We start from the raw sequence: 920393 nt of genomic DNA on the forward strand, positions 1-920393 counted from the left end.
CGGCATTGATGATCGTCAGGGGGATCAGCTTCTCGGGAAAATGGAACGGGCCGTAATTGTTGGAGCAGTTCGAGACCACCACCGGAAGACCATAGGTGTGGTACCACGCACGTGCGAAGTGATCCGCCGCTGCTTTAGAAGCCGCGTAAGGGGACGAGGGTGCGTAGCGCGTCTCCTCGGAAAAAATCCCGCGGTTGAACGGAAGGTCGCCGAAGACTTCGTCGGTCGAGACATGGTGAAACCGGAAGCGCCCCCGCTCCTCGGTGCCGAGCCCCGACCAGTAGGCCAGTGCGGCGTTGAGCAACCGCACCGTGCCGAGGACATTGGTCTCCATAAACGGGTCGGGGCTCTCGATCGAGCGGTCGACATGGCTCTCGGCAGCAAGATGCATGATCGCATCGATCCGCTCCCGGCGCATGACCTGGAGCAGAACCTGTTCGTCGCGGATATCGGCCCGGTAGAAAGCATAGTGCGGATCGCTTTCCACCGCCCGTAACGACGCAAGGCTGCCGGCATAGGTCAGCTTGTCGACATTGACGACGCGCTCGGCCCCGTTTCGGATCAGGTGCCGGCAAACCGCCGATCCAATGAAACCCGCGCCACCCGTTACCAAAACTCGCATGGTTTCTCCCCTCACGCGGTGAACTCGAAAAGAATGGATTCGTGGAGCAATGGTGCGTTCCTGTCCTTCGCGGACAGTTGCAGACGGTCGGTAGCGGCAGGCCAGCCTATGCCGATCTCAGGATCGTCGTAGCGGATGGACCGCTCATGCTCAGCGCTGTAATGCTCGCTTACCTTGTAGATTACTTCCGTTTCCGGCTCGAGCGTCACGAGGCCGTGGGCGAAGCCGACAGGCACCAGAATCTGGTTCCATTTTTCGGCCGAGAGTTCGAGACCGACCCATTTCGCGAAGGTCGGCGACCCTTTGCGAATGTCGACCACGACATCGAACACCCTGCCTCGAACAACGCGAACGAGCTTCGCCTGCGCCTTGGGCGCAAGCTGATAGTGCAGGCCGCGCAGCGTGCCCGCAGCCGCGGAATAGGAATGGTTGTCCTGTACGAAGATCGCCGCGACGCCGTTGGCGGCGAGGGTCTCCGCATTGTAGGTCTCCGAAAAGAAGCCGCGCTCGTCGCCGAGTCTGCGCGGGACGATTTCCAGAACCCCGTCGAGGCCCAGGGACCTGACTTCAAGCATCCGAGAGCTCCCTGACCCGTCGCCGAAGATAGATCGCATAGTCGTTTTTACCGAGCAGGTCGGCACGCTGGAGCACCTGATCCGCCGAAACGTAGCCGAGCTCGAAGGCGATCTCTTCCGGGCACATGATCTTGACGCCCTGCCGGTGCTCGATCGTGCGCACGAAGGAAGCGGCATCGTGCAGGCTGTCGTGCGTGCCCGTATCGAGCCAGGCATAGCCCCGTCCGAGGCGGCAGACGTGAAGGTCGCCGCGCTCCAGATAGGCCCGGTTGACATCGGTGATTTCCAGTTCGCCCCGTGCTGAAGGTTTTATTGAAGAAGCGATCTCAAGCACGCTGTTTTCATAGAAATAAAGACCGGTCACCGCCCAGCTCGATCTCGCCCGCTCCGGTTTCTCCTCGATCGTCTCGGCCCGCCCGGTCTCTCCATCGAAACTGACGACGCCGTAGCGCTCGGGATCATCCACACGATAGGCGAAGATCGTGGCACCGCTCGGCCGGGCCGCGGCATCGCTGCAAAGCTCGGGCAAGCCGGCGCCGTAGAAAATATTGTCTCCGAGGATAAGCGCCACGGAGCTGTTGCCGATGAAATCCCGACCGATGATGAAGGCCTCGGCAAGCCCGTTCGGCTCCGGCTGCTCGGCATAGGAGATCGCGAGGCCGAACTGGCTGCCGTCCCCAAGCAACTCCTCGAACAGCGGCCGGTCCCGGGGCATGGTGATCACCAGTATCTCGCGAATACCGGCCAGCATCAGCATGCCGAGTGGGTAATAGATCATCGGCTTGTCATGGACGGGGAGCAGCTGCTTCGAAACCGAGATCGTCACCGGGTAGAGCCTGGTTCCCCGGCCGCCCGCAAGGATGATGCCCTTCATGCGCCCACTCCGGTCGAGGTCATCATCGTGCTTGCGCTCCTGCACCATCGCCCGGTCCGATCGCCGCGGCGCCGACGGGACTGAGCTTGCCGCAGCGCCAGAGGCTATAGGAAGGCTCGGTGTCCCAGTCGTAATAGTAGGCAGCCGTCAATCGGCCTGCATCGATCAGTTCGCCGAAGGTCGCGCGCATGACGCGGATCGCCTCTCCTCGCGATCGATCGTCCACCGGGCAGGAGCGCGCCTTGTTTGCGATCCCCCATTCCGTGACCCAGCAGGACTTGCCGGTTGCCGCGGTCCGGCAGAAGTCGAGAAGGCTTCTGACCCGCGCTGAAATGGCGGGCGCGGCTTTCCTTCCGGGGTAGATGTGGATGCCATAGGCATCGACCAGACTGTCGATGCCGCGTTGACGAAGGAGCGCGACGAATTCGCCGGGATCGAGCCGTTCCATCCCGCGCCTGTCGGCCTCCGCGGCGCTCATATCCGAGAGACCGGCGGAAATGACGGCTGCGTCGCGGCTGTGCACGGTGTTGCGCAGCTCCGATCGGCTGATCTCCAGCGCCTTGACGTAGTTGTCGAGGCCGCGTTCAAACCTTGCCCGCTCCCGTAGCTCGGCGATGCTGCGCGGTGTCCGGGCGCCCGGCTTACGATAGACGGCAAGATCGCCGTTGTAGCCGGCATAGTTGATTTCGTTTCCCGGCTCGACCCCTACAAGACGAATGCCGAGGGCATCGATGCGCTGAAGCGCTTGCTGCAATTCCCTGCGATACCGGGCGAGATCCAAGTCCGACAGTCGATAGACATCCCAGATGCGGCCATGGCCCGTTCTCGGTCCTACGCTCTGGGGATAGTAACTTTTGTTTCCCAGCTGGATCTCGAGAAGGATCCGCAGACCCAGCCGGTGGGCGATTGCCAGCGCCTCTATGCTCTTGTCCACCGGACGCGAAAGCGAAAGGCGGACATCCGTCGCGCCGCTCGCGGCGATGTCCGTCAGAATTCTCTCCTGGTCGCCCCGGGACAGCCAGGCGAGATTCATCCGATTGACCCCAATGCGAGCCGCCGAAGCTTCATCGGCATGCGTGGGTGCGGAAAGCGTCAGCAAAGCGCCAAGGAGCAATGCTCCCGCTCTTCGTTTCGCCGAAGTTCCGGGCCGCAAACCGCTTCGAACTTTCCCCGGAATTGCTCTAGAGCCCGACATGCGCCAGAGCATTGCGGAAGTTGCTCTCACAGGCCGAGTACCGGTCGATGACAGCCTGCGAATCGATCTTGGAGAGGAAGCTGGCAAGATAGGCCTTCCTGTCCTGCTCCCGGTTCCAGACTGCCGCCTCCATGTAGGGGAAGCCGATGAATTCCAGCATTTCCCGCATGCGATCGTCGACGGCGATCATGAGCGACGGCACGCCCGCCTGCATGCCGATGATGCAGCCGTGAAAACGCCGGCCGAAGCAGAGATCGCGCGCGGAGACCCAGCTTCGCCATTGATTGGTGTCGAAGAACACCAGGAGCTCGTGTTTGCGCTGCCATTTCTCCGAATGCTTGTAGGCGGTCTGGCCGGTGATGCGCCCGCTTGCGCGGTCGTAGACGGGCAAGTCGTCGTCCACAGGAAGGGAGAGGTTGTAGGCGACCACCTCATCCTGGATGACGTAGCTCGCGACGCTGTCCGGTTTCAGCAGCGCGTGGGCGTCGACGATCGTGTCGGCCACGCTTCCGAGATAGCCTCCGAAGGCGATCTTCTGGGAGGAAGCGAGCTCCGGATTGGCGAGCGCGGCGAGCGAACGCTTCATCTCGGCCGGCGCGAAGAAGAGCGAGGGGCAACCCGTCGGCTTCACGAACTTCATGCCCTGTTCCCTCAGGAACTCGGCCGTGAAATAACCGCGCGTGAGGAAGAAGCTCTCTTTGCTCCTAAGCACCTCCAGGAACTTGAGCGTGCCGGCAGGCAGGTTTTCCTTGAGCCCTTCCCTCCGCTGGATACCGATCCCCATGATCACCACCGGCATCTTCAGTTTCTCGAAGACTTCCGCCTCGAGATCCGCCGAGTAGCCCGGGCGCAGGAGGTTGGCCGAAGCGAAGACGCAGATGTCGAATTCCTCGTTGAGGCTTTCATAAGCCTCGTCGGAGTTCCGGCTGTTGACGAGATGCCAGAAGGGCAAATAGGTGACGTCATGCCCGCGAAGAGCATGGGCCGCGCCCTCGCCGATCAGATAATTGCCGGTATTGGCGATTTTCTTGACCTGATCGATCAGTTCCTTCTTGGTTCTGACCTCGTCGAAATAGGGCCTGTGCCGAACCTCCGCGCCGGACACGCCCGAGACGGTTCGCTGCAGATAGGACGGGATTCCCGTAAGCAAGATACGCATCGATTACACCTGAGATTAGAGCCTGCAAACGTTCGCGTAGATTTATTGCCCGATCCCGATCTCCCGGAGCGCCGAGCGGAACGTGCGCTCGCGATCGGAATACCTGTCGACCAGTTCGGACGCATTGAGCCCGGCCAGGTGGTCGGCGACGAATTCGGCGCGGTTTTCCGCCTTGTCGACCTCGACTGCGTCGATCGCCGGCAGGCCCGTATAACCGAGCATCTCGCGCATCCGGTCGTCCACTGCCACCATCAGGCTCGGCACGGCCGCCTGCATCGCGATGATCGAGCCGTGAAAACGCCGGCCGAAATTGAAATCCATGGAAGACGCCCACGCACGCCACTGGTTCGTATCGAAGAAGGTCCGCACGTCGAAGGGCGTTTTCAGTCTTTCGGTGCCCGGATAGCTCAGTTCGCCGAGCATCGTGCCGGAGGCGGAGTCGTAGACGCGGCCGTCGCCGTTCGCTTCGACGTTCATGTCGAAATGGAGGAACTCGTCCTGGATGACGTATTGGGGACGCGAACCCTCGGGCGCCAGCGCCGCGGCGTCGACGATGCAATCGTGGTTGGCACCCAGATAGCCGGAGAAGATGGTCCGCGCCTTGCCGACCGGCACATTGGGCAGCTTCTTCAGCGAGGCGCGCATGTTGTGCGGCATCAGATAGATGGAAGGGCAGCCCGTCGGCTGGACATAGGAGAAGCCCTGGTCCTTGAGGAAGCCGGCGGTCTCGAACCCGCGCGTCAGGAAATAGTGCTCACGCTCCTTGAGAACGTCCAGAAGCCGCTTCGTGCCCTCCGGCAGGCTGTTTTCAAGGTCTCGGCGGTTCTGCAGGCCAATGCCGAGCATGACGATCGGCATCTTGAGCTTGCCCAGCACTTCCGCTTCGGCATCCGCAGACAGGCCCTTGCGCAGAAGGTTCGCGCAGGTGAAGACGCAGATGTCGAAATTGGCGTTGAACTCGTCGAGCCCGACGCCGTTCTGGCTGCAATTATAGAGGTGCCAGAAGGGGACCTGCTTCGCATGCGGGGCAATCGCCCGCAGCGCGCCCTCGCCGATCAGGTAATTTCCCGTATTGCTGATATTGCGAAGCTCCTGGAGAAACTCCTCCTTCGTCTCGGGCTGTTTCTGTCGCTCCGAATAGGAGACGGACAATCCCTGGGCGCCGTTGGCGAGGCGCGTGTAATGACCAGGAATTCCCGTCACGAGGATCCGTGGACGCATGCAATCGACCCTTCTTCTTGAAACCGGCGGGGCCTCAGCCCACGGCCGCAACTCCGGGATTGGATGCTTCGCGCCCACGGATGACCGTTGCGCGCGAAAGCGATGAATTGTTCACGGAACGGTCGCACCAGCCGAGGAACTCGGAAAAGGAGGACGTCCATGAGCGGCGTGCCGCCGTTCTCAGGCACCCCTCCATCAGGGGCGCGAGCATCTGGCGGTTGTTGGCCACCTCCTCGATGGCCTTTGCCATGTCCCGGACCACCTGGGGATCGGCGGCGGCCTCGATGAGGATGCCGTCCTCGCCGGCGGTTATGAGTTCGTCGACTGCACCGACTGCCGTCGCGATCGGGACGCAGCCGAGCTGCTGCGCCTCAGCGATCATCAAGGGAGCGCCCTCCCAGCGCGACGGCATCAGAAGGACATCCGCCCAACCGAGGGCCTTGATCAGGTCCTTGCTTGCGAACACCGGCGGGCGCACCTCGACGCCGAGGTCCTTCAGGCGATCCGTCCACGACAAGGTGGCATCCGCGAGTATTTCCCCGCCGATCGCCCGGGCATCGAAGGGCACGCGCGAAGCCCGCAATTCGGCGAACGCCGCAGCGAGACGGTCGATCCCCTTCTGCTGATCGAGCCGACCCATATAGAGGACCCGAAGCCGATCGTCCTTGCGTTCGATGCGCCTGACCGACAGCACCTCCGCGAGAACCTTGGGCGGCACGGAGAAGCTCGCGCCGTTGGGGACGGCGAAGATCTTTTCATAGGGAACGCCGAAGCTGTGCAGATAGATCTTGAGCTGCTCCGAGCAGGTCAGGAAGGCATCGTAGCAATGCTCGTGGGCAATCGCCGCGAAGGGCTGACCGGCGGGCCTTTTGAAGGAGGTATTGTCGACCACGTGAAGGTAGCAGGCCGTGCGCGTTCCCTCTGAGCGTAGCCGCGCGATAAGCGGATGCACCGCCATGACGTGATTGTTGATCACGAGGTCGAAGCCGGAAAGCTGACCCTTGAGTGCAGCCCAATCGACGTCGTGGCCCTCGGCGATGAAGTCCTGCCCCAGGAACGAGCCGGAGCCGCCCCAGGCGGGAATGCCTTGGTCCCAGAAGTGAATATAGTCGAAGCTCTGATCGAACTCGTCGATCACATCCATCCTGGATGTGCCGAGCACGAAGAGATGGGTCTCGTAGCCGGCGGCCTTCAGCTCGCGCGAGGCCGCATATACGACCTTCTCGGCGCCGCCGAAGGATGCATTCGGAACAAGCAGGGCTGCGGTTTTCCTGCTTCCCTCGCTATGACCGAGCGGCAACACGGGCGAGCCACCGATCTCGTGGCGAAGCGCCTTGTGGAGGTCGGAATAGGGAACGAGCCGTGCCGGACGCCAGGTCCAGCGTTTGCCGGCGGTCCGCCGCAGCGGGCTGGTCGCGATGGCATTGACGCAGTTGATCATCACCTGCTGGGGCGTGATGAGCGAGCGGCGCGGCAGGCTTCTCGGGAAAGGGAAGCGGACTTTCAGAATTGCCGATGTCGGCCATACCTGCTGGTTGCCGATGGAGGCAAACCAGTCCAGCGCCTTGTTATGAATGACGTCGCGCACGAGCGAAGTGGACAGGAAGATGAGGTCGGCCGGTGCGTTGTGCTGGGCGCCGGCCTCCAGGAAGACCGGCTCGATCTTGCGCTGAGCCGCATCGTTGCCAAGCTGGACGAAAACCACGTTGGCCTTCTCGCTCAGGCGCTCCAGGTGGGAGAGCACGTTCGGCAGCATCCGGGAGCGCAGCAGCAGATCGAGCGTGGCACCGCTTCCGGCGATCAGGAAGGGCGGGAAGTGAACGTTGTCAGGCTCGCCGATGCTCGCCCAGAAGGCTGGAATGATATCGTCGAGACGAAGCCGCCTGGGCGTCTTGGTCGGATCCGTAAAGAAGGAAATGGCAGCATCTTCCGTCCGTGCGAAAAGATAGCGCGGGCATTCCTCGTGCTCGAAATCGACCAGCATTGGCCGCTGGAACAGCGCCCGGTGGCGCTTTCTGAGGAAGCTCACCGAGGCGGCGCGATCGCGGTTCGCCTCCTTGAAGCGGCTTTCCGCCCTCAGCCGGTATTCGAAGGTCGTGTCGTGGCACGGCGCCCCCACGAAGCCGTGCTCGATGCAGGACAGCCAGAATTCCCAATCCTCGAAACCGTTCTGCCTGTCGTCGTCGAAGCGGACCCCCGCCCGGAACACGTCGATCGAGATCATCGAGCCGGTGTCGCAGATATTGTCCGTGATGCAGTGCAGAAGCCGCGAGTAGCGATTGCCGTAATGGGCGCGCCAGCTCACCGAAAACGTGTCGATGTTGGTATAGATCCAGCCGCAGCCGCTGGCGCGCAGTTGCCGGTAGAGAGTCTCGATGGTCCCCGGCAGCACGCGATTGTCGGCATCGAGAAAATAGACGGCCTCGGCTTCCGGCAGATTCGCGAGCACGTAGTCGATCGCGCGATTGCGCGCCCCGCCCGGCCCTGCATTGGCCCCGAAAAGCACATGAACCGCAGGATGGGCCGCCGCATAGAGCAGCAACTGATCGAATGTCTCCTGTCGCGGATCACCATCGACGGATACCACCACTGCCACCCGGCACCCGGCAAGCTTCGAAGCGAGCACGGACTCGATCGCCTCCAGGACGAGGGCCGCATGGCCGTAAAGCGGCATTGCCACCACGATCAGGTCCGAGTTTTCCTTATTTCCGGACATTGGACGCCCCTGCGGACTGCTTTACCAATCGGAAGCCGGAGACCTTGAGCCAGGAGAAATCGACCGTATCCGTGACCGCACGGCTGAGAATCATGAGGTCCATCGGCTCACGCACGGGCTTATCCAGTTGAAAGTTCACGTTGACCGCCTGCTCGGCGGTGACCTCGCGCCAGCCGCTGAAGAAGGCCGAGGGCTTGGCAGCACCCTTGCGCGCGAGTTCCGCCACTTCCGAGCGCGCATTGGAGTTCGCCGGAGCGAGCAGGAAGCTCACGGCCGCGGGTGCGCCCTTCGGGTGATCGATGATCGCGCTTGCGGAGAAGGAGATGGTGCCGGGTTCCACGGCGCGGCCGATCGTGCCGGCGGAGATTCCACTCGGCAGCGGGTGGCAAACGACCGCATTCTCATGCTCGAGGAAGCGGACGGTCTGGAACTCGGGAACGACCGGCGTGACCGAAACGTCGACGATCTGGCTCAGCAATTCGACCGCCAGACGATAGTCCTCGATGAAATGGCCCTCGAGCAGGGCGGTCGGAGCGATCATGTTCGGCATGCGCGTCGGTTTGACGCCGGGCAGTCCCGTAAAGACGCGGAACGCCAGGGGCCGGAGATCGAGATCGGGATGCGGGATTTCCGAGCGGGCCGTATACCGCTCGCTCGCGATCGGATAGCCGAGTGAAAGCCCTACAGTCTCCGTGCCGGTCGTTGAGATTCTGAGCCGCAGCGTTCTCGCTGCGCCGCCGCAAGCGCGCGGCAGGGCGAGGAAATTCCAGTTTGCCGCGAGCTGCACATAGGGCACGGTCCATTCGGCCACGCCCTCGCCATTCTCGACATAGCCCAGCATGACGACCAGCTCGCCGCCGTCCCTGGGCACGGAATGAAGGTGTAGGGCGATCCCCGCCACGCCAAGACTGGAGACCGGAAGAAGCTGCTCGACACAGCCCGTCGCAAGGAGCTGCCCGATGCCCTCGTCCTTCGGGTCGGCATAAGGATCGTGGGCGAATATCTCCGCGACCGGTTCCCAATTGCGGGCCTGGAAGGCGTCTTCCAGCGCGCGGTAATTTTCGAGCAGCGTTTCCCGCTCACGTCGCAGAATGGCGAGCTCGGCGGTTACCGACGACGTGAAGCGGGAGAGCCGGCCCACTCCACCCTCCACCAGCGACCGCACGAGCGCAAGGCTTTCCGCTTTACCGTCGACGTCGATCCGCTTAAGCGGTATCTCGGGGATGGTGCCGAGAGCATTGATCGACGGGAGTCCTTCCCGCAGATCGGCTTCACCCTCATCCGAGAAGGCAAGCGCGATCAGAGGAAAGGCGTTCTGCAGGGGAAATCGCGAGGCTGCAGCCGGTTCGAGAAAATGAACCAGATGCTCGATTTCGCTCCCTTCGAAATTTTCCCGGTCCAGACCGGATGCTACAACCAGCCTTCGCTTCGCCGGCGACTGCCTCACGTTAGAAGACATCAACTCTTGCACGCAGCGACCCCAGAATAAATCGATTTATCCAGAAGATGAAAATTGATGGCCCGGAAATAATTGCGCTCCAGAACCTCATGAAGCAAACCATATCCGTGGATTCCGCAGTGCACAACAATAGATTCTTGGGGTTTTGCCCGGTGTTTATACTTCAAAAATTGAAGCAATATTCAGACAAACTGCGTTTCTTTCGCTTGCGCAGCATTTCGACCGGTGAGATTGCCGATCAGCGTCAACTGGCGCGCGAGGCAGTCGTCCAACCGGAACCTCTGCTCGACCGTTCTGCGCGCGGCGCCGCGCAGTTCGCGGAAGTTGTCCGGGCGGTTCAATGCCCCGACGATCGTCTCGGCGAGCGCATCGGTATCGAAGAACGGGACGAGAAGACCGTTGCGGCCGGAGCGGATGACTTCCTGAACCGGCGCGGTATCGGAGCCGATGACAAGAGCGCCGCAGGCCATTGCCTCAAGCACCGACCAGGAAAGCACGAAAGGATAGGTGAGGTAGAGATGCGCCGCCGATATCTGAAAAAGCTGACGTAGCACGGAATGCGGCACGACGCCGGGGAAGATGAGCCTTTCACGCGGGACATCCAGAGACGCAAGCAGATGATCCTTCCACGATCCCCCGCCAGGGGGCGGCGCGCCGTAACTCACCCCATCGCCGCCGACGAAGACGAACAGCGCGTCCGGATGCCGCCGGACGACCTTCGCCGCCGCCTCCAGCGCCTGGGGAAAGCCCCGGTAGGGCTCGAGGTCCCGTGCCACGAAAGTGACGACGGGATCGCCGGCCTTGAGTACGCGCCCGTCCGGCAGCTTCAGCGAAGCCGCCGGGTCAGGGCGGAAACGGCGCGTGTCCACTCCCTCATGGCAAACGGCGATTCGTTGCCGCGCGTCGGCAGGATAGAGGCTCTTCTGCCAATTGGTCGGGCTGATACCGCCATCCATCGCCTCCAGCGACAGCAGCTGCGCGATGTTGCGGAGGCGCAAGCGCTTACGCGTCTCGGAGTCGGGACGGTCGTCCGGCGCGAAGCCGACATCCGCCCCTTCCGACCGATAGAAAAACTCGCAATAGCCGAGTGCCGGCACGCGCGGCAGGACATCCTTCACGAACATCATGCTGCCCCAGCCTATATGACCAATAACGATGTCGGGGGTCTGTCCAAGGCGGCCCATCGCGTCGAAGGTTTCCGCTACCCTGTGTCCGATCCGCACATGATGGTCGGGAACGCCAAGATGGCGCGCGATGTGGGGATTCGGTTGCGGACCGGGTTCCGCCCGATGCCGGACGACCCGGACGGAAGGTATCCGCTGGTCCACGGTCTCCGTCACCAGCGTCACCTCGTTCCCCGCCTCAGCCAGATGTCTTGCCAGGGCGGCGAACTGGCCGAACCCACGGCGGTGTACGAATGCTACATGCATCTTCATAAGCCACTTGTCAGTGATCGATCACACCTGCAGCGCCGCGCGTCCGAAGGGACGCGCAAAGCTCGTTGCAATATTTGGATTTCCTGCATGTTACCGCCCTTGCTCGGTTACGCTTTGAGGAACATGCAGATGGAGCATCAGATGCCGTAGCGTGCGGCATTCCCCCAGACGAGTTCGAGGCGGTGCAGTGTCTGGAAGGCGGTCTCCAGATTCCGCCGGTCCTGATCGCCATGGCTGAGGGCGCGTTCGTAGCCCTTAGCCGCCTGACGCAGGCCGGCGCAAAGCTGCCTGCCTTTCTCTGAAAGCCGGATGCGGGCCGAACGCTTGTCACGCTGCGATGCGATCCGGTCGATGTAGTCGCCGTCGGCAAGCTGCTTCAGATAATAGGAGATGTTCGAACCCACATAGTGGCCCCTGTCCAGAAGCTCTCCCACCGAGAGCTCCGCCTCGCCGATGGCCAGAAGAACCATCGCCTGCGCGGGACCGATATCTTCGACCCCGAGCTTTGTCAGTTCCGCACGCAATAGGCCGGAAAAGCGGCGGCTTGCACGCTCCATGACCCGGGCCAGCTCGAAATAGGTGACGAGCGAATCATCTCCGTCACGATCGTCTACAGGGGTATCGAGGCCTTTCCGCTGCGTTTCATTCGCGGGAAGGATTGCAACAGTGTCTCCAAAGTCTGCGAACGGATAGAGTATCCTGTGGTTCATCCCTCTCTCCATTGGGAACGTACTTCCAATTCCGGAAAATTACTTCAAAACTTGAAGTAATTTCATAACACCCCTGCCCCGAAATTGCGTGCTCTTGAGCTGGCGATGTTTATTGTGTCACACTTATCGCAACAATACTGTGATTTGAGTGAATCTGGACCAGATCGCCCCATGAAACCCGCGAATGCGCTAATTAGAAGATCGCCCCATGCGTGATACTGTTCGAAATCCTTTGATTAGCAAGGGCCCCAACCGGGCAACACCGGCGCAAAACGGAACAATCGCGCCGAAGCTGCTGGTTCTGCGGGCCCGGCGTGTGTTCGTCGTGACGCTTCTTTATGCAGCCCTGCTCAGCGCCTGCATCAACCTCCTGCAGCTCACCATGCCCCTCTATATGATGCAGGTGCATGACAGGGTGTTGAACAGCCAGAGCATGGATACGCTCGTCATGCTGACGATTCTCGCCCTGGGCGCGCTGATCGTTCTGGGCGTGCTCGACTACATTCGCGCCCTCACCTTTCAGGCCATGGGCAGCGCCGTGGTCCGCTGGCTGAACCTGCCGGTCCTGACCGCCGCCGTCCAGGCATCGGCCGATCAGGGACTTGCGCGCGCGACGCAGTCGCTGCGCGACCTCACCGAGCTGCGCGGCTTCCTCACCTCTTCGGCGGTGAGCGCCCCCCTCGACGCCGCCTGGTCGCCCATCTTTCTGGGTGTTCTGTTCCTGCTGCACCCCCTCTTCGGACTGATCGGTGCGATCTCCGTCGTGGTACTCGTCTGCTGCGGCCTTCTCAACGACCTCCTGACGCGCCAGCTCATGAAAGAGGCAAGCCAGGCTAATATTGAGGCAGTGTCGAAAATAGGTGCGACATTACGTCACGCCGAAGCCATCGAAGCCATGGGAATGCTGCCGGCGCTCGCCCAGAAATGGCGCGCAGCGCAACTGCACGCGCTCAGCGTGCTGGAGGCCAGCGGGATCAGAAGCAGGGCGATGGCCTCGATCACCCGTTCGCTGCGCTTCGCCATCCAGGTGGTGTCGCTGGGCACCGGTGCCCTGCTGGTGATGAGACAGGAGATCTCGCCGGGCGCGATGATGGCGACCACCATTCTCGTGGGCCGCCTTCTGCTGCCGTTCGATTCAGTCATCGAGAACTGGCGCCAATGGGTATTGGCGATCGCAAGCTGGCGTCGCGTCGAAACGGCACTGAAGGAAGACCTGGCCGTTCGCCAGACCATGCCGACGCCGCGCTCCGAAGGCGACCTGGTCGTCGACAAGCTGGTCTACGCGGCACCGGGCATCGACGTGCCGATCATCAAGGGCATCAACTTCTCGCTCTCACCCGGCGAGGTGCTTGGTATCGTCGGCCCTTCCGCGGCGGGCAAATCCACGCTGGCGCGGCTTCTGGTCGGCATTCTGAAGCCCACTGCCGGCGGCGTCTTCCTCGACGGCAACAACGTCTACCTCTGGGAACGGAGCTCTTTCGGACAGATCGCGGGCTATCTGCCGCAATCGGTTTCCCTTCTCGAAGGAACCATCCGTGAAAACATCGCCCGAATGGCGGAGAGCGATCCCTACAAGGTGCTCGAGGCGGCGCGGCTCGCCGACGTCCACGACATGATCGGACGACTGCCGCTCGGCTATGATACGCCGGTGGGCGATGGGCATCTGACGCTTTCCGGCGGGCAGCGGCAGCGCATCGCGCTGGCGCGCTGCCTTTACGGCCGGCCACGCCTGCTCGTCCTCGACGAGCCCAACGCCAATCTCGATGCGCTCGGCGAGCGCGCCCTCATACGCGCGATCGACGAGGCGCGCAGCGACGGCGCCATCGTCATCCTGATTGCCCACCGGCCGGCCATCATGCAGGTGGCCGATAAGCTGCTCGTGCTGGAAGGCGGCCGCATCAGCCAGTTCGGCCCGCGAACGGATGTGGTGGCGACCATGATGCCGGGCGAAACAAGACGCGAAGGTACCGCATCATGAACAAGGAAAAGATCCTGCCGGTTCGCCTCGACCTGCAGCCGCCCGTGAAGACTGAGAGCCCGGAACGCCGCCTGCCGATGGCCGCGCCGGCTCGTCTCTCCGCGGCAATGCCAGAGCCGGACCTTTCGGAGGACAACACGCATTCGCCCATCCGGCGCCTCGTCATCGCCGGGTTGACGACGATCCTCGTTGCTTTCGGCGGTTTCTTCGGCTGGGCCTTCTCGACGGAGCTCAGCAGTGCTTCCGTCACCAGCGGCACGATCGTCGTCGATTCTAAGCGCAAGACGGTCAGCCACTTCGAGGGCGGCGTGCTCGGCCGGATCCTCGTTCAGGAGGGGGACCATGTCGCTCCCGGCCAGCCGCTAATGAAGCTCGAGGATACGCGCGCCCGCTCCGACCTGCAGGCGCTGCAGAGCCGCCGTGTCGGCCTGATCGCAAAACTGGCACGGCTGCGGGCCGAGCGGGCTGGCTTGCATGCGGTGAGCTTCCCGGCCGATCTTGTCTCCGAAGGCGAGGCTGCCGCGGATGCGGTAACGGCGGAGAAAGCGTTTTTCGAGAAGCGGAGCGAGGCCAAGGAGAGCCGGCTGGCAATCCAGCGCAAGACGATCGAGGAATATTCGGAGAAGGCGAAGTCTCTGACAGCCCAGCTTCAGGCGACCGACAGGCAGATCGAGCTGATGAACGAACAGCGGACGGCTATAGCGACCCTTGTCGAAAAAGCCTTCGCCCAGCGCTCGAAACTCATCGAGATCGACGCACGGCTCAGCGAGCTCGCCGCAACCCGCGGCGAGCTCTCGGGCGACAAGGCGCAGGCGGAAAAGGCGATGGCGGGGGCCGAGCTTGCGCTCATCGGCATCGAATCCGATTTCCAGTCGGAGATCGCCGGAGAGATCACCACGGCGCGCCTGGAGCTTGCGGAAGTCGAGCAGCGCATCACCGCCGCCGAGGACGTGCTTCGCCGCCTGGAAATCCGTGCCCCTCAGGCCGGCATCGTCGCCAACATTCAGCTGCGGACGCCGGGCAGTGCCGTCACCCCCGGTCAGCCGCTTCTCGACATCGTCCCCGAGGACGAACCGCTGCTTGTCGAGATGCATGTCAGCACGCGTGACATCGACAGCATAACGATCGGCTCCAGCACGCAAATCCGTCTGACGGCCTATAACCAGCGCTCGCACCTGCCTCTGGAAGGCAAGGTAACCTATATCGCGGCAGACCAATCCGTGGATGAGAAGTCCAACGTTGCCTATTTCGTCGCACGGGCGGAGGTGGCGCCTGAATCGCTCGCCGCCAACCCGGACATCCGCCTCTATCCCGGCATGCCCGCGGAAGTGCTGATCGTGCACAAATCGCGTTCGGCAATCGACTACCTCGTCGCCCCAGTCTCCGACAGTTTCAACCGGGCTTTTCGGGAGGACTGACCTGTCTAACTCTTGATATCTCTTCTCGTCGTAAATTACTTTAAAATTTGAAGCGCTTTGTCTGCATTTCCGTCAGAATTACTCCTAAAATTATATTGTACCAATATTGGCACAGCATAGAGATATGTTTCGGACACCCTCTTTCTATCAAAATATCGCTGTTTTATTTTATGCATCTGTGTTGCGTTCGTAATTATTGCAGTGCACACTCCGGCACGCAATCCTCGGCTCCGTGCCGATGACGCATGCATCAAACCACGAAGAGGAGAAGCAGATGGCCACTTTGGAAGGCGGCGCATACGACGACGCCCTGTTTGGCTCCCGCTTTGACGATTTCATCCGCGCCCATGGGGGTGATGATTTCGTCAACGGAGGCAATGGGGACGACATCATCTTCGGCGACGATGGTGACGACTTGCTGTTCGGCGGCAACGGAAACGACACCGTGTTCGGCGGCGAAGGCACCGACGTTCTCTATGGCGAAAATGGCAACGATATCCTGGTCGGCGGATCGGGTGACGACCTGATCTATGGCGATAACGGCAACGACATTCTCCTTGGGGGCGCCGGCAGCGACTTCCTCCTCGGAGGCAGAGGCAACGACGTGCTGCTCGGCGGCGCCGGCAACGACGTCATCGACGGCGGCGCCGGGTCCGACCTTCTTGCCGGCGGTCAGGGCAGTGATATCTTCGTTTTCGACGGCGGCGGCGGCAACGACGTCATCCTCGACTTTACCCCCGGCGAAGACGTCCTGCAGATATCCAAGGGTATCAACGGCCTCGACGTCACCGCGCCCGAGGATCTCGCTTCGCGTATCACTCAGGTCGGCGGCAATGTCGTCATCGACCTCGGCCATGGCGACACGCTGACGCTGGTCAATGCCGACGCCGAAGACATTCAGGCCCATCCCGAAAACTACTTCACTGTCCACTGATAGTTTGAGATGCGGGATGCGGGTGGAAAACCGCAGGCGGCTTTTCATCATCCCGCATTGGCTTCGAACGGTGCGCCCTGCCCTCCTCCCGTGGGGCGCACCATCCCAGAATTAGTCAGAGGAGTGGCGTGTGACGTTTGACGACCGTACGCGGAGCGCCAGCGGCATTTTCGAGGACGCGAGGGTCTTTCGGCTCGGTTCCGAAGTGGCAGTATTGATCTCGGACGTTCGCGCCAAGTTGCCGGTGGCAGCCAAACACACGCTCGTCATGCCGGAGCAACCCGTCCCGCTCGTCAGCACGATCCTTTCTCTTGCGGAGGGTGGCCAGCGCGTGCTTTGGGCCATGCGCCCGGGCGCCGAAGCGAGCCGCGGGCAGATTTACATCGAAAGCGACGTCGTTCAGACGATCGTGCTCCGGCCCGTCGGTGAACTTCCGCCCCTCGACGTGGAGGACCTGTTTGCCGCACTCACGCCGGAGGGCTGCGTAAAGTTCCTGAACAATCTGCTGACCGTTTGGCGGAGCGCGTTCCGTCTGTCCAGGGACCCGTTCTTCATCGGCCTCGTCGAGGACGCGCTTCAGGCGCTGACATCGCGGCCGGCGCCCGCCAAGATTGCATGCCCGATCGCCCAGGGCCGATACCTGATCGAGACCGCGATCAGCCCCGACTTCGGCGAGATCAGCGGCATCTATGCCCTCGGGGCCAACGCCATCCTGCCACTGGCGTCGCCAGCGCTGATCGGCGCCCAACGCGAGCACAATCTTCGTCCTTGCCATTTCATCGTCGAGTCCCCCCGATACCCCCAGTCTTTCGTGCTTGTCGGCAAAAGGGGCATTGCCGTGCGCGAACTCTCCTCCGGCAATCCTCATTGCGCCAACCTCCAGGCCTGGTGGGCGGAACGGGGCGGTACGCCGGAGCTTCGCGAATTCGTCGTCCGCTGGCTCTCGACGACACCCGAGGGTGGACTTGCGACAGCCGTCGACCTCCAGCTACGGACACCGCTCGCGGAAAGGCGGATCGGCAGGTCCGCAATGCATCCTTCAGCGGAGGTGGACCTCGCATTGACGCTTTCCGGCGGTCTGCTTGCCGGGGGGTGGACCCATGATCCGACGGCCACTCTCGCCGGCATCGACTACCTCACGGAGGACGGCACGGCGATACCGCTCGACGGCAACTGGTACGAGTTTCCCGCCTGGGCACGCGGAGCGGACGAGAAATCGCGAGCCGACGTGACCGGCTTTGTCGCCTGGCTGCCGTCGAACGACACGCCGGGCGCCCTGCTCCAGCCGCGGTTCCAGATGCGGCTGGCTTCCGGTGCTGTGAAACCGCTCGTGCCGAAGCCGCAACCCTTCGAGGCTTCGGCGCAGCGCAACCGAATACTGCGCGCAGTCCCGCCGCAGCACGCGATCGACCAGGCTTTCCGGACGATCCTTGCCCCCGCCCTGCAGGACGTGGAGCAGAGGTTGGGAAGAGCGGCCAAGGTCGACTACACCAAGGATTACGACCTGCCCGAAAAGGCGCCCTTGGTCTCGATCGTCGTGCCGCTTTACCGCGTCCTCGACTTCCTGCGGTTCCAGCTATCAGGGATGGCGACCGATCGCTGGCTCGCAAGCAATGCGGAGATCATCTACGTTCTGGATTCGCCGGAGATTCAGGACGAGACGGAGCATCTGCTTGGCGGACTGCATCTCCTCCACGGCTTGCCGATGAAGCTTGTGGTGATGAACCGCAACAGCGGCTACGCGCGGGCGTGCAATGCCGGCGCGCGCTTCGCCCGCGGCTCGGTCGTCGTCATGCTGAACTCGGACGTCGTTCCGTCAGCGCCCGGCTGGCTGCAGAAGCTCATCCGGCCGCTGATGGAGCAGAGGAGCCTCGGCGCGATCGGCCCGAAGCTGATCTTCGAGGACGGATCGCTCCAGCACGCGGGACTCTACTTCGCTCGCGACCAGCGCGGCATATGGCTCAACCATCATTTCCACAAGGGCATGCCTGGCGACTACGCACCGGCTCAACTTGCCCGCAGCGTTCCCGGCATCACCGGTGCGTGCCTGGTGACGCGTCGGGAGATCTACGAGCTCGTGGACGGATACACGGAGGATTATGTGATCGGCGATTATGAGGACAGCGATTTGTGCCTGAAAATCCGCCGGTGCGGCTATGATATCGCCTACGAGCCGTCGGCGTGTCTCTATCATTTCGAGCGCCGCTCGATCCGCCGCAGCGAAGACTATATGCGCGGGGTCGCCAGCCAGTACAATTCGTGGCTGCACACCGAACGCTGGAACAACGACATCACCGAATTGATGAAAACCGATCTCGGCGGCCGCGACCAAATGCCGGCTCTCTTCGGCATCGGCGCGGCAACGAGGACCGCCGCATGAGCGAGACTGCGCTGCGCCAGGAAAACACAGCTGCCACGGAACTGCCCGCCCGCGACGAACGCGTGGAGGCACTGCTGGGGAGCATTCTTCGAAACCGCTTCCTTCCCGAACCTAATCCCGACAGTGTCTTCGTCGGCGACGGCTCCTTCAGGGCGGTGGGCGTCGAATTCCTCGGCCACTTCATTCGGCTGGGGGGATTGCGTCCGGAAAGCCGCGTTCTCGATATCGGCTGCGGCATCGGCCGCATGGCCGTTCCGCTCACCCAGTATCTGGATTTCGAGAAGGGACGCTACAGCGGGATAGATCCGGTCGAGGGCGGCATCGGCTGGTGCCGCCGCTTCATCACTTCGGTCTATCCGAATTTCGCGTTCCAGCGTGTCGATATTGCCCATGAACTCTATAATCCGAGCGGCAAGATCAGCGGCAATGCGCTGAAACTGCCCTATGCCGACGGTCACTTCGATTTTGTGATCATGACGTCGATCGTGACGCATCTGCCGCCGGACGAAGTCATCGTCTATCTGCGAGAGGTCGGAAGGCTTCTGAAACCCGGCGGCCGCCTCTTCATGACCGCCTTCGTGGTCGATCACGTCGCGGCGGCCAACGAGAGCGGCCGGCGCGACGCGCGCCTTTCCTTCGCCCGCGATGGCGACGGGCCGTGCTGGTACGTCCCGGAAATGCCACGCCTTGCCGCCGTCGGTTTCGACGACGGCTTTCTTGACGGCGCCCTCGACCGGGCCGGTCTCGCAATCACCCTGAAGGCGCTCGGCGCCTGGCGCGGGAAGGAAGCGGAGCACTATCAGGACATCTTCGTCGCCGAACGCCGGGGAGGCGGAGCGTGAGCATGCGCGTGCTCGTGGCGGCTCACAACCATCCGGCCCTCCACCCGGGAGGCACGGAGATATTCGCCCACGACCTGTTCGGCGCCTACAAGCGTGCCGGCTGCGAAGCGCTCTTTCTCGGAGCCACGAACCAGATCCACCGCCAGGCGCGGCCTGGCACCAGCTTTCAAGGCATCGGGCCCGCAGGGGACGAATTGCTGTTGTGGTCCGGACATTTCGACCGCTTCTTCATGAGCCAGATCGATCTCTATGGCGTCGTTCCGGATATTGCGGAGCTGCTGCGCGACTTCAGGCCGGACGTCGTCCATATCCACCATCTGCTCCTGCTCGGCGCGGAGTTTCCGCATATCGTCCGGCGAACCCTGCCGCAGTGCCGGATCGTCATGACGCTGCACGACTATTATCCCATCTGTCACCATGACGGGCTGATGGTGAGAACGAGCGGCAAGGAACTTTGCCACGGGGCGAGCCCCGACAGGTGCCATGCCTGCTTCAAGGACATCGCGCTCGACCGTTTCACATTGCGCGAACGCCATCTGAAGGCCCTCTTGAGCGACGTGGACCGGTTCGTATCACCGAGCCGGTTCCTCAAGCAGCGCTTCGTCGAGTGGGGGCTCTCGGAAGACAGGATCAGCGTCATTCCCAACGGGCTACCGCCTCGCGGCGCGCCGGCAGCGGCCCGCCGGATCGGCTCGGACCGCCCGGTCTTCGGCTATTTCGGCAATCTCAACCCCTGGAAAGGCGTGGCCGTACTGCTCGAGGCGGCACGGCAGCTCATTGCCGAGGGGCTGGAGTTCGAGTTGCGCGTTCACGGCGGCGCACCCTTCCAGCGCGAGAGTTTCATCGACGAGATCACACGCCTGTTCGAGGAAACGGCACCGACCGTGCAGCAGCGCGGGTCCTACCGGCGTGAGGACGTTGCTGACCTCGTCGCAGCGGTGGATTGCACGATCGTACCCTCGATCTGGTGGGAAAATGCCCCGCTGGTCATCCAGGAGGCGCAGGCCCTCGGACGGCCGGTCATAGCCAGCAATATCGGCGGCATGGCCGAGATGATCGAGGATGGCGCAAACGGCCTCACCGTTGCGCCCAACGATCCGCGGGCGCTCGCCTCTGCCATGCGCCGCCTCGGGCAAGACGGTGCCTTGGCGCGCCGGCTTTCCGCGCACGCGCGGGAACCGGAGAACATCGACACCACCGCACGACGCTATCTCGATTTGATCGAAGCGATCGAACCGTCACGTATCGAAGCGGCATAAAGGGGAAATCGATGGCTGTTGCCGAGAAATCAAATGCCGCACCGGATCAGGATAATACGAAGCCGATGAGCGGCCGGGTCGACGCGATCGACCAGGGGCGCATCTTCGGCTGGGCGTTCGATCCGGCAGCACCCGACAAGCGCCTCACCATCCGCGTCTATCTGGACGGCAGCGTCATCGCCCAGGCGGTCGCCGACCGCAATCGCCCCGATCTCAAGCGCAACGGCATCGGCGACGGCGGCTATGCCTTCGAAATCGCGCTTCCCGAGGCGGCAGCCTCGCGCACCGCCGATCTCAAGGTGACGGCCCTGGATGCACGCGGCACCGAACAGCAGCTGCGCGTTCCGCGCCCGGACGAGCAGGCGGCCGAAGCCCTCATCGCCGCGCCGCTTGCCAAGGTTCTCGACAAGCTCGACGTCCTCATGGCGGCCCAGCGGCAGTTGCAGGTCTCGCAGCGATCTCTTCAGCGAACGCATAATGACGAGGGCGGCGAAGGCGCGACCTTGGGGCCTGCCGCCGCCGCCGAGATCGGGCAGCGCCTGAACGACCTCGATGTCCACTTGATGCGGCTCGATGGCGTGGTTGCAGCGATGGAGAAGAACCTCGGAGCCTTGCAGAAGCGGTCGAATGGAGAGTTGAAACCGCTGCTGCTCCTGCTTTTCGTTCTCGCGGGCTTTGCCGCCGGCGCTGCCCTCTCGCTTTTCGCCGGAGCATGAGGAGTACCATGGCCGGAGCAGAACAGGCGCTTCCTCAAACGTCGCAAACAGCCGCGAGGATCATGCGGGGTGGGAGGGTTGTCGCCTGCCCGATCGACGATACGCTGCTGCTCGTCATAGGCGCGGGCGCGCCTGTCGCCGGCCAGGTGCCGGCGCAGGTCAATGACGACCCCGCCACCGCGACGAGTGCCTCCATCATCTGTTGGCGCCTGGCCCCGCAGCCGCCAACGGCCACGCACGGGTTCGCGGCGCTGCTGCCCATCAATGACGCCGATCGTCCGCTCACCACTCTCCGCCTGGGCCAGGAGAGCAGCCCCAAGCGCTATATTTTCGGCCCCCGCACGCTTGCGGTCCGCGAGGGCGTGACGGTCCTCGCGGAGCTTACCGGCGCCCAACTGGCCGACGTGCTGGACTCGCTCGTGGATGCGATGATGCAGATGCCGACCGGCCGGCGAAGGCTTGCGGCAATTGTTGCCCTGACGCAGGCCCGAAAGGGTAGCGACGGCTTCCTCGAGTTCGTCGGCGAGACCCACGAGGGAGCGATCTTCCTCAGAGGGTGGGCCCGCGCCGCCGACCCCGGCAACGCTCGCGTGATTGTGTGCGGCGAAAATCCGGTCGTTGCCGACTGTGGGATCGCGGCTTTCTCCCGGCAGGACACTCCGCAAGGTGGCGCAGGCTTCATCGGTCTGCTGGCGGCCAGCGAACCGCTTCGCGCACGAGACGTCGAGGGGCTCGTCTATCGCGGGCGCGGGGGCTGGCGCTACGCTTCGGTTCATGAGCACCGGCTGATCGCCGGTCCTACGGACACGCCCGGGCATATCCGCTCCGTGCTGCTTCAGACGCACAGCACGCCCGCCGTTCTGCTCCGGCTGCGTTCGGCCGCCAACAGCTTCGAGGGGCGCGAGACGATCTCGACCCTTCCCGTTCCGGTGCGTCTGGGCGTCGACAATATCTTTCAGGCGAGCAGCAGCGCCTTTCTGATCTCCGGCTGGCTGCTCGACCCTGATGAGCATGTCCAGAGCGTCCGGTTGCGCCGTGGACAGAGCGAGATGCGGCTCGACGATCGCTGGACGCGGCTCGAGCGCTCGGATGTGACGGATGCCTTTACCGATGAGCCGCTGTTCAAAAGCATGCTCGACCGAGAAACCCACCCGCATGGTTTCATCGTGTTTGCCGGAGGACTGGGGGCAGATGGTGCGGCCCCGCTACACCTGGAGTTGACGCTCAAGGATTCCCGCCGGGCCTTTCTCCCGCTGACACCCGCGCGGCTTCCGCCGCGTCAGGCGGCGCTCCGCCAGATCAAGTCCATCGATCCCGAAAACTGGGGGCTGACGGAAATCGTTGATCGGCAGATCGTGCCCTTCCTGTGCGCGTCGGAGAGCCCCTCGCCCGGCGTCGGGGCCATCCTCGATGCGGGTGCGTTCGACGAGGCTTCGGGGCCGCCGATCATCGTCGCCGCCGGCCAAGCAGAAGAAAAGGAGCTTGCCCCTTTCCTCGGCCTTCTGGCGCTCGATCCCGAAACACGGCACGCGCCGATCGCGCTCGTGCTGCACTCCGAATGCTTTCGACGCCAGGCCGGCCGTATCAGGCAGCTCGCGCAATTCTATCGGCTGCCGCTCAGGTTGATGTCGGCGGAAACGGACGATGTCTACGATCTCCTGGAAGCCGGCATTCGCGCGCTTTCGAGCGAGACGGTCGTTCTCCTCGCCGGCTCGCTTTTGCCCCGCAGGAGCGGCTGGTACGGCAGGCTGGTTTCCGCCTACGAGGAAAGTGGCGGGATCATTTCGCCCACGCTCGCCTATGAGGACCATTCCGTTCGATGGGCTGGCTCCTGGGCCGACGCGCAGTCCGAAAATTCGCTTTCGGGCCGTTATGCCGGTTATCCGTTGAGTGCAGTGACGGGGCTCAAGCTCACCCGGATCGCGGCGGCCTCTTTCGAATGCTGCATCATGCCGCGCGAGGCTTTCCTCGTCGCCGGAGGCTTTGCCGGCAGCTATCTCGGATCCCGGCAAAAGGGGCAGGATCTCGGCTTGAGGCTCAGCCGTTCGGGGATCAATTCCTGGTGGCTGCCTTCGGTGCAGATGCTGGGCTCGGACGAGCCATTCTCCACCGGCAGCGCCTCCGCGGCTCCTCTCGTCGAGCGGATCGACGAAAGACTGTTTTCGGCCCGATGGGCTCCGCAGCCGCAGGGCGAAGGCAATCGCATCAAGGAGGCTTCCGCATGAGCGAGCGGCTCCGTGTTCTCGTCGTCTCGCATGGACATCCGGCGATGTCGCTGGGCGGGGCGGAGATAGCGTCCCACAGCCTGCATAAGGGCCTGAACACGCTGCCGGGCGTCGAGTCGATATATCTCGCCCGCGTCGGCCATCCGGTCCCGCGCCACGGCGCGTCAGCACTCATGAGTCTGCGTCTTGCCGTGGACGAAGTGCTCTTCCATGCGGATGATTACGATCACTTCTTCCTGTCCAACGGCGATACGGAGGCGATCCGCCGCGACCTCCTGCGCTTCGTCGGCGATCTGTCGCCTCACGTCATTCACTTTCATCATCTGATCGGCCTGGGGATGGAGGCGCTTTACGCTCTCCGGGAAGCGCTGCCGGAGGCGGTTATCGTCGTCACCTTCCACGAATACCTGTCGCTGTGTCACAACCACGGGCAAATGGTGAAGCGACCATCGGCCCAGCTCTGCAACAGTTCTTCGCCGATCAGTTGCCATGGCTGCTTTCCCGATATCCCGGTTTCCCGTTTCCTGAGGCGCGAGGAATTTCTTCGCGGCATGCTCGGCCTTGCCGATGCCTTCATCTCCCCGAGCATGTTCCTCGCAAACCGCTATGTCGAATGGGGTATCGATGCGGAAAAGCTCTCCGTGATCGACAACGGCATCGTCATGGGCGAGGCCGCACCGGTACGCGATCTGCCGGTCCCATCCGCCCGGCGGAACCGCTTCGCCTATTTCGGGCAGATGACACCCTTCAAGGGCATCGACGTGCTGGTCGATGCGGTATCGCGCGTGCCGGAAGAAATCTGGGGCGAGGACTCCTGCCTGATGATCTTCGGGGGTAATCTCGAGCGCCAGCCGGTTGAGTTCCAGGAGCGCCTGAAGAAGCTCATCGACGATGCCGGGCGCCGGGTGCGTTTCTATGGCGCCTATCAGAATGCCGACATGCCGAGGCTGATGCGCTCGGTCGACTGGGTCGTGCTGCCCTCGATCTGGTGGGAAAACTCGCCCGTCGTCATTCAGGAGGCCCTGCATCATCGCAGGCCCATCATCTGTTCCGACATCGGCGGCATGGCCGAGAAAGTGCAGGACGGAAGGGACGGACTCCATTTCCGTGCCGGCAGCGCCCAGGATCTCGCCGACCGGCTGTCGGAAGTGCTGGGCAAGCCCGAGGCATGGGACCGGCTGCACGCGACGCTGCGGCCTCCGACCGGCCACGCCGAATCCGCGCGTGCGCATGCCGATCTCTATCGTCGGCTTCTGAAGGACAGGCGGAGCCCTCTTGGTGCGGCGCAATATGAAGCGGCGGCACAGGCCGTAGTCTAGAGCGGGATGAGGAAAAGTGTGCGCGGTTTTCCGCCCGCATCCCGCTCTAACTTCTAGGAATCGATCACGTTCATGTTTTTAGGCCGATCCGACCTAAAAACATCGTGATCTAGACGCTTGCGGCTCCACTCAAAATGACAGTTGCTCGGGAATTCACATGCTCGTTTACGCCGACGAAAACCTGGAAGTGATACATCGGCGAGGATCGTCGCCCTATCTTCTCGTCACCTTCAACGAGATGGAGATGCAGGCGAACGGCAGCCGCTTCTGGGGACAGCGGTTCTGCGAAAAGGCCGGCATCGCCGCACTCGGCTTCATCAGCCGGCGGCCGAATTGGTTTCCGGCGGCAAGCGTGGTCGCAGCGGTCGAAGCTGCGGCGCCGATCCTTGCGGAAGCGCCGGAACGCATCCTCTACGGCCATTCGCAAGGCGGCTATGCGGCTCTGCGTTATCGCCGGCGCTTTGGCGCAAGCGTCGCCGTCGCCTTTTGCCCCGCAGATTTCGATCGATCCGAAGACCGTACCTTTCGACAACCGCTTCGTCCGCCACTTCGCTCCGGGTCTTCACAAGAACATGGCAATCGCCCCCGACCAGGCGGCCGGGCGCGCCTATCTGTTCTACGACCCCTTCCATGCCGTCGATCGCCGGCACGCGGAGCGGATCGCGGCGATACAGAGCGAGACGCATCTCATCCCCGTGCATATGACCGGTCACGGCACCGTTCGGGCCTTCACCGGAACGGCGCGCGCGCTTTCGCTCATCGAGGCTTGTCGCGCGGACGACCGCGCCGGTTTGCGCGCGCTTGCCCGTTCGGCGCGGATCGGCGCCCCGATGCGCCCCTATCAGATCGCCATCGCGGCGATTGCTCGCCACCCCGCCTGGGCCGACCGGTTCCTTCAACGCTTCGGAGAAGGGTTTTCACCTGTGGAGCGGGTAAACTTTCTTTACCATCGGGCCAACCGCCACATCCGCGACGGCGCACTTGAGATCGCCCGCGACATGCTCGCGGAGGCCGTGGCGCTCCAGCCGGGCAATCTCGGCTTCGCCCGCCGCCTCGAGGAACTCGAAGGCCGCATCGCCCGCACGCGCGCCTCGGAACGGGACGAGGAGCGTGTGCACGACTTTTCTCCCGCACAGTGACATAGCCGGGCCTTGTCTCGCCTCGTTGCGACATTCTTCGCCGCCAACGGACAGCCTTCGCAATGGAAATCCGTTGCAGCCTGAGCGCGTTGCCGGCCAACCGGAGCGCACGGGCGAGATAGAATATCGGCTGGCTGAATCCTACGAAGCGTCGAAGGACGCGAAGACCTGGGCGTTCACGATCCGCAAGGGGGTGACCTTCCATAACGGCAAGGAACTGACGCCCGCCGATGTCGTCGCCACATTCGAGCGTCATGCCGACAAAAATTCGAAATCGGCTGCCCTGCCCTTCGTCCAGGAATTCGAGACCATCAAGGCAGACGGCGACAAGGTCGTCATCACGCTGCGCCAGCCGAACGCCGACATGCCGTTCATCGTCAGCGATTATCATCTTATGATCCAGCCGAACGGCGGCAAGGATGACCCGACGGCCGGCATCGGAACCGGCCCCTACAAAGTCGTCGTCAACGAGCCGGGCGTAAAGCATGTCGGCGAGCGGCAGGACGGCTATTGGGGAGCGGCCGAGCGCGGCCATGCCGACCAGATCGAAATCACCGTCATCAATGACGCAACGGCGCGCACCGCCTCGCTCCAGGCGGGCGGCGTGCACATCATCAATCGCATCGAGCCGAAGATCGTCGCGCTCGTCAAACGCATTCCCGGGGTCACGATCCGCAACGTCCCCGGCAAGGGCCACTATGTCCTGATCGCCCATTGCAACACTGCGCCCTTCGACAACAACGACCTGCGGCTTGCGCTGAAATACGCGGTAGACCGCGAGGAAATGGTGGCGAAGATTCTCGCTGGCTACGGCACTGTCGGCAACGATACGCCGATGATCAATGGCTATCCGCTCTTCGACGACGATATCGAGCAGCGTGTGTTCGATCCGGACAAGGCTAAATTCCACTTCAAGAAATCGGGCCATGACGGTTCGATCCTGCTGCGGACCTCCGACGTCGCCTTCCCAGGGGCAGTCGACGCCGCGCAGCTTTTCCAGGCAAGCGCCGCAAAGTGCGGCATCGACGTCGAGCTGAAGCGCGAGCCCGGTGACGGCTACTGGTCCGACGTCTGGAACAAGCAACCCTTCAGCATGTCTTACTGGACCGGCCGGCCGACGCAGGACCAGGTCTATTCCATCGCCTATCTTTCAAAGGCGGAATGGAACGACACCCGCTTCTTCCGCGAGGATTTCGACAAGCTGATCTTTGCGGCGCGCGGCGAGCTGGACGAGGCGAAGCGCAAGGTTCTCTATCGCGAGGCGGCAATGATCCTGCGCGATGAGGGTGGTGTGATCGCGCCGATGTTCAACAACTATATCGATGCCACCAGCGACAAGGTCGGCGGCTGGGTCGACGATCCGAACGGCGAACTCATGGGCGGACATGCACTGACCAAGTGCTGGCTCGCCGCCTGAGCATGAACCTTGAAGCAGCCGGTGGCCGATGGCCGTCGGCAACCGTTACACGCTTTTCCTGGAAGTGTCCTAGCCGCGGCGGCGATGCAGCGAAAGCCATCCGTCCTCGACGAGGCGAGCCTCGACGTCGCTGTAATGCGACAGCATGATATGCGGCATCTCGGCCGCCGCGGCATGCGCCCCGGTGATGACGGCGACCTCGGCGCCCGCGGATTTGCCCGCGAGCACGCCTGCAGGCGCGTCCTCGAAGACGAGGCAATCTTCGGCACGCACCCCAAGTCTCTGTGCCGCGAGCAGATAGCCCTGCGGGTCGGGCTTCCCGACCGAGACATCCTCACCGGTCACCATGTGGCGCGGCACCGGAATACCGGCCGCCTCGAGCCGGCGCGCGGCGAGTTCGAGCGGCGCCGACGTAACGATCGCCCACCTTTCGGCGGGCAATGTCTTCAGGAAGGCGACGGCGCCCGGAATTTCGACAATCCCCTCGACATCGGCAATCTCCGCCTCGGCAAGAATGCGCGCCTCCTGTTCCGGATCGACCGGCAGGCCCAGCGCGCGGATCGTATCGACGGCTCGCACGCCATGGACGACCTTCATGAGCGCCACGGGGTCTATTCCGTTGCGGAGTGCCCAGGATCCCCAGACCCTTTCAACGACTGCCATCGAGTTGAGTAGCGTGCCGTCCATGTCGAAAAGGAGGGCGGCGAAATTCTTCGTGAAGATTGCGGAAGAGGACGTGTCCAAACCGGGTCCCTTGGATTTCGAGTTCACATGCTTTGCAGGTCGGCACAACTATAGCCTGAGGCGGCGTTGCACAATGCTAAAGCAATTGCTTCCCGCATGCTTATCGCCGCACTGCCGCGGTTGCAGGAACCTGCAATCCATCGAAACCACACATGCGTATGTCGTCGTGAAACGGTCTAGTCATATCCATCCGTGACCAGAAAATCGATCGGGCCTCCCGCCCTGTCGTCATCGAAGACGGCGCAGGAGAGCATGCCGCCGAAGACGGCGCCGGAATCGACATTGGTCCTGTTGCCGACGGTGCGGGGATTGCTTCGGCTCGGCGTATGTCCGTGGCAGACATGCTTGCCCCAAAAGGTACCGGAGTAGTTCGGATCGGTGCGGATCCAGAGGAGAATGTCGTCGCCCTGTTCTTCGAGCGGAATCGTCTCGTCGACGCCCGCATGGACGAAAATGCGATGCCGATCGACGACGAGCGATGGCAGTTCCGCCATCCAGACGAGATGGCTCAACGGAATGGCGCCGCCGTAGGAAGCCATCGTCTCCTCGCCCCCGTTCGTCAGCCATAGGGACATCTCGGCCTGGCCCTTGCGTGCCGCCAGCAGCATGGCCTCGTGATTGCCCTTGAGCGTGATCCATTCCCAGCCCGCCCTGCGCGGCCCGGCCATGATCCGCTCCACGACGCCGCGGCTGTCCGGGCCGCGATCGACGAGGTCGCCGAGGAAGACCACCCTGCCGCCGGCGACGACGGATTCGATGCTGGCCAGCAAGGCTTCGAGTTGTGCGAGGCAACCGTGAATGTCACCGACGGCGAAGGTGAAACGCCGGCTATTCATGAATCGCTTCTCCTTTGCTCGTCCAAGACGGCGCGCTCCTTTCGTCGCTGATATGAATCGGCCATCTGAGGCCGCCCGGGGTGTCCGAGTGCTTTAGCGCATCGTCTTGACAATCGGAACCGATATTCGGAATGCCCGATGCGTAGCAGGAATAGTGGGCTCGGACAGGCACAAGACGGCTTCTTCACTTCATCCCTGTGACGGGCACAGGAATGAGGGCCTCAGGGAGCCCCGCCCAAAGCCTACCGGTGAGAGGATCCCTTCGGAATCGCCGAACTGGTGATCGAGACGGGATCGCTTGCGGGAAACGTATCTTCGAGGCCCTCTTCCAACTGCTCTTCCATGGCGTCCCGGTCATGCGCCTGCCGGGCATTCGCAAGCGCTCCCTCGGGGACCGAAGGAGACCGTTTCGTGCCGGTGATGGCAAGAAGCGTTTCATCCGCCTCGATGGCCGCGGCGAGTATCTCCTTTGCCTGGGAAACGGCATTCAGCCTGTTGAGGCTACCGTCGGCATTCTGCGGACAGGAGACGGAGACGACCTCCCCGTTGGTGCCGACGAATTCGACGGTGAAGCCCGCCTTGCCGCCGCGCTCGGGATGGACCTGAATTCCGGCGATCTGCATCGGATTCTCCTCTGATGTACGCCCCGCCGACTGCGGATGCGGGATCGGCCTGCAGTCTACCAGATTTGGTGAAGGTCGACAGCTCGCCCGTGGGAGAGGCATATCGGAAAATCACAAAACGCCGGGCGCCCATCTCGCTTCCTGCGGGCCGCCGGCGCTTGATGCGGGTTCGCCATTCTGGGCCGCGGGATATCCCGGTGCCGGCTGGTGCTCTTTGTTTGCGGGCCGCGTGCAGGCGGCGAAGGCGTCGAGATCGCGGTTATAGACCCTCGTCTCGACGTCCATCATGCCAAGCACCGTGTGAAACAGGTTGTCGTGCGATTTCGGCTTGTCGGCGTCCTTGGCAAGACAGCCGGCGTCGACGCCCATCGCAGCCTGGTACGGCTTCGAAAACCAGGCGATGAAAGGCACCTGCGTCTGCTCCTTCGGAGCAATCACATAGGGCGCACCGTGGAGATAGAGGCCGTTCTCCCCAAGCGACTCGCCGTGATCCGACATATAGATCATCGCGCCGGCAATGCGGTCCTGATGCTTTTCGAGGAGCCGCGCGACGCTGGCGAGGTTGTGGTCGGTGTAGAGGATCGTATTGTCGTAGGCATTGACCAGTTCCGCGGTAGTGCAACGCATGAGTTCCGGCGTGCGGCAGTCGGGCGTGAAGCGGCGGAACGCCTCGGGATAGCGCAGATAATAGGACGGGCCGTGGCTGCCGAGCTGATGCAGCACGATGACGCTGTTCGAAGTCGCCGCCCCGAGCTTCCGGTCGAGATCGCCGAGGAGGATCTCGTCCAGGCATTCGCCGTTGGTGCAAAGCGGGCTGTTCTTGCGGCCGGTCTGGCTTGCGAAGCTGATGAGATCGGCAATCCCCTTGCTGCCGGTATTGTTGTCCCACCAGCTCACCGAGACACCGGCATGCGTCAGCACATTGACGAGATTTTCGGTCGAGCGCGCCTTCCAGTCGCTATACTGGCTGCGCGGATAGACCGAAAACATGCATGGAAGCGAGACGGCGGTCGCGGTGCCGCAACTCGTCGTGTTGCGGTAGTTGACGACCCCAAGAGCCTTCAATTCAGGATTCGTCTCGCGTTCGTAGCGGTTGAGCGAAAAGTTCATGGCGCGCGCCGTCTCGCCGGCAACGACGACGACGACGACCGGTTTCCCCGCGGCGGCAACGCGCGCGCCCTGATGCGCGTCGGTTCCGAGCGGCCTTACGACCAGATTGCGCTCCCGATAGGTCGAAAGGCCGTAGCGCACGGTGGCGATCAGCGGTCCGGACGGATTGAACCTTTTCATGAGGTCCGTATGTTCGCGCAGCGCGTAGGCCACCGTCGCGAAGTTGGCATAGATGAGGCCTGCGCCGACGAGGAGCGATACGGAGACGAAGGCGAAATTGACCGCGGCCTTGGGCAGGAACCGGCGGTGGCGCACCCTGACCCAGACGATCAGGATCGAAGGGAGGACGGCGTAGACGAGCAGATGCCGCGCAAGGCTGAATGTCAGCAGGTGGCTGGCTTCGGCCTGTGTCGTAACGGCGGCATTGCCGATCATGTCCCGATCTATGATGATGCCGAAGGTGTCGGCAAAATACGCGGCGGTGGCGGACACCAGAATGAGAATGACCAGCGCCGGCTTCATCAGGTACTTGACCGAGAGAGGCGTCAAGATCGCGAAGAGGGCGAGATAGAGTGCCGCCGCGAAGGCAAGCAGGCTCGTCCGGGCGTGAACGAAATAGACGCTGGCATGAGCCCAGAACGAGTTGTTGGTCGCCAGCAGCAGATAGAGAGCGACGATCGCGCTCAGGCTTATACTGCCAATCTCGGGCCGGGGAATCCGCGGGATTTTCAAGCTGCTCACCTCCAAAGACGCGCCCCTTGCATGCACGGTGCGGCGTGACGTTCATGTTCCCTGCACCGTTTGCGATCCAGGGGAGCATGCCCAGTAGCCTGGACGAGCTGTCGGAAAGCTGTCGGGAAACACCGCTGGTAGAGCAGAGCTCCGCACCCGGCAGGGACTTCGCAAGTTGGCACCCCGCAAAAAACGTCCTATGGTCCGCCGTCACCGGCGCCAGAAGACTCAGGCTGCGATCTGCATGCGTTTACTCCTCGTCGAGGACAGTCCTCGCCTCACCGAACTCATCAACGAGACCATGCATGACGCGGGTTGGCGGCTCGACGGCGTTTCGACGCTGCGCGATGCCGAGGCCGCCATTGCCGCGCGCGAGCACGACCTGGTTCTCCTCGATCTCGGCCTTCCCGACGGCGACGGCCTGCAGCTGCTGCAATGGATCCGGCGGGAGCATGTCGGCCTGCCGGTGCTGATCATCACCGCCCGCGGATCGGTCGACGAGCGTATCGCCGGGCTCGACGCCGGCGCCGACGATTATCTCGTCAAGCCGTTTCACCATCGCGAACTTCTGTCTCGCTGCAGGGCGATGCTGAGGCGAAATCCCAATGCTATACAGCCGGTCCTCGAGGCCGGTGCCCTGCGCTATGATCCTGCAACGGCGGAGCTTACCTGCGAGGGCGCCGTTCTGCCTCTTCCTCCGCGCGAGCGCTCTCTGATCGAGATCCTGTTGCGCGAGGTCGGGCGTGTCGTCCCGAAGCGCAGGCTCGAAACGGCGCTTTCGGAATATGGCCAGGAACTGAGCTCGAATGCGCTGGAACTCGCCGTCTCAAGGGTACGCAAGCGACTGCAGTCGGTGGAAACCGGTGTGCAGATCGAAACCGTGCGCGGCATCGGCTATCTGCTGCGGACGGTTTGATGAAGACCTGGAACCCGTCGCTCATCGGCATCGTCGCCCGCCGCGTCATCGCCTTCTCCCTGCTGGCCATGATCCTGCAGATCGGCGTCGTCTTCGCCGACTACTGGTTCGACGATGACGAGCTCAGCGTCCTGATGCTGCAGGAGGAGACAGAAACCCTGTCGACCGCAATCGCGACGCAGGACGGGGATCTGACATTCAAGCCCAATCACGAGCTGAAAGAGCGCTACCTGGAACGCCATGGACCGGGTGCGATCTATGTGAGGGTGCGCACCGCTTCCGGCTCGGTTCTCTTCACCAACTGCTCTGCCGAATGTTCGGAGCATTTTCTTCCGCTCGCCGTCAACGCACCGACTTTCTGGAAGCGGGTGATTGCGCCCGGCAAACCCTTCAGCGTTGCCGGCGGCCAATCGTTCGAACGTCATGGAGAGGTCGTGCTCGTCGAGCTCGCCGTCCTGAAGGACCCCAACGGCTTCATGTACAGCGTTCTGCTTCGGGAAATGTTCGATTCCATGATCGTGCCCATGACGCTGATGTTCTGTCTCGTGATCGGAGCCACGATCTGGTCGATCCGCAGTGCGCTCAAACCGGTGGCAGCAGCGGTGCGGGCGGCCGATGCGATCGATCCGCGCGACGGCAATGCCCGCCTGCCCTCGTCGCACATGCCCGAGGAGATCGAGCGCCTGGTCGCCGCCGTCAACCGTCTCCTGGCGCGCGTTGCAGATCTCATCCAGGCGCAGAAGGTCTTTTCCTCCTCGATCGCCCACGAGATCCGCACACCGGTTTCGATCGCCAAGATGGAACTGAGCCGCATCGACGATCCCCGCGCCCGCAACGCGGAGCGCGACCTGGACGCGCTGACCCATATCCTCGAACAACTGACCTCGCTTGCCCGAGCCGACGCTGTGGACCCCACGGCCTTTCAGCGCGCCGACCTCTCGGCGATCGGGGCGGAGGTCGCGCAGACGACTGCGCCGTTCGTTTTCGACAACGGCAAGTCCATCGAATTCGTAGACCACGGCACGCCGCCGGTGAGCGTGATTGCGCCGCTCATCGAGAACATGCTGCGCAACCTGATCGAAAACGCGGTCAAGCATAATCCACCCAATACCTGCATAGTGCTCACCTGCGGTCCCGGACCTCTGGTGTCTATCGAGGACGACGGCAGGGGTCTCGTCGACCTGCCGGAGCACAATGACGATCTCGGCTATGTCAAGCGCTCCGGCCAACTGGGGCTCGGCCTCAAGATCGTTCACCGAATCGGCGAGCTTCACAAAGCGAGGATCGCGGTCGATACGGTTCCCGGCGGAGGAACGAAAATCATCATCGATTTCGCCTCGGCTGCCTAGGGCCTGTTGAGATCGGATACCCGCGACGACTTGTTTGATTTCCTCATTCCTGTGCTTGTCACGGGAATCCAGCCAGACCAAGTTGTTGGGCTGGATAGGCTCTTCCGGCGCCGCAGACGCGGCGCTGCTGAATCCCTGTGACGAGCACAGGGATGAGGATGAGGAGAGATTGCTGTCCTCCGAACCCTACAGCGCCGCGCGTCTTATGAGATGCGCTAAGGGCTGTTGAGATAGGGCCACCGCCGCCGCTTGTTTGATTTCCTCATTCCTGTGCTTGTCACAGGAACCAGCCAGACCAAGTCCTTGGGCTGAAAGAATGTTTCCCGCGCCGCAGACGCGGCGCTGCTCTCATGCCTGTGACGAGCACAGGGACGAGGATGAGGAGAGATTGCAGTCCTCCGATACGTTTCTGGCCGTGGCAAGACGGTCACCTGATTTCATTCGATCGATTGACTTAGTCGATTGATCGGCGCATTATCGATGCATGATCAAGGACGGAAACCGACCCACTGTGCTCCGAGCCGACCGCGGCGACGCGACACGGGAGAAGCTGCTCAACACGGCCATCGACGTCTTCGGACGCTACGGCTTCGATGGCGCGACCACGCGAAAGCTCGCCGATGCAGCGGGTGTCAATCTCCAGGCGATTCCTTATTATTTCGGCGGCAAGGAAGGGCTTTATGTAGCCGCCGCCGAGCACCTTGCCTCGATCATCGGCGGCCATGTCGGCGACCTGCGGACCATGATCGTCTCCCGTCTTACCGAACTCGACGCCGAAGGCGCTGCGATGACGCCGATGGAGGCGCGGCATTTCCTGACCCAGATGGTCCAGAGGATGATCGCTCTCTTCGTCAGCAAGGAATCGGAAAGCTGGGCACGGTTCATCATTCGCGAGCAGATGGAGCCCACCGAAGCTTTCAAACGCATCTACGGCAGCATCATGGGACCGATGATCGAAATGGCGCGCCGGCTGATCGGCGCGATCCTCGAGGACGACCCGGCCTCGGAGCACATTCGTCTGAGAACTCTCTCCTTCGTCGGAAGCGTTCTGGTGTTTCGAATGGCGCATGCAGCCGTCTATGCCCAGCTCGAATGGGAATCTGCCGGACCGAAGGAGATCGAGACATTGCATCGCCATGCCGCCGAACTCGTGGCGGTGCTCGGTGCCGAGAGGGACCGCCGGTCATGAGGAAGGTCGCCATACTCGTTGCAATCGTCGCCGCAGGTCTCGCCGGTGCCTGGTGGTTCGACCTGCCGGCGCGCCTCGGCTTTGCGGGCGAGCCGCGGCAGGCGGTGCTTTACGGCAATGTGGACATCCGCCAGGTTTCGCTTGGCTTTCGGGTGAGCGGGCGGATCGCTGAGTTGCGCGTCGACGAGGGCGATAGCGTGAAGGCGGGCGACGTGATCGCCAAGCTTGACGCCGAGCCGTTCCGCCAGGCGGTCGGCGCCGCGGAGGCGGAAGCCGAGGTTACCCGGGCGACGCTGGCAAAGCTCAGGGCGGGCGCCCGCGCAGCCGAGATCGCCCAGGCGCGCGCCACGCATGAAGAACGCCTAGCAGAGCTCGAGAATGCGAAGCTCGCCTTTGAACGCGCAAAGCAGCTGCGTCCCAATGGCACGATCTCGCAGGCGGAGCTCGACCAGGCAAATGCCAGCCGTGCAGCGGCGGATGCACGTGCAAGGTCGGCACGCGAGGCCCTGGTGCTTCTCGAAGAGGGAAACCGCGCCGAGGACATAGCGGCGGCAGCGGCCCAGGCGAATGCCGCGACGGCAAAGGCCGAGAGCGCCCGCATCTCGCTCGAGGACACCCAACTTGCCGCCCCGAGCGACGGCGTCATTCTCTCGCGCGTGCGTGAAACCGGCGCGATCGTCTCGCCAGCCGATATCGTCTATGTGCTTTCGCTGACGGAACCGGTCTGGGTCCGCGCCTATGTCGCAGAGCCGGACCTCGGCCGTGTGCATCCGGGAATGAAGGTGACGATCACCTCCGACACCGCGCCCGACCGCATCTATGAGGGAACCGTCGGCTTCATTTCCCCCGTCGCCGAGTTCACGCCCAAATCGGTGGAGACGCCCGAGCTCAGAACCGACCTCGTCTACAGGCTGCGCATCGTGATCGCCAATCCGGGCAAGGATCTTCGCCAGGGCATGCCCGTCACCGTGCACCTGCCGGAAGCGAAGGAGGCTTCCTGATGCCCGCCCCCGCAACGGAGCCCGGCACGGCCCCGTTCGTTCGGCTGACCGGCGTCACCAAGCGGTTCGGTACGGCGCGCCCGGCGCTCGACGCAGTTGCGGGTGAAATCTTCGGCGGACGGGTCACCGGTCTCGTCGGTCCGGACGGCGCAGGCAAAACGACGCTGATCCGGTTGATGACCGGCCTGATGCTGCCGGATGCCGGCACCATAGAAGTGCTCGGCTACGACACCCGCAGGGATCCCGCCAGCATCCAGGCGGCAATCGGCTATATGCCGCAGCGCTTCGGCCTCTATGAAGACCTGTCGGTCCAGGAGAACCTCGACCTCTACGCCGATTTGCGCGGCCTGCCGAAGACAGAGCGCAGCCGGACCTTCGGCGAGTTGCTCGACTTCACCGACCTTGCCCGCTTCACGACGCGGCTTGCCGGCAAGCTCTCCGGCGGCATGAAACAGAAGCTCGGCCTCGCCTGCGCGCTCCTGCGCAAGCCGCGGCTCCTGCTTCTCGACGAGCCCGGCGTCGGCGTCGATCCGATTTCGCGGCGCGACCTCTGGAAGATGGTCGGAAATCTGAGGACGGAGGGCATCGGCGTCGTCTGGTCGACCGCCTATCTCGAGGAGGCGGAAGCCTGCGACGATGTTTTCCTGCTCAATCAGGGGAGCCTCATGTTTTCCGGCCCGCCGGCGGAGATGACCGGCCGCGTCGAGGACCGCGTCTTTCGCCTCTCCGGCATCCGCGGCCGCCGCCGCGAAGCGCTTGCGCGATTCCTCGAAGACGAAGGGGTGGTAGACGGCGTGATCCAGGGCGAAGCCATACGGCTCGTCATGAAGGCGGGTCTTTCGCCGCCGCCGCTCGGCGACACTGCCGATGCGGTTGACGCAGCCGTCACCCCGCCGCGCTTCGAGGACGCTTTCGTCGATATGCTCGGCGGAGGTCCCGGCGGCCGGTCGAGGCTTGCGGAAACGCAGCGGGAGTTCACCGAAGACGCCGGCAGACCCGTGATCGAGGCGCGGGGTCTGACGAAACGCTTCGGCGACTTTACCGCCGCCGCCGACATCACCTTCGATATTCCACGCGGCGAGATTTTCGGCCTCCTCGGCCCGAACGGCGCCGGCAAGTCGACGACGTTCAAAATGCTTTGCGGCCTCCTGAAGCCGAGCTCCGGCGAAGGCCGGGTCGCTGGCTTCGACCTCAGGCGCAACGCCCCCGAGGCGCGCAATCGGCTGGGCTACATGGCGCAGAAATTCTCGCTCTATGGTGATTTGAGCGTCATCCAGAATCTCAATTTCTTCGCGGGCGTCTACGGGCTGTCCGGCGCGAGAAAGCGCGAACGCATCGGTCTGATGAGCGAGATCTTCGACTTCCGCACGATCCTCGACATGTCGGCCAAGGACCTGCCGCTCGGCCTCAAGCAGCGGCTGGCGCTTGCCTGTTCCGTGCTCCACGAACCGGAAGTGCTTTTCCTCGACGAACCGACCTCCGGCGTCGATCCGATCACCCGGCGCGAGTTCTGGACCCATATCAACGGCCTCGTCGAAAAGGGCGTGACCGTGCTCGTCACCACGCATTTCATGGACGAAGCAGAATATTGCGACCGCATCTCACTCATCTATCGCGGCCGCTCGATCGCGCTTGGCTCGCCGGACGACATGAAGGCACGTGTCGCAGGCAAGGACCTCCCCGACCCGACCATGGAGGACGCGTTCATCGCGCTCATTCAGGGCTCCGAGGCGAAGGAGGCTGCATGAAGGCCGAGAGCAAAATGGCGAAAGCGTACGAACCTTCGGGCCGGGCCCGGCGTTTCGCTGCCCTGGTGCGCAAGGAAAGCTATCAGGTCATACGCGATCCGAGCAGTATCCTGATCGCCTTCGTCCTGCCATTGGTCCTCCTCTTCCTCTTCGGTTATGGCGTGTCGCTCGATACGACGCGCACGCGTGTCGCCCTCGTGGTCGAGGAAGCGACCCCGCTCACGCGCGATCTCGCCGCCAGCTTCGAGGCATCGCGCTACTTTTCCGTTGCCACCGGACGCGACCGCAGGGAATTCGAGGACGACCTCGTCCTCGGACGGGTACGCGGCATCCTGGTGATCCCCGCAGGCTTTGCCGCCGAGCACGCGGCGGGGCGCCATCCGTCGGTCCAGGTGATCGTCGACGGATCCGATCCGAACACCGCCAATTTCGTGCAGAACTATGCGCAGGGCGCCGTTGCCAATTGGGAGCGCCAGCGCTTGAGCGAAGGCCGGAGCCCGCCCCCGGCGATCGCCGCCGAACAGCGCTTCTGGTTCAATCCGCAACTAACAAGCCGAAACTTCCTGGTTCCGGGCTCGATCGCCATCGTGATGACGCTGGTCGGCACGCTGCTGACCTCGCTTGTCGTCGCCCGCGAATGGGAGCGCGGCACGATGGAGGCGATGATGGCGACGCCCGTCTCCGCCGCCGAGCTGCTCGCCGGCAAGCTGCTGCCCTACTTCGTCCTCGGCCTCACGTCGATGACGCTTTGCGTCCTTGTGGCGGTCTTTCTCTTCGATGTCCCCTTCCGGGGATCGGTGGCGGCGCTCTACGCCCTTTCGGCGACCTTCCTGATGCCGGCGCTCGGACAGGGGCTGCTGATCTCGGCCGCGACCAAGAACCAGTTTCTCGCTTCGCAACTCGCGCTGATCTCGGCCTTCCTGCCGGCCTTCCTGCTGTCCGGCTTCCTCTTCGAGATCAATTCCATGCCCACCGTCATCCAATGGGTCACCTATGCCGTCCCGGCGCGCTACCTCATACCCAGTCTTCAGACGGTGTTTCTCGCCGGCGATATCTGGCCGATGTTCGCACGCGCGATCGCGGTGATGTTCCTGATCGGCTGCATGTTCTTCGCGCTGGCCGCGCGCAGCACCAGAAAGAGGATCGGCTGACATGTGGTGGACGCGGCTCAAAGCCCTGATCGTCAAGGAGCTGCTCGCGGTCCTGCGCGATCCGAAGGGCCGCACCGTCCTGATCGGCCCGCCGATCATCCAGCTCCTGGTCTTCTCCTATGCGGCGACGCTCGAGGTGACGAACGTCGACCTCATGGTGCTCAATCGTGACAACGGCCACTGGAGCCGGGAACTGGTGCAGCAGATCGGCGGCTCTCCGACCTTTCGCTCGATAGAGCTCGCGAACAGCCCTCACGAGGTCCGCCTCGCGATCGATACCCAGCGTGTCCTCGCCGTAGTGGAGATCGGCCCCGCCTTCTCCCGCGACATCGAGGCGGGGAGACCGGCGGAGGTACAGATGATCCTCGACGGCCGGCGTTCCAACGCATCGCAGATCGTCTCCGGCTATCTCGGCCGCATCGTCGGCGCCGTCGCGGCCGAAACGCCGGCCGGAAAGCGTGCGGCCTCCGAGACGATCCGGGTCGTGGCCCGAAACTGGTTCAATCCGAACCTCACCTATCAATGGTTCATGGTGCCGAACCTGGTCGCGAGCATCGCTCTCCTGATCGGGCTCATCGTCACGGCGCTGTCGGTCGCGCGCGAGCGGGAGCTCGGCACTTTCGACCAGCTCATCGTGTCACCATTGCGCACCCACGAGATCCTGCTCGGCAAGCTCATTCCGCCGATGATGATCGGCCTCTTCCACATCACCATCTATATCCTCGCCGCGGTCTTCATCTTCGGCGTGCCGCTGCGCGGTTCACTGTTCCTGCTCTATGGCAGCGCCATCTTCTATCTCGCCGCCGTCGTCGGTCTCGGTCTCTTCATCTCGGCACTGTCCATGACGCAGCAGCAGGCGATCCTCGGAGCCTTCCTCTTCATGGTGCCGGCCATGCTGCTTTCGGGCTTCGCGACGCCGATCGAAAACATGCCCTCCTGGCTGCAGCCGGTGACGCTCATCAACCCGCTGCGCTATTTCCTGGTGATCGTGAAGGGTGTGTTTCTGAAGGACATTCCGCTAACCGAAGTCGTCCACCAGACACTTCCTCTGTGCCTGATCGCGATCGTCACCCTATCGTCAGCCGCGTGGCTCTTCCGCAGGCGGCTGGAATAGGATGAAACGATTGAACCAATTCACTTGCCGAACAGACCCTCGATCTCTTCTCGACCCATCAACTCGAAATCGTCCGGCACCGTAATTTGACCCGTCAAGAAGCCGATCCGTCGTTTCTCGTGCGGGGCCGGCTGATCGAGTGGGACCACTTTCGCCATAGGTTTTCCTGCCTCGGCTATGATGAAGGCCTCTCCCCGCGAAGCCTTCTGAACCAGCCGCGACAACTGCTTCTTCGCTTCATGGATGTCGATCGTTTCCACCACTGCCTCGCCCCCCGCGGAATCAGCGCCGCAGAATCCGCGCTGAAGTCCCGCATACTATCCAGCAAGCTTCGACAACACAGTAAACGTCTTCGTCAGGGCGCCATCAAGCTTTGAGAAACCGCTCGATGGCGCCGATCTCGTTCTGGCGGATGTCGTGGCCGCCGGAATGCCACTCGAATTCCACCGTCGCCTTCTGCTTCGTGAAGTAGTCCCCGAGCGCCTGTGTCATCGGAGCCGGGCAGATCGGGTCCCGCTCTCCGGCGGTAATCAGGATCTTCCGCCCGGCGAGCGCGGGATTGTCCTTCGGACGGAAAGGGATCAGCGGATGCATGAGCACGGCCTTGTCGAAGACGCCCTCTTCGATCAGTACATTCGCGAGAATGTTGGCACCGTTGGAATAGCCGAGACCGATGATCTCCGAGGCATCGTGTTCGCCAGCGAGCGCCTTCACGAAACCCGCCATCTTCTCCGTCGCACGCGCGAGGTCCGCCATGTCGTAAACACCCTCGCCCGTTCGCCGGAAGAAGCGGGCGGCCCCATGTTCCGATACGTCGCCCCGCGGCGAGACGACGGTAGCCTCCGGCAGGAGCTGCGCTCCGAAGCCGAAGAACTGGTTCTCGTCCCCGCCGGTCCCGTGAAGGACGAAAAGGATCGGAGCGCCGGGCATGCCGGGTTTCAATTTGTGCACATAGCCATGATCGACCATCGATTTCTCCTTTGCCCGCGTGGTGGCGAACGCTCATTCTATCCAAAGAAAGTGCGCTCCTTCCTTCGCAAGCGGAGGAGGAGCGCGCAGTGTGCTGGCCGCTAGGCTTCCAGCTTCTGCAAATGGCTTTCGAGAACCGGGCGCAGATGCTTGTGCTGTTGCGGCAGCTTAAGCGCCTCGCCGAGATGCGCGATGTCCTCGTCCCGGTCGAAGCCGGGCTCGTTCGTGGCGATCTCGAAGAGAACGCCGCCCGGCGTGCGGAAATAGATCGCCCAGAAATAGTCCCGGTCGATCACCGGCGTCACATGGTAGCCGGTGTCCACCAGCGCCTTGCGCACCTCCAGCTGCTTCTCCCGGTTGTCGACGGCGAATGCGACGTGGTGCACCGAACCGGCGCCCTGCGCGGCGCGGCTGATGTTTGGCAGCGTCTCCAGGTCGACGAGGCTCGCGCCGTTGCCGCCGGGCACGATCAGCCTGGTGACGCCGTCCTTGCGGTCGAGTTCCTCGTAACCCATGAACTTCAGCAGTTCCGCCGTCGCGCCTTCGTCGCGTAGCCGCATGGCGACCGAGTGGAAGCCGCGGATGGCGTGATCCTCGGTGATGCCGCCCTCGGTCCAGGGCGTACGCGGGTCGTCCTCGACCTCGACGAGAGCGAAGCCGTCGCCGTCCGGACCGGCAAAGTTCAGGCGCTTCTCGCCAAAGCTTTCCGTCTGCTTGAGACCGCTCGCACCGAGTGCCGCCAAGCGCTCCTGCCAGAAGCCGAGCGAGCCCCGCGGGACGGAGAAGACGGTCGTCCCCACCTCTCCCGTGCCCGCGCGACCGCGCGGCATCTGCGGAAAGGGAAAATAGGTCATCACGGTGCCGGGGGTGCCGGTCGCGTCGCCATAGTAGAGATGGTAGACGTCCGGCGAGTCGAAGTTCACCGTCTTCTTGACACGGCGCAGGCCGAGCGTGTCGGTAAAGAACCGGTTGTTCGTGCGGGCGTCGTCCGCCATTGACGTCACGTGATGCAGGCCTTTGATCTGCTCGATCATGATCCGCTTCCTTTCTGCCCGCGGCTTTGCGGGATGCGTTGATGCCGATTAGATGCTCTCTGGACGCCGAGAGCGAAAGGCCGTTCCGAAAGAACGGATTGTCAATGAGGCGTTGACACGGCAGGCGGACCGTTAACAATACTGGCCGAGGCAGGAGAGGACTGCCTGCATGGCCGCTTGCCACGCGTCAGGGCGCAATTTAGCATCGCGGCGGTCCCGCAGCATTCGACCTGCGGCCAAAACCGCGAGCGGGAGGAGGAGCCCGGGCATTCCGTGAAATACCGTTTCTTTCTTGCCCTCCTTCTCCTGCCGGCAGCCGCCGGATTGATCGCCGTCCAGGGAACCGCCGTCGCAACACGCAGCTATATGCAGGAGGCCTCGTCGCAGGCGAACACGGCTCTGCGGCTGGCGGTTGCGGCCCTTAGCGGTCACCTGAACCGCTATCAGGCCCTGCCCGCGCTGATCGCCGACCATGACGACGTCAAGGAACTGGTGACGCGTCCGCGCGACCGGCGGCTGCGCGGTGCCGTCAATTCGTATCTCAAGGAGATCAACGAACTCCTCAAGTCCTCCGACATCTATGTCATCACGCCGAACGGCAACACGATCGCGGCCAGCAACTACGATGGGCCGACGAGCTTTGTCGGCGAGAATTTCAGCTACCGCCCCTATTTCCAGGACGCACTCAAAGGTGACCAGTCCCGCTTCTATGCTCTCGGCACGACATCGCTGAAGCGCGGTTACTATTTCGGTGCGCCGGTCCGCGTCGGCGGAGAAATCCGCGGCGTGATCGTGTTCAAGGTGGATATCGAAACCATTGAAGCCTCCTGGCAGGGCGGCGAATACAGGATCTTCGTCTCCGACCCGGAAGGCATCATCTTCATGAGCGGCAATCCGGCATGGCTCTATGCCGGGATCCTGCCGCTGACGCCTGACCGGCTTGCCCGGACGGAGGGCTCGCGGCGCTATGCGGATGCAAGGCTTCGACCGCTGCCTGCCGTGCAAAGCGAGCTTTCCGGACATCGCTTGCTAAGGGTGTCCGAGGGCAGCGAGCGGGAATATCTTGCCCTCTCGCATTATATGCCGGAGGCGGATTGGACCGTGAACGTGCTTACGGACACGGCCTCCGTCAGGACCCAGGCCCTGACCACGGTTGCGGCCGTCATGCTGCTCCTTTGCCTTGCCGCCCTGGCGATCGCGATTATCATCCAGCGGCGCGCACGGCTCAGGGAACGCATTCTGATGCAGGAGCAGGCGCAGGAGGAACTCGAGCGCCGTGTCGAGGAGCGCACGGCGGATCTTGCGCGCGTCAATTCGCAGATCGAAGCGGAGATCGCAGAGCGGCGGCTCACCGAGCGGCAGTTGCGCCAGACCCAGGCCGATCTCATCCAGGCGGGCAAACTTGCCGGCCTCGGGCAGATGTCCGCTGCCCTGTCTCACGAATTCAACCAGCCGCTCGCCGCCGCCAAGACCTATGCCGACAGCGCCGCGCTGCTGATCGAGCGCGGCCGCACGGCCGAGGCGAGCGACAATGTCCGGCGGATTTCGGGCTTGATCGACCGCATGGCCTCGATCAGCCGTCACCTGCGCAATTTCGCGCGAAAACCCAATGAAAAACTCGGCCCGGTTCGTCTCGACGAGGTGATGCGCGACACGCTGGAGATCGTGGAGATGCGGTTGAAGGCGGCAGGCGCCGAAATGGATATCGATCTCGGCGATGAACTGGCGGTTCTCGCCGGTTCGGTCCGCTTGCAGCAGGTGCTCGTCAACGTGATCTCGAACGCTGCCGACGCCGTCGAGGGACTTCACGATCGCAAGCTTTCCGTGCGCGCCTGGCGCGAAGGCGACAGGGCCGTGCTGACGGTGCGCGATCGCGGCGCGGGCGTTGCTCCGGCAGTTGCGCAACGCATCTTCGATCCGTTCTACACGACCAAGGGAGTTGGAAGAGGTCTTGGCCTGGGCCTCTCCATTTCCTACAACATCATCAAGGATTTCGGAGGCAGCCTCACCGTGTCGAACCATCCGGAGGGTGGCGCGGTCTTTCGCATCGAGCTTGCCCTTGCCGGCGAAACCGGGCGGGAGGCAGCCGAATGATCGAAAGCCGCATCCTGCTCGTCGACGATGAAGAGGAACTGCGTCGCTCCAGCGCTCAGGCGCTGGAGCTCGCCGGCTTCCGGGTGGATACGTTCGCCAGCGCCGAACATGCACTCGAACGCATCGCCTTCAGCTTCCACGGCGTCGTCATCAGCGATATCCGCATGCCCGGAATGGACGGAATGACCTTTCTGCAGCGCATCCGCGAGATCGATGCCGAACTGCCGGTGATCCTGGTGACCGGACACGGCGATGTGCAGCTGGCGGTCCGGGCGATGCGCGAAGGCGCCTATGATTTCGTCGAAAAGCCCTTCACCGCCCAGATGCTTGCCGGCACCATTCGCCGCGCGCTCGATTGGCGCAGTCTCGTGCTCGAAAACCGCCGCCTGCGGGCCGTTGCGGGCAAACGCGACGACATCGAACAGCGGCTGCCCGGGCGAAGCCAGGCAATGGTCGACCTGCGCTACCGCATCAGGGCGATCGGCGCCTCCGACGCCGATACGCTGATCATAGGCGAAACGGGAGTTGGAAAAGAAGTCGTCGCCCGCGCGCTCCACGATTTGAGCAGCCGCGCGAGCGGCCCGTTCATCGCCATCAATTGCGCGGCTCTTCCGGAAAACCTGATCGAAAGCGAGCTCTTCGGGCACGAGCCGGGCGCATTCCCCGGAGCGCTCAGGCCGCGCTACGGCAAATTCGAACATGGCCGCGGCGGCACCATCCTGCTCGACGAGATCGGCTCCATGCCTTTCGATCTCCAGGCGAAATTCCTTCGCGTACTGCAGGAGCGGGTCATAACGCGCCTCGGCTCGAACGAGACCGTACCGCTCGATGTTCGCTTCATCGCCACCAGCAAGGTCGATCTGGAACGCGAGGTAGCAAGCGGCCGCTTTCGTGCCGACCTGCTTTACCGGTTGAACGTCGCAACATTGAGAGTGCCGACGCTTTCGCAGCGCCGCTCCGATATCCCCCTGCTCTTCATGCAGCTCGTCCGGGAATCCGCCGCTCGCTACGGCCGGGACGACATCGTCGTCTCGCCCGCGCTCGCTTCGGAAATGGCCGCACGCGAGTGGCCCGGCAACGTGCGCGAGTTGCGCAATGCCGCCGAGCGTCTGGTCCTCGGGCTCGAAGCCGAACGCGAAGAGGCGCTCGCACCGGCGAATGGCCAGCGCCTGACCGACAAAGTGGCCGCCTTCGAAAAGAGCGTCATCGCCAGCGCTCTCGCGGCCCATGGCGGCGCGCTGAAGCCCGTCTACGAGTCGCTCGGCATTTCGCGCAAGACGCTTTACGAGAAGATGCAGAAGTTCGGGTTGGACAAGAGAGCGTTATCGGAGGAGCGGTGATCGGTCGGGTCGGGCGACCCTGCCATCGGCCCTGCGAGAAAAGGCCCCTCACCCTAACCCCCTCCCCGCATGCGGGAGAGGGACTTTAGTGGCCTCGGCGGCGCCGCGTGTCCCTTCTCCCCGTCAAAACGGCGAGAAGGTGGCGGCAGGCGGATGAGGGGCGAATCCACGCGAAAACGCCTCCCGCTGCCTCACACGTTGAACGCCGCGCCGATCAGCGTCTTCGTATAGGGCTCCCTCGGCGCATCGAAGATCGTGTCCGTTTCCCCCTCTTCGACGATCCGGCCGTTCTTCATCACGATCACATAGTCAGACATCGCCTTCACCACCGAAAGATCGTGGCTGATGAAGATGTAGGAGAGACCGTGCTTTTCCTGCAGATCGCGCAGGAGTTCGATCACCTGCCCCTGCACCGAGCGGTCGAGCGCCGAAGTCGGCTCGTCGAGAATGACGACCTTCGGCTTCAGGATGATCGCGCGGGCGATTGCGATGCGCTGGCGCTGTCCGCCGGAGAATTCATGCGGATAGCGGTTGCGCGACGCGGGATCGAGGCCGACTTCCTTCAACGCGGCGATGGCCCTGCGGTCGCGATCGGCACGGCTCAGGTCGGGCTCATGCACATGGAGGCCTTCGGTGATGATCTCCCCCACGGTCCGGCGCGGCGAGAGCGACCCGTAGGGGTCCTGAAAGACGAGCTGCAGCTGGCGGCGCAGCGGCCGCATCGCGCCGCGGTCAAAGCCGGAAATGTCGGTCGAGCCGAAACGGTAGTAGCCGCTGCTCGGCAGAAGCCTCAGCAGCGCCCGGCCGAGCGTCGATTTCCCGGAGCCGGATTCGCCGACGATGCCGATCGTCTGACCCTGCCTGAGCCTAAGATTGACGCCGTCGACGGCACGGAATGCGGCCGAGGCCCCGCGGAAGAGGCCGCCAGGGATCGTATAGTCCACCGCGACATTGCGACCCTCCAGGATGATCGGGGCGTTATCGGGGGGCGAAGCCTTGCGCCCGCTCGGTTCGGCCTCCAGCAGCATCCTGGTATAGTCCGCCTTCGGCCGCTCGAAGATATCAGCCGTCATCCCCTGCTCCACGACCTCGCCGCGGCGCATGACCGCGACACGGTCGGCGAAGTACTTGACGATGCCGAGGTCGTGGGTGATCAGCACGATCGCCATGCCGAAGCGCCTTTGCAGCGATTTGAGCAGATCGAGGATCTGGGCCTGGATGGTCACGTCAAGGGCGGTCGTCGGCTCGTCGGCGATCAGGATGTCCGGCTCGTTGGCAAGCGCCATGGCGATCATGACGCGCTGGCGCTGGCCGCCGGAAAGCTCGTGCGGATAGCTGTCGATGCGCCGCCCCGGCTCGGGAATGCCGACGAGCTCCAGGAGCTCGAGGACGCGCCTGCGCGCCTCCTTGAAGCTGCCGCCGCGGTGATGGACGATCGGCTCGGCGATCTGACGGCCGATGGTGTAGAGCGGATCGAGCGAGGTCATCGGCTCCTGGAAGATCATGGTGATCTTCGAGCCGCGCACCTTGTTCAGGGTCTTCGGTGCGAGCCCTACGAGTTCCTGGCCGCGATAGCGCGCCGAACCGGTCACCGTCCCGTTCTTGGCGAGCAGGCCCATGATTCCCATCATGGTCTGGCTCTTGCCCGAGCCGGATTCGCCGACGACCGCGAGCGTCTCGCCGGAACGGACGTCGAGATCGATGCCCTTGACCGCTTCGACGGTGCCGTCGGGGGTGGAAAAGTCGACCTTCAGGCCGCGTACAGCGAGAATGGAGTCCTTCATCTCTGTCATGTCATCGGTCCTTCGGGTCGAGCGCATCACGCAGGCCGTCGCCGACGAAGTTCAGCGAGAACAGCGTCACGACGAAGAAGATCGCGGGGAAGATCAAGAGCCACGGCGCCGACTGGATGTTGTTCGCACCTTCCGAGATCAGCGCCCCCCAGCTCGTAAGCGGGGCCTGCACGCCCAGTCCGAGGAACGAAAGGAAGCTCTCGAGCAGGATGACCTTCGGCACGACGACGGTGACGAAGACGATGACCGGACCGATCGTATTCGGGATGATGTGCCGGCGGATGATCTGCCAGTCGGTCAGACCCAGCGCCTGCGCCGCTCCAACGAACTCACGCCGCTTGAGCGCCAGCGTCTGGCCGCGCACGATGCGGGCCATATCCAGCCATTCGACAGCCCCGATCACCAGGAAGATCAGGATGAAGCTGCGGCCGAAGAAGACGACGAGCACCACGACGAGGAAAACGAAGGGCAGCGAATAGAGGATCTCGACCAGGCGCATCATGACGTTATCGACGCGCCCACCGATATAGCCCGAGGTCGCCCCGTATACGACGCCGATGCCGAGCGAAACGAGACTCGCCAGCAGGCCGACGGCGATCGAGATCTGGCCGCCCAGCATCACCCGGACAAGCAGGTCGCGGCCGTTGGAATCGGTGCCGAAGGGGAAATATTCCCGCGCCACCTCGCCCTCGACCTTCAGGGTACGGCCATCGTTCTCCGTCGCGACCACCTCGGTGTTCTCGAACTCGTTCGCCCGGTCGAAATAACGCGTGGCGCGGGGATCGATCGGCTTATCGGAGGTCACCGTGGCGGTGAAGGTTTCACCGTCGACGTTGAATTCCGTGAGCGTGACGCGGGCACGGGTCGCCACGCCCTCCATCACGTCCTGAAGCGTCGACGTGTCCGGGCGCGGCTCGAGGCTGGGGCCAATCGTGACATAGGACGGAAAGACCTGATCGTAGCTGTGAGGCGAGAAAAGCGGCCCGACGAATGAAAACAGCGCAATGAGCACCAGCATGACGCAACCGGCCATGGCCGGGCGGTTGCGGCGGAAGCGCAGCGTTGCAAGCTGGAAGAGGCTGCGGCCCTTGGTTTCGGGCGTCGATGCCGGGATCTGAGCAATATCAGTCATGGCGAACCCTCGGATCGAGCAGGCCGTAGAGAATATCGACCAGAAGATTGAAGAGGATGACGAAGATGGCGATGAGGATCACGGTGCCCATGACCAGCGTATAGTCGCGGTTGATTGCTCCGAGCACGAAGTAGCGCCCGACCCCCGGTATAGTGAAGATCGTTTCCACCACGGCCGAGCCCGTAAGGAGGGCGGCGGCGCAAGGAGCAAGATAGGAGACGACCGGCAGCATGGCACCGCGCATGGCGTGCGTCACGACCACGGCGCGGGACGGCAGGCCATAGGCTTTCGCGGTGCGGATATGATCCGTGTTGAGCGCCTCGATCATCGAGCCGCGCGTGAGCCTGGCGAAGACTGCAAGCTGGGGAAGCGCGAGCGCGATCATCGGCAGGATGAGGAAGCGGAGAGAACCGTCCCCCCAACCGCCGGCGGGCAGCCACGCGAGCACGATCGCAAAGATCAGCGTCAGCACGGGACCGACGACGAAGTTCGGAACGGTGACCCCGATCGTGGAAACCGACATGACTGCGAAATCCAGGAAGCTGTTCTGCCGCAATGCGGCGATCGTTCCCGTTATGACGCCGCCGACGACCGCGAGTAACAGCGCGTAAAAGCCGAGCTCCATCGAATAGGGCAGGCCCTTGCCGATCAGCTGCGCCACATTGTTGTCATGATAGATGTAGCTCGGACCGAAGTCGCCCGTGACCGCATTGCCGAGATAGGTAGCGTATTGGCGCCAGAGCGGCTGATCGAGGTGATAGGTCCTCATCAGGTTCTCCATCGTGGAGGGCGGGAGAGGACGCTCGAGATTGAAGGGCCCACCGGGGGCAAAACGCATCAGAAAGAAGGATATGGTGACGACGATGAACAGCGTCGGCACCGCGCTCGCCAGCCGGCGAAGGATGAAGGAGATCATGGACTTGGCTCCGGAGGCGACGCGCGGGTGCCCGCGCGTCGCCTCTGCTCGTTACTCGGCGACGCTCAGGAACTTGCTCAGATGCGCGTTCGGCGCATTGTCCTGCCAGCCCTTGACCCGTTCCGAAACGAGCCAGAGGTCCGCCTGTGTCAGGAACGGCGCGATCGGCTGCTCCTTCATCAGCAGAGTTTCAGCCTCGTGCATGATCTTCGACCGTGCCGCCGGATCCTGTTCCTCATACGACTTCTTCATCAGCGCATCGAATTCGGCGTTTTCGAAGTGTCCGTAGTTGAAGGTCTTGTTGGTGCTGAGACTCAGCGCCAGGAAGTTCTCGGCATCGGCGTAATCGGCGACCCAGCCGGCACGCGCAACGTTGAACTTGCCGCCCTCCTGCAGGTAGGCATAGTGCGACGACACGTCGAGATTCACCAGCGAGACCTTGGCGCCGAAGGTGTTCTTCCACATGTCGGCGACCGCTGTCGCGACACGCTCATGGTTGGGGTTGGTGTTGTAGCGGATTTCGATGTTGAGCGGCTTGCCGCCCTCGCCGTAACCGGCTTCCTTCATCAACTCGATCGCCTTGTCCTCGCGATCGAGTTGCGACATGTCAGCAAAGTCGGCCTTGGCGGGATCGCCGTAGCTCTCGATGCCCGGCGGAACCATCGAATAGGACGGCAGCTGCGAACCGCTGTAGATTTCCTTGGCGAGGAAGTCGCGGTCGACCGCCATCGAAAGTGCCCGGCGGACGCGGACATCGTTATAGGGCTCCTGACGCGTATCAAAAGCGTAGTAGTAGGTGGCAAGCGTCGGGGAAACGTGCACCTGCTCTCCATAGGACGTGCGCAGGCGCTCGATCTGGTCGGCGGAGAAGTTGTAGGCGAGATCCATTTCCTTCGCTTCGAAACGACGAACCGATGCCGCCTGGTCGTCGATCGGATAGAAGATCACCTTGTCGAGCTTGACGTTGGCGGCATCCCAATAATTGGTGTTCTTCTCCACGGTCAGGCTGTCGTTCGGCACATGTGCCGTCAGCTTGAACGCGCCGTTCGAAACCATCACGCCCGGCTTGACGAAGTCCGCGCCGTTCTTCTCGACGCTCGCCTTGCTGACCGGAAGCGCCGTCTGGTGTGCGAGCAGTTCCAGGAAGAACGGCGTCGGCCGCTCGAGGGTAACTTCCAACGTCTTTTCGTCGACGGCCTTTACGCCGAGTTGGTCGACCGGCACTTCGCCCTTGTTGACCTTTTCGGCGTTCTTGATCGGGAAGAGGATGTTGGCGTATTCGGCCGCCGTCTTCGGATCCTCCACGCGGCGGAAGGAGAAGGCGAAATCCTCTGCCGTCACCGGCGACCCGTCCGACCACTTGGCATCGGCGCGCAGTTTGAACGTGTAGACGGTACCGTCGTCCGAAAGCTCCCAGGTTTCGGCGGCGCCCGGAACGATCTTGCCCGCGGCATCGTAGATCGTCAGGCCTTCATAGAGGTCCTTGAGGATGAACTCCTCGATGTTGATCGAAGTGTGGGCCTGGTCGAGCGTCTGCGGTTCGCCGGCATTGCCGCGGTGAAGTACCGCCTCGGCGAGCGCGGGGCTTGCCCCGATGAGCAGCGAGCCTATGAGCGCAGCGGCCCTGAGATTGAGTTTCAGTGAAGCCATTTTTCTTCTCCTTCCCCTCGTTTTGGGTTCATTGATCGCAGGAGAGAAGTGCAAATTTTCAGCGAACGCAAGCGATCTGCCCGGAAAATTGCATCCTTCTCTTTAAAACGCGAACAACAATAACCGCGTAGGTTGTATAGGCGTTTGCGACGAATTTCCTCCCTTTCGCGACACGGCTCTGGCGACCGGCCCCGGCGCGCGGACATCCACCTGCAACGTTGTAGATCGCTTCGGCATGTTGCGCTTCGATACGGAAGAATGCTCCGAAAGAGCAGTCATGCAACCTTCATGAATTGTAGCGGCACTTTACGTAATATGCATAAAAAATTGCCCCTATCGCTGCAATCTTTTTGCAAATCGGCTCACCCACCTGCGGATGCCGAACGCGTCCACGTTCCGGACCGAACCTGCCGCCGGAAGCGAAAACCCGCGGCTGCACTGTGGGCACAACTGAGGTTGGCAACACCACCAGAGGGCGAAAGTAGCGATTTCTGACAGGGGTATTTCTCATCCACAGCAATTTGGTCTGACGCACGTCCATCAAGCGACCGACAGGACCGCCGGCCCGGTTGCCAAACGCCCCGCATGAACTATTGTGCGCTTGAACTGGCGCCTGGAGTGGCGTGATGCATCAGGGAGTTAAGAATGGCATTGATCACATTGCGGCAACTGCTCGACCACGCGGCGGAGAACGATTACGCGCTGCCGGCCTTCAATGTGAACAATCTCGAATATATCCAGGCCGTCATGAGAGCCGCGGATGCGACCGACTCTCCTGTCATCCTGCAGGCAAGCCGCGGCGCGCGGGCCTATGCCGGCGATGCGTTTCTGCGCCATCTGATCCTCGGCGCTGCGGAAGAATATCCGCATATCCCCGTCTGCCTCCACCTCGACCATGGCGACCAGCCGTCGACATGCATCTCGGCGATCACCAACGGCTTCACTTCGGTGATGATGGACGGCTCGCTGGAGAAGGACGGCAAGACCGTCGCGAGCTACGAATATAATGTCGCCGTCACCGCGGAAGTCGTGAAGATCGCCCATGCGGCCGGCGTTTCCGTCGAAGGGGAACTCGGCTGCCTCGGCAATCTGGAAACGGGTGCGGGCGACAAGGAGGACGGACATGGATTTGAAGGCAAGCTCTCGCGCGAGGAATTGCTGACCGATCCCGAGCAGGCCCTCGACTTCGTCTCGAAGACCGGCGTCGACGCTCTTGCGGTCGCGATCGGCACCAGCCACGGCGCATACAAGTTCACCCGCGAACCCGACGGCGAGATCCTCTCGATCGAGACGATCGCCAAGATCAACAAGCGTCTGCCGAACACGCACCTCGTCATGCACGGTTCCTCGAGCGTTCCCGCCGATCTCCAGGAACTCTTCAACGCCTATGGCGGCAAGATGAAGAAGACCTGGGGCGTTCCGGTATCCGAGATTCAGAAGGCCATTCCGCTCGGTGTGCGCAAGGTCAATATCGACACGGATCTCCGCCTCGCCTTTACCGGCGAGATCCGCAAGCACCATATCGAGCATCCGGATAATTTCGATCCGCGCAACTATCTGAAGCCCGCGATTGCCCACATGACCGAGGTCTGCAAGGAGCGCTTCGAGGCCTTCCGTGCCGCCGGCCAGGCATCGAAGATCCGGGTGCTGCGTTTGCCGGAGATGGCCAAGCGCTACGCCGCCGCATAATTTTCCGATCGGAGGCCCCCTCATCCGCCTGCCGGCACCTTCTTCCGCAAGCGCTCGTGGGACCCTCTGCCTCCTCCATTGGTTGCCGGAGATTCGCCGGCGGCGCCGCTTGTCGCTTCTCCCCGTCAAAACGGGGCGAAGCAGGGCGAATGGACAAGCGGCTGGGTCTTCGCGTGCCCTGCATCCGGCCGCTGAGCGTGCCGCAAACCTACCCTCCACCCCCCATGCCGGTCTCATGCTCGTAGAGCTGGTCCATGCTGAGCGACGCGACGTCCGCCAGTGCGGCCTGGCCCTTGACGCGCCCGGAGCCGAGGACCACGACGTCGTCGCAGAACGAGATCGTGCTCCTGTGATGGCTGATCACGATCGTCGTGCGTCTGCCGACCCTCGATCTCAGCGTCTCGACGATCGCCGCCTCCGACAGGCCGTCCACCGCATTCGTCGCCTCGTCGAGGATCAGGACGGCCGGATCGCGCACCAGCGCCCTGGCAAGCGCGATGCGCTGGCGTTGGCCTGCCGAGAGGCTTGCACCCCTGTAGCCGACGAGCGTCTCATAGCCCTGCGGCAGCTGCTCGATGAAGCCATGCGCTTCGGCCAGCTCCGCGGCGCGTTCCGCTTCTGCTGGCGTGGCGCTTTGACCGTAGGTGATGTTTTCCAGGATGGTGCCGTCCACCAGTTCGAGGTCCTGACTGGCGACCGCGATCTGGCGCCGCCACTGAACGGGATCGATCTGACCGAGCGGCACGCCGTCGACGAGGATGCGGCCTTCATCCGGCTCGACGAAACGGCAGAGGAGATTGACGATCGTCGTCTTTCCGGCGCCGGAACGGCCGATGATTGCAGTCGAACGGCCGCTGCGGATTTCGAAGCTTGCGGAATGCAGCACCAGGGGACGCACTTCGGAACCGGGATACCGGAAGGTCACACGGTCGAATGTCATGCCCTGATGGAGGCCGTCGACCGGTGCATTGCCCTGAGGAGGCTTCGGCTTGTCGGAGGAGTCGAGAAGCCATCGCACCTCTTCGAGCGATCCGCTCCAGCCCTGAATCTGGCTCCAGGACATCTGCAGGGCGCGCATATGCGGCTGCAGTCGATATAGCAGCACGACGAAGGCGACGATCACCGGAAAGCTGACGCCGATGGACCAGGCGCTCACGACCACGGCCAGAAACAACGCCGAATGCAGCACTTCGGTCAGCGGCGGCAGCGCGCCCTGTCGTGACTGGAGCGCAAAGCCGGCCCGGCGAACGGCGTCGGATGCGGAATCGAATGCATTCTTCTCGCGTGTTTCCTGGCCGAACACGCGGATCAGCCTTCCGGCATGAACGAGATGCAGCATTCTGGCGGCAAGCTCGCTGTTGAAGGAGGTCACATGGCGGCTGGGGCCCTTGAGCGTCGCGGAGAGCGCTGCATGGGCAAGCTGGACAAAGACGAGGCCGAGCGCCACGAACAGCGTCATCTGCCAGGACATGAGCAAGAGAAAGGCGAGCAGGATGACGGCCGCCGAGCCGTGCACGATAGACGAAAGGACCGTCTGGATCGCGTCGGACGCGCGCCATGACTCGTTGGAGATGATGTTGAGCAGCCGGCCGGGACTTTGCTGCATGAAGAACGGATATCCTATCCGCAGGAGCTGATCCGAAAGCGCGCTGCGGATGGCGTGGCTGGCCTTGCCGTAGATGAAGGTCGTGAGCAGCGTGTTGGCGAAGGCGAGGATATTCTTGAGCACGATCAGCGCGAGCACGGCGGCCGCAATAACCAGGAGGCGTTCGCCGTCTCCCAAGCCCTCTCCTATCGCCTGAAAGTAAGCGGAAATGCCGCTCAAGCCGTTGGCCTGTCCATCTCCGGCGATGATGCCCAGCATCGGAATGATGAGGCCGATGCCGGCGCCTTCGAGCGCAGCGCTGGCGAGGCCGAGAATGACCACGGCCGGCAGCAGGCGCATTTGCCGCCCCAGTGCGCCGCGCAGGACCTCAAGGCCTGGCAATAAGAATCTACGCATCTGCGGTCCTCACCTGAGCTTCGGTGCTGCTTGTCCGGGCCGGCGCCGTTCGGTCGGCTGCGCCGGGTTCGTCATGGCGAGCCGCGCGAAGCGCGCGGCGCCGACAATATTCATCGAAACGATCGGCCAATGCGACAGTTGCAGCTTTGGGTCGAAGCGGGCGCCGCCGAAAACTTCACCGCATGCGGACCTGAGGGTCCAGCCGAAATGCTTGAGAAGCCAAGGCGCGCCGAGGAGGTGCTTCAGGCAGAGCCCGCCATTGCCGAGGCTGTAATTGCGATGCAGTTCTTCGATCGCCGCACGAAGACGGCGGCCGTGATGATGATGGACGATCATGTCCGGCACGTATTCGACCGGGATGCCGAGCTGAAATGCCCGGACCAGGTAATCCGTGTCTTCCGCGGCTTTCAGCGGCGCGCCGGCACCGAAGCGCTCGTCGAAAGGACCGATGCTCGCCGCGACGTCGCGATGCATGGTCATGTTGCAGCCGAGGACGAAGCCGCCGGGGTGGACATCGCGGGTCAGACGTGCCGCGACCTTCGACCGCTTGATGGTGAACGGCAGGTCGGCAGGATCGCCGAGCTCCACGCGTCCTCCGCGGATGACCCGCGCGTCGCCATTGGCGTAGTGCCGTTCGAGGTCGGCGAGATAGTTCCTGTCCACCTCGCAGTCGTCGTCGATGAATACGAGAATTCGGCCCCGCGCGCGCCCCATCCCTGTATTGCGTGCCGCGGCGAGGCCCGGGCGAGGCTCGGTGGCGAGCGTTATCGGCATTGTCGTGGCTGCTGCCAGGCGTGCGAGTTCTTCCGGGGTGCCGTCCGTGGAGCCGTTGTCCACGACCACGAGTTCGCTCCTGATCGCCGCATGGGCATGACATGCGGTCTCGATCGATCGGATCGAGGCGCCAAGCGACCGGACGCGGTTGCGCGTGCAGACGATGAAGCTGGCGAACGGCTCCGACGCTTCGGACAATGAAGCGGCCACCGAGTGCCGGATGGCCGGTGCTCTTGGACGTTTCTGCGCTTTTGCGGGCTGTTCGACGGCCATGTCAGGTCAAGCCATATCCGGGAAGCCATGTCCGGGAAGCACGGTCGCGGCGGGCACCGACTGCAGGTGGCGCGCGAGCCGATCCACCCGCTTGCTTGCGGCAAGCGAAATCCGGCTGCACCAGGGTGCGCGAGCGGCCGCAAGCAGCCCGTATCGCTCGCGGCGGCGGATGAGGCCCCATTTCCCCGTCCGTGTCAGGAACTCATGAGTCAGTCGCGGCTGCTCCTCGTCGGCGATGAGTTGGTAGAGGAAGTAGAAAAAGCAAAGGGCGCCATCGTCATAGGCACGCCAAACCTCGCCCGGCTGGGCCGAAATCTCACGCTCGAGCGCCAGGACCCAGTCGGCAAGACGTGCCACCGTCTCGCTCGTTACCGCGGCGCCGATCGCTTCGAGGGCAGCGGAATCTCCGAGAAGGGCATTCCGCGCCAGGTTCTCGGCGACGATGGTCAAATGGGTCCGGCGCATCTGCCGCTTGTGCTTGCTGGTCACGCTATCCTCATGGATCCGATAGGCGACCAGCGCCTCGTCGATCATGTGAACTGGGAAACGATCGGCGATCCGCCTGAAGAGATCGAAATCTTCCGCATGCACATAATTCGGGTCGTAGCGGAGCATCTCTTCCGGGATGACGTTACGGTTATAGACAACGGTCGAATGCATGAAGATGGTGAAGAACATCGACAGGATTCGCAGACTTCCCGGGCGGTAAATGGGATTGGGCTTGCCACGGATGATCCGATTGCCGATCAGCATGTCGATGCCCGTGCCGGATAGGGCGAGCCGGGGCACTTCGGAAAACAATGCGACCTGCCGCGACAGGCGCGACGGATAGGCGATGTCGTCGGCATCCATTCGCGCGACAAGCTCGCCCTTTGCGAGCGCGAAGCCTTCATTCAGGGTCGCTATGAGGCCGCGGTTCTCGCGGGAGATGATGGACACGCGAGAGTCGCTCTTGCGGTATCGTTCGAGAATGTCCCGCGACCGATCCGTCGACCCGTCGTCGATCGCGATTACCTCCAGACGCTCGTAGTCCTGGCGCAACACGCTCTCGATAGCTGCGGCAATGTACGGCTCCGCGTTGTAGACGGGCAGGACGATGGAGACGAGGGGCGTCGGCATGTTTCGGCTCGTGTGCTTATCGAAGGTTCTGGGGCTGCAAGGCTTCGTCACGACTGGCGCCAGGGATAGCAGCTGCCGCCCCCGCTCCGCCGTCCGGACGAACATAGGGAAAGTGGCGCTTCAGCCCGTTCAACGGCTTCTCGAAGAACAGCCAGGAAACCGAGGCGAGTATCACGGTCAGGGCGCCGGCAACGACGAACCGCCCTGCCCCCTGATCCGAGACATTGACCGGGATGAAAGGCTGCGCTTGAACGACCAGGGCCAGCACGACCGCGTGGAAAAGATAGACGCCATAGCTGATCCGGCCCAGCGCCGCCAAAGGCGAAAGCGCGATGAGCCGACCGGCAAGCCCGCCGATCCCCTTGGAACAACCGCCGACCAGCATTGCGAGCGGCAGGAGAGGGACGACCTCCAGGCCAATCCAGGCGAACCACGCGACGACCGGTGTCATGGCGACCGGCTTCGACCACACGAGGAAGAGCGAAGCGAGCGAAAGCGGCATCCAGCTCAGTTTTGCCCATGCCGGCCAACCACTTCGCCAGGATGGGCGGGCGGCGAGCAACGCGCCCACGGCCAGCGCATCCATCGACGCCGGCGGCAAGAGGTCCCGCGCGAGTGATGGCGTACCGGTGAGCGGCCAGTAGAAGCGGTAGGCGAGCGAGCAAACGATAACGCCGACGCAAACTCCGGCAACCGACCGGCGCGGCACGAGCAGAACGATCAGTGGCCAGACGAGGTAGAACTGCTCCTCGATGCTCAGGCTCCACGTATGACAGAGAACCCACGGCGTCCATTCGTTCTGCAGCGCGTACCAGAAATTGGACAGATAAAGGGCGTGCCACGCCATGACCTCCTTCGATCGTTCCAGATCCAGGAAAAAGACGGCGGCCAGGACGGCGAAGTAGGGAGGGAAGATGCGAAGTGCGCGGCGTGCGTAGAAGGATTTGAGTGCCGTCGCCGGCTCGAAACGGGCAGCGTCGCGCGCATCGAGCAGCAGCCGCGTTATCAGGAAGCCGCTCAAAACGAAAAACAACCGGACGCCGAGATGGCCCAAATGGGATCCATCGGCTGCGAAGAAATGCGCGTAGAGCACCATTGAGACCGCTACGGCTCTCAGGCCGTCCAGCTGCTGGTCGCGCACCATCTGCATCAACACTCCCTCTCCGTTCGAGCTTTCTTCCGTCGACTCGCGAACAGGTGCGTCATCTGCAATCAGGTTCGTTGAGCGCTCAGCGATGGAAGCCAGCAGTCGGGCAGGCTAAAGAACTGTTCGAGGCTGAACGGGGGAATCGGGCCAAACTTTGTTCCGTCCTTCATCAACATAGTCGGCTGATCCCCAAGACGCCGGGAGTGTGTCTTGTGCGCAATATTTGGCGTCGGCGCGGTTGAATAGGCGCTGCGGTTCGGAGCAGCACGGCTCATTACGTCGAAATACAGCTGTCAGCAGATAAACATTTTGATTGTTTTCACGCCGTAAGTGCCGATGTTTCCTATCAAAACGTCGGCGGCGTATTGATCCACAACAACACGGTTTCGCCGTCGTGCCTGTTCGACCAGGCATGGCGGCGGCGGCTCTCGAAATACAGGGAGTCGCCCGGGTGGAGATCGTAGAACTGATCCGAATCCAGCACGAACTCCACATGTCCGGAGAGGACGTAGACGAATTCCTCCCCCTCATGCCGGTAGGCGCCCTCGCTCGAGGCGCCTGGTGCCAGAACGAAGCGATGGCAATCCATCTGGTTCTTGCCTTCGGCAAGCAGCTGCACCGTCACCCCCGGTGTCGTGCGCGGCCAGTTGCGCCACTCGCCGGCCCGCACGAGCGCCCGCGCCCTTGTCTGCTCTTCGCCGGAAAGGCTCGATACGGTGGTTCCGAAATATTCCGCCAGATTGTGCAGGACGGCGACGGAGACGCCCTGCGACGTCCGCTCCAGCGTCGAAAGCACGGATGCGGCGATGCCGATGTCACCGGCCACCTGTTCCAGCGTCTTGCCCGCGGCATGTCTCAGACTGCGCAGCTTCCGCCCGACCTGCATGTCGCCATTGTCTTCGGTCGGCATTGCCGAGCCGTTTTCGTCTTCGGTGAAGGCGCTTTCCGCCTCCAGAGCCTCCCTGATCGCTGCGGGGTTGAGGCCGCGTTCGGACCGGAACCAGGAAATGCGCTTCAGCCGGGCGAGATCGGCATCGGTATATTGTCTATGCCCCGTCACCGAACGCTCCGGCACGACGAGACCTTGCGTTTCCCATAGCCTGAGCGTCGAGGCGGACACGCCCGCTAGCCTTGCCGCCTCGGCAACCTTGTAGCGAATGGTGCCAATACCGCCCATCAATCCATATCCTCATCACCGTGCGGATCCGTGCCGTCGATCGCTGGCGGCTATCTAGCCGCGAGCGCGGCGGCTGCACAAGAAGCGTCCATCAATCCGGGTGTTGTCTCGATCAGCAAATTTGATTTGCAATCCATCCTGAAAAATGTACCTCTTCCTGAGAAAAGTTGCAGAAAAAATGCAATATATTCCCTCTCGACCAGGACGACAACGATGACGAGCCTCACAGATCGCAAGAATGCAGCCATCTCCCGCGGTGTCGGAATGACCACGCAGGTCTATGCCGATCGCGCGGAAAACGCCGAGATCTGGGACAAGGAAGGCAACCGCTACATCGACTTTGCCGCCGGCATCGCCGTGGTCAATACAGGCCACCGCCACCCGAAGGTGATCGCCGCCGTGAAGGCGCAGCTCGACCGCTTCACCCACACCTGCCACCAGGTGGTGCCCTATGAGAACTACGTACATCTGGCGGAGCGCCTGAACGCGATCGTGCCCGGCGACTTCGCGAAGAAGACCATCTTCGTCACGACCGGCGCGGAAGCCGTCGAGAACGCCGTGAAGATCGCGCGGGCCGCGACGGGCCGCCAGGCGGTCGTCGCCTTCGGCGGCGGTTTCCATGGCCGCACCTTCATGGGCATGGCGCTGACGGGCAAGGTCGTTCCGTACAAGGTCGGTTTCGGCGCGATGCCGGCGGATGTCTTCCACGCCCCCTTCCCGATCGAGCTTCACGGCGTGGCTGTCGAGCAGTCGCTTTCGGCGCTGAAGAAGCTGTTCGCGGCCGATGTCGATCCGGCCCGCGTCGCAGCGATCATCATCGAGCCGGTTCAGGGAGAAGGCGGCTTCTATCCGGTCCCGACCGCCTTCATGAAGGCGCTTCGCGAGGTCTGCGACCAGCATGGCATCCTGCTGATCGCCGACGAGGTGCAGACCGGCTTTGCCCGCACCGGCAAGCTCTTCGCCATGGAACATCACGGCGTCGCACCGGACCTGACGACGATGGCGAAGAGCCTCGCCGGCGGCTTTCCGCTTGCCGCCGTCACCGGCCGCGCCGAGATCATGGATGCGCCCGGGCCGGGCGGCCTCGGCGGCACCTATGGCGGCAATCCGCTCGGCATCGCCGCCGCGCATGCCGTCCTCGACGTGATTGCCGAGGAGAACCTGTGCGAGCGGGCGAACCAGCTCGGCAACCGGCTGAAACAGCGCCTTGCGGCGATCCGCGAGAAAGCACCGGAAATCGTCGACATCCGCGGACCCGGCTTCATGAACGCCGTCGAATTCAACGACGTGAGGACGAACCTGCCGAGCGCCGAATTCGCAAACAAGGTCCGCCTCCTTGCCCTCGAAAAGGGGCTCATCCTGCTGACCTGCGGCGTCCATGGCAACGTCATCCGCTTCCTGGCGCCGATCACGATCCAGGACGAGGTCTTCGCAGAAGCCCTCGACACTATCGAGGCATCGATCCTCGAAGCACGCGGTTGACGGCTGCCGGGCCGGCCGCTATCGCGGTCACCCATGCCGGGGCGCATGATCCGCGCCCTCACAAGGAATAGAAGCGAGGCCTGCGGTCGCCGCAGGCGTCGTGGGAGGACGCCCGATGGCCCTGACGCCCGCACTCACCAGACACATCCGGCGGCCGAAGCTCTTCGCCTCCCTCGACGAGGTCACGCGGTCTTCCGGGCAGCCGGCCGGCCCCGTGTTCGATGTTTCCAACCCATCGACCGGCGAGCTACTGGCGACGCTTCCCGACATGGGGATCGATGACGCACGCACGGCTATCGACGCGGCCGCCCTCGCCCAGCCTCTCTGGGCCGGCAAGCCGGCCAAGGATCGCAGCATCATCCTGCGCCGCTGGCATGACCTGATCGTCGAGCATGCCGACGACCTCGCCGCTATCCTGACCGCCGAAATGGGCAAGCCCCTCGGCGAGGCAAAGGGAGAAGTCCTGCACGCCGCATCCTATGTCGAGTGGTACGCGGAGGAAGCCAAGCGCGTCTACGGCGAGACCTTCCCGGCACCCGCCAACGATCGGCGTATGCTCGTGATCAAGCAGCCGGTCGGCGTTGTCGGCACGATCACGCCCTGGAATTTCCCGGCCTCGATGGTCGCCCGCAAGATTTCCCCGGCGCTTGCCGCCGGCTGCACGATCGTCCTGAAGCCCGCCGAACAGACGCCGCTGGTGGCAGGTGCGATGTTCGCTCTTGCCGAGAAGGCGGGCTTCCCCGAAGGCGTACTCAATCTCCTCTACGCCTCTGAAGGCGCCCCGATCGGGCGCGAACTCTGCAGCAATCCCAAGGTTCGCAAGATCAGCTTCACCGGATCGACGGAGGTCGGAAGGCTCCTGATGCGGCAATGCTCCGACCAGATCAAGAAGGTAAGCCTCGAGCTCGGCGGCAATGCCCCCTTCATTGTCTTCGACGACGCCGATATCGACGAGGCGGTGGACGGCGCGGTCCAGGCGAAATTCCGCAATGCCGGCCAGACCTGCGTTTCGGCGAACCGGATTTATGTGCAATCCGCGGTGCATGACGCATTCGCCGAGAAGTTCGTCGCGCGCGTGCGCGAACTCACGGTCGGTGACGGTTTTGCTCCCGACGTCGCCATCGGTCCGATGATCGACGCCCACGCGATCGACAAGATCGAGGCGCATGTGGCCGACGCCGTAGCCAAGGGAGCGCAAGTGCGCTCGGGCGGCAGCCGGATCGGAACGACCGGCACCTTCTTCGAACCGACCGTGCTTACCGGCATCTCGCACGACATGCGCATCGCCCAGGAAGAGACATTCGGGCCGATCGCCCCGATCATCCGCTTCGAGACCGCCGAACAGGTGGTGGCCGAGGCGAACGATACGATCTACGGTCTCGCCGCCTATTTCTACGCCGAGAACCTCAAGCGGGTCTGGCATGTCGCCGAGGCTCTGGAATACGGCATGGTCGGCATCAATACGGGCCGCATGTCTTCCGAGGCCGCTCCCTTCGGCGGCATCAAGCAATCGGGCATCGGCCGGGAGGGCTCCCGCCACGGTCTCGAGGACTATCTCGAGATGAAATATCTCTGCATGGGAAACATCTGACCGGGTGCCGGAACGGCCCCCTCTGGCCTGCCGGCCATCTCCCCCACAAGGGGGAGAATATGTGCAGCTTGCCATCTGTCTCATGCTGAACGCTTCTACATGTGGACGCTTCGGCTGAAGCGTGAAACATGCCGCAAATCGTCTCCCCCCTTGTGGGGGAGATGGCCGGCAGGCCAGAGGGGGTCTGTCGGAACGATCAGTTTTCGGGCCGGCTCTTCAAGAAGCACGGATGATCGCAAGCGTATGGCGGGCGATCATCAGTTCCTCGTCGGTGGGCACGACGTGGAGCGCGACACGGCTCCCTGCCTTCGAGATGACCGAGGCGCCTGCATCGTTTGCGGCCGGATCGAGCTGCGCGCCGAGCCAGGCGAGACCTTCGGAAATACGGGCCCGGATCGGCGCGGAGTTTTCGCCGATACCGGCGGTAAAGACGAAAGCGTCGAGGCCGCCCAAGGCTGCGGCCAGCATGCCGGCATCGAGCGCGCAGCGATGCACGAAATGGTCTATCGCGAAGGAAGCGCGCGGGTCATCGCTCTCCAGAAGCTCGCGCATGTCGTTCGATATGCCGGAGAGACCTTTCAGGCCGGACCGGTGGTAGAGGAGGTCCGACACGGCTTGTGCACTCATACCCTGGTCCGTGAGCAGGTGGAGAACGACGCCGGGATCCAATTGGCCCGGTCGCGTGCCCATCGGCAGCCCGTCAAGCGCGGTAAAGCCCATCGTCGTCTCGACGCTGCGTCCGTCCTTCAGCGCGCACATCGACGCGCCGCTGCCGAGATGGGCGACGATCACCCGGCCGCGGGCGACCTCCGGCGCCACCTCGCGCAGCCGACCGGCGATATACTCATAGGAAATCCCATGAAAGCCATAGCGCCGCACACCTTGCTCATAGAAGGTGCGCGGCAGGGCGTAGCAATCGGTGTGCTCGGCGCGGCCCCGATGGAAGGCCGTGTCGAAACAGGCAACCTGCGGCACGTCGGGCTTGATTTCCATGGCGAGCCGGATCGGCGCGAGATTGTTGGGCTGGTGCAGCGGCGCGAGGTCCTGATAGCTTGCCAGACGGTCGAGCACCGTCGTGTCGATCAGCACCGGCCGGACGTAATCCGGACCGCCATGCACCACCCTGTGGCCGATCGCCCGGAGGTCGAAACCGCGAAGCGTCGCCAGCCAGTCGCGTGCTACCGAGAGGGCCGCGGGAAGGTCGGGGGCGGCGGTCGCATCTAAGCGCCGATCGATGAGCTCGGTGCCGTCGGCTGCCGTCGCCTTCAGGCGCGGCTGGGTTCCGATGCCGTCCAGTTTCGCACGAACCTGCCGCTCGAGCCCCGCAGTGGCGATCCCGAAGATCTGGAACTTCAGGCTGGACGAGCCGGCATTGATGACGAGCAGCGCTTCCATCGGATAGGAGCTTCGCACCGAAGCGGGGCTGCCGCAAGACGACCCTTGAAATTCAGGCCGAGGCTTGCCAATTGGGAGCAAACATCAAGGAGGCCGAAAACGCGATGAGTGAAGTCGAAACGTCCGTAGAGAAACATGTCTTCGAAGCCGATGTGGCGAAGCTGCTGCACCTGATGGTGCACTCCGTCTATTCCGACAAGAACGTCTTTCTCCGCGAACTGATTTCGAACGCGGCCGACGCCTGCGAAAAGCTGCGCTACGAAGCGATCGTCGCCCCGGAACTCCTCGGCAGCGATCCCGCCTCGCGCATCACGCTGACGCTCGACGAGGAGAATGCCCGCCTGATCATCGAGGACAACGGCATCGGCATGGGCCGCGACGAGCTTGTCGAATCGCTGGGCACGATTGCGCGCTCCGGCACGCGCGCCTTCATGGAGCGGATCGAAGCAGCGCAGAACAAGGACGGCGCCCAGCTCATCGGCCAGTTCGGCGTCGGCTTCTATTCGGCCTTCATGGTCGCCGACAATGTCGATGTCGTTTCCCGCCGCGCCGGTACCGACAAGGCCTGGCACTGGGCATCCGACGGCAAGGGCAGCTACACGGTTTCGGCGGTCGATCTCGCGGACGCGCCGGCGCGCGGTACGCGCATTACGCTGCATCTGATGGACGACGCCAAGACCTTCACCTCGCGCTGGACGGTCGAGCGCATCGTCAAGGAGCAGTCCGGTCACGTGCCGGTTCCGATCTCGATCGTCGAAAAGCCCGGAGCAGAACCGGCACAGGTAGCAGACGGCACGGCGCTCTGGACGAAGCAGAAAAGCGAGATCAGCCAGGACGATTATACGGACTTCTATCGCGGCGTTGCCGGGCAGTATGACGAGCCGGCGCTGACGGTACATTTCCGCGCCGAGGGGCGCCATGAATATACCGCGCTGGCCTTCGTGCCGGGCTCGAAGCCCTTCGATCTTTTCGACCCCGATCGCAAAGGCCGGATGAAGCTCTACGTCAAGCGCGTCTTCATCACCGACGAGGCGGAGCTGCTGCCGCGCTACCTGCGCTTCGTACGCGGCCTTGTCGACACGGCCGATCTGCCGCTCAACGTCTCGCGGGAAATGATCCAGGAAAGTCCTCTTCTCGCAAATATCCGCAAGGGGCTGACGAACCGAGTCCTGACAAGCATCGAAAAGCTTGCGGAAAGCGATCCCGAGGCCTTCGCCAAGATCTGGGAAAACTTCGGCAGCGTGATCAAGGAGGGCATTTACGAAGATTTCGAGCGGCGGGGCCAGCTTCTTGCGCTGTCGCGCTTCCGCACGACCGCGGATGACGACAAGCCGCGCGCCTTAAGCGACTACGTCAAGGAGATGAAGGAAGGCCAGTCGGCTATCTACTACCTGACCGGCGACAACCTCGCCCAGCTGAAGGCGTCGCCCCAGCTCGAAGGTTTTCGCGCCCGCGGCATCGAGGTGCTTCTCCTGACGTGCCCGGTCGACAGCTTCTGGGTGACGACCGCGCCCGACTTCGATGGAAAGCCGTTCAAGTCAATCACGCAAGGTGCGGCAGATCTCGCGGGCATCGCCAAGAAGGACGATGCGGCCGCCGCTTCCCCGGAAGCAGGCGCCGCAGTCACCGACTTCGTAAGCTTCGCCAGGGAGACGCTCGGCGAGGCTGTCTCAGACGTGCGAACCTCCGACCGGCTGACGGAAAGCGCCGTCTGCCTGGTTGCGCCCGAACAGGGACCGGACCGGCAGCTCCAGAAGATGCTGCAGGGTGCCGGGCGTATCGAGGGCGCGCCAAAACCCGTCCTCGAAATCAATCCCGGCCATCAGCTGATCGCCGCGCTTGCCGCCTGCCCCTCGGAGGACAAGGCCTTCCGCGAGGACGCGGTCAAGCTTCTCCTCGACCAGGCACGCGTCCTCGACGGCGACAGGCCCGAGGACCCGCGCGCCTTTGCAGAACGGCTGTCGCGCGTATTCGGCCGGGCTTTGAAGGAGTGAGGCATTAACGTCTCGATGTTTCAATGAAGCCGTGAAACGCTCTTGGAGAAAAGCCCCTCATCCGGCCTACCGGCCACCTTCTCCCCGCAAGCGGGGCGAAGGGGACTCGCGGCGGCCTCGCACTCGTCCCCTCGCCCCGCTTGCGGGGAGAGGGTTAGGGTGAGGGGCATATATTCAGGGCTGAAATTCACTTATCCGCCCTTCGGCAGATTCATCCCGAGTTCGGCGAGCACCTCTTCCGTATGTTCCCCGAGCCGAGGCACGCCACGGTCCAGGGCAAGGGTTGCGCCGGAAAAGCGGATCGGCGTTCTGACGCCCGGCGATGTTCCCGCGGCTGCACCGGTATGCGGCGTGTCCACCCGCATCTGCCGATGAACGATCTGAGGGTCGGCGAATACGTCGGCGATGGTGTTGATGGGGCCGCCGGGAACGCCTGACGCTTCGAGCTTTTCGAGCAGCGTGTCCCTCTCGTACTTCCCGGTTTGCGCCGCAAGTTCCGGCGTCAGGCTGTCGCGGTGCTGCACGCGGTCTGCATTGGTGCGGTAGCGCGCGTCGGCCGCGAGGTCCGGTCGGCCGAGGAGTTCGCAGAATTTCACGAATTGGCGGTCGTTACCGACGGCGACGATCAGGTGCCCGTCGGAGGTCGGGAACACCTGGTAAGGTGCGATATTCGGATGGGCATTGCCGAGCCGGCGCGGCGCCTTGCCGGAAACGAGAAAGTTCAGCGCCTGATTGGCGAGCACGCCCGTCATGCAGTCGAGCAGCGCCATGTCGATCTGCTGGCCCGCCCCCGTGCGTTCCCGCTGCGCCAGGGCCGCCTGAACGGCGATGACACCATAGAGCCCCGTGAAAATATCGGCAAAGGCAACGCCGATCTTTTGCGGTTCGCGTTCCGGCTCGCCCGTCAGGTCCATGATGCCGCTCATGCCCTGGACGATGTAGTCGTAGCCGGCGCGGTGAGCATAGGGCCCGTCCTGACCGAATCCGGTCACCGAGCAATAGATGAGGCGCGGATTGACTTTCCTCAGGCTTTCATAATCGAGGCCGTATTTGGCGAGACCGCCGACCTTGAAGTTCTCGAGCAGAACGTCGGATTGCGCGGCAAGGCGGCGCACCGCCTCCTGCCCCTCTGCGGTCGTAAAATCGAGAACGACAGACCTCTTGCCGCGGTTGCACGCGTGGAAATAGGCGGCATCCAGCCTTTCGTCGTCTTCCCCTTTCACGAAGGGAGGTCCCCAGGTCCGGGTGTCGTCTCCGGCCGGGCTCTCGACCTTGATGACGTCAGCGCCGAGATCGGCGAGGGTCTGCCCGATCCAGGGCCCCGCCAGGATGCGGGCAAGTTCGAGCACGCGGATGCCCTTGAGCGGCGCTTCCATGGCGGCGGCGCTCAGAAGAAGGCCTGCAGCCCGGTCTGGGCGCGGCCGAGGATCAGCGCATGCACGTCGTGCGTGCCCTCATAGGTGTTGACGGTCTCGAGGTTCATCATGTGGCGCATGACCTGATATTCCTCGGAAATGCCGTTGCCGCCGTGCATGTCGCGGGCCATGCGTGCGATATCGAGTGCCTTGCCGCAATTGTTGCGCTTGACGATGGAGATCATCTCCGGCGCCATGCGGCCTTCGTCCATCAGCCGTCCGACCCGGAGCGAGCCCTGCAGCCCGAGCGCGATCTCGGTCTGCATGTCGGCGAGCTTCTTCTGGAAAAGCTGGGTCTGTGCGAGCGGCCGGTTGAACTGCTTGCGGTCGAGACCGTACTGGCGGGCTGCATGCCAGCAGAATTCGGCCGCGCCGAGCGCGCCCCAGGAAATTCCGTAGCGAGCACGGTTGAGGCAGCCGAATGGTCCCTTCAGCCCCTCGACGTTCGGCAGCAGCGCCTCCTCTCCGACCTCGACATTGTCGAGGACGATTTCGCCGGTGATCGAGGCGCGCAGCGAGAGCTTGCCTCCGATCTTCGGTGCGGAAAGGCCTTTCGCGCCTTTTTCCAGCACGAAACCCCGGATGGCATTGTCATGTGCTTCCGATTTCGCCCAGACGACGAAGACATCGGCGAGCGGCGCATTGGAGATCCACATCTTGGAGCCGACCAGACGGTAGCCGCCCTCGGTCTTGATCGCCCGGGTCTTCATGCCCGCCGGATCGGAGCCGGCGTCCGGCTCGGTCAGCCCGAAGCAGCCGATCCACTCGCCGCTGATAAGCTTCGGAAGGTACTTCCGCTTCTGCTCTTCCGAGCCGTAGGCGAAAATCGGATAAATGACGAGCGACGATTGCACGCTCATCATCGAGCGATAGCCGGAATCGACGCGCTCCACCTCGCGTGCGACGAGACCGTAGGCGACGTAGGACGCGCCGACGCCGCCATAGGTGTCGGGCACGGTCACGCCGAGCAGGCCGAGGTCGCCCATCTCGCGGAAGATCGACGGGTCCGTCGTCTCCTCGCGGTAAGCATCGATCACGCGCGGCTGCAGCTTTTCCTGGGCATAGGCGCGCGCCGTGTCGCGGATCATCCGCTCGTCTTCGCTCAGTTGATCCTCGAGGAGGAACGGATCGTCCCACTGGAATTGGCTTTTGCCGGCCATCTCTATCTCCCGTCGCATTGTCGCGTCTGTGTTATCGCAAGCCGGATCAAGGCTTTCAAACGAAATTGAGACACTGGCTCATGCGCCCGCTGCATGATTCATCTGATCGACGCCGTGGCGATTGGCCTTGTGCAAGCGACCATTCTTCTGAATATGCATAAAGTACATTTTCGCTCCGCCGGCCACCATGACCAACAACCGCCTTGAACGTTTCGCCCACAATCTCGATTGGAACCTGTTGCGCACCTTCGTCGTGGTCGTCGAGGAAGGCAGCATCACGGCGGCCGCAAATCGGCTGCTCCTGCAGCAGCCCGCCGTCAGCATGGCCCTCAAACGGCTCGAGCAGACCATCGGGCAGAAACTGATCGACCGCCGTCCGGGGCGTTTCGATCTGACGGAAGCGGGTGAGAAACTGCACCTCCAGTGCCGCGACATCTTCGCGGCCGTCATTCGCCTGCCGCATGTTCTGGAAACGGCGGGCGAGGAGATCACCGGCCATCTCAACATCCATGCGGTGAGCCACGCCCACAATCCCGCCTGGGACCGGAAGCTCGGCAGCTTCTTCCGCATGCATCCGAAGGTCACGATTTCCATGACGGTGGCAACGACCGTCGACGTGTTGAGCGCCGTCGAGCGCAACATTGCGACGATGGGTCTCTGCGACGGCATCATACCGGAGGGCTTGAACAAGAGCTTCCACATACGCGAACGCTACGCGCTCTACTGCGGCCGCGGCCACCGGCTTTTCGGCGTCGGAGGCGTCGATTTCCACGATCTGCGCGGCGATCCTTACATCGCCTTCATAGCGGATGTGCTCGGCGGTCAGCACATGAATTCCGTGACCGCAGTCCGCGCCGTAGGCTCCTTCGGCCAGCAGGTTCGGGGCGTCTCCTGCAACGTCGAGGAGGTTATGCGGCTGATCGCCGCCAATGTCGGGATCGGCATGCTGCCCGACCATATCGCCAGCGAGGCCGTCGCGGCGGGAGATTTGTGGCAGTTGCCCCCCTATCGCGACCTGCCGACGACCGACGTTTTCCGCATTTCGAATCCGAATTCCATTCTCAATCCGGCCGAAGCCGCCTTCCTCGCCCATGTCGCCGACACCGAAGCGTTGGATCATTGCTACCATCAGCAGGATTGATAGCGACATTTGCCACTATAAATTTGAGCGGTGCTCGAACCGTCCCTATTCTCCGCCGGCAAGTTGCGGGGAGCGGTACATGCCAAACTACGACGTCGTGATTATCGGGGGCGGGATCGCCGGCTTGTCGCTCGCCTATTTTCTGAGCCCGCGTCGTTCCGTCGCCGTCCTGGAACGGGAGGAGGCGCTCGGCTATCACAGCACCGGCCGCTCGGCCGCCGAGTTCGTTCTCAGATACAACGCGCCGGAGATCTGCAAGCTCGCGACGATATCGAGGGCCTTCTTCGATCGGCCGCCGGAAGGCTTTAGCGAAGTGCCGCTGCTAAGGCAGCGCGGCGGCGTGATGATCGCGGGTGCCGGGAAACTCGATCGATTTGAAAAGCTGCTCGCCGAAGAACGCGAATTCACACCAGAAATCCAGCGGCTCGCGAAGGACGAGGCGCTTGCCTGCGTTCCGATCCTCAAGCCCGACTATGTCGCAGCCGCCTTCCACGACCCGAATTTCTGGGACATCGAAGTCGAGAACCTGCTCCAGGGCTACGTCAAGGGCGCCCGCCGCAACGGCTGCGACATCCTCGAGCGCCATGAAATCCTTGCCGCTCGGCATCATGGATCGGGCTGGCTGCTGGGCACGGCGGCCGGTGAGATCGGGGCCAAGGTCGTCGTCAACGCGGCCGGTGCCTGGGCGGACCCGGTTGCCGCGGTCTTCGGCGTAAGCCCGAGCGGCATCGTCCCGCATCGGCGCACCGCCATCACCGTCGACCTGCCTGCAGGCATAGATGCAGCAAAGCTTCCGGAAATCAACGAGGTAGACGAAGACTTTTACATGAAGCCCGAGGGAGGGAGGCTGCTCGCCTCGCCCGCCGACGCGACGCCGTGCGAAGCATCGGACGTTCAGCCGGAGGAGATCGACGTCGCCTGGGCCGCACACTACGTCGAGGAGGCGACGACGGTCCCGGTAAGAAGAATCGTCAAGAGCTGGGCGGGTCTGCGCAGCTTTTCCCCCGACCGGCTGCCCGTCATCGGTTTTGCGCCAGGCTGCCCGGATTTCTTTTGGCTGGCTGGCCAGGGCGGCTATGGGATCCTCACTTCGCCTGCGCTGGGCGCTCTGGCGGCTGCCCTTCTGAGCGACACCGCACCGCCCGCAGGCTTCCGGGCCGAAGGACTCGATCCCCGACATTTCGACCCGCGTCGCCTGCCGAGCTGAAGCAATTTTGCGAGCCGGGTCGCAATCGCGACAAACTCCAAAACCACAGGCCACAACTCCGTTTATCGTCGTCGAGCAGCCGTCACGCGACTGAGGAGCCGTTTCGTGACATCGAGCAGGCTGGATTTTACATCCAGGTTTCGGATCGTTTGCGAAGTGCCGATCCTTCGGTGTTCAAGCTCTCAACGAAATCAACCCGGAAAGGCGCGCAGCGAGGATGGTTCGCCGGGCCTACTGTGCAAACGCCACAAAGATCTGGGTCTGCGCGCACAATGTTGAACTCCGTTAAATCGAGATCTTAGACGGCGCCATGGACGAAGCTCCGGGGGCGATCGGCCGCCGAGTAGACAATGGAAATGTGTGGCAACTCAATTTTCGATTGACAGCCACCGCTTATCCAATATTCTGTTATAAGAATACATATACCATAATAAGGGAATAAGGGGGCTTCAACGTGAAAACGGTGACTGCACTTCTACTGGGAACTGCACTGACAATCCTTCCTTCCGGCCTTTTCGCCCAAGAAAAGGGCGGCATCGTCAATGTCGCCACGATCGGTGAGCCGCCGACGCTTGATCCGATGTCATCGACGGCCGATCTCGTCGGTATCGTCACGCAGCATATTTTCGAGACCCTCTACACATTCGACAAGAACTGGAACGTCACACCGCTTCTGGCCGATAGCCTGCCGGACATCAGCGCCGACGGTAAAACCTACACAATCAAGCTGCGTACCGGTATCAAGTTCCACGATGATACAGACATGACATCCGAGGATGTTGTCGCCTCTCTTGCCCGCTGGGAAAAGATTGCCTCGCGGGGCAAGCAGGCAGCAGGCTTCATTGCTTCCATCGAAGCTGCCGATCTGGCAACGGTGAAGATCACCCTGACGCAGCCCTACGCGCCGCTGGCGTCCCTGCTCGCCTTCAACAATTCGGCAGCCATCATCATCCCGTCGGAAAAGCAGGATGACGTGATGAAGGACTTCATCGGTACAGGTCCCTACATGCTCAAGGAGCGCAAGGCCGACCAATATATCCAGCTGACCCGTTTCGAGGGCTACAAGTCCCGGGCCGGGGAGAGCGATGGCTACGGCGGCGCGCGACACCAGTATCTCGACGAAATCCGCTTTGTCCCCGTTCCTGATCCGAACACGCGCGTCGAAGCGGCAGTATCCGGCCAGTATGACTATGTGGATTCCATCCCGGTCGAATCTTTCGACAAGGTCAAGGCTTCGGCCTCGACGCAGCCGATCATGCTCAAGCCATTCGGCTATCCGGTCTTTGTTTTCAATACGGCCGAGGGGCTGAACAAGGACGTAGCCGTGCGCAAGGCCATCCGCCAGGCGATCAGCATGGAAGACATGATGGCTGCGGCCTTCGGCAGCCCAGACTTCTTTTCCCTCGATGGTGCGATCTACCCGGAGGCCTATTCCTGGCATACCGAAGCGGGCACTGACGGAGCCTACAATGTGGCGGACCCGGAAGGCGCGGCGGCAGCGCTGAAGTCCGCCGGTTACAATGGCGAGCCACTGCGGATTCTCACCAGCCGCCAATATGAATTTCATTACAAGATGGCCCAGGTCGCGGCGGAATATCTCAAGCTTGCCGGCTTTACCGTCGACATGCAGGTGGTCGACTGGGCAACGCTGACGCAGCGCCGGGCCGATCCCAAGCTTTGGGACGTCTATATCACCCACAGCCCGTTCCTGCCGGAGCCGGCTCTGATCGGCTCGCTTTCGACCAGTTCGCCGGGCTGGTGGAACACCCCTGCCCGCAAGGCAGCCGTGGATGCATTCACTTCTGAGGTCGATCCAAACAGGCGCGTTGCGCTCTTCGCCGATGTCCAAAAGGCGATCTATGACGACGCGGCCTTCATGAAGATCGGTAATTTCAACGCGGTGGCTGCCAAGTCGACAAAACTGGAAGGCGTCGATCCGGCCCCTTGGCCATTTTTCTGGAATGCGTCGATTACGAAATGATCATTCCTCAGTCGGAGACATCGGCTCGCTCGAGCCGGTGTCCTTTGCAGACCTGCACGCTCTCCGGAGCATGAGGATCAGGCTTTCATGATACGGTATATTCTCCAGCGCCTCTTCGGTATGATCGTCGTGATGTTCCTTGTCGTCACGATCGTCTTCGTGATCGTACGGGTGACGCCCGGCGATCCGGCAGCGGTCATGCTCGGGCCGGACGCCAGCGCCCAGGATATTGCGGAGCTGCGCATACGGCTGGGCCTCGACCGTTCGTTGGGCGTTCAATACATCTATTATATGGGGCAGCTGCTGAAGGGCGATCTCGGCCAATCGATCTTCCTCAATATGCCGGTCGCATCGGCCCTGCTCGAGCGGGCCGAGCCGACCTTTTTCCTTACGTTGTTCTCGCTGCTCATCGCCAGCGCCATCGCCTTGCCGATCGGGATCTATGCGGCCTATCGGCGTGGTTCGCTCTTCGACCAGGCAGCAACAGCGCTGGCGATGCTGGCTGCCAGCATTCCGAGCTTCTGGCTTGGCCTAATCATGATGCAGGTCTTTGCCGTCCGTCTCGATCTGTTCCCCGTGTCGGGCTACGGCGGACCGGGATCGACGTTTGCTGAGCGGATGTATCATCTGACGCTGCCGGCGTTTGCGCTTGGCATCGTCTCATCGGCGCTGGTCCTGCGCTTCACCCGCGCCTCGATGCTCGATGTACTCGGAGATGACTATATCCGGACTGCCCGCGCCAAGGGTCTGATCGAGTGGCGTGTCATCCTCAAGCATGCGTTGAAGAATGCGCTGGTCCCGATCCTCACGGTGATCGGCCTGACTGCGGCGGTTCTAGTCTCAGGCGCCGTCGTAACCGAGACCGTGTTCGGCCTGCCCGGCGTCGGCAACCTGGTGGTATCCGCCGTGCTCAGGCGCGATTATCCGGTCATCCAGGGAGCGTTGCTGGTCATTGCCGCACTCTATGTTCTGATCAATTTTGCCATCGACATGCTCTACCTGCTGGTCGATCCGAGGGTGCGTTACTGATGACAGCAATTGTCTCGAAACCGGCGCTCAGCGAGCGCAACAAATTCATCCGACGCCTGCTGAAGCGCAAGACCGTGGCCTTCGGACTGATCGTTTTGACGATCTTCGTGCTGCTTGCCATCCTTGCCCCGTTGATCGCGCCTTATTCGCCGTCAAAACTGTCCATCGTCAGCCGGTTGAAACCGCCGGGCGGCACGTTTGTCTTCGGTACCGATGAGTTCGGCCGCGACGTGTTTTCGCGGACCATCTATTCGGCGCGGCTGTCATTGCTGGTCGGCGCCGCCGTCGTGACATTGTCCGCGATCATCGGTGTGACGCTCGGGCTGATCGCCGGATTCTTCAAGCAATTCGATGCGCCGATCGCCCGGCTGATCGACGCGATGATGGCCTTTCCGGACATTCTTCTCGCCATCGCGCTTGTGGCCGCACTGGGGCCATCGCTGACCACCGTCATCATCGCGCTCAGCATCGTCTACGCGCCGCGCCTGGCGCGTATCGTCCGTGCGTCGACCCTGGTGATCCGCGAACTCCCCTATATCGAGGCCGCCCGGGCGCTTGGCATTTCGACGCGCCACATCATGACGCGGCATGTGCTGCGCAACCTGCTGTCGTCGATCCTCGTGCAGGCGACATTTCTCTTTGCCAACGCCATGCTGGCCGAAGCGGGACTTTCGTTTCTCGGGCTTGGCGTCAGTCCGGAAATCCCGACCTGGGGCACGATGATCTCCGCCGGCCGGCAGTATATCGGCCAAGCCGACTGGATGACGCTGTTTCCTGGCTTCGCCATCATTCTCTCCGTGCTGTCGCTGCAGATGGTTGGCGACGGATTGCGCGATCTTCTCGATCCAAGGCTTCGAAAGGACTTATGAAACATGTCTTATCGATATGAGGCGAAGGGGCCTGTGCTCCTCGCCAATGTCAAACCCATTGCCTTCGGCGCCAGCACACCAAACGGCACGATCGATATCCTGATCAATGCTGACGGGCGCATCGCCGAAGTCGGCCCGTCGCTTGCCGTATCCACTGAGGTGCAGCGCATCGATGGCAACGGCGCGTGGATCTCGGCCGGCTGGATCGATCTGCACGTGCACATCTGGCACGGCGGCACGGATATTTCCCTGCGCCCGTCCGAATGCGGCGCGGAGCGTGGCGTCACGACGCTTGTGGATGCCGGCTCTGCCGGCGAAGCCAATTTCCATGGTTTTCGCGAATATATCATCGAACCGTCGCGCGAGCGTATCAAGGCTTTCATCAATCTCGGCTCCATCGGTCTTGTCGCCTGCAACCGCGTGCCGGAACTCAGAAGCATTCAGGACATCAATCTCGACCGCATTCTTGAGGTCTACGCCGAAAACAGCGAGCATATCGTCGGCGTCAAGGTCCGAGCGAGCCACGTCATCACCGGATCCTGGGGCGTGACGCCGGTCAAGCTCGGAAAGAAAATCGCCAAGATCCTCAAGATACCGATGATGGTGCATGTCGGTGAACCCCCGGCGCTCTATGACGAAGTGCTGGAGATCCTCGGCCCAGGCGACATCGTCACCCATTGCTTCAACGGCAAGGCTGGCTCGAGCATCATGGAAGACGAGGATCTGTTCGATCTCGCCGAGCGATGTGCCGGCGACGGTATCCGGCTGGATATCGGCCATGGCGGGGCGTCCTTCTCGTTCAAGGTTGCCGAGGCGGCAATCAAGCGGGGTCTTCTGCCGTTCTCTATCTCGACCGATCTGCACGACCACTCGATGAACTTCCCGGTCTGGGATCTGGCGACGACCATGTCAAAACTGCTGGTGGTCGGCATGCCGTTCGACAAGGTGGTGGAGGCAGTTACTCAGGCGCCGGCGTCCGTTATCAAGCTGCCGATGGAAAACCGCCTCGCCGTTGGTGAGCGGGCCGATTTCACCATTTTCGATCTGGTCGATTCCGATATCGAGGCGACCGATTCGAATGGTGAGGTCTCGGTGCTCACCCGCATTTTCGAACCGCGCTATGCCATCATCGGCGCGGAAGCTGTGTCAGCCAGCCGCTATATCCCGCGCGCGCGAAAACTCGTGCGTCACAGCCACGGCTATTCATACCGTTAAGCCGGGGCCACTCTCATTTTTACAGGACACAGGAGTTCGCGTGAACAGTTCCACGGCAACCGCCGCCGACAGGACGGGTTCGCCTGCCGACCGGCTGACGTCGCTCGGCATCGTGTTGCCGCCCCCCCCGCCGCCGATAGCCAATTTCGTGACGCATGTGCGCGAAGGCAATCTGATCTATCTTTCCGGCCAGGGCCCGCGTGGGGCCGATGGTTTCATGCATACCGGCAAGGTGGGATCGGGCGGCGTCGATGTCGCCGATGCCTATAGCCACGCGCGACTGACAGGCATCAACCTGCTGGCCGTCCTGCAGGAGGCGCTGGGAGACCTTTCCCGGGTACGGCGCGTCGTCAAGCTGCTCGGCATGGTCAATGCGACACCAGACTTCGAGGATCATCCCGGCGTCATCAATGGGTGCTCGGATCTTTTCATCGAGGTCTTCGGCGATGCCGGGCAGCATGCCCGGTCCGCCGTCGGCTTCGGGTCGTTGCCCGGTAATATCACCGTCGAGATCGAAGCGATCGTCGCCCTGCACGGTTAAGAAAAAGCATGTCAGTGACCGCGCCAGCCCATCAGTTTTTCGATCCTGTCAGCGGAAGCGCGCGCATGCGAAGTGTAATGCGTTTCGTCGGAAAAGGCCTTCTGCTCCGGCAGAACGATCGAGATGGTCGCGACGCACCGGCCATCGCGATCGCAGATCGGCGATGCGATGCAGGCAACGGCATAGTCGGATTCGCCCGCCTGAATGGAAAGTCGCGTCTTCATCGCATCCACGGCCGCGGCAGACAGCTTGGCCGGATCGACATCGGCGCGTCCGGTCGGCGAGGAACGGGCGCATCGCCTGAAGAGCTCGAGCCGCTCATCGTCCGGCAGATGACCCACCAGAAGTCGGCCGGACGCGGTCCAGTTCAGCGGTACACGGGTTCCAACGCGCGAGGCGACCTGGAAATGGCTTGGACCTTCCGCCATCGCAAGCACCAGCATATGGTCGCCGTCACGGCCACAAAGCTGGACGGTTTCACCGACTTGGCGGCAGAGATCGTGCATTTCATGGGTGGCGACACTCATGAAATCCAGCGAGCGGGCATAGGCAAGACCGAAGTGGTAAAGCCGCGCTCCAAGCCAGATCAAGCCATCGGCACCGCGCGTCAAAAGGTTCTTTTCCACCAGATCATCGACGATCACGTAGACCGTGGAAAGCGGCGCGCCAATTGCCTTTGCAATAGCATAGGCACTACAGGGCGCGCCGGTCTCGTAGAGGTGATCAAGAACCTGCAGGGCCCGGTCAATGCCGCTGACCCGAGAGCGTTTTCCGCTTTTCACGCTGTCCTCATCGATCACGGAAATGGGGTGGATTTTGGCGTTCAAGACACGAACTCACATTATGATTTTGAACTGTTATTACATTGTAATGGCATAGCTGTCGATGATTGGAAGGCAATCCCCTCCGTTTTCGGCCGCAAAAATTTCGGAGAGCACAATGCCCAGTGAAGACATTCGCACATCCCTCGGACTGCGTCCGGTCATCAATGTTTCAGGCACGATGACAAGCCTGGGGGCATCGATCGTGGTTCCGGAAGCGATTGCCGCTATGACATCCATCCTGCCGCAATTCGTCGAGATGAATGACCTGCAGCGCAAGGCAAGTGCCGTGATCGCGCGGCTGACCGGCGGCGAAGCCGGTTTCGTGACGGCATCGTGCGCGGCAGGCATCACCCTTGCCGTTGCCGGAACGATCACCGGCAGCGATCTGCTCGCCATCGAGAAACTGCCCGGCGTCAGCACCGAAAAAAATGAGGTCCTTGTGCAGATGGGCCATATCGTCAGTTACGGCGCGCCGGTCGATCAGTCCATTCGTCTGGCGGGCGGCAAGACCGTGATGATCGGGCAAGCGACCTCGACCCATCGGTACCACATGGAGAACGCGATCGCGGAAAAGACGGCTGCGGCCCTTTACGTCGTCTCGCATCACGTCGTCGACTACGGCCTGTTGAAGCTGACGGAATTCGTGGAAATCGCCCACGCGAAATCAGTGCCCGTCATCGTTGATGCGGCATCGGAATACGATCTGCGTAGCTTTCTCGAGCAGGGAGCGGACATCGTGCTCTATTCCGGTCACAAATTTCTGGGCGGCCCGACTTCCGGCATCGTGGCTGGTAAGAAGGACCTCGTGCGCAACGCCTTCCTACAGAATATGGGGATTGGACGGGGCATGAAAGTCGGCAAGGAGAGCGTCTTCGGCCTCATGGCGGCCCTAGAAGCCTGGGAAAAGCGCGATCATGACGGTATCCGCGCCCGCGAGACCAGCTATCTCCATTTCTGGCGCGACACGCTGGAGAACCGACCAGGCGTCACAGCGCTGATCGAGCCCGATCCGACCGGCAATCCACTCGACAGGATGCGGGTGATCGTGAGCGCGCACGAAGCCCATATCACGGCGTGGGATCTTGCCGATGCGCTGGCGCGCGGTACGCCGCCTGTCATCGTGCGCGACCACGAGGTCGAGCATCACTACTTCTACCTCGATCCCTGCAACCTGCATCCGGGTCAGGAGACCATCGTTGCCAACCGTCTGGCCGAGGAACTCGACAAGGCCAGCGCCTCGAACGACATCATCGCCACACCGCTGGAAAACCGCAGCAAGCACCGTTTCGATGGCGCACTGCGCTGGCCGGATTGAACCCGACGGCTTAAACCGAAGAAGGATCCCGATATGGCAACTCTCCCCGCCCTACAAACAATACGCGTGCCGCCGATTTTGTCCGTGGAGAACCTGACGACGTCGTTCATCGTCGACGGGGCGTGGAGGTCCGTTGTGCGGGATATGTCGTTCACGGTAGCCCCTGGCGAGACCGTGGCGATCGTCGGAGAATCCGGCTCCGGCAAGAGCGTCACCTCGCTGTCGATCATGCGACTGCTCCAGGCCGATACCAGCCGCATCGCGGGAAGGGTCGTGCTCGACGGCCGTGATATTCTGCAACTGCCTGAGACCACCATGCGGCAGGTGCGCGGAAACGATGTTGCGATGATCTTTCAGGAGCCTATGACAAGCCTCAATCCGCTCTTCACTATCGGCGACCAGATCTCCGAAGCGCTTCTCTGCCACTCGCAGATGAGCAAGCGGGACGCCAGGGCCGAGACCATCCGGTTGTTGGAAAAGGTGCGCATTCCATCGGCCGCCTCCCGTTTCGATGAGTATCCGCACCGGTTTTCCGGTGGTATGCGCCAGCGCGTAATGATTGCCATGGCACTTGCCTCACGACCAAAGCTGCTGATTGCCGACGAGCCGACGACAGCACTTGACGTCACCATCCAGGGACAGATTCTCGATCTCATCAAAACGCTGCAGGAGGAAGAGGGAACCTCCGTGCTCTTCATCACGCACGATATGGGCGTCGTTGCCGAAATTGCCGACCGGACGGTGGTAATGTATCGCGGCGAGCAGGTGGAATCAGGCCCAACGAGCGATATCTTCTTCCGCGCCAGACACCCGTATACGCGTGCGCTTCTGTCCGCCGTTCCCGTCCTTGGCTCGATGGGCGGCAGGGATCGGCCTATGCGCTTCCCTGTCGTCGATACGGCGACCGGGCTCTCCGATATTCCGGTCGAGACGGCAGATAAGGTTGCACTCGGGAAACGCCCGGTGCTCGAAGTCAGGAACCTCACTAAGCATTTCGACATCCATTCCGGCCTGTTCAGCCGCTTGAGTGGCCGCGTCCATGCGGTCGAAAACGTTTCCTTCGACCTCCATGCCGGCGAAACTCTATCTCTGGTCGGTGAATCCGGTTGCGGTAAGTCGACGACCGGTCGTGCGATTATGCGCCTGATCGAGCCGCAGGCCGGCTCCGTTCTGGTGGATGGAACCGAGATCTTGACGCTTGATACAAGCGGAATGCGCGAGATTCGCAAGACCGTCCAGATGATCTTCCAGGATCCCTTCGCGAGCCTCAACCCACGCATGCCGATAGGTGCTGCAATCGCCGAACCCTATCTCGAACACGAGATGGGAACCGCCAAACAGGCACGTGATCTGGTGGCCGATCTCCTGGTCAAGGTCGGACTGACAGCCGACATGGCTTCGCGCTACCCGCATGAGTTTTCCGGCGGCCAGCGTCAGCGCATCTGTATAGCCCGGGCGCTGGCGCTCGATCCGAAGGTGATCGTCGCCGACGAGAGCGTCTCGGCTCTCGACGTTTCGATCAAGGCACAGGTGATCAATCTGCTGCTGGATTTGCAACAGAGCCTCAATCTTGCTTTCCTCTTCATTTCCCACGATATGGCCGTCGTCGAACGCGTCAGCCATCGCGTTGCAGTCATGTACCTTGGTGAAATCGTTGAAGTGGGCCCTCGCGCTGCGGTCTTCGGCAATCCGCAGCACGCATATACGAAGAAACTGATTTCCGCGGTGCCGGTCCCCGATCCGGATCGCCGCCGGGGAAAGGGCCATATCAGCAATGAGGAGATAAAAAGTCCGATCCGTCCGGTCGATTACAAGATTGTACCAATCCAGTACAATGAGGTTTCCCCCGGGCACTTTGTCGCCTCGTGATCTCAACGTGTTGATTGGCCCTCTCCTCGCATTAGGCTATTTCCCGAGGCTTCGTCTATGACGTGCCAGCTCGGAGTTCGAATGAGGTCCTTTGCCGCACGTCGGAATGCTACGGCTTCGGCACCGACCAATCCGCACTTCCGCTGCCGTTCGATCCGCGGCTGGAAGCCGACCTGCGCTGCAGGCTGCGGGGGTGACGGGTCTCACAGGTCACGATGACTTCGGCCGGAGCGTTCGAGGTTCATGAACCGCACCTGTGCACTGTTACAGAACCTACACGAAACTGACACTGCGCTTTCATGAAGCGCGGATATGGCAGGGTCATACCGATGACCGGTCTCCCCGAAAGAGGAACTGCTGCCAATGTTTCAGTTGAAGAACGTAACCCGCCAGTTCGGCAAGAAGACAGCCGTCAGCTCGGTTACCTTCGACATACCGCAGGGTCAGATGGTTGGCATTATCGGCCGCTCCGGCGCCGGCAAGTCGACACTCCTGCGCATGATAAACCGTCTCGTGGACCCCTCCTTCGGCTCGATCGAATTCGCCGGCGTACAGGTCTCCTCGCTCAAGGGGGCGGCTCTGCGCAAGTGGCAGCGCGACTGCGCGATGATCTTCCAGCAGTTCAATCTGGTGCCTCGCCTCGACGTGCTGACCAATGTTCTCCTCGGGCGGCTCAACCATCGATCCACCGTACTGAGCGTCCTCAACATGTTCAGCCGCGAAGAGCGCATCATGGCGATCGGTGCACTGGAGCGTCTGGGGATCGAACAGACCGCCCTTCAGCCGGCCGGCACGCTCTCGGGTGGGCAGCAGCAGCGCGTCGCAATCGCCCGCGCGCTGATGCAGCAGCCGAAGGTGCTGCTCGCCGATGAGCCGATCGCGTCGCTCGACCCGCTCAACGCCAAGATCGTGATGGACGCGCTGCGCGACATCAACGAGCGCGACGGCATCACCGTGATTACCAATCTGCATACGCTCGATACCGCGCGGAACTATTGCGAGCGGGTCATCGGCATGGCGCATGGCCGGGTCGTCTTCGACGGGCAGCCGAGGGATCTGACCGCCGCCGCGGTCGCGGCGGTCTATGGCGCGGAAACGGCGATCGAGGAGTCGATGACCTCGACCAGCATCAACATCCCCGCGGAACCCCCGCGGGAAACAGCATCGGCCGGCTTGAAGCCGCTGGCACTGGCCGGCCCTTAAGGTCCGCCGCGATCGAATGCCCGCGTCAAGGGCGCCTTTTCGAAACCGAGAAAGACCCCGGCGCGTCCGGGAAAACGGGAGAACGAACCCAATGCTTAAAAAAGCTCTTCTGAGCGCGGTCGCGCTTTTCGCCCTCGTCGGCCACGCACAGGCCGAAGACCTGAAGGAATTCCGCGTCGGCATCATCGGCGGCGAAAACGAAGCCGACCGCCTGCGCAACTATCAGTGCCTCGTCGATCAGCTCCCGGCAGCCATCGGCGTCGAGAAGGTCTCCCTCTTCCCGGCGGCCGACTATGACGGCGTGATCCAGGGCCTCCTCGGCGGCACGCTCGATTACGCCGAACTCGGCGCCTCCGGCTATGCCAAGATCTATCTCGCCAAGGCTGACGCGGTCGAGCCGATCCTGACGACCATCCAGACCGACGGCTCCACGGGCTATTATTCGATCATGGTCGCCCGCAAGGACTCGGGCATTACAAAGCTCGAAGACCTGAAGGGCAAGAAGCTCGGCTTCGCCGATCCGGACTCGACCTCGGGCTATCTCGTTCCCCTCGTCACCCTGCCGGAAGCGATCGGCGCGCCGGTCAAGGAATATTTCGGCGAGACCGGCTTCGGCGGCGGTCACGAGAACCTCGTGCTTGAAGTCGTGAAGGGCACCTTCGATGCCGGCACGACCTTCGGCTCGGGCGTCGGCGAGTTCAAGGACGGCTACACCTCGGGCAACCTGCGCAAGATGGTCGACAAAGGTATCGTCGACATGAACGACCTCGTCGAACTGTGGAAGTCGCCGCTGATCCCGAACGGCCCGATCGTCGTGCGCACCGCATTGAACGACGACATGAAGGCCAAGTTCAAGCAGTTCATGATGGATCTGCCGAAGACCGACGCCGCCTGCTTCTCCGCCATCCAGGGCGGCGACTTCACCGGTTTCGTCGAGGTCAACAGCGACTTCTACAAGCCGATCATCGACGCGCGCAAGGCGACGATCGGCGGCTGATCGCCGAACGCGCCATCCTGCGCCGGCCGCCAAGCTGCGGCCGGCGTTCGACTATCGGGCACCTGCAGCCGCCCGCTCCGGATCGTCTCGATCAAACGATCCCACTTTTTGAAACGACGCACTTCCTCTTCACGGAAGCGCTCTAGAGGCCGGCCCCCAGCCGGAAACCCAATGGCCACTTCCGTGTCTACACGGCACCTCAGCGAGAACGGCGCTCTTATCGAGCGTCACTGGCAGGAGCTCAACAATCGCCGGCGTCTCTATACCTGGCTCGGTCTCGCATTTCTCGCGTTGACGCTTTTCAGTTCGCTCTGGTTCGCGAACGAGTCGAACGCGGGCAAGTTCTTCGACCGGCTGCCGCACTTCTTCGATTTCGTCGGACATCTCATGCCGCGCGATCCGATAGAGATCGTTCGCGCCCTCTTCGACCTGCCTTCGCCCTATGACGACGGCAGTTTCAAATACAATTACCCGGATGGGCGCCTCTATGTGACCGAGAGCTTCTACGTCCCGGAATATGTTCACAAGATGCTGGAGACCGTGAACATCGCCATCTTTTCGACTGTCATCGGCGTCTTCTTCGGCTTCATCCTGTGCTTCCTCGCCGCGAAAAATCTGATGCCCAATCCCTGGATCAGGGGCATCGTACGCCGGCTGATGGAAATCCTGCGCGCCTTTCCGGAAGTCGTCATCGCCGGCTTTTTCCTGGCAATCCTTTCGCTTGGGCCTATTCCCGCCATCGCTGCGGTGTCGATCCACACGATCGGCGCGCTCGGCAAGCTGTTCTTCGAAGTGGTCGAGAATGCCGACATGAAACCGGAGGAAGGTCTGCGTGCCGTCGGCGCCAACTGGATCGAGCGGGTCTGGTTCGGCATGGTCCCCCAGGTGCTGCCCAATTTCACCAGCTATTTTCTGCTCCGGCTCGAAATCAACGTGCGCGCCTCGACGATCATCGGCGCCGTCGGCGGGGGCGGCATCGGGGAACTCCTGCGCCTGTCGATCGGCCAGGGGCATGAAGCGAAGACGCTCGCGATCGTCCTCCTGCTCTTCGCCACGATCTTCGCCGTCGATCAGTTCTCCGCCTGGCTTCGCCGCCGCCTCGTGGGCGACCAGGCCTTTCAGCTTGCGCAATAGGACCGCACCATGATTGCCTCGACAAACCTCGATGCGCGCGAAATGGAAGCTATCGCAGCGCGCCACCCGCATCTCCTGCAGTCGTCGGCCGCCAAGCGGCGCAGCACGGCACTGATAACGGCTGGCGTCGTTCTTTACATGATCTTCAGCTGGTGGTTCTTCTCGATCGGGCACGTGCTCGCCAATGCCAATTGGGGGATTGCCGGCACCTATCTCGCAGACTGGGTATCTTACGAAGTGCGGCCCGAGATCGCCGTCGCACCCGATGGAACGATGAGCGTGTCCTTCGGGCGCAATTCGCCGCTTGGAGACGATCCGAGCCCGGAATGGGTCACGCTCGAAAAGGAGACGGTGACGCGAACCGTCGCCGCTCCGGCGGCCGCGGCGCAAGTCCAGAAGCCAAAGACCGCCTCCTCGTTCAGCTTCATGGCGCCCAACGCGGCGCGCGGCGCCGACACGAATTCGACGCCGCAGGAAGATGCCGCCACAACCCGCACCGAAGAAGTCGTCACGCACGCCGTGGTGAAGTTCGATAGCTCCACGCGTATCGACGTCGCCGAAAAGCTGGTGACAGTCACACACTCGGGCGAGACGCTCGTGCTTCAGGTCGACGGCGCGGACAACGTGACGCCGGAAGGACCCCTTCCCTCCTGGGCGATCCAGAAGCGCCCGGGCGAGAAGGTGACGCTGTCCTTCGGCGCCACCGGCTGGGCCGAAGTGGAGGGCGACGAGATCTCCATCCGCAATCGCTTCTTCGGCTGGGTGAATTTCCTCTTCGACACCAACTCGCCCTTCTTCGGGAAGCCCTACAGCGAAGTCGCCTCCTTGATCGTTTCCGGAGAACGGATCGATCCGGCGCGCTCAAATCTCTCCCTTGCCTGGAACAACATCCTCTACAATGCGGAATGGCAGCATCTGGACGTGTGGACCAAGCTCCTGCAGACGATCGTCATGGCTTTCGTCGGAACGCTCTTCGCCTCCTTCATCGCCTTCCCGCTTTGCTTCCTCGCGGCGCGCAACATCACGCCGAGCCGCCTCACCAATCAGTTCGTGAAGCGTTTCTTCGATTTCCTGCGGTCGGTCGACATGTTCATCTGGGCGCTGTTCTTCACGCGCGCCTTCGGGCCCGGGCCGCTCGCGGGCATCTCGGCGATCTTCTTCACCGACACGGGCACGCTGGGCAAGCTTTACTCCGAAGCGCTCGAGAATATCGACGACAAGCAGCGTGAGGGCGTCAAATCGGTCGGCGCCGCGCCGGTCGCCGTGCAGCGCTTCGGCGTGCTGCCGCAGGTCCTGCCGGTCTTTGCCAGCCAGGCCCTCTATTTCTGGGAGTCGAACACGCGTTCGGCCACCATTATCGGCGCCGTCGGCGCCGGCGGGATCGGCCTAAAGCTGTGGGAGGCGATGCGCACAAATTCGGATTGGGAAAATGTCGCCTATATGGTGCTGCTGATCTTGATGGTCGTGTTCGTTTTCGACAGCATCTCCAATCTCTGCCGATCGCGCCTCATTGGCCGTACACACTAGAGCGGGATGAGGAAAAGTGTGCGGTTTTCCGCCCGCATCCCGCGTCTCAACTTCTTGGAATCGATCACGTTCATGTTTTTTGGGTCGACCCGACCTAGAATCATTGTGATCTAGAAACGGATCGGCCGATTCGGATAGTGACGAACTGATTCTGATAACTGGAGCGGGAGCAGGCGAAGCTGCAAACAATCCATCCCGCTCCGAACCGATTTGCGTTCTGAGCCGATGTCATCATGATGTTGTCATGCAAATCGGCTAGCTGCGCATTTCATCCCGCGAACCATCGACTCGGGGCAAACTGCGTCGAGGCGACTGATGAAGAAAGTGTGAACCCGTGCGCTATGCAATCTACTTCGCGCCGCCGTCCGATGACCGGCTGTCGCAGACCGCTTCGCGTTGGCTGGGACGCGACGCGTTCACCGGCGGCGCCCTGGACTGCCCGGAAAATCCGGGAATAGGACGTGAAGAGCAGATGGCATTGACGACCGAGCCCCGCCGTTACGGTTTCCACGGGACGCTGAAGGCACCCTTCGGGCTTAGCTCCAGCCGCCGTGAAGCCGACTTGATCGCGGCTTTCGACGAGTTCGCCGCGGAGATCGAGTCGTTCGAAGTGCCGGAGATCGTCCTGCATCAGATCGGCCCCTTCTTCGCGCTCGTCTCCGCCGAGCCTTGTCCGCCCCTGCAGCGCCTTGCGGAGCAGGCGGTTCGCCGTTTCGAGCCATTCCGGGCGCCGCTTTCGGAAGCCGATCTCGCCCGCCGCAATCCGGAGAGGCTTACGCAGCGGCAGCGCGAGTACCTGGCCGCATGGGGCTACCCATACGTCTTCGAGGAGTTCCAGTTCCATCTGACACTGACGGGGCCGGTGCCGGAAGAAATGCAGCGGCCCATGAGAATGGCGCTCGAAACGGTCTTCGCCGAATTCATCGGCAAGCCGCTTGCCGTCTCGACGATTGCGCTTTTCGCCGAAGAGCGCCGCAGCGCTCCTTTCACCATCCATTCCCTGCTGCCGCTTGGCGGCGCATCCGAACGAAAGATTGCATGACATGCCCAAAGAACAGGTTTTGACCAACGCCCGCATCGTTCTGGAGGACCGGATCCTCGACGGTTCGGTGCTGATCCGCGACGGCCGGATCGCCGACATCTCCGAAGGGGCGAGCGCCACGGGCGAGGATTTCGAGGGTGACTACCTGCTGCCCGGGCTGGTCGAACTGCACACCGACCATCTCGAGGCGCATTATTCTCCGCGCCCCGGGGTTCGCTGGCTGAAGATCGCGGCCATCCAGGCCCATGACGCCCAGGTCGTCACCTCCGGCATCACCACCGTCTTCGATTGTCTGCGCCTGGGCTCGGACGAGGACAGCGGCTTTCCGAAGGGCGAGATGCGCAGCATGGCCGATGCGCTCGCCCAGGCCAAGCAAGAGGGCCGTCTGCGGGCCGATCACCTGATCCATCTGCGCTGCGAAGTGTCGACCGCCGACGTGCTGGAGCACTATGAGGACTTCCGGAACGACCCGCAGGTCCGTCTGGTTTCGCTGATGGACCACGCGCCCGGGCAGCGCCAGTTCCAGACGATGGACCAGTACACGCTCTACTACAAAACCAAGCGCGGCCTTACCGACGATGCCTTCGCCGCATTCATCGAGCGTCAGCAGGCGCTCTCGGCCCGCTATGCGACACCGCATCGAAACGCGCTCGCAAAAGCCTGTGCCGAGCGCGGCATCACGGTCGCCAGCCACGACGATGCGACGGTCGAGCATGTCGAAGAATCGATCGGCTACGGCATTCGCCTTGCGGAGTTCCCGACAAGCTTCGAGGCGGCGGAAGCCTCGCACCGCGCAGGCCTCAGCGTATTGATGGGCGCGCCCAATATCGTCCGCGGCAAGTCACATTCCGGCAATATCGCCGCGCGCGATCTCGCGAAGCGCGGCGTCCTCGACGTGCTTTCTTCCGATTACGTTCCCTTCAGCCTGATCCATGCGCCTTTCATACTGGCAGACGAGGTCGAATCGATCGGCCTTCCCGAGGCCATTGCGATGGTGACGGCGACGCCCGCCCGCACAGTCGGGCTCGGAGATCGCGGGCGGATCGCCGTGGGGCTGCGCGCCGACATCGCGCGCGTTCGCCGGCCGGAGGGCATACCGGTCGTCCGCTCGGTCTGGCGCGAAGGACGGCGTGTCGCATGACCACCGCCGATCGAGTATCCGGAACGCTCATCGTCGTCGTCGGTCCGAGCGGTGCCGGGAAAGACAGCGTCATGGGCTTTGCCGCCCGCCATTTTGCGCCGCGGCCCGATATTCTCTTCGTCCGGCGGGCGATCACAAGACCGTCGGATGCAGGCGGCGAGGTGCACGAAAGTGTGTCCGACGCCGAATTCGAGGAGATGAGCCGGAGCGGCGCTTTCGCCGTTTCGTGGCAGGCGCATGGGTTGAGCTACGGCATCCCGGCAGAGATCGCCGAAAAGATCGCAACAGGCATGACCGCGATCGTAAACGGCAGCCGCGCCGCCCTCCCCGCCATTCGTCAGGCGTTCGGTACGATCGCGGTTGCGGTGATCACCGCCGAGCCGCCGGTGCTGGCGAAGCGGCTGGCGGAGCGCGGCCGGGAGAGCGAGGAAGACGTGCTCCGCCGCCTGACGCGGCAGGCACCCGACGTCATCGCCGATGCCGACGTGACGGTCATCGACAACAGCGGCAGGCTGGATGTGGCGGGCCGGCAATTCGTCGCGCTGGTCGAGCGGCACTCAGCTAGGCGCCATCACCCTGCCTGAAGAAGAGGCCGGCGGTTCGCAAACCTTTATCGCGCCTCGCCTTGTGCCAGGGCCTCCTCCTCTGCATCCTCGATCTTCCTGACCATGGGCAGGTCCACCGCGGCGGCGATAATGGAATCGAGGAGGCCGGGAAATCGGATGTCGAGATCGTCCCGCCGCAGCGTGATCAACCGGCTGGTACCGGAGACCTCGGTACGCGTGATGCCCGCCTCGCGCAGCTTGGCCAGATGATAGCTGATATTGGTCTTGGAGCCGAAATCCGTGAAGTTCAGGCACATGGTCGGCCGTCCGGCGCGGCGGGCGAGATAGCCCACGATCGCCAGGCGCGTCGGATCGCCGAGGGCCGCTAGGACATTGGACAGGGTGATCTGATCGGCGGTGGGATGCGGTAGGGTCATTGGATCAACGATTGGCAGTCTCGGCATATTGACACGGCTAGCAACCAAGTTCAATAGTTCAATATCTTTTGAACAAGCGGGGTCTCCCGATGGACAAGCGCATCATCTGGCTCGCCGTTGGCTCTTTCACGATGAGCACGGTCGGCTTCGTCTTTTCGAGCCTTCTGCCGTCGATCGCCGCCGACACGCACACGACCATTCCCCATGCGGGGCACCTGATCACGCTGTTCTCGCTTTCCTATGCCATCGGCGCGCCGCTGCTTTCGGCCCTGGCCGGCGCGGCGGACCGGCGTCGGCTGCTGGTGACTGCAATGCTCGTCTTCGTCGTCTGCAACTGCATCGCGGCGATGAGCGTCTCCTTCACCACGCTGCTCCTCGCCCAGATCGTGATGGGAATGGCAAGCGGACTGTTTGCCGCCACGGCGCAAGCGACGGCGGTTTCACTTGCAGGACCGGAGCACCGCGCATTGGCGATTTCAATCGTGGTGGGCGGTACCACATTCGCCGTGGCGCTCGGCGCGCCCCTCGGCGCGCTGATTGCCGCCTTCTGGGGATGGCGCGGCACGTTCGGGGCGGTCGCTCTGCTTGGGCTCACCTGCGCTGCCGTGCTCTGGCTGCGCCTGCCGCGGGGCCTCAGCGGAACGAAGCTGACAATGTCCGAGCGCTTCGGCGCCATCGGCCGTCCGGGCGTGGCCTCGTCGCTCATGGTGACGTTTCTGTATCTCACCGGCGGCTTCATGATCATCTCCTACCTCGCCCCGCTGGCGATCGACGGAGCCGGGCTTTCGCAACTGGCGCTGCCGGGGCTGTTGCTCGCCTTCGGGGTCGGCGCGGTGATCGGCAATCTCTCCAGCGGCTATCTGGCCGACCGGCTCGGCGCCACGCGCGTGGTGACGGCTTCGCTGATCTCCGCGCTCGCGGTCTCGCTGATGATCGCCTTCGGCCTGCACTTCCTCACGCGCGATCTCGCCGGCTTGCTGCTGATCGGCATAATGGTGCCATGGGGGATCGTAGGTTGGGCGTTTCCGCCGGCCCAGGCGAGCCGTATCGTCGGCTTCGCCCCGGAGGTTGCCCATTTGACCCTGTCGCTCAAGGCCTCGGCGATCTATCTCGGCATCGCGACCGGCACGGCGATCGGCGGACGGGTGCTCGAGAATACGGCTGCCGCGGATCTCGGCTTCTTCGCGGCACTGTTTCCGGTGGCTTCGCTCGCCGTCCTATATGCAGGACTGCGATCCCATCGGCGGCGCCTGGCGACTGCGGCGGCGGAATAGCTTCCCGCTTCCGCATAGTCGCCGACGCAGGCCAGACCTCAATTCTCTCGATAAGCCACGGACGGAAGTTCGGGGCTTTTCTGTGCCTGTTTCCGTGCTTCTGGCCGGCAGCTCCCACCGCGTTATCTCAGGGATCATATTTCTCACTTGTCATCGCCGGTATTATGTATATACATTATTGGCGAAGAAGGGCGGTACCTATGGACGGAAACGAAAACCCAAATCCTGCCAGAACCAGCCTCTGGCGCAATGCACGCCTTGCCACACTTCGTGAGGAGCTGGGCCCACTCGGGATCATCGAAGACGGCGTTATCGCCGTTCGCGGCGAGCGGATCGTCTATGCCGGTCCCGAAGCCGGTCTGCCTTCGGAGCTTGCTCGCGCCGACCAGGTCTTCGATTGCGAAGGCCGCTGGGTCACCCCGGCGCTGATCGACTGCCACACGCATATCGTTCATGGCGGCAACCGCGCCCGGGAGTTCCAGCTCCGCCTCGAAGGCGCGACCTATGAGGAGATCGCGCGTGCCGGAGGCGGCATCGCTTCGACCGTCGAGGCAACCAACGCCCTTTCCGTCGAGGCACTCGTGGAGGCCGCACTTCCACGGCTCGACACCCTTCTCGCCGAAGGCGTGTCCACCGTCGAGGTCAAGTCGGGCTACGGTCTCAACGTCGAGGCCGAACTCAAGATGCTGCGCGCCGCCCGCCGGCTGGAAAGCCTGCGCCCGGTGCGCATCGTCACCAGTTATCTCGCAGCCCATGCGACCCCGCCGGAATTTCGCGGACGCAACGGCGACTACATCGCCGAAGTCGTCCTGCCGGGCCTCACCGCAGCTCACGCCGAAGGGCTCGCCGACGCCGTCGACGGATTCTGTGAAGGCATAGCCTTTTCACCGGCGGAAATCGCTTCGGTCTTCGACAGGGCGAAGTCGCTCGGCCTGCCCGTGAAGCTTCACGCCGAACAGCTTTCCGATCTCGGCGGCGCGAAGCTCGCTGCTTCCTACGGCGCTCTCTCGGCCGACCACCTCGAATATCTCGACGCTGCGGGAGCCGCCGCCATGGCGAAGGCCGGTACGGTCGCCGTCCTCCTGCCCGGGGCTTTCTACACCCTCCGGGAAAAGCAGCTTCCGCCTGTCGAAGCACTCCGAGAAGCCGGAACGCGCATCGCCATCGCTACCGATTGCAACCCCGGCACTTCGCCGCTGACCTCGCTGCTCCTCACCTTGAACATGTCCGCGACGCTTTTCCGCCTGACGCTGGAGGAATGCCTCGCAGGCGTTACCCGTGAGGCCGCCCGTGCGCTCGGGATCCTCGGAGAGACCGGCACGATCGAAGCCGGCAAGTCTGCGGATCTTGCCATCTGGAACATCGATCAACCGGCGGAATTGATCTACCGCATCGGTTTCAATCCCCTTCGGGAGCGGATCTTCAAGGGTGAAAGGATTCTCCGATGACCGTCATTCTCAGGCCCGGCTCCGTTCCGCTCAGTGACCTCGAAACGATCTACTGGATCGGCGCACCGGCGCGCCTCGATGCCGCCTTCGATGCCGGCATTGCCAAGGCCGCAGCGCGGATCGCCGAGATCGTGGCGGGCAATGCGCCGGTCTACGGCATCAACACGGGCTTCGGCAAACTGGCCTCGATCAAGATCGACAGCTCCGACGTGGCGACGTTGCAGCGCAATCTGATCCTCTCGCACTGCTGCGGCGTGGGCCAGCCGCTCACGGAGAACATCGTGCGCCTGATCATGGCGCTCAAGCTGATCTCGCTCGGCCGCGGCGCCTCCGGCGTTCGGCTGGAGCTCGTCCGGCTGATCGAAGCGATGCTGGACAAAGGCGTGATCCCGCTCATTCCCGAAAAAGGCTCGGTCGGCGCTTCCGGCGACCTGGCGCCGCTTGCCCATATGGCCGCCGTGATGATGGGTCATGGCGAAGCCTTCTTTGCCGGCGAACGCATGAAAGGCGACGCTGCATTGAAGGCGGCGGGGCTCTCGCCGGTAACGCTTGCTGCCAAGGAAGGCCTGGCGCTGATCAACGGTACGCAGGTCTCCACGGCTCTCGCCCTTGCCGGGCTCTTCCGCGCGCACCGCGCCGGCCAGGCCGCCCTCATCACCGGCGCCCTTTCGACCGATGCGGCCATGGGCTCTTCCGCCCCCTTCCATCCGGATATCCACACGCTGCGCGGCCACAAAGGCCAGATCGACACGGCCGCCGCCTTGCGGCAGCTGCTGACCGGCTCCCCAATTCGCCAGAGCCATATCGAGGGCGACGAGCGGGTTCAGGACCCCTATTGCATCCGCTGCCAGCCGCAGGTCGATGGCGCCTGCCTCGATCTCCTGCGCTCCGTCGCAGCCACGTTGACGATCGAAGCCAATGCCGTCACCGACAATCCGCTGGTGCTTTCGGACAATTCCGTCGTTTCCGGAGGCAACTTCCATGCCGAACCGGTCGCATTTGCCGCCGACCAGATCGCGCTCGCGGTGTGCGAAATCGGCGCCATTTCCCAGCGCCGCATCGCCCTTCTGGTCGACCCTGCGCTCAGCTACGGCCTGCCGCCCTTTCTGGCCAAGAAGCCGGGCCTCAACTCCGGACTGATGATCGCCGAGGTCACTTCGGCGGCGCTGATGTCGGAAAACAAGCAGCTCTCCCATCCGGCCTCCGTCGACTCGACGCCGACCTCGGCGAACCAGGAAGACCACGTGTCCATGGCCTGCCACGGTGCGCGCCGGCTTTTGCAGATGACGGAAAACCTGTTTTCGATCATCGGCATCGAGGCGCTCGCCGCAGTGCAGGGCATCGAGTTCCGCGCCCCGCTCACCACCAGCCCGGAACTTCAAAAGGCTGCCGCAGCCGTGCGCAGCGTCTCCTCCAGTATCGAGGAAGACCGCTACATGGCCGACGACCTCAAGGCCGCGGGCGATCTCGTCGCGTCGGGCCGGTTGGCTGCCGCCGTCTCCGCGGGCATTCTTCCGAAACTGGAGAACTGACATGGCCGTCTTCGAAGTCCGGCAGGGCAGCTCGCCCGTCATCCTCGGCTTTCCGCACACGGGCACCGACGTGCCTGCCTCGATCCGGGAACGGCTCAACGACAATGGCCGCATCCTCGCCGACACGGACTGGCACATCCACGATCTCTACCAAGGTCTTCTGCCGGACGCGACCGCGGTTCGCGCGACCTTTCACCGCTACGTCATAGATGCCAATCGCGATCCTGCAGGCGTCAGCCTCTATCCCGGCCAGAACACCACCGGGCTCGTGCCCGAAACCGATTTCGATGGTCTGTCTATCTGGAAAGAAGGCAAAGGCCCAACGGAGGCCGACATAGCAGAGCGCCTGCGCGAATTCCATGCGCCCTATCACGCGGCGCTCGCCGCAGAGATCGCGCGTGTCAAGGCGATCCACGGCGTGGCCGTGCTTTACGATTGCCATTCTATCCGCTCGCATATTCCCTTCCTCTTCGAAGGCCGGCTGCCGGACTTCAATATCGGCACCGATATGGGAAAGACCTGCGCCACTGAAATTGAACGGGCAGCCGCAGAAATCGCAGCCGGAGCAGACGGTTACAGCCATATCCTCAATGGCCGTTTCAAGGGTGGGTGGACGACCCGTCACTATGGCCGCCCGGAACAGGGCGTGCACGCGATCCAGATGGAACTGGCGCAATCGACGCATCTGGCGACGGAAGCACCGCCCTTCGCTTTGGACAGGGCGAAAGCCGACAGGCTACGCCGTCCGCTGAAAGCCATTCTGGAACGCATCGAAACAGTCGCTAAAGAGCTCAAAAGGACAGGGAGCGAGGCATGAACATGAACAATCCGCGCCACAATATTCGCGAAGTGCGCAGCCCGCGCGGCACCGAGATCAGCGCCAAGAGCTGGCTGACGGAAGCGCCGCTCCGCATGCTGATGAACAATCTCGACCCTGATGTCGCCGAAAATCCGCACGAGCTCGTCGTCTATGGCGGCATCGGCCGCGCAGCCCGCACCTGGGCCGATTTCGACCGCATCGTCGCGGCACTGAAGGACCTCAACGAAGACGAGACCCTCCTCGTCCAGTCCGGCAAGCCGGTCGGCGTCTTCCGCACGCACAGGGACGCTCCGCGCGTGCTGATCGCCAACTCCAATCTCGTGCCGCACTGGGCGACCTGGGATCATTTCAACGAGCTGGATAAGAAGGGTCTTGCCATGTACGGCCAGATGACCGCCGGCTCGTGGATCTATATCGGCACGCAAGGCATCGTCCAGGGCACCTATGAGACCTTCGTCGAGGCCGGCCGCCAGCATTACGGCGGCAACCTGAAAGGCAAGTGGATCCTGACGGGCGGCCTCGGCGGCATGGGTGGTGCCCAGCCGCTCGCCGCCGTCATGGCCGGCGCCTGCTGCCTCGCCGTCGAATGCAACCCGGACTCGATCGATTTCCGCCTGCGCACCCGGTATCTCGATGAGAAGGCCGAGACGCTCGAAGAAGCCATGGAAACGATCGAGCGCTGGACGAAAGCCGGCGAGGCGAAATCGGTCGGCCTGCTCGGCAATGCAGCCGATATCCTCCCGGAAATGGTCCGTCGCGGCATCCGCCCCGATATGGTCACGGACCAGACCTCGGCGCATGATCCGATCAACGGCTATCTGCCGAAGGGCTGGACGATGGCCGAATGGAAGGCCAAGCGCGAGAGCGACCCGAAGGCTGTCGAGAAGGCCGCCCGCGCCTCGATGCGCGACCATGTCGAGGCGATGCTCGCCTTCTGGGATTCCGGCGTCCCGACCCTCGACTACGGCAACAACATCCGCCAGGTGGCCAAGGACGAAGGTCTCGAGCGCGCCTTCGATTTCCCCGGCTTCGTGCCGGCCTATATCCGTCCGCTGTTCTGCAGGGGCATCGGCCCGTTCCGTTGGGCGGCGCTCTCCGGCGATCCGGAAGACATTTACAAGACCGACCGGAAGGTGAAGGAGCTGCTGCCGGACAACAAGCACCTGCACAACTGGCTCGACATGGCGCGCGAGCGCATCGCTTTCCAGGGCCTGCCCGCACGCATCTGCTGGGTCGGACTCGGCGATCGTCACCGCCTCGGCCTCGCCTTCAATGAAATGGTGCGCAGCGGCGAACTGAAGGCCCCCATCGTCATCGGCCGCGATCACCTCGATTCCGGCTCCGTCGCCTCGCCGAACCGCGAGACCGAGGCGATGAAGGACGGCTCCGACGCGGTCTCCGACTGGCCGCTGCTGAACGCGCTTCTCAACACCGCCTCCGGCGCAACCTGGGTGTCGCTGCACCACGGCGGCGGCGTCGGCATGGGCTTCTCGCAGCATTCCGGCATGGTGATCTGCTGCGACGGTACGGACGATGCGGCGCGCCGCATCGAACGGGTCCTGTGGAACGACCCGGCAACGGGCGTCATGCGCCACGCCGATGCAGGCTATGACATTGCGGTAGACTGCGCTCGTGAAAAGGGCCTGCGCCTGCCGGGCATATTGGGCGAGTGATCTTGGTCGCTATGCAGTTTCAGTGAACACAGTCAGTACCGCACCCCTCCGCCCCAATCCCTGTGCTCGTCACAGGGATGGGGAGCAGCGCCGCGTCTGCGGCGCGGAAGAGCCTTTCCAGCCCAAGAACTTGGGCTGGCTCGATTCCTGTGACAGGCACAGGAATGAGGGGTGGTTGAAGATGAGGCCGAGCAGCATCTGTCTTCTTCAGGACGCAGACGCTTTTCCTCGGGGGTCGCCATCCAGGAAAAGCAACAGCAAGAGCCCGGCGACGCCCGCAAGCGAGCTTAGAAGCGCGGTTCCCGAATAGTCGCTGATGCGCGTTCCGAGCGCAAAAAGAGCGGCGCCGAATCCCGCGCCCAGGAAGACGTTCACCGAAATCAGCGAACTGCCCAGACCGGGCCGGTCCGCGATCAGTTCCTGCAGATAGGTGATCGGGATGCTGATCAGCGCCGCTGCGCCGAAAGCGCTGATGAGCGTCAACGCATAAATGTGCCAGCGCTCGGTCGAAAGCCCGAGCAGGGCCATGTTCACGACATAGATTGCCGTGCCGAGCGCAAGCGCATCGATATGGCTGAGCCGGTACTGGATACGTCCCCAGACCACGATGAACACCACCTCCAGAAAAGCGACGATACCGACGATGATGCCGATGTCGCTCACCTTGCCGCCGGCTGCGCCGGTGACGATCAGCGGCAACACCGCCGCAGTGACGTGCAGCATTGACGAGATCAGGGCGATGGCGAGCAGCCGCGCCAGAACGCGCAGCGAGAATATCTCGCCGAAGGACGCGAGAAACGAGAGGCGTTTGCCCAAAGCACCGTCCACGCCCGTCTTTTCCGGCAGCAGCCGCAGGACAAGCACGAAATTGGCGAGACAGCCGAGGCTTGCCAGAAGATAGGCCGGCAGCATGCTGCCGCGCGCCGACAGCACCAATCCGACCAGTCCGGGAACCAATACCCAGGAAAGCGATATGGCTGCACGAATGCCGGAATTGACGGCAGCCGCATGCCTGCCGCCCATGTCTTTCGCAGCCGTGCGGACATAGGCGAAGAGCAGCGGATTGAGTGCGCCGTGAACGGGCAACAGCATGAGGGCCGCAAGTACGAAGCTTCCCTTCGTCGGCAGCAGATAAACCGACCCGTAACCGACAACCCCGCAGAGAATGACCGCCAGCATCAGCGTCCGGTAATTGCCGACGCGGTCGGCGACGATGCCGACAGCCACGCTGACCGCAACATTGACCAGTGCCGCTGCGAAGATCAGCGCCGAATAGAACCCGTCGCTCAATCCCAGTTCGGTGATGCCGACGACCGATTGGTAGGGCGACGTCGCGGCCCCCGAAAAGCCGAACAGAACGATGGCGATCATGCTTGTCCGGATGACCGGATTGCGCATGGCGATCAACAGCGGGGAAGACATGAGGGGGCAAAGTCCGCGGAAGGGGAACGTCTTGACGAAACCCGCCCGGAGACTCGGGGCGGGTCTACAATCTCAGGTCCAGCGAGCGGACAGGCTGGCGCTGGGGTGAAACTCGAAATCGCGGTCGAAGGGGAAGATCGGCCGCTGCCGGTGCAGGCTTTCCAGCTTCTCGATATCCTGATTGACGACGCCGTTCGTCAGCGCCATCAGGTTCGGATTGGCGATCGGCGCAAGCTCCGGCGAGAGATAACCGGACTTGACGACGAGCAGCCGCGCGGTCCCCGGGTGGAGATCGAGGCGGGCAAAGTCCTCTATGTTATGATAGGGGCGGCGTCGCGCCGACAACACGACCACTATGCCCCCGACCTGAACCACCGCCTGCCGCTCGGCAACCGGTCCCGGATCATCCAGACGCACCACTTTGGCCTCGACCTCTGCGGACGGGCTCGACGGGTCGAGACTGCCGCCGATCCGCAACGTCAGCGTTCCGCCCGCGCCGGTCAGGAAACAGGCTTCGACGGCCGGCCGATCGGCAATGCCGGCGATCAACGCATCGCGCCAGCCACGCTCGAGAAGTGCAATCAACACATCCGCCCGGTCACCGACGCCGCCACCCGTGGGGTTGTCGCCGGAATCGGCGAGGATTACGGGCGCCGTGGTCGCCCGCTCGGCGATGTCGAGCATGTCGGCCAGCGATCCGGTGAGCGATCCGAAATGAAAGTTGTCCCTTTGCTGCCAATAGTTTGCAGCGATTTCCTCAGCCGCCTTCGAAGCAGTGGCCTTGTCCGAGCCGGTGACGACGGAGCAGGCGGTCGCTCTGGGCTCGTCGGCCCAGACGTAGCCCACCATCAGATTGGCGTCGAGGATGCCGGGCCGCTTGTCGAATTCAGGCAGGACGCGATAGAGGCTCGCCGCCGGCTCGTCCTCCGTCGAAGTACGTTCTCCGGGAAGGAGAAGCGGCACCCGTGCCCAGGCGACACCGGGTCGCTTCCTGGAACGAAGCGCCTCCACCAGCATCGACCATGCGCGCACCATGGTCTCGCGCGTATCGATATGCGGCGCGGTCCGGTAGGCCGCGAAGATATCGATCTGATCGATGATCCGCTGACTGACATTGCCATGGAGATCATAGCTGACGGCAAGCGGGCAATCGGGGCCGATGACGGCGCGGGCGGCGGAGATCCAGTCGCCCTCGGCGTCGTCCATCCCGTCGACCTTGATCGCGCCGTGCATGGCGAGATAGAGCCCGTCGAGAGGGAGCGCGGCTTTCAGCCGCGCCAGGAACTCGGTCTTGAAGGCGTCATAGGCCGGGCGCGAAACGGGGCCGCCGGGGACGGCCCGTGCATGCAGGAGCGGAAGGTGGTTTATCCCTTCGGCACTCAGGAAGCCGAAATAATCCGACCACAAGAGGTCCTCTCCCCTCAACACCCCGAAATCTTCGACCGTCATCAATACGGGCGAATAGGTGCTGCATTCCGTATGGATTCCACCGACGGCGACACGCATGGCTCAACTCACAGAATGGGGCTCAAGGGCGCGATCGCGGCAAAGCGCAGCCAATCCTTCTTGTCCTTCGGGGTCCAGGCCGCCTCGGCGATTGCCGGCAGCCGGGGAAAGACGAGGCGGTTGAAATAACCGCGCGACAGGAAATGCTCGGACCAGATGCAGGCCTGGACTCCCTTCATCCGGCTCTTCAGCTCTTCCGGGAACTCTCCTTCCGCCTCATAGGCATAGGTGTGGGCCGGCGTCGCCGTGCCGGCCCAGCTCGCGCCGGGCTCCTGCCACGCATCCGCCTGGGCCATGTCGAGATAATAGGCCTGACCCGGGGTCATCACGACGTCGTAGCCTTCGCGCGCAAGCTCGATGCCGACTTTCGGGTTCTCCCAGGCCATCAGCAGCGTGCCCTCGGTTCCAACGCCGCCGCCATGCGCGACCTCGTTCCAGCCAACGAGTTTGCGCCCGCGCGCCGTCAGCATCTGTTTCACCTTCTTGAGGAAATAGGACTGCAGCGCGAAGGTGCCGGAAATCCCTTCCTGCTCCATGAGCTTTCGCGCCAGCGGTGACGCGAGCCATGAGCCGTCGGCCACCTCGTCCCCGCCGACATGGATATACCGGCTGGGAAAGAGCTCGACCATTTCGTCGAACACCTTCTCTAGGAATTCATAGGTGAGCGGGATGGCCGGGTTGAGGGCATTGTTCGGATAGCCCTGGACCGAGTGGTAGCTCTCCGGCGCCTCCTGGCCATCGGAGAGTTCGGGAAGCGCGACGAGCGTGGCAGTGCTGTGGCCGGGTATGTCGATCTCCGGGACGACTTCGATGCTGAGCGCAGCGGCATGCGCGACGATCGCCTTCACGTCCGCGTGGCTGTAGAAGCCGCCGACCGGTTCGGCGCCGTTGCCGAGTTGAGGCAGCATAGGTTCGTCCGGACCGCGCATGACGCCGAGCGTCGTCAGCGTCGGATAGGTCTTGATCTCCAGCCGCCAGGCTTCGTCGTCGGTCAGGTGCCAGTGGAAGATGTTGAGCTTGAACCAAGCGAGAATATCGATGAGCCGCACGATGTCGGCCGTCGGGTAGAATTGCCGCGAGACATCGAGATGACAGCCGCGCCAGCCATAGCGTGGCCGATCCGCAATTGCGCCGGTGGCGGGAAACCTGAATTCGCCTCCGTGGTTTCGCGCGCCGTCGATCAACTGCGCGAGCGTCGTCAGGGCATATTGCCTGCCGGCCGCCGCTCCATAGTCAAGCCGGATCTCCCGATCGGAAAAGGCAAGCCCGTAGGCTTCGCCTTCGAGTTCCCCTTTTTTCTTGAAGACGATCGGCAGCCCTTGCGGGGACGGGGCAAGACTGAAGGGAGCGTGTCCGGCCGAAAACAGCCGATGGAAGAGCGCGAGGACGTTGGAGACGGCATCGACCTCGTCCGCATTGCTTCCTGCTGCGGGATAGAGGACGTCCGGTACCGCTGCTCCAGGCGCCGCGTCGATCTCGGCAGGCCAGGGCTGCAGCGCGAAAGGAAGCTCGAGCCGGCCTTTGGGAAGACGCACCGGCGGCAGCTCGCTCGCAGCGCCTTCGAGACGCAGATCGGAGACCGCCACGGGAACATGGCTGCCATCGGCGAGGGTCAGATAGGCCGATTTTGCCCCGTCGGTGCAATGCTTCGCCTCGCGGTGCAGACCACTGACGGTGAACGTCCAGTGGTCGCCATGGGCGAGCGTCAGTCCTTCGGGCGGCGCGAATTCATGAAAATTGGCGTTGCGGCGCAGGAAAACGGCGTTTTCGCAAGCGGCTCGGTCAATGACGCGGGTGAGCGAGGTGTAGACCAGCCGGAAGGCGCTGAGCGGCCCGCCCGATAGATTGAAGAGGCTGAAGGTGAAGCGCCCGAACGGGCCGCCATCCGGTTGCCAGGCAGATTCGAGGCGATAGAGAACCGGCAGCATGAACATCCTCCCAGGTGGATTTGTCAGTAGTGCATCGATTGCGAGAAGGTCCGCGCGACTTCCGCCTGTCCTGCGGTCAACCCACAGTCGACCGGCAGGCAGATGCCGGAGATGGCTCCGGCGGCGGGGCTGGCAAGGAAATGCACCGCTTCGGCGACGTCCTTCGGGTCGACGATACGCTGCAGGGGATACCAGCGCTTCGCCTCCTCGAAGACCTGCGGATTGGCGGCTGCGCGTGCCTCCCAGGCCTGCGTGCGCACCGTGGCCGGCGCCACCGCATTCGCGCGGATGCCGAACTTGCCGTATTCGACGGCGATCAGTCGCGTCAGGTGCAGAAGGCCCGCCTTGGCGGCGCTATAGGCCGGATGGCCGAAAACATTCATGCCGTTCACCGAGGCGATGTTGACGACCGAACCCCGGCTCTCTTTCAGCATTTCCTCGACAGCCCGGAAACAGAGAAAGGGCGCTTCGAGGTTGAGTGCATTGTCCATGCGCCAAATATCCTGCGTGGTGTCGTGCAGGCTGACCGCTCGGGCGGCACCCGCATTGTTCACGAGGGTGCGCACGGTGCCGACGGAGGCGGCAGTCTGCGCCATTGCGGCCACGCTTGCGACGTCCGTCACATCGCAGGAAACGGCCAGGAAGCGCTCCGTTCCGCCGAGTTCACGCGCCGTCCTCTCCGCCGCCTCAGTGTTGATGTCGGCTACGAGAACGGTGTCGTGTCCGTCGCCCATGCGCGCGGCGATGGCGCGGCCGATGTCGCCGGCGGCACCTGTGACGATCGCTACGGATTTCGGCATCGGCGTTCCTTCTGGCACGTCAGTCTCCGAGGAGCTGTCGGTCGTCGCCATCCCTGTGCACCACCAGCTGCTGCTTGATGCGCCTGAGCGTCACCGTCGCCTGCGGCTGGACGCGGTAGGCGACGAGGCTCGCGACGATATCGAGCAGTGCGATGTAGGCGATACGGGTGGAGGTCGGACGATAGATGTTGTTTCCTTCCGGCAGGTTGACCGGCACGGTGATATCGGCGGCCTGCGCGACCGGACTGCCGCTCTGGGTAAGCGCGATCGTCGGCACCTTGGCCTCGCGCGCAAGCGTGAAGGCGCGCACCATCTCCGCATTGCGTCCCGAAAAGGAGGAGCCGACAATAACGTCGGCAGGCCGTGCGGCCGCCGCCATCATCATCTGCATGCTGTGATCGGAACTCGCGGTGATGCGCAATCCCAGGCGGAAGAGACGGTTCTGGAACTCCCCGGCGATCATCGAGGAGTTGCCTCCCGAACCGAAGGCATAGATCATTTCCGCTTGCGCCAGCCGGTCGGCTGCCCGCTCGATCGCTGCAAGGTCGAGCGAACGGTGCAGCAGGAAGAGCGCATTCTGCGCCTTGGTGATGATGTCCTGCGCCACATCGCCGGGCTCCTGGCTCTTCGGCTCGGGCTTCAGGTAGCGCATGCCGACATAGGGTGTGCGTGCCAGCTGCACCTTGAAATCGGAAAAGCTCTCGCAGCCGAGGCGCCGGCAGAAGCGCGTGACCGTCGGCGGCGAAACGTCGGCCTTGCCGGCAAGCTCGATGATCGAAGCGTTCACCGCAAACTCGAAATCGTTGAGCAGGATATCGGCGATGCGGTTCTCCGATTGGGATAACCGCCCCTTCTCTTCTTGTAGTGTCGCGAAAATATCCATCGAACGGCGCCCTTCCCCTTTCAGGCGTCCTTCGGCTTATAGGCCACGCAATCGATCTCCACCTTGCAATCGACCATCATGGAGGACTGTACGCAGGCGCGCGCCGGCGGATGAGCTCCGAAATAATCCTGATAGATCCGGTTGAAGCTCCAGAAATCGCGCGGATCGTCCAGCCAGACGCCAACTCTCACCACGTGCTCGACACCGTAACCGGCCTCTTTCAAGATGGCCAGAAGATTGCCGATCGCCTTGTGCGTCTGGGCGACGATGTTGCCGCCGATGATCTCGCCGTTTTCCATCGCGACCTGACCGGAGACATGGAGCCAGCCCCCCGCCTCCACGGCACGTGCGAAAGGCAATGTTTTTCCGCCTGCGCCAACCTGTTCGGCACCATAGCGCTTGATCGACATCGAGGACCCATTCTGCAAATTATTTTCTTTATCCGTTGACAAATGACCATAGAACGCGGAATTTGGCCAGTGAAAATCGACATTTATGAAAAGAATTTCAATACTGGGCGAAAATACATGCGGGATCCCTTCCAGAATCCGTTTCCAGAAAGCGACGCGGCGCGCCATTCCATATGGGAGATGTTGGTCACCCGCGATATCGACGCGTTCCTGGCCGCCGACTGGTCGATGGTGGCCGACGATTTCGTCGAGGAGAGCTTCATCGGCATCGACGGACGGCGGGAGACGAACCCGGACAAATGGCGGCTCACCTTTCCCTCGCTCGCCGTCTATCGCGACGAATGGCTGCGCCAGGCGCGGGACTTCGCCGGGCAGTCCTTTGCCGAGGACCCGCGGGAGGCGATCTTCACCACCACGACCCTGGAAGACATCGAGGTCGACGGAGAGCTTGCCCTTGCGCGCAAGAAATTCGACGGCGGGCTGAAGAAAGCGGACGGCACGTTCGACGTGATGAAGTGGCAGACGGTTTACTATTGCCGCCTCCACCGGGGCCGGTGGAAAATCTGCGGCTTCACCGGCTATCTCCCCAATCCGATGGGGTCGAACTGAGTTGACGGACAAGGCGAAGCCATTGCGCATCTTCACGGCGGCGCTCGCGACCGAGACGAACACCTTTTCTCCCATCTGCATCGACAGGCGCGCATTCGAGGCATCGCTTTACGCTCCGCCCGGAAAGCACCCCGAAACGCCGACGCTCTGCACCGCGCCGATCACCGTAGGCCGCCGCGTGACCGCGAAAAAAGGCTGGGAACTGATCGAAGGCACCGCAGCCTGGGCGGATCCTGCCGGTCTCGTCAATCGCCAGACCTATGAGGATCTGCGCGACGAAATTCTCGGCCAATTGCGTGCCGCCCTGCCCGTCGATGCCGTCGTTCTGGGCCTGCATGGGGCAATGGTCGCCGACGGCTGCGAGGATACCGAAGGCGACCTGCTTCAGCGCGTGCGCGAAATCGTAGGTCCGGACGTGCTCGTCAGCGCAGAACTCGACCCGCACAGCCACCTCACCGCAAGGAGAGTGGCGGCCGCGGATTTCTTCGTCTTCTTCAAGGAGTTCCCGCACACCGATTTCGTCGAACGCGCCGAAGACCTCTGGCGGATCGCGATCGATACGCTCGAGGGCCGCGTAACGCCGGTGATGTCCGTTTTCGACTGCAGGATGATAGACGTCTTCCCCACCTCGCGCGACCCCATGCGCAGCTTCGTGGACAAGCTGATGCAGATCGAGCGGGACGATGCCGATGTGCTGTCATTGTCCGTCGTGCATGGATTCATGGCCGGCGACGTGGCGGAAATGGGCACCAGGATGCTGGTCGTTACCAACGGCAAGGCGGAGAAAGGCGAGGCTCTCGCCCGTGAGCTGGGTCTCGAGCTCTTCTCCCGCCGCGGCACCTATCGCATGCCGGAGATCGACGAACGCCAGGCAGTGGCACAGGCGCTGGCGGCTCCGGCCGGTCCCGTGGTGATTGCCGATATGTGGGATAATCCAGGCGGCGGCACGGCGGGCGATGCGACGGTCGTGCTGGAGGAACTCATTGCGAGGAACGCGACCGACACGGCGATCGGCACGATCTGGGATCCCATGGCCGTGCAGATCTGCATGGCGGCCGGCGAAGGCGCCGAGATCCCCTTGCGCTTCGGCGCGAAATCCGGGCCCGGCACGGGGCGGCCGATCGATGGCATCGTCAAGGTGGTCAAGCTGGTGCGCAATGCGGAAATGCGCTTCGGAGAGAGCTTCGCCCCCTTCGGCGACGCCGTTCATATCCGCTTGCATGGCATCGACATCATCCTGAACACGACGCGCGCCCAGAGCTTCGACCCGAGCCTTTTCTCCGTGATGGGCATCGATCCCACGTCGAAAAAAATCCTCGTGATCAAATCCACGAACCACTTCTTCGCCTCATTCTCCAAGATCGCGTCCGAGATCCTCTATTGCTCTGCCGGGACGCCCTACCCCAACGACCCGGCGCGGACTCCCTATCGGCGCGCAAGGCGCGACATCTGGCCGATGACGTCCGACCCGCACGGGTTGGCGGGAGGCTTGTGAACCTCATAGGCGCGCCGGCTGAAGGAAGCGAGCCGACAAGTCGGAAATTTCCGAGCTGATCTTGGGACCTGCAATCGTCAGCGAGCCGCCGGCTGAAACAGCTCTACAATGTTGCCGGAAGGATCAATCAGCAGTATCTGCGATCCGCCGGGTCCGGTCACGACGTCGTTGCGAAACCTGACGCCGGCGGCGCGCAGCCGCTCGACCTCGACAGCCAGGTCCTCGACGATGAGATGAATCCGGTTCCAGCCGCCCGGCGCAGGACGTTCGCCGTCCGGCATTGGCCGGCCCGCTGAGCTCAATGGGCCGCTCAGCAATAGCCGCAGGGCTCCCCGCCTGACATCCGCGAAAGCGGGAGCGTGGTTGGAGAGAAGCGAAAAGCCGAGATGCTTCGTGTACCATTCGACCGAAGCCTCGACGTCGTTCACCATGTAACGCACGTTGACGGTTGTTTCCGACATTCCCGCCTCCCGATCCTGAATGCGTCACCGATTCTCGCGCGATTGCTCGTGACGTCAATGTCCTTTCGCAACTGCTGGCCCCACCTCGCTTTTGCCGCCATGTGCGGCGAGGGGCGGCCGCATGTGGGACGGGTTAATCGGCGATGCGTTTCACCATGATGACATCGTCGATCTCCCGACCCTCGTGAAGAAAACCGCCTGGAATGCGGCCGGCTACGGAAAAGCCCTCGCGATGGTAAAATCGGATCGCCGTCGGGTTGTCGGCGCTGACGGCAAGCTCCAGCTGTTTGATGCCCTCGTTTCGTGCGTAATCCGCGACAGCATCCAGAAGCCGCTTCGCAAGCCCGGTTCCGCGCAGTTCCCGGCGCAGATAGACCATGACGAGCGTTGCGCGATGCGCCATCTTGCTGGCGCTCTGACGCATCAGGCCCATGATGCCGACTGGAACGTCGTTCTGGAAGGCAACGAAGACAGGGTTACCGACGGTTCTGCGCCGCCACTCCTCGTCCGGCAGCTTTTCCCAATCTTCGGCGCTGCTGGCAAAGGAGGCAGGCTCCTTCCGAAGCGCCTCCAGCCGAATGCTGCGGAAGGCCTCGGCTTCATCGATGCCAAGCAGTCTGATCGTCGCGCTCACGATTACGCCGCCGCCGGGTCGAAGAGCGCCATGTCGATGTCGGTCATCTCGACCCGGCGCTCGAAAGCGGTGCCCTTCTCGTCGAAGAGATGGCAGTCGACGGCGCGGATGCCGGTCCTGATCGGTTCGTCCGCGCGGATCGCGAGCGTTCCCGGCAGCATGGCGCAATAGTTCTCGCCCTCCCCGTCGAGCGCCACATAGGCCACGGTGTGAGCGCCGAGACGCTCGATTACCGATGGGGTGACCGTCAGCGTCAGGTCGGCGGCACCCATCTGGATGTGTTCCGGCCGGACGCCGAGCGTCAGGGTTCGGCCGGCCATACCCGCGCGGGGAACGACCGGCACGAGGATAGTCTGCCCCTTGTAGTCGACTTCCACACCGGCGTCGGTGACGCCGGTGCAGGCGACCGGCAGGAAGTTCATCTTCGGATGCCCGATGAAGCCGGCGACGAACATGTTGGCGGGCTTGTGATAGAGCTCCAGCGGCGCTCCCGTCTGGGCGATCTCACCGGCATTCAGCACGACGATCCGGTCCGCCATCGTCATCGCCTCGACCTGGTCGTGCGTGACGTAGATCATCGTCGCCTTCAATTGCCGGTGCAGTTTCGCAAGCTCGATGCGCATGTCGGCGCGCAGTGCCGCGTCGAGGTTCGACAGAGGCTCGTCGAAGAGGAAGATCTTCGGCTCGCGCACGATCGCCCGGCCGATCGCCACGCGCTGGCGCTGGCCGCCCGAAAGCATGCCGGGCTTCTGCTCCAGCCGCTGGTCGAGATGCAATATGCGGGCGGCATGTTCGACCTTCGCCTTCAGTTTCTCCTCGGGCATTTTCTCGACCCGGAGCGGAAAGGCGATGTTCTCGAACACGCTCATATGCGGGTAGAGCGCATAGGACTGGAAGACCATGGCGATGCCGCGCCTGACCGGCGGCAGATCGTTGACGCGCTTCCCGTCGATGACGATGTCGCCGGCGGTCGTCTCGTCAAGCCCCGCGATCATTCTGAGCAATGTGGACTTGCCGCAGCCGGAAGGCCCGACAAAGACCACGAATTCGCCATTCCCGACTTCGAGCTCGATGCTCTTCAGCACCTCGTAGGTGCCGTAGAATTTCTGAACCTTGTTGAGAGTGAGCTGTCCCAATAAACTGTCTCCGGCCACCGGCGCAGCGGCATTTCCGCCAATATGGAAGGCGGGACCGCCGAGCCGAAGCCCCGCGGTCCCGGCGGGTTTACTTGTACTGTTCAAGGTCGGCGGCCGCCTTCTTCAAGGCATCTGCCGGCTCGGACTTCCCGGTGACTACCGACTGGACCATCTCGATCATCGTGTTCTGGAACCCTTTGAAGTCCTTGAAAAGCGGCTCCGGCCCGCCATAGGCGATCCCGTCGATAAACGGCTTCCAGGACGGATCGGCCTTGACGAATTCGTCCACCTTCGGAGACGGCCGAAGCGGCGTAAGGCCTGCGCCGCCCTGCAACTCGTACTCGCCCTGCGGGCCGGGAGAGGTGATGAACTTGGCGAACTCGATCGCCTTTTCTTCGACACCCGTATCCTTGAACACCACAAGGCTGTCGGTGATCAGCAGCGTGCCTTCGCCCTTGGCCGAAGGGCCGAGCGGCAGCGGCGCTACACCCCAATTCACCTTTGTGTCCTTCAGTCGGGCGGCAGCTCCGGAGCCCGACTGGATCATGCCGACTTTCCCGTCAAGGAAGATGGCGCGGATTTCGTTCTGCTCGTAAGCCGTCGCCCCCTCGACCGAAAAGGGAGTGATGTCCTTGTAGGCCTGCAGGGCGGCAAGGACTTCCGGGCTGTCGATGACGATATTGTCGCCGTCGATGACCTTGCCGTTATTGGTATAAACCCAGTGCATGAACTGGTGCATCGTGTTGTCGAAGGTCTTGGCCGGAAGTCCGTAGCCCGCAATGCCGGTCTTTTCCTTGATCTGCTTGGCGAAGGCGATCTCCTCGGCCCAGGTTTTGGGCGGGACTTCCGGGTCGAGACCGGCCTGCTTGAAAAGGTCCTTGTTCCAGTAGAGTGCCTTGGTGGAAAATGCGATAGGCACGCCCCACTGCGTTCCCTCGAACGTCACCGTGTCGACGATATTCGGATAGTAGCCCTTTTTCTCCTCCTCGGTCATCGGGACCGGAACGATCAATTCGTTCTCGGCGAACTCCTTGAGCGCGCGCGATCCGACATAGGCCATGCCGACCGGAGTCCCGGCCACGGCAAGCGTCGTCGCCTTGTCCTGACACTGAGCCCAGCCGACGACTTCGGGCGTCACCTTCCAGCCGGGATTCTTCCCCTCCCATTCCTTGATGTATTTCTCGTGGATAGGATCGATCGTGTCGCCGCAATAGATCCAGCTGATCTCCTGGTCCGCGGCCTGTGCTGCGGCGCTGCCGAGAGCGGTCGATCCGAGCAGCGCAAGCGTGAGAAAGGTAGCTTTGTAGGCAATAGTCACTGATGAAACTCCCCTGTTTTAATGGTTGCTTATTGTTTCACCGCGCCGGCGGTCAGGCCGCTGACGAGATAGCGTTGAAGGAAGAAGATCACGATCACGGCCGGGGCGATGCCGACGAAACTTGCCGCCATCAGCTCGTTCCAGACCACTTCCTGCCGGCCGAAATAGGCGAAAAGGCCCACGGGCAGCGGCATGTACTCGCTCTTCGAATTGAAGGTCAGCGCGAAAATGAACTGCTGGGCATAGGAGCCGATGAAGGTGGTGATCGCCACTACGGTGATGCCCGGCATGGCGATCGGCAGGATCACCCGGCGAAGCGTGTAGAAGTGGCTTGCGCCGTCCACGAAGGCTGCCTCGTCCAGCTCGCGCGGGATGCGCATCATGTAGGTGCGCAGAAGCCAGATAGCGGAGGGGATCAGGAAGGCGACACCCGGCACGATCATGGCGAAATAGGTGTTCAGCACGCCGAAGCTGCGCATCAGCCGAAAGAGGGGGATGAGCAGCACGGCGCCCGAGAACATGTTGACCGCCAGGAAAGCCGCAAGCAGCGCCCCGCTGCCGCGGAACTTGAAACGTGCAAAGGCATAGGCCGCCGGCACCACCAGCGCCAGCACGACGGCTGTCACGATGATGGAGATGAAGAAGGAGTTGAAGATGTAGCGGGCGAAGCCCGGCACGCTCACCCACATGGTGCGATAGGCCTCGAAGGAACCGTTCTCCGGCCAGAAGCGGTAGGGAGAGGAAAAGAGGCGGCTCAGCGGCTTAAGCGATACGAGGAAGCCTTCGACGAAAGGCGCGAGGATGAAGGTCAGGAAGACGAAGATGCCCGCATAGATGCCGACGAGCTCGTACCAGCGGTAGCGGTTGATCATTGCGGGCTGGCTCATCGGCTTTCTCCCGTGGCAAGGCGGTGCGTGACGCGGAAATAGGCGATGCAGAAGATCGACAGGAAGATGCAGATCAGCACGGCGCGCGCGGCGCCCTCCCCGTATTTCTTCGAGCCGATCGCGGTCCGGTAGGTGTCGATGATCATCGTCGTCGTGTCGCCGTTCGGCCCACCCTGGGTCAGGATCCAGATGATGTCGAACGAGTTGAAGGTGGCGATCAGCGACAGCATCGACATGGTGATCATCGACGGCACGAGGAGCGGCAGGGTGATGCGGCGGAAGCGGTAGAAGCGCCCTGCTCCGTCGGTCCAGGCGGCCTCGTAGAGATCCTGGGGGATCGCCTGCATCGAGGCGAGCATGTAGAGCGTCACCAGGGGCACGCCGATCCAGACGTCGGTGATGATGGTCGCCCAGAAAGCGGTGGAGCCATGCGCCAGGAAGGCGACCGGACCGTCCACGAGCCCCCAGTTCTGGAGCGTCCCGGAGATCATTCCGAACTGGCCGTTATACATCCATCCCCACATGAAGATGCCGATCGCCATGGGCACGATCCACGGCGGCATGGTGAGCACGCGAAAAAGCGCCCGCCCCGGCACTGCGGCGTTCAGCATCACCGCGCCGAATGTGCCGATGATCATCTTGATCGTCACCGAGAAGGCGGTCCAGACGAAGGTGCGGAGGATCACTTCCGCGAAGGTGGCGTTGAAGATCTTGTCGTAATTGGCCGTGCCGACCCATTTGGTCGTCTTCTTCAGCGAGGCATCGGTGAAGGACAGGACGAAGGTATCGACCAGCGGATAGGCGACGATAACCGTCACGTAGAAGACGGCCGGAAGGAGCAGGACCCAGGCGAAGATGATCGTGCTGCGCCGAACGCTCATCCCCTCCCCCTCTCAAGCCGCACGGGCATGCAGGGCTTCGTCGAAGCGGTCCCAGAGCGGCCGGAGATCGACGACCGTCCTCTTCATCCGCGCCTCGTCCATGGACAGCGCCAGAATGCCCGCTTCCAGCGCATCGAGCGGCGAGACCGGCAGGGGACCGCCATCCCGCACATGCGCGATGATCTCGGCCGCCATCTGCTCGTCGGCGCCGTAGTGTTGCGAAAGCGCCGTCTCCTTGGCGTAGCGCTTCTCCACCACCTTCCGGCCCGACAGCACCTCGTGCACGTCCAGATAGCCGCGGATGAAGTCCCCCTCCGCCATGCCGCGCGATCCGACGACGCAAAAGCGGCGGAACTGGTCCGGCACGTTGAGGTTGGTGTGGAAGTTCATCGCGACGCCGTTGGCATATTCGACGATGGCGACCTGATAGTCGATGATGTCGCCGTCACTGTCGAAGACCTTGTCGGAGCCGAGCCAGCCGCTCGGCTTGCGGTGGAAAAGCTGTAGGTCGTTTACGCCGTCGCGGCTGGGGTCATTGGCCGGAATGAAGCTCTTGCGGCCGCCGAAACTGGCAACGCGTTCCGGGCGCGCGCCGACCACGCCGTTGTAGAGATCGAGGTCGTGGCAGCATTTCTCGAGCATGAAGCTTCCGGCATAGCGTCCATAGCGGCGCCAATCGCGCATGAAGAACGCGCCATGATAGGGCTCTATGTGCTCGGCGGCCTCGATCGAAACCACGTGGCCGAGCGTTCCCGCGGCTTGCGCGGCGCGCAGGTCACGATAGAGCGGCGCATAACGCAGCACGAGGCCGACCATCAGCCGGTCGGGCCCGTGTTTCGAAAGCAGCGCCGCAAGTTCCAGGCTCTGCTCGATCGTGCTGACGATGGGCTTCTCGCAGAAGATCTTGAGCCCCGCCTCGAGGCCGATACGGATATGATCGAGATGCATGTGGTTCGGCGAGCCGATCATCAGGAGATCGAGCTTTTCGCCGGCGATGAGCTCTTCAGGCGTGGCGTAGGCCCTGCCGGCGGAAATGCCTTTCTCGGTAAGCGTGGCAAGGCCGGCCGGCTCGGGATCCACATATCCTGCGATCTCGAAGGCTTCGTCGATCGCCTTGAAGACATAGCCCAGGTATCCCAGACGGAATCCGAGTCCGATTATCCCGACTTTCATGCTCGCGCTGTTCCCTTGTCTCGGCGTAATTATTTTTCGTAGACTGGGACAGATTTTTCATTGCGTCAATGAAAAATCGGAAAATGCGCCAAATTGTGAAATTCATTTTCATTCTGGCGTTAAGCTTAGCTCATGCGCAAGCTGTCGGCCTGACGCATCGCATCTATTCGATTGGACGCGCGGCGCTTCAGATGTGCGCTCGACCCGCGAATGCCCGTTCGAGCCCCTGGAGCGCATCGTGAATGAGGACGGCAAGCGCTCCAACGATCAAGCCGCCCTGGAGGACAAAAGCGAGATTGTTGGACTGAAGTCCGGCGATGATCACCTCGCCGAGCGTCTTGGCCGCGACCGTCGAGCCGATCGTCGCCGTCGCGAGACTGATCACGACGGAAAGGCGGATGCCCGTCAGGATCACGGGCAGCGCCAGCGGAAGCTCGATCCTGAAGAGCCGCTGGCGGCCGGTCATTCCCGCGCCGCGTGCGGCCTCCATCACCGTCGGCGGCAGAGTGGTCAGTCCCGTCAGGGCATTTTCGAAGATCGGCAGAAGGCCGTAGAGGAAAAGGGCGATCAGGGTCGGCTTCTCGCCGAAGCCGTAAATCGGTACCGCAAGCGCGAGGACCGCCACCGGCGGGAAAGTCTGGCCGATGTTCACCAGACTGCGCGAGAGCGGCAGAAACTCGGCGCCGGCCCTCCGCGTGACGATGATCGCCAGTGATACGGCGACGATGGTCGCAGCCACCGTCGCGACGAACACAGTCCGCAAGTGCAGGACCGTCAGCCAGAACAAGCTGCCCTGGTTGTAGACGGCCGGCGCGTTCTCCTGCACCAGAGGTTTCAACAGAGGCTCGAACCAGGCGGGCTGCACCAGGAAAGTCACCAACACGGCGAGCACGGTCAGCCGAAACAGATTGGGCAGCGTAGCCATCACTACCGCCTCGCCGCACGCTTCACGATCGCTTCGAGCGTGATCTTGCCCAGGATCGAGCCGTCCGCCGCCGCGACCGGCAGTGCCGAACGGCCCGTCCACAGAAGCTGCGACAGCGCGTCACGCTGGCTGAGAACTTCCGGAACCGGCCGGCCCTCGGCCGAGCCGGGCTCGACCGCCTCGCCGACCGTTTCGATGTCGAGCAACCGGAATGGACGCTCGCTGGCGCCGACCAGCGTCTCGACGAAGGGCGTGGCGGGCCTGACGAGCATTTCGGCGGGCGTCGCATATTGCACCACCTCGCCCTTGTCCATCACCGCGATCCTGTCGGCAAGGTGGAAGGCCTCTTCCATGTCGTGGGTGACGAGGATGATCGTGGTGCCGAAATGTTTCTGGATGGCGGCGAGGTCGTCCTGCGCCTTGGCGCGGATGATCGGATCGAGCGCGCCGAAGGGCTCGTCCATCAGGAGTACGTTGGGCTCCGCCGCAAGTGCCCTTGCAACGCCCACGCGCTGCTGTTGCCCGCCGGAAAGCTCGTGAGGGTAGCGCGGTCCGAATTCCGAGGGATCGAGCTGGAACAGCTTCAGCAGCTCCTCGACTTTGGCATCGATGCGGGCTTTCTCCCAGCCGAGCAGCGTCGGCACGGTCGCAATGTTCTGCGCGACCGTCCTGTGCGGGAAGAGGCCATGGCCTTGAATGGCGTAGCCGATACGCCGGCGCAGCTCGAAACCCGGAATCGACCGATTGTCCTCGCCGTCTATCCTGATCGTCCCTGCCGTCGGCTCCACGAGGCGATTGATCATTCTGAGGAGCGTCGTCTTGCCGGAGCCGGAGGTTCCGACGACGACGGTGACCGTATGCGGCGCGACCGTCAGCGACACGTCGCTCACGACCGTCGTGTCGCCATAGCGCTTGGTTATTTCCTCGATTTCGATCATGCGGCGTTGCCTCGGCTGCGGTTCGGCAGGGTCATCTCGACTAGCGCGTCGAGCACGATCGCCGCGGTAAAGGCCAGCACGACAGTCGGAATGGCGCCGAGCAGCACCAGGTCCATCGCCGTCTGACCCACCCCCTGGAAGACGAAGACGCCGAAACCCCCGCCGCCGATAAGGGCGGCGATCGTCGCAAGCCCGATGTTCTGCACCAGCACGATGCGGATGCCGGTCAGGATCACCGGAAAGGCCAGCGGAAACTCGATCGCGACGAGGCGCTGGCGGTCCGTCATGCCGATGCCCCGCGCCGCGTCGTTGGCCGCGTGCGGCACGCCGGCAAGCCCGACGACTGTGTTGGCGACGACAGGCAGCAGGGAGTAGAGGAAGAGCGCGACGAAGGCAGGGGCGGCACCGATGCCGCGGATGCCCATCGCCGCAGCGCCGGGAACATTCGCCGCGACCCAGCCGAGCGGCGCGATCAGAATGCCGAAAAGTGCAATGGAAGGGATCGTCTGGATGGCGTTCAGGACATTGAGCACGCCGGCCCGAAGCCGTTCGACGCGGTGACAGAGAATGCCGAGCGGCAATCCGACGACGGTCGCTGCGACCAGCGAGCCGAGCGCCAGCGTCACGTGACGGCCTGCCTCGGTCCAGAACAGGTCGGCGCGGTTGGCATATTCCTTCATGATCGAAAGGTCGTCCCAGCGGCCGGTGACGAGCATTCCTCCAGCGAGGACGAGGACGCCCGCGAAAACGAGAAGCCGCAGACCAGGCCCCGGATTGAGGCGGGTCAAGGCATCCGCGAGCAACAGCGAGAAGGCGAAGACCAGAACCCAGAAGCCGGAAGCCGGAGACACGCGTGCAAAGCTGTTGTCCGGCGGCGTCAGGTGATCGGCCGCCACCCCGATTAGAAGGGCGAGAGCTGCCAGCGCAGCCAGTGCCACGGCCATCCGCAAGAGGCGCGGCGTCCTCAGAAACGCGACGCCGGCGCCGGCAACCACGAGGGCGAGGAGCCCGTAGCCGAGCGGCGGCGGAAGTGCCTCCAGGATTGCCCGCGCTTCGCCCTGAATGATCCGGTTTGCACGAAACGTCGCGAAAGGCGCAACGAGAGCGCCATAGAGGACGAGGATCGCGATGATCAGGCCGAGCTTGTCGAAACGGAAGGCCAAGCGTTCCCTTGTCTGGATGATGCCAGTCGCCATTCAGCGGTCCGTTCGAGGCAGGTGAAGGAGGAGCGCGGTCGAATCTTATCGGACCAGCGCCCTCCCCCGACGTCAAGCTATTTCAGGAAGCCGTTTGCCTTCAGAAAGTCCTCGGCAACGGCCTTGGCCGACTCGCCGCCGACCTGCACGCGGCCATTGAGCTCCTGCAGGGTGGTGAGGTCGAGCTTTTCGAAGACGGGCTTCAGGATCTCTTCGATCGCCGGATTTTCCTTGAGAACCGCTTCGCGGATGATCGGCGCCGGCTGATAGACCGGCTGGACGGCCTTGTCGTCCTCGAGAACCACGAGACCGGAGGGCGCAATGCCTCCATCGGTGCCGTAGACCATTGCCGCATTGGCCCCGTTCGTCTGGTTTGCCGCAGCCGCGATCGTCGCGGCGGTATCGCCGCCGGAGAGCGTGATGAGCTGTTCCGGTTTCAGCTTGAAGGAATAGGTCGTCTGGAACGCAGGCAAGGCGGCGGCGGAGTTGACGAATTCCGACGAAGCCGCGAGCACGACCTCGCCGCCGCCAGAAACGAACTTGCCGAAATCCGAGAGAGTCTTGAGGTTGTTCTTCTCGGCAACGTCCTTGCGCAGCGCGATCGCCCAGGTGTTGTTGGCCGGCGACGGCGTCAGCCAGACGATCTTGTTGGCGTCATAGTCGAGCTTCTTCGCCTCTTCATAGGCTTTCGCCGCATCCTTCCAGGCCGGATCGTCGGCCTTCTCGAAGAAGAAGGCGGCGTTGCCGGTATATTCGGGATAAATGTCGATCTCGCCGGCGATGATCGCCTTGCGCACGACAGGAGTGGCGCCGAGTTGCACGCGATCCGTCGTCTTGATGTCGTTGGCGTTCAGGACCGAGAGGATGATGTTGCCGAGAACGCCGCCCTCCGTATCGATCTTCGAGGAAACGACGACGTCGGCTTCGGCGGCCGCGGTGGTGAGTGCAAGCGCAATGGCGGCACCGATCAGTGTCCTTGTGAAGTTCAGTCGCATGATTGTCTCCCTCGGTTTTGATCTCGAATTTTGATCACGCTTTCCGCGCTGCGTCCGGCCAAGACGTTCCATATATGTCAGCTTTCCGGAAAAAATCGAGCTTAAGCTGTCTGCACTTGAGATCCGTTCCATGGCGCCCTCCGGATCGGCCGGCGCGCGTTGCCGTCGATGCGCATTGCAATCGGACGTAATGTGGACCACTCTTCCGCCCGGCGCCAGCATCTCCCCGGAGGTTGTCATGAACAAGCATTTCGATGCGATCATCATCGGTGCCGGCCAGGCGGGACCTTCACTCGCCGGACGGTTGTCGGATGCGGGCAAGACCGTTGCGCTGATCGAGCGCAAGCTTTTCGGCGGCACCTGCGTCAATACCGGCTGCATGCCGACCAAGGCGATGGTCGCGAGCGCCTATGCGATCCACACCGCCCGACGCGGAGCCGAATACGGCATGACGACAGGGCCTGTCTCGGTCGATTTCGGTCGCGTCATGGCGCGAAAGGAAAAGGTCCGGCTCGATGCCCGCTCAGGCGTCGAGAAGTGGCTCAAGGGTATGAAGAACTGCACCGTCTTCGAGGGCCACGCCCGTTTCGAAGGTCCGCGTGAGGTCCGCATCGGCGACGAACTGATTTCGGGGGAGCGGATCTTCGTCAATGTGGGCGGCCGTGCCGCAGTTGCCGATCTGCCCGGCGTGAACGACGTCCCCTATCTCACCAACAGTTCGATCATGGACCTTGCCGAGCTGCCGGAACATCTCGTCGTGGTGGGCGGCAGCTATATCGGGCTCGAATTCGCCCAGATGTTCCGCCGCTTCGGCTCCGACGTCACCGTCATCGAAAAGGGCGCGCGGCTGATCGGGCGGGAGGATCCGGAGGTCTCCGACGCGATCCGTGAGATCCTCGAGAACGAAGGCGTTCAAATACGCACGAATGCGGAATGCATCCGCTTCTCGAACCATGCGGACGGCATAGCCGTGGGCGTGGATTGCACATCGGGCGAGCCGGAGGTGAGCGGCTCGCATGTGCTGCTTGCGACCGGCCGCCACCCCAATACGGATGATCTCGGCCTGGACAAGGCGGGCGTGAAGACCAACGAACGGGGCTATATCGAGGTCGACGACAGCCTGCGCACCAATGTTCCGCATATTTTCGCAATGGGAGACTGCAACGGCCGCGGCGCCTTCACGCACACCTCCTATAACGACTTCGAGATCGTCGCCGCCAATCTCATCGACGACGATCCGCGCCGGGTGAGCGACCGCATCCAGACCTACGCCCTCTATATCGACCCGCCGCTCGGCCGCGCCGGCATGACCGAGACCGAGGCCCGCAAGAAAGGACACAAGCTCCTGATCGGGACGCGCCCCATGACAAGGGTCGGCCGCGCGGTCGAAAAGGGCGAAACGCAGGGTTTCATGAAAGTCATCGTCGATGCGGAAACCGACGGGATTCTCGGCGCATCCATCCTCGGAACGGGCGGCGACGAGGCGATCCAGAGCATCCTTGACGTGATGTATGCGAAGAAACCCTACACGATGATCGCCCGCGCGGTGCACATCCACCCGACCGTGTCGGAACTCATCCCGACGGTGTTCGGAGATCTGTCGTCGGCGTAGGGTCGGGGTTTGCCCCTCATCCCGCTGCCGCGACCTTCTCCCCGCAAGGGGGGCGAAGGGGACTCGCGGCTACCGTCTTGGTCCACTTTGAAATAGGCACTCTCGGCTTGTCCCTTCGCCCCGCTTGCGGGGAGAAGGTGCCGGCAGGCAGATGAGGGGCCGCACGGGCCCCGACGGGCGCAGATCACACGCCGTCCTGCACGGCTCCCGTCAAACCTTTTCGCTGAACCACCTCAGCGACATGCAGGAAAGCCCCGCGTCGATCTTGCCTATCTCCGTGGTCTTCAGCGGGACGACCCTATAGCCGGCCCTGTCGAGCATCTCGATCGTCCTGGGAAAATCGGAGCCGACCAAGACCACGTCGTTGACGCGCAGTGCGTTTGCAGCCGGCTCTTCTCCCTCTGGAATGATCATCTGCCTGAACTTCCCGAAGACGCCGGATCGTGCAAGACGATCGGTGGAAAGGATCGTCTCGTCGTCGAGGAGCGAGCAGTCTGTCTTGAAATGCAGGACGCCCTCCGGGGTCGCGACGACCTCGCTCTTGCGCCCGAGCTTTTCGAGGCAGGCCTGCAGCGCCGCCGCGCCCGCCTTGTCGGTTCTCGCCGACAGGCCGATCATCACGCTTTCCCGCGTCGTCAGCACGTCGCCGCCGTCGGCGTAGCCTTGCGGCAGGTCGAGTACCGTCTCGAACATGTCACGCAGCGTCGGCGCGATTTCCTCGACTTCCTTGACGCGCGTGGCCGCTCCCGGCCGAAGCAGAACCGCCCCCTCTGTGAAGACCAGAGCGGGGTCCTCCACGAAAATCGAGTCCGGAAAGGTTTCGAGCGCCGGCAGGAGCGTGACCTTCACGCCGGCATCGCGCATCGCCTCGACATAGGCGTCGTGCTCGGCCTTCACTCCCTCGTAGGTGGGGCTGCCGCGATCCTCCGCGCGCAAGCCGTTGACGACCGATCGTGACGGCGAGCGCACGATGATGGAATTGAATTGATAGGCCGGACGCGTCATCGCGGACTCTTCTCCCTCTGGTTGGTTTTTATTTAAGCGGACACGGTGCTTACGAAATCCGGACTGCCGCGCAACGTGTTGCTGACTGTGCAGATCTCCTCCTCCGCCGCCTCCATGATGGCGTGGCGCACGGTGTCGTCGAAATCGCCCTTGATAACGAAGGCGATATCGAACCGCGCGACGCGCGACGGCTCGTCATGGGCCTTCTCACCGGTTACCTTGACCGAAACGTCCGTGAGCCGGTCGAGCACGCCGAAACGGCTCGCGGCGATGCGTGCGCTGAGCACCAGACAGCTCGCGAGCGATGCGTAAAGAAGGTCGAGCGGCCCGAATCCCGGCTGAGAAGGACTGGTGACGATATCGAGTTCGCCGCCGGTCAGCGATCTCACATGCGGAAAGCCGGTGCGGCCGACTGCGGCGGTCGCGCCAGTTTCCCGCGTCCTCACTTTGAGCTCGGCCATAGGGCGTAACCTCGCGCGGCTCAGGCGCTTTCCGGGGGAATGACGCCCTTGGTGAAAAGAAAGCAGCCGTAGAATCGCGTCTCGCCGGTGGTGATGACGCAGTAGGCCTTCTTTGCTTCCTCGTAGAAGGCAAAGCGCTCGATGCCGTACATCGGAGCCGGCTTCCCTTCGGCGCGGTCGATCTCGGCCTGCACCTCGCGCTGCACCGCCGGGACCTCGTCCGACGCCCCCATGACTTCCATGCGCCCGGCCGAGGGCTGAAGCGGCGTGTCGAGCGGTAGGACCGAAAGGATCGCCCTTACCGCGCGCGCCGAAGAAACATTGTCGATGTGCAGCAGTTTGCCGAGCGTGGTCTGCCGGGCGATGGCGTCCGACGGGAAATTGGTGTCGGAAATCACCAGCGTGTCGCCATGGCCCATCGATCGCAGCGCGTGCAGCACATCGGCATTGAGAGCCGGGTCGATATTCTTGAGCATTCCTGTCCTCCTCCACTGCAAAGCGCGGTCGCATCAGGCCGTTTCTGGCGCGCGCCGTCAACAGCCTGTTGCTCTTTCTCCACGCTTCCGATGGAACGACCACCCGCTCATCCAAGAGCGGGAGGCTATTCGCCGTAGGGAATCCAGATGTTCTTGACGTCAACCGCGCGCCGCAGGAACGCCTGTCCTTCGGCGGCTGAGCGATCCGTCCAGTCGATCGCCTTGCCGTAATCCACGAAGGTCCGCTTGAGGTTGCCGACGGACAGCTTCTCGACGAGTGTCGAAAGTTCCGGCGAGCCGAACGCCCAGAGCGCGTCCACGTCGTTGTGCGCGGCGAGTGCCTTGGCGAGTTCGATCGCAGGTCCGGTGACGATATTGATGACGCCAGGCGGCACGTCCGAGGTCTCGAGGACCGAATAGAAGTCGGTCGCAGCCAGAGGATGCGCTTCGCTCGGCACGGCGACCACCCGGTTTCCGACTGCAATCAGCGGTGCCACGAGACTGACAAGCCCGAGCAGCGGCGCTTCCGGGGGGCAGATGACGCCGACGACGCCCTGGGGTTCCGGCATGGCCAGTGCCACGCCGCGCAGGGGCGGCTGGTGCACGGTGCCCTCGTATTTGTCCGCCCAGGCTCCGTAGCTGAACAGCCGGGCGATCGAAGCTTCGACCTCCGCTCGGGCATTGGCTGCCGAGGCCCCCGTCATGGCGGCGATGCGGTCGGCGAATTCCGCCCCGCGGCTGCTCAGGTTCTCCGCGATGTAATAGAGGATCTGGGCGCGGTTATGCGCTGTTGCCGAAGACCAGCCCGAGGCGCCCCGCGCCGCGACGACGGCATTGCGGATATCCTTGCGGTTGCCCTCGCCGACTTCGCCGATCACCTTGCCTTTCGGGGAAAGCACGGGCCGCGAATAGTTGCCGTCCGGCCGCGCCTGCTTGCCGCCGACGAAGAGCTTGGCAGTGCGATCGAGCGGCGGAACGGCGAAATCACCGGCAGCCTGCCTCGGAGCCGGCGAGCCGTGTTCGGGGCGCAGCTTGCGCCCCATCCAGGCCTTCGGCTTCAGATATTCGTAGCAGCCCTCTCGCCCGCCCTCGCGGCCGAAGCCGGATTCGCGCTTTCCGCCGAAGCCGCTCGACGCATCGAAGAGGTTGGTCGCATTGACCCAGACGACACCGGCCGCAAGCTTTGCGGCAACATGCAGGGCAAGACCGATCGTTTCACTCCAGACGCTCGCTGCAAGGCCGTAGCGGCTATGATTTGCAAGCTGGATCGCCTCCTCCGGCGTACGGAAGGTCATCGATACGGCCACCGGCCCGAAGATTTCCTCGGTCGCGACGACGGAAGTCGGCTGGACGCCGGTCAACAGCGTCGGCCGAAAGAAGCTGCCGCCCTTCGGAAGTTCGATCTTCGGCTGATGCATCGATGCGCCTTCGGCGACGCCCTTCGCCACCAGCTCGTCGATTCGCTGCAACTGCACCGGCGCGACGATCGCCGCCATATCGATCGCCTTGTCGAGCGGATGACCGACGCGGAGCGTCTCCATGCGCCGCTTCAACCGGTCATGAAAGACCGGCGCCACGCCCTCCTGCACCAGAAGGCGTGAACCGGCGCAGCAGACCTGGCCCTGATTGAACCAGATCGCATCCACGACGCCTTCGACCGCCGCGTCGATATCGGCATCGTCAAAGACGATGAAGGGCGACTTGCCGCCAAGCTCCAGCGTCAGCGACTTGCCGCTCCCCGCTGTCTTCTCGCGGATGAGGCGTCCGACTTCGGTCGAGCCGGTAAAGGCGATCTTGTCGATATCCTCGTGCTCGACGATCAGCGCCCCCGTCTCGCCCTCGCCCGTCACCACGTTCAGCACGCCCGGGGGGAGACCCGCTGCAGCGGCAAGCTCCGCGAAGAGCAGCGCCGTCAAGGGCGTAAACTCCGCAGGCTTCAGGATGACGGAATTGCCGAGCGCCAGCGCCGGCGCAACCTTCCAGGCGAGCATCAGGAAGGGGAAGTTCCAGGGGATGACCTGTCCGACAACGCCCACGGGCACCTGGTCGGCGAATTCCGTCTCCTGTAGCTGTGCCCAGCCGGCATGATGATAGAAATGGCGAGCGGCAAGCGGTATGTCGATGTCGCGCGTTTCCCGGATCGGCTTGCCGTTGTCGAGCGCTTCGACGACGGCGATCAGGCGCGCATGGCGCTGAATTAGGCGCGCGAGCGCATAGAGGTGCCGGGCGCGGGCATGTCCGGAGAGCTTTGCCCACGGGCCCTGCGCCTTGCGCGCTGCCGCCACCGCCGCGTTCACGTCGTCGCGCCCGCCATGTGCGATTTTCGCGAGCAATTTGCCCGTTGCGGGCTCGAACGTGTCGAAGGATTTGCCGGATGCTGAACCGACGAATGCGCCGTTTATGAAGTGGCCGAGCTTGCCTTCATGCCGAGCGAGCCAGGCGCGCGCCTCGGTATCGGCTTCGGGGGCCGGGCCATAGGACATTTCGTCGAAGAAAGTGGCAACGCTCATCTGATTATCCGATCGGGTGTCTGTTGAGGGCCGAATAGGCGCCGCTGACATGATGTTCGAGCTGGCGCTCGATGTCGGCGAGCAGGCTCGATGCCCCGACGCGGAAAAGGTCCGGTTCGAGCCATTCCCGCCCAAGCTCTTCCTTCATCAGGAACTGGTAGTTCAGCACATCCTTCGCGACGGAAATGCCGCCGGCCGGCTTGTAGCCGACCTTGATTCCGGTCCTCTCCTCATAGGCCCTGATCATCCTGAGCATGGCGAGGGTGACGAGCAGGGTCGCGTTCACCCCTTCTTTTCCTGTCGACGTCTTGATGAAGTCGGCGCCCGCCATCATGCAGACGAGCGAAGCCCGCGCGACGTTGCGAAGCGTCTTGAGATCGCCGGTCGCGAGGATTGCCTTGACATGCGCATCGCCACAGGCCGCACGGAAATCCCGCATTTCGTCGTAGAGCGCCTGCCAATTTCCGGTCAGCACGTGCTCGCGTGTGATGACGATGTCGATTTCCCGAGCACCATCCGCAACCGAGGCCTTGATTTCCCTGAGCTTCACGTCGTGCGGGACGAGACCGGCCGGAAAGCCCGTGGACACTGCCGCCACGGGAATGCCGGAACCCTCCAGGGCCTCCACCGCGGTCGAAACGAAGCGATGATAGACACAGATCGCCCCGGTCGTGATGCCTCGATCGCCCATGCCGAGCGCGTCAAGAATGTCCTGACGCACCGGCTGGCGCGCCTTGGCGCAGAGGCGTTTGACGCGCTCGGTCGTATCGTCGCCGTTGAGCGTCGTGAGATCGATGCAGGTGACGGCTTTCAAGAGCCAGGCGGCCTGCGCATCCTTCTTGACGGTGCGCCGGCCAGGCAGCGTCTGAACGCGGCGCTCTGCCGCAGAGAGATTAACGCGCTGATCGAGCACCCAGGATAGGTCGAGCTCGATACCGTCATTGCGCGGCCAGTTATGGCCCGCGCCGGCGGGGTGCACCGCCGCGCTTTTCAGAGCAAGGTCTTCCAACCGATTTCTCCCCTCTTCCCGGACCACCGGCGGCGCGCTTCAAAGAGCGAGCAAAAGAATGTTAGTTTTCTAACACGATATTTGTTAAACTTTCATCATTTCCGCCGCCTGTCAAGGCGGGGTTGTCCGCTCTCATACATTCCCGGCACAGGCATCAAATCGGCGGCCAACGCGGTTTCGCCGTCTTCTGTGATAAGCGACCGGAAAGCACTGGGCGGAGCAAAGAAAGCCGCCTTCAGCTTGCCGAGCTTGCTGCTGTCGGCGACGAGGTAATTCTCGCGCGCCAGCGAAATTACCTTCTGCTTGACCGGCACCTCGTGGAAATGGACGCAGGTCGCTCCCCTAGCCGGGTCTATTCCGGCCGCCGAAAGAAAGGCGACATTGATGCCGAGCTGGTCGAGCGTCTCGATTCCGGGCGCGCCGGAAAAGGAGGCCGACGACGGGTGATAGACGCCGCCCAGCATTACCATGCGGAGATTTGTTTTCCGCGTCAGCCTTTCGGCCGTGTTCAGGGAATAACATATCGCCGTGATTGCGTAATCGTCCGGTATCAGCTCGACCAGGTATTCCAGCGTCGTACCACAATCGATGAAAATCGTCTCATCGGGGCGAATGTGCCGGGCGGCATGAATGCAAGCCTGCCGCTTGGCGCCGGCGTGACTGTCGGCCGCGCGGGCAAGCTCGTAGGGCGCATCGCCCTCGATCTCAGCGGCCGGTACGATATGCCCGCCCAGATATCCGAACAGTTCAGGGTTGTCGGCGACATCACGGCGGACGGTCATTTCCGATACGCCTAGCAGCGCCGCCGCCTCTTTCAGGTGCACGACCCGCCGCGCCGAAAGCGCGTCGGACAAGGTGGCAATGCGTGTTTCCCTGCGGCTGGCCATGGCTCTTCCAAATTATAAAGAAAGCATTTTGCGCAATGTTAATCTGTGAGAAATATCACAAGATCCCCTCGGCCCGCAAGCGATCCGCTGGGGCAAAGCTGGCCGTACGAGCTGGCTTGTGGGCTCGTGCTTCAGGGCCGGGTTGTCCCTGAACTCGCCGTTTCCTCGATTGACAACGCCCAGCGAAGGTTGAAAAAGTGATGTACATTCGAAGCGGCCAGCGTCGGGGGGACTTTTGTCTATGCGCGCGTTTCTCGGTCTTTCCACCCTTCTTTTCACACTCGTTTCCCTGGGAATGCCGGTCGTAGCGGCCGAGCCCGAACGCCGGATCGAGATTACCAACGATGCCGACTATTTCGGCTTCGATCTGCGCACCGAGCAGAACGTATCGCTCGACCAATGCCAGAGTGCCTGCATTGCCGACCGCTCCTGCAGGGCCTTCACCTACAATCCAAAGGTGAAGTGGTGCTTCCTCAAGTCCGACTTCAACCAGTTGAATACGTTCCCGGGGGCCATCGCCGGCAAGGTCGCCGAAACCGCCGCCGGCGAAGCCGACATCGGGGCACCGCCGCGCCTCGATTTCGTCTCGGATGATCTCCTGCAGCAGGCGCGCGATGTGAAGGCGAATCTCGTACTGGCCGACGACCAGCAGGGGTTCGGGGTCAACGGCCTCATCGAGACGGCGCGCAGCGAGTTGACGGCCGGCAACTTCGTCGCCTCCCTCAAGGCCTTCCGCGGCGCGCTTGCAATAACGCCGGAAGACGGTGCGCTGTGGCTGGAGACGGCTGAGGCCGCCAACCGGTTTGACGGCGGCACGGACATGGCGAGCGAAGCCGCCCTTGCCGCGCTCAACGGCTATCAACTGACGCGGACCACGCAAAGTCGCGCGCATGCGCTGGCCATTCTCGCCCAGGCACTCGACAAGCTGCAGAACTATCGTGCCGCGCTCCAGTCCTACAAAGCGAGCCTCGAGCTCGTGCAGGCAAAGACAGTCGAGACGGCTTATCTCGATCTCAAGGCGCGGCAAGGTTTTCGGGTCACCGGCCACACGGTCGATGCAGACAGCGCCAGCCCCCGCGCCTGCGTGCAATTCTCCGAGCCGCTTCTGAAGAACGGTCCCGATTATTCCTCCTTCGTGACGCTCGATGGCGCCGCGCCGAAGGCGGTGGAAGCCAAGGGCAGCGAAATCTGCGTCGAAGGCCTGGCGCATGGCCAGCGTTACAAACTCGTGCTGAGGCAGGGCCTGCCCTCCTCCGTCGAGGAAGTCATCGAGACGCCCGTCAGCCTCGACGTCTACGTGAAGGACCGCGCGCCGATGGTCCGCTTCACCGGCGACAGCTTCGTTCTGCCCTCGACTGCACGGCGCGGCATTCCGATCGTCTCGGTCAACACGGAAAGTGCCAAGCTCAAGCTCTACCGTATCGGCGACCGCAACATCTCTTCGCTGCTCACGAGCTCCCAGTTCCTGACCCAGATCGACGGCTACAGCGAGGAGCGCATCAAGGACGAGAGCGGCGAGCTGGTCTGGCAGGGCAGCATCGAAATCGAGACCGAGCTGAACAAGGAAGTGGTGACGAGCTTTCCGGTCGACGAGGCTCTGCCGCAGCGCAAGCCCGGCGTCTACGTGCTGACGGCGAGCTCCGGAACCGGACTTACACAGGATTGGGATGCGCGCGCCACGCAATGGTTCGTCGTTTCCGACATCGGCATGTCGACCTTTGCAGGCACAGATGGGCTTACCGTCTTCGCGCGTTCGCTTGCGAGCGCCAAGCCTCTTGCAGAGGTCGAATTGCAGCTGGTCGCGAAGAACAATGAGGTGCTCGGGACGGCGACGACCGATGCGGAAGGACGCGCAACCTTTTCCGCCGGGCTGATCCGCGGCACGGCCAGCATGACGCCGGCGGCGATCACCGCCCGAAAGGGTAGCGACGACTACGTGTTCCTCGACATGACGCGCGCCGGCTTCGACCTTTCCGACCGAGGCGTTACCGGCCGCGCCGCACCGGGTGCGATCGACGTCTTCGCCTGGACGGAACGCGGCATCTATCGCGCGGGCGAAACCGTTCATGCCGCAGCGCTCACCCGCGACGTCAACGGTGCCGCGATCGAGAAGTTGCCGCTGACCTTCGTCTTCCTGCGCCCGGACGGCGTCGAGGACCGCCGCCTCGTCAGCGGCGGCGGCAAGCTCGGCGGGCATACGCTCGATCTGCCGGTCCCTGAAAATGCGATGCGCGGCACCTGGACGATGCAGATCTTCACCGATCCGAAGGGCTCTGCGATTGCCGAGAAGCAGTTCCTCGTCGACGATTTCGTGCCGGACCGCACCGAGTTCGACCTGACGGGCGAAGCAAAGGCGATTGAGATCGGCACCCCGGTCGAAGTCGCCGTCGACGGACGCTATCTCTACGGCGCACCGGCCGCGGGTCTGACGCTCGAAGGCGAAATTGCCGTCAGGCCGACACGCCGGAGCGAAATGTTCGAAGGCTATTTCTTCGGCCTCGCCGACGAAGAGGCAAGCGAGGACACGCGCCTGCCGCTGGAAGGGCTGGAGCCGCTCGATGAAAACGGCAAGTCGGTTTTCCATGTCGATCTGGCCGAAGTCCCCGGAACGACGCAGCTGCTCAACGCCAATGTGACGGTTCGCATGCGCGAAGCCGGCGGCCGCGCGGTGGAGCGCACATTGACCCTTCCGGTGAAACCCGAGGGACCGGTGATCGGCATCAAGCCGGAGTTCTCCGGCGACCTCGCCGAAAACTCGGTCGGGAAATTCCACGTCATCGCCGTCGACGCGGACGGCACCAGGACCGCGATGCCAGGTCTCTCCTGGAAGCTGATCAGCGTCGAACGGAACTATCAGTGGTATCGCGACGGCACCGCCTGGAAATACGAGCCGGTCATCTCCACGAAACAGGTCGCGAGCGGCTCGGCCGACGTGACGGAGGACGGCGCCGAAATTTCGGTCCCGGTCGGCTGGGGCCGTTATCGGCTGGAGATCGAGGCGGCGACCCTTGACGGGCCGGCTTCGAGCGTTGAGTTCGATGCAGGCTGGTATGTCGAGGCCACCTCCACGGAGACCCCGGACGGGCTGGAGATCGCTCTCGACAAGGAGAGCTATGCGGTCGGGGAGACGGCGAAGCTCAAGGTCTCGCCGCGCTTTGCCGGCGAACTGCTGGTGACTGTCGGCACGGAAACCCTGGTGACGACGAAGACCGCGGCCATTGCCGAAACCGGTGGCGAGGTGGAACTGCCGGTGACGGCCGACTGGGGTACCGGCGCCTATGTCACCGCGACGCTTTACCGCCCGGGCGAAGCCCAGGAGAGCCGCATGCCCATGCGGGCGATCGGCATCAAGTGGCTCGCCGTCGATCCGGCGGACCGAAAGCTCGCCGTCAGCCTGGACGCGCCCGAGAAAACCGAGCCGCGCCGGCCGCTCGATATCGGCCTTCAGGTACGGGGCGCCGGCGCCAATGAAGACGCCTATGTCACGGTTGCCGCTGTCGATGTCGGCATCCTGAACCTGACGCGCTACGAAGCTCCGGACCCCGACGGATGGTATTTCGGTCAGAGGCGGCTCGGCCTCGAGATGCGCGATCTCTACGGACGCTTGATCGACGGCTCGCTCGGCGCGACCGGCCGGCTGCGCACGGGCGGCGACGGCGGACAAATGCCGCTCCAGGGCAGCCCCCCAACCGAAAAGCTCGTCGCCTTCTTCTCGGGCGCCATCAAGCTCGACGCCGAAGGCATGGCGAACATGCGCTTCGACATTCCGCAATTCAACGGAACGGCGCGGATCATGGCGGTCGCCTGGACGAAATCCGGCGTCGGCCACGCGGTTAAGGACGTGGTCATCCGCGATCCGGTCGTCGTGACCGCAAGCCTCCCGAAGTTCCTGGCGCCGGGAGACCGGGCCGAATTGCGGCTCGATGTCGCCAACACCGACGGGCCGGCGGGCGATTATCAGCTGCAGGTCACGACCAACGGCCCGGTCACCGTCGAACAGACAGCGGCCGAGATGGTGAACCTCGACGCCGGCGGCAAATCCGCTCTGACTCTGCCGCTCGCCGGCCAGTATCCGGGAGACGGTCTCGTCACCGTCAGGCTCTCGAACGCCGCGGGCCTGTCGCTGGAGCAGACGCTGAACATTCCTGTCCGCCCGGCTGCCCTTCCGGTCACACAGCGTCATGTCGTCAATGTCGCCGCCGGCAGCAGCCTCACGGTGGACGAGCAATTGCTTGCCGACAGCCTGCTGCAGGGCGCTTCGGTCAGCCTCAACGTGACGCGTTCAGCCGCCTTCGACATCCCGGCGCTTCTGATGACGCTCGACCGCTATCCCTACGGCTGCGCCGAGCAGACGACGAGCCGCGCCTTGCCCTTGCTCTATCTCAGCGAGCTTGCCAAGCAAGCCGGGCTTGGCGACGACGAAGGTGTGAAGAAGCGCGTGCAGGAGGCGATCTATCGGGTCCTTGCATATCAATCCTCCGCCGGCAGTTTCGGCCTTTGGAGCCCCGGCTCCGGCGATCTCTGGCTCGATGCATACGTCACCGATTTCCTTACCCGCGCGCGGGAACAGAAATTCGACGTGCCGGAACAATCGATGGTGCAGGCACTCGAGAACCTGCAGAACGCGCTGAGCTACGAGACCAACGTCAAGGACCGCGGCAACGAGATCGCCTATGCGCTCTATGTCCTTGCGCGCAACCGCAAGGCCGCTATCAGCGATCTGCGCTATTATGCGGACGCGATGCTCGGCGATTTCCCGACCCCGCTCGCCAAGGCCCATATCGCCGCGGCGCTCGCGCTCTATGGCGATGCCCGGCGCTCGCAGGATATCTTCGCGGCCGCGGCCAACATGTCGACCGGGCTCGTCAATGTCAGCCTCGCCCGCTCCGACTACGGCTCTTCGCTTCGCGACGGCGCGGCCGTGCTGGCGCTGGCAGCCGAGAGCCGGCCCGTGCCGCCGATCATTCCCGAGCTATCCAGGGTCGTTGCCCGGGAGTGGCAGCAGGCTAGATACACGAGCACCCAGGAACAGACCTGGATGCTCCTTGCCGCACGCGCGATCCAGGGGGGCGACGAGGACATGAGGATCGAGGTCAACGGAGCAGCGCGCACGGGCAGTTACGCCGCCCACATGACCGGCGACGCGCTGATCGAGCATTCGGTCGTTATCCGCAACGAAGGCACCGACGCGGTCTCCGCCGTGGTCACGACGGTGGCGGCGCCGGCGCAGCCGCTCTCGGCCGGCGGCGAAGGCTTCGCCATCGAGCGGAGCTATTACACGCTCGACGGGACGGCGGCCAATGTCAGCGAGGCCCGGCAGAACGAGCGCTATGTCGTGGTGCTGAAGGTGACCGAGACCAACGACTGGCCGTCCCGGGTGCTCATCACCGATCTCCTGCCCGCCGGTTTCGAGATCGACAATCCAAGTCTCGTCGACAGCGCCCAGCTCTCGAATTTCGAATGGATCGGCGAAGTCGAGGCTGCCCATACAGAATTCCGCAGCGACCGCTTCGTGGCCGCCTTCGACCGTTCGACGGGCGACAACCGCGAGATCACGCTCGCCTATGTCGTGCGCGCGGTGACGCCCGGCACCTACGACCATCCGGCCGCGAACGTCGAGGACATGTACCGGCCGCAATTCTCGGCGCGCACGGCGACGGGCCGCATGGAGGTGCAGGCAGCCCAGTAGGACGCAGGATGATGTTCTCTCGGCGAAAGTCGTACCGCAACGGCATTGTGCCGGCCCCACGCCTCCCATCCGGACGCGGCCGGGCGATCGTCGCGTTATCCCTCGCCCTAATCCTGTCCGCACTCGCAGTCTTCACCCTCGAATGGGCCGACAGGACCTTTCCGCCGCCCCTCTCCGAGGCCGATACGGTCTCGGCCGAAGTTCTCGACAGAGACGGCCACCTCCTGCGCGCCTTCGCGGCCAAGGATGGACTGTGGCGGCTGAAGACGACCGCGCAGGACGTCGACCCGCGCTTCATCGAGATGCTGATCGCCTATGAAGACCAGCGCTTTCGCGAACATCACGGGGTCGACCCGTTGGCGCTCGCTCGTGCCGCGCTGCAATTCGTCACCAACGGCCGTATCGTCTCCGGCGCATCGACGCTTTCCATGCAGGTGGCGAGGCTTATCGAGCCGCGCGAGCGGCGGACGCTGGGGGCGAAGCTCCTGCAGGTGGCGCGCGCTATCCAAATCGAACGGCGCCTCGGCAAGGACGAGATTCTCGATCTCTATCTGACCCATGCGCCCTATGGCGGCAATCTCGAGGGCGTGCGCGCGGCAAGCCTCGCCTGGTTCGGCAAGGAGCCGCGCCGCCTCTCGGCGGGAGAGGCAGCACTGCTCGTCGCGCTGCCGCAACTTCCGGAAAAGCGCCGGCCCGACCGCAATCTTGCCGCCGCCGAAGCGGCCCGCAAACGCGTGCTCGCCCGCGCGGCGGTCGCCAGGGTCATTGGCGAAGGCGAAGCGGAGCGGGCGGCGATGACCGCCACACCGACGCGGCGCCTGCAGCTTCCCGCCCATGCTGCCCATCTCGCCGAGGCGGCGCGGCGCAAGGATCCGGCGGGGCGCCGGCATCCGACGACGCTTAGCCGCAATATCCAACGCGGCCTCGAAGGCGTCGCACGTGAAGGTGCTGCAAGGCTCGGTCCCAAAGTGTCGGTCGCCATGGTCATGGCCGATATCAGGACCGGCGAGATCGTCGGCGAGGTTGGCTCGGCCGACTATTTCGACGCAAGCCGCTCGGGCTGGATCGACATGTCGCGCATCACCCGCTCCCCCGGATCGACGCTGAAACCCTTCATCTACGGTCTTGCCTTCGAGGAGGGTCTCGTCAGCCAGGAGACGATCATCGAAGACCGGCCGGCGGACTTCTTCGGCTATCGGCCGCGCAATTTCGACATGAATTATCAGGGCGACGTCACGGTACGCCAGGCGCTGCAACTGTCCCTGAACGTGCCGGCGATCCGCCTGCTCGATGCCGTCGGTCCGTCGCGCCTGATGGTGCGCTTCCGGCGCGCCGACGTCAGGCCGAAATTGCCGCCGCACGAGGCGCCGGGGCTTGCGATCGGCCTCGGCGGCGTCGGCATCACGCTTCGCGAGCTCGTGCAGCTCTATGCGGGCCTTGCGAACCAGGGCTGGCCAGTGCGCCTCGGCGACGGCATCGAAGGCGTCCCCGGTCCCACCGACGGCGAGCCGCTGCTGTCGACGGTCGCCGCCTGGCATGTCGCCGACATACTCTCGGACGTGCTGCCACCGGCGGGAAGCCGCCGGCACGGCATCGCCTACAAGACCGGCACCAGCTACGGCTATCGCGACGCCTGGTCCGTAGGCTTCGACGGCCGCTATGTGCTCGGTGTCTGGGTGGGCAGGCCCGACAATGGCGCGGTGCCCGGCTTGACCGGTTACGGTGCGGCGGCGCCGATTCTGTTCGAAGGATTCGCCAAGTCGGGGATCGCCATCACACCCCTGCCCGGCCCGCCCGCGGGCGCCGTCCGGCTTGTCCAGGCCGATCTGCCGATCAGCCAGCGACGCTTCTCGGTCACCGCGAACGGGCTGCTTTCGGCCTCGGTCCGTGAAGCGGCGCCGCAGATCGTGTTCCCGCCGGAAGGCGCCCGCGTCGAGCTTGGCGCGCAACGGAATGACGGGATCACGCCCTTGACGCTGAAGCTCCAGGGCGGCCGGGCGCCCTTCCGCTGGCTTGCCAATGGCCGTCCGCTGCCCGACGTGACCCGACGGCGCGTCAGTCAATGGCAGCCGGATGGCGGCGGCTACTCGACGCTCACGGTCATCGATGCGCTGGGGCGTGCCGCCAGCGTTCGCGTCTTCGTCCAGTGAAACGATATGGACGCTCCAACCGACCGCCGGTCCGCCCCCTTCACGCCGTTTGCGCAGCCTTGACGGTATCGCCTTGCGGCTCGTGGGCCGGCGGCGCCATAACGAGCGGCATGCCCGCTTCAAGGCAAGCGGCGATGAAGGCTTCCCGCGCCACTGCCGCCGGCGTCATCCGGTTCAACGCCCGCCGACAGGTCCGCACCGCCCGTTCGTAGCGCTCGCCCTTCCTGAGCGGCCACTCGTTTTCCAGGAAGTCGAGGGCCTCGTAAACGGAGGCAAAAGTGTGCGTCAGACCGTTGGAAAGGCGCACGGTGAGAGGGATCGTCCAGGGAATCTCATTGAGAAGCATTTTTCCTCCTTTCCTATGCCGTCAACGAATTGCACGCCCGCTGCACTCCCACGGGTCGAACAGACCATGCAGCGCTGCGGGGCCATATTGATCTCTGCGCGTCTCGAAAACGTATCGCGCTGAACAGATATTGGAGCGGAAAAGGTAAATTCAAGAACCCCGATCAGCGGCTTGGGCCCTCGTTCGATCGGCCGGTTTTCGCGGTCGCCGGGGGGGCCGGGAAACGGACGAAAATCGATGTTCGGGGGCCTTGAAACCCGGCTTAGAGTGACTAAATCGAGTGCGAGAGCCGCCTGTAAGGGGCTCGCAGTCGAGGAGCTCCGTTCTCTTCGGCGCTCCTCATCGTCCATGTTGCTCAAGGAGGATATGGCTATGAGAACAAGCTTCGATTTCTCGCCGCTGTCGCGCTCCAGCGTTGGCTTCGAACATCTGTTCGACCTCTTGGATTCCGCAAGTCGCCTGGCGCCCAACGACAACTGGCCGCCCTACGACATCGTGCGGGTCGGCGAGAACCAGTACCGGATTGCAATGTCGGTAGCGGGCTTCGCCCCGGACGAGATCACCATCACGCACGAGCAGCAGATGTTGACCGTCACCGGTGCGAAAGCCGGAGAAGACGACACCGAATATCTCTACCGCGGTATTGCCGCACGCAACTTCGACCGTCGCTTCCAGCTCGCCGACTTCGTAACGGTCACCGGCGCCAACCTCGCCAACGGCCTGCTCAAAATCGATCTCGTCCGTGAGATTCCCGAGCAGATGAAGCCGCGTCGGATTGAGATACATCAGGCAGAAGCATTGTCGGCCGGCGAAGCCTCGAAACAGATCGAAGGCGAAAAGCACGCAGCGTAGCCGCGGCTGGGCAGTGCACCCGAATGCAAATGCCCCTCATCCGCTTGCCGGCACCTTCTCCCCGCATGCGGGGAGAAGGGACTCGCGGCTTCAGCCCGTTCCCTCTCCCCGTTTACGGGAGAGGGCTAGGGTGAGGGGCAAAAAATAGCGGAAATTCAAGATATTATTTACTCGCTTTGAATACCTTAGCTATACCGTCGCCAGTGCCCTGACAGCCTCGGCCTTCGTCTCCCGCCGCCCGCTCTTCATCGGCCTGCCCGCAACATATACCTCGGCCACCGAGCGGTCGTCGCCCATGGTCTGCAGAATGAAAAGCTCTTCGGCAAGCGTCGAGGCAACCTGCATCCTCAGCTCCATGGCCGGCTTGGCGCGGCTGTCGAGGACGACGATGTCCGCATCCGCGCCGCCGTGCAGCGAGCCGATCCGGTGTTCCAGATCGAGCGCGCGCGCGTTGCCGAGCGTCAACATGTAGAAGGAGTTGAGCGGAGAGAGCCGCTGGCCCTGTAGGTGCAGAACCTTGTAGGCCTCATCCATCGTTTCCAGCATCGAGAAGCTCGTGCCACCGCCGACATCGGTCGCAACCGCGTGACGCGCGCCGAGCCTGTCGAAACGGTCGCGATCGAAGAGGCCGCTGCCGAGGAAGAGGTTCGAGGTCGGGCAGAAGACGCCGACCGCCCCGGTTTCTGCGAGGACTGATATTTCGCGGTCGCTCAGATGGATGCAATGGCCGAGCAGAGTCTTGCGGCCGAGAAGCTCGTAGCGCGCATAAATGTCGGTATAGTCCTTCGCTTCCGGATAGAGCGACGTGGCGAAAGCGATTTCGTCGCGGTTTTCGGACAGGTGGGTCTGAACGTAGCAATCCGGATGCTCGGCAGCGAGCACGCGGCTCACCTCCATCTGCTCCGGCGTCGAGGTGATCGCAAAACGCGGACTGATCGCATAATGCGCGCGGCCGCGGCCATGCCACCTGGCGATAAGCGCCTTCGTCTCGTCATGGCCCTTTTCGGGCGTGTCCCGCAACGCGTCGGGCGCGTTGCGGTCCATCATCACCTTGCCGCCGATCATCAGCATGTTGCGCTCTTCGGCTGCCGTGAAGAATGCATCGACGCTTTCCGGATGCACCGAGCAATAGGCGGCCGCCGTCGTTGTGCCGTTGGACAGGAGTTCGTCCATGAAGCGGCCGGCAATGAAGGCCGCGTGCTCGGGCGCCTTGAACTTCTGCTCCTCGACGAAGATGTAGGTGTTCAGCCATTCGAGGAGCTGCGCACCGTAGGAGGCGATCGCCTGCGTCTGCGGGAAATGCAGGTGCGTATCGATGAAACCGGGCATTACCAGGTGCGGCCGATGATCGGCGAACTCTACGCTGGGGCCCGCCTGTTTCGCCACGTCGCCGTAAGGACCGACGCCGGCGATCTTGCCTTTGCTCACGAAAACGGCGCCGTCCTCGAAGAAACGATAGGAGCCGGCATCGTCGACGCTCTCAGGCTCCTTGACGAAAGTTAGCACGCGGCCGCGGATCAAGAGATCGCTCATTGGACTTTTCCTTCCTTTACGGTCGTCTCGTACCAGCTGGCGATAAGCTGGCGTTCCTCGTCGGTGATGCCCGTGACATTGGCGGGCGGCATGGCATGCGAGCGCCCCGCCTGCAGGTAGATTTCGCGGGCATGCGCGACGATGTCGCCGTCGGCTTCGAGAACGACGCCCTTCGGCGGCACGATTATGCCTTCCCATCCCGGCTCGCGCGCATGGCACATGGAACAGCGGCCGAGCACGGTGTCGCGCACTTTGGAAAAATCCGGCGACGCGACGACGGCCTCGACGGCCGTCGAAGCCCTGGCCTCTCCGCCTTCGGAGAGGACCTTGGGCACGGTGGAGAGCCACATGATGGTGATGAACAGAAGCACCGTCGCGAGCCAGGTCCAGGTCGGGCTGCCCTTGTTGGCGTGGCGGGTGTTGAACCAATGGCGCATCGTGACGCCCATGAGGAAGACCAGCGAGGCGATGATCCAGTTATACTGCGTCCCGAAGGCGAGCGGATAATGGTTCGACAGCATCAGGAACAGCACGGGCAGCGTCAGATAGTTGTTGTGCGTCGAACGCTGCTTCGCCTGCCTTCCGAGCGCAGGATCGGGCGTGCGGCCTGCGATCAGGTCGGCAACGACCTTCTTCTGGTTCGGGATGATGATGAAGAACACATTGGCCGACATGATCGTGGCGGTGAACGCGCCGAGATGCAGATAGGCGGCACGCCCCGTGAAGAGCTGGGTGTAGCCCCAGGCGACGGTGACGAGGATGAAATAGAGCAGCACCATCAGCCGCGTATTGTCGTTGCCGAACGGCGAACGGCAGATCATGTCATAGGCAAGCCAGCCGAAGCCAAGCGAAGCCAGCGAGATGGCGATTGCCATCGGCTTCGAAACGTCGAGCACGTTCGGATCGATGAGGTAGAGGTCCGCGCCGGCATAATAGACGAGCGCAAGCATGCCGAAACCCGAGAGCCAGGTGACGTAGGACTCCCACTTGAACCAGATCAGGTGCTCCGGCATGTTTTCCGGCGCAACCAGATATTTCTGGATGTGGTAGAAGCCGCCGCCATGCACCTGCCACTCTTCGCCATAGGCGCCGACCGGCATTCCCGGACGCTGCTTCAGCCCCAGGTCGAGTGCGACGAAGTAAAAGGATGAGCCGATCCAGGCGATGCCGGTGACGACATGCAGCCATCTGACCGCAAATGTCAGCCAATCCCAGGCGATGGCATACTCGTACATTGAGTTCTCCCCATTTCTCTCGCGTTCATTATGTGTCATTGCTTGGGGAGGCGGGAACGGCGCCATCGCACCAACTCTTTCAAAAAAAACTATAAAATCGAAGGGAGGCCGGAGCGCTACGTTCGCGCCGGAAGAGCAGAGGCGGAAGCATGTCCTATCTCGATAATGTGCGTGTGTTCGTGCGCGTCGTGGAACTTGGAACGCTGTCGGCAGCGGGCCGCGATCAGCGCGTCACGCCGGCAGTTGCCAGCAACAGAATCAAGGAGTTGGAGCGGCATATGGGCGTGCGCCTGTTCAACCGCACCACCCGAAAACTGACGCCGACCGAGCACGGACGGGTCTTCTACGAAGGCGCGGTAAAGATCCTCGAGGCGGTGAACGAGGCGGAGAGCGCGATTGCCGATCTTTCAAGAAATCCGAAGGGAGCGCTGAAGATCACCGCCCCGCTCGGCATCGGCCGGCGACTGATCGCGCCCGGCATACCGGAGTTCCACGACCGCTATCCGGATATCGAGGTGCGGTTGCGCCTCTCCGATCATAATGTCGACATCCTTGCCGAGGGCGTCGACATCGCGTTCAAGCTCGGCATACTCGAGGATTCGAACCTGCGCATGCGCGGCATCATGAACTGCGACCGCGTGCTCTGTGGGTCGCCGCGCTATTTCGAAAGGCGCGGCATCCCATCGTCGCCGGACGACCTCCTCAGCCATAGCCATGACTGTCTTCTGCTGCGCTATCCCGGGTCGAAGGAATATTACTGGACCTTGCAGACGCCGGATGGCGTCCGCAAGTTCGAGGTCGGCGGCCCCTATGATTCGGATGATGGCGACGTGCTCACCCAGTGGGCGCTCGACGGACGCGGCATCGTCAACAAGCCGCTCTTCGAGGTGAAACAGCATATCGATGAGGGCTTGCTCGTCCCGGTGCTCGTGGAGACGCCGCCGCTCGGTGCACAGCTCGCGGCGATCTACCCTCACAAGCGCTTCCAGGATCCGAAGGTGCGGTTGATGATCGACTTCATGGCCGAGCGCTGTCAGCGGCTGATCGGCAAGATGCTGGCGGAGCCTGCCGAAGTGCAGGAGCGTTCCAGCGCTTGAGCGAAGCGCCCTCAGGGCACAAGCACGACCTTACCGATCGTTCGGCGGCTCTCGATCGCCCGGTGTGCGTCCGCGGCCCGATCAAGCGAAAAGCGACTGTCGATCGCGACCGCCAAGGCGCCCGCTTGCGCCCGGGTGAAAAGCTCGGTGAGGTCCGCCTTCAATCCGGCGAGGTTCAAGAGCGGCAGTAAGGCGAAGCCGCGCAGGGATTGGTTGAGTGCGAACATCGATTCTACTTGCCGGCCGCTCAACGCAAACCTGCCGAGGGCACCGAAAACCAGCTCTCCCGCCGGTACCAGCAGATCGATCGCAGCGTGGGTAAATTCGCCGCCGACGAAATCGTAAAGAATGTCGACCCCGCCACCGTTCAAAGCGCCCCTGAGCGTTGCCGTCCAATCAGGCGCCGCATAGTTGATGCCGAGGTGAGCACCGAGTGAACAGGCGGAGTCGAGCTTTTTCTGCGAACTTGCAACGGCAACAATCGTCCGCGCGCCGCCGTCCCTTGCCAATTGCACGAGCAGTGAACCCACACCGCCTGCCGCAGCGCTGATCAGCAGCGTTTTGTTCTGCAGCGAGCTTTGCCGGACGAGATAAAGAGCCGTGAGGCCCTGCACCATCATGGCAACAGCGGCTTCAAAGGAAAGTCCGTCCGGGATCGGTACCAGCATCGCGGCATCGACCGATACATATTCGGCATATCCGCCGGTACCCCGCCCATGAGCGAACATCGGGACCGCGACACGACTGCCGATGAGATCCTGGGAAAGATCCTCCCCGACCGCTACGACGACGCCGGCGACCTCCACACCTGGGATCATCGGCAGTTCCGGCGTGACCGCGTAGCGATCCTGCCGCATCAGAACCTCGAAATAGTTGACTCCAACGGCGCCCACGCGGACGAGCGCCTCGCCCCTTCCCGGACTCGGTGTAGCGACATCGACGCTTTGGAGCACGTCTGGCGACCCGAAGCGGCGGAACTCAATGGCCTTCATAAGAACTTGCCTCGAAACTGTTGGTTTGCGCGGCTATTTAGGGCTAGTCTTCAGACCGCATCTACACACTCTTTCGTTCCATACTGACCGATGGGTAACCATGGCTGAGATCATAAAGAAATTGCCGGTGCTGCCCTCCGAGCGCGCACTCAAAGTGATCTCCGGACGCTGGAAAGCCATCATCCTCTACCATCTGTTCGATAGGCCGAAGCGGCTGTCCGAGTTGCGAAGGCTGATACCCGCCGTCAGCCAGAAAGTGCTGATCCAGCAGCTCCGCGAAATGGAGGAGCATGGCCTCGTACTCAGGGAGATTTTCCGCGAGATACCGCCGCGCGTCGAATATTCCGCGACGACGCTCGGCCTCAGCCTCGAGCCCGTCCTGCTGGCACTTTGCGAGTGGGGTCAGCGCCACGCCGCCGAACTGAACGAGGTCGAACACGTGACAGACTGCGTGATCCGCCCGCGAAAGGGCGACAACCGGGCTATGCCTTGATCGATCTCCGGCTCTTCGGGGTGGGCGCGCGAGGCTGCAGATGGCAGTTGAGCGCCGCAGTCATTATCTCGGCCGCGGCAAGCGCTGCGATCACCGGCGGCCGCTTGTCCTTCACCGCCGTACCGCCGATCGGGCAGACGAGCCTCTCGAAAAGCTCAGGACGATTGACCTCTCGCAACAGCCAGTTCTTGAAAGTCGCGCGTTTCGTCTTCGAGCCTATCATGCCGACGTAACTGGCGTCTTCGCGCCCGAGCGCCTCAGTCGCGATCAGGAAGTCGAGTGCGTGATCGTGGGTGAGGACGACGAAGGCGCTGCCCGGCGGCGCGTCGCGCACGATGGCTTCGGGCATTGCGGTCAGGCAGGTCTCGATACCCGGCACGTCGGCGGCCGAGAGTTCGTGCTCGCGCGTGTCGACGAGAACGGTCCTGAGCGGCACGTGCGACAGCGCCATTGCGAGCGCGTTGCCGACGTGGCCGGCGCCGAAGATATAGACATGCGGCCGATGCGCGATCTCATCGTCGCTGCGTTCGATAAGTGCCGCACGCGTGTCCGCGTCGACCTTTTTGAAAGAAAGCGCGACGTGACCGCCGCAGCATTGGCCGATCTCCGGGCCGAGGGGGATCGCCAATCGGAGATCCGCGTTCGCCCCTTGAACGAGCTTGCGCGCATGGTCGATCGCCATGAATTCAAGCTGTCCGCCACCGATCGTGGCGAAGGTGCGATCTTTTGAGACGAGCATCCAGGCATCCGCATCGCGCGGCGTCGAGCCTGCCGCGCTCGCCACCTCGACAAGCACGCAGGCCGTTTCACGGCTCAGGAAATCACGTATGTCCTCTCTGCGCGCCATCTCAGTCATCCACTATCTTCGCCGCGCGATCGTCCCTAGCCGGCCCGGGCGGCGCGCAGGCGCTCGACCGCCATCAGCACGCGCTCCGGCGTTGCCGGGGCATCGATACGCGGCGGAATACGATAATCCGCGACGCTCGCCGCCGCCATGGATATCGCCTCCAGAACCGAAATCCCCAGCATGAAGGGAGGTTCCCCGACCGCCTTCGAGCGCCGGATCGTCTCCTCCCTGTTGATGGACCATTCGGCCAGACGCACGTTGAAGACGCGCGGGCGATCGGACGCGAGCGGGATCTTGTAGGTGGAGGGCGCATGCGTCCGCAACCGGCCCTTGGCATCCCACCAGAGTTCCTCCGTCGTCAGCCAGCCCATGCCCTGGACGAAGGCACCCTCGACCTGACCGAGGTCGAGCGCCGGGTTCAGCGACTTGCCGACATCGTGGATGATATCGGTCCGCTCGACCTGGTATTCGCCGGTCAGCGTGTCGACGCTGACCTCGGAGCACGAGGCGCCGTAGGCGAAGTAATAGAACGGACGCCCCCGCCCCTCGGCGCGGCTCCAGTGGATCTTCGGGGTCTTGTAGAATCCGGCCGCCGAAAGCTGCACGCGCGCGGCATAAGCCGCCTTGATAAGATCGGCAAAGGCGATGCGCTCGGCGCCGATCCGAACCGTGTTGGGCTCGAAGGCGATATCAGCTTCGCCGACGCCGTAGTGCTCGGCCGCGAAGCGCACGAGCCGCTCTTTGATCTGCTGGCAGGCATTGGCGGCTGCCATGCCGTTGAGGTCCGAACCGGACGAAGCGGCCGTCGCCGAGGTGTTCGGCACCTTGCCGGTCGAGGTCGCCGTCACCTTTATATGGTCGAGATCGACCTGGAACTCGTCCGCCACGACCTGCGCCACCTTGGTGTATAGCCCCTGCCCCATCTCCGTGCCGCCGTGGTTCAGCTGGATCGAACCGTCCGTATAGACATGGACCAGGGCGCCGGCCTGGTTGTATTCCGTCTTGGTGAAAGAGATGCCGAATTTCACCGGCGTCAGCGCGATGCCGCGCTTGATGACGGGGCTCTCGCGGTTGAAGGCGATGGCCGCCTGCCGCCGGGCGGCATAGTCGGACGAAGCCTCGAGCTCCTCGATGATCCGGCCGATGATGTTGTCTTCCACCGTCTGGTGGTACGGCGTCAGGTTGCGCCCCTCGCCGCCGTAGAAATTGAGCTTGCGGATTTCCAGCGGGTCCTTGCCGAGCGCATAGGCGACGTCTTCGATCATCCGCTCGCCGCCGACCATGCCCTGCGGTCCGCCGAACCCCCGGAACGCGGTGTTCGAGACCGTGTTGGTCTTCAGCGGGCGCGAGCGCAGCCGAACATTCGGGTAGAAATAGCAGTTGTCGGCGTGGAAGAGCGCGCGGTCGGTCACCGGTCCGGAAAGGTCGGCCGAGAAGCCGCAGCGGGCGGCGAAGACGGCATCCACCGCCTCGATGCGGCCATCGTCGTCGAAGCCGACCTTGTAGTCGACGTGGAAGTCGTGGCGCTTGCCCGTCGCCGTCATGTCGTCGTCGCGGTCGGGGCGCACCTTGATCGCGCGGCGGTATTTCCTCGCCGCCATTGCCGCAACCGCGGCGAAAAGATTTGCCTGCGTCTCCTTGCCGCCGAATCCGCCGCCCATGCGCCGGACGTTGACGGTCACGGCATTCGACGGCACGCCCAGCACATGGGCGACCATGAGCTGGGTCTCGCTCGGATGCTGGGTCGAGGAGAAGACGGTGACTTCATCATCTTCGCCGGGAATGGCGAAGGAGATCTGGCCTTCGAGATAGAAGTGATCCTGGCCCCCGATGCGCATCTCGCCCGAAACGGTGTTTTTCGCCTTGGCAAAGCCGGCATCGATGTCGCCACGCTCGAGCTTCAGGGGATCGATCACCAGCGGATAGTTCGCAGCCGCCGCTTCGAGAACATCCGTCACATGCGGCAGATCGCGATAATCGATCTTTACCTTGGCGGCCGCGCGCCGGGCGGCCTCGCGCGAGGTGGCGATGACCGCGAAGATCGGCTGGCCGTGGAACTCGACCTTGCCGGCCGCGAAGACCGGATCGTCGTGCTTGTGCGCCGGGCTGATATCGTTTTCGCCGGGTATGTCCTCCGCCGTGAGCACTCCCACGACACCCGGACTGTTGCGCACCGCCTCGAAATCCACCGACAGGATTTCGGCATGCGCGCGCTGCGACAGCCCCAGATAGCCGTGAAGCGTACCGGCGGGCTCGGGAATATCGTCTATATACTCGGCGGTTCCGGAAACATGCTTATGACCGGATTCGTGGCGTTCCTTGTCGTGGACGGCGCCGCGGACGCGATCGACGGGCTGCATCACATTCATGAGTCCACCCTCTCTACAGAGCCACCGCGACCGTGCGGTCGATCCGGATATTGCGCGTTTCCTGCGTTTCCAGATGGAAGCGCCGCAGGAGATTCCTGGCAACGAGCATCCGATATTCAGAAGAGGCGCGCCAGTCGGTGAGCGGCGTGAAATCCCGCTCGAAGGCCGCCACGCCAGCCTCGATGGCAGCGTCGTTCCATTGCGCGCCCTTGAGAGCGGCCTCCACATTCGACGCGCGCTTCGGCGTGCCCGCCATGCCGCCAAAAGCGATAGCGACGTCGGCAACCTTGCCGTCACCGTCGAACTTCACGCGGAACGCGCCGCAGACTGCGGAAATATCTTCATCGAAGCGTTTCGTGATCTTGTAGACCGCGAAGCGCTCGGTCTCGTCCAGGAAGGGAATCCGGACAGTCTCGACGAATTCGCCGGGCTCGCGATCCTGTTTGCCGTATTCGATGAAGAAGGCTTCCAGAGGCAGCGTGCGGCGGCTTGTTCCCTTGCGCAGGGTCACCGAAGCGCCAAGTGCGATCAGCGCCGGCGGCGTGTCGCCGATCGGCGAACCGTTGGCGATATTGCCCCCGACCGTGCCCATGTTGCGCACCTGCTCGCCGCCGATGCGGTCCCAGAGCTCGCGCAATTGCGGGAAGTGCCGGACGATGACCCGATAGGCCTCCGTGTAGCTTACGCCGGCGGCAAGGGTGATACCGTCCGGCGCGATGGAAATCCGCCGCAGTTCTTCCAGATGCGAGAGATGGACGACCGGCGCGATGTCGCGCATGAATTTCGTGACCCAGAGCCCGACATCGGTCGAACCGGCGACGATCGTCGCCTCGGGGTTCGCCTCGAGAACCGCAGCGAAATCGTCCAGCGAGGCCGGAAGCACGACGCGCTGGTCTTCGCCGCCGATCTCGACGCGGCGGCCGTCCCGAAGCGCCTCCAGCTGCCGCGTGATCTCCTCGCGTTCCACAATCAGCGGGTCCTTGCCGAGCTCGCCGACCGATGCAATCGCTTCCGCCGCCCGAATGATCGCCGCATAACCGGTGCAGCGACAGAGATTGCCCTGCAGCGCCTTCTCGATTTCCTGAACGCTCGGCTTCGCATTCGTCATCCAGAGGCCGTAGAGCGACATCACGAAACCGGGTGTGCAGAAGCCGCATTGCGAGGCGTGCGTGTCGACCATCGCCTGCTGCACGGGATGCAGCGGCCCGTTCGGCTGCGCAAGCGCTTCGACCGTCACCACATGGCAGCCGTCAAGCGATGCCACGAAGCGGATGCAGGCGTTGACCGATTCGTATTTGAGCTTGCCGTCGAGAAGCCGGCCGACAAGCACGGTGCAGGCGCCGCAGTCACCTTCCGCGCAGCCTTCCTTCGTGCCGCGCAGACTCCGGCCGATGCGTAGAAAGTCCAGCAGCGTCTGCACCGGCGAGACATCGGCAAGCTCGACGGACCGGTCATTCAAAAGGAAACGGATCGTATTGCGGATTTCGGTCGTCATTGCCGTCAGCTCCCGCGATAGGTGGAATAGCCGTAGGGCGAAAGCAGGAGCGGCACGTGATAATGCGCGGCCCGGTCGGCGATCCCGAAGCGGATCGGAATCACGTCGAGAAACGGGTTCGCGCCGCGCTCGGCCGCAGTGCCGAGATATTCGCCGGCGTGAAAGCGCAGTTCGTAGGTGCCGGTTTCCATCGTGGAGCCGTTGAGAAGCGGCGCATCGCAGCGCCCGTCATCGTTGGTGCGGGTCGACGAGAGAAGCTCCGTCCGTTCACCTTCAATCCGGTAGAGATCGATGCGCAGATTGCCTGCCGGTTTCCCGCTCGCCGTGTCCAGCACGTGGGTCGTCAGACGCCCGGGCGTTCCGTCTTGAACTTGCATTCTGTCGCTCCTCCGAAAGTCAGCATCGAGGATAGAGTATCCGAAGCGCGGGCGCCCTTGTGTAGCGGGCTCAACCTTCGAGACTTTCAAATTTTTCGGGGGGAATGGCGGGGCGGAATTCTCGCTACGAATTGGGCCACGAGACAATCTCTGGAGGAGCTGCTGCTATGAGATATCCCCGCGATCTCCTGGGCCATGGTCCGAACCCGCGTGTCGCCTGGCCCGATGGCGCCCGGATCGCCGTGCAATTCGTGATCAATTACGAGGAGGGCGGAGAGAACTGCGTGCTTCACGGTGACGCGGCGTCGGAAGCCTTCCTCTCGGAAATCGTCGGCGCTCAGGCCTGGCCCGCCCAGCGCCACTGGAACATGGAATCAATCTACGAATACGGGGCGCGCGCCGGATTCTGGCGGCTGCACCGGTTGTTCACCGACCGGCAAATACCGGCCACCGTCTACGGCGTCGCCACAGCCCTCAAGCGATCGCCCGCCCAGGTGGCCGCGATGCAGGACGCCGGCTGGGAGATCGCCTCCCACGGCCTCAAATGGATCGAGCACAAGGATTTCGACGCCGAGCGCGAGCGCGCCGAGATCGCCGAGGCGATCCGTCTTCACACGATCGTAACCGGCGAACGGCCGACCGGCTGGTACACCGGCCGCTGCTCCGTGAACACGCTCGACCTCGTGACCGAGGCCGGCGGCTTCGATTACGTCTCCGACGCCTATGCGGACGACCTGCCCTATTGGCATGAACATGCCCGCCGGCACCAGCTCGTCATCCCTTACACCCTCGACGCCAACGACATGCGCTTCGCAACGCCACAGGGCTTCAACAGCGGCGACCAGTTCTTCAGCTATCTGAAGGACAGTTTCGACGTTCTCTATGCCGAGGGAACTGCGGGCGCGCCGAAGATGATGAGCATCGGCCTTCACTGCCGTCTCGTCGGCCGGCCCGGCCGCGCCGCCGCACTGGCGCGCTTCCTCGACTATGTGCAGAGCCACGAGAAGGTCTGGCTCGCCCGCCGCATCGACATTGCCCGTTACTGGGCAGAGACCTATCCGTTCCAGCCGAACGAAGACCGCCCGTCGCGGCTTTCGAAGGATGCCTTCATCGATCGCTTCGGAGGAGTATTCGAGCACTCGGACTGGATCGCCAGACGCGCCTTTGCAGGCGAACTCGGCCCGGCCAACGATACGGCGACGGGACTGCACGCGGCGCTCTGCGCGGTCTTTCGCGAGGCAAGCGAAGAGGAACGGCTTGCCGTCCTCACCGCCCACCCCGATCTTGCCGGCAAGCTCGCCCAGGCGAAGCGCCTGACCGAAAGCTCAACTTCGGAGCAGGCTTCGGCGGGTCTCGACGCGCTGACGGATCAGGAGCGCGAGCGTTTCACGGACCTCAACGATGCCTATGTCGAGAAGTTCGGCTTTCCCTTCATCATGGCCGTCAAGGGGCGCAGCAAGGACGAGATCCTTGCCGCCTTCGACAACCGTATCGGCAACGATCGGGAGACCGAATTCGTCACCGCGTGCCGGCAGGTGGAGCGGATCGCGCTCCTGCGGCTGCGCGACACGCTACCGGACTGAGGCGGCGCCATGACGCGTGCCGGCGAAATCCTCCCCGGCTTTGCGGGCGGGACCATCAACCTCGCTTCCGCAGGCCTTGGCGCCCGGGCGCTCTTTGCGACGGACGAATTCTTCGGCCCGCTGGAGCGCCTGCTCAAGGACGAACCGGCCGCGTTCCACCCCGGCCTTTACGACGATCACGGCAAATGGATGGACGGCTGGGAAACCCGCCGCCGCCGCGGTGCCGGCCACGACTACGCGGTCATCGCGCTCGCCGCGAAAGGGCGGATTGCCGGCTTCGACGTCGACACGTCGCACTTCACCGGTAATTATCCGAGCGCCTGCTCGATAGAAGCCTGTCATTCGGCGGAAGATCCGGACGAGGCGACCGAGTGGGTCCAACTGCTGCCGGTCACCGGCCTCGGACCGAATGCACATCACTTCTTCGCCGCGCACTCCGACGCGGTCTACAGCCATATCCGGCTGCGCATCTATCCGGATGGAGGTATCGCCCGGCTTCGGGTCTACGGCAATCCCGCACTCGATCTCAAGGCTGTGGCGAACGAGACAATCGATCTTGCGTCCTGCCTGCTCGGCGGTCGGATCGTCGCCTTTTCCAACGGCCATTACGGCCACGAGCGCCTCATTGCGCCAGGCCGGGGCGCGAATATGGGCGACGGCTGGGAAACGCGCCGGCGGCGCGAACCGGGCTACGACTGGATCATCGTCAAGCTTGCCGCACGCGGGCACGTCGATCGGATCCTCGTCGATACCGCGCATTTCAAAGGCAACTATCCGGATGGCTGCTCGCTACAGGCGGCTGATCTCGGGTGCGTGGCCGCCGAGTGCGACATGCTCGTCGCCTCCTCCGCGATGTTCTGGAACGAGCTTCTGCCGCACCGGAAGCTTTCCGCCGACAGCGTCCATGAGTATGGGTCCGATATGTTCAGACATGCCGATCCGGTCACGCATGTGCGCCTGAACATCTACCCGGATGGCGGCGTCAGCCGGCTGCGCATTTGCGGCCGGGTCGCTGAGGCGAGCCGCGGGTAGATCTCTTGGCGCCGAACGACTGCCGAAAAGACGGTCTAACTCTTTGATTTACGCGTCCTGCTTTCCGAAAGTAGCTTCCGGTTTTCGGACCGATGCGCTGGCAAATAGGGAAAGGGAGGGCCGCACGGCTCCGCCCCTCATCCGGCCTGCCGGCCACCTTCTCCCGGCAGGCGGGGCGAAGGAGACTCGAGGCCGCCGCCGCTTCTCCCTTCTCCCCATCCAATGGGGAGAAGGTGCCGGCAGGCGGATGAGGGGCATTCGCACGCCCAACCCTGTTCGGTCACTCGGCGAAGAATGCGAAGCGGACGATGAACAGTGCCGCGACGAGCTGGGTCGCCGGGTGGATGACGTTCCACTTGCCGGTGCAGACCTTCAGTACCACGTAGCTTACGAAGCCGAAGGCGAGACCGTTGGCGATCGAATAGGTGAAGGGCATGGCGATAGCGGTTAGCGCCGCGGGTGCCGCCTCCGTCAGGTCGTCCCATTCGATCTCGGTGAGCTCGCGCATCATCAGACCGGCAACGTAAAGCAGTGCCGGCGCGGTCGCATAGGACGGGACAGCGGCGGCAAGCGGCGAGATGAAGAGCGCGGCGAGGAACAGCACCGAGATCGTCAGCGCCGTTAGACCGGTGCGCCCGCCCGCCTGCACGCCCGAGGCGCTTTCGACATAGGCGGTCGTGCTGCTGGTGCCCATCAGCGAGCCGGCGACAATGGCCGAGCTGTCGGCAAGCAATGCACGCCCCAGACGGCTGGCCTTGCCCTCTTCCACCAGTTTCGCGCGCTTGGCGACACCGATCAGCGTGCCGGTCGCGTCGAAGACCTCGACCAGCACGAAGACGAGAATGACGTGGACGAGACCGCCATGCAGGGCGCCCATGATGTCGAGCTGGAGGAAGGTCGGCGCAATGCTCGGAGGCGCAGAGACGATGCCCTGGAATTCCGATACGCCGAGGAACATCGACAGAACCGTTACCACCAGGATGCCGATGAGGATGGATCCGCGGACATTGAGCGCGTCGAGAACGGCGATGACGAAGAAGCCGAGGATCGCGAGCAGCGGTCCGGTCTGCTTGAGATCGCCGAGGCCGACCAGCGTCGCCGGGTTGTCGACGACGATTCCGGCGTTTTTCAGAGCGATGATGCCCAGGAACAGGCCGATACCGGTCGCAATCGCGCTGCGAAGCGAATGCGGTATGCCTGCAATCAGCCAGCTTCGGACCCCCGTGACAGTCAAGAGCAGGAAGATGATGCCGGAGATGAAGACGGCGCCGAGCGCCTGCTGCCAGGTGAAGCCGAGGGCGGCCACGACCGTGAAGGCGAAGAATGCGTTGAGGCCCATGCCCGGCGCCATGCCGATCGGCCAATTGGCGACAAGCGCCATGACGGCAGAGCCGAGAGCGGCCGCAAGACAGGTCGCGACGAAAATCGCGTTGCGGTCCATGCCCGTGGTCGACAGGATGTCCGGGTTGACGAAGATGATGTAGGACATCGTAAGGAACGTCGTGACGCCGGCAATCACTTCCGTGCGGACGGTCGTGCCGTGCTCCTTAAGCTTGAAGAGTCGTTCAAACATTTTTCCTCCCTTGGCAGACGTCATCTCGACGCAGCCGAACGACAGAGACCGGGTGTGTTGCTCCTCCAAGAGCCCGGCCATTGCAATTTGATCTCGCGCCCCGATACCTTCAGGGTGTATGATCCAGGCCGTGCGGCCTCGCCGGATGGGTCGCCATCGCAAGCACCCGATTGTGCGTTTTCGCGCGCATGACCGCTAGCCACCGATTTCGACGCCGAGCGCGAAAGACTTTCAAGTTTTCCAGCGAATTCCGGGGGCATTCCTTCGGGCGCCGGCGATGCTAGATCCGAGAATCGGACGCGGTCCAGGCACCGTCGTCGGCCCGGACGAGCATCGGCGTCGCGAAGACTCCTACAGTCCGATCCGGCCATTGCGGAGAGAGTTCGGCGAGCGGCTGGCGCCACCGTTCCGACTGCAACATGGCGGCACCGATCGCGACCGGCTCGATGCCGCAGGCCGCCATCAGCGACAGGCCGGCAAGGATCGAGGCTCCGCTCGATATCACATCGTCGATCAGCACGACTCGCCGGCCCCGCAACAGCGGCAGCATGCGGGGATCGACATAGAGCCGCTTTTTCTGACCGGGCGTCGTGATGGACGACAGGGGAACGGAGAGATCGTCGACGTACCAGAATTTTCGCGAGGTTCCGAGCGGCACATAGCGCTTGTGGCCGAGCTTGCGGGCAAGGGCTGCGGCGAGCGTCAGGCCGAGTGTCGGAAGACCCGCGACGATTTCCGGTCGGAAGGGCGCCAGTCGCGCGGCCAGTTCCTCCGCGAGCGCGTCCTCCACCTCGAAGCTCGCCTGATTGATGATCAGCGAGGCGAGCGCATGTCTGCCGTCCGAAAGCGGCCGGATCGGCAGGAGGATCTGGCGTCCGTCCGCGAGAGTGGCTGGAAAAGAGGTGCGGAAGCCGCCGTCTCCGACAAAGCTGCCGGGCGGAAAGACCTCCTGCCAGTAATCGTGCGGCTCCATCGGTTTCGTTTCCGTCATGCCTGGCGTCCATTCGACTGAGTAAAAGGTTCTGATCCCTAAGTTTTTCGTCTATACCCATTGCCGCTTCGATCAAACCGAAAGGGCACGTCCCAGCGACCAAAGCTGGGGAATTCAGGCTCTTTCCAGACTGCTCAAGGAATGCCTGCCGATGCGCGTGCCCCCCGGGTTTGCCGACGATCTCACCTTTCTCACGGCCTTTCGCCGCGACCTGCACGCTCATCCCGAACTCGGTTTCGAGGAAGAGCGGACGAGCGATCTTGTGGCGAGAATCCTCGAAGAAGCAGGCCTCAGGATCCACCGCGGTCTCGGCAAGACAGGCGTGGTTGGCACGCTGCAGGTCGGCAACGGCACGCGCGCGATCGGCCTGCGCGCCGACATGGATGCGCTCGCCATGCCGGAACTCGCCGACCGGCCCTACAAATCCACGGTAGCGGGGAAGATGCATGCCTGCGGCCATGACGGCCATACGACGATGCTGCTCGGCGCGGCGCGCCACCTTGCGGCGACGCGCAACTTCTCAGGAACGGTCCATTTCATCTTCCAGCCCGCTGAGGAAGGCCGCGGCGGCGCCAGGCGCATGGTGGAGGACGGGCTTTTCGATCTTTTCCCTTGCGACGCGGTCTATGGACTGCACAACATGCCGGGGCTTGCAGTGGACGAGATGGCCGTCGTGGCGGGGCCGCAGCTTGCCTCCTCGGACAGCTGGCGCCTCACCTTCCGCGGAGTCGGGACGCACGGCGCCAAGCCGCATCTCGGCCGCGATCCGATCACGGCAGCGGGGACATTCCTCGCTTCTCTGCAAACCGTCGTCGGCCGGGTCGTCGACCCGCTGCAGCCGGCGGTCGTCAGCGCCTGCGCGCTGCAAGCAGGCGACCCCAAGGCGCTGAACGTCATTCCGGACACGGTCGAGATCGGCGGCACGGCGCGCGCCTATACGCCGCATGTGCGCGACCAGTTGGAAGAAGAGATCGGCCGGTTGGCGCTGGGGACCGCGGCGATGTACGGCATCGAGGCCGATTATCGCTTCGAGCGGCGTATTCCCCCGGTCGTCAACGATCCCGACGCGACGGCACGCGCCCTTTCGGCCGCCAGGTCCGTCTTCGGTGAGAAGACGCTGACCAACTTCCCGCCCTCGACCGCCGGCGACGACTTTGCCTTCTTCGCGCTGGAGGCGCCCGGCTGCTATGTCTGGCTCGGGAATGGTCCCGCCGTCGACGGCGCGCTGCACCATAACAGCGCCTACGACTTCAACGACGCGGCGATCGGCCCCGGGGCTGCCTTCTGGACCGCGCTGGTGGAGCAGGAACTCAAGGCCTGAAGAGCGTCAGAAGGTCTCCAGGACCGGGCTTCCCAGCAGCTTGCCGGTCGCTACGTCGGCAATGCCGCGATCCGTCTGGTGCGGCCCGGCATTGCAGGCGAGCGTCGCCCCGAAGCAGGCCTTGAACACGAGATAGGGAGGCTGCCACTCTACGATTCTGCCAGCAGCCTCGCGAATGGCCGCGAAACCCGCTGCGACCTCGGCAAGCGGCGCATCGGAGACAAGCCCGCATAGCGGCAGAGGCAGCAGCGCCTCGACCTTGCCTTCGGCAACGACCGCCATTCCGCCGCCGGCTTCGCTCACCGCATTGGCCGCAACCGCCATGTCGCGGGGGTTGCCGCCGAAGACCGTTAGATTGTGGCTGTCATGCGAAACGGTTGTCGCAAAGGCGCCGCGCCACTCGCCCCAGCCTTCAAGCAAACCGACCCGCGGTCGGCTGTCGGCGCGGCCATGCCGATGGGCGACGGCGATCAGCGTCATACCCTTCGGCGGTACCAGATATCCGCCACTAACCTCGGCTCTCGTCTCGCCCCATCGGGTGAAGCGCGGCCGGTCGATCGTCACGACGCGGGCCGTGCTGCCCGTGGCAGCGATGCGAAAGTCGTCCTCTGTCAGCGGTTCGATCTTCATCGTGTGGCGCAGGGGCGAGACATCGGCCGCGACGGGCGCCTGAAGCATCCCGCCGCCGCTCGCCACCAGCCTGCCGTTCGCCAGCACATGGAGCGCGCGGAAATCGCGAATGTCCTCGAAGACGACGATGTCGGCACGGCGACCCGGTGCGATCAGGCCGAGATCGGCCCTTCCGAGCCGCCGGGCGGCGTTCAGGGTTGCCGCCTGCAGCGCCCACTCGGCCTTGAGCCCGTAGCGCACGAGGCGGCGGACCACGTCGTCGAGGCCGCCGTCGCGGTGAAGATCGTCCGGGAAAACGTCGTCGGTACAAAGTGTGACCGTCTGCGGCAGATGTCCGAGAGCACCGAGCGCTGCCACGAACTCGGGAAGAAGGTGATCGTGCGAGCCGCGCAGCTCGATGGTCAGTCCCGCGCGAAGTTTGGCGATGAGGTCCTCACCCGATACGAGCTCGTGATCGGAGCTGACGCCGGCCGTCACGAAGGCCTGCAGATCGGCTTCTGCCAGGCCGCGCGCATGCCCGTTGACCGTTTTGCCCGCCTTCAGTCCCGCCTCGACGATCGCAGTCATGCGCGGATCGCCGTCGATGACGCCGCGCATGTTCATCACCTCGGCGATCCCGCCGATCTCCGGCCAGGACAGCATTTCCGCAACGGCATCGGCGTCGAAATCCGCGCCGGCGAGCTCCAGGCCGGGAGCGGAGGGCACGCAGGACGGCGCCAGCACCACGGCGCGCAAGGGCAGACCGCCCATTGCGTCGACGGCCCAGCGCACGCCGGCAAGTCCACTCACATTGCCGAATTCGTGCGGGTCCCAGACGACCGTCGTCACGCCGCGCGGCACCACGGCGGCAGCGTAGACCGCGGGGGTCACCATCGAGCTTTCGACATGCATATGCGTGTCGATAAGGCCGGGCGAAAGGTAGGCTCCCGCCGCATCGATGAGCGCGTCCGCGTCGCTGCGCGACCCGGGTGCATGGACGCTCGCGATCAGGGCACCGACGATCCCGACATCCGCCGCGCGGCATTCGCCTGTCACGACATCCACGACCCTGCCGCCGGCCACGAGCACATCGAAGCGCGCATCACCGCGTGCGGCGGCAACTGCGCGCGCCCGCAAGCAGGCGTCGTCGGGGTCGGCGGGTTGCTGCAGTACTGTCATCTGGCGGCTTCCTTGGTGAGCGCACCGAGCAGGTGCCGACGGGCACGTTCCGCGTCGACGTCCACCGCATATTGGGCGTTGAATGTCGCGTGGCTCCCCCGGGTCTCGACCACCGTCCGGCCGCGCGTCAAGGCTCCGGCAAGCTCGACATCGATGCGCGCCGGGCGAAACGACACAGCGTCTCCATCGACCAGCGCAACGGCTGCGCAGGGATCGTAGATCGCCATGCCGGTCCGTCCACGGCTCGTGCCGATCGCGACGTAGCCGGCGAGAAGATCGGCAAGCAGCGCGGCCTTTGCGCCACCTGCGGTGCGTATTGCCTCCACATCGTCCGGATAAGCGATGACCTTCCGGCAGAGGTCGAGATCGACCATCCTGAACGGCACGCCGTGGGCAAGCACGATGGCAAGCGCCTCCGGATCGGCAAAGGCGTTGAACTCGGCGGACGCCGTATGATTGCCGCTGGAAACACCGCCGCCCATCCAGGTGAGCTCGTCGATCCGCGCGGCAAGATCGGGGCGTGCCAGCGCAAGGGCAGCGATATTGGTTAGCGGCCCGAGCGCCATGATACGGTGCGGACCTTCGCCGTCCTCCAGCCAGCGGCAGAGCGCAGGGAACACATCGCTATCCGGCAGGGCGGGTGCATCGGGGAGGCTCAGCCCCGACGTCGGCATGCCGGTCTGTCCGAGGATACGCTCCGCCGTCTCGAGCTTTCCGAGCACGGGGAGCGCCCGTCCCTGATGGATCGGAAAGGTCCAGCTGAAGGCCTGCGCTGCTGCCGCGGCGTTGCGCCTCACCTGTTCGAGCGGCACATTGCCGAAGACCAGCGAGACGCCGTCGACGGCCTCACCGGCGTGAAGGACGACGAGCATCGCGGCGATGTCGTCGAAGCCCATATCGGTGTCGATCCAGATGCCCATGGCGGATCAATTGAACCTTTCCAGCTTCGCGGCCTTTTCGACCGGCAGATCGAAGGCGAGCGTGGTGCCTGCGGCATGCGCGGGCACGGCCGCATCCACTTCGGCCTTCAGCGCACCGAGCGGCGTATCGAGCAGGTATTCCCGCGTGCTGCCGGAAAAAGAGGCCCCGCGCACGGTGCCCTGGAAAGGACCTGACCCCAGGGTCACCATGCGCGGACGCCAGGCAAGCCCCGCCGCATCGTGCGGCAAAGGCCCGGGAAGCTCGATCGGGCCGTTTCCGGCGCGCAATTTGCCGTTCTCGACGGCAAAGATGTTCTCGAAGCCGACGAAATCGGCCACGAAGGCCGAGGCCGGCCGGTTATAGATCTCTTCCGGCGTGCCGATCTGCTCGATCGCGCCGTTCAGCATCACCACGATGCGGTCGGCCAGCGACAGCGCCTCGCCCTGATCATGGGTGACGAAGATCATCGTGACGCCGGTTTCCCTCTGGACCCGCTGCAGTTCCGTGCGCATCTCGAGCCTCAGACGCGCGTCGAGGTTGGAAAGCGGCTCGTCGAGAAGAAGCACCTTCGGCTCCATCACCATCGAGCGGGCAAGTGCTACGCGCTGCTGCTGACCGCCGGAAAGCTCGGCCGGCTTCCGGTCGGCAAAGCTCGTCAGTCCGACGGATTTCAGGCCGGTCCCGACGCGGGATTCGAGCTCCGCTCCGGAGAGGCCCTTCAGCCGCAGACCGAAGGCGACATTCTCGAAGACGGTGAGATGCGGGAATAGCGCATAGGACTGGAAGACAAGACCGACGGAACGCCTGTTCGCGGCAACGCGGGTAATGTCGGCGCCGTCGAGGCTGATACGGCCCGATTGCGGCTTCAGCAGGCCGGCGATGGAGCGCATCGTCGTGGTCTTGCCGCAGCCCGAAGGCCCGAGAAATGCGACCAATTCGCCTTTTCGGATCGACAGGTCGAGATCCTTCACGGCGACGGTGTCGCCATAGGCGAGCGTCAGTTTTTCGAGGCTGAGGAAAGCGGGATCAGACATAGCGGGAAAATCCTAGGAAACGCTCGGCGAGGAAGACGATGCCGATGGACATGAAGGCGAGCAGCGCCGACAGGGCCGCGACCGACGGGTCATAGGTGATCTCCATGTAGGAGAGCATGTCGATCGGCAGCGTGCGCACGCCCGGGCCGGACAGGAACAACGAAACCGGCACCTGATTGAAGCTGGTGACGAAGCCGAGAATGAAGGCGGCGAGAATGCCGCTGCGGATGTTCGGCATGACCACCCGGAAAAAGGCGCCGGCGCGTGACGAGCCGAGCAGCACCGCGGCCTCCTCGATATCGGAGCGCAGATTGTTGAGGCTCGCCGAGACGACGCGCACCGCATAAGGCAACACGAGCGCCGTGTGTGCAAGGAAGAGCGCCAGCGTGATATTGAACCCGAAGGGAACGACGAGATAGCGCAGCAGCGCCAGGCCGACAATGATGCCGGGCACGATGATCGGCAGGGAGACGACGGTGCGGACCGTTTCGCCGAAGGGCAGCCGGTAACGCGAAAGCGCGTAGGATGCCGGGATGCCGAGGGCAAGGGCGGCAGCCGTCCCGCCGATGGCAAGCAGCATCGACATGGCGAAGCTCTCGCGGAAGCTCTCGACCTCGAAGACCTTTGCGACCCATTTCAGCGAAAGGCCTTGCGGCGGAAAGGCAAGCGTTTCGCCCCCCGACAGAGATGCCGCGACGATGATGAAGAAGGGGCCGATCAGAAACGCGGTGACGAGTACGAGCACCGTTACCGGGAAAAGACGGGAATTCATCGTTTGCTCCTCGCGGTGGCGAGCCGCTTCAAGAGAAGATTGGCCGCGAAGCTCATGACGATCAGAATGAAGGCGACGACGCTTGCGGAGACGAAATCATTGGCGACGGTCACACGCTGATAGAGGAGCGTCTCCAGCATCAGGACCTTGGAGCCCCCGAGGATCGCCGGGGTGATATAGGCTGTCAGGGAGCCGGTGAAGACGAGCGTTCCGCCGATCACAAGACCTTCCCTGGTGAGCGGCAAAATGACCTTCCAGAAGACCTGAAACCAATTGGCGCCGAGTACCCGCGCGGCGGGGATCGCGTCCTTCGGCATGTTTTCGAGCGCACTGATCAGAGCCAGGATCATCAGCGGCAGAAAGAGCTGCAGGAGCCCGACGAAGACCGCCGTCTCCGTGAACAGGAAGCGCACCGGCTCGTCCGTCAGGCCGACGCTCGTCAATGCCTGGTTGACGATCCCGGTCCTCCCCAGAATGACGATCCACGCATAGGTGCGCGCAACCGGCGATATCATCAGCGGCAGCACCACGAGGCCGATCATCCGGCCCTTGCCTTTCGGCGGCAGGTTGACGATGGCGAAGGCGGCGGCATAGCCGATGACGGCAGCGACCACGGTTACCGCCGCGCCGAGCCGCAGCGTGCGCAGGAACACCGTTCGGTTGAGCGGATCGGATAGGAAGCCGCTATAGGCGGATACCGACCAGCCATCGGCGTTGCGAAAGCCTTCGGCGAGCAGGATGACAACCGGCGCCAGAAAGACGACGGCGGCGAAAACGGCCGCCGGCAAGGCAAGCGCCAGCGCCTCGGCCCGGTTGTGGAACATCTCTAAGCCTTTCCGCGGCAGTGCCGCCGTTGGATACTTGGCGCGACGCCGGCAGGATCTGGCGTCGCGCAAGGCAAGAGCCAGGCTCTTACTGGCCGACCTTGGCGTTCCACTCGGAAAGCCACGCTTCCCGATTGTCGAGTGCCACTGCCGACGGGATGAGCTTCAGGTTCTTGACCGTTTCTTCGCCGTAGGTGAGGTTCTCGGCGATCTCCGGCGAGACCTTCACTTCCTTGTTGGCGGGGCTGTCGACCAGCTTTTCGGCGAGCGCCGTCTGGATTTCCGTCGACAACCAGAAGTCCATGAACTGAAGCGCGAGATCCTGGTTCTTCGAGCCCTTGGCCAGAACCATGACGTTCATGCCGCCGGTCTGGCCCTCCTTCGGGGTCGCCCACTTGATCGGCAGATCCATCTTGGTGAAGCCTTCCCAGGAGAACCGGCCGATCGGCGCCGCCCAGATTTCTTCCTGCTGCATCAACTGCACGAGCTGCGAGGATTTGACGTAGAAGGTGACGATATCGTCCTTCTTCTCGCCGACTGCGGCGATCGCGGCCTTGAGGTCCGGCGTATTCTGGCCGAGCGCTTCACCGATCATGTAGAGCGTCGGCGGACCCTGGTTCGTCGTGACGTTCGGGAGAGCCACATGGCCGGCGAGCTTGTCGCCGAGCAGATCGGCCCAGGACGTGACTTCCACCTTGTCGGAACGATAGACGATCGAGGTGGCGTAGAAAGTGTAGCCGATGCTCATGCCGTCGCCGTTCGGGTCCCTGGCTATGTCGTAGAGTTTGTCGAAATTGCTGAGCTTCGAGGTATCGATCTTGTCGATCAGGCCGGAGCGTGTAGCAGATAGCGCGTCCGCCATGGAAACGACCGCCATGTCCACGACCGGGTTGGCCTTATTGGCCTCCATCTTGGCAAGGCGCTCGACGCTGTTGCCCGTTTCGACGACGAGCTTGCAGCCGCACTTGGCTTCGAAGGGATCATAGACCAGCTCCTTGAACGCGTCCTGGGCGAAGCCGTAGACGGAGATGGTAAGGGTCTTCTCCTGAGCGGATGCGCCATGGGCGCCGATCAAGAGGAGCGCGCTCGAGGCGATGAGGATTTTCTTCATGACTGCGGTTCTCCTTCGCTGACATTGAGTGGCTGCACGTTGGGGGGAGGCGTCGCCGTGGACTGGCGGACGACGAGTTGCATGGGCACTTTCGAAATGGTGGCGGCAACGGGCGTGCCGTGGGATGGAAATTCGGCTTCGCCGGCGCCGATCGCCTGCACCAGCGCCTCGACCGCGAGCGTCGCGATGCGCGCCATATCCATCCGAATCGTGGTCAGCGCCGGCGTCACCACCGGCGACCAGATCAGGTCGTCGAACCCGGTGACGCTCGCCTGCTCCGGGACATGGATGCCGGCCCGTTGCAACTCCGTGAGCGCGCGCAGCGCCTGCAGGTCGGAGACGGCCGCAAAGGCCGTCACGCCTTCCGCCACCTTCCCGGCGAGCCCGAGCGAGCAGCCCTTGCCGTGTACCTGCTCCAGCCGTTCGATCCACAGCGTCTCCGCCTGCGCGCCTTCGCGCATGGCCGAGCGAAGCCCGCCGATCCGGTCGTTCTGCACGTTGGAGGCGGGATTGTTGCCTAGGATCAGCAAGCGCCTGTGACCGAGTCTGACGAGATGCTCGGCGATCTGCCTTCCGCCGTCCCAATGGTCCGCCGCCACCGTGTTGCCGGGTGTCGAGGGCGTGTCCACCACAGCGACCGGGCAACCGACATCGGCAATGCGGGTTCCCCGCCGCGGCACGATGACCATGCCGTCGACGCCCCGCTCGATGAGGCGTTCGATCGCCCTCGTCTGGACGGCGACGTCGCCGCGGGAGTCGGCGATCAGCACGCCGTAACCGGCAGAAGATGCCGCAAACTCGATTGCCTGTGCGATCTGGGGAAAGAGCGGATTGCTGATGTCAGGCAGAACCAGCCCGATGACCGCGCTCTTGCCGGTCCTGAGCGCCCTTCCCGCCTGGCTCGGAACATATCCGATCTCGGCCGCAACCGAGCGGATTTTCTCGGCAAGCTCGGCGGAGACACGCCCTTTGCCGGAGAGCGCGTTGGAGACCGTCGCCGCGGAGACGCCAAGTGTCGTGGCTATCCTCGTCAGTTTGGGTCCGGAACGTGCCAAGGCCTTATCTTCCGCCGCGTCGGATGATTAAACGATTAAGCTGCGATATATCAGCCGATCGTGCCTGTCGAATCTTTTTTGAGTCGAACCTAATAACTGGCCGCAGAGATCGCTCACCTGTGGATGAAGCGTACCCAGGCGTTGTCCTCAACGCGCAACGAAGAGCAGGTCGAAGCCCCTGATCTCGCCTTTGGAAACCGATTTGCGGATCGCTCCCCAGAGCGCCGACGGGTTCTCCAATCGAAAGCCACGCAGGCTTCGTATCAGGCGGAAGGTTGCCGACGCAGTCCTGATTACGCGCACAACGGCAGGCCCGGAGAGCGAAGCGGCCAGGATCTGCGGGTGCACCGCGAGCAGCACGCCGGCGGTCCTCTTCCGGTCGATCGCCCGAAACTGGTCGAGAACCTTGTATTCGTAGCCTTCGATATCGATCTTGAGGCAGAGACGTTCGGTCCTCGCCATCGCCTGAAGCTCGGGAATGGTGATCGTCTTCGCCTCGATCGACATGCCGGTGTCGTCGGCGATCAGCGCCGACGTTTCCGAACTCCCGAAGCCGCCGCCCACGGAATTGAGAACGAGACGTTCGTCTTGCGAAAGGGCCGCATTGACGAGTTTCACTTCCCCGGTGTTTGCGCCTTTCATTTCGGTGAGAATGCCGAAACAGACCGGATCAGGTTCGACGACAATGACATTATCGGCAGCCTGTGCCGCCCAGTAGGGCGTGACCCCGATCCAGCCGCCAATGTCGATATAGGTCGTTTTGCCGTCGACGAAGCGCGCGATGTTGCGAAAAGTACCGGGCTCCCACTGGCCGGACTGCAACCGGCTGAAGAAGCGCGCCTTTTCCGGCTTGTCTGGGAAATAAACGGTTCTCTGGAAATAGGTTATCGCGCGCATCGCGCTTCTCTAGAGCATTTTCAAGCGAAGTGGAAACCGGTTTTTCCTGGGACGTCGCGGAGGGGGAAACGGGTGAACGAGGCTCAGGCCTCTGCCCTCTGGGCGCGGCTGCGCGCCTCCGTCAACTCGGAAGTCGTCTGGCTGAGACGGTCGGCCAGCACCCGCATGATCTCGACTGCCATCTCCGGGAAATCAGCCAACAGTTTGAGGAAATCATCCTTCCGGATCCGCAGAGCTTCGAGTGGGGTGGTCGTCTTGACCGTTGCCGTACGCGGCGTGTTGCAGAGGATGGCGATCTCGCCGACGATCGAATTCTGCTCCACTTCGGCGACTTTCAGCTGTCCGTTCGGCGTCGAAACGAGCACATCCGCATTGCCCGAAAGGATCACATAGGCCGCGTCGCCGATATCCCCCTGATGAAACAGATCTTCTCCCATGCTGTACATCACCCGGTCGGAGGTGAAAGCCAGAAGCTTGAGCTTGGCAGGCGGAAGTCCGGAAAACAGCGTTATCCGGCGCAGCATTTCCACTTCATCTTTTAGGAGCATAACAGTCCGGTTCTCCGAATGCGTCGCGGTTGGTGCAAACAGGTCCTATCCCGTGCCGGCGGGAACATATGCTTGCCTCCTGACAACAATATTACATCAAGATGCCAGTTCCTTGTAGTCGCTGTCTCTTGCATGCGTTTCCACCGGTTCGTCGCGCGCCAACCGCCCGTTTTCGAAATGCGCGACGCGGTCGAAGAGTTCCGCCAGGTCCTGGTTGGCAAGGACCCACAATATGGCGGGCTTGCGCTCGCCGTCCCGCAAGAAGGCGAAGGCTTTCCGGGTGATCTGGTCCTGAGTGCGCTGGTCGAGCGCCAGAAGCGGCTGGTTGAACACGTAGAAATCCGAGACCCGGATCAGGGCACGCGCGAGATTGAGCTTCTGGCGCTGGCCGGACGTCAACCGCTTGCCGCCGGCGCCGACGTCGAAATCCAGCCCGAACACGAGCACCTTGTTATAGAGCCCGAGCGACTCGAACAGATCGCGCACGATCGCACGTATCCGCTCGGAGCCATCCGTGTGCTTGTGCCCGATGCGGCCGAAGAGCACGTTGTCCAGGATTGTCGCCGAGGCCATGTAGCGGTCCGGCTGGTAATGCTCGATGATGCCGACGAGATCGGCCGGGAGGCCGTCGCTGAACTGCCGCCGCGCCTCGACGATCTTCTGCATGAGCTCGTCCGTCAGGAGACCGAAACGATGCCGCGGCTCGATATAGCCGAAGCAAAGGCGGATGATCCTGATGGCATCATCCTCGGACACCTCCTCGAGCGGCTTTCCCCTCACCTTCTGAAGAAGCGCTTCGTAGGCAGGGATTTCCTCGGCCGTCATGAAGGTGAGCTGCTGGAAGAACGGGTGGTCGGGCGGCAAGTCGCGGAACAGTTCCACGACGTTCTCGGCGATTTCGAGTCCCATCTCGTAGAAGGTCTCGTGCAGGCCTGCCCGCTTCAAAACGGTCTTGAAGAAGGGATGGTTCTCGAGCGCCGTCTCCCAGCGGTTGCTGTCGGTGACCGTGCCGAAGAGCAGGTTCTCCCCGACGGTTGCCTCGACATTGTAGGAGCCCGGTTCGAAGAAGACGACGAGATCGCTGAGCTTCTCGGCCTCGAGCCGCTGGCGAAGCGCGCTGCGCATCGCCACGATCTCGCCGGCGAAAGCCTCGTGCTCGGTCGGATCGATGGTCGAGCGGACAGCAAGAGCCAGGACGTCATTGCTCAAAAGAACGACGTCCAGCACGGCCCTGATCTTCGCGAAGAGGTCGTCCGGCCCGGTCGCGCCCGCGGCCTGATAATCGATCCAGTCGCTGTTCAGGTCGTAATGCGGATTGCCGGCGAGCTTCGCCTCCACAAGCTCCCACCTGCGGTGGGCTTCCCTGTCGCCCTCATAGACGACCTCCGTCAACGGAGCATGCTTGAGCCCGTAGAGCAGATTGTCGCCGAGGCTGCCCTGGAAGGCGAAGACGTCGGAGGAGGCGTAGGATATTCGCCTGCCCACCACCGATTCGGGCAAATCGTGTATATCGGCGTCGCCTATGACGATCCGGCCGGTTGCGGGCCAGGTCAGCCGGCCGAAAGCCTCGGCCAGCGCCTCGCCACCCCCGGACGTGCCGCCGGTAATCGCGACCGTCTCGCCGGGCTGGATCTGCAGCGAGACATGCTCCACGACTTTCGAGCCACCGTCGTCGGCCACCGAAAGGTTGACGGCAGCCAGCGCTCCCGTCAGCGGCGTTGCCGGGTCGACGGAGATTGCCTGCACCTTGGGGTCGATCAGCGGTTCGACACTGAACTGTTCGACAACCTGGGCATATTTGACCTGCACATCCTGGCGCGCCTGGTCCCAATCGATCAATTCCTTCAAGGGGCCTGGAAGATCCTTGTAGGCGCCGATGACCGCGACAAGCTGGCCGATATCGAGCCGGCCCTGAAGCGCAAAATATCCGCCGATCGAATAGAACAGGAACGGCGTCACCTGCGCCAGGAAGTTGTTCAGGAATTTGACGAGAAACTTCCATTGATAGAGGTCGTAGCGGATCCTGAATATCCGGCCGAGCCGCGCGGCAATGTCGGCCCGCTCGAAATTGGAGGTATCGTGGGCGCGGATCGTGCCGATGCCGTCGACGATCTCGCTGACGCGGCCCGACAGTTCACGCGCCGTCAACTGACGCTCGCGGCCGAGCACCAGCAGTCGCCTGCGCATGCGCGGGATAATGACCGCCTGAACGGCGACGATGGAGGCTGCGATGATGCCCAACCAGAAGCTCTGGAGGAGGATGAAGATCAGCGCCGTCAGGGCCTGGCCACCGAGAAGGGCGGGCTGTACGAAGGCGTCTCCGGTGAAGCCGCCCATCGGCTCCACCTCGTCCTTGATCATGGTCGAGATTTCGGCCGGCTTCACGCGCTTGAGATAGCCGGGGGGAAAGCGCAGGACCCGGTCGACGAGCTCGAAGCGGATTCGCCGCAGAAGCCGTTCGCCGAGCCGGCCCTTGTAGGTGTTGATATAGAACTTGAAGAGCCCGTTGATGATCACGAGCAGCAGGAACACCAGGCTCAAGGCCAGTAGCATGCCTTCCCTGCCGAGATCGAAACCCGAGAAGAGATTGACCTCACCGAAGAACGGCAGGTCGAAAGAAATCGGCAGGAACGGTTGGGTCGCCTCGGGCCCGTCGAAACCTGCACCCTGGATCGGTCCGTTGACGATCTGCTTCGGCAGATCGAAGGACAGGAAATAGGGAACCATCGACAGTGCCACGACCAGCAGTATCCAGAGCTGCTGCTTGCGGGTGTGAGTCCAGATGTAGCGGGAAAGACGTGGTTCCATGTGCCGGTAAAGAGACCTATCTGAAATTCGGGATCGCACGGCTGTTCTGCCGGCGGACTACAGCGCCGCACTTGGTGCCGGTCCGCCTGATCGTCAATGGGCCTGCGCTACCTCCACGAAATCGTGACTACCCGGCATGAGAGCAGAGCGATGCGCCATGTCAAGCCTTCGACTGATATGCAGTACCGCCTCATCTACGCGGGCCTCTTGCCTCCACTCCTGCGGTTCACCTCCGGCGCCTTGCGCTCACTTGACCGTGAGCTTACAACAGCCGCATGACGCATGCCAGCCACTCTCCCCGCCTTCCCGAAGATTGGCGCGAAAACGCCCATGACCTTGCCCGGGGGCTGGCTGCCTATTCCGGCAGCAGGCTCGTCGGCGGCATAGCCAGGGTCATCGCGAAGCATCCGCAAGCCAACATTGCCAACGCCTTCAACCACAAGCAGGTCGACTGCAAGATGTGGGCCCGCGACAAGCTTTTCGAGAGCATCGGCGCAGACTGTCGTCGGATCATCGTGCTCGGCGGCTGGTACGGCGTTCTGTCGGCCATGCTGCTCGAAGATTCGCGCTTCGACATCGAATTCGCCGTGAGTTGCGACATCGATCCCGCGGTTGAGCCGGTCGCGCGCACGCTCAACGCAGCCTTCGGCGACAGATTCCATGCGATGACGGCCGATATGCACACGCTCGACTATCGCGCCCTGAATGCGGATCTGCTGATCAACACGAGCTGCGAGCACATCGCCGAACTGCGGAACTGGCTGGACCTGCTTTCGCCCGGCACGCGCGTCCTCCTGCAATCGAACGATTATTTCAGCGAACCCACCCACATAAGCTGCGTCAGGTCGCTTGAAGAATTTCAAGCGCAGGCGCGTCTCGCGCGGATCGACTTCGCGGGAGCGCTGCCGACAAAAAGATACACGCGCTTCATGCTGATCGGGTCGGTCTAAGTCCTGGAGCGGGATGAGGAAAAGGACTGTCTCGACGAAAGCCGCTCGCCGATGATCCTCGCCGTCCCGGCGGCTCCGTCGAGGTCGAGCGGCGGGATGGCCGGTCTTGGCCGGGCAAGCATGAAGCTCACCTTCGCGGCCAGAAGCTCAGGCGTGATCCCCTCCTCCGGCAGCACGCCGGCGAGATCGAGCTGTTCGAGCCGTGCCGCCCGCGTGCTCTGTTCGGTCTCGCCACCCGCGGTAAAGGGGATGAGGAGGCACGCGCATCCGGCACGCAGAATGTCGCACACGGTGTTGTAGCCGGCCTGCGAGACGGAAAGGCGGGCACCGCCGAGCAAGCCACCGAAATCCCGCCGGAAACGAAAGAGGCTGACGCCCTCCGGAGCCGCGGCCGCGAATGTGTCGAAATCCGCCTGCGGCAGGTTCGGGCCGGTTATCAGACACCAGCGAAGTGCATTCGGCAGAAGCTTCGCGGCCTCGAGCGCCGCGCCGATCAGCTCCCTGCCGACCGCGCCCCCGCCCGCCGAAACGACAATGTCGAACTTCTCGGCCGCCTCATTTGGCGGCGGCGGGGCGACGAGGCCCGTATAGATGACCTTGTCACGGACTTCGTCGGCAAGGGGAAATGTCTCCTCGATACGGGCGAATCCGGGGTCACCGTGAACGAGTACGAGGTCGAAATGGTTCTTGACGAGTTCGATAGTCTCCTCGGCCCTCCCGGGCTTGACCCTCTCCTGCAGAATGTCGCGCAGCGACGTCGCCACGAGCGGCGGCCGGCTGCTCGCCGCAATTTCAGCGAGCAGCGGCAGCAGTTCGAACCGCATCTGCCGACGCCCGAAGGGGAAGGCCTCGATGATGACGACGTCCGGTTCCGTGCGGCGGAACGCCTCGATGAGCAGATCCCGTCGGTGCTCTTGAAAAGCGGCCGTGACCGGGTTTCCGTCGCCGTTGACAAGCCCGGAAAACCCCTTGTCGCCGGCAGTCACCGCCGGCAGTGCGACGGTCTGCACACCTTCCCCCGGAAAGCCCGGCACCGGCGTGCCGCCGGTCACCATCGTGACCTCGAAATCCCGCTCGACCAGCGCTCCGGCAATGCGGCTCGCGCGCGCCAGATGCCCGATACCGAGAAGATGCTGCACATAGAAAAAGACGCGAGGCCTGCTCAAGGACTTCTTCTCCATTCGCTTTCGAAGAGCCCGACCAGCTGACGGACGCTGGAGTGGTGGTCGAACTCGCTGCGCACGCGCCGTTCCCCCGCGGCGCCAAGCCGCCGGCGGAGCTCCGGGTCGCGGATCAGCCGCTCCAGTGCCGCGGCAAGAGGCTCCGGGCTTTCCGGTGGCACCACCAGGCCGTTTTTGCCATCTTCAAGAAGTTCGGGAATGCCGGAGACTGCGGTCGATATACAGGCAAGCCGCTGGCTCGACGCCTCCACGAGCACATTCGGCAGGCCGTCGCGGTCACCATCGGCCGCCACCCGGCAGGCCAGTGCGAAGATGTCGGCCTCGCGGTAGCGGCCCAAAACATCCTTCTGATCGAGCGCCCCGTGCCAGCGGATGCGATCCTCGATGCCAAGGTTTGCGGCAAGCGCCCGGAGCCCGCCGGTGAGCTCTCCCGCACCGATATGCTCGAAGCGCCAGTTGATATCCGCAGGCAACAACGACAGCGCCTCCAGGAGGACGTCATATCCCTTCTTGGGAACCGCGCGCCCGACGCTGACGATGCGCACCGGATCGTCCAGATCCGAGCCGTCGCGCCGGGAATGCTCGCCTTCGAAGGCCGGGAAACGATCGAGATCGAGGCCGTGATAGCTCAGATGCACCCGGGTCTGGTCCTTCGACAGGTCCCGCAGATGCTCATAGCCGCTTCGGGTGCAGGTCACCGTCCAGCGGGCCCGGTTGAGCTTGCCCGAAAGCTCCCAATCCTTAGAGGTCCAGATGTCCTTTGCATGGGCGGAGCAGGTCCAGGGTATGCCGGTGATTATGCTGGCATAGTCCGTTACCGAGGCCGGCGTGTGAATGAAGTGGGCATGCAGCCACGCGGCGTCTTCCGGCCATTCGGTGACGAGCACCAGCGCCTGACCAAGACGGCGGAAGCGGTTGCGTGAAACGTCGCGCGCGAGGTCCCGGAGGAACGACCCGAGCACCCGCCGGAAGCCGGGCTTCGGGACGGTCTTCACCAGCGCGCGGAAAACGCGCAAGGGCTCCTCATGCAGATATTCAGGCAGGTAATGGACGGCCGCGCGTATTTCGTCATGGACGGGATGGCGTTTCCTGTCGGTCGGACGGCGCAGGGCGACGAGGACGAGCTCATGCCCTGCTCTTTCGAGGCCTAGCAGTTCCTGCGCGATAAACGTTTCCGAAAGGCGTGGATAACCCTTCAGCACGACGGCGATCTTCGGTTTCGGCGACACGTGTCTTCAGTTCGATCTTTTCACGACGGCCAAATGCTCTTTCGATCTATGATCGAGCCATTCGCCGACGATCTCGGATATGTGGACGAGGCCTTCCAGCCTCAGGCCGTTGGCGCGGAGCGACGGAGGCGCGCGCTGCGGCAGCGCCTTCAGGGCCGCAGCAAGGCGCAAAGGCTCCTCCGCTTCCTGAGGAAGCAGCATGTCGACGAGCCCGAGTGCCGAGGCACGCTGGGCGCGGATCAATTGTTCTTCGCGTGGCTGAAGGCGCGGCACGATCAGGGCGGGCTTGTCGAAAGAGAGTATCTCGCAATAGGTGTTGTAGCCGCCCATCGACACCACGCCCCTGGCGCCGGCTATCAGTTCCTCCATCCGATTGTCGAACTCGATTATCTTGATGAATGGGATCTTGCTTCCCTTCTTGATCAGCTTGTTGCGCTGCTTTGCCGGCATGTAGGGGCCGAGGACGACGAGCGCGTTATGCGTGAGTTCGGGATCCTCCTGATAGGCGTGGATCACGTCATGGATGAGGTCCGCTCCGTCGCCACCGCCGCCGGTGGTGACCAGTATGTAGTCGCCTTCCGGCTTATGGCCGGGTAGTGCGTCGTGGGGAACGCTTCTTTGCAGGAATCCGACGAAGTTCATGCGGTCGCGCACGGCAACGGGCACGTCGAGCCCGACCAGCGGATCGTAGAAGTCCGGCGGTCCGTAGACCCAGATCGAATCGTAGAACTGCTCGATCTTGCGCATCGTGTCGCGTCGCTTCCATTCCTCTTCCAGGAGGTGCGGCGCGTCCATGATTTCCCTCAGACCAAGCACCAGCCTGGTGCCGTGCGTCTTCAGGTAGGCGAGCGTATCCTCTACCTCGCCGCGCAGGCCCATCGGCTCCTTGTCGACGACGAAAATATCCGGCCGGAAGGTTTCCGCCGTCGAGCGGATGATAGACTGCCGCATCTTCAGGGTCTCGTGCAACTCGATGTGGCGGTCCAGCGAGGTATATTCGCCGTTTCGGAGCTTTATGACGCTCGGGATCTTCACAAAGTCGACGCGGGCGCGATAATCGAAGGCGCCGGCGATGGTCGCACCGGAGATGATCAGGATCTGCAGTCCGCTGTAATCTTCCACCAGTGCATGGGCGATGGCGCGACAACGTCTGAGATGGCCGAGCCCGAAGGTATCGTGGCTGTACATGAGGATGCGGGCATCCTCGAAGCGCCGTGTCATACGAAAAACCTTTCGCTCAAAGATAGAAACGTCGAAGTCTATTGCAGCGATCGCTTGCAGCCAACAGCGATACCGGGGCTTATTTGTAGGGATCGGCGGCGTCGCGCAACCCGTCTCCCAGGAAGTTGAACGCCAATATCACAAGAATGACCGGGACCGTGGGGAAAAGCAGCCAAGGATAGAAGGCAATGACGCTGACGCTCTTTGCCTCGGTGAGCAGGATTCCCCAGCTGGTTATCGGGGGGCGCAGGCCGAGGCCGAGGAAGCTCAACGCCGTTTCTCCGAGGATCATGCCGGGTATGGAGATCGTTGCCGTGGCGATGAGATGGGACATGAAGCCCGGAACGAGGTGGCGCCCTATGATGCGTCCGCTTTTGGCGCCCATCAGCTGCGCCGCAAGGACATAGTCTTCCTCCCTGAGCGCGAGCAGCTTCGAGCGCACGGCGCGCGCAAGGCCGGTCCAGTCGAGAAGGCCGAGGATGACCGTTATACCCAGATAGATGAGAAGCGGGCTCCATGTCGCCGGCATGATCGCCGCCAGAGAAAGCCAGAGCGGAATGCTCGGTATCGACTGCAGGACTTCGATCAGTCTCTGGACCACAAGGTCGAAGATCCCGCCATGATATCCGGCAAGCCCGCCGATGACGATGCCGAGAACGAAGCTGACGGTGATGCCGAGAAGTCCGATCGTCAGCGATATCCGCGCGCCGTAGATGATCCGCGACAGCACGTCGCGGCCGAGACGGTCCGTGCCCAGGAGGAAAAGCTGCCCTCCCTCCGCCGGGCAAACCAGATGCAGATTGCTTTCGAACAAACCCCAAAAACGGTAGTCGTCGCCGCGGCAGAAGAACCGGATCGGCTCGACCTTCGACGTATCGTCCGCGTAGTTGCGCTTCAGCGTGTCCATGTCCAGCGTCATCGTCCGGCCGTAGACGAAGGGGCCGACGAATTCACCCTCGTGGAAAAAGTGAACCCTCTGCGGCGGCGCATAGATGAAATCGACATTGCGCGTGTGCAGGTCGTATGGCGCGAGAAACTCGCAGATCAGGATCATGCCGTAGAGCACCGCGAGGAAGATGCCCGAGGCGAGCGCGACCTTGTGGCGCTTGAACTTCCACCACATCAGGCGCAGCTGCGATGCCTGGTTCACCCGCACCTGCTCCTCGGTCATGACCTCCACGGAATACGGGTCGAAGGGCGCGGTCGAAACGTAGTGCGGAAGGGGCTCGCCGGGCGCCGGGATCGGTGACGTCACTTTGTGCTCCTGCCTTGCAGACGAATTCGAGGATCGAGGACGGCGAGCGCCAGATCGGAAACCAGCACTCCGATCACCGTGAGGAACGCGAGGAACATCAAGAACGAACCGGCTAGATACATGTCCTGGCTCTGCAGCGCCTTGATCAGCATCGGTCCGGTGGTTTCGAGGGACAGCACGATTGCCGTGATTTCCGCGCCCGAAATGATCGCCGGCAGGATCGAGCCGATGTCCGAAATGAAGAAATTGAGCGCCATGCGCAGCGGATATTTGAGCAGCGTCCGCGTGGGCGAAAGCCCCTTGGCGCGGGCAGTCACGACGTATTGCTTCTGGAGCTCGTCGAGCAGATTGGCCCTGAGGCGCCGGATCATGCCGGCAGTACCGGCCGCGCCGACGATGATGACCGGGATCCAGATATGCTCCAGTATCGACTTCGCCTTTTCCCAGCTCATCGGCTCGGAAAGATACTTCTGGTCCATCAAATGGCCAATCGAGGTCCCGAACCAGATATTGGCGAAATACATGAGGACGAGGGCCAGCATGAAATTCGGGATCGCGATGCCGATGAGTCCGATCAGCGACAGGCCGTAATCGCCCCAGCTGTACTGGTGCGTGGCGGCATAGAGGCCAATCGGAAAGGCGATGACCCAGGTGAAGATGATGGTGACGAAGGAGACCAGGACCGTGAGCCACAGGCGCTCGCCGACGACCTCGCTCACCGGCAATTCATATTCGAAGGAATAGCCGAAATCGCCCTGGAGCATCCCCGCGACCCAGTGGACGTAGCGCAGGATCGGCGGCTGGTCGAAGCCATACTGCTTACGCAGCGCCTCGATCTGCTCCATATTGACGCCTTCGCCCTGCGCCCTGATCTCGGCGATGTAGCTTTCGAAATAGTCGCCGGGGGGCAGCTCGATGATGGCGAAGACGAGCGCCGAGATGATGAGAAGCGTCGGGACCATGACTGCGATGCGCCAGAGAATGTACCGCAGCATCTCAGTCGTCCTGTTCCAGCCAGAAGGTGTCGGGCTTGTAGGCGCCGAGGTAGCTCGTCGGGTCGAAACCGTACAGCCCCTCATCGGGGAAATTGCGCAGCTTCTTCGTGACGAGGATCGGCTGCAGCGAGCTGTTGACCAACCCGATCGAGAAGACTTGGTCCGTGTAGATGGACAACATCTGTCTCCAGATGTCCGCACGCTCGGCATCGTCCGCGGAATGCCTCCAGCGCTTTAGCAGGTCCAGGAGCTCGACGACCGGGGGAAGGTCGGGCGCCTCGCCCATTTCGCCATGCGACATATAGTTCAATCCCCAGACGGGCCACTGCAGCTGGTCGTCCGTGGTCGGTGCAAGCTGACCGGGGCTCATGTCCGCGGTCGGCACGCCGTTGTCGAGGCCGAACCACATCGACATGATTATCTCGCCGCCGACCGCGCGGCTGCGGAAGGTATCCCGCTGCGAGGTGCGAATGAAGAGCGAAATGCCGACCTCGCGCCAGTAATCGGTTATGAGCTGAAGCACATCGGTATCGAGCGTGCTTTCGCCGGCCGTCTCCACCACGATCTGCGCCTTTCGGCCGTCGGGAAGGATACGGATCCCGTCGCTGCCGCGCTTGGCCAGTCCAGCCGCATCGAGCAGTGCGTTCGCCTGGTCCGGATCATGGGCGATCCAGGCACTTGCGAATTCGGGCCGGAAGAGAGGACTTTCAGGCAGCACCGTGTCGGCGCTTTCCTTCGTCAGCCCATAAAAGGCCGCCATGTTGATCTCGCGACGGTCGATTGCAAGCGACAGCGCACGACGGACGCGCACGTCCCTGAGCAGCGGCCGCCACACCGGGTCGGCAGAGTTGAGGTTCGGCAGCAGCGCGAGGCGTGATCCCGAAGTCTTTTTCCAGAGCTTCACCTCGACCGGGTGCCGCTTCTCCGCATCTTTGAGATAGGTATAGTCGACGAAATCGATCCCATATGCCTGCAGGTCGCTTTCGCCCGTGCCGGTCTTTGCCGGAATGAGTGAGGACGAACTGACGCTGAGCACGAATCGGTCGATATAAGGCAATTGCAAGCCGTTTTCGTCCACCCGGTGGTAGTAGGGGTTGCGTTCGAAGACGAACTGTTCGGCCGGCAGGGGCGTGGTGTTGCGCCACGGGTCGAGGGTCGGCAGATCCGGATTTTCGGGCCGGTAGGAGCGCGCCATGCGCATGTGGAGCTGGCTCCACCTTTTGACCCGCTGCTCCTTCAGGAACGCCTTCAGCTTGTCCTCATCCTGATATTTCGTGTGGAACTGCTTGAGATAGGCCGAAGGCACGACGACGACCAGCGGCTGCGGCGCGGCGAGTTCCTGCAGGAAAACTGGGTTCGGCATCGGCCAGGAATAGCGAACCGTTCGCTCGTCGACGATTTCGAACTTAGCCGCCTGTCCGTCCATGACCATCGCGGGCGGCAGGCCGGCCGGGGACAGATCCTCGTTGAGGAGCACGTCTTCGAAGCAGTAGCGGAAGTCCTCGGCCGTCAACGGCGTGCCGTCCGACCACTTGTGGCCCTCGCGCAGATGAAAGGTGAAGATGCGGTCCTCGACCGTCTCGTAGCTTTCGAGAATGTCGGCCTGGAGATTGAGCTTCTCGTCGTAGCCGACAAGGCGGGTATAGCCGTAGATCGTCATCAGGCGAATGTCCTTCGCACTGCCGATCAGGCTGCGGATCGTGCCGCCATGGCGGCCGGGCTTGCGTCCCATCGCCGCGACATCGATCACCCGCGGCGTCTTCGGCAATCGTTCGCCGACCGGCGGAAGCTTGCCTTCCTGAACGAGGGTGGCGAGCGCGTCGGTTCCGCCCGCGGCCGCGAGCATCGCTTTCGGAAATGCAGCCGAAGCGAGAATGCCAAGCGCAGTTCTTCGGGTGATCATCGGCGTAACTCCCTGGCATCCACCGATCTGCGGGCGAGGACATAATGCCCGCCACCGAGATCGGCGGGAATAAGAGCACCGCTCTCGCCGCCGTCGGAGAATTGCGCACCCCAGCGCTGCTGGTCCGATCCGCCGCTCGCCTGAAGGGAATCGAAGTCGAGCTTACGGTCGAGATCGGGATAGGGAACGGCGGCGAGGAGCGACCTCGTGTACGGGTGGACCGGATTGCGCATCAGCACCTCACGCGGCGCCAGCTCCACGATCCGGCCCGCGCACATGACCGCGATCCGGTCGGCCATGTAGTCGACGACCGCGAGGTTGTGCGAGATGAACAGCATCGTCAGGCCGAGCTCTTTCTGCAAGTCCTTGAGAAGATTTAGGATCTGTGCCTGCACCGAAACATCGAGCGCAGAGACGGGTTCATCGCAGATGAGAAGCTGCGGCACGAGCGCGAGCGCGCGGGCAATCCCGATGCGCTGCCTTTGGCCGCCGGAGAAGCTGTGGGGATAGCGATTGATGAAGCGCTGGTCGAGACCGACCGCCTGCAAAAGGGAGCGAACGTGTTCCTCACGCGATTTCGGCGTCCCTCGTCCGTGAATCTCCAGCGGCTCGCTGAGGATGTTCTTCACCGTCATGCGCGGCGAAAGAGACGAGACGGGATCCTGGAAGACCATCTGGATCTTGGCCCGCAACGCCTTGAGTTCCCCGCCGTCGAGCTTCAGGACGTCGAGCGCACCCTCCCCGTCGTCGAATGTGATCGTCCCCTTGTCAGGCGTCACGGCCCGCATCAGGATCTTGCTTACGGTCGTCTTGCCGCAGCCGCTTTCACCGACGAGCCCGAGGCATTCACCGCGGCGGATGTCGAAGCTGACATTGTCGACAGCGCGATGCCGATATGCCGTGCCGCTGCCGAACCAGCCGGAGCTGCGCGTGGAGAACGTCTTTGAAAGGTTGCGGACGGACACGAGGACATTGGGACCCGCCGCTTTCTTGACTTCCCGGTCGCCGACGATCGCGCCGGCCTTGACCGGCACCTCGCGCAGCGCCTTCAGCCGCTCGCCCGGCTTCATGTCGAAGTGCGGCACGGCAGCCATCAAACCCTTGAGATAGGGATGCCGAGGATTGCGGAAGATCGCATCCACAGGTCCGGCCTCGACGATCTCGCCATGGTAGATGACGACCACCTCGTCGGCCATGTTGGCAACGACCCCGAGATCGTGGGTGATCAGAAGCATGGCCATATTGAGCTTGCTTTGGAGCTCGCGCAGGAGCTGCAATATCTGCGCCTGAACCGTCACGTCGAGTGCCGTCGTCGGTTCGTCCGCGATGAGCAGGGCCGGACGGCAGATCAGCGCCATCGCGATCATCGCGCGCTGTCGCATGCCGCCGGAAAGTTCGAAGGGATACATGTCGTATGCCCGCTTCGGATCGGAAAACCCGACATAGCCGAGCAGTTCCTCCGTCCTCTCGCGGCGCCCCGCCTTGTCGGCATCCGTATGGATCTTCAGCACTTCGGAGATTTGGTTGCCGATCGTGTGAAGCGGCGACAGCGATGTCATCGGTTCCTGGAAGATCTTGCTGATGCGTGCGCCGCGGATCTCCTGGATGTCGCGCCCGTCCCTGTCGAGCGAAAGCAGGTCGACGGGGTTTGCCTCGGCTTCGGGATCGTTGAACAACACCCGGCCGCCGACGCTTGCCACGCTCGGCAGGATGCCCATGATCGCTTGGCTGATCGCCGACTTGCCGGACCCGGACTCGCCGACGAGCGCGGTCACCCTTCCGGGCAGAATTCTGAAATTCGCGCCTCGAACGGCTTCAACCTCGCCGCCCAGCACCGAGAATGTGATCCGCAGACCCTCAACTCGCAGCAGGTCCGCTCCTGACGTCATCGCAGCACGCTTCCCTCACTACCCCTCCTGCACAATCCCAACTCGAGGCCGCCCCAAAATAAAATCATGCAGCCACTTCCTGCAGCGCCGCGCGTCTGATCAGCCGCGCAAAGCTCGCTCCACCCCTTTTAGCGCCGCATGTTTTGCCCTTTAATCGGCTAGGATCAACGGGAACATGCAATAGCTTTACAGCGAAGTTTGCCCGCCCCGCCGGACGCACTGTAACTTTTTGCCACTCAAAAACAGTAGCCTAGGTTAAACGGGCTGTCCAGCATGCCACCGGAAAGGTGTGAACGCGTCGAAGCGGCCTTACGAGAACGGGCAGCTGCCGTTGGTCAGGACGTCCTCGCAGCGCGGGGAACGCCGGAAATCGTCGTAATAGAGCGTCCAATCGGTCGTGTCGGCGGCCCGATAAGGTCCGAACTTGAAGTACTGGTTCTCACCGAGGCCCTTGTCCGCATGGCCTACATGGCCCTTGACGGTGATGATCGGCTGGCCGTTGGCAAAGAGCTCTATGTGGCCCGAGCCGTCGGGACCGGGCTTCGTAAAGACGACGAAATCGATCCAGCCGGACCTCGGATCCGGCAGGGGATTGCCATGGTTGGTGATTGTGATCCCATCCGTGCATGAATTGAAGAGGCTGCCGTCTTCCGGCTTCCAGTTGCCGTCGGTCGCCACCAGCATGCGCATCTGGTTGACTTCCGGACGGAGCCAGACCGGCGCCTGGCCTGGGGCGCAACGCGCCGGTACGCCATCAAGGCCGGCGGAGACCGGAGGCAGATGGTTGGTTTCGACCGTGGCGAAGAGCTTTCCAGAATTCATGCGCAGCGCCAGGAAGGGGCTGAAGTCGCCCTCGGCACCGGGATCGATCTCTCGCTTCCACTGCGCGATGAGATATCGGTGGTCGTCGCTCGGCACCGGATCGGCGAACTTTACCGAGAAGCCGTACCAGACCCCTCTGTCGTAGGGCACCCGCAGCTCGGTCTTTTCCCAGATCTCCGCGCGTTCGCTGCAGCCGTCGTGATCCGCAGGGCAATTCGGCACGATGCTGAGCTTCAGCCCACCGTTGCCGGTGCGTTTGACGGCGCTCTGGAACTCATATGTGCCGGCGCTCTGTTCGAAATTCTCGCGGTAGTAGAGCCCCCCTTCGGGCGCGAAATCCGTACCCTCGAAACCGTCGAACAATCTCCGTTCATAAATTGGCGGCTCGTCCGCCGGCTGGGCATAGGTGAGACTCGGCAAGGCAATCGCCGCCGCCAGCAGAGCTATACGAAACATCGGTCCCCTCATTGAAGCATCTTGTCGATCAGACCGCGCGGGCCTGGCGGCCGCTTCTTGTTGCGGTAGAGCAACATGACATGCTCCGCCTCGGAAAGTCCATCCTCGGTTGCATCATATGCCCGCTCCTGCGCAATTGCAGCAAGGGCGGTATCCCGCGGGTAGAGGACCGTGAACTTCTGGCGAACACCGCGCAGTTTCTCCTGCCCGAGTGTTTGCCATTCCCCGCCGCAATAATTCACGAAGGCCTCGCTCGCGACGACGCTGTGGGCATATTTCTTCGTCAGGTTCTGCAGCCGCTGAACCTCGTTCACCGCGGAGCCGAACACCGAGAAGGTCAGCCGGTCGCGCAGGCCGACATTGCCGAACATGACGTTTCCGACATGCAGGGCGATGCCGTAGCCGATAGGGTCGCGGCCCTGCCTCTTGCGTTCCGCGTTGAGGGCGGCCATGCGCGCCGTCGCCGCCCCCACGGCGGCGAACGCCTCGCGGCTGGCCATCTCCGACGGCTCCTTGTGTCGGCCGCAGGGGTAGACGCCGATGAAGCCGTCGCCGATGAAGCTCAGGATCTGTCCGCCGTTGCGGTTGAAGGGCGTGGCGATCGCGTCGAAGAATCCGTTCAACGACTCGATATAGGCCTGCCGGCCTTCCTTTTCGGCAAGCATCGTCGACTGGCGCATATCCGCCATGACGAGAACTGCGCGAACCGTCTCGCCGTCGCCGCGCCGGACCTGGCCGCTCATTACGCGGCGCCCGGCATTGGCGCCAAGATAGGTGGTCAACATATTGTCGGCGAGCTTGCCGAGCACGGCCACTTTGGCAGCGATCGCCAGGTGGTTCTGAAGTCTGAGGAGCGCCGCAATGACATCGTCGCTGAAGCCGCCCTGACGATCCGTCGTCCACGAGCCGACCATTCCGTGTTCGGATTCGGCTCCAAGAGGTTGCATGAAGGCGATGTAGTCGGTCGCTCCCTGCTCCTTCAGCTCGTCGAAAATCGGAAACTCCGAGGGCAAGGCGGGATCGATCCGACGCCTGACATGGTCGAGATTGTTGCTGAGCAGGTAATAATACGGACTGTGCAGGAATCGCTCGGGATTGAGCGCCAGTTCCTCATGACGCAGACCGCTCACCTCGACACCCTGACCTCGCAACCAGGTAAAGCCGAGGGCGTCGTAAAGCGGATGAAGCATCGAGAAAGACAGATGAACGCGCATGAGCGGCAGGCCCGCCGCCGCCAACCGTTCGCAGAAACCGCGCACGATGGTTTCAAGCGTTTCGTCGCTGAGCGAGGTTCGCATGAGCCAGTCAGCGACCTTGTCCAGGAGGATTTCGGAAACATTGTCGTTGATCGGGCTCATGCCATATCCTCATCGTCGCGGCAACGGTCGCCACCAGCGCCGACCGCGGAGCAGCGATCGCTCGCTCGCGGCAGCACTGAAGTGGGTACCCGTCGGTGAAAGAAGGCTCCCGCCGCCTCCCGCGGCCGTTCGTGCAGCGATCGGGTCACCGCTGCGCCCCTGCAGATATTCACCGCGGAGGACATTTTCCAGAGACCACGAGCGATTTTTGATCGTTGCCGGATCGTACACGCAACAGCCCTGCGTATTGCACCCTGAAATTGCCGGGGTCCCTCACGACCGCATGCCTGCCCGGCCAGACAAAACGACGCAGGCCGTGAGGCGTCCGGCGCCGCTGACGGCTCGCCGCGCTTGACTTGCGGTGGCTTTCCCGCCAACAAAACGACACCGGGCTCCGCAGCCGGATCGCTGAAGCGGCCCTCCCGGCAACAGAACTGGACGCCAATCTTGACCTCTCCGCATCACGACAGGCTGCTCGAATCGATCTCCGGCCGCACCGCTCGCGTCGGCGTCATCGGCCTCGGCTATGTCGGCCTGCCGCTTGCCGTTGCAGTCGCGCGCTCCGGCTTCCATGTCACCGGTTTCGACATCGAGCCGGGCAAGATCGTCGCGCTCGACGCCGGGAGCTCTTATATCGAAGCGGTTTCGGACGAGGCGCTTGCGCGCGAAGCCGCCGCCGGGCGGTTCCGCTCCACGACCGACTTTTCGGACCTTGGATTTTGCGACGTCATCATCATCTGCGTGCCGACGCCGCTCACCAGGCACCGCGATCCCGACCTCTCTTTCGTGGAGAATACGTCGCGCGCGATCGCCGACAGCTTGCGGCCGGGCCAGCTCGTCGTTCTGGAGTCGACCACCTATCCCGGCACCACCGACGGTATCGTGCGCTCCATCCTGGAGGAAACGGGGCTCAAATCCGGCACCGACTTCTTCATCGGATTCTCGCCGGAACGCGAAGACCCGGGCAATCGCGCCTACGAGACCACGAGCATTCCCAAGGTCGTGGCCGGAGACGGCCCAATGGCCGCAGGGCTGATGGAGCGGTTCTATGCCGCCGTGGTCACGACGGTGGTTCCGGTCTCGTCCAACGCGACCGCAGAGGCGGTAAAACTGACCGAGAATATCTTCCGCGCCGTCAACATCGCCCTAGTCAACGAACTCAAGGTCGTCTACGAGGCGATGGGCATCGACGTCTGGGAGGTGATCGATGCCGCCAAGACGAAGCCCTTCGGCTACATGCCCTTCTATCCGGGGCCCGGGCTCGGTGGTCACTGCATTCCCATCGATCCCTTTTATCTGACATGGAAATCCCGGGAGTACGAGCTACCGACGCGCTTCATCGAGCTCGCCGGCGAGATCAATTCGGCAATGCCCCGTCACGTCGTGGCAAGGCTCGCCGAGGCACTCGACCGGCGGGAGGGCAAGGCGCTCAGCCGCTCGGCGGTCCTCGTCATCGGCCTCGCCTACAAGAAGAATGTTCCGGACATTCGCGAAAGCCCCTCCCTGAAGCTGATAGAACTCATCGAGGAGCGCGGCGGCAAGGCCGCCTTCTACGACCCCCATGTGGAAGAAATCCCCTCGACCCGCGAACACATGGCCTTGAAGGGCCGGCGGTCGGTCGTCTTCGACGAAGCGACGGTTCGCGGCTTCGATGCCGTTCTTATCGCGACCGACCACGATGCCGTCGACTATGCCGCGCTTGCCGACTGGTCGCCGCTGATCGTCGACACGCGTAACGTCTTCGCGCGCCACGGGCTTGCTGCCGAGCACATCGTCAAGGCTTGACCGCAGGGGAAATATCCCCGGTCCGCAAAAGGTCCTCTCCGGAGAGAGCAGCCTTCAGGTTCCGGGCGGCCACCGCGTAGCCGCCGGCGGCACCGTCGATGAAGTGCATATGGTCTCTGCTCATCGGGGTCGGAACGATGCACGTCATCAGCGCCGAATCCTGCCGGTGCAGCCCGTAGCGGCATATGCCCGCGGCCGCGCCCTGCTTCAGCCGCTCCTCGATACGGCCCAGCCGATCGAGACTGACGTCGATCGTCATCTTCAGCGCGTCGTCGAACTTGCGGAAGTCCGAATTGCTGGCGAGGTCTCTCGCATATCGCTTGACGTCGAACGGTCCGAAATTGATGCCGAGCCTGAAACAGAGAAACAGTGCAAGGCTCTGCGCGGCGACGAAGGACCAGGTCAGGAAGCGGCGGCCCCTCGGCGCGACGGCGCGCGATTCCGCCGTAATGCCACGCACGGAAAGGTGCGGCACGGGTCCTTTTTCCGGTACCGGGTGCCCGCCTCGCTCCTCCCCCTCGGCCAAGGCCACGATGTCGCCGATCAGCGCCTGGTATTCCGGACCGATGCCGCGCTCTCCCGGAACCGCGATGATGGAGACGATCGCTCCGTGATGCGAGACGATCGGGTTCCAGCGGCATGACAATCCGGTCAGGTCGGGTCTCGTGCCCGGCGGCGCGGCCTCGATCTGGTAGCGGCCCGCCTTCATTTCCGCTTCCGCCCAACTGGCGCCGCCGCCGGAAAACATGGCGTAAGAGACTTCCTCGCTCGCCTTGAAGCGCGCGACACGCATGTCGAACCCGCTGGCGCGCACGTCGGAAACCGGGACGATCGCGGCGCGAAGCTCGAGGCCCAGCTCCTCCGCCACCCATGTCTTCGCCGCTGCGAGCACGTCCCTTGCTTTTGCCGCCAGCGTTGCCGGCACGGCGGCGAGCGCCCCGTCGCCGCCGAAGACGAAGGCGAGGTTTTTCTCGTCGAGCCCGTTCATGAGCGCCGAGATGACGCTCGCGCCCGCCATGTTCACGCTCTTGTATCGCCCTTCGGCGATCGCTCCCGTCGAATTGACGATATCGGCGACGGCGAGCCACCAGCCGTCGGGCAAGGGCCGGTAGTTGGCCTCGTCAGCGACACCTTCGAATGCCTCGAAAAGAGGAAGGCCTGCGTAGAATTCCCTGTCGGCCGGCTGCACCATCGTTGCCAAACTCCTAGAGGTGACATCTGTCGCTGATTTCCAGGCTGGAGCGATTTTCACCCGATTACGATGGATAAAGCACCTTCGCTTCGATGAATAGATTTCTCTTCTCGCCATGCAATCCGTGCGCGATGGCGCCAATGGCATTGCAGGACCCTCATGATTTGTGCTTGTCTAATCACTACGCCCGGGCAAAGTGCTACGGCAGGCAGGATAAAGCCGGAACGGAATGCAGGACGATACATTTCGAGTGAAGTTTTGGGGCGTAAGAGGCAGCTTGCCGGTATCCGGCGAGCAGTTCCTGCACTACGGAGGAAATACGCCCTGCATCGAAATTCGCTGCGGCAAGGAGGTGCTGATCTTCGATGCGGGATCGGGCCTGCGCGAAGCCGGGCTCTCGCTGATGTCCGAAGGCATCGCCGAGTTCGACGTTTTTTTCACCCACACGCATTACGATCACATCATCGGCCTGCCCTATTTCAAGCCGATCTACCGCTGCAGCTCCGCCGTCCGTTTCTGGTCCGGCCATCTCCACGGCACGATGTCCACGGCCGAAATGATCAACGAGTTCATGAGGCCGCCATGGTTCCCGGTCGGAACGGGCATCTGTCAGGCGAGCCTCGACACAGTCGATTTCCGTCCGGGTGAAACACTGTCGCCGCGAAAGGACGTTTCCATTCGTACCATGAGCCTCGTGCATCCCGGGGGATGCGTCGGCTACCGTATCGAATGGGGCGGGAGGGCGGTCGCGCTCGTCTACGACACGGAACACGAACCCGGCATTCTCGACCCCGTGCTCCTCGATTTCATCGCCGGAGCCGATCTCATGATCTATGACTGCACCTACCTGGAAAGCGAAATGCCGACCTTTCGCGGCTACGGACACTCGACCGGGATGCATGGATCGCAGCTCGCCAGAGCCGCAGGCGTCACGCGCCTCGCCATGTTCCACCACGATCCGTCGCGCACCGACGCCGCACTCGCCGCAATGGAACAGGAAGTCCAGGCTTTCTTCTCGGGCGCCTTCGCCGCGTGCGACCGTCAGGTCATCGATCTATAAGATCGGCGACACGGTTTCCGCTGAATTGCTTCGCTAATCGCGCCGGTCATAACCCAGCCGCCAGCACGCCTGCCCGCGCTCTCCGAGTCTGTCAAAGCAAAGCCACGGCCAAACTCGCAGATTGGGTGCGGCCAAATCGCATCGGGTGCCTTGCACTCCGATCCGCGATTGGGGTGGGCTGCGCAACAACGGTCAACGGCTACTCTTGCGCAAGGCTCAGTTCGGTACTGGATAAAGCCACCCCTTCCGAATGGGTCACCTTTGGCGCGCCGTCGAAATATGGGCTGACGTGACGCCGCCACTCCTGAAAATCTTCAGAATTGCGGAAGCCGACCATATGGTCGTCGACCGTCTCCCATTTGACCAGCAGACGATAAAGATGCGGTGTCTCGACGACCCGATGCAGCGCCACGCCGCGGCAGCCCTTCGCCCTCAGAAACAGGGGCGCCGCTCGTGACACGCCCGCCTCAAATTGCGCCTCGCTGCCGGGTTTGACGGAAATCTCCGCGACTTCAACGATCATGACTTCGCTCCCTGCTGATGGTGTTCCGCATCGATCGCGCGCTCCTCTCCGGTAGCGATCATGGTCCGAGTCGCATCGATGGAGGCATAGATCCAGAAAATGCGCATTGGCACGGTCTCAGACGCATTAATGAAGCGATGGGGAACGTTTGCCGGAATCCAGGTCGTGTCGTTGGGTCCGAGCGGGTATTGGACCCCGTCGATTTCGGCAATGGCCTGCCCGTCGAGGATCATCACGCTCTCTTCGCAATTATGTTTGTGAAGACCGATCGCGGCGCCAGGATCGAAAGCGGTGATACCGTTGATCATACTGGTCGAGCCGCATTTGCGCGTCACGAGCGGCGTCGTGCGGGCGCCGTTGCCACGATCATTGCTCTTGAGTTCCTTTGGGCGAAGGATTGCTGGCTGAGTCAACTGAGTTCTCCTTATTCCGGCGCTTTGGGGACAGGCTGGGCTGCGTTGGCCGGGCCGATCCAGACGGTCTTGATGTTGACGAACTCGCGGATGCCGTAGACACCGAGCTCGCGGCCGTAGCCTGAACGCTTGATCCCGCCGAAGGGGTATCGGGGGTCGGACGCGACCAAGCCGTTGATGAAGACGGCGCCCGCGTCGATGTCGCGCGCGAGCCGGCGTGCACGCTCCACATCCCCGGTCCAGATCGCCGAGCCGAGACCGTATTCGGTCTGATTGGCCAGCCGAACCGCTTCTTCGGCATCCCTGACGCGGATGATGGCCGCGACCGGTCCAAAGGTCTCCTCGCAGAAGGCGGCCATCTCCGGGCGCACATGATCGAGCACGGTCGGCGGATAGAAATAGCCTGGCTGGTTCCGCGGCGCGCCGCCGAGCTTGCGTTCAGCGCCCGCCGCAATCGTCTTTTCGACCTGCGCGTGCAGGCTGCTCATCAGGTTTTCCCGTGCCATCGGACCGATATTGGTATCGCGCTCCAGGGGATCGCCCACCTTCAGTTGCGCGACTTTCTCGCAGAAGAGCTCGACGAAACGGTCGGCGATCGCATCTTCGACGATGAAGCGCTTGGCGTTGACGCAGGACTGCCCGACATTGATGTAGCGCGCCTTGACCGCGACGTTTGTCGCCTCTTCGAGATCGGCGTCGGCAAGCACGATGAAGGGGTCGGAGCCACCGAGTTCCAGCACCTGCTTTTTCAGCGCCTTGCCGGCCTGCGACGCAACGATGGCGCCCACTTCGGTGGAGCCCGTCAGCGTAACGGCTGCGATCCTGTCGTCTGCAATGATGCCGGCAACTTTGGCCGGCTCGATCAGCAGGGTGGCAAAGAGGCCCTCAGGGCAACCTGCCTCGCGCATGATCTCTTCGATGGCGAGCGCACATTCCGGCACATTGTTCGCGTGCTTCAGTACGGCGCCGTTCCCCGCGGCGAAAGCGGGCGCTGCAAAACGGAAAAACTGCCAGAACGGATAGTTCCAGGGCATGATGGCGAGGACGACACCGAGCGGATCGAAGACGACGGCGCTTTCGGACGCGTTCGAGGCGACCGCTTCGTCGGCGAGGTATTGCGCCGCGTGCTCGGCATAGAAGTCGCAGTTGTAGGCGCATTTTTCGATTTCGGCCTCGGACTCGACGATCGGCTTGCCCATCTCGCGCGTGATCATCTCGGCATAGCGCGACTTGCCGGCACGCAGCACCTTGGCCATGGCGCCAAGCAGTCGAACCCGCTCTTCGACAGGCTTCTTGCGCCACGCCTTTTGCGTCTTCGCGGCGGCCGAAAGCGCTGCATCGACAAAGGCATCGTCATGGAGCTCGTAGCGGGCAAGTTCCTCGCCGGTGGCCGGATTGGTCGTGACGATCATCGCCATCTCCTTCATTCTTGTTGATTGAGTAAAGCCTTGCTTGGCCATTTCACGGCGTCGACGCAGGTCGCGGCTGCTCGCAAGCACGCCGTCCGCATCAACACAGGCGTAGACACCGGGAGCAAAGGCCACGCCGCCAAACTATGCACCGCGGTCGAACAGCGACTTCGACAGACTGCGCTCATCGTCCCGCAAGCCTCTCCAAAGCCTTTGTGAAGAAATTCGGGGCGCCGAAATTTCCAGATTTCAGCACCAGAGCGACCGGCTGATCTCCCTTCGACAGAAGCACCGGGACACCCGGATCGATCTCAGGCCCGATCTCCAGCGCCCCAAGATCGAGTGCCGAGACGACAGCGCCCGACGTTTCGCCGCCGGCGACGACGAGGCGCTTAATGCCGGCGTTGACCAGGTGCCGGGCGGTTTCCGCGAAGAAGCCGTCGAGCGCCGCCGCGACATTCTCTCTCCCGAAGCGCGATTGAATCGCGCGAACCTCGTCAGGCGTGCCGGATGAATAGACCAGAGGGGCCTTCCCCCTATTGGCGAGCAGGAAGGAGGTGAGCTCCGACGCGGTGACCTTGCCCTCCATCACACCGGTGACATCGATTGCAAGGGTCGGGTGATTGCGGCTGTGAATCTCCACCTGCTCGCGTGTGGCGCCGGAGCAGCTTCCGGCCAGAATAGCCTCCGGGCCGTCAACGGGTAGCGCACCGGCGACGGTGCCACGCGCCAGACCGCGTTCGATGAAGTTTGCGGCAAGCCCGACCGCGATCCCGGACCCGCCCGTGATAAGGCGATCCGGAGCTGCCGCACGGCCGATGGCGACGAGGTCGTCATCCGTGATCGCGTCGACGATGACGAGAGCACGGTTTGCCTCGCCATGTCTGCGCAAAGCCGCCACTATCGCCGGGGCTCCATCGTGGACGGTGGCAATGTCGACATGGCCGACATCCGAGACCGTTTGCAGCCGCAGCCACCGGCGGATATCCGCATCGATCATCGGGTTCAGCGGATGGTTCTCCAGACCGGACTCGTCAAGGAGACGGTCCTTCACGAAGAGATGCCCTTGATATACGGTGCGTCCGGCCCGTGGGAATGCAGGGCAGGCGATCACACCCTTCACTGCAAGCGCGTTGGCGAGCGCCTCCGCGACCGGACCAATGTTTCCGGCTGGCGTGGAATCGAACGTCGAGCAATATTTGAAGACGATCTGCTCGCAGCCTTGATCGAGCAGCCATTTCAGCGCGTCGAGCGATTGCTCGACGGCTACCGCCGCATCGATGGAGCGGCTCTTCAGCGCGATCACGCCAGCCTCGACCTCCGCGTCGGCGGCAGCGCTCGGAACACCTAGATATTGAACGGTGCGAAGGCCGCCCTGCCCCGGCAGGCCCTTCGCGATCGTGTTGGCGATGTCGCTCGCCCCGGTAAAATCGTCGGCAATGACCCCGAGAAGCATTTTTCTACTCTCTTTCAGTTCTTCGGCCAGTGCTCAAAAATCTTCTGTCGGACCGCATCGTCTCTTGCCCACTCGGCACAAAGGTCCATCAGGTGGACGTCTGAACAACGACGCTGCGCTCGAAGCCCAGCCGCTCCTTCGATGACACTCGCTCGCGATCTAGCCGAGCAGACGGCGAAGCTTGGCGACGGCGGCGTCGGGGCTGCTCAGCACGGGAATAGTCGTGACCGCCTGCACCGCGGCAAACGCCCGCGCCGTCGAGAAATGCGCAAGCGTGATCGCGTCAAAGCCCTCAAGCCTGGCAGCTGCTTCCGCCACTAGCCGGTTGTGCGTCGCCTCGTCGCCGGCCCTTACGGCTCCGATGGCACCCTCGACGAGGAAGCTCTCGATCTCGGCGGACGGGTCCACACGGGCGGCCTCCTCGCGGAATTCGGCTTCCATTCCCTCCCTCGCGGGCGGAAATGTGTAGAGCATTGCCGTTCGCCCGCCCTTGCGGATGGCGGTCTCGAACATCGCCTCGTTCGGCTTGAGGACCGGGATATCAAGCGTTGATGCAGCCCGTTCGATGGCGGAGCCGAAGGACGAGCAGGTGAAAAGGACCGCATCGCTGCCGATCATGCGCGCATATCTGGCCAATGCCACGATGCGATCCGTCATCTCTTCGGTTATGGTCCCGTCCCTCGCCCTGTCAGGGGAAAGGCTATCCTCGAGAATGTTCACCCGCTTGGCGTCCGGCCAGGCCTTGTCGAAGGCCGCCTTGATCGGATCCATGGCAATTGATGTCGCGTGAATGAGCGCGATCTTCGGCTGTGTCGTCATTTGTTGATCCTGGAAAATAGGTGGCGGCCGCCGAGAAGGAGCGGCGACCGCCGCTTCGGGCCTTGCTACTGCTGGCCCGCCGAAAACACCCAGACACTTTCGGGTGGAATGCGTGCCCAGACCGTCCCGGAAGACAGTTGCTTGGCGCCATGCGCCTTGGCAACAAAATCGCCGCGGCGCAGACGGTACTCCCACCTGTCTCCAAGATAGATGCTGTCGTCGAGGTTCATCTCGAGCGCATTGCCATCCGGCTGATCGCTGACGCTGATCTGTTCGACGCGTATCACCGCCCGCGCGTCTTGCGATGCCGACAAGCCCGACGCCTCGCGCACCGTTCCGTCGAGGCTCCAATTGTCGCCGCCGATGACCGCCGTCCTGCCTTCAACCGTCTTCACCTTTGCGCTGACGATATTGTTGGCGCCAAGGAAATCGGCCGAATAGAAGCTGTTCGGGTTGGAATAGATCTCCTGCGGTCCGCCTTGCTGAACGATGCGCCCGTCCTGCAGCAGGAGAATATTGTCGGCGGCAGCCAGTGCCTCGCTCTGGTCGTGGGTGACGAGGATGGCGCAGATTTCGAGATCGAGGATGAGCTTGCGGATCCAGTAACGCGCCTCCTCGCGCAGCTTCGCGTCAAGGTTGGACAGCGGCTCGTCGAGCAGCAGAACGCGCGGTTCGTAGACGAGAGCGCGGCAGATCGCGACACGCTGCTGCTGGCCGCCGGAAAGCTGTGAGGGAAAGCGATCGCCGAGATGCCCGAGGCCCATGCGCTCCAGGATTGCGTGAACGCGCCTTTCGAGGTCGGCCTGCGCCACGCCCCGGAGTTTAAGGCCGTAGCCGACGTTCTCCTTGACGGTCCGATGCGGCCAGAGCGCGTAGGACTGAAAAACAAGGCCGATATTGCGCTGCTCGGGCGGAAGCGCCAGCTTCTTCTCGCCGTCGAGAACGGTCTTTCCCCCGATCACGATCTGGCCGACTTCCGGCTGTTCGAGCCCGGCAACGCAGCGCAGAAGCGTTGTCTTGCCGCTGCCCGAGGCGCCGAGAAGCGCGACAATCGACCCCCGCTGGGCGATAAAGGAGGCGCCTTTGAGTATCTGCAGGCCACCGAGCCATTTCTGGACATTGCTGACAACGAGTTCAGTCATGGATTTTTGCTCCCAAACGGAGGGCGAGTGCGAGGCCTGCGCCCGTCAATATGATGCTGATAAGGGCGAGCGCGGCGATCGTGTTCATCGCGCCGGTCTGCAGAAGCGAGACCATCAGCGAGCCGATCACTTCAGTGCCTGCGCCCATGAGGTAGACGCCCGTCGCATATTCGCGAAGGAAGATGATCATGATCAGCGCCCAGGCGCCGGCGAGGCCCGGACGGACGATCGGGATAACCACGTCCTTCCATGTCCGGCCGATTGTCGCGCCGGTCGTGCGGGCGGATTCCTCGAGTTCCGGAGCCACCTGGATCAGCGTGCCCTGCAGTAGGCGCAGACCGTAGGAGAGGCCGACGACGAGATACGCGACAAAGAGGCTGACGAGGGTCGGTCGCAACGGCGTCAGGAACGGCACGAACAGAAAGACCCAGAAGAAGGCGAGACCGACCACCAGGCCCGGAAGGGCGCGGGGCAGCAGCACGATGTAGTCCAGGACCGTGTTCGACATGCCCCAGTTGCGGTGACCGGCGAGGCCGACGGCCAGGTAGATTGCGACTGCCACAGCACCGCCAATCACCGAAAGTACGATCGTGTTGATGATACCGTTATAGAGGCTCGGTACTTCCAGCATGCGGCTGAAGTTCGAGAAGGTGAGCTGGGACCACAGGTTGACCCCCTCTCCCCAGGCGTCGACAAAGGCGCGCACGGTAATTCCACCGATCGGCAGGACAACCGACACGAAGAGCCACAGGCCGATGATCGAGAGAGCGATGATCTGGCCGCTGTTACCCAGCTTGAGGGTGGAGACACGCGCACCCTTTCCGCCCATCGCCGCATATTTACGAGCATTGCGCAAAAGCTTGCGCTGCATCCATACGAGCGGAAGCGTGATCAGGACCAGGACGACCGCGACCACTGCCATGAGTTGGTAGGTTGGCGTACCGAACAGCGTCGTCAGCTTGTAGATATACGTGGTGAGCACCATGATGCCATTGGGATCCCCGAGCACAAGCGGAATGCCGAAGGTCTCGAAGCCCAGCAGGATGTTGAGCGCGGCAGCAAAGATCAGAGCCGGCAGAACCATGGGCAGGGTCACGTCACGCGAGACCTGCCATATCGATGCGCCGGTCGTGCGCGCAGCCTCCTCCAGATCGGACGGCAGATTCCGCATGGCCGAGGACACGTAAAGATAGACGTGCGGCACGTGGCTGAGGCCGGCGATCAGGATTATGCCCGGCAGGCTATAAATGTTCCAGGGAACAATACCGATGATGTCGCGGACGAAGAGGGAGACGAAGCCCGTCGGGCCGACGGAGACGGTGTAGCCGAAGGCGAGCACGATGGACGAGATGAACATCGGAACGAGAACGAGGACCTCGAGGATGCGCTTGCCCCGTACGTCGGTTCTCGTAATCAGAAAGGCCAACAGGCCGCCGAGTGGTACCGCGATTGCGACCATGCCGAACGAGAAGATCGCCGTCGTGCCGAGGGCCTTGTAGAAATTTCTGTCGGAGAAGACGTAGCGATAGGCGTCGAGGCCGAACTCGGCGCGCGGGCTGAAGAAGGCAGCCGTTAGAAAGCTCTGGTAGATGATGAGTCCGACCGGCGCCAGAACCGCGATTGCCAGCAGACCGATGACAATATGCCGGTAGGCGTTCGCATTGCCGTGGCGCGGCATTCTGGCAGGGTATTTCTTTTCGGCTGCGGCTTTCGAAAGCTCGACTGCAGCCGGTGCTTGAGCGTGGGTAGACATTACGAGCCTCTCGCAAACAGGAGCGAAGCCGCGGCGCCGAAGGCGCCGCGGGCAGCGAAGCATCAGCGACCGAGCGCTTCCTTCCAGTCGTTGAGGAACTGGACGCGCTTCATCTGGTCCATGTATTCGAGCACGCCTTCATCGACGGCAATTGGCTTCAGGCCGCCGCCGACACGCTCATTGAGCGTCTTGATGTTAAGGCCGGCGCTCACGTCTTCACGGACGGAAGGCAGGCCGCCTTCGGCGAGAAGCGACTGTCCCTCGCCCGACAGCATGTAGTCCACGAAGAGCTTGGCGGCGTTGGGATGCGGCGCATCCTTGGTGATCAGCGCCAGCCGAGAGAATGCCGGCGTATAATCAGACGCGAAATGGACGCCAAGATTCGGGCTTTCCTTGACCCAGTCGAGCGCATAGGAGCCGATGATGTTGATCGCGATGATGTTTTCGCCGGAAACGACCGTTTCCTTCATGCCGCCCGAGCTCGAATAGATCTTGGCGCCGTCCTCGCCCATGGCTTTGGCCAAATCCCAGAAGTCCTTCCGGTTGCGCGCATCATTGGAATGATGAAGGAAGCCGGAGCCGCTCTTTTCAGGGTCGAAAGTGGCAACCTTGCCCTGCAGCATCGACTTGTTGTCTTTCAGGAAGGTGATCATATCGGCATAGGTCTTCGGCAGTTTGTCTTCCGAAAGGGCCTTGGTATTGTAGATCATGCCGATCGGCTCGACGGTCGTCGCGTAAAGCATGTTCTTGAAATTGGCCCAGCTCGGCAACTTGCCGGCTTCCGGGGAAGCGTACTCGCTTGCGTAACCATCCTGGACCAGGGTCATCTGCAGGTCCATAGCGGAGCTCCAGACCACATCGGCGGTCGTCTGGCCGGCCGCGGCCTCGGATATCACCTGGTTATAGGTGCCGTTCGTGCCGAGGTCGTTATACGCGATCTTGATGCCGTATCTTTTGGTGAAGCCATCCTGCAGTTTTTGCGACTGGGCGGCGTCCGTAGAGGTGTAAACGGAGACGGTGCCCTCCTCCTTCGCCTTGGCGATGAGGTCGGCATAGTCTGCCGGATAGCCGGCTGGTACTTCCTGCGCGGATGCAGTGGCTGCAAACGCGGTCATGAGTGCCGCGGTGACTGCGAAAGCTGTCGAGCGGACGGTGTGTTGCCTATTCATAGTCTGTTCTCCCAATAGCGCCCGTGCTCCAAAGCTCCTCCGGGCATTTGCGCGAGGGCCATTGCCTGCCCTCGCGACCTCCGACTTTGCACTTTGGATTTCCAAAACCCAAAGTGCAAACGCTTAGGCGTTGACGGCCTTGCGGTCGCCGCCGCGGTTTTGGACAGCCCGGGCCACGAGCGAGCCAAAGGTGTCTGTGTTGGTGTTGCCGCCGAGATCGCGCGTGCGCGTTGCCGGATTGGCGAGAACCTCGTCGACGGCTCGCTCGATTTCTGCGCCTGCGGCCTCGAATTGCGGCAGACCGCGCTGCTCGCCGAGCCAACTCAGCATCATCGCAGCAGAGAGAATGAGAGACGTCGGATTGGCGATGTTCTGGTTCTGGATATCCGGCGCCGAGCCATGCTGCGCCTGGGCGCAAACAAGACCGGTTTCGGCATTGGCATTGATCGAGCCGGCAAGACCGAGGCTTCCGGAAAGCTCACTGGCGAGGTCCGAAAGAATGTCCGAATAGAAGTTGGTCGCCACGATCACGTCGAAACGGGACGGGTCACGCACGAGGTGCGCCGCCATCGCGTCGATGATGACATCGTTCAGCGTGACCTCGGGAAACTCCTCAGCAACCTTGCGCACCTGCTGCAGGAAGAGGCCGTCCGTCAGAATGAAATTATTGGCCTTGTGGACCGCAGTGACCTTCTTGCCGCGCTTCATCGCAAGCAGAAAGGCCTGGTGTGCGATGCGCTCGCAGGCGGAAGCCGTGATCTTACGCACGGAAAGCGCGACGTCCGGGGTCGGCATGAATTCGCCGGTACCGGCATACATGTTGCGGTCCGGATAGAAGCCTTCGGTCGCCTCGCGCATGATGACGAGGTCCATCGTCTTGGCGTCGTTCAGAAAGGGGCGGGAGCGTGCTGGGCGCACATTGGCGTAAAGGTCGAGCTTGACACGAAAGCCGGCCGAGACGTTCACGCCGCCCTTGTCGCGGGGCGGATAATCCATGTGCGACTGGGGGCCGAGAATGATCCCGTCGAAGGTGCGGGCAAGTTCGATCGTCTCGTCCCGGAGCGTCGAACCATGTTTTTCCAGGCTGGCGAAGCCGGTGTCCTCAAAGTGGTATTCGAGGCCGAGACCGAACGCCGCGTCCGTGGCCTTCATGACCTCCATTGTTGCCGCGGTGATCTCGGGACCAATCCCATCACACGGCGTCACGAATATTTTCATCTGACAATCTCCCATGAGGCAACGGCCGACCGGCCGCGCAACGTCACGGGCAGATTATTGGCTTTTTAAATCTGAAAATGCAATAACTATTTTTCAAGCAGTTCTTTTTCATGCGCCTGGTGCGACCAGGACCAAGTCACAGGCGACTTCTTCGAAAGCGCGCCCCCCAGGTGCCGTCGCATCGCATAGGAAGCCTCGACGACCTCGCCGCGCTCAAGAAGATCAAGGATTTCGAGGTGTTCCCTGCACTGACGCACGGTGCGGCTGCGATCGACCCGCGAACGATATTCGAGCAGCCGGCGCATTCTGTTCACGCGCACGAGCGAGAGGTGGAAAAATGGATTGTTCGACATCTTGATCAGCTCTTCATGGAAAAGCGCACCGTTGTGTAGAAGCCGTTCGGCCGGCAGTCGCTCGATATCCGATTCCAGCATTCGCAATTGAATGCGCCGTTGCTCCTCGATGATCTTGCGATCGAGTCGAAACTCAGGTTCCAGCATCGCCGCCGGCTCAATCAGCATGCGGAACCGATAGATTTGTTCGAAGGCCTCGGGCGTTTTGGCAACCGGCAGGAAGCGCCAGCCGTAGCCCTGCTTGCGCTCCGCCCATCCTTCACGTGACGCGCGCATCAAGACATCGTTGACCTGCGATTTCGTCAGATCGTACCGCTCTCTCAGCATCTGCTCGGTGACTTCGGCCGGTATCCGGTCGGTGAGCCAGTCTTCTGCAAGACGCTGGTAGTCGTTGGCGACTTCGAACGGCTCCGCATCCTCGCGAACGCGTTCGGCAATGCTGTCCGTGACCTCCTTGACGAAGAACCCCCTGTTTTCCTTCTGCTCAAGGAGACCTTGCGTGGCCAGCATGTCCATCGCCTCGCGGACCGGTGAGCGGGAGACGCCAAAGCGATCTGCCAACTGCTGCGTCTTGAGGTGATCCCCCACCGCCAGCTCTCCAGAGGTGACCAGCAGGGCGATTTCATTTGCAATGGTTTGTGCCAGCTGGCTGGAGCGCATCTCGGTCAATCCTATGAAACGTTGACGTCGCCGCACGTTAATCCATGACGGCGGCAAAGGGAACGATTCGAGCCAACAATTTGCATACCCGACCACCAAAAAAACCAATAATCGGCCGAACTGACATTGACACAGCCCATTTTTTGGCTTTTTGCATATTAAAAATCAACACTGGAGGAGACATGCGCTTTCGAGAGGTGCCTACGTCGCATGGGGTCATTAAAGCGATTGATCTCCCCTCCACCTTCGGCCCGGACTTCGCCAGGCTGCCGTTTGTCCATCGAATCCTGCTGGAAAACGTCGCCAGGAAAGACACAATTCGCCTGCCGCACATGATCGCAGCCCTGCGGCGCTGGCTTGTCAGCGGCGCGAGTGAGGCTGAGGTCGCCTTTCATCCGTCGCGTGTCCTGATGCACGACACGACCTGCGTACCCGCCCTTGTCGATATCGCTGCCATGCGCGACACGATCACCGAGGCCGGCGGCGATCCGGCGAGCCTCACACCGGTCCTGCCAGTCGACGTGTCCGTCGATCATAGTGTCGGCGTCGACATGTATGGACAGCCTCAGTCCCGCGCCTTTAACATGCAGCGCGAGATGGAGCGCAACAGCGAGCGCTACCGCCTGATGAAATGGGCAACCCGGGCTCTTCCAGGTGTTACGGTGCATCCGCCCGGCACCGGGATCATGCACACGCTCAATCTCGAACAGCTGGCGACCGTCATCCGTCTTGAGGAGCGGAACGACGAAACCTGGGCAGCGCCGGACACACTCATTGGCACCGACAGTCATACGCCGATGATCAACGGCATCGGAGTTCTCGCTTGGGGCGTTGGCGGGCTGGAGGCGGAAAGCGTCTTCTTCGGTTTCCCGGTCACGATACGGCTGCCTGACGTCGTCGGCGTACGCCTGACCGGACGGCTCTGCCCAGGCGTCCTCTCGACAGATCTTGCCCTGGAGGTCACGCACCTCCTGCGTCGCCACAAGGTCTCGGGAGAGTTTGTCGAATTCTTCGGGCCAGGGGTGTCGGCGCTCACCGGCGGCGACCGCGCCGTCATCGCCAACATGGCGCCCGAATATGGTGCGTCGACCGGTTATTTCCCAATCGATGGGCAGACTATCGAGTACCTGCGGCGAACCGGTCGAAGGGCGGAGCACGGCTCAATGGTTGAAGATGTCGCGCGTGCGATGGGGCTTTGGTTCGATCCGGACGCCGAGCCGCGCTACAGTCGGATCGTCGAGCTTGATCTCGCCAATGTGCGTCCCCTCCTTGCCGGGCCACGGCGGCCGCAAGACAAATTGGCGCTGACTGAGGCTGCATCTGCCCTGGAAACGGCAGCCGGCAGGCCGTTTGAGGAGACATCCAACGGGATTCCGGACGGCGCGATTGCTATCGCGGCCATCACGAGTTGCACCAACACCTCCGACCAGCGTCTTCTGGCTGCCGCTGGTCTTGTGGCCCGCAAGGCAAACAAGCTCAGTCTGCGCCCGCCTCACTGGGTCAAGACATCATTGGCGCCGGGTTCGCCGTCTGCCGAACTCTTCCTGAGACGAAGCGGACTGCTGCCGGATCTGGAGGCGACCGGCTTCAACATCGTGGGTCATGGATGCACCACCTGCATCGGCAATTCGGGGCCGCTCCACCCGGACATGGCCGATGCCATCGCCAATGGCACAGTTGCCGCCGCCCTTCTCTCGGGCAATCGCAACTTCCCGGGCCGGGTGCATCCGAGCCTGCAGCTTGGCTTCCTCGCCTCGCCGCCGCATGTCGTCGCCCTCTCGATGATCGGAAAATTCTGTCGGGATCCGATGAGTGTCAAAGTCGCGGACACCGCGGACGGATCCGCCGTCTGCCTCCGCGATCTCCTCCCGTCGGATGAGGAGATCAATGCCATTTTGCGAGACTTCTCGCAGTGCGAGGATTTTGGCCAGGCATTCCGCGACGCGACGAAGAACGATGCATGGCTTGCGCTCGAGGCGCCATCCTCTCCAACATTTCCCTGGGATGAAAATTCGACCTATATCCGGCGACCACCCTTTGCCGTCGCGAGCAACACCAATCGGCTCGGAACCTATACAGCCCATCCGCTACTCGTGCTGGGCGACGACATGACCACGGATCACATCTCGCCGGCCGGCCAGATCGATGCCGACAGCTATGCCGGACGTCATCTCGTTGCGGCCGGCGATCCGCCAAACGACCTCAACGTCTATGCGGCCAGACGAGGGAACTGGGCCGCCATGGTCCGCGGTCTCTTCGACAATCGGACGGCGGCCAACCTCCTGCTTGACGGGCGAGCGGCCTCAAGGACCGTGTATGCCCCTACGATGGATGAAGGTCCGCTATGGGAGGTGGCCGAACGCTACCGGCAGGAGGGAAGCGCCGTCGTGATCGTAGCCGGTGAGCGATATGGAGCCGGTTCGTCGCGCGACTGGGCAGCCAAGGGCGTCGCGTTGCTTGGTGTGCGCGCCGTCATCGCCAGGAGTTTCGAGCGCATCCACCGCACGAACCTGATCGGCATGGGAATCCTACCCATCGTCATCGAGAACCTAATCCCTTCACCTTCGGCACTGGACCTCATCGAAGTTGATGCCAGGCACATAGAACCTCGCTGCGATATCAGGCTGGTCTGGCTGAGCGCCTCTGGCGCAGCCAAGACATTGACGGCGCGTGCTGCGGTGGAAACGGAGCAAGAGGTGGAAACGCTTGTCGCTGGCGGGATGATTCCCCTCATTCTTGATCGCCACTTGGCGGAACTAGAGGTTTAGCCCGCAAGGGCCCGGCCATGGCGACCCGCGCTGCGTCTCATGATTGGTTTGCGCCAGCCCGCCAAGACGCCCGATGTTCGGCCCCATACCGGGCGACGCATTCAGCTAAGAAAGGAATCAAGTAGATGGCATCGGTTAGAAACAGTCATCGATCTATAAGATCGGCGACCCTGCGCCAGCGGCAGGCCGCGTGCGAGGCGGTGATGTCGAAAAGTCCGGAGAGGAATTCCCATACGCTCTCGTCGTGAACGAGGTGGTGGGTGAGAATTCCCACCGTCCCGCCGCCCTTCCCGATTTCATCCAGCCGGCGATCGATGTCGCGAAGGATCTCGCCATGAGGGCGGCAGCCACGGGTGCCGTGCCAGTCCATCACATCCACATGGGCATTTATGAGCTGCAGCCCAGGAACGCGTAACGCAACGGATTTTGCCCCGTCCTCCGGTCCGAAAACCGAAAGGGCCCTAAAGCCGATCTCGTGCAATCCGGGGACCAGCCCCGGATCGATCCGGTTCCATGGCGGAACGAGGAGCGGCACCATAGCGGTGGGATAAAGCGAGCGCAGGCGTACCCAACCGGCGCGCACGTCGGCCGCAACCATCTCGCGCGACCTGTGACCTCCCAGTTCCTGGCGTTTTTCAGTCATAGGGGCATGGTTTTGATGGGACCACCCGTGGACAGCAACATCGACATGCGGACGGCCGGCGAGGCAGCGCGAGAGGCGCTCGTCGGTATGTGCCGGTATGACGGCCAAGCCCACCGGCACCGAAAAGCGGTCGGTGAGGTCGAGCAATCGGTGAAGGGCCGCCGTCGGCTCGACGGCGTCGTCGTCCCGCAGCCAGAAGTCTATCGATCCGCCTGTCTCCTGCAGGCGATCGAGCCTGTCGGCCAGCGATTGCCAGATCGATGCCATCGTCATTTCGCACTCCCAACGAACTCGGCGAATATCCCTGAGAGATGTGCGGCGGCGGCCGGAAGCGAGCGGTGTTCGAAAACGAAGCGCCGCGCGCGCTCGCCAAATTGCCTGCGTAAGGTCCCGTCCACGAGGAAGCGTCGCACCGCTGCCGCCAGCGCGTCGATGTCCCCGGCCGTCGTCAGATATCCCGTTTCGCCGTCTCGTACGACTTCCGGCACACCTGCCGTGTGCTGCGCGACGACCGGGAGGCCTGCAGCCTGCGCCTCCAGATAGGATAGTCCGTAGGCCTCGCCGCAGCCCGGCCAGACATAGAGGTCGCCGCCGGCGAGAATCTCCGGAATCGCCTGAGGCGGCCTTTCGCCAAGCCAATCCAGCCGTCCTGCGGGAAAGGCCGAGAAGGCTTCCGATACGTCAGCCCGTGCAGGGCCGTCGCCCACCACCGTCAGCGTCCAGGGCACATCGGCGACGAGGGCGAGCGCGCGGGCAAGCATGCGATAGCTATCCATCTTGTCGCCCGTACGCATCATCGCGACTGCGAACAGCCGGGTCCCGCCGGCCTCTGTTCTTCGCAGGTTCCGAAACGGCGACACATCGATGAAAGGGGAGAGCAGCGCAGAGCGCACTTCCGGTATCGCCTCTTCGAGACCCTCGCGGTCACGATGGGTGAAACAGATGTTGACCGCAGCCTGCCTTGCACCGGCGGCGACCTCATCTTGTGCAAGTTTCCACGCACCAAAGTTGCGCCGAAAGGAATATGAACTCTCGGCGGTAACGTATGGAATGGAGAATTCCCCAGCGAGCGCAGGGCCGATGAGATCCGGAGCCTTGTAATATGGGTGATAGCAGAACCAGAGGTCCGGCGGGCCTTTCGACTGCCAGAGCCGCCGAAGCCGGGCGATCTCCCGCTCCGTCTCCTTGCGGAGCGCCGAAAATGCCGCATCCGAGGCTTCACGCGAGAAGGTGCGCAGCTCCGAGGCAATGCCGACGTCGTGACCTGCCACCCGCAGCGCTTCGATGAGCATGCGTGCCATCTGCCTGTCGCCGGAAGGGACAGGGTGGTCGGGCGATTTCAGCGGCGCATGAAAGGCGATCTTCATTCGGCGCGAGCTATCCCGCCTCCCGTCCCGATGTCAACAGGCCCCAGCCCGACGACGCCCCGGCTGCAGCGCGCCCCGGCTATTCCGCCGCTGCCTCCCCGCCCTGGGCGAGTGCCGCGTTCTTCTTGGCGATCGCGTCGCGTGTCGCGGCAGCTGCCGCGGGCCCCGATTGCGCGTCGTCTCCGGCCACCTGGACCGTCGGCGACGCGAACTGGATGCCGTTCGTCTTGAAGGCCTCCTTGATCATGGCCTGGGCCCTTCGCCTGACCTGGGTCTGATGGCCCGGCTTGGTCTTCATGGCGAAGCTCAGGGTTATGCCGTAATCGCCGAACTGCTCGACGCCTTTCATCTTCACCGTTTCGATGATCATCGGCGCGAGCTCCGGGTCTTCGAGCAACGCGGCCCCGATGCCCTTCACGACCTTCTTCACCTTGGCGACGTCGGAGTCGTAGGACACATTGATCAGGAACTTGTCGATGACCCAGTCGCGGCTCATGTTCTGCACTGCGCCGAGTGAGCCGAAGGGCACGGTGAACACCGGTCCCCGGTGATGCCGCAGCTTGACGGAGCGGATGCTGAAGGACTCCACCGTGCCCTTGTAGCTGCCGCTCTGAATATATTCGCCGACCCGGAAGGCATCGTCCATCATGTAGAAGATACCGCTGATGATGTCCTTGACGAGCGTCTGGGAGCCGAAGCCTATGGCAACGCCGAAAACGCCGGCGCCGGCGATCAGCGGGCCGACTTCGACGCCGAGGCCCGAAAGCACCATCATACCGGCGACGACCGCGATGAAGGCCGCCAGGAAATTGCGCAGGATCGGCAGCAGCGTGCGCAGGCGCGTATTGCGCGCGAGCTCGGCGGAGTCCTGCACGGTCAGGCTGGCGCGCGCCATGCGTACGTTGATGGATTCCTTGGCAAGCTGCCAGACGAGATCGGCCGCAAGCAGTATGACGATGCCGGCAAGCACGCCGCGGAAGATGCGGTTGAAGGCATCGTCCTGCATCATCTGCGCGCCGTTGATGCGGAAGGCCATGGCAAGCCATACGGCCGCGAGCGCGATGATCACGAGCCTCGCCCCTCGCTCGATCAGAACATTGCGCAGGACGCGGAAGTCCTCCGCCGCGGCAGCATCCAGCATGGTCCTGGTCGCGGCGCTGGTGAAGCGCAGCAGAGGCGGCAGACCGAGGGCATAAACGCCGAGCCAGAACAGCACCTCCATGCCTGCAACCCAGAAGAACCAGAGCAAGACCAGGAAGGAAACGATCAAGGCATTGCGCAGGATGCGGCGCGCGGGCGCCATCTCGGCAACCGGCCGGCGCAACGTCGTGTCGATCGCCAGTCCGAGAAGGACGAGCCCGAGGACCGCGCCCGTGAGGTTGCGCACGTCTTCGGGAAACGCAAGCGCCCGCATCATATCGCCGATGGCCCATACGAAAGCGACGGTGCAGATGAAGAGCACGGACCGCCTGAGCCAGTAACGGGCACTATGCGGAGAAAGCGATACATACGGCCTCGCCTGATCCGTGGCGGCGCGCGCCGCGATGGCCGGCGTCAACACGGCCGATGCGATCGCGATCAGAAGACGAGCCACGATCCAGGCGATCAGGAGCGGCGCGACCGCTGCCCCGAGGTTGCGCGGCCAATCGGCGATCACGAAAGCAGCGACGGCAGCAATGGCGAAGGCGACAAGCGGCGCGATGCGAACGAAGGCCGCCAGCCCGCTTCCCGTTTGCGTGTTGTTGCGGCTGGCACTGCGCCGCAGGAGATGGCGCAGAAGGAACTCGGCGCCGTAGCCGATCAGCAGAACCACGGCAAAAGCCCAGATGATCGGCAATCTTCCCTGGCTCTGCATGTCGCCGGACACGCGGTCTCTCGCCGCCTGCCATTCGGGCAACACACGCGGCGCGGCGTTCAGAAGCGCGGTAAGGTGCCCCCTGGCCTCGGCCATCCAGCGTGAAGCGAAGCTCTGGGGCGGCGTGACGGCAACGGGCGCGGAGGCCGCCTGCCTGGTCTCGATCCCCTTCCTTGTCTCGATCCATTGACGGACCTCAGGATCGTCCAGCAACTGGATGAGCTGCTGCACCTTGGCCGGAGGCGCTGTCCCCGGCTCTTGAGCCGCCGAGGGACACGCGTAAACAAAGATCAGCAGGAGAAACGAGAAAAAGCCTGCTGCGACGCGCCCTACACCTGCACCCATGCGATAGCCCCCTGATCGCCAGACCACTCGGCGATGATAGTGGCATATCAACACATATGCGTCACCCGGCAATCCCTTGCACCCCGATGGATGCGTGGTTCAAGGCCTAGCGCCAGCCGATCAAAGTGCTGCAGCGACCTTTGCGCGTCAAACGCGCGGCGCTGTTGGCCGGCGCAAAGCTCTCCGGCATTATGGTCCGGGCTCAAGCCGAGCCGTGTTCGGCGGCCGACACTGTGGAGGCATGTTCGCGGGCCGAATGTTTCAGGGCCGACAAAGCGACTGCGTCCCACTGCGAAAGTATTCGTTCCGGCAAGTATCTCTTGGCGCTCGCCTCGGCATTTGCAGCAAGACGGCTTCTGAGATCTGCGTCGCCAAGAACCTTGGACAAGGCGTCGGCAAGCGCATCCACATTGTTGCTGGGAACGAGTAGCCCATCCTCGCCATGATTAACCATGTCCGAGGGGCCCCACTCGCATTCAAAGGAAACCACGGGAAGTCCCGCAGCCATGGCCTCGAGCAAGACGATGCCCCATCCCTCGTAACGGGACGACAAGACGAAGACGTCGGCCGTCTCCACCCATAGCCCCGGCCTTTGCGTCACGCCCGGCAACTCAACCCTACCCTTCAGATCCAGTGCATCCCGCAGTGCCTCGAGCGATTTCCTGTCATCGCCCTCGCCCCAGATGACGAGCTTCCATTCAGGGTGCCTCAAGGCAATCCGCGCAAATGCCTCGATCAGGAGATCGAAGCCCTTCTGACGCGTGAGCCGGCCGACCGCGGTCAAGATATTGCTGCCGCGTCTCTTCTGCCATTCGCCGGGCAGGTCGACGGCGTTGGCGATCACCCACCCCCTGCTGCGCATCTTCTCCGGAAAATAGTCGAGAGCGCCTTTGGTCATCGTCACGAGACCGAACGCGCGCGGATACAGGCGGCGCTGAACCCATTTCCAGACTGGACCGAAAGGCTGCAGCGCGGGATTGTTGCGCTCGGAAACGATGACCGGAGCCGGCAGCCCGATCGTCGCCAGCAGCGTCAGCACGTTCGTTCGGGTCAGGAAGCTCAAGACGAAATCGGGCCGCGAGCGGCGAATGGCGGAGCGCAGGCGATAAATTCTCTTGAGCACGAGCAATCCCGCCTCGATCTTCCCAGCTTTTTGCGGCGGCAAATCGAGACGTTTGATTGCGATCTTCGAATCCAGTTCGTAGTAAGGCGTCGCATCCGGCGGCTCGAGAGTGATCAGCGTCACCACGCAGCCGAGCCGGGCCCAATGGTTGGCGACCAGATTTACCACGTGCTCCGTGCCTCCGGCGCCAAGGCCCGGAAGGACGATTGTCACACGCGCTCCGGAAATATTCGACGCCTCAAGCGCAGGGGAGTTCGAACTGTCATTCATTTCGAAATGCCCCACCCCTGCAGTCCGGCGAGCGTCACGGACAGGAGTCATGGCTGCGGCCGCAGCAACAGTTCTTCTTCGTACAAGGGACGCCATATGGTGCCTCCACTCCGCCCTTCGCGATGCAAAGCATCACGATTTTCATCAATGCTGATTGGAATGTTTACGGGCGCGCCTCACGCCCCATGCAAGCACGTTATTGACAGAATGCGTGTTTTTCATTTCATATTCAAATTGCTAAAAACGAATGCCTGAAATTGCCAGCCTTGGGATGACCGGCAGAGCAAGTTTATTTATTTGTTTCGAAGAATCAATACCACACAACACGAACTGCCACTGCCCACCGAAAGAATTTCCTTTTTGCAGTCGAAATCCCATCGAGAAATGGGATATAGAATTATTTCTGAAACGACATATTGTTCTATTCAGCGCAATCAGCGCACTAAAACTACATTTACCCATGCGTGTATTGCGCGGCGGTGATCTCGATTTGAGGAACAGACGATGGCTAGCATTCTCAGGCGGGCATGGCGTCGAGTGGAGAAGCGGGTGCGGCTTACCGCCTATGCCGCTCAAGCCGACAGTTTCCTGATCTCCTATCCGAAATCGGGCCGCACCTGGTTTCGATACGTTCTTTCTCACTATCTCGCGGCAATCTCGCGGGTGCCGGAGCCGATCGACCTTCATAACATGTTTTCGATCGTACCGAATTTCGATCTCGACCCGGTGCGCGGCATGCCGGGCTACCGCTTCCGCGAGGCGAAGGGCACGATCCCGGCGATCCTCGTCAGCCACCTGGACTTTCGCGCCAGCCTGTTCCTCAGGCGCCCGGTCATAATGATGGTAAGAGACCCCCGCGATGTGATCGTTTCGGCCTACTTCCACGCCACCCGGCACAAACACCGTTTCGCCGGCACCCTTACGGAGTTCATAAAGGACCGTGACCAAGGTATGCCCAAGATGATCGGTTATCTCAATCGCTGGGCAGGCGGTCTGTCCAATCGCGCGCACTTCGTTCTGAGCTATGAAGGCCTCTCCGCCGACACGGAAGAACGAACCGAAGCGGTACTCGAATTCCTCGGCTGTCCGGTCGATCGAACGGCGCTCCGGGCAGCGGTAGAGGCTGGGCGCTTCGAGGCGATGCAGGACAGAGAGCGGGTAGAAGGCATTCCGGCTCATGACTACGATCGGAGCGACGTGGAAAGTCTGCGCATGCGGCGTGGCAAGGCGGGCGGCTTCAGAGACTATTTGGACGAGGCGCAGGTCGCGGAGGTCGAGCGCTTGTGCTCGGCCGATCTGACGCTGGCCGCCAAACGTCTCGTCGGCCACACGGGACTGAACGTCTGATCCGGCACCTGCGCCTCCACTTCCGGATGGACCTGCCCTAACGCCGCGCGGCATCGAGGACTCGCCTGCCGATGCTGGCCGTTGCAAACACCTCCCGCAGGACATGCGCCGCCTTCTCCATTGCCGCCGTATCGAGCGCGGGATCGACCAGGAAGGCCAGGCTCGTTTCGCCGAGCTCCCGTGCGTCGGGCAATCTCTGCGCAGGCGCCATGCCGAGGTCGGTAAAGGCCTTTTCCAGGTAGATTTCCGAGCAACTGCCGCTGAAGCAGGCAACGCCGGCGCCGTTGATCTCGGCAATGATCCGGTCCCGGCTCCAGCCGGGCTGCAGGCGCTCCGGCCGCACGAATGTATAGAACCGATACCATGCATGTTGAATCCCACGGGGCGGCAAGGGCGTGCGCAATGCCTCGATCTCCTCGGCCGCTCTGGCGATAATAGCCGCATTGTGCGCTCTTATGCTGCGCCATTCCGTCAGGCGTTGTAACTGACGCGATCCCATGACCGCCTGGATCGACATCATGCGCCAGTTGGTGCCGATGGACTCATGCAGCCAGCGGAAGCCCGGAGGGTGCTCCTTGTTGTAGACGGCGTCATACGACTTGCCGTGGTCCTTGCGGCTCCAGGCCTTCTTCCAGAGCTCGTCGTTGTTCATTGCCACGAGCCCTCCTTCGCCTCCGGTGGTGATGATCTTGTCCTGGCAGAAGGAGAAAGCCGCGATATCACCGAAACTGCCGACCGGCCGGCCGTCGACTTCGGCCCCGTGCGCCTGAGCGCAATCCTCTATCACCCACAGGCCCTTTTCGCGCGCAAGCGCCATGATTGCGGGCATGTCGCAGGGCCAGCCGGCCAGATGCACGACGATGACGCCCTTGGTCCTCGGCGTCAGCTTCGCCTTTATGGTTTCCGCGGTGATGTTCTGGCTCTCGCGGTCGACGTCGGCGAAAACGGCAACTCCACCCGCCATCGGCACCGTGGACGCCGAGGCAATGAAACTGCGCGGCGTCACGATGACCTCATCGCCCGGTTCAAGTCCGAGCGCGAAGAGCGCGAGGTCCAACGCCACCGTTCCGTTGGCGAGAGCCACCGCATGTTTTACGCCGAGAAAGCGCTCATAGGCAGCCTCGAAGTTGCGTACGTGCGGTCCCGTCCAGGCATTCACCTCGCCAGATCTGAGGACCGACACGACATCCTCGATCTGCTCCTCGTCGTAAACCGGCCAGCGTCCCATCTGTCCCTCCGATTTGAATTGGGGTCTTATGGCAATAGTGAGAAATTCCGTATGGCGCCGTCGCTCGACCTAAACGACGTGCCGGATCAATACGAAAGCTTCCGCCGCTTGCCGCATCACGGTCGCACCGCGCAAGGTCGCCAGCGCCCTGAGGGTCGCGATCGAGCGCTCATGCGGCGGCTGGCGCACCTGGGAAGCAAACAACTCCATCGCCTTGAGCTTTGCCTCGAGATGTTCGCTGATATCGACGAAGACGTTCGGCACGAATGCCGGAGACAGGTAGGGCGCATTCCAATTGGTCTCCGACAGGGTCTCGTAGGCGAGAACGAGCCTCGGGAATTCCGCCTGGTGCGGCCGGCAGGCGACCAGCGCCGACGTGAAGGTCAACTGATGGTCCATGTGCATGTCGCCCACGAAGGGCAATAGGACGGTTTGCGGCGACAACCGGTGAATGAGCTCGAGCAAGGCGGCATTGACGGTCGCATGCGCCGTTTCGGCGAGCTGTGCTGCCGGCAGCCGGAGCCATATGGTTTCCGTCACCCCCAAGGCACGGTGCGCTTGCCTCGCTTCTGCCTGTATCCGGGCAGTTGCCTCCGGATCGAAGGCGGGAGGCTTTCCCTCCGTCACGACCGCGACGAAGACCTCTTCACCTTCGGCCGCGAGCCTCGCGATCGTCCCGCCTGCGCCGAGCACCTCGTCATCGGGATGCGGCGCCACGACCAAAGTGCGCCCGAAAGATATCTGCCCGCCACCCATGAAACCTCCTGATCAAAAATATTGCTGCCTTGGCGTGTTCATCCGCCGCATCACGCCTTTGGCGTCTCTGCGCCAAGACGACGCGAAAGAAACTCCCTGGCCTCTTGCAGATGCCGTGCATGAACCCGCTCGCCGGTGACCAGCGTCTTCAGGGTTAACAGGAGGATCCGCGCATCGAGCCAGAGGCTGGCATGTGCGACATACCAGAGGTCGAGAGCGATCTTCTCCTCGTCCGAAAGCCGCGTATTGCCGTTTACCTGTGCCCAGCCGGTCATGCCCGGGGCTACGCGGCAACGCATGCGGCCAAGTTCGCCGAAGCCGGCGACGATCGCCAAGGGAAGCGGGCGCGGACCTACCATCGACATGTCGCCGGAAAGCACCGCAATGAGTTGCGGCAGCTCATCGAAGCGCAGCCGCCGCAACACAGCGGTTGCGGCGGTCTGCCGCAGCGCATCCGGCAAAAGCGTGCCGTCAGGCGCCCGCGCATCTGTCATCGTGCGGAATTTGGCAACGGTAAAGACGCCCATCCCCGCACCGGCACGCGCCTGGGTGAAGAACAGCGGCAAGCCGAGGGCAGCCCAAACGACCACTGCCGTGACCGCCATCAGCGGCAGGCACAGGACGAAAACGGTTCCGGCAAACAGGCAATCGAAAAAACGCTTGAGACGGTAAAATCCCAAGGAGGCAGGCAAGCCGAAGCTGACGGCCGCAGGTTCTCTGTAGGTTTTCAACTCAATATTCCCTTGGCGCAGAAGCGCATAGAGCGTGTTTTCAAAATCTCTGAAATTAAGTCTTACATTCCGGCAATTGACACCATGAGCACGTCGCCCGGAACGAGTTCGGTCAGGGTCGACGCCTTTATGCTGATCGGCGTACCGCCGACCGGGTTCCGGCGAATCTCATAGGTGTAAGAAATCTGATTTTTCTTGGACTCGTCTTCGGCCACAGCAGCCATGAGGAGTATCTGCTCTTCGGCGGAATGCTTTCCAGAAATCAGCTTTTTGATAGCGATCTCACGCGCCTGAAGCTGCGTCAGTATGTCCTTCTCACGGTCGGCTGCAAGCTTTGCGAGCTGCAGCTTCAACCCGCTCAACTCCTGGCGCGATCGCGCAAGTGTGGCAAAGGTCTCGAGCAGCTGGGCCTGTTCGGCCGAAGCATTGTTCTCCGCGCGGGAAAGATCGCTTTCGGTGTTCAGCCCGCGCTTGCGCAAGGTAGCGATACGCTCCACATCTTCCTTGCTGTTCTGGACCACGTCTTTCTGCTGCAGGATGAGTTGGTTCATTATTTCGATGCCGCCTTCGGACTGGGTTATGCCCTCGGACAGGATCTGCGCTTGCGACTTGTTTGCGGCGAGGTCCGCCTTCAGAATCTTTTCTTCGAGCTCTATCACGCCACCGAGGGGCACGCCGGTCACATAGTCGCGTGCCACCTCAGGCACATCGGCGAGGTCAATCTTGTCGCTGGATTTCAACTGAGCCACGAGCCTCGCCGCATAGATGGCCTCGTGGACGATCTCGGCGTTTGCGGCCTCTGCCTCCGCACGCAGACGGGCGCGTGCGACGATCCGGTCGGATGCGCTCGCCGCAGCGACCTGCATGCCTCCGGCCAGACCGATGGCCTGCTCGACGGTCAGCCCGCTGTAGAAAGGAAACGAGCCTGGAGTCTTGACCTCTCCGAGCACGAAAATCGGCCGAAAAGTCGAAATATCGAGAGAGATTTTTGGATCGACGAGAACGTCGCGCCTGCGGTACTCGCTACGGAGCTTCGCCAGCGCCTCCGGCACCGTGAGCCCGACGACCTCGACCCCGCCGATGAGCGGAAATTGCGCCACGCCGGCGCCCGAGACGGTCGCGGTAACCGGCAGCTCGGCATCGTCAAGGAAGTCGAAGGTTAGAACATCTCCCGAGTTGAGCCGGTAATCACCGGCCTGAGCGGGCATAGACGCAATCATCGAGAACGCAAGCGCCCAAAGAACCATCAGCAGGAACGCCCCAAGCTTCCAACGGGGCAAAATGGTCCTATAAACGGCCGGTGAAATCCCCATCTCACAGCCTCCAAAAAAGGAATAAAGAAAACTCTACCAAAAAATATTGGGCGACTATATTCTTCGACGCGCTGTCACGTCAAAGGTTTTTAACTATTCGCGGCCTCATTGTTGGATTTGCTCCTTGAGCCATTCCTCTCATGGATGAAAATTTCATAATATTTCAAACCGTTGCAGAAACTTATTGCATTTTTAGAGGAGCATTGGCGGGGGAAAGGGCGGTTAACCTTGCGACAAATGCCGACGGCTTGCGAGCTTGTCGGCACGGTTTTCACCGGCTCTTCCTCTGACGAGCTTCACTCAAGGCTATACGAGAAATCATGGGCGGATGGTCCGCCGCTGAGCGGCGTGCGACTGCCGCCTCCGCACAAAGCATTTGCATATACCTATTATCTTATCTCTTAAATCATAGGCGGTTCCAGTGGCGTTCCGAAAAAAGCTTCTCAAGAAAATCGGTGGCTTGCGGCAAATTCTCAGTCGAGAGAAAACGATGCTGGAGCGCCTGCAAAGCATTGCGCACCTGCTCACGGGAAACATTCTGAGCTCGGTCATCGGCCTCATCGGCTTTGCCCTCACAGCCAGGGCGCTCGGCCCGGCGGGCTACGGCATCCTCGCGCTATGCTTCTCCTACACGCGCGCGGTCGAGCGGATCGTAAGCTTCCAGTCGTGGCAGCCACTGATCAAGTATGGTGCGCATTCGCTCGCGGAGAACGCCGACGATGCGACCGAACTTCGGGCCTTGCTCAAGTTCGGCCTGCTGCTCGATATTTCCGCGGCCCTGGCGGGATGGCTGGTTGCCGTCCTGCTCATTCTGGTGGCCGCGCCCTGGTTCGGCATATCGGGAGACGGGGCGAACCTTGCCATCCTCTACTGCACGGTCCTGCCGTTCCAGGTCTCCGGCATGCCGACCGCCGTGCTGCGCCTCTACGGACGCTTCATGGCGATCGCCTATGGCCAGGTCGTCACGAGCGTGCTCCGGGTCGTTCTTTGCGCCATCGGCGTCGCCACCGGCGCAGGCCTGTTCGAATTCGCGCTGATCTGGATGGCGGCTCAGATCATCGGCACAGTCGTCCTGGTGCTTTTTTCGCTGGCCGAACTGCGCCGGCAGGGCGTCCTTTCGGGCCTGATGAGCGCTCCGCTTCACGGCATTACCAAGCGGTTTCCGGGTTTGTGGAAGTTCGCGATCTCGGCGAACCTCTCGCTCACCATTCGTTCAAGCGCAAATGAGCTCGACACGCTGCTCGTCGGCTATCTTGCCGATCCGACCTCAGCCGGACTGTATCATATCGCCAAACGCATCGGCCGGATCGCGCAGCAGGCCGGCGTGCAGGTTCAGGCGGTCCTCTATCCGGAGCTCGCCCGGGCATGGGCTACCAAGGCGCTCAGCGCCTTCCACCGCGCAGTCGCACAGATGCAGGGACTGCTTCTCGGTTTCGGCCTGCTTCTGATCGGCGGTCTCTACCTCGTGATCGGTCCACTGCTCACCTGGGCCGCCGGTCCTGATTTCGCAGCTGCGGGCCCCCTCGTCGTCGTGCAGTCGGTCGCAGTGACCATGACCCTGTGCGGCGCGGTCATCCGCTCGGCACTTCTCGCGATGGGACGCGAAAACGAAATACTGCGCAGCGTCACGATCGCAGCGATCGGCTTTCATGCGACCGCATTCGCCCTCATTCCGGTCATAGGCGCCATGGGGGCGAACGTCGCCCACATTGTCATGGCCTCGATCTGGCTGTCGACGATGATGCTGAGCTACCGCCGAACCCCTGCGCCCTGAGACTCGAAGCGCAAAGTTAAAGAAGCATCTTGCCTCCGGCATGTTTTTCTGTGAAATTCGCCGCTAGATTTTATTCATTTCAACTATTGCTGGGATTGACACTTAAACTGAGGTCGCTTTTCCGGATTTCTCGCGCAAATTCTGCTGCTTCGCCACGGAACCTCAACCTATACATTCATACCGACGGCCGGCCGTAGCGGCACCTCGTTCACGTTAGCGCATTTCGGAAGCACTGTTTGACCCAGGACCAAAGCCCCTTGCGGGGCGGCGAACCGATCGTTTCGGTGCAATCGCCCTGTGAGGCGATCGAGAGAGGGCCAAAGATGGAAATGCGGGATATCGACTTCCTGATCATCGGAGCGACGAAAAGCGCGACGACGTGGCTTCAGCAATCGTTGCAGCAGGACCCGGGCATATTCATGCCCGATCCGGAACTGCACTATTTCAGCCGCTATTACGACCGCGGCGACGAATGGTATCTGGAACATTTCGCGGGCCAGGAGCACCGGCAGCTGCGTGGCGAAAAATCCAACTCCTACATGGATGTGCCGGAGGCGGCGGAGAGAATAAAGGAAAAACTGCCCCAGGCCCGCCTAATAGCGCAGCTTCGCAATCCGGTTGACCGGGCCTATTCCGACTACTGCATGCTTTATCGCCGCGCTGAGGTCGGGCGTGACATCGCCCAGTACCTCGACCCAAGGCATGGAGCCGGCGGGCGCTTCCTGAACGGTGGTCTTTATTTCCAGCAGTTGCAGGTTTATCTCGATCGCTTCCCCATAGAGCAGCTACTGGTGCTCCTCTACGAAGACCTGAAGGTCGATGCCCGCGTCCAACTCGCCCGCGTCCGCGGCTTCCTCAGGCTCGAAGCCGATGTTCCACTGAAGCCGCTTGCAAAAAAGGTGAAGGACAAATCGGAACCGGTGGTCAATCCGACCCTCCGCCGTCTCCTGCGTCCCTTGAAGCCCGTGGCTGCTCCATTCCGGCAGAATACCGGCTTCAAGAAACTGCGGTCGCTGATTGCCGGCGAGCTTCAATACGCACCGCTCAGCCATGACCTGCGCGAGCGGATGACCGATTACTTCGCGCCTGAAACGGAAAAACTCGGCGCCCTCGTCGGAAGGGATCTGACGGATTGGCTGAGGAACAGAAGCCCCGAGAAATGACTTCCGGCCCGGCTTTGCCAGGTCAGCGGGCCTTTCATCGGTTCCTTTGGGATCTAAGGTAATGACGTCTTCTGCAGCAGTTGATCTTCGCCAACCGGAAACGCCCAGCACAGGCGGCGGCCATCAGGTCGTTGTGTGCCTTCCCTTCATTGGAGATCTCGTCGGCGGGAGCCACATGTCCTCGCTCGGCCTGATACGAAATCTCCCCAGGTCGCGCTTCGTGCCGCTCGTCGTGCTACACGATACCGATGGACCGGTCGCGGATTTGTTTCGCCGTGAGGGCATCGACTTTGTCGCCGCTCCGGTTCTGAACCGCCTGGAGCGGGCGGCTCCGCGCAATGGCGCCGCAGTCGTCAATGTCATGCGCACACTTCCCGCGCTCGTCCGATTCCTGCGAGCGAGCAATGCCTCGATCGTACACACGAATGATGGCCGCACACATCTCATCTGGGGTCTCGCTGCGCGCGTCGCCGGGTCGAAGCATCTCTGGCATCATCGCGGCGACGCGACTTCGTTCGGTCTGCGCCGAGTCGCACCATGGCTCCCCAATCGCCTGGTGGCTGTATCGAAATTCGCATCTCCCCGCCCCGGGATTTTCTCGGCCGCGAGCAAATGCAGTGTCGTGCACAGTCCCTTCGACGTCACGAAGATGGCGGGGTTCGAGCGCGAGGAAGCCCGCAACAACGTGCTGGCCGCGATTGGATGTTCGCCCGAGACGAAGCTTCTCGGTTATGTCGGGACTCTGGTGGATCGCAAGCGGCCGATCCTGTTTGTCGAAGCGGTTGCCGCCCTGAAGCGGCTTTCGCCTGAGACCAAGGTTGCGGGTCTGTTTTTCGGCAATGCGCTTAACGGTCTTGACGAGGCCGCAAAATCGCGTGCCGAGGCGCTCGGAGTTGCAGATTGCATTCACTTCATGGGCTTTCGGTATCCGGGCGAGCCCTGGATCGCAGGACTGGACGCTTTGCTGGTGACGGCGGTCAACGAACCGCTCGGAAGAACCCTTGTCGAAGCGATGCTACTCGGCACGCCGGTTATCGCGGCCGACTCCGGCGGAAACCCGGAAGTGGTTGAAGATGGCCGGACCGGCATGCTCGTGCGCGCCGACGATCCTGATGAATTCGCCAGGGCTTACCTCAAACTGTTCAGCGATGCGGCGCTTCGCGATCGCATCGTGGAAACGGCCCGCAGCGAAGTACGCGCCCGTTTCAGTTTCGAGCGCCACGTTCATGCGATTACATCGGTCTACGAAGAGCTGACAGGCGGCATGACCGCCATGCAGCGCTCCGCAAGAGCGGAATGAGGAAAAGCGGGATGAGGAAAAGTGTGTGCGGTTCCGCCCGCATCCCGCTTTTGCTTATTGGAATAGATGACGGTGTGAGGCGATCGTGTCAGAAACCGGTATGACAACGGCACATCAACTTTATTTTGCTGGTCAGCCCAGCAGAACGATCCTTCGCCTTGCGGCGATCGAACGCGCCGTCGTCTATTTGGCCGTTTTCCTGGCGCCCTACGCGACATTGCGGTTTTCCGAACTTTTCTTCACGTTCAGCGATTTCTTCTTTTGCCTGAGCCTGTTCCTTCTTTTGATCACCGGGCGCATCAGGAGGAGGCCGCTCGAACAGACGACGTCAATATGGCTTTGCGCTTTCACGCTGTTGTTCATCGGGATCATGCTCGGCAGCCTGTTCCACGGCAGTCCTCAGCGGGGACTGATCGTGATGGGGCAATATCTCTTCGCCTATCTGATCTTGATGGTCATCCTCATCCGTGAGGACCCGAGGGAAGCCTATCGGCTGGCCGGCATCTTCCTGGTCAGCGTCATTCTCATCGACATTCACGGTATCATCACGTTCTATACGGTCGGGTATGTGCCCGGAGAAGGTAAAGGCGTCGTGACCGGCGGGAAGCGCCTCGCTACCGTCTTGCGAAATCCGAATCTGGCCGCGGCGATAAACGCCCTGACGCTTCCGATTCTGCTGTTCTTCTGGTCTTCGGGCCGTGTGAAATCATACCTCGCTTTGCCCGCTCTCGCGATCGTCATCGTCACGGTCGTGCTGACGAGTTCGAATAGCGGGCTGTTTTCAACGGCGCTTTGTCTTGCCGTTTTCATCGCGATGATTTCGACGCCGCGGCTGCTCTTGCGACTGGCACTTGGAGTGGCCATCGTCGTTGGCGGCGCGGCACTATTCGGCAGTAAGGAGATGCTGCCCAAGACATTCCAGACACGCGTTTTGGGTGCGTTGTCCTCAGGTGACATATCCGAAGCGGGGACGTTCCTCTCCAGAGCCGCGCTGATGGAGGAAGCGATGCATATAATCTCGGAGGAACAGATCTGGCTCGTGGGGCTCGGTGCGGATCAATTCCGTGAAAGAAGTGTTCAAAGCGCCCCGGTTCACAATATCTACCTTCTCCTCTGGGTTGAGGGCGGTTTGCTCGCGCTTGTCGGCTGGTTGATGTTTTCCGGCGTCGGCATGCTGCTGGCTCTCGCGATCTTGAAGGTCGGCGGAGACAAACGCGCGCTCGCGGCGGTGGTGACGACAATCCTGGTATTTCTGGTAATCGCTCTCTTCAATCCGCATATGTATGCGAGATATTGGACCATGCCGATTCTTCTGTGTTTCGGACTGGGCCTTACGCAGTTGAGAGGTGCTGGACCGGCCAAGGTTCAAACCTCGTGAGCCGTGCAAGCGACGTCCAAAGCAGCGGGCGCCGTCAGCAACCGAGAACATGCAGGTCACGATTTTTGCTGGCCGTGCCGCGAAATCCGGGGTATTGTCAAGCTTGTGACGCCCTTCGTTTTTGATCCGGGCGTATAGACACAGTATCTGCGACTTCATCTGCGCCGCGGCATGCCGAGGACGCTGGTCAAAGACAACGTGCTTGTGCGGCCGAAGTAGATTTTGGCAGCATTGAAGTAATTCATTGCGTCTTATTCAATATTTTACTAAAGTAACAGAATATAGAAATTTTTTGATATTAGCAGGTTTCCATGACGACATTCGTTCCCGATGGCAGCCTATCTGCCCGTGCTCATCACCGAGAAACCATCGATTTTGCCGTTCAGCAGAGCGGGGCTACGGTCGGCCTCTTCGACCTGTGGGCCGTGGTCAAGAGGCGGTTCTGGTTTCTTGCGTCAATCATCATCTGCTGCACATTGCTGTCTGCAATTGCTTCCTTTTCGCTCCCCAAATCCTATACCGCCAGCTCGGAAGTGGTGCTGGAGCGCAAAGATGTCCGGCCATTTGCCACCGATGCAGCTTTGACATCCATCGACCGCGACCGCTCGGCGGCGGAAACCGAGATGGACGTGTTGCAGTCGCGTAAGTTCGCCGGCCGCATCGTGGACCGGTTGAACCTCATCGGTGATCCCAGCTTCAATCCTTATGCGGCGGGCGGGGACAAGTCGGGCGACCAGGGCCTTGTCGACGACATCAAGGAATTCATCGGTATCGGCAGTTCTTCGACAACCGTTCGGCTCGTGCCGGATGTGAGGACGCAGCGGGATCACGCAATCTCCGCGCTGCTGTCCCAGTTCGAGGTGAGCCGGACCGGCGAAAGCCTCGCCGTGCGCCTTGTCGTAACCAACCAGGATCCGAAACTCGCCCAGCAAATCGCAAACACGATCGCCACCCTCTATGTCGAAGCCTCGCTCGAATTCAAACAGGACGAGCGGGTCGCCGACAAGGAACGCGCACTCAACACCGGCGGTGCAGTGGCTTTTCTTCGGCAGAGCATGACGCAGCCGCTTTTGATCACCTTGCGGAACGAAGAGGCACGGTTGCTGCAGAGCAAGGCCGAACTCGCTTCCAAATACGGCAAGAATCATCCTCAGATGATCGATGCGGATTCGCAGATTGCAGGTATCCGCAGCATGATCGAGGATGAGGTCCAGCGTATCCTGTCCGATCTCGAAGCCGAGTCCCTGAAACCCAGCGCCCGAATCGTATCGACAGCTGAACTCCCCAATTCACCGTCGTTTCCCAAGCCCGGCCTTATCATCCCGGCCGCATTCGCCGGTTCCACGCTGCTGGCCTGTGTGCTCGCGCTGCTGCTGGAAACGACCGACACCCGTGTTCGTAGCGGACAGCGCGCCGCCCAACTGCTGCGAGTCCCGAATCTTGGCTATGTACCGAAGGTACCGAAGCATCTCACCTCTCCGGGCGCCAAGCGATCCTCGTGCATTCCGGACTGGAGCAATTTCACGTCCGCCGAAGCGGAGCGGGCGGTCTATATGGCCGGTCGCTATTCCGACGCAAAGCAACTGCGGCGCATCGTGATGGTCACCTCCTGCGTTCACGACATCGCAAACGCGTCGACGGCTTGGGGAATTGCAACAGCAGCAGCGGCGGACGGCCGCCCTACCGCCTTCGTGAACCTCGATTTCAATCGCCACAACGTTCCCTATCTGAAAAGCATGGAACGTTCACCGGAACCAATCGAACGCTATCTCAGAAATCAAGCGGTCATAGGCGAGATCGTGCAGTCCATCCCGACCTTACCCGGTTTCGGGTTCATCGACGCGACGCATGTGATGACGGAGCCATTCAGATCGCTGGACTCCGACAAGCTCTGCGAACTCATCATGGACCTTAAGCAAAGCGGATACGACTTCATCGTGCTGCATGCTCCGCCGGTGCTCGCCTCCGGCGATGCGACTTGGCTGGCGCCCTTTGTCGATGGCGTGATCCTCATAGCCAACTGGGGTAAAACAACTGAAGAGCAGTTGTTGGAAGCTGCTGCGCAGCTGCGGATGAACCATGCGCATCTGATCGGCTCCGTGATCAATCAGGTCAATCCGGAAATCCACAGGCGCCACCACTATGGCGGCTTCGTCATCACTTCCAAGCGCATCCCGGCTGGCCGCTGGCATCGCGTTCGAGGCAATGGGGCACTCCCCGAACGGGCGGAGGCGGACGTCAACACGCTTCATGCTCCCGCGGCGAGACCTTCGATCACGCGCCCGTCGAATGTCGCTTAGATCCCGATGGGCTGAAAGAACTCTTCCGGCGCCGCAGACGCGGCGCTGTGGCTGGATCTCTGTGACGAGCACAGGGATGAGGAAATCAAACAGCCGGCGCGCAATCCCGAGTCCCAACAGGCCTTAATCCGCGGTATCGCCTGCCATGAAATGGAGAAACGCTTCGAGGTTTGTCCATCCGTCGCCATCCAAGTCCTGTGGCCCGTCGCTGGCATCTGCCGGGTCGGTACCGTTTTCGGCCTCCCAGTCATCCGAGATACCGTCCATGTCGCTGTCCGGGTACGGCACCCCGGCATCGAGTTCCGGCCAACCGCCGACGTCCTGCGGATCGTTCACGAGCAATCGTCCGCTGCGATTCCTGACTGCCTCGGTGATACGGCGATCGACGGCGTCGCGCCGAGGCTTCGTCGCACCGGCACCTGCCAGGACGTCCTCGTAAGCAATCTCGGGCGTAGAGGCGCGGACCGCCGGTGCATCGAATGCCGACGCTGAAACGAACCTTCTTTGTTTCTCTGCCAAAACGAGGCTGTCATCCTGGCTGGCGCCGGTGCGATAGGGTTCGTCGTAATTGTCCTTCAAATAGATCGCGTGCCCGCGTCCGCTTTCTTCGAAGAGATGAACCATATGGTCGTTTCGCAGCTTCTCCCCCGCGATCTTGTAATTGCCGACCACATTGGCTTGGATCCGCGCCCATTCATCGCCGAAGCTTAGGACATATTGCCACTTCGGCGAGAAAAACACGTTGTTCACGACATCCGCGACGGCGCCGGGAATTTTCATCTTTATCAGCGGATTTCTGAACTGGCCGTAAGCGAAGAGAGAGTGATGCACGGAGACGTTGCCGCCTTTCGTGAACAACATGTTGCGCGCACGCTTGTCTTTCCCGGGGCCGCCCCGCAGCAGCGGCTCGCTCGTAATCCCCCACTGCCAGGTGAAGTTGCTCGCATCTTCCGAATCGATCGTCTCGTCCGATCCCCAGCTGGCGGAGATATGATCGAGCATGATGTCCTTCGCCGAACTGGAGTACATTCCGAGGCCTCCGGAACAACAAGCCTTCACGGCATGCGGACCGGGGCGAAGACGAATGTGCCTGATGATCACGTCATTGGTCAGGATCTCGATTGAAGGGCGAATTTGCGCCTCACCGTTCCGGATGGCGATCCCGCCCCCCGGCGCCGTCTCTCCGGCAATCGTCAGGAATGGATGTCGAACGACCAGAGACTTTTCGCGAAGTACAATGGTGCCGCCCGTGCGGAAGATACAAATGCGGGGTCCGGATGCCTCGATGCACGCACGCAAGGAGCCCTGCCCTGACTCGTTCGTGTTTACGACATAGATCACCTTGCCCCCCCGGCCTCCAAGAGAGCCGGCGCCGAAGCCCTCGGCCGTGGGAAAGGCGCGTTGTCTGCCGTCTGGAAGCTTGGGTGAAAGAGGCTCGGCCAGTGCCGCCTGCGCCAGAGCTTGCCGCGAGAAGCCGACCCATGATCCGCAGACCAACCCTGCTAATATCAGGCAACGCGCTATCGTGAAACCAAAGGCCCTTACATCATGCGACTGGTAGATTATCGTCATGCTCTTGTGCCGCCATCCCGCAGAAATATGACACCGACCTTCACAGATAGCCGTAGCGGCGGAGCATCCAGCCGCCCAGCCTCTGGAAGGAAACCTGCTGACGGGCCGGCATCCGTGTTCGCCACGTTTCGTCCTTGTTGAGCGCGATCGATGCGTTCATGCGCAGCCGATTGCCTGCCACCTGATGTCCCGGCCCCATGGCCTCGCCATTCTGCAGCGATGTCCCCACCTGGCTCAGGTCAAGCTCGAGGAACGCCCCGATTTTGTGCATAACGGCAACCGGATCAGACGCGAAATCCTCGTATCTGACACGCATGACCTTTTCAGAGCCCAATTTTCGCGAGAGATATTCGACTGCAAGATTGACCATGCTCCAGCGCAAGGCTGTCCTGAATACCGATTTCGGCTTGATTTCCTTCTGCAAGCCCGACTTGGCATCGCGCTCGTAACCCTTCAGCAACGACCAGGCTACACCGCGCCCGTCACGCACCAGATGAATGACCCGCATGTCGATCCCGGGGATCTGTGCCACGGCCATCGCTCTTCCCGGCAGCTTCGAGGAATCGACGATTACCTGCCGGCCCGAACATGACTGCATCGCGCTGAACAGGCGCTTCGTATGAAGCATATACAAAGAAAATTGTTTTCCGAGACCCATGCCGCTGAGCAATCTCGTTAGCATCGAAAGCCCTTCGAACTTTTGCTGAAGGGCGCAATACTCCTCCATCAGCCCGGGATCCTGGCGGTCGGACCACTGCTGGCGGACCGAGCTCCAGAAGGAGCAATCGCGAATTGCATTGCCGCATGCACAATATTCGTTGTGACGCCAGACGTGACGTGTGAGCGACGTTATCTCTCCGGCTCCCACCACGGCAGCATGCTGCCCCAGCGCAATGTCGAGTATGGTCGACCCGCTGCGTCCGTAACCTGCGATATATGCGATGCGAACTGGTTGCGAGGGCATCATGAAGCCTTCCATTTTCTAGAAGTTTGATTTCCGCTTCGGGAGACCGTGACGTTCCGTTCCGGCCGTGCAGGGTTCCGCCTCACGGTGCGCGGAAATCCAGCAGAAGCTTTTCGATCTCGGATCCGCCCCCGACGCGCTCCAGCGCGGCGAACGAACCATCCTCCTTGAGCTCGAACAAGGTTCCGGCGTTTTCCTGCGCGCGGTTCGTACGGGTCACCACGAACAAGGCGCCCGGGCCGCGGAGATAGGAGTGGATGTTCTCGATCGCGGTCCGGATCTGGTCCAGCGAGAAGTAGTTCGTATTCAGAATGTTCGCGGCTCTCACGAGATCGAACCGGCCGGCCAGGTGCTGCGACCGACTCATAATATCGTCTTCGACAAAGTTTATTTTGCCGTTCTCGGGCAAGGATCGCGTGATCATCTGCACCTGCTTACTCTTGCCTGCCCGTACCCGGGCGCGCAGGCGCGGTTGCAACAGGACACGCGCCAACATGAGCGGGGCAAATGCCAGCGTCACATAGTCCAGCCTTCTGATCCAAGGACGAACAGTGACGCCGCGCAGATCATATTGCAGCGGCCAACCTTCCGGATCGCAAAAGACCGTGACCCCGGGAGCAAATTCGACGATGTGGGCCTCTACGAAGAGATCGGTCGCTGTAATGTGGACCGTGGCGCCGCAGCTTTCGAGGAACTTGGACAGTTCCACCGTCGTCAATCCGGTGGAGACACCCACATCCAGGATGTCGTGGAGGGATGCCGCGCGCTCCGCGATGAACGGCCGAAACGCGACCTCCAGCTCTCGAAATCGGGACGGCTGAGTCAGTTTGAAGGTGCCATTGCGCATCTTCAATCTGGCGAAAAAAGCTGATTCCGATACCAGGTCGATCGTGTTGGAACTCAATGAATAAAATTTTTTGGCACTTACGGTCATGGCGTGACAATCCGTATCCATTCAACCAAAAGCGAACATTTTTTCGGAACTTGAATCACCGTTCCGTTGCAGGGCGGGAGTCGCCCTCTTAAAATATTGCCACGACGTGGCGTCTTAATTATGCGTTTTGAATATTCAAAATCTTATCTAATGACTGGCGGCATCATCCGCTCAGGCAAGACGTAGCATAATTTCCGAGGCGCAGCAATTTGCAACGTTAGCTGGTGGTGCCGTATTTGCGGCGTTGATCACGGTGATTTTAGGTCGGATCGCGCTAAAACATGAACGTGACCGCGATGCGGGGCGGAAATCCCACACACTTTCCTCATCACGCACTGGACTTCCGCACCTTAGTTGTGTTCGATAGGCCGATATTGTTCTTGGTTTTAAATGCCGTCGGCTCGGCGGCAGTCACTCATTTCATATTCAGATTTGTGGTGTGACCATGCGTATCGTATTCGTCGGCGCCGTCGAGAGTTCCAAGATCGCTTTGGAAGCGCTGATAAGGGCAAAGCGCACTCCGGTGCTCGTAATAACGCTGCCGCCCGAAGCGGCGGGGCGCCATTCCGATTTTGTGGACCTCGGGGAGATCGGGCGGGCGGCCGGAAGCGCGATCCATTACACGACGGACATAAATTCCCAGGCGACGCTGGAGGCCGTTGCAGCGGCCGCCCCGGATCTCTCGCTCGTCATAGGCTGGTCGCAAGTCTGCCGGCGCCCGTTCAGGGATGTGGCGCGCGCGGGCACCGTCGGTTTTCACCCGGCAGCTTTGCCGCGACTGCGGGGCCGCGGCGTCATCCCCTGGACCATCCTCCGGGGTGAGGAACAGACGGGCTCGACCCTTTTCTGGCTGGACGACGGCATCGACTCGGGACCGATTCTGTTACAGCGGCAGTTTCCCGTTGCCCCGGACGAGACAGCGCGCAGTCTTTATACAAGGCACACCGAAAACCTGGCTGAGATGGTCGTCGACGCGGCCGCACAGGTCGAAGCGGGAAGTGCGGCCCGTACGGAACAGAACGAGGCGGAGGCGAGCTATTGCGCGAAGCGGACCGGGGAGGACGGCCGGATCGATTGGCATGAACCGGCTGCATCCATATTGCGGCTGATCCGCGCGGTCGGAGATCCCTATCCGGGCGCCTTTACATTCTACAAAGGCCAGAAAATACGCATCGATGCGGCAACCCCGGTCGAGAACTCCAGGCAATATATCGGCCTGACAGGGCAGATTCAGGCCCATACGGAGCGCGGGTTCATCGTGCTTTGCGGTGACCGGGAATGCATTGAGGCGCACGCATGGAAGTGGACCTCGGACAGGCGGCCTCCGATTCACGGCAAGCTCGGCGGGTCGGACCTGGCCCAGGCTTCTACGCAAAATACATAAGAACAGTAGAAAACTATAATTGGGCCAATACTGGAAAATTGTTTACAACCCATTAAAGACGTGCTTTTTTATTACTGTATTCGAATATGCCAAGGAATTTTGCGTTGCGGTTGGAATGATCGCGAACGCCTATTTTTGTTGAATTCATTTTATCTAGCCTTTCGAGCAGGTCGAATAGACACACAACAGACGCACTGTTCTTAGCCACCATAAGAGCTTTGGGGATCGTGCGTTCGTCGTTCGGCGGAGCTGTAGGGCTTATAAGTATTGGAAGGGGCCGTCATGCAGCGTATACACGCCGCCGCGAAGGCAGTTCGTAATCATTTCCTGACGTTACCGACTATTTTGGGAAGAGAGGGGGGCAGCAGAGCACCGGCCAGAATGTTCTGGGCGATCTGCGGAGCCGCCCTCGATATCGGCTTCAGGCGGATAAGGGGAGCGGTCCGCAGCGTCCAGAAATATCCTGCCCTTTATCTCACCGACCTGGCATCGGTCGGTGTCGCTCTCGCGATGGCATTATTGCTGCGCTACGGCGTCGGAGAACTTTCCGCACGACCAGAGACCGCCTCGGTGCTGTTATGGTCGGGCGCGCAATACCTTACCATATGCGCACTCGTCTTCCCCCTCTCCGGCCTTTACAGCCGAAATTGGAAATATGGTTCCATTTCCGACCTTTTCATCATTTTGCGGGCGGTGTTGCTGACCTCGCTACTGCTCGTCTCGCTGCTGTTTTTCTCGACCAGGCTCACCGACATCCCGCGCACCGTCGTTCCGATGCAGTCGCTCCTGCTCATCGCCTTCCTGGCAGCTGCGCGGCTGAGCTTCCGCGCCGAGGAACTCGCTCTGAGGCGGCCCATTTTCAAGTCCGGGGGCAGCAAGGACGCGCAGGACGACAACCGAATTCCGCTGCTGCTCATCGGTGCGAGCGATGCCGCCGACCTTTATCTTCGGGCCCTCGCACGCGACCCCAACGCGACCTATACGCCCGTCGCATGCCTCGACAGGAGTGAGGATCAAACCGGCATGAGCCTGCGCGGCGTGCCGATCGCCGGCCGTATTCAAGACTTCGAGCGGGTGGTTGCAGAGTTGCAGCAACAGGGCAAGCAGCCGCGTCACATCGTCTTCACCGAGGCCCCCGCGGCCTTTGGAGAGGAGGCATCCGACGGCCTTTTGAGATCGGCCGAAAGACTAGGCATCGCCGTTTCGCGCCTGTCGCAGATGACGGAGCTGAAACGCGCCAAGGGAGACAACCCCTACGAGCTGCGCTCGATCGAACTGACCGACCTCCTGGAGCGGCCGCAGGCAGCGCTCGACCGGGAGGCGATCGGTCGCCTCGTTCGCGGGCGCCGGGTGCTCATCACCGGGGCCGGCGGATCGATCGGCAGCGAGTTAACGGCCCAAGTTGCCGCCTGCGCTCCGGCGGAGATCGTCCTGATCGACAACACGGAATACAATCTCTACGCAATCGACATGACGCTCACGGAAAGCTTCCCCGAAGTTCCGCGGTGGAGCTACCTTTGCAGCGTCCGCCGCAGCCAGCGGGTCGAGGAGATATTCGAGCGGCACCGGCCTGAGCTCGTCTTTCACGCCGCGGCTTTGAAACATGTGCCGATGGTGCAGATGAATCCTTGCGAGGGCGTACTCACCAATGTCGTCGGCACCATGAATGTCGCCAATGCCGCCAAGAAATACGGCACGCTCGCGATGGTCCAGGTGTCGACCGACAAGGTCGTCAACTCGACGAGCGTCATGGGTGCGACGAAGCGTCTTGCCGAGCTCTACTGTCAGGCGCTCGACCTGAACGGGCTCGAAACGGGTCTCGGCCCGCGCTTCATGACCGTCCGCTTCGGCAACGTGCTGGGTTCGAGCGGTTCGCTGATCCCGCTCTTCAAGCGTCAATTGGCCCGGGGCGGCCCGCTGACCGTAACCGACGCGAATATGACTCGGTTCTTCATGACGATCCGCGAGGCGGTTGAACTCACCCTCCAGGCTTCCGCCTACGGCTTCGAAAAGCAGCTCGGCCAGGGCGAGATATTCGTGCTGGACATGGGCGAACCGATCAAGATCATCGATATCGCCCGCCGGATGATCCGGCTTGCCGGCTTCACGCCGGACCAGGAGATCGAAATCAAGATCATCGGCTGCCGGCCGGGCGAAAAGCTCTTCGAGGAGCTTTTCGACGAAACCGACAAGCGCACGAGCTCGCCGGTGCCAGGCGTCCTCGGAGCGGTGCCCGAACCCATTCCGCTGCCGACGCTGAGGGACGCTTTCGCGCGCCTGCAGCGCCATTCGGAACGGGGCAACGAGGCCAGCGTCGTGGCGGTCATGCGCGAATTGCTGCCGCGATATGAGCACGAGGCGGATCGCAAGATGGCGGCCGCGAGCAAACGAACGCCGTTGCGGCCGAAGAGCCGGATCAAGGCCAAGGCAGCGAAATCACCACCCGGCTACGGCGCGGAGTTGCGCCTGCCCGGGAGGTGACGACGACGTACACGATCGGTGCGGACGCATCGTGACAGCACTGCGGCCGCCTACGAAAAAGCCCACCGATCGGAAGCCGTGCCGCGCGCCGATCTTGCAGCAGGCCAGTCGGCGCTCCCGCGCGGCCCGCGTATGCGGCCGAGGCAGTGAAAAGTTGAACGTTGAATGCCACCGCTCGACGGTGGAGCCGATCCCGGGAGACGAGCAGTGAATCTTGTTGAAAAGGTTTCTCGCACCGAAGCCGAGGACTTTGCGGACCGCTCGGCAAATCACGGCGGAGTGGCGCGCCCGTCTCGGCAGAAGCGCGTTATTGCCGTCGTCGCCAGCCTGACGGCATCTCTCGTGATCTTTCGGCTCGAGCTGCTGAAGCGGCTGGTCGCCGCCGGGCACGATGTCATAGCCTTCGCGCCCGAACACGACCCCCGCGTCGAGCAGGAGCTCGCACGCATCGGCGTGCGCTTCATCCAGATCCCCATGGCGCGCACCGGGCTCAACCCGCTGGAGGATCTGCGGACCTTGTGGACGCTGCGGCGACACTTCGCACGGCTGCAGCCGGACGTCGTCCTTCCCTATACCATGAAGCCGATCATCTATGCCGGGATCGCGGCCAGGACCCTCGGGATAAAGGAGCGCTGCTTCCTCGTCACGGGGCTCGGCCATATTTTCTCGGAAGCCGCCGGTGCTTCGCTCAAGGCGCGGGCAATCCGCCACCTGTGCGTCCGCCTATACCGTACGGCGCTGCGGGGCGCCCGCGTCGTCTTCGTTTACAACGAGGCGGACGACGACGACATTCGCCGCTACCGAATGTTGCAGGGCGGCCTCTCGCCGACGATGATCTCCGGATCGGGCGTCGATCTCGACCATTTCGAATTCTCGAAGCCGCCTCGCGGCGGGCCGACTTTCCTGATGGTCGCCCGGCTGCTGCGCGACAAGGGCGTCGTCGAATATGTCGAAGCCGCACGGATCGTGCGTCGCTCTTTCCCGCATGCCAGATTTCAGCTGCTCGGCCATTTCGACAGCAACCCGACGGCGATCTCCCGCGAGGAAATCGACGCCTGGGTGCGCGAGGGAATACTCGACTATCTTGGCACGACAGTGGACGTGCGGCCTTATCTCGCGGCGTGCAATGTTTTCGTTCTGCCTTCCTATTACCGCGAAGGAATTCCGCGGAGCATTCTCGAAGCCTTGGCGACCGGACGGCCAGTGATCACGACGGATTTGCCGGGCTGCCGAGACACCGTGCAGCCGGGGACCAACGGCATGGTCGTGAAGGCGCGCGACGTCGCCGCGCTCGCCGACGCCATGGCCGCCTTTGCTCAGGACCCGGACCTGGCGGAGAAAATGGGAAAGCGGTCGCGAGAGCTCGCGGAAACCAAGTTTGACGTCCACATGATCAACAGGATGCTGTTTGCCGGCATGCACCTGGCCGATTGAGAGATTTTCATGGTGCTGCAGATCAGCCACGTAGAACGTCGCCGGGGCGGCAGACCTGGGGCACCGCGATGATGATGCATGTCATCACCAATTTCACCGCGAGTGCCGGCGCCGAAACGATGCTGGCACGGCTGCTGCACGGAGCGACGGACGAGCGCATCGTCGTGGTCTCTCTCATCGGCGTTTCCGAGCGGAACCGTCGCCTCGCCGACAATCCGAGGGTCGCCTATGTCTCGCTAGGTGCGGCTTCGTTCGCGGCGCTTCCCGGCGCGATCCTGCGGCTTGCCCGGCTGATCCGGAAGGAGCAGCCCGACGTGATCCTCTGCTGGATGTACCACGCGATGGTCGCCGGCACCCTGGCGGCCGGCATGGCGCGGCATGGGGCGCCGGTTTTCTGGAACGTGCGCCAATCCCTGGACGATCCCGCTTCCCTTACGCGCAGTTCCCGCGTCGCGATTGCGGCCGCGAAACTGTTGTCGCACCGGCCGACCGGCATCATCTACAACAGCGCCCGCGCGCTCGATCTGCATCGCGCCTACGGCTATGCAAACCGGAACGCGATCGTCATTCCCAATGGCTTCGACCTTCCGCAGCTCGCGGCTCCCGAACCGCGAACGGCCCGGAGAATCGGTATTGTGGGCCGCTTCCACCCGCAGAAAGATCATGGAACTTTCTTCAAGGCGGCCGCTCAGGTGGTGAATACCCACCCGCAGGCGGTCTTTTCCGCAGCCGGCAACGGGCTCGTCCGCGACAACCCGGCGGTCATCGAGCTGATGGCACAAGCCGGTCTTCCGGCCCATGCCGTCGATCTCCGGGGGGAGATCAGCGACATGCCTGCATTCTATCAAAGCATCGATCTCTTGGTCCTCTCATCGCGGACCGAAGGTTTCCCGAACGTCATCGCGGAGGCCATGAGTTTCGGCAAGCCGATCGTCACGACGGATGTCGGTGACGCAGCCGCGGTCGCCGGAAAGGCCGGTATCGCCGTACCGGCGCGCGATCCGCAAGCACTCGCAGATGCAATGCGCGCCTTTCTCGACCTGCCGGAGGCGGAGTATGCGCGCTATGCGCGCACGGCGCGGGAACGCATCGAAAGTGAGTATGCGATTGCTGCGGTGACTGCAAAATATTCAGATTTCCTGGTGGCTTGAATGAAAGAAATACATACAATGGTGTAACCCTGTCCAACATATGGTGCTTTACGCAAGCATCATACAACCAAATGTGATTTCGCCAAACCTTCCTGTGCAGTTGAAAGTATTTGGTGATTTCTAAGATAAGTAGTGTGTATAGTTTTATTTGAAAAGTGAATGAATTCGTGGTGGCGGCAAGCGACTATAGGCTGAGGATCACTTTGCGCCCTATTCTCAATTTACCCGCCCTCCGGCTCACAGCTAGAGGAAATCAAAATGATTCTGAAGGGAACCAATCTTTCCGACACGATCCGCGGCGCTCTGAGCGACGATGAGCTCTGGGGCTACGCGGGCGACGATTATCTCGATGGCGCCGAGGGCAATGACAAGCTTTTTGGCGGCGATGGCAACGACTTCATCGTCGGCGGTCTCGGCGACGACTATGCCGAAGGCGGCGCGGGTAACGACAGGTTCGACGGCGGCCTTGGCCACGACACGCTGAAGGGCGGATTAGGGAACGACATCTTAGACGGCGGCGACGGCAGCGACATTCTCGATGGCGGCGACGGCCATGACCAGATCCTGGGCGGCCGGGGCCATGACAAGATTTTTGGCGGCGCAGGCGAAGAATATATCGACGCAGGCGATGGCGACGACATCATCTATGCCGGTTCGGGAGACGACGGCTTCAACAACCGGGTAAATCCCGCAACCGGGCAGGTCACGCAGCAAGCGGTCGCCGGCGGCGCCGGCCACGACAGGATATATGGTGAAGACGGCAATGACGCTCTCAAGGGCCAATCCGGCAATGATTGGGTCTATGGCGGCATCGGCAACGACATCGTCGATGGCGGCGACGGGAACAACTATCTGGACGGCGGCGACGGCAATGACGTGCTGGACTCCGAAGGCGGCATCGACGAGGCCCACGGCGGCAGCGGCAATGACAAGATCGTCGTCGGCTCCGGCGACGATCGGGTCTTCGGGGATGACGGCGACGATATGCTGTACGGCGAAGCCGGCAATGATTCCTTGAGCGGCGGCAGCAACTACGATCGCATTTTTGGCGGCGACGGCAACGATACCCTGCGCGGCGACGCGGGCCAGGACGTCCTCATTGGCGAGGCGGGCGCCGATATTCTATGGGGCGGAGCCGATTCAGATCGTTTCGTCTTCAAAGGTGCCCCGGTGTTCAGCGGCCAGGATACCGTCATGGATTTCCAGGATGGTGTCGATTTCCTCGTTATAGAGAAGCTCGGGATCAAGCAATACTCCAGCTCAGGCGCTGCAGGCACCGTCTACGCCTATGATGCCACCGGCGGCGACGTGCTGGTAAAAGGCTACGACTCCTCCGGCAAAGCCTTCTCCATTTTGCTGGACGATCCCAACGGCACCCTAAGCGCCGCGAACTTTTCGAGCAGCGATTTCCTTTTCGCCTGATCGGTGAAGGAAGCGTCGGCGCAGCACCGCGTGTCTTTTGGACGCGCGGTGCTGCGCTTCGAATCACTTGCTGTTTCGAAGCCTCTACGCGTTCACGCTCCCGTCCTGAAAATCCGTCAGGCCCGTCATCGATTTCCATGCTTCGATCCCTTCCCGGAAGGAGAGCGGCGCATAGTTCAGTTCGTTTGCGGCCTTGGAAACATCGAGCGCCCGGAAGCCACGCGGCGCCGCATCGGTGCTGCCGCCCTCCACGGCAATGAGGTGCCGTGCTGCCTCGACTGCATCGGCGACGATCTGGGCGGCTTCGAGCGACGTGCAAGCACGCCCGCTCCCCGCATTGAACACGCCACCTTCGGCCGTCTCCACCGCCTGCAGCGCCAGCGTCACGACATCATCGACATAAACGAGGTCGACACTGTATCGCCCCCCGTCCTGAATGACGAGGGAACGACCGCTTCCGAGCGTTCGCACGAAGGTGGGCACCATTCCGGTATCGTGCATGCCGGGACCGTACACCGATGCGAGGCGGAGCACCGTTACCGGCATGGCGCTGGACTTGCCGAAGGCCAAGAGACATATCTCCGCGGCGAGCTTGCTCGCCAGATAGTAGCTCGCCCGGTGCACGGGATAGGCCGGGCTCGCTTCCGAAGCGGGGCCCGTGCCGGGAGCATAGACCTGCGCTGATCCGAACAGGACAAAACGCTTCACGCCTTGCGATGCCGCTTCCATCGCGATCTGAATGGCCCCGTTCGTGTTGATCTCGAAGCATCGGGCGGCCTGACGTGCGTCACTGAGATCGGCGGGAATGTAGGCGGCAAGATGAAGAACGGCATCGGATTGCCCCAGCGGCGGGAGAGGATCGCCAATCGACCACCTCTCGACGCCGAGGCGCGCGCCGAATATGGTTGCGACCCGTTCCGGATCGCGCGCAAGTGCAGTGACCTCGTACCCTCTCGACAACGCACGATCGATCAATCTGGCACCGATGAAGCCGGTCGCGCCGGTAACCACCAGCCGCATTTTCCTCACACCGTTTCGTCGAGTTTCGCGGAAGCAGTGACCAGGTCGCCGGGGCTCACCACGGTTTCAGACCAGTGCCGCAATATCGTCACCGGCGTGATCTGCGGCTGCTCGATCGGCTCGCCGAAGAGGAGATGGCGGATGCACATCTCCACCTCGTTGAAGCCTGCATGGATCCTGACCGCCGTGGTTCCGGAGAACCGCGCGTTGATCTCGAATATCCGGGGGATACCGTCGTCCAGACGGAACTGGAAGTTCGCCGGGCCATAGGCGCCGAGGGCATCGGCAGCTTCTGCCATGGCCTTGTTCAGCGCGGGGAAAGGCTCTGCAAATGCTCTGTAGGTATTGCCGTCCCGGAGGTCCCTGCGCATGACGATCGTCGCACGGCATTTCCCGTCGAAGGTCAGCGTGCCGGCAGTATACTCGGTCGTTTCGGAGCCGACATGTTTCTGGATGACGATGTCGGGCTGCTCCTCGATTGCGCGCACCAACTGCTCACGGCTGCGAACGACGCTGAAGCCGATCGAACGTGCCCCGACTCTCGGCTTGACGACGAGCGGAAATCCGCATTCCTGAATCAAAGCGTCTTCGTCGCCCGGCAGACAGGAGGGAACATATCCGAGGCCGCGCTCGCGAAAGAACTCGGAGGTCAGCCACTTGTCGTTGGCGATCGACACCACCCGCGGCGAACTGATGATCACCTTGGTTCCGTAGGTTCTCTCGATCGTGTCTCTGTTCGCCGCGAGGATCGGAAGTTCCACGTCGGTTCCCGGAATGAGGATGTCGGGCCGTTCGGCACGCAGGAGTTCGCCAAGCCGGGCCAGATAGGAAGGGTCCTTGGCCATCGGCACGAGATAGGCGGCATCCCCCCAGTAAAGCCCGGCCGAGAGCGGACTTGGATCTCCCACGATTATCCTCGCGTTCAAAGTCGAGCGCCGCAGGGCGCGAATGATGCCTTGCCCGAGCAGGGCACCTGCCCCGGTGATAAAGACCTTCATGACCGCCCTGCTCCCAATTCGATTAGCTGATCTCTGCAATGGCCCAATTCGCTCAACCGATGCGCATCGGAACCGATCGAAACGAACGGATTGACCTCCTCGCACAAGGCGAGGAATGCCGGTATGTCTACGAGGTAGGAGGAGTTGATCTCGATCGCGATCCGCCGTTCGAGGGTCGCTCTCATCAAGTCCCTGAAATAGGCTTCCGGAAAACGGCCATGCCGCCTCAGGCTCATGCCGCCCGGATGGGCCAGGATGTCGATGGGCGCGTTCCTGACCATTCCCATCGACAGGCGGAACTCGATCTCGGCCGTCTCTTCATAGGAAAGCTGCTTGAAGTCCAGATAGCCGCCGCGGGCGTCCGGGAGCCGGTGAACGACGCCGAGAACGATATCGCACCGGTCCAGCACGTCCTGCGACACATCCAGCCTGCCGTGGTCATCCATCGCTTTCGTCTCGCAGCCGACATAGACGCTCATATGAGTGAAACCACGCGCAGCGGAGCGGATCTCATTCCTGAACTCAGGAAACCATGACGTGTCTTCGCGTACGTGCTCCGTGAACGCCAGCTCTGCGAGACCGCGTTCACTGGCCGTTTGCAGGATTTCAAGCGCACTCGCCTGCCCGTCGGTCCAACTCGTGTGGACCTGGAACTCCACGTTCAGTTGCTCTCGGCTGAGATCCCGATAGCGGCAGAACACAGGCCTGCCAGCACGTATCTTCTCCTGTCCATTCATGCGTCACTCGGCCCTTTGACAAACGCTGCGGCGGACATCGCGCTGTTCACGACAGCGCGTAAGCCGGCTGAAGACCCTCGGCACCGGACAGGTGGATCAAGGACATATCCGCCCAGGCAATGAAGTGCGGGTTTGCGAAGGCGCTGTCCTCCTCCTGCATCGTCTTGCCGTAGAGGAGGCGCGAGCCGTCCAAGCGGACGACCGAGCCGCCGGCAGCTTTCAGCACCGCGTCGCCGGCGGCCGTATCCCACTCCATCGTGCGGCCGAACCGCGGATAGACGTCCGCCTTGCCTTCCGCCAGCAGGCAGAATTTCAGCGACGAGCCGACGGAAGCGTAATTCATCACGCCATGGCCGGTGAGGAAGGCCTCGGTCTCGGAACTGTTGTGCGAGCGGCTGGCGACCGCCGTCAGTTCCGCACCCCGCACCCGCACGCGGATCGCCTGCCGGTGTTCGAGTGCCCATGCCGGATCGAGCAGAAGCTTTTCCGCCCTGCCGCCGTCGGCGACATAGGCGCAGCGCTGCGCGGGTGCATAGACGATGCCGGCAACCGGCACATTGCCCTCGATGAGGGCAATGTTGACGGTGAAGTCGTTTCGGCGATTGATGAATTCCTTCGTGCCGTCGAGCGGATCGACGAGAAAGAACGTACCGCCGCTGATATCCGGAACGCGGCCCGAGGAAACAGACTCCTCGGCAACCACGGGGATGTCCGGAAACGCCGCCGCAAGTCTCTCGAGAATGATCGCTTCGGCCCGCTCGTCGGCTTCGGTGACGGGCGAGTGATCGTCCTTGTAGCAGACTTGGGGACCGGCGTCGTAGACCTCGAGAATTGCCGCACCCGCATCGAGCGCTATGCGCTCCAGTATTTCGCAAAGGGGCGTCATTTGTCCTCCATCCTGCGGTCAAGGAATGCCTCGATCGCGAGCGCCAGGTCGGTCGGTTCATGGCCGACGGTGCGTATATGGAGTTCCGGGTTTTCCGGGGCCTCATAGGGCGAGGAAACGCCGGTGAAGTTCGCGATCTTGCCGGCGAGCGCCTTCTCGTAGAGCCCCTTCGGATCGCGGCGCGCGCACTCGTCGAGCGGCGTGTCGACGAATATCTCGATGAACTCGCCCTCCTCCATCAATTCCCGCGCCATCCGCCGCTCGTCGCGGAACGGCGAGATAAAGGAGACAAGAACGATCAGACCGGCATCGGCCATGAGCTTGGCCACCTCCGCCACGCGGCGGATGTTCTCTACCCGGTCCTCCTCGGTAAAGCCGAGGTCCCGGTTGAGGCCGTGACGCACATTATCGCCGTCGAGCAGGTAGGTATGCTTGCCCTGAGCGTGGAGGATCCTGTCGAGCTCGTTAGCGATGGTCGATTTTCCGGAGCCGGAAAGCCCGGTGAACCAGAGAACGGCAGGGAGTTGATTTTTCATGGCGCTGCGCGCGCTCTTGTTCACCTCGAGCGCATGCCAGTGGACGTTGTCTGCGCGCCGGAGCGGAAAATCGATCAACCCCGCACCAACCGTGGCATTCGTCACCCGGTCGACGATGATGAAGTTGCCCGTCGCCCGGTTGTCTTTGTAGGCGTCGAAGGCGATCGGCGCCTGTGTCGAGATGTTGCAGACACCCACTTCATTCATCTGCAGCGACTTCGCCGCCTCACGGATGAAGCTGTTGATGTTGACCTGGTGCTTGAGCGTGGTGACCGTCGCGCTGACGCTGTCGGTCTCCGTGCGCAGGATGTAGCTTCGTCCCGGCATCATCGGGTTCGCATCGAACCAGATCACATGCGCCTGGAACTGGTCCGCCACGAAGGGTCGGGCACCAGGGGCCACGAGCATATTGCCGCGGGACGCATCCACCTCGTCAGAGAGGACCAGCGTCACCGCTTCGCCTTCCCCTGCCGTCGCAAGCTCCCCGTCATAGGTCACGATCGCCTTGACCGATGTCCGCTGCCCGGTCTTCGCGACGACGACCGGATCGCCCACGGAAATCCTCCCGCAGGAGATCTGCCCGGCATAGCCGCGAAAATCCGCGTTCGGCCGCATGACCATCTGAACCGGGAAGCGGAAAGGCTTTGCCTGGTCCGTCGGGTCGAGTTCGACCGTTTCCAGATATTCGAGCAGCGCCGCCCCTCTGTACCAGGGCGTATTGGCGGACGCCGAGATGACGTTGTCGCCGTCTCGCGCCGAGATCGGGATTGGCCGTATGGTGGCAAAACCGAGCTCTTTGGCGAAAGCCATGTAGTCGGCGACGATTTCCTCGTACACCTGTTGTTGAAAATCGACGAGATCGATCTTGTTGACTGCCAGCACGACATGGCGGATGCCAAGCAGCGAGGCGATATAGGAGTGGCGCCGGGTCTGCTGGAGAATGCCCTGCCGGCTGTCGATGAGGATGATGGCGAGATCCGCCGTCGAAGCGCCGGTTACCATGTTGCGCGTATATTCCTCGTGGCCGGGCGTATCGGCGACGATGAACTTGCGTTTGGACGTGGCGAAATAGCGATAGGCGACGTCGATGGTGATGCCCTGCTCGCGCTCGGCCTCAAGCCCGTCGAGAAGCAAGGCGAGATCGATCTCCTTGCCGTTGGCGGCGCCGGGAGAGCCGACGCGCCCGAGGTTTGCGAGCTGGTCCTCGAAGACCAGCTTCGCATCGTAAAGCAGCCGCCCGATCAGAGTCGATTTGCCGTCGTCGACCGAGCCGCAAGTGATGAATCTCAGGATCGACTTGTTGTCGTGCTCGGCCAGATGCGCTTCAATGTCATGCGGCGGTATGGATTCAACATACGACATCAGAAGTAGCCCTCCCGCTTCTTTTTCTCCATCGCCCCGACTTCATCCGTGTCGATCAGCCGGCTCTGCCGTTCGGACGTGCGCACCGTCAGCATTTCCCGCAATATCTCGGGAACGGTGACTGCGTCGGACTCGACCGCCCCGGTCAGCGGATAGCAGCCAAGCGTGCGGAAACGCACCAGCTGTTGGGTAACCTCCTCTTCGGGTTGGATGGGCATGCGGTCGTCGTCGACCATGATCAGCATGCCGTCTCGTTTGACGACCGGGCGCCTGGCCGCGAAATAAAGCGGCACGATAGGAATTTCCTCGCGCAGGATGTACTGCCAGATGTCGAATTCGGTCCAGTTGGAGAGCGGGAAGACCCGCATCGTCTCGCCTTGCCCGACCCGCGTATTGTAGGTCTTCCACATCTCGGGCCGCTGGCGCTGCGGATCCCAGCCGTGCTGGGCGCTGCGGATCGAGAAGATGCGTTCCTTGGCGCGCGATTTCTCCTCGTCGCGCCGCGCGCCCGCGAGCGCCGCGTCGAAACCGTATTTCTCGAGCGCCTGCCGGAGCCCCATCGTCTTCATGACATGGGTGTGCACGTTGGAGCCGTGCGTGAAAGGGCCGATGCCCTGCTCGATCCCGTCCTGATTGACGTGGACGAGGAGATCGAAGCCGAGCTCTCGCGCCATCCGGTCGCGAAACTCGATCATCTCCCGGAACTTCCATTTGGTATCTACATGCAGGAATGGAAATGGCGGCTTGGCGGGGTAGAACGCCTTCATCGCCAGGTGCAGCAGTACCGAGGAGTCCTTGCCGATCGAGTAAAGCACGACCGGATTGGTGAATGTTGCAACAACTTCTCGAATGACATGGATCGCTTCGGCTTCAAGCCGCCGAAGATGGGGAAGAGACATATCGCAATCCCTCTGATTTTAAATAATAAAAATGGCATGCAAATAAAAATGTAGCCGTCTGCGAAATGTTGCAGACGCAATCAAATAATCGTGCAGCAGTTAAATGTGATCCCGCCGACTGGTGCGCATTTAAGCGCTATATCGGCAATATTTCAAGTAAGAATAACAATCCGTATTTCCGCGAGCGATTCGCCGCGCCGACATCGCTCAGGGCGAGCCCGCGGCCCGGGTCTTCAGGATCGCTGAAAAACGCGGATCGAAGGTCCGGCTGATCGGCTCGGCCGCGGCACCGATCGCAACCGCCCACGGGTCCGTGAAACCCAGTTGCAGCCGCGGCGCGCTGCGTAGCCGCCGCTCGGCGATCGACGGAAGCAGCGGGTGGAGAGCGTCCATGAGAAGGCGGGCGAGCCCGGATGGCATGCCGCCGCATAGAATGATCGTCTGCGGATCGAAAACCGTTTCGAGCAACTGGATCGTCGCCCGCAATTCGAACGCCGCGTCTGCGATCCAGGCAGCTACGCGACGATCCTTCGAGTGAGCGACGGCGTCGATGCGGCCGTAGAGATCGCCGTCGGCGGGGTCGATCTCGAGGATCTTGCACAGAGAGGCGATCGATATCCGGTGCTCCAGCGGTGCCCTCCCGTCGTCGGCGCCGCCACGCGGCCTGCTCAGGATCATGCCGATCTCGCCGGCATTGCCATGCGCGCCACGGTAGAGTTCGCCATTGAGGATCAGCCCCGCGCCGAGCCCGTAACCCAGATAGACGCAGAGGGCGTGGTCGACTCCATGGGCAGCGCCGACCATCTTTTCCGCGGTCGCGGCCGCCGCCGCGTCGTTCTGGAGGCGCACGTCGAGACCAGTCCCGGCCGAGAGCCTTTCAAGCAAGGGAAAGCTCTGCCAGGCGGCCATCATCCAGGGATCGTCGGCGTCGGCGTCGACGCCGAACGGGCCCGGCATCGCCACACCCAGACCCACCAGACGGTCCCTGGATTGCGGTGCGATGGCCGAAAGTTCCTGCCGTGTTTCGTCGATCAGGGTGAGTATGGCCTCGACACCCGTCTCAGGACCGCCGGCCGGCAGGATCACCTCGTTGCGGGCGAGTACTGTGCCGATCAGGTCGACGGCGACCGTGCGCGTCACGTGTCGGTCGATCTGAAGGCCGATGGCAAAGGCGCCTTCCGGTACCAGCCGATAGGGCGTCGATGGCTGTCCCCGCCCCTTGCGCACCGCGGCAAGCGACGCCACGAGCCCGTCGTTCTCGAGCTCCTCGATGATGTTGGAAACGGCCTGCTTGGTGAGTGCGGTCGCACGCGCCAGATCCGCCCGCGACAGGTGCCCGTTCAGCCGCAGTGCGTCGATCATGACACGGCGGTTGTGCGCGCTCGCGCCTTCCTGATTGGTGCCGCTCTTGGCCCGGATCGGGCGGATCTCGTTCATGAACAAACCCTCTTGACACATCTGGACTATTGAACAAGAAATAAGTCAAGACAATTGACTTAATAAGAGGTCGAAGAACCTCGGGGGAACGAAAGCGGCCTGGAAATGCCCGCGAACGCTCCGGTTTGATTTGTCGAAGGCGGCCGCGAGAAGCGGCGGAATTCCTGTTCGGCGCGCGCCAAGCGCGCCGCGAAGACTGCAACGGTCAGCTACTGGAGGCGACAATGTTGAAATCCACCCGCAACGCTTTGATCGGTGCGACGCTCATCGGGGCCGGCTTCACCGGTCATGCTCAGGCTGAAACGACGCTGAACGCGCTGTTCATGGCGCAGGCCGCCTATAGCGAGGCCGATGTCCGCGCTATGACGGATGCTTTCGCCAAGGCCAACCCGGACATCAAGGTCAATCTCGAATTCGTTCCCTATGAGGGACTGCACGACAAGACGGTGCTCGCCCAGGGTTCCGGCGGCGGCTATGACGTCGTCCTCTTCGACGTGATCTGGCCTGCCGAATACGCGGCCAACAACGTTCTCCTCGACGTGACCGACCGCGTCACGGACGAGATGAACAAAGGCGTCCTGCCGGGAGCATGGACGACCGTGGAATATGACGGCAAACGTTACGGAATGCCGTGGATCCTCGACACGAAGTATCTCTTCTACAACAAGGAAATCCTTGAGAAAGCCGGTATCAAGCAACCGCCGAAGACCTGGGAGGAACTTGCCGAGCAGGCCAAGGCGATCAAGGACAAGGGGTTGCTCGAAAGCCCGATCGCCTGGAGTTGGTCTCAGGCGGAAGCGGCGATCTGCGACTACACGACGCTGGTCAGCGCCTATGGCGGCAAATTTCTTGACGGCGGCAAGCCGGCCTTCACCACCGGCGGCGGGCTCGATGCGCTGAACTACATGGTGACGAGCTACACATCGGGGCTCACCAACCCGAACTCGAAGGAATTCCTCGAAGAGGATGTACGGAAGGTTTTCCAGAACGGCGAAGCCGCCTTCGCGCTCAACTGGACCTACATGTACAATCTCGCCAACGATCCCAAGGAGAGCAAGGTGGCCGGCAAGGTCGGCGTCGTTCCGGCTCCGGGCGCTGCCGGCAAGAGCGAGGTCTCGGCCGTCAACGGCTCCATGGGGCTCGGCATCACCGCGACCAGCAAGCACCCTGAAGAGGCCTGGAAATATATCGTCCATATGACCTCGCAGGAGACGCAGAACGCCTATGCCAAGCTGAGCCTCCCGATCTGGGCCTCTTCCTATGAGGACCCGAATGTGACGAAGGGCCAGGAGGAGCTGATCGCCGCCGCCAAGCGTGGACTTGCCGCCATGTATCCGCGCCCGACGACGCCGAAATATCAGGAGCTTTCGACCGCCCTGCAGCAGGCGATCCAGGAAGCACTACTCGGCCAGTCTTCTGCGGAAGATGCCTTGAAGAGTGCCGCCGAGAATAGCGGTCTCTAAGACGGGTCGGGTCCGTACCGGACGGGGTCACCGTCCGGTACTGCGTCCCCGCGCTTGGTCGGTGCGGCGCGTTCCCTCCCTCATCCCTGTGCTTGTCACAGGGATCCAGCAGCGCCGCGTCTGGGGCGCGGAAGGGAGCTTTCAGCCCAAGGACTTGGGCTGGCTGGATTCCTGTGACAGGCACAGGAATGAGGATCCTTGAGTGAGTATTGCCGGCCGCTACCGAAGAAGAGGTTTCCATTCATGACCGGCACCTGGATTTCGACCCGCGCGTGGCTTCTGATGTTGCCGCTCCTCGTGGTGATGACCGCCGTCATCGGCTGGCCGCTCGTCGACACCGTTCGGCTCTCCTTCACCGATGCGAAGCTCGTCGGCACCGAGGGCGGTTTCGTGGGAACGGCCAACTACATCAAGATGCTGGGCGGATCGAATTTTCAGAGGGCACTTGTCACCACGACCTGGTTCGCAGTCATTTCGGTTGCCGCCGAAATGGTGCTCGGTGTCCTTGCCGCGCTCCTTCTCAACCAGCAATTCCGCGGGCGAACGGCGCTTCGTGCATTGATGATCCTGCCGTGGGCGCTGCCGACGGTGGTCAACGCGACGCTCTGGCGCCTCATCTACAATCCGGAATACGGCGCGCTCAATGCCGCGCTGACGCAGCTCGGCCTCCTTGACAGCTATCGCTCCTGGCTCGGCGAGCCGGGAACGGCGCTTGCCGCGCTGATCGTCGCGGATTGCTGGAAGAACTTCCCGCTGGTGGCGCTGATCGCACTCGCCGCGCTCCAGGCCGTGCCGCGCGACATCACTGCTGCATCGCTCGTCGATGGGGCCGGTCCGTTCAACCGTTTCCGCTTCGTCATCATGCCCTATCTCGCCGGCCCGCTGCTGGTGGCGCTGGTACTGCGTACCATCGAAGCCTTCAAGGTCTTCGACATCATCTGGGTGATGACGCGCGGCGGACCGGCGAACAGCACGCGCACGCTCTCGATCCTCGTCTATCAGGAAGCGTTTTCCTTCCAGCGAGCCGGTTCCGGCGCGTCGCTGGCACTCATAGTCACCCTGCTCGTGACAATTCTTGCCGCCGCATACGCGGCGCTCCTCCGAAAGGCCGCCGGAGCTTCGTGATGGAACGCCAAAGCCCCCTCTTCTCCGTCTTCATCCATGCGAGTGCCCTGCTTCTCGCCGTCGTCATCCTCGCGCCTGTCGCCTGGCTGTTGATCATGAGCATTTCGCCTGCCGCGGACCTCAGTGCCAAGCCGCTTGCCTGGTGGCCGAGCGACATCGACCTCTCGCGGTACCGGACCCTTTTGTCGGCTGTCGAGAACAGTGCCGGTGCGGCCTTCATCGCCTCGCTCCTGAACAGCATCAAGGTCGCCGGAATGGCGACGCTTGCCGCTGTGGTGGTCGCCGTTCCGGCCGCCTGGGCCGTGTCGCGCACGCCGGCCGTCGCCTGGTCGCTCTACGCGGTAATCGCCACCTATATGCTGCCGCCTGTCGCCCTGGCCGTGCCACTCTATATGGGTCTTGCCTATTTCGGCCTGCTCAATTCCGTCTTCGGCCTGGCGCTCGTCTATCTCACCATTCTCGCCCCTTTCACGACCTGGCTCCTGAAATCGGGCTTCGATTCGATACCGCGGGAGATCGAGAGCGCGGCGATGATCGACGGCGCGCGGCTGGACCAGATCCTGAGGATACTGACGCTGCCGCTTGCCGCCCCTGTCATGGCAACCTCGGCGCTCTTCGCCTTCCTGCTCGCCTGGGACGAATTCTTCTACGCGCTGCTCTTCACCTCCGACCAGCGCGCCAAGACCCTCACGGTCGCCATCGCCGACCTCGCCGGCGGCCGTGTTTCCGACTACGGACTGATCGCAACCGCCGGGGTCCTTGCCGCCCTGCCCCCGGTGCTGATCGGCCTTATCATGCAGAGAGCCCTGATTTCCGGGCTCACCAGCGGCGGCGTCAAGGGATGACCATGAGAATATCGAAGGACCGCCCGGCAGGGCTCATTGCAATCGACCGGGAGATGGCGCGCCAGCATGCCGACGCGATCGCTTCCTACGAGGGAGCGACGGCCACGGCGCAGCGTATCGCCGCATCGCTGAAGTCGACGGGCCGGCTTCTGCTTCTCGGCATGGGCGGCTCGCATGCCGTCGGCCGCGCCGTCGAACCGCTCTATCGCGCCCTTGGCATCGAGGCGGTCGCCGTGCCGCTTTCCGAACAACTTGGTGAGCCGCTTTCGATCGAAGGCAAGACCATCCTCGTCACTTCGCAATCGGGCGAAAGCGCGGAAGTGCTGCGCTGGTTCCGCGAAACGGACGGCGGCACAAGCGAGACATTCGGGCTGACGCTCGAGGAAGACGCATTCCTGGCCAAGGCCGTGCCTTCGCTCGTCGGATCAGGCGGGACGGAGCGGGCCTTTGCGGCCACGCGCAGCCTGACGGTGTCCTTTGCGCTGCACCTGGCGGTCCTCGCCGCCCTCGGCGCCGACCCGGCCGACGCACTTCGCGCCCTCAGGGATCCCGAAGCGCCGGTAATCGATGGCGCCCTTGCTGCTCTCGCCGATGTCGGCGCGATCGTCACCTCCGGCCGCAAACTGCAGGGTCTCGCCGAAGCGATCGCCCTTGGGCTTACGGAACTCTCCCGTCTTCCCTGCTTTTCGCTAGAGGGCGGGCAGTTGCGCCACGGCCCGATGGAAATGCTGGGGGCTTCTGTCGGCGTCGTCCTCTTCCGCGCCGCCGATCCGACCGCCAAGCTCGTCGGAGCCATGGCAACCTCCGCAGCCGAAGCCGGCTCGCCGGTGATCGTCTTCGACGCATCGGACGAGTCTCCGGCCGCGGGTGCCACGACGATCCGCTTCAAGCCGGCGGCGGGCATGGCCGCGATCCTCGCTATGCTTCCAGTCGCGCAATCCCTGATGATCGCCTTCGCCGACGCGCGCGTCGAAAACGCCGGCACGCCAGTGCGGTCCACCAAGGTCACCCGGAGCGAATGACGATGCGTCCGCTTGCAGCCATCGGCAACGTCAACGTCGATCTCATACTCGGTCCGGCCGAACCCTGGCCGAAGCCCGGCACCGAGGTCATCGTCGACCATGACGAACTGCGCGTCGGCGGCTGCGCCGGCAACAACGCTCTTGCCTGGGATTCGCTCGGCGTGGACTACGTGATTGCCGCCAATGTCGGCAACGACCAGTTCGGCACCTGGCTGAAGGAGGCTTTCGGGGAGCGTTCCCGTAACTGGCCGGTGGAAGCGGTCGGCACGACGCTTTCGGTGGGCATCACCCACCCGGATGGCGAACGCACCTTCTTCACCACGCGCGGCCATCTGCCGCTGTTCAGCTTTCCGGAAGTGCACTCGATGCTCGATGGAAACCGACTTCGAGGCGGCTATGCGCTGCTTTCCGGTTCCTTCCTGACCGATGCCCTTACCCTTGCCTATGACGCGCTTTTCGACTGGGCGGACGCCCACGAGATCGCCGTGGCACTCGACACCGGGTGGCCGCTCGATGGCTGGACGGAGACCAACAGGCTCAGGACGCTCGGCTGGCTGAAACGCTGTCATTGCGCCCTCTTCAACGAGGTGGAGACGACCACGCTTACGGGCCTGTCCGATCCGGCCGAAGCCGCGCTGAGCTTGAAGGGCGAAATGCCTGCGGACGCCATCGTCGTCGTCAAGCGCGGCCCCCATGGAGCGCTCGCCATCGATCGGGACGGCGGAACTTTTTCCGTACCGGCGCCGCAGGTTCAGGTCGTCGATACGATCGGCGCCGGCGACGTCTTCAATGCGGGCTTCCTGGCGGCACTCGCCGCCGAAATGCCACTCGAAGCCTGCCTCAAGACCGGGGTCACGATCGCCTCGGAAGCGATCTCCACCCTTCCGCGCCGCTACGGCAAGCCCCTTTCGGCCTTCCTCGAGGAATCCAGGCGATGAGCGCTCTCGAAATCCGCAACATCCGCAAGCGCTACGCCGAGGTGGAAACGCTGAAGGGCATCGACATCGCGCTCGAAAGCGGCGAGTTCCTCGTGCTGCTCGGTTCCTCCGGCTGCGGCAAGTCCACGCTGCTCAACATCATTGCCGGGCTTGCCGAACCGAGCGGCGGCGACATCCTGATCGGCGAGCGTTCGGTCCTGGGGGTCCATCCCAAGGACCGCGACATCGCGATGGTGTTTCAGTCCTATGCGCTCTATCCGAACCTGAGCGTCGCCCGAAACATCGGCTTCGGCCTCGAAATGCGCCGGGTGCCGCCGGCGGTGCGCGACAAGGCGGTGCGCGACACCGCAAGACTGCTGCAGATCGAGAACCTGCTCGACCGGAAGCCGAGCCAGCTTTCCGGCGGCCAGCGTCAGCGCGTCGCGATCGGCCGGGCCCTGGTGCGCAACCCCCAGGTGTTCCTCTTCGACGAGCCGCTGTCGAACCTCGACGCCAAGCTCCGGATGGAGATGCGCACCGAACTCAAACGCCTGCACCAGATGCTGAGAACGACGGTCGTCTATGTGACCCACGACCAGATCGAGGCGATGACGCTCGCAACCCGCATCGCCGTGATGCGCGACGGCCGCATCGAGCAGCTCGCCGCGCCGGACGAGGTCTACGACCGCCCCGCGACGCTCTATGTCGCCGGCTTCGTCGGCTCGCCGCCGATGAACATTCTGGACGCGGAGATGACCGCAAACGGCCTGAAGATCGAGGGCTGCGAGGAGGTGCTTCCCCTGCCGGCAGCCTTCAACGGGGCCGCCTCGGCGGGGCGGCGCGTGAAGGTCGGCATTCGGCCGGAGGCATTGCGGCTCGCAGCCGGGTCAGAGGCTCAACGATTGACCGCGAATGTCGAAGTGGTGGAACTCACAGGGCCGGAACTCGTGACCACGGCTACGGTCGGCAGCCAGCGGATCACCGCCTGCCTGCCGCCGCGCACGGCAGTCGGCGTGGGATCGGCCCATGCCTTCACCTTCGACGAAACGGCCCTGCACCTCTTCGATCCGGAAAGCGGCCGCTCGCTTAGAATGGAATAGAGAGAAGGCCGATCTACCACCACCAAATGCGGAGGCGGCTGTCACCCGCCAGCAGCCGTTCGCACCGAAGCCGCGTGGTCGTTACGATAGCCAAGCTTCTCGGAAAGCTCGCCTGCCCCCTTGATCAGCACGCGAAGATAGGCGTCGCGATTGCGCAGCCCGTCCTCCTTCGGCGCGACGAGGCAGAGCGTCGCGATGCAGATCGCTTCGGCGTCGTAGACCGGCACGGCGAAGCAATGCGTGAAGCTGTCGACGATGCTGTTGAAGGTGAAATAGCCTTCCTTCTTGGCATTGCGGACCTGGGCGATGAATGCGGAGGGCTCGAGGCGCGTGCCATCCGGCAGGACGAAGTCCTCCTGCGGTATGAAGGCCAGGATCTCCTCGTCGCTCATGTGATCCACGAGGAGACGGCCGGATGCGGTCCACGGAATGGCGACCGGTTCGCCTATATTGGTGGAGATGCGGAACGGACGGCTCCCCTCGTTCATCAGGACGACGGCATATTTGTTACCTTCGAGCTGACACATCTGCGCCGTCTCGCGCGTCTCCTCGGCGATCCGCGCCAGAAGATGCTCGCTTTCGCGCATCAGGTCGAACTGTTCGGCATAGGCCGCGCCGAGGAAATAGAGCTTGCGCCCGAGAAAGACGCGGCCGTCATCGCCGCGATATTCGATGATCCCCTGGCGGATGAGCAGGTTGACGAGTTCATAGACCGACGACCGCGGCGCGCCGATCCCCTGCGCGATTTCGTTCGGGCGCAAGGGCTGACGCTGCAGGCGCAGGAAATCGAGGATCTCGAAGGCCCGGTCGAGACCCCTTGCCCTGCGATTGATCGTGTCTTCCGCCTCCGCCACCGCGCCCTCCTTGCCGCTTCTATTCCCGTCCTTCAGAATTGACCTCATTTAGCCTTGTAGGCGACGCAGTCAACTTCGACCTTGCAGTCGACCATCATGCGCGACTGGACGCAGGCGCGGGCCGGCGGGTTGGCGCCGAAATACTGCGCATAGACGCCGTTGAAGGTCCAGAAGTCACGCGGGTCATCGAGCCAGACGCCGACACGCACCACATCTTCGAGCCCATAGCCGGCTTCGTGCAGGATTGCGATCATGTTCTCGATCGCCTTGCGGCTTTCCGCGACGATCCCGCCGCCGACGATCTCGCCCGCCTCCATGGCGACCTGACCGGAAACATAGAGCCACCCGTTCGCCTCCACGGCGCGAGCAAATGGAAGGTGCTGCTTGCCCGCACCGGTTTCGCCCGTTCCATAACGCTTGATCGTCACGCTTCACTCCACTTCTTCATTAAATTCAATGGTTGGTCAGTTGAACGTCGAGGTCTTCAGAAACTCCGCCAGGCGTTCGGTCCTCGGTTTCAGGAACATCTCGCGCGGATCCCCCTCCTCGCCGATGCGCCCCTGGTTCATGAAGATCACCCGGGACGAAACCTCGTAGGCGAAGCGCATTTCGTGGGTGACGATCAGCATGCTCATTCCATCCTCGGCGAGCCCCTTGATGACCTGCAGCACCTCGTTGACGAGCTCCGGATCAAGCGCCGAGGTGACCTCGTCGAAGAGCATGAGCTTCGGATTCATGGCGATGGCACGGGCGATCGCGACCCGTTGCTGCTGGCCGCCGGAAAGCTGCCCCGGATAATGATCCTTGCGCGAGAGCAGGCCGACGCGGTCAAGCCATTTCTCGGCAAGCACCCTCGCCTCGTCGCGGCTCATCTTCTTCACCTTGATGAGCCCGAGCATGACATTGGCGGCGGCGGTCATATGCGGAAACAGGTTGAACTGCTGGAAGGCCATGCCGGTCAGCGCGCGCTGGCGGGCGATCTCCCGCTCAGGCTTGCGCCGCCGGGCGCCTCCTGCCGTCTCGTAGCCGATCTCCTGGCCGTCGATGGCGATCGTGCCGCCCTGAAACTCCTCCAGCATGTTGATGCAGCGAAGCATCGTCGTCTTGCCCGAGCCGCTGGAGCCGATAATGCTGATCACCTCCCCCTGGCGCATCGAGCAATCGACCCCCTTCAGCACCTCGACCGTGCCGTAGCGTTTGTGAAGATCGCGGATTTCGAGAAGGTTGGTCATCGGATTGCGAACCTCACGATGGAACGGCGGTCTTGCGCTCGACGTAACGGCCGAAGCGCTCGATGCCGTAATTGATGACGAAATAGAGAAAGCCTGCGAAGAAATAGAATTCGAGGCTCATGAAGGTGCGGGAGATCAGCTCCTGCGTCCGCAGCAGCAACTCGCTCACGCCGATGATCGAAAGCAGCGTCGATGCCTTGACCATCTCGGCCGCTGTGTTGACCCAGGCAGGAAGTGCCTGCCGCAACGCCTGCGGGCCGAGCACATAGGTGAAGGTTTGCGCGAAGGTCAAACCGATCGCCTTGGCGGCTTCGGTCTGTCCCTTGGGGATCGATTGCAGCGCGCCGCGCACCAGTTCACCGACATGCGAACTGCAGAAGACGGCAAGGGCCAGGACGCCGGCCTGGAACGGCCCGAGATCGATACCGATGGTGCTCAGGACATAGTAGCTCGCGAGCACCAGGACGAGCACCGGCGTGCCGCGGATGAAATCGGTGTAACCGCGCACGATCCATTTGACGGGACGAAGCCCGTAGACGAGCGCCAGACCGACGAAGACGCCCAGCACGGTGCCGACGACGATCGAGAGAAGCGATATCGAGACGGAGACGCCGAGCCCCTTGAGGAGCGGGATGCGGGCAAGCCAGAGCTGATCGAGAAACGAGAAATCCATGACGGTTACCTCGGCACTGCAAGACGCCGCTCGGCGGCGCGCATCAGCGCGGCCAGCAGCGAGCAGGTCGCGACATAGAGGCAACTCGCAACGATCCAGGTCTCGATGACGCGGAAGGTCTCGACGTTGATCTTGCGTGCCTCGAAGGTGAGTTCCGGAACCGCGATCGCTGCGGCGAGCGAGGTATCCTTGAAGAGCGAGATCATCGTACTGCCGAGCGAGGGCAGGACGCTGCGCAGCATCAGCGGAATGATGATCGACGTGCGTATCTGCATCTCCGTAAGCCCGATCGCGAGCCCCGCCTCGCGCTGGCCGGGCGGTATAGCGATGAGGCCGCCGCGAAACACTTCGGCAAGATAGGCCCCCGAATAGATTGCAAGCGTGGCAACGAAGCTCTCGATCTTGCCGAGACGAACTCCGAGCTCAGGAAGCGCGAAATAGCTGAAGAGGACGAGGACGAGGATCGGCGTGTTGCGGATCACCGTGACGTAGAGCCCGGCAGGCTTGCGCAGCAACGCCCTCCTGGAAATGAGCCCGAAGGCCGTGATCAGCCCGATCACGCAACCGGCGAGGATCGCGACAAATGCCAGGCCGAGGCTGAGCGCCAGGCCTTCGAGAAGCAGGTCGAACGAGCGCCACACAGCCGCGAAGTTCAAGGAATATGTCATGGATGCAGCCGTTTCATGGGACAGGGCAGCTCCGCCAACAGGCGGAGCCGCCGTTGGCAGGGCTCACTTGTATTCGATGGGAAAACCGATCTGCGGCGGGGTGAGGTCCTTGCCGAACCAGGTCTGGAACGACTTGGCATAGAAATCGAATTCGACACCGGTCATGGCTTCGTGCAGCGCCGTGTTGACGAAGTTCAGCCAGTCCTGATCACCGCGCCTGACGCCGCAGGCATAGGTCTGCGGGTTCCAGCCATAGCCGGCGTCCTTATAGCGCCCCGAGTTCTGGGTCATGTACCAGGCGAGCGAGGACTGGTCGGTGGCGGCGGCATCGGCGCGTCCGGATTCGAGCGCCTGATAGATCAGGTCGACGGATTCGTACTGGTCGACCGTCGCCTCCGGCAAGGCCGCATGGACCATGTCCTCGGCATAGACGTTCTGCAATACGGAAATCGTCACCGACGAGCCGGCAGCTTTCAGCGCTTCGTAATCGGCATACTTGCCGTCCGCCTTCAGCATCAGGCCGACGCCTTCACGGTAATAGGGAATGGTGAAGGCGATCTGCTGAGCGCGTTCCCCGGTAACCGTCATGAATTGGCAGGTGATATCCACCTTGCCGGTGGTGATGTTCGGAATACGGGCATCGGACGACTGGTTGACGAACTCGATCTTCTCCGGATCGCCGAACAGCGCCTTTGCGATGATGCGGCCCATGTCGACGTCGAAACCCTGGAGCTTGTCTTCGGCGCTCTTGAAGTGCCACGGCGCGTTGGTGCTGCCGGTGCCGAGTATCAGATGACCGCGGCTCAGAACTTCGTCGAGCTTGCTCGATGCCTGTTGTGCTTGCGCTGGCATGGCCGCCAGCACGGCCGCGACGAAACTCGCGGCGACCGTGAATTTGCTGATCATCGAAAGATCTCCCCTTTTGTTCCCACTCATAGATTCCGGTATATTGGACATTAGTCCTGAATAACGGATTGACCCATCAAATGCCTTGGGCCATTACTTGTCAAGCAGGATCGGCTACATTCGCCGCCGATCCACTTCGCATCGAGGAAGCCCCCGCATGACACTGCCGATCGAAACCCCCGCCGTGCTGGTCGATCTCGATATCGCCCGGCGCAATGTCCTTGCGTTTCAGGCCTATGCCGACCGGCACGGCATCCGCGTGCGCCCGCACATAAAGACCCACAAGCTTCCGCAGATGGCGGAGCTGCAGCTCGATGCAGGGGCGATCGGCATCACCTGCCAGAAGGTGACGGAAGCGGAGGCGATGGTCGACGGCGGCGCCCGGATCAAGGACGTGCTGATCACTTACAACCTCCTCGGCGAGCAGAAACTCGGACGGCTGGCGCGGCTCAACGAAAGGGTGACGGTCAGCGTCGTCGCGGACAACGCGACCGTCATCGACGGGCTCGCAGCCTTCTTCGCCGATGCCGGAAAGCCCTTGACCGTACTCGTCGAATGCAACACCGGAGCAGATCGCTGCGGCGTCGGGACTCCGTCCGAGGCGGCGCGCCTTGCCCGGCGCATAGCCGAGGCACCGGGACTGCGCTTCGGCGGATTGATGACCTATCCGCCGGCCGATGGCGCCGCACGCGTCCAGACCTTCATGAGCGACGCGAAGCGGCTGATCGAGGCCGAGGGGCTCGAAGTTCCGTGCATTACATCAGGGGGCACGCCGGGTATGATGCAGGCAGCCGAAGCGCCGATAGCAAGCGAGCACAGGCCGGGCACGTATATCTATAACGACCGGTCGCTGGTTGCCCGTGGCGTGGCGTCGTGGGAGGACTGTGCCCTCACCGTGCTCGCGACCGTAGTCTCGGTTCCCAGCGAAAACCGGGCGATCATCGACGCCGGCAGCAAGGTCCTGACCTCCGACCTGCTAGGTCTCACCGGCTACGGCCACGTGCTCGGCCGCAACGACATACGTATCGACCAGCTCTCCGAGGAGCATGGCCGCCTCGTCTCGGACGGTCCGATCGGCCTCCAGGTCGGAGAACAGGTCCGCATCGTTCCGAACCATGCCTGCGTCGTGACCAACATGGTCGACGCGGTCCACGTCATCGAGAGCGGCGGGCCAAAAGGGACATGGCCGGTCGTCGCCCGCGGCCGCGTCCTCTGATCGGGCGCCCGGTCACGACGCCGCAAAGGGAGAGCTCAGGGCCCGTCGTCAGCCGAAAACTATTAGTCCACTATTTTAGTGCATTTCTAAAATGTCGTGCTATCTTATCGGCGATGAGGCCCGAGACCGATGACAGGCACGGCATTCTTTCAGCAGCTCGCATATTGATAGGACTTTTCAAGAATCCACCTCGAAGCATCATAAGTTTGCGTTGCAGTAGTCTACCAAATCGGTAGCTTTATCTGGCAAAGGATGGAGGTCGAAATGAGCTCGAATAGTCTTGCCGGAATAGTGAAATTGGCGCTTATCGTCGGAAGCCTGCAACTTGGCTCGATTGGCCTCGCGCATGCGGACACGACAATCCTGAACGTGTCCTACGACCCGACTCGGGAGCTTTACAAGGAATTCAATGCGGCCTTTGCCGAAAAATGGCAGGCCGACACCGGCGAAACCGTGACGATCCAGACATCGCATGGCGGTTCCGGCAAGCAGGCCCGTTCGGTCATCGACGGCCTGGAGGCGGACGTCGTAACGCTGGCACTCGAAGCGGATATCGACGCCATCGCCAAGGAAAGCGGCAAGATCCCCGCCGATTGGAAGTCCCGCTTCGATAACAACAGCGCGCCCTACACCTCGACCATCGTCTTCCTCGTCCGCAAGGGCAACCCCAAAGGCATCAAGGATTGGGGCGATCTCGTCAGGGAGGATGTGCAGGTGATCACGCCCAACCCGAAGACTTCGGGCGGCGCTCGCTGGAATTTCCTGGCCGCCTGGGCCTGGGCACGTGCCGCCAATAACGGAGACGATGCGAAGGCGCAGGAATATGTGGCGCAGCTCTTCAAGCACGTGCCGGTTCTCGACACCGGCGCGCGCGGTGCGACAACCACCTTCGTCCAGCGCGGACTGGGCGATGTATTGCTGGCCTGGGAAAACGAAGCCTATCTGTCGCTGGAAGAGCTGGGCCCCGACAATTTCGACATCGTCACGCCTTCGATCTCGATCAAGGCGGAGCCTCCGGTTGCGCTGGTCGATGGCAACGTCGACAGCAAGGGCACGCGCAAGGTCGCCGAGGCCTACCTCGACTATCTCTACAGCGATGTCGGGCAGAAGATCGCGGCCAAGCACTACTACCGGCCGTTCAAGCCTGAACTGGCGGATCCCAAGGACACCGCGCGCTTCACCGAATTGAAGCTCGTCACGATCGACGATTTCGGCGGCTGGAAGGAAGCTCAGCCGAAATTCTTCGGCGATGGCGGGGTCTTCGACCAGATCTACAGACCGGGGCAATGATATCGATGGCCGCTCGCAGCAGCACGCGGTGGCGGTTCCGGCAGCCGAGCGTCATTCCGGGTTTCGGATTGGCGCTCGGCGTCACGCTGGCATGGCTCACCATCATCGTTCTCATTCCTCTCTCCGGACTGCTGTGGCGCTCCAGTGGCCTCGGATGGTCGAAATTCGTGGAGCTGGCGCTTGACGAGCGCACGGTCAATGCATTGACGATCAGCTTCGGCACGGCCTTCATCGCAGCCGTCGTCAACCTCGTCTTCGGCGTGCTCCTCGCCTGGGTTCTCGTGCGCTATCGCTTTCCCGGCAAGCGCGTGATCGACGCCATGGTCGATCTGCCCTTCGCCCTGCCGACCGCAGTCGCCGGCATTGCGCTGACGACGCTTTACGCGCCGAACGGTTGGATCGGCTCGCTGCTCGCTCCGCTCGGCATCAAGATCGCCTTCACCCCGGCCGGGATCGTCGTGGCGCTGATCTTCGTCGGCTTGCCATTCGTCGTGCGCACCGTGCAGCCGATCATGGAAGAGATCGACAAGGAAGTCGAAGAGGCGGCTGCGACCCTCGGCGCCACCCGCTTCCAGACGATCAGCCGGGTCTTGTTGCCCGGTCTCCTGCCTGCCGGGTTGACCGGCTTCGCACTCGCCTTTGCTCGCGGCGTCGGCGAATATGGTTCGGTGATCTTCATCGCCGGCAACCTTCCCTATGTTTCGGAGATCGCGCCGCTTCTGATCGTCATCCGCCTGGAGGAGTTCAACTATCCGGCAGCAACCGCGATCGCCGCGGTGATGCTCCTGCTTTCCTTCATGATGCTGCTGGTTATCAATGTGATCCAGGCGTGGAGCAGACGGAGATATGGTTATGGCGCATGATGCCGGTTACGCTTCGAATACGCTTGTGACGGCCGCAACGTCGGAAACGCGGCTTTCGCGCGTGGTCCTGACCATCGTAGCGCTCGGTTTCGTCGCGCTCTTCCTGCTTCTGCCGCTCGCCACGGTGTTCATCGAGGCGTTCCGCAAAGGAGCAATGGAGTTCTTCACGGCGCTTGGCGATCCGGAAACCTTTTCCGCGATCCGGCTGACACTGCTCGTCGCGGGGATCGCCGTGCCGCTCAATCTCGTCTTCGGGGTGGCGGCTGCCTGGGCCATCGCGAAATTCGAGTTCAAGGGCAAGGCGTTCCTGACGACGCTGATCGACCTGCCCTTCTCCGTTTCGCCTGTGATCTCCGGCCTCGTTTTCGTGCTGCTCTTCAGCTCCCATAGCGTGCTCGGACCGATCCTGCAGAGCTACGGCATCCAGATCCTCTTTGCCGTTCCGGGCCTCGTGCTCGCCACCGTCTTCGTGACCTTCCCCTTCGTCGCGCGTGAATTGATTCCGCTGATGCAGGAACAGGGAACGGCCGACGAGGAAGCGGCACTCTCGCTCGGGGCCACCGGCTGGCAGACCTTCTGGCATGTGACGCTTCCCAATATAAAATGGGGTCTGCTCTACGGCGTGCTTCTTTGCAATGCCCGCGCCATGGGCGAGTTCGGTGCGGTCTCGGTCGTGTCCGGCCATATTCGCGGCCAAACGAACACCATGCCGTTGCAGGTCGAAATCCTCTATAATGAATATAATTTCGTCGCCGCCTTTGCGGTGGCAGCGCTCCTTGCGCTCCTGGCGCTGGTAACGCTTGTTTTGAAGACTGCTCTTGAACTTCGCTACAGCGACGAGATCGCTGCCAGCCGCAGGCACTGAAAGGTCCAGACCTCCATGGAAGTCCGCGTCCAGAACATTCGCAAGGAATTCGGCCGTTTCCCCGCGCTCGAAGACGTTTCCCTCGACATCCGGTCGGGTGAACTGATTGCGCTCCTCGGCCCCTCCGGCTCCGGCAAGACCACGCTGCTGCGGCTGGTCGCCGGGCTCGAAAGCCCGACCGAAGGCACGATCTTCTTCGGCGACGAGGATGCGTCGAAGAAGACCGTCCAGCAGCGCAACATCGGCTTCGTTTTCCAGCATTACGCGCTGTTCCGCCACATGACGGTGCTCGACAACGTCGCCTTCGGCCTGAAGGTGCGGCCCGCCAAACGGCGGCCGGCGGCTGCCGACATCCGCCGCAGAGCGGTCGACCTGCTGGAACTCGTGCAGCTCTCCGGGCTGGAGAAACGCTACCCGGCCCAGCTTTCGGGCGGGCAGCGCCAGCGCGTCGCGCTCGCCCGCGCCATGGCCGTCGAACCCAACGTTCTGCTCCTCGACGAGCCTTTCGGCGCGCTCGATGCGCAGGTGCGCAAGGAACTGAGGCGGTGGCTGCGCGAAATCCACGACCGCACCGGCCATACCACGATCTTCGTCACTCACGACCAGGAGGAAGCACTCGAGCTTGCCGATCGCGTCGTCGTGATGAGCAAGGGCGCGATCGAGCAGGTCGGCACGCCCGACGAGATCTATGACCATCCGGTCTCGCCCTTCGTCTACGGCTTCATCGGACAATCCAACTGCCTCGACGTCACCCTCGCCAATGGCGAAATCTGGCACGAGGACCGCCCGATCGGCCTTCGTGCCGGGAATGAGCCCGACGGCGCCGCAACCCTCTATTTCCGCCCGCACGACGTGGAACTCATCGACGGCTGCGGCGGTTGCCTCGCCGGCCTGGTCACGGCCAGCAGGCGCGTGGCGGGCACCCGGCATCTGGAACTCGATCTCGGACGTAAGCACCCTCCGGTCGAAATCGAGCTGCCGCCGGAACGCGCCGCCTCCACCGACCACACGCGCATCGCCTTCCGGCCGACGCGATGGAAGCTATTCCGCAAGGGCGGACAAAAGGAAGCACCGCCGATAGAGGCGGAGGCGCCCGTGCTCGCGGCCACCGGCACGTGAGGCGGTGAACCCGGGCTGTGGAAGCGCGGATTCGCCCGGTCTGGACGCCGGGCTTTGATCTGCCGAATTAATCGTTCCGATCGAATGAATCCTGCGGTAGAAACCGTCCAATGTCTGTTATCGATGATCTCACGAGCGCACTCGGCGATGCCGTGCTCACCGGCGACCGGATCGCCGAACGCTACCGCGGCGATGCGAGCCTCACGGGCCGGATTCTCCCTTTGGCGGTCGTTCGCCCGGCAAGCGTTGCCGAGGTCGCCGACGCGCTGAGGATCTGCAACGCGCATCGGCAGGCCGTGGTGCCGCAGGGCGGCTTGACGGGGCTCGCTGGCGGCGCCAATCCGTGCGCTGGCGACGTTGCCATTTCGCTGGAGAGACTTTCCGGCATCGAGGAGATCGATGCGGCGGCGGGTACGATGACGGTTCTCGCCGGAACACCCCTCGAAGTCGCCCAGCGCGCGGCCGAGGATGCGGGTTTCCTGTTGCCGATCGATCTAGGGGCCCGCGGCTCCTGCCAGGTCGGCGGTAATCTGGCCACGAATGCCGGCGGCATCCGGGTCATCCGCAACGGTGTGGCGCGCGACAATGTGCTGGGGCTCGAGGCCGTTCTTGCCGACGGAACCGTGCTTTCGTCGATGAACAAGATGATAAAGAACAACACGGGCTACGACCTGCGGCAGCTCTTCATCGGTTCGGAAGGCACGCTCGGCATTATCACGCGGGCGGTGCTGCGCCTGCGCCCGCTACCGGCCGGGCGGCTGACGGCGCTCTGCGCGCTCGACAGCTATGAGAATGTCGTCGCTCTGCTCAAGCGGGCACAGAAGGAACTCGCCGGCCTCTCCGCATATGAGGCAATGTGGGAGAGCTATTTCCGTTTCAACTGCGTGGCCGAAGGGCTCAGGCTCTTCGAAGCCACTCCCGCTTTCGCAGTCATCGTGGAAGAGGACCTGCAAGGCCATGAAGCGGAACGCGAACGGTTCGAAGCGTTTCTCGGGCGAGCCCTGGAGGACGGCGTGATCGGCGACGCGCTGATCGCGCAATCGCAAAAGGAGGTTCAAACCTTCTGGCGTATCCGCGAGGGCCACGCGCTGGACCGGCTGCCCCTGCTCCTCAACTTCGATGTAAGCCTGCCGATCGGCGAAATCGGCCGCTTCGCCGACGAATGCGGCAAGGCGCTTCGGGCCAAGTTCCCCGAAGCGCACGTGTCGTTCTTCGGCCATGTCGGCGACAGCAACCTTCACATCGCCTTTTCCGTTCCGGGCGCAACCGAGGAAACGGCGCACGCGGTCGACGCCGTCGTCTACGGACTGGTCGGCATGTATAGCGGCTCGGTTTCGGCCGAGCACGGGATCGGCCTCCTGAAGCGCGACTTTCTCGATCGCTCCCGCAGTCCGGCGGAACTCGAACTCATGCGGCGCATCAAGAATGCGCTCGACCCGAACGGCATTCTCAATCCCGGCAAGGTGCTGGGCTCGATTTAGCGTGGAAATTTGCCCCCTCTCCTCGGGTTTAACCCGAGGACTAACCCTCTCCCCGTCGAACGGGGAGAGGGGACGAAGTCGGCGCTGCGAGTCCCCTTCGCCCTGCCTGCGGGGGCCGGCAGGCCGGATGAGGGCACTTTTTGGGCTCAAACCCATGAGGCGGGCGATTTCGGCAGCCGGCCATCGGGATCGATGACGTCGAGACGCGGTTCTTCCGCACCGTTCCAGCGCCAGAGCGCGACGCAGGTGCCCCCGGGCGACATGAAGGATGGATAGATCACCCCGTGATAGTCGCGCGCCAGAAGCTCCGACTGCAGCCTGTGGGTCTCCGGCACCGCGCCTTTGTCGAGCGCATCACGCCATTCGCAGCGATGGATCGCCTCATCCACACCAAGCTCCAGAAGAACGCTGGCATCCGTGAGGTCCGCGAGCCTCGCCCCGCGCAACTCGAGCTGCACGATGAGCGCCGGATGCTGGACGAAACCCTGATTATATTCAGCCCAGGCAGTGGAAAGCTCGCGCGCGCCATAGATGGCAGGCATGCCGATCGGGTTCCAGCGGCCACCGAAGCGAGCGGCACCCGCGCCGGATAGCGGCATATGCGCCCAGCGTGGAACGAAGGCGCGCCAGAGCGTTATCGGCTCGACCGGCGATGTCGGTTCCGGATCGGATCGCGATGCGGGCGGAACGTGCTTCCTCATCCCGTCTTAAGCGTAGACGCCGGCACGTACCGATTCGAGATAGGCGAGCACCTTGTCGGCCTTGCCCTCGCCGACCAGGTCGAATGCCGTCTTGCCTGCCCAGCCGGGGATAGGCTGGTGCTTGAACCAGATGACGGCGCGGGCTTCGTCGCCCGCCATTTCCGAAGCCATGGCGAGGATACGGACCACCTTGCTCAAGGCGCTGTCGACCTTCCGGGCGCCGGATTTCGCCGTCAGCGTATTGCGGGCGACACCGATCAGCTTGGCGAGTTCGGCGAGCGTGACGCCCAACCGGTCGGCGACAAGGCGGGCCGAGAGAAACGGGGAATGATCGTCCCCGAAACGGGCTGCAGGTATCTGGAAATCAACGGCCATCATGAGAAATCGATCCTGTTTTGATCGTGTCTCTATAAAAATAGGGTCGATTTCCCGTCAATTCAAGCGCAAGCTCGGCTCATTGCCGCCAGGATGGATTGCGCCGTTCGAAGAAGGCCGACACGCCCTCCCGTGCTTCGTCCGTTTCCCAGGTATCGGCAAGCTGCTCTATCGTCGCGGCGATGACGGCGTCGGTGATGGGAAGACCCAGCGACCGCGCAAGCCGCTTCGCCCGCCCGGCAGCGCCCGGAGCCGCGACGAGATAGGCCGTCACCGCGGCTTCGACGGCCCCGTCGAGCATGGTGCCGTCGACGACCGTCGTCACGAAGCCCGCGACCTTCGCCTCCTCCGCACCGAACACCCGCGCCGACATGAACAGCGGCCGCGCCCTCGCCTCGCCTGTCCGGGCAATGACATATGGGCTGATCGTCGCCGGGATCAGCCCGAGGCGCGTTTCGGTCAGGCCGAATTGAGCACCGGAAGCGGCGATCACCGTATCGCAGACGCTGATCAGCCCGACGCCGCCGCCGAAGGCGTTCCCATGCACGCGTGCGATGAGCGGCTTCGGCAGATCGTTCAGCGCCTTCAACATCATCGCAAGCCGCGTCGCCTCGGCAATCCGCGTCGGCCGGTCGGCGGAAAACTGCTGACGCATCCAGTCGAGATCGCCGCCGGCACAGAAACTCTTGCCTTCCGCGTCGAGAATGACGGCCCTGATCGATGCATCGGTTGCGAGCCGGCCTGCGACGGCCGTCAATTCGCCGATCATGGTGGCGGAAAGCGCATTGTGCTTTTCCGAACGGGCAAGCGTCACCCGGGCGACCCCGCGCTGGTCGATGGCACAACGGATCGTATCGAAGGTCATGCTGTGCTCCTCAGCGATCGTGCAAAAGCAGCGGCGCGGTCGAGTTTTTCCGAGTCGAGGCCGGTGGCAAAACCCTGCGCCTCGAGAAAGGCGTTCACGGCAAGCGTATCGACATTGCCGGCCGCTCCCGGCGCATAAGGACAACCGCCGAGCCCGCCGGCGGAGGCGTCGAAAACCCTGATACCGCGCTCCAGTGCCACCGCGATATTCTCCAGTGCCCGGCCGGACGTATCGTGGAAATGTCCGGCGAGTTTCGGTGCATCGATCTCGCGGAGCGCGGCTGCCACCATCGCATCAACCGCTTCCGGCGTGCCGCGCCCGATCGTGTCGCCGAGACTGATCTCGTAGCAGCCGAGGTCGGCAAGCAGCCGCGCGACGCGGGCGGTCTCCGCCGGCACGATCGCGCCCTCATAGGGACATTCGACGACACAGCTCACATAGCCCCGCAGGGGAACGCCTCGATGCCGGCTTGCCTCGGCGACCGGCCGAAAACGCTCGATGCTTTCGGCAATCGAACAGTTGATGTTCTTCTCGGAGAAGCTTTCCGACGCCGAGGCAAAGATCGCCACCTCGTCTGCGCCAGCCGCAAGCGCCGCCTCGAAACCGCGCATGTTGGGCGTCAGCGCCGCATAACGCGTGCCGGGGCGCCGGACGATGCCGGCCATCACGGCCGGCGCGTCGGCCAGTTGCGGTACCCAGCGCGGACTGACGAAGCTCGTCACTTCGACACGCTCGTAACCGCAGTCGGAGAGCAGATCGACGAGCCTGACCTTGTCCACGGTTGCAACGAGCCGCGACTCGTTTTGAAGACCGTCGCGCGGCGCCACCTCGACAATCGTGACGCGCTCCTTTGCCGGGGACGTCATTGCGCAGCCTCCTCCAACAGCGTCACGAGCACCGTGCCCTCGCTGACCTGGGCGCCTTCTGCCACATGCACATTGGCGATTGTGCCCTCGCGTGAGGCAGAGAGCGTCAGTTCCATCTTCATCGCCTCCATAACGACGAGCGCCTGTCCCTTTGTCACTGCGTCGCCGGCGCCGACCCGCACCAACTTTACGAGACCCGGCATCGGCGCGACTAGCTCGTCGTCGGCGATCTCGCTGCTCTGCCCGCCGGTCAATCCGTCCGGCAGATGGAAAACCAGGTTGCGCCCGCCATGAAAGAGCGTCAACGCCTCGCGATCCCGCGAGAAACGGATCAGGCGCTTCTGCCCGGCCACCTCGAGCCGGGCACCACCCTCGAAGCGGTCGAGCACGAGGACGGGCAGCGTGCTCGCGCCGGCACGCACGGCGAACTGGTCGCGGCCGCGCGAAGCCAGAGTGACGGTTGCGCGCACGTCCGCATGGTCGATCACCACCATGCGGTGCGCGTCGCCCCAGATCTGCCAGGAGCCGAGCGACGACCATGGATCGGTCGACATGTTCGGATCGAGCGCGCCGGTCGAAATGATCGCCGCCAGCGCCAGCGCCTCGTCACCAGGTGCGACGGGCGCGGTCAGGCGCTCGATCTCGCGATCGATCAGCCCGGTATCCGGATGGCCGGAGCGGAAGTCATGCTCTTCCGTCAGGCGGATGAGAAAATCGCGGTTCGTGACCGTGCCGCCGATGCGGCATTCCTTGAGCGCGTCCTGCAACCGGCCGAGCGCCGCCGAACGGTTCTGGCCATGGACGATCACCTTGGCAACCAGGGGATCGTAATAGGGCGTGATGGTATCCCCCCGCCGGACGCCGGAATCAATCCGCGCAGTATCCTCGGGAAAGCTCAAATGCGTCAGTCGCCCGGTCGCCGGCAGGAAGCCCCGGGCCGGGTCCTCCGCATAAAGGCGCGCCTCGAAGGCCCAGCCGTTCATTGAGATATCGGCCTGTTTCTTAGGCAGCGGCTCGCCGCTGGCAACCCGCAACTGCCATTCAACGAGATCGATGCCGGTGATCGCTTCAGTGACGGGATGCTCCACCTGCAGCCGTGTGTTCATCTCCATGAAATAGAAGTGATCCGGCCAGAGACCGTTGGTCACGTCGGCGATGAATTCCACCGTGCCGGCACCGACATAGCCGATCGCCTGGGCGGCCCTGACCGCCGCATCGCCCATGGCACGGCGGACCTCGGCCGTCATGCCGGGCGCCGGCGCCTCCTCTATCACCTTCTGATGTCGCCGTTGCAGCGAGCAGTCGCGCTCGAAGAGGTGCGCGATATTGCCGTGCCGGTCGCCGAAGACCTGCATCTCGATGTGACGCGGCTTCGTCAGATAGCGCTCGAGAAGCACCGAGCCGTCGCCGAAGGCGGATTCGGCCTCCCGTCGTGCGGCCTCCAGCGCCGGGCCGAAATCCTCCTGCCGCTCGACCCGGCGCATGCCTTTGCCGCCGCCGCCCGCCCGCGCCTTGATCAGCACCGGATAGCCGATTTCCCGTGCCCTGTCGGCAAGAAAGGATACATCCTGCTCTTCGCCGTGGTAGCCGGGCACGACCGGCACGCCGGCCCGTTCCATCAGCGCCTTAGCCGCGTCCTTGAGACCCATTGCGCGGATCGCGGCCGGCGGCGGGCCGACGAATACCATGCCGGCATTTTCGACAGCTTCGGCGAAATCGGCGTTCTCCGACAGGAAGCCATAGCCCGGATGAATGGCTTGTGCGCCGACGCTTCTTGCCGCTTGAACGATAGGCGCGATCGCCAGATAGCTTTCGGCAGCGGGCGCCCCCCCGATCCGGATCGCCTCGTCGGCGAGCGCCACATGCAGCGCGTCTCCGTCTGCGTCGGAATAGACGGCGACGGTGCGGACGCCGAGCCGTCGCGCGGTGCGGATGATGCGGCAGGCGATCTCACCGCGATTGGCAATCAGGAGCTTCGAAAACATACGCCTCTTTTCCGATCTATTGCGCCGCGACCACTTCGACTTCCATGAGCCAGGCCGAATCGAAAATGCCGGTGATCACCACCGTCATTGCCGGCGCCAGCGAGCCGAGATAATCGTTGCGGATTTCACGGTTCTCGGCGACATGTTGTCTGTCGGCGAGATAGGTCGTGACCTTGACGATATCCATCTTCGACATGCCGGCCGCCTTGAGCTGCGCATCGACGTTCAGCCAGACCTGGCGCGCCTGCGCTTCGAAACCTTCCGGCACGACGTCGTCGGACGTCACCGGAATTTGACCGCTGACGAAAAGCACGCGCCGGAAATCCTCGATGCTGACAGCCTGCGAATAACCGCCGCGCGGCTGCGGTGCATTCAGGGCATTGATGTTGTCGCGTTTCATCTCGGGACCTCTCGTCACATTCTGAACAGTCCGAAGCGCGTTTCCTCGATGGGCGCGTTCAAGGCCGCCGACAGAGACAGCGCCAGCACGTCGCGGCTCTTGCGCGGATCGATCACGCCGTCATCCCAAAGCCTTGCCGACGCATAGAGCGGATGGCTCTGACGTTCGAACAGATCGAGCACCGGCTGGCGGAAGCGGGCCTCCTCCTCTTCGCTCCACGGTTTCCCTGACCGCTTCAAGGCTTCGCCGCGCACCGAGGAGAGCACGCCTGCCGCCTGTTCGCCGCCCATGACCGAGATGCGGCTGTTCGGCCACGTCCAGAGGAATCGCGGCGAGAAGGCGCGCCCGCACATTCCGTAATTGCCTGCCCCGAACGAGCCGCCGACCAGCATGGTGATCTTCGGCACCTTCACGGTGGCGACTGCGGTCACCAGCTTGGCGCCGTGCTTGGCAATTCCCTCCGTCTCGTATTTGCGGCCGACCATGAAGCCGGTGATGTTCTGCAGAAAGACCAGCGGAATCCTGCGCTGGGCGCAGAGCTCCACGAAATGGGCTCCCTTGACGGCCGATTCCGAGAAGAGCACGCCATTATTGGCGACGATCCCGACGGGAATGCCGTGGACATGGGCGAACCCGCAGACGAGCGTGGTGCCGAACCGCGCCTTGAACTCGTCGAAGCGGGAACCGTCGACAAGCCGGGCGATCACCTCGCGGATTTCGTAGGGCGTCTTGAGGTCGGCGGGGACGATGCCGGCGATCTCCTCCGGATCGTAGAGTGGCGGCTCCGGCTCTATGCGCTCGACCGTCCAGGGCTTCTCACGGTTCAAGGCCGAAACGGCGCGGCGCGCCAATGCCAGCGCATGCGCATCGTCGCGCGCAAGGTGATCGGCAACGCCCGAAAGACGCGTGTGGACGTCGGCGCCGCCAAGGTCTTCGGCCGAGACGACCTCTCCGGTCGCCGCGCGAACGAGCGGCGGACCTGCGAGAAAGATGGTGCCCTGCTTTTCGACGATGATCGCTTCGTCGGACATCGCCGGCACATAGGCGCCGCCCGCCGTGCAGGATCCCATGACCACCGCGATCTGAGGAATGCCAGCCGCAGACATGTTGGCCTGGTTGTAGAAGATGCGGCCGAAATGGTCCCGATCCGGAAATACCTCGTCCTGGTTCGGCAGGTTCGCGCCGCCGGAATCGACAAGATAGACGCAGGGGAGCCGGTTCTCCGCCGCGATCTCCTGCGCGCGCAAATGCTTCTTGACTGTCAGCGGATAATAGGTGCCGCCTTTGACCGTCGGATCGTTACAGACGATCATGCACTCGCGGCCGGAAATCCGGCCGATGCCGGTGATCAGGCCCGCGCCCGGCGCATCGTCGTTGTACATCCCATATGCGGCGGTGGCTCCGACCTCCAGAAAAGGCGTGCCCGGATCGATGAGAGTAGCAAGCCGGTCCCGCGGCAGGAGCTTGCCGCGGCTGACGTGGCGCTCGCGCGCCGTCTCGCCGCCGCCGGCTGCGGCCAGGCGCACCGCGTCCTCGATCGTCGCGATGGCCTCCGTCATGGCCGCGCGGTTCGCCTTGAACTCCTCCGAGGACGGCGAAATGTGCGAACGCAATACTGTCATGCTCCCCCCAAGCGTTACCTATTCGGCCTATTTCGTTTCGGCGAAGAGCTCCCGTCCGATCAGCATGCGACGGATCTCGCTCGTGCCCGCGCCGATCTCGTACAGCTTGGCGTCGCGCAGCAGCCGGCCTGCCGGATAATCGTTGGTGTAGCCATTGCCGCCCAGCGCCTGTATCGCCTCCAGCGCCATGGCCGTCGCCTTTTCCGCCGCATAGAGAATACAGCCGGCCGCGTCCTTGCGCGCAGTCTCGCCACGGTCGCAGGCGGCTGCAACGGCATAGACATAGGCCCGCGCGGCATTCATCGTCACATACATGTCGGCAAGCTTTCCCTGCATCAACTGGAACTCGCCGATCGGTTGCCCGAACTGCTTGCGCTCATGGAGATAGGGGACGACGACATCGAGGCAAGCGGCCATGATCCCGAGCGGTCCGGCAGAAAGCACGACCCGCTCGTAATCGAGGCCGGACATCAGCACCTTGACGCCCTCGCCCACGCCGCCGAGCACGTTTTCCTCCGGCACCTCGCAATCCGTGAAGATGAGTTCCGACGTGTTCGATCCGCGCATGCCGAGCTTGTCGAGCTTCTGGCCGGCCGAGAAGCCGGGAAATGCCTTTTCCACCAGGAAAGCGGTGATGCCGCGCGGTCCGGCTGCCGGATCGGTCTTGGCGTAGACGACCAGGACATCTGCGTCCGGGCCGTTGGTGATCCACATCTTGCTGCCGTTCAGGACATAACGGTCGCCGCGCTTGTCTGCCCTGAGTTTCATCGAAACAACATCGGAGCCGGCGCCGGGCTCGGACATGGCAAGCGCCCCGACATGCTCGCCCGAAATCAGCTTCGGCAGATATCTGCTCTTCTGTGCCGGTTTGCCGTTGCGGTTGATCTGATTGACGCAGAGATTGGAGTGGGCACCGTAGCTCAAGCCCACCGAAGCGGATGCGCGGCTTATCTCTTCCATCGCCACGCAATGGGCGAGATAGCCGAGTCCCGCACCGCCATGGGCCTCGTCGGCGGTGATGCCGAGCAGGCCGAGTTCTCCCATCTCCCGCCAGAGCGGCACCGGAAAGGCATTGCTGCGGTCGGCATCGTCGGCAAGCGGCGCGATTCGCTCGGAAGCGAAGCGGCGCACGCTCTCGCGCAGCGCATCGATCTCCTCGCCGAGCGCGAAGTTCAATCCGGCTTCAAACATTTCCATCTCCTCCCGACGCCCGCTCCACGATCTCCCCATCGCCGAGCAGAGGCGAGCCGCTGCGATCTGCCGCCGCCGCTCATCGTCGCGAACGATAACATCGCCGCCGGCTAATTTCCTTCCAAAGAGCCGGCGTGCCAAGCACGATCTGCAAAGACAGCCGCGGGATTGCGAAACGCAACCTTACAGACGGGCGAGACCTGCAAGCGCCTCGCGGACGATCTCCGCCAGCGGCTGGGCGACGTCTACGGCGACCGTCCTTATCTCCCCCCTCGGGTCCTCCAGCGTCGCAAGCTGCGTCTGCAGCAATGAGGACGGCATGAAATGCCCTGTGCGGTGGTGCATCCGCTCCGCAAGCACGGACTCGCTGCCGTGGAGAAAGACGAAGGCCAGGCCACCGGGAGCACTTTCTCGAAGCTTGTCCCTGTAGCTGCGCTTAAGGGCGGAGCAGGAAACGACGACCGGCTCCCGGCTCGCCAGCCGCTCTCCGATCGCAGCGAGCCACGGCCAGCGGTCGTCGTCGGTGAGCGGAATCCCCTCGGACATTTTCCTGATGTTTTCCGGAGGATGGAGCGCGTCGCCTTCGATGAAGGGATACCCGCAAGCCTCGGCGATCGCCTCCCCCACCGACGATTTGCCGCTGCCCGAGACGCCCATGACGACGATCGAGCCGGGAAAGCGCCGTGCCGCGGTTGCTTCTGATTTGTACTCAATACTCATTGTCTCAGGCTTTCACTCCCTACTGATGTTCCCTTGGATCCTATCCGATTCGACGACAACGTCTCGATACATGAATGCTGCGCCTTGCCCCCGGTGCGGCACTGCCGGCCGGCGTTTCGAACTCGGCAATCATTGGAAAGTTGAGTTTTGCCACAGAAAGCGGCGCGTGCTGATTGCATCGCAGCGTCCATTCAAGCAAACTTATATGCCATAAGCTGAATCGAACTCGCGAGGAGACTACCAGATGAACAAGAAGGATCCTAACCCGATCGATGCCTTTGTCGGCTCGCGTGTTCGCATGCGCAGGCTGATGATAGGTCTGAGCCAGGAAAAGCTCGCCGACGGGCTCGGCATCACCTTTCAGCAAGTCCAGAAATACGAAAAAGGCACCAACCGCATCGGCGCCAGCCGGTTGCAGGCGATCGCCGACATACTCGGCGTCCATCCGAGCTTTTTCTTCCAGCAGGACGAAGGCAGCGCCCAATCGGGCAAGCCCGCTGCCGATGTCCACGAATCCCAGGAGATTTCATCCTTCGTCGCCTCGAAGGAGGGTATCGCTCTCAACCGGGCCTTCCTGAAGATCACTGACCCGGTGCTTCGCAAAAAGATCATCTCTCTCGTCGCGGCGATGGCGCAGACGCCCGAGGCGGAGCAGACCCCGGCCCAATCCGGAGCCCGCCACGCGGAATCACTCCATGGCTGAAGATCGCCATGAACATAGCTGTCCGTGACGACGATTGGCGGCGGACAGGCTGCCTCCGCCGTTCTCAAATCCACTGAGGCGGAATGAAAGTCGCATTCGTTGGCCCGACCGTTCCCGATGCAGTGCGGCTGGCCGGCGACACGCTCACGATCCACCCGCCTGCCAGGCAGGGCGATGTTCTCCGGGCGGTGCGCGACGGCGCTGCGGCGATCGGCCTGATCGACGGCAACTTCGAATATGTCGCCCCCGTCTGGCACAAGGAAATTCTCTTCGCCCTTTCGAAGGGCGTGGCCGTCTTCGGCGCAGCGAGCATGGGTGCTCTGCGCGCGGCCGAATGCGCAGATTTCGGAATGGCAGGCATCGGCGAGATCTTTCGCCAATATCTAATCGGCGAGGCCGAGGACGATTCCGACGTGGCACTGCTCCACGCTCCCGAGGAACTCGGCTACGCACCGCTGACCATTCCCCTCGTCAATGTCAGGGCCACCCTCCGCCGGCTCCTGGAACTGCGATCGTTGTCCGTCGGAGATGCCGCTTGCGTCGAGGAAGCCGTCTCCTCCTTGTTCTACAAGGAACGGACCTGGGGTGCGATCGCTGTGCGCGCCCGACTGATGACGAGCGGCGATGCGCTGATCGGGAAACTGCGGGCAGGCTATGTCGATCAGAAGCGGGCCGACGGCCTTGAACTTCTGGAAGCCCTGCGCAGCCACCCGGGAGAACGGCAGCATGTGAAATGCCAATGGACGTTCCAGGCGACCAGCCTCTGGGAGAGAGCACTTGAACCGTTGCCGTCTTCCACAGGTGAACTTGCCTGAATTTGCGCCAGGTCGGCAGCTATCAGCCTAATATTTAGTCATTACAGTATTCCGCAGAATATTTAGGCATATCTATATTGCGAAAATTGCTGCATCGCATCATGATACGGCATGACCCATCGCGACCTCACCATTCTCGTGATTGACGAGAACGCCATCCGCGCCTCGATCATCGAGGAAGGACTGCGCGAAGCAGGACACGGCAAGGTCACCGTGATCCACGAGGTTCACGGCGTCGCCCGGGTCATCGAGACGCTCCGGCCCGACGTGATCGTCATAGACATCGAAAACCCAAACCGGGACGTGATGGAGCATCTTTTCCAGCTGACCCGCACGGTGGGCCGGCCGATCGCCATGTTCGTGGACCGCTCCGACACGGCCTCTATCGAGGCGGCGGTCGAGGCAGGCGTCTCGGCCTACATCGTCGACGGCCTGAAGAAGGAGCGCGTCAAGCCGATCCTCGACATGGCTGTCAGCCGCTTCAAGGCCTTCAGCCGGCTTCAGCGCGAACTGGCGGAGGCCAAATCCGCGCTCGAGGAGCGCAAGCTCGTCGAGCGCGCCAAAGGTATTCTCATGAAAATGCGCGGTCTTTCCGAAGACGAGGCCTTCGCGCTGCTGCGCCAGACGGCGATGAACGAGAAGAAAAAGATTTCGGAGATCGCGCAAAGCGTCGTGACCGCCGCCGGATTGCTGATCCGGTGACAGGCCGCTCCTTTGCTGCGGCACCTCGGGAGACACCGGAGTGAACATATTGACGAACAAAAGTGAATTCAGCGGCGAGAAGCTCTCCGCCGGCCGCGCCCTGCCGGCGCCGGGAAGCATCCGGCACGACGGGTCGCGAACCGTCCGCGCCGGCTTCATTCCCCTCGTGGACGCTGCCGTGCTGATCGCCGCCGCCGAATTCGGCTTTGCGCAGCGCGAAGGCATCACCCTGGAACTCGTCAAGGACGTCTCCTGGGCGAATGTGCGCGACAGGCTTGCCTTTCGTCAGTTCGATGTGGCCCACATGCTTTCACCCATGCCGGTTGCCGCCATGCTCGGTCTCGGCTCCAATCCGTCGCCGACGATTGCGCCCTTTTCCCTGGGGCGCGGCGGCAACGCCATCACGCTCTCGACGCGGCTCTACGGGCTCATGCAGCAGGCAGGAGGGCTCGGCGCCGGCGAGGATGCGTTGAAGAATGCCAAGGCCCTGGCGGCGGTCATCCGCAGCGCGGGGGCAGCCGGCAAGCCCCTGCTGACGCTCGGCGTCACCTACCCCTTCTCGTCCCATAACTACGAGTTCCGCTACTGGCTCGCGGCCGGCGGAATCGATCCCGACCGCGACGTCAAGCTGGTTGTGGTGCCGCCGCCAATGACCTCCGACGCGCTGGCGGCGGGCGCGATCGACGGGTTTTGCGTCGGTGCGCCCTGGAATATGGTCGCATCCGAACGCGGCGTCGGCCGCATCGTCGCGACCAAGCAGGACATCTGGCCCTCGGCGCCGGAAAAGGTCATCGGCATGCGTCCCGAGTGGGCGGAGGCCAATAGGGATACGGTCTCGCGCCTGATCGTCGCGCTCGACCGCGCCGCCCGCTGGTCGGACGAACCGGCCAACCGCGGCCGCCTTGCGGAGGTCCTGGCAGAGGAGCGCCACGTGGCCGCGCCGGCCCACATCATCCGCCGGGTACTTGCGGGCGAATTCGCAATCGACCCGGAGGGAAACCGCCGCGTCGTCGAGAACTATCTCGTCTTCCACGCAGGCTTTGCCAACTTCCCGCGCCCCAGTCAGGCGCTCTGGACCTACAGTCAGATGGTGCGCTGGGGACAGACATTCTTGTCGGGGCAGGGAGTTGACGCGGCCATCTCCGCCTATCGTCCGGACCTCTATCGCGAGGCGCTCGGCAAGGATGCCTTGCCGGCCGACGCGGACGGCGGCAGGCTCGAAGGAGCAACGGACGGCGATCGCTTCATGGACGGCCACGTCTTCGATCCGGGCAGGATCGAGGACTATATCAAGTCCTTTCGGGCTCCTTCCGTCGTCAATTCTCGGATCGGTCGTCATCCTCGGGCTTGACCCAGGGCTTGACCCGAGAATCCACACGCGAGCCTCACAAAGACGGAGCGCTCACATCAGCCGTCAAACGTGTAGTCCTCGATCGATTGTTGCTTCATTTCGATCGAGAAGCCAGGCCGCTCGGGCGGCATGTAAGCGGCGTTGCGGATCACGCACGGATCCAGGAAATGTTCGTGCAGGTGGTCGACATATTCGATCACCCGCCCGTCCTTCGTGCCGGAAACGGCAACGTAATCGATCATCGAAAGGTGCTGCACATATTCGCAGAGGCCGACGCCGCCGGCGTGCGGCCAGACGGGCAATCCGTATTTGGCGGCGATCAGCAGCACCGCCAGCACCTCGTTCAGCCCGCCCATGCGGCAGGAATCGATCTGCACGATGTCGATCGCGCCCTCGGCGATGAACTGCTTGAACATGATGCGGTTCTGGCACATCTCGCCGGTCGCGACCTTGACCGGTCCGATCGCTTCGCGGATCTTTCGGTGCCCGGCGACATCGTCCGGGCTCGTCGGCTCCTCGATGAAGAAGGGCTTGGCAAAGGCGAGCTTTTGCACCCATTCGATCGCCTCGCCCACTTCCCAGACCTGGTTCGCGTCGATCATCAGGTACCTGTCGGGGCCGATCACTTCACGGGCGATCCTCAGCCGGCGGATATCGTCGTCGAGGTCACGGCCGACCTTCATCTTGATGTGATCGAAGCCTGCGTCGACGGCCTCCTGCGCAAGCCGCCGGAGCTTTTCGTCGTCATAGCCGAGCCACCCGGCAGAAGTCGTGTAGCAGGGGTAGCCCTCCTTCTCGAGCCTGGCAATGCGATCAGCCTTGCCGGGCTCGCCCCGCCGCAGGATCTCGACCGCCTCGTCGCGGGTAAGAACATCCGTCAAGTAGCGGTAGTCGACGATGTCGGCGATCTCTTCGGCCGACATGTCGGCGACGAGACGCCACACCGGCTTGCCGGCGTCCTTTGCGAGGACGTCCCAGACGGCGTTGACGATGGCGCCGGTCGCAAGATGGATCGCGCCCTTTTCCGGTCCGATCCAGCGCAGTTGGCTGTCGCTCGTCAGGTGCCGCCAGAAGCGGCCGGGTTGTTTCAGAATGCCGCTGATGTCCTGGCCGACGACGAGATGCCGCATGGCCTCGATCGCCATGCAGCATATGTCGTTGCCGCGCCCGATGGTGAAGGTGAGGCCGTGACCCGCCAGCCCGGGCCGATCCGTGTCGAGGATGACGTATGCCGCCGAATAGTCCGGATCCGGGTTCATGGCGTCCGAACCGTCGAGGCTCGCCGAAGTCGGAAAGCGAAGATCGAAGACGCGAAGGTCGGTGATGCGGGTCATGTTTGCTCCAATAAGCTGCAGCGCCGCGCGCCCTTTCGGACGCGCGAAGATCGCTGCGGCACTTTGATGCTGCCTGTTCTGTCCTTCAGTCGGATAGGACCGAAGGAAACATTCGATTAGCTCAGGCGTCGGCGCGAACGCTCTGCTTCTGGCTGCCGAGGCCCTCTATGCCGAGTTCGACGACGTCGCCGGCCTTCAAATAGCGCGGCGGCTTCATGCCCATGCCGACGCCCGGCGGCGTGCCCGTCGAGATGATATCACCGGGGCGCAGCGACATGAACTGCGAGAGATAGGAGACGAGATAGGCGGCGCCGTAGACCATCGTCTTGGTCGAGCCGTCCTGCATCGTCTCGCCGTTGACCTTCAGCCACATTGCGAGATCCTGCGGGTCCGCCACCTCGTCCTTGGTGACGAGCCATGGTCCGGTCGGCCCGAAGGTGTCGCAGGACTTGCCCTTCGTCCACTGACCGTGACGCTCCGTCTGGAAAGCGCGTTCGGAGACATCGTGGACCGTGCAATAGCCGGCGACGTAGTCGAGTGCGTCTGCCTCGCTCACATATTTCGCCGTCTTTCCGATAACGATGCCGAGTTCCACTTCCCAGTCGGTCTTTTCCGAACCACGCGGCAGGATCAGATCGTCGTTGGGCCCGACGATCGCGGAGGTCGCCTTCATGAAGATGATCGGCTCCGGCGGCACGGTCGCGCCCGTCTCGGCGGCGTGATCGGAATAGTTGAGGCCGATGCAGATGAACTTTCCCGTACCTGCGACGCAGGGACCAAGCCTCGGATTGCCGGACACGGCAGGCAGCGTCTCGACATCGAGCTTCGCGAGTTCGTCAAGCTTGCTGGGGTCGAGGGCCCCGGCGGCGAGATCGGACACGTGGCCGGAAAGATCGCGGATGATGCCGTCGGAACCGAGAAGACCCGGCTTTTCCTGGCCCGGTTCGCCATAACGAAGAAGTTTCATGTGCTTTTCCCTGATTGAGCGTTCAAATGGTCCAGCCGCCGTCGATTGCGTAGGCCTGGCCGGAGGTGTAGGTGGCGCCGGCGAGATAGACGGCAAGGTCGGCGATCTCTTCGGGCGTGCCAAGGCGGCCCATCGGCTGGCGGGAGATAAAGGCCGCACGCGCCGTTTCGTAGTCTCCCTGTGCCCGCATGCGGCTTTCGAGCGACGGACTTTCGACCGTTCCCGGGCAGATCGCATTGCAGCGAATACCGTCGCCCACATAATCCGCCGCAACGGCTTTCGTCAGCCCGATGACGGCTGCCTTGGTCACGCCATAGGCGAAGCGGTTCGGCACGCCTTTGATGCTGGAGGCCACCGAGGCCATATTGACGATCGACCCGTCCTTGCGTGCGATCATGCCGGGCAGCACCGCGCGGATGGTGCGGATCATCGACTTGACATTCAGATCGAAGGCGAAATCGAGGTCCTCGTCCTTCATCGTGAGCACCGAGCCTGCATGGACGAAACCGGCGCAGTTGAAGAGCACGTCCACGGCCCCGATCTCCGCGACCAGTGCTTCGACCGCAGCGGTGTCGAGGACGTCCAGCCGGTGGGTGCTGATGCCCGCCTCACCTTCGAGGCCGCCAACGGCGTCCGCGTTGATATCGGTCGCATGGACCTTGGCACCGGCCTTGGCGAAGGCAAGTGCGGTTGCGCGTCCTATGCCCTGCGCCGCAGCTGTAACGAGGACGACCTTTCCGGCAAGGTTCGCTGTCATTGGATGGTTCCCTCAGGTTTGCGTTCGACGATCAAAATGTGATCCGCGGCAAGAACGACCTCGCCGCGCTGGTTGATGACCTCGCACCGCTCGACGACCCGGCCGGCCCTCGGGCGCTTCGGATCGTCTTCCTTGGCGGCGATGGTGACGCGGGTGCGGATCGTATCGCCGATATGGACAGGGCGCACGAATCGCAGACGGTCGTAACCGTAAGAGAAGGCGACCGGGTTGATCAAGGAGGCGGTGAGCCCGACACCGATCGAGAAGATCATTGTGCCGTGGGCAATGCGCTGACCGCCGGGGAGCGTTTTGGCAAACTCCGCGTCCATGTGGTGCGGGAAGAAATCACCCGTATGCCCGGCATGGACCACGAAGTCCGTTTCCGTGATCGTGCGTCCGCTCGTCAGCCGCACATGGCCCTGTTCGTAGTCCTCGTAATAGATCGTCTGCTCGCTCATTTTACTTTTCCAATGGAAGCGCTGCGATCGGCGTTGCCGGGCGCGCGCTCGATTGATAGGCGGCCTCCACCAGGGCCATGGTCCGCCATGCGTCCTCGATCGACCCTATGAGTTCATCGTCCTCGCCGCAGGCATGGCGTTGCAGATTGGCCATCCGGTTGGCGAAGGCATCGGGGAACCATGAACCTTCAAGCGGCACCTGAATCCAGTCGGCACCCCCGGCTGGGCGAATCCACAGCTCGTCCGGCTCGCCGCGCGGGTAGTCGAGATTGACGCCGAGCTTGACATAGGCGGCACCCCTCGTCCCGCAGATGCGGAATTCACAGGCCTGGAACCTCCGCCCGAAATCGTGGTCGTGGTTGACGGAAAGCACGCAGCGCACGGCATCGCCGTAGTCGAGGATCGCGGCGGTGCGGGTCTGGGCCACATCGTGGTTTGGATGGCCGATGGTCTTGGCGTGAACACCCCGCGGATCGCCGAGGAGACTGCGCACGAGATCCAGGTAGTGGATGGAATGCATCGCGATCTCGATGCGCGGCAGCCCCTTCAGGAACGGCCAGAGGCCCCAGGGCGTGGCAAGCGCCAGCCAGGCGTCGAAATCGACCACCTCGCCGAGATAGCCCCTGGCGATCGCGTCCTTGAGCGCCAGCATCATCGGCGCGAAGCGGAGCTGAAAATTCACCGCCGCCCTGATGTTCCGCTCTCGGCAGATTTCAAGAATCCCGGTCGCCGCCGCAAGATCGCTGCCCATCGGCTTCTGGATCAGCGCAAAGGAGCCCTTCGGCAGTTTCGAGAGGATCGAGGCGTGCGCGGCCGGCGGCGTCGCGAGATCGAAGATCGCGTTCTCCGCCGAAAGAGCTTCCCCTTCGCTCGTAAACGCCCTGACATCCCACGCCCGCGCGAGCGCCGTCGCTTTCCCGGCGTCCGGATCGAAGATGCCGGCCACCGGGAAGCCTGCGTTCCTATAGGCCGGAAGATGGGCGTCGCCGACGATGCTGCCCGCACCGAAGATGACGATGGGGCGTGGCGCAACCGGCTTCGGCCACCATTGCCGCAGCGATGAGGGATCGAATGTCTCAGTCATGGTGGAAGACTTCCTCCATCAGCGCCCACCACTCGCCTTGCCTGCGGCTTTCGAGCGGCTTCTGGCAGGGCATGCACACCGACCACCATTCCTGGTTCTTCGGATGTGCCGCCATTTTCGCCATGTCGGCTTCGAAGTCCTCCCCGACATATTCCCAATAGCTGAAGAGAAGATTTTCCGGCTCCTTCAGGAAGATCGAATAATTGGTGATGTTGCACTCGCTGATCAGCGCGAGGATCTCCGGCCAGACGGCCGCATGCAGCCGCTTGTATTCAGCAATTTTCGAAGGCTCGAGCCCGATCACCATTCCCATTCTCTGCATGACCGTTCCCTTCTACCGGCGGAACTCGCGGGTGAACTCGGCGACCGAGCGCGCCTTTACCGCTTCCCAGTCCCAGGCGATGCCGATGCCGGGATCGGAGGGCGCGCTCGCCCTGCCCTCCCGGATCTCCATTCCCTTCTGCGTCAGATCATCGAGCTGCGGAATGTATTCGACATACTTCCCATTGGGCACCGCGCAAACGAGGCTCACATGCAGTTCCATCAGGAAATGCGGGCAGACGGGAATGTCGAAGGCTTCCGCCGCATGGGCCACTTTCAGCCAGGCGGTGATGCCGCCGATCCGCGCCACGTCCACCTGGACGATCGAGCAGGCGCCCTTCTGCATATATTCGCGGAAATGGCGGATCGAATAGATGGATTCGCCGACGGCGATCGGCGTCGGCGTCGACCGCGTTAGACGGATGTGGCCGTCGAGATCGTCCGCCGGCAACGGTTCCTCGATCCAGGCGAGATCGAGCTCGCGGAGCCGGGCGGCGCGGCGGATCGCCTCGTCGACGGTGAAGCCCTGATTGCAATCCGTCATGATTTCGAAGCCGTCGCCAAGGGCTGCGCGCATGGCTGAGAGCCTGTCGTAATCCTCCGCCCCGCTCGGCTTGCCGATCTTCACCTTCGATCCGGAGAAGCCCTTGGCCTTCGCCTGCAATGCGTCGTCTACGAGGGCCTGCTTTTCGATATGCAGCCAGCCGCCCTCGGTGGTGTAGAGCGGGCAGCTTTCCTTCGCCCCGCCGGCCAGTTTCCAGAGCGGCAGCTTCTGCTTCTTCGCCCGCAGGTCCCATAGCGCCGTATCCACGGCGGCGAGCGCCAAGGCCGTGATGGCGCCGATGGTCGTCGCATGCGTCGCAAACTCCATCTTGTGCCAAAGTGCCTCGATGCAATCCGCATCTTCCCCGAGCAGGATCGGAATCAGGTGATCGGAGAGCAGCCGCATGACGGAGGATCCGCCGGTGCCGATCGTGTAGCTGTAGCCCGTGCCGGTCGCGCCGTCGGCATCCGTGATCGTGACGATCGGCGTTTCCTGGCTCACGAAGCTCTGGATGGCATCGGTCCGCTTGACCTTCGGCGGAAGATCCACCATCCGCAGTTCTATTTTCCCGATCCTTGCCATGTCAGCCTGCCAAAGCCTTTCCGGTCTCGCCGTCGAAGAGATGCGCCCGGGACAGATCGAAGCTCATGGGCACTGCCTCGCCCGGGCGCAGCGGCCGAGGGTTGAGCATGCGCGAGACCCAATCCCGCCCGTTGAACTGGGTGAAAACCAGGGTTTCGTTGCCGAGCGGCTCGGTGATCGTGACCGGAAGCTCGATCTCGTGGACGGCGTCCGCGTCGCCGGCATGGAGGCCGTGCCCCGAAGGATAGACATCGTCCGGCCTGAGCCCGAAGGTCACTTTCTGGCCCTCGCGAACCAAGGAACGGAAGCGTGGCGGAAGCGGCAGGGTCGCGCCGCTTGCAAAGGCCAGCTTTCCGTCCGTCAGGACCGCCTCCTCCATGTTCATCGGCGGCGAGCCGATGAAGCCGGCGACGAACTTGGTCGCCGGGCGGCGGAAGACATCCTCCGGCGTGCCCACCTGCTCGATATGCCCGTCGCGCATGATGACGATGCGGTCGGAGAGCGTCATCGCCTCCACCTGGTCGTGGGTGACGTAGATCATCGTCGCCTGCATGCGCGCGTGCAGTTTCTTGATCTCGGTGCGCACCTGGGTCCTGAGCTTCGCATCGAGATTTGATAGAGGCTCATCGAAGAGAAAAACGTCCGGCTGCCGCACGATCGCGCGACCCATGGCGACGCGCTGGCGCTGGCCGCCCGACAGTTGCGAGGGGCGGCGTTCGAGAAGATGGCCGAGATCGAGGATCGCCGCTGCCTCGGCAACGCGCGTCTTGATCTCTTCCGCCGGACGCCCGGCGATTTTCAGCGAGAAGCCCATATTCTCGGAAACCGTCATATGCGGGTAGAGCGCATAGGACTGAAAGACCATCGAGATGTTGCGCGCCCGCGGCGGCAGGTCGTTGACCTTCCGCCCGCCGATCTCGATCGCGCCGCCGCTGACCTCCTCGAGCCCCGCGATCATGCGCAGCGTCGTCGACTTGCCGCAGCCCGAAGGTCCGACGAGCGCGATGAATTCGCGATCCTTCACTTCGAGATCGATGCCGTGCACGACTTCCAGAGCGCCGTAGCGCTTGACGAGCTTCTTAAGCGTAACGGGCGCCATGAACGATTATCCTTTCACCGCGCCGAAGGTCAGGCCCGAGACGAGGTGCTTCTGAATGATGAAGGTGAGGGTCAGCGCCGGAACGATCATGACGACCGCAAGCGCGCACATGCCGCGCCAGTCGATGGTGAATTCGGCGGTGTAGTCGAGGAGCCCCACGGGCAAGGTCTTGGAATTGACGGAGCGGGTAATCTGCGAAGCGAGCGCATATTCGTTCCAGGAGGTCAGGAAAGCGAAGATACCGGCCGACGCAATGCCCGGGCCGGCGAGCGGAAACTCCACCTGCCAGAAGGCTTGCCAGGGCGTGCAGCCGTCGATCTGCGCGGCTTCCGCGAGGTCTTTCGGCACCTGGCGGAAGAATCCATCGATCAGCCAGATCGTGAAGGGAACGTTGAGCGCGACATAGGTGAGGATGAGCGAGAAATGCGTATCGATGATGCCGGTTCGCGCATAGAGCATGAAGAGCGGCAGCGACAGCGCGATGCCCGGCACCGCGCGCGTCAGCATGAAGCCGAGGAAGATCGCCGACTTCGCCTTGAACCGGTAGCGCGCAAAGGCATAGCCGCCGGAAAGGCCGATCGCCAGCGCGATGACGGTGGAGGTGACCGATACGATCAGCGAGTTGCGGAAATAATCCCAGACCGGGACGCCGCCCTGGCCTGCGCCCGAGAACATCGCCCGGTAGGCGTCGAGCGAGAGCGTCTCCGGAATCCAGACCGGCGGCTTGGCCATGATCTCGACCGTCGGCCGTAGCGACGAAAGCACGATCCAGAGGCCCGGTAGGCAGATGACCAGCATGGCGAGAAAGAGCCCCACCAGGTGCGCGACCTTCAGCAACCGCCGCCTGAGGCGATGAGACGCGTTCGTATCCATTACCACTCGGCTCCAATCTGCTGGCGCGCCGCGGCGAGCTTGCGGAAGAAGTAGACGGTGAAGACGATCGACAGCAGGATGGCGACATAGGCCATCGCATTGGCCATCCCCATGCGGGCGTCGCCATAGGCGGTACGTCCGATAAGCGTCCAGAGCAGTTCGGTGCGCTTGGCCGGTCCGCCATCCGTCATGATCTTCACAATGTCGTAGGCGCGCGCGACGTCGAGCGAGCGGATCGTCATCGCGATGAAGGCGAAGGGCATCAGATAGGGCCAGGTGACGTAGCGGAAGGTCTGCCACGGGGTGCAGCCGTCGACATGGGCCGCTTCGACCGGATCCTTGGGCATGGCAAGCAGCCCGGCGAGAATGAGGATCGCAAAAACCGCGGTCGACGACCAGACCTCGGCGACGATGATCGAGAAGAGCGCGAGATTGCCGTCGATCAGCCAGGGGATGGCACGGTCGGTGAGGCCCAGCGACTGCAGCGCGTTGTTGACGAAGCCGATATTGTCGTTGAACAGGAACTTGAACTGGAAGCCCACCAGCACGGGCGAGAACATCATCGGAAACATCATCGCGGTCCGCAGCGCCCGCTGGCCGTAAGTCGCCTTGTTGACGAGCAGCGCCAGGCCAAGACCCAAGAACATCTCGGCGTTGAGCGCGACGGTGAGCAGGAGCACCGTCCGGCCGAATGCCACCCAGAATTCGGCATTGGTGAGGACGTTCACATAGTTCCGGAAACCGATGAAGACCCAAAGCGAGTCCGGCTTCGTCAGACGGAACGGCGTGAAACTCGAATAAAGCGAGAAGATGAGCGGCAGCACGATGAAGACTGCCAGGACGATGAAGGCCGGAAGCAGCAGAAGCGTGGGTGCTGACAGTTTCGAGAGCTTCATCGGAGATCCTGGGAAGAGTTCACATGCGCGGCGGCGCCGAAACGGTCCGGCGCCGCCTTTCAATCGGGATCAGAGCTTGCCGGCGTCTTCGAGGATGCCGGTCGCCTTTTCGGCGGCGGCGTCGAGCGCTTCCTTCGACGTCTTGTCGCCGAGGATCGCCGCCTGCAGCTCCGGATAGACCGCGTTGGAGATCTCGATCCACTCAGCCGTCTGCGGCACCGGGAAGGCATGCTTTGCTGCTTCCTGGAAGGCCTGCAGGACCTCGGTCTTGTAGGCGTCGCCTTCAGCGGCCTTGATGTTGAAGTCCCAGACGGCGCTTCGCGTCGGCAGCGGGCCGGCGGCGGATTCGAGCTTCTGGCTGTCCTCGTTGGTCAGCCACCAGACGAGCGAGGCGGCTGCCTCCTTGTCGGCGCAAGATTCGGTCACCGAGAAGCCGTGATGCCCGGACCAGCCGGTGCGCTTGCCGGAGGAGCCGGCCGGCTGAACCTTGACTCCGACATTGCCGGCGACCTTCGACGATTTCGGATCATTGAAGAAGGATGCCCAGCCGGGCCAGTCGAGATTGACCGCGATCGAGCCCGAGGCGAAGCCCTGTCCGAGATCGTCCCAGAGATAGTTGGTGGTGCCCGGCGGTACCGCCTTGTCCTTGTAGAGCTTGACGAACCATTCGAGGGCGCGCACGCCCGCTTCCGAATTGAAGGCCGGGCGGCCGTCCTTGTCGAGATATTCACCACCCTCGGCGACCAGCATTTCGTAGAAGCGGCCGTTGATCGCTTCCTCCTTGCCGGCGAACTGGGTGCCGTAGAAATTCGGTGGAGCGGCGAAGAATTCCGCCTGGTCGCTCACCTGAGCCCAGGTGTCCGGCGGCGCGAGGTCATAGCCGTATTTGGCGTTAAATTCGGTCTTCTTCGCCTCGTCCTGATAGAGGCTCTTCTGGAAATACAGGGCGGAGACGTCGAACTGCGCACGCGGCAGCATGACGAGCTTGCCGTCGAGCGTCGAGGCGTCGATCACCGCCGGCACGAATTTGGCCACTTCCTCGGAAGGGATGAGCCCGAAAAGGTCGGCATAGATGTCCGGATATTGCGGCGCGAAGGACGAATGATTCGAACCGACGCACCAGGTGAGGCCGCCGGTGGCGATGTCGGACTTGATCTCCTTGTCCAGTTCGAAGTGGTTCTTCTTCGACAGGATATTGACCTTGGCGCCGGTCGCCTTCTCCCATTCACCAATGCGCTCGTAGAGCTTTTCGTACTGCTGTCCACCGATCAGCTTGGCGTCGATGGTCACGCCCTCGAACTTGCCGGGCAGGTCCGCGGACTTGGCCGCCCCCATTGCGCAAGCAAGCATGATCACTCCGGCCGATACGCCGGAAAGCAGCCTGTTCATTGTATTTCCTCCGCTGAACACGCCCTTCTCCAGGAGCATGAGTCCTCATCCGTGAGAAACTAATTTATATACAAACGATAAATTTATGGATGGTCAAGAGCTATTCCCTTCCGCCTTGCGCCTTTCATGCGTATATGGGGAGGAATATTCATCTGGGAGAGACGCGGATGGACAATGATGAGTCCGACAAGTATCGCGCGCCGGCACTCGACAAGGGCCTGGACATACTGGAGCTGCTTGCCAGCGTCGACGGCGGCCTCACGCAGGCGGAGATTTCGAAGAGGCTGAACCGCAGTCCGAACGAATTCTACCGCATGCTCGACCGTCTCGTGCGCCGCGGCTACGTGACCCGTATCGACGGCGATCTCTATTCGCTGACTCTGAAGCTCTTCGGATTGGCGCAGTTGCACGCGCCCGTGCGCCGGCTCGCTTCCTTCGCGACGCCGCTGATGCGTGAGCTCGCCCAGCGGTCGAAGCAGGCCAACCAACTTGCCGTATTCGACCGCGGCTCCGCCGTCGTGATCGCCCAGCAGGAGGCGCCGGATTATTGGGGTATTTCGATCCGGGTGGGCTCGCATATCAGCCTGTTCGACACCGGATCGGGCCACGTGCTGCTTGCATTCCGTTCGCCGGAGGAACGGGAAATGATGATCTCCGAACATGTGCGCAGCAGGGACGAGATCAATCTCACCCCGGAATTCTACGCCCGTCTCGACCAGATCCGCGAGCGCGGGTACGAGATGATGGCAAGTGCCCAGACCGCCGGTGTCTACAACCTCTCGGCCCCGATCCTGGGGCCCGACGGGCGCAGCATCGCAGCGCTCACCTGCCCCTATATCTCCCTGGTCAACAATCCTTCGGCCCCTGACATCACCGAGACCATATCGCTGCTGCTCAAGACCGCATCGCAGCTTTCGGCGCTCGCCGGTGCCGATGTCGCGCAGGGCTGATCCGCGCCGAAAAGACTTCTTGTTTGAACGAAGAGGAGGAGCAGCCTTGATCATTGACACGCATCTGCATTTGATCGACAAATCCGCGCTCAACTATCCGTGGCTCGCCGGCGTTCCCGCGCTCGATCGCGATTTTCTCTATGCCACCTATGCGGCGGAGGCAAAGCGCGTCGGCATCGCCGCCTCGCTGCATATGGAAGTGGACGTCGACCCGGCTGAAATCGAACTCGAAACGCGCGAGGTCGCGCGTCTTGCGGGTGGGCCCGGAAGCCTCCTCAAAGGCGCGATCGCGGCTTGCCGCCCGGAAGAGGAAGGCTTCGCCGCCTATCTCGAGCGGCAGGAGGCGAACGCCTTCGTCAAGGGTTTCAGGCGGGTGCTGCACGTGGTTGCCGACGACCTCTCGGAGCAGCCTCTCTTCCGCGAAAACGTCAAGCGGCTCTCGGGCACCCGCTTCACCTTCGATCTTTGCGTTTTGCCGCATCAGATTCCGAAGGCGATTGCGCTCGCCGACCTCGCGCCCGACGTTCGGTTCATTCTCGATCACTGCGGCGTTCCCGACATAAAGGGTCACGCGGAGCACCCCTGGCGCGACCATATGACCGAGATCGCCCGCCGCCCGAATGTCGTCGCCAAAATCTCCGGCGTGGTCGCCTATGCGGAGGAAGACTGGGCGCTCGACTCCATCCGCCCCTATGTCGAGCACACGATCTCGGTTTTCGGATGGGACCGGGTCGTCTGGGGCAGCGACTGGCCGGTCTGCACCCTCGGCGGCAACCTCTCGACCTGGGTCGCGGCCACCCAGGCCCTCATCGAAGGCTGCAGTCCCCAAGAACGGACGAAGCTGCTCTCCGGCAATGCGCGACGGATCTGGAATCTGGTCTGACGATTCTCCCCCTCATCCCTGTGCTCGTCACAGGGATCCAGCAGCGACGCGTCTGCGGCGCAGAAGAGTCTATTCAGCCCAAGGACTTGGCCTGGCTGGATTCCTGTGACAAGCACAGGAATGAGGGTGTGCGGGAAGCGCCGTCATGATGCGCCGCGTTGCCGTTCCAGCGTCTCGAAATGGCCGGCGATCTCCTTGCCGGTTGCGATCCACACGTCGCCTTTTGCCTGAACATGGCGCAGGAAGTCGCGAAGGAGGTGCCAGCGCATCGGACGGCCGGACACTTGCGGGTGCAGGACGAGCGTCGTGACGCCGCCCCAGGCATGGGTGGCCTCGAATTCGTCGATCCACAGCGCGAGGACGGCTTCGCGGCCGAAGAGCGGCCGCGCGCTCGAGCGGCTGGACATGCCGAAATTCCAGTCGTCGAATGCGAAATTGACCGGAATCTCCACCGGGCCCGGCACGCGGTCCGCCGACGCGTGCCGGTAGGGCAGGATGTCGTCGCGAAACGAGCTGGAATAGCGGATGCCCGATTTGGCAAGATAAGCGATGAGCTCGGGAAAGTTCTCTCCCGAGGGCGCGCGGTAGCCGACGGGACGGATTCCGAATGCCCGCTGCAGCGCCTCGAAGCCGCGGTCGATCTCCTCGAATGTCTCCTCCAGCCGGTCGCGATCCGGCATCTTGTGAAGATAGCCATGGTGGCCGATCTCGTGTCCGGCCGCGACAATCTTCTCGCAGGCCGCGGGATGAGCGAGCGCCGTCCATCCGGGCGTGAAGAATGTCGCCTTCATCGCCAGTTCCGCCATCAGTTCGACGACCCTGGCGATGCCGACGCGCGCATCGTAGCCGCCATGGGAGGTGGTCACCATCCGGTCCACATTCGAAGGGTTGTTGCCGATCCATGCGGTTTCGGCGTCCACGTCGAAGCCGATGAAGACGGCGCTCTTCGCGCCGTTCGGCCAGGTCATCGCCGGCGTTTGGGGCGCCGGATTGAGCGGACGCGGCGTCAGGTCGTAGGTCATGGCGAAATCCTCAGCAAAAGACGGACCGCTTGTCGCCGTCGCCGGCGAGCAGGGACTCCAGAGCGCGGCAATCCTCGAGGTGTTCGAGCTCGGCGAGCATCCGCCAGACCCGGTCCGCCTGCTCCGTTTCGATGCTCATCGCGGCGAGCTCTTCGAACTTGGTGCGGACGGCGGCGGAACGCATCGGCCTTTCGGCGGAGCCGGTCGCGCGGGGCACCATGCGCGACAGGCGGACGCCGTCCTTGAAAAGAAGCGTGACGACCGGCTCGTCGAGCGGCTGCATCCCATCGTCTACCGTCAGCAGCATGCGGTCCATGACGGCCCGCAGGCGGGGATCGGCGCGCCGGTCGGCGGCATAGGCCTGGAGCCCGGCCGTCAGGAACACGCAGCGTGCCGCAAGCGCATAGGGCAGGCTCATCTGCGTGGGCGCCATGGCGCCGCTCTCCCGGGCGCCGCACATGCCCATCAGCATGGCGCTCAACCGCAACTCGATCCTGTCGATCTCAGCTGCATCGCGGCCCGTTTCCGAAAGCAGGTCGTCCAGCGCATCGATCGCCGAATGGGCGCCCCGGCAGGAGGCGTAAGGCTTGAGGACCGCGCGTCTCACCTTCCAGTCTTCGCCGAGTCTTTCGCATAGCTTCTGCGGCTCGCAGACATCCTTGTTGAACGTCCGGAAAAAGCCGCCCCAGACGTCGTCGAAGACTTTGGAGGGGCCGGCAAGGCCCTCCCCTGCCAACCGCGCCGCGAGCAGCCCGCCTTCGGCCGCGCGGCCGGCATGGATCTTCTTCGCCTGCGATCCGTCGTGAATGAAGGCCCAGAGACCGGAGGAGAAGCTGGTGGCGAGCGTGATCGCATCGCGCGTGGCAAGATCGTCGAAACAGGAAAGCCTGGCAACGGCCGCCGCAGCCGCAAGCGTGCCGCAGGTGCCCGTGGAATGCCAGCCGAGCCCGTTGTGCTTGTCGTATCCGCCCGCCGCTTCGAGGACACGCCGCCCGGTCTCGTAGCCCGCAGCCACGCTGGCGATGAGCTCCCTGCCCGTCACCGGCTGCTTCGCTTCGGCAACCGCAGCCAGAACGGCGGGAATGACGACGGCGCCCGAATGGTCGCAGCCGCCGGAATCGTCGAGTTCGAAAGCATGGGCCGCCACCCCGTTTATGAGCGCGGCCTCACGCGCAGCTGCGCGGTCGCCGGTGCCCCAGATCAGCGCGCTGCCGGGCGCGCCGGCGGACCGGCGGGCGATGCGGGCTTCCGCCGAACGGGCCCCTGCCAGGGCCGCGCCGATCGTGTCGGCGATGTGGACTTTCGTCTTTTCGACGACATCGCCGGGAAGCGCTTGGAAGCTGAGCGCTGAAAGAAAGGATGCCAGCCTGTCGACCGGCGCGTCGGCAGCAACGCGGGGCATGGAACTGCTCATGGTTTGTCGAGAATCGGTCGGCGACGGCGCATATTGCGGCCCGGCCTCTTCGGCGGGGCCGCAGCGCGGCGAATTACTTCACCGCTTCGCCATTGACGTAAATGCCATCGAGCAAGGTGCCCTCGAGGCCGTATTTGGCGAAAATCGCCTTGTATTCTCCTGATTCCATCAGGGCCTTCAGCGCTGCGGCATAGGCGTCGCGCAGTTCCGTGTCCTTCTTGGCGAAACCGATGCCCTGATAGACTACGGTGAAGGGCTCGCCCACGACGGCGTAGGTGTCCTTCTCGAGATCCATCAGATAGGGCAGGGTTTCGGAACCCTGGACCGCAGCGTCGAGCCGGCCTTGCTTCAGCTGGGCGCGGGCATCGGCGGAGCCTTCCGTGCCGACGACCTTGATGGCCGGCAGCCCCTTGGCTTCGCAATTGGCAGCACTCCATTTCGCCGTCTCGTCCGGGAAGGAGGTGCGGCGGCTCATGCCGACGGTCTTGCCGCAAAAATCGGTCAGCGTCTTGAACTCGTCCTTGCGGGCAAAGGACGTGTAGAACTGCGCGCCGGATTTCATGTAATCGATGAAGTCGAGCGTCTCGCGCCGCTTCGGAAGATCGCTCATGCCGCTATGGATAAGGTCCACGCGGCCGGTCTGAAGCGACGAGATCATCTGCTCGAAGCCGATATTCGACCACTCGACCGTGGTGCCGAGCTCCTTGGCAAGCGCAACGCCGAGATCGATGTCGACACCCTTAAGTTCGTTGGTCGCCGGATCGACATATTCCATCGGCGGATAGTTCGGCTGGTTGGCGACGACGACCTTGCCGGCCGACTTCACCCGCTCGGGCAAGCCGGCGGCATTGGCGGAGGTTGCGGCGAGGCATGCGACCGTGAGCGCTGCGATGTGCTTGTTCATGTGGTTCCCCATTTTGTCCTGGTTCTAGCCGGCGGCGTCGTCTGCCGCCGTCATGCTGTTCCTCAGCTGTGAACGGCTTTGATGAACTCCGCCGTTCGGGCACTTTTCGGGGTGCTGAGAACCTCCGATGCCAAGCCTGTTTCGACCACCTTGCCGGTCTCCATGAAGGTTACGGTATTCGCCACATTGCGGGCGAAGCCGAGCTCATGGGTGACGACGATCATCGTCATGCCGGAAGCGGCAAGGTCCCGCATCACGTCGAGCACTTCCGACACCAGTTCCGGGTCGAGCGCCGATGTGGGTTCGTCGAAGAGAATGAGATCCGGCCGCATGCCCATGGCCCGGGCGATCGCGACGCGCTGCTGCTGGCCCCCGGAAAGTTCCGAAGGGTAATGGTTCGCCTTGTCCGCGAGCCCCACCCGCTCCAGCAATGCCGAGGCCCTGTCGCGCGCTTCCTTCACCGGCTCGCCGAGGACCTGCACCGGACCCTCGATGATGTTTTCCAGCGCGGTCTTGTGCGGGAACAGGTTGAAACGCTGGAAAACCATGCCGATCCGCCGCCGCTGGCGCGAGATCTCCGCATCGCTGATCTCGTGGAGATTGTTGCCGTCGCGGCGGTAGCCGATCAGTTCGTCCTTGACCCAGATCGCTCCACCGTCCATCCGCTCCAGAAGGTTGATGCAGCGCAGAAGCGTGCTCTTGCCCGAGCCGGAGGGACCGATGATGCAGCTCACCTCTCCGCGAGCGACCTCCATGCTGACCTTGTCGAGAGCGCGGAACGTGCCGTAGTTCTTCGTGACGTCGATAGCCTTGACGAGAATATCCTGGTTCATGACCGACCTCACATGGACGAGCGGATCGATTTCGAACCGCGGCCGAAATAGCGCTCGATATAGTGCTGCCCTATCGAGAGCACGGAGACGACGAGCAGGTACCAGAAGCTCGCGACCAGCAGCAGCTCGAGTACGCGGGTATTGGCGAAATAGATGATCTGCGCGTTGTGGAGGATCTCGGAATACTGGATGACGCTGGCGAGCGACGTCAGCTTCACCATGCCGATCACCTCGTTGCCGACCGGCGGCACCATGACGCGCATCGCCTGCGGCAGGACGACACGGCGCAGCATCATCATCTGCGTCATGCCGATCGTGCGCGCAGCCTCGTACTGGCCGCTGTCGACGGACAGAAGCCCGCTTCGCACCACCTCCGAAGTATAGGCGCCCTGGGATATTCCGAGCCCGAGTACGGCCGCGACGAAGGGCGTCATGACGTCGACCGTCCTGAACTCGAACAGTCCCGGAATGCCGAGCGTCGGGAAGATGAGGGCCAGGTTGAACCACAGCATCAACTGCAGCAGCGCCGGGGCGCCGCGAAAGACCCAGATATAGCCGATTGCGATCGACGACAGCACCGGATTGCCTGATATCCGCATGATGGCGATGACGACGCCGAGGACGATGCCGAGCCCCATGGCGGCAACGGTCATAAGCAGGGTGTTGTAGAGGCCGGCGAGGATGGCGGGCGCGAAGAGAAAATCGCGGACATAGCTCCATTCGATCTGCCCGACGCTGAAGGCCCGCACCAGGCCCGCAAACAGCAGGAGCACGACGCCCGCCGCGATCATTCGTCCGATATGGCGCTTCGGCACCAGTTTCAGGTGCGCGATCTCGTATTTGGAATCCGAAGGCTGAGTTGCGAAGCTTGCCACATTCATCGGCGTCGCGCCTCCTCTGCGCCGTTCTTCGCTCCCGCAAAGGCCGCGCCGCCGATCGGGCCGCCGGCGAAGGCGCGGCATTCGGCGAGCGCCGTTTCGAAGCGGGCGATCTGCTCGCGAACCTTCTCCGGCGCCGTTGCACCGTAGCCGTTTCTGCTGGCAAGCGCCTTTTCGAGGGCGAGTGCCGCGAGCATCTCCGGCTGAAGCCGCGGATCGATCCCCGGCAGGTCCTCCGCCGTCAGACCGGCAAAATCGTGTCCGCGCTCTTCGCAATAGCGCACCACTGCGCCGGTGATCTCGTGCGCTTCGGCGAAGGGCACGTCCCGGCCAACCAGCCAGTCGGCCACTTCGGTCGCAAGCGTGAAGCCCTTCGGCGCTTCCTCGCGCAGCTTATCCACGTCGAATTCCAGCGTTCCCACCATGCCGGCAAAGGCGGGCAGGACCAGTTCGAGAACGTCGATCGTCTCGAAAAGGCTGCGTTTGTCCTCGGCGAGGTCGCGATTATAGGCGAGCGGCATCGCCTTCATGGTCGCGAGGAAGCCGGCGATGTTGCCGATCAGCGTGCCCGACATGCCGCGCGTCAGCTCGGCGACGTCGGGGTTCTTCTTCTGCGGCATGATCGAGGAGCCGGTGGAATAGGAATCATGTAGCCGCACCCAGCTGAACTGCTTGGAGCTCCAAAGGCAGATTTCCTCCGCAAGCCGCGAAAGATCCACCGCCACCAGCGAGCAGATGAAGAGGAATTCGGCGACGTGATCGCGCGCGGCGACGGCATCGATGGAGTTCTCGCAAGCGGCCGAATAGCCGAGATCGATGGCTGAGAGGTCGGGGCGGCGCGCAATGCCGGATCCGGCGAGCGCGGCTGCACCCAGAGGCGAGCGATCGAAGCGGCGATCCCAATCGGCAAAACGCTGCAGGTCGCGCAGCAGTGACTGCGCGTGCGCCATCAGGTGATGGCCGAGCACGACCGGCTGGGCCGGCTGAAGATGGGTAAAGCCGGGCATCACGGTCTCCGTATGCCGAGATGCCTGCTCGGTCAGGGCTTCTTCGATGGCGATCACGCCCCGGGAAAGCTCCCGCGCCATGCGCCGCAGATAGAGGCGCGTATTGTTTGCCGTCTGGTCGTTGCGCGACCGCCCGGCGCGAAGCTTGCCGCCAAGCGTGCCGAGGCGCGCCGTCAAAAGACGTTCGAGAAAGGTATGCAGATCCTCGTCAGCCGCAATCGGCTCCTCTCGGCCGGCACCGACATCGGCTTCGATGCCTTCCAGCGCCGCGCGTATCGCGGAGAATTCACTCTCGTCCAGGACGCCAGCCCGCTTCAACTCGGAAGCATGGGCGCGCGAACCTGCAATATCTTCCCTGTAAAGTCGAAAGTAAGATCGCGGCGCGCGTGACAGGTTTGCAAGCGCTTCGGACGGTCCGGACTTGAAACGTCCACCCCAAAGCTGAGTGGGCTCAGTCATTTTCGTTCCCTTTATTTGTTCATTCTTTCGGAGAAGCTCCCACGGGCCGCATCCTCCGGCAAGCGAAGTTATTTCACCAAGCTATGACAAAAACGACTAGCCTTGCTCCGGGCACTTATTTAGGTTCTGCGCAAGGAACGGGGCGGAGCGGAAGCGCGATCTCGCATTCGGCTGAACCTGGCGGAGGGATTTCATGGCTTCGGGACGGCGGCGCTTGCCTTCGACGACCGCACTTCAGGTGCTGCTTGCGGTGGCCGAAAGGGGATCGACGAGCGCTGCCGCCGAAAGCACGTCGCTGTCGCAGAGCGCCGTCAGCAAGCAATTGCTGGCGCTCGAAGACCTGATCGGCAGTCCCGTCTTCGCCCGGACGCCGCGCGGCATGATCCCGACGGAAGTCGGCTCGATCTATATCGAACAGGCGCGCACCGCATTGAAGGCGATGGAGGACGCCGCCCTTCGGGTCGCGCGCCTGAAGCCGGGCCCACGGGTGCTGAGATTGCAGGTGCCGCCCATTTTCGGGGACCGGTGGCTGCTGCCGCGCTTTCTTCGCTTTACCGAGCAGCACCCGGAGATTGAGGTGCAGTTCACGACGTTCGTTTCTCCGACCCAGTCCCAGACGCCCGATGCGATATTCCGCTTCCTGAGCGAACCGCTGCCTGAAGAGGAGACCAGCTATCTCTTCGGGCGCGAGGTTCTTGTCGTCAGCGCCCCTTCCTACTGGGAGAAGAACGGCACTCCGGAGACGATCGAGGATCTCGCCGACGGCATCATGCTGGAGCACCCGCAAACCCCGCTGCACTGGAATTATTTCGCCAAGGGTCACGGCAAGGACGACCTCGCGGTGCGACACACCACGCGGTTCGGCTATTACACGATGGTGATCCGGGCGGCACTTGCCGGACAGGGAATGGCATTGATCCCGCGGGGCCTTATCCTCGACGACCTTGCCGCGGGAAAGCTCGTCAATCCGAACGGCTTTGGATATCGAAGCGACTACGGCTACTGGTTCGCCAAACCGCGTGACATCGCGCCGAGTGCTTCCATGCGGACCTTCGAAGCATGGCTGATGGCGGAAGCAGAAGGCATGGGCGACTGAGGCCCCGGGCCGTGGCGCGCCGGCTCAGCCCGCCAGCCGCGCGAGCGCGTCTCCGTCGAGCCGGAAGAAGAGCTTGTCCGGTTTGCTTGCACCGCCCAGCTCTTCATAGAAGGAGAGGAGCCGTGTGTTTTCCGCCTCCGCCGTCCAATCGATGCGCGAGAGCCCGCGCTCCTTCGCCAGGCTGGCGAGCTTCTGCACCAAAGCCCGGCCGAGGCCCCGGCCGCGTTGGGATCCGCTAACGTAGAGTTCCTTCAGAAACATGCCCGGCTTCAGGCCCGGCCCGGGGTAAATCCCGGAGAAGGCGGCGAAACCGAGCACCGAACGACGCTCCTCGGCGACGAGGATCTCCGCGCCCGGCGGCATGGCTTCAAGCCCCGCGACGATCTCGGCGCGCGGCGGACAGGCCACGCGGTAATGCGCCTGCATTTCCTCCATGAGGGCCGCAAGTGCGGGGAAGGCCGCATCATTGGCCTGCAGCAGGCGGATCGGCGTCACTTGCATTCCCTCAGCTCGAGCGCGCCGACACCCAGTTGTGCCAGTCTTCCTCGCTGCCGTTGAAGACGTTGAGGTCGATCCGCCCGTCGACGCCGTGGGACAGGCCCGAACCCGAATATTGCCAGAAGACCCATTTGCGTCCGGGATAGACCTTCGACGGGTGCGCCGCGACCGAGCGCAGCCAGAAGGGATGATTGGGGAACGCGCCCTGCAGATTGTCGCGGTAGAAATCCGGCGCGGTATAGATGATCGGGCGTTGGCCGTAGTGGCGCTCCAGCTTGTCCATGAAGACCTGCATCTTTTCCCGCACCCGCTCGGGCGAAGGGCGCCGCTTGCAGCTCGACTCGCCGTTCCACTCGACATCAATGACGGGCGGAAGCGCGCTCGGATCCCGGGGGACGTTGCGAATGAACCAGTCCGCCTGCTCGCCGGCCGTGCGGCACCAGTAGAAGAAGTGGTAGGCGCCGCGTTTCAGCCCGGCCTCGTCGGCCCGGCGCCAGTTCTTCTTGAACATGGGATCGAGATGATCGCCGCCGTCGGTTGCCTTGATATAGGCGAAGTTGGCGCCTTGCGTGCGCAGCTTCGCCCAGTTGATGTCGCCCTGCCAACGCGAAACGTCGACACCGTGAACGGCGAGTTTGCGCGGCGACCGGGTACCGAAATTGATCGGATGGGCATCGCGGAAACTGTGGCTGTAGACGCGCGAGCGGCCGCGCGGCTCGCGCGCGGGATTTTCCGGCGCGAGCATCGCGATGGGTCGCTCGGCCGGGACCGGCATGCCCACGGCCCTTTCCGCCGGCATGAAGGCCTGCGGCTGCGGAACGGTTCCCGCCCAGGCAAGCGCCTCCGGCTGAGGCGCCGCTTGCGCGGCAACGGCACTGACCGCCGCTGAGGGAACCGGGCTTGCCGGACGGACGACGGAGCTCGTCGTCTCCCGCGACGGTCTGCTCCCCCCGAAGCCGCAGCTCGATAGAACCAGGCACGTTATGACGATCGCTGAAACAGCCGAAAAAGGACGCATGAGGACCCGCACGCAATACAACAGCCGACGGCAACCGCGCCGTCAGGACCCACTGACGAGACTTGCTAACGGTAAATTACCAAGAAAGATTGAATCCAATCTTTACGCGGGCAGGCGGGGTGGAGTTGCAGAGCTCCTTTTTTTGAGAAATTTGCGCGCGCCCGCGGGGAAGGTGCCGGCAGGCGGATGGGGGCAATTTCGACCTCAGCGAAAACTCGCATGAAACAACCGGTTGAGCTCTTCGACCACGTGCCTCGGCCTCTCCCGGCTCCGCAGCCCGTCGTTCAGACGATCCGAGCCCGCCTGCTGGAACGCCATGTAGCCGTCGTGGCGCGGCCGGAGCCAGGCGCCTTCGAGCGTCGCCCGGGTTGCGCGGTAGAAATCATGGGTCGCCGAATTGGCCTTATCGTCCTGCCAGGCATCCCCATGGCCGGGCTGACCGCCGGATGCCGCGTAGAGGCCGCGCTGCACGCCTCCGCTCGCCACCCAATAGGCGAAATCGATCGCCTCTCCCGGCGCTTGCGAAAAGGCCGAGACGGCTATACCCGTCCCGCCGAGCGCCGAGCCGACCGGCCCGGCGGCGCCGACGGTCGGGAAATCGCCGAAGCGGACAAGGGCCGGGCGAAAGCCGGCGATGGAGTAGCTGACATAGCCGTAGATAAGCGGCGCGCAGGCGACAGCCGAGGCTTCGACCGCCATGGCCTCGAGCACCGCGATCGGGTCCATCCCGAAGCATGCGGGGTCGATCAGTGCCGAGATTTCCTGCAGCAGCTCGACCGCCATGGCGCCCGTTTCGGCATCGACGAGCTCGCCCTTCTCGGCGCTGCGGCAAGGCCGGCCGAGATTGCCGCAGAGCGTGTAAAAGCTCATCAGCGAATGCGGCGGCCTGAGCGGTAGGAGGACGCCGCCGCGATGCGCGAGCTCGAGCATCTCCTGCCAGGTCTGAAGGCGATCCGTCCTATCCGGCCGCCAGGCCTGCACCTGAGTCGCGGCGTCGATCGGAAAGGCCCATTGGCGTTCGTTCCACGCGTAGCTCCGATAGGACGGGCCGACGCTTGCCGCCGAGAGCGCCTGCCGCTCCTCCTCGCGATCCGGCACATCCAAGGGCAGCAGGCAATTCTCGCCGGTGATCTGCCCCACATGCGGATGGTCGATGACGATCAGGTCATAGTTCCTTGCCAGGACCTCGACCGGAAAGGTCTCGAAATCCTGCAGCGACCGATTCTCCCACCGGATCTCGACGCCCGTCTTTTCCTGCCAGGATTGCGAGCAGGCCACCATCGGGTCATAGCCGCGCGGGTGGTTCCAGGTCATTCCCTTGAGGACGATGCTCATAGGCCGAACTCCTCCCTGATCGAGCGGCCATGCTCACCGATCCGCGGCGCGGCGCGCTCGACGCGCGGGCGGCGGCCGTTGATCCTGAGCGGCGAACGCGTGGTGGTGATCGACACTTCGTCTTCGCGCACCACCGTCTGCAGCATATCGAGCACCTGGAAACCTTCGCTTTCCATGAGCTCGTTCCAGTCGAGCACGCGCGCGCACCAGATGTCGGCCGGCTCCAGCACCGCCAGCCATTCGTCGACAGTGCGCATCGCGATGCGCGCGGCAATCAGCGCCTTGATGCGGTCACGCTCGGTGAACCACGAGGCCGGGTCGTCGCGATACGGCGCGAGTTCGTCGATCTCCAGCAGGTCCGCAAGCTTCGGGATCGGTGTCATGGCAATCGCGAGATAGCCGTCGCTCGCCGCATAAACGCCGTATGGTGCGGCGAGATAAGCATGGGCGCTCCGGAATGCCGACCGCTTCGGCAGACGGCCGCCGTCATTGAGGTGCGTGGTCAATACCTCGAACTGGAAATCGACAAGCGCCTCCAGGAGGCTCGTTTCGACGAGGCTTCCCTTGCCCGAAATGCCCCGCCGCACCAGCGCCGCGAGAATCCCTTGAGCGGCGGCGGCTCCGGCCAGCATGTCGCCGATGGCGAGCCCAAAGGGAACCGGCCCCTGCCCTTCGTCGCCATTCAGCCACATGACGCCCGAGCGCGCCTGCGCCAGAAGGTCCTGGCCGGGGCGCTTCACCCAGGGCCCCTCCTCGCCATAACCGCTGATCGAGGCATAGACGATGCGCGGATTGATGGCCCTGACCGCTTCATAATCCAGCCGCAGCCTTTCGATGACGCCCGGCCGGAAGTTCTGGATCACGACGTCGGCCTGGGCGAGAAGCCGCTTCAGTGTCTCAAGATCAGCCTCGTTCTTGAGGTCTATCGCAAGGCTTTCCTTGGCGCGGTTGATCGCATGGAAAATAGTCGAGTCGCCGCCGATCTCGGTGTCGCTCAGGTAAAGCCTGCGGGAGAGGTCGCCGCCATCCGGCCGCTCGATCTTGATGACCCGCGCGCCGAGATCCATCAGCCGCAGTGAGCAATAGGGGCCCGAGAGAAACTGGCTCATGTCCACGACGACCAGGCCGGAAAGCGGCAGTTCGGAATCTGTTTTCATGCGTAGTTGCTCTCCCCTCATGCAGCGGCAACGCGATGTGGATGACCGTCGGACAACAATAGTGTCTTCTTATTTGAAGACTTAATTCAGATATAGGTGTTTTGACAAGCCGCAAAAGGGACCGAGTCCGCTGCATGACTGGGAAATGCAGCGGACTGCCGGAACGGACGCAACGAAAAGCCTGGCGATAACTGAACGGGATCAGGAGACGCGCCGGCGCCATCGAGAGGCGCCCCAATGGTGCGCATGGGCATATCATGCTGACGCTGTCGCGGGGGACGTAGTGGATAGTGACCAGGGTCAACCCAACCGACGTCTGATTGAAGTTCACGAACCCCCATTCTAGAAGAGGATTAGAGACGTCGAGCTGCCCCACCGATCGGCAATGTGTTTGGATTCAAATCAGCTTGAGCTTTGTCGCCTGGGCCTGCGTGCCGGCATTCAGCGCCCTGCGAGCATTATTCATATGAAACTTCACATTCGAGTAGGTCATGTTCTCGATCGTGGCGATTGCTCTCATGGATTTTCCCTCGGATGACCTCTTAAGCATCAGCCCCTGTTTGGCGGTCATGCAGATGCTCGGCTTTGCCGTGGGTTCCATTTCCGCTTGTTCGATCCACATGAAGCTGAGCGACCGCCGGACGCCGCCACCGGATCAATATCCCGATCCACTGAAAGGAACGGCTTGTGCGACGTGATCGTCAGCATCGACATGCGCCCAGATGCCGTTGCAACCGGAATGGTTATGCCCGACCGTATGCCGAATCCGGCGGCATCCAGATAGAACTGCCTAACGCGTCTCGACCTGACCTTGGGCGAGTTCTCGGAAGACCAGGTGAACGCCTTCATGGCGGAGTTGGCGATTCGGACCACCGGATCGATCTCATTGAAGCTCTTGGAGAAATACCGATCCAGCCATTCGCGAGGATAGTTTGACACAGCGAATGTTCCTACCGGCTGAAGATTGAGGTAGGCGTAATATTCGAAGCCGAGCTCCCCGGCGAGATCCGTAAGCGCTTCATTGAACATTTCCCTGGTGCGCGCCACGCCCGAAACATCGGTTAACTTCTGAAACCAAATCTTCACCTTCTGAACCTCTTGTTGGTGTCGTCTTGTTGTCAGCAACAGATAGATCCTTCGGCGGCGCCGGTTCGGCCGTCTACTCCTCATACGCAGTCGGACGGCGCTTCTTTCCGCTCCTTTCGGAATGCTCGCCGACAGGTATGCGCGGTCGTGAAGCCGATGCGAGCGAGCGGCGATTTCGAGGATATCGTCGCGGTTAGCCGCGGGTCTTCCTTGTTCCAGGCGAATCCCATGCCGATCGTGAAATCCACCCCCTCTACTTCCCGAAGTTGAAACGATCGATTGGGCAGACCCTTCGTCCCATTCCGGAACGAAACGCACGCCCATTCAGGTAGAAACGAGCGAAACCAGTGAGAGCGTGTCGTCGCAGCTATAGGCGACGTGGTCGAGAAGGCCGTGTTTTCTGAACTCCTCAAGGAAGCACTTTTCCGTATAAGACAGATTGGAGCGGAAAAGGAGATGGTCCTTTCCCGCTTCAGATCGCTCATTGTGATTGTTTCCGCCGTGGTCAGGTAGCTACCAAGGGGACCGCCAGAAGATAACGTTCGTTGGCGATGCTCAGCCAACGCAGCGATCCGATGTTTTCGACCGGCGGGATGAAACCAAGATTAATGCGGCCCTTCTCCAGATCACGTATGATCGCATCCGTTGAACCACTGCTGACGTGAATCTGGATCCGGAAATCGCTTATATTCCTCCGGCCAGGCCGGGGTCGCCGGCCGCCAAATCCCCGCGAAATAGAACCAGTCAACATTGGTGAGCGAGAAGCTGAAGTTCCTATGGCGAAACTCGGACGCTGGCACCAGGCAGCGGCGGGCGGAGAACGTCCGGCCTTCCGACCGGACGACGTTCACGGCGCGCGCACCACCGTCGCGCGGACGCAGGCCCCACGGCCGCTCCACCATCTCCACTTCGCCGTCATGGCGCCTTATGATAACGCGGCGCTCGTCGATCGGGGCGTCGGACTGGAAAACCTTCGCGCGCATCATAGTCAGCCCGAGGTCGGGCAAGCCTTCACCATGCTGACGATGGCGCCGGGGGCCGACATCGCTTCGTACCACGATCGACAGATCGTGATCCTTGAGCGCCATGTACGGGCTGACTGGCTGAACCCGAGTGTTTCTGCGATGTCGCTGATCAAACCACTTCCGGTAGGCACGCTATCGGTAGAGCACGTTGGGGAGAGTCTGCTCGATTCGTGATGTGTTCACGGGCTTCAAATCAGCTTGAGCTTTGTCGCCTGCGCCTGCGTGCCGGCATTCAGCGGCCTGCGAGCATTCTTCATGTGGAAGTTCGCGTAGCTCATGTTCTCGATGGTGGTGGTTGCTCTGCGTGTCCAACGTTCCTGCCGTTAGTCGTTTGTGGTGAACTTCAGCCGTGGCGAGTTTCTCGCGTTTCATGCACTTCATCTTGACTCGGATGTACACGTCCGACCGCTGCAAATGGTGTTTGACCGGGCCGGGCGCCAAGCGAATTCCTCGGGCGCCAATGCCGCCAATTTAAGAATGCTGCCCTCCAATGCCGTTCTTATTCCATAGTAAGAGATGACGTCCGTCGCGACGACCCGCATCAGAATCCCTCTACCGACAGCTCTCACGACGGCCTCGCCATCGATGAACTTGAAGGTCTTTTCCATTCCGTTGTCCACGATTGAGACGCACAATTCGGCAAACCGTTGGGAAACAGTCTCGATGAGGTTCCTTGAATCTGGGACGGAGACGCAGCACTCCGAGAGGTGCTCGTACATGTTCGCTCCTTGTACGATTCAGTGTTGGGGGTGGTCTTGATGCAGCACAGGCCCTTATATGTTTGTCAGCACGTCTTGAATCGCGCTGCCCACCGCCCGGATGTCATCTTCCGAGTGTCCGGCCGTGGGGCAAAGCCGCAACCCAGCCCTCCCCCGTGCAACCGTGGGAAAGAAGATCACCGACGTATAGAAACCGCGGTCGAGCAAAGCTCTTGCGGCTTCGATGGCCGTCATCTCGTCGCCTATCTCGACCGTTCGTATCGGCAACGGTGAGCCTTGCTGCTCTGTAGGAACGAGGCTGTCGAACAAGGCGATTCTGCTTCGGAGTCCCTGTTGTAGCTCCGTGAGTTCTTGCGTTAGGTGCAGTTGCTGCGACGCGCGCGCCGCGCCGATTGCCGCGACATTCAGCGACGCCGAAAACGCATGAGCGACCGCGAATCTTCGAAACAGTTCCTCTTGCCGCGCCGTTCCGAGCATGATCAAGCCTCCTGAGGCGCCGAAGCCCTTTCCGAGCGAAGCCGCAATTATCGTTCGCTCACCCAGGTGCCCGCTCATTTGCGATCTGGCAAAGCCTTCCCCGTGCTTGCCGAAGATCGATACGCCATGTGCGTCATCGATATAGAGGAAGAGGCCATAGCGGTCCTGCAGGCGCCTTAGGTCCTCGATGTCGGCGCTTCCGCCCATCGAATAGACGCCGTCGCAAACGAAGGCGACGGATTCGTTCGCGCGGCAGAGCATCTCGAGCGCTTCGAGATCGTTGTGAGCAATGGTCTCGACGCGAGTTTCGGCGGCAATGGTTCCCTTGTGATAGGCAAGCGTTGCGTGGGCGAAGCGATCGAACACCATCAGCGGCTTAACGCCACCCGTGAGATGCCCGGAAGCAATCAGCGGCAACGCGCTCATGTTGGCGGCGAGCACTGTGGTATAAGTAATCACCCGCGCATCGAACAACTCCGACAGCGCCGCCTCCAAGTCACCGAGAATCGAGAAGTTGAGACGCGTCCTTGCGCATGACCATTGAAGCGCGCCGTAATCTTTCAGTGCGTCGACGGCACCTGCAACGACCTGCGGATGGTTGTCCAAGCCGAGATAGGAGCAACGCACAAAGTCGACGACCCGACGTCCCCGGTCGTGGGTTAGTGCCACGGCACAATTCTCCAGGGGCCGCCCGTAAATCGCCATCAAGCCCTGAAAATGCGCGGCATCGAAATGGCTTTGGGCGTACTGGATTAAGCTGGCGGTGTTCCTTTCGGCACCCTTGCCAGCAATACTTCCCTGCCCTGGCGCTTTTCCTTCCATCCGAAAATCTCCTGATACTTGAACGACGAATGTATGGGAGATTTATTTGGTTAGGCGCTGAACTCAACGAAGTATTTGCGAAATATTTTCAAGCTGAGTTTCGCATTTTGCGTAAAATTACCGTTGAAATTTCCTTTCCCTGCATTTTTGAAAAAAATATAAGAAGTGTGACACGTATCCGAGCTCAATCGGCACCATCATCAATGTCGATCGCATAGCCTGTGGCCCGTATTGTGCGAATAAGAGGACGGCCGGTCAGGCGCTCGAGCTCCCGACGTAAGCGACCGACATGCACATCCACGGTGCGCGGCTGCACGTAGCGATTTGATGGCCACGCCGCTTCGATCAGTTCCAGACGGCTCCGCACCCGGCCTGGTGCCTCAAGCAGGCATCGCAGCAGGTTGAATTCGATGGGACCGAATTGAACGTCTTCATCACCATATCTGACGAGACGGCGCCTACGCTCGATTCTTAACGCGCCAAAGGTCTCGGTGGCCTCTTCGCTAGCCGGATGTGTCGGCTGCTTATCATTCGCACGATTGTTCGGCAGAGAACCAAGGTAAGCAAGCAGCCTTGCCGGCGAGACCGGGCGCACGAAGTTTTCGTCAACCCCCGCTTTCAACAGTGCCAGATAGTACCGCTCATTGCCCGACGAAACGACGGCGATAGTCGGGATGCGCGAGGTTACGTCGTTAGCTTTTATGGCGGCACATGTCCTTACCGTGAGCTCTGAATCCTCTGCTGAATCCAGGATGATTGCTGTGACCGGCCTTAGCACAGCCTGGTCCACCACCTCTTCCTCGCTCACCAACATCGTCTGAAAGCCCTCCGACGCCAGGATGTGTGCAAGCAGCACATAGAAGTTCGCATTAGCCGAACAGATCAGGACCAAGTGGTTTGTGTGCTGAGCCTTCGTGCCTTCAAGCTGTCTCATCGCCGTTCTCGTTCCGTGTTTTGATGTCACAAAAAATCGGAGATAATACGCTTGCTGCTCACACGTAATCCGTAGAATCTTAGTGGTATTGTGAAAAACCACGCTCTTCCCTAAAAGTTCGGACGATTTTCATCAGTTTTTGTTGCAACATTTTTGTTGAATTTAGACGTGAGATGGGCAATCTGTAGATTCAGCGAACCGGGTTCGCTATTCATGCATCATGACTTCAGAGAACGCGCTAGAACCGATGAAGACCAGCATTGACCAACTTCCGCTTCGAAAACAGCGCGAACTCGCGCGCATCGTCGAGGCCCTGCACGAGGAATTCGAGGACGCCCTCAAGGAGGGAACGGCCAACTTCAAGAAGCTTGGCCGCATTCTGAAGATCATTCTCTTCGGGTCCTATGCCCGAGGAACATGGGTCGATGAACCGCACACCAGGAAGGGATACAAATCGGACTACGATCTGCTGATCGTCGTCAAACAACAGGAAGCTGACAGATTTCTCGATCTACTGGCACAAGGCGCAGGAGCGCCTCATGCATTTGCTTGTTGAAAGAGTCCAGCGGCTGATTGCCGACGTGGAAGCGGTCTGCATCGAACACTTGGATCGGCTTCGAAAACAGGCAGAAGATGATCTCGGCGGAGTCCGGAAAGGGAACAGTCTTCGCTTCTGATAGAGACATTTGCCAGGGACGGCACGATGAGAACCGAATGGGTTCTGTGGCTCGCGAAAGCTGAGTTCCAACGTCCGGCAACCCCATTGATCCCCTGCGCCGGACAGCAGGAGGTTCAGCGTGTCCAAGATTTTTCGCAATCCGGCCATCGGGGAGGAAAGCCCCCGGAAAGATGGCTTCTGGCAGAAGCACCAACAGGAGGAAGTGGTTGAGGCGGCGATCGGCCTCTATGGCAGCGAAGCCGCGACGGCGGCAGCCTATTGCGCGCTCGAGGCCTGGACCGAATGCCGCCACAGCGATTACGGCTTCTGGTTTGAGGTATTCCTACGGCTCAGACACCGCTTCATCTAGCGGTTCATCTGCTCAGAGCGTGCGCCTTGCGGCGATCGGTGATCGAGCAAGGCGCTAGCCGGCGGAAATTGGAAAACGCTCAATTTCCCCCTGGCGCAGTGAGCCCGTCGAGCGAGTAGCCAATGGACCGTACGGTGCGGATAACGTCGTGTCCAAACTGGTTCAGCGCGCGCCTGATGTGACCGATATGGATATCAACGGTGCGGGGCTCGACTTCGGCTTCAGGCGGCCAGCCTGCGGCGATGAGATCGTCACGACTGTGCACCACATTGGGCATCTTCATGAGATGCAGAAGCAGTCTGAATTGTAGTGCGGAAAGGCTTACAGTGTGTCCGTTCCGCGTAACACGAACCCTGCCGACATTCATCTCGATATCCGCGTGCTGGAATATCTGCTCGCGTGAGACGCCAGGGCGGGAGTCGTGGGGCAAGTTTGTTTGAATGCCCTTGAGGAACGCAAGCAGGTGTCGCGGATCGTAAGGACTGCATATGACCACGTCGATCCCAAGACTGCTGAGATCCGCGCTCGATGCATTTGTAAAGACGGCGACTGGCAGGCGTTCGCTGATTGCCTTGATGTGGCCGCAAAGACCAGGCGCCTCCAGGCGCCGATCGGAACAATCGACCAGGACCGCGAGCGGCCTTCCGGTCTCGATTGTACCAATCAGTTCGCTCGCATCGGAGCAAAGCCGGACGGAAAATCCCTCGGTCTCGAGAATGTACTCGAGCAGAAGAAAAAGCTCGGCATTGCCCGTATGAATCAGAACGCCCGCATGCATTCTGCCCCGGTCTCCAACTTCAAAGTGGCGCGTATTCTCCGCCATTCACGTCTATGATCGCGCCATTGATGAAGGCCGCTGTGTCGGAGGTCAGGAAACCGATGGCGGCCGCGACTTCTTCTGGTTCGCCCATGCGGCCCGCGGGAATGCGGGCAACTGCGGCGCGATTGACCGCGCTGTCACGCGGACCGGCCATCTCGGTGGCAATCCTGCCTGGCGCAACGACATTCACCGTAATTCCTTGCGCCGCGTACCGTGCGACCAGGGAGCGGGCGAAGCCTGCAATTGCGGCTTTTGAGGCGACATAGGCGGTCCCAGCGATTTTAGGCAGCGCACGGCCGGCAATAGACCCGACAAGAACGATACGGCCAAAGCGTTGCGCGACCATGCCAGACAGGACCGCCTGGCAGCAGAGCATAGTCCCGGTCAGGTTGATTGAAAGAACGGCGTTCCATTCTTCGAGCGTAATCTCTGGGAAGGAGGTTGGCCCGTTAGGCCCTTTGGGCGATATGCCGGCATTGCAAACGAGTATCTCCGCCCTGCCCCAGCGATCGTCCAATTCCCGAAAGAAGGACGTTATCTGCGTCGGCTCACCGAGATCAACAGCGCGCGCGAACACTCGCTCGAAGCCGAAGTTCTGCGAAAGCGCCTCGGCCGCGCCTTCAACATTGATGAGCTTCTGCCCGAAGACGGCGACCCGGCATCCGCGCTCCAAAAGGTGACGGGCTGTTGCTAATCCGATTCCGGAAGTGCCGCCGGTGACGACGGCAATTCTTGCTGTGGGACCGCGACTCATGCTGCTTCGTCCATCTTTGCGAAGAGTGAGAGAGGGGGATGCGCCGCCGGGTCGGTCATCACTTCGATCAGAAGCGGCCCCTGCTCCAGGCCGCGCTGTAGATGATAGGCAAGCTCGCCCGGATCCTCGACACGAACTGCCGGGCAGCCGCAGGCTTCCGCCAGTTTTGCGTGATCGACCTCGGCAAAGTGGCACGCCGATGTGAAGGTGCCGAACTTCACCGTCTCCGCATCACGCTGGAAACCAAGAATGCCGTTATTGAGGACGACAATGGTGATAGGGAGTTTCATCCGCACCAAGGTCTCGAGCTCGGCCCAACTATGCGCGAAGCCACCGTCGCCGACAATGGCGACGACCGGCTTGTCCCGGCGGGCAACCTTGGCGCCGATCGCAAGCGGCACTCCCCAGCCAAGCCCCGCCAGCCCGCGCGGCGTGATAAAGCGCATCCCGCTCGCCGGCGCTCTTAACTGGCCCAGGACCCACATAGAAGAATAGCTCGCGTCGGCAACGACCGTGACGTCGTCGGTCAGCAGGTCCTGGAGTTCCGCCATAACCCGCTCTGGGCGTATCGGCCGCGAACACGACCTCGCCACGTCCCGGCGATCAAGCTCGAACCGCTTCCACGACTGAGCGACGCATTCCTCCAACCGCGCGCGATCCGCGTGCCTGCGAGTCAGGTCCACGCGGGTGAGCACCGCTCTGAGAGCGGCGAGCGTTTCCCGCGCATCCCCCACAAGCCGGATCGATTCGTAGTTACGCCCGATCTCCACCGGATCGACATCAATGTGCACGACCGTGGCGCCGGAGGGAATTTGACGCCAATTATCGGTGCCGTTCTGGTTGGTACGCGTTCCGATGAGAATGACCAGGTCCGCACCTTCGACCAAGGCGGACGAGTAGCGACCGAGCGACCGCGGCCCGACCAGCGAGCCCAGCACGCCGGCGGAAAGCGGGTGATATTCGTCGACTACCCCCTTTCCCATATTCGTGGTGAGGACCGCCAGGCACGCTTCCTGCTGGAGCGCCGCAAGTTCTGCCGCGGCGCCGCCGCAGTGAACGCCTCCGCCGGCGATAATGATCGGGGCTTGCGCCGCTGCGATAAGAGACGCGACCTCTGCCACCGCCACATCCGACGGGCGGACTCGATCCAGGGGCCAATGGCCCAAGTTCTTTGAACGTACGACCGCCGGAGATCTCGCCTCTGCACGCAGGAGATCGGCTGGAAGCAGCAGAGCGGCTGGCCCGGCACGGCCCGACGCCGCGGCCGTAAACGCCGCGTCGACATAGTCGTCGATGCGCTCCGGAACCGTGACACGCCGCACAAATTTGGTGCACGACTGGAAGAGGGCGATCTGATCAAGATCCTGAAAGGCATTCCTGTCCGTTTGGTCGCGCTCGACATCCTGCACCAACGCCACGATCGGCACACTGGCTTTCAACGCCTCCGCCAGCGGCGGCACAAGCAAAGTTGCCGCGGGACCGTTTTGCGCGGCGACGACACCGACTTTGCCGGAGATGCGGGCGTATCCGTCGGCCATCGCGCCGCCCATGTTCTCCTGCCTGTAAGCGATTTGGCGAATGCCGATCGCTTCCGCCGCGAGGATGACCGCCGATGGCAGGCTTTGGCCGAAGATGAATTCTACATCGTGGCGGCGAAGAATCTTGGCGATACGCTGCGCAACGGTCTCGATAGGATTCTGCTGCGTCATTGCGCCTGCTCCTTTCCGGATTGGATCTTGGTCTCAAGAAATTCTTCAAATGCACCGAGGATGAGGTCAATGTCGCTGTCGACCATTGGCGTCGAAAGGCAGGCGGCGGCTCCGTACGGGAGAAGAACGCCCGCTTCCAGGAAGTAGCGGCTCATTGTTCGCATGAGCGAGGCCTCTTCGGTGCTCAGATAGGCGTCGCGATATTCGAGCGGCGCGAAGCGCTTCGGATGGATGCGGAAGAACGAGGCGGCGCCGGTAACCGAGAATGGCGCGTCGCGCCTAGCAATCCTTGCCCTCAAACCCGCGCGCAACCTCTCTCCCATCGCTTCGAGGCGATCGAAGGCATCGGGGGTCATCGCCTCCATGGCCGCCCGGCCAGCGACCATGGAAACCGGATTTGCAGAAAAAGTGCCGCCCTGCGCCAACAACGGCTTTGCATCTTCGGTACCGAAAACGCGCATCACTTCCTCGCGGCCGCCTATGGCGCCAATCGGGAAGCCGCCTCCGATGATCTTGCCGGCAGTGATCAGGTCGGGCTTCAGACCGTAGCGTACTGAGGCCCCGGCGTAGCCTTGCCGCAGGTTGAGCACCTCGTCGGCGACGATCAAGATTCCGTACTTGCTCGCCATTTGCGACAAAGCCTCGATGAAGGCGGGCTCCGGATGCAGCAAGCCCGCCCGGCTGGGCATTGGGTCGATCAGTACGCAGGCAATGCGCTTGCTACCCGCACTCAGGCGCGCTTCAAGGGCCGCGACGTCGTTGAAGCGCAGAAGATGGACCTCGTCGGCGACGCTCGAGGGAGTGCCGCGATAGGCCGGAGTTGCGACGCAGATTGGCGCCCAGCCGTCCCTGCCGGGCGAAACGCCCTGCCCCGCCTCTGCCCAGTCGTAGGCGCCGTGATAGGCACCTTCTATCCGTGCGATTGCGGGCCTGCCGGTAAAGGCGCGCGCCGCCTTGATCGCGAACATCACTGCTTCTGTCCCGCTGTTGACGAAGCGTACCCGCTCCATTGCGGGGATGCGCGCCGTCAGCAGTTCCGCGAGCGCGATTTCATGCTCCGTCGGGTTTGCGAAACACGTTCCCGAGCGCAGCAGATCGACGACAGCCTCCGCGACCGGAGCGAAGCCGTGGCCGTGGATAAGCGTGGTGAAGTTGTTGTTCAGATCGAGGAGTTGGTTCCCGTCGACGTCGACGAGATAGGCCCCCTCGCCACGGTGGGCATAGATCGGAAACGGGTCCTTCTCCACCGTTGCGCGGGTGGTTCCATCTGGAAACACGCCCTTGGCGCGATTGAATAGATGCTTGGACTTACTGCGCGCAGACGCCTGCCGCAGCCTGTTTGTTGCTTGAACGAGCATAGTTCCGGCTTCCTGAGGTGAGAAATCGACCGCTCGCTTTGCACGAGCTTCACAATTTCGTTGCAACAAATTTCTCGCTCGTCAAGTCCATGCAACAAAATCTTAGGACGATTGGCCAGCTTCCCTCTCCAAATTGGCCCGCTTCAGCCGGCGATATCCATCGCGGATATCATTCTCCATCGCCGCCCTGAGGCTCGCCGCGTCACGCTCCGCGAGAGCCTCCATGGCAATCTCGTGGTTGCGAACGCCATATTTCTCCTCGGCAAACTCTGGGTAGAGATTATGCAAGGAGGGACCGATCCTAAGCCAAAGGCTCTCGATCATCGAAACGAGCTGGGGAAGACCCGAGAGACGGTAGATCGTAAAGTGGAATTCCTTGTTGTGCCACAGCGCGTCCGTATAGCGCTTTTCGTCGAGGGCCGAATTGATAAGTCTTTGTAAAGACTTCAGCTCCTCGACGTCGGCAGGCGCCCCATGTTGCCCGGCCTGCTCCGATGCGAGCCCCTCGAGCGCAAGGCGTGTGAGCGTTATCTCTCGAAGGGCGGCCCCGTCGAGCACCGGGACGACAACCGTCTTCGGCCCGGCGTAAACAAGCGCCCCCTCGCTCGTCAGGCGATTGATCGCATCACGCGCGGGCGTTGTGCTTACCTCAAGATCCTGGGCAATGGCGCGCACCGTCAACTTATGGCCCGGCCTGTAGACGCCACGGATGATGCGCTCCTTCATTTCCCGATAAGCGGCATCACCCAATCTTTCCGGCGCTCGCTCAAGATTTGGCGATTCGATCGAATTGTCCGCCATTTTACTCTCTCAATCGGTTGACACTGTGAAATTTTGATGCAACAAAAATGAAGTGTGAAGGTTTTGCAAAGTTTTTGTCGCACCAAGGACTACTAGCAGCTTTCTCATGCATCGTCACGCAGACCGCTACAACGGTCCGCGAGACGCTAAAACCTCAAGAACAAGCAAAGGATCCTCCCTTTACGGTCGGAAGAAGGCTTCTCATTGCGGCCGCCGGTCGGCCGGAAACCAAGGGAAAGGCGCCGAAGAGCGTCCAGCAGCTGAAAGGAAGGCGGAATTGATTGGTCAGTCTCTGTCCCTTGCGGGACTTCAAAAACGATACGGCGAGGCCTTGGCGGTTCGAGAGCTGTCGCTCGACATCGCGGCCGGGGAATTTGTCTCCCTGCTGGGGCCCTCCGGCTCCGGCAAGACAACAGCCTTGACGATGGTAGCCGGCTTCGAGAGTCCAAGCGCCGGCAGGATCGCCATCGATGGCCGGGACGTAACCTTCCTTGCGCCCAACCACCGGAACATCGGAATGGTGTTCCAGAAGTACGCGCTCTTCCCGCACCTGACGATCCGGCAGAACATCGCGTTCCCGCTCAGGATGCGCGGACGGATGCAGAAGACCGCGATCGCGCGGCGCGTCGAGGAAATGCTGGAGCTCGTGCAGCTCTCGGGCTACGCAGAGCGCTACCCCAACCAGCTTTCGGGTGGCCAGCAGCAACGCGTTGCCCTCGCACGCGCTCTGGCCTTTGAACCCCCCGTCCTCCTGATGGACGAACCACTTGGCGCCCTCGACAAGAAATTGCGAGAGGCGATGCAGTTCGAGATCAAGCGTCTGCAGGAGAGACTTGGCGCCACTGTCGTCTACGTAACCCACGATCAGGACGAAGCACTGACGATGTCGGATCGCGTCGCCATCATATCCGATGGCCGCCTGATGCAGTTCGGTACGCCGACGGAGCTCTACCGGCAGCCGAAGACCGAGTTCGTCGCGGACTTCATCGGCAGGATGAATTTTATCGATGGCGATTGCCTTGACTGCACGGCCGAGCAAACGGTTGTCCGTTTCTCGGAGAGAACGGTGCTTAGACTACGTTCTGCGGCGAAAGAGCGAACGGGCAAATACGATGCCGGAACGGCTCTGCGTGTGGCGATCCGTCCGGAGCGGATGCGTCTTGCAAAGCGAGGCGATGGCGGGGCGGACGCGCTGCCGGGCGTCATCGATGCCGCGGTGTTCGTCGGCTCGACATACATCTTTCTCGTCCGCCTTGCCGATCGCCCGGAAGCAAGCCTGCAGGTGCAGGTCGCCGCTGATGGAGTGATGCCATTCCAAAGGAACGACGACGTGGACATCGTCCTCGACGGTGCAGCCGCGCACGTCTTTCCCGTGACTGAGGGGTACGCGGCATGACGCGTTCACTCGCATCACTCTCATCTTCGCTGTCATTTCGCCGCTCGAGTTCTGCACGCTTATATTCGCTGACCACCTCCCTGGCTTTGGTCACACCGCTCCTGGCGGCACTGCTGGCCGGCTTCCTGTATCCGGTCGCGCGGCTGATCACGCTGAGCTTTTCCGGGGGAACGCTTAGCCACTATCGGCGCATTTTCGCCGAGCCGGTTCATCTCGACGTTCTCTTCAGCACGATCGAGGTCGCGTTTGTGGTGGCAGTTGCAAGCCTGCTCTTGGGTTTCCCGATCGCCTATCTCATGGCACGGCTGAGCAAGGGCTTGGCCATGGCCGTCGCTGCCTGCGTCTTCATCCCGTTGTGGACTTCCGTCCTCATCCGCTCCTACGCATGGGTCGTCCTCCTCCAACGCAATGGCATCATCAACAGATTGCTCATCGACACGGGTGTGACCGAAGGGCCGCTGAAGATGATCTACACCCAGGGCGCTGTCATCCTCGCGATGACGCAAGTGCTGATGCCGTTCATGGTCTTGCCGATCTATTCGGCACTGCGCGCCCTGCCCCCCGATTACGTGCGAGCCGCCCGAAATCTTGGCGCCGGCCCCATCCGCGCCTTCGTCGCCGTAACGCTGCCGCTCAGCCTTCCCGGCGTCTTTGCGGGCAGCGTCATGTGTTTCGTACTGGCGCTCGGCTTCTACATCACCCCGGCGCTGGTCGGTGGGCCCGGCTCGATGCTGATGGCGACGCTCATCGGTCAGCAGACAACAGTCCTGCTCGATTGGCCGTTCGCGGCAGCACTTTCGACCGTGCTCCTCGCCGTTACGCTCCTTTTTGTTCTCCTGTTCCGCAGGACGCTATCGCTCAGCAAGGGATTGAACAGTGTCTATTGATCACGCACAGATGCCGGGCCGGGTTCCTGCGGTCATGGATATCTTCGCTTCTCCGACGATCCGCGCCTATTCGAGGGCGGCGGGGATCATTGCCATCGGCGCGGGGATCGGATGTATTCTCTTCTTCCTGCTGTTGCCGACGCTGATCGTGCTACCGATGTCGCTCAGCGAAACTGACCACATCGAGTTCCCGCCCCAGGGCCTGACACTCAAATGGTACAGCGCCTATTTCAATGATCCGGACTGGATGGCAGCGACGTGGTTCAGTCTCAAGATCGCCCTGGCGACAACCGCGACAGCGACTGTCGTGGGAATCATGGCGGCGCTCGCGATCGTGCGAGGATGCCTTCCGTTCAGATCCACATTGCAGGCGCTCGCGCTCGGGCCGATGATTGTTCCCCACATCATTCTGGGCGTGGCGCTCTACCTCGCCTTCTCCCCCCTGCAGCTCACCGGCAGCTTTTTCGGATTCCTCATCGCGCACACCGTGTTGGCAATCCCCTATGTGATCATCACCGTTACGGCGTCGCTGCAGCGCTTCGATCCGACGCTCGAGCTGGCGGCGTTGAACTGCGGGGCCAACAGGCTGCAGGCATTCTTCCTCGTCGTTCTACCGAACATTGTCCCAGGTGTCGCAGCGGCGGCCGTGTTCGCCTTTCTCGCCTCATTCGATGAAGCGACCGTCGCGTTCTTCATATCGGACATCGGTGGCAAATCGATCGGGCGCAAGATGTTCGAGGATATCGATTTCAACCTGACGCCGGTCATTGCCGCGGTCTCGACCGTGCTCGTCGCCACTTCCCTCCTGCTCATGGGCGCGGTTCACCTGCTGAACGCCCGTAAGCCTCGCTCGTGAAACCGAGGACTTCCACTTCTCAGCATCTGAATTAACAAAGGATTCTTTCATGACCTCTCTCCTCTCACGTTCCACAGCAGTCATGAAGCCGACTATCGCCGGATTTCTATCCTTGATAGCCTTGTCGCTTCCGACATTCGCCGGCGAGCAAGTCATCATCGCGTCGACCGGCGGCGCTTATGACAAGGCTCTAAGGGAGGCCTGGTTCGATCCATTCACGAAGGCTACTGGCATCGAGGTGGTCACGGTCGCGGCGACGAACGCCGAAATGCGCGCCAAGGCCGCGGCCATGGTGAAAACGGCAAACGTCAATTGGGACCTCTATCTCGACGGCGAGATCCAAGCCGCGTCAAAGGCGCATCGCGAAGTGACAGAGGATCTGACGGAGTTCTGCCGTCAATTTGCCGATCGCGAGGACCTCAGCGCCAATGCCTGCTCCGCTGGCGGGGCCCTGCTGCAATCCACGGCTACGCTGTTGGCCTACAGAACCGGAAAACACGGGGAGCCAGTTCCCGCAACTTGGGCCGATATGTGGGACACAGGGAAATTTCCGGGCGAACGCGCGTTTCCAAATTTCGATGATCCCTGGCGCGTGATGGCGGCCGCACTGCTCGCCGATGGTGTCAAGCGCGACGATTTATTTCCGCTCGACATCGATCGCGCGCTGGCTAAGCTCGACAAGATCAGGCCTTCCGTCACGCTGTGGTGGAAGACGGGCGATCAGAGCGTGCAAGGGTTTCGCAATGGCGAGTACTCGCTCGGGCAGATCTGGTTGACGCGCGCAAAGGCGATGCAGAACGAGGGGCTGCCGATCGACTGGTCCTACAAGGCCGCCTTCCTCGTCGGCGACCGGATAGCGCTGCTGAAGGGCGCGCCGCACCGTGACAACGCGCTGAAGTTAATGGCCTTCTGGCTGAACTCTCCCGCGGCGCAGGCCAAAGCGTGCGAAGCTCTCTCCTGCACGCCCCCGAGCAGCGATGCGATCTCGATGATGTCGGATGAGGCGCGCAAGACGATGCCGCAAGGTGACGACGTTCGGGATCACGTCATCCTTCCCGACGCGGAGTGGATCAACGCCAATGCTGCGATGATGTTGCAGCGCTGGAACGAGTGGATTCGCTGACTGCGCCAGCGCCCCGCGTGCATGGAGGCGAGGCCCATCGGCCTCGCAGCGCCTCCGCCTTGCTGATGGCCAGATTGGGGGCGATCCAGTGATAGCTCCGGCCTTCCCGCAAATGATAGGAGCGAAGATCGTCGGTGACGATGCGGATGGTCGCTCCGTATCCGGTTGACCGCCGATCAGGATGAAGCGCCGTTGTTCCATCCGCCATGCTGGCGGATCAAAATATCAATAAGTGACGCCGCGCGCGATCGATGATGCGCTGCTGACGCTCCGATATGATTTGCTGGCTCGCCTGCACGCGAACGGCCTGCTGCAAGATCTTCAGCCTGTCCTGCATTGCCTCGAAGGCACGGCGGTGCGGCGGCGGCACGCGATTGATGACGTCCGTCTCGCCGCGCAGGATGGCGTTGCGGCCGAAGCGTTCATCGAGCGCTCGGCTGACCGCGGCGAACTCTCGGGCGACGGCGGGAGCAAGCGCGCCGGCGGCCACGGCGAGCCTGCTATCCTTGTTGTTCATCTGCGCTGCCAGTCGGCGCAGCGCGTCGTCGGCGGCCGGCGACAAGCCGGGAATGGCGACCGCCATACGGGCTCGCTCCTCGGTGACCGCCTGGCGCTCGGCGTCGAAGGCACTGACATAAGCCGCGCCGAGCGAGCGCAAAGAGACGGACGCCTCGGATACCGCCTGCAAAGCCTCTTTCCGCTCCCGGCCGGTGGCGAGCATCCGGTCGATCAGACGGTCCGAGCCGCGCAGCGCCCCATAGGCCGCGGGATCGTTGGTCACCGCCGCGGCGATGCGCTCGGCCGCAAAGCCCTTGACGATCAGCGCCTCTATTCTTTCGACGGCGCCGGCCGGATCGCGCCAGATGCGCTTGGCGGTTTCGGCGAGCGCAGCGCGATTGTGACGATAGTGCGGGGCGGAAAGCGCGCGTGGGCGCGCTTCCTCGTCCACCGGCGTCGTGAACTCGGTGACGGCGGCGAGCATCGGCAGCACGGCTTTGTCCTTCCCGAACTCGACACTTGCACCGGCAACGATCTTCGTACGGTCCTTCTTCTCGGCAAGATGCTGTTCCTCGGCGAAGCGCCGGACGGATTCGAAGAGCCGCATCAGCTTCCCGCGCCGGTCGTCGGTGAGGCCTTCCGGCATGCGCTCGGCGATGTTGCGTTCGGCAATCGCGTCGGCCTTCGGCGTGAAGGCGCTCCAGCCGAAGCGGGCGGTCAGCGCGTCGCTCACTGCCTTCACCTCCTGCACGAGCGAGCGATCCTCGGCGGCAAAGGCAAAGGCGGTCTTCCAGGCGTCGTCACCCCCTTGCTTGCGCACCGCCTCGATTTCGACGAGACGCGCCCTGGCCTGTTTCGACAGCGCCGGGATCGACAGGGACATATGAGCGCGCCTGTGCTGCTCGCGGACGCCAAAGCGTTCGGCATTCCTGCGGAACTCGGTCGCATGGGCGCGGGTCAAGGGCAGAAGTTCCGACATAGCGGCCATGGCCGTGTTGCGCTCATCGCGTGCGGCGCGACCGTCGACGATGTGGTCCGACCCGCGCAGACGGCCGAGCCGATCCGGCGCATGGGCGAGATCGTCGGCGAGCTCGCGGGGTTCGATGGCAGCATCGGAGGCGAGCGCATTCAGGTGGGCAAGCGCCGCGTCGGGATCGCGATAGATTTTCGCCAGCACCGGGCGCAGGATGGCCTCGTGCTCCTTCCAGCGTTCGGAGGAGAGCTGAGCAAGTCGTGCGTCCTCCTCGACGCTGCGGAAGAATTTCGTGGTGGGCGGGATCAGATATTTCCCAACCAACGGGATTTCGGCCGAGAGAGATTCCGTCCGTTCCTCATTGTACGAGACACGCCGTTCGCGCTCGATCACAAATCCGAGCGCCACGCTCGCCCGCTCCCAAAGCTTCGCGACCTGTTCCCTCTTCCCGGCAATCCACGCCAGCCGCCGCGAAACGCCCTCCTCTATCTCCGCCGCAACCCCGGCGAGCGTGTCGATGCCGCGCCGCCGTGCGAAGTCCTGTGCCTGCGCCCGGTACCCGGCCTCGCTCTCGAAATCGAGCGTGGTGGTCTTGGCACCGGATCGTCCGAGACGCTCGACAAGCTCCCTGAACAGCTCCGGCCGGTGGCTCTCGCGCTCGATCCGCTCCCGGCGGGCGTCTGCGGTTTCGACCTGCCTGGCGCTCCAGACATTGCGATCGACTTCGCGTTCCTCGAAACGCTTCTGGCCCGTCTCCTCATCGACGACGGGCACCCTGACCTTGACCTTCTCGACGCCGTCCTTGCGCAGCGTCACCGTATCGCCTTCAGCAACGCCCGCCGCCTCGGGCGCCTTCGGCAGGCTGACGCCCCAGAGCCGATGGACGGTTCCGTCATCCGTCCGGATGTCGGCATAGGGGCTCTCGTCCGCATCCTCGTCAGTGGGTCGGAACCTCGCCATCCCTTCTTCGACCAGTTCTCCGGTGACCCCGGCGGCATGATCGACGCGCGGCTTACGACCCCATTCCGGCTTCGCCTCGAAGTCCTCTGTCGCCGCATAGAGATCGGCGCGGTCCCGATGCCTGGTCATTGCCACATAGGTCAGATGCTGGTCCATCATGCCGGTGGCGAGCACGAAGGTCCGGTCGACGGTGGCGCCCTGCGATTTATGAATGGTCGCGGCATAGCCGTGATCGACGTTGCGATAGCTGTCCTCGCTGATGACGACGTCGCGGCCATTGTCGAGGCGGACCGACAGCAACGCATCGCCGCGTCTGTCGGCGCTGGAAACGACCGTTCCGAGCATGCCGTTCTTGACATATTGCGGCCCGAGACGCCGTGCACGCGGCTCGACGAAACGGGCGTTCTCGAGGAAGATGATGCGGTCGCCGGCGGCAAATTCGCGCAAGCCTCGCGCCGTCTGGAACGCGCGCGCCCCTGTCAGCGCGCCCTCGTCCGTCATCACGCTGCGCAGGGCCTCGTTCAGCTTCCGGACGTCGTCATTGGTGTGGGCAAGGACCAGAAGCTCGTCGCCGCGAAGCCGGCCTTCACTTCCGCCGGAGACAGAGTTCTCGAGCGCCTGTTTGCGCGCATCGGCCCAATCGGCAACGATGCGACCGATGATTTCCTCGCGCGTTTCCGCCGCGACAATACGGCCATGCCGGGCATAGGTACCAAGGCCCTCTTCGATGTTACCGCGGGCGAACAGTCGAGAGGCATCGCGCGCCCACGCATCGCGCTGCCGCCGCACGCCGGGCAGTTCGGCAAAGCCGACGCGCTCCGAAATGGCCCGGAACGCCGCACCGGCCTGGATCGGCTGCAGCTGCATGGTGTCTCCGACTAACACGGCTTTTGCGCCTGCTTCTTCCACCCCCTTGAGGACCCGCGCCATCTGCTGCGACGACACCATGCCGGCTTCGTCGATGACCAGCACGTCACCACGCTGGAGCAGATCGCGCCCACTCGCCCAGGCCAGTTCCCAGGATGCCAGCGTGCGCGACCTGATGTCGGAACTGTCCTCCAGCCCTTCGGCCGCCTTGCCGGCCAGCGCCGCACCGAAGACCCGCCGGTTCTCGCTCTCCCAGGCGAGGCGCGCGGCGGCAAGCAGCGTCGACTTGCCGGCGCCGGCAAGGCCGACGACGGCGGCGATCGCATCGTCGCCGGTTACGTGGCGAACGGCATCGACCTGTTCCGCATCGAGCCTGAAGGGTTTTCCGGTGTCAGCCGTTTCGATGCTTCGAACGGCTGCGGCGACCTGCGCGTCGGAGACGCCGAAGCCCCTGCGCTCCGACAACACTCGAGCGGACTCTGCCATGTCATATTCGATGCGCAGGATCTCCCGCGTCGTGAAGACCGCGGGTTCCGTCGCCTTGCCGGTCTCAGCGTCGACCTGCTGCGGCCTCAACGTCACCAACTCGTCCGACGGCATCAGCCGCGCCCGGATATTGGCGAAATCGACGGGATCGTCGACATAGCGGTGCAGCGCCCTGGCGATGTCGCGCTCGTCGAAGGTGGAGCGTTCGTTGCCAAGCTGCTTTAAGAGAAGCTCGGGCTCGGCCAGCAGCCGGTCGGCCATCGCCTGCCGGCGGGCGAGATCGGCCGGCGCAAAGTACATCGCGACGCCCTTGCGGGCGAGCGCCGCCTTCTCCGGTCCGAGATGTTTTTGCGCAATCCCGTCGAGACCCTGCTCGGCATAGGAGCGGCCGTCGAGCCGGATCTCGTGGCCGGCAAGCGCCAGATGCCGGTTGGCGGTGTCCGCCCAGGCGATCTTCCACGCCTTCGTCGTTTCCTTGTCGCCGGCCCAGAGCTTGTAGACGATCTTGCCGTTCGGCCGCTCCGGCGTGACGACGCGCAGCGGTTCGCCGTCCTCACCGAGGATCGGGACCTTCTTCGGCCCGAAGCCTTCCTCGGTCAGCGGACGCAGCGTGGTCATCAGGTGGATGTGGGGATTGCGGTCCTTGTCGTGATAGACCCAATCGGCGACCATTCCCTTCGACGTCAGATTGTCGCCGACGAATTCACGGACAAGTGCGACGTTCTCCGCCCGCGTCAGCTCCTCCGGCAGCGCGATGATCAGCTCGCGCGCAAGCTGGGCGTCCCCCCGCGTCTCGAAGGCATCCACCGCATTCCAGAGCGCCTCGCTTGCCTTGGCGACAGATTGCCCGTCGATCGCCGTCTTCAGCCAGGCCGGGATATCGTCCGGCAGCGCCAGCTCCTCATGCACCAGTTCCCGCGATCCGCCGCGATAGCTGAAGGACGTCCCAGCCTGCTCGTCGAGCATTCGGGTGCGATGGCGATAGGCTGCGGCCGAGACGATGCTGCGTCCCGCTCCCCTGCCGATCACCTGCGCTCTGACGAACATGATCGCCACGACTGTCTCCAGACCCCTCAAGTACGTCGCGGCAGCGACGTATATTGCGCCCTCAAACCGATCGGACCGAAGGGCCGATGCCGCTTTTGCGGAAGACGGCCATTTTTCGGAATTCCGGCTGCAACGTTTTCGGGGTAATGCAACTTAGCCTATTTTACTATCAAGAACTAGACAGTATAATCAGATCGCAGAGATTTGCTCCAACAACGGAAGGACGCTGGAATGGCTGCCAAATCATCGATCACCGACATCGACGCCCAGATCGACAAGCTGCGCGAACGCAGACGCATGCTGATCGCGAAATCCGCCGAGCGCTTTGCGCGCGCCGCCACGAAATCGGGCCTGGCGGAAATGGAGATCGCCGACGAGGAGGTCGATCGGCTTTTCGAGGAGATCGCCGCGCGATTTCGCAAAGGGGAGAAGAAGGAGACTTCCGGCGTATCTACTTCGCCGCGTCGACCAGCAGTTGGCGGGACTGGAACGGCGGCGGAGGTTTCTCATGACGGCTGATCGCAAGCGTGAGGCGCGGGAGAAATTCCTGCTCGGCGGCATCGTCGTCAGGGCAGGACTGTCGAAGGCCGACCGCGCATTCCTGCTCGGCGGTTTGCTGGAATTGGCAAGAGTCGCTCCGGGCTCCTTCGAGCATCGACGGCTGCGCGATATCGGCGACGAGGCGTTTAAGGCCTCGCCGTTGGATGTGGCATTATCGCTGATCAGGGAGGCACCGGAATGGCATTAAGGGCAAGACCGCATCCGAGCCTGCTGCTCGTACTGGTGCCGATCGCGGTGACGGCTTTCGCCGTTTACGTCGTCGGCTGGCGCTGGCCAGCACTCGCCGGCGGCCTGCCCGGGAAAGCCGAATATTGGCTCCTGCGCGCTTCTCCTGTGCCGGCGCTTCTGTTCGGACCGCTGGCAGGACTGTTGAGCGTCTGGGCGCTGCCATTGCACCGGCGCAGGCCGATCGCGAAGGCGAGCCTCGTCTGCTTTCTGGCGGTCGCCGGTTTTTACGCGCTGCGGGAGTTCGGCCGGCTCGCCCCGTTCGTGGAGAGCGGAGCGGTGACATGGGACCGTGCACTTTCCTATCTCGATAAGGTCGCCGTTATCGGTGCGGTCGCTGGCTTCATGGCGGTGGCGGTGGCCGCGCGCATTTCGACCGTCGTGCCCGAACGGGTGAAGCGCGCCAAGCGCGGCACCTTTGGCGACGCGGACTGGCTGCCGATAGCGGCGGCGGGAAAGCTGTTTCCGTCGGAAGGCGAGATCGTCGTCGGCGAGCGCTACCGCGTCGACAAGGATATCGTCCATGCACTGCCCTTCGATCCTAATGATCGCAGCACTTGGGGACAGGGCGGCAAAGCTCCTTTGCTCACCTACAAGCAGGACTTCGACTCCACCCATATGCTCTTCTTCGCCGGGTCAGGTGGCTACAAAACCACGAGCAACGTCGTTCCGACGGCGCTGCGCTATACCGGACCACTGATCTGCCTCGACCCGTCGGCCGAGGTCGCGCCGATGGTGGTCGAGCACCGAACCCGCGTCCTTGGGCGCGAGGTGATGGTGCTCGATCCAACGAACCCGAATATGGGATTTAATGTGCTCGACGGGGTCGAGGCGTCGAAGAGACAAGAAGAGGACATTGTCGGCCTTGCGCATATGCTGCTGTCGGAAACCGCGCGCTTCGAAAGCTCGAGCGGCGCCTACTTCCAGAACCAGGCGCACAATCTACTGACAGGCTTGCTTGCCCACGTCATGCTCTCGCCGGACTTTGAGGGGCGGCGCAACTTACGCAGTCTCCGGCAAATCGTCTCGGAGCCTGAACCGTCGGTGCTCGCCATGCTGCGCGACATTCAGGAGCACTCGCACTCTGCCTTCATCCGCGAAACGCTCGGCGTCTTCACCAACATGACCGAGCAGACCTTCTCCGGCGTTTATTCGACCGCGTCGAAAGACACGCAATGGCTGTCGCTCGACAGCTACGCCGCGCTCGTCTGCGGCAATGCGTTCAGGTCGAGCGACATCATCACGGCAAAGAAAGACGTGTTCCTGAATATCCCAGCATCGCTCCTGCGCTCCTATCCAGGGATTGGCCGCGTCATCATCGGCTCGCTGATCAATGCCATGTTCCAAGCCGATGGTGCCTTCCAGCGCCGGGCACTCTTCATGCTCGATGAGGTCGATCTGCTCGGCTACATGCGGGTGCTGGAAGAGGCGCGCGACCGCGGCCGAAAGTACGGCATCACCATGATGCTGATGTACCAGTCGGTCGGGCAATTGGAGCGGCATTTCGGAAAGGATGGCGCGACATCCTGGATCGATGGCTGCGCTTTCGCCTCCTATGCCGCGATCAAGGCGCTCGACACGGCGCGCAACGTCTCGGCGCAATGCGGCGAGATGACGGTCGAGGTGAAGGGAAGCTCCCACAACATCGGCTGGGGCACGAAGAACAGCGCCTCGCGCAAATCTGAAAGCGTCAGCTATCAGCGCCGGCCGCTGATCATGCCGCACGAGATTACCCAGTCGATGCGCAAGGACGAGCAGATCATCATAGTCCAGGGCCATAGCCCGATCCGGTGCGGACGCGCGATCTACTTCCGCCGCAGGGACATGGACGAGGCGGCCAAGGCCAACCGTTTCGTACGCAACTAGACAAGGATGCGCAGCGGGCTGCGACCAGGACCCGGCCCGCGCCTATTGCACGGAAGGATTGAGTGCCATAACCGGCATCGAAGGAACGCAGAAACAGGAGCAAATAGAGACGGTGGCCAACGAACACGACGAGTATATTTATGACGAAGTGACCGGCGAATGGCGGCCGGCGTCGGAGATGACGGTAGCAGCAGATGCCGGCGAGCTCATCGTTCAGGATGCAAGCAGCAATGTCCTTGCCGACGGAGATTCCGTCACCTCATCAAGGACCTGAGGGTCAAGGGTGCCAACCAGTCGCCGAGGCAGGGCACCGTCATCAGGTCGATCCGCCTGACAGGCAACTCCGAGGAGATCGACTGCCGCTATGAGGGGATCAGGGGTCTCGTCCTGCGAACCGAATTCGTGCGTAAACGTTGAAGCGCAACCGTCGCAACTTCCGCCAGCAAACTATCCGGTCCTAGAGCGGTATGTATTTAAGCCCGTTCATATCCCGCCTCTTTGAAGTAGGCTGCGCATTCCTGTGGGGTGACGGCTTGGAGAATGTGGCGCAGTTCGTCATGGATTGCATCGCGTGATCTGGCCTGTGCCTCACGCAACCAGTGCTTGATTTTGGCGAAGAGCTTTTCGATCGGATTGAGATCGGGGGAATATTTCGGCAGAAAGAACAGGCGGGCGCCGGCCTTACGGATGGCGGCGCGGATCTCCTGACCCTTATGGGAGCCGAGATTGTCCAGGATGACGATGTCGCCGGCTTTGAGTTCCGGCACCAGAACTTGCTGGACATAGATGCGGAAGCGTTCGCCATTGATCGGGCCATCGAGGATAAAGGGAGCGCTGACGCGGTCGGCCCTGAGTGCGGCGACAAAGGTCATGGTGTTCCAATGGCCGAAGGGGGCGTAGCCCACCAGTCGTTCGCCGCGAGGCGCCCAGCCCCGCAGCGGCGCCATGTTCGTCTTCGTCCAGGTCTCATCGATGAAAACGAGGCGGGCGGGATCAATTCCGGGGCAGTGCTTCAGCCATCGTGCCCGGTGGCGGGCGACGTCGGGCCGCTCCCGTTCGCTGGCGACCAGCGTCTTTTTTTATAACTCAACCCCTCTTCGTGCACGAAGGTCCAGACGGCGCGATAATCCACCTTCAGGCCGCGCTCGCTCAACTCGGCGACAAGTCCGTGCAGCGTGAAGTCGCGCTCGCGGCAGCGGCAAAGCAGCCAAGCCCGGTGCGGACCGGAAAGCTTGCGGGGCTTGTGCCCACCCATCTGGCCGGGTGCGGCGCTGCCCGTCTCGCGAAACCGCCGCACCCAATCGATCGCGGTGCTGATGCCGATGCCGAAGCGCTTGGCCGCTGCCCGGCACGATAGGCCCTCGCCCGTCACCGCATCGACAACGCGTTCCCGAAGATCATTCGAAAAAGGTCTCGCCATAAAGGCCGGCCTCCTTCACCGGCCTGAATGGTGAATCTGATTTGCGCAGAAAAAGGAATCCCCTTTCCGAATCCGCCTAAATGCATCCCGCTCTAGAGCGTCACGGGACGGTATTAAGCAAGATGCGGTCGCCTCGCGTTGGCGTTGACCAAAGGCGGAGCAAGAGCGCCCATGTTGATATACGGCGGAGAGGCGACCGGAAGCAGAGCTTCAGCCCAATGCGCCGGTCGATCCGGCGTGTTGGGCCATGGCGACGGAAAAGCCACCCTCAGAAGGGAGGGTCCGGGCTGACGTGTCCGTCTTGTTCGGCCCAGATCAACTCGCGTTCTGCAAGCGCCAGTTCCAGTTCGGCCGCAATCTGGCGGGCCTCAGCCGGGTCAAGGGCGTTCCGTAGCTCGGCGCGCAATTCTTCAATATGTTGTTCCATCGTCATCGTCGCCATCTCCTTGGATACTGTGAAAGATGGCGCCCGGGGTCGTGAGGACCGGACCGGGTCCAGGATCGCGGAGCGACCGCCAGCGGCGGCGAGTGGGGGAACCGATTTTCTGACGACGCCCTCCTGGGCGGCGCCGGAAAATTGGGGGGAACCGCTCGTCCTTGAGGCGGTGCGGGCCCTCATGGCACAGTTGGCGTTTCTGAGCAGACAGACTTTCCTATCGTTTGGCAGGAGTGAGGAACGGGCACGGGCTCGATGCCCGCGCCCGTTTCCCCTTCGGCGCTCGAGAAGGAGGCGCGCCGCCGCAGTTTCTCCGGATGACGCAAGCGTGCGCCGGCCCCGATTGCTCGGGGCCGACCGGTTGCCTCAGTTCGGGTTGTTCCAGAGGATCACCTTCCGGCTCGGATCGCCGCCGGGAGCCGGAGCGAGGTTGCCGAAGATCACTCCGATCTCCGGGGCCTCCAGCTTAACGGAGAGGTATTCTTCGCCGGTCTGGCGGGCGATGCGGTTCCAGGCCGCGCCGATCTCGAATCCCGTGCGGCGGTGGACGACGCGGTAGTCGGGGGCTTCTTCGCTCGCCTTGCTGGCGTTCGGGATGATGGCGATCGGGGCGTTGACGCGGATGGTGGCGAAGACGCCTTCGAGGCTGCCGTCGGTCTTCTGCGTCAGGGTTGCGATTGTGGTGGCCATGGTACTGTCTCCTTCGGTTGCTCGGGACCATTCCCGATGGCGCTAAAAGAGACGGCCGATCTGCTGCGGTCATCTCGGCGAAAATTCCGCAAAATTCAATTTTCTCGCCAAAAATGGGCGCGCTTTCACCCCGCTTTCGGGAGGAGAGCATTCGGCGCCCGTGTGAAAGAACTGAAAAATTGAATTTTGTGGAATTTTCGCCGAGACGTACCCCTTTTAGGGGTTGACCGCAAAAGCAGGCGGTCGGCTAAAGGGCGCCCAGAAATGGGAATGGTTTCGTGCAGCCGAAGCCGGCGACAGACCACTCCAGCCATCCGGTCAAGCACTGCAAAGGCCGCCAGCACCTGCTATGTGGATACACCGCCCGGTACAATGTCCTTTTCGTCCATCCCTGCCAGTTGGCGCGAGCGAGCGCGCTGCGCTGCTGCCACATCGCTCGGCTGACGTTGGGGCTGCGGCTGTGACCGCATCACCGGCAGACCAAGCATCAATCTCTTGAAGCTGGCCGGCGCCCACATCGACCAGGGGATCTTCGACAATCTTGCTCGCCGTAAAGGTATCGGTACGACCGCAGACCCTCAGCGGATACCTGGCGATCCGTCGATCGAGAGCAATCGTGGCCGGCGCGCGTTCATCCCGTTCGAATGAAACGTCGACCAGACCTCCGCGACGCGCCGGCAAATGCAGCCGCAATCCTCATCATGAAGGCGTCGCTGAAACCGCCGAGGGCTTTTGCATGCGGCTCGATATACCGGAGTGTTCGGCGAGGTCGCAATCGTATTGGTCGACGACGATCCAACACCGTTTAAGGTCGGTGAGGCCTCCAGGCCGGCATTCTATGTCGGAGACTTGGAGGGCGATGCGGTCGGCCCTCGGCGGCTCATGTGCGCAGCGACCACAACCCAGGTCGATCAGGGTTCCGCCCTTTGTCTCTCCGCACTCGTGCTGCCATGCCCAGAGATAGGGACCGGTGATGACCTGATCGGGCAGAACTCACGGCTCATTGTCATACCCCTCCCCGGCCGCCAGCCGGTGGATCTCCGCGGCGAAGAGTTCCTTGTATTTCCTCGGCATCTCGGACGCGCGGTAGCCGCGCCGCGGATCTCCGCCGGTGCGCATCCGCTCGTAGTGTTCGTAGCTCTTCAGCACGAAGCGCCGTTTCCTGTGCTTTGTGAGAACGACGGGTTCGCGCTGGCGGCGTCGGTGACGTCGCCGACCCGCCTGTTGAGATTGCCTATTGTGAACTGGCGCATGGTCATCCTCCTTCGTCGATCTCCATCGTGTCCATGCTTTCCAGATTGCAAGAAAACGGCGCTTCACGCGCCGTCTTCCGAGAGCTGCAAGACCGGGATGCCAAAGCGGCGTGCCTTGTCGGCGAGATTCCCGGTGATGCCGGGACCGCGAAAAATAATGACGTCCGATGAATCGGCGTTCCATTCGAGAGCACCAGTTGCTCCAGATACTCATAACGGGTTTGACGGTCAGCAGGCAGAGGAGCCGCTTGGTGATGATTAGAAGGGATGGTGGGCGGATGACGATGGTGGCGACGGCAGCAGCCCGGCCCTCAAAAAACGGGCGGCGCTCCGTCAGAGTGTCGAGACGGCTTCCGCGCCGAGAGCCTTGAGTTGCTCGACCGAGGCAATCCCCATCAACGCAAGGCTGATCGAAATCTCGCGCTCGAGGATGGCGATCACCTCGGCCACCCCCGCCTGCCCGGCGGCCGAGAGGGCGTAGGCATAAGCCCGGCCAAGCATCACGCCGTCTGCGCCGAGTGCGATCGCCTTGATGACGTCGGCGCCGCGGCGGATACCGCCGTCAAGCATAAGGCAGAAGTCGGTTCCCACGGCGGCGCGAATGCTGGGCAGGGCGCGGATCGTGCTCGGGGCACCGTCGAGCTGGCGTCCGCCGTGGTTGGAAATCACCACTCCATCGCAGCCGAGATCGCGAGCGCGTACGGCATCAGCGGGCGTGAGAACGCCTTTGATCACGAGCTTGCCCGGCCAGCGTTCGCGCAGCCAGGCGATGTCCTTCCACGACAGCGTCTTGTCGATTCGGCGCGAGAGATTGGCCGCCTGCTCTAGCGCGCCGCGACCGAATTCCGGCCGGTGCTCGATAGCCCTGACCGACGGCATGCCGGCAAGGGCCACCTCTGCAAGCCAGCGCGGCTTCAGCGCGAGGCGCGCGAAGAGGTCCGGCGTCACCCGCGTCAGCGATCGGAACCCGTTTCGCACGTCCCGTTCGCGAATGCCCGTAATGGCGGTGTCGACCGTTACGAACAGGGTGTCGACGCCGGCGTATTCTGCCGCTCGTAGGAATTCCTCGCAGAGCGAGCGATCCTCCAGCACATAGAGCTGGAAATGCAGCGGCCCGTCCGTGACGATCCGAAGGTCGGCGAGCGAGGCGATGGAAAAGGTTGATAAGCAGAAGGCGATTCCCGCGGCATGCGCCGCCCGCACGGCCTTGACCTCGCCCTTGCCGGAATAGAGGCCGAGGAAGCCGACCGGCCCGAGCATGAACGGCAGGGGATGACGTTTCCCGAGATAGGCCGTGGAAAGGTCCTGCGGCTGCGGCTCGACCAGCACGTTCTGGCGCAGGGTTAGGCGGGAGAAGTCCGAGCGATTCGCCCTCATCGTCTCCTCATCGAAGGAACCGCCGTCGATATAGTCGAAAAAGATCTTCGGCAGCCGCCGCCGGGCGAGATCGCGAAAGTCGTCGATGTTGACCAGCGCCATGTCAGCAGTTGTCCGGATCGATTGTATCGATGAAGCGTGAAATTAAATCGTCTCCCGCAACCGGCTCGCTTCCGGCCATCACCGCGACGGAGAAGCCTATCAGGGAGGAAATCGCGTTATGGGTCGTTGCGCCAGCCCGCAGGTTCATCACCAGCGTTGGGCAGAGGAAAAGGCCAAGCCGGATGACCCGGCGCCAGTCGGCCGGAAGCATGCCCCGCGCCTTCAGTTCGTGGAGCAGTGGACGCCATAGTGCCCCTGCCTTCACGTCGAGAAGCGCCCTCCTGGCGGAACTTGGCATAAAGTCGGTCGTAACGCGGAGCAGACTACCATCCAGCATCACGCTTGCCTTGTAGTGCTCGGCCGCCATGGCAGGATCGTAGAGCCACAGCGGATGGGCGAGGATGTTATGAAAGGTCGTCTTCACTTCGGCGAGCAATGTCGGGATGTTCTCGCCGGCAAAGGCGGGATCGAAAAGCGACAAACGTGCCCTGTCATCGCGCTCCTCGTACCAGACATTTGCGTTGTGGGCATCGCCATGCGCGACCACTCCCCCGGCATCGGTTAGCCGCAAGGGATTCAGCCGCTCATGCGCGGCATCGAAGAGAGCACCGAGGCTGTCGCGGTATTCGATACCGTTCACCACAAACCGGCAGCGCGAAAGCGTCTCCCAATCGATCGTCAGGTTGGGAAAGGTAAAGTGCTTGCCGACATAGAAGCTCGCCATTCGGCCGCCCGGATAGATTCCTTCCAACGGATCGATGAGCCGTTCGTAAAAAAGCCGGTGGATCGGCTCGGCCGTAACCTCTCCCGCATTCACCGGATGCAGCGTGTCGAGATAGACCTTCAGCACGGCTTCGCTTAGCCTGCGTTCGGCCTCAACAGCCCTTTCTCTCGCGACAGCATCGTCCTTCAGGTCCAGCGCTCGCAGCACATCGGAAAAACGCGGATCAGTGCGTCTGCGATAGACGAGGATCTGTTCGCCCGGAAGCGCCGACATCAGCAATGGCTGATCTACGGGAAGTCCGGCACGGGCGAGGATGTCGGCGCGGTAATATTCGCCGCTCATGGCCTCCTCGCCTTCTTCCTGATGGAACTTGAAAAAGAACGCGCCATCTTCGGTATCGAAGAAACCGTTGAGCGAATTGAGACTATATTGGTCGTGATTAATCGCGACGTTCTTCACCTCGATCCTGAAAAGATCGCGCAGCAGCTCGGCCAGCAACTGTTCCGCCTTGCCGTCCCCGGTTTTGGCGAACTTCCTTATTTCCGCGGTGCGGCTCGTGGGCTGGCTCATGGCGTTCTTTCCGGATGGGTCTTTCTGGGCATAGGAACGGCGGTCACTTGCCGCCGTGCAGATAGCGGCTGCCGAGCGAATAGCGGCTGCCGACATAGGTGAAGGTATTGACGGTTGCGACGACCGGTCCTGTCCAGGTCTTGCGGTGCAGGATCAGGCAGCAGTCACCAGGGCGAACGTTCAGCAGACGAGCCTGTTCAACATTGGCCGGCAGAGCGCTGATGAGGTGCTCCACCTCGGTCAGCGGCGTGGCATTCTGCAGGTAGTCATAGGTGGCGACGGCGGCAAAGTCCTGGTCGATATAGCCGGAAACGAGGTTGGGATTGACGTAGCGCTCCTCGAGCTGGACCGGCAGGTCGTTCTCGAAATGAATGACGACGGAATGGTCGACGGGGTTCACCGCCTCAAACTCGAAGGCGAGCAGAAGCTCTGGTTCCGGTCGTCCGATGCGCTCGAGCACAAACACCTCGGCCCGGTGCCGGCTACCGCGCGCCCTGATCTCGGTGATGATGTTGCTGATCTCGATCAATGTCGACTGGGGCCTCGGCGGAGCCACAAAGGTGCCGACGCCCTGAATGCGGCGCAGATGCCCCTCCGAAGTGAGTTCCCGCAGCGCCCGATGAACGGTCATACGGGAGACGCCGAGTGCCGCCACGAGCTCGTTCTCAGACGGAAGCCGGCTGTTGCGGGCCCACTTGCCGCTGCCGATGTTACCGAGGACAAAGTCCTTCACCTTCTCATAGAGTGGCGATGCGGAATCTGAGAGCGTATTCATGGTTCACTGCCTCCACCGCCGCCTCGAATGAGCCGGCATCGAAATGACATGACGGACTGGACTTAGCCCGCCACCTCAATAATCGTCTTGAGCGCCTTGCTCTCGCCCCGCAGCAGCCTTTCGTAAGCCTCAGGCACATCGTCGAGCGCCGGCAGCACCTCGATGAAACGTTGCAGCGCGGGCGCGAGATCGACGAGCAACCCGACGGCCTCAGGCAACTCGCCGGCAAAGGCATGACAGCCGACGAGCGATATCTCCCGCTCCACTATGATGTTCGGATCGAAATCGAGCTTGCCGTGGCCGATGCCGACGAGCGCCAGCGCTCCGCCGCCCGACAGAATGTCGAGAGCTCGGGCGATCGCCTGGATGCTGCCGGTGGCATCCAGTGCATAGCGCACCCTTCCGCCGGAAAGCGCGGCCTCGACCACCGCCCTGTCGAGAGCAACGACCGCGCCGCCAGTCACCTCGGCGACAAGGGCGGCTTTGTCGGCGTTCAGATCGCCGAGCAGCAGCGGACCGTCATGCAGCCGGGAGAGAAGAAGCGCGCTCAACCCGCCGATCGTGCCGCAGCCGATGACGAGGACCGGTTCGCCGGCCGGAATGGCAAGGCGACGTACGGCATGCAAGGCCACTGCCAGCGGCTCGGCCATGGCGGCAACATGGGGCGAAAGCTTCGGATCGTGGCGCACGACCAGTCGGGCTGGCAATTGTACCGCCTCGGCAAAGCCGCCGTCACAGATCTCGCCGACGAAGCCCAAGGTCTCGCAAACATTGCTACGGCCGCTCGTACAAGCCGGGCAGGTGCCGCACCACATGCGTGAGTCCGCCGAGACGACGTCTCCCCGCACCACGTGGCTGACCCCCTCTCCGATCGCAGTCACGCGACCGCAGAATTCATGGCCTGCCGTCGAGGGCCGGCGCGAGATCCATTGGCCGGTACGGTAGTTGTGAAGGTCGGAACCGCAGATGCCAGCAGCCCTTACTTCAAGGTTGACGAAGCCCGGCGGCGGAGGCGACAGTTCGGCGACCTCCCCCACCCGCAAATCCTTGGCGTCGTAAAGCCGCACAGCCTTCATGGTTCAGGCGCCCTTCTTCAGATAACGATCGCGCACGGGCGATACGGCAAGCGCATGCGAGGAGAAACCCTCGTAGATCGCCAGATTATGGGAATGCTTGGCGAATTCCGGATAGGCCGGTGCCGTGACATAGCCGATCGAGCTGCGCTTGACGAAATCAGTGACCGACAGCGGACCGAACGTGCGGGCCCAGCGGCTGGTCGGCAATACGGCGTTCGGTCCGAGCGAGAAGTTGGCGATGCTGACCGGGGTATGGGTGCCCATTAGGATTTCGGAAGCTTCGGTGATGTGGCCGAGATGAATGAAGGGCTGTTCCGACAGGAGCTCCAGATGCTCCGGGGCATAGGCGTTGACAAACTCGTAGCTCTCCTCAATGGACGAGGTGAGAACGATACCGCCCGTCTTTCCGCTCAGCACGGTCTTTGAGAAGGCGACGCGCTGTTCGGTCATCTTCGCCCAGTGTTCTGGAAGGGCTGCGAGCGCCTCCTCGGCAACGCGGCGGCTGTGAGTAACGAGATAGGCCGAGGAATCAGGGCCATGTTCGGCTTCGATCAGCAAGTCGAGCGCGGCAAGGCCTCCATGGACCGTATCGTCGGCAAGGATCATCACTTCGGAGGGACCGGCGGGAAGACCGGTATCGATGACGCCGGAGAGCGAGCGCTTGGCGGCGACCACCCACGGGCTGCCGGGACCCACGATCTTCACCGCCGGCTTGACGGTTTCGGTACCATAGGCGACGGCAGCAACGGCCTGCGCGCCGCCCACCTTGTAGACGGTTTCGACACCGGCGAGGCGCGCGGCAACCAGCGTCGCGGCATCGACCGAACCGTCCGGCGCCGGCGGGGTGACGATGGCCAAATTGGAGACGCCTGCAACCACGGCCGGGACCGAGGTCATCATAGTCACCGACGGGAAGGAGCCCTTGCCCCGTGGTACGTAGAGCGCGACCGACTGAATGGGCGTGAAGCGGTCTCCGGCAAAAGCGCCGGGGCGGATCTCCTTCAGCCACATGGCTTCAGGCTTCTGCTCCTCATGGAATTTGCGGATGTTGTCGATACCGAATTGAACGGACTCGAGGACGCTTGCATCAACCAGCTTGAAGGCCGCATCGAACTCTGCGGCGGTAACCTTGAGATTGGCTTCCGTGACATCGGCCTTGTCGAGTTCGCGGCCAAAGCGTGCAAGCGCCTTGTCACCCTCAGTGCGGACGGCTTCGAGGATCGGCGCGACCTTCTCGATGAAGGCCGATATGTCGGTTTCCGAACGGCGCAGCAGGGCGGCCTTTTCTTCGGGGTTCAGCTTGGAGTACTCGTAGAAAGACACGTTGGTCATCGTCTTGTCCTTGGCATCTAGGCCGCGCAGGGCCGAAGGGTCATTTCGATTTCAGGAAGATGTCGAGACCGACCAGGCGGTCGAGCAGCGCGATCGCAACACCGGCGCAGGCGATGAACACCACGGAGATGGCGGCCAGGTCGGGCGTGATGATCGAGCGGATGGAATTGTAGATTTGCACCGGCAGCGTCACGCTTCGAGCGTCGACCAGCAGCAGGCTGACCAGAAACTCGTTGAGCGCGAGGATGAACATCAGCAGCGATCCCGTGATCACGCCCGGCAAGACTGCTGGCAGCGTGATGTACAAAAAGCGTTGCAGCGGCGGCGCTCCGCAATTGGCCGCCGCCAGTTCCAGGTCGGGCGACAGATTGCTGGCACTCGCCGTCACAGCCCAGATCATGAAGGGCAGGTTGATGACGGAGCAGGCGATACCCACCGGCCACAACCGTCCGAGAACGCCTATGTTGCCGAGTACCAGCATCATTCCGATACCGGAACCGATCAGCGGAATGGTGAACGGCAACAGCAGATAGATCTGGATCGATCGGGCAAACCGCACCCGGTACTTGGCCAATGCGATGCCGGCGAGCGTGCCGACCGGGATCGAGACAACGGTGCATATCGAGGCGACGATCAGCGAACGCAGGAAGGCCTGCCTGAGGTCGCTTGCCTGGGCGATCGCGCCGTACCATTTCAGCGATAGGCCGTCCGGCGGAAAGGTGATGATGTTTCCGGCCGTAAACGAGGCTCCGAGCACGACGACAGTGGGCGCAGACAACATCAGAAGCGCAGTCGCAACGAAAGCCCATAGAACGAAGGATTTGCTTTTGCTGCCCGTCATTTACGGTCTCCTGTCATGGCGAGCGTGCCTGCGCCGAACACCATGAACACGACGCCGACGAGCATGGACCCGACCGCAACGAGCATCAGCGACAGCGTGGCACCCATGCCCTGGTCGGACGTGCGGAAGAACTGGTCGTAGATCGCGTTGGCGATAAAGTCCTGCGTGCCGCCGCCGAGGATGGCGGGGATAGCGAAGTCAGTGAGCGACAGTGTCATCACGACTAGGCCGGCACCCACGAGCCCGGGTCGGGAAAGTGGCAGAACGATGTGGCGAAAAGTGCGGGTCCAGCCCGCGCCGAGCGAGGACGCTGCCGCCTCGAGTTCGTTGGGGATCGCGGTCAAAGCCGGTGCAAGCATCAGCACCGCGAAAGGCAGCATGTACTGAACGAGGCCGAACAGTACCGCAGGGTAGTTGTAGAGCAGCCGTATCGGCGGGACGCCTACGAGACCGAGCGCCTCGTTGACCATGCCCTGGTTGCCGAGAATGATCAGCCAGCCGTAGGCGCGCACGACCTGCCCGATGAAGAAGGGCAGGAACAGCGCAACTAGCAGGAACTTGCGAAGCGCGGACGAGGGCGTGCGCACCATGAGATAAGCATATGGAAAAGCGAGCACCAGCGTGATCACGGTCACGATCACCGACCCAATCAGGCTGCGGCCGGCTACGGTCGCAAAGAAGCTCTCGGTCAGAACACGCTGATAATTGGCGAGCGTATAGCTCTCCGACATCAGGAAGGTATTGGTATCGAGCGTTCTCAGGCTCGTGTCGCCAATCTGGACGAGACCGAGCACAAGCAGCCCCACGAGCACAATCGCGGGCATCAGCATGAGATAAGGTAAGCCTCGCTGGAAGCTCGAGGGCCAGACGATAGCCGCAAGGCGTTCGAGCATATCCATGACGCGCCACGTCAGGGGATATGCGGCACGGGAAGCGCGCATGGCACCGATCCTGTTTCACGAGAGAGGTTGCCCGCCGGGAGAAGGAACGCGGCGGGCACGCAAGCAATTAGCCCTGCATGATTTCCTTGAACTTGGCGAACCACTGGCTCTCGTTCTCGACCTGTATCTTTGACGAGATACGGATCAGGTGCTTGAAGTCCTCTTCCGTGGTCGGGTAGGAGGGATCGCCCACGAGATCGGCCGGCGGCGTGATGCCCGGGATGACGCCGGGAAGGCCAAGACCGTCGAGCCAGATCTGCTGTGCTTCCTTGGTCAGGGCGTGATTGATGTACTGCTTGGCCCAGTAAAGCTCATTTTCGGGCAGACCCTTCGGGATCCAAAGGCCGTCGGTGTCGAACTTAGCGCCTTCCTCCGGCACGACCCAGGCGATCTCGATGCCGTTCTTCTTGGCTTCGCGCGCATTGGTCGAAATGGTGCAGGCGGCGTCGATCTCGCCCTTCTGGAACCAGGTGGTAAAATCCGGGTCCTCGCCGAGCAGCGGCTGTTGCTCCTTGATCTTGGAGATGAAATCCCAGGCCGGCTGCATGTTGGCGGGAATGTCCTCGAGCTTTCCGCCGCCGGCGACCTGGGCCGGGAAGTGGAAGCCGATGCCGTCGTTGTACAGTGCGATCCGACCCTTGAGCTTGGGGTCGAGCAGATCCTTCCAGGACTTTGGTGCGCCGCTCGGGAAGGCCGACGGGCGATAGGCGAGCACGTAAACATAGCCGTAGGTGTTGACGATCGGATAGCCGTCGAGACCGACCGGCTTGGCAAGATCCGTGGCGTTCTTGAGGTTCGGCAGGTCCGACAGGTCCTCGGTCACCCCGCGCAGCGCCGACTTTGTCGCATTCGTAGTCGTATCCCAGTTGATGTGGATCGGCGGGACACGCTTCTGGGCAACAGCGGCCCAGACCTTCGGCTGGATCTCGTTGTCCTCGGTCAGGTCGTGACGAACGGCAATCCCGGTCATCTTGGTGAAGCTGTCGGACACACCAGCCTTGAGAGCATCGACCCAGCTGCCGCCCCAGGCGCGAACGATGATCTCGGCCGGCTTTTCCGGCTCTTGGGCAAAGGCGCGACTGGCGCCGAGCGTCGAGAGACCGGCCGAGGCGCCGGCCGCGGCGATCGACGCAAGCAGCGTCCGGCGGTGGATTTGCGTGGACAGGAACTTTTCATGCGGCATTACACATTCTCCTCTGGCTGAACCTTCTCGGGGTCATTTTTGAAAGACATGCATATCCCTGGCATTCCAGCCGAGACGGACCTCGTCACCCGGACCAAACTGCAAATGAGATTCTGGATCGTGGTCGAAGACCCGCATCAGCACGCCGGCGAGCCCCGGAACCTGAATTTCGTAAACGACGCGTTCGCCTTCGAAAATGCAATCGACCACCTCGCCGTCGACCACCGTTTCGAGGCCCTCGAGTGGCCTGTCCATCGGTGCAATGCGGATCTGTTCTGCGCGAACCGCGCCACTGCAGGGTATGCCGGTCGCAAGGGCAGCATCGGCTGCGATCCCGACGAGACGCACACCGCTGACTTCGAACACGGCTTGCGCCGAAGTAAGCTCGACAACCGTGCCTTCAATGAAATTGGTCACGCCGATGAAGTTTGCGACAAAGGCATTCGACGGCGCGCGATACGCATCGACCGGCCGGGCCTTTTGCTGGATGAAACCGCCATTCATGACGATGACCTCGTCGGAAACCACCAGCGCCTCTCGCTGGTCGTGGGTGACATTGATCGTGGTGACGCCGAGCTCTTTTTGAATGCGGCGGAACTCGAGCTGCATCTCCTCGCGCAGCTTGCGATCCAGCGCGGCAAGCGGTTCGTCAAGCAGAAGCAGGTCCGGTTCGAACACCAACGCACGGGCGATAGCGACACGCTGCTGCTGACCGCCGGACAACTCATTGATCCGCCGGTTACCATAGCCGCCGAGGCGCACGAGATCGAGATAGCGCACGACCTTTTCCGGGATCGTGCGGGCGTCATGGCGTCGCATCTTGAGCGGAAAGGCGACGTTTTCGGCCGCCGTCATATGAGGAAAAAGCGCGAGCTTTTGGAACACCATACCGATGGCGCGCTTGTGCGCCGGCACGGCACTGACCGGTCGCCCGTTGATGAAGATTTCACCGCTAGTCGGACGGTCGAAACCGGCGATCATGCGCAGCAGAGTCGTCTTGCCGGATCCGGAGGGGCCGAGAATGGTCAGGAATCGCCCTTTCGGGAGGTCGAAGGAGGCGTTCCTGACAGCGTGAACATCGCCGAAAGCCATGCCGACGTCCTTGACGGAAACTGCGATCGGATTGACGGATCCGGCCGGACGGAGATCGGCAGCAACGACGCCCATAAGATTCCCCTGTCTTGCTCCAACCGATGAGACCGCGGCGAAGCTTTATTCTATTCGACCCGGCGGAATGCAGTCGACCAGGCCTTTAATCAGTTGTCTATACATATTAGTACAAGTATCGTCAACCGGTATTGCGTATTTTTTGCACTGCGAAGATTTATGCTAATTAATTGTGCAATTGCGAGGTATCCGCGAAGCCGCTGACAGTTTTGGCGGCGACGGACAGAACGACAAGCACGCAAAACGGGTGCCTCGTACGGTCTGCACCCCCGACGGAACATTCATGCAGGCACGCGCACGCACGGATCAGATCGAGGCGAGATAGCCGCCGTCGACCGGAATACAATGCCCGGTGATATAGGCAGCCGCATCGCTGCAGAGGAAAACCGCGACGCCGCCGATGTCGCTTTCATTGCCGAAGCGCCGCTGAGGGATTTTGTCCAGCATGCGGGATTGCCAGTCCTCGTTCTCGTAGAAGGCTGCAGTCATGGCGGTGCGGAAATAGCCGGGCGCAATGGCGTTCACCCGGATGTTGTGCGCTGCCCACTCGGTTGCCAGGGCACGCGTCACGCCGAGTAGGCCGGACTTTGAGGCGCCGTAGGGTACCGCCGTCGGAATGCCGACGTAGGATGTCAGGGAACAGAGATTGACGATTGCTCCGCCGTTTGCGTCCGCCATGATCCGGCCCGCCGCCTGGGCACAGAAGAAGGCGCCCTTCAGATTGGTTGAGACAATCGTTTCCCAGAGCGCCTCGTCTACATCGAAGGAAGCCCGGACATTCTCGAACCCGGCATTGTTGATCAGGATGTCGAGACCGCCCAAACCCTCGGCCGCTGCTCTCGTGACGCTTGCGCAAGCTTCGACGTCGCGCACATCCTGGGCAAGCGCCACCGCGCGCCTTCCGGTCATTTCGATCAGTGCCCGGGTCTCGGCCAAACCCTCTACCGTTCGCGCGGTCACGGCCACGTGCGCACCGGCCTCGGCCAGAGCGAACGCGATAGACTGCCCTATGCCGCGGCTTGCTCCCGTAACAAGAGCGCGGCGGCCGGAAAGGTCGAAGATCGGGCGGGTCATGACGGCTCCTGTTCTGGTTCCCACCGGGATGACATCATTATCGCAACAACATGTCTATACATATATACAGATCATGGATCCCGGCTTATGAATAGCACATGGCAATGTGCACCTCATGGAGACGGTAAAATGGCAATCCCTTCAAGCCCTATACGGGATGAAATCCGCTCGATCGCCCCTTATAATGCCGGACTGACGCTCGAGGAGGTGCGAGCGAAGTACCATGTCGACGAAGTAGCCAAGCTCGGCTCCAACGAGAACCCTCTCGGCCCCTCGCCCGCCTTGCGTCGGCTCTTTCCCGACATCGGCGAACTAGCCCGGCTTTATCCCGATCCGCAGGGCCGCGCGCTCTGCGCCCGCCTGGCTGCCAGCTTCGATGTCGAGAACAATCAGGTTATCCTCGGCAACGGCTCGGAAGATTTGATCGCCGTCATTTGCCGCTCCGTCGTGCGCGCGGGCGAGACTGTGGTGACGCTCTATCCATCCTTCCCCCTGCATGAAGATTATACGACTTTGATGGGCGGAAAGATCGATCGCGTCACCGTCACCCCCGACCTCTCCGTCGACATGGACGCGCTTCTCGCCGCGATTGCCCGCAAGCCGCGCATGCTGATGTTCTCGAACCCGATGAACCCCGTCGGCTCATGGCTGACACCGCTCCAACTGGCAAAGGTTGTCGCCGCGCTCGATCCGGAAACGCTCATCGTGGTCGACGAGGCCTATGCGGAATATGCAGCCGGCGACGACTATCCAAGTGCGGCCGAAATGCTGAAGGTGACGGGCTTGAACTGGGTCGTGCTACGCACCTTCTCCAAAGCCTACGGACTGGCAGGCCTGCGTATTGGCTATGGTATTGTCAGCGACGGCAGCCTTTGCGATTTTTTCAATCGTGCGCGCACTCCGTTCAACACCAATGCAATCGCCCAAGTATCCGCCCTCACTGCCTTTGATGACACCGATCACCTAAACCGTTCCGTCGAGCTTGCTCTTGTCGAACGCGAACGGATGAAGAAAGAGCTCGCGACGATGGGCTACCGGATTGCACCATCGAAATGCAACTTCCTGTTCTTCGACGCACGCACAGAAGCGACCCCGGTGGCCGAAGCACTGCTCCGGCGAGGCGTCATCGTCAAACCCTGGAAACAACCCCGATTCGAGACGTATGTTCGCGTCAGCATCGGCTCGCCTGTGGAAAACGACCACTTCATCCGTGCGTTGAAGGAGGTCGAGGCTGCCGGATGAGGCAGGCGTGAATCAGACTGGTTAGGCATTTTATGGGGTCGAACCTGAAGCGTTCGGGTTCGGTGGTCCAGAATTCGCAGATGTATTCGGTAGAGGTGAGCCCCTTGAGCGTCTTTAGACTCAAGCCGCTGCGATGACCGCTGTTGTCGCAAAAAGAGGCTGTTTTACGCCTTAGCGTTGGACTTCTTCTTTCCCACCCAGACGATGCAGGAATCGACTTGCATCCATCGCCTTAAATCAATGAACTGCACCCGCTATCTCAATGCCCCGGCATGGCCTGGGTCGAAATAAATCTCCGTCACGCGGAAGCGCCCATCGATGCGCTTGCATTGGACAATTATGTCGACCGCGACCTTCAGAAGCTTCTGAATATCATCCCTATCGAGGTCCCGGCCGCCCTCTGATTCCTTCACGAGCAGCGTTAGCTGCTCGAACGCCAGCGCCGCGCAATCGGAGTGGACCGTCGTGATCGATCCTGGATGCCCGGAGTTGACGTTGCGAACGTAATAGAATGCGGTCCCATCGCGCAGTTCCTGAAGCAGTATACGATCCGGCCGCATGCGCAGACAGGACTCGAGGAGCTCCTTCGCACCGATGTCGGCAAGCCCCTGTCCTCCCTTAGAATAGAACAACCGCACATGGTTCGGCTGCGGGATAATGAGTTCCGGGGTATCTTCGATAGAGATGATCCGCTCATGGATCGGAATATGGCGCATGAGCGCCTTGGAGAGTGTCGTCTTACCTGACCCCGTCGCTCCCGAAATTATGATATTCTTCCGCGCCAGCACAGCCTCACGCAGGAACTCAGCATAGGCACCCTTTCGATGAAGATCGACAATTCTACGGTCCGCTGAACCCCCATTGCCGGCGTGCGTCACGTCCGCGAACAGCCCATCCCTCTCGAGGTCCTCGAGGCTCAGTGTCACCGAAGCGGGTTTCCGGATGGTGATGCTGACGATGCCCTTGCTTGTCGCCGGCGGAATGACGATCTGGATCCTTTCGTCCCCCGGCAGGGTCGCTGACAGGATCGGCCGCCTCTCGTCGATGGATTGATCGGAAAACGACGCCACCGCCCGGGCAAGGCGCATCAGCTTCTCGAAGGTCAGCTCCGGCGTGTCATGGGTCCGCCAGCCATCGGCGCCTTCGGTCAACACCTGCCCGGGCCGATTTACGATCACCTCATAAAGGGACCTGTCTTTCAAGAACCGCGAAAACGGAGCAAGCAGCTCGCGGACGACTGCTGCGTCAGGTCCCTCAGTCATAATGCCACCCTACTTTGTCACCAACGCCGATTGCGGACTGAAGTTACCCAGCACAGTCCGATCAAGAATTCTGTTCTGCGGCTCCGTTATTCGAAGCCTGTAGACGCCGGAAAAGTCGAGGTCGCGTGCGACGAAGATCGATACAAGCTCACCTTGGTGCTTCAGGAGCGTCGGCGGGATGTTGATCGACTGCTCCACCGCGATCGCTGCGGCCTGCTGGCCGGCGCTCGTGGTGTTCTGCGCATCGACGTCGGTGTTCTGCAGGCGGCTGTTGGCATAACTCGTGGCGTCTCCGACTATGGAAAGGAGAAGGGCACTGCCGAAGCGCTCCCACCAATGGGTGTCGACATCGCCGTCGACGCCGGCACGGCCGAGCGCATCGGTCGCCGGTGACGCCAGCGTAACGATGACGCCGTTCGGCGTCTTCGCACGGTTCCAAAGCACGAACAGGCGTTTTTGCCCCTGCTGTAAACCGCCACGGTATTCGCCGACGATCTGTGTGCCTCTTTCCATCAGCACGACGCGGCCATTGTCGGAAAGAACGTCCCGATTGATCACGCAGCTTGTGAAGCCGGGCTGATCCGACGCCATCGCCGTTTCCAACACGCAGGGTATCGAGGTGCCCATCGCGACAATGTAATTCCGATTGCCGAGCGTGCCCGCACGCGAGCCCTCAAGCCGGGTCGGCCGAAGCAAGGCGCCAAATCGTTGCTCATCATTGCTGGCGCCATTCTCGCCCATCACGTTGCCATTGAGCGGCAGGAAATTGCTGTCCGCCGACCCGGAGGTGTCAACGACATCTCCGCGAGATGCCGTGTTCCCCTGTCCAGCGCTATAGGCCATGACCGGCGCGCGACGGGCGGAATCGAGCAGCGGATCTTCTTCCAGCAACTCTTCGGTGACGACCGGCGTCGGCAGTTGGATCTCCGGCTCGGTCCGGACAGGCTCCAGCTTTTCCTTGGCGGGTTCGAAGCTCGTCGTCTGCCGAATGACCACCCGCTCCGGTCTCGTGGTATCCGCTGGCGTCTTCTCACCACTCATCGACCAAAGCGCGAAGGCGACAAAGGCGACGACGGCCAGCGCCACAGCGCCGCGCTTGCGGACGGAATTGTTGTCGATCCGCCTCCCCGCGACCGTTTCGGCGCGCTCGCCCGGTATGCGGCTTTCGTCTTCCTGAGCCATCGCGACCTCCTATTGCACCGCGCCAGCATCGGTCCGCACGACGCGCTCGACCGACGGTGACGTTGTGTTGGTGTCAGGGTTGATGCCGATCCGGTCATATGCCTCGTTGAAGACGCAAAGGACGTCGCCACCCCTGCGCAGGATGAACTTCCGGCTGATGGCGTGGACGAGCACCAAACTGCCGTCGACCGATTTGGGCACCAGGTTCTCGCTGCCGTCCGAGTTCTCTATGTAGATGGCGGGCATCTCCTGATTACCGACGAAGGCAAAGGTCGTAACCTTGCCATTGTCGTAGACCGCTTGCGGCTCCAGCGCCTGCGCCCCTTGTGCGGAGTAACGCCAATTCCGCGGTCCATGCGCCTCGTGGATTGCCAGCGCATTGTCAGCTTGCTTCGCTTGCGCCGCGATCGCATGCGCCGCGGCCGCCTGGCGGCGGCGCTCGGCGTCATCGGCGGGATAGCGGTACTTGACGTAGAAGTAGGTGGCCTGGCCGACCTCCACCGTTCCGTCTCGCACCGTCAGCTCCATCTGGTAGCTGCGCGTGGAGCCGTCGCGGCGGCTGGTCACGACGGAGATATTGGTGATCGGCTGGTTCTCGCGCGGCTTCAGGAACAGGATGTTTCCAGCCGGCGCGACTTCCCAGGCGACGCTGTTGCCGAGGGCGACATGCGCGATCTCCTCGTCGGGGGCGAACTCGACCTGCACCGAAGACCGAAGCGAGCCGATAATCCGGGTTATGTTGTAGGGCTGGTAATCGACAAAACGCACCCGACTGTCCTGCGATGCCCCGCGCGGGATTTCGAGGGCAAGCGCAGTGGCTGCCGAGCTGCAAAGAATGAGAGCGAAGATGGCTGTGGTCCGCATCAGTTGATCGCCTCCGGATCGGCCCGGTATTCGCTGACGGCAAAACCGAGAGGGTTCACAAGTCGGTCGGTCGACGACATCGGCGCGTTCACATAAGCGAAGGTGAGCGTTGCGACCCAATGGGTCGTCCGGACCTCTTCCCCACGGGTTATCGTGCGCATGTAGCGAACGGAGACGACATTCGGATTGATCAGCGAGATCGATGCGATGCTGATGCGCGCCGTGGCACTGCGCCCGTAGGTATTCTGCGGCGATTCTGGATTGCTGCCGCGATATAAGGCCGCGAACCGGGCTTGCTCTGCTTGAGTGGACAGCAGGGCGACCGTGCGGAAAATCTCTTCCGCTTCGCTCCAGACGTAGCCTTCGCGAGCGCGCACATATTTCGCCGCGAAGTATTTGGTGACAGCCTCATCGTAGGTTCCCGCCGTCGATGTCAGCGCCGACACCACGTCGACGATGCCCGTCGAATTGTCGACCCGCACGACAAACGGCTCGACCGTTTTCAACGGTGTGAGGCCGGCGACCGCGAAAATGGATGCACCGGCAAGAACGCCTGCAACGATGGCGATCGACCAGGCAATACGAGCCGAGCCCTCGACCTGGATCATACGGTCCTGATCGAACCGCCGCGCATTTTCGAAGTACGTCTTGAGCTCGTCGCTTGAGACCATCGCGCTACCCCTTACAAGAACGATAGGATGCGTCGAAATCGAGATGGGCGAAGGCCGAGACCTGCTTGCGTGCCTCGACATAGGAAGCCATGCGCGGCGAGGTTACCGGGCGCGCGTCGGAATGCTTCTGTTTGAGATGGCTATTGTTCTCCCACTGCCACATGGCGCGATTGAGCGGCCGGCGCGAATAGCCGTCGCATGTCGGGAGTGGATGGCTCATTGATGCGCAGCCGCTGAAGATCGCCGCCATGCACAGCAGCGGAAAAGTTCTTGTCATTCCGAAAGGCCCTCATTCTTGCTTGTGCGAAGGGGCGTCATGAACCGGCGCCCTTTGATCTGAATGTCCGCCCAACCGCGCGAACCCCGCGTCCGGCGACCTTGAATCCGCGTGAGGCGGCCACGGCGAGCGTGCTTTCGTGGGCGTCTCGGGCCGCACCGTAGCCGTAGGTCAAGGATGCACCTCCGGAAGCCAGAGCCGAGGCAATGTTGGGAAGCTGGTAGAAGACGTAGAGGGCGGCAAGGCAGATGGCGCAAAGCGCGATCGGGCGCATCAGCACATCGCTGTATCCCTCGATCGCCGTGAAGGTGGTGTCGATGCAGGTGATCAGCAGAGAGCCGATGGCGACGACGAGAACCTGGAGAATCACGAAATTTGCAAGCTGTCCGATCCAGGCTTCGGTGAAGCGCCGCGTCGCTCGGAACATGGCGAGTGCCACGAAGATCGGGCCGATCGCAAGCACGATGGCGAGTGCCAGCCGCGCGTAGAGCGAGACAATGTAGCCGATCGCCGCCACGATGAAGCTCGCACCGATCACCATCATGCCACCGACGCCGGTGACAATGTCGACCGGCCAGGAGGCGCGCGACCAGATGTCCGTCGCGGACGCCTGCCCCTTATCGAGAAGGCTGTCGAAGGTGGAGGCGCTCGGCGCCGTCCCCATGTTCAGCGCCTGGGAGATCTCGCGCGGGAGCGCATCGAAGAAGAGCCTGGTGACATAGGTCTGATATTCGCTGGCGTTCTTCACCAGTATCACGATGATCGCGAGCTTGATCACCCGATAGGCGAAGTCGAGAATCGGCTCCGACACCGAGCCGCGAAGTACAAGATAACCGTAGAGCACGACATAGAGGGTGACCGCTACCGTCAGGGGCCCGGAGACCCACTCGGCAATGTTCGACGTCCCCGAGGAGATGAAGCCCTCCAATGGCGTCTTGAACTGCTCGTCGACAAAGCTGAACACCTCATACATGGTATCAGCCTCCCAACGATTGCCGCATCCGCTCGAGCCGGAGCTTGCCGTCGGCGCTTTCCGCGTTCTTGCAATTCGCCGTTCCGCGCAATTCGCCTGGATTATTGCGGCACTCGGTCATAACGCTGGAGAGCAGGCCTTCGTCGGCGACCAGATCATCGACGGTATAGGTTTGCCCGCCTTGCTCCGAGCAGGCAGCTAATACGAGGGTCACAAGGAGAAGGAAGAAGCGCCTCATGGCAGCGCCGCCTTCATCGTGTCCATGCGCTGCCGCCAGTTCTCGGCTTTGCGCTGCTCATCGACCTGGGCGTGCGCTTGCTGCACCATGCGAAGACCCTCCATTCGCAGCACATCGGTCTGGAGGAAGGCGGTTTCGGCCTCGAGCCTGGCCTGCAGGTCAGCGATCTCCTTAGCGTCGCTCGCTGTCGAAATCTTTTCGCGCAATTGGTCGATGCCATCGATGCGCTTGGTCGCCGCATCGTAGACCTGCTGTCCGAGACTCATCTGCCCGGCGTTCCTGTTCTGGATGCGCGACAGCTCCTGGGCATAGAAGTCGTCGGCACTGGTCCGATAGGTCGAATTGCCCTCCAGGAACTTCGAGGCGGAGTCGCCGAAAACGCCCGGGCCATTGCCCTTGAATAGCCCCTCGATGGCGTTGAAATCCGCCGGCAATGCCTTGCGGATGGCCGGATCGTTCAGGACGCCTGCGATATCAGCCATATCGGTCAGTTTGTTGAGAGACCCGTAGAGCTGCTGCGCCTGCTCGATCTGCTGATGCAGGGCGTCGAGCTGGGATTTGAGCTGCGCAATGCTCTCGATGTGCTTGGCGATCGCTGTCTGGTCGATCACCGGGATGCCCTGCCCTACTGCCGTGCCGGCGGAGAACATGAGCGCCGCCGCAAGCGCCGCTCCCTCAAGTCCGTTGGAAGCCATCAGCTCGCACTCCTTCTTCTTTGCTGGAAAACCGGAAGCCAGTTCTCGGCATCGTCGCCGACCTCGGCGCGGATCGCATCTGCAAGCTCGACATTGGCGGTTCGGCCGGCGAGGATGGCGAGCTCATCATCGAAACCGCTGAGGTCCAGCTCGGCGACGACGCTGTTGTGGCCCTGCTTCAAGACGAACCGGCGGCTCTCGACGGAAAGCTCGCGCGCGATCAGCTCGTATTCGCGCTCCGTAAGCTTGAAGCCGTCGACATAGTCGCCACGGTCGCCACGGGAGTTCGGGAGGAAGATCTGTGTCGGGCATTGCTCGATGATGGTGTGGGCGATCGGCGAGACGATCGCGTCGCGTGGGCTCTGCGTGGCAAACAGCATGAGGCCGTTCTGCTTGCGGATCGTCTTGAGCTTGTTCTGCGCGAGATCGCGAAACCCTTCGTCCTGGAGCGCCTTCCAGAACTCGTCGATAACGATGATGATGCGCCTGCCGTCGATCAGCTGCTCGACTCGATGAAACAGGTACGCCATGAGGGGCGTGCGAATTTCCTCGTTGTCGAGGAAGTCGGTCATGTCGTAGCCGACGAACTTGCCGCCGACGCCGAATTCCCCCAAGCCGATGTCCTCGTTTGCGTTGTCGAAGACCCAGCCGAGCGGTCCTCCCCTCTCCCACCGGCGCAGCCTTGCGGCAATCCCTTCCGGATCGGTGTTGTTGAGGAAAGTCCTGAGCGCGCCGATGGTCCGGCGCTCCACCGGAAGATCGGCGAGACCGTCAACGGCGGAAGCGATATCGCGGAGTTCGGTCACGGTCATTTCCCGAGGTGATGAACCGACGAGCTTGCCGACCCAGCGTGTCAGGAACACCCTGTTCTGCGGCGAAAGTTCGAGGGCCTTCAAGGGGGCGCAGCCGGTCGGGACGCCGTTCTTGAGGGGCAGATAGGTGCCGCCGGCGGCGCGTACGTAAAGATCTGCACCCCTGTCCTTGTCGAAGAACACCACGTGCGGCTGGTGTTTTTCCAACTGCGACAGCATGAAGTTGAGCAGCACGGTCTTGCCGGCGCCCGATGGCCCGCAGACGAAGGTATTGCCGAGATCGCCGTAATGAAAATTGAAATAGTAGGGCGAGCCGGACGCCGTCGTGAGTAGAGCGACAGCGGGACCCCATTCATTGCCGTCCTTCTGGCCGATCGGGTAGGAGTGGAAGGGGGACAGGGCGGCGAAATTTCGTGACGTGATCGCGCCGGACCGGGCGCGGTAGCGGAAGTTGCCCGGCAACTGCGCCCACCAGGCCGCCTCGAGACCAAGGTCCTCGCGCGCGACGACGGCGCCGCCGCTCGTCAGGCTGGCGCGCGCCTTGGCGAGATTGTCGGTCAGTTCCTTGACGGAGGAGGCAAATACGCAAAGCGAGAGATGATGCTCGCCGAGTACGAACCGGTTGGACTCCAGATCATCCATGGCGTCATCGAGCTCCTCGACTTGCGAGGCGGCCTTGTCGCCGCTGCTGACCATCTGGTTCTGCTTGCGGCCGATGATCACGCGGGCGTTCGCCTTCGAGACGAAGGAGAAGGATTGCGCCAGGATCAGTTCGAAAGGACTGGTGAGCACGTCGTCGAGCATGCCGGGCTTGGTGCGGGCGGGATATTCCTTGAAGCTCAGCATCCCGGCGTAGCGGCTTGTCGCCTCGTGCCGGATTTCGATGGTCTCGCGGCCAACAATGACCCGGTCCGAGTAGATCGCCGAGGCGATGCGCCCTTCCGTCAACGGAACCGGCTCTCGCCGGCCGCCGACGAGCTGATGGAGCACTTCGCTCGGCTCCGAGAACAACAGGCCGTCGTGCTCGTAAAGGGACAACACCCGCGGCTCGAATCGTTTCAAAGCGGCAGTGACGACGACGACCTTGTCCCGAAGCTGCTTGAGAGCCTCCTCATCGAGTTCGACACCCGCCCGACGCGCCCGGCGCAGCCGCGACAGGAGCTTCGCTGCCTTGTCAGCGGGATCGCGAGCCGGAGACCAGAGGAGCGTCAGATAGAGGTTGTTGCGGAACAATTCTTCACGCACCATGCGCGCGCGGTACCTGTCGTTGAGCGCGGCCGAAAACGCGGTCGCGAAGGTTCCCTCGGGATAGTCGTTGTCCCGGCGGCGAATGAGATGGCTCCACAGGGCAAGCCGCTCGTCGGCGATGTTCCGGTAGAGCGTGTTGAGGTCGCGATGGAGAGCGTTCAGGTCGAGAACGTCGGCGGTCTCGAACGATACGCCTTCGAGCGCGATCATCACCATCAGCGTCCGAGAATCGAGTGCGATCGTCGACTCGTCAACATGGCGGACATAGGGGATAAAGGTCTCCGGACCGAGTTCGCGGGACCTGAGGGTTGCAAGGCTAGGCAAGTCCAAGATCCCTTTCGTCAAAGCGCCGGGTGAGCCTCAGCGGCGAAAGCGTCGCCCCACCCCAATTGACGCTGTTGCGGGATCGGCCGCGCGTCTCCACCCAAGCCAGCAGGATCCGGAACATATTGTGGTCCTGCTTGACCAGTGCGCGGAAGACGAGATGGAAAGCAACGCCGATGAGCGCATAGGCGATCGAGCCGGCGACGATGTAGAGGATCGTCGTAAGCATGATGTTTAGTCCCAGGGCTTCTATCGTCACGCCGGCGATCATCGCCGGCCGGGTGCATGCGACGAACAGCGTGTCCTCCTCGAGCGTCGGCCGGACGGTCGCCATGGTTCAGCCCCCGACTATGGTGTTCACGAGTTCGGTGGCGCCGAAGATGCCGCCGATGCCGATGATCCAGAATCCTGCTCGGCGAAGGTCCATGTACCCGAACATCCACGCGATGCAGATCACGATCACGGCGATGACGGCCAACAACTTGGCGATGTTGCCGGTCAGCATATCGACGATGTTCTGCAGTACGGTTTCGATGCCGGCGGCCTGTGCGAATGCCGGTTCGACCAGGATGACCACGATGGCGACGGCCATTAGACCGGAAGCGGCGATGGGAGGGATACGGGAACCCAAAATCATTCACTCTGCTCCATTTTGACTGTTCTGAAATACCAGGACCGAGGATCGCCGGCGCGAATTGAAGACGTCCCAGGATGGCGCGGATACTGTTTCGCCGGCAGGCGGATCGTGCGCCGCGCTTTCGATCGGGACAGCGCGGGTCGTTTCCTCATCCGGCCCCGTCCCCTGCCAACCATTTGCAATCGTCAGTGTCGCGAGGACCCTACCGAGGCGCTTCACCTCCTGGCGGACCTGCTCGTCATAGTTGACCATTGCGCCGAGGGAGGGATCGCCGCGGCCGTACCAGGACTGCAGCATCACCTGCTCGGCCCGCTTCGGATCGGTCCCGGCCTTCACTGCGAGCTGGTAGTATCCGTTGAGCAGCGTCGCCGTGGCCTGAAGGTTGACGCACGGATCAAACGCGTCGGAGATCGAAAGCTTTAGTTTCTGGATCTCCGGCAAGCCGAGTCCACCAAGGCCGAGTTGGATGTCTTCGCGCTCGGCCACCAGTGACGTGGCGATCTCGATCGCTTCCGCCTTGGTCGACGGTTGCTTCGATGGCGACGGACCGCTGTTGATCCGGATGGCGAAGGGTTCGAACCTGCTTTCCAGGCTGACGACACCGGCAAGCGTTTCGGCCGCGACTGTGGGTGCGCATGTCTGCGCGAGATCAACGAATGCAATGGGCATGGATTAGTACCAGATCCTTTCCTTGCCGACGCCGTCGATGGTCACGTCGATGTAGTGCGGCTGCTGGCGTTTATTTGGCCGGGTGATGACCTGCGCCATGCACTTAGATCGCCCGCCCTCCCGTTGCCATCGCGGCGAAGAGACGGAACCACGGTTACCTCCTTGGTCATCGCGCCCGAAAGAGCAGAAGCGCCTGCTAACCGGCTGTAGTCTTGTAGAAATGCAAATGGCATCACGGCCGCGTGGGCCGAACGAGCTAGCCAGCCGATAGCCGTTGTTGCAGTAATATGGCTGGTAGCCAGGGCGTGAACTATGGAAGCCGACGCCGCTGCAGGTCGGAAACGACCGACCCTTGGCAAGCCAGTCCCACAGCCTGTGGATCGGCGGCTGGCATTCAGGGTACTGCGTGGCGCCGCCGGGGTTGGAAAGGCATAGGATAACTTGGCATCCCCACTCATCCGCACGCGCTTTAACGTCGAAAACAAGATAGAAGGACGCTAAGCTGATCGCAGCGACGAATGCCCGTAGGAGAGAGTTTTTCATGGTCACTACCCTTCACACGCACGGTTCCGCTCGGAGCCAAAGTGATCCGCCGGATCACCACTCTTTATACTAGCCTATATACGATAGTTAAACCGATGGCAAGCACACTTAACGCCCAGTGGCAGAACCAGCTGTTTTCGGCCTTCGCCCTGCAGGAAGTCCTCGACAATCCGGTGGAAGGCGAAACCCCGCAATCCCGACTGAAGCAGATCGGAATGATGACGGTGCTCTACATGATGCACCAGAGCCACGAGAAGCTAACTCTTTCCAATATTATTGAAATCACCGGACTAACGCGCAACGGCGTGAAGGAATCAGTCGAGCCGCTCGTCGCGCGGGGCATACTGAGAGAGACACGTGTGAAGAATTCGATGGGGCGCGGGACTGCGAGGCAGTTCGAGTTCTCTCCGGAGGTATTTGAGAGACTGAAGCTGGGCATCATCCATCAGAGAAAGCCGCAGGCTTAATGGCTATTATCTGCCACTAACAATCACATATAGTGAGCCTGTCAGATGGGGAGCACAGCCGAGCAAAGTGGGACTGCCGTGCCGATAGGCTCCTCGTCCTGATTTGCTGGGCGCCCTCCCCCGACTTATGGCCTTCCGAAGCGCACGCAGGATTTTGACTGTCGCGAAATAAGACATCAACGAACCGCGATCAGAAGGCAGCTTGACGAGCCCCAGAACCTTCATCCACAGCTGTCGCAATGGCGCGCTTGGGCGCTTGGGGCCCTTGCGGCCTCTTCGGCTGACGCCACCTGCTGGCCGCCTTCGTCACGCTGGTGATCCGCAGAGTAGGCAGTGACCGGGATGTCGAACAATTCAGGGCCGATCCGCTTCTTTCGCAGCCTCTCCGATCGGATACACCCGATCACTGGCCGCACCCTTTAACCGTTTGGGTGACTGCCAAGGGCTGTGTCACCACCATCTCGGGCAACAATGGCATTACAGGCGATTTGCTGCTGCTTCATTCTGCGGCAAATCCTTCGCAAACGAACCCGGTTTTCCTAGGCCAGAAAGTCAACTCGCCAGAACGAGCCCTCCGTATCGATTGATGTCGTTTTCGATTTCAGCGACCAGCGTATCCAGCGCGGAATTTCTCACCTTTCGGGCGCGCCGCGCGACATATGCCAAGGCAGGCGGCGCAGGCAAGCGTTCGGTGACGATCTGCATCTCGGGCCGCAGATGGCGCCCGCTCAGAAGTGCTACACCCATGGCCGAAGTGACCGCGGCAACAATACCGGCAGCGCTCGCACATTCGTATACCGTTTCAAGAACGATTCCACCGTCCTGTCCTATGTCGAGCGCCCATCTCCGATAGAAACATTCGTCGTCGAAGGACAGAAAGGGAATCGGCCCTTGCTGCGGCAGTGACAGCTCCGGGTGCTTGACCCAATGAAGCTCCTCCCGGAACAGGACGACGTCGGTCGGCCGGACTTCATGGGCGAAAACCTGCAGGATCGCGGCGTCTAGCTCCCCCCGCTCCAGCATCGCCCGCAGGACTAGACTCATGCGGACTTTGGTACGGACAGCGACATTCGGATGCAGGCGGCGAAATCTCCCTAGTATCCGCGCGAGGTCGCTGCACGCCGTGTCTTCGGTCAAGCCAAGCGCGATGCGTCCTTCAAGTGACGCTTTCGATAAGCTCAGAAGCGCTTCGTCATGCAAGCCGAGGATTTTCCCGGCATAATCCAGCAGATCCTCTCCGGCTGCCGTGAACATGGCTCCACCCGGCTTCCGGCCGAGCAGGTCACAATCGAGGCTCGTCTCGAGCCGTTTGATCTTGTGGCTGACGGCAGACTGCGACAAGCCCAGGGCCTCGGCCGCGCGGGTAATCCCACCGTGGTGGCGGATCGCCCACAAGGCGCGCAGTGCATCGATTTCCAAACGTCGGCCGTTGAACTCTTTCATTGCGGTCCCAGTCATGAACGTTGCGACGACGATGCGGCTTAAGCTGCTATTTGACAAGAACACATTAGCATTTCGGCCGAATTGTCATGCGGTGATCGCAATTTGTCATGTGCAAACCGAACCTCCGTTGCCTATGGCTGAGTGGCAAACCACATGACCTGAGAACGCGATGACCCACCAGCCCATCTCGCTGTCCGCTCCAAAACATCACCGTTTCCTTTGGCCTATGATGGCCACGCTCCTGGTGGTCGGCTGGAGTTCCGGTTTCGTCGGCATTCGCTATGCCAGCGAAGAGGCAGGCGTCATGCTGGTCCTGTTCTGGCGCACTCTTCTGTCGGGAGTGATCCTGCTGCCCTTCGCACTGACCATCGGTCCGCGGTTGCGGATGCGCGGGATTGCGGAGCAGATGCTGTTCGGTGTGATGTCGGTATTTTTGTATCTGGGTGGCTTTGCACTTGCTATCGAGCAGCGGGTGCCGACGGGGCTGGTCGCCCTCATCTCCGACCTCTTACCGTTGGCGATTGCCGCCCTGTCGCAACCCGTTTTGGGTGAACGCCTGAGCGCGCGACAATGGGTTGGGACGGCGATTGCGGTTCTCGGCGTGCTGATCGTCTCGTTCGACAGCCTCAGTTTCGGTGCGGCCCCCTTGTGGGCCTACGGGGTGACGGTCAGCTCGATGCTGGTTTTTGCGCTTGCCTCGGTTCTGCACAAGCGGCGGCGGACGCAGCACATGCCCGTGCACCAAAGCCTTTGCATCCACACCCTGACCGGTTCGGTGCTGTTCGGGCTGTGCGCCATGATGCAAGGCGATCTCGCGCCACCCCTTACGGCCGCTTTCGCCGTGGGAATGGTGTGGCTGGTGCTGATCGCAACCTTTGCCGCCTATTCGATCTATTACACGAGCCTGCGCCTCTTCCCGGTGGCTCAGGTCAGCGCTGCGATCTACCTTAGTCCGCCTGTCACCATGCTGTGGGCTTGGGCGCTGTTTTCCGAGCCATTAACTGCGGCTATGTTCATAGGGTTGGCGGTGACTCTGGTGGGCGTCTGGACGACTTCGCGCGGCTGAGCGCGCAACTCACCGGGGCAGCGCCGTGCAGTAAAGGCTTAAAGCGGGTCGCCGCAACTTTGAGCCGGCATTAGCCAAAAGTACATCCATCTCGGGTGTTGGCGCGCATCTTTTTTGGTGTTTCAAGCATAGTGAGCCGTTCAGAATACGTACCGACACGGCACCTAATCGTAACTGGTCTCATCATGCCCCCTGGAGAGGAAATGTCCGCGCTGCCAACAGATATCGCTCACTGGCAGCCCCTTCTAGAGCGGGATGCATTTAGGCGGATTCGGAAAGGGGATTCCTTTTTCTGCGCAAATCAGATTCACCATTCAGGCCGGTGAAGGAGGCCGGCCTTTATGGCGAGACCTTTTTCGAATGATCTTCGGGAACGCGTTGTCGATGCGGTGACGGGCGAGGGCCTATCGTGCCGGGCAGCGGCCAAGCGCTTCGGCATCGGCATCAGCACCGCGATCGATTGGGTGCGGCGGTTTCGCGAGACGGGCAGCGCCGCACCCGGCCAGATGGGTGGGCACAAGCCCCGCAAGCTTTCCGGTCCGCACCGGGCTTGGCTGCTTTGCCGCTGCCGCGAGCGCGACTTCACGCTGCACGGACTTGTCGCCGAGTTGAGCGAGCGCGGCCTGAAGGTGGATTATCGCGCCGTCTGGACCTTCGTGCACGAAGAGGGGTTGAGTTATAAAAAAAGACGCTGGTCGCCAGCGAACGGGAGCGGCCCGACGTCGCCCGCCACCGGGCACGATGGCTGAAGCACTGCCCCGGAATTGATCCCGCCCGCCTCGTTTTCATCGATGAGACCTGGACGAAGACGAACATGGCGCCGCTGCGGGGCTGGGCGCCTCGCGGCGAACGACTGGTGGGCTACGCCCCCTTCGGCCATTGGAACACCATGACCTTTGTCGCCGCACTCAGGGCCGACCGCGTCAGCGCTCCCTTTATCCTCGATGGCCCGATCAATGGCGAACGCTTCCGCATCTATGTCCAGCAAGTTCTGGTGCCGGAACTCAAAGCCGGCGACATCGTCATCCTGGACAATCTCGGCTCCCATAAGGGTCAGGAGATCCGCGCCGCCATCCGTAAGGCCGGCGCCCGCCTGTTCTTTCTGCCGAAATATTCCCCCGATCTCAATCCGATCGAAAAGCTCTTCGCCAAAATCAAGCACTGGTTGCGTGAGGCACAGGCCAGATCACGCGACGCAATCCATGACGAACTGCGCCACATTCTCCAAGCCGTCACCCCACAGGAATGCGCAGCCTACTTCAAAGAGGCGGGATATGAACGGGCTTAAATACATACCGCTCTAATTCGCCGGCGCGAGCCTCGACCGCCCTTCCTGCTCGACGACGGCAGCGAAGCGGCATTAGCCCCAACACGCCCTGGAGGCCCGGCCCGTGAGGCTTTGCGAATTCACACCCAGTAGGGCGGAATTCCATAGTAGTCGTAGACTTGACGACCGCTTTCAGGACCCCAGTCGAACTCCCGGTCTGCGGGATATCGTGGAGCTCCTTCAACCTGTTCTTTTGTGATGTTCACTTGGAAGCCGCCAAGATCCGTATTGTAGTCGAGCATTTCCCAAGGGAGCGGATAATGTTCATGCCCAACTCCCAGAAAGCCGCCGAAGCTCATCACCGCATAGGCGACGCGGCCGCCGCGCTTTTCCAGGATGATCCTCTCTATTGACCCTATCTGATTGCCGTTCATGTCATAAACAGTGGTTCCCACCACCATGTCGCTGGCAATGAGGTCATGCGATTGATGCAGATTTGGATTGGCCATCGTGGTTCCTCCTTGTGGTGGCCCAACGCTCTTGGATATTAGTTGTTCCTTGAGATCACTTCGGAGGGCTGACAGTTCAAGTACGTCTGCCATGGTGCCGAGAGCTCCCCTGCTGCTGAAACGAGCTTCCCAGCGCGCTTGAGCGTCGCCCTCCACGATTGTTCGGGCCGCATTGCGGACTTTTCCTGCACAGTCTCATCCGCATCAAGGTCCTCGTGCTCAACGTCGGATCCGGGTCGCCCTCAACCTTGGAACAGCGAATGGCGGCGGCTATGTTGACGGCATCGTCACAATCTCCTGAGCAGTGACGGCTGGGAGACAAGTGGCTCGCTCCAGGAGGGGACACCGATGGAAGACTCAGGTTCCGGCGTCGCTAACCGTGTAAGGGCAATCATCATCGAGCAGTTGGGCGTCGACCCTGCCCACGCTGTGGACAGCGCCTCCATAGTCGACGATCTCGGCGCCGACTCTCTCGAAGTCGCGCAAATTGTCATGATGATTGAGGACGAGTTCAATATCGAAATCTCAGATGAGGCGGCTGAGGCCGTTGTTACGATTGGAGATGCCATCTACGTGGTCGTTGCGTCAAAAACTACGAGCTAACCAGCGTCGGAACGTCCAACAGTTTGGTGTACCGCCCCGCGGGCTATCAGGCTCAAGCTTCATCCACCCGCTTAAGTTCGAAGAAGTAGATACGCTCGTCGCCCCTGATCGTCATCGCTCCCATGATCCTGTGTTGATCGATTCGGCGAAAATAATCGATAACTGGTTGATCGTCGTAGAGCATCGCCGCGCTCGCGACGCCGCTAAACGGCATCGTTCTCAGGGAGGCAACAGGCCCTTTCGCGCGAAGTCCGCGTTGAAGATGCGAGAATAGATTTCGCGCTATGCGCATCCTGCCGACCTTCTGGAAGCGAAGCGCCAGGCGAAGCGGTACTATTCCGGGATCGATAGCGATCAACCGCCGCTTGCCCGACCAAAACAGCAGCGCATCCGCGCGCATGTCTGCGTTAAACCGCTTGCCGAACCATCCGAGGTTTTCCAAAACGCCGTCGAGCGGATGCCCTGTCGGGATGCCTCGCCCCCTCCATAGTCCGACCATTTCGCGTGGCTCAAGCGGCGACAAGAATTGAAATTCCTTAAGGGTCGTCTGCTGTGGGCTCACCGGATCAACCCTCTCCTTCCCGGCGCTGCTTGGCGCGCCGCCTGGATTTGGCGTCACGTCGCGCGTTTCGCAGCTCCTCCAGCGTCGGTATCCACCAGCCCCGGTCGAGTTCGTCATCTCCCGGTGGCGTTCGTGCCGGCCAGGTTGTTACCAATTCCTCAAGCGCTCCCGGTCGCCATGACGCCCAGACATATTCTCCTCCCTCCTTCATGGGAAAATAGAACGCGCTCATCGTTGCCGGGTCCACCAGTTCGCCGTCCGTGCCAATGAAGAAGACAACCCCGACATGCGTGCCGATCGCACGCGTGAGCGGGGGGCGGTCGTCGGCGGGAACCGGATATCGCTTGCAGCGGCGTTCTCTCGTCCTTGCCTTGAGCGCGTCGTCTTCCTCGGTTCCCCTTATTGCCTCACGCCTCGCCTTCCTCGCCTCCGGTTCACTGCGCTCAGCGGCCACCTCGATGGCTGGCCACCGACGGCGGAGCTCGTCGAACGAACGGTAAGGCACGGTCCAGAGCCGGCGATCGGCGTCCCAGCGTGCATGCGGGATTTCCCGGATCTCGTTGACGACGGTGCGTGAATAGGGTGTACGGATTTCGAACGACGCAGTTGCTGCCTTGAGATAGCGGCTCTCGATCGGATCGAATGCGAAGGCGTCCCTGCCCTTCTCGTCGGCAAACGCGTCGGCTTCCGCTTCCATTTCGGCCAGCCAGCGGCTAATGCGTTTTTGAGCTGTGCGGCCGGGTACGAACCAGGCATTCAGACGGTCGCTCCAGCGAGCGCGAGGGAACGCTTCCCGAAACCGGGCCACCGTCACCCTATCGTGCGGCAACTCGGTCGTTGCGCCAACACGTTGCGCGGCGGGTGCGTTGTTATTCGGCTCTTCGTCCATAGTTCCAGAACGCGGGAAGGCCACCTCCCGTTCGCTTCAAGCGGCCTGGCGCCGTTACGGTGCATTCCCAATTGGTTCGAGACGCTTAAGGCGCCCAGTGACCCCGACATCGCAATAGTCTTGGCACGCAAAGTTTCGCAAGCGGCCTTGGCATGTTGAACAAGTAAACCACTTCGGATCCAGTTTGGCTTCACGGAGCCCACGTCGGCGGCATCGAAATGGGAGCGCCGGCCGCGCAAGTGGAGAAGCGGCGGCCCGGCCCCGCGGCCGCCTTCTCCTTCGTCGATCCACCAGAAGCGAAGCCTCCTACCGGTTCGGTTGCTGCTTAGCGGCTGGAGACCCGGATCGCGCCGGCATCGTCCAGACTGCGTTGAACGGCGGCAATCTGACTGGACGCAATATCCGCCGAGACCTCGATGTCGCCCTCGAGCGGTGCATCGCTACGAGCGCCCTGTTCATGAGAAGCGTCGCCACCCGAAGGCTCCGAGCCGGCCGTGTTGCGGTCTGTCGCCGACTGAATGAAGATGTCGGGCCTCGATATGCCGTGCTGTTGAACCAAATGTTCGACGGCGAGATCGGCTGCTTCTCGAGTCTTGAAAGTGGCTCGTATCGTAGTGCTGCTGTCGTCGGCCATTTGAATGTCTCCTGATCACTGACGTGCACAGGACGAGAACGCCTCTGCATTCAGGTAGTTTCGCGACCGGTGTCATTTGGCTTCGAATGCCTACCGAAGGGAGTTCGTGAAGATGCCTTCTATGGAGGTGTGTCGGACAATGAGACCCGGTCAAAATTGACCTGGAACCCGACATAGGCGAGGCCTATCCGGACGGCATCATGGCAGCAAAAGGCAACGCCCAATTGCCCCTCGGCGCTGCTGCACCGGGTCGTCCGCGCGAGCTAGCTCGGATAGACTAAGCGCCAATTCTCCCCACCTCACGTAAAATCAGCCTGCTGAAATTTGAGGGGGAACCAGTATGCCGAAGAACACCCCGTGCGCCTTAACGGCGCTGGCCTACCTGTCATGCTTCGTCACCTATCCAGGAGAACGTTCGATCCAAATCGCTGGTCACAAGTTCCGGACCGCGGAGGACTGCATGAGGAAAGCACCAGTAGGCCGCTTCGACCGCAAGTGCGATATTCCGCTCCTCGGCTGGCGTGGCGCCGAGGGCATGTGGTGGTTCCCCAACGTTGACCAGGGCGCCGGCATCTAGTTAGACAGCGCTCCCATGAACTCTAAAGCGCTCCGAGTTCGGCGAAGCGGAGTGAGCCCGTCGGTGAGCCCGGTAGCACCTCTATCTTGCCGAGATATGCCATCGCCATTTCGCGGCGCGGCCCGGTTCTCGGATCGCCTCGAGCGCTTTCTGCCGTGTCACCTTCGCCGTCTTCATGCGGGATGCGACCTCATATGCCTGTTCTGAAACGAGCTCGCGGTCACCCGGTCACCGCCTTTCTTCTTCAAATTATCTGCCACGCGTTCCTCCGTGTGAAGGCTAGCGGCAGTTCAGATGTCGGCAAGGGCGGGAACTTCGCTCCTGATGGCGTGTTGACCTTCCGAGGAGATGACAGAGTCGGCAAAGAGAAGAAAGAAATGCACTCGCTCAATCTCACTGGCATCCTAATTCTTCTTATTGTCATTGCACTATTCGCCCTTGCATGGATCGCATTTTGAGATGCGGCCCCCTCGAAAGCGCCAGCCGGCGTAGTTTTCTTTGGAACCATCCACTACGCCTGCGATTAGAGGGCACCGCTAACTAAGGCGGGCTGCTGATGGAAGATCAGCGTGACGTTCTCCAGAACTTTTCAGGCAGCGCCCTTTCTAGCTTCAGGGTGCTGCCGCTCTTTCATCAACTTACAGTAGCTTGAGTTTTCGGGAACCAATGAGCAGACGGCGATTAACCGCCGTCGGCAATGATTTGAGCGCCGATTCCTCCGCGACATGTCGATCCTGTCTACCGCATGGACAGGATCGACGTTGTGGCAGCGCCCCGAGGCCCTTCCGGGACGCTTCCGACCAGGCATCCCCATTTTTTTGGTTTCCCGCTGGGGGTTGGTCTGCGGTCGTCGCCAACCTCGACCCGTAACTAGGATCGCCGTCCCGTCGAGGTGCGCGGCGTCCAGGAACTCGCCAAGGGAATTGCCGAGCACTTTCGGGGCCTTCGCGATATTCGAGAAGGTGCTGCGATGCCCAGCGATCACGCCATTCCTTACCCAGACGCTCTACGCGATCCAACTCGAACTGCGGAGGGCCGCCTGCGACCGCGTTCGGCAAAAACAGAAATCGCGCGCAAGGAAATGGTGCGGATAATCTCGGCCGCGCCTGCTGGCGCGATATTATTTCAAGCCGCTGAAGCAAGTTGGCACCTGATGCCATCAGAATTGGAAAAGGCGTTCGAGGAGCAGTTTGGTGTAGAGCGAGGGCGCAAAACCTTGACGCCCAAACGAGGCGCATAGCTGTGAGGGACGAGGAGCCGATCTGGATGAGTAACGAACAGGGCACGAAGTCTCACTGAGAAGCCGAGCCCGGGTTGCACCAGATTGGCAGCTTCGGCCTGGCTTCGGCCGGGCGGAGCCGAACTGGTTCTGCTCTGAGCATCAGCCGCCGCGCATGAGGCACAGCCGCGGCATTGACCTGGATTTGACACGTGCACGCAAGCCTCGTGACGTAGCCATCACTGCTTTGCGTTGTTCAGGGGAAACTTCTAGTGTTGGGTGGCTATTGACTCAAGCTCATGGCGTTTTAGTTCGTCGATTGCTTCGAGTGCTTCTTCGGCTGGCCAGCCTGCAGACACCGCCGCCTCCAGCAGCTTGGCCTCTGCCTCCTGCTCGAGTTTCATGTACAAGGGCTCTAGTGCCTCCTGGACCGTTAGAATGTGCTCATCCGGAGCCACGACTTGGACAGATGAAGTTGCGGGCGACATGGCACAAACCTTCCTCCTTGACACGGACGTGTTCCAACAAAACTCCAAACCTTGGCGTCTGTTCCACGGCTCAACCTTGAGAATTAGATGAACCCGCATCGGTCGATTGGCGTCACTTTGGCTCTTCTACTAATCGCGCATTCCACGTTTGCGGCCGATCCGATCAGTGGACGCGCGACGGTGATTGACGGCGACACGATCGAGATCCGAGGCGAGCGCATCCGCCTGCACGGTGTCGATGCGCCGGAGACCTGGCAGAAATGCGAGAATGTCGACGGCAGCAGCTATCGGTGCGGAAGAGAGGCGGCCCAAGAACTCGCTCGGTTTCTTGCCGAGTCCCGCCCTGCCCGCTGCGAGTTCGTTGAGCGCGATCGATACAAGCGGTTCGTTGGAGTCTGCTTCCGCGCCGACGGCCGAGACGTCAATCGCTGGCTCGTTGAGAGCGGCAATGCTGTGGATTGGACGCGGTATAGCAATGGCGCCTACGCCAATGCTCAAGAGCTCGCACGGTCTCATAGGGCCGGAACCTGGCGTGGCAATTTCGAGCTGCCTTGCAATGCTCGCGCCGCCCGTGCAAAGCGTCAGGCATCCTGCTAATGCGAGGTGTTCATGCCGACCGACGAAGCCGCCAACGACATGCAGTCGATCGACCGTGAAATCGGAGCGCGGCTCCGATCTACGCGCCAAGTGTTAGGCGTAAGTCAGCAAATCTTGGCAAAAAAAGTTGGGGTCAGCTTCCAGCAAATCCAGAAATACGAGAAGGGTATAAACCGCCTGTCGGCGGGGATGCTCGTGAAGATCTGCCAATCGCTAGAGGTAAGCCCCATGGAGATCCTCGGCGCTTACTTCCCGCATGAGCGACCAAGTCATAGCCGCATGGACTGGCTCCAACAAAAGTTGCTTACGGCTGAGCGAAAGCTATCTGGGGTAAGACGCGCTTTAAGAGACGAATGACGCGATCCTGTCTTCCTCGAAGCTGCGTGACGAAATCGTGAACGTTCTCAAACGCCCCACGAACAACGGACTATAGTCCGATACCCAAGCTTTCAATGCTGCTGTAGGTTCTGCGTTCCGCGTTCTGCGTTGACGTAATGGTTGTGGAGCTTTGCCGTGATTAAGATCTTCGTTTTGGCGATGACGCTGGTAATGGTTGGCTTCTGGGGTTCTGTCGGCGTTCTGATCTATCGGCTGCTTACGTGATTTCGAAAGGGAATGCTTAAAACGTGCAGGCTACACTTAAAGGGTGGCGGAATCTTCAGCAGTCCCCTATAGTTTCCTTGCGGCGATGGAGGTTGCCCAAGGAGGATCATATGAGCGACACCGCTTTTGGGTTTCTGCTAGCGGCTGAACTGTCAGCCTTGCTCTGGACCGCACTGCTCATGGCGGCCTTCTCGGTTTTCTGACCATCCTCTCAGTTTCATCACTCTTCAATCGCTTTTGCGGTGGCCCAGGCCGCAAGTACCTCCTCGGCCTTCTCCTGCTCCGACCGCTTCCCGTATTCCTCGATTGCGGCGTCGAGGCCAGGCAGTGATACGTCCTCGACGCACAGCATCGGATACCGCATCCCGCGGGATGATCTCCTGACCGGGTAAAGCGAAAGCCCCGCAACCTATTATCGCGGCCGGGCTGTGAGTAGCCTGCAACGGTGCGCTTCTACGAGAGGCGGCGCGGGCATCGTTGATCTGGTGCCGGGCGCACCATAGTCGGCCACTATCGATGCGTGGTGGCGGTCTACGTGGGATTTCCACCGCCGTTTTAACCGACTCGCTTGGCGTTCTTTCGCAGGTTTTCACCAAGCTCGGCTGCGATCCGCCGCCCGAATATGCTGGGGAAGCCATGCCGTAGCATGGGCGGACAGATGTCACTTCTTCCCGATCTCGTGAGGCATTGCCACGAAGCTGGTTGTGCCGATCTGCGGTCGGTGCCTCCCCTTTACGCCCCGGGAGCTTACAGCGCGCTAGGTTGATCCTCGGTTGCCTCGGTCTGCTGCCCCGGCTTGAACAGATGTTTGGGGTCCTTGCGGTCATCGCAAAACTAGATTGGTTGCCAATCAACAGAACTCCTGCGCATCGTGTCGTTCTAAGCAGGAGGGGAAAATGTCAGAGCTGGAAGAAAACCGCTTGTTAGACAGTGAATTCCAGACAATTTCGTCAGAGCCATTGATTGGGCGCCTCAATCTCGAGACCGACTTGGGCACCATCGACCTTTTGGTGAACAAAGAGGCCGCGGAGTTCTTAATTTCGGTGCTGCTTGAGTTCCTTGCAGAAGGGGCCGGCGAAGACGCTCCGAAGTTCACGGTGCATACTGAGCAATAACTGCCCGGTGAGCCCTGGATGAGCCGGCCGTCGGCACAAAACGTCGGCTATTCAGTGGCATCCGCCCAGAGCAAGGCGGGCTCGTGAAAGGAAAGGCGAACACCCTACCGCATAGGCGGCGGTCATTCGGTCGCGCTTACCCGCTTGGCCACGAACCGGCTGGAGTTGCTGTGCCCGCCTTCCCGATCTCGTGAGGCATTGCCTCGAATTTCTCACATTCGAAACTGCTAATGATGCATGGACAAAGCCGGCATTGCCTTCCTCGTGCTCATCTGCATCCTGGTCGCCCTCGTGGTGAGCATCTTGGCATTTGTCCAGTATGAGGTGCCACCGGATGTACCAGAGGTTATTCCTCAGACGCCCCAAGATGAACCAGCTCGTCCCGGAGCCACGCGGCTTACCAGTTGCCCTGCCTGCCGAATTGTTGCCCGGCATCCAACCGGGCGGCGATCCCAATCAGGGGGCTACTCCCGAATTGCTTCCGATATACGGGGGTCGGATCGCGTCCGCTTTTGTGCGGATGCATCCATCTCTCCAGCAGGAGGGGGACAGATTTGGCCACTTGATTTGACTAAACTGACGCGCGAACCTCTCGCCCCCGTCACCATCGGTGGCTGGTACAACACTGTCGAACGCGAGGAGATTGCAATGCGCACCTTATTGATCCCGGCCGTCGTGATGCTTGTCAGCTCGTTTGGAACTGTTGCCGTTGCAGCCGAAGGCGGCGAGGCGCTCGCTATGGCTGACAAGGAACTGAATTCGACGTTCAAGGAGATCGAGGCTCGCATTGGCGATGACGCCGAAACCAAAGAGCTTCTTGTCTCCGCCCAAAGATCGTGGATTTCATTCCGCGACAATGAGTGTGCATTCCAGACATCAGCTAGCGCCGACGGTAGCGCTTACCCTATGCTCGTCGCCGCCTGCAGAACCGAGTTGACGACGGATAGAACGAAGGCACTTAAGGCGTACCTCAATTGCCAGGAGGGAGATCTCTCCTGCCCGGTACCTTCTGGCCAATAACTGACATTTTCCAGCAGCAGTACCGGGCAAAGGCAACAAAAAGGCCGGGCAGCTGAACTGGCCCCGGCCTCTGTCTTTTCGCTCTCAAAACTCGTGCCAGTACATCCGTGGTCACAAGTCGAAAGCAATGCGCGATTGCCGGCGTCTAAACCCCCACGCCGACAAATGCGCTTATGCAATCTTTATAGAGGGCGGAGGTTTTCTGAACAAGTTGTCCGTTGGGAGTATGCGCTGCCAGAATTTCGGGCGCATTTCTTCTACCGCCTATCTCGGCGGTGGACCGGCGGGTGTTCCCTCAACAGAGGTCCGCAACTGAACAGCCACAACAGATCACTTGAGGAAACCTATACAGCTTTGCGCAGCTTTTCAACCTCCACGTCAGGCGTAAGACCGTTCAGTTCACTGACAATTTTCTGCACTCGCTCTTTTATCTGCAAGATTAGAGAATCTATAACTCTCTCCGCCTGGTGGACCATGGAGACGCGCGCTTTCCGGCCTTTCGGAAGGATCTTTCGGAGCTGTCCGCGGAGATGCTGGATTTGCTCGTGGCGCTCGTTCTCCTTCCGGCAGTGCTGCTCGTAAAGGAAGGCCTGCCGGCGCTCGTGTTCGGCGAAGTACAGGGCCTCGATGGTCCCATCGGGGAACTCGAGCGGCCCATAGTTGGCGCCGCGCAGGAAGCACACGACACCGTCGACGCGGCGGAGCTCCTCGAAATTCAACCTCTGCAAGTTCACGAAGGCATAGCCGACCAGGCACGGGAAACGCTTCTGGAGGATTTGTTTCGTCCGGTGATGCCTCAACTCGGTGTAGAACGACGGCATGAAGATGTCGAAGCCATCCTTGCGGCAGTTTCGCTCGATTATGGATTCCATGCGCCGGCTTTCCGGCAGGCGCTCGTCGACGGCCGCCATGCGCTGATAGCCGGGCGCAACGCGAACCAACGTGATCCCTTCATGCTTGTCCCCTCTTCGTAATGCGCTGGCTTGCTATTGCTCTGGATTGATGGTGTTGGCAGTATTTCCCGGGAGCCTTGGCTGCACAGAATAGGAACGGGCTGCCGTCATTGATGGGCCAAATGCACTCGCCGCGAATCAAATCTACGAGGCGTTTGGCATGTGGCAGTCGCTCTAGGTCGTACTTGTGGGGAGGGATGATTACGGAATCGGGCCTGTGCTCGCGCATTGCAGTCTTGTCCTTCCGCGGAGCTCTCTTGCTCTCGTGCGGTCGGCAATTGCGAGCTCGCGGCTTCAACGGGAACAACGCGCGATTTCCAAATGCGATCCCAACCATGCTGTGACGGCTGACGCCGGAGCGCTTGGCAATCTGCCCGACGGAGACATCATCCCCCAAAGCTTGCGGCAACTTCGACGGCGACGGTGCGCATTGCGTCGCCACGATTGGCTCGAGGTCAACGCCAAGTTCAGATGCAATGTCTTTCTGCCGTTAGAGTACTTTGCGCGCCATCGCCTTGTGACGATTGGTGCCCCCCGCCCCAGCGTGGATCACCCACTCGTCACCTCGGGCGAGGTCTTCGAGCGGAGATTTATCCCATCCTCGAGCGACCCTGGCGGCGCCGTGCCCACAGAACTTGAAAGCCGCCAGGAGGAGAAGCGCTCCACGTGCTGTCCTCGTCGCGCAATGCGCGCAACTCCGTCACCGGCGAGATCAGATGTTAACCCGCGGAGAGCTCGCTTGCCGCCCTCGATTTCGCTATAGGCGCGCCGTCCATGACAATGAGCGCGAGTTGCCCTGCCAACCTGCCTCTCCCCGCGACGTCTTACGCGCTGTGATGGCCCGGCCGTGGCCTGCCATGCAGCAGCCGGCCCGCCAGGGTCATAGCAAGTGAAATGAGCGTACCAGGCGCAGGCGCGTCAGCGCCGAAGCCAGTTCGCGCGCAACGTGACCGGTTAACAGCGCAGCCGCAGGAGGCTTAGCATTAGCGCCGGCCAAAGGGCGGAAGCCGGGACCGACTGTGCCCGGCAAGTTGCTCCGCGCTTCCGAGTTCATTTGACTGGCCTTTGCGTCCAATTGAGCGCTGCTTGAAATAGCTATGAACAGCCGTGAACATGGCGCCAACCCCACCTCCGGATGGCCGTGTCATCGGGCACGATGCAAGTTCGTTATAACGTCTCGACATTGTTACCCCGGTGCCCCCAATCGGTGCAGGAAGTGCTGCATCCTTGGATCGTTCGATCATTCTCGCTGAGTGGAGCACGTTCCAATGCCTGGAAGGCATACCACGTACCCGGACACCACGTCTTCAAAATGCGCGAACGAGACGCCTGCCCCTGAAGCGGCTCCATCAGCAATGGCCATGTCTTACCTCCGCCCGCCGCGCCGCCACGGATGGCAATCTCTGCTGACGACCCAGTAGCACGCTGTCTCCGGGCCCTGCTGCGGGCGAATGATCGTTGGGCGTCCTGTCCTTGCTCAGCTCCTGGCATTTTCGGGCAGCTGGAGGATCGTGACGGGCGATAATGGCGCCGACAAGTCCTCCACATTTCTCCCGTCAGTTCGCGGCAGTTGGTACTAGCGCCGCCGACTTCCTCGGCAGCCTGCTTCAGGAGTGAGGATGCCAGCACCATCTTGCCTGGTTCTCTGCCTTCTCTACTGGAGGCGCGCAGCCGATGGTTGATGGCGTTGGTCGCCGCGTCCTCATGAAGGTCTTGCAGCTCCCTCGAACAGGAGGTGGAACAAAATCTTTCGCCCTGCCGGCTTTCGGATCGTATGCCCTACTACCTGATGACGAGGTCGAATTCTGCCCGACTGATACCGCAACGATTTCCGGGCTATCAAAACAAGCAAGAGCCTGCACAACGATCTGAATATTTTGGAATTGGCCATGGTTCTATGAAGGCACGTTCCCGCCACATCGCCGTGTTAAAGCCACCACGTCCGATGGAGGCGATAGTGGACGATCGCGAGATAGAACGGCGAGCAAAGATACTCTGGACCCAAGAGAACCCCAGTCGACCGTGGCTTGCGGTCGCACAGCGGTTGCAAGTGGGTGAAGACCTCTCAACAGGAGCGACAGAAGAGGATCGGGAGCGCTATCGGCAACGAGTGCGCGCCGGCGAATGATTTTCACGCCATCTTGAGCTGACAGGTCCCGCAAGCATGAGCGATATGAGCCTTGGCGATCTCAGGCGGCCGGTTGGCGACATCGGCAATCGGCGAGTGCCGCCCGCGTCTGCGCGATAGCGACGAAGAGCACCAACGAACTCTTCTACCCGGTGAAGACCGCCCGGCTGGTGAACCCTGCTAAACTTGGGCGCGCCGAATGCATTCGTCTCTGCACGGCCTGGTAGAACTGGTGCTAGACCAGCGCTATGAACTCGGCATTCCCGCACTGACGGCAGTATTCGGCGTCCAGCGTGATGATGAAATCGGGGGCGAAGCCAATATGCATCTCCGCATGGGCACTGGACCACGCCCATGGCACCTTGAGGTGAGCCGATTCCGCACTGCCCGATAATGATCCGCAACAAACTGCGGCGAGGGCGACCCGTCGAAGGCCCGTCGGAGCCGTTGTTGTGTACTCCACGGTCGATGATCCCGATGGAAGTTACGCCACTGGTCAAGTGATCCGTCTTGCTGCCGAAGAGCTCTATTTCGTTTGCCTCGACGGAAACGAGGTGACGCTGCCTCTCGAGCTCGCACCCATCGGCGAGATGCTGGAGACCACCGAAGAAGAGTACAAGCTCTGGCGATTCTTCTACACGATCGAGGAAAGGGACAAGTGGATCGAATGGCTGGATGCGCCATCTAAGCCGCGGGTCATCTCGCTCGTGAAGCCGACCAAGTAACAGCTTAGAAACCTGTGACCTCTGCTTATAGGCGGCGAGCCACCGGGCTGCTCTACACCTACGCTGAACGCAGATTATCCTTGTTTTCGTGGGCTTCCGCTTGGGCGTCGGATCGGGGTGGATGGAGATGGCGATGCGGTAGGCCATTACACGCTCTCCCCGTTGCGCGGAACCTTACCGATTGCGGTTGGTTGAGACCGCGACACGAAAGGAATACGACGATGGGTGATCCCAAAGACGGCAAACTCACCGAACAGCAGACGCCATCCCGGCGGGCGGCAATGCCACCGGAGATGGATTTCGAACCCGTTCCGTTGCCGGATCAAGCGGCCGAACCCGGCACCAAAGACGCCGATGCTCCTCCGGCACGAAGCGGCCAGTCCAAAAAGCGGGAGAAGCGGACGGAAGGTGCCGGCAATGACGAACCCGTGCATCACACTGGCCGGGTTCCGCCGAAGGTTTGAGCCTGCGGCCATCGTCCGTTTCCCTCTCTCGGCATGCGGATGGGAATTCAGTGAGAACGGCAATCGTTTTGTCCAGAGGGGCCACACGCGGCGTGCATCAATTCTCGTCGCGAGTTGGCCTCGACTTCTGGCGTTTCGCCATCTTCAGCGGCTTCCGGATCGAATAAACTTAACAATATTGCCGTCGCTCACATGGCCGCCCTTCGGTCGGCGACTGACCTCATAGCACATGCAAATGTCACCAGCGCACTAACGGGATGCGATCGTATCGGCTCGCAGACAAGCGATTTGGCCTTGGAACCGATCAATGTCATGCTTCACGTCACAGCATCGATCGGCGGCTGCCGAAAACACGACCATCGGGCGACGTTGGTGATGATTCTCACACCCAAAGTGCGGAGCGCGCGCCTGAGAAAGACCGCTGCCCACACCCGAGGCGCGCCCAGGAACGAAATACCGTTCCGAGGGGTTGAATGGTGGTCCGAAAATGGAGGGCTATCTTGAGGCAGCGTGCCAAAGCCCTGCACCCCCGTGAAAGCGCCCCAAATGGTGCTCAGGGACGAAAAGCCGCGGTTGGCAGTCGACGGCCTGCGTCCCCCGTTGATCGTCTGGCAGATCTCGGCGCAACCCAATCCGCCTTCCCCGAATTCATTGAACCCTGCCACCCGACGCTGAAGAAGAGGCCGCCGGATGGCTCAGAGTGGGTTCATGAGATAAAGCTTGATGGCTATCGAGCGCAGTTGCACATTAATGGCGGCAAAATCACGATCTACACGCGGACCGGCCTGGATTGGACGAAGGAATTCAAGGCAGTCGCGACGGCTGCGGAGGACCTCGCCGGCCATGACGTGGTGATGGATGGAGAGGTCACTGTCTTCGGCAAGACCGGGCTTCCCGATTTTCAGGCACTTCGGCGAGAACTCGCGAAACGCTCGTCGCTGCACCTGACGTTTCAAGCGTTCGACCTGCTCTATCTGGACGGCTACGACCTCCGACGCGTGCCGCTGATCGAGCGCAAACGAGTGCTGCGCGACCTACTCGGGGCCGCGGCCGGCACCATCGCCTATGTCGACTATCTCGAACTCGAAGAGGGAGAGCCGGTCTACCTTCACGCCTGCAAGATGGGCCTGGAGGGAATTGTCTCGAAACGCAAGGATTCGCCCTACCGGTCGGGCCGGCAGGAAATCTGGACAAAGACGAAATGCACCAAGCGCGACGCCTTCCCGATCGTCGCCTTCGTCGAAAAGCTCGGAGCACACCCGCGCAGGATTGCCTCGCTTTATCTCGGACGCTGGCAGGGCGATCGCCTCGTCTATGCCGGCAAGGCCCAAACCGGCTACACCTTAACGACGGCCCGCGCGGTGCGAGAGCGGCTCAATCCCTTGATCATCGGCAAGAGCCCCCTCTCCCATCCGATCAACAAGCCCAAGGCGACCTGGGTCGAGCCGCAGGTCCACGCTGAGATCGACTATGGCGGGGTGACGGATGACGGCCTGCTGCGGGAGCCAGTGTTCAAAGGGTTGCAGGATGGGTCGCGGGATGCAGGAAAGCGCCGACCGACTGCTGCATCTGTGTCGATGCGAGTCCCGCGAGAGAACATATTGCAGTTGCTGCCGGAGGCCGTCGTGCCCTCGAAGGAGGAGCTTGCGGAGTACTGGACGCGCGTCGCCGATCGGGCCCTGCTTTTCCTCGGAGGCCGCCCGTTGAAGCTCGTAAGGCACATCCACGGCACCACCTTCTACCACAAGGGACCGCTGCCGCCGATCCCGCCCGAGGTCCGTCAGCTTCGCATCGAGAAACGAGAGGGCGGCGCCGGGGTTCGGCTGTGGGTCGACGACCTCGCCGGATTGCTGGGGCTTGTCGAGATCGGCGCGGTCGAACTGCATCCCTGGGCGGCGACCGTCGACGATATCGAACACGCCGACGCGCTGATCTTCGATCTCGATCCCGGCGAAGGCGTGTCGTGGGCGTTCGTCGTCGAAACCGCCTTGCGGCTGCGGGAATTCCTTGAGGCGGAGGGCTTCAAGACATGGCCAAAGCTCACCGGCGGCAAGGGCGTTCACCTCATGAGCCCTCTGCCTGCGAAGATGACCCATAACGCGGCGCATGCCTGTGCCAAACGCTTGGCGCAGCAGTTCGCCAGCACCGACCCGGATCGCTACGTCACGTCGGCACAGCTTTCGCACCGACCGGGCAAGCTTTTTCTCGACTACCTTAGGAACGGCCGCGGTACGACAGCCGTCGGCACTTACTCGCCGAGAGCACGCTCAGAATTCCCCGTCGCGGCTCCGGTTACCTGGCGCGACATCGAGCGCGGGATAAGACCGGATGCGTTTACCCTCACGCGTCCGCCTAAGCGTCGCAAAGTCTTGGCGAGTGCGAGCTGATCAATCTGAGGCATGCCATCACCGCCGACGTTCATCAATGGAGGCCGGACTACGGCGTCACCATCCGCAACCTCGATCCCCCCTTGCCGGCGACCCCGGACAAAAGCCGCTGCCTCGCGCCATGGACTGCCTTCTGCGCATATGAGGACACGAATCCTAAGAAGACGGCCCATTGGTTCGCGATCGGCGATACGCAGCGCCTCGCCTTCTTCGCTGGCCGGAGGCCATGGCAGGGCGCCCGCGGCTCCATGAAGAACCCGCGCCGGCGAGCACGAACTGTTCGCCTTTCTCACCTGCGAGGTCAACCCGCAGTCGTCAAGCCGCTCCACCCGAAAGCGATGCCCGTCATCCGGACCGAGCCTAAGAAAGTCGAGCCATGGCGATTGGAAGGATGCCAGAAGGCCGCAAAGGCCGTGTCTGGCCGAGTGGATGACACTCCTACCCGTGGAAGTCCGTCGGAGCCGTTGTTGTTTTTAGGCCAGAAAGCCCTGGAACAAAGCGGCGAGCGATGCGTTCTTGACAGCGCCGCGCATTTCTGCGGCACCAGGTCCCCCAACCTGTTCAGAGTGCCCGCCCCCGTCCCCAGGTGCGGGCACTCACTTTATGCGATGCCGCTATTTGCTGAAGATGCTCTGAAGATAGTCCATCAGCTTTTCGGTTCGGCTCCGAGAAAGGGCTACTCCTCGCCCTCCGGCAAGCCTCGAAATCCTGACGAAAGTCTCCATGCACCTCATATCCACCTAACCCTATGATGGCGAGTGCCGCTCTCACGCGTGCCTCGATCGGCCAGCTCCTATTTGCACGACCACTTCATTCACCGGCATGGATGCTCGTCAGTCGGGTTCGCCACTCCCGACGCCGCACCTACTTGTAAGCTGCCGTAATGGCTCTGGCCGCTGCTGCGATCGTGGCGGCACGCTCGTCTTTGCCAGCCCGTGACTCCGCAACAAATGCAGCTACGGCGATGTGACTGCTATCGGGGGCGGTCAGAATGCCGACATCGTTGGTCACGCCATTGACGCCGTTTCGGGTCTGGCTCGTTCCTGTCTTGTGTCCGATCGTCCAACCGGAAGGGACGCCGGCGCGCAAGCGATCAGGAAAAGTGATAGTCCCATTCATGACCTCCAGAAGATAAGCGGTCGAGGCCACGGACAGGAGTTGACCCGTCGCCAGTCTGTGCAGGAAGCCAACCATGTCCCGGGGCGTGGCAGTGTCGCGCGGATCCGTGAGGTACGCCTCGAAAGCGGCTAGGCGCTTTTCTTCGGGGATTTCCTTGCGGGCCTGTTCAAGGCGCTCCGGGAATACGAACTCTGGTATCCAGGTCAGCCCTTCGGTCTCGGTTTGGAGCTCTCGCTCCGTTCGATCGATTCTTATGTCCCGCAGCCCTGAAGAATCGAGAAATGCCTGTACCGCCTTTGTGCCTCCAAGGTGCGAAATCAGCACGTCGGTAGCCGCGCTATCACTTTCCACCACCGCACGCCGCACCAGGTCCCTGACATTGGTTTCGAAGGCGCCTTTTTCGGCGACGATGTCGGCTATCGGCTGGATGTTGACGCTCAGATCCTCGCGACGAATGGTGACACGGTCTTCCAAGGCGATGCGACCTTCGTCGACCGCCTGCATCACGGCGGCTGCGACCACCACCTTCATCACGCTCTGCAGTGAGAAGCGCTGCTCGCCATTCACACAAACTGGTTGCGAGGTTTCATCCTGCACGCAGATGCCGACTCGCCCGGGATGCGCGCTGGCGAGCGCAGCGAGGTCCGCCCGAAGGCGATCTGGGTCAACGAAACCGCCTGCAATCAACTGACTTGGCACAACACCTACGAGAATTGCGACCGCAGCGGTGAGGCTCACGTATTTTGACATATCTTCACCAGTTTGGAGGTTGCGCTCGAGACGGTTATTGCCACATCAGGCAAATTGAGCCAAATGATAGCTCCTCACCTCAACCTGAATGTAGTTCAGTTTGTATGGATTGGCGCAGGATCGATCTCAACCTTCTGAAGGTGCTGGCGGTTATGTTGGAAGAACGGAGCGTCGCACGCTCCGCCGACCGCCTGTTTGTGTCTCCTTCCGCCGTCAGTCACGCCCTCACCCGGCTGAGAAAGATGTTCTCGGACCCTTTGTTTGTCCGGTCGGGCGGAGGGATGCTGCCGACCGCGCGTGCGCAAAGCTTGCAGCGTTCACTGTCTCTTTTGACATTGGTATTGGACGCCGAGCTCGAAAAAGGGCGACCAAGTGCGCTGGAGGCGGCGTTCGAGCCAAGCGAGTCAATGCGCGACCTTCGGATCGTTTCCCCCGGGGCCTTGGAGGTTACACTGCTGCCAGTGCTGGCGAAGACATTGCGAGAACGAGCCCCACAGTGGTCGCTCACAATCGAACCGTTCGCACGGCGCTGCTACGAGACCGACCTTGCGACGGGCCGGGTAGACTTCGTCTTTTCTGTCGGAGGCACCACACCTATCGGGTCACTCGTCGATGGTGACATCTTGTGGGAGGATGAACTCGTTGTTCTGGTCGGCCCGCACTCATCACTCCATGGGGGTTCCGATCGGATCTCAACCGAGCTCTACTTGACGCAACAACATGTCTACCCGCTTCCTTGGCCGACGTCCCAGAACTACCTCGATATAGAACTGGCGCGGGCTGGGAAGCACCGCAAAATAGCTTTCTCTGTGCCGAGTTATGCCGCCGTGGGTCATGTGCTCGAGGCCACGGACCTTATAGCCTCAATGCCGGACCGCTCCGCTCGAGCGCTCATGCGCTACCATCCTGATCTGCGGCTCATTCGGCTTGCGCCTCCCAAACGATCACAGCTTTCCCTGCTCTGGGGCATTTCGGCCCTGCAGGACCCGGCAATCTCATGGGCGCGAAGCATAATCCAATGCGCCGCAGCCAACTAACGAGTTCTCGGACTAAGGGTGCGTGTATTTTTCGCGCAGCAGACTCGGCGTTTTGAACCGATGGGCGTTCATCAAATTCGTCAAATGACTCTGGGGTCGGGCCCCAGATCTCCCGATCGTATCGAAAGTCGCCGCTTTCATGCGTGAGCTGGGGCGAAATACCTGCGCGAGCCGGTGCGGTCGATCCATTCCGAACCGGCCGCCGTGCTTGTCCAGCGCCACAAGCACGGACGCGAGGTTGCTCTCGTTCACTTTGCCTTTTGCGGCAGAGCGAACCTGCTGAGCGGTGATGGCGCCCATTGGTTTCTCCTGATTGCGACTATGGGGTGTGGGATTACGACGGATGGGCTAATGGCCCTCAGCAGGCGTTAGGCGCTAAGTTCTTTCAGCCGTCTCGTACGAGGAGGAGGCGGTTAGAGGTCGGGCGCTTCGGGCGGCTGACCTCGCCGCGGGGCTGGCGCTCACACACAGGCGGTCAGGTCTGCCGCCGTTGAGGCGGCCAACCTTGCCGGCAAGGTGACCAGGTGGATTACGACTGGAGCGGCAAAAGAAGGCGTAGGATCAAAGCTTTAAAGCTGGCCGCGATGACCGTCGTTGGAACCGTGTTGACGGTCTTCCTATGGGAGGCATTGACCTGATCAAAGCCGGCGAAGCTACAGATGTGCGACGTGGGACTTGTATTGGTGCCGCCGGGGTTGAAGCCTCCTGCAGCGCGATCTTAAGCGCGGAGAATGCCTCCGGCTCGAATCTGCATGGCCTGACGGCGCCATTGACGTCGCCACGCTCCAGCCGCTCGACCACGCGCGCCATCACCACGAGCGGATTTTCCCGATCACCTCACGAAAGGCAGCGGCAAGCCTAGGTTCATAATTTGCGTGCAGTTCATCGAAGATCATTGCCATTCCATAGCACAATCCCAGGTACAAATTCCCCACCATCGAAAGGATCCTGTATGAACCGGAACGGCCTCTATCTCGTTATTGCCGCGCTTGTCGTGGTCACGATCGGGCTCAGCATTTACATCTATCGCGAGGAAACGAGGTCCGGCGTAGAGATCGAGATCGGCGAGGACGGCATCTCGGTCCAGGAGAACTAAGGCTTAGTCGGTAAATCGAGGAGACCCGCTTAATCCGCCCCTCTGCCTTGATCTTTCCATTATTAGCTTTCGTTAATACTCTCTCTGACCGGACCGCAGGGGAGCGACCAATGGAAGAATTTTTTCAGCCAGTTCTCGTCAGAAACGTCCGCCATTCGGATCTGGAGAGGCTTTGCAAGTCCGTGAAGACGTATGCGGGTTGCTACGTTCTCAAGGACCCTAGCGGCGAGGCGGAAACAGCTGGCCTCGATGCTCACTGCTGGTTTCCGTCACGCGACGACAGCATACTATTCCAGCTCCAATGGGCAGCGCCTGACGACGACTAAGAGGCAATCCGTCCCTGGAGGATGAAGACGCGTGATGCCGTCGTAGCTGTCCGGGCCGCCGTTGATAATTGCGTAGTCGGTCCATTGGCGGTGACGACGGCGCCGGTCGGCTCGATGGGGGAGACCCACCGCCGAGAAGTAAATCTGCATGTCGCCGGTCTTGATGACCGTGTCGTGGGTGTGGCGAGCCTCGTAGACCATCGGGACGAGCGTTGCTCGGTGCGAGGTCACCGTCGGCTCGCCGCCGTAAACCTGTCCGAAGGCGTCAGCCGCTTCACTGCGCCGGCCTGGCCCAAGCGCGAGATAAGCCGCTGCTTCGTACTGTAATCTCTCCATGAGCGGCCGCGAGTCCGCACCTCGCCTCGGCTGTAACAACGAACTTGCAACATCTGTAAAAAATCATAACGGCCGACATTCGCTTCTTGCTTGTTCAAGACACCGTGACCGAAGCGATGCCCTGACAAAAGCGAGGAATATTCCCGTCACCTTCATAGAGGTCAGCTTCCTTCGCCCCGTCCGGCCAAATGCAGCCGCACCCCCCCTCTCCCTGGCGCTCGACAGCAGAGCGCTTTATTTCGATTGCCGGTAGCCTTCCGACCACGAAGAACTGCTGAAGACCTATGACTTCGAAGCAGATGCGGCACTGCTGGCGCGAGCGCGCGTCGGCATCGCGCTTCTCGCCGAAAGCGGCACCAACAAATACAATGGCGCCGTTAACGGAAAGCCGAGGAGGTCTACGGCGAGAAGACGCGCGAGCGAGTCCTGGTCGTTGCCCAGGTGGAGGACGATGCTCGATTCGCTATGGCTGTGTCGGCTCCCTGACCAACAACGACCGGGTGCGGCTCGCCGCTTTCGAAGACAATCGCACCGGCCTTCCCATCGTCGTCAAGCGCGATCATTATCCTATTGAGGCGCACCCTCAAGACGCTGCTTCAGCAGCCAATCCCAGAGTTCAGCATCATTCAAGGTCGCCCACTCGACGCCCGAATGATCGACACCTTCCAGTACAGTCAGTCGAGCATTGCGATCCAGAGCTTTAAGACGTTCATAAAGCACAACTGAATCCGATAACGGAATTACACCGTCGTTTGAGCCATGAAAGACCCAAAACGCAGCTTTCTCGTTCGTTCTATTGAGATAGTGCCGATTGCCACCGCCGGCGATTGGGACGATAGCGGCGAACTTGTCTGGAAACTGTTGGGCCAAGGCCCAAGCACCGAAGCCGCCCCGGCTAAACCCGACCACATAGATCCGTGAACGGTCAACGCGATACTTTGAAGCTACTTCCTCAAGTGCAGCGTCCACTTTCTCAATCGGATAAAGCAGCTCTTCGCTCGGGTTTTGGGGAGAAAAGACAAGGAATGGGAATTTCTTTCCGTCTTCGATCAGTTTCGGAATCCCGCTCGATTTGACTTTGTTAATATCACTTCCGCCCTGATCTCCTCCGTGTAGCCATATAACGAGAGGATAAGACTCCGTTGACGTCTGGTATCCATCCGGCGTGTACAAAAGATACTTGAGATCATTTTTGACGCTCACAGTCGAAGTCAGTGCTACCTGCTCTGCATTTGCAGCCCCAGGATCGAACACCCCAAGCGCAGCTATCGCAGCCAAAGGTAAAATCCTACGCAACATTACACCACCTCCTCTGAAACGTTCACAGGATAGGTTGGCACATGGCCTGGTTGCGGACAATGCCTCCTCCACTCCACAATCACCGCGCCCTTATCACGCTGGCGAGCTACCGGGCTGCTCTACGCCGACAAAGGATCTCACGCATGCCTCTCCTGACGGCGGCCTGACATCTTTGCCCGCCTTCGAGCTAGACATCGCCATCACCTTCAGGATCTCCCAACCGTGAGAGAGGTCTTCAAGCTGATCAGAGACCGGCGGCAGCCTGCGTCTCGTCTTCCTCAGGCCCCTGCTCGCAGAGCTTTGCCGTATCCTCGATTGCAGCATCGAGCTGTGGCATTGAGCCGGGATGCGCTTTTGCTCGAGTAATTCGCCTCGCTCCCGGCAATGGTCTGCGATGAAGCTTCTGCCCGTTGGGGGCCAAAGCAATTGAAATGAACATACCAGGCGCAGGCGCTTTAGCGTCCCAGCCAGTTCGCACTGCAAGGCGGCATTCAAGGTGAGCATTCCGGACGACCTGTCGGTGGTATCGTTCCACGAGGCGGACTGGACATCCGTCACGACACCTCCGTCACCGTTGTGCGCCAGCCTGTTTGCCGCCTCGAAGAGACAGCGGCCCGGCTGCTGATCGTAAGGCTGCACGGCAATGGCGCAGAACCGAGCCACGCCGTTCTGCGGACGGAAGGCGTCGGGCGCGCCTCCGTCGCAAGAGTGGACCTCTTCAGAACTGCACCCCGAGTCTGAGGGCATCCAGCATGGCGGCATGAACCGACCGGCTGCTGACGGCGTCGCCGATCCGGTGCAGTTCGAAACCGGCAGTTGGCCGGGGGCGCAGAGGCGCAGGACCGATCAAGCTTCCGATCTCCGTGACCCCATCGTTCGCCGAGAGGGGCCGCAATTCGTCGAAGAGGTCGTTCATTGGGACTGTCCCATGCTCGACGATGACCTGGGCATAGTTCTCGCGCCGTTCCTGGCCCGTGAGGAGGTGGCGCAATACCACCGATCGCCGCCCCTCCCGCGCATGCACCGAAACCAGTTCGTGTTCCAGGAGGACCCGCACATCGTGCCCGGCGAGCGCCTTGCGGTAGGTAATGCTCGAGTGATGCTCCATTTCCGGCGCGATGGAAGGGTCACGGGAGACGAAAGTGACCGTTATACCGGTTGCCGCGATCTCGGCGGCTGCCGAGGGCGCGGGATGGCGTCCGGTCGCATCATAGATCAGCACGTCGCCCGCGACCTGTCCGGGGTCGCCAAGAGCGTCGAAGACGCTTAGGCACAACTCGCTCCCCGCAACAGGACCGAAATCCGGAATACCGCCGGTGGCGACGAGAACGAGATCCGGCGCCTCGGCAAGAACGTCCGGCGCCTCCGCATAGACATTGAGCCGGGCATCCACACCGAGGCGCTCCAGCTCGGCAATGCGCCAATCGACGATTCCGATCAGGTCGCGGCGGAGCCTGACTTTCGCGGCCAGGACGAGCTGCCCCCCTAGCCGGTTCGCCGCTTCCAGGAGCACGACGCGGTGGCCCCGCTCGGCCAGCACCCGCGCGGCCTCCAGCCCTGCCGGCCCGCCGCCCACGACGACCGCTTTGCGCTCAGCATTCGGCGAACGCTCGATTACCTGTGGGAGCCAGGTCTCGCGGCCCGTCGCCGGATTGTGGACGCAATGCACAGGCCGATAGAGGCAGTGGGAAGCACCGACGCAGGGACGAATCTGCTCCTGTCTGCCCGAACGCAACTTGTTGACGATCTGCGGATCGGCCATGTGCGCCCGCGTCATGCCGACCATATCGACCAGCCCCGCATCGACCGCATAGCGCGCGGTTGCGACATCCGCGATCTTAGCGGCGTGAAAGACCGGCAAACCCGTTTCCGCCTTGAACGCGCCGACCCGACGCAGCCACGGCGCGGACGCCGCTGTCATGTCGGGAATGTTGTAAACGAGCAGATTTAGACGCGTGTCGAACCGGCCGAAGATGCAGTTGAAGAAGTCGACAAGCCCCGCTCGCTCAAGCAAGTTGGCGACGGCGACCGCCTCAAGAAAGCATAAGCCATCGGCATGGTCCTCATCGATCGTGTAGCGGATGCCGAGCGGATAGTCGGCCCCGACTTGGCTGCGGATTTCCTCGCAGACCATGAAAAGAAACCGCATCCTGTTTTCAAGTGAGCCACCGAACGCATCCTCGCGACGATTGACCATCGGCGACAAGAACTGCCCGATCAGATGGCCGCCGGTCATGATCTCAATGCCGTCGAGCCCGCCCTCCTTTGCCCGCCCGGCGGCCGCACCGAACTCGCGCACGATGCGCGCAATGTCGTGGCGGTCCATCTCATGGGCGAAGGCGCGGTTGTAGTCCTCGCGGGAATGGGAGGGGCCGAGCGCCGGAAGCCAGGCGCCGACCGTGGCGTTCGCCCGCCTTCCCACATGCGAGATCTGGCACATCACCGCCGCACCGTGGCGACGGATGCGTTCGGAAAATGCCCGGAAAACCGGAACGATCGCATCGCTCGACACGTCGAGCTGAGTGCCGCCCCAGCTCGTATCCGCGGAGATGCGGGCCGAGCCCCCGAACATCGTCAGTGCGAGGCCGCCCTTCGCCTTCTCCTCGTGATAGCGTTGGTAGGCCTCGAGAGGATGGCCGCCCACGTCGAGGGCGGTCTCGTGGCTGGTGCTCATGATCCGGTTGCGCAGGGTCAGCCGACCGATCTGCAACGGCCGCAGCAGCGGGTCGGTCCTCGCCGGCGCGACCGTCGCCGGTCCGCCGGATGGCTTGCGTTCCTCCATCTCCCCCTCCCTATGCCGGGCCGAGGGCCTTGCGCATCGACTCCACGCATTGCCTCAAGGGCCGGGTCGGATCGACATTGTATTTCCAGTTGGTCAGCTCGATCGTCAGCGAACCCTCGTAACGCTGGTTGCGGAGATAGGCGACCAGCCCCTCGAGATCGATGATGCCTTCGCCCCAGGCAAGGTGGCTGCCGCCGGCATCCGCGTCGGTGAAATGCACATGCGCGACGCGGCCGGCGAGATGGGTGAAGTAGTCCTCCGGTTTCTCCCGCGTCATCACGGCGCCCGAAACGTCATATACTGCATGGAGCGCGGGGCTTGCGAGCGTGTCCATAAGGGAGCGGATCTCCTTCGCCGAGCAAACGATGTTGGCGAAGGAATCCGGCAGCGACTCCATCCAGAGATCGAGGCCGAGCTTTCGCGCGCGGTCGCAGAGGATCCCCATGGAATCGACGCAGCGCTCTAGTGCCTGCGCGGCCGGTTCGTCGCGATAGCCGCCGCCGGCCGTCACCAGCAAGGCCGGTGCGCCGCACTCGACGGCGAACTCCATAGATTCGAGGAAATAGCGCACCGAACGGTCGCGCAGTTCCCGCTCCTTCGCAGATATGTTGATGGGGTAGATACACTGTTCGGGCGTGAAGGCGACGATGTCGAGGCCCATGGCGCGCACCTTTCGCCCGAGAGCCCGCGCCTCGGCCAGCGTCTTGTCGCCGATGTAGAAATGCGGGGCGGCCGCCCAGAGCTCGATGCGCGAAATCCCGGCATCGCACACGTCGGCCAGAAAGCGGTCCATCGTGTGCCGGACATAGTGGAAGTTCATTACGCTGATATTGCGCTCATCGAGTGCCATTGCATTTCCTCCGCTCGCCACCGCCGTTACGGCATATCAGGATATTTCTGTTGCAATATATGATAACGTTCTCATTTAGTTTTGCACGTTTCGCATCGTCATTGCCCTTGAAGACGTCAGACCGGTTGAGGCGGAAAGCCGAACGCGACGGCGGTTTCCTCGATGAAGCCGGCGACCTGGGCTGCCGTCTCCTCCGGCGTCCAGCCCAGATGTGGGGCTGCCAGGCGCGCGGCGGTTTCCGCATGGCGAAGACCGAGGTCCGGCTCCCACCCGACTGAAAGGCGGCGCCGCAGGATGTCCGAGAGGGTGCGGGCCTGCTCATGAAGCACTGCATGTGCGACGCAGCCCTCGGTGACGCAGTCCAGGCCTCCGACGAATGTGACGGAGGTATCAAGCGGACGTCGAGGTCCGGACGGCTTCAGCCGGCGGGATACTGCACGCGTGAGCCGCCGCCCTGCATCGCGGTGGGTCATCAGCAGACCACCGGTGAAAGTGAAGACATTCGGAAGCCCCTCGTCGGTGAGGTCATGCTCCCGGACCGCCGGCGCCGACCCCTTGCCGTCGGCTGAGAGGCTGCGCGACCGCACGCCGGCCCAGGAATAGAGCACGTGCTGGCGGCGCAGACCGAGACCGGGGAACAGCCGCTCCAGTTGGTCGAGAATGGCGGCGATCTCCGCCTCGCTCGCGCGAAAACCTTCGGGCCTGCCGTCCGAGGCGGAATCCCATGGGCCAACATAGTGAAGCTCGCCCCACGGGATCAGGTAGAAGGGAGCGCCGTCCGCGGTGACGGTCTCCAAGCCAATGCCGCGGAGGCTCTCCGGCAAACGAAGGACGATGTTCGTGCCCTTCTCGCCGGTGTTCTTGCGGATATGCGGCGTCCCCGCCATCGCGATGATCTCATCGACCCAGACGCCTGCACAGTTGACCACCGCACGCGCGAGCACGTCGCGCGGTCCCCCGGCCGCCGTCAGCGTGACCCGCCAAAGATCGCCCTCGCGCGCGAGCGCCGTCACCGCCGTGTGGTTCAGCGCTTCCATGCCGATCGCGCGCGCCTTCATCACCGTGTCGACCACGATCCGCTCGGGCCAGTGATACTGGTATTCCGTGAAGGTCAGTGCGCCGCGGATACCGTCGAGCCCCGCCATGCCTTTAAAGGCCGGATGCGCCCGCGCCTCTTTCGCGGAAAGGATGCGAAAGTCGAGCGGAACCGCGCCGCCGTCGCTCGCCGCCATCAGCCAAAAGGCAAAGCGCGCCTTCCAGCGGGGAACGGCGTTCTCCCGTGTCAGGGGAACGATGAAGGTGACGGGCCTGACCCGCTCGGGCGCGGTGCGGACGAATTCCGCCCGCCCCTGCATCGCGCGACGCATGAGGCTGAAGCATTCGATCGCGGCGAGCGGCCGGGCGAGAAGGGCCGCAATGGACCCGCGGCCAGCCGAAAGATAGCCGAGCCCGCAATGCTGCAGCCGCGACGTCCTGCTGGACGTGCCTGCGCCGTAGTCGTCGCGCTCAACGAGCAGCGTGCGGTAGCCCGCCGCCGTCAGATGCTGCCCCGCCGCCGCGGCGATAATGCCGCCCCCGACGACCAGGGTGTCGTAAATCTGGGCCATGTTCAAGTTCCCGCTTCGGCAAAGCGTTTCAGCGCCGGATGTGAGAACGTTCGCAAAACTTCACAGCGGGTGTCAACCCCGCTTGACCCGACAGTTGAAAATATAATACGTATTATGACGTCATATAGAAAGGTACGACCATGTCCTTCCCCTCCGCCTTTGACGCCGGCGTCGTCGCGGCGTTGTCCGCCCTCGACGCGAAATCCGTGAAGCATGTTTTCTTCGTCGCCTGCGGCGGCTCGCTGTCGATCATGTACCCGGCCAAGTTCCTGCTCGACCAGCATTCACCGCTGCCGTCGGACGTCTACAATGCCGCCGAGTTCGCCGCCCGCGCTCCGCGTTCGCTCGACCGGAGTTCGCTGGTCATCCTCTGCTCGATGACCGGCACGACGAAGGAAACCACCGCCGCCGCCGAATTCGCCCGCTCGAAAGGGGCGGCAACCATCGGCCTGACGGTCGAGCCCGCCTCCCCGCTCGCCAACGCGGTAGACCATGTCGTCGGCTTCGAGGCGCCTTATACGACCGGCGTGCCGATCGATGCCAAGGACAGCAACTATGCACGGATCTACCAGATCGTCATGGGTCTCGTTGCCCTCACCGGCGGCGAGGATCTGACGGAAACGCTGATCGAAAGCCTCCATGCGCTCCAGCCGGCCATCGACCGCGCCCAGGCGGCCTTCGCGCCGAAGTTCGAGGACTATGCTCCCCGCTTCGCCAAGCAAGATGTGATCTATACGGTCGCCAGCGGCGCGAGCTACGGTGCGGCCTATTCCTTCGCAATCTGCGTACTCATGGAGATGCAGTGGATCAACAGCCAGGCGATTCATGCCAACGAATTCTTCCACGGCCCCTTCGAGGTGTTGGACACGGACCGCGCCTTCATTCTCATGAAGGGCCTCGACAGCACGCGGCCCCTGGAAGAGCGCGCCGACGAATTCCTGCACCGCTTCGGCTCGGCGGAGAAGATCCTGGTTCTCGATGCCGAAAAGCTCGATCTCTCCGGCATCGACCCTCGCTTCCGCGGCAATGTCGTTCCGCTGATCTTCTTCGACACGCTCTGGCATTTCGCCTATAAGATCGCCGACCTGCGCAAGCACGAGATGCTCGAGGCGCGGCGTTACATGAAGAAGATCGCCTACTGATTGAGCCTGGAAGGCGGATGGACGACCAAAAACACCTCCTGCCACTCTATGAACACGTCCGGCGTTCGATCCTGGCTGGCATCGAGTCCGGCCAGTTCGCCGAAGGCAGCTTCCTGCCGGCCGAGCCCGAGCTGATGGCGTTCTACGGCGTCAGCCGGATCACGCTGCGGCGAGCCATCGGCGAGCTTTGCGCCGACGGCCGGCTGCAGCGGCAGCAGGGCCGCGGTACCGTGGTCATGCCCGCCAAGGTGCGGCAGATGCTCGTCTCGCTCTCCGGCTTTTCGGAAACCATGGACGGCCTGGGGCGAAAGGCCGGCCATCGCATCCTCGCGCGCGACGACAATCCCGACGCGCCTGCCTTCCGCGAGCGCCTGCAGGCCGAAGCCCTGATCCGATTCGACCGCCTCCTGGAGGACGACGGCCGGCCGATGACGCTGGAAACGCTCTGGTTCGATGCGGCCCGCTTCCCAGGAGTGGTCGAGCCGGTGGCAGCCGGGGGCTCCTTCTTCGCCGCGCTGCGCGACAGGGCAGGCATCGTGCCGGCCCATGCCGAGCGGCAGATCGACGTCGGCCTCGCCTCGGCCGGCGAGCGCAGCATCCTGATGGTGACCGCCGCCCAGCCGGTCTACCGGATCGAGAAGATCGTTACCGACGGCGAGGGGCGCCCCCTCGCCCTGTCGCAGCTCGTCACTCCAAGCCATCTGGTCACGTACACGATCAAGACCTGAAAGGTTCGACATGCACGTTTTCGATGCGGCCTCCGTCCACGCGGCGCTTGCCTGGCCTTTTCTGATCGAGGCGTTGCGCAAGGCGCATCGGGGGCCGATGCCCGCCTCTAATGTTGTCGTTCAGTGCGACCCGGCGGGCGGTGACGCCCAGTTCGTCACCCTACCCGGTTGGGCGCCCGGCGGGCCGATCGTCGTGAAGATGGTCGGTGTCTTTCCGCAGAATGCGGCCCTCCATCCCCCCCAGCCCGCCGTCCAAGGGCTGGTGACGCTGTTCGACGGGGCGACTGGCGCGCCGCTGCTCGCCGCGGACGGCGCGGCCATGACGGCGCGCAAGACCGCTGCCGATTCCGCCCTCGGTGCGGCCATCCTCGCAAGGGACGACGTGGAGAACCTGCTGATCGTCGGGGCGGGCGCGCTCGCCCCGCATTTCGCCGAGGCGCATCTTTCAGCGCGGCCCTCGCTGCGCCGGGTCTCGATCTGGAACCGCACCGCGGCCCGGGCCGAAGCGGTCGCCGCGCAGCTGCGCGACAGAGGCACCGACGCTACAGTCAGCACCGATCTCGACGGCTCTGTCGCACGCGCCGATGTGGTGGCCTGCGTGACCATGTCGGACAAGGCGCTGGTCAAGGGCGCGCTCCTGCGGCCGGGCACCCATCTCGACCTCGTCGGTGCCTATCTGCCCACGCTCCGGGAAGCGGACGACACCGCGCTCGCGCGCGGCACAATCTTCGTCGACAGCCGCAACAACATGGAGAGCGGCGGCGACCTCTCGCAGGCTATCGCGTCCGGCGCGATCACCTGGAATGCCGTGAAGGCCGATCTCTTCGAGCTCGTCCAGGGAAAGAGCGAGGGCCGCACCGACGCCGACCAGATCACCGTGTTCAAGAACAACGGCGGCGCACATCTCGACCTTTTCACCGCCTGCGCGCTGGCGCAGACGCTCAGCTGACGCCGCAGAGGCCGTTTGCGAGCGGGGTGGCAGTTTAAGGCGATCCATGATTGAAGCTTCTGATGTGTACAGCAGCGATGCGGGACCTGATGGCCGCCGCCGGTATTGAGGGCACCTCAAGCGTCCGTTGCTAGACTAAGACTAGGCGACACCCTGTAGATGGAACGACACCTTGGAGAACGGAACATGGCGCTCAAGCGGATGGACAACGTAGGAATTGTCGTCGAAGACCTCGGAAGGACGATTGATTTCTTTCTCGAACTCGGGCTCGAGCTCGAAGGGCGGACCACGATCGAGGGAGAGTGGGCCGGACGTGTCACTGGACTGGGCGATCAGCGTGTCGAGATTGCCATGATGCGCACACCGGACGGCCACAATCGGCTCGAGCTCTCCTGCTTCCTGGCGCCCCCAGTCATCGCAGATCACCGGAACGCACCGGTCAACGCTCTAGGCTACCTCCGCGCCATGTTCACCGTGGACGACATCGACGAGACACTTGAAAGGCTCCGCACGCGCGGCGCGCACCTCGTAGGCGAAGTCGTCGAGTATAAAGACGCGTATCGGCTCTGCTACATCCGTGGACCTGAAGGGCTTCTCATCGGACTCGCCCAAGAACTCAGCTGAGCGCGATACGAAGACGAAGGGCGACGAGGGGCCAATGTCAGCGAGTGCGTCCGGAAATGTTCTGCCACAACGCTGCGTCGTCGAGCGGACCTTCAGCCGGATGACACAATGGCAGCGCCCCGTCCGCGACTACGAGGCCGGCATCGACGTGCAAGAAGCCATGATCCATGTCGCCATGGGCGGTGTTCTGCTGCGACGTATCCACTGACGTTCTCAAACGGACTGTCAGGCGTCGGCCAGAACCCGCGCCAGGAACGCCCGCGTGCGGTCGTGCTGTGGGCGCGTCAGCACGTCGGCCGGCCGGCCCTGCTCGACGATCACCCCGCCGTCCATGAAGATCAGGTGATCGGCGACGTCGCGCGCAAAACCCATTTCATGCGTGACGACGACCATGGTCATGCCGTCGTCGGCAAGCTGGCGCATCACGGCGAGAACCTCGCCGACGAGCTCCGGGTCGAGCGCGGAGGTCGGCTCGTCGAACAGCATGACGTCCGGCTTCATCGCCAGCGAGCGGGCGATGGCCGCGCGCTGCTGCTGGCCGCCGGAAAGCTGCGCCGGATAGTAGCTCGCGCGCTCCTTCATGCCGACGCGCTCCAGAAGCACCATCGCCTCCTCGACCGCGGTGGCGCGCGGCACGCGCTTGACCTGCACCGGCGCCTCGATGACGTTTTCGAGCACGGTCTTGTGCGGAAAGAGATGGAAGCCCTGGAAGACCATGCCCATGCGCTGACGCTGCCGGGCAAGCTCGTTGAAGCTCATCTCGTAGAGTTTGTCGCCCTTCCAGCGCACGCCGACGGGTTCGCCGCGCAGTAAGATCGCGCCGCCGGTCGGCCTCTCGAGATAGTTGAGGCACCGCAAAAGCGTGCTCTTGCCCGAGCCGGAGGGCCCTACGATGCAGGTCACGTCGCCGCGCATCACCGCGACGTCGATGCCGCGCAGCACCTCATGCGCGCCAAAACTCTTGCGCAGGCGCTCGACCTTCAGCAGCGGCTCTGCAGTCGTTTGGTCGTTCATCATAGGACCTCCTGCTGGCGTGCGAAGACCCGGAAGGCGAAAATCCCGCCCGCTTTCTTCGCGCCTGCGCGGTGGTCGGATTTCAGCCGGTGCTCGACGGCATGTTCGACGAGCGTCAGGACCGTGGTGAGGACGAGATACCAGATCGTCGCGACCAGCAGCAGCGGCACAGTCTGGTAGGTGCGGGCATAGACCATCTGGGCGGAATAAAGCAGATCGGGCAGCGCCAGCACGGAAACGAGGGAGGTGAATTTCAGCATCGAGATCGTGTCGTTGCCGATCGGCGGAATGACGATGCGCAGCGCCTGCGGCAGCACGATGCGGCGCAGCGTCTGGCCGCGCGTCATGCCGAGCGTGGCGGCCGCTTCCGTCTGGCCGACATTGACTGCCTGGATGCCGGCGCGGATCATTTCCGCGGCATAGGCGCTCTCAGTAAAGGCAAGGCCCATGATAGCGGCGCTGAAAGGGGTGATGAGCTGGTTGGTATTCCAAGAGAGGAGTTTCGGCCCGTCGAAGGGAATGCCGATCGAGATCTCGGGCAGGAGAAGCGCCAGGTTGTACCAAAAGATCATCTGGACCAGCGGCGGCACGCCGCGGAAAAACCAGATCCACCCCCAGCTGACGGACTGGAAGACGCGGCTGGCCGACAGCCGCATGATGGCGAGCACGATGCCGATCGCAAGGCCGAGCACCATGGCAAGGAACGTCAGGAGCAGCGTCATGCCGAGACCGGACAGGATGGCCGGGCTGAACAAGTAATCGGCCACGACGCTCCACTGCATGTTCTTGTTGGTGACGAGCACCTGCAGGAAGACGACCGCAAGGATGGTTAGAACAACGCCGCCGATCCAGTGGCCGACATTCGGCATCGCGATGGGCTTGACGTCATGGATCGAGGGGCGGCGTGGCGGTTCTTCAGACATCGTCATTTCCTGTGCCGTTCGCGGGCGTCCGCCCGGCCCGGGGAAAGCCCGGGGCCGGGGATAACGGTCCTAGAGGTCCGCCGGATTTTCTTCCGTGATCAGGAGCGCCTTGGTCAGCATCCCGGAATCGTTCAGACCCCACTTGGCCATGATCTTCTCATAGGTGCCGTCGTCGATCATCGATTGAATCGCGTCCGTCATGACCTGACCGAGTGGATCGCCCTTTCGCACGCCGATGCAGCTGTTCACGGGCGAGAGGACCAGTTCGGACACTTTCAGATCCGCCGTCTGCTTGGCCATGTAGGCGAGCTTGACGGAGCCGGCGACGGTCGCCTGGGCGCGCTGCGAGCGAACGGCCAGCTCCGCCTGGGCCTGCGTACCGTGTGTCTGCATGATCACCGGGTTGTCCTTGCACTCGTTGTCGTTCAGCTTTTCCAAGAGCCCGAGATCCCATGAGCCGTTCAGCACCGCGACCGTCAGCCCGCAGGCGTCAGACGCGGTCTTGATGTCGAGCTTGCTGTTGGCTGGATAGGCAAACGAGGTGCCGATCTTGCGCTGGGAGACGAAATCCAACGTCTTCAGGCGTTCCGCGGTTGTGCCGAAGGACGAGAAGCCGGCGTCGAAGCGCTTGGACTGAAGGCCCGGTATGATGGCGTCGAAGCTCGTCCCCTCGAAAGTGAAGGGCACGCCGAGGCGTTCTTCCATCTCCTTGGCGATGTCGACGCTCCAGCCCTTGAGCTGGCCGTCGGCATCGAGGAATTCGTCGGGCGCCCAGTCGTTGAAGACCGCGGCCTTTATGCCGTTGTCCTTGTATTCCTGCGGCAGGGCCTCGTGAAGGGCGGGCACGACATCGGCAAGCGCTGGCATCGCCAGCACCGCGCTCAGGACACAACCGGCCAGAATGGACTTGAACATGACAACCTCCTTGTCGCGGCGAACCCGGCGGGTCCGCGATTGCGTTCTCTGGTTCCCCTTGCAGTTTTCGCGAGAACGTTCTCATATATGAGACACAGAGAATACCCATTCGTCAAGCACCGCGTCGCAGGGATTGATGCGGCAAGGACGTTGAAAACGGCCATCGATCTGTTAACACCTAAGAAAACCTGTCGTTCTTCTGCGAAACCGCATGATGAAATTCTCATTCGGCAGGCCCTAAATGTGAGAGGGAAGTGCCACGTGGCTCTAAAAAGCAAGGCGACGATCGCGGATGTTGCGCGCGAAGCAGGCGTTTCCACGGCAACTGCGGGCCGTGTGCTTGGCGGCTACGGCTATACCAGCGAGGAGAAGAAGGAGCAGGTTCTTAAGGCCGCCCAGGATCTCGGCTATCGGCCCAACGCGCTCGCCCGCAGCCTCATCACGGGCAAGACCCGCACGCTCGGCGTCGTGGCGGGCGATATCCAGAACCCCTTCTATGCCTCGGTCCTGCGCGGCATTTCCAACGTCGCCGAGGCCAACGGCTTTGGCCTGCTGATCACCAATAGCGACGAAGCCCAGCCGAAGGAGGTTCACTCGGTCGAGCTTCTGGCGCAAAAGCAGGTGGACGGGCTGATCGTCACGCCCAGCGACACGCGCAAGGCGCGGCACCTGCACAATCTCAAGGCCATGGGCGTGCCGCTCGTGCTGATCGATCGCGCTGTTGCCGGCCTGATGGTCGACCGCGTGGCCACCGACAACATCGCCGCCGCCGAACAGGCCGTCCGCCACCTCATCGCGGCCGGGCACCGCCGGATCGGCATCGTCGCGGAACTCGTGGAGGAGGAAAGCGGCGGGCTGAGTACCTTCCTCGCCCGCGCCGTCGCGGGCGACCCGATCGAGAGCGAGACGCTCTATCCCAGCTGGCAGCGCCTTCTCGGCTATATCCGGGCGCATCGGATTGAAGGCTTGCCCGTGGACCCGTGCCTGACGCTGAGGGCGGGGAGCTATTCCGCCCTCGCCGCGCATGGGGTGGTCGCCCACCTCTTGGCGGCGCCAGAACGGCCGACGGCACTTTTCACCACGGACGGCACTATGTCCGAGGGCGCCATGCGGGCCGTCACCGAGCGGGAACTTTCGATCCCTCAAGATCTCTCGCTCCTCTGCTTCGACGACCTCGACTGGATGAGCTTCCACCGTCCTGGCATCACGAGCGTGGCGCAGCCGCGCCTCGCCATGGGCGAAGCCGCCGCGCGGATGCTGTTGGAGCGCATTCGCGGCGAGGACTATCCGGCCCGCACGGTGCTGATGCCTGCGGAATTAATCGAGCGTGGCTCCGTCGCCCGGCTTTGATTTCCGCAGGAACAGCCCGCGTCGCCGTAGCGCTTTCTTTTTAAGCGGGTTCCAGTGACGACCTCTCGAGGACCTCGCTGTTGGACGCCCGACTGCGAACTCCGCCCACAATCTATCCTAGCAATGTGCGGCTCCCCTGAAGGTAATCATTGCTTTTTCGGACGCAGGCTTATAATTGAGAACGTTCTCAGTTTCCTCTCAGGAGAGCTTGTCAGATGCCGCGTCCCGCCAGAATCCTTGCTTTCGGTGACAATGTGGTCGATTGCTACCGCGATCGGAACCTGATGTTCCCCGGCGGGAACTGCGTCAACCATGCCGTCTTCGCTCGGCGCGCGGGCGCTGAAACGGCCTATGCAGGCGCAGTCTGCGACGACGATGCCGGGCGCCTGATCCGCCAGGCCTTGATCAAAGAAGGCGTCGATGTTTCGGCGCTGCGGATCGAACCGGGGCTGACCGCCTATTGCGTGATCGAGACGACGCCGGACGGCGACCGGGTGTTCGTCGGCGCAAATCTCGGCGTTTCGATCATCGCGCCGTCGCGCTTTGACCTCGCGCGGCTTTCGGATTTTGACGCCATCCACACTGGCCGGTCGAGCCATGTCGACGCTTGGCTGCCGCGCTTTGCCGAGGCCACAAAGGTCTCCTACGATCTTGCGACCGTGCACGACCCCGAGCGGGTCGCACAGGTCGCGCCCCATTGCTTTCTCATCGCCTTTTCCGCCGGCGGCGCCTCGCGTGAGGAAGCACTCGCGCTGACGCAGAGCGCGCGGACGGCCGGTGCGCGCTGGAGCGTCGTCACCCGGGGCATCGAAGGGGCTATTCTGGCCGGCGAAGCCGGCGTGTTCGAGGCACCCGCGCAGCCCGTCGACGCCATCGACACGCTCGGCGCCGGCGATACCTTTATCGCCAATGTCCTCGTTGGCTTGCTCGACAAGCGCCATCCCGAAACGATCCTGACGGAGGCGGCGGAGGCGGCGGCGAAGACCTGCCTGATGCGCGGCGCCTTCGGACATGCCACCACCATGAGTGTCAACCTGTCGGACATGATGAGCCTCGAGGAGATCTACCGCACCACCCGTCCCGCAAAAGCGCCCGAGAAGCCCTGACAAACGGGCGACCTGGACTCGACAACGGTGTGGGCAACCTCATCACCTAAAAGCGAAAGCTTGCAGCCTTCGGCGTATAATGCTTTGAATGGTTCAGCCATTCGAGCCTCCTGTCGGCTCGTTTTGGTTAGGGCCTCGCGGTGGTGTAAACCCCGCTTGAGGCCCGATTTTTTTGCTGATGAGCAGTGCCTGCGACGGTGCCAGCATCACTGACGCACAGTTGCACTCGTTCCCGTTGCCCTTCGCGGCGGAACTGGGAAAAGGTCTCGTTGCGAAAATTCTGAAAAGACCTAGGAATCAAATAACCATGTACCGCTTTTATGAACTCACACTCTCTATGGACGAGGCTGAGGACGGCACCATCTCTTGGATGGTAAGATGGAGACGAGATCCCCCTTCCGTCATCGGAGACCAAGGCCGTCGGCCGATACGGGGAGGTCCCGGTCCTCACTTTCCTCAAGTGCGGGCTTTATATGATCTGCGAAGGACGTTTCACGCGCTGAATTGGCGCGCCTGCTCAGCTGGCACCGTGAGCAAGTCGATCGGCTATTCCGTCTCGACCATAAATCGCAGATGGACCAGATCGAAGCTGCTTACAAAGCACTGGGTGTCCCAACAGACGTGAAAGTCGATTTTGACTCCGGCGGCCGCTTAGATGTCACATCTTCCCGGACGCGTCCTCAACCTCTATTGAAGAGATTGGACAATCGCCTCACAGCGTGCTTCGGTTGCACGGCAGAGGGGGGACTATCATGGTTTTCATTAGACTGTTGGCGGCGGGAGCGATGCTCGCAGCGTCCTGCACGAACGCGCTTGCCCATGGCGGCGGGTGTCGGAAGAGTTCACCACCTGGACAATGCTGTCACATGGATCGGAGCGCCGGATCTGTGCATTGCCACTAACTACTGCAGTTTGCATAGACGGCGGTCAGCGCCGGGTCAACGTGCTGGCTTAGCCTCTCTAAGCGACGGTCCATCACGTGAGATTTCACTATCGGCAAGAGATAGAAAATCTCGCTATTTCTGAACGGGACCACGTCGAACTCCCGGTCGAGGGTGTTATCGACTACGCCGGAAATGCCGGGACGGCGCTTGTAGCCGATCTGCGCTTTGAACCCGGCAAGACGGGTCAGACGGGCAACTCGGGCAGCACGTCCTCTCTGGTCGAGGACTTCGTCGTGCAGCTTGCGATAGCCGTAGACCTTGCCGCTTTCCTCCCAGGCCGTTTGGAGAAGATCAGTCTACCGTTTGTCTTCGCCGGCCCACCTGCTCAACGGGCTCTTCAGCCAGGCGTAAAATTCATTCGGATGAAACCGCAAAAGGCGGCACATCGTCCGGACCGAGAGCTGCAAGCGATGCAGGGCAAATGAACGCGTCCTTCACTTTGCATCCCTGTCAGGTCGAGGTCAGCTTCCAGCCGGATCCTTCTCAACTCCGCCATCTCTTGCGGCCCGAAGGTCAGCGGCCGGGCCATGCCCATCTTGACGCGGTCCAGCCGTTCTCGTTATGGGAGACCGTCACCATCGCGGACCGACGGCACCTCAAGTGCGAACTTCGCGAAATAGGCCATCGGAGACAAAGCCAGGCCGATGTCTCTGACCCGGGCGCCTGCGGCCATCCGCCCGCAAACCAACGCCAGCTTGATGCGAAGCGAGTAGGAACGGAAGTCGTGCCCGGTCACGATCTCCGGACCGACGCCCGAGCGCTGGATCAAGGTGCCGAGCCGACGACGAACATGTCGCTGAGCTTGTACGCAACCTCAGTCCGGTTCGTAGCCTTCAGTTTTTTCATGATGTTCCGGATGTGGACCTTTACGGTGCTCTCACGCAGGTTGAGCTCGTAGGCAATGATCTTGTTCGCCTTGCCGCGCCTGAGCGCTTGGATGACTTCTTCCTGGCGCTGCGTGAACATCCCCGCCATAGGCCGTGACGCCTCCCCGCCAGCGACCATGTCCATTCGCGTGGTCAGGACGCTGGCGGGGACGAATATCCCGCCGGCTCGCGCCAGATTGACGGCTTGCACACAGACGTCAAAGCCGATCGAGGATGGAATATAGCCCCTGACTCCGCACTCAAGTGCCCTGAGGATTTGAGGCAGTTCATCCCAGTCGGATAGGAGCACGACGGGGGTCGGGTCAAACTCCCTTACCAAATTCGAGATTTCGGCCGCATTGCTGGTATCGACAGCCTTTCGACCACCGATATTCAACAGGATTGCCGCAATGGGCGGATGAAGTTCTTTGTCCTTCCGCCATTCCTCAATTGAATCATAGGCTAAGACTTGCATGCCCATACCATGCAGCACGAGACACTGGGACAGGCATTCCCTATCGAGCTTACGGTTGTCCAGCAGGAGCAGAGCCGAGCTCCCTGCCGTGTTGTTATGCGTTTCACTAGTTGCCTTGCCAGGACGGGATGAGCTCAGCGTATGGACTTCGAGCGCGGCATTTTCGTGAATTCGAGTCAATGAATACATGGTATACCCCCACCACAACATTAGTCGGGCGCAAATAAATGAGGAGGTGGCGCTGAACGGTTCACGTCACCCGCCACGTAAAAAATGTCATTTTTTTGAAGGGCGGCGGTAAAGCGCCAATCCCAATAGAAAACGAACATAAGCCCTAAACCGTCATCGTTAATTAACATAAGTTAATATGCGCCATTATTTCGTTTATAGATGAGAGCCAAAAGGAGAAATTACAGGTTGTTCTAGATTAATACGTTTGCAAGTCTCTCCCACTATACCCATTTTGGGTTAGCTCAAACATCTTCATCTCGCATTCGCATTTCATGTCTCACCGGGCAAACGGAGGTAACCTGGATCGAAATCTGCGAAGTGCTCTAGGCCCTCTTTGTTCAGCAAATGAACGGAACCCTGTCGGAAATCCAGGTAGCCCCTCTGTCTCAATTCGCGCAGCATCCGGTTAACATGGATCGCGGTGACCCCGAGTGCGGCCGCAAGATCATATTGGGTTAGGGGGCATTCAAACCCATGGCTTTTTGCAGCGTCCGCCTTCTCTAGGCGAGTACCCAACTCAAGGAGGAAATGAGCGGTACGGACCAAGGCACTTCTTCGGCCAAGATTGGTCAAGTGCTGAGAAAGAATCGCTTTCTCGCGGGCGATCGCCCCGAACAGGCCAGCGGCAAGGCTCGTGGAATGGGCGAGGCCTGACGAGATCGCCTTGGCGGGCGCCTCGAATAGCATGAGCTCGGTCTGTGCCGTGAATGATTCCATACCTTCGCCCTCGAAGGCTCGAGAGGCTACAACCTCTCCTTTCAGCGGGAAATCGAGGATCTGCCGCTCGCCATTCATCAAATTGGTGCAGATGCAGCCCCAACCGGAATGGACGACGAAGATGCGATCCTCCTCGTCTCCCTGTCGGGTAATCACGGTATGCGCGGCGTAACGCCTCGGAATGAAGCCGAGAGACCCGAAGTGGGACTTATCGCTGTCGTCGAGCGCAATCCGGAGTATCGAGGTTTCCAGTACCCGGGCAAACGCTTCAGACGCAACTGTCATTTGCGGCGCACCCCCTTTCATTAAACTTGTGCATAATATACGGAGTGTGCCACAACGTAAGATTGCTAATCCGAGCTAATGCGAAATCAGTACCGCGCTCCCCCTTGTGAGTCCTGACTTGGCATATTGAGTTGCAATTTAGCGTCTATGCAATCTCACGCTGCTGCGAGGCACTCAGTAGGGTGCCCGCTTAAAGTTCCTGCGATGCTACGGCAAGCTGAAGCCCGATCGCAGCAAAAGAGCTGACAGCGTGACGTCTGCCCCAGTTGCATCGCGAATTGGCGGCTACAGCGGAATCAGGATGAGGGCTTGAGCTACGTTGGCCTTTATGAGAGTGGCGAGCTGCGGAGCTGCTCTACGCCGATACGAGGGATTGTGGGCTGATCAGGTCACCACTTGCTATTGAACGCAGACCGCGCGAACTTTTCGCGCTGAGCGTTTTCGAGACCGGCCAGATGGCCAATATCTATCAGATAATCATGTTTGGCGCCGGGCTCAGGATGACCGCGGCCGGCTTTGGCTACGTTGAGACGAACACTCAAGTGCAGTGGCTATCGCGCGCGATGCGCAAAAGGTGCCCCCCACCTGATCCGAGCGCTCCTCGACGAGCTCAAAAAAGCAAGCTTGTGCTTACAGGGCCGCCGCCGGTCTTTGAGCCTTCTTGCGACCGCCCCGCGCCGGACCGCCCCGCGACAAGCCCTTGCCATGGGAGCTGCCGGGGTTTCTTGGATCTGCGCCGTTGCCCCAACCGTTGTTGCCTTTATCTTTCCCACCGCCGCCGCCCCCAGACTTGGCGATTGCATTTTCCGTAAGGCTGGTGGAAAGGCGCATTGTTACGGTCGGCGGTGTCACAATGGCGAAACGGCCGCAAATCTTCAGAAACTCTCGCCCATCTTCGTCGCTCTTTGAGGGTAGTTCTTTTGGCGTTTCGGATATGAACGTCCCCATAGCGTTGCATGTAGTACACCGTAAAAGTGCCACTACAAGCCGACGTTGAAAATAGATCGTCCTCTAACAGCACGAGAGTTACACTACTGGAGCTCAAATATGCTCGCATCGTCTATGCTCGCATCGTCCGCCCCCTCCCTGATCCCCTTAAACGCCGGATGCCGCAGCCTCGTCATCGGTCCACAGACTGAAGGACAAGGTCGAGGGTAACCGGCCGATTGCTACCGCGGAGATTTCGCCTTGACGCGAGCGATGAGTTCTTCGTCGTCTACAAAGCTGTCGAGGAAGTCGTTCCATTCCTGAGGTGAGCGGCGAGCGTAGGAGAGCATCTGTTCCAATTCCTCCATGCCGTCGTCTGTCAGAGCGGTGACGGATTCGTCCTCCCCGTTATAGACGCTGATGATGCTGCCGTAGGTCAGGTTATCATCGTTGGAGACGATTGCCCGGAGAAGCTCCGGATCCTCGCCGAGAATTTCGGCGACATATTTGAGCGTGCGGACATAGGTGATTGTTGCCATTAGGCTGCCTCGGCGCGGATGGTGGCGACAGGTGACCAATGCCAAGGAAGCAGTTCGTCGAGGCGATTGATCTTGTGATCCTGAATGCGGTCGAGCACATCGGCGAGATAGGCCTGCGGGTCGATACCGTTCATCTTCGCCGTCTCGATGATGGTCATGGCTCGCGCCAGGGTTTCCGCGCCGGTGTCGGCGCCGGCGAATAGCCAATTGCGTCTACCCACTCCAATCGGACGCAGGGCGCGCTCAGCGGCATTGTTGTCGATGGCGACACGACCGTCGTCCAGGAACAGGCAGAACGAGGACCACCTGCTCAGGCCATACAGGAAGGCTTGAGCCAAATCGCCCTTGCCTGGAATGCGGGTCAGTTGCGCTTCGGCCCAAACGCGGAATGCGTCCACCCTTGACTTGCTGTGCTTCTGACGTGCGGCAAGGCGGATATCGGCAGGTTGACCGGCAATGTCCCGTTCGATGTCGTAAAGCGCGCCGATACGGTCGAGAGCCTCGCGTGCGATCTCGGATTTGTTCGATGTCCAGATATCATGGAAGTCGCGGCGCCAATGCGCCCAGCAGGCCGCTTCCCGAAAGCGGCGCGCGCCATCTGCTCCAGGTTCATAGAGCTTTCCGTAACCTTTGTAGCCATCGGCTTGAAGGATACCGCTTGCCTGCCGGAGATGACGATGGACGTGTTCTTGCTTCCAGTCCGGGGCGAAGTAGTAGACCGCCCCAGGCGGGGTAGCACCCGCCCATGGCCGTTGATCTCGGACATATGTCCAGATCCTGCCTTTCTTCACGCATTTGCCCAATCCCTTGTCTCGTTGCGAACGATCCAGCACCCGGATCGGGGTGTCGTCGGCATGGAGGAGGTCACTGCCCATGATTGCCGCTTCGATCCGCTCGATCAAAGGCTGAAGCACCTGCATGGCGCGACCACACCAATCGACCAGCGTGCTATCGGGGATATCGGCGCCCATGCGGGCGAAGATCTCGTTCAGACGATACAGTGGCAGATGGTCGTCGAACTTGGAGACCAGGATGTAGGCCAGAAGACCTCTGTGACCGTCGCACCGTCGAGCCCAACCGACATGACAACGTCGAGCTTCTTCTCGTCACCCCAACGCCGACGACGTTCCTGACCAAGAATTTCGACACGCATCCCATACCTCGCCTAAGATACGTCGCTAACGACGTCGTTAATGACGTGTCTTAGGCCATCAAGGCGCTATCCGGCAGGCGGTGCCAATCGGGTGCTTACGGTCGAGGGTGCCTATAACCGCGCGCTGAACATTGATCGCCGGCACGAGTTGACACAGGAATGGGTCGACCTCATCTTGGACGGGGCAAAGCCGGCGTATTCCTCGCCGGGCAGATGGAAATCCGCTCACCCGTGTCGATCCTGATATTGCTGACCTCGCGCCGCAATCTTCTCACAGGCATCCTGCAGTGGTGAAGGCACCTTAACGAGACCGCCCGTTGCGAGGCGCAGCAGCGCCTTCAGGTGCTCTCTGCCGCCATAGCTGACGAACGGCGCAAAAGGCGCCATGCTGGCGTCGTGATCGCCCGGATAAAGGCGGGCAAACTCGCAGAAGTTCGTGAAGCCCTCGTAGTTGGCGTCTTCGAGCAGAAAGCTCTCGACGGGTGCTCCTTCGGCCAGCACGACCTCGTGCGTTGGGAAGACGATCTGGTAATATTCTATCGTGTCCCGAGCATCAGGTAGTGCCCGCGTAATCGACGTTGCGTTGACGAGGTCCTGCGCCCTGATCAAAACGTTGTCGATATAGAAAGCGTGGCCTGGGGACACAAAAAGGTCCCGGTACGGCCGGGAGCCGTCAAGGGCGAAGCGGCGGATGCGGATCGGCATGACATCTTCGTGCCACATTTGGGAGCTGCGGCGGTAAGCGCGCCGGCCGATCCATTTCACCGGCAGCGCGTCCCCGCGAACCGTATCGACGAGATCGCCGATGCGCAGATCTTCGATGCATACTTGGCCGCGCGGCGTCAGAATCGCGGTGCCGCTCAGCAGGCACAGCGGACCACCATTACCCTTTCCCCTGCCATTGGCGTTGCCACCGCCAGGATGGCCGGGGTTCCACCATGCCGCCGCCGCCATGGAGTGCGGCAGGGCGGACACCGCCGAGCTGATCGCGGCAATTCTGGCCGCTGCTGCGGCCGTCAGTCCGAGGAAGTGGCGACGCGCGCGGTTCATGTCGGAGGGTTCGTTGCTGCTAGACATCGGCCTGCCTTTCATGTTCATCTCGCCCTTCGCGCATTTTATCCTTTGTTCCGCATCTTTGGGAATCCGCCATTCGATCTATGCCGACAGCAACGCCGCGCCCTGCCCACGAAACAGAAAGGTAGCGCTCCCTTGCAGTCGCCGGATTCGCCTGAATAGCGACGAGCCCTGTTGGAACGAAGCGCGCCGGTAGCCGCAATACATGGACAAAAGCCCGACACCGTCGGTTAAAGGTCTTGGACCATTGCGGGACCAGCTCTATCGGCGGGTTTCCCCGTCAGTTGCTTAGGCGTTGCGAGGTCCCTGAGGCCACGACGATTGTCCCTTCCGACCCTGTGGGGCCTCCTCTACTTGCGCTTGAGATGTCACCACCCTGGCGCCCCATTTGAGGCGCATCGTCTTTGCCAGCAGCGGCTAGAGCACGTCCACTTTAAACCGGGTCATATCCTGCTGCTGCGAAGTAGTTCGCACACTCTTGCGGCTCGAAGAGTTTGACGATGTCGCCAACGGTGTTCCACAGGGCGTCGACGGAGCGTTCGGCCCGTGCCCGCAGAAGCGCCTTGAGCTTTGAGAAGGCGTTTTCGATCGGGTTGAAGTCGGGGCTGTAGGGCGGGAGATAGAGCAGCGTGCAGCCGGCGGTTTCTATGGCCTGTCGGATGCCATCCGCCTTGTGGGCCGGCAGGTTGTCCATGACGACGATGTCGCCGGGCGTGAGGGTCGGCACGAGAACCTGCTCGACATAGGCCCGGAAAGCCACTCCATTCATCGCCCCGTCAAGGACCATCGGCGCGGTCATGCCGGAGAGCCTGAGCGCCCCGGTGAACGTCGTAGTTTTCCAATGGCCGTGCGGAACGCCCGATCGGCAACGCTCTCCGCGCGGCGCGCGACCGCGAAGCCGGGACATCTTCGTGGAAAGACCCGTCTCGTCTATGAAGACGAGGCGGGCTGGATCGAGATCAAGCTGGGCATCGAACCAGTCCTGACGCCGCTTCAGGAGGTCTGGCCGCTCCTGCTCCAATGCATGTGCGGTCTTTTTTTGAATGTGAAGCCGCGCTTGCGCAGCCAGACGTCGAGGGTGCTGCGGCCGATAGAGACGGATCGGTCCTCTTCCAGACGCAAAACCATCTCGTTCAGCGTGATGTCCTTCGACGCCTCGATCATGCCGATGATGAAAGCCTCATGATCGTCGAGACGGGAACCTCCAGGTCGACCCTGCTTGGCAGCGCTCACCTGACCCTGCCGAGCGCTCGCGATCCAGGCAATCGCCGTTGAAATCCCGATCCCGAACCGCGCTGCAGCCGACCGTGCGGACATCCCACCAGCCGACGCAGCCAGAACCCGGTGGCGAAGATCATCACTCAATGCTCGGGCCATGTTCCCTCCGACAAATCAAAGACAGGAGGAGGGAATCACAGAACGCTCTGAAAAGGAATCCTCACGCCGATTCCGCTTTCATCGGACGCGCTCTAGCTACACGGGCGCCGCGGGCTGATTGCAGACGCTTTCGCCCTTAATGAGGAGGCGCGCGATATTGAAGCACCACGAGCGGTCCGACGCGATATTGCCTGGCGGCATGAAACTGCTGGACGAATTTTCACGAAATCCTGGCCGAGCCACGGGCTGTTCTACGCCGACATTGAAAATATCACGCCGCACTCCAGTTGCTGTAGTCAGGTCAACGCTTAGATGGAGCCAACATGAATCGGAATACCCTGATCGTCCTCGCAGTAGCCGTCGTGGCCATCTTCGCAGCGGTGGCTTTGCTGATGCCGGGGACCAATGATACCGCGACGGATACAGCGACACCGCCGGCTACGACAACCGAACCGGCGACTTCGCAGCCATCGACAGCCGCTCCTTCGACAACGACGCCACCAGCTACCGAACCTGCCCCAACCACTCCTTCAACCACGCCGCCGGCACAGTAAACGATCGAAGGCGACCACCCAGTCGCATAGACGGCGGTCATCGGGTGGTCGCACTTGCCCGGTCGGCGTCTATCTGCATTTTACACCAGCACTACCGGGTAAAGGCGACAAAAGGCCGGGGCACGCTGGCCCCAGCCTTCTGTTTCTCCGCTCTCAAAACTCGTGCCAGTACTCCGTGGTCACAAGTCGAAAGCAATGCGCGGTTGGCGGCATCGAGTTTCTTCGCTCCGACAAATGCGCTTATGCTAACTTTATAGAGCGCGGCGGCTTTCAGGACAAGTTATCCCTTCGGTCTATGCCCTGCCGGATTTCGGGCGCACTTCTTCTACCGTCTAGCTCGGCAGTGCCCCGGCGAGTGTTCCCTCGAAGTGGTCCGCAACTGACCAGCCGGGCTTTTCAACCTCCGCATCGGGTGTGAGACTGTTCAATTCACTGCTAATTTTCTGCACGTGCTCTTTAATCTGCGGGCTTAGAAAACCTATTGCCATCTCCGCCTGGTCGGCCATAGAGACGCGCTTTCCGACCCGTAGGCAGGAGGATCTTGGGAGCTGGCCGCGCAGGTGGTGGATTTGCTCCTGGCGCTCGTTCTCTTTCCGGCAATGCTGCTCATAGAGAAAGGCCTGCCGGCGCTCGTGTTCGGCGAAGTACAGGGCCCCAATGGTCCTGTCGGTGAATTCGTTCGGTCCATAGTTGACACCGCGCAGGAAGCACACGAGACCGGCGGAGCTCATCGAAATTCAGTCTCGGCAGGTTCACGAAGGCATAGCCGACCGGGAACGGGAAACCTTCTGGAGGATCTGTTTCGTCCGGTGATGCCTCAACTCGGTGTAGAACGACGGCATGAAGATGTCGAAGCCATCCTTGCCACAGTTGCGCTCGATGATGGATTCCAGGCGCCGGCTTTCCGGTAGCGTTCGTCGACGGCCACCTGCGACGCCAACCCGGTCGTCAGGCCGATGCACCCGAAAGCGATGCCCGTCCTTCGGATCGAGCCCAAGGAAGTCGAACTATGGCTGGCGGCCCATTGGAAGGATCCCAGAACGCTGCAAAGCAGTACCCAGCCGAGCGGATGACACTTGTACCCGTCGAAGGCCCGTCGGAGCCGTTGTTGTCTTGACCGCCAGGAAGCCCCGGAACAAAGCGGCGAGAGATGCGTTTATTTCGGCGCCGCATATCTCTGCGGCACCAGCTCCCCCAACCTGTTTAGAGTGCCCGCCCTTCCCCTGATGCGGGCACTCACTTTATGCGATGCCGCGATTTGCTCTGAAGATCGTCCATCACCTTCTTTCGGTTTGGCCCAGCCTCACCGATAGCTTCAAGGGCCTCTGCCCGGTCACCTTCGCCCCCCTCCTCAAGATCGCGAGATGGCCTGACACCCAGCAAAAGGCAGATCGGACCTAAGTCTGGCTCGTCGAAAGCAAAGGTCTTAGGCCGGCAACCGAGCGAAAACCTTTGATATTCATTGGCGTTTCCCCCCGAGCGGCATGCCCTCGGCCGCTCGAGTAAGTGATGGCCTCAGAGCTGCAGAAATTCGTCCCTTCTCCGCAGCCCTGAGGCCGACTTACGGGCAACGGTTACTGGCCTTGGGAATCGGCATCCGGAAGGATTTTGTTGATGCGCGACAGAGACAATTACGGGGCCGGAGCAAAGAGCATCCACCGGCCTACCCCTAAGCATAATGCGATTGCCGTTTACCTGATCGTCGGAGACGCGTTGTTGGATACTGAGAGCCGGGATGTCGCAGTGTACGTCCCGACCGCCTCCTTCTCTAGCCAGAACAACACCTCTGGATAGTCCGTCGCCGCAAGGCGCCGCGGATTTCCAGAGCGACACGCGCCTGCCGGCCGAAAATGCAAACCTCGTATAGAGGATGCTATATCCCAGAACGGTGTCAGTTACTGTATTTTATACTAACCGAAATGGAGGGCACGGAGATGGAGAGAGCTCGGAACGAACAGTCTCCCAGTGAAGAAGACAGACGCGAGTTCCTAAAAACGTGCGGCCGATTTGCGGCAGTCACGCCACCGGCTGTGACGATGTTGCTCTCAACCAGTCTCACCTCCAATGCCATCGCAGCCTCGGGCAGCGGCGGCTCGAGCAGCGGCAAGGGCGCTGAGGGCGGGAATAATGCAAAGGGCGGTAAAGGCGGAAATAGTAGTAAGGGCGGAAAGGGCGGAAACAACGCCAAAGGGAAAGCCAAACCGGGTAAATAAGGTGCTGCCGAAGCCGGGGCAGAGCTTCCATCGGACCTGCCTTTCAGGTCTCTCTGGGTGGCCTCTCATTCGACAGTTGGGCCATCGCCGTTACCAACCGCGCCATTGCGAGAGGCTTTTCCAGCATGATGCTGTCCGGACGCCTGTTTTCCGGCCAGTCGGAGGCGGCATGGCCGCTAACGTATGCTACCGGGATTCCTGCATTGATGCGGCGAGCAACGGGGCCTAATCCCATCCGTCAGGCAGTTCCGCGAAACGGATGTCTGTGCGATCCCTTGTATGGGGTTTTCCTCAATCGAAAGCCTATCGCCTTGGCTCCGCTGAACCACGATAGCAGCAAATCCGGGGTCGGTGATCGCATCCTCATAGTCGAGTGATAGCGCATTGCCTGTCTCGACGATGAGTATCGTGACCGCCGGTTCCATTTTCGCGCATTCCCCGTCCGTGCCGCTGGCTCCCGAACGCGGGGGATGAGGAACGGTTACCTCTTAGCCCACTGCCCCCCTGTATTCGGGCCCTGCCTATTATGTCACCGCCGCAGGTGCGTACAGTCACGCTGACTGGCCTCGATCCTTTGCAAGATCTCGCGCATCACGCGGTATCGATTGATAGGCTGTTGAGCGTGTTCTCGACAGCCTTCATCGACGTCGCCGCTTCGGCCGCCTGCTTCTCCACCGCCAACATTCAAAGCTCGTGATTGGTCGATCTGTCGGAGGGAGACTTCGGCACCCGTCAAGCTTTTCGAGGCGGTCGATGGATTGAGCCTGCGTATCCTGATCGGCGTCACCCTCTCCCACGTCGCGCCCCACGCCATGAGGCCGCCGGGAAAGCCGAACAGGATTACCACGGTGTTCAGATTCCACTCGAAGTTCCACGTTGGTGTCTTCACGATGGTCTTTGCAGTCCGCCCTCATCACCAAACGTGAGTTGGCTTTGGCGGCTTGGATGCCCAATAGCTTCGATTTCAGCTACTGTTCGGGGACCGGCTGAACTACCCGAAACAGCCTTTTATCGAGTTCGGCCTTCGAGCTCAGGCTGATTTTCTACAGAAGAAGGGTCTTCTGTTTAGAACGTTTGTCTATGTGCCTGGCGGTCCGGGCGGAGACATCTTCACTCTAGCCCAGGGTCTTCGGCAACTCGCCGACAGTGGTGCCGCCGGCGCTGAAAGCCCCCTGCAGTGCGATCTTAAGCGCGGAGAATGCCTCCGGTTTGAGTCTGCATGGCCTGGCCGGCGCCATTGACGTTGCCACGCTCCAGCGCTCGATCACGCGTTGTCATCACCACGGACAAGCGGATATTCCCGATCACCTCGCGAAAGGCAGCGGCAAGCCTGGGTTCATAATTTGCTTGTCTATCTCGTCATTGCCGCGCTTGTCGTGGTCATCATCGGGCTCAGCATTTACATCTATCGCGAAGCAACGAGGCCCGGCGTAGAGATCGAGATCGGCGAGGACGGCATCTCGGTCCAGGAGAACTAAGGGACGGCGCGCTCAGGAAAACGTAGAAAAGCCACCGCTGCATGAAGAAAAGGCGGCCGCTCCTAACGTTCTTCGGTTTATTTATAAACTGTCCGATTGGGCCGACTGCTGACGATGAATCTCATCGCCTCCCAGCAAGGGCTCGAAAGGTGTAGGTCTTTCATCGGAGAGTTTTGCTTTCGCCATGGCTGTGTCAAAGTCCCGTCAAATCACCCGGGGTTGAGAGTGGCGTCGAAATCGAAGATCGGTGACGTGAACCGCAACAACCAGCGCCTGGTCGAGAAGATTGAGTATCCAGGCAACGATCACAACCAGCGCATCTGGATCCTTCAATGCCGAGTGTCCCAAGAGGGCGAAGCTTGCGGCCATGTCTACGGCGCCAACGGTTCCGACTTCTTTCAGCGGAAGTGACCGCAATGCCAAGGCGGTCAGCCTGGACTAAGGACGCCTACGCCACCACTCTGAGCTGGCAGGTGCCGCAAGCATGTGCGATTTGCGCTCTGGCGATCTCTGGCCGCCGGTTGGCTGCATCTACGATCGCGCGCATGCCGGCTGCATCTGCCCCGTAGCGACGAACGACTCCGACGAACTCGTCCACGTCATGTCCGCGGATGGTGAAGATCCGCCGGCCGGTCGACCTGCTGAACTTCGCGGGCCGAGTCTCCTGCGCTGCGTGGTAGAGCTCGTGCTCGACCAGGGCCATGAACTCGGCGGCTCCGCATCGCCGGCAGTAATCAGCATCAAGCGTGATGATGAAGTCGGGGCGAAGCCGAACCACTGCTTGATCTGCATCTCCGCCCTGGCGCGGGCCCACTGCCTATGGCACCTGAGGCTTTCCCTCTTCGCACTGGCCGATGATGCGGCGACCCTTACGGCTGTTCCCGACGAAGGTCCAGAGGAAGCCGATCTCGCGTGCGTCAGATGGGCGTGTTCCTCGTTATGGAGCGGCGACGAAGGATCGAGGAAGGTCGCTTCTTCCTATTCAGGCAGACCGTTCGCCGGGACGAACGTTCCCGAATCGATGTCCTCATAAAGGAGGACGGCGGCCGTGGCCTCACAAGCATTTCCATGCTCGGCCACCGGCGTCGCTCTCCACAATTTTGACGGTGGTCAAGTGAGACTCGCCAACTTTGGGTCTATCCACTGTTCCTGAACGCGAAACAATCGACTCCGTGATCTCCGTATGCTTCCTTCCGGTTGCAAACTCGAAGGGGGGCATACATGAAGTACTGCAAGGCAATTCTGGCGTTAGCATTCCTCTGTTCCTTCACGACTAACGTTTTCGCCCACAGCGGCGGGACTGACGAAAACGGCTGCCATAACAACCACAAAACAGGCGGATACCACTGCCATTAGTGGGTGAATGGATCCCATGATCCAACTTGTCGAAGGGTCATGGGATCATCCCTCGCCTCCCCTGCGGCCTCCCGCTGGCGCGATACCGGCTGCTCTGCAGCGACGTGAGAGAAAATCAGCACCCAATGGTAGGTGTTGAACGGTACCGCCTGAACGAGGATACCCCTCTGCCGCCTTCTCGTTCATGAAGGCTTGCATGCCCTTGAGACCGTCTGGGTCGGAATCGAAGTGCTCGACGATGTATTCTGGCATCCTCATCTCCCCAAAGAGAAAGCCCCGCTACCGGGTAGCAACGGGGCGGAACGTCTCAGGCTGGGGGTCGTTACTCAGTCAGCCGGCGTGAAGTCGAGATAGTACGACTTGCCCGGCTCGAACTGCAGCGTCGGCATTGTCGACGTTCATCCGGAGCTCGCTTCAAGGATTCGCCTTTGTGAAGCGCCCGTCCTCGGACTGGATATCAACGGAATAGACGGGAGCCGAGCACGGCACCTGGCTTACCAGTTGCCCTGGCGCGTTTTCCCATCGATTGCTGAAAAGATGTTCACGTGCTGCCTAACCTTGTCTCTCAAGAGGATTACGATGACCGCAGACGAAGTCCACGACAAAGAAGGGTTTATCAAACTCTTAGCGCTGATGCGTGAAGAATTGAGGACGGGTGCCGAAGGCTGGGAAAACAAAAGAGTTGACGATTTTTTGGAGGCGATGTCGGCTTGGGTAGACGATTGGCAGTGGCCTGCGGACACAAATCCTTGGACCCACGCAGCCAAACTGATGCAAGCCGCTGCGAGCTACGAGTGACGCTTTCGCAAACGATCCAAGCTTATTCAATCGCGGGAAGAGGCGATACGAAGTCATTGGTTTGAATGACTTCAGCGTGCTGCCCTGGCTCCTTTAAGCAACGGTCCATCGCACGAGATCTCACTATCGGCAACACGGATAGAAAATCTCGGTATCTCTGAACGGGAGAACACCAATCGAGCGAAGGCCACTCCATCTGGGCACCCGAACATTTCGCTCCTTAAAAGGTACTTTCCCGGCGAGAGTCTGAACTCGGCCGATTCGGAGATACTCGCTATCTCTATTCGCCCATAGTGTGGCACTTCAAAAGGTACTTCCACCGCTCTGATCACGCCAGGACTGAGAGGGCCGGCGTGCTCGGTTATGACGACGTCAATAACGTGTGGACCACCCTGCAACGTGCGGAATGAAACGGATTCGGGACGCCAGGCAAAACCCTGACCTACGTGCCTATCCTCCCAATCGTTAAACGGGTTTGCCAGTCCGCTCCAGAAAACAGCAACTTGATTGTAGTCAACCTCGAGACGAACTTTGTGGGGCCTCGCCATCAATCACCTACGGTAGCCGCACCAGTCGCAAGTGGTGGACGAGTTCATACCCCTCGCCTCCCTGCTTTCCTTCGGTTAGAGAGTCGCCGGCCCACGAGGGAGTCATTAGATGCGAGTGATCGCAGGCATTCCGTAGGGCTTCGAGTTTGCCGATCAACAGATCCAAGCCCTCGCTGTCGAAACATAGGGCAACTTCAGGGTGCTCAGCATTTTTGAGTTCGACAGTGAGAATCATTTGATCATCCAGCCGAGGAAATGGCAAAATGCAGCCTAGGCGGGGAGCGGTGAAATTCTCCCCAAAGACCCGGCGAGTATTCCCTCTAATCGAGGTCTGCTTTCAGAACAGCCTGCAAATCACCAATAATTGCAGGACGCTAAGCGACCCTGTCGATTAGTTCAAGCGGAACTTCGACGCGGACAAGCCCTGAAAGCGTTTCCACAAGGGTCTTCACCGTCTTTCTGCTGGTGACGTCGAGAACGGTCGCGAGCATGCCACCGGCGAGCCGATGCGACGGCGAGATCGTGATAACCGTGTCTCTGGGGAACTCCGCCTGCAGTTCCTCTTGTTACGATCGGTGCTCGGCCTACCGTCGATCATGCATGGTTGATCTCGGGCGACATAACCGAGCTGACTATTATGCCATCCTCGGTCGACGCTAGCGGCGCCGTGCCGCAGAATCCTTGAAAGCTGTCACGAGTTGAAGCGCTCTACGTGCCATCCTCGCGCAAGTCGCCCAACTCGACCGGACTCCCTAGCGAGATCGCATGTGTAGGCGGCGGAGCTCATGCTTGCCGCCGTAGATTTCGCAAGTGGGGCGCTGACTATGACAATGATCGCGACGCGGACGATCGCCATCGCGGCAACCTCGTCCCCAATCTGACCGACCGACACGGACTTCCAGTTGTGGGCAGTGACCGCCTCATCAGGTGGTCGTTCGCCGCCGCCTGTGCGCGTAGCTCCTGAGGCTGACCTTGCCGAAAACCTGATCTTCGGGCCGGTAGATCTCCACGACCTGCACTTTCGGCTTTCCCGCGGAATGTCAGGCACATCCTGCCCTTTGGTCACGCTTCCGCTCAACCGCTGAACGAAGTAGTGTCAGCCGTCCTGTCGTGTTTCGAACCTGCTAGGCTTGGCCCGCGCCGAGAAAATCGGCCATCTCGACCCTGTAAAAGGTCTTGGTCCGTGGACCGGCGAGGATCGGGTCGATCCGGCGCACGCATTCCTGGTAGTGTTCGGTTTTGCGGTGCGCATCCAGCGCCTCGGATGACTTGAAGACTTCATAGATGACGAAGCTGTGGTCGTCGTCCGGATTGCGCAGGACATCAAAGCGCAGATTACCGGGCTCCTGGCGCGTGCCTTCGTAGTTTATGCGGAACGCCTCGAGAAACTCTGCGGCGTGGCCTTGTTTGACGTTGATGCTGACCATTTGAATGAGCATGTCGTTATTCCTGCTGTGTTAATCGATGGATCTATAAAAGTCAGAGGCCTGGTGCCTTCCACATGGCCGTGGTGACGCCCTCATCTACGAGCTGTCGCTGCAGCGCGTAGGCGCGTGCCCAGCGCTCGCCCGCCGCGTCGTAGATAGCCTTATGCTCGAAATTCGGCTCGAAACGCTGGTCCCAGCGCACCCAGCTTTCCGCCGCCTCGACGAAGTTGCGGCGCAGGCCGATCCCGATTGCCGCCGCTGCAGCGCAGCCGAGCGCCGTCGCCTCTTTGACCACGGGCGTGACGACCGGAAGGCCGGTGGCATTCGCAAGGATCTGCGACCAGTGGGCTGATTTCGACGCGCCCGCCGCAAAGACGATCTTGTCCGGCGTCTTGCCGGAAAGCTTGAAGATAGCCGAAAGGTTGCGGGCCGCGACAATCGCCGCGTTCTCCTGAAGGGCGCGAAAGATCGCCGCCTTGCCCGATTTTTCCGGGTCGATGGAAAGGTTCAATAGCGACGGCGCGGCGTGGTACCAGTTGCCGTAGTGCATGACGTCGGAGAAGACCGGAATGATGCCGTAGGCGCCGACCGGCACACCAGCTGCCTTCTCCTCCAGGAGCCTGTAGGCATCGCCACCGGGTCCGGCCGCCGCTACCTCTTCCGCGCCGAAACTGTCGCGGAACCAGCGCATTACGATGCCGACGAAGAAGCTGATCGCCTCGGCCTGATTGAGACCCTTGACGACATGCGGATTGATGCGCAGGTCCATAGACGGATCGGAGACGGACGGGCCGACATTCACCACCTGCTGCCAGAAGGTGCCCCCAAGTACGGCGCAGTCACCTTCATTCACGACACCGATTGCGGCTGCCCCGCTCTGGCAGTCGCCGCCGCCCATGACCACGGGCGTGCCCGCGGCAACGCCCGTCTCGCTAGCAGCCTTCTCGGTGACGCGGCCGATCACCGTGCCCGGCTCGACGCTTTCCGGGAAGATATCGTCGCGCATGCCGGCCTTGCTCAGCGCCTCAGGCATCCAATTGCGTTTGGCCAGGCTGTAGAGACCGGTCGTGCCGGCGTTGGATGGATCGCTCGCGATAACGCCGGAGAGACGCGCCAGAACCCAGTCGGATAGCATGCTGATCTTGTGGATGCGGGCATAGACGTCCGGTAGGTTGCGCTTCAGCCAGAGCAGGCGCGGCAGGGCGCCGAGCGCGAAGGTCTGACCGCTCTCAGTATAAAGCGCCCGCTCCAGATCGGCAAAATCGCGCTTCAGGTCGCGCACCTCGCTCACGGCGCGGCTGTCGACGTTGGCGCAGGCCCAGATTTCCCGGCCACTGCGGTCATAGGCGACGATCGCCTCACGCATGCTGGTGGCACTGACTGCACGGATATCGGCGGGTGCAATGCGGACTTCGGCGATCGCCTGGCGAATGGCGCGCGACAGCAGCGACCAGTTGCCCTCCACATCGAAGTCCATCGAGCCCGGAAAGCGCGGATCGGCCCGGTGCCACCATTCGTGTTGGGCGCTGGCGATCTGATTGCCGTTTTCGTCGAAGATCACTGCGCGGCCGCTGCCGGTGCCGGCATCGACGGCCAGCATATAGGAAGTCGTCATGGTCTCAGTCCTCGATCTCGATGAGGCCGTTCGCGGTCGTCTCGTCGGTTATGAGGATGCCGACAAGCTTTCCGCGAAGCGCTGCATGGATGGCCTGTACCTTATGGACGCCACCCGCCGCCGCCACGACCTTCTCCGCGCGCGACAGCGCCGCGAGCTTCACGCCGATCACTCGATCGTGCAGCGGCAACTCGAGTGGCTCGCCGCATTCGTTGTAGAATTGGCAGAGGATGTCGCCGACGGCGCCCTTTCGGCGCAGCGGCTCCACCTCGTCGGGGCTGACATAGCCGGAACGCACGACAGTGGAGATGGCCGAAAGTTCGCCGATGCCAACGAGCTGGTAACTCGCGTTGAGCGCCATTTCGAGCAAGTTGGCGACGGCGGGTTCGGACGAGAGGTTGCGCGCGACATCCGGGTCGCGCACGACGAGCGGCGCCGGTACGAGATGAACGCTGCTGCCCCAGTTGGCCGTTCGCATGCCGTCGACATAGGTGCCGACGCCGCCGGTCAGGCTGACGAGGCCGATATTGCGCTCGTTGGCGAGATGGCCGAGCCGCTGGATCGTGTTGCTCACGGTCGCGCCCCAGCCGACCGCGAGAAGATCGTCCGGCTGAAGCCGTTGCATGAGAAACTGCGCGGCCGCCTGACCCAGCCGATCACTCGGATCCTGATCGGGAAGCCGCGGCACCACGTAGGCTTCCAACAGCCCGTAGCGCTCCTGGATCTGCCGCTCGAGCGCCAGGCACCCCTGATACCGCGAGTTTATACGCACCTGGATAATGCCGGAGCGTCGGCCGCTCTCCAATAAACGCGACACCTTGATGCGCGACATGTTGAGTTTTTCGCCGATCTCGTTCTGCGTCAGCCCGTCGTTGTAGTAATACCAGGCGATGCGGGTGAGGATCTCCTCATCCGTATCGGCATAGCTCCATTCCCCGTTGTCCGACGCCATGTGAGCGGCTCCCCCGGTCGACTTCTGATCATTTGAATACCAATAAAACTTTTGATACGTCAACGCATCAGAGCTGCGAAAAATTCTTCGTAGCTCCAATCCCTTGACTCTCGCGATGATTCCGGTGTTAGGCCACCGCATCGGCTACCTCCAGACGTTTGTCACGTGGCGGGCATATTGACGACCACTGATCTCTGTGATCACATGACTTCGATAAATTACATATGAACAGGTGCAGAATGGCTGGGAGCCCGGTGGCCGGGAGGGTCGCGAAGCTGACGGACATCTGGAAGTCCTACGGTGCCGTTCCGGTGCTGAAGGGCGTTTCGCTAGCTTTGCAGGCCGGAGAGGTGCATGCACTTCTCGGCGGCAACGGCGCTGGCAAGTCGAGCCTCATGAAAATCATGTCGGGCGTCATTCCGGCTAATGCCGGCGCCATCGAGATCAACGGCCGCGTCCTCACCCATGCATCGCCGGCGCTCGCGCAGGAACTCGGGCTTTACCTGGTGCCGCAAGAGGCGCACATCCTGCCCAACCAGAGCGTCCTGGAAAACATCTGCCTCGGCCTGGCCGCCTCTCGCCGCGCGCTACGGCCGCGCGTCGAGCAGCTCGTCGCCGAACTCTCCGTCTCGCTCGACCTCGACGTGCAGGCCGCCGCTCTTGAAATCGCCGAGCGGCAGATTGTCGAAATCCTGCGCGGGCTCGTGCGAGACGCCCGCGTGCTGATACTCGACGAACCGACCTCGGCGCTAACCCCCTTCGAGACCAGCACCCTCTTTCAGCGCGTGCGCAAGCTTCAGAGCCAGGGCGTCGGCATCATCTTCATCTCGCACAAATTGCGCGAGATTCGCGAGATCTGCGGCACAATCAGCGTACTGCGCGACGGTGTGATCGTGCTCTGCGGGCCGCTCGACAGCTACAGCGATGCCGAGATTATCGACGCGATGAGCCGGGTGCAGATCGCGAATGATGGCGGCAAGGATCGTGTGGGCCGCAAGGTTTCGCAGATCGGCAAGCCGCGTCTCAGCGTGCGCGACCTCAGCGGCGAAGGGTTCCGCGATATCAGCCTCGACGTGCGGGCCGGCGAAATCCTCGGCCTTGCCGGCGTCGTTGGCGCCGGACGAACGGAGTTCGCCGAAACGCTCTTCGGCCTTCGGCCGCAGGCGGCGGGCAGCGTCGTCTTTGATGGTGCGGAACTGAAAAAGCGCTCGCCGCGCATATGCATCGACCTCGGCCTCGTCTACCTGCCTGAAGACCGCCAGCAGCACGGCCTTTTCCTTGAAGCACCGCTCTCCTGGAACGTTTCGTCCTACCTCGTGCACCGCCTCCCCTTCTTTCTGCGGCCCGGCGCCGAGCGGAAGGTCTTCGATGGGTTCCGCGCGAGCATGGGCATCAAATGCACCGGCGCCGACCAGGAGGCGCGCGGTCTTTCGGGCGGCAACCAGCAGAAGGTGCTGCTCGCCAAGTGCCTTTCCGCTCGGCCCAAGGTGCTCATCCTCGACGAGCCGACGCGCGGCGTGGACGTCGCGGCCCGCAACGACATCTACGACCTCATCCGCCGGCTTGCCGCGGACGGCGTCGCCATCATCCTCATTTCGTCCGACTTCGACGAGATCGAACAGCTTGCCGACCGGGTCGAGATCATGGCCTTCGGCCAGTCCGGCGGCGAACTCACGGACCAGATCTCGGTTGACGCCATCACCCGCCTCGCCTTCGGCGCCTAGGAGAGCCGCCATGCTTGATCTCTTTGCCCGCAATCGCGTCGCAACGCTCATCCTAGAGCACGTCCACTTTAAACCGGCTCATATCCTGCTGCTGCGAAGTAGTTCGCACACTCTTGCGGCTCGAAGAGTTTGACGATGTCGCCAACGGTGTTCCACAGGGCGTCGACGGAGCGTTCGGCCCGTGCCCGCAGAAGCGCCTTGAGCTTTGAGAAGGCGTTTTCGATCGGGTTGAAGTCGGGGCTGTAGGGCGGGAGATAGAGCAGCGTGCAGCCGGCGGTTTCTATGGCCTGTCGGATGCCATCTGCCTTGTGAGCCGGCAGGTTGTCCATGACGACGATGTCGCCGGGCGTGAGGGTCGGCACGAGAACCTGCTCGACATAGGCCCGGAAAGCCACTCCATTCATCGCCCCGTCAAGGACCATCGGTGCGGTCATGCCGGAGAGCCTGAGCGCCCCGGTGAACGTCGTAGTTTTCCAATGACCGTGCGGAACGCCCGATCGGCAACGCTCTCCGCGCGGCGCGCGACCGCGAAGCCGGGACATCTTCGTGGAAAGACCCGTCTCGTCTATGAAGACGAGGCGGGCTGGATCGAGATCAAGCTGGGCATCGAACCAGTCCTGACGCCGCTTCAGGAGGTCTGGCCGCTCCTGCTCCAATGCATGTGCGGTCTTTTTTTGAATGTGAAGCCGCGCTTGCGCAGCCAGACGTCGAGGGTGCTGCGGCCGATAGAGACGGATCGGTCCTCTTCCAGACGCAAAACCATCTCGTTCAGCGTGATGTCCTTCGACGCCTCGATCATGCCGATGATGAAAGCCTCATGATCGTCGAGACGGGAACCTCCAGGTCGACCCTGCTTGGCAGCGCTCACCTGACCCTGCCGGGCGCTCGCGATCCAGGCAATCGCCGTCGAAATCCCGATCCCGAACCGCGCTGCAGCCGACCGCGCGGACATCCCACCAGCCGACGCAGCCAGAACCCGGTGGCGAAGATCATCACTCAATGCTCGGGCCATGTTCCCTCCGACAAATCAAAGACAGGAGGAGGGAATCACAGAACGCTCTGAAAAGGAATCCTCGCGCCGATTCCGCTTTCATCGGACGCGCTCTAGTGCTCGCCGTCGCCTATGCCGCAATCGGCACGGTCGCGCCCGGCTATCTGTCCGGCGCCACGGCCTCGGTGGTTGTCTCCAACAGCCTCGTCCTGATGCTGATCTCGCTCGGAACGATGATCGTCATCGTGACACGCAATATCGATGTGTCGAGCGGTTCGGTGCTTGGCCTCAGCGCCGCCGTTCTCGGCCTTTCACTCACAGCCGGCGTGAGCTTGCCGCTCGCCATCGCCTTTTGCCTTGCAACCGGTGCTGTCGCCGGGGCCTTCAACGGCCTGATGGTTGCCTATCTCGGCATTCCATCCATAGTTGCCACGCTCGGAACGCTTGGTCTTTATCGCGGCATCATGCTCGTCCTCACGGGCGGGCGCTGGATCGAGGACCTGCCGCAGGGTCTAAAGGCGCTCGCCGCCAATCTCGGCTTCGGCTTCTCTGTCCTCACGATTGTTGTGCTGGCACTTGTTGCGCTCGCCTGGATCGTACTGCGCAAGACGCGCTTCGGCCGCAATTTCTACGCGGTCGGCGATAACCGCGCGGCTGCCCACCATCTCGGTGTACCGGTAAAGCTGGTGCAGTTTTCCGCTTTCGTCGCAACGGGCGTCTGCGCCGCCCTCGCCGGCCTGGTCTTCGCCGCACAGATCGGCTTCATCCCAAATCAGGCCGGCAACGGCATCGAACTGAAGGCCATTGCGGTCAATGTGCTAGGAGGCGTGAGCCTTCTCGGAGGCACCGGTTCGGTCGCTGGCGTCTTCGCCGCCGTCATCTTTATCACCTCGATCGACAGCGCCCTCGTTTTCTTGAAGATCCCGGCCTATTGGAACGACTTCATTGCAGGCGCGATCCTGCTCTCGGTGCTGCTGCTCGACGGCCGCATCCGCCAGGTTATCGACCGGCGCATCCGTGCCCGCCGCTATGGGGTCCACGAGCGCGGCCCAACACAATCCCGTGAGACGACGACGGCGCGCAATGTGGAGGCAAGCCGATGAAAAAGCTGATCTTCCGCTGGGAGACTGCCCTGTTTGCCATGCTCGTCGCAGAACTTGTCATCTTCGGTCTCGTCAATCCGCGCTTCCTCAATTTCGCGAACCTGATCTACGGCACGTCAGACTTCGTCCAGATCGGCATCGTCGCCCTGCCGCTGACCCTTGTCATCATTGCCGGCGGCATCGACGTCTCTTTCGCCTCGGTAATCGGCCTTACCGCCATCATCTTCGGCGTCGCGACGTTCTACGGCGTGCCGCTTCCGGTTTCCATCTTGCTCGCGCTGGTCACCGGCGCGCTCTGCGGGCTCCTCAACGCCGCGGTCATCCACCTGTCGAAGATACAGCCGCTCGTCGTCACGCTCGGCAGCCTCTATCTCTTCCAGGGCACGGCGACCGTCGCTTCCGGTCTAGTCGGCGCGGGCGGCTACGAGGGCATCGGTAACTTTCCGGAGGTCTTCAACGCCTTCGGCTATGCCGAATTCCTTGGGCTGCCGGCGCCTCTGGCGCTCTTCCTCGCACTCTCGCTCGTGCTCATCGTCCTTCTGCATTTCACTCGCTTCGGCCGCACAGTGTTCCTTTCCGGCCAGTCTGAAAGCGCTGCCCGTTTCGCCGGTATCCCGGTCGGCCGCGTCCAGACGATCACCTATGTCATTACCGGCGTTTCGGCGGCCATTGCCGGCCTCGTGATGTCGGCCTATTTCGGCTCCGCGCGCGTCGACCTCGGTTCGGCGACCCTGCTGCCAGCCGTCACCGCGGCCGTACTCGGCGGCGCCTCCATCTATGGCGGTCAGGGCTCCATCCTCGGCACCCTGCTTGCCACCTTCGTCATCGGCTACCTGCAGCAAGGTTTGCAGGCGGCCGGCGTCTCCAGCCAGATTTCCAGCGCACTTTCGGGAGGGTTGCTGGTTGTCGCGGTCGCATTGCGCCACGCAAGCGCGATGCTGGCCGATTTCATCGCAGTCGCCCGGCAACAGAGACGGAACCGGGCGACCGTCACTTCAGGAGGAGAATGAGAATGATCAAGACCATCATGAAATCCGGCACCCTCGCCGCGGCGTTTTTGGCCGGCACCATGCTCGCGTCCGGCGCTGCGCATGCGGAAAACCAGATCGCCTTCATCCCCAAGCTGGTGGGTGTCGGCTTCTTCACCTCCGGCGGCGCCGGCGCGGTGAAGGCGGGCGAGGAAGTCGGTGCCAAGGTCACCTATGACGGCCCGACGGAGCCGAGCGTTTCCGGGCAGGTCCAGTTCATCAACAACTTCGTCAACCAGGGCTACAACGCGCTTATCGTCTCCTCCGTCTCTCCGGACGGCCTGTGCCCGGCGCTGAAGCGCGCCATGGAACGCGGCGTGCTCGTCATGACCTGGGACAGCGACGTCAACCCGGATTGCCGCAGCTATTACATCAACCAAGGCACGCCTGAGCAGCTTGGCGGCCTTCTGGTCGACATGGCGGCCGAAGGTGTGACGAAGGAAAAGGCCAAGGTTGCGTTCTTCTACTCGAGCCCGACCGTGACCGACCAGAACGCCTGGGCGGAAGCCGCCAAAGCGAAGATCGCCAAGGAGCATCCGGTCTGGGAAATCGTTACCACCCAGTACGGCTACAACGACGCTCAGAAGTCGCTGCAGACGGCCGAAAGCATCCTACAGACCTATCCTGACCTCGACGCGATCATTGCGCCCGACGCAAACGCCCTGCCGGCAGCAGCGCAGGCGGCGGAAAACTTGAAGCGCGCCGAGGGCGTCACTATCGTCGGTTTCTCCACGCCAAACGTCATGCGACCCTATATCGAGCGCGGCACGATCCAGCGCTTCGGCCTTTGGGACGTCACGCAGCAAGGCAAGATCTCGGTCTTCGTTGCCGATCACGTCCTGAAGAACGGCCCCATGAAGGTTGGCGAGAAGCTGGAGATCCCCGGCGTTGGCACCGTCGAAGTCTCAGCCAACAAGGTACAGGGCTACGACTACGAAGCCGATGGCAATGGCATCATCTTGCTGCCGGAGCGCACCGTTTTCACCAAGGAAAATATCGGCAACTTCGACTTCTGAGCACGCGTAAACGGCGGGCGGCTCCGGCTGCCCGCCGATCTAAATTCAAGGACAGGACAATTCGCATGGAAAGCCGTTGGAACGACGAGGACGCAGCACGTTTTGTAGCGGCGGCACGCGCCGCGGGACAGAGCGAGGCGCTCGGCCTCCGCATCTATACCTCCCGTATCATCGGCAGCGACCCGGACCTTGTGCTGCACGGCGGCGGCAACACCTCGGTCAAGGTAAGGTCTGACAAGGGCGAGAACCTCATGCACATCAAGGGTAGCGGCTGGGACCTCGACACGATCGAGGCACCCGGCCTGCCCGCCGTTCGCCTTGCGCCGCTGCTCGAAGCTCGCAACACCCCGAAACTCTCAGACCCTGACATGGTCCTGCTGTTGCGTACCAGCCTGATCGAAAAGGACGCGCCGAACCCGTCCGTCGAAGCGCTGCTGCACGGCTTCATACCCTTCGACTACGTCGACCACACGCATGCGACAGCGGTCCTTGCGCTCGCCGACCAACCGAACATGCGCGACACCGTTCGACGCATCTATGGCGATCGCCTCGCCTATGTGCCCTATGTGATGCCCGGCTTCGATCTTTCCATCGCCGCCGACCGCATCTATCGCAACCATTCGGGTTGCGAGGGTCTATGGTTGGAAAATCACGGCCTCTTCACCTTCGCAAACGATGCCCGCACCTCCTATGAGCTGATGATCGAATTCGTAACTCTGGCGGAGCAGGAACTCGCCCGAGCCGGCGTGGCGTTGTCAGGCCCCCAGCCCAATGACGGCGAGCGAGACGCGGCGCTTACTGCGCGGCTGGAAAAAGCACTGATGCGGGAAGGGTCACCTTTCGCAAAGGGTGTTTTCCTCGATTACCGTTCGACTGAAGCGATCCGTGAACTCACATCGAAGCCGAATGTGGAGGCGATCAGTCTGCGCGGCACGGTGACGCCCGACCACGTAATCCGCATCAAGCCCTGGCCGATGATCATCGGGGCCGATGCGGATGAACCCGCAATCGAGAGCGCATTAGCCGCCTATGCGGACCGCTACAGGGCCTACTTTGAGAAAAACGCGACCCGCGCCAACGAGCCGAAACGGATACTGGACGTCTATCCACGCGTCGTTCTGGTGCTTGGGAAAAGCATGTTCGCAATCGGCGGGAATGCCAAGGCGGCCAAAATCGGCGGAGATCTCTGCGAACAGGCTGCGCGGGTAATCAACGCCGCAGAAGCCTATGGCTGTTTCACTCCGATCAACGAAGCCGACCTCTTCGACATGGAGTACTGGTCGCTGGAACAGGCCAAGTTGAAAATAGCGGCATAGCATGTGGCCGCACAATTCTGCCTGCCAAAAGTGGCACGATCGATGTTCTCGCCTCCCCGACGAGGAACCGACTGCTCCGCCCCCTGGAGCACCGATCGCATACTTTGACCCATAGGAGGTGATGGCCTCCGAACCAATTTGGTGATTGCACCTCCGTGATCGAAGTGCGGGTCCCAATCTTGACACCGATCAGAACGACCTGGCAGCAGCCAGGAAATCGAGAACCTGCGTGTTGCCGGCTCGGAGAAGTCACCGCCCATGCCTGATAGGGCCTGGCGCGGAACGACGAAACCGAGCTCCAGCCCGTTTGTGAGAGCAGTCAAACTGGCCCCTCCCCCCGCAGCACCGTGATGACCTGGGATGCGGCAGCTGGCCCGCCAGGGCCATGGCAAGTGAGATGAGCGTACCAGGCGCAGACGCGTCAGCGTCGAAGCCAGTTCGCGCGCAACTTGACCGGTTAACAGCGCAGCCGCAGGAGGCTTAGCATAGCGCCGCCCGAAGGGCGGAAGCCGGGACCGACTGCGCCCGGCAAGTTGCTCCGCTTGGCCGCCCAAGTCCACCCTTCGTCTAGGCTGCACTAACAAACTTGCAACGTCTGTAATGATCGTAGCGGCCGACATTCGTTCGCTTGTTCAAGAAACTATGACTAAAGCGGCGATCGTCGCCCTTGGCTCAGCTTCAGTTCGGGTGCGCGAACTGACGCGTCCATTCGGGCGCAACGCCCGAGGCTAAGTTGACACTTCGTTTCTGCCATCCAAGCCTCCGAAGACGTCCGAGAACATTCGCTGTATCGCCGCGATCGCCAGGTTGCAGCGTTCAACCTCTCGCTCAGCGACAGCCGCAGATCGCCGACGCCGGCATGGCCAACACGATTTTACGGGTATGCACAAGAGTGACCGCGATCTACAGTAGTTGTGATTCATTTAGTGGTTTCAAGGGAATGGCCGAAGAGAAACGCGCACAATCGTCGATGAGATCCAGTCTCGAACGCCTGCCGGAGAAGAAGCAGCGCGAGCTCACCCGTATTGTCGACGTCATTCACGAGGAGTTTGAAGACGCGCTGAAGGGCGGGACGAGCGATTTCAAGAAGCGCGGTCGTATTCTCAAAATCATTCTGTTTGGCTCTTACGCCCGCGGGACTTGGGTCGACGAGCCACACACGAAGAAGGGCTACAAATCCGATTACGACCTCCTGGTCGTGGTAAATGATCGGCGGCTAACGGATTTTGCCACCTACTGGTCAAAGGCTGAGGACCGACTGATGCACCTGCCGGAGATCCAGACGCCAGCAAGCCTGATTGTCCATTCGCGTAGGGAGGTGAATACGGCCTTGTACGAAGGGCAACCCTTCTTCGTTGACATCCGCCGCGATGGCATCGTGCTCTACGAACTCGACGACGAGCCACTCGCAGAAGCCAAGCCACAAACGCCAACCGAGGCCTACCGACTAGCCAAAGAGCATTTCGAGGATCGGCTGCCTCATGCCAGGGTATTTGTAAAAACGGCAGCATTTTGTATCGGCGAGAATGATTTGAAGGAAGCGGCCTTCTTGCTACATCAATCGATTGAACAAGCCTATGCCACTCTACTGCTTGTCTTGACGAACTATAGCCCTGCTTCCCATAATCTGAAGCATTTGCGCGGCCTCGCAGACGGGCAAGACCGACGGATTGCAGAGGTATGGCCTCGCGATCATCAACGCCATATTGGATGGTTCAACATTCTAAACGAGGCCTACGTAAAAGCACGCTATTCGAAGCACTTCGAGATAAGCGAGGAGGCCCTTAGCTGGCTGCTCGAGCGAACCGAACACCTCCTCCGCCTCGTCGAGATGATTTGCACCGAACGACTCGGAGAACTTGAGCGGGCGACCGTCGGAGAGCAATAATTTGTGGCAAGCAGCGATCGCATGAGACTGGCGGATCGATTGCAGCCCATGTAGATAGCAGTCTTGCTTTCCTGGAACCAATGCACCGATGGCGGTAACGCGACGACAAAGGGAAGATTTCGCCAGTATTTCCTCCGCTCCCACACCGGAGCCGGTGACGACATTTGCCGTCCAGATCATCGGATGGAAGAGAGAGTCTTTCGAGCGATATTTCCCTGAGAGGCACTTCCGCTTCCTCCCGATGAATGTCGGCGAGCGCGAATTCGAGCGCGTCTGGAAGCCGCGAATCCTGGCCGAGAAGGACGCCGAATTTCTCACCTGGGGACCGGAGCTGCCGGGCCCAGTGGCGGCTCTGGCACAAGCGCGGAACATTCCCGTCACCTTCATCGAGGACGGTTTCCTCCGCTCGGTCCGGCCAAGTGCCAGCCGCACGCCTCCCCTCTCCCTAGCGCTCGACGCCAGGGCGCTCTATTTCGACTGCCGGCATGCCTCCGACCTCGAAGTGCTGCTGAAGACCCATGACTTCGAAGCGGATGCGGCGCTGATCGAGCGCGCGCGCGCCGGCATCGCGCTTCTCACCGAAAGCGGCATCAGCAAATATAATGGCGCGCGCCGGCGCAGGGCCGAGGAGGTCTACGGCGAAAAGACGCGCAAGCGGGTGCTGGTCGTCGGCCAGGTGGAGGACGATGCCTCGATCCGCTACGGCTGTCTTGCCCGCATGACCAACAACGACCTGGTGCGGCTCGCGGCCTCAGAGCAAGCGGACGCCCAGATCCTCTACAAGCCGCATCCGGACGTGCTGAGCCGCGCCCGCCCGGCGAGGTCCGACCCCGCCGAAGTGGCGCATCTTTGCGAGCTGGTGACCGAGAGCCTGCCGCTGGCCGAGGCGCTGCGCACCGTCGACCATGTCTATACGATCACCTCGCTTGCAGGCTTCGAGGCGCTAATTCGCGGCATCCCGGTCACGACCGCCGGCTGTCCCTTCTATTCCGGATGGGGCCTGACGGACGACCGCCAGCCCAACCCCCGCCGCGGGCGACAGTTGAGCATCGAAGCGCTTTTCGCCGGCGCCTATCTGCTTTATCCTCGCTACTTCGACCCCGAGACTGGAGCGCAAACCTCATTCGAATCGACCGTCACCACAATAAGAAGCCAGCTCGACGAGCCGCAGGGCCTTGGCCCGCGCCGGCCGCAATGGCGCGCCTGGGGGCCCTACGGCCTCTTCGGCTGGCGCCATCTGCTGACCGCCTTCGTCGCTCCGGTGATCCGCAAGATCGGCAGTGACCGCGATGTCGAAGACTTCAGGGCAGACCCGATCCGCTTCTTCCGCAGCCTTTCCGAGCGGAAATACCGGATTATCGGCCGCATCCTTTATCCGTTCGGGTGACTGACATGGACTATCTCACCACCCATTTTCGTGTCGTCGGTGCCCTGCTGATTCGCGAAATGGCGACGCGCTTCGGCTCGAAGCCCGGCGGCTATGTCTGGGCGCTACTCGATCCGGCGGCCCACATACTGCTGATGACGGTAATCTTCCAGGCGATCGCGCGTGCGCCGGCGCTCGGCACCAGCTTCGCGCTCTTCTTCGCGACAGGCTATATCGCCTTCCAGTTCTACCAGGCGATGACGGGCTACCTGAACGCCGCGGTCAAGGCCAACAAGGCGCTGCTCAGCTACCCCAATGTCGCGCCGATCGACACGATCGTCGCCCGCTTCGTGTTGCAGATGGGCACGACCTCACTGGTCGCCTTCATCGTGCTCGGCACGATTGTCGCCACCATGCGGGTCGACACGAATATTCACTGGCCCTCGATCCTCGAAGCGGTGGGGCTCGCCTGCCTCTTCGGCCTGGGCGTCGCCATGGTCAATTGCGTGCTGTTCCTCAGATATCCGCTCTACGAGCAGGTCTTCACCATCGTGAACCGGCCGCTCTTCCTGATCTCTGGCGTCTTCTTCCTGCCCGACTCGATCCCCGCGCCCTATCGCGATCTCGTACTCATCAATCCGCTCGTTCACGTCATCATGGGCTTCCGCCAGGGTTTCTATCCGGAATATCGGGCGGTCGGCCTCGACATGACCTACCTCTATGGAATCGCATTTCTGACATTGTTTGCCGGAATGCTGGTCTTCACCCTTTCCAGAAAGACGCTGAGAAACGAATGATACGGTTCGAGCAGGCGACGAAATACGCCCGCACCAAGGGCATCAAGAAGCCGATCATCGAGGATGCATCGCTGACGCTGAACCGCGGCAAGAGCGTCGGCCTGCTCGGCCGCAACGGCGCCGGAAAATCCACGCTGTTGCGCCTCATCGCCGGCGCTATCAAGCTCGACAAGGGCCGAATCATCCGCCGCGGCAAGATTTCCTGGCCGCTCGGCTTTGCCGGCAGCTTTCAGAGCTCGATGACGGGCGAGCAGAATGTGCGCTTCGTCGCCCGAATCTACGGCGTCGATACGGAGCAACTGATCGGCTATGTCGAGGATTTCGCCGAGCTCGGCCCCTTTTTCAAGGCGCCGGTCGGCACCTATTCCTCCGGCATGAAGGCGCGCCTCGCCTTCGGCTTGAGCATGGGCGTCAACTTCGACTATTATCTCGTCGACGAAATCACCGCCGTTGGTGACTCAAATTTTAGGAAAAAGTGCCAGGCTGTCTTCGACACCAAGCTGCAGGAATCCGACATTATCATGGTTTCGCACAGCACTGGTACGATCCGCGACTATTGCGATTGCGGGGTGGTGCTGGAAAAAGGCAAGTTGACCTATTATGAGAATGTCGAAGAGGCGATCAGCGCGCACGACAAGAATATGAGGGAAAATTAATGGCAGTCAGGAACGACGCGGCGGTGGACAGGTCTGGTTCCGTGCACGCCGACAGAAACACTGCGACTGCCAAAGGCGATGCCAAGAGCAAGAGCATTGCCATACTGGAAGGTTTGCTCGGACGAGAGGGCGCGCCCGTTATCCCGCTGCGCGAACGGCATGACAGAGTCCTGCCGGAGAAGCCCGCCTCAAGACCGAAATGGCTGAAGAAGCTGGCGTTCCGCCACACCATTATCGCGGCCTCATTCCTCAGCCTCGTCGCTCTACCGGCCGCTCTCGCCTCACTCTACATGGCGTTCATTGCCGCCGACCAGTATCACAGCACGGCCTCTTTCGCCGTGCGCAGCATTGAAGGCGGCGTTTCGAGCGACATCCTCGGCATGTTCACCCAGGCTTCCGGCGGCAGCACGGTTTCTGACAGCTACATCCTCATGGATTATATCCTGAGCGAGCGGATGGCCGCTGATGCGGACCGACGGTTCAAGCTCGAAGAGGTCTACGCCACCCGCGGGTTCGATTATTTCTACGGCATCGGTTCCGATCTGCCGATCGAGGACAAACTTGCCTATTGGCGCGATATGGTGAAGGTCAATTTCGACCATGCCTCCGGCATCATGCAGGTGAACGTCAAAGCCTTTGAGCCAAAACAGGCGCAGGAGATCGCGCAATTCATCGTTGACCAGAGCGACAATCTCGTGAACAGCCTCTCGCTCTCCGCGCGCAACGACGTTCTGCGCGCTGCACAGGACGAAGTGTTGGCAGGCGAGGCACGACTTTCGAAGGCGCGGGCGGGGCTCCGCGAATACCGCGATAAGTCTCAGGAAATCAGCCCGGAAGAAGGTGCGAAGCTTGCGATACAGCTGATCGGCGGCTTGGAAGCAGAACTGACAAAGCTCAACGCCGATCTGGCCACGGCGAAAAGCCAGATGAGCGAAGATACGCCGCGAATCCGCGTACTAAAGACCCGTATCGAAAGCCTGGAACAGCAGCTTGCGGTGGAGCGGCAGCGGCTGGGCGCGGGTGAAAGCTCATCGACCGCGAGTAACCCCAACTCGCCCGACGTTGCAGGCCGAATCGCTGAATTCGAAGAATTGGAGACGGAACGCGAGTTCGCCGAGCGCGCCTATACCGCAGCACTCGGCTCTCTTGAGAAGGCGCGCATCGATGCGAACAATCGCCAGCGTTACCTCGCGCTGTTCATTGAGCCGACTCTCTCCGAACTGTCGCAATACCCCAACCGGTTCTTGAATTCACTTCTAGTTATCCTCGGGCTGCTCTTTGTTTGGGGTATTGGTGTGATGAGCTATTACAATATTCGTGATCGTGCCTAGGAGCGCCCCCAGCTGTTCTCCTCTGGGGAGGTCAGAGTAAATGAGATTCGGTTGGATTAGGTGAACCGCTATGCCCGCTCTTTGGCTTCCGTTGTGGCGGTTTCCAGCTGCTCCAGACGGGGTCGCGACAATCCTGGTCTCGCAATAGTCTTGAGGATGTGCCGAAGCATGATTTCGCCATAGCTTGCATTGCCGTGGTGAAAATCCTTCGGTTCCTTCCGGGCTAAGTCATCACGCATAAAGCCGTCCTTGTCGTAAACATCAGCGGGCGGAAAGATTACCTCAACGCCGCGATCCCGAAAAAACGTCGAGGCGGACGCCCTGAATTCGTGGTCAACTGCGAGAGCTAACTTGCAGTCAACTTCCTTGAAGAAAGGGTGATCGGCGCGGATGGGGGGCGCTGAAATTACAAAGAACTGCACCCGAAACGAAATAAGATACTCGTAGAGTTCGTATATGTGTTGATTGTTGTCACGGACCATCTCGTCGATGACGGCCGAGGAAACTGGGCTGAGGCCATGCTTCTTCGCTACGCGCCAAGGAGCGGAAGTCCGCCATGTGTCGTCGGTAACGACCGGCAGAGAATGGAAGCCGAAAAGCACACCGTACTCAACATCGGCTTGAAAATGCGAGCCGCCAGTAAGATTAGTGAATGCCCGATTGTATCTGCCATCTGAGAAGAACACTCGCCCTTTGTGCGCTCTGCAGAAAGGAACGAGGGCTAGGCTTCCTGTACCGAGAGAGCCGATATTGAGAGAGCGTCCTACGGCTTCCATGTCACTCTTGCTCAGACGGCCCGCCGCTTCGCGAAGTGCATTTACGTGGGAGTCCCCGATGATAACCGTCTTCATGCCGATGCCCATTTTTCAAGGTAACCCTCTTCGCAGACAATGTCGTCGTCATTCTTCTGGCGCCCTGATGTGCGCGCCTCTTCCGGAAAACTCAGCACGGGGTGTTCGGCGAAGAAATGGCGCATGACACTATCGACGCCATCCGCTGTGACTGTTCTGAGGTTCTCGTGATAGTGCAGAGATCGGGCCTGCGGGCCAGTTATGATTTCATACGATGGGAAGTAGTCGACACAAGCATGCCGCTGGGCGACCTCGCCGGCGACAGCTCGGAGAATTGACTTAGAGTAGGTGGTCGCGGCAAGCACATGGTCCCCCGATGCCGTTGCGGTCAACGGCACAGGTGAAACGGTGAGAACCCAACGGGCCGAGGGATTTACCCGGGCAACTATCGATATCACCTTCTCAAGGTCACGCATGATCTCTGAGAAGGTAAAGTTACGGAACTCATGGCTAGACGGGTTAAACCGGCCCGCGGTCGTACCTGGGCATACAGGGTAGACCGCACCGTCGGAGCGCGAGACCCAAGCCTCGGTGAGGCCGAGGGTAAAGACGATGACATCGCTTTCCTCGACGATTTGGCGAACGGCGAGCATTGTCTTTTCGTGGAGTACACGGACCTCCTCTGGAGAGGAGAAGCCATTGGGTTCCATCGTTGGTCTGAACGGATCGAAGTACCGCCCCTCGGCTTCCCAGACGGAATCGTGGGGAGTAAATCTCCCATACGCCCGATCGATAAGCTGAAGGAGTTGGCGAACGGTATAGACGTTCCCATAGCGAGCGGAATAGATGCCGTAGCCGAACTCCTTCTGCCTTGCCTCCGGCAGGCGAAGCGGCGGCGGTTCCAAATCGACATACCTGTATCCGGATGATTTCAATCTGGCGCCGATGTGCTGGGCAAAGCAGGAACCCATAGTCGCGATCTTGTCCGTCGGACTGATATCAAATTTTTTCCTATACAGGTGCGGAATGAAAGCTGCGGTTTGATCCGCTACGCCCGTCTTCCAATATGCTCTCGGCGGCAACGCATCATACGGGTGCGTTCCATTCCACGGCGTAGGGTTCGTTTGTCTCCGGCGGAAAACGGAAAACAGTCGCATCGCATAATCCTTACCATGCGGGATTTTCATGTATCACAAAAGCATGAGCGACAACGCAGCGAATGCGCCAGTTACCACTGATGCAATCGCTGCGAACGCCGCTCCAGCCCTGACCATCTGATCGAGGCGACGGTGCTGCCTTGAGTGCGGGTCGTATCTCGGAAGACCGTTCGGGAAGCGCTTGTCGATATATTCACCTCGAAATTTCTGGTAGACGGAAGAATAGCGACGCGCCTCTCTGACGAGACTTCTCATGGTGCGCCAGTCCGTATCACCCTCGCGGACGAGGTCAAAGAGAGCAGTTGTTGCTCTCGCCTGCGTCAGCATCACTATCGTTTCATGTCTAGAGAACGGGCAAAACACAAACTTCAAAGAATCTACCTGGGGTAGCCGAGCAGCATGGCGCCTATCGATGCGGAAACGCCAATCGACAAACACGAGTGTCTGTCGTGGCAAATCTTCCTCGGCGATCTTCATCCCCATGTGCAACGCCGGGCGAAAGTGCAGATCGGCTCTCCCCTTGTCAAAGTGCCGAACATCTAGCGGGTCTATGGAATGCTGCGGAGAGAAAACTATACCGACGTCCGCACCAAGCACCCTTCCGTAACGCATTGCTGCATATCCGCCCATGCTGTGGCCGTAGGTGATCACTCGCCTATATCGCGCAACAATAGGAGCAATTACAGGTAAAAGCCTGTCCATATGGGCCTTTGGATACCAAGCCTTCTTATAGTCAGTGAGCCCGAGAACCGAGATCCCGTTCTTCTGGAAGAAGGATGCCCCCCAAAGCGCTTTGCCGCGCGTGATTGGGTGAAAGCTGATTACTAGCAGGTCGGTGTCGTTCGCAGGCTGGTAACTGGCGACAATGCAGCCAGTGTCGATCAATGGAGCGAGTTCCATCTCATGATTGCCGCCGTCGTCCATCAATACATACCCTCGAATACGTTGCCAAAAACACGACACTTTCAATTCCGGGAGTTTGCGAAATCCAAACTCTCAAAAAAATCGCGCGCCTTCTTCTGGAGGCGTAGGGGACGCCCTACAACGGTTGCACTTCTCGCCGTCAGCGTTGCGACTGCATCCGGCCTGTCGCTGCAGCGTTCCTCAAATAAGCCAACACCCGCCTCATAGCGATGAGGGCGTTGCGGCCCAAGAGATTCTTCAGCGATCAGCGTGGCGAAAGCTACACTGTCGCTCGGCCGACGGGACGCGGACGATTTCGAAGCTCTGGAAACCTAGGGGGATGATGCGCACGGAATTGCCACGATTGGGCGCCAGTCAACACGAATCATTCCATCCGGGGGCAGTCAGTCTCCGAAAGACAGGCGTCTCCGTGTCTGTCCTCCGCAGACTGACTGTTGGGCAGGAGGCAGGAGAGAGCGCCAGAGCTCCCCCTGCTACCGTTACTTTCAACGCTTTTTAAAAAGATAGCCGTAGTTTTTGATCCACGGTTTAGTCGACCGGCTCTTTAGATACTTACTGAACACACAATCAAAGCCGAGTCGATCAAGGGTGGTAATCATGTCTTGATGAGTGATACCAAACTGCCAAAAGTTATGAACGTCTTTGAGCGGCTTGTTCTGCTCAAGGTCAAACTTATCGAGATTCGCAAACCACTCTTTCAAGCGCCCTTCGTGCTGGTAAACCACGTTCGCCTTGAACCACTCAAAGCCATAGTCAGGGAAACGTAAAGTCTCCGACCCAACTGTCCACATAGGATTGTGGATGAGGAAATACTTTGTCTTGGGCGCCCACATTTTCAGAACCTCGTTCCAGTCAGGGGCAACCTGATGCAAGAGGACATCAAAGAAGAAGACGACATCAACGTCGCCAACCTTTTCCAAGGTTGAATCCGTTCCGAACAGACCCGTGACGGGCTTCGCTTTCGGCTGGTGGCTCGTCCATTCCTGTGTTGCGCTCGTAATATGCTGGTCAACAATAACGGCCTTCTCCAGCTTGTGCTCTTCGAGTACGTAGCGGCTGTACCCACCATCAACGCCCCAACAAGCTCCCAGGTCAGCTGAGGACTTAATCTCAGGAGCGAGAGTGATCGCGCGATCGATGAGCGACAATTTTATCGGGTCCAGCTTTTGCTTATACATTCTCTCATCCCGGTTCTCGGATTGTTAATAATCACAAACATCACTGTTTAGTGTCCACACACTTGCGTGCACGAAGGTGCTATACCATAAGGCCGCGGATCAAAGCGCTATGCTCAGCAATTTCTGCACAGGCTTTTGCGTCTTTCCGCAGGTCATCCATCAGATGGCGATACCGAGCATACCTCTGCTGCTTAATGGAACCGGGAGGCCTAAGACGATAGTATTTGCTCAAGGCATACGTAACCAAACCAGCAGTTCTCTCGTTCTTCCAAGACGCAGCGACCACAGATTTCGCATAAAAGGCCGCAGCCCTTATTGCATTTCCCAATTCCTGGTAATCTTCCGCGATATTTCTATAGAATTCTGCCTTTCCGGCGCTCTTTCCGCCTAAAACAGGGCGTATATGATGCCTGTATATAAAAACATGGGCGCGCAAACGCTTTTTGTTGTTTAGCGTAATTCGATCTTCGTCGTGATCAACGTACACGCAAAGCGGGTCGGGAATTCCGACGAACTGTACATAGTCCGACAGCCTAATGAAGAAATCCCAATCCTGACACGCCGGCAGCGATTCATTGAAACCGTGAATATGGCGGGCTATCCAAGTCTCAACAATTACCGAACTCAGCGTGCCTAGAAAATTGGATCTTCTTATTTTCTGCTGACTTAATGATCGCCCACCAAATTGACGCACGATAATTTCGCCGTCCGCGTCAACTCTGTATCGCGCCGTGGCCGAAAGGATCGGCCTCCCATCCTTCTCTTTAGCCCGATTGATTTCCTTTATCTGTCGCTCGAGTTTTGTGGGCATCCAAATGTCGTCACTATCTAGAAATGCGACAAATTTCGCTGTTGCCGAGAAAAGCCCCCGATTCCGTGAATAATTTGCACCTTTGTTTGTATAGTTAACGATGAGTCGGATATTCAACTCACCTTCAAATTTCTCAACGATAAGCTTTATCGCTTCAAGGTATTCCGGGTCCGAACAATCATCCACCACAATGACTTCCTTCGGTCGAACGGTCTGCTCAACTATGGAATTGAGCGCCCTCCTGAGCAGCGCTGTTCTGTTATAGTTAGGAATAACCACGCAAACGTCGCAGGTCCTTTTCATCAGCACTCCCTCAATGCCTCTACGAACACTCGAGTTTGGATTTTTTCGTCGTGGGCCACCACGACGTGGGCGCGAGCGGCTCTCGCCATGTGCTCCATCATGTCCGGGTTGCGAATTGCATACTCGATAGCTTCTCGCAGTTTCCCAGTATCCCCCTGGGGGACCAAAACTCCGCCCTCCCCGTGAGCGATCAACTCGGGAATGCCGGAATGGAAAGTAGAAACAATCGGTATCCCGGCCACCATTGCTTCCATTAGAACGACTGGCAAGCCTTCGCTGTCGCCGTCCTGCGCAGTGCGGCTAGGTGCGACGAGAAGATCGCATTCAGCCATCAACTGACGCACGAAGCTTTTCTGCTTCGAACCGTAAAAAATAAAATTCTCAGCAAGGCCGTCTTTCTTAGCTCGAGCCTTACACGATTTGAACTGCGGACCGTCCCCAACGCAATGAACACGAATTGGCCGTCCTGATCCGGCCGCAGCGCTTTTCACCGCCAAATACAAGACGTCGAATCCTTTTTTTTCAACGAAGCGCCCCACAAACAATATACTAAACGTATCCCCATCACCGTTTCTACGCCGGGGCACGTTATCTATTTTCGTTCCCAGATATATTGTTCTAACGTCATTAATCTCGGTGTTGCACCGCAATTCATCAGCCCAAATTCTGTTTACACATACCGCGCAATCTATATAGCGTGCCGCTTCCTGGTACGTCTTCCATCCATTCTTTTGGACGTATGAAGAAACATCATGCCCGTGGAACACAACCACATTCTTCATGGTGGGAAAAACATATTTTTTTAGCTGCACTCCCACTGCCAAATTGTTTCCAAAGTGCGTAACTGCAACGTCTGGCTCCCAGCCTAGCTGAACACCGAGCCAAACCGTCTGCAGGTGGATTTTCTTGCGGAGCCGCAATTGTGCGAGATAAATTGCTCGAATTGGATGCTTAAGAACGCCTCGGACGATCCGGCTTAGCATCTTCAGATCATAAGGCTTTGCATACAGGAGGCCGCCAGCACACTCCGGGGCAGATTGCTCGAATCTGAAGGGCGCCAGAGAACGGGCGAACACGGCAACCTCAGCATCGCCGTTATGTTTGACTGCCTTTATTTGGTCGTGTACAAACGTCTGCGAATATTGAGGGAAGCGCCCATTTATAAAGAGATATTTCATTCCGCACCCGTAATCATTCATCCAAACTGCACCACCACCACGCGATCAGCGGCTGCGTTTCTTTATGAAATAAAGCCCTCTGTAAATGGTCAAAGAAGCGACCCACTTTTCGTAAATGTTCATAACAAAATCCGCATCTATCTTCTTAAAATCCGAGCTGTTTCGCTTGGTAAGTACCCTTCCGTTTGTTTCAATATTACGCAGGATGCTCATAACAAAATTTTCCATCTCACCGCGGACGTTGCTAAACTGGCGCTCTCCCGAGCATAGGGTATCCTCAATGACATAAACCCCACCCGGGCGCAGATACTGGAATAGGTATTCAAATGTGGCTATCGTGAGGTTATTTTGATGTGAACCATCATCGATGATGATATCCACCGACGGCACAAGAGTCATCGCTTTGTCGAGGGTCGAGCGGTGCGTTTGATCACCGATTACCACGTGGATGCGTTCGCCGTAGTCAGCTTCAGTTGTGGGGTCAACATCGACGCCCACTACCTGCGCATTAGCGAAGTATTCGGACCACATTCTGAGAGATGAGCCAGCGGTGCCCTTGTACGTTTGGCCGCCAATACCGATTTCAATGAGGCCTCTAGTCTTCTGCCTCAACGCACTGAACTCATCCTCGTAGATGCGGGTGTAATTATGATGCTTCGACGATTTGTCTGTGCCGAACATTATGGCGAGCTCATCAAGCGTTGGATTTGATTCGATGTTCTGCATGTAGAATCCACGTTGCTATAGTGTACGGTAGAAACAGTTCATGACGGCTGAATGACTCGACTTCCTACTTGGTAGGGAAAAGCTGCACAGGCACGAGAGATCGGCAAGTTCCGCTGCGCCTAATCCTCGGGTGACGAAACTGCCGAGTAAGGATAACCAGTAACACCGTACCGCTTCTTGCGCATCTTTGCCGTTAACCACATGTCACTGACACTGTCATCATCGGCGCGGTTCTTCTCATGTTTGACTGTATCGTAGCAACCAGCATTATCCACCTGGCGATATGTTCTCAAATCGAGCACATCGAAACCAAATTTTTCCACGACCGATGCGCTCAGGGTGTGGGGTTCTTGGACGGTGGGTTTATGGTTGATCTCAACCATGAAGAGAAACAAGCCACTCGGCTTCAAGATTCGCCGGACTTCAGTAATGCAAGCATCAACATTGGTCACGTGATCAAGGCTATTAAACGCGAACACGCAATCAAACGATTCCGTCGGAACCGGAATGCTCTCCGCACCCGAACTTATGTATATCGCCTTGTGATCAGAGATACCGAAGCGCGCATACTGGTCAACAAGGGGATCGAGTCCCACCGCAGTCGTTGTATCAGGTACCCATTCGAGTGAACCGCGAGGGCCACATCCGATATCAATAACCTTCTTATCCTCGTAGAAGATTTTTGGCACATCAAAGTATTCCGTGTAGAAATATTCATAGTGCGAATTGAGTAGCTTTCTCTTCTCGGATTTCCAGCGCCGCCACCAATAAATGTACTCGCTGCTCTTCTTGTCTTCTTCAGAAAAATCCAGTCCGCCATCGCTCATGGTGTTGCCTCCCTGTGTGGCGGGGACCATAGTCAAACGAGCGCGGGCAAGCAAGCACGCGCGTAGTCTCTAATAGTCCGCCGGTTGGATGCGACAATATCCATCAGCAAGCGCCAAGGACGCTTCGCGTGTCTCGTTCAATTGCCAAATTGCTTCCTCCAGTTCGGCTCGCGCGCCAGCTTCCGGGTTAAAATATCGAGACCGCAACAAAAAACACGCAGCAAAAATCTCCCGCACCGTCAGCCTCCTCGTCCGCCGTTCGCATACCTGCCGATCATCCGTCACCGCCCAACCTGCATAAAACGGCATCCCATAACACGTCACCCGAATGCCGCGGAGCAGCGCCTCGAAGCCCATCAGCGAGGTTATCGTGTAGACGTGGTCGACCCCCTCCAAAGCATCGGCGGGCGCGATATCCTCTTTCAGGATTTCGCTTATATCCGCCACCTCCGCCGGGTTCGAAACGCCCTCCCGTGTCCCATGCAAAACTTCCGGGTGCGGTTTGTAGATGATCTGTGCGTCCGGGTTTTCCGACGCCGCGAGGCGTACAAGATCGTTGTTCGTCACGGGCCGGTCGCAGCCAAAGGCTATCGAGGCGTCAGTCTCCACTTGCCCGATCACCAGCACGCGCCGCTTGGTCTTCGGTCCTAGCAGAACATCGAGGCTCACGCGCTTGCCGAGGTTGTACTTGCTGACGCGCAGGTCGAGCAGCATGCGGATGCATTTGTCGGCGCGCTCCATCAGGCCCTCGTCGGCCGCGAAATCGTAGGTCTGAAGCGTCAACTCCAGGTCAGAAGCGTTCCGCGCGTCGTAGTGCAGCGTTCGGGAGTCGATGATCAGCGAAGCTGGCGGCGATCTCTGCGCACCGAGCGAGACGGAACGAACGAAACCATCTTCGACATGATAGAACGGAATGCCGAAACGACGGCAGAACCACTTCAGGAATGGCGGGTATTTAAAGCCCCATACGTAGACTTCGGGGCTCCGGTAGAGAAGCAGCCGAAGGGGCCAGCCCCCGCGAAGCATGTCGCGTGGCTTGCTGCTCACCACCTTGCAATCGCGGTCGGGAAACCAGCGCGGAACGTAGTCTTTCCAGGGCCTGAAGCCGAAGAAGATTGCCGGCCGCCGCGAGCCCCTCAAAGCCTATCCTCCCGTATCTCCCGCATCGAGGCAGTCAGCAGCAGCAGCCCTGCCACGAAGCAGACCAGCGCGAATTCGATCACATAGCCCTTATCCAGCAAATCGGTTCGGTATTCCGGGTAGATGCTTGCTCGAAACCACATGATGATGTGCACGAGTGGGTTGTAGAGAATGAAATCGCGGAAGGGGTGCGGCAGCGATTCCGGCAGGAAGAAGACGCCGGAGACCAGAAAGAGCGGGCGGTTAATGATGCCGAAGATCTGTTCGTAGAGCGGAAAACGGGCGAACATCACGATGTTGATCGTGCCGATGCCGAGGCCCAAAAGGGCGGCGGCGCCCGCGGCCTCGATCATGCCGGCGATGTTCATCGGCTGGGTGACGCCGCCGAGTTCAATGATCATCATAAGGATGAGGATCGTCACCAGCGTATCGGTCATCAGCTGCAGGATAAAGCGCGAGACGATCGCATCGAAGGGGGTGACGATGGGGTAGGAGAAGAGCGCCTTGTTGGCCCTCACCGTGCCGGCCATGAACGAGGACATGCGCTGATAGAAGGCGAAGGGCAGATAGCCGCTGGCGAAGAACAGCGGGAAGCTCAGGCCCAGCGCCGGCATCCGGGCGATCGCCTGGAAGATCAGCGTCATCAGCATCACATGGGCCACCGGGTCGAAGATCGCCCAGAGATAGCCCCCCGGCTTCGAGCCGAAGCGCGTGGACATCTCGCGCACGATGAGCGCCGCCGTCACTCTGAGATGCTGTTGGATTAGCTTCACGTCCGACCCTAAGTGAATTGCCGTTGATGGAATGTTCGCGCCCCTCATCCGCCTGCCGGCACCTTCTCCCCGCGGGCGGGGAGAAGCGACTCGCGGCATGCTTCCAGTCCCTCGCCCCCGCCTGCGGGCGGAGGTCGGGGTGAGGAGCGGCGCCCGCATCTTGCCGCCATATTCCACAAACCGCTCTTGCTGGCAAATCTTTGACGCTCTCCCTCACCAGACAAAAAAGACCGCCTCGATCCCTTTCGGTCGAGGCGGCCAGGCGGCCCCACTGGGAGGTGAGCTCGTCTTGCTCAGCGCCCGCCTTCGAGTTCGCTCAGGAAAGCGCCAAGCTCCTTCTCCTCAATACCGACAAGATGGCCTTTTTCCGGATAGGCGCCGGAACGCACGTCGAAAGCGAATTCGGAGAAGGCGGCGATGCGCTCCTGCTGCAGGCGGTCATATTCGGCGGCGAAGTTGCGATAGGTCTTGGCGTGGCGCGGATAATGGCCGCGATTGGCGCCGAGCACGTCCTCGGCAAAGAGATATTGCGCGTCGCAGCCCGTCCCCGCTCCCATCGAAAGCATCAGCATCGAGCTGCGCGCGCTGATCGCGGCGGCGACTTCGCCCGGCACCACCTCGATCTCGGCGGCAAAGGCGCCCGCCTCTTCCAGCGCTTTCGTCTGGCGCCAGATCTCGAGCGCGCTTGCGGCCGTCTTGCCGACGGCGCGAAAGCCGCCGGTCCAGGTGGCCTTGGAAGGGATCAGCCCGACATGGCCGCAGACGGGAATGCCCTCCTCCCGCATGCGCCGCACGGTCGAAAGGCTGGCGGCGCAGTAGACGGCGTCGCCGCCCGCCTTCAGCGCCTGAAAGGCGGCGCGGATATAATCGTCCGCGGTGACATGGTCGCCATATTCGAGGCCGGGAAAGGTGAAGACGGAAGGGGCAGCCTCCCGAAATTCGGGGCCGAGCAGCGCCGGCGGGACGGATACCAGATCGATCCGGGCCTTCTCCGCAGCCTCCGCCTCTTCCAGCGTCATCACCCGGAGCATGGTGAGCTGGCGCTTTCCTTTCATGGACAGGAGATCGGCAACGGTCGGGCGGCGGTGTCTCATCTGATATCTCCGGTAGAGCACGTCCAGGAAGGTGAGCAGCGGTTTTCCGTCCGGAAGTGCGCCGCTTCAAAGAGAAAAGGGGCACTCAGGCCGCCAGGAGCTTCTTGAGCCTGGTTTCGGGCGAGGCAAGCGCCAGCGGATCCGGCTTTGCTCCGGCGGCGATCAGCATTTCGGCAAGGCGGATATCGCGGGCAACGGTATTGCCGGGGCCGATGCCGCTTGCGGCGATCAGCCGTCCCTCGCCATTCAGATGAAAGAGGATGAAGGCCCCCTCCTCCATGTCGCGCCGGACGGTCATTTCTGCACCGTCCGCAAGCCCCGCAATCTGCAGGGTGAACTCGTACTGATCCGACCAGAACCACGGCACGCTGGCCAGGGTTTCTCCTGCGCCCATCAGGTTGGCGGCGGCAAGCGCCCCCTGGTCCTGGGCATTGCGCCAGGCCTCGAGCCGCACCCGCCGGCCGCCATAATGCGGCAGAGGGAAGGAGCAGCAGTCGCCGGCGGCGTAGATGTCCGGGTCCGACGTGCAGAGCCTCTCGTCGACGGCAATGCCGTTTTCGATCGCAAGCCCGGCCGCCTCCGCAAGCTCGGTGTTGGGCACCGCGCCGATGCCCACGACGATCAGGTCGGCGTCAATGTCGACGCCGTCGGAGAGCAGGACGCGTGCGCCGTCGTCGCCTTCCTTGATGGCGACAATTTGCGCGCCGCAGATGATCTGCACGCCTTCCCGCCTGTGCCGTTCGGCGACAACGGCTGCAATCTCCTCCGGCACGCCGCGGGTGAGAACGCGCGGCAGGCCTTCGACAAGCACGACTTCGGCGCCGAGCCCGCGCGCGGTCGCGGCAAGCTCCAGGCCGATGAAGCCGCCGCCGATGACGGCGAGCCTTGCACCGGGTGTAAGGGCGGCGCGGATCGCCAGCGCATCGGCATGCGTCCTCAGCATGCGGATACGCCCGGCATTTTCGGGCACACCCGGAAATGCGCGCGGCCGGGCGCCGGTCGCAAGAAGCAGGCGGTCATAGCCGAGGGATCGTCCATCCGAGAAGGTGACGGTTTTCTGCGCGCGGTCGACGCTGCGAGCCCTCGCGCCGATCAGGACCGCAATCCGCGCTTCCTCGTAGCGCGCGGCACCCGCGATGAATTTCGGCAGGGAGGCCTCCGCGAGGCCGTCCTTGGAAAGCGGCGGCCGCTCGTAGGGAAGATGCGGTTCGGCGCCGATCAGCGTGATCTCGCCGTCAAAGCCCTTTTCCCTGAGGGCGAAGGCCGCCCGTGCGCCGCATTCGCCGGCACCGACGATAACGATATGGGTCATGCTCTCCTCCCTTTTTGCGACCGGGACTTTGGCTCGCCAGGTCATCCTTGGGCTTTACCCGCTGCAATGCTTCAGCTTGACCCACGTCGTCATCCTCAGGCTTGCCCCCGGGAAACCGATCCGGGGTCACGCGCAGTCCCTCTGCACGCCCCACCCCATCCACGTCGTCGGGCTAGAATGCCTTACGTGTGTAGCCTCGGAACAGGCCCTAGAATGACCGGAGGAAGAGTTGACTGCCGACGGGCCCAATCCACCCCTAAGAAACGCCGATGAACACGCTCCCTGCCTCCACCTTCACCGGATAGGTCCTGAGGTTGACGCAGACGGGCGCGCCCCTGGCCTGGCCGGTCTTGTAGTTGAAGCGGCCGTTATGCTTCGGACATTCGATGATATCGCCCATCACCAGGCCGTCGGCGAGGTGGATCTGCTCGTGCGTGCAGAGACCGTCCGTCGCGAAATATTCGTCGTCCGGGCTGCGATAGACGGCAAAGGTGCGTCCCTCGTGATCGAAACGGACGACGTCTTCCTCGTCGATCTCTTCGGCCGCACAGACCTCCACCCAGTTCGAGCTCATTTCTTCCTCCATTCGATGATTTGCTGCGATCGCCCGCGCCGCCTCACTCCGCGGCAGGAACGAGCCGGTCGTTGTGGAATTCTTCGCGATAGGGCTTTGCCGTCGGCGGCAGTTCGCGCTTCAGGAAGTAATCCTCGTTGCGCAGCTGCCGCAGGAATGCCGGGATCATTTCACGGTAGCCATGCAGGATTGAAGGATTGGCCGCCGGCAGGTCGTGCCTGATCATGGCGTGCAGCTTCGGCAGCGCGTGATAGGGCACCATCGGGAACATGTGGTGCTCCACATGGTAGTTCATGTTCCAGTAGACGAAGCGGCTGACCGGATTCATGTAGACCGTGCGGCTGTTCAGCCGATGGTCGGTCACGTTGTCGGCAAGGCCGCCATGCTGCAGAAGCCCGGTCAGCACGTGATGCCAAGCGCCGTAAAGCCGCGGCAGGCCGATGAGCATCAAGGGCAGGATCGAGCCGAGATAGAGCGAAAACCCGATCGTCGCCAGATAGATGGCAAGCCAGATCCGGGCGACGCGGATCGCCTTCGGCTGCTCCATTTCCGGAATGAAGGTCTTCTCCGCGGCGCTGATCACGCCGAAGGCGTTTCTGACCATGTCGATCATGGCATGCCAGACGTCAATGATGCCGAAGAAGTTGAGAACCAGGCGGATGAGATCGGGCGGCCGCATGACGGCGATTTCCGGGTCGCGGCCGACGATGACGGTGTCGGTATGATGGCGGGTATGGCTCCAGCGCCAGGTGACCGGATTGCGCATGATCATGAAGCAGGCGATCTGGTAGACGGCGTCGTTCATCCACATCGTCTTGAAGGCGGTGCCATGGCCGCATTCATGCCAGCGGCTATCGGAAGCGGAGCCGTAGAGGACGCCATAGGCGAGGAAAAAGGGAACCGCCGACCAGCTCCCCCAGAAATAAATGCCGAGGCCGCCGAGAAGAACCATGCTGCCGAGCCAGATCGCGGTGTCGCGAATGGCGGGACCGTCTTCCCGCTTCATCAGCTCCTTCATCTGCTTGCGCGGAATGTCGGTGTGATACCATTCGGCTGCGGCAAGGCCGCTTGCAACCGCCGCCTCGGCATCGCGGCCGAGCAGGCTGTAATCGCGCTTGTTCGCAACTGTGGTCATCCCTGCCTCCCCTGCAGCGCCGCGCCGCTCACGGGGAGCGCAAATGCGGCTGCAGACTTTTGAACCGGCGCCACTCCCGATCGGCGCCTCCAATCGATGAACGGAGGATAGGTTGACTTCTCACGCTTCTCAATGCAGTCATGATATATTCTCTCAAATCCTATCAGCCTGGCAGCCTCAAGGATGAGGGAATAGTTTCAGGGAGGAGACATGACGAAGAGGCCGACAATCGCGGATCTCGCCCGCGCCTCCGGTGTGAGCGTCGCAACGGTCGACCGGGTGCTGAACGGCCGCCATCCGGTGCGCGAGGAAACGGCGCGCCGCGTCTATGATGCGGCGAAAGCGATCGGCTATCACGCCGTCGGCCTGCTGAGGCAAAGGGTCTTCGAGGACCTGCCGCAATATCGGCTCGGCTTTGTCCTGCAAAAGCCGGAGCAGTCGTTCTACAAGGCCGTGGCAAAGGAGATCGAAAACGCGGCGCTTTCGGTGACGCATGTCCGCGCCGTCGCGCAGGTTGATTTCGTCGCAAGCTCCACGCCCGGCGCCATTGTCGAAAAGCTGAAGACGATGGCGGCTCGCAATCAGGCGATCGCGCTGGTGTCGCCCGACTATCCGGCCGTGACTGCGGCAATCGAGGAACTCAAGGAACGCGGCATCCCAGTCTTCGCGCTGCTGTCGGATTTTGCGGCCGGCGTGCGCGAAGGCTATATCGGTTTGAACAATCAGAAAGTCGGCAGGACGGCTGCCTGGATGATCGCCAAGGCGGCCAAGCGACCGGGAAAGGTTGCGGCCTTCGTCGGGAGCCACCGTTTCCATGGGCACGAACTGCGCGAGATCGGCTTTCGCTCCTATTTTCGCGAGAACGCACCCGATTTCGAGGTCCTCGACACGATGGTGAACCTCGACACGCCCGAGATCACTCACGAGGCGACGCTCGATCTCTTGCAGCGCCATCCGGATCTCTTAGGCTTTTACGTCTGCGGCGGCGGCATGGAGGGGGCCATCTCGGCGATCCGCGAGGAAAAGCTCGGGGGCAAGCTGCTCGCCGTCGTCAACGAGCTGACGCCGGAATCGCGCGCGGCCCTTGCCGACGAAACGGTCCTGATGGCGGTGTCGACGCCCGTCCCGGCTTTGGCCCGGGAAACGGTAGACCTTATGGTCGGCGCGATCGACCGGGGCGCTTCGAGCGTGCCCGGCCAGACTTTCCTGCCTTTCGACATCTATACGCCGGAAAATATCTGACGTCGGCGTTGCGAAGACGTTTGCGAAATCGCGCTTTCTGGAAAACGATAGCGAATCAATAGCTTTTACAACCAGGAGAAAGCGATGCGGCGCTTCATTCTTAGTCTTCTGGGCGTTGGCGCGCTCGCCGTCGCTGCAATTGCCATTCTGCCAAGCCTGATTTCCAGCGATTGGGTGCGGAGCGAACTGGGCCGGCAATTGTCGGCTGCGACCGGCAGTTCGATCGCGTTCAACGGTCCTGTAAAACTTTCGGCATTTCCCTATCTCGCGGTCGTCGCGGAAGACGCGACGCTCTCGGCCGAAGCGGCAGGGATAACCGCCGAGTTTGCAGAGGTCTCCGGTTCGGTGGCGCTTTCCTCCCTCTGGTCGGACCGGCTGCACATCAAGCAGATCGCGCTCGACCATCCCGTCATCGCCCTCGAAGAAAAGGCGCCGGTCTCATCGCCGCCGCCTCCCGGCGGCGGCGGCGAGACCGGTTCCGGCGACCCGCTTCCCGCCCTCGTCGCTTTCCTTGAACGAAGCGCAATCGAGTCGGTCTCCATCGCCTCCGGCACCTTCATACGGCGAAGCGCAGCCAACCCCGAGGAGGTCGTTTCCGATATCGAGCTCACGCTCACGGCACCCGACATCGATGACGACTTCTCTCTTTCCGCATCCGCCCGCATGGGGGGGCGGAAGTACGAGACCAGCTTCACCATCTCGACCCTGCGGTCGCTGCTCGAGCGCCAGCCCGCCGATGTCACCCTTGCCGTGGAAGCGGATCCGGCTCCCGCGCCGGGCCTGACCAACTTTGAGGCAAGCGGACAGGTCACCCTGAACGCCAATGGCAGCTATCAGATAAGAGGCGGCGAAGTTGAAGCCGGCGAACGGGCCTTCGGCCTGAACGCGCTCTTCGTCCCCGGGCAGCGCGCGCGCTTTCTTGTAGACCTCGAAGCCGACCGGCTCGACCTGACGCCGTTCATGGATGCCACGCCGGAAACGTCGCAGTCGGGAGCGCCGGCCGCGGACACAGCCAAGCCGGCGAATTTGCAGTTTCTGGCCGGCTTCGACGCCGACATGAGCATCAACGCGGCCGCTCTGGTCCTCGGCGAAATTTTAGCGACGGACGTGTCGTTTTCGGCCGCACTCAAGGACGGGGAACTGGCTGTCGAGCTCGGGCATATGGGGATCGAGGCCGGCAGCCTTGCCGCGAGCGTCGCGACCGACGTCAGGGCCGACGAACCGGTCTTCCGGGGCCATCTCGCAAGCAAAGGGCTAGACATCGCGAAGCTCTCAGCCCTCGCCGGCCAAACCGTCCCGCTTTCCGGAGCCCTGACGATCGACGCCGGCTTTGCCTTTCGCGGCCTTGATGCGGAAGCCATCAGAAAGACGGCCGATCTTACGGGAACGGTCGGGCTGCGGGATGCGGCCTATACCCTGCCTGGTACCGCCGATGAGACTATGCGCGAGGTGAAGGCGAAGAAGATCACGGCCCGGATCGAAAGCCTCGCGAAGCCGGTGCGCTTGGCCGGCCGCCTGGAGTGGCGCAACAAACCGGTCGATGTCGATCTGCAAATCCCAGCCGCCGATACAATCCTCGCCGGCAATCTCGCCGCTGAGGGTATCCCCCTCAAGCTTCAGGTGAAAATGCCCGACGTAAGCCTGTCGCTCGACGGTAAGGCTGCTCTGCCGGGGACCTATGCGGGAAAGCTCGGTTTTTCCACCTCCGACCTCTCTGCTTTCCTTGCCGGCCTCGGGCAGAGCGGTGCGGAGAGCATCGGTCCGCTGGCGTTCAACGGGCACGTCGATGTGGGCACGACGAGTGTTTCCTTTCAAAAGACGACCATATCCGTCAACGGCGTCGAAGGTGCGGGCAGCGGCTCTGTCGAATTTGCGACACCGATGAAGATCACGACTGCGCTGAACTTCGACGAATTGGACCTTGCGCGGCTGGCCGGAGCGCAATCCCCCGCGCCGCAGGCAAAGGCGGCGAAAGGGGCCGAACCCGCCGACGCTCCGCTCGACCTCTCTTCGCTCCGGTCGATCGATGCCACCATCCAGCTCAATGCCAAAAAGCTCGGCTACGGCAAGGTCTTTGCGGGACCGGTTGCCACCAGTCTCGTCGTCTCCGACGGCGTCGCAAGCCTGACGCTGCCCGAAAGCCCGTTCTATGGCGGCCATGTCGTCGCGAACCTCAAGGCCGACGGCTCCCAGCCCGAGCCCTCGATCGCCCTGCAGGCCTCCATCTCCGGAGCGTCGGCCGCACCGCTTCTGACGGACATGGCGGGCTTCAAATATCTCGAGGGTGCATTGAAAGCCCGGTTCGACGTAACCGGTGCGGGCGGCACGACCAGGACGCTTGCGAAGTCGCTGCAGGGCACCGCGGACGTGACCTTTTCCAATGGCGCCATTCGCGGCATCGACATCGCCGACGTCTACAACAATCTCGTGAGCCTGATGTCGTCGGGCTTCAAGCAGGACGGCGGCAAAGCGACGACATTCACCGAGCTTGCGGCATCCTTTGTCATCGAAGGCGGCGTTGCGCGCACAGAGGACATCAAGCTTGTCGGCCCGCTGGTCCGCATGAGCGGGAACGGTGCGGCCGATCTTGCGGAACGCACTCTGAATTTCCGGCTCGAGCCCCGCCTCGTCGCTTCTCTCCAGGGCCAGGGCGCCGAGATCTCCACCGACGGCATCGGCGTGCCTGTCGTGGTCGAAGGCAGCTTCGCCGCGCCCCGCATATATCCGGACCTTTCGGACCTGCTGAAGAACCCCGATGCCGCATTGGCAAAGCTCAAGGATTTCGGGCTGCCGATCGATAAGTTGCCGATTGGCGACCTCGTTAACGGAGGCGGTGCGGGTGGCTCCGTGAAGGATCTGCTTGGCGGCGCCCTGAATAAGGCTCTAGAACGAGAAGAACAGCAGCTCTCGATTGAAGAGATTATTGGCGGCGGTACAGCCCCCAAGCCCGACAAGGCGGCTGTGGAAATGCCCTCGAACGAGGAGCCCGCAACCGCCGAGCAACCGGGAGTCGGAACTGAAATGCCCGCTGATGAGGCGGACAGTCCGATGGAGAGCCTGTTCAAAAAGCTCCTACGCTAGCCGACCCTATCCTGCAATTGTCCGGCGGTAGCAAAAACCACCAGACCTGGTGGCATCCCGACTACCCTGGTTTCGGTGAGAACGGAGCCTCGATGGGTGGAGCGTACGAGTTGAAGCAGAAGCGGGCCGCCTTGACTGACAGGCTGGCGCAGATTGAAGGGAGCGGGCGGACATTCGGGAAACTCATGAATGCGCTGGACCGCGTCATCCTAAGCTATGAGCCTGACTACCAGGCGTCGACGTTGACGCGACCTGAACACGGTGGACGTTCTCGAAAGGTCAAGCCGTCTTCATCCGAGGTGAAAGCAGCGATGGGCGGCGTAAACAAGCGCCAGGCCGTCTTGGAGGGCCTGCGCGAGGCAGGGAGAACCGATTTCGGTGACCGACTGTGCAGCGAAGTTCGCGGACAAGTTCGGCATCCCAAGCGAGCCAGCGAATCTCTTGGACATCGCACACCGCCTGTCGGCGGTCCTCACCCAACTGACGACTGCAGGACGCGTGCGGCAATCGGGTAAGTTCGACGGCCCCAAGGTTCTGTGGGAGGTCGCCGCTTAGCCTCTCCCCAGATCAGGTCCGGCGGCTTGTTGCCCTGCCAGTATCCGCACAGATAGCGAGATGTCGGGCGAGACAGTGCCTTGCCCAGCACCTGGATGGTATTTCCTCGATTGCTCACCTCGCGGCAATCCTCGCGCCCCGCGAGCTAGGCCACGTACCAGTCGAAGTATTTCAACGAAAACCGATGGCGGATGCCGACGTAGGCTCGGTGGACCCTCAAGAAGAAGCTCTCGACCTCATTGGTGTTTGTACCATCCTCGGTCTGGTGGGCCTGCGAGTTGTCCGCAAAGACCGTTGCCTCCCGCGACACGTGATTCCGGACGGCCGCCCAGGTTGCATTGCTGTCTTCGTCCCGGATAATCCGGGTGAACGTCTGTCCTCCCAGCCCGCGCTGGCGAATCGCAAGGGCGCACAAACGCTTCATGTTTTGGTATTTCTTCAGGCGGCGGCCGATTCCATCCTCGGCCTTGTTTCCAGGACGGATGTGGCCGCCAGCGTACTTGCCGTCGATCTCCACCTCGCCATCGAGCAGCATCTCCTCCCTGCGCCAGGCGATGGCCTCGCGCAGCTTCATGAGGAGTACCCAGGCGGTCTTGTATTGGACGCCGATCTCGCGCGAGAGGTGAGCGTCCGGTGAGCGGATTTTGCTGAACGAGCCAGTTAGGCGATGTTCTGGCATTAGAACCAGCATTAGTGCTGACACTAATATCAGATCTGGGAGGTTGGCATGGCTCGCATGGAGATCATTTCCGGCGTTGAGCGTAGGCGGCGGTGGTCGAAGGAAGCGAAGCTGGCGATATTGGCTGAAGCCGATCAACCGGGCGTTCGCATTGGTGATGTCGCTCGTCACCATGACATTTATCCTGCGCAGATCCGTTTATGGCGGAAAACGCTTAGCCACTTCGATGTGTCAGCATCGTTCCTTCCGGTCCACCTGGTCAACGAAATAAGCCTCGGGCAGATGCCGGCAGCCGGCGGGGCGCCGGTGCTTATCAAGATCCAGCTACGAAATGGTCGCAGTTTGAAAGTTCCGGCGGACATTGAACGCAAGACGCTGTCATCGTTGATCGCGTGTGTTGAGGCTGCATGATCGGGCCGACAGGAAATGTGCGGGTCTACTTGGCTTGCGGGGTGACCGATATGCGGCGCGGTATCGATGGTCTGTCTGCAATGGTCGAGGCGGTGATCAAGGAAGCGCCGGGGTCCGGAGCGATCTTCGGGTTCCGTGGAAAGCGCGCCGACCGGATCAAGCTTCTATGGTGGGACGGCCAAGGGTTCTGCCTATTCTACAAGATTCTCGAGCGCGGATACTTTCCTTGGCCGACGGCGAAAGATGGTGTTGCGCATCTGACGCAGGCTCAGTTGTCGATGCTTGTTGAAGGGATTGACTGGCGCCGACCAGCGTGGACTTCCGCCCCTGGCCGCACGGGATAAAAGCTATATTTTACAGGGACATCCTGGGCAAAACGCTAGTGCTTTCGCTGCAAATCGGCTATGTTTTTGGGCATGAAAGCACCGCCGCTGGACAGTCATGACGAGCTATTGGCATTGCGCGCGCTCGTCGCTGAACAGGCGGCGAAACTCAGCGCGCAAGAAGCCGAAGTCATCAAACGCGACTCGATCATCGGTCTTCTGCGCGCGCAGCTGGAACTGCTCCGACATCGGCAGCACGGCGCTTCTTCGGAAAAGATCGATCGGAAGATTGAGCAATTCGAACTGATGCTCGAGGAGATCGAAGCCTCTCGCGCCGAAGCTGATGCTCGTTCCGGAAAAGGCCTGCTGCCAGATCTGGATGATACCCCCGACAAGCCGAAACGCAGACCTCTGCCGGATGGCCTTCCAACTGAAGAGCGGGTGTACATAGCGCCCTGCAGTTGCCCGACTTGTGGTGGCATGTCCTTCCTGAAGGCGGCCGACAAGGTGGTCCAGGTGTTGGAGCATGTGCCGGCTTCTGTGAAGATCGTCCGGCATATCGAGAAGCGCATGGTCTGTAAGGACTGCGATACGACGGTGTCTGGCGAAATGCCGACCTTGCCGATCGGGCGAGGCAAGCCCGGTCCGGGGTTGCTCGCGCATATCATGGTCGCCAAGTTCGACGATCACATCCCGCTCTACCGTCTCTCCGAGATGTACGACCGCCTGGGAATAGACATCTCCCGGTCTGTCATGGCGGACTGGGTTGGCCGTGTGTCCGTTCTGCTTTCGCCCCTCATCTTGCTGATCAGAGCCCATATCGCCGCGGTCGACCGAATACACACGGACGATACCCCGGTCGATGTTCTCGACCCTGGACGAGGAAAGACGAAAACCGGCAGGGTCTGGGTCTATGTCTTCGATGGCAGCGGCTACCAGGATCCCACGCCCGGAGCGATCGCCTATTACTATAGCCCCGACCGAAAGGGCGTGCATCCGGCTGAACACCTCGCTCACTTCAGCGGCGTAATGCATGCGGATGGGTATGCTGGCTATAGCAAGCTTTACGGCAACCAGATCATCGAAGCTGCCTGCATGGCGCATGTGCGCCGCAAGTTCCATGATGTGATCAAGCTCAAGCCATCTCCGATCGCCGACGAGGCTCTGTCGCGCATCGGTGCACTCTACGATATCGAGGATCGTATCCGCGGCATGTCGGCTGACGAGAGGCGAACACTGCGCCAGCAACACGCCAGACCCATCCTGGCGGACCTTAAGGCCTGGATTGAAACGACGCTTTCGACGCTGCCGCAGAAACAGAAGCTTGCAGAAGCGATGCGATACGCTCTCTCGCGATGGGCAGCTTTGAGCGTCTACATTGACGATGGCCGTGTCGAAATCGATAACAACATAGCTGAGCGCGCCATGAGGCCACTCGGAATTGGAAGAAAAAATTGGCTCTTTGCCGGGTCAGACAAGGGCGGCGAGCGCATGGCCAATATCCTGACTATCATCGAGACAGCTAAACTCCATGGCCACAATCCAGAGGCCTATCTGGCAGACGTCCTGACCAGGATCCAGAGCCATCCGAAGGATCGACTTGAGGAACTGCTCCCGTGGCAGTGGACTCCGGCAAAAGACCGGTGCGAGGCTGCGTGATGGCACGCTCAAGGATCATCTATACCCTCAAAGAGGTCGCTGAGATGATCGGCGAGAACCTCGAGTTGATCGAAGAGGTGACCGCCAACTCGGATAATATCAGCGAGGGCGAATTGCTTTATGTCCGCGACGGCACCGAATACGGCACAAAGGGTCTGACCGAGAACGGCGTGGACGAACTCCAAAATCTCCTCGCCGACATACGGACATGGGATGGTGGAATCCGCCAGTTTCTCGTCGATGAACAATGCGATCCGGATGTGGTCGAACGCGTTATGGCCGACGAGATGAAACGCGGCCTATAATATCGGCCTCTCGACCAAGCGAAAATGCCTTCGCCGGACGCTCACCGCGAGAGCTGGAGTGCGGCCTTGCCTTTCACCGAGTTCGCCGAGAACCAGATGGCGATGAGCATCTTCTTGAAGCTCAGCTTGCGGGCGTGGAAGACGTGCCCGAGGTGACGCTGAATACGGCCTTGCAGGTCTTCTCGGTGCACCTGAAGCGGTTTCGGCTCATCGTGTGGCACCGCAATGTTCCGCACTTGGGGCAGTAAGGCTCGCCCTCCGTCTCGGGCCAGCGCAGACGCTTAAACCAGTCGTAGGCAGTTGTATCCCGCATCTTGGCGAGATCGAGCACCGTCAGCGTTCGGCACTCTGGCGACAACAGGAAATGCTGGGCCTTGGGCGTATCTTCGGGGTTCGCCATGGCTCAACCCCTCCGCGATCCGAAGGGATACGACGCATATTTCCAAGCCCCAGCCCAAGGCGCTGACGACCAACACCGGGGCGTGCGGGCCATAGGCAATGGCGGCGGTAGCGATGGCGTTGAGCGTCATGTTCAGGCTCCAGAAGTCGACGGCAGACACAGCGGATCGGCGGCCGAAGGCCGCGGGGAGATCAGAGCTGTATGCGTATCATCCTGAACATGGTGCAGGCTCTTACCTGGACCTTCCGCAAGAGTCGATCGGAGGATGGGCATGTGGTTAACGGGCGAGTGTGTGTGCAACAATCATAGCGCCCCAGTTCGATCGACCCATCACGGAGCTTGAATGTGTTGCTCAATTGGGCTACATACATATCAAACTCGAAAAGGAGGCAAAAATGGCTGCAAACGCATATGTACGCGCCCGCATTGATCCTTCGGTGAAGGATAGCGCCGCCTTGGTACTCGATAGTCTCGGACTGACCACCTCGGATATCATCCGAATCGTTTTGACCAGGATCGCCCGAGATAAAGCTCTTCCCGTCGAATTGACTCGACCGAACGCCAAAACAATCGCTGCGATGGAGGAAGCAAGAGCCATCAAGGCGGGTCACGGCAAGCATTTTGATACTGCTGATGAGATGTTTGAGTCACTCGAGGGACGCAAGGTTGTCAAGTGATAAGAAACGAGCGAAGTCCGCTTCCAGCAAGCGGGCTTCGCTGCCGCGGCAATCAAGTCATACCAAACAGTTCCAAAAAGATTGGGAGCGCCTTTCTAGGTCTGGCCGATATGATATGGTCGCACTGAAGAATGTCGTCGGTTTGATCGTAGACAACGATGGCCCTCTGCCGGCGGAACTGAAAGACCACGAGCTGACGGGTGATTGGAAAGATCATCGAGAATGTCATATCGGCGGTGATTTTCTCCTCATCTACACGTTAGACGAAAGAAAGAACCTGGTTGTGTTCGTAGCCGCTGGGACACACGCCGAACTCTTTGAATGAAGCACTCGCTCGGATGGCTCCCACGCGCCCTACCTCGCTATACTCCAATCGTTCTGCGGGCGAGTCGGCTCCGTCTTCTCTCGGGCGAGAGCCATTGAGACAGGAGCCGTACCCTGCGCGTAAAGAGACCGGACACATGCCAGGACCGCTGCCGATTACATCCATGTATCAGGGCATCGCTCGCCCTGGATTGTGAGTTGCGCTCCGTAGCTCCGACCACCACTGGAAAAGCGCTCGAAAAACCACATGTGTTCGGGTACGCCATCTCCCGCTCAAAGAACCCGCGTATTGTACGGACGGCCCTTCTAAACGCATTTTGATTTCGCCTTCAGAGTGGAGCTACCATGGATGGCCGCAGCGGTCGCGTATCGTGCGCAAACGCCATCGCTCTTGACGGCGGACGTCGGAAAACTTCACCACTGGACATTGCTGGCATGTGGATAGAAGTACCGGTTCTCTGCATTGACAATGACTCGGCTCGAATGGACGAAACCCCGAGACAGCAGAAAAGGCCGCGAGACGACTTTTATCTGAAGTGGCCGGCGACCGTAAACCTTGGCTCCTCCAAAAGTACCATCCATCCTCCTTTTTGGCTCTGCGGTTGCCGAATTGGCGTATTCTCGCCAAGAGCGCCGGGAGCATAGAATAGCATCAGGGAAGGGACGCCCCGAATAAGGAGCATGGAGATATGCCCGACGGTCAGGGAAGGTCACCCACGAATACGGCGCGAAGACATTTCATCGGCTTGGCGGCCGCGGCGGGAGCCAGACTAGCCGCCTTAGCCGCATTCTCCGCTACCGTGACGTCATCAGCGGCCGCCAAGGAGGCCGGAAAGCGCGGTAGTGATCTGGGCCTTGGCCGTGGTCGCGACGGCGTTGGCAAAGGGGGCCCACTGTGCCTGCTACGCGGCACGGCAATCCTCACGTCCAAGGGCGAGACGGCGATCGAAGACCTCCGCATAGGCGATCTCGTCAAGACGGTCCGCGGCGAATTGCTGCCAGTCAAATGGATAGGTCGCCACGTCTACCGGCGTGCGTTACCCACGTGGAACGAGAGCGTGGTGCCGATCCGCATCCGCCGTTTCGCTCTCGACGAGCACACGCCACATAAAGACCTCTATCTCTCATCCGGTCACGCACTCTACATCGACGGCGTTTTTATCAGGCCGAGTGATCTCGTTAACGGAACGTCGATTGACCCGGCGCTGCCCGGCGACTCGGACGTGCTCGAATACCATCAGATCGTGCTCGCGACTCATGAAGCGGTTTTAGCAGAGGGTGCCCCGGTCGAGACTTTCCTCGTCGAGGGCTCCAATTATGAGGAGTTCACGAACGGCGCGGAGTACGCGCAGCTTTACCCTGTCGGTGAGCACACCTCGATGAAGCCCTTCGCCAAATCCGTTGGCTATGGCGGCAGGGAGCATCTGAATGCGCTTTTGCGACTTGCAACGCGTCAATTCGTCCGGCCACGTTCACCCCTGGAGGACGTCTATGTACGCGTGGCGGCACGCGCAGGCGATCTTTTGAGCTAAGACAGGAAGCTGGTCGCCTTAACCATCGCGGCTGAGCTTATGTCGAGCGCGAACTTCGGGAAGTAAACTATCGGCGACAGCACGCAGACCGAGTGTCCTTGGCCCCGGCGCCCGGCGGGTTCCCCTCGGGCGCCTTCGCGGCATTGGGGCCCCAACCCGACGCGCATCATGTTCCCGAACCGGTCGCCCTTGTCAGCGCTCGTCTCATTGGCGAGCTTGGAGGGTTACGGAATCGGGGGAGCCGGCTCATGTGCTTGAGCCGGCTCGAACGAGCGAAATTCACCCCCGATCCCGCTCACCCTCAGTTATTGAAGTGATTCAAGAAGATCACTGCTGCGGCAGACCTGATTTCTCCAGCTCTCCGGCCTCCGCGGGAAACATATCGCTGAGCTTGTAAGCCACCTCGGTCCTGTTCGTGGCCTTGAGCTTTTTCATGATGTTGCGGATATGGACCTTTACGGTGCTCTCACGCAGATTGAGCTCGTAGGCGATAATCTTGTTTGCCTTGCCGCGCCTTAGCGCCCGGATGACTTCTTCCTGCCGCTGTGTGAACATCCCCCCTAGCGGCCGAGACACCTCCCCAGCAGTCAGCGTGATCTGACGAGTGGAAAGGATACTGCTCGCAGGGACGAATGTCCCGCCAGCGCGCGCCAGGCTGACTGCTTGCACGCAGATATCGAAGCCGATCGATGATGGAATATAGCCCCTGACGCCGCACTCCAATGCTTTGAGGATTTGTGCCAGTTCGTCCAAATCAGACAGGACCACGACCGGCGTGGGGCCAAACTCCGTCACGAGATCGGTTATTTGGGAGGTATTGCTGGGATCGGTGACTTTTCTGCCACCGATGTTCAAGAGGATTGCCGCGACGGGCGGATGAAGATCCTTGTTCTTCCGCCATTCGTCGACCGACCCGAAGGCTAAAACCTCGATGCCGAGACCATGCAAAACGAGACATTCGGCCAGGCATTCTCTGTCGAGCGTCCGATTGTCCAACAGGAGCAGCGCCGAACCGGCTACCGTGTTGTCACGCGCTCCATTGGTCGCCTCATCGGGAGAGGATGCGCTCAAGGCATGAAGCCTAAGCGCCGTATTGTTGTAAGATAGAGCCATTGAATTCATGGTTAAAATCTCCCCGCCACGCCCGGTACCCCGCGGCGCAAATCAAAACGAGAGGGGCGGCTGAACGAAGGTTCACCTCACCGTTTCACAAATGCATTTTCTAGGCGACCGCAACGGGTCGTCTGCAACTATAAGAAATAAAAGAGGCCACTAAGTGGCCGCCAACCAATGTCCTTTTGAGGACATTTTAAGAATGAACGCTAGCATAGATCCGATCTAGATGAAACTATTTAAGCAGTACGATTACACTTGATATTGACATTTACACTTTTGACGATAAAGACTGTTTGAATTAACTAAAACATACTAGTCTTCCACTCCAGGTTTTATGTCTCTTTAGGCAAAACGAGCCAGCCCGTCTCCGTTGGGCCATCTCGTTCTGGATGTGACAGAACCCCGCGTCTCGCAGAGCCCGCATTTCCACCGGAGCGCAAGGATGGACGACGAGCCTTAGTCGCCGGCAGCTCCATTTGTCCGGCCGCCTCTCATGTTAACGTGACACTTGCCACCTTGCGATGGCGCCGAGACTAGCGGACTGGCTAGGGGCTCTAATCTTCTTTAGTGTCCGGCTTCCGCTAATTCCCCTTCGACCTCGGCTTATAAGTCGCTGAGCCGTCCGGCCTCAGGAGCCATGTGCGTCGCCTGAAAACAGCTCGTTGAGCTTGCAAGCGACCTCCGTCCGGTTTGTGGCCTTCAGTTTCTTCATGATGTTGCGAACATGAACCTTGACCGTGCTCTCGCGCAGATTGAGTTCATAGCCGATGATCTTGTTCGCCTTGCCTCTTCGTAACGCCTCAACCACCTCCGCTTGACGGACTGTGAACATTCCCGCCAGCGGCGAAGTCTCCCGCTTCTCTGCCTCGATCAGGTGGCGCGCCGACAGAAGACTGCTTGCCGGCACGAAGACGCCGCCTGCCATCGCCAAGGCGATCGCTTCGATGCACACATCCACACCGACAGATGCGGGAATATACCCCTGTGCCCCGCTTTCGAGGACCTGCAGGATCTGAGCGATATCATCGGTGTCCGAGAGGACGACAACGGGCGCGGGGCTAAACTGAGAGACGAGCTTGGAAATGTCTGCCGTCACATCCCCTACCTTGCGCGCGCCGATATTGAGGAGGACGGCTCCGACCGCGGGATAGCTGCCCTTCGTCTCCCGCCATTCGTCGATCGAGCCGAAAGCAGCGACATCCATCCTGAGACCGTGATCGACCAGTGTCCTCGACAGACATTCGCGGCCTAGCGCCCTGTCATCAAAGATGAGCAGACACCGTTTGTCCGGCTTTGCGAGCGGCTGCTCCGCTTCCTTGCCTGCCTGTAAGGGGTTGGTTACGCGGTGCTGCGCGAATGGCGGCTCGTTCTCTAATTTCGATGTAAAAGTAGCCATTGCCGAACTCCCTTTCGTCATGGCTATTCAGATAACTCCGTAAGAGTTGCGGGAAGATGGGGAAAAATCCCGCCGAAGTTGCATGAAAAAAAACTCTTCTTTTAAGGACGTTCCCATGCGTTTACGACTTAAAAACAAGCAATATACAACAGTTGCTAGACTGCGGCCGCCGACAGGCACCGGATGTTCGCTCATGTCATCCTTCGGATTACGTGATACGGGCAGCACTTTGCAATTAGCGAAATGAGAGAGTGCCACTACCTTTGAGGTAGCCGATTTGTCGGGCCATTCACCTTATGTAGGATGACGGGAACGAACGCCATGGTGTCGGAGGTGCCTCTACCTGTTTCGCTCGCGCCAGAAAGCAGATGAGCTTGAGAGCGGCATAGCCGATATCGAGCCGGGCGAACTCATCGGGAGTGGCATAGGTGTCGGCGGATGATGTCGCCGCGCCCACAGGACGGTACGGGAGATGGCCTCCGTCAGCGTTCTAAGCACCATTCCCGCCACCAGGAGTGCTCCTGCCGTCGATCTGTCGCGGCCCGACGCGGGGGCGGTGAAGCCCTGGTTATGAGCCGCTCCCCAGATCGATCTCAGCTCGCGGCGAAGGCCTGACAGAGGCGACCGGCCAAAGGACATGACAACAGCCGCGCCGACCCCTGCCGCCTGCAGGGCTGCTTTCCCCGCTCGCAACGACGAATGAGCGCGTCGTGTCGTAGGGCTCCATGTAAACGTGTAAACGCGTCCCATTGGTGGTGTAAATCACCAGGGCCTGCCGGCGTGACGTAGACCGCGCGTGATCAAAGGCCTTCTTGCAAGCTGCGAAATCTTGCGACTGCCTCCGTTCTGTTATGGGCGCCGAGCTTAGTTATAATGTTGTGCAGATGAATCTTTACGGTGTGCTCGGATAAACGGAATTCGGCGGCAATCAGTTTGTTCTGCAGACCGCGGGAAACCATTTCGAGAATCTGCAGCTCCCGAGCAGTCAGCTCCGAGACACCCGTCCCGTTGATCGGTGCGCCAGGCAGTTTGGCGTCGCCGCCGGGACCATGACCGTTCTTTCTTGCGTTAAGAATTAGCGCAGGCGGAAGATAGTCGCCGCCGCAAAGCATCAACCCGATCACGGACAACCATGTATCGAGCCTTAGATTCATCGGAAGGACACTGTGCACCAATGGCGAACGGGTGAGCTTGAGGAACGAGGCAGCTAGGTTCTCGTCATTAGGCTCGATCGCCGCCGCAAGCGCGTCGGGGTGCAAACGCAGGAGTTCGATGTATTTTTCATCGGCTTCGTCAATCATCCCAGGGTCGACAAGGATGAGCGATACAGGATGGGCAAAGACGTTGCATGCCGCGGCAACCTGCTCAACCTCTTCGACGAGCACCCAAGAGAATTCCCGCTCGAGAGCACTGATCAACCTCTCTGAAATTATGCCGGTTTTGCTTATAATGAGAATAATGCGCCGAGGCCTTCGCTCATTTCCTGCGGCTGCGGCTCTCCCGCCCCTCGCATTGTCATTGTCCCACCTGCTCATCAAGCACATCCCTTCCCCGGAGCTCCAAAACAACGGACCGGATTTATGGATCACGGCTGCCGATTCTAGCCTTCGCCGTGCGTGATGACGACGGCGCAAAAAGGATTGAGGTATACACAGAAGGGCAGGCATCGGCAGAGTATGTTCCCCCCACCTCATCCCATCGAACTAGATAAAAACGGCTATCATCCTCGACCGAATGAGATTGGCCCAACACTCGCTTGGCTTTCCGACCCCGGGTTTCGTTCGAATGTTGGTCACGTCGAACGATCGATATACCGCTTGATTTCGAATGAACCTGCCGTGCCCTTGTTTCATCAATATTGATGAAGCGATACCGTCTTCGATCCACTTTCCAATTCTTTCAAAACCCTCACACTTGAAGTGGCCATAAACCTATCGCGGGCCTACGCATTCTCGCGACCGCGAACGATCTTGTCGGTCAAGACGCACCCCTCTTCCTTCGGTATGCGGCGAAGGCATGACTATGCTGGTTGGAGAAATAATGAACGTATCCCACCGTGCTAACCGTAGCTCCCTTCGGAGTGTTTTCCTTGCGGCTGCGCTCGCCCTCGTCAGCGGTGCGTCGACGTCCGCCGTGGCCGCCCCAGAGATTGCGCCCCAAACCAAAATTCGCCTCAAAATTGTGCAGTGGATGCCCACGAGAGGCGAATATTCGCAATGGGCCCTTGGCGGGGAGTACGTCGTGTCTGAGGCCGGTGAGATTTCGCTGCCCGTCATTGGTACCTTTGCTGTGCGCAATCTCGACAGAGGACAACTTGCTGTCGAAATCGCACGACGCCTTCAGGCCAAGATCGGGCTCGTGGAAGCGCCGGAAGCAATTGTCGAGGTCCTCGAATACCCACCGGTATATGTCGTAGGAGAAGTTGCGGCGCCGGGAGAGTACAAGTTCCGCCCTGGGCTGACGGTTCTGCAGTCAGTGGCAATGAGCGGCGGCTATTTCCGCCAGGTCGACACGCAAACATCAGAAGCCGTAATATCTCGGACGGGTGAACTACGGACGATCCGTGACTCCCTTTTAAGGAGTGATGCCCGGATATCGCGCCTCAAGGCCGAGCTGTCGGGTGCCACAGAGATCAGCTTCTCCGACTCTTTGGCCAGTGATCTAGCACTTGGCGCCGTGGCACGCGAGCAAGAGACAGTTATCTTTGCAGCGCGACTGAAGGCGCTGGAGCGACAATCGAAGTCCCTCTCTGAACTGCGCGATCTTTACAACCAAGAGATCGACGTCCTCGGAGTTAAGATGAAGGACGCCGAGATAAGCATTAAATCTGCCGAAAAGGAACTAGGAGGAGTCAAAAGCCTGGTCGAAAAGGGTGTAGCCGTGACGTCGCGGCAATGGGAGCTGGAGCGGGCACTTGCAGCCTACCGCGCCGACCGCCTCGATCTGGTCACCGCCATTATGAGAGCGCGCCAGAACATCAGCGAGGCCACGCGCAATCTCGAGGGTCTCAATGACACGCACAAGTCGGAGGTGGCAGCCGCGCTTCAATCGGAGCAGGAAAAGGTCGATCAGCTGAAGCTGAAGCGAGAAACCACAGAAAGGCTGCTGCTCGAGATTCTCGAGGCCAAAACCAGTGGAGGTCCTACGGCCGAGGGCCCCTCCCTCACCTATTCCATCACGAGACGGGCGAACGGCAAGGCTACCGAATTTCAAGCGTCCGAGGCAACGGATTTGAGGCCTGGCGATGTTGTCAGGGTCGTGCGGCAGGTCCAGCAGCGCGCCGTCGAACCGTCGGCGCATCTCGAAAGCGCAGGTCCGCCCGTGCCGGAGGTAGAACGGGCCAGTCGATGAATAGCTTCGCCAGCGCATACCTGTGATCGCGCGCGATACAACGCCCGACAACAGGCCAACGAGGACAGCGACAGGGGGGAGGCGCGGATGAAGGGCATAATATTGGCGGGCGGAAGTGGCACGCGGCTTTACCCGTTAACCATCTCGGTCTCGAAGCAGATTCTGCCGATCTATGACAAGCCGATGATCTATTATCCCTTGAGCGTGTTGATGCTGACGGGTATCCGGGACATTCTCATTATATCCACGCCGCGGGACCTGCCTTGCTTCGAGGCCCTTCTTGGCGACGGCTCCGTCTTCGGGCTTAGCCTCTCCTATGCCGCACAGCCGCACCCCAATGGGCTTGCCGAGGCATTCATCATTGGCCGCGATTTCATCGGCAGTGGCAATGTCGCAATGATACTCGGCGACAACATCTTTTTCGGCAACGGTTTGCCGAATGTCTGCCGGCAGGCCGCTTCCCGAGAGACTGGCGCCTCCGTTTTTGCCTATCGCGTCGACGATCCGGAGCGCTACGGCGTCGTCACCTTCGACCAGCGGACGGGCAAAGCAGTGACGATCGAGGAAAAGCCGGCGCGGCCAAAATCCAACTGGGCGGTCACGGGCCTCTATTTTTACGACAAGGATGTGGTCGACATCGCTGCGTCGATCCGACCTTCCGCGCGAGGCGAACTCGAGATCACCACGGTCAACAACATCTATCTGGAGCGGGATCGGCTGCATGTCTGCCAGCTCGGACGAGGCTATGCGTGGCTCGATACAGGCACCTATGACAGTTTGCATGACGCCTCCTCCTTCGTGCGAACCGTCGAACGCCGTCAGGGTGTCCAGATAGCCTGCCCAGAAGAAATCGCGCTCGACATGGGCTGGCTTGGGCCCGAAGACGTGTTGCGACGGGCCGGCGTGCTCGGCAGGACGGCCTACGCCTCCTACCTCCGCCGGCTGGTAGAGGAATATGCCGGATGAGCCTCGTCGTCATCAGATCGCTTGGCCTAGACGGTGTCCTGGAGATCCTGCCGGGCAGGATCGAGGACGAACGTGGCTTCTTCTCTGAAACTTGGAACGAGCGCAAATTCGCCGAAGCGGGGATCGCGTTGCACTTCGTTCAGGACAATCATTCCTATTCGGCCGCGAAAGGCGTTCTGCGCGGACTTCACCACCAACTCTCACCCTATGCACAGGACAAGCTGGTCAGGGTGATAAGAGGCGCCATCTTCGACGTCGCGGTGGACATTCGCCGCGGCTCGCCAAGCTTTGCACAATGGGTCGCGGCCGAGGTTTCGGCTCGCAAGTGGAACCAGCTCCTGATTCCAAAGGGTTTTTCGCACGGCTTCCTGACGCTCGAACCGGATACGGAGGTGATCTACAAGGTCACCAATCCTTATTCACCAGCTCACGACAGATCGATCCGTTTTGACGATCCCGAGATCGGAATCGCCTGGCCGCTACCAGTCGCCGAATTCCAAGTTTCCGACAAGGACGCCGCGGCTCCGCCGTTGGGGCAAGCCGAACTGTTCAACTTCCCGGTGGAGGGGGCTCGGCTATGAACATCCTCGTCACCGGCGGCGCCGGCTTCATTGGCTCCGCCCTCTGCCGATACCTTGTGGCCGATCCAGGCAAACGTGTCATCAACCTCGATAAGCTTACCTATGCCGGCAATCCGGCGTCGCTTCGGCAGATCGAGGCCTTACCGAACTACCGCTTCGTCCGCGGCGACATTTGCGACGAGGCAGCTATGGCCGATGTCCTTGCTGGCGAGAGTATCGACCGCATTATGCATCTTGCCGCGGAAACACATGTGGACCGGTCGATTGACGGCCCTGGCACGTTCATCGAGACGAACATCGTCGGCACATTCAGGCTGCTCCAGGCGGCAATGAAATATTGGCGCAGCCTACCGGAAACGGCAGCCGAACGGTTCCGCTTCCACCATGTTTCAACTGACGAAGTGTTCGGCGATCTTTCCCTTGATGACAGCAGTTTCCGCGAGGAGACGCCCTATGCTCCATCCTCGCCCTATTCCGCCTCAAAGGCTGGATCTGATCACCTTGTTCGCGCCTGGCATCACACCTTTGGCCTGCCCGTCGTCATTACCAATTGTTCCAATAACTATGGTCCGTTTCACTTTCCGGAAAAGCTGGTGCCTTTGATCATTCTCAATGCCCTGGAGGAAAGGCCGCTCCCGGTCTACGGCAACGGCACCAATGTTCGCGACTGGCTTTATGTTGACGACCACGCACGCGCTCTGGAGCTGGTCGCGAGGAACGGCGGAATCGGCGAGAGCTACAATATCGGTGGAAGCTCCGAGCGCTCCAACCTCGCGGTGGTGGAGACGATCTGCGATATTCTCGATCACAAGCAGCCGCGGCGAAACCGCCGGAGCTATCGCGACCTCATCGCATTTGTCGACGATCGACCCGGGCACGACCGGCGCTATGCCATGGATACGACCAAGATCGAACGCGAACTTGGCTGGAAACCGTTGGAAAGCTTTGAGACGGGATTGTCGCAAACGATCGACTGGTATCTGGCGAACAGTTGGTGGTGGCAGCCGATCCGCGAAAGGAACTACCGTGGCGAGCGCCTCGGCAGGCTGGCGGCAATGCGATGAGAGTGCTTGCGACCGGCACCACCGGCCAGCTCGTCACCAGCCTGATCGAGGTTGCGGCGCGATCACGCGACATCGAGTTGATTACCATCGGCCGCCCCGAGTTCGACCTCACGAGACCGATCCCAATGCGGGAAGCCATTATTGCGGCAAGGCCGGATATCGTAATTTCGGCTGCGGCCTACACTGCCGTCGACCGTGCGGAGGACGAGCCCGCGTTGGCGCATGCCGTCAACGTCGCGGGGGCTGCCTGCGTCGCTGAGGCAGCGACAAGGCTCGGGGTATCAGTTATCCATCTATCGACCGACTACGTCTTTTCGGGCGACGATCGCACACCTCGCCGGGAGGACGACGAGACGAGGCCACACACTGTGTACGGCGCTACTAAAGTCGAAGGGGAAAAAGCCGTCGCAAGCATCACAGCGCGTCACATCATCTTGCGGACGAGCTGGGTCTACAGCCCCTTCGGCACCAACTTCGTCAAGACGATGCTAAGGCTCGCCGCAGGCCGGGAACGCCTTTCGGTCGTTTCGGACCAGTACGGCAATCCCACATCGGCACTCGACCTGGCAGCTGCGGTACTGCTGATCGCGACGCATCCGAGGCAGGATTGCTTCGGCACCTACCATCTCACCGGGACGGGCGAAAGCAACTGGTCTGGTTTCGCAAGACATGTGTTTGCCGCGAGCCGCCTCAACGGCGGCCCTTCCGCCATCGTAGAGGACATCGCCGCGGCCGATTTCCCCACGAAAGCCCGGCGTCCCAGGGACTCGCGCCTGTGCACCGATAAATTCCAGAAGATATTTGGCTGGCGCCTGGCCGCCTGGGAACCAAGCACCGAAACGGTCGTCGCACGCATCCTCGCGTCCGGCCGCGCAATAGCGGAGGCGACTGATGTCCTTGGAACTGCGCGCAAACTCCGAGGGTGAACGCAGTTACACCCAGATCCTCAAGTCGACAGCGCTCATCGGCGGCTCATCTGTGGTTACGCTACTGTTTTCCGTAATTCGCAACAAGGCGATGGCCATGCTCCTCGGTCCAGCGGGTGTAGGGTTGATTGGCCTCTACAGCTCCGTTGCCGACATCGCCTACGCGATTGCCGGACTAGGAATCCAGGCGAGCGGCGTACGCCAGATCGCCGAGGCGGTCGGCACTGGCGATACCGAGAGAGTCGCCCGTACAGCGACCGTTCTACGGCGGACGTCTGTCGTCTTGGGTCTTTTGGGGGCACTGCTCCTCGCTGTGCTCGCCCATCCGATCGCGACTTTCACGTTTGGCGATCCCCATTACGCCTCCGGCATCCTCCTGCTCTCTGCAGCGATCCTCTTCCGCCTAGTGGCCGACGGTCAGACCGCATTGATCCAAGGCATGCGGGACATTAGGACCCTCGCCCGCATCAATGTCTTTGCCGCCTTCTTCAGTACGGTCATTAGCATTCCGCTGATTTACTTCCTTGGCACGGCCGGAATAGCCGTTTCTCTCGTTGCGGTCGCTGCGGCGTCGCTCGTCACTTGCTGGTGGTACGGCAGGAAGATGCGGATAGCGACGCGGTCAACTTCGGCGCTTCGCGTTCGCTGGGAAGCCTCTGCCCTCCTGAAACTCGGCTTCGTGTTCATGATCAGCGGTTTTCTGACGCTTGGCGCCGCCTATGCGATCCGCATCATCGTCTTACGAGCGGAAGGCATCACTGCAGCTGGCCTTTACCAGGCGGCGTGGACGCTGGGCGGCCTTTATGCCAGTTTCATTCTGCAGGCAATGGGCACCGATTTCTATCCGCGGCTGACGGCGGTCGCCAACGACGACACCGAGTGCAACCGTCTCGTCAACGAACAGGCGCAGATCAGCATGCTCCTTGCAGGTCCCGGCTTGATTGCGACGCTGACCGCGGCACCTCTCGTTATAGGGCTGCTGTATTCTCCCGAATTCTACGGCGCAGTGGAGCTCCTCCGATGGATTTGCCTCGGCATGATCCTGCGGATCATCTCATGGCCGATGGGCTTCATCGTTCTTGCCAAGGGCGCAAAGGGCGCCTTCTTCTGGACTGAGGTTGCGGCAACAACGGTGCATGTCGGGCTCGCGTGGCTACTGGTCGGAGTGTTTGGGTCGGTCGGCGCCGGCGCCGCTTTCTTTGGCCTCTATGTCTGGCACAGTATTCTGATCTATGTGATCGTTCGGCGGCTTTCGGGCTTCCGCTGGTCGTATGAAAATCGCCGGCTTGGGCTGGTGTTCCTGCCTGCATCCGTGCTCGTCTTTGCCGCCGTCACGCTGCTACCGCTCTGGCCCGCAACGGTTATCGGTCTCCTGATGACGATGCTGACCGGGGCTCATTCGCTACGGGTGCTTACGGAACTCGTGCCGTTACCTGCGACAATACGGGCCTGGTTCTCGCGCGCACCGTGAGTCGCTCACCAATGGGAAGATTGTTGACAGTGAAGAAGGAACGGAGCTAAGCGGCGAGGTTTCGCTCCGGTGCGCAGGCGAGCAGCAGCCTCAGAAGCTACCTCGGCAGCGGCCAGGACGGCATTGATGGCATCGCCGTGTTTGCCGGCAAGTCACTTTCGAACCATGCGGTGCTCGGCCTTGAGATGGCCGATGGGCCGGTTCGACAGCCGAGCGCCGCCTCGGCCAGAGCCTCGCATGCAGGGCGCACTGGTCGCCTTGCCAGCGCTTGCGTGTTGTTGCGAGTAAGACCCCCACACCGAACTCGTAGGACTGCACCTGCCGATTCATTCCACCTCCGGCGCATGCAGGCTGTAGATCTTGCGATCGCCTGGGTTGCCTTTGCTCCAGGACTGTCGTCGCTTGGTAGAGCGGTCATTGGAACACAGTTTGCAGCTTCTCGTCCTTGCCGATCAGGCGGCGAATGTCGCGAACGGTATGGCCGAGACCGGTCCTGAGCGTCCGCAACGGCCTATTCGACCGTTTGAATTGCTTGGCAGGTTGTAGCGCTGGTGGGTCGCGCGCCCAGTGGATCAGCTTCGCGTCGATGGCGAATATGACGTTCTTCGGCTGCACGGTAGTACCGACGACCACCCTCACCCGCGCGTTTTCCGCGGCTGCACACCTCGGTTTTGACCGAAACCGCCAGGCTTTTGCAAGAGCACCGCCAATCGCTCCTCGCCCATGCGGCCCGCCAGCGCGTCATTGACGAGCGGCCGAAGGGGAGGTTGTCACAGCGCAGGCAAGGCCGCGGCCTTGGCCACCGCGGCAATGGAGAGTAGTTCCTCTGCGATCAGCGCCACGTCTGCATCCGTCATTTGCACGAAAAGGGGAAGGATCACCGAGGTCTGTTGCGCCGTGACGCTCCGCCCCAGGGTCGTGGCGGCCCTGTGCGATTCGCTTCCCGCGTAGGCTTGCTCCAGATGGATGTTCATGATTCCGCGACGCGACGAGACCCCGCGATCGAGCAGCGCCTGCATGGCGTTGCGTTGGTCCAGCCACCCTGGAAGTCCCACGCAATAGCTCTGCCAGTTGCTTCTGGCCCAGACGGGCTCGGCCGGTGTCTGTAGTCCTGCGATTCGAGAAAGGCACCGCGTATATTGCTCGGCAAGCTCCCTTCGCCGCGTTACGAACGCAGCAAGTCTCTTCAACTGCTCCCGGCCGATCGCAGCCTGTAGGTCTGTCATGCGATAGTTGTAACCGAGCTCTGGATAGCCTTCGAAGATTACCTGCTTGGCCCCATGCCGGACGGTATCCGGGACGCTCATGCTATGCTGGCGCCAAAGCCTGAACTTTCGATCGTACTCGTCGTTTGCAGTCGTAAGCATGCCGCCGTCGCCGGTAGTTACGACCTTTCGGGGGTGGAACGAGAAACATGCGATGTCGCCGTGCGGTTTGCCGATTCTTTTCCATTGCCCTTGCCATAAGATCTCGCTTCCGGCAGCACAGGCGGCATCTTCAATCACCGGAATGGCATAGTGTTTGCCGATCTCGACAATGCGGCGAAGGTCGCAAGGCATGCCGAGCTGGTGCACGCACAGAATTGCCTTGGTGCGCGTCGTGATTGCCGCCTCGAGGAGATCGGGATCCATATTGTAGCCACCCGCTTCTATGTCGACGAAAACGGGTAGTGCATCGCAGTAACGGATGGCGTTTGCCGTCGCGATAAAAGAGTGGCTGACCGTGATCACCTCGTCTCCGGCGCCGACACCAACGCACTTCAAGGCGAGGTGAAGCGCGGTTGTGCAGTTCGAAACGGCGCAGGCGTGCGCAGCGCCCACGAAGTCGGCGAACTCCCTTTCGAACGCTGCGACTTCGGGACCCTGAGTGACCCAACCCGAAAGAACGACGCGCCGGACGGCCTCCACCTCCCGCTCATCGAGAACGGGCTTGGCGACCGGGAGCTGGTGGGGTGCATCGCTCATGCCGCCTCTCCTCCTGCCGAGGCGCGCTCGCTCTGCCACCACGCGATGAGCTCACGCAGCCCCTCCTCAAGCGAAATCTCGGTCTTGAAGCCCAGAAGCTGTTCCGCTTTGCGCATATCGGCCAGCCGGCGCGTAACCGCGTTCACCTTTCGCGCCGGCTCGTACTGCGGCTCGATCGACGAGCCCATGATGCGGGCGAGCAGTTCAGCGAGATCCTTGAGGCTTGTCTCCGTACCGCTGGCGACGTTGAACACCTCGTCCGTAACATCGGATTTCGCTGCCAGGAGATTGGCCCGTGCGATATCGCGGACATGCACGAAGTCCAGCGTCTGGGTGCCGTCACCGAGGATGATCGGCGGGCGTCCGGCCGCAATACGCTCCATCCAGCGGATCAGCACCTCCGTATAGACACCATGGACGTCCATGCGCGGGCCGTATACGTTGAAGTACCGAAGCGCGACATAGTTAAGGCCGTACATCTCGGTGAAGCTGCGCAGCAGCCCCTCGTTGAAGGCCTTGGCGGCGCCGTAAATGGTCCTGTTATTGTAAGGGTGATGATCCTCGGTCGTCGGGAAGCTCTCGGCCAGGCCCAGCACGGAGGCCGAAGAAGCGGCGACCACTTTCGACACGCCTGCCTTGACAGCCGCTTCGAGAACATCGAAGGTGCCCCCGGCCAGCACGTCGAAGGCAAGCCTCGGCTCCTCGGCGCACTGCGTGATGCGAATGGCCGCTTGGTGGAACACGACGTCGACGCCGTCCATCACTCTCGCCAGAAGAGCGCGGTCCCTGATATCGCCTTCAATGATCCTCACCCGCCCTGTGCTCGCTGCCTGATGGAGGTTTTCCCGCTTGCCGCGAACAAAATTGTCGAGGATCAGGATTTCACGAGGTTCTTCGCGCGCGACGAGATCGGCGATATGCGAACCTATGAGGCCTGCCCCGCCCGTGATCAGTATCCGTTTATTTCTCATCAAGGCCCCCGTTGCTAAGTTTCGCCGGCAACGCATCAGAATCTCCCCGCCAGCGCAGGAATTTCGCGGGCACCCCCGCAACGACGGAAAAAGGCGCCACGTCAGAGACGACGACCGCGCCGGCCCCCACGAGCGCCCCTTTGCCGATCGTGACACCGGACAAGATGGTGGCATTCGTCCCAATATCGGCCCATGCGCCAATGTAGACGGGCTTGATTTCTAGGTCGGTTCGGATGATCGGTATATCGGCGGGGATACCGGTGTGGCTGGATCCTAGAATTTTGGCGCCCGGCCCCCATCCAACGAATTCCTCAATAACGAGCTCGCGCGCGTCGAGATATGCCTGCGGCCCGATCCAAACATTGTCGCCGATCAGACATTTCCCGTCATAGCGGCCCTGCACATAGGCCTGCGCGCCGATGAACACGCCGTCGCCGATCTCGAAGGTCTCCGGATGTTTGAAGCCGGCGCCGCTGCCCACCTGCAGACCGCTCCCGCAACGCCTCGCGGCGCTCTGCCAGATCACCTTGCGCATCAGAGCGTCGGTGAAGCCGTCGCCCGTCGAGAAGCGACCGTAAAGCTCAACCAGCCCCGCGGTGCCGTAGGCCCGTCTGAGCTCCTTGACCAGTTCCACTTGGTACGGAGGGTCGCCGACGGGTTCACGGCGGCCATGCACCGCCGGGACAACTCGGCAAGTCGCGGGGCGTTCAATGGACATGGGCCTCCTGCTCCACCGCCGACGCCACCTCTTCGATCTGCCTCGTGGTCATTTCCGGGTAGATGGGCAGCGACAGTACCGAGCGAGCCGCAGACTCCGATCTCGGAAAATCTCCAGGGGCGTAGCCGAGGTCAGCATGCGCTTTCTGCAGATGCACCGGAATGGGATAGTGCAAACCGAATTGGATGCCCTGAATAGCCAGCGCCCTTTGCAAGTATTCGCGATCCCGGCTCTGGATCGCATAAATGTGGTAGACGTGACGCCGGTCGGCAGCCTCTAAGGGCGCCCTCACATCGTTAGATCCAGCCAGCAGCGCGGAATAGCGGGCTGCATGGGCGCGGCGCGATTGCGTCCAGTTGTTGAGATGCCTCAGCTTTACACGCAGGATAGCACCTTGAATGCCGTCCATCCGGTAATTGAAGCCCTTGAGCACGTGATGGTACCGGCGTTCCTGTCCCCAATCGCGTAGCATGCGTACGGTGCGCGCGTGACTGTCATTGCTGGTGACGAAAATACCGCCTTCGCCGCAGGCGCCGAGGTTCTTACCCGGATAGAAACTGAAACAACCTGAGACTCCGATGCTTCCGGCGGGCCGGCCCTTGTACTCCGCACCGTGGGCCTGGCAGGCATCCTCGATGACGGGCACGCCATGGAAATCGGCAACCGCCTTGATCGCATCCATATCGGCCATTTGGCCGTACAGGTGCACCGGTATGATCGCTTTGGTTCGGGAGGTAATGGCAGCTTCGAGCTTCGCCGCGTCCATCGTCAGCGTCACTGGTTCGACGTCGACGAAAACGGGCTTCGCGCCGGTGTAACAGATAGCCGAAACCGTGGCGACGAAGGTGAAGGGCACGGTTATGACTTCGTCTCCCGGGCCAATACCGAGCGCGAGCAAGGCGAGATGGAGCGCACTGGTACCCGAATTGACGGCGACCGCGTGCTCCGTACTGCAATACGTTGCAAATTCCCGCTCGAACTGCGCGACCTCTTCACCCAGCACGTACTGCGCGGAAGCCAGCACGTGCAGCACCGCCGCGTCGATCTCGTCCTTAATCGAAGCATATTGTTCCTTGAGATCGAGGAAGGGGATCATGCGGTGCGCCTCATGTGCTCGAGTTCAACGATGCGACCGCGTTCAGCGAGCGACTGGGTGGCAGCTTCGAGAATCCTGACCACCCGCAGCCCAGCGTTTCCATCGGAGACGGAGACTTCGTTGCGTTCGATGCAGTCTACGAATTGGCGCAGTTCGATGCCGAGCGCTTCAGCAAGATCGAGGTGGGGGGCATACATGTCGCCGGTGCGATATCCGACCAGCATCTGGTAGACCTTTTCACCGTTCTTCTGCGGGCAGCCGTTCAGCGTGATGCCCTTGTCATAGACCTTTATCTTTTCGCTCGGCTCCAGATCATCATAGAGGATCATCTTGCTGCTGCCGCCGATCAGGGTCCGGCGCACCTTCACGGGGGCGAGCCAGTTTACGTGGATATGAGCGAGCAGCTTGCTCTCGAAGAAAAGATTGAGATAGGCGATATTCGCTGGTTCACCGACAACATGGCTCATGCCAGTCGCAGAAACGGCAACCGGTCGTTCAGGCAGGACATAATCCATAATCGATAGATCATGCACAGCGAGGTCCCAGATGACGCTGACGTCGTGCTGGAAAAGGCCGAGATTAACGCGCACCGAATCGTAGTAGTAGACGTCGCCAAGCCCGTTCTCGACAAGCTCACGCATCTTGCGTACTGCTCCGGTGTGCACGAAGGTGTGATCGACGGCAAGCACGAGGTTGCGGCGGGCCGCCTCATCGACCATGCGGCGTGCTTCATCCGATGTCGCCGCCATCGGTTTCTCGACCAAGATGTGCTTACCAGCCATCAGTGCCTGCATTGCTAACTTGAAATGAGTGTGGGCGGGTGTCGCGATCGCGACGGCGTCTATCCGCGGATCGCGTAGGATCTCGTCGAAATTGTCGGTGATTTCAACGGCCGGATACTGGTTCTGGACGGCCGCCAACCGATCCTTGCGCAAGTCGCACACGCAGACCAGGCGCGTTACCGGAATTTCCCAGAAATTGCGGACGAGGTTTGGGCCCCAATAACCATAGCCCACGACTGCAACACCGATCATTTCAGCCCCCCACCGAACAAGTCTCGATTTCATTGTCCTTGACGCGTCCGATTACCCTGGCGGGTACGCCGGCAACGATCGCGTAGTCCGGTACATTCCTGGTTACCACCGCTCCGGCGCCAACTTGCGCGGCCTCTCCGATCGTCACGCCCGCGAGAATAGTGGCGTTGCTGCCGATAGAGGCGCGACGTTTGACCAACGTCGGGACGACAACCCAATCGCTCTCCGACTGAAGTCCTCCGTCCGCATTCACGGCGCGCGGGAAAAGATCGTTAGTGAACATGACCCCGTGGCCAATGAACACGCCGTCTTCGAGCGTCACTCCCTCGCAGATGAAGGAATGGCTGGAAATCTTGCAATTTTTTCCAACCGCGGCCTTCTTCTGGATTTCCACGAAGGTTCCGATCCGCGTGCCGGCTTCTACTGTACAACCATAGAGGTTTACGAGCTCCGGGTGATGGATGACTACACCGTCATGCAGCGTGACATCGGACGCAATCATGCTGCCAAAGTTCCCGTTGAGTTGTGTTTGTTGTTTGAAACCACGACCGGCATGGCCATCGAGAGTTCCTATTCGCCTGGCAATGTCTCTTTCAAAAAGAGAATACTTTTCAATCCCAGAGTAAACGAAATGGAATGCAGTACTGAGCGCGCCAAAAGACGTATCTCCTTACCTAGTATTAAGGAGCCAGACCACACTCCTACTTTGCATTGGTGGGGCCGCCATTCCGTTTCCGCCAAAGTTAGGACTTGCAAGGAGAGGCACGGTCGGCGGTGTGCCGATGTACCATCTACTGTGCCACGTCGCGGAATTGCGGAGCGCGGCTTCGCGGGACATCAAGGGAAACATCAGCGTTTCGACTGTTCGTGTTTCCGCATGACCTTTCGATCCGGGTAGTCAGATAAACGCCATAGTTCTCGCTGCTGCGGTAACCTGCCCTGAACTTTCATCCAACGGCGATTAGATCCTCGGCGGCTTTCAATGATGCCAGTCGCGACCATTGCGAGCCAGACGTGACGCATCAAAGCAAAGAACAGCGCCGACTTCACCGGCGCATAATGCCGCTACTAGCTTCTCAAATCCTGGACGAACAACTATTCCACTGGCCGATCGCCCGAGATTATCGTCGATGACTTCAACGGTGCGGAAGCCGCGATGCCGTGCGACGGCAACAAGCTCATATTGCCGGCGACGGCTCTCTGGATTGTTCTCAACCTGACCTGGGCTTGATTGCCGCACGTTTGCGTTCAGGATGGTGGAGGAAGGATCTCAACGGGTCGTCATCATTGCCGCTTCGATGAGAAGCGTCGCAAGATTGGACACCAACCGGCGGCGTTCGCTTGCAGGAAGACCGAGAAGGCGCGGCGGTTCGAAAGAGATCAGGAGTTGACGCTGATACCGTTGAAGGCGAAATTGGGGATCGGGCATTTTGGTGTTCCTCGACGAGATGCCGTTCGCCGCATTCCGCGGTGCTAAGAAGTCATCCAGATCCGCAAGCGCCGGCAATGAGGCCCCGGGGCGTCCCCCAATTCCATGCCAGCACAGCACGCCGCATCGAGCGTCCATGCTGCGATCGCCGTCACAACGCGGGCACGACAACGTGGACAAATTGGCCCTTCTTACGGTTCTCGCTGTAGTGCAGCCGCAGACGACGACCGAAATAGGGATGCCAGCGATGGTGAACGACAACTTCTCGCCCGCCAGGGACAGAAGTTCGGCAGATGGCTATGTCACGGAAAATCCACGCAACAACATTTCCGAGCTTGCCACATGGTCAATGATCTCTTTCGTAATACCGTCACAGGCTACCCGACCGCAAGAATCTGTTGGAGGCTCCTCGGCTCCTCGCCCTGCTCTACGCCATATGGCTGATTCAACTTCAGCAATTATGCCGGCGATCCCCAGGTACAAGCGTTTCCTCCATCGGTGGTGGATGATCGAGAGCCCGGTCCGCCGAAAGATGCAGTGTCGCGGAGGAACAGCCGCTGTATAGTTAAAGTTTTCAAGCATCGACTGCATTCGGCAGCCGAGAAACTGGTTTTATAACCCCCATAGCCGAAGCACGCCGCTGCCGGCATTGTCGAGTTGGGGAGGCAAGAAATTGGCCAAAGGCCTGGTACTGATCTGGGCAGCGATTTTAGGTGCGATACTTGCTTGGTTCCCCTCGGGGGATTATGCGCCCGCCGTTGTTTCCTGGGTCGCCCCCTCGGCGGATAGCACTGATGTAGATCCTGATGCCGCAATCATGGTGACCTTTGGCGATGGAATAGATCCTGCGAGGGTAAGGATCAATTCGTTCTGGCTGTCAGCAGCGGATGTAACGGTCGAAGCGAGCGCCATCTACGACGAGCAGAACCGCTCCGTGGTGCTTTCGCCCGCCGTGCCGCTAGCGATCTCTACCAAGTATATGGCGGCCATTGCCGTGGACGCGCGCGACAAGGCCGGCAACCCTCTGACGCTCAGCCGCCGTTGGTCATTCACGACGCGGCGCGATCTTGAACAAGGCTTCGGAGGCCAAATACTGATTATTACCTCCGCAAGCCAGCCGTTCACCAAGTATTACAGCGAGATTCTGCGGGCCGAGGGCGTCGGCTCCTTTGAAAGTATCGAGCTCTCGCAAATTACCGACCAGCTGCTCGACCGATTCAGTCTCGCCATTCTCGGTGAGATGCCGCTGAGCGAGACACAGGTGGGGATGTTTTCGCGATGGGTCCAAGGAGGTGGCGATCTCATCAGCATGCGCCCTGACAAGAAGCTGGCCCGGCTTTTGGGATTGGAAAACGGCGGCGCGCCAGTGAAGGATGGTTACCTGCTGATCGACACGGCGGCAGAGCCCGGGCACGGCATCACCGGTGAGACCATCCAGTACCACGGCGCGGCGGATTTATACACCCGGAAGGAAGGTGTGACCGAGATCGCTCGGCTCTATAGCGACGCTTCGAACGCCACGCTCCACCCGGCTATCACGCTTCGTGAGATTGGCAAGGCTGGAGGTCAAGCTGCGGCGTTCAGCTACGATCTCGCCCGGTCCATCGTCTATACGCGCCAGGGCAATCCCGCTTGGGTCGGTGATGAGCGCGATGGGAATCCCGTCATCCGGCCGAACGATCTGTTCTTCGGCGCCAAGGAAGGCGATGAACACCCCGACTGGAATGACCTTGAGCGGAGCGCCATTCCAGTGGCTGACGAGCAGCAGCGCCTGCTCGTCAACCTGATGAATTTGATGCTTGAAGGCAAGGCGCCGCTGCCGCGGCTGTGGTATTTTCCCAAAGTCCACAAGGCGGTTCTCGTGATGGCGGGCGATAATCATGGGACCAAAATGGGGAGCCAGAGATCGTTCGATGCACTTAAGGACAATGACCCCGCGGGGTGCTCGCTCATCGACTGGGAATGTTATCGCGCGACCTCGTGGATTTACACGACCTCCGGTTTGACAGCGGAGGACGCCCGCACCTATACCGCAGACGGTTTCGATATCGGCCTACACGTCAACACCGGCTGCAAGAACGTCGAGCCCTCGGTATTCTCCGAGATTGTCGCCAAACAGCTTTACGACTTCCGCACTAAATATCGTGACTTGCCTGCCCAGACGGGAAGTCGCACCCATTGCTTGCCGTGGAGCGAATGGGCAGGCACGGCGAAGGTGGAGGCACGCTACGGCATTCGTATGGACCTGAACTACTATTACTGGCCCCCCGAGTGGATAAAGGACCGTCCCGGTTTCATGACCGGCTCCGGCCTGCCAATGCGTTTTGCCGATCTTGATGGGACTATGATTGACGTTTACCAGTTGCCCACGCATCTGGTGAACGAAAGCGGAATGGGCTTTCCGTCGGCCATCGAAGCGCAACTGGACAGGGCGCTCGGGCCTGAAGGCTATTATGGCGCATTCGGGACCCACTACGACTTCACTGACGATTTCGACAGGCAGTTGACGGCTGCGGCAAAAGCCCGTGGTATCCCCCTGGTTTCGGCGCGGCAGTTGCTCGACTGGACGGACGGCCGCAACAATTCCCATTTCGCGCATATCGCCTGGAGCGATAGCATTCTCACCTTTGACGCTTTCGCCGACCCGAGAACCGGAAAGATGCTTCGCGGAATGGTCCCGGCAAGAAGCGGAGGGATCGAGATTTCGGGGATCACCCGCGACCGGATGCCAGTGGACTACAAGACCGAGACCATCAAAGGCGCCGTCTACGCGATGTTTCCTGTCGAGAGCGGCACGTATCAAGTGTCGTATGACCGCAGCCAAACTGCCGATGCAAATCCTGACAAGTGAATTTCGTCACTTGATTGCAAATGGGGCATAACCGATTTCGCCAATTCGGATAATCACCGCCGCCCGCAGAGGTAACATGCCCTTCACACGCCTGTCCCCTGCAGCACCACAGCCGGGGTCTTCGAGAGGATCCACAGATCCAGGCTGAACGACATAATTCCGGCATAGCGGTTATCATGGATCGCCCGCTCTGCAAATGTGCAGTCGTTGCGATCACTGATCTGCCAGAGCCCCGTTATTCCGGGGCGCATGGTGAAATAGGCCGTCCCCGGATAGTATTGCCGCTGATCCGGCATCATGGGTCGTGGACCTACGAGGCTCATATCACCAACAAGTACATTCCAAAGCTGCGGCAATTCGTCGAAGGAATACTTGCGCAGATACTTCCCGACCAGGGTGATGCGCGGGTCGTCCCGCAGTTTTTGGTTGCTGTCCCATTCCTTTCGAGCATTGGGGTTTGCCTCGAGATATGCCCGCAGTTGCTCATCCGCATTTGGCACCATTGTTCGAAGCTTCCAGAGCTTGAAAGTCTTCCCGTTCTTGCCGACGCGTGGCTGGCAATAGAAGGCGCTTCCACCATCTAGGCAGACAAGCAGCGCGAGGATGCCAATGATCGCCAACGTAAAAGGCGCCAGGACTATTGTTACCAACAGGTCGAAACTGCGTTTGGCCGATGTGGCATAGATCGGTCGCGACGCTGTAGGCGCGCCGCCGTATATGGCCGTTGTGGCAATGTGGTGTAACGGTAGTTTGGAATTCTGCGACATGCGCCCCTCCATGGAGGCGGTAGAACCGCCAACAAGCGCAGGGGGGTGGCATCGCCCGTTGCACGCTTATACTCGTGCGGGCACTTTTATCGATTAAAAGAAAAGTGTTTGTAGTACACGCTATGAAAATCTCCCTGCGCCAAGCGCAATATTAGGGAGAATGAACTACCATATTCAATACACTTCCAGTTATACAATTAGATCTAGATCGAAAGACTTACACCTATTGCGTGGCGACTTTAGGGTTTCTGCCTGTTCCAGGTACCGAGCAGTCGCGCCGTGTCTCCATGAAGTGCCAGACCAAACATCAAACTGGCGCGATAGAGACGAACCCGCGTCAGCCACTTGAGGTCGAGCCATCGGTTGCAGAAACCCGACAGCCGATCCGTGCGCAGGATAGTCCTGCCGCTTCTCCACATGCTGGCTGACGCACATCCCCGATGAGGAGCATGGTCGCGCGCCACGAAGATTGGAAGGTTTCGCGCCTTCTCAAGTTACCAGGAACTTCGGCTAAGCCTCGCCGGATCATTCCTCATTCGACGTAGCCGGGAGGCAATAGGCCTTCCACCTTTCGATGGATGCGGCGGCAGCGGCGAAAGTGGCGTTTCCTTTGGCTGTGCCCGCTCGAATGCTACATCTGCGCACGTTACGGCGATGTCCAATGGCAGTCGATCCCCTCAGATGCCCGGTGCGTGACGATGAGACCCTGCCTAGCCGAAAGAACTAGCTCCAGCAAAGTGACGGACAGTTCCTCCACCATTTACGATCTTTCCTTGGAGACACAAGGGCTTGAGAATGGCCCCCGGGCAATAGCAGCGAGTTTTCAGGTTTCAGGTCTGCCGAGATGAATGATGCGGATGTACGCTTCTACACTTCGATACTTTTGAGAAGATCACCGTATCTGCTGGCGATCACCGCTGCGGCTCTGGCGATTGCCGTGACCGTCGCGCTCGTTCTGCCGCCCGTTTATCGTGCGAGCGCCAGAATATTGGTGGAAGCTCCCCAGATTCCCACGGACCTCGCCCGATCGACGGTCCCGATACAGGCTGTTCAGCAATTGCAGATTATTCGGCAGGAGATCACGACGCGCGAGGATCTTCTCGCGCTCGCCGACAAACTCGGTATCTACGCCCAGGGCAAGGAGCGCCCGACCGACGAGGATATTGTCGATGACATGCGCTCCCGCATTGCCTTCGAGGAGATCGATCTGGGTGCACCTGACGGTGGGCTTGGCACGTCGGTGTTCAGCGTCGCATTCGCGGCAGCCGAGCCCGGTCTGGCGGCAAGGGTAGCCAACGAACTCGTTGACCTGATCTTGTTCAAGCAACAACAGCAGCGAACCGACCGCGCCGCAGACACTCTGCAATTCTTCAATCAAGAGGTCGGCAGACTCGGCTCGGATCTGAACCGAATCGAAGCCGAAATCCTCAGGTTTAAGAACCAGAATGCAGACACTCTGCCTGAAAGTCTCGACTTTCGACGTAACCAGCAAACGAGCCAGCAAGAAAGGCTGATCTCCCTTGAGCGCGAAGAGACCGATTTGCTCGGTAAGCGAAGCAACTTTGCCGAGAGCTACGCGCTAACGGGCCAGCTGTCCGATGGCGAGGCTGCGACACCGGAGCAGCAAATGCTCCTGCAGCTCAACCGTGCCCTGGCCGATCAGCTTCCAGTCTTTTCGGAAGCAAGCCCCAACATCGTGGCGCTGCGCACGCGGATCGCGTCACTACAGGAAAGACTGCGCGTACGACAAGCACAGGAAGCCCCCCCATCGAGCAAGAAGAAGGGGCATTCCACGTTCGACCTCCAGTTGTCTTACATCGACGAGCGATTGCAAGCAATCGCTCGAGAGAAGGCCACCATCACGGAAAGCATTGGCGCGCTGACGAAGTCAATCACTGCCACTCCGGCGAGCGAAACCGTGCTGAATTCTCTTGAGCGGAACCGCGCCAACCTGCAGATGCAGTACAACGCGGCAATCGCCAGGCGCGCGGAAGCATTAATGGGGCAACAGATCGAGAAACGGTCCGACGGAGGCCGCGTCTCCGTCCTTGAACGCGCGACGCCACCCGACTCTCCAGAAAGCCCAAAACGTCGGCGCATCGCCGTAATGGGCGCGGTCGGTGGGATGGGTGTCGCTGTGGCGTTCGTCACTTTGCTCGAGTTTCTCAACGGAACGATTCGCAGACCCGTTGAACTTGCGCGGCTGCTCGGCCACAAGCCGATTGCCACCATCCCGTACATCCCAAAGCCCGAGGAGTATCGCTTTCCGATCAGGCGTACCCTAGCAGCGGTACTTTCGGCAACGGCCGTTGCAGCATTTTTGATTGCTGTTCAGTTCTTTCATTTGCCCCTCTCTACTGCGGCCGAGAAGGCCTATCGATGGCTTACCATTTTAGGTTAGCGGTGGAGATGGCCGCCAAAACCATCAATGATTTGGAGGCGTGAGACATGGAACACTCCAAGGCGCCCCGGCAGGACCTTCTCGAATCGGAAAGCCTGTTGGAGCAGACAATTCTCACCTGCTCGGGTGGCGGAAGCGAAATCATATGGGAACGTTTACCGCTATTGCAAACCGATCCCCGGCACATTGTCCGCAGTCGGATTGTCACCACCACCCGTCCAAGCCCGGCGCGTGCTGCTTTCGATATGATACGGACCAAACTGCTGCAGGAGTTTACGCAGAACAATTGGACCACCGCGGCGATCACGTCTCCAACGGCTAGTTGCGGCAAGACCGTCGTGGCGCTGAACCTGGCCTTCAGTCTTGCCAATCAGAAAGAATGCCGCACAGTTTTGGTCGACCTCGACTTGAAACGACCGCAAATCGCCAATACGCTCGGGATAGAGGCTCCCCAATCCATCGAAAGATTCTTGCAAGGGGAGATCGACATCGGCGACGTCTTTCTCCGCCACGGCAATAATCTCGCTATAGGTGCAAACAGGCAGAGCGTATCGTTTTCGGCGGAGCTTCTACAAAGCCGCGAGACGGTGAGAGTGCTTGAAGAGATGCGGCAAAGGATGAGTCCGCACGTCATCCTGTTTGATATGCCGCCTATGCTTTCCAATGACGACGTCTTGGCATTCCTTCCCAACGTGGATTGCGCAATCCTCGTCGCCGCAGCAGAGCAAAGCACCCTGGATGAAGTCGATGTCTGCGAACAGGAACTCTCCGAGAGGACCAACGTGCTCGGCGTCGTCTTGAACAAGTGCCGATTTAGCTCGGAAAAGTACGGTTATTGAAGCGCCCGCGGCCGCGTCAGCGATTGTGCTGTGATGAAGACCAATGCGAAACGCGAAGGGGATTCCGGGATGCACAAGGTCCTGATTATCTCGGAAGGCGTCCTGAAGCGATACAAGTGGCTCCGCTTATCCGCGGGATCGAGCGGTCGTCCCATTGCACTTCCGTGGTCGCTGTCACCGGCAACACCGAGAAATGCTCGATCAGGTCACGGGCCAATTGCCACTGCGCTCTTTCGCCTTGGCGTCATTGTCGGGGAACCCTGCGGGTCGCGTTGGGGCCCGGAGACCGCGCCGCTTTGTACGCGGCGTTCACATCATATGGCCGACGTCCGTGGCGTCGAAAGTCGCTGCGGGACCGGCAACGCGCAGGCGCGATTGGCCAGCGCTACCGTCGCCGACGGCCGCAGAAATTCACTACCGAAAGTGACCACGGCCATTGCCCCACCTGGCCGGCTTCGTTTGGGACGCAGCAGCAGGTCCAACCGAATTGCTGATACTCGATTGCGACGAGACCACAACAGAGGCGCTTTCGCGCTGATCATCATTTAGCGATCTGACTGGCGTGCCGCGATGGTACTCGGACTACGCTGGGGCGGGCTCGCGGCTCATGCCCCTCCTTCAGATTGCAATTTCCTTCTGCAGATTGCATCTGCACAAGGTAGGTTATTTCGGCGAAATTACGGCTCTCAGGGCGGACATAGTCTTTGATTTTTGTTGATTCGGAGGGCGTGCCAGTGACTGTATTCGTCAGTACGGTAGTAGCGTTGGCTTATTTAGCTGGCGTTGTAGATCCCAAGACAAACGCGATATCACGCCAACTCCTTGCGGGTGGGGAGAAAGGGCTGCTAGAGATGGCGAGCACCTTTCCTGATGCAACGAATACGGGCGTTCCGGCCGGCACAAATCTGACCCAATACACTGGACCGATGACCATTACACAGAATGGGACCGTGATCGATGGCATGATCATCAACGGGCCTCTCCGTGTCATGGCTGACGATGTGGTGATCAAGAACTCTGAGATCACGTTTAATTCGGCGTGGGGCGTCGATGCCGAGGGCGCGAAGAACTTCACCATCCAGGACAGCGATATCGTAGGGCCAGGCTCCTCCGGTGACAGCAACTCGGCTATCCTCGGCAGCGGGACCTTCCTGCGCAACGATATCTCCCAAGTCGAGAACGGTATCACGCTGACGGGCGGTTCAAGCTCGGTGAAGGGCAACTACATCCACGATCTCGAAGACAGCGCTTCCGATCCGCACTATGACGGCATTTCGGTGCAGGGTGGTCAGGACGGCGTTCTGATCGAGGGTAATACCATCCTCGCGCGCGACACGTCGGCTGTGTTCATCAAGAACGATTTTGGGGCAATTAATGACGTCAATGTAACCAACAATTTTCTGGGCGGAACTCCCGGGTATGACATCTACGTAGACGGCAGAGCTAACGGCGGTCCGATTACGAACGTTTCCATCACCGACAACCACCTTTCGATGGGTGGGTACGGCTACTATTCAGTAGACAACGCCTCCCCCACAATTTCAGGCAACACCGAGCTTCCGGCGGGACCTCGCCGAGTGAGATAAGCGGCGGACACGTTCCGGATTGGACGAAGATTAATCCGTCCAAATTTGTTGACGTTCGCCGAGACGGTTGAGGAACGCAACGTACTGGCCCAACGCCCAATAACCCTCGAGATCATTATATCGGCTAACAAACGTTTCCGAGGATATCGTGGCAAATGCCTTCGAACTGCTTTCTTCTGGACATCTGGAATCTGTCGCCGCATAACAGGAGGATATCGAAGCTCTTTGTGATAGTAAGGACTTGGCTTTGTTTGTCTCTACAAGGTCACCGATGCGAAGTGGACAAATCGTTCAACCCGTTTCGTTCGTCTATGGAAGAGCTCGATCACAGACAATGGGGACAGGAACATCGGTTGCGGTGCTGCGTCACTCTGGCCCATGCACTTCAGGCTGTGCAAGGTGTGACGTTGCCGGCGGTCGTCACCCTCGTTGAGCCACTGCCTGGAAAGCGCAGGTTCGCCTTTGCGCCAAGTTCCGGAGACTTGGCGCTTCTGGAAAGCAGACGGTCAAGGCTGTGACCGCCGTTGCGCCGGAGCTTACAGTGTGCATCTGGATATCGCCCGGCCGTCTTCCTAGAAAACCAGCTCACCGAACGTTCGGTGGACATCGATTCCGATTATGCGTCCGCATGTGCATCTCCTGTCAGACGAGTGACGGGAGCGGCGGGCGACGCGACGACTACGGATCCGCGCTCTCGGCGCAACCGGGCGAGTCGCAGAGGCGGCCACCTACCAACACGAGCTCGCAGCCAATCCAATGCAGCGGCCTGCCCGCACCTTCGTGCTCCCGGTGCCTCTGTCCCGGATGGTCGCGCCGTACGCTACGATCTTCGGAACCGCAGCCGGATGTTGGCACCGAGAATCTTATACGACTACCAATTCGATCGAGTCCCTCAGGCGAGAACAAGCAGCGCACCGAGGTCGTCGGCATCTTTCCCAAAGACGATGCCATCGTCCGCCCGTCGGCACATTGCTCTTGGAGCAGAAGGACGAGTGGGCGGTGAAGCGCGCCCGCTACATGACACTGAAACCCTCAGTCTGCCCCGCTGTGGCACGCGGATCTTCCCGGCCCATGCCGGAGAGTGCGGCAATTAACGCCGTCAGTTCCATCGCTCCCCGGCTGGCGTAGTCATGCCAAATTATCGACCTGCGAAGAAAATTTTTTATTTGTCCACAACAAAAACGTGACCAACCCTCCCGCCCACGCTGTTTTTGGCTCCTCGGCACGTGCGCCACCAGCACACGCATGGCACTAATTTTATTAAAGTATTTAGTCATACTTAATATGTCCGAATCGGCTTGTGGCCGAAATATGGCATTCGAAACGGTGCTGTCTCATGGAGATGGTTAATTTTCTGTTGCCCTAGACGCGCCATTTTTCGTGTCTAGAGCCGCTTTCGGCGTATCAAGAAGGTATTAGCCGAACTCGCACAAAGGTGCTTCAAGCACCAATCAGTTTAGGGGTAGGGCGAGAAAGAAAGGTACTTCGAAAGTGACAATAACAACATATCCTAATGCAACGAATACGGGCGTCCCGGCCGGCACAAATCTGACCCAATACACTGGACCGATGACCATTACACAGAATGGGACCGTGATCGATGGCATGATCATCAACGGGCCTCTCCGTGTCATGGCTGACGATGTGGTGATCAAGAACTCTGAGATCACGTTTAATTCGGCGTGGGGCGTCGATGCCGAGGGCGCGAAGAACTTCACCATCCAGGACAGCGATATCGTAGGGCCAGGCTCCTCCGGTGACAGCAACTCGGCTATCCTCGGCAGCGGGACCTTCCTGCGCAACGATATCTCCCAAGTCGAGAACGGTATCACGCTGACGGGCGGTTCAAGCACGGTGAAGGGCAACTACATCCACGATCTCGAAGACAGCGCTTCCGATCCGCACTATGACGGCATTTCGGTGCAGGGTGGTCAGGACGGCGTTCTGATCGAGGGTAATACCATCCTCGCGCGCGACACGTCGGCTGTGTTCATCAAGAACGATTTTGGGGCAATTAATGACGTCAATGTAACCAACAATTTTCTGGGCGGAACTCCCGGGTATGACATCTACGTAGACGGCAGAGCTAACGGCGGTCCGATTACGAACGTTTCCATCACCGACAACCACCTTTCGATGGGTGGGTACGGCTACTATTCAGTAGACAACGCCTCCCCCACAATTTCAGGCAACACCGAGCTTCCGGCGGGGACCTCACCGAGTGAGATAAGCGGCGGATACGTCGAAACCGGCCTCGCCCCGGACGATGCTGCATCAGCGGGAAGCACAAACTCCCCAGCAAGCGGCACCATCGAACCTGCAGTTGAAAGTACGTCTTCCTCAATGGGCGAAGAAGGCTCCACGACCAGTGGCGGGACTGGCAACACCGAGCTTCCGGCGGGGACCTCACCGAGTGAGATAAGCGGCGGATACGTCGGGACCGGCCTCGCCCCGGACGATGCTGCATCAGTGGGAAGCACAAACTCCCCAGCAAGCGGCACCATCGAACCTGCAGTTGAAAGTACGTCTTCCTCAATGGGCGAAGAAGGCTCCACGACCAGTGGCGGGACTACCGTGCAGGGAGTTACATCGGCAGACGAGTTGACGGGCGGAAGCACGTCCACGGAGGCGGAGGATGGCATATCGTCCGGAGATCCGTCAGGCGTATCGACCGGTGAAACCGCTTCAAGCCACGATTGGCTGAGTGATGTTGATCACGTCGTGTTCGACAAGCTGTCGAGCTATGCCAACAAACATGATGCTGTCGACACTGGCATGGATGCGGCCCCTACCTGGACCTCCACTGACAAAGCTGCTGGCGCGCATTCCGGGGAGGAATTCTCCATGGGAGCATCGGCTGACGATGCGGATGGTTATAGTTCGGCATCCGGTTCGCCGCCCCATGACCCGACGGCATCGGAGGAAGGCACGGCGCACCAGTTCGACTGGTTCACCCACAACCAGTCTTTTGTAAATTGGGACTACGCCGCTTAAGAACTGGAACTGCGGGAGCTTGTCCGCCTGACTGGCGGGCAAGCTCCCTCGAGCGGCTGCGGCCGGTGCAGATGGCCGTCAAGGCTTGGCGTATGCAAATAGCCAGGCAGATCATGCTCAATGGCGACTGGATGAAGTGCGCGCCCGTATCTCCTCCCGCCGCGGCAGGAGGAGATACGGGACATCTCAGTGCCCCCAACTTCAGTAACATTCCTGAGTGAGGCAATAGGGGGGTCAATTCCTCGCTTCGCTCGACATACTCCGCGGGATAGCATTCCGATCAGCAAAGCCTCCTTCAACGACATAGACAGGTGGGTGTTATGAATCAGTATTGTAGTCGCGGCGCCAGCTTAAAAGCGCTTATCGAGCATGGTTCAGAGACGAGAACAGGGTTTCATTCAAGAATGCGTCTCGCAGCATGCCATTGAAGGTCTCGATGAAGGTGTTCTGGAGAGGCTTGCCAGCGGCGATGTAGTGCCAATTCACCTTGGTTCGCTGACGATCATTCTCGGTTTGCCGCCCTCCTCGATAACCGGCCGAGCTCACGGGCAACACGCAGGCCCGGATCATGTCCCAGGAAGTGGTGTAGGTGGCGGCTTCCGTCGCCGCGTTCTCCGGCATGGGCCGGGATGATCAGCGCGCCACGGCTGGCATGCTGATGAGCGGATCATCGCTCATCTGGCTGATGGTTTCCGGCGTCATATAGCGCGCTGCACAGCCCATTCGTCGTTCTGCTCGAGCAGGATCGCGCCGACGAGGCGGACGATGGCGTCATCATTGGGGAAGATGCCGACGACCTCGGTCCTGCGCTTGATTTCGCCGTTGAGGCGCCCGATCGGGTTGGTCGAGTGCAGCTTGGCGCGGTGCTCCTTCGGGAAGGTCATGTAGGCTAGAGCACGTCCACTTTAAACCGGGTCATATCCTGCTGCTGCGAAGTAGTTCGCACACTCTTGCGGCTCGAAGAGTTTGACGATGTCGCCAACGGTGTTCCACAGGGCGTCGACGGAGCGTTCGGCCCGTGCCCGCAGAAGCGCCTTGAGCTTTGAGAAGGCGTTTTCGATCGGGTTGAAGTCGGGGCTGTAGGGCGGGAGATAGAGCAGCGTGCAGCCGGCGGTTTCTATGGCCTGTCGGATGCCATCCGCCTTGTGGGCCGGCAGGTTGTCCATGACGACGATGTCGCCGGGCGTGAGGGTCGGCACGAGAACCTGCTCGACATAGGCCCGGAAAGCCACTCCATTCATCGCCCCGTCAAGGACCATCGGCGCGGTCATGCCGGAGAGCCTGAGCGCCCCGGTGAACGTCGTAGTTTTCCAATGGCCGTGCGGAACGCCCGATCGGCAACGCTCTCCGCGCGGCGCGCGACCGCGAAGCCGGGACATCTTCGTGGAAAGACCCGTCTCGTCTATGAAGACGAGGCGGGCTGGATCGAGATCAAGCTGGGCATCGAACCAGTCCTGACGCCGCTTCAGGAGGTCTGGCCGCTCCTGCTCCAATGCATGTGCGGTCTTTTTTTGAATGTGAAGCCGCGCTTGCGCAGCCAGACGTCGAGGGTGCTGCGGCCGATAGAGACGGATCGGTCCTCTTCCAGACGCAAAACCATCTCGTTCAGCGTGATGTCCTTCGACGCCTCGATCATGCCGATGATGAAAGCCTCATGATCGTCGAGACGGGAACCTCCAGGTCGACCCTGCTTGGCAGCGCTCACCTGACCCTGCCGAGCGCTCGCGATCCAGGCAATCGCCGTTGAAATCCCGATCCCGAACCGCGCTGCAGCCGACCGTGCGGACATCCCACCAGCCGACGCAGCCAGAACCCGGTGGCGAAGATCATCACTCAATGCTCGGGCCATGTTCCCTCCGACAAATCAAAGACAGGAGGAGGGAATCACAGAACGCTCTGAAAAGGAATCCTCACGCCGATTCCGCTTTCATCGGACGCGCTCTAGAACGTCTTCTTCGGCATCATCCATGATGACGGCGAGCTTGGGCACCTTCGGCCGGATCTGGTCGGCGACGGCGCGCCATTGGGCGCTTGCGGCTTCCGGCGTCTCCTGGGCGAAGGCGGTGGCGATGAAGGCGGAGACGACACGGCGGCCGCTCTTGCCAGCGTGGGCGAGAACGTTGCGCATGAAGTGGACCCGGCAGCGCTGCCAGGTCGCGCAGAGCACCTTGGTGGCGGCGGCCTTCAGGCCTTCGTGGGCGTCGGAGACGGCCAGCTTGACGCCTTCGAGGCCACGGCGGGTCAGCTTGCGCAGGAACTCGGTCCAGATCGGCTCGGCCTCCGAGGTGCCGACCTCCATGCGGAGCACCTCGCGGCGACAAGTAGCCACCAATCCACCGGAATCCCGGGCCACCGGCATGCTTTCGATCGGTCAAATGGAGGGGATTAACTCGACCTTTTGCCAAGCTGACCGCATATTTCTACACCGATATGATTTCAATATTTCAATCTAGACCTGCTGAGGAGCGCAATGAAGATTGTACCATGCGCAGCGGAAGTTTCACTGGATCCGCTCACTTCAGGGACGGCCACCGAAGTGCGTCCGCGCGCCAGCAGATACGGCCTACGCTCCAGCAGCCACCGCTCGGAGACGCTGCAGTCGAGAACGGGATTGCCTCGGCCAGTAGCCATTTTCCTCATTGGTCTCGTCATTCCATGGGTGATCCCCCTGGGCACATTCAACTTGTCGATCTATCGGATTGTTCTCATTGCTGCGCTTCCATTGTGCATGATCATGTGGATCCGCGGCAAGGCAGGCCGAATCAAACTTCCCGACATCGGGTTCATCCTCTTCTCGCTTTGGGCCGGGTTTACCCTGGTCTCCGCTCATGGGATCGAGGCGGCTATGCAGCCGGCGGGAATACTGCTCATAGAAACATTAGCGGCCTATTTCCTGGGACGTTGTTTCATAAGATCAGTGGATGGTCTTTGCAGAATGACTCTGCTTTGGGCCAAATTGGTAATCCTCATGTCCCCATTCGCCCTTTACGAGTGGGCCACCGGCGGTAAACCAATCCTTTGGGCGTTCAGCGCGGTTTTCCCCGCCGTCGAAATCACCATGATGGACCCACGATGGGGTTTCTGGCGTGTCCAGGGCCCGTTCAACCACTCGATCGAGTTCGGGCTCTTTTGCGGGAGCCTCCTTTCGGTCACCTATCTGGTATTGGGCCGCGGCAGGAATGCATTGCGCTGGCTCTTGCCAGCGGCGGTCGGAGGCACGGCCTTTTTGTCGATGTCATCCGCACCGATTGCAGCTTTGATGATCCAGACCGCACTGACCGTATGGAATTGGCTCCTTAGAGAAATCAAGTTTCGGTGGAAGATACTGTGGGGCATCGCTCTCGTTGGATACCTAGTGGTCGAGTTCGGGTCCAATCAGACCCCGGTGAAATTCTACATCTCCCATTTTACGTTTGACGCACAGACGGGCTGGTATCGGCTGGCAATTTGGGACTTCGGATCGGCTTCCGTGCTTAACCATCCCTTTTTTGGCATCGGCCTTGCCGAGTATGAGCGCCCGGCATGGATGGGGTCTGCCAGCGTAGACAACTTCTGGCTTCTCACCGCGATCCGACACGGCCTCCCGGCTGCTCTCCTGATGATGGGCTCGTGCCTTTGGCTGACCGGCACGCTGGTTTTTAAAAAGGGGCTCGATGAGAAACTGGATGCCGTGCGCATCTCTCTTATCATATGCTTCAGCACCTACTTTTTTGTAGGGTGCACAGTGCACTTCTATGGTGCGACGTACGTGTGGTTCATGTTTCTGCTGGGGAGCAGCGTATGGCTACTGGACGTAAGGCCTGATGAAACTACATCGCATCTTCCGACGACGCGCAAAAGGAAGCAGTTCCAGGGGAGGCAGCAGATTAACCAGTCACGCAGGAACCTTGGAACTTGACCTCAGCATTCGCCCGTTCTGTGCCAGCGCCAATGGCGATACCGGCTGCGCAAACCGCGAACCACCCGCTCTGCAAAGAAAACAGGATTCTGAGCTGCACGGCCGGAGCCGATGGCCATCCGATGCTCCAGTCCTTTCCAGCCCGGAATATCGTCTACGCTCTTCACCAGTGAGCAAGCGATGTCGCGTAGGGCCTGAACCTTTTTAGCGTCGACAACCGAATGGTCATATTGGCGGCAGGCGAGTTCCACTGCGTTCGCCGCTATTGCCATCATCGCGTCGGCCCGCAAGACCGCTGCCTCGGGAATCTGGCCCGCCGAGCCCGCAAACAGGATCTCATACGCAGCACGCCGCTCCACCAGGTCCCGGAAACTGTCAACCTCTCGCGCCGACAGGCTCTGCACATGCTCCCTGTGCCAGGCTTGGTCCGATCCGTGAATATAAGCGACGTCTGAGAAAGCCGACAAGCGCAGCCACATCTCCATATCGTGCGTGTGGTCCAATGGCTGCTGCCCGCCTATTTGTTCCACAACTGAGCGCCGCATCATGACCTCAGCGGAAGTGATCACATTCTTTCCAGAATGGCAGCGCGCCGCGAGCCACTGCCTACCTGGCCAAATGGTCCACAACGTCGGTTGCTGCCGCGGGGTCGGAAGAACGTCGCCGGCGAAGTGCAACGGATGGCCATAGACAAGCCCGACAGACGGATAGCGATGCATGACGGCTGAAGCTCGGCGCAGAGAACCCGGTGTCAACAAATCATCTGCATCAAGTCGCACAAGAAATTCGCCACGAGCCAGTGCGAGTCCATCGTTAAACGTCTGCACCGGCCCCAGATTCGTTTGATGTGCGACCACCGTGACACGGGGGTCGGAAGCCGCCAATTCAGAGGCCGTTTTCAAGCTTTCATCTGTTGAGGCATCGTCAACGACGATGACACTGACTTCAGCACCCCCTTGAGAAAGCGCGCTTTGCACGGCTGCTGGCAAAAAGCGCGCATAGTTGTAGCATGGTATGATTACGGTAACCTTGGCCACGGGGACCTGTTGGGGAACTGGCTTCACCCGGAGAATGCGCGCCAGTGGAAGCGGATTCGATTGCCGTGCGTTCGCGACCTCCCCAACGAGCAGCTGGTTTGCTGTCGATGCAGAGCTCATTTCCAATACCTTTGCCACTGCCTCCCGCGAGGCCCGCAAACCGGTAACCGTCCTGAGTTTGGTCAATTCGACTGCCAGTCGGGTGATGGAGGGGAGCCGCCTTGCCATTGATGCTTTGCTGTCTATGGTATTCTTATACATTTCGATCAGCCGAGTAGCCGCATTATCGAGACTGAACCGCTGCTCGACGAGTGTTCGTCCGAAGCGGCCCAAAGCTGACCGTCTGTCTGGATCGGCGGCCAAGTCCGACAGGATCGCTTTCAGGTCATCTGCACCATTGCCTCCGTTGCCGAACCAGCCCTGCCGCAGGAATAGTTCGACAGACGCCTCGTCGAGCAGCCGCCAGAATCCGCTCGCCCCTTGCACGACCAGCGGTTTGGCAAAGGCCATTCCCTTGAGCGCGGAACTCCCCATTCCCAGCACAATGTCCGAAGCTTCATACGCATCGTGAGGGTTGAGCATTAGACCCGTAACCGTGACGATTTGCCGGTCCCAGCGGCGGTTTGCAACCTCGGCCGCACGCCTTACCTGCCCGAGTCCTTCGCCGTCGCCCGCGACGAGGAGTTTCAATGGCAAATGTTCAGCAAGATCACTGACGGTATAGATCGCTGCCAAGACCCCGTGGAGTTTCTCCAAATCCGTCGTCAGCCGGCAAACGACAGCGGCTACTATGTCGTCGTCTCGAAACGACCATCTCGCTCGCGCGGCGGCACTATCCGTTGAGCAGTTCTTAATGGTGTCTATCGGTGGCTCCATCAGCCAGACACTCCGGCCATGCGGCGCCTTATCGACGAGCTCCGCGGTACCTAGAATCATCGGGATATGCCGCGGCAGGGCGTACGGAATCTGCATGGACAGCACGGTCATTATGACCGGCGTCTGGGAAAAGAGATGGGGGCCCAAAACAGCCTCGATGCTTGGCCGCCACTCATAACAGTGAATTAGATCGAACTTTCGTTTTCGTGTGACGCGTATGAGATGTTCGATCGTCGCCACCGATGGATAGGTCGACACGACGGGCGTAGGTATGTAGTCCAGCCCCAAGCTCTCGATCATGGGAACGAGCGCCCCTGACGGCGCGGTGACCACAACGTCATGTCCCCGGTCTCGAACCGCACCCGCAAGTTCGATGGCGTTTATTTGGCTGCCGCCAACAACCAGCTCTTGAGGGTATATGAGGATGTTCATGGTGATAGGCGCCCAATAGGGACTCGTTTGGTGCGTTCCATGTCCGATCTTTGCTACAGCTGCTGCTCAACAATCTGACTCAGGTTCATTTCCTCGTATGCTCGAACCACCTCTTCAGGCTCTCGCTCCGGTCGGTATGGCGACAAAATAAAGTTTGAAGCCTGCCGGCCCTTTCTTACCATCGCCCACCTGAAGGGATCCAAGGTCGGTTTCACCATCAGACACTACGCGCCAAGGCCCGACGGAATGCCGCGTCGACCGCCGCTCCGGCATCATCCCACGATGCAGACACGACGCTTTCAGCCGCCCGTCTGGAGGTTGCTTCGAAATCTGGCATATTCACCAGCGCTTCCAGTGCAGTCGCGAGCGAGTGAGGCGTGGGAGGGGCATAGCGAATGTGGGGGTTATCCAATACCATGCGATTGTGTTCGGCGTCGTTGACGATCGGAATGCAGCCGCACGCAAGCATCTCGAAGGGTACCAGAGAAACGTTCGTCAATGACAGGCTAAGACCAGCAAAGCAGCGGTTATAGATCTCACTAAGCTTGGCTGGCGTTACCAATCCGTGATTCAGAAATTTGAACGGAAGGTTTCCTAATCGTTCACCGAACAAATGTAGCTCCACATCTGGTCGCCGATTTGCGAACAGTTCAAGCGCCAGCAGACCCAATTCAACCGCGCGGCGCGGGGTGCCGGCTCGAGCATAAAATGCCACTCCCGATCGTTTGGATGACGACTGCCGGCGATATCGGGCCGTATCGCATCCGAACGGAAAGAAGTCGGTCATCATGCCGAACTCTTGCGACAGCTTTTCAGCCAGCCAGCGCCCAGCGGTGATACCGTGGAAGCCCATACGGTAAGTGTTCTCGGCTAGCACGCTGTTTGTGCCGACCGGATAGAAGAACGGCTCGTAGTCCTGGACAAAATAGAACCGCTTTCCAGAACAGCGCGCGTTGTAGACGGCATAAGCCGACGGCCAGGCGGTGGCTACCACCGCGTGAGCGTCCTTCATTCCGGCCCTTACGTCACTTATTTCGCAAGTGATGCCGTAGTAATCCCGCGAAATCCTTTGATAATACTTATGATCGCCCCCAAATGGATCATACAAATAGACGCGGTTCACATATCCCCTTCGTTCCATGTACTTGATAATCCGGCAAGTCGTGGTGTGACCTCCGGATCCGCGGCCGGATGCTTCCATCACCCAGTTCACTACGATCGGCTCACCGGGGGCAATCTTCGGAACCACGGTCACCGGCGGTCGTAAAAGATCAGCCGCCATCACGTCCTCGGGAAAGACGGACCAAACCACGCTGCGGGGCCTGATCCAATCCGACGCCTTCAGCCTTACACGACGTACGATTCCTTGGTATCCGTCCTTCGCCAGGAGGTCACTGAACTGACGCGCGCGGCGGCCGAGCTGAAGGCGCGCCGCATTGACAACAGACGCTGCGAGAACAGATGCCGCCATCGCTTCGCGAGACCCCCAACTTCTTCCCGTCTCGGCGGGCCCATAGTAACGCGCCGTTCCGGATTGGACGCAGATCAATCCATCCGAAATTTGCCGCACAGCCGCAATTACACGTCAAATCACTAGCGTCGCCTAGTCGGCAATTTGGATAATAGCAGGGGATCCAAATTTCCGTGTGCATACGCCGAAGGCCGCGGGATTGTCGCGTACGCGCGTGAGGGCGCTATAATTCCATGTCCTTGTCGCTGCAGTTGTTTCACGAGTTGAGGTCCTGCACTGCCGATGCCCTAGCTTGACGGCGGGGGTGGACGGATGAAGAGAGATCCGCATCGTCGAGGAGAGCTTGCAGGGCTATCGGCACGCGCTGCTGGGTAAGGCGTCTTCGCGGGTGAAAGCTTCGAGCTTGTGCACCAACCCCTGGCCTGCCCTCGGGCGGGTTTCGGCCCGACGGGGGGATGCCGGCCAGTTCAAGGTCGGCCGGCATCCGTATGAACCCAGCACAAACCGATGCGCAAACGGACTAGGGTAACCTCGACTTCCTCTAATTGAGTAACCTCGGGTGACACTTAAGTTGATCCCTCGCCGATTGTCCCGCGCATGGCTGGCCATGTAGATTTGTCCGGCCTAAATACGGGTCCACCTGGTTCTCCTTGGGGGATATCATGGTCTATCTGCATGAAATGGATGAGAATAACGGGCTGATTGCCGGCGACATCGACCGCGACAAGGGCAGCGAACTTCGCGAGAGCTTTCAGAGTGCAGACCCTTTCCCGCACATAGTTATAGAGGAATTCCTGCCGTCCAACGTGCTTGAGATTTGCGTCAGGGATTTTCCAGCCGGGTCCGACGTCGCCGAACAGAAATTCGACAGACACCAGGAGCGGCAGAAGGAAAGTTTCAACCCAGACATTCTCCCGCCTTCCACACGACAGATCTTCTACTCGTTCAACTCGCGGCCATTCATCCGCGTCATTGAAAACATTACCGGAATAAAAGGACTCATCCCGGATCCATATTTTGCCGGCGCAGGCCTCCACCGCATCCATCAGGGCGGCCACCTGTCGATGCATGCTGACTTCAATCATCACAAGCCGATGAATCTGGAGCGGCGCGTCAATGTGCTGATCTACCTCAACAAAGACTGGCGAGCGGAGTATGGTGGCCAACTCGAACTGTGGGATCAGGGCATGACCAGATGCGCCCAGTCCATAGTTCCGGGTTTCAACAGGTGTGTAATTTTCAATACGACCCAGGAGAGCATGCACGGAAATCCGCAACCAATCAATCATCCCGAGAGTGTCCCTCGAAGGTCGATTGCGCTCTACTATTACACCTCAACGTGGGACGAGACGAAGCGGGACACAACAACACAGTTTCGGGTCCGTCCAGGTACGACCGACCGCATGGATTGGCGGACCAAGATCAATGAAGTGGCCGTCGAACTCGCCCCTCCGGTGGTGATTCGCAACTTCCGCCGCCTGAAGAAGCATCTGGTCGGGACACATTGACGCCAGCCGGAGATCGGTCCACATGTCGTGATCGGCTTCGATGCTGCGCCGCACCAGTGAAGATGAGTACCGCTATGCTGCTGTCGAATCTATGTTATTTGCAGCACGATAGAATGGTCGTTTAAAGATGCAACGTGCGCGGAGCGAGCGCTGGACCCGATACGGGTTCCTCCCAGCCGCACCAAGGTGAGACGGGGACAAGCCCGCGGAAGAATCTATATCGTGCCGCTAGTTGGGCTATACCAGGGGGAGACCAGTGCTCACGGTCCTTCGACATTCGGCTCAGCGCGCCACAAACCATCTGCAGGACTTGTGGCTCGGCATTTCGACAACTGGAACAGCCCCTGCGGAATTGCCGGGACATGTGTATTACGCGACGGTCACCTACTCTTGCACGCGATCCGTCCTCCGGAAGTTGAACCTGACGGAGGCGGACACGTTCGCAGACGTTGGTTGCGGCAAGGGTCGCGTAGTGTGCCTCGCGGCCAGGCATAAGATACAGCGGGCTATCGGGATCGAATATTCGTCAATGCGTGCGGATGCCGCCAAACGGAACGTGACGCGACTTAGAGGGCGAAGAGCGGACGCTAAAATCCTTTGTCAGGCGGCGGAAGAGACAGACTATACAGACGTTACGGCGCTCTACTTCTTTAATCCGTTCGAACCTCGCCTACTGGACTCCGTTCTCAACAAGATTCGCTCTGATAGACAGGGTAGAGCTACACGAATGGCGTTCGTCATGGAGAGCGTGGGGCACAGAGAGGTGTTTTCTCTTCATGAATGGCTTACCTGCTACGAGCGCTTTGAGGACGGAGACAAGCACATCGTTGCCTTCTATCGGACCGCCTTTAGTCCCCCAAAATAACCTGTTGCGGTGAATAGCTTGCTGAATTTGTTCGTATTTCGTAAGAAAATGAACGGCTGACGTGTGGCCCGCATTGCGGGGCACCTATCACCTCCTGCTGAATGGCAAGTTTCAGCACCGACATCGCGGGCCGCTCATATTGACCTCGCGACTAAACCCATCTCTTAATAGCCATGGCGGCGGCTCGGCGAAGCCACCGCAGATTGGACATTTTCCCAGACAATATCTCTGTAAGTTCGCCGTCCAAGGTATCGTGCCGGATTGAGGTTCTCGGCCTAAGAAAGGCAGTTGCTTGCATGCAGCCTCCATCGCTCGAATAGGCAGCTACGTAGCCGGCTTTTTGCAACGCCGCCAAAACCGCGGCATTGTAGCGCCCGAACGGTATAGCAGCGCATCGAATGGGCTCGCCGCATATTCGCTCCAACGTCGCCTTTGACGCATTCAGCTCGTTGTTAAGTTCTCTCGCAGACAAACTGGTCCAATCGCAGTGAGCAATGCCGTGGCTGCCGATGCGCATGCCCATCTGCAGGAGAGCTCGGATGTCCTCGGCACCGAGCGATCCCGGATCGCCGATGCGCCCCGTCAGCACAAAGAATTCGGCGCTGAGGCCGCGCTTCTGCAATTCCGGAACCGCGATCAAGAAGTCGGAGATGTTGCCATCATCGAATGTGATGAACAGTCGCTCGCGGTCGGAATGTACAGCGATACGGTCGAGCACATCGCGGAAGCGGTCAATGCCGATCCAAAAAACATCTTCAAGCGGATCAAGCACGCGGTGGGGCGTTCCGATTCCGTGAAAATTCAGAACCCGGAATTTTCTCGAGGCCGTCGGCATTCTCAGCTCTGCCGTTTTGTCAGGAAGTACGACGCTGGCCTCAAGGGCATCACAGCGCTTTGTAGCGCCGCCCTATGGGCCGATCCGCGCCAGGACCTGAGGGCCTGGCCAAAAGCTATGCCCAGCCTGAATAACAACGTCGGCAAAACGCCGTGATGGCGCCTGTAGTAGCGGATCCTATTTGCCGTGAGCAGCGCGAACAATCGTGGATCGGTTCCACTGCCACCACCAGTATGTGTGACCTGCGAGCGCGGCTCATAGACGATCTCGAAGCCGGCCTCGCGGACCCTTCTCTGATAATCTACCTCTTCACTATAGAGAAAAAATGCTTCGTCCCAGTCACCTACGACGCGCCGCGCCTTAGCTGAAACCAACAACGCCGATCCGGTTGCCCACTCTATCGATCCGCTACGATCATAGTTGTTTGCTTTGCCGACAATCTCGCCCCAACCGAGCCCGGCGGCGAGGGTTCCGCCCAAAACCGCATCGGCCCATGCCGTACATAGGGACGGTTCGCGCCGCAATGTCGGATCGGTCGTTCCATCCTCCCGGAAATTTCTGGGAACGGCAATTCCCACGGACGCCGTTGCGGCACGCTCGATAAGCGGTCTTACCGCGCCTTGGTAGAGCCGAAGGTCGGGATTGAGGATCAGCATATCGGAATCGGAATCTGTGATTGACGCAGCTGCATTGATGGCGGCCGCATAGCCCGCATTTCTACCCATGCGTATGACTACCGGCCGAACTGGGTGCGATTCTGCCAGCCCAGCCGAGTCATCCACGGACTCATTGTCGACGACGATGACCCTGACATCGTCGATGCCTTTCAGGCCTGCCGGCAGAGAGTCGAGCAATGCAGGCAGGGCGGAAGCGCTGTTGAAGGTGACGACAACAACAGACAGGGGACAGGGCTTCCCCACACGCTTGCTGCCGATCTCCTGCTGATTTCTCACCACGCTGAGACCCCCTGTCTACTGACGGCGGTTGCAGTCAACGTATCCGGCAAGCGATCCGACGGTCTCGAAGACTTCAGCCGTAAAATCGCTGTCGTCGATCTCGAATCCGAACCGCGATTCGATGGCCATGGCCAGATTGACCACAGCAAAAGAGTCCAGCTCGGGTATACTACCGAACAAGGAGGTCGAAGCGCCCGCAATCCTGCTTGCGTCTTCTATGCCAAGCGTTTGAATGATAATGGCCTTCACCTCGTCGAGTGTTGATGTACATGAGTTCATGACGTTCGTCTGCTCCCTCAAAAAACCCAAATGGGGCATAAAACTTGGCGCCTAGGCGAGAATCTCCACCGGAAGTGGATGCCCGAGAAATGCTGTCGGGCTGGCGGTCAGACCGTAAGCACCTGCTTGAAAAACGACCACAAGGTCACCAATATCTGCGCGCGGAAGTGTGATATTGTCGCCCAGGATGTCGAGCGGTGTGCAAAGGCAACCAACGACCGAGACGTTCTCAAACTCGGTCTCCTTCATTCTGTTCGCGACAGCGATCGGATAGTTTCGGCGAATGACTTGGCCGAAATTGCCGGACGCGGCCAATTGATGATGAAGACCGCCATCGACGACCAAATACACTTTTCCACGTGACACCTTGCGGTCGACGACGCGCGTGACATAGACTCCAGACTCACCGACCAGATATCGCCCGAGTTCGATGACGACGCGTGCGTCGGGAAGATTCGGGCGGACTGCGCACTCCATCAGTTCACTCAGAGTCTCTCCGATGGCCAGAAGGTCCAGTGGACGGTCCTTTTCGAAATACGGAATCCCGAACCCACCGCCAAGATTGAGATAGCGGACTGGCCACGGGCATTCTTCGGCAAGCCTGATCAGGAGTGAGACATGCTTTGCCAAGGCCTCACAAAGGATGTCTGCATGAAGGTTCTGCGACCCGGAGAAAACATGAAAACCGAGAAAGTCCAGGTCTGCGGCTGCAAGCTTTTGGAGCAGCGACGGTATTTCCTCGACGTCGATTCCGAACTGCTGCGGCCCGCCACCCATGCGCATCCCGGATCCTTTGATTTGGAAATCAGGGTTGATCCGTAAAGCAACGCGCGGCCGAATTCCAAGCCGGCTGCCGACCTCGACGACGCGTGCGGCTTCGGTTGGGGATTCGATCTCGATAGTCACGCCGGCGGCGACCGCCTGTGTGAGTTCGACCATAGTTTTCCCTGGTCCCGCGAAGCTGATGTGCGATACCGGTATCGGCGTATCAAGCGCCGTCTTCATTTCAGTCGTCGACGCAACGTCGAAGGCATCGACCAGCCGAGCCAAATGCTGAACGACCGCAGGCATGGGATTGGCTTTCACCGCATAGCTCAAATGAATGTCCGAGGGCAGGACAGAGCGAAGGAATTTGACACGCGATGTGATCAGTCGGCGATCATAGGCGAAGAACGGTGTGCCGCCGACACACTCCGCAAGCCGGTTGATGGGAATGCCACCTACGGAGAGCCAGTTCCCCACAACGTCGAACAGTGCGATGGTCGGATGCGAATTCACGATGCTAGCAGCTCCCGCAGCAGGACGCGATCGAATTTCCCGTTAGGCGTCGTTGGGATGGGTTTCATTTCGACCACCTTCGAAGGAACCATGTACTGGGGCAACTCGCGCCTGAACTCAGACAACAGGGCCGGGATGTCGAGGGGCCCTTGGCCTATCGAGCTCGCCACTAAAACGATGCGTTGCCCCAAGACCGGATCTTCGACGCCAAGCGCGACGGCGTCGCGGACCAGGGCTGTGCTATACGCGACCTCTTCGATCTCTGTCGGGCTGACGCGATACCCGGAGGTTTTGATCATCTCGTCCCTACGCCCGACAAAGAACAGGAAACCCTCCTCATCGGCCACAACCGTGTCCCCGGAAAACACAGCTATCTCGGGGGCCCGCCAACCAGCGTCACGGCCCGGCATCGGCCGGAATCGTTCCGCCGTCCGGACCGGATCGTTCCAATAACCCAACGCCACTAGGGGACCGCGGTGCACAAGTTCGCCTTGTTCCCCGGGATCACAGCGCGACCCGTCCGGCCGCAAGACCAGGATTTCGGCATTGGGGATCGCTTTGCCGATCGAGTCTGGCCGGCGGTCGACTTCGGCCGGATCAAGATAAGTCGAGCGAAAGGCTTCGGTGAGGCCATACATCAGGTAGGGAAGCGCCTTTGGAAACAGAGCGCGTAGCCTGTCGAGCGTAGTCTTCGGCATTCGCCCCCCGGTGTTCGCGAAATAGCGTAGCCGTGAGGCAACCTCGGCCGGCCACTCCAGGTTCGCGACCTGAATCCAGAAAGGAGGAACACCGGTAATTCCGCTAACCCGGTGTTTTTCGCAGAGTCGTACAACATCGCCAGGCAGGAGATAGTTCATCAGCACGACATGCGCGCCTGCGTTGAATGCCGTCGTCAGCTGGCTAAGGCCCGCATCGAAGCTTAGCGGTAAGACGGAAAGGATCGTGTCGGCTGGGGAGTTCTGCAGATAATGGCTGACGCTCTCTGCGCCGACGATCAGATTGCGATGACTGAGAACGACCCCCTTGGGTTTACCCGTGCTACCAGACGTGTAGAGCATCGCTGCCATCTCGGAGTCGACCGTACAGATCCGGGGAAGCTCGGCATTGTTATCAGCAAAAATTTGCCTCCAGTGGCGCACCTGGCAGCCCGGAACACTGATCCCATCACTCCCACTGGACCTTTCGTCGACAAGGATTACCTGGTCAATCAAACTGTTGCTGCTTAGATGGTCTTGCAGCTGCGTCAGACGGTCGGCGGAGGTCACCAGCACGCGCACGCCGCAATCGGCAAGGATGTAGGCTACCTGTTGCGGCCTTAGGAGCGGGTTCACCGGCACAAAGACGCCGCCCGCCGCAGCGGTGCCGAAAATGGCGACCACCGTTTCGATGCGTTTTTCGAGCAGAACCGCTACCCGATCGTCGCGACGCAGCCCAGTTGCTGTCAGGCCAGAAGCGAATCCGCAAATCAGCTTCCAAAGCTCGGCATACCCATAAGTCGTGTTCTTGTAGGTAAGAGCAGGAGCTGGCGCGTGGAGCAGCGCTGCGTGACGAGGCAAATCGGACAGGTTGACCTTGATTAGCGGTTGCATGGGCGTCCTCCCCGTCACCACGGGACGCATGTGAGTTCGCTGTAGAGATAATCGATTTGGCTGGCTTCTAATCGGCTGCTCCGGAACATCTTGGGACGTGGCGAACGAAGCGCGACGGAGAAGCGCGGGCACCAACCGGCCACGCGTTCTTCAACCAGCGTCGCCACGACGCCGAAGCGAGTAAGGAGATAGCTGTAGACATGACGGGCGGCCTTTTGAAACAGTTCGGGATTGCCCACGTGCAGGATCGACGCGAACAACGGAAGGCTCTTCCGCCGGTCCCGTCGAAAAATCACATAGCAATATTCATTATCTCGAAGCACAACCAGATGGTGCGCTGCAGCTGCGTGCACATGATCCCGGTAAATCTCAAGGTCGCGCCCCCGGAGCCTGCATTCGATTGAGGTCGGATCGGAGATTACGCGCGTGCGCGTCGCCCATCGCGGCCACGGCCAGTTCGGAACCAACCTGGTCGCCGTATTCAGATGCTGGAAGTTAAGGCGAGCATTCAGCGAGACGACGTTGCCGCTGGGCGACAAGTCGGTAAAGGTGTAGCCATCCTGAGCAAGCACCGCTCTCAGAAGCTTCAGCCCATGCGACCGATATTCCTTGGTTACGCACCATGCGGCTAAGTTGCAGAACCTCTCCAACCGACCTTCAACGTGCCGCTGCGAGTAAAACGCAAGATAGACGCCGAGCACGCGATCTCCACAAACCAGCATGAAGCCGTGGTTGGGCGATGCCATCTGCCATGACGGCTGGATGGCGGCAGCCCATTTTTCCGGTGTGATCCGACCGTTCAACTCATTGTGGAGGAATTGGGCAACCCGGGCCACATCGGCAAAAGAAATCGGGCATGTCTCGATGCTCTTATCGACCCTTTTCAAGTCAGAGTGTGACACACTCCACCTCCCCAGCTACCCGCCCCAAGAACATGCACGGATTGCGATACTTGGTATATCGCTGCTTCACGAGCAAAGGTACTTCGACAAAAGGTGCAAGTCCCTATCCCATTTGGCAACTGGAGGCTATTGATAGCGAAACGTATGGTCTTGCCTGGACGTGATCTGCGGACACGTGGGAGGCAGCCATGCCAATTCGTCACCATGTTCTGATCCTGGTTGAGAACCTGCCCGTCCCGTTCGATCGGCGAGTCTGGCAAGAAGCTCAAGCCTTATATGAGGCCGGCTATGAGGTGTCGGTCATTTGCCCCATGGGAAAAGGCTACGATAAGGCCTACGAGGTGATGGGGGGTATTCATATATATCGTCATCGGCTACGGGAGGCGGACTCCACTATTGGCTACATGCAAGAGTATTTCACCGCTCTTTGCCACCAGGTTTACCTTTCATTTCGGATAAGGTGGCGTAGGCGGATTGACGTCATACAGGCATGCAATCCTCCGGATTTAATGTTTCTCGTAGCTCTCATTCATAAGATTCTCTTTGGCACATTTTTCGTGTTCGATCACCATGACTTGGGTCCGGAGCTCTATCTGAGCAAATTCGGCCGAAAGGATTTCCTCTATCGGCTTATGTGCTTCCTAGAGAGGCAAACCTTTCGCGTCGCCGATGCAAGCATCGCCACCAATGAAACCTTTCGCGACATCGCCGTGGCACGCGGCAGCATGAATCCCGACAGGGTCGTTGTGGTGAAGAGCTATCCAGAGGCCGCCAAGTTCAAGCGCGCGGCTCCTGACCGTTCCCTCTTTGTTCCCGGAAAGCATCTCGTAGGCTATTTAGGCATCATGGGCGCCCAGGACGGTGTGGAAACATTGCTCCGAGCCATAGCTGAGGTTCTGCATGTTCGAAAGCGTGACGACATCAATTGCGTTATTATCGGCGATGGACCGGAACTCAACCGGCTGAAGGACATCGCCGCCGAACTGGATTTGGGCAGCTCGGTGCGTTTTACCGGATATCTCAGCGGCCCCTCACTCATCGCGTATCTGTCGGCGCTAAGCATTGGCGTCATTCCTGATCCGCCCAACGAATTTAATGACAAGCTATCCATGAACAAGGTGTTTGAATACATGATGCTGGGCTTGCCCATCGTTCAGTTCAATTTGCGCCAAGCGACACGCGAAGCTGGTAATGCCGCGTTGGTTGTGCGGGAGCACTCCGCCCGCGCGCTCACTGACGGCATACTTACGCTTATCGATGATCCTGAACGGCGCAGGCGTATGGCGTTGTCGGGCCGTGCCATTGCCGAACGCGAATTTCAGTGGCCCGCCGAAGCCCGGCGGTATCTTGAGGTGTACCGAAACCTGCTCCTGTCAGGATTGAACGTAAATGATCAGCGTCATTATCCCGCATCTTGATCAGCCGGACGCTCTGAAGCAGTGCCTTGCATCGCTTTTCGCTCAAAGACGGCCTAGACAGCCGGTCGAGTTCATCGTTGTCGATAACGGCTCGACAATGATGCCGGACGACGTTTGTTCTGCGTTCCCTGGGGTCATCGTTCTATTGGAGCTAACACCGGGTCCTGGGCCAGCGCGTAATCTGGGCGCCTCGCGCGCCAGTGGCGATATTCTTGCATTTATCGACGCGGATTGCCTTGCCGACGGAGGTTGGCTGTCCCAGATCGAGTATTGCTTTTCGGAAAACGCCGAGATTGCCATCCTGGGCGGCGATGTGCGAATTGCGTGTCAAGATCCGCGCCGGCCGACGCTGCTAGAAGCGTATGAGAGCGTGTTCGCGTACCGCATGAACGAATACATCGCCAGGCAGGGATTTACGGGCACCGGAAATTTGGCGGTGCGAGCTGATATCTTCGCTGAGGTCGGGCCGTATGGCGGAATTGAGATTGCGGAAGATCGCGATTGGGGGCAGCGAGCATCGCGGCTCGGTTACCGCACACAATATTGTTCGAACATGATTGTCTATCACCCGGCTCGCAGGAACCTTGCAGAGCTCGCCCGCAAATGGGAGCGGCATACAGCACACGATTTTGTGCGAATGCAGTCGAAACGCGGCTGGCGGCTGCGGTGGATCGTGCGCAGCGTGGCCGTCGCACTTTCGCCCGTCGCAGAGGTTGCTCGGATCGGTCTCTCGAATCGGCTAGAGGGCTGGCGCGCCCGGGGGCTCGCATTCTTTGGCGTTGTTTTAATTCGCCTCTATAGGTCCGTGCTTATGCTGACTCTCGCCTTTGGTGCGAACCCGGCTCGGTTGAGCGAACGCTGGAACCGGATGTAGTCCTTCCCGGAAGGGATCATTTGAGCTTGGCAGGTTCGGCGTCCGGCCTTTCGGTCGTGGTGGCATTGCCGAACTGGATCAGAACCGGTCAGGATTCTTGGGACAAAGTTGTTCGAGAGGCGAATAGGCACCTCGTCGCCACGCGTTGAATGTGTGCCTCGAGATCAGGACCTGCTTGACTCTGTTCGGGGTCCCCCTCGTAGGTATCGGGCGGTTAGCTAGCAGCGTATGCGCGCCCTGGCAGCGACCACCGCCAGTGCTTCTTCCCTGCCCTCTTGGCTCTCCTTTAACCCTTCGACCTGGAGGGCCTCTTCCCGACCAACACCTTTGCCGCCGCGAATTATTGGGCCGACGTGGTCTTCCAACCGCAACTTGTTACCCGAAGCTTTTGGGTTGCAGCGCGAGGCGCCTTGTAAGCTAGCAAGGCCCGGACCATCCTGGCCAAATACCCGGCGTCAGGCCAACAGCGAAATGGATCGATGCCTCTGCGAGTACTCGCGAAGGCCACGGAGATGGCGCGCTCAAGCAGTCGGGTTCTGTGGGCAAGTTCGATCTCCGTGATCCGCGCGGAGACTCGAAGATAAGCCGCTCGCCGTCAATGGGCTGACGCTGGAACCACATGTCATTGCGACGATGATTTTGGCGTTTGCGATACCGGTGCAGAGCTCACGTTGAGCCCGGGTGACTGACAGCGGTCCTCGCACGAGTGGCAAAACCCACGGCGCCAAAGTAGTAACGCAAGATAACGTCTGCAACCCGACGTAAGCCCAAGCTTGTTTCTGCGACGCCTACCGTGGAGCCTCACAGTATAGCCTTCTCCGTGCCGCATTTTGGACATCAACGTTAGTATTTTGCACCTCACCCGAATTATTTCGCTATTCGGTTAGAGTTTTCCGGCAAGTCGATAAGCTCTCTTGATGGTCGATGAACCTATTTCAACCAACGGTTGCTTTGAGTGCAAAGCATTCCAAATGGAGAATATATGAGCTGGAAGTATTCAGAAATGGAATTATTTTCGGACGCCGCACTTAGGCTGAAGAACTTGAGTTACCCCACCGCCACCCAATGGCACACATTGACAACCTGTTCACGTGGAACGACTCAGCCTGATGGGTAAGGGGAGCCATTGGCTGCGGCGGATGAGTGTGGCCTTGCAGTTGGACCAACTCGAGCAGTTCCGGCTCTGCCTTCAACCTCTTTGCTGGCGAAAGACACGCAGCAATTTCAAAGGGCCATCGGGGCGTTTGGGCTTATTAGGTTGCGCGACGTTGTAGTCGAAAACGCGCGCGACGGCTTTCATTGGATTATAAGAGATGACAAATCCCTCCTTGCAGGTGCCATCACCGCTCGCGGGAGCCTTGCGCGAGATCCGTCCGGGCCTCGTAGCGGCCGGCGGGCTCTCACTCTTCGTCAATCTTCTGATGTTCGTGTCTCCGCTGTACACGATGCAGATTTATGATCGCGTGCTGACGAGCCGTAATGCCGTCACGCTCGTCATGATCTCGGTGATCGTGGCTATTCTGCTGATGACCTATGCGGCCCTCGAACATTATCGGGCGCGTATTCTCGTGCAGGCTGGCGTGCGGCTGGACCGGCTCTTGTCCGGCCCCGCATTCGAGGCGGCGCTTTCCTCGGCCTTACGGGTACGTGGATCGAACCATGCACAGAGTTTGCGCGATCTCGATCTCATGCGCGACGTTCTTTCTGGCGGTGTCACTATGGCGCTGATGGATGTGCCCTGGGCTCCGATCTACCTTGTGATCTGTTTCCTGCTTCACCCAATGATCGGCCTTGTGGCTCTCGTCGGCGCCCTGGCAGTCGTGACGATCGCGCTCGTAAATGAGCGAGCGACGAAGGGCTTGCTCTCGCGAGCCTCGCGCACGAACATTCGCGCGATCGAAAGGCTGGGCTCGTCGCTGCGCAACGCAGAGGCAATTCAGGCGCTCGGCATGGGGCGTGCTATCCAGTCACAGTGCACCGGCATCCGTGAGGAAGCGCTCGGTCACTCCGTCAGCGCGGGCGAGCGCGGAGGTACCCTCCTGGCAGTGTCGAAGTTCCTGCGCATGGCCATTCAGGTGGCTATGATCGGCGTCGGCGCTTACCTGGCAATCAACCAGGAAATTTCCGCAGGCGTCTTGTTCGCGGCGTCACTCATCATGGGTCGCGCGCTTGCCCCGATCGAAATCATGGTGGCACAATGGAAAAGCGTTGTGTCCGCGCGCAGCGCCTATGCGCGTCTCAACCGCATTTTTGAGGAAAATCCCGCGGTTGTCGGACGGATACGTCTGCCTGACGCCAAGGGCACGGTTTCCGTCGAGAACCTTGTCGTCCTTCCCCCCGGCGCAAACACGCCGGTCGTCATGGGCGCGACCTTCACTTTAGATCCTGGAGAGATCGTTGCGCTTGTCGGACCATCGGGCTCGGGTAAATCCTCGCTCGCGCGTGCCCTTGTAGGTGCGTGGCCGTCGGCGCGGGGATGCGTGCGGCTCGATGGCAACGATTTGCGCCATTACGATCCGGAGCAACTCGGCACTGCGCTCGGCTACTTGCCCCAAGATATCGAGCTGTTCACCGGTTCTGTGCGAGACAACATTGCGCGTTTCCGAGCGGATGCATCCGATGCTGAAGTGATTGAGGCTGCAACTCACGCCTCTGCACACGAGATGATCCAACGCCTCCCCAACGGCTATTTGACCGAGATTGGGGAGGATGGCGTCGGAATATCGGGTGGGCAGCGGCAGCAGGTCGGCCTCGCGCGGGCGCTGTTCGGCAAGCCCGCCGTCGTCGTACTCGATGAACCTGATGCCAATTTGGACAGCGATGGCAATCGGGCACTGATCCGTGCCATCGAAGGGCTGCGGAGAGACCGGCGAACCGTTGTGATCGTGACCCACAGGCCGAACCTCCTGTCGGTGGTGGATCGAGTGATCATCATGCAAGAAGGACGGATAGCGCGGATGGGCAGTCGCGACGAATTGCTGCCGTCTCTCGTTGGCCCGAATGTGGCGCCGGCACCGCGGCGGCCTATCCGAGACGAAGGGCGCGTCGGGCCGCCGGCTTCCGCCTCGACTCCTCTCCTTAGACCACGCGTCGATGCGTAGTTCACCGAGGCAAACGATGACACCTAATACCCGGAAAAGAACGCCGATCATCGCGCGCGGTGGCGAGCTCGTGGCGCGGACGGCCAGCTCGCTTCTTGCCAGCGCTCGTACCAGCGCGGCGGGGCCGACATTCGCCATACCTTTTAGAGCGACACGGGCAACCCGAGCTCCCCTCCCGGAAATATTGGCGCCGTCAGATCTTGTCGGTCCAAGCCATAACCCGGCACAAGCAAACCTCTCCGGCAACTGGCGCAAGCCCGCTCGGATGGGCTTTGGCATCGTCGTGCTGACGTTCGGCATCTTTGGGGGGTGGGCCTCTCTGGCCAGCATCGACAGCGCTGTAGTCGCTCAGGGTACAATTGTGGTCGAAACCGACCGCAAGGCGGTTCAGCACCTGATGGGCGGTATAGTGCGCGATGTTCTCGTGAAGCCGAATGCACATGTGACCGAGGGCCAAGTGCTCGTGCGCCTCGACTCCACAGAGGCGCAGGCGCAGGGCGAAATCGCGAGGTCCGCCACCTTCTCGCTGATTGCTGAGCAGGCACGGCTGCAGGCGGAAATGAACGGAGCCGAAATGGTCACGTTCCCGCGCGAGCTCACGCGCGCTTCGAGCGGCCCCCTGGCCAAGCGCGCAATGGAAGACCAGATGCGACTGTTCCTCAAGCGCCGCTCGGCCCGCACCAACGACGTTTCCATTTTGAACGAGCGCATTGCTCAATCCGAGCAGAAGATTGAGGCCGTGCAGTCCCAAAGGGAGGCGGTCCGTGTGCAGATCGAGAGCATAACGGAAGAGTACGACAAGTTGGCGCCCCTCGCCGATAAGGGTATCATTACGGCCACCCGGCTGACGGAGCTCAAACGCCAGCGAGCCGATCTCCAAGGTCAGCTTGGTGCGTTCGTTGCCGATATTGCGGGCGAGCGCCACACTATCAGTGAGGCGCGGCTCCAGATCGAACAAGTCGGGCGCAAGGTGTTTGAGGAGGTTTCGGCACAGCTCGCCGAGACCAGCGCCAAGCTTGCCGACGCTGGCGAAAAGCTGCGCGTGGCTGATGACGTGCTCAACCGCACCGAAATACGCGCACCGCGTTCCGGCCGCGTCATCGGCTTTAAGGTCCACACGATAGGAGCTGTGGTTCGCCCCGGCGAGACTTTGATGGAGATCGTCCCTGATGACGACACTCTCATCGTCTCGGCGAAGATGTCGCCGGTCGACATCAACAATGTTGGCGAGGGTCTTCCTGCCGAGATCCGACTGCCTTCATTCAAGGCGCGATCAACACCAATCGCAATCGGAGAGGTGCAGAGCGTTGCTGCCGATGCGCTTCATGACGAGGTGACGCGTCAGCCGTACTACGAGCTGAAAGTTTCCGTGCAGGTCTCGAAGTTTCCCGACCAGGTCCGAGCGAAGCTTAGGCCCGGGATGCCGGCGGAGGTGATCGTCGCTACCGGTGAGAGGAGCGTTCTGTCCTACCTGACTCAACCTTTAGCGGACGCGTTCCGCCTCGGGATGCGCGAGAACTGAGCCCCTGTGGTTGGCCATCCCCGCACTCGACCTTGGCGATGGCAAGACCGGATGGGAGCCGCCGAGGCGGAGAAGACCGAAAAGCCCCAACGAGCACCACGGACGCGGCCGATTTCTGCGATTCGGGACACCTCGATGTGCCAACGGTAAAGGATTTCGTGAACGGTCGGGAACACGCATGTCGGCGAGGACTTCGCCGACGACCCACTACAACAATACCCTGGCGGAGATCCCGCCAGACGTCCGGAAGGCAATTATCGACGAAGTCGCGGACTGGGACGGTTCCCCGGCAGCTCATTATTGCTCGTACGCAGTCTAAGGCTGCGCCAGGCTTCCAACTCAACTCCTGGAATGCCACCAGCCACACCGAGCACCCGAGCGCGCTTTCTCCGTCACGGCCCGAATCGAAAGCCTCGCGAAGCGGTGCCTGTGGCCCGCCGCTGATCTGGCGCAACAAGGCCGCCCGAGACCAACCTGCAGATCCCCGCGAGCGCATTGCGAGCCTGACGCTGCCCGAAACACCATTCTATGGCGGCCATGTCGTTGCGAACCTCAGGGCCGACGGCTCCTAGTCCGAACCCTCGATTGCCCTGAAGACCTCCATCTCCCGGAGCCTCGGCCGCCCTTGCTCAGCGATATGGCGGGCTTCAAACATCTCAAGGGCGCATTGAAAACCGAGTTCGACGTCACCGGTGCCGGCGGCACGACCAGGACCCTATCCAAATCGCTGCAGAGAACCGCCAATGTAGGATTTTCGGATGGAGCCATCCGCGGCATCGACACCGCTAACGTCTACAACAACCGGCAAACGGAGGACCAGAGGCAAGTGACGGGGCCGATGGTTCGATGGAGGGCTTTTCAAGCGGCTCCTCCGGTAGCCGATGCGATTGAAGCTCTTGCCAGCCGAATCGAGCCGCAGGGTGCCGGCGGTCAGAGCCGGAAAAATAGCGCAGCGGTTTTCCTCGGAATGGCGGAGAACGATAGGTTGTTGCCCGTTCCACGATTCGGCGAAAAGCGGAAATGCTCTAATCGGGGAAACGATACTTGAAATGTTCGATCTCGGCGCCGAACAGCCGTTCGACGCGTTCGCGATCGCCTGGTTTATAATAACTGCGAGTATCTGGCCTTGTTGGGTTCGCCTTCGCCCTGAGCAGAAATCGCTCGTCAAAGGGCAGTCCGAGTCTGTCGCATACGCTTCGTAGATCCTCCGAGAGGCGCTCCTGCCGACCGACGAAGTCGACAACGATTTCGTCATTCTTGGTGTAGAGCTGCCAGGACTCCCAACTAATTCCCTCCTTCTTGGCTGCACCTGCCTCGATCAAGCAGAGCATTTGCGAGAAGCTCGGCCGGGTAACTGCCTTCCTGTAGTGCCAGTTGTAAAGAGAAACAGCCCTCTCAAACGGATTCCGCACGAAGCAGAATTTGAAATACTGTTTCCAGGCAGAGGGATCGAAGGCCTCAATTTCGCTAGCGCTTGAATGATCCGCGAGCTTGCCTGCAAAGCGCCGGCTGAGAGCGGCCCCGGCCAATGAATCGACACTATGGGTGCGGATGAGGGTTTGGGCGATCTTAAGTGGAGACACATGGTAGAATATGGAAATGAGCGCCAGCCGATTGGCTTTGGCTCCATTTCCGAGTGCATCCTTCCAGGACCCAAGTTGCAGATCCCATGGTCCGAATTCGCGAGCAAGATAGGCAGAAACCGCGCTGCCGGCGGTTTTCGGTACGTGGATGAAAATGAACTTATGGCGATGGGAAATAATCACTGCCTGGCCACTCCTTAGCCAGAAACGTCGAACCCGCCCCTCATCGAAAGCGACGACTGCAGAAAACTCGGGCAGATGCCCCTCGCACCTGCATCCTATGCATGGCCTCGGCTCCAGCAAGCCCCGGCCGCTGGGATTTTCCGCGCTGCAGTTGGAATTGAAACTGCCTTTCACTCCCGTGCGCCGGCCCCACCCAATTCAAGTTCAACACTCGACGATGAAGCTAACTCCTAAGGACGATGCGCAATGAGGAAGCGGGCTGCCCCAGGGGGATTGCCGACCAATGTCAGCGGCTCGCCCACACCATTGCTCGCCTGTAAGGCCTCGAGAACCAGCTAAGTGGCATCGGCTCCGACAGTCAATTCCAAAAAGCCACCTTGGATGTTGTGGAGGCGAGCGTAGACGCCTTCCGGACGGCGCGCGAGTTCCTCGTGCGTCCCCTCCTCGACGACCAGCCCCTCCTTCATCACGACGATCTTATCAGCATTAACGACGGTGGAAAGCCGGTGAGCGATCACAATGACGGTGCGGCCGCTCATCGCCTGATCGAGTGCCTTCTGGACAGCTGCTTCCGACTCCGTATCAAGAGCCGAGGTAGCCTCGTCCAGAAGCAGAATGGGCGCGTTGCGGACGAGTGCTCGGGCAATCGAAAGACGCTGGCGCTGGCCGCCGGACAGCGTCATACCTTGTTCGCCCACAGGTGTATCGTACCCCTGTGGCTGCGCGAGTATGAAATCATGCGCATAGGCAAGCCGGGCCGCTTCCTCTACTTCCGCGTCCGTCGCTTCGGGCCGCCCGTAGCGGATGTTATCGCGGATAGAACCTTCAAAGAGGTAGGCTTGTTGTGAGACATAGGCGAGCCCGTTGCGAAGAGACTGCTTGATAACAGCGGCTATGTCTTGCCCGTCGATTAGGATCACGCCCGATTGTGGATCGTAGAAGCGTGGAATGAGGCTGATGATCGTCGATTTGCCGGCGCCGGACGGGCCAACGAGCGCGGTTGTCTTGCCACCTTCCGCCAGGAAACTAACTCCCTTGAGAACCTCCTCGCCGTTACCATAGGAGAACCGCACGTCGCGAAACTCAACGGTCGCTTCGCTGAAGGCCAGTTGATTTGCCCCGGGTAGGTCCCGTTGATGCGGAACCGTATCCAGAATTTCGTAAAGCATGCGGGCGTTGACGGCAGCGCGCTCCAGCGACAGCTGCAGGCGAGCCAGGCGCCGCACCGGGTCGTATGCCAAGAGAAGCGCCGTTACAAAGGCGAACAAGGCACCCGGGGCCACGTTGCTGTAGATGGTGCGGAAGGCCGCATAGGCAAGCACGCCCGAAATTGCCAGGCCTGCAAAGGTCTCCGTCAACGGCGCCGTCCGTTCGCTCAAGCGCGCAATGCGGTTGGCGCGGTTCTCCGCGCCCTTGATGATCCCCTCGACGTTGCGGCCCAACTCGTCCTCCATCGTGAAGGCCTTGACGATGGAAATGCCCTGGATGGTTTCCTGCATCGCGCCTAGCACGCGGCTGTTGGCCTCGACCGCCTCGCGCGTCGCCAGACGCAGCCGCCTGGAGATGTAGCGAAGCCCGAGGAGCAACGGAGGGGCACCCACAAAGGTGATAAGCGAGAGCATCCAGTCCTTACTTATCATGACACCGACAAGACCGACCAAAGTCAGGACATCGCGGGCGACCGACGTGACTGTCATGTTGAGCACGTCGCGGATGCCGGAGATGTTCTGGTTGATCTTGGCGGTGAGGTGCGCCGAGCGCTTCTCCTGGAAAAAGCCAATGCTCAAGGCCATCAGATGCGTATAAAGCCGGCGCTTATAGCGGGCGACAATACTGTTGCCGATTTTCGATAAAGCGACGGCTTGCCCATAAGTCGCGAGGCCTCTCAGAACAAAGGCAACAAATATCGAGAAGCAGACGAGTAGAACGACGTCGCCGCGCTTGTTGGCGAACGCTTCGTTGATCACAGTTTCACTGATCCACGCCGTGAAAGCCGTCGTTGCCGCCACGACCATCAGGCAGGCAATGGCAAAAGCATATCCGCGGATATGGTCGCGGCCGTTTTCGGCAATGACGCGCCTTAGGATCCCAGCGATCGTTTCAGTATCGACTTCGCGCTCTTTTCGATCCTTGACGTTCAAATAGTCCCGTCCCCGCAATCACGCATGCGTGCCCGTGTACTGGCGCCGTCCCCGGGTCTCTATAGTGCCTTGTGGCCGTTTTGACCAGTCATGGGCACTGTCATGGGCAGAGCCCGAACGGCTGAGCCTTCTAGCGGCCTCCCTTCTGCAACTTCACAGGCTTTCAGCGCGAGTGAGGTCGGAAGCCACCATCAATTCATTCTCCATGGTTTCCTAGCGGGCGAGGCTTCGGAGGCCCTTTCGCAATTTCTTGATGTCAGACTGGAATTTGTGCACTTATACAGGAGCCATTATCCTAAACTCATCGAAAGCACGAAAATTGTTCGAGGGGATAAAGTCCGCCATACATTGGCGGTTCGCCAAAAAACTGAGGAATTCAAATCCTGACAGAGCTGCAAGGCACTTGGTGCTGGCAGCTACAGGACGCGGGGCAGACGTTTCCAGAGCCAGGCGCGCTGTGGGATTTCTCGTGGCAGACAAAAGGTACTCGGACGCCCGCACGATTTGCCAGGAGCATATATCGACAGGCGACCCATCCGGCTTTTGGCGGCATTACGAGAGCTTCGTTGACGAGCTCGCAAGCTCCTGCCGGCAGCGAGAAGTGTCTGGTTCGAAAATCAAGATTGCTCTGTTCAACGATACAGACTTCAGGGTCAATATCGGATGCCGGCTGACAAGCCAGGGTCTCAAGCAACAAATTCTAGATGCGTTCCCGGGGGCCGAGATTACGTCCATCGGTTTCAATTTCGCAGCCTTCAGAAAGGAGTTCCCGAAGTCCACCTCCGCTGGAGGATATGCACAATCGGACATTGAAAGCCGACTTTCCACTGCATATGGCGAAGACGCTGTAGACCATATAGCGGCCGCTGATTTCGTGATCCTTCAGCCAGAGGGATCGTTGGATCACAGGACAACGGCAGAAGGGCTTGCAACCTTTTTCACGCCTATTCTTACCGCCAGGACGTTAGGGAAGCCATTTGCAGTATTGAACGGAACGATACCTATCTACGAAGGCGAACGATCGGATTATCTCAGAGGGCTCTTTCGCGAACTCGGCCATGTGGCCGCACGCGACGAAATCTCGGCGGAGTATTACGGGATCGAATTTCTGGCGGATGCTGCATTTCTTCGGATATCGCCAGCGCCCGTCGCGGATCGCGATGGTTGCCTGATTACCACCGGCGCCAGAAACAATGCCGAAGAAGACGTTGAAATCCTAAAGGCTGCACTGAAGGTTTGCGAGGCGTTGAAGCTTCGGCCCGTTGTTCTTACGCACGCAGTTGAACGCTTCTCTCCATATGAGGCCGAGATCATTGGCCGTGGCGGCATTTTTGCTGGGACGGCCAGTATAGAACATGCTGCCGAGACGATCTCAAAATGCCGCCTGCACATCGGCGGGCGATATCATATGGCGATCTTCAGTCTCCTTTGTAACGTCCCTTCTCTCCTGTTCGACGTCAAGACCCACAAGAATCAATGGCTTGAACGATACTCTCCACTGATAACGCTTGTGCATCCGCACACGGACCTCGATGCCGCGGCAGCCGCAGTGCTGAGCGGTGGCGTATCGCAGGGACAACCGGGATCAACGGCCGCGGAGAAATACGTTCATTTCCTGAAACGCGCTATGGCTGAGCAGCCGCTATAGTCGGTCCCCCTTCGACCAGACGCTGCTGCGGCGAGCGGCCAATGACAGCGGGGCGCGTTCCGAACTACCGCCATTGGCGGTAATGCGAGGCAGATAGCGGCCTACCTGCAATCGGCGACATCGTGGTCGTCCGCCCCTCCACCGCCCAGTTCAGAATTGCATTTGCCTCGGCATGCATCTTTGCTCTGATCTCGGCCCGTTCCACTTCACTGGAGACGAATTGCAGCGGTATTCGTTCAAGTGCGCTGAGTACGTCCTGCTTGAGGTCGGCATCGGGATCGTCCCTGAGCCTTTTGGTTGCAAGGACTTTCACCAGAAACTCAAGGGTCGCGACCCGCAATCCGTCATCTTCGAAATGCAAACTTCCGCCCCCCGGTGATTGCACCTTGACCAGAGATTAACAGCGGCGCTTGTCAGTGGCAATTCGGATTTACAGTACACGAAGTATAAGAATGAACGCGGCGAAATATTCAAAGTTTCATGACAGAGAACTGTCTCACGTGCGGACGAGTTCCGGCCGCTGCCGCTCAGCGATTCGAAGCCTGGACGCTCTCTCGCATTATGCTCAGCACGGGTCGGAAGAGTGCTGAGAGACTTTCCGCACCTTTCGCCGACAGGTGATCTCCGTCCTTATAGAGAACGGTGCCTTCTCGCATAACATGACACCTGGAGGCGTCGCAGATTTCGCTCATCGGATCGACAACCAAAGCTCCACTCGATCTGGCCGCATCCGTCAAAACCCGCCGGGCCAAGGCTTGGCGCCTGTTCGTGTATTCAACAGAAGGAGCTATGTCGAGCGAGCGTCCAGACGCAGCCGCTCGTGCGAGGGCCTCGGGAACGTCGAACCCCATCTCCGGAACGTCCATCACAAGAATCGCCTTCGATCCCTGCCGAGCGAGCTTGGTCAAAGTCGCATCAAGTCCCTTCCTGACCGGAATAGACCGATCGGTCCGGGAGGGTGCGACGCGAGGGTCAAAGAAAATGCCCTGACCCGGAAGCTCTTCTCGGTGGACGTACTTGGGCCAATAGCCGACCATGAAAATGAAGGCGAACTTTCTCTTCTCGATCAGCGACATCACTGCGGAATTGTGATCGATGCACCTCTTGACCGCCCCCGGAGGACCGAAATCCGTATTGGGCAAGGGCGGGCACGATCCGCGCCCGACGAACATGCCCGATATACCCATCTGGCGAGAGGCAAGGTCAATCGCAGGAGCGATCGCAGCGGCATGAGAATCTCCCCACACAAGGAACCGCGGCTCGCCCGCAGTCTCGACTCCGACCCGACAGATCTCCCCTCTCCTTATCTGAACCGGTGTCAGACCTTCTCCATTCGAATCGGTGAAACACCGCTTGGAGGAGAATGGGCTCTCATCATAGGTGGCCTGGTAAAGCGTTCGGGCCTTTTCGGGCAACCTTTGGGGAATGCCTTCCAAGTCATTGACGATGAAGCCGAAGGCGACCGCCGAAGAAATAGCAGCGCTACTCACGCCGATGATCGCGACGCGCGAGGATGCTAGCGCGCCATACCGCGCAGGCTGCTCGACGAACCTCCATGAAATGTATGCGAGCGCGAAGGACATCGCCACGGCGGTCAGCGCCCATCCGGTTGTCAGTTCGTGGCCAAGGCCGTAGCGCAAAAACACGATTACGGGCCAATGCCAGAGGTAGAGGGAATATGAGATGCGTCCGATGAAGACCGAAACCGGATTACCGAGTAAGCGCCCTATCGCTCCGCCTCGACAGTGTGCGTGGATCACAAGGGCCGTTCCGAGGCAGGGCACTGCGGCATAGACGCCCGGAAAGGGCGTATCGGGAGAATAGACGAAAACGGCCAGGAGAACTGCCAGCAGACCGAGTGCGGCCAATGCCTGTGACCCGCGGGAGCCATAAGTTGAGCGCGGAGCAATGGCAACAAGGACTCCAATCAGCAACTCCCAAACGCGAAAATGCAGCAGGTAGAATGCTTTTTCCGGCGAGTGCACGATCCCCCAAATGCTTGCCCCGAAGGACAAGAGCGCAACCGCCAACACGATTGCCGGAATGTGCTTACGTGCGAACTTGAAGGCAAGGAAAACCGCGATGGGAAAAAACAGGTAGAACTGCTCTTCCACGGACAGAGACCAGGTATGAAGCAATGGCTTCATCTCCGAGGAGAGATCGAAATAGCCGCTCTCGCTACGGAACAGAATGTTCGAAATGAATAAGGCAGCGGCTTGTACGCTATCGCCGAAATACCGAAACTCCCGCGGCATTAGCAAAAACCATGCCGCAACGGTCGAAACGGCAATCATCGTGAACAATGCCGGGAAAATGCGCCTCATCCGCCGAAGGTAGAAGGCCCAAAAGCTGAAGCTGCCGCGCTCCAGGTCGGTGAGGATGATCCTCGCCATGAAAAAGCCGGACAAGACAAAAAAGACGTCGACCCCGACGAATCCGCCGGAGAACGAACTGAAGCCTGCGTGAAAGAGGAGCACAGGCAAAATCGCCACGGCCCGCAAACCATCCAGGTCCGGACGATACTCGAAGTCTCGGTGGATTACTGCCAAGCTGGTCCCCATTTCCATGGCCGAAAGCCAAAAGCGGCGTTTCAAGTCCACCTCAGGATCGTAAAGTGCGCTCCCTCGGAGACTGGCTCGTCAACCTCCGGGCGGCACTATTTGTGTTTAGGCAACGCCGGCACGCAGAAGATCGTGGACGTGCAAAATGCCCGACGGCCGGCCTGAATCATCGACCAGGAACAGCACCGTGATCTTTTGCGATTGCATCATTTCCATTGCCGCACTGGCCAGCATTCCAGTCGTAATCACGCGAGGCATATGCGACATCACGGTCTCGACCGTGAGGAGCAAAAGATCTTGTGACATGTGGCGCCGCAAATCCCCATCGGTAATGACACCGACAAGCTCACCGTGGCTACCAACGACGCCGACGACCCCAAAACCCTTCGAAGACATCTGGATGACCGCTTCGCTCATCGGGCTGCCGATCGGCAAAAGTGGCACAGCCTCGCCCGAATGGGCCAGCTCTTGGGCGAGCAGCAACTGCGAACCGAGCTTGCCGCCCGGATGAAACGTCTTGAAGTCCTCGGCCGAAAACCCACGTCGCTCAAGCAAGGCTATTGCAAGAGCATCCCCCACCGCCAATTGCAGCATTGCAGACGTGGTCGGGGCTAGACCATGTGGGCATGCCTCCGGCACTTTCGGCAGCACCACCGGGACCGTGGAGTTGCGAGCGATTGTGCTGTCGGCATTCGACGTGACGGAAATGACCGGGACACTGAAGCGCTTGGCGTAAGTGAGGACGTTCCCGAGTTCGACCGTCTCACCGGACCATGAAAGCAGGATAAGCAGATCCTGCGCGGTGATCATGCCGAGATCGCCGTGACTCGCTTCCGTCGGATGCACGAAATAGGCGGACGTACCGGTAGACGCTAGCGTCGCGGCGATCTTGCGTCCGATGTGCCCGCTCTTACCAACACCCGCGACAACAACGCGGCCACGCTTGGAGGCGACGAGTTCGATGGCGTCGACAAAACTACGGCGCAAGGCTGCATCATCCGCCAGACAGGCCGCCAGTGCATTGATCCCGTCGGCGGCAGTGGCGATCGTACGACTGATCGACGCCAGTACTGTGTCACTTACAACCACGTTCATTTCTTGACTGCCCGAAATTGTCGACGGCCGTTTTAAAGGCGTCGCTTACCGTTGAAGTCTTCGAAATCAAATCAAGATGGCTAAATTGTGCGACTTACGAGTATTTCCACACTTTCTGAGGCGTGATCGACAGAAGAAATCAGAAAACTGCAACACCGGCTCCCCCGTCTAATCGAAGACCCAGCGGCGAATGGACACGTAGCCAGGCTTGTGCGAGACATAAGATGTCAGTCCCTTAAGTAAATGTCGCCTGCCTACCTGTCCAATGGAATTCGCGATGACGATTGAAGCTGAAGCACTTGAAAAACTGCGAGAAAAGCACCGCCGCTGGCTCTCGCGACTCGGCATTCTCGATAAGCCGTGGCTGATTCTCGGTTCCGCGCCCTCCCCCACGATTCCGCCGGACCTGATTGGATATTGCGCACGCGTTGACGTCAATAACGCTGGCAAGACGGCCAATGCGCTGGGTCTCCCACCCGCCGATTTGACGTTCCGAAAGCGCAAGAAGTCGTGGGAAGAGCACCCCTATGTAAGGACGAAAGGTCTTCTATGGCTTCATACGAAGTCTATCTGGGTGATGTACCTGAAACTTCTGGCAATGCCGCAAGTTCGCTACAAAAGCCTAATGCGTGCCACCAAAGCTGAGCGCGAAGCGATCGTCAACGTCGTGAGCGGCGGGCTTCCCTCCGATATTGGAGAAGTCGGCAAGGTGACGAACGGAGTTGCCGCCCTGTGCTACGCACTTTTCATGGGAGTGCCGTCCGTGACGCTTGCCGGGTTCTCAGTCACCAAGATGGGCCATTCTTATGACGACAAGGGGAGAATTCGCCGGCAGATTGCCGAAGACACCTTCGTTCTTACGCAGTTGAGAGATCGAGGGAATGTCTTCACGACCGAGTTGGAACTCTCTGAGCATATCGGCCTGCCTTTCGTGCGCGATAAAGGCGACATCGCCGGCAAGCTGGACACCCCGATCGGCGCCAACCCCGCTCAGTGGAAGTCCGCCCAAATATAGGCAAAAGTGTATGTGTCGCCCGGGCGCCCGGCGTTGTAAGGAACTGAGACGATCGTCGGCTTTGCGTCGGCAATAGTCACGGGCATGAGTTGCAGTAGGGCCGAAATGCGAGGAGGAATCGCCTTTCGCCCCTTACCTTCTTCCGACCAGACCGCCAAAATTCGCCCCGAGGGAAGGCGTCTCTCCGTCTCCGGAGAAAATCCGGTCAGGATGATCGGAGTGTCGGGAAACTGAATCCTGAGATTGCCCGCCACGATCCTGTCGTCGACCACGATGGCGACCGGGGGCGGACCCGGGTCAGCGCGCACCGTGCGGGCAAAACCGTTGTAAGGCGTGTGCGCGAAGGAATAGTCGCCGATCATCGGCCCGACAAAGACCCTTGCCCAAAGCATCAGGATGACGCCGACGGAGAGGATGCCCGATATCGAAAAAAGTGCGGGCAGGCGCCGAGCAGGATCCAGGCCGGCGGCATCGATTTTCAGTGTCAGATAAAGTGGGAGAAGTGCCGTAAAAAGCGCCAACCACTTCGCACGGATGTGAGTCGCATCCATTGCAACGACGATAAGCGCTATCATGAGAAAGCAGGCGACAATCATCCTGCCGACGACCCTCGTCCATAGGCTCTCGGCGCGAAGGATTTTCCCGAGATCCGCGTAGAAGAGCAATCCGAAGACGGCAAGGGTCAGTGCGACGCCCTTGAGGGCCGCAACCGCGAGCGAGACAAGGCCTTGGATGGCGTGCGGCAGCAGCGCGCTATCTGCCCCCTCCTTCATCTCAGCGACAGTGACACCGGTGGCATGTCCAAGATTATTGACGATCCAGTAGGCATGGGGTGCCACGATCAGCGCGCAAACGGCAACTGATGCGAGCACACGCCAGTCGAACAGATATTTGCGCAGATTTGCCTCTGGCAGGATAGCGAGCAGTGCCGCCGCGGGCAGGATAACGAAATTGTATTTCGAAATCGCCCCGAGCCCCACGGCAACGCCGACAAGCAAGTAATTGCCAACGTTTGGTGGGTTCTTTAGCGCACGGAAAAAGCCGTAGAGGAACAGCGACACCGCAAATAGCGCGGCGACGGTGTGGGACAAGTCGCGCTGTGACAGAAGGAAAACCGGTGGCAGCGTGAGGACACCCAGCACCGCGACCGCCGGAGCGACCCGACTGTTGGAGAGTACACGGGCGGTGAGCCCGTAGAATAGAAGGAAGAGGAACAGAAGCCCGTTTTTTACAATGGCCAGCGACGCAACGGAGATACCAAATAGGGCCACCACTCCATATTGAAGCCAATTGTAGAAGGGCGGCTGGGCTCCGTATCCGAACAGCAGATATTGTGAGAGCAGTGCTTGCTCGGATTCGTCTATCTCGAGCGAGTCCGGACGTAGAACTTTCAGGATGATGCTCAGCAGGCAATAACCAGCGATCAGAACGTATAAGAGATCCGGTCTTCGAACCAGGAGACTGCGCATTCTTCCCCCATCGTCGTCGCCCGCATTGGTGGTTATATCGCAGGCCAGCGACAAAGCTACTAGGCGAAGTTCGCGGAAATTGCCAGACGCCCTCCTGTGGATGACGGACAACCAACCACATCGTTCTTCTTCATCTCTAAGGACGAGACAAGGCGACCGGGAAGCGGTGTTGCCACCAAGATGAACGTTATCCGCTGCCCCAGGCTTCACGGCGCCGCCTTTTTTGGCTACACCTGGTATCGGGTTGAGACGCAAATCGAACGTCAGTTGAAATCGTTTCGCCGCTTAGAGGATCAAGCCAGACCAAGAACGTTTTGAAGCCTACCTATAATCGGAGGTGTAATGACGCAAGGTGCACATATTTACATCGGCTTCGACAGCAAGGAAGTCGTCGCCTATCATGTTCTTTGCCAAAGTATTCTGGAAAAGAGCTCCATCCCGGTTACGTTCACGCCGATATCCTTGAACAATGTCGAGAGAATTTTTACGCGCGAGCGGAATCCTCTCCAATCTACCGAGTTTTCTTTTTCGCGATTCCTGGTGCCTTATCTAAGCCGCTATGAGGGCTGGTCGCTTTTCGCCGACTGCGACATGCTCATGCGGACAGACATCGCCCAGTTGTGGGAGTTGAGAGACGATCGCTATGCAGCGATGTGCGTAAAACACGACTACGTTCCGAAAGTCGAAACGAAGTTCCTGGGCCAGGTCCAAACCAAGTACGAAAAGAAGAACTGGTCGAGCGTGATCCTGTTCAATAACGCCAAGTGCCGTAAGCTCGATTTGGATTACGTCAATACTGCGTCTGGGCTGGAGTTGCATCAGTTCAAGTGGCTAGAGTCCGACGACCTGATCGGCGAACTGCCCGCAAGTTGGAATTGGCTCGTAAACGAGTACGAATATTCGCCGGATGCAAAGCTTGTCCATTTCACAGATGGAGGGCCTTACTTCGATGAGTATAAGAACGATGACTACGCCGAGGAATGGTTCGCTACACGTGATCGTGTTCTTCATGTAACGCAGCGCTCGGCTTGATGGCTCGACACCCATAAGCCAATTTCATCGGGGCGGCGGCGACCAACTAACCGCTTCACGCCCCGATGTGGTGCTGCGATACAGCTTCGGCGCTTTAACGTCAGCTAACGCAATCCCGGCTAAAGCGTCACTCAGCTTTGGCAAAGGTGGCGTCGTAGCCAAATCCCATCCCGACGAGGGCCGATACAGGCGAGTGGTTTACGACCTCGATACCGCTTTCGGCGGCTATGCTGCGTGCCATGACCAGATGGTCGACGATCCGCTTTTGGGCCGCGACGATTCCCGAATAGGCCTTATCGGTTGTTTCGTAGTACCTCGGTTCATCGGCGTTACTGAGATCGATCCCCACGAAGCCGATCGAGCGGGGCCTCCAGGCGACGGCAAACTGTGCCGCTGAAACCGCGACCGAGCCTGCCTGGAAAATGCCGGCAAAGGGGTCTTCGGAAAAGCCGACGTCGCCGTCCTCGCTCAGCCTCACATACGGCAGCTTACGCAGTTCCGCGGTGTCCCGGCGTGCCACCCCGTACGGCTTTCGCAGGTTATCGATCAATACGATCGGCCTGTCTCGCAGCCATGTGCCATCCAGCTCGCAGATCGCCCTAATGACGCTCACAGACAGCAGACACACGCATCCGGCAGGAATCCGCTTCACGAGATCGAAGTGTCTCCATACGAACCGTTCGTCTTCGATTGCTATCGCCAGAGGCTTTGCGATTACGGTGGGAAAGAGGTGTAGCGCGCCGTTCAAGAGAAGGCAGGAAGACCCGTCTGCGCGGGTCAGATCGCATCGCGCGACCGAGGGGCCGGAGCCCACGATAAGCACATTCGACGGCTTTTCTTCCAGGGCGCGCAACGGGCTCGTGAGACGTCCTACCAACTCGCCTCGATACTGGATCATACCGTCGCGATCACCGGTTGCAAGTTCGAGCTTGAGTCCCGGAAACCAATCCTGAACATGGGCCTTGGAACGACCCAGGAGGAGGCGAACGGCGATCTTGATGCAGGAACGTGAAAGGGGACGATTTGAAATCATTGATTTCTCTAACGCAGGCGTTGAGCGGGCAAAACGACGACACAGGGCAAGTATGCACAGTACTAGCGGCTTGAACCGCACCACAACGGAATGCCTAATTCTTCCGAAACCGGCGGATCCGCGGTGAAGATCGGGCGGCCCTCACTAATCAACTTGGAAACGAGCACTTTATCCATTTGAACATGGAGACGCGTCAAACCCGTTGAATTGTAGACGTGACCGCTTGAGTTCGGATTTATTCCCGTGACGATGACGGCGGGTGCTCCGTTGTAGAGGGCAAAAAGGACCGCGTTCATACCGTTTGAGCACTTGGAATCGGCGTCCATCTCGAGGGAGCGCAAGTCAGCCACCCGATCCAGCAGCGCCATCCGCTCGTATCGATCGACGATTTCCAGTCGATCGTATTTATAGTCAAACGCTCGCAAGCCTTCCTCCAGGCGCGCGCGATCGTCCTTGCGCCAGAGAAATACGTAGAGGGTCCCTGTACGCTGCCCTTTCAGTACACGCCTGACCTCGATCGCGTTCGCAGTGGTTCCTTCGACCTGGTTGAACATCATCATGGTAATATCCGGCGCATCAACGCCCCACTTGGCGGTGACCGATTGCGAGCCGTTCACGGTAATGATCCTGAAGCTCTCGTCCAATCCGGCCGGTCTATTGGAGACAGGCGCAGATCCGACCACCACGACGGGGCTATTGAATCGAAAGGGTGCGGCCGGCGGATCCGGCCGCATAAAGCGGTACTTCAGATTCCGGTATATGCGCTTACGCGCGTCGGAGATCCATGATCCCATTTGTCCTCACCAGAAAATCGGTACTCGTCAATTCGGGGCCACTTTTGACTTCGTTTTCTTCAGAAACTTCGGCTTCAGCCGACGTAAAAATTCGTCGATCGACCGCAAAACGTTTGTTAAAGATATCAACTTGTCCACTTGTGCATCGGTCTGGTTCAGACGCGATGACAAGACTTCTGCGATCGTCGAAGAGATTTCGGCAGCGGGCAACTCCGGGAACCTTGAAGCAAGCGATGCGTAACTGTTTGTGCCGACACCGCCATGCATCGTCAGCTTGCCCACTCTTTCGAACAGGCGCAAGAAGACCTGCTCGAAGGTCCAATCGTGGACAGCCACAATCCGCCACTGTTCGCTGCGCTTTGCCGAGAATCCCGCCAAGATGATCTTGGCCGGAAGCGCCTGGTCGACCAGCCATAGGGCCATGGCGAAGCCGCTCGTAGGAACTTTGGCCTGCGGGTAAAAGTCGGCGCAGAAGCCGGTCAAATCCAAATGCCCGGTGGGCGTTCCCAAGTAATCGGAGCTTGTGTTCAATCTCTCGGTCGCGGCCAGGCGGATGTTCATGATGCCCAGGAAGTCCTGCGGCGCGAATAGCTTGACGACGTCAGCGACCTCTTGGCGGTAGACGATGTTTGCGCCTCCCGGCTGAGCGCGTGAAATCAGCAAGGAGTGGCCGGAAAATTGTTCATCAAGAACCTTGTAGACCTTATTGAAGAATACAAAGAGGGCCGTCCGCGGGTATTCGGCCTGAAGTTCCTTCACGTTAACCTGATCGCTATTAGCCACGAGGATAACGTGTGAATACCTCGAAAACAGAGCACGCCATTGCTCCGCAGTCGTCAAATTCTCCGTCGTTCCGGAGGCGGGAAAGTCCATAGTCACTCATCCCAACTTAAGCGTGCTTTCAGCGCGCGACTTCTCCATGCTACCGAGGCTTGGATTCCAAGTTCGGTTCTCTCCCTCTATAAAGGTGATGTATTCCAAATCAAAGCCGGCATGCTAGTTCGGAAGGTGCATGGTCGAAGGCTTGGAAAGTCCCTTCTGCGCCGACTGAGGTGAAGGGCAAAAAGGAGAGCCGTTCGATGTTTAGGGACCAAGGGGCGTAGATGTTTGGACTGAAGGCTAAACGGCATCTGACGAGAGAACTTGCTATCACACCTCCGCTGGGGGAGTTGAACCGACACGGCATTGCAATTGTCGCCTGCGTGAAAAACGAAGCCAGTTACATTGCGGAGTGGGTGCGCTTTCACCGGGCTGTCGGTGTTCGACATTTCCATCTCTACGATGACGGCTCGACTGATGGAACGGTCGAGCTGCTTCAGCGGTCACTGACCTGCCAAGAACTGACCGTCGTCCCTTGGAAAATGCGCATGCGGGATGAACAAAGTGGTGAGTTCTTGAACGGGCAGACGATTGCTTTCGCCCATGCGATTTTAAACTTTGGAGGTAAATATGAGCGTATGGCTTTCATCGACGTTGATGAATTCTTATTGCCCAAGAAAGGTCGAACGTTAGAGGAGGCATTACGAGGAGCCAACGGATTTCCTAACATCTCTTTGCCCTGGCATATGTTCGGTCATAGCGGTCATGTCTCGCGGCCAGCAGGGCCCGTATGCCTCAATTATAATATGCGGGTCTCCGATCCCATGCGGCAGAACCTCGATGCAAGCAATTTCAAATGCATTGTCGATCCGGTCGAGGTCACGAAAGTCGGCGTGCATCACTTCCAAACACGTTCCTGCGGCGACGAAACCGCAAATGATGCGGGGATGGTGGTGCCAAAGAAAAAGCGGAAGGCTGCCGAATTTTACTCCGCAGAGTTCCTGCAGCTCAATCACTATTATGCGAAATCGATCGAGGAGTTGAAGGAAAAGACAGACAGAGGTTGGTCTTTCGACGGCTCTGCAGAGAAATACCGGAACAAAGTCACTTCCACCATCAAGTATATCGAAGCGAACGCCATCGAAGACCGTAGCATGATCGATTTTGTCGACAAGAATGGAATCGATCTCGGCCAGTGATTCTAAGCCACGGTGAGGAACGGGGCGGAGGAAAACAAGCGTCATATTGGAGCTAAGCTTGCAAGATAACGACGACACACCGGTGAAACCGTCCAACACGAACTGTGTGTGGGCTGTGGCAGAAAGCAAGGCGGGAACGCTTACGCAGTGCCTTGGCGTTGGAAAACAGTTCAATCGCGAGCCGGTGGTCAAGTTGATCAGTCGGACGCGCGGCTTGAGAAAACTGTTCGAACCCAGATTGTTTCGAAAGAGGGAACAGCGTCCCGAGCTCGTAATCTCCTGCGGTTTCCGCGCTGAACCGGCAGTCCTCGATATAAAGGCGGCCTATGGCGGCAAGCCTGTAACCGTGCACCTCCAACGTCCGCGCATCGACGGATATGATCTCGTTTTCGTTTCTCGCCACGATTGGGTCGATGAATTGAACGGGCGGCCAAACTATCACTCGATGGTCGGAGTACCGCATCAGATTACCTGGGCGCGGCTCGCGCCTCTTAGGGATGCTGCGCGCAGACGATTGTCCCCGGACGGGCGCCCAATAGTCGCCGTCTTCGTAGGCGGCTCAAATGGCGCGTATGTTTACGACGACAGAACTCACCAAAATATAAAGGGCGCTATCGAACAATTGGAGAAAGGGGGCTGGCGCATCGTTGTGTCGGTCTCACGCAGATCTGAAGACCACACTCAGCAGGCCCTGTCGACACTCAACAGCGAAAGCATCGCTGTCTGGGACAGGCGAAGCGAGAACCCCTACCTCGACTACATGGCGGCCGCCGACGCATTCGTCATCGCAAAGGACTCGATCACGATGCCTTGCGAGGCCCTGGCGACGGGCAAGCCGGTCTTTACACTCGAGTTAACCCCTGTCGCGGGTCCGCGCCTGGACAAGTTCGAGCGCTATCACCGGGACCTGCATGAAACTTTGCAACTGACCCGGCCGTTTGAGGGAAAGATCGAACCCTACAGCTACAAACCACTCGATGAAACGCAACGCATCGCCTCGGTAATTAGGTCCCAGCTCAACCGCCCGTGAGACCCTTTGCGGCCGCACGATTATTCGCGCCAGTGCTCCGCCACCCAAGGCGTCGGACGGATATAGTGCCGCAAGTATTGTAGCGGTCCCTTGTTCTTCCTTTGCTTCGCATCGAAGACGCCCGCTATGTGTTTGAACGCTGTCTCGTGGGCACGCTTGGTTCCGTATCGGCCTTCTATCGCGTGCTGCGGGTGCAGACCGCGCGGAAAAATCACGACACGTGCATCATGCGGCAGGCGTGGCGCAAAGAAATAATTTAGCGGAAATGGCCAGCGGCAGTCCTGGCGAAAATGGAGAACCCATTTTCTCGGAAAGAACATTATCCCCCCAGGCGCCTTGCGGCTTACGAAGCGCTGCTCGTACCGGTACTCGTCGGCCACGCCCTGTGGGTCGGATCGGAACTTGTCCTGCAGCGGCACGAGTTTCCCAACGGGAAAGCGGAAGAGGGACGTTTGCCCGAGACGCTCAAAGGGTGTGGTTTGGTTTCTCGTCAGAACTATATCATCCGCCTCCCCTATCTCGAAAAAAACATCCAGCGATGACACGATCACGAGATCCAGATCGAGAAAAAGCACCGGGCCCTTCAGATTTCCCAAGGTCGGCCCCCACAGCCGCGCCTTGGGCCATATGCCTCTCGTGTTGGTCGGCATGCTCTGTACGTCGAGCGGAGGCAAATCTTCACAAAGTATCGCAGGGTTCAGACCTGCGCGACTGTCGGTAAAACAGGTGAAGGTAAAAGGCGGCGTGATGTTGCGAGCAACCATCGCGTACAGCCTGTTAATAAAGGGGGCTCCATATTTTGTGCCCCAATTGATGCATATGACTTGCTTCACGCCGCCACTTGCTGCCAAAACGTTTGTGGTCATTTGCTCCGTTCCCAGTTGCTGCACACTTCCTGCAGCCGTCGATCCCAAATGCGCTAGCAGGCGTGCCGACATGGGCACAAAGACTGAATAAGCGCGAGCATCGCATGACCCTATTACTTGCAAGCCGCGCCTTCGCCAAGACGGTGCGGCACCTCAAAATTCGCCATTACATCACGCAGAAGTGACGAGCAACTACCGCGCGCCTGCTTCACTGTCCCAAGTGATTTCTCGCCGTCAACGGCCGCTTTGGGACATAGAGCCACCTGCCATCGGCCGCATTGCGCCAATTTTCCTATCTTTGCCTCGCCTGTTCCGGTCTGGCCACCATCATCAATGAGTGCACAGTCAGAATTGTAGAGCACGCCCTTGACCTTGCCATCGTTGGAAGTTCCACATTCGCTCAAGTCAGATCAAAGGAGACTTTCGATGTATCACCTCAACCTAGAAGACGTGACCTGCGGACATTGCGCCGCCACGGTCGAGAAGGCCGTCCAAGCCGCCGACCCGAAGGCGAAGGTTACGGTCAATCTCGAGGCGAAAACGGCTTCAATCGAATCCGAGATCGGATCCGATGCATTCATCGCTGCGATTGAAGGCTCTGGTTACCGGGCGTCCATCAAGAAGTCCTGCTGCAGCCACGTCGATTGATATCCCAGGCAACCGCAACAATCACGCGCGCCGTGTCGGCGGCGCGCGTGATTGGCAAATAATGGAAACTTAACGAGCCGATCCGGCAAAACGAAATCAGGATGGGAATGGTTTCTTGAACCGGCAGATCTCAACGGGCGTATCCGCGCAGCTCGCTGTACTGCTTGACCTGAACTTCGGTTAGCACGCGCATCATCGCAAGATGGGCGGTTAGATGAATGTAGCGGAGGTTTGCTCTGATTGTTTCCACGTCGCGAAGTTTCGCACGAAGACTGGCCTCGTTGATCGAGCCCTCCCGGAACGCAATCTCTAGCGCCAATTCGCTCGCTATCAGTCTCTTTCCGTCGATCACCGCGTCTTCTCGCATCCTCTCGAAGATGCGCTGCGTCGATGTTTCCTGGTCGGCGCTTAAGGCGAGGTCGGCCTTCATTTTCAGCACATGAGAAGGTCCTGGCATGCCGTTAAGCTCGGCGGCCTTCGCCAAGCCCCAGCCTCCCCCACTTTCAAGTTCTGCAAGATCATCCGCCGTTAGGCTTTTGATTACGCGGAGCTCTTGGCCGGCGTAGGGCGAATGGTGGACGTGTTCTCCCTCGGCCGCTGCGGGCAGAGGCAGGGTAACGGCAATAAGCATAAGGAACAAGATTTTCATGGGAACACCAGTTGGAAATGAACGAGAGAGGGTGTTCAGCTTGCCAACCGATCGCAACCGTGAACATGATAGTTATCATGTCGGATGAAATTTTTGCCATTCTTCGGGCAAGGGCTGTCGCGCGTAGATCCTTTGTGCAGGGCGATCACCTCTTTTACAGAGGCGATCCGGTACGGGTCATGTTCCTGGTAACCGATGGATGTGCAAACCTCGTGCGCTATCAGGAGGACGGCGGCCCTGCCGTTTTGCAGCGTGCCAGGCGAGGAACGGTGTTAGCCGAAGCCTCTGTGTTTTCGGACCAATACCACTGCGACGCCGTCGCCGCGATCGCGACGGAAGTGGTTTTGGTCGCAATCGGCGAGATCCAGCGGCTGCTGAACGAGGACCATGTCTTCGCTTTGGAATGGTCACGCCACCTCTCGAACGAACTGCAACACACCAGGAAGCGCGCCGAAATTCTTGCCTTGCGGACAGTCGCAGCCCGGCTGGACGCCTGGCTGACTTGGAGCGACGGCGATCTTCCCGCGAAGGGTGAATGGCGAAGACTTGCGGAAGAGATCGCAGTTTCTCCGGAAGCACTGTATCGCGAGATTTCACGTCGCCGCGGCTAGAGCGGGATGCATTTAGGCGGAATCGGAAAGGGGATTCCTTTTTCTGCGCAAATCAGATTCACCATTCAGGCCGGTGAAGGAGGCCGGCCTTTATGGCGAGACCTTTTTCGAATGATCTTCGGGAACGCGTTGTCGATGCGGTGACGGGCGAGGGCCTATCGTGCCGGGCAGCGGCCAAGCGCTTCGGCATCGGCATCAGCACCGCGATCGATTGGGTGCGGCGGTTTCGCGAGACGGGCAGCGCCGCACCCGGCCAGATGGGTGGGCACAAGCCCCGCAAGCTTTCCGGTCCGCACCGGGCTTGGCTGCTTTGCCGCTGCCGCGAGCGCGACTTCACGCTGCACGGACTTGTCGCCGAGTTGAGCGAGCGCGGCCTGAAGGTGGATTATCGCGCCGTCTGGACCTTCGTGCACGAAGAGGGGTTGAGTTATAAAAAAAGACGCTGGTCGCCAGCGAACGGGAGCGGCCCGACGTCGCCCGCCACCGGGCACGATGGCTGAAGCACTGCCCCGGAATTGATCCCGCCCGCCTCGTTTTCATCGATGAGACCTGGACGAAGACGAACATGGCGCCGCTGCGGGGCTGGGCGCCTCGCGGCGAACGACTGGTGGGCTACGCCCCCTTCGGCCATTGGAACACCATGACCTTTGTCGCCGCACTCAGGGCCGACCGCGTCAGCGCTCCCTTTATCCTCGATGGCCCGATCAATGGCGAACGCTTCCGCATCTATGTCCAGCAAGTTCTGGTGCCGGAACTCAAAGCCGGCGACATCGTCATCCTGGACAATCTCGGCTCCCATAAGGGTCAGGAGATCCGCGCCGCCATCCGTAAGGCCGGCGCCCGCCTGTTCTTTCTGCCGAAATATTCCCCCGATCTCAATCCGATCGAAAAGCTCTTCGCCAAAATCAAGCACTGGTTGCGTGAGGCACAGGCCAGATCACGCGATGCAATCCATGACGAACTGCGCCACATTCTCCAAGCCGTCACCCCACAGGAATGCGCAGCCTACTTCAAAGAGGCGGGATATGAACGGGCTTAAATACATACCGCTCTAAGATCGGAGATACATCTTCAGGAGCCAGAGTCGGCAGCGATCAGCGGCCGGCGGTTCGACATGGCAGCTGTGATGGAATTCAAAGTGCGCCCGGTCCGTGCGGGAATTGCCTCGCCGTGCGAGAGCGAGAGGCCGGCAGACCTGGAGGAGATCGCTTCGGCATGCCGCAAGGTTGGCGACCTTCAACTTTCGCCATCCCTCTGGTCGAGAAAACCTTCTCAGAGTGCCCTGGGATAATTGCATGGAATGACGAGCGCTTGGAAGAAAAAGGGAGCCTTGTCATGTGACTGGATTTTCGATTTGATCGACACCGGCAACACAGGGGCAGCTCGATGACTTACCTCGAAGAAGATTCAGAACGCGGAATTCAGCTCTTCATGGCTGAATATGCGGTCAACCGGGAAGAAGCCCTTCGTCTCATCGTTCGAGACTGGTTGGGCAGTCACGGTTATCTCGCCCTAACCGAGGATGAATCAGGACTCGGCAAAGACACCGCAATCGACGACACGGCGACGCTTGGCGCGGCCTAGAGCAGCGAGGCGCTTTCTCCCCGCCACTCCTGTATGTTGAGGAATGAAGCACCTTGTATCTCTCCAATGCGGAGCTTTATTTCGTCTCGGCGGGAACACGCGTCGCCGGGCTGCGGCAGCCAACCGGAGAGAAGGCAGATGAATCTTTCCATGCGCCTTGCACTTCTCAGCCTCGCCTGGGTGATGGTCGGGCTCGGCATTGCCGGAATCTTTCTCCCGCTGCTGCCGACGACGCCTTTCCTCCTCCTGGCAGTATGGTTGTTTTCGCGCTCCTCGCCGCGCCTCGCGAAATGGCTGATGGAGCACCCATTGTTGGGGCCACCATTACGTGACTGGCGGGAAGAAGGAGCAATCTCGCGTCGTGCCAAGATAACTGCAATTTTGCTCATGAGCTTGGCGCTCGTCTACTTGTGGGTTGCGTTCGAGCCACCGGCAATCGCTTTGCTCGCGATTGCCGGGATCATATTCACCTGCGGTGCCTTCATCGTGTCCCGTCCAGAACCGCCAAACAAACGATGAGATGAGCAGCAAGTCCGCCGCGCTACTTCTTTCGACACGTCCTCTTGTGGGCAGTGCGGAAAGGGATGAGTGCCGGCCGGCAGTGATGAATGAGATCGCTCCTACGAATAAGTGCGGCAGCGCTCTTGACCCCCAGGAGAGAGGGCTACTTTTCCGGATGCGCCGATACACAAGGTTGCGGCATATCCAGAAGACCAGTTCGGGAATTATTTCGGGACACCGTGGCTCGGATCTGCATTTGCCGCTCTCGGGCTAGGTCAGCTCGAACACCGCCGCGCCATCCTCTCGCGTCCTGATCCCTTGACGCCGAATATCGCAGCTTCCACTCTTCCGTCCAGTGTTCCCAACAAGTGGTCTAGTCCGCCTGTCCGAATTGCGTGTGATGTTTTTAAGCCTTAATTGATGGGCTGGCACTTTTTCAAATGAGCGAACGCGCCGTGAGAGAGGTTGCGTGCGGTTGACCGACAAGTCTTGTCACTTTTGCGCCTCCTCACGAATTTCCACCTCCGCCAAACATCTAGAGGGAAGAAATGATCTTCAATGGAACTAGCCTGTCCGACGTCATACGTGGCTTTCTAAGCGACGATGAGCTCTGGGGCTATGCGGGGGATGATTATCTCCAGGGCCGCGAAGGCAATGACAAGCTTTTCGGCGGCGATGGTAACGACTATATCGTCGGCGGGCTCGGAGACGACTATGCCGAAGGCGGCGATGGCAACGATCGGTTCGACGGCGGCCTCGGAAACGATGCGTTCATCGGTGGACTGGGAAACGACATCTTCGACGGCGGAGATGGCAGCGACATCCTGTACGGCGGCGATGGCCATGACCATTTCGTGGGTGGTCGCGGGCACGACAAGATCTATGGGGGCGCGGGCGAAGAATACATCGACGCAGGCGACGGCGACGACATCATCTTTGCTGGGTCGGGAGACGACGGGTTCAACAATCGGGTGAATCCCGCTACCGGGAAGCTGACGCAGCAGGCGGTCGCCGGCGGGGCCGGTAACGACACGATCTATGGCGAAGAGGGCAATGACGCGCTTAAGGGCCAGGCGGGTGACGATCGCGTCTACGGCGGGATCGGCAACGACATCGTCGATGGCGGCAACGGAAACAACTATCTCGATGGCGGCGACGGCAACGATGTGTTGGATTCGGAGGGCGGAAACGACGAAGCCCATGGCGGCAGCGGCAATGACAGAATCTCGGTAGGTGCCGGTAACGACCGGGCTTTCGGGGATGGCGGAGATGACACCGTGACCGGCGGGGCCGGCGACGATCATCTGAGCGGCGGCAACCATCAAGATCGCGTTTTTGGCGGAGCTGGCAATGACACACTGCGGGGCGACGCAGGCCGAGACGTTCTCTCAGGCGAAGCGGGAAGCGACATACTTTGGGGCGGGGCCGATTCCGACCGCTTTGTCTTCAAGGGCCTAGCGACACTAACTGGCCGGGATACCGTCATGGATTTTCAGGATGGCCTGGACTTGCTTATCATCGAGGGGCTCGGCGTCAAGCAGTACTCAGGTTCCGGCGCGGCAGGTACGATCTACGCCTACGACGCCGCCGGCGGTGACGTGCTGGTGAAGGGTTACAATTCTGCCGGAAACGCGTTCTCCATCCTGGTGGACGATCCCAACGGCAGTTTCACCGCTGCCAACTTCTCGAGGGCGGACTTCCTTTTTGCATAGCCTGAAGAGATCACTGACGCGAATCTACCCGAATGGTGCGACGTATTTTGGAAGTGCCGGCTGCGGCCACATTGCCCGAGTTGACCGGCGGGCGCTGACTGCGCGATTTGGGAAATGGCAGAGCATTCTTCCGCTCGCACGTAAAATGCGTGCGGAAGTGTGACAACCGAGACGGCAATGCCATCTTGATCAGGGAGCCCAAGCGGTGAACAGAGGAGACGACGATGGCGGATGCGCTCAAAATGAAGCAGCTGATCTGGGATTGCCAGAAGGACATTGCGGCGTATCTGCCGCCGGCGAGTGGCATTTCGGAGCACGAGCTGGTGAAAATGCTCATCGCCCGCCTCGACGGGCGCCAGGCGAAGGAAGCGCTGGGAGAAGATTGGAAGGGCTGGTGGCCGGACGATGACGGCGGGGACGATGACGGCGGCAGCCCCGCTCCTCAAGATCGAGAGTTGGCCTGACACAAATAGAGCTGCAGTTAGGATTGGCCAAGATCCGCTGCAGCTCCGGTCGCGACGCTGTCATCATCTAGCTTGGGCCTATTCGCCCTGTTCCATCCAAGGGAACCGCTTCGAACGTCGCTTGCACATATTCTACTCTCAGCAGGGGCAGAATCAAGGGAAAGCGCCGGATCGGTCGGCGCTGACACTCAACGTCTCTTCTGATCAGGGAATGGCTCTCGCCCCAAGGCCCTGGCGATTTTACGCCAGGCGTGTGCGCCCATCCCTGGTATCCGCAGTATCTCTGCGGCGGACAGGTGCTGCATATCTTCCACTACCTCGTATCCGAACTGGTTAAGCTCGGCGAGAAGCGACGGCGTAAGCTTCAAGTCTTCAAGTTTCGTGCTCATGCCGAAGATCAGATCAGGTCAACGCGCACCGCGCAATTGCATGATTATGCAACATCAGCGCCGCAACTGCGCGCCGTCGCGCTGGCTGGCCTCGATCCTCTGCGGGATCTCGCGCATCACGCGCGTATCCATGGAAAGGCTGTTGACCGTGTTCTCGACGGCTTTCATTGATGTCGCCGCTTCGGCCGCCTGCTTCTCAACCGCCGATATTCGAAGCTCGTGATTGTCGATCTGCCTGAGGGAGACTTCGGCAGCCGTCACACGCTTACGGAGGCGATCAATGGAATTGGGCTGCGAATCCTGATTGGCGTTCACCCTCTCCCACGTCGCGTCCCACGCTATGAGACTGCCTGCAGAGCCGAATAGGATCACGAATGTGTTGAGGTTGAATTCAAACCTCCAAACCTCCACTTCGGAGTTGCGACCATCTTTTCGGCTCCCTGTGTTTCAGACAATCCCCTGCCCCTCGCGTATGCAATGCCGGATCGTTGATTAATTGCCGCAGCCGAGCGAACGCAGCAGCCGGTTATGGGCCGCCGCGCCGTTCGCGAACGGCCTGTCGTTCTGGAGGATGATGTAGACGGTCGTTTCAGGTTCGGCCGGAGCGGCTTGAAGCCGTCGCGCGCATTCCCTTTCGTCGTCATCTGCAGGCCGTAAGAGCCGCGCAGATCAGCGGCGGAAGAAGTAGAGACTTCGGCATCGATCTCGCCTTTCTTGCGCAAGATTTTCACGTAACATTCGAGCGCCTCGACGGCGGCCAAGGCCTGGCGCTGATGTGACTTGCCTTGGAAGTAGGCGATCGGTCCCGCCACTCCGATCGCGAGCGCCGCCAAAAGCTTCGGGATGTCGACGATGGAGAACATCACGCCATCCCTCGACCTGTTTCGCGAACGCCTTGCGATCGGCGTTCTTGCGCCAGTAGAGGAAGCCGGCGATGCCTCCAAATGCGACGAGGATCAGGAGGAGGTTCTGCCAAGGTAGCCGATCGCCGTCAGGAGCGAAGCGCCGCCACCGATGACAGACGGGGTGATGACCTCTTTCGATTTCCACCACGGCGCATCGAGGCCGGGAGGCGTGACCGGTACTAGGGCCGGCTTCTCCTCGATCACCGGCGCCGCTTTGTCGTCCGGCCGTGCCGCCTCGCCCGGTGTGAGTGCCACAACCGCCTTGTGATGGCAGCGCGGGTTTTCGGCCCGACGTCGCAGTCGACCTGCAGCCGCTGGTCAGCCTGGAACTGCAGGACGTTGTCAGCGCGATACCGAGGAGAACGAGCGATCCTGGCGAGCCGATCAATGCGATCGGACAGGCCGTTCTTGCCGCCATTGACCTTCTTTGTGATGGTCTTGGCGAAGCCTTCGTCGGCCCAGCGGTTAAGGCCGCGCGTGTCCCAATAGAACAGCGGCACCAGACCTTCCCGAGGATCGGTTTTGACGGCATCGGGATCATCAACAAAGTCCGGGCAGGCTAGGTCGGCCGCTCGGCACCAGTCTCGGAACTGGCGGTAGTTTTACTTGCCCGTGAGCTGCATGCCGGTGCGGCCACGGTAGAGATAGCCGTCGCCATCCTTTTCCGGCGTGTTGCCGAGATCGGTGCGCGTGTCGTAGCGCTACTGCTGGCGTCGGCCCCCGGATTTCCCGATCGTACCGGAAGTCGCCGCTTTCGTGCATGAGCTGGGCGAATACTGCGCGAGGCGATGCGGCCGATCCGTGCCGAAGCGGTCCTGCACCGGTCCAAAGCGACCAGCACGGACGCAAGATTGATCTCATTCATTCTGCTCTTTGCGGCGTCGCGAACGTGCTGAGCGGTGATGGCGCTCATTGGTAGCTTCTGATTGTTGTTGGAAATGTTCAGCGGGACTAAGCCACACTGGCTAATGGCGGGCCGAATTGGTCCGGCTTAGAATGAAACTGGTCGTCTCACACCTCGTAGGCGGCTCGGGAGGCTCGTCACCGGCCGCAGCCGTGGGCGGGCCTCGCCGTTGGCGCAGCACCGGTGCTAAAGGATTGGGACATGGACGATCGCGAAGCGAGAAGCGCCGGCGATGCTGAACCGGCTCCGGACCTTTCGGAAGTCGCGGCACAATGTGCCGCTGCGGACCTTCTGGACTTTGCGGCGCAGCTTGCCGGCCTGGCCGAAGACCTCAAAGCTCTAGCAGCAAGGCCGATTGAGCCAATACCGACATTGGCCGAGCCAGACCATCCGCCTGAAGCAACTTCTTCTGACCTATGAGCAGCCTCATCCCGAACGTGAGTTCGAGGGCGTCGGGAAGGGTTCCCCAAGCCACATGATCTCCCGATTTGCGGTTGTGGTAGAATTAGTTCAGAGAGAATCGACCACCGCCTTGGGGCGATCGCACATAAGCCACCCATGGACAGCAATGAAGGGGACGAGCATCCGGACGAGTCCGATATGCTACGCGACCACTCGTGAACTGCGGTTCACGATTTCTTTGACAAATTTGTAAGGCTCGAGCTCGGCAACCCAGGCAACGTAAAGCCCGTCGGCGAAGGAGTAAGTGAAATGCGCATTCGCTGAGGCCCTGGCTAGGAGTTACCCGTGAGGCACTCTGTAATTCCTTAGCGAACATGGCGATCTTAAGCTTTCCACCCTGCTCAGTGTAACTAGGGCTGTTGGCATCAAGCTCACCGTTGAGGCGGTGGACCGAGGAAATAATTACGCCGAACAAGGCTGGGGGCGTAGCGAACAGGACTAATGGATGGGCGGACTAAGCCCGATGGGCGAATGGCTGCAGGAAACTGATTGTGGTTTCCTGATCCCCAGCCGCCAGCACCCATCACTCCCAGGCGGTCAGAGGTCTGCCGTTGCCGGAGAAAGCGGCGGACCTCGGTCTTTTGGCAATCAGCCCGAAGCAAGCTCCGAGCGCGGCGCCGCCCCCTTAGCCCTCTCCGTCTCGCCGCCTTTAACGGCAAAGATTGACCATCGGTACTGATTGCCCTTGGTGATGGGCCGGGGCCTGAACTGACGAAATGAGATTGGCGGGGACATTCAGCGTCACGCTATCGACGGTAAGATGTGGGGTGGTGACGCCGGGTTATATTATGTCTGATCATACTCGACCGAAGGCGACCGGCTGACGGCCGCTGTCACCACAAGCCGCCATACGACGCCACAACGGCATCACGTCGGTTTTCGGAGTCGATAAGGTCGCCATAAATTTCGATGGCGGCGTTTCCGAAGACAGCATCTTGGTCAAAGGACGTCGCCGCATGCACCTGGCATCAACTTCGCTGCAGATCTTTCTCGCTCCAACGACTCATCGCAGCCGTCAGATCAGGCAATAAGTATTACTTACTTAGTTCTTGCTTAATTAGACTTAAGTAGCATAGCCTGGCCTCCTTCGCTTTGGGAGGAGCAAGATGGTCGAACGCGTTGAAGCCGATAAGATTTCCAAGCAAACTACTACTAAGGTATGGAACATACACGTTTTTTGCCTGCGGCAACGCTTGCCTCAAGATGAGGAGAAGCGCTTGACCAGCCTTTTCGGCGATTTCGCTGAGGCTTCGGAGTTGCTTCACAATGCCAAGCGCGCGCCCAGGTGGCGGTACTGAGATATTAGTGACCACCAGGGGTGCGCATCGTAGAGAGATGTCGGTGGTACGATAGGCGGGAATGCCGACCGCTGCAGACAGTACGCTGCCAGCGTATATGCGCTGGCAGGTGGCAAATCCCGACGGAGATGCCCATGACGAACCACAGACAACTCGCAGATAACCGCGCCACTAAGATCGGTCCTCGGCGTAGGCAATAAAAATCGCGGCACTCGCGCCGATAATCGCGACGCACTGGAGCAAGAAGAGAATCAAATCTGTGGACATCGCGGCGCCCTCCGCAAAGACGCACCGTTCCTCTGATTTAGGGCGTTCTTATGTTCTAGGACGCCTTATAGTTACCCCAAGCTCGCACGCGGCTCAGGGTCCCGTCGCGATTACACTGACGGAAAAGAAAACGTCCGCTCGAGGCGGGCGTGGGATTTCACCCCTTCATACGGATACGTTAAATCGCGCCACGAATCGGCACGTGCGGCGCAATTGTTTGTTGTCGTCTGCAGCGTCGCGCCAGTTGCTCCTGGGTCTGGGAAGCGCGGCCGCTAACGCCTGCGCGAGATCAGCATGCTTGCTAAAAAGCCATCTCAGCGAAGGGAGCGTGCCGCGGTAGCGAGGCTGGCGAGGTTTGCGGGGTGGCAGGCCTTTGGGACTCCGGAGTCGTTGGTGCATCTGGCGGGTTGCGGCCGTTTCCGGCCGGTCGCAGTTTGCCGGCAACGAACTCATGTCCGGCATATCGGTCCCGGAGGTCCGCAAAGGTGAAGCGTCTTTCGACGAGGGTTGGCCAGAGCATTTCGTGGATGGTCCCGATGCGCGGCTAACCCTTGTCCGTAGCGCTTGGACGTCTCAAGCCATCGCCCCGGATCTCATTCGACCTGCTCTTCGCCTAGAGCACGTCCACTTTAAACCGGGTCATATCCTGCTGCTGCGAAGTAGTTCGCACACTCTTGCGGCTCGAAGAGTTTGACGATGTCGCCAACGGTGTTCCACAGGGCGTCGACGGAGCGTTCGGCCCGTGCCCGCAGAAGCGCCTTGAGCTTTGAGAAGGCGTTTTCGATCGGGTTGAAGTCGGGGCTGTAGGGCGGGAGATAGAGCAGCGTGCAGCCGGCGGTTTCTATGGCCTGTCGGATGCCATCCGCCTTGTGGGCCGGCAGGTTGTCCATGACGACGATGTCGCCGGGCGTGAGGGTCGGCACGAGAACCTGCTCGACATAGGCCCGGAAAGCCACTCCATTCATCGCCCCGTCAAGGACCATCGGCGCGGTCATGCCGGAGAGCCTGAGCGCCCCGGTGAACGTCGTGGTTTTCCAATGACCGTGCGGAACGCCCGATCGGCAACGCTCTCCGCGCGGCGCGCGACCGCGAAGCCGGGACATCTTCGTGGAAAGACCCGTCTCGTCTATGAAGACGAGGCGGGCTGGATCGAGATCAAGCTGGGCATCGAACCAGTCCTGACGCCGCTTCAAGAGGTCTGGCCGCTCCTGCTCCAATGCATGTGCGGTCTTTTTTTGAATGTGAAGCCGCGCTTGCGCAGCCAGACGTCGAGGGTGCTGCGGCCGATAGAGACGGATCGGTCCTCTTCCAGACGCAAAACCATCTCGTTCAGCGTGATGTCCTTCGACGCCTCGATCATGCCGATGATGAAAGCCTCATGATCGTCGAGACGGGAACCTCCAGGTCGACCCTGCTTGGCAGCGCTCACCTGACCCTGCCGAGCGCTCGCGATCCAGGCAATCGCCGTCGAAATCCCGATCCCGAACCGCGCTGCAGCCGACCGTGCGGACATCCCACCAGCCGACGCAGCCAGAACCCGGTGGCGAAGATCATCACTCAATGCTCGGGCCATGTTCCCTCCGACAAATCAAAGACAGGAGGAGGGAATCACAGAACGCTCTGAAAAGGAATCCTCATGCCGATTCCGCTTTCATCGGACGCGCTCTAGGTTGCGAAAAATCTCTGCCGGCAGTATCTCTCACCCGAGGAGTTCAAGCACCTTCGGGAAACGCGGATGATTACGGATGGGGTCGAGATCCGAGTCGTATTTTACCCACCTCTTTGTTTCGTGGGTGGCCTCGGGGAGAAGCTCGATTAGCAAGTCGATTGCTCGATCAGGTTCGCCCTGGAGCGAGTAAAAGCAAGCCACATTATATTTGGCCAGGCGATCGTCGGGATCGGTCGCCAAAGCGCGTCCCGCCCATTCCTTAGCACGATCAAGCTCGCCAAGTGCCGCAAGCCCCACAGCCCCCAAGTAGGCGGGTCTTGGATTTTCCGGACGCATCATGAGCTCACGCTCGGCGCGCGCGACGCCTTCCCGCGCCGCGGTATTCATTTCCTGCTCGCGTCCGAGCGAGCGGAGAACGTTAATGAGCACAAGCAAGGCCTGGTAATCGTCAGGTTTGATGTCTGCGGCGCGCTGGAAATGCCTTGCCGCTTCGTCCAGCTTCCCCTGGGTAAAGCAGGCACGGGCATAGAAATAGTGGGCTTCAAACAGATCGGGATCGAGGGCGATCGCCTGATCGAACTCCGCCATCGCTTCCGAATGTCGCTCGCGAAGCGACAGAGCCAGGCCGAGTGAAGCGTGCGCTTCGGCGAGACCACTCTCAAGATCCAGCGCCTTGGCGCTGGTCGCCAAAATGCCGTCGATCGACACGTCAGCGTTGTAGTGAAGGAAGAGGAAGGAATCGCAATCGGCAATTCCGGCGTAGGCCCGCGCATAAAGCGGGTCGAGTTCGACCGCCATGGCGAACATACGCTTCGCCAAAACGTAATGCGACTGTGAGTGCCAGTGCAGGAATTGCCGTCCTCTAAGGTAATACGCATAGGCCTCGAAGTTCCCGGTGGGCACCCGACCGATGTCCTTCTTCTCCTCCGGAAGCAGCTTGACCTTCAAGTGGTCCACAATGGTATGGGTGATCTTGTCTTGAAGGGCGAAGATTTCGGTGAGATCCCAGTCGTAGCGATCGGCCCAGAGATGACCACCGCCCTTGCCCTCGACGAGTTGCGCGGTGACGCGCACACGCGAGCCGACCCTGCGCACGCTTCCTTCTAGGATATAGCCAACCCTGAGATCCTGGCTCACCTGCTGCACCTTCACGGGCTTATTCTTGTAGGTATATGCCGTATTGCGGGCGACAACGAACAGGCCGGAGATTTTCGACAGGTCGGTAATGATGTCCTCGGTGATCCCGTCGCTGAAGTATTCTTGCTCAGGGTCACCGCTTATATTGTTGAAGGGCAGCACCGCGATGGACGGCTTCTCGATCTCCCAAGGCTCTTGGGTGCCTGCATCCGAGCCGGCCGTTTTTTGGGCCGCCGGAAAATCCAGAGAAATGCTGTAGGCGCGCACTGGGCGGTCGATGTTCTTGAGCGCCTGCTCGCCCATGTCCTCAAATCGAAGATCCAGCCTGTTGCCAACGTTATCGCGGACGGCCGCAGATACGGCGATACCGCCCGGCGCCGCTATTTTTTCAAGCCGCACAGCCACGTTGACGCCGTCCCCGAAAATGTCGTCGCTTTCAACGATCACGTCCCCAAGGTTGATGCCCATGCGAAGCTCGATCCGGCTTGGCCGCGGCACATCCGCATTGCGCTCCAGCATACCCCGCTGAACCGTGGCAGCGCAGGTGACCGCATTCACGACGCTTGGAAACTCCGCCAGGAATCCATCGCCGGCGAGCTTCACGATACGCCCCTCATACTCGGTGATCTTGGGGTCGATTAGGTCCCTGCGGTGCGATTTCCATGCCGAATGAGTACCTGCCTCATCCCGGGCCATGAGGCGGCTATAGGTCACTACGTCTGCGGCAAGGATGGCCGTCAGACGTCTGTGCACGGTCGGATCGTCCATGTGACCACCCAGTTTTCGTGTACTGCCACGCTCGGGGTGCCATGTCCCAGGCCAAAGGCAATTATACTCCAGCGGCTAGTGAATGTCTCTGTCAGGTAAGGCGAAAACGGTCGAACTTGCGCTTCGATCGATCCCGCTCAACGGAAATGTCGTGCGACTCCTTAGCTGACCGAGCCTTGCAGGCAGTGGTAGCCGCGCTGGAACGATTGAGAGGGAACTCGGTTAGGCCCCGAAAAGAACAGGAATATCAACATGGACGAGACATGGGATGAATGCGTGATCGTCGAGGTTCCCAATCTCGATGGTGTCCAGATCGTGTGGTCGCCCACGTTTGCAGCTCGCCTGCTTAGCGAAAACTGGCCGAAGATGGACGGAAGCACATACGCTGCTGCTTTGAACGCCTGCACAGATGCGATGCTCGGCGCCGCCCCTGCCGCGCCGGCACGAGACGCTTTCCTAGCAGCGATTGCAGAGGCGAAGCTCAAGACCTTCAGCTGAGGTCACGCGGGACCCACCTTTTGCAAACGAGCTGCGACGGCACCGAGCATGGCGACACAGCTTTTCTTCGGCCCTCGACCACGGCTCAAGCGCTCCGATCTCGGAGCCGTGGTCTCGACCTTCGCGCGCTCCTGGCTTCAGCCCCTTGATGATGGCGACGTAGCTCTATGCTGATTGCTGCGCATCATTAAAGGGTCGCACGCGACGTCGTAATCACGCGTCTTCGCGGCTGCTGTAAACTCTTGGGCGAATGATTGATGTGCGCAGGCGCACCAATCGATCGAACTTGCCAGGACAGACAAAGCCGAGCGGCCATAAGCCGCGCGCTTGCATCGGCAGCTTCCGAGGTCTCAATCTCACGTCTGCCGATCGGATCGTTGAGCCTGCCACCTGCACGTCACATGCAAATGCCATGGATGTCTGCGAACTGGAATCTCGCTGACTGGATCAGCCGGCTCGGACCGTGGCCTTGCCTTCCTCCACCAACCGTGACGCCGCATCTTCGATCGATATTCGTTCGAAGGCGAGTTCGTCGGCGATAGGGCGCAGCACGCGCTGGTCGAACTCGGTCGATCCGAGCGGCGCCGGCGACGGATAGCCGCCCACCTGATCCTTGAGGGCATTGATGTATTTCACCGTTTCCGTCTCCGTCGGATTGAGCGAAGGCAGGATGGCTTCGCGAACGGTCGGCGACATGGGTACGCCGCGCTCGACGCCGAGGATCTTGCCGGCCTCGACATCATTGACGAAGAAGTTGATGAATTTGGCGGCCGCTTCGCCGTGTTCAGTCGATGCACCGATGCTCCAGATCAGCGCCGGGCGATAGTAGTGGCCGGAGGGGCCGCCCTTCTCGGCACGCGGTAGCATGCCGATGCCGAGCTTGCTTTTCATGATGAGCTGGTAGCCGACCATCTGGTTGGAATAGGCCATGCCCATCGACGAGTAGCCCAGCGCCAGGCAATTGGTGTCGATCGTGTTCTGGTCAAGCGTCTGTATGTCAGCGCCCACGGTGCCACCGCGCTTGCGCAGTTCCTCCCAATAGGCGTACCACTCCTTCGCCTCCTCGACGCTGAAGCCAAGGCCGGTGTCGGTGTAGAGGCTGCTGCCACGCTGGCGGAGCCAGGCATCGAAGACATAGGCATAGCGTGCTCCATATGGTCCGCCCCAGACATTCTTCTTGCCGGCCGCCTTGGTCATCTCGACGGCGATGTCGGCATATTCCGCCCAGGTGGTGTCGACCCCCGGCGGCGTGATACCGGCTTTGGCGAAGGCATCGGCGTCGTAAAACAGCGCAAAGGAATTGAGACCGAGGCCGATACCCCAAAGCTTTCCGTCCACCGTCGTCAACTTCAGCACGTCCTTGCCGAAGGCGTCGACGTCGAGCGCCGAAGAGATGAAGGGATCGAGCGCCATGCAGGCGCCGCGTTTGGAGTAATCCGAAATCGTACTGGGCTCGAGCTGGAAGATATCGGCGATGGCGCGGCCGGCCATCTGCGTGGCGAGCTTCGTCCAGTATCCGTCGCCGCTCAAGCTCTCGCCGATGATCCTGATATCCGGGTTCTTCTCCTCAAAAAGCTTGGCGACCGCCAATGTCCGTTTCGAGCGGTCGTTGGATCCCCACCACATCGCGCGCAACTGCACGCTTTCGTCCGCGAGGCCCGACCGGGAGCTGAGGGCGATACCCGTCGCTGCGCCAGCCGCGCCGACCATGAATCCGCGTCTGTTGAGTAGCATGCTAGTCCTCCCCTGTGCTGCCCTGCCCGGCACTCTCCTCCAGCACCTGCAGGGCCAATTAGCGCAAGAGTTTATGCAAAAATCTTTGTTGCGCAATATTTCTTTTCATTCTTGCAAATTTGCATTGATTGCGCGATGTTTGCGCCATGATAGAAAGACCCTCGAGAAGACTCCGTCAAGCAGACATTGCCGCCCAAGCAGGCGTTTCAGTATCCACCGTCTCACGCGTCCTCGCGAATGAGCCTGGCATCAGCGAGGATGTCCGGGTACAGATCCTCAAGGTCGCAAATGACCTCGGCTACCCTCTCAAAGCCGGTGCTGCGGCAGCCCCTCGCGCGCTGGCGCTGATCGCGAGCAACGGCGTCACGGGCAGTCTCAGCGCATTTTACCAGGGTATTGTCGATGGCCTGCGCTCCGAGGCGGCCGACCAGGGCATGTCTTTCGACATTCGCCTCGTGAATGAGGCGAAGGCTACGCCGCAAGCCATTGGCGAACATATGCAATCGGTCGATGCGCAAGGCCTTTTCCTGGTCGGTATAGATCCCTGCGAGGCGCTTGCGGAATGGCTCGTGGAAAGCCGTACCCCCGTCGTCCTCGTCAACGGCGTCGATCCGCAATTGCGCTTCGACGGTGTCTCGCCGCCGAACTTCTTCGGCGCCTTCGCGGCGACGCGGATGCTGCTGGACGCCGGCCACCGGCGTATCCTCCACCTGACCGGATCGCATCGGCATACGATCCGCGAACGCGTGCGCGGCTTCGAAGCGGCCGTCGCCTCCGTGGATGATGGCGATGCGCGTGTCATCCGGCTGCCGTTCGCGAGCAACTCCAGTGCCGAAGCCCATGCAGCAATGCTTGCCGCTCTTGCCGAGGACGAGGGTTTCACCGCGGCCTTTTGCATGAACGACTTCATTGCCGTGGGCGTTCTCGAGGCGGTGACCGAACTCGGTCGGCGCGTACCTGACGATTTCGCGATCATCGGTTTCGATGACCTGCCCTGCGCCGACATGGCCAATCCGCGCCTTTCGACGATGCGTGTCGACCGCGCAGCGCTCGGCCGCGAAGCGGTCGCCATAATGCAGTTTCGCTTCAGCCATCCGGACGTGCCCGCCCGGCATGTCACTCACGCCGTCATCCCAGTGCCCGGCGGCACAATCGCCACGAAAGACAATCCATGACCTATGATCCCGCCAGCGCCAACCCGCTTGCCGGAAATCCGCTTGAGACACGCGGCGACATGCAGCGCGCGCTGCTCGATCTCTTCGATCCGCTGCTCCCCCATTTCTCTGCAGGAAATGCGCGGGTCCGCCTCGACGCAGCCGCGGCCCATTTCGACCGGGCCGCTGCCGATCTGGAGGGCTTTGCGAGGCCCCTCTGGGGTATTGCTCCCTTCGCCGCGGGCGGCGGAAATTTCGCGCATTGGGACCGCTATGCGGAAGGGATCGCCAACGGCACCGACCCTGAACATCCGGAATATTGGGGACAAGTGAACGGCCGGGACCAGCGCATGGTCGAGCTTGCGGCCCTCGGTTTCGCGCTGGCACTTGCGCCGGAGAAGCTGTGGGACCCCTTGAACGGGCGTGAAAGAGACAATCTCGTCTCTTATCTCCTCCATGCCCGCAAGTTCGACTATGCCGACAATAACTGGAAGTTCTTTCGCGTTTTCGTCGACATCGCCCTCGATCGCCTCGGCATCGAGCACGATCGCAGCCTGACGAAGGCCTATCTCGCCGAGCTGGACGGCTTCTACATCGGGGACGGCTGGTATCGCGACGGCAATGTGCGGCGCGTCGACCACTACATCGCCTTTGCCATGCACTTCTACGGGCTGATCTATGCCCGCCTCGTCGAAGACGACCATGCGAAACGGTATCGTGAGCGGGCGGTCGCCTTCGCCCAGGATTTTCGCCACTGGTTTGCCGAAGACGGAGCGACCCTCCCCTTCGGCCGCAGTCTCACCTACCGCTTCGCCTGCGCCGGCTTCTGGGCAGCACTGGCGTTTGCCGACCTCGAGGCTCTGCCCTGGGGCGAGATCAAGGGGCTCTGCCTGCGCCACCTCAGATGGTGGGCAGACAAACCGATAGCGGATCGGGACGGCGTTCTTTCTATTGGCTACGGCTATCCGAACCTCCTTATGTCGGAAAACTACAATTCGGCCGGTTCACCCTATTGGGCGTTCAAGGCTTTCCTGCCGCTAGCCGTCAGCGAAGACCACCCATTCTGGAGGAGCTCGGAAGTCCCGCTGCGGCCGCTGGCCGAACCGGTAGTCCTTCGCCATCCGGGCATGGTCATGATGCCCGTCAAAGGGGACGTGGTGGCGCTTTCCTCAGGCCAGGAAAACCGCCAGATGCGCTTCGGCTCCGAAAAATATGCGAAATTCGCCTATTCGGCGCGTTACGCCTTCAGCGTCGAGAGCGACGAACGCGCATTTGCCGGCGGTGCCTTCGATTCGATGTTGGCATTCAGCGACGACGGCGTTCATTACCGGGTGCGCGAGGCCAATGAGGAGGTGCGGCTTGCGGACCATGTGCTGTTTTCCAAATGGTCCCCCTGGCCGGACGTCGTTGTCGAGACCTGGCTTGTTCCGGCCTCGCCCTGGCATGTGCGCGTGCACCGGATTACGACGCCGCGGCCTTTGGAAACGGCCGAAGGCGGCTTCGCCATTCCCCGACGGGATTTCGAGGCCGACACGCTCGCCGCCGCGGACGGGACGGCCCACGCAATCGGCGCGGAAGATTTCAGCGGGATTCGCGATCTCGGTTCGACCGTCCCGCGCGAGGGCAGTATCCAGAAGGCGCCGCCCAACACCAATCTGATTGCCGCGAAGACCCTGGTGCCGCAGTTGCGGACCAAAATCCCCACTGGTGAAACCATACTCGCCTGCGCTGTGCTCGCGAGCCGCAACACTTCCGCCGTCACCGAAGACTGGTCCAACCCGCCGGCGATGCCGGATATGTTGGTGCTCAACGGCCTCCGGGCGGAAGGCTTGACCGTCAGCGCAATGCAAGCGCCCGGATCGATGCCATGACCCTCCCGTCCGTCGCCTTTGCAATGCAGCCGGAAAGGACGCGTTATGTTCTGGCGCCGGAGCTTTTCGCACGGCTCGGTGCCTTCGCCCGAATCTTGGATCAGCGGCCGATGACGGAGTTCGCCGATGAGCGGTCGCAGCGTTTGTTGGCCGAGACAGAAGTCCTGGTGACCGGCTGGGGCGCGCCGTTCATCGATGCGGCCGTCCTCACCCGGGCGCCGCGTCTTCGCCTCATCGTCCATGCCGCTGGCACGATCAAGGGGCTGGTCGACGAGAGCGTTTTCGATGCGGGGATCAAGGTCAGCCACGCGGCGGAGGCCAATGCCGTACCGGTCGCCGAGTTTACCCTCGCAGCCGTTATATTTGCGGGCAAGCAGGTGTTCCGCTTCCGCGATGTCTATGCGGCCGACCGTGGCCGCGAGCGCACCCAGATCCTGCAGGGCGAAGCGATCGGAAACCATCGTCGCACGGTCGGGATCGTCGCCGCGTCGCGGATCGGACGCCGCGTGATCGAACTGCTGCGTCTCCTCGACTATCGATTGCTGCTTTATGATCCGCTCGTCAAAGACGCCGAAGCCATGGCCCTCGAGGTAGAGAAGGTCGACCTCGATACGTTGATGGCCCGCTCCGATATCGTGTCGCTGCATGCGCCGCTGCTACCCGAGACCCGGCACATGATCGACGACCGCCAGCTCGCCCTTATGAAGGACGGCGCGACGCTGATCAACACGGCGCGCGGCGCGTTGGTGGATGAGGCGGCACTCATCGAAAAACTGCAGTCGGGCGCGATCAATGCCGTGATCGACGTTACCGACCCCGAGGTTCCGGATGAAAGCTCGCCGCTTTACGACCTGCCGAACGTATATCTGACGCCGCATATCGCAGGCGCCATCGGTCTGGAACGCACGCGCCTTGGGGAAATGGCGGTCGACGAAGTGGCGCGGTTCCTCGAAGGCAGGCCGCTCCTGTTCGAGGTTCACAAGCAGGACTTGGGGCGCATGGCATGAACGCTTTCGAACCGGCTCTCTGCACGGTCACCTTCCGCAAGCTGCCCGCGGACGAAATCGTCGCGCTGGCAGCGAAGGCGAGGCTCGCCGCTATCGAGTGGGCGGGAGACGCCCATGTTCCTCCGGGTGAAGCGTCCACCGCCCGCACTGTCGGGCACCTGTGCGAAAGCGCGGGCCTGAAGACCTCCTATGGCTCCTATATCGCGCCGCCGACCGACGATCTTTCCGCCCTCGCGCCCGCCCTGGCAACTGCGATCGCGCTTGGTGCCTCCAACATCCGCATCTGGCCCGGCACGCGTCAGCGCGATTCGAGGGATTACAGCGACCATGAACGGCGGGCCGCGGCGGACGTGATCCGCGACATGGCCGCGGAAGCCGCCCGGCATGGCGTCACCCTCTCGCTCGAATATCACCCGCAGACCCTGACGGACGAGACCGGGTCGGCGCTCAGCCTGATCGAGGCGGTCGCGCACCCGAATGTCTATCTCTACTGGCAGCCGCGGCCCGGTCTCCCGCTTGACGATGCAGTCACGGAGATTGCCCGGATCGGCGAGCACGTCTCCCATGTCCATGTCTTCGCCTGGGATCGCGACCGCAACCGCTTCCCCCTGGCATCCGCCGCCGACTACTGGCGAACCGCTCTGGCCGCCATGCCGCCATCGCGCTGGACCGGCCGGCGTTTTGCCATGCTGGAATTCGTGGCGGGAGACGATCCGGCGGCATTTCTGGCGGATGCGGCGACGCTGAGAAAAGTCCTACAGGCGGAGTTTCCGCCAGGCGCCTCTCCCATTGCAGACGGAGATTGACTGCTTTTTGCTCTTTGGCATCAGCGCCACCACCACTGCCTTTTTCTATACGTCTGGCTACGAGGAGGAAAGATGACCTTGCGCACTGGGTCAACCTCGTCACTCCACACCAGTTCGAACCCAATCCCACAAAATTCCATGTCGTTGATTTGTTCAATGAAACCAGCCTGCATATACAGATTGGATGTGCGGTAGGGCAGCTTGAAGATGAGGGAATTCCCAATAACCTCTTGGTGAACCTCATAACGCTCGATGTTTAGTATATCGCCATCGTCGAAGCGTATGATTTCCGAACGACCTTCATCTAGTGCGTCCAAGACAGTCGTTGCGTTGAATAGCTCCAATCCATTGCCGCCCTTCAGGGGCAAGAACTCGCCGTATGGCGTCATGATGTCGCGCAGGCCTTCGGCAGCGGCGCAGCGAAGTATGAGGACATGCGACCCATACCAGGGAAAATCAGAATATCCCCGCGGCGTCCCTTCGTCATCCTCAGTGAGGAGGTCCATGCGGATAGGCACCCAGTGGGGTTGGCACTGTCCGCGAAGGTCCGATAGCACGTGATTATCCTCGAGAACCTTCGGGATAGCCCATTCCTGCCCGTCGGCGAGTGTTAACTCATAAATTCTCATCCTATCACCGCTTTAGGTGTTAGGCAGTTCAAGTCATTAGCAGAACTTCGATCATAGTACACCGAAGTGCAGGGGGCCGGCCTTTGTCCGGCTACTCACCAGTCAATTATGCGGCGGGCGGCAAATCCCCCCGCAATGGCCAAGATTGCCACCGCCATCGTGTACCAGGTCGCGACGAAAAGCGGGGAGTCATCCGTGCAATGCGAGGCATAGAAGGCCGCCGCAATGCCACCGGCAGCCAATCCGGCAGCTGCGCCCGAAAGCGCGGGATGAGAAGAGGCCCCATGGCGCAACGCAAGCAGCAGCAGAGCGAGGGGCCCGATGCCGATCAGCGAGATGAAGGTCAGGCATACGAGACTGTTCGTTCCGACGAGCCTCGCGGACCATGTGCTCGCAGGCACGGCAATGAGCTCGGCAAGCACCGCCATCGCGATCAGCGCCGGAGCGACGATCAGAGGGGGCAGCAAGTCGCGCGGCTCGGTTTCCGGCCGCGACAGCGCGCGCAGTGCACTGAGGGAGCTCAGGGTAAGCACAATTGCCACCACAATCTTGAACGGGAAGCGCAGCGTCTGCATTGCGCTTGCAATATCCGGCCTGGGCCCGAGAAGTACGAAGAAGACGCCAGCAGCGACGGCGATGGCGATGACAGCGGCACCCGTCCAGACGACAGTCATCGGCATTCCGCTTCGCTGGTTGTCCGCAGCCAGGGCCTTGATGAGTTCCTGCGTTTCCATATCATTTCCGTCCAAATCGCCGGGCGATGGCAGCAAGGCCGCGGTGGAGCGCGACGCGAACTGCGGTTTCATTCATGTCGAGGCTTCTTGCAGCCTCGGCGATCGTGCGTCCCTCGACCGATATAGCCGTTACTACCGAGCGTTGGCCGGGCGTCAGCACCTCGAGCGCGCGGCCAATCTCCCAGTCCCTGGCGGTTTCCGCCTCTTCTGTCGCGAGAATGCCCTCAACGTCACTGAGTTGCACGCGAGCATGGTGGCCATGTCGTCGCAAGGCATCGATGAGCTTGTGCCTCGCGATTGCAAAGAGCCAAGGCTTCACGGGTCCGTCGGTCCGCCAGGTATGGCGCTTTAAATGGACCGCCAGCAGTGTCTCCTGGACGATGTCCTCGGGATCGAGGCCTACAGACGCCACTCTCCGGCGCGCCCAGATGCGAACAAGGGCAGCCGCATTTTGCAGGAAATCGCTGTAGGCCTTCTCGTCGCCACCGAGCGCCGTGCGAAGGAGCCGGGCGAGATCGCCGTCATCCGCGCCGTTCACCTGCACTTCCTCCCAATTCGCCGAGTTTCGCTACTTGTTACATGCCCGGGCGGCAAATGTTTTGCCGCAGGTGGGCCGTGGGAGCGGAAATATTCGTCTTCTTAGTCTTCCAAAATTCGACGCAAATTCAAATGGCGCGGCACTCACGAAAGCGTGTAACCGCCAAATGTAACATCGCTCCCGGTGGCTGCGAATGACGGACTGTGCGCCGAAGCGAAGGTGCATGCAGCAACGATGGAGAGAAGAATCATGTCTACCAGAAGTTCGATCAATACGGCCTTGCTTGCCGGCGCTGTGGCGACCGCGCTGTCGTCGCTCGCAAGCGCCGCGCCGCTTTCGCAAGCCGAGGTCAAGGCTGCGATGGATGCAGGCAAGGAGAAGTGCTACGGCGTCGCGCTGAAGGGCCAGAATGATTGCGCTGCCGGCCCGGGCACGACCTGTCAGGCCACGTCGACTGTCGACTACCAGGGCAATGCCTGGAAATTCGTCGATGGCGGCACCTGCACGACAATGGAGCTGCCGGGTGATCGCAATGGCTCGCCTGAACCGCTGACGCGCGACCTGCCGTCTTAATCGCAACGATGAGCCGGAAAGTGGAGGCGACAGTGACGGAACTGGCAATTCACGCGGATCGCGCTCAGCTGGGAATTCCTCGCTTTCCGGCGCATCCGGTCGATGGACTGGCTGGCACCAGCTTTAAGCACCAGCATCTGCCGGCCATCCTCGCTGAGGACGAGCGGACTGGCGGCTTTTTCGAAGTTCATGCGGAAAACTACATGGGAGCAGGCGGCCCGCCGCATGCCGCACTCACGAAAATACGCGAGGACTATCCAGTCTCGCTTCACGGCGTGTGCATGTCGATCGGTGGGCCGCAGCCATTGGACAAGGGCCATCTCGGCCGCTTCGCTGCCCTCGTCAGGCGATACGAGCCGGCTCTCGTCTCGGAACATCTGGCGTGGTCGACGCACGACACAACCTACTACAACGATCTTTTGCCCCTGCCCTATACAGAGGCAAGCTTGCAGCGGGTCGCAGAGCACATCGACGAGGTACAGGAGGTGATCGGACGGCCGCTCTTACTCGAAAATCCCTCCAGCTACCTGCTCTTCAAAGAATCGACGATGAGCGAAACGGCATTCATGCGGGGACTGGTGAGACGCACGGGATGCGGTCTGTTGCTCGACATCAACAATGTCTTCGTCTCGGCCACCAATCATGGCTTTTCCGCCCTAGACTATCTGTCCGACTTCCCCATGGCCCATGTCGGCGAAATTCACCTCGCCGGCCATACGGAGCAGCAGGATGACGAAGGCGATCTCCTGCTGATCGACAGCCACGACGGGCCGGTAGCCGACGCGGTGTGGAAGCTCTTCGACGTGGTGATCGCCCTACATGGCCCGATTCCGACGTTGATCGAATGGGATAGCGCGATACCGGACTGGCCAGTATTGAAGCGTGAGGCGCAGGCGGCCCAAATGCTCATGGACCGCCATGCTGCCGGCCTCCGGCAGGAGACGTTGCATGCGCGAGGTTAGGGACTGTTTACTCGAGTCGGCCGACGACCTCGACTATCCCGCCCAGTTCGTGGCCGGGCTACTCGATCCCGCTCGTCCAACCCCGACGCTCCTTACGGGCCCGCACAGCAAGGCAGCCGACACGCGCTTCAATGTCTACCGCAACAATGTGACGGTAAGCCTCATCAAGGCGCTCGCTGCCACCTTCCCAGCGACGAGGCGCATCACCGGCGAAGCATTCTTCCGGGCCATGGCCCGGTTCCATATCCGCGAGATGCCACCGAAATCGCCGCTCCTCTTCGAATACGGCCGGAATTTTCCCGATTTCATAGAACGCTACGCATATGCCAGGCCGATGCCGTGGCTGGCCGACATCGCACGGATCGAGCGGGCCTGGCTCGACGCCTATCATGCGGCAGACGTAGACGTCCTGCTGCCGCAGGTGCTAGCGACGACAAAGCCCGCTGAACTCGCCGACCTGATTTTCGAACCGCACCCGGCGACCGGCGTCGTCCGCTCCGCCTATCCAGCGGTGACAGTGTTCTCGGCAAATCGCGGCGATGGTCCAGTCGGGCGCGTCGAGGCTAGTGCGCCGGAAACCGCGTTGATTACGCGGCCGTCCCTCGAGGTGGAGGTCCGCGCTCTTCCGCCGGCGGTCGACATCTTCATCGGCAGTCTCCTTGAAGGCGAACCATTCGGACGTGCCGCGGTTGCGGGGCAGGCTTGCTGCCCGAACTTCGATCTCGCGGCCGCCATCAGGGCGATGTTGGAGGCCGGCGCTTTTGCGGCCATCCGCCACGGAGGGTGAAAAGGTGAGCTCGGTACGAATCTTCCTCAGACACGGGAACCGGAAAGTGAGAGGTTGGGCGGCCAAGATCGATGGCATGATCGCCGCCATCGCCCCGGCATCGCTCGCCCAACTCGCCTTGCGCTTGGCCCTTGCGGTGCCCTTCTGGCGCTCCGGCCTGGGCAAATGGGATGGCTTTCTTGAGCTCAACGACGTTGCCGTTCTTTTGTTCACGTCGGAATTCCAGCTTCACCTGCCGGGAGGCCCCTATCCTTTCCCGGCACCGGCGGCGACTGCCTTCGTGGTTGCCTCCGCCGAAGTTCTGTTGCCAATCTTTTTGGCGTTGGGCTTGGCGACACGCCTTGTCGCGCTTGGGCTCCTCGCAATGACCATCGTCATCCAGCTCACCGTTCCGGATGGCTGGCCCATTCATCTGACTTGGGCGGCGATGGCGCTTGGTGTGATGACCTGGGGCGCGGGGAGGCTGTCGCTGGACCACTGGCTCGTGTCTCCGGCTGCGTCAGCAAGATAAGCGGCCGGAGCATAATCCGAAGCTGAGCTGGGCGCGGCGAGGAACGTAACCAGTCTGGCGCAACAAGGACTCCCTTACAGAGCGGGCGCGTCGACCGGATATCCATGCTGCAGCCGATGACCAGCATGCGCATCATCGGCTCCGAGTCGATCTATGTTCAGGCCGGAAACGGTCCGCTCATGCTGCCGACTTCAGGAAGTCGAGGACGGGAGCCGTGCGCTTCGGGTCAACTTCGTACGTTTCGGCTGTCACGACCCCCTCCACGACGAAGGGGTCGGCGGCGATGCGCGCATCGTGCGCATTACGACTTTCCCCATGAGCGAGTATCGCGCCGCCAGCAGCGGCCTGGAGCGAGCCGACGCAGAGGAACACGCCATCGGCGAATCCTCGCCCGATCCATTCGTTGTGCGCCGCCATGAATTCGGACGCGGCGTTGCGGTTCTCTGCAAATCTTAGAAAAGTGACGAACATCGGTGCTCCTTTGTCATGTAGGTTGCGAGACGTCCGGCAGGGACGCTAGCCACTGTTCGATCCCGGCTACCTCGTTGCGGATGAAGGCCTCGTCCTTGAAGGCGGTCGCCATCACCGCCACCCCCTGCGACTGGGCTAGAAGATGCAGCGCCAGCGTTTCTGCCCGATCAGCGGCGCCAAGCTCACGGATCTGTTCGGCGAGCCAGTCGCGGTAGAGACCGAAGATTTCGGTCGCGCGGCCCTGCGCGGTGTGGTCGAGCTTGGCGAGTCTGAGCAAAGCGTTCCGACTGGGCAGCCGAAGTCCATAATCTGGGCTCGGTTGGCGATCAGCATATGAATGAAGGACAGGATGCGCTCGCGCGGACCTTCGCCGTCCGCCTGCCAGCCGTCGAGCATCGCGCGTGTCCGCTCCATTCGGCGGGCAATCACGGCATCCAGTATGTCGTCCTTGGTCTTAAAGTGATGATAGAAGTTCCCGCGCGAGATGCCCAAGGCTTTGGCGATTTCGGCAAAGGACGTGGCTTCGAATCCGCTCTCGTAAAAGAGGGCATCCGCCTCCTCGACAATCAGGTCACGGGTTGAATGTGCTGGCATTTGTGGCGGCGCTCATGTTTGACACAGGAGAACTAGGACGTTTGTCCTAGTTCTGTCAAGAAGAGATAGGCGAGCAGCTTCCGCCAGCAAAGCGCTGTCAGGAGCCTGCAAGAGTGTCGTGAGCGGCCATTCGCCGGGGTCTGGCATGGTTCGCTAGCCTCCATCCGGGAATGTGATATCCTCGCCATGTGACTATGTATGCACGCACAGGGGCAAGGCTGAACAGAATTCTGAGCGAGGGGCTGCAATGGCATATTCAACGCCCGCGAATGAAGCGGAGCGGCTTGTTGCGGTTCGAGCGCTCAATATTCTCGATTCCGCGCCGGAGGTCGCTTACGACGACATTGGCGAACTGGCCGCGCAGATTTGCCAGTGCCCCGTAGCCTATGTCAGTTTGATGGACGACGACCGTCTCTGGCTAAAGGCCAAGTACGGCCTTCCTCCGAACTTTAACCAGTGTCCGCGCGAAATCGCCTTCTGCACAACGACTGTTTGCGGCACGGAAATGGTCGTTGCGCCCGATCTGCTCATGGATTCGCGCTTCAATCAGATCCCCTTTGTTACGGGCGAACCGCACTTCAAGTTCTATTGTGGCATCCCGCTTGTAACCGAAGCGGGTTATGCGTTGGGGACACTCTGTGTGATGGATTTCGTGGCGCGTCAGCTGACCTTTGAACAGGCTGAGGCACTACGCCGCCTTTCGCGTCAGGTGCTGACCCAATTGGAGCTGCGACGCAGACTTATCGAGTTCGACCAAGCATTGAAAGAGCTGGATCACGCGCATGGTGACTTGGTGGCGGAGAAGGCACGTACCGAAGAGCTGCTCATCAATATCCTTCCAATATCAATTGCCGACGAGCTTAAGAAGAGCGGCAACGTGCAGCCGAAATACGAGGCATCGGCGACGATCCTATTTGCGGATTTCAAGGGCTTTACCCTACTGGCCGAACGCATGGAGCCCGCCGCGCTCATCGGGCTCTTGGACCAATATTTCACGGCTTTTGACGAGATTGTGACACGGCATGGGCTGGAAAAGATCAAGACGATCGGGGATGCCTACATGGCCGTTGCCGGTGTGCCTACGGCCAATCGCCGGCACCCAATCGACACCTGCCTCGCGGCGCTGGAGATTCACGCTGTCACGGCCCGCATGAAGGCACAACGCGAGAAGATGCGGTTGCCGGCACTGGAGTTGCGTGTCGGAATTCATACTGGGCCAGTCATATCGGGCGTCGTCGGCCGGCGGAAGTTCACCTTCGATATCTGGGGCGATGCGGTGAACACGGCCGCGCTCATGGAGGAGAATGGCGCTCCCGGACGGATCAATGTTTCGGAAACCGTTGCCGGGCATGTCAGGACGCTATTTGAACTGGAGGCCCGAGGGACTATCGAGACTAAGCACGGGCGCAGGCTCGAAATGTTCTTCCTTGACCGCTTGAAGCCGGAGTATTCGCGCGATGCGGATGGCCGCATGCCAAGCGATAAACTTGTCGCCGAATGCAACCGATTGCTCAGCGGCTTTCCCGGCTAAACAGAGACAGACAAAAGCGGCTGGGTCGAATATGCAGATTCAAAGTACCGACATGAGCGTTCTATAGTTTCCTGACCAGTGTCCGATCTAAACTTCTGCAGCCAAGGGAGTCACGGCTATGATGACTGCCTACCCTTGCGGAAGCGGAATTTTTTGCCTCGAGGAGGTACTGCACGCACGAATAGCACTCCTTGATCCAGTGGAGTTGGCCTTGGGTAACGCTCCCCCTTGAACCGAGTGTATTGCAACGCCATCCGCTGGGGGGAAGCTTGCTGTATCACGCCTTGCGTCCTGCGCGGGTGCGGAAAAATCGTTCCTTGGCCTGCTCCCGCACGGTCTGGACCAGGACATAGAGCACGGGGATCAGAAGAAGCCCGACGACGGTACCGACCAGCAGTCCGCCGAACACGGTCATGCCAATGGCGCGGCGGCTGCCGGCGCCTGCCCCGGTGGCAATCACGAGGGGGATGACGCCGAGGATGGATGCCATTGCGGTCATAAGTACGGGGCGAAAACGTTGAGCTGTCCCCGCCGCGGCGGGTTCAGGTGTCGCCATCCCTTCATCGCGCCGTTCCTTGGCGAACTCGACGATGAGGATTGCGTTCTTCGCGGCGAGTCCGATCAGTAGAACCAGACCGATTTGGGCGTATATGTTGATGTCGATCGAGGCGAGCATCAGACCCACGAGAGCGCCGAGCACGGCGACAGAGACGGACAGCATCACCGCGAGAGGAACACTCCAGCTTTCGTATTGCCCCACGAGAAAGAGATAGGTGAAGATGAGGCCCATGAGGAGAATGAGGGCGGTCTGGTTTCCGGCCTGCTCTTCCTGCAGCGCCAATCCCGTCCACTCGAATCCGAAGCCGTCGGGGAGATTTTGCTCCGCGAGCGACGCCATGGTGGCGAGGGCCTGGCCGGTACTCGTTCCCGTCGCGGCCTGGCCGTTGATCGAGGCCGAAGGGAACAGGTTGTATCGATTGATCGCGTTCGGCCCGTAACTGGTGGAGATGTCGAGCAGTGATTGGAGCGGCACGAGCTCTCCGTTCCGGCTGCGCACCCGCAGGCGCTGAATGTCCTCGATGCGGCTGCGGAACTGTGGCTCATCCTGGATCCGCACCTGGTACACGCGCGAGAAGATGTTGAAATCATCGACATAGGACGAGCCGAGATGGGACTGCATAGCGTTGAAGATCGTCGCGGTTGAAACCCCGAGGAGCTCGGCCCGGCGGCGGTCGACATTGAGAAAGACCTGCGGGACGTCCGCCGAGAAGGTGCTGAAGACGCTGGCAAGTCCTGGGGTCTGGTTAGCCTTGACGATCAGGCCGCGCATGACTTCGGCAACTTCCTGTTGGCTCTGGCCGCTACGCGCCTGAAGCCTGAGGTCGAAGCCGCCGGTCGTGCCAAGGCCCGGTATGGCCGGTGGGTTGAACGGCACGACGGAGGCGGTGGGTATCCGGCCGAACTCGGCGCGGAGACGGTTCATGATCGCGTCGATGCTCTCCTCGGCGCTCCTGCGTTCGTCCCAGGGTTTCAGCGCTGTGATCACCATTCCGGCGTTCGAGCCGCCGCCGCCCACCATGCTACTGCCGGCGATGCCGACAGAATTCGCAACGCCTGGTGTCCGTTGCAAGATCCTCGAAACGGTATCCAGCGCCTGCTGTGTCCGCTCGAGCGAAGCGGCATTGGGCAATTGCACATTGATAAAAAGGTATCCCTGATCCTCGCTCGGCACGAATCCGGTCGGAAGCGCGCGGAACAATCCATAGACCCCGCCAAAGATCGCCAGAAGAATTACCGAAGCAATCCAGAGCCGCCGGGACATGCGGTCGAGCAACGCGAGGTACCAATTGCGCGAGAAGTCGAGGCCCCGGTTGAATGTCCCAAAGATCCGGGACCGCTGCTCGCGCGGTGGCCTGAGCATGAGGACGCACAGAGCCGGGCTGAGCGTCAGTGCATTGATGGTCGAGAAGGTAATCGTGATCAGGATGGTCACGGCGAATTGACGGTAGAGCTGCCCGGTGATTCCAGCCACGAATGCGATCGGCACGAAGAGGGCCGCAGGACCAGAGTGGTCGCCACGATCGGGCCCGTGACTTGGCTCATCGTACGGCGGGTCGCGTCGTGCACATTCAGCCGCTCTTCGGCCATCAGGCGCTTTACGTTCTCGACGACGATGATCGCGTCGTCGACGACCAGGCTGATGGCGAGGATGACGGCGAAGAGCGTAATGGTATTGGCCGAGTAGTCTAGCAGATAAAGGACGGCAAACCCGCCAATCAGGGACACCGGGATCGTCACTGTCGGTATAACGGTCGCCCGCCAGTCTTGCAAAAAGAAGTAGGTGACCGCGACCACCAGCGCAAAGGTGATCGCAAGCGTGATAGCGATCTCCTTGATCGTTTCGGTGATGAAGGCAGTTGTGTCGAAGACGATCGCATAGGCCATGTCCTCGGGAAACTGCCGCGAAAGCCGATCGAGTTCGGAGAGCACTGCCCGCGACACGGTAAGCGCATTGGCGTCGGCGCTCTGGTAGACGACGACCGTCGCGCTCGGTTGACCGTTGAAAGTTGACGCCGTGTCGTAGGATTGGGCGCCGAGTTCCACGCGCGCGACATCGCGGAGGCGGACTAAGGCACCATCCGTATTGGTGCGAACGATGATATTCGAAAAGTCCTCCTCGGTCGCGAGACGCCCCTGGGCCATGATTGTGAGCTGCAACTGTTGGCCCGATGTTGCAGGCGGAGACCCCAATTGGCCGGCAGAGGCCTGCGCATTCTGGGCCTGGATGGCGCTCGTCAGATCCGCGGCGGTGAGGCCTAGGGCCTGCATCCGGTCCGGGTTCATCCAGATGCGCATGCTGTAGGACGGACCAAAGATACCGGCCTCCCCGACGCCGGCCACGCGGGCGATCGCATCACGGATATTGTTGGCGGCATAGTTGCTGATGAATATCTCGTCGCGCGTTCCCTCGGGGGAATAGATCGCAACGCCCATCAACATGCTGGACGAGCGCGCTCTCACGGAGACCCCCGTCTGGGTCACGGAAGCGGGTAGCCGGGGCGTCGCGAGCGCGACACGGTTCTGCACGTTCACTTGCGCCAGTGCCGGATCGGTACCGACGGCGAAGGTCACAGTCAGCGAGTAGGTCCCGTTGTTGGTGCTTGAGGACGACATGTAAAGCATGTCCTCGACCCCGTTAACCTGGTCTTCGATCGGAGCTCCGCTCTCCTCCAAGACGCTCGCATTGGCCCCCGGATAACTGGCGGTGACCTGCACCTCGGGCGGCGTGATCTGCGGGAACTGCGCAATCGGAATCTGGAAGAGTGCGAGCGCACCGGCGATCGCCATCACGACGGCGATCACCATGGCAAGACGCGGGCGGTCGATAAAGTGCGCCGACAGATTCATTGGCTCGACGATCCTGGCGCCGGCGCGGCAGTATCCGTTGCGGCGTCGCCGGCCGCTACGCTCTGAGCCTCGACGACTGCTCCCGGAGAGACGCGCTGGAGGCCCTCAACGATCAGCTTCTCACCGCCCTGCAGGCCCTCCTCGACCACCCAATTCTGCCCGACCTGCACGGAGGCGCGAATGCGCCGCACAGCGGCACGGCTCTCGCCGTCGACAACGAGCACGAAGCGGCCCTCGCGGTCCTGCTCCACGGACCCGACCGGCACCACCGGGCGTTCTTCCCGCTCCGCCGGCTCGACAATCACCGTGACGAACTGCCCCGGCATGAGGAGCGATTGCGCATTGGCGAACAGAGCTCGGATCGGAAGCGTCCCGGTCTGCACGTCGATCTCGTTTTCGAAGAATTCGACGTTCCCTGACTGCTGGTAAGGCTCACCATTCGACAGGCGCAGCTTGAGGACATAGCCTTTTGCCAGCTCGTCCTTGCCTGCCCCTCCGGCGGTCGTGCGAAGGTCGAGGACAGTGCGATCGCTGACCGAGAAGACCACTCGGATGGGATCCGTCTGAACCACTCGGGCCAACGGCTCCGACGAAGGGCTGACAAGACTCCCCACAGAGTAGGCAGCGCGGCCGATCCGACCGCCGATCGGAGCCTTGATGTAGGTGTAGCCGAGATTGAGCTCGGCCTGATTGACCCTTGTCTGTGCCGACAGGACGTTTGCCCGGGCAGTGTCGCGCGCCGTCTGGCTCTCCTCGAGCAGGGCCTGCGAGACTGTGCGCTGGCTTAGCGTCTGGTTTCGCTGGAACTGCCGTTCGGCATTGTCGAAATTGGTCTGGGCGCTGACCAGGGCCGCTTGTGCATCCTCGAGCGCAAGCTCGTAAGTCGTTCGCTCAAGGGTGAAGAGATCTTGACCTTTCTCGACGTTCTGGCCCTCGGCGAAAACCCGCCTCTCCAGGAAACCTTCGACCCTGGCTCGGATATCCACGGCGTTGAGGGCTTCGACACGGCCAACGAATTCATGGGCAGGAGATACATCCTCGACTTGAACGGTCATCACGCCGACGACGGGCGCGGTCTGCGCGACACCGTCTCCAATCGAGCAGAGCAGGAGACCGCTTACCCCTAGAACGAAATCCACAGATCGAAATGCCGTTTTGAACATCGAAGACCCCGCTTCGCGTTTCCGATCCAAGCCTCCTTTGGAGAGCCAAGCTATCAGGCCGCCTGTCGCGGCCTTGCGATAAAAGAAGAGCCCTTGGGGGCGCCTGTCGAGACCTGCGGCACGCCGGAAGCACGATCGCTTCATCTAGTGTGGCCTCAATCGGTAACCCGCTGGGAGCAGCTTACGAGAGGTAGGCACGTTCACGGTTGCACGGCGGACGCCGCAACGCCAGAAGTGTATGGCATTAAGAATAGCAAGTTATACGCGCAAAGCCAGCTTGCTTCAAGAAAAATGAGCCGCTCGCCAGCTGGCACTAACGCGTTTTCGGCACTGCTTCTATTTCGGACCCAAATCGTGCGTCGAACTTGCAACAAGCTTCATCGCCGCCGCCAGGAGAAGTGCCGCGCCCGGCAGCACGAGGCCGTTCCAGTCCAGCATCCCCTCGGTCTCTGCCACGACGGTCGCGAAATGAACGACGAGATAAAGGATGATCACCTCGATGAAGAGGATCTTCATTTCCGCGACGGTGTTGAGGATCATCCATCGCGGCACCCTCTTACGGACTTCGTCCGAGACGTCGATGACGAAACCGAACGTGATCGCATAGCCGAAAATGGTGAGCACGATGCCGAAAAGAAACTTGTCCGTCGCACGCAATACGGCAGCGGTCACCGAAAGCTCCGGCTCTGTTCTGACGAAGGTGAAGGCGTTGCGCAAAAGAAGCGCGCCTTCAAGAAACATCAGCAGCGCACCGCCCAGGACTCCGATGGACGCGAGGATCATGATGTAGCGGATGCCTAAGAAAAACGAGATCATTGGCCTTGCTGCCTTTCTGCAGCGGGTCCGGGGCACTCTCATTAGGAGGGGGCGCTTCCCGTTCGAACGCTCTCCCTGACAGCGGCAGCTCGACGGCTACCCAAAGCGGTGGAATACCGTTCACCCACAGTTCCCGGGCGCTGGCGACACGCAAATTAACACAACTAGCTCTGGTCTGGTCCCCTGGGATTTTACAGCTTGAAGTTTTGAAGCAAAAGGTACAACCTTTCGGCCCTACCACCTAGGGGCGGCTCATCAGTAAGTGCTTTTCGTTCAATCAGGCAACCGTGCGCAATCGGAGGCCGCGTGACCAGCACTGCTCAGAAACTTTCGCTCGCTTCGCTGTCCGCGCTCGTCGTGGGCTCCATGGTGGGAGCGGGCATATTTTCGCTGCCGCGCACCTTTGGCGATGCGACTGGTCCGTTCGGAGCGATCGTGGCCTGGTGCATCGCAGGGGCGGGGATCTTCGCTCTGGCTCACGTGTTCCGGGTGCTCGCGGAACGCAAGTCGGATCTCGATGCAGGCGTCTACGCGTATGCGAGCGCCGGCTTCGGCGACTATGCCGGCTTCCTTTCGGCTCTCGGCTACTGGCTGGTCGGCTGCATTGCCGATGTTTCGTACTGGGTGTTGATCAAGGCCACCCTCGGGGCCTTCTTCCCGATTTTCGGAGACGGCAACACGATCGCCGCTGTGCTTGTCTCCTCGGTCGCGCTGTGGGGCTTCCACTTCATGATCTTGCGAGGGATCAAAGAGGCAGCGGCCATCAATACTGTCGTCACCGTGGCAAAGATCGTCCCCATCCTGATCTTCATAGTCTCCTGCTCGGCGCGTTCGAGACCGACCTCTTTCGCAGCAATTTTTGGGGCGGCGCTGACATGCCCGAGGCGAGCCTTTTCGAGCAGATACGTGCGACCATGCTGGTCACCGTTTTCGTGTTCATCGGCGTAGAAGGCGCGAGCGTCTATTCGCGCTACGCGCGCAAACGTACCGATGTGGGCGTGGCCACCACACTGGGCTTCGTAGCCGTGCTGGGACTGATGGTGTTGGTAACGCTGCTGCCCTACGGGGCCCTCGAACGACCCGAAATCGCGGGCATGCGGCAACCCTCGATGGCTTCCGTTCTGGAATCCGTCGTCGGGCCATGGGGCTCCGTCTTTGTCAGTGCCGGTTTGATCGTATCCGTGCTCGGAGCGTATCTGGCATGGTCGCTGATCTGCATCGAAGTGCTCTTCTGCGCCGCCAAAAACGGAGACATGCCGAGCGTACTCGCCAGGGAGAACAGCAACAACGTTCCGGCTGCGGCTCTTTGGCTGAGCAATGGAGTGATCCAGCTCTTCCTCATTAGCACCCTGTTCTCGGAAGACGCGTTTCGCTTGATGGTAAACCTGACGAGCGCAATGGTGCTGATTCCATACCTGCTAGTGGCAGCCTATGGCTTTCTTGTCGCCAAGCGCGGGGAGACGTACAACATCAGACCGAAGGAACGGTTCCGCGATCTGATCTTGGCGGGCGCCGCCACGGTCTACACGGCCTTTATGATTTATGCCGGAGGCCTGAAGTTCCTGCTGCTTTCCGCCATTCTCTACGCGCTTGGAACGGCCCTGTTCTTCTACGCAAGACGCGAACAGAAGAAGCCGCTCTTCAGCCCTCGTGAATGGCTCGTCTTCATCGCTGCAGTGGCCGGATGCCTTTTCGGCATCTACGGTCTCGTGACCGGCTCCATCACTATATAGTTTTCACAAATCGGGGCGATCCAGGCCTCGCCGATCTTTCGCTTAGAGACACTACGCTGGCCCTCCTGCATGTTTCCTTGAACCGGAGTCGACTTGAGAAAAAATACAGTAATGCAAAACGTTAGTGTCCCTTACCGGTATGAAAGGCGCTGTAGCTGACACGTCCTTGCGCAGGCTTTTCGTCAGCAAATCGATTCGCTCTTGCAATTTTGAGTATTACACGTTAACATTGTGATTAATCCAAGTATGCTACAGAAGTGGCGCCAGAAGCCGATAGCAGCTTCAATATCCCACGCCGGCTTGCGATATCCGTAATTTCACTGGCTAAACAAGCGATCTCCAGAGTTGTTCGCGCGTCCGCACCTCCGCAGACGCTTTTTCCATTGGCGAATCCGGAAGTAGAGCGATGGCGCAGAAGCTTTCCCTGTTTGCTCTGACTGGCATGGTCGTCGGTTCAATGGTCGGCGCGGGCATCTTCTCGCTCCCGCGGACATTCGGCGTCGCAACAGGGCCGTTCGGCGCAATCATCGCCTGGTGCATTGCGGGCGGCGGTATGTACATGCTGGCGCGCGTCTTCCAATCGCTGGCGGAACGCAAACCCGATCTTGACGCCGGCGTTTTCGCCTATGCCAAAGAAGGGTTCGGCGACTATCCAGGCTTCCTATCCGCCTTCGGCTACTGGATCGGCAGTTGCATCGGCAACGTGTCATATTGGGTGCTGATCAAGTCCACGCTTGGCAATTTTTTTCCGATCTTCGGCAACGGCAATACTGTCGTCGCTATTCTCGTCGCTTCGATCGGCATCTGGCTCTTCCACTTCATGATCTTGAGAGGCATTCAGCAGGCGGCCTTTGTCAACACCGTCGTGACCGTCGCGAAGGTCATCCCGATTATTGCCTTCATCATCATCCTGTTCTTCTTCTTCAAGCTCGACCTGTTCCGGCTCAACTTCTGGGGTGGCGAGGGGATGCCGGAGGCAAGCCTCCTCCAACAAATCCAGGCGACAATGCTGGCGACGGTCTTCGTCTTCATCGGCATCGAAGGCGCGAGCAACTATTCGCGCTATGCGCAGGCGCGCTCCGATATCGGAACGGCCACGATCATGGGCTTCATCGGCGTCAGCGCGCTGATGGTGCTGGTCACGCTGCTGCCCTATGCAGCCCTGACGCGCCCCGAGATCGCCGCCATGAGCCAGCCTTCGATGGCCGGAGTGCTTGCTGCCGTCGTCGGCCCCTGGGGTGCGGTTTTCATCAGCATCGGGGTGATCGTCTCGGTGCTTGGCGCCTATCTCGCATGGTCGTTGGTGTGCGCGGAAGTGCTCTACGTGGCCGCTCGCACGGACGACATGCCCCGGCTTTTCGGCACCGAGAATCAAAACAAGGTGCCCGCAGCCGCGCTATGGCTTACCAACATCGTCGTCCAACTGTTCGTCATCAGCACCTACTGGTCGCAGGACGCGTTCGCGCTGATGCTGAACTTGACGAGCGCAATGTCGCTGATCCCCTACATGTTCGTGGCTGCCTTCGGGTTCATGCTGGCTCATCGCGCCGAGACTTACGAGGCCCGGCCGCGTGAACGCACCCGCGACCTGATCATCGCCAGCATCGCCGCCGCCTACACATTTTTCATGATTGTCGCCGGCGGCATCAAATTCGTCCTCCTGTCGGCTCTTCTGTATGCCCCTGGCACGATCCTCTATTTCTGGGCCAGGCGCGAGCGGGGCAAGCGGGTTTTCAACACATCCATCGACTGGCTGATTTTCGCGACTGCAGTCATCGGCTGCATCGCCGCGATCATTGGATTGTCCACCGGCTACCTGACGATCTGAAAAAGGAGATGTGCCATGTCTTCTGGAAGCTCGACCCAGCACACTTTCGGCGTACATTCCGAGGTTGGCCAGTTACGCAAGGTCATGGTCTGCGCGCCGGGGCGTGCTCATCAACGGCTCACGCCGAGCAATTGTGACGCCCTCCTGTTTGACGACGTCCTCTGGGTCGACAATGCCCGGCGCGATCATTTCGACTTCATGACCAAGATGCGAGACCGCGGCGTCGAGGTTGTTGAGATGCACAACCTGCTGGCCCAGACCGTGGCAATTCCCGAAGCCAGGGAGTGGATTCTCGATAACCAGGTCGTGCCTAACCAGGTCGGGCTTGAGCTCGTAGACGAGATCCGCAGCTACCTCGAAGGGCTGCCCGACCGTGAGCTTGCGGAGACCCTGATAGGCGGACTGTCGACCCATGAATTTCCCGAGACGCACGGCGGCGAAATGTTGGAACTGATCCGGGACGCTGCTGGGGTCGCAGAGTATCTCCTGCCGCCGCTGCCCAACACGCTCTATACGCGTGATACCACCTGCTGGATTTACGGCGGGGTGACGCTCAACCCGCTTTATTGGCCGGCGCGCCACGAGGAGACCATCCTCGCCGCCGCCATCTACAAGTTCCACCCGGATTTTGCCGGCAAGGTCAATGTCTGGTGGGGCGACCCGACCAGGGACTGGGGGCTCGCCACACTAGAGGGCGGCGACGTCATGCCGATCGGCAAAGGCAACGTGTTGATCGGCATGAGCGAGCGAACGTCGCGGCAAGCAATCAGCCAGCTCGCCGCAACCCTGTTCGAAAAGGGCGCTGCGCAGCGCGTGATCGTCGCCGCAATGCCAAAATTACGTGCGGCCATGCACCTGGACACGGTCTTCACCTTCGCCGACCGCGACTGCGTGCTTGTCTACCCCGACATTGTCAACGAAATCGAGGCATTCTCCTACAGACCCGGTGAGAAACCGGGCTCCCTCGAGCTCCACAAGGATCGTGGCTCGTTTGTCGAAACGGTGCGGGACGCCCTGGGCCTCAAGGAGATGCGCGTGGTCGAGACCGGCGGGAACGCCTATGTGCGCGAACGCACGCAGTGGGATAGCGGTGCAAATCTCGTCTGCCTCTCCCCCGGCGTGGTGCTGGCCTACGACAGGAACACCTACACCAATACGCTTCTACGCAAAGCGGGCGTTGAAGTGATCACCATCACGGGCGCCGAACTCGGTCGCGGACGCGGCGGTGGCCATTGCATGACCTGCCCAATTATTCGCGATGCGGTGGACTATTAATCAAGATCGGCGGTTCCTGGCCCGGAGCGACTGTAGCCCTGCCCCAAATCGCCTGATCACTAGGCCCGATCTTGCAGAGATTGGCCGCTCTCACAAAAGGAGAAATGCCATGGCCCGAAGGACAATACTCACGCTTGCGGCTGTGGCCGCGATTGCCGGTGGGTGCGCCACCGAACAGAACCAACGCGGCCTGGGCGGAGCTCTGATAGGCGCCGGAACAGGCGCGGTGGCGGGCCAGTTGATTGGAGGGAACACAACGAGCACCGTCGCCGGTGCGGCTGGCGGAGCCCTGGTTGGGGCCGCGGTCGGGACTGCAACGACCCCGTCTTACAACCGTGGCAACTGCAGATACAGACAGCCCGACGGCACAATCATCATCGCAAGGTGCCGATAGACCGGCCGCCTGGCGCTCGCCGCAACCTCATGCCCGGGAAGGCGGTGAGTGCCTGCGCGGATCGTCACAGTTGGGCTTTCAGGGTGCGCGCCAGGTTGCCGCCAAGCGGAAACTCGTCATCACCGGGACGCGTCGAGAACTTCGCAACTCAAGTAAATGGGAGTTAGTCATGTCCAGCCTGATTGCCATTATTTATCCCAGTGAAGACAAAGCCGAAGAAGTCCGAAAGCGGCTGATTGAGCTGCAGAAAGAATACTTGCTCACGTTGGGCGACGCAGTGATCGCGACAAAGACAGACGCGGGCAAGGTCAAGTTGAATCAACTGATGAACCTAACTGCGGCTGGTGCCGCTTCAGGAAGCTTCTGGGGATTGCTCGTCGGTGTGCTGTTCCTCAACCCGCTGATCGGGGTGGCCGTAGGTGCGGCGTCCGGAGCGATCGGCGGCGCGTTGAGCGATGTGGGCATCAACGATGACTTCATGAAGGAACTTGCCAGGGGCCTTCAGCCCGGCAATGCGGCGCTGTTCGTGCTGGTGAAGGAGATGACTGAGGACAAGGTTCTGAAGGATATATCGCCGTTTGGCGGCACCATCCTGAGAACCTCTCTGGATGAAAGCAAGGAGCAACTACTGCGGGAGGCCTTGCAGAAAGCGAGCGCCGCTTAGACGCCCTTCGCGCTGGTGACAACCGAACCGGACGCGCAGAAATTGGATGCTCACATGGCAGGATACGGCGAAAACTTCAACCTGATGAAAATGAAGCTAATCGGCTTCGGGAGTCTCATTGTTGGTTTCCTCGTCGCGGCGTCCGGCTACCGATATGGCTCGTTTGGAATCGGATTGGCAGGAGTAGTCCTTCTGCTCGTCGGCATAGCTTTCATAGTGGGCCACGTCCTTCGCCGAAATGAACGGCGATAGTGCGATTTGCGCCGGGCGCTGGCTGCAGGCGCAAGGTCCGCACAGACGTCTGTTCGCCCGCGGATCGATGCGTCTGCGCCGTTGAAGCGTCTTGCCGATGATCGCGCCGGTTCTCGGAGCATAGTAGTGGCAACGAGCAGCCGGAGTGACGAGGAAGCCATGGCATCTTATGACACCATGCCGGTCAATGCAGGTGGCGACCCGAGCGGCCCCCCGCCTTCGGTTCGGGTGGTGCTTGGCGGCGTCATGCTCCTGGCGGGACTGGTCGTCCTGACGGATGTGGCGTTTGCATCAGTCGTTACTCCGGTCTTCGTCGGAACCGCTGCCATCTTGGTCGGCGTATTCGAAATCGTATATGCCTTCTGGGCGAGACGATGGGGTGGCTTGTCATGGCAAACGCTGCTCGGATTTTTATATATCGCGCTTGGCTTGATGCTCACCGACGTCGCCGGCTCGAGCGTGATGGAGGTGCTCACGAACATTGTGGCCCGCTCTTTGCGTACACAAGAGCTGTTGCAAACCTACACGGTCGGCCTGCTGTTCATCCTCTCAGGCGTCGTCAGAATCCTGCTCAGTAATAGCTACTGGCGTGAGGCAGGATGGCCCATGATGCTGTCGGGAGCCTTCGGCGCCGCAGCGGGACTTGTCGTCCTGGCCGAGTTCCCGAAGATGGGTCTTTGGCTCCTTGCGCTCTTGCTGGGGATCGATTTCCTGGCGCATGGCGTGGCTTGGCTGAGATTCGCATTTTTCCCCCGGCCGGACGAAGGTGGAAACAATCCGGCATCGCCACCCGCCTGACTGCCGGGACTGAATCGGCGCTATCGTGTGATCGCTTGACCCACATAGCCGCGACGGCTGACGATGACGACCGTATTATCCGGTGGGCGTCGAAGCGACCTGATCGGCTGCCATCTCCTGACCGAACAATTCCGAAAGCCACTTGCTGGACGGATGCTGGTTGCAGAAAGTCAGCAACGCGATCGTTATCGGCACGCCGATGAAGGCGCCGAAGATCCCCCAGAGATACCCCCATAAGAAAACGGAAAACAGGACCATGACAGGAGACATTGACAGCGCGCTGCCTGAGGCTCGTGGCTCGATGTAACTGCTCACGACGAACTGAATGAGGTTCAAGCCCGTAAAGACAATCAAGACGGTCTCCAAAGTCCCGAACTGGATAAGAGCAAAGAGCGTCGGAAACAAGGTGGCCAGAAGCGGCCCAAGAAAGGGGATGTAGTTGAGAGCGAACGCAATGAAGCCCCATTCCTCCGCGAGAGGCAACCCAACAGCGCGGGTGAAAATCCAAACCAGAAGACCTGTGACGACACTCATCACCGTCCTGATCATCATGTAACGGCGGATCTTTATAGCGGTTTGCTGGCTGCCATGAAGAAGCAGTGCACTGGCTGTCCGGTTTCGCAGCGCCTCGATCCTGCGCCCGAAAGCCTCCACCTCCATCAGCCCGAGCAGGACATAGACGAGCGCGATCAGCCAGAAACTGAAGGTGCTGTTAAGCCGGCCGCTTGCGGCCTGCACAGTACGCAAGACCCAGCCAACGCCGAAGTTTTCCGACCAAAGCACGCCAACCGCGACGCCGTGTTCCTCGAGCCAGAGGCGAACCTGGTCATAGACCTGCTGAAAACGCGCAGCATCCGCGATGATCCACCGGCCGACGTGCCCGAATGCCCAGGCTATGAGCCAGCCGAATGCGACAATGGCGAGCACGACCAAGAGGAAGCTGATGATGAGCGCCAAATAGCGAGGGAGCATAGTCTGCAAGCGGCACTGCGTCGGCCACACAAGCGCGATAATAAATAGCGCAAAAGCTACGGGGGCAAATATCGAACTTGCCATCGAGAGCATCGCAAGCAGGAGCAGTGTCGCGATCAGAATTTGGGTAATGTAAATTATCTTGATTCTTGCGGCGGGCATGCACCTACCTCTCAGACGATCTCCGCAGTCATCAGTAGCATGCGACGACAGCAATCTTCGGTGGGGCCATCAGGCAGTCGATGCTCACTTGGCGACTGTGTTTTTGTAGATCACGCCGTCCTTCATGATGATTTTGAAGCTGTTGGCAGGATCTGCCACCAGCTCGATATTCTCCAGCGGATTGCCTTCGACGAGCAGGAGGTCCGCGAGCGCGCCTTTTTCGATCACGCCCAGCTTTCCCGGATAGGGATTGCGCCGGCCCGACAGCGCCAGCAGTTCGGCATTGGTCCCGGTCGCCATGACAAGCGCTTCGGCAGGCGTGTACCAATGCACGAGCGATGCCAGAATTGCTCCTTGTTGCTTCGCCAGTGCACGGGAGAACAGGACATCCGTGCCCCAAGCGGTCTTGATCTTGTACTTCTTTGCCAGTTCGTATGTCCTGCCGATGCCCGGCCACACCTCATCGGCCTTAGCGCGCTCGACGGAACCCTCGCGAAGGCCTGTCCTCATCAATTCGGGAAGCGGCTGCAAGCTCAGCCAAATGTCCTTCTCGGCGATCAGCCTGGCCGTGGCCTCATCCATGAGGAAGCCGTGTTCGATGCACTTCACACCAGCAGCGATAGCCTGCCGGATCGCATCCGGGGTGAAGGCGTGCGCGGCGACGTAGGTGCCCCAATTCTCGGCAATTTCCACCGCGGCCCGCAATTCTGGCCCGGTGAAGGTGGTGACGTCGAGCGGGCTGAAGGGTGAAGACACCCCGCCGCCCGCCGTCAGCTTGATCAGAACTGCCCCTTGCATGAACTGCTCGCGGACCCGCAAACGCACCTCGTCGGGGCTGTCCACGACCATGGCACCCCCGCTCGTCTCCATCGGCGTGAGCAGGCCGCCGGTCCTCCTTGGCAGGTCAGTGAGCTGGCGGAAATCGCCATGCCCGCTGGTCACTGTGATCATGGCACCGGACGGATAGATGCGCGGTCCGGGGATGATGCCCTGGTCTATCGCGCGCTTGAGGCCGAACGCCGGCCCGCCCACGTCGCGGACGGTGGTGAAGCCGCGCATCAGCGTATCCGTCGCCTCATCGCCGGCCAGGATACTGGCGAAGCTGACGTCGCCCATTGCCTCTGCCGGGGTGGAAGCAGCCAACATCGCATGCCAGTGCGCATCGATCAGGCCCGGCATCAGCGTTCGCCCGTCGCCGGCAATGCGCTCAGCGCCTTCGGCGTCGATGGGGCTTGTCGAAATCTCCGCGATCACATTGCCCTGGACCAGAACATTCGACGGGGCCGACAGAGCAGCACCTTTTCCGTCGAAGATGCGGACGTTTTCGAAAAGCACGTCCTCGGCGCTGGCGGTGGCGCAAAGCCCGAGCACGAGAGCCGCTGCAAGCATTTCTCTGCCAGAGCGAAGCAACGTCAGAACGGGGCGCGCAAAAAGGGACAACGCTGCGGGACCGGACACCGCATGCACTACAACCTCGTAGTGCGCCAACTCCTGCGATCCAGAGGATTTGTGACACATGACGATTATCTCGCTTCAGGAGGAGAGGTGGTCACGCCGCAAGGACAAGTTGTAACCTATACAGCATCGGCGTCAAGCATTCCAGACTGATCTCTTCGTCGTGTGGATAGGCAGGCCGATCACGATCGTACCAGACCAGCAGCCCAAGATTTGTTGTCGGCGGCTAAGCGCGGTCGACGAATTGGTCGCTGGAAGACAAGTCGCCGACCGTTGAGGAAGCGCAGTTTCCCCGCAATTCGGTTGCGGACGTGGCGCGTCGGCGTGGCGTTAACAGCAACCGGCTTTTCCGCTGGATACGAGCGGGGCCCGACAGCTTGGCGACCGACCCGCTTCCCTGGTTTTTCCGAAACGTCCTGTCGACTTCATTCCGATCGGCGGTGAGGGCGTCTGCGGTTGTGCGCAGGGCTTCAAGCCGGATGATGCAGGACGCTGAGCCCGCCATCCACCGTCAGGCAGGTCGCGTTCATGAAAGGGCACTCGTCGGAGATCATGAAGACGGCGGCGCGGGCGATCTCTTCTGCCGTCGCGATGCGGCCGCCCGGGTGGAGCTTCAGGGTTGCCGCCTCGGCTGCCGCCGGGTCCGGAAAGCTGTCCCAGTAGTCGTAGGCCTTCTGGGTCAAGACATAACCCGGTGCCAGCGCATTCACGCGCACACCCTTCGATGCATATTCGATCCCGAGCGCCTTTGTCATGCCGAGCAACGCGTGCTTTGCGACGGGATAGGGAAAGGTGTGCGGAATGATGGTGAAGGCATGCGTCGAGGCGATGTTGAGGATCACCCCACCGCCCTCTTCGATCAGGCCAGGCAGCACCGCCCTGCAGCAGTTCCAGGCGCCACGGAGGTTGATGTCGAAACAGCGCTGCCAATCGGCATCGCTCATCTCCAGCGGCTCCGAGAAGACGTTGACCCCGGCATTGTTGACGAGCGCATTGATCGGACCGATCGATGAAGCGGCCGCCGACAGCGCTTCTTCGATCGCCTCCGCATCCGTAATGTCGGCCTCGGCGTAGGAGAGCGACTGCCCCTGCCGCTGCAGGCGCTTCGCCTCCTTTTCAAGCAGGGGACCGTCGCGGTCGACGAGGAAGAGTGCCGCCCCCTCCGACAGGAACACTTCGGCAATCGCAAGGCCGATGCCCTGTGCAGCACCGGTCACCATGATCCGCTTACCCTTAAGCCGGTCACTCATCCCTGCCGTCCCTTCGATCGGCCCATAGTCATCACCACTCGGCCACACTGCCGTCCGAATGGCGCCAGACCGGATTGCGCCAGCGATGCCCCTCCTTCGCCCGTTCCACCACATAAGCCTCGTCGACCTCGATGCCGAGACCGGGTCCCTGCGGAATGGAAACGAAGCCGTCTTCGTAAGCGAATACCTCCTTATTGGAGATGTAGTCGAGGATATCGTTCGCCTCGTTGTAGTGGATGCCCAGGCTCTGCTCCTGGATGAAGGCGTTATAGCTGACCGCGTCGACCTGCAGGCAGGCGGCAAGGGCAATCGGCCCGAGGGGGCAGTGCGGCGCCAGCGCCACGTCGTAGGCCTCGGCCATAGCGGCGATCTTGCGGCATTCGGTGATCCCGCCGGCATGAGAAAGGTCCGGCTGGATGATATCGACGAATCCGTCCGAGAGAACCGATTTGAAGTCCCAACGCGAATAGAGCCTTTCGCCGAGTGCGATCGGCGTCGAGCAATGATTGGCGATTTCCCTCAGGGCTTCGCGGTTCTCCGAAAGGACGGGCTCCTCGATGAACATCAGCTTGAACTGCTCAAGCTCCTTGGCGAGAACCTTCGCCATCGGGCGATGGACCCGCCCGTGGAAATCGACGCCGATGCCGATATGAGGGCCGATCGCATCGCGGATCAGCCCTATCGTCTCGACCGCCTTGTCGATCTTCTCGTTGGTGTCGACGATCTGCATCTCCTCGCAGCCGTTGAGCTTGATCGCCTTGAAGCCGCGGGCGACCACCTCGCGCGCATTGTTCGCGACATCGCTCGGGCGATCGCCGCCGATCCAGGAATAGACCTTGATCCTGTCTCGGCACTGGCCGCCGAGCAGAGAGTGGACAGGCTGACCGAGCGCCTTGCCCTTGATGTCCCAAAGCGCCTGATCGACGCCGGCAAGCGCGCTCATATGGATGGCGCCGCCTCGGTAGAACCCGCCGCGATAAAGGACATTCCAATGGTCCTCGATCAGGAAGGGGTCCTTGCCCACCAGATAGTCCGAAAGCTCGTGAACGGCAGCTTCGACCGTCAGGGCGCGCCCCTCGACTACGGGCTCCCCCCACCCCACGACACCCTCATCGGTTTCGATCTTGAGAAACAGCCAGCGCGGCGGAACGATAAAGGTCGTCAGCTTCGTAATTTTCATGAAATACGTCCAATCTGAGTAGGAATATGGCTATCCGAACGGCGCCTATATGGGCAGTCAGCCTTGCGGCGAATGCCGCTCGACGGCGACGGCGAGATCACGTGCGGCGAGGTCCAGCAACTGATTCGAACAGTTGCGCGCAGCAGCCGTGTCGCGCATCCGCAGCGCTTCGACCAAGTGCCTGTGGATTTCCACGGCGTCGCCGCACGTGTCCGCTGCCTCGTTCGACGCTTGCAGCGAGAATTTGAGACCGGCCTGGATGATGCTCGCCAGCTGCTGGAACACCTGATTGTGGCTCGCCTTCAAGAGTGACTCGTGGAAGGCGACGTCCGCCGCCGTGAACTTCACGATGTCGCCTTCGGCGTCCCTCATCTGCTGCCAGGCGCGCTCGATTGCGGCGATTTCCTGCACCGTCGCGCGCGCAGCAGCCAGCTCCGCCGCAATCGGCTCGATCGCACGGCGCGCTTCCAAAATACAGTTCAGAAGATCGAACTGAAAAATCCGGTCGCCGATCCATTCCAGAACCTGCTGGTCGAGAATGTTCCACTCGTCCTTGCTGCAGACGACGGTGCCGACGCGCGAACGACCGCGCACCAGTCCCTTCGATTCGAGGATCTTCAGCGATTCCCGTATCACAGTGCGGCTGACGCCGTAGCGCTCGCACAGGTCGTTCTCCCGCGGCAGAAAGCTGCCTGCTGGATAGTCGTCACCGCAGATCTCGGCGGCGATCGCCCGCGTCACATCCTTCTGGACACGGGGCCGGCGAGAAGGCACGCCGCTCGGCTCCGTCGGTTGATCCTGTTGTCCTTGCACCGAAATCTCCATGCGCGGGCCGCTACTTCTTGGGACTTGAAGCGATGCTTATCGCAATTGAGCCGAACTGACGACCCTTCGTTCGTCCCGCTTTATCAGACACATGTTCATCATTCATCATACCAGTTCAATTGACAAGTATGATCTTTCCATCATACACAAATGCGGCTGCTGGGAGCAGTTCGAACAGGGAGAGAAATCATGCGCTTTATCAAGGCCGTCGCTTTGGCCGGCACCGTCGCGATCTTTGCTGCAACATCCGCCTTCGCCGCCGACGTGAAGATCGGATTCATCGTCAAGCAGCCCGAGGAGCCGTGGTTCCAGGATGAATGGAAATTCGCCGACGAGGCGGCCAAGGAAAAGGGCTTCACGCTCGTCAAGATCGGCGCCCAGGATGGCGAAAAGGTTCAGTCGGCCATCGACAATCTCGGCGCTCAAGGTGCGCAGGGTTTCATCATCTGCACCCCTGACGTGAAGCTCGGCCCGGGCATCGTCGCCAAGGCGGCAGCCAACGATCTGAAGCTGATGACGGTCGACGATCGGCTGGTCAATGCCGACGGCAGCCCGCTCGAAGAGGTTCCGCATATGGGCATCTCCGCCACCAAGATCGGCGAGGCCGTGGGCGAAGCGATCGTCGCGGAGATCAAGAAGCGCGGCTGGGACATGAAGGACGTCGGGGCGATCCGCGTTTCCTACGACCAACTCCCGACCGCCGTGGACCGCGTTGAAGGTGCTCTCTCCGTTCTGAAGGCGAACGGCTTCCCCGAAGCCAATATCTTCGACGCGCCGCAGGCAAAGACTGACACCGAAGCCGCTCTCAATGCCGCCACAGTCGTTCTCAACAAGAATGCGGGCATCAAGAAGTGGGTCGCCGTCGGTCTCAACGACGAAGCCGTGCTCGGTGCAGTGCGCGCCACCGAGACGGTCGGCATCCCCGCGGACAGCATGATCGGCATCGGCATCGGCGGCGCGGACTCCGCGATCAACGAATTCAAGAAGCCTTCCGCGACGGGCTTCTTCGGCACTGTCATCATCTCGCCGAAGCGCCACGGCTACGAGACGGCCCTCAACATGTATCAGTGGATCGCCAACGGCAAGGAACCGGAAGGCCTGATCCTGACCGCGGGCCAGCTTGCATTGCGCGACAACTATGAGGCCGTCCGCAAGGAACTCGGCATCGAGTAGGACCCTGCCGACTGAAACGAGCCCGGCGTCGCCAAGCGCCGGGCGTCCTTCCCGGAGCGCTTCAATGCAGGACTTTCTGGAATTCCAATCGATCTCAAAGGGCTATCCCGGCGTTCAGGCGCTGTCGGAGGTCTCCTTCTCTGTCCGAAAGGGCGCTGTTCACGGGCTGATGGGCGAAAACGGAGCGGGAAAATCCACCTTGATACGGGTGCTCTCCGGAGACCAAACGGCAGATACCGGCGAGATCCGCATCGACGGCGAACCGCAGCACTATCGCTCCGTACGCGATGCCTTCAACGCGGGCGTCATCGTCATCCATCAGGAACTGCAACTCGTACCCGAGCTGACGGTCGCCGAAAACCTCTGGCTCGGCCGTTTCCCCGGCAAGGCCGGCGTCATCGACCGTCGGCAATTGATCCGCGTCGTCTCCGACAGGCTCGCCGAAATCGGTATCGACGTCGATCCTGAGGCGAAGGTTGCGTCCCTGTCGATCGGCGAGCGGCAGATGGTCGAGATCGCCAAAGCGGTGATGACCGACGCTCGCGTGATTGCCTTGGACGAACCGACCTCTTCGCTCTCCTCACGAGAAAGCGAAATCCTCTTCGCCCTGATTGACAGATTGCGGTCGCGCGGTACGGTCATCCTCTATGTCTCGCATCGGCTGGACGAGATCTTCCGCCTGTGCGACAGCCTGACCGTGCTGAGAGACGGGCGGCTTGCCGCCCATCATCCGGACATCTCGAAAGTCGGCCGCGAACAGATCATCGCCGAGATGGTCGGGCGCGAAATTTCGAACATCTGGGGTTGGCGCGCCCGGCCGCTCGGACCCGCGAGGCTTTCGGTCGAAGGCGTTTCCGGCACCACCCTGCCCCAACCGATCAGCTTTACCGTCCGCGCCGGCGAGATTCTCGGCTTCTTTGGCCTGATCGGCGCGGGCCGAAGCGAAATGGCCCGTTTGGTCTATGGTGCCGACCGCCGCCGGCAGGGCAAGGTCCTGGTGGACGGCGTCGCCGTACCTGCGGACAGCCCGCGGCTGTCGGTCCGTGCCGGCGTCGTTCTGTGCCCGGAAGACAGGAAGTTCGATGGCATCGTCCAAGGGCGCTCGATCGAGGAGAACATGGCGATCTCCTCCCGCCGTCATTTCTCGCCGTTCGGGATAGTCGACAAGGGTAAGGAGGCGGAGCTTGCCGAGCGTTTCATCGCGAAGCTGCGGGTGCGCACGCCCTCACGCCACCAGGACATCGTCAATCTTTCCGGCGGAAACCAGCAGAAGGTTATCCTTGGCCGCTGGCTGTCGGAAGAGGGCGTCAAGGTGCTTCTGATCGACGAACCGACCCGCGGCATCGACGTCGGCGCGAAATCGGAAATCTACGAAATTCTCTACGAGCTTGCGGCTCAAGGCATGGCGATCGTCGTCATTTCGAGCGAATTGCCCGAGGTCATGGGGATTGCGGACCGCATTCTCGTCATGTGCGAGGGTCGCATCGCGGCCGAAATCGACCGGAGCGATTTTGACGAACACCGGATTCTTGCAGCAGCACTTCCGGATGCCTCAGCCACGACGGCCATCCTTCCCGAACAGGTAAGCTGACCATGACGACCTCCTTAAAAAAACTTCTTCTCGGCGAACAGGGCCTGCTGGTGATCTTTGCCGTCGCCTTCGTGGTGGTGGCGCTGACGGTTCCAAATTTCCTCACCGAACGCAACATGCTCGGCTTGCTGCAGTCCGTAGTGACCATCGGCGTCGTCGCCTGCACCATGATGTTCTGCCTGGCATCGCGCGACTTCGATCTTTCAGTCGGCTCTACTGTTGCCTTCTCGGGAATGGTTGCCGTCATGGCATCGAACGCGACGGGTTCGATCGTGCTCGGTCTCCTCGCGGCACTCGCCTGCGGCGCGATCGTCGGTTTGGCCAACGGCATCGTGATCGCCCGCTTCCGCATCAATGCGCTCATAACGACGCTGGCGACGATGCAAATCGTTCGCGGGTTCGCCTTGATCGCATCGGACGGCCGCGCGGTCGGGATCAACGATCCGGCATTTTACCAGCTCTCCCTGTCTAAGTTCCTGACCGTACCCACGCCGATCTGGGTGATGGGCATCTTCTTCGTCGTCTTCGGTTTCCTGCTCAACCGTACCGTCTTCGGCAAGAACACGCTTGCGATCGGCGGCAACCCCGAAGCTTCCCGGCTTGCCGGCGTCGACGTCGCGCGGACGCGCATCTGGATCTTCGCCCTGCAGGGGCTGGTATGTGCGGTGGCAGGGGTGCTGCTCGCCTCGCGCATCACCTCAGGTCAGCCGAATGCGGCCACCGGCCTCGAACTCTCGGTGATTTCCGCATGCGTTCTCGGCGGTGTTTCGCTTGCCGGCGGCAGGGCGACCATGACCGGCGTCGTTGTCGGCGTTCTGATCATGGGCATCGCCGAGAATGTCATGAACCTTCTCAACATCCAGGCCTTCTATCAGTATGTGGTGCGTGGTCTCATCCTGCTGATTGCGGTCCTCCTCGACAACATGCGCTCTGTCGCCGGTAGGCCGCGAGCCTGAAGCAGCAATGCCGGATGTCCCGCGTCGACAGGTGCTCGCCACCCCTATGCAAGTGCGCGCTCGAGAGCGCTGCGATTTCGCAGCAACCAGGCGACGCTCCGCGTTTGCCAGGCGATCCCCCAGACGCGCGGAGCATGCTCGGTCTTAGGTGTGATCCCCTGCTCGATCACCTCGTTCGCTGCGCTCTCGGCGGCGAACTCGACGATCCTGTAGCCAAGCCGATGCCGTTCCGGCGCCGTGAGGCCGTATCCATCGGCGAAGAGGCGCACTTGTCGCATCCGGCTTTCGGTATCGGGCAGGCGGTTCCTCTCGGCAACGTCGTCATCGTAGAGCTGCGCGTTGTTCCAGGCGATCATGGCCAATTCGGTCAGCCTGTCGACCGGACCGGCCGCCTCCCAGTCGATTAACGCAACGGGATTGCCGTGGCGCGAAATCACATTCCAGGGCGCTGCGTCACAGTGGCCGATGATGTCCCCTTTGCCGATGCCGCGACCGAACCAGTCACGCCAGACGGCGTCGGGTGGTGGCCGGAAGGTGGCAAGCGCCTCATGTAACCGGCGAATGAGATCGCCCAATCTCCAAATCGCCTCGTCCGACCAGGGCGCCGGATTTGATGACCTTCCCGTCGATATACGTCAGGACCTCACGGCCGTGCTCGTCGCGGCCATCACCGACGACGCGAGGCGCGCCTTCGAAGCCGACCTCCTGCAAATGCGTCAGCAACGCATGAATCGACCGGGCCCAGGGGCCTGCCTCCCGCAGGACGACAGAGCCGCGGCGTGTAACAGCGGTTCTCTCTCCCCCGGTCCGCGGTATTTCGGCTTCCTCGTTCATCGCAGCAGAATAGCAATGACTGGGTCTTCTAGGCCAGGCGCTTTCAAGCCCAACATATCGACTCAAGCGCAGCCCTCGTGAAATATATTTCAGTGTACGAAATATATTGACACGCCTGCTCCCGTAGAGTTACCTGCCTCTACCGGACTTCGAGGAGGAAGAACGGACTTCACGAACACAGCGGCCGCCTTTGGCGGACCGATGCGCTTTTTGGGAGGGGCTTCGGCCTCGAGGAGGACTCTTGCGCAATTTTCTCAGCACGACCGCCATGGCGGTCCTCGCAACCACGCTTCTTGCCGGCACGGCCACCGCCGCGACGGAAAACCCGTTCCGCTGCAAGCCGGGCGAAAAATACGTCATGAACGTGATGGTATCAGGCGTCGAATACTGGTTCCCGGTCTACGAGATGTTCAAGCAGGCCGGCCAGCAGTTCGGCTGCGAGACGGCATACACCGGAACACCGGAATATGACGTCAACAAGCAGATCGCCAGCTTCGATCAAGCCCTGGCGCAGAACCCGGCCGGCATTCTGGTTCACCCGATGAACTCGGATCCGTTTATCGAGCCTATCAACCGGGCGACCGACCAGGGCACGGCGGTCGTGACCTTCGCCGCCGATTCGCCCCTGTCGAAGCGCGTTTCCTACATCACCTCCGACAATACTCGCGAAGGCATCTACGCCGCCGACAAGATCGCCGAGAAGCTCGGGGGCAAGGGCGAATATGCGGTGCTCGAAAATCCCGGTCAGGACAATCACGACAAGCGCATCTCGGCCTTCATCGCCCGCATGGAGGAGAAATGGCCCGACATGAAGCTCGTCGGCCGGGCCGCCTCCAACCAAGACCCGAACAAGGCCTATCAGGGGCTGACGAGCCTCATCCAGGCCAACCCGAATCTCGGCGCCGTCTTCATGCCCGAGGCAAATTCGGCGATCGGCGCGGCGCAGGCGAACAAGGAAACCGGCGGCAAGGTGCTCGTCATGTGCGCCGACGTCAACGCCAATATCCTCGACATGATCAAGGCGGGCGAGGTCTTCGGTTCGATCAACCCCAACCAGGGTATGCAGGGCTATATGGGCTTCCTGCTGCTATGGCTGGCCAAGCACCCGGAGCTCATCGACCCGATGAACGACGCCAGTCGCTCCGGCTTCAATCCGATGAGCATACCCGTCGTCGACAACGGGCTGTCGATCGTCACGGCCGATAACGCCGACGATTTCTACTGGGACAAGTACCTGAAACGCCGCGGCACCAAGGGGATCGAGGAATAGGATCGCATGGGCGGCCGCCCGGATCTTTGCTCCGGGCGGCCGACGAAGCGAGAGGGGAAAAATCGCGATGACATCAGAGACTGTGCTGGACATCCGCAACGTCAGCAAGCATTTCGGCGCCGTGAAGGCGTTGACAGCTGTAAACTTTCGACTCGAACGGGGCGAAGTTCACGCGCTATGCGGCGAGAACGGCGCCGGCAAGTCGACACTGATGAACGTCATCGCCGGCGTGTTGCAGCCGTCGGAAGGGGAAATCCTGATCGAAGGCGTCACAGTGAAGATCGCCTCGCCCGCGGTCGCACAGTCGCTCGGCATCGGCCTCGTGCATCAGGAGATCGCGCTCTGCCCTGACGCAACAATCGCGGAAAACATGTTCATGGCGGCGACGAACCGCCGTCGCTCGGCTCTGATGAACTACGCCCAGCTGGAGCGCGACGCGCAGGCCGTGATGAATCGTCTGGCCCCGATCGACGTCAGCCAGAAGGTCGGCGACCTGCCGATCTCCAGTCAGCAGCTCGTCGAGATCGCCAAGGCGCTGACGCTCGATTGCCGCGTGCTTATCTTCGACGAGCCGACGGCGGCGCTGACCGAGACCGAAGCGCAGGTGCTCTTCGGTATCATCCGTGATCTCAAGGCACGCGGCATCTCCGTCATCTATATCAGCCACCGCATGGCGGAGGTGTTCAGCCTTTGCGACCGGATGACCGTCTTCCGCGACGGGCGCTATGTCGCGACGGAAAAGATTGCGGACGTCACTCCTGACGATGTCGTCCGACTAATGGTCGGCCGCGAGATCAACCAGCTTTATCCGGAAAAGCAGCATTCCTCCGAACGGGTAGGCGAGCTGATTCTTTCGGTCCGCGATCTCGGCGACGGTGCACGCTTCCGCGACATCAGCTTCGAACTCCGCCACGGCGAGATTCTCGGCGTCGGTGGCCTGATCGGCTCCGGACGGACGGAAATCGCCGAGGGCATCTGTGCGCTACGTCCGGTGACGCAAGGCGAAGTTCGGCTGCATGACAAGGTGCTTCGCCTGCGGCGCTATTCCGACGCGGCGAAAGCCGGCGTCGTCTACCTTTCGGAGGACCGCAAAGGATCCGGCGTTTTCCTCGATCTTTCGATCGCCCAGAACATCGCCGCACTCGATCTGAAGGCATTGACCTCATTTGGCTTGCTCAATTCCCGCAAGGAAAGGTTGCTCGCCGAAGACCTGACCCGCAGGCTTGGCGTGCGGATGGGCGGCGTCGACATGCCGGTCTCTTCGCTGTCGGGCGGCAACCAGCAGAAGGTGGCGATCGCCAAGCAGCTGGCCGTCGATCCAAAGGTGATCCTGATGGACGAGCCGACGCGCGGCATCGATGTCGGCGCCAAATCGGAAATCCATCGCCTGCTGCGCGAGCTTGCCCGTGCCGGCATCGGCATTCTGGTCATCTCGTCCGAACTGCCGGAGCTGATCGGCCTCTGCGACCGGATCCTCGTGGTGCGCGAGGGCCGGATTGCCGGCGAGGTATCGGGCGACGAAATGACCGAGGAGGCGATCATGCGGCTTGCATCCGGCATCGGGCCGGCAAGCGAAACGAACTTGAAGGCATCCGGGCATGCTGCCTGAAGAAGCGGGAGACAGGGCTATGGCAGTCGATACATTGGCGGTTGCGGGAAAAGCGCGCAGGCCGGCATGGAAGCGAATTGGCACGATGCGCGAGGCCGGACTGATTGCGATCATCCTTTCGCTCTCAGTGATCATGAGCTTCGCCTCGCCGCATTTCCTGACGCTCGGCAATTTCCGTGCGATGCTCATGTCCTTCTCGGTCGAGGGCATCGTCGTCGTCGGCATGACGATCCTCTTGATCGTCGGCGGCATCGATCTTTCGGTCGGCTCCGTCGTCTGCTTTTCGATGGTGCTCTCGGGCTCGCTCTTCCTGATGGGAGTCGATCCCTGGACGGCGTCGCTCGTCGGGATTGCCGCCAGTGCCGCCATCGGCTGCATCATGGGCTTCTTCGTCACCGTGGTCGGGCTCAACCACTTCATCACGTCGCTTGCGGCCATGGTGATCGTGCGCGGTCTCTGCCTCGTCATCACCAAGGGCACGCCGCTTTCGCTCTTCACCTTGCCGCCGGCATTCAAGGCAGTCGGCCAGGGTACTTTCTTCGGGGTTCCCTATGTGATCCTGATCTTCATCGCCGTCGTCGCCGCCTTCGATTTCCTGCTGCGCCGGGCGACCGCCTTCCGCAAGGTCTTCTACACCGGCAGCAACGAGAAGGCCGCGCTCTATTCCGGCATCAAGACGAAGGACGTCAAGTTCTGGGTGACGGTGCTTTGCGCAACACTCTCCGGCGTGGCGGGGACGATCTACATGTCGCGCTTCGGCGCTGCGACGCCCACCTTTGGGGTCGGCATGGAGCTCAACATAATCGCCGCGGCGGTGATCGGCGGCGCCTCGCTGAATGGCGGCTCGGGCACGATCCTCGGTGCCATCCTCGGCATCGCCCTGCTCTCCGTCGTCACCAGCTCGCTGATCCTGCTGGACGTTTCGGTGTACTGGCAGGATATGATCAAGGGCTGCATACTGCTCGCCGCCGTTTCGATCGACCACTTGCTGCACAAGCGGAAGGCTCTGTGACATGCCGAACGCCAAACCGAAATCCATGTCCGCCCCGCGCGAAGAAATCGTCATCGCCAGGCAGATGCATCAAGCCCTGGTGCTGCACTTCCTGGAGGGTCTGACGCAGGCGCAGATCGCCGACCAGCTCGGGATCTCGCATGCGACCGTCAACCGCCTCATCAAGCGCGGCCGCCAGCTTGGTCTCGTCGAGATCAAGATCAAGTCGCCGGTCGAGCCATTGGTGGAAATCGAAGAACAATTGCTGGCGCTCGGAGGCATCCGCCGCGCGGTCGTCGTGCCGACGGTCTCCGACAATCCTCAGATCGCCCTGCAATCGGTCGGCGAAGCCGCGGCACGGCTTATGCTCGAACAGATCGCCGACGGAGATACGATCTGCATCACCGGCGGCAAGGGGGTGAGCGCCGTCGTTGCCGGCCTGCAGCCGTCGCGTCGCTTCGATATTGAGGTTATCCCCGCGACCGGCTGTGTTCAAGGCAAGCACTATACCGACGTCAACCACGTCTCCACCCTGATGGCGGACCGGCTCGGCGGGCATTCCTTCCAGATACACGCGCCGCTCTTTGCCGATAGCGAAGCGGAACGGAAAATGCTGCTCGGCATGCGCTCGGTCGCCGACGTCTTCAAGCGGGCGCGCGATGCGAAGATCGCCGTGGTCGGCATCGGCTCGATCCTTTCGGACGACTCCAGCTATTACGACCTGCACCCCTCCTCCAGCACCGATCGCGAGGCAATCGAGCAATCCGGCGCCTCCTGCGAGCTGCTGGCGCATCTGCTCGATGATCACGGGCGCGTCTGCGGCTACGGGCTCAATCGGCGTCTGGTTTCGCTGACGCTCTCCGAATTCGCTTCGATCCCGACGAAGATCGGTGTCGCAAGCGGGCCCAGCAAGGCGGGGCCGATCTTAAGCGTCATGCGCGGCAATCATCTGGACACGCTTGTCACGGATCAGGCGACGGGAGCGCGCATTCTCGAACTGGCCAAGGAAGGCGGAGAGTGTTCATGAATGGACAACATATCATGCGGGAGATCGGACGCTCCGGGGTCACGGCCTCTGCAGTCGGCCTCGGCACCTGGGCAATCGGCGGCTGGATGTGGGGCGGCACGGATGAACGGGAATCGATCGCCGCCATCCAGGCCTCTCTGGATGCAGGCGTGACGCTGATCGACACGGCACCCGCCTATGGGCTCGGGCGGGCGGAAGAGATCGTTGGCAAGGCGTTGTCCGGGCGCCGCGACAAGGCGGTGATCGCAACGAAGTGCGGCCTCGTTTGGCATACACGGCAGGGCCATCACTTCTTCGACCAGGACGGCAAGCCCGTCCACCGCCATCTCGGCCGTGAATCGATCTTCCACGAGGTGGAACAGAGCCTCAGACGGCTCGGCACCGACTATATCGACCTCTACATCACCCATTGGCAGGATCCGACGACGCCGATCGAGGAAACCATGCGGGCGCTCGAGGATCTGCGCGCCGCTGGCAAGATCCGCGCGATCGGCGCAAGCAACGTGAACCTGGAAGAACTCGAGATCTATGTGAAGATCGGCGGGCTCGACGCGATCCAGGAACGGTTCAGCATGATGGACCGGGAGATCGAAGCGCAACTCCTGCCGGTCACGACGGCAAACGGAGTGGCGACGCTCAGCTATTCGTCGCTCGCTCTGGGGCTTCTCTCCGGCTCGATCGGGCCGGAACGCGTCTTTTCCGGCGACGACCAGCGCAAGGACAATCCCCGTTTCTCCGTCGCAAACCGGGAGAAGGTCACGCGCTTCGCCGAAGCGATAAAGCCGATCGCGCAAGAGCACGAGGCATCGATCGCCCAGATCGTCATCGCCTGGACCCTGGCGCAGCCCGGCATCACCTTCGCGCTTTGCGGCGCGCGCAATCCGGCCCAGGCGCTCGAGAATGCAGGAGCCGGCACGATCCGGCTCAGCGCGGAAGACCTCTCGGCGATCGATGCTGCGATAGCGGCTGAGCTGGCGAACATGGACAGGTAACGGACGCCCCATGACAAGGACAGAGATTTTGGACGGGCTCCGCCGGAGCCCGAAGGTGGACGTCTGCGTCCTCGGCGGCGGCATCAACGGGCTCAGCGTCTTTCGCGAGCTCGCGCTGCAGGGGGTGCGCGTCCTGCTCGTCGAGAAGCACGACTACTGCTCGGGCGCGAGTGCTGCGCTGTCGCGCATGGTGCATGGCGGCCTGCGATACCTCGAAAACGGCGAGTTCACGCTGGTGAAGGAGTCGCTCGTGGAACGGGACCGGCTGCTCAGGAACGCGCCGCACCTCGTGGCGCCTCTTGCGACGACGGTTCCCGTCTTCGACATATTCTCCGGCCTTGCCAACGGCATCGTCCGCTTTCTCGGCTTGAGCCGCCGGCCGAGCCGCCGCGGGGCCGTCGCGATCAAGGCCGGGCTTTCGATCTACGACTTGCTGACGCGCAAGCGGGCACTGATGCCGCGCCACCGGTTCCGCGGCCGTCGTGCGACGCTCGCGAAATGGCCCGCGCTCAACCCGAAGATACGCAGTTCCGCCACCTATTACGATGCCTGGGTGAGCCACCCCGAGCGGATCGGCATGGAGCTCCTGCAGGACGGGCTGTCCGCCTCGACCGAGGCGGCAGCGCTGAACTATGCTGAGCTTCGCAGAAACGAGGTCGGCACATACATCATTGCCGACGGCGTCGATGGGGTCAGCGTGGAGATCGAGCCCAGTCTGATCGTGAACGCGACCGGCGGCTGGATCGACATCACCAATGGCGCGCTGTTGCCATCCGATCACCCCTCCATCCCGCTGATGGGCGGCACGAAGGGATCGCATCTCATCATCGACAATGTGGAACTGCGAGACGCGCTCGGCGATCACATGATCTATTACGAGAACGAGGACGGCCGCATCTGCATCCTCTTTCCCTATTTCGGCAAGGTGCTGGTCGGTTCGACCGACATCCGGGTCGACGATCCCGGGACGGTCAGGTGCGAGGAGGAGGAACGCGACTACATCCTGCAGTCGCTGGCCTTCGTCTTGCCTGGTATCGAGATCGGGCAGGAGGAAGTCGTCTTCCAGTTCTCCGGCGTGCGACCACTGCCCGCCAGCAGCGACAGTTTCACCGGCCGCATCCCGCGCGACCATTTCTGCACCACGATCGAGAGCGCCGGCACGCCGGTACTGTGCATGATCGGCGGCAAGTGGACGACCTTTCGCTCCTTCGGCGAACTTTCCGCCGACACGGCGCTGGAACGGCTCGGCCTTTCACGCCGCGTCTCGACGGCCGACCGCGCCATCGGCGGGGGGCGGCGATTTCCGGCCGATCGCGAAAGCTGGATTGCCGCGTTGGCCGCTCGCTGCGGTCTGCCGCCGCCGCACGTCGCCGAATTGTTCTCCCGTTACGGAACGGAGGCGGAGGCCCTGGCGGCTTTCATCGGCCAGGCAAGCGATGCCGTGATGCCGGGCGCCGGTCATACGATGCGGGAACTTCTGTTCCTGATCCGCAACGAGGCGGTCGAGCATCTGGACGATCTGCTCTTGCGCCGCACGACGCTCGCCATCTCGGGCACGCTCTCACTCGCCATTCTCGACGCTGCGCTCGAACTGCTGACGGAGGAGAAGGGCTGGTCCGAGGCGCGCCGCCTGAGTGAGCGGAACCGGTGCCTGACGCTGTTGCGAGACCGGCACGGGGTCGACGAGCAAGCCCTTGCGGCCCGAGTGCCGCCCCCAATGGCCAAGGCCGTCGCGGCGGGGTGATACCGCAATCTTTGCGGTGGCCTCGATCCAGGCTGCCGCGCAACCTACGACGAAGGAGAAGAGCATGAGAACCAATAGCAAGGTGCGGATGAACCGCCTGTTCAACGGTGGACGCTGCCTCGACGTTGCGATCGATCACGGTGTCTGCAACGAACCCTCCTTCCTGAGCGGACTCGAAAACATGGAGACCGTGGTAAAGGCACTCACCGCGGCGGCGCCCGACGCGATCCAGATGAATTACGGCCAGGCCGATCTGCTGCAGGAGTTGCCCGGCAAGGACAAGCCGGCGCTCGTCATGCGCATCGACATGGGCAATCCCTATAACCGCGTCCGCCACCGCGACATGTGGGCGGTGCTGCAGAACGAGGCCGAGCCACTGGTCGGGGCGCTGGCGATGGATGCGGCCTGCGTCGTCGTCAACCTTTTCATGCTGCCCGACGAACCGGATCTATTCCGCCAATGCGTGCAGAACATCGCCCGCGTCCGGGCCGATTGCGACAAATACGGCATGCCACTGATGATAGAACCGCTCGTCATGCAGCCGGTGACCGAGCATGGCGGCTACATGGTCGACGGCGATCCCGACAAGATCGTCACGCTGACACGGCTTGCCCGGGAAATGGGCGCCGACATCGTCAAGGCGGACCCGACCACCGATGCGAACGAGTTCCACCGGGTGGTTGAAGCAGCGCGTTGCCCGGTTCTCGTTCGCGGCGGCGGCAAGGAGGATCTGAGATCCGTCTTCGACAAGTCGGCGGCCTTGATGAAGCAGGGCGCGATGGGCATGGTCTATGGACGCAACATCTATCAGCACTCCAATCCGAAAGCCGTGGTGCGCGGATTGATGGCGATCGTGCACGACAATGCGAGCGGCGAAGAGGCTTTTGCGCTGTATCGTCAAGGTTGATTGGATATCGGACCTTGGGAGGGGTTCAGCATGGGAGATTATCTTTTGGGCCTCGACGCCGGCAACACCGTCATCAAGGCGGTGATCTTCGACCGGCAGGGCAAGGAGATCGCTTCGGCCGCGGCTGAAGGGCACAGCCGGATGCCGTTCCCCGGCCATGTCGAGCGCGACGTGGACGAGCTATGGGAGAATGCCCGCCGGGTCATCCGCACATGTGTCGATGAGGCGGGGATCGACGCCGGCGAAATCGCCGCGATCGGCTGTGCCGGCCATGGCAACGGGCTCTACGCGCTTGACCATGAGGGGCGTCCGCTTTTCGGCATCCAGTCGCTCGACACCCGGGCGGCGGCGCTTGTCGAAGAGTGGACGTCGCAAGGGGTCGGCGACCGGACCTATCCGATCGGCCAGCAACGGCCCTGGCCTTCGCAGACCCCCACTCTGCTCGCCTGGCTGAAACGACACCGGCCGGAGGTTTTCGCCAGCATCGGCACGATTTTTCTCTGCAAGGATTTCATCGTCAACCGGCTGACGGGCGCCCGCGTCAGCGACGTCTCGGACATGACCGGCTGCGGTTTGCTCAACGTCGCCGGCCGGCACTACGACCGGGAACTCATGGCAGCTTACGGGCTCTGCGAATCCATGGACCTCCTGCCGCCGCTCGTGGAAAGCGCCGATATCGCCGGCCGCATCACCGAAGCGGCCGCGGCAGAGACGGGGCTTGCCGCCGGAACGCCGGTGGTCGGCGGTCTCTTCGACGTGGTCGCCTCGGCGATCGGGTCCGGGGTCACCCGCACCGGGGCAGCCTCCATCATCGCCGGAACCTGGAGCATCAATCAGGTGATCATCGAACGCCCGGAGCTCCAGGGACCGGTGTTCATGTCCTCGACCTTCGACCGCGACCGCTACATGGCGATCGAGTCCAGCGCGACCTCCGCCGCAAACCTTGAATGGCTGGTGCGGGAGTTCTTTTCCGAGGTGCGGTCCGATGGGCGCTCGCCCTTCGACCTCTGCTGCGAGTTCGCCTCCTCAAGCGATCCGGCCTCCGACGACCCCATCTACCACCCCTATCTCTACGGCGCCCAGCAGGACGGCAACGCCCGCGCCGGGTTCTACGGGATCGCCGGCTGGCATACGAAGGGCCACCTCGTCCGCGCGGTTCTCGAAGGGGTGGCCTTCGGTCACCGCCAGCACATCGAGACGATGCGGAATGCAGGTGCGGCCTTCGACGAGGCGGTACTTTCCGGCGGCGGCTCGCGCAGCCTCACATGGCCGCAGATATTCGCCGACGTTCTCGGCGTCCCGGTCACCGTCGCCCGCTCGCGTGAGACGGGCGCCCTGGGGGCGGCAATCGCCGCCGGCACCGGCGTCGGCATTTTCTCCGACTTCGCCGCGGGTGCGGCCGCGATGGTGAGAACCGAGCGGCACTATCGTCCGAACAGGATGCTGGAGGCGCATTATGCACGGCGTTACGCACTTTACAGGGACATTGCGGACGCCATGGCGCCGATCTGGCGACGGCTTTCGGCAATGCCGGCCATGACGACGGGAGCTGCGGCGTGAACGCGGATATGAACGAGACGGTCACCGACGCCGGCAGTTACGATTTCATCGTCGTCGGCGCCGGCTCCGCCGGCTGCGTGCTTGCCAACCGGCTCTCCGCCGACCCGACAAACCGGGTCCTGTTGCTTGAAGCCGGCGGCAGCGACCGCTATCACTGGGTGCATGTGCCGATCGGCTATCTCTACTGCATGGGCAATCCGCGCACCGACTGGATGATGAGGACGGCCGAAGAACCCGGCCTCAACGGCCGCAGCCTCCCCTATCCTCGCGGCAAGCTGCTCGGCGGCTGTTCTTCAATCAACGGCATGATCTATATGCGTGGGCAAGCGGCCGACTATGATGGCTGGCGCCAGGCCGGCAATACCGGCTGGGGCTGGGACGATGTCCTGCCCTATTTCCTGAAGTCGGAGGACAACTTCCGCGGCAAGTCGCCGATGCACGGCGCCGGCGGGGAGTGGCGGGTCGATCGGCAACGTCTGTCCTGGCCGATCCTCGACGCCTTTCGCGATGCCGCCGAAGAGCTCGGCATTCCGAAGACCGAGGATTTCAACACCGGAGACAACGAGGGATCCGGCTATTTCGAGGTGAACCAGCGCGGGGGCCTGCGCTGGAACACGACCAAGGCCTTCCTACGCCCGTCCATGAAGCGGCCGAATCTCCGGGTGTTGACGGGCGCCGAAACGGAGCGTCTGATCTTCGACGGCCGCCGGACGAAGGGCGTACGCTTCCGGTTGAACGGCCGCGTCCAGCTGGCGCGCGCCACGCGCGAGGTCATCCTGTCTGCAGGCGCGATCAACTCGCCGAAAATCCTCGAACTGTCCGGGGTGGGCCGACCGGACATCATCTCGGCAGCCGGCGCAGAGGTGGTCCACGACCTCCCCGGGGTTGGCGAAAACCTGCAGGATCATCTTCAGATCCGCACCGTCTTCCGCATCGAAGGCGCGAAGACGCTGAACCAGCTCTATCACAGCATTTTTTCCCGCATGGGAATGGGCGTCGAATACATGCTGAGGCGTTCCGGTCCGCTCTCCATGGCGCCGAGCCAGCTCGGCATATTTGCAAAGAGCAGCCCGTCGGTCGCGACCGCCGACCTCGAATACCATGTCCAGCCACTGAGCACCGACCGACTGGGAGAGCCGCTCCACAGATACCCGGCCGTCACGGTCTCGGTTTGCAATCTGAGGCCGGAAAGCCGGGGAAGCGTGCATGTCACGACAGCGGAACCATCGGCCGCGCCGGACATCCGGCCGAACTATCTGTCCACTGCCGGCGACCGGCTGCTTGCGGCACAGGCGATCCGCCACGCTCGCAATCTCATGGCGACGAAGGCGATCGCAAGATTTAAGCCGGCGGAAATGCTGCCGGGCTCGGAGTTCCAAAGCGAGGATGAGCTCATCCGACGCGCCGGCGACATCGCGACGACGATCTTCCACCCGGTCGGCACCTGCAAGATGGGCAGCGATCCGATGGCGGTGGTGGACCCTTCGCTCAAGGTTCATGGTCTTGATGGCTTGCGTGTCGTCGACGCCTCGATCATGCCCAGCATCGTCTCCGGAAACACGAACTCGCCGGTCATCATGATTGCGGAAAAGGCGGCGGAGGCCATCCTCCACCGCTAGATCACGATTTCGGAACCCAGACGAAACCGCACGCGCCGTCCTCATCCGCTCCAGGTGTTGGGTCGGGTTTGGATGGTGCATTTCACGAATTGGTTCCGCATGCAGCGTGAACGCGCGGCCGGTCAACTTCAAAAGGCGCTGGAATTGACCGACGCTGCGGCCGCGCGGACCCGGATTGATCCTGCTTCAATCGTTTCGTGCGAGGCATTATCTTCATCGTGCTGGGTTGCTGGACTGCGCCGCCAGCGTCGATACCAGTCCCTCGGAAGCTGGCTTTCTCAGTTGAAGGCGTGCACCCTGAGTTTCAGGCTGCCCACTGGCTGCTTCTCGTAAAGATGGGTTGCACGCCAGCCCAAGGCTGATCAGCACCTTTGGCGTCTTTGCCTTTGGCCGACCGTGGCGGCCAAAGGCGCGCGTTCCTCGCCGAGACCGTCACAGCCGATCGAGGCGCAGCATCGACGTGCTGCCTACCCATGCATCACGCCATCGGCGCGACGTTTTTTCAGCCATGACCTCGTCGCCGCGTGCGCGATAGACCTCGCTTAGGCCGAACAGGGCCCAGCCATTGTTCGGAGCAAGGACGAGGCTCTCGTTAAAGGCATTTTCCGCGCCATCGAGATCGCCGGCGCGCAACAGAACCGCTCCGAGCGACTGCCCGATCGGGTAGTACCAGTGGCGCGGCTCCATATATGAAAGGCGATCCTCCACTTTCTTGGCATCCGCGAAGGCGCGAGCGGCAGCCGGCCAATCGTCACCCGCCTGCGCAATCCGCGCGGTAAGGACGTGCCCGGCTATTGCCAGTACGTCAGCAGCGGGCATTCCGCCTTCCTCTAGCGCATTCAAGTCAGCCGATCGGGCGATTTCGGCAATCGCTGCTCCCTCGGATCGAGCAGCATCAAGGTCACCGCGCCTAGCTTGAGCAACCCCGCGCATATAATGCCAGGCGGCATCGACGAATGGGAAGTCGCCGGTCGGACGCGCAACCGCGAGGATCGTTTCCGGATCGCTGAACTGGGCATGCGCGAATAGGGGGGCGGCCTTGATCGGCTGAACGAACGCAGGTGCGGCGCGCGCGAGCTCGTCCGAAATCACCCCTGAGAGCTTCTGCGCCGCCTCGATGGCAGTCGGGCCGTCGCCGGCCATTTGTGCCGAAACCAGCAGGAAGTGGATGTTGTGTGGATAGTAGCCGCCGGCATAGAGCCCCTCGGGCGCCACCGCTTGAAAGAAAGACTCATCCGTTGCGACCGCACGGCGATTGACCGCAAGCGAATCCGCATAACGTCCGACCCGGTAGTAAATGTGAGAGGGCATGTGAACCAGATGACCGGCTCCGATATCCATCTTCGCCAGGCGATCGGCGTGCCGCTCCGCCCGCTCGGGCGTAGTCGAGGCTTCGACGGCATGGATGTAGAGATGGATCGCGCCAACATGGTCCGGATTGCGCGCCAGCACCCGCTCAAGCGTCGAGATGATCGCCGCAGTCTTTCCCTTCGGTTTTGCGCCGGCGTCGGTCCAGTAATCCCAAGGATTCAGGTCCATCAACGCCTCTGCGTAGAGAACGGCGATATCGTCGTCTTTCGGAAACTTGCCTGCGACTTCAGCCATTTCCTCTGCATAGGCTTGGTCGAGAACTGTACGCTCGGTGTCTGGAGCGTAGCGATGGGCCAGGGCAGCGATCAACGCCTGCTCACGCGGAGACGCGTTGGGCGCCAGGGCCACGGCTTTCGCCACCGCGGCCAATGCCGCAGCATTCGCGTCGGGATCCATCGGTGCGTTGATGTTCGGGCCGAGCACGAGCGCTTCGCCCCAGAAACAAATCGCGCAAGATGGGTCAAGCTTCTGAGCTTGCTTGAAGCTGCGGGCAGCCTCGGCATGGTTGAAACCGAAGCTCAGCATCATCGCCTGGTCGACATAGGCCTGCGCATCTTTGCTGGCGGTAGAGGCGGCGGAGCGATGACCGGTTAGACTTGGCCACAGAGGCACCTGTGCGCCCCGAGTAGCCGGCGTCGGAAGCTGGTTGCCGCTGAACTGTTTCAGTTCAGTGTTCTTCGCCAGGTGGTACTTCGCGTCATGGGCAAGGGCCGGAGCGGCGGCGAAGAGGATCGCTACGGACAGTGCGCTGGAGAGAAGGTGCGTTTTCATGGTCATTCTCAATGGTTTCGATCTGACAGAGACGGTGGCACTCGGCCGCTTCACTCGCTCTTGCGCCATCTACAGGCTCGTCCGGACTCGACGCGGTATTCGATTTCGAAACGCGTCACGCCGATGTCCTTTAAGATGTGATCCGGCATTTCCTGCAGCGCGCACCCGCGTGCACGACTGGTTTGCCGGCGACGGCGAGTTGCCTCGGCCACCTGTGCCGCGCAGCTCAAGAAGGCTGTGCTTAGCGCGGTGGTCAGAAAGGCCGACGGATTGATGTTGAAAGAGGTCTTAGACATGGTGCTTCCCTCTTGGTCTGAGTGTCGGCCTATCGGTGGACACTCACCAATGCCGCTGTTGCGACAGAGCCACCGCCTTGTTGTTGCGGATGTGGTGGCAAAGGCTCGTCCAGCCCGCGCGCGCCATCCTCGTTCAGCCCGCACGCGCCATTCATTTGTTACTGCATACCCGGACTGAGCCACTGCAGCAGTTCCCGAAGTAACTGGAAGGAGCCTTGGCGTCGCCTCAGCCGCCCACGCAACCGCGCAGCCGTGGGTGCTCAGGCCCAGTCGAGGCGACGTTGCGCGCAGGAGCTTTAAGTATTTGGGGCCTCCAGACCGGGCCGGGGCGAGGGCGTTCACGCGGATATTATCTCTCCATGGACACGGGCGCCTTGGAGGACAGGGCGAGATTGATAGTCCCCTGTCGCACGCCAGCCGATTGGTGCGCCTCACCCTCATAGCTGGAGTCCTCGACGGTGGAGGACCTGGCGCAGCACCTGGCAGTGATCTATCGCCGGTGCGGATCGGTGCGCCCCGGCTTTTGCCAAGACAGGGCAATCCCGGGTGGAGGTGATGCCGCTCCATCGGTTCCGTTTGGACGATCTCGATGCGAACCGCGGCCGCCGCCGTACGGGGCGATGGGGCCTGCATGGCTGGGCGGGGGCGGATCGAGACAGGCACGCTCATCCCCCATCTGCCGGAGCAGCCGCCGTTTCTATATGATTGACACCATTGTGGCCCAGACGCCGCACCTCTCGCTCAAAGGTCGCGTTGCCGTCGATGCCTTGGCCGCTCAATTGCCGAGATGCATGATTTGAAATGGAGGGAGAGTTGCTCGGCACGCTCCGTTGCAGGGCGCCTGTGGCAGGAACCAGTGGGAGACCGTTGGCCTTCCTCGGTTCAGATCAACTCTCGCGGAGCCGGTATCGTTCAGTGATCCAATCGATGAACACGCGCAAGCGGGGCGAAAGCTGACGCGTGTGCGAATAAAGGACGTGCACTGGCAGTGGCGATGGCGGAGCGTCCGTTAACACTTCTACGAGCGCGCCGCTCGCAAGCTCGGAAGCGACCCGATAGCGCGGGACTTGAATGAGTCCCAGACCGGCACAGGCTGATGCGACGTTCGTCTCCGGGCCGGTCACCGTGATGACAGTGGGCAGCGTCAGCTCGCGCGCCTTGCCCGCGACGATGAATACAAAGGGCGCAACCGACGGCGTATCGGGGGAGAGGAGCCCCACCATTCGGTGGCCGTTAAGTAAGTCCTCGGGGGCGTGGGGCGTACCGAAGCGAGCGAGGTACTGAGGGCTCGCGAAGGTGCCGCGCTTCAGCTCGGTCAATTTGCGGCGGATCAGCGGGGAGTCCGCGAGATCGCCCGCGCGCACGATGCAATCATACCCTTCGCGCACGATGTCCACCGGCTGGTGGGTTTCGCTGATATGCAATCGGATATCGGGATAACGATCGAGAAAAACCTGTAGGCCAGGCAGTAGAAAATGGCGCGCCTGCGTGCCGTGAACATCAACACGCAACAGACCCGACGGACTAGCGCCGCTGAAGCTTGCCTCGGCGTCTTCAAGATCGGCGATAAGTCTGACGCAGCGGTGATAGTAAGCTTCTCCGTCCAAGGTGGTCCGAACCACGCGTGTGGTCCGCTGCAGCAGGCGCACGCCCAGACGCCCCTCCAACCGCTTGACGGCATCGGTAATTGTCGAACGGGGCAATCCAAGGTCCTCCGCCGCCAGCGTAAAGCTGCGCCTTTCGGCGACCCGGGCAAAGACTCGCATAGCATCGAAACGGTCCATGACTATTATTCGGCGCTCCCGGATAGTGATGCCGGACTATGCAGCATTATCCGCGAAGCGAGAAGTGTCATGTTTTCCTTCGTTACCTACCCGCTTCGGCGGACCACACGAAGGAAGAAGCATATGGAAACGAACACAATCAAAGTAGCGATCGTCACCGGCGCGTCGCGCGGCATCGGCGCGGCAATTGCGGCGCGTCTGGCGCGTGACGGCTTCACGGTCGTCATCAACTACGCCGGCAATGCCGCTGCCGCTGAAGAAGTGGCCGGGAAAATCGAGGCGACTGGCGGCAATGCGCTAACGGCGCAAGCCGATGTGAGCGATCCGGCGGCCGTCAGCCGCCTGTTCGCCACGGCGGAAGAAGCCTTCGGCGGTGTCGATGTCTTGGTCAACAATGCCGGCATCATGCCTCTCGCCACTATTGCGGACACCGATGATGCCGCCTTTGACCGAGTCATCGCTGTGAACCTGAAAGGCACGTTCAACACCCTGCGCGAGGCGGCGCAACGCCTGCGCGTAGGTGGTCGCATCATCAATATGTCAACCAGCCAGGTCGGCTTGCTGCACCCGAGCTACGGCATTTACGCGGCCGCGAAGGCCGGCGTCGAGGCTATGACGCACGTGCTGTCGAAGGAACTGCGCGGCCGCTACATCACAGTCAACGCCGTCGCGCCCGGACCGACTGCTACTGATCTGTTTCTAGAGGGCAAGTCGGAGGAGGTCATGGACCGGTTTGCGAAGCTCGCCCCGCTCGAACGGCTCGGCACTCCGCAGGACATAGCGGGTACCGTCGCCTTCCTCGCGGGACCGGACGGTGCCTGGGTCAACGGCCAGGTGCTGCGCGCCAATGGCGGCATCATCTGACGGGTCCTCAAAACTCCAAGGCGTGCCGGCGCGATCCGCCCGCGACTGGGCACGCTGCGGTCCCAGGTTCCGACTCCCAAGGCATCAACAAACGCGCATCAAGTGAGGAACGCACCATGTCGAAGAAAATCATTCTGATCACCGGGGCCTCGAGCGGCTTCGGGCGCCTGACCGCCGAGGCCCTCGCCGGCGCCGGCCACCGGGTATACGCCTCAATGCGAGACATTGTCGGCCGCAACGCGGCCAATGTTGAAGCTATAGCCGGCTTCGCTAGGGACAATGACGTTGACCTGCGCACCCTTGAGCTCGACGTCCAGTCGCAGGTTTCCGTAGACAGGGCCGTCAACCAGATCATTGGCGAAGACGGACGCATCGACGTTTTGATTCACAATGCCGGCCACATGGTGTTCGGACCCGCCGAAGCATTCACGCCAGAGCAGTTCGCCGAGCTTTACGACATCAATGTACTGAGCACTCAACGCGTCAACCGGGCGGTGCTGCCGCACATGCGTCGGCAAAGGCATGGGCTTCTCATCTGGATCTCAAGTTCAAGCTCGGCAGGCGGCACGCCGCCTTATCTTGCCCCCTACTTCGCCGCCAAGGCGGCCATGGATGCCATCGCTGTGCAGTACGCACGTGAGTTGTCGCGTTGGGGCATCGAGACGTCGATCATCGTGCCCGGTGCCTTCACGAGCGGCACCAATCACTTCGCCCATTCCGGCGCACCGGAGGACCACGCCCGCCAGGCCGAGTATGAGGCTGGCCCGAATGCCGGTCTCGGCGAAGAGATTAAGAAGGCTTTCGCAGCGATCGTGCCGCCGGACGCTGATGTGTCACTGGTTGCCGATGCCATTGTTCGGGTTGTGGGCACCGCGTCCGGCAATCGTCCATTCAGGGTGCACGTCGACCCCGCCGAAGACGGCGCCGATGTGGGGTTCACCGTGCTGGACCGGCTTCGCGCCGAGATGCTCCACCGGGTCGGCCTCTCCGACCTCCTAAAGCCCAAAGCTCTTGTTTAAGCGCGGGCTGCGCTCGACCACTGGGGTCGTTGTATTTTCCGCGACCCCAGTGCGGAAGGAAGCGATCTCGGCCAGGATGGACAGGGCGAGCGATCTGGCGTCGCGCGCCTTCGGAAATAGTCCTATGGGTGCTTTGATGCGTGCGATCGAAGCGTCGGAGAATCCGCGCCGTCGCAACTCGTTACAGCGTCGGCTATGAGTTCGATCACTGCCGAGCGCCCCGATATAGAAGGCCTTGCTTTCCAGCGCGACCTCGAGCGAGCCCATCTCTCGGCACGGATCATGGTGGAGGAGGGCAACGGCGGAATCCTCGTCCAAATGCTCGGGACGCAAGGTTTCGGCCGCTCCTCCGTCCAGAGCGATGACATCGTAGCCGACCGCCTCGGCAACAATTGTAGTCGTCTTCAGTTCGATCGAGCGTCCGCAGAGTACGAGGCGCGTCGTGGGACGATAGCTGGTGATGAAACTATCCTGCACCTCCGCTGTCGCTGCAGTTGCCTCCTGAAACTCGAGGGTCTGAGCCTTCGCGTCATAGCGCAAGCTGGCCCGGTTGCGGCTTGCAAGCGACGCAAGAACAGCGTCGAGCGGCTCACTCCGCCGCAGCGCGTGAATCGCGAGAGTTATCGCTCCACCGCACGGAAGAACGATGTCGAAGAACTTGGAGCCTTGCCCGAGAACAAGCGTGCGGTCGCTTCCGGCCCTGGCCACCTGAATGGCCTCCGCGGCAACGGCAGCCTCCACGCAACCGCCAGACACGAAACCACAGAACAGACCGTCTGCTCGCACAGCCATGTGCGCACCGAGCGAGCGAGCCGCTCCACCCCGGATATCGACCAGCGTGACGAGTGCGCAGCCGATACCGCTCTGCAGTGCGCCGCGGGCAAAATCGAGGATCTTCTCCGCATCCTCGGTAAGTAGGCCATGCTGCGGAACCGGCAGTTCCTCATCGAGCTTGCCTAGCATCGGGTTTCCTCCCCAAGCCGAACGGCAACGCCGGCCGCCGCGCAAAGCTTCCGTCATAGGCTGATGTGTCGGGGTCTTGACGCTCGATCATTTTCTCCAGCTAGCGACCACCGGCTTGCCGTTCCCCTTCTCGTCGCGGCCGCTTTTCATCCGTTCGGCTAGTAGGAAGGCGAGCTCCAATGCCTGATCCGCATTGAGACGCGGATCACAATGGGTGTGATACCGGTCCTGCAGGTCGCCAGCCGTCACCGCTCGGGCGCCGCCGGTGCATTCAGTCACGTCCTTGCCCGTCATCTCCACATGGATGCCGCCCGGGTGGGTGCCCTCGGCGCGGTGAATCTGAAAGAAGCTCTCGACCTCCGACAGGATTCTCTCGAAAGGTCGTGTCTTGTAATTGTTGAGCGTGATGGTGTTGCCATGCATCGGGTCGCAGGACCAGACGATCTTTTTGCCTTCCCGCTCGACCGCGCGGATCAGCTTGGGCAGGCGGTCAGAGATTTTGTCGGAGCCGAAACGGCAGATCAGTGTCAGACGGCCCGCTTCGTTGGCCGGGTTTAATGCGTCGATCAGTTCGACAAGGTCGTCCGGCTGAAGCGACGGGCCGCATTTGAGGCCGATCGGGTTCTTGATGCCGCGGAAGTATTCCACATGAGCATGATCGAGCTGTCGCGTGCGGTCGCCTATCCAGATCATGTGGCTGGAGGTCGCGTACCAGTCTCCGGAGGTCGAATCGACGCGGGTCAGGGCCTCCTCGTAGCCGAGCAGCAACGCCTCATGGCTGGTGAAGAAATCGGTTTCGCGCAGACTTGGATGGTTCTCCGAGGTGATGCCGATCGCTTTCATGAAACTCATGGTCTCGGAAATACGGTCGGCGAGCTTGCGGTAACGCTCTGCCTGAGGGCTATCCTTGACGAAGCCGAGCATCCACTGATGCACGTTCTCAAGATTGGCATAACCACCCATCGCGAAGGAGCGTAGCAGGTTGAGCGTGGCAGCGGACTGGCGATAGGCATCGAGCTGCCGTTCCGGGCTTGGGGTGCGAGCCTCCTCGTTGAAATCCGTACCGTTGATTATGTCGCCCCGATAGGTGAGGAGGGTCTTTCCGTCCAGCGTCTCATGTGAATTGCTTCGCGGCTTGGCAAACTGACCCGCGATGCGGCCCACCTTGACGACCGGAAGCTGAGCGCCAAAGGTCAGCACGACGGCCATCTGCAGAAAGGAACGGAAGAAATCGCGAATATTGTCCGCGCCGTGCTCCACGAAGCTTTCGGCGCAGTCGCCGCCTTGTAACAGAAAGGCGTTCCCTTCCGCCACACTGGCGAGCTGCTTCTTCAGGCGGCGCGCTTCGCCGGCAAAAACAAGCGGGGGGAAGGTCGCGAGCTTGGCTTCGGTCGCCGCCAACGCAGCAGGCTCCGGATAGTCCGGCACCTGCTGGATCGGCCTATCGCGCCAACTGCTCGGGGTCCAGTTCTGTGCCATCTTTACTATGCTCCCTAATTGCATGCCGCCGGCAGAGTTCAATTTGGGCCGACGCTCAAAGGATGTAGGTCCCGCCGAGGTTCTGGACGGCGCGACGGCTCATGACGGCGACGAGATGGGCGCGGTAATCGGCGGGCGCATGCATGTCATTCATCATAAAAGACGGGTCGATCGCAAGGCCGTCGAGTGCGTCGGGCATCAGGCTTTTCGTCAGCCGCTGCTCCGCCTCCGTCCAGCGGAAGACCCCCGCATTGCCCGCGCCGGTGACGGCCACACAAACATGCCCGTCGCGATGCTTGCTGACAAATGCGGCTGCCATCGAGTAGCGCGAGGCTGGATTGCGGAACTTCGCGTAGCTGGCAACTTCAGGGATCCTGAACTCGATGCGAACGAGGATTTCGCCCGGCTCCAGCGCCGTCGCGTAGAGACCCTGAAAATAGTCTTCGGCTGGAATCTCGCGGCGATCCGTATGCATGATGGCATCGAGCGACAGTACGGCGGAGGGGTAGTCGGCGGCCGGGTCGTTGTTGGCGATCGAGCCGCCGATCGTGCCCATATGACGCACCTGGACGTCGCCTATCGAACCGGCTAGGCCGGCCAGCGCCGGGATCGCTCCCCTCACCTCCTTGGATGCCGCGACGGCCGCATGTCTCGTGGCGGAGCCGATAATGACCTTGTCGGATGTCACCTCGATGCCCGAGAGCTCGGGAATGGCGCGCAGGTCGATCAGGTCCTGCGGGGCGGCGAGACGGTTTTTGAGCGTCGGAATTAGAGTGTGTCCGCCGGCGAGGTAAGACGGCTCTTGCGAATTCTCGTAGAGTTCGATGGCTTCGGCGATCGTCTTCGGCTTGTGGTATGTGGTTGCGTACACGGTTTGCCCCTCATTCAGCCGCCGCGGCGTGTGCCGCCCGGTGCTTTTCCGCGGCGTCCAGCACCGCCTTGACGATATTATGGTACCCGGTGCAGCGGCAGATATTGCCTTCGAGCTCGTGTCGGACAGTGTGTTCGTCGAGAACGCCGTCGTGGCGGCGGATCATGTCAACGGAAGCCATGATCATGCCCGGCGTGCAGTAACCGCATTGCAGCCCGTGATGCTCGTGGAAGGCCTTTTGAACCGGATGCAGCGTCTGACCGTCTGCAAGCCCTTCGATCGTTGTGACCTCGGCACCGTCGGCGGCGACGGCGAGCACGGTACAGCTCTTCACGGCTTCGCCGTCGAGATGGAGCGTGCAAGCGCCGCACTGAGTCGTATCGCAGCCGACATGAGTGCCGGTGAGACCCAGATGCTCGCGGATGAGCTGCACGAGAAGCGTGCGGTCCTCCACCTCCCGCGTCTCCGCCTTCCCGTTGATCCTGATGGTTACACGGGACATCGTCCCCTCCTTTTGAATATCAGACGACGAGCGCCGCAATGATGGCGACAGCCACGGCCGCGAGGCCGAAGACGACATAAGGCACGTGGTTCGAGGACTGCGCCGTCGGCATTGCCTGGGCTGCAGCCGGAGCGGCGGTTTCAGGAAGTGCAGACGCAGACGCAGCCGGGTTCGCCGACCTAAACGAAGTGCGTGGAACCACAGGCGTAGTTGCACCGATCGTTGCGACTGCATCCGCCGCGTCGCCGTCGCTCGCCTGATCCACGGCAACCGCCCGCGCCGCCAACGTCTCGAAGAATTCGTCGGCGAGCTTCTTGGCGGTGGAATCTATGAGCCTCGCGCCGAGCTGCGCGAGCTTGCCGCCGACCTGGGCCTTGGCGATATAGGTCAGCACCGTATGCGCACCGTCGACGACGAGCTTAACGTCGGCGCCACCCTTGGCGAAACCGGCGACGCCGCCCTTGCCCTCGCCCGAGATAGTCAGGCTTTCCGGCGCCTGTACATTCGATAGCTTCACCTCGCCCGCAAAGGTGGCCTTGACGGGACCGATCTTGGTTGTGACGCGGGCCGCGTAACCGGTCTCCGGCGTGCCCTCGAGGCTTTCGCAACCCGGGATGCAGTCTTTCAGTACGGCCGCGTCGTTGATCAATGCCCAGACATGCTCGCGTGGTGCGGCAATACGGTATTCGCCCTTCAGATCCATGGACTTATCCTCTCCTTGCCGTCAATTGGCGCCGGTGACCGCCTCGAAAAACGAGAGGTCGAGATATTTCGAGATGTCGGTGAGTGGCTTGCCGCCCTTGCCGTAGCGAGAGCGAAGGTCAAGCACGGTCCTCATACCCTCGGGCAGGATTTTCGAGCCAGGCGTCAGCCCTGAGCGCGGCGAGAGCAGACTTGCCATGATCGAGGGCACCGCAGCCGACTGGATGTCCGGCATCTTCGCCTGCAGGAGTTCGGCCGCCGCATCACGGTTCTTCTCGTCGAGCGTCCATGCGAGCCCCATGAGATAGGCGCGAAGGAACGCCTTGACCGTTTCCGGGTTCTCGGCGGCGTAGGACCGGCGCGTTGCGATCGCACCTCCCTGGTAGCTGACGAAATGGTTGGAGGAGACGTCGAGCACGTTGAAGCCCGCGCGCTTGGCAATGCTGGTAAACGGCTCGATCGTTAGCGTCGCTGCATGTTCGCCGGACTTGACCGACTGCCAGCGCTGCGGTGTCGCCCCGACCGCGGCGAAGGTGACGTCCTCACGCTTCAGTCCGTGCTTCGCCATCATTTCGAACAGCACGAAGGCAAAGCCGGTCGTGAGTGCATCGAGCGCGATCGAACGGCCCTTGAGGTCACCGTAGGTCTTGACGTCCGGCGCGGTTACAATCGCGAGTTCGAGCTGGGTGGCTCCGGTCAGCACGACGTAGTCCGGATCGACGCCTTCAGCTGTGGCGCCCTGGCCTTCTTCATAGGCCACTACATTGTCGAAGGCGGTGAAAACGATGTCGAATTCGCCGGCCGCGGTTTTCTCGGCCTGCGCCACCGAACTCGGGGTTAGCGCAAGTTCGACCTGAATGCCTTCTTGGGCGAAAAAGCCCTGTTCGATTGCCGCGAAAGACGGCAGGTTCGGTGCACCGGGGAATGCGATGACGCGGACGGTCTTCAAGTCACTCATAAATATCTCCTCAGGACGCCTTGCGTCCGCTGTTCATGGCGCGCCAAACATTGGCCGGCGTCACCGGCATCTGGATGTCCTTGACGCCGAATTCCTGGAGCGCATCGACCACGGCGTTGACGACGGTTGCGAGGGCCGGCGTCGTGCCGCCCTCACCGCCTGCCTTGATACCGAGCGGATTGGTCGGCGAAATCACCTCGGCGATTTCGCACTTGAAGCTCGGCATGTTGTCGGAACGCGGCATGCCGTAGTCCATCAGCGAGCCGGCAAGCGGCTGTCCGCTCGTCTGGTCGATGGCGCAGAGCTCCCACATCGCTTGGCCAACCCCCTGGGCGATGCCGCCATGGGTCTGGCCGTGAACGATCAGCGGATTGATGCAGCGGCCGACATCATCGATCGTCGAATAGCGGACGATCTGCACGTGCCCTGTTTCACGGTCGACCTCAACTTCGCAGACGGCAGCACCGTTCGGATAGACAGGCGTGTGCATCTCGTTGTCCCTGACGACCCGCAGCGGCCCGTGCGTGCTGCGCGTGCGGCGTCCAAGCTCGAAGATGTCGATCGTCCGGTTGGAATCGCGCAACTTGAAGACCCCACCCTCAAAGCCGACTTCGTCGGCCTTTGAGCCGAACAGGTCGGCGGCCCGCTTTCTTCCTTCGGCGAGGAGATCCGCCGATGCCATGGCCATGACGGTCCCGGCGTGACGCATCGAGCGTCCCGAGTGCGAGCCGCCCCCAACGCTAACGATGTCCGTGTCCCCGAGGACGATCCAAACTTTCTCGACCGGTACCTGGATCATGTCCGCGACGACCTGGGCGAAGCTCGTCTCATGGCCCTGGCCGCTCGGCTGCGTGCCGATGACGACCTCGATATCGCCGTCGTCCTTGATCTCGATCTCGGCGCGTTCCTTCGGCGTGCCGATTGACGATTCGACATAGTTGGCGAAGCCGCGGCCGAGCAGCTTGCCGCGCTTGGCAGCTTCCGCCTTGCGGGCATCGAATGTCGCCCACTCGGAGAGTTCCAGCGCACGGTCCATGTTCTTTTCGTATTCGCCGCTGTCGTAGACGGAGCCGACGGCATTGGTATAGGGCATCGCCGAAGGCGGGATGAGGTTCATCCGACGTAGCTCCAGCTTGTCGAAGCCGAGCTGGTCTGCGGCAAGCTCGACGAGCCGCTCGATCGCGTAGGTGACTTCTGGCCGACCGGAACTCCGATAGGCCTGGGTGCACATCGTGTTGGTAAAGACGGCGCGGGCGCGCAACGTCGCATAGGGAATGTCGTAGGAGCCGGTGATCAGGCCCGAACCCTTGCTGAGCGGAGAGAGCGACACGGCGCGGCCGCCGACATTCGACAGATTGTCGGCGCGCATCGCCAGGAACTTGCCGTCCTTGCGAAGTGCCAGCTCGACCTTGGTCACAAGATCGCGACCTTGATAGTCAGTGAGAAAGGCTTCCGAGCGGGTCGCTGTATATTTCACCGGCCGTGCGAGCTTGCGCGACGCCCACAGCACCAGCCCAAATTCAACGTAGACGCGGTTGCGGGCGCCAAAATTTCCGCCAACGTCGAAAGAGAGCACGCGCAGTTCGTTCGGCTCGATGCCGAGCACCTTGGAAAGCTCGTTCTTCTGGCGAACGGCGCCTCCGCTGCCCGCATAGAGCGTGTAGCGCTTCGTGTCCGGATCGTAGTGGCCAAGCGAAGCGCGCGGCTCCATGGTCACGGCCGTGACGCGATGGATATGGAATTGCGCCTTGATCACGTGATCCGCCGCGGCGAACGCTGCGTCCGTGCCTTCCCTGTCGCCGAAGGTCGTGTCGATAAAGACATTATCGGGAACCTCGTCCCAGACAGTCGGAGCGCCTGGCTCCGCCGCGTTTGCCGTGTCGGTGACATAGGGGAGCTCCTCCCAGTCCACGAAGACCTTCTCGGCACCATCGGCGGCCTGCGCAGCAGTTTCGGCGACGACGATCGCCACCGCCTCGCCCACATGCCGTGCCTTGTCGGTTGGCAGCAGGTGGTGCGGACCGGTGAACGCCTTGCTGCCGTCCTTCGCCCGCAATTTCATGTCGAAGTTTGTCGAGGGAATGGGGTTGTGCGGAATGTCCTTGAGACCGTCGGCGCGCAAGTCCTCGCCGGTGAGCACCAGCAGCACGCCCGGGCTCGCCAGCGCCTCGGCCTTGTCCACGCCGAGGATGCGCGCATGTGGATAGGGCGAGCGGACGATCGCCGCATAGGTCTGGCCAGGCAGCGAGAAGTCGTCGGAAAAACGGCCATTGCCGGTGATAAGGCGACCGTCTTCCTTGCGCGGGATAGGCTTGCCGACATGCTTGAAAAGAGCCTCTTGTACCAGCTTCAGTTCTGGCGAAAGCTCGGCCGAAGAGGATTCCGGCTGCTTCAGCGGATGCACGATAACCTCGGTTGCAGCGGTCTTCAGCGAGCTATTCATGAAACCTCTTCTCTCTGAAACTACGGCGGTTTGCCTCCCGCCGACACACGATGGCCTTTTCACAAGATCGCACCGCATGCTGTTGCTCTTCGTAATAATGTATGACAGTATGGCAGAATAAAGCAATCGAAAAAATCGCCCCCGACAGAGGACGATGCCTCACTCAGCTCGATGCTTTCGGTACAAAGGGGATCGGTTTGCCGCGGCGGACACCGAAGGGAAATTTTGGAGTACACTCTATGAAAACATTCGCACGCAAGGCGCCGGTCGATCTGCAGGAGCACCTGCACAGACTGGAGGCCCTCGGTCTGCTCACCAGGATACAGGTGCCGATCGATAAGGATACCGAGTTGCATCCGCTCGCACGCTGGCAGTTCCAAGGCGGACTTCCGGACGAGCAGCGCCGCGGCTTCCTTTTCACGGATGTGAAGGGCGCTAAAGGCGAGAAATACGATATCCCGGTCGCAGTCGGCGTTCTGGCGGCCTCGCCCGCCATCTATGCCGCAGGCCTCGGCGTCTCCGAGGATGAGATCGGCGACGTCTGGGTCAGGGCCATGGAACAACCAATCGACCCGGTGATGGTTGCGGAAGCGCCTTGCCAGGAGGTCGTGATCACCGGCGACGAGCTGGAGCAGGAAGGCATGGGTCTGGGATCGCTGCCGGTGCCGGTCTCCACCCCCGGCTTCGACAGCGCACCCTATTTCACCGCAACGCTTTGCGTGACCCGCGACCCGGAAAACGGCATCCGCAACATGGGCACCTACCGAGCGGCGCTGAAGGCGGAAAACCGTCTTGGCGTGCGAATGGCGAGTCGCCTATCCGGCGCGGGGGGCTATCAGCACTGGCTGAAGTACCAGAAGATGGGCAAGCCGATGCCCTGTGCCATCGTCATCGGCTGCGCGCCGGCCGTGCTTTTCACCGGCCCGCAAAAGCTGCCGATCGACCAGGATGAGCTCGGTGTGGCGGGCGGCCTGATCGGCGAACCGATTCGCATCGTCAAGTGCAAGACGATCGATCTCGAAGTGCCCGCCGATGCGGAGATCGTCATCGAGGGCCTGATCGACCCGGTCCTACTGGAGCCAGAAGGTCCCTTCGGCGAAAGCCACGGTCATGTGGCGCTCGAGGACTTCAACATGTCCATGCAGGTGACGGCGATCACACGGAAGAAAAAGCCGGTTCTCGTCTCGATCGTCTCGCAGGTCACACCGAGCGAATCGAGCGTCCTTAAGCGTGTCGCCTACGAGCCGCTCTTCCTGAACCACCTGAAGAAGGTGCTGAACGTCAAGGGCATCAAGCGCGTGGTGATGCATGAGCCGCTTACCAACATTCGCAAGGTAATCTTCCTGGAGTTCGACCGTTCAGCACCGCAGTCGGAAGTCTGGCGCGGGCTGCGGGGCGCCGCGACGCTGCAGGCCCAGTGCGGCAAGATCGTCATTGCCGTTTCCGACGACATCGACAGCCGCAATGCGGATGCCGTCTTCTGGTCGCTCGCCTACCGCGCCGATATGATCGACGACGTGCATGTCACGCCCTATCGTTCCGGCGGGCATGGGCCAAAATCCGGATCTAAAGGCGCCGAAGGTACCCTGTTGATCGACGCGACCCTGAAGACAGCAATGCCCCCACTGGCCTTGCCCGCCGAGCCCTACATGGTCAGGGCGCGGCAGATCTGGGAAGATCTCCAGCTTCCCCGCCTCACCCCGCAGCCGCCATGGCATGGCTACTCGCTGGGCGACTGGACGGACGTTTGGACGCAATTCGCCGACGATGCTGTCGCCGGCGACTGGCGCAAGACGGGTGAAAATACTCTTGCCCGTCGCAAGGGTGGAATGAAGCCGGAGACACCCACTCGCGATATCGAAAAGAGCGACTGAGGGGCTTTTGGGGCGGGCGGCCCGCAGGTCGGCCGCGCCGCGACTTTCATCCTTGATCCATACTCGTTCAAGGCGCCTGGGAGGAACGAAGCTGAAGATCGGCCAATCACAATTGCGTTTCGAGGATGATGCGCTGATCACCGGCCGCGGCCGCTACGTGAACGACCTTCCCGTTAAGGGCGAGGCCGCTGCGGTTTTCGTCCGTTCGCAGACGGCTTCGGGTCGAATCGTTCTGATCGACATTGCAGCGGCGGCCGAAATGCCGGACGTGATCGCCGTCATCAGCGGCTCGGATCTGAAGGCCGCGGGCCTGATGCCGATACAGCCGCGCAACAGGCATCCCGGGCCGGACGGTGGCGAGATGCGGGTGCCGGCCTTCTATCCGCTGGCGATCGACGCCGTAAGGTACGTCGGCGATCCGATCGCCATCGTCGTCGCGGAGACGAGAGCGGCCGCGCTCGCCGCTACCGAAGCGGTGACCGTCGAAATCGAGGAGCGGCCGGTGGTGGTCGATGCCCTGGAAGCAGTCTCCCCCGACGCGCCGCGTGTTTGGGACGAGTTTCCCGACAACCACTGCTTCACGGTCAAGATGGGCGACAAGGCCGGCGTAGATGGCGCAATTGCCTCTGCGCAGACCGTGGTGCGGCAGCGATTGAGGATTTCCCGCGTCGTCGCGGCTCCAATAGAGACGCGCGGCGCGATTGCATCATACGACGCCGGCCTTGACCGCTATCGGCTCGATCTCGGCACCCAAGCGCCGCACCGCGTTTCCGAGGATGTAGCGCGGGTCCTGGGCGTCTTGCCGGACAAAGTCCGCGTGGTCGCCTCCGATTGCGGCGGCTCATTCGGCATGAAGAATGCCGGCTATCCCGAATATCCGGCGCTTCTGTGGGCGGCGAAAAAGACCGGCCGCGTCCTGCGCTGGACCTCGGACCGGCTCGAATCCTTTCAGTCAGATGCGCATGGTCGCGACATGTGGGCGGATGCCGCCTTGGCGCTTGACGGCGACGGAATGTTCCTGGCGCTCGAGGTGCATATGCGTGCAAATCTGGGTGCCTATCTCGGTCCGGCGACCCTCCATCCGCCCGTTGCCAATCTTGGTGGACTGGCGGGCGTTTATCGCACGCCGCAAATCTACGCCGAGGTCGACGGCGTCTTCACCAATACTCAGCAAACCGCCCCTTACCGGGGCGCCGGACGTCCGGAAGCGACCTATCTCATCGAGCGGATGATCGACCTCGCCGCCTACGAGATCGGCCTCGACCGCGCGGAGCTACGCAGGCGTAACCTCGTGTCGAAGGAGGCAATGCCCTATACGACCGGCTTCATCTTCACCTACGATTCGGGCGACTTTCCCGGTGTTTTGGCGAAGGCACTCGAATTGGCCGACTGGGCCGGGTTCGAGGGCCGCCGCACGGAGGCAAAAGCGCGCGGAAAGTTGCGTGGAATAGGAATTGCCAATCCGATCGAAATCGCCGGAGGTCCGATCGCCAAGCCCAATGCGGAATTCGCCCGGCTGGAAATTTCCCCTGAAGGTAAGGTCCGAATCCATGTGGGCTCGATGGATAGCGGCCAAGGCCATGGCACCGCATTCCGGCAAATTGTCGCTGATCGCCTGGGCCTGGAGCCGCAGAGGATGGAAATCATCACCGGCGACACGCATGAAGTGCCGCAGGGGACCGGCACCTTCGGCTCTCGGACCCTGGCTGCCGCCGGCGGCGCCATCTGGGCGGCTGCCGACATGATCGTCGAGTCCCTGAAGGACAAAGCCGCCGAGCAGCTGGAGGCGCATAGGGCCGACATCCTCTTCGATAATGGCGAATACCGCATCACAGGCACCGACCGGACGCTCTCCTTCGCGGAAGTCATGGCCGAGCAAGCCGCGCCGGTCTCGGCCGAGAACTTTATCAGCAACAAGGGCGCCACTTTCCCGAATGGCTGCCATATCTGCGAAGTGGAAGTCGACCCCGATACCGGACATATGCAGCTCGTTGCCTATTCGGTGGTCGATGACGTCGGCCGCGTCGTGAATCCCTTGCTCCTAAAGGGACAGATTACCGGCGGCGTGGCCCAGGGGCTGGGCCAAGCGGTGATGGAGAACGCCGTCTACGACCCGGATTCCGGCCAACTTCTTTCCGCGACATTCATGGATTACGCCATGCCGCGTGCCTGTGACATGCTTGAGATAGAGATCGCGGACTATTCGGTTCCCACCGAGCAGAACGCGCTCGGCGTGAAGGGTGCCGGCGAAGCGGGAACAGTTGGAGCGCTTCCGGCGATGATCAGCGCCGTGTCCGACGCGTTGCGCCCTCTCGGCATCCGGCACTTGGATATGCCCGCCACACCTAGTCGGATCTGGCACTGCTTGCAAATGCCGCGTGAGGAGGTGGTTGCGCGATGACTTCGATATTTCGCAGAAAGATGTCAACCGAAGGAGGTGACGGCATTGCCGTTTCTTTGTATGACAGTCATCTGATCACATTGTTTCGAACACACCGGAGCATTCGAGGAGACACATGGCCAATCCCCTTGCAGAGCCACTCAATCCGCTGATCCATGAACCCGCTCCTTTGCGGAACAAGATCATCAACTCGCTGAGGAGGGCGATTGAAACAGGCGTATTGGAGCCAGGGACCCGCCTCGTCGAGAAAGATCTGTGCGAGAAACTGAATGTCAGTCGCACGTCGTTGCGCGAGGCGCTCCGGCAGCTTCAGGCTGAGGGAATCCTTACCGACCTCAACAATCGCGGTTTGACGGTGGTGACCGTCACGCGCTCCGATGCGGAAAACATCTACCGTATTCGCGGTGTGTTGGAGCCGCTGATCGTCGAGCAGTTCGTGGAAAACGCCCCGGATGACGAGCTCAAGGCACTGAAAGCCCACAGTGAAGTGCTGAAGAAGGCCTATCTCAGAGGCAATGCCGAGGAGATTGTCGCGACCAAGCGGGAGTTCTACGACCGCATCTGCACGGGTGCCCGCAATCCGATCGCCTTCGATCTCCTGAAGAAACTGACGCTTTTGACCTCGCCGCTGCGCCGCAGCTCCGTCGTGCGCAAGGAGCGCCGGAGCCAGAGCATTGCGGAAATTGACGCGATCGTCACCGCGATCGTCAACCGCGACAAGGCGGCGGCCAGGACCGCGGCTGAGAAGCACGTCGCCAATTCGGCGGTCTCCGCCTTCAGCACCGCCTACGACGCGTCATAACCTCGGGATTACCGCATGCGCCGCATCATCATTGCCATCACCGGAGCGTCCGGCATCATCTATGGCGTGCGAGCGCTGCAACTCCTCCGGGAACTCGATGACGTGGAAACACATGCGGTCATCTCGCCATCGGCCTTGCGCACGGCCGCCGACGAAATCGATATGAGCGCGAATGAAATCAGGGAGCTGGCCGATGTTCTGCACAACTACCGCGATATCGGCGCGGCGATCTCGTCGGGCTCCTTCCGCACCGCTGGCATGCTCGTGGCCCCGTGTTCGGTCAGGACATTGAGTGGCATAGCGAATTGCTACAATGAAGAACTGATCGTGCGCGCCGCCGACGTCTGCCTTAAGGAACGCCGCCGCGTGGTTTTGCTCTTTCGCGAAACGCCTCTGCATGCCGGGCATATTGCGCTGATGGACCAGGCGACCCGCAACGGGGCAATCATCATGCCGCCAGTGCCCGCCTTCTACTCGAAGCCGAAGACGCTTGATGACATGGTCACGCAGACGGTCGGACGCGCGCTCGACCTCTTCGACATTCACTTGCCGATGGTGAAGCGCTGGAAGGAAGGCCCGGACTCTCCAGGCCAGCATTAGTCTGGCGCAAGTCGACTGGGAAGCCGGTACAACCGTTTCCGTCAGGGCTTACACACTCTAAAAAGCTGCAAGCGCCTTGCCGATGGCGGCGAGTGCTTCCACAGTCTTCGGGTTCGGATCTGCGGCATGGAAATGCCGCAGCACCAAAGCGAGATTGTCAGCGGCATCGACGGGAGCACCTCCGGCCGCAATCAAGGCCTCGCCTTCCGCTTCGAGCACTGCCAGCTCGATCTTTTCCGAACCGAGCTCGATGCCTTTCAAACCATTGCGCAGCGCCTCGGTATCTTGGTTCGGAGCCGGCTGGGGGCCACTCTTCAGCCGTCGTCGAACGCTGCGTAACGGCTTTACGACCTCGTCGCGCCAATCTGCAACAATGCCGTCGATGCGAACGAGCTCAGCCTGCGTCAGAGCGACGGAATGCTTCGAAAGCCAGGCGGAGAAGAGCAGAACTGGCACATCGACGCCGCATTCGTCCTGCAGCGTGAGGCAGGCTTCGCCGACACCTGACGCGGAATAAAAACCTAACGCAAAGTCCCAAAGTCTCTGCCTTTCGGCCGCCATGGTGTTTCTCCTGTTAGCCCGCAGTGACTAGCCACTCGTTTGAAAGTGGGCAAGTTGCACCATCCGGGAATTTTGCTCTCCAAAGATCCGACCCCGCAAGTGCCCAGAACAAAACACAACTGCCTCGCTGTTGCACGATACTCGTGTTTGTCATACAGTAGTACCGTCACAACATGTGATACTAAAGGGATGGTCGCCGGGAGGCAACCAAGGGAGGTACAATCGATGCTCAAATCCATTCGTTCGCTGACGGTCGCTGCGACCACGGCCTGCGCCAGCATCTTCGGCGCGGTATCGGCTCAGGCCGACGCGGTTTCTGATTTTTATGCCGACAAGACCGTAACAATCCTGATCGGCCATCCTCCGGGTGGCTCTTACGATCTTTATGCGCAGCTCATTGCTCAGCATTTCGGCAAGCATATTCCCGGCGAGCCGACGGTGATCGTCCAGGGCATGCCGGGCGGCGGGGGCTCGCTCGCGGCCGCGCATTTTTACGCGAAAGCGCCGCGGGACGGTACGATGGTCGCTCTCCTGCCGGAATCGCTGGCGCAGGACCAAGTCCTCGAGCCAAAGAAGAGCCGCTGGGACGTTTCCGAGATGCACTTCATCGGCCGCGCGGCGGACGTCACCTCCGTGATGATGGCTCGCAAGGATTCGCCGGTGAAATCGATCGAAGACTCGCTGAAGTCCGAAGCTAACGTGAGCTGCTCCGGCCGCACGACTTCAAGTGCCCAGACGGGCGCGGTGCTGAAGTCGCTGATCGGCTCGAAGTTCAACATGGTCTGCGGCTATGACAGCGCAACGGCCAGCGCGCTCGCAGTGTTTCGCGGCGAGGCCGATCTGACGACCACCGTTTGGGCAAACTGGTCGGTAAACTATTCCCAGCAGCTCGCTGCCGGTGACGTGGTGCCGGTCGTCCAGTTCTCCGAAAAGCGCCTGCCCGAATTGCCGAACACACCGACCGCCATCGAGCTCACGGACGATCCGGCCAAGAAGCAGGCGATTGAGTTCTTCGGCGCAGGCGGCGATATCGGCCGCGCTCTAATGACGCCGCCGGAAACACCAGAAGACCGCGTCGCCGCCCTTTCTGCCGCCTTTGAAAAGCTGATGGCAGATCCGCAATTCCTGGCCGACGCTAAGGCCCGGTCGATCCCGATCGCGCCAATAACGGGCAAGGAAGTGGACGCGATCGCCAACCGGATCATCTCAACGCCACCGGAAGTGGTCGCCACGCTGAAGAAAGCAATCAGCGACGGCTTCGACAACTGACCAAGAAAATCGCGCGACGCACAGGCCTCGCGCGGTTTCTTTTTGCCTTTTTCCGTTTCCAGAACATTAAGGATCCCGACCATGGACCACCAGGGCACGAAGCGTTTCGTCCCGGTTGAAACCGGTACGCCTTGTTACGGCAGCGACCTGATCGCCGCAGCGATCCGGGAACAGGGGTTTCCCTACATCTGCCTCAATCCAGGCGCGAGCTATCGCCACCTACATGACAGTCTGGTCAATTATCTCGGAAACGAGAAGCCGAAGATCATCCTGTGCATGCACGAGGAACATGCGATCGGCATCGCTCAAGGCTGGGCGAAGATCACGGACCGACCGCTTATCGCGGCAGTCCACTCAAATGTCGGGCTGATGCATGCCACCATGGGCATTTTCGATGCTTGGTGCGACCGCGTCCCCGTCGTCGTCATCGGTGCCACCGGCCCGCTCGATGCCACCAAGCGCCGGCCCTGGATTGAGTGGATCCACTGCACGATCGACCAGGGCGGTCTCGTGCGCGACTTCACGAAGTGGGACGACGAGCCGGGCTCTCCGGAAGCCGCGGTGGAATCCATCCGCCGCGCCACGATGCTGGCGACGGCACGCCCCGCCGGCCCGACCTATGTCAATCTTGACGTCACCGTGCAGGAGATGGAACTGGGAAAGGTGCCTGCTCTGCATGATATCTCACGTTTCCGCGCACCCGCCGACCCGGAGCCGCCCCGCCGCGACCTAGAGGAAGCGATCGAGATTCTGGTCAGCGCCAAGCGCCCCGTCATCCTGTGCGGCCGCACCTCACGCAGCGAGGAAGGCTGGGCCGAACGCGTGAAGCTTGCCGAACTGATGGGCGCCAAGGTGCTGACCCATGTGAAGCTTGCGACAAGTTTCCCGACCACCCATCCGCTTTTCATCGGCGAAACAGGCTGGAGGCTATCGAAGAACCTGCTCAAGCACCTGACCGAGGCCGATGCTGTGCTCTCCCTCGACTGGCTCGACCTCGCGGGCACGATCAATCAGGTCTTCCCCGCCGGCGGCCCGAGTGCACCAATCATCAGCGTTTCGAACGACTACAACATACATCGCGGCTGGAACATGGATTATCAGGGCCTGCCCGCAGTCGACGTCAACATCCCGACTGTTCCGGAAACGGCCGTCGCGCGGCTTCTGGAGGCGCTGGAAGCCCGCATCCCTACACCAAAGACCTACCAGCGGCTCCGTCTCGACGCGGAGCCCTCCGGAAGCTCCGGTCCGATCAGCCTGATGGACCTCGCCAGGGTGTTCAACAAAGTAACGCGCGACATCGACGTGTGCTTGACCTCGAGACCGCTTGGCTGGCCTACCAATGCCAATGAGCTCGAACATCCGCACGATTATCTGGGCCACAATGGCGGCGGCGGCGTGGGTTCGGGCCCGAGCATCGGCATCGGCGCGGCCCTCGCACTGCGTGACATGAAGTCTCCGCGTGTGCCGATCGCGATCGTCGGCGACGGCGACTTCACCATGGGCAATACGGCCCTCTGGAGCGCCGCTGCCCAGGGCATTCCGCTGCTCTACGTCATCTCCAACAACAATTCCTACTTCAACGACGAGCACCACCAGGCGCAGGTCGCCATTCAGCGTGGCCGCCCGTCGGAAAACGCCTGGGTGGGCCAACGCCTGCAGGACCCCGTTCCGGACCTCCTGATGCTTGCCAGGGCGCAAGGCATCGACGGCGAAGGCCCGATCACCGATATTGCCGACCTCGCGCACGCCCTTGCGCGCGGCATCGAGAATGTGAAGGCGGGCAAGCCTTGGGTTGTCGATGTCCGGGTCCCGCCGGAATATTGCCGCGAGCCGATGGTCGAACTCGCTTAAGAGCAGTAAATATCTTCCGACGGAGCCCTGCTTGCCCGAGCGGGGCTTTCTTTTTTGCGAATGAAGGATGTCGCGCGTGGCGCGCACGCGCGCGATGACCCGCCCAATGAGGTCCTGCGCCGGGCATGCGGGGCCAAGGGAGCTGCCGTCGCGGACGTCCATCGCCTGCAACCGGGATAGGGGGAGCGCTGAGGCTCCTCCCCTCCCACACCACCCGTCATGCGGGTCCGCATCGGGCGGTTGGAGCGGTTGCGGTCGTCAGGCTGTAGTTTCTCCCGGCCCGGCGCCTGGATTTGCTTAATCTGGTTCGGCGGATTTGATTTCTCGCTGCCGTGGCCCCTCAGGCTTCACCCCATCTGCCGGATCGGCGAGCTTCGCTGGTGCGAACATCTGAGACCGTTCAAATCCGATAACCGGCGGGCTTTCCCTTCCGCTCCTTCAGCCCTTCGCTCCCTTACGGCAGCTACAATGGCCTCTGCTGACTTCTCGCTCCGGCTCGACACCGTCACCCTTTCAGGCGCAAGGCGAGATCTCCCCGGGTAAGAACGCATTCCTTCACCGCACCACCGCCGGATCTACGCCGCCGCCCCTTGGTCACAAGAGCTTCGCGGTTCATTGCCCGCTCGCCCGGTCGGCACCGCCTCATATCCGGTTCTTGTTCATCGGCACGCGGATTACGCTCCACGCTTCCTCCCCACGCTCGATCGCCCTAACGCAGTTGCGCTTCGCTTCACTCGCCATGACCAGCTCGTGGCGGGACTTCCACCCGCAGGAATGCGTCCATGCCGGGCGCACAAAGGAAAGGCCGGAGCGTCGCCGCTCCGGCCTTTCCACATACGGCTGATCCGGTTCAAATGATGTCTGACACCATGGTGCGCAATTGCGGGAAGGCGTCGCCAAGATATGACTGCGGCCATGGCATCACGAGCAACCTGTCGAACAGGATGAACATGGCGACCCAGATGACGATGGCAATGGCGAGCGTCCGGACCCAAGGCTGCTTTCCCTCGAAATGCATGTAGCTGATCATAAAGAGGAGCAGCGTCGGCAACAGGCCGAACAGCAACGTTCCGACGTAGATCGAAAACACCCAGGAAGCCATGATGCCCATTCGCTTATAGAGCATCCGATCGGACATCGCTTCCAGCGGGTCGGCTTCATGAGCTTTGCGAGGCTTGACGAGGCTCTCTCCGGCGCGCTGCTTCACAAAGACACCGATGCCAGCGCAGATCACCACGATGAGGCCGACCGCCGCGACCGTCTGCGGCATGAGCTTCGCGGCGAGTGCCCATTCGGTCGAGGTGGCAAGCGCACTGATGAAGAGGATGGCGGCAAGGATCCACATGCCCGGCAGCATGATCCGGTCGACGGGGGAGATCGGGCCTGCGGCCCCGATTTCCTTAGGCGCAGCCGGTTCGCTGACGGCGGCACCTACGGCGGCCGGAACGGCTGCGCGGCGCTTCATGAAGAACCGCACGGCGCTGTAGATGAAGTAGACGACGGGAACCATCAAGATGAAGATCACGCCCGGACGATGGAGCCACTCGGAGCCATAGCGGCTGGTCGAGATGAACAGATACTGTTCTACCAAACCGCCGAGCACGAGTCCGAGAAGCACTGGAGCGCGAGCCCAGCCGAAGCGCTTCATCGCCCAGCCGATCGCGGAGAAGATCAACAGCACGATAATGTCGCCAGTGTCGCGGGTCGCCGAATAGGCACCGATAAAAACGACGGCAAGGACCGTTGGCACGAGGATACCGGCTGGTACCAGGGCAAGCTTGGCAAGCTGCGACACGAAGGCGAAACAGATCAAAACGCCGACGATATTGGCGATCATCAGGCTCCAGACGATGGTATAGGTGATGTCGAGTTGCTCGGTAAGCAGTTTCGGTCCCGGCTGAATGCCGTGCATCATGAAAGCGCCAAGCAGGATCGCCATAGTGGCACTGGCGGGAATGCCGAAGGCGAGCGTCGGAATGAGTGCGCCGCCTTCACGGGAGTTGTTGGCCGCCTCGCAGGCAATCACGCCCCGCACATCCCCGGTGCCGAAAGTCTTGCTGCCGTCCTTGACGGATTTCGCCGCCGAGCCGTATGCGATCCAATCGATCGCCGGGCCGCCGAGGCCGGGTACGGAACCCAGGATCGCACCAAGCCAGGAGCTCTGGAAGACAAGACGAATGTTCTGGAGGGCGTCCCTGACGCCGCGGAATTGATCGCGCAAGATGCTCTCGCTCTTATGCATGGCAACGGCCTGGCGTGCCGCGCCGAGTTCGAGGAGCTCTGGGACGGCGAACAGGCCGAGCACGAGCGCCTCGAGTGGTACGCCCTCCCACAGATAGAGAGAGTCGAACGTCCAGCGCAGTTCACCTGTCTGCGCCTCATCGCCGACAGACGCGATGACGACGCCAAAGCACGCCGATACCAGGCCTTTCATCATATTGCCCTGACTGACGGCGGCAACGAGCGTCAGGCCAAGAATGCAAAGCGCCAGGAGTTCCGGCGTGCCGAAGGCCATCATGAACGGTCTCAGGATCGGAATGGCCAATCCAAGCAGGATGGCACCGAAAATGCCGCCGATTAGGGAGGCGGTGTAGGACGCACCCAGTGCCCGACCGGCTTCGCCGCGCCGGGCCATCGGATAGCCATCCATCACCGTCGCGGCCGAGCCCGCTGCTCCCGGCACCCCAATCAGGATCGAAGGGATGGTATCGGCAGTCGGGGTCACCGCCCACATGCCGATCAGGAAGGCGAGCGCCGTATAGGGGTCCATCGTGTAGGTGAACGGCAGAAGCAACGCCATTCCGGCCAAACCGCCGATTCCCGGGATTACCCCGATGAAAAGGCCGAGCACGCAGCCCAGCATGATGATCATGAATCGGGTCGGGTCGAAAATGACCGTTAGCGCCATCATGGCCTGTTCCACAAGATGCATAAGTCCTCCACCGCCTCGCTGCCCGCGAGCTTGTTTGTACACACGCGCCGCAGGCGCCTCCTCGTGCCACTGCGGCAAAGCGACGCCCGCCTCCGACTTTTCCCTCGTCAGCGCTTGTGTAGTACTGTATTTTTGTATGACAATGTTGGCTCTGCAGAACGCCTGTGGCAAATTCAAAAAGCGAAGAGTACTATCATGCCGATGAATTTGGCGACCATCGATCTGAAGCTTCTCGTCGTTTTTGACGCGATGATGGCCGAGGGCAACGTCAGCCGCGCCGCCGAGCGCCTTGGCATGTCGCAGCCGGCACTATCAAATGCGCTCAACCGCCTTAGGCTGCTCCTCAACGACCGGCTTTTCCTGCGCACGGCGGACGGCATGCGGCCGACGGCACGGGCGCTTGAAATTTCGGGCCCAATTCAGTCGGCCATGCGCCAGATCGAGGAGGCGCTAGAGCCCACGGCCTTCGAACCTCAGGATCCTGATTGGACCTTCAGCCTCGCCGTGTCCGACCACGCGTCGGTGGTTCTGCTGCCGCCCCTAATTGAACACATCGCCCGCGTTGCGCCACGCGTCGGGCTCAACATTCAGTCGCGCCCGAACGACGAGTTGCCGGCGCTGCTCGACAATAGCGAGATCGATCTCGCCGTCGGCGTCATTCCGAACCTGCCGCGCCGCTTCAAGCACATGTCTCTCTTCCGGGACAAATATCTCTGTATGATGCGGCGGGGCCACCCGCTGGCCGGCCGCCCGATTGCGCTCGAGGAATTTCTGACGACAGACCAGCTCTCCGTCAAACCCGGTATGAGCGACATCAGCCGCGTGGACCGGCTCCTGGCCGAGGCAGGTCTCAAGCGGCGCGTCGCCACGACCGTCCATCAGTACCTTGCCGCGCCTGCGATCGTTTCCCGTTCCGATCTCATCGTGCTCGTCTTCGAGAAGATGTTACCCATATTCGATCCGTCTCGCTTCTATTTCTGTCCTGTGCCCGTGCCGAACATGGAAGTCGCGGCCACCGCAGTATGGAGCGACGTAAATACCGATCTTCCCGCCCACAAATGGCTGCGCCGCCAACTTGCGGTGCTGGCGCGGCAGCTTGCCGACGAAGATGACGGCGAAGACCGCCCAATTCCCGCAGGCGGATGAAACGTGAAAACACCGCATCCGTTGTTGTTCCGCTGACGAGTCTTGTTTATATGCTTGTCATACAGTACTACGTACCGAGGTTATCGAAGGATATTGACGTGAACGACAACACGAACAGCACTGTCACGACCCGTGACGGCACGAGGCTGTCCTATCGGCTGGTGAAGGGAAGTGGCCGCGGCCGCATCGCGCTTGTTCATTCCCTCGCGATGGACAAGACCTTCTGGGAGCCGACCGTGGCTGCGCTTGAAAGTTTCGCCGACGCGCTGATCTTCGATTGCCGCGGCCATGGCGCCTCCGATAAGCCTGCCGGGCCCTACAGCGTCGAACTTTTCGCCAACGACATTGCCGACCTAATGGATCATGTCGGCTGGAAGTCGGCCGTCGTCGCCGGAGCCTCGATGGGTGGCTGTGTCGCCCTCGCCTTCGCCGCCATTTACCCTGAACGCGTCGAGGCGCTCGGCCTTTTCGACACCACCGCCTGGTACGGCGAAGACGCCCCGAAAGCCTGGAGCGAGCGCGCCGACAAGGCGCTCACCGGGGGCATGGCTGCGCTCGTTGGTTTCCAGAAGACCCGCTGGTTCAGCGACGGCTTCCGCGGCGCCAATCCTGATGTGGTCGAAAAGGCAGTCGGTGTCTTCCTCGAGAACGATCTGTCGGCCTATGCGGCAACCTGCGCCATGCTCGGCAATGCCGACATCCGCGCGGCACTTCCCCACTTCGACTTTCCTTGCCGTGTGGCCGTCGGAACCGAAGACTACGCAACGCCGCCGGACATGGCCCGGTATATGGCGGAGAACATCCCCGGTGCCGAGTTCTTCATCATGGAGGGCGTGCGGCATTTCACTCCGCTCGAGGTTCCCTCAACGATCGCGGCGCACCTGAAGGAACTCGTCGAGGCTGGCTCTCGGCTATAAGGCAGATAGCTCATGTCCCTGCACGCCGCATTCGCCGCCATTCTTCGGTAGTCGCGTGCACGACACGTGGCGCGTCTCGTGCTTGCCGTGGCCAGGCCGCTCTGACCGATGCCCTGGGGGAGTCCTGAGCCGCGCGATCCCGGCTACGCGTCTCTCTTCGCCAATCTGCCCCGCTTGAGCCACCGGGCAAGAAATGTCGCGGAGACCGCCACGAAGAACACGCGGAGCACGTGGTGTGTGGCCACGAATGCGACATCGACATGAAGCGACAGGGCCATGAGGCTGGTCTCGGTCAACCCGCCTGGCGAATAGGCGAGCAGCAGGCTCAAGATGGGTCTTCCCGTTATATGGGCAACAAGCATCGCGCAGCTGGTGCTCGCCGCGACGAGGAAAATGGTCGACCCCACCGACAACTGCAGAATATGCAGGATATCGGACTTCTTCACTCCGGCGAAGCTGCAGCCCAGGGCACTTCCGAGCACGAGCTGTGCGAATGCGATGATCTCCCAGGGCGCATGGAACTCCGAGACGCCGGTCAGGTGGATCGCGGCGCTGACCAGCATCGGCCCCATCAGAAAAGGCGAAGGCAGCGACAGGAGCCGCCCCAAGAACATGCCGCATATGCCGGTGCCGAACAGCCACAGGTCTGCGCTGATCGGCGTCTCGAGAATAGATGCACCGGCACGGGTTGTGCCGCTCAGCGCCTGGCCTCCGACAAAGGAGAGCAGGAAAGGAAGCGAAAGAACCACAAGCATGATGCGGCTCGAATGGACGAGCGCGATGGTCCGGGTGTTCGCCCCGTAAACTTCGCCGAGCGCCGTCATCTCGACCAGTCCGCCCGGCATTCCGGAAAAGAACGCCGTCCAGTGATCCAAGCCCCCTGCACGCCGGAAATAGACGTAGCAGCAACACGCCGTCACGATGACGAAGATGATCAATACGATGAGACCGGGAAGCCAATCGATCATGCTGCCGGCCATCGCCGGCGTAAAGCCGGAACCGAGAACGACGCCAACCAGCATTAGCATCGGGGGGCGAACGATGCCGGGCACGGCTACCGGCATGTTGAAGAGTGATGCGAAGAGGCAGGCGACCAGGGCGCCCAGCATCCAAGGCAGCGGCAGATGGAAATAGAAAAAGATGCATCCGCCGATGAACCCTATCGCAAGGGCCAGGAAAAGCCTTCGATACGGAAATCTACCTGGCGCGAACCGAGTGAAGAATAGACGCATCCCGTCTCCTCTATCGCATGCTTCCTCCAACCGAAGCCGGAATGAAGGAAAACACGCGGAATTCAAAGTGCTACAGCAATCTTCGCACGTCCGAAAAGACATGCCGGCCTGCAGTGGCGAGCGGCACTGATGGTTCAGACGTCGCCACGGCTGCCGGCCGGCAGATCGAAAAGGCCGGTTTCGAGCCCTTCCATGAACGTCCGCACCTCGCCGCTTGGCAATACGTCGGCATATTTCGAGTTCATGTCGAAGAGGTTGACCGCGTGGCTCGCCTGGCAGCGCTCGAAGCAGCCATCTTCGACCACCGTAACGCGCAGGTTATGGCTAAAGGCATCAACGACCGTCGCCCGTACGCAGCCGCTCGTAGCCGTGCCCGTAACGATCACGCTGTCGCACTTCAGGAGAAGGAGGTAGTCGATGAGATTGGTACCGTGGAATCCACTCGGCTTCTGCTTATAGATGACGATGTCCTGGGGTGCCGGCGCGATCTGCGGCATGATCGTGTTGCCGTCGATCGTCGTTGCCTTCGGACGCTCCCGGCTGCGGCTGTTCTTCCAGAGCCAGCCTCCGCGATCCCATTTATCTTCTCGCTCGCTGCCAGTCGTGTAAATGATCGGCAGTCCCTTGATCCGGGCAAGTCTGGCGAGTTCGGCGATGATCGGAAGCGCGTCCCACGCCTCATCACCACCGGATTGGCGCCAGCGCAGGATCGATTCTTGTACCGGCTCGCGTTTGTCGCCGCAAAAGGCATAGTTCACATCGACGATCAGGAGGGCCGGCCTTGTGCCGAAACCCTGTCGCGCGCCGTAACCAGCAATGCCGATAACCTCTCGGTCGCGCTCCGTCAGGAAACGGTCCCACGGTCGTGCCTTCGGGCTTCCACCTCTCGATCCCTCACGCATGTTCGCCCGCAATCTCGCTCTGCCACGGCGCTATCTTCCGTTCGAGCCAAGCCACCAGGCGGTCGAGCACGACGGCGAATATCATCACGCAGATGATCGGCACGAACACCTCGGCGGTCCGGAAGCTGTTCGCCGCATTGATGATGATGCCGCCAAGGCCGGAAATCGCGGTCAGAAACTCGGCGATGATCATGGCGATGACCGCTTTGCCGATCGCAAGTCTTAGACCCGCCATGATGTAGGGCAGCGTCGCCGGTAGCACGATCTGGCACATGATCCGGCTTTGCGGCGCGCAGAAAGCTGCTCCGACTTCGATCAGCGTTTTCGGAACTGCTTTTACGCCGACCCAAGTATTGATGCAGACCGGGAAGAAGGCGAGCAGGAAGATGATCACCATCTTCACCGCAAAACCGAGACCGAACCAGACCATCAGCAGTGGGACGAGTGCGATGAGAGGCGTTGCGTAGCCGGCCATGACATAGATGCCAAGCGCAGCCTCCGCGATGCGATAACGCCCGAGCAGCAGTCCCGCAGGGACGCCGATCAGGGCCGCGAGCAAGTAGCCTGCGAAAAATGGCTGAATGCTTTGCCAAAACGCCTGCACCAGGGTGCCGCTCTCCATCATGACCAGGAAGGAGGCGAAGATCTGGGACGGATAGGAGCCGAACAGGGGATCGATGAACGGGGCTGCCGCCTGCCAGAGGCCGATCAGCACCATCAAGGAGATGGCGGTGATTGCCCAATCGGGCATCGACCAGCTCCTGTCCCCGGCCACGGCTGTCTCGTCTTCGCTTGTTTTCTCGGAGACTCTTGTTTCGGTAATGCTCATGGATCCCCTCCTAGGCGACCAGCTGATCGTGTTTCGCCGGCTCGTGCAGAGCCTCCCAGATCATGGCGCGCTTCCTGGTGAACTCGCTCGCGGAGCGTATGCTGCGCATGTCGCTGCGCGGACGTTCGAGCTCGACACGGATAATCTCACGAAGGCGCCCACCGACCATCACCACAACCCGATCCGCCAGCAAGACCGCCTCATCCAGATCGTGCGTGACGAAGATGACAGTCTTTCCCGTGCGCTGATGGATATCGAGCAGCTCTATTTGCAAGGTCTCGCGCGTCTGCGAGTCGAGCGCGCCGAAAGGCTCATCCATCAACAGCACTTCCGGATCGATCGCCAGCGCGCGGGCAATTCCCACACGCTGTTTCATGCCCCCGGAAAGCTGATGGGGACGATGATCCTTTGCGTGGCTGAGGCCGACCAGATCGATGAAATGCTCGGCACGTTCATCCAACTCGTTTTTCGGGAGTTCCTTCATCTCCAGACCGAACTTGATGTTGTCCACCGCGCTTCGCCAGGGCAGCAGCTCGGCATGCTGGAACACCATGCCGCGGTCGAAGCCGCAGCCGCCAATCTGGCGGCCGGCCACCTTCACGGAGCCCGAGCTGGCGCTGTCAAGGCCCATGATGATGCGCAGCGCCGTGGTCTTGCCGCAACCGCTTGGCCCTGCGAGTGCGATGATCTCACCCTTTTCGACGTTGAAAGACAGGTTGTCCAACGCCCTTGCGCGGTGTTGGACACCCCTTACCTTCAAGGCGAATGTCTTGGAGACATTCAGTAGTTCGACATGTGCCATGACCGATCCTGACTTCCCCAGCTTCAGTTGGTTGCGACCAGCTTCAGGGCATCCTGACGCGGTCCTTCGTCGATGAACTGCTTGATATCGTACGCTTCCTTGATGCGGCCGTTGCGGTGCATCATGTCGACGTTCCACTGAAGCTTGTCGGCCATGATCGGCAGGTCCGGTTTGACCGCATCATATTTGACAACCTCGTCGTAGATGAATTCGGGCGTCCTATCATCCGGCGACAGTTTGGCGATCTGCCGCGCATAGTCCGCAGTCTCCTTCGGATTCTCGATGGCATATTTATGCCCCACCATCTGGGCGGCGAGGAACCGCACGAGCTGGTCGTGCTTTTCGGCGATGACCTTGTCTGAGGTGACGATGCAGATGCGCAGCAGATTAGGTGTGGCTTCCGGCGCGCGAGCGATGACATTGACGCCGCGTTCGGCTGCTTCAGGCTCAAATTCGCTCGAGGTTGCGGTGGAATCCACCACGCCGGCCACAACGGCGCGGAACCGGTCCCCCCCGCCACCGGCATTCGCGAAGGTCACTTCGGACGGATCGACACCGCCCCAGCGAAGCGCCTCGCGGGCGAAGAGGTCCGGCGCGCCACCCGGACCGGAAATGCCGACGGTACGGCCCTTCAAATCCCTGACGCTCTTGATGTCGCCCCTGGCGTAGAGGTCGTAAGTCATGCCTGGCCAGTTGCAGCCGAGGAACTTCAGGTCTGCACCTTCCGCCATGGCGGCGATCGCCGTTAGCGGCGTCGTAGCATAGCTGTCGATCTCCCCTGCAAGAAGGGCCTTGACCGGTACCGTGCTGCTTGCAAATTCCACGGTCTCGAGATCGAGATCGAACTTCTCGGCGAATTTCGAGGGCATGAACTGGATGCCAGCATCGCCCTTCGCTTCGACGACGCCATGGTGCCAGGCATCGGCGGCATGCGCGGTGCTGATGCCGGCGAGAACAACCACGCCGGCGGCAAATGATTTAAGGATATCCTTCATGTGTTCCTCCCTGGATTAGTGGGGGGCCTGCGGCCCCCCGTTGATCAACGTACGATGGCTTGAGCTCGCTCCTGCTCGATGCCGGATGCTGCGTCGTCCGGAAACGCCTCCTTCAGTCTCGGATAGACTTCGCGTGCAAAGGTGCGGATGCCATGAACAGTGTCCTCATGGTTCAGGAAGCCGGCTTGTCCCATCAGCAGCATGTGACCGAAACCGCCGACTTTGCCGTAGAATTGCTTGACCTGGTCGAAGACCTGATCCGGCGTGCCCGCAAACATGATGCCGGCTTCGATTGCCTTTTCGACGCTCAGGTCTTTGATCGATGCTGCCAGTTGAGGCATGGCACCGCGCAGGAACCGGACATTGACATCGACTGGCACATAGCCCGGCGGGTTCTTGTAATGGACCGGCACCTTGTTGGCCTTGAGATACCAGAGCAACTGCTCGGCCCCTGCACGGGCTCGAGCCGGATCCGGGCTCGTATAGAGGAGTGGCGCATAGGCGAGCCGGTGGATGGGTGTGACTTCGCCCCGGCCAGCTTCGCGCCACCCCTGACGATAGGATTCGTAGACCCTCGGCGTGCCGCCGAAACCGGTCAGGAAGGTCGCCTGGACGAAGCCACGTGAACCGACCCGCGCCGCGCCGCCCGGGCTGGTAGCGCTGACCCAGACCGGCGGGTGCGGATCCTGATAGGGTCGCGGCCAGATGTTGACATTGCGATGGTGGAAGAAACGCCCTTCATGGCTGAAGGGCCCGTCGCGGGTCGCCCAGGCTTTGATGATGAGGTCAAGCGCCTCCCAATGCCGTTCATTGGTACGCACCGGATTGCTGTTTGCCGCGGCCAGTTCGTAGGGCACGCCCCTGACGAAACCGACTTCCAGGCGGCCGTGCGAGAGGATATCTGCCAACGCCATTTCCTCGGCAACACGAACGGGATCGCGACGGTTCGAGATCGGATTGCCGAGGAGCAGCAGGCGCGCCTTGGAGGTGAGCCTTGCAAGGGCAGCCAGGACCAACGGCGCCGCCGGGTCGACGCAGGTGGGGGTCTGGTGATGCTCGTTGAGCATGATGTCCAGCCCCTCTTCCTCTGCGACCAGCCATTCGGCAATGTAACGGTCGTAGAGGGCAGCACCCTTCTTCGGGTCGTAGAGATGGTTGGGCAGGGTCACCCGGATGGACTCATATTCGGTTTCGGGCGGCAGGTCCGGATAGGCGTTTTCGCTGAAGAACCAGGCTCTCATCCCGCGTTCCTCCAAAGGCTTTTGGTTGTCTGGGGCTCAGCTAGAAAGGCCGCCACGCGTGCAGCGAGCACCTCCGGCCGTTCTTCGGCGAGGTTGTGGCCTGCGGCTTCGATCGTCTCGACCGAGGCGTTCGCGATGAGGGCGCCAAAGGAATTCGCATAGTCCGCCGAGACGAAACCGTCGGAGCTTCCGCGAAGGACGAGCGTCGCCGAGGCCAACCGATAGAGTCGATGGCGCAGCTTGGGATTGTGCATGTAGGGCTCCCAGGTCAGGAGCGCCAGCGTCTCGCGGTTGCGCACGATTGCGGCGAGCTTCTCATCCGTATAGGCCGAGGGATCGAAACCGTGTTTCGCGACATCGTGATAGAAGAGCCGGGTGACCTCCACTTGGGGCATGGCGAAAATGTCAGGCACGTCGAGGCGGTCGACTGGGCCGACCTTGATACCGATCGGCGCCACGAGCACGACACGGCCGAAGCGTTCCGGCGACATGGTGCCCATCTCCGCAGCGATCCAGCCGCCGACAGAGCAACCGATCACATCCACCTCATTGAGCCCGAGGTAATCGAGCAGCGCAAAATGCACATGGGCGACGTCGGTTACGCAATCCAGCCAGTCAGGGAGGGAGGATTTTCCGAACCCGGGATGGGAAGGGACGATGAGACGGCGCGTCTTGGCGAGCTCCGCCGCAAAAGCATCATCCGGAAAGAAGCCCTGGACTCCGTGGAGATAGAGAACCGGAGCACCCTCCCCCATTTCGTGCCATTCGAGCTCTACATCTCCTATGTGAAGAAAGTGGTGTTTCACGTTCGAACATCCTCCCTGCTGTCGTTTGAAGCTGAGGAAGTCTGCCAAAACGAATTGCCCTGAGGCAGATGCAAATTAGAGTCTGGTGATAGACAACGGTTATTGCCGCCTTCCGTAACAGAGGCTGGCAACCCGCTCCGAAGATACTGAAATTGTTGATAAACCGAGCAGTTTCGGCACGTTCGTCGGCTCATCGTCAGTGATAATTCCAGCGAATAGTTTTTTGTCATACATTATGCTAAGCATACAAATGCTCATTAGGAAACCGAAAAATGTATCCAGATGCGGACGGGCAGATTAGTGAACATGCGGTCGAGGTAACCACGCTCGACTTCGTTGAAAGGGGCGGAACGCCGCTGTCGGGAATGCTCTACCGGCCCCGCGGAAAGGGCGGCCTTGCGACGATCATTGCCGTTCACGGTGGCGGTTGGCGGCTGGCTTCGACAGCCAACTACCGGCATATCGCTCCTTACCTCGCCGCACGGGGTTACGCCGTCTTCGCACCGAGGTACCGCCTTTCAGGGAATGGCTCGCCCACCTATCCGGCGGCCGTGCACGACGTCAGGGCGGCAGTTCAGTTCATCCGCGCCGCGGCAGAAAATTTGGGCCTCGACAGCAGGCGGATCGCGCTGCTGGGAGACTCGTCGGGGGCACATCTCGCCGCACTGGTGGCGCTCGCCGGGGACCTGCCTCTCTTCAGGAGCATTTCGCCGAACGGAGACCTCGACCGCTGGAACGCCGGCGTCAAGGCGTGCATCCCGGTCTACGGTATTTTCGACCTTGCCGCCCAATGGCAGCATGACCAGCGCGTGCGCTTTGACGACCACATCGTCGAAGGCTTCCTGGGGGAGCGTCTCGTTGATGACCGACGCCCCTATTTCGATGCGTCTCCCCTATCGCATATTTCGGCAACCCGAAAGGACACCGGCTTTCTCGTTGCCTGGGGAACGAGCGACGACGTGGTCGACCCCGCAAGCCAGAGCGAAGCTTTCGTGCTCGCCCTCAAACAGGCGGGCATTTTCGTGCGCAGCGTGCCGGTTCAGTCTGCCTCCCATTACTGGATCTCAGACCCGCTCGAGGAGGCGGGCAGCTTTTCCGGCTTCTTCACGGCGCGCCTGCTGAGATTTCTTGAGGCGAAGCTCTAGTACTCAGCGCGGGGAATCCAGGAGGATCGGATGATACAGCTTCGTCACGTCAGAGCATTTCTGGCGGTTGCCGACACCGGCAGCATTCGAACGGCCGCCCTGCGCCTCAACGTATCGCAGCCGGCACTTTCGAAGACGATTCAGGAGCTCGAGGAAATCCTCAGCGTCCCGCTCTACACCCGCTCGGCGCATGGTAGCTCACCGACCGAGTTCGGCCGCGCCTTCCTCCATCGTGCCCGCATCATCGACACGGAATTTTCCCGTGCTCAGGAGGAGATCAGCCAGATGGTGGGCTCCAAGGGCGGCAAAGTCGCTGTCGGCATCTCGGCGATCGCTGCGATGCTGATGGCCTCACATGCCCTGCAACGCTTCTGGAAAAAGAACCCCAATGTCAATGTCCGCATATCCGATGGACTGCTCGACAGGCTGATCGGCGGTGTACGGCAAGGCGAGTTCGATTTTGCGGTCGGCGGCGTGTCCCCGACCTCGATCGCCCCGGATTTGACGATCGAGCCGCTTTTCGAGAACAGCATCGTCCCGGTCGTGCGGGCCGGACACCCCCTTTCAGACGCCACGTCCTTGAAGGATCTTGCCGGAGCGGATTGGCTTTTCACCAACGATCAGCCGACTTTCATGGCTTTGATGAACCAGTATTTCACCGACCATGGCGCCCCGCCGCCGCGAGTGCTTCTGACTTGCGAATCCTTCTCGGCAGTGCTGGACATTCTGCCCTCCACGGATCTTGTGGCCGCTCTGCCGAAAAGCTGTCTCACTCATCCGCTGATCCGGGATCGGATCGTAGGCCTAGCCCTCGCCGAAGGCGGTTCGCACACCACGGTCGGCCTTGTGAGCCGCGCCGGCGTGCCGCTAACCCCGCTTGCGGCCGGGCTTGCCAAAGCTTTCCGTCAAGTCGGCATCGGCTACAACAATCTCGCCCGATAGCCCCGCGGCGATAACGGCGGGTTATGACACCCCGATTATCCTAGTCTGCACAGCCCTTACCGCCGCCCGTAGACTTCGTTTCAGTACAGCACGGGAGGATTTGCGATGGCTGGAGAGCCAACTAACAGGAACTCTGATGCCCCGCTGGTGGTCGGCTTGGGGGGCACCACACGCGAGGGATCATCGACAGAGCTTGCACTGCGTTATGCCCTTAAGGAGGCGGAGAAGGCCGGCGCTCATACGTTACTTTTCAACGGCCCGTCGCTAATGATGCCGATGTATGCACCAGAGGTACCGCACCGCACCGCCGAGGCGCGGGAATTGATAGCCGCGCTGCGCGCCGCTGACGGGATCGTCATCGCCTCGCCCGCCTACCACGGCAGCATATCGGGATTGGTGAAGAACGCGCTCGACTATACGGAGGACATGCGCAACGACGCGGCGGCCTATCTCGATGGACGGGCGGTCGGTTGCATCACATGCGCCTACGGCCCGCAGGCCGCCGGCACGACGCTTGTAGCGTTGCGCTCCATCGTCCATGCCCTGCGAGGTTGGCCGACCCCACTCGGCGTCGGCATCAACAGTCTTACCTGCCGTTTCTCTCCCGATGGCGGGCCGAGCGACGTGGCAATTGCCGACCAGTTGAAGATCATGGCCACCCAGGTGACCCAGGGTGCCTTTGCGATGCGGGGCGGGCTTGCCGGGGCCAAGGAGGCGGACCGCCTGGTTTGCGTCGCGTGAGACACGGTGCTTCGCGCGGCCGCACGGTGGGATCTCCCAGCGCGGCCGCGATCGCGGTCGGAACGGCGGCCTAACTGGCTTCAGCGCGCCGGAAGCTGGAACGATACTGAGCCGGGGTCACGCCGAGGCGCTCGCGGAAGACGATCCGCATCCTGTCGGCGGTGCCGAAACCGCAGTCATAGGCGATGGCCTTCAGCTGGCGATCGCTCCCCTCGAGAAGGTTGCGGGCTGAGTCAATGCGTGCGCGCTCCACGAATTCATGAGGTGTCATGGCGGTCGTCTGCACAAAATGCCGGGCAAAGTTGCGGGCGCTCATCCCCACTTGAGCGGCGAGAGATTCAAGCGTGTGGCGCTCCCGGATATTCGCCATCACATGATCTTGAACTCTTGCTACCGGCGATAAGGGATCATTCGGTGCGGTGAGATAGGGGCTAAACTGGGATTGCCCCCCTTGCCGTTGAGCAACTACGATCAGTCGCTTGGCGACGACCAGTGCAATTTCTGCTCCGTGGCTTTCCTGTACCAGTGCCAGCGCCAGATCAATTCCAGCCGTCACGCCGGCAGATGTGACAAGGCGCCCGTCACGCACATAGATGGCATCCGGTTCAACCTGTGCGGCCGGAAACCTTGCCGCGAGCGTGCCGGCATTTTGCCAATGCGTGGTGACGCGCCGCCCATCGAGCAATCCCGCGTGTCCCAAAGCAAATGCCCCCGTACAGATCGATCCGTAGGTGATTGCGAGAGATGGAGCTAACGCCAGCCATTCGACCAAGGGGTGACTAGGCTCTCCGTCCGGCAAGGCTGGGCCGCCAGCGACGAGCAGAATGTCTAAATCGCCCGACACGTCCTCGAACGCCAGGTCCGCTATCATCAACATGTTGTTCGACGCTCGCAAAGGATTCCTATGGGCCGCCACTACAACAGTCTCATAGCGATTTTCTGGCGCAATATAGGTGTTGGCCTCGGCGAACACGTCGATCGGTCCAGCGACATCGAGAGCCTGGACACCCTCGTGAATAGCGATAGCAACCCTCGTAACAGCCATGGTTCCGCGATCGTTCTGGCGAGAATCGACGTATGCTTGTCCTGATCCGGCGAATGCGGCGAGTTGCGACGTCGACCTACGAGCGCGTACAACTGCCTAGGATCGCGCTGCAGCCGTAAAACCCTTAGGGCGCGATCTTACCAAATGCAACCAGGGCTCTTTTGCGTGTCTATTCACGCCACGGCGGAGCTCTACCTATGAGGAGTCAGAAATGACCGAGATCATCGCCGGTATCCGTGTTCCCGACAGTGAAATCGCTCGCGCCGCGACCCAACTGGTCCGCGATACGCAGGACAATCTCCTTTACAATCATAGCCGCCGTGTCTTCTTTTGGGGTGCACTGACCGGCAAGCGCCTGCGTCTCGAATATGACCCCGAACTTCTCTATTTGGGCGCCATGTTCCACGATATGGGTCTGACAGAACGCCACTCCAGTCCAAGTTTGCGCTTCGAGGTCGACGGCGCAAATGCTGCCCGGGATTTCATGAAGAGCTACGGCGTTTCCGAGCGGGATATCGAAGAAGTTTGGACCGCTATCGCGCTCCACACCACACCCGGCATTCCCGAGCACATGCGTCCGACGATCGCGCTGGTCACAGCGGGCGTGGAGATGGACGTCCTCGGCATCAACTATCATGTGTTCTCGCACGAACATCGGCATGACGTTTGCGCCTGCCATCCGCGTGAAGAGAATTTCAAGGAAAGCATTATCGATCACTTCGCAGAAGGCATCGAAATGAAGCCCGAAACAACCTTTGGGAACGTCAAGGCTGACGTCCTGGCGCTGAGAGACCCAAATTTTAAGCGAGTAAACTTCTGCTCGATCATTCTAGATTCCGCTTGGCCCTCGTGAGCGGACGGCTGTTTCGCAAGCTTAGCCAAAGGTCAACATTGAGGCAGCTTGGCCAAGCCTGACTCCGATATTTCGCTTTATCGTGTAGCGAAATATCGGCGGAAACTACGGAGACCGTATGCACATCGCGAAGAACACTCTTAGACGATAGATTTTCCTTCTGATCGCCCGGCCACTCGAGGTCCGAATCGAACTATTCGTGTTGACGCGCTACCAGTTACCGGGGTCTTCAGTGTGATCCGTATCGGCAAACTCATCTGCTTTCTCCCGGTCCAGCGTGAGCTTGGTCACAACCCTCGTTTCATCCGTGACTGAATAGCGTAGGGGGTGCCGTCCATTGGCCGGCTCCTGATACATGAGCAAGGCAGCTTCCTCGGCCGCTTCGGCCTCGATTTCTTCTGTGACGGTGACAGTGAAATTGTGCATTGCCCCTGATCTCGTCGGTACTAATCTCCAAACCGCGGGCCTGGAATGGTTGCTGACCAAGAGGACGCGGATCGCGTCCAGAGATCAGAGCCGAGGATGTGTCTGGCCTGTTCTACAGCATTGGGGCATTTCCCTACTTAGAGCCGCCAAAAACCGATAGGTGGCAGTCTCATTTCGCAACCTGTTCGATAGACGTTGCAGATCGGGATCCTCTTGGGCAACGACTCGAGTGTGCCAGCTCCATCGATTGCCAACGCAGCCGCACGGCAATCTGTGCACCTTCCGCGCACCTGGCCAGTCCGTGAGAGCTGGAACTCCACTCCTCTGTCGGAGTTCTTACCATCATGTTCGCTCTCAGGCTCGCTCTCAGAATAAGGACGCGGCGTACGCAATGAATCCAGAAAAATGGAAGCATCTGTGCATAGATATGCAGCGCATGTTCGCCGAGGATACTCCTTGGCAAGTTACCTGGATGCCGAAGGTATTCGACCAGGTTGTTGAAATTGCAGCCCGGTTTCCGGAGCGCACGATATTCACGCGTTTTGTGCCGCCGTCCGCTCCTGAGGAACTGCCAGGCATGTGGCGGGCGTACTACGAGAAATGGCCGATGATGACGACCACCCAACTTGATCCGGTTCTGGTGGATCTAGTTCCGGACCTGAAAAGATTGGTTCCGCCAGCGCGCATTTTTGACAAAAGGACCTATTCGCCCTGGACGAATGGGCGCCTGCATAGCGCCTTACTTCATCAGGATATCGGGACACTGGTCGTAACAGGAGGCGAGACGGACATCTGCGTGCTGGCCGCGACGCTTGGGGCTATCGATCTCGGCTATAAGGTTATCCTGCTGAAGGACGCGGTATGTAGTGCGACGGATCAAACGCACGATGCGTCCCTGGAACTTCTCAGCAAGCGCTTCTCAGTTCAAGTGAAGGTTATGAACACCGAGCAGTGGTTATCGTCATTTTAGAACCTGCGCGAAACGAGCAGCGCTTTCCTAGATACCTATGCGATCTTAGAAGGACGAACTAAGCAAATTGGGCGCCGGAGGTGCTGAACGGTCTCGACGGCAGTATTGCGGCACGACGGCCGTCCGGCCAACCGTCCAGCCGGCGGAGCGGGACTCCCTAAGCTGTGTTACACTCCGGCTCATCGCTTCAATGGAGTGGTTCCATGGGCATAACGTTTCCGAACGAAAGTTCAAAATATCGCACCGCTCGCGACAAGCTACTGCAGCGCGAAGCAGCACTCAGGCGCGAAATGGAATCGGTGGCCGCAGAGATCCGAGCACTCCCCCCGGGCGGGGTCGTTCCCGAGGACTATGAATTCGACCACATTGACGGAAAGGGGACATCGGCGAAGGTGCGGCTCTCCGAACTGTTTCGGCCCGGTACCGATGTCTTGATCCTCTACCATTATATGTTCCCTCGCCATCGCAGCGACAAGCGGCCCAAACCGAGCAGCGGGCCGATGGCAGAGCTGCCGATTGAAGACGGGCCGTGCCCATCTTGTACTGCCCTACTCGACAATTGGGAGGGAGCGGTGCCGCACGTAGAGGGTCTGGGAGCAAACATCGCGGCTGTTGCAAAGGCGCCGATAGAGCAGGTTGCGGCCTTTGCGACTCATCGGGGCTGGCGCAGTCTGAAGCTCCTTTCTGCCGCGAACAATAGCTTCAAACGCGACTACCACGGCGAGGACGCGGAGGGCCAGCAATTGCCGATCCTTACCGTGTTCCACAAAGGTGCGGATGGGTTAATTAGGTTGAGCTGGGCCTCTGAACTGTTGTTCTTGCCGGCCGAGTCGGGGCAAGATCCACGACATTTGGGCACTGTCGAGCCGATGTGGACCCTCTTGGACCTCACTCCCGGAGGGCGGCCGAATACCGACGAACAGTTCGAATACCAAGGCTGACAGACCGCTTTGCCGAGGTGCTATTCTCGTGACCTCGCAAAGAGGGCTATTGATTGAGGGGTCGGCTTTCACCGGCGAACGCGTATACCCACCCCGAGAGCGCATCTTTACGACCGACTTGTAACTGTGTTCCCTTTTTGCAGTGCCGTGGCTAGGCGCCAGCCGAATGATGCGTTCTGCGCGAAGGAAATCAGCGCCCCCTGAACAAGCTCAAACTTGAGTGCCGCGAACGCTAGTTGAGCGGCGCAGGCGATCCCGCGGCTGAAGGGCGAGGGAGGTCACCCACGCGGAGTGGCCACCCCCCCTCTGCCCGGCTCATGACACGCGCGGACGCGCCACGTCGTTCACGCCTTCGGCGTCCGGCGCCTGGCCATAGCTCATACGCCGCATCTGGGCGATCACCCGCTCCATCTCGTCGTCCGGCAGCACGGGCGGCTCGCCCAAGGTCAGGGCCTGGACGTAGATCCGCGATAGCGTCTCCACCTCGATTGCAAGCCACAATGCCTGTTCCAGCGTTTTGCCGAGCGATATCTGACCGTGCTGGCCGAGCAGGCAGGCCAATCGGTCCTTGAGTGCAATAAGCGCGTTGTCAGAGAGCGCCTGCGTTCCGAAGGTCGCGTATTCGGCGCAGCGGATCGTCGTGCCGCCGGCAATCCCCGTCATGTAGTGGAAGCTCGGAATTGTCTTGTGATGGCAGGCAAGTGTCGTCGCGTAGATCGAGTGGCAATGCAGAACCACGTCGATATCGGTGCGTGCGCGCAGAATGTCGCGATGGAAGCGCCACTCCGATGAGGGGCGATGGCCCACATAGGTGCCGTCGAACGCCATTTCCACCAGGTCTTCCGGCTGCATCGTGTCATAGGGCATGGACGAGGGTGTGATGAGAAAGCCGTCGTCGGTGCGCAGCGAAAGATTGCCGGCCGTGCCCTGGTTGATGCCGCTCGAATTCATCCGCCGGCAGATGTCCACCATCTCTCGCCGCAGTTCCAGCTTGTCGGTTTCAGCCATGAAGATTTCCTTTCCTGTTCCGGAATTTATCTCTGTTGCCCGGTACCACACGGGCGAGCGTGCGCCATTCGGCGGCGTAGCGGGAAAGTTCGGGATTGAGGCGCGCAAGATCGATCGGCTCGCTGAGGGCAAGCGGCGCCGGCCTCTCGCGCGTCTCGTGACCGGCAAGCAGCGCCGCACCAGCAGCAACGCCGTAGGCATCGAGATTGAAGCGCACCTGGCGCTCGGGAAGCAATGCCGCAACGACGCCGGCATAGAGACGATCTCGCAGGAAGCTACCGTCGAGCACCACAAGGCGATCTGCGGAAAGCGTCTCGATGCATTCCACCGTCAGCAGCGCACAATAGAGGAGCGCCAAGGTCTTGCGCTCCATTGCCGTCTCGGCTGCAGGCCCGGCGATGCGTCCGGTTCCGGCGCTGCCGGGGAAGAGACCGTCGTCGTCGCCGAAGGAGGGAGCCGCGATGGTCCGCTGCGCAACCAGGCGCTCGAGGATCTCGAGCGGGGCGTCGTCTGTTGGCGGATTGGCACCGGCGACATGGGAGAATTCCCGTCCGCCCATGGTGAGTATCCCCCCAAGGCGGTTGCCGAAAACGTCGCTGTTGAGCGTCATGCCCCGGTGCTCGTCGAGGCGCTCGATCGGTGTCGAACGTGAAAAGCCGACGATCCAGGTGCCCGTCGAGATCACCGTGAAATCCCGCAAGCCCGCGGCGTGATAGCGATAATGATTGAGGCTGCTGTCGTGGCCGCCCGTGAGGACCCGCATTTCTGCCGGGAGTCCGAACCTCCGGACGAGTTCGGGCCGGATCGGCCCAAGCGTCTGCCAGGCCTTCGAGAACGGCGGCATCAGCCGCTCCCAGCCGCGGGCACTAACGATCGGTGAGAAGCGCCCTTCGGCGACATTCCAGAGATGCGACTGTGCTCCGAGAAAGCTCGTTTCCGACGCGGCGACGCCGGAAAGCCGCCAAGCCCAATATTGCGGCAGGCCGAGATACCAGCGAGATTTCCCAAAAGCATCCGGTTCGCGCTCCTCCATCCAGTAGAGCTGGCGGGCCTGATGGGTTGCGCCATGCATGGTCGCGCTGCCGCGGTCGAGAAACGTACCGGCAAGCGGGATATAGCCGTCGCGGATATCCGGGGGCAATGGCTGCTCGTAATCGACCATCGGAAGCGCCGCACCGTCGCCGGCCCCCGGATCCGCACCCGTCAGAACGCCGCCCGATCCGTGCCCGGCCGCGACGACGGCGGCAAGTTCATGGCGCCGCGACAGAGCCGCAAGCGTCTCGAAAACCCATTCGCCCAGCTTGGTAAGGTCGTGGTGGCGCCAGGGAGGCCCAGGGAGGACGGGATTGGGGACGCTCATCGTCTCCACCACCGTCCCGTCGGCTGTGACGGCGCTCAGCTTGACATTGGTCTTGCCAACGTCGAGGACCGCTACCGGAGCCGCCCCGCTGTCTCGGTCGTTCATCGCATCCACGCCTCTTCTCCGCGACCGTCCCCGCTGCAGCTTCCCTCAGATCAGGCCATACTGGGTGGCCTTGTTGCGCAGGAAAGGCAGACCGTTGCCCATCACCTCTTCCTCGTCCTTTGCGACCGGACGCCAGACGGCAAGGCCATAAGCCACTTCCGGCGGCATGTTGATGAAGCTTTCCATGGCAAGGCCGCCCTTGAAGCCGATCGCCGCGAGGGTCGAGAAGATTTCGTCCCAGCCGCAGGTGCCATAGCCCGGCGTGCCGCGGTCGCTCTCGGAAAGATGGATGTATTTCAGGTGCTCCCGCGCATCGAGAATGCCTTTCCCGACGCCTTTTTCCTCGATGTTCATGTGATAGGTATCGAGGTGCACGAAGACGTTGTCGGCTCCGACCCGCTCGATCATCTTGACCGCCTGCCAGCCGGTATTGATCAGGTGGTTCTCATAGCGGTTGACGGCTTCAACGCCAAGTTCGATGCCGCGTGACTTCGCATGCTTGGCCGCCGCCTGCAGCACGCGGGCGATATTGTCATACTCCTCGACGGTCGGCGGCACGCCGGTGCGCTCGCCGATGCCGCCATAGATGACGCCCGACAGTGCCTCGCCGCCGAGATCGGCAGTCTTGTCGATCGCAATTTTCAGATGGTCGATCGCCGCCTCGGGCCGAACCGAGGCCCAGGCCCGCTCGGGCAGGCCGAGCGAGCAGACCGCGCGCAGACGATTCTTCTCGAGCAGGGCGCGGGTGTGCGCCGTGTCGACGGCAGGCGGATTGAGCATCGGAATCTCGATGAAATCGACCTTGTATTTGACCGCGGCCGCTACCGCGCGTTCGGCGCCGGGCCGGTCCCAGTTCATTGTCCACATGCTCGTATGAACGCCAAAACCCTGCATCGTCATGATCCTCTTCTGACAATTGAAATCTTGATCCTGGAAACGGCCCAACGCAGGATCATCACGCCGACGAGAAGGATGCCCCAGACGGCGGTCGCGAGATGCTGGTTGGCCCCGATGAGATTGAGCCCGGACGAGAGAAGCTGCAGCACCACCAGCGCGACGAAGACGGGGATCACCCGTCCGAAGCCGCCGAACGGATTGACGCCGCCGAGGAAGCACGCGAGCACCGTGATCAGGAGGTATGACTCGCCATGGCCGATGCGCACCGAATTGAAGCGCGCCAGCATGATGATGCCGGCAATCGCGCACATGACGCCGGAGAGCGTGTAGACGAGCACGATCGCCTTGCGCGTGTTGATGCCTGAATAGCGCGTCGCCTCGAGATTCGAGCCGATCATATAGGTGTTGAAGCCGAGCTTGGTGCGGCCGAGAAGCAGATGCCAGGCGAGCACGCACACGATGAAAACGATCAGCGGCACGGGAATGCCGGCGATCGAGCCATGGCCGATCACGCCCACGAACGGCGGGAATCCGGAGATGTCGCCGCCACGCGTCAGGAATTCGCCAAGGCCGCGCAGGAAGATCATCATCGACAAGGAGACGAGGATCGGATGGGCGCGGGTAAATGCGATAACCAGGCCCATGACGACTCCGCTTGCCGCACCGACCATCACGGCAAGGAGGGAACCGACGAGGAAGATGCCGAAGCCCGCGTCGGCTCCTCCGTTCGCCTTGAGGACCCAGGCGAGGGTCAATCCGGCAAGGTTGGCGGTGAAGGTAATTGCGAGATTGAGGCCGCCGGTCAGGATCGGCAGAAGCATGGCAAGCGTCAGGAGGCCGAGTTCCGGCAGCTGGAAGGCGACGGAGCCGAAGGTCGCGGCACTCAAGAATTGAGGCGAGGCGATCCCGAAGACGAGGACGACAGCGATAAAGGCGAGCCCCGGACCAGCCATTTCGGGCCCTATGGCCGCCTTGATCCTTTCGAAGAAGGTGGTCATCGTCCCGTTCCCCTTTGACCCACAAAAGGCAGCAGGCGCTCGATCCGCGTGTTGGAAAGTGTGATGGCGACCAGAATGATCGCGCCGATGATCATCTTGAAGGCGAAGGGCGACACGCCCATCAGGTTCAAACCGTTCTGGGTGATCGAAATCAGAAGCACGCCGAGCACGCAGCCGAGCACGGTGCCCTTGCCGCCGCCGAGGCGCGCGCCGCCGAGCACGACCGCGGCGAGCACGTCGAGTTCGCGGCCATAAAGCGCGTTCGGCACGACTTCCTGAGCATAATGCGCCTGGATGAGACCGCCGATGCCGGCCATCAGGCCAAGCCAGCCGAAGGCAATGAATTGCATGGCACCGATATTGATGCCGAAGCGCCGGGCGCCTTCCGGATTATCGCCGAAGGCGTAAAGCTGGCGGCCGATCGTGGTACGGGTGATCAGCGTCCATGTCGCAATGACGCAGGCGACCATGACGAGAACCGGAAGCGTGATCTCGATCCAGGTACCGTCGGGCATTTCACGCTCGAAAAGGATCACCCTGTCCGTCAGCCAGTCGGGCAGGTCGTAGATCGACACGCCGCGCGTGAAGAACATCAGCAATCCGAAATAGATGTTGAAGGTGGAAATCGTGGCAACAATCGAAATGATTCGGAAGCGGTGGATCAGAAAGGCGTTGAAGCAGCCGAGCAGCACGCCCAGGGAGCCGGCGATGAGAAGCCCGGAGATCCAACCGCCGCCGCCGATCCAGCCGAGCGCAATAGCCGTGCCGTATTGGACGACGGAAGCGGCCACGGCGAAGGAGATGTCGATGCCGCCGGCGATCAGCACCACCAGGAGGCCGACAGCGAAGATGATGTTGACGGCGCTGATGTTCAGGAGATCGAAAGCGTTGCCGAGCGAGAAGAAATTCGCCGTGGCGAAGGAGAGCACGGCACTGATGACGACGATCACCGCCAGCAGCGAGAATTCCGTCGCGTGAGTGCGGATCAAGCTACGCATAGACGGCCGCCTCGATCTCTTCCAGCCGCGACTGGCGCGGATCATAGGTTCCGACGATTCGGCCCTGCGCCATGTGCAGAACACGGTCGGCGTTGAAATAGACTTCCGGCACCTCGTCCGAGATCAGGATAATCGCAAGCCCGCTCTCAGCGAGCTTTGCGACGATGTCGAAGATCCCGGCCCGTGCCCCGACGTCAACGCCGACGGTGGGTGAATCGAGGATCAACAGCTTGGGATCGGTGGCAAGCCATTTGGCGATCGCCACGCGCTGCTGGTTGCCGCCGGAAATCGTCGATATCGCGTCGGCCTGATGGCCGATCTTGACGCCGAGATCGGCGATCCAGCGGGAGACGAGACTTCGTTTGCGGTCTTCGGAAAGAAGACCCCCGGAGAGAATCTTGCGCAGCGAGGCGATAACCAGATTATCGGCGATCGGCTGCGGCTGGATGAGCCCGAGTGACAACCGGTCCTCCGACAGATAAGCGACGCCGGCCCTGATCGCCTCGCGGTTCGAGCCGAAGCAGACCTCCCGGCCATCGATACTGATCATCCCGGATGCGGGCTTGAGCATGCCGAAGAGGGCGAGCGCGAGCTCGGTCCGCCCTGCCCCGAGCAGACCGGTTATGCCGACCGTTTCGCCGCGGCGAACGGTTAGCGAAATGTCTTCGAAGTCGCCCGGCCTGGTGAGGCCGCGAACCTCGAGAACGGCCGGCTGATCGTCCCTGGGGCGAGCGCGAACGTGCTGATCGAAGGTCTTGCCGGTCATGAGTTCGGTTATTTTCGACTGCGTCATGCCGGCGGCCGGATAAACCCCGACCAGCGCGCCATCGCGCAAGACGGTGATCCGGCTTGAAATCTCCAAAACCTCGGCCAGGCGATGGCTGACGAAGACGACCGCCACCCCGGAGGCGGACAGGCTGCGGACGATTTCGAGCAGATGGTCCGTCTCCGACTGCGTCAGCGATGCGGTCGGCTCGTCCATGAAGACCAGCTTCGCCTCACCGACCAGCGCCCGGGCAATCGCCACGATCTGACGCTGGGCGATCGCATATTCCTTGAGCGGCAGGTCGACGTCGAGCGTGATGCCGAGGCGGGCCAGCGCATCGACCGCGATCCTGCGCATGCGGCCGTAATCCACCAGCCGCGGCCGGCCGCCGAGCACCTCGTGAAAGGCGATGTTTTCGGCGACACTCATTTCCGGGAAAAGCGCAAGATCCTGCCAGATGACCTGAATGCCGCGGTCCTGTGCCGTAACCGGCGACATATGTGGATAGGTTTCGCCGTCATATTCGATCACCGCCCCTTCCGCGGGGCGATACACACCCGTGATCACCTTGATGAGCGTGCTCTTGCCGCAGCCGTTCTCTCCGGCGAGGCAATGAACCTCGCCCGGGCGCACCTCGAAGCTCACATTCTTCAGTGCTTTGACGCCGCCGAAGGTCATGTTGATGTTGCGAAGAGACAGAAGCGGCTTGTCCGTGCTCACCGCGCTTGCCGACTGGTGCATGCTATCGAGGCCCATCGATGGTGTGTCCAGAGGATCTGCCAGGCCGGCCGGAGCCGGCCCAGCAGCCGGGAGAACCCGTTGGTGGGGCGGGTTGCGCTTGCCTCCCGCCCAACTTCTGTCCGTTCAGAGACCCATCGCGGCGAGGTCGGCGACCGTCTCCTTGTTGATCGGCACGAGCTGGTCGACGATGATGTTGCGGTTTTCGAAGTCGGGGTGGATCACGCCGAGACCTTCGATTTCCTCGCCGTCCTTGATTTCCTCGCCCTTCATGAGCTTGTCGGCGAGCGTCACGAAGACTTCGCCGGCCTGCTTGGGATTCCACATGAAGCCGCCGGAAATCGCATCCGACTTGATGAGCTTCTGGCCCTGCCCGGGCGAGAAGGGCCCGAGAACGAAGATTTCGCCGACCTTGCGGCGCTCCTCGATAGCGCGCCCGGCACCGATCGGCCCCTGACTTCCGAAGGCAAGGAAGCCTTTGAGATTCGGATGAGCGGAGATCAGATCGAGAGCCGTCGAACGGCTCTTGTCCACGTCCTCTGCGACGCCGTAGCGATCGCCGACAAGCGTCATCTCGGGATGGTTCTTCTTGATGTATTCAATTGCTGCGTCGGCCCAGGCGTTGTGCAGCGGCACCGTCAGCGACCCCACAAAGACGGCATATTCGCCCTTGCCGCCCATCTTCTCCGCAAGCAGCTTTGCATGCGCCTCACCGAAGCCGGTGGCCGACGCGAGCTCGAAGTCCCAATCCGCGCCCTTTTGGCTGGGGGATTCATGCGTGATGACGATGATGCCCTTTTCCCTGGCCTTGGTGAGCACCGGCTCCAGCACCTTGGCGTCGTTGGGTACGACGCCAATGACCTTGACGTTCTGGGCGATCAGGTCTTCGATCGCGCGGACCTGCAGTGCTGGGTCGGCACTGGTCGGCCCGACCATGAAAGCGTCGACGCCAAGCTTTTCGCCGCGCTCCTTGATACCCGCCTCCATGGCATTGAACCACGGTATGCCGCCGATCTTGACGACGACACCGACCTTGCCCGTATCCTGCGCCGCGGCCGTATAGGCACCCGCAAGCGAAAGCGACGCCGCCAGAGCGGCGGCAAGAATTTTCCTGATCATGCTTCTCCTCCACATGTTTCCCCGAAGGGAACGCTCCCGGGCGCCTCTCGCGCCGGCCTCCAGCTTAATTCTTTCGCACGGAAGGGAATATCCCGCCGCTGACAGCCGCCTCCTCAGACGGCACCAACAACCTGCACAATCGATATTTCTTTTTTGCACAATCGATGGTGCAATGACTATCATTCAGACTTAATCTTTCGTCAAGCCGAAATCGGCACTAGAGCAACTCCGGGAAACGTACGCATCGGTTTTCCGGGGTTTGGAGGAGGACAGATGACGAACGGCGGCAGGAAAAAGGCGACCATCTATGATCTCTCGGTGCTGTCGGGAAGTTCGCCCTCTACCGTCAGCGCGGTGCTGAACGGCACGTGGCGCAAGCGACGGATCAAGGAAAGCACCGCGGAGCTCATTCGAAGCCTCGCCGAGACCCATCAGTACACTGCAAACCGGCAAGCGCGGGGCTTGCGCAGCTCCCGCTCCGGCCTCGTCGGCCTGCTCCTGCCCGTGCACGACAACCGCTACTTTTCTTCGCTCGCCCAGACCTTCGAGGCGCATGTGCGCAGCAAGGGCCAATGTCCCATCGTCGTCAGTGCCAGCCGGGATCCGGAGGAGGAGCGCAGGACGGCCGAAACGCTGATCTCCTATTCCATCGACGAATTGTTCATCTGCGGCGCGACGGATCCCGATGGCGTGCACGAGGTCTGCGAAGCGGCCGGCCTGAAGCATATCAACATCGATCTCCCCGGCACGAAAGTGCCTTCGGTCATCAGCGACAATTTCGAAGGCGGCCGCCTTCTGACCGAAGCGATCATCCGCCACTTCCCCGCCGAGCGGCCGCTCGAGCCCGACGATCTCTACCTGTTCGGCGGGCGCGATGATCACGCCACGCGCGAGCGCATCCGCGGATTTCGGGCGGTGAAGCAGGAGCTGCTGGGAAGCGATCCGGACGAATGCATATGGCCGACCGGCTATGCCGCCGACAACGCGCGAAAGGCCTTCGAAGCTTTCTACGAACAGCATGGGAAACTGCCGCGCGGCTTCTTCGTCAACTCATCGATCAATTTCGAGGGATTGCTGCGTTTTATGGCCGAGCATCCGCTCGAGAATTTCACGGATCTCGTCGTCGGCTGCTACGATTACGACCCGTTCGCCTCCTTCCTCCCCTTCCCCGTCATCATGATCCGGCAGAATATCGAGGGGATGATTGCCAAGGCCTTCGAAGTGATCGAAGAACCGAGAGCATCCTTGCAAATACACATGATCGAACCGCAGCTCGTGCCGCCGAGGACCGCGCTGACCGGCCCGCTCGATGCGCTGATGGACAGCGAGATGCCGCAGGAATGATGGGCCGCTACAGCGCTGTGCGACTGCCGGGGAACAGCAGCTCGATGAAGCTTGCCGCCGTCGGCTGCGGCTCGTGATTTGCAAGGCCGGGACGCTCGTTGGCTTCGATGAAGACGTAGTCCGGTTCCGCCGGATCGCGAACCATCAGGTCGATGCCGACCACCGGGATGTTGATTGCCCGCGCCGCGCGGCAGGCAGCGTCGACGAGATCGGGATGCACGATCTCCGTCACGTCATGGATCGACCCGCCTGCATGAAGATTGGCGGCCTTGCGGACGGTAATCTCCCGTCCCTCGTCCAGTACCGTTTCGAGATCGAGCCCCTGCTCCGCTAGGCAGCGATCGGTTTCCACATCGAGCGGAATCCGGCTTTCGCCGCCCGTTGCGGCCTCGCGTCGTCGCGATTGTTTTTCGATGAGGGAAGCGATCTTGCTGCGGCCGTCGCCGATGACGCGCGGCGGCAAGCGAACTGCGGCGGCAACCAGCGTATAGTCGATGATCACGAGGCGGAGGTCCTCTCCCTCGAAAAAGGCTTCCAGCAGTACCCGGTCACAGACCTGACGGGCCGCGGCGATTGCCTCTTCCAGCGCGTCCATCTTTGTGATGCCGACCGAGATGCCCCGGCCCTGCTCGCCGCGCGCCGGCTTGACCACCAGCTTGCCGTGTTCTTCGAGAAAGGCGCGAACGGACTTCCGGCCCTCCCCCACTTCCATCTGGTCCGGGACGACAAGGCCCGCCGCGGAGACCATGCGGCGCGTAATCGCCTTGTCGTCGCAGATCGACATCGCGACGCCGGAAGTCAGTTCCGAAAGGCTTTCGCGGCAATGTATCGAGCGGCCGCCATGGGACAGGCGGAAAAAGCCGCCTTCCGCGTCGGTGATCTCGACATGGATCCCGCGCCGCGTAGCCTCATCGACGATCAGCCGCGCATAGGGATTGAGCGCATCGTAGGATTGATGCGGCATCGCGAAAAACTTCTCATTGATCGCATTCTTCCGCTTGATGGCGAATAGCGGCATGCGCCGGAAGTTCAGCTTCTCATACAGCCCGATCGCCAACGTATTGTCGTGCATGACCGACAGGTCGACATAGGAAAGGCCGCGTGCCTGGAAGTGCTCGGCAAGCTTGCGGACCAGATGTTCGCCGATACCCGGCTGGCGCGCCTGCGGATGCACCGCGAGACACCACAGCGACGCGCCGCGGTCCGGATCGTCGAACAGTCTCTGGTGGTCGATGCCGGTGACCGTGCCGACGATATCGCCCGTGGCGTCGTCCTGCGCCACGAAATAGGTTAGCGACCGGTCGTCCCGCTCGGACGAGAAGAAATCGGATCGGATCTGGACCATGCCGCAAGCGGCATAGACCCGGTTGATGCCGTCTCCATCGGCTTCCGACGCGAGCCTGCGGATCGTGATGCCTCGCGTGCGGCGGGTGTTTGCACGGTAGGTCCACAGGTCGAGCCGGTAAGTGTGGGACGGGTCGAGGAAAATTTCCTGCGGCGCCCGTGACAGAAGCACATGCGGGTCCCGTACATAGAAGGCAATGTCCCGGCTCGAGGGGGCTTCCTCGCGCAATTCGGTTAAGAGTTTCTCGTCGTCGGAAAACGTCTGCGCGAACAGGAGCCTGCCCCAACCGCAGTCGAGCACGACGTCCCGCTTCGCCCCTCCGGCGGTTCTCGACCCCTCGGCATCGCGCCCCGGCTGAGTATGCGTCCGCAACCGGTTCAGACGGTGCGTGACTGCCTTGGTGCCCTTGCTGCGTTGACGCGGCAATGCGATCTCGCGCGACTTCTTCATGCTACACCCCCTGCGCTTCAAGCCACATTTCAAGCAGTCCGACCTGCCACAGTTCGGAGCCGCGTAGCGGCGTGATGTGATCCGACGGCCGTTCGAACAGGCGGTCGAGATAAGCATCTTTGAAGATGCCCCGCTCACGCGCCTTCTGCGAGCGCAAGGTGTCGCGGATCAGGTCGAGATACGGACCGGCGATATATTTGAGCTGCGGCACAGGGAAATAGCCCTTCTTACGGTCGATGACCTCGCTCGGAATGATCCGGCGCGCCACGTCCTTCAGAATGCCCTTGCCGCCGTCGCGCAGCTTTTCCTCCGGCGGCATGCGCGCGGCAAGTTCCACCAGCTCGTGGTCGAGGAAAGGCACACGCGCTTCCAGGCCCCAGGCCATGGTCATATTGTCGACGCGCTTCACGGGATCGTCGACGAGCATGACGTTGCTGTCGAGGCGGAGCGCCTGATCGACGGGCGTATCGGCGCCCTCACGCAGGAGATGCTCGTTCAGCAAGTCGCCGCTCACGTCGTGGTCGGCAATCCAGGCATCCGACAACTGGGTGGCCAAAACTTCGTGGGAACGGTCGCGGAAGGCCTTGCCGTAATCCGCAACGACATTGTTGGAGTTCATCAGCGGCGGGTACCAGTGGTATCCGCCGAAGACCTCATCCGCGCCCTGTCCAGATTGTACGACCTTGACGTGCTTGGAGACCTCCTTCGAGAGCAGATAGAAGCCGACATTGTCATAGGAGACCATCGGCTCGGACATTGCGGCGATGGTCCCGGGCAGGGCCCCCATCAGATCGGCGGACGGAACGAATATCTTGCGATGGTCCGTACCGAAGTGACCGGCGATCAGGTCCGAATAGACGAATTCGTCGCCCTTTTCGCCGTTCGCTTCCTCGAAGCCGACTGAGAAGCTCATGAGGCCGCGCTGGCCCGCTTCCGCAAGAAGCCCGACGATCAGGCTGGAATCTACGCCGCCGGAAAGAAGCACGCCGACCGGCACGTCGGCGATCATACGACGCTTCACCGCGATGCGCAGCGCTTCGAGGAGTTGTTCCTGCCATTCCTCGCGCCGTATGGCTGCGTCGCCCCCATGGCGACGATAGGGCGGATCCCAATAGCGCCGGTCTTTGAAGCTGCCGTCGCGTTCATAAACGCGAAGGGTCGCGGGCGGCAGCTTGCGCACGCCGTTCAGGATCGTGCGCGGCGGCGGCACGACCGCGTGAAAAGTCATGTAGTTGTGGAGCGCGGCCACGTCGATCGAGGTGTCGACGCCGCCCGCCTTGACGAGCGCGGGCAAGGCGGAAGCGAAGCGCAAGGCGCCTTGGACTTCGGCGATATAGAGCGGCTTGATGCCAAAACGGTCGCGCGCCATGACGACACGTCCGCTGTCACGCTCGTGAATGACGAAGGCGAACATGCCGTGGAATCGCGAGACGCATTCCTCGCCCCAGGCGTGCCATGCCTTCAGGATGACCTCGGTATCGCCGGACGAGAAGAATCTGTAACCCTTCTCTTCAAGCTCCGCCCTCAGTTCGCGAAAATTGTAGATGCAACCGTTGAAGACGAGCGACAGACCGAGGTCAGGATCGACCATCGGCTGCTGCGACTTGTCGGAGAGGTCGAGGATACGCAATCGCCGGTGTCCCAGCCCGACATTCCCACGCACCACCACGCCCGACGCATCCGGCCCGCGAGGGGCAAGGACGTCCGCCATGATCGAGACTGCCGTAACCGACGGCGAACCACCATCGAACCTGACTTCTCCACAAATTCCACACATGAACCGGGTCGAAACCTCCATTGTTGGTACGAGACGCGACGTCAGGGCCGCGGATCTATCCGCGGCCCTGACGTCGCTAAGAAAACCCAATGCCCCACCGGGCCGACAGTTCCGCCATGGGCGTCACTTGGTCGCGGCTGCACGTTCGAGCATGTAGCTTTCGGCGAAAGCCATATGCTCGGCGGCGATCACGCGCGCATCCTCCGACCGCCCGTCCTTAAGGGCGGCCATGAGCCGGTACTGGAACGACAAGCCCGTTTCTCGCGAAAGCGACGTCGGGTCGGCATAGATCGCCCGTGCGGCCGGAAGTTCGCGCAGCAGATTGTGCATGAGCCCGCAGACGAAGCCGAGAAGCGGATTCGGGCAGAGTTGCGCCAGCATCGAATGAAAATCGAGCTCGGCGACGCGCTGGCGATACTGCTCGTCCAGATCGGCGGGGGGATGATCGTAGATGCGGATCGTATTTTCGAGGGCGATGAGCTCCTCCCGCGTCACCCTGCCGGCAAGGAGCGCCGCCACTTCCGGTTCCAGCACCTTGCGCATGGCGTATATGTCGGAAATGCCCGGCTGATCGAAGAAGAAGTGGGTCGACAGAAGCTCCATGGCGTGCCGCGCCGAGGGCTTGGCGACGAAGGCGCCGCCTCCCGGGCCGCTGCGCGTGAAGACGAGGCCCTGTGTCTCCAGCGCTTTCATTGCCTCGCGTACGGTCCCCTTGGCTGCCTTGAAGGTGTCGATCAGGTCGCGTTCCTGCGGAAGACGGTCACCCGGCCCCAATCCTTCCGAGCGGATGTAATCCTTGATGCGATCGGCGATCGCCTCAGGCCTGCGTTTCGTACGCTCGGCCGGGACAAAGAGACGCTGGCCGTCTCCACCGATTTCCTTTTTCTTTTCGATGACCACTGGCATGAACCGTCATTCTTTCCTGATGCGGGGGGCGCTTGCGACAAGCTGTCGTGTATAGGCGTGCTCAGGGTCGGTAAAAAGGCGGGCGGCCGGTGCAGTCTCGACTACCTTGCCGAAATACATCACCGCCACCCGATCGGAGATCGCCTCGACTACCGCCAGATCGTGGCTGATGAACAGATAGGAGAGGCCGAAGCGCTGCTTCAGATCGCGCAGCAGAAGCAGGACCTGCGCCTGGATGGACACGTCGAGCGCGCTCACCGGCTCGTCGAGCACGATGATCTCGGCCTCAGTCGCCAGCGCCCGGGCGATTGCGATCCGCTGCGCCTGCCCGCCGGAAAACTCGTGCGGGTAGCGCACGAGCGTGTCCTCCGGCATCTGCACCGCATGAAGCAGTTCCTGCATCCGGGCGCGACGGTGCGGGGCTTCGTAGCCGCACAAAAGCTTCAGCGGCGTCTCCAGAATCTCCTGAATCGTCTTGCGCGGGTTCAGCGAAGCGACCGGATCCTGGAAGACATATTGGATCGTCTTGCCGAAGGCCCGCGGGCCGGATCGCCGCAGCGCCGCCGCATCCCTGCCTGCGATCAGCATGCTGCCGGATGTCGGCTCCTCGAGGCCGACGAGCATGCGCGCAAGCGTGCTCTTGCCGGACCCGCTCTCGCCGACGATGGCGAGCGTCTCCCCCCGCGCGACATCCAGCGACACCGCCTTCACGGCCTTTATCTCATGCTTCGCCTTACCGAAAAGGCTGCGGCCTCCGCCGAAGGTCTTGGAAAGGTCCCGAACCTGAATGGCAGCACCCGTCATTGCGCCACCTCCGTCCTGCCGCCGGCAAAAAGCCCGCCGACACGATCCAGGAAACGCTCGCCCGTTCCGAGCTCGGGCACGCAGGCGATCAGCCGCTTTGTATAGGCATGCTGCGGATCGGCGAGTACCTCCCGGGTTTTACCGGTTTCGACGATCTCGCCATCCTTCATCACGGCCACGCGGTCGCAAAATTCCGAAACGATGCCGAAGTCGTGCGTGATGAAGAGCAGCGCCATGCTCCGCTCGCGCTGAAGATCGCGCAGGAGCTCCAGGATGCGGGCCTGAACGGTCACGTCCAGCGCGGTCGTCGGCTCGTCCGCAATGATGATTTCCGGATTGTTGGCGAGCGCCATCGCGATGCCGACACGCTGACGCTGACCGCCGGAAAGCTGGTGGGGATAATGCACCGACCGCTCGCGAGCGTCAGGAATACCCACCTTTTCCAGGAGCGCAACGGCTTTTTTCCGCCGTTCGGCCGCCCTGATCGGCTGATGCGCTGCGATTGCCTCCTCCACCTGCCGCCCGACAGAATACATTGGATGCAGCGTCGTGAGCGGGTCCTGGAATACATAGGCGACTCGGCTGCCGCGGTTCGCGATCAGCCTGGTTTCAGGCATGGAAAGCACATCGTCGTTTCCGAGATAGACCGCACCGTTGCGGATCACACCCGGCGGCGAGGCGACCAGCCCCATGACGGACAAGGCGGTGACGCTCTTACCCGAGCCGCTCTCGCCGATGAGCCCGAGGCATTCGCCCGGCTTCACATGCAGCGAGACGTCTCGAACCGCGGGGATTATCTCCTTTCCCCGCCGAAAACCCGTTTCGAGCTTCTCTATCGCAAGGGAAGCACCTTCAGCCGTGTTTGCCGGCGCGGTGCGGTCGGGGGCAACTTCGGTCACCGGCCCCGGCCGCGCGAGAGCGCCAGAGCGAAGCCGCGGGTCCAACACGTCGCGGATCCCATCACCGAAAACGTTCAGGCTGATGACGATCAGGAAAATCATCACGCCCGGCACGATCGAGACATGCGGAGCGGTGAAGAGCTGCGCTCGGCCCTCTCCCAGCATGGAGCCGAGATCGGCCTGGGGCGGCTGTGCGCCGAGGCCGAGGAAGCTGAGCCCGGCCGTCTCTAGGATCATCCAGCCTGCCGTCGTCGACATGGTGATGACGATGACGGGCATAACGTTGGGCAGAACTTCGGTGAAAATGACCGACAGATGTCCCTTGCCGGAGAGCCGCGCCGCGTCGACGAATTCGCGACGCGCGTAGCCGAGCGTCACGCCGCGCACATTCCGGGCGAAGAACGGGATATTTACGAGGGCGATCGCATAAAGCGCATTCATCAGTCCGGGCCCGAGGGCGGCGACGATCGCGAGCGCCAGCAGGATGTAGGGAAAAGCCATCAGCATGTCGATGCCGCGCATCATCGCGTTGTCGGTGCGCCCGCCGGCGTAACCGGCAACGATGCCGATCGCCGATCCAATGCCGGCGGCAATGAGGGTCGCGGCGAAACCGACCGCGATCGAGACCCGCGTGCCCCAAAGCAGGCGGCTCAGAATGTCCCGGCCGAGCTGATCCGTGCCGAGAAGATGCCCGGCGGTCAGCACAGGCTTCAACCGGTCGGCGGGCGCCGTCGCATCGGGGTCGGGCAGCGGCAGGATCGGGACCAGAACAATCAGCAACAGGATCAGTCCGAGCAGCACGAGCCCCGCCGTTGCGAGCCGGTTGTTGAGCAACAGTTGCCAGGAGGTGATCCGTGCCGACCTGCTCCGCGGAGCCGGCGATGTTACCAGCGCACTCATGTACGAATCCTCGGATCGAGCATGGACTGAACGACGTCGGCGAGAAGGTTGAACAGCACATAGCTCGCCGCAACGACCAGCACGCCGCCCTGCACCAGCAGGATATCGCGCGTCGAGATCGCCTTCACGAGCATCGCGCCGACGCCGGGCCACTGGAACACCGTCTCGACATAGACGGCGCCGCCGAGCACGAAGCCCGCCTGGATGCCGATCGCGGGGACGACGCTGACCAGCGCCGCGCGGAAGGCATGGGCGTAGATCACGCGCCGCTCGGGCAGCCCCTTGGCGCGGGCCGTGCGCACATAGTCCTGCCGCAGGACCTCCAGCATCGCTCCACGCGTCAGCCTCGCTATGACGCCGGCGGCAACAACGGCGAGCGTGGCGGCTGGCAAGATCAGATGGAGCAGTAGATCCTTGAGGTCACCCCCGCCGTAGACGGCGTACATGCCCGACGCCGGCAGGATGCGCCAATGAACGGCGAAGAGGTAGATGAGCAGGAGGCCGAGCCAGAAGGACGGCGTGGAGATGCCGGCCAGCACGACGAAGGTGATGATACGGTCGGCCCAGCCGAACTGGCGCACGGCGGAGATCACACCTGCGAGAAGCCCGATTACCGAGCACAGGACCAGCGATACGCCAGCCAGCACCAGTGTAGCCTGAAACCGTTCCAGCACTTCGTCGAGCACGGGGCGGTTCAGCGCGAAGGACCGGCCGAAATCGCCCTGCAGCACGTTGCCGATCCAGATCGCGTATTGTTGCACCAGCGGCTTGTCGAGCCCGAGGTCACGATTGATGCGCTCGACGTTTTCCGGCGTCGCATAGGAGCCGAGAATGGCCGTCGCCGTGTCGCCAGGAATCAGAGCCATGACGAGAAAGACAATGATGGAAAGCCCGAACAGGACGGGCACCACGGCAACAAGCCGCTTCAGGACATAGGCCTGCATGGATAACCCTCCGGGTAGGTCCGTGTTGGTCGCCACCGGCAGAACGAACATGCCGGCGGCGATTTCCGATGCCCGATCTACTCTTTCGTCACGCCATGGAGATCGAGGAGGAAGGAGGGCTGCAGCTTGAACCCCTTGACGGCGGCGGACGTCACCGCATTCTGCTTCCAGTTGGCGACGAAAAGCCACGGTGCGTCGTCATGGACGATCGACTGGACCTCGCCATAGAGCTTGCCGCGTTCGGCCTGGTCCGTGGACCTGCGCGCCTTTTCCAGAAGCTCGTCCAGCTGCGGATTGGAATAGTAGCCGGAGTTGAAGCCTCCCTTGTCGGGCATGGCATCGGTGCGCAACGTCAGATAGGGTACGGTATCCGGATCGTTTGTCATCCAAGCCATCTCGGCCATGTCCGCCTTGCGTTCGAGGCCAGGATTTACGCGGCCAAGGAAGGTGTTCCACTCGTAGGTCTCGATCTTGACCTTGAAGCCCACAGCCTGGAGATCCGCCTGGATCGCGGCACCCATGGTGATCGGATCGAGCATGCCCGAGCCGCCTTCGGTGACGTAAAACGTCACCTGCGGATTTTCGACGCCGGCTTCCGCGAGCAGTGCCTTGGCCTTTTCGGGATCATGGGCATAGGGCTCCACCGAGCTTTCCACCCAGTTGAAGGCGGGCGGTATCGGGCCGGCCGCGACCGTCGCGGTTCCCTGCAGCACGTCGTCGACCAGCGTTTGCTTGTTCACCGCATAATTGGCCGCCTGGCGCACGCGCTTATCGGCAAAAGGCCCTTCCTTGGTGTTCAGGATGGTGAACCAGACATGCGGCCCCGCCTGCTCGGCCACGGCGAAACTGGCATCCTGCTCAAAGGTCGCGAGATTGTCCGGCGGCACCTCCACCATCACGTCGATACCGCCGGCCATCATCTCGGCGACACGGGTGTTGGCGTCGGTGATGGGGCGGAACACGACGGCCTGCAGCTTCGCGGCGCCATCCCAGTAGTCCGGATTGCGCTCCACGACGACGCGCTGGTTCGACAGCCACTCGACGAATTTGAACGGGCCGGTCCCCGACGGGCTGCGGCCATATTCCTTGCCATGTTTTTCCACGGCGGCGGGGGAAACGATCAGACCCGTGGGATAGGCGAGATTTGAAAGGAACGGCGCAAAGGCTTCGCTGAGCTTGAACTCGACCGTATGCTCATCCAGCACGTTGACCGCTTCGACGGAGGCGAAGTTGAAGGAAAGCGGGAATGGTCCGGTTTCGTAGAACGGATGGTCTTTCTTCAGCATGCGGTCGAAGTTGAACTTCACCGCCTCGGCATCGAAATTCGAACCGTCGTGGAACTTCACCCCCTGCCTTAGCGTGAAGGTATAAGTCTTGCCGTCGTCCGAGATTTTCCAGCTTTCCGCAAGCGCCGGCTCGACCTCCAATGTACCGTCCTTGAAACGGACCAGGCCGTCATAGACGTTGACCAGGATGCGGAAGTCATTGGTTGCGGTCACCGTATGCGGGTCCAGAGACTGCGGCTCGGCAATCTGGCCAACGACGAGAACGTCGGGCGGAGTCTGCGCTGCGGCCGGCGCGGCGGCCCCTGCAAAAGCAAGAGCGGCCAAGGCGATGGCGCTCCGAAACAGCCTCTTCATGGGGAAGATCCTTTCGATTTGGCTTCAGTTCGCGAGGACGTATTTATAACGATAAATCTTCGAGTTGCAATAATTTATCATGATTGAATGGCAGACGCTCCGTCGAGCGCGACATAGAGAGGATGCCCCTCGAGGAAGCCCGCCCATGGTTACCCCTCTCAACGGCCCAAAGGCGATCGACGTTGCCTCGGCCCGAGGCGTTCGGTCCGCCAAAACGAGTGGATCAAAAGAGAGCACCGATTTTTGATGATGACGATGTCGGATCGATTGCGGCTGGTGCGTCATCGTATCATCAGGTCGGGCTCTCGATCTGAAGGACAACAACCAGGAGGACGACGCGATGTCTAAGAACACCATTTGTCTATGGTACGACAAGGACGCTGAGGAAGCCGCTCGCTTCTATGCGGACACCTTCCCAGACAGCAAGATCGGAGCCGTCATTCGCGCGCCCGGCAAATACCCCGACGGAGAGGAGGGAGACGTGTTGGTCGTCGAGTTCACGGTGGCAGGTGTCGCCTGCATCGGATTGAACGGCGGCCCCACATTCAAGCACAGCGAAGCTTTCTCATTCCAGATCAGCACCGAGGATCAGGAAGAAACAGATCGCTATTGGAACGCCATCGTCGCCAATGGCGGTCAGGAAAGCGAATGCGGCTGGTGCAAGGATAAGTGGGGCGTATCGTGGCAGATCACACCTCGCACTCTAATGGACGCGCTTGCAGCAGGTGGCGAACAAGCAAAACGCGCATTCGACGCGATGATGTCGATGAGGAAAATCGACGTAGCTGCGATCGATGCGGCACGAAAAGGGGGTGACACGCAATGACCAGCGAGAAGATCAAAGGACCTGCTTCCTATTTTCCATCGATCGAGAAGAAATACGGCCGTCCGGTCGGTGATTGGCAAGCGCTCGTGCGAAAGCACTATCCAGCAAAGCACATGGAACTCGTCGGTATGCTGAAGATCGAACACGGAATGGGCCACGGCCATGCAAATGCGGTCGTCGCGCACACTCTCGCGGAAGACAAGCAGGCAGCCGCCTAACGGAGTACGGTGCGAGGCGAAACATCTCGTCTGTTTCCGCCCTTTTCGGTCGGGGCAAAGACCGGTGGAAAGGGGCAAGACTACTGTTCCACGGCGAATTGGAACTGTTGATTTGCGATAAGTTATGCCGGTCACAGAGACAAAATAATCCGGCAATCGACAGCTGCTGTCGATTGCCGCGCTACCCGGTAGGCCCCGCAGCCACGGTGGATCGAGCAACGTTGCTCTCGGATTCGTCTCGAGCGGTATGTATTTAAGCCCGTTCATATCCCGCCTCTTTGAAGTAGGCTGCGCATTCCTGTGGGGTGACGGCTTGGAGAATGTGGCGCAGTTCGTCATGGATTGCATCGCGTGATCTGGCCTGTGCCTCACGCAACCAGTGCTTGATTTTGGCGAAGAGCTTTTCGATCGGATTGAGATCGGGGGAATATTTCGGCAGAAAGAACAGGCGGGCGCCGGCCTTACGGATGGCGGCGCGGATCTCCTGACCCTTATGGGAGCCGAGATTGTCCAGGATGACGATGTCGCCGGCTTTGAGTTCCGGCACCAGAACTTGCTGGACATAGATGCGGAAGCGTTCGCCATTGATCGGGCCATCGAGGATAAAGGGAGCGCTGACGCGGTCGGCCCTGAGTGCGGCGACAAAGGTCATGGTGTTCCAATGGCCGAAGGGGGCGTAGCCCACCAGTCGTTCGCCGCGAGGCGCCCAGCCCCGCAGCGGCGCCATGTTCGTCTTCGTCCAGGTCTCATCGATGAAAACGAGGCGGGCGGGATCAATTCCGGGGCAGTGCTTCAGCCATCGTGCCCGGTGGCGGGCGACGTCGGGCCGCTCCCGTTCGCTGGCGACCAGCGTCTTTTTTTATAACTCAACCCCTCTTCGTGCACGAAGGTCCAGACGGCGCGATAATCCACCTTCAGGCCGCGCTCGCTCAACTCGGCGACAAGTCCGTGCAGCGTGAAGTCGCGCTCGCGGCAGCGGCAAAGCAGCCAAGCCCGGTGCGGACCGGAAAGCTTGCGGGGCTTGTGCCCACCCATCTGGCCGGGTGCGGCGCTGCCCGTCTCGCGAAACCGCCGCACCCAATCGATCGCGGTGCTGATGCCGATGCCGAAGCGCTTGGCCGCTGCCCGGCACGATAGGCCCTCGCCCGTCACCGCATCGACAACGCGTTCCCGAAGATCATTCGAAAAAGGTCTCGCCATAAAGGCCGGCCTCCTTCACCGGCCTGAATGGTGAATCTGATTTGCGCAGAAAAAGGAATCCCCTTTCCGATTCCGCCTAAATGCATCCCGCTCTCGCTGACCGAGAACCTGATGATGATTGCGTGGCAGTGTGGATGGCGCTCAGTGCATTCGGCCTGCCGGTCGGATCAGCAGGCGGATGAAGGGAAGTCGGATTCGGCAGCGCGTCCGATTGAAAGCAAGGCGCCTCAGGATACGTCCGGCTCGTCCGCCTTCAAATCCTGCTCGGCCTGTCGTACCTTCTGCCGGGTAAAGCCCCGAAGGCCGGAGACCTCCTCGGCGTCGCGCTCGATCTGGACCTCGCTTGCCGCGTGATACACCGCGAGCTTCGCAACGGACATCAGCGCGTGGAGGTGGATACGCTCATAGCCGTGCGACGCGTCGACGCCGAAAGTGAGAAGCGCCGTGCGGACGTCGTGCCCCGCCTCGACCGCGGAAGCGGCATCGGAACGGTAGTAGCGGAAGACGTCCTTCTGGACGCGGATGCCATGCTCGCCGCAAAGCTCGTAAAGCTTTTTTGAAAGGTGATAGTCGAAAGGTCCCGTCTGGTCCGCCATTGCGAGAGTCACGCCGAACTCGTCCGAATTCTGGCCCGGCGCGGTCGTGCCGTTGTCTATCGCCACCAGCGAGGCGATTTCCGGTACGATTGCCGCTGACGCGCCTACGCCCACTTCCTCGCCGATGGTGAAGAGCCAGTAGGTGTCGACCGGCGTGTCCACCTTCTCACGCTGCATGGCCTCAAGCGCCGCAAGCATGATGGCGACCCCCGCCTTGTCGTCGAGATGCCGCGAAACGATGAACCCGTTCTCGAGGAATTCCGGCTGCGGATCAATGGCGACGATGTCGCCGATGTCTATTCCGAGCTGCACCAGGTCGTTGCGGTCACGGGCGAGCGCATCGACGCGCAGCTCGATATGGCGCCAGCCCGTCGGTTGCGTATCGACCTCCTCGTTGAAGGTGTGACCGGAGGCTTTCAGCGGGAGAATTGAGCCGCGATAGGTGCCCTTGCCGGAAAAGATAGAGGCGCGAGCCCCCTCCGCGAACCGTGCCGACCAGTGCCCGATCGATACCAGTTCGAGGCGGCCGTTTTCCTTCAGAGCCTTCACCTGCGCACCCAGGGTGTCCAGGTGCGAGACGATCCCGCGGGCAGGCCGCTCGGCAGCCCCCGGCCGCAGAGCGCGGATCGCACCTCGGCGGGTCAGCTTGACTTCCAGGCCGAGACGCTCGAGCTCACGCGCCGTGTAGCGCACTGCCTCGTCGGTGAAACCGGTCGGGCTCGCAATGTCGAGCAGAGCTTTCAGCCGGCTGGTGAGATATTCCGGGTCGATATTGATCGGTGTCTGCATGAATGCGTTGTCGCAATCATGGCTGCCCGCGTCAACAATGTTGCCGAAGCGACGCGCTCCCGCAGATCGTCATGCGCGTTTAGAAAGTCGCGGACGGGAACATCGCACCGCCCGCTACGTTGTAAGGTACTCAGCTATTCGGCAAGTCCAGGCGAGGCGTCACTCGGGAGGTTGCGTGGGCAGATCCGCGAACGAAAAACGAAACGGCGTCCCGCTCATTCATGGCGCCAGCAATCTGCCGTCGGTGACGGTCGACGATTATAATCTGGAGCTGCGTGACGGCGACGGCTTCCTTGGCGACAGGGCCAACAAATTTGCCTTCCAGGAGAAGCTCGACGCCTGGCGCAAACGCGTGCGCAAAGGTGGCGACGATCCGCTGGGGCAGTCCTTGACGCAGGATCTGTCCAAAAAGCAAGTCGATGCCCTTCTGCGCGGCGACGACAAGGAGGCGGCCGCCCTGATCATGGGTGCGGTCGACGATTTCGCCGGCGAGCTCGCCAGCGTTCTCGAACGGTTCCTGCAACAAAAGAACTGGAAGAATACGGAACGCGTGGTAATCGGCGGAGGCTTTCGGGGAAGCGCAGTAGGTGAATTGGCCATTGCCCGGGCAATGGTGCTGCTGAAGGCTGAAGGCATCAAGATCGAACTCTCCCCCATCGTTCACCATCCGGATGATGCGGGACTTGTCGGTGCCGCGCATCTCATGCCTGCCTGGATGCTGAAGGGACACAAGGCGATCCTCGCCATCGACATTGGCGGCACCAATATCCGCGTGGGCATAGTCGAGCTGCACCTGAAGGATGAAACCGATCTCTCCAAGGCCAAGGTCTGGAAATCGGATATCTGGCGACATGCGGATGACAAGCCCAACAGAAGCACGACCATCGAGGGGCTCATCGGCATGATCGAGAAGCTTATAGCCAAGGCGGACAAGGCGGACCTCGCGCCGGCGCCGGTCATCGGCGTGGCCTGCCCCGGTGTGATCAACGAAGATGGCTCGATCCTTCGCGGCGGCCAGAACCTGCCGGGCGGCAACTGGGAAAGCGAACATTTCAACCTGCCTGCCGCGCTCAAGGACGCCATTCCGCAAATCGGCGATCACGAGACCTTCGTGATCATGCACAACGACGCGGTCGTGCAAGGTCTGTCGCAGATACCCTTCGTGCATCATGCATCGAGCTGGGGGATCCTGACGATCGGGACGGGCCTCGGCAACGCGCATTTCAGCAACAAGGTCGAAAATTGAGGCGCGGCGCGGCAGCTTCCGGGCCGCCGTGAGTGCCCGAATGGTTAAGCGCCTGATACGCAATCCCGGCGAATTGTCGGCTTTTCCTCGACCCTGAATTAAATGCTTTCGGCTAACCTTCCTTCACAAGCAAAAACGGGGAGTTCCGATTGTGAAGGTAAAGTCGAAAGCATTATGCGGACTGTTCGAAGCCCGCAAAACCGTCGCCCGCAGCACCCTTGCGGTCATGCTCGCCGTGGCCACCTGGGGCTGTTCTTCGACGGTCAGTCAGGAGACGACCTCGTCAATCACGCGGGAAGTCGGCTACCCCTTGCCTGAAAGAAAGCCCGCACCGGGCAAGCAAGCCGTAAAGCAAAAAGCGCCCAAATTGGTGCGCTCGGCCTTTCTCGGGCGGGCTCCCTATGTCTGCACGCCCAGCGGCTTCGGCAGCACCTCGCGCTGTTTCCTTCGCTGAGCGGGTCCGGAAAAGCGTGGGGCGGGGTTGCGGGCCTTTCGACGCCGGGCTCATCTGCGGAGCCAGTTTGAACTGCTGACACCGGCCAGCCGCGCAACCCCTTCCCGGCCGGGGTTACTCGACCCGGCCGAGTCTCGCCTCGATGCGGTTCAGGCTCGCGCCCACATAATTGCCGCGTCGAAGCTTGGTGAACTCGTCATCTGGCCTCACCCGTGCGTTCTTGAAGACGTACCAGGCGCCGTCCGGCTCGCGCCTTTGATAGATCACGCCACCCCGTTTGGCATGGCTGAAACAGGTCGTCGCCGGCGCCGAGCCACCCCTGGCATGCCATTCGGCACGGAAGCAGAGCTTCCCGGGTCCGGTGATGAACCAGCGGCCGACCCCGTAGGACGGTTTGCCGTTCTCCTTGGACCAGGCGGTGAAGCGACGTGCCTGCACCGAGAAATAACCTGCGCCCTCTTTCCATATCCAGGATTTCTGGCCGTAGAGTTGGTACAGTTCCGCGTGCGTCAGGGGAGTGGTCTTCCTCTCGGCACGCGCAGTGGCGGCCTCGGCGAACGAAGCAGCGACTATGCTGGCGGCCATCGCGATGGCCAAAGGTATCCCTCGATATATCGATTTCATCACATGCCTCCATCGGGCGCTTGCCCGCTAATGGTATCGCGGACGACCCGCCAATCGGGGCGGCCGTAGCCCTGCGGCCAGTCATAAATTTCGCGATCGTTGAAATAGACCACGGCTGTCAGCTGCGGGAATTCGGCGTGGCGCTCGGCGACCGTTGCCACCCAGCTAGCTACATAGGAGCCATCGCCCTCGTAGCCGAGCTCGGCGACCATGATCGGCTTGCCGTAGTTCATCACCCGGCCGTATCCGGGCGCCAGCCGCTCCGCGAATGTCTGATCGCGGCCGGTCGTGCCCCGGTCGTAGGGCTGGTAACCGAATACCGAAAGCCCGACGATGTCGACGACATCGTCACCCGGATAGAAGGCTTCGAGCCCCTCGTTACCTTTGGGCGACCACATGAACTTCGCGTGCTTCAGGTGGCTGCGGCAGACGTTCACCACGCGGCGATAGGCTGCCTTGAAGTCCTCGCCCCGCCAATGGGACCAGGAAAACTGGTTGTCGGTTTCGTCCATTTCCTGGCCCCAGCGGATGATCACGGGACTCTTGAGGGTAGCGGCAGCGGAACAGACCTGGGCCATGTTCTCGTCGCGTTCGCCGCTCAGGATCGAACGCAGGAGCTCCCCTTCGGTCACGCGCCACTCGGGCGACCATGACCAGGGTTCGATGGTGATCATGAGCGAGCGGCCGCGCGCTTGGGCATAGTCGTCGGCAAGCGTCAGCGTCGACAGATCGACGTCTTCCCAGGGCAGGAAGAGATGCTCGATCTTCGAGCTGCCCGGCGTGCCGAAGTCGCCGTGGGGGTCGTAAGCGCCGAAATCGATCGAGTTCTCCGTCAGTACGGGTCGCTTGTCCGATGGTGTCGCCATCGTCGGCGAATTCGGTTCGGGGATACCCCGCGGCATATTGGCCGCGAGCACGGTACCCGACAGCAACAGGCCGAGAGATGCGAAGGTAATGGCCTTTGATTTCCTGTTCATTGAACACCTCCAACCGCGTTCATCCCGGCTTGCCGGCCAACGCTATTCTTTGTTTCTTTCACTTGGCCCTCGAGACGCTCCTTGACGGCTGCGAGCTTGGCGGCGACCAGATCCTCCCTGACCAGCCGGTTGAACTCGTCGCCTGCCTTCACCTTGGCATGTTTGAAGACGTACCAGTCGCCGGACGGCTCCCTCTTCTGGTAGATGGTTCCATCGAGCGTGCGGTGGCTGAAGCAGGTCTTGTCGCGGGCGGCGGCACCCTGGCTGTGCCACACGGCCGTCAGGCAGAGTTGGCCGCGGTCATTCACGCTCCAGCGGCCTTCTGCCCAGCTCTCCCCCGTGGCCGATTGCGACCAGGCCCGGAACGCACGGTCTTCACTCTCCATCCGGCCGGCGCCGCTCTCCCATGTCCAGGTCTTGCCCTGGAAGATCATGTAGAGCTCCACGCCCGTCATGGTGCGGGCGTTTTCGGGAACGGCAACTTCCGCGGACGCCGGTGAATTCCAGAGGAATAGGGCGGCCGGCAAGATGCCAAGGACGAAGTGCCTGCCGAGCAGCGCATGTCGGGTGCCGCGGCCCTCTCTCCCGAAGAATGGGACTTTCACTCTCATGTTCCTATCCCCTCTCTGAATTGCCGTCCCGCTGTTCCGCCGGGGCGGAAATCCAGCGGGGACGGAAGACGATCTTGCGCAATGCCGTACCGCCCTGCCCGGCTCCGGCTACCGCATAACGCTCCTCGAAGATGCGCAGGCGCCCACTGCCCCATGCGAGCGCCTCGAGCCCGTCTTTCCCGTGTTCGGCAGTCGCAATGCCAGGCAGCGCGACGACCGCCAGGAGCCCAGCCGCTATTGTGGGACGATAGAAACGGGACGCGGTGCCAACGGCGTTTTCTCTCGAATGCCGCAGGACGATGACCATTAGAAGCAGGCAGTAAATTGCCGCATTGAGGATCGCGAAGAGGTAGAACCCCTTGGCCTTCGCGGCATCTTCGACGAACAGGACCGGCAGGACGGCCGCAACCGCCAGGAAGAAGTAGGGCGCGAGCACCCGCAGGGGCAGCGGGTCGACCTCGGATGATCCCTTCGGCGTGACACGAAAATCTACGAAGGACCCGGTGAGCCAGTCGCGCAGGGCGGCAAGCGTACCGGCAAGTGCCCACGGCCAGCGCGCAAAGAGGAAGAGCATGCACTCCCAGCTTAGGATCTTCGCGTCGTAAGGCCGAAAGGCGCCGGTTGCACGCCAGCGATAGGCCAGGAGGACGAGGATGACCGAAAGCGGCGCGAAATAGGCCAGAAACTCCGGATAAGTCACAGCGACAAAGGTCTCGCCGCGTGCAAGGGCGACGATCGGCATTGCAAACATCAGCGCCATGAAGCACGCGAAGAGCGGATACCAGAGCTGCGAGAAGAGGAACTGGAACTTCAGCCGCAGCGGCAGCCGGCCAACGAGACGCGGCGAATACTTCAGCAGGAGCATGACGAGACTACGCGACCACTGGAACTCCTGGGTCACCAGGTCGGCAAAGGTGCGCGGTCCGTCGCCATGGGCGATCGCGTCGAGCGCGTGAATGCCGCGCCAGCCTCCCGCATTCATCATCAATGTCGTCGAATGGTCTTCTGCAAGCTCCGGACCGAGCCCGCCGATCTCCTTGAGTGCCGCCGTGCGCACCGCGTAGTGAGAGCCGATGCAGAGCGGCGCGAGACCGCCACTATATCCGGCCTGGAGAGCACCGTGCATGCTCGCCTCCGCATAGAGCCGACCGCGCGCCGACCAGCTCTCGGAAGCATTGCGGTCGCAGATGCTCGGCGCCGAGACGTAACCCACGTCCTGGTCGGCAAAGGGGCGAAGCATTTCGAAAAGATAACCGGGTGCGGGGACATGGTCGGCGTCGAGCTGAGCCACGAAGTCATACCGATCATAGCCGTAGTGATCGTAGAAGAAGGCGAGATTGCCCTCCTTGCAGCGCGTGCGCCGTGGCCATGTGGCCCGGTGATAGTCTTCCCGGCCTTTGCGGGTGGAGACGAGGACGTTATGGCTGCGGCACCAGTCGAGCGTCGCCTCAGACGGATCCTCGTCGGCAAGCCAGGTGTCGTGCGGCACCTCCTGCGCAAGCATTGCCTCCAATGTCTCAGCCACGATCGAAAACGGTTCCGACGGAGCCTTGGTGACTACCATGGCGATGCGACTGCCGGCCGGGAGCCGCAATGGTCCGTTTGGTTTCAACGCGCCATGGAAGACGGCAATGAAATAGGCCGGCAGCAGGGTGACCCAGGCAAGGACCGCGGTCACGATGGTGCTGCCCAAGGCGTCCACGTGATGGCGCGGCTCCAGCCACCAGGCCCAGAAATGGACGAGCGCCGCGACCCAAAGCCCGGCGCCGAGCAGAAATTCCATCCGGCGTCCGCGCGTGAGCACAGGTACGAGCCGCGGCTCGCCGTCCTTGGAAATGCGCGTCGGCTCATTGGTGGAAAGGACGGTCATGACCGCACCTCCAGCCCGAAGAACGGGGCCGCCGTTCGCACGATCGTCTCGAGATCGGAATATCGCGGCAGGAAGCCGAGTGTCCGGCAAGCAAGCCCGGCATCCGCATAGAGAGCCGGCGGATCTCCGGCACGACGCCGGCGAAACACGACCGGGACGTGATGCCCGGTAATTTCGCCGATCGTTCGCAGGACTTCCTTTATTGAGAAGCCGCGGCCGGTACCGAGGTTGAGCGCGAGGTTCCCGCCGCCCTTGGCGAGATGCCGGTATGCCAGCACATGGGCGCTCGCAAGATCGGCTACGTGGATATAGTCGCGCACGCACGTTCCGTCCGGGGTATCGTAGTCCTCGCCGAAAATCTCCAGATGCGGAATGCTGCCTGCCGCGGCCATCAGAGCCCGCGGAATGAGGTGCGTTTCCGGGTCGTGCCATTCGCCAAGGTCACCCTCAGGATCAGCGCCACATGCGTTGAAATAGCGCAGCGAGACATAATTCAGCGCAAAGGCGGCCGCATAGTCGGCGAGCATGTGCTCGGCCATCAGTTTCGTCTTGCCATAGGGGTTGATCGGTGCCTGTGGCGTCGCTTCGTCGATCGGCAGCGCGGCCGGTGCGCCATAGGTGGCGCAGCTCGATGAGAAGATCACTTTGTCGACGCCCGTCTGGCGGCAGGCGTCAAGGAGCGAGAGCGTGCCGCGGACGTTGTTGTTGTAGTATTTCGCGGGATCGGCGACGGATTCGCCAACATAGGCGGATGCGGCAAAGTGGATGACGGCATCCGGCTGGTGGGCCTCGATGACTTCGATCAGGTGCCTCCCGTCCAGGATATCTCCCTGAATGAATGGTCCCCAGCGCACGGCGGAACGGTTCCCGGTCGTCAGATTGTCGTAGACGACGGGCTCGATACCCTCCAGGCGCAGTAGCTTTGCGGTGTGACTGCCGATATAGCCGGCGCCACCGGTGACGAGGATACGTGGCGCAACCATCAGACCAGCTCCGCACTTTCCCGGATCGACCGGGAGAGAAGGTCGTCGAAATAACGGATCGTGTGCGCAAGGCCTTCGGCCAGATTGACCTTCGGACGCCAACCGAGCTCTTCCGTCGCGAGCGAGATGTCGGGACGGCGCTGGCGGGGATCGTCGACAGGCAGGGGCCGCCGGACGATCTTCGAGCGCGAGCCGGTCAACCGGATCACCTCTTCGGCGAGTTCGCCGATCGTGAACTCTGCCGGATTGCCGAGATTGACCGGCCCGGTAAGCGACGGCGGCGATGCCATCAGGCGCACGAAGCCGTCGATCAGGTCGTCGACGAAACAGAAGGAACGGGTCTGGGAGCCGTCACCGTAAATCGTGATGTCCTCACCCTTCAAGGCCTGGACGATGAAGTTGGAAACGACACGGCCGTCATCCGGTCGCATCCGCGGGCCGTAGGTGTTGAAGATACGGACGATCTTGATTTCGACCCCATGGGACTTGTGGAAGTCAAAGAACAGGGTCTCTGCGCAACGCTTGCCCTCGTCGTAGCAGGAGCGCGGGCCGAAGGGATTGACGTTGCCCCAGTAGCTTTCCACCTGCGGGTGGACATGCGGGTCGCCGTAGATTTCCGATGTAGACGCCTGGAAGATGCGTGCGCCACGACGAGCAGCCAGATCGAGGAGGTTGAGCGAGCCGATCACGCAGGTTTTCGTCGTCTGGATCGGGTCTGCCTGGTAATGCGGCGGCGATGCCGGGCAGGCGAGGTTATAGATCTCGTCGACCTCGAGGTCGATGGGCTCAACGACGTCGTGGGCGATGACGCGGAAGGTATCGAAGCGCTTGAGGGGCGCGATATTGCGCCTCAGGCCCGTCGAGAAGTTATCGAGGCAAATGACCTCGTGCCCGGCGCCGAGAAGCAGCTCGCAAAGATGCGAGCCCAGAAAGCCGGCACCGCCGGTAACAAGTATTCTCTTTTTGAGGCTTCGGCGCCGCAGTGACTCAGTAGCTTCATTCGTTCCGAAGAGAGTTCCCCTGAAGTCATTTCTGAAATAGTTCACGGAATATTCCTCACACTATCTGCTAACTTCTAAAATTCATCCACAGCAGGCACAATAAATTGGTGATCGAAACTTTAACGTTCGAAACTACCTTCATTACTTTTCGGCAATGCTTTGAACAACTGTGGGTATTTAATACAATCAGCGGATGGGGATTGTCATTATCACCCAATCCCGATTGTTATCCCGCCGTGCATTTCTACATATAACGGGGTATAAACTGGAAACTGGCAGGTGTACCTCAGCGATTCGATTCCACCCTGGGGCGAGTTGCGCCAGGGTGGGACAGATTCGCCGCCCGGGTAATCGCTCGTTCGGGCTCACCCAAACGGGCAATCCATTTCGCTGGAGAGTTGCATGACGAAGGACTCCGGATCAGGAGATGACCCCGTCGAAGTTCCTGCTTGGCCCGCCCATATGGAGCGGCGCCGTTGGCCGCGCGATCCGACAGCCCGAAAGGACCGTTCAGCCGAAAGGCCGCCGGCTCTCGTACCTTCGCGATTCTCGACGCGTGATTTGCCGCCGCAGGAGCAATTTAGATCCTGGCGGGCGCATATGGCGCCGCTCGTGGACGTGCGCCTGCCCGACGGGGTGTCCGAACAGGACGGCTTTGCGGCCGAACTGACCGGATGGCATCTCGGCGATTTGCTGATCGTTCAACAGGTGACGCCGGCACATAGTTTCGAGCGCTCCCAGACGATGTTGCGCTCGAGCCCGATCGACCATTGGAACGTCGGCCTCTTTCGCAGTGGCCGGTCATGGACCGAAGCCGACCGCCGCGTCACCGAGACGGGGCCTGGAGAGTTCTTCTTCCGGTCGCTCGGCTATCCCTATCGTGGGCGGATGACGGATGCCGCATCGATCCTTCTCTTCATGCCCTATGAACTGCTTGCGGACGATGCTGGCAAGCTCGAAGGCGCCAACAATTCGGTCTTGTTCGGCAGCCTCGCCGACCTGCTCGCCAACTATATCAACGGCATGGAAGAAAACCTCGGCAACATCACCGTGGAAGAAGTGCCGCGCATCGTTCGCACGATACGCGACATGGTCGTCGCCTGCGTGGCGGCGGTGAGACCGGACGCGGGAGGTTCCCAGGCGAAAATGGGAGTGATGGAGCGGGCGCACCGATATATCCATCTCAACCTTAACTCGGGCGACCTCACGCCCGAAGCCATATGCCGGGAGCTCGGCATTTCCAGAACCCGCCTCTATCAGCTTTTCGAGCCGAGCGGCGGCGTGCTCAATTATATTCGCAGACGCCGGCTCCTGCAGGCGCACGCGGAGCTCAGCGATCCGACCAACAACAGGCCCATCGCAGAGATCGCGGAAGCGGCCGGCTTCGACCTTGCCGCGAATTTCACCCGTGCCTTCAGCCACGAATTCGGAGCGAGTCCGCGCGAAATCCGCAAGGCCGCGGCCACCGAACGCCTCGCCACGCCCGTTGCGCCGCCTGAGCGGGACCGCGGGGCCACGATCGGCGACTGGCTCAAATCGGTTCAAGGCTGAGGGTTGAGCCGCGTACCCGCGGCACATGTTCGGGCGCCATGCATTACTGACACCGTGACCATGGCCGCGGCTTTCCGGGATCAAGCGTTGGCACCGCCGTCGATGGTCAGCGAAGCGCCGGTGACGAACTTGCCTTGCGGCCCCGCTAACCAGGCGACGAGGCCGGCGATGTCTTGCGGTTCACCGTAGCTGCCGGTGGCGATACGTTCCCGTTGCGCTTCGGCATGGTCGCCATCGGCCGGGTTCATATCGGTGTTGGTCGAGCCTGGATGAACGATGTTGACGGTGATCCCGCGCGGCCCAAGGTCGCGAGCCAGGCCTTTCGTCAAACCGGCCAGAGCAGCCTTGCTGGCAGAATAGAGGCTGATCCCCGGCCAGGGAACCAGTTCGGCCAGGTTGCTGCCGATCGTGATTATCCTGCCGCCGTCACCGAGATGCCTTGACGCCGAACGAATGGCCACGAAGGGCGCACGGAAGTTGACGGCCATCACTTCGTCGAAATCGGCGACAGTCGTCTCCTCCAGCGGAGCCGAGTGCCAGATGCCAGCGCTGTTGACCAGTATGTCCAGCCCGCCCAAGGCTTCGACAGTTTCGCGAATGGCCTGCTCGATGGCTTCGGCGTCGCGATTGTCGGCACGGATTGCAACCGCGCGGCCGCCCGCCTGCTCGATCTCGGACACGACTGCCTGCGCACGTTCGGCCGCATTCACATAAGTCAGCGCCACCGCCGCCCCCTCCAGAGCAAGCCTCTTGGCGATAGCCGCGCCGATACCCCTGCTGCCGCCGGTAACGAAAGCGGTCTTTCCGGCCAAACTGATCGATGTCATCGGGAAACTCCATTCTGTAATGATCGATACACAAAAGTTGCCCGAGCTTGCCAATACCTGTCAAGCGATATATTTATCGATCGCTACAGAAAAGAGTGGATCCTATGTCCGACAAAGGCCGCCCCCGCAGCTTCGATCGTGCCGATGCCCTCATGCGCGCCATGAAGGTGTTTTGGGAGAGAGGATACGAGGGCGCGTCGCTCACAGCGCTGACCGCTGCCATGGGCATCAATGCGCCCAGCCTTTATGCCGCATTCGGCTGCAAGGAAGCGCTCTATCTTGAGGCAATGGAACTCTACGGCCAAACGGTCGGCACTGAAATCTGGGCGCCGCTGGAGACAGCGCCGACGGCAAGGGAAGCGGTCAATAGCTTCCTTCTCGCGACAGCCGAAGCCTACTCTCAGCCGGATACCCCGCACGGCTGCCTGATAGCGCTCGGAGGACTTCACCAGGCAGCAATTCCCGAAGCGGTCTGCGAAGCGTTGACCCGTCACCGAACGGAAAACATCGATAAGCTACGCCACCGGCTGGAAGCTGCAATTGCTGGAGGCGAGTTGCCCGATGGGGTGGATGCCGGGGCCGTCGCGACCTTTTATGCGACGGTACAACATGGAATGTCGATCCTCGCGCGCGATGGCGGCAGCTATGAAGCGCTGAAAAACGTCGCCGACGGCGCAATGGCCGCTTGGGGCGTTTTGACGCAAAACGCGGCGCTATAGGAATACCCGGCGGGCTTAGGATACTCGCCGGGCAAGCTTGAGGTTCAGAGCGCGAGAGAAAAGCCTACGCGGTTTCTCCCGCTCGAACGCGTTTCAGGCCCGTGTTTTACTGAACGACCTGCACCACCGTGCGGCTCTTCGGCTCTACGATGACGCGCTTCTCGTTGACTACGGCATAGGCATAGCGCGTATCGTCAGGGATCGGCGTGACCACCACAGTCTGAGGCAGCGGCTTTCCGACCACGATCTCCTGTTGAACAACGACCGGCTCTGCCGGAAGCGGCTGCGCCTCGACATACTCGATTACCTTCGGCGGCGGCGGATCGAGCGCCGCACCCGCGACTGCTCCTGCGACGCCACCAACGGCAGCCCCGACAGGGCCACCTATGACTGCGCCTGCAGCAGCTCCGCCGGCTGCGCCGGTGACGGTGCTGTTCTTGGTCGTGCTCTGCGCCGCTGCTGGAACAGCAAAGCAGCCGAGTCCGAGACCCAGAACAATGGCACCTTTGACGATCAGATCTTTCATCAGGCATTCTCCCGTTATGCAAAATGCGTCCCTTCCGCCAAACAACCCGTTGGGTTCAGGAGTTGTTCCGCGGCTTGACGGAACGCGTCACGCAGCGAGCTGGCGAAGTAGCCTTCAAATCGCCCTGCGAGAGGTAAATCAATGCAGGCGATGGGTGTATCGCCTGTTCCCTTCGGCCGGAGTCGAACTATAAATGAAACCCTGCGGCAACCAGAGGACCAGCCGGAGATATTCCCGCGTCCTCACGCCGAAGGGCTCTCGGGAAATGGAGGAACAGCATTGGCAGATAGCCCGCTCTACGACATTCGCGACGAACGTTTCCGTTCACTGATTGTTGGCAGCGCAGCGCTCGAAGAACTTTATCGCGGCTGCCGCTGGGCGGAAGGGCCGGTCTGGTTTTCCGACCTCGACTGCCTAATCTGGAGCGATATTCCGAACCAACGCATGATGCGCTGGACGCCGCACGGGGGCGCTTCCGTCTTCCGCTCCCCCTCGAATTACGTGAACGGCAACACGCGCGACCGCCAGGGCCGCCTTATCTCCTGCGAGCACGGCGGCCGGCGCGTGACGCGCACAGAACATGACGGCCGCATCACCGTGCTCGCCGACAGTTATGAAGGAAAGCGGCTCAATTCGCCGAACGACGCCGTGGTGCACTCCGACGGCTCAATCTGGTTTACCGATCCAACCTACGGCATCATATCGGACTATGAGGGCCACAAAGCGGAACCGGAACAGCCGACACGCAACGTCTACCGCATCGACCCTCTATCCGGCGCAATCAAGGCCGTCGTCCGCGATTTCATCCAGCCGAACGGGCTCGCCTTCTCGCCGGACGAGGCGCGGCTTTATATTGCCGACTCGGGATCTGCAAAGCACGAATTTCCGAGCCATATCCGCGTTTTCGACGTCGCCGCTGACGACGTCCTCGCAAACGGCCGCTATTTCTGTTCCATCGACAACGGCAATCCGGACGGCTTCCGTTTCGACGTAGCGGGAAATCTTTGGTGCAGTGCTGCCGACGGAGTGCATTGCTTTGACACGGACGGCACCTTACTCGGCAAGATCCTCGTGCCGCAGACTGTGTCGAACCTCACCTTCGGCGGCCCCAAGAAGAACCGCCTCTTCATTACGGCCACCCAGTCGCTCTATTCCATCTACACGGCGACAAACGGCGTGCAATATCCGTGATGCCTTCAGCGCGCCTTCGAACTTTGGGAGCGCCCTTCAGCTTAGCCTCAGATCGACGCCCGGGTGGAGTTTCTTGAGGTTCGGCAGGGACTTCGTCTGCCAGGGGAACTCGGAGCTTCCGCGAACGGTAAACTGAATGTTCGGCCGCTTGCGCGCTTCGATGGTGAGCTTCGCAAGCAGGTTGATCCCGGAGGAATTGAGGAACTGCAGCCCCGTGAGATCGACGGTCATGCGCTCCGGCTCGGCTTCGAGCATATTCATAACGAGGGAGAAAATCGGGGCGTAGGCTTCGGTGCTCGGCAAGCGCATCGTCCCGTCGAAATAGATGTCCTTGTCCTCCGACCAAACGCGATATTCGTTTTCCTTGATTTCCATGTTTTCGTTGTCCGTCAATTCGAGAGGTCGGGGATGGCGATGGAAGCATAGGTTTCCAGCGGAATCTTGCCATCCGCTTCGCCAGATCCGAAAATCCAGGCGAAGTGTGCACCATAATCGCTCATGAGCGTCAAAAGTCCAAGGCCGGAACCGGAGCCGGGTCCCGAGCCTGTTGCGTTCGCCTCTATCCGCTCAATCAGAAGGTCGGACGGATCTCCTATCGTTATTTCAGAAAGCAGATGGCGGAACTTGTCGGCCGTGCCCTTGTCGACGAGATTGGAAACCTTGGTTCGGAACGTGTTGGAGGCGATCGCCGCCTCCACGACGATTTCGCCGCCTGCACGGAATTTCACGGCGTTCTCTATCAGCTCGTTGGTCAAATAGCCGACATTGTGCCGGACTTCCTTGTAGAGGCCGCGGGACGTTTTGTAGCGCAGAGCCGCGAACTCGGCCACGAAATCGGACGTCATCGCGCAATGCTTCCAGCCGAGATCGAGCGGGCCGTCGAAGAGACGGAGTTTCGTCGAATTCTCGCCCGTCCCGACGGCAAGATCCTCCAGTCCATATAAAGTCGTCATCCGCTCACCTGTGCCTCATCACCACGAGAGTGATATCGTCATGAATTTTCTGGGTACCGATATGTGCCATCAAATCCTCGATGATGCCGGATTTGACGTCCTCGGCGCTGCTGCCATAGCGGCATCGCGCGCTTTCGCAGAGCCTTTCGATGCCGAAGAGTTCGCCGGTTCCGCTCTCCGCCTCCGTCACGCCATCGGTATGGAGGATGATCATGTCGCCGCGACTGAAGGAGATTTCGCGCGTTGCGACAAAGGCGGAAATATCCGGCTCCAACCCAATCGGCAGACCGAGATCCAGAGTGTCGATCCGCTCCACGCTTTCCAGATCTCTGATGACGATCAACTCCTCGTGCTGCCCGGAAAGCGTCAGCCTTGCGCCGTCATAGTCGAGGAATGCCAGGGAGAGATGCTTGTTGGTCCTGGTCCTGACGAGATTCTTGTAGATCGCCCGGTTAACGCGGTTGAGGAATTGCGCCGGCTCCATCTCGCCCATTTCCTGCAAGGCGCGGGCTACGGATTGGACCATCAGCATCAGCACGCCGCTCTCGAGACCATGCCCCGTCACGTCGCCGATGCCGATCTTTAGCCGTTTTCCGTCCTTCAGCACGTCGTAATAGTCGCCGCCGACCTCGTCGGCGGGCCGCATATAGGCGGCGATCTCCAGTTCGGCGATTTCCTCGAGCTCGCCGGCCTTCGGCAGGACCATCATCTGGATACGGCGGGCAACGGCGAGTTCCGCTCCGAGACGCAGGTTCTCGCTGCGCAACTGCTGGTTCAGCGCTGATATCTGGAGGTTCGCCTCCTCGATCTCTTTCGTCCGATCCTCAACAAGTTGCTCGAGGTTCTCGGTGTGGAAGCTGATCTCTTCCGCCATACGATTGAAGGCGGCGCCGGCGTCGCCGACTTCGTCACGCGTCGGAATGTCGACCCGCACCGAATAGTCCTTCGCCTCGATGCGCTTGGCGGCATTAGCAAGCGCGCTTATGCCGCCGGTGATCCGCTTGGATATGGCGAACACGGCGGCAATGACGAAGAACAGGGATACGAGCAGCGCCAGGACCTGATAAATCAAGATCCTGTTGGTCGCCTCCGAGATCCCGGCTTGGGCGGCAAACAGCGAAGCGTAGATTTCCCGTTCCGGCACGGCGATGCCGAGCAGCATCGCTTCACGGCGGACCGGGCCGGATGCCCAGAGGTTGGTCGGCTGCAACTGTTTCAGGACGACCAGATAGGGTACCCTCTCGCCGTTCTCCTCAAGGAGAATATGCTTGAGCAGTCCATCCTCGCCTAAGGGCAATTGCGCAATTTCCGGCTGGGCGCTGCGACGCAGAGAGCGATCGAGACCCGTTACACCTCCGCTGGCGGCCGCGTTCGACGCCCGAAGGCCGATGACCTTTTCTCCAACCGGATTGATGGCAACGACGTTGCCGTCTGACATCGTCAGAAAGCCGAAACCGGTCTCGGCAACCTTAACGTTCTCGACGATCTCGGCCAGCTGGTCGAGCGTGATATCCGTGCCGGCAGCGCCCAGCACACGGCTGCGGTCGCGCGACCACAGCGGCTGGAAGAAACTGACGATGAGCTTGCCGGTTATGGCGTCGGTATAGGGTGCCGTCTGTGTGATGTCGCCATTCACCGGACGTGACTTCGGGTCATGCGCCCATTGTTCCCAAGATTCGTAGAGTCCGGGAAAAAAGAAAGACCAGAACTCCGCCGAATTGTGTCCCGGGTAGAGCTTATCGAAGGTCTGGGCCTGGTCCGTATAGGGCGCCGTCCTGAATATCGGCCGCTCTTTCGGGCCAATATAATACATCTGCAGTTTCGACTGACCGTTTGCGAGCAGGCTCGGCGCGACAAGATCTAGAACTGCGCTGTTTTCGATGTCCGTCTGCACGTCGGGAAGCGGAACGTGGTTCTGGTCAAGAAGATAGCCCCAGACGCTGACGACCGATGGAGAGCCCGGCAGGTTCTGAGCCCATCCGCCTTTCTGATCGTACGCGACCGTCACGGTTCCCGGCGCGCCGCGCGCCATCGCTTCCCCGATTTGCGATTTTCTCACCGGCCGGTCGATCTGCTCCTGTAGAACGCCCGCCAATGTGCCCACATCGGAGTGGACCTGGTTGAGCAGCAGGTTGACCCGGGCAGCCGTGGTTGCCGCATAGGAGCGGATATAGTCCTGGTTGGCCTCCTCCAGGCCGCGGCCGACTTCCGCCGCCGCGTCGCGGGAAAGTCTCTGCACGTTCCAGAGCGCAAGACCGCCGGTGACGAGCAGATCAAAGAGCACCGCGCTTCCGACGACCAGCACGAACTTGGCGCGGAAGGAGCGTAGGCCCAAACGGGCGGTGTTTTCCCCGGGCAGGCTCATAGCGGCTTGCGCCCTGAGGCCGCCCAGATCGGCCAGCCGGCATAGCCCTTGGGGTGGAGGGCGGCAAAAATGTGGTCCCGGAAACCCTGGCGGAAACGTTCGATGAACTCGGGCGGGTCGCCGCGCTTGACGGCCATTTCACCGGCATAGACGTTCTCCCACGCCGCGATGATATCGGCGAAGTCCTGAGGGTCCCCGTCGAGATTGGTGACCATGAACGATTCGACGGTGATATCGTCAAAGCCCGCGTCGACAAGATAGCGCTTGCTCTTCGGTCCGAACTCCACATCCATTTCGAAATGGCTGAACAGCCTCGCGACCTCGTTGTAGGTCCATTGAATGCTCCGTGCGCGCGGTTCGCCGAGACAGTGCGAGTTTTTCTCGTTGGTTATATAGACCCGCCCGCCGGGCTTGCAGATCCGGAAGAGTTCCTTCAGGAGCACATCCGGCTGGTTGAAGATCTGCAGCGAATGGCGGCAGGTGACGAAATCGAACTGATTGTCCTCGAGCAACATCTCGGAGGCATCGCCATAGGTATATTCGATATCCGTTACGCCGAAGCCGGACGCCACGTCGCGCGCATAGGCGAGGCTCGCCTTGGAATGGTCGAGCGCCACGATGCGTGCCGGCTGGAACTCTTTCCGCACCAGCATGGCGAAGTCGCCGATGCCGCAACATATGTCTGCCATCGTCATACCCGGGCGCAGGCCGTGACGCGGGAGGATCGTGCGCTCGTGGCGCCACGTCATTTTCGTTTGCGTGCGCAGGATCGGGATGAAGCTCGTGTTTTCCACGAAGCTCTGCCCGGGATAGAACTTCGAGTCGTAGACCTCGACGGTCACTTGCGGCTCGATCTTGTTCAAATGGGCGAACATGCGCTCGGTCCAGCCTACGACGCTCGAGGTCACGACGACGAAGCGAATGTCCGACCGCGTGCGACAGGCATCGAGAAGAACGCGCGCGAAGGCGTGATAGGCCGTGTTGTTCATCTGCACCAGGCGCTTGACGTTGATGTAGAGAACGCCCCGCACGTCTTCGATTGCGCCTTTGAGCATCGATATGCTTGCGGCGATCTCGTCGGCCGAGCGCGGCCGCACCACCCCGGAAAGAGCGAACTCCTGGCTGTTCGGGTCGAATTCCGCCTTGAAGGGAACTGCAAACGCTGTCGTACTCACCTCACCACTCCTTCAAGAGGCAGATCCACGACAAGCCTGATCGATGGCGGATCGCTTTCGTCGAGCCGCACGTAGGCATCGAAATTGATCGACAAGTCCAGAAGAACAGCCTCGCGACTCGGGGCGAGATCGGTGGAGATGGAATCAAGGTAGCGCGCATGGGCGTCGCCGTCGCGGGTCTTCGACACCGCCTCTCTATAAAACTGCCTCTGACCGGGCGGACACGGGAAAGTAAGCTCCACCCGTTCGGTCGGCCCCCATCGATAAACTGCGCAACCGATCCTGCCGTCGGGCGAGCCGCTGCGGAAGGAGACCTCGAGGAGCTCGTTCAATGCGGACGAGAAGAAATTCGAGTGGCGAACGGGATCAGTGCGATTGTGACTTATCATTCGCGCCATGAAGGTCGATAGCTGATCGCAATGATTCCAATCGGAAAGAAAGGCACCCATCTCCATCTCGAACTGGAGCAAGGGCTCGAAAGCGGCTTCCGTGGGCTGGTTCTCGGCTTCGTGCATGCGGCTTTCTCCCTACGCAAAAACGCCACGAGATTCAAAGGCTATACGAAATAATTCCCGGCATTGACCCGCTCATGTTCGCTGAAGACCTGCCGCAGGGATGGCCGGCGTTTTGCGGAGAAAGTCGGCTATCGCTTCTGCGCGCATCGGCACCCCTAAAAAATATCCCTGAAGGCGGTCGCAGCCTTCTTTCCGAAGCCAGGCTGCCTGCTCCGCGGTCTCCACTCCTTCGGCGGTAACATCCATGCCCAGGCCGTGGGCGAGCGCGATGATGGAGCGCACGATCGTCTGGCTCTTCTCGTCCCTTTCCAGGTCCCTGATGAAGTATTGGTCGATCTTGATCGTGTCGAAGGGGAAAGTCTTCAGGTAGCTCAGCGACGAATAGAAAGTCCCGAAATCATCCAGCGAAATCTGCACACCCAACACGTTCAAGGTATTGAGCGTATCGAGATTGTTGATCGTACGCTCCAGAAGCACCGACTCGGTGATTTCGAGCTCGAGGCGGTCTGCGCGCATGCCGACCAGGTCGAGCGTCTGGGCCACGCGGTCCGTAAGCCCCTCGTGGAGGAATTCGGCGGGAGACAGATTGACGGCGATCGTGAAATGGGACGGCCAGTCCATGGCGGCCCGGCACGCCCGCTCCAGCAGCCATCGCCCGATGTCACTCATCAGACCGTCGGCTTCCGCCATCGGAATGAAGACACTCGGAGGGATGATGCCGACCAGCGGATGACGCCACCGCAAAAGAGCTTCGAAGCCGACGACCAACGAGGAGGGCTTCACCAATGGCTGATATTCGAGGAAGAACTGCCCCTCCTGAAGGGCGGTGCGCAGGCTTCGGCGCAACATTTCCCTTTGTTCCAGCACGATGAGCATCGAGCGGGTGAACGTACTCGACCGGCCCCGACCGTCCTTCTTCGCAGCATACAGCGCGATATCAGCAGCTTTCATCAGCTGCTCGACCTCGTTGCCGTCCGCCGGCGCGACGGCAATTCCAACGCTTGCTCCGACGAAGACATTGATGCCCTCGACCGTAAACGGTTCCTTGAACGCGTTGATCAGTGCGTCCGCCAGACGTTCGGCCTCGCTCGGCTGATCGGTCCTCCACTGAATGACTGCGAACTCGTCGCCGGCCAGACGGTACGCGAATTCCCGATCCCTCAGGACGCTCCTGATCCGGTCCGCCGCCATCTTGAGAACGGCGTCGCCTGCCCCGTGGCCCAACGTGTCGTTGATCGGCTTGAAGTCGTCCAGATCGATCTGCATGAGCGCCAATCGGGCGCCGTTCGGCACAGGCAATGCGCCGCGCAGCTGATCGCTGAACTGCCGCCGGTTGGGCAAGCCGGTGAGGACGTCATGGGTCGCCTGATGCAGGAGAAGAGCACGATCGCTCTCGCCCTGACTGAACGTTTCGCGGTAGGTGGAACTGCTTTCAGCTTCGACGACACCGATGCCGCGCGCACTGCGGAAAATGACGAGCGTGCGTCGGCTCCCGGTCGATGGGTGGGCGATCTCGACGGTTCGCGGCAATCCACTTGCGACGACGAATTCGATGGCGGACTTCGGCCCGGGCGCCAGCAGTTCCGGGTAGATGTGCCAAAGAGACGTCTCGACGAGAGAATCGGCGGCATAGGTTTGTCTGTGCCGCGGCGTGCATTCGACGAGCTGAAAACTCTCGTCATAAAGCGAGACAAGTTCGTCGGAATGGGCGAAAAAGTCGGCCTCGACGGAAGATGAAGCAGGCAGTGTCGTATCGCCGTCCGGCATCCTCGCCTTTTCCTTCCGTTCCGTGTCGCCCGAGCAAGCCCCTGAGGCTACAGTTCGTTATCTTCGATGCATGTCAATTGCCGTTTCCCAACCCTGCCATTGCCAGAAAAATTATCGCGCAACGTGTCGCGGTCAATGGCGCACGACTGCAGAGAGTTAATTTGCGTGATTCCGGCGGAAAGATGGCTAACAATTGAAGTCGGCTGAAGGCACGCGGCGGCAGCCGATCCATCTTATCACGATGGATCGGTTTCCGGACGCTACGGGCGCAAAGGATCAACGAGTCGCGGCAAACAGTCCATAGGTCGCGTGCGAGAGAGCACACTCTATGCCGCGCAATTCTGCAAGCCCTTTCAATCGGCCGATCGCCGGATAGCCGGGCTGGGCCCCACGGGAGAGGTCGTCGAGAATCTCCTGCCCGTGATCCGGCCGCATCGGGATCTGGTGGTCCGCCCGTCCGGCGGCGCGCCGCCGCTGCTCTTCCTTGAGCAGTTCGGCAATGACGGCCACCATGTCCGTGTCGCCTTCGAGATGCTCGTCCTCGTAGAAGGAACAGGGTGTCCGTTCCTCCTCGCGAAGGACGTTGCGCAGGTGGACGAAATGAATGCGGGACGCGAACCGGCGGGCCATGGCCGGCAGATCGTTGGCGGCAAGGGCGCCGAGAGAACCCGTGCAGAGGGTGACGCCATTGGCCGGGCTGTCGACCTCCCGCAGCATGAAGGCGTAATCTTCCGCGTTCGAGAGAATGCGCGGCAGGCCGAGCAGCGCCCAGGGCGGATCGTCGGGATGGGCACAGATGTTGATGCCCGCCCGCTCCGCCACCGGCGTCACCTCCGCGAGGAACTCTACCAGGTGACGCTGCAGCTTTTCGCGACTGACGCCGTCATAGGTGCGCAGGTGTTCTCGAAGCTGCGGCAGACTGTAGCCGTCGGCGGAGCCGGGGAGCCCCGCGCCGATGTTGCGGGAGAGCGCGAGCCGTCGCTCCTCCGTCATTTCACGAAACCGCCGCTCGGCTGCCTCGCGCGTCGCCGTGTCGTAGTCCTCGTATGCGCCCGGCCGCTCAAGGAGATGGATGTCGAAGGCTGCAAAGTCGATCCGGTCGAAGCGCATCGCCTTGGCGCCGTGACGCGCGGTCCAGCGCAGATCGGTGCGGGTCCAGTCGAGCACCGGCATGAAATTGTAGCAAACGGTCCGGATCCCGGCGGCTGAAAGACGGCGCAGCGTTTCCTGCCAATTTGCGACGTGTTCGCGCCAGGGACCGGTCTGCGTCTTGATGCACTCGGACACGGGGACGCTTTCCACCACCTCCCACTCCAGCCCGCCTGCGCGGACCTCCTCCTGCCGCTTGCCGATCTCGTCGATCGGCCAGACGTCGCCGGTCGGAATGTGATGCAACGCGCTGACGATCCCGTGCGCGCCGGCCTGCGCTGCGTCTTGAACGCTCACCCGGTCCACCGGCCCGAACCAACGCCATGTATGTCGCATGTGAACTCCTCAGGAAAGAAATGTCAGCTGCACCTTGCATGCAGCGGATCGATCGCCGGCCTGCTCGAAGGCCCGAACCGCCTCGTTGACCGGAAACTGATGGGAAATGATCGGGCGGACGTCGATTCGGCGATCCGAGATGAGCGCGACCGCAAGGGCGAATTCCCCGTCGAACCGCTGCGATCCGACGAGCCGCAACTCCTTGCCGACCAGCGCATGGAGCGGCAGGGTGATTTCGCCCGTCACGCCGACCTGCACGATCGTGCCGCGCGGCCGAACTGCCGCGACCGCGCCGCGTAGTGCCGGCTCGGCGGCCGAGCATTCGAAGGCCACTTGGAACTGGCCCTTGTCGGCCTCGTAGGCGGCAAGCCCGGCCGGATCGCGACGGACATTGACGGTGCGGGTCGCTCCCATGGCCTTGGCCCTGTCGAGGGCCGCATCGGCCAGATCCGTCACGACGATCTCATCGGCTCCCGCATGGCGCGCCGCCGCCACCACGAGCGCGCCGATCGGTCCTGCTCCGGTGACGAGTACCTTTTTTCCCCTGATTTCGCCGGCCTGGGCGACCGCGTGGAGACAGACCGCCAGCGGCTCGGCGCAGGCTGCCTCGCCGGGGCCGACCAGCGAACCCGCGGGATGACATTGGACGGCCGGAACCACCAGCCAGTCGCGGAACATGCCCTGCGTGTGGGGGAGACGCATTGCACTGCCCAGGAAGCGCATGTCGAGGCAGTGGACGGGGAGGCCTTCCCCGCAAAAGCGGCAGGTCCCGCAAGGCTGGCTCGGATTGACCGCCACTAGATCACCGATAGCAGTACCGGAGGCGCCGGCCCCGAGCGCCGCGACGTGGCCCGAAGCCTCGTGGCCGGGAATGATCGGCTCCCGAACCCGGACGGGTCCGAAGCCCCCGTCCTGGTAATAGTGAAGATCCGAGCCGCAGATGCCGCCTGCGGCCATCTTCAACAGCACCTCGCCATCCCCCGGTGCGGGAACGTCGGCGACTTCCAGCCGAAGATCGCGGGGGCCGTAAAGGCGGGCGAGGCGCGTGCGCATGAGTGCTCCTGCCATCAGCGGATCAGGCCGACCGATTGCGGCAGCCACAATACGACAGCCGGAACGAAGGTGATCAGAATGAGAGCGATGAACAGCGGCACGAGCCACGGCAGGATCGCCATCGTCGTCCGCTCGACCGAGAGCTTCGCCACCCGCGACAGCACGAAAAGCACCATTCCGAGCGGCGGGTGAAGCAGGCCGATCATCAGGTTAAGCGTCATGATCAGGCCGAAATGCACCGGATCGATTCCGAACTGGGCGGTCAAAGGCAGAAGGATCGGCACCAATATGGTGATCGCCGCAATCGTATCGAGAAAACAGCCCACGAAGAGCATCAGAAGGTTCACCAGGATGAGGAAAACCCATTTGTTGTCGGTGATCGTCAGGATCGCGCCGGAGAGCATCTGCGCGGCCTGACTGACCGTCAGGAGCCAAGCGAAGATCGACGCCGCCGTGACGATGAAGAGCACCGATGCCGTCGTCTCGATCGTGTCGAAGGTCGCCCGGGCGAGCGTCGACATCGTCATCGTGCGGTAGCGTACTAGGCCCAGGAACAACGACCAGATCACGGCGGCGACGGCCGCTTCCGTCGGCGTGAACCACCCCATGGTCATGCCGCCGATCAGAATGATGGGTGTCATCAGCGCCATGACGGCGGAAAAGTCGAAATACCAGTCGAGAGCAAGCAGCACCACGAGCGCGATGCCGACCGCAAGGTTCATCGACAGTCCGGCCGCCATCAAAAGATAGATGAAGAGCGGTACGGCGAGCACGACGACGACCTCGAGCGAGGCCGCAAGCAGCCGCTTCATTTCGAAGGGCGTATCCGAGCCCCAGCCGCGCTTATAGGCGAAGATCGCCACCGTCAGCATCATCAGCACCGTCATCACCACGCCCGGCACGACACCGGCCATGAACAGCGCGCCGATGGAGACGTTCGCCATCATGCCGTAGATGACGAAGGGCAGCGACGGCGGGAAGATCGGGCCAAGCGTCGCCGAAGCGGCGGTAACGCCGACCGCCGCCTCGACCGGATAGCCGTGATCCTTCATGGCCTTGATCTCGATTGTGCCGATGCCGGCGGCGTCCGCAAGCGCGGTGCCCGACATGCCGGAGAAGATCACCGAGCCGACGATGTTGACCTGGGCCAGCCCGCCCTTCATCCAGCCGACGAGGGCGACCGCGAAGGAATAGATGCGGCCGGTGACGCCGGCGGAGTTCATGAGATTGCCGGCCAGGATGAAAAAGGGCACCGCAAGCAGCGGAAAGCTTTCGACGCCCGCAATCATCCGCTGCGCCGCGATGATGTCGGGCGCGACATTGTAGGAGACCAGATAGAGGACCGACGCTGCGGCCATGGAGATGGCGACGGGAACGCCGACCAGCATGAGTACAAGAAAGGAACCGACGAGCAGTAGCATGGGGATCAGTCCTCGACCTTGTGGAATTCCTCGGGCTTTTCGAGAACCGAATAGCCGCGGCGCTGATTGGCCACGAAGACCTGGATGGAGCGGACGAGCATCAGCACGAAACCGGCCATCACGCTATAGAAGACGATGTTGCGCGGCAGGTCGACGGTGACCATACGTTCGTGGGCGACGATCGCCACGTAGCGCCACATCAGCCAGCAGGCATAGGCGAAGAAGACGATACGAACGATATCCACGAAGATCGCCAGGCCTCGGGCGACAGTTAGCGGCAGATAATGATAGAGCACGTCGACCTGGATGTGGCGCGACAGGCGCACGCACATGACGGAGCCCAGAAAGACGACGCCGATCAGGCAGTTCGTGGCGATCTCCTCAGTCCAGGCATAGGAGTCGTTGAGCACGTAACGCGTGAAGAACTGCAGGAACACGCATCCGGCCATCAGCCAGAAGACGGCGAGCGTCACCCAATCCTCGAAGGCATAGTTGGAAAGATCCGCGGCTGGCGGGGCCTCCTCGAAGGCATGGGCGATTTCTTCTGGCGTCGTTTGCAAATGGACTTCCTGGGACATGGCATGATCCGGCTTCTGGAAAAACGAAACGCCGGCCCGCCATGGAAGGCGAGCCGGCGAGAGTGGTTCACTTGATGGCGCGGATGGCCTCCCAGTCTTCCTTGTTGTAGCCGAAGTCTTCGAGCTTCACCTTTTCATTGACGTTCTTCTCAAAGTCGGCCCTGTCGACCTCGGTCACTTCGATGCCACGCTCCTTGAAGGTGGCGACGAGCTCCTTTTCGCGCTCTTCGATGATCTTGGTGGCACGCACGGCCGCCTCCTGCATCACCTCGGTGAAGATCTGCTTGTCGGCATCGGAGAGCTGCGACCAGAGGTTCTTCGAAACGACCGTATTCAGATGATCGACGATGTGGCCCGTTAGAACGATATGCTTCTGCACTTCGAAGAACTTCTTCGCCTCGATCGTCGTCAGCGGATTTTCCTGAGCCTCGACGGTGCCGTTCTGGAGCGCCAGATAGACCTCGGCAAAGGCGATCGGCGTCGTGTTGGCACCGCAGGCCCGTGGCATGGCGAGATAGGCGGGAACGTCGGGGACACGCATCTTCAGGCCCTGCATGTCGGCGCATTTGGCGATCGGCCTGTTCGATGTGGTGTGGCGCGTACCGTAATAGGTGACGGCCGTGATGTGGTTGCCCGAAGCCTCCTCATATCCCGCGGCCAGGCGCCTGAATACGTCGCTTTTGGTATAGGCGATCATATGGGCGGGGTCGCGGAAGATATAGGGAAAATAGGTGACACCGATCGGCGCATGATCGCGGGCGGCGAAACTCGAGCCCGAAATGATGATATCGACGGTGCCGAGCTTCAGGCCCTGATTGATATCCGCTTCCTTGCCGAGCTGCGACGCCGGGAAAACATCGATCTTGTAACGCCCTTCGGTGCGCTTGGCGATCTCTTCCGCCGCCCAGACGGACTCGGTATGGAACGGCTCCGACGTTTCGTAGACATGGGCCCATTTGAGCGCCGTCTGGGCATGAGCCGATAGGGCCGATGCCAAGATGGTCGCGGTGGCACCGAGTAGCGTCAACAGTCTGATCGTCATCTTTTTCCTCCCAAAGTGAAGTCGTCGCTGTGTGGATTACCGCCCGACGCGCCTCCACGCGGCGGGTATCGTGCTGTCAGATGGCTCCTCTTCGAAGCTCGCGGACAGGCGAAGCTGAGATTGGTCGAGATGCGCGCGCATGGCTGCGCGCGCGGCGGCGGGATCCCCGAGCGCGATCGCGTCGCGGATGACTCGATGCTCCTCCATCGCGGCCCGCCATGTATCGGTGTTTTCAAAGTAGCTCGCGAGTTTTTCGAAATAGGGCGTCATGCGCATGTCGTGGATGCTGCCGACGAAACGGTTCAGCGTCTGATTGGCGATGATGCTCGAAACGATAACGTGAAACTCGCGATCGATCGCAAGCGCGAGGCGGCGATCCTCGAGTGCGGCGGCCATCCGGGTCAGATTGTCGTCAAGAACGGAAATATGCTCCGGGCGTGCCAGCCGGGCCGCTTCCTCGGCGATGGCGCATTCGACCACGGCCCTCGCCCGCAACAATTCGAAGGGACCTTCGAAATCCTCGGGCGGCGCATCGGCCGCCGGCGCCGGACGCGCCGTCACATAGATGCCCGAACCCATGCGGATGTCGATGAAGCCTTCCACTTCGAGGACTATCAGCGCTTCTCGGATGGTGGGTCGCGAAACGCCGAACATCTGCGCCAGCTCGCGCTCCGCCGGAAGCCGAGACCCGTGCGCCAGTTCGCCCCGTTCGATCAGGGCTCGCATCTGATCCGCCACCTGGCGATAGAGGCGACGCGATTCCACGGCAGAGAACATCATGATCCCCGTTGAGGCGACCTGCGGCCAGGTGGCCAAGTGGTCATACCAATTTTCCCACACTTTACTCGTGCTTGCGATCGAGTCAACGGTGACCGCTGCAGCGCCTCACGACAAGGTCCGCCCTCCAACAAAAAATGCCCGGCACTGAATGGCCGGGCAGTCGGCAGGGAGTTGGCTATCCCTGCAGGGAAGTGGGTATCGCGACGCATGGATCCGTGGACCACGACGGCCCGGCGGAGGGTCGATCCGAATGGCTATCGCGCAAGCGCGCCGGCCGGGACACCTCGGTCGGCCTCGCGCTTGATCTGCCGGATCGAGACATTCATCCAGACCATTGAGACGGCTACGATGACGAAGAGCAGCATGAAGCAGCTGGACCAAAGGCCGGTCACATCCTTGAGGAAGCCGAAGGCGATGGGCAGGACGAAGCCGCCGAGCCCGCCCATCATGCCGACGATGCCGCCGACGGCGCCCACATGGGAGGGATAGTAGACGGGTATATGCTTGTAGACCGCCGCCTTGCCGAGGCTCATGACGAAGCCGAGCACGAAGGTCACGACGACGAAGACGATCGGGGTCACTAGGATCGGCATCGCACCGCCGGCAGCACCTGCAGGTATCGACAGAATGGCAGTTGCGACGGCAGACACCGCGAACATGGCATACATGATCTTGCGGGCGCCGAGCCTGTCCGACAAAGCGCCGCCATAGGCGCGGAAGATACTGCCGGGAATGGAATAGGCGGCGGCGATCATGCCGGCGGTCTCGATGTCGAAGCCGTAGACGCCGACGAGATAGCGCGGCAGCCAGAGCGCGAGCGCCACGAAGCCACCGAAGGCAAAGAAGTAGTAGAGCGAGAAGCGCCAGACCTGAATGTTCTTGAGTGGCTCGAATTCGCTCAGAAAGCTCTTCTTTGGTGCACCAACATCGCGGCGGGCGCGGAATTGCGGATCGTCTTCCGTCGAGAACCAAAAGACGACCGCCGTGACGAGAAGCGCGGCCGCCCAGACCTCCGCGACGGCTTGCCAGCCGAAGGCGACGAGAACGAATGGCGCCAGAAATTTCGTGACCGCGGCGCCGACGTTGCCGGCACCGAAAATCCCGAGAGCGGTGCCCTGTTTTTCCGGCGGAAAGAATGGCGAAACATAGGCGACCCCCACGGCAAAAGAGCCTCCCGCCAGACCGACTCCCAGCCCTGCGAGGAGCATCTGCGGATAGGTCGTAGCATAAGCGAGCAGGAAGGTGGCGAGTGCTGCCGCCAGCATGGTGAGCGTGTAGACGAGTCGGCCGCCATAGCGGCTGGTCCAGATGCCGAGGACGATGCGGACGAGCGAGCCCGTCAGGATCGGCATGCCGATCAGGAGCCCGAACTCGGCTTCGCTCAGGCCGAGTTCATCCTTTATGCGCACGCCGATGATCGAAAAAATGGTCCATATGGCGAAACAGACCGTAAATGCACCCGTTGAGACCCACAAAGCGCGTCCTGGTGCGCCCTTATAGGTCGACTGCGTCTGGTGAAGAGCGGACATGATATCTCCCTGCGCGATATCCTCGCGCGATACGCATCGTTGATCATGGGGAACAGCCGCGAGCAGGCATCGCGCTCACCCAAACGGGTGCGCCGATCCTCTCCAGCAACCTTGCTCATGGCGCGCGACATTGGGCGCCACTGGTGGTTTGCTCGGGCTCAAAAGAATGAATGCAAGCAGCGTGCCAAATGGAAAGCCCCGGAAAGCGGGAGAGAATTCAAAAGTTTATTCGGCGCGGCTTTCATGCACCTTGCTGGCATGGTCAAATATTGGGCCGCCCGCCACGTCATGCCCAATTATCGTGCAGGCCGCGTTTGCGCTTCGCAGGTAGGCAAAGACCCGCCGTCCGGAGCAAGTCCGGAGACGGGTCCCGAGCAAGAAGTCCTAAGACTCCGGGCTAAATCTACACCTCGATGCCCAGGACCGCGCAGCAGTCGCCCGACTTAATCAGCCCGGGGTTATGTCGAGCCACCAGAACGCCATCCATCTTGGCTCGAACCACGATCGGTTCCACGCCCGTGCGTCCGATGGGATAGATGCACGCGATCACTGCGCCGCGGTCGACCGTTTCGCCAAGGTCGATGAGGAACTCGACGAGACCGCCATCCTCCGCGAAAGCGAAACAATCGTCGCTCGGCATATCCAGCCATTTCGTGGGTTCCGCCTCGATCTCGCCTTTGAGTATCCCGGCATGCTTCAGCACGTTCGCGACACCGCGCTTTGCGACTGAAGCGGTCTTGGCGGTAGCCGAACCGCCACCGCCGAGCTCCGTCGTGATGAAGACCTTGCCCATCTCCTCGGCCGCGGTGTCGTACATTCCGACTGCATCGATCTCCAGCATCTTCATGGAATAGGGCGCCCCGAACGCCCGGACGAAGTCGAAGGCTTTCGCTTCCTGGGCCTTGTCGGGGAGGATGTGCGCCGCGCAGAAGGGCAGGAAGTCGAGGGTCTTTCCGCCCGAATGGAAATCGAGCACGATGTCGGCGAGCGGCAGCAGGACACGCTGGAAGTAATCCGCGATTTTCTCGGTGACCGTTCCATCCGGCCTCCCCGGGAAACTGCGGTTCATGTTGCCCTTGTCGATCGGCGATGTCCGCGTCTGCGCCTGAAAGGCAGGGTAGTTCATCGCCGGGACGATGATCACCCTTCCCTCGACGTCGGCCGCACCCAGCTTGCGGGCGAGATCGAAGAGAGCGATCGGCCCCTCGTACTCATCGCCGTGATTGCCGCCCGTGAGGAGGGCAGTCGGGCCCTCCCCGTTCTTGACCACGGTAATCGGAATCATCACCGAACCCCAGGCGGAATCGTCGCGGCTATAGGGAAGGCGCAGGAAGCCGTGCTGGACGCCATTGGCCTCGAAATCGACCGTCGCGCTGATCGGCGACGGCCGCAAGTGGTGCTCCCTCATGCTCTCAGTCCTTGACCATCAGCTTGCGCGGCACGGAGGCGAGGCACTCGACGCCGCTCTCGGTGATCAGAATGCTCTCGGTGGTCTCGAAGCCCATGTCCTCGAGCCAGAGCCCCGTCATGAAATGGAATGTCATCCCAGGCTTCAGTTCCGTCTTGTCGCCCGGACGCAGGCTCATCGTGCGCTCGCCCCAATCCGGCGGATAGGAAAGGCCGATCGGGTAGCCCGTGCGGTTGTCCTTGACGATCCCGTATTTCTTCAGCACGGCGAAGAAGGCGTTCGCGATGTCCTCGCAGGTGTTGCCCGGTTTGGCAACGGCGAGGCCTGCCTCCATGCCCTCGATCGTCGCCTTCTCGGCGTCGAGGAAGGCCTGGGTCGGCTTGCCCAGGAACACCGTGCGCGACAACGGCACGTGATAGCGGTTGTAGCAGCCGGCGATCTCGAAGAAGGTGCCCTCGCCCCGCTTCATCGGCCGGTCGTCCCAGGTGAGATGCGGCGCGGATGCCTCGACGCCCGAAGGAAGAAGCGGCACGATCGCCGGGTAGTCGCCGCCGATGCCGTCGACGCCGCGCGTACCCGCATCGTAGATTTCCGCCACCAGGTCGCATTTGCGCATACCCACTTCGATCTTATCGAAGATGCGCTGATGCATGGCCTCGACGATCCGCGCCGCGTTGCGCATGTATTTGATCTCGGTGTCGCTCTTGACCGCGCGCTGCCAGTTTACGAGCGCCGTCGCGTCGCTGAAGCGCGCATTGGGCAGGTGTTTCTGCAGCGACGCGAAGGCGGCCGCCGAGAACCAGTAGTTGTCCATTTCGACACCAATGCTGAGCGAACCAAAGCCGCGATCGGCGAGAATGCCCGAGAGATAATCCATCGGGTGGCGTTCGGTCGACTGGACGTAGTGGTCGGGATAGCCCACGATATTCTTGTGATCGAGATAGGCGGTCAGCTTCGCGCCATTTGCATCCTGGCCGCGGCCGAACCATATCGGTTCGCCCGACGGCGGCACGATGACCGCTTGATGCACATAGAAGGACCAGCCGTCATAGCCGGTGAGCCAGGCCATGTTGGAAGGATCGCTCACGATCAGGAGGTCGACGCCTTTCGCCTCCATCGCCTTTCGGGTCTTCGCAAGCCGCGCTTCATATTCCCCAAGGGAGAATTTGAGGTTGGGTTGGGTCATGTCTCTTCCCTCGTTCTTCCGGCCCCGTTCCAGAGGATGCCGGTCTCAACTTTCGAATGTCGTACCTGCGTCCACCGCGTTCGCCCGCGCGACGGCGAGCGTGGCGATGGCGGTGTCCTGGATGCCTGTGCCGGTCAGGTCGGCAATGGTGATCTCGTCGGCGCGCGTGCGTCCGGGTTTCAGCCCGGCGATCACCTGGCCGAGTTCGGGGAACTCGGCCTCCGCCGACACGAGATGAGCGGCAATCGCGTGATGCAACTCGCCAAGCCTGCGCGTCTGTTTGAGGCTGTCGGCGACATAGGTGGCACGGGCGATCGCGTGCGGATCGAGCTCGTTCTTGTGTTCGGCGTCCGAGCCCATGGCCGTGACGTGCTGCCCCGGCTCGAGCCATTGGGCCTCGAGGACCGGCGTCTCGGACGGCGTCGTGGTAACGATGATATCGGCGCCAGTGATGGCCGCTCTCGGATCGGTTTCGGCCTTGACCGCAAAGCCGAGCTTCCCGGCAAGCGCAGTGGCCGCCGCTTCAGCCTTGGCCGCATCGCGGGCCCAGATGCGCGCTTCCCGGATCGGGCGCACGAGCGCGAGCGCTTCGAGCTGAAGCCGTGCCTGCATGCCGGCGCCGAAGACCGCGGCGACCGAGGAATCTTCCCGCGACAGATGGTTCGCCGCGACCGCCCCTGCCGCCGCCGTACGCACGTCCGTCAGATAGCCGTTGTCGAGCAGCAGTGCCTGCACCAGCCCGGTTTTGCTGGACAGAAGCACCATCATGCCGTTGGTGCTCGGCAGGCCGATCTTCGGATTGTCGAAGAAGCCCGGGCTGATCTTGATCGCAAAGCCGTCCAGCCCCGGCACATAGGCCGTCTTGACGTCCACCTCGCCGCGATGCTCCGGAATATCGAGCCTCAGGATCGGCGGCATCGCCACCGCCTTGGTGGCGAGAGAGCGGAATCCATCCTCGACGCAGGCAACCGCTTCGCGATCGAGCGGCACGATGCCGCGCAATTCCGCCTCGGTCAGAATCTTCATCCGTGTCATGCCGCCTCCTCGCGGAATGGATCCGTTTCGCCGTTCATCACGCGCAGGTGCAGGTCCATGTCGACGTTGCGCCCCGAGAGGATGACCGCGATAGGGCCGTCGATGTCCTTGATCTTGCCGGCGAGAAGCGCCGCAATGCCGACGGCGCCCGCCCCTTCGACGATCTCGCGCTCCTCGGCATAGGCGTGGCGCATGCCGGCGGCGATTTCGGCTTCCGTCAGGAGGATGATGTCGTCGAGGAGCTCCCGGCACATGCGGAATGTGACGCGATTATCGGGGCCGATGCCGCCGCCGAGCGAGTCCGCAAGGCTCGGCTGTTCATCGACGAGCACGGGTCCGCCGGCGGCGAAGCTCGCCTTCATCGCCGCGCCGCGCTCCATCGTCAGGCCTATGACACGGGTCGCCGGTCTGCGCGCCTTGACGGCTGCCGCCACCCCGGCTGCCAGCCCGCCACCCGAGACCGGTACAAGCACCATGGCAACGTCGGGCATCTGCGCCACGACCTCGAGTCCGAGCGTCCCCTGCCCTGCGACGATCGCAGGATGGTCGAAGGGCGGCACCATCACGAGACCATTTTCCGCAACGAGCCGTTCGACTTCTTCCTGCGCCTCATCCTGGGAATTGCCGATGATCCGTACATTGGCACCGAGGCGTCTGATTTCGGAGACCTTGTTCACGGGCACCAGGTGCGACATGCAGATCGTAGCGACCGAGCCTTCCGCCTTCGCCGCATGGGAAAGTGCCCGGCCATGATTGCCGGTCGAGGCCGCGATTACGCCGAGCGCCCGGTCGCCGGCAGAAAGCGAAAGCACTGCATTGGTCGCGCCGCGCAGCTTGAAGCTTCCGGTCGTCTGGTGGTGCTCGAGCTTTAAGCCGACCGGTACGCCGCAGAGCTCGCTCAACGAGCCCGACATTGCGAGCGGCGTCGTAAGTACACGGCCGGAAATGCGCCGTGCCGCCACCTCGATGTCGTCGATCGTCACGGGGAGAGAAGCGCTCACGGCCTTTCCCCCTCGAGTAGCAGCTCCATCAGCTGTCCGAGTTGCGGGCGTGCTTCCCGATCGCCGCAAAGGCGCAGGCAAGCCCAGGCGGTGGCGTAATTGCTGCTGACGACCGGCTTGCCGATCGCCTGCTCGATTTCGGCGATGACGCCTGCCGCGCGAACAGCAGTGCAGGAAATGAAAAGCGCGTCTGATCCCGGCGCTGCCGCGTCCTTTGCGAAGGCCACGATCTCCTTCGGGCTGATCCGCGCCATCTCGCGGTCGTCGGTGAGTCCCAGGCAGGTAAACCTGTCGATAGCGAAGCCGCACTCGGCGAAATAGTCGGCCATGGGCCGGCTGGTCTCGATCGTGTAAGGGGTGAGCACCGAAATCCTGTTTGCACCAAGTGCCCGCAAGCCTTGGACCGAGGCAGCCGTCGGCGTCACGACGGCCGCCTCCGGCTTTGCGGCCTTGATCGCCGCAGCCACCTCCCTGTCGCCGATGACAACGGAGGCCGAGGTGCAGGAATACATGACGACGTCCAGGGTCTCGTCCGGCAGAATCAAGGCTGCCGCTTCGGTGAGGGACGGCTGCATCGCCCGCAGATTCTCCGGCGTCACCGGATTGGCATAGGGAATACGCGTGACATAGACCCCGATCCGGTCCGACGCGACCATGCGCTGGAAATCGACTTCTGTCGTATGGTCCGTGGCGAGGATGACGAGGCCGATCCGCTTGTCGAGCGGCCGGTCGTGGAGACGCGGCCTGCGCGCCGCAAGCGAGAGGGGGACGGCGTTTCTCATCAGCGCTCCTCCACCCGGGAATAACGCGCTTCAAGCCAGCGCAGGAAAAAGACCGAGATCAGGCTCATGATCAGGAAGAAAACGCCAACCAGCGTCATCGGCTCGATATAGCGATAGTTGCTGTTGGCGATGCTCTTCGCCTGGTTCATCAGTTCGAGCACCGTGATTGCCGAAAGCAGGGGTGTCTCCTTGAACATGGCGATCAGGTAATTGGCGAGCGCCGGTATCATCGGCGGGATCGCCTGCGGCAGGATCACGTGTATCCAGGTCTGGCGGGCCGTGAGGTTCGTCGCCTTCGCCGCTTCCCATTGGCCGCGCGGCACGTTCTCGATGCCGGCACGATAGACCTCGGCGGCATAGGTGCCGTAGTGGATGCCGAGGCCGATGACGCCGGCGACCAGCGCAGGCAGGCGGATTCCGATGTCCGGAAGCACATAGAAGATGAAATAGAGCTGCACGAGCAGCGGCGTGCCGCGGATGAACTCGACGGCAAAGCTCGTGACGCGCGCGATCGGGGCCGGTGCGGTCATCCGCAGGATGGCGAAGACAAGGCCGATCACCGCTGCGACCACCGAGCCGAGCGCTGTCGCGAGAATCGTGATCTTCAGCCCCTCGATGAGGGTCGGCATGATCTGGCGGACAAATTCCCAATCCCATTCCATGATCAGACCCTCACACCGTCGAGGCCGCGCGAAACGCGCCTCTCGAGCCACCGCATGCCAAGCGAGATCAGCCAGGCCATGACGAAGTAAAGCAGCAGAATGGTCGCGAACGGGATCAGCGTGCTGCCGGTCTGGGCGCGGACCACCTGGGCCTGAAATGTCATGTCGCTAAGCGAGATCAGCGAGACAACCGCCGTTCCCTTCAGGAGCTCGATCGCGTTGTTGCCGAAGGTGGGCAGCATCAGAGGCAGCGCCTGGGGCAGGACGATGTGGCGCATCGCCTGGAAGCGCGTGAGGTTGAGCGCGATGCAGGCCTCGCGCTGCTCGCGGCCGATCGCCTTTACCGCGCCCCGCACGACCTCCGCTCCATAGGCGCCGACATTGAGGCCGAGCGCGAGGACGCCCGCCTGCAGCGGCGTCAGCGTTATGCCGGCGAACGGCAATACGAAATAGACCCAGAAGAGCTGCACGAAGATAGAGGTGCCGCGGAAGAACTCGATATAGGTCGTGGCAAGCGCGCGCACGGCCATGAACCGGCTGAGGCGCCCGAGGCCGGCCGCGAAGGCAGCCACGACGGCGAGCGCTGAGCCCATGAGGGTCAGCTGCACGGTCACCCAGGCGCCCTGCAGGATCAATCCGATATAGCCGGACCAGTCGATCATCGTTTCGTTGTTCCAGTCAGAGTTTCGGCTTGGTTGCCGCCGCCCACACCGCCTTCCTCCGCGTGCTGCGAATGGAAGGCGGCGGGAAGCCCCAGCCCGGGCTTATTTCGCGGCGCAGAGTTTTTCGCGGGTGGTCGACATCGCAGCCTTGGCCGAGAAGCCGTAGGGCTCGATGATCTTCGCGAATTCGCCCGACTCCTTCAGCTTGGCGAGCTCGACATCGAAGGCGTCCCGGAGCGCCTCGTCGCCCTTCCTGAAGGCGGCGCCGTCGCAATAGACCGGCGCACCCTCGACGGGCGCCAGCACCTCGACGTTCGGGTCGTTCGCCTTGGAGACGAGATCGTTGATCGAAAGGACCGGCAGCGAGTAGACGTCAATGCGCCCGTCCTGCAGCATCTTCAGTCCGCTCTGGCCATCCGGCACCACGATGACACGGTCGCGCGGCACGCCGGCTTCGAGGGCCAGTTTCTCCTCGGTACCGCCGCCCGGTGCGCCGATCTTGGCGTCCGGATTGTCGGCGATGTCCTTGTAGCTCTTGAGGCCGAGCGGGTTGCCCTTCTTCAGCGCGAAGGCCTCGGCGTCGCAGAGGATCGGCTGCGAATAGGCGACGGCGGCGCAGCGTTCCGGCTTCATGAAGAGACCGGCGGTGATCGCGTCATGGCGCCCGGCCTGCAGGCCCGGGATCATCGCGCCGTATTCGGAAATGGAGGCGACGACGTCGGCAACGCCGAGCCGCTTGAAGATCTCGCGGGCGACATCCGGTGCAGCACCGGAGACCTTGCCATCGGCTCCGACGGCGGTAAAGGGCGGTTCGTTGGCGATGGCGATGCGCGCGAAGCCCTGCTCTTTCAGCTCCTCGAGCTTGTTTTCGTCCGCCGCGGCCGGCGTGGCCGCAGCAACTGCCATCAATGCCGTGGCGCCTGCCGCCATTGCCATGAAATCTCTCAGTTTCATCGTTCCCAACTCCTCTGTTCTCTCGATGTTTTCCTTGAGGCAATGTCGGCCGTGAGGCTTAGACGCGGTGCCCTGCCGCTATGATCTTGCGCAGGAAAGTCTGTGTGCGCTCCTGCTTGGGATGCCGGAAAATGTCCTCGGGTTTTCCTTCCTCCACGATCTTGCCGCGGTCGAAGAAAAGCACCCGGTCCGCGAAATCATGGGCAAAGCCCATCTCGTGGGTGACGAGCAGCATGGTCATGTCCGTCTCGGACGCGAGCTTGCGCATGACGTTCAGGACCTCCTCCACGAGCTCGGGATCGAGCGCGGAGGTGACCTCGTCGAAAAGCATGATCTTGGGTGAGAGCGCCAGCGCCCGGGCGATCGCAACACGCTGCTTCTGCCCGCCGGAAAGCTGTGCCGGCATGCTCTTGGCCTTGTCGGCCAGGCCCACCATGTCGAGCAGTTCCATCGCGCGCTTTTCCGCCGCAGCGCGCGCCATGCCCTTGGTCAGCATCGGCGCCAGCGTAACGTTGTCGAGAACGCATTTATGAGGAAACAGGTTGAAATGCTGGAAGACCATGCCGATCTTCTCGCGCATCTTGTGGAGATGCCGCTCGTCGGCTGGGACGAGGCTGCCCGCCTTCTTCATGTGATAGAGCTGCTCGCCGTCGACCTGGATGAAGCCGTCGCTGATGGTCTCGAGCGTCATCAGAATGCGAAGGATCGTCGTCTTACCCGAACCGGACGGCCCGATGAGAGCCAGCTTCTCGCCCGGCATCACCTCCATCGACAAGCCGTCGAGCACGGTCAGGGGACCGTATCGCTTGACGATGTTGTCGATGCGAATGATCGGCTGGGACATTCACGCCTCTCCCTTTGAGACTAAAGCGCATGGCGTCGCTCCAGACCGCTGCACACTTCTGGGCGCCATCCGTTAATGTCCTAACGATGATCCGGTTCCGAAATCATGTCAATCTGAATAATAATATCATGACAATTATTCGAAAGGTGCTCAAAAGCTGAGCATTCGCCTCAAATGACGAGCAGCAGCGCCTCAGGCTCCCCGAGCGCCAGAGAGGCGACGATGCCGAGCCCGGACTTCAGCTCCTGCTCGGTCGTCGAGCCGAGCGATATCCTGACCGCCGGACGCCAGCCGCTGTCGGCCGTTCGGAAGGACGCACCCGGTGCGATCGCCACCCCGCGCAAGCGCGCCTGGGAAACGAAGGCGTCTTCCTGGTGCCCCTCGGGCAGCGGCAGCCAGACATGCAGGCTCTGCGGGTGGGTGTGGTGGGCAAGGCTTGCCAGCACTTCCTTGGCAATCGCGTGGCGACCGGCAAGCGCCCGGCGCTGCCAGTTCACGAGATCGATCGCCGTGCCGTCGCTCACCCACTGCGTCGCGATCTCTGCAATGGCGGGGGTCGCCATCCAGTTCGAAACCAGATGCCGGTTGGCGACAGCGGCCACGTAACGGTCGGGCGCCACCAGATAGCCGATCCGGAGACCCGGCACGGTGATCTTCGTGAAGCTTGTCACATAAAGCGTGCGCTCAGGCGCCAGTGCGGCGACCGGCGGCAAGCGTTCCTCCACCAGGGGACCGAGGATGTCGTTCTCGATGATGGCGATGTCATGCCGGCGCGCCACCTCGGCCAGCGCTGCCCGCCGCTCGGCGCTCATCAGGGTCGCGGTCGGATTGATCACCGATGGCTGCAGGAAGACCGCGCGGATCACGCCCTTGCGGCAGGCTTCGTCCAGCGCATCCGGGATCATGCCGTCGGCGTCGATCGCAAGACCCTGAAGGTGGATGCCGAGATAGGTCGAAAGCGGCACCAGCGTATGATGGCTGATGGCCTCCGTCGCGACCGTCGAACCGGGCGGCGCGACACTCATCAGCGCCACGGTCATGGCCGAGGTGGCGCCGTTCGTCAGGTTGATGTTGAGCGGCGAAACATCGAGCCCGCAGCGCAAGAGCCATTCGGCCGCGACATTGCGGTGACGCGGGAACACCATGTTCGGGCGGAAGGAAAGCGCGGAACTCGGCGGCAGGTTCTCGGCAAGCCAGGCAAAACCCTGCCGCATCTTTTCCAGATGGTACTGCTCGCATACGGGCTTCAAGATCGAAAGATCGATCAATTCGCCGAGGCGTTCCGGCAGATAGGGCGGCTCCGGCTCGCGCGGCCGCGTCTGTACGAAGCTGCCGCGTCCGACCTCGCCGGAAATCAAGCCGCGCCGGATGAGCTCGTCATATGCGCGACTCACCGTCTGCACCGAGAGCTTCAGATCGTCTGCGAGCTTGCGATGCGTCGGCAGCCGCATGCCGTTCTGGAGTCTCCCCTCCTGTATGGCGCGGGCGAACTGGTCCGCCAGAGAGAGATAGGCGGGGCGGCGCAGAAGTGTCGTGTCGGGCGTCCAATTTGTCATGATTTGAACAGTGATCAAAATCAGCTCAATTGACAATGTAAAAGTGAGCACCCAATGTCATTTCCCGGCTTTGACGTGACCACTACCGACGGAAGGACCTCTTTATGAAGCTCGATGCGATCGATCTGCGGATCCTCGAAGCGATCCAGGCCGACGGGCGTATCACCAAGCTGGCGCTCGCCGAGAAGGCCGGCCTGTCGCCGACGCCCTGCTGGATGCGGCTCAGAAAGCTGGAGAAGGCCGGCATCGTCACCGGCTATCACGCCCGCGTTGCGCTGCGCCGCGTGGCGCCGGTCGCCAGCGTCATGATGGAGGTGACGCTCGGCAACCACCGGCAGGCTGATTTCGACCGCTTCGAGCGCGCCATCGCCGCCATCCCCGAGATCGTCGCCTGCTGGTCGGTGGGCGGCGGGGTCGACTATATCCTCAAGATCATGACGGCGGACATCGACGCCTACCAGCGGCTGGTGGACGGGCTGCTCGAAAGGGAACTCGGCATCGACCGCTATTTCACCTACATCGTCACGAAGACGGTCAAGGAAGAAACGGTGCTGCCTTTCGGCTCGCTGTTACCGCAGGCGCCGGCAGGGCAGGAATAGTCGGCAGCGGGTGTAGCCAGCCCCTGCGCATCGGGACGCCACATAGACAATCTCTCTCCCCATTGCCCCCACTTTGGTCAAATTCTCTCCGCCGTCACCGCCGATTGGACAATCTCTCTCGTCAAGCATGGCACTCTTCCCGCAACAGTCGAGGAGAACCGATATGACCGCCGTCTTTGCGCGCACAACCTTTCACGACGCGTTGAAAAACCTGAACGACCGGCAATTGCTGCGGGAGCTGGCCTATGTCGGCGGCCGCTGGGTTGCCGGGCGGGACGGTACATGCCTGGAGGTGAGCGACCCGGCCAGCGGCGCCGCCCTCGCCTTCGTCGCCTCGCTCGACGCTGCCCAGACCTCCGAGGCGATCGACGCGGCGGAAAAGGCATTCAGTTCTTGGCGCAATATGCTGCCGCAGGCGCGCGCCGCCGTCCTGCGCAAATGGCACGACCTGATGCTCGAAGCCCGCGAGGATCTCGCCCTGTTGATGACCCTTGAACAGGGCAAGCCGCTTGCCGAGTCGCGCGGCGAGATCGATTACGCGGCATCCTTCATCGAGTGGTATGCCGAGGAAGGCAAACGGCTCAATGCCGAGAGCGTGACGAGCCATCTTGCCGGGGCCGAAATGATCGTGCGCCGCGAAGCGCTCGGCGTCGTCGGCATCGTCACGCCCTGGAACTTCCCTTCCGCGATGATCACCCGGAAGGCGGCCGCCGCCCTTGCGGCAGGCTGCACCGTGGTGGCGCATCCTTCCTCCGAAACCCCTCTTTCGGCTCTCGCCCTGGCCGAGCTCGGCGAGCGCGCCGGCCTTCCCGCGGGCGTCTTCAATGTCGTCACCGGCAAAGCCGCAACGATCGTCGGACGAATGTGCGAGGACGCGCGGGTGCGCGCCATGAGCTTCACCGGCTCTACCGAAATCGGCCGCCTGATCGCCTCCCAATGTGCACCGACGATGAAGCGACTGGTGATGGAGCTAGGCGGGCATGCCCCCCTGATCGTCTTTGCGGATGCGAATGTCGAGAAAGCCGCCGATATTGCGATTGCCGCGAAGTTCGCGACGTCAGGACAAGATTGCCTCGCCGCCAATCGGATCTACGTCGAGCGGCCCGTTCTCAAGGCGTTCCAGGAAGCTTTTGCCGCACGGATTGCGCGATTGAAAGTCGGTTCCGGGATGGAGTCGGATACGGATATCGGTCCGCTGATGCACGAACGCGCCGTCATCAAGGTCGAGGAACAGGTTGCGGATGCGCTAAAGCTGGGCGCCAGGCTCGCCGTCGGCGGCAAGCGCCACGCCGCCGGGCCGCTCTTTTTCCAGCCGACTCTTTTAACAGATGTGCCCGATGACGCGCTCATCATGCGCGATGAGACCTTCGGCCCCGTCGCGGCCGTAACCGCCTTCGACAGCGAAGACGAAGTGGTCGCGCGGGCGAACGACACGGAATACGGGCTCGTCGCCTATGTCGTGACCGAAAACGGCGCCCGCCAGATGCGGCTCGCCCGCGCCCTCGAATACGGCATGGTGGCAATCAATCGGGTGAAGATCACCGGCGGCCCAATCCCCTTCGGCGGCTGGAAACAATCGGGCCTCGGCCGGGAAGGCTCCCGCCATGGCACGGAGGCCTTCACCGAGCTCAAATATCTCTGCATCGACACCGCTGCCTGACCTGAGCAATTCCAGCAAAACTGCGCAGCGGTTTGCGAATGGAATGGCGTGAAAACAACAGGATAGAGCGTTTTTTGCGGTTCGGCCGAAATGCTCCAGATTCATGAAAGGAAAGACCATGCTCGAAAAAAGCAACGAACTCACCGCCTGGGACCGCGACCACTTTTTCCATCCCTCGACCCATATGGGGATGCATGCGCGCGGCGAGACCCCGACCCGCGTGATCGACGGCGGGGAAGGCGTCTACATCACCGACATTTCGGGCAAGCGCAGCCTCGATGCCTTTGCCGGCCTCTATTGCGTCAATGTCGGCTACGGCCGCCAGAAGATCGCCGACGCGATTGCCGAACAGGCTAAGAACCTCGCCTACTACCATTCCTATGTGGGCCACGGCACCGAAGCGTCGATCCGGCTTTCCAAGATGATAATCGACCGGGCGCCGGAAGGCATGAGCCGCGTCTATTTTGGACTTTCGGGCTCCGACGCCAACGAAACCAACATCAAGCTGATCTGGTACTACAACAACATTCTCGGCCGCCCGGAGAAGAAGAAGATCATCTCACGTTGGCGCGGCTACCACGGCTCGGGCGTGATGACCGGTTCGCTGACCGGCCTTCATCTCTTCCACAACGCCTTCGACCTGCCGCGGGCGCCGATCCTGCACACCGAAGCGCCCTACTACTTCCGCCGTCCTGATCGCTCGATGAGCGAAGAGCAATTCTCGCAGTATTGCGCCGACAAGTTGGAAGAGATGATCCTCGCCGAAGGTCCCGACACCGTTGCCGCCTTCATCGGCGAGCCGATCCTCGGCACCGGCGGCATCGTGCCGCCGCCGAAGGGCTACTGGGAGAAGATCCAGGCTGTCCTCCAGAAATACGATATCCTGCTGGTCGCCGACGAGGTGGTCACCGGCTTCGGCCGTCTCGGCACCATGTTCGGTTCCGACCATTACGGCATCAAGCCGGACCTGATCACCATCGCCAAGGGCCTGACCTCTGCCTATGCGCCGCTTTCCGGCACGATCGTCTCCGACAAGCTCTGGCAGGTGCTGGTGAAGGGCTCGGACGAGCTCGGCGCAATCGGCCATGGCTGGACCTATTCGGCCCATCCGATCTGCGCCGCCGCCGGCATCGCGAACCTGGAACTGATCGACGAACTCGGCATCGTCGAGAATGCCGGTTCGACGGGTGCCTATTTCCGGGCCGAACTGCAAAAAGCCGTGGGCGATCATCGCCATGTCGGCGAAGTGCGCGGCGACGGCCTGATGGCGGCGATCGAGTTCGTCGAGGACCGGGATGATCGCGCCTTCTTCGATCCGGGCCGCAAGGTCGGACCGCAGGTCGCAACAGCGCTCCTCGAACGCGGCGTCATCGGCCGCGCCATGCCGCAGGGTGACATTCTCGGCTTTGCGCCGCCGCTCTGCCTGACGCGGGACGAAGCCGACATCGTCGTCAAGGCGGCAGCCGACGCCATCCAGTCCGTACTCGGCCGCTGAGGAAATGGGCATGATTCATTCGGTTCCGAAGACCATGACCGCGGTGCTTTTGACGGGGCACGGCGGATTGGAGAAGCTCGTCTACAGCCGGGACGTTCCCGTCCCGGCTCCGGCTGCGGGCGAGGTGCTGATCAAGGTCACCGCCTGCGGCATGAACAATACCGACGTCTGGGTGCGCGAAGGCGCCTACGGGACGGAGGACGATCCGTCCGCCGTCTCGACCTGGCGCCGCCACGGCAACACACTGACCTTCCCGCGCATTCAGGGTACGGACACGGTCGGCCATATCGTCGCCGTCGGCGAGGGCGTCGACCGGGTGCGCATCGGCGAGCGCGTCATGGTCGATTTCTCGATCTACAACCGTGACGACGATAGTCTTGCCGACATCGATTACATGGGGCATGGCCGCGATGGCGGCTATGCCGAATATATGGCGCTTCCGGCCGAAAACGCCCATGTGGTCGCGACCGACCTGACCGATATCGAGCTTGCCACCTTCTGCTGCGCCTATCTCACCGGCGAGCGGATGCTGGAACGGGCGCGGCTTGCCGCCGGCGAGACCGTGCTCGTGACCGGCGCCTCGGGTGGTGTCGGCTCCGCGATCATCCAGCTCGCCCGCGCTCGCGGCGCCGTTCCGATCGCCGTTGCCGGACCGGGCAAGGAAGCGGCGATGCTCGACATCGGCGCACAAGCCGTCGTGACCCGCGGTCAAGGCGACCTCGCCGAGGCGGTGGAGGCGGCAAGCGGCGGCCGGCCGATCGATGTGGTCGCCGATCTCGTCGGCGGTCCCCTCTTCAACGATCTCCTGAAGATCCTGCGCCCGGAAGGCCGCTACACCACCGCCGGCGCAATCGCCGGGCCGGTCGTGCAGCTCGATCTCAGGACGATGTATCTGAAGCAGTTGGAGCTGCACGGGTCGAGCCAGGGCAGCCGCGCCGATTTCCGCCGCCTCGTCCGCTATATCGAGGAGAAAAAGATCCGGCCGCTCGTCGGCGGCGTCTATCCGCTATCGGAATTCCATCGGGCACAGACGGACTTCATGGCGAAGAACTTCGTCGGCAAGCTCGTGGTCGTGCCTGATTAAGGGCACAACGGCGCGGAGCGGCAGAGCGGGACTAGGTGCCACCCCCTCTGCCCCGCCTGACATTCCCCCCTTGTGCGCCCTTGTGGGGGAGATGGCCGGCAGGCCAGAGGGGATTTCGAACCAGCTCTAACTCTGAAGGCTCGCAAATGCCTCCGCGATCCGCTGCGGCGCCTTGGGGCGCGCATACATCCGCTCGAGATAGGCAGTGAGATTTGGAAAGGCGTCGAGCAGGCCGTTTCCGTTGCCCCAGTCCAGAACATAGGCGGTGACGCAATCGGCGATACTTATCCTGTCGCCGACGATGAATTCCCGCCCTTTCATGTGCTGTTCGAGCACCGCTGCCATGGCCAGGAATTCTTCCTTGGCGAGCGCAATGTCTTCCGGCAACCGCTTTTCCTCGGGATAAAGAAACGTGTGCTTGGCCATCCGCCACAGCGGCTGTTCGAGTTCGGTGACTGCGAACAGAGACCATCGATATGCCTGCGCCCGCTCCTTCAGGTCCGCTGGCATAAGCCCTTTGTCACCATACTTCTCCGCCAGATACATGACGATCGCGGCAGATTCCGTCAGGACGAAGTCGCCATCGACCAGCACCGGAAGCTTGCCCGCCGGATTGAGCCGCAGGAAGTCGGGGTGATGGGCCTCGCCCGCCACTATGTTGACGGGCACGAACTCGAACTCCGCATCCAGCTCCTGGAGCGCCCAACGGGCGCGAAGCGAGCGCGTCGGACCTAATCCATACAACTTCATCATCATGGTTCTCCTGATTTTTCCCAAATGCCGAATGGCCACCTACAAGGACGTAGGAGGAAAGGCCGCGCCGACAGCGGGTCGCAAAAATTGGTGAGCGGGGTATCCTTGCCGCGCCCGCGCTACAAGCGCTGGCCGGCGGCATCGAACCAGTGAAGGCTTTCCGCCACCGCTGCGACTTCGACCTCCTCGTCAATGGCCATGCGGGAGCGGCCGGCAACCCTGAAGACGAGCGGCTCGCCGTTCGCCAGGGTGCCGTGCACGTAGCTCTCGGCGCCGACGAGTTCCACGGCGCCGACGCGCACGCGGGCTCTGAGGCGATCGCCGCCGTCTGGGCCGGCGACGAGAGTAATGTCTTCGGGCCGGATTCCGACTGTAGCAAGTCCCGGCTTATCAAGGAGAGCCGCCGGAGCGGACCACGCAGCATTGCCGGTATTAAGATCGAGAAGGTTCATTGAAGGCGAGCCGATGAAAGTTGCGACGAATGCCGTCGCCGGCTTCTCGTACAGCTCGATCGGCGTACCGACCTGCTCGATCCTGCCCCCGTTCAGAACCACCAGGCGGTCGGCGAGCGTCATAGCTTCCAGCTGGTCGTGGGTGACGTAGACGCTGGTCGTGCCGAGCGCCCGCTGAAGGCGCTTGATCTCGACGCGCATCTGGACCCTGAGCTTGGCGTCGAGATTCGAGAGAGGCTCGTCGAACAGGAAGGCGGCAGGCTCCCGGACGATGGCGCGCCCCATGGCTACACGCTGGCGCTGCCCGCCTGAAAGCTGCCGCGGCTTACGATCAAGGTAGGGCTCAATCTCCAGGGATTTCGCCGCCTTAGCAATACGCCGCTCGATCTCTTCCTTCGGCGTGTTGCGGTTCTTCAGGCCATAGCTGAGATTTTGGCGGACCGTCATATGCGGGTAGAGCGCGTAGTTCTGAAAGACCATAGCAATGTCGCGCTCGGAAGGCTCCAGCCCGTTGACGACGCGGTCGCCGATGGAGATCTCGCCTGACGTGATGCTCTCGAGCCCCGCGATCATCCTCAGCAGCGTCGATTTTCCGCAGCCAGAAGGCCCGACGAGCACGATGAACTCGCCGTCGGCAATCGCCAGCGAAACGCCGCGGATGGCGGCGATGTCGCCGTGATAGGTCTTGTGGACATCCTTGAGAGTGATCGTTGCCATTACTTCTCCGTTTCGACGAGGCCCTTGACGAACCAGCGCTGCATCAGGACGACCACCGCGACGGGCGGGATGATCGCGAGGATGGCGGTCACCATGACGTAGTTCCACGGGGTCGACGCATCAGTGAAATCGACCATCTTCCTGAGGCCGATGATGATCGTGTTCATCCGGCTGTCATTCGTGACCAGCAGCGGCCAGAGATATTGGGTCCAGCCGTAGATAAAGAGGATCACAAACAGTGCCGCGATATTGGTCTTGGAAAGCGGCAGCAGGATATCCCGCATGAAGCGGAACGGCCCGGCATTGTCGATGCGGGCCGCTTCCACGAGCTCGCCCGGGATGGTGAGAAAGAACTGCCGGAACAGGAAAGTCGCCGTCGCCGACGCCATCAGGGGAAGCGTCAGTCCCGCATAGGTGTCGATCAGCCCGAGGTCGACGATCACCTTGTAGGTCGGCAGAATTCGGACTTCCACCGGGAGCATCAGCGTGATGAAGATCATCCAGAAGAAGACCATGCGCAGGGGAAAACGGAAGAATACGATGGCGAAGGCCGAGAGGAAGGAAATGACGATCTTGCCGACGGCGATCGCGATCGCCACCACGAATGTGTTGAACAGCAAGCGTTCCAGGCTGACACCGACCACACGCTCGACACCACCGGAAAGAGCTTCACCATAATTCTCGGCAAGCCGCGTGCCGGGAACAAGCGGCATCGGCGGGCGGATGATCTCGACCGAGCTCATGCTCGAGGCGACGAAGGTGTAATAGATCGGAAAGACCACGATGATGATGCCGATGATGAGCATCAGGTGCCCGATCAGATTGGAGATGGGGCGCTTTTCAATCATTGGCGATTTCATCCATAGTGGACACGCCTTTCGACGAACCGGAACTGAAACGCGGTAAGGCCTATGACGATCGCCATGAGGATCACGGACTGGGCCGCGGACGAGCCGAGGTTCAGATTGACGAAGCCGTCGTTATAGACCTTGTAGACCAGGGTTTCCGTCGCTCTTGCCGGCCCTCCGCCCGTCACCGAGTGGATGATGCCAAAGGTATCGAAGAAGGCGTAGACGGTGTTGACCACCAGCAGGAAAAAGGTCGTCGGCGCCAGCAGGGGGAAGATGATCGTCCAGAAACGCCGGGCGCCGCGCGCTCCGTCGATCGCCGCCGCTTCGATGAGCGATTTGGGTATGGCCTGGAGCCCGGCGACGAAGAAGAGAAAATTGTAGCTGATCTGTTTCCAGGCCGCGGCAACGACGATCAGGATCATGGCGTGATTGCCGTTCAGCAGCGGATCCCAGTGAAAGCCGTTGCGCCTCAGCATATAGGCGAAGGTGCCCATCGCAGGATTGAACATGAAGAGCCACAGCATGCCGGCGACGGCCGGTGCGACGGCGTAGGGCCAGATCAGCAGTGTGCGATAGAAGGTCTTCCCGCGCACGACGCGGTCGGCAGCCGTGGCGAGAAGCAGGGCAACGCCCATCGCGAGCAGCGCGGTGAGGACGCTGAAGATCACCGTGACCTTCAGCGAATTGAGATAATTCGCCTCCGATAGCACGGCGCTGAAATTGGCAAAACCAACGAAGCCGCTTTTCAGGCCGAACGGGTCTTCACGGATCACCGATTGGTAGAGCGCCTGGCTTGCCGGCCAGAAGAAGAAGACGATCGTCAACACGATCTGCGGAGCGACGAGCAAGTAAGGGAGAATTTTGTTCGGAAAGACGACACGCTGCACGAGCAATCTCCTGGATCACGATGATCTCGGGGCCGGATCGGCCCGAGACCACGTCAGGGCGGCATGACCGCAGAAAGCCCGGCGCCATCGGAGACGGCGCCGGGCACTGCTTCGATCAATTGCTGATTGCTGCTGCGATTGCGGCGTCGCCGCGTTCGACCGCCTTGTCGAGCGCCGCCTTGGCATCCTGTTGCCCCGACAGCATCGCTTCGAACTCCTCGTTGAGGATGTCCCGGACCTGGGGCAGGTTGATCAGCCGGACGCCCTTGGAGTTTTCGGTCGGCGCCTTGCCCATCATCTGCAGGAGCGGCGTTTCGCGCCCGGGGTTCTTCTCGTAGAAGCCAGATTTCTTGGTTTCCTCGTAAGCGGCCATCGTGACCGGCATATAGCCCGAGACCTGGTGCAGCTTGGCCTGAATCTCAGTCTGAGAAAGGAAGCTGAAGAACTCCGCTACGCCCTTGTATTCCTCGTCCGACTTGCCGGCGAATACCCAGAGGCTCGCTCCGCCGGGGATCGTGTTCTGCGGCCCGTGGCCCTCGTAATAGGGCAGCTGGCCGATACCGTAGTTCACGCCGCTCTTGGCGATGTCGCCGAGACCGCCCGAAGATTCGGTCAGGATGGCACATTCGCCTGAGGTGAAGAGCTGCTTTGCCTCCGAGGTGCGACCGCCATAGCGGAAGACGCCGTCCTTGGCGAGATCCGCAATCGCCTGGAAATGCTCAACATAGAGCGGTGCGTTGATCTGCAGCTTCACGTCAGTGCCGCCGAGGCCGTTTTCGTTGGTCCCGTAGGGCACGTTGTTCCAGGCGGCGAAGTTCTCCGTCTGGATCCACGTCAACCAGGTCGACGTCATTCCACAAGGCGCCGCACCACTCGTCTTGATCTTCTTCGCCGCTTCGAAGACTTCCGGCCAGGTCTTCGGCGGGTTGTCGACGTTCAAGCCTGCCTTCTGAAAAGCGTCCTTGTTGTAGTAAAGGATGGGCGAGGAAGAGTTGTACGGAAAGGACAGCATCGTTCCGTCCGGCTTCGAATAATAGGCGACGATCCCGGGCAGATATTGCGACTTGTCGAAGGTGAAGCCGCCCTTCTGGAGGATCTCCGCTGCCGGCACGATCGCGCCCTCGGCGGCCATCATCGTGCCGCTGCCGGCATCGAACACCTGAATGATCGCCGGCGGCTGCTTCGACCGGAAAGCCGCGATCCCGGCATTCAGCGTCTCGGGATAGGTGCCCTTGAACACAGGCACCACCTTGTAGGTGCTCTGACTCTCGTTGAACTCCTTGGTGAGTTCCTCGATCATTTCGTTATTGGCACCCGTCATTGCGTGCCACCACTGCAGTTCAGTGGCGGCCTGCGCCTGAAAAGCGAAGCCGAATGCAATCGTCGTGGAAATGGAAATCAACCGCATAAAATTCTCCTCCCTTGTACTCAACCACACCCGAGACGTTCGCCGACACTCCCGATGTCAGGCGAACGACTCGTCTTCCTCTCCACTGCGTCCTTCCTTGAATCCCGATTGATTCGAAGACAAAAACGTGCAGCAAATCAAAGTGCTATAGCCACCTTTTCGCATCCAGCACCGCCCCGATCCAAATAGAGTAGGGCTGGCGATTGTCGAGAGCCTTCGCGGAGAGGGTCTTAAGACTCTTCCAGCGGGAGAGTGCCGCATAAAAATCGGAGGTCAAGTCAAAAGGAACATCTTCCTTGCCGCAGTTGTTTTGGCGTCGGACGGAGGGCGAGTGCGAATAGCGGCTCGTCCGGAAAGATTGTGAGGACGAATGACGAGAGTACTTGTGGTCGGCGCCTCCGGCCTGATCGGCGCCGCCGTGTGCGCGGGGCTCCAGGGCCGTGGAAGCGAGATCGTCCGCGTGGTCCGGCCCGGCTCGGCACCAAGCTCCCACACGGCCGGCAAGGCCCTGGAACTCGACCTTCGGTCCGCCGGCTCTCAAGACTGGCTGCCGCATCTCTCAGGCATCGATGCCGTGGTAAACTGCGCGGGAACGCTCCAGGACGGTCCGGGGGAGGACACGACGGCAGTCCATGCCCGCGGTCCCGCCGCCCTCTTCAAAGCCTGCGAGCAGGCGGGCGTGCGCCGGGTCATCCACTTCTCGGCAATGGGAGTCGACAGGGCCCAGCCCTCGCCCTTTTCGCGTACCAAGCTTCAGGGCGACGAAGCGCTGATGGCATGCGATCTCGACTGGGTCATCCTGCGCCCCTCCGTCGTGCTCGGCCCTGGAGCCTACGGCGCCAGTGCTCTCTTCAGGGGCCTCGCCGCATTGCCCTGGCTGCCGGTCATGCCGAATACCGGATTGCTTCAGGTCGTGCGCCTCGAGGACGTGGTGCGGACGGTCGAGATATTCGTCGACCCGAATGCTCCTTCGCGGCTCACCCTCGAGGTTGCGGGGCCCGAGGCCCTGTCGTTCAAGGACGTGGTGGGCACCTACAGGCGTTGGTTCGGATGGCCCGCTGCTCGCGTCGTGAACATGCCAACCCAGCTTGCGAATCTCACCTACAAGCTCAGTGACATCGCCGGGGCGCTGGGCTGGCGACCGCCGACCCGCAGCACCGCGCAGAAAGAGATCGTGCGCGGCGCTGTCGGCGACGTCCGGGCATGGGTCGAGAAAACCGGGATAGAACCGGTGGCGCTCGCAGACGCGCTGGCGAGAACGCCGGTTTCCGTCCAGGAGCGCTGGTTCGCCAAGCTCTATCTGCTCAAACCCGTCATCTTCGTCGTCCTCTCGCTCTTCTGGATCACGACGGGCGTCATCTCGCTCACATCGGGATATGAAATCGGCGTTGATCTGATGGAACGGGGAGGCGCCGGCGTTCTTGCGGGGCCGAGCGTCATCGCCGGAGCCCTCGCCGATATCCTGATCGGCATGGCAATTGCGTTTCGCCGCACCAGCCGCATCGGCCTTTATGGCGCGGTCGGCCTCTCGCTTTTCTATGCGATCGCCGGAACGGCCCTGCTCCCGGAATTGTGGAACGAGCCGCTTGGACCGCTTCTGAAGATCTGGCCCATCCTGGTGCTGCATCTCGCTGCCCTTGCAATCCTGGAGGAGCGTTGATGCTGTACTTCGTTCTCAAGTTCCTGCACATCATCGGCGCCTCCGTCCTCCTCGGCACAGGTGCCGGGATCGCATTCTTCATGCTTCTGGCGCATCGGACCGGCCGCACGGAAACGGTCGCGGCCGTCGCCCGCATCGTCGTCATCGCCGATTTTCTTTTCACCGCCACCGCCGTGGTGTTGCAGCCCGTCACGGGTATCGCCCTTGCCTGGAACGTCGGCTATTCGCTCACGGAAGGATGGATCCTGCTTTCGCTTCTCCTCTACGTGGTCACAGGTGCATTCTGGCTGCCGGTCGTGTGGATGCAGATGGAAATGCGCCGGCTCGCCGAAACGGCAAGCATGGCCGGCGAGCCGCTGCCGAAGCGCTATCATCAACTCTTCCGCCTATGGTTCGCCTTCGGCTTCCCGGCCTTCGGCGCCGTCCTCGCAATCTTCTGGCTCATGATCACGCGGCCGGCGCTCGAATGGTGAGCGCGCCGGGCAGGTCAGTTCAGCCGGCGGCCCGATCCGGCATCGAAGAGGTGAAAGGCTTCGGGGTTTCCGCGCAAGTGAAGCCGCTCACCCACCCGGATTACGGCATCGCGCGGGAATTCGACCGTCAACATCTGTCCCTCACCGATTTCGACATAGCCGTAGGTCTGGCTGCCCAGCCGTTCGGCAACCGCCAGCTCGCCGGTGAACCAGGCCTCATCCGCCCGGCAGGGTGACAGGTCCTGCGGTCTGATGCCGAGAATTCCGGGCCCGCCCGACGACAGGTCGACGTCCGAAACGGCCAACGCGCGGCCGCGATGGCGAATCGTGCATCGCCCGCTACGCGCATCGAGCAGATCCACGGGCATGGTGTTCATGGTCGGACTGCCAATGAAGCGCGCAACGAAGAGGCTTTCGGGACGATGGTAGAGATCGAGCGGCGGACCTATCTGCTCGACGACGCCCGCGTTCAGCACCACGATCCGGTCGGCAAGCGTCATCGCCTCCACCTGATCATGGGTGACGTAGACGGTCGTCGCCTTCATCCGGTTGTGCAGCTTCGCGATTTCCAAACGCATCTCCACGCGCAAGGCGGCATCGAGGTTTGAAAGCGGTTCGTCAAACAGAAAGGCGGATGGTTCGCGCACGATCGCACGTCCCATAGCGACGCGCTGGCGCTGGCCGCCTGAGAGCTGAGCCGGACGGCGGTCGAGAAAGGGCTGGATCTTGAGGATCTCGGCGGCATGCGAAACGCGTCGGCCGATCGTTGTCTCGCTCGCGCCCCGCATCTTCAAGCCGAAGGCCATGTTCTCTCGCACGCTCATGTGCGGATAAAGCGCGTAGTCCTGGAATACCATTGCAATGTCGCGGGCGGAGGGCGGCAGCGCGTTGACGATCTTGCCGCCGATGTCGAGCGCGCCGCCGGAGATTTCCTCCAGACCCGCGATCATGCGCAATAGGGTTGATTTGCCGCATCCGGAAGGGCCGACGAGCACCAGGAATTCGCCGCTCGCAATTTCGATGTCGATGTCATGGATGACCTGCAGAGAGCCATAGGACTTCCGGATCTGCCTCAATGCGATTGCGGTCACGAAATCTCCTCCGTCAGCCCGATCGGGCCTTGACCTCCATTATCGATATCAATATCAATAATCATCGGAATAGCGATTGGCAACTCCGCAGGCCGCAACGATGACTTATTTCCCCGCAGCACCGAATGGCCGAAACGCCGGCAAGCCTGCGAAGTCGACGGCAGCCTTCAATGCGCTGAAACGTGACATCATGCTTGGCACGTTACCGGCCGGAACGGCGCTGACGGAACTGGAGCTGGCCGCCCATTTTTCCTGCAGCCAGGGCACGGTGCGCGAAGCGCTGCTCCAATTGCAGGAAGAGGGGCTTGTGCGCCGTCAGGGCCATCGCGGCACACAGGTCTCCGAATGCACGGAGGCAGAGGCTGTCGAGATGTTCCGGGTGCGGCAACAGATTGAATGCAACGGCATTGTGCGGGTGCTGCAGGCCCCGAGCCGCAACCTCGTGCCGGACCTCAAGGCCCTGCTCGACGAAATGACGGAAGCGGCAAGGTCCGGCGACGAGCTTCAGCTCGCCGCCTTCGACCGGGACTTTCACCGCCGCATCTTCCAGGACGCGCGTCTGCCGGCTCTGGATCCGATCCTGCACCGCTGCCTCGTCCATAACCATCGCTTCAAGATCTCGCGCAGCACGACACCGCGCGATCTCATCGCGACGGCGCAACGCCACGGCGCAATCCTCGATGCAATCGAAAGCGGCGATGCCGCCAGGACAAGCGTTGCCCTCAGCCATCACATCGCAACGATCGTCGACCTGGGACCGGACGTCTTTCCGGATGGCGCCCAATGAGCGGCGCGGCAAACATGTCGCGGCTCTCGCCCGAAATGGCAGCGCTGCTCGCCCGTGTCGCGGCGGAAACGGGGACTCAGATCGATCCGACCCTGATGCCGGCGGCCGAAGGACGGCTTTTGTCCGAAGAGGGTAACCGCCGCTGGAATCGTCAACAGCCTGTGATGGCACGCGTCGCGCAGACGTGGATCGATCCGGTCGCCGAACTTGGTTCGGACAGGGTGCGCATCAAGGTGCTGGTGCCCGATCGTCCTGCGCCCGGTGCGGTCGTCTTCGTCCATGGCGGTGGTTTCGCCTTCTGCAGCCCGGAAACGCATGAGCGTTGCGCAAGGATGCTGGCACGGGAATCCGGTTTGCCGGTTCTGCTCCCGGACTATCGGCTCTCGCCGGAAAATCCATATCCGGCCGGGCTCAGGGACGTAATCTCGACGATCCGGCAATCCCGCCTCGTCACCGGGGCGCTCGGTCTCGTAGCCGGTCCTCTAATCCTTGCGGGCGATTCCGCCGGCGCCAATCTTGCGCTCGCGGCGATAATGCATGAACAGGCGGCCGGCTTTCCGCCGGTCGCAGGCGGGCTGCTTTTCTACGGCACCTACGCGGGCGACTTCGAGACCGCTTCATACAAAGAATTCGAAAACGGACCGGGCCTGACCGCGGGCAAGATGCAGCGCTACTGGCGCTGGTATGTGGGCGATCGCGATGTATCCGCCGACCCTTTGGCCTGTCCTCTGCTGGCCACGGACGACGCGCTCGCCGCCCTTCCCCCGCTTCACCTGATGGCGGCCGGGGTCGACCCGCTGTTATCGGACACCCTCGCCCTCGAGCGACGCCTTCGCGCGCTTGGTCGCAGCGAGACGGCGACGATCGTACCGGGCGTCACGCATGGTTTCCTGCAGAACACGCTCGAACTTGCCGCCGCGCGGGATGCGCTGGCCGCGGCGGGACGAGCGGCGGCTCGAATGGCAACTACCTGAGTTCGATTTTCAGAGGAGGAGACAATGAAAATCTGGAGGACTTTCACCATCGGCGCCGCGCTTGCGGCCTCGCTCGCCGCGAATGCCGCATCGGCGGAGACCGTGCGCTTCTGGTACCACTTCGACAACCCGGAAAACCCCATGGACGACCTGGTCGCCAAGTTTGAGGCCGCCAATCCCGGCATCGACATCGAGGCGGAAAACGTTCCGTGGAACAGCTACTACGACAATCTCTATACCGCGCTCGTCGGTGGCAGCGCTCCGGATGCGGCCATGGTCAAGCTCTTCGCCCAGCCGCGGCTGATCGAAATGGGTGCGCTCGAACCCCTCGGCGAGCGTATTGACGCCTGGTCCGGCAAAGCGGACCTGCTCGATAATCTTCTCGACCTGAACAAAGGTCCCGACGGCGAGCAATACTACCTTCCCGTCCAGTATGTGGTGCTCTACCTCTATTATCGCGCCGATCTTTTCGAGCAGGCCGGCCTGAAGCCGCCAACGACCTGCGGCGAGTTCCGCGATGCCGCGATCAAGCTGACCAAGGCGCCGGACACCTACGGCTTCGGTCTCCGCGGCGGCAAGGGCGGCTGGGATCAGTGGGGCGCCTTCGTGCTGTCGCAAGGCGCCAAGCTCGAGCCCGGCGGCCTCACCACGCCGCAGGCCGTGGCCGCAAACCAGTGGCTCATCGACCTCTTCCAGAAGGACAAGGCGATCCCGCCGTCGGCTCCGAACGACGGATTCCAGGAAATCACCGGCGCCTTCAAGAAGGGCACAACGGCGATGACCATCCATCACATCGGCTCGTCGAACGACATGGTGAAAGCTCTCGGCGACAAGGTCTCGGCCGTGCCAGTACCGGAATGCGGCGGCGGCCGCTGGACGTCCTACGGAGACGAGTCGCTGGCGGTCTTCTCTTCGTCGGAGGTCAAGGACGCAGCCTGGAAATGGATCTCGTTCCTCGCGGAAGCCGAAAACAACGTCGAGTTCAACAAGGCGACGGGCCAGTTGACCGTGACCAAGAGCGGCTCGGAGAACTGGAACCTGCATGAGCGCCGCTTCGTCGATGCCACCGTACAGTCGCTGCCCTTCGCGCAGGTCCTGCCCCAGAACACGGCGACATCCGAGTTCGTCAACACCGCCTGGCAGACCGCAATGCAGCAGGCCCTGACGGGCCAGATCACCTCCGAGCAGATGATGCAGCAGCTCGAGGCTCTCTTCGCGCAATGACGTTCGGGGACTGGCCGGAATGCCGGCCGGTCCGACCTCCGGATCCCGTCTGGCCCGAACCGCACAAGGGACCAGTTTCGAGAGCCTTCACCGGCTGGAAAACGACGATATGACCGTGACAACCGCCCGCCATCCCGCCGATATCGCCATTCCCACGCCCTGGAGCGTGCGGCTCATGCCGTACATGCTGCTGGCGCCCGCGGTGCTCGTGACGGTCTTCATAGTCTTCTTTCCGATGCTGCAGGCGGTCATCACCAGCTTCTACGACCTGATCTTGTGGAAGCCGAATGCCAGCCGTTTCGTCGGCTTCGGAAACTACGCGAAACTGTTTGCCGATCCCGTCTTCTGGACGGCTCTTGGCAATACGACGGTCTGGATCGGGCTCACCGTGCCGCTGCAGATGGGGCTCGGCCTCGTGACCGCCCTGCTCCTCAACCGTGAATTTCCATGGCGCGGGCTGGCACGCGCGCTGATCATCATCCCGTGGGCGCTCCCGAGCGTCGTGATCGCCCTCATGTGGCGTTGGATCTACGACCCCAACACCGGCGTTCTGAACGACATCCTGATCCACCTCTCCGTCGTAAGATCCGCGGTACCCTGGCTTGCCGACCCCGACCTCGCGCTCTACGCGATCATCGCGACCCTTACCTGGCAGGGCTTTCCCTTCTTCGCCGTGATGATCCTTGCCGGCCTTCAGGGCATTCCGAAGAGCCACTATGAGGCCGCCGACATCGACGGCGCGACGCCATGGCGCAAATTCGTCCACATCACCCTCCCGGGCATCGCACCGGTCCTGGCGACGGCGGGATTGCTCCGCGTCATCTGGGTTGCCAATTCGATGGACGTGATCTTCGTCATGACCGGAGGCGGGCCGGGCTATGCCACCCACACGTTGCCGCTCTATGCCTTCGTCCGCGCCCGGCAGAACCTCGACTTCGGCTATGGCACCGCGATCGCGGTGACCTTCACCGTCCTGCTCGGAGCGGTCGTCGCCCTCTATCTGATCCGCACGATGCGCGAGGTGGAACGATGAACAGGCCGAGTACCACACGCCGCATCCTGACCACCGACCTGCCGGTGCTCCTGATCGTGCTCTTCGCGATGGCCCCTTTCGCCTGGATGGTCCTGACCTCGCTCACGCCCACCGCGACGCTCAACGCAACAGGCGTTTCGGTCTCGCCCGCCGGCTGGAGCCTCGACAATTATTTCCGGCTTCTGCGCCAGACGTCCTTTCTCGACAACATGACGGACAGTCTGATTATTGCCTGCGGCACGGTCGCGCTCGGACTGGCGGTCGCCGTGACGGCCGCCTATGCCTTCTCGCGCTTCCGCTTCGCGGGGCGCAAGCTCTTGATGCTGCAGTTCCTGCTGATCAACATGTTCCCCGTCGTGCTGCTCATTCTGCCGCTCTTCATCCTGATGCGGAAGGTCGGCATCCTCGACACGCATTTCGGCCTGGTTCTCGCCAATGCGACGGTAGCCATTCCCTTCGCCGTCTGGATGCTGACGAGCTACATCGGCGCGATCCCGAAGAGTCTCGACGAGGCGGCGATGATTGACGGGTGCTCGCGGCTGGCGGCGCTCCGCCGCGTCGTTCTGCCGCTGACGATGCCCGGCATCATTTCGACCGGCATATACATCTTCATCACCGCCTGGAACGAATATCTCTATGCCTTGACGCTCGGCGGCCGGAATGTTCGACCCGTCACCGTCGCCATCCAGACGCTGATCGGCGAATACCAGATCGAATGGGGCCTTCTCGCCGCCGGCGCGGTCGTGGGCGCCATGCCGGCAACGATCCTCTTCCTTCTCGTTCAGCGCCGCCTGGTCGGCGGGCTTACTCAGGGCGCGGTGAAGGGGTGAAGCTCATGAAGAGGACAGCCAAATGAACCCCGTCGGGTTGATCTCCATGCAATATGCCCGGCCGTTCACGGCCGAACACTTTCCGCTTTTTCGCGAGATGCGCAGCCTCGGTTACGATTTCGTCGAGTTGCTGGTCCCCGAACCGGGCGAACTCGATCTCGCGGAGACCCGCAACGCGCTCGATGCAGCCGGGCTCTCCGTCGTGCTCGCCGCCCGCGTGAACCTCCAGCGCAACCTCTGCTCCGATGACCCCGCAGCCCGCCGCGCCGGCATCGATTACCTGAAATATGCCGCCGACTGCGCCGCTGCGCTCGGCGCTCGGATCGTCGGCGGTCCGCTGACGGGAAACCCACTCGTTTTCGCCGGACGGGCGCCGCAGCCGGTCACGGAGGAGGATCGCCTCGCCCGCAAGGCCCGCGCGGTCGCCGGGCTGAAGGAGGCCGGCGACCGCGCGGCGAGCCTCGGCGTTATGCTTGCGGTCGAGCCGCTCAACCGCTTCGAGAGCGACGTGCTTTGCACGACCAAACAGGCGATCGAACTCCTCGATGCGGTCGACCACCCGGCGGTGCAGCTGATGCTCGACACCTTCCATATGCATATGGAGGAGGCTTCGATGGCCGAGGCGATCCGGCTCGGCGGCAGACGCGTCGTGCATTTCCAGGCGAACGAGAACCATCGCGGGTTTCCGGGAACCGGCGCCACCGACTGGGTCGGTGTCTTCAGGGCCCTGCACGAGATCGGCTATAAGGGGCCGGTATCGCTGGAGCCCTTCCGCCGCGACGACGATCGCTTCGGAGTGCCCCTGGCCCAGTGGCGGCCGCCGCATGAGGACGAAAGCGAACGCCTCAGAGCCAGCGCCGAATTCATCAAATCCCACATCCTGCTTACGGAATATCGTCGATGACACTCAAGATCGGTTGGATCGGGTGCGGTGTGCACGCCACCCAGATGCTGCTCCCGCAACTCGTGCGCCATGACGTCGAGCTCACAGCGCTTTGCGATATAGACGGCAAGCGCCTCGCCTCTGCCGGCCGGCAGTTCGGCGTGTCGCGGCTGACGAGCGATGCTGCCGAGCTGATATGCATGCCGGGCATCGACGCGGTCGGCATGGCCGTCGGCCCCGACCAGCACCTCGCCTTCGGCAAGGCGGCGCTTGCCCGCGGCCTTCCCGTCTTCATGGAAAAGCCGCCCTCGGGCAGTACCGCCGGCGCACGGGAGCTGCTTGCGGCCTCGGAGAAATCCGGCAAGCCGCTGCTCGTCGGCTTCATGAAGCGCTATTCGGCCGGCAACAAGGTCGCCGCGAACATTCTGCGCTCCGGCCGCTTCGGGGATATCTACGGCCTGACCGGCTACTACATGACCGCCCCCGGATATTTCGCCGGCAACGTGGACTATACCGGCTTCTTCCTGCACCACTGCGTGCATTATATGGATCTCGTATCGTTCTTGGTGTCCCCGGTCTCCGCGCTTTCGGCCCGCAAGGTGGAGAAGGAGCGCGGAAAGGTGTTGTTCCACGTGCATTTCGATTTCGAATGCGGCGCGATCGGCACGATCGCCATGGGAACTGCGCAATCGCGCGGGGCTCCGGTCGAACGCATCGAGATCATGGGCGATCATCAACGCATCGAAATCGACAACGTCATCGAAGTGCGCTGGTACCGGAATCCGCCCTTCAAGGTGGACGATCCGGCGGCTACGCTTTCCGATGCGGTCGACAGCCTAACCTGGAAGCCGAACTTCACGGCGGCCGCGAACGAGGACCCGAAAGGCTATCACTCGCTTCTCGCCGACGTCGTTCCCGCGCTTGAGGGAACAGCGACAGCAGCCCCCACCATCCGCGACGGCGTCACGGCCATGGAGCGATTGGAAGCACTGCGCCGCGAGCTCGCCCTTTAGGTCACAATGATTTCCAAGTCGGATCGACCTAATGCACATCCCCGCGCCCCGGGAGCCTGGCTAGCTTTTCAGAGCGCTGTCGACCGCTTTCGCCCCAGGCGCACCGTCGTATGTCGTCACCCCTTCAAGCCACGGAGCGACTGCATCCGGATGAGCCTTCAGCCAATCGGCTGCGGCTTCCTTCGGGTCTTTGCCGTCGTTCAATATCCCGTTCATGATCTCGTTTTCCATCTCCAGGGTGAAGCGCAGGTTCGCCACGAACCTCGCGACATTCGGGCATTCCTGCGCATAGCCCGCCCGGATGTTGGTATAGATATCGGCGCCGCCGTAATTCGGCCCGAAATAGGCGTCTGCGCCCGAGAGGTAATCGATCTGGTAGCGCGTGTTCATCGGATGCGGGGCCCATCCGAGAAAGACGATCCACTTGTCGTCCTTTGTCGCTCTTTCGACCTCGGCGAGCATGCCCTGCTCGGATGACTCGACGAGCTCCCAGCCGGTCAGCCCGAAGTCGCCCTTGTTGATCATGTCGAGGATCATGCGGTTGCCGTTGTTGCCGGGCTCGATCCCGTAGATCTTCCGGCCGAATTTCTCGGCAAACTTCTGAAGGTCGGAAATGTCCTTGACGCCTGCGTCGGCGACGTATTTCGGCACGGCGAACGTATATTTCGCGCCGGTGAGGTTCGGACCGATCACCTCGATCGACTTGTCCTCGAGGAACGGCTTGCGGTCAGCTTCCATGCTCGGCTGCCAATCCCCGAGATAGACGTCGATGTCCTTGTTCTTCATGCTCGCATAGGTGACGGGGATAGATAGGAGCTTGCTCTGCGGCTCGTAGCCGAGCGCTTCGAGAATGGTCGAGGCGACAGCGGTCGTCGACGTGATGTCGGTCCAGCCGACATCGGAGAAGCGGACGGTCTTGCAACTCTCCGGCTCAGCGGCAGTGGCGACGTCGATCGTCATGAGCAGTCCGGCGGTCATTGCAGTGATCTGTTTCAGCATTGTCATGTTCCCTCTTCTTAGGTTCTTTATGCACTGCGAAACTCACGTCAAAAGACCAGAAAGGCGGCTCACCAAAGTGCGCCGCCCGTGATCTGTATGTTCTCCATGGTGATGCCCCTTGCGCCCTCGCCGCAGAGGAAGGCGGCAAGGGCCGCTATCTCGTCGGGCTGGATGATGCGGTTCTGCGGGTTCTGGGCGGCGATATCCGACATCGCCTCCTCCATCGTCCGCCCCCTGCCCTCCCTTTCGAGGACCTGCTGAACGTTGCGGCGCATCAGTTCCGTTTCAACCCAGGTCGGGCTGATCATCACGCAGGTGACGCCATGCGGCGCCCCTTCGAGCGCCACGCAACGGGTGAGGCCGAGCAGCCCCGACTTCGAGGCGCAATAGGCCGGATTGTCCTTCCAGCCGACGGTGGCCGCCGTCGAGCCTATATTGATGATGCGGCCCCATTTGCGCCCGATCATCCCGGGCAGCAGCCGGCGCGTCATTCGGAATGCGCCGTTCAGATTGGTGTCGATGATCTTCAGCCATAGCTCGTCGGAATGGCCCGACACCGGCTGCTCGGCGGTCGTCCCTGCGGCATTGACGAGAATGTCGGCCGGGCCGCATGCGGCTTCCGCCGCCGTCACGAATTGCTCGATCGCCTCGCTGTCGCGAACATCCAGATGACCGGCGTACACAGCCGTGCCGGCAGCGGCAAGCCGCTCCCGGACCTCGACGATCTCCTGCGGATCGGGATAGGCCGCGGCATCGCCCTGCCGGCCGGCCGCCTCGCGGACGAACGATCCTACAGCGACATTGGCGCCCTCGGCGGCAAGCGCCTCCGCGATCGCCAGCCCCTGCCCCGTCAGCCCGCCGGTGATGACCGCACTGCGGCCCTTGAGCCTGCCCGTCATGACAGATCCTTCAGAGGCTTGCCGAGCCAGTCGCGATAGAAGCCTTCGAGGTCCGGTTCGAAATCATGCACGATCGGATAACCGGGTGCTGCCGCTTCGACTTCGTGCAGATGCGCACATTCGGGGCAGAAGAACTCGCGGATCTCCATCCATTTGGGATCCGGGATATCGCTGTTCGGGTAGATTTCCCGCAAGCTCTCCTCGGTGTCGCGCACGTTGATCACCGCTTTCAGCTTCCAGTTCCTGCGATAGTCGCCGAAGGAGTAGCCGCATTCGCAGCGGGTGACCCGGCCCTCGGCGCTGTCGCAGATGAAGAGCCGGTCGCCGACCGGCAGCAGGATCGGATCGCTCCAGGCAACGCGGTCCTGCAGCACAGCCAGATATTTGAAGAAGCGGTCGTCGTCCTTATAGGCGCTCATGATCCGCCGCGTCTGCGGCCAGGGGAGGGTGCCGTTGACGAGGTCGTTGATGACTTCCTTCGAATATTCGGTCATGGCTCAATTCTCCCCGGCGATGGCGAAATCGGAGGCAAGGCCCCAGAATTCCTTGAATTCCCTGGAAAAGCGCGGCGAGAGCTTCATCGCACTCCCGTACATTTTTGCGACCTCCGGTGCGAAGTCCGAAGCCTCCACACGCCGTTGCTCCCTGGCGATCCACTCCGATACCGGAATGGCTTGCTTCAGCCGCTTCTTGCGCAGTTCCGCCCGGCGGGCGACGGTCGCATCGATGTCGGCCTGCGGATAACCCTCGGCATCCTCCTTCAGGATGATGCCGAACACCTTCTCGGCGGCTTCGCGCGTCAGGAAGCCGTTTTCCACGTCCCATGCCGTCTTGATCGGGTCGCGTTCTAGCACGTCGCCGAAGCCGCCGCCGCCGTTATAGGCATGGCTGAAAATGTCGCCGGCCTTGTGGGGCCGGGTGATGTAGGGCCCCTCCTCCCAGACCTGTTCGCCTTTGTAGGTGCGCTCGAAATCCGAGACCAGTGGGTCGGTGCCCGGCGCATGTGCGAGCGGCTCCCGGCGTTCGGCGCGCTCGTGAATATCGGAGTTCCTGACCGCGTGATGTTTCTCGCAGGTCGGTGCCGGATAGCCGCCGCACAGGCCGCCATTGTCGAACACGCGCGAGGAATGCTCAGATGTCACGAGGCGTAGGTGATCGGTCTTGTTGATGAGCCAGGTCGAGATGAAGGCGCAGCCGCCGCGGTACTTTCCGGCGCCGCCGGAGTTCGGCACGATCGAGCGGCCGATATAGACCATCGGCATGTTCTGTTCCCAGATCTCGATATTGCCCATGTCCGATTCCGGGTTCCAGCCGACATAGGCAGTGTCGAGCCCGTCCTTGATCGCCAGCGCTCCGGAGCCCGCGGCCGCGCATTCGAAATGCGCCATGCCAAAGCCGGTGCCGTACTGGCTGGTGCCCCCCATCTCGATCATCGGAGAGTTCACCTGACCGACAAAGGCTTCCTCGACAAAGCCCCGCGCGATGAAACCGCGTGAGAGCAGCCGCTGGAAAACGCCGTAGGCCGGAAGCAGCAAGGCCCAGGAGGTGGCTGTCGCCGCCATCTCGTTGTCCGGGTTGGTCCAGGTGCCGTGCGGAATATTGATCTCGGTCGCCATCCAGGCGCCGTCATTGACGAGCCCCTCGAAATTCATGTGCTGGGTGAGTGTTACGAACATGCCGCCGTCCATGCCGGCCGGGGTGCAGTTCATCGAGTGATAGCCCCAGGGCTGCGTGCCGTCGAAGTCGAGCCTGATTTTGCCCTCGCTGGTGATCTCCATCTCGATCGGGATATTGTACAGCCAGTTCGGGTCGGCGAGCGGCTGAAATCCCGGCTTGCCTTCGGTCACGTGACCGTAGAAGGTGTGGCCGCGATAGATGCCGGGCACGGTCAACTGCCGTGTGCGGGCAAGCTGTGCTCTTCTTCCCTCCTCGATGAATTCCTTGGAAAGCCGCTGCCAATATTCGAGGCCGACCTCGTCGATGAGCTGCTTTACGCTCTCGCGCATGTCGATGCAGGCGGCGACCTTGGCTTTTTCGTCCAGCACCCAGTAGATCGGCATGCGCAGATTGCGCTCGCACCGGATTACGTAATCCCGGCGGATCTCGTCATTCTCGCCGATCTTTTCGGCACAGACGAAAAGCCCCTCGGTGAAGCGCTCCTGCGCAAGACACACATCGCCGCCGGGCGTGATTCCACCCGCCTCGAGCTCATGGCAGACGGCGCCCGCCCAGCCGACCAGCGTGCCCTCATGGAAGATCGGCACCACATCCATGACGTCGGGCACCTGGACTGTGCCTATGAAGGCGTCGTTGTTGGCGAAGATGTCGCCGTCGCGGATGCATGGATTCTGCTCGTAGCCGTTTCTGATCATCCATTTGATGAAGCGGCTCATCGTGTGCACATGCACCATGATGCCGTTCGAAAGCGCGATGGCGTCGCCTTCCGGCGTGTAGATCGCCACCACCATTTCGCCGACTTCCCGCACCCCCGGCGAGGCGGAGATGCGACGGGCCATTTCGCGAGCCGAGACGCAATAGGCGCGCAGCTTCGTGTGGAGGGTCTCGAATTTCAGCGGGTCCTGCCTGCGCAGCCGAAGTTCGGTGATGCCGTTATAGCAGCCGGTCTCCTCCATCAGCCGTTCGGATTCGAGCAGCCGCCGCTGCAGGGGATTTGCCGTTTTGTCCAGCATGTTTGTCATCCTTCAGCTCAGGCGTGGTTGTAGTGAAGCAACGTCCACTCATCGATAAAGACGCGATCGTTCGGATGCACCACCAGCGTCGTGGCCGGGTGTTCGATGATTGCGGGGCCGATCACCTCGTGGCCGGGTTCAAGCAGGTCCATCTCGTAGAGATTGGCCCTGTGCCAGCGGCCGCCGATATAGGCTTCGCGCACGCCCTTGTGGGCGGATTGCGGATCGGCGGTCCCGAGAGGCCGCCTGACAAGTACCGGCTTGATCTTTTCGGCGGTGGCGATGACGCCGAGTTCCATCAGGGAGAAGCCCGCCTCACCGTATTTCGAGACACGGTGGTTGGCCTTGGCATAGACCTCCTCGAACTGCGCCAGCACCACGCGCATGTCATCGGGACCGTTGATGGACGACAGCGGCGCAATGACTTCGACGTCCTCCAGTTGGCCGGTGTAACGGGCCATGAAGAAGGGGACGGTCCTGATCTTCTCCCGCGCATGACCGTCGGTCAGCATCTCGTCGACGGCGGCCTTTTCGAGGTCTTGCCACACCCGGGTGACCTGCGCGCCGGCTGCAGCGAGCCTGTCGTCGGAGGCGCGGGCGCCGATATCGATCTGGGTCGACACCGAATGCCGGCGCATATAGTCGGCCGTCGTACAGCCGAAGGCGGAGAAAGCGGCCGCGAACTGGAACGTGATGATGTCCTTGAACCCGATCCCCCTCGAGCAGCCGGCAAGATGCAGCGGGCCCGAGCCGCCGTAGGAAAGAAGCGTGAACTCGGAAGGATGGATGCCCTGGCCCGAGATAACGCGTCGCAGCGCGTTATTGGCGTCCTGCTCCAGCATGTCGATCATGCCTTCAGCCGCTTCCTCTACACCAACGCCAAGCACGTCCGCGCATTTTTCCTTGAAGGCCGCGCGTGCTTTCTCGACCTCGAGCACCACCTTGCCCCCGAGGAAGTAATACGGGTTCAACCGGCCGAGGATCGCATCGCAATCTGCGATGGTCGGCTCCCTGCCGCCCTTCGCAAAGCAGATCGGACCGGGGTCTGCGCCGGCGCTTTCAGGCCCGAGCGATACCTTCCTGGTCAATGGGTCGACCTTGAGGATCATGCCGGCGCCCGCCCCGATCGTGTCGAGATGAAGCGTCGGCACATTGAGCTTGAAGCGGTCCATCAACGGCTCGTTCTCGATGCGGGTCTGGCCGCGCGAGATGACGCCCATGTCGAAGGAGGTTCCCCCCATGTCCGAGCATATCAGCGAATCATTGCCGATGAGCTTGCCGACATAGGCCGCTCCGAGAATGCCGCCGATCGGCCCGGAAATCATCGTCTCGTGGAGGCGCGGATGGTTGATCGACGTCAACCCTCCGAAAGAGAGCAGCGTCTGCACGCCGTATTTGAAGCCGTATTTGTGCGTGGCCTCCTCGATACCCCTGAGCTGCATGCGCCCGCGCGATGTCGCATAGGCTTCGATCAGCACCGAGTTCAGCCGCGACTGTTCCCGGATCACCGGGCGCACCTCGTGGCTGGTATAGACTATGATCCCGACTCCGGCGGCGGCAACCTCCTCGCGGCAGATCTCGGCGATGCGCTTTTCATGTACCGGATTGACGTGGCTGAAGATTGTCATGATGCAGATCGCGTCGACCTTGTCGCGGATCAGCGCACGGGCCGCGGCGGTTACCTCGTGCTCGTAGAGCGGCAGCACGATGTCGCCGAAATGGTCGATGCGTTCGGTAACGCCATGGGTGCGGCGGCGCGGCACCAGCGGATCGGGGTGGGCGTGAGTGACCGCATGGAGCCGGTCGGCATAGGAATAGTCGGCCCAGGCCTGCAGACCGCGGCCCATCAGCACCATGTCCTCCATGCCTTTGGTGGTGATCAGACCAAGCTTGCGGCCGGTCCGCGAGAGCAAGGTGTTGAGCATGCCGGTGCCGGAATAGAGCACCACGTCGAGACCGGAAAAAAGACTGTCGAGGGAGATACCCCAGGCGTCCGCGGCATCGGCAGCGGACGAAATGAAGCCTTCGGCCTCGTTTTTCGGCGTGGTCGCGGCTTTGCCGATCTTGAAGTGCCCGTTTTGATCGACAAGGATGGTGTCGGTCATCGTGCCGCCCGCGTCGATGCCGATCACGATTGGGTTTTCCAAGGTCTTACCTCCATGGCTTTCCTGATGGAGGAAGCGTAGGTGGGAATTTTCGGCCAGGAAATGTGCCAAAAGGCACAATGACCGGCGGGGGGAACAGTGCTAGACGAACTTATGAGCGGCGATGGGTTCTGGAAGATCTTGGCGCAAGCGATCAGCGCCACCGGCACCGACAGGCATGTCGACCGGCTGATCGACATGATCGGAGCCGTGGTGCCGCAGAACCTGATCACGGTCACCCGTTATTCCGCCACCCGCAAGCCCGAATTCGTCAAGCACCGCGGTTACTCCGACGAGATGGCTCGTTATCTCGATACCTATTATGTATTCGATCCGTTCTATGCCTATTGGCGCCTGAACAGGCGCGCAGGGATCGTGCCTCTCAAGAGCCTGGCGGACGACGCTCCCAAGCGCGGCCGCTACATAGCGGAGTTCCTGGCGCAATCTGAAATCTGCGACGAGGTCGGCATCCTGCTGGAAGACGGAGACGATTGGTGCCTAGGCATTTTTCTCGACCGCTCCACATCGATGTTCAGCGATGGCGAGGTCGCGGCTCTGCGCAGTCGTTTTCCGGTTTTCGAAGCACTGCACGCAACCGATACCCACACGCGCGACCCCAATCTGAGGCGAACCAGCACACCCGAAGCCATGGGGGAAGCGCCGGTGAGTGCCGTCCAGGCCTCGCTGATCCTGTGGCCGGACCTGACGGCACGGGAGCGGGAACTCGTCGCCCTCATTTTGCAGGGACATCCTAACGCGACCATCGCGTCCAGGCTCGGGATCGCCCCGGGCACGGTCAAGAACCACCGGGCGCGCATCTATGAAAAGCTCGACATCACGACGGAGCGCGAACTCTTCCTGCAGGTCTTCCAGCAATACCGGCTGTCGTGAGGACCTGCCGCTGCGATCACGCGCGCCCGACGGCGCTTCGAATCCGATCCCTGGTAAATGGCAGATCGTAAAGGCGCTTGCCGGTCGCATCCCTGATCGCATTGGCGACGGCTGCGGCGGCCGGGCCCTGGGCCGCCTCCCCGGTGCCGAGGAAAGGTTCCCCGGGACGCTCGACGATATGGACCTCCACGCTTTCCGGGACACTGGCGAAGCGCAGGATCGGATAGCTGGACCAATCGGTGCTGGTGATCCTGGTCCGGTCGAAGGCGACGGCCTCATAGAGCGTCCAGCTGATCGACTGCAAAATTCCGCCTTCGGTCTGATTGCGGATGCCGTCCGGGTTGACGATCTCGCCGCTGTCGATAGCGGAAACGGCGCGAATCACATGAACACGGCCCGTTTCGGGCTCGACATCCACCTCCATCGCCACCGCCAGATAGGCGGCAAGGTTCTTGTAGCGGGCGAAACCGAAGCCGCGTCCGCGGTTGCGGGGCATTTGCGCCTTGTCCCAGCCGAAGCGCTGCGCGGCCAGCTCGATGACGGCACGGGCTCGCGGGTCCTCCATATGGCGTAGCCGGAATTCGACCGGGTCTGCTTCGGCGATCAGCGCCAGCTCATCGATCGTGCTTTCGATCGCGAAGACATTGGCATAGGCGCCAAGCGCGCGAAGCGCCGATACGCGAAGCGGCATGTCTGCCAGGAAATGCCAGAGCACGCGCTTGTTCGGGATCACATAGAGCGGATTGGCATTTCGGTCGCCGTTGCCCGACGGGCTGATATTGAGCTTGGCAGGCTTCGGCTGGAAGGCTTCGGCCTTGTGGCGCGCCGCCAGGAGCGCACCGGCGCCGCCCGGGCGGGTGGAGTGGGTATTGCTCCAGAGGTCATAAGTCCAGCTGGCGATCCTGCCCTGATCGTCCAGTGCGGCGCTGATCTTCATGAGCATTGCAGGACCGTAGGGCTCCCAGCTGTGCTCCTGCTCCCGCATCCACTGGACCCGGATCGGCTTGCCCGGGAGTTTGCTGGCGATAAGGGCGGCATCCGCAGCCGCGTCATCGGCTCCATTGTGGCCGTAACAGCCCGACCCTTCCATATGGATGACGTGGACCTTGTCCTCGGGCATGGCCAGCATCTCGGCGATCGCCGCCCGATCGGGAAAGACACCCTGCGTGTGCGACCAGACCTCCAACGCCCCGTCCGACTTCATCTGCGCGACGGCGCAGGACGGACCGATCGAGCCATGTATCTGATAGGGCCGGCTAAACGTCGCCTCGAAGATCTTGCCATCAGACGAAAGCATGCCGGCCTCGGCGACCGTCCCCGCCTCGCTCTCGAGCCTCTGCAGTTCCGCCGGGAGGTCGGTCTGATCGGGAAGCGTCTCGTTTTCCTGCCACCGCGCGGCCGCCGCCAGCGCCCGCATGGCGTTCACAGCCTGGAACTCTTTCGAGGCCACCACCGCCAGGAAATTGCCGTCGCGCACGACCGAGAGGACGCCCGGCAGCGCCTCGGCGGCGCTCGCATCCACCTCCGAAAGTCTGGCAGCGGGGCTCGGCGGGCGCACGACGCGCGCATGCAGCATGCCTTCCAGGCGAAGATCATGAACATAGGCCGGCTGGCCCGTGACCTTACCCGGGATGTCGACGCGCGGCAGTGTTTTGCCCATCACGCGGAAAGTACCAGGCGGCTTCAATGCCGATTGCGGTTGAGCTTCCACGTGCAGCGTCTGCCCGGAAACGAGCTCGCCGTAGGTCGCCCGCCGTCCGTCTTTTGCCAGCACCGCCTTGTTTTCCGCCTTGAGTTCCGTCGCCGCCATGCCGAAGCGCCTGGCAGCTTCGGCCAGAAGCAGGGCCCGCACCTGGGCTGCAGCGTTCCTGATGGCGGTACCGCTGTTTTGCATCGATTGGCTGCCGGCCGTGAACCCTTCATTCGGGGTTCGGCCGGTGTCAGCCGTTATCAGCCGGATCTCCGCGGGGTCGACTTCGAGCTCCTCGGCGGCAACCTGCAACAGGGCCGTTCGAATGCCCTGCCCGAGTTCCGCCTTGCCGGTGAAGACCGTGACCGAATTGTCGGGATCGATGCGGATCCATGAATCGAGGAAACGCTCGTCGTCAAGGCTGCCCGGCAGGGACACGGGCGGAGCCGGCGGCATTGCCGGCGGAAGCTCCTGGGCAAATGAGCGGCCGAGCGAGAAACCGACGACAAGCCCGCCGGCACCTGTGATGACGCTGCGGCGGGTGATTTCTTCCTGAAGAATGCCCATCAGCCGGCCCTCCCCTGGTCAGTGGCAGGCAACGAGGCGGCCTGCATCAGTTCGCCGGCGCGCCGGATCGCCGCGAGAATCCGCATATGGGTGCCGCAACGACAAAGATTGGTCGCCAGCGCCTCGCGGATTTCCTCTTCGCTCGGCTGCGCGTTACGGCGCAAAAGCGCATGCGCGCTCATCATCATGCCCGGAATGCAATAGCCGCATTGCGCCGCCTGCAGCTCGATGAAAGCCTCCTGCAGCGGCCCCGGCTCGTCGATCGTTCCCAAACCCTCGATGGTGGTGATCTCCCGCCCTTCCAGCAGCATGATCGGTACCATGCAGGAAAGCACCGCCTCGCCATCGACGACGACGGTGCAGGAGCCGCACTGCCCAAGTCCGCAGCCGTATTTAGCCCCGTTGAGCGCCAGCTCGTCGCGCAGCACGTAAAGCAGCGGCGTCGCCGGGTCTGCGTCGATCTGATGCGAGCTGCCGTTAACCGTCAGCGATACCATCTTCAATCCTCCTCGGCGCCGACATGGTGCGGCGCCCTTTCAATGCCGTCAGAGGGCCGGACTGCCACCTTGTAGGTCCCGGAACGGGTTCTGGCCGTCTGCTCGAGGAGCCCCGCCCAGGGTGGCTCCTCCGAGAACCGCTCGCGCATGTAGGCAAGGAGATCGGCCACCTGCTGATCTTTGAGCAGATGGCGGAAAGCCGGCATCACTGCGCTCGCTTCTCCATCGGCCGGCGGAAGGCCGAACAGCACCACGTTGACGATGTTTTGCGGGTTCGGCGCATTGACGGCGGTGCTGAGTTCGAAATTCAGCCCCCCGAAGGGCTGGCGCCGTTCGCCCTCATGACAGCTTGCGCAGGCGGCAAGATAGATCGCCTCGCCCGGCTGGCCGCCTGACGCACTGACCGGTGAACGCTGGCTATCCGCCGCCTGCTCCGGGCGTTGCCCTTCAAAAGTCTCGCGCAACTGCGCCGCCCTTTGCTCGCGTTCCGGCGTCGGGGCGCCCATGATCGACCTGACATAGGTGGCGATCGCCGCGATATCGCTGTCCGGCAGGAAGGCGAGATTGCCCGTCACCTCGGCCATGGGTCCGCGCGAAACACCGTGGAATTCGTGCCAGCCGTTGCGAAGATAGAACGTGAGGCTTTGCTCGTCCCAGGGGATCGGCGCCTTCGACTCCGTGTTGATCGCATATGCCTGCCAGCCTTCCGCTTCGCCGCCGCCGAAGTGCCGGTCGCGGTCTTCGGCGCCGAATGGGTTGCGGGGCGTATGGCAGGCGCCACAGTGGCCGAGGCCCTCGGCAAGATAGCGCCCGCGGTTCCAGGCATCGCTCTGGCCGGGATCCGGCTCCCGCTCGCCGCGGTCGAGGAAAAGCAGCTTCCAGCCGGCAAGCAGAGGCCGGAACTTCAGGGGAAACGGAAGGTCGTTTTCCGGCGCCTGGGCTTTCACCGCAACACGCGTCATGAGGAAAGCATAGAGGGCGCGATTGTCGTCTGCCGAAACACGCGTGAAGTGTTCATAGGGGAACGCCGGATAGAGGTGACTTCCCTCCCGGTCGACACCTTCCCTCATGGCACGCTCGAATGCCGCCTCGCTCCAGCCGCCGATGCCCGTTTCGCGATCAGGCGTGATGTTGGTGGAGTAGATCGTGCCGAAGGGAGTGGGCAATGCAAGGCCGCCGGCAAATGCCGGTCTCCCCGGCACTGTGTGGCAGGCAATGCAATTGCCGAGCGCCGCCAGTTGGGCCCCCTTGGCGACTAACTCCGGAGCAAAGCGCGCCTCTGCCACCGCGGTGTCTTCGGGGATCGCCGAACGCCACGCAAATAGAAGGAACGCAGCGGCAGCCACAAAGATGACCGCCAGGATGCCGATCGCCACCCTCAAAGCTCGCATCTGGAATCTCCGCCGATAGCGGGAAACGCCGCAATCGCCGATGTGTTCCGAGCGGCTTTGATGTTTGCGCGACGTCAACGCTGCCCGGAACAGATGCGCGCGCCTGTGGTTACACAGCCAGCCAATCAGAGGAGTTCCGAAAATGAGCAAGACCAATGTCGAGCAAGCCCAGAAGGACGCGCAAAAACAGGCCGAGAACACGAGCGGCGGCGGCCATTTGGGCGGCACCTATTACGGCCAGGAGCCGGACGCCAAGACAGCGACGACGGTGAAAAAGAAGGGCGACAAGGCGAGGCCGAACGATGGCCGCAATTAGCTTTGCCGCGACCCGAGGGAGGTCTCGATGTCGATCTATCAGCGGCTTCCGGTAAGGCCCGTCCCGGGCGCCATGGTCGTGAAACTCTACCACTCCGGCGACGCGGTGCGGGGATATGTGCGAAAGGTCACCGATCCCTCCGAGGATGACGTCATCTTTCCCGGAGAAGAAATGGAGGCTGAGTCGGCCTTCAGGCTGGCGGCAAGCCACAGCGAAGGCTCGGTCCCGATCTACGTCGAGCTCGTCGAGGACGTCGAATGGGATCCGTCCTGGGGCACATTGACCGGCTGATATCGACAGAGTCACGCACGGCCGCCGGCGGCAATCCCTGAGCGCAGTTCCCGGAAGGTGACCGAATAGCGCAGGCGCTCTACCGGCGGGATGGAATGCTCCCATGCGGATCTCGCAGTGCCGGAGAGGAGATACGCCGAGCCCGGCTCGAGAATGACCGAGGTCCGCTCCCATTTGCCGGCCCGCTTTCGGCGCAGCCTGAATGTGCAGGAAGCGAGCAGCGATATCCCGACGACATCGCCGAACACCGCCTTGTCCCTGTGCCAGCCGATCGGAGCTCCTACATCGTATTCGGTGACCAGTGCCTGCTGGAGTCCCTCCGCCGGCAGTCCGGCAAAGTCGGCCGCCAGCTGCCTGAGCGGCAGAAGCAGCGGGGGAATGGCATCGATCTTCCGGACCGATTCGGTGTCGAAGTCGTACTTCCAGCCGAATGAAACCACGCGCCTCTTGCCCTCGTAGCCGTGAAAGTCGAAGGGCTTGAAGGAAAGCCCCGGCAGTGCCTCCAGAAGTGCCGCCTGGAGCTTCCGCGGAACGATACCCGCTTGGTAGCGGAAGCCCTCAGGCAGATTGCCGGGCGGGTTTCCGAATAGGTCTCCTTGCATTGAAGCACCTCGCATTGGACGCAGGCCCCTCACATCGAACAGCAATCGAGCCCGCACGTTCCGCAGCGCATAGCAGAAATGCTCTACCGCGCGGAGTGGGGGAGAATATCAACCAGACTGACCGGACGCAGGCCTCTCGCATCCACCCCCACATCGAACTGCCGTGGCATCGGCTTCAACCTGCCGTGGGAATGGCCGTGCAGGTTGATCGACTTCTTCCCCATCTGGTTCCAGGTCCGGAACGGATAATGGCATAGGACGAGCAGCCGCCCATCCACCATCAGCTCCGCGTAATGCTGCACGCTGTGCCAGCCGCTCGCCCCGGTCGTGTCGATCGGATCGTTGTTGCCCACGATCAGATGCTTGCGGCCGTTCAGCCGGGACAGCAGATCTTCGGCAAGCCCGGTTCGCTTTGCCGCGAAGTCGCCAAGGTGCCAGACGTCGTCCTGCGGCGAGACGGTTTCGTTCCACTTGGCGATCAGGGCGGCATCATGCTCAGCCATGTTGGAAAATGGACGGCGGTCGATGCGAAGCACACGCGGGTCGCCGTAATGCGTGTCGCCCGTGAAATAGATCATCTCGCCAATCGTTGTCCCTGCCCGGCCACCGCGGTCGTGCCGCACGCGAATAATCTTCGGAACATTCATCCGATTGCCGGGTTCTGGCAACCCCTGCCGCCTCGCGCGACTGACCTGCGCCGCTCCGGGCGCAAGATGCGGCGGCCGATGCAAATCGAGAGGGTGTGCTCATGCCATCTCCCCACCGAACGCCGAAGGCGGCACCCAACCCGCCTGCCGGATCAGCGCTGATCCTGCTGAAGATCAACGGCGTCGACCATTCTCTGTCGATCGACCCGCGCACGTCTCTGCTGGACGTTCTGCGCGAGCATTTGAGCCTTACCGGGCCCAAGAAGGGATGCAACCAGGGCGCCTGCGGGGCCTGCACGGTTCTGGTGGACGGTCAGCGCGTTCTGTCCTGCCTGTCGCTGGCGCTTCAGCTCGAAGGCCGGGAGATCACCACGATCGAAGGCATTGCCAACGGCGAGCTTCACCCGCTTCAGGCCGCATTCATAGAGCATGACGGTTTCCAATGCGGTTATTGCACGCCCGGACAGATCTGTTCGGCGATCGGAATGTTCCAAGAATTTCAAAATGGCTTGCCGAGCGCCGTGACCGGGGACATGGCCGCGGCCACGATCGAATTCTCGGATACCGAGATCAAGGAACGCATGAGCGGCAATCTCTGCCGCTGCGGGGCTTATGTCGGCATCTGCGAGGCGATCCACAGCGCATTCGACAGCGAGGTGGCGAAATGAAGAGCTTCGCCTATGCGAGAGCGGCTGATCTGGAAGCCGCGGTGCAGCTCCTCTCCAAGACGCCGAATGCGAAGCTCCTCGGCGGCGGCACCAACCTTGTCGACCTGATGCGCGAGAACATCGAACAACCGGACGCGCTGGTGGACGTGACCGGGCTGCCCCTGGACCGGATCGAGGAGCGACCGGACGGCGGCCTTGTTATCGGTGCTACGGTGAGGAACACGGCGGTCGCCGGCCATCCGGTCGTGCGGGACCGCTATCCGCTTCTGGCCCAGGCGATCGTGTTCGGGGCATCGGGCCAGATCCGCAACATGGCGACCGTTGCGGGCAACCTCATGCAACGGACGCGTTGCCTCTATTTCTACGACCACGCCGCGCGCTGCAACAAGCGTGCACCGGGAGCGGGATGCGATGCGATCGGGGGCTTCAATCGCATGCACGCGATCCTCGGAGCCTCGGACAGCTGCATCGCCACGCATCCGTCCGATATGTGCGTCGCCCTGGCGGCTCTCGATGCGAAGGTGAACGTCATCGGGCCCAGCGGCGCGCGTACGATTGCCTTCGAGGATTTCCACCGTTTGCCGGAGCATACACCCCATATCGAGACCGACCTGCAGCCCGGCGAACTCATCACCGGCATCGAGATCCCGCCGCTCGGCTTTGGCAGGCGCTCGCTCTACAGGAAGGTCCGGGACCGCGCGAGCTATGCTTTTGCCCTGGTCAGCGTGGCTGCCGCTCTGGAGGTCGACAGCGGCAAGGTCAGGAACGTCCGCCTTGCACTCGGCGGCGTGGCGCACAAGCCGTGGCGGGCTACCGAAGCCGAGCGCGTCCTGGCGGGAGCGAACGCTGGCGCGGAGAGCTTCAGACAGGCGGCGGAAGCCGAACTCGCGCCGGCAAGAGGCCTCGCCCATAACGAGTTCAAAATCGAGTTGGCGAAGCGCACGATCGTCGGTGTGTTGGGCGAGTTGGCGGGAGGATAAGATGAGCGTCCTGCAGAAACTTATGGAAACCGTCGTCCAGTTCATGCCCGACAAGGCGCCGGACCCGCTCATCCACAAACATGGTTACCTCGGCACGCCCGTCAGCCGCGTCGACGGGCAACGGAAGGTGAAAGGCGAAGCGCGCTTCGCCGCAGAATTCGAGATCGAAAATCTGGCTTATGCCGTTCCCGTCTGCAGCACGATCGCCAAGGGGCGGATCACCAGGATCGACGCCTCCGATGCCGAGAGGAGCCCAGGCGTAATAGCCACCGTCACTGCCCAAAACGCGCCGAAGATGAAACGGCCGCCGCTGATGGATGTAAGGCACATGGACAAGGGCTTCGCGGCCAGTGACCTGGCTGTTCTTCAGGACGGCGAGATCAGTTGGGATGGGCAGCCCGTCGCGGTTGTCGTTGCCGAAACGCTGGAACAGGCGGAGCATGCGGCTTCGCTCGTGCGCGTCGAATATGGTGAGAAAGCAGCGCGCGTCTCATTCGAGGATCTCAAGGCGGAAGCGACCGTGCCGTCCGCCGTCATGGGCGAAGATCCGGAACTCGCGATCGGCAACCCTGAGAAGGCTTTCGCGGCGGCCGCATTCAAGGTCGACAACGTCTATCGGACACCGCACTACAACCACAACGCCATAGAGCCGCATGCGGCGATCGCTGCCTGGGACGAAGACGGCAGGCTGACGGTTTTCGACTCGACCCAATTCGTAAACGGCTGCAAGCATGCACTCGCCGGCATGTTCGGCCTCAACGGGGGCGACGTGCGCGTCATCGCGCCATTCGTCGGCGGCGGCTTCGGGGGCAAGGCCGCCTTGTGGAACCACACTGCGCTCTGTGCGGCGGCGGCCAAAGTGGCTAATCGCCCCGTCAAGATGGCGCTCTCGCGCGAGGACGTTTTCCGCCTCATCGGCGGCCGCACACCTTCGGAACAGCGCGTTGCGCTCGGCGCCGACGAGGATGGAAAATTCGTGGCGATCATTCACACAGGGGTGACCGCGACGACGACCCACGCCAAGTTCCCCGAACAATTTTCATTAACTCCGCGGCATCTCTACGCGTCGCGGACAATGTCCGTCGGTCAGAAGGTCGTCAATCTCGACACCGTCGCCAACACATGGATGCGTGCGCCGGGGGAATCGATCGGCACTTTCGCTTTGGAATCGGCCATAGACGAACTCGCCTACGCGATGAAGATCGATCCGGTCGAACTTCGCCGCTTGAACGAGCCCGAAAAGGATCCGACGAAAGGCACGGAATTTTCGAGCCGTCATCTCGTCGAAGCCTATCGGCGCGGCGCGGAAAAGTTCGGCTGGAGCGGGCGGCCGGCCGAACCGTGTTCGCAGCGCGATGGAAAGTGGCTGATCGGGCAAGGCGTGGCGACGGCCTATTACCCGGTCTTCCGCTTTCCCGCCGCAGTTCGCCTTCGCATTTCCGCCGATGGCAGCGCACTCGTGCAAGCGGCGGCGAACGAAATGGGCATGGGAACGGCAACGGTGCAGATTCAGCACGCAGCCGACCGTCTCGGCCTGCCACTCGAGATGGTTTCATTCCGCTATGGGGACTCCGCGCTGCCGGATTCGCCGATCATCGCCGGCGGCTCGAGCCAGACGGGCAGCATCGCCGCGGCGGTGCAGGTGGCCGTCGAAAAGGCCCATCGCGAACTCGTCAAACTCGCGGGTAATGGCTCGCCGTTGGCAGGCGCAAACGTAGAGATCGAGGCGCGTGACGGCGGGCTCTTCCTGTCCGGCGAGGAAAGCAAAGGCGAGACCTACGCCTCGATCCTGAAGCGCGCTGGCCGTGATTTCATTGAAGTAGAAGAGACTTCGGGAATGCCGTTCGAGGTGATGAAGTACTCCATGGCCTCCTACGGCGCGCAATTCTGCGAAGCTCGCGTGAACCGGGAATCGGGCGAAGTGCGGATCTCGCGCTGGCTCGGCTCCTTCGATTGCGGCCGGGTCCTCAATCCGAAAACGGCCGTCAGCCAGCTTCGCGGCGGGATCGTCATGGGGATCGGCATGGCTCTCGCGGAGGAAACCCTGCTCGACACGCGCCGCGGGCGGATCATGAATCCGTCACTCGCCGAATACCATGTCCCGGTGCATCTCGACGTGCCGCATATCGAGGTCATCTACAACGACATTCCCGACGAGCATACACCGCTTGGCGCACACGGGGTCGGGGAAATCGGCATAACGGGCGCGGCGGCGGCAATTGCGAATGCCATCTTTCACGCGACCGGAAAACGCATTCGCGATCTGCCGATAACGCTCGACAAGCTGCTGTGAGAGTGGTTTCAGAGCTACGCACTCTTGCTCGGAAGCGCCTTAGCCCCGTCCATCCCGGATCATTGAAAAATAGTCGTCGAGGCCGACCTGACCGCCCTTCAGAGCGACTTCCATGCCGTCCACCCTCGGATCGGCGCTATGTGCGGTGCAGAGCGGGGATCCCGGCGACTGCGGAAGCGGCAGCCGCAATGTAAGCGCGTCGACAGAAAGCTGGCCAAGGGCGTGGCTCGACGTATCTCCCCCGGCGATGACAGCGCGGCGGAGGGCGGCGCGCGTCACCAGCTCTCTCAGCAGCGATCCGAGCCGTTCGCCGATCCGGTGGCGCGAGCCGTCCTCCAGAGGAATGGCATCGCCCCGATCGGCAGAGGGGCCGAGTGCGGTATAAAGAATGACGCTCCGGCCCTTCTCCAGAGAGGCAAGCCCGCGCGCGACCGCATCCTCGAGTGCCGAGCCGGCATCCGTCGCCGCGAGTGCGACTGCATCGAGCGCGATCCCGTCGAAACCGTTCTCCATCGCATGACGGATTTGCCGCTCCGTCGTCGGAGAGACGCTGCCTGAAACCACCGCGATCCGGCCGACCGGCCCAGGCGGCGCGAATGCCGGCACTTCGCCGATCAGGCCCAGGCGACGCCATTCGCGAACGAGTGCATATTCGACGCCGGACGAGCCGCAGACGAATTGCCCTTCGGCCGTTCGCGTCCGCCAGAGCTGTCGCCCGACGACGGCTTGGCTCCCCTCATCCGCAACATCGAGAAGGACGAGCTGGTGATCCGCGAAAGCCCTGTCGGCGAACGCGTCCACGTCCGACGACGCGAGTTGCACGAGGTCTACAAGAGCCGCACTGAGCGATGTCTGACTCGAAAGGTGAAGGCGGATATCCGCCTCGTTCATCGGGGTTACCGGATGCCTGCTCATCACCGGATGGCGATCGATGCGGTAGGTTTCGCCGCGAAAGGCGGCGAACAGATTGCCGAAGGCGGTGTAGCGGCGTATCTGCGGTGCACCGATGACCAGCGGTATCGGTGCGGCGCCGAAGACATCCCGCCCGATCTCGATCGCCTTGCCAATGTTGCCGACACCGGGGCTCGAATCGAAAGTCGAGCAGACCTTGTAATGGGCGATCTCCGCCTTCAGCGCCTTCAGCCACAAAAAGGCCGGCGGAAGGTTTTTCGCCATCCAGCCCGGCGTCTGACTGCGGCTGGTGCCCGCGAGCCCGAAGGCGCGGCAATGGACGAAGCGCTCGAAGAGCGAAGGCTCGGGCACCTTGAGAAACAACGCGGTTTCGACGCCCTGAGAGGAGAGTGCCTCCATCACGTCGGTCGAGCCGGTCAGATCGTCGCCGTAGTAGCTGAGCAAGGGAGTGTGCATCGGGGTCTCCGGTCGCGCTGAAGTCAGGCGCCCTTGCGGTCGGCGAATTTTTCGAGCGCTTGCGCCAGTTCGGGGTGATCCCTGGCATAATCCGCCAGCGGGATCCCGGCGACCGCCGCCTCCCAGGCCTGACCTACGGCCCTGACGCCGGCGCCGGGTCCGCTCGGATGGCTGACGATGCCGCCGCCGCAGAGATAGAGCAGATCGGTCGTATGCCCGGTGCGTGCATAGGTCTCGGGCGCCTGTCCGCCCCACTGGCCCGACCCCACGACCGGCAGCGGACAATCCTCCTTGGAAAAGAGGGGCGTGCTCACCGCCTCGAAGGATTTCACGAAGCTCTCGTCAGGCTCCCAGTATTTGACGCGGATGCCGTTGATCTGGAACTGATCTACCCCGAGGAGGCGCCAGAACTGCTGCCAGACCGAAAACTCCATTCCCAAGCCGCCATGACGCGTGAGAATGTCCCAGCCGTTGCGATGGGCGTGGAGCACGAGGCCGGAGCGCTTGCGCAGGAAGGCGACGCCGCCCATTCCGACGGAATTGATGTTGACGACCGCCGCATTGCCGCCGGCCGCGACCACCACATCGTGGTTGCGCATCATCTCGTCCGGGTCGGTATGGGATATACCGAAGGCATACATCACCTTCTTGCCGGTCTTCTGCTCGTGGTCGAGGATTCTCGGCATGATGGCTGCAATCCGCACACTCAGCGGCGAATAGGCCGGGCTCATCAGCTTCTCGTCATCCTTGATGAAATCCACCCCGGAGGAAAGCAGGTCGCCGACGAGCACCGCCGTTTCCTCGGGCCGCAAACCCAGCGCCGGCTTGACGATCGTGCCGATGATCGGACGGCCTTCGACACCGGTCAGGCGCCGGCTGCCGGCGACACCGAACTGCGGACCCGGATGCGCCGCCGCGAACTCCGGCGGCAGCTTCATATCGACGATGCGGATGCCGGTCATTCCCTTGATGGAATAGACGCCGCCGATCGCAATGGTCATCAAGGCGGAAAGATCCGTTCCCACCGCATCGAGCGGAAAGGCAATCTCCGCATCGGCCCGGTTGAAACGCGTGGCGCTTCCCGCCTCGTCCGGCCATGAGGCCCGATCGGCGGGTTCGAGGTGGCGGATAGCGACTACGCGCGCGGCTGCCCGCGCCTTCAGCTCTTCGGTTTCGCCCGGCACCGGCACGAACGTTCCCGTCGACTGGTCGCTTGCGATCTTCTTCGCCAGGACTTCGACATCCCCCGGGGTCTCGATGCGGTAGGTGATGCGTATCACGGGCAGCGCTCTTTTGTGTTGGATTCAGTAGCTTGTTTCGGCCAACTGGTATAATGAGTATCTGAGTTAGGCAAGAGAAATCTCGCCTGCCGGAAGAAACCTGCCTATAGAGAATGAGGCGCAAGCTGCTGGAGTTCACATGGTCATGCAATCCGAGCCCATCATCCGCAGGAAACTTTCCGACGAGGTATTTGCGCGGCTGAAGGCGTTGATCGAGACCGGCGAGCTGCAACCGGGAGACGAAATGCCCTCCGAGCGGATGCTGATGGAGCGCTTCCAGGTGGGCCGCCCGGCCATTCGCGAGGCGATGCAGGCGCTTGCCAATATGGGGCTGATCGAGATTTCGCATGGCGAGCGGGCCAAGGTGCTGCAGCCGACGGCCCGGTCCCTTCTTCGGCAGGTGGATGCCGCCGCCAAGATCATGCTTTCGGCCTCCTCGGATTCGCTGGAACACCTGAAGAGCGCGCGCATCTTCTTTGAACGCGGCATGGCGCGGGAGGCGGCAAGCCGAGCCGATGCCGCCGATATCGCGGCGCTGGAGGAAACCTTGAAGCGTCAGCAGGCGGCACTTGAGGATTCCGATGCCTTCATCGCCGCCGACATGGCGTTCCACGCCCGCATTGCTCAGATTTCCGGCAATCCGATATATACCGCCGTCAGCGAGGCGATGCTCGGCTGGCTCAAAGAGTATCATACGGAAATGCTTATCTGGACCGGCCGGGAGAACGTGACCCTCACGGAACACGAGGAAATCATCGATTGTATCCGCCGTGGCGATCCGGACGAAGCCGAGCAGGCGATGATCAGACACCTCGAGCGTTCCCGCACGCTCTATGCCCCGAAGGGCAGGTAGACGGAGGTATCCCGCCCAACCTGCAGACTGCTGATCAGGCGGTTCGCGTGCGACCGAAAGCGCGCAACAGCAAATTCACTGAAACGGCGATCTTGTCGATATCGGGAACGTCCCGGGAATAGCGCCCGGTGTAGAGCTTGATGATCATCTTGTCCCGCTCGAATCCACGCAGGTCGTAGTGAAGATGAAGGTAGTAACGCTGCTTGTCGCCGGTGCGCGTGATGTCCCCGCGCCGCTGTGTCACCTGCTTCAGATCCGCTTCGAGCGGCGCGAAACCGTCGATGTTCAGCCTGACCTTGGTCGATTTGAACCGCGTTTCCGTCGAAACCGCCACCACCGCCTTGTCCAGCGAGAGGCTCACGAGCCGGCCTTCGACACCGTCCACATCCGCCGGTTCGTCGAGCTTGAACGCCTGCAGCAGGCGCCGCGGCTTCTCGAAGCAGATAAGCGAGGCGATGATCAGCACCACGATGTTGATGCCCGACCAAAGCGCCGCGATCGCCGAGAACGACCCCTCTACCCGCGCCGTCTCCGGAACGATGTTGATCAGGAGGCCCAACGCGGTAACCACGATGAAGCCGGCAATCCAGGTGAAGGTATAGGCGTCGAAGACATTCTCCTCGTTGCTGCTGCCCTTCGGGGTCACCTTGAAGGGCTTGCCGAAGGGCCTGACCAGGCTCGATAGGACGGTCGGCAGCATGCGGAAGGTCGAGAAGGTACCGACGGCGGTGGAGACCAGCGGAAGGTAGCGCGTCGGCGTGAGCCAGAACATCAGCAGAAAATAGGCCGCGAGCAAGGGCACCTGGTTCGAGACGTAGTCGGCGACATCGGTGAAGTAGAGCGGCAGGGCGCCGAACCACAGATAGACGATGGGAATGAGAAGCACGATGAAACGGACCAGATATTGCACGAGCCACGACATCGGCAGGAACATGACGCGCTGAAAGAGCGAGAGGCCGGGCCCGCGCAAGGGGCCGTTGTGCAGGTAGAGCGTCTGGATACCGCCTTGGCACCAGCGCTCGCGCTGGACGAAATAGCCGGTGAGGTTCTCGGCCGCCAGCCCCATCGAAAGCCGCTCGTTGAGATAGCGCGTCTTGAACCCCCTGTTGAGCATCGACAGCGTCGTCAGCAGATCCTCGGTGATCGACTCCGTCGGAAAACCGCCGATGGCGTCTACCGCCTTGCGCCTTGCGATCGAACAGGAGCCGCAGCAGAAGCTGACGTCCCAGCCGTCGCGGCTCGGGGCGATCTCGTCGAAAAACAAGCGTTGCTCATCCGGCCATAGGTTCTCCAGTCCGAGATTGGACTGGATCGGATCGACGTTGAAGAAGTGCTGCGGCGTCTGCACGATGCCGATCGTCTCGTCCATGAAGAAGGGCAAGGTGCGCCGGAGGAAACCGCGATAGGGCACGAAATCGGCATCGAAGACTGCGATGAAATCGCCTGAGCTGACGCGCAATCCGTTGTTCATGTTCCCGGCCTTGGCATGCGCGTTGTCGGTGCGCGTCACATGGATCGCCCCTCGCCCCTCGCAGTAGGTCCTGAGCCAGTCGCGCCGGCCGTCGTCGAGCACATAGACCGTCAGCTTGTCCTTGGGATGATCGAGCGCAAGCGCTCCGACGATCGTCCGTTCGAGAACGTCGAGCGGCTCGTTATAGGTTGGTATGAAGACGTCGACCGTGGGGAGCTCCCGTTCATCTCGCTCAAAAAACTGCCGCTGGAGCCGATCCCCCTCGGCGCTGCGGTCAACGTAGCGGCTCATCAGAATGAGGAAGAGCACGACCTCCGAAAAGGCGAGGAACTCGACGATGAACACGAACCAGACCCAATAGAAATTGGCGCCGTCGTTCGGATAGGGGAGAACGGTTTCGGCGAAGCGCCATATCAGGTAACGCAGCGCGATGGCAGCGACGAACGCGCAGGTGACAGCGCGCGACCAACTCCTGTGGCGCGACCAGTTGAACGGTCCGAGGAGAAAAAAGGCGATGACGAATAAGGTCGGCGCCAGCGCTAGAAGAGACTGAACCACAAGCTTTGAACCCACTGCGCCAGGTGAAGGCTGCGCTTGGAGAAACGAACCTGCGCCGTTCGCCCAACCTGACAGAAATTTGCAAAATCGGTGTTGAGTGCCGACGGAGCGAGCGTGACGCGGATGCGGGCATTTCGCTCCTCTGTCTCCGGCTCGTTGGCGGCCAGCGTGTCCTTTTCCACGACCGCGGACGATCCCCTGACGGCCTGTACGCGACCCCGGAAGACATCTCCGCGACCGAAGAGCCGGACCTCCGCCTCGCGGCCGGGGTAGATCTCGTCATAATCGACCTCAGGAACCAGAATATCGACGAACAGCTCGCGGCAATCGAGGATGCGCATCATCTCGTTGTTCAGAACGACATTGGAACCGCTGACGACATTACGGCTCCACACGACACCATCGAAGGGCGACGGGATCGTCGCGGCTTCGAGACTGAGAACCCGCCTCTCCTCCTCGGCCATCTGCTGGTCCGTCTGTTTTGCCCGTGCCTCGTTCTCCGCGATTCGCGTATTGAGATCGTGGATACGGACGATCACCTCGTCCTGGCGCTGCCTGGAATACGGCACGTCGTTCTGGCCATCGCCGACGATGAATATGCCCTGACGCACGGCGTCGAGGCGTTGCTGCAGCAATTCCACGGTCAAATTGCTGATCTCGAGCTCGCCGCCGGCGGCCGCACCGGCGGCTTCCGCCGCCTCCACCATCTTGCGGGTGAAAATCCCCTTGGACTCGAGGTCCTGCCGCCGGACGAGGTCGACCCTTGCCACGACGTCGTGCGCGCGCGAAACCTCGACCCTTTTCTGCAGAATCTGGACCTCGCGCTCCAGGCTGGCGATGGTCGCGTTCCTGAAGATATCGAGCCGCCCGGCAAGATCATCCCGCAGCCGCGCGAGTTCATCCCGCTCCCGCCGCAGCGCCGCGACGCGCTCGACGGCGGTTCGATGATCGGTGCGCAGCGACGCCAGGATCGCCCTGTTGACCCGCTGGTTGCGGATCGTCGCAAGCGTTTCACCCTCTGCCACCGGCGTTCCGATTCGAGGCGCCGGTTTCTCGATTTCGCCGTCGATCGGCGCATTTATGACGGCAAGGCGTGCGTTTACCGTCCCATCCAGACTGCTGTAGCCAGTCAACCCCGGCAGCAGGACGGCAATTGCAAGCGCCAGGAGGAGAATACCGACGGTGATACGTGTGAGCCGATGATTGAGGATCATGTTCAATTACTCACTGAGGACAGCCGGTTCGGCTGGTGCGCTGCCGCAACTATTCCGATGCCGGTGCCCGGACTCGAGCCCGCCTCGCCGCGTCCTGTCACGATTGAATGGTATTCTTTGCTGAGCAACCCTCAAATTTGCATGTTTCGGTGGTGAACTGCGCAAAACTTCGGCGCGCGACGGAGAGTACCCGCATTACTCTAAGGTTTAAGGATAGCGCGCCGACGTTTTTCTGCGATAGGTCGGAAGGCCGCTGAGCTTCGCCCTCGCAAGGGTCGGGTCGCCCGGATCGCCATCTTTCACGAACGACGGAGATAGAAATGGGACAGGCCGTACGAATCCCCACGAACGAGCGTCAAAGGTTGCTCGCAGTCCGTTCGCTCAATTCAATCGGCAGCGCTCCCACGCCCGAACTCGCGACCTTGGCCGAGCTTGCCGAAGGTATCTTCGACGTTTCCTACGCCGCCATCAACATCATCGATGAAGACTGGCAGCGGATCGCCGGTCAGGCGGGCTTGAGGATCGGCGAATGCTCGCGCGAGATGTCCATATGCACGCGGGTCGTCTTGGCAGACGAACTCCTTATTATCCCGGACCTAGCGGAAGACCGTGAACTGAAGACGAGACCATATGTGGTCGGAAGCCCGCACTTCCGCTTTTACGCCGGCGCACCCGTCTATCTTGAGAACCTGCCCGTCGGCAGCTTCTGCATCCTCGATGTCCGGCCCAGGCATCTTTCCGACGGGCAGGCGCAGAACCTGCGCCGATTTGCGGCGGTCGCCAGTGCGCTTTTGAGCCTGCAGAAGGCGAATCTCGTGATGGGGCTCGCCCATAACCAATTACAGAATGCGGCCATCACCGATCCGTTGACGGGCCTATTCAACCGCTCGGCCCTGTCGTCGATCGTCGACGGGGCTCTCCACAACGCGATCGCCGCGGGTCAGACCTTCGGCGCTCTTTATCTCGACATGGATGGTTTCAAGGCGATCAACGACGAGCTTGGCCATCACGCCGGCGACGAGGTTTTGTACGAAGCCGCCAACCGAATTCGCTCCGTCATCAGAGCGGGCGATATCGCGATCCGCATGGGCGGCGACGAATTCGCCGTTTTCATTCCAAATCCGCCCAACGCACCGGCCCTGGCAGCGGTCTCGAAGCGGCTGCTCGCGGCCTTTCGCGAACCCTTTCAGGTCGACGGCAAGGCCGTCCTTGCACGCATCAGCATAGGCGGCGCCCTCGCCCCGCCCAATGGGCGACGAGCGGAGCTGTTGAACAGCTGCGACAAGGCTCTCTACTCGGCAAAGCGTGACGGCCGCGACCGATTCGTCATCCTCGACGCCTGACCGAAAGGCCACGACAATGAGAGCTGCATGGTACGAGAAGAATGGCGCCGCCCGCGATGTCCTTGAGGTCGGCAGCCTTCCCGAGCCTATCCCCGGCCCCGGAGAGGTCCGCGTCCGCATATATGCGTCCGGCGTCAATCCGTCCGATGTGAAGGCGCGGGCGGGACGGCCGCTCATTCCGCCGCGAATGATCCCGCACAGTGATGGCGCAGGCATTATCGACGCCGTAGGAACGGGCGTCGCAGGCGAGCGCATCGGCGAGCGGGTATGGACCTGGAATGCAGCCTGGCGACGTTCGAGCGGTACGGCTGCCGAATATGTCGTCCTTCCACAGGATCAGGCGGTTCACCTGCCCGACAGCGTATCTTTCGAGGAGGGCGCCTGCCTCGGCATTCCGGCGCTGACGGCACTTCGCGCGGTAACCATGGACGGAGCCGTATTTGGAAAAACCGTGCTGGTGACCGGAGGCGCGGGCGCAGTCGGCGCTTACGCCGTTCAGTTCGCGAGACTCTATGGCGCGGCACGCATCATGACGACCGTCAGTTCGACGGAAAAGGCCGAGATCTGCACGCAGCTGGGAGCCGACCACACGATCAACTACAGAACGGAAGATGTCGTCGACCGGATAAGGGGCATCACCGACGGGCGCGGTGTCGACCGAGTCATAGAGGTGGACGCCGCCACGAATGTCGAGATGCTGCCAGGCATCATAGCGCGTGACGGTCTTTGCGTGATCTACGGCTCCAGCAAGCCTGAAATCTCATTCGAGTTCTTGCCGATGATACTCGCCGGCGCTGCGGCGCGGTTCTTCATCGTCTATGAGATGTCGCCCGAAGCGCGCACCGAGACCGTCGGCGCGCTTCAAGGGCAGCTCGCATCCGGGCTTCTCAAGCATCACATCGCCGAAACATACGCGCTGGACGACATCGCGGCCGCTCACGAGTCGGTCGAAAGCGGGAAGCCTGTTGGTAACGTCGTCATTACTCTCGCCCCAGTAGGCCGCGACAAGGCCCGATGAAAACCACGGCCCCGGAGACCGGGTGGTGCGTCCGGATCGGGGCTGACGTCCGAACCGTTCGGCTCAGACCTGAGTGGATATAATCGTGGAAGTGCTCTGAGAGTCTCTCGCCTACAATTCTTAAACTTGGCGCATTGGGTCGCGGCCGGCAATTGAGCCTGGGCGCGACATTGGCTCGTCCGCGACGATGCTAGCTTCGCAGTTCAGGCCGCTGAACGGCTTTCGATTTTTCTGTTCATGAAGCGAGCGCCAATTCGGCGCGAAAAAATCCACGTCGATCGCGCAGAACGAGGTTGACAGAGGGCAAATCTATGTCCAACATATATATACGCTGTCTTCTAATAGAAGACAAGAGGCTTTATGGAATTTTTGTAAAAATGTCGGTTCGCCCCTTATCATCGGTGCTCAAGTCCCTCGCAGCATTCGAGTGTATCGCCGCGGCACCGGAGCCGTTGCGCCTCGTCGACATCGCGCGCCAACTCGGCGAAGCGCGGGGTGCAGCCCATCAGCGCCTCGTCACTCTGGTGGAAGCCGGATGGATCGAGCAGACGCCCGACGGCCGCTATCGTTTGACGCTTCGCATCGTCGGGCATGCGGCGATGGCGCTCGAACAATCCAACCTCGGTGTGCGCTTTGCCGGCGTCCTGGAAGAGATGGTCACGGAGAGCGGTGAGACCGCCTCGCTCGCCGTTCTCGATGGAAAATCCGCCGTCATCGTTCGGCGGGTGGAGTCACGCGGCCTCCTTCGCGCGGACCTTAGGATCGGAACGCAGCTCCGTCTCGATCGCACCGCCTTCGGTCGGGTGCTCGTATCGTTCTCGCGTCCGGAAATAGTCGACCGGCTGAGGGCGCAGAGCGTCGAACTGCCGGATGACGAGACCATCGCCGAGGTGCGCAAGTGCGGCTACGCCATTTCGGAGGTCGAGGGGCCACGGACCGTATCGGCCGTCGCCGCCCCGATCATCGATGCGCAGGGCGAATGCATCGGCGCGCTGGCGCTTTCCGGCCCGTTCACAGGATTCGATACTGACAAGTGCGCCCGGATCGTCGTCGCAGCAGCGGCGGCAAGCGCCGCGCGCCTGCGAGGAGAACAATGAAATGAGCGCCGTGAAGAAACCCGCGCCGGAGTCGGAGGCTCACCGCATCGCGCGGCTGATGCGTTCGCCGGCCGATATCATGAAGCCCGAAAGGCTCGCCGCCATCCAGCCTTCGCGCATCAGCGCCTCGCGCGCGCTGATGAGCCGCGCCGTCCGGCAGCGCTGGCAGATCCTGTGCAAGCGCTTCGACATCGATGCCAAGGGCAAGGGCGTCGCCGAATACAGCATCGACATCGGTGGCTGGCGCTTCAGCTTTCCCGTTTATTCATTCGAGCCCTCGCCGCACGGTCGTACGGGCCGCATCATCGGTCGGGCCTGGGATATGATGGGCGCCCTAGTTGAAGGCGTCATGAGCGAGCGGGATTTCGAAACGACACGGACTGAACTTCCGAAGCTCTACGCGGGCCGCGCCACCCCCGGAACGCTGATCTGGTGCCGCTCCAACCGCAGCGGCCGGTTCTTCGAAGGCGCGAAGGGGGCGCTCCAGGCCGACCGCCAGCCCAACGTCGCCGAGCTCGCCCAGACCTGCTATCTGATGCGCAATACCGGCCTCGACGGCAACGGTACCTTCGGGACCAAATCCTTCCTCGCCTATGAGGGCGATCACCCGCTCCGCTGGTCGCTGGCCGCCCAGATGCTCTGCGCCTATATGATGCGCGTCTTCGCCCAGGATCTCCTTGCCCATCTCGTCCGGCTCGAAGCCCCTGCGGCCCCGCAGATGGCAATCGAGCTTCGCCGCTTCCTCGGGGTCGGCAACGGCTCGGCGCTTGGCCTGATGCTCTTCGTCAACAACCACCCGCGCCTGATCGAGCGCTGGCTGTTCATCCGCGAGGAGGCGATCGCACGTGCCAAGGCGCTCACACCGGACGAAGCGGGCTCGGAGATCGCCAAGCTGCTGAGCCTTGTCGACAAGGCGATAACCTTCCGGTCCGAGGACCGCGTGCAGTACGAAAACGTCACGCGCTCCGACGTCGTGGCGCGGGAACTCGGCATTGTCCGCGACGCCGTGGCGAAATTGCTGGACCGCTGGCAGAGCGGCAGCCGTCTCGAAAGCGAGCCCTTTGCCGAACTTGCCGCATCCCTCGAGTGCCGCATCCATGCGGAAGCCATGGAAACCCTCCATTCCCTCCTCATAGAGCTCGTTGCCGAACAGGCCGACCAGCTCGTCGAGGGCCTGGTCATCGATGAAGAGCTGACGGGCCGGCCGGAAATGCCGGTCGCCCGGCTGCGCGAGATCCTGAGAAATGACTACGCCTGGGCTTTCGCACTCGATCTCGATATCGAGTCCGCAAAGCGATACGTCTGGTACAAATCTGTTTCCGCCGAGGAGCCGCGCCGCGGCCCCGCTGCGGAAGTCGGCGAGAATGTCATCAATCTCGGCCTCGACCTGCCACGGCTCGTGGTTGCCCTCGACCGCGACCTCGCCGCCGCCGATCCGACCCTCAGCACTGCCCGCTTCCTGCTTGCACATCCCGAACACCGGGCGATCGCCACGCGCGTGCAGGCGCTTGCCGGCACCAGCCTCCACTCGCCGCATGCCGACATCATGAGCGGCGCCTTCACCCCCGCCCATATCACCCGCCTTCTCAATGTCGGCATCCACGGCATCGACAAGACCCGCGATTTCCTCGACCGCAACCTGCGCGGCGTTCTGTTCCACGGCGCGCCCGTTCCGGAAGACATTGCCGCCGGCAGCGCCGACGACCTGTGGTTCTACCCTTCGGAGCCGTGCCTATGAGTTCCTGCCAGTCCAACCTTCCTTCGACCCTCACCGTCAGCCTTCGCGAACTGCGGATGGTGTTGGAGCGGCTGATACAGGTCACGCGGCTCGACGCGGGTCTCGTGCCCTCGCTCAGGGATTGCGCCCTTTATTCCGCAGCGCTCGGCCTCGGCGGCTTCGCCCGGCTGGCTCACAACCTCGAGGCGGTGCGATCGGCAAATCCGCATGCGCTGAGACTGACAGCGGACGGCGAGCGCCTAATTGTCGACTGCGGCGGGCAGCACGCATGGATCGCCGCCGATGCGGTGCTCGATCTCGCAGCAGAGCGTCTGCGCACGCAGGGCTCGGGGACGATTACGGTCCGTAGCGCCACCCAGATCGGTGAACTGAGAGTCGTCGAGGCTCTTGCGCAGCGTTTTGGACTGCAGGCTGAGGTCGCCATCGACGAGACTGCCGGCTCTGCCGAGATCGTCGTTTCGCCCGCCGCGAAGGGAATGGATGTGACGGTTCTCGAAGGAATCCGGCGCGACGGGCTGACCGTCGATGCGGCTCTCTGGTGGCAGCTGTTCCACCAATCCGCCGAAGCGCTCGCGCCCGATTCCTACGTGTCGCGCCGCCACGCCGGCCCGATCATCGTCGAGGCCGACGGCAAGGTCATCGGTCGGCAGGACGAGGACGAGACGGACCTCTCCCTGCTCATTGCCGGCGCCGCAGAGCACGGCACGACGGCAATCAATAACTGAGATGGAACGACCATGATCATCGATGCACTTCAATGCGGTCATTTCAACCGCGAGTCCTTCGAAGCGCTGCGGCGGGGCGGCTACAGCGCAGTGACGCCGACGCTCGGTTTCTGGGAAGGGACGATGGAGTCTCTCGACTCGCTTGCCCGCTGGCGAGACATGGAGCGTGACAACGCCGACCTCATCCTTATCGCCAGGACGGCCGCCGATATCGAGCGCGCCGAAAGGGAGGGAAAGCTGGCGGTCGTGCTCGGCTACCAGAATTCCAACCTGTTCGAGGATCGCATCGCCTTCGTCGAGTTCTTCGCCGAACTCGGCGTGCGCGTCGTGCAGCTGACCTACAACAACCAGAACGAACTCGGCGGCTCCTGCTACGAGGAAAACGACAGCGGGCTTGCCCGCTTCGGCCGCGATGTCGTGCGGGAAATGAACCGCGTGGGCATGCTGGTCGATCTCTCCCATGTCGGCGACCGCACCACGCTCGATGCTATCGAGTGGTCGGAGAAGCCGGTTGCGATCACCCATGCCAATGCCGCTTCGCTCTTCGCGCATAAGCGCAACAAGTCCGACAAGGTGATCAAAGCCCTTTCCGAGCGCGGCGGCGTCATCGGTTGCGTCGCCTATCGCAACATCACGCCTGATGCTGCCTGCGCCACCGTCGCGGGCTGGTGTGAAATGGTCGCCCGCACCGTCGACATCGCCGGCATCGACCATGTCGGCATCGGCACCGACATTTCGCACAACCACACCGCGCGCGACTATGACTGGATGCGCAAGGGCCGCTGGACCCGCTCGGTCCAGTACGGTGCCGGCTCGCCTCAGCGGCCCGGCGCCGTGGCCAAGCCGGAATGGCTGCTCAGGCCGGAGAACCTGCAGGACGTGGCCCCGGCCCTGCTGCGCGTCGGTTTCAATCAGGAGGAGGCGAACAAGATCCTCCGCGGCAACTGGCTGCGCCTTTACGCGGAGGTCTTCCGCCCGGACTGACCGGATCCAAAATCGAAATTCAAAGAACAAGAAGAGCCGCCGCTTTAGGCGAGCGGCCACGGGAATAGCAGTCAGACGACCATTCGACATCAAGGAGAACCACGAATGGAAATGTTCAAGAAAGCATCAGCCACGCCGCTATCGCGACGTGCCGTTCTCGGCGCCGGCCTTTTCGGGGCCGCCATGCTGGCCTCCCCTTACATCCGGCGCGCCAGCGCGGAGGAGAACGCCCTCTACGTAAACACCTGGGGCGGCGACTGGGAGGCATCGGTCAAAAAGTTCCTGTTCGAGCCCTTCACGGCGGATACGGGAATAGAGATCCGAACCGTCTCGCCGATTTCCTTCGCCAAGCTCGCTGCGCAGAAGACGACGGGCGTCTACGAATTCGACGTGACCACGCTCGGCGTCGCCGATGTCGCGCGCGCCAATGGCGCGGGTCTCCTCGAGACGCTGGAAGGTCACGTCGACACCTCCAAGCTTTGGGAAGGTGCCATCTACGAAAACGGGCTGTCGACGCATGGCTTTGCCACGCAGATGGCCTACAATGCCGCAAAATTCCCGGAAGGGCTGAAGAACTGGTCCGACTTCTTCAATGTCGCGAAGTTTCCGGGCAACCGCAGCCTGCAGCGTCACGCCGCCCGCGTCCTGGCGATCGCGCTGCTTGCCGACGGCGTTCCGGCCGACCAGCTCTTTCCCTACGACCTCGACCGCGCCTTCGCCTCGCTTGACCGGATCAAGGACCACGTCCGGGTCTGGTGGACCGCCGGGCCGCAGGCGCGCCAGATCCTGACCGACGGCGAGGTGGACATGGCGGGGCTCTGGGACAGCGACGCCTTCGGCGCCAAGGAGGCTTCGAAGGATCCGATCGAGATCGTCTGGGACCAGGCCGTCGTCGACAAGGCCTGCTGGATCGTCGCCAAGGACAGCCCGCGCGCCGAAAACGGCTTCAAACTGATCAGCCATATCGGCCAGAACGCGGAGGGGCTCGCGAAGTTCTGCATCGCCGACCAGAACGGCCCGATGAATCCGAAATCGTTCGATTTCATTCCGGCTGAGGTTGCGGCCAGAATGCCGACCCATCCGGAGCATCTTGCCCGGGCCGTCATGCTGGACGGTGCGAAGCTGCTGCCTCAGCTCGACGAGCTGTCCACTCGTTTCGAAAGCTGGGTGGGCATCTAAGCCGCTCTTCCGGTCCCGGTAAGTGCGGCCGGAAAATGCAATGCAACGGATAGGGTGCCGGCAATGCCTGTGCCGGTACCCGCCGTTCGCGACGGAGACCCTATCCGAGGGTTAAGGAGCAATGTCATGAAACTCCGGACGTCCCCGGTCCTCGTGGAAGGGCCGATCCCGCTGATGGCTCCGGCGGTGATCTTCCTTTCGCTCTTCTTTCTCGTTCCGCTTGGCTACGTGGTCTGGATGAGCCTGTCGCAGCCCGCCCTCGGACTGCAGAACTTCGGCCGGCTGCTGAATTCCAGTCTGTTCGCGTTGGTCCTTTACAACACGTTCAAGACGGCGCTCCTGGTAACGCTGCTGAGTCTTCTCTTTGCCTATCCCCTCGCCTATGCCGCGGCGAATGGCTCGAAGCGCTTTGCAACCTTCCTGCTGACGGTCGTCGCGCTCTCCTTCTGGACCAGCTATCTCGTGCGCACCTATGCCTGGATGGTCATCCTCGGCAATCAGGGGCCGGTTACCGCGCTCCTCTCTTTGTTCGGCTGGGACCCCGCGCCGAAAATCCTGTTCACCACCTTCAGCGCCACGCTCGCCATGACCCACGCCCTTATTCCATTCATGACCATGTCGCTCTTCGCCGTGATGAAACGGATCGACCCGCTCTATGTCCGCGCCGCGGAAAGTCTCGGGGCCCACCCGCTTCGCGCCTTCGTTTCCGTCTATCTGCCGCTGAGCGCGCCCGGCATCGTCAACGGCTGCACTCTCGTCTTCATCACCTGTCTCGGCTTCTACGTCGTGCCCGTCCTGATCGGGAGCCCACGCGACCAGATGATCGCCGGGATCATCGGAGACCAGATCGAGCAGACTCTCGACTTCGGCCTCGGCTCGGCGATTTCGATCGTGCTTCTGGCGCTGACGCTCGCGGTCTATGCGCTCTACAACCGCTTCTTCGGCCTCGACCGGCTTTGGGCAGGAGGTGACCGATGAACGTCTGGATCCGTTCTCTGGCAATTCTGATCGCCGCCTTCGTCGCGGCGCCGATGTTCATCGTCATTCCGATGTCCTTCAGCTCGGCCGCGTCGCTCGCCTTCCCGCCGCCGGGCTATACGCTTCAGAACTACGTCAACTTCTTCTCCGACCCGAACTGGACGCAGCCGCTGACGAACAGCCTGCTGATCGGCCTCGGCACGGTCGGCGTAACGATGATCGTCGCCGTTCCGGCCTCCTTCGCGCTGGTGCGGCACGTGTTCATCGGACGCACGGTCTTCAACCTTCTGATCATGCTGCCGATGATCGTGCCCACCATCGTCATGGCGCTCGGCTATTACATCTATTTCGGGCAGCTCCGGCTGGTTCAGAGCTATCTCGGCGTGATCCTCGCCCATAGCTGCATCGCCCTGCCGATGTCGACGCTGATCCTGACGGCGGCACTCAAGGGCTTCGACCGCTCGGTGGAGCGCGCCGCGATGAACCTCGGGGCTTCGCCGTTCACGACCTTCCGGCTGATCACCTTTCCGATCCTGCGGCCGGCCTTCACCGTCGCCGGTCTCTTCGCCTTCATCGCGTCCTTCGATGAGGCCGTCATCGCCCTCTTCATCTCCGGCCGCGACAAGGCGACCTTGCCGCGGCAGATGTTCAACGCCGTCCGCCAGGAGGCGGATCCGACAATTTCCGCCGCCTCGTCGTTCCTGTTCCTGCTTGTTCTCGCCGGCGTCTGCATCTGGCTCGCGCCACAACTCGTGCGCCGCCGCACGCGCCTTCTGGACCGGACCGACGGTAACGGCGCAGCCGAGCCGGCCGCCGCGGCATCCTGATTTTGGAGCATAGCCATGAATGCCCGTTCCCTCACCCTTCGCAACATCACCAAGACCTATGACGGCAGGCATATGGCTGCCGACGACGTTTCTCTCGACATCAAGGCCGGCCAGTTCGTCTCCTTCCTCGGCCCGTCCGGCTCCGGCAAGACGACGACGCTGATGATGATCGCCGGCTTCCAGCACCCGACCAGCGGCGAGATCCGGCTCGGCGAGCGCGCGATCGACAACCTGCCGCCGCACAAGCGCAATATCGGCATGGTGTTCCAGAACTATGCGCTCTTCCCGCACATGACGGTCGTCGACAATGTGGGCTTCCCACTGCGCATGCGCGGCGTCGCCAAGCAAGACAAGGAGCGCCGTTCCCGCGAGGCGCTGGCCAAGGTCGGGCTTCAGGGTTTCGAAGGGCGCGTGCCCTCCGAGCTCTCCGGCGGCCAGCAGCAGCGCGTGGCGCTTGCCCGTGCTCTCGTCTTCGAACCGGACATCATCCTGCTCGACGAGCCGCTCGGAGCGCTCGACAAGGCGTTGCGCGAGCATATGCAGGTGGAACTGAAGCGCATCCACAAGGACCTCGGCGTCACCATGGTCTATGTCACCCACGACCAGTCGGAGGCCATGACCATGTCCGACCGGATCGCCGTCTTCAACCAGGGCCGGATAGAACAGGTCGGCACGCCGAACGAGATCTACCGCGCGCCGAAGACCCGCTTCGTCGCATCCTTCATCGGCGACAGCAATCTCATCGAGGGCTCCTCGCTTGGCGACGGAAGATTCGACACGCCGGTCGGCATTGTCGAGGCGCGGAGCAGGCAAGCGGACCGCAACCGCCGGGCCGATCTGCTGCTCAGACCTGAAATGATCCGCATCGCCGAAACCTCACAGGGCGGACGCCAGCCGCTGAAGATCGACAGCACGATCAACTACGGCGACAACCTGCTCGTCATCGGCAAACTCGGCACGCAGCCAATCCGTATGCGGGTCCCGGGCGCCGATGCGAACAGGCTCGAGGGCATTTCCGAATGCCACGTGACCTGGCGCGCCGAGGATGTCCACGTCATCGCCTGATCCGAACTCCGATTGCCGATGGAGCCGCACATGACCGACCGTCCGAATTCCCTCCACGCCCTCGACAAGCAGAGCCTTGTCCACCCCTACACGAACCTGGCCGTGCATCAGGAAACCGGGCCGCACGTGATCACCGGCGGCGAGGGCATCTATGTCGTCGATGACGAGGGCAAACGTTATATCGAGGGATTGGCGGGCCTGTTTTGCGCCGGTCTCGGCTTCAGCGAGCCGCGCCTGGTGGAGGCCGCGACGCGACAGCTCAAGACGATGCCCTTCTATCATTCCTTCGCGCACAAATCGACGGAGCCGGGCATCAAGCTGGCGGAGAAGCTCCTGTCGATCGCCCCGGTCCCGATGTCGAAGGTGTTCTTCGCCGGCTCCGGGTCGGAAGCGAACGACACGGCGATCAAGCTCATCTGGTACTACAACAACGCTCTCGGGCGTACCGGGAGGAAGAAGATCATCTCGCGCCGCAAGGCCTATCACGGCGTCACCGTCGCAACCGCCAGCCTCACCGGCCTGCCGTTCAATCACCGCGATTTCGACCTGCCGATCGCCAACATTCTCCATACCGATTGCCCGCACTACTGGCGCTTCGCCGAGATCGGGGAGACGGAGGAAGGCTTCGCCACGCGGATGGTCGACAATCTCGAAGCGATGATCCTCGAAGAGGGTCCGGAAACGATCGCCGCCTTTTTCGCCGAGCCCGTCATGGTTTCAGGCGGCGTCATCACCCCGCCGAAAACCTATTTCGAAAAGGTCCAGGCGGTCCTTCGCAAATACGATATCCTGCTCGTTGCGGACGAGGTGATCTGTGGCTTTGGCCGCACAGGCAACATGTTCGGCTCGGAAACCTACGGGCTCAAGCCGGACATGATCAGCTGCGCCAAGCAGCTGTCGGCGGCCTATATGCCGATCTCCGCCCTGATGATCAACGAGAAGATCGCGGACGCACTTGTGGACCAGAGCCGGAAGATCGGCACTTTTTCGCACGGTTTCACCTATGGCGGCCATCCGGTTGCAGCCGCTGTGGCGCTGGAAGCGCTGACGATCTACGAGGAGATCGACATCGTCGGCCATGTGCGCTCCGTCGCCCCCACCTTCCAGGATCGCGTGCGTAAGCTCGGCGAGCATCCGCTGATCGGGGAAGCGCGCGGCGTCGGCCTCGTTGCCGGCCTTGAATTCGTCAAGAACAAAGCGACCAAGGAGAGCTTCCCACCCGCCTGGCAGGTGGCAAACCAGGCCGGCAAGTTCGCGACCGCCCGCGGCGTCCTGACACGCGGCCTCGGCGACATGGTGAGCCTCTGCCCCGCGATGATTATCGACGACGAGCAGATCGACGACCTGATGACGCGCATGGCGCTGGCGCTTGACGATACGCTGGCCTGGGCACGCGCTGAGGGACACGTCGCCTGAAGGAAGACAGCATGAATTCGCAAACCACTGCAGCCGCCTATGAACGCCTCGGTATGCTGATCGATGGCCGCTGGATCTACGAGGCGGAGCGGAGCAGCGACGTGGTGGATCCCGCCACGGGCCAGACGATTGCTCGGCTGCCTTTTGCGACCGATGGCGAGATCGCCGAAGCCGTCGCCTCGTCGCAACGCGCCTTCGAGAACTGGAAGGATCGTTCCCCGCTCGACCGGGGCCAGATCCTGCGCCGCTTCGCAGACCTCGCTCGCAAGCATGCCGACGAGATCGCCCGCAACATGACGCGCGACCAGGGCAAGCCGCTCGGCGAGGCGATCGGCGAAATCCGTTTCGCCGCCGACCATGCCGATTGGCACGCGGAGGAAGCGCGCCGCATCTACGGGCGGATCGTTCCCGCCCGCGATCCGCGCGTGCAGCAGATGGTCCTTCGCGAGCCGGTCGGGGTCTGCATCGCCTTCACGCCTTGGAATTTCCCCTTCAGCCAGGCGCTGCGCAAGGTCGTGGCGGCGCTTGCGAGCGGCTGCACCATGATCCTCAAGGGACCGGGGGAATCCCCCTCCTCCACGGTCGCGATCGGCCGGCTGATGCAGGCGGCGGGGCTGCCGGACGGCTGTCTCAACATCCTCTGGGGCGACCCGGCCCACCTGTCGGAGACGCTGCTGACGGCGCCGGAAGTCAGAAAGATCTCCTTCACGGGTTCGGTCGAGGTCGGGAAGCATCTCGCGAGCCTGGCAGGCAGGTACATGAAACGGTCCACCATGGAGCTCGGGGGTCATGCACCGGTGATCGTGTTCGACGACGCCGACATCGAGGCGGCAGCCGACGCGCTTGCCGGCCAGAAGGTGCGTAATGCCGGCCAGGTCTGCATATCGCCGACACGGTTTTACGTGCAGGTGAAAGGGCACGACCGTTTCCTGGCACGCTTTGCCGAGAAGATCGCTTCGACAAGGGTCGGAAGCGGTTTCGAGGAGGGGGTGCAGATGGGCCCGCTCTGCCACGCCCGACGCGTCGCTGCCATGGAGGGTTTCGTTCAGGACGCGCGCGAGCAGGGCGCCGAGATCGTCACCGGCGGCGAGCGCGTTGGGAATGCGGGCTTTTTCTATGCGCCAACCGTGGTCGCCGGCGGCAGCGACGAACTGCGCCTGATGAAGGAGGAGCCCTTCGGACCGATCGCCGTCGTCACGCCTTTCGGCGATTTCGACGAGGTGATCCGGCGCGCCAACAGCATGCCCTTCGGTCTGGCGTCCTATGTGTTCACCGGTTCGAGCAGCCGCGCGCAGCATGCCGCCCGCACCCTTTCGGCCGGCATGGTGAGCATCAACCATTTCGGTCTGGCGCTGCCGGAGACCCCCTTCGGCGGAATCAACGACAGCGGCTACGGGAGTGAGGGAGGCTCGGAGACTTTCGACGGCTATCTGAACACGAAGTTCGTCACCCGGTTCGACCAAGTCCCGCAGTGAATCTATCTGACAAGCGAAAACGAGCAAGGAAGAGCATGTTTGAAGTCATCGATACCGGCGCCGATCCGTCGGATGTTCCGGTCAGCGAAGCGGTTCGCGCCGGCGGTCTTTTCTGGTCGGTTCACGTCTCGGAGGACCCGGTCACCGGCGAGCCGGTCTTTGGCGACATCGTAACGCAGGCACGCCGCACGCTTCAGAACCTCGAAATTGCGATCAAGGCCGCGGGCGGGTCCCTCGCAAATGTCGTGCAGATGCAGGTGTTTCTCACCGAAAGAGCCGACGCTCCCGGCATGAACAGGATCTATACCGAGTTCTTCAGGGAGCCCTATCCGGTGCGCGCAACCGTGGTCGTCAAGGAGCTCATCACCCCGGGCCTGCGCATCGAGGTCCTTGCCCATGCGGTGCTCGAGGGTGCTTGATCGCAGCGCACGGTCCGAATTCAGCAAGGCGGGAGGAACACGAATGTTCGAGAAAATCGAAACCGGAATTGCTGCATCCCGCGCACCCTTGAGCGGTACCGTGAAGGTGGGCCGGATCGTGAGATCGGCTCACATAGCAAAGAACCCGGGGACCGGCGAACTCGTCACCGGGGACATCGAGTGCCAGGCGCGACAGGTATTCTCCAACCTCCGGCAGGCGCTTGAAGCCGCCGGAAGCACGCTTGCCGCTGTCGTGCAGATACAGGTCTATCTCATCGACCGGGCCGATGCCCCGGGCATGAACAAGATATACCGCGAATTCTTCGCGCCTCCATTTCCCGTGCGGGCGACTGTCGTCGCGGAGCTCCTTTCACCCGGCATCCGCCTGGAAATCCTCGCGACTGCGGCTTGCTCCCTGGATTGAGCAGTTCAAAGCGACAGCCAAGCCGGCTGCACTCGTTGCTGCTGCAGCGGGGTCCTTCGCCGCATCTGAAATTCTTGTGATCCGCGCGCCTGTGCGGTTCGGCGCGCGAGCATCCTCAACAAATTTCCAAGAATTCAAGCATCGCGTCTTGACCGGCAAACGCATGTGGTGCTTACTGGTAATACCAGTTAGGACCATTTACATGAACCCTGTGCTATCCGACAGCGCCGACGAACTCGCGGGAACGGAAAAGGTTCTCTCCTTCTTCCGGGAGCAGCTGTTGTCCGGTGCGCTCAAGGTGGGAGACAGGCTGTTGGGCGAGAGGGAGCTTTGCCTGGCCCTCGGCGTATCGCGGCCGGTGCTGAGGGAGGCTTTGCGGTCGCTCGCCAATCTGGGCTTTCTCGATATCCGCCATGGCAAGGGCGCTTTCGTCCGCAAGGCCGACGTGAGCGTCTTCGGCGATTTCCTGACGTTCTGCCTTGCCCAGCAACCCGACATGCTCGACGACATCATGCAGGCCCGTGTCGCGATCGAGTGCCAGGCTATCCGTCTTGCCTGCATCCGCGCGACGGATAGCGACCTCTCACGTATCGGCGGCCTGCTGACGCGGTTGATGGACACGCTTCACGACGCCGAAGACGGCGGTGCTGCGGACTTCGCCTTTCACATGGCGATCGTCGAGGCCAGCCGCAGTCCCGCGCTCGTCACGGTCTACCGCTCGATTTCCGACCTTCTGAAGCGCAGCCATGTCCAGCGGCGCGCCGAAACGAGCGACGCGCCGGGCATCACCGACTATCTCGTGGAGGCCCATCGGGAGGTCTTCCTGTCCATTCTCGCGCGCGACCCGGACAAGGCCGACAGGATGCTGCGCGAACATTTCGCCATCGGCGACGAGCTTCGGCGCAAAAGCTACATAGCTGCCTTCACCAGGAAGGACGCGCCGCAAGAAGAGGAAAAAGAAGCAGACAGCTAGTTTTATCCAGGGAGGAGGAGAGCATGCTGAACTTTCTGAAACATGGCCGGGTGGCCGGCGCCATGCTGGGAGCCGCATTGATGGCCGGAGCCGCTTCCGCAACCGAATTGCGCTATGCGCATGTCGGCGCTGAGGGAGACATCCAGACGGTCTATGCGGCACAGGCGGCGGAGGGCATTGCGGCCGCGACCGGCGGCGAAGTCACCGTCACCGTTTATCCCGCCAGCCAGCTCGGCGGGGTCGCGGAAATGGTGGATGGCGTGCGCATGGGCTCGATCTCCATGGGCCATCATGATTTCGCTTCTCTCGCCCGACTGGTGCCTGAGGTCGCGGTTTTCAACGCGCCTTTCATCTATCGCGACGGCGCGCATGCGCTCGCTGCGACGGACCCGCAGTCGTCGCCGGCCCTTCAGGCGATCAACGAGAAGCTCATCGCACAGGGCGTGCGGATCGTCGGGCGCATCTATCGGGGTGACCGCCACATCTCCTCCAACTTCCCGGTAAAGACACCGGCGGACCTTGCCGGCAAGCCGTTCCGAGCGGTCCCGCTCGAGCTATGGGTTTCCATGGTCAAGGGCTTCGGCGCGATCCCCACCCCCGTCGAGGTTGCCGAACTCCCGACCGCGCTGATGACGGGCGTGGTGGTCGGCCAGGAAAATCCGCTGACCATGATCGCCTCCAACAATCTCAATGAGGTGCAATCGCATCTGTCGATGACGGGTCACATGCGCGCCGTGCTCGCCGTCTTCATCAATGAGGAAGTCTGGCAGGGATTGAGCGAAGAGCAGCGCACGGCTCTGACGAAAGTCCTCGACGAGGAGGCTCAGAAATCGCTGAAGATGGCGACGGAATCCGAGGCCGATCTGGTCAAGGAACTCAAGGGCCGCGGCATGACCGTCATCACCGAGGCCGAAGGGCTTGACGTGGCGGCATTCCGGGAAAAGGTCAGCGCCCAGATCCGACAGGACTTCCCGAATTTCGCACCGCTCATCGAGCAGATCGAAGCGGTGAAGTAACCGACGAGCTGCAGGGGCAAGCCATTGTCCCTTGTCCCTGCAACGCCTGCATTTTGGGAGGGGAGAAGATGCGTCTGCCCGAACGTGTCCTGACGATTGTCGTGGTTGCCGTGATGGCGGGTCTGGTCATCGTTCCGACGGCTCAGGTCATCATGCGCAGCGTCTTCGGGCTGCCCTTCATCGGCGCGGAGGAGCTGACGCGCTTCCTGCTCATCTGCCTGGTGTTCCTCGCCTATCCCCTCGTGGTCGGCCATGGCGAGAATATCGTCATGGGCGAGTTCAAGGCGGCATTGTCGAGGAAGGCGCGCGCAATCGTGAATGTCGCGATTTCGATCGGCGCGATCGCGGCTACGGGGTTCATCGGCTGGGTCACGGCCATGAACATCACCCGGAACCTGACCAACGCCACGCCGACGCTCGGCATCCCTTTCTGGATATTTCTGGGCGCTACGCTTTTCGGTTTCGCGGGTGCGGCGCTCGTCCATCTTCTGCATCTGCGCAAGCCGCCGCAGGCGGACAAGAACGTCGCAGTCTGAAAGGTCGTTTCATGGGTTTTCTGGTCGTCGCGGCCTTCCTCGGTCTGTTCATGCTTGGCTTCCCGGTGGTCTACGCCATCCTGCTGCCGTCAATTCTCTACGTACTTGTCGAAGGCTTGCCGTTCGGGCTGCTTGCCCAGCGGATCACCTATGCGCTGGATTCGTTTCCGCTGGTGGCCGTGCCTCTCTTCATCTTCGTCGGCAACCTCATGAACCTCTCCGGCATTACCGATCGCATCTTTCGCTTCGCCTATACGCTCGTCGGGCGAATGCCGGGTGGCCTGGCGCAGGTCAACGTGTTCGGAAGCCTGATCTTTTCCGGAATGTCCGGGGCGGCGCTGGCTGACATCGGGGGCCTGGGGCGAATAGAGATCGACGCCATGAAGAAGCGCGGCTTCGATCCATCCTTCGCCGGCGCGGTAACTGCCGCTTCCGCGACGCTCGGGCCGATCTTCCCGCCTTCCATCCCGCTGATCGTCTACGGCTCGGTCACGAGCGTCTCGATCGTCCAGCTCCTCGTGGCCGGCATCATGCCCGCCGTGCTGTGCACCGCCCTGCTGATGCTCACGGTGCTGATCGTCGCCATCCAACACGGCCATGCACGCGCGGAGCGCTGGCCGACGGCAGGCGAGCTGGTCGGCACATTGGTGCCGGCGCTTCCGGCCATTCTTGCTCCGGCGCTCATGGTCGGCGGCATGACGGCCGGCGCCTTCACACCGACCGAGGCGGCCGCGATAACGGCCGTCTATGTCATCTTCATCAGCGGCGTCCTGTACCGCGAACTGACGCTGGCGCATTTATGGCATTCGGCGGTTCTGACGGCCCGCAGCTCCAGCGCTATCCTCATCATCGTCGCCTCTGCCGCGCTTTTCGGCTGGATTCTGGCGGTCGAGCAGGTGCCTCAGACCTTTGCGGCAGCTCTGCTTGGCTGGTCGAAGGACCCGCTGATGCTGCTAATCATCGCAAATCTGATCTTCTTCGTCGCCGGCATGTTCCTCGACTCGACGACCGCAACGCTGCTTCTCGTTCCCATCATCGCCCCGCCGCTCGTGATGGCCGGTGTCGACCCGGTTCAACTCGGCATCGTGACGATCTTCAACCTGATGCTCGGACTGCTGACGCCGCCGATGGGTCTGTCACTGTTCCTCGTGTCGGATATCGCCAAGGTCTCGATCCGGCAGCTTCTGAGAGCGCTTGTGCCTTTCTACATTCCGCTGGCTTCCACGCTTGTCCTCCTCACCCTAGCGAAGGACTTCACGCTGTGGCTGCCCCGCCTGATCGCCCAGTAATCTTTTCTCCAGGAGACACCAATATGCGTATCGTCATCGGTTCCGACCATGCTGGCTTCCACCTCAAGGCCACGATCATCGACCATGTCACCTCGCTGGGCCACGAGGTGTACGACGCAGGCTCATACGATGCGAACCCGGTAGACTTCCCCGACATCGCAAAGACCGTCACTTCCTCGATCATCGAGGGCAAGGCGGATCGCGGGCTGATGGTCTGCGGCACCGGCGTCGGCGCCTCGATCGCGGCGAACAAGGTGAAAGGCATCCGCGCAGCGGTCTGCCATGACGTGCATTCCGCCCATCAGTCGGTAGAGCATGACGACGTCAACGTCATGTGCATCGGCGCCCAGATCGTCGGCGCATGGTTAGCCAGGGATCTCGTTGCAGCCTACCTCGCTGCCGAATTCTCCACCGACGAGGACTTCCGGCGCCGGGTGCGCAAACTTGCCGAAATGGACGAGCGGCGCTGAGCATCCGCTCGGCTGTTGCGCGCCGTTCGGCGAAACTCGCGCATCTATTCTTCCCTGCTGACCTCGCCATCCACGAGGTGGATGCGGCGATCCATGCGAGCGGCCATGTCCAGGTCGTGCGTCACCGCGACGACCGTCTTGCCGCGCTCGCGGACAAGTCCGTCGAGAATTGCGAATACCTGCTCCGAACTCCTGCTGTCGAGGCTTCCGGTCGGCTCGTCGGCCAGGATCAACGGCGGATCGTTGGCAAGCGCCCGTGCGACCGCCACGCGCTGGCGTTGGCCGCCCGAGAGCTGATCCGGCCGCTTGTCGAGATGATCGGCGAGGCCGAGCGAGGACAGCAATTCGGTCGCCCGCGCCCGTATCTCGTCGCGGCCGAGGCGGGCGAGCTTGCGCATCGGAATCTCGACGTTCTCGCGCGCGGTGAATTCCGGCAGGAGGAAATGGAACTGGAAGACGAATCCCATGGTGGCGAGGCGGGTCTCCGCCCGGTCCCTCTCGCTCATGGGCTCGGTATCGCGGCCGCGGACGCGGAGCATGCCTTGCGTCGGCTGGTCGAGCAGCCCCAGCAGATAGAGCAGCGACGACTTTCCCGACCCCGAGGGGCCGGTAACGGCCACGAACTCGCCGTCCTCGATGATGAGGTCAATGTCCCTCACCAGCGTTACCGGAACCGTCTCATGCAATATACGCGTGAGGCCGCGAGCCTCGATCAGCGGGCTCATGTCGCGCCCCTTATGATGTCCACCGGATTGACGCGTGCTGCGCGGCGGGCGGGCAGGTAGCCGGCGACCGCTGCCGAGGACAGGGCGAAGCCTGTCGCTACGGCATAGTGAAGAATGCTCCACGCGATCGGCAGCCTGGTCATTTCCTGGCCGGTTGCCGCAATTTCGAACCGCACCCGGGAAAGCGCGTAGGTGATCGCAAAACCGAGCGCCCAGCCGAGAAGCGAACCCGCGATGCCGATCGCCAGCCCCTCGATCACAAACAGACGGCGCATGTCGGCTTGCGAAAAGCCCAGCGACTTCATGATGGCGATGTCGCGCGCCTTCTCGTGCGTGATGGTGGACACGATGTTGAAGATACCGAAACCCGCTACCAGCATGATCGCGGCGACGACCGTGTACATGATGACGTTGCGCACGACGAGCGCTTCGAGAATGGACTCGTTCGCCTCCTGCCACGCGACCGCCTTGTAGCCGAGTTCGGCCTCCACGCGATGCGCGATGGCGGGCGCGGCATTCGGGTCGTCGCGCTTGATGCGGATCTCGTTGATCGCGTTCGGCCTGTTGGACAGAATCTGGGCGTTCTTCAGTAGCACATAGGCCTCGCCTTCGTCGCGCGCCGTGGTGCCGGTATGAAACAGGCCGACGATCTTGAAGTTGCGGGCAAGGCCTTCCGACGACACGGCGGTAATCGTGTCGCCGAGACCGGCGCCCAGCCTCGAGGCCATCGTATCGCCGATAACAACGTTGTTGCCGCCGGCCGCAAGCGCGGCGAAGCTGCCCGACTCGAAATCCTCGACGATGGGCGAGACCTTCACCTCCTTCTCCGGCTCGATGCCGATCACCACGGCGCCGACTTCGCGGCCGGAGTAGCGGATCACGCCCTGCACGTTCAGGACGGCGGCCAGCCGCCCGGGCATCCATTCGTCGAGCCAGGAGACCGCTTTCGCGGGATTGATGATGCCGCGCCGGTCGTCCCTCGGCCTCAGCCCCGATATCGACACGGCTTCGAAGAGGTCTTCCGCCGGCTGCCGTCGCGCCGAGCGCTGCTCATCGGTCACGTCGACATGCGGCATCGTGTCGACGAGCTGGCGAACGAAATCGTCCTGCCCGCCCTGCATCAGCGCCGCCATGGCGATCGAGAAGCCGACGCCGACGGCGACACCGATAACCGCAACCAGCGTCTGGCGGCCGCGGCCGGCGACGTGCGTCAAGGCGATATCGAAGATCAGGCGCATGGCTCAATTCGTCGCTGTTTGCACCACTTCCACCCGCGTTCCGTCAGCGAAATCGGGGGGCAAGGGCGAGATTATGCGCGCGGTTTCCGCAAGGCCGGAAAGGACCTCGACGCCGTCCGTACCGCGGATGCCGGTTTCGACCTCCTGCAGTTTCGCCGTTCCCCCTTCAACCACCGCGACTCTAGTCCCGCTGACCGCTGCCGCGGGGATGACAAGAGCGTTGCGCGACAGGCGAACCACGACGTTTACGTCGGTCGACATGCCGATTCTGAGCGGCGTGTCCTCCGGCAGGCGAAGGCGGACGCGGTAAGTCTTCGTAACAGGATCGCCCTTCGGCGTAATGCTGTCGACAACCGCCTCGAGCGAGCGCTCTGGAAAGGCATCCGACCGAAGATAGGCATTTTGGCCGGCTTCGACCCGCGGAATGTCCTCTTCGTTCACCTCGGCCTCCACGATCAGCGGTTGCGGCTCTCCGACCCAGAAGAGAACGGTCCCAGGCTCGGCGACCTCGCCGATCTCACCGTCTTGCCGAAGCACCCGCCCGTCGCTAGGTGCACGCAGCACGTAGGCGGCAAGCCGCGCCTCCTGTCCCGCGATCAATGCTTCCAATTGAGCGACGTCGGTGCGTGCCCTGTCCACGGCCTGCTCGCTTATCGTGTTTCTTTCTGCCAAGGCGAGCTTGCGCCGGTATTCTTCCTGGGCAAGCGACAGGCGCGCCTGCAGCTCGCTCAGAATCGCCCGCGCTTCCGTATCGTCCAGGCGCGCGAGCACGGCACCCTTTTCCACTCGTTCGCCTTCGCAGTTGCACTGCTCGACGATCCGCTCGCGCACTGTCGAAGTGACCTTTGCCCAGACGCGCGGCTCCACGACGCCGCTGGCATAGACGATCTCCGCCGCATCGCCGCGCTTCGGCGTCACGATCGAAACGGGCACCGCCCGGGTCGTATACCAGAAGGCAACCGCACCGACTGCGGCGGCTATCGCAATACCTGCCGCGTAGCGCCTCATCTGCTGCATCAGCCGCACGAACCACTCCTGAAATTCACCCGCATCTATTGTTATGATAGCATTAGACCGACCGTCGGTCTATAATCGGGAGCAGGACTTCGCGTAGCCTGCCAACACGTGTAGAACGTATTTCTCCGGTTCAGGACAAATCGATGCCACGAGTTAAGAAATCACCTGAAGTCAGAACGAATGAGCTCATCGATTGCGCTGAACGCCTCTTCTTCGAGCAGGGATACGAAAACACGACCGTTAACGACGTGATCCGGGAGGCGAATGTTTCCAAGGGGGCGTTCTATCACTACTTCGTTTCGAAGGAGGCACTGCTGGAGGCAGTCGCCGCGCGCATGGCACGCCACAGCCTGAAGGAACTGCAAACGGTATTCGAGGATCCCTCCCTCGATGCCGTCGGCCAGCTGAATGCCCTTTTCGCGGGGTCGCGGCGCCTGAAAGTGGAAATGGCGCCGCAGTTGAAGAATACATTCAACGCACTTTTCAAGCCCGAGAACATCGTCCTCTATCATCGCATCGACGCAGCGGTCAGCGCGGTGACACTCCCCTTTCTGACCGAACTTCTGAGGCGCGGTCACAAGGAGGGGAGCCTAGACGCACCCGATCCTGAGGCCCTTGCGCCGATGCTGCTGTATTTGCGGCTTGGCGTCGCCAAGACGATGCATAGGGCCCTGCAGCAGACCGAAGCCGGGGACCTGGACGGCGCGGCGCGGACGCTAGATGGCTGGATGCGCACCTACGGGATGGCTGTCGAGAGATTGCTGAAGATCCCAGAAGGGACGATCGAGGTAACGGAACCGGGCTTTTCGCGCGCATTTCTGGAAGCGGCCGTCTAGCCCTTTGAACTGCGCACTTTTCAGGAAAACCGCTGCACAGTTTTCCTGGAAGGGCTAGCTAACTCTTTGAATCTCTCACTTCCGGACGGAAAACCGCTGCACACTTTTCCTGGAAGTGCTTCAGATATCCCCGATATTCACCGGCGATAACCCTGATGGGCCAGTGGAGCCGAAGCATCATGCGTGCTAGTTCTTCGTCAGCCGTCTCGAACGGGGAAAGACGGTCAGAGGCCTGGCGCTTCGGCGACTGGCCTCGCCGGGGGCTGGGGCACCGCACGCAATTCGAAGGTCGACGCCTTGGCAAAATAGGGCTCACCGAGTGGAAAGGCCCTGACCGGTGTCGGTCAGGGCCCATTCATTTCCCACCAGCTCAATAAGAGAGCACGGACACGGCAATACGTTCTCCAGCACAGCCCATTACAAGCCATAGCGATGCAAGAAGATGTGTCGGTGCAAGTTGGATATTACACAAACGTATTACTATAACCAGTAACAAATTAGGGGTATTCGCTTTAAATCGGCTCGCAAATACCATTTGTGTTGAGTCGAACCGGAACTACCCTCCCCGGACGGATGAGCGCCAGACGAGATCAGGCCGGAAGCGGACCGAATGGTCGACCGGCTCCTGCCTCTCGTTGACGAGCCAAGCCACCGCCTCCCGGGCTATCCTGTCGACAGGTTGCGCGAAAGTGGTGAGGTCATAGGAGGACCAGGCGGCCTGCTCAATGTCGTCGAAACCCGCGACACAGAGCTGATCGGGAATGGAGACCCGGAACTGGTGCCGCGCGGCATCCATGAAGCCGCAGGCAAGGAGATCCGTGGCACAGAAGACCGCATCGGGGCGCTCACCGAGCGTCAGCAACCGCTGCGCCAGAACGCGGCCGCTTTCGTAATTTGTCGGCCCGTGACGCTCGACCAGAACCGGGAGGCCCATTGCTTTTGCCGCCGCCACGAAGCCGTGTTCGCGCGCCATCAGGCTCGGGGTGCCGGCTTGCGAATTCGCGAAGGCAAGACGCCGGCAGCCGGCGCGCACGAACGCGGTGACGACCCGCCCCGCCGCCTCCGCGTCATCGAGATTGATGCGAAGCGGGCCCTGCTGGTCGTCGTCGCGGTTGATGAGGACGAGGCGCTGGCCGTTCTTGAGGCAGAGCTGGGTAATCGACCGGTCGGGCATTCCGGACAGGATGATCGATGCATCTGCGCGGTACCGGATTGCCTGCCGCAACGCGAGATCGACGCTGCCGTCCGAGCGGTCCGTGTTGATCAGCATGGCGACCTTGCCGGCGTTCTGCAATTGCTGCGTCATCGCCCGAATCAGGTTGGCACGGTAGGGCGTGCTCATCTCGGATACGATAAGGCAGACGATGCCACTCTCGTTGCGCATCAGTCCGCGCGCGAGATGGTTGACGTGATAGCCGAGTGCTTCCGCCGCCTCTACCACCCTCCGCCGTGTTTCGGGCGAGACGCTCGCGCCGGGCGTAAAGGTACGGGAGACGGCGGAGCGTGACACGCCCGCCCGCTCTGCGACTTCCTGGGCGCTGACAAACGGCTTCTGCGGCATTCACGACTTCTCCTCGATCGTGCACGCAGAATTGCACTATTTTGCAATTGCGTGCAACGCAGTCATATCGTGCAATGTCGAACAATTTTATTGACACCCTCCGTATCCTCGTGCAGCATTTGCACGCGCTTGCAAAAAGCGCCCGGCACGGAGGCGCCGGCACAATCTGGGAGGAAACCGATGGGTTTGGTAAAACTGGCCGCGGCAGCGCTCGCCGCGGGAGCGACGTTCTTTGCCTTTTCCGCGCAGGCCGATGGAAATCTCAATCTGATCTGCTCGGCCGACGTGGTTATCTGCGAGCAGATGAAGGGCACCTTCGAAAAGAAGACCGGCATCTCCGTCAACATGGTTCGCCTGTCTTCGGGCGAAACCTACGCAAAGATCCGGGCCGAGGCGCGCAACCCCAAGACGGACATCTGGTGGGCGGGCACCGGCGACCCGCATCTGCAGGCCGCCTCCGAGGGATTGACGCTCGAATACAAGTCGCCGATGCTTGGTGAATTGCATGAATGGGCCGTCAAGCAGGCCGAGAGTGCCGGCTATCGCACGGTCGGCGTCTATGCCGGCGCGCTCGGCTGGGGCTACAACACAGAGATCTTCAAGCAGAAGAACCTGAAGGAGCCGAAGTGCTGGGCGGACCTGCTCGATCCGTCCTTCAAGGGTGAAGTCCAGATTGCCAATCCCAATTCCTCCGGCACCGCCTATACGGCGCTCGCGACGCTCGTTCAGATCATGGGCGAGGACGAGGCTTTCGACTATCTGAAGAAGCTGAACGCAAACGTGTCGCAATACACGAAGTCCGGCTCTGCACCGGTGAAGGCCGCGGCGCGGGGGGAAACCGCAATCGGCATCGTGTTCATGCACGATGCGGTCGCGCAGACGGTGGAAGGCTTCCCAGTGAAGTCCGTGGCGCCCTGCGAAGGCACGGGCTACGAAATCGGCTCGATGTCGATCATCAAAGGTACAAAGAACCTCGACAATGCCAAGAAATGGTATGACTGGGCGCTCTCCGCCGACGTGCAGTCCAGTATGAAGGAGGCGAAATCGTTCCAGCTTCCTTCCAACAAGACGGCCAAGGTGCCGGAAGAGGCGCCGAAGTTCGAGGACATCAAGCTGATCGATTACGACTTCAAGACCTATGGCGATCCGGCCAAGCGCAAAGAGCTCCTGGAGCGCTGGGACCGGGAGATCGGCGCAGCCGCGAACTGATCGCGCAACGCGCCTTTCGAACGGAGTCGAGCCGTCGGGAAACCGCCGGCTCGACTCCGACAATCTCGGCTAGGTGAGCTGTTCCGGTCGCATCGCGCTCTTATCCAACGGCAGCGATCTCGGTTGTATTCGGAACGATTCATCGTGACACGGCGGCACGGACAAGCCTATCCATGAAAACTCATAACCGCAGACTGGATATCGCGCTGGCTCTCGGGCTTGCCGCCTTAGCGCTCCTTCCCTGGTACAGGATCGACGGCGGTTTCTTCGGCTTCGGCTGGCTTTCCGCCTTTCCGGAAGAACCGGCCGCAGCGCCGGGTCTCGTTCAGATCGCTTCCTTTGACAAATGGTGGCTGATGCTTCCGGCTCTGGCCATGATGGTCGCCGCCGCTGCCCGCTTCATCGGCGATCCGGCGCGGCGAGGAAGCCTTCTTGGCTGGGCAGGCGCCGGCGGTATCGTCGTCCTTGCCCTTCAGGGTCTCGCTATCGGCTTTTCCGGCTGGAACTGGACGATCAGCGAAGCGCTGTTCGGCGCGCTTGCGGAGGGCCAGCCCTCCATGGGAGCGGGAGCTGTGCTTGCGGCGCTCGTCTTCGTCCTCCTTTTCGCCTTCGGGCTGGCCGAACGCGGCGTGATGAAGGGCGACGCTTTCGTCGTCTCGGCCATCTCGCTGCTTGTCTTTCTCGTCACCGTCTTCGTCTTCTATCCAGTCGGGAGCATGCTGGTCGGCGCCTTCCAGGATTTCGACGGCTCCTTCAATCCGGAAGGCTTCACCCGTAATATCGTGGATCCGTCGATCTGGAGCCTCGACTGCGTCATCGGCGGCGGGCGCTGCGGGATCGCCTGGCGGACTTTCTGGCTGGCGGTGATGACGGCGGGCGGCTCGACCATCCTCGGCCTCGCCTTCGCACTGGTCGCGACCCGTACCGGCTTCCGTTACAAACGGAGCCTCAGGCTGTTGACGGTGCTGCCGATCATCACGCCGCCCTTCGTGGTCGGCCTTGCGCTCACCCTGCTCTTCGGTCGTTCCGGCGTCATCACCGAAGCCCTGTCCACGCTGATCGGCGTCGAGCCCGGCCGTTGGCTCTATGGCCTCACAGGCATCTGGATTGCGCAGGTTCTGTCCTTTACGCCCATCTCCTTCCTTGTGCTGATCGGCGTCGTCGAGGGCGTCAGCCCGTCGATGGAGGAGGCCTCTCAGACGCTGGGGGCAGACCGCTGGCGCACCTTCTGGCGCATCTCGCTGCCGCTGATGAAGCCGGGGCTCGCCAATGCATTCCTCATCGGCTTCATAGAAAGCATGGCCGATTTCGGAAATCCCCTGGTGCTGGGCGGCAGCCATGGCGTGCTTTCGACGGAAATCTTCTTCGCCGTCGTCGGCTCGCAGAACGACCCCTCCCGCGCCGCCGTGCTCGCCATCATTCTCCTGTGTTTCACGCTCACCGCCTTTCTGGCGCAGCGCTTTTGGCTTTCGGGAAAGAACTTTGCGACGGTCACCGGCAAGGGCGACAGCGGCGCCCACGCCGCCCTGCCCCGCACGGTTTCGATCGCCGTCCATGCCCTGGTAATCCCATGGGCGCTCTTCACCTTGGTCGTTTACGGCATGATCCTCGTCGGCGGCTTCGTGAAGACCTGGGGCCTGGACAACTCGTTGACGCTCGCCCATTACATCAAGGCTTTCTCCGTCGAAATCCGCGACGGCGGCATCGCCTGGACGGGTGTTGCCTGGAACTCGTTCTGGACGACGATGGAGATCGCCCTGATATCGGCACCGCTCACGGCAGCCGTCGGGCTCCTTACCGCCTATCTGATCGTCCGCCAGAGGTTCGCCGGCCGCGAACTCTTCGAGTTCGCCCTGATGATGAGCTTCGCCATTCCGGGGACGGTCATCGGCATCAGCTACATCATGGCCTTCAACCTGCCGCCGCTCGAAATGACCGGCACCGCTCTGATCCTCGTTGCCTGTTTCGTCTTCCGCAACATGCCCGTCGGCGTGCGCGGCGGGGTGGCGGCGATGAGCCAGCTCGACCGAAGCCTCGACGAGGCATCTCTGACGCTCAGAGCCGACAGCTTCCGCACCATCCGCAAGGTCATTCTGCCGCTTTTGCGGCCGGCGATCACGGCCGCCCTCGTCTATTCCTTTGTGCGCGCGATCACTTCGATCAGCGCCGTCATCTTCCTGGTCAGCGCCGAGTACAACATGGCGACGGCCTATATCGTCGGGCTGGTCGAGAACGGCGAATACGGCGTGGCGATCGCCTATTCCTCCATGCTGATCGTGGTGATGATATCTGTAATCGCCGGCTTCCAGCTTGTCGTCGGCGAACGCAGGCTTCGGCGCGAAAACCGCGTTCAGGCCGTTGCCGGCGCGCGCCTTCCCCTTCCCCAGGAGAAAACCGCATGACCGTCGTGGCTCCCGGTTCCGTCGTCTTCCGGAACATACGCAAGCAATTCGGTGCCTTCACCGCCATTCCCGACCTGTCGCTGACCATCGAACCAGGCACGCTCGTCACTCTGCTCGGGCCCTCCGGCTGCGGCAAGACGACGACGCTTCGGATGCTCGCCGGCCTCGAACATCCGACATCCGGCCGCATCCTGATCGGCGGCAAGGACGTGACGATGCTGCCCGCGAACGAGCGCGACGTCTCGATGGTTTTCCAGTCCTATGCCCTTTTTCCGCACATGAACGCCCTCGACAACGTGGCCTACGGCCTGGAGTCGTCAGGTATGAGGCGCAAGGAAGCGCGCGAAAGAGCCGAGGAAGGGCTTGCCCTGGTTGGCCTGCCCGGCATGGGCCAGCGCCTGCCCGCCGAGCTCTCTGGCGGGCAGCAGCAGCGCGTCGCGGTCGCCCGTGCACTGGTGCTGGAGCCTCAGGTTCTTCTCCTCGACGAGCCGCTTTCAAATCTCGATGCAAGGCTGAGGCGCCGCGTCCGGACCGAAATCCGTGAACTGCAGCAGCGGCTCGGTTTCACCGCTGTCTATGTCACGCACGATCAGGACGAAGCCCTTGCCGTCTCCGACCACATCATCGTGATGAAGGACGGGAACATAGCGCAGGAGGGCGCCCCGCGCGAACTCTACGAAACGCCGGCCTCCGCCTTCATCGCCGACTTCATGGGTGAAGCCAATGTCGTTGCCTGCGATGTGATCGACGTCGACGGTCACGAGGCCACGATCCGCGTGGAACGGCTGACGCATCGCGTGAGCGGCCGCGGAATGCGGCCGGGACCGGCGAAGCTCGCGGTGCGCCCGAACGCGATCACGCTGGAGCCGTCCGCAGTCGGCAGTTTTTCAGGCGAGATCACCCATACGGCCTATCTCGGCGATCATGTGGAATACGAAGTCAAGACGGCAGCCGGGACGCTCTTCGTGGTCGACCCGGCGGTGGAGCGGGCACTTGCGCCCCAAACGAATGTGGCAGTCGCCTTCAAGGAGCGCGGCATTGCCCTCATCAACGGTTAGCCCCGGCAATTTGCAACCAAGGATTTCCTAATGACATCTCACGTCGTCCCCGGGCTCGAAGCCCGCCTGGCATTGGCCGAAACCATCGGGCGAGAGGCGGGCGCAATGGCGCTCGATTTTTTCGCTCGCCGCGAAACGCTGATCATCGAAACGAAGCGCGACCCGCAGGACCTGGTTTCCATCGCCGACCGCGAAGTCGAAAATCTCATCCGCGATCGAATCGCGGAGGCGTACCCGGAAGATGGCGTGCTCGGCGAAGAGTATGGTCTCGTACCCGGCCGCTCCGGCTTCACATGGGCGGTCGATCCGATCGACGGCACGAGCCCATTCGTCAACGGCATGCCCAACTGGTGCGTCTCCATCGCCCTCGTTCATGCCGGCGTACCGGTGGTGGGGGTCATCGCCGCACCATGCCACGGTGAACTCTACGCGGCAGCACTCGGCCTCGGTGCACGGTTGAACGGCAAGGCCCTCACCCTCGACGGCTCGCGCACCATTCGCAACCACGTGACCGGGCTCGGCGCCAACAACTATGTCAAGCCGGCCTTCGTCGGACAGATGGTCGAAAACCTGCTGGAGGCCGGCGGCACCTTCATGCGCAACGGTTCCGGCGCACTCATGCTCGCCTATGTCGCCGCCGGCCGTCTGGTGGGCTATTACGAACCCTACATGCACGCCTGGGATTGCCTCGCCGGCTATTGCCTCGTCCGGGAAGCGGGCGGCTGGTACCTGCCCTTCCCCACTAAGGGAGAGAGTTTGACCCGGGGCTCGATCGTCCTTGCCGCCGCGCCCGGCGCAGTCGACGACCTGAGGAAGCTTGCGGGGGTCTGACACTCGCTCCGACGCTGGAATTTGGAATTGCTGCCTCAACGCCGCGGCTGCGACTTTGAATTCGCCAGGTTCTTGAACAGCCAAGGGCTGCTCCTTGACCCGGGATTCGGCGTCCCCTATTTCAACTTCATGGATACGACTGACCAGCCGCGTGCGCATTCGAAGTTAAGTTCGACAAGGCTGGCGCTTCAGAGATTGGAACGCGGGCGGGATCCGTGGGCGCTGCGCTGGCAGGCGCTGCTTGCGGTCATCGACCTCAGCATCCTCGCCTTTTTCATCCTCGGGCCCTATCTGAGAGCGGGTCCGTCATATCTCATCATCGACTACATCATCGCCGCATGGATCGGCTGCGAGCTCATCGCGAGAGCGTTTGCCGCGCCTTCGATCGAGCGTTTCCTCCGGCGGCCGATGACCTGGGTCGATCTGGTCATTCTCGGCACACTTCTCTTCCCCGATCTGCTGTTCAACTTCGCATTCCTTAGGGTGATACGAATCTGGGCGATCGGCAAAAGTCCGCTGCTGCTGGAGGGGCTCCGCCGCGCGGGCTGGTTGCATCTGCAGGACGTCGTCCGTGCCTGTCTGAACTTTCTCGTGTTTCTCTTCGCCGTCACCGGCTTCGTCTACACCACGTTCTTCTATCACCGGGAGGGCGGCGAGGGTTTCGTCGATGCGCTCTATTTTACGGTGGCCACCATCACCACGACAGGCTTTGGGGACATTACCCTGCCGGGCACGCTCGGCAAGCTCACCTCCGTCCTCACGATGATCGTCGGCATATCGCTCTTCGTCAGGCTCGCCCAGGCCGTCGTCAGGCCCTACAAGGTCAATTTTCCCTGCCCTCAATGCGGCTTGCAGAGGCACGACACCGATGCCGTCCACTGCAAGGCCTGCGGTCATCTGCTCAACATACCCGATGAGGGTGACTGAGACCTACGAAGGCGTGAGAGGCTTAGACTAAGACCAGAGCACTTCCAGGAAAAGTGTGTAACGGTTTTCCGTCCGGAAGTGCGCAGTTTGAAAGTCTTAGAGTATTTCATTGTTTCTGTGAAACATTGAAACACTCTAGCCCTTCGTCTTGGCTGTCGCGACCGGCTCCGTGGTCAGATGAAAATCAACCATCTCCTTTTCAGTCAGGTAATAGAGCCGGTCCGGCGGTGTTTCGAGAGCGTTGATCCAGAGGCCGGGGCCGACGCCCATCGTATCGAGATGGCGGGCGACTCTGGCCGTGGTGGATTGTGCGAAGGACATGGCTTGTGCCGGTGTCGGCCGTTCCTCGCCGCCGCTGAAAACCTGGTGCACGCCGATCAGCGCGTCCTTTTCCGCCACACGCGCCACGCCCCCGGCAAAAACGATCGGACAGGAAGACGCGCAGAGCGCCTTTGCTGCCACTTTGGTATCGAGCTTCTTCTCGCGGATCAGTTTCGACATCGCGAGCGCATCGTCCACCGAACCGCCCGGCGAGTTGAAGGCCACGGTCCTTACATATTCGCCGCGCGCTTCGATCTCCTCGGCGAAGCGCGAACCGGCGCCGAGGTCGATCGTGCCCTCGGCGAGCAGGACGCCGCCGGATCGGAGATCGAACTTCATCGGCTGGCGCAGTATTTCGTCGGAGCTTCCGGGTTGGACCGGCGGACCGTTGGGCGCAGCCTCGGTCACTGCCGGAGGCAGAACCGGCCGATCCTCGAGCATCGGATCGAAACCGGGCAGTCCGTCGTTCATCGCCGCGATCTCGCGCATGTCGATAACCAGGAAGACCCCCGCGGCCGCCAGCATCGCGAAGAAGGCGCCGCGCATCAGCACACCGTCGTCGATCCGGACCAGCGCCTTGAACGCTTCATCGATCCTCATGCGACCGATCCTTTGCACGCGTCCTCGGGTCGAGGCTGGTGATGTTGTTCAGCTCGTCCGCTTCGGCCTGAGCGACTATGTCGCCGAGTTGCCCGCCGTTCGCCGTCACGGCGCGCTGCACTTCCAAGGCCTGCAGAAGCTCGGCCGCCGTGATGCGCTCGGCAAAGGGCAGCTTCTCCTCCTGCTTGCGGATTGCGCTGTGAACCGCGGCCAGAATGAAGACCAGCACGCCCGGCAGCAGGTCGATGGAAATGGCGCCCGCCCAGGCGGGAATGAAATCGGTCGCATAGCGCAGTACCGCCTCAGCGGATGAAAGCGGAACGAAACGCCGCTCCGCCACCGGCGCACGCGCCAGTATTTCGTCAGCCGCTTCGGAGAGAACCTTGGATTGCGCTGCCACCGAGGCTCGCACAGTCTCCATCACCTGGTCCTGGCGATTGACGAGATCGGCATGCCCGCCGTCGGCCACGGGTGCGATGAAGCCGAGCGACAGGTCGTCTGCGGCGCGGCGGATCGAAGGCGCGATCGAAGTCTGTCCGAGCGACGTTATGACGCCTGTGAGCGCCACCACTTCCGAGGAGAACTGATCGGCACGTGGTGCGACCGCACCCGGCGCGGAGACCAGCGTCCGCATCGTCTCGAGCCGCTTCTGTCCTTGGTTGAAAAGCATCGTCACCTGTTCGCGGGAGGCGTTTATGCCATTCTCCAGATCCTTCATCTGCGCCGACATTTGCGACAGAAGCTGCACCACGCTTCCGGACCCCGTCGTGCCGGTGAGCGCTCCCGATTGCCGCTCCGAGGCGGCAAGCTGTGCGAAGCGTTCGGATGCGCGCTGGATGTCGGGCAGCAGGCTCTGCGCCGCAAGCGCGTTCTGATGCGCCTGGTCGAGGTCGGCGGTATAATCCTCCACCGTTTCCGCAAGATGCTGTTCGAGCGCGGCGGAACCTGCCAGCGCCGCCGCATTGAGCCAGCTCGACATGGCGATGATCATGGCCGCACCCAAAGCCATCACGCCCAGCATCGCGGCCCGGCCCGTATGGGTGGTCACATGCGGATAGAAGCGGGCCATATAGGACCAGAAGGCGTAGATCCCGACGGAAACCGAGGCCGAGTAGATGATCGCCGCGAAGAAGACCGACGTCGGGGAGCCGTCGAGAAGGCTGCGGACGCCGAGATAGGTATAGACGCCCGAGGCAAGCGCCAGCACCGCAAGTGCAAAACGCGTCATGGTTTCCACGGCCGCAACGCCGTCATGCAAACGTTGGGATGCGCCGAGGGCCATGAGCACCATCTCCTCAGAGGAATGTATTCCTTAACAGAGAATGAAGAAACGGGCGGAATAAAGGCTGACCGTGCGTCGAAGAGCCGGGATGCCAGGAGATCCGCCGCAGGGGGGCGTCATTGAACAAGATAGGTCTCCACCGCGCCGATGCCTCGCAGTTCCAGGGCGCAACGGCGCTCGAGCGTCCACGGACCGCGCAGCGCGCGCCTGGTTGCCTCGGAGATCTGTATTACGTCGGCGACCCCCTGGGATTCGAGCCGGCTCGCTATGTTCACCGTTTCTCCCCATACGTCGTAGACGAAACGGAGCCGGCCGATCAGCCCGGCGACGACGGGCCCCGTATGGATTCCGATCCGAACCCGAAAACGATCGGGCCCGGCTTCCGTTTCCTGCAAGGATCGAAGCATGGATTTTCCGAGAGCCACGACCCGGTCGGCATGATCCGGTGCAGGCTCCGGGATCCCGCAGGCGGCCATATAGGCGTCTCCTATGGTCTTGATCTTCTCGACACGGTGCTGCTCGGTCAGCAGATCGAACTTCCTGAACATTCCGTCCAGGCGCCTGACCAGATCGGACGCAGTCAACCTTGCGGCAATGGGCGAAAAGCCGACGATGTCAGCAAATAGAATGGAGACCTCTTCGAAGCGGTCGGCGATGATCTCTTCGCCATCCTGCAGCCGCGCAACGATCTGGTCGGGCAGGATCGCGCGAATGAGTGAATCCGCCCGCAGCTTTTCCGTTTTTATCTGCTGGACGTAGCGGTGCTCCCGGTCGAGCCAGCGCTTCTTCTCGAGCGTGGAATTGATCCGTGCGCGCAGAAGTATCGGATTGAAAGGCTTCGTCAGATAGTCGTCGGCGCCGGCCTCGATGCAGCGGGCTACCGCCGTGACATCACTCAAGCCCGATATCATGATGACGGGGACGTGCTGCCATCGCTCCTCGGACTTCAATCGCGACAGCATCTCGATGCCGTTCATATCCGGCATCAGAATGTCGAGCAGGATGAGGTCGAACTCTTCTTCGGCCAATTTCGCCAGCGCGGACACTCCGGATTCGGCAGTGACCACGCGGTGACCTTCGCGTCGCAGCCGCCGGGACAGGAGATCACGATTGCTGGCCACGTCGTCGACGACGAGGATCGTGCCGCCTTTTTCCGGCCATGCAACCTCTTGCGCCTTGAACAGAAGGCGCTCGAGCCCTGCCGCGTCGATTTCGGCGCGTTCCCCCGGTTGAAGCATCTCGACCGTTTCCCCGCGCGAAAGACTGGCGATGGCATCGACCTGCCTCAGGAGCTCTGCCGCCGCCGACAGTATCACATGGAGGTCCTCCTTCAACGCATGCTCCGGCGCATCGCTTGCCTCTTCGAGGATCATTTCGGAATAGCCTATGATGGCGTTGAGCGGCGTGCGCAGATCGTGGCGGAGTCTTGCCTCCGCCTCTGCTTCTCCTTCTTCCAGAGCGCAGGCCGTGCCCTCGAGAAGGCGATCGATAAAGCCGTTCAGTTGCCTTGCTGCAGCACCGATCCGGTCGAGATCGCTCTTTATGTGGATCAAACCAAGATCCCGCGCCTGCTCGACCAGCAGTTCCTGGAAACCCAGGATTGCCCGCGCCGGGCCGGCCAATCGCTGGGCCACGTGAGCGGCGATCGCCTGGTGCTGGAAGTCGTTGCCGGTGGTCATCTTCCCACCTATATCGCGAGCAGCTGCTCGATCTTGCGAACGAGCTGGGGCAAGTCGACGGGCTTGCTGTCGTAATCGTCGCAGCCGGCTTCAAGCGCCATCTCCCGGTCGCTTGCCATTGCATGCGCCGTCAGGGCGATGACCGGTATTCCGGATGTCAGCGGATTGGCCTTGATCCGTCGTGTCGCTTCCCAGCCGTCCATCACCGGCAGGCTCATATCCATGAGGATCAGGTCCGGCTTTTGCGATTCGGCAAGTTCGACGCCGGCCTTTCCGTTTTCAGCAATCAGCACGTCGAAGCCCCGACGGGACAGCCGCCGCGAAAGCATGTCGCGGTTCATTTCATTGTCTTCCACCAGAAGGATTCTCGTCATTTGCGGCCCTCCTCCTGCCTATGCTCAGCCGTCCGCGAGGGCTTTGCCGACCGAAGCGCCCGATCCGATCTGACGTTCGAGTGCCGCGACCAGCTGGGAGCGGCTGTTTGCGCCCTTGTTCACGACAGCGACCGCCCGGTCGCGCAACCAGTTCAGCTCGCTTGCGGAGAGGTCCTTCGAAGTGACCACCACCACCGGAATGTTCTGCAGCTCCGGAATCCTCTGCATTTCGCTGAGCGTCTGGAATCCATCCATTTCCGGCATCAGAAGGTCGAGCAGGACGAGACGCGGCAGAATCCGCTTCATCATTTCCAGTCCGCGGATGCCGTCACCCGCTTCGTGTACGGTCCACTTTCTCTTGACCAGAATGCGCCGGAGGAACTCGCGGGAGGCCTGGTCGTCGTCGACGACAAGAACGTCGTGCTTGCCGCCCCCGAATGTCTCGATCGTTCGGACTAGCTTGTCGGTATCGATCGGCTTCGTCAGATATTCGACCGCGCCGAGCGAAAGACCCAGCTCGCGATCCGCCAGGATCGTCGCCAGGATCACCGGGATCGTGCATAATTCGGGATCGTTCTTCAGGGCGCGCAGGACCGACCAGCCGTCCTGATGCGGCATGATGATGTCGAGAATGATCGCGTCTGGCCGATGCTTGCGTGCGGCAGCCAATCCTTCCTGCCCGTTCGATGCCTCGATCGAAGCGAGGCCCGCTTCTGCCAGCGCCTTTGCAATGAGGCTGCGGGCAGCCGGCTCGTCATCGATGATGAGTGCGGTGCGGCCCGACCCAACCTGCGGTACGGGTTCGGCCGGCGGTCCGTCGACATCTCTCTCGCACTGCGCCGGCACCTCCATGGTGAACATGGAACCCTTGCCGACTTCGCTTTCGACGGTGACGACGCCGCCTATCATGCGGCAGAAGCTGCGCGTGATGCTCAAGCCCAGGCCCGTGCCGCCGTAGTTTCGGGTGGTGGAGGCATCGGCCTGGGTGAAGGCATTGAAAAGTCGTTCCTGCTGCTCCGGTGACATGCCTATGCCGGTGTCGGAGACCTGGAACACAAGCCATTCGCGGTCCGCTCTTTGCTCCCGCCGGACCCTCAGGGTCACCCGCCCGCCATTCGTGAACTTGGCCGCATTGCTGAGCAGGTTGAAAAGGTTCTGGCGCAGCTTGGTCTGGTCGGAATGCATCTCGCCGAGATCGGCCTCGAAGTCCTGCGTGAACTCGTTTCCGTTCCTGGCCATCAACGGCGCGACTGTCGCGGCAACGTCTCGGAGCAAGTCGGCAACGCTGAAGGTTTCGAGGAAAACCTCCATCTTGTTCGCCTCGATCTTCGACAGGTCGAGGATGTCGTTGATGAGCGAAAGAAGATGGCGACCCGCGGACGCTATCTTGTCGAGGTCCGGGACAAGCTCCTCATCCTCATGATCGCGTGCCTCCTCTATCAGCATCTCGCTGTAGCCGATGATCGCGTTGAGGGGCGTTCGCAACTCGTGGCTCATGGAGGCGAGGAACTGGCTCTTGGCCTCGTTTGCCGACTCCGCGTGGCTCTTCGCGCGCTCGAGTTCGACCTGCCGCTGCTTGAGCTCGGTGATGTCGGTGTAGACGGCGACCGTTCCGCCGTCCGGAATCTTGCGTTTGCTGATGCGGACCCATTTGTCGCCGAACCGCTTCTCGTCGACGAGGCCGGCAGGGTCCCGATGAAGCCTTACGCGCTCGTCGACCCACTCTTGCGGCGACTTGCCTTCGAGATCCACCTGGCCCATCGCCAGGTTCTGCTCCACGATTTCGCGGAAGCTCCTGCCGCGAAGCGTATTCGGCTTGTGGCTCGGGAAGATTTCGCAATATTTGCTGTTGGCGACCAGGATCTTGTCCTCGGAGTCATAGAGGACGAAGCCATCCGATATCACCTCGAGCGCGGCTGCGATCGTCCGGCGCTGCCGCTCCGCTTCATCTTCGAGTTTTTTCTTTTCGATCGCGCTTTCCCGGAAAAGCGAAAGCGTCCTTGCCATTGCTCCCAATTCATCGCCGCCCTCTTCGGGGATATCGACGTCGTAACGTCCCTCCGTCAAGTCGCCGATGACGCGATTGAGGCGGCGCAGCGGGCCGACGATCGAGCGCAGGACGAGAAGCGTGAGCAGCGAACCGATCAACACCACGCCGCCCACCAGGATGGCCGCGGTCGTGGCTGTCTTTTCGGTTTGCACGACAACCTCGTTGCGGGCCGCTTCCGCCTCGGCCTTTACCTGTTCCACGAGCCTGTTGAGATCCGCGTCGACCTTGCCGCTGTGGGTGCGCGCCTTTGCCAGCAAGGCGTTACCGACGATGCGGTTGTCCTGGGTGTAGCTGTCGGCTGCCTGCAGAGCCGTTTCGACATAGGCATCGACTTCCGTACGAATTGCCTCCACCGCCTCGGGCGCGTGCTTTGCAAGGCCCGCCAACTGCTCCTGCAACCGGTCGCGGGCCTCATCGGCGTTGCGCTGGGAGTTCATCAGCAGACTGACGGAGAGATCGGTCAACCAATATCTGAGATCGCCGAATGCCACATGGGCCGATGCTGCCGATGCCGCCCGATCGAAAAGTTCCCTGGTTTCGGCCATTCGCTCGGCACTGCGATAAAGCGCCTGCGTGAGAAACAGGGATGAAAGGACAAGGCTGATCAGGCCGGCCGCTGTGAGCGCGGCCACGCGGGCAGAGATCGGCAGATCGGTGATTCGGCTGTCGAGCCTTTTCGCGAGCCGGGCGGCCTGTGTCGACCGGAGCTCATGCCCGAGCGCACTCATTTGAACAGGACGATGCTGATCGCACCGCCCAGATCGCCGGCCTTGCCGCCTTCCTTCGGATAGCCGGTGACGTCGATTTCACCCTTCGGCGAACCGTGACAGGAAAGGCAGGACTCCGTGTAATATTCCGGCAGCAGCATCCGGAAAGCCGGGCGGCCGTTCACCTGCGTCACTTCCGTATAGAGTTCACCCTTCGGCCTCTGCGGATCTGAGAAGACCTCGTTGATGACCCGGGCCTCCCAGGCATCGGGAAGCGACTTGCGGTTGCGCACCAGAACCTCCGGCGCCGTAACGCGGACCAGCGCCTCATTGCCCGCCTTGACGGCGAATTTCTCGTTCATCAGGCGCGCGAAAATGGCCGGGACGAAACCCTTGAACCCGATCCCGGGACGGTTTATGTCGTCCTGCTCTTCATTCACGACTTCCCGCATCGCCTCGACCTGCGCCTGCAGAAGCTTGCGATCGCGATCGCCGAGATCACTCGAGATCAACGGATGGCCGGTGCGCTCGCCATAGAGTGCGATCGCTTCGGCTGTGAAACGCTCGCCGTCGAGTTTCTTGTCTCCGATGGCCGGATCATTGATGAGCGACTGGTAATTCGAAAGGACGTTTCGGGCGGCACGCAACAACTCGGCAAGCCGCGTCCCAGTCGCGACATCGTCGGCCTCCTCGACAGCAAGCGAAGGTGCGAAGAGCGCGCAACCGCACAATATCGTGACAATGCAGTTTCGCGCCAGGGCTGCAAGGGCTTCCATTTTCTTACCCCCCAGGAGGAAGCGCAAGCAGAGAGGATACCACAGGAGGGCGCGTGGATGGAGTCTCAGGAGTCGTCGCCCTCGCGCTTTCGCGCTGAAGCCTTCATCCGACTGGCGTGAATCACAGCATATAGATGCGGGCAGCCGCATAAGCGGGCAAGGCGAGACTGTCGCTTTGGTGCGCTTTTGCCGCCGGCACTTTCGCGCCATCGCGCAACCAGGTCTCGTCGAGAAGCGTAAGGCTACGCGCGCCGGCCTCGGGGAGCATCACCCGCTGCAGATCGGGTGTGAGATTGGCAAGCAACAGGGTGGTCGCTCCATTCCACGCGGAACCAAGGCCGGCAACGCATTCGGGCGCGGATGTTTCGACCGCGATCCGCATGCTGTCCGACAGCTGGGCGAGCCAGTTCAGAACATGATACAGCGGTCTCGTCCGACCGGCGTCGACGGGCTCCCCGGTGCCGGCGATCAGCCCGAAGGGTCCGGCAAGCGTTGAAAGCGTCAATAGCTCGGGCTCCGCATCCGCAACCGTCGCCGCATAGGCAAGCGTCCAGGCCGCGCCGAAGAGAGCGTTATGTCGGGGGTCCCTCGCCGCCATGGCGATCCGCTTGCCGAACGGATTGTCCTTCGTCGCGCTTCCATAGGGGTTCTGGCGCATGGCGATCGTGGAGGGACCGATGCGATAGGGCTTCGCGCCATAGATCGCGCGGACGGACCGGGTTACGTCCCGCAACGCCTCGAAGGTCTGCATCACGCTCGTGTCGTCGGCCGCATGGACGATCGGGTTGGTGCAGTGGGTGACGTAGGAAAGTCCTTCGGCAGGCACCCGCTTACGGTTGAGCTCGGTGAAATAGCTGAACATGCCGCCGCCGAGCGGCACGTCCGGAAACGCCTTCCGAGCGGCCGCATAAATGTCTTCGAGCGGCGGGCATTCCGGCCAGACGCTACCGGGCGGGGTCGACTGCCGGTCGACCGAGGGAGAGACGGCCAGGCTCGCGAGGTCGAGGCCGCTCTGGCGCACCAGCTGCGCGATTTCGCCGAGTTCCTCATCGAGGGGCAGCCTGCATGGAACGAAACATTCGAGCGTCACCGAGCAGCCGGACGCGTCGGCCATGCCTCGGAAGTGCCGAAGGTCTGTCACACCGTGACCGGCGTCCGGATCGAAATGACAGACGAGATGCCGTGCGCCCACCTGCTTGAGAAGCCCCGCATTGTGCAGCTCTTCGCCTGCAGCGTCGGGCCGCAGGCCGATGCCGATCTGAGGCAATCTCCCTGCGCCGTGCCTGAGCGAGACACGGATATTTTCCTGCCCTCGCTCTTCCGACCCAAGCGCCTCCCCCGCCGTGCGGATCGAGAGCGTAACGCTCTGCTGCACCGTCTCTCCGACCTTCAGCAGATAGGGCCAGGGCAGTTCCAGCGGGCGCACGTAGGTCTTGTAGGAGCCGTCGGTCCAGTTCCGCTGATCCTCCATCTCGAACACGTCGCCGGCGAAGCGGCACTCGGCCTTGACGCCGGGCGAAACTTCGTGGGTGATCGCCGCGATGTCCTTGAACGGCTGCCAGGGCTCGATGAGGTCCGGGAAGACCGATCGTTCGACCGTGGCGTCCCCATGCTCGACCTGGACCGACCGCCCGGCCAGGCCGACGATCGGATGCAGGACAGCGAAGCCGGCGCGCGCCGTTTCGAAATCGCGATCCGGCGTGAAGCGCGCGCCGAAGACGAGGCGGTGGGGCTTCAGGTCAATGGTTGCGCTGCAAACGAGAAGAACCCCGTTCGGCGATTGGAATCGGGCAGAGTAGCGAACGATCGTCCCGGCTTGCCCCTCTTCGACCGTCAGATCGGCGATTTCGGCCTCGCAGGTGCCCCAATCCCGGTCCCGGACGAGAAAGGAGATGGCCCTGAGCACCTCCTTGCCGGCAAAACGGATCTTGCGCAGATTGCCGTTAACGAAATCGGCACTCAAGCGGCCTGCCTCGATCCTGCGCGCCTCCGGCTCCTTCTCGTCGGTGCCGAAGAGGAGAAAGGAACGGGACATCGTCATCCGAGAACCTCCGCGAGTGAAACGGTCCGCCCTTCCGCCGCGCTCAGATAGGAGGCCTCCACCAGGGCGAAGGTCTCGAGATTGTCGCGGCCGGAGGTATCCGGCTCGCGTCCGGCACGCAAGGCTGCGATCCAATGCTGCTGGATCAGCGCGACGCTCTCCTGGATGTTGTGCCAGGGAGGCGACGCCCAGGAAAGGACGGGCGGTTCCACATTCGTCAGCTTCGTAGAGCCCTTCGAGTGAACGGCAAGGTGATAGCCCTGCGTCAGCCGCAAGGTGCCCTTGCTCCCGTCCACCTCCATGAGGGTCTCGGGAAAGGGCTCGATCGGCAGCTTGGTCGCGTAGCTGCAGTCGACGATCGATGTGATCCCCCCGTCATGGTCCAGGAGCATCGTCGCGACATCCTCGCCGGCGATCGCCGGATTCACCCGGCGCGTGCGCGCGGTCACAGCCGTCGCATCGCCGAAGATGTAGCGCGCGATATCGAGCGCATGAATGCCGAGATCCTCGATGATGAAGCGCTTGCCCGTGGCGAGATAGGGCTGGCCGGAAAAGACGTCGTAACCCGATCGGAAGCTTACCCGCCCCCAGAACACCTCGCCGATCGCGCCGCTGTCGATCGCCGCCTTTACCGCCCGTATCGGCGACTGCCAGCGGAAATTCTCGTGAACCATGAACGCCACGCCTGATTTCGCGCAAGCCGACACCATTGCCTTGGCGTCCTCCATGGTGGGCGCGATCGGCTTCTGACAGATCGTCGCGACCCCGTGTCGTGCGGCCATTTCCACCAGCGCCCGGTGACTTCCGACGGTCGTGGCGATGTCGACGAAATCGAAACCGCCATCGGCAAAAAGGTCCTCGGCCGAGGTGTAGCGCCGCTGAATGCCGAACGCGTTGCCGACGGCCTTCAGCCTCTCGGGATCGCGATCGCAGATGGCAACGATGCGCGCCCCTTCCGCGTCACGCCAGCCATGCATCTGGTTGACTGCGAAGAACCCGCAGCCGATCAGCGCACCTTTGAGATCTGTCATGCCGGTTACCCCTTTTTCGCAAGCTGCATCAGAGTGACCTGTTGCTGCAGCCGGCGTTGCGCCTGATCCACCACGACGGCGACGATGATCACGATTCCCTTGATGACCATCTGCCAGAAGGACGAGATGCCCATCATCACGAGACCGTCGGAAAGAATGCCGATAACGAAGGCGCCGATGATGGTGCCGCCGATCGTCCCGCGGCCGCCGGACATCGACGTGCCTCCGAGAACCGCTGCGGCAATGGCATTGAGCTCGAAGGAATTGCCCGTCGCCGGGTGCGAGGCCATGAGTTCCGACGAGATGACCAGTCCGACTATGGCCGCGCAGAAGCCGGAGAACATGTAGACGAACACCTTCACCCGGTCGACCCGGATGCCGGACATGCGGGCGGCACGCTCGTTGCCGCCGACGGCGAAGATATGCCGGCCGATTGGCGTGTACCTGGCCACGTACGCGGCGGCGAGCGCCACGACGATGAGGATCCAGATCGAAACTGGCAGGCCGAGAAGCCGGCCGGAACCGAGGAAGGCAAAGCCCGTCGTCGCGAGTTCCGGCTTGCCGACGAGGTTGGGGAAGGTCTGGCCGCCCGATGAAAGCAGCGCAAAGCCACGCGCAACATAAAGCGTGCCGAGGGTAGCGATGAAGGGTGCGACGTTGAGCTTGGTGATCAGGAGCCCGTTGACCGCGCCGATGACGATCCCGACGGCGAGCGTGATGAGGCAGACCTCGACGATGTTGAAATAGACCGTGTAGCCGAACTGGAGATCGATGCCGTTGAGGATGAGCCCGCCGGCTACCATGCCGCAGAGCCCGACGATCGAACCGACGGAAAGATCGATGCCGCCGGTGATGATGACGAAGGTCATGCCCATGGCGAGGAAGGCGTTGAGCGCCACATGCTTCGACATCAGGATCAGATTGGCGGTCGAAAGAAAGTTCGGCGCGAAGATCGAGAAGAAGGCGATAACCGCGAAGAGGGCGATGAACGTCCTGAGCTTCATCAATGTGAGCAGCACCGAGCCGCTCGTCGCGTCGGTTGCGTTGGTGGTCGTCGTTGCCGTCGTCATCAGGCGTGTTCCCTTGTCGTTTTATGACCCTCGGCCGAAGCCTTCACGATCATCTCTTCCGTCGCGTCAACGCGGTCGATGACCGTGACCAGCCGTCCGTTGCTCATGACGGCGATGCGGTCGGAGAGCGCCATGACCTCTTCCAGGTCGGAGGTGGAAAAGAGGATGGCGAGCCCCTCGCCGGCAAGCCGGCGCATGGTGCGGAAGACATCCGCCTTGGCGCCGACATCTATGCCGCGGCTGGGTTCGTCCATAAGCAGCACCTTCGGTTTCGTCATCAGGGCCTTGCCGATGACGACCTTCTGCTGGTTGCCGCCGGACATCGAGGTCACCTCGAAGTCAGGGTTGGGCGCCTTGATGGAAAGATCGCGGATGGCCGCCGCGATCGAGGCTTGCTCCCGCGCGCCGACAATATGGAAGCCGAAGCGGACGAAACGGTCGAGGCTCGCAAGCGTCAGGTTGCTGGCGATCGAAAGCGCCTGGACGAGGCCCTCGCGCTGGCGATCTTCCGGTATGAGCGCCAATCCTGCGCTGATCCTTCCGGAGGTATCGCTGGCGTCGACCTCTGTCCCGCCGACGAAGACCCGCCCCGAGGAATGCGGGTGCTGACCCATGACGCATTCGAAAAATTCGCTGCGGCCGGCCCCCATCAGCCCGTAGATACCCAACACCTCGCCCGCACGTACCGAGATCGAGACATGGTCGACCGCGAGCCCGCCGGTCCGGCGCGGCAGGCAGATCTCCTCGGCGCGGAACGCCTCCTCCCCGAGGCGGTGGTCGACCGATTTGGCGAAGTCCTTCGCGTCCGAGCCGATCATCGACCGGACGATCCATCTGGTATCGATGTCCTTGACCATGGCGTGGCCGGTGATCTGTCCATCCCTGAGCACGGTGATGTAGTCGCCGATCCGCATCAGCTCTTCGAGCCGGTGAGAAATGTAGACGATCGCCACCCCTTGCGCCTTCAGTTCGCGGATGACCTTGAAAAGGACATCCACCTCCGCCGCCGAAAGGGCCGATGTCGGCTCGTCGAGAATAAGGATGCGGGTATCGAGCGAGATCGCCTTGGCGATCTCCACCAGCTGCTGCTGGCCGATCGGCAGGTTCTCGACGAGCGTCTCGGCATCGATACCGGCATCGAGCCTGTCGAGGAACCCGGTGGCCCTCTCGACCTGCGCGCGATGATCGATGCCGCGAATGCCCCGGGTCAGCTCCCGAGTCGCAAAGATGTTCTCGGCAACCGAGAGGTTGCCGAACAGATTGAGCTCCTGGAAGACCATGCCGATGCCGTGGCGCTGCGCGTCGGCCGGCGAATGGAACTCCACCTCCTGGCCGTCGAGCAGGATGCGGCCGAGTGACGGCTTCTCGACGCCGGCGATGATCCGCATCAGGGTCGACTTGCCGGCACCGTTTTCGCCGACGAGCACATTCACGGCGCCGCGCCGGAGCGAAAGGTTCGCATGGCGCACCGCAACGATACCCGAATAGACCTTCGTCACGTCTTCGAGGCGCAGGACGCAACTGTCGTCGTCAGCTGGGTGCATGATCATCCGCCCACCGTCAGCTGAGCCGGAACGAACAGCGGCAATTGGCCCTTGGCGGGCAGCGGATAGGCGCCGACAGCGTCGAGTTTCTTGCCGACAAGCCCGTCGCGGGATAGCTTCTCCAGCACCAGTCCGTTGACATGCGTGTTGAAGGCCTTGCCGAACTGCGCCCATTCGATCTGGTTCTTGAATTCGTTGAAGTTGACGAAGTCGAGGCTGTCGCGGATCGCCGTGCCGCGGATCGCCGGACCGATCTGCACGCGCGCATCCGCCTTGCCGTCGCCGTTCGCGTCGACCTCCACATAGGCCGAACGCGACTTCGTCTCGGCCTTAACGATGGTGCCGGAGAGACGCGCCGCAAAAGTCCAGGGGGCACTTCCCTGCTTTTCCTTGTGGCCGTATTTGGCACCCGCTGCCTGCGGATCGCTCTCGGCGAGAGCCGCCACCTCGGCGAACGGACCGGCCTTCCTGTCGAGATAGGGAAGCACTTTGGCGTCCCAGATCTCGGCGACCATGCGATTGGGATTGAAGCCGCCGGAGGCAGCCTCCGCGGCCTCCTCGGCAGTCGGCGTCTTGATGATCTTGCAGCCCGAGAGTGCTATCACGCCCGCAACCACAAGCGCGGCCGCGACCTTAAACTTCGGCATCGAAATTCACTCCATGACAGGACAGGCCCGCAGCGGATCGGCCGCGTGCCGAGCGCATCGGCCCGAAAAGCGGAATCGATTTTCGGAAAGCACGATGCGTAGATTCAGCGGCTTAGCGGGTGCGGACGGTTTTCGTCCGCTCCCGCTCCAACTCCTTGAAACCAATCAATCGGCCAGCGCGAAGGTCTCGAGCTGGTCGGCGTTTTCGCTGTTGATCAGCACGCAGTCCATGAGCTGCTTTTCTTCCGCCGGCGCCTTGCCGGTGGTGATGTATTCGTGCGCCTGCTGCACTGCCATCTGCGCCTGGGCGTAAGCCGGCTGCAGAACGGTGGCCTTGATGCCGCCGGACTTGATGGAGTCGCGAACGTCGTTCGAGCCGTCGAAGCCGACAACGATCACGTCCTTGCGGCCGGCCGCCTGTAATGCGGCGATCGCGCCCATGGCCATCGTGTCGTTGCCGGAGATAACGCCCTTGATGTCGGGGTTCGCCTGAAGGATCGTCTCCATCTTGCTGTAGCCCTCGGTCTGGCTCCAGTTCGCCGACTGCTGCGCCACCATCTTCATCTCCGGATATTCGTCGATGACGTCGTGGTAGCCCTTCGAACGGATGCCGGCATTGAGATCGGCTTCGCGGCCGAGCAGCTCGACATAATTGCCGGATTCGCCCATCAGCTTCACGAATTCCTCGGCACCGAGCTGCGCGCCCTGATAGTTGTTGGAGACGATCTGCGAGACGGCGACCCCGGTCGCGTTGATCTCACGGTCGATCAGGAAGGACGGCACGCCCGCATCCTTCGCCTTCTGGACGGCCGCGATGGAGGCTTCAGAGCCGGCATTGTCGAGAATAATCGCCTTGGCGCCGCGGCCGATCGCGGTGTCGATCAGCTGCGATTGCTTGTTGGCATCGTCGTCATGCACGAGGACCAGCGTTTCGTAGCCGAGCTCCTTCGCCTTGGCCTCGGCACCCACTGCTTCAGCCTTGAAGAAGGGGTTGTCGTGCGACGGCGTGATGATGGCGATGAGATCGGCCGCGTAGGCCGGAATGGCGGAGCTCGCCGTCAATACCGCCGCGAAAGCGGCGATGGTCATTCTGCGTGTCAGTTTCATCTGCTTTTCCTCCCAGGTTGAAAAAACGTCGGAGCTGTCCTCACAGGCTCCGGTATTCCGTTCGCGCGATCAGGTGATGCGGCGGATGCTGTCGGCGATCTCCTGCGGCTCGAAGACGCGTTTCCAGTCCTCGCGCATTAGCATCGGCTTGCCGAATTCGATGGCCTTGTTGCAGGCGTCGGAGAAGACGCCGGGCGTCTCTTCGAAGATCACTGCGCCGAGCACGTTCATGTGGCCGAGCAGGAAGTCGCGGGCTGCCTCTTTAGGCACCCCGCGCTTGACACATTCCTCCATGGCCTCGCGCATGACGACCAGCAGCGAGGCGCAGACCGTTTCGGAGAGGCCGGGCTCCAGTAGCGCAATCTGTTCGACCGTCACCCGGTGCGAGCGCATTACCGGCGCCCAGATGATCTTGGCGATCTCCTCGCCGAGCGCATAGGCCTCTTCCGGCCCCTGCATCAGCGCGGAGACGATGTGCTGCTTGGCGGCGACACCGCCGAAAAAGTCGCGCTTGGCCGCCGGGTCCGTCTCGTCGTTGAAGATCGGCGGATGGCAGGGATGGGTGACGAAATAGGTAAGATCGCCGCGCTCCGGCAGATGACCGGCATAGGGTGCGGCCGCATCGAGGACGATGACCATCGTGCCGGGCTTCAGTCTATCCACAATCCCGGAGGCAACCCTGCCGATCGCCGTATCCGGCACCGCCAGAATGACCACCTCGGCACCATCCAGCGCCTCATCGGCGGCAACGGCCTGAAGCCCGAGCTCGTCGGCCAGCCGCGCCTTACCCGCCTCGCTCACTTCGACATGGCGCACGTCGAAACGCGAGCCTTTGAGGTTCTTGGCCAGGCGGCAGCCCATCTTCCCGCCGGCGCCGAACAGGGCAATCGATTTCATTTGCAACTCCGCAGCTATCTTGATGATCCGAATATCGGAACTGGTATGATGAGTCAATGAGCATATCAGCGGTTTCGTGGAGTTCGCCCAATTGCTGGCGACCGCAGAAGAGCCGGCGGTTGACAACTCACGATTATCGGATTACGACTGACGAAATTCAAAATTCGTCAGTCATCATCAGGAGACAGGATGAGCGATCTCGCAGACAGCGCCATCGACGCAGCCCGCCAGGAAAAGGTGACGCGTATTCTTGAGGCCGCGGAGCGGTTGTTCCGCCATTACGGCTATGCCAAGACAAACGTCGCCGATATCGCGCGCGAGCTCGATATGTCGCCGGCCAACATCTATCGATTCTTCGCATCGAAGACGGAAATCCACCAGGCACTTTGCTCGCGCATGCTCGGCGCGAGCTACCAGCAGGCGCTGGAAATCGCGCATCTGCCACTCAGTGCTTCCGAGCGGCTGAGGCGCTATGCGCTGGGGCAGCACAAGCTCACCGTCGAGACGATGCTCGACGAACAGAAAGCTCATGAAATCGTCGTCGTGGCGATCGAGCGCGACTGGCACGTCATCGAGAAACATATCAGCCGTCTGGACGACCTCCTCGCAGGCATTATCCGCGAGGGGATCGAAGCCGGAGAGTTCGCCGACCTGGACCCCGCTATCGCCGCCAGATGCTTCGGCGCCAGCCTCGTCACCCTTTGCCACCCGCAAATCGTCGCCCAGTGTCTCGCCAAGGAAAACCGCGCGACCCCCGAGGAACTGATCGAGTTCGCGGTCCGGGCGCTGAAGAAATAAGGCATGCCGCACCAAAGTGTGGAGCGGTTTCGGGGCGAAGCCATGCACAAAAACGCCGCGCCGCCGCAGAGCGGCCAAGGAGAGTAAGAGCGATGTTTTCAGGAAGTGCCCTCAACCGACCGTTCGTCGCCCGTCTCCTCGCCGCGATCCTGCTCGGCGCCGTTCTCTCCGGCTGCTCGGAGGAGAAAGTCGAGACCAAGGAGACCATACGTCCGGTCAAGGTCGTGGAGATTGCCGCGGCCGGCGAGCCGCGCGAGCTTCACTATTCCGGCTCGGTCAGAGCGCGCACGGAGATGAACCTCGGTTTCCGCGTCGGCGGCAAGATCACCGAACGGCTCGTCAATATCGGCGACCGGGTCAAGCCGGGTGACATTCTCGCCCGCATCGACGCCACCGACTATCAGCTCGCGGTCACGAGCGCCGAGGCAAACCTGCTTGCCGCCGAAAAGCAGGTGCAGACGACGGCGCTTGCGAAACTCCGTGCCGAACAGCTCTTCAGCAAGTCGTTCTCCTCCCAGGCTCAACTCGATCAGGCAACCCTTCTTTACGATCAGGCGGTCTCGACGCGAGACGCCGCGGCCTCGTCGCTGAGCCAGGCGAAGAACCAGGTAAACTATACGGACCTCAATGCCGATCAGAACGGGATCGTCACGGCCGTAAACGCCGATATCGGCCAGGTCGTCGGCACCGGAACACCCGTCGTGACCGTCGCAGTCGACGGCGAGAAGGAAGTCGAAATCGCAGTGCCGGAAATGGATATTGCCGAATTCAAGCCCGGCAAACCGGTCCGGGCGCGCTTCTGGTCGAACGACATGCTTGTGCTCGAGGGGCATGTGCGCGAAGTCTCCGGCAGTGCCGACCAACGCTCGCGCACCTTTTCCGTACGCGTCAGCCTGCCGAACGACGAGCGCGTGCTTCTCGGCATGACAGCGACGATCGAGGCGGCTGCAGCAAGCTCGGCGCCGCTCGTTTCCATACCCCTGAGCGCGCTGTCGAAGAAGGATGGCCGGAATATCGTCTGGATCGTTGATCGTGACTTCTCGACGGTCCATGCGCGCCCGATCAAGCTCGCCGATTTCGCCGACAACGGTGTGCGCGTCGTCGACGGCCTTGGTGCCGGCGACCTCGTTGTTGCCGCAGGCACACAGTTCATGGCCGAGGATCTGAAGGTGAGACTGCAGGCGGGCGAACAGCAATCGGCCGAGCAGCAGTCCGCCCGGGCCGAAACGCCCGAAATCGTCCGTTAGATCTCACAGAAAAGAAGCGCTCCAACACTTTGAATCCATGCACTTCCCCACGGAAAACCGGTTCCCCCTTTTCCTGGAAGTGCGTTAACCTCCACCGATAGAACGGGACGACGGCCATGCACGCCTCCACCGAGGACAAGAAACCGTTCAATCTTTCGCGCTGGGCGATCGGGCATCCGAGCATCGCGCGGTTCCTGCTTGCGCTGATCATCGTCACCGGCGGGCTTGGGCTCCTGCGCATGGGGCAACGCGAGGATCCGGAATTCACCTTCCGCGTGATGGTGGTGCAAGCCGTATGGCCGGGAGCTTCCATCCAGGAAATGGAAGACCAAGTCGTCAACAAGATCGAGCGCAAGCTGCAGGAAACGCCGCATCTCGATTTCGTCCGCTCCTATACGCGCGCCGGCAGCGCCATCATCACCGTTCAGATCGAGGGCGACACCAACGCAGACGAGGTCGCCGACGCATTCTACCAGGTGCGCAAGAAGGTAGGCGACATCGCCAACGAGATGCCCGAAGGCGTGCTCGGGCCCTATTTCAACGACGAGTTCGGCGACACCTTCATCACCCTGCATTCGATCAGCGGCGACGGCTTCAGCTATCCGGAACTGAAGCGCTTCGCGATCGAGGGTCGCGACATGCTGCTGACGACACCAGGCGTCGAGAAGGTAGTGATCCTCGGGGACCAGCCCGAGAAAATCTATGTAGACCTTTCCTCCAAGGTTCTCGCAGAGCGCGGCCTGACGTTCAACGACCTGCGCAATGCGATTGCCGGTCAGAACAATGTCGATCATGCCGGCTCGGTCGACACCGGCACGCGCTCGGTGCGCATCTCCGTCGAAGGCGACGTCACCAAGGTCGAGGACATACGCGAGCTGCGGCTGAGGGCGGGAGACCGGACCATCCGGCTCGGCGACATCGCGACCGTGACCTCCGGGCTGGAAGATCCCTATGCACGGAAATTCCGATTCAACGGCCACGACAGCGTCCAGATCGGCGTCGTCATGGCAAAGGGCTTCAACGTCACGGACGTCGGCAAAGCTGTGGAGGCGACCTACGATCGCTTCGAGTCCGCCCTCCCCTACGGCGTGTCGGTCGATCAGGTCTCCAATCAGCCGGAAGTCGTCACCGAAGCGATAACCGAGTTCAGCCACGCGCTCATCGAAGCGCTGATCATCGTCCTCATCGTCTCCTTCCTGTCGATCGGCTGGCGCTCCGGTCTCGTGATCGCGATTGCCATTCCGCTCGTGCTCGCGGCCACTTTTGCGATCATGTACGAGCTCGGCATCGACCTCCAGCGTATCTCGCTCGGGGCGCTGATCATCGCGCTGGGCCTGCTTGTCGACGACGCGATGATCGTGGTCGAGATGATGGAGCGGAAACTCGAAGAGGGGCTGGAAAAGATCGACGCGGCGAGCTTCGCCTATTCCTCGACGGCTTTCCCCATGCTGACCGGCACTCTGATCACCACCGCCGGCTTCATCCCTGTCGGCTTCGCGGAATCGACCGCCGGCGAATATGTCCGCTCGCTCTTCTACGTCGTCGGCATCGCCCTGGTGGTCTCCTGGTTCGTGGCTGTCTATTTCACGCCCTGGCTCGGCTACATGATCCTGAAGCAGCGTCACCACGCCGGCACCCATCACGACGTCTTCGATACGCGCTTCTATCGCCGCCTGAGGACGACTGTCGGCTCGGCAGTGCGCCACCGCGTCGTCGTGCTCCTGACGACGCTTGCCATCTTCGTGACGAGCCTTTGGGCATTCCAGTTCATTCCGAAGAATTTCTTCCCGCAGTCCTCGCGACCGGAAATCCTGGTCGATCTCTGGCTGCCGGAGGGAACGAGCATCAAGGAGGTGGAAAAGCAGGCGAAGGCGCTCGAGGAGCGGATGATGGACGACGAGGGCAAGCGCTTCATCGCCACCTATATCGGCGAAGGCGCCCCGCGCTTCTTCCTGCCGCTCGACCAGCAGCTTCGCAATCCGAATTTCGCGCAGCTCCTCGTCATGGCGAAGGACGAGCCGGCCCGCGAGCGGCTGATCGCCAAGCTGCGAACGATACTCGCCGAGGACTTCCCCTCGATCCGCGCCAAGGTCGACCGGTTGTTCCTGGGACCGCCGACCGGCTGGCCGGTGCAGATGCGGGTGATGGGACCCGACCGCGAGGAAGTGCGTCGAATCGCCGACCAGGTGAAGACCAAATTCCAGGAAAACCCGATGCTCGGCGCGATTCATGACGACTGGCTGGAGCCCGTGCCGGCGATGAAGCTGGTGATCGACCAGGACCGCGCCCGCGCCCTCGGCATCACGTCGCAGCGCATCCGCCAGATGTTGCAGGCGGCGATGTCCGGCGTCCCGCTCGACAGCTTCCGCGACGGCGAGGAAACGGTCTCCATCGTGGCGCGGGAGCCCGGCGGCAATCGCCACCTGCTCTCTGCCGTGCAATCGGTCTATGTGCCCACGGATTTCGGCGGCTTCGTCCCGGTCTCGCAAATTGCCAAGGTCGTTCCCGTCATGGAACAGGGTATCGAGTGGCGGCGCGACCGGCTTCCCACGATCACCGTGCGCGGAACGCTGCCTGACGGCGTGCAGCCGAACGACGTGGCGATGCAGCTCTTTGACGAGCTCAAGGGACTGAGGGATGGCCTCGCACCAGGTTACAAGGTGGAGATCCAGGGCGGCGCCGAAGACAGCGCCGAGAGCCAGGCCTCGATCGCCGCCAAGGCGCCGATCATGCTGGTGGTGATCGTCATCCTCCTGATGGTGCAACTCCAGCATTTCGGCAAGGCGATGCTGGTGCTCGCAACCGGTCCGCTCGGGATCATCGGTGCGGCGGCGGCTCTGCTCATCAGCGGAGCACCCTTCGGTTTCGTGGCCATCCTGGGGGTCATCGCGCTGCTCGGCATCATCATCCGCAACTCGATCATTCTGGTGGACCAGATCGATCAGGACATCGCGGCCGGGATGGAGCGTTCCGAGGCGATCATCGGCGCGACGGTGCGCCGCTTCCGGCCGATCATACTGACGGCGCTCACCGCGGTGCTGGCATTGATCCCGATCTCCCGCGGCGTTTTCTGGGGACCGCTCGCCTATGCGATGATGGGCGGCATCCTGGTCGCGACCGTTCTGACGATCCTGGTGCTGCCGGCCGGTTATGCGCTCTTCTTCGGCAAGGAGCCAAAATCGCGAAAAACGGACCCGGAGCCTGCAGCCGCGCAGGAGGATTCGGACGAACAGGAGCACTACCCGACCCCGCTTGCGGCAGAGTAAGCGGAGTCCGTATATCGGCCGATCTGCGCGAGTACGCAGATCGGCCACTCTTGCCCAATTCTGTCGAAATCAGAATAATGTGATAATGTGATATTGTGATCGGGTTTCGATCTGCATAATCGCACATAGGATCAGAGGCAGGAGCAGGAATGAGCACGATCATGTTCCCGCAGAGGGACTTGCGCGAAGAAACCGCAGCCCTTCGCGCGCAGATTCTCGACAGGCTGTCGAAATTGCCCTGGGACGGGCTTTCCTTCTCACACCCCGTTCCGGGCCTCTCGCTGTATCGCATCGTCGAGCCGGCGGGGCCCTTTTCGAGCGTATACGAGCCAAGCCTCTCCTTCATCATCAAGGGAAGCAAGAATGTCCGCGTCGGCAACGAGACGCTCGTCTACGATGAAGGCTGCTTCTTCCTGACCGCCATCGGCCTTCCCGTAACTGCGCAGATCTGCGCGGCAAGCGAAGGGGAGCCTTATGTCGCAGCGGCCCTGAGGCTGGACATGGAAAAAGTGCGGCGCATCATTGCTGATCACGACATACACCCGACCGACATTCCCGAACGCGACCTCGGTGTGGCTGTCGGTACCGCGACGCGCGAGCTCTTCGACGCCCTGTTCCGGCTGATTTCGCTTGCGAGCTCGCCGGCCGACATTCCGTTCCTGGCCGGCCATATCCAGAACGAGATCCTCTATCGGCTTCTCACCGGCGAGCAGGGCGCGCGGCTGCGGCGCTTCGCGCTCGCGGGCACGAACAGCAACCGCGTCGCCAAGGCGGTACTATGGTTGAAGGAAAACTACACCAAACCGCTTCGCGTGGAAGAACTGGCCGAGATAGCCAATATGGGCGTCTCGACGCTGCACCATCACTTCCGTGCGATGACCGCAATGAGCCCGCTGCAGTTCCAGAAGCACCTGCGACTGCATCACGCACGGGAACTGATGCTTTCCAAGTCGCTCGACGCGGCGACCGCGGCGCTGCAGGTCGGCTACGAGAGCCCGACCCAGTTCAACCGGGAGTATCGCCGGGCATTCGGCCATCCGCCGCTTCGCGACATCAGGGCGATTCTGAATTCCAGCGATTCGACCAGGCGGAACTCCGCAGGCTGATTGCTGCCCCACCCGGCGGGATGATCACGATCCCGTTAACTTGACAGGAATGGGCAATAATTCGGCAGGATTGAATCTATCAGCTCGGCGAATGGTCTTCTAAGCTCCAGGTCTCGTTCATGGTCTTAGGTCAGGTTGCCCTGAACCATGACCGTGATCGATTCCAAGAGTTTGAGCGGAATGTGGGCGGAAGACCTTTCCACATCCGCACCATCGGCAGTCCGGCATGTGGCAGCGGCGTCCCGCATCCACGCGCCGAATCGCGAGGAGAACACCATGGTGACTGTTAAGATCAACGGCGTCGAACATAAGATCGAGGCCGAGGCGGATATGCCGCTTCTCTGGGCGATCCGCGACCTTGTCGGGTTGACGGGCACGAAATTCGGCTGCGGCATGGCGCAATGCGGCGCCTGCACGGTTTATATCGACGGTTCACCCACTCGGTCCTGTCAAACCTTCATCGGCGACATCGAAGGAGCCGAGGTGACGACGGTCGAGGGGCTGAAGGGCAAGGTTGCCGAGACGGTACAGGCCGTCTGGGCCGATCTCGACGTTCCCCAATGCGGCTACTGTCAGTCCGGCCAGATCATGTCCGCAACGGACCTTCTGGCCAACAATCCCAAACCGACCGACGCGGACATCGACGCCGCCATGTCCGGCAATCTCTGTCGGTGCGCCACCTATCATCGTATCCGCGCGGGCATTCACGAAGCCGCGAAGCGTCTGGAGGCCTGACATGATACCGAAACTGATGCAATCGATCACCCTTCCCGTCGCCCGGGCGCAAGCGTCGCGGCGGCAATTCCTGCTCGGTGCGCTCGCGGCCGGCACCGGTATCGCAGTCGGGTTCCGGGTTCTGTCCGCATCGCCGGCACTGGCGGGCGAGGCGGCAACGGAGAGCGGCTCACACGCATTTTCCCCCTACCTGACCATCGGCGGGGACGGAAAGGTCACCGTTCTCTCGTCGCAGTTCGAGATGGGCCAGGGCTCCTATAACGGAATCGCTACGCTGGTTGCGGAAGAACTTGACGCCGATTGGTCCACGATCGACGTCATCGGAGCCGCCGGCAATATCAAGGCCTACGGCAATATCGCCTTCGGCGGCGCGATGCAGGGGACCGGAGGCTCGACCTCCATGTCCACCTCCTGGGAACGCTATCGCAAGGCGGGCGCCGCCGCCCGGGAGATGCTGGTTGCTGCCGCTGCAGAGGAATGGGGCGTCGACGCAGCCGAGATCGCCGTCGAGAACGGCGTCCTTTCGCATCCGTCCGGCAAGAGCGGCGGTTTCGGCGCGTTTGCAGCCAAGGCGGCCACGATGCCGGTGCCGGCCGACGTGAAGCTCAAGGAGCCGGGCGACTGGAAGCTTATCGGCAATGCCGAACTGAAGCGCTTCGACAGTGCCCGCAAGGCAAACGGAACCGAGCGATACACCATCGATGTCAAGCTTCCGGAAATGCTGACGGCGGTCATGATCCATCCGCCTCTCTTCGGGGCCAAGGCGAAATCCTTCGATGCTTCTGCCGCCCGCGCCATCAAGGGCGTAGTCGACGTGGTGGAAACGCCGCGCGGCATCGCGGTGGTCGGCGAACATATGTGGGCCGCGATCAAGGGCCGCGAGGCCGTCACGGTGGAGTGGGACGAGACGGGCGCCGAAAAGCGCGGAACGCCCGAGCTGATGTCAACCTATCGCGATCTTGCCGGCAAGACGCCGGCCGCATTCGCGCGCAAGGACGGGGATGCCGACGCCGCATTCACATCAGCCGCAAAAGTCATCGAAGCGACGTTCGAGTTCCCCTATCTCGCGCATGCTGCCCTGGAACCCCTGAACGCGGTCGCGCGCAGGAACGACGACGGCACGATCGAGATCTGGGGCGGGCACCAGCTCCCCGACGTATACCAGAATCTCGCCAGCGAGATTGCCGGAGTGCCGGTCGAAAAGGTCCGGCTCAACGTCATGAAGACCGGCGGCAGCTTCGGGCGGCGTGCAGTATTCGACGGCGATGTCGTGGTAGAGGCCGTCCATGTGGCAAAGGCCCTCGGTTTCCGTGCACCGGTCAAGGTGCAGTGGACGCGGGAGGACGACACGCGCGCGGGCCGGTATCGTCCGGCCTATGTGCATCGGCTGAAGGCCGGGATCGACGAATCCGGGAAGCTCGTCGCCTGGAGCGATCACATCGTCGGCCAGTCGATCATGGCGAAAACGGCCTGGGACGGCATGGTCCAGAACGGGGTCGACCCGACCTCGGTGGAGGGCGCCAACAACCTCCCCTATGCCATTGAAAATCAGACCGTCGGCCTCACGACCACCGACGTCCGCGTCCCGGTTCTCTGGTGGCGCTCCGTCGGCTCGACACACACCGCATTCGCAGCCGAAGCCTTTCTGGACGAGGTTGCCGAGGCTGCGGGACGGGATCCGCTGGAGTTCCGACTGTCGATGCTGGAGCCGGGCTCGCGCCATGCGACCGTTCTCAAGCTCGCGGCGGAGAAGGCCGAATGGCAGAAGCCGCTGCCCGAAGGCCGCTTCCGGGGCGTCGCCGTTGCCGAGAGCTTCGGTTCGGTTGTGGCGCAGATCGCCGAGATCTCCGTCGATGGCGACGGTATCAAGGTCGAGCGCGTCGTGGCTGCCGTCGATTGTGGCCTCGCGATCAATCCGGATCAGGTCCGCGCTCAGGTTGAAGGCGGTATCGGCTTCGGCCTGAGCGCCATCCTGGGTGAGGAAATCACGCTGACCGACGGCAAGGTGGATCAGGGTAACTTCGACATGTACACACCACTCAGGATCGAAGCGATGCCGAAGGTGGAGGTCCATATCGTCGCCTCCGCCAATCCGCCTTCGGGCATCGGCGAGCCCGGCGTTCCGCCGATCGGCCCTGCGGTTGCCAACGCCGCCTTCAAGGCGCTTGGCAAGCGGATCCGAGTCATGCCCTTCGCGAAATCGCTCAACGCCTGAGCGCGTGCCGGCCGCCTACTGCATGTTTCCTTTAGTCGTGGCCGATTAAAGGACAAAAACAGGGCTTTGCGCGTCTGACAAGACGCGCGGCGCTGCAGGCCGCCGGCATTCTTCCCCAGCAACCGGGGCGGAAAAAGAATTGCCGTTTGGCATGTATTTCTCGGAACCATCCGCGGCGCAGAGTGTTAGGCGCCGTCGCTTTACCCAAAGCGGCTTGTCCAGAAGAACGGGTCGGCTCTTGTCCCCTCCGCTATGCCGGAATCGACCCGGGCGGCGTCCCTCCCCCTCCCCTCACCGGGGGCGCCGCCGTCGCTGCGGAACGTGCCTCCTCCGCAGCGACGTCATGCAGCGGCAGCAGAATGCGTCGCTCTGCCGTCCGGCGCCTTCGGGCGACATGCTCAGCCGAAGAAGAGAGACACGACCATGATCGCCGAAACCAGCCCGACGGCAGCGATGAACACGATCAGGTCGACCATTGGGTGATGGCGCAAACCGCGTCGCATGGCGAACTCCTCCACCCGTTGCGGGTCAAGCAGAACGCCTGCGATGAGGAATTGTTCATACCGGAGCAGCGGCGATGGTCAATGCCCGCCCTTGCGCCGCGCGTCGTGACTGTGGTGGCGGTCAGGCTCGCCTCCGCCGCCGGAAACCTTGCTGCGCGTGCGGCGCTCGGAGTCGGCTGGCGGCTTTGGTATTTCCAGCGGCTCCTTCGCATTTTCGTGCGAGGCTCCCGGGCCGCCTTGGCGGATGCTTGCTGGCGTCTTCTTGGATGTGGACATGCGCTCTGCCTCATCTGTCCTGTTGGTAGCCTTGATGGGTCGTATTGACCTTCGTGTTGCCCTGCTGGCCCTTCTTCTCGGGATTCTCGGCCACGTCCGGCTTCTTCGGCTCGGCCGACACGGTTCCAGGCTCTCCCGTTCCCTTGTCGCTGCGATTGTCCGGAGGGATTGGCGGTGGTCGGCTGCTCATTGGGGATCTCCTCACGCATGTGTCGTCGCGTTTCGATACGAATGTCTTGCTGGCACCCGGTCTAACCGGTCAGCCCGGAGGATGTTCCTGGCCGCGCGCCGCCGCTGCCCCATGCAGGGAGGCGCCCAACGCCAGGCCGATACCCATGGCCATATAGGCCGCCGCCAGGTCGGACTTCGGCAGGGCGAGTTCCCAGCCGGGCGTAAGACGCTTCGGTACCAGCCCATAGTCGACAAGGGCTGCCAGCGCGGTGGTGCCGACGGCGGCGGCAATCACCCGCTGCGGCGAAGGCCGCGCGCTTCGTCCGATCATGGCGGAGAACGGCAGCGCCCACCAGAATGAGGCAAGCATATGCGTCACGAAGCCGGTGCCGGTGTGCGCGAGATCGAGACGCGACTGCGAACCGGCTCGACGGCCGTGTATCCAGTGGCTCGTCGCGTTGATCGGCCGCCAGGGGCTTTCATTCCGGCGCTCGGCCGAGACGGTCAGCGCCGCCACCGCGGCAAGGCCGGCGAATAATCCGCTTACAGCAACGAGTGATCCACGTGCCATCGGTCTCTCCTATCGTGGTGGCAGGCCGACGGATGAACCGGTGGCCCGCCTGTTTGTTCCGACATGCCCAAGGTCGGCGGAGGTGCCGCTACTCGGCCGGTTGCGGAATGCTTCCCGCTACGGACGCCGCTTTATCGCCGGCAAGGCTACGCTGGCCCATCGCTATGGTCGCAACGGTCGCTGCCCCGGCCGCCACGGATACCCAGAAGCCGTTCTGCGCACCGAAATTGTCTACGACCCAGCCGGAGACGAATGCACCGAGCGCCATGCCGATGCCGATACCGGTCATCACCCAGGTGACACCTTCCGTAAGCATCGACTCCGGTACGCGGCGCTCGATCAGGCCGAAAGCAGTGATGAAGGTCGGCGAAATGGCGATGCCGCTTACGAAAACCGCCAAGGCAAGGAGAGGCACGGTGTCCGCGAGGAGGAGGGGCACCGACGTGGCGGCAATTACGCTGACGGCGATCAGAAGCTGCCTGTGCAGAGGCATCGTTGGGTTCAGGGCCCCAAGCGCCAGGCCCACCAGGAACGAGCCGACCGCATAGACGCCGATGACGAGGCTCGCTGCCTGCGGCTGGCCGAGCTCTTTCGTGATCGCTACGGCGCTTACTTCCGCAGTCGCGAAGATCGAGCCCACGAAGATGAGGGCAAGCGTGATGATCTGCACCGGACGTTGACGGATCGCCGACGCTCGCGAGACCCCGGCCTCCAATGGGCGCACCTTCGGCTCCGTCGAGCGCTGGAGGATGAAAGCTGCCGTCCCGAGGGCGAGGAAGATCGTGCTGATCAGCATGCCGGCTTCAGGAAACAGAGCTACTGCCAAACCCACCGACAGCGACGCGCCGGCAATATAGACCAGTTCGTCTGCCGAAGACTCGAAGGCGAAGGCGGTGTTCAGCTCGGGACGATTGCGGAATATCTCGGTCCAGCGGGCACGGACCAGGGCGGGTATGCTCGGCATCGCGGCGGCGAGGAAAGCCGAGGCGAACAGCGTCCATGCCGGCCAGTCCCGATTGGCTGCAAGGATCAACACCAGGAACGCAAGAACCGATACGATCGTCGTCGGAACGACCACGGCCGTCTGGCCGACGCGATCGACCAGACGGGATATCTGCGGGGCAACGAGCGCATTGGTGAGAGCGAAAGTCGCCGACACCGCACCTGCAAGCCAGTATTCGCCGTGGGTCTGGGACAGCATCGCGACGATGCCGATCGGGGCCATCGCTATCGGAAGGCGCGCGAAGAAGCCGGCTGCCGAAAAGCCCTTAGCTCCTGGAGTCCTGAATATTTCTCCGTATGGATTGGACATGAGACGCTCCTTGGAAAATTTGTGCAGAATGACATACGCGGCGTATGGAATCTAAATAGTTGCATACGCGCCGTATGTCAAATAAAATACGCGGCGTATGCAAAACAGGAGACATGATGAACAAGCCGCGTAGGGAAATGATCGCCGAGACCCGCGCAAAACTGATCGCGGCCGCCCGGCGCGCCTTCGGCACCGTCGGGTTTGCGGAATCGTCCATGGACGATTTCACTGCCGAAGCCGGGTTGACCCGCGGCGCGCTCTATCATCACTTCGGCGACAAAAAGGGGCTGCTGCAGGCAGTGATCAGGGAGATCGACGCCGAGATGACGGCACGCCTGAACAAGGTCTCGTCGGAAGCACCTACACGCTGGCAAGGATTCGTCGACGAGTGCGTCGCCTATATCCGCATGGCACTCGAGCCGGAGATCCAGCGCATCATGTTCCGTGACGGCCCTGCCGTACTCGGGGACATATCGCAATGGCAAATGACCGAAGGTTGCATTGCAGCGCTGGCGGGAAGCCTGGACCGGCTCAAGGCCGATGGTGAGGTCATCGATATCGACACCGAAGCGGCCGCCCGTCTGATCAATGGCGCAAGCAGCCACGCAGCGCTGTGGATCGCCAATTCCGACGACCCGCAGGAAACCTCGCACAAGGCCGTGGAAGGCTTCCGGGCCCTGCTCGACGGCTTGAGGACAGCGAAAGATTGATGCGCCGCAACCGGTGACCCATCAAGATTCACGACGCTTGCCATTCGTGATCTTGGTTTAGAAGCGCACCACCAGCCCCAGGATCGGTCCCTGCTCGACCACGTCGAAGACAAAGCCGTCATCGCTGTAGTCGACGCCAAGCGCGCGGTAGCCGGCGACCGCCGAAACCGTGTCGCGGAACCGGTAGCCGATCGCTGCGGCGACATCCCAGTCGAGATCCGCGCCACCGGCTCCGACAAGCCCCCATCCGGTCAGATAGATTTCCTGAGTGATCGAGTAGGTGCCGCGAAAACCTGCCATCCCGTCCACCCAGGCCGCATCGTCGGTTCTCGACCGTGTGCCGAGAGCGCCACCGCTGATGGAGAGCTCGCTCTCGACGGACCACACGCGCAGGCCGCCGACAATATCGAGCCGAGAGGAGCCATCATCGTAAATCGCGTAACCGGCCCCAAGCAGTCCCGCGAATGTTTCGGTCGCAAGCTCGACATCGTCCGCAAGGAAACCCCTCGGCGTCGCGCCCTGACCCGACAGTTTGATGTATATCGCGTCGCCGAAGATGCTGTACGGTCCGTTGCGCGCCTCCGCCGTGGCCATCAAAGCGAAATCCAGATGGTCGAAGACGTCGCTGAAACTCGCGTCCACATCGACGGCGGACAGACCGAACTGGCCGATATCGCCCGAAAGGCCGGCGGCCCAGAAATAGGGGGCGAAGGAAAACGTCCAGCCGCTCTCCGTCGTGACTTCCTGCACCTGCGGCGTCACAGGCGAATATATGTCCGCCGCCAAGGCGCCGCTTCCGAGCAGGCAGCTTGCGGCAAATGCCAGATTTCGAACGACCCAAGACATCATGCTATCCTCCAATAATATTTGCCGGCACAGCCAGGCTTGATTGCGGGCCCCTATGGCGCTGCACTTTGCGGGCGTTCGTCACTGGCGAGGGTTTCATCCAGCCGGACTTTCTTGGGCGGCGTGCCGCGGCCTTCTATTATGGTGACAGGCGCGCTGATCGTGGCGGCCGCGACGGTGCCGACATTCTTGGCCGTGCCGGCGACGACGGCGGTAATCCCCTCGCCCAGAGTGATCTCGGAGTCGGTCAGCGTCTGCCCCTTGATGATCCGCTGTCCGATCAGTTGCACGATCTCGGGACTCTCGGCGAACTTGCCGTGATGCAAGCCGTCGTCGGTCTCGACCTTGGTGAGATCGATCGCGGTGATGCCGGCTGTCTCCAGCTGCGTGCGATAGGGCTCGGCGCTGGGGTCGATCGCGCCGAGCCGCGAGACATCCCCCGAGATCAGTCGCGAAAGCGCCAGCGCCCGGTCGTCCTGCGAAACGAAGATCGTAAATTTCGGCCGTGCATCGCCCATGTCGGTCCACTGCTTGGCGAAGACGTCGAGGTCGATGTCGGGCGAAGCGAGAATCACGTTCTCGATCTTCGGCGCGATCTTCCCGTCGCGGATTCCCATCTGCCGCAGCGCCTCCATCGTCAGCCAGGTTCCCATAGAATGGGCAAGGATGGTGACGTCCTTGACGTTCGGGGCATTTGCCAGCGTGCGCAGCGTATCCTCGAGCGCGGTGCGCGAATAGTTGGTGCTCTCCTTGTCGTAATTATAGTCGAACACCCGCGCACGCGACGGCCAGGTGAACAGCATAGGTGTCGCCTGCGCACCGGAATCATGGACGATCTGGGCCAGCCGGAAGACGCCGTCCTCGTAGCGGTTGTTGAAGCCATGCACGAAAAGAAGCACATGGCCGCCCTTGTTATGGGCGCGGAACCAGGTGCGCGCCTCGTCTTCCGATGCCATTTCGCGCACGCGCGTGACGGCGAAATCTGTTTCCGGATTGGGCGGCAGCTTGCGCGGCCACTGCACCGTGCCCGGCGCGCGACGCGAGTCCGGCGGGATCGAGACCGCCACATCGGTCATCGAGAGCGTCGGGCTGCGCTCTCCCGAAAACAGGGTCGCCGGGTCGCCCGAGGGCTGGCGCGTGGTCGCCACCAGCATGTCGACCTGCGAGGTGTTCGACGGCTGCGCCAGGGCCACCGGAGTCATCACGCCCTTCGCATGGCCTCCGCAACCCGCCAGAAGAACGAGCGCGACAAGCGCGGAAGCAGTCGATATTCCTGCTTTCGCGATACGGAACCGGTCGCCAAAAGACCTCACGTCACTAGCCAATGCCACGCCTCACAATTTTAGCGCCGCTCGCGCCACGCTTCTTGGCACCGATCCCCGCGAGTGCGGCAATCCGTGCATTGATGCATAGAGGAACGGTCTCGATTCGCCCAGGCGACACGGCCGCAACCTCCCGTACAAACTTAAAAACTCCATGACAGGTGGAGCTTGCCCTCCCACACATCGAGATCTTCCTGCCCAAGGCTCAGATACCCGCCAGTCGCTTCGATCTGGAGATTGTCGTTGAGCAGCATTCTGAAGCCGGAGCGGAGCGAGAACGCCCAGGGGGAAGGCGTGATTTCCGACAGGTCGCCCGTCAGGATCTTCCCGTCATTCGGCCGCTCGAACTCGTACTGCGCGCCAAGCTCCGCGAAGAGCAGGAATGGCTGGCCGTCCGGCAGGCGGAAGTACCGGCTGACCTCCGTCGACATTTCCGTGACGCCGTAATTGTAGCTTTCGCCGGGGAGCGAGACGCTCACCGGGAAATTGAAGATGTTGCCGGACAGACCGTAGCCGTCGCTTTTGACGTGAGCGAAGTTGACGGATGCCTTGGGCCGGATGAAGTAGGCGCCGTATTTATACTGACCGTGGAGGGATACCTGTCCGGAGAAGCGCTCCGAATCATAGTCGCCGCCGAGTACGCTCAGGTCGACCTCATTGTTGTAGCGGCCATAGGTCACGGACGCGTCGACGGCCCAATGTTTCGACAGACGATAGGCCGCATACGGACCGAAGCTGAACCCTTCGGTATCGATGTCGATCGAGCCGCTGTACGCGTCCGTCGAACTGTCTTCCAACGAGAAGGACATGCCGAGGACGAGATCGTCGGTAATCCGGCGGTCGAGGCCCATGTCCAGCGAGCGGGCAAGCGTGTCGCTGTCGCGGTCGTAGCGTTCGTCGGATATGTCGGCGAAGCGAATGTCCGACCAGAAATTCCAGAGCGCGGGAGCGGCCAGATCGCGGCCGGGCGTCAACGGCACACCGGCCTGGCCGGCACCCTGCGTCGCCGCCTCTTGGGGAACGAGTTCCGGACAGATCGGCAGGTCGCGCCGCTTGTTGGCGTCAACGGAGCGGGGGTCGACACAGTTCTGCGGCGTCCGAGCCCCGGCCACCCGGCCTGCGCGAACCGCCGCTGGGTCCGGCGAAGGCGATCGCGGATCGAATCCCGGAAACACACGGGGCAGGTCGTTGTCAGGCCGACCGTCCGGGCGGTCCGGCGGGATGCGCGGAAGATCATTGTCGGGCCGTCCCTCCGGCCGATCGAAACCTGGGAAGACACGAACCGGGCCGGTATCGGGCCGTCCCTCCGGCCGATCGAAATCAGGGAAGACACGAACCGGGCCGGTATCGGGCCGACCCTCCGGCCGATCGAAATCGGGGAAGACACGAACCGGGCGGGTATCGGGCCGACCCTCCGGCCGATCGAAATCGGGGAAGACGCGAATCGGGCCGGTATCGGGCCGACCGTCGGGCAGAGCGAAATCGGGAAAGACACGTGGCAGATGGTTGTCGGGCAACCCCTGCGGCCAGGTGATGTCGGGAATGAGGCCGCGTACCTGGTTCTGCGTGTCGAGCAGGCAGGGCTTTCCGCCGGAAAGGTCGTAAAGCTTGTGCGTTCCCCCGTTGCCGTTCGAAACGACCGGAGAAAGCGACAGGTGGAGGCCGCGTTTGCTCTTGCTCCAGGTATCCACCGTCTGATTGCCCTGGGCAGCATCGAGGCCAAAGGAGCCGGCACTGGTCCCGGAAAGCCAGACTGAGCGGGTCGCTCCCTGCGTGTTTCCAAGATAAGCCAAACCGCCTCGCGAACTGCAATTGGCGGCAAATGCATCCACGGTCGGCACGGCGGCGAAAAGACCAGCAAAAAGGAGCCCCTGCAGCAACATGGTACGGCAACGGCGGAGCCTGGCGCTAAACACGCGATCCCCCCGAGCTTCCAGGCATGCGCCTGACACATCGGAAACCGACATGGCTGGTCGTCGTGTCGATTTCCTGGGCATGCCTTGCCGCAGGGCGGTACCGCCGGCAGTAGTTCGGCGCGCAGAGATGCGATCCGCCCTTGAGCACCCGGCGCGGGACTTTCACTCTCGCCGCCGGATCGATGCTCGCATCGGCATCCGCATTGCGGGGATTGCTCGGAATGCAGCAGGGCTTGGCGGCCGCTTCCGGATGGCGCACGGACCAGTAATCCGTGGTCCACTCCCACACGTTGCCGATCATGTCGTAGAGGCCGTAGCCGTTCGGCGGGTAGAATCTGACCGGCGAAGTTCGCGCGAAACCGTCATCCATCGAATTCTCGACCGGAAAACCTCCCTGCCAGGTATTGGCCATATGATTTCCGCCCGGCGCAAGCTCGTCGCCCCAGGCAAATTCGGCCCCAGCGAGACCGCCGCGGGCCGCCAGCTCCCACTCGGCTTCGGTCGGGAGCTCCTTTCCGGCCCATTCGGCATAGGCCTTTGCGTCGCTGTAAGCGACATGGACGACCGGATGGTCCAGGATCGCTCCGATGCTGCTCTTGCGCCCGAGCGGGTGCCGCCAGTTGGCACCCAACGTGAAGATCCACCACTGCGATATATCCGTTCCCTGCAGCGGGCGCTTCGGGGGCGTGAAGACGAGCGAGCCCGCCCTCAGATTGGACGGCGGGGCGCCCGGATAGTCTTCCGCGCGCGGCTTTCTTTCCGCGAAGGTCACATGCCCCGTCGCATTTACGAATTCGAGGAATTGGCGGTTCGTTACCGGTGTCTCGTCGATCCAGAATCCGTCCACGGTTACCGGATGCACGGGCGCTTCCTCGGGGTAATGGTCGTTCGACCCCATCATGAAAGTCGCACCGGAAACCCAGACCATCTCCGCCGCGGCTTCAAGGTCAACCACGCTGTTCAAAGAAGGCTTCATCGGCAGTCTCCCCTGCGACCGATTCCTGCGCCTGCCGGCACGGGCAGCGCCACGCCAGTGCACTCCCTGACATCTTGTACCAGGCCCGCAGTCTTGTCCGCATTCACCTGCTCGGCAAGCCGGCCGTCGGCGGCATAATATTCACTGATGTTGCCGCCGTACTGCACCGTTTTGCGTTTCGCGATTCGAATGCCCCCCTTCCTCAGTCCTGGACGACCGCCCAGTCGTCGTTCGGATTGAACGTGCGGATGGCGGCGGCCGTCTTCTCGGTATCCTCGCCGAGATCCGCCTCGTAGACGATGCCGTTGCGATTGACGACGAAGGTCTTCACTCCGGTGGCGCCGTATCTCACGGGCCAGGCAACGAGGCCGAACCCGGCAATCATGTTGCCGTTGATGACATAGTCGAATTTCCCCCCCGCGATATTGTCGCCCTGGCCGGTCAGGATGCGGTAGCGGTAGCCTTGAAAGCCCTGGCCCGCCTTGGCCCGGTCCAAGGCATCGCCTTCGGCGAGCGCCGCCGCAGCGGGGCTCTCCTCGCCGCCGAACTTCTCCGCGGGCCAGTAAAGGCCGTCCTGTGCACCCTCGGTGCTGATCAGCTTCTGTGCGTATTCCAGGACACCGTCGCCGTCATGATCGCCGAGTGCATATTCCTCCTGCGCGCCGACATAGGCGCGCATGGTGGCAAGCGTGGCAAGTTCGTTATCCCCGACCCGGCGGTTGGCGATCTCTTCCAGTCCGACAAAGGTGTCGAACGCCCATTTGCCATCGTCCCCTTTTGAGATGGGGAAGGGAAACGGCCACAGTTCGTCGCCGATCTCGACGACCTTGCGGCCCTCCACATCCTCGACGACGACCTTCTCCTTGACGCCTTCCTTTATGTCGGCATAGGTCTCCATCACCCCGTCGCTTGCCCTGGTCTTGGCCGGGTCCAGGCCGAGGAGTGCCGCGAGCTTGTCAAAGTCGCCACCATCGACGGTCTGCTTGAAAGCCTCAACCGCCAGTTCCGGCGTGTCGAAGACGGGCGGATCCTCTGCCGCCGCATAATCGGCAAGCGGCACGTCGGCACCGGCTTCCTGTGCCAGGGCTGCCGGAGCAAGCGCGGTGCTGCCGAGAAGGATCATCCCGAAGAGCGAGAGAGCGATCCCGTCACGAATGGATTTGGTCATCGTAAGCCTCCCGATCTGATTACCGCCGACGTCCGCCGCCACGCTTCACCATCTTGTGTCCTCCGCCGCCCCCACGATGGCCACCGCCCATGGAGTGACGTCCACGGTTGGACGAGATGTGGGTCTGCCGTTTGTTGCCGACCTTGCCTAGCGCCGAATGCTTGCCGCCGGAGGAATGGTGTGCGTGAGCGCCGGGCTTCGACGCATGCGCCTTGCGGTGAACGTTCGACCGGGGGCTTGCGGCCTTGCCGGTGCTTGCGCGGGCACGGTTCGCCGCCGCCCCGCCATCACGGCGCGGTGCGTCAACGCGCCGCTGGACATTGCCGGCCCGCTCGCGTTCGGCCCGAACGCGGCTCGCATCGACCTTGCTCTTGCGGATGTCGTCGACGGAGACCTTTGCCGGCCTGCGGGCAATGTCCCCACGATCACGGTTCACATCCCTCGCGCGGTTGGCGATGTTGTTGTTGCGGTTGGCCTTGAAGTCGTTCTTGAACTTGTCACGGTCGATATTGGCCAGCTGGTTCTTGTCGAACTTGATCTTGGACCGATCGACGTTCTTCCAGTCGACGTCGTTCATCTTGAACTTGTCCCGGTCGACATCGATGTCGTTGAAGCAATTGTCGCAATCGATGTCGACGTCGCCGTCCCAATGTCCGCCCCAGACGCCCCAGTCGTCCCAGTCGACCGCCGCGGCCCATATCGCGGCCCCGGTTATCGCGGCGGCAAAGTAGGGCGCCGACGGATAATAGTAGTTCGGATAGGGATCGGGGTAATAGGCGACCGGCGCCGGCGCATAGCCCGGCTCATAGAGCATTTCAGGCTCGTACCGCGGAACATAGATCCTTTCCGGATCCGCCGCCTGGATGACGATATTGTCGCCCTCGTTGACGACTTTCACCTTGTCGTCGGTCTTGATGACGCCATCGGCCACGGCCTTGTCGCGCAGTGTCTGGATCGCGACCAGAACGTCCTTCTGCTGATAGGCAAGCGCGCTTCCGAGCGCCTGGGTCCAGTCGAGGTCGTCGCTCATCATCTTGACGATCTCGGGATAGTTGAGCAGCGATACAACGCTGTCGTCCCAGCTATTCTTGGGCTGCAGGTCCTTGGCCGTCTTCTTCTCCTCGAGGAAGCGCGCGGCCTCCACGATCTGCAACGGATAGAGCGATGCGGAGCTGACTAGGGCGACGAGCTCGTCCGGGTAGAGCGCGATGCGCGCGACCATGATTTCGAGCTCTTCCTCGGTCAGAAGATCGGGTTGGTCCTCGCTCGCCGCACCCGCCTCGCCCTGGGTCGTCCCCTGGGCAAGTCCTCGGGGAACCAAGGTCGGGCTGGCAACCATCAAGATCGCCAGGCCCGCAACACCGATCGGACGGACGATCAGTCTGAGCAACTGACTCGGCATAGCCTCACTCCCTGCGCTTTGCACTTCAGGTTACAGTCTCGAGCGACCGCCCGATCTGATCTCACGCTTGCTCTGCGGCAGCCGGAATGGTCGCTGGTGCAAAGCGGAATTCCACGCGAAGCGCTCCGGAAGGACACCTCGCGGACACTCTTCATTTCGGGAACAGGAACGTCACGGCGAGGCGCGCGCCCCAGCCCTGCGGCCCGTTGTCCGGTGCCGCCGCCCAGTAACGGGCGCCGGCAGTAATGCTCACCGGCTGTTCGCCGAGTTTTACCAGCTTGGACACCTGGAAGTTGATCGGGACGGACCACTCGTCGCTCTCCCAGTCATAGGTGCTTTCGGTGTTGAGCGCGAATGTCCAGGCGTCCGGCGTCGTGTAGGAAACGAAGGGCTGCAGGAAGGTCGAATTGACGTCGGCCCTGTCGTCGTCGCCGGCGAAGGACCAGATGTGGTTTACGAGCGCCCCATATGTCCATGGACCGTCCTGCTTCAATGCGACGGCGGTCGGGCCGATGCCCCATTTTTCGCTGCCGAGCAGATCGTCCGTTCCCGTCGGAATGAGAAAGACCGGGCCTGCGCCCCAGATGATTCCGCCGGCAGTCGGCTCCTTGGGGGAGAAGAAGAAGCTCTGCACGGTATCGCCGAGGCCGAACTGATCGCCCGAGGGCCCGGCAATGTCGCTCTGCGAGATCACCGGCAGGATCGTTCTCGAAATCAGGTTCCAGTCCTCGTTGAGGCTGATCGGTATCACAGGCTGGACGTTCACCGTGACCCGGTGCCCGTCATCCGGACCGAAGCCGCGGTCGTAGTTCAATTGGAAGGGCACGCTGATCAGCGAGGCGATCGGATTTGAAAGTTGTTTGGCGAGATCAGCACCCGAGGAGTCCTGCGCCTGGGCAACGCCGCAAGCCGCAGCGACCGCACCAGCAAGCGCCGCCGCATGCCGCAACTTCAGCGCCGATGTTCCTGTCCTGCGTACCGGACCGAGTCCCCTGGATTGTAGACAGCCAGGATAATCCATGATCTCTCCTTGCCTGCAATCTGCGCATCCGCGAAAAGCGACCTGACGCGAGCCTTGCTCGGCCCCCACCGAACCTGGCTGCACGGCTATCGATCACAAGATCGCTGTCGGACTTCCCGTTCCAGAGCTTGTACGCCGAAGTACTTGCACTATCGCCATTACTTGCGAGTTACGCGGCGAATTGAACAGCGGCAAGTTGGCCTTTGGTCCAACTATCGCTGCTCCGAAAACGGCCGAATGATATTCTTGGCCGGCGCCTGACGAGGGAACGCCCCTCCATACTGCGTTCGACCCGGCGGCGTCCACTCGCAAGCGTCCACTCGCAAGCCAAGACCTCCATATCCGGCAACGTCAGTCCTGAGAGATAGAACATGTTCGAGATCAGCCGCCGCTCGGCCTTGAAAATCGCCGCGTTCGCCGCCGCGACCTCCTCGATGCGTCCCGCGCTGGCGGATGGCTCCTCGATCCTGCCCTCGTGGGTCGATGGCGACGCGAAGGCACGCATCATGGATTTCGTGACAGCGACGACGACGGAGGGAAGCGCCGATTTCGTCGAACCGGCGGCCCGCGTCGCGGTCTTCGACAACGATGGTACGCTTTGGGGCGAACAGCCCATGTATGTGCAGCTCGCTTTCGCGCTCGACCGCGTCAAGCAGCTGGCGCCGCAACATCCGGAATGGCAGACGACGGAGCCGTTCAAATCGGTGCTCGCCGGAGACATGGCCGGCGTCGCGGCGAGCGCGGATTGCTCGAACTCGTCGCCGCCACTCACGCCGGAATGTCCGCCGAGGAATTCGAAAAGATCGTTTCCGACTGGATCGCCAGCGCTCGGCACCCGGTATCAGGCAAACCCTATACCGCGCACATCTTCCAGCCGATGGTCGAACTGATCGACTATCTGAAGACCAACCGGTTCGAGGTCTTCATCGTCTCGGGCGGCGGGGTGGAATTCATGCGCCCCTGGACCGAGCGTGTTTACGGTATCCCGCAGCAGAACGTGGTCGGCTCCAGCATCAAGGCGAAATACGAGCTGCGCGACGGCGTGCCGGCGATCATGCGCCTGCCGGAGATCGACTTCATCGACGACGGCCCCGGCAAGCCCGTGGGCATCAACAAGTTCATCGGAAGGCGCCCGATTGCCGCCTTCGGCAATTCCGACGGCGACTTCGAGATGCTGGAATGGACGACTTCGGGTCCCGGACGCCGGTTCGGCCTGATCGTCCACCACGACGACGCGCAGCGCGAAAACGCCTATGACCGGGACTCCCATTTCGGCCGGCTCGCACGCGGCCTCGACGAGGCGCCCGCACGCGGCTGGACGCTCGTGAGCATCAAGGATGACTGGAAGGTCGTCTATCCGGAGTGAGATTGAGCACCGTCGATGCAAAGGCCGGAGCCGTAGATCTTTCACTTAAAGAGAGCATTTTCAGGAAACGTGTGTAACGGCTTTCCTTCCGGAATTGCGCGGTCTCAAGGATTTAGCGCGTCCTATTGGACGCGCGGCTCCGTTGTAGGACGCCGATCGCCTCCCACCGCTTCGATGGCCGAGAAAAGCGTATCGCGGGAGAGCGGCTTGTTGAGGAAGCCCGCTGCGCCGGCCCGCATGCAATTCTCGCGCACACCGTCTTCATCCGCGCCCGTTATGACGATAACGGCCAGCCTCGGCCGCCGCGCGCTGAGCTCGTGCAATATGTCGAGCCCGTTCATGTTCGGCATGTGAAGATCCAGCAGAACGCAGGTCGGCTCGGTTTCTTCGAGTTCCTCCAGAAACGTCTCGCCGGAGGCAAATGCCACCGGCTTGAAGGACAATGACAGTACGAGACGGCAAAGTGCGCGACGAACCAGCTCGTCATCGTCCACAATCGCAACTATGCGCTGTTTCTCGCTCATTCACCATTCATATATCATGGCCCGGTTTGATCGTAGTTGGACTTGGGCCCAATGTCCCCACCTGCCGGTTCTGCAATCGCGACGAGGCGAACGAGGTCGGCGACCGTTCGCACGCCCAGTTTCGCCATCATGCGGCCGCGGTGAACCTTGATGGTCTTTTCCACCGTTCCGAGATCGGCGGCTATCTGCTTGTTCAGGAGACCGGCCACGACGAGATGCATGACCTGCGTTTCGCGCGCCGTGAGGCTGTCGAGCCGCTTTACCACGCTCGCCTTCCTCTCTTCCATCTCGCGCCGGGACCGTGCGCGCTGGCGCGCGACGCCCACGGCGGCCAGCAGGGCATCGGCCTCCACCGGTTTCGTAAGGAAGTCCACGGCCCCCGCCTTCATCGCCCGAACGCTTGCGGGGATATCGCCTCTCCCCGTCAGAAAGACGATCGACTGGCTTCCGCCTGCGGCGGCCAGTGCTTCCTGCACGAGGAAACCGTCGGAGTCCGGCAGGCCGAGGTCAAGAATGACGCAATCGGCCGTGTCCAGATCGTCCGATGCCAGGAACGCGCGAGCACTCTGATACACCGTCACGTAGTACCCCGAAGCCGAGAGCAGTCTCCTCAAAGACCGCAACACGAACTCGTCGTCGTCAAGCAGCAGTACTTTACCGGCGCTGTCCCCCATCATGCACCTCTAGGCTGAAGGCAGAATTACTACGGCCCGCGCTCCCCGCTTCACACCGTCGTCAAAGAATAATTTCCCGCCCTGAGCCTCGACGATGCTTCGGCAGATTGCGAGGCCGAGGCCGAGACCGCCCTTCTTGGAGCTCACGAACGGCTTGAATATTTCGCTCTGCATCTCGGCCGGTATGCCCGGCCCCATGTCCGCCACGAACAGTTCACAATAGCCATTCTTGCCCTTGTCGACACCGATTTCAACCCTCCGTTGCCTCGGCGGGAGGTCTGCCATGGCGTCGGCCGCATTTACGAGCAGATTGAGGATCACCTGCTGGAGCTGCACGAGGTTTCCCTTGACCCGAACGCTCGCCAGCTCATCATGTACCTCCACCTCGGTGCGACGCGCCACCATCTCTGCGCGGGCCAGAGCAACGGTCTGGCGGACCGCCTCCTTCAGGTCGAGGATTTCCTGCGAAGATTCGCCCTTCAGCATCATGCTGCGCAGCTGCGAAATGACCGACGACGCCCGTCTGTCGTCCGCGGCGATATCGTCGAAGATCGCCCGAATTTCGCTCATGTCCGGGGTCGTTTCCGTGGAGAGCTTCTGCCCCGCCTCGGCGTTGGCGAGAATGGAAGTCAGCGGTTGCGTCAGCTCATGCGCGAAGGCACCGGAAAGCTCGCCGAGCTGCGACCGCCTCGAGAGATGGGCAAGCTCGATGCGTTCGGAGGCAAGGGTCGCTTCGAGCCTGCGGCCCCGCTGGTTCTGATAGACGAGTGCGGCAATGGTCAGCATTTGCGCGGCGATCACGAGGAAGGCCGCGCTGATGGGTATGCGGTAACGCTCCCAGGCACTTGGCGCATAGTTCCTGATTTCGGCCTCGGCGGGTATCAACACGTCATCGATCCCAAGACGCTGGACTTCACGCCAGTCGACGAGCGCCGTCTCACGCGCGGGCGTAGTCTGGGGCGCCGAAAGATCGCCCCGCATGATGTCCAAGGACAGCGCCGCCATTTGTGCTCCGATCGACTGGAAGGTCCCGACATGGCCGCCCAGAACATTCGAACCGAAATAGGAACTGTACACAGTGTAGACCGGCGCGCCCGACGCAGCCGCGATCTTCCTCGCCGCGTCCCGCGGGACGAATTTCGTGCCCTCCGCGTCCTGAAAGACGGTGAGTATCACGAGGGCGGCATCGGACGAGAGTCCTGCGGCGGCGCTTCGGAAACCGTCGAGGGAAAGGCCGGAAACATATTCGACGTCAAGGCTCGCGTAACGCTCCCCCAGAACCGCGAGCGCCGTCTCGCCCCATTTCCGGTCGAAGGGCGCCGAGCCGTACATGACCACCACCTTGCGTGCCCTCGGTTGAAGGCGACTGGCAAGCTGGACTGTCTTGCCCAGATCGAAGCGGCTGACGACGCCCTTGACGTCGGCCGGCAGAGTCTCCACGACCGAATTCTCGGTAACGGCACCGAAAACCACGGGGACATCCTTGGCAAAACGATCGCGCATCTCCAGCACGAACCGCAACGCCCCCGGGCCGCCGGTCACCACGACGTCCAGATCCATTCGCCCGTATTTGGCCTCGAGAAAGTCCGCAACGCGGCGGGAATGGTCCGGCGACGTAAAGCGCAGTGTGTCGAGATATTCCGTGTAGTATTCGATGTGTTCGGGCGCGTTTGCCTCCATATACTCGCCGAAACCCGACGCGATCTGCCTGGCGGCAAGAAGCGTGCTTTCGCTTTCATAGACCAGCAGCACACGCCGGGGCACGGCGGCCCGCGCAGCGAAGGCCCCCGCCAACAGGACGATCAAAGTAACGATGACCGCTCGCGGCCGAATTCGCAGCACCATGCCCCCTGGCCGTACCTCATGCATTCCCAACCGGCGTGCCCAAGTATCAGACCCGAATGACAAGCCGATAACAATTCATCGTTGTGCGACTTGCTCGACTCAATTGCAATCCACAAATATTAAGGGGTATTCCCCCCCAAAATACAGCAAATCCCAGCCTCTCGACAAATATTCGGCCGATCCGTTGGCCCTTGGTCCATCTATCGCTCATGCCGAAAATCGCTGATGGATAGACCATGGACTCTCCGGCGCAGCAATGCCGGACCTATCCTTGAGCAATGAACTATGGTGGTCATGAGCGTGAACGGTGTTACACATCCGTCGACGGACAATGACGCGGTAGATAAATCCCCCTCTCCCGGTCTTGCCGATTTCCGCGCGTCCCATGGCGGGCCGTTTTTCGAGTTGCAGGCGCAGCTCAAGCTGCTTCGGGAAAACACGCTTCGGTCGGGGACGAGAGCGATCCTTTTCGTTGCGCTGGCCTGGGGCGTACCCTTCCTGCTCGGGATTCCGCGCAGCTTCTCGCTCGATCACAGCCAGAATGCCTATCTCGCGGACCCCGGAGTATGGGCGAAATTCTTCATCGGCATTGGCGCTTTCATTCTGGCGGAACAGCAGGTCGAGCGTGGTCTCAGGGCCCGACTGGCGCAGTTCGTGCGCGCTCCGATCATCGCGCCGACCGCGACGACGCAAGCCACACGCGACCTGTCGGAGGCGCTGCGCCGACGCGATTCGCGCGGAGCGGAACTCGTCTGCCTGGCCGTCGCGATATTCGCAGCAACCCTGTCCTACCTCAACTTCCACACGGTCGACGTGTCCTCCTGGGCGGTCGAGCATCGGCCTGAAGGCAACAGGATCACTGCCGCCGGCTGGTGGTCGATCTGCGTCAGCCTTCCCCTCTTCGTCTTTCTTTTTCTGCGAGGCATGTGGCGGCACCTCGTCTGGGCGCAACTGCTGCGCCGCATAGCCAGGCTCGACCTCCGGCTCGTTGCGACCCATCCGGACGGCAAGGGCGGACTGGCTTTCCTCGCACAATATCCGAACGCCTACGTCTTCTTCGTCTTCGGCATGAGCTCGGCAATCGCGGCGGCGATCGCAAAGAACCTCCTGCAGGAAAGTCTTTCGATGACGACATTCAGCATGGTCATGACCGGCTGGCTGGCGATCGTCATAGCATTCTTCGCCTACCCGCTTTCAGCCTTCACGCCTCCGCTCTCCCGCCTGAAGCAAAACGGCCTGGCATTGCTCGGCGCGCAGGCGACGCGTTACCACCGGGCGGCCGAACGCAAGTCCGCCGGCCGAAACATCTTCGAAGATCCGACGCCGGAGCCGGCGGACGATATTCCCGATCCGAGCAAGCTCTACGAGGCGACCCAGAAGCTCAAAACCATGCTGGTCAGCCGGGAGGCGGTGGTACCGGTGGCCGCAGCCGCGCTCATCCCTTTCGCCGTCGCCGGCGCAACGAAGCTGCCCTACAAGGAGGTATTTTCCGTGATGAAGAAGCTGCTCCTCCTGTGAGGAGCGGCGTCGATCCGCGCCGATAAAAGGCTTCGGGGCCGGCCAAGTCCGACCCTGCACTTTCGAGTGCACCATTCTGGACGTTCGTGTTTTTCAAATCATTTCAACGGGGGCCTCAGTGACGTTCATCCAGTCTCTTCTGCACCAGTCTCCCGAAATCGCGCTGTTTCTGGCGCTCGCGGGCGGGTATTGGATCGGCAAGTTCCAGTTCGGCAAGTTCCAGCTTGGCGGCGTGGCCGGTTCGCTCCTCGTCGCAGTCCTGATCAGCCAGATCGGCGTGACCATAGACAACGGCGTCAAGGCCGTCCTGTTCGCGCTCTTCATTTATGCCGTCGGCTTCGAAAGCGGGCCGCAATTCTTCCGTTCTCTCGGCCGGCAGTCGATACGCGAGATCATCATGGCCGCGGTCCTGGCGATCACCGGCCTCGTCACCGTCATCGTTCTTGCCCGCCTGTTCGGGCTCGACAAGGGGCTGGCGGCGGGGATCGCCGCCGGCGGCTTGACCCAGTCCGCGATCATCGGCACTGCCGGCGCGGCCATCGGGAAACTCGGCCTTGCCGCCGAGGAGGCGCAGAGGCTGCAGGCCAATGTCGCCATCGGCTATGCCGTCACTTACATCTTCGGCTCCTTCGGCGCGATCATCGTCTGCGTCAACATTCTCGAATGGTTCATGGGCCGCAGCATCCGCGACGACGCGATCAAGGCGGAAGCCGAGATGCTGGCCGGCGCCAGCGTCTACGGCATAGGCGAGCAACCGGCGCTGCCCATGCTGGTCGGGCGCCTTTTCAGCGTCGGCAAGGCCGCCGGCCGTACGATCTTGGAACTCGAGGGACAGGGGCCGGCCGCAACGATCTCGATCGAACGCGTCAAACGCGGCGGCAAGCTCATCGGCAACGACCCGGGGCTGAAGCTTGAAACCGGCGACATCGTGCTTGTCGTCGGCCGGCGCGACGCCGTCGTTTCGGCAGCGCCGATGCTCGGAGGCGAGCTTCAGTCCTCCGAAGGGATGGATGTCATCGTCGTCACGCGCGACGTCGTGATCTCCAATCGCGATTTCGTCGGTCATACGGTGGCGGACATCCGCGAGAAGACCACTCCGGAACTGAAGCACGGGATCTTCGTGATCGAGGTCAAGCGCGGCGGGCAGAAACTTGCCCTTGCCAAGGACACGCTGATCGCAGCCGGCGACGTGGTAACCCTTTACGGCACGACCGACGACGTCGCACGTGTCGCAAAGCGCGTGGGGACCACCATCGTCCCGAGCGACAAGACCGATTTCGTCTATCACGGACTGGGGCTGGTCTTTGGCCTTCTCGTCGGTCTGATCGTGGTCCGCCTTGGCTCGATACCGCTGACGCTTGGAAGCGGCGGCGGCGCACTTTTGTCGGGCCTCTTCTTCGGTTGGCTGAGGACGCGGAACATGGCGATCGGCAACATGCCGACCGGCGCTTCGACGCTTCTGCGGGATCTGGGTCTTGCCGGCTTCGTGGCGGTGGTCGGCCTGCAGTCGGGGCAGCAGGCCGTGACGACGATCGCCGAGCACGGCCTCTCGATCTTCCTGATCGGCGTGGTGGTCACCATCCTTCCGCTGCTCGTCACCATGGCGGTCGGCAGATATCTGCTGCGCTACGACAATGCGGCCATCTTTGCCGGCGCCCTTTCAGGTTCCCGCAGTGCCAACCCGGCTTTCGGCGAAATTCTGGACAAGGCCGGCAATTCCGTTCCGACCGTTCCCTTCGCAATCACCTATGCCCTGGCGAATGTCTTCCTGACATTGCTCGGGCCGCTGGTCGTCGCTTTTGCATGATCTCGCTCATGAGGGAGAACCCCGATGAAGACAGACTATAGCCGCTATGCAAAACTGAGCCCGTTCGAGCTGAAGGACGAACTGATCAAGCTCGCCTCGGCCAAACAGAACCGCCTGATGCTGAATGCCGGCCGCGGCAATCCGAACTTTCTGGCGACGCTTCCTCGCCGCGCTTTCTTTCAGCTTGGCCTCTTTGCGACCGCCGAGTCGGAGCTTTCCTTCTCCTATCTCCAGAAGGGTATCGGAGGATTGCCCAACATAGAGGGCATCGAGTCCCGGTTCGAGCGCTTCGCCTCTGAAAACCACCATATGGAGGGAGTTGCCTTTCTGGCGCGCGCGCTGAGCTATGTGCGCGACCAGCTTGGGCTTTCCGCCTCCGAGTTCCTGCATGAAATGGTCGAAGGCATTATCGGCTGCAACTATCCGGTTCCGCCGCGAATGCTCAAAATAAGCGAGGAAATCGCCAAGCATTACATCGTCAAGGAGATGGTTGGCGGCTTTTTGCCGCCAAAGAGTATCGATCTGTTTGCCGTCGAAGGCGGTACGGCGGCAATGACCTACATCTTCAACACCCTCAAGCAGAACCACCTCGTGAAGAAAGGCGACAGGGTTGCGATCGGCATGCCGGTCTTCACGCCCTACATCGAAATCCCGGAACTCGATGAATACGCACTTGAGGAGGTGGCGCTGAACGCGGATCCGGCCAATGGCTGGCAATATTCCGACGAAGAGCTCGACAAGCTGAAAGATCCCGCGATCAAGGTCTTCTTCTGCATAAATCCCAGCAATCCCCCATCGGTGAAACTCGACGACAGAAGCCTGAAGCGGATCGCCGACATCGTCGCCAACGACCGCCCGGATCTCATCATTCTGACGGATGACGTCTACGGCACATTTGCGGATGATTTCCGGTCGCTCTTCGCGACATGCCCGCAGAACACTATCCTCGTCTATTCCTATTCGAAATATTTCGGTGCGACAGGATGGCGGCTCGGGGTGGTCGCGACGCATCGGCAGAACGTCCTCGACCAGAGGCTCGCCGATCTTCCCGAGGAAGCAAAGGAGGCGCTCGACCGCCGCTATGGTTCGCTGTTGCCGGATGTGCGCTCGCTGAAGTTCATCGACCGGCTCGTCGCCGACAGCCGAACGGTGGCCCTCAACCACACCGCCGGCCTCTCGACCCCGCAGCAGGTGCAACTCGTCCTCTTCTCGCTGTTCGCGCTGATGGACGAGGCAGACAGCTACAAGACATCGCTCAAAAACATCATCCGCAAGCGCGAGGCGGCGCTCTATCGCGAACTCGGCCTGTCCCTGGAGGCCGATCCGAATGCCGTCGACTACTACACCCTGCTGGACCTCGAGGATCTCGCCCGCAAGCTTTACGGCAAGGAATTCGCCAAATGGGTGACGAAAAGTTCAACGGCCGTGAACTGCTGTTCCGCATAGCCGACGAGACGGGCATCGTGCTTCTGCCGGGAACGGGCTTCGGTACGCAGAAACCGGCTGGCCGCGCCTCCCTCGCCAATCTCAACGAATACGAATATGCCGCGATCGGGCAGGCTCTCAAGCGAATGGCAGATGAATTCCACGAGGAATACGAGAAGCGCTGATTTCGCTCTCGTGCGGGCGGCGATGTCGCCCGCACGAGACTGGAACTCCATCGACCCTTCGATGCGCAACGGACTTTTCCATGTCGTTTCTGACCGACCCTGTCATAGCCCTCTTCATATCGCTCGCGCTCGGCTATCTCATCGGTCGGCTGAAGGTCGGCCCCGTGCAACTCGGCGGGGTTTGCGGGACGCTTTTCGTGGCGCTCGCCCTAGGACAGCTTGGAGTGCGGATAAGCCCGGATCTCAAGGATGCCGCTTTCGCCCTCTTCATCTACGCGCTCGGCTTCTCGGCCGGACCGCAGTTCTTCGCCAATATCCGCGGCGGATGGCGATACGGGATCTTTTCGATCATCGAGATTGTTTGCGTCCTCCTGCTCCTGGCGGTATCGATCCTCGTCTTTCGGCTCGACGTGGGCACGGCCGCGGGGCTCTTTGCCGGTTCGGCGACCGAGTCCGCCGTCCTCGGAACCGCATCGGAAGCGATTTCGCACCTCCCTTTGCCGCCCGGGGACATCGAGCTCCTGCAAGCGAATGTCGCGACCGCCTATAGCCTCACCTATCTCTTCGGCCTCATCGCCATCGTCATCTTCACGACCCAGATCGCCCCGTTGATCCTGAAGGTCGATCTCAGAAAAGAGGCGCAGGAGCTCGCGCGCAAGCTCGGCTCGACCGATGAGGAGGACGACCAGGCGGAAGGCCTTCCCATATTCGTCGGCCGCGCCTTCCGGGCCGGCCCTGCAGCGGGCCAGACCGTCGGCGAATTCGAGAAAAGCCGGAACTTTGCCGTCGCTCTCGAACGCGTGCAGCGCCACGGCGAAATTCTCGAAACGACGGGCGATTTCCTGCTGGAGCCGGACGACATCGCGTTCGTGCGCGGACGCCGCAACGCTGGGATCGCGGTTCGCGACCGGCTGGGCGACGAAGTGCCGGTTCCCCAGGAGACGAGTTTCGCCCTGACGACACGCGACGTCGTGCTCGTGCGCAAGGAGGCTTTCGGCCGCCAGATACGGCAGTTGAGGCAGATGGCGGCGCCCGAATTGCAGCGCGGCATATTCATCTCGAGCGTCCGTCGCATGGGACAGCACATCCCCGCGCTCTCCGGGACGATCCTCCAGCAAGGAGATATCGTTACGCTCTACGGTCCAGAGCAGGCAGTCTCTCGGGCTGCCGCCGAACTCGGCAAGACGCTGCCCCCGGGCGAGAGGACCGATTTCATCTTTCTCGGGCTCGGCATCGTCGTCGGTCTCCTGATCGGCCACTTCAGTCTCACGATCGGCGCGCTGGAGCTGACGCTCGGCTCGGGCGGCGGTGCCTTGATCTCCGGGCTTGCCTTCGGCTGGCTCAACATGCGCAACCCGGCGCGCGCCAACCTGCCGGTCGCCGCCGCGGACTTCGCCAAGGAGTTCGGTCTGGCAGCGTTCATCGCCGCGATCGGCCTCAGCGCCGGACCCGACGCGATCGACCTGGTCATGCAATACGGCCTGATCCTGCCGGTCCTGGGCCTGCTCGTCTCTTTCATCCCGGCTTTCGTCTCTTTGCTGGTCGGCTCGAAGCTGATGAAGATCGAAACGCCTATTCTCCTGGGCGTGATCGCCGGGCAGCATTGCAGCACGCCGACGATAAGCGCGCTCGTCTCCCAGGCCGGGAATTCCATTCCCGTGATCGGATATACGGTTACCTACGCGATCTCGAACGTATTGCTGCCGCTCATGGGGCCTGTGGTGGTCGCCCTGGCCGCGATGCTGGCGAGTTAACGCATGCCAAGGGAAGCTGCATAACCTTGGTGCGTATCTTGATGCAGCCTTCACGTGCACGGCGCAGTGCACCGAAACCGAAATGCTCGAATGCGTACGCGAATGGACAGAGGGGAACGCGATGGGAAACCGGGAAGACATCCAGGCACTCGGCAAAAGGATCGGGCAATCGATCATCGGCCAGGAAGCCATGATCGAGCGTCTCCTGCTCGGCCTGCTCGGCAACGGCCACCTTCTTGTCGAGGGTCTGCCCGGGCTTGCCAAGACCAGGGCGATCAAGAGCCTCGCCAGGAACCTCGAAGCGAGCCTGTCGCGCATCCAGTTCACCCCCGACCTGCTGCCCTCCGACATCACCGGCTCCGAAGTCTATTTCAGCGAAGGCGGCAAGGGCGAGTTCAAGTTCCAGGAGGGGCCGGTCTTCGCCAATCTGATCCTCGCCGACGAGATCAACCGCGCGCCGGCAAAGGTGCAGTCGGCATTGCTCGAGGCGATGGAGGAACGGCAGGTCACGGTCGGCGGCCAGAGCCACCCGCTGCCGGCCCTCTTCCTTGTGATGGCAACGCAGAACCCGATCGAGCAGGAGGGCACCTATCCCCTGCCCGAGGCTCAGCTCGACCGGTTCCTGATGCAGGTCCGCGTCGACTATCCGGATGCGAATTCGGAAGTCGCAATCATGGAGCTCGTCCGTTCCGAGGAAAAGGAGCCGCACGCCAAGAGCGCCGAGGTGCAGAAGCTCGCCGCCGAGGTGGTGCTCGCCGCGCGAAGGGAGATATCGGAGGTTGCCGTCTCCAAGGCGGTCGAGGACTATATCGTCGCGCTCGTCATGGCGACGCGCTATCCTGACAAGATCGATCCGGAGCTCGCCAAATGGATCCAGGTCGGCGCCAGTCCGCGCGGCGTGATCGGGCTCGATAAGGTCTCGCGTGCTCACGCTTGGCTGAAGGGCCGCGATTTCGTGACGCCGGACGACGTCCAGGCGATCGTAAACGACGTATTCCGCCACAGGCTCGTGCTCTCCTACGAAGCCCATGCCGGCGGGATCACCGCGGACCAGGCCGTCGACCGGATCGTGGAGAAAGTGGCAACTGCCTGATCGGGAGGACTTGCGATGGCAATTTCCCTGCCCGCATTCGGAAGAACGAAGGAGATCGTACGCCGGGCCGCTGGCGATACGGATGGCGCCTACGTTTCCGTCGACAATCTCGTGGCGCTGGAATCGATCGCCTCCGACCTGACTTTCCTGCGCAAGGCCCCCGTTCGCCGCTTCCTCGCCGGGCGCCATGAATCGCGCATGCGCGGTCGTGGCCTCAGCTTCGAGGAACTTCGAACCTATATGCCGGGAGACGATATCCGCACGATCGACTGGCGCGTCACCGCCCGCACCGGGCAGCCATTCGTGCGCGTCTATAACGAAGAGAAGGACCGCCCCGCCCTCATCATCGTCGACCAGCGCACCAACATGTTCTTCGGAAGCCGCCGGTCGATGAAATCGGTAGCCGCCGCCGAGGTTGCGGCGCTATGCGCCTGGCGCGTGATGGCGCTCGGCGACCGCGTCGGCGGCGTGGTCTTCAACGACTTGGAGCAGGAAGCCATCCGGCCGCACCGGAGCCGCGGGGCCGTCATCCGTTTCGCCGAAACGATTTCGATCCAGAACAATGCGCTCAGCGCAGGTTCCGATATCGAGAGGTCGCCCGGTCAACTGAATGCCGTTCTCGGCAAGGTCGCAGCCCTCGCCCGGCACGACCATCTGATCATCGTCGTCAGCGATTTCGACGGGCATGGGCCGGCGACACGCGACCTTCTTCTGCGCATGTCCGTCGCAAACGACGTCATCGCCGTCCTCGTCTACGATCCCTTCCTTCTCGACCTGCCGCACCAGGGCGAGATGGTCGTGAGCGGCGGCGCGCTCCAGGCCGAGCTGCAGTTCGGCCGCGGCAATGTTCGCGAGGCCGTAGACAGTTTTGCGCGCAACAGGGGCCGCGAACTGCTTTCGTGGCAGGAAGAGATGGGGCTGCCCATGCTGCCCGTCTCCGCGGCCGAAGAAGTGGCACCGCAATTGCGCACGCTCCTCGGCCAGCTCGCCTGGCGGCAAAGGAGGCGGTAGATGGACCCTACCCCCGCGCCCGACCCGATGCTCGGCGCCACCCTAAGGCAGATGGCCGATATCGCCTTGCCGCCGCCCGTATCGATGATGCCGGCCACTTGGGGCTGGGCGGCGCTCCTTGCGGCGGTCGTGCTCGTCCTCGCCGTGGTCCTCCGGCGCCGTCTCCGCCGACGCGCGCGGAACCGTTATCGGCGGGAAGCGCTCGCGGAACTTTCGACGCTGGAGAAAGCCATCGATACGCCGGCCGGGCGCAGGCACGCTTTGCAAAGCCTGCCAGCGCTTCTCAAACGCACCGCGCTCGCGGCCTGGCAGAGGGAAACGGTCGCCTCCCTCAGCGGGGAAGGCTGGTCCGATTTCCTGCGCGCACATGCGGGCACGGCAAGGATAGACGATGAAGCCTATCGTTTCTTCGCCGAGAGCGAATACCGCCCGTCGGACCTAGCCGCGACGGACGAGGCTAGGGCGCGTCATAGCCTCGCGGCGGCACGCCAATGGATCGAGGCCCACGATGTACGTCCTTGACCATCCCTGGCTCCTCATGCTCCTGCCCGCGCCGCTTCTCGTCTGGTGGCTGCTGCCGCCGTACCGGGAGCAGACGCCGGCAGTGCGCATTCCCTTCTTCGAGGACATCACCAAGGCCGCAGGCACCGGCCCGACGGAAGGCTCGGTCGTGCCGCGCGCCAACCTGCTGCAAAAGATCATCGCCCCGGTCTGCTGGCTTCTGGTGCTGACGGCGCTCGCCCGCCCGCAATTCGTCGAGCCGCCGATCGAGAAGACCGAGCCCCAGCGCGATCTCATGCTCGCCCTCGACCTTTCCCAATCGATGGACACGCGCGACTTCAGCGATCCGCAGGGCAATCTCGGGGCGCGGGTCGATGCGGTGAAGGGCGTGGTGGCGGACTTCGTCGAGCGCCGCCCGCATGATCGGCTGGGCTTGATCGCCTTCGGCGACGCTCCCTACCCGCTCGTTCCCTTTACCATGGATCATACGACCGTCCGATCCATGCTGACGGGCGCCTTGCCCGGAATGGCCGGCCCGCGAACCGCGCTGGGCGACGCGATCGGGCTGTCGATCAAGCTGTTCGAGGAGAGCCAGGCGCCCGACAAGGTGCTGGTGGTCCTGACCGACGGCAACGACACCGCAAGCAAGATGCCGCCCGACAAGGCAGCCGAGATCGCGGGTCAGAACAACATCCGCATCCATGCGATCGGGATCGGCGATCCAAATGCCGAGGGGGAGGAGAAGCTCGACACGGCGGTTCTGCAGAAGATCGCTTCGGCGACGGGAGGGCGATATTTCTTCGGCCAGGACCAGCAGGCGCTTGCAGATATCTACGCGCTGCTCGACAGCATCACGCCGGCGAACCAGAAGACGCTGAGCTGGCGTCCGCGCATCGAGCTGTTCCACTACCCGCTGGGTGCCGCCGTTCTTCTCGTGCTCGGCTATCACGGCCTGATGTGGCTGCTGTCGATCCGCGCCGCCCGCAGGCGAAACAGCGAGACAGACGCATGATTGCCGATTTCCACTTCCTTCGCCCGTGGTGGCTGCTGGCGGTCCTGGCGGCGGGACTGCTCGTATGGCTCATGCGCCGGCAATCGGATATGCGCTCCCGCTGGAAGCACCTGATCGCGCCTAATCTGCTCGATCACCTCCTCATCGAGGGTGGCCAGGCGCGCACGTTCCGGCCCGTCTATCTGGTGGCCGGCCTGATTGCCCTCTCGGGCCTTGCCGCGGCCGGCCCGACATGGGAACGCGAGCGTCCGCCCTTCGTGGAAGACACGGCGCCGCTCGCGATCGCGGTCGACCTCGGCCAGACGATGAATGCGACCGACATCTCGCCGACACGGCTCGAGCGCGCCAAGCTCAAGGTGCGCGACATCATGGCCAGACGGAAAGGCGCCCGGACGGCATTGTTCGCCTATGCCGGCTCGGCCCACATGGTGCTGCCTCTGACCGAGGACGCGTCGCTCGTCGCCACCTATCTCGCAGCGCTGTCGCCAGCGCTCATGCCCGTTGAAGGCAAGGATACCGCCATGGCGCTCGAAGCCGCAGAGGCGGCCCTGGCCGCCGAGCCGGCGCCGGGCACGATCCTGTTTCTGACCGATGGGGTCGAGCAGGGCGCATTTGCCGCTTTCTCGCAATATAAGGGCCGCAACGACCTGATGGTGCTGGGCATCGGCACCGATGAAGGCGGCCCCGTGAAGATCGGAAGCGGCGCGTATCTGACGGACGGCACCGGCGGTCGCGTCCAGGCGCGACTCGACGTCGACGCCTTGAAGGAACTTCAGTCGGCCTCCCCTACGCAGGTGGCGACGGTCACCCTCGATGATGGCGACGTCGACTGGATCGTCCGGCGTATACAGACGTTCTTCGCACAAAGAACGGAGGAGGGTCTTACCCGTTGGCGCGATATGGGCTGGTACCTGACCATCGCGATCGCGATCCTGGTCGCGTTCACCTTCCGCCGCGGTCAGAGCGTCCGTTGGCTCGGGGCAATCGTGGTACTCCTGTCGTTCGCCATCTCCGGGCGGGCGGAGGCGGCGGACTTCGTGGGCATGTGGCTGACGCCCGACCAGCAAGGGCAGCGCGCTTTCTCCCGCGGCGATTATGCCGCCGCGGCTGAACACTTCGCCGAGCCGCAATGGCGCGGTGTTTCGCTCTATCGCGCCGGCCGTTATCAGGACGCGATCGACGCCTTTGCCCGGTCCACGGCACCGGAGAGCTATTTCAATCAAGGCAACGCCCTGATGCATCTGGACAAGCCGGACGAAGCGATCGCCGCCTACCGGCAGGCTCTTAAGCAGCGCGCCGATTGGGCCGAGGCAAAGACCAATCTGGCGCTGGCGGAACGGCGCAGGAAAGAGAAGGACAAGCAGGAAGAGGAAAAACAGCAGGAGGCCGCCGGATTGGACCCGGACGACGTCCAGTTCGACGACAAGGCCAAGCACGGCAAGGAAGGTCAGGTCCAGGCCGGCGCGCAGACGGCGGAGATGTGGATGCGCAACATCCAGGTTTCACCGGCCGCGCTTCTGGCACGCAAGTTCGCGATTGAGGCATCGGAAGGGGACCGGCAATGATGACGCGAGCGTCCCGTTTGTACCGGCTCATTGCAGCGCTGTTCTGCTGGATCGCTGCCGCAGGCCCGGCGCTATCCGCCGATCCGCTCGCCCGGGCTTCACTGCAGTCGAAGGGAACGCTCTATGCCGGCCAGCAAATTCTCATAGACGTCGACGTGCTCGTCCCGAACTACTTCCTGCAGCCGCCGCAATTCCCCGTGATCGACCTCCCGGGCGCGATCGTTACGCTTGACGACGGGCGGGCGCTCTACCTCAACGAAACGATCGACGGAGCCGCTTACTCCGGCATTCGCCGCACCTATATCGTCACGCCCCAGTCGCCGGGCGACTTCAGCTTGCCTCCTGCCGTGATCACTTTCGGCTATGCGGCAGTCCCCCCTCAGGCCACCCGCGGCGAAGTTACGCTTCCACCGCTTCGCTTCACCGTTCGGGAAGCACCGGAGAGTGCCGGTGAACGTCCCGGTGTCGTTGCCGCGAAAGTCAGCATCCGCCAGGAGCTGGATCAGGATCCGGCAGTTCTGAAGGCGGGTGACACACTGGTCCGGACGATCACCGTGCGCGCCGAAGGCCTTCGCGCCATGATGATCCCCGAACCGGATTTTTCAACCCCCGAGGGGGTGCGCCTCTACCGGCAGGATCCCGCCCTTTCGGAAGAAACGGACCGCAACGGCCAGTCGATTGCGGGCATCCGCAAAGACGTTGCAAGCTATCTCTTCCGGGAGCCCGGCACCTATGTCCTGCCTGCGGTGACCCTGAGCTGGTTCGACCCGGCCTCGGCGGCGACGCAATCGACAAACGCGCCCGCCGTCAGCGTGACCGTTGCAGCCGCGGCCACGCGCTCCCCGGCCATCGCGCCTCCGGCGCCCGAGCCGCAACGCCCGCCCTTCGACTGGCTGCATCTGGCTGTGATCGGCGGTGGCGTGTTGCTCATTGCCCTCGTCCTTTGGGCTTCGGCCAACGGACTGAGTCGGCTCGAAGCATGGTGGCAGGAGCGCCGCTCGAAAGAGCGGCAGTCGGAGCCGGCATTTTTCCGGCAGGTGGAGCAGGCCTGCAGGAGCGGCTCGGACGAGGCCATCGCACGCGCGCTCGACGCCTGGTCGCGCAAGGCGGGAGTGACGCCGCTCGAATACTGGCTCGGCCGTTTTGCCGACGCCGAGACGCAGCAGGTTTACCAGGACCGGCAGGGGGCGCTTTACGGCCTTGCGGAGGCATCTTCCCGGCCGGTGCGCGGAGACCTGTTCCTTCCGGGGCTGAAAAAGGCACGGAAGATCTGGTTGACGCAAGGCGAGAAGGCGCCCGGACGACGCGTGCCCGCCTTGCTCCCCCTCAACCCGACCATGCCGTGACTCGAGGAATGCGAAACCGGGCCGTCTCTTATCGATTCGTCGGTTCAACGGTCAGGCGTGCTACTATGCCGGAAGGGATTCGAGGGAGATCGCACGTCCTTTTGCTCATCCCGCTCTCGCGCGCACAATCGGTGGGGAGGTGGCATTAAGTGCAGCAGTTCAAAGTGAATTTTCCGGTATTCGTCGGTTCGGTGGCCGTTATCGCTCTGTTCGTCGGAATAGGTGTTATTGCGCCGAAGAGAGCTGAAGCGATTTTCAGCGGAATGGAGTCTGCGATCCTGTCCGGTTTCGGTTGGCTCTACCTGCTCTCGGTGGCCATCTTTCTGTTTTCGATGCTCTTTCTGGCGTTCAGCCGCTACGGCGAGTTGAAGCTCGGACCGGACGATTCCGAACCCGAGTTCAGGTACCTGTCCTGGATCGCCATGTTGTTTGCTGCCGGCATGGGCATTGGCCTCATGTATTTTGCCGTCGGCGAGCCGATGACGCATTTTGCCTCGCCGCCGGAAGCCGAACCCCTGACCATCGCAGCCCAGCGCGAGGCAATGAGCGTAACCTTCTTCCATTGGGGGGTGCACGCCTGGGCAATATACTCGGTCGTCGGGCTGTCACTCGCCTATTTCGGCTACCGGTACAATCTACCCCTGACCGTCCGATCCGGCCTCTACCCGCTCCTCAAGGAGGGTATTCACGGGCCGATCGGACATGTCGTGGATATTTTCGCGATCTGCGGGACCATGTTCGGGCTCGCAACCTCGCTCGGATTCGGCGTCCTTCAGATAAACTCCGGACTGAACTATCTGTTGGGGGTCCCCCAGTCGATCTACGTCCAGCTCCTGCTCGTGACCGTGGTCACGGCAATAGCGACTGTCTCGGTGGTCACCGGCGTCGAAAAGGGTGTCCGCATTCTCAGCGAGACCAATCTGTTCCTGGCAGTACTGCTGATGCTCTTCGTGCTCGTGGTCGGGCCGACGGGCACGCTCATGCGCGACTTCGTCCAGAACATCGGTCTCTATCTCGATAGCCTGGTTTTGCGTACCTTCAACATCTATGCCTACGAGCCACGGCCGTGGATCGACAGCTGGACCCTGTTCTACTGGGCATGGTGGATTTCCTGGTCACCCTTCGTCGGCATGTTCATCGCGCGCATTTCCCGTGGGCGTACCGTGAGAGAGTTCGTCACTGCCGTCCTCTTCGTACCCGCCATGTTCACGTTCCTCTGGATGACGGTTTTTGGTAACACGGCGATCTACGTGGATACGACGATCGCCAACGGCGACCTGGCGCGTGACGTGAAGGCGGACCTTTCGGTCGCCCTTTTCCAGTTCTTCGAGTATCTGCCGTGGCCCGCTGTAACCTCGACGCTCGCGGTTCTGCTCGTCAGCATATTCTTCGTAACCTCCAGCGACTCCGGCTCGCTGGTGATCGACACGATTGCGTCCGGCGGAGAAACGGCGACACCTGCTCTTCAGCGGATTTTCTGGTGTTCGCTCAGCGGTATCGTGGCGGCCGTTTTGCTCTCCACCGGCGGACTGACGGCACTCCAATCCGCCACGATCTCCACGGCACTGCCGTTCAGCCTCGTGATGCTCGTTCTGGTGTGGTCGCTATTCGTCGGGATGCGGGCCGATCTTGCCCGCACACAATCACGCGGATCGGTCGGTCCAAGAGCCTATCCCGCGTCCGGTGTGCCCTGGCAGCGGCGCCTGGCGATGACCTTGAGCACGCCGGACAAGCTGGCGGTGGAGAAATTCCTGCAGGACTCCGTGCTCCCGGCACTGGAGGCAGTGGCCAAGGAACTGACGCGCCGGTCTCGGCCGGCTTCAGTTGATCGGAATGCCGAAACGGGAGCACTGACCCTCACGGTTCCGGCCGAAGGCCATCGCGACTTCGTCTATGGCGTGCAGATGTCGGAACACAAACTTCCGGCCTTCACCGCATATGACGCAACCGTGGGAGATGTCCGCTACGAGGCGCGCACCTTCTTTTCGGACGGTAGCCGCGGCTATGACATCATGGGAATGGCGGATAACCAGATCATCAACGATGTTCTGTTTCAGTTCGAACGATACACGGGCTTCGTACGGTCTCCGGAGTCCTCGCTGCTGGCGACCTCGCCCGAAGAGCAATAGAACATCGCCAGAACATCTGAAAAGGAAAGGCGGAAGCTTACCCCCGCCTTTCCCGAAGATCGCAATATGGCTGGAATACGCGATCCTCGTTTCCCGTTTGCATTGCCCAGCCTACTGGAGATAGCAGCGGGCTCTGACAAGTGCATCAACGCGGCGCCAGGCTTTCCAACGCTCCGAGCCGCTTGAGCGCGGCCTGCTGTTGCAGCCACGTATAGCTGATCCCGCTGGCGTTCAGTGTGCTGCCCGGCTGGTAGGGATACTGGTCGAAGTCCTGGAAGAACTCCTTGATCTTGCCCTGGATCGGCACCAGGAGCCACATGTTTCGGCCGATGAACTCCATGGCGCCTCCGCCTTCTTTCGCACCTCGCTCATAGGGATCCATTCTCAGATTTGTGATGTTGGTCCAGCTCGGCGTCTCGCGGGTGGCCGTGGCGATGTTGCCTTCACTGTTGATCGCAAAGCTGAGCTTCCAGTCGTTCCACCGGATCGCATTCAGATTGCCGCCCTGGTCGAAATAGTAGACCGCGTCGCGAGGCGGCTCCTTGGCCTCGCCCTTCAGGAGCGCGGTGAGGTCGTAGCCGTCAAGATGGACCTTGAAGTTCTTGTCGCCGGACTGGAAGCCCGTCTTCATCTGCTCCTTGACGTCGGGGATACCGGCGGCGGCCGCGAAGGTCGGCATCCAGTCCATCAGGGTCACGGGATCGTTGATCTGCGTGCCCGGCTTCACCACGCCCGGCCAGCGCACCATCATCGGAATGCGGAAACCGCCTTCCCAGGTCGTGCCCTTTTCACCATGGAACATGGTCATAGCGCCATCCGGCCACAAAGCGAGCTCGGCGCCGTTGTCGGTGGTGTAGAGCACGATCGTGTTTTCGGTGATGCCGAGGTCCTCGAGCTGCTGCAGCAACTGGCCGACATGGCCGTCATGCTCCACCATGCCGTCGGCATGGATGCCCTTGCCCGTCTTGCCCACGGATTCCGGCTTCAGATGGGTAAAGACGTGCATGCGCGTCGAGTTGAACCAGCAGAAGAACGGCTTGTCGGCCTTCGCCTGGCGATCGATGAAATCCTTCGCGGCCGCGAGGAACTCTTCGTCGACGGTCTCCATGCGCTTGGTGTTGAGCGCTCCGGTATCTTCGATCTTACCGTCCGCGCTCGATTTGATGACGCCGCGCGGCCCGAAATTCTTCCGGAATTCCTCGTCCTTCGGATAGAAGTAGCCTTCCGGCTCCTCTTCGGCATTCAGGTGGTAGAGGTTGCCGAAGAACTCGTCGAAGCCGTGGTTCGTCGGCAGGTGCTCGTCGCGGTCGCCCAGGTGATTCTTGCCGAACTGGCCGGTTGCGTATCCCTTGGACTTCATGACGTCGGCGATGGTCGGCATCCAGTCCTGAATGCCGTGCGGGTCGCCGGGCATGCCGATCGTCAACAGCCCCGTGCGGAATGGTTCCTGGCCGAGAATGAAGGAGGCGCGCCCTGCGGTGCAGCTCTGCTGACCATAGGCATCGGTGAAGATCGCGCCCTCGGCGGCGATACGATCGATGTTCGGCGTGCGATAACCCATCAGGCCCATGGTGTAGGCGCTGACTTGCGGAATGCCGATGTCGTCGCCGAAGATGACGAGGATGTTCGGCGGCTTGCCGTTGCTTGCTGCCGGTTGCTCCTGAGCCTTCGCGCGGCCTACGGCCACGGCCCCGTTCGCCGCAGCCGCAGCTGCAAGGATCGTACCGCCCAGCAGGAGGCTCCGGCGATCTATGGAGATGGATTCTTGCGCATTTTTGCGCTTTTCAGCATCTAGAAGGCCCATGCTTCACTCCTCGATTAAACTTGTGCGTCCGAAGCTATGCGGGTTCCGCGCGCTTTGGAGCCCGCCAGATTATCGGCGGAAGCATCCGGCAAGAGAAGTTGGACCAAGGGGCAACACGACGGCCGTTGCGCCGCCGTTTTGATTTTCGACAGCATCCGAATGGACGCACGAAGGCGCAGCAGGCGGTCACTGCAGTTTCCATGAGCTGGTTATGCTCTATGGAAGCCGTAGCGAGCGGCAAAACTCCGCATCTTGACGGATTCCTTGAAACACCCGCGGTTTGCGAGTAAAATTGCGGCAGCAATTCAAAGCGTTACAGAACCGTGCGATCTGAGGCGAACGGAGTTGCAACGTAAGCTGCACGCGAGTGGTGACGCTTTGCCAAACTTCACATGTGGAGGTTGTCATGCCCAACACTCTGATGGCAGGAAGAAGAAGCCAGGATTGGGCAAATCTGGTCTTGGCAGCGTGCCTGTTCCTCTCTCCCTGGGTCATCGGCTTTGCGGCTGAAGCCGCGCCGACGTGGAACGCCTGGATCGCCGGCATCGTGCTCGGCGCCCTTGCGGTCGCAACCCTTTCGGCCTTCGCCGAATGGGAGGAATGGGCCAATATGATAATCGGCCTGTGGTTGATCGTTTCTCCCTGGCTGCTCGGCTTCATGGGAAATGCGAATGCGATGTGGACGCACGTCATTCTCGGCGTGCTCGTCGCCGCAATCGCAGCCTGGGCGGTCTGGGACTATCGTCACCACTCGCACGCCTAGAGCGCTTCCAGGAAAAATGTGTAACGTTTTCCATCCGGAAGTGCGTTGGATCAAATGGTTGGAGCATTTCAGTGTTTCCATGAAACATTGAAATGCTCTAGATCGTTTGAATGCGGCGCGCGGGTGTCCTGCGGGTTACCCCACAGCGCGTTCCTGCACCACCGCGTCGATGTCCGGCACGCCGAGTTCGCGACGTGAGCGCTCCGTCTCGATGGCGAGATCGAGCACTCTCTGCAGGTCCGCGGCATGACGGAAACCCGGCTCGACGGTGCGGCCGGCCTTCACCGCCTCCACGAAGCGCTGGTAGTTGGTGGGCACGGTGCCGGCATCGACGGTGCGCCATACCGCCTTTTCGACATCGGGCCCCATGCAGCCGCGTAGGCTTGAACCATCAGGTGTATGGATCACCTCCAGGGCTCCCCTGTCGCCGTGCAGCCTGAGCCTCAGTTCGTTGAGATGGCCTGTCGCCCAGCGGCTGGCATGAATCACGGCCATCGCGCCGTTTTCGAACTCCGCCGTCATGGCGAAGCTGTCATTGGCGTCGAGGTCGTACTCGCCGATACGGTTGTCCGGCGCCTTGTCGAATGCTTTCAGGCGAGCGAATACCCGCTCGACCGAGCTGTTGGCCCCGTAGCCGGCGAAGTCGAGAATGTGGATGCCGACATCGCCAAGCACGCCATTCGATCCGTGCTTCGTCGACAGCCGCCATAGCCATTTCGACTCGCTTGCCCAATCGCCCCAGGCCCGCGACACGAGCCAGCTCTGGAGATAGGAAGCCTCCAGATGCCGCACCCGGCCGATTTCACCGGCGACCACGAGTTCACGCGCCTTCTGCAGCGGAGCGACGTTGCGATAGGTCAGATTGACCATCGTGACGAGACCGGCCCGCTCGGCTGCGGCCGCCATCTCGGCGGCCTTCTCATAGTTTTCGGCCAGCGGCTTTTCACACAGCACATGCTTGCCGGCGGCGATGAGCGCCAGGGTCGTCGGGTGATGCGCCTTGTCGGGCGTCACGTTGGTGGCCGCGTCGAACTCTCCCCAGGCGATCGCCTCGTCGAGAGAGGTGAAGGTGTTTTCGATGCCGTGCGTGACGGCAAATGCCTTGGCACGGGACGGGTCCACGTCAACGGCGCCGACCATTTCGACGCCTTCGATCTCAGCAAAGGCCTTCGCGTGACTGTTGGCCATGCCGCCGGTTCCGAGAATAAGCAAACGCATGGGGGTCCCCTTCATCGATATCCGGCCTCGCCGGCCCGATGCAGTCTCGGGCCGCGCTCGACGATCGGCTCCAGCGCCTTCTCCACCGGGACGTTCGGGGCATCATGGATGGCCTTATACGTGCCCTGCGGGTTATGCGCCCATTTCACCGCGTTCCGCAGTACCTTGTGTACGGTCGCGTCGTGATAGGTCGGGTAAGTCTCATGCCCGGGGCGGAAATAAAAAATACTGCCCGCGCCGCGCCGCCAGGTGAGACCCGAGCGGAAGACCTCGCCGCCGGCAAACCAGGAGATGAATACCGTCTCCAGGGGCTCCGGCACCGAGAATTGCTCGCCATACATCTCCTCGTTCTCGATAACGAAGTTCTCGCCGAGCCCTTCGGCGATCGGGTGGCGCGGATTAACGACCCAGACGCGTTCGCGCTCTCCCGCCTCGCGCCATTTGAGCGCGCAGGGCGTGCCCATCAGCCGCTTGAACACCTTGGAGAAGTGGCCGGAATGGAGAACGATCAGACCCATGCCTTCCCAAACGCGTTTGGCGACGCGTTCTACGATGGCGTCGTCGACGGCGCCATGATCCTTGTGGCCCCACCACAGGAGCACGTCGGCGGCGGCGAGCCGCGTCTCGCTCAGCCCGTGTTCCGGCTCCTGCAGCGTCGCCGTGGTCGCATCGATCCCCGGGTCGGAATTGAGTGCGGCTGCGATCGTGTTGTGCATGCCGTCCGGGTAAACCTCCCGAACCACCGCATTCGTCTGCTCGTGGATGTTTTCACCCCACACGATGGCATTGATAGACAAAGTCATTCTCCTCGTGATTTGGGGCACCCTGCCGGATGCCGACTGTCTGTGACTTGAATTGTGGGCGCGGGGCCGGGCCGGGAAAACCACGCGGGGTCCCCGCCCTTTCCTGCCCTAACGTTTGAGGCTTTGGAATGATCCGAAATCCTTCGGATCAGCCTTGGTGCCGAGACTTTCCGAGCGAAATCGCGCGGCTTAATGAACTCGCGTGGCTGCGTTCTAGGCCGCACCCCGTATTTCCATCCGTCCGAGCGCCCGGCCGACCGGATCGAAGCGGTGAACCTGGCCGGCGGCCGGCGAGATCCTGATCGTCTGTCCGGGCTGATGCTTGGCGATGCCGCTCTCGCGGACGATCACCGGCTCGCCGGTCCCGATGTCGAGATAAATATAGCTGTCGGAACCGAGCATCTCCGAATGGATGACGGTCCCACTCCACTCACCTCCCTGTTCATCGATCTCCAGGTGTTCCGCGCGGATGCCGATCGTGTCCGCCTTGTATGGCTCTGCGAGGGCGCCGGAAAGAAAATTCATCTTCGGCGAACCGATGAAGCCGGCGACGAACACCGAGTTCGGCGTCTCGTAAAGCTCCAGCGGCGTGCCGATCTGCTCGACGAGACCGTCCCTCAGGACGCAGATCCGGTCGGCGAGCGTCATCGCCTCGACCTGATCGTGAGTCACATAGATCATCGTCGTCTTGTGCATGCTGCGGTGAAGCTTGGCGATTTCGAGGCGGGTGGCCACACGCAGCGCGGCGTCGAGGTTCGAAAGCGGCTCGTCGAACAGAAAAACCTTCGGATCGCGAACGATCGCCCGGCCGATCGCAACGCGCTGGCGCTGCCCGCCCGAAAGCTGGCGCGGCAGGCGTTCGAGATAGGGCGTGAGCTGCAGCATTTCCGCCGCCGCCTCGACCCGCTTGCGGCACTGCTGCTTGTCTTTGCCTGCAAGCTGCATGCCGAAGGCCATGTTTTCATAGACTGTCATATGCGGGTAGAGCGCATAGGACTGAAAGACCATGGCGATGCCGCGGCGCGAAGGCGTCAGCTGATTGACGACCTGGCCGTCGAAGGCAAGCGTTCCGGAGGTGATTTCCTCCAGCCCCGCGATCAGTCTCAGGAGGGTCGACTTGCCGCAGCCGGAGGGGCCGACGAAGACCATGAACTCGCCCGACTTTATTTCCATGCTGACGCCCTTGATCACATCGAAGGCGCCGAAGGATTTGCGGATATCGCGCAATTGAAGCTCTGCCATCTTATTCTCCTATCCTTTGACGCCGCCGGCCGTGAGACCGGAAATGATCCGCCGCTGAAAGATGAGCACGAGGATCACGAGAGGCACGGTGACAATCACGGATGCTGCCATGATGTTGCCCCAGGGAATCTCGAACTGGCTGCCGCCTGAAAGCAGAGCGATCGCCACCGGCACGGTGCGCTGCGTGTTCGACGACGTGAACGTCAGCGCGAAAAGGAACTCGTTCCACGCCGCGATGAAGGCGAGAAGCCCCGTCGTCACCAGCGCCGGCCACATCAGCGGCATAAAGACACGGGTGATCACCACCCAGGGAGAAGCACCGTCGACGATCGCCGCCTCTTCGATCTCGATCGGCAGATCCCGCATGAAGGTGGTCAGCACCCACACAGTGAATGGCAGCGTGAAGATCATGTAGGAAAAGATGAGCGCGAGCGGCGTGTTGAAGATGCCGACGAAGCGGATGAGCTCGAAGAGACCTGCAAGAACGGCGATCTGCGGAAACATCGAGACCGACAGGATCGTCAGGAGAAGCAGCCCGCGGCCGCGGAAGCGTACCCGGGCGAGTGCATAGGCCGCGGTGACGGCAAGAAGCAGCGATATGGCGACCACGAGCGTGGCGACGAGGAGCGAATTGCCGAGATTGCGCACGAAGGTTCCGTGCGAAAAGATGCCGGCATAATTGGCGAGCGAAATATCCGTCGGCCAGTAGTCGATGCGAAACAGCGCCGTGCCGGACTTCAGGCTCGTCAGGATCGCGTAATAGAAGGGAAAGACTGCGACGAGGATGATGACGGCAACCAGCGCGTAGAACGCCGTCCGCTTTGCGATCGCGACGACCATCAGCGTTCTCCTCCGCTCAAGTTGAGGCGACCGAGCCACATGTAGAGGATCGTGATCGTCGCGATGATCAGGAACAGCATGGTCGAGGCGGCCGCGCCATAGGCGAACTTGTCGAAATCGAAAAGGTTTTCGCGCGCCATCACCGACATGGTCTTGGTCTGCGCGTTGTTAGGCGTCAGCACGTAGATGAGGTCGAAAATGCGCAGCGCGTCGAGCATGCGGAAGATGACCGCGACCATCAGCGCGGGCCGGATCAGCGGCAGGGTGACCCGCCAGAAGACACGTACCGGATGGACGCCGTCGATCCGGGCGGCTTCATAAATATCGCCCGGCACCATTTGCAGGCCGGCGAGGATCAGGAGCGCCATGAAGGGCGTCGTCTTCCACACGTCCACGATCAATACGGCGATCATGGCGGTGTCGGGGCTGGCGGTCCAGGCGATCTTCTCGCCGATCAGGCCAAGGCCGAGCAGCATGTCGTTGAGGATGCCGAACTGGTCGTTGAGCATCCAGGCCCACATTTTCGCGGAGACGATGGTCGGGATCGCCCAGGGGATCAGGATCGCGGCACGGACAAGTCCGCGACCGGGAAACTGCGCGTTGAGTACCAACGCGACGATAAGGCCCAGCGCCGTTTCGATACTGACCGAAAGAACCGTGAATTTGAGCGTGTTCCAGACCGCATTCCACCAGGCGGGGTCCGCAAGCAGGCCCCTGTAAATAGTCCGCCCGCTCTTCAGGGTGATCCATGAGAGATAATTGGCGAAGCCGACGAATTCGGCGCCCGACAGATTGGTCAGCGAGGCGTTGGTGAAGCTGAAATAGATGGTTCTGATGAGCGGCCAGCCGGCGACGAGCGCCAGGACGAGGAAGGTTGGCGCGAGAAAGAGCCAGGCCGAACGGACCCGTTGCGCCTGCAGGTCCGAGCCTATCCTGCCGCCATGCGCAAGCGCAGCCGGCCGATCCGCGAGGGAGAGATCAGTCATGACGTGAGCCTACCGGTTGGCGCGGGTCCCGCCCGTGCCGTTTGATCTTGACCCGGACGGCAGAGCTGCCATCCGGGTCTCGCGATTTTACCAGGCGTCGCCCTTGAGTTCGGTCAGTTCGACTTCGAGAAGCTCGAGATTCTCCGCCGCCGTTCCGTTACCCGAAAGCGTATTGTGTACGGCGCTCCAGAACTTGGAGGAAACTTCGTTATACTTCACCTTTGCCACGGCCGAGGGGCGCGGCACGGCGCTCTGGAAGATAGGCTTCCAATGCGGCATGAACGGCTGGGCGGCGGCGACTTCCGGATCGTCGTAAAGCGCCGCGATCGTCGGCAGGTTCGAAAGCTCGATAGCGCGCACCTTCTGGGTTTCGGCCGAACCCAGGAACTTGACGAAGGCGATCGCCGCCTCCTGCTCGTCGGAATATTTCGAGACCGCGAGGTTCCATCCGCCGAGTGTCGAGGACGGCTGATCGCCGTCGGTGGCGGCCGGAAGCGGGGCCACTTCGAATTTGCCCTTTACGGCGCTGTCGTCCCCGTTGCCAAGCGCGTAGGCATAGGGCCAGTTACGCATGAAGACGGCGTTGCCGGTCTGCCAGACGCCGCGTGATTCCTCCTCCTGATAGGCAAGCACGCCTTTGGGCGCGATCGTGCCGATCCATTCCTTGACTTTCTCGACGGCCGCCGCCGCCTTTTCGTTGTTGACGGAGATCGTGCCGTCGGGCTCGATGATCTGACCGCCGCCGGACGACTTGATCCACTCGAGCGCGTTGCAGGTGAGTCCCTCATAGGCATTGCCCTGAAACACGAATCCCCAGATATCGGCACTGCCGGCGGCACGCTCCTTGTCCTGAATCTCCTTCGCCGTCGCCGCCAGCTCATCCCAGGTCTTAGGTGGCGTCTTGCCGTATTTGTCGAGCAGGTCCTTGCGGTAATAAAGCGCCGGCGCGTCGGTATAGAAAGGCAGAGCGACGAGTTTGCCGTTAACCGTCTGCGACTGGATGATCGAGGGGAAGTGCTCTCCGACCACATCCTTCGTCGCCTCGGTGAGGTCGACGAACTGCTCGGCGAGCTGCGGAGCCCAGATGACGTCCGTCTGGTAGACGTCGACATCCTTGTTGCCGGCGGCAAGCCAGAGTCGATACTGGCTGAACTGCTCGCTGCTCGAGGCCGGCATGGTCACCAGGTTGACCTTGTGACCCGTCTCCTTCTCGAACTTGGCGATCTGGTCCCGCAGAAAGCTGAGATTCTTGCCGGTCGAATTGGCCGCCATAGACAATTCGGCGGCGGCAGCAAGGTCGATTGCGCCGACGATCGCAGCGCAGGAAATCAGCGTCCTTACAAAAGGCTTCACGTTCATTGGTCCCTCCAAAACTCCCCCCGGTTCCGCAGGCTCCTCAGCAATTCGAAAACGGTTTGGGTGCGCAGAAGCTGTCAGAAGGACAATCTGCTGTCAAGCTGAGGTTGCAACGGAAGTAAGCGCCATGGCCCTTTCAGATTTCATTCCGTATATTCCATACGTTAGCCGAAACTCGGCGCGTCGACTCCACAACCGGGGCCGGTGGCGAACCTGATTGCGAGAATACTTCATCCACAGGAATTTAAAACGATTTGGATCATACCCGGATAGCTCTGTCGATCAAACCCTGGCAGTGGCGCGACGCAAACGCGTGGATTGTGACTGCCGGCGAACCGGGTATAGTCCAGCGCGAATGTCTGCAGCGCTGCGCATCGCTTTGACGCGCAAAATTTCGCGAGTGCAGCTTCTCGATTTGCTGCGTGACTTGCTTCGGAAGCGATCCCCGGACAATACGCAGAAGGGGTGCAGGGAAGAACAGTGAAGCTCAAGGAATTCGCCAAACAGTTGGGGCTCTCTCCAACGACGGTAAGCCGTGCTCTGAGCGGCTATCCGGAGGTCAGCGAGAAGACCCGCAAGCGCGTTGCCGAGGAGGCCGTGCGTCTCGGTTACCGGCCGAACATCAACGCCGTGCGCCTCGTCACGGGCCGCGCAGGCGCGATCGGCGTCATTATGGGCCGCAACGAATTCCAGTTCTCCGAATTCATGAGCGGCATGGCCGAACGGCTGGACAGCGAGGATATCGACATTCTCGTGAGCCCGGTTGCCGACCATGATATGAAAGCCGAGCTCCAGCTCTATAGCCGGCTGGCGACGAGCGGACGGGTCGACGCCGTGATCATCCATTCACCGAAGCCGAACGACGAGCGCATCCTGCTGCTCCACAAGCTCGGCATTCCTTTTCTGGTCCATGGCCGCTCCGAGACCAACGTGCCGCACGCCTGGCTCGACATCGACAACGAAGGCGCGATCCGCCGCGCCACCTCGCACCTTCTAGACCTCGGCCATAGACGGATTGCACTCATCAACGGCCGCGACGGTCTCACTTTCACGCTCCACCGCGACAAGGGCTATCGGGAGGCGCTGGAACAGCGCGGGCTGCCCTTCGATCCGCGCCTGGTCACGCATGGCCAGTTCACCGACGAGATCGGTTTTCGCTCGGCCCGTTCCTTCCTCGAGCAGTCCCCCCGCCCGACGGCCTTCGTCGCCGGCTCGATGATGACGGCGCTCGGCGTCTATCGCGCCGTGCGTTCGGTCGGCCTTGTGGTGGGGCAGGACATCTCCGTCATCGCCCATGACGATGTCTTCCCCTATCTCACGGCCGACAACATGGTCCCGTCTCTTTCGACGAGCCGGTCGTCCCTGCGTGCCGCCGGCGCGCGCTCGGCCGACCTCACCCTGCAGCTGCTCACCGGACGGCCGGCCACGGAGATTCACGAGCTCTGGCCGGTCGAGCTCATCCTGCGCGAGTCGACCGGTCCGGCGCCGGAGGCTTGACCATCCTTCTCTGGCGGGGCTCTACTCGCGTCCCTTCAACCGGAACAGCAGGTCCTCATGTACGGCCTTGAGGTGGAAGACGAGGAAGGCGGCCGCCTCCTCGAAAGCGCCTGCGCGGCAGAGGCGGATCAGCTCGGCATGTTCTTCCATCGCTCGGGTCATCGCTGCGACGCTTGAGAGCTGGACGCGCGTGTAGCGGTCGCTCGTCTGCAGCAGCGACGCGACGATCTGCTGCGTCCGGGGCATCTCGGCGCGCCGGTAGAGGGCCAGGTGCAGTTCGGCATTGAGCTGGCCATAGGAGTCGATTTCCCCTGCGGCCGTCGCCTTGAGGAATCGGTTTTGAACCTCCTCCACCCGCGCGAAATCGTCGCCATCGAGAAGCGGCGCCGATTTGCGGAAGAGCCGCGGTTCCAGAAGCGCCCGCAGCTCGAAAACGTCGTTGATCTCGGCGAGCGACAGTTCGGAGACGATCGCCCCCTTCTGCGGCACGATCCTGACCAGCCCTTCGGCTTCGAGCTGAAACAGGACCTCGCGCACCGGAATGCGGCTTACGCCGTAGGTTTCGGCCAACGCATCCTGGCGCAGCTGACTGCCGGCCGGATAGCGCCCGGAGAGGATCGCCTGCCGAATTTCCTCGATTAATGCCCCGGAGAGGGTGCGATGTTTAAGATGTGACACCATGGACGCTCGCTACAGGAATACCGCCAAAAATGATATTGACTCCAAGAATGTATAAAATCTACTTTATACGCAAACCAGGGAACAGTCATGAACCAGTCAGTCGCGCCGCCGCTTTATGCGCGCGCCATCGTCTCTCTCTCCGAAGCCATGCTCGCCCTCGAAAAGCGCGCCGTTGCCGGATTGATGTGCGTGCTTCTCGCGCTCATCCTCCTGAACGTCGCCACGCGCTACAGCGGACATCCGCTCTATTGGGTCGATGAATCGGCCGTATACGCCATGGTCTGGCTCGCCTTCCTCGGAGGCTCGGCGCTGACGCGTCTCAGACTTGATTTCGCCGTGACGCTGCTGACGGATTACCTGCCGCCCGCGGCGGCGCGCTGGATGCGCGCGGCCTCGACACTGCTCGTCCTCCTGTTCGCCCTGGCGCTTGCGGCATTCTGCTGGATGTGGATGGACCCCGTCGGCATCGTCCGCGCCGGCTTCGACGCGAAGGTCTTCGCGGCCGAGAGCTTCAACTTTCTCTATACCGAGCGTAGCCAGACGCTGAATTGGCCGATCTGGGCGATCAGCCTCGTCATCCCCCTCTTCGCCGTAACCATGACCGTCCATTGCGCCGCCAATCTCGTCGAAGACCTCGGTCTGTCGCCTCAGCGTGAGCGGCGCGAACTTTCGAGCGCCGAGGGAGTGAACTGATGGTCACCACCGCCGCCTTCCTCGCCTTCATGCTCGTCGGCGTTCCGATCGGCGTCTGCCTCTGCCTCGGCAGCATCGTCTATATCTTCGCTTCCGGAAATCCCCTGCTGTTCCAGAGCTTTCCGACGCAGCTCTTCGGCGGCGTCGACAATTACGGGCTGATCTCCATTCCGCTCTTCGTGCTGATCGGCGAGATCATGAACGGCGGCGGCATCACCCGGCGCATCATCGACATGACGATGGCTTTCGTCGGCGCGATGCGCGGCGGGCTTGCCTATGTCAACCTGCTCGCCAACATGTTCGTCGCCTCGATACTCGGCTCGGCCACGGCGCAGGTTGCCGTCATGGCGCAGATGATGGTGCCGGAGATGGAGAAGAAGGGCTATGACAAGACCTTCGCCGCCGGGCTCACCGCCTATTCGGGCATGCTCGGTCCCATCATCCCCCCGTCGATCATGTTCGTCGTCTACAGCGTGCTCGCGCAGGTTCCGGTAAGCGATATGCTGGCCGCAGGAATTGTGCCCGGAATTCTGCTGACCGTAGCCTTCTGCCTCGTCATCGCGGCGATGGGTTTCGTCTACAACTATCCGCGCGGCGAGCGCATGAAGCTCAAGGAGCGCGTCCGTATCGTGCTGGCTGCGCTGCCGACGCTTCTCATCCCCTTCGTCATCGTCGGCTCGATCCTCTCCGGCCTCGCCAACGCGACGGAGGCCGCAGCAGTCGGGGCCGTTGCAGCGGTGCTCGTCGGTCGCTTCTGGATCGGCGAGCTCAAATTCTCCGATCTTCCGACAATGATGCTAAGGGCCGGCATCTATTCGGCCGTGGTCCTCTTCCTCGTTGCGGCCGCCGCGGTCTTCTCCTGGGTACTCGTCTACGGCATGGTGCCGCAGCAGGTTGCCGGCTGGGTTCAGACCGTCGCCTCGGATCCGGTCACCTTCATGCTGCTCGTCAACGTCATCCTGCTCGTCATCGGCACGGTGATCGACGGCGCCCCCGGGCTCATCATGACGGTGCCCATCCTCCTGCCGATCGCGACCGAGGTCTACGGCATCGACCCGATCCATTTCGGCGTCGTGGTGGTCGTCAACCTCGTCCTCGGCTTCCTCTCGCCGCCGGTCGGGCTCTGCTTCTTCGTGGCGGCCGCGGTGACCGGCGCAAAGCCCGGCAAGATGTTCCTGGTGACGCTGCCGTTCTTCTTCGTCTCCTGCCTCATGCTCGTGCTCCTGTCGCTCATTCCCTCGCTCTCGACCTTCTTCGCCCGATAACCACAACGAACCAGCCAGAGGATCTTCCATGACATTCTCCCGCAGAACCTTCCTTGGCGGCATGGCCGCCGGCGCAGCCCTCTCGCTCGCCACGCCGTCGCTCGTGCGCGCGCAGGAAACGCGCACCCTGCGCCTCGGCATCGTCACGCCGCCGGGACACCCCTGGAACAATGCCGCACTCAAGGTGGGCGAAGCCCTCAAGGCCGAGACGAACGGCCGCCTGTCGATCTCGGTCTTTCCGGCCGGCCAGCTCGGCAACGAGGCGGCGATGCTGCAGCAGATGCAGAGCGGCGCGCTCGATCTCGGCTGGATCATGACCGCCGAACTCGGCTCGCGCATTCCCGCCGTTGCCGCGATCAACGCGCCTTGGGTCGTCGATTCCACCGCCAAGGTCGCCAAGCTCGTGCGCGAACCGGTCGCCATGAAGCTCCTCGACGTTCTTCCGGCCGAGACCGGAACGGTCGGCCTTGCCTGGGGTATCACCACCATGCGCGTCGTCTTCTCGGCCAAGGAGATCGCCGGGCTCGACGACATCAACGGCATGAAGCTGCGCATCAATACGACGCCCGCCTATCGCGATTTCTACCAGCTTCTCGGCGCCGCGCCGACGCCGATCCCGACGCCGGCGGTTTTCGACGCCATGTCGAACGGCCAGGTGGACGGTCTTGAGGCGGACCTGGACTTCTCTTGGAACCAGCGCTTCGACAAGGTATCCAAGACCATGCTGAAGATGAACGCCATCTTCATGCCCTGCGTGGCGCTGGCTTCCGGCCGCGTGTGGCAGGCCCTCCCCGAACCCGACCGGGAGATCATCGCCCGCCTCACCAAGGCAGCGCTTGACGAACAGATCGACGCAACCGTCGCCAACGAGCCGGCCCTCCTCGAAAGGTTCGCCGGCGCAGGCATTCCGATCAAGGATGTCACCGTCGCCGACGCCGGACGGATCATCGCCGAATACGACAAGATTTGGCTGCCGAAGGCACCGGTTCTCGCCGAACTTCGCAAGGTCGGCGCAACGCTCTGACGCTCTCGGATGGGGAAGGCGGCCTCGGCCGCCTTCTTCATCCGGTTCGCGGATAACGCCGCCGGCCGTCGAGATCACGATGTTTTTAGGTCGACCCGACCTAAAATCCTGAACGGGATCGATTCCAAGAAGTTAGAGCAGGATGCGGGCGGAAAACCGCGCGCACTTTTTCTTCTTCCCCGCTCTGGCCCGCGTGGCGCGCAAACCGCCTCAATCTGCTTGCGCTCTGGCGCGCCGCAGGCCAAGAGAGTCTGAGGAGCTCCGGGGAGGTCCACAGTGGAAAGAAAAGAAATCGCAATTGTCGGCGGCGGTCCCGCCGGTCTGATGGCCGCAGAAGTCTTGTCCCGCTCGGGCCACGCAGTGACCGTCTACGAGGCGATGCCGACCGCGGCGCGCAAATTCCTGCTCGCGGGAAAATCCGGCCTGAACATAACCCATTCCGAAGACTACCAGGACTTCGCGATGCGCTTCGGCGATGCTTCGGCAAGGCTGCGCCCCGTACTCGATGCCTTTACCCCTCAGGATGTGCGCGCCTGGGCAGCCGGACTTGACGCGGATACCTTCGTCGGCTCTTCCGGCCGCGTGTTTCCGAAGGCTATGAAGGCCTCGCCGCTGCTGCGCGCCTGGCTCCGCCGGCTGGAGGCCCAGGGCGTCCGGCTTCTTACCCGTCATCGCTGGTCGGGTTTTGCGGAGAACGGCTACATCTTCGATACGCCGGAAGGGAAGACGGTCGTCCATTGCGACGCTGCTCTCCTTGCGCTTGGCGGCGCAAGCTGGCCGCGACTCGGCTCCGACGGCGCCTGGGTGCCGTTGCTGCGGGCGAGAGGCGTGTCGATCAGCGATTTCCGCCCCGCCAATTGCGGTTTCGACGTCGCCTGGAGCGAGATTTTCCGCGAGCGTTTTGCCGGCCAACCGCTGAAGGGCGTCACCGCCACATCCGATGCGGGTACGATCCCGGGCGAATTCGTCGTGAGCCGCCACGGCATAGAAGGCAGCCTTATCTACGCCCATGCGGCAAGCCTGCGCGACCGGCTGGACCGGGACGGCAAGGCGGCGCTCGTGCTCGACCTCACACCCGGCCGCACGGCCGAGAGGGTCGCGCGGGATCTCGGCCGGCAGGACCGCAAGGCGAGCTTCTCCAATCGTTTGCGGAAGGGCGCGGGGCTTGACCCGGTCAAGGCGGCTTTGCTGCGGGAACTCTCGCCGGAGGCGGCCAGATCCGCTCCGGAGCAACTCGCTGCACTTATCAAGTCTTTGCCCGTTCCCCTACACGCAACTCGGCCGACCGCCGAAGCGATCTCATCGGCCGGCGGCATCCGCCTGGACGCCATCGATGAACGCTACATGCTGAAGGCTCTCCCCGGCCTCTTCGCCGCTGGAGAAATGCTCGACTGGGAAGCGCCGACCGGCGGCTATCTCCTCACCGCTTGCCTCGCAATGGGCCGCGCTACGGCGTGTGGCGTTAAAGCATGGCTCGCCGGCTAGACAAACTGGCAGTTCGACGTATCCACGCGCAGGAAGCCTTATCCGTTGACCAAATTCCCGGTGGAGATCGGCCGGCAATCGGCCGAATCCTTGTCCGATTCTGGACTTGCTTCGCTGCTTCGTTAGACAGATACCGCCACCTTTCTGACAAATGAAACGCTCGACGTCTGGCCCGCCCCCGACGCGGCCGCGCAAGCGGTCGCGGCCGGCAAGTCCGCTGTCGCATTCTCAGCGGATGTGACCGCAGCCGCCGTGTGCGGTTTTCCGCCCGCATCCCGCGTCTCAACTTCTTGGAATCGAACACGTTCATGCTTTTAGGTCGACCCGACCTAAAAACATCGCGATCTAGAGCGTTTCCCTGCTTCATTACACAGTCTTCCGGGAAGCGCTCTAGCCCGCTTCCGGTGCCGGCGGGGCCTCACCCGTCGTCAACATCTGCATCAGCGCGAGTTCGCTCCTCACGCCCTGCCGGTAAAGGTGGAACAGCATCTTTCCCAACTCCGCACCATGTTCACTTTCCGGCTCCAGCTCCCTGGAGGAGCAGGCATAAACGTGAACACGTCGCAACATCAAGATTTCGTCGTCGTCAATGGCGAGATCCGAGAAGCGCACCGACATTTCCTTTGACCCTCTAATCAAAGTGGCTTTGTTGATGATGACTTAATATTGGTGCGGATACGGCGCGAATCCAGACCCCCCATCATTCTTCAGTGAAGAGAGTTACGCGAACGCCAAGGCCCTCCACTTGCCTTTTGCTCTGCCTCCCATAGTTGAAACAGAAGACAGCATTTTTCAACGAATGGGGCAGACAACATGTCGGTACTGATCAGCATCCTGATCACCTTTCTCGTCGTCATTCTGGTTCTTTACCTTGTCAACCGCCTTCCCCTCGACGGGCGCACCAAGCAGATCGTCCAGGCCATCGTCATCATTATCGGCATCCTGTCGCTGCTGCGGTATCTTGCCGTGTTCTGACCTCCACCGGTGCTGCGGTCCCCTGTCCTTTCTGTCCTTTCCCGGTGGCCGCATACATGTGAACGCGGCCTGCGTATCTGCCGGGAACTTTGGCCCGGCTTCCCCATTAGGGGCCGAGTGAACAGTCCGGTTCGTGAAACGAGCGGAGGCGGCCATGATGCGAGCAGCTGTTTTCCTGGCATTGGCGGCGGCGATGGCCGTTGCGCGGCACGAGACCGCGACTGCGCAGGATTCGCCGCGTATGCTCGACACCGAAAGCGGGCCTGTCGGCGTCGAAGTCTTCGCGGGCGGCCTCGAGCATCCCTGGGGCGCTGCCCTTCTGCCGGATGGCGACATGCTGGTGACGGAGCGCCCCGGCAGGCTACGCCTCGTTTCGGCCGAGGGAGCCGTCGGCGAACCGATCGAAGGGGTCCCGGATGTCTTCGCCCAAGGTCAGGGTGGGCTCCTCGATGTTGCACTCGATCCGGATTTCGCCACGAACAGGACTGTCTATCTTTCCTTTGCAGAGGAACGCGAAGGCGGCGCCGCCACCTCGGTCGGCCGTGGCCGGCTGAACGACGACGCCACCGCGCTTTCGGACTTCAAGATAATCTTCCGGCAGGAGCCGGCGGCTTCAGGCGAGAATCATTTCGGCTCGAGGTTGGCCTTCGCGCCGGACGGCAAACTTTTCATCACGCTCGGCGAACGCTTCGACATGCAGGAGGCCCAGAACCCGGCCAACCATCTCGGCACGATCGTCCGCGTCAATCCCGATGGCTCCATACCGGACGACAACCCCTTCGTCGGCCGCGAGGGCGCCGACGAGATTTGGTCCTACGGCCACCGCAACGTGCAGAGCGCCGCCATCCATCCGGAAACCGATGTGCTTTGGACGGCAGAGATGGGACCGATGGGGGGAGACGAGTTGAACATACCCGAGGCCGGCAAAAACTATGGCTGGCCGGTGGTGAGTTGGGGCAGACATTATTCGGGCGAACGAATTCCCGATCCGCCGAGCCGGCCCGAATTCGCAGGCTCCATCCATAGCTGGACGCCGGTGATCTCACCCTCGGGAATGATGTTCTATACGGGCGACCTGTTTGCGGACTGGCGGGGCGACCTCCTGATCGGCGGCCTGTCGGCAGGCGGTATCGTCAGAGTGCAGACGGACGGCCGGAAGGTGACCGGCGAGGAAGTTCTTTCGCTCGAGGCACGGGTTCGCGATCTCCTCCAGGCCTCCGATGGCTCGGTGCTCGCGCTGATCGACGCCGCATCCGGCAGGATTCTGCGCTTGAGGCCCGCCAACAGGTAGAGCACGTCCAGGAAGACCGTAATCTCTCCTCCTTCCTCATCCCTGTGCTCGTCACAGGGATGAGGAATTCAAACAGACCGCGGCGGGTATCCCGAATCTCAACAGGCCTTAGATTTGTGATTGCGTGCGCGGTCGAAGGAAACCACTCGTTACGTCAGGGGCATTTGCCTCGGCGAGCCGGGAGAGGAATTCCTCCATGAGCGCGGAGTCGCCGAAGCGGCGCACGGAGCGCTCGCTTGCGAGCGAAAATTCGGGGTCCACCTCGGTCAGGCGCGCCATTGTGCGCTGCGCTCCCTCAACGTCTCCCCGCTGGCTCAGAACCGCCGTCCGTATCAGCAGGCAATCCGCCTCCTGCGGGGCGCGGATCAGGCATTCCCGCAAGACCTCGTCGGCCTCATCGAGACGACCGGCAGCATAGAGCGCCTGCCCGTAGACATAGGTATAATATTCCGGTGCCATGGGATGCAGCCGGCGCGCCCGCTCCGCGTTTTGCACCGCCTCCTCATAGCTGCCGAACCGGACCTGCGCCTTTGCCAGCGCCATCAGGCTGTCCGGGTCGTTCGGATTGAGTTCGACGGCCCTTTGTGCCGCCTGCATGGCGCCGGGATAGTCGCCGGTTGCCGAAAGGCCAAAGCTGAGGACCTGGTAGCCGGCAGCGAGGTTCGGATCGAGGCGGACAGCCTGGCGTGCCTCGCTGAGGCCGGTTTCCGCATCGGTCGTCGTCGCCCTGCCGCTGAGGTTCTGCACGAAGTCGACGATATAGGTCATCCCCAGATTCGCGCGCGCCGCGGCGTAACCGGGGTCGAGCTCGAGGGCACGATGAAGCAGCGCCCGGGCAGCGATCAGTGCCTCCGCATCCTTCGAGCCGTGCTTGTACCGGTCACGCGCCTGGAGGACGAGGTCATAGGCCTGGAGGTTTTCGGTCGGCCGTTCCGCCGCATTCGAGACCTCTGACTCGCGCACATAGGAAACCAGATGCGAGACGATTTCGGCCGTCAGGTCGGTCTGGACCGCAAATATGTCCTCGACCCGGCGGTCGTAACTGCGCGACCAGAGATGCGCACCGCTGCGCGCATCGATCAGCTGCGCCACCACACGAAGCTGGTCCCCGGCGCGCCGGGCACTGCCTTCGACCACATAGCCGGCACCCAGCCTTTCGCCGATCAGGCGGATGTCTTCTGCCTGTCCGCGCAGCGCGAAGGTCGAATTGCGGGCAATCACCTGAAGCTCGGGGTTTCGCGCCAGATTGGCGATTATGTCCTCGGTAAGCCCGTCGGCGAAATAACTCTGCTCGGCGTCGCCGCTCATATTGTCGAACGGCAGCACCGCGACCGTCGGCCTTGCATCGGCGAGTTCGCCGCCCGCCAGGCGCGCGAGGCTGCCGGCTAAGTCGGCGCCGACGGCTCTTACCTCCGGCGCCTGCGTTGCGGCAGCGGCGAGGACGAGTGCCGCGGCCCCGATAGCGTAGGGCAATGCCGCGCGCCGGCCACGGGCGATCCGACCAATCCAGCCGAGACGGTTCTTTTCATCCGCATCGAGCCGCACCGCATAGACGGCGAGCGGCTCGGGAATGTTCTTCGCCTGCCTCCGGCCGATGCTGTAGAAGAGCTTGCTGCGGTTCCGGTCGGCACTGCGGACCACCGCCTCGCTCACGAAAATGCCGCCCGGTTCGGCCATGGCTTCGAGCCGCGACGCGACGTTCACGCCGTCGCCGAACATGTCGCCGTCGGCTTCTATGACGTCGCCGAGGTTGATGCCGAGGCGCATGTCGAAGGGCTGCTCGGAAAATCCGTTCTGGATTTCGATCGCGGCATCGAGCGCCTCGTTGACGCTTGGAAACGTCGCGAGAAAACCGTCCCCCGTCGTCTTGAATGTGCGGCCGCCGTGCTTCTCGACCGAAGGTATGATCAATCCGCTGAAAGTCGCCCGCAGGGCGGCATAGGTCGAGGATTCATCCTCGGACATCAGGCGGGTATAGCCGACGATGTCGCCAGCTACGATTGCTGCGAGTTTACGTTCCATCACGAGCCTCGACAGTCTTCACGCGCATCTTTATGGGACTGACCCCACCCGTCCACTCACAACTCCGTGTCCGCCGCATCGCCTGCGGAGTGCAGCCTGCGACGACGCGTGCGCTTTCCAACTCGCCGTCGACAAGGAACCGGGGTGATTGGCGTAAGGAGGTATGGCTACGAAGAAGGAGGCGAACGGTCGCTGATACACTGCACATGATTGCGGCCTTTGGGTGGCGACAACCGCGTGGAGTTAGAGCGCCTTAGTGTTTCATCAAGACACTCAACGCTCTAAACTTTCGAAGCCGCGCACTTCGGGACGGAAAACCGTTACGCGCTTCTCCTGAATGTGCTCTCGCGCCACGCGAGGACCGGCGCCGCGGCTTCGCGAAGCGCTGCGAGATCCGCCTCTTCGACCTTCCGGAAAGGACGTCTGGAGGGGCCTCCGGGAAGACCCATGATGCCGAGCAGCGCCTTGGACCCCGGCATGACGCCGACCTTGATCAGCACCTGGATCACGCGGTTCGCCATGGCCTGCAGCCGCCGGGCCTCCTCGATCCGCCCGGCGGCTACGCAGGCCCTGAGCGCGACGAACAGATCGCCCATGAAGTTATAGGTGGTGCCTATCGCACCCTGTGCGCCCATCGCGAAACCGGCCAGGCACATTTCATCATAGCCGTTGTAGACGATGGCGTCGGGTACTGCATGCCGGATGCGTTCGAGCTGGAACATGTCGCTCGACGTATGCTTGATGCCGATGATGTTGGGATGCGAGAGAAGCTCGACCAGTTCGGGCAAGGTGAAGCCGCTGGTGCGGGCGGGGAAATTATAGACGATGAGAGGCAGGGCCGAAGCATCGGCCAGCTCCCGGTAATGCGCCATGACTTCGGGCCGAGAGAAGTCGTAGTAGAAGGGCGGGATCGCCGAGATCGCGTGGTAGCCCGATTTGGCCGCATGCTGCGAAAGCCTGAGCGCATCTCTCGTCGCGATCGTGCCGACATGAGCGATCAGCGTCAGGCGGCCGGACGCGGCGGCGGCAACGTCGGAGAGGTAGTCCGCGCGCTCGTCGAGCGACTGCAGCATCGCTTCGCCCGAGCTGCCGCCGACATAGACCCCGTCGATGCCGAGCCGGACCTGAAAATCGACGAGCGCCCCGATGGCCTGCCGGTCGATGCTTTCGTCTTCGGAGAACGGGGTAAGGAGGGCCGAATAGATCCCTTCGAGTTTCATCTTATGATCGCTTTCACTGGCTCGTGGAAAAAAGCTCGGGCAATTGGCGGCGGGCAGCGGTGCCAAGCTCGATCACCGCTTCACGGGGGGCGGAACTATAGGGCCAGAGCAAATCCGGCCCGATTGGGCACCAGCGGCCGGCTGCAGCCATCGCCTTGTCGAGCGCGGCGTTGGACAGGCCATGGCACGCGGCAAGCGGCAGGACGTGCTCGTTCATGAAGCCGACGACGCGGGCCTCGAAGGCGAGAGCGCCTGCCGGATCCTCCCGAAGCTGATGCCACCACCTGACGGCCCCGACGGGGCTCAGGCAGGCAACATTGGAATAGGAGCCGCGGCCGCCCGCGAGGCAGCCGCTCGCCATGAAATGTCCGGGAATGAAGACGGCGAGATCCGGCAGCTTGCGACGAAGCTCCTCGTACCAGACTTCGTCGCCGCCCGGCAGTTTGGCCCCGATGAGCATAGGGAGACCGGCCCTTAGACCTGCGATCTCGTCAAGATTCAGCCGGCGCTTGGCATGAGGCGGGTTATAAAGGATCAGCGGAGTGTCGGGCGCAGTTGCCGCCATGCCGGCGAAGAAGACCTCCGCCTCGTGATAGCTCGGCGCCCACCAGTCCGGCAGGGTGATCTGAACGGCATCGGGTCGCAGAGAGGCGACGCGGGCCAGGCGTTCGCGCGCGACACGCCCATTCGAATGTGAAACGCCGATCTGGAACGGCAGGGCGACGGAATGGCAAAACTCGGCTGCCAGTTGGCTCAGCCGGTCGAATTCGTCCTCCGTCTGGTTGTGGAATTCGCCCGCGGTGCCGTTGGTGTAGACGCCCTGAATTCCGCTTTCGAGAAGCGCGGAAAGCTGCTCGTTCAAAGCGGACCATTCGATTTCACCTCGCCGGCCGACCGGCAGGAGCACTGCTCCCCAGATGCCTTCGGGCGGCCTGACTTGCGGGCTCATCGGGCGGCTCCGAGCATCTGGTCGGGGATGAAGGTGACGAGCGCCGGAAAGATGGTAATCAGCACCAGGACGACGAAGAGCGGAACGAGAAGAGGCAGGATACCGCGTGCGAGCACGCCGAAGGGGATGTCGGCGACCTTGGAAACGACGAAGAGCGCCACGCCCATGGGTGGCGTCAAAATGCCGATCATCAGGTTGAACACGACCATGACACCGAAGTGGACGGGATCCACCCCGAATTGGAGCGCGGTCGGGACCAGCACCGGTACGATGAGCAGCAAGATTGCCAGGGCCTCGATAAAGGTCCCTAGCGCAAGCAGCATGAGATTGACGAGGATCAGGAATGTCAGCGGATCGTCCGCATAAGTGAGGAAGAACGTGGCGACGTGCTGGGGTACCTGCTCCCGCGCGATCACATAGCCGAATAGCGACACGCCCATGATGAGAAGGCCGACGGCGGCCGTATGGCTGACAGTCTCGCGCAGTACCGTCACGAGTTTGGCGAAGGTGATTTCACGGTAGACGACGACACCGAGGAAGAGAGCATAGCTGGCCGCGACCACGGCAGCCTCGGTCGGCGAGAACACCCCTGCAAAGATGCCGCCGATGATGATGAAGGGCGTGATGAGCGGAAGCAGCGCGTGCCAGAAGGTGGACCACACCCGGCGAAAGCCGGCGCGCTGCGCGGTCGCATAGTTGCGGCGCCAGGCGATCACGTAGACCATGATCATGAGCGAGGCCGCGCAAAGGAGGCCGGGCACGATCCCGCCGAGAAAAAGGCCCCCGATCGAGGTATTGGCGATCACCCCGTAGACCACGAGGGGAATGGAGGGCGGGATGAGCGGGCCTATGATTGCCGATGCGGCGGTGATCGAACCGGAAAACTGCTCGTCATAGCCGGCGTCGCGCATGGCCTTGATCTCAAGCTGACCAAGGCCGGCGGCATCGGCGACCGCCGAGCCGGACATGCCGGAAAACAGCACGCTCGCCATGATGTTCACATGGCCGAGCCCGCCCCTGATATGGCCGACAAGCGCCTTGGCGAAGTCGAAAATGCGCTCAGTCACGCCCGAAAGATTCATCAATTGTGCGGTGAGGATGAAAAAGGGGACCGCAAGCAGCGGAAAGCTGTTGAGGCCGGCGATCATGCGCTGGCCGGCAAAGTTCAGGCCCGTCCCCTGCCAGAGCATGTAGGCGAGCGCAGCCACGATCAGCGTGAATCCAACCGGCATGCCGGCGATCAGAAGGGCAAACCATCCCCCGAAGAGCGTCGCCATCTAGAGATACCTTTCGAAAGGGGCATCGACCGGCGGGCGGCGGCCGCCGAAAAGCAGCCGGACATCCCGCGCCATGACAAGCATGATCCGGACAGCCGCCAACAGGCCGAACACGGGCAAGGCTCCGTAAAGCCACGACTCCGGCACGCCGATCGCGATCGACATCACCTTGTGGGCGCGCATGGCCCCGAAGAAACCGTAGTAAACGAGAACGAGCAGCGCGGTGAGCACCAGGACATCCAGAACGAGCCGCAGAAAGAGCTGCGCCCGCTCCGGGAGCATCCGCGGCACGATATCCATGGTGATGTGCGTACGTGAGGTGACGCCCTCCGCGGCGCCAAGGGCCACCAGCCAGACGAAGGCATAACGCGCAGCCTCCTCTGTCCAGAACATCGGATCATGGAAGACGAAACGGGTGACGATCTGCAGTGCGATCACGACGAAGGCGAAGACCAGCAGGATCGCGGCCAGTGTCTCTTCGATGTGGGCAAAGCTTCGCCAGCGGCTTGGATTGGCCATTGCTGAACTCCCCGGAATGGAAGGCGCGGCCACCTGTGGCCGCGCCTGCGGGCGGTTAACGGAGATCGAGCAGCGTCTTGACCGTGTCGGCACCGAATTTTGCGTCGAGATCGGCATAGACGGGCTTCATCGCTTCCTGGAACGCCGCCTTGTCGGGCTCGACCACGGTGATGCCGCGCTCGCGAAAATCGCTGACGAGGTTCGCTTCCTTGTCGCTGACGAGCTTGTCGTTGAGGGCGCCACCCGCCTCGAATGCCTCCATCACGACCTTCTGGTCGGCGGGCTCGAGCGCATTCCACGTGTCTTCCGACATGAGGATGACCTGGTCCTGCACCAGATGCCCGGTCAAGGAGACATGGGACTGCACCTCGGTGAACTTCATCGAGTCGATGATGGGCAGCGGGTTTTCCTGGCCGTCCACCTGATTGGTCTGGAGTGCAAGATAGACCTCGGCGAATGCGACCGGCGTGGGGCTCGCGCCCATCGCCTTCGCCCAGGTAAGAAGCGGCGCGGAGTTCGGGACGCGCAGCTTCATGCCCGCGAAATCGGCAGGCTTTTCGATCGGTTTCTTTGCCGTCGTGTGCCGCGTCCCGAAGTACCAGGAGTCGACCATGCGCCACTTGTGCTCGGTCCGCATCTCGTCGACGATCCCCTTACCCCAGTCGGAGGCGATGATCTTCTGAAGGTGATCGAAGTCGCCGACGACATAGGCGGTGCTCGCCAACACGGCCCGCGGAACCCAGGCGTCCATCCCGCCGAACGGATTCAGCGTGAAATCGAGCTCGCCGAGCGTCACCTGCTCCATCATCTCGGTGAATGTACCGAGCTGAGAATTCGGGAAGATTTCCAGCGTCAGCCGGCCGCCCGATTTTTCCTTGATGATGCGCGCCGCCTCGGTGACGCCCTCGAATTGCGGGTCTCCGGCCGTACCCTGCATTCCCAGGCGCAATGTGCGCGCCTCTTGAGCCATGGCTTGCGACGCCATCAACAGCCCCGCAAGCGCGAGCGAAATCATTCCCGTTTTCATTGTTGCTCCTCCCATTATCGGCCCGATGCTATGGGCTCGTTTGCCTGTATTTGCGCGCGGCACTCTCCAGGTGCTCGCGCATGACCCGTCCGGCACGCTCCGGATCGCGGGCGCGGATGGCCTCCACGATCACCACGTGCTCCTCGAAACTCTCCCTGTTGGAAATCTCCGGCCTGGCCGGCAGAGGCCTTTGGCCGATCAGCCAGTCCACGAACGCGTCGTGGACCGCGACGAAAATGGGATTCGAGACCATCTGGGTCAGCGTGCGGTGAAAGGCGACATCGGTGGCAGCAAAGGCGCGAGCCTTGCCGATAGCGGCCTCATTGCGCGCCAGCGCGGCGTCGATCGCCTCGATCTGCTCTGCTGTCGCATGGGCCGCGAGATGGCGCGCGCATCCCTCCTCCAGGAACAGGCGCGCCTGCTCGAAATTGGCCACACCCTCGGGGTGGCCGAGCAGCATGCGCGCGGCGCCTGCAAGCGAAGACAGGAAGTGATCCGGCGTCGGCCGCGTGACTTTGGCACGCTCGCCCGTACTGACCTTCACCAGCCCCATGCGCTCCAGCGCATAAAGCGCCTCGCGGATCGAGGGCCGCCCGACCCCGAACAATTCCATCAGGTCTCGCTCGGAAGGAAGCGTCGCCCCCAGAGGATAGATCTCGTCGCGGATCATCTCCTCCAGTTTCAACCGGACTTCGTCGGAAAGCTTCTTGCGAACGGCGAGTGTGCTCATGGTGTGATTGTTAAGGTGTTATACCACGAGAGTCAAGAGCACGTCGGCTGCCCGGAACGCACTTGCCACGCGCAACGGCAGCTCTCCGCCGCCGTCCGGATGGCGCTGTCGAGGCTCTGTGCTCAACTGGACTTAGTGTCGACGAAGAAAATACCCGATCGCGAGCCCGAGGCCGGCAAGAACCAGGACGGTTTGCAAAGGACGTCGAGGCTCAGGGCTGGCCGGGCGTTCTGCCGCGTCCCCTGCATCCTGCGTATCGACGACCCTGGTATGCGGGCGATCGAAGCCGGAGGCGACCTGCTCATGCCAACGGCCGGCGGGATCCTGGAACTCGATGGCCTCGGTAGAGCCGGGAAGCTCATGATGGCGCGCCGCGATCTCGGCTGCGGCCAGTGCATCGTCATGGGTGGGGAAGGTCTCGGAGAAGACGTCGTCTACCTTGTAGGCCCAGCCCCCATCGTGTTCCACAATTTCATATCGTATCGTCGCCATGGCGATGCTCACGTTTGAAGGAGGAAAACATCCGGCGCCCATTCTTGGTTCCCCAATAATCGGCATCCGCGAATGCCCCCACCGTGGCGAGACACCCGGCTGCTCCGATCACCGGTTATTCCGACCGACCGATTTGCAAAGTATGCCCCTTGCTTGATAAAGCGCAACGATCGTAACATGCGCGGACGTGCCCTTCTGCGTGTAATACAAACTGCCGCTGCGACCTTTGCGCGTCCGACTGGACGCGTGGCGCTGCAGGCATAAATCTCGGGACGGCTCAGTGGCACGCGAAGCATTATGGGAGAAATAGATGAAACATGAACGGATTACCCTGCGCGGAGCGCAGATCGCCGCCCTCTCGGCAGCACTGTTTTTCTCGGGCAGCGCCGCGGCGCAGCAGAAATTCGTGACGATCGGCACCGGCGGCGTCACCGGCGTCTACTATGCCGCGGGCGGCGCCATCTGTCGGCTTCTGAACAAGGACCGCAAGACGCACGGCATCCGCTGTTCGGTCGAATCCACCGGCGGATCGGCGTTCAACGTGAACACGATCAAGGAGGGCGAGCTCGACTTCGGCATGGCGCAGTCCGACGTCCAGTACAACGCCATGAAGGGTGAGGAATCGTTCAAGGAGGGCGGCACACATGCCGACCTCAGGGCGGTCTTCTCGATTCATCCGGAGCCGTTCACCGTACTGGCGCATCCAAATGCCGGCGTAACGAAGTTCGAGGACCTCAAGGGCAAGCGCTTCAATGTCGGCAATCCGGGTTCTGGAACGCGCGCTTCCATGGAACGCCTGCTCGGCGCCATGGGCTGGACGCTCGCCGACTTCTCGCTCGCATCCGAACTCAAGGCGGACGAGCATGGCCCGGCGCTTTGCGACGGCAAGATCGACGGCTTCTTCTACGGCGTGGGGCATCCCTCCGCCAATATTCAGGATCCGACGACGACCTGCGCGGCGAAGCTGGTGCCGCTCACCGGCGAAGTCGTCGACAAGCTGGTCGCCGACAATCCCTATTACGCCAAGGCGACCATTCCGGGCGGCCTCTACAACAACAATCCGGAAGACACGGAAACCTTCGGCGTTCTGGCGACACTGGTCACCTCCGCCAATGTTCCGGAAGAGAGCGTCTACGCGCTGACGAAAGCGGTTTTCGAGAATTTCGACGAGTTCAAGTCGCTGCACCCGGCTTTCGCCAATCTCGAGCCCGCCAAGATGATCAAGGACGGCCTCTCTGCACCACTGCATCCGGGTGCGGAAAAATATTACAAGGAAAAGGGCTGGTTGAAGTAAGCTTCGCGTTCTGACGTCTACCGGCGGGCCGAAAGGCGGCTCGCCGGCAATATCGGCATGGGAGGGTGTCACGAGCGAACTTCAAGAACGGAAGGTCGATGTCGACCTCGAGCAACTGGTCGCCGAAGCGGATACCGGCGGACGCAACGCCAAAGGATTGACCGGGCAGATCTTGCTCTGCACCGCTGTGGCATGGTCGCTGTTCCAGCTCTGGTACGCGTCTCCCCTGCCCTTCGTCTTCGGCTTCGGCATCCTCAACGACACCGAAGCTCGCGCCATCCATCTCGGTTTCGCGCTGTTCCTAACCTTCCTTGCCTATCCCGCGCTGAAAAGTTCGCCGCGCGACCGGGTGCCGCTCGCCGATTGGGTGCTCGCGGCGCTCGGCGCCTTCGCGGGCGCCTATCTGTTCCTCTTTTATGGCGAGCTTGCCGGACGGCCCGGCCAGCCCTCGACGCTCGATCTCGTCACCGGCACCGCTGGCATCCTGCTCCTGCTCGAGGCCACGCGCCGCGCGCTCGGTCTGCCGATGGTTTTCGTCGCCGGCGTCTTCATCTTCTATACCTTCGCCGGCCAGTACATGCCCGACGTCATCCAGCATCGCGGCGCTTCGCTGGTGAAGTTCATCAACCATCAATGGCTGACGACGGAGGGCGTTTTCGGCATTGCGCTCGGCGTGTCGACGAGTTTCGTTTTCCTCTTCGTCCTGTTCGGAACGCTGCTCGAGAAGGCCGGTGCCGGCAACTGGATGATGCAGATCTCCATCGCGCTGCTCGGACATCTGCGCGGCGGCCCGGCCAAGGTGGCGGTCGTCTCGTCGGCCTTGAACGGCGTCGTTTCCGGCTCGTCGGTCTCCAACGTCGTGTCGGGCGGCATCTTTACCATTCCGCTGATGAAACGCACCGGGCTTTCCGGCGTGAAGGCCGGCGCGATCGAGGCTACGGCCTCGATAAACGGCCAGATCATGCCGCCCGTCATGGGCGCGGCCGCATTCCTGATGGTCGAATATGTCGGCATTCCCTATTCGGAAATCGTCAAGCATGCGCTGCTGCCGGCGGTCTTCTCCTACATAGCGCTTCTCTACATGGTGCATCTGGAAGCGGTGAAGCTGAACATGCAGCCGATCCCCCAGCGTCCGACTCCGATGCGCGAGCGGTGGCTTCGCATGGGCCTCGGACTTGCCGGAAGCGTGCTGGCAATCTGCCTTCTCTATTACGGAATCATCGCCATTCGGGCCGCATTCGGAGAAAGCGCGCCTTTGCTGCTCGCGATTGCCGGCGTGGCGCTCTACATCGCGACGATCTGGTACTCGTCGCGCTATCCGGACCTGGAGCTCGACGATCCCGACGCGCCGATCCTGGAACTGCCGCGGGCATGGGATGTGACGCGGACCGGGCTGGATTTCCTCATCCCCATCGTCGTCCTGCTCTGGTGCCTCATGGTCGAGCAGCTTTCGCCCGGGCTTTCGGCCTTCTGGGCAACGCTGACGATCATCGCCATCGTCGCCACCCGCAAGCCGCTGATGGCGATCTTCCGGAAGGAGGATGTTGCTGGTTCGGTCCGCGCCGCCGCCTGGGACCTGACCGACGGCCTGGCGCTCGGCGCCCGCAACATGATCGGCATCGCGGTCGCCACCGCCACCGCCGGTATCGTCGTCGGAACGATCACGCTCACGGGCCTCGGCCTGATGATGACGGAGCTCGTCGAGTTCATTTCGGGCGGCAACGTCATCATGATGCTGATCCTCATCGCCGCGATCAGCCTGGTGCTCGGCATGGGAATTCCGACCACCGCCAATTACATCCTGGTGGCCACCCTGATGGCGCCGGTCGTCGTCGAGCTCGGCTCGCAGGCGGGCCTCGCCATACCGCTCATCGCAGTCCACCTCTTCGTTTTCTATTTCGGTATCATGGCCGACATCACGCCGCCGGTTGGGCTGGCTGCCTTCGCCGCGGCGGCGATTTCCAAGGAAGACCCTATCGCCACGGGCTTTCAGGGCGCATTCTATTCGCTGCGCACCGCGATCCTGCCGTTCGTCTTCATTTTCAATCCGGCGATCCTGCTGATCGGCGTCGACACCTGGGCGCATACGATCTGGGTTGCCGTCATATCGCTCGCCGCCATTCTCATCTTCTCGGCTGCGACGATGAACTGGTTCGTCACGAAAAGCCGGTTGTGGGAGAGCGCGGTGCTGCTGCTCGTCTGTTTCACGCTGTTCCGCCCCGATTGGTGGCTCAACCAGATCTCGCCGCCCTATGAGGAACTGCCCGCCTCAGAATTCCTGCGGGCGGTCGAGGAAGCTCCGGCAAAGAGCCGGATCAACTTCGTGGTCCAGGGCTTCGACCTGATGGGCGACGAGGTCCGCAAGACCGTCAACGTGCCGCTCGGCGAGCCCGGCGAGCCGCTTCAACGGCTGCAGTCGATCGGGCTCGCGGTCACACCGGCGGGCGACAGTCTGATGATCAGCAATGTCGACTTCGGCTCCTATGCCAAGCGCATCGGCCTCGATGTCGGCTTCGACATCGTCGCAGTACTGAAAAAATCCGAGCAACCGTCAAGCGCCATCCCGGTGGGTATCGCGTTGGCTGTGACCGCGGGAATTGCCGGGTTGCAGTTCGCGCGCAAAAAGGCCGATCGCAGCGGAGCCGGTCTGCCGGGGGCCGCGCGCAAATGAGCGGCAGTCATGCCGTCGAGGATTCGCGCACGACAAGTTGCGGCGGGGCGATCGCGTGCGGCTGGGGCTCCTTGCCCTCCATCGCTGCGATCAGCAGGTCGATCGCCGCTTCCGCGACCTGATCCAGGTGCAGGTTGACAGCCGTCAATTGCGGCGTCGCGAGTTTTGCCCGCATCCCGTCGTATCGCGTCGCCAGTCGTAGCCCATGCGGAACGGGACGGTCGAGCAACCGGGCGGCATCGAGCACGCCCCTGGCGAAAGCGTCGACAGGCACGCATAACGCGTCGATATCCGGATTGTTTCGCAGGAGCCTTTCGGCAGCCGCGGCTGCCTCGGATTCGCCGCCGCTTTCGTCGACGCGCAACGCAACCGGTGAATATCCTCTCTCCGCGGCGAAAGCCGCATAGGCAGCTTCGGTCTCGATGTAGGAATTGCGCCGCTGCTCGCCGGTGATCAGGCCGACGCGGCGGCTGTTCGCGCCAAGGTGCTCCAGCATCAGCCGGGCCGTCGCAGTGCTCTGGATATCCACCGACGGAATGTCCTCCCTCCCCGGCGCCCGTCCGATCGAGACAACGGGTACGCCGCGGGCAGAGAAGAAATCCAGTAAGCGGTCTTCGACCATGGGCTCGACGATTATGGCGCCGTCGACTTCCAGCGCGTCGAGGTTGGAGTCGGGCTCCAAAGGCGGCACCAGGCAGAGGGCGAGATGCCGCGAAAGGGCCGTAACGGCAGCGGCGGCAGCGATCTCCATCAGGAAGCCCAGTCTCGCGGGGCCTGCAGCGACTGCAAAGGGCATTGACGATGCCAGGGCGATGATCCCCGCCCCGCCCGTCCGGAGCCTGCGGGCCCGGGGATTGGCCCGGTAGCCCATCTTGTCGGCCAGCGCTACGATTCTGGCTATCGTCTCGGGGTCGACATAGCGCCGTCCGCTGAAGGCGTGGGAAACCGTGGTCGGCGATACGCCCGCCGCCTTCGCCAATTCCACGATCGTCGATCTTGCCATCCGAACACCCCGTCCATGAACCGGCCCGGATGATGGCATTGCGACGCGGCTTTTACAAATCGATTTGCTAGCAAGAGAAAATGTGCTATCACGCGCTATGCAAAACGATTTGCATTGCCAGTGGGAGAGAGGCTGGCGTGGGAGGAGATCAAATGACCGGGAACAAAATCGATTCTATCGACCCGACGGACGAAGTGCTGCCGCCGCGCAGCCTGGTTCTGTTCGGTCTTCAGCATGTGCTGGTGATGGCTGCTTCGCCGATTACCGCCGTATTTCTCGTAAGCAAGGCGCTCGGGTTTTCCGACGCTCTGACGGTATCGCTGATCAGCGCGACATTTCTGATCTGCGGACTGGGCACCATCCTGCAGAGTTTCGGGCCGGCTGGCTTCGGCGCGCGGCTGCCGTTCATCATGGTGCCGGGTGGCGCTCCGATCGCGATCTTTCTGGCCATCGCCCAGCAGACCGACGTGCAGACGGCCGTCGGCGCGGTGATCCTCACGGCAGGCTTCTACTTCCTGGCGCTGCCGGTATTCCGGCGGCTGCTGCGCTATTTTCCGCCCATCGTGGTCGGGACGATGCTCCTTCTCGTATCGGCAAACCTCGTGCGCATCTACGGCGGCACGATCACCGGCAAGCAGGGGAGCGAGGGCTTCGCCGATCCGATGAATGTCGGGCTTGCCCTTGCGACGATCGCGCTGACGGTGATCTTCGCGAGAGTCTTCACGGGCACGCTTCAGCGGATCTCGGTGATGCTCGGCCTCATCGCGGGTTCGGCCATCGCCATCGGAGCCGGGTATATGGACCTTTCCGGCATCTTCGACGGACCGGTGATTGCCATGCCCCAGCTTCTTCCGTTCGGAATGCCGAAGTTCGACTTTTTCGCCGCCCTTCCGCTGATCGTGTTTTCGATCATATCGATGGCCGAAGCGACGGGGCAGACCATCGCCACGGCCGAGATCGTCGGGCGTCGGGGCGACGCTCACGCGATCGTGCCCGCAACGATCCGCGGCGACGCCGTCGCCTCGCTCGTCGGCGGCCTGTTCGGAACCTCGCTTATCATCACCAGCGGTGAAAACGTGGGCATCGTCCGGGCAACCAACGTCAAGTCCCGCTACGTCACCGCAACGGCCGGCGTGATCCTCGTCCTCATAGCCCTGTTTGCGCCGATCGGTCGTTTGGCGAATGCCCTGCCCGGGCCCGTCGTCGGTGGAACGGCCGTGATCGTGTTCTCGATCATCGGCGTGATCGGGATCGATCTTCTGCGTCGCGTCGATCTGCGCGAGCACGGCCCGATGTTCACCCTGGCAGCGGCGCTTTCCATGGGGCTACTGCCGATCCTGGTCCCGGGCGTCTACAGCCAGTTTCCGCAATGGAGCCAGATGATCCTGGCGAACGGCCTTGCCGCCGGAACCATCACGGCGGTGATTGTGAACGCGTTTTTTCAACACCTGCCTCTAGAGCAATTCCAGGAAAAGTGCGCAGCGGTTTTCCGTCCGGAATAGCCGCAAAACAAAGGGTCAGAGCATTCCGCGGTTCAAAGCGGAAATGCTCTCGGGCGCCGCCGAAAAAGGCAGCAGCCAGCATCGAAGCTGAAATTTAAGGGAATACAAAAGTGACGGGATTGCGCGACAAGTTACCGGGCAGCGGTGATTTCCTGCTTTACCCCGGCAAGGCTCTCCTGCCGGACGGGCCTCGATCCGGATTGGGGGTAGTGGTCCGCGGCGGGCGCTTCACGGACATCGGTGCCGCAGGGCTTGTCGGCAGCCGGAACCCGGATCTGACACCGATCGAGCTGCCGCATCATCTGGTGATGCCCGGCTTCATCGATACACACACCCATCTGACCCAGTCGCTCGGCAAATCGCTTGTCTTCGGCGAGCCTTCCGAGATCTTTCGCCGGATATGGGTGCCGCTCGAAGGCAGTCTCGACGAACGGATGGTTTATCTTTCCGCAAAGCTTGCGGCGCTCGAGTGCCTGCGCGGCGGCTTTACCGCCGCCGTCGATGCGGGCACGCGTTCAGCCGGCCATATCGATGCGCTGATACGGGCGGCGCGGCAAACCGGCCTGCGCAGCGTCATAGGCCTGATCTGCAACGACCTCGGCGGAGCCGCCGTCGTCCCCGAACGCACGACGATCCTCAAAAATGCGGCCAGGCACCTGGCCGCATTCGAGGGCGACCCCCTCGTTCATGCCTCGCTCGCCATTTCCATTCCGGAGGCGGCCAGCGACCATATGCTGGCCGACGTTTCCCGGATGGCACGTGAAGCGGGAGCGATATTCCAGACCCATGTCAACGAACACCTCGTCGCCGTCGAGCGCTCGCTGGTCGCAACCGGCCGCCGCCCGCTGGAGCATCTCGCCCATCTCGGCGCCCTCGGCCCGCATGTGCTGATCGCCCATTCCACGCTGGTGACGCCGCACGAGCTGAACCTGTTGCGCGACAGCGGCACGGCCGTCGCCTACAATCCGGTCGCCAGCCTCTGGAAGGGCAATGCCATCGCACCCGCCCTGCAGATGGCCGCACTCGGCATCCGCTTCGGACTGGGAACGGACGGGACGCGCGCCGACGGCTTCCGTCTGATGGATGCCGCCGAAGGCTTGCAACGCGCCGGCTTCGGCCTTGCGACAGGCGACTCCTCCTGCGGCGGCGGCTGGCTCTGGGTCGAGCGGGCAACCGCTCAGGCTGCGGACGCCGCGGGTCTCGCCGGGGTGACCGGTGCGATCCGCGAGGGGCTTGCCGCCGATTTCCTTCTGGTCGACCTGGATCGTCCTGAATTCACCCCTTCCCACGATCTCATGTGGGAGCTCGTGCGCTACGGCAATCGCGACCAGATCGACGCGGTCTTCACCGCCGGGCAGCTCCGTCTCTGGCAGGGCTGGCCCGTCGGATGGGATGCACGGGCGCTTCTTGCAGAGGTGCGCGAGGTCACGGCCGATGCCATCGCAAGGGCGCCGATCCAGCGCGTCCACAAGCCGTCGGCCGAGCATCGGGCGCTGGGGCATTTCGCATGACCCTCGGCCTTTTTGCGATCCTGAGCGCCGTTACGCTCGTCTCGTCGTTCATCCAGGGTGCGCTCGGCATCGGTTTCGCACTGATCGTGGCGCCGGTCGTCGGCATCCTGAAGCCCGATCTCCTGCCGGTGACGCTGCTTCTTTTGATGCTGCCGCTCAACTTCCACGTCGCCTGGCGGGAACGGTCGGCGGTCGACTGGTCCGGCGCGAAATGGATCACGCTCGGCAGGTTCGCCGGCACCTTTGCCGGCGTGTGGCTGCTCGCCGCGCTCTCGACCCAGCAGCTCGACCTGGCCGTCGGCTGGTTCACGGTCATTGCCGCCGCCGCCGCGCTCTTCGCGCCGCCCTTCGAACCGGGCCGCCCGAGCGCGCTCGGCGTCGGATTGTTTACCGGTGTGACCGAAACGGCGACCGGCATCGGCGGACCGCCGCTCGCTCTCCTTTACCAGCATGCCCAGGGGCCGACACTCAGGGCAACCGTGGCGGTGTGCTTCTTCGTGGGCGAAATCATGTCGCTCGTGATACTCGCCTTTGCAGGGCGTCTCGGAGCGGACCAGCTACTGGCCGCACTCTACCTCGCACCGGCGGTTCTCCTCGGAAGCGCTCTGTCGCGGCTGACGCACGACCATATTCGCGGCCGCGGCCTGCGCCTGGGCGTGCTTACCTTCGCGCTGGCCAGCGGGGCCTTTCTGATCGTGAGATAGGCGCACGCCTGCTCGCCGTCAGGCCGTGAAACCCTGGTCGCAAAGCTCTCTGAGGGCGGCGGGCGAGAAACTGTCGAGCGCAAGCTCCGGCAACAGGTCGTTATCGGCCGCGAGGTTGCGGTTCATTGCAGCGGAAAACAGGCTCGTTCCCGCTTCGTGCAGAACAGCGGGCCGGCCTGCGATCCGTCCAAGCAGACTGGTGGGGACGAGACCGAAGGGCACGTCCTCGTAGATGTACCGGCTGTCGGCCGTCGCCGGGCCGAAACCGCCCCGCCCTTCGAGGTGCATCTGCTGGTTCATGTCGGAGACCGTGCCGATCGGCACATGGAAGGACAGGGAGAAATGTTCGCGTACGGTTCTGACCGACAGACCGAAGCTTTCGGCGATCTTCAGACGCTCCGCGTCGAGCGCTTCGATCAATTGTCCGACAGCCGGGGTCACATGCTCGCCCTGTCCCCATTGCTCGCCCTTCTCCATGCGGGTCAGGTTGAGAAGCGCGATGCCCAAATGGTTCTGCGGGTTGAGGTTGGAAAGCGAGATGGCCAGAAGCCCGTCGCGCTCGACGAAGCGGTCGCCGAAGAGTTCGGTGCACAGCGCCTTCCCTTCGGCTGCGGCAGCCTTCGGCAAAGTGGCGACGTCGATTTTCTGGCGGACCGTATTGACGGAAACGCTTGCGCCGTCCGGCTGCTGGCGGCCGGTCAGAAGGGTCGTGCCCCAGACGATGATGGGCAGGGAAACGCCCCGTTCGGCCAGCCGCTTCGAAAGATAGAGCGCGCCGAAGGAGCTGTGCGAGCTGACGATCACAGGCTGGCCGGACTTCAGGTGCGGCAGCGCGGCATCGAACGCCACGCGATGACCATTGGCCGGCAGGGCGACGATGACCGCGTCGACATCGGCGACCGCCTCGCGTCCGTCACGGGCAACCGCCACCGGGCCGGAAAACTCGACGGCGCCTGTCGCCGTCAGCGGCTCCCCCGCGGCCAGTTTGCGCGTGCGCGCACCCGAAGGAGACCACAGAACGGGGTGATGACCGGCTTTTGCCAGGAAAGCCGCCATGCCGAAGGCGATCGCCCCGGCGCCGAGAATACCAATACGCATCGTGGTTCTGTCTTCCTTTCTCAGATGGCGTCGTGTTTGCCGCCTTGCCCTCAAGGTTGCCCAACGCCGCTCTTCGCGAAAGCATCCAGCCGGGAAACCGCAGATTTTTCACTGGATAGCACCGAAAAGAAAAATTGTCCTTTGTCACTGGCGCTTAAGATACGTTTTATGCAGTATGAGACAGCTATAATGCACTGGGCGCATGATCGTCATGGAGATACGGGAACTCGAGGCCTTTCTTGCGGTAATGTCCACCGGCAGCATCACCGCCGCCGCCCGGCTGCTCGATCGCTCCCAGTCCCAGGTCACGCGCCTCATCCAGGACCTCGAAATTTCCGTCGGCTTCGCGCTCTTCGACCGCAACGGTCCGAAGATCGCACCGAGCGAAAAGGGGATCGCCTTCCACGCGGAAGCCGAGCGGTTCCTGAGCGGCATCGGCCATTTGCGGGAGCGGGCAAGGACGATCGCGGAAAAGGAGCCGCAGCCGATCGAGATCGTGGCGATCCCGGCTTTCGCCAGCGGGATCATCCCCTTGGCGCTCGCGGCGCTGCCGGAAAAGCTGCTGCCGCGAAAAATCCATCTGCGCAGCCTGCCGGCAGAGGCGGCGGTGCAATCGGTGTTGGCCCGCACGGCAGATTTCTGCGTCACGTCTCTGCCGGCCGACCAGCCGGGACTGGAAGTGCACGGGGTGTTTCAGGGACCTTGCGTTGCCGCCGTGGCGGAAGATGATCCTCTTGCCGCCTGCGAAGTGATTTCGATCGCCGATCTTGCCGGACGCAACATCATCACGATGGCCAATCCGTTCCGCCTGCGCCGCCGCGTGGACATAGCGTTGGAAGCCGCGAATATCCGCCCGGCCAGGATCATCGCGACCAGCGTTTCGGTCAATGCGGTACAGATCGCATCGACGGGGCTCGGCGTCGCAATCGTCGAGCCTGCGACAGCCTACGGCTTGAAGCTGGCCAATGTCGCGGTCCGTCCGCTCGACGTCGACATTCCCTTCCCGTGGGCGATCTTTTCGGCCGCCGCGCGTCCGTTGTCCGACAGCTCACGCGAACTGATCCAGGCGATCATCCAGATCGCTTCCACCTGCATCCCGGGATTTACCGCTCACGACCCGCGCAACGCCAATCGCGCCGCTGAAATGACCTTGGGAGGAGACCAGGCCGACGCAGGGTAGCGCGCGAAACCGCTCTGCCAAATGCCAAGAAAGTATCCACTGCATAACAACGAAACTTAGAACCAAAAGAGGAGAATGACATGAAAGACTTCATCGCAACCCGCCGCTCCACGCTGAAATTTCTGGCCGCCGGCACGGGCGTCCTGGCAGCGCCGGCAATCATCCGTCCGGCATTTGCCCAGTCCAAGGTCGTGAACATCACCACCTATGACAAGTTCGTTCCGCAGTCCTTTATCGACCAGTTTCAAAAGGATACGGGCATTGAAGTGCGCATTCGCCTGACCGACGATCAGGGCAAGCAGTACAACGTGCTGTCCGCCGAAGGCGAGACGCCCTCGACGGACATCGTCACGGTCACCGGCCATCGTCTGTCGCAGTTCATCGGCTCCAAGCTGCTCACGCCGCTCGACACCGGCAGGCTGAAGAACTGGGACAAGCTTGCCTCCGCCTACAAGGGCGCGCCGCAGCTGACCGTGGACGGTTCGGTCTACGGGGTGCCGCTTTTGGCCGGCTTCGAGGGCCTCGCCCGCAACACGGATTATACCAAGGCCTCCGACAGCTGGGCCATCATGTTCGATCAGGAATACAAGGGCCTGACGTCCTACATCATTTCCGATTTCCTCCAGATCACCATGCGCTATCAGGGCAATGACGGCGACTTCGTCACCTATGAAGGCAAGCCGGAGGAGGCGCAGGCCGCAACCAACAAGGCGCGCGACTACCTGATCCAGAACAAGGACATGGTTCGCAAATACTACGACGCCGGCTCCGAGGTTCAGCAGATGTTCGTCAACGAGGACATCTATGTCGCCCATAGCTGGTCCGGCCCCGCGGCGAAGCTGATCATGGACGGACATCCGATCGAAATATCGGTTCCGAAGGAGGGGACCTATGGTTTCCTCTACTCCTTCAACGTGGTGAAGAACGGCCCGAATACGGATGCGGCCTATACCTTCCTCGACGCCATCCTCTCGTCGCCGGAAATCGGCGCTGCGATGAGCCGCCAGTCGGGCTTCGCCTCCGCATTCGACGGCGTGGACAAGGTGCTGAACGACAAGGAGCGTGCGGCAATGACCCTGCCGCAGGAACAGACCGAGCGCATCCAGTTCTTCAGCTCCGTCAACCGCGACATGAAAAACGAGATGGTCGACAAGGCGGTCGCCGAGATCAAGGCCGCCTGATCGATCGCCGAGGCCCATCCGACACGGCCGGTCCCTGGGACCGGCCGTGAGAAAGAGCATTTCCTGAGCCTGGAACGACGACAATGGTAGATACGACCACGATGCAAGCCCGATCCGCCGGTTCTCGACGGGTGCCCCGTTATGCCGGATGGATCGGCAAGGCCGTCGGTTCGGGTCTCTATCGTCACACCATCGGACGCCTTGCGGACAGCCGCCGTGCCCGGCTGGCGCTGCTTGCCGGCGTTCCTCTCTTCTGGATCGCGGCGCTGCACATCGGGCCGATCTTCCAGATGGGGCGGATCAGCTTCATGGCGGACTATCCGCAGGCACCGGACGGAGGCTCCGCCTACACGCTGGCCAATTACGAACTGTTCTTCTCCGACCAGCTCTATTTCATGCCCTTCATCCGCAGCCTCATCTTCGCGGCAGTCGTCACGATCTCGACCCTGGTGATCGTCTATCCGGTCGCCTACTATGTTGCGAAGATCGTTCAGCCGAAGAACCGCATGCGCGCGCTGCTGCTCCTGCTCATCCCCTTCTGGGCCGGAGAACTGATCCGCACCTTTTCGGTGATCATGCTTCTCGCCAATCGCGGCGCGGTCAACGTGGCGCTGCGCGAACTCGGCTTCATCGATCGGCCGATCCCGATGCTCTACACGTCGTTCTCGCTGAGCTTCGGCGTCATCTATCTGCTGGCGCTCTATATGTTGCTGCCGCTCTATTCGGCCATCGAGAAGATACCGACACCGCTCATTCATGCGGCGGCCGACCTCGGCGCCGGCCCGTTCCAGCGCTTCCGCCGCGTGATCCTGCCCTTGTCGAAGGACGGCATCGTCTCCGGCTGCAGCCTCGTCTATCTCACCTCCGTCGGGGTCTTCGCGGCGCCGCTCCTGCTCGGCGGTCCGAATACGGTCATCTTCCCCGAAGTGATCGCGACGCTCTTCCACTCCTCGAACGACAAATGGCCCGAGGGTGCTGCCTTCGCCATGCTGCTGCTCGCGGTTTCGCTTTCGACCGTCGGCCTGTTCATGCGGGTGATCGGCGGCCGTTCCGTCCGGCTGATGTAAGGAGGCCACGATGCGACCATACTTCGCCGACCTACCGAAAACCGCCCTCGGCGCGGCCTACTGGCTGTTTGCGGTCTATCTCCTGCTGCCTCTGGCGCTGATGACGGCCATGAGCTTCAAGGATGCGAGCTTCGTCGCCTTTCCGATCACGGACTGGACGCTCAACTGGTATGCCCAGGTGCTCAACGACAAGCAGTTCATCGAAGCCTCGCTCTATTCGATCGGGATCGCGCTGGCGACCACCGCGGCGGCGACGGTCATAGGCGTCTGGATTGCGCTTCTGGTCTCGACCGAAGGCATCTGGGGCAAGGCGATCATCTTCGCACTCGCCTGCCTGCCGGCAGTCGTTCCGGGCCTCATCAACGCAATCTCCATGCGGATCTTCATCCGCACCGTCGACATCCCGACCGGCACGGCGGCGATCATCCTGTCGCATGCAGTCCATGCGGTGCCCTTCGTGGTGATCATGGTGCTCACGCGCCTGCGCTCCATGCCGGCCAATCTGGTCGACGCGGCTCGCGATCTCGGCGCCGATCGGTTCGTGGCCTTCCTCAGGGTCACGATCCCGTACCTGATGCCGGCACTCCTCGGCGGCATGATCTTCTGCGTACTCACCAGTATCGACGACTTCGTCCGCACCTTCTTCCTCGGCGGCTACAAGCCCACGCTCCCGATGCTGATCTTCGCGAAGGTGCAGGGCGGCATGTCGCCGGAAATCAACGCCATGGCGACGATCGTGCTGGTCGTGACAGCCGCTGTCGGCGTTTACGCCGAGCACCTCACCCGCCGTTCAAGGAACTGACGCATGCAGCCTGTGGTCCACTTCAAAAACGTCAACAAATATTACGGCGGATTGCCTGCGGTCGATGACCTGGACCTCGCCGTAGAATCCGGACAATTCGTGACGCTGCTCGGCCCCTCCGGCTGCGGCAAGTCTACGACGCTCAGGATGCTCGGCGGCTTCGAACAGCCCTCGTCGGGGGAGATTTATCTGGAAGGCAAGCCGATCACCCATCTGCCGCCGAACAGACGCAACGTCAACATCGTCTTCCAGGACTATGCGCTCTTTCCGCACCTCAACGTCGGCCGCAACATCGCCTTCGGACTGGAGTTGAAAGGGCTGTCTTCGGACGCGATCCACAAGCGGACCATGGAACTGCTGGCTCTCGTCAAGCTCCAGGATTTCGCCGACCGCATGCCCGACCAGCTTTCGGGCGGCCAGCGTCAGCGCGTCGCGCTGATGCGCGCGCTCGCCCCCGACCCGAACGTGCTTCTGCTCGACGAGCCCCTTTCGGCGCTCGACGCCAAGCTGCGCCAGCAGATGCAGATCGAACTGAAAACCATCCAGCGGACCACCGGCAAGACCTTCATCTTCGTCACCCACGATCAGGAGGAGGCGCTGACCATGTCCGACGTCATCGTGGTGATGAACAAAGGCAGGATCGAGCAGATGGGCGGCCCGAACGAGCTCTATTCCCGCCCGCGCAGCCGCTTCGTCGCCAACTTCATCGGCCAGAGCAACTTCCTCGAAGGCAAGCTGCTTTCCCACGATGGAACGACCGCGGCCATCGACTGGAACGGAAGCATCATCCACGCCGACCTCAACGGGACGAAGCTGCCAGCCGGCAGCGGCGCGACCGTCGCGCTTCGTCCCGAGGCGCTCTACTGCATGGCGGAACAGCCGAAGGACCGGTTCGCACTGAGGGGGCGCATCGTCCAGCGCGTCTTCAAGGGTGCGCACACCTCCCTCACGATCGAACTCGAAAATGGCGCGGAGCTGGCTTTGCAGCTCGACCCGGTAGCGCTTTCGCACCTGGAGAGGGACGAGGTGTGGGTGGGCTGGCGCGAGCGCGACGCGGTCGTTCTGGCCGACTGACGCGCCTGAATTTGGCGCGGTCATTTTCAGGGGCCGCCGGCAGCGGCGGTCCCGAAAGCGGATTTCAGGAGCAAAGGCTATTATGACGAATGAACAGCATGGGCGGCTCGCGGAACTGAATGCGAGGGTCAAACAGGACCTGGACTATCTCAATTACCCGGCCGCCAACTGGTCGAAGCCGGTCACGACGGCTGACGGACAGCCGGTGAGCGACGTCGTCATCATCGGCGGCGGCATGTGCGGCATGGTCGCCTGGCTTGCCTTGACCCGGGCGGGCATCGCCAATCTGCGCATCGTCGACCGTGCCCCCAAAGGGCAGGAGGGTCCCTGGGTCACCTTTGCCCGCATGGAAACCCTGCGCTCGCCGAAGAACCTGCTGGGCCCGGCGCTCGGCATGGCCTCGCTCACCTTCCGCGCCTGGTACACCGCATGCTTCGGCGAGGCGGCGTGGGAAACGCTGTTCCGCATTCCCCGCCCGATGTGGATGGACTACCTGAAATGGTATCGCGAGGTCCTGTCCATTCCCGTCGAAAACGACACGCATGTCACCCGCGTCCACCCTCGCGAGGATGGCCTCCTGGAGCTGGAAATCGCCGACGGCAGCAAGCCTTCCATCGTCACGCGCAAGCTGGTTCTGGCCACCGGGCGCGAAGGCCTGGGCGAGCCGGTCGTTCCGGATTTCGTCAAAGGCATGAAGCGCCACACGTCCTGGGCCCACTCCGCCGACGACATCGATTTCGAGGCACTCAAGGGAAAGCGCGTCGTCGTCATCGGCGTCGGCGCATCCGCTGTCGACAATGCGGCCGAGGCGCTGGAGTCCGACGCGGGCGAGGTCCGCCTGCTCGCGCGCCGCAAGGAGATGCCGACCGTCAACAAGCTGATGGGCATCGGCTCCTACGGGGTGACTGCCGGGTTCGCCAGGATCGACCCGGAATGGCGCTGGCGGATCATGGACTATTCCGTCAAGCAGCAGACGCCGGCCCCGCACAATTCGACGCTGCGCGTCAGCCGCCATCCCAACGCCTTCTTCCACTTCGACTGCGCCATCGGCTCGATGCGCGAGGAAGGCGGGGAAGTCGTGATCACCACCAAGAAGGGCCGCATCTTCAGGACCGACTTCGTCATCCTCGGAACCGGCTTCACGGTCGATCCGCTCAGCCGCGACGAGCTCGCGCCCTATCAGGACAGGATCGCCTGCTGGGACGACCGCTACACGCCGCCGGCCGGCGAAGAGAATGCCGGCCTCGGCCGCTTCCCCTGGCTCGATGACGATTTCTCCTTCACCGAGAAGGAGCCCGGCACCGCGCCATGGCTCAAGGACATCCACTGCTTCAACTACGGCGCCTCGATCAGCATCGGCAAGGTGAGCGGCGACATTCCGGCGATCAGCGAGGGCGCGCTCTGGCTTGCGCGCGGGATCGCCGCCTCGCTCTTCATCCGAGACGTCGATTACCACTGGGAAGCGCTGCTCGCCTACGAAAAGCCGGAACTCGACGGCTCGGAGTGGACGGACGCCGACGCCCCGGAGCCCGCGCACAGAACCGCTTGATTTGAACTCCTGCCCAAGCTGAAGGATTACGATGACCGTTCCCCCGAAAACCGATGTGATCGACGCCGTCCTCGGGCTGGATTCGTCCTCGCCCGTCCTCGCCTTGCGCGAGCGGCGCGCCAAGCTCAAGCATTTCACGCAGACCAGCCATGACGCCGCGCTTCTTCCCGCCGAGCCGGGTAATTTTTCCTACGCCATGAGGGCGGCTCTCGCGGCGCGCATCGCCGGCCTCTGGAAAGCGACAGAGCTCCAGGCCCATTACAAGGCGCAGCTCGAGGAGAAGGGATCGACACCCGAGCTCCGATCGATCGCCGATCCGGCCTTCAGGCCCGAGGGCGACAAGCGGCTCGCAACGATGCTTGCGCATGTCGATCTGGTGACGCTCAAGCCGAAGGAAGCGACGCGCGCGAATATCGAAGCGCTCTATTCCGTCTGTCTCGACGACCGCGATATCGTAACGCTCGCGGGCCTCATCGCCTTCGTGAACTATCAGGTGCTGGTCGTGGCCGGCCTCAAGATGCTGAGGGACAACTGACATGTCGGAAGCCGTACACGAATTCACCCTGGAGCCGCTCGACTGGCAGCCCTATGTCAAGCCCGTAAAGCTCGACGAGGCAACGCCGGAGCAGCTCGAAGCGCTGAAAGTGACGCCCTCTAATACCAAGGTTTCGAACTATGTCCTGGTTCTGGCCAACGAAGCCGAGATGCTCGCCGAACGTACGCCGCTCTTCAACGACATCATGTATAGCGAAGGCGGGCTCTCGCGCGGCGGGCGCGAAATCGGCGCGCTGGCGGCTTCCTTCGTCAACCGCTGCATTTACTGCGCCTCGGTGCATGCCAACCGCTACATCCAGCTGGAAAAGCGGCCGGAGGTGGTGGACGAAATCTACAGGCGCGGCCTCGACGCCGACCTGCCGGATTTCGAGCAGGCACTCTTCAATTTCGGCGTCGATCTGACGGCTCACCCGGACAATGTCGGCGTCTACCAGTTCTACCACCTGCGCGAGATCGGGCTCGACGACCTGGAGATCCTCGATCTGATCCATTCGATCGCGATCTTCGGCTGGGCGAACCGCCTGATGCACACGCTCGGCGAACCGCATCTGAAGGAGTGAAGCTGTTATACGCGATTGCCCCTCATCCCGCTGCCGCGGCCTTCTCCCCGCAAGCGGGGCGAAGGGATTCGCGGCACCCGCTCGCGACCTCTCCGCAACCGGTTCGTCGGGGGCTGAGTGCATGCCGCGTGACGAGAAACAAGCGTGAGATCAAGCCTTCAGTTGCCTTACCACATTGCCGAGGAGACGACCGGCAGCATTGGCCACAAGGCACTCTCCGCAAGTTCGGCAGGCGCATCGTCCGAGAGCAGCACCAGCAAGACGTGCGCCGATGCACGATGCGGTTACTGGGCGTTGCTCTAACCCGCAGCTTTCGTGAGCGAGGCAATCGCCGCATCGACGGCATCGCCGAGGCGCTCCACGATCTGGCCGACATCTTCCCGGTTAAGGATGAAGGGCGGCGCCAGGAGGACGTGGTCGCCGCGTTGCCCGTCGATCGTGCCGCCCATCGGATAGACCATCAGGCCCCGTGCCATGGCTTCCTTTTTGATCCGGGCATTGAGCTTCAGGCCGGGATCGAAGGGGGACTTCGTCGCCCGGTCGGCGACAAGCTCGACGGCACGGAAGAGGCCGCGGCCGCGAATATCGCCGACGTGGTGGTGATTGCCGAGCCGCTCGACCAGGCATCTTTCCAGATAATCGCCCATCGACACGACGTTTTCGAGCAGCCCGTCACGGCGGATCACTTCCTGCACGGCAAGGCCGGCCGCCGCTGCCATCGGGTGGCCCATATAGGTATGGCCGTGCTGGAAGAAACCCGACCCTTCGGAGAAGGCCTGGAAGATCGCGGAGGACAGCAGTACCGCGCCGACCGGCTGATAGCCGCCTCCGAGCCCCTTGGCGATGGTCATGAGATCCGGGACGACGCCGTCCTGTTCGCAGGCATGCAGCGTCCCGGTGCGGCCCATGCCGCACATCACCTCGTCGAGGATCAGCAGCACGCCGTATTTGTCGCAGATCGCCCGAACGCGCTTCAGGTAGTCGGCGACGGGCGGGACCGCGCCGGCCGTGGCGCCCACCACCGTCTCGGCGACGAAGGCGATCACCTGATCGGCGCCCAATTCGAGGATCTTGGCCTCGAGCTGACCCGCGGCACGCGCGGCATAGTCCGTGTCGCTCTCGCCGGCCTGCTGCAGCCGGTAGGCAAAGCATGGATCGATGTGGTGGGTTTCGACGAGCAACGGCCGGAATTGAGCGCGCCGCCACTCGTTGCCCCCGGCCGCCAAGGCGCCAAGCGTGTTGCCGTGATAGCTCTGGCGCCGGGCGATGATGTGGCGGCGTTGCGGCTCCCCCTTCTCCACGAAATACTGCCGGGCCATTTTCAGCGCCGCCTCGACCGCTTCCGATCCGCCGCTCACCAGATAGACGTGATCGAGCCCGTCGGGCGCATCGGCGACGAGGCGGTCGGCAAGCCGTTCCGCCGCCTCGGTGGTGAAGAAGCCGGTATGGGCATAGGCCATACGGTCGAGCTGCGCGTGGAGGGCGGCGAGCACATCCGGATGAGCGTGACCGAGGCAGGAGACGGCGGCTCCCCCGGAGGCGTCGATATAGGCCCGGCCCTCGGTATCGAAGAGCCTGATGCCTTCGCCGCGGACGGCGACCGGCAGCTTCGCGTGGATGGCGCGGTGGAGAAGATGGGTCATGGCGCTCTCTTGGAGTTGCGGGATTGGAGATGAGTGTTCAGCGCCGCGAGCTGCCCGTCGAAGCGCTCCAGAGCCGCGAGCGTCGCTTCGCCGCCCCGGCCTGCGATGAGCGCGCCGAGCACTTCGGCGACGGCAAAGGCGGGCGCCATGGCGTGCAGGAAGGAAGGACTTTCGGTCGGCACGACGATGATCGCCTCGGCGATCTGCGCAAGCGGCGCCACTTCGCTGTCGGTCACCGCGACGACCGGTACGCCGTTGTCCCGAGCATATTCGGCAATTTCGATCGTCGCCCGTGTATAGGGAAGAACGCTGGCCACGAGCAGCACGTCTGCGCTCGTGGCACGTCCGACGGCATCCGCGCCGGTGCCGCCGATGCCGTCCAGCATCACGGATTTTTCGCCGACCAGCGAAAGAATATAGTGGAACTGCCAGGCGACCGCGTGGCTCGAGCGCAGCCCGAGGCAGTAGACCCGCCGGGCACGGGCAAGCCGCGTGGCCGCTGCAACGATGCGGTCGAGCGCAGCCGGTTCTGCGAGCCGCGAAATCTGCGTCCCGATCGTGCGCAACATATCGGCTGCGAGCGCGTGGTCGCCCCTCAGCTTCTGGCTTCGGGCCTGCTCGCCGGCCTTTCCGGCAAATCCGGCATCACCCTCCCGCAACGCCTCGGCATAACGTTCGCGGATAGCATCGTAACCATCGAAACCGAGTTGCTTGGCAAGGCGGGTCATCGTCGCGGGCTGCACCCCCGCCTGGCGCGCCTGCTCGCGCATGGAGAGAAGAGCGACGTCGCGGGGATGGTCGACGATATAGCGGGCCGCCGTCCGCAATTGCGACGAAAGCCCGTCGAAGGCGGTGATGATCGCGTCGCTGAGCGGCCCCTTGTCCATGCTTCATTTAACAACGATCTCATGATCATTGCAACGAATGTTTCAGTGTGCAACTTTATGATTTCTGAAAATCATACTCGATGGTGCCCACATGAACGCACGCGATGCTTTGCAGGGGATTTCGATCGCGGTCGCGCCGAATGGCGGGCGCCGGACGAAGGCCGACCATCCCGCCATACCGCTGACCCCGGAAGAACTGGCGCTTACCGCACGCGACTGCCTCGATGCCGGCGCGGCGATGATCCACGTTCACGTGCGCAAGGGGGACGGAAGCCATCTTCTCGATGCCGACGCCTACCGCGCCGCGACCGCAGCGATCCGGGCTGCCGTGGGCGATCGCATGGTGATTCAGATCACCAGCGAGGCGCTGGGCATCTATTCGCCGGGCGAGCAGATCGCCGTCGTGAAGGCGGTCCGGCCCGAGGCCGTGTCGCTGGCCCTCAGAGAGTTGGTCCCGGACGAAACGCACGAGGCTGCCTTTGCGGATCTTCTGTCGTGGGCGGCCCGGGAGAAGGTCACGCCGCAGATCATCCTCTACGATCCGGAGGAGGCGGTGCGATTGGACGGCATGCGGCGACGAGGTCTGCTTTCCCGCGACGACATTCCCGTACTTTACGTACTCGGCCGTTATACGCCGGGCCAGAGGTCCCTCCCCCGTGACCTGCTGCCTTTCCTGGCGCCGGACATGCCCGCCTTCACCCATTGGAGCGTCTGCGCCTTCGGCCGTCACGAGGCGGCCTGCGTCACAGTCGCGGCGCTCCTCGGCGGCCATGTCCGCGTCGGCTTCGAAAACAATCTCTGGCTTCCGGAAGGAACCGCCGCCGGCTCCAACGCCGACCTCGTCCGCACGGTTACGGCTGCGCTTCTGCCGCTGTCGGTCCCGTTACTCCAGGGGCCGGCGCTCGCAGAGATGTTTGCCCGTATCGGTTCTGCGGGCATGCCGGAAGACTGACGCGCCCTCATCTTTCCGTCGCCGGGCTTTGGAACCGGTGAACGCCGGTTTCGTTCTCCCATGATGACAGCGCCTCGCGCCTCATCCGGCGCGCAAGGGTGCCTGTAACACTTGGAGTGCTGCGTGCTTATCCTCAATCGCCAAATACGGAAGCATGCAGCCGTATGGGAGTGCACCATGTTGACCCATGATGATCGCAACATGCCCGAAAAACGCGCCACAGCCGCATTTCCGATAGGTCTCATACTGCTCGCGATATGTGCCATCTTCGCCTACCTGGCGATCGGCGGCGCCATGCTGGAAGGTGAAACCGAAACGGTCGTCTACACACCGCCGATCGCCGACGCCCCGGAACCTCGGTGAGAGGGAGTTCTTCAATGACGCCCGATCCGATCGGCCCCGGCCCCGGGCCGGGAATAATTCCGCCGAACCCGGTTCCGCCACTCGGCATTCCCGATCCGCCGCCAAACGAGCCCCAGCCCGACAAGGGCCCCGAGGACGACTCGCAGAACCCGCCCGGCGAAAAGGACCCGCCGCCCCGGACCGACGTGCTCCCCCGGTGAGGCTTGACTTTCATGAATCAGAATGAGAACATAACGTGAACATTCTGGAGAGTCTCTCATGACCCATGCAGAGGAAGTTATCGAGCGCGCCATGGCCGCCGTCGCCCAGGCAAGACGCCGGCGGGAGCGCGAACAGGAGTGGCGCAGAAAAACCTTCGGACGGATTCAGGTCGGTATACCGCTCCCGCCCCTCAAGCGCGGCGTGCAGCTTTCGCTGCAGCTTGACCGCCCCAGTACGCAATGAGGCCTGAAGCCGATCGGCCCATTCGGTAAGGGCGACGAGGAAAACCGTGGCACGGTTTTCCTCGGGCTTGCCTTAGGCGGCAGCCAGTGCCGGCCGTTCCCTGGGGAAGGGCTTGAAGGTCAGTGCGATCAGGAAAGCACCGATGCCGAGACCCCAGGCGCCGATATAGAGCCAGCCGTAGCTGGCAAAAACGTCGTAGATCAGTCCCCCGGCAACCGGGCCGATCGCCATGCCGAGACTGCCGGCCATTGCCGTGCCGCCGATGACGGTGCCCATCATGCGCAGCGGGAAATTCTCGCGGGCGATCACGGCGTAAAGCGGCATGACGCCCGCATAGATGAAGCCGAACACGGCAGCCACCGCGTAGAAGGCGCCGAGATCGCGCACGAAGAAATAGGCGAGCGCACCGAAGGCCTGCAGCAGCAGCCCCGATACCAGAATGCGCTTGGCGCCGTAGCGGTCTCCGAGGATGCCGAAGGCGACACGGCCGCCCATTCCCGCCAGACCCTCGAGGCTGTAGATGGAAACGGCGGCAATCATCGGGATCCCGCAGCTCACGGCGTAGCTCACCGTGTGGAAAATCGGCCCGGAATGGGTGGCGCAGCAAAAGAAGTTCGTCAGCAGCAATATGACGAATTGCGGCGATCTCAGCGCCTGTCCAAGGGACATGTCCGGCTGCCCTTCGCTTGCGGAGACGGCATTCGGATCTTCGAGGACCGGCGGGCGCCGCAGCAGCAACGCGGCCGGAATCATCGTGACGGCGGCAAGGGCGGCTATGATCTGCAGCGATGTCCGCCAGTCGTAGATAGTAACCAGCCACCCGGCCAACGGCGACATGGTCATGGGCGCCATTCCCATACCGGCCGACACCAGAGATACGGCAAGGCTGCGATGCGTATCGAACCAGCCTGTCACGCAAGCCATCATCGGTGCGAATATCGCCGCACAGGCCCCGCCGACGACCACCCCGAAGACGAGCTGGAATGCGATCAGCGATGTCACGAGGCTGGAAAGCGCCAGGCTCGCCGCAAGAAGCGCGGAACCGATCAGCACGACCGGGCGCGGACCCCAGCGGTCCGAAGCGCTACCCCAGACCATACTTGCCAGGGCCATTGCGATGAAGCCCACCGTCATAGCACTCGATATGCCGGTCAACGACCATCCGGTATCGCGCGAGATGGGCACAAGGAAAACCGGCAATGAAAACATGGCACCGATTGCAATGCAGCCGAGCAGGCCGCCGGCAGCAACGATCACCCAGCGATAATGCGCATCGATCATTTCTCGTATCTCCGCTCAGGGCTATCCGGCGCGGCATTCATTTTCAGTCCACGCAAGGATTGCCGATCAAATCAAGGCCATTCTCCGGTTTGCGGCTGTGCCGCGCATACAATAGGACGAACGGCGCCTGAAGGCGCCGACATGGGAGTGGAAATTTCTGTACGCTGCATTGCGCTGGATGCGGTTGAATTCATGCGGCGCTCAGCGGAATTCTCGAATGCCCCCTCATCCGCCTGGCGGCAAGCGGCAAGGTTCCGGACCTATTCTGCGCGATGAGATGCGAGGAGCGACCCGCTTGTTCCTTCTCCCCGTGAAAACGGGTGGCGGCAGGCGGATGAGGGGCGGAGGCGCCCTGTCAGGCCGCCGTATTCGACGTGTCGACCACCTCGAAATCATGCGTGATGGTCGCCGTCTTTGCGAGCATCGCGGATGCGGAGCAATATTTCTCGATGGAGAGGGCAACCGCGCGCTCGACCTTCTTGGCGGCCAGACCACGGCCCTTGACGATGAAATGCATGTGGATGCGGGTGAATACGCGCGGGTCCTGATCCGCCCGATCGGCGTCCATCTCGACCACGCAATCCTCGACGGCCTCGCGGCCCTTCTCTAGGATGTGGACGACGTCGAAAGCCGAGCAGCCGCCGGTGCCGATCAGCACCATTTCCATGGGGCTCGGCCCCGGTGTCGGGCCATCCGGGCCGGCGGCCGTGCCGAGCACGACCTTGTGGCCGCTGCCCGATTCGCCGACGAAGGTCCTGCCTTCGACCCATTTGATGCGTGCCTTCATTCTATTCTCCTTCGTGTCGCGATGCGTTCATCATAGTTCGGATGACGCAAAACGCTCTCGATTTCCACCCGCGCGCCAATCCGCTCAGCGCGCCCCCCAGGTGTCGGTCAGCCGGTAGCCCTCGGGCCAGGGGTCCGACGGGTCGAGCATGTGCTGATGGGTGCCGGTAATCCAGGCGCGGCCCGAGATTTCCGGCAGCACGGCCGGCCGGCCGCCGACTTCGGTGGTGCCCAGGATGCGGCCGGAGAAGGTGGAGCCGATCAGCGAAACCGCCGTCAGCCGGTCCGAGAGCCCCATCTGGCCGCGCGCATGCAGCACGGCCATGCGTGCCGAGAGCGCCGTACCGGTCGGCGACCGGTCGACCTTGCCCGGCTGGATCGCGACTGCAGCACCCGCCCGCAGGCCTTCCGCCGTGCGCTCCACGGGACCGGCAAAGAGGCAGAAGGAGAAATGCCGCCAATCGGGGTTTTCCGGATGATGGAAACCGAGCTTGGCATTTGCCGCATTGGTGATCCTCACGCCGAGCCGGGCGATGTCGTGCGCCTCGTCCGGCTTCAGGGCGAAGCCCATTGCGGCAGCATCCACGATCACGAAACTGTCGCCGCCATAGGCGGTGTCGACTGTGAGGGTCCCGAGCCCCTCGACCTCCAGCTTCGCGTCCAGCCGCTCGGCAAAGCTCGGCAGGTTCTCGACGAAGATGCGTTCGGCCTTGCCGTCACGGCACTCCGCGCGCACGCGAACGAGACCGCCGGGCGCTTCGAGCGTGATCTCCGTCACCGGCTCCTTCATCGGCAGGATGCCGCTGTCGAGCAGCACGGTTGAAACGCAGATCGAGTTGGAGCCGGACATGGGCGGCGTATCTTCCGGCTCCATGATGATGAAGGCAGCATCCGCGTCGGGATGCTTGGGCGGCACCAGGAGATTGACATGGCGGAAGACGCCGCCGCGCGGCTCGTTCAGGACGAAGTTGCGCAGGGTCTGATCGCGGGCGATCCAGCGGCTCTGTTCCCAGATCGTATCGCCCGGCGGAGGCGCGACACCACCGACGATCACGTCGCCCACTTCACCCTCGGCATGGGCCGAAATGACATGAATGGTCTTGGTGCTGCGCATCGCGAATTCCTCGTTTCAAAAATCAGCGCGGTTACGAACTCCGCCGCGCTTCAGGAAAGCCATTCCGGCAGCCGGGGCGGGACGCGCCCGGACAAGGCCGCCGAAACGCAATCGGCAAGACTGCCGAAGCGTACTGTGCGGCCTGAAAGACCGGGACCGTAATGGGCATATTTGCCGGAATTGGTCATGACCGCCCGAGTACGCGTCGGGAACACGGGCTCGGAGATCGAACACCAACAGAGGTCCGGCAGCACCTGGACGCCGCTCTCCTGAAGCCGCGCGAGAATGCCCTCGCCGCGTGCCTTCGCAATGACTTCATGGCCGGCCGTGACGATCACTGCCACATCCGGATGCCGCTTGCGGCCGCCGAGCGCCTCGGCCAGCGCCCGACACTCGGCAAGGGACGCGTGCGGGCTGCCGATCGCCACGAGTTCGACTTCAGCCGGACCCTCGTTCAGGGCGGACCAAGCGGCCGTCAGCTCGGCGCGGGCAATGGTCGCATGATCCGCGTCCTCAGCCGCGGCACCGCCGGCTTCCGGCGTCACGCCCTCCACATGCAGCATCGGCGCGGCCGAAGTGGTGCCGAAGGCGGCGCAGAGCGCCTTCAAGTCGTCGCGCGAGGGCTCCGCCGGGGCGAGCCCGCGGATGAGCGGGATGCGATCTGGCGCCGCCCGCCCGGCGAGATAGCCGATCAACGGCCAGAAAGCGTCGTCGGCGCCCGCGGGCAGTTCGACGTCTATGATCCGCCGTGCCTTGCGGTGTTCGTCGAGATAGACGCCGGAGAGCGGCGCGCGTCCGGTGAGCGCGATGCAAAGATCGAGGAAATCCGGGTGCTTTGCCGTCCGCGCACCGAGCACGCTGTTGGCGAAGATCACGGCATTGGACTCCGCCCAGGCCACGGCTTCGCCCGTTGCTGGCGCGCTGTCGAGCAGATAGGGCGAACAGGTGAACGTCGGCCGGCAGCCCATGCGGACATAGGCGTCGGCGAGCCGCGCCGCAGGGTCGCCGAAGGACGGCGGCACACCTTGCCTCTGCCAGTTGCCATGGTCCACGGAAATGGCGTTCATCGTCGCCGGGATCCGCACTTTCGCGCCCATCTCCGCCATCTTCTCGGCAAAGGTGAGGTTCGCGGGACTGGCATAGATGCAGCCGTCGATATGAGCCTGCGTCACATCCACGAGGCCCAGCGCCCCCTGGTGCGCCGCCATGGCGGAAATGATGCGCATGGCCTGCGCAACCGCGACGCCTTCCGCTCCGTCGAGCATGGCGCGGTCGCCATCGGTGAGGTCGAGCGCGGCCGTCGCCGGCGGAACGACGGGGATCGCCAGCCCCTCGGCTTCAATCGTCCTGTCGCCGATCCGCGCCGTCTTCGCACGGGCGAGCGCCGCGAAGGCTTCCGGCGCAAGCCGCAGCACCGGCAGCGGGCTGGCGAACATCTCGGAGGCGATCAGCGCGCCGAGGGTCAGCACATCTTCCGGTTCGGAAAATACGAGTGCGGCAGGGCCACGGCCGGTCAGCACCAGATCGAGCAGCACGCCCGAGCCCGTACAGGAGCCGCGGCTCGACGGCATCATCAGGATGGAGCCGGTAAGCGGGACGCCATGCAGCGGGTGATGCACGTCGATCACGCGGCCCGTCGCGGGATCGACCCCGCCCCAGAAACTCAGCGCCTCCCCGGTCGCGATGACCGGGCCCTCGGCCGACCCCTGAAGGATGCTGCGGGCGGGATCGAGGCCGCTCATTTTACGACGAAGCCGTGGGCGAAGGGATCGCGGTCATCGATGAAGATGGTGTTGATACCGGTCATTCTTGCCCAGCCGGCGATCGACGGGATGATCGCGTCGCGATCGGCGACCTTCGCCGCCGCTTCGACGCGGCCCTTGAAGAGCGACCCGATGATCGACTCGTGGACGAATTCGTCGCCGACCTTCAGCTTGCCCTTGGCGGCAAGCTGCGCGATCCGGGCCGATGTGCCGGTGCCGCAAGGCGAGCGGTCGATGGCCTTCTCGCCGTAGAACACCGCGTTGCGGGCATGGGCCTCCGGCTGCGTCGGCTTGCCCGTCCACTGGATGTGGCTCAAGCCCCGGATCTCCGGATGTTCAGGATGGACGAACTCGTATTTGGCGTTCAGCGCGGCCCTCAGCTTGGGGCTCCAACCGACCAGTTCTCCCGCCGTATGGTCGGCCATGTCGCGGAAGTTCTTCTGCGGCTCGACGATGGCGTAGAAATTGCCGCCATAGGCGACGTCCACCACGATCTCGCCGAGCCCCTCGACCTCCGCCGTCAGCCCTTCCGCATAAAGGAAGCTCGGCACGTTGGTAAGGCGCACTTCCTCGACGAAGCGGCCCTCCTGGCGGTAGGTGATGTCCACCTTGCCAGCGGGAGCATCGATCGACAGCTTGCCGGGCTCGCGCGGGGTGATCAGGCCGTTCTCGATGCCCATGGTGATGGTTCCGATGGTGCCGTGACCGCACATCGGCAGACAGCCGGAGGTCTCTATGAAGAGCACCGCCACGTCGCAGTCGGGCCGGGTCGGCGGGTAGAGGATCGAACCCGACATCATGTCGTGGCCGCGGGGCTCGAACATGAGACCGGTGCGGATCCAGTCGAATTCCTTCAGGAAATGCGCGCGTTTTTCCAGCATGTTCGCGCCTTCGAGACGCGGGCCCCCGCCCGAAACGAGGCGGACGGGATTTCCGCAGGTGTGGCCGTCGATGCAGGAGAATGTGTGGGTGGCCATGGTCGAAACCTCTGTCAGAATCTTTGCGGCGAAAAGGGTGCAATGTCGATGGCCGGAGTCCGGCCGGTCAAGAGATCGGCGACGATCCTTGCGGTGCCCGCCGATTGGGTGAGCCCGAGATGGCCGTGACCGAAGGCGAAGATCACCCGCGGCGTCGCGCGGGCGCGGCCGATGGCCGGCAGGCTGTCGGGCAGCGACGGCCGGAAGCCCATCCACTGCACCCCGCCTTCCGGTTTCAAACCGGGCAGGAAGGCCTGCGCCTTCTTCAGCATCGCTTGGGAGCGGCGGAAGTTCGGCGGCAGATCGAGCCCGCCGAGTTCGACCGCACCGCCGACCCGGATACCGGTCGACAGCCGTGTCACGACGAAGCCATGGCCGCCGAAAGTGATCTGCGTTCGCAGGTCGAACGCGTCGGCGGGAAGCGTCGTATTGTAGCCGCGCTCGGTTTCGAGCGGAATGCTTTCGCCGAGCGTGCGCGCAACCCGGTGCGAGAAAGCGCCCGCCGAGAGGACCACCTGCGCCGCCCGCCGCGTCCTGCCGTCGGCGCTCAGGACTTCGACCCCGCCATCGACGGGCTTCAGCGCCGTGACCTCCGCGCGCTCGATCACCCCGCCGATCGTGCGAAAATGATCGGCAAGCGCAAGCGTGTAGAGCTTCGGATCGGCGATGGAATACCAGCCGGGCGTGAAGGTAGCGTGGGTGAAGCGCGCCGCCAGGCCCGGCTGGATCTCGGCAATGCCTGCGGCATCGAGATGCCGGAACTCGATCCCGTGATCCGCGCGCGCCTTCCAGCCGGCAAGCGACGCCTTGAATTCCGCCTCTCCCTCGTAGACCTGAAGGTTGCCTTCCTTGCGCAGCATGGGCGCCGTGCCGGTCGCACCGAGGAACGGCTCGAGCTCCGCTTTCGACAGGTCCATCAGCGCGGTCTGGGCCGCGGTCGAATGCGCCACGCGCCCCGGCTGACAAGCGCGCCAGAAGCGGAACATCCATGGCGCGATCTTCAGCGCATAGGCGGGCGGCACGGTCAGCGGCCCGAGCGGATCCAGGAGCCATTTCGGCGCCTTTTTGAGGATGCCGGGCGAGGCAAGCGGAAGGATATCTGTGAAGGCGAATGCCCCGGCATTGCCGGCGGAGGCGCCGGCCGCCGGCCCCTCGCGGTCGAGCACGGTGACCGACAGGCCGCTGGCCACGGCGGCAATTGCAGCCGAGAGGCCGACGACCCCCGCGCCGATCACGATGACGTGCGGTGCGGCCATTTATCGTACGCTCGCCAGGAACTTCTGCGTTTCAAGGTTCTGCGGCGAGGCGAAAATCTGATCGGGCGAACCGATCTCGGCCATGATCCCCTGATGGAAGAAGGCCACGCGATCCGACACGTCGCGGGCAAAGGTCATTTCGTGGGTAACGCAGATCATCGTCATTCCCTCTTCCGCCAGCATCTTGAGGGTGTCGAGCACCTCGCCGACCAGCATCGGATCGAGCGCCGAAGTCACCTCGTCGAACAGCATATATTCCGGCGACATGGCAAGCGCCCGGGCGATCGCCATGCGCTGCTGCTGGCCGCCCGACATGCGGTTCGGATAGACCTTGAGCTTCTCGCCGAGACCGACATGGGTCAACTGCTTCACCGCAATCTCCTCGGCCTTGTCCTTCGAGAGGCCAAGCACCTTGCGCGGGGCGAGCATGACGTTTTCGAGCACGGTCAGATGCGGGAAGGCGTTCCATTGCTGGAACACGATCCCGACCTTGCGGCGCAGCCTGTTGAGATCGGTGCCCTTGGCATGGACATCGGTCCCGTCGATCACGATCCGGCCGGAGTCGATCGGCTCCAGCCCGTTGATGCAGGTGAGCAGCGTCGACTTGCCGGAGCCGGAGCCGCCGATGATGGTGACCACCTCGCCCTTTTCGACGGTCAGGTCGATACCCTTGAGAACCTCCAGAGAGCTGAAGGATTTGCGGACGTTTTCGATCTCAATCATTGGGGGACCACCGTTTTTCGAGATACCCGCCAAGCCGGGCGACGGGGAAGCTGAGGAGGAAGTAGATGGCGCCGCAGATCAGCAGAATGAAGAGCGGCTCCTGCAGACGCGTGACCAGTATCTGCGAGGCACGCAGGAGCTCGACCAGGCCGAGCCAGAGCACCAATGCGGAGTCCTTCATCACGCCGAGCGTCAGGCCTATCCACGACGGAAGCGAAACCCGGGTGGCAAGCGGCGCCACGATGTAGCGCATGTCCTGCCACCAGGTCATGCCGAGGGAGCGCGCCGCACGGCGGGTCGTCACCGGCACCGATGAAATTCCGCCGCGCACGATCTCCGCGCAGAACGCCGCCGTGTAGAGCGAAAGCACCACGCCGGAGGTGGTGAAGGCGCCCCAGCCGAGCTTGGCGATCGACTGGAAGGCATTGCCGAGCACGAGCTGGATCAGGAGCGGTACCGAGCGGAACACGTCGAGCAGCAAGGTGAGCGGCGCCGACCAATAGGGTCCGATCTGGAACCGGATCACTCCGAAGAGGATGCCGAGAACGGTGCCGGCGGTGACGGCGACGGCGGTTACCGCCAGCGTCATTCCGGCGCCTTGCGCAAGAAAGGCGAGATCGTTCCAGGTGAGGGCAGTATCAAACATCTCTCACCCCTCTCAGTAGCGGAACATGCGCCAGGCGAAGGCCCGGGCTGCAAGCGTGACCGCCTTGGCGATCAGGTAGTAGATCACCGCAGCGAGCGCGAAGAATTCGAATGTGCGGAAGGAGCGGGCATTCAGCTCCTGCGTGATGCCGGCAAGGTCGGTGTTCATGCCGACGGTGACGCCGAGCGACGTCATCAGGATCGCCCAGACCATCTGGTTGGTCGCAGGCAGGAAGGCCACGCGCAGCATCTGCGGCAGAACGATCAGCCGGAACGCCTGCAGCGAGGTCATGCCGAGCGACCGGCCAGCGCGGGCCTGCGTATCCGGAATGGCCTTGAGCGCGCCGCGGAAATTCTCGGCAAGATAGCCCGCATTGTTGAAGGCGATCCCGACCAGAAGCGCCGTATAGGGACTCAGGTGGATCCCGAAATTGCCGAGGCCGAAATGGGCCATGTAGATCTGGAACAGCGCCGGCGTGTTTCGCGCGACCTCGACCCAGGTCGTGGCGATGCCGCCAAGGATACGGCTGCCGGACAGGCGGAACACGGTGAGCGCGATCGCGCAGGCGACGCCGATGACCATCGACAGCACCGCGACCTGCAGCGTGACCACCGCGCCGTCCAGCATCTGCGGCAGCGCCCTCAGCGCCTGGTTCCAGTGGAAGGTGTAGTTGAACATTCCCGTCTCACCCCTCGGAATGCAGCGACGGCGCGGGTTGCCCCGCACCGTCAGACGATCCTCGGATCAGCGGTAAACGCCGTTCACCGCCAGGGACGGAGCCTCGCCACCGACCCACTTCTCGTAGAGTTCGGCATAGCGGCCGGTACGGACCTGCTGATTGACGAACAGGTTGAGGTAGTTGAGGAAGCCGTATTCCTCGCGATTGGTGAAGAGGGCCACGTAGTCGATGTCGAAGGGCGCCTTGTCGACCACGGAGATGCCGGGGAACTTGCCGCCCTTGACGTTGGACTGCGCGACCGTCGAGGTAGAGACGGTGGCGTCGAGCTGGCCCTGGCTCAGCGCCAGGAAAACGTCGGCCTGCGTCTGATAGGGGCGGAACTCGCCCTCGCCCCAGGCCTTGACCTGGTTTTCGAGTGCGATCGCCTCATAGGTGCCGGCGGTGGCGCCGACCACCTTGCCCTTCATGTCTTCGAAGGACTTGATGCCGGACTTCTCGTTGGCGGTTACCGCCATTTCAAAGGCGAAGTAAGGCACCGTCATGCCGACGGTCTTGGCACGCTCGAGCGTATCGGAGGTGGAGGCGACACCGACATCGACGCGGCCGGACATCAGCGCCGGGATGCGCTCGGGAAACGGCGTCTCCACGATCTCCGCGGTGACGCCGAGCGCCTTGGCCAGATCGTTGCAGTAATCCACGTCGAAGCCGATCGGTTCGTTGTTCTCGTCGCGCGAACCCATCGGCGGGAAGTCGAGCACCACGGCGCAGCGCAGCGTTCCCGAAGCGATGATGTCGTCCAGCTTGTCGGCATGGGCGGGGCTCGTCAGAGCGGTGGCGGCAACGAGGCCGAAGGCGAGGACCGAGGTCTTCATTATTGTTCTCTCCCTTGAGTTGGCCGATCGGTGTGACGGCGCGCGCACTATTCCGCGTCGGAGAGCACAAATCAATTTAAAAATACAATTAGTATACAAAAAGTATATAACAGGGCGCCTTTTCGCAATGGAAAGGGGCTTTCCCTTGTGGAAAAGCCCCTTTTATTGCGCGGCCGGGAGGCTGGATCAGCCGAGGAAGTCCTCGGGCAGCAGGTCTTCCGGCATGTTCTGGTAAGCGACGGGACGCAGGAAACGTCGAATCGACATGGTGCCGACGCTGGTTGCGCCGAAGTTGGTCGAGGCTGGATAGGGGCCTCCATGCACCATCGAATCCACCACTTCAACCCCGGTCGGGAAGCCGTTGACCAGCACCCGGCCCGCCTTGCGCTCGAGCACCGGACGCAGACGGCGCGCCGTCTCCAGATCGCCCGCATCCATATGGATGGTTGCGGTCAGCTGGCCCTGGAAGCCGCGCGCGAGCTCTTCCATTTCGGCCGGCGATCCCACCCGAACCACCAGTCCAAGCGGGCCGAACACTTCTTCGCCGAGCGCATGGTCGGCCAGGAACTGGGCACCCGTCGTCTCGAAGAGATTGGGCGATGCGTCACGGCCGGACGACTCGGTCGCAAGCAGCGGTTTGACGGCGTTGCGCGTCGCAAAGCGCGCCTGACCGTCGCGGTAGGCCTTGGCGATACCGTCCGTCAGCATGGTTTGCGGTGCCACCTTGGCAAGCGCCTCGACGGCGGCGGTGGTGAAGCGGTCGGCGTCCGCACCTTCGATGACGACGGCGATTCCGGGATTGGTGCAGAACTGCCCGGCGCCCATGGTGAGCGAACCGGCCCATCCCTGCCCCAGCGTTTCCGCCCGTGCCTTCAACGCTTCCGGCAGCAGGAACATCGGGTTGACCGAACCGAGTTCGCCGAAGAACGGGATCGGTTCGGGGCGCGCCGCGCAAAGATCGAACAGGGCACGTCCGCCGGCGAGCGAACCGGTGAAGCCTACGGCCTTGATATGGGGATGCTGCACCAGCGCATGACCGACGTCGCGGCTGCCGCCCTGGATCAGCGAGAATACGCCGGGATGAACACCCGTCTTGCGGATCGCTGCGTCGACGGCCTCGGCGACGATCTCGCCGGTGCCGGGATGCGCCGAATGACCCTTTACCACGACCGGGCAGCCGGCTGCGAGCGCCGCGGCCGTATCGCCGCCGGCGGTCGAAAAGGCCAGCGGGAAATTCGAGGCGCCGAAGACGGCGACCGGACCGACGGGGCGCTGGACCAGCCGTATCTCCTGACGGGGCGCCGGCTGGCGCTCGGGCATCGCCGCATCGACGCGCCGGTCGAGATAATCACCCTTTTCGATATGATCGGCAAAGAGCCTGAGCTGGCCGGTCGTGCGGCCCCGTTCGCCGTTGAGCCGCGCCTCGGGCAGGCCGGTTTCCTGGCTGCCGATCTCGGTAATCGCCTCCGCCCGGGCCTCGATCTCGTCGGCGATGGCGCGCAGGAAGGCGGCGCGCTCCTTGCGCGAGGAATAGCCATAGGTCCAGAAGGCTTCCTCAGCCGCCTCGCAGGCCCGGTTCACCAGCTCTACGGTGCCTACGGCAAAATCATGCGCCGGGCCATGCGCCGGCGCCGAAGCGAAGGTGCCTGCCCCATCGAGCCATTCGCCCGCGACGAGGTGTTTTCCTTTGGGGGTGAAAATCATCTGACTTTCCTTTCTCTGGATCACGATGATCCTGGTCGATTCGGCACAAGATCATAAAACGCGTCGATTCCCGTAACGAAGCGGGATTGCCGGCGGAAATTCGCATACACTCTCCTCGCCCGTTGCGGAACCGTATACCCTGCGCGAACAGACGAATTGAACTTGCCGGGGGTTTGTATACTCTATGTATGCAGAACATCAACCGCCTGCCCCTGAATCAGGCCTAGAATGAGAGAGACGACATGAGCGAGACAACCACCCTGACGACCACCGCGCTTCAGGAGCGCGTCGAGGCGATCTTCCGCAAGGGCGGCCTTAACGTGGTCCAGGCGGGCGCTCTCGCCCGGGTGATCGTCGCCGGCGAACGCGATGCCTGCAAGTCGCACGGCATCTACCGGATCGAGGGCGCGCTGCGCACGGTCAAGGCTGGCAAGGTCAAGCCGGACGCCGAGCCGGAAATCGTCGCGCAGGAAGCCTCGGCGATCGTCAAGGTGAATGCCGGGGGCGGTTTCGCCAATCCCGCCTTCGAACTCGGTCTGCCGGTGCTTGCCGAGCGTGCCCGCAAGCACGGCATCGCCGCACTCGCCATCAACGACTGCACGCATTTTTCGGCGCTCTGGCCGGAAGCGGAGGCGCTCACGGGAGAAGGGATTGCCGGACTCGTCATGTGCCCGAGCTATGCCACGGTCGCACCGACCGGCGGCAACAAGCCGTTGCTCGGCACCAATCCCTTCGCCTTCGGCTGGCCGCGCGCGGGCAAGTCGCCCTACGTCTTCGACTTCGCGACATCGGTGGCTGCACGGGGCGAGATCGAGCTGCACCGCCGGGCGGGCAAACCGCTGCCCGAAGGCTGGGCCATCGATGCACAAGGCAATCCGACCACCGACCCGGAGGCGGCGCTCGCGGGCGCCATGCTGCCCTTCGGCGGGCACAAGGGTTCGGCCATCGGCACGATGGTCGAGCTGCTGGCAGGCATCATGATCGGCGACCTGACCAGCCCCGAAGTGCTCGGCTACCTCGGCACCACGACGCTCGCCCCCTTCCATGGCGAACTCATCGTCGCCTTCTCCCCGGAAGCTTTTGCCGCCGGCCGTCCAGGCGACCCCTTCGCCCGGGCCGAGCTGCTCTTCGAAGCGATCGTCGGCCAGGGCGCCCGCCTGCCTTCGCAGCGCCGCTTTGCCGCCCGCGCGAAGTCGGAGGCCGAAGGCATCACCCTGAACTCGGCCGAGATCGAGCAGCTCGACCGGCTGCTTGCGCTCGGGCTCGACGCCGTGGCGTGATCCCCCGGCGCGTACGTACTCTTTCGCCCTCCTGTGAAAGGCACAGGAGGGATGCGGGGAATTCAGACGTGAAGTGGCTGGACCGGGCACGCCGATGGGCAAGGGGCATCAAGCGAGACGTCGTCGTCCTGTGGCTGGCGGCGCGTGACCGCCGTGTGCCCTGGTATGCGAAGCTGGCGGCGGGCGCGGTCGCGGCCTATGCACTGTCGCCGATCGACCTGATACCCGACTTCATCCCGGTCTTCGGCTATCTCGACGACCTGGTCATCGTTCCGGTCGGCATCATCGTCGTGCTGAAGCTCATCCCAGCCGATGTCCTTGCGGACCTGCGCGCCGCAGCAATGAAACACACCGAGCGGCCGGTGAGCCGGGCCGGGCTGGTGGCGGTCATTACAATATGGGTCCTGCTGGCAACTCTGCTCTTGTGGGTGGCGCTTGGCCCCCCTGCCGCCGTGCGGTAAAAGGAAGAGGCCCTCCTGATGGAGAGCCTCCTCCGTCTCCGGCCCGATCAGGCCTTGTACTTTTCGACGGCGCCCGGGAGCTTGCTCCACTCGGCATACCAGGTGTTGAAGAGCTTGAACTGCGCCTCGACATAGCCGCGCTGGCTTTCGGTCAGCGCGTCGGTCTCGTTGAAGTGGAGCGTGTATTCCTTGTCTCCCTTCAGCACCATCATGTGCTTGAAATAGAGGACGAGGTCCGGCCCTTCATCGAAGGAGGAAAGCACGGCAAGCGCCTGCTCGAGCTCCTGCGCACGCTGGCGTGCATCGACATCGCCGGCGGCTGCGGCCTGCGACAGGTTGCAGAGGTGAATCACTTCCTTCGGCAGTACGTTGCCGATACCCGTGATGGCGCCGGTCGCGCCACAGTTCACGAAGCCGTGGAAGACGGCCGTATCGACGCCGATCATCAGCGAGACGCCGTCGTCACGGCTGGTGATGTGCTCGGCCGCGTAGCGCATGTCGGCATTGCCGCCGAATTCCTTGAAGCCGACGAGGTTCGGATGCTCCGCGCGCAGCGCGAAGAAGAGGTCGGCCCGGGTGGCGAACCCGTAATAGGGGCTGTTGTAGATCACCGAGGGCAGGTCCGGCGCGGCAGCCAGGATTGCCTTGAAATGCGCCTTCTGCGCCACGATCGAGGGACCGCGCGACAGCACGCGCGGGATTACCATCAGGCCCTGCGCTCCGACCTTCTGGGCATGCGCCGCATGCGCGACGGCCAAGGCGGTATTGACAGCACCGGTGCCGACGATGACGGGGATGCCCGCCTTTACCAGTCGCTCTACGCCTTCCATGCGCTGCGCGTCGGTCAGGAGCGGCCAATCGCCCATCGAACCGCAATAGACGACTGCCGACATGCCATCGGCAATCAGAGCCTTGCCCTTACGGACGAGGGCATCGAAGTCGGGCGTGCGGTCTTCCCTGCAAGGGGTCATCAGGGCTGGGATCACGCCCGAAAAAATCTTGGCCTTCATTTCAAACTCCTTTTGGCCTGTCGGATGGCAGAGACATGACGCCATATTCGGCGTCCCTGTCTGTGCTTCCAGATGAAAATACCATTTGTATTTTATTTGTCGACAAAAATTATGCTGAGATCACAGAGCAATTTCGAGGCGGTCGTTACGGGCAAAAAGCTTCTGGATCTGCTGGACGATCTGTTCGGCGTGCGTACGCGCCAGCCGATCGGCCGCCTCGACGTCCCGGACGGCGATGACGGCGATCATATCCTCGTGCTCGTCGACGAAGCGCTGCGGCAGCCGGTCGTCATAGGACTGATAATAGAGTCTGAGTATCCGCCGCCCCTCGTCGAGAAGCCTGTTGAAAAGGCCGATGAAATAGGGATTGCGGCCTGCCTCGGCGATGGCCGAATGGAAGGCGGCATTGGTGGCGATCATCGCCAGCGCATCCTGCGCCTGGACCGCTGCGGCGAATTCCGCCTGACGGGCGCGGATCACCTCGAGATCCTCCGGGCGGTGGTGTTCGGCCGCCAGGCGCGTCGTGACGCGATACATCAGCACCAGCGCGTCGAAGAAGGTGTGCAGGTTCAGGAAATCGATATTCGACACCATCGTCGATCTGTTGGGCAGCGTCGCGATCAGCCCCTCTCCCGCCAACCGCACCAGCGCTTCACGGATCGGCGTGCGCGACATCTTGAACCGTTCGGCAAGCTGCACCTCGTCGATCGGACAGCCCGGCGGCAGAACCAGATCGAGGATTTCGTCCCGCAAGAGGTCATAGACCATCTTCACGCCGGAACCGCGCTTGCGTTCGGGAGCTGAATTGGTGTCCGTATCCTTGTTGGTCATGCGGCCTCCTTCTTGTCGACAAAAGAAATACTTCTGCGCGACGATGGGATCAACGGGCTCCTCCGCATGTTTCTCGGATTTCAGGCCGTTTTACCGATAATCTTTCAGGTCTCCGGCATGGTAAAGACGGCGCAGGGCGCCGCAATGCCGCGCAGCGCGTGTTCGCCCAGCGGCACCAGCGAGGTCCTGGTCTCCGCGGCAAGCGCGCCCGAAATCAGAACCGATCGCCCGAGCGGCCGGCACAGCCCCTCCAGCCGGCTCACCAGGTTGACGGCCGGACCGATGGCGGTGAAGTCCAGCCGATCGATCGATCCGACATTGCCCCACAGTATCTCGCCAAGATGCAGCGCCGCGCCGAAGCGCAGCGGCGGCAGTTCCCGTTCATGGCGCAGCCCCTCGAGATGCGCCATGCCCGCGCGGGCGGCAACGACCGCGCGCAGCGCCCGGTCGCAGGCCTCCGCCGGCAAATCGTTAACCGGGAAGATCGCCAGCACGCCATCGCCGATGAATTTGAGCACCTCGCCGCCGAAGGCGTGTATCGCTCCTGCAAGCCGGTCGAACCAGTCGTTGAGCGCCGCGATCACGCGTGCCGGCTCATGTTCCTCGGAAAGGCCGGTGAAGTTGCGCAAGTCGGCATAGAGCAGCGCCGCCCGGATGCTCTCTCCGGTGCCGCGGCTCAGCGCCCCGGCCTGCACGCGGGCAGCACTGCGGCGGCCGAGATAGGCTTCGAGCAGCGCCGCGCGAGTCGCCCGCTCGGCCAGGACGGCCAAGGGCGCCGCTGCGAAGCGGGCCGTCTCACGCAACCGCGCGACCTCGGCCGGATCGAACTGGCGCGTCCCGGCCCAGCCCAGCACCACCTTCTCTGCCGTCCGGCCGACCACGTCCTCCTGCACCGGACCGAACCCCGCCAGCCAGTCGCGCCCGGCGTGGTCGACCGGCCCTTCGGCAAAGCCGAGCGCCTCGATGACCGCACCGTCCTCCGCACGCCAAAGCCAGGTGCGCCGCGCGATGATCGGATGCGGCACCGCCAGCGTCAGGGCACCGCCGGCCAACGGAAGGCCGTCGGCGAGGAGCCGGGTTCCAAGCTCTGCCAGGAACGGGTCGGGGCCGGACGAGGTACCGGCCTCGTCCAGAAGCCATGCGAGGGGTGCGGGCAGGTCCATGCGTTGATCATAGAGCAGTTGCAGGAAATGTGTGAAACGATCTCGTCTCGCGGCACCGATCCGAAAATCGCCCCGGTTCCGCACGGGAGTGGCGCGGGCGCTCCCGTCGGGATATGATCGTTCCGTCCGGAACCGGCGCCCGGCCGTCCTTTTCGCCGGCGCTCGATGGCAACCCGAAGGGGAGTCCGATGCAAGAAGCCCTCGTCGTCCGCCGCGAAACGCACGTCTCGGCGCCGCCCGCCGCGGTGTTCGCCCTGCTTACCGACCCGGAGAAGATCCTGCGCTGGATGGGAACGGAGGCCGATGTCGATCCGAAGCCCGAGGGGCTTTATCTCGTCAATGTCACCGGGGCCCGCTTCGCCCGCGGCTTCTTCCGCGAGGTGGTGCCGGTGCACCGCCTGGCTTACAGCTTCGGCTGGGACGACAGCGATGTCGTGCCGCCGGGCTCGAGCCTGGTCGAGATCGACCTGATCGAGCAGCCGGATGGAACGCTGGTGCGGCTGACCCACTCGGGCCTGCCCAATGCCGAGCAATGTGCCGGCCATGCCGAAGGTTGGGCCCATTATCTCGATCGGCTTTCGGAAGTTGCCGCCGGACGCGACCCCGGACCTGACCCGTGGCACGGCCGTACTGGGTGAGCCTTGGCCCGGCCGCTGGCCTAGGAGCTTCCGCCTCGTCCTTCTCGCGCGGAACTTTGCGGAGCCTGATGTGTTTGCCGGTAGCCGCCGGCAACAAGGCGGCCCACAACGTGTCGCGAGTGTTCGGATGGCATCGAGAAGGAACAGCGCCGAGGAAAGAGCGTCCGCCGCTCGAACCATGCCGAGACTCGAGCGCAACATAAACGCCATCCTGAAGCGGCGTGAGGAAGATGAACGCGCCCGGAGGGCGCACGACAGGGTCGCCCAGGCGATCACGAAATTCGCAGGGTCCATGACTTTCGTCGGCTTGCACGTCCTGGCGTTCGGCGCCTGGATCGCTGTCAACCTCGGGCTGGTTCCCGGCTTACCGGTGTTCGACCAGACTTTCGCCGTCCTCGCCATGGTGGCTTCGGTGGAGGCGATCTTCATTTCCACCTTCGTTCTGATCAGCCAGAACCGGATGGCCGAAAAGGACGACGAGCGCTCCGACCTCAATCTGCAGATTTCGCTCCTTGCCGAGCAGGAGGCGACGCAACTGCTCGCGCTTCTTCGCGAGATAGCCGCCCGGCTGGGCGTGAAGGTGGACGGTGAAGAGGATATCCGTGAGCTCACCAAGGAGATCACGCCCGAAGAGGTCCTCAATCGGCTCGAGGACCAGAAGGTCCGGTCGGGCGATTAGAATCACGCCCATTTGCCGCAGGAACAATCGGCTGGGTCCGTCATTTGACGACTGACAGCAAAAGGAGACCTAGATGGAGGAGTCACAAGCCATTTCCCGTCCGCAACGCGCTTCCGACTATCCCGGTCGCCAGATGGACTGCATCGCCGCTCTGCGGCCGGCCGTTTCGGATCTGGCGGCGACATCCCAGGAAAGCATCGTGGCGGCGATGGGCGGAGAACTGACCGACGATCTGCTGGCGCTCGCCCGTCGGGCCGAGGCGGCCGGGTGGACGTTCGAGGAGGCATCGGCGGCGATCGAGGAGCTTGCGCGCGAATATGAGGGCGCGAAAGGAACCATCTTCGATTGAATCCGGTTGGACCCGGCGATCTGCTTCCATGGTCAGGAGATAGGGGCCGTTGGCAAAACTCGGCGTTTTGACCTTCCACCGCTGCATCAATTATGGATCGTTCTGGCAGGCGCGATCTCTTGTCCACGGACTTCGTTCGCTCGGCACCGATCCCATTGTCCTCGATCATCATTCCGCCCGTGTCACCCGGGCCGAGTGGCGCTGCGCGATGCAGCCGCTCCTGCCGGAGAGAACCCCGCGCGCGGACATTCCGCTCTACGCTTCCAAGATCAGAAAATTTCAGAGCGCCCTGGCGTCGGTGCCGATGAGTGCCCCCTTCGCGCTGGACGACCCTGATGGTGCCGAAGAATGCGATATCGTCGTCGTGGGCAGCGACGAGGTCTGGAACTTGCGGCATCCCTGGTACGGCGGTTGCTCGCTTTTCTACGGGGAGGGGCTCTCGGCCAAGAGAACCGTTTCCTACGCGGCGACGTTCGGAAACCACCCCGCGGCCAATGGCCTCGAACCATACTGGGCTGAAAGGCTGCGGAAGTTCGATGGAATTTCAGTCCGCGACGACAATTCGAGGGCGATCATCGAAAAGGATGTGGGACGCGAGGCGACGCTCGTCCTCGACCCGTGCCTGCAGTTCCCCGAGACGATTTCCTTCGGCCCGAATACTCTGGCTTCGCGCCCCTACATAGCCGTCTACGGACATTCGTTCCCGTCCTGGTTTCAGCACGCGGTTCGCCATTGGGCGACGACGCGCTCGCTGCCTCTCGTCAGCATAGGCTATCGCAACGAATGGGCGGACGAGCAGTGGCTCGATGCCGGGCCCTACGAGTTCGCCGCCTGCATGGCGGGTGCCGAGGCCGTCGCGACGAATTTCTTTCACGGCTGCATATTCTCCCTCCTCAACGCCAAGCCATTCGTCACGGTCCTTTCCGACTATCGTTCCAACAAGATCGCCGATCTCGCACACACCGCCGGCGCGGAACGGCACGTGGTCTCGCAGGAGACGCCGCAAGCCGGCTACGAGACGCTTCTCGCAGAAGCCCCGAGCCCGGCTATCGCGCGAAGGCTCGCCGAACTTCGCCGGCAATCACGGACCTATCTGACAGATGTCCTCGCCTGAGCGCCCCGCACCCGCCTCGGCCCGCGCCTTGCTCTCGCCGGGGCAGATGGCGAAATCCGGACTTTGCATCGGTTGCGGCACGTGCATGGCGCAATCGGGCGGCAGCGCTGCGATGCGTCTCGACCGCTACGGCCAGCTCAAACCGGCCGCTACACATCGCCCCGACGGCTTCGCCGAGCTGTGCCCCTTTTCACCCCACGCCCGAAGCGAAGACCGGATCGCCGAGGCGCGCTTCGGATCGGCGCGATTTTACGACCCGCGGATCGGCCGCTTCGAGGCAGCCTATGTCGGCCATGTCAGCGAAGGCAGCTTTCGAGCGGACGGCAGTTCCGGCGGCATGGCCAGTTGGACGGCCGCGGAGCTTCTGAAGAGGAACCTCGTCGACGCGGTTGCGCATGTGGTTCCCTGTTCAGGCGCCGGCGAACGTCTTTTCCAGTATCAGGTCTCGCGGACCGCGGATGACCTGCGCAAGGGCGCCAAGTCGCGCTATTATCCGGTGGAGCTCTCCGGCGTCATCGCCGAAATGAAGCGGCATCCCGGCCGCTACGCAGTCGTCGGGATTCCCTGCTTCATCAAGGCGATCCATCTCCTCTGCCTCGACGACCCAGTGCTTGAAGAGCGCCTTGCCTTCACCCTCGGCCTCTTCTGCGGACACATGAAGAGCACCCGCTTCGTGGAAAGTTTCGCCTGGCAGATGGACACGGAAATGAACGCCGTGGCGGGCGTGGACTACCGCCGGAAGGATCCCGGAAGACCGGCAAACTGGTACACGGCCCATCTGCGGCTCAAGGACGAAAGCACGAGAAGCAAGGATTGGTGGCATCTGGTCGACGGCGATTGGGGAGCCGGGTTCTTCCAGAATTCCGCCTGCAATTTCTGCGACGACGTGGTGGCCGAAACCGCCGACATTTCCTTCGGCGACGCCTGGGTCGAACCCTATTCGTCCGACGGCCGGGGAACGAATGTGGTCGTCGTTCGCTCACCCCTGCTGCAGGCGCTCGTGGCCGATGCGATAGACGAGGGAAGGCTCGAACTGAGCGAGGTCGACAGTGCCTTCGTCGTGGAGACGCAGGCTGCCGGATTCAGGCAGAGACGGGAGGGGCTGGCCTTCCGGCTGGCCTGGCCGCGTTACGGCATAAGACCAAGGAAACGCGTTGCGCCGAAGTGGAGCGGCTTGCCCGCACGGCGGATGCTGGTCTATTGGCTGCGTAGCGCGATCAGCGCGAACAGCCACCGTGTCTTCTGGCTTGCCAGAGCCCTGAACATGCCGGCCGCCTATCTCCGCTGGGCGTCGGCGATGCTCGCTCTCTACCAGGGCGTGACCTATTCACGCGGCTGGATCGGCAGGCTCGTCGATGCCATCGCGACGCCCGGGCGCAAAGGCTCGAAGGATGATGGGGCGGGAGCATAGCGCGCCGTCATTTCGGCACAGAACTCGGCAAATTCCTCCGGAACGAGGGGCGCGCTCGTGTGGTGCGGGGCAAGCCCCCGGTGCTCGGGCGTGAAGCAGTAGGTGACGGTGACGTCGAAATCTTCGAGCGCTTCCATCTGGCGATCGAACCAGTCGAGCGCGTTCGGCCGGAAGCGGTCGGCCCAGGAGAGCCCCGTACGCAGATATGTGACGCCCAGGCGCTTCATCCAGGCGACGGCATCGTCGAGGCGCGGGTCCTCGAAATGAAACCATTGTACGAGCCCGATCTCCGGCGTGTGACGGGCAAACTCCTCGAACGCCAGTTTCGGCGAGCCGTCCTCGCGCAGAAGACCCATGTAGAAATGCCGGTAATAGGACGAGCCCTCGGCCTCCCGGTGCCGCGTCGTCGCCGGCCAGGCCCGCGGCAGGTCGTAGAGGCTGTACCATTGGATCCGATCCGCCCGGCCCTTCAGGAGTTCGGCGGTTCGCTTCAGACCCCAAAGCTGCACCTCCTCGGCGCCGAAGGTGGAGACGCCGACCTCGCTTACCCAGACCGGCAGTTCGGTGACGCTCTTCAGTTCATCGAGCTTCTGCGGCCATTCATGGATCTGCCAAAGGTTCCAGTCGAGCGGGAAACCATGGGCCGCGACGGCGTCGACATGGTCTAGCACGCCCTGCGATTTCATCAGAGCGAGGAAGTTCGGATCGATCGGCGAAATTCCGCCGAGCACGCGCGTGAGCCCGGGATTGACCTCCCGGATCGCAGCCGCGGCCAGCTTCGCCATATGGGCAAAGCGGCTCCAGTCCGGGTCGATCTCCGGATCCCAATGCGACTTGTTGTTCGGCTCGTTCCAGATCATGGCGGCTTCGATCATGAGTACCTCCGAATTGCCGGAAACGCCGGCCGGCCTCCCGCGTTTGCGGCACCGGCGGACGGGCCGGCGGGCTACGACACGTTTTCGTTCAGCGTCAGGATTTTCGCGCCCCAATCGCCCATCACCAGCACCGAGACGGAGGCAGGCGCGATATCGAAGCGCGGCCAGGCGTCGGCGGAAAGGCCGAGGATATGACATACCAGGGTTTTGATGACGTCCGCGTGGCTGACCAGAGCGACCTTCTCCTGGCCGTGCCGCTGCGCCAGCGCCGCGACAAGTCCGACCGCCCGGCATTGCACGTCCAGCATCGTCTCGCCGCCGGGAGCACGCACGAGGCTGCGCATCGCGTTCCATCGCCGCCAGAGCGGGTCCGTATCGAGGACGTCGAAGGTCTTGCCCGACCAGTCGCCGAAATCCACCTCGTCGAGCGCGTCCGTGGTCACGACCCCTGCGACATCCGACGCCGCGGCGATCGCCGCGGCCGTTTCCTGCGTGCGCTTGCGCGGGCTCGCATAGATCGAGCCTATGCCTTCGCCGGCCAGACGCGCCGCGAGCCGCTGAGCCTGCTCGCGGCCCGCGGAGCCGAGCGGCACGTCGCCGGTCCGCCCGGCAAGAAAGCAGCCGACCCTGTCATGGGCGGCATGGCGCACCAGAAGGAAAGTCGTCGTCACTCGGCCGCCCCCAGGAGTGCGTCGGTATCGCCGGCGATGAATTCCTCCAGGCGTCTGCGCGCTTCGGCATCGGTGAACTGCTGCGGCGGCGATTTCATGAAGTAGCTCGAAGGGGCAATCAGCGGACCGGCGATGCCGCGGTCGATTGCGAGTTTGGCGCACCGAACCGCATCGATGACGACTCCTGCGGAATTCGGCGAGTCCCAGACTTCGAGCTTCAGTTCGACATTGAGCGGAACGTTGCCGAATGTCGTGCCCTCGACTCGAATATAGGCGAACTTGCGGTCGGCAAGCCAAGGGACGTGATCGCTCGGGCCGACGTGGATGTCGCCGGCCGCGAGCGGAATATCCATCTGGCTGACGACCGATTGGGTCTTGGAAATCTTCTTCGATTCGAGCCGCTCCCGCTCGAGCATGTTGAGAAAGTCGGTATTGCCGCCGAAATTGAGCTGGTAGGTCCGATCTATGCGCACCCCCCGGTCGCGAAAGAGGTTGGCAAGCAACCGGTGCACGATGGTCGCGCCGACCTGGCTCTTTATGTCGTCGCCGATGAGCGGCAGGCCGCGCTCGGCGAATTTGCGCTGCCACGACTTGTCCGAGGCGATGAAAACGGGAATGCAGTTGACGAAACCGCAGCCGGCGGCAAGCGCCTGCTCCGCATACCAGCGCGTGGCGACTTCGGAACCGACCGGAAGATAGGAGACGAGCACGTCCGTCCGGGTCTGCCGCAGGACCTCCGCGACGTCGGCGGCGGGCGCATCGGATTCCTCGATCTCCTCGCGCAGATAGCGGCCGATGCCGTCGAGCGTCCTGCCCCGCTCGACGACCACGCCGGTGGCGGGAACATTCGCAAAGCGGAACGTGTTGTTGGGAGCGGCGTAGATGGCTTCGGCGACATCGCGCCCGACCTTCGAAGCGGCGACGTCGAAGGCCGCGGAGACCTCGATATCGCCGACGTGGTACCCGCCGAGACTGGTATGCATCAGCCCCGGAACCGCCTCGTCCTCCTTCGCGTCGCGATAGAATGTCAGCCCTTGGACGAGGGAGGAGGCGCAATTGCCGACACCGACCAGCCCGACCCGAATGGAGTTCGATCGCATCTCACCACTACTCCTGCGCAGTATCTACAATGCTTGCCAAACCCGCGCGCAACCGATTGGTTCCTTCTTCTTTCTCCCGTTTCTCGCGCATCGCGGATCGAATTCAGCCGCAGCGCGTTGAAGGGGCGGACAGGAAAGAGAGCGAAACTTCATGCTCGTATACGGTGACGCAAAGCGCCTGGAGCGCGCCGACATGCTATGCGCAGAGATCGCCTCGCGCCTGCATGCGGCCCGACACCAGCCGGCGGGCATCAAGCGCCACACCGAACTCGTCGCCATCCTGCTCAGGGCCGGGGAACTGGTGCAGGGGCTTGCCGACCTGGAACTGGCGCAGATGGGAGCCGACGAAATCTCCGCATCGCGCCAGACCGGCGAGTGCCTCCTCCTCGACCTTGCCGGGCTCGTCGCCCGGTCCTGGCGCCAGGACTTCGCCGGACCGGTGGCCGTGCCGGCCCGGGTCGCAAGGTCGCTGGCGAACAGCCAGGCACCGCTTTCCCTCAGCATTCGCGAGCCGGAAGGCTACGCCTTCTATGCTCTTTACCCGGAGAGCTATCTCGAGGCCGCGGCAGACTCCGGGCTTCCTGCCGACACGGTGGTGATCGGCCTGCGCAGCATCGGGACCACGCTCTCGGCGATTGTCGCGGCTTCCATCGGTGCCGCGCCTCCGGTCACACTGCGGCCGATCGGCGATCCCTTCCAAAGGCGGCTTGCAGTCGCGCCGCAACTTGCGGAACGGCTGCTGCGCGACCGGGCGGCGAATTTCGCGATCGTGGACGAAGGACCCGGCCTTTCCGGCAGCTCGTTCGGATGCGTCGCGGATTGGCTGGAGGATCACGGCGTCAGCGGCAGGCGCATTCACTTCTTCCCCGGCCACAAGGGCGGACCTGGGCCGCAATCCTGCGGCCGTCATCGCGAGCGCTGGGCGGCGAGGCCGCGCCATGTCATCGACGCCGACGATCTCCTGATCAAGCCGTCCCACCCTGCGCGCCACCTCGCCGATTGGATCGCCCATCTCGTCGGCCCGCTCGAGAAGCCGCTAGAAGACGTCTCAGCCGGCTTATGGCGCAAGACGCTTCCCGGCGATCGCTGGCCTCCCGTGGACGGCAGGTTCGAACGCCGGAAATTCCTGGCGCACGCCGCCGACGGTCCGTGGCTCGTCAAGTTTGCGGGACTCGGCGACGCTGGGCAGCGCAAGCTCGTCAAGGCGCGCCTTCTCGCCGAGGCGGGCTTCACGCCCCCGGTCGCCGGATTGTGCCATGGCTTTCTGGTTCAGAAATGGGTTTCCGCGAGGCCGATGGCGCCGCCGGAATTCCGCCGGCCGGCCTTCATCGCGCATCTCGGCCGATATCTGTCCTTCCGGGCGCGCAGCCTGCCGCCGCCCGCGGCGCAAGGGGCATCCATCGCCAAACTTTGCGAGATGGCAGTGATCAACACCGAAGAGGCATGGGGCAGAGCGGCAGCGTCGCGGCTGAAGACCAGGTTCGGCGATGCGGAGCGATACAATTCGACGATCCTGCCGGTCGATACGGACAACCGGCTTCACCGGTGGGAATGGCTGGTCGAAGGAGAGCGACACATTCTCAAGACCGACGCGCTCGACCACAGCAGTGGCCATGACCTCATCGGCTGTCAGGACATCGGCTGGGACATTGCGGGAGCGAGCATAGAATTCGACCTCACGCGGGAGGAGCGGGCGGAGCTGCGCGCGGCTGTATCCGAAGGCTGGTCGCGCATTCCGAATGCCGGGCTGCTGGAGCTTTTCGAAATCTGCTATCTCGCTTTCCAGCTGGGCCTGTGGATGTCGGCAAAGTCCGCGGCCGCCCCCGAGGAAGTCCCCCGGCTGGAGGTCGCAGCCGCGCGCTATGCGAGGCTCCTTCGGCGCCGGATCGACGGGGATTAGAGCGGGATGAGGAAAAGTGTGTGCGGTTTTCCGCCCGCATCCCGCGTCTCAACTTCTTGGATTCGATCACGATGTTTTTAGGTCGACCCGACCTAAAAACATCGTGATCTGGGATACGAGTCGCAGCGGACCGCACGCCACCCTACCTCCCATAAATCCTGTCCAGCACATCCGCCACCGTGACCAGATATTCGTTGTCGGGATCGAAGCGCTCGCCTGCGGCCAGCCTCTCGGCCCAGCCGGCCGCCGCGCGTCCACCCCAGGCGTCGGGGGGAACCGCAAGCACCTCGCCTTGCGTGCCGCGATAGCGTTCGGCCGTGAAGTCCAGATACGATCCGTTGACGTTTCTCAGGCTGGCGCCGCCTTCGGTGCCGTAGAAGTCGGCGCTGATCACCGCATCGCACCCGGCCTGCAGATGCCAAGAGCATGCGATCCGGGCGAGAACGCCGTTCGCCAGTTCGACTGTGGCGACCGCGTAATCCTCGACCTCGTCGCCGTCGCGGCGGATGGGCAGACCTTTGGCGAAGAGCCTGCTCTCCACCCGAGCGACGTCCGGGAACCCGAGGACCCAGAGAAGGAGGTCGACCAGGTGCACGCCGAGATCTATGACGCAGCCGCCGCCGGAAAGCGCCTTGTCGTAGAACCACGGCTTGCTCGGCCCGTAGGCATTGTGAAAGGTGAGGTCCACGGCGAACACCGTGCCGAGTTCGCCCGACGCGATCAGGTCGCGGATCTGCCGGATGCCGTCGGTGTAGCGATAGGAGAGATCGACGCTCAAAAGCCTGTCGACATGCCGGGCGGTTTCGACCACCGCCGCGGTCTCGTCGCGCGTGCGGCCGAGCGGCTTCTGGCAAAAAACCGCCACGCCCTGCTCCAGAGCCACGATCGATTGGGCGGCGTGGAGCGCGCTCGGCGAGGCGATCACGATGCCGTCGAGCTCCTGGTCGAGCAGTGCCTCGAGCGAGTTCACGACGGAAGCCTCGGGGGTCAATTCGCGGGCCGCCGCCGCCATTTCCGGCGAAGGATCGAAGATCGCGACGGTTTCGACGGATCCGGTTTCGACCACCGCCTTCATCCGGTGGAAACCGATTCTTCCGACGCCGAGAAAGCCGACGCGGGGGCGGATGACGGCCTTCGGGTTCGTTGAAAGCTGCATTGCGTCACTCATGGCAGATCACCAGCGCTTTGATGAAACCTTCCGGCCGGTCGCGCGTCATGTCGAGCGCGGCGCCGAGTTCTTCGAGCGGGAACCGATGGGTGTAGAGCCGCGAGGGAGAAAACCTACCCGCTGCCGTCGCTTCGATCGCCTCGTTCATGCCGCGCATGTAGACTGCAGGATCGCGTTCATGCGCGTTGATCACGTCGAGGCCGCGCCAGTTCCAGAGCTGCATGTTCACCTGTCGCGGGCCATCCTGGTGATAGCCTGCGACGACGAGCCTGCCGCGCTCCTTCGTCAGTTCGCCGGCAAGATCGAGCGGCCATTGCTTGCCGACCGCCTCGATGACGCAATCGCAGAAACGCCCGCCGGTCAGTTGCTTCACCTCTTCGATGATCCGCCAGTGATCGTCCATGGGGATCACTTCGCTGGCACCGGCCTGCTTGGCCGCAGCGAGCGAAGACGGCCTGCGCGATATCGCTATCACCCGCGCGCCGGCAGCGCTTGCGAGCTCGGTCAGAAGAATCCCGAGAAAACCGATGCCGACGATCGCCACGGTCTCTCCCGCACTGATCGCGCTCCGCCGGAAGATGTTGAAGGCACAGCCGAGCGGTTCGCCGGGAAAGGGCTGATCTGCAAGAGACGCCGGCAAGCGCGCGATCGCGCTCTGATCGGCGATATCGTGCGTGGCATAGGCATGATAGGAAAGCGCCGCCACGCGATCGCCCGGCGCGAAACCGTGCACGTCCTCGCCGACCGCGTCGATAATTCCCCAGCCCTCGTGTCCGAGCGCGCCGGGTTCCGTCGGAAACTGCATCCATTCCGGACCCGCCCAGGGAACGAGATTGGAGGCGCATACGCCGCAGCCTTCGAGCCTTATCCGCACCTGGCCGCGACCTGGTTGCGGCAACGGCAACGTTTCTATGCGCACCGTGCCCGGCCCGGTGACGATAGCGGCGGACATCGTGTCCGTCCGCTGAGATATGCTGATGTTCATGTCAGCTCCTTCCCTCGGTGGAGACCTGTCCGGCAGCCCGAAAAGGGTGTCGCGAGGTCCGCCGGACCCGCCCCTGCCCCGGCCAAAGAAAGCTCTGAGCAATGTTCAAGAGCCTTCCGCCCTTAACTTGATGTTGCAGCTTTTGTTCCTGATGCCCGCAGTTCGCGTGGAACACTCCCGCGAAAGAGAGGTTTGTACCTTGGCACGGGCGACGCCCCGCGGGGGATCAAAGAAGAACATCAAAGAAGAAGAAGTCAAAGAAGAAGGAACATTTGCGACGCAGGTTTGTTGGAGGTTTGTCTCTATCTCTGATTGGTCATCATCAGGTGCATTATGACAAAAGTACTTGTTACCGGCGGCTGCGGCTTCATAGGGCGGCATGTTGTCGAAGAGCTTCTTTCAAGGAACTACGACCTGCGCGTCCTCGATGCGTTGAACGATCAGGTCCATGCGGATGCGCAGGTCACGCTGCCACCGGAAGTAGACATGCGGCGCGCCGACATATGCGACGCAGACGCGGTGAAAAGCGCGCTGAAGGACGTCGATCACGTCATTCATCTCGCCGCGGAAGTCGGCGTCGGCCAGTCGATGTACGAGATTTCCCGCTATGTCGGCGTGAACGACCTGGGCACCGCCGTCCTTCTCGAGGCGATGATCGGCATGCCGATCCGGCGGATCGTCGTCGCCTCTTCCATGAGCGTTTACGGCGAAGGCCTATACGAGACGACGGCAGGCGAGCGCCGTGCGCATATCCGGCGATCCCCCGCCGAGATCAAAGCCGGCACCTGGAACCCGTCCGGTCCTGACGGCGAACGCCTGAGGCCGATCGCCACCGACGAGAACAAGCCCGTCGATCTCGCTTCGATCTACGCGCTCACCAAATATGCGCAGGAGCGTCAGGTCCTCATATTCGGGGAAGCCTATGGCACGGACGCGGTGGCGCTGCGGCTCTTCAACGTCTACGGCGCCGGCCAGGCACTTTCCAACCCCTATACCGGCGTGCTTGCCAACTTCGCGTCCCGCCTTGCCAACGGGCAATCGCCGATGGTCTTCGAGGACGGCCGGCAGAAACGCGACTTCGTGCATGTCCGCGACGTGGCGCGTGCCTTCCGGCTGGCGCTCGAACAGCCGCACGCCGCCGGCCACGTCATCAATATTGGCAGCGGCAACGCCTACGCCATTGCGGACATCGCCTCGCTGCTTGCCGAAGCGATGGGTGTCCCCGAAATCGAGCCGGAGATCATGAACAAGGCCCGCTCCGGCGACATCCGCAATTGCTTCGCCGATATTGCCAAGGCACGCGACCTTCTCGGCTTCGAACCGGCCCACCGGCTCGAGGATTCGCTTGCGGATTTCGCCCAATGGGTCCGCAGCGCCGGCGCGATCGACCGCGGTGCCGAGATGAAACGCCATCTGGAAGCACGGGGGCTGGTCCTATGAGCGGCCGGACCGTCGGCACGGACCGGCATCTGGCGGCGCCCGCTCTTTCCGGCAAGGCGGCGCCGATCCTGGTCGTAGGCGGCAGCGGCTTTCTCGGCTGCAATCTCGCCGACAGCTTTCTGCGCGACGGCGAGCACGTGATCGTTCTCGACAATCTCAGCCGTCCCGGCGTCGAGCGAAACCTCGAATGGCTGGTGGACGGCCACGGCCGCGCCGTCGAGGCCTTGATCGCCGATATCCGCGACCTCGGCGCGATCGAAGCTGCCTTCAGAGACGCCAAGGCGGTGTTTCACTTTGCGGCCCAGACGGCGGTAACCACCAGCCTCGAGCAGCCGACGGACGATTTCGAGACGAATGCCCGCGGCACGCTCAACGTGCTCGAAGCCGCACGCCTGGCCGGGCGCCGTGCGCCAGTCATCTTCGCCAGCACAAACAAGGTCTATGGCGCGCTCGGGCACATGGAGATGCAGGACATGCGGGGCCGCTACATGCCGGCCGACGAAGAGACACGCGAGCATGGCGTCGGCGAGACCCAGCCGCTCGATTTCTGTACACCCTACGGCTGCTCGAAGGGCGTCGCCGACCAGTATGTGCTGGATTATGCCCGCTCCTTTGGCTTGCCGACCGCCGTGCTCAGGATGAGCTGCGTCTATGGACCGAGGCAGTTCGGCACCGAGGACCAGGGCTGGGTCGCCCATTTCCTCATTCGCGCGCTCGCCGGCGAGCCGATTTCGATCTATGGCGACGGCAAGCAGGTCCGCGACATTCTTCATGTCACCGATGCGGTCGCGGCCTACAGGGCGGTCCTGAACTCGATCGACCGCCTGAAGGGGCGCGCCTTCAATCTCGGAGGCGGACCCGGCAACGCCGTCAGCATTGTCGACGTGCTGAGCGAGATCGAGCTTTTGACAGGCCGTAAGCTCTCGACGGCAAAAAGCGATTGGCGCGCCGGCGACCAATTGTACTTCGTCGCCGATACGCGCGCGATCGCCGAAGCGCTCGGCTGGAAGGCCGCGATGCCCTGGCGCGAGGGCTTGCGCGACCTCTATGCCTGGCTTCACGACGATCGGAGCGCGGTCAGCGGGATCCGGCGCCAACCGCGGAGGGTCACCGCATGAGCCTTCCCGCCCTTTCCGACAACGTCTCGGGCCTACTGCCGCGGCGGGTGTTGATGACGGTCGATGCCGTTGGCGGCATCTGGCGCTATGCTATGGATCTCGCTGCCGCCATGCGGGGTTCCGGCGTGGAGACGCTGATCGTCGGCCTCGGCCCGCAACCTACCCCGGAGCAACGGCGCGAGGCGAGCAGCATCGGCCGGCTCGAATGGCTCTCGGCACCGCTCGACTGGATGGTCGAAGACGAGAGCGAACTCGACCGCGTGCCGCAGCTCCTGTCCGAACTTGCGCTCAGGCATTCCGTCGATCTCCTCCATCTCAACCTGCCGTCCCAGGCGGCGCGAATAACGGCCGAGGTCCCCGTCGTCACCGTCTCGCATTCCTGCGTCGCCACCTGGTTCGCTGCGGTGCGCGGTTCCGGTTTGCCGGAAGGCTGGGCCTGGCAGAAGCGATTGAACCGGCTGGGATTCGACCGCGCCGACCTGGTGCTCGCGCCGAGCCGAAGCCATGCCGCGGCCCTGACGCGTACTTACGGTGAAATCCACGATCTCGCAGTCGTCTATAATGCGAGCCGGAATGCATGCTTCGTCAGCGCCAAGGAAAACTTCGTTTTTGCCGCCGGTCGCTGGTGGGACGAAGGCAAGAATGGCGCCGTGCTCGACAAGGCGGCCGCCGACATGGACTGGCCGGTCGTGATGGCCGGCGCCTGCGAAGGGCCGAACGGGCAGCACCTCGCGATCATGCATGCCGATCACGAAGGCGAACTCAGCCACGACCGGACGATGACGCTGATGTCGAGGGCCGCAATCGTCGTCTCTCCATCGGTCTACGAACCCTTCGGCCTGGTGGCGCTGGAGGCGGCGCGCGCGGGCGCTGCACTGGTTCTCGCCGGCATCGAAACCTATCGCGAGCTCTGGGAGGATGCCGCCCTTTTCGCCGGCCCCGGCGATCCCGCCGCCTTTGCCGAAGCCGTCAACCGGCTGACGGAGGATGCAAAGCTCAGGGCCGACCTTGGCCGGCGGGCGCGGCTGCGCTCGGCCGATTTCACCGTCGAGGCCCAGCGCGACGCGGTGCTCGCCGCCTACCGGCGCGTGATGAGCGGGTCCGATCGATTGACGGCAGCGGAGTGAGCGGATGCGATTTCTCTTCTACACCCACTCATTGGTGTCCGACTGGAACCACGGCAATGCGCATTTTCTGCGCGGCATCATGCGCGAACTCATCCGGCGCGGCCACGAGGCCGTAGCGCTCGAGCCCGGTGATTCCTGGAGCCGGCGCAATCTCATCGCAGATCAGGGTAACGGAGCGATCGCGGCCTTCCGCAAGACCTTCCCCGATTTGCGGGTCGGGATCTACGGGACCGATTTCGAGCATGAAGCGGCGGCCGGCGAGGCCGACATGGTCATCGTGCATGAGTGGACCGATCCCGCTCTCGTCGCCGAGCTCGGCCGCATTCGCCTGAAAGGCGGCCGCTTCACGCTCGCTTTCCACGATACCCATCACCGCGCCGTCAGCGCCGAGCGGGACATCGCCCGGCTCGACCTTTCCGGTTACGACTTCGTTCTGGCCTTCGGTGAGGCGCTGCGGGAGCGCTATCTGCAGGCGGGCTGGGGAAGGCATGTCCATACCTGGCACGAGGCTGCGGATACCTCGCTGTTCCACCCGATGCCGGAAGTGGAGAAGCGGGGCGAGCTCATCTGGATCGGCAATTGGGGCGACGACGAGCGCAGCAGCGAGATCATGTCCTTTCTGGTCGAACCGGCGAAAAAGCTGAAGCTCAGGACGACCGTCCGCGGCGTGCGATATCCCAAGACCGCGCTCAGGGCCTTGCGCTCCGCAAAAATCGACTATGGCGGCTGGCTCGCCAATGCCGCCGTTCCGCGGGCTTTCGCCGAGCATCGGGTCACCGTGCACATTCCGCGCCGGCCCTATGTCGAGGCTCTGCCGGGAATACCGACAATCCGCGTCTTCGAGGCGCTTGCCTGCGGCATTCCGCTGATTTCGGCGCCATGGACCGATGCCGAAGGGCTTTTCCGGCCGGGCAAGGATTTTTGCCTTGCCAAGGACGGCAAGGAGATGACGCGCCTTCTGCGCCAGCTGCTCGCCGAACCGGACTTCGCCGCGGAGATGACCGCCTCCGGATTGGAGACGGTCCGGGCGCGCCACACATGCAGCCATCGCGTCGACGAGCTTCTTGCCATCGTGGCCTCCTACAGGCCGCGCTCCGGCACGCGACAGATCATTTCGGAGGAGGTCGAGGTATGAGACTGGCATTTTACGGATCGAGTCTCGTTTCGGCCTATTGGAACGGCGCGGCCACCTACTATCGCGGGCTGCTCCGTGCGCTTGCCGAACGGGGTTATCAGATCACCTTCTACGAGCCTGATGTCTACGACCGGCAGAAGCACCGCGATATCGATCCGCCCTCCTGGTGCAGGGTCGTCGTCTATGACGGGACCGTCGAGGCGTTGAAGCGAGTGGCACAGGAAGCAGCCAAGACGGAGATCGTCGTCAAGGCGAGCGGCGTCGGCTTCGAGGACGAGCTGCTGCTTGCCGAGGTGATGGCCGCGGCAGACCCGGCGGCGCTGAAAATCTTCTGGGACGTCGATGCACCAGCCACTCTGGCCGAGCTCAGGGCCGCACCCGACCACCCGCTTCGCCGCGCGCTTTCCTCCCTGGATCTCGTGCTGACCTATGGCGGCGGCGATCCCGTGGTCGACGCCTATCGCGCGCTGGGTGCCCGCGATTGCGTTCCGATCTACAATGCCGTCGATCCCGAGACTCACCATCCGGTGCCGCCGGATCCGCGCTTTGCCGCCGATCTCGCCTTCCTCGGCAACCGCCTGCCGGACCGGGAGGAGCGCGTGGAGGCCTTCTTCCTCGAGCCGGCGCAAAAGCTCTGGCAGCGGCGTTTCCTGCTCGGCGGATCCGGCTGGCACGACAAGTCTCTGTCCCCGAATGTCGCCTATATCGGGCACGTCCCGACCGCCGACCACAATGCCTTCAACACGACGCCGAATGCCGTCCTGAATATTTCACGCGCCAGCATGGCCGAAAACGGCTTCTCGCCGGCAACCCGCGTCTTCGAGGCCGCGGGCGCCGGCGCCTGCCTGATCACCGACTATTGGGAGGGCATCGAGCTCTTCCTGAAGCCCGGAGAAGAAGTGCTGGTCGCCAGAGACGGCCGCGACGTCGCCGAACTGATGCAGAAGCTGACGGCCGCCGGCGCCAGGGGGATCGGCGAGCGGGCGCTCCGCCGCGTTCTCGCCGAGCATACCTATGCGCATCGTGCCGAGGAGGTGGATCGCGTCCTGCGGCAGGCGCGCCGCATGGAGGCTGCCGAATGAAGCGACCGCTCGACATCGTCATTCTCGGTCTCTCGCTGTCCTCCTCGTGGGGCAACGGTCATGCGACGACCTATCGCGCTTTGCTTCGCGCCCTCGACGCTGCCGGGCACAAGGTGACGTTCCTGGAACGGGACGTGCCCTGGTATGCGAGCAACCGCGATCTGGCCGCCCCGGATTTCTGCGACCTCGTGTTCTACACGGACCCGGACGAACTCGTCTCAAGGCATGCGCACAGGCTTGCCGGCGCGGATGCCGTCGTCATCGGCTCCTATGTGCCTGATGGCGTGGAGGTCATCGACGCAGTCGCGGATCTCGGACCGAAACGCCTGTGCTTCTACGACATCGACACGCCCGTGACGCTCGCCAAGCTCGAGCGCGGCGACGAGGAGTTTCTCGCGCGAAGACAGGTTGCGGCATTCGACATTTATTTTTCCTTCTCCGGCGGCAGAACGCTCGACCGGCTGCGGGACGAGTTCGCGGCGCGGCGGCCGGTACCCCTCTATTGCGCCGTCGACCTGGACGCCTATCGCAATACCGGGGCGGCCAGGGAGTGGGACCTCGGCTATCTCGGCACCTTCAGCCCCGACAGGCAACCCGCGCTCGAACGCCTGTTGATCGAGCCGGCGCGGCGCTTGCCGGACATGCGCTTCGTCGTCGCCGGGCCGAGCTATCCTGACGACATCAACTGGCCGGCAAACGTCGAGCGCATCGAACATCTGCCGCCCGGCAGACATGCCGAGTTCTACAGCCGCCAGCGATTCACCCTGAACGTCACGCGGGCCGACATGGTGGCGGCCGGCTGGTCCCCGAGCGTTCGCCTCTTCGAGGCCGCCGCGTGCCGCACGCCGCTCGTCAGCGACTGGTGGGAGGGGATCGAAAGCTTCTTCCCGGCCGGCGAGGCCGTGATCATCGCGCAGAACAGCAGCGATGTCGTCACGGCATTGACGAGGCTCGGCGAAGAACAACGCAAAGCACTTGCCGATTGCGCCTATCGACGCGTCGCCGCCGCGCACAGTTCCGCGGCGCGCGCACGGACCTTTGTCGAGGCAATCGAAAGCGTCGCCGCTAGGACCGGTCTCGCCACCAGGCGTTCCGAGCGGCGGCTTCCGGTTTAACCCGAAAGGAGAACGGCCGATGGCTAAAAGAAACAAAGCAAGCCGAGGAAAGATCATCCTGGTTGCCGGCGGGGCCGGCTTTGTCGGATCGCACCTTTGTACAGCACTTCTAGGCGCCGGCAACCGGGTGATCTGCCTCGACAGCTATCTCACCGGCTCCCCTGCCAATCTCATCGGCCTGCAGTCGAACCCCTATTTCGCCATGGTGGAACAGGACGTCTGCGATGAAATCGACATCGATGAACCGGTCGACCAGATCTACAATCTGGCCTGCCCCGCATCGCCGCCGTCCTACCAGGCCGATCCCATCCACACGATGATGACCAGCGTGACCGGGACGGGAAATCTCCTGCGGCTCGCCGAAAGGCACGGGGCCACGTTTCTGCAGGCCTCCACAAGTGAGATCTACGGCGATCCCGAGGAGCATCCGCAGCAGGAGAACTACTGGGGCCACGTCAATTGCACCGGGCCGCGGGCCTGCTACGACGAGGGCAAACGCGCGGCCGAAGCCCTGTGCTTCGACAGTCTGAGGGCGGGAAGCGTCGACACGCGGGTCGCTCGCATCTTCAACACCTACGGTCCGCATATGCGCCCCAATGACGGCCGGATCGTTTCGAACTTCATCGTCCAGGCGCTGAGGAACGAGCCGCTCACTGTTTACGGCAGTGGCGAGCAGACGCGCTCCTTCTGCTACGTCTCCGATCTCGTGGACGGACTGATCCGGCTGATGAACCGCAAGGAGAACCCTGCCGTACCGGTGAACCTCGGCAATCCCGGAGAATTCACCGTCATCGAACTGGCGGAGCTGGTCCTCTCCAGGATAGAGACGGCCTCGACGATCGTCCATGAGCCGCTGCCGGCGGACGATCCGCAGCGTCGCCGTCCCGATATCGCGCGCGCCAGGAAGCTTCTCGGCTGGGAGCCGAAAGTTCCTCTGGAGGAGGGGCTGACGCATACGATCGCCTGGTTCCAGAGCGCACTTGCCGGAAGCCGCGCTGAACGCCGGTCCGGCCGCACCCGGCGCCAGCCACAACTTTCCATCGTCACTCAGGATCTGTGATCATGGTTCAGCAGACGAAAGACCGAACGGCGATCGCGCAAGAGATTGCGGCGCTCGGTCCCTGGTTCCACAACATGCGGATCGGCGGCATCGAGACGGCGCCCGGTCACTTCCTCGGCGACTATCCCGCGGTGAAGTGGAAGGCCTTCAGGCATGTCGTGCCGGAGGACCTCGAAGGAAGGAGCGTCCTCGACATCGGCTGCAATGCGGGGTTCTACGCGCAGGAGATGAAACGCCGCAATGCCGGACGCGTACTCGGCATCGACTCGGACCCGCACTATCTGCGGCAGGCGAAGTTTGCCGCGGAGCAGGCGGGGCTCGACATCGAATACAGGCTGATGTCGGTCTATGACGCGGCACGGCTGCGCGAGAGGTTCGATCTGGTCATCTTCATGGGCGTTCTCTATCACCTGCGCCATCCGCTGCTGGCACTCGACCTCCTCTACGAGCACGTCGTCGGCGACCAGATGCTCTTCCAGTGCATGCAGCGCGGGTCGGATTCCGTTGCAAGCCTCAAGGGTGATTACGATTTCCGGGAGTGGGAGATCTTCGACCGGCCCGACTATCCGAAGCTGTTCTTCGTCGAACACCGCTTCGCGGATGACCCCACCAACTGGTTCATCCCCAACCGCGCCGGCGTCGAAGCGGTGCTGCGAAGCGCGGGGTTCGTCATCGAAGCCAATCCCGAGCGGGAAGTCTATCTCCTGCGGCGCGGCGAGCGCCCGTATCTGGACGAGCCCACCCTGAGGATCCTCGGAGGTTCGGCAGATATCGGGAACAAGGCGCGACTCGATTGAATGACGGCTGCGACTGACGAGGCCGAGCCTCTGGCCTGCAGGCCAGAGGTGCAATTCACCGTCGCGTTGGAGCTGACGACCCGTCCCCTGCCGGACCTCATCCGAAGCGGCGAAGCTGCGCAGCTTCCTTCTCGAGCAGGTCGGCCACCTCCTGAAGCGTCATATGCGTCACGCAGAGATGAATCGCACATTCGAGAAAGCGCGTCGACGAGCGCCGCAAATACATGGCTTCCTCGCGAGCGGCCAGTTCCGATAGAGGATCTTTCGATGGGCGTCGACGGTCAGGCATTTGGAGACTCCTTCGATTGGCTTGTTTGAAGAACCGCTTTCACGGCGAGAGAAGCCCGCCGGCGTAGATCAAGCCGCCTATCACGATGGCCATGGCTACAATGGCCAGGCTCAGCCCCAGCCGTTGCCTGTTCGGTCCGGCGGTCTCCGCCGCTGCAAGCGGCCGCATCGCGTCGTTGTACTCGGTAGAGGTATCGGCCGGCCTCCCCTCTGACTGCCCGGCCCTGGCGGTTCTGACCGCTTCACTGCCGGGAGGCATACCGCCTGCTTCGTCGTCAGTCTCGAGCGGCGCCGCCGCGGGGTCGAAGCCGCGCTTCTTGTCACCCGTCCTTCCATGCTGGATGTCGCCGCGCACCTGCGCAGAACTGCTTGCCGGCTTGGACATGGTCGCTCCTTTCCGCTTCGCGACTCAACCGGCTTTCACGGTATTTGTTCCCTGCTCCTCCGCGGCGTCAGGGCCCGGCCTGACCGGCACCCACCGGCGGCGAGGTCGCGCGGCCGGTTCTACGGACTTGCGGGCGGAAAACCGTTTCGCACTTCTCCTGGAAGCGCTCCAAGCCGCAGGGTGGTCTGACCGTCGAAGAAGTGAAAATCAGCGGAGGCAAAGGCGAGGCCGATCTCGTCACCGGGTGCGAGGCTGGTGCGTTCGCGAAGCAACATCGCCAGTTGCGCTCCGCCAAGCTCCACCAAAAGGTGTGTTTCATCGCCCGTCGGTTCCACGATCAGCACCTTGGCGGAGGGGCCGTCAGCGCCGACCTGCAGCTTGTTCGGCCTTATTCCCGCGACGGCCGGCCCCTTGTGAGCCAGATCGGGAGCAGAAATGATGATGCCGCCCGGCGCTCGGAACGTGCCGTCAACGATCTCGCCCTCGATGAAGTTCATCGAGGGACTGCCGATGAAGCTCGCGACGAAGAGATTGCGAGGATAGTCGAAAATCTCCAGCGGCGTCCCGATCTGCTCGACATTGCCGTCGCGCATGACGACGATGCGGTCGGCCATCGTCATGGCTTCGATCTGGTCATGCGTCACATAGATGCTGGTGGTGCGCAGGCGCTGGTGCAGGCCTTTGATCTCGGCACGCATCTGCACTCGGAGCTTCGCGTCGAGATTTGAGAGGGGTTCGTCGAACAGGAAGACTTCCGGACGGCGGACGATGGCCCGCCCCATGGCGACGCGCTGGCGCTGGCCGCCGGAGAGCTGCCCCGGATAGCGGTCGAGCAAGCCGTCGAGGCCAAGCATGGTAGCCGCTTCGCCCACCTTTCTCTTCTGCTCGTCCTTGGGGAGGCGGGCCAAGCGAAGCGCGAAGGCCATGTTCTCGGCAACGGTCATGTGCGGGTAGAGCGCATAGTTCTGGAAGACCATCGATATGTTGCGGTCTTTCGGAGCGACCTCATTGACGATATCTCCTCCGATCACGACCGCTCCGTCGGAGATTTCCTCAAGGCCCGCGATCATCCGCAGAAGGGTGGACTTGCCGCAGCCCGACGGGCCGACCAACGCGACGAATTCGCCGTCGGCGATCTCTGCCGAGACACCATGGACGACTTCCAGCGCGCCAAAGCGCTTGACCACATTCCTTATTTCAACGCTGGCCATCTCAGCCTCTCGCCTTTTTCATTGCCGCTTCCATGTTGTGGAACGGTCGGCGATAAGTCGGTACCCGGTCCGTAACATCGGGGAACTTGCCGAAGGGCTTATGCGGCTCGGCCTGGTACCAGAAGGCGACGGAGGAGATATCGTCGCCGCGGCGGTTGGCATGGCCCCGTTCGATCGTCACCCGAATGGCCTTGTGGAAGATGGCGGGATCTTCGATGTGCCAGCGGTAGAGCGTGACCGGTTCGGTCCAGTTGGGGCCGCCGGCCGCGATAATGCCGTGATAGGGCGCGCTATAATCCTGGGTCGGACACCAGGCGGTGTTGAAATAGTCTTCCGTGCCCGTGCCGTGCAGGGTCGGTGGCCAGGCGTCGTTGGCACCTGGTTCAGACTCCGGCCGCGGTTCGATCAACGCCGCTTTCGGGCCGATGCGCGGATCGGGCTTGCGCACCGTATCCGGTACCGACAGTCCCTGCTCGCCATCGATGAAGATCATGTCGTCGCCTTCGCCATACCAATCCCAGACCTCGGAACGGCGCCGCGAGTAAACGCTGTAGAGTACGCCGACGTAATGGCCGCGCCCTTCGGCCTCAAGGATCGTGTAATTCTCTCGACCATCGACGTTCTCGCCGCCGAAAAGGAACTGTTCGTTGGTCAGCCCGGCTTCGCTCATACCGGTCGGCCGTGCCTGGCGGTAATGCGCGTGGAAACGGCCCATGTCCTCCTCGAGGACATCGTGAAGCTCGAGATCGATATAGTAGTAGAAGAGGAGGTCGTGTTCGGCCTCGTTGGTGACGGTGAACTTCATTTGCGAGCCGAAGGGCATGGGGAAGTAGCAGTTGAAGGCCTTGCCATCCTCCGGGCTCGCCTGCATCGGCAGGCTTGCATAATTGGCGGTGCGGGCATGGCCCATGCCGAAGAAGTCGCCGACAGGCGCTTCGATGCTCGGCTCCGTCTCACCGTCCCAGTAGGCCCTGAGCACGATCTTGCGCAGGAAGTCCTCGCTCTCGCATGCGAGCGTCGCCCAGATATGGGTGACGATGCCGGCACCTTCGTATTCGCCGATCACCACCGTCTTGCCGGGTTCGATGTGCAGCCTGTCGTCGTTGCCGCCGGTGCGGTCATGGCTGGAGAAGCGGCGCGTTTTCGCTTTGCGCAGCTTCGCGAGACCGCGAAGGGGCGAGAGGCCGGCATTGGTCATTCGAATTGCTCCTGTGTAATCGCTCGCAGCTCACTTGAGCCCGCTGGTCTTGAGGGAATCCATGATCTGCCTCTGGAAGATCACGAAGAGGATGAGGGTCGGGATGGCGACGATCGTGGAAGCGGCCATCATGTAGTTCCAGGATGCCGAATACTGGCTCTTGAAATTCGCAATCCCGAGTTGGACGACCCAGAGATCGGGGTCCGAGGTGATGGTCAGCGGCCACAGGAAGGAATTCCAGTTGGCCAGGAAAAACAGGATCGCCAGTGCCGACATGATCGGGCGGCTGAGCGGGAGGATGACGCTCCAGTAGATCCGCCAGTAACCCGCGCCGTCGATGCGCGCGGCTTCCTCGATTTCCTTGGGCAGCGACAGGTAATACTGCCTGAGAAGGAAGATGCCGAAGGCGTTGAAAATCGCCGGGATGATCAATCCTGCGTAGGAGTTGAGCATGCCCATGGCTTTGACGATGACGAAGAGCGGCACGATGATCACAGGCAGCGAGACCAGGAACGTCGAGAAGATCGACAGAAACATCACCTCTCGGCCGGGAAATCTCAGCCGCGCCAGCGCATAGCCGGCCATGGTGTGGAAGAACAGCGCCACGACCGTGACCGTGGCGGACACGAGGAAGCTGTTGACCATGTAGCGGATGAACGGAACGCCGGTCAGCACATAGATGAAATTGTCGAGCGTCGGTGCCTGCGGGACGAGGTTCGAGGAGAACGACTCGGCGGCCGGCTTGAAGGCGATCGACACCATCCAGAGGAGCGGAAAGAGCGTCATGAAGGCGAGGATCGCGGTCACCACCATCCAGAGGCCACGGACCAGCGTGACCTGCGATCGGGAGAAAAAAGGCTGGGGACGCTTACTGCTCATGATGGAACCGTCCTCCCCGCGTAAGGGCAAAGAAAACAGCCGTCACGATCATGAGGGCCACGACCAGGATGGAGGCCATGGCTGCCGCATAGCCGAAGGCTCCGAAACCGAAAGCCTGCTGATAGATATAGACGATCAGCACCGACGTGGCGTTCGCAGGCCCGCCCTTGGTCATGACGTAGATGATGTCGAAGGCCTGCGCGCCTGCGACGGCCGCGACCATGGACACCATGATCACGAAAAAGCTCGTGGGCTTGAGAAGCGGCAGCGTGATGAACCAGAAGCGGGCGATGGCACCCGCCCCGTCGATCATCGCCGCCTCGTAATATTGACGGGGAATGTCCTGCAGACCGCCCAGGAAGATCAGCATGTAGAATCCCATCAGGAACCAGACGCTGACCAGGACGATGGTGATCAGCGCGAAGTTGGGATCGCCGAGGAGGGAGATGCCGCCGATGTCAAGAGCGGCGGTCAGTCTGCTGACTACGCCGATCTTGTCGACCACCATGAATTGCCAGACGAGCGCGACGACGACGAGGCTGACCATGTGCGGCGCAAAGAACATTGAGCGCATGATCGCGTTGAAGCGATTGGTGCGCTGCACGAGAAGGGCAAGGCCCAGCCCGCATACGTAGAGCAGCGGGACCAGCATGACGGCGTAGAGCGCGGTGACCCTCGCTCCCTTCCAGAACAGCGGGTCGTTCCACATGCGCAGGTAATTCCTGGCGCCGACGAAGGAGTAACCGCCGAAACCGTTGACCTCGAAGAGGCTGAGCACCAGGGATAGCGCCATCGGGACTCCGAGAAAAATGAACAGCCCCAGCGCATCGGGCAGCACAAAGAGATAGCCCGCGATCCATTCGCGATGCTTGGCGGAAAGGCGGGTTCGGCCGGCGTGCCTGCGCCGCGCGGCCGATTGGGCAATCGTTGTCATGGCATCACGTCCAGCTTGCTGAGGCGGCCGCATCCGGTGCGGCCGCCGGTGTGGCCGTCAAAGGATCGGCGCGCCTTGATAGCTCGCGAGAAACGCGTCGAGCTGCTGAGAGGCGGCCGCCGCCGTCGCTTGCGGATCGGCGCCGCCCAGCTGCGTCTGCTGGATCGCATCGGAGATGATCTTGTACACCTCCGGCGGAACGCGCGGCTCGGCCCGCGTCCCGGGATGGATCTCCTCGGCGAATTTGCCGATCATACCCGTCGAGAAGGCCCCGCCGCCGCTCTTCAGCGCGCTGTTGCGCGGCGGCATGTCTGATTTGCCCTTGGTGCACCAGTTGGCGACCCGGTCGACAGAGCCCTGATCCATGGACGCGAGGGCCCAGGCGCAGAATTCGCCCGCCGCGTCGGAGTTGTGGCCATTTGCATTGGCTACGAATGCCCATCCGCCGCCGACGGTCACATATTTGCCGTTCGGCGGCGTGGGCAGCCGGAAGACGCCATACTGGAAATCCTTGGCGTTGCTCTGAAGCTGTGAAATGCCCCAGATGCCGACATTCTGCATGGCGACATAGCCGGATGCGAGGTTGGCAATGGTATCGTGCCCGCCCGCACCCATGATCTGGCGGGGCGCCACCCCACTGTTGATCGCATCCTGCCAGAACTTGAGCGCTTGCACCGTTGCCGGCGAATTGAAGCTGCTCTTGCCGTCGGCCGTCTGGAATTCGCCGCCGCCCTGCCAAAGGAACGGATACCACGTGAAGTTCTGGTAGTATCCCGGCTGGGTCTCGAACATCACTCCGAAGCGCTCGGGAGTCGTGAGCTTCTTTGCGACCTCCAGCAGCGCCTCCCATGTCTTGGGAACATCGTTCTCGTTGAGGCCGGCCTCCTCGAAAGCCTTGACCGAATAGTACATCGCCATCGGCTCGACTTCCATCGGGATGCCGAAGATCTTGCCGTCCACCATGCGGTTGGCGATGACGCTTTCGGGAAAGTCCGCCTTGGCCTCATCATCGATGAAGGGGGTCAGATCCTTGAGGACGCCGCCATTATAGTAGCGCAGGAAGTCGCCCGGCGAGATGATGAATATGTCAGGTCCCTCGCCGGAGGCGAAGGCAGTCGCCAGTTTCGGACCACTGATATATTCGGAGTTCGGAATGAACTCGAGTTCGATCTTCTGCGGGTGGCTGTCGTTCCAGTCGGCGACCGTCTTCTCGAACCATGCGACCTGGCTCGCCACCGGCCCGCCGGGTGCGTAGAACTGCCAGAATTTCAGCGGTGTTTCCTGGGCCCGTACGGCGAGCCGGTTGATGTAGGGAAATCCGCCGAGGCCGACGACACCGCCGGCGACAGCCGCACCTCCCTTCAGCAGGCCGCGGCGGGTCAGTATCGGAAAAACCTTCTCTCTCTCACTCATTAATTCCTCCCGTTTTGCTGGTAAACACCCCCCGGCTCCTCTCCGGAGGGCGGCTTCGCCCTACGCCGTATCGAAGGCGTGAAGGATGCAGGGGATCACCTCCGAGCGGGGCGACCCTGAATACTCGCCCGACAATCGTTCGAGCAGCATGGCGGCTGCTCGGTGCGCGAGCAGCGAAGGGGTGTTGCCGACACGCGCGATCCGCGGCCGCACATATTCGAGCTGGGGCTGGTCGCCGAAAACGGCAATCGAAACGTCGTCGGGAACACGGACGCCGCGGTCATGGAATTCGGCAATCGCCCCCGCCGCCATGAGAAAATTGCCGAAAAAGACGACTGAAGGCAGGTGATCGCCACTGGTCGCCAGCAGCCATTCCACGGCTTCCTGGCCTGACGGGCTAAGATAGGTGCCTTCACGCCGCAGTTCGGCGAGTGGCTCCACGCCGTGATCGCGCAGGCCCTGTTCGAAACCCGCCGCTCTTGCCATGGCCTCGGCAAAGAAAGACGGGCCCGTGATATGGGCTATGCGCTTGTGGCCTTTCTTCGCAAGGTAGGCGCCCATCTGATAACCGCCGCCGAAATCGTCGATCTTGACGCTGTCGACGGCTGCATTCGGCAGGTCGCCGATGAAGACGGTGGGGACATCTATGCCGATCAATGCGTCGTGCATGTCATGCAGGGCAAAGTCGCCGACGATCAATCCGTCGATCCGGCGGTTTCGTATGTGCCTCAGATATTGCCGGCTATGTTCCTGCGAGTGACCGCCGGGAACGTCGGTATTGAAGATCAGTAGATCCAGCCCCATCGCCTGGAGATCCGACTGGGCCGCTTTTACGAGTTCCGGATAGAAGGGGTTGCGGATATCCGGGATCAGCATTGCCACGAGGTTGGTCCGCCCCGTGCGCAGGCTTTGTGCCTGGGGGTTCGGTACGTAACCGAGCTCCGCTATCGCCACCTCCACCCTTCGACGCATTTCCGCCGAAACGCGGTCTGCATGATTCAACACGTGCGAGACCGTTGTCAGAGATACGCCCGCTCGTTTCGCGACTTTGGCAATCGTTGTCATGCCTATTGAATAATCGAGGATAAATCGTTTTGCAAATCGTTTTTCAAAACGATTTGCAAAACGATTTGCGGCATGCCGGCCTAAAGCGGCTGGCTGCCACAAGCGCAGATTAGCAGGTGGAGAGAGGCTCTGATCAGGGAAGCTTCAGCAACGGAGCGTTTCAGTGTTTCACTGAAACGCTCCGCCATTTCAAACTACTCACTTCCGTACGGAATCGCTGCGTGGGAGGGCTACTCCCGGACCGACTGCTGCAGGCGATCCTTAGCTGCGTCATGCGCTTCCAGCGCCGCATCGCCGGCCTTGTCGAGGATTTCCTGCCCGGCCTCCATGGCTTGCGCCACTCCGGCATTCGCCCTGGCCGCAAGGTTGGACCGCACATCTTCCGCCATTTCGCCTATCGCCTCGTCCTCGGCCTCGCTATGGGGCAGCGCCGCCCCTATCGCTGCACCGACGGCAAACGCGAGCGCTCCGCCGACAAGCGGCTGGTCGCGGAAGTGCCTCAAGATGGCCGCATTGAGATGCGCGCCCTGTTCTTCGAGCGACCGGCCGGCATCCTGCATGCTGCCGGCGAGCGATCTGCCGGCTCCCGTTACCGACTCGGACATCCGGCCCGCCGCGGCACTCACCTGCCTCCACGTCCGGGACGCCCAGCCGGACGCCTCGTCGAAAAGGGCGCCGGTCTCGTCCCTGATATCTTCGATCTGCTTGCCTGCCGCGTCGGTAAAGCCGCGATACACCTTTCCGGCGGGGTCGACGAAGTGGCCGGCCCGCCGGCCGGCTTCGTCCGTGAGGGCGCGGAAGCGGCTGCCGCTTTCATCCGTGAAGTGACTGTAGCGCTCGCCGAAGCTCGCCTCCACCGGACCCACTCGCCGGACGGAGCCCCTCACGGGTGCAAGCGGATAATCATCCGCGCCGTCATTCCCCTCCCCCTGTCGCGGCGCGCGCGAGGCGGGGTTGGCGATCAGCCAGGCGAGGCTCACCCCCATCAGGGCAACCGGGATCGGGTTTGACTTGAGCGCCACGCCGAGATTGCTCAGATATTCGGACCCGCCGCTCGTTTTTGCATATTCGAGCAGTTCGTCCATCAGTTCTCCCGGCGACATGCGCTCCTGAATTTCGTGGAGCTTTTCCTCAATTCGCTGGCGATCGGCCTCGATCTCTCGCTGCAGTTCGGCAGCGGAGTGCGTGTGTGCGGAATCGTTCATTGCAGTCTCTCCTTCACCACGTTCGCATCGCGCTGCAGGGAGGCGGCCGTCCGATCGAATTGGATGCTGCTGCCCTTGAGCGCCGAGAGGCCGCGCGAAATCATCGCCCAGGCAAGCAAGGCGACGACCACGCCGACGATGGCCGCTGACAACGCATCGGCATTCGCTTCGGTCATGCCCTGAGCCACGAGGAAGGCGCCAAGACCCTGGACGACGGCACTCAGCAGCACGCCGACAGCGCCTATGGCAAAGATCAACCCGACGAGCAGCGTCTCGAGGCTGCCGACCGCTCGATTCAGATTCTCGGATGCCTCGGCTTTCGCGAGGTCGATTTCCTTCCGGAAAAGACCGGATATATCCGCCACCAGACCGGTCATCAGTTCCGTCAGGGGGCGCTCGTCCCGATGATTAGCCATTATAGCGTTCCTTCTCGCTTGATTGACGGGTCCGTCCCGAAGCATCCCGTCCGTCCCGGCGTGGAGGCGAAGCGGTGAGGAACCGACTTGCGGCCAGTCCTGCGATTGCGGCCATGCCGAGGAAGGCGAGCGGCTGCTTTCGGCCGAAATCTTCGACCATTCCGGCGATCTCGCCGAGATTGCGGCCCTCGGCCTTGCGTGCGAAGCCCTGGAGCGACGTGCCGACCTGCTTGGCATAGCGGCCTATGGCCCGTTGATCCGATTGTTCTAGCTCGTTTCCGACCTTCTCGAGGGCCGCAGCAACACCGCTCAACTGCCGTGCAGCGACGTTCTTCTCATCCTCGACGGCGCGGCCGACCGCCGCCTTTGCCTGCTCCGTCTGTTCACTAGCGAACTCTTTGAACTCGTTTACGTCTTCACGCACGGCGTTCTCAAGGCTGCGGTCACCCGCCTCGCCCTGTCTGCCCGTGTCACCGGCTTGCACACCGCTTACGCGCTCGATGCCTTGCGCGGCCGTCAAAGGCCTGCCCAAGGGATCGCCGGACCCACGGCCGCTTGTGTCATTGGTCATTGTCGGCTCCTCCCATGCATAACGGGGATCGTTATCGTCTACGCAATCAAACGAGCCATTTAGAACCTTGTTCCCTGCAAAGCGCCGCAGGCCCTCTCCTCCCGTGCTTCGCTCGTTCAGGAAGCCTCCCTTGGCGCCGTCTCGCCGCCCGGCGATCAGCGGGGCCGGTTCTCCGGCGACTGTTCGTAAAGCTCCTCGACCTTGTGCTTCTGCGCCTGCTTTTCGGCACGCGAGAGCGGCCTCTGCTTCAGGATGGCATAGGCGACCGCAGCACCGAGTATGAAGGCGCCGCCGCCGGTGACAAAGAGCCACAAATAGTTCGTCAACATCGTCGTATCTCCTCAAATGCAGCCAACCGTGTCGGCCGCCGAAGGTTCCGGACGGTCCTGTTTCCGCGGCATGCCCGGGCCTGTGCCGGAGCTCTCATTGCGCCGGAACCGAGTGCCTGCTCGCGGGTTTGACCGACGTCGACGAACCATGCCAAGGAGGAAATCATGGCCAGGAACAGGAGCCGGAGCCGCGACGTCTACGAGAGCTATCCCGAGTCGGATCGGCGCCAACGCGGCAGATCCTACGGTCCAGGTTACTTCGGCGGTGGAGGCTATTACCGCGACGACGACTATGGCGAGGGGTATCCCTATCGCGGCAGGGGCTACGGGGAGCGCGGCTTTCTCGAACGCGCCAGCGACGAAGTCGCGTCCTGGTTGGGCGACGAGGACGCCGAGCGCAGACGCGAGATGGATCAGCATCGCGGCAAAGGTCCCAAGGGGTACACCCGTTCGGACACCCGCATACAGGAGGACGTGAGCGATCGCCTCAGCGACGAAGGAATGCTCGACGCCTCCGATATCGCGGTCTCGGTCACCAATGGCGAAGTCCAGCTGAGCGGTTTGGTCGATTCCAAATGGGGCAAACGCCGCGCCGAGGACTGCGCCGAAGCCGTCTCCGGCGTGAAGCATGTCCAGAACAACCTTCGCATCCGCCCATCGGGAGGATCACCCGGCTGGAATGCCGGCAACACCGACCGCAACATCGCCTGAGAGGCAGGCATCCGGGAGGAAATCAAACAAGCCGCGGCGGGTACCCCGAATCTCAACCGGCCCTAGATAGGCAGCAGCGACCCGAGGCGGTCGGCGGGTCGATCGCGTGCCCAGCTCGAGCCCGTGGGGAACGCTCACTGGGACGTCATGGACTGAACCTGGAGCAAATGGGTTCTGACGGTCGGATAAGTGGACTCGGCAAAGGCTTTCAGCGCGCCGGCATCGCCCTCCTCCGCGTATTTCTTGAGAAGCTCCAGAGCATCTTCATGCGCAGTGACCTCGGAGGACAGGTAGGCCGGATCGAAGGCGGCACCGCTCAGCGCCCGTAGCGCGGCAAGCTTCTCCTCACCGGCCTTGTCGAGCGACTGGGAAAGTTCGACGCCATCCTTGCCTGCGGCTTCGGCCAGTTCCTTGCCGGCTCGCGCGTGATCCGCAAGCATCCGCTCGGCGAATTCCAGTACCTCGCGCCCTTTGCCGCGCTGCCGCGCGAGTTCTGCCGCTTCCATCTCGAAGAGGTTCGACATCGACATTTTCCGCGCGAATTCCTGGGGCTGCAAGGGCTCGCCCCGAGCGGGCACGCCCAGCAAAGGCGCGAGGCACAACACTATCGCGGCGAGGGTGGCGTTGATGGCTCTCATCGGGGATACCTCCGAAGGCCACCTAACCTGCGGCCTGGGTGAATCGTTCCGCACAGCACGAGAAAATACCGGCTCGCCCAGCAAGCCGGATTTAGCGTATTGCGGCACCCGGTCCCCGCGGCAAACCTCTGCAGCTCGGCGTCCTCGCCAATGGTATTTCCCATCAGATGCGACGTCTTCCGGTGGTCTACGATCTGCGCCTTGATATAGGCGATGTCGAATGCCTCGCCGCTGAGCGAGTGCAGCCTTTCCTTGACCGCGGCCTACTGAAAGGAACTTTCTTGGGGCCATCCGGTTGTAAGAATCGAGAGGCCGCACAACGGCCGACAGGAGCGGTCACCCGCGTGACCGACAAAGCTTATGCAAACGGCATTGTTCATCGCGATCCCCGCCCTCCCGCTGGGAACGGCGCTCGTGCTTCTGTGGTTCGGTCCGCTGTGGCGCCAGCAAGCGAGCCCATGGAGCCGCTCGTCGATCTGGTGCCCCGGATCGACCATCCTCGACCGCCAGGCGCCGTGGCGGAGCCTCGATCGGATTTGATACGGGGCGGGGCCGGCGAATAGCGGGACCATTGTCGGCGTCGCTGCGCGAAGGCCGTTCCTCTGCAATTGCCAGGCTGATGCCTTAGCCGCTGACACATGCCGTTACAAAAGTCCCGCCCGGCCGACACATCGTCAATACACGCAGTCATTCAAATAGCCGCACTGGCATCGAGGACGGGCCTCGGCCAATGCAGGAAGGATGACCTCTATGAAAACGTCTCGGATCTTGGCGGCCGCGCTGCTGGTCGTTGGAAGTGGGTTGGCATTGCAAGCGGCCAAGGCTCAACAAGCGGGACTTCACCGCACCGATCTCTTGCAGCACGATCTCGGCCAGCCGGGCCGCGAAACAGTCCAGGTGCGCGTCGACTTCGATCCCGGCGCAGTCTCCATCAAGCACTCCCATCCGGGCGAAGAGGTGGCCTATGTGCTCGAAGGCTCGCTGGAATATCAGCTCGAGGGGAGAGCGCCGGTCACGCTTCATGCCGGCGACGCCTTGTTCATTCCGGCGGGGGTGGCTCATCTCGCGAAGAATGTCGGCAGCGGCAAGGCATCGGAGCTCGCGACATATATCGTCGAAAAAGGCTCCCCGCTCGTCGTTCCGGTCAAGTGAGCGCTCGGCGACCCCGCGATGTTTCGCCCTTCGGCGGCAGTCGCCAAATCGGGCCGCGTTCCGGCCCTTGCGTTGCCCCCCATTACGGCACAGGCACGAGCCGGTGAATACTGGTGTCACGGCATTCCCGTTCTGATAAGAAATGGCGGTCAAAGGGGTGTCTTGCCATGGAGCACATCGACCACATCCTGATCGTCGATGACGATCGGGAAATCCGCGAGCTTGTGTCCGCTTACCTGAAGAAGAACGGTCTGCGGGTGACCGCCGTTGCCGACGGGCGGCAGATGCGGACCTTCCTCGAGGCGAATACGGTCGATCTGATCATCCTCGATCTCATGATGCCGGGCGAAGACGGCCTCGTCTTGAGCCGCGAGCTGCGTGTCGGCAGACACAAGGCGACGCCCATCGTCATGCTGACCGCCCGCTCGGACGAGATGGACCGGATCATCGGGCTGGAAATGGGCGCCGACGACTATATCGCCAAACCCTTCTCGGCGCGCGAACTGCTCGCCCGCATCAAGGCGGTCCTGCGGCGCGCGCGGATGCTGCCGGCGAACCTGCAGGTCTCGGAGGCAGGTCAGCTGTTGCGTTTCGGCCAATGGAGGCTGGACACGACGGCCAGGCATCTCATCGATGCGGATGGTACTGCGATTGCACTCAGCGGCGCCGAATACCGGCTGCTGCGCGTCTTCGTCGATCACCCGCAGCGCGTCCTCAACCGCGATCAGCTCCTCAACCTCACACAGGGGCGCGAAGCCGAACTCTTCGACCGATCGATCGATCTCCTGGTCAGCCGGGTACGCCAGCGCCTCGGCGACGATGCCCGGGAACCGACCTACATCAAGACCGTCCGCAGCGAAGGCTATGTTTTCTCGGTGCCGGTCGAGATCATGGAGCCCCGCTGATGGCGGCGCGGTCGATTCTCCATGGTGTTCACCTATGGCCGCGCACACTGAGGGCGCGGCTTTTCGTTATCCTTCTCGCCGGCCTGACGATCGCCCACGCCATGTCGTTTGCGGCGCTGTTTTCGGAACGCTACATCGCCGCCAGATCGGTGATGTTCAATACGCTCGAAACCGACGTCGCGACGTCGATCGCCATTCTCGACCGGCTCCCCGCGACCGAACGCGCCGCGTGGCTGGGCCGGCTCGAGCGCGGGTCCTACCGCTTCGTCCTGGGGCGGGGCCTTCCGGGCAGTCGCGTGCTCAACGAGGCCGACGCCGAGGTCGCCGACAAGGTCCGGGCTGCAATCGGCGCGAAATACCCGATCGAGGTCGAATCCATTCCCGGCGGCGTCCGCCGTCTTCAGGCGCATCTTCGCTTGAGCGACGGCGAGCCGCTGACCATAGACATCACGCCAAGGGGCGTCATGCCGGTTGCCGACTGGCTGCCTTACGTCCTCGTCGCTCAGCTTTCCCTTCTGGTCCTGTGCAGCTGGTTTGCCGTGCGCCAGGCCACCCGCCCGCTCGCCGATCTGGCGAAGGCCGCCGACACGCTCGATCCGAACAGCAGGACGCCGCGCCTCAGCGAGACCGGACCGAGGGAAGTCGCCTACGCGGCGACGGCATTCAATGCGATGCGGGATCGCATCGCGCAGTATCTGGGGGAGCGCGTGCAGATACTGGCCGCGATTTCGCATGACCTGCAAACACCGATCACACGGATGAAACTCCGCGCGGAAATGGCCGAAGCGTCCATCGAAAGAGACAAGCTGATCACGGACCTCGACGAGGTCGAACGTCTCGTCAAGGAGGGCGTTGCCTATGCGCGCAGCGCCCACGGCAAGGACGAAAAGGCTTCCCGCATAGATCTCGCCTCGTTCATCGAGAGTTTGGCGTATGATTATCAGGACACCGGCAAGGCCGTCACGGTCGCCGAATTGGGTGACGGCGCAATCGTGACCCGGCCGCACGCCTTGAGACGGATTCTCACCAACCTGATCGACAATGCGCTGAAATTCGGCGGCAGCGCCGAGATCGAGGTTCAGCGCCGCTCCGAGGGCACCGTGATCATAAAGGTCCTCGATCGCGGTCCCGGCATTCCGGAAGACCAGCTCGAAGCGGTTCTGCAGCCCTTCTTCCGCCTGGAGCAATCACGCAGCCGGGATACGGGCGGGACCGGGCTCGGCCTCGCAATCGCCCAACAGCTCGCAACGGTCATCGGCGGCTCCCTGACCTTGCGCAACCGAGACGGTGGCGGCCTTGCGGCGGAGCTTTCCCTCAGGCCTGTTGAGATTCGGGATGCCCCGCCGCGGCTTGTCTGATTTCCTCATCCCTGTGCTCGTCACAGGGATCCAGCCAGACCGAGTCCCTGGGCTGAAACAACGCTTCCCGCGCCGCAGACGCGGAGCTGCTCTCATCTCTGTGACAAGCACAGAGATGAGAGCGAGGAGAACCGCCATCATTCATCTCGCGGCAGCCGTCATAGACTCCAGATTTCGACCCCCGTCTGATCCGCAAGACGAGCAGCTTACCAAAACGAACGGGGCGGTCTCGGCCGCCCCGCTATGCACGATCGTTTTCAGCCTGCAGTGTCTCAGGCTGGCTGTGGCTCGCCGGTCCGCTCCCGGACAATGTAATCGGCGTACCAGATGGGCCAGTCCTCGTCCCTGTGTCCGAGCTGCTTCTCGTACTCGCCGTGGGCCGCTTCGGCGCGGCGGAACGCGGCTGCGAGATCGGCGGCCGAACTGAACGCCGTGGCGTCCGGGTCGACGCGCCCGGGCAATCGCGCGGTGACCTCCTGGAACAGCCAGCCATTGCCGTCCGGATCGCGGAACGACGCGTAGGAACGATAGCTGCGGCGCTCGGGATCTCGGCCGCCGGCACGATGCGTCCCGAACAGATAGGGCTCGTCGCTGCCGGCATTCACGTCGCCCGCATGGAATACCTCGCTGATGTCGACGCCGCGACCGCGCAACTCCTCGCGGGCGGCCTCGATGTCGGAGACGATGAGGTACAGTCCCTGCGCAGAACCCGGCTCCGCATCGGTCACATGCCTTCCGAAGATGACCGAGGCACCGGATCCGGGCGGGGTAAATTGTATCACGCGGTAGCCGTCGGCACCGACAAAGTCGGCGTCGAGTCTCCAGCCGAGGCTCGCGTAGAATTCCTTCGCGCGGTCGACATCCGACACGGGCACGACGATAACCTCGAGCTTCATGTCGACCGGCCGGGCTCTTTCGCTGTTGATTGCAATGGTCATGTCATTCTCCTCTTGTTCGGGAGGCGCAAGGCGCCATGTGCCTTCTCGGTTGACGATGCGGGACGGAAGCTTCATGCCTCGTCCGACTGTCGAGAGACATATGCCGCCCCGCATGTGTATGGGATGTTTCGCAAGGGGCTGAAATTGTAAGCCAATCCTCACGGACCGCCTGCGGATACAGTTCGATACGAAGACATTGCTCCACAGGCGAAGGCGATCAGAGGCGATCGACGTCGACGACCGCCTGGGCAAAGGCCTGTGGGGCTTCCTGCGGCAGGTTGTGACCGATGCCGCCCGAGATCAGCCGGTGCTCGTACTTGCCGGAGAACTTCTTGGCATAGGCCGCGGGCTCCGGATGCGGAGCGCCGTTGGCATCGCCCTCCAATGTGATCGTCGGAACACCGATCACCGGCAGTTCGGCAAGCCTGTTTTCCAGCCCGTGATATTTGCTCTCGCCGTCGGCAAGGCTGATCCGCCAGCGGTAATTATTGACGGTGATATCGACATGATCCGGGTTGTCCAAGGCCGCAGCGCTTCGATCGAAGGTGGCGTCGTCAAAATTCCATTTCGGCGATGCGAGCTGCCAGATGAGTTTCGCGAAGTCCTTCCGGTACTGTTCATAGCCCGCGCGCCCGCGCTCCGTGGCGAAGTAGAACTGGTACCACCAGGCAAGCTCCGCCTTCGGCGGCAAAGGCTTTTTATTGGTTTCACGGCTGCCGATCAGATAGCCGCTCACCGAAACCAATGCCTTGCAGCGCTCCGGCCAGAGTGCGGCGATGATATTGGCGGTTCGCGCGCCCCAATCGCAGCCGGCGATGACGGCCTTCTCGATGCCGAGCGCATCCATCAGGGCGACGATATCGGCGGCGATCGCCGCCTGCTGACCGTTGCGCGGTGTATCGGGGGAGAGAAAACGCGTCGTGCCGTAGCCGCGCAGATAGGGAACGATGACCCGGTAGCCCGCCTTCGCGAGCAGGGGCGCCACATCGACATAGGTGTGGATGTCATAGGGCCAGCCATGCAGCAGGATGACCACAGGCGCATCGCTCGCGCCCGCCTCGGCATACCCGATGTTGAGGACCCCCGCGTCAATCTGCTTTATCGCAGCGAAAGATGTATTCGTCCCCGGCGTTGTCGCCGGAATGCGAGCCTCACTCGTTGATTTTGCGAGGGCGGCGCGTCCAATGCCGAAATGCGCCGCAGCGACGGTCAATGCCGCCACTCCCATGAACCTCCGCCGCCGCAGATTGAATTCCCCTGTCATCGAACTTCTCCGGATTATGTGAACCACAGCTGCGGAATGCGATGGTGATGTATCTCGATTGTGAGCCCGCCCGACTGCAATTGAAAGCCCGTGTACAGTTCACGGGCGCCGATACAGTAGGCTACAATTCACTCGCGCCGGACCTCGGGCGCGGCTTCGGCGCCCGTCGCATCCGGCTGCATGAAAGCACGGTTGGCCCGGGGGCTCGCTGCCGCTTCCGCGAGCAGCTCCTGTATGACGCGCTCCGAGCGCGCATAATCGCCCTCGCCGAAGTGATGGTGCCTGATCCGCCCTTCCGCATCGATGAAATAGTGCGCGGGCCAGTAGCTGTTGCCGAAGGCGCGCCAGATCGCGAAATCGTTGTCGATCGCAACGGGATAGCGGATATGGAAATCCGCCACCGCGCTCCTGACGTTGTCGATGCGCTTTTCGAAGGCGAATTCGGGTGCATGCACGCCGATCACCACCAGCCCCTGGTCCCGGTACTTCTCGGCCCAGGCGCGGACATAGGGGATCGTACGGATGCAGTTGATGCAGGAGTAGGTCCAGAAATCGACGAGCACGACCTTGCCGCGCAGCTGTTCCACGCTCAAGGGCTTCGAGTTGACCCACTCGACGGCGCCTTCCAGCGGCGGGAACATGCCTTCCACCGGCAAGTCGCTTCGGTAGGCCGGGCCCTCGCCGCCGGCGGCAGTTGGCGCGATCGCCCTCTCTTCGACGGAGTCGCCCCGCACACCGTCGAGGAGCGACTGCTCGATGGCCGCGGTGCTTGCATAGGAGAGGCGCGCAAGCTGCCCCGTATCGAGCCCGAGCGCGATTGCGGCAACGGCTGCAAGCACGGCAACGCCGAGGCCCTGCCGGAGCCGCTCGCCAAGGCTGAGTGAGCGCTTCATCGCCGCAAACACTCTCCCTCCGGCAAGAACGGCCAAGGCCAGCGAAGTCGTCGCACCAGCAGCATAGGCCGCCAGCAGAAGCGTGGTCTCGACATTGGCACCCTGCAGGGCGGCGCCGGTCAGCACCAGGCCCAGAATTGGGCCCGCGCAGGGCGCCCAAAGAAGTCCGGTTGCAACACCGAGAAGGAGCGACGCTCCGACGCTCGGCGGCTGACCGGCCACTTTTTGTGAGAGCCGGCTGCCGAGTGCCACGGCCGGACGCGTGAACAGGGCCGCGGCCCGCGTCGAAAGCAGGGTCACGCCGAAACCGGCCAGCACTGCGATCGCCGCATACCGTCCGGCCACATTCGCCTGTACCGCCCAGTCACCGCCGAGCGCGGCGAGTGTGGCCACGCCCGCGAATGTGAGAACCATGCCGGTGAGCATCGGAAGAAGGCTCCTGGCGAAGGGCTGGCCGGCCCGCGAAAACACGAAGGGCGTGACCGGGAGGATGCAGGGGCTGAGGATTGTCAGCACACCTGCGAGATAAGCTATCGTGAAAAGGATCATTTTCGTCCCTCTGCATTGGACCTGCGCCTCTTGCGGCGGCGGTCGCGCTTGACACGCGGAGCATAGGACCAGAGCGAGGTATCCCGATTGTGTCTCGTAACAAGGGGATCTGTATCGGAGTGCAGAAGGCCGCACGGGCCTTCTGCAGCGTCATGCCGGCCGACGAGGAAGACTACTGCAGAAGCTTCAGCAGTTCGCTGGCGGCGGAAGTGGACGAAGACGGGTTCTGGCCGGTGACCAGCCTGCCGTCCACAACCGTGAAGTCGGCCCAATCCTCGGCCTTCTCGTAGTGCCCGCCGAGGCGCTTCAGTTCGTCTTCGACCAGGAAGGGCACCACATCGGTCAGTTGCACGGCCTCCTCTTCGGAATTGGTGAAGCCCGTGACGCGCCTTCCCTTGACTATGGGCTCGCCGCGATGAGTGACCTGCGTCAGGACAGCCGGGCCATGGCAGACGGCGGCGACCGGCTTGCCCGCGTCGTAGAAGCCTTCGATAAGGGCGATGGAATTCCTGTCATTGACGAGGTCCCACATCGGACCGTGTCCGCCCGGATAGAACACCGCGTCGTAGTCCTCCTGTTTGACTTCACCTAGCTTCAGAGTATTTGCCAATGCTGTCCTGGCGGCGGGGTCGTCCTTGAACCGCCCCATCGCTGCAGTCTGGCTGGCTGGCTCGTCGCTCTTGGGATCGATCGGCGGCTGGCCGCCCTTGGGCGAAGCGAGCGTGACTTCTGCCCCGGCGTCCTTGAACACGTAATAGGGCGCAGCAAACTCCTCCAGCCAGAAGCCGGTCGGCTTGCCCGTGTTGCCGAGCCGGTCATGCGAAGTCAGAACCATCAGGATCTTCATGGTCATTCTCCTTCGTTGAGGCGTTTCCAAACGCCGGATCGCGCGGATACGCAGCCTATTATCGAGCCGTGACCGTATATTGGCGAAGCTCCCGCAGGATTGCCGGCCAGTACAGCTTTGCCATCATTGCGCATTGCCGTTCTGGGGTGAATACTCGCTCTGCAGCAGTCACTGTCCCGGGGATCGGCAGAATATGGACCGCATCGATGCAATGAAAGTTTTCGTCGCGGCGATCGACGAGGGCAGCCTCGCCGGGGCGGCCCGCCGCCTGAAGCGCTCGCCGACGGCGGTGAGCCGCGCCTTGAGCTTCCTCGAAGCGCATGTGGGCGTCGAGCTTCTGCATCGGACGACCCGCACCCTCAAACTGAGCGAAGCAGGCCAACGCTATGCGGCCGCCTGCCGACGGGTACTGACCGATCTCGAGGAAGCCGACATGCTCGCAGGCGGGGAACGCTCCGCCCCCCGCGGGATGTTGACGATTTCCTCGCCACCAATCCTCGGGGAGGAAATACTTCGCCCCATCCTGGATGATTTCCTCGATCTCTACCCGACCGTTTCGATCCGCCTTCTTCTCCTCGATCGCTTCGTCAACCTGGTGGACGAAGGCGTCGACATTGCGCTGCGCATCGGTCAACTGGCGGATTCGTCGCTCATCTCCACCCGTCTCGGCGGGGATGTGCGGCGCGTGGTGGTCGCCTCGCCTCGCTACCTCGCCAATCACCCCCGCATCGAAGAACCGGCCGACCTCGCCAAGCACCAAATCCTGGCCTTCACCAATTTCGGTCTGGAGTCCTGGAGCTTCACACCGGCGAAGGGCTCGTCCATCCCCAGAACGATCCAGTTTACGCCGAGGTGCATAGTCAACAGCGTGCGCGCCGCCGCCGCGTCGGCGGCTGCCGGGCGCGGCCTAACGCGGCTTTATTCCTATCACGTCGCGGAATATGTGAAAGACGGGCGCCTCGAGATCGTGCTCTCCGATGCCGAGCATCCGCCTCTGCCGGCGCATCTCGTTGCACCGCAGGGCCGCATGTCGGTCCCCAAAGTCCGCGCATTTGTCGACTTTGCGGCGCCGCGTCTGCGCTCCGAATTTGCGCGCATGGCAGCGGAGGCTGGCACGCTTACGTGATTGTGCCGATATTCGGTTGAGTGTCGATCAAGCAGCGGCAATTCTCCCAAACGACGCATCGATCTAATTTCGATTGCACCAACGCCCGAGGGCGGAGGGCGGACGCAGGAAGCGGCCGCTGCGATCGAGAAAGGATCACATCATGCGTAGCGAACAGAAAGTCGTCGTCATCACCGGCGCCTCGCAAGGCATCGGCGCCGGACTGGTTCGCGCCTATCGTGACCGGAACTACCGCGTCGTCGCGACCTCCCGATCCATCAAGCCGAGCGCCGACCCGGATATCCATACCGTCGCCGGCGACATCAGCAAACTGGAGACCGCCGACCGGATCGTGCGCGAGGGAATCGAGCGCTTCGGCCGCATCGACTCTCTGGTTAACAATGCCGGCGTTTTCCTCGCCAAGCCGTTCGTCGAGATGACCCAGGAGGATTACGACCACAATCTCGGGGTGAACGTCGCCGGCTTCTTCCACATCACCCAGCGAGCCGCGGCGGAAATGCTGAAGCAGGGTTCGGGTCATATTGTCAACATCACCACCAGCCTCGTCGATCAGCCGATGGTGGGCATGCCCTCAGCGCTCGCGTCGCTCACCAAGGGTGGCCTGAACGCGGTGACCCGGTCGCTCGCGATGGAATTTTCCAGAAGCGGCGTTCGCGTCAACGCGGTTTCCCCCGGGGTAATCAAGACCCCGATGCATCCGGCTGAGACGCATTCGACGCTCGCCGGCCTGCACCCGGTCGGCCGGATGGGCGAAATTCGCGACGTCGTGGATGCCGTCCTCTACCTCGAAAACGCGGGATTCATCACCGGCGAGATCCTCCATGTCGACGGCGGTCAGAACGCCGGACGCTGGTAAACGGCATATCGCCCCCCCGCGACCAAACACGAAACCAAAGCAGCAAAGGAGACTGCCATGCCTATCGTCACCGTACAGGTTACCCGCGAGGGAAGCGCACCCGGACGCAACTCGGTCACCGCAGAGGAGAAGGCCGCGATCATCAAGGGCGTCAGCGAAGTGCTCCTCGATGTCCTGAACAAGCCGCTCGAATCCACCTATGTGGTTATCGAGGAAGTCGACCTCGATAACTGGGGCTGGGGTGGCCTCCCGACAGTGCAGTTCCGCCGGCAGCGCGCCGATGCGGCCCGATCCTGAAGCCGCAAGATCTGCCCGCCGCTCGTGGTACGCTTCACTGTTTCCAACCAGTGAAGCGTGCCGGCGTCTTTATCGGCTATGCCCGGCCGCGATAATTCATCGGCACGACCGACGGTGCCGAAAGCTGTTCCACTTCGAGCGTCAGGCGATCGCGAAGCGGAGACCGGATGCAGACCGGGTCCGTTGCGCTCGCGTCGCCGGCAAGCGCCATCGCCTGGCAGCGGCAGCCGCCGAAATCCACCTTCTTGCGCTCGCAGCTCCGACAGAGCTCCGGCATCCAGTCCTCGCCCCGATAGGCATTGAACGCATTGCTCTCGTACCAGATGCTGGAAAGCGAGTTTTCGCGCACGTTCTCGAAGGAGAGGCTCGGAATGGTTTCGGCGGCATGGCATGGAAGCACCCGCCCGGACGGCGTGACGTTCAAGCCGACGCGGCCCCAGCCGCCCATGCAGGCCTTCGGATACTTCGAATAATAATCGGCGGGCACATAGTCGATCACCAATATGCCCTGATATTTCTCGCGTGCTTCGGCGACGCTTCGCGTAGCGCGTTCCACCTGCTCGCGGGTCGGCATGAGAACCTCTTTGTTGCGCTCGGCCCAACCGTGAAACTGCACGGTGGCGACTTCGATGCGGCGCGCCTTCAGCCGGATAGCCAGCTCGATCATCTCATCGATCTCGCCCATGTTCTGCCTGTGGCAGACGGCGTTCAGCGTCAGCGGTATAGCGGCATCGGCCGCCCAGCCTGCAACCGCCATTTTCCGTTCATAGCCGCCTTTGTACCCGCCGATCCGATCGGCGCTTTCGGGAGAAACGCCCTGGATGGAAAGTTGGATATGGTCGAGTCCGGCATCGGCGAGGCTGTTCATCCTCGCCTCCGTCAGTCCCACGCCGGAGGTGATCAGGTTGGTGTAAAGGCCGAGCGAACTTGCCGCCTGCGTCAATTCGACGAGGTCCCGGCGCGCGGCAGGCTCCCCGCCGGACAGGTGCAGATGCAGGACGCCGAGATCGGCGGCTTGCGCGAAGACGCCCGTCCATTCCTCTGTCGACAGTTCTTCCTTGGCTTGCGTCAGGGCGATCGGGTTGGAGCAATAGGGGCAGGCGAGCGGACAGCGATGCGTCAGTTCCGCCAGCATGGCCATCGGCGGAAGAATGCGCGGCAAGGTGCGGGCAGTTTCGGCTGGCCGGGCGATAGTGTCGCTCATTGGACGATCTCCAGCATGCGGCGGACGGAGAGCTCCTGGACGAAAGTCCTGACATCCTCGGCGATCTCTTCGACGGGGGCGTCGAACTTCTCGGCGAAGTCGGCGGCGATCCGGTCGAGGTTCCGTTCACCATCGAGAGCCTGAACGATGGCGACGGCGATGTCGTCCACGGCCATGGCGCGCTCCGGAGCCAGCAGCACGGTCTGGCCGCGGACCGGATCCTCATGCAGCCGGACCCCTCGTGCCAGCTTGACGACGCTCGATCCTGAAATCACGGGCGCGTCCGCCGTCATTCCGCCGCCTCCCGGGCTCTCGGTTCGCGGATCACCCCCTCCCGGCCGTCCCAGGCCCCCGGCGGAATGCGCCCCGGCGTGACATAGGCCGAATAAAGTGCATCGAGCTGGGCCCAGAGAACATCCGTCTTGAAGGTGAGTGCCTGAGCGGCCGCGTCCTGCTTTTCCCGCGTGTCGGCATGGTCCAGGACATAGGCGAGGCCGAACTCGACATCCCGGGGCGCCTCCGCCAGCCTCTGGCGGAAATAGGCGAGCGCCGCTTCGTCGGCGAAGGCGTAGTGCTCCAGCAGCCCGGCAATGCGCTCCGAGTGGATCTTCGGCGCAAAAAGCTCCGTCAGCGAGGAGGCCACCGCCTCCAGCAGCGGCTTCTCACGCACGAAGGAAACATAGGCGTCTACGGCAAACCGGGTCGACGGCAGAACGCCCCTCGCCGAGCCGACATAGGCTGGATCGAGTCCCACGGCCTCGGCGAGACGCAGCCAGCGCCGGATGCCGCCGCCCTTTTCGACACCGCCGTCGTGATCTTCGATGCGGGAGCGCCAGGCCCGGCGCATATCCGGGGCGTCGCAACGCGACAGAAAGGCCGCATCCTTCATGGGGATGCGGCTCTGGTAATAATAGCGGTTGATCACCCAGGCGCGGACCTGCATCGTCGTGCAACCGCCGCCATGGAGCATCGCATGAAACGGATGCTTGTCATGGTAGCGCTCCTTGCCGATCTCCAGCAGGCGGGCATGGAAAGCTTGTCTGTCAGTTGCCGTCGTCACAGCCGGACCTCCATGCCGTCATAGCCGATCTCGAAACCGCGGGCCTCGACGCGCTCGCGCTCGCTGCCGGCCCGCCAGATCGGGTTGGTGTTGTTGATATGGACATAGATCTTTCTGCGGATGTTCAAGGGATCGAGCGCATCGAGGCTGCCGCCTTCCCCGTCGATCGGCATGTGGCCCATGCGACGGCCCGTCTTGCGGCCGGTCCCGGTCAGGATCATCTCGTCATCGGAAAAGAGCGTGCCGTCGAAGAAGACAGCATCGGCATCGCGCAGGCGCGCGGCGAGGCTATCCGTCATCACGGCGCAGCCCGGAACATAATAGACCCGCCTGCCGGCGGCCTCCAGTTCGAGCCCGACCGTGTGCTCGCCCTCGATGCCCAGCTCGGGCTCGCTGTCCTCGAGAAAAAGCGGCACCTTGCCCGGAACGGCGAAGAGCCGCGCCGCGAGGCCCGACAGCGGAGAGAACGCCTCATCGATTTCGATGGTCTTTCTTGACACCAGTTCCGGATCGAGGACCTGGAATACCGGATTGTCGGAGACGATCCGGCCGACTGCGCCGGTCGAAAACAGGGTGAATGCCTGCTTCTCCCGCAAAACGAGAAGCCCTGCCAGATGGTCGATGTCGCCATTCGTCAGCACCACGCTCTCGATGGGGCTGTGGCGCAGCCGGCGTGGCTGAAGCGGGCGATTGTCTTGAATCTGCTGGCGGATGTCCGGGGAGGCGTTGAAGACGGTCCAGCTCTCGCCGTCGAGGCTCACCGCAAGCGACGACTGGGTTTGCGGTCTGAGGCCGGAGGCCGGATCGCGCGCCATCGCGCAGTTGCGACAGCCGCAATTCCATTGCGGGAGACCGCCGCCGGCGGCGGCCCCCAAGACGATGATGCGAAGATCGGACGTTTTGTTCACCGGGATACCTGATGCCTTACCGATCCTCGTCAAGCTGGCCTTCAGAAGAGGATCGGTTCATCCCCGTCCGCAGGAGCATAGCGGGTGATTTCCATAGCGCAGCTGACTTCGATGAATTTCGGTTTATGCCAGGCCATACTTCCTCCATTCGCCCGTGGGGTCGTTGTGCTCGCTCCCGTTCCGGCAGGCGCCCTTGCGGTCGGGGCGGGCATGAAACCAGGCAGGACCTGTAGCAGTCCCTGCCCGGGTCAAGGCGCCGGAACGGCAGTCCGCTGCTCCGGCAGAGCCCGGCGGCGCCGTGGCCGGGCTTTAGGCATCGTAAAATCTCCTCTTGGGCGCATGGTAGCAAGCGATGTGGTACCCCACAATTACGACCTAGGTGTCGGTCGACGCCGCTTTCCGCCCACATGAAGCTCGCATCTAGCCGAAGGCGTTGGCCGGATAAGGCTTGCTGACCACAGGCAGATAGCGCGCGCCGGATGCCAGCACGAACCGCTCGAAAGCCTGCATGGCCGGGGTGGCGACACGGTCCAGGCGCGACACGGTGAACCACTGCCGGCGGATCGGCGTGTCGATCACATCGAGGATCACGAGCCTGCCGAGCTTTACCTCCTGTTCTATCGTATGCGCCGAGATGAAGGCGATACCGAGACCGGCAATGACGGCCTGCTTGATCGTCTCGTTCGAAGCGATCTCTGTGCCGAGCTCCTCGAGCTCGTGCGGTGTGTCGCTCAGGAAGATTTCGAGCGATATCCGGGTTCCCGATCCTTTTTCGCGCACCAGGAACTGTTCCTGCGCGATCCGCTCCCGTGAAATCTCCAGCACGCCTGCGAGCGGGTGACCGGCCGGGGCGATGAAGACCAGAGGATGATCGCCGAACACCTGCGCCCTCACCTCGAAATCGCGCGGCGGCCGCCCCATCAGAGCGATGTCGATCTCGTGGTCCCGCAGCTTGGCGATGATTTCGGCACGGTTGCCGATGAAGAGATTTATCTCCACGGCGGGGACCTGATCGCGAAAGGCAGCAATCAGCTGCGGCGCGAAATATTTGCCGGTCGACACGACCCCGAGGCGCAACCGCCCGGTTCTGAGTCCCTTGATGGCGTCGATCGAATCCTCGAGGGCGATGAGGCTGTCCTCGATCGCCCGCGCAGCCTCGAGAAAGGCGAGGCCGTAGGCCGTGGGCACCATGCCGCCGCGCGTGCGGTCGAAGAGCGCAATGCCGGCGTCCCGTTCCAGATGCTGGATCTGCAGGGTGAGCGCCGGTCCGGTCAGTCCCAAGGCTTCGGCGGCAAGGTTGATCTTCCCCAACCGGCAAACGGCTTCGACGGTGCGGAGCTGGCGAAAGGTCACATTGCGCATGCGCCAAAGTAAGGAAATTTAACTTATGAAGTCAAATGAATAAATTTTACAAACTCCCCTTTTGCGCCATCCTTCCCTCGACAGCGTGTGGAGGAGACATCATGTCAGGCGCGACTCTCGAAGCTTACCTCGCTTCATGCACGGCCCGCGGCGACGACCTTTCACGGGACGTCGCCGCCGTGATCCAGAGGCTGGCGAAGGCCGCCCTCGACATCCGCAAGCTCGTCAACCAGGGAGCGCTCGGCACCGCTTTCAACGGCACCCACGGCGGCAGCAACACGGATGGCGATCTGCAGAAGGATCTCGACATCCTGTGCGACGACCAATTCCTGACGTGTCTGCAAGGCGCCCCCGTCGCATGCTACGCCTCGGAAGAACTGGAAAATCCGGTTCTGCTCGACCCGTCGGCGCGCCTCGCAGTTGCCATCGACCCGCTCGACGGCTCTTCGAACATCGATAACAACGTTTCCATCGGCACGATCTTCTCGGTGCTTCCCGCCGCCAAGGGGCCGGACGTGGACCCCTCCCAGTCCTTCCTGCAACCTGGAAACCGGCAACTGGCGGCGGGCTTCTTTATCTACGGACCGCAGACCGCTCTGGTCCTGTCGCTCGGCAAGGGGACGGAGATCTTCATCTTCTCCAGCAGGCTCGGATGTTTCGTCGAGGCCTACAAGTCGGCCATCATCCCGGAGCGCGCGCACGAATTCGCCATCAACATGTCGAACTACCGGCACTGGGAAGAAGCGATCCGGCTCTATGTCGACGACTGCCTGGCAGGCTCCGAGGGCCCGCGCGAGCGGGATTTCAACATGCGCTGGATCGCCTCGCTCGTCGCGGAAACCTATCGCATCCTCATCCGCGGCGGGATCTTTCTCTATCCCGCCGACGGCCGGAAGGGATATAGCCAGGGCCGGCTGCGGCTCGTCTACGAGGCCAACCCGATCGCCTTCATCATCGAGAATGCCGGCGGCGCGGCCACCACGTCCATCGACCGCATTCTCGATCTCGTTCCGGAAAATCTGCACCAGCGCGTGCCTCTGGTTTTCGGTTCGCGCCGCGAGGTGGCGCGCATCACCCGCTATCACGTCGACCCGAACATGATTGGCGAACGCGCTCCGCTCTTCGGCAAGCGCGGTCTGTTCCGGGCCTGAGGAGAAAAATATGTCGGCCAAATTCCCCATCATCTCCATCACGGGTTCGTCCGGCGCCGGAACCACGACCGTCAAGGACACCTTCGAGAAGATATTCAAGCGCGAGAACATCTCGGCGTCCTTCATCGAAGGCGATGCCTTTCATCGCTTCGACCGGGAAACCATGCGCAGCAAGATAGCGGAGGAGAAAGCCCGAGGCGTCGACTTCACGCATTTCTCCGCCGAGGCGAACGAACTGGAAATCCTTGAAAGCGTCTTCGCCGAATATGGCCGGCGCGGGGTCGGGCGCACCCGTCACTACGTGCACGACGAGGCCGAGGCCGCGAAATTCGGTTCGGACCCCGGCACGTTCACCGACTGGGAAGAATTCCGCGACAGCGACCTCCTCTTCTACGAGGGGCTGCATGGCTGCGCCGTCACCGACACGGTCAATCTCGCGCAGCATTGCGACCTGAAGATCGGCGTCGTGCCCGTGATAAATCTCGAATGGATCCAGAAGATCCATCGCGACAAGGCGACCCGCGGCTACTCCACCGAGGCCGTGACCGACACCATCCTGCGGCGCATGCCCGACTACGTGAACTATATCTGCCCGCAATTCTCCCTCACGGACATCAATTTTCAGCGCGTACCGATCGTCGACACGTCCAATCCCTTTATCGCCCGCTGGATACCGACCCCGGCCGAATCCATCCTGGTCATCCGCTTCGCCAAGCCGCAAAGCATCGATTTCCCCTACCTGCTGTCGATGCTGCACAACAGCTACATGTCGCGCGCCAATTCCATCGTGGTGCCGGGCGACAAGCTCGATCTCGCCATGCAGCTGATCTTCACCCCGCTCATCCACAAGCTGCTCGAGCGCAAGCACCGCATGTCGTGAGGAGGACATCATGAATGTTTCGCAGCAGATCGGACCCCGCGCCGCCGCCTCGGAGCGCAGCATGGCCGATGCCATCCGGTTTCTTTCCATGGATGCCGTCGAGAAGGCCAACTCCGGCCACCCCGGCATGCCGATGGGTATGGCCGACGCGGTGACGGTCCTCTTCAACCGCTTCATCAGGATCGATCCGTCACTCCCCGACTGGCCGGACCGCGACCGTTTCGTGCTTTCGGCCGGCCATGGCTCGATGCTGCTCTATTCGCTCCATCACCTCATCGGCTTCGCCGATATGCCGATGACCGAGCTTTCATCCTTCCGCCAGCTCGGCTCGAAAACGGCCGGCCACCCCGAATATGGCCATGCCCTCGGTATCGAGACCACCACCGGCCCGCTCGGCCAGGGGATCTCGACCGCTGTCGGCATGGCGATCGCCGAACAGATGATGGCCGCCCGCTTCGGCAGTGCGCTCTGCAACCACTTCACTTACGTGGTAGCCGGAGACGGCTGCCTGCAGGAGGGGATCAGCCACGAGGCGATCGACCTTGCCGGACATTTGAAGTTGCGCAAGCTCGTCGTGCTGTGGGACGACAACCGGATATCGATCGACGGCTCGACCGATCTCTCCACCTCGATGAACCAGCTTGCGCGTTTCCGCGCCGCCGGCTGGGATGCGCAAGCAGTCGATGGCCACGACCCCGACGCGGTGGCAAAAGCGATCGAACGGGCGCGCCGGACCCGAAAGCCGTCGCTGATCGCCTGCCGCACCCGCATCGGCAAGGGTGCCGCCAGCATGGAGGGCTCGCACAAGACCCACGGCGCGGCGCTCGGCGAAAAGGAGATCGCTGCCACACGCGAAAAACTCGGCTGGCCGCATCCGCCCTTCTCCGTTCCGCCCGAGATCAAGGCCGCCTGGGAAAAGGTGGCGACGCGGGGCCGCACGGCCCGCGAGGCGTGGGAAATCCGCCTTGACGCTTCGCGCTCGAAAAAGCGCTACGAGCAGACCGTAGAGCGGCAGCTCGACGGCGAGGTCGGCGATCTGCTTGCAAGATTCCGGGGCGCGCATCGCACAAGGGCTACGAAGGTCGCGACGCGTCAGGCCTCGCAGATGGCTCTGGAGGTCATCAACGGCGCCACCGCTTTGACGATCGGCGGCTCGGCCGACCTGACCGGCTCGAACCTGACTTTGACCTCGCAGACACAGCCCATCTCGCCGGGCAATTTCAAGGGCCGCTACCTGCATTACGGCATCCGCGAGCACGGCATGGCGGCCGCCATGAACGGCATCGCGCTCCATGGCGGCTTCATCCCCTATGGGGGCACTTTCCTGGTCTTTTCCGACTATGCCCGCGGTGCGATGCGTCTTTCGGCCCTGATGGGCCTGCCGGTCATCTATGTGCTGACCCATGATTCCATCGGGCTCGGCGAAGACGGCCCGACGCACCAGCCGGTCGAGCATCTGGCCATGCTGCGCGCCACGCCCAACCTCAACGTCTTCCGGCCGGCCGACATCATCGAGACGGCGGAATGCTGGGAGATCGCGCTTGGCGAGAAGAACACGCCGAGCGTCCTCGCCCTTTCACGGCAGGCCCTGCCGATGCTGCGCCGGACGGACGGGAACGAGAACCTGTCGGCGCTCGGGGCCTATGTCCTGAGGGAGGCGCGCGGCGACCGGGACATCACGCTTCTCGCCACGGGATCCGAAGTCGAGATCGCCGTCGCCGCAGCGGAGCGCCTGCAGGCCGAAGAAGGCATAGCAGCGGCGGTGGTCTCCATGCCGTGCTGGGAGAAGTTCGAGGCTCAGGACGCGGCCTATCATAGGCAGGTCCTCGGAGATGCACCGCGCATCGCCATCGAGGCGGCGGGCCGCCTCGGCTGGGACCTTTGGATGGGCCCCGACAGTGCTTTCGTCGGCATGACAGGCTTCGGTGCCTCGGCACCGGCCGGAGACCTCTACCGCCATTTCGGCATTACCGCCGACCATGTCGTCGCAGAAGCCCTGGAGCTTCTCCGCCGGGCATGCCCGGAAACGCCGCCCATAGGTGCCCGGACCGGCAAACCGGTCGCCCACATCGTCAGATCATCCGAGGAGGCATGACAATGGCCCGCATCACGCTTCGCCAATTGCTCGATCACGCCGCCGAACGCAGCTATGGCGTGCCGGCATTCAACATCAACAACATGGAACAGGGGCTTGCGATCATGGAGGCGGCGCGAGCCTCAGATGCTCCCGTGATCCTCCAGGTCTCGCGTGGCGCCCGCTCCTACGCAAACGACGTCATGCTCGCCAAGATGATGGAAGCTCTGGAAGAGATGTATCCAGACATTCCGCTCTGCATCCACCAGGATCACGGCAACAATGTCGCGACCTGCCTCACGGCGATCCAGCACGGATTCACCTCGGTGATGATGGACGGCTCGCTGAAGGAGGATGCCAAGACCCCTGCCGATTACGACTATAACGTCTCGATCACCGCCGAGGTGAGCCGCCTCGCGCACATGGTCGGCGCCTCGGTCGAAGGCGAACTCGGCTGCCTTGGATCGCTCGAGACCGGCCATGGCGAGGCCGAGGACGGCCACGGCTTCGAAGGCGCGCTCGACCGTTCGCAACTGCTTACCGATCCGGACGAAGCCGCCCGCTTCGTCGCCGAGACGGGCGTCGATGCGCTGGCCGTCGCCATCGGCACCTCGCACGGGGCCTACAAGTTTACCCGCAAGCCGACCGGCGAAGTCCTCGCCATGGACGTGATCGAGAAGATCCATGAGCGGCTGCCGGACACCCATATCGTGATGCACGGCTCCTCCTCCGTGCCGCAGGAATGGCAGGACGTTTTCAACGCCCATGGCGGCCAGATGCGCGAGACCTACGGCGTCCCCGTCGAGGAGATCGTGCGTGGCATCCGCTTCGGCGTGCGCAAGGTCAATATCGACACCGATCTGCGCCTTGCCGCGGCCGCTGCCTTTCGCCGCGTCGCCGACACGAGCCGCAGCGAATTCGACCCGCGCAAATTCCTGAAACCCGCCATGGACGCCATGTCGGCGGTCTGCAAGGCCCGTTTCGAGGCCTTCGGCACCGCAGGAAACGCATCCCGCATCAAGGTCGTGCCGATGCCGGAGATGGCCCGCCGCTACGCAAGCGGCTCCCTGAAACCCCAGTCTGCGCGGTCGGAAGCCGCCTGATCGCATCCATTCAGAGGAAAGGACCCCATACTATGAACGCCGACGCAAAGACAGAGATCAAGGGCCGCGAACGTTACAAGGCCGGCGTGCTGAAATACGCCCAGATGGGCTATTGGAACGGAGACTACGAGCCGAAGGACACCGACCTGATCGCGCTCTTCCGGATCACGCCGCAGGACGGCGTCGATCCGATCGAAGCGGCCGCCGCCGTTGCCGGCGAAAGCTCGACGGCCACATGGACGGTCGTCTGGACCGATCGCCTGACGGCCTGCGATCAATACCGCGCCAAGGCCTACCGGGTCGATCCGGTGCCGGGAACGCCGGGGCAGTATTTCTGCTATGTCGCCTACGACCTCATCCTCTTCGAGGAAGGGTCGATCGCGAACCTGACGGCATCGATCATCGGCAACGTCTTCTCGTTCAAGCCGCTGAAGGCGGCAAGGCTCGAGGATATGCGCCTGCCCGTCGCCTATGTGAAGACCTTCAGGGGCCCGCCGACCGGGATCGTCGTCGAGCGCGAACGGCTCGACAAGTTCGGTAAGCCGCTGCTGGGTGCCACGACCAAGCCGAAGCTCGGCCTGTCTGGCAAGAACTATGGCCGCGTCGTCTATGAGGGGCTGAAGGGCGGTCTCGACTTCATGAAGGACGACGAGAACATCAATTCGCAGCCCTTCATGCATTGGCGCGACCGCTATCTCTACTGCATGGAGGCCGTCAACCACGCTGCTGCCGTCACCGGCGAGGTGAAGGGGCACTATCTCAACATCACTGCCGGCACGATGGAGGAAATGTACCGGCGCGCCGAATTCGCCAAGGAACTCGGCTCGGTCATCGTCATGGTCGATCTCATCGTCGGATGGACTGCGATCCAGTCGATATCGGAATGGTGCCGGCAGAACGACATGATCCTGCACATGCACCGGGCCGGTCACGGCACCTATACGCGCCAGAAGAACCATGGCATTTCCTTCCGCGTGATCGCCAAATGGCTGCGGCTCGCCGGCGTCGACCACCTGCATGCGGGCACGGCCGTCGGCAAGCTCGAGGGCGACCCGCCGACCGTGCAGGGCTACTACAATGTCTGCCGCGAAATGAAGAACGAGGTCGACCTTCCGCGCGGTCTGTTCTTCGAGCAGGACTGGGCGGACCTCAAGAAGGTTATGCCCGTCGCCTCGGGCGGCATCCATGCCGGCCAGATGCACCAGCTGCTCGATCTTTTCGGCGACGATGTCGTACTGCAGTTCGGCGGCGGCACGATCGGGCATCCGATGGGCATCCAGGCAGGGGCCACCGCCAATCGCGTCGCCCTGGAAGCCATGGTGCTTGCCCGCAACGAGGGCCGCGACATCGCCCACGAAGGTCCCGAGATCCTGCGGGCGGCGGCGAAGTGGTGCAAACCGCTGGAAGCGGCCCTCGATATCTGGGGCAATATCAGCTTCAACTACACCCCGACCGATACGTCGGATTTCGTGCCGAGCGTAACCGCGGCCTGACAGACCAGAACCTGACGGACAAGAAGAGAAGGAGAGACGACATGCGTATCACCCAGGGATGCTTCTCGTTCCTGCCGGACCTGACCGACGAGCAGATCACGGCGCAGGTGGAATATTGCCTTGGAAAGGGTTGGGCTATCGGCGTCGAGTATACCGACGACCCTCATCCCAGAAACACCTATTGGGAAATGTGGGGCAATCCGATGTTCGACCTCAAGGATGCCAAAGGCGTGATGATGGAGCTGGAGGATTGCCGCAAGGCCCATCCGCAGGACTATATCCGCCTCAACGCCTTCGATTCCAGCCGCGGCCTGGAGACGGTGACGATGTCGTTCATCGTCAACCGTCCCGAAAACGAGCCGAGCCTCAGGATGACCCGGACGGAGAGCAACGGCCGCAGCCAGCATTATATGTGGGAAACGCAGCGATAGGAGGAGCGACAATGCTGATGCCGGATGCTCCCTCGAACACCGAAAGCCTGCCGACCTCGGTCGACCTCGCTGAGGAATACCAAGCCTCCGGCGTCGCCGAAATCCTCGACGAACTGGACCGGGAACTCGTAGGCTTGAAACCCGTGAAGCAGCGTATCCGCGAGACGGCGGCGCTGCTTCTCGTCGAGCGGGCCCGCCGTGCAATGGGCCTCAGCCATGAGCCGCCGTCGCTGCATATGAGCTTCACCGGCAACCCCGGCACCGGCAAGACGACGGTGGCGCTGCGCATGGCCAACCTGCTGCACAGGCTCGGCTATATCCGCAAGGGCCATCTGGTGTCGGTGACGCGCGACGATCTGGTCGGGCAATATATCGGCCACACCGCACCCAAGACCAAGGAGATCCTGAAGAAAGCGATGGGGGGCGTGCTCTTCATCGACGAGGCCTACTACCTCTACCGTCCCGACAACGAACGCGATTACGGCCAGGAAGCGATCGAGATCCTGCTGCAGGTGATGGAGAACAACCGCGACGACCTGGTCGTGATCCTTGCCGGCTACGCCGACCGCATGGACCGGTTTTTCGAGAGCAATCCCGGCTTCCGATCGCGCATCGCCCACCACATAGACTTCCCCGACTATGATAACGGGGAGCTTCTGTCGATCGCCGAGAGCATGCTCAGCCGGCAGGGGTACCGCTTCGACAGCAAGGCGTCTGCGGTGATGAGCGACTACATCGCGCGCCGCCGGCGCCAGCCGCATTTCGCCAACGCGCGCTCCATCCGAAACGCGCTCGACCGGGCCCGGCTGCGGCAGGCGAACCGCCTGTTCGAGGAAAGCGCCGGACCGGTCGATGCCGAACAACTGTCGACCATCACGGCCCGGGACATTGCCGCGAGCCGCGTGTTCGCCACGGTCGAACCCAGTCATACGGAGACATCGCCATGAATGAGAAGACCATCATTGCGCCTTCGGTTCTGTCGGCCGATTTCTCGCGGCTCGGCGAAGAGGTCGAGGCCGTGTGCCGGGCCGGTGCGGACTGGATCCATCTCGACGTGATGGACGGCCACTTCGTGCCCAACATCACCTTCGGCCCGCCGGTCATCAAGGCGCTGCGGGATCGCACGGACAAGGTGTTCGATTGCCATCTGATGATCGAACCACCCACGCCCTATCTCGGCGCTTTCGCCTGTGCCGGCTGCGACATCATCACCGTGCATGCGGAGGCGACCACGCATCTCGATCGCTCGCTGCAGGCCATCCGCGACGTCGGCTGCAAGGCGGGCGTATCGCTCAATCCCTCGACGCCGGAGAGCGTCATCGAATATGTGCTGGACCGGCTGGACCTCGTCCTCCTGATGACGGTCAATCCCGGCTTCGGCGGCCAGGATTTCATTCCGGCCGTGGTCGACAAGGTGCGGCGGGTGAAGTCGATGATCGGCGGCCGTCCGATCCACATAGAGATCGACGGCGGCGTGACGCCGGAGACCGCGCCGCTCGTTGCCGCGGCCGGGGCCGATGTGCTGGTTGCCGGCTCGGCGGTATTCAAGGGCGGCAGCGAGGAGCACTACGCCAGGAACATCGCGGCTATCCGCGCCGCCTCGGACGGCGCCATCAGGAAGGCAGCGTGAGCCATGGCCGCTACACCACCCCTTTGTGATTTCGGCTGGCCAGCGATCGACGCCAGGCTTCCGGGCGCTGATGGCTTCACCCACACCATATTCGGCCAGGCCGGCCCGAAAGGGCTGGTCGTTGCCTTCATATGCAATCACTGCCCCTATGTGAAAGCGGTCATCGCCCGGATCGTCCGGGACGCGATCGACCTCAGGGCTCATGGAATCGGCTTCGTGGCCGTTAACTCCAACGACGCCGGCAATTACCCGCAGGACTCGTTCGAAAACATGAAGCGCTTCGCTTCGCAAAATGCCCTGCCCTTTCCTTATCTCCATGACGACGACCAATCCGTCGCCAGGGCCTACCGCGCCGTCTGCACGCCCGATTTCTTCGGCTTCAACAAGGACATGAAGCTGCAATATCGCGGACGGCTGGACGCCTCGCGCAAGGAGATCGGTCCTGCCGACCTCAGACGCGATCTCTACGAGGCCATGGTCATGGTCGCGCTGTTCGGCAAGGGACCGGCCGAGCAGCAGCCTTCCATAGGCTGTACCATCAAGTGGAAGGTTTCGGCTTTTCAGGTTTGATGGACGCTCACCATCGATGCGCGACAGCCGAGGAGGCTTCTTGACTTCCGGCCCTCGTCTTCACTGACCGCACGGGTCTATGAACCCTATCGAGGGACTGCATCGGTCCCTCCTTCTATCCTCATTCCTGTGACAAGCACAGGAATGAGGATAGAAGGATACCACGGCAGACGATCGCAACAGGCTTGGGGCCCGTCGAGAAAACGCCTCAGCCCCCGCCCGTCGAAATGCCTCCCAAATAAGAGGCGACGGGCGGGGTCCGAGGGAGGAGACGGTCGGCTGGTGGAGCGGTGTCCCCAATGCGCAACGGGTCAGGCCGGCAGGGCGCCGGTCTGTTTGGCGATATGCGTGGCGATCGCGTCCATCAGCGGCGGAGACAGGCAGTCATAGGGCTGCAGGCCGAGTTCGGTCAGCCTTGCGCGTATCTCCGGCATGCTCTCCGGGTTCACACCGCTTTCGATGATCGAAGAAACGAAAGCTGCGAATTCGGGCGGCGACCAGCCCGTTTCGTCGCTGAGCTCGGTGTGGACGAAGTCGAGGCCATAGAAGGGATGCTTGGTGTTTTCGATCCGGCCATACATGTGCGTGCCGCAATCGCGGCAGGCGTAACGCTGGATCGTCGCGCTCGGATCGACGACCTGCAGTTTTTCCGCACCTGAGGTGACGTTCACGTTGTCGCGGCCGACGACGGCGATCTGCGCAAAGATGGCGCCCTCGGGCTTCCAGCATTTGGTACAGCCGCAGGCATGATTGTGCGCCGTCTGCGAGCCGATCCGCACGGTCACCGGATCTGTGGCGCATTTGCATTTCAGCGTACCGCCGGCAAAGCCCGGACTGGCAGGCGGAAAGCCGTTGTCGATGGACGGATGTAGCTTGAGCATTGGTTCCTCCTCGGCTTGAACGTCCTTCGTTCACAAGCAGGATCAGTGCAAATGCGGCTCGCGGCAATATAGCGGAAAGTGTCGGTTTTCGGCGCCGAACACCCTGACAAGGGCAGGGCTCAGCCTTTCGACCGGAGCATGGCTCGGGCCGGATTATAGCCCCAGAGGGCGGCGAGCATGAACAGGACGAAGCACGCGCCGACCCAGGCGAGAGCCGTCAGGTTGAGTTCGCCGTAAAGCGCGAAACGTATCAGTTCGACCGCGTAGGTGAACGGATTGAGAGCGCAGATGTCGCGCAGCAGCGGCGAACTTTCGGCCATCTTCCACAGCGGATAAAGTGCCGAGGAAAGGAAGAACATCGGAAAGATCACGAAGTTCATGACGCCGGCGAAGTTCTCGAGTTGCCGGACGGTCGAGGATATCAGCAGGCCGAAGGCCCCGAGCATCAATCCGCTGATGACCAGGGCGGGCAGCACCGCGACATAGCCGACGGGCGGCACGGTGATGCCGGTCAGCGCAGCGATGGCCAGGAACACTGCCACCTGCAGGATGGAGACGATCACACCGGCGAGGAGCTTCGAGAACAGCAGCCACCAGCGCGGCAGGGGCGAGGTCAGCAGGAGACGCATGGATCCCATCTCCTGGTCATAGACCAGCGCCAGCGACGATTGCATGCCGTTGAAGAGCTGGATCATGCCGCAGAGCCCCGGAAGGATATAGACTTCATAGGTGATATAGGTCTGGTAGGGCGGGATGATCGACACGCCGAGCGCCGCGCGGAAGCCGGCGGCAAAGACGATCAGCCAGACGAGCGGGCGCACGAGTGCCGCCAGAAACCGCCCGCGCTGGCGGACGAAGCGCAGATTTTCGCGGGTGACGATTGCGGAAAGCGCGACCAGCCATGCCTTCATGCCGGAACCTCCCGGCCCTCGGCCGTCATCGACAGGAACGCCTTGGCGAGCCCTT

The 920393-nt window shown here is 61.9% G+C and carries 812 protein-coding genes and 40 pseudogenes (2 of these 852 running past the window's edge); 362 read left to right on the forward strand and 490 right to left on the reverse strand.

Annotated elements, in window-relative coordinates; all coding sequences use genetic code 11:
• The 10 genes from rfbB (M1D34_RS20650) to M1D34_RS20695 all read right to left on the reverse strand — a co-directional run.
• Nucleotides 1-622: the 5' portion of a dTDP-glucose 4,6-dehydratase gene (rfbB, locus tag M1D34_RS20650; RefSeq protein ID WP_498784114.1), read on the reverse strand. It extends 449 nt beyond the left edge of the window; 622 of the gene's 1071 nt are visible here — the first part of the coding sequence; the start codon lies at nt 620-622; the stop codon falls past the left edge of the window.
• 11 nt (nt 623-633) lie between these two features.
• Nucleotides 634-1197: a dTDP-4-dehydrorhamnose 3,5-epimerase gene (rfbC, locus tag M1D34_RS20655; RefSeq protein WP_498784116.1), complete on the reverse strand. Its 564-nt coding sequence runs from the start codon at nt 1195-1197 to the stop codon at nt 634-636.
• On the reverse strand, nt 1190-2071 hold the full coding sequence (gene rfbA / locus M1D34_RS20660) for a glucose-1-phosphate thymidylyltransferase RfbA (RefSeq protein WP_088203881.1): 882 nt from the start codon (nt 2069-2071) through the stop codon (nt 1190-1192). Before rfbA (M1D34_RS20660) ends, rfbC (M1D34_RS20655) begins: the two co-directional genes overlap by 8 nt.
• 22 nt (nt 2072-2093) lie before the next feature.
• The gene (locus M1D34_RS20665) at nt 2094-3185 is read right to left on the reverse strand and encodes a glycoside hydrolase (protein ID WP_498784118.1); all 1092 of its coding nucleotides are present in this window, start codon (nt 3183-3185) and stop codon (nt 2094-2096) included.
• Nucleotides 3186-3252: 67 nt separating this feature from the next.
• On the reverse strand, nt 3253-4425 hold the full coding sequence (locus tag M1D34_RS20670; protein WP_498784120.1) for a polysaccharide pyruvyl transferase family protein: 1173 nt from the start codon (nt 4423-4425) through the stop codon (nt 3253-3255).
• Nucleotides 4426-4467: 42 nt separating this feature from the next.
• Entirely contained in the window at nt 4468-5646 is a 1179-nt protein-coding gene (locus M1D34_RS20675; RefSeq protein ID WP_003529003.1) for a polysaccharide pyruvyl transferase family protein, read from the reverse strand.
• 34 nt (nt 5647-5680) lie between these two features.
• On the reverse strand, nt 5681-8362 hold the full coding sequence (locus M1D34_RS20680; protein ID WP_498784122.1) for a glycosyltransferase: 2682 nt from the start codon (nt 8360-8362) through the stop codon (nt 5681-5683).
• Nucleotides 8349-9821 carry a DUF6212 domain-containing protein gene (locus tag M1D34_RS20685; protein ID WP_498784123.1) on the reverse strand — a complete coding sequence of 491 codons (1473 nt, stop codon included), beginning with the start codon at nt 9819-9821 and terminating at the stop codon, nt 8349-8351. Before M1D34_RS20685 ends, M1D34_RS20680 begins: the two co-directional genes overlap by 14 nt.
• 182 nt (nt 9822-10003) lie before the next feature.
• Nucleotides 10004-11257: a glycosyltransferase family 4 protein gene (locus tag M1D34_RS20690; RefSeq protein WP_498784125.1), complete on the reverse strand. Its 1254-nt coding sequence runs from the start codon at nt 11255-11257 to the stop codon at nt 10004-10006.
• Nucleotides 11258-11394: 137 nt separating this feature from the next.
• The gene (locus M1D34_RS20695; protein WP_003529010.1) at nt 11395-11967 is read right to left on the reverse strand and encodes a MarR family transcriptional regulator; all 573 of its coding nucleotides are present in this window, start codon (nt 11965-11967) and stop codon (nt 11395-11397) included.
• A 208-nt stretch (nt 11968-12175) separates the two neighbouring features.
• Here M1D34_RS20695 and M1D34_RS20700 point away from each other — a divergent pair, with 208 nt between their 5' ends.
• The 11 genes and pseudogenes from M1D34_RS20700 to M1D34_RS20750 all read left to right on the forward strand — a co-directional run bounded on the left by M1D34_RS20700 (nt 12176) and on the right by M1D34_RS20750 (nt 27594).
• Entirely contained in the window at nt 12176-13945 is a 1770-nt protein-coding gene (locus M1D34_RS20700; RefSeq protein ID WP_010975741.1) for a type I secretion system permease/ATPase, read from the forward strand.
• A complete protein-coding gene (locus M1D34_RS20705) occupies nt 13942-15363 on the forward strand; it encodes an HlyD family type I secretion periplasmic adaptor subunit (protein WP_498784128.1) in 1422 nt (473 codons plus the stop codon). Before M1D34_RS20700 ends, M1D34_RS20705 begins: the two co-directional genes overlap by 4 nt.
• Before the next feature lie 274 nt (nt 15364-15637).
• Complete coding sequence (locus M1D34_RS20710; RefSeq protein ID WP_003529018.1) at nt 15638-16297, forward strand: calcium-binding protein; 660 nt, start codon at nt 15638-15640, stop codon at nt 16295-16297.
• Between the two features lie 130 nt (nt 16298-16427).
• The gene (locus tag M1D34_RS20715; protein WP_498784130.1) at nt 16428-18677 is read left to right on the forward strand and encodes a glycosyltransferase family 2 protein; all 2250 of its coding nucleotides are present in this window, start codon (nt 16428-16430) and stop codon (nt 18675-18677) included.
• Complete coding sequence (locus M1D34_RS20720; RefSeq protein ID WP_127666183.1) at nt 18674-19519, forward strand: class I SAM-dependent methyltransferase; 846 nt, start codon at nt 18674-18676, stop codon at nt 19517-19519. Before M1D34_RS20715 ends, M1D34_RS20720 begins: the two co-directional genes overlap by 4 nt.
• The gene (locus tag M1D34_RS20725) at nt 19516-20778 is read left to right on the forward strand and encodes a glycosyltransferase family 4 protein (protein ID WP_498784132.1); all 1263 of its coding nucleotides are present in this window, start codon (nt 19516-19518) and stop codon (nt 20776-20778) included. The genes M1D34_RS20720 and M1D34_RS20725 overlap by 4 nt, the downstream gene beginning before the upstream one ends.
• 11 nt (nt 20779-20789) lie before the next feature.
• Nucleotides 20790-21494, forward strand: a complete 705-nt coding sequence (locus M1D34_RS20730) for a hypothetical protein (RefSeq protein WP_003529026.1) — start codon at nt 20790-20792, stop codon at nt 21492-21494.
• A gap of 8 nt (nt 21495-21502) precedes the next feature.
• The gene (locus tag M1D34_RS20735) at nt 21503-23719 is read left to right on the forward strand and encodes a hypothetical protein (protein WP_498784135.1); all 2217 of its coding nucleotides are present in this window, start codon (nt 21503-21505) and stop codon (nt 23717-23719) included.
• Nucleotides 23716-25038, forward strand: a complete 1323-nt coding sequence (locus M1D34_RS20740) for a glycosyltransferase family 4 protein (RefSeq protein ID WP_127516204.1) — start codon at nt 23716-23718, stop codon at nt 25036-25038. The genes M1D34_RS20735 and M1D34_RS20740 overlap by 4 nt, the downstream gene beginning before the upstream one ends.
• 157 nt (nt 25039-25195) lie before the next feature.
• A pseudogene (locus M1D34_RS20745) lies at nt 25196-26132 on the forward strand (hypothetical protein); the annotation flags it as partial.
• Nucleotides 26020-27594 carry an ABC transporter substrate-binding protein gene (locus M1D34_RS20750; RefSeq protein ID WP_498784137.1) on the forward strand — a complete coding sequence of 525 codons (1575 nt, stop codon included), beginning with the start codon at nt 26020-26022 and terminating at the stop codon, nt 27592-27594. The pseudogene M1D34_RS20745 and the gene M1D34_RS20750, both read left to right, overlap by 113 nt.
• Nucleotides 27595-27663: 69 nt before the next feature.
• Here the strand turns inward: M1D34_RS20750 and M1D34_RS20755 are convergent, their stop codons facing one another.
• From M1D34_RS20755 to M1D34_RS20770, 4 genes are all read right to left on the reverse strand, one after another.
• Nucleotides 27664-28338, reverse strand: coding sequence for an HAD family hydrolase (locus M1D34_RS20755; RefSeq protein ID WP_127666187.1), 675 nt, complete (start codon nt 28336-28338; stop codon nt 27664-27666).
• 176 nt (nt 28339-28514) lie between these two features.
• Nucleotides 28515-29174, reverse strand: a complete 660-nt coding sequence (locus tag M1D34_RS20760; RefSeq protein ID WP_498784139.1) for a metallophosphoesterase family protein — start codon at nt 29172-29174, stop codon at nt 28515-28517.
• Nucleotides 29175-29416: 242 nt separating this feature from the next.
• On the reverse strand, nt 29417-29797 hold the full coding sequence (locus M1D34_RS20765) for a hypothetical protein (RefSeq protein ID WP_498784141.1): 381 nt from the start codon (nt 29795-29797) through the stop codon (nt 29417-29419).
• Between the two features lie 111 nt (nt 29798-29908).
• Nucleotides 29909-31639 (reverse strand): phosphoethanolamine transferase, encoded by a 1731-nt coding sequence (locus M1D34_RS20770; RefSeq protein ID WP_498784143.1) that lies wholly within the window; start codon nt 31637-31639, stop codon nt 29909-29911.
• A 244-nt stretch (nt 31640-31883) separates the two neighbouring features.
• Here M1D34_RS20770 and M1D34_RS20775 point away from each other — a divergent pair, with 244 nt between their 5' ends.
• The 7 genes from M1D34_RS20775 to M1D34_RS20805 all read left to right on the forward strand — a co-directional run bounded on the left by M1D34_RS20775 (nt 31884) and on the right by M1D34_RS20805 (nt 40107).
• Nucleotides 31884-32555, forward strand: coding sequence for a response regulator (locus M1D34_RS20775; RefSeq protein ID WP_010975726.1), 672 nt, complete (start codon nt 31884-31886; stop codon nt 32553-32555).
• Nucleotides 32555-33904 (forward strand): sensor histidine kinase, encoded by a 1350-nt coding sequence (locus M1D34_RS20780; protein ID WP_498784146.1) that lies wholly within the window; start codon nt 32555-32557, stop codon nt 33902-33904. Before M1D34_RS20775 ends, M1D34_RS20780 begins: the two co-directional genes overlap by 1 nt.
• A 484-nt stretch (nt 33905-34388) precedes the next feature.
• The gene (locus tag M1D34_RS20785) at nt 34389-35093 is read left to right on the forward strand and encodes a CerR family C-terminal domain-containing protein (RefSeq protein ID WP_498784148.1); all 705 of its coding nucleotides are present in this window, start codon (nt 34389-34391) and stop codon (nt 35091-35093) included.
• On the forward strand, nt 35090-36094 hold the full coding sequence (hlyD, locus tag M1D34_RS20790; RefSeq protein WP_498784150.1) for a secretion protein HlyD: 1005 nt from the start codon (nt 35090-35092) through the stop codon (nt 36092-36094). Before M1D34_RS20785 ends, hlyD begins: the two co-directional genes overlap by 4 nt.
• Nucleotides 36094-37842 (forward strand): ATP-binding cassette domain-containing protein, encoded by a 1749-nt coding sequence (locus M1D34_RS20795; RefSeq protein ID WP_498784152.1) that lies wholly within the window; start codon nt 36094-36096, stop codon nt 37840-37842. The genes hlyD and M1D34_RS20795 overlap by 1 nt, the downstream gene beginning before the upstream one ends.
• Nucleotides 37839-38993, forward strand: a complete 1155-nt coding sequence (locus tag M1D34_RS20800; RefSeq protein WP_498784154.1) for an ABC transporter permease — start codon at nt 37839-37841, stop codon at nt 38991-38993. The genes M1D34_RS20795 and M1D34_RS20800 overlap by 4 nt, the downstream gene beginning before the upstream one ends.
• Before the next feature lies 1 nt (nt 38994).
• Complete coding sequence (locus M1D34_RS20805) at nt 38995-40107, forward strand: ABC transporter permease (RefSeq protein ID WP_498784156.1); 1113 nt, start codon at nt 38995-38997, stop codon at nt 40105-40107.
• Between the two features lie 20 nt (nt 40108-40127).
• On the opposite strand, the gene M1D34_RS20810 is transcribed toward M1D34_RS20805, so the two are convergent.
• The 3 genes from M1D34_RS20810 to M1D34_RS20820 all read right to left on the reverse strand — a co-directional run bounded on the left by M1D34_RS20810 (nt 40128) and on the right by M1D34_RS20820 (nt 42110).
• Entirely contained in the window at nt 40128-40367 is a 240-nt protein-coding gene (locus M1D34_RS20810) for a type II toxin-antitoxin system Phd/YefM family antitoxin (protein WP_498784158.1), read from the reverse strand.
• Nucleotides 40368-40473: 106 nt separating this feature from the next.
• Nucleotides 40474-41076 carry an alpha/beta hydrolase gene (locus M1D34_RS20815; RefSeq protein ID WP_127535061.1) on the reverse strand — a complete coding sequence of 201 codons (603 nt, stop codon included), beginning with the start codon at nt 41074-41076 and terminating at the stop codon, nt 40474-40476.
• A gap of 101 nt (nt 41077-41177) precedes the next feature.
• Nucleotides 41178-42110 carry a VOC family protein gene (locus M1D34_RS20820; RefSeq protein WP_498784160.1) on the reverse strand — a complete coding sequence of 311 codons (933 nt, stop codon included), beginning with the start codon at nt 42108-42110 and terminating at the stop codon, nt 41178-41180.
• Nucleotides 42111-42383: 273 nt separating this feature from the next.
• On the opposite strand from M1D34_RS20820, the gene M1D34_RS20825 reads away from it, so the two are divergent.
• Complete coding sequence (locus tag M1D34_RS20825) at nt 42384-44204, forward strand: sensor histidine kinase (protein ID WP_498784162.1); 1821 nt, start codon at nt 42384-42386, stop codon at nt 44202-44204.
• Nucleotides 44201-45544, forward strand: a complete 1344-nt coding sequence (locus tag M1D34_RS20830; protein WP_498784164.1) for a sigma-54-dependent transcriptional regulator — start codon at nt 44201-44203, stop codon at nt 45542-45544. Before M1D34_RS20825 ends, M1D34_RS20830 begins: the two co-directional genes overlap by 4 nt.
• 191 nt (nt 45545-45735) lie before the next feature.
• On the opposite strand, the gene M1D34_RS20835 is transcribed toward M1D34_RS20830, so the two are convergent.
• Genes M1D34_RS20835 through M1D34_RS20850 form a run of 4 tightly spaced genes read right to left on the reverse strand, consistent with a single transcriptional unit; the run spans nt 45736 to nt 51035 of the window.
• Nucleotides 45736-47337: an ABC transporter ATP-binding protein gene (locus tag M1D34_RS20835; protein WP_498784166.1), complete on the reverse strand. Its 1602-nt coding sequence runs from the start codon at nt 47335-47337 to the stop codon at nt 45736-45738.
• Nucleotide 47338: 1 nt separating this feature from the next.
• Nucleotides 47339-48469, reverse strand: coding sequence for an ABC transporter permease (locus tag M1D34_RS20840; RefSeq protein ID WP_498784168.1), 1131 nt, complete (start codon nt 48467-48469; stop codon nt 47339-47341).
• Nucleotides 48462-49385: an oligopeptide ABC transporter permease OppB gene (gene oppB, locus M1D34_RS20845; protein WP_003529067.1), complete on the reverse strand. Its 924-nt coding sequence runs from the start codon at nt 49383-49385 to the stop codon at nt 48462-48464. The genes M1D34_RS20840 and oppB overlap by 8 nt, the downstream gene beginning before the upstream one ends.
• A 51-nt stretch (nt 49386-49436) precedes the next feature.
• The gene (locus tag M1D34_RS20850; RefSeq protein ID WP_010975714.1) at nt 49437-51035 is read right to left on the reverse strand and encodes a peptide ABC transporter substrate-binding protein; all 1599 of its coding nucleotides are present in this window, start codon (nt 51033-51035) and stop codon (nt 49437-49439) included.
• Between the two features lie 645 nt (nt 51036-51680).
• Here M1D34_RS20850 and fba (M1D34_RS20855) point away from each other — a divergent pair.
• Nucleotides 51681-52724, forward strand: a complete 1044-nt coding sequence (gene fba / locus M1D34_RS20855; RefSeq protein WP_498784171.1) for a class II fructose-bisphosphate aldolase — start codon at nt 51681-51683, stop codon at nt 52722-52724.
• A gap of 208 nt (nt 52725-52932) precedes the next feature.
• Here fba (M1D34_RS20855) and M1D34_RS20860 read toward each other — a convergent pair whose 3' ends face one another.
• The 5 genes from M1D34_RS20860 to M1D34_RS20880 all read right to left on the reverse strand — a co-directional run bounded on the left by M1D34_RS20860 (nt 52933) and on the right by M1D34_RS20880 (nt 59216).
• On the reverse strand, nt 52933-54726 hold the full coding sequence (locus M1D34_RS20860) for an ABC transporter ATP-binding protein (RefSeq protein ID WP_498784173.1): 1794 nt from the start codon (nt 54724-54726) through the stop codon (nt 52933-52935).
• 9 nt (nt 54727-54735) lie between these two features.
• The gene (locus M1D34_RS20865) at nt 54736-55773 is read right to left on the reverse strand and encodes a glycosyltransferase family 2 protein (RefSeq protein WP_498784175.1); all 1038 of its coding nucleotides are present in this window, start codon (nt 55771-55773) and stop codon (nt 54736-54738) included.
• 6 nt (nt 55774-55779) lie between these two features.
• Entirely contained in the window at nt 55780-56892 is a 1113-nt protein-coding gene (locus tag M1D34_RS20870) for a glycosyltransferase family 2 protein (RefSeq protein ID WP_498784177.1), read from the reverse strand.
• A gap of 16 nt (nt 56893-56908) precedes the next feature.
• A complete protein-coding gene (locus M1D34_RS20875; RefSeq protein ID WP_027993790.1) occupies nt 56909-58042 on the reverse strand; it encodes an acyltransferase family protein in 1134 nt (377 codons plus the stop codon).
• Nucleotides 58043-58385: 343 nt separating this feature from the next.
• Nucleotides 58386-59216 carry a MerR family transcriptional regulator gene (locus M1D34_RS20880; RefSeq protein WP_003529089.1) on the reverse strand — a complete coding sequence of 277 codons (831 nt, stop codon included), beginning with the start codon at nt 59214-59216 and terminating at the stop codon, nt 58386-58388.
• A 213-nt stretch (nt 59217-59429) separates the two neighbouring features.
• Between M1D34_RS20880 and M1D34_RS20885 the strand changes: the two genes are divergently transcribed.
• Entirely contained in the window at nt 59430-60698 is a 1269-nt protein-coding gene (locus M1D34_RS20885; RefSeq protein ID WP_498784179.1) for a 4-aminobutyrate--2-oxoglutarate transaminase, read from the forward strand.
• Nucleotides 60699-60813: 115 nt separating this feature from the next.
• On the forward strand, nt 60814-62289 hold the full coding sequence (locus M1D34_RS20890; protein ID WP_127614388.1) for an NAD-dependent succinate-semialdehyde dehydrogenase: 1476 nt from the start codon (nt 60814-60816) through the stop codon (nt 62287-62289).
• 216 nt (nt 62290-62505) lie between these two features.
• Here the strand turns inward: M1D34_RS20890 and M1D34_RS20895 are convergent, their stop codons facing one another.
• A complete protein-coding gene (locus M1D34_RS20895) occupies nt 62506-63684 on the reverse strand; it encodes an acetate/propionate family kinase (protein ID WP_498784181.1) in 1179 nt (392 codons plus the stop codon).
• Nucleotides 63685-63788: 104 nt separating this feature from the next.
• Between M1D34_RS20895 and htpG the strand changes: the two genes are divergently transcribed.
• On the forward strand, nt 63789-65678 hold the full coding sequence (gene htpG, locus M1D34_RS20900; protein ID WP_498784183.1) for a molecular chaperone HtpG: 1890 nt from the start codon (nt 63789-63791) through the stop codon (nt 65676-65678).
• A gap of 191 nt (nt 65679-65869) precedes the next feature.
• Here the strand turns inward: htpG and M1D34_RS20905 are convergent, their stop codons facing one another.
• Both M1D34_RS20905 and M1D34_RS20910 read right to left on the reverse strand, forming a co-directional pair.
• On the reverse strand, nt 65870-67054 hold the full coding sequence (locus tag M1D34_RS20905; RefSeq protein WP_498784185.1) for a CaiB/BaiF CoA transferase family protein: 1185 nt from the start codon (nt 67052-67054) through the stop codon (nt 65870-65872).
• Between the two features lie 11 nt (nt 67055-67065).
• Nucleotides 67066-68253, reverse strand: a complete 1188-nt coding sequence (locus M1D34_RS20910; RefSeq protein ID WP_003536470.1) for an acyl-CoA dehydrogenase — start codon at nt 68251-68253, stop codon at nt 67066-67068.
• A gap of 187 nt (nt 68254-68440) precedes the next feature.
• Here M1D34_RS20910 and M1D34_RS20915 point away from each other — a divergent pair, with 187 nt between their 5' ends.
• The 7 genes from M1D34_RS20915 (at nt 68441) to M1D34_RS20945 (ending at nt 76236) form a co-directional block, all read left to right on the forward strand.
• On the forward strand, nt 68441-69394 hold the full coding sequence (locus M1D34_RS20915; protein ID WP_498784187.1) for a LysR family transcriptional regulator: 954 nt from the start codon (nt 68441-68443) through the stop codon (nt 69392-69394).
• A gap of 79 nt (nt 69395-69473) precedes the next feature.
• Entirely contained in the window at nt 69474-70601 is a 1128-nt protein-coding gene (locus M1D34_RS20920; RefSeq protein ID WP_498784188.1) for an NAD(P)/FAD-dependent oxidoreductase, read from the forward strand.
• A gap of 454 nt (nt 70602-71055) precedes the next feature.
• Nucleotides 71056-72582 (forward strand): ABC transporter substrate-binding protein, encoded by a 1527-nt coding sequence (locus M1D34_RS20925; protein ID WP_498784190.1) that lies wholly within the window; start codon nt 71056-71058, stop codon nt 72580-72582.
• A gap of 87 nt (nt 72583-72669) precedes the next feature.
• Nucleotides 72670-73611: an ABC transporter permease gene (locus tag M1D34_RS20930; RefSeq protein ID WP_498784192.1), complete on the forward strand. Its 942-nt coding sequence runs from the start codon at nt 72670-72672 to the stop codon at nt 73609-73611.
• Complete coding sequence (locus M1D34_RS20935; protein WP_498784194.1) at nt 73611-74480, forward strand: ABC transporter permease; 870 nt, start codon at nt 73611-73613, stop codon at nt 74478-74480. Before M1D34_RS20930 ends, M1D34_RS20935 begins: the two co-directional genes overlap by 1 nt.
• A gap of 3 nt (nt 74481-74483) precedes the next feature.
• A complete protein-coding gene (locus M1D34_RS20940) occupies nt 74484-75695 on the forward strand; it encodes an amidohydrolase/deacetylase family metallohydrolase (protein ID WP_498784196.1) in 1212 nt (403 codons plus the stop codon).
• Between the two features lie 40 nt (nt 75696-75735).
• The gene (locus M1D34_RS20945) at nt 75736-76236 is read left to right on the forward strand and encodes a RidA family protein (RefSeq protein ID WP_498784198.1); all 501 of its coding nucleotides are present in this window, start codon (nt 75736-75738) and stop codon (nt 76234-76236) included.
• Between the two features lie 11 nt (nt 76237-76247).
• Here the strand turns inward: M1D34_RS20945 and M1D34_RS20950 are convergent, their stop codons facing one another.
• Complete coding sequence (locus M1D34_RS20950; RefSeq protein WP_498784199.1) at nt 76248-77063, reverse strand: IclR family transcriptional regulator; 816 nt, start codon at nt 77061-77063, stop codon at nt 76248-76250.
• A 112-nt stretch (nt 77064-77175) separates the two neighbouring features.
• Here M1D34_RS20950 and M1D34_RS20955 point away from each other — a divergent pair, with 112 nt between their 5' ends.
• The 9 genes from M1D34_RS20955 (at nt 77176) to phnN (ending at nt 87872) form a co-directional block, all read left to right on the forward strand.
• Nucleotides 77176-78375: an aminotransferase class V-fold PLP-dependent enzyme gene (locus M1D34_RS20955; RefSeq protein ID WP_498784201.1), complete on the forward strand. Its 1200-nt coding sequence runs from the start codon at nt 77176-77178 to the stop codon at nt 78373-78375.
• A 33-nt stretch (nt 78376-78408) separates the two neighbouring features.
• Nucleotides 78409-80244: an ABC transporter ATP-binding protein gene (locus M1D34_RS20960; protein WP_498784203.1), complete on the forward strand. Its 1836-nt coding sequence runs from the start codon at nt 78409-78411 to the stop codon at nt 80242-80244.
• Between the two features lie 363 nt (nt 80245-80607).
• The gene (phnC, locus tag M1D34_RS20965) at nt 80608-81447 is read left to right on the forward strand and encodes a phosphonate ABC transporter ATP-binding protein (protein WP_498784205.1); all 840 of its coding nucleotides are present in this window, start codon (nt 80608-80610) and stop codon (nt 81445-81447) included.
• Nucleotides 81448-81538: 91 nt separating this feature from the next.
• Nucleotides 81539-82444 (forward strand): phosphonate ABC transporter substrate-binding protein, encoded by a 906-nt coding sequence (phnD, locus tag M1D34_RS20970; protein WP_498784207.1) that lies wholly within the window; start codon nt 81539-81541, stop codon nt 82442-82444.
• Nucleotides 82445-82615: 171 nt separating this feature from the next.
• Nucleotides 82616-83578 (forward strand): phosphonate ABC transporter, permease protein PhnE, encoded by a 963-nt coding sequence (gene phnE, locus M1D34_RS20975; protein WP_248448914.1) that lies wholly within the window; start codon nt 82616-82618, stop codon nt 83576-83578.
• A 9-nt stretch (nt 83579-83587) separates the two neighbouring features.
• Entirely contained in the window at nt 83588-85105 is a 1518-nt protein-coding gene (phnE, locus tag M1D34_RS20980) for a phosphonate ABC transporter, permease protein PhnE (RefSeq protein ID WP_498784209.1), read from the forward strand.
• A gap of 334 nt (nt 85106-85439) precedes the next feature.
• A complete protein-coding gene (locus tag M1D34_RS20985) occupies nt 85440-86147 on the forward strand; it encodes a DUF1045 domain-containing protein (RefSeq protein ID WP_498784211.1) in 708 nt (235 codons plus the stop codon).
• Nucleotide 86148: 1 nt separating this feature from the next.
• Nucleotides 86149-87288, forward strand: a complete 1140-nt coding sequence (locus tag M1D34_RS20990; RefSeq protein ID WP_498784213.1) for an alpha-D-ribose 1-methylphosphonate 5-triphosphate diphosphatase — start codon at nt 86149-86151, stop codon at nt 87286-87288.
• Nucleotides 87285-87872 carry a phosphonate metabolism protein/1,5-bisphosphokinase (PRPP-forming) PhnN gene (gene phnN / locus M1D34_RS20995; RefSeq protein ID WP_498784215.1) on the forward strand — a complete coding sequence of 196 codons (588 nt, stop codon included), beginning with the start codon at nt 87285-87287 and terminating at the stop codon, nt 87870-87872. Before M1D34_RS20990 ends, phnN begins: the two co-directional genes overlap by 4 nt.
• Nucleotides 87873-87898: 26 nt before the next feature.
• Here phnN and M1D34_RS21000 read toward each other — a convergent pair whose 3' ends face one another.
• On the reverse strand, nt 87899-88270 hold the full coding sequence (locus M1D34_RS21000; RefSeq protein WP_498784217.1) for an ArsR/SmtB family transcription factor: 372 nt from the start codon (nt 88268-88270) through the stop codon (nt 87899-87901).
• A gap of 89 nt (nt 88271-88359) precedes the next feature.
• On the opposite strand from M1D34_RS21000, the gene M1D34_RS21005 reads away from it, so the two are divergent.
• The 5 genes from M1D34_RS21005 to hutU all read left to right on the forward strand — a co-directional run bounded on the left by M1D34_RS21005 (nt 88360) and on the right by hutU (nt 95017).
• The gene (locus M1D34_RS21005; protein ID WP_498784219.1) at nt 88360-89544 is read left to right on the forward strand and encodes an MFS transporter; all 1185 of its coding nucleotides are present in this window, start codon (nt 88360-88362) and stop codon (nt 89542-89544) included.
• A 200-nt stretch (nt 89545-89744) separates the two neighbouring features.
• Nucleotides 89745-90992 carry an imidazolonepropionase gene (hutI, locus tag M1D34_RS21010; protein ID WP_013850714.1) on the forward strand — a complete coding sequence of 416 codons (1248 nt, stop codon included), beginning with the start codon at nt 89745-89747 and terminating at the stop codon, nt 90990-90992.
• A complete protein-coding gene (gene hutH, locus M1D34_RS21015; protein ID WP_498784221.1) occupies nt 90989-92524 on the forward strand; it encodes a histidine ammonia-lyase in 1536 nt (511 codons plus the stop codon). The genes hutI and hutH overlap by 4 nt, the downstream gene beginning before the upstream one ends.
• Before the next feature lies 1 nt (nt 92525).
• The gene (gene hutG, locus M1D34_RS21020; protein WP_498784223.1) at nt 92526-93341 is read left to right on the forward strand and encodes an N-formylglutamate deformylase; all 816 of its coding nucleotides are present in this window, start codon (nt 92526-92528) and stop codon (nt 93339-93341) included.
• Between the two features lie 2 nt (nt 93342-93343).
• Nucleotides 93344-95017 carry a urocanate hydratase gene (hutU, locus tag M1D34_RS21025; protein WP_498784324.1) on the forward strand — a complete coding sequence of 558 codons (1674 nt, stop codon included), beginning with the start codon at nt 93344-93346 and terminating at the stop codon, nt 95015-95017.
• 207 nt (nt 95018-95224) lie between these two features.
• Here the strand turns inward: hutU and M1D34_RS21030 are convergent, their stop codons facing one another.
• From M1D34_RS21030 to M1D34_RS21055, 6 genes are all read right to left on the reverse strand, one after another.
• A complete protein-coding gene (locus tag M1D34_RS21030) occupies nt 95225-96439 on the reverse strand; it encodes an MFS transporter (protein WP_498784225.1) in 1215 nt (404 codons plus the stop codon).
• A gap of 72 nt (nt 96440-96511) precedes the next feature.
• Nucleotides 96512-97945 carry a M81 family metallopeptidase gene (locus M1D34_RS21035; protein WP_498784227.1) on the reverse strand — a complete coding sequence of 478 codons (1434 nt, stop codon included), beginning with the start codon at nt 97943-97945 and terminating at the stop codon, nt 96512-96514.
• An 8-nt stretch (nt 97946-97953) separates the two neighbouring features.
• The gene (locus M1D34_RS21040) at nt 97954-99873 is read right to left on the reverse strand and encodes a beta-N-acetylhexosaminidase (RefSeq protein ID WP_498784229.1); all 1920 of its coding nucleotides are present in this window, start codon (nt 99871-99873) and stop codon (nt 97954-97956) included.
• Nucleotides 99874-99896: 23 nt separating this feature from the next.
• Entirely contained in the window at nt 99897-100673 is a 777-nt protein-coding gene (locus M1D34_RS21045) for an SDR family oxidoreductase (RefSeq protein WP_498784231.1), read from the reverse strand.
• A 19-nt stretch (nt 100674-100692) separates the two neighbouring features.
• Entirely contained in the window at nt 100693-101556 is an 864-nt protein-coding gene (locus tag M1D34_RS21050; RefSeq protein ID WP_498784233.1) for a MurR/RpiR family transcriptional regulator, read from the reverse strand.
• Nucleotides 101557-101576: 20 nt separating this feature from the next.
• Nucleotides 101577-101966, reverse strand: a complete 390-nt coding sequence (locus tag M1D34_RS21055) for a RidA family protein (RefSeq protein ID WP_010975679.1) — start codon at nt 101964-101966, stop codon at nt 101577-101579.
• Nucleotides 101967-102083: 117 nt separating this feature from the next.
• Here M1D34_RS21055 and M1D34_RS21060 point away from each other — a divergent pair, with 117 nt between their 5' ends.
• Together M1D34_RS21060 and M1D34_RS21065 are read left to right on the forward strand one after the other, a co-directional pair.
• Entirely contained in the window at nt 102084-102575 is a 492-nt protein-coding gene (locus M1D34_RS21060; RefSeq protein WP_041915185.1) for a hypothetical protein, read from the forward strand.
• Nucleotides 102576-102597: 22 nt separating this feature from the next.
• Nucleotides 102598-104070: a M81 family metallopeptidase gene (locus M1D34_RS21065; protein WP_498784236.1), complete on the forward strand. Its 1473-nt coding sequence runs from the start codon at nt 102598-102600 to the stop codon at nt 104068-104070.
• A gap of 77 nt (nt 104071-104147) precedes the next feature.
• On the opposite strand, the gene M1D34_RS21070 is transcribed toward M1D34_RS21065, so the two are convergent.
• From M1D34_RS21070 to osmF, 11 genes are all read right to left on the reverse strand, one after another.
• Complete coding sequence (locus M1D34_RS21070) at nt 104148-104531, reverse strand: VOC family protein (protein WP_498784238.1); 384 nt, start codon at nt 104529-104531, stop codon at nt 104148-104150.
• A gap of 133 nt (nt 104532-104664) precedes the next feature.
• Nucleotides 104665-105165 carry a GNAT family N-acetyltransferase gene (locus tag M1D34_RS21075; RefSeq protein ID WP_498784240.1) on the reverse strand — a complete coding sequence of 167 codons (501 nt, stop codon included), beginning with the start codon at nt 105163-105165 and terminating at the stop codon, nt 104665-104667.
• Between the two features lie 2 nt (nt 105166-105167).
• Nucleotides 105168-106301, reverse strand: coding sequence for an ABC transporter ATP-binding protein (locus M1D34_RS21080; protein ID WP_498784242.1), 1134 nt, complete (start codon nt 106299-106301; stop codon nt 105168-105170).
• A gap of 88 nt (nt 106302-106389) precedes the next feature.
• Nucleotides 106390-107619, reverse strand: a complete 1230-nt coding sequence (locus M1D34_RS21085; RefSeq protein WP_498784244.1) for an ABC transporter substrate-binding protein — start codon at nt 107617-107619, stop codon at nt 106390-106392.
• Nucleotides 107620-107648: 29 nt separating this feature from the next.
• A complete protein-coding gene (locus tag M1D34_RS21090) occupies nt 107649-108506 on the reverse strand; it encodes a carbohydrate ABC transporter permease (protein WP_003534349.1) in 858 nt (285 codons plus the stop codon).
• Nucleotides 108503-109387 (reverse strand): carbohydrate ABC transporter permease, encoded by an 885-nt coding sequence (locus M1D34_RS21095; RefSeq protein ID WP_088198567.1) that lies wholly within the window; start codon nt 109385-109387, stop codon nt 108503-108505. Before M1D34_RS21095 ends, M1D34_RS21090 begins: the two co-directional genes overlap by 4 nt.
• 12 nt (nt 109388-109399) lie before the next feature.
• Nucleotides 109400-110560, reverse strand: coding sequence for a Gfo/Idh/MocA family protein (locus M1D34_RS21100; protein ID WP_017263827.1), 1161 nt, complete (start codon nt 110558-110560; stop codon nt 109400-109402).
• 187 nt (nt 110561-110747) lie between these two features.
• Nucleotides 110748-111485 (reverse strand): ABC transporter permease, encoded by a 738-nt coding sequence (locus tag M1D34_RS21105; RefSeq protein WP_003534352.1) that lies wholly within the window; start codon nt 111483-111485, stop codon nt 110748-110750.
• Nucleotides 111486-111487: 2 nt separating this feature from the next.
• A complete protein-coding gene (locus M1D34_RS21110; RefSeq protein WP_498784247.1) occupies nt 111488-112423 on the reverse strand; it encodes an ABC transporter ATP-binding protein in 936 nt (311 codons plus the stop codon).
• A complete protein-coding gene (locus tag M1D34_RS21115; protein WP_017266704.1) occupies nt 112420-113619 on the reverse strand; it encodes an ABC transporter permease in 1200 nt (399 codons plus the stop codon). Before M1D34_RS21115 ends, M1D34_RS21110 begins: the two co-directional genes overlap by 4 nt.
• A 77-nt stretch (nt 113620-113696) precedes the next feature.
• On the reverse strand, nt 113697-114614 hold the full coding sequence (osmF, locus tag M1D34_RS21120) for a glycine betaine ABC transporter substrate-binding protein OsmF (RefSeq protein ID WP_498784249.1): 918 nt from the start codon (nt 114612-114614) through the stop codon (nt 113697-113699).
• Between the two features lie 238 nt (nt 114615-114852).
• On the opposite strand from osmF, the gene M1D34_RS21125 reads away from it, so the two are divergent.
• A complete protein-coding gene (locus M1D34_RS21125) occupies nt 114853-116226 on the forward strand; it encodes an FAD-containing oxidoreductase (protein ID WP_498784251.1) in 1374 nt (457 codons plus the stop codon).
• Between the two features lie 210 nt (nt 116227-116436).
• Here the strand turns inward: M1D34_RS21125 and M1D34_RS21130 are convergent, their stop codons facing one another.
• The 6 genes from M1D34_RS21130 to M1D34_RS21155 all read right to left on the reverse strand — a co-directional run bounded on the left by M1D34_RS21130 (nt 116437) and on the right by M1D34_RS21155 (nt 122574).
• Nucleotides 116437-117231 (reverse strand): dimethylarginine dimethylaminohydrolase family protein, encoded by a 795-nt coding sequence (locus tag M1D34_RS21130; RefSeq protein ID WP_017266707.1) that lies wholly within the window; start codon nt 117229-117231, stop codon nt 116437-116439.
• 32 nt (nt 117232-117263) lie between these two features.
• Nucleotides 117264-117692 carry an OsmC family protein gene (locus M1D34_RS21135; RefSeq protein WP_498784253.1) on the reverse strand — a complete coding sequence of 143 codons (429 nt, stop codon included), beginning with the start codon at nt 117690-117692 and terminating at the stop codon, nt 117264-117266.
• Between the two features lie 20 nt (nt 117693-117712).
• On the reverse strand, nt 117713-118168 hold the full coding sequence (locus M1D34_RS21140; protein ID WP_003534359.1) for an RbsD/FucU family protein: 456 nt from the start codon (nt 118166-118168) through the stop codon (nt 117713-117715).
• Between the two features lie 125 nt (nt 118169-118293).
• Nucleotides 118294-120678, reverse strand: a complete 2385-nt coding sequence (locus M1D34_RS21145) for an aldehyde dehydrogenase family protein (protein WP_498784255.1) — start codon at nt 120676-120678, stop codon at nt 118294-118296.
• 4 nt (nt 120679-120682) lie between these two features.
• On the reverse strand, nt 120683-121687 hold the full coding sequence (deoC, locus tag M1D34_RS21150) for a deoxyribose-phosphate aldolase (protein WP_015008314.1): 1005 nt from the start codon (nt 121685-121687) through the stop codon (nt 120683-120685).
• A 95-nt stretch (nt 121688-121782) separates the two neighbouring features.
• Nucleotides 121783-122574 (reverse strand): DeoR family transcriptional regulator, encoded by a 792-nt coding sequence (locus M1D34_RS21155; protein ID WP_015008315.1) that lies wholly within the window; start codon nt 122572-122574, stop codon nt 121783-121785.
• A 241-nt stretch (nt 122575-122815) separates the two neighbouring features.
• Between M1D34_RS21155 and M1D34_RS21160 the strand changes: the two genes are divergently transcribed.
• Both M1D34_RS21160 and pbpC read left to right on the forward strand, forming a co-directional pair.
• Entirely contained in the window at nt 122816-128263 is a 5448-nt protein-coding gene (locus tag M1D34_RS21160) for an MG2 domain-containing protein (protein ID WP_498784259.1), read from the forward strand.
• 8 nt (nt 128264-128271) lie between these two features.
• Nucleotides 128272-130413 (forward strand): penicillin-binding protein 1C, encoded by a 2142-nt coding sequence (pbpC, locus tag M1D34_RS21165; RefSeq protein WP_015008317.1) that lies wholly within the window; start codon nt 128272-128274, stop codon nt 130411-130413.
• Nucleotides 130414-130453: 40 nt separating this feature from the next.
• Here the strand turns inward: pbpC and M1D34_RS21170 are convergent, their stop codons facing one another.
• Complete coding sequence (locus M1D34_RS21170) at nt 130454-130759, reverse strand: DUF982 domain-containing protein (protein WP_015008318.1); 306 nt, start codon at nt 130757-130759, stop codon at nt 130454-130456.
• Nucleotides 130760-131131: 372 nt separating this feature from the next.
• Between M1D34_RS21170 and M1D34_RS21175 the strand changes: the two genes are divergently transcribed.
• A complete protein-coding gene (locus M1D34_RS21175; protein ID WP_498784261.1) occupies nt 131132-131611 on the forward strand; it encodes an Hsp20 family protein in 480 nt (159 codons plus the stop codon).
• A 189-nt stretch (nt 131612-131800) separates the two neighbouring features.
• On the opposite strand, the gene guaD is transcribed toward M1D34_RS21175, so the two are convergent.
• On the reverse strand, nt 131801-133144 hold the full coding sequence (guaD, locus tag M1D34_RS21180) for a guanine deaminase (RefSeq protein ID WP_498784263.1): 1344 nt from the start codon (nt 133142-133144) through the stop codon (nt 131801-131803).
• A complete protein-coding gene (locus M1D34_RS21185; RefSeq protein ID WP_498784265.1) occupies nt 133141-134379 on the reverse strand; it encodes a urate hydroxylase PuuD in 1239 nt (412 codons plus the stop codon). Before M1D34_RS21185 ends, guaD begins: the two co-directional genes overlap by 4 nt.
• A 149-nt stretch (nt 134380-134528) precedes the next feature.
• Between M1D34_RS21185 and M1D34_RS21190 the strand changes: the two genes are divergently transcribed.
• Nucleotides 134529-135476: a LysR family transcriptional regulator gene (locus tag M1D34_RS21190; protein ID WP_003534046.1), complete on the forward strand. Its 948-nt coding sequence runs from the start codon at nt 134529-134531 to the stop codon at nt 135474-135476.
• A gap of 11 nt (nt 135477-135487) precedes the next feature.
• On the opposite strand, the gene M1D34_RS21195 is transcribed toward M1D34_RS21190, so the two are convergent.
• A complete protein-coding gene (locus M1D34_RS21195) occupies nt 135488-136468 on the reverse strand; it encodes a quinone oxidoreductase family protein (RefSeq protein ID WP_498784267.1) in 981 nt (326 codons plus the stop codon).
• 100 nt (nt 136469-136568) lie between these two features.
• Between M1D34_RS21195 and M1D34_RS21200 the strand changes: the two genes are divergently transcribed.
• Nucleotides 136569-136961, forward strand: a complete 393-nt coding sequence (locus M1D34_RS21200) for a winged helix-turn-helix transcriptional regulator (RefSeq protein WP_003534049.1) — start codon at nt 136569-136571, stop codon at nt 136959-136961.
• Here the strand turns inward: M1D34_RS21200 and xdhC are convergent.
• Genes xdhC through uraH form a run of 4 tightly spaced genes read right to left on the reverse strand, consistent with a single transcriptional unit; the run spans nt 136951 to nt 142049 of the window.
• Nucleotides 136951-137808: a xanthine dehydrogenase accessory protein XdhC gene (gene xdhC / locus M1D34_RS21205; protein ID WP_015008322.1), complete on the reverse strand. Its 858-nt coding sequence runs from the start codon at nt 137806-137808 to the stop codon at nt 136951-136953. The genes M1D34_RS21200 and xdhC overlap by 11 nt on opposite strands.
• A 35-nt stretch (nt 137809-137843) precedes the next feature.
• Nucleotides 137844-140177, reverse strand: coding sequence for a xanthine dehydrogenase molybdopterin binding subunit (gene xdhB / locus M1D34_RS21210; protein ID WP_498784270.1), 2334 nt, complete (start codon nt 140175-140177; stop codon nt 137844-137846).
• A gap of 13 nt (nt 140178-140190) precedes the next feature.
• Nucleotides 140191-141672, reverse strand: a complete 1482-nt coding sequence (gene xdhA, locus M1D34_RS21215; RefSeq protein ID WP_498784272.1) for a xanthine dehydrogenase small subunit — start codon at nt 141670-141672, stop codon at nt 140191-140193.
• Nucleotides 141673-141677: 5 nt separating this feature from the next.
• On the reverse strand, nt 141678-142049 hold the full coding sequence (gene uraH / locus M1D34_RS21220) for a hydroxyisourate hydrolase (protein ID WP_003534056.1): 372 nt from the start codon (nt 142047-142049) through the stop codon (nt 141678-141680).
• A 167-nt stretch (nt 142050-142216) separates the two neighbouring features.
• On the opposite strand from uraH, the gene puuE reads away from it, so the two are divergent.
• Both puuE and alc read left to right on the forward strand, forming a co-directional pair.
• Nucleotides 142217-143632 carry an allantoinase PuuE gene (puuE, locus tag M1D34_RS21225; protein ID WP_498784274.1) on the forward strand — a complete coding sequence of 472 codons (1416 nt, stop codon included), beginning with the start codon at nt 142217-142219 and terminating at the stop codon, nt 143630-143632.
• 9 nt (nt 143633-143641) lie between these two features.
• Complete coding sequence (gene alc / locus M1D34_RS21230) at nt 143642-144664, forward strand: allantoicase (protein ID WP_498784276.1); 1023 nt, start codon at nt 143642-143644, stop codon at nt 144662-144664.
• Between the two features lie 280 nt (nt 144665-144944).
• Here alc and M1D34_RS21235 read toward each other — a convergent pair whose 3' ends face one another.
• Nucleotides 144945-146237 carry an NCS2 family permease gene (locus M1D34_RS21235; RefSeq protein WP_127516679.1) on the reverse strand — a complete coding sequence of 431 codons (1293 nt, stop codon included), beginning with the start codon at nt 146235-146237 and terminating at the stop codon, nt 144945-144947.
• Between the two features lie 280 nt (nt 146238-146517).
• Complete coding sequence (locus tag M1D34_RS21240) at nt 146518-147228, reverse strand: phosphoribosyltransferase (protein ID WP_498784278.1); 711 nt, start codon at nt 147226-147228, stop codon at nt 146518-146520.
• Between the two features lie 151 nt (nt 147229-147379).
• Here M1D34_RS21240 and M1D34_RS21245 point away from each other — a divergent pair, with 151 nt between their 5' ends.
• The gene (locus M1D34_RS21245) at nt 147380-148549 is read left to right on the forward strand and encodes a M20 aminoacylase family protein (RefSeq protein WP_498784280.1); all 1170 of its coding nucleotides are present in this window, start codon (nt 147380-147382) and stop codon (nt 148547-148549) included.
• 6 nt (nt 148550-148555) lie between these two features.
• Here the strand turns inward: M1D34_RS21245 and M1D34_RS21250 are convergent, their stop codons facing one another.
• From M1D34_RS21250 to M1D34_RS21295, 10 genes are all read right to left on the reverse strand, one after another.
• Nucleotides 148556-150337 carry an adenine deaminase gene (locus tag M1D34_RS21250; RefSeq protein WP_498784282.1) on the reverse strand — a complete coding sequence of 594 codons (1782 nt, stop codon included), beginning with the start codon at nt 150335-150337 and terminating at the stop codon, nt 148556-148558.
• Nucleotides 150334-151257, reverse strand: coding sequence for a nucleoside hydrolase (locus M1D34_RS21255; RefSeq protein WP_017266869.1), 924 nt, complete (start codon nt 151255-151257; stop codon nt 150334-150336). The genes M1D34_RS21250 and M1D34_RS21255 overlap by 4 nt, the downstream gene beginning before the upstream one ends.
• A gap of 6 nt (nt 151258-151263) precedes the next feature.
• On the reverse strand, nt 151264-152292 hold the full coding sequence (locus M1D34_RS21260) for an ABC transporter ATP-binding protein (RefSeq protein WP_003534073.1): 1029 nt from the start codon (nt 152290-152292) through the stop codon (nt 151264-151266).
• The gene (locus M1D34_RS21265; RefSeq protein ID WP_003534075.1) at nt 152285-153064 is read right to left on the reverse strand and encodes an ABC transporter permease; all 780 of its coding nucleotides are present in this window, start codon (nt 153062-153064) and stop codon (nt 152285-152287) included. The genes M1D34_RS21260 and M1D34_RS21265 overlap by 8 nt, the downstream gene beginning before the upstream one ends.
• Nucleotides 153061-153888, reverse strand: a complete 828-nt coding sequence (locus M1D34_RS21270) for an ABC transporter permease (RefSeq protein ID WP_498784285.1) — start codon at nt 153886-153888, stop codon at nt 153061-153063. The genes M1D34_RS21265 and M1D34_RS21270 overlap by 4 nt, the downstream gene beginning before the upstream one ends.
• Before the next feature lie 88 nt (nt 153889-153976).
• Entirely contained in the window at nt 153977-154999 is a 1023-nt protein-coding gene (locus M1D34_RS21275) for an ABC transporter substrate-binding protein (protein WP_498784287.1), read from the reverse strand.
• Complete coding sequence (locus tag M1D34_RS21280) at nt 154996-156054, reverse strand: LacI family DNA-binding transcriptional regulator (RefSeq protein ID WP_498784289.1); 1059 nt, start codon at nt 156052-156054, stop codon at nt 154996-154998. The genes M1D34_RS21275 and M1D34_RS21280 overlap by 4 nt, the downstream gene beginning before the upstream one ends.
• A 147-nt stretch (nt 156055-156201) precedes the next feature.
• Nucleotides 156202-156951, reverse strand: coding sequence for an FkbM family methyltransferase (locus M1D34_RS21285; RefSeq protein WP_498781793.1), 750 nt, complete (start codon nt 156949-156951; stop codon nt 156202-156204).
• 83 nt (nt 156952-157034) lie between these two features.
• The gene (locus M1D34_RS21290) at nt 157035-157499 is read right to left on the reverse strand and encodes a cyclic nucleotide-binding domain-containing protein (protein ID WP_003531302.1); all 465 of its coding nucleotides are present in this window, start codon (nt 157497-157499) and stop codon (nt 157035-157037) included.
• 96 nt (nt 157500-157595) lie between these two features.
• Complete coding sequence (locus M1D34_RS21295) at nt 157596-160307, reverse strand: ABC transporter transmembrane domain-containing protein (protein WP_498781796.1); 2712 nt, start codon at nt 160305-160307, stop codon at nt 157596-157598.
• Between the two features lie 275 nt (nt 160308-160582).
• On the opposite strand from M1D34_RS21295, the gene M1D34_RS21300 reads away from it, so the two are divergent.
• Nucleotides 160583-161257, forward strand: a complete 675-nt coding sequence (locus tag M1D34_RS21300; protein WP_498781798.1) for a class I SAM-dependent methyltransferase — start codon at nt 160583-160585, stop codon at nt 161255-161257.
• Here the strand turns inward: M1D34_RS21300 and M1D34_RS21305 are convergent.
• From M1D34_RS21305 to M1D34_RS21345, 9 genes are all read right to left on the reverse strand, one after another.
• Nucleotides 161254-162438 (reverse strand): glycosyltransferase family protein, encoded by a 1185-nt coding sequence (locus M1D34_RS21305; RefSeq protein WP_498781800.1) that lies wholly within the window; start codon nt 162436-162438, stop codon nt 161254-161256. The genes M1D34_RS21300 and M1D34_RS21305 overlap by 4 nt on opposite strands.
• The gene (locus M1D34_RS21310) at nt 162420-163667 is read right to left on the reverse strand and encodes a glycosyltransferase family 4 protein (RefSeq protein WP_498781802.1); all 1248 of its coding nucleotides are present in this window, start codon (nt 163665-163667) and stop codon (nt 162420-162422) included. Before M1D34_RS21310 ends, M1D34_RS21305 begins: the two co-directional genes overlap by 19 nt.
• Nucleotides 163668-163673: 6 nt before the next feature.
• The gene (locus M1D34_RS21315) at nt 163674-164888 is read right to left on the reverse strand and encodes a glycosyltransferase family protein (RefSeq protein ID WP_003531308.1); all 1215 of its coding nucleotides are present in this window, start codon (nt 164886-164888) and stop codon (nt 163674-163676) included.
• A 79-nt stretch (nt 164889-164967) separates the two neighbouring features.
• A complete protein-coding gene (locus M1D34_RS21320; RefSeq protein ID WP_127516701.1) occupies nt 164968-166143 on the reverse strand; it encodes an ABC transporter permease in 1176 nt (391 codons plus the stop codon).
• Nucleotides 166140-167138, reverse strand: coding sequence for an ABC transporter permease (locus tag M1D34_RS21325; RefSeq protein WP_003531312.1), 999 nt, complete (start codon nt 167136-167138; stop codon nt 166140-166142). Before M1D34_RS21325 ends, M1D34_RS21320 begins: the two co-directional genes overlap by 4 nt.
• A gap of 1 nt (nt 167139) precedes the next feature.
• Complete coding sequence (locus M1D34_RS21330) at nt 167140-169041, reverse strand: ABC transporter substrate-binding protein (protein WP_498781805.1); 1902 nt, start codon at nt 169039-169041, stop codon at nt 167140-167142.
• On the reverse strand, nt 169038-170930 hold the full coding sequence (locus M1D34_RS21335; protein ID WP_498781807.1) for an ABC transporter ATP-binding protein: 1893 nt from the start codon (nt 170928-170930) through the stop codon (nt 169038-169040). The genes M1D34_RS21330 and M1D34_RS21335 overlap by 4 nt, the downstream gene beginning before the upstream one ends.
• Before the next feature lie 309 nt (nt 170931-171239).
• Nucleotides 171240-172208, reverse strand: coding sequence for a polysaccharide lyase family 20 protein (locus M1D34_RS21340; protein ID WP_498781809.1), 969 nt, complete (start codon nt 172206-172208; stop codon nt 171240-171242).
• An 8-nt stretch (nt 172209-172216) separates the two neighbouring features.
• The gene (locus tag M1D34_RS21345) at nt 172217-173566 is read right to left on the reverse strand and encodes an adenylate/guanylate cyclase domain-containing protein (RefSeq protein WP_027993357.1); all 1350 of its coding nucleotides are present in this window, start codon (nt 173564-173566) and stop codon (nt 172217-172219) included.
• Between the two features lie 447 nt (nt 173567-174013).
• On the opposite strand from M1D34_RS21345, the gene M1D34_RS21350 reads away from it, so the two are divergent.
• A complete protein-coding gene (locus M1D34_RS21350; protein WP_498781811.1) occupies nt 174014-175351 on the forward strand; it encodes a nucleotide sugar dehydrogenase in 1338 nt (445 codons plus the stop codon).
• Here the strand turns inward: M1D34_RS21350 and M1D34_RS21355 are convergent.
• The gene (locus tag M1D34_RS21355; protein ID WP_127615238.1) at nt 175341-176543 is read right to left on the reverse strand and encodes a DUF3095 domain-containing protein; all 1203 of its coding nucleotides are present in this window, start codon (nt 176541-176543) and stop codon (nt 175341-175343) included. The genes M1D34_RS21350 and M1D34_RS21355 overlap by 11 nt on opposite strands.
• Nucleotides 176544-176772: 229 nt before the next feature.
• Between M1D34_RS21355 and M1D34_RS21360 the strand changes: the two genes are divergently transcribed.
• Nucleotides 176773-177603, forward strand: coding sequence for an MBL fold metallo-hydrolase (locus tag M1D34_RS21360; RefSeq protein WP_003531326.1), 831 nt, complete (start codon nt 176773-176775; stop codon nt 177601-177603).
• Between the two features lie 199 nt (nt 177604-177802).
• On the opposite strand, the gene M1D34_RS21365 is transcribed toward M1D34_RS21360, so the two are convergent.
• From M1D34_RS21365 to M1D34_RS21410, 10 genes are all read right to left on the reverse strand, one after another.
• Complete coding sequence (locus tag M1D34_RS21365) at nt 177803-178126, reverse strand: antibiotic biosynthesis monooxygenase family protein (RefSeq protein WP_127615236.1); 324 nt, start codon at nt 178124-178126, stop codon at nt 177803-177805.
• Nucleotides 178123-178539 (reverse strand): cupin domain-containing protein, encoded by a 417-nt coding sequence (locus M1D34_RS21370; protein WP_498781814.1) that lies wholly within the window; start codon nt 178537-178539, stop codon nt 178123-178125. The genes M1D34_RS21365 and M1D34_RS21370 overlap by 4 nt, the downstream gene beginning before the upstream one ends.
• An 11-nt stretch (nt 178540-178550) precedes the next feature.
• Nucleotides 178551-179951 (reverse strand): NAD-dependent succinate-semialdehyde dehydrogenase, encoded by a 1401-nt coding sequence (locus M1D34_RS21375; RefSeq protein WP_498781816.1) that lies wholly within the window; start codon nt 179949-179951, stop codon nt 178551-178553.
• Nucleotides 179952-180132: 181 nt separating this feature from the next.
• Nucleotides 180133-181404: a 3-oxo-tetronate kinase gene (gene otnK / locus M1D34_RS21380; protein WP_498781818.1), complete on the reverse strand. Its 1272-nt coding sequence runs from the start codon at nt 181402-181404 to the stop codon at nt 180133-180135.
• 159 nt (nt 181405-181563) lie between these two features.
• The gene (locus tag M1D34_RS21385; RefSeq protein WP_498781820.1) at nt 181564-182223 is read right to left on the reverse strand and encodes an aspartate/glutamate racemase family protein; all 660 of its coding nucleotides are present in this window, start codon (nt 182221-182223) and stop codon (nt 181564-181566) included.
• A 65-nt stretch (nt 182224-182288) separates the two neighbouring features.
• Nucleotides 182289-183365, reverse strand: a complete 1077-nt coding sequence (locus M1D34_RS21390) for an ABC transporter ATP-binding protein (protein ID WP_498781822.1) — start codon at nt 183363-183365, stop codon at nt 182289-182291.
• Nucleotides 183358-185118 carry an ABC transporter permease gene (locus M1D34_RS21395; RefSeq protein WP_498781824.1) on the reverse strand — a complete coding sequence of 587 codons (1761 nt, stop codon included), beginning with the start codon at nt 185116-185118 and terminating at the stop codon, nt 183358-183360. Before M1D34_RS21395 ends, M1D34_RS21390 begins: the two co-directional genes overlap by 8 nt.
• Before the next feature lie 62 nt (nt 185119-185180).
• Nucleotides 185181-186287, reverse strand: coding sequence for an ABC transporter substrate-binding protein (locus M1D34_RS21400; RefSeq protein ID WP_003531341.1), 1107 nt, complete (start codon nt 186285-186287; stop codon nt 185181-185183).
• 123 nt (nt 186288-186410) lie between these two features.
• Nucleotides 186411-187505, reverse strand: a complete 1095-nt coding sequence (locus tag M1D34_RS21405; RefSeq protein ID WP_498781826.1) for an isocitrate/isopropylmalate dehydrogenase family protein — start codon at nt 187503-187505, stop codon at nt 186411-186413.
• An 86-nt stretch (nt 187506-187591) separates the two neighbouring features.
• Nucleotides 187592-188518, reverse strand: coding sequence for a GntR family transcriptional regulator (locus M1D34_RS21410; protein WP_003531346.1), 927 nt, complete (start codon nt 188516-188518; stop codon nt 187592-187594).
• A 182-nt stretch (nt 188519-188700) separates the two neighbouring features.
• Between M1D34_RS21410 and acnA the strand changes: the two genes are divergently transcribed.
• On the forward strand, nt 188701-191286 hold the full coding sequence (acnA, locus tag M1D34_RS21415) for an aconitate hydratase AcnA (protein ID WP_498781828.1): 2586 nt from the start codon (nt 188701-188703) through the stop codon (nt 191284-191286).
• Nucleotides 191287-191431: 145 nt separating this feature from the next.
• Here the strand turns inward: acnA and M1D34_RS21420 are convergent, their stop codons facing one another.
• From M1D34_RS21420 to M1D34_RS21435, 4 genes are all read right to left on the reverse strand, one after another.
• Complete coding sequence (locus M1D34_RS21420) at nt 191432-192202, reverse strand: polysaccharide deacetylase family protein (protein ID WP_498781830.1); 771 nt, start codon at nt 192200-192202, stop codon at nt 191432-191434.
• Nucleotides 192199-193296 (reverse strand): glycosyltransferase family 4 protein, encoded by a 1098-nt coding sequence (locus M1D34_RS21425; protein ID WP_498781832.1) that lies wholly within the window; start codon nt 193294-193296, stop codon nt 192199-192201. The genes M1D34_RS21420 and M1D34_RS21425 overlap by 4 nt, the downstream gene beginning before the upstream one ends.
• Nucleotides 193297-193375: 79 nt before the next feature.
• Complete coding sequence (locus M1D34_RS21430; RefSeq protein ID WP_498781834.1) at nt 193376-195496, reverse strand: mechanosensitive ion channel family protein; 2121 nt, start codon at nt 195494-195496, stop codon at nt 193376-193378.
• Between the two features lie 202 nt (nt 195497-195698).
• A complete protein-coding gene (locus M1D34_RS21435; RefSeq protein ID WP_498781836.1) occupies nt 195699-196889 on the reverse strand; it encodes a glycosyltransferase family 4 protein in 1191 nt (396 codons plus the stop codon).
• 504 nt (nt 196890-197393) lie between these two features.
• Between M1D34_RS21435 and M1D34_RS21440 the strand changes: the two genes are divergently transcribed.
• Nucleotides 197394-198236 (forward strand): sulfotransferase domain-containing protein, encoded by an 843-nt coding sequence (locus M1D34_RS21440; protein ID WP_498781838.1) that lies wholly within the window; start codon nt 197394-197396, stop codon nt 198234-198236.
• 37 nt (nt 198237-198273) lie between these two features.
• Here the strand turns inward: M1D34_RS21440 and M1D34_RS21445 are convergent, their stop codons facing one another.
• The 4 genes from M1D34_RS21445 to M1D34_RS21460 form a co-directional block, all read right to left on the reverse strand.
• On the reverse strand, nt 198274-199464 hold the full coding sequence (locus tag M1D34_RS21445) for a DegT/DnrJ/EryC1/StrS aminotransferase family protein (RefSeq protein ID WP_498781840.1): 1191 nt from the start codon (nt 199462-199464) through the stop codon (nt 198274-198276).
• A gap of 69 nt (nt 199465-199533) precedes the next feature.
• Nucleotides 199534-200220 carry a PIG-L deacetylase family protein gene (locus M1D34_RS21450; protein ID WP_498781842.1) on the reverse strand — a complete coding sequence of 229 codons (687 nt, stop codon included), beginning with the start codon at nt 200218-200220 and terminating at the stop codon, nt 199534-199536.
• Between the two features lie 50 nt (nt 200221-200270).
• Nucleotides 200271-200951 (reverse strand): sugar transferase, encoded by a 681-nt coding sequence (locus M1D34_RS21455; protein WP_498781844.1) that lies wholly within the window; start codon nt 200949-200951, stop codon nt 200271-200273.
• A gap of 62 nt (nt 200952-201013) precedes the next feature.
• Nucleotides 201014-202264: a polysaccharide biosynthesis/export family protein gene (locus M1D34_RS21460; protein ID WP_498781846.1), complete on the reverse strand. Its 1251-nt coding sequence runs from the start codon at nt 202262-202264 to the stop codon at nt 201014-201016.
• A 421-nt stretch (nt 202265-202685) separates the two neighbouring features.
• Here M1D34_RS21460 and M1D34_RS21465 point away from each other — a divergent pair, with 421 nt between their 5' ends.
• The 5 genes from M1D34_RS21465 (at nt 202686) to M1D34_RS21485 (ending at nt 210179) form a co-directional block, all read left to right on the forward strand.
• Entirely contained in the window at nt 202686-204038 is a 1353-nt protein-coding gene (locus tag M1D34_RS21465; protein ID WP_498781848.1) for a lipopolysaccharide biosynthesis protein, read from the forward strand.
• A 323-nt stretch (nt 204039-204361) separates the two neighbouring features.
• The gene (locus tag M1D34_RS21470) at nt 204362-205201 is read left to right on the forward strand and encodes a sulfotransferase family protein (protein WP_498784326.1); all 840 of its coding nucleotides are present in this window, start codon (nt 204362-204364) and stop codon (nt 205199-205201) included.
• A 61-nt stretch (nt 205202-205262) separates the two neighbouring features.
• Nucleotides 205263-206501 (forward strand): glycosyltransferase family 4 protein, encoded by a 1239-nt coding sequence (locus tag M1D34_RS21475; RefSeq protein ID WP_498781850.1) that lies wholly within the window; start codon nt 205263-205265, stop codon nt 206499-206501.
• Nucleotides 206502-206586: 85 nt separating this feature from the next.
• Nucleotides 206587-207879, forward strand: a complete 1293-nt coding sequence (locus M1D34_RS21480) for an O-antigen ligase family protein (protein ID WP_498781852.1) — start codon at nt 206587-206589, stop codon at nt 207877-207879.
• Nucleotides 207880-208190: 311 nt separating this feature from the next.
• The gene (locus M1D34_RS21485) at nt 208191-210179 is read left to right on the forward strand and encodes a polysaccharide biosynthesis tyrosine autokinase (RefSeq protein WP_498781854.1); all 1989 of its coding nucleotides are present in this window, start codon (nt 208191-208193) and stop codon (nt 210177-210179) included.
• A gap of 123 nt (nt 210180-210302) precedes the next feature.
• Here the strand turns inward: M1D34_RS21485 and M1D34_RS21490 are convergent, their stop codons facing one another.
• From M1D34_RS21490 to M1D34_RS21500, 3 genes are all read right to left on the reverse strand, one after another.
• Nucleotides 210303-211751 carry a pectate lyase gene (locus M1D34_RS21490; RefSeq protein WP_498781856.1) on the reverse strand — a complete coding sequence of 483 codons (1449 nt, stop codon included), beginning with the start codon at nt 211749-211751 and terminating at the stop codon, nt 210303-210305.
• 40 nt (nt 211752-211791) lie between these two features.
• Nucleotides 211792-212730 carry a sulfotransferase family protein gene (locus M1D34_RS21495; RefSeq protein WP_498781858.1) on the reverse strand — a complete coding sequence of 313 codons (939 nt, stop codon included), beginning with the start codon at nt 212728-212730 and terminating at the stop codon, nt 211792-211794.
• Between the two features lie 67 nt (nt 212731-212797).
• The gene (locus M1D34_RS21500) at nt 212798-213670 is read right to left on the reverse strand and encodes an ATP-binding protein (RefSeq protein ID WP_498781860.1); all 873 of its coding nucleotides are present in this window, start codon (nt 213668-213670) and stop codon (nt 212798-212800) included.
• A gap of 424 nt (nt 213671-214094) precedes the next feature.
• Here M1D34_RS21500 and M1D34_RS21505 point away from each other — a divergent pair, with 424 nt between their 5' ends.
• From M1D34_RS21505 to M1D34_RS21525, 5 genes are all read left to right on the forward strand, one after another.
• Nucleotides 214095-215033 (forward strand): methionyl-tRNA formyltransferase, encoded by a 939-nt coding sequence (locus M1D34_RS21505; protein ID WP_498781862.1) that lies wholly within the window; start codon nt 214095-214097, stop codon nt 215031-215033.
• A gap of 381 nt (nt 215034-215414) precedes the next feature.
• A complete protein-coding gene (locus M1D34_RS21510) occupies nt 215415-217514 on the forward strand; it encodes a polysaccharide biosynthesis protein (protein WP_498781864.1) in 2100 nt (699 codons plus the stop codon).
• A 207-nt stretch (nt 217515-217721) separates the two neighbouring features.
• A complete protein-coding gene (locus tag M1D34_RS21515; RefSeq protein WP_498781866.1) occupies nt 217722-218948 on the forward strand; it encodes a glycosyltransferase family 4 protein in 1227 nt (408 codons plus the stop codon).
• A 68-nt stretch (nt 218949-219016) separates the two neighbouring features.
• The gene (locus tag M1D34_RS21520) at nt 219017-220099 is read left to right on the forward strand and encodes a glycosyltransferase family 4 protein (RefSeq protein ID WP_498781868.1); all 1083 of its coding nucleotides are present in this window, start codon (nt 219017-219019) and stop codon (nt 220097-220099) included.
• 258 nt (nt 220100-220357) lie between these two features.
• Nucleotides 220358-221521, forward strand: coding sequence for a calcium-binding protein (locus tag M1D34_RS21525; RefSeq protein WP_498781870.1), 1164 nt, complete (start codon nt 220358-220360; stop codon nt 221519-221521).
• An 84-nt stretch (nt 221522-221605) separates the two neighbouring features.
• Here M1D34_RS21525 and M1D34_RS21530 read toward each other — a convergent pair whose 3' ends face one another.
• From M1D34_RS21530 to M1D34_RS21560, 7 genes are all read right to left on the reverse strand, one after another.
• Nucleotides 221606-222541, reverse strand: coding sequence for an NAD-dependent epimerase/dehydratase family protein (locus M1D34_RS21530; protein WP_498784328.1), 936 nt, complete (start codon nt 222539-222541; stop codon nt 221606-221608).
• 5 nt (nt 222542-222546) lie between these two features.
• Nucleotides 222547-223539: an ATP-grasp domain-containing protein gene (locus M1D34_RS21535; protein WP_498781872.1), complete on the reverse strand. Its 993-nt coding sequence runs from the start codon at nt 223537-223539 to the stop codon at nt 222547-222549.
• Nucleotides 223536-224276 (reverse strand): PHP domain-containing protein, encoded by a 741-nt coding sequence (locus tag M1D34_RS21540; RefSeq protein ID WP_498781874.1) that lies wholly within the window; start codon nt 224274-224276, stop codon nt 223536-223538. The genes M1D34_RS21535 and M1D34_RS21540 overlap by 4 nt, the downstream gene beginning before the upstream one ends.
• Nucleotides 224277-224322: 46 nt before the next feature.
• A complete protein-coding gene (gene cysQ / locus M1D34_RS21545; RefSeq protein WP_498781876.1) occupies nt 224323-225162 on the reverse strand; it encodes a 3'(2'),5'-bisphosphate nucleotidase CysQ in 840 nt (279 codons plus the stop codon).
• Complete coding sequence (nodQ, locus tag M1D34_RS21550; protein WP_498781878.1) at nt 225159-227060, reverse strand: bifunctional sulfate adenylyltransferase/adenylyl-sulfate kinase NodQ; 1902 nt, start codon at nt 227058-227060, stop codon at nt 225159-225161. The genes cysQ and nodQ overlap by 4 nt, the downstream gene beginning before the upstream one ends.
• A complete protein-coding gene (gene cysD, locus M1D34_RS21555) occupies nt 227060-227959 on the reverse strand; it encodes a sulfate adenylyltransferase subunit CysD (RefSeq protein WP_498781880.1) in 900 nt (299 codons plus the stop codon). The genes nodQ and cysD overlap by 1 nt, the downstream gene beginning before the upstream one ends.
• A gap of 207 nt (nt 227960-228166) precedes the next feature.
• Nucleotides 228167-229396 carry an ROK family transcriptional regulator gene (locus M1D34_RS21560; protein ID WP_498781882.1) on the reverse strand — a complete coding sequence of 410 codons (1230 nt, stop codon included), beginning with the start codon at nt 229394-229396 and terminating at the stop codon, nt 228167-228169.
• A 224-nt stretch (nt 229397-229620) separates the two neighbouring features.
• Here M1D34_RS21560 and M1D34_RS21565 point away from each other — a divergent pair, with 224 nt between their 5' ends.
• The 6 genes from M1D34_RS21565 (at nt 229621) to M1D34_RS21590 (ending at nt 235868) form a co-directional block, all read left to right on the forward strand.
• Nucleotides 229621-230859, forward strand: coding sequence for an extracellular solute-binding protein (locus tag M1D34_RS21565; RefSeq protein ID WP_003536038.1), 1239 nt, complete (start codon nt 229621-229623; stop codon nt 230857-230859).
• A 243-nt stretch (nt 230860-231102) separates the two neighbouring features.
• Nucleotides 231103-231984, forward strand: coding sequence for a carbohydrate ABC transporter permease (locus M1D34_RS21570; protein ID WP_010975588.1), 882 nt, complete (start codon nt 231103-231105; stop codon nt 231982-231984).
• The gene (locus M1D34_RS21575) at nt 231984-232829 is read left to right on the forward strand and encodes a carbohydrate ABC transporter permease (protein WP_010975587.1); all 846 of its coding nucleotides are present in this window, start codon (nt 231984-231986) and stop codon (nt 232827-232829) included. Before M1D34_RS21570 ends, M1D34_RS21575 begins: the two co-directional genes overlap by 1 nt.
• Nucleotides 232826-233851, forward strand: coding sequence for an SIS domain-containing protein (locus M1D34_RS21580; RefSeq protein WP_498781886.1), 1026 nt, complete (start codon nt 232826-232828; stop codon nt 233849-233851). Before M1D34_RS21575 ends, M1D34_RS21580 begins: the two co-directional genes overlap by 4 nt.
• Complete coding sequence (locus M1D34_RS21585) at nt 233848-234789, forward strand: PfkB family carbohydrate kinase (protein WP_498781888.1); 942 nt, start codon at nt 233848-233850, stop codon at nt 234787-234789. Before M1D34_RS21580 ends, M1D34_RS21585 begins: the two co-directional genes overlap by 4 nt.
• Entirely contained in the window at nt 234786-235868 is a 1083-nt protein-coding gene (locus M1D34_RS21590) for an ABC transporter ATP-binding protein (protein WP_498781890.1), read from the forward strand. Before M1D34_RS21585 ends, M1D34_RS21590 begins: the two co-directional genes overlap by 4 nt.
• A gap of 41 nt (nt 235869-235909) precedes the next feature.
• Here the strand turns inward: M1D34_RS21590 and M1D34_RS21595 are convergent, their stop codons facing one another.
• The 6 genes from M1D34_RS21595 to M1D34_RS21620 form a co-directional block, all read right to left on the reverse strand.
• Nucleotides 235910-236770, reverse strand: a complete 861-nt coding sequence (locus M1D34_RS21595) for an IclR family transcriptional regulator (RefSeq protein ID WP_498781892.1) — start codon at nt 236768-236770, stop codon at nt 235910-235912.
• Nucleotides 236767-237150, reverse strand: coding sequence for a RidA family protein (locus M1D34_RS21600; protein WP_010975582.1), 384 nt, complete (start codon nt 237148-237150; stop codon nt 236767-236769). Before M1D34_RS21600 ends, M1D34_RS21595 begins: the two co-directional genes overlap by 4 nt.
• Nucleotides 237151-237186: 36 nt before the next feature.
• Nucleotides 237187-237954, reverse strand: coding sequence for an amino acid ABC transporter ATP-binding protein (locus tag M1D34_RS21605; protein ID WP_498781894.1), 768 nt, complete (start codon nt 237952-237954; stop codon nt 237187-237189).
• Between the two features lie 13 nt (nt 237955-237967).
• On the reverse strand, nt 237968-238627 hold the full coding sequence (locus M1D34_RS21610; RefSeq protein ID WP_498781896.1) for an amino acid ABC transporter permease: 660 nt from the start codon (nt 238625-238627) through the stop codon (nt 237968-237970).
• 5 nt (nt 238628-238632) lie between these two features.
• On the reverse strand, nt 238633-239295 hold the full coding sequence (locus tag M1D34_RS21615) for an amino acid ABC transporter permease (protein WP_015456655.1): 663 nt from the start codon (nt 239293-239295) through the stop codon (nt 238633-238635).
• 63 nt (nt 239296-239358) lie between these two features.
• Complete coding sequence (locus M1D34_RS21620) at nt 239359-240201, reverse strand: transporter substrate-binding protein (protein WP_498781897.1); 843 nt, start codon at nt 240199-240201, stop codon at nt 239359-239361.
• Nucleotides 240202-240358: 157 nt separating this feature from the next.
• Between M1D34_RS21620 and M1D34_RS21625 the strand changes: the two genes are divergently transcribed.
• The 6 genes from M1D34_RS21625 (at nt 240359) to M1D34_RS21650 (ending at nt 247035) form a co-directional block, all read left to right on the forward strand.
• On the forward strand, nt 240359-241417 hold the full coding sequence (locus tag M1D34_RS21625; RefSeq protein ID WP_498781899.1) for a D-TA family PLP-dependent enzyme: 1059 nt from the start codon (nt 240359-240361) through the stop codon (nt 241415-241417).
• Nucleotides 241418-241681: 264 nt separating this feature from the next.
• Nucleotides 241682-242707, forward strand: a complete 1026-nt coding sequence (locus M1D34_RS21630) for a sulfate ABC transporter substrate-binding protein (protein ID WP_127615777.1) — start codon at nt 241682-241684, stop codon at nt 242705-242707.
• Nucleotides 242704-243570 (forward strand): sulfate ABC transporter permease subunit CysT, encoded by an 867-nt coding sequence (gene cysT / locus M1D34_RS21635; protein ID WP_010975580.1) that lies wholly within the window; start codon nt 242704-242706, stop codon nt 243568-243570. Before M1D34_RS21630 ends, cysT begins: the two co-directional genes overlap by 4 nt.
• Entirely contained in the window at nt 243560-244435 is an 876-nt protein-coding gene (gene cysW / locus M1D34_RS21640) for a sulfate ABC transporter permease subunit CysW (RefSeq protein WP_498781902.1), read from the forward strand. The genes cysT and cysW overlap by 11 nt, the downstream gene beginning before the upstream one ends.
• A gap of 15 nt (nt 244436-244450) precedes the next feature.
• On the forward strand, nt 244451-245554 hold the full coding sequence (locus tag M1D34_RS21645; protein ID WP_498781904.1) for a sulfate/molybdate ABC transporter ATP-binding protein: 1104 nt from the start codon (nt 244451-244453) through the stop codon (nt 245552-245554).
• Nucleotides 245555-245664: 110 nt separating this feature from the next.
• Nucleotides 245665-247035, forward strand: a complete 1371-nt coding sequence (locus M1D34_RS21650) for an FAD-binding oxidoreductase (protein ID WP_498781906.1) — start codon at nt 245665-245667, stop codon at nt 247033-247035.
• Nucleotides 247036-247181: 146 nt separating this feature from the next.
• On the opposite strand, the gene M1D34_RS21655 is transcribed toward M1D34_RS21650, so the two are convergent.
• The 9 genes from M1D34_RS21655 to M1D34_RS21695 all read right to left on the reverse strand — a co-directional run bounded on the left by M1D34_RS21655 (nt 247182) and on the right by M1D34_RS21695 (nt 255760).
• The gene (locus M1D34_RS21655; RefSeq protein WP_498781908.1) at nt 247182-247736 is read right to left on the reverse strand and encodes an RES family NAD+ phosphorylase; all 555 of its coding nucleotides are present in this window, start codon (nt 247734-247736) and stop codon (nt 247182-247184) included.
• A gap of 6 nt (nt 247737-247742) precedes the next feature.
• On the reverse strand, nt 247743-248114 hold the full coding sequence (locus M1D34_RS21660) for an antitoxin Xre/MbcA/ParS toxin-binding domain-containing protein (RefSeq protein WP_003534594.1): 372 nt from the start codon (nt 248112-248114) through the stop codon (nt 247743-247745).
• A 76-nt stretch (nt 248115-248190) separates the two neighbouring features.
• A complete protein-coding gene (locus M1D34_RS21665; protein WP_014530513.1) occupies nt 248191-248976 on the reverse strand; it encodes a crotonase/enoyl-CoA hydratase family protein in 786 nt (261 codons plus the stop codon).
• Complete coding sequence (locus M1D34_RS21670; RefSeq protein WP_498781910.1) at nt 248973-249842, reverse strand: hydroxymethylglutaryl-CoA lyase; 870 nt, start codon at nt 249840-249842, stop codon at nt 248973-248975. The genes M1D34_RS21665 and M1D34_RS21670 overlap by 4 nt, the downstream gene beginning before the upstream one ends.
• Nucleotides 249839-251827: an acetyl/propionyl/methylcrotonyl-CoA carboxylase subunit alpha gene (locus M1D34_RS21675; protein WP_498781912.1), complete on the reverse strand. Its 1989-nt coding sequence runs from the start codon at nt 251825-251827 to the stop codon at nt 249839-249841. The genes M1D34_RS21670 and M1D34_RS21675 overlap by 4 nt, the downstream gene beginning before the upstream one ends.
• A 16-nt stretch (nt 251828-251843) precedes the next feature.
• Nucleotides 251844-252227: a RidA family protein gene (locus tag M1D34_RS21680; RefSeq protein WP_498781914.1), complete on the reverse strand. Its 384-nt coding sequence runs from the start codon at nt 252225-252227 to the stop codon at nt 251844-251846.
• Between the two features lie 14 nt (nt 252228-252241).
• Nucleotides 252242-253849, reverse strand: coding sequence for a carboxyl transferase domain-containing protein (locus tag M1D34_RS21685; protein ID WP_014527290.1), 1608 nt, complete (start codon nt 253847-253849; stop codon nt 252242-252244).
• 27 nt (nt 253850-253876) lie between these two features.
• Nucleotides 253877-255040, reverse strand: coding sequence for an isovaleryl-CoA dehydrogenase (locus tag M1D34_RS21690; RefSeq protein ID WP_498781917.1), 1164 nt, complete (start codon nt 255038-255040; stop codon nt 253877-253879).
• Nucleotides 255041-255223: 183 nt separating this feature from the next.
• Nucleotides 255224-255760 (reverse strand): gluconokinase, encoded by a 537-nt coding sequence (locus M1D34_RS21695; RefSeq protein ID WP_498781919.1) that lies wholly within the window; start codon nt 255758-255760, stop codon nt 255224-255226.
• 244 nt (nt 255761-256004) lie between these two features.
• Between M1D34_RS21695 and M1D34_RS21700 the strand changes: the two genes are divergently transcribed.
• From M1D34_RS21700 to M1D34_RS21715, 4 genes are all read left to right on the forward strand, one after another.
• Entirely contained in the window at nt 256005-256463 is a 459-nt protein-coding gene (locus M1D34_RS21700; protein WP_498781921.1) for a helix-turn-helix domain-containing protein, read from the forward strand.
• A gap of 83 nt (nt 256464-256546) precedes the next feature.
• The gene (locus tag M1D34_RS21705) at nt 256547-257278 is read left to right on the forward strand and encodes a TfuA-like protein (protein WP_498781923.1); all 732 of its coding nucleotides are present in this window, start codon (nt 256547-256549) and stop codon (nt 257276-257278) included.
• A 111-nt stretch (nt 257279-257389) separates the two neighbouring features.
• Nucleotides 257390-257980 (forward strand): ANTAR domain-containing response regulator, encoded by a 591-nt coding sequence (locus M1D34_RS21710; RefSeq protein WP_498781925.1) that lies wholly within the window; start codon nt 257390-257392, stop codon nt 257978-257980.
• A 40-nt stretch (nt 257981-258020) separates the two neighbouring features.
• Nucleotides 258021-259331: a CmpA/NrtA family ABC transporter substrate-binding protein gene (locus tag M1D34_RS21715; protein WP_498781927.1), complete on the forward strand. Its 1311-nt coding sequence runs from the start codon at nt 258021-258023 to the stop codon at nt 259329-259331.
• 56 nt (nt 259332-259387) lie between these two features.
• Here M1D34_RS21715 and M1D34_RS21720 read toward each other — a convergent pair whose 3' ends face one another.
• The 11 genes from M1D34_RS21720 to M1D34_RS21770 form a co-directional block, all read right to left on the reverse strand.
• The gene (locus tag M1D34_RS21720) at nt 259388-260665 is read right to left on the reverse strand and encodes an L-fuconate dehydratase (protein ID WP_498781929.1); all 1278 of its coding nucleotides are present in this window, start codon (nt 260663-260665) and stop codon (nt 259388-259390) included.
• Nucleotides 260666-260786: 121 nt separating this feature from the next.
• On the reverse strand, nt 260787-261632 hold the full coding sequence (locus M1D34_RS21725) for a fumarylacetoacetate hydrolase family protein (protein ID WP_498781931.1): 846 nt from the start codon (nt 261630-261632) through the stop codon (nt 260787-260789).
• A gap of 22 nt (nt 261633-261654) precedes the next feature.
• Nucleotides 261655-262389, reverse strand: a complete 735-nt coding sequence (locus tag M1D34_RS21730) for an SDR family oxidoreductase (RefSeq protein WP_498781933.1) — start codon at nt 262387-262389, stop codon at nt 261655-261657.
• On the reverse strand, nt 262386-262847 hold the full coding sequence (locus tag M1D34_RS21735; protein ID WP_003534630.1) for a MaoC/PaaZ C-terminal domain-containing protein: 462 nt from the start codon (nt 262845-262847) through the stop codon (nt 262386-262388). The genes M1D34_RS21730 and M1D34_RS21735 overlap by 4 nt, the downstream gene beginning before the upstream one ends.
• Nucleotide 262848: 1 nt before the next feature.
• The gene (locus M1D34_RS21740; protein ID WP_498781935.1) at nt 262849-263931 is read right to left on the reverse strand and encodes a Gfo/Idh/MocA family protein; all 1083 of its coding nucleotides are present in this window, start codon (nt 263929-263931) and stop codon (nt 262849-262851) included.
• Nucleotides 263924-264253: an L-rhamnose mutarotase gene (locus M1D34_RS21745; protein ID WP_498781937.1), complete on the reverse strand. Its 330-nt coding sequence runs from the start codon at nt 264251-264253 to the stop codon at nt 263924-263926. The genes M1D34_RS21740 and M1D34_RS21745 overlap by 8 nt, the downstream gene beginning before the upstream one ends.
• Nucleotides 264254-264265: 12 nt before the next feature.
• Nucleotides 264266-265378: a mandelate racemase/muconate lactonizing enzyme family protein gene (locus tag M1D34_RS21750; RefSeq protein ID WP_498781939.1), complete on the reverse strand. Its 1113-nt coding sequence runs from the start codon at nt 265376-265378 to the stop codon at nt 264266-264268.
• 1 nt (nt 265379) lies between these two features.
• Complete coding sequence (locus tag M1D34_RS21755) at nt 265380-266477, reverse strand: ABC transporter ATP-binding protein (RefSeq protein ID WP_498781941.1); 1098 nt, start codon at nt 266475-266477, stop codon at nt 265380-265382.
• Between the two features lie 6 nt (nt 266478-266483).
• Nucleotides 266484-267350: a carbohydrate ABC transporter permease gene (locus M1D34_RS21760; RefSeq protein WP_498781943.1), complete on the reverse strand. Its 867-nt coding sequence runs from the start codon at nt 267348-267350 to the stop codon at nt 266484-266486.
• Nucleotides 267350-268246 (reverse strand): carbohydrate ABC transporter permease, encoded by an 897-nt coding sequence (locus tag M1D34_RS21765; protein ID WP_015008377.1) that lies wholly within the window; start codon nt 268244-268246, stop codon nt 267350-267352. Before M1D34_RS21765 ends, M1D34_RS21760 begins: the two co-directional genes overlap by 1 nt.
• Nucleotides 268247-268315: 69 nt before the next feature.
• On the reverse strand, nt 268316-269635 hold the full coding sequence (locus M1D34_RS21770) for an ABC transporter substrate-binding protein (protein ID WP_498781945.1): 1320 nt from the start codon (nt 269633-269635) through the stop codon (nt 268316-268318).
• A 167-nt stretch (nt 269636-269802) separates the two neighbouring features.
• Here M1D34_RS21770 and M1D34_RS21775 point away from each other — a divergent pair, with 167 nt between their 5' ends.
• On the forward strand, nt 269803-270585 hold the full coding sequence (locus tag M1D34_RS21775; protein ID WP_498781947.1) for an IclR family transcriptional regulator: 783 nt from the start codon (nt 269803-269805) through the stop codon (nt 270583-270585).
• 46 nt (nt 270586-270631) lie between these two features.
• Nucleotides 270632-271468, forward strand: a complete 837-nt coding sequence (locus M1D34_RS21780) for an amidohydrolase family protein (protein WP_498781949.1) — start codon at nt 270632-270634, stop codon at nt 271466-271468.
• Between the two features lie 143 nt (nt 271469-271611).
• Here the strand turns inward: M1D34_RS21780 and M1D34_RS21785 are convergent, their stop codons facing one another.
• The 6 genes from M1D34_RS21785 to argH form a co-directional block, all read right to left on the reverse strand.
• The gene (locus M1D34_RS21785; RefSeq protein WP_498781951.1) at nt 271612-272490 is read right to left on the reverse strand and encodes a polysaccharide deacetylase family protein; all 879 of its coding nucleotides are present in this window, start codon (nt 272488-272490) and stop codon (nt 271612-271614) included.
• A 10-nt stretch (nt 272491-272500) separates the two neighbouring features.
• A complete protein-coding gene (locus M1D34_RS21790) occupies nt 272501-273892 on the reverse strand; it encodes an MmgE/PrpD family protein (RefSeq protein ID WP_498781953.1) in 1392 nt (463 codons plus the stop codon).
• A gap of 85 nt (nt 273893-273977) precedes the next feature.
• Nucleotides 273978-274808, reverse strand: a complete 831-nt coding sequence (locus M1D34_RS21795) for an ABC transporter substrate-binding protein (protein WP_498781955.1) — start codon at nt 274806-274808, stop codon at nt 273978-273980.
• Nucleotides 274809-274870: 62 nt separating this feature from the next.
• Complete coding sequence (locus M1D34_RS21800) at nt 274871-275641, reverse strand: amino acid ABC transporter ATP-binding protein (RefSeq protein WP_498781957.1); 771 nt, start codon at nt 275639-275641, stop codon at nt 274871-274873.
• Nucleotides 275642-275649: 8 nt separating this feature from the next.
• Complete coding sequence (locus M1D34_RS21805; protein WP_498781959.1) at nt 275650-276522, reverse strand: amino acid ABC transporter permease; 873 nt, start codon at nt 276520-276522, stop codon at nt 275650-275652.
• On the reverse strand, nt 276519-277985 hold the full coding sequence (gene argH, locus M1D34_RS21810; protein WP_498781961.1) for an argininosuccinate lyase: 1467 nt from the start codon (nt 277983-277985) through the stop codon (nt 276519-276521). The genes M1D34_RS21805 and argH overlap by 4 nt, the downstream gene beginning before the upstream one ends.
• Nucleotides 277986-278178: 193 nt before the next feature.
• Between argH and M1D34_RS21815 the strand changes: the two genes are divergently transcribed.
• Nucleotides 278179-279081 carry a LysR substrate-binding domain-containing protein gene (locus M1D34_RS21815; RefSeq protein WP_498781963.1) on the forward strand — a complete coding sequence of 301 codons (903 nt, stop codon included), beginning with the start codon at nt 278179-278181 and terminating at the stop codon, nt 279079-279081.
• Nucleotides 279082-279105: 24 nt separating this feature from the next.
• On the opposite strand, the gene M1D34_RS21820 is transcribed toward M1D34_RS21815, so the two are convergent.
• The 7 genes and pseudogenes from M1D34_RS21820 to M1D34_RS21850 all read right to left on the reverse strand — a co-directional run.
• Complete coding sequence (locus tag M1D34_RS21820) at nt 279106-279582, reverse strand: GNAT family N-acetyltransferase (protein WP_498781965.1); 477 nt, start codon at nt 279580-279582, stop codon at nt 279106-279108.
• Between the two features lie 4 nt (nt 279583-279586).
• Entirely contained in the window at nt 279587-280597 is a 1011-nt protein-coding gene (locus M1D34_RS21825) for a glycoside hydrolase family 25 protein (protein ID WP_498781967.1), read from the reverse strand.
• 204 nt (nt 280598-280801) lie between these two features.
• A complete protein-coding gene (locus M1D34_RS21830) occupies nt 280802-281932 on the reverse strand; it encodes a carbohydrate ABC transporter substrate-binding protein (protein ID WP_498781969.1) in 1131 nt (376 codons plus the stop codon).
• Nucleotides 281929-283089, reverse strand: coding sequence for a CaiB/BaiF CoA transferase family protein (locus M1D34_RS21835; RefSeq protein WP_498781971.1), 1161 nt, complete (start codon nt 283087-283089; stop codon nt 281929-281931). Before M1D34_RS21835 ends, M1D34_RS21830 begins: the two co-directional genes overlap by 4 nt.
• Before the next feature lie 397 nt (nt 283090-283486).
• Nucleotides 283487-284175, reverse strand: a pseudogene (locus M1D34_RS21840) (autoinducer binding domain-containing protein).
• A gap of 168 nt (nt 284176-284343) precedes the next feature.
• Nucleotides 284344-284848, reverse strand: a pseudogene (locus M1D34_RS21845) (LysR family substrate-binding domain-containing protein); the annotation flags it as partial.
• A gap of 13 nt (nt 284849-284861) precedes the next feature.
• A pseudogene (locus tag M1D34_RS21850) lies at nt 284862-285161 on the reverse strand (SOS response-associated peptidase family protein); the annotation flags it as partial.
• Nucleotides 285162-285167: 6 nt separating this feature from the next.
• Between M1D34_RS21850 and M1D34_RS21855 the strand changes: the two are divergent.
• Nucleotides 285168-285374, forward strand: a pseudogene (locus M1D34_RS21855) (SOS response-associated peptidase); the annotation flags it as partial.
• 203 nt (nt 285375-285577) lie between these two features.
• Here M1D34_RS21855 and rctB read toward each other — a convergent pair.
• The 3 genes from rctB to M1D34_RS21870 form a co-directional block, all read right to left on the reverse strand.
• Nucleotides 285578-285919: an SMa0974 family conjugal transfer regulator gene (gene rctB / locus M1D34_RS21860; protein WP_498781973.1), complete on the reverse strand. Its 342-nt coding sequence runs from the start codon at nt 285917-285919 to the stop codon at nt 285578-285580.
• 54 nt (nt 285920-285973) lie between these two features.
• Nucleotides 285974-287218, reverse strand: coding sequence for an 8-amino-7-oxononanoate synthase family protein (locus M1D34_RS21865; protein WP_498781975.1), 1245 nt, complete (start codon nt 287216-287218; stop codon nt 285974-285976).
• 184 nt (nt 287219-287402) lie between these two features.
• The gene (locus M1D34_RS21870) at nt 287403-288152 is read right to left on the reverse strand and encodes a winged helix-turn-helix transcriptional regulator (RefSeq protein WP_498781977.1); all 750 of its coding nucleotides are present in this window, start codon (nt 288150-288152) and stop codon (nt 287403-287405) included.
• Nucleotides 288153-288399: 247 nt separating this feature from the next.
• Between M1D34_RS21870 and M1D34_RS21875 the strand changes: the two are divergent.
• Together M1D34_RS21875 and M1D34_RS21880 are read left to right on the forward strand one after the other, a co-directional pair.
• A pseudogene (locus M1D34_RS21875) lies at nt 288400-288700 on the forward strand (nucleotidyltransferase domain-containing protein); the annotation flags it as partial.
• 249 nt (nt 288701-288949) lie between these two features.
• On the forward strand, nt 288950-289180 hold the full coding sequence (locus M1D34_RS21880) for a Y4oE-related protein (RefSeq protein WP_498781979.1): 231 nt from the start codon (nt 288950-288952) through the stop codon (nt 289178-289180).
• Nucleotides 289181-289259: 79 nt separating this feature from the next.
• On the opposite strand, the gene M1D34_RS21885 is transcribed toward M1D34_RS21880, so the two are convergent.
• The 5 genes from M1D34_RS21885 to rctR all read right to left on the reverse strand — a co-directional run bounded on the left by M1D34_RS21885 (nt 289260) and on the right by rctR (nt 294622).
• Nucleotides 289260-290003 (reverse strand): winged helix-turn-helix transcriptional regulator, encoded by a 744-nt coding sequence (locus M1D34_RS21885; RefSeq protein ID WP_498781981.1) that lies wholly within the window; start codon nt 290001-290003, stop codon nt 289260-289262.
• Complete coding sequence (locus M1D34_RS21890; protein WP_498781983.1) at nt 289978-290754, reverse strand: SDR family oxidoreductase; 777 nt, start codon at nt 290752-290754, stop codon at nt 289978-289980. The genes M1D34_RS21885 and M1D34_RS21890 overlap by 26 nt, the downstream gene beginning before the upstream one ends.
• On the reverse strand, nt 290751-292463 hold the full coding sequence (locus M1D34_RS21895) for an acetolactate synthase catalytic subunit (protein WP_498781985.1): 1713 nt from the start codon (nt 292461-292463) through the stop codon (nt 290751-290753). Before M1D34_RS21895 ends, M1D34_RS21890 begins: the two co-directional genes overlap by 4 nt.
• Nucleotides 292460-293821: an aspartate aminotransferase family protein gene (locus M1D34_RS21900; protein WP_498781987.1), complete on the reverse strand. Its 1362-nt coding sequence runs from the start codon at nt 293819-293821 to the stop codon at nt 292460-292462. Before M1D34_RS21900 ends, M1D34_RS21895 begins: the two co-directional genes overlap by 4 nt.
• Before the next feature lie 102 nt (nt 293822-293923).
• Nucleotides 293924-294622, reverse strand: a complete 699-nt coding sequence (gene rctR, locus M1D34_RS21905; RefSeq protein ID WP_498781989.1) for a GntR family transcriptional repressor RctR — start codon at nt 294620-294622, stop codon at nt 293924-293926.
• Nucleotides 294623-294899: 277 nt separating this feature from the next.
• Between rctR and M1D34_RS21910 the strand changes: the two genes are divergently transcribed.
• From M1D34_RS21910 to M1D34_RS21925, 4 genes are read left to right on the forward strand one after another with little or no spacing between them, the layout of a single operon-like run.
• Entirely contained in the window at nt 294900-296018 is a 1119-nt protein-coding gene (locus tag M1D34_RS21910) for an ABC transporter ATP-binding protein (RefSeq protein ID WP_498781991.1), read from the forward strand.
• A complete protein-coding gene (locus M1D34_RS21915; RefSeq protein WP_498781993.1) occupies nt 296015-296905 on the forward strand; it encodes an ABC transporter permease in 891 nt (296 codons plus the stop codon). Before M1D34_RS21910 ends, M1D34_RS21915 begins: the two co-directional genes overlap by 4 nt.
• A complete protein-coding gene (locus M1D34_RS21920; protein ID WP_498781995.1) occupies nt 296895-297761 on the forward strand; it encodes an ABC transporter permease in 867 nt (288 codons plus the stop codon). The genes M1D34_RS21915 and M1D34_RS21920 overlap by 11 nt, the downstream gene beginning before the upstream one ends.
• Before the next feature lie 49 nt (nt 297762-297810).
• Nucleotides 297811-298884, forward strand: coding sequence for an ABC transporter substrate-binding protein (locus tag M1D34_RS21925; protein WP_498781997.1), 1074 nt, complete (start codon nt 297811-297813; stop codon nt 298882-298884).
• A gap of 217 nt (nt 298885-299101) precedes the next feature.
• Here M1D34_RS21925 and traA read toward each other — a convergent pair whose 3' ends face one another.
• A complete protein-coding gene (gene traA, locus M1D34_RS21930; protein ID WP_498781999.1) occupies nt 299102-303724 on the reverse strand; it encodes a Ti-type conjugative transfer relaxase TraA in 4623 nt (1540 codons plus the stop codon).
• A gap of 222 nt (nt 303725-303946) precedes the next feature.
• Here traA and M1D34_RS21935 point away from each other — a divergent pair, with 222 nt between their 5' ends.
• The 4 genes and pseudogenes from M1D34_RS21935 (at nt 303947) to M1D34_RS21950 (ending at nt 306784) form a co-directional block, all read left to right on the forward strand.
• Nucleotides 303947-304234 carry a TraC family protein gene (locus M1D34_RS21935; RefSeq protein WP_498782001.1) on the forward strand — a complete coding sequence of 96 codons (288 nt, stop codon included), beginning with the start codon at nt 303947-303949 and terminating at the stop codon, nt 304232-304234.
• Complete coding sequence (locus M1D34_RS21940; RefSeq protein ID WP_498782003.1) at nt 304224-304463, forward strand: conjugal transfer protein TraD; 240 nt, start codon at nt 304224-304226, stop codon at nt 304461-304463. Before M1D34_RS21935 ends, M1D34_RS21940 begins: the two co-directional genes overlap by 11 nt.
• Nucleotides 304454-306367 (forward strand): Ti-type conjugative transfer system protein TraG, encoded by a 1914-nt coding sequence (gene traG, locus M1D34_RS21945; RefSeq protein ID WP_498782005.1) that lies wholly within the window; start codon nt 304454-304456, stop codon nt 306365-306367. Before M1D34_RS21940 ends, traG begins: the two co-directional genes overlap by 10 nt.
• Before the next feature lie 112 nt (nt 306368-306479).
• Nucleotides 306480-306784: pseudogene (locus tag M1D34_RS21950) on the forward strand (alkylphosphonate utilization protein).
• A gap of 56 nt (nt 306785-306840) precedes the next feature.
• Here the strand turns inward: M1D34_RS21950 and M1D34_RS21955 are convergent.
• From M1D34_RS21955 to M1D34_RS22020, 14 genes and pseudogenes are all read right to left on the reverse strand, one after another.
• Nucleotides 306841-307787 (reverse strand): IS630-like element ISRm2011-2 family transposase gene (locus M1D34_RS21955; RefSeq protein WP_011970797.1). Its coding sequence is split into 2 segments (ribosomal slippage): nt 306841-307448 and nt 307448-307787, totalling 948 coding nucleotides; the frame shifts between segments, so codons are not numbered across the junction.
• Nucleotides 307788-308055: 268 nt separating this feature from the next.
• The gene (locus M1D34_RS21960) at nt 308056-308220 is read right to left on the reverse strand and encodes a hypothetical protein (RefSeq protein ID WP_498782007.1); all 165 of its coding nucleotides are present in this window, start codon (nt 308218-308220) and stop codon (nt 308056-308058) included.
• A 369-nt stretch (nt 308221-308589) separates the two neighbouring features.
• On the reverse strand, nt 308590-308913 hold the full coding sequence (locus tag M1D34_RS21965; RefSeq protein WP_498782009.1) for a DUF736 domain-containing protein: 324 nt from the start codon (nt 308911-308913) through the stop codon (nt 308590-308592).
• Between the two features lie 993 nt (nt 308914-309906).
• Nucleotides 309907-310166 (reverse strand): annotated as a pseudogene (locus M1D34_RS21970) (type II toxin-antitoxin system Phd/YefM family antitoxin).
• A 333-nt stretch (nt 310167-310499) separates the two neighbouring features.
• Entirely contained in the window at nt 310500-311645 is a 1146-nt protein-coding gene (locus M1D34_RS21975) for an alpha-hydroxy acid oxidase (RefSeq protein WP_498782011.1), read from the reverse strand.
• A 1-nt stretch (nt 311646) separates the two neighbouring features.
• Nucleotides 311647-312867 carry a hypothetical protein gene (locus M1D34_RS21980; RefSeq protein ID WP_498784330.1) on the reverse strand — a complete coding sequence of 407 codons (1221 nt, stop codon included), beginning with the start codon at nt 312865-312867 and terminating at the stop codon, nt 311647-311649.
• 115 nt (nt 312868-312982) lie between these two features.
• The gene (gene hutC, locus M1D34_RS21985) at nt 312983-313714 is read right to left on the reverse strand and encodes a histidine utilization transcriptional repressor HutC (protein WP_498782013.1); all 732 of its coding nucleotides are present in this window, start codon (nt 313712-313714) and stop codon (nt 312983-312985) included.
• Nucleotides 313715-313776: 62 nt separating this feature from the next.
• Nucleotides 313777-314790 carry a zinc-dependent alcohol dehydrogenase gene (locus tag M1D34_RS21990; RefSeq protein ID WP_498782015.1) on the reverse strand — a complete coding sequence of 338 codons (1014 nt, stop codon included), beginning with the start codon at nt 314788-314790 and terminating at the stop codon, nt 313777-313779.
• 3 nt (nt 314791-314793) lie between these two features.
• Entirely contained in the window at nt 314794-316122 is a 1329-nt protein-coding gene (gene hisD, locus M1D34_RS21995; RefSeq protein WP_498782017.1) for a histidinol dehydrogenase, read from the reverse strand.
• A gap of 40 nt (nt 316123-316162) precedes the next feature.
• Nucleotides 316163-316963 (reverse strand): ABC transporter permease, encoded by an 801-nt coding sequence (locus M1D34_RS22000; protein ID WP_498782019.1) that lies wholly within the window; start codon nt 316961-316963, stop codon nt 316163-316165.
• Nucleotides 316960-317904 carry an ABC transporter permease gene (locus tag M1D34_RS22005; protein WP_498782021.1) on the reverse strand — a complete coding sequence of 315 codons (945 nt, stop codon included), beginning with the start codon at nt 317902-317904 and terminating at the stop codon, nt 316960-316962. Before M1D34_RS22005 ends, M1D34_RS22000 begins: the two co-directional genes overlap by 4 nt.
• A gap of 67 nt (nt 317905-317971) precedes the next feature.
• A complete protein-coding gene (locus tag M1D34_RS22010) occupies nt 317972-319087 on the reverse strand; it encodes an ABC transporter substrate-binding protein (RefSeq protein WP_498782023.1) in 1116 nt (371 codons plus the stop codon).
• A 33-nt stretch (nt 319088-319120) separates the two neighbouring features.
• A complete protein-coding gene (locus M1D34_RS22015; protein ID WP_498782025.1) occupies nt 319121-320254 on the reverse strand; it encodes an ABC transporter ATP-binding protein in 1134 nt (377 codons plus the stop codon).
• A 306-nt stretch (nt 320255-320560) separates the two neighbouring features.
• On the reverse strand, nt 320561-321328 hold the full coding sequence (locus M1D34_RS22020) for an SDR family NAD(P)-dependent oxidoreductase (RefSeq protein ID WP_498782027.1): 768 nt from the start codon (nt 321326-321328) through the stop codon (nt 320561-320563).
• 129 nt (nt 321329-321457) lie between these two features.
• Between M1D34_RS22020 and M1D34_RS22025 the strand changes: the two genes are divergently transcribed.
• On the forward strand, nt 321458-322570 hold the full coding sequence (locus M1D34_RS22025) for a histidinol-phosphate transaminase (protein ID WP_498782029.1): 1113 nt from the start codon (nt 321458-321460) through the stop codon (nt 322568-322570).
• Between the two features lie 254 nt (nt 322571-322824).
• On the opposite strand, the gene virB11 is transcribed toward M1D34_RS22025, so the two are convergent.
• From virB11 to M1D34_RS22090, 13 genes and pseudogenes are all read right to left on the reverse strand, one after another.
• Nucleotides 322825-323832, reverse strand: coding sequence for a P-type DNA transfer ATPase VirB11 (virB11, locus tag M1D34_RS22030; RefSeq protein ID WP_498782031.1), 1008 nt, complete (start codon nt 323830-323832; stop codon nt 322825-322827).
• 9 nt (nt 323833-323841) lie between these two features.
• The gene (gene virB10 / locus M1D34_RS22035) at nt 323842-325014 is read right to left on the reverse strand and encodes a type IV secretion system protein VirB10 (RefSeq protein WP_498782033.1); all 1173 of its coding nucleotides are present in this window, start codon (nt 325012-325014) and stop codon (nt 323842-323844) included.
• Nucleotides 325015-325023: 9 nt separating this feature from the next.
• Nucleotides 325024-325878: a P-type conjugative transfer protein VirB9 gene (gene virB9, locus M1D34_RS22040; protein ID WP_498782035.1), complete on the reverse strand. Its 855-nt coding sequence runs from the start codon at nt 325876-325878 to the stop codon at nt 325024-325026.
• Nucleotides 325878-326549 carry a VirB8 family type IV secretion system protein gene (locus M1D34_RS22045; protein ID WP_498782037.1) on the reverse strand — a complete coding sequence of 224 codons (672 nt, stop codon included), beginning with the start codon at nt 326547-326549 and terminating at the stop codon, nt 325878-325880. The genes virB9 and M1D34_RS22045 overlap by 1 nt, the downstream gene beginning before the upstream one ends.
• Before the next feature lie 4 nt (nt 326550-326553).
• On the reverse strand, nt 326554-326826 hold the full coding sequence (locus M1D34_RS22050) for a hypothetical protein (protein WP_498782039.1): 273 nt from the start codon (nt 326824-326826) through the stop codon (nt 326554-326556).
• A gap of 37 nt (nt 326827-326863) precedes the next feature.
• A complete protein-coding gene (locus M1D34_RS22055) occupies nt 326864-327799 on the reverse strand; it encodes a TrbL/VirB6 family protein (protein ID WP_498782041.1) in 936 nt (311 codons plus the stop codon).
• 4 nt (nt 327800-327803) lie between these two features.
• Nucleotides 327804-328037, reverse strand: a complete 234-nt coding sequence (locus M1D34_RS22060; RefSeq protein ID WP_498782043.1) for an EexN family lipoprotein — start codon at nt 328035-328037, stop codon at nt 327804-327806.
• On the reverse strand, nt 328034-328732 hold the full coding sequence (virB5, locus tag M1D34_RS22065) for a P-type DNA transfer protein VirB5 (RefSeq protein ID WP_498782045.1): 699 nt from the start codon (nt 328730-328732) through the stop codon (nt 328034-328036). Before virB5 ends, M1D34_RS22060 begins: the two co-directional genes overlap by 4 nt.
• Nucleotides 328732-331116, reverse strand: coding sequence for a VirB4 family type IV secretion/conjugal transfer ATPase (locus M1D34_RS22070; RefSeq protein ID WP_498782047.1), 2385 nt, complete (start codon nt 331114-331116; stop codon nt 328732-328734). Before M1D34_RS22070 ends, virB5 begins: the two co-directional genes overlap by 1 nt.
• The gene (locus M1D34_RS22075) at nt 331109-331450 is read right to left on the reverse strand and encodes a VirB3 family type IV secretion system protein (RefSeq protein ID WP_498782049.1); all 342 of its coding nucleotides are present in this window, start codon (nt 331448-331450) and stop codon (nt 331109-331111) included. The genes M1D34_RS22070 and M1D34_RS22075 overlap by 8 nt, the downstream gene beginning before the upstream one ends.
• A 3-nt stretch (nt 331451-331453) precedes the next feature.
• Entirely contained in the window at nt 331454-331753 is a 300-nt protein-coding gene (locus M1D34_RS22080; RefSeq protein WP_498782051.1) for a TrbC/VirB2 family protein, read from the reverse strand.
• Nucleotides 331750-332422, reverse strand: a pseudogene (locus M1D34_RS22085) (lysozyme family protein). Before M1D34_RS22085 ends, M1D34_RS22080 begins: the two are co-directional and overlap by 4 nt.
• Nucleotides 332423-332425: 3 nt before the next feature.
• Nucleotides 332426-332965, reverse strand: coding sequence for a hypothetical protein (locus M1D34_RS22090; protein ID WP_498782053.1), 540 nt, complete (start codon nt 332963-332965; stop codon nt 332426-332428).
• A gap of 95 nt (nt 332966-333060) precedes the next feature.
• On the opposite strand from M1D34_RS22090, the gene M1D34_RS22095 reads away from it, so the two are divergent.
• A complete protein-coding gene (locus tag M1D34_RS22095; protein ID WP_498782055.1) occupies nt 333061-333432 on the forward strand; it encodes a MarR family transcriptional regulator in 372 nt (123 codons plus the stop codon).
• Nucleotides 333433-333615: 183 nt separating this feature from the next.
• Nucleotides 333616-333855 (forward strand): annotated as a pseudogene (locus tag M1D34_RS22100) (capsular polysaccharide export protein, LipB/KpsS family); the annotation flags it as partial.
• Nucleotides 333856-333984: 129 nt separating this feature from the next.
• Here the strand turns inward: M1D34_RS22100 and M1D34_RS22105 are convergent.
• Complete coding sequence (locus tag M1D34_RS22105) at nt 333985-334875, reverse strand: LysR family transcriptional regulator (RefSeq protein WP_498782057.1); 891 nt, start codon at nt 334873-334875, stop codon at nt 333985-333987.
• Nucleotides 334876-335044: 169 nt separating this feature from the next.
• On the opposite strand from M1D34_RS22105, the gene M1D34_RS22110 reads away from it, so the two are divergent.
• Both M1D34_RS22110 and M1D34_RS22115 read left to right on the forward strand, forming a co-directional pair.
• A complete protein-coding gene (locus tag M1D34_RS22110; protein WP_498782059.1) occupies nt 335045-335941 on the forward strand; it encodes a DMT family transporter in 897 nt (298 codons plus the stop codon).
• A 341-nt stretch (nt 335942-336282) separates the two neighbouring features.
• Nucleotides 336283-337229 (forward strand): IS630-like element ISRm2011-2 family transposase gene (locus M1D34_RS22115; RefSeq protein ID WP_011970797.1). Its coding sequence is split into 2 segments (ribosomal slippage): nt 336283-336622 and nt 336622-337229, totalling 948 coding nucleotides; the frame shifts between segments, so codons are not numbered across the junction.
• Between the two features lie 119 nt (nt 337230-337348).
• Here the strand turns inward: M1D34_RS22115 and M1D34_RS22120 are convergent.
• Complete coding sequence (locus tag M1D34_RS22120; RefSeq protein ID WP_498782061.1) at nt 337349-337717, reverse strand: PRC-barrel domain-containing protein; 369 nt, start codon at nt 337715-337717, stop codon at nt 337349-337351.
• Between the two features lie 348 nt (nt 337718-338065).
• On the opposite strand from M1D34_RS22120, the gene acpP reads away from it, so the two are divergent.
• Nucleotides 338066-338320: an acyl carrier protein gene (gene acpP / locus M1D34_RS22125; protein WP_498782063.1), complete on the forward strand. Its 255-nt coding sequence runs from the start codon at nt 338066-338068 to the stop codon at nt 338318-338320.
• 52 nt (nt 338321-338372) lie between these two features.
• Here acpP and M1D34_RS22130 read toward each other — a convergent pair whose 3' ends face one another.
• The 4 genes and pseudogenes from M1D34_RS22130 to M1D34_RS22145 form a co-directional block, all read right to left on the reverse strand.
• Nucleotides 338373-338999, reverse strand: a complete 627-nt coding sequence (locus M1D34_RS22130) for a DUF4334 domain-containing protein (protein ID WP_498782065.1) — start codon at nt 338997-338999, stop codon at nt 338373-338375.
• On the reverse strand, nt 338887-339771 hold the full coding sequence (locus M1D34_RS22135; protein ID WP_498782067.1) for a hypothetical protein: 885 nt from the start codon (nt 339769-339771) through the stop codon (nt 338887-338889). Before M1D34_RS22135 ends, M1D34_RS22130 begins: the two co-directional genes overlap by 113 nt.
• Nucleotides 339772-340096: 325 nt before the next feature.
• On the reverse strand, nt 340097-340405 hold the full coding sequence (locus M1D34_RS22140) for a hypothetical protein (protein ID WP_498782069.1): 309 nt from the start codon (nt 340403-340405) through the stop codon (nt 340097-340099).
• Nucleotides 340406-341073: 668 nt separating this feature from the next.
• Nucleotides 341074-341242: pseudogene (locus M1D34_RS22145) on the reverse strand (DUF3606 domain-containing protein); the annotation flags it as partial.
• A gap of 617 nt (nt 341243-341859) precedes the next feature.
• Here M1D34_RS22145 and M1D34_RS22150 point away from each other — a divergent pair.
• Nucleotides 341860-342133 (forward strand): annotated as a pseudogene (locus M1D34_RS22150) (hypothetical protein); the annotation flags it as partial.
• A 337-nt stretch (nt 342134-342470) separates the two neighbouring features.
• Here the strand turns inward: M1D34_RS22150 and M1D34_RS22155 are convergent.
• Nucleotides 342471-342689, reverse strand: coding sequence for a hypothetical protein (locus M1D34_RS22155; RefSeq protein ID WP_498782071.1), 219 nt, complete (start codon nt 342687-342689; stop codon nt 342471-342473).
• Nucleotides 342690-342776: 87 nt separating this feature from the next.
• Here M1D34_RS22155 and M1D34_RS22160 point away from each other — a divergent pair, with 87 nt between their 5' ends.
• Together M1D34_RS22160 and M1D34_RS22165 are read left to right on the forward strand one after the other, a co-directional pair.
• On the forward strand, nt 342777-343286 hold the full coding sequence (locus tag M1D34_RS22160) for a thermonuclease family protein (protein WP_498782073.1): 510 nt from the start codon (nt 342777-342779) through the stop codon (nt 343284-343286).
• A gap of 12 nt (nt 343287-343298) precedes the next feature.
• Entirely contained in the window at nt 343299-343643 is a 345-nt protein-coding gene (locus M1D34_RS22165; RefSeq protein WP_498782075.1) for a helix-turn-helix domain-containing protein, read from the forward strand.
• A 466-nt stretch (nt 343644-344109) separates the two neighbouring features.
• Here the strand turns inward: M1D34_RS22165 and M1D34_RS22170 are convergent, their stop codons facing one another.
• Nucleotides 344110-344253 carry a hypothetical protein gene (locus M1D34_RS22170; protein WP_498782077.1) on the reverse strand — a complete coding sequence of 48 codons (144 nt, stop codon included), beginning with the start codon at nt 344251-344253 and terminating at the stop codon, nt 344110-344112.
• 532 nt (nt 344254-344785) lie between these two features.
• Here M1D34_RS22170 and M1D34_RS22175 point away from each other — a divergent pair.
• Together M1D34_RS22175 and M1D34_RS22180 are read left to right on the forward strand one after the other, a co-directional pair.
• Nucleotides 344786-345004 carry a hypothetical protein gene (locus tag M1D34_RS22175; protein WP_012061769.1) on the forward strand — a complete coding sequence of 73 codons (219 nt, stop codon included), beginning with the start codon at nt 344786-344788 and terminating at the stop codon, nt 345002-345004.
• 648 nt (nt 345005-345652) lie between these two features.
• Nucleotides 345653-346024, forward strand: coding sequence for a lysozyme inhibitor LprI family protein (locus M1D34_RS22180; RefSeq protein ID WP_498784332.1), 372 nt, complete (start codon nt 345653-345655; stop codon nt 346022-346024).
• A gap of 344 nt (nt 346025-346368) precedes the next feature.
• On the opposite strand, the gene M1D34_RS22185 is transcribed toward M1D34_RS22180, so the two are convergent.
• The 3 genes from M1D34_RS22185 to M1D34_RS22195 form a co-directional block, all read right to left on the reverse strand.
• Nucleotides 346369-346935, reverse strand: coding sequence for a transcription termination/antitermination NusG family protein (locus M1D34_RS22185; RefSeq protein WP_498782080.1), 567 nt, complete (start codon nt 346933-346935; stop codon nt 346369-346371).
• A 40-nt stretch (nt 346936-346975) separates the two neighbouring features.
• A complete protein-coding gene (locus M1D34_RS22190) occupies nt 346976-347314 on the reverse strand; it encodes a GcrA family cell cycle regulator (RefSeq protein WP_498784333.1) in 339 nt (112 codons plus the stop codon).
• 2026 nt (nt 347315-349340) lie between these two features.
• A complete protein-coding gene (locus tag M1D34_RS22195) occupies nt 349341-349433 on the reverse strand; it encodes a putative metallopeptidase (protein WP_498784335.1) in 93 nt (30 codons plus the stop codon).
• Nucleotides 349434-349557: 124 nt separating this feature from the next.
• On the opposite strand from M1D34_RS22195, the gene M1D34_RS22200 reads away from it, so the two are divergent.
• The 3 genes from M1D34_RS22200 to ligD all read left to right on the forward strand — a co-directional run bounded on the left by M1D34_RS22200 (nt 349558) and on the right by ligD (nt 352681).
• On the forward strand, nt 349558-349830 hold the full coding sequence (locus M1D34_RS22200) for a hypothetical protein (protein ID WP_498782082.1): 273 nt from the start codon (nt 349558-349560) through the stop codon (nt 349828-349830).
• Between the two features lie 221 nt (nt 349831-350051).
• Nucleotides 350052-350294, forward strand: a complete 243-nt coding sequence (locus tag M1D34_RS22205) for a hypothetical protein (RefSeq protein ID WP_498782083.1) — start codon at nt 350052-350054, stop codon at nt 350292-350294.
• A gap of 500 nt (nt 350295-350794) precedes the next feature.
• Nucleotides 350795-352681, forward strand: coding sequence for a DNA ligase D (gene ligD / locus M1D34_RS22210; protein ID WP_498782085.1), 1887 nt, complete (start codon nt 350795-350797; stop codon nt 352679-352681).
• Between the two features lie 864 nt (nt 352682-353545).
• On the opposite strand, the gene bla is transcribed toward ligD, so the two are convergent.
• On the reverse strand, nt 353546-354550 hold the full coding sequence (gene bla / locus M1D34_RS22215; RefSeq protein ID WP_498782087.1) for a class A beta-lactamase: 1005 nt from the start codon (nt 354548-354550) through the stop codon (nt 353546-353548).
• A 104-nt stretch (nt 354551-354654) separates the two neighbouring features.
• On the opposite strand from bla, the gene M1D34_RS22220 reads away from it, so the two are divergent.
• On the forward strand, nt 354655-355587 hold the full coding sequence (locus M1D34_RS22220) for a LysR family transcriptional regulator (RefSeq protein ID WP_498782089.1): 933 nt from the start codon (nt 354655-354657) through the stop codon (nt 355585-355587).
• Between the two features lie 12 nt (nt 355588-355599).
• Here the strand turns inward: M1D34_RS22220 and M1D34_RS22225 are convergent, their stop codons facing one another.
• A complete protein-coding gene (locus tag M1D34_RS22225; RefSeq protein ID WP_498782091.1) occupies nt 355600-355887 on the reverse strand; it encodes a hypothetical protein in 288 nt (95 codons plus the stop codon).
• A 379-nt stretch (nt 355888-356266) separates the two neighbouring features.
• Nucleotides 356267-356483 (reverse strand): annotated as a pseudogene (locus tag M1D34_RS22230) (head morphogenesis protein); the annotation flags it as partial.
• Nucleotides 356484-356539: 56 nt separating this feature from the next.
• Here M1D34_RS22230 and M1D34_RS22235 point away from each other — a divergent pair.
• Entirely contained in the window at nt 356540-356683 is a 144-nt protein-coding gene (locus M1D34_RS22235; protein WP_498782093.1) for a hypothetical protein, read from the forward strand.
• A 110-nt stretch (nt 356684-356793) separates the two neighbouring features.
• Entirely contained in the window at nt 356794-357009 is a 216-nt protein-coding gene (locus tag M1D34_RS22240; RefSeq protein ID WP_498782095.1) for a hypothetical protein, read from the forward strand.
• On the opposite strand, the pseudogene M1D34_RS22245 reads toward M1D34_RS22240, so the two are convergent.
• Nucleotides 357006-357365, reverse strand: a pseudogene (locus tag M1D34_RS22245) (hypothetical protein). The gene M1D34_RS22240 and the pseudogene M1D34_RS22245 overlap by 4 nt on opposite strands.
• Nucleotides 357366-357463: 98 nt before the next feature.
• Here M1D34_RS22245 and M1D34_RS22250 point away from each other — a divergent pair.
• A pseudogene (locus M1D34_RS22250) lies at nt 357464-357866 on the forward strand (capsular polysaccharide export protein, LipB/KpsS family); the annotation flags it as partial.
• Between the two features lie 46 nt (nt 357867-357912).
• On the opposite strand, the gene M1D34_RS22255 reads toward M1D34_RS22250, so the two are convergent.
• Nucleotides 357913-358644: a carboxylesterase family protein gene (locus M1D34_RS22255; RefSeq protein ID WP_498782097.1), complete on the reverse strand. Its 732-nt coding sequence runs from the start codon at nt 358642-358644 to the stop codon at nt 357913-357915.
• Between the two features lie 496 nt (nt 358645-359140).
• Between M1D34_RS22255 and M1D34_RS22260 the strand changes: the two are divergent.
• Nucleotides 359141-359385 (forward strand): annotated as a pseudogene (locus M1D34_RS22260) (substrate-binding domain-containing protein); the annotation flags it as partial.
• Here M1D34_RS22260 and M1D34_RS22265 read toward each other — a convergent pair.
• The 3 genes from M1D34_RS22265 to M1D34_RS22275 all read right to left on the reverse strand — a co-directional run bounded on the left by M1D34_RS22265 (nt 359363) and on the right by M1D34_RS22275 (nt 363883).
• Nucleotides 359363-361426 carry an oxidoreductase gene (locus M1D34_RS22265; protein WP_498782099.1) on the reverse strand — a complete coding sequence of 688 codons (2064 nt, stop codon included), beginning with the start codon at nt 361424-361426 and terminating at the stop codon, nt 359363-359365. The pseudogene M1D34_RS22260 and the gene M1D34_RS22265 overlap by 23 nt on opposite strands.
• A 10-nt stretch (nt 361427-361436) precedes the next feature.
• Nucleotides 361437-362276, reverse strand: coding sequence for a sugar phosphate isomerase/epimerase family protein (locus M1D34_RS22270; protein ID WP_498782101.1), 840 nt, complete (start codon nt 362274-362276; stop codon nt 361437-361439).
• A 116-nt stretch (nt 362277-362392) separates the two neighbouring features.
• The gene (locus M1D34_RS22275) at nt 362393-363883 is read right to left on the reverse strand and encodes an FAD-dependent oxidoreductase (protein ID WP_498782102.1); all 1491 of its coding nucleotides are present in this window, start codon (nt 363881-363883) and stop codon (nt 362393-362395) included.
• Between the two features lie 140 nt (nt 363884-364023).
• On the opposite strand from M1D34_RS22275, the gene M1D34_RS22280 reads away from it, so the two are divergent.
• The 5 genes and pseudogenes from M1D34_RS22280 to M1D34_RS22300 form a co-directional block, all read left to right on the forward strand.
• Nucleotides 364024-365025 (forward strand): SIS domain-containing protein, encoded by a 1002-nt coding sequence (locus M1D34_RS22280; protein ID WP_498782104.1) that lies wholly within the window; start codon nt 364024-364026, stop codon nt 365023-365025.
• Between the two features lie 17 nt (nt 365026-365042).
• On the forward strand, nt 365043-365753 hold the full coding sequence (locus M1D34_RS22285) for a GntR family transcriptional regulator (protein ID WP_498782106.1): 711 nt from the start codon (nt 365043-365045) through the stop codon (nt 365751-365753).
• Between the two features lie 10 nt (nt 365754-365763).
• A complete protein-coding gene (locus M1D34_RS22290) occupies nt 365764-366702 on the forward strand; it encodes an ornithine cyclodeaminase (RefSeq protein ID WP_498782108.1) in 939 nt (312 codons plus the stop codon).
• Between the two features lie 186 nt (nt 366703-366888).
• Nucleotides 366889-367326 carry a VOC family protein gene (locus M1D34_RS22295; RefSeq protein ID WP_498782109.1) on the forward strand — a complete coding sequence of 146 codons (438 nt, stop codon included), beginning with the start codon at nt 366889-366891 and terminating at the stop codon, nt 367324-367326.
• A gap of 37 nt (nt 367327-367363) precedes the next feature.
• A pseudogene (locus M1D34_RS22300) lies at nt 367364-367534 on the forward strand (IS5/IS1182 family transposase); the annotation flags it as partial.
• Nucleotides 367535-367551: 17 nt separating this feature from the next.
• On the opposite strand, the gene M1D34_RS22305 reads toward M1D34_RS22300, so the two are convergent.
• The 3 genes from M1D34_RS22305 to M1D34_RS22315 all read right to left on the reverse strand — a co-directional run bounded on the left by M1D34_RS22305 (nt 367552) and on the right by M1D34_RS22315 (nt 370178).
• Nucleotides 367552-368343, reverse strand: coding sequence for an amino acid ABC transporter ATP-binding protein (locus tag M1D34_RS22305; protein ID WP_498782111.1), 792 nt, complete (start codon nt 368341-368343; stop codon nt 367552-367554).
• A complete protein-coding gene (locus tag M1D34_RS22310) occupies nt 368340-369263 on the reverse strand; it encodes an amino acid ABC transporter permease (RefSeq protein ID WP_498782113.1) in 924 nt (307 codons plus the stop codon). The genes M1D34_RS22305 and M1D34_RS22310 overlap by 4 nt, the downstream gene beginning before the upstream one ends.
• Nucleotides 369264-369332: 69 nt before the next feature.
• Nucleotides 369333-370178, reverse strand: a complete 846-nt coding sequence (locus M1D34_RS22315; RefSeq protein WP_498782115.1) for an ABC transporter substrate-binding protein — start codon at nt 370176-370178, stop codon at nt 369333-369335.
• A gap of 261 nt (nt 370179-370439) precedes the next feature.
• On the opposite strand from M1D34_RS22315, the gene M1D34_RS22320 reads away from it, so the two are divergent.
• Entirely contained in the window at nt 370440-371528 is a 1089-nt protein-coding gene (locus M1D34_RS22320) for a LacI family DNA-binding transcriptional regulator (protein ID WP_498782117.1), read from the forward strand.
• A gap of 215 nt (nt 371529-371743) precedes the next feature.
• The gene (locus M1D34_RS22325) at nt 371744-372634 is read left to right on the forward strand and encodes a PfkB family carbohydrate kinase (RefSeq protein WP_498782119.1); all 891 of its coding nucleotides are present in this window, start codon (nt 371744-371746) and stop codon (nt 372632-372634) included.
• Between the two features lie 1033 nt (nt 372635-373667).
• On the opposite strand, the pseudogene M1D34_RS22330 reads toward M1D34_RS22325, so the two are convergent.
• The 11 genes and pseudogenes from M1D34_RS22330 to M1D34_RS22380 all read right to left on the reverse strand — a co-directional run.
• Nucleotides 373668-374028: pseudogene (locus M1D34_RS22330) on the reverse strand (IS3 family transposase); the annotation flags it as partial.
• Nucleotides 374024-374356, reverse strand: a pseudogene (locus M1D34_RS22335) (phosphomannomutase/phosphoglucomutase); the annotation flags it as partial. The pseudogenes M1D34_RS22335 and M1D34_RS22330, both read right to left, overlap by 5 nt.
• Nucleotides 374344-375108, reverse strand: coding sequence for a response regulator transcription factor (locus M1D34_RS22340; protein ID WP_498782121.1), 765 nt, complete (start codon nt 375106-375108; stop codon nt 374344-374346). The gene M1D34_RS22340 and the pseudogene M1D34_RS22335, both read right to left, overlap by 13 nt.
• 312 nt (nt 375109-375420) lie before the next feature.
• A complete protein-coding gene (locus M1D34_RS22345; RefSeq protein ID WP_498782123.1) occupies nt 375421-376152 on the reverse strand; it encodes a Crp/Fnr family transcriptional regulator in 732 nt (243 codons plus the stop codon).
• 610 nt (nt 376153-376762) lie between these two features.
• Nucleotides 376763-377100, reverse strand: a pseudogene (locus M1D34_RS22350) (hypothetical protein).
• Between the two features lie 221 nt (nt 377101-377321).
• Nucleotides 377322-377618 (reverse strand): hypothetical protein, encoded by a 297-nt coding sequence (locus M1D34_RS22355; RefSeq protein WP_498782125.1) that lies wholly within the window; start codon nt 377616-377618, stop codon nt 377322-377324.
• Nucleotides 377618-378664: pseudogene (gene tnpC, locus M1D34_RS22360) on the reverse strand (IS66 family transposase); the annotation flags it as partial. The pseudogene tnpC (M1D34_RS22360) and the gene M1D34_RS22355, both read right to left, overlap by 1 nt.
• A complete protein-coding gene (locus M1D34_RS22365) occupies nt 378607-378771 on the reverse strand; it encodes a hypothetical protein (protein WP_498782127.1) in 165 nt (54 codons plus the stop codon). The pseudogene tnpC (M1D34_RS22360) and the gene M1D34_RS22365, both read right to left, overlap by 58 nt.
• Nucleotides 378772-378996: 225 nt before the next feature.
• The gene (locus tag M1D34_RS22370) at nt 378997-379869 is read right to left on the reverse strand and encodes a Hint domain-containing protein (protein WP_498782129.1); all 873 of its coding nucleotides are present in this window, start codon (nt 379867-379869) and stop codon (nt 378997-378999) included.
• A 409-nt stretch (nt 379870-380278) separates the two neighbouring features.
• Nucleotides 380279-381222, reverse strand: a protein-coding gene (locus M1D34_RS22375) for an IS630 family transposase (RefSeq protein WP_498779537.1) whose coding sequence is annotated in 2 segments (ribosomal slippage) — nt 380279-380886 and nt 380886-381222 — 945 coding nt in all. Because the reading frame shifts where the segments join, the coding sequence is not laid out codon by codon here.
• Nucleotides 381223-382108: 886 nt separating this feature from the next.
• Nucleotides 382109-382734: pseudogene (locus M1D34_RS22380) on the reverse strand (hypothetical protein).
• 976 nt (nt 382735-383710) lie between these two features.
• Here M1D34_RS22380 and M1D34_RS22385 point away from each other — a divergent pair.
• A complete protein-coding gene (locus M1D34_RS22385) occupies nt 383711-383989 on the forward strand; it encodes a hypothetical protein (RefSeq protein ID WP_498782131.1) in 279 nt (92 codons plus the stop codon).
• A 529-nt stretch (nt 383990-384518) separates the two neighbouring features.
• Here the strand turns inward: M1D34_RS22385 and M1D34_RS22390 are convergent.
• Nucleotides 384519-384881, reverse strand: a pseudogene (locus M1D34_RS22390) (hypothetical protein).
• A gap of 451 nt (nt 384882-385332) precedes the next feature.
• Here M1D34_RS22390 and M1D34_RS22395 point away from each other — a divergent pair.
• Nucleotides 385333-385467: a hypothetical protein gene (locus M1D34_RS22395; protein ID WP_498782133.1), complete on the forward strand. Its 135-nt coding sequence runs from the start codon at nt 385333-385335 to the stop codon at nt 385465-385467.
• Nucleotides 385468-385671: 204 nt separating this feature from the next.
• Here M1D34_RS22395 and M1D34_RS22400 read toward each other — a convergent pair whose 3' ends face one another.
• On the reverse strand, nt 385672-385836 hold the full coding sequence (locus M1D34_RS22400; RefSeq protein ID WP_498782135.1) for a hypothetical protein: 165 nt from the start codon (nt 385834-385836) through the stop codon (nt 385672-385674).
• A 79-nt stretch (nt 385837-385915) separates the two neighbouring features.
• Nucleotides 385916-386281, reverse strand: coding sequence for a putative metallopeptidase (locus tag M1D34_RS22405; RefSeq protein ID WP_498782137.1), 366 nt, complete (start codon nt 386279-386281; stop codon nt 385916-385918).
• 407 nt (nt 386282-386688) lie between these two features.
• Between M1D34_RS22405 and M1D34_RS22410 the strand changes: the two genes are divergently transcribed.
• Both M1D34_RS22410 and M1D34_RS22415 read left to right on the forward strand, forming a co-directional pair.
• Nucleotides 386689-386823, forward strand: a complete 135-nt coding sequence (locus M1D34_RS22410; protein ID WP_498782139.1) for a YHYH domain-containing protein — start codon at nt 386689-386691, stop codon at nt 386821-386823.
• Between the two features lie 579 nt (nt 386824-387402).
• Entirely contained in the window at nt 387403-387621 is a 219-nt protein-coding gene (locus tag M1D34_RS22415; protein ID WP_154112209.1) for a DUF7660 family protein, read from the forward strand.
• 71 nt (nt 387622-387692) lie between these two features.
• On the opposite strand, the gene comJ is transcribed toward M1D34_RS22415, so the two are convergent.
• The 5 genes from comJ to M1D34_RS22440 all read right to left on the reverse strand — a co-directional run bounded on the left by comJ (nt 387693) and on the right by M1D34_RS22440 (nt 392163).
• Nucleotides 387693-388169 (reverse strand): competence protein ComJ, encoded by a 477-nt coding sequence (gene comJ, locus M1D34_RS22420; protein WP_498782141.1) that lies wholly within the window; start codon nt 388167-388169, stop codon nt 387693-387695.
• A gap of 7 nt (nt 388170-388176) precedes the next feature.
• Nucleotides 388177-388404 (reverse strand): Imm32 family immunity protein, encoded by a 228-nt coding sequence (locus M1D34_RS22425; RefSeq protein ID WP_498782143.1) that lies wholly within the window; start codon nt 388402-388404, stop codon nt 388177-388179.
• An 889-nt stretch (nt 388405-389293) separates the two neighbouring features.
• Complete coding sequence (locus M1D34_RS22430) at nt 389294-389608, reverse strand: antibiotic biosynthesis monooxygenase (protein WP_498782145.1); 315 nt, start codon at nt 389606-389608, stop codon at nt 389294-389296.
• Between the two features lie 40 nt (nt 389609-389648).
• Nucleotides 389649-391211, reverse strand: a complete 1563-nt coding sequence (gene lsrK, locus M1D34_RS22435) for an autoinducer-2 kinase (RefSeq protein WP_498782147.1) — start codon at nt 391209-391211, stop codon at nt 389649-389651.
• A 4-nt stretch (nt 391212-391215) separates the two neighbouring features.
• Nucleotides 391216-392163: a sugar-binding transcriptional regulator gene (locus tag M1D34_RS22440; RefSeq protein WP_498782149.1), complete on the reverse strand. Its 948-nt coding sequence runs from the start codon at nt 392161-392163 to the stop codon at nt 391216-391218.
• 239 nt (nt 392164-392402) lie between these two features.
• Here M1D34_RS22440 and lsrA point away from each other — a divergent pair, with 239 nt between their 5' ends.
• A complete protein-coding gene (gene lsrA, locus M1D34_RS22445) occupies nt 392403-393887 on the forward strand; it encodes an autoinducer 2 ABC transporter ATP-binding protein LsrA (protein WP_498782151.1) in 1485 nt (494 codons plus the stop codon).
• A 68-nt stretch (nt 393888-393955) separates the two neighbouring features.
• Here the strand turns inward: lsrA and M1D34_RS22450 are convergent.
• Nucleotides 393956-394899, reverse strand: a protein-coding gene (locus M1D34_RS22450; protein WP_498780526.1) for an IS630 family transposase whose coding sequence is annotated in 2 segments (ribosomal slippage) — nt 393956-394563 and nt 394563-394899 — 945 coding nt in all. Because the reading frame shifts where the segments join, the coding sequence is not laid out codon by codon here.
• Between the two features lie 80 nt (nt 394900-394979).
• Here M1D34_RS22450 and M1D34_RS22455 point away from each other — a divergent pair.
• The 9 genes from M1D34_RS22455 to M1D34_RS22495 all read left to right on the forward strand — a co-directional run bounded on the left by M1D34_RS22455 (nt 394980) and on the right by M1D34_RS22495 (nt 405379).
• Nucleotides 394980-395981 (forward strand): ABC transporter permease subunit, encoded by a 1002-nt coding sequence (locus M1D34_RS22455; protein WP_498784337.1) that lies wholly within the window; start codon nt 394980-394982, stop codon nt 395979-395981.
• Nucleotides 395978-396991 (forward strand): ABC transporter permease subunit, encoded by a 1014-nt coding sequence (locus M1D34_RS22460; protein ID WP_498782153.1) that lies wholly within the window; start codon nt 395978-395980, stop codon nt 396989-396991. Before M1D34_RS22455 ends, M1D34_RS22460 begins: the two co-directional genes overlap by 4 nt.
• A gap of 2 nt (nt 396992-396993) precedes the next feature.
• Nucleotides 396994-398025: an autoinducer 2 ABC transporter substrate-binding protein LsrB gene (lsrB, locus tag M1D34_RS22465; protein ID WP_498782155.1), complete on the forward strand. Its 1032-nt coding sequence runs from the start codon at nt 396994-396996 to the stop codon at nt 398023-398025.
• A 65-nt stretch (nt 398026-398090) separates the two neighbouring features.
• Entirely contained in the window at nt 398091-399341 is a 1251-nt protein-coding gene (locus M1D34_RS22470; protein ID WP_498782157.1) for a class II aldolase/adducin family protein, read from the forward strand.
• 970 nt (nt 399342-400311) lie between these two features.
• The gene (locus M1D34_RS22475) at nt 400312-401229 is read left to right on the forward strand and encodes a nucleotidyltransferase and HEPN domain-containing protein (RefSeq protein ID WP_498784339.1); all 918 of its coding nucleotides are present in this window, start codon (nt 400312-400314) and stop codon (nt 401227-401229) included.
• Nucleotides 401230-401317: 88 nt separating this feature from the next.
• Nucleotides 401318-402616, forward strand: coding sequence for a capsular polysaccharide export protein, LipB/KpsS family (locus M1D34_RS22480; RefSeq protein ID WP_498782159.1), 1299 nt, complete (start codon nt 401318-401320; stop codon nt 402614-402616).
• A 5-nt stretch (nt 402617-402621) separates the two neighbouring features.
• Entirely contained in the window at nt 402622-403392 is a 771-nt protein-coding gene (locus M1D34_RS22485; protein ID WP_498782161.1) for an ABC transporter permease, read from the forward strand.
• Complete coding sequence (locus tag M1D34_RS22490) at nt 403389-404048, forward strand: ABC transporter ATP-binding protein (protein ID WP_498782163.1); 660 nt, start codon at nt 403389-403391, stop codon at nt 404046-404048. Before M1D34_RS22485 ends, M1D34_RS22490 begins: the two co-directional genes overlap by 4 nt.
• Nucleotides 404048-405379: a KpsE/RkpR family capsule polysaccharide export protein gene (locus M1D34_RS22495; protein WP_498782165.1), complete on the forward strand. Its 1332-nt coding sequence runs from the start codon at nt 404048-404050 to the stop codon at nt 405377-405379. The genes M1D34_RS22490 and M1D34_RS22495 overlap by 1 nt, the downstream gene beginning before the upstream one ends.
• Nucleotides 405380-405447: 68 nt before the next feature.
• Here M1D34_RS22495 and M1D34_RS22500 read toward each other — a convergent pair whose 3' ends face one another.
• From M1D34_RS22500 to M1D34_RS22565, 14 genes are all read right to left on the reverse strand, one after another.
• Nucleotides 405448-406230: a hypothetical protein gene (locus M1D34_RS22500; protein ID WP_498782167.1), complete on the reverse strand. Its 783-nt coding sequence runs from the start codon at nt 406228-406230 to the stop codon at nt 405448-405450.
• Nucleotides 406227-407327, reverse strand: a complete 1101-nt coding sequence (locus M1D34_RS22505) for a GSCFA domain-containing protein (protein WP_498782169.1) — start codon at nt 407325-407327, stop codon at nt 406227-406229. The genes M1D34_RS22500 and M1D34_RS22505 overlap by 4 nt, the downstream gene beginning before the upstream one ends.
• Nucleotides 407328-407360: 33 nt before the next feature.
• A complete protein-coding gene (locus M1D34_RS22510) occupies nt 407361-408251 on the reverse strand; it encodes an alpha/beta fold hydrolase (protein ID WP_015243244.1) in 891 nt (296 codons plus the stop codon).
• A 485-nt stretch (nt 408252-408736) separates the two neighbouring features.
• Nucleotides 408737-409429, reverse strand: coding sequence for a hypothetical protein (locus tag M1D34_RS22515; protein ID WP_153500646.1), 693 nt, complete (start codon nt 409427-409429; stop codon nt 408737-408739).
• A gap of 79 nt (nt 409430-409508) precedes the next feature.
• Complete coding sequence (locus M1D34_RS22520; protein WP_498782171.1) at nt 409509-410543, reverse strand: glycosyltransferase family 2 protein; 1035 nt, start codon at nt 410541-410543, stop codon at nt 409509-409511.
• A complete protein-coding gene (locus M1D34_RS22525) occupies nt 410543-411721 on the reverse strand; it encodes a glycosyltransferase (RefSeq protein WP_498782173.1) in 1179 nt (392 codons plus the stop codon). The genes M1D34_RS22520 and M1D34_RS22525 overlap by 1 nt, the downstream gene beginning before the upstream one ends.
• Nucleotides 411722-411766: 45 nt before the next feature.
• Nucleotides 411767-412447, reverse strand: coding sequence for a class I SAM-dependent methyltransferase (locus M1D34_RS22530; protein ID WP_498782175.1), 681 nt, complete (start codon nt 412445-412447; stop codon nt 411767-411769).
• 119 nt (nt 412448-412566) lie between these two features.
• Complete coding sequence (locus M1D34_RS22535; RefSeq protein WP_498782177.1) at nt 412567-413274, reverse strand: methyltransferase domain-containing protein; 708 nt, start codon at nt 413272-413274, stop codon at nt 412567-412569.
• A gap of 69 nt (nt 413275-413343) precedes the next feature.
• Nucleotides 413344-414414: a capsular polysaccharide export protein, LipB/KpsS family gene (locus tag M1D34_RS22540; protein ID WP_498782179.1), complete on the reverse strand. Its 1071-nt coding sequence runs from the start codon at nt 414412-414414 to the stop codon at nt 413344-413346.
• Complete coding sequence (locus M1D34_RS22545; RefSeq protein ID WP_498782181.1) at nt 414411-415187, reverse strand: ABC transporter permease; 777 nt, start codon at nt 415185-415187, stop codon at nt 414411-414413. Before M1D34_RS22545 ends, M1D34_RS22540 begins: the two co-directional genes overlap by 4 nt.
• Nucleotides 415188-415480: 293 nt before the next feature.
• Complete coding sequence (locus M1D34_RS22550) at nt 415481-416281, reverse strand: 3-methyl-2-oxobutanoate hydroxymethyltransferase (RefSeq protein ID WP_498782183.1); 801 nt, start codon at nt 416279-416281, stop codon at nt 415481-415483.
• Nucleotides 416282-416366: 85 nt separating this feature from the next.
• Complete coding sequence (locus M1D34_RS22555; RefSeq protein WP_498782185.1) at nt 416367-417593, reverse strand: NAD(P)/FAD-dependent oxidoreductase; 1227 nt, start codon at nt 417591-417593, stop codon at nt 416367-416369.
• Between the two features lie 256 nt (nt 417594-417849).
• Nucleotides 417850-418167 (reverse strand): MocE family 2Fe-2S type ferredoxin, encoded by a 318-nt coding sequence (locus M1D34_RS22560; RefSeq protein ID WP_498782187.1) that lies wholly within the window; start codon nt 418165-418167, stop codon nt 417850-417852.
• 43 nt (nt 418168-418210) lie between these two features.
• Nucleotides 418211-419302, reverse strand: coding sequence for a fatty acid desaturase family protein (locus M1D34_RS22565; RefSeq protein WP_498782189.1), 1092 nt, complete (start codon nt 419300-419302; stop codon nt 418211-418213).
• A gap of 210 nt (nt 419303-419512) precedes the next feature.
• On the opposite strand from M1D34_RS22565, the gene M1D34_RS22570 reads away from it, so the two are divergent.
• Both M1D34_RS22570 and M1D34_RS22575 read left to right on the forward strand, forming a co-directional pair.
• The gene (locus M1D34_RS22570) at nt 419513-420544 is read left to right on the forward strand and encodes a LacI family DNA-binding transcriptional regulator (protein WP_498782191.1); all 1032 of its coding nucleotides are present in this window, start codon (nt 419513-419515) and stop codon (nt 420542-420544) included.
• A gap of 84 nt (nt 420545-420628) precedes the next feature.
• Nucleotides 420629-423625, forward strand: coding sequence for an AsmA family protein (locus tag M1D34_RS22575; RefSeq protein ID WP_498782193.1), 2997 nt, complete (start codon nt 420629-420631; stop codon nt 423623-423625).
• A 700-nt stretch (nt 423626-424325) separates the two neighbouring features.
• Here the strand turns inward: M1D34_RS22575 and M1D34_RS22580 are convergent.
• Nucleotides 424326-424754 (reverse strand): transposase, encoded by a 429-nt coding sequence (locus M1D34_RS22580; protein WP_498782195.1) that lies wholly within the window; start codon nt 424752-424754, stop codon nt 424326-424328.
• 153 nt (nt 424755-424907) lie between these two features.
• Here M1D34_RS22580 and M1D34_RS22585 point away from each other — a divergent pair, with 153 nt between their 5' ends.
• The 4 genes from M1D34_RS22585 (at nt 424908) to M1D34_RS22600 (ending at nt 427557) form a co-directional block, all read left to right on the forward strand.
• Nucleotides 424908-425270 (forward strand): transposase, encoded by a 363-nt coding sequence (locus tag M1D34_RS22585; RefSeq protein WP_498779747.1) that lies wholly within the window; start codon nt 424908-424910, stop codon nt 425268-425270.
• Nucleotides 425267-425614: an IS66 family insertion sequence element accessory protein TnpB gene (gene tnpB, locus M1D34_RS22590; protein ID WP_018240454.1), complete on the forward strand. Its 348-nt coding sequence runs from the start codon at nt 425267-425269 to the stop codon at nt 425612-425614. The genes M1D34_RS22585 and tnpB overlap by 4 nt, the downstream gene beginning before the upstream one ends.
• Nucleotides 425615-425686: 72 nt before the next feature.
• Nucleotides 425687-427252, forward strand: a complete 1566-nt coding sequence (gene tnpC, locus M1D34_RS22595) for an IS66 family transposase (RefSeq protein ID WP_498780409.1) — start codon at nt 425687-425689, stop codon at nt 427250-427252.
• Nucleotides 427252-427557: a hypothetical protein gene (locus M1D34_RS22600; protein WP_498779751.1), complete on the forward strand. Its 306-nt coding sequence runs from the start codon at nt 427252-427254 to the stop codon at nt 427555-427557. Before tnpC (M1D34_RS22595) ends, M1D34_RS22600 begins: the two co-directional genes overlap by 1 nt.
• 121 nt (nt 427558-427678) lie before the next feature.
• On the opposite strand, the gene M1D34_RS22605 is transcribed toward M1D34_RS22600, so the two are convergent.
• Nucleotides 427679-427957: a transposase gene (locus tag M1D34_RS22605; RefSeq protein ID WP_498782197.1), complete on the reverse strand. Its 279-nt coding sequence runs from the start codon at nt 427955-427957 to the stop codon at nt 427679-427681.
• A 395-nt stretch (nt 427958-428352) separates the two neighbouring features.
• Between M1D34_RS22605 and M1D34_RS22610 the strand changes: the two genes are divergently transcribed.
• From M1D34_RS22610 to M1D34_RS22620, 3 genes are all read left to right on the forward strand, one after another.
• A complete protein-coding gene (locus M1D34_RS22610) occupies nt 428353-428634 on the forward strand; it encodes a type II toxin-antitoxin system RelB/DinJ family antitoxin (RefSeq protein ID WP_026169127.1) in 282 nt (93 codons plus the stop codon).
• Nucleotides 428591-428959 carry a type II toxin-antitoxin system YafQ family toxin gene (locus M1D34_RS22615; protein ID WP_498784341.1) on the forward strand — a complete coding sequence of 123 codons (369 nt, stop codon included), beginning with the start codon at nt 428591-428593 and terminating at the stop codon, nt 428957-428959. Before M1D34_RS22610 ends, M1D34_RS22615 begins: the two co-directional genes overlap by 44 nt.
• 688 nt (nt 428960-429647) lie before the next feature.
• The gene (locus tag M1D34_RS22620) at nt 429648-430490 is read left to right on the forward strand and encodes a Hint domain-containing protein (protein WP_498782199.1); all 843 of its coding nucleotides are present in this window, start codon (nt 429648-429650) and stop codon (nt 430488-430490) included.
• A 327-nt stretch (nt 430491-430817) separates the two neighbouring features.
• Here the strand turns inward: M1D34_RS22620 and M1D34_RS22625 are convergent, their stop codons facing one another.
• The 4 genes and pseudogenes from M1D34_RS22625 to M1D34_RS22640 form a co-directional block, all read right to left on the reverse strand.
• Nucleotides 430818-431612 carry a LuxR C-terminal-related transcriptional regulator gene (locus M1D34_RS22625; RefSeq protein ID WP_498782201.1) on the reverse strand — a complete coding sequence of 265 codons (795 nt, stop codon included), beginning with the start codon at nt 431610-431612 and terminating at the stop codon, nt 430818-430820.
• Nucleotides 431613-432234: 622 nt separating this feature from the next.
• Nucleotides 432235-433002, reverse strand: a complete 768-nt coding sequence (locus M1D34_RS22630; protein WP_498782203.1) for a LuxR C-terminal-related transcriptional regulator — start codon at nt 433000-433002, stop codon at nt 432235-432237.
• Nucleotides 433003-433357: 355 nt separating this feature from the next.
• Nucleotides 433358-433515: pseudogene (locus M1D34_RS22635) on the reverse strand (MFS transporter); the annotation flags it as partial.
• A 287-nt stretch (nt 433516-433802) separates the two neighbouring features.
• Nucleotides 433803-434546: a response regulator transcription factor gene (locus M1D34_RS22640; RefSeq protein WP_498784343.1), complete on the reverse strand. Its 744-nt coding sequence runs from the start codon at nt 434544-434546 to the stop codon at nt 433803-433805.
• A 496-nt stretch (nt 434547-435042) separates the two neighbouring features.
• Here M1D34_RS22640 and M1D34_RS22645 point away from each other — a divergent pair, with 496 nt between their 5' ends.
• The 6 genes from M1D34_RS22645 (at nt 435043) to M1D34_RS22670 (ending at nt 441361) form a co-directional block, all read left to right on the forward strand.
• The gene (locus tag M1D34_RS22645) at nt 435043-436353 is read left to right on the forward strand and encodes a polysaccharide biosynthesis/export family protein (protein ID WP_498782205.1); all 1311 of its coding nucleotides are present in this window, start codon (nt 435043-435045) and stop codon (nt 436351-436353) included.
• Between the two features lie 87 nt (nt 436354-436440).
• Nucleotides 436441-437319, forward strand: coding sequence for a glucose-1-phosphate thymidylyltransferase RfbA (gene rfbA / locus M1D34_RS22650; protein ID WP_498782207.1), 879 nt, complete (start codon nt 436441-436443; stop codon nt 437317-437319).
• The gene (gene rfbC / locus M1D34_RS22655; protein ID WP_498782209.1) at nt 437316-437900 is read left to right on the forward strand and encodes a dTDP-4-dehydrorhamnose 3,5-epimerase; all 585 of its coding nucleotides are present in this window, start codon (nt 437316-437318) and stop codon (nt 437898-437900) included. The genes rfbA (M1D34_RS22650) and rfbC (M1D34_RS22655) overlap by 4 nt, the downstream gene beginning before the upstream one ends.
• Nucleotides 437897-438964, forward strand: coding sequence for a dTDP-glucose 4,6-dehydratase (gene rfbB, locus M1D34_RS22660; protein WP_498782211.1), 1068 nt, complete (start codon nt 437897-437899; stop codon nt 438962-438964). Before rfbC (M1D34_RS22655) ends, rfbB (M1D34_RS22660) begins: the two co-directional genes overlap by 4 nt.
• On the forward strand, nt 438961-439890 hold the full coding sequence (gene rfbD, locus M1D34_RS22665; protein ID WP_498782213.1) for a dTDP-4-dehydrorhamnose reductase: 930 nt from the start codon (nt 438961-438963) through the stop codon (nt 439888-439890). Before rfbB (M1D34_RS22660) ends, rfbD begins: the two co-directional genes overlap by 4 nt.
• The gene (locus M1D34_RS22670; protein ID WP_498784345.1) at nt 439862-441361 is read left to right on the forward strand and encodes an O-antigen translocase; all 1500 of its coding nucleotides are present in this window, start codon (nt 439862-439864) and stop codon (nt 441359-441361) included. Before rfbD ends, M1D34_RS22670 begins: the two co-directional genes overlap by 29 nt.
• A gap of 414 nt (nt 441362-441775) precedes the next feature.
• On the opposite strand, the gene M1D34_RS22675 is transcribed toward M1D34_RS22670, so the two are convergent.
• The 9 genes and pseudogenes from M1D34_RS22675 to M1D34_RS22715 form a co-directional block, all read right to left on the reverse strand.
• The gene (locus M1D34_RS22675; RefSeq protein ID WP_498782215.1) at nt 441776-442000 is read right to left on the reverse strand and encodes a hypothetical protein; all 225 of its coding nucleotides are present in this window, start codon (nt 441998-442000) and stop codon (nt 441776-441778) included.
• 131 nt (nt 442001-442131) lie between these two features.
• Nucleotides 442132-443325 carry a DegT/DnrJ/EryC1/StrS family aminotransferase gene (locus tag M1D34_RS22680; RefSeq protein WP_498782217.1) on the reverse strand — a complete coding sequence of 398 codons (1194 nt, stop codon included), beginning with the start codon at nt 443323-443325 and terminating at the stop codon, nt 442132-442134.
• On the reverse strand, nt 443322-444296 hold the full coding sequence (locus M1D34_RS22685; protein WP_027993932.1) for an NAD-dependent epimerase/dehydratase family protein: 975 nt from the start codon (nt 444294-444296) through the stop codon (nt 443322-443324). The genes M1D34_RS22680 and M1D34_RS22685 overlap by 4 nt, the downstream gene beginning before the upstream one ends.
• A complete protein-coding gene (locus M1D34_RS22690; RefSeq protein WP_498782219.1) occupies nt 444286-445014 on the reverse strand; it encodes an acyltransferase in 729 nt (242 codons plus the stop codon). The genes M1D34_RS22685 and M1D34_RS22690 overlap by 11 nt, the downstream gene beginning before the upstream one ends.
• Nucleotides 445004-446110, reverse strand: a complete 1107-nt coding sequence (locus M1D34_RS22695; RefSeq protein ID WP_498782221.1) for a DegT/DnrJ/EryC1/StrS family aminotransferase — start codon at nt 446108-446110, stop codon at nt 445004-445006. Before M1D34_RS22695 ends, M1D34_RS22690 begins: the two co-directional genes overlap by 11 nt.
• A complete protein-coding gene (locus M1D34_RS22700; RefSeq protein ID WP_498782223.1) occupies nt 446107-447144 on the reverse strand; it encodes a Gfo/Idh/MocA family protein in 1038 nt (345 codons plus the stop codon). Before M1D34_RS22700 ends, M1D34_RS22695 begins: the two co-directional genes overlap by 4 nt.
• Before the next feature lies 1 nt (nt 447145).
• Entirely contained in the window at nt 447146-447646 is a 501-nt protein-coding gene (locus tag M1D34_RS22705) for an acyltransferase (RefSeq protein WP_498782225.1), read from the reverse strand.
• Between the two features lie 480 nt (nt 447647-448126).
• Nucleotides 448127-448399: pseudogene (locus M1D34_RS22710) on the reverse strand (recombinase family protein); the annotation flags it as partial.
• A 15-nt stretch (nt 448400-448414) separates the two neighbouring features.
• Nucleotides 448415-448573 carry a hypothetical protein gene (locus tag M1D34_RS22715; RefSeq protein WP_153320402.1) on the reverse strand — a complete coding sequence of 53 codons (159 nt, stop codon included), beginning with the start codon at nt 448571-448573 and terminating at the stop codon, nt 448415-448417.
• 640 nt (nt 448574-449213) lie between these two features.
• Between M1D34_RS22715 and M1D34_RS22720 the strand changes: the two genes are divergently transcribed.
• Nucleotides 449214-451424, forward strand: a complete 2211-nt coding sequence (locus tag M1D34_RS22720; protein WP_498784347.1) for an Ig-like domain-containing domain — start codon at nt 449214-449216, stop codon at nt 451422-451424.
• An 83-nt stretch (nt 451425-451507) separates the two neighbouring features.
• On the opposite strand, the gene M1D34_RS22725 is transcribed toward M1D34_RS22720, so the two are convergent.
• Nucleotides 451508-452191, reverse strand: a complete 684-nt coding sequence (locus M1D34_RS22725) for a sugar transferase (protein WP_498782227.1) — start codon at nt 452189-452191, stop codon at nt 451508-451510.
• Between the two features lie 844 nt (nt 452192-453035).
• Here M1D34_RS22725 and M1D34_RS22730 point away from each other — a divergent pair.
• The 6 genes and pseudogenes from M1D34_RS22730 to M1D34_RS22755 all read left to right on the forward strand — a co-directional run bounded on the left by M1D34_RS22730 (nt 453036) and on the right by M1D34_RS22755 (nt 460232).
• Entirely contained in the window at nt 453036-454592 is a 1557-nt protein-coding gene (locus M1D34_RS22730; protein WP_498782229.1) for a GumC family protein, read from the forward strand.
• A 47-nt stretch (nt 454593-454639) separates the two neighbouring features.
• Nucleotides 454640-455431: a CpsD/CapB family tyrosine-protein kinase gene (locus tag M1D34_RS22735; protein ID WP_088195124.1), complete on the forward strand. Its 792-nt coding sequence runs from the start codon at nt 454640-454642 to the stop codon at nt 455429-455431.
• A gap of 734 nt (nt 455432-456165) precedes the next feature.
• On the forward strand, nt 456166-457017 hold the full coding sequence (locus tag M1D34_RS22740; protein ID WP_498782231.1) for a right-handed parallel beta-helix repeat-containing protein: 852 nt from the start codon (nt 456166-456168) through the stop codon (nt 457015-457017).
• Nucleotides 457018-457890: 873 nt separating this feature from the next.
• A pseudogene (locus M1D34_RS22745) lies at nt 457891-458145 on the forward strand (transposase); the annotation flags it as partial.
• Nucleotides 458146-458508: 363 nt separating this feature from the next.
• Nucleotides 458509-460011 (forward strand): right-handed parallel beta-helix repeat-containing protein, encoded by a 1503-nt coding sequence (locus M1D34_RS22750; RefSeq protein ID WP_498782233.1) that lies wholly within the window; start codon nt 458509-458511, stop codon nt 460009-460011.
• Nucleotides 460012-460082: 71 nt separating this feature from the next.
• On the forward strand, nt 460083-460232 hold the full coding sequence (locus M1D34_RS22755) for a hypothetical protein (protein ID WP_498782235.1): 150 nt from the start codon (nt 460083-460085) through the stop codon (nt 460230-460232).
• Between the two features lie 142 nt (nt 460233-460374).
• Here M1D34_RS22755 and M1D34_RS22760 read toward each other — a convergent pair.
• The 4 genes and pseudogenes from M1D34_RS22760 to M1D34_RS22775 form a co-directional block, all read right to left on the reverse strand.
• Nucleotides 460375-460573 (reverse strand): annotated as a pseudogene (locus tag M1D34_RS22760) (integrase core domain-containing protein); the annotation flags it as partial.
• Nucleotides 460574-460644: 71 nt separating this feature from the next.
• Nucleotides 460645-460904: pseudogene (locus M1D34_RS22765) on the reverse strand (transposase); the annotation flags it as partial.
• 12 nt (nt 460905-460916) lie between these two features.
• Nucleotides 460917-461860 (reverse strand): IS630 family transposase gene (locus M1D34_RS22770; protein ID WP_498779537.1). Its coding sequence is split into 2 segments (ribosomal slippage): nt 460917-461524 and nt 461524-461860, totalling 945 coding nucleotides; the frame shifts between segments, so codons are not numbered across the junction.
• Between the two features lie 93 nt (nt 461861-461953).
• Nucleotides 461954-462328: pseudogene (locus tag M1D34_RS22775) on the reverse strand (transposase); the annotation flags it as partial.
• Between the two features lie 153 nt (nt 462329-462481).
• On the opposite strand from M1D34_RS22775, the gene M1D34_RS22780 reads away from it, so the two are divergent.
• Nucleotides 462482-463909, forward strand: coding sequence for an O-antigen ligase family protein (locus M1D34_RS22780; protein WP_498782237.1), 1428 nt, complete (start codon nt 462482-462484; stop codon nt 463907-463909).
• Between the two features lie 2 nt (nt 463910-463911).
• Here the strand turns inward: M1D34_RS22780 and M1D34_RS22785 are convergent, their stop codons facing one another.
• Together M1D34_RS22785 and M1D34_RS22790 are read right to left on the reverse strand one after the other, a co-directional pair.
• Complete coding sequence (locus M1D34_RS22785) at nt 463912-466254, reverse strand: glycosyltransferase (RefSeq protein ID WP_498782239.1); 2343 nt, start codon at nt 466252-466254, stop codon at nt 463912-463914.
• Nucleotides 466255-466471: 217 nt separating this feature from the next.
• Nucleotides 466472-467725, reverse strand: a complete 1254-nt coding sequence (locus M1D34_RS22790; RefSeq protein ID WP_498782241.1) for a rhamnosyltransferase WsaF family glycosyltransferase — start codon at nt 467723-467725, stop codon at nt 466472-466474.
• Nucleotides 467726-468387: 662 nt separating this feature from the next.
• Here M1D34_RS22790 and M1D34_RS22795 point away from each other — a divergent pair.
• Both M1D34_RS22795 and M1D34_RS22800 read left to right on the forward strand, forming a co-directional pair.
• On the forward strand, nt 468388-469233 hold the full coding sequence (locus M1D34_RS22795) for a 2OG-Fe(II) oxygenase (protein ID WP_498782243.1): 846 nt from the start codon (nt 468388-468390) through the stop codon (nt 469231-469233).
• A 472-nt stretch (nt 469234-469705) separates the two neighbouring features.
• The gene (locus M1D34_RS22800) at nt 469706-470098 is read left to right on the forward strand and encodes a class I SAM-dependent methyltransferase (RefSeq protein WP_498784349.1); all 393 of its coding nucleotides are present in this window, start codon (nt 469706-469708) and stop codon (nt 470096-470098) included.
• A gap of 151 nt (nt 470099-470249) precedes the next feature.
• Here M1D34_RS22800 and M1D34_RS22805 read toward each other — a convergent pair whose 3' ends face one another.
• Genes M1D34_RS22805 through M1D34_RS22830 form a run of 6 tightly spaced genes read right to left on the reverse strand, consistent with a single transcriptional unit; the run spans nt 470250 to nt 475937 of the window.
• Nucleotides 470250-470933: a polysaccharide deacetylase family protein gene (locus tag M1D34_RS22805; RefSeq protein ID WP_498782245.1), complete on the reverse strand. Its 684-nt coding sequence runs from the start codon at nt 470931-470933 to the stop codon at nt 470250-470252.
• A gap of 2 nt (nt 470934-470935) precedes the next feature.
• Complete coding sequence (locus tag M1D34_RS22810) at nt 470936-471889, reverse strand: glycosyltransferase family 2 protein (protein ID WP_498782247.1); 954 nt, start codon at nt 471887-471889, stop codon at nt 470936-470938.
• 15 nt (nt 471890-471904) lie between these two features.
• Entirely contained in the window at nt 471905-472168 is a 264-nt protein-coding gene (locus M1D34_RS22815; RefSeq protein WP_498784351.1) for an acyl carrier protein, read from the reverse strand.
• A gap of 51 nt (nt 472169-472219) precedes the next feature.
• A complete protein-coding gene (locus M1D34_RS22820; protein ID WP_498782249.1) occupies nt 472220-473446 on the reverse strand; it encodes a pyridoxal-dependent decarboxylase, exosortase A system-associated in 1227 nt (408 codons plus the stop codon).
• Nucleotides 473443-475035, reverse strand: a complete 1593-nt coding sequence (locus tag M1D34_RS22825; RefSeq protein WP_498782251.1) for an acyl-CoA ligase (AMP-forming), exosortase A system-associated — start codon at nt 475033-475035, stop codon at nt 473443-473445. Before M1D34_RS22825 ends, M1D34_RS22820 begins: the two co-directional genes overlap by 4 nt.
• 14 nt (nt 475036-475049) lie before the next feature.
• Nucleotides 475050-475937, reverse strand: coding sequence for a hypothetical protein (locus M1D34_RS22830; protein WP_498782253.1), 888 nt, complete (start codon nt 475935-475937; stop codon nt 475050-475052).
• Between the two features lie 188 nt (nt 475938-476125).
• Between M1D34_RS22830 and M1D34_RS22835 the strand changes: the two genes are divergently transcribed.
• The 5 genes and pseudogenes from M1D34_RS22835 to M1D34_RS22855 form a co-directional block, all read left to right on the forward strand.
• The gene (locus M1D34_RS22835) at nt 476126-477355 is read left to right on the forward strand and encodes a glycosyltransferase family 4 protein (protein WP_498782255.1); all 1230 of its coding nucleotides are present in this window, start codon (nt 476126-476128) and stop codon (nt 477353-477355) included.
• Nucleotides 477327-478229, forward strand: coding sequence for a glycosyltransferase family 2 protein (locus tag M1D34_RS22840; RefSeq protein WP_498782257.1), 903 nt, complete (start codon nt 477327-477329; stop codon nt 478227-478229). Before M1D34_RS22835 ends, M1D34_RS22840 begins: the two co-directional genes overlap by 29 nt.
• A 1313-nt stretch (nt 478230-479542) precedes the next feature.
• Complete coding sequence (locus M1D34_RS22845) at nt 479543-481330, forward strand: type I secretion system permease/ATPase (protein ID WP_498782259.1); 1788 nt, start codon at nt 479543-479545, stop codon at nt 481328-481330.
• Between the two features lie 184 nt (nt 481331-481514).
• Nucleotides 481515-482852 carry an HlyD family type I secretion periplasmic adaptor subunit gene (locus M1D34_RS22850; protein WP_498782261.1) on the forward strand — a complete coding sequence of 446 codons (1338 nt, stop codon included), beginning with the start codon at nt 481515-481517 and terminating at the stop codon, nt 482850-482852.
• Nucleotides 482853-483346: 494 nt separating this feature from the next.
• Nucleotides 483347-483654 (forward strand): annotated as a pseudogene (locus M1D34_RS22855) (AsmA family protein); the annotation flags it as partial.
• Between the two features lie 223 nt (nt 483655-483877).
• On the opposite strand, the gene M1D34_RS22860 reads toward M1D34_RS22855, so the two are convergent.
• Nucleotides 483878-484618: a sulfotransferase family 2 domain-containing protein gene (locus M1D34_RS22860; RefSeq protein WP_498782263.1), complete on the reverse strand. Its 741-nt coding sequence runs from the start codon at nt 484616-484618 to the stop codon at nt 483878-483880.
• Between the two features lie 335 nt (nt 484619-484953).
• Nucleotides 484954-486759 carry an ABC transporter ATP-binding protein gene (locus tag M1D34_RS22865; protein WP_498782264.1) on the reverse strand — a complete coding sequence of 602 codons (1806 nt, stop codon included), beginning with the start codon at nt 486757-486759 and terminating at the stop codon, nt 484954-484956.
• A gap of 319 nt (nt 486760-487078) precedes the next feature.
• Here M1D34_RS22865 and M1D34_RS22870 point away from each other — a divergent pair, with 319 nt between their 5' ends.
• On the forward strand, nt 487079-488407 hold the full coding sequence (locus M1D34_RS22870) for a polysaccharide pyruvyl transferase family protein (RefSeq protein ID WP_498784353.1): 1329 nt from the start codon (nt 487079-487081) through the stop codon (nt 488405-488407).
• A 64-nt stretch (nt 488408-488471) separates the two neighbouring features.
• Here the strand turns inward: M1D34_RS22870 and M1D34_RS22875 are convergent, their stop codons facing one another.
• The 3 genes from M1D34_RS22875 to M1D34_RS22885 form a co-directional block, all read right to left on the reverse strand.
• The gene (locus M1D34_RS22875; protein ID WP_498782265.1) at nt 488472-488768 is read right to left on the reverse strand and encodes a hypothetical protein; all 297 of its coding nucleotides are present in this window, start codon (nt 488766-488768) and stop codon (nt 488472-488474) included.
• Between the two features lie 166 nt (nt 488769-488934).
• The gene (locus M1D34_RS22880) at nt 488935-490968 is read right to left on the reverse strand and encodes an acyltransferase family protein (protein ID WP_498784355.1); all 2034 of its coding nucleotides are present in this window, start codon (nt 490966-490968) and stop codon (nt 488935-488937) included.
• A gap of 105 nt (nt 490969-491073) precedes the next feature.
• Entirely contained in the window at nt 491074-492063 is a 990-nt protein-coding gene (locus M1D34_RS22885; protein WP_498782267.1) for a KpsF/GutQ family sugar-phosphate isomerase, read from the reverse strand.
• Nucleotides 492064-492340: 277 nt separating this feature from the next.
• On the opposite strand from M1D34_RS22885, the gene M1D34_RS22890 reads away from it, so the two are divergent.
• Complete coding sequence (locus tag M1D34_RS22890) at nt 492341-493078, forward strand: hypothetical protein (protein WP_498782269.1); 738 nt, start codon at nt 492341-492343, stop codon at nt 493076-493078.
• Here M1D34_RS22890 and M1D34_RS22895 read toward each other — a convergent pair.
• Complete coding sequence (locus tag M1D34_RS22895; RefSeq protein ID WP_498784357.1) at nt 493054-494547, reverse strand: ArnT family glycosyltransferase; 1494 nt, start codon at nt 494545-494547, stop codon at nt 493054-493056. The two genes, M1D34_RS22890 and M1D34_RS22895, sit on opposite strands and share 25 nt — an antisense overlap.
• Nucleotides 494548-494889: 342 nt before the next feature.
• On the opposite strand from M1D34_RS22895, the gene M1D34_RS22900 reads away from it, so the two are divergent.
• A complete protein-coding gene (locus M1D34_RS22900) occupies nt 494890-495579 on the forward strand; it encodes a glycosyltransferase (protein ID WP_498782271.1) in 690 nt (229 codons plus the stop codon).
• Nucleotides 495580-495706: 127 nt separating this feature from the next.
• Here the strand turns inward: M1D34_RS22900 and M1D34_RS22905 are convergent, their stop codons facing one another.
• The 3 genes from M1D34_RS22905 to M1D34_RS22915 all read right to left on the reverse strand — a co-directional run bounded on the left by M1D34_RS22905 (nt 495707) and on the right by M1D34_RS22915 (nt 498279).
• Nucleotides 495707-496612, reverse strand: coding sequence for a glycosyl transferase (locus tag M1D34_RS22905; RefSeq protein WP_498784359.1), 906 nt, complete (start codon nt 496610-496612; stop codon nt 495707-495709).
• Nucleotides 496613-496674: 62 nt separating this feature from the next.
• Nucleotides 496675-497406, reverse strand: a complete 732-nt coding sequence (locus M1D34_RS22910) for a membrane-anchored protein (protein WP_498782273.1) — start codon at nt 497404-497406, stop codon at nt 496675-496677.
• A 27-nt stretch (nt 497407-497433) separates the two neighbouring features.
• Nucleotides 497434-498279: a 3-deoxy-manno-octulosonate cytidylyltransferase gene (locus M1D34_RS22915; RefSeq protein WP_498782275.1), complete on the reverse strand. Its 846-nt coding sequence runs from the start codon at nt 498277-498279 to the stop codon at nt 497434-497436.
• Between the two features lie 230 nt (nt 498280-498509).
• On the opposite strand from M1D34_RS22915, the gene M1D34_RS22920 reads away from it, so the two are divergent.
• Both M1D34_RS22920 and M1D34_RS22925 read left to right on the forward strand, forming a co-directional pair.
• Complete coding sequence (locus M1D34_RS22920; protein WP_498782277.1) at nt 498510-499424, forward strand: glycosyltransferase family 92 protein; 915 nt, start codon at nt 498510-498512, stop codon at nt 499422-499424.
• A 58-nt stretch (nt 499425-499482) separates the two neighbouring features.
• Nucleotides 499483-500454: a mitochondrial fission ELM1 family protein gene (locus M1D34_RS22925; protein ID WP_498782279.1), complete on the forward strand. Its 972-nt coding sequence runs from the start codon at nt 499483-499485 to the stop codon at nt 500452-500454.
• 20 nt (nt 500455-500474) lie between these two features.
• Here M1D34_RS22925 and M1D34_RS22930 read toward each other — a convergent pair whose 3' ends face one another.
• Complete coding sequence (locus tag M1D34_RS22930) at nt 500475-501320, reverse strand: glycosyl transferase (protein WP_498782281.1); 846 nt, start codon at nt 501318-501320, stop codon at nt 500475-500477.
• 426 nt (nt 501321-501746) lie between these two features.
• Between M1D34_RS22930 and M1D34_RS22935 the strand changes: the two genes are divergently transcribed.
• Nucleotides 501747-501968, forward strand: a complete 222-nt coding sequence (locus M1D34_RS22935; RefSeq protein WP_498782283.1) for a heavy-metal-associated domain-containing protein — start codon at nt 501747-501749, stop codon at nt 501966-501968.
• Nucleotides 501969-502098: 130 nt separating this feature from the next.
• On the opposite strand, the gene M1D34_RS22940 is transcribed toward M1D34_RS22935, so the two are convergent.
• On the reverse strand, nt 502099-502617 hold the full coding sequence (locus tag M1D34_RS22940; protein WP_498782285.1) for a hypothetical protein: 519 nt from the start codon (nt 502615-502617) through the stop codon (nt 502099-502101).
• A 77-nt stretch (nt 502618-502694) separates the two neighbouring features.
• Between M1D34_RS22940 and M1D34_RS22945 the strand changes: the two genes are divergently transcribed.
• From M1D34_RS22945 to M1D34_RS22970, 6 genes are all read left to right on the forward strand, one after another.
• Nucleotides 502695-503228: a Crp/Fnr family transcriptional regulator gene (locus M1D34_RS22945; protein ID WP_498782287.1), complete on the forward strand. Its 534-nt coding sequence runs from the start codon at nt 502695-502697 to the stop codon at nt 503226-503228.
• Nucleotides 503229-503320: 92 nt separating this feature from the next.
• A protein-coding gene (locus M1D34_RS22950; RefSeq protein ID WP_011970797.1) for an IS630-like element ISRm2011-2 family transposase occupies nt 503321-504267 on the forward strand; the annotation gives its coding sequence in 2 pieces (ribosomal slippage) (nt 503321-503660 and nt 503660-504267; 948 coding nt in all).
• A gap of 347 nt (nt 504268-504614) precedes the next feature.
• Nucleotides 504615-504812, forward strand: coding sequence for a hypothetical protein (locus tag M1D34_RS22955; protein ID WP_498782289.1), 198 nt, complete (start codon nt 504615-504617; stop codon nt 504810-504812).
• A 138-nt stretch (nt 504813-504950) separates the two neighbouring features.
• A complete protein-coding gene (locus M1D34_RS22960) occupies nt 504951-505331 on the forward strand; it encodes a YbaN family protein (RefSeq protein WP_498782291.1) in 381 nt (126 codons plus the stop codon).
• Nucleotides 505332-505861: 530 nt separating this feature from the next.
• The gene (locus tag M1D34_RS22965; RefSeq protein ID WP_498782293.1) at nt 505862-507025 is read left to right on the forward strand and encodes a calcium-binding protein; all 1164 of its coding nucleotides are present in this window, start codon (nt 505862-505864) and stop codon (nt 507023-507025) included.
• 224 nt (nt 507026-507249) lie between these two features.
• Complete coding sequence (locus M1D34_RS22970; protein WP_498782294.1) at nt 507250-507489, forward strand: hypothetical protein; 240 nt, start codon at nt 507250-507252, stop codon at nt 507487-507489.
• A gap of 188 nt (nt 507490-507677) precedes the next feature.
• Here M1D34_RS22970 and M1D34_RS22975 read toward each other — a convergent pair whose 3' ends face one another.
• From M1D34_RS22975 to M1D34_RS22985, 3 genes and pseudogenes are all read right to left on the reverse strand, one after another.
• A complete protein-coding gene (locus tag M1D34_RS22975) occupies nt 507678-507878 on the reverse strand; it encodes a hypothetical protein (protein WP_498782296.1) in 201 nt (66 codons plus the stop codon).
• 54 nt (nt 507879-507932) lie between these two features.
• Nucleotides 507933-508306, reverse strand: a pseudogene (locus tag M1D34_RS22980) (hypothetical protein).
• A gap of 442 nt (nt 508307-508748) precedes the next feature.
• Nucleotides 508749-509696 (reverse strand): annotated as a pseudogene (locus tag M1D34_RS22985) (glycoside hydrolase family 19 protein); the annotation flags it as partial.
• A 192-nt stretch (nt 509697-509888) separates the two neighbouring features.
• On the opposite strand from M1D34_RS22985, the gene M1D34_RS22990 reads away from it, so the two are divergent.
• Together M1D34_RS22990 and M1D34_RS22995 are read left to right on the forward strand one after the other, a co-directional pair.
• Complete coding sequence (locus tag M1D34_RS22990; RefSeq protein ID WP_498782298.1) at nt 509889-510107, forward strand: hypothetical protein; 219 nt, start codon at nt 509889-509891, stop codon at nt 510105-510107.
• A 1148-nt stretch (nt 510108-511255) separates the two neighbouring features.
• Nucleotides 511256-511447 carry a hypothetical protein gene (locus tag M1D34_RS22995; protein ID WP_498782299.1) on the forward strand — a complete coding sequence of 64 codons (192 nt, stop codon included), beginning with the start codon at nt 511256-511258 and terminating at the stop codon, nt 511445-511447.
• Nucleotides 511448-512343: 896 nt separating this feature from the next.
• On the opposite strand, the gene M1D34_RS23000 is transcribed toward M1D34_RS22995, so the two are convergent.
• Both M1D34_RS23000 and M1D34_RS23005 read right to left on the reverse strand, forming a co-directional pair.
• Nucleotides 512344-513287 (reverse strand): IS630 family transposase gene (locus tag M1D34_RS23000; RefSeq protein ID WP_498779537.1). Its coding sequence is split into 2 segments (ribosomal slippage): nt 512344-512951 and nt 512951-513287, totalling 945 coding nucleotides; the frame shifts between segments, so codons are not numbered across the junction.
• Nucleotides 513288-513413: 126 nt separating this feature from the next.
• Nucleotides 513414-515288, reverse strand: a complete 1875-nt coding sequence (locus tag M1D34_RS23005) for an adenylate/guanylate cyclase domain-containing protein (RefSeq protein ID WP_498782301.1) — start codon at nt 515286-515288, stop codon at nt 513414-513416.
• Nucleotides 515289-515540: 252 nt separating this feature from the next.
• On the opposite strand from M1D34_RS23005, the gene M1D34_RS23010 reads away from it, so the two are divergent.
• On the forward strand, nt 515541-515786 hold the full coding sequence (locus M1D34_RS23010; protein ID WP_498782303.1) for a DUF982 domain-containing protein: 246 nt from the start codon (nt 515541-515543) through the stop codon (nt 515784-515786).
• 447 nt (nt 515787-516233) lie between these two features.
• Here the strand turns inward: M1D34_RS23010 and M1D34_RS23015 are convergent, their stop codons facing one another.
• The gene (locus tag M1D34_RS23015; protein ID WP_498782305.1) at nt 516234-517520 is read right to left on the reverse strand and encodes an ABC transporter substrate-binding protein; all 1287 of its coding nucleotides are present in this window, start codon (nt 517518-517520) and stop codon (nt 516234-516236) included.
• A gap of 146 nt (nt 517521-517666) precedes the next feature.
• Between M1D34_RS23015 and M1D34_RS23020 the strand changes: the two genes are divergently transcribed.
• The 4 genes from M1D34_RS23020 to M1D34_RS23035 are packed head-to-tail and all read left to right on the forward strand — an operon-like array spanning nt 517667 to nt 522358.
• A complete protein-coding gene (locus M1D34_RS23020) occupies nt 517667-518695 on the forward strand; it encodes a LacI family DNA-binding transcriptional regulator (RefSeq protein WP_498782307.1) in 1029 nt (342 codons plus the stop codon).
• Nucleotides 518692-520545, forward strand: coding sequence for a DUF2264 domain-containing protein (locus M1D34_RS23025; protein ID WP_498782309.1), 1854 nt, complete (start codon nt 518692-518694; stop codon nt 520543-520545). Before M1D34_RS23020 ends, M1D34_RS23025 begins: the two co-directional genes overlap by 4 nt.
• A complete protein-coding gene (locus M1D34_RS23030; protein ID WP_498782311.1) occupies nt 520542-521552 on the forward strand; it encodes a hydroxyacid dehydrogenase in 1011 nt (336 codons plus the stop codon). Before M1D34_RS23025 ends, M1D34_RS23030 begins: the two co-directional genes overlap by 4 nt.
• On the forward strand, nt 521549-522358 hold the full coding sequence (locus tag M1D34_RS23035; protein WP_498782313.1) for a sugar phosphate isomerase/epimerase family protein: 810 nt from the start codon (nt 521549-521551) through the stop codon (nt 522356-522358). The genes M1D34_RS23030 and M1D34_RS23035 overlap by 4 nt, the downstream gene beginning before the upstream one ends.
• A 20-nt stretch (nt 522359-522378) precedes the next feature.
• Here M1D34_RS23035 and M1D34_RS23040 read toward each other — a convergent pair whose 3' ends face one another.
• From M1D34_RS23040 to M1D34_RS23050, 3 genes are all read right to left on the reverse strand, one after another.
• Nucleotides 522379-522987, reverse strand: a complete 609-nt coding sequence (locus M1D34_RS23040) for an imm11 family protein (RefSeq protein WP_498782315.1) — start codon at nt 522985-522987, stop codon at nt 522379-522381.
• Between the two features lie 95 nt (nt 522988-523082).
• Nucleotides 523083-523721, reverse strand: coding sequence for an NrsF family protein (locus M1D34_RS23045; RefSeq protein WP_498782317.1), 639 nt, complete (start codon nt 523719-523721; stop codon nt 523083-523085).
• A gap of 1 nt (nt 523722) precedes the next feature.
• A complete protein-coding gene (locus tag M1D34_RS23050) occupies nt 523723-524259 on the reverse strand; it encodes a sigma-70 family RNA polymerase sigma factor (protein WP_498782319.1) in 537 nt (178 codons plus the stop codon).
• Nucleotides 524260-524508: 249 nt separating this feature from the next.
• On the opposite strand from M1D34_RS23050, the gene M1D34_RS23055 reads away from it, so the two are divergent.
• Genes M1D34_RS23055 through M1D34_RS23070 form a run of 4 tightly spaced genes read left to right on the forward strand, consistent with a single transcriptional unit; the run spans nt 524509 to nt 527092 of the window.
• Complete coding sequence (locus M1D34_RS23055; RefSeq protein WP_498782321.1) at nt 524509-524832, forward strand: BufA1 family periplasmic bufferin-type metallophore; 324 nt, start codon at nt 524509-524511, stop codon at nt 524830-524832.
• Nucleotides 524833-524864: 32 nt separating this feature from the next.
• The gene (gene bufB / locus M1D34_RS23060) at nt 524865-525794 is read left to right on the forward strand and encodes an MNIO family bufferin maturase (protein WP_498782323.1); all 930 of its coding nucleotides are present in this window, start codon (nt 524865-524867) and stop codon (nt 525792-525794) included.
• Nucleotides 525781-526581, forward strand: coding sequence for an HvfC/BufC family peptide modification chaperone (locus M1D34_RS23065; RefSeq protein WP_498782325.1), 801 nt, complete (start codon nt 525781-525783; stop codon nt 526579-526581). Before bufB ends, M1D34_RS23065 begins: the two co-directional genes overlap by 14 nt.
• The gene (locus M1D34_RS23070; RefSeq protein ID WP_498782327.1) at nt 526556-527092 is read left to right on the forward strand and encodes a DoxX family protein; all 537 of its coding nucleotides are present in this window, start codon (nt 526556-526558) and stop codon (nt 527090-527092) included. The genes M1D34_RS23065 and M1D34_RS23070 overlap by 26 nt, the downstream gene beginning before the upstream one ends.
• Nucleotides 527093-527269: 177 nt before the next feature.
• Here the strand turns inward: M1D34_RS23070 and M1D34_RS23075 are convergent, their stop codons facing one another.
• Nucleotides 527270-527563: a YciI family protein gene (locus M1D34_RS23075; protein WP_498782329.1), complete on the reverse strand. Its 294-nt coding sequence runs from the start codon at nt 527561-527563 to the stop codon at nt 527270-527272.
• Between the two features lie 13 nt (nt 527564-527576).
• A pseudogene (locus M1D34_RS23080) lies at nt 527577-528157 on the reverse strand (TetR/AcrR family transcriptional regulator).
• 247 nt (nt 528158-528404) lie between these two features.
• Between M1D34_RS23080 and M1D34_RS23085 the strand changes: the two are divergent.
• Nucleotides 528405-529688: an adenylate/guanylate cyclase domain-containing protein gene (locus tag M1D34_RS23085; protein ID WP_498782331.1), complete on the forward strand. Its 1284-nt coding sequence runs from the start codon at nt 528405-528407 to the stop codon at nt 529686-529688.
• A 277-nt stretch (nt 529689-529965) separates the two neighbouring features.
• Here M1D34_RS23085 and M1D34_RS23090 read toward each other — a convergent pair.
• The 3 genes and pseudogenes from M1D34_RS23090 to M1D34_RS23100 form a co-directional block, all read right to left on the reverse strand.
• A pseudogene (locus M1D34_RS23090) lies at nt 529966-533096 on the reverse strand (efflux RND transporter permease subunit).
• On the reverse strand, nt 533093-534259 hold the full coding sequence (locus tag M1D34_RS23095) for an efflux RND transporter periplasmic adaptor subunit (protein WP_498782333.1): 1167 nt from the start codon (nt 534257-534259) through the stop codon (nt 533093-533095). The pseudogene M1D34_RS23090 and the gene M1D34_RS23095 overlap by 4 nt, the downstream one beginning before the upstream one ends.
• Before the next feature lie 336 nt (nt 534260-534595).
• Nucleotides 534596-535075 carry a YqhA family protein gene (locus tag M1D34_RS23100; protein ID WP_003530434.1) on the reverse strand — a complete coding sequence of 160 codons (480 nt, stop codon included), beginning with the start codon at nt 535073-535075 and terminating at the stop codon, nt 534596-534598.
• A 306-nt stretch (nt 535076-535381) separates the two neighbouring features.
• Between M1D34_RS23100 and M1D34_RS23105 the strand changes: the two are divergent.
• From M1D34_RS23105 to M1D34_RS23125, 5 genes and pseudogenes are all read left to right on the forward strand, one after another.
• A pseudogene (locus M1D34_RS23105) lies at nt 535382-536808 on the forward strand (basic amino acid/polyamine antiporter).
• 406 nt (nt 536809-537214) lie between these two features.
• The gene (locus tag M1D34_RS23110) at nt 537215-538636 is read left to right on the forward strand and encodes a basic amino acid/polyamine antiporter (RefSeq protein ID WP_498782335.1); all 1422 of its coding nucleotides are present in this window, start codon (nt 537215-537217) and stop codon (nt 538634-538636) included.
• Nucleotides 538637-538651: 15 nt separating this feature from the next.
• Entirely contained in the window at nt 538652-539911 is a 1260-nt protein-coding gene (arcA, locus tag M1D34_RS23115) for an arginine deiminase (RefSeq protein WP_498782337.1), read from the forward strand.
• Nucleotides 539912-540020: 109 nt separating this feature from the next.
• Nucleotides 540021-540305 carry a YMGG-like glycine zipper-containing protein gene (locus M1D34_RS23120; protein WP_498782339.1) on the forward strand — a complete coding sequence of 95 codons (285 nt, stop codon included), beginning with the start codon at nt 540021-540023 and terminating at the stop codon, nt 540303-540305.
• 169 nt (nt 540306-540474) lie between these two features.
• A complete protein-coding gene (locus M1D34_RS23125) occupies nt 540475-540969 on the forward strand; it encodes a DUF1269 domain-containing protein (RefSeq protein WP_498782341.1) in 495 nt (164 codons plus the stop codon).
• A 96-nt stretch (nt 540970-541065) separates the two neighbouring features.
• Here the strand turns inward: M1D34_RS23125 and M1D34_RS23130 are convergent, their stop codons facing one another.
• Nucleotides 541066-541194 carry a hypothetical protein gene (locus M1D34_RS23130; protein WP_498782343.1) on the reverse strand — a complete coding sequence of 43 codons (129 nt, stop codon included), beginning with the start codon at nt 541192-541194 and terminating at the stop codon, nt 541066-541068.
• Nucleotides 541195-541380: 186 nt separating this feature from the next.
• Between M1D34_RS23130 and M1D34_RS23135 the strand changes: the two genes are divergently transcribed.
• Nucleotides 541381-542019: an HdeD family acid-resistance protein gene (locus M1D34_RS23135; protein ID WP_498782345.1), complete on the forward strand. Its 639-nt coding sequence runs from the start codon at nt 541381-541383 to the stop codon at nt 542017-542019.
• A 75-nt stretch (nt 542020-542094) separates the two neighbouring features.
• On the opposite strand, the gene M1D34_RS23140 is transcribed toward M1D34_RS23135, so the two are convergent.
• The gene (locus M1D34_RS23140) at nt 542095-543153 is read right to left on the reverse strand and encodes an AI-2E family transporter (RefSeq protein WP_498782347.1); all 1059 of its coding nucleotides are present in this window, start codon (nt 543151-543153) and stop codon (nt 542095-542097) included.
• Nucleotides 543154-543237: 84 nt separating this feature from the next.
• Nucleotides 543238-544542, reverse strand: a complete 1305-nt coding sequence (locus M1D34_RS23145; protein ID WP_498782349.1) for a metal-dependent hydrolase family protein — start codon at nt 544540-544542, stop codon at nt 543238-543240.
• Nucleotides 544543-544859: 317 nt separating this feature from the next.
• Here M1D34_RS23145 and M1D34_RS23150 point away from each other — a divergent pair.
• A pseudogene (locus tag M1D34_RS23150) lies at nt 544860-544928 on the forward strand (hypothetical protein); the annotation flags it as partial.
• 150 nt (nt 544929-545078) lie between these two features.
• On the opposite strand, the gene M1D34_RS23155 reads toward M1D34_RS23150, so the two are convergent.
• The 3 genes from M1D34_RS23155 to M1D34_RS23165 are packed head-to-tail and all read right to left on the reverse strand — an operon-like array spanning nt 545079 to nt 547863.
• A complete protein-coding gene (locus M1D34_RS23155; protein ID WP_498782351.1) occupies nt 545079-545858 on the reverse strand; it encodes an SDR family oxidoreductase in 780 nt (259 codons plus the stop codon).
• 31 nt (nt 545859-545889) lie between these two features.
• Nucleotides 545890-547038, reverse strand: coding sequence for a galactonate dehydratase (dgoD, locus tag M1D34_RS23160; RefSeq protein WP_498782353.1), 1149 nt, complete (start codon nt 547036-547038; stop codon nt 545890-545892).
• A 57-nt stretch (nt 547039-547095) separates the two neighbouring features.
• On the reverse strand, nt 547096-547863 hold the full coding sequence (locus M1D34_RS23165) for a FadR/GntR family transcriptional regulator (RefSeq protein ID WP_498782355.1): 768 nt from the start codon (nt 547861-547863) through the stop codon (nt 547096-547098).
• 189 nt (nt 547864-548052) lie between these two features.
• Here M1D34_RS23165 and M1D34_RS23170 point away from each other — a divergent pair, with 189 nt between their 5' ends.
• The 3 genes from M1D34_RS23170 to araH all read left to right on the forward strand — a co-directional run bounded on the left by M1D34_RS23170 (nt 548053) and on the right by araH (nt 551583).
• Nucleotides 548053-549036 carry an arabinose ABC transporter substrate-binding protein gene (locus tag M1D34_RS23170; protein WP_498782357.1) on the forward strand — a complete coding sequence of 328 codons (984 nt, stop codon included), beginning with the start codon at nt 548053-548055 and terminating at the stop codon, nt 549034-549036.
• A 64-nt stretch (nt 549037-549100) separates the two neighbouring features.
• A complete protein-coding gene (gene araG / locus M1D34_RS23175; protein ID WP_498782359.1) occupies nt 549101-550627 on the forward strand; it encodes an L-arabinose ABC transporter ATP-binding protein AraG in 1527 nt (508 codons plus the stop codon).
• A 2-nt stretch (nt 550628-550629) separates the two neighbouring features.
• A complete protein-coding gene (gene araH, locus M1D34_RS23180) occupies nt 550630-551583 on the forward strand; it encodes an L-arabinose ABC transporter permease AraH (protein ID WP_498782361.1) in 954 nt (317 codons plus the stop codon).
• Between the two features lie 44 nt (nt 551584-551627).
• On the opposite strand, the pseudogene M1D34_RS23185 reads toward araH, so the two are convergent.
• A pseudogene (locus M1D34_RS23185) lies at nt 551628-552417 on the reverse strand (phosphotransferase).
• Nucleotides 552418-552658: 241 nt separating this feature from the next.
• On the opposite strand from M1D34_RS23185, the gene M1D34_RS23190 reads away from it, so the two are divergent.
• The 9 genes from M1D34_RS23190 to M1D34_RS23230 all read left to right on the forward strand — a co-directional run bounded on the left by M1D34_RS23190 (nt 552659) and on the right by M1D34_RS23230 (nt 564136).
• The gene (locus tag M1D34_RS23190) at nt 552659-553687 is read left to right on the forward strand and encodes a substrate-binding domain-containing protein (RefSeq protein WP_498782363.1); all 1029 of its coding nucleotides are present in this window, start codon (nt 552659-552661) and stop codon (nt 553685-553687) included.
• A gap of 67 nt (nt 553688-553754) precedes the next feature.
• Nucleotides 553755-555296 carry a sugar ABC transporter ATP-binding protein gene (locus M1D34_RS23195; protein ID WP_498782365.1) on the forward strand — a complete coding sequence of 514 codons (1542 nt, stop codon included), beginning with the start codon at nt 553755-553757 and terminating at the stop codon, nt 555294-555296.
• A 19-nt stretch (nt 555297-555315) separates the two neighbouring features.
• Entirely contained in the window at nt 555316-556308 is a 993-nt protein-coding gene (locus M1D34_RS23200) for an ABC transporter permease (protein WP_498782367.1), read from the forward strand.
• Nucleotide 556309: 1 nt separating this feature from the next.
• Complete coding sequence (locus M1D34_RS23205) at nt 556310-557314, forward strand: sugar-binding transcriptional regulator (protein WP_498782369.1); 1005 nt, start codon at nt 556310-556312, stop codon at nt 557312-557314.
• On the forward strand, nt 557311-558306 hold the full coding sequence (locus M1D34_RS23210) for an aldo/keto reductase (RefSeq protein WP_498782371.1): 996 nt from the start codon (nt 557311-557313) through the stop codon (nt 558304-558306). Before M1D34_RS23205 ends, M1D34_RS23210 begins: the two co-directional genes overlap by 4 nt.
• 10 nt (nt 558307-558316) lie before the next feature.
• Nucleotides 558317-560050, forward strand: a complete 1734-nt coding sequence (locus tag M1D34_RS23215) for a glycerol-3-phosphate dehydrogenase/oxidase (protein WP_498782373.1) — start codon at nt 558317-558319, stop codon at nt 560048-560050.
• A 64-nt stretch (nt 560051-560114) separates the two neighbouring features.
• Entirely contained in the window at nt 560115-560957 is an 843-nt protein-coding gene (locus tag M1D34_RS23220) for a class I fructose-bisphosphate aldolase (protein ID WP_498782375.1), read from the forward strand.
• A 30-nt stretch (nt 560958-560987) separates the two neighbouring features.
• A complete protein-coding gene (locus M1D34_RS23225) occupies nt 560988-562517 on the forward strand; it encodes an FGGY-family carbohydrate kinase (RefSeq protein ID WP_498782377.1) in 1530 nt (509 codons plus the stop codon).
• Nucleotides 562518-562525: 8 nt separating this feature from the next.
• Entirely contained in the window at nt 562526-564136 is a 1611-nt protein-coding gene (locus tag M1D34_RS23230; protein ID WP_498784361.1) for a GMC family oxidoreductase, read from the forward strand.
• A gap of 278 nt (nt 564137-564414) precedes the next feature.
• Here the strand turns inward: M1D34_RS23230 and M1D34_RS23235 are convergent.
• From M1D34_RS23235 to M1D34_RS23250, 4 genes and pseudogenes are all read right to left on the reverse strand, one after another.
• A pseudogene (locus M1D34_RS23235) lies at nt 564415-564530 on the reverse strand (YybH family protein); the annotation flags it as partial.
• A 38-nt stretch (nt 564531-564568) separates the two neighbouring features.
• A complete protein-coding gene (locus M1D34_RS23240) occupies nt 564569-566278 on the reverse strand; it encodes a tetratricopeptide repeat protein (protein ID WP_498782378.1) in 1710 nt (569 codons plus the stop codon).
• Nucleotides 566279-566328: 50 nt separating this feature from the next.
• The gene (locus M1D34_RS23245; protein ID WP_498782380.1) at nt 566329-566574 is read right to left on the reverse strand and encodes a DUF1127 domain-containing protein; all 246 of its coding nucleotides are present in this window, start codon (nt 566572-566574) and stop codon (nt 566329-566331) included.
• A gap of 887 nt (nt 566575-567461) precedes the next feature.
• Nucleotides 567462-568358 carry a LysR family transcriptional regulator gene (locus M1D34_RS23250; RefSeq protein WP_498782382.1) on the reverse strand — a complete coding sequence of 299 codons (897 nt, stop codon included), beginning with the start codon at nt 568356-568358 and terminating at the stop codon, nt 567462-567464.
• A 123-nt stretch (nt 568359-568481) separates the two neighbouring features.
• On the opposite strand from M1D34_RS23250, the gene M1D34_RS23255 reads away from it, so the two are divergent.
• On the forward strand, nt 568482-569222 hold the full coding sequence (locus M1D34_RS23255) for an SDR family oxidoreductase (RefSeq protein ID WP_498782384.1): 741 nt from the start codon (nt 568482-568484) through the stop codon (nt 569220-569222).
• A 116-nt stretch (nt 569223-569338) separates the two neighbouring features.
• Nucleotides 569339-570241, forward strand: coding sequence for an SDR family oxidoreductase (locus M1D34_RS23260; protein ID WP_498782386.1), 903 nt, complete (start codon nt 569339-569341; stop codon nt 570239-570241).
• Here M1D34_RS23260 and M1D34_RS23265 read toward each other — a convergent pair.
• The 7 genes from M1D34_RS23265 to M1D34_RS23295 all read right to left on the reverse strand — a co-directional run bounded on the left by M1D34_RS23265 (nt 570218) and on the right by M1D34_RS23295 (nt 578159).
• Nucleotides 570218-571204: an XdhC family protein gene (locus tag M1D34_RS23265; RefSeq protein WP_498782388.1), complete on the reverse strand. Its 987-nt coding sequence runs from the start codon at nt 571202-571204 to the stop codon at nt 570218-570220. The two genes, M1D34_RS23260 and M1D34_RS23265, sit on opposite strands and share 24 nt — an antisense overlap.
• An 87-nt stretch (nt 571205-571291) precedes the next feature.
• Complete coding sequence (locus M1D34_RS23270; protein WP_498782390.1) at nt 571292-572683, reverse strand: class II 3-deoxy-7-phosphoheptulonate synthase; 1392 nt, start codon at nt 572681-572683, stop codon at nt 571292-571294.
• Between the two features lie 55 nt (nt 572684-572738).
• A complete protein-coding gene (locus M1D34_RS23275) occupies nt 572739-573554 on the reverse strand; it encodes an FAD binding domain-containing protein (protein WP_498782392.1) in 816 nt (271 codons plus the stop codon).
• 10 nt (nt 573555-573564) lie between these two features.
• Nucleotides 573565-574056, reverse strand: coding sequence for a (2Fe-2S)-binding protein (locus M1D34_RS23280; RefSeq protein WP_498782394.1), 492 nt, complete (start codon nt 574054-574056; stop codon nt 573565-573567).
• 19 nt (nt 574057-574075) lie between these two features.
• Nucleotides 574076-574759 carry an SRPBCC family protein gene (locus M1D34_RS23285; protein ID WP_498782396.1) on the reverse strand — a complete coding sequence of 228 codons (684 nt, stop codon included), beginning with the start codon at nt 574757-574759 and terminating at the stop codon, nt 574076-574078.
• Between the two features lie 21 nt (nt 574760-574780).
• The gene (locus M1D34_RS23290; protein WP_498782398.1) at nt 574781-575716 is read right to left on the reverse strand and encodes an ABC transporter substrate-binding protein; all 936 of its coding nucleotides are present in this window, start codon (nt 575714-575716) and stop codon (nt 574781-574783) included.
• Between the two features lie 10 nt (nt 575717-575726).
• Entirely contained in the window at nt 575727-578159 is a 2433-nt protein-coding gene (locus tag M1D34_RS23295; RefSeq protein WP_498782399.1) for a xanthine dehydrogenase family protein molybdopterin-binding subunit, read from the reverse strand.
• A 239-nt stretch (nt 578160-578398) separates the two neighbouring features.
• Here M1D34_RS23295 and M1D34_RS23300 point away from each other — a divergent pair, with 239 nt between their 5' ends.
• From M1D34_RS23300 to M1D34_RS23315, 4 genes are all read left to right on the forward strand, one after another.
• The gene (locus tag M1D34_RS23300) at nt 578399-580033 is read left to right on the forward strand and encodes a UbiD family decarboxylase (protein ID WP_498782401.1); all 1635 of its coding nucleotides are present in this window, start codon (nt 578399-578401) and stop codon (nt 580031-580033) included.
• A 112-nt stretch (nt 580034-580145) separates the two neighbouring features.
• Nucleotides 580146-582434: a xanthine dehydrogenase family protein molybdopterin-binding subunit gene (locus M1D34_RS23305; RefSeq protein ID WP_498782403.1), complete on the forward strand. Its 2289-nt coding sequence runs from the start codon at nt 580146-580148 to the stop codon at nt 582432-582434.
• Nucleotides 582435-582549: 115 nt separating this feature from the next.
• Entirely contained in the window at nt 582550-583236 is a 687-nt protein-coding gene (locus M1D34_RS23310; RefSeq protein WP_498782405.1) for a GntR family transcriptional regulator, read from the forward strand.
• Nucleotides 583237-583251: 15 nt separating this feature from the next.
• Complete coding sequence (locus M1D34_RS23315) at nt 583252-583836, forward strand: UbiX family flavin prenyltransferase (protein WP_498782407.1); 585 nt, start codon at nt 583252-583254, stop codon at nt 583834-583836.
• A gap of 57 nt (nt 583837-583893) precedes the next feature.
• Here M1D34_RS23315 and M1D34_RS23320 read toward each other — a convergent pair whose 3' ends face one another.
• A complete protein-coding gene (locus M1D34_RS23320; RefSeq protein ID WP_498782409.1) occupies nt 583894-584397 on the reverse strand; it encodes a TIGR02444 family protein in 504 nt (167 codons plus the stop codon).
• Between the two features lie 45 nt (nt 584398-584442).
• Here M1D34_RS23320 and M1D34_RS23325 point away from each other — a divergent pair, with 45 nt between their 5' ends.
• Together M1D34_RS23325 and M1D34_RS23330 are read left to right on the forward strand one after the other, a co-directional pair.
• Nucleotides 584443-585666, forward strand: a complete 1224-nt coding sequence (locus M1D34_RS23325; protein ID WP_498784363.1) for a Bug family tripartite tricarboxylate transporter substrate binding protein — start codon at nt 584443-584445, stop codon at nt 585664-585666.
• 81 nt (nt 585667-585747) lie between these two features.
• Complete coding sequence (locus M1D34_RS23330) at nt 585748-587517, forward strand: thiamine pyrophosphate-binding protein (RefSeq protein WP_498782411.1); 1770 nt, start codon at nt 585748-585750, stop codon at nt 587515-587517.
• An 850-nt stretch (nt 587518-588367) separates the two neighbouring features.
• Here the strand turns inward: M1D34_RS23330 and M1D34_RS23335 are convergent.
• Nucleotides 588368-590449, reverse strand: coding sequence for a tripartite tricarboxylate transporter permease (locus M1D34_RS23335; RefSeq protein ID WP_498782412.1), 2082 nt, complete (start codon nt 590447-590449; stop codon nt 588368-588370).
• A 195-nt stretch (nt 590450-590644) separates the two neighbouring features.
• On the opposite strand from M1D34_RS23335, the gene M1D34_RS23340 reads away from it, so the two are divergent.
• Together M1D34_RS23340 and M1D34_RS23345 are read left to right on the forward strand one after the other, a co-directional pair.
• Nucleotides 590645-591595: a LysR family transcriptional regulator gene (locus M1D34_RS23340; RefSeq protein ID WP_498782414.1), complete on the forward strand. Its 951-nt coding sequence runs from the start codon at nt 590645-590647 to the stop codon at nt 591593-591595.
• A 98-nt stretch (nt 591596-591693) separates the two neighbouring features.
• Nucleotides 591694-592512 carry an alpha/beta fold hydrolase gene (locus M1D34_RS23345; RefSeq protein WP_498782416.1) on the forward strand — a complete coding sequence of 273 codons (819 nt, stop codon included), beginning with the start codon at nt 591694-591696 and terminating at the stop codon, nt 592510-592512.
• A 143-nt stretch (nt 592513-592655) separates the two neighbouring features.
• On the opposite strand, the gene M1D34_RS23350 is transcribed toward M1D34_RS23345, so the two are convergent.
• The 7 genes from M1D34_RS23350 to M1D34_RS23380 form a co-directional block, all read right to left on the reverse strand.
• Nucleotides 592656-593744, reverse strand: coding sequence for an AbrB family transcriptional regulator (locus M1D34_RS23350; RefSeq protein ID WP_498782418.1), 1089 nt, complete (start codon nt 593742-593744; stop codon nt 592656-592658).
• A 134-nt stretch (nt 593745-593878) separates the two neighbouring features.
• Complete coding sequence (locus M1D34_RS23355; protein ID WP_498782420.1) at nt 593879-594646, reverse strand: isochorismatase family protein; 768 nt, start codon at nt 594644-594646, stop codon at nt 593879-593881.
• Nucleotides 594639-595475 carry an ABC transporter permease gene (locus M1D34_RS23360; RefSeq protein ID WP_498782422.1) on the reverse strand — a complete coding sequence of 279 codons (837 nt, stop codon included), beginning with the start codon at nt 595473-595475 and terminating at the stop codon, nt 594639-594641. The genes M1D34_RS23355 and M1D34_RS23360 overlap by 8 nt, the downstream gene beginning before the upstream one ends.
• 10 nt (nt 595476-595485) lie before the next feature.
• Nucleotides 595486-596277: an ABC transporter ATP-binding protein gene (locus M1D34_RS23365; RefSeq protein ID WP_498782424.1), complete on the reverse strand. Its 792-nt coding sequence runs from the start codon at nt 596275-596277 to the stop codon at nt 595486-595488.
• 23 nt (nt 596278-596300) lie between these two features.
• Nucleotides 596301-597272, reverse strand: coding sequence for an ABC transporter substrate-binding protein (locus M1D34_RS23370; protein ID WP_498782426.1), 972 nt, complete (start codon nt 597270-597272; stop codon nt 596301-596303).
• A gap of 44 nt (nt 597273-597316) precedes the next feature.
• Nucleotides 597317-598513, reverse strand: a complete 1197-nt coding sequence (locus M1D34_RS23375; protein WP_498782428.1) for an LLM class flavin-dependent oxidoreductase — start codon at nt 598511-598513, stop codon at nt 597317-597319.
• Nucleotides 598510-599319, reverse strand: a complete 810-nt coding sequence (locus M1D34_RS23380; RefSeq protein WP_498782430.1) for an alpha/beta fold hydrolase — start codon at nt 599317-599319, stop codon at nt 598510-598512. The genes M1D34_RS23375 and M1D34_RS23380 overlap by 4 nt, the downstream gene beginning before the upstream one ends.
• Before the next feature lie 272 nt (nt 599320-599591).
• Here M1D34_RS23380 and M1D34_RS23385 point away from each other — a divergent pair, with 272 nt between their 5' ends.
• From M1D34_RS23385 to M1D34_RS23395, 3 genes are all read left to right on the forward strand, one after another.
• Nucleotides 599592-600464 (forward strand): alpha/beta hydrolase fold domain-containing protein, encoded by an 873-nt coding sequence (locus tag M1D34_RS23385; RefSeq protein ID WP_498782432.1) that lies wholly within the window; start codon nt 599592-599594, stop codon nt 600462-600464.
• A gap of 30 nt (nt 600465-600494) precedes the next feature.
• Nucleotides 600495-601406 carry a LysR substrate-binding domain-containing protein gene (locus M1D34_RS23390; RefSeq protein WP_498782434.1) on the forward strand — a complete coding sequence of 304 codons (912 nt, stop codon included), beginning with the start codon at nt 600495-600497 and terminating at the stop codon, nt 601404-601406.
• Nucleotides 601407-601511: 105 nt separating this feature from the next.
• The gene (locus tag M1D34_RS23395; RefSeq protein WP_498782436.1) at nt 601512-602147 is read left to right on the forward strand and encodes an NADPH-dependent FMN reductase; all 636 of its coding nucleotides are present in this window, start codon (nt 601512-601514) and stop codon (nt 602145-602147) included.
• 70 nt (nt 602148-602217) lie between these two features.
• Here the strand turns inward: M1D34_RS23395 and M1D34_RS23400 are convergent, their stop codons facing one another.
• Complete coding sequence (locus tag M1D34_RS23400) at nt 602218-603192, reverse strand: GlxA family transcriptional regulator (RefSeq protein ID WP_498782438.1); 975 nt, start codon at nt 603190-603192, stop codon at nt 602218-602220.
• A gap of 211 nt (nt 603193-603403) precedes the next feature.
• Here M1D34_RS23400 and M1D34_RS23405 point away from each other — a divergent pair, with 211 nt between their 5' ends.
• Nucleotides 603404-604045, forward strand: coding sequence for an HD domain-containing protein (locus M1D34_RS23405; protein WP_498782440.1), 642 nt, complete (start codon nt 603404-603406; stop codon nt 604043-604045).
• A 210-nt stretch (nt 604046-604255) separates the two neighbouring features.
• Here the strand turns inward: M1D34_RS23405 and M1D34_RS23410 are convergent, their stop codons facing one another.
• Nucleotides 604256-604471 carry a hypothetical protein gene (locus tag M1D34_RS23410; protein ID WP_498782442.1) on the reverse strand — a complete coding sequence of 72 codons (216 nt, stop codon included), beginning with the start codon at nt 604469-604471 and terminating at the stop codon, nt 604256-604258.
• Between the two features lie 391 nt (nt 604472-604862).
• Between M1D34_RS23410 and M1D34_RS23415 the strand changes: the two genes are divergently transcribed.
• Both M1D34_RS23415 and M1D34_RS23420 read left to right on the forward strand, forming a co-directional pair.
• The gene (locus tag M1D34_RS23415; protein WP_498782444.1) at nt 604863-605441 is read left to right on the forward strand and encodes a cysteine hydrolase family protein; all 579 of its coding nucleotides are present in this window, start codon (nt 604863-604865) and stop codon (nt 605439-605441) included.
• 203 nt (nt 605442-605644) lie between these two features.
• Complete coding sequence (locus M1D34_RS23420) at nt 605645-606382, forward strand: DUF899 family protein (protein ID WP_498782446.1); 738 nt, start codon at nt 605645-605647, stop codon at nt 606380-606382.
• 315 nt (nt 606383-606697) lie between these two features.
• Here the strand turns inward: M1D34_RS23420 and M1D34_RS23425 are convergent, their stop codons facing one another.
• From M1D34_RS23425 to M1D34_RS23455, 7 genes are all read right to left on the reverse strand, one after another.
• Entirely contained in the window at nt 606698-607390 is a 693-nt protein-coding gene (locus M1D34_RS23425; RefSeq protein ID WP_498782448.1) for a class II aldolase/adducin family protein, read from the reverse strand.
• Nucleotides 607383-608855 (reverse strand): FGGY family carbohydrate kinase, encoded by a 1473-nt coding sequence (locus tag M1D34_RS23430; protein ID WP_498782450.1) that lies wholly within the window; start codon nt 608853-608855, stop codon nt 607383-607385. The genes M1D34_RS23425 and M1D34_RS23430 overlap by 8 nt, the downstream gene beginning before the upstream one ends.
• 45 nt (nt 608856-608900) lie before the next feature.
• Entirely contained in the window at nt 608901-609749 is an 849-nt protein-coding gene (locus M1D34_RS23435) for a sugar phosphate isomerase/epimerase family protein (protein WP_498784365.1), read from the reverse strand.
• Nucleotides 609750-609751: 2 nt separating this feature from the next.
• Nucleotides 609752-610750: an ABC transporter permease gene (locus tag M1D34_RS23440; protein ID WP_498782452.1), complete on the reverse strand. Its 999-nt coding sequence runs from the start codon at nt 610748-610750 to the stop codon at nt 609752-609754.
• A complete protein-coding gene (locus tag M1D34_RS23445) occupies nt 610747-611748 on the reverse strand; it encodes an ABC transporter permease (RefSeq protein ID WP_498782454.1) in 1002 nt (333 codons plus the stop codon). Before M1D34_RS23445 ends, M1D34_RS23440 begins: the two co-directional genes overlap by 4 nt.
• Nucleotides 611741-613270 (reverse strand): sugar ABC transporter ATP-binding protein, encoded by a 1530-nt coding sequence (locus M1D34_RS23450; protein WP_498782456.1) that lies wholly within the window; start codon nt 613268-613270, stop codon nt 611741-611743. The genes M1D34_RS23445 and M1D34_RS23450 overlap by 8 nt, the downstream gene beginning before the upstream one ends.
• A gap of 108 nt (nt 613271-613378) precedes the next feature.
• Nucleotides 613379-614371, reverse strand: a complete 993-nt coding sequence (locus tag M1D34_RS23455; RefSeq protein WP_498782458.1) for an autoinducer 2 ABC transporter substrate-binding protein — start codon at nt 614369-614371, stop codon at nt 613379-613381.
• Nucleotides 614372-614644: 273 nt separating this feature from the next.
• On the opposite strand from M1D34_RS23455, the gene M1D34_RS23460 reads away from it, so the two are divergent.
• The gene (locus M1D34_RS23460) at nt 614645-615715 is read left to right on the forward strand and encodes a LacI family DNA-binding transcriptional regulator (protein ID WP_498782460.1); all 1071 of its coding nucleotides are present in this window, start codon (nt 614645-614647) and stop codon (nt 615713-615715) included.
• Between the two features lie 7 nt (nt 615716-615722).
• On the opposite strand, the gene ngg is transcribed toward M1D34_RS23460, so the two are convergent.
• The 7 genes from ngg to M1D34_RS23495 form a co-directional block, all read right to left on the reverse strand.
• The gene (ngg, locus tag M1D34_RS23465; RefSeq protein WP_498782462.1) at nt 615723-617510 is read right to left on the reverse strand and encodes an N-acetylglutaminylglutamine synthetase; all 1788 of its coding nucleotides are present in this window, start codon (nt 617508-617510) and stop codon (nt 615723-615725) included.
• A 1-nt stretch (nt 617511) separates the two neighbouring features.
• Nucleotides 617512-619287 carry an N-acetylglutaminylglutamine amidotransferase gene (locus M1D34_RS23470; RefSeq protein ID WP_498782464.1) on the reverse strand — a complete coding sequence of 592 codons (1776 nt, stop codon included), beginning with the start codon at nt 619285-619287 and terminating at the stop codon, nt 617512-617514.
• Between the two features lie 123 nt (nt 619288-619410).
• Complete coding sequence (locus tag M1D34_RS23475; RefSeq protein ID WP_498782466.1) at nt 619411-620193, reverse strand: FadR/GntR family transcriptional regulator; 783 nt, start codon at nt 620191-620193, stop codon at nt 619411-619413.
• A gap of 6 nt (nt 620194-620199) precedes the next feature.
• Nucleotides 620200-620997, reverse strand: coding sequence for an ATP-binding cassette domain-containing protein (locus M1D34_RS23480; protein ID WP_498782468.1), 798 nt, complete (start codon nt 620995-620997; stop codon nt 620200-620202).
• A complete protein-coding gene (locus tag M1D34_RS23485) occupies nt 620994-622796 on the reverse strand; it encodes a dipeptide/oligopeptide/nickel ABC transporter permease/ATP-binding protein (RefSeq protein WP_498782470.1) in 1803 nt (600 codons plus the stop codon). Before M1D34_RS23485 ends, M1D34_RS23480 begins: the two co-directional genes overlap by 4 nt.
• Complete coding sequence (locus M1D34_RS23490; RefSeq protein WP_498782472.1) at nt 622793-623740, reverse strand: ABC transporter permease; 948 nt, start codon at nt 623738-623740, stop codon at nt 622793-622795. The genes M1D34_RS23485 and M1D34_RS23490 overlap by 4 nt, the downstream gene beginning before the upstream one ends.
• A gap of 77 nt (nt 623741-623817) precedes the next feature.
• Nucleotides 623818-625380: an ABC transporter substrate-binding protein gene (locus M1D34_RS23495; protein WP_498782474.1), complete on the reverse strand. Its 1563-nt coding sequence runs from the start codon at nt 625378-625380 to the stop codon at nt 623818-623820.
• A gap of 340 nt (nt 625381-625720) precedes the next feature.
• Between M1D34_RS23495 and M1D34_RS23500 the strand changes: the two genes are divergently transcribed.
• Together M1D34_RS23500 and M1D34_RS23505 are read left to right on the forward strand one after the other, a co-directional pair.
• Nucleotides 625721-626206 carry a VOC family protein gene (locus M1D34_RS23500; RefSeq protein ID WP_498782476.1) on the forward strand — a complete coding sequence of 162 codons (486 nt, stop codon included), beginning with the start codon at nt 625721-625723 and terminating at the stop codon, nt 626204-626206.
• Nucleotides 626203-626424 (forward strand): DUF4287 domain-containing protein, encoded by a 222-nt coding sequence (locus M1D34_RS23505; RefSeq protein WP_498782478.1) that lies wholly within the window; start codon nt 626203-626205, stop codon nt 626422-626424. The genes M1D34_RS23500 and M1D34_RS23505 overlap by 4 nt, the downstream gene beginning before the upstream one ends.
• A gap of 253 nt (nt 626425-626677) precedes the next feature.
• On the opposite strand, the gene M1D34_RS23510 is transcribed toward M1D34_RS23505, so the two are convergent.
• A protein-coding gene (locus M1D34_RS23510) for an IS630-like element ISRm2011-2 family transposase (protein ID WP_011970797.1) occupies nt 626678-627624 on the reverse strand; the annotation gives its coding sequence in 2 pieces (ribosomal slippage) (nt 626678-627285 and nt 627285-627624; 948 coding nt in all).
• 227 nt (nt 627625-627851) lie between these two features.
• Nucleotides 627852-629009 (reverse strand): osmoprotectant NAGGN system M42 family peptidase, encoded by a 1158-nt coding sequence (locus tag M1D34_RS23515; protein WP_498782480.1) that lies wholly within the window; start codon nt 629007-629009, stop codon nt 627852-627854.
• A 175-nt stretch (nt 629010-629184) separates the two neighbouring features.
• Here M1D34_RS23515 and M1D34_RS23520 point away from each other — a divergent pair, with 175 nt between their 5' ends.
• Nucleotides 629185-630255 (forward strand): ROK family protein, encoded by a 1071-nt coding sequence (locus M1D34_RS23520; protein ID WP_498782482.1) that lies wholly within the window; start codon nt 629185-629187, stop codon nt 630253-630255.
• A gap of 151 nt (nt 630256-630406) precedes the next feature.
• On the forward strand, nt 630407-630709 hold the full coding sequence (locus M1D34_RS23525; protein ID WP_498782484.1) for a hypothetical protein: 303 nt from the start codon (nt 630407-630409) through the stop codon (nt 630707-630709).
• Between the two features lie 114 nt (nt 630710-630823).
• Here the strand turns inward: M1D34_RS23525 and M1D34_RS23530 are convergent, their stop codons facing one another.
• From M1D34_RS23530 to M1D34_RS23555, 6 genes are read right to left on the reverse strand one after another with little or no spacing between them, the layout of a single operon-like run.
• On the reverse strand, nt 630824-631333 hold the full coding sequence (locus M1D34_RS23530; protein WP_498782486.1) for a DUF995 domain-containing protein: 510 nt from the start codon (nt 631331-631333) through the stop codon (nt 630824-630826).
• A complete protein-coding gene (locus tag M1D34_RS23535) occupies nt 631333-632310 on the reverse strand; it encodes a glycoside hydrolase family 26 protein (RefSeq protein ID WP_498782488.1) in 978 nt (325 codons plus the stop codon). Before M1D34_RS23535 ends, M1D34_RS23530 begins: the two co-directional genes overlap by 1 nt.
• Nucleotides 632307-632921: a DUF995 domain-containing protein gene (locus M1D34_RS23540; RefSeq protein WP_498782490.1), complete on the reverse strand. Its 615-nt coding sequence runs from the start codon at nt 632919-632921 to the stop codon at nt 632307-632309. The genes M1D34_RS23535 and M1D34_RS23540 overlap by 4 nt, the downstream gene beginning before the upstream one ends.
• 4 nt (nt 632922-632925) lie before the next feature.
• Entirely contained in the window at nt 632926-634791 is a 1866-nt protein-coding gene (locus tag M1D34_RS23545) for a glycosyltransferase family 2 protein (RefSeq protein ID WP_498782492.1), read from the reverse strand.
• Entirely contained in the window at nt 634788-635774 is a 987-nt protein-coding gene (gene galE, locus M1D34_RS23550; protein ID WP_498782494.1) for a UDP-glucose 4-epimerase GalE, read from the reverse strand. Before galE ends, M1D34_RS23545 begins: the two co-directional genes overlap by 4 nt.
• Nucleotides 635774-636820, reverse strand: a complete 1047-nt coding sequence (locus tag M1D34_RS23555) for a UDP-glucuronic acid decarboxylase family protein (protein ID WP_498782496.1) — start codon at nt 636818-636820, stop codon at nt 635774-635776. The genes galE and M1D34_RS23555 overlap by 1 nt, the downstream gene beginning before the upstream one ends.
• A 357-nt stretch (nt 636821-637177) precedes the next feature.
• Between M1D34_RS23555 and M1D34_RS23560 the strand changes: the two genes are divergently transcribed.
• Entirely contained in the window at nt 637178-638326 is a 1149-nt protein-coding gene (locus M1D34_RS23560) for an AraC family transcriptional regulator (protein ID WP_498782498.1), read from the forward strand.
• A gap of 80 nt (nt 638327-638406) precedes the next feature.
• On the opposite strand, the gene M1D34_RS23565 is transcribed toward M1D34_RS23560, so the two are convergent.
• Entirely contained in the window at nt 638407-639153 is a 747-nt protein-coding gene (locus tag M1D34_RS23565) for an SDR family NAD(P)-dependent oxidoreductase (protein ID WP_498784367.1), read from the reverse strand.
• 104 nt (nt 639154-639257) lie between these two features.
• On the opposite strand from M1D34_RS23565, the gene M1D34_RS23570 reads away from it, so the two are divergent.
• Nucleotides 639258-639872, forward strand: coding sequence for a TetR/AcrR family transcriptional regulator (locus tag M1D34_RS23570; protein WP_498782500.1), 615 nt, complete (start codon nt 639258-639260; stop codon nt 639870-639872).
• Nucleotides 639873-639978: 106 nt separating this feature from the next.
• Here M1D34_RS23570 and M1D34_RS23575 read toward each other — a convergent pair whose 3' ends face one another.
• Entirely contained in the window at nt 639979-640398 is a 420-nt protein-coding gene (locus M1D34_RS23575; RefSeq protein ID WP_498782502.1) for a DUF1236 domain-containing protein, read from the reverse strand.
• A 279-nt stretch (nt 640399-640677) separates the two neighbouring features.
• Between M1D34_RS23575 and M1D34_RS23580 the strand changes: the two genes are divergently transcribed.
• The gene (locus tag M1D34_RS23580) at nt 640678-641589 is read left to right on the forward strand and encodes an SMP-30/gluconolactonase/LRE family protein (protein ID WP_498782504.1); all 912 of its coding nucleotides are present in this window, start codon (nt 640678-640680) and stop codon (nt 641587-641589) included.
• Nucleotides 641590-641625: 36 nt separating this feature from the next.
• On the opposite strand, the gene M1D34_RS23585 is transcribed toward M1D34_RS23580, so the two are convergent.
• The 23 genes from M1D34_RS23585 to ehuR form a co-directional block, all read right to left on the reverse strand.
• Nucleotides 641626-641964 carry a slr1659 superfamily regulator gene (locus M1D34_RS23585; RefSeq protein WP_498782506.1) on the reverse strand — a complete coding sequence of 113 codons (339 nt, stop codon included), beginning with the start codon at nt 641962-641964 and terminating at the stop codon, nt 641626-641628.
• Nucleotides 641965-641978: 14 nt separating this feature from the next.
• On the reverse strand, nt 641979-642542 hold the full coding sequence (locus M1D34_RS23590; protein ID WP_498782508.1) for a slr1658 superfamily regulator: 564 nt from the start codon (nt 642540-642542) through the stop codon (nt 641979-641981).
• A 4-nt stretch (nt 642543-642546) separates the two neighbouring features.
• On the reverse strand, nt 642547-644907 hold the full coding sequence (locus M1D34_RS23595) for a SpoIIE family protein phosphatase (RefSeq protein WP_498782510.1): 2361 nt from the start codon (nt 644905-644907) through the stop codon (nt 642547-642549).
• Entirely contained in the window at nt 644904-646082 is a 1179-nt protein-coding gene (locus M1D34_RS23600) for a methyltransferase domain-containing protein (protein WP_498782512.1), read from the reverse strand. The genes M1D34_RS23595 and M1D34_RS23600 overlap by 4 nt, the downstream gene beginning before the upstream one ends.
• On the reverse strand, nt 646079-646597 hold the full coding sequence (locus M1D34_RS23605; protein WP_498782514.1) for a ubiquinone biosynthesis methyltransferase UbiE: 519 nt from the start codon (nt 646595-646597) through the stop codon (nt 646079-646081). Before M1D34_RS23605 ends, M1D34_RS23600 begins: the two co-directional genes overlap by 4 nt.
• Nucleotides 646598-646669: 72 nt before the next feature.
• Nucleotides 646670-648364, reverse strand: a complete 1695-nt coding sequence (locus M1D34_RS23610) for a putative bifunctional diguanylate cyclase/phosphodiesterase (protein WP_498782516.1) — start codon at nt 648362-648364, stop codon at nt 646670-646672.
• Between the two features lie 276 nt (nt 648365-648640).
• A complete protein-coding gene (gene uxuA, locus M1D34_RS23615) occupies nt 648641-649849 on the reverse strand; it encodes a mannonate dehydratase (RefSeq protein WP_498782518.1) in 1209 nt (402 codons plus the stop codon).
• A 9-nt stretch (nt 649850-649858) separates the two neighbouring features.
• A complete protein-coding gene (locus M1D34_RS23620; protein WP_498782520.1) occupies nt 649859-650902 on the reverse strand; it encodes an L-idonate 5-dehydrogenase in 1044 nt (347 codons plus the stop codon).
• 14 nt (nt 650903-650916) lie between these two features.
• A complete protein-coding gene (locus tag M1D34_RS23625) occupies nt 650917-652323 on the reverse strand; it encodes a TRAP transporter large permease (protein ID WP_498782522.1) in 1407 nt (468 codons plus the stop codon).
• A 5-nt stretch (nt 652324-652328) separates the two neighbouring features.
• Nucleotides 652329-652901: a TRAP transporter small permease gene (locus tag M1D34_RS23630; RefSeq protein WP_498782524.1), complete on the reverse strand. Its 573-nt coding sequence runs from the start codon at nt 652899-652901 to the stop codon at nt 652329-652331.
• 67 nt (nt 652902-652968) lie between these two features.
• Nucleotides 652969-653943, reverse strand: coding sequence for a sialic acid TRAP transporter substrate-binding protein SiaP (locus tag M1D34_RS23635; protein WP_498782526.1), 975 nt, complete (start codon nt 653941-653943; stop codon nt 652969-652971).
• Between the two features lie 36 nt (nt 653944-653979).
• On the reverse strand, nt 653980-654720 hold the full coding sequence (locus tag M1D34_RS23640; protein WP_498782528.1) for a FadR/GntR family transcriptional regulator: 741 nt from the start codon (nt 654718-654720) through the stop codon (nt 653980-653982).
• A 257-nt stretch (nt 654721-654977) separates the two neighbouring features.
• Nucleotides 654978-656252 carry an MFS transporter gene (locus tag M1D34_RS23645; RefSeq protein WP_498782530.1) on the reverse strand — a complete coding sequence of 425 codons (1275 nt, stop codon included), beginning with the start codon at nt 656250-656252 and terminating at the stop codon, nt 654978-654980.
• A 403-nt stretch (nt 656253-656655) separates the two neighbouring features.
• Complete coding sequence (doeB, locus tag M1D34_RS23650) at nt 656656-657660, reverse strand: N(2)-acetyl-L-2,4-diaminobutanoate deacetylase DoeB (protein ID WP_498782532.1); 1005 nt, start codon at nt 657658-657660, stop codon at nt 656656-656658.
• Nucleotides 657661-657664: 4 nt separating this feature from the next.
• On the reverse strand, nt 657665-658846 hold the full coding sequence (doeA, locus tag M1D34_RS23655; protein ID WP_498782534.1) for an ectoine hydrolase DoeA: 1182 nt from the start codon (nt 658844-658846) through the stop codon (nt 657665-657667).
• Nucleotides 658847-658891: 45 nt separating this feature from the next.
• On the reverse strand, nt 658892-659881 hold the full coding sequence (gene eutC, locus M1D34_RS23660; RefSeq protein ID WP_498782536.1) for an ectoine utilization protein EutC: 990 nt from the start codon (nt 659879-659881) through the stop codon (nt 658892-658894).
• Entirely contained in the window at nt 659878-660882 is a 1005-nt protein-coding gene (gene eutB / locus M1D34_RS23665) for a hydroxyectoine utilization dehydratase EutB (protein WP_498782538.1), read from the reverse strand. The genes eutC and eutB overlap by 4 nt, the downstream gene beginning before the upstream one ends.
• Nucleotides 660879-661664, reverse strand: a complete 786-nt coding sequence (gene eutA, locus M1D34_RS23670; protein ID WP_498782540.1) for an ectoine utilization protein EutA — start codon at nt 661662-661664, stop codon at nt 660879-660881. The genes eutB and eutA overlap by 4 nt, the downstream gene beginning before the upstream one ends.
• On the reverse strand, nt 661664-662326 hold the full coding sequence (gene ehuD, locus M1D34_RS23675; protein ID WP_498782542.1) for an ectoine/hydroxyectoine ABC transporter permease subunit EhuD: 663 nt from the start codon (nt 662324-662326) through the stop codon (nt 661664-661666). The genes eutA and ehuD overlap by 1 nt, the downstream gene beginning before the upstream one ends.
• A gap of 2 nt (nt 662327-662328) precedes the next feature.
• Nucleotides 662329-662988 (reverse strand): ectoine/hydroxyectoine ABC transporter permease subunit EhuC, encoded by a 660-nt coding sequence (gene ehuC, locus M1D34_RS23680; protein WP_498782544.1) that lies wholly within the window; start codon nt 662986-662988, stop codon nt 662329-662331.
• Nucleotides 662989-663090: 102 nt separating this feature from the next.
• A complete protein-coding gene (gene ehuB / locus M1D34_RS23685) occupies nt 663091-663942 on the reverse strand; it encodes an ectoine/hydroxyectoine ABC transporter substrate-binding protein EhuB (RefSeq protein WP_003525887.1) in 852 nt (283 codons plus the stop codon).
• 58 nt (nt 663943-664000) lie between these two features.
• Nucleotides 664001-664786, reverse strand: a complete 786-nt coding sequence (ehuA, locus tag M1D34_RS23690; protein ID WP_498782547.1) for an ectoine/hydroxyectoine ABC transporter ATP-binding protein EhuA — start codon at nt 664784-664786, stop codon at nt 664001-664003.
• Between the two features lie 170 nt (nt 664787-664956).
• Nucleotides 664957-666342: a MocR-like ectoine utilization transcription factor EhuR gene (ehuR, locus tag M1D34_RS23695; protein WP_498782548.1), complete on the reverse strand. Its 1386-nt coding sequence runs from the start codon at nt 666340-666342 to the stop codon at nt 664957-664959.
• 104 nt (nt 666343-666446) lie between these two features.
• On the opposite strand from ehuR, the gene M1D34_RS23700 reads away from it, so the two are divergent.
• The 4 genes from M1D34_RS23700 to M1D34_RS23715 all read left to right on the forward strand — a co-directional run bounded on the left by M1D34_RS23700 (nt 666447) and on the right by M1D34_RS23715 (nt 671180).
• The gene (locus M1D34_RS23700; RefSeq protein WP_003525883.1) at nt 666447-666941 is read left to right on the forward strand and encodes an Lrp/AsnC family transcriptional regulator; all 495 of its coding nucleotides are present in this window, start codon (nt 666447-666449) and stop codon (nt 666939-666941) included.
• 163 nt (nt 666942-667104) lie between these two features.
• On the forward strand, nt 667105-668601 hold the full coding sequence (locus M1D34_RS23705) for an NAD-dependent succinate-semialdehyde dehydrogenase (RefSeq protein WP_498782550.1): 1497 nt from the start codon (nt 667105-667107) through the stop codon (nt 668599-668601).
• 118 nt (nt 668602-668719) lie between these two features.
• Complete coding sequence (locus M1D34_RS23710) at nt 668720-670096, forward strand: aspartate aminotransferase family protein (RefSeq protein ID WP_498782552.1); 1377 nt, start codon at nt 668720-668722, stop codon at nt 670094-670096.
• Nucleotides 670097-670106: 10 nt separating this feature from the next.
• A complete protein-coding gene (locus M1D34_RS23715; RefSeq protein WP_498782554.1) occupies nt 670107-671180 on the forward strand; it encodes an alcohol dehydrogenase family protein in 1074 nt (357 codons plus the stop codon).
• A gap of 126 nt (nt 671181-671306) precedes the next feature.
• Here M1D34_RS23715 and M1D34_RS23720 read toward each other — a convergent pair whose 3' ends face one another.
• From M1D34_RS23720 to ugpB, 5 genes are all read right to left on the reverse strand, one after another.
• The gene (locus M1D34_RS23720; RefSeq protein WP_498782556.1) at nt 671307-671933 is read right to left on the reverse strand and encodes a glutathione S-transferase family protein; all 627 of its coding nucleotides are present in this window, start codon (nt 671931-671933) and stop codon (nt 671307-671309) included.
• A 119-nt stretch (nt 671934-672052) separates the two neighbouring features.
• Nucleotides 672053-673102: a sn-glycerol-3-phosphate import ATP-binding protein UgpC gene (locus tag M1D34_RS23725; RefSeq protein WP_498782558.1), complete on the reverse strand. Its 1050-nt coding sequence runs from the start codon at nt 673100-673102 to the stop codon at nt 672053-672055.
• Entirely contained in the window at nt 673102-673950 is an 849-nt protein-coding gene (ugpE, locus tag M1D34_RS23730) for a sn-glycerol-3-phosphate ABC transporter permease UgpE (protein ID WP_127641487.1), read from the reverse strand. The genes M1D34_RS23725 and ugpE overlap by 1 nt, the downstream gene beginning before the upstream one ends.
• 8 nt (nt 673951-673958) lie before the next feature.
• Complete coding sequence (gene ugpA, locus M1D34_RS23735; protein ID WP_498782560.1) at nt 673959-674840, reverse strand: sn-glycerol-3-phosphate ABC transporter permease UgpA; 882 nt, start codon at nt 674838-674840, stop codon at nt 673959-673961.
• Nucleotides 674841-674955: 115 nt separating this feature from the next.
• Nucleotides 674956-676248, reverse strand: a complete 1293-nt coding sequence (gene ugpB / locus M1D34_RS23740; protein WP_498782562.1) for a sn-glycerol-3-phosphate ABC transporter substrate-binding protein UgpB — start codon at nt 676246-676248, stop codon at nt 674956-674958.
• Nucleotides 676249-676618: 370 nt separating this feature from the next.
• On the opposite strand from ugpB, the gene M1D34_RS23745 reads away from it, so the two are divergent.
• Together M1D34_RS23745 and M1D34_RS23750 are read left to right on the forward strand one after the other, a co-directional pair.
• Nucleotides 676619-677908 carry an SDR family oxidoreductase gene (locus M1D34_RS23745; RefSeq protein WP_498782564.1) on the forward strand — a complete coding sequence of 430 codons (1290 nt, stop codon included), beginning with the start codon at nt 676619-676621 and terminating at the stop codon, nt 677906-677908.
• On the forward strand, nt 677908-678381 hold the full coding sequence (locus tag M1D34_RS23750; protein WP_498782566.1) for a DUF2269 family protein: 474 nt from the start codon (nt 677908-677910) through the stop codon (nt 678379-678381). Before M1D34_RS23745 ends, M1D34_RS23750 begins: the two co-directional genes overlap by 1 nt.
• Nucleotides 678382-678395: 14 nt before the next feature.
• Here M1D34_RS23750 and M1D34_RS23755 read toward each other — a convergent pair whose 3' ends face one another.
• Nucleotides 678396-679472, reverse strand: a complete 1077-nt coding sequence (locus M1D34_RS23755; RefSeq protein WP_498782568.1) for an ABC transporter ATP-binding protein — start codon at nt 679470-679472, stop codon at nt 678396-678398.
• Nucleotides 679473-679572: 100 nt separating this feature from the next.
• Here M1D34_RS23755 and M1D34_RS23760 point away from each other — a divergent pair, with 100 nt between their 5' ends.
• From M1D34_RS23760 to M1D34_RS23790, 7 genes are all read left to right on the forward strand, one after another.
• Nucleotides 679573-680259, forward strand: coding sequence for a GntR family transcriptional regulator (locus M1D34_RS23760; protein WP_498782570.1), 687 nt, complete (start codon nt 679573-679575; stop codon nt 680257-680259).
• Nucleotides 680256-681233 (forward strand): alpha/beta hydrolase, encoded by a 978-nt coding sequence (locus tag M1D34_RS23765; protein WP_498782572.1) that lies wholly within the window; start codon nt 680256-680258, stop codon nt 681231-681233. Before M1D34_RS23760 ends, M1D34_RS23765 begins: the two co-directional genes overlap by 4 nt.
• Before the next feature lie 24 nt (nt 681234-681257).
• Nucleotides 681258-682457, forward strand: a complete 1200-nt coding sequence (locus tag M1D34_RS23770) for an ABC transporter substrate-binding protein (protein WP_498782574.1) — start codon at nt 681258-681260, stop codon at nt 682455-682457.
• A 109-nt stretch (nt 682458-682566) separates the two neighbouring features.
• Complete coding sequence (locus M1D34_RS23775) at nt 682567-683490, forward strand: carbohydrate ABC transporter permease (RefSeq protein ID WP_498782576.1); 924 nt, start codon at nt 682567-682569, stop codon at nt 683488-683490.
• Entirely contained in the window at nt 683487-684320 is an 834-nt protein-coding gene (locus M1D34_RS23780) for a carbohydrate ABC transporter permease (RefSeq protein ID WP_498782578.1), read from the forward strand. Before M1D34_RS23775 ends, M1D34_RS23780 begins: the two co-directional genes overlap by 4 nt.
• A gap of 22 nt (nt 684321-684342) precedes the next feature.
• Nucleotides 684343-685224, forward strand: coding sequence for a sugar phosphate isomerase/epimerase family protein (locus M1D34_RS23785; protein WP_498782580.1), 882 nt, complete (start codon nt 684343-684345; stop codon nt 685222-685224).
• The gene (locus M1D34_RS23790) at nt 685221-686216 is read left to right on the forward strand and encodes a Gfo/Idh/MocA family protein (protein WP_498782582.1); all 996 of its coding nucleotides are present in this window, start codon (nt 685221-685223) and stop codon (nt 686214-686216) included. Before M1D34_RS23785 ends, M1D34_RS23790 begins: the two co-directional genes overlap by 4 nt.
• Nucleotides 686217-686276: 60 nt before the next feature.
• On the opposite strand, the gene M1D34_RS23795 is transcribed toward M1D34_RS23790, so the two are convergent.
• From M1D34_RS23795 to M1D34_RS23815, 5 genes are all read right to left on the reverse strand, one after another.
• Nucleotides 686277-687215, reverse strand: coding sequence for a choline ABC transporter substrate-binding protein (locus M1D34_RS23795; RefSeq protein ID WP_498784369.1), 939 nt, complete (start codon nt 687213-687215; stop codon nt 686277-686279).
• A gap of 68 nt (nt 687216-687283) precedes the next feature.
• Nucleotides 687284-688114, reverse strand: a complete 831-nt coding sequence (locus M1D34_RS23800; protein WP_498782584.1) for an SDR family NAD(P)-dependent oxidoreductase — start codon at nt 688112-688114, stop codon at nt 687284-687286.
• Nucleotides 688111-688608: an acetone carboxylase subunit gamma gene (locus M1D34_RS23805; RefSeq protein ID WP_498782586.1), complete on the reverse strand. Its 498-nt coding sequence runs from the start codon at nt 688606-688608 to the stop codon at nt 688111-688113. The genes M1D34_RS23800 and M1D34_RS23805 overlap by 4 nt, the downstream gene beginning before the upstream one ends.
• 3 nt (nt 688609-688611) lie before the next feature.
• Nucleotides 688612-690804, reverse strand: coding sequence for a hydantoinase B/oxoprolinase family protein (locus M1D34_RS23810; protein ID WP_498782588.1), 2193 nt, complete (start codon nt 690802-690804; stop codon nt 688612-688614).
• 17 nt (nt 690805-690821) lie between these two features.
• Complete coding sequence (locus tag M1D34_RS23815; RefSeq protein ID WP_498782590.1) at nt 690822-692951, reverse strand: hydantoinase/oxoprolinase family protein; 2130 nt, start codon at nt 692949-692951, stop codon at nt 690822-690824.
• 111 nt (nt 692952-693062) lie between these two features.
• Between M1D34_RS23815 and M1D34_RS23820 the strand changes: the two genes are divergently transcribed.
• Nucleotides 693063-693839: a helix-turn-helix transcriptional regulator gene (locus M1D34_RS23820; protein WP_498784371.1), complete on the forward strand. Its 777-nt coding sequence runs from the start codon at nt 693063-693065 to the stop codon at nt 693837-693839.
• 16 nt (nt 693840-693855) lie between these two features.
• Here M1D34_RS23820 and M1D34_RS23825 read toward each other — a convergent pair whose 3' ends face one another.
• The 3 genes from M1D34_RS23825 to M1D34_RS23835 are packed head-to-tail and all read right to left on the reverse strand — an operon-like array spanning nt 693856 to nt 697984.
• Complete coding sequence (locus M1D34_RS23825) at nt 693856-696096, reverse strand: xanthine dehydrogenase family protein molybdopterin-binding subunit (protein WP_498782592.1); 2241 nt, start codon at nt 696094-696096, stop codon at nt 693856-693858.
• Nucleotides 696096-696593, reverse strand: coding sequence for a (2Fe-2S)-binding protein (locus M1D34_RS23830; protein ID WP_498782594.1), 498 nt, complete (start codon nt 696591-696593; stop codon nt 696096-696098). The genes M1D34_RS23825 and M1D34_RS23830 overlap by 1 nt, the downstream gene beginning before the upstream one ends.
• A gap of 2 nt (nt 696594-696595) precedes the next feature.
• The gene (locus M1D34_RS23835; RefSeq protein ID WP_498782596.1) at nt 696596-697984 is read right to left on the reverse strand and encodes a c-type cytochrome; all 1389 of its coding nucleotides are present in this window, start codon (nt 697982-697984) and stop codon (nt 696596-696598) included.
• Nucleotides 697985-698126: 142 nt separating this feature from the next.
• On the opposite strand from M1D34_RS23835, the gene M1D34_RS23840 reads away from it, so the two are divergent.
• Nucleotides 698127-698300 carry a hypothetical protein gene (locus M1D34_RS23840; RefSeq protein WP_003525846.1) on the forward strand — a complete coding sequence of 58 codons (174 nt, stop codon included), beginning with the start codon at nt 698127-698129 and terminating at the stop codon, nt 698298-698300.
• 27 nt (nt 698301-698327) lie between these two features.
• Nucleotides 698328-698591 (forward strand): hypothetical protein, encoded by a 264-nt coding sequence (locus M1D34_RS23845; RefSeq protein ID WP_498782598.1) that lies wholly within the window; start codon nt 698328-698330, stop codon nt 698589-698591.
• 11 nt (nt 698592-698602) lie between these two features.
• Here M1D34_RS23845 and M1D34_RS23850 read toward each other — a convergent pair whose 3' ends face one another.
• The gene (locus M1D34_RS23850) at nt 698603-699193 is read right to left on the reverse strand and encodes an alpha-ketoglutarate-dependent dioxygenase AlkB (protein ID WP_498782600.1); all 591 of its coding nucleotides are present in this window, start codon (nt 699191-699193) and stop codon (nt 698603-698605) included.
• A gap of 83 nt (nt 699194-699276) precedes the next feature.
• Nucleotides 699277-699840: a metallophosphoesterase family protein gene (locus tag M1D34_RS23855; protein WP_498782602.1), complete on the reverse strand. Its 564-nt coding sequence runs from the start codon at nt 699838-699840 to the stop codon at nt 699277-699279.
• Nucleotides 699841-699941: 101 nt separating this feature from the next.
• On the opposite strand from M1D34_RS23855, the gene M1D34_RS23860 reads away from it, so the two are divergent.
• From M1D34_RS23860 to M1D34_RS23870, 3 genes are read left to right on the forward strand one after another with little or no spacing between them, the layout of a single operon-like run.
• Complete coding sequence (locus M1D34_RS23860) at nt 699942-700508, forward strand: (2Fe-2S)-binding protein (RefSeq protein ID WP_498782604.1); 567 nt, start codon at nt 699942-699944, stop codon at nt 700506-700508.
• Complete coding sequence (locus tag M1D34_RS23865; RefSeq protein ID WP_498782606.1) at nt 700505-701488, forward strand: FAD binding domain-containing protein; 984 nt, start codon at nt 700505-700507, stop codon at nt 701486-701488. Before M1D34_RS23860 ends, M1D34_RS23865 begins: the two co-directional genes overlap by 4 nt.
• Before the next feature lies 1 nt (nt 701489).
• Nucleotides 701490-703781, forward strand: a complete 2292-nt coding sequence (locus M1D34_RS23870) for a xanthine dehydrogenase family protein molybdopterin-binding subunit (protein WP_498782608.1) — start codon at nt 701490-701492, stop codon at nt 703779-703781.
• Between the two features lie 39 nt (nt 703782-703820).
• On the opposite strand, the gene M1D34_RS23875 is transcribed toward M1D34_RS23870, so the two are convergent.
• Together M1D34_RS23875 and oiaX are read right to left on the reverse strand one after the other, a co-directional pair.
• Nucleotides 703821-705149 (reverse strand): four-carbon acid sugar kinase family protein, encoded by a 1329-nt coding sequence (locus M1D34_RS23875; RefSeq protein WP_498782610.1) that lies wholly within the window; start codon nt 705147-705149, stop codon nt 703821-703823.
• A 23-nt stretch (nt 705150-705172) separates the two neighbouring features.
• Nucleotides 705173-706429, reverse strand: coding sequence for a 3-oxo-isoapionate-4-phosphate decarboxylase OiaX (gene oiaX, locus M1D34_RS23880; protein ID WP_498782612.1), 1257 nt, complete (start codon nt 706427-706429; stop codon nt 705173-705175).
• A gap of 139 nt (nt 706430-706568) precedes the next feature.
• On the opposite strand from oiaX, the gene M1D34_RS23885 reads away from it, so the two are divergent.
• Entirely contained in the window at nt 706569-707282 is a 714-nt protein-coding gene (locus M1D34_RS23885; RefSeq protein WP_498782614.1) for a transcriptional regulator NanR, read from the forward strand.
• Between the two features lie 34 nt (nt 707283-707316).
• Here the strand turns inward: M1D34_RS23885 and M1D34_RS23890 are convergent, their stop codons facing one another.
• Nucleotides 707317-709311, reverse strand: a complete 1995-nt coding sequence (locus tag M1D34_RS23890) for a glycosyltransferase family 2 protein (RefSeq protein ID WP_498782616.1) — start codon at nt 709309-709311, stop codon at nt 707317-707319.
• A complete protein-coding gene (locus M1D34_RS23895; RefSeq protein WP_498782618.1) occupies nt 709293-710525 on the reverse strand; it encodes an HlyD family secretion protein in 1233 nt (410 codons plus the stop codon). The genes M1D34_RS23890 and M1D34_RS23895 overlap by 19 nt, the downstream gene beginning before the upstream one ends.
• A gap of 320 nt (nt 710526-710845) precedes the next feature.
• Here M1D34_RS23895 and M1D34_RS23900 point away from each other — a divergent pair, with 320 nt between their 5' ends.
• The 19 genes from M1D34_RS23900 (at nt 710846) to rpiB (ending at nt 729497) form a co-directional block, all read left to right on the forward strand.
• Nucleotides 710846-711868 (forward strand): sensor domain-containing diguanylate cyclase, encoded by a 1023-nt coding sequence (locus M1D34_RS23900; protein WP_498782620.1) that lies wholly within the window; start codon nt 710846-710848, stop codon nt 711866-711868.
• A 16-nt stretch (nt 711869-711884) separates the two neighbouring features.
• Nucleotides 711885-712886: an NADPH:quinone reductase gene (locus M1D34_RS23905; RefSeq protein WP_498782622.1), complete on the forward strand. Its 1002-nt coding sequence runs from the start codon at nt 711885-711887 to the stop codon at nt 712884-712886.
• 377 nt (nt 712887-713263) lie between these two features.
• Nucleotides 713264-713983 (forward strand): IclR family transcriptional regulator, encoded by a 720-nt coding sequence (locus tag M1D34_RS23910; RefSeq protein ID WP_498782624.1) that lies wholly within the window; start codon nt 713264-713266, stop codon nt 713981-713983.
• 1 nt (nt 713984) lies between these two features.
• Nucleotides 713985-715721, forward strand: coding sequence for a hypothetical protein (locus tag M1D34_RS23915; protein ID WP_498782626.1), 1737 nt, complete (start codon nt 713985-713987; stop codon nt 715719-715721).
• The gene (locus M1D34_RS23920) at nt 715718-716446 is read left to right on the forward strand and encodes a hypothetical protein (protein WP_498782628.1); all 729 of its coding nucleotides are present in this window, start codon (nt 715718-715720) and stop codon (nt 716444-716446) included. The genes M1D34_RS23915 and M1D34_RS23920 overlap by 4 nt, the downstream gene beginning before the upstream one ends.
• A gap of 12 nt (nt 716447-716458) precedes the next feature.
• Nucleotides 716459-717430 carry a membrane dipeptidase gene (locus M1D34_RS23925; RefSeq protein ID WP_498782630.1) on the forward strand — a complete coding sequence of 324 codons (972 nt, stop codon included), beginning with the start codon at nt 716459-716461 and terminating at the stop codon, nt 717428-717430.
• A gap of 105 nt (nt 717431-717535) precedes the next feature.
• Nucleotides 717536-718609: an extracellular solute-binding protein gene (locus M1D34_RS23930; protein WP_498782632.1), complete on the forward strand. Its 1074-nt coding sequence runs from the start codon at nt 717536-717538 to the stop codon at nt 718607-718609.
• 126 nt (nt 718610-718735) lie between these two features.
• Nucleotides 718736-719587, forward strand: coding sequence for an ABC transporter permease (locus tag M1D34_RS23935; RefSeq protein WP_498782634.1), 852 nt, complete (start codon nt 718736-718738; stop codon nt 719585-719587).
• On the forward strand, nt 719584-720414 hold the full coding sequence (locus M1D34_RS23940; RefSeq protein WP_498782636.1) for an ABC transporter permease: 831 nt from the start codon (nt 719584-719586) through the stop codon (nt 720412-720414). The genes M1D34_RS23935 and M1D34_RS23940 overlap by 4 nt, the downstream gene beginning before the upstream one ends.
• A gap of 15 nt (nt 720415-720429) precedes the next feature.
• A complete protein-coding gene (locus tag M1D34_RS23945; RefSeq protein ID WP_498782638.1) occupies nt 720430-721479 on the forward strand; it encodes an ABC transporter ATP-binding protein in 1050 nt (349 codons plus the stop codon).
• A 30-nt stretch (nt 721480-721509) separates the two neighbouring features.
• Complete coding sequence (locus tag M1D34_RS23950) at nt 721510-722895, forward strand: aspartate aminotransferase family protein (RefSeq protein ID WP_498782640.1); 1386 nt, start codon at nt 721510-721512, stop codon at nt 722893-722895.
• An 11-nt stretch (nt 722896-722906) separates the two neighbouring features.
• Nucleotides 722907-724370, forward strand: coding sequence for an NAD-dependent succinate-semialdehyde dehydrogenase (locus tag M1D34_RS23955; RefSeq protein ID WP_498782642.1), 1464 nt, complete (start codon nt 722907-722909; stop codon nt 724368-724370).
• Nucleotides 724371-724405: 35 nt separating this feature from the next.
• Nucleotides 724406-724789, forward strand: a complete 384-nt coding sequence (locus M1D34_RS23960; RefSeq protein ID WP_498782644.1) for a RidA family protein — start codon at nt 724406-724408, stop codon at nt 724787-724789.
• A gap of 43 nt (nt 724790-724832) precedes the next feature.
• Nucleotides 724833-725213, forward strand: a complete 381-nt coding sequence (locus tag M1D34_RS23965) for a RidA family protein (RefSeq protein WP_498782646.1) — start codon at nt 724833-724835, stop codon at nt 725211-725213.
• A 202-nt stretch (nt 725214-725415) separates the two neighbouring features.
• A complete protein-coding gene (locus M1D34_RS23970) occupies nt 725416-726186 on the forward strand; it encodes a FadR/GntR family transcriptional regulator (RefSeq protein ID WP_498782648.1) in 771 nt (256 codons plus the stop codon).
• Nucleotides 726187-726209: 23 nt separating this feature from the next.
• Entirely contained in the window at nt 726210-727202 is a 993-nt protein-coding gene (locus M1D34_RS23975; RefSeq protein ID WP_498782650.1) for a TRAP transporter substrate-binding protein, read from the forward strand.
• A gap of 68 nt (nt 727203-727270) precedes the next feature.
• Nucleotides 727271-727738 carry a TRAP transporter small permease gene (locus tag M1D34_RS23980; RefSeq protein ID WP_498782652.1) on the forward strand — a complete coding sequence of 156 codons (468 nt, stop codon included), beginning with the start codon at nt 727271-727273 and terminating at the stop codon, nt 727736-727738.
• 11 nt (nt 727739-727749) lie between these two features.
• Nucleotides 727750-729027, forward strand: a complete 1278-nt coding sequence (locus M1D34_RS23985) for a TRAP transporter large permease (protein WP_498782654.1) — start codon at nt 727750-727752, stop codon at nt 729025-729027.
• Nucleotides 729028-729050: 23 nt separating this feature from the next.
• Nucleotides 729051-729497, forward strand: a complete 447-nt coding sequence (gene rpiB, locus M1D34_RS23990; RefSeq protein ID WP_498782656.1) for a ribose 5-phosphate isomerase B — start codon at nt 729051-729053, stop codon at nt 729495-729497.
• A gap of 44 nt (nt 729498-729541) precedes the next feature.
• Here rpiB and M1D34_RS23995 read toward each other — a convergent pair whose 3' ends face one another.
• From M1D34_RS23995 to M1D34_RS24005, 3 genes are read right to left on the reverse strand one after another with little or no spacing between them, the layout of a single operon-like run.
• On the reverse strand, nt 729542-730222 hold the full coding sequence (locus M1D34_RS23995) for an ABC transporter ATP-binding protein (protein WP_498782658.1): 681 nt from the start codon (nt 730220-730222) through the stop codon (nt 729542-729544).
• Nucleotides 730219-731460, reverse strand: a complete 1242-nt coding sequence (locus M1D34_RS24000) for an ABC transporter permease (protein ID WP_498782660.1) — start codon at nt 731458-731460, stop codon at nt 730219-730221. Before M1D34_RS24000 ends, M1D34_RS23995 begins: the two co-directional genes overlap by 4 nt.
• 3 nt (nt 731461-731463) lie before the next feature.
• Complete coding sequence (locus tag M1D34_RS24005; protein WP_498782662.1) at nt 731464-732486, reverse strand: efflux RND transporter periplasmic adaptor subunit; 1023 nt, start codon at nt 732484-732486, stop codon at nt 731464-731466.
• 134 nt (nt 732487-732620) lie between these two features.
• On the opposite strand from M1D34_RS24005, the gene M1D34_RS24010 reads away from it, so the two are divergent.
• Nucleotides 732621-733313, forward strand: coding sequence for a TetR/AcrR family transcriptional regulator (locus M1D34_RS24010; RefSeq protein ID WP_498782664.1), 693 nt, complete (start codon nt 732621-732623; stop codon nt 733311-733313).
• A 556-nt stretch (nt 733314-733869) separates the two neighbouring features.
• Here the strand turns inward: M1D34_RS24010 and M1D34_RS24015 are convergent.
• Nucleotides 733870-734874, reverse strand: a complete 1005-nt coding sequence (locus M1D34_RS24015; protein ID WP_498782666.1) for a LacI family DNA-binding transcriptional regulator — start codon at nt 734872-734874, stop codon at nt 733870-733872.
• A 180-nt stretch (nt 734875-735054) separates the two neighbouring features.
• Here M1D34_RS24015 and M1D34_RS24020 point away from each other — a divergent pair, with 180 nt between their 5' ends.
• The 5 genes from M1D34_RS24020 (at nt 735055) to M1D34_RS24040 (ending at nt 741301) form a co-directional block, all read left to right on the forward strand.
• Nucleotides 735055-736083: an ABC transporter substrate-binding protein gene (locus M1D34_RS24020; RefSeq protein WP_498782668.1), complete on the forward strand. Its 1029-nt coding sequence runs from the start codon at nt 735055-735057 to the stop codon at nt 736081-736083.
• Nucleotides 736084-736256: 173 nt separating this feature from the next.
• Nucleotides 736257-738485: an ABC transporter permease gene (locus M1D34_RS24025; RefSeq protein ID WP_498782670.1), complete on the forward strand. Its 2229-nt coding sequence runs from the start codon at nt 736257-736259 to the stop codon at nt 738483-738485.
• Entirely contained in the window at nt 738482-739543 is a 1062-nt protein-coding gene (locus M1D34_RS24030) for an ABC transporter ATP-binding protein (protein WP_498782672.1), read from the forward strand. The genes M1D34_RS24025 and M1D34_RS24030 overlap by 4 nt, the downstream gene beginning before the upstream one ends.
• 30 nt (nt 739544-739573) lie before the next feature.
• Complete coding sequence (locus M1D34_RS24035) at nt 739574-740374, forward strand: inositol monophosphatase family protein (RefSeq protein WP_498782673.1); 801 nt, start codon at nt 739574-739576, stop codon at nt 740372-740374.
• Nucleotides 740375-740503: 129 nt separating this feature from the next.
• Complete coding sequence (locus tag M1D34_RS24040) at nt 740504-741301, forward strand: potassium channel family protein (RefSeq protein WP_498784373.1); 798 nt, start codon at nt 740504-740506, stop codon at nt 741299-741301.
• A gap of 135 nt (nt 741302-741436) precedes the next feature.
• Here M1D34_RS24040 and M1D34_RS24045 read toward each other — a convergent pair whose 3' ends face one another.
• The 13 genes from M1D34_RS24045 to M1D34_RS24105 form a co-directional block, all read right to left on the reverse strand.
• Nucleotides 741437-742222 carry a COG3904 family protein gene (locus M1D34_RS24045; RefSeq protein ID WP_498782675.1) on the reverse strand — a complete coding sequence of 262 codons (786 nt, stop codon included), beginning with the start codon at nt 742220-742222 and terminating at the stop codon, nt 741437-741439.
• On the reverse strand, nt 742209-743504 hold the full coding sequence (locus tag M1D34_RS24050) for a hypothetical protein (protein WP_498782677.1): 1296 nt from the start codon (nt 743502-743504) through the stop codon (nt 742209-742211). The genes M1D34_RS24045 and M1D34_RS24050 overlap by 14 nt, the downstream gene beginning before the upstream one ends.
• Nucleotides 743505-743620: 116 nt before the next feature.
• Nucleotides 743621-745183: an adenylate/guanylate cyclase domain-containing protein gene (locus M1D34_RS24055; RefSeq protein ID WP_498782679.1), complete on the reverse strand. Its 1563-nt coding sequence runs from the start codon at nt 745181-745183 to the stop codon at nt 743621-743623.
• Between the two features lie 8 nt (nt 745184-745191).
• On the reverse strand, nt 745192-745557 hold the full coding sequence (locus M1D34_RS24060) for a response regulator (RefSeq protein ID WP_498782681.1): 366 nt from the start codon (nt 745555-745557) through the stop codon (nt 745192-745194).
• A 24-nt stretch (nt 745558-745581) separates the two neighbouring features.
• On the reverse strand, nt 745582-748335 hold the full coding sequence (locus tag M1D34_RS24065; protein ID WP_498782683.1) for an ATP-binding response regulator: 2754 nt from the start codon (nt 748333-748335) through the stop codon (nt 745582-745584).
• A complete protein-coding gene (locus M1D34_RS24070) occupies nt 748332-749090 on the reverse strand; it encodes a Tll0287-like domain-containing protein (protein ID WP_498782685.1) in 759 nt (252 codons plus the stop codon). Before M1D34_RS24070 ends, M1D34_RS24065 begins: the two co-directional genes overlap by 4 nt.
• A gap of 121 nt (nt 749091-749211) precedes the next feature.
• Nucleotides 749212-751131 carry a D-apionate lactonase gene (gene apnL, locus M1D34_RS24075; protein WP_498782687.1) on the reverse strand — a complete coding sequence of 640 codons (1920 nt, stop codon included), beginning with the start codon at nt 751129-751131 and terminating at the stop codon, nt 749212-749214.
• Nucleotides 751128-752162 (reverse strand): Gfo/Idh/MocA family protein, encoded by a 1035-nt coding sequence (locus tag M1D34_RS24080; protein WP_498782689.1) that lies wholly within the window; start codon nt 752160-752162, stop codon nt 751128-751130. Before M1D34_RS24080 ends, apnL begins: the two co-directional genes overlap by 4 nt.
• A 5-nt stretch (nt 752163-752167) precedes the next feature.
• Nucleotides 752168-753232 carry an ABC transporter permease gene (locus M1D34_RS24085; RefSeq protein WP_498782691.1) on the reverse strand — a complete coding sequence of 355 codons (1065 nt, stop codon included), beginning with the start codon at nt 753230-753232 and terminating at the stop codon, nt 752168-752170.
• Nucleotides 753232-754782 (reverse strand): sugar ABC transporter ATP-binding protein, encoded by a 1551-nt coding sequence (locus tag M1D34_RS24090; RefSeq protein ID WP_498782693.1) that lies wholly within the window; start codon nt 754780-754782, stop codon nt 753232-753234. Before M1D34_RS24090 ends, M1D34_RS24085 begins: the two co-directional genes overlap by 1 nt.
• Nucleotides 754779-755423: a DUF2291 family protein gene (locus M1D34_RS24095; RefSeq protein ID WP_498782694.1), complete on the reverse strand. Its 645-nt coding sequence runs from the start codon at nt 755421-755423 to the stop codon at nt 754779-754781. The genes M1D34_RS24090 and M1D34_RS24095 overlap by 4 nt, the downstream gene beginning before the upstream one ends.
• A gap of 165 nt (nt 755424-755588) precedes the next feature.
• The gene (locus M1D34_RS24100) at nt 755589-756530 is read right to left on the reverse strand and encodes a D-ribose ABC transporter substrate-binding protein (protein WP_498782696.1); all 942 of its coding nucleotides are present in this window, start codon (nt 756528-756530) and stop codon (nt 755589-755591) included.
• 69 nt (nt 756531-756599) lie between these two features.
• Nucleotides 756600-757427 carry a phosphogluconate dehydrogenase C-terminal domain-containing protein gene (locus M1D34_RS24105; protein WP_498782698.1) on the reverse strand — a complete coding sequence of 276 codons (828 nt, stop codon included), beginning with the start codon at nt 757425-757427 and terminating at the stop codon, nt 756600-756602.
• A gap of 189 nt (nt 757428-757616) precedes the next feature.
• Between M1D34_RS24105 and M1D34_RS24110 the strand changes: the two genes are divergently transcribed.
• The 6 genes from M1D34_RS24110 (at nt 757617) to M1D34_RS24135 (ending at nt 766794) form a co-directional block, all read left to right on the forward strand.
• Nucleotides 757617-758225, forward strand: a complete 609-nt coding sequence (locus M1D34_RS24110; protein WP_498782700.1) for a TetR/AcrR family transcriptional regulator — start codon at nt 757617-757619, stop codon at nt 758223-758225.
• A 92-nt stretch (nt 758226-758317) separates the two neighbouring features.
• Nucleotides 758318-759472: an efflux RND transporter periplasmic adaptor subunit gene (locus tag M1D34_RS24115; protein ID WP_498782702.1), complete on the forward strand. Its 1155-nt coding sequence runs from the start codon at nt 758318-758320 to the stop codon at nt 759470-759472.
• 116 nt (nt 759473-759588) lie between these two features.
• Nucleotides 759589-762738: an efflux RND transporter permease subunit gene (locus M1D34_RS24120; RefSeq protein ID WP_498782704.1), complete on the forward strand. Its 3150-nt coding sequence runs from the start codon at nt 759589-759591 to the stop codon at nt 762736-762738.
• Nucleotides 762739-762887: 149 nt separating this feature from the next.
• Nucleotides 762888-763844: an AraC family transcriptional regulator gene (locus M1D34_RS24125; RefSeq protein ID WP_498782705.1), complete on the forward strand. Its 957-nt coding sequence runs from the start codon at nt 762888-762890 to the stop codon at nt 763842-763844.
• Nucleotides 763845-764120: 276 nt separating this feature from the next.
• Nucleotides 764121-764579 carry a (2Fe-2S)-binding protein gene (locus tag M1D34_RS24130; protein ID WP_127614263.1) on the forward strand — a complete coding sequence of 153 codons (459 nt, stop codon included), beginning with the start codon at nt 764121-764123 and terminating at the stop codon, nt 764577-764579.
• Nucleotide 764580: 1 nt separating this feature from the next.
• Nucleotides 764581-766794 carry a xanthine dehydrogenase family protein molybdopterin-binding subunit gene (locus M1D34_RS24135; protein ID WP_498782707.1) on the forward strand — a complete coding sequence of 738 codons (2214 nt, stop codon included), beginning with the start codon at nt 764581-764583 and terminating at the stop codon, nt 766792-766794.
• Nucleotides 766795-767375: 581 nt separating this feature from the next.
• On the opposite strand, the gene M1D34_RS24140 is transcribed toward M1D34_RS24135, so the two are convergent.
• The 4 genes from M1D34_RS24140 to M1D34_RS24155 all read right to left on the reverse strand — a co-directional run bounded on the left by M1D34_RS24140 (nt 767376) and on the right by M1D34_RS24155 (nt 769627).
• Nucleotides 767376-767573, reverse strand: coding sequence for a hypothetical protein (locus M1D34_RS24140; protein ID WP_013850036.1), 198 nt, complete (start codon nt 767571-767573; stop codon nt 767376-767378).
• Between the two features lie 10 nt (nt 767574-767583).
• The gene (locus tag M1D34_RS24145) at nt 767584-767763 is read right to left on the reverse strand and encodes a hypothetical protein (protein WP_128203690.1); all 180 of its coding nucleotides are present in this window, start codon (nt 767761-767763) and stop codon (nt 767584-767586) included.
• A gap of 69 nt (nt 767764-767832) precedes the next feature.
• Nucleotides 767833-768315: a hypothetical protein gene (locus M1D34_RS24150; RefSeq protein WP_498782711.1), complete on the reverse strand. Its 483-nt coding sequence runs from the start codon at nt 768313-768315 to the stop codon at nt 767833-767835.
• An 88-nt stretch (nt 768316-768403) separates the two neighbouring features.
• A complete protein-coding gene (locus M1D34_RS24155) occupies nt 768404-769627 on the reverse strand; it encodes an MFS transporter (protein ID WP_498782713.1) in 1224 nt (407 codons plus the stop codon).
• Nucleotides 769628-769743: 116 nt separating this feature from the next.
• Here M1D34_RS24155 and M1D34_RS24160 point away from each other — a divergent pair, with 116 nt between their 5' ends.
• Nucleotides 769744-770337, forward strand: a complete 594-nt coding sequence (locus tag M1D34_RS24160; protein WP_498782715.1) for a TetR/AcrR family transcriptional regulator — start codon at nt 769744-769746, stop codon at nt 770335-770337.
• A gap of 57 nt (nt 770338-770394) precedes the next feature.
• Here the strand turns inward: M1D34_RS24160 and M1D34_RS24165 are convergent, their stop codons facing one another.
• The 7 genes from M1D34_RS24165 to M1D34_RS24195 form a co-directional block, all read right to left on the reverse strand.
• A complete protein-coding gene (locus M1D34_RS24165; RefSeq protein ID WP_498782717.1) occupies nt 770395-771186 on the reverse strand; it encodes a hypothetical protein in 792 nt (263 codons plus the stop codon).
• A gap of 50 nt (nt 771187-771236) precedes the next feature.
• Complete coding sequence (locus M1D34_RS24170; RefSeq protein ID WP_498782719.1) at nt 771237-772508, reverse strand: alpha/beta hydrolase; 1272 nt, start codon at nt 772506-772508, stop codon at nt 771237-771239.
• Between the two features lie 140 nt (nt 772509-772648).
• Nucleotides 772649-774388 carry an autotransporter outer membrane beta-barrel domain-containing protein gene (locus tag M1D34_RS24175; RefSeq protein WP_498784375.1) on the reverse strand — a complete coding sequence of 580 codons (1740 nt, stop codon included), beginning with the start codon at nt 774386-774388 and terminating at the stop codon, nt 772649-772651.
• Nucleotides 774389-774413: 25 nt separating this feature from the next.
• Nucleotides 774414-775397, reverse strand: coding sequence for a formylglycine-generating enzyme family protein (locus M1D34_RS24180; RefSeq protein ID WP_498782721.1), 984 nt, complete (start codon nt 775395-775397; stop codon nt 774414-774416).
• 202 nt (nt 775398-775599) lie between these two features.
• On the reverse strand, nt 775600-776565 hold the full coding sequence (locus tag M1D34_RS24185; RefSeq protein WP_498782723.1) for a DUF2950 family protein: 966 nt from the start codon (nt 776563-776565) through the stop codon (nt 775600-775602).
• A gap of 19 nt (nt 776566-776584) precedes the next feature.
• Complete coding sequence (locus M1D34_RS24190; protein WP_498782725.1) at nt 776585-777967, reverse strand: DUF3300 domain-containing protein; 1383 nt, start codon at nt 777965-777967, stop codon at nt 776585-776587.
• Between the two features lie 151 nt (nt 777968-778118).
• Nucleotides 778119-778988 carry a transporter gene (locus M1D34_RS24195; protein WP_498782727.1) on the reverse strand — a complete coding sequence of 290 codons (870 nt, stop codon included), beginning with the start codon at nt 778986-778988 and terminating at the stop codon, nt 778119-778121.
• Between the two features lie 371 nt (nt 778989-779359).
• On the opposite strand from M1D34_RS24195, the pseudogene M1D34_RS24200 reads away from it, so the two are divergent.
• A pseudogene (locus tag M1D34_RS24200) lies at nt 779360-780354 on the forward strand (HAD family hydrolase).
• A gap of 122 nt (nt 780355-780476) precedes the next feature.
• On the opposite strand, the gene M1D34_RS24205 reads toward M1D34_RS24200, so the two are convergent.
• Genes M1D34_RS24205 through M1D34_RS24215 form a run of 3 tightly spaced genes read right to left on the reverse strand, consistent with a single transcriptional unit; the run spans nt 780477 to nt 783397 of the window.
• Nucleotides 780477-780878 carry a response regulator transcription factor gene (locus M1D34_RS24205; RefSeq protein ID WP_498782729.1) on the reverse strand — a complete coding sequence of 134 codons (402 nt, stop codon included), beginning with the start codon at nt 780876-780878 and terminating at the stop codon, nt 780477-780479.
• Between the two features lie 14 nt (nt 780879-780892).
• Nucleotides 780893-781552, reverse strand: a complete 660-nt coding sequence (locus M1D34_RS24210) for a response regulator transcription factor (protein ID WP_498782731.1) — start codon at nt 781550-781552, stop codon at nt 780893-780895.
• Nucleotides 781553-781561: 9 nt separating this feature from the next.
• Complete coding sequence (locus M1D34_RS24215; RefSeq protein ID WP_498782733.1) at nt 781562-783397, reverse strand: sensor histidine kinase; 1836 nt, start codon at nt 783395-783397, stop codon at nt 781562-781564.
• Between the two features lie 294 nt (nt 783398-783691).
• Here M1D34_RS24215 and M1D34_RS24220 point away from each other — a divergent pair, with 294 nt between their 5' ends.
• The 12 genes from M1D34_RS24220 (at nt 783692) to M1D34_RS24275 (ending at nt 798743) form a co-directional block, all read left to right on the forward strand.
• Complete coding sequence (locus M1D34_RS24220) at nt 783692-784915, forward strand: hypothetical protein (protein WP_498782735.1); 1224 nt, start codon at nt 783692-783694, stop codon at nt 784913-784915.
• A gap of 118 nt (nt 784916-785033) precedes the next feature.
• Nucleotides 785034-786722: an aspartate-alanine antiporter gene (gene aspT / locus M1D34_RS24225; RefSeq protein WP_498782737.1), complete on the forward strand. Its 1689-nt coding sequence runs from the start codon at nt 785034-785036 to the stop codon at nt 786720-786722.
• Between the two features lie 24 nt (nt 786723-786746).
• Nucleotides 786747-788168 carry a bifunctional aspartate transaminase/aspartate 4-decarboxylase gene (locus M1D34_RS24230; RefSeq protein ID WP_498782739.1) on the forward strand — a complete coding sequence of 474 codons (1422 nt, stop codon included), beginning with the start codon at nt 786747-786749 and terminating at the stop codon, nt 788166-788168.
• Nucleotides 788123-788332 (forward strand): hypothetical protein, encoded by a 210-nt coding sequence (locus M1D34_RS24235; RefSeq protein WP_498782741.1) that lies wholly within the window; start codon nt 788123-788125, stop codon nt 788330-788332. The genes M1D34_RS24230 and M1D34_RS24235 overlap by 46 nt, the downstream gene beginning before the upstream one ends.
• Nucleotides 788333-788412: 80 nt before the next feature.
• Complete coding sequence (aspT, locus tag M1D34_RS24240; RefSeq protein ID WP_498782743.1) at nt 788413-790086, forward strand: aspartate-alanine antiporter; 1674 nt, start codon at nt 788413-788415, stop codon at nt 790084-790086.
• Nucleotides 790087-790207: 121 nt separating this feature from the next.
• Nucleotides 790208-791179 carry an AAA family ATPase gene (locus M1D34_RS24245; RefSeq protein ID WP_498782745.1) on the forward strand — a complete coding sequence of 324 codons (972 nt, stop codon included), beginning with the start codon at nt 790208-790210 and terminating at the stop codon, nt 791177-791179.
• A 15-nt stretch (nt 791180-791194) separates the two neighbouring features.
• Complete coding sequence (locus M1D34_RS24250) at nt 791195-792190, forward strand: DUF58 domain-containing protein (RefSeq protein ID WP_498782747.1); 996 nt, start codon at nt 791195-791197, stop codon at nt 792188-792190.
• Nucleotides 792191-792712: a DUF4381 domain-containing protein gene (locus M1D34_RS24255; RefSeq protein WP_498782749.1), complete on the forward strand. Its 522-nt coding sequence runs from the start codon at nt 792191-792193 to the stop codon at nt 792710-792712.
• On the forward strand, nt 792699-793703 hold the full coding sequence (locus M1D34_RS24260) for a vWA domain-containing protein (RefSeq protein ID WP_498782751.1): 1005 nt from the start codon (nt 792699-792701) through the stop codon (nt 793701-793703). The genes M1D34_RS24255 and M1D34_RS24260 overlap by 14 nt, the downstream gene beginning before the upstream one ends.
• Nucleotides 793700-795268, forward strand: a complete 1569-nt coding sequence (locus M1D34_RS24265; RefSeq protein WP_498782753.1) for a VWA domain-containing protein — start codon at nt 793700-793702, stop codon at nt 795266-795268. Before M1D34_RS24260 ends, M1D34_RS24265 begins: the two co-directional genes overlap by 4 nt.
• The gene (locus M1D34_RS24270) at nt 795265-796614 is read left to right on the forward strand and encodes a BatD family protein (RefSeq protein ID WP_498782755.1); all 1350 of its coding nucleotides are present in this window, start codon (nt 795265-795267) and stop codon (nt 796612-796614) included. Before M1D34_RS24265 ends, M1D34_RS24270 begins: the two co-directional genes overlap by 4 nt.
• A gap of 149 nt (nt 796615-796763) precedes the next feature.
• Nucleotides 796764-798743, forward strand: a complete 1980-nt coding sequence (locus tag M1D34_RS24275) for a BCCT family transporter (RefSeq protein ID WP_498782757.1) — start codon at nt 796764-796766, stop codon at nt 798741-798743.
• A gap of 145 nt (nt 798744-798888) precedes the next feature.
• On the opposite strand, the gene M1D34_RS24280 is transcribed toward M1D34_RS24275, so the two are convergent.
• Complete coding sequence (locus M1D34_RS24280; protein WP_498782759.1) at nt 798889-800547, reverse strand: arylsulfatase; 1659 nt, start codon at nt 800545-800547, stop codon at nt 798889-798891.
• Nucleotides 800548-800953: 406 nt separating this feature from the next.
• On the opposite strand from M1D34_RS24280, the gene M1D34_RS24285 reads away from it, so the two are divergent.
• Nucleotides 800954-801310, forward strand: coding sequence for an SPW repeat protein (locus M1D34_RS24285; RefSeq protein ID WP_498782761.1), 357 nt, complete (start codon nt 800954-800956; stop codon nt 801308-801310).
• Between the two features lie 135 nt (nt 801311-801445).
• On the opposite strand, the gene M1D34_RS24290 is transcribed toward M1D34_RS24285, so the two are convergent.
• From M1D34_RS24290 to M1D34_RS24315, 6 genes are all read right to left on the reverse strand, one after another.
• Nucleotides 801446-802528, reverse strand: coding sequence for a Gfo/Idh/MocA family protein (locus M1D34_RS24290; RefSeq protein ID WP_014530777.1), 1083 nt, complete (start codon nt 802526-802528; stop codon nt 801446-801448).
• 11 nt (nt 802529-802539) lie between these two features.
• Nucleotides 802540-803325, reverse strand: coding sequence for a ThuA domain-containing protein (locus M1D34_RS24295; RefSeq protein ID WP_498782764.1), 786 nt, complete (start codon nt 803323-803325; stop codon nt 802540-802542).
• Between the two features lie 219 nt (nt 803326-803544).
• Nucleotides 803545-804573 carry an ABC transporter ATP-binding protein gene (locus M1D34_RS24300; RefSeq protein WP_498782766.1) on the reverse strand — a complete coding sequence of 343 codons (1029 nt, stop codon included), beginning with the start codon at nt 804571-804573 and terminating at the stop codon, nt 803545-803547.
• A gap of 9 nt (nt 804574-804582) precedes the next feature.
• Nucleotides 804583-805413, reverse strand: a complete 831-nt coding sequence (locus M1D34_RS24305) for a carbohydrate ABC transporter permease (RefSeq protein WP_498782768.1) — start codon at nt 805411-805413, stop codon at nt 804583-804585.
• Entirely contained in the window at nt 805413-806399 is a 987-nt protein-coding gene (locus M1D34_RS24310) for a carbohydrate ABC transporter permease (RefSeq protein WP_498782770.1), read from the reverse strand. Before M1D34_RS24310 ends, M1D34_RS24305 begins: the two co-directional genes overlap by 1 nt.
• 87 nt (nt 806400-806486) lie before the next feature.
• Nucleotides 806487-807758: an ABC transporter substrate-binding protein gene (locus M1D34_RS24315; protein WP_498782772.1), complete on the reverse strand. Its 1272-nt coding sequence runs from the start codon at nt 807756-807758 to the stop codon at nt 806487-806489.
• A 477-nt stretch (nt 807759-808235) separates the two neighbouring features.
• On the opposite strand from M1D34_RS24315, the gene M1D34_RS24320 reads away from it, so the two are divergent.
• Nucleotides 808236-809252 (forward strand): substrate-binding domain-containing protein, encoded by a 1017-nt coding sequence (locus M1D34_RS24320; RefSeq protein ID WP_498782774.1) that lies wholly within the window; start codon nt 808236-808238, stop codon nt 809250-809252.
• A gap of 21 nt (nt 809253-809273) precedes the next feature.
• Here the strand turns inward: M1D34_RS24320 and M1D34_RS24325 are convergent, their stop codons facing one another.
• Nucleotides 809274-809933, reverse strand: a complete 660-nt coding sequence (locus M1D34_RS24325; RefSeq protein WP_498782776.1) for a GntR family transcriptional regulator — start codon at nt 809931-809933, stop codon at nt 809274-809276.
• A gap of 87 nt (nt 809934-810020) precedes the next feature.
• Between M1D34_RS24325 and M1D34_RS24330 the strand changes: the two genes are divergently transcribed.
• From M1D34_RS24330 to M1D34_RS24345, 4 genes are all read left to right on the forward strand, one after another.
• Nucleotides 810021-810626, forward strand: coding sequence for a TRAP transporter small permease (locus tag M1D34_RS24330; protein WP_498782778.1), 606 nt, complete (start codon nt 810021-810023; stop codon nt 810624-810626).
• On the forward strand, nt 810626-811891 hold the full coding sequence (locus M1D34_RS24335) for a TRAP transporter large permease (protein WP_498782780.1): 1266 nt from the start codon (nt 810626-810628) through the stop codon (nt 811889-811891). The genes M1D34_RS24330 and M1D34_RS24335 overlap by 1 nt, the downstream gene beginning before the upstream one ends.
• Before the next feature lie 28 nt (nt 811892-811919).
• The gene (locus tag M1D34_RS24340) at nt 811920-812915 is read left to right on the forward strand and encodes a TRAP transporter substrate-binding protein (protein ID WP_498782782.1); all 996 of its coding nucleotides are present in this window, start codon (nt 811920-811922) and stop codon (nt 812913-812915) included.
• Between the two features lie 276 nt (nt 812916-813191).
• On the forward strand, nt 813192-814400 hold the full coding sequence (locus M1D34_RS24345; RefSeq protein WP_498782784.1) for a TIGR03862 family flavoprotein: 1209 nt from the start codon (nt 813192-813194) through the stop codon (nt 814398-814400).
• Nucleotides 814401-814790: 390 nt separating this feature from the next.
• Here the strand turns inward: M1D34_RS24345 and M1D34_RS24350 are convergent, their stop codons facing one another.
• Nucleotides 814791-815018 carry a hypothetical protein gene (locus M1D34_RS24350; protein ID WP_003525717.1) on the reverse strand — a complete coding sequence of 76 codons (228 nt, stop codon included), beginning with the start codon at nt 815016-815018 and terminating at the stop codon, nt 814791-814793.
• Nucleotides 815019-815213: 195 nt separating this feature from the next.
• On the opposite strand from M1D34_RS24350, the gene M1D34_RS24355 reads away from it, so the two are divergent.
• Nucleotides 815214-815375, forward strand: coding sequence for a Thivi_2564 family membrane protein (locus M1D34_RS24355; RefSeq protein WP_017266304.1), 162 nt, complete (start codon nt 815214-815216; stop codon nt 815373-815375).
• A 154-nt stretch (nt 815376-815529) separates the two neighbouring features.
• Nucleotides 815530-816666, forward strand: a complete 1137-nt coding sequence (locus M1D34_RS24360; protein ID WP_498782787.1) for a PQQ-dependent sugar dehydrogenase — start codon at nt 815530-815532, stop codon at nt 816664-816666.
• A gap of 108 nt (nt 816667-816774) precedes the next feature.
• Here the strand turns inward: M1D34_RS24360 and M1D34_RS24365 are convergent, their stop codons facing one another.
• From M1D34_RS24365 to M1D34_RS24400, 8 genes are all read right to left on the reverse strand, one after another.
• Nucleotides 816775-818688, reverse strand: coding sequence for an adenylate/guanylate cyclase domain-containing protein (locus M1D34_RS24365; RefSeq protein ID WP_498782789.1), 1914 nt, complete (start codon nt 818686-818688; stop codon nt 816775-816777).
• Between the two features lie 320 nt (nt 818689-819008).
• Complete coding sequence (locus M1D34_RS24370; RefSeq protein ID WP_498782791.1) at nt 819009-819908, reverse strand: N-acetylneuraminate lyase; 900 nt, start codon at nt 819906-819908, stop codon at nt 819009-819011.
• A 13-nt stretch (nt 819909-819921) separates the two neighbouring features.
• A complete protein-coding gene (locus tag M1D34_RS24375) occupies nt 819922-820857 on the reverse strand; it encodes a dihydrodipicolinate synthase family protein (protein WP_498782793.1) in 936 nt (311 codons plus the stop codon).
• A complete protein-coding gene (locus M1D34_RS24380; protein ID WP_027991641.1) occupies nt 820854-822134 on the reverse strand; it encodes a TRAP transporter large permease in 1281 nt (426 codons plus the stop codon). The genes M1D34_RS24375 and M1D34_RS24380 overlap by 4 nt, the downstream gene beginning before the upstream one ends.
• Complete coding sequence (locus M1D34_RS24385; RefSeq protein WP_498782795.1) at nt 822135-822653, reverse strand: TRAP transporter small permease; 519 nt, start codon at nt 822651-822653, stop codon at nt 822135-822137.
• A gap of 55 nt (nt 822654-822708) precedes the next feature.
• The gene (locus M1D34_RS24390; protein WP_010975182.1) at nt 822709-823680 is read right to left on the reverse strand and encodes a sialic acid TRAP transporter substrate-binding protein SiaP; all 972 of its coding nucleotides are present in this window, start codon (nt 823678-823680) and stop codon (nt 822709-822711) included.
• Nucleotides 823681-823708: 28 nt separating this feature from the next.
• Complete coding sequence (locus M1D34_RS24395) at nt 823709-824410, reverse strand: transcriptional regulator NanR (protein ID WP_498782798.1); 702 nt, start codon at nt 824408-824410, stop codon at nt 823709-823711.
• A 132-nt stretch (nt 824411-824542) separates the two neighbouring features.
• Complete coding sequence (locus M1D34_RS24400; protein WP_127634596.1) at nt 824543-824902, reverse strand: DUF2188 domain-containing protein; 360 nt, start codon at nt 824900-824902, stop codon at nt 824543-824545.
• Nucleotides 824903-825212: 310 nt separating this feature from the next.
• Here M1D34_RS24400 and M1D34_RS24405 point away from each other — a divergent pair, with 310 nt between their 5' ends.
• Complete coding sequence (locus tag M1D34_RS24405) at nt 825213-826196, forward strand: TAXI family TRAP transporter solute-binding subunit (protein WP_498782800.1); 984 nt, start codon at nt 825213-825215, stop codon at nt 826194-826196.
• Between the two features lie 157 nt (nt 826197-826353).
• Nucleotides 826354-828867, forward strand: a complete 2514-nt coding sequence (locus M1D34_RS24410; RefSeq protein ID WP_498782802.1) for a TRAP transporter permease — start codon at nt 826354-826356, stop codon at nt 828865-828867.
• A 7-nt stretch (nt 828868-828874) separates the two neighbouring features.
• On the opposite strand, the gene M1D34_RS24415 is transcribed toward M1D34_RS24410, so the two are convergent.
• The gene (locus M1D34_RS24415) at nt 828875-829870 is read right to left on the reverse strand and encodes a LacI family DNA-binding transcriptional regulator (RefSeq protein WP_498782804.1); all 996 of its coding nucleotides are present in this window, start codon (nt 829868-829870) and stop codon (nt 828875-828877) included.
• Nucleotides 829871-830022: 152 nt separating this feature from the next.
• Between M1D34_RS24415 and M1D34_RS24420 the strand changes: the two genes are divergently transcribed.
• The 3 genes from M1D34_RS24420 (at nt 830023) to M1D34_RS24430 (ending at nt 833587) form a co-directional block, all read left to right on the forward strand.
• Nucleotides 830023-831372, forward strand: coding sequence for a uracil-xanthine permease family protein (locus M1D34_RS24420; RefSeq protein ID WP_498782806.1), 1350 nt, complete (start codon nt 830023-830025; stop codon nt 831370-831372).
• A gap of 110 nt (nt 831373-831482) precedes the next feature.
• Nucleotides 831483-832883, forward strand: a complete 1401-nt coding sequence (locus tag M1D34_RS24425) for an amidohydrolase (RefSeq protein WP_498782808.1) — start codon at nt 831483-831485, stop codon at nt 832881-832883.
• Nucleotides 832880-833587 (forward strand): sulfite exporter TauE/SafE family protein, encoded by a 708-nt coding sequence (locus tag M1D34_RS24430; protein WP_017264624.1) that lies wholly within the window; start codon nt 832880-832882, stop codon nt 833585-833587. Before M1D34_RS24425 ends, M1D34_RS24430 begins: the two co-directional genes overlap by 4 nt.
• Nucleotides 833588-833605: 18 nt before the next feature.
• Here the strand turns inward: M1D34_RS24430 and M1D34_RS24435 are convergent, their stop codons facing one another.
• Nucleotides 833606-834685: an NAD/NADP octopine/nopaline dehydrogenase family protein gene (locus tag M1D34_RS24435; protein ID WP_498782810.1), complete on the reverse strand. Its 1080-nt coding sequence runs from the start codon at nt 834683-834685 to the stop codon at nt 833606-833608.
• A 202-nt stretch (nt 834686-834887) separates the two neighbouring features.
• Here M1D34_RS24435 and M1D34_RS24440 point away from each other — a divergent pair, with 202 nt between their 5' ends.
• The 8 genes from M1D34_RS24440 (at nt 834888) to M1D34_RS24475 (ending at nt 842653) form a co-directional block, all read left to right on the forward strand.
• On the forward strand, nt 834888-835865 hold the full coding sequence (locus M1D34_RS24440; RefSeq protein ID WP_498782812.1) for a LysR family transcriptional regulator: 978 nt from the start codon (nt 834888-834890) through the stop codon (nt 835863-835865).
• Nucleotides 835866-835945: 80 nt separating this feature from the next.
• Complete coding sequence (locus tag M1D34_RS24445) at nt 835946-837046, forward strand: extracellular solute-binding protein (RefSeq protein ID WP_498782814.1); 1101 nt, start codon at nt 835946-835948, stop codon at nt 837044-837046.
• Nucleotides 837047-837129: 83 nt separating this feature from the next.
• Complete coding sequence (locus tag M1D34_RS24450) at nt 837130-838113, forward strand: ABC transporter permease (protein WP_017271779.1); 984 nt, start codon at nt 837130-837132, stop codon at nt 838111-838113.
• 10 nt (nt 838114-838123) lie between these two features.
• Entirely contained in the window at nt 838124-838915 is a 792-nt protein-coding gene (locus M1D34_RS24455) for an ABC transporter permease (RefSeq protein WP_010975170.1), read from the forward strand.
• 3 nt (nt 838916-838918) lie between these two features.
• A complete protein-coding gene (locus tag M1D34_RS24460) occupies nt 838919-839989 on the forward strand; it encodes an ABC transporter ATP-binding protein (RefSeq protein WP_010975169.1) in 1071 nt (356 codons plus the stop codon).
• An 82-nt stretch (nt 839990-840071) separates the two neighbouring features.
• Complete coding sequence (locus M1D34_RS24465; RefSeq protein ID WP_498782817.1) at nt 840072-841538, forward strand: NAD(P)-binding domain-containing protein; 1467 nt, start codon at nt 840072-840074, stop codon at nt 841536-841538.
• Nucleotides 841539-841569: 31 nt separating this feature from the next.
• Complete coding sequence (locus M1D34_RS24470; protein WP_498782819.1) at nt 841570-842073, forward strand: CMD domain-containing protein; 504 nt, start codon at nt 841570-841572, stop codon at nt 842071-842073.
• Between the two features lies 1 nt (nt 842074).
• Nucleotides 842075-842653 carry a peroxidase-related enzyme gene (locus M1D34_RS24475; protein WP_014527553.1) on the forward strand — a complete coding sequence of 193 codons (579 nt, stop codon included), beginning with the start codon at nt 842075-842077 and terminating at the stop codon, nt 842651-842653.
• Between the two features lie 299 nt (nt 842654-842952).
• Here M1D34_RS24475 and M1D34_RS24480 read toward each other — a convergent pair whose 3' ends face one another.
• Together M1D34_RS24480 and M1D34_RS24485 are read right to left on the reverse strand one after the other, a co-directional pair.
• Nucleotides 842953-844296, reverse strand: a complete 1344-nt coding sequence (locus tag M1D34_RS24480; protein WP_498782821.1) for an aspartate aminotransferase family protein — start codon at nt 844294-844296, stop codon at nt 842953-842955.
• Nucleotides 844293-845183 (reverse strand): MurR/RpiR family transcriptional regulator, encoded by an 891-nt coding sequence (locus M1D34_RS24485; RefSeq protein WP_010975164.1) that lies wholly within the window; start codon nt 845181-845183, stop codon nt 844293-844295. The genes M1D34_RS24480 and M1D34_RS24485 overlap by 4 nt, the downstream gene beginning before the upstream one ends.
• 91 nt (nt 845184-845274) lie before the next feature.
• On the opposite strand from M1D34_RS24485, the gene M1D34_RS24490 reads away from it, so the two are divergent.
• The 4 genes from M1D34_RS24490 to M1D34_RS24505 all read left to right on the forward strand — a co-directional run bounded on the left by M1D34_RS24490 (nt 845275) and on the right by M1D34_RS24505 (nt 846942).
• Nucleotides 845275-846135 (forward strand): beta-keto acid cleavage family enzyme, encoded by an 861-nt coding sequence (locus tag M1D34_RS24490; RefSeq protein WP_498782822.1) that lies wholly within the window; start codon nt 845275-845277, stop codon nt 846133-846135.
• A 177-nt stretch (nt 846136-846312) separates the two neighbouring features.
• The gene (locus M1D34_RS24495) at nt 846313-846498 is read left to right on the forward strand and encodes a hypothetical protein (RefSeq protein ID WP_498782824.1); all 186 of its coding nucleotides are present in this window, start codon (nt 846313-846315) and stop codon (nt 846496-846498) included.
• A gap of 14 nt (nt 846499-846512) precedes the next feature.
• A complete protein-coding gene (locus M1D34_RS24500; protein ID WP_498782826.1) occupies nt 846513-846698 on the forward strand; it encodes a hypothetical protein in 186 nt (61 codons plus the stop codon).
• 58 nt (nt 846699-846756) lie between these two features.
• The gene (locus tag M1D34_RS24505) at nt 846757-846942 is read left to right on the forward strand and encodes a hypothetical protein (RefSeq protein WP_003525670.1); all 186 of its coding nucleotides are present in this window, start codon (nt 846757-846759) and stop codon (nt 846940-846942) included.
• Nucleotides 846943-847014: 72 nt separating this feature from the next.
• Here M1D34_RS24505 and M1D34_RS24510 read toward each other — a convergent pair whose 3' ends face one another.
• From M1D34_RS24510 to M1D34_RS24560, 11 genes are all read right to left on the reverse strand, one after another.
• Nucleotides 847015-848223 (reverse strand): MFS transporter, encoded by a 1209-nt coding sequence (locus M1D34_RS24510; RefSeq protein WP_498782828.1) that lies wholly within the window; start codon nt 848221-848223, stop codon nt 847015-847017.
• A 355-nt stretch (nt 848224-848578) separates the two neighbouring features.
• Entirely contained in the window at nt 848579-849010 is a 432-nt protein-coding gene (locus M1D34_RS24515; RefSeq protein WP_498782830.1) for an OsmC family protein, read from the reverse strand.
• A gap of 84 nt (nt 849011-849094) precedes the next feature.
• On the reverse strand, nt 849095-850123 hold the full coding sequence (locus tag M1D34_RS24520; RefSeq protein ID WP_498782832.1) for a trans-3-hydroxy-L-proline dehydratase: 1029 nt from the start codon (nt 850121-850123) through the stop codon (nt 849095-849097).
• Nucleotides 850124-850173: 50 nt separating this feature from the next.
• Nucleotides 850174-851865 (reverse strand): cis-3-hydroxy-L-proline dehydratase, encoded by a 1692-nt coding sequence (lhpI, locus tag M1D34_RS24525; protein WP_498782834.1) that lies wholly within the window; start codon nt 851863-851865, stop codon nt 850174-850176.
• Nucleotides 851862-852863: a 4-hydroxyproline epimerase gene (locus M1D34_RS24530; protein WP_015243442.1), complete on the reverse strand. Its 1002-nt coding sequence runs from the start codon at nt 852861-852863 to the stop codon at nt 851862-851864. Before M1D34_RS24530 ends, lhpI begins: the two co-directional genes overlap by 4 nt.
• Nucleotides 852864-852877: 14 nt before the next feature.
• The gene (locus M1D34_RS24535) at nt 852878-854119 is read right to left on the reverse strand and encodes an NAD(P)/FAD-dependent oxidoreductase (RefSeq protein ID WP_498782836.1); all 1242 of its coding nucleotides are present in this window, start codon (nt 854117-854119) and stop codon (nt 852878-852880) included.
• Nucleotides 854120-854842, reverse strand: a complete 723-nt coding sequence (locus M1D34_RS24540; RefSeq protein ID WP_498782838.1) for an amino acid ABC transporter ATP-binding protein — start codon at nt 854840-854842, stop codon at nt 854120-854122. It lies immediately after the preceding gene.
• The gene (locus M1D34_RS24545; RefSeq protein ID WP_003528591.1) at nt 854835-855488 is read right to left on the reverse strand and encodes an amino acid ABC transporter permease; all 654 of its coding nucleotides are present in this window, start codon (nt 855486-855488) and stop codon (nt 854835-854837) included. The genes M1D34_RS24540 and M1D34_RS24545 overlap by 8 nt, the downstream gene beginning before the upstream one ends.
• Before the next feature lie 12 nt (nt 855489-855500).
• Nucleotides 855501-856166, reverse strand: a complete 666-nt coding sequence (locus tag M1D34_RS24550) for an amino acid ABC transporter permease (RefSeq protein WP_010975155.1) — start codon at nt 856164-856166, stop codon at nt 855501-855503.
• Between the two features lie 66 nt (nt 856167-856232).
• Nucleotides 856233-857039, reverse strand: a complete 807-nt coding sequence (locus M1D34_RS24555) for an ABC transporter substrate-binding protein (protein WP_003528598.1) — start codon at nt 857037-857039, stop codon at nt 856233-856235.
• A gap of 186 nt (nt 857040-857225) precedes the next feature.
• Nucleotides 857226-858743 (reverse strand): aldehyde dehydrogenase (NADP(+)), encoded by a 1518-nt coding sequence (locus M1D34_RS24560; RefSeq protein WP_010975153.1) that lies wholly within the window; start codon nt 858741-858743, stop codon nt 857226-857228.
• Nucleotides 858744-858985: 242 nt separating this feature from the next.
• On the opposite strand from M1D34_RS24560, the gene M1D34_RS24565 reads away from it, so the two are divergent.
• Nucleotides 858986-860023: an Ldh family oxidoreductase gene (locus tag M1D34_RS24565; RefSeq protein ID WP_498782842.1), complete on the forward strand. Its 1038-nt coding sequence runs from the start codon at nt 858986-858988 to the stop codon at nt 860021-860023.
• A 68-nt stretch (nt 860024-860091) separates the two neighbouring features.
• Complete coding sequence (locus tag M1D34_RS24570) at nt 860092-860484, forward strand: YkvA family protein (protein WP_498782844.1); 393 nt, start codon at nt 860092-860094, stop codon at nt 860482-860484.
• A gap of 47 nt (nt 860485-860531) precedes the next feature.
• Here the strand turns inward: M1D34_RS24570 and M1D34_RS24575 are convergent, their stop codons facing one another.
• From M1D34_RS24575 to M1D34_RS24585, 3 genes are all read right to left on the reverse strand, one after another.
• The gene (locus tag M1D34_RS24575) at nt 860532-861494 is read right to left on the reverse strand and encodes a dihydrodipicolinate synthase family protein (RefSeq protein WP_498782846.1); all 963 of its coding nucleotides are present in this window, start codon (nt 861492-861494) and stop codon (nt 860532-860534) included.
• A gap of 120 nt (nt 861495-861614) precedes the next feature.
• Nucleotides 861615-862325, reverse strand: a complete 711-nt coding sequence (locus M1D34_RS24580; RefSeq protein WP_498782848.1) for a GntR family transcriptional regulator — start codon at nt 862323-862325, stop codon at nt 861615-861617.
• Nucleotides 862326-862429: 104 nt separating this feature from the next.
• Nucleotides 862430-863488, reverse strand: a complete 1059-nt coding sequence (locus tag M1D34_RS24585) for an adenylate/guanylate cyclase domain-containing protein (protein ID WP_498782850.1) — start codon at nt 863486-863488, stop codon at nt 862430-862432.
• 188 nt (nt 863489-863676) lie between these two features.
• Here M1D34_RS24585 and M1D34_RS24590 point away from each other — a divergent pair, with 188 nt between their 5' ends.
• The 5 genes from M1D34_RS24590 to M1D34_RS24610 all read left to right on the forward strand — a co-directional run bounded on the left by M1D34_RS24590 (nt 863677) and on the right by M1D34_RS24610 (nt 867679).
• A complete protein-coding gene (locus tag M1D34_RS24590; RefSeq protein ID WP_498782852.1) occupies nt 863677-864126 on the forward strand; it encodes an SRPBCC family protein in 450 nt (149 codons plus the stop codon).
• Between the two features lie 127 nt (nt 864127-864253).
• On the forward strand, nt 864254-864805 hold the full coding sequence (locus tag M1D34_RS24595; RefSeq protein WP_498782854.1) for a DUF1003 domain-containing protein: 552 nt from the start codon (nt 864254-864256) through the stop codon (nt 864803-864805).
• A 73-nt stretch (nt 864806-864878) separates the two neighbouring features.
• Nucleotides 864879-865154 carry a hypothetical protein gene (locus M1D34_RS24600; protein WP_003528620.1) on the forward strand — a complete coding sequence of 92 codons (276 nt, stop codon included), beginning with the start codon at nt 864879-864881 and terminating at the stop codon, nt 865152-865154.
• 49 nt (nt 865155-865203) lie between these two features.
• Nucleotides 865204-866268 carry a polysaccharide pyruvyl transferase family protein gene (locus M1D34_RS24605; protein WP_498782856.1) on the forward strand — a complete coding sequence of 355 codons (1065 nt, stop codon included), beginning with the start codon at nt 865204-865206 and terminating at the stop codon, nt 866266-866268.
• Entirely contained in the window at nt 866255-867679 is a 1425-nt protein-coding gene (locus M1D34_RS24610) for a Coenzyme F420 hydrogenase/dehydrogenase, beta subunit C-terminal domain (protein ID WP_498782858.1), read from the forward strand. Before M1D34_RS24605 ends, M1D34_RS24610 begins: the two co-directional genes overlap by 14 nt.
• On the opposite strand, the gene M1D34_RS24615 is transcribed toward M1D34_RS24610, so the two are convergent.
• The 3 genes from M1D34_RS24615 to M1D34_RS24625 all read right to left on the reverse strand — a co-directional run bounded on the left by M1D34_RS24615 (nt 867592) and on the right by M1D34_RS24625 (nt 870325).
• Entirely contained in the window at nt 867592-868554 is a 963-nt protein-coding gene (locus tag M1D34_RS24615; RefSeq protein WP_498782860.1) for a glycoside hydrolase 5 family protein, read from the reverse strand. The genes M1D34_RS24610 and M1D34_RS24615 overlap by 88 nt on opposite strands.
• Nucleotides 868555-868625: 71 nt before the next feature.
• Entirely contained in the window at nt 868626-869225 is a 600-nt protein-coding gene (locus M1D34_RS24620) for a histidine phosphatase family protein (protein WP_498782862.1), read from the reverse strand.
• On the reverse strand, nt 869222-870325 hold the full coding sequence (locus M1D34_RS24625) for an inositol-3-phosphate synthase (protein ID WP_498782864.1): 1104 nt from the start codon (nt 870323-870325) through the stop codon (nt 869222-869224). Before M1D34_RS24625 ends, M1D34_RS24620 begins: the two co-directional genes overlap by 4 nt.
• A gap of 151 nt (nt 870326-870476) precedes the next feature.
• Between M1D34_RS24625 and M1D34_RS24630 the strand changes: the two genes are divergently transcribed.
• Nucleotides 870477-872225 (forward strand): hypothetical protein, encoded by a 1749-nt coding sequence (locus M1D34_RS24630; RefSeq protein WP_498782866.1) that lies wholly within the window; start codon nt 870477-870479, stop codon nt 872223-872225.
• A 142-nt stretch (nt 872226-872367) separates the two neighbouring features.
• On the opposite strand, the gene M1D34_RS24635 is transcribed toward M1D34_RS24630, so the two are convergent.
• Nucleotides 872368-873393: a Gfo/Idh/MocA family protein gene (locus tag M1D34_RS24635; protein ID WP_498782868.1), complete on the reverse strand. Its 1026-nt coding sequence runs from the start codon at nt 873391-873393 to the stop codon at nt 872368-872370.
• On the reverse strand, nt 873386-874378 hold the full coding sequence (locus M1D34_RS24640; RefSeq protein WP_498782870.1) for an MDR/zinc-dependent alcohol dehydrogenase-like family protein: 993 nt from the start codon (nt 874376-874378) through the stop codon (nt 873386-873388). Before M1D34_RS24640 ends, M1D34_RS24635 begins: the two co-directional genes overlap by 8 nt.
• Between M1D34_RS24640 and M1D34_RS24645 the strand changes: the two genes are divergently transcribed.
• From M1D34_RS24645 to M1D34_RS24685, 9 genes are read left to right on the forward strand one after another with little or no spacing between them, the layout of a single operon-like run.
• A complete protein-coding gene (locus M1D34_RS24645; protein WP_127514007.1) occupies nt 874371-874715 on the forward strand; it encodes a hypothetical protein in 345 nt (114 codons plus the stop codon). The genes M1D34_RS24640 and M1D34_RS24645 overlap by 8 nt on opposite strands.
• Nucleotides 874712-875818, forward strand: a complete 1107-nt coding sequence (locus tag M1D34_RS24650) for an NAD-dependent epimerase/dehydratase family protein (RefSeq protein ID WP_498782873.1) — start codon at nt 874712-874714, stop codon at nt 875816-875818. Before M1D34_RS24645 ends, M1D34_RS24650 begins: the two co-directional genes overlap by 4 nt.
• Nucleotides 875815-876936, forward strand: coding sequence for an NAD-dependent epimerase/dehydratase family protein (locus M1D34_RS24655; RefSeq protein ID WP_498782875.1), 1122 nt, complete (start codon nt 875815-875817; stop codon nt 876934-876936). The genes M1D34_RS24650 and M1D34_RS24655 overlap by 4 nt, the downstream gene beginning before the upstream one ends.
• Entirely contained in the window at nt 876933-878063 is a 1131-nt protein-coding gene (locus M1D34_RS24660) for a glycosyltransferase family 4 protein (RefSeq protein WP_498782877.1), read from the forward strand. Before M1D34_RS24655 ends, M1D34_RS24660 begins: the two co-directional genes overlap by 4 nt.
• A 4-nt stretch (nt 878064-878067) precedes the next feature.
• Nucleotides 878068-879198, forward strand: a complete 1131-nt coding sequence (locus tag M1D34_RS24665; protein ID WP_498782879.1) for a CgeB family protein — start codon at nt 878068-878070, stop codon at nt 879196-879198.
• Nucleotides 879195-880280 carry a CgeB family protein gene (locus M1D34_RS24670; protein ID WP_498782881.1) on the forward strand — a complete coding sequence of 362 codons (1086 nt, stop codon included), beginning with the start codon at nt 879195-879197 and terminating at the stop codon, nt 880278-880280. Before M1D34_RS24665 ends, M1D34_RS24670 begins: the two co-directional genes overlap by 4 nt.
• Entirely contained in the window at nt 880277-881395 is a 1119-nt protein-coding gene (locus tag M1D34_RS24675; protein ID WP_498782883.1) for a CgeB family protein, read from the forward strand. The genes M1D34_RS24670 and M1D34_RS24675 overlap by 4 nt, the downstream gene beginning before the upstream one ends.
• 19 nt (nt 881396-881414) lie before the next feature.
• Nucleotides 881415-882455, forward strand: coding sequence for a UDP-glucuronic acid decarboxylase family protein (locus M1D34_RS24680; protein WP_498782885.1), 1041 nt, complete (start codon nt 881415-881417; stop codon nt 882453-882455).
• Between the two features lie 2 nt (nt 882456-882457).
• Nucleotides 882458-883252, forward strand: coding sequence for a TIGR04290 family methyltransferase (locus tag M1D34_RS24685; protein WP_498782887.1), 795 nt, complete (start codon nt 882458-882460; stop codon nt 883250-883252).
• 97 nt (nt 883253-883349) lie between these two features.
• On the opposite strand, the gene M1D34_RS24690 is transcribed toward M1D34_RS24685, so the two are convergent.
• From M1D34_RS24690 to M1D34_RS24745, 12 genes are all read right to left on the reverse strand, one after another.
• Nucleotides 883350-883541, reverse strand: a complete 192-nt coding sequence (locus M1D34_RS24690; protein WP_033046178.1) for a hypothetical protein — start codon at nt 883539-883541, stop codon at nt 883350-883352.
• Between the two features lie 39 nt (nt 883542-883580).
• Entirely contained in the window at nt 883581-883925 is a 345-nt protein-coding gene (locus M1D34_RS24695; RefSeq protein WP_498782889.1) for a hypothetical protein, read from the reverse strand.
• Between the two features lie 119 nt (nt 883926-884044).
• Nucleotides 884045-885136 carry an ABC transporter ATP-binding protein gene (locus M1D34_RS24700; protein ID WP_498782891.1) on the reverse strand — a complete coding sequence of 364 codons (1092 nt, stop codon included), beginning with the start codon at nt 885134-885136 and terminating at the stop codon, nt 884045-884047.
• 1 nt (nt 885137) lies between these two features.
• Nucleotides 885138-886334 carry a glycoside hydrolase family 172 protein gene (locus M1D34_RS24705; RefSeq protein WP_498782893.1) on the reverse strand — a complete coding sequence of 399 codons (1197 nt, stop codon included), beginning with the start codon at nt 886332-886334 and terminating at the stop codon, nt 885138-885140.
• A 30-nt stretch (nt 886335-886364) separates the two neighbouring features.
• Nucleotides 886365-887213, reverse strand: coding sequence for a carbohydrate ABC transporter permease (locus M1D34_RS24710; RefSeq protein ID WP_498782895.1), 849 nt, complete (start codon nt 887211-887213; stop codon nt 886365-886367).
• Nucleotides 887203-888147: a carbohydrate ABC transporter permease gene (locus tag M1D34_RS24715; protein WP_498782897.1), complete on the reverse strand. Its 945-nt coding sequence runs from the start codon at nt 888145-888147 to the stop codon at nt 887203-887205. Before M1D34_RS24715 ends, M1D34_RS24710 begins: the two co-directional genes overlap by 11 nt.
• A gap of 57 nt (nt 888148-888204) precedes the next feature.
• On the reverse strand, nt 888205-889560 hold the full coding sequence (locus M1D34_RS24720; RefSeq protein ID WP_498782899.1) for an ABC transporter substrate-binding protein: 1356 nt from the start codon (nt 889558-889560) through the stop codon (nt 888205-888207).
• 60 nt (nt 889561-889620) lie between these two features.
• On the reverse strand, nt 889621-890625 hold the full coding sequence (locus M1D34_RS24725; protein WP_498782901.1) for a LacI family DNA-binding transcriptional regulator: 1005 nt from the start codon (nt 890623-890625) through the stop codon (nt 889621-889623).
• 230 nt (nt 890626-890855) lie between these two features.
• Nucleotides 890856-891830, reverse strand: coding sequence for a DUF3618 domain-containing protein (locus M1D34_RS24730; protein ID WP_498782903.1), 975 nt, complete (start codon nt 891828-891830; stop codon nt 890856-890858).
• On the reverse strand, nt 891827-892246 hold the full coding sequence (locus tag M1D34_RS24735) for a phage holin family protein (protein ID WP_003528659.1): 420 nt from the start codon (nt 892244-892246) through the stop codon (nt 891827-891829). The genes M1D34_RS24730 and M1D34_RS24735 overlap by 4 nt, the downstream gene beginning before the upstream one ends.
• Complete coding sequence (locus M1D34_RS24740) at nt 892239-892817, reverse strand: nutrient deprivation-induced protein (RefSeq protein WP_498782906.1); 579 nt, start codon at nt 892815-892817, stop codon at nt 892239-892241. Before M1D34_RS24740 ends, M1D34_RS24735 begins: the two co-directional genes overlap by 8 nt.
• Before the next feature lie 155 nt (nt 892818-892972).
• The gene (locus tag M1D34_RS24745; protein ID WP_498782908.1) at nt 892973-893146 is read right to left on the reverse strand and encodes a hypothetical protein; all 174 of its coding nucleotides are present in this window, start codon (nt 893144-893146) and stop codon (nt 892973-892975) included.
• Nucleotides 893147-893311: 165 nt separating this feature from the next.
• On the opposite strand from M1D34_RS24745, the gene M1D34_RS24750 reads away from it, so the two are divergent.
• Entirely contained in the window at nt 893312-893857 is a 546-nt protein-coding gene (locus tag M1D34_RS24750; protein ID WP_498782910.1) for a BON domain-containing protein, read from the forward strand.
• Nucleotides 893858-893991: 134 nt separating this feature from the next.
• On the opposite strand, the gene M1D34_RS24755 is transcribed toward M1D34_RS24750, so the two are convergent.
• Both M1D34_RS24755 and M1D34_RS24760 read right to left on the reverse strand, forming a co-directional pair.
• Complete coding sequence (locus tag M1D34_RS24755; RefSeq protein WP_498782912.1) at nt 893992-894495, reverse strand: DUF4142 domain-containing protein; 504 nt, start codon at nt 894493-894495, stop codon at nt 893992-893994.
• The gene (locus M1D34_RS24760; RefSeq protein ID WP_498784377.1) at nt 894492-894740 is read right to left on the reverse strand and encodes a DUF4142 domain-containing protein; all 249 of its coding nucleotides are present in this window, start codon (nt 894738-894740) and stop codon (nt 894492-894494) included. Before M1D34_RS24760 ends, M1D34_RS24755 begins: the two co-directional genes overlap by 4 nt.
• A gap of 115 nt (nt 894741-894855) precedes the next feature.
• Here M1D34_RS24760 and M1D34_RS24765 point away from each other — a divergent pair, with 115 nt between their 5' ends.
• From M1D34_RS24765 to M1D34_RS24780, 4 genes are all read left to right on the forward strand, one after another.
• A complete protein-coding gene (locus M1D34_RS24765) occupies nt 894856-895035 on the forward strand; it encodes a hypothetical protein (protein ID WP_498782914.1) in 180 nt (59 codons plus the stop codon).
• A gap of 210 nt (nt 895036-895245) precedes the next feature.
• Entirely contained in the window at nt 895246-895647 is a 402-nt protein-coding gene (locus M1D34_RS24770) for a cupin domain-containing protein (RefSeq protein WP_498782916.1), read from the forward strand.
• Between the two features lie 167 nt (nt 895648-895814).
• Nucleotides 895815-896552: a response regulator gene (locus M1D34_RS24775; RefSeq protein WP_498782918.1), complete on the forward strand. Its 738-nt coding sequence runs from the start codon at nt 895815-895817 to the stop codon at nt 896550-896552.
• The gene (locus M1D34_RS24780) at nt 896552-897910 is read left to right on the forward strand and encodes an ATP-binding protein (protein WP_498782920.1); all 1359 of its coding nucleotides are present in this window, start codon (nt 896552-896554) and stop codon (nt 897908-897910) included. Before M1D34_RS24775 ends, M1D34_RS24780 begins: the two co-directional genes overlap by 1 nt.
• 272 nt (nt 897911-898182) lie before the next feature.
• Here M1D34_RS24780 and M1D34_RS24785 read toward each other — a convergent pair whose 3' ends face one another.
• The 4 genes and pseudogenes from M1D34_RS24785 to M1D34_RS24800 form a co-directional block, all read right to left on the reverse strand.
• Nucleotides 898183-898923, reverse strand: coding sequence for a VOC family protein (locus tag M1D34_RS24785; RefSeq protein WP_498782922.1), 741 nt, complete (start codon nt 898921-898923; stop codon nt 898183-898185).
• 142 nt (nt 898924-899065) lie between these two features.
• Entirely contained in the window at nt 899066-900112 is a 1047-nt protein-coding gene (locus M1D34_RS24790; RefSeq protein WP_498782925.1) for an alpha/beta fold hydrolase, read from the reverse strand.
• Nucleotides 900113-900252: 140 nt separating this feature from the next.
• Nucleotides 900253-901554, reverse strand: a pseudogene (locus tag M1D34_RS24795) (cytochrome c biogenesis protein DipZ); the annotation flags it as partial.
• 172 nt (nt 901555-901726) lie between these two features.
• Entirely contained in the window at nt 901727-902401 is a 675-nt protein-coding gene (locus tag M1D34_RS24800; RefSeq protein WP_498782927.1) for a type 1 glutamine amidotransferase domain-containing protein, read from the reverse strand.
• A 193-nt stretch (nt 902402-902594) separates the two neighbouring features.
• Between M1D34_RS24800 and M1D34_RS24805 the strand changes: the two genes are divergently transcribed.
• From M1D34_RS24805 to M1D34_RS24815, 3 genes are all read left to right on the forward strand, one after another.
• Nucleotides 902595-903527 (forward strand): LysR family transcriptional regulator, encoded by a 933-nt coding sequence (locus M1D34_RS24805; RefSeq protein WP_498782929.1) that lies wholly within the window; start codon nt 902595-902597, stop codon nt 903525-903527.
• A gap of 142 nt (nt 903528-903669) precedes the next feature.
• A complete protein-coding gene (locus M1D34_RS24810) occupies nt 903670-904383 on the forward strand; it encodes an SDR family NAD(P)-dependent oxidoreductase (RefSeq protein WP_498782931.1) in 714 nt (237 codons plus the stop codon).
• Between the two features lie 57 nt (nt 904384-904440).
• A complete protein-coding gene (locus M1D34_RS24815; RefSeq protein WP_498782933.1) occupies nt 904441-904680 on the forward strand; it encodes a tautomerase family protein in 240 nt (79 codons plus the stop codon).
• A 76-nt stretch (nt 904681-904756) separates the two neighbouring features.
• Here the strand turns inward: M1D34_RS24815 and pqqE are convergent, their stop codons facing one another.
• From pqqE to M1D34_RS24845, 6 genes are all read right to left on the reverse strand, one after another.
• Nucleotides 904757-905884, reverse strand: a complete 1128-nt coding sequence (pqqE, locus tag M1D34_RS24820) for a pyrroloquinoline quinone biosynthesis protein PqqE (RefSeq protein ID WP_498782935.1) — start codon at nt 905882-905884, stop codon at nt 904757-904759.
• The gene (gene pqqD / locus M1D34_RS24825; RefSeq protein ID WP_003528708.1) at nt 905881-906177 is read right to left on the reverse strand and encodes a pyrroloquinoline quinone biosynthesis peptide chaperone PqqD; all 297 of its coding nucleotides are present in this window, start codon (nt 906175-906177) and stop codon (nt 905881-905883) included. Before pqqD ends, pqqE begins: the two co-directional genes overlap by 4 nt.
• Nucleotides 906174-906944, reverse strand: a complete 771-nt coding sequence (gene pqqC, locus M1D34_RS24830) for a pyrroloquinoline-quinone synthase PqqC (protein ID WP_498782937.1) — start codon at nt 906942-906944, stop codon at nt 906174-906176. The genes pqqD and pqqC overlap by 4 nt, the downstream gene beginning before the upstream one ends.
• On the reverse strand, nt 906941-907852 hold the full coding sequence (gene pqqB / locus M1D34_RS24835; protein ID WP_498782939.1) for a pyrroloquinoline quinone biosynthesis protein PqqB: 912 nt from the start codon (nt 907850-907852) through the stop codon (nt 906941-906943). The genes pqqC and pqqB overlap by 4 nt, the downstream gene beginning before the upstream one ends.
• A 41-nt stretch (nt 907853-907893) precedes the next feature.
• Nucleotides 907894-907989 (reverse strand): pyrroloquinoline quinone precursor peptide PqqA, encoded by a 96-nt coding sequence (gene pqqA / locus M1D34_RS24840; RefSeq protein WP_003528714.1) that lies wholly within the window; start codon nt 907987-907989, stop codon nt 907894-907896.
• A 283-nt stretch (nt 907990-908272) separates the two neighbouring features.
• Nucleotides 908273-909214, reverse strand: coding sequence for a LysR family transcriptional regulator (locus tag M1D34_RS24845; RefSeq protein ID WP_003528716.1), 942 nt, complete (start codon nt 909212-909214; stop codon nt 908273-908275).
• 101 nt (nt 909215-909315) lie between these two features.
• Between M1D34_RS24845 and M1D34_RS24850 the strand changes: the two genes are divergently transcribed.
• Genes M1D34_RS24850 through M1D34_RS24890 form a run of 9 tightly spaced genes read left to right on the forward strand, consistent with a single transcriptional unit; the run spans nt 909316 to nt 918546 of the window.
• On the forward strand, nt 909316-910365 hold the full coding sequence (locus tag M1D34_RS24850) for a class 1 fructose-bisphosphatase (protein ID WP_003528720.1): 1050 nt from the start codon (nt 909316-909318) through the stop codon (nt 910363-910365).
• A gap of 10 nt (nt 910366-910375) precedes the next feature.
• The gene (locus M1D34_RS24855; RefSeq protein WP_003528721.1) at nt 910376-911245 is read left to right on the forward strand and encodes a phosphoribulokinase; all 870 of its coding nucleotides are present in this window, start codon (nt 910376-910378) and stop codon (nt 911243-911245) included.
• A gap of 10 nt (nt 911246-911255) precedes the next feature.
• Nucleotides 911256-913340, forward strand: coding sequence for a transketolase (gene tkt / locus M1D34_RS24860; protein ID WP_498782943.1), 2085 nt, complete (start codon nt 911256-911258; stop codon nt 913338-913340).
• A 2-nt stretch (nt 913341-913342) separates the two neighbouring features.
• Nucleotides 913343-914422 carry a class II fructose-bisphosphate aldolase gene (fba, locus tag M1D34_RS24865; protein ID WP_010975101.1) on the forward strand — a complete coding sequence of 360 codons (1080 nt, stop codon included), beginning with the start codon at nt 913343-913345 and terminating at the stop codon, nt 914420-914422.
• Between the two features lie 32 nt (nt 914423-914454).
• Nucleotides 914455-915915, forward strand: coding sequence for a form I ribulose bisphosphate carboxylase large subunit (locus tag M1D34_RS24870; RefSeq protein WP_498782946.1), 1461 nt, complete (start codon nt 914455-914457; stop codon nt 915913-915915).
• Nucleotides 915916-915956: 41 nt separating this feature from the next.
• Nucleotides 915957-916346 carry a ribulose bisphosphate carboxylase small subunit gene (locus M1D34_RS24875; RefSeq protein WP_014527580.1) on the forward strand — a complete coding sequence of 130 codons (390 nt, stop codon included), beginning with the start codon at nt 915957-915959 and terminating at the stop codon, nt 916344-916346.
• 11 nt (nt 916347-916357) lie between these two features.
• On the forward strand, nt 916358-917293 hold the full coding sequence (gene cbbX, locus M1D34_RS24880; RefSeq protein ID WP_014530809.1) for a CbbX protein: 936 nt from the start codon (nt 916358-916360) through the stop codon (nt 917291-917293).
• Nucleotides 917290-917976: a ribulose-phosphate 3-epimerase gene (rpe, locus tag M1D34_RS24885; protein ID WP_014527581.1), complete on the forward strand. Its 687-nt coding sequence runs from the start codon at nt 917290-917292 to the stop codon at nt 917974-917976. Before cbbX ends, rpe begins: the two co-directional genes overlap by 4 nt.
• A 3-nt stretch (nt 917977-917979) precedes the next feature.
• A complete protein-coding gene (locus tag M1D34_RS24890; RefSeq protein ID WP_498782949.1) occupies nt 917980-918546 on the forward strand; it encodes a thioredoxin family protein in 567 nt (188 codons plus the stop codon).
• 311 nt (nt 918547-918857) lie between these two features.
• On the opposite strand, the gene gfa is transcribed toward M1D34_RS24890, so the two are convergent.
• The 3 genes from gfa to M1D34_RS24905 form a co-directional block, all read right to left on the reverse strand.
• The gene (gfa, locus tag M1D34_RS24895; protein WP_498782951.1) at nt 918858-919427 is read right to left on the reverse strand and encodes an S-(hydroxymethyl)glutathione synthase; all 570 of its coding nucleotides are present in this window, start codon (nt 919425-919427) and stop codon (nt 918858-918860) included.
• A gap of 119 nt (nt 919428-919546) precedes the next feature.
• Nucleotides 919547-920338, reverse strand: coding sequence for an ABC transporter permease (locus M1D34_RS24900; protein WP_003528734.1), 792 nt, complete (start codon nt 920336-920338; stop codon nt 919547-919549).
• Nucleotides 920335-920393: the 3' end of an ABC transporter ATP-binding protein gene (locus tag M1D34_RS24905; RefSeq protein ID WP_498782953.1), read on the reverse strand. 670 nt of this gene lie beyond the right edge of the window; 59 of the gene's 729 nt are visible here — the last part of the coding sequence; its start codon lies off the right edge, out of view; it ends in the stop codon at nt 920335-920337. The genes M1D34_RS24900 and M1D34_RS24905 overlap by 4 nt, the downstream gene beginning before the upstream one ends.

It is taken from the genome of Ensifer sp. D2-11 (assembly GCF_054161295.1).

Bases quoted from the DNA above. Each gene is read 5' to 3' on its own strand.
- rfbC (WP_498784116.1), bottom strand. From the start codon at position 1,197: ATGCTTGAAGTCAGGTCCCTGGGCCTCGACGGGGTTCTGGAAATCGTC.
- rfbA (WP_088203881.1), bottom strand. From the start codon at position 2,071: ATGAAGGGCATCATCCTTGCGGGCGGCCGGGGAACCAGGCTCTACCCG.
- M1D34_RS20670 (WP_498784120.1), bottom strand. From the start codon at position 4,425: ATGCGTATCTTGCTTACGGGAATCCCGTCCTATCTGCAGCGAACCGTC.
- M1D34_RS20675 (WP_003529003.1), bottom strand. From the start codon at position 5,646: ATGCGTCCACGGATCCTCGTGACGGGAATTCCTGGTCATTACACGCGC.
- M1D34_RS20680 (WP_498784122.1), bottom strand. From the start codon at position 8,362: ATGTCCGGAAATAAGGAAAACTCGGACCTGATCGTGGTGGCAATGCCG.
- M1D34_RS20685 (WP_498784123.1), bottom strand. From the start codon at position 9,821: ATGTCTTCTAACGTGAGGCAGTCGCCGGCGAAGCGAAGGCTGGTTGTA.
- M1D34_RS20690 (WP_498784125.1), bottom strand. From the start codon at position 11,257: ATGAAGATGCATGTAGCATTCGTACACCGCCGTGGGTTCGGCCAGTTC.
- M1D34_RS20695 (WP_003529010.1), bottom strand. From the start codon at position 11,967: ATGAACCACAGGATACTCTATCCGTTCGCAGACTTTGGAGACACTGTT.
- M1D34_RS20700 (WP_010975741.1), top strand. From the start codon at position 12,176: ATGCGTGATACTGTTCGAAATCCTTTGATTAGCAAGGGCCCCAACCGG.
- M1D34_RS20705 (WP_498784128.1), top strand. From the start codon at position 13,942: ATGAACAAGGAAAAGATCCTGCCGGTTCGCCTCGACCTGCAGCCGCCC.
- M1D34_RS20710 (WP_003529018.1), top strand. From the start codon at position 15,638: ATGGCCACTTTGGAAGGCGGCGCATACGACGACGCCCTGTTTGGCTCC.
- M1D34_RS20720 (WP_127666183.1), top strand. From the start codon at position 18,674: ATGAGCGAGACTGCGCTGCGCCAGGAAAACACAGCTGCCACGGAACTG.
- M1D34_RS20730 (WP_003529026.1), top strand. From the start codon at position 20,790: ATGGCTGTTGCCGAGAAATCAAATGCCGCACCGGATCAGGATAATACG.
- M1D34_RS20735 (WP_498784135.1), top strand. From the start codon at position 21,503: ATGGCCGGAGCAGAACAGGCGCTTCCTCAAACGTCGCAAACAGCCGCG.
- M1D34_RS20740 (WP_127516204.1), top strand. From the start codon at position 23,716: ATGAGCGAGCGGCTCCGTGTTCTCGTCGTCTCGCATGGACATCCGGCG.
- M1D34_RS20760 (WP_498784139.1), bottom strand. From the start codon at position 29,174: ATGAATAGCCGGCGTTTCACCTTCGCCGTCGGTGACATTCACGGTTGC.
- M1D34_RS20765 (WP_498784141.1), bottom strand. From the start codon at position 29,797: ATGCAGATCGCCGGAATTCAGGTCCATCCCGAGCGCGGCGGCAAGGCG.
- M1D34_RS20775 (WP_010975726.1), top strand. From the start codon at position 31,884: ATGCGTTTACTCCTCGTCGAGGACAGTCCTCGCCTCACCGAACTCATC.
- M1D34_RS20780 (WP_498784146.1), top strand. From the start codon at position 32,555: ATGAAGACCTGGAACCCGTCGCTCATCGGCATCGTCGCCCGCCGCGTC.
- M1D34_RS20785 (WP_498784148.1), top strand. From the start codon at position 34,389: ATGATCAAGGACGGAAACCGACCCACTGTGCTCCGAGCCGACCGCGGC.
- hlyD (WP_498784150.1), top strand. From the start codon at position 35,090: ATGAGGAAGGTCGCCATACTCGTTGCAATCGTCGCCGCAGGTCTCGCC.
- M1D34_RS20795 (WP_498784152.1), top strand. From the start codon at position 36,094: ATGCCCGCCCCCGCAACGGAGCCCGGCACGGCCCCGTTCGTTCGGCTG.
- M1D34_RS20800 (WP_498784154.1), top strand. From the start codon at position 37,839: ATGAAGGCCGAGAGCAAAATGGCGAAAGCGTACGAACCTTCGGGCCGG.
- M1D34_RS20805 (WP_498784156.1), top strand. From the start codon at position 38,995: ATGTGGTGGACGCGGCTCAAAGCCCTGATCGTCAAGGAGCTGCTCGCG.
- M1D34_RS20815 (WP_127535061.1), bottom strand. From the start codon at position 41,076: ATGGTCGATCATGGCTATGTGCACAAATTGAAACCCGGCATGCCCGGC.
- M1D34_RS20820 (WP_498784160.1), bottom strand. From the start codon at position 42,110: ATGATCGAGCAGATCAAAGGCCTGCATCACGTGACGTCAATGGCGGAC.
- M1D34_RS20830 (WP_498784164.1), top strand. From the start codon at position 44,201: ATGATCGAAAGCCGCATCCTGCTCGTCGACGATGAAGAGGAACTGCGT.
- M1D34_RS20835 (WP_498784166.1), bottom strand. From the start codon at position 47,337: ATGACAGAGATGAAGGACTCCATTCTCGCTGTACGCGGCCTGAAGGTC.
- M1D34_RS20840 (WP_498784168.1), bottom strand. From the start codon at position 48,469: ATGACTGATATTGCTCAGATCCCGGCATCGACGCCCGAAACCAAGGGC.
- oppB (WP_003529067.1), bottom strand. From the start codon at position 49,385: ATGATCTCCTTCATCCTTCGCCGGCTGGCGAGCGCGGTGCCGACGCTG.
- M1D34_RS20850 (WP_010975714.1), bottom strand. From the start codon at position 51,035: ATGGCTTCACTGAAACTCAATCTCAGGGCCGCTGCGCTCATAGGCTCG.
- fba (WP_498784171.1), top strand. From the start codon at position 51,681: ATGGCATTGATCACATTGCGGCAACTGCTCGACCACGCGGCGGAGAAC.
- M1D34_RS20860 (WP_498784173.1), bottom strand. From the start codon at position 54,726: ATGCGTAGATTCTTATTGCCAGGCCTTGAGGTCCTGCGCGGCGCACTG.
- M1D34_RS20865 (WP_498784175.1), bottom strand. From the start codon at position 55,773: ATGGCCGTCGAACAGCCCGCAAAAGCGCAGAAACGTCCAAGAGCACCG.
- M1D34_RS20870 (WP_498784177.1), bottom strand. From the start codon at position 56,892: ATGCCGACGCCCCTCGTCTCCATCGTCCTGCCCGTCTACAACGCGGAG.
- M1D34_RS20875 (WP_027993790.1), bottom strand. From the start codon at position 58,042: ATGCAGATGGTGCGCGACCAGCAGCTGGACGGCCTGAGAGCCGTAGCG.
- M1D34_RS20880 (WP_003529089.1), bottom strand. From the start codon at position 59,216: ATGGGCGGTATTGGCACCATTCGCTACAAGGTTGCCGAGGCGGCAAGG.
- M1D34_RS20885 (WP_498784179.1), top strand. From the start codon at position 59,430: ATGACGAGCCTCACAGATCGCAAGAATGCAGCCATCTCCCGCGGTGTC.
- M1D34_RS20890 (WP_127614388.1), top strand. From the start codon at position 60,814: ATGGCCCTGACGCCCGCACTCACCAGACACATCCGGCGGCCGAAGCTC.
- M1D34_RS20895 (WP_498784181.1), bottom strand. From the start codon at position 63,684: ATGGAAGCGCTGCTCGTCATCAATGCCGGCTCGTCCAGCCTGAAGTTC.
- htpG (WP_498784183.1), top strand. From the start codon at position 63,789: ATGAGTGAAGTCGAAACGTCCGTAGAGAAACATGTCTTCGAAGCCGAT.
- M1D34_RS20905 (WP_498784185.1), bottom strand. From the start codon at position 67,054: ATGGAAGCGCCGCTCAAGGGCATCCGCGTGCTCGAACTTGCCCGCATC.
- M1D34_RS20910 (WP_003536470.1), bottom strand. From the start codon at position 68,253: ATGGCCGGCAAAAGCCAATTCCAGTGGGACGATCCGTTCCTCCTCGAG.
- M1D34_RS20915 (WP_498784187.1), top strand. From the start codon at position 68,441: ATGACCAACAACCGCCTTGAACGTTTCGCCCACAATCTCGATTGGAAC.
- M1D34_RS20920 (WP_498784188.1), top strand. From the start codon at position 69,474: ATGCCAAACTACGACGTCGTGATTATCGGGGGCGGGATCGCCGGCTTG.
- M1D34_RS20930 (WP_498784192.1), top strand. From the start codon at position 72,670: ATGATACGGTATATTCTCCAGCGCCTCTTCGGTATGATCGTCGTGATG.
- M1D34_RS20935 (WP_498784194.1), top strand. From the start codon at position 73,611: ATGACAGCAATTGTCTCGAAACCGGCGCTCAGCGAGCGCAACAAATTC.
- M1D34_RS20940 (WP_498784196.1), top strand. From the start codon at position 74,484: ATGTCTTATCGATATGAGGCGAAGGGGCCTGTGCTCCTCGCCAATGTC.
- M1D34_RS20955 (WP_498784201.1), top strand. From the start codon at position 77,176: ATGCCCAGTGAAGACATTCGCACATCCCTCGGACTGCGTCCGGTCATC.
- M1D34_RS20960 (WP_498784203.1), top strand. From the start codon at position 78,409: ATGGCAACTCTCCCCGCCCTACAAACAATACGCGTGCCGCCGATTTTG.
- phnC (WP_498784205.1), top strand. From the start codon at position 80,608: ATGTTTCAGTTGAAGAACGTAACCCGCCAGTTCGGCAAGAAGACAGCC.
- phnD (WP_498784207.1), top strand. From the start codon at position 81,539: ATGCTTAAAAAAGCTCTTCTGAGCGCGGTCGCGCTTTTCGCCCTCGTC.
- phnE (WP_248448914.1), top strand. From the start codon at position 82,616: ATGGCCACTTCCGTGTCTACACGGCACCTCAGCGAGAACGGCGCTCTT.
- phnE (WP_498784209.1), top strand. From the start codon at position 83,588: ATGATTGCCTCGACAAACCTCGATGCGCGCGAAATGGAAGCTATCGCA.
- M1D34_RS20990 (WP_498784213.1), top strand. From the start codon at position 86,149: ATGCCCAAAGAACAGGTTTTGACCAACGCCCGCATCGTTCTGGAGGAC.
- phnN (WP_498784215.1), top strand. From the start codon at position 87,285: ATGACCACCGCCGATCGAGTATCCGGAACGCTCATCGTCGTCGTCGGT.
- M1D34_RS21000 (WP_498784217.1), bottom strand. From the start codon at position 88,270: ATGACCCTACCGCATCCCACCGCCGATCAGATCACCCTGTCCAATGTC.
- M1D34_RS21005 (WP_498784219.1), top strand. From the start codon at position 88,360: ATGGACAAGCGCATCATCTGGCTCGCCGTTGGCTCTTTCACGATGAGC.
- hutI (WP_013850714.1), top strand. From the start codon at position 89,745: ATGGACGGAAACGAAAACCCAAATCCTGCCAGAACCAGCCTCTGGCGC.
- hutH (WP_498784221.1), top strand. From the start codon at position 90,989: ATGACCGTCATTCTCAGGCCCGGCTCCGTTCCGCTCAGTGACCTCGAA.
- hutG (WP_498784223.1), top strand. From the start codon at position 92,526: ATGGCCGTCTTCGAAGTCCGGCAGGGCAGCTCGCCCGTCATCCTCGGC.
- hutU (WP_498784324.1), top strand. From the start codon at position 93,344: ATGAACAATCCGCGCCACAATATTCGCGAAGTGCGCAGCCCGCGCGGC.
- M1D34_RS21030 (WP_498784225.1), bottom strand. From the start codon at position 96,439: ATGTCTTCCCCGCTGTTGATCGCCATGCGCAATCCGGTCATCCGGACA.
- M1D34_RS21035 (WP_498784227.1), bottom strand. From the start codon at position 97,945: ATGCGTGTCGCCGTCGGTGGAATCCATACGGAATGCAGCACCTATTCG.
- M1D34_RS21040 (WP_498784229.1), bottom strand. From the start codon at position 99,873: ATGCTGCCGGTTCTCTATCGCCTCGAATCTGCCTGGCAACCGGATGGC.
- M1D34_RS21045 (WP_498784231.1), bottom strand. From the start codon at position 100,673: ATGCCGAAATCCGTAGCGATCGTCACAGGTGCCGCCGGCGACATCGGC.
- M1D34_RS21050 (WP_498784233.1), bottom strand. From the start codon at position 101,556: ATGGATATTTTCGCGACACTACAAGAAGAGAAGGGGCGGTTATCCCAA.
- M1D34_RS21055 (WP_010975679.1), bottom strand. From the start codon at position 101,966: ATGTCGATCAAGCGCTATGGTGCCGAACAGGTTGGCGCAGGCGGAAAA.
- M1D34_RS21060 (WP_041915185.1), top strand. From the start codon at position 102,084: ATGCGGGATCCCTTCCAGAATCCGTTTCCAGAAAGCGACGCGGCGCGC.
- M1D34_RS21070 (WP_498784238.1), bottom strand. From the start codon at position 104,531: ATGTCGGAAACAACCGTCAACGTGCGTTACATGGTGAACGACGTCGAG.
- M1D34_RS21090 (WP_003534349.1), bottom strand. From the start codon at position 108,506: ATGAGCCAGCCCGCAATGATCAACCGCTACCGCTGGTACGAGCTCGTC.
- M1D34_RS21095 (WP_088198567.1), bottom strand. From the start codon at position 109,387: ATGAGCGTTCGGCGCAGCACGATCATCTTCGCCTGGGTCCTGCTCCTT.
- M1D34_RS21100 (WP_017263827.1), bottom strand. From the start codon at position 110,560: ATGAAAGTCGGGATAATCGGACTCGGATTCCGTCTGGGATACCTGGGC.
- M1D34_RS21105 (WP_003534352.1), bottom strand. From the start codon at position 111,485: ATGGCTACGCTGCCCAATCTGTTTCGGCTGACCGTGCTCGCCGTGTTG.
- M1D34_RS21110 (WP_498784247.1), bottom strand. From the start codon at position 112,423: ATGATCGAAATCGAGGAAATAACCAAGCGCTATGGCGACACGACGGTC.
- M1D34_RS21115 (WP_017266704.1), bottom strand. From the start codon at position 113,619: ATGGCGACTGGCATCATCCAGACAAGGGAACGCTTGGCCTTCCGTTTC.
- osmF (WP_498784249.1), bottom strand. From the start codon at position 114,614: ATGCGACTGAACTTCACAAGGACACTGATCGGTGCCGCCATTGCGCTT.
- M1D34_RS21125 (WP_498784251.1), top strand. From the start codon at position 114,853: ATGAACAAGCATTTCGATGCGATCATCATCGGTGCCGGCCAGGCGGGA.
- M1D34_RS21130 (WP_017266707.1), bottom strand. From the start codon at position 117,231: ATGACGCGTCCGGCCTATCAATTCAATTCCATCATCGTGCGCTCGCCG.
- M1D34_RS21135 (WP_498784253.1), bottom strand. From the start codon at position 117,692: ATGGCCGAGCTCAAAGTGAGGACGCGGGAAACTGGCGCGACCGCCGCA.
- M1D34_RS21140 (WP_003534359.1), bottom strand. From the start codon at position 118,168: ATGCTCAAGAATATCGACCCGGCTCTCAATGCCGATGTGCTGCACGCG.
- M1D34_RS21145 (WP_498784255.1), bottom strand. From the start codon at position 120,678: ATGAGCGTTGCCACTTTCTTCGACGAAATGTCCTATGGCCCGGCCCCC.
- M1D34_RS21155 (WP_015008315.1), bottom strand. From the start codon at position 122,574: ATGGCCAGCCGCAGGGAAACACGCATTGCCACCTTGTCCGACGCGCTT.
- M1D34_RS21160 (WP_498784259.1), top strand. From the start codon at position 122,816: ATGCGCGCGTTTCTCGGTCTTTCCACCCTTCTTTTCACACTCGTTTCC.
- pbpC (WP_015008317.1), top strand. From the start codon at position 128,272: ATGATGTTCTCTCGGCGAAAGTCGTACCGCAACGGCATTGTGCCGGCC.
- M1D34_RS21170 (WP_015008318.1), bottom strand. From the start codon at position 130,759: ATGCTTCTCAATGAGATTCCCTGGACGATCCCTCTCACCGTGCGCCTT.
- M1D34_RS21175 (WP_498784261.1), top strand. From the start codon at position 131,132: ATGAGAACAAGCTTCGATTTCTCGCCGCTGTCGCGCTCCAGCGTTGGC.
- guaD (WP_498784263.1), bottom strand. From the start codon at position 133,144: ATGAGCGATCTCTTGATCCGCGGCCGCGTGCTAACTTTCGTCAAGGAG.
- M1D34_RS21185 (WP_498784265.1), bottom strand. From the start codon at position 134,379: ATGTACGAGTATGCCATCGCCTGGGATTGGCTGACATTTGCGGTCAGA.
- M1D34_RS21190 (WP_003534046.1), top strand. From the start codon at position 134,529: ATGTCCTATCTCGATAATGTGCGTGTGTTCGTGCGCGTCGTGGAACTT.
- M1D34_RS21195 (WP_498784267.1), bottom strand. From the start codon at position 136,468: ATGAAGGCCATTGAGTTCCGCCGCTTCGGGTCGCCAGACGTGCTCCAA.
- M1D34_RS21200 (WP_003534049.1), top strand. From the start codon at position 136,569: ATGGCTGAGATCATAAAGAAATTGCCGGTGCTGCCCTCCGAGCGCGCA.
- xdhC (WP_015008322.1), bottom strand. From the start codon at position 137,808: ATGGCGCGCAGAGAGGACATACGTGATTTCCTGAGCCGTGAAACGGCC.
- xdhB (WP_498784270.1), bottom strand. From the start codon at position 140,177: ATGAATGTGATGCAGCCCGTCGATCGCGTCCGCGGCGCCGTCCACGAC.
- xdhA (WP_498784272.1), bottom strand. From the start codon at position 141,672: ATGACGACCGAAATCCGCAATACGATCCGTTTCCTTTTGAATGACCGG.
- uraH (WP_003534056.1), bottom strand. From the start codon at position 142,049: ATGCAAGTTCAAGACGGAACGCCCGGGCGTCTGACGACCCACGTGCTG.
- puuE (WP_498784274.1), top strand. From the start codon at position 142,217: ATGAGATATCCCCGCGATCTCCTGGGCCATGGTCCGAACCCGCGTGTC.
- alc (WP_498784276.1), top strand. From the start codon at position 143,642: ATGACGCGTGCCGGCGAAATCCTCCCCGGCTTTGCGGGCGGGACCATC.
- M1D34_RS21235 (WP_127516679.1), bottom strand. From the start codon at position 146,237: ATGTTTGAACGACTCTTCAAGCTTAAGGAGCACGGCACGACCGTCCGC.
- M1D34_RS21240 (WP_498784278.1), bottom strand. From the start codon at position 147,228: ATGACGGAAACGAAACCGATGGAGCCGCACGATTACTGGCAGGAGGTC.
- M1D34_RS21245 (WP_498784280.1), top strand. From the start codon at position 147,380: ATGCGCGTGCCCCCCGGGTTTGCCGACGATCTCACCTTTCTCACGGCC.
- M1D34_RS21250 (WP_498784282.1), bottom strand. From the start codon at position 150,337: ATGACAGTACTGCAGCAACCCGCCGACCCCGACGACGCCTGCTTGCGG.
- M1D34_RS21255 (WP_017266869.1), bottom strand. From the start codon at position 151,257: ATGGGCATCTGGATCGACACCGATATGGGCTTCGACGACATCGCCGCG.
- M1D34_RS21260 (WP_003534073.1), bottom strand. From the start codon at position 152,292: ATGTCTGATCCCGCTTTCCTCAGCCTCGAAAAACTGACGCTCGCCTAT.
- M1D34_RS21265 (WP_003534075.1), bottom strand. From the start codon at position 153,064: ATGAATTCCCGTCTTTTCCCGGTAACGGTGCTCGTACTCGTCACCGCG.
- M1D34_RS21270 (WP_498784285.1), bottom strand. From the start codon at position 153,888: ATGTTCCACAACCGGGCCGAGGCGCTGGCGCTTGCCTTGCCGGCGGCC.
- M1D34_RS21275 (WP_498784287.1), bottom strand. From the start codon at position 154,999: ATGAAGAAAATCCTCATCGCCTCGAGCGCGCTCCTCTTGATCGGCGCC.
- M1D34_RS21285 (WP_498781793.1), bottom strand. From the start codon at position 156,951: ATGCGCGCGATAACCTATTTCCAGAGAACCGTTTATTTCCCAGACAAG.
- M1D34_RS21290 (WP_003531302.1), bottom strand. From the start codon at position 157,499: ATGCTCCTAAAAGATGAAGTGGAAATGCTGCGCCGGATAACGCTGTTT.
- M1D34_RS21295 (WP_498781796.1), bottom strand. From the start codon at position 160,307: ATGGAACCACGTCTTTCCCGCTACATCTGGACTCACACCCGCAAGCAG.
- M1D34_RS21300 (WP_498781798.1), top strand. From the start codon at position 160,583: ATGACGCATGCCAGCCACTCTCCCCGCCTTCCCGAAGATTGGCGCGAA.
- M1D34_RS21305 (WP_498781800.1), bottom strand. From the start codon at position 162,438: ATGGAGAAGAAGTCCTTGAGCAGGCCTCGCGTCTTTTTCTATGTGCAG.
- M1D34_RS21315 (WP_003531308.1), bottom strand. From the start codon at position 164,888: ATGACACGGCGCTTCGAGGATGCCCGCATCCTCATGTACAGCCACGAT.
- M1D34_RS21325 (WP_003531312.1), bottom strand. From the start codon at position 167,138: ATGCTGCGGTACATTCTCTGGCGCATCGCAGTCATGGTCCCGACGCTT.
- M1D34_RS21330 (WP_498781805.1), bottom strand. From the start codon at position 169,041: ATGATCACCCGAAGAACTGCGCTTGGCATTCTCGCTTCGGCTGCATTT.
- M1D34_RS21335 (WP_498781807.1), bottom strand. From the start codon at position 170,930: ATGACGTCAGGAGCGGACCTGCTGCGAGTTGAGGGTCTGCGGATCACA.
- M1D34_RS21340 (WP_498781809.1), bottom strand. From the start codon at position 172,208: ATGTTTCGTATAGCTCTGCTGGCGGCGGCGATTGCCTTGCCGAGTCTC.
- M1D34_RS21345 (WP_027993357.1), bottom strand. From the start codon at position 173,566: ATGAGCCCGATCAACGACAATGTTTCCGAAATCCTCCTGGACAAGGTC.
- M1D34_RS21355 (WP_127615238.1), bottom strand. From the start codon at position 176,543: ATGGTGCAGCCGGCCGACAGGGAATTCTACGCAGGCCTTCCTCTTTTC.
- M1D34_RS21360 (WP_003531326.1), top strand. From the start codon at position 176,773: ATGCAGGACGATACATTTCGAGTGAAGTTTTGGGGCGTAAGAGGCAGC.
- M1D34_RS21365 (WP_127615236.1), bottom strand. From the start codon at position 178,126: ATGATCGTTGAAGTCGCGGAGATTTCCGTCAAACCCGGCAGCGAGGCG.
- M1D34_RS21375 (WP_498781816.1), bottom strand. From the start codon at position 179,951: ATGATCGTCACGACCAATCCGGCCACCGGCGAGGAACTTGCCCGCTAC.
- otnK (WP_498781818.1), bottom strand. From the start codon at position 181,404: ATGCTTCTCGGGGTCATTGCCGACGATTTTACCGGGGCGAGCGACATC.
- M1D34_RS21385 (WP_498781820.1), bottom strand. From the start codon at position 182,223: ATGACGACACAGCCGAAGATCGCGCTCATTCACGCGACATCAATTGCC.
- M1D34_RS21390 (WP_498781822.1), bottom strand. From the start codon at position 183,365: ATGACTGAACTCGTTGTCAGCAATGTCCAGAAATGGCTCGGTGGCCTG.
- M1D34_RS21395 (WP_498781824.1), bottom strand. From the start codon at position 185,118: ATGTCTACCCACGCTCAAGCACCGGCTGCAGTCGAGCTTTCGAAAGCC.
- M1D34_RS21400 (WP_003531341.1), bottom strand. From the start codon at position 186,287: ATGAATAGGCAACACACCGTCCGCTCGACAGCTTTCGCAGTCACCGCG.
- M1D34_RS21405 (WP_498781826.1), bottom strand. From the start codon at position 187,505: ATGAAAATATTCGTGACGCCGTGTGATGGGATTGGTCCCGAGATCACC.
- M1D34_RS21410 (WP_003531346.1), bottom strand. From the start codon at position 188,518: ATGCGCTCCAGCCAGCTGGCACAAACCATTGCAAATGAAATCGCCCTG.
- acnA (WP_498781828.1), top strand. From the start codon at position 188,701: ATGCGCTTTCGAGAGGTGCCTACGTCGCATGGGGTCATTAAAGCGATT.
- M1D34_RS21420 (WP_498781830.1), bottom strand. From the start codon at position 192,202: ATGACGATGGCATCGATCTGGCAATCGCTGGCCGACAGGCTCGATCGC.
- M1D34_RS21425 (WP_498781832.1), bottom strand. From the start codon at position 193,296: ATGAAGATCGCCTTTCATGCGCCGCTGAAATCGCCCGACCACCCTGTC.
- M1D34_RS21430 (WP_498781834.1), bottom strand. From the start codon at position 195,496: ATGGGTGCAGGTGTAGGGCGCGTCGCAGCAGGCTTTTTCTCGTTTCTC.
- M1D34_RS21435 (WP_498781836.1), bottom strand. From the start codon at position 196,889: ATGAATGACAGTTCGAACTCCCCTGCGCTTGAGGCGTCGAATATTTCC.
- M1D34_RS21440 (WP_498781838.1), top strand. From the start codon at position 197,394: ATGGCTAGCATTCTCAGGCGGGCATGGCGTCGAGTGGAGAAGCGGGTG.
- M1D34_RS21445 (WP_498781840.1), bottom strand. From the start codon at position 199,464: ATGGGACGCTGGCCGGTTTACGACGAGGAGCAGATCGAGGATGTCGTG.
- M1D34_RS21450 (WP_498781842.1), bottom strand. From the start codon at position 200,220: ATGGGTGGCGGGCAGATATCTTTCGGGCGCACTTTGGTCGTGGCGCCG.
- M1D34_RS21460 (WP_498781846.1), bottom strand. From the start codon at position 202,264: ATGGGGATTTCACCGGCCGTTTATAGGACCATTTTGCCCCGTTGGAAG.
- M1D34_RS21470 (WP_498784326.1), top strand. From the start codon at position 204,362: ATGGAAATGCGGGATATCGACTTCCTGATCATCGGAGCGACGAAAAGC.
- M1D34_RS21475 (WP_498781850.1), top strand. From the start codon at position 205,263: ATGACGTCTTCTGCAGCAGTTGATCTTCGCCAACCGGAAACGCCCAGC.
- M1D34_RS21485 (WP_498781854.1), top strand. From the start codon at position 208,191: ATGACGACATTCGTTCCCGATGGCAGCCTATCTGCCCGTGCTCATCAC.
- M1D34_RS21490 (WP_498781856.1), bottom strand. From the start codon at position 211,751: ATGACGATAATCTACCAGTCGCATGATGTAAGGGCCTTTGGTTTCACG.
- M1D34_RS21495 (WP_498781858.1), bottom strand. From the start codon at position 212,730: ATGGAAGGCTTCATGATGCCCTCGCAACCAGTTCGCATCGCATATATC.
- M1D34_RS21500 (WP_498781860.1), bottom strand. From the start codon at position 213,670: ATGGATACGGATTGTCACGCCATGACCGTAAGTGCCAAAAAATTTTAT.
- M1D34_RS21505 (WP_498781862.1), top strand. From the start codon at position 214,095: ATGCGTATCGTATTCGTCGGCGCCGTCGAGAGTTCCAAGATCGCTTTG.
- M1D34_RS21510 (WP_498781864.1), top strand. From the start codon at position 215,415: ATGTTCTGGGCGATCTGCGGAGCCGCCCTCGATATCGGCTTCAGGCGG.
- M1D34_RS21520 (WP_498781868.1), top strand. From the start codon at position 219,017: ATGATGATGCATGTCATCACCAATTTCACCGCGAGTGCCGGCGCCGAA.
- M1D34_RS21525 (WP_498781870.1), top strand. From the start codon at position 220,358: ATGATTCTGAAGGGAACCAATCTTTCCGACACGATCCGCGGCGCTCTG.
- M1D34_RS21530 (WP_498784328.1), bottom strand. From the start codon at position 222,541: ATGCGGCTGGTGGTTACCGGCGCGACCGGCTTCATCGGTGCCAGATTG.
- M1D34_RS21535 (WP_498781872.1), bottom strand. From the start codon at position 223,539: ATGAAGGTCTTTATCACCGGGGCAGGTGCCCTGCTCGGGCAAGGCATC.
- M1D34_RS21540 (WP_498781874.1), bottom strand. From the start codon at position 224,276: ATGAATGGACAGGAGAAGATACGTGCTGGCAGGCCTGTGTTCTGCCGC.
- cysQ (WP_498781876.1), bottom strand. From the start codon at position 225,162: ATGACGCCCCTTTGCGAAATACTGGAGCGCATAGCGCTCGATGCGGGT.
- nodQ (WP_498781878.1), bottom strand. From the start codon at position 227,060: ATGTCGTATGTTGAATCCATACCGCCGCATGACATTGAAGCGCATCTG.
- cysD (WP_498781880.1), bottom strand. From the start codon at position 227,959: ATGTCTCTTCCCCATCTTCGGCGGCTTGAAGCCGAAGCGATCCATGTC.
- M1D34_RS21560 (WP_498781882.1), bottom strand. From the start codon at position 229,396: ATGAACGAGATCCGCCCGATCCGGGCCAAGAGCGGCACCAATCAGGAA.
- M1D34_RS21565 (WP_003536038.1), top strand. From the start codon at position 229,621: ATGTTGAAATCCACCCGCAACGCTTTGATCGGTGCGACGCTCATCGGG.
- M1D34_RS21570 (WP_010975588.1), top strand. From the start codon at position 231,103: ATGACCGGCACCTGGATTTCGACCCGCGCGTGGCTTCTGATGTTGCCG.
- M1D34_RS21575 (WP_010975587.1), top strand. From the start codon at position 231,984: ATGGAACGCCAAAGCCCCCTCTTCTCCGTCTTCATCCATGCGAGTGCC.
- M1D34_RS21580 (WP_498781886.1), top strand. From the start codon at position 232,826: ATGACCATGAGAATATCGAAGGACCGCCCGGCAGGGCTCATTGCAATC.
- M1D34_RS21585 (WP_498781888.1), top strand. From the start codon at position 233,848: ATGACGATGCGTCCGCTTGCAGCCATCGGCAACGTCAACGTCGATCTC.
- M1D34_RS21590 (WP_498781890.1), top strand. From the start codon at position 234,786: ATGAGCGCTCTCGAAATCCGCAACATCCGCAAGCGCTACGCCGAGGTG.
- M1D34_RS21595 (WP_498781892.1), bottom strand. From the start codon at position 236,770: ATGAGGTCAATTCTGAAGGACGGGAATAGAAGCGGCAAGGAGGGCGCG.
- M1D34_RS21605 (WP_498781894.1), bottom strand. From the start codon at position 237,954: ATGACCAACCTTCTCGAAATCCGCGATCTTCACAAACGCTACGGCACG.
- M1D34_RS21610 (WP_498781896.1), bottom strand. From the start codon at position 238,627: ATGGATTTCTCGTTTCTCGATCAGCTCTGGCTTGCCCGCATCCCGCTC.
- M1D34_RS21615 (WP_015456655.1), bottom strand. From the start codon at position 239,295: ATGACATATTCCTTGAACTTCGCGGCTGTGTGGCGCTCGTTCGACCTG.
- M1D34_RS21620 (WP_498781897.1), bottom strand. From the start codon at position 240,201: ATGATCAGCAAATTCACGGTCGCCGCGAGTTTCGTCGCGGCCGTGCTG.
- M1D34_RS21625 (WP_498781899.1), top strand. From the start codon at position 240,359: ATGACACTGCCGATCGAAACCCCCGCCGTGCTGGTCGATCTCGATATC.
- M1D34_RS21630 (WP_127615777.1), top strand. From the start codon at position 241,682: ATGAGCTCGAATAGTCTTGCCGGAATAGTGAAATTGGCGCTTATCGTC.
- cysT (WP_010975580.1), top strand. From the start codon at position 242,704: ATGATATCGATGGCCGCTCGCAGCAGCACGCGGTGGCGGTTCCGGCAG.
- cysW (WP_498781902.1), top strand. From the start codon at position 243,560: ATGGCGCATGATGCCGGTTACGCTTCGAATACGCTTGTGACGGCCGCA.
- M1D34_RS21645 (WP_498781904.1), top strand. From the start codon at position 244,451: ATGGAAGTCCGCGTCCAGAACATTCGCAAGGAATTCGGCCGTTTCCCC.
- M1D34_RS21650 (WP_498781906.1), top strand. From the start codon at position 245,665: ATGTCTGTTATCGATGATCTCACGAGCGCACTCGGCGATGCCGTGCTC.
- M1D34_RS21655 (WP_498781908.1), bottom strand. From the start codon at position 247,736: ATGAGGAAGCACGTTCCGCCCGCATCGCGATCCGATCCGGAACCGACA.
- M1D34_RS21660 (WP_003534594.1), bottom strand. From the start codon at position 248,114: ATGATGGCCGTTGATTTCCAGATACCTGCAGCCCGTTTCGGGGACGAT.
- M1D34_RS21665 (WP_014530513.1), bottom strand. From the start codon at position 248,976: ATGACCTTCGATACGATCCGTTGTGCCATCGACCAGCGCGGGGTCGCC.
- M1D34_RS21670 (WP_498781910.1), bottom strand. From the start codon at position 249,842: ATGACGTCCCCGGCAAAGGAGCGCGTCACGATTGTCGAGGTGGCGCCG.
- M1D34_RS21675 (WP_498781912.1), bottom strand. From the start codon at position 251,827: ATGTTTTCGAAGCTCCTGATTGCCAATCGCGGTGAGATCGCCTGCCGC.
- M1D34_RS21680 (WP_498781914.1), bottom strand. From the start codon at position 252,227: ATGAAACGCGACAACATCAATGCCCTGAATGCACCGCAGCCGCGCGGC.
- M1D34_RS21685 (WP_014527290.1), bottom strand. From the start codon at position 253,849: ATGACAGTATTGCGTTCGCACATTTCGCCGTCCTCGGAGGAGTTCAAG.
- M1D34_RS21690 (WP_498781917.1), bottom strand. From the start codon at position 255,040: ATGTTTGAAGCCGGATTGAACTTCGCGCTCGGCGAGGAGATCGATGCG.
- M1D34_RS21695 (WP_498781919.1), bottom strand. From the start codon at position 255,760: ATGAGTATTGAGTACAAATCAGAAGCAACCGCGGCACGGCGCTTTCCC.
- M1D34_RS21700 (WP_498781921.1), top strand. From the start codon at position 256,005: ATGAACAAGAAGGATCCTAACCCGATCGATGCCTTTGTCGGCTCGCGT.
- M1D34_RS21705 (WP_498781923.1), top strand. From the start codon at position 256,547: ATGAAAGTCGCATTCGTTGGCCCGACCGTTCCCGATGCAGTGCGGCTG.
- M1D34_RS21710 (WP_498781925.1), top strand. From the start codon at position 257,390: ATGACCCATCGCGACCTCACCATTCTCGTGATTGACGAGAACGCCATC.
- M1D34_RS21720 (WP_498781929.1), bottom strand. From the start codon at position 260,665: ATGACCCGCATCACCGACCTTCGCGTCTTCGATCTTCGCTTTCCGACT.
- M1D34_RS21725 (WP_498781931.1), bottom strand. From the start codon at position 261,632: ATGAAACTTCTTCGTTATGGCGAACCGGGCCAGGAAAAGCCGGGTCTT.
- M1D34_RS21730 (WP_498781933.1), bottom strand. From the start codon at position 262,389: ATGACAGCGAACCTTGCCGGAAAGGTCGTCCTCGTTACAGCTGCGGCG.
- M1D34_RS21735 (WP_003534630.1), bottom strand. From the start codon at position 262,847: ATGAGCGAGCAGACGATCTATTACGAGGACTACGAACAGGGCCATGTG.
- M1D34_RS21740 (WP_498781935.1), bottom strand. From the start codon at position 263,931: ATGACTGAGACATTCGATCCCTCATCGCTGCGGCAATGGTGGCCGAAG.
- M1D34_RS21745 (WP_498781937.1), bottom strand. From the start codon at position 264,253: ATGCAGAGAATGGGAATGGTGATCGGGCTCGAGCCTTCGAAAATTGCT.
- M1D34_RS21750 (WP_498781939.1), bottom strand. From the start codon at position 265,378: ATGGCAAGGATCGGGAAAATAGAACTGCGGATGGTGGATCTTCCGCCG.
- M1D34_RS21755 (WP_498781941.1), bottom strand. From the start codon at position 266,477: ATGGCGCCCGTTACGCTTAAGAAGCTCGTCAAGCGCTACGGCGCTCTG.
- M1D34_RS21760 (WP_498781943.1), bottom strand. From the start codon at position 267,350: ATGGATACGAACGCGTCTCATCGCCTCAGGCGGCGGTTGCTGAAGGTC.
- M1D34_RS21765 (WP_015008377.1), bottom strand. From the start codon at position 268,246: ATGAAGCTCTCGAAACTGTCAGCACCCACGCTTCTGCTGCTTCCGGCC.
- M1D34_RS21770 (WP_498781945.1), bottom strand. From the start codon at position 269,635: ATGAACAGGCTGCTTTCCGGCGTATCGGCCGGAGTGATCATGCTTGCT.
- M1D34_RS21775 (WP_498781947.1), top strand. From the start codon at position 269,803: ATGGACAATGATGAGTCCGACAAGTATCGCGCGCCGGCACTCGACAAG.
- M1D34_RS21785 (WP_498781951.1), bottom strand. From the start codon at position 272,490: ATGACCTACGACCTGACGCCGCGTCCGCTCAATCCGGCGCCCCAAACG.
- M1D34_RS21790 (WP_498781953.1), bottom strand. From the start codon at position 273,892: ATGCCCCGCGTTGCTGCCGACGCGCCGGTCGACAGGCTGGCATCCTTT.
- M1D34_RS21795 (WP_498781955.1), bottom strand. From the start codon at position 274,808: ATGAACAAGCACATCGCAGCGCTCACGGTCGCATGCCTCGCCGCAACC.
- M1D34_RS21800 (WP_498781957.1), bottom strand. From the start codon at position 275,641: ATGAACCAGGATATTCTCGTCAAGGCTATCGACGTCACGAAGAACTAC.
- M1D34_RS21805 (WP_498781959.1), bottom strand. From the start codon at position 276,522: ATGAATGTGGCAAGCTTCGCAACTCAGCCTTCGGATTCCAAATACGAG.
- argH (WP_498781961.1), bottom strand. From the start codon at position 277,985: ATGACTGAGCCCACTCAGCTTTGGGGTGGACGTTTCAAGTCCGGACCG.
- M1D34_RS21815 (WP_498781963.1), top strand. From the start codon at position 278,179: ATGGCTTCGGGACGGCGGCGCTTGCCTTCGACGACCGCACTTCAGGTG.
- M1D34_RS21820 (WP_498781965.1), bottom strand. From the start codon at position 279,582: ATGCAAGTGACGCCGATCCGCCTGCTGCAGGCCAATGATGCGGCCTTC.
- M1D34_RS21825 (WP_498781967.1), bottom strand. From the start codon at position 280,597: ATGCGTCCTTTTTCGGCTGTTTCAGCGATCGTCATAACGTGCCTGGTT.
- M1D34_RS21830 (WP_498781969.1), bottom strand. From the start codon at position 281,932: ATGAGCATCGTCCTCAAGGGAATGACCTGGAACCACCCGCGCGGCTAT.
- M1D34_RS21835 (WP_498781971.1), bottom strand. From the start codon at position 283,089: ATGAAAACAGATTCCGAACTGCCGCTTTCCGGCCTGGTCGTCGTGGAC.
- rctB (WP_498781973.1), bottom strand. From the start codon at position 285,919: ATGTACGAGCACCTCTCGGAGTGCTGCGTCTCCGTCCCAGATTCAAGG.
- M1D34_RS21865 (WP_498781975.1), bottom strand. From the start codon at position 287,218: ATGGAAGGAAAAGCGCCAGGGCAGGGAAGTATTGCTGGCAAGGGTGCC.
- M1D34_RS21870 (WP_498781977.1), bottom strand. From the start codon at position 288,152: ATGAGACAGCTTGAAGGCACGAAGGCTCAGCACACAAACCACTTGGTC.
- M1D34_RS21885 (WP_498781981.1), bottom strand. From the start codon at position 290,003: ATGGCGGAGAATACGCGCCACTTTGAAGTTGGAGACCGGGGCAGAATG.
- M1D34_RS21890 (WP_498781983.1), bottom strand. From the start codon at position 290,754: ATGAGTCGCGGTCCCACAGCAAGAATTGCCGTCGTCACCGGCGGCACT.
- M1D34_RS21895 (WP_498781985.1), bottom strand. From the start codon at position 292,463: ATGACGCAGCAGAATCCTATCGAGACCGTTGCGCAGCGTATCGCCAAG.
- M1D34_RS21900 (WP_498781987.1), bottom strand. From the start codon at position 293,821: ATGCTCGTTCAAGCAACAAACAGGCTGCGGCAGGCGTCTGCGCGCAGT.
- rctR (WP_498781989.1), bottom strand. From the start codon at position 294,622: ATGGCGGACAATTCGATCGAATCGCCAAATCTTGAGCGAGCGCCGGAA.
- M1D34_RS21915 (WP_498781993.1), top strand. From the start codon at position 296,015: ATGACGCGTTCACTCGCATCACTCTCATCTTCGCTGTCATTTCGCCGC.
- M1D34_RS21925 (WP_498781997.1), top strand. From the start codon at position 297,811: ATGACCTCTCTCCTCTCACGTTCCACAGCAGTCATGAAGCCGACTATC.
- M1D34_RS21935 (WP_498782001.1), top strand. From the start codon at position 303,947: ATGGCTGCCAAATCATCGATCACCGACATCGACGCCCAGATCGACAAG.
- M1D34_RS21940 (WP_498782003.1), top strand. From the start codon at position 304,224: ATGACGGCTGATCGCAAGCGTGAGGCGCGGGAGAAATTCCTGCTCGGC.
- traG (WP_498782005.1), top strand. From the start codon at position 304,454: ATGGCATTAAGGGCAAGACCGCATCCGAGCCTGCTGCTCGTACTGGTG.
- M1D34_RS21960 (WP_498782007.1), bottom strand. From the start codon at position 308,220: ATGACGATGGAACAACATATTGAAGAATTGCGCGCCGAGCTACGGAAC.
- M1D34_RS21965 (WP_498782009.1), bottom strand. From the start codon at position 308,913: ATGGCCACCACAATCGCAACCCTGACGCAGAAGACCGACGGCAGCCTC.
- M1D34_RS21975 (WP_498782011.1), bottom strand. From the start codon at position 311,645: ATGGCGCTGGTCAACATCGACGACTTTCGCGATCTCGCCCGGCGGCGG.
- hutC (WP_498782013.1), bottom strand. From the start codon at position 313,714: ATGAATACGCTCTCAGATTCCGCATCGCCACTCTATGAGAAGGTGAAG.
- M1D34_RS21990 (WP_498782015.1), bottom strand. From the start codon at position 314,790: ATGAAGGCTGTGCGGCTTTACGACGCCAAGGATTTGCGGGTGGGGGAG.
- hisD (WP_498782017.1), bottom strand. From the start codon at position 316,122: ATGACCAACGTGTCTTTCTACGAGTACTCCAAGCTGAACCCCGAAGAA.
- M1D34_RS22000 (WP_498782019.1), bottom strand. From the start codon at position 316,963: ATGACGGGCAGCAAAAGCAAATCCTTCGTTCTATGGGCTTTCGTTGCG.
- M1D34_RS22005 (WP_498782021.1), bottom strand. From the start codon at position 317,904: ATGCGCGCTTCCCGTGCCGCATATCCCCTGACGTGGCGCGTCATGGAT.
- M1D34_RS22010 (WP_498782023.1), bottom strand. From the start codon at position 319,087: ATGCCGCATGAAAAGTTCCTGTCCACGCAAATCCACCGCCGGACGCTG.
- M1D34_RS22015 (WP_498782025.1), bottom strand. From the start codon at position 320,254: ATGGGCGTCGTTGCTGCCGATCTCCGTCCGGCCGGATCCGTCAATCCG.
- M1D34_RS22020 (WP_498782027.1), bottom strand. From the start codon at position 321,328: ATGACCCGCCCGATCTTCGACCTTTCCGGCCGCCGCGCTCTTGTTACG.
- M1D34_RS22025 (WP_498782029.1), top strand. From the start codon at position 321,458: ATGGCAATCCCTTCAAGCCCTATACGGGATGAAATCCGCTCGATCGCC.
- virB11 (WP_498782031.1), bottom strand. From the start codon at position 323,832: ATGACTGAGGGACCTGACGCAGCAGTCGTCCGCGAGCTGCTTGCTCCG.
- virB10 (WP_498782033.1), bottom strand. From the start codon at position 325,014: ATGGCTCAGGAAGACGAAAGCCGCATACCGGGCGAGCGCGCCGAAACG.
- virB9 (WP_498782035.1), bottom strand. From the start codon at position 325,878: ATGCGGACCACAGCCATCTTCGCTCTCATTCTTTGCAGCTCGGCAGCC.
- M1D34_RS22045 (WP_498782037.1), bottom strand. From the start codon at position 326,549: ATGGTCTCAAGCGACGAGCTCAAGACGTACTTCGAAAATGCGCGGCGG.
- M1D34_RS22050 (WP_498782039.1), bottom strand. From the start codon at position 326,826: ATGACAAGAACTTTTCCGCTGCTGTGCATGGCGGCGATCTTCAGCGGC.
- M1D34_RS22055 (WP_498782041.1), bottom strand. From the start codon at position 327,799: ATGTATGAGGTGTTCAGCTTTGTCGACGAGCAGTTCAAGACGCCATTG.
- M1D34_RS22060 (WP_498782043.1), bottom strand. From the start codon at position 328,037: ATGAGGCGCTTCTTCCTTCTCCTTGTGACCCTCGTATTAGCTGCCTGC.
- virB5 (WP_498782045.1), bottom strand. From the start codon at position 328,732: ATGGCTTCCAACGGACTTGAGGGAGCGGCGCTTGCGGCGGCGCTCATG.
- M1D34_RS22075 (WP_498782049.1), bottom strand. From the start codon at position 331,450: ATGGCGACCGTCCGGCCGACGCTCGAGGAGGACACGCTGTTCGTCGCA.
- M1D34_RS22080 (WP_498782051.1), bottom strand. From the start codon at position 331,753: ATGATTTTGGGTTCCCGTATCCCTCCCATCGCCGCTTCCGGTCTAATG.
- M1D34_RS22090 (WP_498782053.1), bottom strand. From the start codon at position 332,965: ATGAAAAACTCTCTCCTACGGGCATTCGTCGCTGCGATCAGCTTAGCG.
- M1D34_RS22095 (WP_498782055.1), top strand. From the start codon at position 333,061: ATGGCAAGCACACTTAACGCCCAGTGGCAGAACCAGCTGTTTTCGGCC.
- M1D34_RS22105 (WP_498782057.1), bottom strand. From the start codon at position 334,875: ATGAAAGAGTTCAACGGCCGACGTTTGGAAATCGATGCACTGCGCGCC.
- M1D34_RS22110 (WP_498782059.1), top strand. From the start codon at position 335,045: ATGACCCACCAGCCCATCTCGCTGTCCGCTCCAAAACATCACCGTTTC.
- M1D34_RS22120 (WP_498782061.1), bottom strand. From the start codon at position 337,717: ATGGCCAATCCAAATCTGCATCAATCGCATGACCTCATTGCCAGCGAC.
- acpP (WP_498782063.1), top strand. From the start codon at position 338,066: ATGGAAGACTCAGGTTCCGGCGTCGCTAACCGTGTAAGGGCAATCATC.
- M1D34_RS22130 (WP_498782065.1), bottom strand. From the start codon at position 338,999: ATGACGAACTCGACCGGGGCTGGTGGATACCGACGCTGGAGGAGCTGC.
- M1D34_RS22135 (WP_498782067.1), bottom strand. From the start codon at position 339,771: ATGGACGAAGAGCCGAATAACAACGCACCCGCCGCGCAACGTGTTGGC.
- M1D34_RS22140 (WP_498782069.1), bottom strand. From the start codon at position 340,405: ATGGCCGACGACAGCAGCACTACGATACGAGCCACTTTCAAGACTCGA.
- M1D34_RS22155 (WP_498782071.1), bottom strand. From the start codon at position 342,689: ATGTCGCCCGCAACTTCATCTGTCCAAGTCGTGGCTCCGGATGAGCAC.
- M1D34_RS22160 (WP_498782073.1), top strand. From the start codon at position 342,777: ATGAACCCGCATCGGTCGATTGGCGTCACTTTGGCTCTTCTACTAATC.
- M1D34_RS22165 (WP_498782075.1), top strand. From the start codon at position 343,299: ATGCCGACCGACGAAGCCGCCAACGACATGCAGTCGATCGACCGTGAA.
- M1D34_RS22170 (WP_498782077.1), bottom strand. From the start codon at position 344,253: ATGCGGTATCCGATGCTGTGCGTCGAGGACGTATCACTGCCTGGCCTC.
- M1D34_RS22175 (WP_012061769.1), top strand. From the start codon at position 344,786: ATGTCAGAGCTGGAAGAAAACCGCTTGTTAGACAGTGAATTCCAGACA.
- M1D34_RS22180 (WP_498784332.1), top strand. From the start codon at position 345,653: ATGCGCACCTTATTGATCCCGGCCGTCGTGATGCTTGTCAGCTCGTTT.
- M1D34_RS22185 (WP_498782080.1), bottom strand. From the start codon at position 346,935: ATGGCGGCCGTCGACGAGCGCCTGCCGGAAAGCCGGCGCATGGAATCC.
- M1D34_RS22190 (WP_498784333.1), bottom strand. From the start codon at position 347,314: ATGGTTGGGATCGCATTTGGAAATCGCGCGTTGTTCCCGTTGAAGCCG.
- M1D34_RS22195 (WP_498784335.1), bottom strand. From the start codon at position 349,433: ATGCATATTGGCTTCGCCCCCGATTTCATCATCACGCTGGACGCCGAA.
- M1D34_RS22205 (WP_498782083.1), top strand. From the start codon at position 350,052: ATGGGTGATCCCAAAGACGGCAAACTCACCGAACAGCAGACGCCATCC.
- bla (WP_498782087.1), bottom strand. From the start codon at position 354,550: ATGTCAAAATACGTGAGCCTCACCGCTGCGGTCGCAATTCTCGTAGGT.
- M1D34_RS22220 (WP_498782089.1), top strand. From the start codon at position 354,655: ATGGATTGGCGCAGGATCGATCTCAACCTTCTGAAGGTGCTGGCGGTT.
- M1D34_RS22225 (WP_498782091.1), bottom strand. From the start codon at position 355,887: ATGGGCGCCATCACCGCTCAGCAGGTTCGCTCTGCCGCAAAAGGCAAA.
- M1D34_RS22235 (WP_498782093.1), top strand. From the start codon at position 356,540: ATGAACCGGAACGGCCTCTATCTCGTTATTGCCGCGCTTGTCGTGGTC.
- M1D34_RS22240 (WP_498782095.1), top strand. From the start codon at position 356,794: ATGGAAGAATTTTTTCAGCCAGTTCTCGTCAGAAACGTCCGCCATTCG.
- M1D34_RS22255 (WP_498782097.1), bottom strand. From the start codon at position 358,644: ATGTTGCGTAGGATTTTACCTTTGGCTGCGATAGCTGCGCTTGGGGTG.
- M1D34_RS22265 (WP_498782099.1), bottom strand. From the start codon at position 361,426: ATGGAGGAACGCAAGCCATCCGGCGGACCGGCGACGGTCGCGCCGGCG.
- M1D34_RS22270 (WP_498782101.1), bottom strand. From the start codon at position 362,276: ATGGCACTCGATGAGCGCAATATCAGCGTAATGAACTTCCACTATGTC.
- M1D34_RS22275 (WP_498782102.1), bottom strand. From the start codon at position 363,883: ATGGCCCAGATTTACGACACCCTGGTCGTCGGGGGCGGCATTATCGCC.
- M1D34_RS22280 (WP_498782104.1), top strand. From the start codon at position 364,024: ATGTCCTTCCCCTCCGCCTTTGACGCCGGCGTCGTCGCGGCGTTGTCC.
- M1D34_RS22285 (WP_498782106.1), top strand. From the start codon at position 365,043: ATGGACGACCAAAAACACCTCCTGCCACTCTATGAACACGTCCGGCGT.
- M1D34_RS22290 (WP_498782108.1), top strand. From the start codon at position 365,764: ATGCACGTTTTCGATGCGGCCTCCGTCCACGCGGCGCTTGCCTGGCCT.
- M1D34_RS22295 (WP_498782109.1), top strand. From the start codon at position 366,889: ATGGCGCTCAAGCGGATGGACAACGTAGGAATTGTCGTCGAAGACCTC.
- M1D34_RS22305 (WP_498782111.1), bottom strand. From the start codon at position 368,343: ATGATGAACGACCAAACGACTGCAGAGCCGCTGCTGAAGGTCGAGCGC.
- M1D34_RS22310 (WP_498782113.1), bottom strand. From the start codon at position 369,263: ATGTCTGAAGAACCGCCACGCCGCCCCTCGATCCATGACGTCAAGCCC.
- M1D34_RS22315 (WP_498782115.1), bottom strand. From the start codon at position 370,178: ATGTTCAAGTCCATTCTGGCCGGTTGTGTCCTGAGCGCGGTGCTGGCG.
- M1D34_RS22325 (WP_498782119.1), top strand. From the start codon at position 371,744: ATGCCGCGTCCCGCCAGAATCCTTGCTTTCGGTGACAATGTGGTCGAT.
- M1D34_RS22340 (WP_498782121.1), bottom strand. From the start codon at position 375,108: ATGTATTCATTGACTCGAATTCACGAAAATGCCGCGCTCGAAGTCCAT.
- M1D34_RS22345 (WP_498782123.1), bottom strand. From the start codon at position 376,152: ATGACAGTTGCGTCTGAAGCGTTTGCCCGGGTACTGGAAACCTCGATA.
- M1D34_RS22355 (WP_498782125.1), bottom strand. From the start codon at position 377,618: ATGGCAACAATCACCTATGTCCGCACGCTCAAATATGTCGCCGAAATT.
- M1D34_RS22365 (WP_498782127.1), bottom strand. From the start codon at position 378,771: ATGCGTGTCGAAATTCTTGGTCAGGAACGTCGTCGGCGTTGGGGTGAC.
- M1D34_RS22370 (WP_498782129.1), bottom strand. From the start codon at position 379,869: ATGAACATGAAAGGCAGGCCGATGTCTAGCAGCAACGAACCCTCCGAC.
- M1D34_RS22385 (WP_498782131.1), top strand. From the start codon at position 383,711: ATGGAGAGAGCTCGGAACGAACAGTCTCCCAGTGAAGAAGACAGACGC.
- M1D34_RS22400 (WP_498782135.1), bottom strand. From the start codon at position 385,836: ATGGCCGCAAGCTTCGCCCTCTTGGGACACTCGGCATTGAAGGATCCA.
- M1D34_RS22410 (WP_498782139.1), top strand. From the start codon at position 386,689: ATGAAGTACTGCAAGGCAATTCTGGCGTTAGCATTCCTCTGTTCCTTC.
- M1D34_RS22415 (WP_154112209.1), top strand. From the start codon at position 387,403: ATGACCGCAGACGAAGTCCACGACAAAGAAGGGTTTATCAAACTCTTA.
- comJ (WP_498782141.1), bottom strand. From the start codon at position 388,169: ATGGCGAGGCCCCACAAAGTTCGTCTCGAGGTTGACTACAATCAAGTT.
- M1D34_RS22425 (WP_498782143.1), bottom strand. From the start codon at position 388,404: ATGATTCTCACTGTCGAACTCAAAAATGCTGAGCACCCTGAAGTTGCC.
- M1D34_RS22430 (WP_498782145.1), bottom strand. From the start codon at position 389,608: ATGCTCATTCAAATGGTCAGCATCAACGTCAAACAAGGCCACGCCGCA.
- lsrK (WP_498782147.1), bottom strand. From the start codon at position 391,211: ATGACGACTTCCTATATGCTGGCCGTCGATGCCGGCACCGGCAGCGGC.
- M1D34_RS22440 (WP_498782149.1), bottom strand. From the start codon at position 392,163: ATGGCGTCGGACAACGGGGAATGGAGCTATGCCGATACGGATGAGGAG.
- lsrA (WP_498782151.1), top strand. From the start codon at position 392,403: ATGGCTGGGAGCCCGGTGGCCGGGAGGGTCGCGAAGCTGACGGACATC.
- M1D34_RS22460 (WP_498782153.1), top strand. From the start codon at position 395,978: ATGAAAAAGCTGATCTTCCGCTGGGAGACTGCCCTGTTTGCCATGCTC.
- lsrB (WP_498782155.1), top strand. From the start codon at position 396,994: ATGATCAAGACCATCATGAAATCCGGCACCCTCGCCGCGGCGTTTTTG.
- M1D34_RS22470 (WP_498782157.1), top strand. From the start codon at position 398,091: ATGGAAAGCCGTTGGAACGACGAGGACGCAGCACGTTTTGTAGCGGCG.
- M1D34_RS22475 (WP_498784339.1), top strand. From the start codon at position 400,312: ATGAGATCCAGTCTCGAACGCCTGCCGGAGAAGAAGCAGCGCGAGCTC.
- M1D34_RS22480 (WP_498782159.1), top strand. From the start codon at position 401,318: ATGGCGGTAACGCGACGACAAAGGGAAGATTTCGCCAGTATTTCCTCC.
- M1D34_RS22485 (WP_498782161.1), top strand. From the start codon at position 402,622: ATGGACTATCTCACCACCCATTTTCGTGTCGTCGGTGCCCTGCTGATT.
- M1D34_RS22490 (WP_498782163.1), top strand. From the start codon at position 403,389: ATGATACGGTTCGAGCAGGCGACGAAATACGCCCGCACCAAGGGCATC.
- M1D34_RS22495 (WP_498782165.1), top strand. From the start codon at position 404,048: ATGGCAGTCAGGAACGACGCGGCGGTGGACAGGTCTGGTTCCGTGCAC.
- M1D34_RS22500 (WP_498782167.1), bottom strand. From the start codon at position 406,230: ATGAAGACGGTTATCATCGGGGACTCCCACGTAAATGCACTTCGCGAA.
- M1D34_RS22505 (WP_498782169.1), bottom strand. From the start codon at position 407,327: ATGCGACTGTTTTCCGTTTTCCGCCGGAGACAAACGAACCCTACGCCG.
- M1D34_RS22510 (WP_015243244.1), bottom strand. From the start codon at position 408,251: ATGGACGACGGCGGCAATCATGAGATGGAACTCGCTCCATTGATCGAC.
- M1D34_RS22515 (WP_153500646.1), bottom strand. From the start codon at position 409,429: ATGTATAAGCAAAAGCTGGACCCGATAAAATTGTCGCTCATCGATCGC.
- M1D34_RS22520 (WP_498782171.1), bottom strand. From the start codon at position 410,543: ATGAAAAGGACCTGCGACGTTTGCGTGGTTATTCCTAACTATAACAGA.
- M1D34_RS22525 (WP_498782173.1), bottom strand. From the start codon at position 411,721: ATGAAATATCTCTTTATAAATGGGCGCTTCCCTCAATATTCGCAGACG.
- M1D34_RS22530 (WP_498782175.1), bottom strand. From the start codon at position 412,447: ATGCAGAACATCGAATCAAATCCAACGCTTGATGAGCTCGCCATAATG.
- M1D34_RS22535 (WP_498782177.1), bottom strand. From the start codon at position 413,274: ATGAGCGATGGCGGACTGGATTTTTCTGAAGAAGACAAGAAGAGCAGC.
- M1D34_RS22550 (WP_498782183.1), bottom strand. From the start codon at position 416,281: ATGAGACACCGCCGCCCGACCGTTGCCGATCTCCTGTCCATGAAAGGA.
- M1D34_RS22555 (WP_498782185.1), bottom strand. From the start codon at position 417,593: ATGACCCATATCGTTATCGTCGGTGCCGGCGAATGCGGCGCACGGGCG.
- M1D34_RS22560 (WP_498782187.1), bottom strand. From the start codon at position 418,167: ATGAGCTCGAACTGGGTGGAGGTCTGTGCGGCCGAAGAGATCGACGAG.
- M1D34_RS22565 (WP_498782189.1), bottom strand. From the start codon at position 419,302: ATGACCACAGTTGCGAACAAGCGCGATTACAGCCTGCTCGGCCGCGAT.
- M1D34_RS22570 (WP_498782191.1), top strand. From the start codon at position 419,513: ATGACGAAGAGGCCGACAATCGCGGATCTCGCCCGCGCCTCCGGTGTG.
- M1D34_RS22575 (WP_498782193.1), top strand. From the start codon at position 420,629: ATGCGGCGCTTCATTCTTAGTCTTCTGGGCGTTGGCGCGCTCGCCGTC.
- M1D34_RS22580 (WP_498782195.1), bottom strand. From the start codon at position 424,754: ATGAAGCTGCGCGAGGCCATCGCCTGGCGCAGGGAGGAGATGCTGCTC.
- M1D34_RS22585 (WP_498779747.1), top strand. From the start codon at position 424,908: ATGGCTCGCATGGAGATCATTTCCGGCGTTGAGCGTAGGCGGCGGTGG.
- tnpB (WP_018240454.1), top strand. From the start codon at position 425,267: ATGATCGGGCCGACAGGAAATGTGCGGGTCTACTTGGCTTGCGGGGTG.
- tnpC (WP_498780409.1), top strand. From the start codon at position 425,687: ATGAAAGCACCGCCGCTGGACAGTCATGACGAGCTATTGGCATTGCGC.
- M1D34_RS22600 (WP_498779751.1), top strand. From the start codon at position 427,252: ATGGCACGCTCAAGGATCATCTATACCCTCAAAGAGGTCGCTGAGATG.
- M1D34_RS22605 (WP_498782197.1), bottom strand. From the start codon at position 427,957: ATGGCGAACCCCGAAGATACGCCCAAGGCCCAGCATTTCCTGTTGTCG.
- M1D34_RS22610 (WP_026169127.1), top strand. From the start codon at position 428,353: ATGGCTGCAAACGCATATGTACGCGCCCGCATTGATCCTTCGGTGAAG.
- M1D34_RS22615 (WP_498784341.1), top strand. From the start codon at position 428,591: ATGAGATGTTTGAGTCACTCGAGGGACGCAAGGTTGTCAAGTGATAAG.
- M1D34_RS22620 (WP_498782199.1), top strand. From the start codon at position 429,648: ATGCCCGACGGTCAGGGAAGGTCACCCACGAATACGGCGCGAAGACAT.
- M1D34_RS22625 (WP_498782201.1), bottom strand. From the start codon at position 431,612: ATGAATTCAATGGCTCTATCTTACAACAATACGGCGCTTAGGCTTCAT.
- M1D34_RS22630 (WP_498782203.1), bottom strand. From the start codon at position 433,002: ATGGCTACTTTTACATCGAAATTAGAGAACGAGCCGCCATTCGCGCAG.
- M1D34_RS22640 (WP_498784343.1), bottom strand. From the start codon at position 434,546: ATGTGCTTGATGAGCAGGTGGGACAATGACAATGCGAGGGGCGGGAGA.
- M1D34_RS22645 (WP_498782205.1), top strand. From the start codon at position 435,043: ATGAACGTATCCCACCGTGCTAACCGTAGCTCCCTTCGGAGTGTTTTC.
- rfbA (WP_498782207.1), top strand. From the start codon at position 436,441: ATGAAGGGCATAATATTGGCGGGCGGAAGTGGCACGCGGCTTTACCCG.
- rfbC (WP_498782209.1), top strand. From the start codon at position 437,316: ATGAGCCTCGTCGTCATCAGATCGCTTGGCCTAGACGGTGTCCTGGAG.
- rfbB (WP_498782211.1), top strand. From the start codon at position 437,897: ATGAACATCCTCGTCACCGGCGGCGCCGGCTTCATTGGCTCCGCCCTC.
- rfbD (WP_498782213.1), top strand. From the start codon at position 438,961: ATGAGAGTGCTTGCGACCGGCACCACCGGCCAGCTCGTCACCAGCCTG.
- M1D34_RS22680 (WP_498782217.1), bottom strand. From the start codon at position 443,325: ATGAGCGATGCACCCCACCAGCTCCCGGTCGCCAAGCCCGTTCTCGAT.
- M1D34_RS22685 (WP_027993932.1), bottom strand. From the start codon at position 444,296: ATGAGAAATAAACGGATACTGATCACGGGCGGGGCAGGCCTCATAGGT.
- M1D34_RS22690 (WP_498782219.1), bottom strand. From the start codon at position 445,014: ATGTCCATTGAACGCCCCGCGACTTGCCGAGTTGTCCCGGCGGTGCAT.
- M1D34_RS22695 (WP_498782221.1), bottom strand. From the start codon at position 446,110: ATGATCCCCTTCCTCGATCTCAAGGAACAATATGCTTCGATTAAGGAC.
- M1D34_RS22700 (WP_498782223.1), bottom strand. From the start codon at position 447,144: ATGATCGGTGTTGCAGTCGTGGGCTATGGTTATTGGGGCCCAAACCTC.
- M1D34_RS22705 (WP_498782225.1), bottom strand. From the start codon at position 447,646: ATGATTGCGTCCGATGTCACGCTGCATGACGGTGTAGTCATCCATCAC.
- M1D34_RS22715 (WP_153320402.1), bottom strand. From the start codon at position 448,573: ATGCCCGATCCCCAATTTCGCCTTCAACGGTATCAGCGTCAACTCCTG.
- M1D34_RS22725 (WP_498782227.1), bottom strand. From the start codon at position 452,191: ATGTCGCAGAATTCCAAACTACCGTTACACCACATTGCCACAACGGCC.
- M1D34_RS22730 (WP_498782229.1), top strand. From the start codon at position 453,036: ATGAATGATGCGGATGTACGCTTCTACACTTCGATACTTTTGAGAAGA.
- M1D34_RS22735 (WP_088195124.1), top strand. From the start codon at position 454,640: ATGGAACACTCCAAGGCGCCCCGGCAGGACCTTCTCGAATCGGAAAGC.
- M1D34_RS22755 (WP_498782235.1), top strand. From the start codon at position 460,083: ATGGCCGTCAAGGCTTGGCGTATGCAAATAGCCAGGCAGATCATGCTC.
- M1D34_RS22780 (WP_498782237.1), top strand. From the start codon at position 462,482: ATGAAGATTGTACCATGCGCAGCGGAAGTTTCACTGGATCCGCTCACT.
- M1D34_RS22785 (WP_498782239.1), bottom strand. From the start codon at position 466,254: ATGAACATCCTCATATACCCTCAAGAGCTGGTTGTTGGCGGCAGCCAA.
- M1D34_RS22790 (WP_498782241.1), bottom strand. From the start codon at position 467,725: ATGGCGGCATCTGTTCTCGCAGCGTCTGTTGTCAATGCGGCGCGCCTT.
- M1D34_RS22795 (WP_498782243.1), top strand. From the start codon at position 468,388: ATGGTCTATCTGCATGAAATGGATGAGAATAACGGGCTGATTGCCGGC.
- M1D34_RS22805 (WP_498782245.1), bottom strand. From the start codon at position 470,933: ATGCCGACGGCCTCGAGAAAATTCCGGGTTCTGAATTTTCACGGAATC.
- M1D34_RS22815 (WP_498784351.1), bottom strand. From the start codon at position 472,168: ATGAACTCATGTACATCAACACTCGACGAGGTGAAGGCCATTATCATT.
- M1D34_RS22825 (WP_498782251.1), bottom strand. From the start codon at position 475,035: ATGCAACCGCTAATCAAGGTCAACCTGTCCGATTTGCCTCGTCACGCA.
- M1D34_RS22835 (WP_498782255.1), top strand. From the start codon at position 476,126: ATGCCAATTCGTCACCATGTTCTGATCCTGGTTGAGAACCTGCCCGTC.
- M1D34_RS22840 (WP_498782257.1), top strand. From the start codon at position 477,327: ATGATCAGCGTCATTATCCCGCATCTTGATCAGCCGGACGCTCTGAAG.
- M1D34_RS22845 (WP_498782259.1), top strand. From the start codon at position 479,543: ATGACAAATCCCTCCTTGCAGGTGCCATCACCGCTCGCGGGAGCCTTG.
- M1D34_RS22880 (WP_498784355.1), bottom strand. From the start codon at position 490,968: ATGGGGACCAGCTTGGCAGTAATCCACCGAGACTTCGAGTATCGTCCG.
- M1D34_RS22885 (WP_498782267.1), bottom strand. From the start codon at position 492,063: ATGAACGTGGTTGTAAGTGACACAGTACTGGCGTCGATCAGTCGTACG.
- M1D34_RS22890 (WP_498782269.1), top strand. From the start codon at position 492,341: ATGACGATTGAAGCTGAAGCACTTGAAAAACTGCGAGAAAAGCACCGC.
- M1D34_RS22895 (WP_498784357.1), bottom strand. From the start codon at position 494,547: ATGCGCAGTCTCCTGGTTCGAAGACCGGATCTCTTATACGTTCTGATC.
- M1D34_RS22900 (WP_498782271.1), top strand. From the start codon at position 494,890: ATGACGCAAGGTGCACATATTTACATCGGCTTCGACAGCAAGGAAGTC.
- M1D34_RS22905 (WP_498784359.1), bottom strand. From the start codon at position 496,612: ATGATTTCAAATCGTCCCCTTTCACGTTCCTGCATCAAGATCGCCGTT.
- M1D34_RS22910 (WP_498782273.1), bottom strand. From the start codon at position 497,406: ATGGGATCATGGATCTCCGACGCGCGTAAGCGCATATACCGGAATCTG.
- M1D34_RS22915 (WP_498782275.1), bottom strand. From the start codon at position 498,279: ATGGACTTTCCCGCCTCCGGAACGACGGAGAATTTGACGACTGCGGAG.
- M1D34_RS22920 (WP_498782277.1), top strand. From the start codon at position 498,510: ATGTTTGGACTGAAGGCTAAACGGCATCTGACGAGAGAACTTGCTATC.
- M1D34_RS22930 (WP_498782281.1), bottom strand. From the start codon at position 501,320: ATGACCACAAACGTTTTGGCAGCAAGTGGCGGCGTGAAGCAAGTCATA.
- M1D34_RS22935 (WP_498782283.1), top strand. From the start codon at position 501,747: ATGTATCACCTCAACCTAGAAGACGTGACCTGCGGACATTGCGCCGCC.
- M1D34_RS22940 (WP_498782285.1), bottom strand. From the start codon at position 502,617: ATGAAAATCTTGTTCCTTATGCTTATTGCCGTTACCCTGCCTCTGCCC.
- M1D34_RS22945 (WP_498782287.1), top strand. From the start codon at position 502,695: ATGTCGGATGAAATTTTTGCCATTCTTCGGGCAAGGGCTGTCGCGCGT.
- M1D34_RS22955 (WP_498782289.1), top strand. From the start codon at position 504,615: ATGACTTACCTCGAAGAAGATTCAGAACGCGGAATTCAGCTCTTCATG.
- M1D34_RS22960 (WP_498782291.1), top strand. From the start codon at position 504,951: ATGAATCTTTCCATGCGCCTTGCACTTCTCAGCCTCGCCTGGGTGATG.
- M1D34_RS22965 (WP_498782293.1), top strand. From the start codon at position 505,862: ATGATCTTCAATGGAACTAGCCTGTCCGACGTCATACGTGGCTTTCTA.
- M1D34_RS22970 (WP_498782294.1), top strand. From the start codon at position 507,250: ATGGCGGATGCGCTCAAAATGAAGCAGCTGATCTGGGATTGCCAGAAG.
- M1D34_RS22975 (WP_498782296.1), bottom strand. From the start codon at position 507,878: ATGAGCACGAAACTTGAAGACTTGAAGCTTACGCCGTCGCTTCTCGCC.
- M1D34_RS22990 (WP_498782298.1), top strand. From the start codon at position 509,889: ATGGACGATCGCGAAGCGAGAAGCGCCGGCGATGCTGAACCGGCTCCG.
- M1D34_RS22995 (WP_498782299.1), top strand. From the start codon at position 511,256: ATGGTCGAACGCGTTGAAGCCGATAAGATTTCCAAGCAAACTACTACT.
- M1D34_RS23005 (WP_498782301.1), bottom strand. From the start codon at position 515,288: ATGGACGATCCGACCGTGCACAGACGTCTGACGGCCATCCTTGCCGCA.
- M1D34_RS23010 (WP_498782303.1), top strand. From the start codon at position 515,541: ATGGACGAGACATGGGATGAATGCGTGATCGTCGAGGTTCCCAATCTC.
- M1D34_RS23015 (WP_498782305.1), bottom strand. From the start codon at position 517,520: ATGCTACTCAACAGACGCGGATTCATGGTCGGCGCGGCTGGCGCAGCG.
- M1D34_RS23020 (WP_498782307.1), top strand. From the start codon at position 517,667: ATGATAGAAAGACCCTCGAGAAGACTCCGTCAAGCAGACATTGCCGCC.
- M1D34_RS23025 (WP_498782309.1), top strand. From the start codon at position 518,692: ATGACCTATGATCCCGCCAGCGCCAACCCGCTTGCCGGAAATCCGCTT.
- M1D34_RS23030 (WP_498782311.1), top strand. From the start codon at position 520,542: ATGACCCTCCCGTCCGTCGCCTTTGCAATGCAGCCGGAAAGGACGCGT.
- M1D34_RS23035 (WP_498782313.1), top strand. From the start codon at position 521,549: ATGAACGCTTTCGAACCGGCTCTCTGCACGGTCACCTTCCGCAAGCTG.
- M1D34_RS23040 (WP_498782315.1), bottom strand. From the start codon at position 522,987: ATGAGAATTTATGAGTTAACACTCGCCGACGGGCAGGAATGGGCTATC.
- M1D34_RS23045 (WP_498782317.1), bottom strand. From the start codon at position 523,721: ATGGAAACGCAGGAACTCATCAAGGCCCTGGCTGCGGACAACCAGCGA.
- M1D34_RS23055 (WP_498782321.1), top strand. From the start codon at position 524,509: ATGTCTACCAGAAGTTCGATCAATACGGCCTTGCTTGCCGGCGCTGTG.
- M1D34_RS23065 (WP_498782325.1), top strand. From the start codon at position 525,781: ATGCGCGAGGTTAGGGACTGTTTACTCGAGTCGGCCGACGACCTCGAC.
- M1D34_RS23075 (WP_498782329.1), bottom strand. From the start codon at position 527,563: ATGTTCGTCACTTTTCTAAGATTTGCAGAGAACCGCAACGCCGCGTCC.
- M1D34_RS23085 (WP_498782331.1), top strand. From the start codon at position 528,405: ATGGCATATTCAACGCCCGCGAATGAAGCGGAGCGGCTTGTTGCGGTT.
- M1D34_RS23095 (WP_498782333.1), bottom strand. From the start codon at position 534,259: ATGTTCAAAACGGCATTTCGATCTGTGGATTTCGTTCTAGGGGTAAGC.
- M1D34_RS23100 (WP_003530434.1), bottom strand. From the start codon at position 535,075: ATGATCTCGTTTTTCTTAGGCATCCGCTACATCATGATCCTCGCGTCC.
- M1D34_RS23110 (WP_498782335.1), top strand. From the start codon at position 537,215: ATGGCGCAGAAGCTTTCCCTGTTTGCTCTGACTGGCATGGTCGTCGGT.
- arcA (WP_498782337.1), top strand. From the start codon at position 538,652: ATGTCTTCTGGAAGCTCGACCCAGCACACTTTCGGCGTACATTCCGAG.
- M1D34_RS23120 (WP_498782339.1), top strand. From the start codon at position 540,021: ATGGCCCGAAGGACAATACTCACGCTTGCGGCTGTGGCCGCGATTGCC.
- M1D34_RS23125 (WP_498782341.1), top strand. From the start codon at position 540,475: ATGTCCAGCCTGATTGCCATTATTTATCCCAGTGAAGACAAAGCCGAA.
- M1D34_RS23135 (WP_498782345.1), top strand. From the start codon at position 541,381: ATGGCATCTTATGACACCATGCCGGTCAATGCAGGTGGCGACCCGAGC.
- M1D34_RS23140 (WP_498782347.1), bottom strand. From the start codon at position 543,153: ATGCCCGCCGCAAGAATCAAGATAATTTACATTACCCAAATTCTGATC.
- M1D34_RS23145 (WP_498782349.1), bottom strand. From the start codon at position 544,542: ATGCTTGCAGCGGCTCTCGTGCTCGGGCTTTGCGCCACCGCCAGCGCC.
- M1D34_RS23155 (WP_498782351.1), bottom strand. From the start codon at position 545,858: ATGAGTGACCGGCTTAAGGGTAAGCGGATCATGGTGACCGGTGCTGCA.
- dgoD (WP_498782353.1), bottom strand. From the start codon at position 547,038: ATGAAAATTACGAAGCTGACGACCTTTATCGTTCCGCCGCGCTGGCTG.
- M1D34_RS23165 (WP_498782355.1), bottom strand. From the start codon at position 547,863: ATGGAGATTTCGGTGCAAGGACAACAGGATCAACCGACGGAGCCGAGC.
- M1D34_RS23170 (WP_498782357.1), top strand. From the start codon at position 548,053: ATGCGCTTTATCAAGGCCGTCGCTTTGGCCGGCACCGTCGCGATCTTT.
- araG (WP_498782359.1), top strand. From the start codon at position 549,101: ATGCAGGACTTTCTGGAATTCCAATCGATCTCAAAGGGCTATCCCGGC.
- araH (WP_498782361.1), top strand. From the start codon at position 550,630: ATGACGACCTCCTTAAAAAAACTTCTTCTCGGCGAACAGGGCCTGCTG.
- M1D34_RS23195 (WP_498782365.1), top strand. From the start codon at position 553,755: ATGACATCAGAGACTGTGCTGGACATCCGCAACGTCAGCAAGCATTTC.
- M1D34_RS23200 (WP_498782367.1), top strand. From the start codon at position 555,316: ATGGCAGTCGATACATTGGCGGTTGCGGGAAAAGCGCGCAGGCCGGCA.
- M1D34_RS23205 (WP_498782369.1), top strand. From the start codon at position 556,310: ATGCCGAACGCCAAACCGAAATCCATGTCCGCCCCGCGCGAAGAAATC.
- M1D34_RS23210 (WP_498782371.1), top strand. From the start codon at position 557,311: ATGAATGGACAACATATCATGCGGGAGATCGGACGCTCCGGGGTCACG.
- M1D34_RS23215 (WP_498782373.1), top strand. From the start codon at position 558,317: ATGACAAGGACAGAGATTTTGGACGGGCTCCGCCGGAGCCCGAAGGTG.
- M1D34_RS23220 (WP_498782375.1), top strand. From the start codon at position 560,115: ATGAGAACCAATAGCAAGGTGCGGATGAACCGCCTGTTCAACGGTGGA.
- M1D34_RS23225 (WP_498782377.1), top strand. From the start codon at position 560,988: ATGGGAGATTATCTTTTGGGCCTCGACGCCGGCAACACCGTCATCAAG.
- M1D34_RS23230 (WP_498784361.1), top strand. From the start codon at position 562,526: ATGAACGAGACGGTCACCGACGCCGGCAGTTACGATTTCATCGTCGTC.
- M1D34_RS23240 (WP_498782378.1), bottom strand. From the start codon at position 566,278: ATGAAAACGCACCTTCTCTCCAGCGCACTGTCCGTAGCGATCCTCTTC.
- M1D34_RS23245 (WP_498782380.1), bottom strand. From the start codon at position 566,574: ATGTCTAAGACCTCTTTCAACATCAATCCGTCGGCCTTTCTGACCACC.
- M1D34_RS23250 (WP_498782382.1), bottom strand. From the start codon at position 568,358: ATGGACCGTTTCGATGCTATGCGAGTCTTTGCCCGGGTCGCCGAAAGG.
- M1D34_RS23255 (WP_498782384.1), top strand. From the start codon at position 568,482: ATGGAAACGAACACAATCAAAGTAGCGATCGTCACCGGCGCGTCGCGC.
- M1D34_RS23260 (WP_498782386.1), top strand. From the start codon at position 569,339: ATGTCGAAGAAAATCATTCTGATCACCGGGGCCTCGAGCGGCTTCGGG.
- M1D34_RS23265 (WP_498782388.1), bottom strand. From the start codon at position 571,204: ATGCTAGGCAAGCTCGATGAGGAACTGCCGGTTCCGCAGCATGGCCTA.
- M1D34_RS23270 (WP_498782390.1), bottom strand. From the start codon at position 572,683: ATGGCACAGAACTGGACCCCGAGCAGTTGGCGCGATAGGCCGATCCAG.
- M1D34_RS23280 (WP_498782394.1), bottom strand. From the start codon at position 574,056: ATGTCCCGTGTAACCATCAGGATCAACGGGAAGGCGGAGACGCGGGAG.
- M1D34_RS23285 (WP_498782396.1), bottom strand. From the start codon at position 574,759: ATGGATCTGAAGGGCGAATACCGTATTGCCGCACCACGCGAGCATGTC.
- M1D34_RS23290 (WP_498782398.1), bottom strand. From the start codon at position 575,716: ATGAGTGACTTGAAGACCGTCCGCGTCATCGCATTCCCCGGTGCACCG.
- M1D34_RS23295 (WP_498782399.1), bottom strand. From the start codon at position 578,159: ATGAATAGCTCGCTGAAGACCGCTGCAACCGAGGTTATCGTGCATCCG.
- M1D34_RS23300 (WP_498782401.1), top strand. From the start codon at position 578,399: ATGAAAACATTCGCACGCAAGGCGCCGGTCGATCTGCAGGAGCACCTG.
- M1D34_RS23310 (WP_498782405.1), top strand. From the start codon at position 582,550: ATGGCCAATCCCCTTGCAGAGCCACTCAATCCGCTGATCCATGAACCC.
- M1D34_RS23315 (WP_498782407.1), top strand. From the start codon at position 583,252: ATGCGCCGCATCATCATTGCCATCACCGGAGCGTCCGGCATCATCTAT.
- M1D34_RS23320 (WP_498782409.1), bottom strand. From the start codon at position 584,397: ATGGCGGCCGAAAGGCAGAGACTTTGGGACTTTGCGTTAGGTTTTTAT.
- M1D34_RS23330 (WP_498782411.1), top strand. From the start codon at position 585,748: ATGGACCACCAGGGCACGAAGCGTTTCGTCCCGGTTGAAACCGGTACG.
- M1D34_RS23335 (WP_498782412.1), bottom strand. From the start codon at position 590,449: ATGCATCTTGTGGAACAGGCCATGATGGCGCTAACGGTCATTTTCGAC.
- M1D34_RS23340 (WP_498782414.1), top strand. From the start codon at position 590,645: ATGCCGATGAATTTGGCGACCATCGATCTGAAGCTTCTCGTCGTTTTT.
- M1D34_RS23350 (WP_498782418.1), bottom strand. From the start codon at position 593,744: ATGCGTCTATTCTTCACTCGGTTCGCGCCAGGTAGATTTCCGTATCGA.
- M1D34_RS23355 (WP_498782420.1), bottom strand. From the start codon at position 594,646: ATGCGTGAGGGATCGAGAGGTGGAAGCCCGAAGGCACGACCGTGGGAC.
- M1D34_RS23360 (WP_498782422.1), bottom strand. From the start codon at position 595,475: ATGAGCATTACCGAAACAAGAGTCTCCGAGAAAACAAGCGAAGACGAG.
- M1D34_RS23365 (WP_498782424.1), bottom strand. From the start codon at position 596,277: ATGGCACATGTCGAACTACTGAATGTCTCCAAGACATTCGCCTTGAAG.
- M1D34_RS23370 (WP_498782426.1), bottom strand. From the start codon at position 597,272: ATGAAGGATATCCTTAAATCATTTGCCGCCGGCGTGGTTGTTCTCGCC.
- M1D34_RS23375 (WP_498782428.1), bottom strand. From the start codon at position 598,513: ATGAGAGCCTGGTTCTTCAGCGAAAACGCCTATCCGGACCTGCCGCCC.
- M1D34_RS23385 (WP_498782432.1), top strand. From the start codon at position 599,592: ATGTATCCAGATGCGGACGGGCAGATTAGTGAACATGCGGTCGAGGTA.
- M1D34_RS23390 (WP_498782434.1), top strand. From the start codon at position 600,495: ATGATACAGCTTCGTCACGTCAGAGCATTTCTGGCGGTTGCCGACACC.
- M1D34_RS23395 (WP_498782436.1), top strand. From the start codon at position 601,512: ATGGCTGGAGAGCCAACTAACAGGAACTCTGATGCCCCGCTGGTGGTC.
- M1D34_RS23400 (WP_498782438.1), bottom strand. From the start codon at position 603,192: ATGGCTGTTACGAGGGTTGCTATCGCTATTCACGAGGGTGTCCAGGCT.
- M1D34_RS23405 (WP_498782440.1), top strand. From the start codon at position 603,404: ATGACCGAGATCATCGCCGGTATCCGTGTTCCCGACAGTGAAATCGCT.
- M1D34_RS23410 (WP_498782442.1), bottom strand. From the start codon at position 604,471: ATGCACAATTTCACTGTCACCGTCACAGAAGAAATCGAGGCCGAAGCG.
- M1D34_RS23415 (WP_498782444.1), top strand. From the start codon at position 604,863: ATGAATCCAGAAAAATGGAAGCATCTGTGCATAGATATGCAGCGCATG.
- M1D34_RS23420 (WP_498782446.1), top strand. From the start codon at position 605,645: ATGGGCATAACGTTTCCGAACGAAAGTTCAAAATATCGCACCGCTCGC.
- M1D34_RS23425 (WP_498782448.1), bottom strand. From the start codon at position 607,390: ATGGCTGAAACCGACAAGCTGGAACTGCGGCGAGAGATGGTGGACATC.
- M1D34_RS23430 (WP_498782450.1), bottom strand. From the start codon at position 608,855: ATGAACGACCGAGACAGCGGGGCGGCTCCGGTAGCGGTCCTCGACGTT.
- M1D34_RS23435 (WP_498784365.1), bottom strand. From the start codon at position 609,749: ATGCAGGGTTTTGGCGTTCATACGAGCATGTGGACAATGAACTGGGAC.
- M1D34_RS23440 (WP_498782452.1), bottom strand. From the start codon at position 610,750: ATGACCACCTTCTTCGAAAGGATCAAGGCGGCCATAGGGCCCGAAATG.
- M1D34_RS23445 (WP_498782454.1), bottom strand. From the start codon at position 611,748: ATGCGTAGCTTGATCCGCACTCACGCGACGGAATTCTCGCTGCTGGCG.
- M1D34_RS23450 (WP_498782456.1), bottom strand. From the start codon at position 613,270: ATGGGCCTCGATAGCATGCACCAGTCGGCAAGCGCGGTGAGCACGGAC.
- M1D34_RS23455 (WP_498782458.1), bottom strand. From the start codon at position 614,371: ATGATCAGGAAAATTCTTGCCGCCGCTCTGGCGGCGTCGCTTTCGCTT.
- M1D34_RS23460 (WP_498782460.1), top strand. From the start codon at position 614,645: ATGACGAACGGCGGCAGGAAAAAGGCGACCATCTATGATCTCTCGGTG.
- ngg (WP_498782462.1), bottom strand. From the start codon at position 617,510: ATGAAGAAGTCGCGCGAGATCGCATTGCCGCGTCAACGCAGCAAGGGC.
- M1D34_RS23470 (WP_498782464.1), bottom strand. From the start codon at position 619,287: ATGTGTGGAATTTGTGGAGAAGTCAGGTTCGATGGTGGTTCGCCGTCG.
- M1D34_RS23475 (WP_498782466.1), bottom strand. From the start codon at position 620,193: ATGCCAGTGGTCATCGAAAAGAAAAAGGAAATCGGTGGAGACGGCCAG.
- M1D34_RS23480 (WP_498782468.1), bottom strand. From the start codon at position 620,997: ATGACGGGTGCTGCCATTCAGGTTCGGGACCTTTCCAAGACCTTCGGC.
- M1D34_RS23485 (WP_498782470.1), bottom strand. From the start codon at position 622,796: ATGAGTGCGCTGGTAACATCGCCGGCTCCGCGGAGCAGGTCGGCACGG.
- M1D34_RS23490 (WP_498782472.1), bottom strand. From the start codon at position 623,740: ATGCAGGCCTATGTCCTGAAGCGGCTTGTTGCCGTGGTGCCCGTCCTG.
- M1D34_RS23495 (WP_498782474.1), bottom strand. From the start codon at position 625,380: ATGAAGAGGCTGTTTCGGAGCGCCATCGCCTTGGCCGCTCTTGCTTTT.
- M1D34_RS23500 (WP_498782476.1), top strand. From the start codon at position 625,721: ATGTCTAAGAACACCATTTGTCTATGGTACGACAAGGACGCTGAGGAA.
- M1D34_RS23505 (WP_498782478.1), top strand. From the start codon at position 626,203: ATGACCAGCGAGAAGATCAAAGGACCTGCTTCCTATTTTCCATCGATC.
- M1D34_RS23515 (WP_498782480.1), bottom strand. From the start codon at position 629,009: ATGCAGACACCGATCAATATCGACCCGGAATATCTCACCAGCCGGCTG.
- M1D34_RS23530 (WP_498782486.1), bottom strand. From the start codon at position 631,333: ATGAAATCGATATATCGAGGGATACCTTTGGCCATCGCGATGGCCGCC.
- M1D34_RS23535 (WP_498782488.1), bottom strand. From the start codon at position 632,310: ATGAACAGGAAATCAAAGGCCATTACCTTCGCATCTCTCGGCCTGTTG.
- M1D34_RS23540 (WP_498782490.1), bottom strand. From the start codon at position 632,921: ATGAGAGTGAAAGTCCCATTCTTCGGGAGAGAGGGCCGCGGCACCCGA.
- M1D34_RS23545 (WP_498782492.1), bottom strand. From the start codon at position 634,791: ATGACCGTCCTTTCCACCAATGAGCCGACGCGCATTTCCAAGGACGGC.
- galE (WP_498782494.1), bottom strand. From the start codon at position 635,774: ATGGTTGCGCCACGTATCCTCGTCACCGGTGGCGCCGGCTATATCGGC.
- M1D34_RS23560 (WP_498782498.1), top strand. From the start codon at position 637,178: ATGACGAAGGACTCCGGATCAGGAGATGACCCCGTCGAAGTTCCTGCT.
- M1D34_RS23565 (WP_498784367.1), bottom strand. From the start codon at position 639,153: ATGACATCGATCAGTTTGGCCGGAAAGACCGCTTTCGTTACCGGCGGC.
- M1D34_RS23570 (WP_498782500.1), top strand. From the start codon at position 639,258: ATGTCCGACAAAGGCCGCCCCCGCAGCTTCGATCGTGCCGATGCCCTC.
- M1D34_RS23575 (WP_498782502.1), bottom strand. From the start codon at position 640,398: ATGAAAGATCTGATCGTCAAAGGTGCCATTGTTCTGGGTCTCGGACTC.
- M1D34_RS23585 (WP_498782506.1), bottom strand. From the start codon at position 641,964: ATGGAAATCAAGGAAAACGAATATCGCGTTTGGTCGGAGGACAAGGAC.
- M1D34_RS23590 (WP_498782508.1), bottom strand. From the start codon at position 642,542: ATGACGACTTTATATGGACTGGAGGATCTTGCCGTCGGGACGGGCGAG.
- M1D34_RS23595 (WP_498782510.1), bottom strand. From the start codon at position 644,907: ATGAGCCTGCCCGGGGAAAACACCGCCCGTTTGGGCCTACGCTCCTTC.
- M1D34_RS23605 (WP_498782514.1), bottom strand. From the start codon at position 646,597: ATGCACGAAGCCGAGAACCAGCCCACGGAAGCCGCTTTCGAGCCCTTG.
- M1D34_RS23610 (WP_498782516.1), bottom strand. From the start codon at position 648,364: ATGCCGGACGGCGATACGACACTGCCTGCTTCATCTTCCGTCGAGGCC.
- uxuA (WP_498782518.1), bottom strand. From the start codon at position 649,849: ATGCGACATACATGGCGTTGGTTCGGGCCGGTGGACCGGGTGAGCGTT.
- M1D34_RS23620 (WP_498782520.1), bottom strand. From the start codon at position 650,902: ATGCGCACGCGCCTCGCCCGCCTTTACGGCCCCCGCGATCTTCGGCTG.
- M1D34_RS23625 (WP_498782522.1), bottom strand. From the start codon at position 652,323: ATGCTACTGCTCGTCGGTTCCTTTCTTGTACTCATGCTGGTCGGCGTT.
- M1D34_RS23630 (WP_498782524.1), bottom strand. From the start codon at position 652,901: ATGTCCCAGGAAGTCCATTTGCAAACGACGCCAGAAGAAATCGCCCAT.
- M1D34_RS23635 (WP_498782526.1), bottom strand. From the start codon at position 653,943: ATGACGATCAGACTGTTGACGCTACTCGGTGCCACCGCGACCATCTTG.
- M1D34_RS23640 (WP_498782528.1), bottom strand. From the start codon at position 654,720: ATGTTCTCTGCCGTGGAATCGCGTCGCCTCTATCGCCAGGTGGCGGAT.
- M1D34_RS23645 (WP_498782530.1), bottom strand. From the start codon at position 656,252: ATGTCCGCTCTTCACCAGACGCAGTCGACCTATAAGGGCGCACCAGGA.
- doeB (WP_498782532.1), bottom strand. From the start codon at position 657,660: ATGAGGGAGCACCACTTGCGGCCGTCGCCGATCAGCGCGACGGTCGAT.
- doeA (WP_498782534.1), bottom strand. From the start codon at position 658,846: ATGACCCAACCCAACCTCAAATTCTCCCTTGGGGAATATGAAGCGCGG.
- eutC (WP_498782536.1), bottom strand. From the start codon at position 659,881: ATGACACGGATGAAGATTCTGACCGAGGCGGAATTGCGCGGCATCGTG.
- eutA (WP_498782540.1), bottom strand. From the start codon at position 661,664: ATGAGAAACGCCGTCCCCCTCTCGCTTGCGGCGCGCAGGCCGCGTCTC.
- ehuD (WP_498782542.1), bottom strand. From the start codon at position 662,326: ATGGAATGGGATTGGGAATTTGTCCGCCAGATCATGCCGACCCTCATC.
- ehuC (WP_498782544.1), bottom strand. From the start codon at position 662,988: ATGATCGACTGGTCCGGCTATATCGGATTGATCCTGCAGGGCGCCTGG.
- ehuB (WP_003525887.1), bottom strand. From the start codon at position 663,942: ATGAAACTGAGAGATTTCATGGCAATGGCGGCAGGCGCCACGGCATTG.
- ehuA (WP_498782547.1), bottom strand. From the start codon at position 664,786: ATGTCCCAGCCGATCATTCGCATCGACAACATCGTCAAGCGATACGGT.
- ehuR (WP_498782548.1), bottom strand. From the start codon at position 666,342: ATGACAAATTGGACGCCCGACACGACACTTCTGCGCCGCCCCGCCTAT.
- M1D34_RS23700 (WP_003525883.1), top strand. From the start codon at position 666,447: ATGAAGCTCGATGCGATCGATCTGCGGATCCTCGAAGCGATCCAGGCC.
- M1D34_RS23705 (WP_498782550.1), top strand. From the start codon at position 667,105: ATGACCGCCGTCTTTGCGCGCACAACCTTTCACGACGCGTTGAAAAAC.
- M1D34_RS23710 (WP_498782552.1), top strand. From the start codon at position 668,720: ATGCTCGAAAAAAGCAACGAACTCACCGCCTGGGACCGCGACCACTTT.
- M1D34_RS23715 (WP_498782554.1), top strand. From the start codon at position 670,107: ATGATTCATTCGGTTCCGAAGACCATGACCGCGGTGCTTTTGACGGGG.
- M1D34_RS23720 (WP_498782556.1), bottom strand. From the start codon at position 671,933: ATGATGAAGTTGTATGGATTAGGTCCGACGCGCTCGCTTCGCGCCCGT.
- M1D34_RS23725 (WP_498782558.1), bottom strand. From the start codon at position 673,102: ATGGCAACGATCACTCTCAAGGATGTCCACAAGACCTATCACGGCGAC.
- ugpE (WP_127641487.1), bottom strand. From the start codon at position 673,950: ATGATTGAAAAGCGCCCCATCTCCAATCTGATCGGGCACCTGATGCTC.
- ugpB (WP_498782562.1), bottom strand. From the start codon at position 676,248: ATGCGGTTGATTTCCATTTCCACGACGATTGCATTCGGCTTCGCTTTT.
- M1D34_RS23745 (WP_498782564.1), top strand. From the start codon at position 676,619: ATGACGAGAGTACTTGTGGTCGGCGCCTCCGGCCTGATCGGCGCCGCC.
- M1D34_RS23750 (WP_498782566.1), top strand. From the start codon at position 677,908: ATGCTGTACTTCGTTCTCAAGTTCCTGCACATCATCGGCGCCTCCGTC.
- M1D34_RS23760 (WP_498782570.1), top strand. From the start codon at position 679,573: ATGACTTATTTCCCCGCAGCACCGAATGGCCGAAACGCCGGCAAGCCT.
- M1D34_RS23765 (WP_498782572.1), top strand. From the start codon at position 680,256: ATGAGCGGCGCGGCAAACATGTCGCGGCTCTCGCCCGAAATGGCAGCG.
- M1D34_RS23770 (WP_498782574.1), top strand. From the start codon at position 681,258: ATGAAAATCTGGAGGACTTTCACCATCGGCGCCGCGCTTGCGGCCTCG.
- M1D34_RS23775 (WP_498782576.1), top strand. From the start codon at position 682,567: ATGACCGTGACAACCGCCCGCCATCCCGCCGATATCGCCATTCCCACG.
- M1D34_RS23780 (WP_498782578.1), top strand. From the start codon at position 683,487: ATGAACAGGCCGAGTACCACACGCCGCATCCTGACCACCGACCTGCCG.
- M1D34_RS23785 (WP_498782580.1), top strand. From the start codon at position 684,343: ATGAACCCCGTCGGGTTGATCTCCATGCAATATGCCCGGCCGTTCACG.
- M1D34_RS23790 (WP_498782582.1), top strand. From the start codon at position 685,221: ATGACACTCAAGATCGGTTGGATCGGGTGCGGTGTGCACGCCACCCAG.
- M1D34_RS23795 (WP_498784369.1), bottom strand. From the start codon at position 687,215: ATGCTGAAACAGATCACTGCAATGACCGCCGGACTGCTCATGACGATC.
- M1D34_RS23800 (WP_498782584.1), bottom strand. From the start codon at position 688,114: ATGACGGGCAGGCTCAAGGGCCGCAGTGCGGTCATCACCGGCGGGCTG.
- M1D34_RS23805 (WP_498782586.1), bottom strand. From the start codon at position 688,608: ATGACCGAATATTCGAAGGAAGTCATCAACGACCTCGTCAACGGCACC.
- M1D34_RS23810 (WP_498782588.1), bottom strand. From the start codon at position 690,804: ATGCTGGACAAAACGGCAAATCCCCTGCAGCGGCGGCTGCTCGAATCC.
- M1D34_RS23820 (WP_498784371.1), top strand. From the start codon at position 693,063: ATGAGCGGCGATGGGTTCTGGAAGATCTTGGCGCAAGCGATCAGCGCC.
- M1D34_RS23825 (WP_498782592.1), bottom strand. From the start codon at position 696,096: ATGGGCATTCTTCAGGAAGAAATCACCCGCCGCAGCGTCATCACAGGT.
- M1D34_RS23830 (WP_498782594.1), bottom strand. From the start codon at position 696,593: ATGGTATCGCTGACGGTTAACGGCAGCTCGCATCAGATCGACGCAGAC.
- M1D34_RS23835 (WP_498782596.1), bottom strand. From the start codon at position 697,984: ATGCGAGCTTTGAGGGTGGCGATCGGCATCCTGGCGGTCATCTTTGTG.
- M1D34_RS23840 (WP_003525846.1), top strand. From the start codon at position 698,127: ATGAGCAAGACCAATGTCGAGCAAGCCCAGAAGGACGCGCAAAAACAG.
- M1D34_RS23845 (WP_498782598.1), top strand. From the start codon at position 698,328: ATGTCGATCTATCAGCGGCTTCCGGTAAGGCCCGTCCCGGGCGCCATG.
- M1D34_RS23850 (WP_498782600.1), bottom strand. From the start codon at position 699,193: ATGCAAGGAGACCTATTCGGAAACCCGCCCGGCAATCTGCCTGAGGGC.
- M1D34_RS23855 (WP_498782602.1), bottom strand. From the start codon at position 699,840: ATGAATGTTCCGAAGATTATTCGCGTGCGGCACGACCGCGGTGGCCGG.
- M1D34_RS23860 (WP_498782604.1), top strand. From the start codon at position 699,942: ATGCCATCTCCCCACCGAACGCCGAAGGCGGCACCCAACCCGCCTGCC.
- M1D34_RS23865 (WP_498782606.1), top strand. From the start codon at position 700,505: ATGAAGAGCTTCGCCTATGCGAGAGCGGCTGATCTGGAAGCCGCGGTG.
- M1D34_RS23870 (WP_498782608.1), top strand. From the start codon at position 701,490: ATGAGCGTCCTGCAGAAACTTATGGAAACCGTCGTCCAGTTCATGCCC.
- M1D34_RS23875 (WP_498782610.1), bottom strand. From the start codon at position 705,149: ATGCACACTCCCTTGCTCAGCTACTACGGCGACGATCTGACCGGCTCG.
- M1D34_RS23885 (WP_498782614.1), top strand. From the start codon at position 706,569: ATGGTCATGCAATCCGAGCCCATCATCCGCAGGAAACTTTCCGACGAG.
- M1D34_RS23895 (WP_498782618.1), bottom strand. From the start codon at position 710,525: ATGATCCTCAATCATCGGCTCACACGTATCACCGTCGGTATTCTCCTC.
- M1D34_RS23900 (WP_498782620.1), top strand. From the start codon at position 710,846: ATGGGACAGGCCGTACGAATCCCCACGAACGAGCGTCAAAGGTTGCTC.
- M1D34_RS23905 (WP_498782622.1), top strand. From the start codon at position 711,885: ATGAGAGCTGCATGGTACGAGAAGAATGGCGCCGCCCGCGATGTCCTT.
- M1D34_RS23910 (WP_498782624.1), top strand. From the start codon at position 713,264: ATGTCGGTTCGCCCCTTATCATCGGTGCTCAAGTCCCTCGCAGCATTC.
- M1D34_RS23915 (WP_498782626.1), top strand. From the start codon at position 713,985: ATGAGCGCCGTGAAGAAACCCGCGCCGGAGTCGGAGGCTCACCGCATC.
- M1D34_RS23920 (WP_498782628.1), top strand. From the start codon at position 715,718: ATGAGTTCCTGCCAGTCCAACCTTCCTTCGACCCTCACCGTCAGCCTT.
- M1D34_RS23925 (WP_498782630.1), top strand. From the start codon at position 716,459: ATGATCATCGATGCACTTCAATGCGGTCATTTCAACCGCGAGTCCTTC.
- M1D34_RS23930 (WP_498782632.1), top strand. From the start codon at position 717,536: ATGGAAATGTTCAAGAAAGCATCAGCCACGCCGCTATCGCGACGTGCC.
- M1D34_RS23935 (WP_498782634.1), top strand. From the start codon at position 718,736: ATGAAACTCCGGACGTCCCCGGTCCTCGTGGAAGGGCCGATCCCGCTG.
- M1D34_RS23940 (WP_498782636.1), top strand. From the start codon at position 719,584: ATGAACGTCTGGATCCGTTCTCTGGCAATTCTGATCGCCGCCTTCGTC.
- M1D34_RS23945 (WP_498782638.1), top strand. From the start codon at position 720,430: ATGAATGCCCGTTCCCTCACCCTTCGCAACATCACCAAGACCTATGAC.
- M1D34_RS23950 (WP_498782640.1), top strand. From the start codon at position 721,510: ATGACCGACCGTCCGAATTCCCTCCACGCCCTCGACAAGCAGAGCCTT.
- M1D34_RS23955 (WP_498782642.1), top strand. From the start codon at position 722,907: ATGAATTCGCAAACCACTGCAGCCGCCTATGAACGCCTCGGTATGCTG.
- M1D34_RS23960 (WP_498782644.1), top strand. From the start codon at position 724,406: ATGTTTGAAGTCATCGATACCGGCGCCGATCCGTCGGATGTTCCGGTC.
- M1D34_RS23965 (WP_498782646.1), top strand. From the start codon at position 724,833: ATGTTCGAGAAAATCGAAACCGGAATTGCTGCATCCCGCGCACCCTTG.
- M1D34_RS23970 (WP_498782648.1), top strand. From the start codon at position 725,416: ATGAACCCTGTGCTATCCGACAGCGCCGACGAACTCGCGGGAACGGAA.
- M1D34_RS23975 (WP_498782650.1), top strand. From the start codon at position 726,210: ATGCTGAACTTTCTGAAACATGGCCGGGTGGCCGGCGCCATGCTGGGA.
- M1D34_RS23980 (WP_498782652.1), top strand. From the start codon at position 727,271: ATGCGTCTGCCCGAACGTGTCCTGACGATTGTCGTGGTTGCCGTGATG.
- M1D34_RS23985 (WP_498782654.1), top strand. From the start codon at position 727,750: ATGGGTTTTCTGGTCGTCGCGGCCTTCCTCGGTCTGTTCATGCTTGGC.
- rpiB (WP_498782656.1), top strand. From the start codon at position 729,051: ATGCGTATCGTCATCGGTTCCGACCATGCTGGCTTCCACCTCAAGGCC.
- M1D34_RS23995 (WP_498782658.1), bottom strand. From the start codon at position 730,222: ATGAGCCCGCTGATCGAGGCTCGCGGCCTCACGCGTATATTGCATGAG.
- M1D34_RS24000 (WP_498782660.1), bottom strand. From the start codon at position 731,460: ATGCGCCTGATCTTCGATATCGCCTTGACGCACGTCGCCGGCCGCGGC.
- M1D34_RS24010 (WP_498782664.1), top strand. From the start codon at position 732,621: ATGCCACGAGTTAAGAAATCACCTGAAGTCAGAACGAATGAGCTCATC.
- M1D34_RS24015 (WP_498782666.1), bottom strand. From the start codon at position 734,874: ATGCCGCAGAAGCCGTTTGTCAGCGCCCAGGAAGTCGCAGAGCGGGCG.
- M1D34_RS24020 (WP_498782668.1), top strand. From the start codon at position 735,055: ATGGGTTTGGTAAAACTGGCCGCGGCAGCGCTCGCCGCGGGAGCGACG.
- M1D34_RS24025 (WP_498782670.1), top strand. From the start codon at position 736,257: ATGAAAACTCATAACCGCAGACTGGATATCGCGCTGGCTCTCGGGCTT.
- M1D34_RS24030 (WP_498782672.1), top strand. From the start codon at position 738,482: ATGACCGTCGTGGCTCCCGGTTCCGTCGTCTTCCGGAACATACGCAAG.
- M1D34_RS24035 (WP_498782673.1), top strand. From the start codon at position 739,574: ATGACATCTCACGTCGTCCCCGGGCTCGAAGCCCGCCTGGCATTGGCC.
- M1D34_RS24040 (WP_498784373.1), top strand. From the start codon at position 740,504: ATGGATACGACTGACCAGCCGCGTGCGCATTCGAAGTTAAGTTCGACA.
- M1D34_RS24045 (WP_498782675.1), bottom strand. From the start codon at position 742,222: ATGAGGATCGATGAAGCGTTCAAGGCGCTGGTCCGGATCGACGACGGT.
- M1D34_RS24050 (WP_498782677.1), bottom strand. From the start codon at position 743,504: ATGGCCCTCGGCGCATCCCAACGTTTGCATGACGGCGTTGCGGCCGTG.
- M1D34_RS24055 (WP_498782679.1), bottom strand. From the start codon at position 745,183: ATGACCACCGGCAACGACTTCCAGCACCAGGCGATCGCCGCTCACGTG.
- M1D34_RS24060 (WP_498782681.1), bottom strand. From the start codon at position 745,557: ATGACGAGAATCCTTCTGGTGGAAGACAATGAAATGAACCGCGACATG.
- M1D34_RS24065 (WP_498782683.1), bottom strand. From the start codon at position 748,335: ATGAGTGCGCTCGGGCATGAGCTCCGGTCGACACAGGCCGCCCGGCTC.
- M1D34_RS24070 (WP_498782685.1), bottom strand. From the start codon at position 749,090: ATGGAAGCCCTTGCAGCCCTGGCGCGAAACTGCATTGTCACGATATTG.
- apnL (WP_498782687.1), bottom strand. From the start codon at position 751,131: ATGACGATGTCCCGTTCCTTTCTCCTCTTCGGCACCGACGAGAAGGAG.
- M1D34_RS24080 (WP_498782689.1), bottom strand. From the start codon at position 752,162: ATGACAGATCTCAAAGGTGCGCTGATCGGCTGCGGGTTCTTCGCAGTC.
- M1D34_RS24085 (WP_498782691.1), bottom strand. From the start codon at position 753,232: ATGACGACGGCAACGACGACCACCAACGCAACCGACGCGACGAGCGGC.
- M1D34_RS24090 (WP_498782693.1), bottom strand. From the start codon at position 754,782: ATGATCATGCACCCAGCTGACGACGACAGTTGCGTCCTGCGCCTCGAA.
- M1D34_RS24095 (WP_498782694.1), bottom strand. From the start codon at position 755,423: ATGCCGAAGTTTAAGGTCGCGGCCGCGCTTGTGGTTGCGGGCGTGATA.
- M1D34_RS24100 (WP_498782696.1), bottom strand. From the start codon at position 756,530: ATGAAACTGACACGCAGAATGACCATCGCCGCTTTCGCGGCGGTATTG.
- M1D34_RS24105 (WP_498782698.1), bottom strand. From the start codon at position 757,427: ATGAAATCGATTGCCCTGTTCGGCGCCGGCGGGAAGATGGGCTGCCGC.
- M1D34_RS24110 (WP_498782700.1), top strand. From the start codon at position 757,617: ATGAGCGATCTCGCAGACAGCGCCATCGACGCAGCCCGCCAGGAAAAG.
- M1D34_RS24115 (WP_498782702.1), top strand. From the start codon at position 758,318: ATGTTTTCAGGAAGTGCCCTCAACCGACCGTTCGTCGCCCGTCTCCTC.
- M1D34_RS24120 (WP_498782704.1), top strand. From the start codon at position 759,589: ATGCACGCCTCCACCGAGGACAAGAAACCGTTCAATCTTTCGCGCTGG.
- M1D34_RS24125 (WP_498782705.1), top strand. From the start codon at position 762,888: ATGAGCACGATCATGTTCCCGCAGAGGGACTTGCGCGAAGAAACCGCA.
- M1D34_RS24130 (WP_127614263.1), top strand. From the start codon at position 764,121: ATGGTGACTGTTAAGATCAACGGCGTCGAACATAAGATCGAGGCCGAG.
- M1D34_RS24135 (WP_498782707.1), top strand. From the start codon at position 764,581: ATGATACCGAAACTGATGCAATCGATCACCCTTCCCGTCGCCCGGGCG.
- M1D34_RS24140 (WP_013850036.1), bottom strand. From the start codon at position 767,573: ATGTCCACATCCAAGAAGACGCCAGCAAGCATCCGCCAAGGCGGCCCG.
- M1D34_RS24145 (WP_128203690.1), bottom strand. From the start codon at position 767,763: ATGAGCAGCCGACCACCGCCAATCCCTCCGGACAATCGCAGCGACAAG.
- M1D34_RS24150 (WP_498782711.1), bottom strand. From the start codon at position 768,315: ATGGCACGTGGATCACTCGTTGCTGTAAGCGGATTATTCGCCGGCCTT.
- M1D34_RS24155 (WP_498782713.1), bottom strand. From the start codon at position 769,627: ATGTCCAATCCATACGGAGAAATATTCAGGACTCCAGGAGCTAAGGGC.
- M1D34_RS24160 (WP_498782715.1), top strand. From the start codon at position 769,744: ATGAACAAGCCGCGTAGGGAAATGATCGCCGAGACCCGCGCAAAACTG.
- M1D34_RS24165 (WP_498782717.1), bottom strand. From the start codon at position 771,186: ATGATGTCTTGGGTCGTTCGAAATCTGGCATTTGCCGCAAGCTGCCTG.
- M1D34_RS24175 (WP_498784375.1), bottom strand. From the start codon at position 774,388: ATGTTGCTGCAGGGGCTCCTTTTTGCTGGTCTTTTCGCCGCCGTGCCG.
- M1D34_RS24180 (WP_498782721.1), bottom strand. From the start codon at position 775,397: ATGAAGCCTTCTTTGAACAGCGTGGTTGACCTTGAAGCCGCGGCGGAG.
- M1D34_RS24185 (WP_498782723.1), bottom strand. From the start codon at position 776,565: ATGACCAAATCCATTCGTGACGGGATCGCTCTCTCGCTCTTCGGGATG.
- M1D34_RS24190 (WP_498782725.1), bottom strand. From the start codon at position 777,967: ATGCCGAGTCAGTTGCTCAGACTGATCGTCCGTCCGATCGGTGTTGCG.
- M1D34_RS24195 (WP_498782727.1), bottom strand. From the start codon at position 778,988: ATGGATTATCCTGGCTGTCTACAATCCAGGGGACTCGGTCCGGTACGC.
- M1D34_RS24205 (WP_498782729.1), bottom strand. From the start codon at position 780,878: ATGAGCGAGAAACAGCGCATAGTTGCGATTGTGGACGATGACGAGCTG.
- M1D34_RS24210 (WP_498782731.1), bottom strand. From the start codon at position 781,552: ATGGGGGACAGCGCCGGTAAAGTACTGCTGCTTGACGACGACGAGTTC.
- M1D34_RS24215 (WP_498782733.1), bottom strand. From the start codon at position 783,397: ATGGTGCTGCGAATTCGGCCGCGAGCGGTCATCGTTACTTTGATCGTC.
- M1D34_RS24220 (WP_498782735.1), top strand. From the start codon at position 783,692: ATGAGCGTGAACGGTGTTACACATCCGTCGACGGACAATGACGCGGTA.
- M1D34_RS24230 (WP_498782739.1), top strand. From the start codon at position 786,747: ATGAAGACAGACTATAGCCGCTATGCAAAACTGAGCCCGTTCGAGCTG.
- M1D34_RS24235 (WP_498782741.1), top strand. From the start codon at position 788,123: ATGGGTGACGAAAAGTTCAACGGCCGTGAACTGCTGTTCCGCATAGCC.
- aspT (WP_498782743.1), top strand. From the start codon at position 788,413: ATGTCGTTTCTGACCGACCCTGTCATAGCCCTCTTCATATCGCTCGCG.
- M1D34_RS24245 (WP_498782745.1), top strand. From the start codon at position 790,208: ATGGGAAACCGGGAAGACATCCAGGCACTCGGCAAAAGGATCGGGCAA.
- M1D34_RS24250 (WP_498782747.1), top strand. From the start codon at position 791,195: ATGGCAATTTCCCTGCCCGCATTCGGAAGAACGAAGGAGATCGTACGC.
- M1D34_RS24255 (WP_498782749.1), top strand. From the start codon at position 792,191: ATGGACCCTACCCCCGCGCCCGACCCGATGCTCGGCGCCACCCTAAGG.
- M1D34_RS24260 (WP_498782751.1), top strand. From the start codon at position 792,699: ATGTACGTCCTTGACCATCCCTGGCTCCTCATGCTCCTGCCCGCGCCG.
- M1D34_RS24265 (WP_498782753.1), top strand. From the start codon at position 793,700: ATGATTGCCGATTTCCACTTCCTTCGCCCGTGGTGGCTGCTGGCGGTC.
- M1D34_RS24270 (WP_498782755.1), top strand. From the start codon at position 795,265: ATGATGACGCGAGCGTCCCGTTTGTACCGGCTCATTGCAGCGCTGTTC.
- M1D34_RS24280 (WP_498782759.1), bottom strand. From the start codon at position 800,547: ATGGGCCTTCTAGATGCTGAAAAGCGCAAAAATGCGCAAGAATCCATC.
- M1D34_RS24285 (WP_498782761.1), top strand. From the start codon at position 800,954: ATGCCCAACACTCTGATGGCAGGAAGAAGAAGCCAGGATTGGGCAAAT.
- M1D34_RS24290 (WP_014530777.1), bottom strand. From the start codon at position 802,528: ATGCGTTTGCTTATTCTCGGAACCGGCGGCATGGCCAACAGTCACGCG.
- M1D34_RS24300 (WP_498782766.1), bottom strand. From the start codon at position 804,573: ATGGCAGAGCTTCAATTGCGCGATATCCGCAAATCCTTCGGCGCCTTC.
- M1D34_RS24305 (WP_498782768.1), bottom strand. From the start codon at position 805,413: ATGGTCGTCGCGATCGCAAAGCGGACGGCGTTCTACGCGCTGGTTGCC.
- M1D34_RS24310 (WP_498782770.1), bottom strand. From the start codon at position 806,399: ATGACTGATCTCTCCCTCGCGGATCGGCCGGCTGCGCTTGCGCATGGC.
- M1D34_RS24315 (WP_498782772.1), bottom strand. From the start codon at position 807,758: ATGAACGTGAAGCCTTTTGTAAGGACGCTGATTTCCTGCGCTGCGATC.
- M1D34_RS24325 (WP_498782776.1), bottom strand. From the start codon at position 809,933: ATGGTGTCACATCTTAAACATCGCACCCTCTCCGGGGCATTAATCGAG.
- M1D34_RS24330 (WP_498782778.1), top strand. From the start codon at position 810,021: ATGAACCAGTCAGTCGCGCCGCCGCTTTATGCGCGCGCCATCGTCTCT.
- M1D34_RS24335 (WP_498782780.1), top strand. From the start codon at position 810,626: ATGGTCACCACCGCCGCCTTCCTCGCCTTCATGCTCGTCGGCGTTCCG.
- M1D34_RS24340 (WP_498782782.1), top strand. From the start codon at position 811,920: ATGACATTCTCCCGCAGAACCTTCCTTGGCGGCATGGCCGCCGGCGCA.
- M1D34_RS24350 (WP_003525717.1), bottom strand. From the start codon at position 815,018: ATGTCGGTGCGCTTCTCGGATCTCGCCATTGACGACGACGAAATCTTG.
- M1D34_RS24355 (WP_017266304.1), top strand. From the start codon at position 815,214: ATGTCGGTACTGATCAGCATCCTGATCACCTTTCTCGTCGTCATTCTG.
- M1D34_RS24360 (WP_498782787.1), top strand. From the start codon at position 815,530: ATGATGCGAGCAGCTGTTTTCCTGGCATTGGCGGCGGCGATGGCCGTT.
- M1D34_RS24365 (WP_498782789.1), bottom strand. From the start codon at position 818,688: ATGGAACGTAAACTCGCAGCAATCGTAGCTGGCGACATCGTCGGCTAT.
- M1D34_RS24370 (WP_498782791.1), bottom strand. From the start codon at position 819,908: ATGAAACTCGAAGGGATCTATTCGGCCCTCCTTACCCCGTTCTCCGAA.
- M1D34_RS24375 (WP_498782793.1), bottom strand. From the start codon at position 820,857: ATGAGCCCGCAAGTCAGGCCGCCCGAAGGCATCTGGGGAGCAGTGCTC.
- M1D34_RS24380 (WP_027991641.1), bottom strand. From the start codon at position 822,134: ATGGCGACGCTCTTCGGGGGATGGTTTGCCCTTCTGATCGCCGGCATG.
- M1D34_RS24385 (WP_498782795.1), bottom strand. From the start codon at position 822,653: ATGGCCAATCCAAGCCGCTGGCGAAGCTTTGCCCACATCGAAGAGACA.
- M1D34_RS24390 (WP_010975182.1), bottom strand. From the start codon at position 823,680: ATGAAAACGGGAATGATTTCGCTCGCGCTTGCGGGGCTGTTGATGGCG.
- M1D34_RS24395 (WP_498782798.1), bottom strand. From the start codon at position 824,410: ATGAGCACACTCGCCGTTCGCAAGAAGCTTTCCGACGAAGTCCGGTTG.
- M1D34_RS24400 (WP_127634596.1), bottom strand. From the start codon at position 824,902: ATGGCGACGATACGATATGAAATTGTGGAACACGATGGGGGCTGGGCC.
- M1D34_RS24405 (WP_498782800.1), top strand. From the start codon at position 825,213: ATGAAACATGAACGGATTACCCTGCGCGGAGCGCAGATCGCCGCCCTC.
- M1D34_RS24415 (WP_498782804.1), bottom strand. From the start codon at position 829,870: ATGGCAAGATCGACGATCGTGGAATTGGCGAAGGCGGCGGGCGTATCG.
- M1D34_RS24420 (WP_498782806.1), top strand. From the start codon at position 830,023: ATGACCGGGAACAAAATCGATTCTATCGACCCGACGGACGAAGTGCTG.
- M1D34_RS24430 (WP_017264624.1), top strand. From the start codon at position 832,880: ATGACCCTCGGCCTTTTTGCGATCCTGAGCGCCGTTACGCTCGTCTCG.
- M1D34_RS24435 (WP_498782810.1), bottom strand. From the start codon at position 834,685: ATGCGTATTGGTATTCTCGGCGCCGGGGCGATCGCCTTCGGCATGGCG.
- M1D34_RS24440 (WP_498782812.1), top strand. From the start codon at position 834,888: ATGATCGTCATGGAGATACGGGAACTCGAGGCCTTTCTTGCGGTAATG.
- M1D34_RS24445 (WP_498782814.1), top strand. From the start codon at position 835,946: ATGAAAGACTTCATCGCAACCCGCCGCTCCACGCTGAAATTTCTGGCC.
- M1D34_RS24450 (WP_017271779.1), top strand. From the start codon at position 837,130: ATGGTAGATACGACCACGATGCAAGCCCGATCCGCCGGTTCTCGACGG.
- M1D34_RS24455 (WP_010975170.1), top strand. From the start codon at position 838,124: ATGCGACCATACTTCGCCGACCTACCGAAAACCGCCCTCGGCGCGGCC.
- M1D34_RS24460 (WP_010975169.1), top strand. From the start codon at position 838,919: ATGCAGCCTGTGGTCCACTTCAAAAACGTCAACAAATATTACGGCGGA.
- M1D34_RS24465 (WP_498782817.1), top strand. From the start codon at position 840,072: ATGACGAATGAACAGCATGGGCGGCTCGCGGAACTGAATGCGAGGGTC.
- M1D34_RS24470 (WP_498782819.1), top strand. From the start codon at position 841,570: ATGACCGTTCCCCCGAAAACCGATGTGATCGACGCCGTCCTCGGGCTG.
- M1D34_RS24475 (WP_014527553.1), top strand. From the start codon at position 842,075: ATGTCGGAAGCCGTACACGAATTCACCCTGGAGCCGCTCGACTGGCAG.
- M1D34_RS24480 (WP_498782821.1), bottom strand. From the start codon at position 844,296: ATGACCCATCTTCTCCACCGCGCCATCCACGCGAAGCTGCCGGTCGCC.
- M1D34_RS24485 (WP_010975164.1), bottom strand. From the start codon at position 845,183: ATGGACAAGGGGCCGCTCAGCGACGCGATCATCACCGCCTTCGACGGG.
- M1D34_RS24490 (WP_498782822.1), top strand. From the start codon at position 845,275: ATGAACGCACGCGATGCTTTGCAGGGGATTTCGATCGCGGTCGCGCCG.
- M1D34_RS24495 (WP_498782824.1), top strand. From the start codon at position 846,313: ATGTTGACCCATGATGATCGCAACATGCCCGAAAAACGCGCCACAGCC.
- M1D34_RS24500 (WP_498782826.1), top strand. From the start codon at position 846,513: ATGACGCCCGATCCGATCGGCCCCGGCCCCGGGCCGGGAATAATTCCG.
- M1D34_RS24505 (WP_003525670.1), top strand. From the start codon at position 846,757: ATGACCCATGCAGAGGAAGTTATCGAGCGCGCCATGGCCGCCGTCGCC.
- M1D34_RS24510 (WP_498782828.1), bottom strand. From the start codon at position 848,223: ATGATCGATGCGCATTATCGCTGGGTGATCGTTGCTGCCGGCGGCCTG.
- M1D34_RS24515 (WP_498782830.1), bottom strand. From the start codon at position 849,010: ATGAAGGCACGCATCAAATGGGTCGAAGGCAGGACCTTCGTCGGCGAA.
- M1D34_RS24520 (WP_498782832.1), bottom strand. From the start codon at position 850,123: ATGCGCAGCACCAAGACCATTCATGTCATTTCGGCCCATGCCGAGGGT.
- lhpI (WP_498782834.1), bottom strand. From the start codon at position 851,865: ATGAGCGGCCTCGATCCCGCCCGCAGCATCCTTCAGGGGTCGGCCGAG.
- M1D34_RS24530 (WP_015243442.1), bottom strand. From the start codon at position 852,863: ATGGCCACCCACACATTCTCCTGCATCGACGGCCACACCTGCGGAAAT.
- M1D34_RS24535 (WP_498782836.1), bottom strand. From the start codon at position 854,119: ATGGCCGCACCGCACGTCATCGTGATCGGCGCGGGGGTCGTCGGCCTC.
- M1D34_RS24540 (WP_498782838.1), bottom strand. From the start codon at position 854,842: ATGATTGAGATCGAAAACGTCCGCAAATCCTTCAGCTCTCTGGAGGTT.
- M1D34_RS24545 (WP_003528591.1), bottom strand. From the start codon at position 855,488: ATGTTTGATACTGCCCTCACCTGGAACGATCTCGCCTTTCTTGCGCAA.
- M1D34_RS24550 (WP_010975155.1), bottom strand. From the start codon at position 856,166: ATGTTCAACTACACCTTCCACTGGAACCAGGCGCTGAGGGCGCTGCCG.
- M1D34_RS24555 (WP_003528598.1), bottom strand. From the start codon at position 857,039: ATGAAGACCTCGGTCCTCGCCTTCGGCCTCGTTGCCGCCACCGCTCTG.
- M1D34_RS24560 (WP_010975153.1), bottom strand. From the start codon at position 858,743: ATGATTTTCACCCCCAAAGGAAAACACCTCGTCGCGGGCGAATGGCTC.
- M1D34_RS24565 (WP_498782842.1), top strand. From the start codon at position 858,986: ATGAGCGAGACAACCACCCTGACGACCACCGCGCTTCAGGAGCGCGTC.
- M1D34_RS24575 (WP_498782846.1), bottom strand. From the start codon at position 861,494: ATGAAGGCCAAGATTTTTTCGGGCGTGATCCCAGCCCTGATGACCCCT.
- M1D34_RS24580 (WP_498782848.1), bottom strand. From the start codon at position 862,325: ATGACCAACAAGGATACGGACACCAATTCAGCTCCCGAACGCAAGCGC.
- M1D34_RS24585 (WP_498782850.1), bottom strand. From the start codon at position 863,488: ATGGACCTGCCCGCACCCCTCGCATGGCTTCTGGACGAGGCCGGTACC.
- M1D34_RS24590 (WP_498782852.1), top strand. From the start codon at position 863,677: ATGCAAGAAGCCCTCGTCGTCCGCCGCGAAACGCACGTCTCGGCGCCG.
- M1D34_RS24595 (WP_498782854.1), top strand. From the start codon at position 864,254: ATGGCATCGAGAAGGAACAGCGCCGAGGAAAGAGCGTCCGCCGCTCGA.
- M1D34_RS24600 (WP_003528620.1), top strand. From the start codon at position 864,879: ATGGAGGAGTCACAAGCCATTTCCCGTCCGCAACGCGCTTCCGACTAT.
- M1D34_RS24610 (WP_498782858.1), top strand. From the start codon at position 866,255: ATGTCCTCGCCTGAGCGCCCCGCACCCGCCTCGGCCCGCGCCTTGCTC.
- M1D34_RS24615 (WP_498782860.1), bottom strand. From the start codon at position 868,554: ATGATCGAAGCCGCCATGATCTGGAACGAGCCGAACAACAAGTCGCAT.
- M1D34_RS24625 (WP_498782864.1), bottom strand. From the start codon at position 870,325: ATGCGATCGAACTCCATTCGGGTCGGGCTGGTCGGTGTCGGCAATTGC.
- M1D34_RS24630 (WP_498782866.1), top strand. From the start codon at position 870,477: ATGCTCGTATACGGTGACGCAAAGCGCCTGGAGCGCGCCGACATGCTA.
- M1D34_RS24635 (WP_498782868.1), bottom strand. From the start codon at position 873,393: ATGAGTGACGCAATGCAGCTTTCAACGAACCCGAAGGCCGTCATCCGC.
- M1D34_RS24645 (WP_127514007.1), top strand. From the start codon at position 874,371: ATGTTCATGTCAGCTCCTTCCCTCGGTGGAGACCTGTCCGGCAGCCCG.
- M1D34_RS24640 (WP_498782870.1), bottom strand. From the start codon at position 874,378: ATGAACATCAGCATATCTCAGCGGACGGACACGATGTCCGCCGCTATC.
- M1D34_RS24650 (WP_498782873.1), top strand. From the start codon at position 874,712: ATGACAAAAGTACTTGTTACCGGCGGCTGCGGCTTCATAGGGCGGCAT.
- M1D34_RS24655 (WP_498782875.1), top strand. From the start codon at position 875,815: ATGAGCGGCCGGACCGTCGGCACGGACCGGCATCTGGCGGCGCCCGCT.
- M1D34_RS24660 (WP_498782877.1), top strand. From the start codon at position 876,933: ATGAGCCTTCCCGCCCTTTCCGACAACGTCTCGGGCCTACTGCCGCGG.
- M1D34_RS24665 (WP_498782879.1), top strand. From the start codon at position 878,068: ATGCGATTTCTCTTCTACACCCACTCATTGGTGTCCGACTGGAACCAC.
- M1D34_RS24670 (WP_498782881.1), top strand. From the start codon at position 879,195: ATGAGACTGGCATTTTACGGATCGAGTCTCGTTTCGGCCTATTGGAAC.
- M1D34_RS24675 (WP_498782883.1), top strand. From the start codon at position 880,277: ATGAAGCGACCGCTCGACATCGTCATTCTCGGTCTCTCGCTGTCCTCC.
- M1D34_RS24680 (WP_498782885.1), top strand. From the start codon at position 881,415: ATGGCTAAAAGAAACAAAGCAAGCCGAGGAAAGATCATCCTGGTTGCC.
- M1D34_RS24685 (WP_498782887.1), top strand. From the start codon at position 882,458: ATGGTTCAGCAGACGAAAGACCGAACGGCGATCGCGCAAGAGATTGCG.
- M1D34_RS24690 (WP_033046178.1), bottom strand. From the start codon at position 883,541: ATGCCTGACCGTCGACGCCCATCGAAAGATCCTCTATCGGAACTGGCC.
- M1D34_RS24695 (WP_498782889.1), bottom strand. From the start codon at position 883,925: ATGTCCAAGCCGGCAAGCAGTTCTGCGCAGGTGCGCGGCGACATCCAG.
- M1D34_RS24700 (WP_498782891.1), bottom strand. From the start codon at position 885,136: ATGGCCAGCGTTGAAATAAGGAATGTGGTCAAGCGCTTTGGCGCGCTG.
- M1D34_RS24705 (WP_498782893.1), bottom strand. From the start codon at position 886,334: ATGACCAATGCCGGCCTCTCGCCCCTTCGCGGTCTCGCGAAGCTGCGC.
- M1D34_RS24710 (WP_498782895.1), bottom strand. From the start codon at position 887,213: ATGAGCAGTAAGCGTCCCCAGCCTTTTTTCTCCCGATCGCAGGTCACG.
- M1D34_RS24715 (WP_498782897.1), bottom strand. From the start codon at position 888,147: ATGACAACGATTGCCCAATCGGCCGCGCGGCGCAGGCACGCCGGCCGA.
- M1D34_RS24720 (WP_498782899.1), bottom strand. From the start codon at position 889,560: ATGAGTGAGAGAGAGAAGGTTTTTCCGATACTGACCCGCCGCGGCCTG.
- M1D34_RS24725 (WP_498782901.1), bottom strand. From the start codon at position 890,625: ATGACAACGATTGCCAAAGTCGCGAAACGAGCGGGCGTATCTCTGACA.
- M1D34_RS24730 (WP_498782903.1), bottom strand. From the start codon at position 891,830: ATGAACGATTCCGCACACACGCACTCCGCTGCCGAACTGCAGCGAGAG.
- M1D34_RS24735 (WP_003528659.1), bottom strand. From the start codon at position 892,246: ATGGCTAATCATCGGGACGAGCGCCCCCTGACGGAACTGATGACCGGT.
- M1D34_RS24740 (WP_498782906.1), bottom strand. From the start codon at position 892,817: ATGACCAATGACACAAGCGGCCGTGGGTCCGGCGATCCCTTGGGCAGG.
- M1D34_RS24745 (WP_498782908.1), bottom strand. From the start codon at position 893,146: ATGTTGACGAACTATTTGTGGCTCTTTGTCACCGGCGGCGGCGCCTTC.
- M1D34_RS24750 (WP_498782910.1), top strand. From the start codon at position 893,312: ATGGCCAGGAACAGGAGCCGGAGCCGCGACGTCTACGAGAGCTATCCC.
- M1D34_RS24755 (WP_498782912.1), bottom strand. From the start codon at position 894,495: ATGAGAGCCATCAACGCCACCCTCGCCGCGATAGTGTTGTGCCTCGCG.
- M1D34_RS24765 (WP_498782914.1), top strand. From the start codon at position 894,856: ATGCAAACGGCATTGTTCATCGCGATCCCCGCCCTCCCGCTGGGAACG.
- M1D34_RS24770 (WP_498782916.1), top strand. From the start codon at position 895,246: ATGAAAACGTCTCGGATCTTGGCGGCCGCGCTGCTGGTCGTTGGAAGT.
- M1D34_RS24775 (WP_498782918.1), top strand. From the start codon at position 895,815: ATGGAGCACATCGACCACATCCTGATCGTCGATGACGATCGGGAAATC.
- M1D34_RS24780 (WP_498782920.1), top strand. From the start codon at position 896,552: ATGGCGGCGCGGTCGATTCTCCATGGTGTTCACCTATGGCCGCGCACA.
- M1D34_RS24785 (WP_498782922.1), bottom strand. From the start codon at position 898,923: ATGAAGCTTCCGTCCCGCATCGTCAACCGAGAAGGCACATGGCGCCTT.
- M1D34_RS24790 (WP_498782925.1), bottom strand. From the start codon at position 900,112: ATGACAGGGGAATTCAATCTGCGGCGGCGGAGGTTCATGGGAGTGGCG.
- M1D34_RS24800 (WP_498782927.1), bottom strand. From the start codon at position 902,401: ATGAAGATCCTGATGGTTCTGACTTCGCATGACCGGCTCGGCAACACG.
- M1D34_RS24805 (WP_498782929.1), top strand. From the start codon at position 902,595: ATGGACCGCATCGATGCAATGAAAGTTTTCGTCGCGGCGATCGACGAG.
- M1D34_RS24810 (WP_498782931.1), top strand. From the start codon at position 903,670: ATGCGTAGCGAACAGAAAGTCGTCGTCATCACCGGCGCCTCGCAAGGC.
- M1D34_RS24815 (WP_498782933.1), top strand. From the start codon at position 904,441: ATGCCTATCGTCACCGTACAGGTTACCCGCGAGGGAAGCGCACCCGGA.
- pqqE (WP_498782935.1), bottom strand. From the start codon at position 905,884: ATGAGCGACACTATCGCCCGGCCAGCCGAAACTGCCCGCACCTTGCCG.
- pqqD (WP_003528708.1), bottom strand. From the start codon at position 906,177: ATGACGGCGGACGCGCCCGTGATTTCAGGATCGAGCGTCGTCAAGCTG.
- pqqA (WP_003528714.1), bottom strand. From the start codon at position 907,989: ATGGCCTGGCATAAACCGAAATTCATCGAAGTCAGCTGCGCTATGGAA.
- M1D34_RS24845 (WP_003528716.1), bottom strand. From the start codon at position 909,214: ATGCGCAATGTGACCTTTCGCCAGCTCCGCACCGTCGAAGCCGTTTGC.
- M1D34_RS24850 (WP_003528720.1), top strand. From the start codon at position 909,316: ATGTCAGGCGCGACTCTCGAAGCTTACCTCGCTTCATGCACGGCCCGC.
- M1D34_RS24855 (WP_003528721.1), top strand. From the start codon at position 910,376: ATGTCGGCCAAATTCCCCATCATCTCCATCACGGGTTCGTCCGGCGCC.
- tkt (WP_498782943.1), top strand. From the start codon at position 911,256: ATGAATGTTTCGCAGCAGATCGGACCCCGCGCCGCCGCCTCGGAGCGC.
- fba (WP_010975101.1), top strand. From the start codon at position 913,343: ATGGCCCGCATCACGCTTCGCCAATTGCTCGATCACGCCGCCGAACGC.
- M1D34_RS24870 (WP_498782946.1), top strand. From the start codon at position 914,455: ATGAACGCCGACGCAAAGACAGAGATCAAGGGCCGCGAACGTTACAAG.
- M1D34_RS24875 (WP_014527580.1), top strand. From the start codon at position 915,957: ATGCGTATCACCCAGGGATGCTTCTCGTTCCTGCCGGACCTGACCGAC.
- cbbX (WP_014530809.1), top strand. From the start codon at position 916,358: ATGCTGATGCCGGATGCTCCCTCGAACACCGAAAGCCTGCCGACCTCG.
- rpe (WP_014527581.1), top strand. From the start codon at position 917,290: ATGAATGAGAAGACCATCATTGCGCCTTCGGTTCTGTCGGCCGATTTC.
- M1D34_RS24890 (WP_498782949.1), top strand. From the start codon at position 917,980: ATGGCCGCTACACCACCCCTTTGTGATTTCGGCTGGCCAGCGATCGAC.
- gfa (WP_498782951.1), bottom strand. From the start codon at position 919,427: ATGCTCAAGCTACATCCGTCCATCGACAACGGCTTTCCGCCTGCCAGT.
- M1D34_RS24900 (WP_003528734.1), bottom strand. From the start codon at position 920,338: ATGAAGGCATGGCTGGTCGCGCTTTCCGCAATCGTCACCCGCGAAAAT.